Genomic DNA, 922,746 nt, shown 5'->3' with positions numbered 1-922,746 from the left:
TGAAGTCATGTTCTTTGCCGCCTTTTTTGGCGCCTTGTTTTATACCCGCACTATTTCGGTTCCGGAGCTGGGCTTTTTTAGTGAAACGCAACGAATGTTATGGCCAAATTTTCAGGCCGATTGGCCGATGGCGACGGGGCCTAAATCGGCGGCTTACCAAGCTATGCATCCGTTTGGTCTGCCAGCAATCAATACGGCATTATTGTTGACCTCCGGTGTCACCCTAACTTGGGCGCATTGGGGCTTGTTGCAACAGCAACGCCGAGTTTTAAGCCTAGGCTTGGGTCTCACGATCGTGCTTGGAGTGTTATTTCTGTGTTTGCAAGCGTACGAATATCAGCATGCCTGGAGTGAGCTTAAGCTGACCTTGGCATCAGGTGCATACGGCGCGACCTTCTATTTACTGACTGGGTTTCATGGGATGCATGTGCTGGTCGGAACATTGATCTTAACTACCATGTGGTTGCGGGTACAGCGGGGGCACTTTACGCCGTTACAGCACTTTGGTTTTGAAGCCGCCGCGTGGTATTGGCATTTTGTCGATGTGGTGTGGTTAGGGTTATTTGTATTTGTTTATGTGCTCTAGGCGGTGCTGGTCGTGATGTTGCCAGCCAGTTGAGTGCAGTTTGTGTAGGGTTTTTACCTTAGTCTTTAGGTGATCAGCGGCGCGCGCTTGCAGGCTATAAACAGAGCATCTGCGTGCTACAGCCAAGCCTGCCAGTGCGCAAGCAGCAGCAAGAAATATAAGCCCAACGACAGACCGACGCGCCAAGCGAGCATCCGCCACATCGGGCCAGATGCGCCGCGAATCAAACGCAGTAAGGCCTGCCCCAGCGAGAGCAAGATAGCAAGGAGCAGCATGATGGCGACAATTTTCATTCCAAATCCTCCTCAGCTTCAGCCTAGGCAAACCAAGGCTACTTTGCGCGGGAAACAATGGCAGGGTGCGATCATGCTGGTGGCCATGATTATATTGACCAGCCTATTGTGTGTTTGGCAAATATGGCGGGCGCATGAAAAACAGCTGCAACTCGCCGAGATTGCTCGCTTACAAAGTTTGCCGATGATGCATTGGAGCAGGGGGAGCCCGCCCTTATGGCGCCCAGTGCAATTGCAAGGTCAGTGGTTGCCGCAATATGAAATTTGGCTCGATCACCGTGTCCGTGCGGGGAAGGTGGGTTATCACATCATTACGCCATTTCAGTTACAGGATGGGGTCATCGTGATGGTCAATCGTGGCTGGTGGAATGTGCAGGAGCAAGGCATTCCACCCACTCCAAAAGCCGCTCCCAAAGTGGTAGCGCAGGCCTGGCCACGGTATATGGAGCTAGGAGGCAACACAGTTGAAGGCCGGGTTTTTCAAAATCTTGACCCTGGTCGTTTTGCTGCCTGGGCCTATTTGCCGCTGCCAGAGGCCTATGCGCTGGCAGATCAGGCCAGCTCAGGCTTGTTGGCCATTGAGCCTGAGCGGCCTTTTGGGGTTGCTAGGCATTGGGCGTATGCGCTGACTTGGGGGTTGTTGGCGCTGATTGGCACCTATTTGTTCCGTCGCCACTATTTAAGAGGCTAGAGTATGTTGGCTAAAGCTAAATCCAGATTGGTTCTAATGGTGATACTGGGTCTATGTATTGCGCCGCTAGGGCTTGCGCAATGGGCTTGGCACTATGCGCGCCCGCAAGGGGGTGACACCTATGGCCAATTATTAGCGCAGCCAATGGTTGCTCCTAGCGCACAACGTACTTGGCAATTGTTGGCGCATATTGAATCGCAATGCACCTCGGCTGGCGCTGCGAATGCTGATTTGGCCCCGCTGTTGCAGTCGGCGCGGCAATTGCGACTGGCGCAGGGGCGAGATCAGCAACGCCTCGCGGTGACGGCCTGTTTGCCGCCTGATCGAGTGATGCCCAGTGGACTGTATTTGATCGACCCCCATGGTAATGCCGTGCTGCGGTATTTACCGCAGCAACTGCAAGATGCGGCAGGGCGGCAGTCGGTGCTGCGTGAAATTGGCAAAGTGCTGAAAAATAATCAGGGTTTGGGTTAAATGAGTGTGATTAGCCGCCGTTTGTTACTGCTTGCGCTTATTTGGACGTTCTTGTTAATGAGCTTGGGCGCCTATGTGCGTTTGCAAGATGCAGGGCTGGGGTGCCCTGATTGGCCAGGCTGTTATGGGCATTTTAGCGTGCCAGATGAGCCTCATGAAATCAGCCACGCCGAGCGGCATTTTGGTATGTCGGTCGATGTAGGTAAAGGCTGGAAAGAAATGATCCATCGCTATGCAGCCAGTGGGCTGGGAGTATTGATGATTGGGCTAAGCTTTAGTCTGTGGCGCGATCGGCGACATGCGGGGCTAAACCCGTGGCTGGCGCTGCTTCCCCTGCTGGTGATTGTGTTGCAAGGCGCATTTGGGATGTGGACGGTGACGCTGAAATTAATGCCTGCGGTGGTGACAGGGCATTTAGTTGGCGGTATGACCTTGCTGATGACTTTGTTGGTGATATTTGCCCGTAATGCTGAGCGCTGGTACTTGGGACGCGATCTGAACTGGCTATGGCGACTGTCGGTGTTGGCGGTGGCTGGGCAGATAATCTTGGGTGGCTGGGTTTCTAGTAATTACGCAGGGCTCGCCTGCGATGGTTTTCCGCAATGCTTGGATAGCTGGCAGTTACCTGCCGGGCTGGGGGCCGCACTACGGCCTGATCGGGCGTTAGGCTTGGCTGCGGACGGCAGCGCCTTAAACCTGACGCATCTGGCTGCGATTCATTATTTACATCGCTTGGGTGCTTTGCTGGTGCTGGTTTTGGTGCTGAGCTTGGTATGGCAGTTATGGCGTTTGCTGCCGCGCTATGCCGCAGCCCTTGGTTTCCTGCTTCTGCTACAAATTGCTTTGGGCATTGCCAATGTTTGGCTTGGTTTGCCGTTGTTCTTGGCGCTAGCCCATCATAGCGGGGCCGCGGCCTTACTCGGTGTGCTGGTATATGGCTGGGTACGGGCAGCGCCGATTGCAACCGCAGAACTCAATAAACCAGCGGTCAGATCACTGGTTGTGGCTCAGCAAGCCACCGTTTCACTGCTCGACTCTCAACCCTGAGGTGTGTGCCATGATTGCGATAAGCCTGCAAAACCCCCCGCACTGGCGCGAGCTATATCGGCTGGGTAAACCTCGAGTGGTGGCGCTGATTGTATTTTGCGCCTGGATTGGCATGTTGCTGGCTAGCGATGGTGCTCCTGCGTGGGCCACCATGCTGGCGGCACTCGCGGGTATTGGTCTGATAGCAAGTGGGGCGGCGGCGGCCAATTGTCTGTTTGAGGCGAAGCGTGATGCACAAATGCTGCGCACGCATTTGCGCCCGCTCGCACGCGGGGCACTCAGTGCCGAATGGGCTGCTTTGTACGCCATGGTGCTGACCATGGCTGGCACGCTCTGTTTAGCGTTATTTGTTAATACCCTTACGCTGTATTTGACGCTAGCCACCTTTATTGCTTATGCCGTGGTCTATACCCGTTGGCTAAAACCGGCTAGTCCGCAGAATATTGTGATTGGTGGCGCAGCTGGGGCGATGCCGCCGATTTTAGGCTGGGCGGCAATGACCGGCAGTATTTCAGCCGAAGCGGCTGCGCTGTTTCTGATTATTTATGCTTGGACACCACCGCATTTCTGGGCGCTGGCTTTATACCGGATGGAAGAGTACCGCAAGGTCGGGTTGCCAATGCTGCCAGTGACGCATGGTCGAGCATTTACGCGCTTAGCCATTTGGTTGTATAGCTGGATTTTGGTGGCGACAACCCTACTGCCTGTGGCGCTGCAATTTAGTAGTACGCTCTATCTATGCGCTGCTTTGGGGTTAAATCTATGGTTTGTACAGGGGGCATGGCGTGTTTATCGTGCACACAGCGAGGCGCTGGCTGATCTGATGGCGCAGCGCTTATTCCGTATTTCGATAGCTTATCTGGGATATTTGTTTTTGGCCTTGCTGCTGGACCACTACCTGTCACGCATGCTGTTCTAAGTGATGCCTCAGAATAGGCTAATCATTTCCTGGCAGGCTTCTTCCATTTCAGCACTTAAATCGGTGTACTTGGCGTAGCTAAGCTCTTTGGGTTCCTGCAAATTGGGGATATCCAGTTTCCGCATTTCCTCAAAGCCACCCGCAAACAAATTGGCGATATACACCACGTCGCTGAGTGTGCGCGGTGTTTCAATGAAATTGCGTGGTTGGTCAAGTTCATTGACTGCCGCGACGATTTCTTCGGGTAAGCCTAACGAGTCGAGCAGGATATTGCCCACACTTTCATGCCATTGGGCAACCAGATATTCCACCGTTTTGGGGCGTTCGATCAGCTCAGGATAGCGTCCGGCGCGATCGAGCATGAAAAAAGCCCCTAAGTCATGTACCAGCCCCGCGAGCATCGCAACTTCTGGGTTGACGCGCGTCAGGCGCCGGGCAATCACCCGAGCAATCATCGAGGTTTTCAGGCTATGAATCCATAGCCGTGATGAAAGCTCATCAAAAGCGGTGAGGTCACGTGAGCGGATCAATTGCTGCATCGCACAGGCGAGTGCAACTGAGCGTGCGGTTTCCATGCCAACCCGTGTGAGGGCCGAATTGAGCTCCGCGATCATTTTGCCCATTGGGTTATAAACGACCGAATTGCTCAGTTTCAGGATTTTGGCCGTAATCAGCGGGTCTTTCTGAATTTCATGCGCAATGCGTTGAATTGAGGCGGTTTTACTTTTCATAACGGTGCTAATTTGCACCGACGCGTCAAAACAGATGGGGAAAATCACTTCGCCTTCGAGTTCTTTGGCGATGTCGATCAGCATGGCAAGGCGCTCTTCGTTGAGCTGATCTGCGGTTTTGTGGGCAAATTGCAGGATAGACATGATGTTCAAACTAAGGCGGGCGACTTCTTAAGCATAGTCAATTCAGCGTCTGAGTACCAATATGCTTTCGTGACAGTGGCATTGCTGCGGCGCACGGCCGCAGCAAGGATTGCACTTACACAATGGTTTCCACGTGGTGGCAGGCGATCATTCGGTTTGCCAAGGGGCGCAAGACCGGGGTTTCGCTCTGGCAACGCTCATTTGCGTGCGGGCACCGGGTGCTAAAGGCGCAGCCAGTTGGTGGGTTAAGTGGCGACGGCAATTCGCCGGTTAATTTAATTTTGACCCGGCGATCTTCCTGGCGAATAGCCGGCGTAGCGGACATCAGCGCACGGGTATAGGGATGTAGTGGCTGATCAAAAATGGTTTTCTTATCGCCATATTCCACCGTGCTGCCAAAATACATCACCATCACATCATCGGCGATGTGCTCAACCACCGCTAGATTGTGGCTGACAAACACATAGGCAGTGCCTAGCTCGTCTTGCAAATCCATAAACAGATTCAAAATTTGCGCCTGAATTGACACGTCGAGCGCCGAAGTGGGTTCATCCGCAACCAGCACGGCTGGTTTAAGCATCATCGCGCGTGCAATGGCGATCCGCTGGCGTTGCCCGCCGGAGAACATATGCGGGTAGCGGTGATAATGCTCAGGGCGCAAGCCGACGATTTTAAGCATTTCGCGCACGCGCGCTTCGCGTTGCTCTGCATTTAAATCGGTATTCAGTAGCAAGGGCTCGGCCAACATCGTGCCAATTTGTTTGCGTGGGTTGAGGCTGGCAAAAGGGTTCTGAAATACCATCTGCACTTTGGGGCGCAGTGCTTTTAGCGATGTGGTGTTGGCTGTTGCAATATCAACTCCATCAATCACCAAGTGCCCAGAGCTGGGCTCTTCAATCAAGGTAAGCTGACGTGCCAGCGTGGATTTACCACAGCCCGATTCACCAACGACGGCCAGTGTTTTGCCTGCCGCGAGTTTGAATGAGACATCGTTCAAGGCTTTGACTGTGGCATGGCCTTTCAAAAAGCCTTTACTCACCGCATAGTGGCGCGAGAGCGCTTTGGCTTCCAGAATAATATTCTCGGTAGCTAGATTTGGATTATTCATGGGTAGGTATCCCGTTGGCGTCCAATGGGGTAAAGCATCGCACGTTAGTACCTGCTAGGGGTAATAGTGCAGGCTTGCTCGTGTGGCAGCTTTCTTTGGCATAAGGGCAGCGCGGGCTGAGTAAACAGCCTTGCGGGCGGTCGTATTGACCTGGCACCACGCCTGCTAGCGTAGACAGTCGACGCGCACCTTTGCTGTGCTCAGGAATGGATGACAGCAAAGCTTGGGTATACGGATGGCGCGGACAGGCGAACAAGGTTTCCGTTGCGCTGCTTTCAACGACTTCACCTGCGTACATGACCACCATACGCTGCGCGACTTCAGCCACCACGGCCAGATCATGGGTGATTAAAATCAGCGCCATGTCATTTTGTTTTTGCAGATTTACCAGCAATTCCATAATCTGCGCTTGCACCGTGACATCCAGTGCAGTCGTCGGTTCATCGGCGATTAGCAGCTTGGGCTCACAGGCAATGGCCATCGCGATCATCACCCGCTGGCTCATCCCGCCGGATAGTTGATGCGGATAAGCATCGAGCCGCGATTTGGCATCCGGGATTTCTACTTGCTCAAGTAGCTCAAGGGCTCGGCGTTTCAATGCCGCACCACGCAGGGGGGTATGTAGCCGCAGGGTCTCCATCAGCTGGTATCCCACGGTATACGCTGGGTTAAGGCTAGTCAGCGCATCCTGAAAAATCATCGCAATATCTTTACCAATAATCTGGCGTTTTTGCGCAGGCTTCATATTGAGCAGGTCTTGCCCATTAAATTGCAACTGATCGGCGGTGACGCGGCCTGGCGCATCAATCAAGCCCATCATTGCCAGCATCGTGACGGATTTACCCGAACCTGATTCGCCCACAATCCCGACAATTTCACCGCGGTTTACCGTTAAATCTAGCCCTGACACGGCATGGAAGGGGTGGGCGGTACTGCCAAAGCTCACATTCAGGTTGCGGATCTCTAATAAACTCATGCTTGTATCCTCATCCTTAGGCCAGTTTTTTCAGTTTCGGGTCTAGCGCGTCACGTAGGCCATCACCTAATAGATTCAGAGCCACAACGGTCAGTAAAATCGTGACGCCGGGCATGGTGACAACCCACCAGGCACTGTCGATGTAATCACGCGCGGAGGCCAGCATCGTGCCCCATTCAGGTAGTGGCGGTTGAGCGCCCAAGCCCAGAAAGCCCAGCGCTGCCGCATCCAGAATGGCCGAAGAAAAGCCCAGCGTGCCCTGCACAATCAGCGGCGCCATGCAGTTGGGCAGCACGGTATTGAACATCAAGCGCAATTTACCGGCCCCAGCCAGCCTGCTGGCCACAACATAGTCTTTATTCAACTCGGTCATCGCTGAGGCGCGTGCCAAGCGCACATACGAAGGCAGCGACACAATCGCGATGGCCAGCATGGTGTTGATCAGCCCCGGCCCCAGTACGGCTACTACGGCCACCGCCAGCAATAAAGACGGCAGCGCGAGCATGATGTCCATTAAGCGCATAATCCCATTGCCGAGTAGTTTGGGATAAAAGGCCGCGAGTAAGCCCAGCACAATCCCGGGTAGCAGGGACAGCACCACCGATACGACACCAATCATTAAGCTCAGCCGTGCGCCGTGCATCAGGCGCGACAAAATATCGCGGCCCAGTTCATCAGTACCCAAAATATATTGCCATGAGCCACCGTGTACCCACGCTGGTGGGGTGAGCAAGGCATCACGATATTGTTCGATAGGTGAGTGTGGCGCTAACCACGGTGCAAAAAGTGCTGCCAGCACCAAGGCCAGAAAAAATATCAACGCAACGAGCGCACCTCGATTGCTGCTAAAGGATTGCCAAAACTCTTTTAATGGCGACGGATAGCTGAGTGCTCCGCCAGCGTCTTGGTCTAGATTTGGTGTAGATGGAATGCTTGTATTCATACTTACCTCGCGTGGCGGATGCGTGGGTTGATCACTCCGTAGAGGATGTCCACCAGCAAGTTAACGGAAATAACCAAAGTGGCGATCAGCAAAATACCGCCTTGTACGACGGGGTAATCACGGCGCGAGATCGAATCGATCAGCCATTTGCCAATGCCGGGCCATGAGAAAATTGTTTCGGTCAGCACGGCGCCCGCGAGCAGTGTACCAATTTGCAAACCAATGACGGTCACGACTGGCATCAGCGCATTACGTAGTGCATGCACAATGACAATCCGCGTGCGACCTAAGCCTTTGGCGCGCGCAGTCCGGATGTAGTCTTCGCGCAAAACTTCTAGCATTGCGGAGCGCGTCATCCGCGCAATCACGGCCATCGGAATCGTGCCAAGCACAATCGCGGGTAGTACCAAATGATGCAGCGCAGAATTAAATGCGCCTTCCTCGCCCGAAAGCAGCGTGTCGATCAGCATGAAACCGGTGACAGGCGTGATGTCAAATTCCAGCGCGATACGGCCAGATACTGGCGTCCAACCCAAATGCACTGAAAACAGCATGATAAGAATCAAGCCCCACCAGAAAATCGGCATTGAATAGCCGGTGAGGGCGCCACCCATCGTTACGTGGTCGATCACGGTGCCACGACGTGTTGCCGCCAGCATGCCAGCCGGTAGGCCGATCAAACAGGCGAAAATCATGGCGCAAATCGATAATTCGACAGTAGCAGGAAATAATTTGAGAAACTCGCTCAGCACAGGTTCATGGGTAACGATCGATTCCCCAAAATTCCCTTGTAGCAAATTGAGTAAATAATGGCCGTACTGCACATAGAGTGGCTGATCCAAGCCCATGCGTTGCAAAGCGGCTTTGTAAAACTCGGGGTCGATTTGCCGCTCGCCCATCATTACCAACACCGGATCGCCCGGAATCATGTGAATTAGCGCAAACGCCAGTAGTGTCACCCCCAGAAAAGTCGGGATCACGACCGCAATACGGCGCAAAATAAAATTAAACATGGTTTTGCATTTCCTCCATTCCTGAACTTCGCGCCCGCTGCCTGCGATCACACTGATTGCGCAGAAATCATACTAGCGTTCAATTTTGGATGTCGCTCGGGTTTGCCCGAGTAATTTTGAAAAACTGAGGTCAGAACGGGCTTGTCGCCTATGCGTTGGTCGCCCTTGCTTAGTTTTCGGGCTCCGCATTTTTTATTGTTGATTTGAATGAATTAGGGTGGGCTCATTCAATAGCTGGCATCTGAATAGGGCCGGGTAATAACCTAATTCACTGCGCTTAATCTTGAATTATGTCAGACACATGAGCCGTGATAATCCAATCTAAAGTCTTACAATCCTAGGGGCTTGTACCATAACAGTGTTATTCGGATTTTCCCGTATCAGTTTGCAAAAAAATACATTTGATTCGGCGCAATATTTTTCCGGCATAAATTTCTCAAATGAAACAAGGTGTTGCAAATGCGGTACGGTGTGAACCTACCGTTTATCAGTTTTAGCCTACTGGTCATGAAATTGTAAAAGGTCTTGATTGCGCAAAGGTTTTCGCGCATTTTTTGGAGTTTTCTTACAAGGTTTTTGCCCGGCTACTGCCGATTACCCTAATGCCGAAAAAACAGTTTCCAGTGAAAAAATGCATCACAGAAAGCGTGAATATTGCCAACGCAGCATTTTTTAATACTGATAAGAGAGACTTCGGAATGCGTATGAAACCACTAATCGGCTTTTTGGCGACAGCCCTGATCGCTGGCTTTGCACAAGCAGAAGTAAGTGTAAGCGGTACTATCGATTTTGAGCTGGGCTACAACTACAACGGCGATAAAGGCACCATCAACCTGATTGATAATGGCTCTATTATCAACTTCAAAGGTCAAGACAAGCTCGACAATGGCAGTACCTTGGGCTGGGAATTGTCTTCATTCCTCGGTGTGAGCGATAACGGCACTTTCGGTAGCCGCAAAGCCTACATTAGCTACGCAACTGATTTGGGTAAATTCACTTTTGGTCGTGATGACTCGATCATGCGTATGGCTGTAAATAAATACGACATTTTTGAAGGTTACACGTCTCTCGGTAACGTACTAGAGCGTGGCGCAGCTAGCCGCCCAACCAATCAAATAAAATACGTATCACCACGCGTAGCAGGTTTGGTTGCCTCTGCTGGCGTGCTCTTGCACCCATCTAAAGATGGTGAACCTGAAGAAGGTTACGCAGCAGCTCTGGACTACAAATTTAGCGATCTGATTAATCTGGACGTAGCGTTTAGCCATGATTCAGATATTCGCAATGGTGGCGTGTTCAACGGCAAAAAACGTGAAACGATTGCTGCGGGTATCAACGGCGAATTCGCGGATGGTTTTGCCTATGGTCTGCGTTACTCTGATTACATGACCAAAGCATCTGCTGCTGATCCAGAAGTGAAAGCTTGGGCTGCTGGCGGTACATTGTCATACACCGCTGGTAAAAATTCATTCCGCGTTGGTTATGTATACAACTCAGGTGACAAATCTCAAGACGGTATGGAAACACAACTGGCACTCTTGGGTTATACCTACAACCTGTCTAAACAGTCATATATCTATACTGAGCTGACTAGTTTCATCAACGGTGCTAATAAGCAGAATTTTGGTGAAGCCGGCAATAGCCTGCAACCAGCGTTGGGCGATAACTCAACTACATTGGCTGTTGGTCTCGTGACTAACTTCTAATATGCGGCGGATTTATCCGCCTGCTTGGATTGTCTACCCGCTAGTATCAGATGAATGTGGGTTGGCTGCTTAGGGTATTGCTGTTGAGCCATTAATTCGAATGACTTGTATAGCAATACCCTTGCTTAATTAAATTCGCAAAATGAATTGAGAGGCAAAAATGACCTGGACTATGAAATCAATGACGTTCGCCGTAGCGCTTGCGCTCGGTGGTGCTGCATTCGCTGCCAATGTACCTAACGGGGTGCAACTGCACCCAACGCAAGAATTGACTCGCACCAATGGTTCGGAGCCAGAAACGCTCGATCCTGCTAACGTTGAAACCGTACCCGGTGCCAATATTGCCATCGATCTGTTTGAAGGCCTGACCGCCATTAATGCTTCTGGCAAAGTGGTGCCTGGTGTTGCTGAAAGCTGGAAACGTGTCGACGACACGACTTGGACATTCAAGATTCGTAAAGATGCCAAGTTCAGCAATGGCCAAGCGATTACTGCGGATGATTTTGTCTACGCTTTCCGCCGTTTCATCGATCCAAAACAAGCATCAAACTATAGCACTGCATTCGGTGTGTTTTTTGTAAACGGTAAAGAAGCCGCTGAAGGCAAAATGCCAACAGATAAGTTGGGCGTTCGTGCGATTGATAAAAACACCTTTGAAGTGAAAACCAACGGCCCCGTGGCATTCCTGCCGGAATTGCTGGCTAACCCTAACTTTGCGCCAGTACACCGCGCGACAGTTGAGAAGTTTGGTAAAGACTGGGTGAAACCAGGCAATATGGTTGGCAACGGTGCTTACATCCTGAAAGAGTGGAAAGTAAACAGCAAACTGGTAGCGGAAAAGAACCCGAATTACTGGAATGCGAAAAATGTGCAGATCACTAAAGTGAGCTATCTGCCAATCGAATCACAAGATGCGGCACAAAAACTGTATCTCTCTGGTGAAGCGGATTGGACGTTGGAAATCACGCCTAACAGCTTTGCTAAACTCAAAACCGATTTCCCGAAAGAGTTGCGCAATTCATTGGGCTTGGGTTTGCGCTATTACAGCCTGAACAATACTGATCCATTGCTCAAAGACGTGCGCGTGCGTAAAGCTTTGAATCTGGTTCTAGATCGTGACTTGCTGGCCAATAAAGTAACGGCAGATGGTCAACCTGCGGCATACAGCGTGATGGTCAATGGTGTCGCTGGCGCTAAAGCGGTACCGTATGACTGGGTGAAATGGCCAATGGCAAAACGCGTTGAAGAAGCCAAGAAACTAATGGCTGAAGCTGGCGTGAAACCGGGTACCAAATTGAGCTTCGTCTACAACACCAATGAATACCATAAGAAAATGGCGATCTGGGCGGCTTCAGAATGGAAGTCTAAATTGGGTCTGGATACCCAGTTGGAAAACCTGGAGTTCAAAGTACTGGTGAAAAAACGTCACGATGCCGATTATCAAATCGCGCGTAATGGCTGGTCTGCCGATTACAACGATGCGACTTCGTTCACCACGTTGATCGAGTGTGGTTCGGACCAGAACGACAATAAAAACTGCAATCAAAAAGCGCAGGAGTTGTTCAAACAAGCTGCTACGACCACAGATATGGCGAAACGCAGCCAATTGCTGACCGAAGGTACGCGCATGGTGATGGACGATTACCCAATCATCCCATTGCTGCAATACACCTACCCACGCTTGGTGAAAGCCTATGTGGGCGGTTATGACGAGAAGAACGTGACCGAGCGTCGTCGTACGCAAGATCACTACATTATCAAGCACTAAACACTGCCGTTTTAGGTGTAACAAACCCCGGCTGCTAATGCAGTCGGGGTTTGTTTTTGTCCGCGGCGTAAACCGGCTAGAGGTTGGGGATACTACTTAGGAGTATTCCCCAATCGGAAACGTCGCAATTTGCATTGCGGCCTATACCCTGTAGTGTCTTAGGCAAAAGAAGTGCAGAAAAGCCTCTGATTTTGCAAAGACTTTAATCCTGCGCAATATCATTTTTTGCACTAAACAGTACAAAGTTAATTCAGCCTGTGCAGTGGTTTCGCATCAGCGAAGTTGACTCGTGCAGACGTGTTCGGATGGCGTCAGTGCCACTACCGAGCACAATAAGTAAACCGTTTTTTTCGGAGTATCAACATGTGGTCTTATGCGCTACGCCGCCTTTTGGCGACGATTCCGACCATGCTGGCGGTGATTACCGTCTGTTATTTGTTATTGCACGCCACGCCGGGTGGCCCATTTGATACGGAGCGCAAGATTTCCGAAGCGGTATTGGCCAATCTCAACGCCAAATACCATCTGGATTTACCGCTGTGGCAGCAATATCTGTACTACCTCAAGGGCTTGCTGCAGGGTGATCTGGGGGCCTCATTCCGTTACTCCGACTGGTCGGTTAATGACTTGGTCGCAGAGGCATTACCGGTGTCATTAACCATCGGCGGCATCGCCATGGGCTTAGCGCTGTTGGTGGGTACTTTGCTCGGCATCACCGCCGCGCTGCGCCAGAACAGCATCATTGATTACTTTGTAATGTTCCTCGGTAATCTGGGGAGTGCGGTGCCTTCGTTTGTGATTGGCCCGGTGATGGCGCTGATTTTTGGCGTCTGGCTCAAATGGCTACCCGCGGGTGGTTGGCAGCATTTCCAAGTGCAGTACATGATCTTGCCGATTGCGCTGCTGACAGTAATTAATATGGCGACGATTGGTCGGGTGATGCGCGGCAGTTTGATCGAAGTACTCAATAGCAACTTCATCCGTACTGCGCGTGCCAAAGGCTTGCCGCTACGTACTGTGATTATGCGCCATGCATTGAAGCCTGCGATGCTGCCCGTGGTGTCAGTGATGGGCCCATTAACGATTTCGTCCATTGCGTCAGCCGTTGTGACCGAGACCGTGTTCTCGTTACCGGGTTTGGGCAAACTGATTGTGAATGGCGCATCAAACCGTGATTACACCTTGGTGCTGGGTTTGGTGGTGTTGGTCACCGTGTTTGCGGTCTTGCTTAATCTGATTGTCGATCTGATTTACGCAATGCTCGACCCGAAAATTCGCTATTAAGGGCTGGCTTATGTTGATGAATAAAAATAAAGAAATTCTTGAGGCAGCGGCCGAAGTGATGGCAGCACCACAAATCGCCAGCCGTAGTCCGTGGGCGGATGCGCGCCGTCGGTTCTTGCGGAATAAAGCAGCACTGGTTAGCTTGGTATTGCTGGCTATTATTGCCTTGGCCTGTGTGATTGGCCCGATGGTGTTGCCACATGACTATGATGCGACCGATTGGGATGCAATGGGTCTGGGCCCGACATTACAAAACTGGCATTTGTTTGGTACTGACGAGATGGGGCGCGATTTACTCGTGCGTACCTTGATCGGTGGGCGTATCTCTTTGTTTGTTGGCCTGATGGCGACCTTGGCCTCCGTTACGCTGGGTATTTTGTGGGGTGCAACGGCAGGGTTCTTGGGCGGTAAAGTCGATAGCATCATGATGCGGATTGTCGACATGATGTATGCCGTGCCTTATCTGCTGATCGCCATCTTGATGGTGACCTTGCTGGGCCGTGAGTTTTATCTGGTGGTACTGACCATCACGGTATTTAGCTGGATGGACATGGCGCGCGTGGTACGTGGCCAGACGCTGTCGCTCAAATCCAAGGAATTCATTGAAGCAGCCCGCTGTATTGGCGTACCAACCCATAAGCTGATTTTGCGTCATATCGTGCCTAATTTGTTGGGCATTGTGGTGATTTACACGACGATCACGGTGCCGGGCGTGATTTTGACCGAATCGGTGCTGTCTTTCTTGGGCCTTGGCGTGCAAGAGCCAATGACCAGCTGGGGTGTGTTGATTCACGACGGCGCCGCAGTAATGGAAAACACGCCGTGGATGTTGTTGTTTCCCGGTGTCATGCTCAGCCTGACTTTATATTGTGCGAATTATATCGGCGACGGTATGCGCGATGCGCTCGATCCAAAGGATAGATAAGCCATGACTTTATTATCTGTAAATAATCTAGGCGTGGATTTTGCCACGCATGATGGCGTGGTCAGCGCGGTTAACGGTGTCTCGTTTGAGCTTGATCGTGGGCAGACCTTGGGTATTGTAGGCGAATCTGGCTCGGGTAAAAGCCAGACTGTCCTCGCGATGATGGGCTTGCTGGCCAAAAATGGTAAAGCCACTGGCGACGTATCGTTTGAAGGCAAAAACTTGCTCACGATGCCAACGCGCGAGCTGAACCGTATTCGTGGCAACCGCGTCGCAATGATTTTCCAAGACCCGATGACCTCGCTCAACCCGTATCTGACCGTAGAGCGCCAGATGACGGAAGTGTTGGAGTTGCACAAAAATATGACGCGTCGGGCGGCGAAAACCCGCGCGATTGAATTGCTCGAAGCGGTAAAAATCCCCGAGGCGGCACGCCGTGTTGATATGTACCCGCACGAGTTTTCGGGTGGTATGCGCCAGCGGGTGATGATCGCGATGGCGCTATTGTGCGAACCTGAAGTGCTGATCGCCGACGAGCCAACCACGGCGCTTGATGTGACGGTACAAGCACAAATTATTACCCTGATGCGTGATTTACAGCGTGATTTTGGTACCGCAATTGTGATGATTACGCACGATTTGGGTGTGGTGGCCGGTCTGTGTGACCGTGTGATGGTGATGTACGGTGGTCGTGTGATGGAACAGGGCACGGCCGATCAGGTCTTTTACCAGCCTAGTCATCCTTACACCGTTGGCTTGTTGGGCGCCTTGCCGCGTCTTGATCACGACGGCGATACGCTAGTATCGATTCCGGGCAATCCACCCAATATGGCGCACATGCCCAAGGGCTGTGCATTTAGTGAACGCTGTACGCTGGTGAGCGAGCAGTGTCATCAGGAACGCCCAAGTCTGATTCAATTGAATAGCGGCGTGCAGCGCGCCTGCCATAAATCGCTGGATGAAGTGCGCCAGTTGAAGGAGTTAAGCCATGTCCGCTGATAAAACCCCCATCCTGTCGGTGCGCGATTTGAAGGTGCACTTTAAGGTAAAAAGTGACAAAGGTTTTTTTCAGCCGACACGTACGCTGAAAGCTGTTGATGGGATTTCATTTGATTTGCATGCCGGTGAAACGCTCGGCATCGTGGGTGAATCTGGCTGTGGTAAATCTACGCTGTCGCGCGGCATTTTGAATCTGATTCCGGCCACCGGGGGGGAAATCGTCTGGTTAGGCCGCGAGCTACACAAAGCCAGTGCCAAAGAATGGCAAGCGGTGCGCCGCGAAGTCCAGATGATTTTCCAAGACCCGCTGGCCTCACTCGACCCGCGCATGACGGTGGCGCAAATTATCGCCGAGCCATTGCACACGCATTACCCAGAGCTGGGCAAAGAAGAAGTGATGAACCGCGTGCGCGCGATGATGCAGCGCGTCGGCCTGACCGAACAGCAGATTAACCGCTATCCGCACGAATTTTCCGGCGGCCAGTGCCAGCGGATCGGCATTGCGCGTGCGTTGATTTTGCAGCCGAAACTGATTATTTGTGACGAGCCGGTATCGGCGCTCGATGTATCAATTCAGGCGCAGATCATCAATTTGCTGAAAGAGCTGCAGCAAGAGATGGGGCTGGCGCTGATTTTTATCGCGCACGATCTGGCCGTGGTGAAGCATATTTCTGACCGTATTTTGGTGATGTATCTTGGCCGCGAAATGGAGCTGGCGGAAAAGCACGCACTCTACGATCACCCGCGCCATCCATATACCAAAGCCTTGTTGTCGGCGATTCCGATTCCCGATCCAGAATTGGAACGCAATAAAGTAATCCAGATTCTGCATGGTGATTTGCCATCGCCGATCAATCCACCATCGGGTTGCGTGTTCCGCACGCGTTGCCCGAAAGCGCAAACTTTGTGCAGTGAACAAGTGCCACAGTTGCGGGTGGTGGATGCGCGCACGCAAGTGAGCTGCTTGATCGCAGATTAAGCCGGGTTTGCTATGATTTGCCAATTAAAAGCCCGCGTTTATCGCGGGCTTTTAATTGGGTGTTAGAGTATGTTGTTGCAGCCATTATATCAATTGGCCTGTATGACAATACCTGTGTAATTTAGCCAACTTCAACTCGGTTGCGACCGCCCCGTTTAGCTTGATAAAGTGCTTTATCCGCACGCTCAATCAAACCATCAAAGTCCTCACCAGCGACCAGCGAGGCGACACCGCAAGAGCAAGTAACGGCAATTGATTCTGGCCATTGTGCTTCGCAAATACTACTGCGGATTTTCTCTGCTAGCCCGATCGCCAATTCGGCCGGCATATGCGGGCAGGCAATCAGAAACTCTTCGCCGCCCCAGCGCACAAAGCCGTCCGTTTTACGAATTTTGCTTTTAACCAAACTGGCAAACTGTTTGAGCACTTCATCCCCAATTGCATGACCGTAGCGATCGTTGATTTGCTTGAAGTGGTCTAAATCAGCAAACAGAATGCTCAGTTGCGCATCGGCGGGTAAGGTATGCGGCCATTCTTTTTGCAGTAATTCACGGAGCCCATCGCGATTTAATGCGCCGGTTAGTGGATCAAGCTGCGCTTTAGTGCTCAGTACCTCGGCCTGTATTTCTAATACCCGATTGATGGTTTCCAAGTCATCCCGCTGTTTTTTTTCCTGCTGCAACCGTTGGCGATAGGCGAACAATTCAAACCCTAGCCAGCCGCTGCCAAACGCCAACCAACTTGCGACGATGACAAACAATAACCGAGTTTGGCTGATCCATTTACCGTAAAACTCGATCGAGCGAATTGTGATCGAATGTTTACCTTCCGGCGCAAAACCGGGCGTGGAGATTTCAATGACCGGTACATTATTAATCCGCATATCGGTATCAATCAGCGGAATATTTTTATATTCCACCCACCACGAGGCGACACGAAATAGATTAAGCGGGATGGCTGATTGAGTGTTTTTTATATCCAGCAGTAGCTCATTAACTTTCAGCGAGGTGGAATCATTGACGCTCGATTGCGTTTCAAAATTATTCAGATAGACGCGAACCTTTTCTGGCCCCGGGCCTGAACGGCTAAGATCAAAAATGACGTAATCATAGCCCGCTAGGTTTATCCCATTGGGCATCGGGGCAAGTGTGATCCGGATCTGGCAGTAGGGCCACTGATAGGCGCTTTTGCGAATGTCGCATTGCAGCACCATGGCGTTATTTTGACGGCTTACTTCGGCATGGCTAAGCCCGCCTTGGCTGCGATCATCCACTGGCTGATACGCATTCGGCGTGCTGGCATCCAGACGCAGTACCTTGGTCATGCCGTAGTGTTGCCATAGCAAAAGCGATACCGAGAGTACAACTAGTATTGCCATGGCATGCCGCAGAATGTGAATGGACTGCGTTTGCATAATGGATATCCATCGTGGCGGAATAATCCACTATAGACACAAGCTTGTGAGTGTCAGTATTGCCGGCATAAAAAAACCGGCGATTAACGCCGGTTTTTTACAGTGCTGCTGGTTTATTTCAAGCCAACGCCATAGAACGAATTTAAGCCAAATGGGCTGATCTTAAAGCCGGTCACTTCTTTGCGCATTGGTTGGTAAACCGTTGAGTGTGCAATTGTGGTGATTGGTAATTCCGCTTTAATAATCGCCTGCGCTTTTTCGTAGATCTTCACGCGTTCAGCTTGGTTAATGGTATTGCGGCCTTTCAGTACCAAACCATCAAACTCTTTGTGGCACCATTGGGCATAGTTGCTACCACCGATAGCGTCGCAGCTCATATTTGGGCCAACCCAGTTATCAGGATCCCCATTATCACCGGTCCAGCCAATCAACATCGCATCCGCTTCACCTGCTTTCGCACGTTTGATGTATTCACCCCATTCGTAGGTCACGATTTTTGCTTTGATACCGATTTTGGCCCAGTCATTCTGGATCATTTCGGCCATCAATTTAGCGTTCGGATTATACGGACGCTGTACTGGCATCGCCCACAGTGCGATTTCCGTGCCTTCTGCCACGCCAGCCTTTTTCAAGAGCTCTTTGGCCTTGGCAGTGTTGTAGGCAGCGTCTTTCAGGGTTTTATTGTGCGACCACTGAGTTGGCGGGAAAAGGCTGGTCGCAGGCTGACCTGCGCCTTGGAATACGGCATCAATAATCGATTTTTTATTAATCGCCATGTCGAGAGCTTGGCGCACTTCCAGCTTATCAAATGGCTTGTGTTTTACGTTGTAGCTGAGCCAGCCAGTGTTAAAGCCCGCTTGGGTAGGTACCGTGAGCTTAGGATTGGTTTGCATAGCTTTCAAATCAGCTGGTTTTGGATAGGCCATAACATGGCACTCGCCTTTTTGCAGCTTTTGGTAGCGTACTGATGCATCCGTGGTGATCGCAAAAATTAGCTTATCAACTTGGACATCGCCTTTACGCCAGTACTCTTTGTTAGCGTCATAGCGGATATTGGCGTCTTTTTGGTATGACTTAAAGACAAATGGGCCAGTACCGATTGGCTGAGTATTCAATTGTGTTGCTTTACCCGCTTTAAGCAGGCTGTCGGCGTACTCGGCAGACTGGATAGACGCAAATGACATCGCCAAGTTTTGTAGGAACGCAGCATCCACTGATTTGAGTTTCATGCGTACAGTATTGGCATCAACTTTTTCAATGGCAACCAGATTGCTGTCCATGCCCATATCGGAGGCGTATGGGAAATCAGTTGGTGCGGCTTTATTAAACGGGTGATTTTTATCCGTGAAACGGCTGAAAGTGAAAATCACATCATCGGCATTAAAGTCGCGTGTTGGTTTGAAGTATGGTGTGGTGTGGAATTTCACGCCTTTGCGCAGCGTAAAAGTGTAGGTCAGATTATCTGAGCTCACTTCCCATTTTTCGGCCAAACCCGGGCGAATTTGGGTTGAACCCGGAGTGAATTCAACCAGACGATTGAAAATCGTTTCGGCAGAGGCATCGAATGTGGTGCCAGTTACATAACGTGCAGGGTCAAAACCTTCTGGACTACCTTCCGAGCAGTAAATCAAAGTGCCTGCCGCGCTGGCTGTACCAGCGATCAGGGCGATGGTGCTGCCGAGTAATAAATTGCGCATTTTCAACGTCATATTTTTTCTCCACACGAGTGCGACGCACTCTTACATTGAGTTGGACTGGTTAATCGTAGACGGAGCAGCTACGCTCTGACATTCGGGTTATCCCGCACGTATTAGCGCAGAAAAGCTAGGCTGAGCCATTTAGTAGATAGGCGTTTCCAAGCTGACATGCAATGCAAAGCTCAGGTTGGCTGGGATAGGCGGAATTGTGTGACCGGGATTGCGTACTTGGCTAGCTGCGCGCTAAATAGCAAAGGTGAACGGGCGAGGGTGTTGCTGGAGCATTCAGGCATATACATGCCAATGTATATGCCTGAATGTTAATGTAAATCTATCGTTCTGATATATACCTAGTGTTTTTTGCTCATAATGAGCATGGCGTCGCGGCCATGCCCTTTCGTGAGCACCGGCTGTGGTTCACTTTTCAGAAGTACTCGGTTGCCCTGAAGTAGCTTAGCGATGACCACGTAATCCAGTTTGGGGTTGATCGCCGCAGGATCAAAACGCAGAACGGCACCGCGTGGGCTGCCTTTTTCTAAAATCTGACTTTGTTGTGCGACTAACTCGCCTAATTTGTCGTTTTCTTGCACATAGAGCTCGACTACTTGCTCTGTGCCCGGCCTTAAGGCGCGATCGAGCCAACTTACTTTGGCGCTGATAGTTTCTACGGCTTGATGAATTACTACGCCATAGAGTGAGAAGTTTTGTCGCACTTCATCCAAGTTGGTGCGTAGTAATGCAAATTGCTGCGCGGCCTCACTGTTGGCTGCAAACGGGCTTTGGCTAGCAAGCTGGGCGAGATACACTCGCTGACTATCGCGACCTAATTCAACGCTATTGGCTGGCGGTGTCATTTTGGCAAAGTGGGAGCTAGGTACCACCAGCAAGGTGAGCAGGGGCGCTTGTACGCCTTGCGCATCTTGGTACACGTATTCCAGTTGATGCGAGGCGATCTTGCCATATACCGGAATATCAGTCCCTGCTTTGGCCGTTAATTTGACGTCTTTGGCGAGCCAGCGTTCTGGTGGAATAAACACAATCCCGCTGGATGCATCGCGGATTGGGGTGAGGGGCTCGCTATCACGTGAAGCGCTGCAATCCTGCGCCATCGGCTTTTCACCGTGTAATAGCTGTGCATCATCGCCTTTGAGCCAGACGCTGTATTCCCCATTACTATATTTAGCGCCAGAAGCGCTGATCACTTGCGGTAATTTCAGGCGGGTCGGCCCATCGACTGGCTGATATAGGCCACGCTGCAGCAGTACTTGATCTTGCCCCACGCTGCTCACCTGGAAGATCTCGCCACTGGCACAGCGGAAAGTGACATTGAATTGGGCCCAAGCGGCAGAACTAATGAGTAGACAGGAAGTAAGTAACAGTCGTTTCATGCTAAATCCAGGTGGGCGAGGCTAAAATTGCGCTTCGCCGGTAAAGGTGGTCGGTGTTGATGGTGCTTGCAGTAGATCTCGCGGGATAGCCAGAATCAGCAGCAATTTGCGAATGGGGTTTTGATTTTGTAATACCAATTCACTCAGTTCAATGCTTTGTTCATCTCCCAGACCACTGCCAATGACTCCCATGGCGTCAACGATTACAGTTTGTTGCTCCAAGGTGAGGATGTCAGGGGTTGCAGCCAGCTCGGTGATGAATAACTCACATAGCGCATCGGGGCCGCGGGCGATATTACTGCGTTGCAGCTCTTCAGTCAGGGTATTAATGCGGTTTTGTTGATGGGCATATTCTGGGCTATGCGCCTGCGCCATGCGCAACATAGTGCGGGCATTCAGTAGCTCGGCATCGAGTTGTGCTTTTTCGGCTTCTAGAGTTTGGATATGCAGGTTGGTTTGTGCCGCAACTAATTCCAGAATACGTTTGGGGCCAACCTGCAATAGCTCGGCAACACTTTCGGCTGGCGAATGGATACGATAGCCGCTAAATTGCAGCACTTGTTGCGGGACATCCTGCCGGATTTGTCCCCCATCTTCGACCATTCCATAGCGCATTTTTTGGCGTGAATCGGCTGTGAAAGCGACATAGCAAGTGTCTATAAACGGATGATGAGCAAACCAGCTATGCAGCATTGGATGCTGCCCCAATAATTCACCCATCCGCGCTGGCGTTGCAAACAATAATTGCAAAATACGTTGTTGCCGCCATTGCTCCGTGGTCAGCGCAATCGGAGCGGGCCAGCGTGCGGTGAATTGTGCCGCATGGCTTTCTGCCCAATATACATAAGGCGATAGCCGCTCCTGATATTTGCGAGCCAGCTTAATTGTCGGGCTGGCAATTTCGACCAGCATATCAACTAATTCAGGGGCGGCTTTCGGTGTTGCGGGTGTTTTTTGGAACAGATTTTTCAGTGCGGCAAACATGATTTAGGGGTTTTTCGCGTATAGCGTCGATTCATCGGGTGGCGTCAATTGACGAACCACTTGAGCGGGGTTGCCTACTGCCAGTGAGCACGCAGGGATGTCACGGCTAACAACGCTACCAGCGCCAATCACGCTGTGGTCACCAATAGTAACGCCAGGGCAAATAATGGCATTCGCACCAATCCAGACATTGGCTCCAATCGTGATGGGTTTGGCCCAAAATGCCCATTGCTGGCGTTCAGTCGGGTCGACGGGGTGCGTACCGGTTTGAATTTGAACATTGGGGCTAATCAGAGTGTGATGCCCAATGCTGATCGGGGCTGCTGCGGCAATTTCAACATTGACGTTAATAAACACCTTGCGCCCAAGGCTAATTAATTTGCCACCGACAATATTGAGTTTACCGTTAATGATGACTTCATCGGCTTGCGCAAATATTTCTTTGAGTAGCGCTGTACGTTCATCTTTCTGCTCGTTATCTAGCGAGTTGTAGCGATTGATCAGCTCGTGCTCGGTGGACCTATCGTGCTTGCCGATGTCCTCAAATGCAAATTTCCGAATATGGCTTGACATACCTGCTCCGTATAAGCAAATGCTAATTCAGCGTATAATACCCATCCGCACAGTATATGCCAGCTGTGATTGTAAGGATTGGTGTTTTTAACACCGGGGAGCAAATTGCATGATGAAAAATTGGGGCGTGAAGACTCGTTTAATGGCGGGTTTTGGTTTGGTCTTGGTGCTATTGGTAGTGGTAACCCTTGCTGCATTATTGGGCTTGGGAACGATAAATCAGAAAATTGATGAGCTAGTCAGCGAGCGCTATCCAGCCGCAGTTGCCGCCAATGAGTTAATTACCGTGGCCTACGAAACGGACTTGCTATTTCGCAATGCCACTTTGGCAGATGATTACGATGAAATGGATAAAGAGCTGAAAAAGCTCGATACGCTAGATAAAAAAGCCGAAGTACTCATTGGCAAACTTAAATCGATGCGGTTAGATGCGCAATCTACGCAAGATTTACAAGATGTAATGCGGCAGAGTTTGGCCATCAACCAGCAAAAAACTGCACTATTGCGTCAGTTACAACTCGATCGAACAACCGGTGCCGCATTCATCAATAATACCTATGCCCCCGTCAGCAATGCTTATCGGGATGCCGTAGGAAAACTGGTGCAACATCAAGGCACAGTCATGGATACCGGCAAACAAGTGGTTGCCACTAGTGCGACGGCCGCATTTAGCGTGATCTTAATTGTTGCTGCGGTGGCGGTGGTCGTTGGTCTGTTGCTTGCTTGGGTGATTGGCAATCAGGTTATTCGTTCCTTACAGTCAGCCGGTGAGGTCGCAGAAAAAATCGCGGCTGGTGATTTAACGCATGATTGGCGCGGCCAAACTTTGGGGCAGGATGAGCTGGGAATGTTGCTATCCTCGTTAAAGAAAATGCAGGATAACCTAACGCAGATTATTGGGCAGATTCGCGATAATTCGCATGATGTGGCACACGCCGCGCGTACCTTGAGCCAGGCGTCGCAGCAGATCCATGCTGGTACCGATGCGCAATCGGCTTCGGCCAGCAATATGGCGGCTGCAGTGGAAGAAATGAGTGTCAGTATGGATCAGGTGGCCCAAAACTCGGTTGATGCCGAAGAGCTCGCCCGTAATGCGGGGCAGCTAGCCAAAACGGGCAGTGGCGATGTGATTGCTGCCGCGCATGAAATGCAGGCAATTTCGGGTGAGGTTGGTAGTGCAGCGCAACAAATTACCGAGTTAGGGCGCAGTATTGAAGAAATTGGCAGCATTGTTGTGGTGATTAAAGATGTTGCAGATCAGACCAATTTGCTGGCACTTAATGCCGCGATTGAAGCCGCTCGTGCGGGTGATTTGGGGCGCGGCTTTGCCGTGGTGGCTGATGAGGTGCGAAAACTTGCCGAGCGAACAACTCAATCCGCCTCGCAGATCACCGCCATGGTGGCCACGATACAGGGCAGTGCCCAAGATGCGGTTGTTAAAATGAGTAATGGCAGTCGTCGAGTGGGTGAAGGATTAACGCTAGCTAATCAGGCCAGCGACAGTATTGGCCGGATTAATGCTAGCAGCTCTGATGTGATGCAATCGGTGTATGGGATTACCGGTCAGGTGCAAGAGCAACGTATGGCTGCGCGTGATATTGCGGTCAATGTTGAGCAAATTGCGCAAATGGCGGAAGAGAATTCGTTGGCGGTACGTAATATGGTTGATTCAATTTCGCGGCTTGAATCAATGTCTGGCCAGCTCTCACAAACTGTTTTGCGTTTTAAAGTGCGCTGATTTACGTTCGGTAGTTACAAAAAAATGGATCGCGATGCGATCCATTTTTTTGTGGCACGTAGCCTTAACGAAATTGACTAATTGAAGCTGCAATTTGATCCAACGGCAAAATGTCGCGCGTAGCACCATGGCTAATAGCCTCTTTGGGCATACCAAACACCACGCAGCTAGATTCATTTTGGGCAAAGGTTTTTGCACCTACATCGTACATTTCACGTAGCCCGCGGGCCCCATCATCGCCCATGCCGGTCAAAATATAACCCACGGCATTGCGTCCCGCTGCGCAGGCTACGGAGCGAAATAGCATATCTACCGAAGGCCGATGCCGGTTAATCAATGGGCCTTGCAGCACTTCTACGTAATATTGCATGCCATTGCGCCGTAGCAGCATGTGGCGGCCACCTGGGGCTATCAACGCCAACCCTGGCTCAACTCGATCTTGATTACGTGCTTCGCGTACTTCTATCTCGCATAAGCTGTTTAAGCGGCTGGCAAAGCTGCCGGTAAATTTTTCCGGCATGTGCTGTACGATCACCAAACCCGCACAACTTTTTTTCAGCTTAGGCAGGATGACTTCCAGTGCCTGCGTGCCACCAGTTGAGGTGCCGATTGCAATAACTTTGGCAGTAGGTGGAATGCGCTGTAGCGGGTCAGGCGGCGGCATAATGGCATCTGCGTTCAACTTAGGCGCACCCATCCGTTCCTGAATGCTTGAATGAGTTGAGCTGGCACTCGCGGCAGCGCCAGTCGAAGTGCTGCGTGATGTCGATTGGCTTAGCGATGAAAACCCGGAATAGCTCATTACATCCCAATCCTACTGAGGCGTGCGCAGTCAGTGCAGGCAGTATGCAATCGCTGCGGCGCGGTGATTGGAGGCGTCGGCATTGAGGTTATTCCTTGGTGGCTTGTCTCTGTTTAGCGGAATCAATTTGGCAACATGGCTTACTTATCGTGATAGCAGACGCGCACCAGATCTGCCTAGCAAACTCTGGTGCACATTTGATTGCTTATCCTTTTTTACTAACAATCCACACTCCAGTTAGGACGATCCCCGCTCCCAGCCACTGGATAGGCGTCAAGCTTTCGCCCAATAAGCCCAGACTAAACACGATGGTCAGCACGGGGCCAAAACTGCCCACCAATGCAGTTCGGCTGGCACCAATTCTTTGCATTGCGGCGTTGGTCGCATAAATTGGCAAAATAGTCGAAAACACGGCCATAAGTAAGGCGTATAGCCAAACGATGCTGGGTTGTGCAAATAAAACAGCCAAAGGCCGAGTGGCCAGATATTGTAAAAACATGGCTAGGCTAGACACCGTCAGCGCTAACTCCGTAAAGCGCATTGAGCCTACTTGCTGGATCACTTTAGGGCTGAGCGCCATATACAACGCAAAACTCACAGTGCTGGCGGCCACTAACGTCACGCCAAGCCAATCCGCTTTCGCGTTGAGCAAGTCGGGCCACAATACTAGTACCATTCCACAATAACTAATTGGCAGTGCAATTTTGATTCGTGATGAAATTGGGAAGCCAAAAATCAGTGCGCCAAATAGTACGGTAAAGGTTGGATAAAGGCATAAAATCAGCCGCTCCAAGCTAGCGCTCACAGTTTGTAAGCCTAAAAAATCTAATGTGCTTGATAAGTAATATCCAAGCAGGCCCAAGCCCAATAAGGCCCATTTTTGCTGGCGGTTAAGGGGCGCGCTGCGGCGAGGTTGCCAAAATAGGATCAACTGCAGCAAGGCCAAGCTGGCAATCATGCGCATTGTGACCAAGGTGATGGCATCAACGCCATGCCGATAGGCGAGTTTGACGAAAATGGCTTTTGCAGCAAAACCGGTGGCCGCAAATATGGCAAGCGCAACGCCTATTTGGAATGAATTAAAGCGTGCAGAAAGACGTTGTAACATCAGCTTCTCCTTGGTGAACGAATTAGCACCGAGGAGGGATCGCCTGCCGCGGTGAGGAATCCGCGGTAACGATGCCAAAACAGGCAAACGCTAGCGCGCAGGCGCGACTAGCTTCCACGCAGCAGCGTGGGCATGTAGGGCAATCAGGTAATCGGTATGGGCTTTCATGCTTTGATCATGCCTTCCTTCTTTGTAAGCCGTCAACTGGGCTTGCTGTAACCAAATGTTCTCATATCGACTGTGTTTGTCATCGCTCAGTAAAAACGCCAGAATGTCGCCAGCATAGCTAGGAGTACAGATGCGCTTATTCAATGATTTTTCGCTTTCTGCGCTGGTCGCGGGTTTTGTTACGGTCTTGGTGGGCTTTACCAGCTCGGCAGTCATTGTGTTTCAGGCGGCGCAAGCGCTGCATGCCACGCCCACGCAGACTGCGTCTTGGATGTGGGCCTTGGGTTTGGCAATGGGGCTCACGTGTATCGGTCTTTCTCTGCGTTACCGCGTTCCCGTGGTGACAGCATGGTCGACCCCCGGTGCCGCGCTATTGGTGACCAGTGTGGCGGGGGTGAGTATGCCCGAAGCCATCGGCGCATTTATTGTATCGGGTGCACTGATTTTATTGATGGGGTTAACTGGCTGGTTTGAGCGTGCAATGCAGCGGATTCCCATGGGGCTGGCTTCCGCGATGCTGGCGGGGGTGTTACTGCGCTTTGGTTTTGGGGCATTTACGGCCTTGCAAAGCCAATGGCTCTTGGCTTTGAGCATGATCATGGTGTATTTGCTATTAAGGCGTTGGCAGCCACGCTACGCAATAGTTGGGGTATTACTCGTTGGGGTTTTATTGGCCGCTATTCAGGGGCAATTACATCTAGGGGGTATTTCGTTTGCCTTGGCGCAACCGGAGTGGACGAGCCCCGAGTTCAGTTGGCAAAGTCTGGCCAGTGTAGCGCTGCCCTTATTCTTGGTGACGATGGCATCGCAAAATGTGCCTGGGGTGACCGTGCTGCACGCGAATGGCTACAACCCCCCGATATCTCCAATTATTAGCTGGACCGGGCTGACGACCATCGTGCTTGCGCCGTTTGGGGCGTTTGCGATTAATTTAGCCGCAATTACCGCGGCTATCTGCATGGGTAAAGATGCACATGAAGAGGCAAATAAACGTTATGTCGCTTCGGTCTGTGCTGGGTTGATGTATCTATTGGTTGGTATTTTTGGCGCCACGGTGGCCGCACTATTTGCCGCTTTTCCCAAAGAGCTGGTCATGGTGGTGGCGGGTTTGGCTTTACTGAATATTATTGGCAATGGTTTGGCATTAGCGGTGCGAGACGAGCAGCACCGCGAAGCGGCAATCATTACTTTTGTGGTGACTGCGTCTGGTTTGACGCTGTTTGGCATTGGTGCTGCATTTTGGGGTTTGATTGCGGGTGGGATTGCGACGCTGGTGCTGAAAAAATAACAGCCCAGATTACTGGGCTGTGGATACTTTAGTTCTGAATACGACGGCGTCTAGACGCGATTAGGCCTAACAAGCCAAGGCCCATCAGCGCGTAGGTTTCTGGTTCAGGTACGGGCGCTACTTGCACACTCACATTGTCCAATGCCGCACCCCAATAGGTATTGCCATCGTTCGTTGGGCTGACAAATGACAGCGTCGTCTGATTTGCCTGTGCAGTAAAGCTAAAACTTTGTTTGCTCCAACCCATATTGCCAAAAGAGTGGCCTACGCTATTGAACAGGAAGGTCTGACTAAAGTCACCGGCGTTAACGGCAACACTTTTCACAGATTGTCGATCGGGATTTCCCGCCAGATCAAAATTCACTGTGTAACGTTGGCCGGCGATGGTGTCGAATGTTTGTGCTAACCCGCCAAACCCTGCGCCATTCAGATCAATAGACAGTCGACCATTGGAAGATTGCCAGAAAGATTGATTAATCCAGTCGACGCTATGCCCAAGAACTTGCCAGCCAGTAATAGCCGAGCTGCCAGCGCCAATGGTATCGAATGCCGGCGTTCCACTGAATGAGCCTAATTCAAAGCTGCCATTTTGAAATGCGGCGGCGTGACTTTGTCCCGCCAATAAAATCAGCAAAGAGAAAGCAATTCGTTTCATACTTTAAAACCCTGTTAATAAGAATAAGGTTCAAATTTTAGGCAATAAATCGAATATGACAATGGAATGCTTTCTTTTTTGGAAAGGATTGTGGGCTAATTCACATGGAATTTTTGTTGTCAGAGCAAGATACTAGCAATATGCCGAGATCAAGCGGTAGGCTAAGCTGTATTCGCTGGGTAATTCTGGTAAGGCATTGATTGAAAACCACTGTGCATCTTCAATTTCACCAGCCTGGCAGACAATGTCCCCCGCCACATAATCAGCAATAAAAGCCAGCATCAATGAGTGCGGAAAAGCCCAGCTCTGGCTACCAAACCAGCGCAGATTGGTAATCTGCACGCCAACCTCTTCGAGTACTTCGCGATGGGCGCATTGTTCCAGTGATTCACCTGGCTCAACAAAGCCAGCGACTGCGCTATACATGCCGGCACGAAAATGCGGTGAGCGTGCGAGCAGAAATTCTTCACCGGCCGCACCACTGCGCCGGATGAGTACCATAACGGCCGGAGATAGCCGTGGCCAGACGCGATGGCTGCAGGCGGTACATTCGCAAGCGGCTTCGTGCTCCAGCAAGCGGGTAGCCGCGCCGCAAACGCCACAAAAGCGATGGGTCTGATAAAAGCTTGCCAGCTGGCTGGCTCGGCCTGCCAGCAGCCATAGCGTGTCGCCAATGAGGGCATGACTTGCGCGCAGCTCCAGCGCTTGCAAGCTTGCCGGTAGCGTGAGCACGCCAGTGGGCCAATACATTAGCTGCACCGCTTGACCTTGCCAGTAGCCAATAATCAGCATGCGCTCTGCTGGGGGGAGGGTTGCCAATTGCGCCGCATTAGCGAGCCCACTTGAATTGCATATCAGAGTATTACCGTGTAAGGCAATAATGACGGTTTTTGGGTCAATATGCTGGATAGGGGTATAGGCTGGGGTGAAGTCGTTCGGTAGCATTGGCAGCCATCGTGATGGGCTCGGAGCGAGCAGGAGTGGTCTAGTTTACCAAGCCAGACGCTTTGCCGCGAATCTGGCAGCAGAAATGCACTTGTGCAACTGGAATGGTTTTTATGCTTGTCGCGTAAATTAAACAATTCTGTAATGTTAGCCCTTTAGAATCAGTGTCATACCTGCCTAATTGGCTCGATACTAACAAGTGAGACTGAAGATGAAACGTACTGCCCTGATCGCGATTTTGCTCGCGGCTGCCACTTTTAATACTGCTCAAGCGTCTGATGTTGCCTGCGTTTGGGGTTGTTTGGCAATGAAAACAAAAGCTGCGCTGGACGCCGATCCAAGCCTGAAGCCGTTCGATATTCAAGTGAAAGCAGTTGATACCTACGACGTGAAACTGAGTGGTTCAGTGAACGAAGGTGAGCAAATGGCACAGGCTGGTATGATTGCCGAGCAAATCAAAGGCATCAAATTTGTCTTTAATGACATCATGCCAAAAAACTAAGTCTTAGCATGTATGCAAAACAAAACCCCGCACTGCGGGGTTTTGTCATTTTGGGGTATTGTTGCGGCTGGGTGAAATTGGCTTTGGGTTAAGCAGTATGCAGCCGTGGTTCGTTTATATTTTGCAATGCCGTGATGGCAGTCTGTACACCGGCGTGGCCGTTGATGTGGCCAAGCGTTTTGCGGCGCATCAGGCTGGCAAAGGCGCCAAATACACGCGCGCGCATCCCCCTGAGTCTATTGCCCTCACGCTGCCGTGTATTAATCGCAGCGTGGCGCAAAAAATCGAATACGCCATCAAGCAGCTTAGTGTGCAACAAAAGCGCTGCTGGATTGCAGGCGATTTAACGCAGTTGGCTGGGCGGTTTGCACAAAATGAGAAGGGTATTTGGCTAGAGCCTTCTCCTTGTTTGGTTTTTGAAGATATACCTATTGTCGTTGTTTCAGATCAGCTTTAATGCTGGCAATGGCTGCTTTGCCTTGCGGGCTAAGCAGCTTTTCAAGTTTGCTATAAGTGATTTCAACCTGATCGCTGCACACAAACATAGCATGTGACACAAATGGCATAAACATCAGGCCAGTTTTGCTGGGGGATACATTCCATACGTCTTCATCTGTGCCAATGTTTTTGCACTCATCATCGGCGTTTTTTTCCCAAGCCTGCACCAATAACTGCCGCAATGGTTTGTTGGGTTTGGCAAATTGGCCATCGAATGTCACCGCGGTGCTGTTAAACCATTGCCAAACATTGATTTCCTCGGCTTTGCCTCGTTGGAAAGTTTGGTAGTTGGTGCCGTAATTGGGGTGGGCACCACCGCAAAATTCATTGCTATTGGTTTCAATGACATACCAATGTGCGGTGAGCAAGCTCAGCTTGCTCTGTTGGCTCAGATTGCCCGCATAACCGCTATACACCAGTGCGCTACGCAAGCATTCAAATTGTTCTTGCTGATCTGCTTTGAGCGCTCGGACGACTTCAGCGTTCAGTTTGGGCTGCTCTGAGGCGGTGGCAGCCACCACAATTCGGCTGATCCGGTTGTCTTCGTCCGAGGTGTCTAGCCAAGCTTCGAGATAATTTTGCCCATCGAATTGCTCGACTTTACTTTTGATTTTGGCCGGTGTTTCTAGTGCACGATGAAATTCATTACTCAGGCAAGCCTGATCTGCATCGCCTGTGCTTGGAACAGGGTTAAGCTTAATCGACAGGCTTTTACCTTTATCCCGCCAAGTGCCTTGCAGCACACCATCTTTACCCACTGAGACATTTTCCCATTTGGCTGCACTGCCATTTTCTTCCCACTGACTGATGGCTTTGGGGGCTTTATCGCTGAGCGATAGCCCAATTGGAGTGAGATGTTTTTGGTAGTAATACAGGCCGCGCGAATTGTATTCATCGGCCTGAAGGCAGGCGGTGATGGGGTAGCTGCCAATTTGTCCGCGCCAAACGCCTTCCCAAGGCTGTGCTGCTTGAGACAAGCCAGAGACCATTAATAAGGTAAACAGAGCAATAGGGCGCAACATGATGTGATCCAGATAAATTGGGTGGCCACATCATGGCAAATGCTGACAACTTTGTAATCAGCTGCGTGGCTTAGTGTTGCATGGGTGTGGATCAATCAGTCGGAGTCGATTAAGTCACGTGGCGCATCCAGTGCGGTGATGGTTTTGCGTAAATACAGCACCAACAGTAAACCGGGAATGGCGACAATCGCCGAGAAAACAAAAAAATGCGCCCAACCAAGTGCGACGACCAAATAGCCCGAAGCAGGGCCGACATACACACGGCCAAAGGCAGCGAGCGCTGACAGTAGCGCAAATTGCGTGGCGGTAAAGCGCGGATTACACAAGCTCATCAGCAATGCGACCGCTGCCGTTGTGCCCATGCCGCCCGCCAGATTTTCGCCGCCAATTGCAAAATACAGCAGCGGCAAACTCGGCGCGCCGTGCAGCGCAATCAGCCAGTAGCCTAGATTAGTCAGCGCCTGTAGCACGCCAAACACCAGTAAGGAACGATACAGCCCCCAGCGCACCATCAGCACCGCGCCGGCAAAGCCGCCGACGATGGTTGCGATCATGCCAAACACTTTATTGGCCGAGCCAATTTGGGTTTTCACATAGCCCATGTCGAGTAAAAATTTGGTCGACAAGCTACCGGCAAACGCATCGCCCAATTTGTACGCCACGACCAAGACCAACAGTAAAATCGCACCATCGCGGCTGAAAAACTCGTGCAGTGGCTCGATAATCGCTTCACGTAGCGATTTGGGTGCTTGATGCTGAACGTCCGGTTCGGGTGAGAATAACGTGACCAAGGCCATGGCCGCCATAATCGCCGCCATTACCCAATAAGTTTGCTGCCAGCTCAAAATGCCATCGGCCAGAATCAGAGCCAGCGCACCCGAGGTGAGCATCGCCATACGGTAACCAAATACGCCTACCGCAGCACCCGCGCCACGCTCGGTTTGATGCAGTGTTTCGGTACGGTAGGCGTCAATCACCACGTCTTGCGTGGCGGAGAAAAACGCCACCAGTAGCGCCAGTACGGCAAACGTCGCCAGATGCGTTTGCGGATCGAGCCCGCCCATCGCGGCGATTGCGCCCGCCAAAGCCAATTGTGCCAGCAGCATCCAGCCACGGCGACGCCCCAAAAACGGCATCGGGAAACGATCAATCAGCGGCGACCACAAAAACTTCCAAGTATACGGCTGGCCGACCAAGGTAAACCACGCGATGGTTTTAATGTCCAGACCGGCATCTGAAAGCCACGCCTGCAGTGTTGAGCCAGTGAGCGCCAGCGGCAAGCCCGAGGCAAAACCCAAAAACATCGCCGCAGCGATGCGGCGATTATTAAAAACCGCAAGATAGTGATTGATATTCATGGGTATATTGCTCTAGAGCTTTTAATGATTGTTATATGTGGCAATACATGGCTAGTGTATTAGGGCGCGAGCGGATAGTCGTAGTCGACGATTAACGGCGCGTGATCGGAAAACTTTTCGTCTTTATAAATGCTCGCCGCCTTTGCGGTTGCTGCTAGCGCTGGCGTTGCAATTTGGTAATCAATCCGCCAACCGACATCTTTGGCATACGCCTGGCCGCGATTGCTCCACCACGTGTAGCCCGGCACATCTGGATACAGTGTGCGCCACGTATCAACCCACCCACTGCCGAGTAATTGGGTCATCCATGCGCGCTCTTCGGGCAGAAAACCGGAGTTTTTCAGATTGCCTTTCCAGTTTTTTAGGTCAATCTCATGGTGCGCGATATTCCAGTCGCCCATGATAATCACATCACGGCCTGATTCGCGTAGCTCATTGAGGCGCGGCCAGAACCGCTCCAAAAAGCTAAATTTGACGTCTTGCCGCTCTTCCGAAGACGAGCCCGATGGCAAATACAGCGAGACCACGGATAAATTGCCAAAGCGAACTTCGAGGTAACGACCTTCGGCGTCGATGTCTTCAATGCCGAGCCCGGTAATCACTTCGTCTGGTTTGCGGCGGCAATACAGGCCAACGCCGCTATAGCCTTTTTTCTCTGCGTAGTGGAAATAAGCATGAAACTCTGTCGGCGTATGCTCTGGCTTGATATCGGCCGCTTGCGCTTTTAACTCTTGCACCCCGACCACGTCGGCGTTTTGGCTGGCGAGCCAGTTGAAAAAACCTTTGGTGGTGGCGGAACGAATCCCATTCAAATTGGCAGAAATAATGCGCACGCGGCAAATCCTTGTTCAATCAATGCTATGCTTACGGTTATTGTGAAATTCAGCTTTAGGACTATCCCATGACCAACTTCCGTCAAGATTTCATCCGCTTTGCCGTTGAGCAGAAAGTACTCTGTTTTGGCGATTTTATCACCAAAGCTGGCCGTAACTCGCCGTACTTCTTCAACGCAGGTTTGTTTAGCGACGGAACGTCGGTCGGTGAGTTGGCGCGTTTCTATGCGCAAGCGGCACTGGCGTCTAAAGTTGAGTTTGATGTGCTGTTTGGGCCTGCCTATAAAGGCATTGTGTTGGCTTCAGCGACGGCTGTGGCATTAGCCAACGCCGGCCACAACGTACCGTTTGTGTTCAACCGTAAAGAAGCCAAAGATCACGGCGAAGGTGGTGTACTCGTTGGTGCCCCGCTCAAAGGCCGCGTAATGATTATTGATGATGTGATTTCGGCGGGTACTTCGGTACGTGAATCTGTGAATATGATTCGTGCTGCGGGCGCTGAACCGGCTGGTGTGCTGATTGCGCTCGATCGGATGGAGCGTGGTCAAGGCGACTTGTCGGCGGTGCAAGAAGTCGAGCAGCAATTCGGTATTCCGGTGATTCCTATTGCATCTTTGCAAGATTTGTTAGGTTTCCTTGCAGACCAAGAAGGAATGACTGAGAATCTGGCGAAAGTTCAGAATTATCGTGCCCAATACGGCATCCAACAGGGTTAGTGTCTATGCGTGACTGGCTGGTCTTGATTTTATTTGCAGCTTCATTTTCGACCGCACAGGCTGGTTTATACCGCTGGGTGGACGAAACGGGTAAAGTGCAATATAGCGATAAGCCGCCAGCCGGCCAAACCAAAGGTGGTGTGGCCGAGCTAGATAAATCTGGACGTGTACGCAATGCCAGCAGCAGTATGAGCGAAGCCGAGCGTGCTGCGTTACAGGCGCAAAAACAGAAAGAAATTGAGCAACGGCGGAAAGATCGTGCTTTGCTCCAGTCTTTTTCAACGCCTGAAGAAGTGGATATCTTGCGTGATCGGCAGATCGAGGCCTTGGGCGCTGCACAACAAACCAACCGTTTGCGCCTGCAAACCTTGCAGGAACGCCTCAACCGCCTCAATAAGCAAACTGAGCGCTTGGCTAAATCGAAAAAGCCGATTCCAAATGATTTGCAGACAGAAATTGATTTAAATCGAGATGAAATTAATTCAATTAATGAATCATTAGCACGGCAGGATCAGGAACTGATCCGCATTAAAGAAAAAGCCGAAGCCGATAAAGCACGCCTGATTCAATTGCGTCAGGTTAAACCTTAGCCGTTATACGGGTTTTAACTTGTTGGTGTGCCTAGCGCTTAATGGCACACTCCACCCACCCTTTTTTCGACGAATACATCATGACGACTGCAGCCTCTCCACGTATTGTTTTGGGAATTGATATCGGTGGTACAGGGATTAAAGGTGCCCCGGTCAATGTTGATACCGGCGAATTAGTGGCAGAACGCCACCGTATTGAAACCCCACAACCGGCGACACCGGAAGCCGTGGGTAAAGTGGTGAAGCAAATTGTTGAGCATTTTGACTGGAAAGGGCCGATTGGCTGTACCTTTCCGGCGATTGTGCACAATGGCGTGACCTTATCGGCCGCGAATGTCGATCAAAGCTGGATTAATGCTCCGGCGCAGAAAATATTGGGTGATGCCACAGGGTTGCCGCTGATTGTACTCAATGATGCCGATGCCGCAGGCTCTGCCGAGGTGATGTTTGGCGCTGCCAAAGGTCGGGGTGGCAAGATTATTGTGATTACCTTGGGTACTGGGATTGGTAGTGCCTTGATCGTGGATGGCAAGTTGATCACCAATACCGAGTTTGGTCATCTTATTTTCCCGAAAGATATGATTGCCGAAAAATACTGCTCGGCCAAAGTGAAAGAAGATAAAGACTTAAGCTGGAAAGAATATAACCCGCGCCTGAATGCCTATTTGGAGCATCTACAGCTATTGTTCTCGCCTGATTTGGTTATTGTGGGTGGTGGCGTGAGCAAGAAAGCCGAAAAATTCATTCCAGAAATGAAGAATCTACGTTTCGAGTTGGTTGCTGCATCACTCAAAAATGAAGCCGGCATTGTGGGCGCAGCACTGGAAGCAGCCAAACAATTTAATGTTTAAATGACGTATAGCCAGCTAAGTCTTTCTAAGACTGGCTTTTATCAATATACATCTAGCCTCGGCCAAGCCGGGGCTTTTGTTTTTATGTCGGAGCAGGGCCGAATTAAGATATTGAATTGGTGATGATTTTATTGCTAAGCATGGGGGTTATCACGAAGATAATGACCGTGGCATCTCGTCAAGACTGCAGCAAGTATTGGTTTTTGCGGGGCGTGATAGAAAACATTCTTGCTTACCCAAGTGCCTGTTTTGGCGTAGAATATTGCCCCTTTACCGCTGTTTGAGGCCGTGTGCCATGCTTTACCCTACTCGTTATGATGTGATTGTTGTTGGTGGTGGCCATGCTGGCACCGAAGCTGCGCTGGCTAGCGCGCGGATGGGGCGCAAAACTTTGCTGCTCACGCACAATATCGAGACCTTAGGGCAGATGAGCTGTAACCCATCGATTGGTGGTATCGGCAAAGGCCACTTGGTTAAGGAGGTCGACGCGCTAGGTGGCGCGATGGCGCTGGCGACCGATATGTCCGGCATCCAATTTAAAACCCTCAATTCCAGCAAAGGCCCTGCGGTGCGTGCAACTCGGGCGCAGGCTGACCGCGTGCGCTATAAAGCCGCGATTCGCCATATGCTGGAAAACCAAGAAAACCTCGATCTCTTCCAGCAAGCCGTTGACGATTTGATTTTGGATGGCGATAAAGTTGTTGGTGCGGTCACGCAAATCGGTATCGAGTTTCGCGCTAGCGCGGTGGTGCTGACGGCGGGTACTTTCCTTGGCGGCAAAATCCACGTTGGCCTTGAAAACCACGTCGGCGGTCGCGCGGGCGACCCCGCCTCAATCACCTTGTCGCAAAAATTACGCGAATTGCAATTGCCGGTGGGGCGCCTGAAAACCGGTACGCCGCCCCGTATTGATGGCCGCACAATCAATTTTGACGTGCTCGGCATTCAGCCGGGCGACACGCCGGAGCCGGTGTTTTCGCTGCGCGGCACGCGCGAGATGCACCCGAAACAACTGCCATGCTGGATCGCGCATACCAACTTAAAAACGCACGACATTATCCGCAGCGGTTTTGATCGCAGCCCGATGTTTACTGGCAAAATCGAAGGCGTGGGCCCGCGTTATTGCCCGAGTATCGAAGACAAAATCAATCGCTTTGCGGATAAAGAAAGCCATCAAATTTTCCTTGAGCCGGAGGGTTTGGATACCAACGAATTCTATCCAAATGGCATTTCGACCAGCTTGCCGTTTGATATTCAGCTCGCGGCTTTGCAGTCGATTGAAGGCTTGGAAAATGCACGCATTTTGCGTCCGGGCTATGCGATCGAGTACGATTATTTTGACCCGCGTGCGCTGAAAAACAGTTTTGAATCGAAAGCCATCAAAGGCTTATATTTTGCCGGTCAGATTAACGGCACCACCGGCTATGAAGAAGCCGCAGCGCAAGGTCTGTTTGCCGGCTTGAACGCGGCGCTGTACGCACGTGACGAAGTGCCGTGGTGCCCGGGTCGCGATGAGGCGTATCTGGGGGTATTGGTCGACGACCTAATCACCAAGGGCGTTACCGAACCATACCGTATGTTTACCAGCCGTGCCGAGTTCCGTTTGCAGCTGCGCGAAGACAACGCCGATTTGCGTTTGACTGAACACGGTCGCCGTCTTGGTTTGGTAGGCGATGAGCAATGGCAGCTATTTAGCGAAAAACGTGAGTCGATCGCAAAAGAGTTCGAGCGTCTGAAATCAACGTGGGTGAACCCGCGCATCTTGGCGGCCACTGAAGCCGAGCGCGTATTGGGCAAAGCCATTGAGCGTGAATATACGCTGGCCGAGCTGTTACGCCGCCCCGAAGTTAATTACGCCAGCTTAATGACGCTGGAAGTCGCTGGCCCCGGCGTTACCGATGAAAAAGTCGCTGAGCAAATCGAAATTCAAGTGAAATACCAAGGCTATATCGAGCGTCAGCAAGGCGAAGTGGCCAAGCGCGATACGCTGGAAGATGTGGCCCTGCCGGATGATTTTGATTTCACCCAAGTGCCCGGTTTGTCGAAAGAAATTCAACAAAAACTCAGTACACAACGTCCGCAAACGCTCGGTATTGCCTCGCGCATCTCTGGCGTGACGCCAGCGGCGATTGCGTTGTTGGTGGTATACATCAAGAAAAGCCGCATGGCGGCGGCAGCGGATGAATCGGCAGTAAAGGATGTGCAATGAGCGACGCAATGAATGGCTATTTGGGGACCATGCTGGCGCAAGGCTTGGCAGAAATGAATTTGCCGCTCGATGTTGCTCAGCAGAGCAAATTGCTGGCCTACGTGGCGTTGTTGCAAAAATGGAATAAAACCTACAGCCTGACGGCGATTCGTGAGCCTGAGCGCATGGTGACGCATCATCTGCTTGATTCGCTGGCGCCATTGAAATACCTGCCGGAAGGTGCATTACGCATGGTCGATGTGGGCTCGGGCTTTGGTACGCCGGGCATTCCATTTGCAATTGCACGCCCCGATTGGCAACTGACTTTGCTCGATTCCAACCATAAAAAAACGACCTTCTTGCGTCAGGCGATTCTGGAATTGCAATTGCCCAACGTCAGTATTATTACTGGCCGCGTTGAAGCGGTGGAGCCTGAGGCGAAGTTTGATGTGATTACCTCGCGCGCTTTTGCCGATTTGGGCGACTTTATTCGCTGGACGGAGCATCTGTTGGCTGATGGCGGTGAGTGGGCTGCGCTGAAAGGGGTATACCCTCATGAGGAAGTGGCAGGTTTGCCTGCGTCGGTATACGTCGATCATATTGATGCGCTGCAAGTGCCTGGCTTGGACGCTGAGCGGCATTTGGTGCATATCCGCAAGCAGGGCTAAGCAGGGCAAGTTGTTGCAGCGCGTCGATTTGCCATCAAAAAGCCGCGTTGTCCGAGTAAACTAGCAAATCGGTGAAGGCCTGAGCAAATAGAGAGTGGATTGATGAAAATATTGGCGATTGCGAATCAAAAAGGGGGCGTAGGTAAAACCACGACCGCCGTCAATTTGGCCGCGAGCCTTGCGCATTTGGGCAAGCGCGTGTTGCTGGTTGATCTCGATCCGCAGGCCAACGCCACGATGGGCTCGGGTATTGATAAGGCCAAGCTTCGCCACTCGGTGTATTCCTTATTAATCGGTGATTCAGACATTGGCCAAACCATTCAGCCTTCAGAGTCAGGTGGCTATGCCGTGCTGCCAGCTAGTCGAGATTTAGCGGGTGCCGAAGTGGAGTTGGTTGATGCCGAGGCGCGCGAAACCCGCTTGAAGACTGCGTTGCAGCAAGTGGCTGGGCAATATGACTTTATTATTCTTGATTGCCCGCCTGCGCTCAATTTGCTCACGCTCAATGGTTTGGTCGCTGCCGATGCCGTGATGATCCCGATGCAGTGCGAATATTATGCGCTTGAGGGGTTGTCTGATCTGGTCAATACGCTCAAACGCATTAAACAAAACCTCAATCGTAAAATTGAAATCGAAGGCTTATTGCGCACCATGTTTGATCCGCGTTCAACCTTGGCGCAGCAAGTGTCGGATCAACTGGTGAAGCATTTCACCAGCAAGCTGTATCACACTGTGATCCCGCGTAATGTGCGGCTGGCTGAAGCCCCCAGCTACGGGCGGCCGATTTTGGCTTACGATAAGTCATCCAAAGGCGCGCAAGCCTATCTGGCTTTGGCGGAAGAACTGCTGGCACGTCACGGCGCTCAGGAAGCAATGCCTGTGATGTAATTACTGCCAAGCCATGTATAGATTGGCTTAGCGGTAAATACCCTATTAAATCAATCATTGGAATCGCAATGGTCAGTAAAAAATTCAAAGGCTTGGGTCGTGGTCTGGATGCGCTTATGGGCGATCCAGCAGCAAGTGATGCGCTAAAAACGCTGGCAGTGACGGCCTTGCAGCCTGGTAAATATCAGCCGCGAACTTTGATGAATGAAGAAGCGCTGGAAGAGTTGGCTAATTCGATCCGCGCCCAAGGGCTAATGCAGCCGATTCTGGTGCGCGAAGTTGGGCTTGAGCAGTATGAAATTATTGCGGGTGAGCGCCGCTGGCGCGCGGCTCAATTGGCTGGCCTGACTGAAATACCGGCGCTGGTGCGTGAGATTGCTGACGAAGCTGCGTTGGCGATGGCGCTGATCGAAAATATCCAGCGTGAGAACCTCAACCCACTCGAAGAAGCTATTGGCATTCAGCGTTTGGTTGATGAATTTGGCCTCACGCAAGAAGCCGCAGCACATGCATTAGGCAAGTCGCGTTCGGCGGTAGCTAATCTACTGCGGTTGTTGAATCTGGAGCCTGCGGTGCGTGAAATGTTGCTTGCTGGGCAGTTGGATATGGGGCACGCCCGCGCCTTATTGCCACTGAACGCAGATCGCCAACTAGAGGCTGCTAGGCATGTCGTGCTCAAGGGCCTGTCGGTGCGTGAAGTAGAGGCGCTAGTGAAAAAGATGCAAGCAGAACCGCAGCAAAAAAAACCAGTGACGGTAGACCCACAAATAATTGCGCGTCAAGAGAACCTTTCTGCCCGATTGGGGACGAAGGTACAGATTCTGGCCGGAAAGAAAGGGCAGGGCAGAATTACGATTGAGTTTGAAAATGAAGCGCAATTAGACGCCTTGTTGGCGCGTATGTAAGTCTGGTGCGTTCGGCGCACCAAAATGTGGCGCCAATTCTGAATTGATGATTACTTGTTTAAAAAGAAAGGCTTTTCTTTTACCCGGTTAGCATCAAGTTGAAAAATAAATGCCGCTAAGTCAATGTGTAAAATTGACGTAGGGCAAATCTACTCCGTATAATCGCGGGGTTTCACTTACGGTGGAATGATGGTCAGGACAGCACAGATTCGGGGCGTGATTCGCTTGAAGGTGGCGATCACAGTGGTACTCGCTGTTGCGCTCCTACTGATTTTGGGTCAGAAAGCAGCAATTGCAAGTGGTTTAGGTGGATTAATCGCAATTTTGGGTAGTGTGTTGTACGCAACCATCGCCTACAGCGTGAAATTTGCCCCGGCAGCAGAAATTATGCGCCGCCATTTTGCGGCAGAAATGGCCAAGCTTTGTATGACGTTGCTCGCGTTTGCAGCGTTATTTGTTTTATACCGGCAGGCAGATTGGCTTTGGGTGTTTGTTGGATACCTGGCAGCTGCAAGCGCCTACTGGTTTGGGCTTTTAATTCAATTTGACGGTAAAAAGTAGATCATGGCACAAGATGCAACTAGTTATATCCAGCACCATTTGACCTTTGCCAAATCCGCCGGCGGCATCCACTTGGATACCTTCTGGATTGCGCTGATTTTGGGCTTTTTGTTTGTTGGTGTGTTTGCTTATGTGGCAAATAAAGCCACTTCAGGCGTGCCAGGTCGTTTGCAAAACTTCGTTGAATTGATTGTCGAAATGGTCGACACCCAGATCAAAGATGCTTTCCACGCTAAATCTAAAGTTATTGGCCCACTCAGCCTGACAATTTTCTGCTGGGTTTTCCTGATGAACAGCATGGACTTTTTGCCTGTTGATCTATTGCCAACAATTGCTCAATGGATCGGCGCTACATTCTTCGGTGCTGACCCACATCACGTTTACCTGCGTGTGGTGCCAACTGCTGACGTGAACCAAACTTTCGCGATGTCACTGACTGTGATGCTGCTGATTATCGGGTTCTCAATTTCTGCCAAAGGTCTGTTTGGCTGGATCAAAGAGCTATTCACTGCACCATTCCATGCTGAAGGCTTGGTGATGACGATTATCTTGTTGCCAGTGAACTTTGCATTCCAGCTGATCGAATTGGCAGCGAAGCCAATCTCTCTGGCGCTGCGTCTGTTCGGTAACATGTACGCTGGTGAGTTGATCTTCATCTTGATCGCATTGTTGCCATGGTGGATTAACTGGGTGCTGGGTGCGCCATGGGCAATCTTCCACATTCTGGTTGTTACGCTGCAAGCCTTCGTATTTATGATGTTGACCATCGTTTACCTGAGCTTGGCTGTCGAAGACCACTAAGATTTCTGTCCGGTGGCGTGTGTCGGTTGGGTGCACGACGTCGGACAAAGTTTTACCCAACCTAGTAAATTTTGATTTAACCCTTAGGAGTATCAAAAATGGCAACACCTGAAGTAATTGCTTCCGTACAAGGTATGACTGTAATCGCTGCTGCGATCATCATTGGTCTGGCTGCGATCGGTACCGCTCTCGGTTTCGCGATTCTCGGCGGTAAATTCCTCGAGTCTTCTGCTCGTCAACCAGAAATGATCCCAGTTTTGCAAACTAAACTGTTCATTATTGCTGGTCTGTTGGACGCGATCTCTATGATCGGCGTTGGTGTTGCGATGCTTTACACCTTCAACAACCCATTCCTTGCTGCCCTGACTGCTGCTGCTCACTAATCAATTGATCAGCCTTTAAGGAGGACATTCAGCGTGGAATTTAATATGTCTCTTGTAGGTCAGATGATCACATTTGCGATCCTGATCTTATTCACGATGAAGTTTGTTTGGCCTCCGCTGACCAAGATGATGGATGAGCGTGCCAAGCGCATCGCCGATGGCCTTGCCGCCGCTGATCGCGCAAAGCTTGATCTTGAGAATGCTGAGAAAAAATCAGCAGACAAACTGCGTGAAGCTAAGCAACAAGCAGCTGAGATCATTGCACAGGCTGAAAAGCGTGCTGCACAACTCGTCGATGAAGCCAAAGGTAATGCCAAAGTAGAAGGCGAACGCCTGATCGCTGGTGCCCAAGGTGAAATCGAGCAGCAAATTCAACATGCAAAAGAAACACTCCGTCAGCAAGTGGCTACTTTGGCCGTTGCTGGTGCTGAGAAGATTCTGCAGCGCGAAGTAGACGCTGCTAAGCATGCTGATATGCTGTCATCTATCAAAGCGGAATTGTAAGACAGTCATGGCAGAACTTATAACCGTCGCTAGACCCTACGCTGAAGCGGTATTCCGCTTGGCCAAAGAGAGCAATACCTTGTCTCTGTGGTCGGACGTGCTTGCTAACCTTGCGCAAATCGCAGGTGACAAGGATGCCCTTGACGTAGTGGCTAATCCAAAGTGTTCTGCTACTCAGGTTCAGGAGCTGTTGGTCGGGCTCCTGGGCGTTGATGCTAACGCAGAGGTTAAAAACTTCCTGGCAACAGTGATTGAGAATCGTCGCTTTACTACCCTACCGGCAGTGGCGGCGTTATTCGAAGAACTGAAAGCGGCAGACGAAGGTGTAGCGCAAGCGCACATCGAGTCTGCTTTTGCTGTGACTGATGCCCAACTGGCCGAACTGACGGCTACGCTCAATCAGCAACTCAAGCGCAAGATCACTGCCGATGTTAGCGTGAACCCCGATTTGATCGGTGGTATCAAGGTAACAATCGGTGATCTGGTTATTGATGCCTCTGTACGCGGCAAATTAACTGCTCTTGCAACGAGCCTGAAGAGTTAGGAGAAATCATGCAACTTAATCCGTCCGAAATCAGTGAACTGATTAAAGCTCGGATCCAGAATCTGCCGCAAGGCGCACAGTCCAGCACTACTGGTACTGTTGTGTCAGTAACTGACGGTATCGTGCGTGTGCACGGCCTGTCTGAAGTTATGCAAGGCGAGATGCTGGAATTTCCGGGTAATACCTTCGGTTTGGCGCTCAACTTGGAGCGTGATTCCGTAGGTGCCGTAATTTTGGGTGACTACAAACACATCGCCGAAGGCGATGAGGTTAAATGTACTGGCCGCATTCTGGAAGTTCCAGTAGGTCGTGAGTTGGTTGGCCGCGTTGTAAACGCGTTGGGTCAGCCTATCGACGGTAAAGGTCCTTTGGGCACTACCGAATCAGCTCCGATCGAAAAAATTGCGCCAGGCGTAATTGCTCGTCAATCTGTATCGCAACCACTGCAAACCGGTATTAAATCAATCGATACGATGGTTCCAGTAGGTCGTGGTCAGCGTGAGTTGATCATTGGTGACCGTCAAACCGGTAAAACTGCCGTTGCATTGGACGCGATCATCAACCAGAAAGGCACCGGCGTAACGTGTATCTACGTTGCGATCGGCCAGAAAGCTTCTTCGATTGCGAACGTGGTTCGTAAATTGGAAGAGCACGGCGCATTGGCACACACGATCGTGGTTGCTGCTGCCGCTTCTGAATCTGCTGCTCTGCAATACATCGCTGCATACTCTGGTTGCACGATGGGTGAATTCTTCCGCGATCGCGGTGAAGACGCATTGATCGTTTACGATGATTTGTCTAAGCAAGCTGTTGCTTACCGTCAAATTTCATTGTTGCTGCGTCGTCCACCAGGTCGTGAAGCATTCCCTGGCGACGTATTCTATCTCCACTCTCGTCTGCTGGAACGTGCTGCACGTATCAATGAAGTCGAAGTTGAGAAATTGACTAACGGCGCTGTGAAAGGCAAAACTGGTTCTTTGACTGCATTGCCTATCATTGAAACCCAAGCTGGTGACGTTTCTGCATTCGTACCAACCAACGTAATTTCGATTACTGACGGTCAGATCTTCTTGGAAACTGACTTGTTCAACGCGGGTATTCGCCCAGCGATGAACGCGGGTATTTCGGTATCACGTGTAGGTGGCGCGGCGCAAACTAAAGTCATCAAGAAATTGGGTGGCGGTGTACGTCTGGCTCTGGCTCAGTACCGTGAATTGGCAGCATTTGCTCAGTTCGCGTCTGATTTGGACGAAGCGACTCGTAAACAGTTGGAAAACGGTAAGTTGGTGACTGAGTTGATGAAACAAGCTCAGTACAGCCCACTGAAAGTCGGCGAATTGGGCGTGACCCTGTTGCTGATCAACAAAGGCGTATTTGCTGATGTTGCAGTTGACCGTGCTCTGGCATTCGAAGCTGCTTTCCTGAGCCACCTCAAGGCAAACCACGCTGATGTATTGGCGCGCATCGATGAGAAAGGTGAACTTTCTTCTGATGATGAAGCTGCAATCCTGAAAGCTGCGGAATCCTTCAAGGCCGGCGCTGCTTACTGATTTGAGACGTAGATAAAAGGATCAGATCATGGCAGGCGGTAAAGAGATTCGTACCAAGATCAAAAGCGTAAAAAATACGCAGAAGATCACCCGCGCCATGGAAATGGTTGCCACGTCGAAAATGCGCAAGGCTCAGGAACGTATGAAGGCTGCTCGTCCTTACGGTGAAAAAATCCGTAATGTAGCAGCCCACCTGAGCCAAGCTCTTGTCGACTATCAGCACCCATATCTCCAAAAGCGCGACACCGTCAAACGGGTTGGCCTGATTATGGTGACCTCAGACAAAGGCTTGTGTGGTGGTTTGAACACCAACGCGCTGCGTCTGGCTTTCAATAATGTGAAAGAACTGCACCAAAAAGGCGTTGAGACGGTTGTAACTGCAATCGGCAATAAGGGTTATGGGTTTATGAACCGCAATGGCGCGAAGGTAATTTCTTCCGTTGTTGGTCTTGGTGATACCCCACACCTGGAACAGCTGATTGGCCCGATCAAAGTAATGATCGATGCTTATATTGCTGGTGAAGTGGATGAAGTTCATATCGCTTACACACGTTTCGTCAACACGATGAAACAAGAGCCAGTGCTAGAGCAATTGTTGCCACTTGCGAGCGAAGCATTTGAGCCGGCTAAAAAGCCTGCGCGTACTCATAACTGGGAATACCTGTATGAGCCAGATGCAAAAACTGTGATTGATGACTTGATGAACCGCTATATCGAAGCACTGGTTTACCAGTCTGTAGCGGAAAACATGGCATCAGAAAATGCAGCTCGTATGGTCGCAATGAAGGCCGCAACCGATAACGCTGACAAGGTAATCGGCTCCCTGCAACTGCTGTACAACAAAACGCGTCAAGCTGCGATTACGAAAGAGCTTTCGGAAATCGTATCTGGTGCTGCAGCAGTTTAATGGGCCCTGACGGATTAACTGGATTAGGAAAAACGATGAGCCAAGGTAAAATCGTACAAATCATTGGACCAGTTGTTGACGTGCAATTTCCACGCGACAACCTGCCCAAGGTGTATGACGCGCTCAAACTAGTTGGCACAGACCTGACGCTGGAAGTTCAGCAGCAGCTCGGTGACGGCGTAGTGCGCGCCATTGCCATGGGTACTACCGATGGTATTAAACGTGGTACTAGCGTAACAAATACAGGCGCGCCGATTTCGGTTCCTGTAGGTAAAGCAACGCTGGGCCGTATTATGGATGTATTGGGCAACCCAATCGACGAAGCGGGTCCTGTGAACGCCGAGGCAACTCGTGCTATTCACCAAACTGCGCCTAAGTTTGATGAGTTGAACCAAAGCATTGACCTCTTGGAAACTGGTATCAAGGTAATTGACTTGGTATGCCCGTTCGCCAAGGGTGGTAAAGTTGGTCTGTTTGGTGGTGCCGGTGTAGGCAAAACCGTAAACATGATGGAATTGATCAACAACATCGCTAAAGCGCACAGCGGTTTGTCTGTGTTCGCTGGTGTAGGTGAGCGTACTCGTGAGGGTAACGACTTCTACCACGAAATGAAGGACTCTAACGTTCTTGATAAAGTGGCGATGGTTTATGGTCAGATGAATGAGCCTCCTGGCAACCGTTTGCGCGTAGCGTTGACTGGTTTGTCGATCGCGGAACACTTCCGTGATGAAGGCCGTGACATCCTGTTCTTCGTAGACAACATCTACCGTTACACATTGGCCGGTACTGAAGTTTCCGCTCTGTTGGGCCGTATGCCTTCAGCGGTAGGTTACCAGCCAACATTGGCTGAAGAGATGGGTGCTCTGCAAGAGCGTATCACTTCAACCAAAACTGGTTCGATTACATCGATTCAAGCCGTATACGTACCTGCGGATGACTTGACTGACCCGTCTCCAGCTACAACATTCGCTCACTTGGACGCGACTGTCGTATTGAGCCGTGATATTGCGTCTCTGGGTATCTACCCTGCGGTAGATCCACTGGATTCGACTTCACGTCAGCTGGATCCACAAGTGGTTGGTGAAGAGCACTACACCGTTGCACGTGGTGTTCAGTCTACCCTGCAAAAGTACAAAGAATTGCAAGACATTATCGCGATTCTGGGTATGGACGAATTGTCTCCTGAAGACAAACTGGCCGTATCACGTGCTCGTAAGATCCAGCGTTTCTTGTCACAACCGTTCCACGTGGCCGAAGTGTTCACTGGTTCTCCAGGCAAGTACGTTCCGCTCAAAGAAACCCTCAAGGGCTTCAAGGGCATCTTGAATGGCGATTACGATCACCTCCCAGAGCAAGCCTTCTACATGGTTGGCGGCATCGAAGAAGCGATCGAAAAAGCCAAATCAATGCAATAAGGGGTTAAGCTATGGCCATGACCATGCATGTGGACGTAGTTAGCGCTGAAGAGCTGATCTACTCTGGTACCGCTGAGTTCATCTCTGCGCCTGCCGACAAGGGTGAGATCGGTATCTTGCCGCGGCACGCGCCGCTGTTGACCCGCATTCGCCCGGGCGCGATCCGTATCAAGATCGCTAACTCGAACGAAGATGATGTCATTCTGTTTGTTTCAGGTGGCATGCTCGAAGTTCAGCCGGATGTGGTAACGGTATTGGCCGACACTGCGATTCGTGGTGCAGACATCGATGAAGCCAAAGCGCAAGAAGCAAAGCGCAAGGCAGAGGAAGCGTTGCGCAATCACGCTTCTACGATGGACTTTGCCATGGCGCAGGCCGAATTGGTCGAAGCAGTTGCAAAACTTGCTGTCATCGACAAGATCAAACGGCGCGGCCACTAATCATCGCTTTACGATGGTTTTGCACTAAACAAAAAACCAGCCTACGGGCTGGTTTTTTTATTTTGATGGGTATATGCAGCTATACAAGATTTTGATTGATCTTCTTCTGGATACCCTAGAGATGGCTATTGGTTTAATCGACGAACAAAGTGCAGATGCCCCATTTCACGCTGATAGCCCATTTTCTGATACAAACGGTGTGCATTGACGTTTTCTGGTGAGGTTTGCATCGTGAGCATCCCGACCCCAATAGCTTTGGCTTCGCGTTCTACGTGGGCCAGCAGCGCCGCACCAATCTTCTGTCCGCGCAGCTCTGGTAGTACAAACAAATCATTCAATACCCAGCAGCGGCACAGGCTCATTGATGAAAAGCTCTCAAAAACCTGAGTAAAGCCGATGGCTTTCCCTGCCGTGTCACGCACCAAATATAGGCGAGAGTCGCTTTGTACTAAGCGCTGGGATAAAAACGCTCGTGCCTCTTCGGTATCTTGTGAATAGCTGGCGTAGCGCAGCGAGGTATCAATATAAAATTGACGATAGGCGTTAAATAACGGCGCTAGATCATCAAGATCTAGAATTCCGGCATTTGAAATCGCAAAAGTGGCTTCTGGCATGGTCTCGGCTAGCACGGTGGTCTCAATGATTAGGGTTAACGCTTACTTTATGTTACAAAAAAACCGAGCACGTGGCTCGGTTTTAGTTTTGGGTGTTGTAAATCGAAATGTTGTAAGGCTCAAATTCCGTCTTGAGGGTTATTCAATTGAAGGCGAGATTCTAGATCCGCTACGCGTGCTTCAAGCTGGGTAAGTGTTTCGCGAGTGCGTGCGAGCACTTCCTGCTGAATTTCAAATTCTTCGCGTGTCACTAAATCCAATTTGGTGAATGCACTTCCCATCATGGCACGCACATTTTTTTCCATGTCTTTCGCTGGGCTAGAAGCAATCGCATCAGAAATTTTGCCGGCAATTTCATCAAAAAACTTATCTTTCAGCATGACGTACTCCTTACGGTCATTGGTTGATGCTGCTGTATATGAGTTTAGCAGATCGCAGAAAGTTGCATGGTGCGGATTGATGCACCTAAATGGTGCTTGCTTGTTTGCGGCCTTTTGTAGCTTGTATCAATTTAGTGCTTTGTGCCTATGAATTCATCATAAACAGATGAATTTGTGCGATTTTTTCAGTTGGCACGCTTAATGCTAATAACAAAACGTCCAACAATAATTTCCTAATCAAGGAGCAAGCCATGAAATTTGTTACTGCGATTATTAAGCCCTTCAAGCTTGATGAAGTGCGTGAAGCTTTATCCGAAATTGGTGTGCAAGGTTTGACCGTCACCGAAGTAAAAGGTTTTGGTCGGCAAAAAGGCCACACCGAGTTATATCGTGGCGCTGAATACGTCGTTGATTTCTTACCTAAGGTAAAAATCGAAATCGCGATTGCGGACGAGATGCTTGATCAGGCGATCGAAGCCATTGAAAAGGCCGCCCACACTGGCAAGATTGGCGATGGCAAAATTTTTGTCTTCGATCTAGCCCATATTGTGCGCATTCGTACCAGCGAGACTGGCGAAGCTGCGATTTAAGATTCAGCATACTGGAGAGAGCGAAATGAAAAAAATACTAAGTTCACTGGCGCTACTGGGTGCCATGTTATTTGCGGCACCGAGCTTTGCCGAGGAAACTGCCAGTGCAGTAGATGCATCGGCAGCGGCAGTAGTAGCCAGCGAAGTTAAAGCTGAGCTTGCATCTGCGATGGCAAGTGCACCAATTGCATCGACAGTCGAGGCGAGCACAAGCGCGGTTGCGGCACCAGTAATTACGATCAACAAAGGCGATAACACATGGTTATTTGTGGCGACTGCGTTGGTGATTTTGATGTCAATTCCCGGTTTAGCATTGTTCTACGGTGGTCTGGTGCGCAGCAAAAATATGCTGTCGGTACTCATGCAAGTCTTTACGCTGTTTAGCCTGATCTCGATTCTGTGGGTCGTATATGGCTACAGTGTGGCGTTTACCGAAGGCAATGCATTCTTTGGATCGCTGTCCAAAGTAATGCTCAAAGGTGTGACGCCAGACTCAATTGCTGCCACCTTCAATAAAGGCATTGGCATTTCTGAATTGATCTACATCGCCTTCCAGGGCGCCTTTGCAGCCATCACGTGCGGTCTGATCGTGGGCTCGTTTGCAGAGCGCATCAAATTCTCAGCCGTACTGGTGTTCTGCGTGATTTGGTTTACTTTCAGCTACCTGCCAATTGCGCATATGGTTTGGTACTGGGCTGGCCCGGATGCCTACATCAATGCGGCAGCGGCAGAAGCTGCGACTAAAACTGCGGGTTATCTGTTCCAAGACGGTGCGCTGGATTTTGCCGGTGGTACTGTGGTCCATATTAATGCTGCGGTTGCGGGTTTGGTTGGTTCGTACTTTGTGGGTAAACGTATCGGTTACGGTCGCGACCCAATGACACCACATAGCCTGACCATGACGATGATTGGTGCGTCATTGCTTTGGTTTGGCTGGTTTGGTTTCAACGCCGGCTCTGCGCTTGAAGCAAATGGCACTGCGGCACTCGCCTTCGTGAATACTTGGGTCGCTCCGGCAGCGGCAGCAATGAGCTGGTTGATCGCTGAGTGGATCTTAAAAGGTAAGCCATCTCTATTGGGTGCTGCATCTGGCGCGGTAGCAGGCTTGGTGGTGATTACCCCTGCGGCTGGTTTTGTCGGCGTGGGTGGTGGTTTGGTGATGGGCTTGATCGCAGGTGTGGCTGGCTTGTGGGGTGTACATGGCTTGAAACGACTGCTCGGTGCGGATGATTCACTCGATGTGTTTGGTGTGCATGGCGTGTGCGGTATCTTGGGCGCTATTCTAACCGGTGTGTTTGCCAGCCCAGATCTCGGTGGTACTGGCGTGTGGGATTATGTTGCTAATGGCGTTGCTTCGGGTTACAGCATTGCAGCGCAAGTCAAAATCCAAACGATTGGCGTACTAGTTACCATCGCATGGTCAGGTGTGGTTGCCGCAATTGCTTATAAATTGGTTGATCTGACAATCGGTCTGCGTGTGAAAGAAGACGAAGAGCGTGAAGGTTTGGATGTAACTAGCCATGGTGAGAAAGCTTATAACCTGTAATTAATCGTGGTTGTTCCTGTGTACTTGTCACCGAGTACATTTTACAAGCCCACCCATCTCACGATGCGGTGGGCTTTTTTTCAGCAAGCCTGACGTAATTTGCTACATTTAAGTACTATCTCGCACAAATAAGAGTCAGGTATGAAACAGATTCAAATTAAACAGTGGCTGCTGATCCTTGCTGCAACCGTTTTAGCGGGTTTGACTGCGCTGGGCATCAATAGCTGGCTCAGCCAGCAGCAGGTGTCCAGCCAAGTGAATAAGGCCGGACATTTAGCTCATCAAAGTAATGTACTCGGGCAATTGCGGACTAAAGTCGTCGAAGTCACTTTGCTGGCAATGGACAATATTGTGGATAAAGATGAGGGCAAGGTACAGCCGGAGCGCGTGGCAGAAGGGCAGGCCTTAATTACCAGTATTGAGGCTGCGATTGGGCAACTGGATGATCCTGCTAGTCAGGCCCTGATTCGCGAAAAATTTGCCCGCTTAAAAGAGGCTGCGCTGATTGATCTGCCTAAGCTGATTGAAACCAAAGCCGATGAAGCGGCTTTTGCCGCCAGTGATGACAAGATTGATGCTGCGGGTGCCGAGCTTTCCAATCTGATCGGTGAGATGGATAGCAAGATACAGTCGCAATTTAATCAAGCACAAACTGAAGAACGCGGGGCTTTGGATGCGTCCACGCGCAATATGCTGATTTTATTTGTGCTGGTTGGCTTGGCTGTGTGTGCGGCTTTGTGGTGGATCGCACGCAAGATTTATCAACCGCTGGAAATGGAGCCTGCCGATTTAAGTCAGCTGGTCGGGCAGATCGGTGCAGGTGATTTAAGTCAGGCGATTCAGTTTCAAAATTCAGGCTCCTTGCTTGCTGGCGTGAGCCAGATGCAAAGCCAGCTTAAACATGTGGTGCGTGCGATTCGGCAAGTATCCGATCAACTTGGGCAATCCGCCAGCGGCCAGGATGCCCGGGTACAAAACCTGCTAAATCGTGCCGAAACGATGAATCAGGCGGTAGCAGGAATTCAGCACAGTATTGCGCAAACCAATTCCGGTCTGCAGCAGATGGAGCAGGGGACTCAGCAGGCAATTGGCTTGGCGCGTGAAGCGGGTACTCACGCTTCAGATGGGATTACGCGCGTCAAAACCGTAGCAGGTAGCTTGCAAGTGCTAGCTGGCGGGATTAACACTGCCGCATCTGCAGTACAGGAGTTGGGGGATAAAACGGAATCCATCTCCAGTCTGGTGACCAGTATTCGTGAAATTGCGGATCAAACGAATCTGTTAGCCCTCAATGCGGCCATTGAAGCCGCTAGGGCGGGCGAACAGGGGCGTGGCTTTGCGGTTGTCGCCGATGAGGTACGCAAACTGGCCGAGCGCACCACACAAGCCACTCAAGATATCGTGGCGGCCATTAGTACCATTCGCGATCAAACCGCACAGGTGGTGGCGGGTATGAATCAGAACGTGAGTCTGGCGGATCAGGGTTTACATGAAACGCAGGTCGCGGAAGAAACAATGAGCCTTATTGTGAATAGCAGCCAGGATGTCGTACATGCGGTGGATGATTTACTCAGTGTGATGGCAGTGCAGGCCGAACAAACCCACGCTGTGACACGTTATGTGGATGAAATTGATCACAATGCACGGGAAAACCTCAGTACTTTCAGTGGGGCAGCTGAGCAAGCGAAAAAGTTGAGTGGACAAGCTAGAGATTTAGAACAAGCTGTCACTAAGTTTAGGCTTTAAATGGGTATCTCGTTCTAGTCATTGCATTATTTGGGTTTTATTTTGGTACTGTAGTGGGGTATGTAAAAAAGCGCTCAATCAGAGCGCTTTTTTTAGTGCTGATGCTTTTGCAGTACCAATTGATCCAGGGATAAAAATAATTTTTGACTGGCATTTTCAACACTTTGAAACTGCGCCTGAATTTGATGTTGTAACTGTGGATCGTCTGGCCAATTGCTATCGGCCAGCTCAACAACCTGATGCATGGCTTGGTAGAGTAATTGCTGGGGTGCCGCCAATTCACGGAAGGCACTGTACTGGTTGTAATCGCGTAGGCTATTAACACTGGCATACCAGTGGCCAAAAACGCTGTCATTTGCCTGCAATTGCAAGGTTTGCTGAGCTTTGCGAGCCAAGTCCCCGCCCATGATGTTGATATAGCCGTTCTGTTTGAAGTACAAAATTTCCACTTTAGCTTGTGAGGTGTGGCAGACATCTTGTACGTAAGCAATGCGTTGTAAGGCTTGTTTGGCGCGCTGTTCACTGCTTTGGAAGCGCTGCTCAATCCCTGTGACATGCTCGCCAGACTCGTGGGCCATTTGCCGCATAGTGCTGCTCACCTGACTGATGCTGGTGGCTTTTTCCTGTAATTCACCCATTACCGACCCGATCTCACTGGATGCGGTTTTGCTGCGTTCGGCCAATTTGCGTACTTCATCGGCGACCACTGCAAAGCCACGCCCCTGTTCACCCGCCCTCGCCGCCTCAATAGCGGCGTTGAGTGCCAGCAAATTGGTCTGGTCGGACAGATCGGCAATCATATTCACTGACGAGCTCACTTTGGCGGCAAGGTTGCCAAAGCCATCTACCGCGGCGCTGGTTTCATCAATATGCTGAATCATCGCCATTAAGGTATTAATCAGTTGCACAACTTGCTGGCGACTATCTTCGGCATCGGCCACATTTTGACTCGATAAGCCCGCCAGATCATCGGTGGCGCTGGCAATACCGACCATATCGCCTTGGGTCATTTCCAGATTTGCTAATAAATTGCGGGTATTGAGCTCACCGAGTTGCGATAGCAAACCATTACGCCGCTCTTTAAACGCATTTTTTTCCAGCACGAGAAGTGATTGATTGGTGCGATCCAGTGCGGCACGAAACTCGCCGTGTACGCCGACTGGCTGAGCTTTGCGAAAAAATTTACCTTGGCTGGCCATTTGTAACGTGGTTTGCTGCTCACGAAAACAGGCTTCCAGCTGATCGAGCATGTCATTAATGGCCCAGCTGATCCGGCCAAATTCATCGGTGCTGGGGATATGTACAATTCGCTCGGTGACTTTGCCTGCTGCAACATCACCGGCAATCCGCTCGATTTGCTGCAGCAGTGCCATATCGGTGCGCGAGCGTAAAACATACAGATGCCCGGTGACGATGCCGGCCAGCAGCAGTATTAAAGACCAGCTTTGAAAGCCTTGTAGGTACCAAGACACTAAAAAATGAATCCCCAGCAGGCTGCACAAGAAAATAACGACTAGCGTTACCCTAGAGTGAAAGGACAAGCTCTTCATAACTCACTCCATGTTGTTGCAGTACCGAGCCTAGCAACGCAAGCGAAGCAGCACATGCATCGCGTGGGCCGGCTTGCTGCTCTGCTGCGAGCATTTGCTGGTATAAACCCGTACAGGTATCAACTGCTGAACGTTTAGGGCAGCGGCGTACAGAAAGATACCCAATGATGTTGCCGTTGCTATCGTAATCGGGTGTTACATTGGCAAACACCCAGTAATAGCTACCGTCTTTGGCCATATTTTTGACATAGGCAAAGACTTCCTGCCCGCTGGCGATGGTGTCCCATAGGTATTTGAATACCCCGCGTGGCATATCGGGGTGGCGAATAATATTGTGCTGGGCGCCGAGTAACTCATGTTCGGAATAGCCGGAGTATTCAATGAAAATCCGGTTGCCATAGGTGATCCGACCTTTAGTGTCGGTTTTGGAGACGATAAAATCATTTTCGCGCATGATTTTCTCGTGCTGCGTCGGGATGATGCGGCTTTTCATCGTAGATTGCCTTATTGCAGCGACTTGGTGGCAAGCTGCCAAAATTCGATTAAATCCAGTCCTTCCTGACTCTGGGCGCGGATGCGAGCCGCTTCGATCGAGGGAAGATTTTCTTTCAGGGTATTGACCACAATGGGATCTAGTTTTCCCTGATCTTTGAGTTCATCGAGCATGGCGAGTACTTCGGAAGGGCGCATGCCCGAGCGGTAAGGGCGATCTTCGGTTAGGGCGGTATAAACATCGGCTACGGCCATAATGCGCGCGCCCAACGATAATTCAGTGCTAGTACGGTGATAAGGATAGCCACTGCCATCGAGCCGTTCATGATGACATGCGGCCCATTCGGTGACATCTTCCAAGCCTTTGATCATGCTTAGAATGTCCAGCGTCAGGTAGCTGTGTGAGCGCACCCGCGCCATTTCTTTTTCTTCCAAGATGCCTTGTCGTTCGATGTACTCGTTGGGTACTGCGAGTTTACCCAGATCATGTAGATAGCCGGCCATCCGCATTTTGGTGCATTCTTGCGCGCTCATTCCTAAGTTGCGGGCAATGGTTTCGGCGGTAATGGCCACCCCAGCAGAATGGGTAGCGGTGAAATGGCTGCGAGAGTCGATGACGAGGGCGAAAAACTGGGCAAATTGCAGCATTTGCTCCAAGTCCAGATCAATGTTATCGAAAGGTGCCAAATCCATCAGAATCCGGTCTAGATTCTTAGAAAATATGTCGAGCCAGAAGCTTTCCTGTTGTGCTGTTTTGCTAAATGCCTCAACAAACAACGGGTGAAATTTGCGCCCACTTGCATCGCATATTTGTTCGACGATTTCGGGAGCTGCACCAAGGATATTATCTTGGCCTTGTGCCAATACTTCGATGCGATCGGCCAGATAAATTAGATGGCTCATCAGCGGTACGGCTTTGCCTTCATGCTGCGCTCCCTCACCATAATTCCATTGCACATGGTGGCAATGCACGAGCGGTGCGTAGCGGTTAAAGCCGGGAAAGCGTGATAGTAATAAGCCGCCAAGTCGAGCATGTGTATGGGCATCGTGCTCTTCAAAATCCAGCATGGCGAGGCGGTCATGCAGACCAATTGCACCGATGTCGTGAAAAATCGCAGCGCCAAAAACATCTTGGTAATCATTGTCATCCAGCGCCATATTACGGGCAATTTGTGCGGCAATTAGGCAGGTGCGTTTCTGGTGCGATCCCAAGGCGGGGTCTAGCAAGTCCAGCGCCGTAGAAAGCGCGCAGATCATATCGAATAGCCGGATGCGAAAGGTTGAGATGACATCGCTGGTCACTTCATGGTTATACATGGCCAAGCCTGCCAATGATTGAAAGAGGTTATTCGTTTTAGCCTAAAAAATACTTTCTCCCCCAAAAAATGTTGCAGCGCGCAGTAAACTGTAGACCCTAGCAATCGCCGGGCGTGGGAATATTGCCGCACCAGATGTGAGCATCATCATCGGCTGGTGCTGCTATCTGGCCGATACTGAGGCAATACTGTGAATAAGGAAAAACTATGAAATCGTATGTAGCCGGATTTATGGCGCTGGTATGCAGCTCGGCAATTTGGGCAGCGGGTGGCTGGCATGAAGGCGATTATTATCGCCAAGGTGAGCGGGTGCATTATCGCGGGCAAGTGTATGAAGCGCTGCAAGGGCATGAAGCCACCAAAGGCGCGAATTGGAACCCAGAAGCCGCACCATCGCTGTGGCGAAAAATCGACCGCGAGATGGCTCCTGCTGAGCAAGGTAGCTGGCGCGAGGGGCGACAATACTATAAAGGCCAGTTAAGTACTTATCGTGGCCGCACCTATCGCTGCTTGCAAAGTCATAAGGCTGAGAAAGGGGCGGGCTGGAGCCCTGACCGTGCTCCTAGCTTGTGGGAAGATTTAAGAGGGCAGGATTATCCTCAGCCTCGATAATGGGGTATATGTCGGCATCCCTTTAATAACATTGCTTAAAGAAAAATACTCCACAGTTAAATGCTAAGCTGAGGTGTGATGAAAAAAATTGTTATCGCGCCTGATTCGTTTAAAGAATCATTAAGCGCCAAATGGGTGGTGCAGATCATTGCCAACGCGATGGCTGAAATATTGCCTGACGTGCAGTTGATTGGGGTTCCGCTGGCGGATGGGGGCGAGGGCACAGCGGCGACATTAGTGGATGCCACTGCTGGTCAATTGCAGCAGACTATCGTGCGTAACCCGTTGGGGAATTTGATTCATGCCAGCTGGGGCTTATTGGGCGATCGGCAAACTGCGGTCATTGAAATGGCCACGGCCAGTGGTCTGGCACTCATCCCGCCCGCGCAGCGTAACCCTTGTTTGACGAGTTCTGCCGGTACCGGCGATTTGTTGAAAGCTGCTTTGGATGCGGGGGCGCGCCGCTTTATTTTGGCACTGGGCGGTTCCGCGACTAATGACGGTGGCGCCGGGATGTTGCAAGCACTTGGGGTGGGGCTGCTGGATTGTGACGGACAGCCAATCATCCCGGGCGGTGCTGCGCTGGCTCAATTGGCGCGCATTGATCTGACCGATATAGATTCGCGCCTCGCTGACTGCGAATTCGAGATTGCCTGCGATGTGGATAATCCACTGATCGGTCAGCGCGGGGCTGCCGCTGTTTTTGGCCCGCAAAAGGGGGCCACGACTGAAATGGTGGCCATTTTAGATGCGGCATTGGCTCATTATGCGGCGGTGATTCAGGCTCAGTTGGGGAAAGCTGTGTCAGCCCTGCCGGGGGCAGGGGCTGCTGGCGGCATGGGCGCTGCGGCTTTGGCATTTTTGCCCAATGTGTGTATGCGGCGTGGCGTCGATATTGTGTTGCAGGCGACTCAACTCGAGCAGCACTTGGCCGATGCAGATTTGGTGATCACGGGTGAAGGCTGTCTCGATGCCCAAACCATATTGGGTAAAGTGCCAATCGGAGTGGCGCAGTTAGCCAAGCGTTATGCGGTGCCGGTAATTGCCATTGGCGGTTGCGTACGTGCCGATGTAGCGGCCGTGTATGCGCACGGTATTGATGCCGTTTTTTCCTGTGTACCTGCCGCTATGCCACTGGAGAGCGCGCTTGCCAATGCCGAGCAGCACTTGGCGCATACGGCACGTAATGTCGCCGCTGTTATAAGGCTGCTACAAAAATAAATGGGTATATCGGTGTGGGCTTTATTTTATATAGTTTTGGTTGAGATACATTGGGTTGGTATTGTTGGTTGCCTTGACACAGGGCGCTCTTGCCAGAGCTGCATCTAATTTCAGGTACGGAATTTCGATACCAAATCGGCCATGCGTTTGGCTAGGTTTTCCAACTCGGTGACCGAGTGCGCCACTTGCGTGATCGAGTGGTTATTTTCTTGCGCCATATTGCTAATGTGCTCGATGTTTTTGGCAATATCGGTACTGGCGGCAGCTTGTTCACGCGTTGCGTCGGCAATCACAATGACATCCGATACCAGCTCGCGGGTTTCGCCAGAGACAGCGCCAATTGCATCGCTGGCCTGATGTGAAATCGACATACAACTGGTAATCTGGCTGCGCGTGCGCTGCATGTTTTGATCCGAGCTGGCAATTTCGTTCTGAATATCGCTCACAATGTGGCTGATTTCCTGCGTTGCCTCACCAGTACGGGCGGCTAATTTGCGTACTTCATCGGCAACCACGGCAAAACCTCGTCCCTGCTCGCCAGCGCGTGCAGCTTCAATTGCCGCGTTGAGTGCCAGTAGATTGGTCTGATCCGCAATGTCCTTAATCGCACTCAGGATTGCATCCACTTTGGCCGATTGTTGATTGAGTTTGCTCATCGAATCCGATAATGCATCTACCGACTGATTCACTTTATCGATTTCGTAGGCCACATTTTGCACCAACTGTTGGCCTTGCTCGGTTGCTTGTCCGGTACTAGCGGCGCTGGTTTCAAAGTGGTGGGCACTTTCGGCGATATGTTGAATGCTGACGGTGACTTCTTCCACGCTGGCCGCGGTGGCAGTGGATGACTCAGCTTGCTGGTGCGAAGCATCTGCCACTTTATCGGCCACCGTGCTTAATTGTCGGGCTGCCACACCCACGGCTTCGCTTTCTTGGCGCACTTGTACAAACATTGTGCGTAATCGTTCCATAAAGTGATTAAACGCTTCGCTGGTACGACCAATTTCATCATGCGATACAACAGTAAGGCGGCGTGTTAAATCGCCTTCGCCCCCTGCTAGAGTTTCCATCGCCACGGCCAAGCGCGCCAGCGGTGCAGTTAATACCGTCAATATGGCGGCCAATACAGCGAGCAACAGTACGCCAGCGATGACTCCAACAATAATCGCGTGATTGCGCGCTTTCACGGCATCAGCCACGATTACTTCTTTGGGAATTGCGACCCCCAGCCCCCAGTATTGGCCGGTATTCCCGACCTGAATAGCGCGCCAAACGTGGAGCACGCCATCTTTTTCGTAGTCGAGTGTTTTGCCGGCTTGTAGCTGGGTCATTAATTCGGCCGGATACTGCTGGGCATCCATCGCTTTACCCAACAATTGGCTATCTTGATTGACCACGTACAAACCGCCATTGGAAATCAAGGTTAGGTGGCCAACACCAAATGGTTTGTATTGGCTAAAAATGGTTTGCAGCCGATCTAGTGGTAGATCAACAGCGGCAATGCCCAAAAAATCACCCGCCGGATTTTTCATCGCTACGGCCAGCGACGACATTAAAATACTTTTGCCTTGCACATCGTAGGGAAACGGCTCGGTCACAGTATCGCGCTTACGCGATTTAGGTACAAAGTAAAAATCCCCCAGCCACTTTCTTCATAACGTGGTTTATAGCCAGTGGGGTTAGTACGAAATGGTTCTGCCTCGGCTTGTTGTTTGCTGCCTAGCATCACATCTTGTGCCACCTTGTCGCCAGAGCGCGTGATGTAAGGCATGTAGCGGCCGGTGGGGTCGTGACGGGGCCAGTCTTTGGCGTATTCCGCATCTTTGCCATCTAAGGCATTGGCCTCCATCAGCATCCATAAACCAGAGGCATCCGGAAAACCGCCGAGTAATTTCATGATCATTTGATCGAGGGTTTTGCGATCGGGGAAGTTGCCACCCTTGAGTCCCATGACGGCATCGGCCAGATGCTTGGGCAGCATAAAGCCTTGTGCGAAATTGGCCTCGATCTGCTTGGCATAGGATTCCGTTTGTTCATACGCGCGCGCCTTGCCAACACGTTCGGCATCCTGATAAACCTGACTAGCAATCACCCAGATCATCGCCGTGATGCCAACTACAATGGCCAAGGTTGCAGCCAGCAGTACTTTGGCGCGCATTGGTAATGTGGAGAGAAAAGTCTGCATGGTGCTTCCTTCGCCGAACCGCCAGATCGGGTTCTATTCTCTTTTCATAGCAGCTTGTCAGCTACTTAGGTAAGAAAATGACGGAAGGGAGTTATCACAGAGAAGGGGTTGTTTATACCGAAAGGCTAAAGCTGCAGTGTGTGCCATGTCCGCAGAGCAGACATGGCAGGGAAAGGGCTTACTGGATTTTGAGCAATTCAACTTCGAAAATCAGTGTGGCATTGGCAGGAATCACGCCAGGCACACCGCGCTCGCCATAAGCCAGTTTGGGTGGACACACCAGCTTGGCCTTTCCACCCTCTTTGATTTTCTGCACACCTTCAGTCCAGCATGGCACCACGCGTGAGAGCGGGAAGGTCGCAGGCTGGCCGCGTTTATACGAGCTATCAAATTCCTTGCCATCCGGTAAAGTGCCACGGTAATGCACGGTTACTGTATCTAGGGCTTTAGGGTTAGCGCCCTTGCCTTCAACTAAGGTGGTAATTTCAATGCCGGATTCAGTTTTAATTGTCTTGGCAGGATCAGCGGCTTGTGCCGTAGTGGCAAGCCCGGCGATCAGCAGGGTGGCAAACAGAGTTTTCATGCGTTTTCCTATTAGTGGTTAGGGTATTGCTTTGCAGTTATTGTTCAGATTGAGCTACGAGAATATACCTATCAATTGACGACTTGCCCCATGCGCAGCAATGGGCGAGGCTCAACCAGTACATTATGTGTGTTGTCCGACACCCAAGTTTGGCCGTCCTGAATCGTAAATTGCAATTGCATGGTGCGCTCGGTCATTTTCGCGAGTTCCGCCAAGGTATCGGCATCCACGCCGACCACATTTAAATGCTCAAAGCGGGTGAGCTGGCCTTTGATGCCGTCAAACCAAATATCGACCACGCGCGCGCCGTAGGCGTAAATCCACACCTCAGCTGAGCGACCACAGGCCTTCTTGATGCGTTTTTCATCTGGCATGCCCAGATCGATCCACTGCTCGATCGCTCCGGTCAGATCCATTTGCCAGATATCAGGCTCATCATCTGCGCACAGGCCGCGTGTTAGTTCCAAAGATTCGCTGGCATGTTGGGCGAAGGCAACCAGGCGCAGCATCATGCGCTCGTCGGTTTCAGAGGGATGGCGCGCCAGAGTCAGGTGATGCGTCGCATAGTAATTGCGATCCATATCGGTAATGTTTAGCTCGGCTTTAAAGACGGTGGATTTGAGGGCCATGGGTGGAAGATAGCGAATGCAGAAAAGCGTGTAGTTTAACTGCTTACGCACAGGCTGTATTTATGCATTTGCATGGTGGTCATTTTGGAGTTGTGAATCATTAATGTTTATTTAGAATGTGGCAATTAATGCAATTGGGAATTGATCTTGTTATCACTGCGGCGTAAGATTTATTCAAACAAATCAAGCAACAATTTCAAATTGAGAGCGCCCATGCTACGTGCAATTTTACTGACACTCACGACTCTTATTGCCACGACAGTGGTTCATGCGGAAACAACCGCCTTAACGCTCACTGCGCGTGCAAATGGCTTTGAACCCGCAACGTTGAATGCCCCTGCAGGCAAAGCGATCGACTTAACCGTGGTGAATGATAGCAAAGCGGCAGTTGAGTTTGAGAGCAAACCGCTGCGGCAGGAAAAAGTGATTGCACCGAGCAAAAGTATCGTAATTCATCTCAAGCCATTAGCCGCTGGCGAATACAAATTTGTGAATGAATATCTTGAAGACAAAGTGCGTGGTGTGCTGGTCGTGAAGTGATTATTGCCTCGCTTCCCGCATTAGCGTCCGCCATTGAGGCCGTGCGATGCGGTATTGAGATGCGGGCAGAGTCAATCAAAGTTACACAAGGAGTACCTTCATGGGCAATGCGCTGTTTATTGTTTGGCGAGAAAGCGTTGAGGCGATGCTGGTGGTCGGGATTTTGTTCGCCTGGATTCGCTCCAATGATGTCAAGCAAGCGTTGCCGTGGTTGTGGGGGGGCGTAGCCGCGGGGATTGCGTTGGCATTGTCTTTGGCGCTGGTGATGCTGGGAATTGCAGATTCACTCTCGCCTGAGCAAATGGATTATTTCCAACTCGGCATGGTTTTGGTTGCTGCTGTGCTGATTGTGCAGATGGTGCTGTGGATGCGCAAACATGGCTGCACATTGAAAAAAGAGCTGGAAAGTGGCATGGCCAGTAGTGCGAAGCAGGCTAATTGGTGGGGTATGGTGGCGCTGGTGGCGATTGCCGTGGGGCGCGAAAGTGCTGAAACCGTAGTCTTTCTGTATGGTCTTGGCATGAGCGGGAGCAATACTGGCCAATTTGCCTTGGTAATCGTGGCCGGAATAGTTCTGGCAGGCGCGACATTTTGGCTATTACAGCAAGGCTCTAAGTGGCTATCATGGCGTGCTTTTTTTCGCTTTAGCGAAATCATGCTGTTGATGTTGGCCTGCGCCATGTTGATGAATGGGGTCGAGCGGATGATGAATCTAGGATGGTTGCCCACTTTACGCGATCATCTATGGGATAGCAGTGTGTTATTGGATGACTCGACTAAATTGGGTGGAACGATTGCTGCATTGACGGGTTATCGCGCCCAGCCGGCCTTAACGCTGGTGCTGGCATTCTTGGCATATTGGTCAAGTATCACCCTGCTGTTTCGTCGCAAAGGCTAAGCGATTCTGCACCATATGCAAGGGCAAAACCTCGGCTAAGCCTGACCTTTAATCAAATAAACGCCAATTTGCGACATTTTTTGCATACAGCGTTTGTTTTTTCGGCTAAATACTCTGTAGAATCCGAGTTTTAGCGCCCAACCAATCGGCGCGCCGCCGCGCAGTTCTAGCTGGCCGGCCTCTCTCTTCAATTTACCTAAACCTGCCCTGGATTGGTATCGCGCCACGCGATAGGCCGCAGCAGGAATATTCAATGTCTGATCTGACTTTTGCCGATCTAAAATTGGCCGAGCCGCTTTTGCGTGCCGTTGCCGAAACTGGTTACACCACGCCGACGCCGATTCAAGCGCAGGCGATCCCTCAAGTAATTTTAGGTGGCGATTTACTCGCCGCCGCGCAAACCGGTACTGGTAAAACCGCTGGTTTTACGCTGCCGATTTTGCAGCGCCTAATTGAAAAGGGCGCACCAAGTAGTGAAAAAGGCACGCCGCGCGTGCTGATCCTGACCCCAACGCGTGAACTCGCCGCGCAGGTGGAAGAATCAGTCCAAACCTACGGCAAATACCTGCCTTACACCTCGATGGTGATGTTTGGCGGCGTCAATATCAAACCGCAACACCGTCGCCTGCATTCTCCGCTGGATATTCTGGTCGCCACGCCGGGCCGCTTGCTCGATCACGTGGGCCAGCAAACCGTTGATTTGTCGGCAGTCGAAATTCTGGTGCTCGACGAAGCCGATCGTATGCTCGATATGGGTTTTATCCACGATATAAAAAAGATTCTTAAGATCGTGCCGGCCGAGCGGCAGAACTTACTATTCTCAGCGACATTCAGCGATGAAATCAAAGACCTCGCTGACAAGTTGCTCAATAACCCCGCTCTGATCGAAGTCGCGCGCCGCAATACCACCAACGAGCTGGTTAGCCAGCGCGTGCACTTGGTTGATCGCGATAAAAAGCTGCCGCTGCTGACGCATCTGATCAAAGAAGGCGATTGGCACCAAGTATTGGTGTTTATGCGCACCAAACACGCGTGTAACCGTGTGGCTGAAAAGCTGAACAAAGACGGCATTACCGCGATGGCGATTCATGGCAATAAGAGCCAGAACGCCCGCACTGCCGCTTTGGCGCAATTTAAAACAGGCGAGTTGCAAGTATTGGTTGCGACTGATATCGCCGCACGTGGTCTGGATATTGAAGAATTGCCGCACGTGGTCAATTTTGAATTGCCGAATATTTCCGAAGATTACGTTCACCGCATTGGCCGTACTGGCCGTGCTGGCTGCACCGGTGAAGCACTGTCGCTGGTCTGCGTTGATGAGCTTAAATTCTTGGCCGACATCGAAAAGCTAACCAAGCAATCGATTCCACAATTTACCGTGCCCGGCTTTGAAGCCGACTTGAGCGTGAAGCCCGAGCCTATCGTGCGCGGTGGTCTCGGTCGTGATCGCCCGCCACGTACGCCGCGCGCCAACACCAATTCGCGCCCGCCGAAAGGCTGGAACAAAGCCAACGCCGAAGCGCTGCAAGCTGAAAAAGACGCGATGCTCGCCGCGGGTGCCAGCCCTGAAGAAGTTGCCAAAGTGATGGCGGCGAAAAAAGCCGAAGCGGAGAGCAAAGCTCAGCGCAGCCCACGCAGCGGCCAAGGTCGCCGTCGCAACGACGAGCGTGCAGAGGGCAGTGCCGACACGGCAGAAATCGCAGCGCTTAGCGCCGATGGTGAAGCGCCGCAAGCTCGTGCGCCGCGCCAACCGCGCGAAGGGCAGCAGCGTGGTCGCGGTCGTCGCCCTGCCGGTGAAGCGCGCGTCGATAGCGAACAACCAAGCCGTGCACCACGGCAAGAGCGTGCGCCGCGTGATGGCGCACCGCGTCAGGAACGTGGCCCACGCAACGACGAACGTCGCGGCCCACGCGGCTCAGCTGGCGAAGGTCGTGGCAATGAGCAACGCCGTGCACGTCCAGACTCGCGTGATGATGGCCGTGCGCCGCAACGCGCACCCCGTGAACGGATGGATTATGACGAACGCCAGCCGATGTCGAACGCCAATGCGCTGCCTGCCGAGTTGATGCAACGCCCAAATCGTGGCCCACGTTACAACAATGGCAATACCGCGAGCACCCAAGGCGGCTTCCCGCCGATTCCTCGGCAAGGTGGTTATTACGATAAGCCAGAAAATGGCGGTCGTGGCGGCTCACGGAGTGATGGGCGTGGCCCACGACCTGCCGGCCGAGATGGTGGCCGCACCGATAATCGCGGGGCTCGTCCAGCCGCTCGCGACGGTCGATCATTTGCCACTGACGCCAAGCGCAACGATCAGCGTAAACCACAGGTGCACACTTCCCATTCGGAAGGCCACGGTGGTCAGCGCCGCCGCTCAGCACCGACTGCTGCGCTGCTCGGTGGCGGCAAGCCGCGTGACGAAGAGTAAATTGGGTAGGGTGGGTTAGGCGAAGCCGTAACCCACCGATAGGGTATTTTTCCAAAGGCCATATTTAATATGGCCTTTATTCATATACGGAGCCACGTATTGATGTATTCCGCGACTTTCATTTTCACCGCCAAACAATACGACGACGAATTTCACGCACTCGATGCGCTGATTGCCACGGCGGCGAAAGAGAGCGTCGGTTACATCGGTGAAGAAGCATGGGAAGACCCCAAAACCGGCCGTATCGCCAATGTGTATTACTGGGAAACTGAGGCAGGCCTGAAAGCGCTCATCGCGCACCCCAAACACATCGAAGCAAAAAAGCGCTATAGCGAATGGCTAGGCGGCTATCAGGTCATCATCTCGCAAGTGATTAAAACGTATGGTGATGGGCAGCTGGGGCATGTATTGTCTATGCAATGGTGAGTTGTGTAAGTTTTCGAAGTGTTTTTTGACAGTAAATATTTTTGTCTGGTAATATTTTAATCAGAATTGACCTAAGTACCCTCCCTCCATAGATACCAATAATATGCTTTTCACCCTATTGCAACACGGGATGTACGATATTGAGAATTCATCCCGTTTTGAATAACGTAACTGACCCCTTTCTGGCAATAATTCCATGTTGAAAAATATCCGGTTCATTTTTGCATTGCTGTTAACTTTGACGGCGATCTATGCCTATTCTGAAGAGCCTCCATTACGCACTGATTTGAATGAAAGCGTAGAGATGATCAAGGTAGGTACCAATCTTTTTGGTGCAGATGTAAAACTAGAAACTACTATTTTTAAACCGAATGGTGATGGGCCTTTTCCCGTTTTGTTTATTTATCACGGTAAAGATTTGGGCCCTACGGAAAAGCAGCCAAGATCCCGTATGACGCTATTAGCGGCCGAAATGGTTGCTCGTGGCTATGTGGTTGTTTTTCCAAATGCTCGCGGATTTTCGAAATCAAGTGGATACAACAATACTGAACGCTGCAATATTTATAGCGAAGTAATGGATACCGGTAAAGATTTTCGAGCATTGATTGAAGCCATAAAAACCAAAAATTATGTAAATAAAGAACAAGTTGTTTTGATGGGCCAGTCATATGGAGGGCTCAATGTACTTGGCACAATTACTGAACCTATCGCGGGTCTGGTATTGGCTGTGAATTTTTCTGGTGTGCTCAATTATGGTAATGGTTGTAACTGGGAGTCAGCATTGAATTCTAGTTTTGGAAAATTAGGAAAAAATGCTAAGCACGACTCGATTTGGTTTTATGGTAGTAATGATGCTTTAATGTCTGTTGATTTGATTAATAAAAATTATGAGCTTTATAATGCAACTAAACAGCAAGCAAAGTTAATTAATTTTGGCTCGTTCAGGGCTGACGCTCATGGTATGTTTGGCACTTTAGCTGGTTTTAATGAAATTTGGTGGCCAATTATCAAGCCTCAATTGAAAGAAAAAGGCTTGCCGGTTGAAGTTATTTATCCAAATCTGCAGACAGTGAACAAAGTCGTAACCCCATCTGGATTTGCTTTAGCTTCGGACTTGGATAAATTACCAGCTAATTTGAACAAGACCTGCCGCACATTCTATGAGAATGTGGTCAAATATAAAGTCAGCCCTAGTGCGTTTGTTATTTCTGAGGAAGGCAATTGCGGTGGAATGGGGGATTTTGATTTAGACCCCGAATCATGGGCGATGGCATCATGCAAAAGAAAACCGAATAGTAAAAATTGTAAATTGTATCTACTCAATGGGCAGGTCGTTTGGCCAACTAGTTAATATTGTTACTGATAAGGTGGCTTTACGCTGCCTTATCTTCCATGAAGACTAAGGCACAAAGCAGTGTAAAATCCCGCCAAACGATAACGAGTCTGCTCATGCCTACTAATCTGCACACCAAAATCACCCAGCGCCAGCCCGGTATTATTTTGTACGGCATTACGCCGCCCAAGGCGAACAATACGCCAGAGAAGATCGCCGAGATCGCGGCCTTGCAGGTCGAGCGCATTGCGCCGCTGAATGTGGATGGGCTGGTGCTGTATGACATTCAGGATGAAGCAGATCGCACCGACGCGGCGCGCCCGTTCCCGTTTTTGGCGACACTCGATCCGCTGACGTATAGCCGTGATTATCTGGCGGCGCTCGATATCCCGAAAATTAACTACCGCTGCGTCGGGAAATATTCGCCCGAGCAGTTTCGCGCCGATTTAAGCGCGCTGGGTAATGGCGTGTCGGTGTTTGTTGGCGCGGCTTCGCGCGAGCAGCAGGTGTCATTGTCGGTGGCACAAGCCTATGCCTTGCGGCGCGAAACCAACCCCGATCTATTAGTTGGTGGCGTGGCGATTCCCGAGCGGCATTTGGTGAAAAACGACGAGCACATTCGTGTGGCGCACAAGGTGGCGGAAGGATGCTCGTTCTTTGTAACGCAGTGCGTTTACAACGTTGAGGCGGCGAAAAATTTCCTCTCCGATTACTACTACGCTTGCCAAGCGAGCGGTACGGCGATGGTGCCGATTATTTTCACCATTACGCCGTGCGGCTCGGTGAAAACGCTGGAATTTATGAAGTGGCTGGGGATCAGTATTCCGAAATGGCTGGAAAACGATCTGATCCACTCGGGCGATATTCTGGCCAAATCACTCGATGTATGTAAGCGTATCTTCTCCGAGCTATTGCAATACGCTAATGAGAAAGGCATACCTGTAGGGTGTAATGTCGAGAGCGTAGCGATTCGCAAAGACGAAATCGAAGCTTCATTGCAATTAGTGCGCGATGTGCAGGCGATGTTTAGCCGCGTTTAACATGCCGTTTCTGCTCACCTGTCGCTGGGCCACCTTCAGCCCGCAGCAGACTGGGCATTTCAAACTACTTTGTTATTAATCCGAGTCAGTTTTAATGGCCTACCCATTTAGGGTTAGATGGGTAGGTATTGCCATTAGCCCATTGCTGTAATTGCCTTTTCACGCGATGCCCCCTGTGTTGCTGGGCATATTCTCCCTTTGCCTTTCCGGCATTTCAATTCGCTGAACCGATCTGTCCTATAAACAAAGCAGTTTTTCGCGCTGCGACGGAGTCGGCTATGCACTTGAGCCTTAGAGCAAAATTAAGTTTGATGGGTGGAATTCCGGCCTTGGTGCTGGTGTTTTTCTCTTTAACTGCGGTCAAAGAGAAAATGGCGCAAGTCGATGAGCTGCAACGCTTAGAAGGCTTGGTGCAATTGTCGGTGCATATTGGCGATCTTACGCATGAGCTGCAAAAAGAGCGTGGCATGAGCGCCATGTTTATTAGCAGTAAGGGCCAGCTGAACGGCAGCGATTTGCAAGCCCAGCGCAGCGTCAGCGATCAAAAAATCAGCGAATTTAAAACCGCCTTGGCCGCGTTTGATCGGCAACGTTACGCCGCCAGCTTGGACGAAGTGCTCAACAAAGCCAGCGAAGATTTGCAGCAAATCGACGCCAAACGCCAAGGCGTGAGCGCACTCAGCCTCGGCGCGCCCGATTCAGCCAAGTATTACACAGGCCTAATTGGTGATTTGCAGCAAATGCCGGCGCGGGTGTCGCAACTGAGCAGCCAAGGCGAAGTGGCTCGCCTGAGCGCGGCGTATTCGAGCTTTTTACAGGCCAAAGAGCGCGCAGGGCGCGAGCGGGCGATGTTGTCGGCGGTGTTTACGCTGAATCAGTTTAGCGCCGCTACGCTTAATAGTTTTGTGCAAAACTGGTCGGCGCAGCAAGTGTATTTAGATGAGTTTTCGCACTATGCGCTCGATGAGCAAAAAGAATTTCTGGCGCGCACCGTGCAAGGTGAGGCGGTGAATGAAGTGAATCGCTTGCGCCAGTTTGCGCTGGATAACCCGACTTCGGTTGTGCTGGGTGTCGACCCCAAGCACTGGTTCAAAATGTCGACCGGCCGCATCGAATTGATGAAAACCGTTGAAAGCCAGCTTGCGAACGATTTGCTCGCGCGCCAAGCGCAACTCACGGCGCAGGCGCAGCAAAATAAAAACCTGTTCTTGGGCGTGGCGGCTTTGGCCATTGTGCTGACGGCAAGTTTGGTCTTGCTCATTACGCGTAATGTGCTGCGCCAAATGGGGGGCGAGCCCGATTATGCGGCGCGGATTACCCGCCGAATTGCGGCAGGCCATTTGGATAATGAAGTCGTGCTCCGCAAGGGCGATGAGCGTAGTTTGCTGCATTCGATCCAGCAAATGCAGCAGCAGTTACTCGAGCGCATTAATTTTGAGAAGAAAACCGCCGATGAAAATCTGCGTATTCGGATCGCGCTGGATAATGTCAGCACCGGCGTGATGATCGCCGACGATCAACGCACTATTATTTACGCCAATACAGCGGTGCGCACCATGCTCAAAGAGGCTGAAAGCGATTTGCGCCAAGTGCTGCCAACCTTTAATGCCGAGCGGCTGATTGGTGAGTGCATTGATCAATTTCATAAGCAACCTAGCCATCAAGCGAACTTACTTGCCAGTTTGAGCAAGCCATATACCGCGAACCTCAAAGTGGGCGTGCGCCAATTGCAGGTAATTGCCAACCCGGTCATTAATGCCAACGGCGAGCGTTTGGGCTCGGTGGCCGAATGGCGCGATCGCACTGCCGAGCTGGCCGCTGCCGAGCGCGAAGCGGCGTTGGCGGCGGAAAATCTGCGGGTACGGATTGCGCTCGATAATGTCAGCACCGGCGCGATGATTGTCGATACCGAACGGAAAATCGTGTACGCCAATAAGGCGGTGCGCAATATGCTGCAAAGCGCCGAGAGCGCAATTCGCACGCAGATTCCCGGCTTTGATGCTTCGCGGCTGATTGGTACGAATATTGATAGCTTCCATAAAAACCCCGAGCATCAGGCCAAATTGCTCGCCGAGTTTGTGCGACCCTATACGGCTGATTTGGTGATTGGCGGTCGCAATATGACGGTGACAGCCAACCCGGTGATTAACGAGCAGGGCGAGCGCATGGGGGCGGTGGCCGAATGGGTTGATCGCACCTTGGAAGTGAAAATCGAGCAGGAAGTGGAAAACCTCATCCTGGCTGCGAGCGAAGGGCATTTTGACACCCGCTTGGATATTGAAGGTAAAACTGGGTTCTATCGCAAAGTGTCTGAAGGATTAAACCAGTTGTCGTTGACGGTTGAAAGCGGTTTAAAAGATGTAAACCAGTCGCTCAAAGCCGTGACCGATGGCGATTTAACGCGCACGATTAAGGCCGAATACGGTGGGCTATTTGGCGCGCTGAAAGATCACACCAATGCCACGATTACGCATTTGCGCGAGGTGGTTGGCCGCATTCAACACGCTGCAGAACAAATCAACACCGCCGCGCAGGAAATCGCCTCTGGCAATGCCGATTTATCGAGCCGCACTGAAGAGCAGGCCGGTAGCTTGGAAGAAACCGCCAGCACGATGGAAGAGCTCAATGGCACGGTGAAACAAAATGCTGGCCACGCGCATCAGGCCAATATTTTGGCCAAAACCAGCAATGAAACGGCGGCCAGCAGCGGGCGCATTGTGAATGAAATCATCCACACCATGGACGGCATTACGCACAGTAGCCGCAAAATTGCCGACATTATTAGCGTTATTGACGGCATTGCTTTCCAAACCAATATCTTGGCCCTCAATGCCGCGGTCGAGGCCGCGCGCGCTGGCGAGCAAGGGCGGGGTTTTGCGGTGGTGGCCACCGAGGTGCGCAATTTAGCGTTGCGCAGCGCCACGGCGGCCAAAGAAATTAAAGATCTGATTCACGAATCGGGTGAAAAAGTCGATTCGGGTTCGGTATTGGTGCAGCAAGCCGGTCAATCAATGGAAAGCTTGGTTAGCTGCTTTGAAAAAGTCACCCAACTGGTCACCGAGATTGCCGGCGCGAGCCGTGAGCAAAGTAATGGCATCGAGCAAGTCACCGAGGCGGTGAACCAGATCGATGAAATGACGCAACAAAACGCTGCACTGGTCGAGCAAGCGGCCGCGGCAGCAGAAAGTTTGCAAGAGCAGGCGCAAGAGCTCGTCGGCGTCGTTGAGCGTTTCCGCTTAAGCTAGTTTGAGTTGCCCCGTGTTGTATTGCTGGATAAGTCTTGCCATTTGAGGCGAGTCCACGTATACCATGCGGGGTATATCAACCTTGTTTGAGCTTGGCGATGAAACTAGCTGGCCGTTTGAAAATTGCTTGTCTTACTACGCTATTGTTTTGGGCTGGAGCGGTTCGCGCCGAATGTTTGCCCGAACCCCAAGTGCCCACCGCCGAAGAAATCCCCACCTTGATGCAGCAAGCCGTCGATCGCGGCTTCTTGTGGAAAATCAGCAAGGGCGGGCATGCTTCGTGGCTGTACGGAACAATCCACGCCAATCAGCGTGAATATTGGCTGCCGGGGCCAAAAACGCGGCAGGCCATTTTCAGCAGCGATGCCATCGCGGTGGAATTGGATATTACCCAGAGCGAGACGATGAGCGAAGTGCTACGCCTCGCGCAGCGCGGTGCGGGCCAAGTCCCTGCGCAATTTGCTGAGCGCATCAAAGCACAACTGGTCAAAAACTGCCTACCGGTCGAGCTGCTAGATCGAGTTCATCCTTCCTTAGTGCTCAGCCAGATTTCTCTAAGCCAATCGCGCCAAGATGGTGTTGAAGCGGCCTTTGGCACGGAAGTCTTTTTGCTGGGCGCTGCGCAAGGCGCGAAGAAAAAGATCATCGCGCTAGAAACGCCCAAAGAGCAAATGAGTGCGCTGCTTGAAGATGGCAAATTGACGACTGCGCAATATCAGCAAGCGATGACGCTAATGGAATCGGGCCAAGCCCGTGAGCAATTGCGCATGCTGGTCGATACTTGGGCGCGCAGCGATCTGGCGCGGATGGAGCGCTACGAAGAATGGTGCGAATGCATGAAAACCGCCGAAGATCGCAAAGCGATGAAGCGGCTGAATGACGACAGAAACGTCGTGCTGGCCAAACGCATTGCGCAGCAACACGGCCAAAATCAATCCTTATTTATCGCCGTTGGCAGCTTGCACATGGTCGGTAAAAAAGGGCTACCTAAACTTTTGCGCGAGCAGGGTTTTCAGGTTGAGCCGATTTCGTTTCAATAATGACAACGCGATACCCTGCGTGGTATTGCGTTGAATCGCTCTTAAAATATTGCCTTGAAGGCTATACGTGAGCTCGGTGCGCCTGATTGCCGTATTGAGCCGCAGATGCGCTCTGCCGCGCTGGCGATGAATTTATCCACCGCAGCTGCGTGTATTTGTGCACCAAGCCCGCCCTGCCTCATCCAGTAAGCTGCGGTTTATTTGTTGAGGTGACAATGAAAAACACAATCGCAGCGGCGCTGGGCGCCATGATGATTAGTTCGCTGGCGCAGGCGGGCTCTTTATCGACCACCATCGGCAGCGAATACCTTGGGCTGGATTTCACTCAGCAACTTTCGCCGCCACTGAGTCTGAGTGCGCAATTACTCAATAATTTCGACCACGATGACACCTTGGCCAGCGTCGGGCTGGCGTATACCTTGCCGCTAGGCGCGGCCAGTGTCAGCGTGGGTGGTCGAGCCAATTGGTATTCGCTCGACCAGCATGGTGATGAAATGACGCTGGCGATTGGTGGGGATGTGCAAATCCCTATTGCGAAGTCGCTCGCTATTTACGGAAGTGCTTATTGGGGGCCTTTGGCCACCGGCAATCTGGATGCCAGCTTTGATGGGCGCGTCGGCGTGAACTGGCGGGTGATGAATTCCGTCGCGCTCGATGCGGGTTATCGGTATTCCAGCGTGGAATTTGAAAACGGCCATCAGCATGATTTAGCCAATGGCGCGTATGCCGGTGTGCGGGTGATGTTTTAATTACTAGGGTATATGCTTTTAAATATTACAGATATTTATCTTTAGGCATATACCCTGTTAATTATTCAGCCTGAACATTGGTTTTATTTCACCCACGCCCTTGACCGTCGAGCTGATCTGGGGGGCATTGGCAAAGCTCACGTTTCCTACCCCCAAGAGCATAATTTTGGCGGTCTCGGCACGTTGAACCTGGACATTACCCGTTCCCCAGTTGTTGATCTGAATCGCATTGACATCGCGTATTCGCACGTCGCCCACGCCATAATTATCAACGCTGGCCTTGGCGATCTTTGGCGTGGTGATGTCAACCGCGCCGGTGCCACGATTATTCACCGCTAGTTGGGCTGGGTTGGCGCATTGCACTTCGACATTGGCGGTGCCCGAATTATCAACTTGGCCTAATGCTTGGGCAGTGTGAATTACGATGGCAGGCATTTTGCTGCTGAAATTGGCATCATTGGTTTTGATGATGCCACGCTTAAGCAGATCTGGATCGACCTGCGCCAGCAGGGCCGAATCGAGTTCAATGCTGGCTGCTTGTGCGCAAGCTTGCACAACACCGATTGTCCCCATTTGCTGCAGCGTGTTTACATCACCGGCGAGCGCAATCTTCACCGTTTTACCACTCGGCTCGATGTCGGCTTGGCTCTGCATCTGCCAATTGCCTTCGTGTTGATCAATCGTGAAATGTGCATTGGGTTTTGAATACAAGTTGCTCAAGATGCCGAGTACCAATACGGCGCCGACGCAGCTGGGAAAAAGCCATTGCTTATTCATCTCAAATACTCCTTATTAAGCGGTTTGACCGGTTTGACGACGCCAGATCAGCGCGCCAATACACAATGCACTCACGGCCAAATTAATCACAAAGGGCAGGTTCAAGGCAAAAGAGCTAACAAAACTAAACTGCTCGGCCGCTTGGCCTGGGCTGGCCATCAGATTCAGAAAATCGACGTGGCTGATAATCCCGAATAAGCCGGAAAAATACACCTCAACAAAGCGGCTCGCGGCGAGGCTCGGGAGCATTTTGCTCAGGTAAGATTGAGCCACGGCCGCGCCAATAATGACCAAAACCATACCCCAGCGGCGAACGGCGCTATTGCCCAAGGCCAGCAGCAATACCAGTGGCAACAGCCAGATTAGGCTGAGTAAACCCTGCAAAATGGTGCCGAATACGCCGGCCAGCAGCACGCCAAGTTGTCCAGCGGATAGGTGCGTAATCCACATCGGCGCAGAGAGTAAAACATTCAAGCCAATTGCTGCGGTGATTGCCAGCAGTGGTAGGACAATGCCATGCATCAAGATCGGTGCTCCGACCGCCGCGCGCTCATTGATTGGGAGTGAGCGCCAAAAAGCCAGCGATTTGTCGTCTTTATCACGGTAAGGCAGCCCCGGCACGGTAAATAACACGCCAATCAGGCTGAAATAAAGCACAAAGCTGGTTTGGGCCGAGATAACCCAAGCGGCGATTTTGCTGGAATTGGTGGCGATATTGTCGCTGAACTGAGGTGTACCTTGAGTCAGCAAGACAAGGTACACCAAGGCCCAGACAATCACCGGTGACCACAGACCTAAAATTAACCACGAGCGGCGGTGCTGCATCCATTCGCGCAGCATGAGGGTTTTAAACTGTTGCATGGCGCTCTCCTTGGCTCAGGGCAACAAATAAATCGGCGAGTTCAACGCGGAAGGTCTGGCCGAATTGTTCAAGTTCAGGCGGGAAGGGCGCGGCGAAAATTGCGCATTCGCCACCCATTTGCCGGAAGCAATGCAGCTGCGCTGCGGCGGCCACCGCCGCGCTGTGTTCGCTGCTGTAACGCAGGCCGATATAGCGATCTTCGAGTGCGTCGAGTTGATCGTGCAAGACCAGTTCGCCGTCTTTAATCATCATCACATCCGACAGCAGGTTTTCGATTTCATCGATCTGATGCGTTGCGATGAGTACCGTGCGCTCCTCATTGCACCAGTCGCTCACCAGCATGTCGTAGAACGCTTTGCGCGCTGGTATATCGAGCCCCAAAGTCGGTTCGTCCAAAATCATCAATTTGGCGTCGATCGCGCTGATGATGGCCAGATGCAACTGCACAATCATGCCGCGCGAGAGTTGCTTGACCTTGGATTCGAGCTTGATCGTCGTGCGCGCCAGCTTTTGCAGCGCCAATTCGCGATTAAATTTAGGGTGCAAGCCGCACATCAATTGCAGCAACTGCTGCACTTCAATCCACGGTGGCAAAATCGCCACGTCGGGGATGTAGCACACGTGTTCGAGCATCGCTTCGCGCTGCGTGCGCGGATCAAAGCCCAGAATATTGATGGTGCCTTTAAACGGGATGAGCCCCATCATCGCCTGCATCAAGCTGGTTTTACCCGCGCCATTGCTACCCAACAGGCCAATAATACGTCCGCGCTCTAATTGAAACGACATGGGTTTAACGGCCTGTTTCGCGCCGTATGACACCGATAAATCGTGGATGGCCACTAATTCGCTCATTGCCCTTGCTCCTCATAAGACCATTGCAAATCGCTGGGGCTCAGCCCAAGGCGACGTAATTTGGCGGCCAGAATCGGCCATTCGCTATTTAAGAAACGCTCTCGTTCGGCTGCTCGTAAGCGCTCGCTGGCTTGTGGTAGCACAAACATGCCCAGCCCGCGGCGGCTTTCCAGCAGCCCCGCATCGACCATCGCCTGCAGCGCGCGGTTGACCGTTAAAGGGTTGAGGCCATATTCGGCCGCCAGCACCCGAACCGATGGCATGGCTTGGCCTTCGGGCGGCGTGCCATCGAGCAGCGCCTGCCCCAAACGATCAGCCAACTGCAGATAGATCGGCGATTGATTATTCCAGTCCGTCATGTGCTGTATCTGTGTGTTAGTTATGTAGCACACTATATTTGTAGCTGAATTACTTTGCAAGCAAAAAATGCAGCAGCGCTAAATGAATTCTTACCCTTTGGGTATGGCTTTGACCGCTATATTAAACATGGTCTTCGATAGAATACTGGCCTAGGTATAAGAGGACTGACGCCGTTGCCCTGCCGCAAAGTGAACGAAGGGAATAAAAAATATGGACAGCAAACTGCCTGATGACTCAGGCTGGCTTGAGGCTAGGCGAGTAAGGAGTACACCATATCGCTTGGATCTTGCTGCTGAGCACCAAGCCAGCAACTGCCCCCGAGGCTGAGCTGCTGCTGCTGCTGCGGATTCAGTTGGGCGGCTGGCACATCACGCTGATCAAGAATCAGCGTCACATCGCAAGCCAGACCATGGCCAAGGCTGAATTTCAACAGCTCCTTGAGCGATTTGGCGCCATCGCCTTGCGGCAGTAACGCTTGGTATTGCGCCAAGCGCAGCGGCCCAAGGCGCAAATTGAGCTTGGTTTGTCGATCCCACACCCGATCGCCGGCAAAAGCGGACACACCCAGCTCGCAATATTGGCCACCCAATTGGGTTTGCTCCGCTTGCGGCAGATTCATCCATTGGCCAGCAAATTGCTCCAGCTCGGCACGAAAGCCAAAAAAGCCCTCGATCAGCGTCGTGAGCGCTTGGCTCGACATTGGCTTTTGGCTTAACAATCCGGCGTAATAAACAAACAGATTTTCGCTCTGTAGCGCGTCTTTACCGAGCTGCCCACGCAAGGCACCCAAACCCATGCCGCCCAAATCAAGCAAATTGCGCGTAAAGCCGTCTTGCTCGCCATTTTCTACTTGTAGCCAGAAGCGATATTTTTTCCACGCGCTGTAAAACAGTGCAATCGAGCGATGGCTGAAAATATCAAAAAACGCATGCAGCGTTGGGTCGCGAAATTGTTGGCGGCGCTCGATCAAGAGCTCGGTATAGCTAGTCGGCAGCACGCCGCTGGGGCCAGTAAGCCCCATGAACGCGACTTCCATTTCGTGTTGATCATCATCGTGCTTGCTCGGCGCAAAACGCGTGATTTCACTGGCCGGAAAGCTCAGATTAGCCAGCGTACGAAAGCGTAGCTTCTCTGGCAAAACACCACGACGTTCGCCGCGTTTTTTTGCGCTCAGCCCTAAAATGCGTACCGCTTGGAAAAAGCGATACTCGCTCGGGTTGGCGAGCAGCTCCTGCTCTAGATGACGAGGGCTTCGCCGGCTCGTGCTGGCCATGCTGCGACCTCCTGTTGGCGTGTTTTTACGCGCAAGCGAGTAAAACTATTGGGCGCACAATACAGCGCAAAAAAGCGTTCCAACACGCTGGCAAATAAATACACACTGCCGCCGACATAGTTTTCTTCGTCCAGCGTTAATGCTATTTCGGTGCCGCGCACAAAACCGGCAAAATCACGCCCCAGCACGCGGGTGACTGCGGGCGCGCTTTCGATCGCGACGATGCCCTGAATCTGCTTGGCATTGACTGCGGAATCGCTCAGATTGTAGAGCACCAGCATTTCTTGTAGGGCGCTGCGACCGGTTTCGATCAGAGATAGATAGTTAAGCGACAGATGCGATACCAAGCGCCATTGCAGGCCGCGTTTTTGCGGTGGCCGCAAAGTTCCAGTCGGTTTGCGCAAGAGCCGCACCCGTTTGACGACCGAATGGCCGGGCAAGCTAAAGTCGGTGTGTTGCCCCGATTGATTGCCGCCAAATGGAATCATTTCGGGCAGATCACGATTGCTGCAGAGCATTTCGATACTCAGCACTTCTGCGCTCGGGCGAACTGGGTTGAAATCCAGATCGACCAGATGCAGCTCTAGATCAGTGCCCTTATCGTCTTGGCGTGGCGAGGCTTCGCGGCTGGCATGCCAGTAAAATTGCGCGTTATTTTCCTCTGCGCCGTGGCGAATAGCATAAAACGGCAGGACTTCTTCGCTGCTTTCATGGCTACCGGTTTTTTCAACGCGCACCACGCGGCGCAATTGCATTACTTCAAACGCTTGCTGTTTGCGCGCATCGGCAATGACGGGATAACTAGCGCGTTGGTGTGTGACGCGAATCGGCTCGCCTTGATGCACAAATAAATTCACAATCGGCGTGCAGCCGAGTTTGAAATGGCTGGCTTGCAAATGATTGAGCAGGCGCGCGTGGCGCTCGCTATCGGGCCATTGCTTGAAAACGCATTGAATGACTAATTTATTGCCGCGCAGATTACGCACTGCGGAGGCTAACTGTTGCAGCTCGACAAACAGGAATTTATCGGGGAAGCTGAAATACTCGGTGAGCAAGCGGTAGCCCAGAAAAGATCGCTCGTCGTATTCAAGCATGCCTTCGTCGCGGCCAAAGCCCACTGCTTGCAAAGCGCTGGTCGGTAGCGCTCGCGTGAAAGCGGGGTCGTCGCTGCCGTCGCCGACCCGCACTTGCAGTGTGTTCGATAGCAGCAATTCATACAGCAAATGCATCAATGCCGGTTCGCCATCCAAAAAGAAGCGCAGCGATTGCAGATCTAAATCACACAGTGCCAATCCACCATGGGTATTTAGCTCTAGGCTCAATATCGCTGCGGCATCTGGCGCTATACGTCTTAAATAGGGCGAGCTACTGGTGAGCTCGATCTTAGCCTGGGTGAGCGATAGCGGGTACAAATCAACCGAATAACACGAGCGAAATTTGCACGTGACGCCGCCAATCGCGGGCGCATGCACTGCTTGGCCGCGCGCGATGGTATAGCGCTTGGCGATTTCGGGGCGCTCTGGGTCGCACTCGTATTGCACGATGCTCGACGAAGGAATCGGGCGCAAATAGTGTGGGTACAGCACATCGAGAAAACTGGCCGCAATTTCGGGGTATTCGTCATCGAGTTTTTTGTGAATGCGCGACGCCAAAAAAGCAAACGATTCGATCAGCCGTTCGGTATGCGGGTCTTCGCACTGATCGCCTTCGAGCTGTAAACGGCCAGCGATTTTGGGGTATCGACGTGCAAATTCACCAGAAAGTTCGCGCAATAAACTAAGTTCGCGTTCGTAATACGGCAGCAGAGAGTCGAGCATGCGAGCGAGGAGTTCCAGACAAAAAGGAAAACAATCTATCCTGAGCACGGCTCAGTGCAGAAAGCCTGACATTATCGGCTATTTATACGTAATGATGAACCGGTAAATTTCTACTGTGTGATGTAAATTACTGACAAAATTTACCCGTTCAGCGTCAATGCCATTCAATCATCTACCCCATACTGCGCTGTAAATGTCTATGAATATCCCCGAAAAACTCAGTACGCTCCTCGCGCCGATTAGCCCAGATCAACCTGCGGGTGAGGATTTAGGCTACTCCAGCTTGTTTGACCAAATCCGCGAAGCGCGCCGCGCCGATGACCCGACGCTGTCGCAAGGTGAATGGGGGCAGCAGCTCAAAACTGCCGATTGGAACAAAGTGATCAACCTGTGTGAGCAGGGTTTGAGCGCACAAAGTAAAGATCTGCAGCTGGCCGTGTGGTACGGCGAAGCGCTGGTTAAAACGCGTGGCTTTGTCGGTGCACAATTGGCGTTGCAAACGATGGATGGCTTGCTCGAGCAATATTGGGAGTCGGGCTACCCTGAGTACGACCCAGACGATCTGGACGAGCGCGTCGGCAAGCTAGAGTGGTGTAATACCCAGCTGGGTATGGCGTTGCGTGAAGTGCCGCTGACCCATCCGCAGCATGGCGGCTACAACTGGCAGCAGTGGCAAGAATCGCGCGACGTCGAAAACCTCGGGTTGAAAGACTATCAGGCTAAAGAAGCGGCTATCGCCGAAGGCAAACTGGCCGGCGATGTATTTGATAAAAGCGTTAACGCCAGCGGCCCGACGTGGTTTGCGCAATTGCATCAAGAACTTGAAGCCGCGCAAAACGCGTACCAAGCGCTCGATCAGCGCATTGATGAGCGCTTTGGCTACGCCGCACCAAGCTTGGCCGAGTTACGCGGCGCACTGAGCGCCTGCCAAGAAGTGGTCAACCGCCTGCGCCTGCAATGGGGCGAGCCAACCCCCGCCGCCAGCACTGGCAGCTTACTCACCGCCCCCATCGCTTCTAAGGTCGCCGACATGCCGCACTCTGCCGCTTCTGTTATGCCTCAGCCCGTATACGCGCACGCCGCGCCTGCCGCACCCGTGATGCACGGCCCAATCCAAAACCGCGCCGACGCAGTACGCCAACTGCAAGAAGTCGCTCGTTACTTCCGCCAACACGAACCCCACAGCCCCGTCGCGCTGCTAGCTGAACGCGCCGCCAAATGGGCCGAAATGAGCCTAGAAGAATGGCTCAGCTCAGTGATCAAGGATGACTCAACGCTAGGGCAGTTGAATGAATTGCTGGATATCCGGCGGGATTGAGGTTCTTGGCGCTGAATGAGATACGGTGGTGGGTATGTTTCTGTATCCATTGTTTAATGGTTTTTAAGTAAATATACCCACTAAATTTAGGTTAATCCCCAACCTTTATCCCTTGCCAACTTGCGGCATGGTAGAAATCAGCGCAGCACCGCAGGCGGTTTTATGGCCTTCGAGTGCGACGGCTTTGCCATCGACTAGCCAAGTTGGGTCACCTTCAACAATCGGGCAGGTGCCGTGGCCTTTGATGGGGCAGGTGACCTTATCACCCACTCTGGCAACGGGCTTATCAAACAGCACACTTTTAGGTGCGGCACTGATGACTACACCGCCATGGCTAGTTGGATCTCCGAGGCGTATCACACGTTTCATGCGGGGTTTTCCTGTGGTCGCAAAATGCTGATGATCATTGCGGTACTTGGCTCCGCGGCATTCAGATCGGGCGAGTGAAATTCAGCGAGGACGGTTGGTGCCGCGAGGCGTGCGCTATGGGTAATTGCTAACGCGGTTTGCAGGGCTGACCTTGCCGCGCCAACATCGCCCCACTCACGCACGATATTGCTGGCATCATCAATCGGGTTGAGCGGTACTTCGAAGGCATTGAGCGCGCTTGATACTGCCGCCAACCGGTTCGCGCCGACATCCACGTCGCCGCTGTTATGCACCAGCCAGGCAATGCTGTGCGCCTGGTCTTTGGCAGGGTCTTTGTCTGCTTCGCTAAACGGATAATCACGCAGGCCTGCGTTAATGAGGGCATGGTCAAACATCGTGTGTAGCTTGCGCGTCAGCACTTGCAGCTGGGTTGATTCAACTTCTGCGGCTTCGGCCTGATGCAATTGCGCCAGCGTCGGCAGTTCGGCCAGCGATACTTGCCATTGTGGCGGCACACGCCCCCACAGCTCATTACCGTAGCTTTGCTGCTTTTCCCAGTACGGTGTGTAAACATCGTGTTCGTTCTGCTCGGCCAGCTCGGGTTTAAGCACTTCTGGCAGGGTATCCCGTAGAAACACCATAGCTACTGTGGCTTGGCTGGTTATACCTAGCCATGGATTGCGGGAGTTGAGCTCGGGGTCGAGCATGTCCCATTCATCCAGCTCACCTTTGGCCACAATCGGGCTATCGGCCGCCAGAATCACCACGCCGGGGGCGGCCAGATTTTGCTGTAGAAGTTGCTGCACACGCGCCATCAAAGCGCCCGAGCCGGGCAGAAAGCGTACGTCAGCGTGCGCTTCTTCATCAAAGATCTGCGCGGCAATCGCCTTGTTTTGCGCGCCTTGCACCAAGGCCAGTTGCTCGCGTCCTTCAATCTGCGGCAGCGCTTCAAAGTAATGCGGCAGCCACGCCGCCCCGGGTGCACTGGCGTACAGATCAACTAGCACGTGCTCGATATTGCTTGCCAGCGCCTCGGTGAGTTCAATCGACGCATCGATCTCGTCTTCTATTTGCGTTTGCCAGAATACGCCATCAGGCAGTTCGGACAGCCAGTCGGGCTCTTCTGCGCCGATTGTCATGGCCTGAGCCCAAACACCGCGGCAGCTCACGCTGTGCTGGCGCTCGGCCAACTGTTGCGCGTGCTGGTCGCGAGCTGCTTCGCGTTGCGCGACGCGTTCGGCTTCGGCGGTGCTGGTGGCGTCTGCCTCGGCTTGCGCTGCGCGTTTTTCCTGAATCGATTGCCAGACGCGATAACCTATCCCGATGATGATTGGCGGCGCGACGTGCAGCAGCATTAGTGCGGTCGGGCTCATTTTTTGCCAACTGATTGGCAGTGCCCACCACAAAATCATCCACCACGCGCTAAACAGCCCGCTAAACAGCCCTAGTGTTCCCAACATCGCGTTTTTCCTAGCTCAATTTCACTTTGATGTCGTCACCCTTGAGCGACAGCGCGATTTTCTTCACGGGCTTGCCGCTGGCCATACGGGCGAGCAAGTCGGCCGAAATCTTAGCCAGCACGGTGCGTGTTAGGATCGCATCGGCATCGCGTGCGCCGCTATCAACATCCATGCAACGATCGGCAATCGCGTCGATCAACTCGTTTGGATAATCGAGCACCGCGCCGTGGTTTTGCGCGATGCGCTTAGCGATTTTGCTCAATTTTAGTTTTACAATCAGGCGCAAGACTTCATCGCCAATCGGGAAGTAGGGCACGATGGTTAAGCGACCCAAGAACGCGGGTTTAAAGGTTTTTTGTAAAGTAGGGCGCAGGATTTCGATCAAATCTTCCGCCGTCGGGTCGCGCGTTTCTTCACCCACCGTCACGCCACCATCGCAAGCGCGCATCACCAAATCGGTGCCGGTATTGCTGGTCAGTAAAATAATCGTGTTTTTAAAGTCAACTTCGCGGCCTTCGCTGTCTTCTAAAATGCCCTTATCAAACACTTGGAAGAACAGCTCGAGCACGTCCGGGTGCGCTTTTTCGACTTCATCGAGCAGCACTACCGAATACGGCTTACGACGCACCGCCTCGGTCAATACGCCGCCTTCGCCGTAACCCACATAGCCCGGTGGCGAGCCTTTCAAGCCCGACACGCTGTGCGATTCTTGGTATTCGGACATATTAATCGTAATCAGATTGCGCTCGCCGCCGTATAGCGATTCAGCCAGCGCCAACGCCGTTTCGGTTTTGCCGACGCCCGACGGGCCCACCAGCATAAACACGCCTTTAGGCTTGCTCGGGTCATCCAAATTCGCTTTGGCGATTTGCACTCGCTCGGCGATTTGCGCCAAGGCATGGTCTTGCCCGATCACGCGCTCGGCGAGCAGGCTCGCCAGCTTTTGTACTTGTTCCAACTCATTGCTGACCATGCGGCCGAGCGGAATACCAGTCCAGCCAGAAATTACATCGGCGATGACATTTTCATCGACGCACTCGTACGCCAGTGGCAAGGTTTTTTGCAAGGCGCGCAGCTCGGCGCGTTTGGCTTGCAGTGGACTGGTTTTTTTGCCCTTCGTGGGTTTACTCGCAGCATCCGAAGCGGCTTTTAGCGCTTCGATCTCGGCAATCACCGCTTGCTGTGCTTCCCACGCTACGACGAGGTTTTGCAAGTCGCCTTCAAGCGCTTCGCGCTGCGTGGTCAGCTCGGCGATGCGCTCGGCGTGGCCTTCTTCGGATTGCAGTGCTTTCACTTCGCGCTCGATATTCGCGACCAACACTTCAACGTCTTCAATCGGTGCCGGGCGGCCAGCGCGGGATAGCGCCACGCGCGCGCACGCGGTATCGAGCACGCTGATCGCTTTATCGGGCAACTGGCGGCCGATGATGTAGCGGCTGGATAAATTCACCGCCGATACAATCGCCTCGTTCATGATCGCGACATTGTGGTGTTTGGCCATCGCCTCGGTAATCCCGCGCACCATTTGCACCGCGATTTCGGGTGCTGGTTCGTCGATTTTCACCACCTGGAAACGGCGCGCTAGCGCTGCGTCTTTCTCGAAATATTTCTTGTATTCGGCCCATGTTGTCGCCGCAATCGTGCGCAACTCGCCGCGCGCCAAAGCGGGCTTGAGCAAGTTCGCCGCATCGTTCTGCCCTGCAGCTCCACCGGCGCCAATCAGCGTGTGCGCTTCGTCGATAAACAGAATAATCGGCACTGGGCTGGCTTTGACTTCGTCGATCACTTGGCGCAGGCGGTTTTCAAATTCGCCCTTCACACTCGCTCCCGCTTGCAACAAACCCAGATCGAGCGTGCGCAACGTTACGCCAGTTAACACCGGCGGCACTTCGCCGCTAACGATTTTGAGCGCCAAGCCTTCAACGACGGCGGTTTTACCGACGCCCGGCTCGCCAGTCAGGATCGGATTATTCTGGCGGCGGCGCTGCAAGATATCGATCATCTGGCGAATTTCAGCATCGCGCCCCAGCACCATATCAATCTTGCCCGCCTTGGCCTGCGCAGTCAGATCAATCGTATATTTATCCAGCCCCGGGCTGCCTTTACGCGACATAGGCGTCGCTGGCACATTGCCATCGTCTTGCTCTTCGGTAGTGACATTTGAAGTATTGCTCGCTAATTCATTACCATGTTGGCGTAGAGCGATATACCCACCAATTGCACGCTGAGCGTCGATCTTGCTCAAAGCGCTGCTGCTACTTTGAATTGTGGTCTTGAGCGCATCATCACGCACCAGCGCCAGCAGTAAATCCAGCGTCGAAACATCATCCTGCCCAAACTCGGTACTTGCCATCAACCACGCTTTTTCCAGCCACTTGGGTAGCCAGCTCGACAACACCGGATTGCGCGTATTGCCTGTACGAAACTGCTCCAAAGCGCGATCCAGCTCGCGCTCGATCTGCTCGATATTGCTACCCAGCGAGCGCAAAGCCGCCACCCCCGCATTATCGTCGTGCGACAGCAGTGCGAGCACCACGTGCTCGATTTCGATTTCAAAATGGCTACGCGACAAAGCGCGGCTAGCCGCCTCTTCAACCGCACGACGCGCGGTGGGGGTGAGGCGGTTGATCAGGGATTTGAGTGGGGTGGACATAGTAATTAATTTATCCTAGTTAGTTTCCAAAAAAAGGAACTTTATATTTCCCGCGCTTGTTATTGTTAACATAGAAAATATAATAATCACTATCTGGGGAGTTACTTGTTTTTATATTAATAAAGTCGTTGCCAATTTTTAATGGCATCGTCACGATTTTATCGCTAAGGTCTTTGTTTTCGATGGCCGGCAGAGTACTAGTTGGGCCTACGTTTCCTTTTATAAGTTTTTGAATCTTATTTCCTTCTTCTGTGTATTTTGCTGAATATATATAGGAATAGCCTTGGATTTTGTCGAGTGTTTCTTTAAGCTCAGAATCGTATTTGTTTCTTGATAAAATTAAATTCTTCTCAATCAGGTCTATAGTTGTAATCGTTATGCAGCAAATGGGCCGAAAACTAGGACCGGTTAAGTTCTGATAAATAGTCAGTGTCTTAGTTTGATTGATTTTCTCGTTGGTAAGGAATAATAGTTCTTTTCTCTGATTGTATTTTGTGTTTGATGGATTTGATATTGAAATATCTGAAAAGACCCCGGTTGTAACTTCCGTCGCATAGCAAGAACTAGCAAAATAAAGTACAGCAAATAGTGTAATACGCATTATTATCTACCATTAAACGACCAATGAGGTTTGTCTTTGCTTCCGAACCAATAAACTCCGTAGCTGGCGCCAGCTTCTACTAAGTCTTTGAATTCATTTATATCTTTTTCCGTGCCGTCGAATATTTTTATCTTTTTACCTTTGTAGCCAGAAATGGTCATATCGACAGCTCTTCGTAAATTATGATTTGATTTTGCTGGCTTTCCTACTGGATTATTTCCTATGCCATAGGCCGAAACCATCCTCGCCGCGGCTTTTATTGACTCTTCTTCATCTATTGTTCCATCGGCTTTTTTATGACACCAATCAATATTAACGCCATCCCATTTCGGTACTTTTTCGGGCTTAATTTTTTTTCTTGCAATTTCCGCAGCATAGTGCATCAAATAAGATCTTTCGATTGGACGGTAGGTGGTCGATATGCGAACACTAATTCCTGACTTTCTCATTTGCCCAATAAACTCTATTGCACTTGTCTTAAATGGTTCAATCAATTCGGTTAGACTTGTGCTTGTGGGAAACTTCTTCACCCATGAAACTCCACTAACTTCTATTGGGTGTGAGCTAATTAGTACGACTGGATGATTGCTTTCAGTTCTTTGATTTGTTTGTCTTGAACCTTTTAGTTCTGAAATTTTATCATGTGAATTTTTGTCTGATTTTGTGGCCGTATTTTTTGCATGATTATTGGGGATGACGAGGTGTTGTCTTTCGAATATTTTATTTTCGTTTACAATATTGTTTACTTTTTTAAAATCATCGACGGTGAGGTTGTATTTCTGTGCAATGCTAGCTAAAGTTTCCCCCTTTTTTACAATATGAATATTGTTAATCTCGCTCTTCGGCTTGTTATGGATTGCTGGTGTGGCAGTCTGTATCGCAAAGGGAGCAATTATTGTATAAAAATCTAAAAGTTCATTTACTTTTCCGATCAGAATTTTCTCTGTTTTTTGTTCGATCCCTTTGATGTGTATTTCGATTTCTTCTTTAAAGAAGCTAGAAAATATCTCGGGTAGCATCCCTTCTTTATTTGTTTTTAATACGGTTGATCCTTTTTTATCTTTGATTTTGATTTCCGTGTTAATTATTGGGTTTTTTAATGCATCCTCAAATTTTAGGTTAACAGGTTTTCCAAGTGGCACAATTTCGCCGGGGATAAATCCTTCTTTCTTTCCTATTGCGCTTATTAATTTATCAAAGTTTGCTGGTGGTATTTCTTTTATTATGTCACTTGGTTTGATGTCCGCTTCTTTAGAAAGGTATTTAATATATCCTTCTGTGTCATTTGAGTCTTCAGGAGGGGCGTAAGCATACATCATTTGAGATAATGTGCTATCGCCATATACCTCTTTAATTAGCCTTATTTTTTCTTCTTTCCCTTTTTCTGCACTTTCAAATATGCAAAAAAGTCCTGACTTTGATGTTCTTTGCGCATATCCAATAACGCCATTGACTTTGCGCTTCCCCGGTTTTGCCATGTTGCCAGGATTGTTTAATCGCCAAGCGAAAGATCCACCTATATAAAGCGTAATGTTTCCATCTTTATCTGTGTATTTTGCTGTTTTATTCTCTCTATCATAGGTTGCGCTAACAAACATTTATTACTCCCATGACTCATGTTCTAATGCATCAAATGCGTCCAAGTACTTATTTTTCGTAGTCTTAGTTTCTGTTTCTATAAATTTTGGAATTTCCGCTGTGACAGTAAATTTATAAAAATGTATTTTAATGTTTGCCTTTCCAATGCTACAGTCTCGTTCAAGGTCGCTACGCTCTGCTCTTGCAAAGAGTAGTTCATTGTTGCGTTTGAAGAAGGCAATGCTTTGTGTATTACAATCCATGTTGTTTATTTCATTTGAATAATACGAAGCGGGCCCTGTTTTGTTTATGTTTTGAATGATTATCCATTCGCCGGTTTTTCCTGACGGTAAAAAATATCCTGTAAAGAAATCTGATTCACTCCCGGAAACAAATTTCCCTTTAGATTTCGTGATTGCAATTGCAGCTCCTTTCTGCTCTATAAAGTTAATTCCGTTTTTTAAATCGATTTTTTTTATCTCGTTTGCGTATGATGTTTCTGAAATAATAAATACAAAAATAATATAAATTGCGATTCTAATCGTTAGCATTTTGGATCTCTTTTCTGATTTTCTCGTCATTAAAAATTTGCTTGGTAACAAATTCTGAAGAGAAAAAATGGTCGTTACTTAAATTTTGTGGTAATTCTACTTCGGTGTCTGTAGGTGTGTAATCAAGCTCTTCATCATGAATGTGGTCATGGTCTGAACCACATTCACATCCATGTATATCCTCATTTTTTTCAGATAAAACTTGCCACGGGCCATCATTTCCTATAATGAGCTGAAGAGGTTGGGCATGATCCTGATAAATTCGGGATGTTCTCCCGTAATCATCTAAACTACCTTGCCCAACAATCTCCCCATCTTGATTGATATATTTATACTTAATCGACGAAGTTCCATTCAATTTCAAACTGTCTTCAATTTCTTTGTCAATAGTTGTTTTTATGCTAAATGGCTTGGGCTGTGTTGCAATAAACTCAGGATGAGTTTGCTGCATTTGTGTGCCACCACTCAATATGTGATTTTTCCCTTTAACGCTAACTTCACCTGGACAGTGAATTTCGATATTTCCACCTTTCAACCGGATATATCCGCCACCGCATGCAAGCAAAATCTCATCACCGGCAACAATTTCAACTCTCTCTTTACACGCCGTTATTTTGACGTTCTTGTCAGCAGTGATCTCCACGTCATCACTCTGCGCCTGCATCTGCACTTTGCCCTTCGCGGCGACCAGTTTGATCGCAATGCTGTCTTTGATGCCACTCACAAACAGACTGATGTGCTGGCCAACATTATGAATCCAGCGCCGACCCGTGGTTTGGTTGTTGTCCCGCTGCACAACTTGGTCGATATTGCTGCCGGCGCTTTGGGTCAGGCTTTGTGGTGTTGTAAGAGCAAGGCCGTCCTGGCCGTGGATCATCAGCAGCGGTTGCTGGCCAGCTTGGTCTTCTGATTTGGTTTTGCCCTCTGAATCCGTATTCGTGCCTGCTTCCCAGCTTTTCGCGGCGTGAACGTGGTGGTGCAGGTGGCCGGTTTTGTGCTTCTCGCCGTTAGAGTTATCGGGTTTGATCGTTTGCTCGTTCTCACCGGTTTCGATGGTGTCGGCCAGTTGTTTGGTCGCGACTTCGCCGAGGCTTTTCGCGAGTTCGAGCGCGGATTCAAGCTGGCTGCTGGCAGGGTTGCGGTCGAGCTGTTTACCCGCTGCGCCGCCTTTGGCTTCGGTGGTGAGCAGTAGACCATGACCAGCGCGAATCGCGCCGTGGGCGTCGGTTCGGAGTTCAAACCCTTCGCCTCGCGTTTCCCCTTTGCCATTCGTGCGTGGGTGAATCAGGTAGCCGAGGTTCAATTGGGTTTTGGCGTGCTCGCTGCTAAGTTTGGTGCGCACTTGGCCGGTGCTGTCGTCAAAGAGTAATTCGCCGTACTGGCCACCTTTGTATTCTTTACTCTTAATACCCGATAGCGTTTTATTGGCGGGTAGCGCACCTGCACCGCTAAACGTCGGCGTCGGGTGGCTGCCGTTGTAGACAACGCCAGTGATGATTGGTCTATCGATATCGCCTTCGATAAAGTCCACCAGCACTTCTTGCCCGATACGTGGGATGAATTGATGGCCCCAGCTCGCACCAGCACTCGGATAGGCGACGCGGATCCAGCACGATGATTTATCGTCGAGATTGGCACCAAAGTCGGCATGTTCGTTGGGCCGTTGCCAGTGAAACTGAACCTTGATGCGGCCCAGTTCATCGGTGTGGATTTCTTCACCCGCAGGCCCCACCACAGTGGCGGTTTGCACACCACGCGATTTGGGTTTGGCGAGTTGTTCACTACCCGTGCCATTCACATTAAAGGCAGGTGTAATCGGTTGACCACGCCGTTGGGATTTGAATTCAACCCGATACGGTGCCGGTGTATCTGTCGAACCATTAGCGGCGGTATTGCTTGCCAATAGGCTTGGAGCAATCTGGTGCAGTTGCTGCGTTAAATCATGCGGCAGATTGTTGTGAGCAGTGAAGGTGAGTTCGGTAATCGCAAACTCACGTTGCTCAGCGCTATCCCATTCGTGCGCAGGGTGATCTTCCAATCGAAACCATTGGCCTGCTTGCAAACTGCGCAGCGTACCGCTGCCGCTGAATGATTTCTTTTGCCCATCATGCGCTTGCTGGCGCAGTTGCGCGTAATGACTCAGTTGCTCAGAGTCGCTGGCGTAGTACAGGCTTTGCGGGTCGTAGTCTTCGAACGAGGCTTGTAACTGCTGCCCACCGTCGCCTTGATCCACTGCGCTCTCGTCACCGCTGTGGCTGGTGTTGCTGGCTTTGTAATCAAAGGTGGCTAGTGCAACGTTGTTACTGCCGACTTGGCGTTGTGAAGTCCATTCGAGCAGAGCATCAGTTTCTTCAGTCGCATCGGCGCGATGAAAGCGGACTTGTGAATCGCTGGCTTCAGGAAGCGCAAACGCATCGTCAAAGACGACCAACTGCACTTGTGGTGAATCGGCCGGCTGGTGTTCAAAGCGCCACGCCAAGCCTTCCTCGTGCATCAGTCGGAGAAGGAAATCGTAATCGGATTCGCGATACTGTAAACAGTAGGAGCGCTGGGGGTGAGCGCCACTAAGTTTGAAATCCAGCGTCTGGACTGCCGCAAACACTGAGTTCGCCGCCTGATGTTCACCAATCACCTGTTTGATGATGTCGGGAACCGAAATATCCTGAAAAACACGTGAAGTACGGCGATGGCGCAGCAGCGCAAACGGCGGTTCGACCTGCAAACCATACTTGGCAAAACCACCGTCCGAACCGAGCAATTGAGCTTGCGACACCACACCGCAACGCTCAATGACGCCCCCCTCAGAATCCGTAACACCTATCACCACGGGTAAACCGAGCAGCGATTTGAGTTCAATCGCACCATCGGGCGACAGGCATTCCAGCGTGTAGCGATAAGCCTGATTCACCCCCTCGCTACCCGTCACCGACTGCGGCAACAGCTGCTCGCCCCAAGCGCTACCGTCGCCGAGTTGGAGGGTGATCAGGCGTTGGTCTTGGTTGAAAGCAGCGGCAAAGGAAGAAAGCAGGTCAGTGATATTCATAAGGGCTGTTCCGATTAGCGATCGCTTTGGACTCGATAGACGTTGGACGAGAGCTGTAAAGTGGCGTCAAAGCTGACAGGGGGACGATGCGGATGCACTTTGAGCACCGCATCAACGCGAAAACGCAAATGGCGCTCCAACTCCCGTGGCGCGTCCAAGCTAATACGCACGCGTGATAGGCGTGGTTCGTGGCGCTCGATGGCTTTGCGTAGGCGTTCGCGGAGCATTTCTCTATCGTCGGGGTTGAGCAGGCTCACGCCCGATAAATCGGGGATACCAAATTGCAGCATCGAATCGTTCGCAAGCGGATGCGCGTCAAATAGCTCGACCTGATCCATGGTGCGGGTATTCAGAAGTGCTTCCAGATCTCGCGCGAGTGAGCGGCGAAATTGCGGTAATTCAAACAGCAAAGAGCCCGCCGATTGGGTGATATCGGGTTCATCATCTAAGAGCCGATCCAGAATGGATGGCAGCGTGAGTGTTTGACGACGGGCGAGGCTCATTGCGATTTACACTCCCAGCACTTTGCTTAAATCGTGAGCGAGCAAATAGCGATAGGTCAGGAAAATGCCCGCGCCGACCAAGGCCAGCAGCGCGATGTATAGCCATAAGGGCAATTCGTGCCGCACAAAGGCTTGAAAGCGTTGTGGTAGTTTCCAGTTGGGTGAAAAGGCCGCTTTGCCGCCGCGCACTTGGGTGATTTCTTGTCCAACACGTGCGGTTAGGTAGCCTAGTTTTTCTTGCCCTTCGAGCAGGTATTTACCTTGAAAGCCCAGTAATAAGCAGGTGTGGAACACTTCAAGTGCTTCGATATTGGCGTTCGGATCGCGACGTAATACTTCAAGCCGGTCAAAAAAACCTTCACCGGCTAAATGCTCGCCGAAAATACGTAATTGCAGCGGCATGCGTTCCCATTCGTCGCGCAAGCTAAATTCTGACGACAGAATAATTTCGTCCATCAGCGCGCAAAAAGCATATTTGGCTTCGCTAATGCCAAGACCTTCTTTATTGAAATTACGCGCATTTTTTTCAAACTGAGCCAGAAAATGGTCAACGCGGCGATTAAATTCGGGCGCACTACTGGGGGCGTTGCCGTCACGCAATAAAAACAATAGATAGACGCCATCTTCCATTAGTTCGCGCAAGCTCGGCGCGGCGGGTTTGGCAACGGTGAGTGGATGAGCTTCAGCGACAGCTTGATTCATTGTTTAATCTCAGCGAAATACAGCGATTAGTTCGAGTTTTAAATCAGACAGTGATTGCGGCACATAGATGCAGACGCTGTGCGATTGCAGCATGCGCTGGAAAATATCGCCGCGCGGTTCAAGCGCGAAATAGTGATTGCCAACACGCACGGGAATCGCCGACGGTGTTTGCGCGGCGTACGACAGGCTGACGCCCCGCATGGCCGAGTTGAGGATTTTTTCCACATCGTCTGGCGCGCCGATTTTGAATTTCAGCGGCACGGTTTCGATCACAGTGGCTGCCGACTGCTCGCTCTGGATCGACAAGTAGAAGTCGACATTGTCGAGGAAACGATCGCTTTCCAAGTGGCCGATGTAGAACGATGGGCGCGGTGAATTGAGCGGGATTACGGCGTAGCGCGCCGAAATGACGGTATCGAGTAATTCGCGGATTTGCGTATCGAGTACCGGCAGCGTTTCGTGCAAAGCTTCATGGCGATAGGGTGGAATGTCGGCCAGCGTATACACCGATGAAAAGGTTTGTAGCTCACCACAGAATTCAGCCAATGAACGATAGAGTTCTTCGGGGTGGAGCGGCTCGCATTTGACCAAGTGATTTAAACGTGCAAAGTTGCGGTTCACTGTATGCAAGAGCCAGAATGACGCGATATCGGTGGTGCCATACTCCATGACATTTTTAGCCCGCTCGCGATGCGCACCGGCCAATGCTTGGCTTTTAACCAGCAAAATATCGAGCAAGCGACGCAAGCTTTGCTGTAGCTCGCTGATCGCGCTGATCGTTGTTGCGGGTGGATAAAAATCGTTGCTGATCGCCCACTGGCCAGTGGCATCTTTGACGATGCGACCCAGCGGGATCGAATCGTAACCATCCCGATTTTCTTCCTCAACCATTAGGCGAACGTCTAGCTCCAGCGTCGTTAAATCGGCTTCTAACGCTTGAGTGAATAAATCCGCAACGCCAGTATGTGCGTTGCGATAACGGGTGGGTCTGGCCGCAGCTTGTTCCGTTGATTGAGTATTGCCACCATAGGGCTGCAGTTGAGCCAGGCAGGCGTACAGCACAGAGCTCACACCCAGCTGGGGAATTTCATTTAGGTTGCGCGAAAGAGGTAACGGCTCCGCCTGTGGTGCTTGAAATAGCGTGCCATCGCGAAACAGTAGCTCCAGCGTATCAATCCGCACTTGGCCGCCACGCAAAGCGGCTAAATCAATGTCTAATTTTTGCAGCCCCCAAGCGTGACGCGAAAACAATTGGCGAATTTGCGCTTGCTGATTGTCATGAAAAATAGCTTGTTGCTGGAAATGTTGCGGGCGAAGAAACATGCCTTCGCCCCACAAAATCCGTTTGGTTCTCAACATTGAGTATTTGCTCCAATACTGCTTTTTATCTGGCCTAGCTGGCTATACCAGTGTGGGTATATGAGTTATTTGATTTTCTTGGTGCTCTTCGCAGGTGCAATACCGCAATTGGCCTGAAAGTTCATGGGTTGACCAGGGATCAACTGAGCTTTGGGAGAAACTATCTGCAGATAGCAATCTTCCGCTTTGATCGTGAGCTGTTTGCTATCGCGTAAATCCTCGGCCTTGATCAGGGCGCGCCAGAATTGAGGATCGGGCTTACGGAAAAAACCAACAACTGCAATAAATTGCGTCTCAGTTTGCAGGGTGATGGGGAGATTGCCTTGTTGGCCTGGCAGCATCACGAATTCGGATTGTGCAATCAGCGTATTACCGAGCAATTCATTGCTCGGGCGGCCACTAGCAAAAGTATCAAAGGTGAGGCGAGTAAATTCATCTGCCGACTTGAGTTGATACAAATGCAAAACTAAGGACAGTGATTTTCCAGAATTGTCACGGTTGATCACTGCGGCGGCATCGCCTTGGATCTTGAGATCGACCGGTCCTTTGCTGGCGCATCCACTGAAAAATAGGCTTAGCAAAGCAATGCAAATAAGGCGTGAAAAAGGGGTAAAGCTGCGCATGGTACTTTCTTGTAGTTGAATTTAGAACCTGTGTTTGGGTTTTGGTGGGGGAAAACCCAAGCAATGGCAGGCCTTTATATCATGCGTTGCGTCATGTATCTGTGAGGTACATTACGTTGTTGAAAGCTAAAATCAATTAACATCGAGCGAAATATAAGAAAATTATAATTGTTGCGTAAGCATTTTGGTGTTCGATTTTGCTGTATATCTCATTGATTCTAATTGTTTTGTTTGCTTCTTTGCTGTGGCTTGGGTGGCGGTTTTTCTTGCCAGCCCGCGAAATGCTGTCAGTAACAAGTGAAGTTGTGAGCGAAAAAGCGCTACTGAAACCGATCGAGCTAGTAGAGCTTGAGTCTGAATCTGACAATGATGTTGTTATTGTAGATAGGCAAGGAAAGCGAAAATTGGTATTGCCATTTGCAAGCATCGTGTTGGTGATGGCGGTCATTGCGGTGACGTTAAGATTTAATAGCTTGCATGTTTTAAAGCCTGTTATCCCGCAGGAATATGTCCAAGCACTTCACATTCAAACGACTTTTGCTGAAGCGAAGCTTGAACCGCCAGCCCCTTTGCCTCCGGATGTTTTTGTTAATGCAATTGCAGCCCGTCCAGGGCTGGCAACTGCCGATCGTGACTGGAGCAAACTCAATCCACAGTTTGTGCAACAAGTGTTGCTGCTCATGAAAAAAATGCAGGAACGTGGGTATCCGCTTGCTTTGCTTGAGGGATATCGCAGCCCTGAGCGGCAAGATGATTTGGCGCAGCTCGCAAATGTAGTGACTAAAGCCAAGGGTGGCCAAAGCAAGCATCAATATGGCATCGCCGTCGATTTGGCGCCGATGAAGGATGGCAAAGTGGTGATTTCCGAGAAAGACCCTTGGGCTTTTGATGCCTATCAGGCGCTAGGCGAAGAAGCTGTCGCACTGGGGCTGACTTGGGGTGGTAAGTGGTCATTCAAAGATTATGGGCACATCGAGCAAACAGGTTCGCTCGCGGTGCTAGTGAAAAATAAATAACAAGTACTGATTAAGTTTTGGAGAAGTACGTAATGAAACATTGGCTGCGCAATGCCAAAGTCACATCCGCAATTGGTTTTTTGATTCTGATTGCCCTGATTTGGTTTTTAGGTCCATGGATGGGGCTGGAAAGTTTGGAGTCTCGCTTTGGCTGGATATTAGGCGTCATGCTGCTGTGGGTGGTGACCTTGCTCATTGGCAATGTGATCGCTAGCCGTGCTGGTAGCGTGATCGAGAAAATGCTGACCAAACAAGCTGATGACGCGGTGATTGGCGCTAGCGCAGATAAACGAGCTGAAGTGAATTTATTGCGCCAACGGATGCTCGGTGCGATTGATACGCTAAAAACATCGCAATTGGGCAAGGCACGAGGCAATGCTGCCTTGTATGAATTGCCGTGGTACATGATTATTGGCCACCCTGCAGCAGGTAAAAGCTCGGCGATTTTACAATCAGGCCTGACATTCCCATTTAGTGACAAAAGTGGTATTCAGGGGGTGGGCGGTACGCGCAATTGCGACTGGTTCTTCTCCACAGAAGGAGTTTTGCTCGATACCGCCGGCCGCTATGCCACGCAAAGTGAAGACCGTGTTGAATGGCTTGAGTTTCTTAAGCTATTAAAACGCCATCGTTCTAAAGCGCCTGTGAATGGCATTTTGGTCACTATCAGTTTGCCCGAACTCGCTCAACATCAAAGTGAAGGCTTTGCTTTATACGCGCGCCAAATTCGGGAACGCATTCACGAAATTGAAGACGTATTTGGTCTGCAAGTACCGATATATTTGATTTTCACCAAGCTCGATTTACTGGGTGGTTTTGCCCAGTTTTTTGAGAGCATGTCGGATGCCGAGCGCAATGGTGTTTGGGGTAGTACGCTCAGCGCAGAGCAGGGCTCAGGCTTTGATGCTAGCCATGTTGTGGCCATGCAGTTTGATGAAATGTATCGTGGACTGATGCAAATGGGCGAAGAAAAACTCGCCGAGCATCGTGGCAATCAAAACAAGCCCGCCTTCTTTGCGTTCCCGATCGAATTTCACGCGCTTAAAGAAGCCGTGAGCAAATTTGTTAAGTTGCTTCAAGAAGACGATCCATATCACGCTCGTCCATTACTGCGTGGTTTTTATTTTTCCAGTGCATTGCAAGAAGGCACGCCACGAATCGGTGCTGCTGCCCGCGTTTCAAGCCAATTTGATTTAAGCCGTTCAGGCTTTGACGCGCGCCAAGCGCCTGCTTCGTATAGCTATTTCTTGCGTGATCTATTCCGGGACGTCATTTTCCCTGATCAACATCTGGTTTCGCGGCAAACTCGTCCCGCGGGGAGTCGTTGGCGTTTAGCTGGGATGCTGGCTGGCTTATCAGCATTGGCACTGTGTGCCGGATTATGGACTTGGTCATACATTGGCAATCAGAAGTTGATGGCCAGTGTGAGCGCTGATCGTGCTGCTGCGCAAAAATTGGTTGCGACAGGTCAGGTGTACGACAAACTGCAAGCGCTTGGGGTATTGCAAAAGCGTATTGAAGAGCTGCAATCGTATCGGCGCAATGGCCACCCATGGCAAATTGGGATGGGCTTGTACCAAGGCAAGGAAATCGAAGTTGCTTTGCGTAAAGAATACTTTGATGGTTTGCAGCAGGTTATGTTGCAGCCGGTGAAGAAAAACCTCGAAGAATCGTTACTTCAACTGGCCGCAAATAAGCCAGTGGAGGTGATTCAGCCTGCCGCGACACCTGCGCCAACCGCTGCACCTGTTACAACGACAGTGCCAGTGAAACCCGCTCCGAAGAAACATGCACCAAAACCGAAAAGTAATGGTTTGCCGAATGTGGTGATCAGTGCTGCTCAGGTTCCACAGCGTGCTACAGCAGCACAAGCAAATCAGCCAGCTGCAGCAAGTCCAGCCCCGGCAAGATTAGATCAAGGTTATAACGCGCTTAAAACTTATTTGATGCTGAGCGATCGCTCGCGCATGGATGAGGCTCACTTAACCGATCAAATTCCACGCTACTGGCGTGCTTGGTTGGAAGCGAATAAAGGGAATCGTAGCAATGAAGAAATGGCTGCGGCAGCCGAACGCTTAGTTGCGTTTTATGTCAGCCAAATTAAAGAGCCTGATCTGCCCTTGATTCAGAATAATGGCAAAACGGTGAGTGAGGCCCGGGAGGTGTTGCGTGCATCACTCAAGCGCCTGAGTGCGACTGAGCGGGTTTATAACGAAATTAAAGCGCGTGCGAATACACGTTTTGCCCCGCTTACCGTGCCACGCATCCTCGCCAATAAAAACGGCGATGTGATTGCGGGTAGCCAGATGGTTGCTGGTGCATTTACCCGTGAAGCTTGGGATCAATTTGTTCGTGCTTCTATTGAAGAGGCAAGTAAAGGGGAAGTGAAAAGTGATGATTGGGTTTTAGCCTCTTCATCGCACGACAATCTGGGCAAAGACGGTAATTACGAAAAAAACAAAGCTGAGCTCGAGGCGCTGTACCGTCAAGAATACGCTGCCGAATGGAGAAAATTCCTGCAGGGCGTTGTTATTCGCGACTTTAACACTATCCCAACAGCAGGCAATGGCATTGCGCAATTGGCTGATACGCAAAATTCACCAGTAAAACTGATCTTGGCGCGTGCGGCCTTTGAGACCGCGTGGGACAACCCATCTGAACTTTCGCGCAAGATTGAAAATGCCAAGCAATCGATGCTGGAAAAAACCACAGAGTTTATCAAGGGCAATAGCCAACCAAAGACCGCAAATGTCGCTGAATTAGGCGAAGTAGGTAAACAATTTGCTGGTTTAGCGCGCTTGGTACAAGCCGATAGCGTTGGCGTAGCGCCAATCAATGCCTATTTCGAACAATTGGGCAAACTCAAAGGCAAAATGAACCAGATTGCGAGTAGCGATCAACCCGGCGCCCAAGCGCTGCCGCTGGTACAAGCAACGCTCAATGGCAGTGGTTCGGAGTTAGCCGATACGTTGCAAATGGTTGATAACACCTTACTTAGTCAAGTAAGCCCTGAAACCCGCGAAATGGTTCGACCAATGCTGGTGCGGCCATTGATTCAAACCTATGCAACATTACTCAGCCCAGTTGAGCAGGATTTGAATGCCGCTTGGCAGCGTGAAGTGTATGGGCAATGGAAAACGCTGTCGGCTAAGTATCCATTTAGCGATTCGGCTAATGAAGCTCCGATGGCCGATATTGCGAAATTCATTAAGCCTGATGAAGGTACTGTTGATAAATTCACCGACAAATACCTCAATGGTTTAGTGGTGCAGAAGGGCGACACGATGACGCCCCGCACTTGGGCCAATTTAGGTATTCGATTCAACCCAACCTTTCTTGTTGGGGTAGGACGTTTGAATGCATTGGCTTCAAGCCAGATGATGGATTCAGCCAACATAAAATTTGAATTGCAACCGATTCCCACGCCCGGTATTTCAGAAATTCGTTTGGATATTGATGGCCAGGAATTGCGCTATCGCAACGGTCCACAGCCTTGGCAAACATTCAACTGGCCAGGTAACGGCAATACCCAAGGCGCACGCATTCAAGTCGTTGCCTTTAATGGTGCGAGCTCCGTGGTGAGCAGTCAGCAGGGGCGAATGGGGTGGATGCGCTTAATTGCACAGGCTCAAGTCGAGCAGCAGGATGCTGACTCTGCGGTACTCGTTTGGAAAAATAAAAACTCGGCAGATGAAGTCATTCGTTTCAATTTCCGAGTAGTCAGTGGCGTTAATCCGCTGCAGCTTTCTGGTCTTCGTAAACTGTCATTGCCAGACCGCGTGACAATGTAAGGTGTGCAATGCCAATTAATTTTAAACGTACGCAAGATATGCAATTGCAATTCTCAATTTTCGGAAAATTGCCGCGTCGTGCCGACTTTATTCGGATTAATGCAACCCATCCAGCCGCATTGGATGTTGATCAACAATTAGCCGATAGCTTGAAATATATTTCACTTGAAAATGAATGGCAGCATCGTTATTTAGCCATGCCTGCAAGTGAATTTATTTTCTTTAGTCATGATCAGAAATGGGCATTTGTTGGGGTTGCCATGCCAAGCCATGATGAGGCTTCTAGGCATTATCCACTCGTGGCAGGGATGTGCGTACCCAGCGAAGTGATTCAGGGTACAGAAGCTGAGTTTGTTTTAGCCAATGAATTATTTTTTAGCGGCTTAAAAGATCAACTAAAAAGTGCTGCAGATAATTCAGTAGAAATGCTGGCTTGTCGACAGTTTTTAGAAGATCAAATGGCTTTTAGCCAGCGTGCTGGTGCAGATTTAGAATTAGCTGCGCAATTACTTGATCGGCACATGGCTAAAACTGCTGCTTGGGATTTAGATCGGGCTTTACAGGATCAAAATGCTGATCTTGAATCGATGATCTTGGCATTTGCATTTTATTTGCAAATGTCACGTCGCTATGGAAATAGCATGCCGGGGCAATTATTTCTATTACCTTTACCCACTGGTTTGGGTGAAGAAATATTAGGCGCTTCTGTCTGGTTATCTCTGTGTCGTGCAGCAACCCAATCGCAGGGTAGTAATCCAATTTATTTTGCCTTTGTCAGTAAAGAGTCACAGCGTTATCTTGCCCTTTCATTTTCAAAAATAAATGAGCAGCAATTAGCCATGCTGTGGGGTAAAGAGCTCGACTCTCGGCAAATAATTAATGCTGGTGATATGCAATCTCCATGGCGTAGCCATCAGGCTTATGCCGAAGCATCGTATATTTTAGGGCGCCAACTGAGTGATCCGACGCTGTCGTTACTAAAATTGCGCGATATTGTGTTTAAGGTTACAGAAACGATCAATTAAGGTTTGATTTAACTAAAATTTTATTTATTTGGGAATCAAAATGGGTAAAGAAAGTACACAAAAAAAACTATCGCGCGTACGTCCACCTCGTGTGCAGATTACTTACGATGTTGAAATTGGCGATGCGATTGAAAATAAAGAACTGCCCTTTGTTTTGGGTGTTTTAGGCGATTATGCGGGGCACAGTAAAGAGCCACAGAAAAAACTGAAAGAGCGAAAATTCGTTCAAATTGATCGTGATAATTTCGACGATGTCTTAAAAGGTATGGCACCACGCCTGGCGATGAAAGTCGATAACAAATTAAAAGACGATAACAGTCAAATGTCGGTTGAGCTTAATTTTGAATCGCTTGCTGATTTTGAGCCTCAAAATGTCGTCAATCAAATTGAACCATTGAAGCAATTACTCGACGCACGTAAACGTCTAGCTGATTTACGCAATAAAGTGGTCGGCAATGACAAGCTCGAAGAATTGCTCGACGAAGTGCTGCGTGATACCGAAAAACTCAACCAAATTAGCCATGCTCGCCCTGCGGCAGTAAAGGAGTAATCAATGAGCACCGATCAACAAGTTCTTGACGCCCCAGTCGCCGCGCCAGCCCAAACAAGCAGCCTGCTCGATTCAATTATTGAAAACAGCAAAATTGCGACCAATGATTCTGAGAAAAACCATACGCGTGATCTCATCAGCGAATTGGCTGATCAGGTGTTGGCAGGCACTGTCACTGTTTCGCGTGATCTTACCGCCAGTATGGACGCGCGAATTGCAGAAATTGATGCGCTGATTTCAAAGCAATTGAACGAAATCATGCATCACAATGATTTTCAAAAGCTTGAAGCTTCATGGCGTGGTCTGAAATATCTCACCGCCGAATCTGAAACTAGCACGATGTTAAAAATCAAAGTGCTCAACGTTTCGAAAAAAGATTTAGTGAAAGATTTCAAAGCATCGGCTGAATTTGATCAAAGTGCTCTGTTTAAGAAAATCTATGAAGAAGAGTACGGTACCTTCGGTGGCGCACCCTACGCTGGTTTGATCGGCGACTTTGAATTTGGCCGTCATCCAGAAGATTTTTACCTGCTTGAAGAATTATCACACGTAGCTGCGGCTTCGCATGCGCCATTGATTACCTCGGCGGGTGCAGGCTTATTCGGTCTGGAGAGCTTTACCGATATTGGTAAACCACGCGACTTAGCTAAAATCTTCGATACCGTTGAATACGCTAAGTGGAAATCATTCCGTGAGTCTGAAGATTCTCGCTACGTTGGCATGGTGTTGCCGCATGTATTAGGCCGCTTGCCGTATGGTCGTGAGACGAGCCCAGTGGAAGACTTCGACTTTGAAGAAAATGTCGATGGTACCGATCACAGCAAATACCTGTGGACCAATGCTGCCTATGCCTATGGTGCGCGTATGACTGCCGCTTTTGCCGATTTTGGTTGGCTTGCCGCAATTCGCGGTGTTGAAGGTGGTGGTCTGGTTGAAGGCTTGCCTGCCCATACATTTAATACCGACGATGGTGAAGTTGCACTCAAATGCCCAACTGAAGTGGCTATAACGGATCGCACTGAAAAATTGCTATCGGACTTGGGCTTTATTTCACTCGTTCACTGCAAAAATACCGATTACGCCGCGTTCTTTAGTGGCCAATCAACGCAAAAAGCCAAAACTTATAATACCGATGCGGCCAATGCCAATGCGCGTCTTTCAACCCAGCTACCGTATATTTTTTCGGTATCGCGGATTGCGCATTATATGAAATCAATTATGCGCGACAAAATTGGTAGCTTTGCATCACGCCAAAATGTGCAGGATTTTCTCAATACCTGGTTGGCGCAATATGTATTACTCGATGATTCAGCAAGCCAAGAAGCTAAAGCGAAATACCCATTACGCGAAGCACGTGTTGATGTGGTAGAAGTTCCTGGCAAGCCAGGCGTTTATCGCGCAGCGGCATTTTTACGCCCGCATTTCCAGCTCGATGAACTCACCATTTCCTTGCGTCTAGTGGCCGAATTACCTAAACCCACTCGTTGATGCAGCGAAACTAAGAAGTAAATTCTTTAACTTTATTGGAGTTTGGCAATATGGCATTTGATGCTTTTCTGAAGATCGATGGTATTCCAGGTGAATCAACTGATGATAAACATAAAGATTGGATCGAAATTCAATCTTTCGCTCATAAAATCGAGCAACCTGCGCAAGCGACGGCAAGTTCAGCAGGTGGTGCAACTGCTGAGCGTGTAAATCACGGCCAATATGAAATTACCCACTTTTTAGATAAAGCAAGTCCAAAAATCTACGAAGCATGCTGCACGGGTAAGCATATTAAAGAAATTACCATTGAATTGTGCCGTTCAGGTGGCGACAAAGTGAAATATATGGAAATCAAAATGGAACAAGTTTTGGTTTCTAAAGTCGTACCGCATGGCTCAGCCAATGATGAAGGCTTCCCAAGTGAGTTGGTAAGCTTTAGCTACGGTAAAATCAAATGGACTTACACGCAACAAAAACGCAGCGATGGTGCTGGTGGTGGTAATGTGAGTGCAGGCTGGGATTTGACCGCAAATAAAACAATCGCCTAATTCCATTTAGGTTTGATTGTCAAATCGATCTGCCGTAATGGCAGATCGATTATTTTCAAATTGAAGGAAATCAAATATGAATAGCGCAAAAATTCTTCTCGGTAGTAGTGTTCTTGCCTTTGGGCTGGTTTTGAGTGGATGCCAATCAAATCCGTCGGCAGCCCCAAAGCCAACACCAACTCCAAGTAGTTCAGCGGTGAAAGTGGTGCCAACACCGATCGTTGCTCGCGATCCTTATTTCCTCGATTTTGATAAGTTATCCGCTAAATTAACGCCAGAACATGAAGCACAATTGCAAAAACTAATTCCACAGCTAAAAGCAGGAAAAGCATTTGTTGTCCGCGGCTATAGCAATAAGAAAGAAGTGGGCAATGCAAAAGATGGCGCCTTGGCTCGTGCATTAAATGTAGAAAAATACCTAATTGAGCAGGGTGTACCGGATAAAAAAATGAGTGTTCGATATACCACCGAAGATAGTAAGCATGGTGTTGAAATCGATATTAATGGTTAATTCTTAATTTTGTGACTGCAGCAAATCTACTCGGATAATATTTAAAATGACCAGTGTTTCTTCCTTGTCCCAAATCCTGAGTAGTTTTGCTGCTGCGTTTAATCAAGACCAACGCCTGATTACCCTCCAACTCGGCGACGGTAGCGCTTGGGGTGAGCAGCTGTTGCCGCAGTCGGTGACGGGTAGCGAGGGGGTGAATCAGGCTTATCGCTACACGCTGGAATGCCTGTCGCCTGATGGTGCGATTGAACTCAAATCGCTGCTCGGTTTGCCCGTGGTGATAGGTGTTACCGATTCTGAGGGTGGCGTCGTCGAGCGTTGCGGTGTGGTGTCGCAAGCCCAGCTGTTGGGCTCGGACGGTGGTTTTGCCAAGTATGGTTTGCAAGTCGAGCCGCCGTTTGCGCTCTTACGCCATCGCCGCACGTCTCGCGTGTTTCAGGACATCTCCGTTCCCGACATCGTCAAACAGGTGATCGGAGAACATCAGGCGGCGAACTCAGTGTTTGCCGCAGTCCAGACGCTGGATTTCAAACTTAGTGGTGCTCACTCCCAACGCTCCTACTGTTTGCAGTATCGCGAATCCGATTACGATTTCCTTGTCCGACTGATGCACGAGGAAGGCTTGGCGTGGCGCTTTGAACACCAGCCGGCCGATTCGCCGCAAGTGCAGTTGGTGGTGTTTGACGATGCGTTTGCGCTTCCCGAAGCCAGCGATTCACAAGTCCGCTTTCATCGCGCCGATGCGACCGAAGAGAGTGATGCACTGCTCGAATGGACTTCACAACGCCAAGTCGGTAGTAACAACGTTGCACTCGCCACCTTTGATTACAAAGCCAGCAACACCAGCCACAGCGGTGATGAGAGCGCAGTGGATCAAGGCGACGGTGGGCAGCAGTTACAAGCGTCGTTTGAAGATTACGACCCGCAAAGCCTGTATTACGCCAGCGACGCCGAGCAACTGAGTCATTACGCCCAACTGCGCCAGCAAGCGCATGATGGGCAAAAGAAATCATTCAGCGGCAGTGGTACATTGCGCTCATTACAAGCTGGCCAATGGTTTCGCTTGGAAGACCACCCTGCGCACGAGTGGGATAGTGCGGAGCAACGTGAGTTTGCAATTACCGAACTCACCTTCACTGCTCATAACAATCTACCGCATGATTTAACGCAGCAACTGCGCCAGATTGCACCGAGCCTGTTAGCGAGCAATACCGCCACCCACAGTACGACAGATACACCCGCACCGTATCGCGTTGAATTCAAATCCCAACGCCGTGGTCAGCCCATTACCCCTGCTTTTAATTTGGACGGCACCGAGCAACTGGCGAAACCCAAATCGCGTGGAGTACAAACCGCCACTGTGGTGGGGCCTGCAGGTGAAGAAATCCACACCGATGGACTGGGCCGAATCAAGGTTCAGTTTCACTGGCAACGGCCCAACGAACATGCCGACTTCGGTGCCAATCTCGACGATAAATCATCGTGCTGGATTCGAGTCGCCTATCCGAGCGCTGGTGCGAGCTGGGGTCATCAATTCATCCCGCGTATCGGGCAAGAAGTGCTGGTGGACTTCATTGAAGGCGACATCGATAGACCCATCGTCACAGGTGTTGTCTACAACGGCAGTCACCCGACGCCGACGTTTAGCGGCGCAGGCGCACTGCCAGCCAATAAAACGTTATCGGGCATCAAGAGTAAAGAATACAAAGGTGGCCAGTACGGCGAATTATTATTCGACGACAGCACCGGCCAAGTACGCACCAAGCTCAGCAGCGAACACGCTAAAACGCAACTCAACCTCGGCTACCTGATCCACCCACGCACGAATGGCAAAGGGGAAACGCGAGGCGAAGGCTTTGAACTCAGAACCGACGCCCACGGTGCAATTCGTGCTGGGCATGGGCTACTGCTCACCACCGAAGCCAAAGGCGGCGCGGCGGGTAAACAGCTCGACCGCAACCCTGCCAGCAGCCAGCTTGAATCCGCGCTCGAACTCGCGAAAAGCCTCGGCGAAGTCGCGACCAAACAACTGGCCGACACCATCGAAACCGGTGAGAACGAGCAAACGATCAAACCCGATAACTCTAACGGCGAGAAGCACAAAACCGGCCACCTGCACCACCACGTTCACGCCGCGAAAAGCTGGGAAGCAGGCACGAATACGGATTCAGAGGGCAAAACCAAATCAGAAGACCAAGCTGGCCAGCAGCCGCTGTTGATGCTCCACGGCCAAGATGGCCTCGCGCTCACCACGCCGCAAAGCCTGACCCAAACCGCCGGTAGCAATATCGACCAAGTTGCGCAACGAGACAGCAACCAAACCACGGGGCGGCGCTGGATCCACAACGTCGGATCACACATCAGCCTGTTCGTGAGCGGGGTCAAAGACAGCATTGCACTGAAGCTGATTGCTGCGAAGGGCAAAGTGCAGATGCAGGCGCAGAGTGATGATGTGGAGATTACGGCGGATAAAAACGTCAAACTCACCGCAATCAAAGGCCAGAATCTATTCAACGCCAAGCAAGAAATCCTACTCACCGCCGGCGGCGCGTATATCCGCATTAAAGGCGGCAAGATCGAACTACACGCGCCGGGCAAGGTGAGTTTTAAAGGCTCAAGCCATGATTGGAGCGGGCCAGCAAGCCAGACACTTCCTTTTCCGGCCTTTCCTAGGTCGTCTGGCTTGGGGCAAGTTAAATTGCACCATCTATATGCAGGACGAGAGGGCGTCGCCACCGGTCGTTATGTCTTAACCGACCTACTCGGACAACGTCACGAAGGGCTGCTAGATAAAGATGGTAAGGCCCTGGTTGGTGGTTTGCCAATTGGCGCAGTTATGGTGAAATTCACCGAAGATCCGCGCAATCATAAAACTAAATCTGGCCAGTTTGCCCCTATTCACTGGCCTGCTGAGGCAGTGCCGGTTGATCCAACTCTTGTGCAGCAACAAGCTCAGGCGCAACTTTCAAGCCTCTTGCCCGCGATGGCTCAGTCGTTCGTTGAAAGTCCGAATGTACCTAACCCAGCTGAAGTAATCCAGTCGATTCCACAAGGTAATCTTTTAGCTGACGCGGCCAAGTTGGTCGAGAAAGCGAAGCAGGTTCAGACTGCTTTGAATGCTTTCAAGCAGGGTGAGTATGGGGCTGCAATCAACGAAGGCTTGAAAATAGCGGGAGTTAAAGTTAATCAACCCGTAGGCCCAGAGTGCATTCCGGCAGCAAAATCTGCACGGGCAACCCTAGATGCTGCACGTAATCCGATCAAACTTAATCTGAAATAATTTTTACTGGATAACTCATGGGATCAACCTACGGCCCCAATCGCGATACCATGACTTCAGAGTCTAGTGGTGCTGGCTATCTCGCTAATGCGAACGAAACCCAAAAGATCATGCGCGAGTATGCGCTGCTGCCCTTAAAGGGGGCGCAACTTCCAAAAGATGTGCAAGCCAATATTAATGGTTTTGACCAGTGGATAAGGAGTTTAACCGGTGGAAAGCTGACACTGAGTGACCTGGAAATGGTCATGTCGGCGGTTCCGGTGCTCGGTAACCTATTGGCAGCAGCAGATGTACTTACTGGATTATATGAGCTGTCGCAAAAACAAGACGAAGCCAATTTAGTTGAGTGGTTTGGGATAGGGATTGATGCCCTTGGGGTGATTCCAGCCCCAGGCTTAGCTACCACCCGAATTGCCATGCGTCCAGTTCTTGGTTTGGCTCGACAAGCTATTGCTCATCATAAAGGGGATATTGCCGAAGCAGTTTTAACAGTGGTCGTGAACCATTTGCTAACAGATTTAAAGCTGGCCGATAAGGTTGAAAAAGCGGTAGATGATCTCGCTGCCGAGCTCAAGCCTTTATTGCAAGATGTGTGCGGCTTTCTGAATGATCTCTTAGAGCAATTTGCAACCTTTTTGCATCAGATAGCAACAGGTCATCTAGGTATATACCGTCCGGCTGGTCGGGCAAAGTATCAACCTGGGCGGAATTTTCGCTCTCCGGAACAAGAAAAGGGGTTTTTTGCCTCTGTTTTAAGTTTCCATGCTCGCGCACAAATGGCAGTCGTGAATTCAGCATTACAGTTGGCTTTAACGGATGCTATGCAAGCCGAATTGCTGGGGATTGCGCGCTATTTACGCCAAGACATTAAGCCGCAAATTAATCAACGAATAATGGCTTTGGCTGAGGCCGGCACTAAAGGCAGTATTGCTTGGTTACTGAAAACGATCAGTGAACGGTTGCTACATCGCAAAGGTCGGGTCAAAGCCACAGGTGCGGCAAATACAAATGGCCGCAGTGTAGTTGAATACCGTCATGTCGATGCGTCGATTGAAAAACAGCGAAAACTACAACCCGTAAAACGAAATCCGAATGCGTGCAAGGTCTGTCCTACTGGCAAGCCTGGCACTAATGGACAAGTTGGCGGAGCCGTTCAACTCGGCTTGGGTAATGAAACATTTAGCCATACCGATTTTGTATTACCTGGCGTGATGCCGGTGGTTTGGACGCGTAGTTATAACTCGCGTCTCACCCGGTTTGACGACGGCATGCTCGGTGCCCGCTGGCTGACACCTTTTCATACCCGCTTTGAGTTGCAAGATGCCGAGCTGATTCATATCGACGCGCAAGGCCGTGAGCTGGATTATCCTCTGCTTAAAGTCGGCGAGCATCATCAAGATCGTAGCGAAGGGCTGATGCTGAGCCGCTTGGATGAAAAGCTGCTATCAGTAACGCGCGGACATGAATTGCTTGAGTTGTATGAGCTGCGTGGCGAGCGATTCTTACTGTCTTTACTGCGCGATCGTGCAGGTAATCAGATCGTCCTTGATTATGATGCGGCAGGGCGGATGACGCGTTTGCGCAGTGGCGATGGCCCGTGGGTCTTGGTGCAAACCGACGCTGCAGGGCGTATCGAGAAACTAACGCAAACAGCAGTGGGTGATACGCCTGCGCGGGTCTTGGCGCAATATCGCTACGATGATGCTGGCGACCTGATCGCTGCTACAGATGAAAATGGCCATCAGCGCGAATATCGCTATCAAAATCACCTAGTAACGCGCTATACCGACCGCACTGGCCGTGGCATGAATTTGGAGTGGAATGGTCGTGAAGCCACTGCGCGAGTCATTCGCGAATACGCCGATGATGGAAGTAGCGAATTGCTGCTCGAATATGTTGAGCATCTGCGGCTGACGATTGTGACCAACGGGCTTGGTCATCCAACGTATTACTATATGGATGAGTCTGGCTATCCATACCGCACCGTTTATCCTGATGGCGGCGAAGAGTGGCTACTTAGGGACGATCACAAAAATCTATTGCAGCATATTCACTCGGATGGCAGCCAAGAGTCTTTTGTTTATGACGAGCGCGACAATCTCATCGAGCACGTCCGCGCCGATGCCAGCATCGTGCGGATGCAGTATGACGACAAAGATCAACTGATCAAAATCACCGACCCCAACGGCGAGGAGTGGCTGCGCGAATTCGACGCCAAAGGCAATCTGGTTAAAGAAACCGATCCGCTGGGCCATTGCACGCAATACGCCTACAACGCGCAAGGCTTGCCGGTCGAGATTAAAGACGCCAAAGGCGGCAGCAAAAAGCTGGCGTACACCGATACCGGCTTGCTGCTGAGCTATACCGATTGCTCCAGCAAAACCAGCCGCTGGACTTACGACGAGCGCGGTCGCATCAAAGCCGCGCAAGACGCAGCAGGTGGTATTACCCGCTACCAGTATGGACATGCGGGCCAATTAGAAAAAGTCATTCAGCCCGATACCACCGAAATCAAGCTGGAATACGACGCCGAAGGGCGTTTGCTAACGCACATCGATGCGCTCGATCGCACCACGCGCTACGCCTACGACAAAGCGGGCCGCATTAGCGGTCGCACCGATGCCGCTGGCCAGCAGCTCAATTATGCCTACGACAAACTCAATCAGCTCATTACGCTCACCAACGAAAACCGCGAAAGCTATCGTTTTGAATACGACGTGGTTGGCCGCCTGCTGCGCGAGCGCGATTTTGCCCAGCGCGAAACGCAGTACCAATACGATGCCGGCAGCGGCCGCTTGGCGCAAATCAACGAAGCCGGCCAGATCACCACGCTGGCCTACGATAATGCTGGCCGGCTGATTGAGCGCGCCAGCGGCACCAGCCGCGAGCGCTTTAAATACGATGCCTTTGGCCGGATTTACGCTGCCAAAAATCAATTTAGCGAATGCCGCTTCCAATTTGACGCGGTGGGCAATCTGGTCGGGGAAACGCACGATTACCGCCTGTTTGGTCAGCGCCAGCAATACACGTGGGCGCACGAATACGATGCGCTCGGCAATCGCATCGCCAGCATCCGGCCCGACGGCCAGCGCACCGATTGGCTCACCTACGGCAGCGGCCATGTGCATGGCGTGTTGTGGAATGGGCAGGAAATCGCCAGCTTTGAGCGCGATAATCTGCACCGCGAGGTGAGTCGCACGCTCGGCAACCAGCTCGCCGCCACACAGCAATACGACAAAATGGGCCGGCTTACGCAGCAAACGCTGGCGGGCAAAACCAGCCAAACGCGCAGCTATCAGTATGACGCCGTCGGCCAGCTACTCGGCATTAACGACAGCCGCAGCGGCGTGACCAGCTACCGCTATGACCCCGTTGGCCGCCTCATCGCCGCTGCCAGCCCGCATAGCAAAGAGACTTTTGCCTGTGATCCGGCGAGCAATATCGTTAATACCAATGGCAGTATTGCCTCGCAGGTTAATAGTAATAATCTTCCCGGCAATATACCCACCATTGTCGGTAACTTGCTGAAAGAATACGCCGGTACGCATTTCAAGTACGACGCGCGCGGCAATCTGATTGAAAAACAGCAAGGCGCTCAGGTGCAGAAACTGGCGTGGGATGGGTTTAACCGCCTTGCCGCGCTGGAAACGCCGAATGGCAAAACCGAATACGCGTACGACGTCTTCGGCCGCCGTATCGCCAAACGCCACAACGGCCAGACCACGACCTTTGTCTGGGATGGCGATGTCATCGCGCTGGAAAAAACCGCCGATCACACACGCCATTATCTGTTCGAAGCGGGCAGCTTTGTACCGCTGGCTCAGGTGGTGGAAAAAGATGGAGGCAGTAACACCGCCTACTACCACGTCGACCACCTCGGTACGCCGCAACTGCTGACCGACGCCGAGGGCGAAATCGCTTGGCAGGCGGAATACAAAGCATGGGGCGAAGCGAAAGCGGTCATCTCGCAAGCCGCGCAAAGCGTCGGCATCGACAACCCGATCCGCTTCCAAGGCCAATACTTCGACGCCGAATCCGGTTTACACTACAACCGCCACCGCTACTACGACCCAGAAACGGGACGGTTTATTTCGTCTGACCCGATTGGATTGTTGGGTGGATTAAATACCCATGCTTATGCGCCGAATCCGGTGGGTTGGGTTGATCCAATAGGACTAACAAGAACAGCTAATCGTCCAGGTGGATATAAGAAGCACGATGTTGACCCGCATGGGAATTTAAGTCCCGCCTGCAACAGAGCTGCGGGTCATAAAAATACAAGAAGTGACAACTTCATTCAGTCGCATCACCCTGTACAGGATGAATGGGCAAAGCAAAACGTAAATGGATATTCCTCAAAGGATGCACCTGCTGTTTTATTACCTTCGAACAGCGGTGCATCCCATGCAAAAATCTCGGCTGCGCAACGTGCTTATCGGTCTCAGCTCGATGCAAGTCCAGGTGGTCGCTGGGGATCGACTTCAATTCGTGATGAGTTTCAATTTGGATACAAATCAATGATTGATGCTGGCGTTCCTCCTGAGATTGCCAAAAAATCAATCAAAGATAGTTATAAATATTTTGATTGTTTGGGGGCGTTTAAATGAAATATGGCAATTTTTCCTTCTACTCGGAAAGGCGTGATGTAGATTTTGATCTAAATGGGGTGGCTTTGGATTGGGTTGATCTTGCTAAGGTAGATGTACATTATTTAGATTTTCTCAAAAAGTACGGTCAATATTCACGAGATGATGGCCTTGTTTTATACGAGGCAGAAGATCTTTGCGAAAGAAACCTTACTTTTGAAACGAATATTTATGCTCCTGGCTATTTGTTGATTGGTGATGATAGTGGTGGCACTGGTTTTTTATTGCGAGTGAAAGATGGTGGTATATATTCATCTGGGTTGGGTGATATGTCTCCGAATTATTTTAAATTTATAACTACAGGATTCGAAGACTGGGCAAAGAATGATTTTAAGATTGATTGATGCCAATGAGTACGCCTCGTAGCTTCGATAGGCAAAGCGTAATCGGAGTTAAACAGTAAGTAGAGGTTTTGTCATGAGAGAAATTGAGTCTGCGTTTGGAATTCTAAGAGAAAAGGTTGAAAAATATAAGATAAAAAGTGTAAGTGGTAGAAAAGGTGAAAAAGGGGTGGAAGTTAATAAGGACCAAGTAAAAGAATATATTGCTCTCGTCGGAGACCAGTCACTAAAGATCGAGACTGGATTTTTTCCAATAAAGATTGCTGGTTCACTTTATATTGATGCAGCGCAAATAGGGTATCGTTATATTTACTCTAATAATTCTTTAGTTGTAAATGATCGATGGCCTGAAACAGATTTAGTTATTGTTGATGGCGAGGGCGGTGGCAGACCCATTTTTTTCAAAGTAGGAAGTGGAGAAATTTATGCAATGCCAGAGCCAGCACTAGGTTACAAAATGGCTGAGAATTTACCTAAATTTATATTTGCATTGGCTGAGTTGATCGAAATTGTTTATGGCGAGTTTGGAGTTTTTAACGTTAGTAACGAGGATGATGAAATAGATCCTCTATTTATAGCTGCATTACATAAGAAAGTACTCCCGTTGTTAGGGACTGAAAATTTCGAAAACTTTGTGGACTATTTTTATGGATAATGAGCGATATATTCACAATCAATGAGGTCAGACTCGATTGATTTAACCCCGATGGCCAGCGCACCGATTGGCTTACCTACGGCAGCGGCCATGTGCATGGCGTGTTGTGGAATGGGCAGGAAATCGCCAGCTTTGAGCGCGATCATCTGCACCGTGAAGTGCGCCGCACGCTCGGCAATCAGCTCGCCGCAACGCAGCAATACGACAAAATGGGCCGGCTCACGCAGCAAACGCTGGCGGGCAAAACCAGCCAAACACGCAGCTATCAGTACGCCCCGTAGGAAGTCCCCTTGGGGGATGACGCCGTCGGCCAGCTGCTCGGCATTAACGACAGCCGCAGCGGTGCGACCAGCTACCGTTACGACCCAGTTGGCCGCCTGATCGCCGCCGCCAGCCCGCATGCCAAAGAAACTTTTGCCTTCGATCCGGCGAGCAATATCGTTAATACCAATGGCAGTATTGCCTCGCAGGTTAATAGTAATAATCTTCCCGGCAATATACCCACCATTGTCGGCAGTTTGCTCAAAGAATACGCCGGTACGCATTTCAAGTACGACGCGCGCGGCAATCTGATTGAAAAACAGCAAGGCGCGCAGGTGCAGAAACTGGCGTGGGATGGCTTTAACCGCCTTGCCGCGCTGTGGAAACGCCCAATGGCAAAACCGAATACGCGTACGCCCCGTAGGAAGTCCCCTTGGGGGACGACGTCTTCGGCCGCCGCATCGGCAAACGCCACAATGGCCAGACGACGACCTTTGTCTGGGATGGCGACGTCATCGCGCTGGAGCAAACCGCCGAGCAGACGCGGCATTATCTATTTGAAGCGGGCAGCTTTGTGCCGCTGGCGCAGGTGGTGGAAAAAGATGGTGGGAGTAACACCGCTTACTATTACGTCGACCACCTCGGCACGCCGCAACTCTTTACCGGCGCAGACGGCGAAGTGGCGTGGAGCGCCGAGTACAAAGCGTGGGGTGCAGCCAAAGCGGTCAACTCGCAAGCTGCAAACAGCGCCGGCATCGACAACCCGATTCGCTTCCAAGGCCAATACTTCGACGCCGAATCCGGTTTACACTACAACCGCCACCGCTACTACGACCCGGAAATCGGGCGGTTTATTTCGTCGGACCCGATTGGTTTGCTGGGCGGATTAAATACCCATGCCTATGCGCCGAATCCGGTGGAGTGGATTGATCCGCTTGGACTAGTAAAAAAGAAACCTTCGGTTTACGCAAAAAAAGATGGGGAAGGGGCCACTCCTGCTGAAATTCAAGCTAGTAAGCTTGGAGGTGGTAACAGAAAAGGCCAGCAGGATTGTCGAGAAAAATTATTAAACCAGAATACAACGGGAGTATATCGTTGCTGGCGCTGTGGTCATACATCAACTAATCCTGATGATATGCATTTAGGTCATAAAAATGTACCAACAGCAAAAGGTGGGAACTTGGCGGACCTAAATGTGGAACTAGAAGATGCTGCATGTAACTTGAGTGCGGGAAGTAGTGGTTACGTGAAAGAAGGAATATCTTGTGTTGAACGAGGTAGTTGTGGAGCGCCCTATGGTAGATAAAGAATTAGAATGTATAGTATCCGTTTTAGCTGGCCACAACGCGAATGGCCCAGTAAGAGAGGAGTTGCCCGCATTAGATCTTGGAAATGGGAAATTTAAACTTCTAATATCGCCGGGGCTAACCTTAAACTTAGCAAAAAGTGATGTAATTTCCTTGCATGATAGCGATTCCCCTGCTGAGGTTATTAAACGGGGTGGGAACTTTGCAATACAGATCTACACAGATTCTCTTGAGCCTAATGTTTTGGAGAATTTAGTATCCAATGTGGAAGAAAGGCTTGGCGGAACGAAAGACGCATTTGACTGTGGCGTGCTTGTATTTTCTGTACCATTTTCTTCAGGATTGGATAATATCCGTGAAGTATTCGATGAATTTACCGAGGCTTCAGGAGTTGCATGGTATTACGGAAATATCTATAAAAATTTCCAAGATCCAGATGATGAGACATTATTGGATTGGTGGGGGTAGGCTTAAAAAGTTATAAAAATGACGGTATTGTATAATGGAAGTTGTGAAGAAGGTGTTGTCAGTAATATTGAGTCGGTATTGGGAATTGATTTTCCGAGATGCTACTTTGATTTCTTATTGAGGCATAATGGTTTAAAAATAACAAATGGTGATTATGTCGATATTCCGCTGGAAAAAGTGGATAACGGGTTTATCTCTTTCTATTGCTTGTATGGGTGTGCTATGGAAAATGAGAACCTAGACTTGCTTTGCATAAATAATGAAGTATTGGATGATTTGGTTAGTGTTGATAGAAAAATAGTTATTGGCGAAGATGGAGGTGGAAATTTCTATGTGTTAACTGCCGATGAGGGTGGGGATAAAATATACTATTGGGATAGGACTCACTTGCATTCGGGTGTTAACTATAGTGAGGATATTTCTGAGGTTGATGAGTGCGGTGGCTTGTATTTGGTTGCTAAATCATTTGATGATTTTTACTTGTCTATTATTAATAATGTTAAGTCAAATTGAATGTCTAGGGTGCTTGAGTCAATATTTTCTGAATTAAAGGCGGTTGATTTCCTGTCTAGTGTCGGGGTGGGAGAAAACGAACTGCAATTTATCACTGAGAATTTAACGTATCCGCAGTTTGATGAAGCTCTTTTCTCAGATGAATGGGCTGACATACGTTTGGAGGCTCAAGCAGTATTGACTATTTTTCTAAATAGTAAGTTTCAAAATCAATATCAAGAATGGAATAAGGTCGTCGAATCGGCTAGACGATTTTGCGATGAAGAACTCTCGTTAAATGTCGAGTTTGCTCCTGATCTAACAAAACGTGAGGCAATCAAGAGCAAAATTATTGATGATGTTATTTTAATCATTGTTGAAAAATATTTCATAAAGCGAGTTGGCTTAAAACCCATGTTTTTTTCTAAAGTTTGTGAGGTTTATAAAGCTGGTCATGTGCCTTGTGGTTATAAATGTGAAAGCAGTGTCGACTTTAAAAAAATAAATGGAACTTTCTTTATTTTATAAGAAAATTGACGGTTAGAATTAATGAGGCAGACTCGATTAATTTCAATTAAGACCTCGTAATTCCGATTAGAAAGCGTAATCGAAGACTTCGTGTAAGGTGCGTGCTGTGGAATGGGCAGGAAATCGCCAGCTTCGAGCGCGACAATCTGCACCGCGAAGTGAGCCGTACGCTGGGCAATTAGCTCGCCGCCACGCTGCAATACGACAAAATGGGCCGGCTGACGCAGCATGGCGGGCAAAGCCAGCCAAACACGCAGCTATCAATACGCCCCGTAGGAAGTCCCCTTGGGGGACGACGCCGTCGGCCAGCTGCTCGGCATCAACGATAGCCGCAGCGGCGCGACCAGCTACCGTTATGACCCAGTCGTCCGCCTGATCGCTGCAGCCAGCCAGCCCGCTAGCTAAAGAGACTTTTGCCTTCGATCCGGCGAGCAATATCGTTAATACCAATGGTAGTATTGCCTCGCAGGTTAATAGTAATAATCTTCCCGGCAATATACCCGCCATCGTCGGCAATTTGCTCAAAGAATACGCCGGTACGCATTTCAAGTACGCCCCGTAGGAAGTCCCCTTGGGGGACGACGTCTTCGGCCGCCGCATCGGCAAACGCCACAACGGGCAGACCACGACCTTTGTCTGGGATGGCGACGTCATCGCGCTGGAACAAACCGCCGATCAAACACGCCATTATCTGTTTGAAGCGGGCAGCTTTGTACCGCTGGCGCAGGTGGTGGAATAGGGGACGGGGGCGCCAATCACTGTGCTTTGTGGATTTGCGTGAGCGGGATGACAAAACGGCGAGCCTAGGCTCGCCGTTGTCGTGTTAGCGTGCTGCGGTGAGGATTTGGCGGGCGACTTCTGGGGTGAGGTCGCCGTGTTCACCAATGGCGGTCATGCCGTGTTTTTCTAGTTGAGCGACCACGGCATCGACTGCGGATTGGTCGAGTTCGTAATCGGCCAATTTGGTTTTGATGCCCATCGCTTCAAAGAATTCAGCGGTTTTGGCGATCGCTGCGTCGATGCGTTGTTCGTCACTACCATCACGAATGCCCCATACGCGCTCAGCGTATTGCAGCAATTTGGCGTGTTTGCTGGTGCGGCGGACGTGCAAATTGGCGGGCAAGACGATGGCCAAGGTGCGGGCGTGGTCGATGTCGTACAGCGCAGTGAGCTCGTGGCCGATCATGTGCGTAGACCAATCTTGCGGAACACCCGCGCCGATCAGTCCGTTCAGCGCTTGCGTGGCGATCCACATCAGGTTGGCGCGTAAATCGTAATCGTTTGGTGTGGCGAGTACTTTAGGGCCAAGCTCGATTAGGGACAACAATAGGCCTTCGGCAAAACGATCTTGCACCATGCCGTTGGCGGGGTAGGTGAGGTATTGCTCGACGATGTGCACATAGGCATCGACGACGCCGTTGGCGATTTGACGCGTTGGCAAGGTTAGCGTTTTGGTCGGGTCTAGAATTGAAAATTGCGGGAACACGTGCGTGCTCATAAACGCCAATTTGCTGTGGCTGGCTTTGCGGGTAATCACCGAGCCATTATTCATTTCCGAGCCAGTGGCGGGCAAGGTGAGCACCGAACCAAATGGCAATGCTGCCGTTACCACTTGGCCGTGCGTGGTGAGAATATCCCACGGCTCGCCGACAAATGGCACGGCGGCGGCGACAAATTTGGTGCCGTCGATCACCGAGCCGCCACCCACTGCGAGCAGGTAGTCGAGTTTTTCGCGGCGGATTAGCTCAACCGCTTGCATCAAGGTTTCGTAGCTTGGGTTGGGTTCAATACCATTGAATTCCTGCACTTCACGTGCGCCCAGCGCTACGCGCACTTCAGCGAGCGTGCCGTTTTTACGCGCACTTTCGCCGCCGAGCAGTATCAATACGCGGGCATTGGCTGGAACCAGCTGGTCAAGTTTGGCGATGGTGTCGGTACCGAAAACGATTTTGGTGGGGTTATGAAATTCAAAATTAAACATAAGGCATTTCCTTTATTAGACCAGTCGGCTAGTTATTGGATAAAAATAAGATCGCTCTGTGCTGAGCGATCAGTGTTTGCTTACGGAGTAGCTAATTGCAAAATTTTAAGGGTGCTTTGCATGGCACACATCAGCGAGCTATTTTCACGCCGTACTTTGGCGAGCAAGGTGGCACCCAGCCACATTTGATACAAGGTTTCGGCCACTTGGGTGGCATTCAGATCGCGGGCCAATGAGCCATCGGTGATCCCCTCGTTGATGCATTGGGCCAAGCGGGTGATCAGTTGGTCGGTGCCACGGCGCAGGCTGTCGCGCATCGCTTCCGATAAATCTGATACTTCACCAGCCAGCTTGACGGTGAGGCATTTTTCTTCGCAGCAGTCGCCGGCTTGGGTTTCCAGCCAGCGGGTCCAGTAGGCTACCATTCGCTGCGCGGCATTTTCGCTATTGGGTGCCAGCATGACTTCCAATCGGCCAAAATAATCTTCAAAGTATGAGTCAAGTAATGCCGCACCAAAGGCTTCTTTGGATTTGAAGTAATGGTAAAACGAGCCTTTAGGCACGTTGGCGGCAGTCAAAATCTCATTGAGGCCTACAGCAGAAAAGCCTTTGCCAAGGATGATGGGTTTGGCTACATCCAGAATGTGCTGGCGCATTGATTGGTGTTCAGTCGTCATGGGATGCATGATAAAGCTCACTAGACCAGTCGTCTAGTATTTTTTGCTGCAACTAATGCCATCCATCCATTGAGCTAGCCAGTTGCAGATGAGCGGTCTATATCCTGTTGATACAGGAGGTGAAGATGAGCCCAGAACAAGCCCTAAAAACCATGCATGATTTGCTGCGCATGATGATTCAACACAAAGCGTCCGATTTATTTATCTCCGATGATTTTCCACCCGCAATGAAAATCAACGGGAAGATGACGCCGGTGGGGCAGCAAAAACTCAACGCAGCGGCAACTCGCGCCTTGGCTTATGCGCTGATGCGGCCCGATCAGGTGGCTGAGTTTGAGGGCGAATTTGAGTGCAATTTTGCGATTAGCCCCGAAGGCATCGGTCGCTTTCGCGTGAATGTGTTTATGCAGCAGGAAAAAGTGGGCATGGTGTTGCGCACGATTACCAGCAAGATTCCAAACTTCGACGAGATGGGCCTGCCCAAAGTATTAAAAGAAGTGATGATGAGTAAGCGCGGGCTGGTGCTGCTGGTCGGTGGTACCGGCTCGGGTAAATCGACGACGATGGCGGCGATGATTGATTACCGCAACGAGCACAGCCACGGCCACATCATCACAATTGAAGATCCGGTTGAGTATCTGCATAAGAATAAAAATTGTCTGGTGACGCATCGCGAAGTAGGGCGTGACACCAAGGGCTGGTTTAGCGCGCTAAAAAATACGCTGCGCCAAGCGCCCGATGTGATTTTGATTGGTGAGATTCGCGATCGTGAAACGATGGAATACGCGATGAACTTCGCCGAAACCGGCCACCTATGCATGGGCACGCTGCATGCCAATAGCTCTAATCAGGCGCTCGAACGCATCGTTAATTTTTTCCCCGAAGAGCGCCATCCGCAGCTGTATATGGATTTATCGCTCAATATGCGCGGCATCATTTCGCAACGACTGGTGCCAACGCCCGATGGCAAAGGGCGCTGCGCGGCGATCGAGATTTTACTAAATACGCCCCTGGTGGCCGACTTAATTTTCAAAGGCGATGTTGGTGGCGTGAAAACCGCAATGCAAAAATCGCGCGAGCTGGGCATGCAAACCTTTGATATGGCGCTATTTGACTTGTATGAGGCGGGTAAAATCAGCATGGAAGAAGCGCTGAAAAATGCCGATTCACTCAATGAATTGCGGCTCAATATCAAGCTCAATAGCCAGCATCACCGCAAAGAGGAACACAGCAGCGGCTTGGATCATTTGTCACTGGAGGTGCACGAAGAGCCGGAAACGGAGTCGACCGATGTCGAGGGTAACACTGCTGGCTAGTCAGGGTATTTGCCGCTAGGTTTTGCGGATATTGGCGTGCCATGTAATACCCAACAAAAAAGCGACTTCCATGGAAGTCGCTTTTAGGTGTGTAACGATCAACTAGCTCAAGCTAATTGGCCGTGACACTGTTTGTATTTCTTGCCTGAGCCGCATGGGCACGGGTCATTGCGGTTTACGCCACTAAATTGAATTTTCGGCCCACCTTCTTGTTGCATCGCCGCCATCAGCACTTCGCGGATTTTCTCTTCGTCACCGCTCGCTAATACTGCCTCGATGTCTTCGTGTGTAAATTGCATCGCAGAAGCTGGGATTTCATGCTGCTCTACCGCTTGCACATCTTCTGGGCCGCGCACTTGTACAGTCATCACAATTTGCAGCACATTGCGTTTGATTTGCTCCAGCAGTGCCGAGAACAATTCAAATGCTTCGCGTTTGTATTCCTGTTTCGGATTCTTCTGTGCGTAGCCGCGCAGATGGATACCTTGACGCAGATGATCAAGCGCTGACAAATGCTCACGCCAGTATTGGTCAACGTGCTGTAGCAATACTGAACGCTCGAAATTGCGGAAGTTGGTTTCAGAGGCTTGCTCAACTTTGGCATCGTAAGCCGCTTTGGCTGAGGCCACCACGCGCGCTTTCATGTCTTCAATGCCCAACGATTTCTCGTTTTTCACCCACTCGCTGACATTCACTCCAACGTGCAACTCGTTCAGCGCGCGTTCTAGGCCTTCAGCATCCCACTGTTCTTCCATTGAATCGGGTGGAATATATTGATCAAATAGCTCGCCAACATAACTATCACGCATCGCTGCAATGGTGGATGCAACTTCGCTGCTTTCCAGAATTTCATTGCGCTGGCTGTAAATCGCTTTACGCTGCTCGTTCGCAACATCATCGTATTCCAGCAATTGTTTACGCATGTCGAAGTTGCGGCCTTCCACTTTGCGTTGTGCTGATTCGATGGCGCGCGAAACCATACCGGCTTCGATAGGCTCGCCTTCCGGCATTTTCAGCTTGTCCATCACAAATGCCACGCGATCGCCGGCAAAAATGCGCAGCAGGGTGTCTTCGAGTGACAGGTAGAAGCGGCTAGAGCCTGGGTCACCCTGACGGCCTGAACGACCACGCAACTGATTGTCGATACGACGTGAGTCGTGGCGCTCAGTACCGATGATGTGCAAGCCACCTGCGGCCAGGACGGCATCGTGTTTGACTTGCCATTCGGCTTTCAGCGTTGCGATTTGGGCTGCTTTTGCTGCCTCATCGAGTGATTCATCAGATTCAATTTGTTTAATTTGGGCTTCAATACTGCCGCCCAGTACGATATCGGTACCGCGACCAGCCATATTGGTGGCAATCGTTACCTGACCAGAGCTACCCGCTTGTGCCACGATTTGCGCTTCTTTGGCGTGGTGTTTGGCATTCAGTACATTGTGAGCAATGCCTTCCTGCGTCAGGATGCCGGAGAGCAATTCAGATTGTTCAATTGACGTCGTACCGACTAGCGTCGGTTGGCCACGTTCAACGCAGCCTTTAATGTCTTTGATGATGGCTTTGTATTTTTCGTTCGCCGTTTTGAATACTTGATCTTGGCGATCATCGCGAATCATTGGCTTGTTGGTTGGAATAATGACCGTTTCCAAACCATAGATTTGCTGGAATTCGTAGGCTTCGGTATCTGCAGTACCCGTCATACCTGACAGTTTGTTGTACATGCGGAAGTAGTTTTGCAGCGTGATCGTTGCCAGCGTTTGATTTTCTTGCTGGATCTCGACACCTTCTTTGGCCTCTACAGCTTGGTGCAAGCCTTCTGACCAGCGACGACCTGACATCAAACGGCCAGTGTGCTCATCGACGATGATGACTTCACCATCCATCACTACATAGTGCTGGTCTTTAACGAATAGCGAGTGAGCGCGCAACGCAGCATTTAAATGATGGATCAGGCTGATATGTGCTGCGGCGTAGAGGCTGTCGCCTTCGGGCAGTAAACCCATCTGACTGAGAATTTGTTCTACGTGTTCATGACCTGCTTCTGACAGCATGACACTGTGGGCTTTTTCATCTACCCAGTAATCACCTTCACCATCTTCAGTTTCCTGACGCTTTAGCTGGCCAGGAATGCCATTCATCGCACGATAAAGATCAGTATTGTCGTCGGCTGGGCCAGAGATAATCAGTGGGGTACGCGCTTCGTCGATCAGAATCGAATCCACTTCGTCGACGATTGCGAAATTAAGGCCACGCTGTACGCGTTCTTCAGGGCTGAACACCATATTGTCGCGCAGGTAGTCAAAGCCGAATTCGTTGTTGGTACCGTAGGTAATGTCGCAGGCGTAAGCGGCTTTTTTGTCTTCGTGCGCCATTTGGCCCAGATTCACGCCGCAGGTCAGACCGAGGAAGTTAAACAACTTGCTCATCTGGTTGCAGTCACGCTGTGCCAAGTAGTCATTCACCGTAATGACGTGCACGCCGTTACCTGTCAGTGCATTCAGGTAGGCACCCAAGGTGGCAACCAGTGTTTTACCCTCACCGGTACGCATCTCGGAAATCTTGCCTTGGTGATGCACCAGACCACCAATCAGCTGTACGTCAAAGTGACGCATCCCTAAAGCACGCTTACCACCTTCACGGCATACAGCGAATGCTTCAGGAAGAATTTGATCTAGCGTTTCACCTTTAGCAAGGCGGGCTTTGAACTCATCGGTTTTGCCACGTAGGTCGGCATCAGACAAGGCGGAGATTGTTGGCTCTAGGGCATTAATCTGCTTGACGATGGCACCGTATTGTTTCAACAAACGGTCGTTACGGCTTCCAAATACTTTTTTCAGCAGATTCGAGATCATAGTGCTACCACGTGACGGCCTCGATGAGGCTCAGTTTTTATTAATCGACAAAGGCCAACGCCCGTTCTTTGTTTGGGCTGGCTGACCTTAGTTGGCTCCACCCTACCTTTTTTCAAGGCTTACTTAGTGGCTTGAGCATAGTTTGATTGACCACCATCAAGAAAACGCAGCGGATTTTGCGCCACGCCACGATAGCGGATCTCAAAGTGCAGGTGTGGGCCCGTAGAGCGCCCGGTACTGCCGAGCAAGGCGACTTTTTGCCCCACTTGCACTGTGTCGCCTACTTTCACCAGTAATTGACTGGCGTGGGCATAGCGGCTGGTTAAATCTTTACCATGATCAAGCTCGACCATATTACCATATTGAGGATGGTAAGCTGCATACACGACCTTACCTGTGGCGGCGGCTACAATTGGTGTGCCGGTATCGCCTTGGTAATCGATGCCTTCGTGAAAAACTTGTGTGCCGCGAAATGGGTCAACACGCCAGCCAAAGCTTGATGATTGCGGTGCAATCGTCAGTGGCGAGTGGCGGGGGAGATAGCTCGCATCAGGCGTAATCAGAATGGCCTCGGCCAGTGTGAGCTGATCAATCATGGCGGCCATTTTGGCATCTGTGTCTTGCAGCAGTTGGCGTAGGCCGGAAACCGCAAATGGCTGACCATCGTGGGCCAGCCCGCCCTGCGGTGCTGCGTTTTTACTTAAAAACGGTTTAATATCAATCCCCGTTTTGTCGCCAACCCGATTGGCCAGACTATCTAAGCGGGTCAGTTTGGCTTGCAGCTCACCGACCTGTACGGCCAAAGCATCAATTTCATTCTGGCGCGCATGCTGGCCGGGCATTAGACGCAGCAGTGGCTCTACACGATTGGGGGCGAACAACATGCCTAATCCAAATGCGGCAGCACCGATCAATAAGGTCAGCGCCAGTGCCAGCGCGGTGAGCTCGCGCGGGCCTAATGAAATGGCTTTGTCGAGCCGATTTGAGACCACAATGATATTCATTGGAACCCTTGTAAATGATCAAACACGCTAATTTTACGCAACTGGTTGAAGGTGATTACCAGCTAAAACGCTTGGTAAAGCAGCTCGACCAGCTCAATGGGCTGCTAGAGATTGTGCGTTCGGCCGTGGCGCCAGAATTAGCTCGGGTGTGCCAAGGCACAGCTTGGTCGGGCACCACTTTGCTGGTGGCGGTACCTGGCAGCGCCGCGGCAACGCGCTTGCGTCAGGCCGAACCCGCTATTTTGGCCGCATTAGGCCAAGCTGGTGTGCACGCTACCGCAATCCGCGCCAAGGTGCAAGTGGCGCTGCAGCAAGGAAATCCGCTACAAACCAAGACCTTACGAATGACAGAGCCGGCAAAGGCTGCTTTTTCAGAGCTACAGGCTCAGGTTGATGACCCCGCTCTAAAAACCGCATTAAGCAATTTATTGCGACATCATCAGCGTAAACAGGGCTGATTACCCGGCCTGGGCAGCAATAAAAAATAGGTAAAAAAACGGGCGCCGATTTTGCAAAAGGCGCCCGGTCAACAGGGAGGAGATGAGCAAAATGCACACTTGCATTGCACACTTGATGGTAAGAGTGTGGGCGCAGCCTCCGGTTCCCAAGCCCTGGTGTAAATATTCACGTTTTGCCCGTTGGGGCTAATTTCCGTTGTATTTAAATCTGCCGTGGCTTGGGCTCTCCGGGCGCGTGAAGAAAATTTCATCTTTGCCAGCAGTCATTACAGTGTCCTTAAGTCTATAATCGCGCACCGTTTAACCAATTCGCACGAGTGCCACATGGATCCGATTTTGTTGTTTCATTCCCTGATTATGGGTTTGGTCGAAGGGATTACCGAGTTTCTGCCTATTTCTTCGACTGGCCATTTGATCTTAACGGGTGATTTGCTGGGGTTCTTAAGCAAAGAAAAACGTGACGTTTACGAAATCTTTATCCAGTTGGGAGCGATGCTGGCTGTGGTCTGGGAGTATCGGGCCAAGATTGGAAAAACCTTCCAAGGGGTGAGCCGCCCTGGTGGTGAACGTAACTTGCTGCTGGGTATTGTGATTGCCTTTATTCCGGCCGCGATTTTAGGCAAGCTGTTTTCCGAAAGTATCAAAGCGGTGTTGTTTAACCCCGTTGCGGTGTCGGTAGCGTTTATCGTGGGCGGGCTAATTATCTTGTGGGCAGAAAAACGCCAACATACGGTGACTGTGGCCACTGTCGATGATCTAAGCCTGAAAGATGCGTTAAAAGTAGGCTTATGCCAATGTTTGGCGTTGATTCCAGGTACTAGCCGCTCTGGTGCGACGATCATCGGTGGTATGTTTCTTGGGCTGTCGCGTAAAGCCGCGACAGAGTTTTCGTTCTTTCTCGGGATTCCAACCCTAGGCGCGGCGTCGTTGTATAGTTTACTAAAACATCGACACGTTTTAGATAGTGCCGATATTGGCATTTTCGCGGTAGGGTTTATTTCATCATTTATTTTTGCATTTATTGCTATTCGCGCCTTAATTAGATTTATTTCTACACATACTTTTGTCGTGTTTGCCTGGTACCGCATCGCGTTTGGTTTAATTGTGCTGGCCACGTGGCATTTTGGTTGGGTGAATTGGAATGCTGCCTAGCTGGGGTATACATCGTACGCTTAGATAAATAGAGGCTGCTGTGCTTATACCTATGCCGCTCATTGTGAGCGGCATTTTTTATGCCTGTAATTTGTATTTGATCTAAGTCAAATAAAGCATTTTTTAACTCTCTGTATTGATTTTGCAATTGAGGACTAGGTCTTTTATCAAGATTGCAGTGGCTAGGGTAAAATTACCATTCTTTTACAACGGCAGAGAAATGTGATGGGTAAGGTAAGTCGTATAGGGCTGTTTCTAGCTTTAATTATGTTCGGAGCGATTGCGCAGGCTTTTGAATTAAGTCGTACAGATTTGCCTGAGCGAGTGAAGCGTGGGGACTTTACATTACCGATGGTTTTGTTGGGTACCGATGTTGAAGTGTATGAGTTCTCCGCAAGCGGTGCGATTACGATTATGCGCGAAGATACTCAGCAAGCTCAGACCGCAGTAACGCAAGCTGTCGATCAGTATTTTGCTGCTCGCCCCAATAATAAATTGATCAAACTTGATGATTTAAGTGCTGCTGAGAAAAGCGAGATCAAAGAATATTTTGCCCTATTTGACGTGGTAAGCCGCAGCTCACAGCAAGTGTTTGCTGCAGGTTGGGAAGAGCGGCGGCAACATTATGACTACACCTTGGGTAGTGGCTTGCCATGGCTCAAGCAAAAAACGGGTAGTCGGTATGCGTTGGTTGTTAGCGGCTTGGATTTGGTCAGCAGTGGTGGTCGTGTTGCAATGGCGTTTTTGGGGGCTGCCGTAGGGATTGGTATTCCAATGGGGCAATCATATACCAGCCTCGGTATTGCGGATTTGGATAATGGGGATATTGTTTGGCTAAGTCGTGATAACAGTGGTTTCAGCGATTTGAAACATGCGGAAACGACCAAGCAGCGTTACAAACAACAGCTTGACCAAATTTTAGGCAAATAAGTCATGGCTGGCATGAAACCCCAACTTTGCCTCGTGAGTACTTTGCTGGCTTGGGCCTTAAGCTCCCAAGCCCACGCCTATGAGTTACTCACGCCCGAGATGGTAACTAAACTCGTCCCCGCCGAGAGCAATCTGTGGTTTGAAGCAGAACGTGCCGAGAATGTCCTGAAAGAACAAGGTCGAACCATCGAGAACGCGCCATTGCAAGCGTATGTACAGCAAGTGATGGATGGCTTGTATCCAGAATGGAAAGGCATTTTGCGGGTACAGGTGATTGATGACCCCGTCTATAACGCCTTTGCCATGCCAAATGGCGCGGTGTATATCCACTCAGGGTTACTGGCTAGGCTTGAAAATGAGGCTCAACTTGCAACGGTGCTCAGCCATGAGGCGGGGCATGTGATTTATCGTCATGGCTATCGTTTGCGCAACTCGGCAGATGGTTTGGCAGTGGTGACTGGCTTGGTAACGGTAATTAACCCACTGGTTGGGTTGCTTGGCGTTTTCACGCAGACAGCAGGGTTGTATGGGTTCTCACGCGATAATGAACGTGAAGCTGATCGGGTAGCATTTCAGCGCCTTTCTCAGAATGGTTATGATTTGCGCGAAGCGACGCGTACCTTCCAAATGTTGGCCGAAGAAGCGCTGGCAGTGAAAGATACCAATCCACCTCCCTATGTGTTTGCCACGCATCCAAAACTGGAGGAGCGCGAGGATAGCTTCAAGGCGCTACTTGTTGCCAAGAATGCACAAGGTGGTGAGTTAGGTAAGGAGCGCTTCGAACAAGCTACGCGGGTTTTGCGGCAAACCCAACTCAAAAATGACTTTCAGGCGGCTAGGTACACCCAGCTCATTACCGCAATGAGCAAGGTCGAGAATAGAAGCCGCTATGGCATTGAAGCCGATTTTTACTTGGCAGAAGCATATCGTCTGCGCAAGCAAAGCGGAGATTCTGGTTTAGCACGCTCATCCTATTCCGAGGTTTTAAAGCAGCAACCGCAGCACATCGGTGCCATGCGAGGGTTAGCTAATCTTTCCTATCGGGAAGGCAAACTAGATGAAGCCAGCAGCTTGCTGGAGTCGATTTTGCAAACGACGCCATTAAGCGAAGCGGATGCGGGCTTTGCTCGGCAATTACTCAACAAAGTTAACACTAAACGAAATCCTGACGCCGTGGCTACCGTAGCGTCTGCAACACCACAGGAAGAAAAAAAATGAAGAAAATATTTTCACTGATTATCACTTTTGCGCTGTGCTTGGGCTTGGCTGCATGTGCACCTTGGGCAAAAATTCGCGAAAATAAAGTTGAACAAGATGCAAGCAAGTTAGTGTCATTCTCTGCGCCGCTCAATTGGATGCAATTAATGCAGCCACCAGCTAATGCCTCAAATTGGCGTTACACGCGCGACGGGTTTGCCATGCAGGAACTGGTCATCAGTTATGACACCCCTGAAGTAGCAATCCGCTCATTGTCGGGTAAGCACGATTTTCAGGCGCAATTAAAGTTAGAAGAAGATTTTGATTCTTCTGAGTTGGCGGATCAATTCTTAGGTCAGTTACAGAAAGCCTATGCCGCGCTAAATCTGAATATTCAGGTATTGGAGCGAGGCCCTGCGACGATTGCTAATCGTGATGCATACCGGTTGTTGCTGACTTGGAAAAATGCTAAAGGCCTAGACTATCAACAAGAAATCTATGGCACAGTTTATAAAGGCAAGTTGCTAATCATCGCGTATTCGGCAATTCGGAAGAATTTCTGGCAACGTGATTATCCGCAATATCAGCAGTTATTAGCTTCAGTGAAATTGCGCTGATCAAGAGAAAAGGAGTGGTGCTAGACCACTCCTTTTTATGCTGATCTGTTTATCCGGGTGATTTGAATAATGCTGGTCAATCAACTGAAATTGCCTGCAGCAGGTTGGCACAGCGCTGGCTCAGATAGCTTTGCAGCGCTTGCACAATCGGGCTGATCTGGCGGCGGTCGGCGCATAGCAAGTTGAGCGGAGCAGCTTCGCCTTCCAAATCGGGGCAGAGGCGGATCAAGCGACCGGCCTGTAAATCATCCGCAATATCTAATTGTGATTTGTAGGCAATTCCAAAACCCGCTACCGCCCACCGGCGTACAGCATCTCCATCGAGCGCAACCCGATCCCCGCTAACCTGAATTGATATTTCCTGCCCCAGCGCGCGAAAACGCCAACGGTCATACACATAGTCGCCCAGCATAAAGCACAGACAATTGTGCTGCGCCAGATCGCTTAATTGTTTTGGTGTGCCATGCTGCACCAAGTAGGAGGGCGCGGCACACAGCACGCGCCGATTGTCGCTGCAAACGGGTAATGCAATCATCGCCGAATCGGGCAGGCTGCCATAACGCAAAGCCAGATCAACCGACTCACGAAAAATATCCGCTAGCCGATCTGAAATCGCCACGCGTAATTTGATTTGCGGGTATAGGCGTTGAAACTCATCGAGCCATGGCAGGATGACGTTGCGCCCCAGATCGGATGGCAGCGAAATCTGCAATAAACCACTGAGCTGATCACCCGCCTGCACTGCACGGCAGCCATCCTGGAGCAGTTGTACTGCGGGCAGGCAATGTTGCAAAAATACTTCGCCGGCATGGGTGAGTCGCAAACTACGGGTGGAGCGAATAAACAGCGCGGTATTGAGCTGGGCTTCTAGGCGCTTGATGGCAATGCTGGTGGCGGCCGGGCTTAAATCGAGCAAGCGGGCGGCATCGGACAGGCTGCCGGTTTGGGCGGTATGGATAAAAATCTCAAATTCGCGCAGCAATTTCACCGCAGATCCCTCGTTATTTTCAATAAATTGTTGAAGATCTTTATCTGAATAGCAAGTTTATTAAATTTTTATCGACTGTAATAATGACCTCACTGAAAGATTGCTGCGTCTTCGAGGACTTTGACCATGTTTAACCAGTTATTTAGCACGACGGCATTAGCGGACTTGCCACTGACCAACCGGATCGTCATGGCGCCGATGACGCGTTGCCGTACCACCCAGCCGGGCGATGTTCCCAACGCCTTGATGGCCGAGTATTACGCTCAGCGCGCCAGCGCTGGCCTAATCATCAGTGAAGCCACGCAAATTTCTCGTCAAGGGCAGGGCTATAGCTTTACGCCGGGTATTTACACTACAGCGCAAATCAATGGCTGGCGCTTGGTGACCGACGCGGTGCATGCCGCGGGTGGCAAAATCTTTTTGCAGTTGTGGCATGTGGGGCGGATGTCGCATGCGTCATTTCATAACGGAGAAGCGCCAGTCGCACCATCGGCCATTTTGCCGCAGGCACAAGTCTGGGTTGCCGATGAAAGCGGCAAGGGCGCGATGGTCGATTGTCCGCTGCCGCGCGCGCTTGAAACCGCTGAAATTGCCGAGATCGTCGATGATTTTCGCCGTGGCGCAGCCAATGCAATGGCTGCCGGTTTTGACGGGGTGGAGATTCATGGCGCTAATGGTTATTTAATTGATCAATTTTTACGCACCACCTCGAACCTGCGCCAAGATCAATACGGCGGCAGCCGCGAAAACCGCGTGCGCTTTTTGCAGGAAATCACCGCCGCCGTGGTCGATGAGGTTGGTGCCGAGCGTGTTGGCGTGCGTCTTGCTCCGTTTATCACCGCCCGTGGCATGAATTGCCCCGACATTATTCCAACCATATTGCTGGCGGCTGAGCAACTCAATAGCCTAGGGATTGCCTATCTGCATTTATCTGAAGCCGATTGGGATGATGCGCCGGTGGTGCCGCTGTCATTTCGCCAGCAATTGCGCAATACCTTTACTGGCGCATTGATCGTGGCCGGTGGCTACACGCCAGAAAAGGCCGAGTTGATTTTGAGCCAAAGTCTGGCCGATCTGGTGGCGTTTGGCCGACCCTTTATCGCTAATCCCGATTTTCCGCGCCGCATTGCCACTGGGCAGTCGTTGGCGCAACTGGATGGCGCAACGCTATTTGGCGGTAATGCCAAGGGTTACACCGATTATCCCGCAGCGACTTAATTCCCTTTAATCCATCTATCGCAGCTCGCCCACGGCTTTGATGGCCGTGCGGGTGGGCTATTGCCGAAAATTTTAGGAGTTCACCATGAAAGCCATTGCTTACCAAACTGCCCACGCGCTGACTGCCGAGGTGGGTTTGCAAGATATCGATTTACCCGTACCGCGCCCAGAAGGTCGAGAACTATTGATCGAGGTACAAGCCGTATCGGTCAATCCGGTTGATACCAAGATTCGTAATGGGGTCAACGCGCCAGATGGTGCATGGAAAGTGCTGGGGTGGGATGCCACCGGTGTGGTTACTGCAGTGGGGCCACAGGTGAGCTTGTTTAAAGTGGGTGATCGGGTCTGGTACGCCGGTGATATTTCGCGCCAAGGCAGTAATGCGCAATACCAAACGGTGGATGAGCGGATTGTCGGCCGTATGCCGAGCAGCCTAGATTTCGCTGCCGCCGCAGCCTTACCATTGACCGCGATTACCGCGTGGGAAATGTTGTTTGATCGCCTGCAAATTGCCCGTTCGCCAACACCAAGCGGGCAGCAACTGCTGATTATTGGTGCCGCGGGCGGCGTGGGCTCAGTGATGATTCAATTGGCGCGGCAATTAACTGGGCTGACGATTATTGCTACCGCCTCGCGGCCAGAAACGCAGCAATGGGTGCAAGATTTAGGCGCGCATCATGTGATTGATCACCGTTTGCCGCTGAGCGAAGAGCTGCAGCGCATTGGCATCCCGCAGGTCACACACATCGTTAGCCTAAACCAGACTGAACAGCATTTGCCACAAATTCTGGAGAGCATCGCCCCGCAAGGCCATTTTGGTTTGATTGACGATCCACGGGTACTCGATGTGATGCCGTTCAAGCGCAAAAGCGTGGCGATCCATTGGGAACTGATGTTTACCCGCTCGCTGTACCAGACTGCCGATATGATTGAGCAGCATCATTTGCTGAATGCCGTGGCTGATTTAATTGATCAAGGCGTGCTGCGCACCACGGTGAATGAGCAATTTGGCGTGATTAATGCAGAAAATCTTCGCCGCGCCCATGCGCTACTCGAAAGTGGCCGTGCGCAAGGCAAGATTGTTCTGGCAGGGTTCTGATTGTAATTGTGTATGGGTATTGCTCTGTATGTTATTTTTTTGTATGGCTTATAGGGCAATACCCATGGTTAATTGCCGCTGGCGCTGATCATGCGCTAGCAGTATTCCCAATATCATGCCGCGCTGGTCGATGCTATATTCTGCCCATCAATTTCAGCCAGAGTGTATGCCATGAGCGCAAGCCCAATTCATCCTGCCTATCCAATTGGGCAGCCGCTGCAAGCGTGGGGAGTGGTTGAACGCCAGCAATGGCTCAGTCAGCAATGTGTGCAGCGTAGCTATCAGGCAGAGGTCGTGGCGCCACTGCTCGCCAATTTGCCCGCGCAGGCGCAGCTGATTGAATACGGTACGCTGGATTACACCCAGCTCGGTTTATCGAGTTATCCGCTCTATGCCGTAAAAAGCTGCCAGTGGCAGCCTGAACGACCAACTGTATTGGTGACGGGTGGGGTGCATGGTTATGAAACTAGCGGCGTGCATGGCGCCTTGCAGTTTATCGCAGAAGCTTTTGCCGTTTATAGCGAGCAAGTCAATTTGCTGGTGCTGCCATGCATTAGCCCATGGGGCTATGAAACCATCAACCGCTGGAACCCCTTAGCGCTTGATCCCAATCGGCATTTTATTGCCGCTAGCCCAGCTCCAGAGTCCGCTGCGGCCATGGCCTGCGTGGCGCAATATGCGCCTGAGCTGCTATTGCACATTGATCTGCATGAAACCACTGATACCGACAATAGTGAATTTGGCCCCGCCAAGGCGGCCCGCGATGGCGTCGCATTTGATTGGCACGCTATTCCAGACGGCTTTTATCTGGTGGGCGATACCGAGCGCCCGGAGCCAGACTTTCAGCAAGCGCTCATTCAAGCGGTGGCGCAGGTGACGCATATTGCTTTACCCGATGAGCATGGCTGCATTATTGGCGAACCATTACAGCAGCACGGGGTGATCAATTATGCCAAACGGGAATTGGGTTTATGTGCCGGTATGAGCGCTGCCCGCTATGTCAGCACCACCGAAGTGTATCCCGATAGCCCACACGCGAGCCCCGCTCAATGCAATCGCGCCCAGCTCGTTACAATTACGGCAGCGATTGATTATGTCTTACGTCACCCAGCATCTGCCAGTGCCACTTAAAGCTGTGGCACACTGCTAGCTTGAATACGTAAGGATGTGTGATGACCGCTCAGCGTCGTACTGGCCTGTTACTGATTATTGTTTCTGCCATCGCTTTTGGCTGGATGCCGATTTTCGGCGTCTGGGCGTATGACGCACACAGTGCCGGTGGGCTCAATACTCAAGGCTTGCTGCTGATCCGCTTTAGCTTGGCTGCAGTGGTCATGACCGCCGTGATGCTATGGCGGCGGGCACCTTGGCCGCGTGGGCGCACATTACTTGGCCTGATGGCGATGGGGGGCTTGGGCTATGTGGGGCAGGCATTTTGCTATTTTTCGGCCCTGCAATATGGCTCGGCGGCACTGGCGGCCTTATTGCTGTACGTGTATCCGGTCGTGGTGACGCTGGCCTGTGCTTGGTGGTTAAAAGAAAAACTGGCGCGTCGAACCGTGTTTGCCTTGGTGTTGGCGTGTATTAGCTTACTCCTCACTATTGGCCCCGCCGGTGGGCAGTCGTTGGGGGTGATGTTTGGCCTGCTGGCTGCACTGATTTACTCGGGCTACATTCTGGCCGGTAGCCGCTTAACGCCGATTGCGGGGGCGTTGCCCGCCGCTACTGTGGTGATGGTATCAGCCGCGCTAAGCTTATGGTTGAGCACGCTCTGGCATAGCCCCAGCTGGCCTAATTCCACAAGCAGCTGGCTGGCGGTGACGGCGATTGCACTGGTTTCGACGGTGGTGGCAATTTTTGCCTTTTTGGCGGGTCTTGATTATCTGCCTGCCAGTGAGGCTTCTACGCTGTCAACCTTGGAGCCTGTGGTGAGTGTGCTCCTGGCGGCGTTGATTTTGGGTGAACATCTATCGGGTTTGCAATGGATAGGTGGGGTGGGTATCTTGGTGGCAGCCTTGTTGATTGCTACTAACCGAGTGATACCTGATTAAAAGCTATCTGGCTATGCTTATCATGGGTCTTGATGGAAATAGCGCTGCCGCAACTTGTCGAGCTGGCCGCTTTTTTGCAGTGTACTAAAAGCCTGATTCAAGCGGCGGACTAGCTCGGGGTCGGCATTGCGATTGAGCGCAAAGTAGTAATCAAGGCTATTGTCCAAAATCAGCGCTTGGGTAAATTGATTCAGATTCGCGCCGATAGATTTTGCTTGCCAGGCCGCAGCCCAATCAAGGATGGCAATCATGTCGTTGCGGCCAGCCATCAATTTGCGCAGATTGATTTGATCGTTCGGAGCCAAATCTAGTGATTTTTCAATGACAAACCCACTTTGCTGCAATTTTTTTGCACTGGCAGATTCCCGCGTTGCACCAATCACATATTGCCGCGCATCATCCAGATTGCTCAGCTTGATATCGCCTCGGTTAGCTAATCGAAGCAGGATAATTTTACGATCACTAATTGGCCCCAGCCATAAATAGCGGTTTTCGCGTTCTGGGGTGCGGGTGATGGTAAATAAAATTCCATGTGGGTCTTTATCGGCATATTCGACGGCTCTGGCCCAGGGCAAAACTTCAATGCTGATACTAACACCAGCTTGTTTAGCCAGCAGTTGCAGCAGTTCTACGCTAAATCCCTGTGGCTGTTGCTCTGCTAAATAATTTAGCGGTGGTAGCTCTTCGGTGTAGGCGTGAAAATCAGCCGCCAACAGCGGTGAACTCAAGGCTAACAATAGTAGCCAGCGCACAAGCATTCGCAGTCTCCAAAATATCGCTTGGTTTAATGTATCGCTCAGATGTTACGAATTTAAGCATAAACTTTACTCGGGGCATGTAAACCTCGCTGCGTTTCTTCGGCGGTCGATCTGCTGGCGCGGCTCCCCGCTTGGTGATGTATTCCTTGGCTGGCGTGCTTCATTCTAGGTTTAAGGGCTGGGCATGGTCTGCATCGGCAAATCGGCTTCAATACTGGCGACAATCGGGTCGTGGCTGATTTGCTCCAATTTTACTTGCAATGCCACGAGCGCTTGTGGTGGCATTAAGCGCGCAGTGTGAAAGCCACTGCCTAAATCGCGCTCATAGGCCATGCCCAACTGATAGCGCTGCGCTAGCTCGCTGACTGCTTGATCTGCAGGCGTTTGCGCTGTTTTGAAACTGATTACAACTCGCTCAATCAGCGGGGATGAGGGCGCGACTTTGCCACCCGCGGTGGCATTCACACAGGCACTTAAAATGCAGCACCCAAGTAATGCAAACAGCGAAGTGAAACGCAAACTGGATTGACGCATGATTGATTCCCAAAAAAGTTGTCCATAAAAGCCTGAATATCCCTGCCGCAGCAGGGCGGCAGGGGGGATATTACAAAAGCTTATTTGCGTGTGGCAGTCGCTTGACTAGCCCAAGGGCCCCATTGCGCGGCACCAGGTTGTTCACCTTGTGTCCACCATTTAGCCGTATAGGTTTGGCCATTGAAGCTAACACACTTGCCTGCGGTGTAGGTCGTAGTGGCTGACCAAGCAGGGCAGCTTGGGTTCGGCGCCGTCGTTGGTACTTGGGTTGGCACTAATGTTGGCGCTGGACTTGGGCTAATTATTGGCGCTGCGGTTGGCTTGGGCGTTTGAATTGGAGCCGTGGTCGGTGCTGGCGTGCTTGAGCCTCCCGTACACGCTCCAATGTCCTGCCATAAAGTGCCGGTTGATTTAGGGTTCCAATTTGCACCTTTGTATGCGACATGGGTGCTGATCGCCCGGTAATTGCGGCCATCGTAGGTCACCATATCACCTGCGGTATAGGTTTTGCCTTCAGCCCAAGCGCTATAGCAACCTGCCACCGGTGTGGGTGCGGGCGTTACCACTGGTGGTACGGTTGGTTTTGGTGTCACAACAGGCGGTGTGCTTGGTGCTGGTGTCACCACGGGTGGTGTTGTTGGTGCTGGGGTGATGACGGGCTCGGTATTATCTCCCGCCGATTGTTTGGCCAAACGAACTGCGCCTGCCGCATTCAGAATACCTGCACCGCAATTGCTGGTTGTGCAGCCACCGGTGGCTGGGAATGCGGTCGCAGATTGCTTGAGCAGGCTCACCACATCGTTGAATTTGAGTTTCGGGTTTGCGCTGAGCATCAGCGCTACCGCTGCAGAGACATGCGGTGTGGCCATCGATGTGCCGTTCATGCCTTTGTAACCAGCCCCATTGGCGGATAAGTCCACCCGATCAGCACTCAGATTCACGGTTGAGGTAATGCGGATGCTGCCGTTGCCACCTGGTGCCGCCAAAGTGATTTTGCTGCCGTAATTAGAGTAGCTGGCTTTTTCGCCGGCTTTACCTGTTGCAGCTACGGTAATGACGTTTGCGCAGTTGGCTGGCGTAGCTTGTGATGCATCGCGGTTTTCATTACCACCAGCAACCACCACAATTGCGCCTGCGTTGGTCGCATCATTAATGGCAGATTGATAGAAGCTTGGGCAAGTGGCCGAGCTGCCACCCAAACTCATATTGATGACTTTGGCGGGGTTGGGGTTTGGAATCGAAGGATGTACGCCTGCGGCCCAGCGAATGGCATCGGCGATATCAACGGCCGAGCCGCCACCTTTACCCAAAGCGCGTACGGGCAAAATACGCGCATTGTACGCTCCGCCAATCACGCCAACGCCGTTGTAGCCCAATGCGGCAATCGTGCCTGCAACATGTGAGCCGTGGAATGAGCTAGAGCCGGCTTGCTGGCAAATGCCATTAGTCACATCCGCGCTGGTACACCAATCCCCTTGGTCCAGACCGCTGGCAATCGGCTGGATCGTGCGTGAGCCCGTCGTCCAGTCGCACGTCCCTGCGCGATAGCAATCGCTAATAAAAGTGTAGCCAGCGGATACATAATTGCCGCTCAATGGGCTCAATTGTCCCAAATCTGGGTGTGGTACTGCGCCAGTATCGACAATCCCGACCACAACGCCTTGGCCATTAACGTATTCCCATGCACCGATAAAGTCGGCGCCATAGCTGCTGTTCGGGCTAATAGCTTGCAAGCCCCACAGTGAATTCCAGAGGCTATCGGTCGGTTGGGTTACCCCCATCGGCATCATCCAGACATCGGCTTCAACGGCTTCAAACTGGCCGCTGGCTTGTAATTTGGCGATGTAGGCTTTGAGCTCGCTGGCCGATAGGCCTTTGGGTAGTTGCAATACATGCGATTGGCCATCACCCATGGTAAAAGCATGTTTGGCTTTATTGCCTGCGGCGGTTTGCAGGGTTTGGCTAACATCATCGGCACTCATGCTGCGCATCATGGGTGATGCTTTCAGTTTGACGACGATACGATCAACCGTTTCGGCTTGTGCGCTCAGTGACAAAGACGCAAGGGCGCCCGCCACCAGCATTGCGCTGCGTGTGAATTTCATATCAGGATCTCCATCCATTTTGGTGAGTTATGCGCCCAAGACCTACCGTTTGCGCCGGTTTATGTTTTATCGATGACCGAGGGCTAGGGCAGCTTATTGCATTTGTCATATTGCAATACTTGCGGATATCCCTAATTCAGACCAGTCTATTCGCCACTGCTAATAAACCAGTATTTTCAAATGGGTATATGTGCAATAGCTGCGTATTAATTGACTTTTAGGGCAATACATCTGGGGTGTAATTGATGTCATAGCTTGGGCTAATACCACTTTGTCGCAAAAAGTGCTGATGGCTAGCACAATGGCTTATTAATCAGTTGCTTGTAGCGAGTTTGTTAACTTGCGCTCTAGACCACACTTAATAAAAAACCCTGCCGCAATGGGCAGGGTCGGGTGATGCACAGTACTAACTTGGCTCGGTGAGTGCGGCTGACGCTCATAGTGATCTGGCTTACCTAGTTGTGAAGCCCCTCATAATCAAGCGAGTGCGAGTGCAGCTTTTATATCACTAGCGTTATCGGGTTGACTGGCACGGCTGAGTACGGCTTGGACGCTCGTTGGGGCGGCATGACTCAGTTTAAATACGCTCACTGCATCCGAGAGTGAGCGAGCTTGTTCTTGCAACGATTCGGCGGCTGCAGCAGCTTGCTCTACCAGCGCGGCATTTTGCTGGGTCACTTCATCCATTTGAGTCACGGCCTGATTGACCTGAGCAATGCCAGCGCTTTGCTCTACCGATGCATGGGCAATTTCGCTAATTAATATGCGTACCCGTTCAATACTATTTTCAACTTTGCTCATGGTGTCGCCAGCTTGATGTACTTGCTGGCTACCATGCTCCACCTGTGTAACCGAGTCATTAATCAGCACTTTAATTTCCTTGGCGGCGACGGCTGAACGTTGCGCCAGATTGCGTACTTCTGAGGCAACCACGGCAAAGCCACGCCCTTGTTCGCCTGCTCGGGCGGCTTCTACTGCGGCATTAAGTGCCAGAATATTGGTTTGAAACGCAATGCCATCAATGACGCTGATAATGTCGACAATTTTGCGCGAGGCTTCCTGAATCGCGCTCATGGTATCGACCACTTTGCGCACCATAATGCCGCCTTCCTTGGTGATATCGGCGGAGGATTGCGCCAAATCGTTGGCTTCCTTGGCGTTTTCTGCATTTTGGCGCACCGTGCCGGTTAGCTCCTCGGTGCTGGCCGCGGTTTCTTCCAGATTGGCGGCCTGCGCTTCCGTCCGGCGCGACAAGTCGGCGTTTCCTTGCGCAATTTCGCTGGAAGCGTGGGAGATGGTGATGCCCGATTGCTGAATCTCACCCACTAAATGCTGCAGGTTGGCCACCGTGGTATTGACCGCCTGACTGGTTTCGCCAAATAAACCGGGATATTGCTGCGTAATAGTTTGGGTGAGATCGCCATCAGCCAATGCGCTGGACACGCGCATCACATCGCGTAGCCCCGTTTCGGTCACACTGGATAGCTGGTTTAGCTGTTCGGCCAGCTTGCGTGAAAAACCCTGTTTGTCATTGAGCCCTAACCGCACACCCAGATCGCCGTGCAATGCAGCCGCGCTGACCATTTGATCAACTTCGCCGATGATTTTGGTTAAAGCCGCAACGGTTGCATTGACTCCGGTTTTAGTGCGCCCAAACAAACCGGGGTAATCCTTGCTGATGGTTTCGTTAAGATCTCCACGCGCCAAAGCTTCGGATACTCGCAGCACATCATTAAAACCGATATCACAGGTCACAATCAGCTGATTCAAATCTTCCAACATGGCTTTAAACATATAGCGGTACTGGCTGGCATCACAGCGCGGGCTGAAATCACCGTTAGCGCCAGCTTCAGCCAGACGCTGAATATCGCCGCTAATCGCCAATAACGCTCGTTTTACCTCAGCAATAGATTGGGTAATCTGGGCTTTCTCGCCTGGCAGCTCCGGCATGTCCGGGGTGAAATTGCCTTGCGAGTATTGGGCAATAACGTCAATCGTCTGCTCGATGACTTCAATATGACCCGCTACCAATTGATTCACTTGCTCGGCCATGTCACCAAATGTACCGGGGTATTGGCTGGAGTCGAGTCGTGCGCTCATGGTGCCTGCGCTGTGCTGTTGCGCCATCACTTGTTGGGCGGAGACAAAGCTGCAAATCGAGGTTTGCATCTGTTGCATGGCTAACATTAATTGCCCGGTTTCATCTTGGCTGTGAATGGCAATTTGATTATCCAACTGGCCATTAGCGATATTTTTGGCGACGCTAACCGCACGCGATAGCGGTAGCGAAATCGCGCGAATCAATAAATAGCCCGATAGTGCCGCTAGCACGAGCCCAAGCCCTATCAAACCGAATGCTAAATTTCGCACCTGAGTGAAGGTGGCTTGCGAAGCGATAAATTCAGCTTTTGCTACACTCAGTTGCAAATTAATCAACTCGTTGATTTTGTCGCCAATCGGATCAATGCTGGTGTAAAGCGGGCCATCAAACTGACTCAACTGGCCCTTCAGATTGCCATGTTTACCCTCTAGAAAGCGAGTTAAAGCGCGAACATCTTCATTGGCATGGCCAAATAGTAGTTCGGCCTCTTTAGCAAGCTTGGCCTCTTCGGGGGTTAGGGTGGTGCTCATGTATTTTTTCCACTGCGCATCGATTTCCTTGCTGGCGGCATTGACTTTGACCAACGTCGGCTCGGCATCTACTAGCCCGGCGTTGGCTTTGTTGACGGCATCAATCACACTCACCGCGTAATCGTCTGCGATTAATTTAAGCTGCTGCAGTGGGACCACGCGGTCTTCATACACGGTTTTCAGTGATTCATTGCTAGTGCCTAGGCTATGAATACCTAGCCCACCGATTACGATCAGCAGTAAAGCCAGAAATGCGATGGTGTATATCAAACGAGACTTGATTGAAAGCTGCATAGTGGTCACCTTGGTCGTATGTCTTTTAAAGTGCCCCGCTCATTGTGTCTTACTATCGGCGAAGCTATTTGGTAATCTTGGTGATAGCTTATGGCCAATCCAAATGGAACCCATATTTGTTTGGCATACTGGCATTCGGATGAGCGGTGCAACAAAAATTGAATGCTGCGTTGCCACCACCCCTTAAGTTCCGTTGCTCAGTGGATTGCATGCAGTAAACTAGGGTTTTGGCTGGAGGGCTGCAGATGTTACGGGGTTTGCTGTTAGCGCTGGGGTTCAGTGCTGTGGCCCATGCGGGCGAGGTAAAAATAGCGGTAGCGAGTAATTTTGTTGCGCCACTACAGCAATTGGCGAGCGAATTTCAGCAGCAAACCGGTCATCGCTTGCAGATTTCGAGTGGTGCAACGGGCAAACTGTTTGCACAAATCAGTAATGGCGCGCCGTTCGAAGTGTTTCTGTCCGCCGATGATGAGGCGCCAGCAAAATTGGTAGCAGCTGGTCTGGCTCGAAAAGATACCCTGTTTACGTATGCAACCGGACATCTTGTTTTGTGGAGTTCAGTGAGCAATACCCCCGATGAAAATACGTTGAAAACCAATGCTTTTAATAAGCTGGCGCTCGCCAACCCGAGTGTCGCGCCCTATGGCCGCGCGGCGCTGGAATATCTGCAGTCGCAAGGCTTGCACGATCGATTAAAAAACAAGCTGGTGTATGGCGAAAATATCGCGCAGGCGCAGCAGTTTGTTGCCACTGGCAATGCCCAATATGGCCTGATTGCCGCTTCGCTGGTGATGCGTGATGGGCAATTTACGATGGGAAATGGTTGGCTGATTCCGGCTCAATACCATCAGCCGATTCGACAAGATGCGGTGTTGCTCAATGTGGGGCAGGGCAATGCGGCGGCGACGGCCTTTTTGCAATACCTCAAATCCGCGCCGGCCCAGCGCATCATTCGCCGCTACGGCTACCAATAATGCTCAGTGCTGACGATTTCGCTGCGATTCATCTAACCATCAAGCTGGCCGCCACTACCACGGTCATCTTGCTGATGTTCGCCACGCCGTTGGCGTGGTGGCTGGCGCGTAGTCACGGCTGGTGGGCCAAAGTGATTGGTGCGGTGGTCACCTTGCCGCTGGTGCTGCCACCCACGGTGATTGGCTTTTATTTACTGATTACGCTGGGGCCACAGGGTAGTCTGGGGCAGCTTACCCAAGCGTTGGGGCTAGGCTTGCTGCCATTTACCTTCTGGGGGCTGGTGCTGGCCTCGATGATTTATTCATTGCCATTTGCGGTACAGCCCCTGCAGCAGGCCTTTGCCGCCATCGGCGAGCGACCGCTCGAAGTGGCGGCCACCTTGCGCGCCTCGCCGCGCGATACGTTTTTTAGTGTGGTGTTGCCGCTGGCCAGACCCGGTATCATCACCGCCGCCGTGATGAGCTTTGCGCACACCGTCGGCGAATTTGGTGTGGTGTTGATGATCGGTGGGAATATCCCGCACGAAACGCGGGTGGTGTCGGTGCAAATTTATGATCATGTCGAAGCGCTGCAATACACCCAAGCGCATGCCCTGGCGCTGACGATGCTGGTATTTAGTTTTATCGTGTTACTTGCACTGCATATTTTGAATAAGCCAGTGCGAACCATTTAATTCATTTGGAACAAAGCAATGAGTACTGTTGAAATCGAAGTGGCCAATTTTTACCGCGAAGTCGCGCAAACCCAAACCATCTGGAGCATCAAAGACGACGTCGGTTTCCCCGCACCCATCGGCGGCAAAGGCAAACGCGCGATGCCGTTCTGGTCGAGTAAAGCGCGCGCTGCAGAAGAAATCGCCAACGTGCCGTCTTTCAAAGGTTTTGAACCGGTGGCAATTGCGTGGGACGTTTTCACGCAGCAAATGCTGCCCGGTATGGAGCGCGATGGCTTGCTGGCGGGCGTGAACTGGTCGTCGATTACGGCGGTGTCGGTAGATGTGACGCCGAGTGAGCTAAAAGCCAGTGTTGAGCAGGCAGTTCAGCAGTAAACCAATCGGCACGAATGTCACTCCTTGTTAAGTCAGAAGCGATGAAGATAGCGATTTATTTACTACTTATTGTGGTTGTTTTCTTCGCTTCTTCATGGGGGTTGATTGAAGGCTTTCGCAGTCTAAGCGAGATGTTGTTTATACCCTACGAACAAAGCGTTTATCTGCATCTAACGGGAAACGGAGTTATTAATCAATCGCCATTCTTATTGTTTTCTGCATTTCTGCTGAACTTTGTACTGTTATCAGTGCCTTCGAGCTATTGGAGCGAGTGGCAAGCGCTGCCCAAACGTGATTTAGTACTGCGCCAAGCACGCAGGAAAAAGCTCAATGCGAGAATGTTGAATTCTCTGTGGAAATTAATCGTTGTCGCATTGTTGATTGCGGCCCCTGGCTTGCGTCAGTACACCGTTTTAGTGAATGACAAAATTGTTGAGCAATCTTGGTATTCCTTGCGTCCAGAAGTTTATCCACTAAAGCAGGTGCGTTGCATTGAGCGTTCAACCAGTAATCGCGGCGCGGTGTTTCAAACTTTGTATTTTCAGGATGGTCGCCGACTTGTTTTGAGCGGCTTGGACACGAGAGTGAGGCAAATAATCCAGCAGCATCAACGTGAGCCGGTTTCAAACGCATGTCGTGCAATGCAAGCGAATGATTGATCTTGGGGTTAGAGGTTTGAGCGGCGAAAATAAAATCCAATTGGCGGCTAAATTCGATGATTTCACACTGGCAGTGAATCTCGATCTACCTGTTCGCGGCGTGTCGGTACTGTTCGGCCCTTCGGGCTGTGGCAAAACGACGGTGTTGCGCGCGATTGCGGGGCTAGCGCCGCAGGTGCGCGGCGTGGTGAATATCGCGGGTGAGCTGTGGCAGGACGAGGTGACTTTTGTGCCGTCGCATTTGCGCGGCGTTGGCATGGTGTTTCAGCAGCCGAGTTTGTTTGCGCATTTATCGGTTGCACAAAATTTGCAATTTGGGCTTCAACGCACGCCAGAGTCACAGCGGCGCGTGCGTTATGAGCAGGCGCTGGATTTGCTGGGTATTGCGGCGCTGTTGCCGCGTAAACCGGCACAGTTATCGGGTGGTGAGCAGCAAAGGGTGGCGATTGCGCGTGCCTTGCTGGCGTCCCCGACGCTATTGCTGCTTGATGAGCCGCTGGCGGCACTCGATGCGCCGCGCAAGGCCGAGTTGTTGCCGTATCTGGCGCAACTCAATCGTGAGTTAAATATCCCGATGGTGTATGTTACTCACGCCATGGATGAAGTCAGCCAGCTGGCTGACTATCTGGTGCTGATGAGCGCCGGGCGGGTGATTGCGCAGGGCGATCTGGCCAGCACGCTGGCTCGACCGGATTTGCCAGTGCAGTTTGCTGAGGAGCGCTCGACGATTCTGGATACCCGCGTCGTTGAGCTCAATGCCGATTTTCATCTGACCCGCTTGGCCTTTGGGTGTGATGGTAGCGGTGGTGAGCTATGGGTGCCAAACAAACAGCATCAGCTGGGCCAAGCTCAGCGGCTGAGGATTATGGCGCGCGATATCAGCATCGCGACTACGGATGAAGCGCACAGCAGTATTGTGAATCGTCTACCCGCACAGATCACAGCACTATTGCCGACGACGCATCCGGCGCATGTATTGGTGCAAATGTCGGTGCATGGTGTGACGTTGATGGCGCAAATTACCGCTTTGTCGCAAGCGCGGCTGCAATTGGCGGTGGGGCAGACCGTGTGGGCGCAAGTGAAGGCGGTAGCCTTGTTGTAGCTGCAGAGCGTGCAGATACCCGCGTTGGTATTGCGCTATAGGACAATACCAAATTATCCCCAACGCATATACCCTATTGGCGATTCGTATCTGATTGTCTCATTAAGTATTACATTACAGTGACTTAGCTAGGCAAGGCGGCGCGAGCTACGGATAATTCATGTCTGAAGCGAATCTGTCTAAATTTGGGGTGGGTGTGAAAGTATTTTCCGAGCGTTTGCATTTATTGATATTGGTCGCAAGCCTGCTGGTGCTGGGTTTTTTGACCACCAGTTTGGCCAGCTATTGGGTTTCCCGCGATGAAATCCATCATGGCATTGTAAAAAATGCGCTCCCGATGACGGGCGATAATATCTATTCCGAAATTCAGAAAGACATGCTGCGCCCCGTGTTTATTTCATCCCAAATGGCGCACGATACTTTCGTGCGCGATTGGATGCTCAAGGGGGAGCAAGATACCAGCCAGATCGTTCGCTATCTCACTGAGGTGAAAGAAAAGAATGGCACCTTCACTAGTTTTTTGGTGTCCGATAAAACTCACCGCTACTACCATCCCGGCGGAGTTTTGAAAGAAGTGCGTGAAAGCGATGTGCGCGATGCGTGGTTTTTCCGTGTGCGCGCGATGAAAACGCCATTTGAAACCAATGTTGATGCCGATATGGCGCATCGTGACCGGATGACCATTTTTATTAATCATCAGGTGCTCGATTTCCAAGGGCAATTTATTGGTGCGATCGGGGTTGGCGTGACCTTAGACACCATGGCGCAACTACTCAAAAGTTACGAGCAACGCTTTGGGCGCCGAATCTATTTTGTGAACCCGCGGGGCGAGGTGGTGCTCACGGCACAAAAGACACAGTTGCGGGGCTCGATTCGTGACCATTTGGGCTTAAATCAGGTGGCCGCCCAGATTATCAATCAGGATACCAAGCCCACCCAGCTGAGCTATCAGCTCAACGGTCAGGAAATTCAGCTTAACTCACGGTTTATCCCTGAGCTGGGTTGGTATTTGATTGTGGAGCAAAATGAAACCGAGATCCTGCGCCCGGTGCAGCGTATTTTGCTGATCAATCTGGCTATTTCTGCGCTGATCACTTTGCTGGTACTCGCGGTGGCGCTTTACAGTATTAATCGCACTCAGTGCCAATTGGAGCAATTGGCCAGTACAGATGCGCTGACTCAGCTGCCTAACCGCCAAGCTTTTGAGGTGGTATTGCAGCAAAAACTGAATGAATTAGCGCGCCGCCCCAGAGCGATTTCCGGGGTATTTATGGATATCGACTGGTTCAAACAAATCAATGATCAGTTTGGTCACGCGCAAGGGGATGCCGTATTGCAGGAGTTCGCGCAGTTATTGCGACATCAATCGCGCGCCAGTGATGTAGTGGCCCGCTGGGGAGGGGAAGAATTTATCCTGATTCTGGATGATTGTGATCTGGATAATGCAGTCGAATTGGCTGAAAAATTGCGTCAGACGGTAGAGCAACATCCGTTTCAATTGCCGCGCCAGACGGGCATAACCATTAGTGTGGGAGTTACCCAGTGGCAAGAGCAGGAAAGCTCGGCTGATTTTTTCCAGCGTTTGGACGATTTGCTGTATCAGGCCAAAACCACCGGGCGTAATCAAGTCGTGCATCAACGTAAGCCAGAGTAATACTTGGCGTGAAATGGCGTGAATAGTCACTAGGGTAGCAAGACGAAACCGCTTATGCTGTCGACATGACTGGCAAGGAGCATAGTGTATGAAAACAGTACAAAAAATCACCCTTTGCGCAGCAGCCGTTGCTGCTTTGACTTCTGCTGCAGTGATGGCCGAAGCTGATCCGATGAAGGCATTTCCACCTGCTGAAGAGGGTTATCAGCGCGTTGTGATTCAATTGCCAAAAGTGAAAAATCCCGAGCTTTATCGAGTGCAACTCATTCCTGGGCAAGTAATGAATGCCGACTGCAACACCCGCAGCTTGCGCGGCGACATTGAAGAAAAAACGGCAGAAGGTTGGGGTTACAACTACTGGGTGGTTGAAAAGGTTGGCCCAGGCCCTAGCACCATGATGGCCTGCCCTCCGGGCTCCACGCGCAAAAAATTTGTGCCGGTGTACTCCGGTGACGATGATTTGATTCGCTACAACCCGAAATTGCCGCTCGTAGTTTATGTGCCGAATCAGCTAGAGCTTCGCTATAAAATTTGGAGTGCCCCTGAGCAAGCGACGATTGCTAAGCAGCCGTAAGTCTTACGCGAGATGGGTTCAAAAAAACGGGGCATTTGCCCCGTTGTTTATTACGCGCTATCTTGCTAGCCGCCAATCAAGTTATGCCAAGATTTTTTTGCGCACTTCGCCTGCACTGCTGCCGAAATGCGCCCGATAGCGGCGTGAAAAACTGGCGATTTCCTCATAACCTACGGCGGTAGCAACCTCGCTGACTGAATAGCGCCCGCTGGCTAATAATTCGCGCGCACGCAACATGCGTTGTTCGATAATCAACTGTAACGGCGTTGCCCCCAGGTTTTTCAAGCAAAGTCGATGAAAATGCGCGGCGCTAACACCATATTGTGCGGCCAGTTGCTCGACTCGCCATGCCTGTGCTGGTGCAAAGCGAATACCATTAAACAAGGCTCGCAAGCGGGTGGCGAGGTCTTCATTGGTGACTGCGCTGGCTAGCATGCGTTTGAGTAAATCCAGTACCAACACCAACGCTTCGCCGCTAAAACTCTCTGCCTGCAAGCGTGCTTCATGGCATAAGGTGTACATGGCGAAAAACAGGCTGTGCGCATTGGGCACCGAGCGCACACTAACCGCCTGATCGGCCAATGAATTCCAGCAAGGTGCATCATTGAGCAAAAACCACGCGCAACGCCACAGCTCGCTCACCCGCTCAAACCCGCTATGACTGTAAGCAGGCAAAATTGCTAGCTGATTGGGGCCGATGGGCACGCGTTGGTCACCAGCAATAATTTCACCTTGCCCTTCCACTCCGACGATGAGTACATGAAACGGCGCGCCAATCCGCTCGACATGCATCTGGCCGCGTGCTTCTGATAGCCCCATAAACAGAATGTCGTAATCGGCCAAGATCGGGAGCTGTGGGTGGTGATATACCCGCGCACCAACGCTCATTTGCTGAGTTTGTGGCCCAATATCAAACATTTCCTGATAAATCATCGACATGACAGGTGCGATCCAGACAAATGGCGTGGCAGATTCGGACATTCTCAGCAGTAACGATCTCACATAGTCTTACTGCTTCGACGCCTATGACATTGGCGATTAGGCGACGATTTAGACCCAAGAGCAATATAAATTTGTAAGCTTGGTAAAAAAACAAAACAGGATGGAATGAGACATGCAGCAAACTACGAATTTCTTACTGGCCGGCTTGCTGGCCAGCGTCACATTAATTGCCCACGCCGCTGCGCCGGCTTGGCAAGAAGGTGCGACCTATGTCGCCGGTAGCAGCGTATCGTACGCGGGCCATGATTATCAGGCCTTAGTGACGCATACCGCCTTTGTCGGTGCGGGCTGGACGCCGAGCGCATCGCCGACTTTGTGGCGTGATCTGGGGCCAAGCTCTGGGTCGGTGGCAACTCCGGCGCCCAGTGTGGCGCCGACGATCGCTCCCACCACGGTTCCAAGCCCAAAGCCAACGGTTATCCCTAGCGCCGCACCAACTCAAGCGCCAACAGCGACCCCCAGCGCGACTAGCCCGGCGACGGGCAATTGTTTGGCCGCATGGCAGAGTGGTATCGCCTATACCGCAGGCCAGCGCGTGAGCTATCAAGGCGTCAATTACGAAGCCAAATGGTGGAGCAACACCGCACCGACCAATGATCAATGGGGCGCATGGAAAAATCTGGGCCGCTGCGATGGCGCAACCCCAACGCCACTAGCCAGCGCTACGCCGACTGCGATCCCAAGCGCTAGCCCGAGCCCAACGGCCAAGCCTACCGCGACGCCAACGATCACACCAACAGTAAGCCCGAGCCCAGCACCCGTTGTAACACCAACGCCTAGCCCAAGTGCGACACCGGCCATTCCGAGTACGGGCTTGTTGTTTGACGACTTCAGCTACAGCACGATCAGCCAGCTTGGCAATAACGGCTGGTCGTTGCGCAGCTGGAACGGTGGCCCCGGCTTGAGTAATGGGCAATGGAGCCCGAATAACATCAGCTTTGTCGCAGACCCGCAGCAATCTGGTAACACGCTAATGCGTTTAAAAGCCAGCACCGCCATCAGTGGCGATCAGATTGTGGGCAATGCCGCTACGGCAGGCAGCAGTTCGCAAGTTGAATTGATGACTTCTGATTCGATTTACCTCAATGGCACTTGGGCGGCGCGCATGTACTTTAACGATGCGCCACTGCGTGGCCCCGATGGCGATTCGGTGATTCAAACCTTCTTTGGTATTACGCGCTACCTTGAAGGGACTGAACCGTACAGCGAGATTGATTTTGAATACCTGCCTAATGGCGGTTGGGGGATTGATTCGCCAACGATGTGGACGGGTACGTATGAAATCGCCGCGTATGATCCACTCAACCATGTAGCCGCGTCGACAGTGAAAAGTTTTGCCGGTTGGCACACCTTGGTGATGAATGTGGCGGATGGCGATATTCGTTTCTACGTGGATGGCAAACTAGTGCAAAGCTACAGCGGGATTGCCCAGCCGGATAATCCAATGTTTATCGCCTTCCAGCTTTGGTTTAGCAATACCGCCATGCCCGATGGCCGCTCCGGCTTTTTGCGCAGCACCGAGTTGCGTGAATATCAGGAAGACGTCGATTGGGTGCTGCACTTGAAGGATCAGCAACTGAGCTTGGCCGAGGTCGAAGCTCTGGTGGCTAATCTGCGCAGCAAAGGGCTGGGTTTTGTGAAAAACATCAAATAGCGTCGATCAATTATTCTTCCAGAGGCGAGCGTGATAGCTCGCCTTTTTCGCTTTTACTTGGGCGTGTTTCTTGCCGCAGTCAGTGGAGTTGAGGCGCGTTGATTAATAATATTGCCAAGGGTATAGGCCTGTAGCCTGATTTCATCATTGTTTAGCGATGAATACCCCATTAGAAACCCCTCACCTTGCTGCTCGCCCAGATAAAATTTGCTCAATGGTCGCATTGGCAGGCCTTGGGCGATCCCAGCGGTTGCCCATTTCGCTTCGCAGCCCGCCGGGCACCAGACGGCAAATTGCAGTCCGCCACTGGTGTTGATGGGCGTGAGCTGCGGGCAATGTTCGGCCAGCTGCGCCATCAGCAAATCGCGGCGGCTTTTATATAAGGTACGCATCTGGCGCAAATGGCTGGCGAAATGGCCGCCATGAATAAAATCCGCCGTCACCGCCTGCATCAACTGATTGCTATGGCCATCAAACGCAGTGCGCGCCAACGTAAACGGCGCGACCAATTCGGGCGGTAACACCAGATACGCCAGCCGGAGCGAGCCAAACAGCACCTTGCTAAATGTCCCCATGTAAATCACGCGGCCTTGAGTATCGAGCCCTTGCAGCGAGGGGAGTGGGCGCTGCTCGTATTGAAATTCACCATCGTAATCGTCCTCGATAATCCATGCCTTCATCGCCGCAGCCTGCTCCAGTAGCGCCATACGCCGTGTCAGGCTCATGGCGACACCCAGGGGGTATTGGTGTGAAGGCGTTGTGTAGATTAGCTTTGGTTTTGGGTACTTGGTACCAGTATGTTCATTGATCTGCATGCCTTCGGCATCAACCGGAATCGGGCAAATCGCCGCGCCAGCACTTTGCATCGCATTGCGTGCCCCCAAATAGCCGGGGTCTTCTAGCCAAACCGTATCGCCTGTGTCGATCAACAATTGCGCGGTGAGTTGGATCGCCTGCTGTGAGCTGCTCAAAATCACAATCTGGCTGGCATCGCACACCACATTGCGTGATTGCGCCAAGTAGCTGGCAATGGCGGCACGTAGCTCGGGCAGGCCTTGCGGATCACCATAACGCATCAGTTTTTCGCCGTCTTTTTTCCAGCGTTGCTGCATCAGCCTGCCCCACAGTTCGCGCGGGAAAGCGCAGCTATCGGGTTGGCCGGTAAAAAATAGACCATTGCTGACGGCGTTAGCCGAGTCGCGGCACGCGCCCATGTCGGCAATCGCCTGCCCGCGTTGTGATAATCCCGCTGCCGCTTTACGCTGCGCTGCGCTTTGCCGTTGCCCAGCAATTGCAACAAAGCTGCCCGCGCCGACTTTGCGCTGCACATAGCCTTCGGACTCCAGCCGTGCATACGCTAATTCGACCGTACTGCGTGAAAGTTGTAAATCGGCGGCCAGCGTTCGCGTCGCGGGCAAACGGCTGGCCAGCGCTAAATGGCCGTCGACAATCGCATGCCGCAAAGTGCGGACGAGTTGCTCGTGCAAGGGGAGGTTGGCTTGGGCATGACTGGCAAATAGCGTGGGGATAGCGGACATTGGTCTGGCCTACTTGCGTAAATTGGTTTGTAGTTCAAAACCATTATGCGCTTACAGTAGAGACATGACTAGACGCGCTGAGCGGATGTAAATGATGCGGGATTTTTACTTAACGCTGCACTTTTTTGGCTTGCTGATGGGGGCGGGGTCGGGCTTTGCCTTGCTGGTCATGGGTTTTGTCTTGCCGCGGATGGCAGACGCAGCGCGGCGCGAGATGGCGATTGGCTTGTTTACCTTGCGCTATGTTTCGTACGCCGGTTTGTTGCTGTTGATGGCTTCTGGTTTGTGTTTGTTGTATCCATTGTGGCCAGCGGTGCAGGGCTCACCTTGGTTGCACGCCAAGTTGGCTGCGGTTGGGGTGATCGTGCTCTGTGCTGGATGCGGCGTTCACGCCATGCGTCAGCCACAGCCAACTGCGGCCACATTTCGTCGGCTGGGCATGCTGGGGAAAATGAGCGCCGCAGGCAGTTTGCTGGTGGTGATGTGTGCAGTACAAAGTTTTCATTGATCAGGGAATGACCATGCAAATCCGCTTCGCAAGCGCCAACGATGCCGACGCCATTGCCCGCCTGCATGTGCAAAGCTGGCAGCAAACGTATCGCGGTACTTTAAGTGATCATTATCTGGATGAGTTGGCTCTCGCGGAGCGCAGCCTGATTTGGCAACAGCGCTTCAGTGCGCCTGCAATAAATCAGCGGGTGTGGGTGGCGTGTGACGATAAGCAGCTATTAGGGTTTTGCTGCCTGTATTTGGCCAAGGATGCGCAGTGGGGCTCGTATCTCGATAATTTACATGTGGCCGCTGGCGCGCAGGGTTTGGGGCTAGGTCGGCGCTTGATGGCGACGGCAGCTAGTGGTGTGCAGGAAGAGTATGCCAATCAAGGGCTTTATTTGTATTGTAATGAGAGCAATACATCCGGGCAGTATTTTTATCAGCGGCTCGGCGGACAAGTGTGCGGCAGTGAAATCTGGCACGCCCCCGATGGCTCTGCGGTAAAGGCGTTACGCTATGCATGGGCGAGCGCAACTGAATTAATCAAATGATAAGGAGCAAAAAATGAGCGCAGTTTTATCATCCGGTTTGGCTACACCGCAGGCGGCGGAGGCTTTCTTTACTGAGCAATTAAAATATCGTACTGATCCCGCTGATTTGGCTGCTGATTTGGTCGCAGGCGCGTCAGGGATTGTGGTGCTTGATACACGCTCGGTTGCGCACTATCAGGCCGCGCATATTCCGGGGGCGATTTCGTTCCCACATCGCACCATTAATGAAGAAAGCACCCGTGAGCTCGATCGCAGCAAAGTATATATATGCTATTGCGATGGCATTGGTTGCAACGGCTCTACGTGGGGCGCGTATAAAATGGCCAAGCTGGGTTTTCAGGTGAAAGAGCTAATCGGTGGTATTCATTGGTGGCAGCAGGATGGCTTGGCAGTGGCTACAGGGGAGCAACCTGGGGTATTGACTGAAATATCAATCCAGTGCGCGTGTTGATATGTATACCCCAAAACATTTTCAGTCAGTTGATCGCCAGAGCGAGTTGCAACTGATTGCTGACTTCCCGTTGGGCGCTATTACACATATTGGTGCTGCGGGGCTAGAGGCAAATTTGATCCCATTGTATTGGCATGACGATGGTAGTGAGTTAGGTGTATTGCGTGGTCATGTAGCGCGTGCCAATCCGCTGTGGCAACAGGCGGGCGCTGAGGTGCTGGTGCTGTTTCAATCGCCTAGTCAGTATATTTCACCCGGTTTTTACCCTAGTAAGGCGCGTGATCCGCGAGTTGTTCCGACCTGGAATTATTCGGCGGTGCAAATTCACGGCCAGTTAAAGCTGTTCGAATCGGGCGAGGCGCTGTTGCAACTATTGACTGAGGTTACGGCGCTGCATGAGCAGCAGCAAACAATGCCTTGGCAGGTCAGCGATGCGCCTGCGCCTTATCTGGAAAAAATGCTGGCGGCAATTGTCGGGATCGAAATTCAGATCCTGCAGCAATCCGGTAAATTTAAACAAAGCCAAAATCAAAGTGCTGAAAATCAGGCTGGCGTGCGTGCTGCTTTGACTGCCAGCGTTTGATGGTTGGCAGAGAGGGAAATTGCGATATGTATATTAATGAATTCGGTCAGCCGTTGGGCCCCTTAGTCGACAGCTGGAAAGGCGCGCGCTTTCCAATCCCAAAAATGTTGACCGGCTGGGGCTGCCGGCTGGAGCCGTTGGATGCCGCGGCACACGCGACTAGTCTCTGGCAGGCATTCAGTGCCGACAGTGGCGCAATGTGGACATACTTCAGTGCTGGCCCTTATGCGAGCTTGGCCGAATTTGAGGCAGAGCTACGTGAGCGTGCACAGCAAAACGATCCGCAGTATTACACCATCATCGATGCTAGCTCCGGCAGAGCGTTGGGGCTGGCCAGTTATTTGCGGATCATGCCTAGTGGCGGCAGTATCGAAGTGGGCTGGCTGCATTTTTCGCCCGCACTACAGCGTACCCGCTTAGCCACTGCAGCAATGGTGCTGATGATGGAATACGCATTTGAATTAGGTTATCGCCGCTATGAATGGAAATGCAATAATCTAAATGCACCATCCAAACGTGCTGCAGAGCGATTAGGTTTTACCTTCGAAGGTATTTTCCGCAATGCGACGGTCAATAAAGGTCGCAGTCGTGATACGGCATGGTTTTCTATTCTAGATAGTGAATGGCCAGCTTTGCGAATGGCCTACGCAGCGTGGTTGGATGATGCTAATTTCAATAGCGCAGGTCAGCAGAAACGAAAGTTAGCCGAATTTATGCCTCAGCAAGGCTAAAACTCAGCCCGCGCCAGCGGGCTGAGTGCTTTTCGGGGTGGGTTTTGCGCAGTTTGAGCGTTCGATTCAGGTTGTTTCTTCTTATTGCCTGCGGTTTTGGCCGGTTTTTCTGAGTTTTTGCGAGTTTTGTTGGTTGCTACACTGGTGCTGTGCGTTTGCATTTGGCGTTGTTTGCCAAAATACTTCGATTTTCGTTTCCTTTCCGATCAACCACTTAGCGCCTTTGTTCGCTTTTCTTCGTCGATAGGTGTTGACGTGTTTCAGGCTGGTGGGTATAGTTCGGCCTCTCTGCTGATGACGCAACGAAACGAAGCGATGCCAGCAACGATCTTTAACAATATACAGCCGATGAGTGTGAGTGCTTGATTCGTAAGTCGAAACAAGTGCTTGCACTCAGATGATAGGAAATAAACAAGACGAACTTTTTAAGTTTTTCTCGTTTCTTTCTTTGAGTATTGAAGTACAAGCCAAGTAGTAAAAATAGCATAGCGATTAAACGAAAGAGTTTGATCCTGGCTCAGATTGAACGCTGGCGGCATGCTTTACACATGCAAGTCGAACGGCAGCACGGACTTCGGTCTGGTGGCGAGTGGCGAACGGGTGAGTAATACATCGGAACGTACCCAGTAATGGGGGATAACTATCCGAAAGGATAGCTAATACCGCATACGCCCTACGGGGGAAAGAGGGGGATCGCAAGACCTCTTGTTATTGGAGCGGCCGATGGCTGATTAGCTAGTTGGTGAGGTAAAGGCTCACCAAGGCGACGATCAGTAGCGGGTCTTAGAGGACGATCCGCCACACTGGAACTGAGACACGGTCCAGACTCCTACGGGAGGCAGCAGTGGGGAATCTTGGACAATGGGCGCAAGCCTGATCCAGCAATGCCGCGTGCGTGAAGAAGGCCTTCGGGTTGTAAAGCGCTTTTGTCAGGGAGCAAAAGGTGGTGGCTAATATCCATCGCTCTTGAGAGTACCTGAAGAATAAGGACCGGCTAACTACGTGCCAGCAGCCGCGGTAATACGTAGGGTCCAAGCGTTAATCGGAATTACTGGGCGTAAAGCGTGCGCAGGTGGTTTGTTAAGCACGATGTGAAATCCCCGAGCTCAACTTGGGAATTGCATTGTGAACTGGCTAACTAGAGTACGGCAGAGGGGGGTGGAATTCCACGTGTAGCAGTGAAATGCGTAGAGATGTGGAGGAACACCGATGGCGAAGGCAACCCCCTGGGCTGATACTGACACTCATGCACGAAAGCGTGGGGAGCAAACAGGATTAGATACCCTGGTAGTCCACGCCCTAAACGATGTCAACTAGTTGTTGGGCTTTTCGGAGCTTAGTAACGCAGCTAACGCGTGAAGTTGACCGCCTGGGGAGTACGGTCGCAAGACTAAAACTCAAAGGAATTGACGGGGGCCCGCACAAGCGGTGGATGATGTGGATTAATTCGATGCAACGCGAAAAACCTTACCTGGTCTTGACATGTACGGAATCCTTTAGAGATAGAGGAGTGCCTTCGGGAACCGTAACACAGGTGCTGCATGGCTGTCGTCAGCTCGTGTCGTGAGATGTTGGGTTAAGTCCCGCAACGAGCGCAACCCTTGCCACTAGTTGCTACCATTCAGTTGAGCACTTTAGTGGGACTGCCGGTGACAAACCGGAGGAAGGTGGGGATGACGTCAAGTCCTCATGGCCCTTATGACCAGGGCTTCACACGTCATACAATGGTCGGTACAGAGGGTCGCTAACCCGCGAGGGGGTGCCAATCTCACAAAACCGATCGTAGTCCGGATTGCACTCTGCAACTCGAGTGCATGAAGTCGGAATCGCTAGTAATCGCGGATCAGCATGTCGCGGTGAATACGTTCCCGGGCCTTGTACACACCGCCCGTCACACCATGGGAGTGGGTTTCACCAGAAGTAGGTAGGCTAACCGCAAGGAGGCCGCTTACCACGGTGGGATTCATGACTGGGGTGAAGTCGTAACAAGGTAGCCGTAGGGGAACCTGCGGCTGGATCACCTCCTTTCAAGAGAAAGACCTGCGGGTCAAGTACTCACACTCATCGGCTGTAGATTTTGAAGATACAGAGACAGTGCTCAAGGGAACTTGAACACTACTCGGTTGGAAAGCTGGGTCAGTAGCTCAGTCGGTTAGAGCACCGTCTTGATAAGGCGGGGGTCGCTGGTTCGATTCCAGCTTGACCCACCACTTACCTGTAAGTGGAAACAGCTTAGTAATGCCAGATTGGGGGATTAGCTCAGTTGGGAGAGCACCTGCTTTGCAAGCAGGGGGTCGTCGGTTCGATCCCGTCATCCTCCACCAATCACAAGAGTTCAGAATTCAGTCAATTGACGAATCGTTTGATTCGGGTAATTGATTTTGTTCTGGTTTCTTAAATCGGAATGTCGCAAGACATCTGTATCGTTCTTTAACAAAATAGAAGAAGTAATATCTCCTAATTAAACAATGTGAGCATCAGGTAAAACTGATGTGAACAGTAAATAAATTGGGTTGATTGTATCTGCTAGTCGAAAGACTAGCCGTTGAATAGCCTGAGAAACTATTCAACAAGTCGTAAATACCGATACTCTAAACCGAGATCACGGTAAAACGTGTTTGAGGTTATAGGATCAAGCGAATAAGTGCATCTGGTGGATGCCTTGGCGATGATAGGCGACGAAGGACGTGATAGCCTGCGATAAGCGTGGGGGAGCTGGCAAAGTGCTTTGATCCCACGATTTCCGAATGGGGAAACCCGGCCCTTTTGGGTCATCCTTGACTGAATACATAGGTCATGTGAAGCGAACGCGGTGAACTGAAACATCTAAGTAACCGCAGGAAAAGAAATCAACCGAGATTCCCAAAGTAGTGGCGAGCGAAATGGGAAGAGCCTGTACGTGATAGCAGTCGTGTTAATAGAACGGAATGGAAAGTCCGGCCATAGTGGGTGATAGCCCCGTATATGAAAGCACAATTGTGGTACTAAGCGTACGAGAAGTAGGGCGGGACACGAGAAATCCTGTTTGAAGATGGGGGGACCATCCTCCAAGGCTAAATACTCATCATCGACCGATAGTGAACCAGTACCGTGAGGGAAAGGCGAAAAGAACCCCGGGAGGGGAGTGAAATAGAACCTGAAACCGGATGCATACAAACAGTGGGAGCGGACTTGTTCCGTGACTGCGTACCTTTTGTATAATGGGTCAGCGACTTACGTTCAGTAGCAAGCTTAACCAAATAGGGGAGGCGTAGGGAAACCGAGTCCGAATAGGGCGCACAGTTGCTGGGCGTAGACCCGAAACCAAGTGATCTATCCATGGCCAGGATGAAGGTGCGGTAACACGCACTGGAGGTCCGAACCCACTAACGTTGCAAAGTTAGGGGATGAGCTGTGGATAGGGGTGAAAGGCTAAACAAACTTGGAAATAGCTGGTTCTCCTCGAAAACTATTTAGGTAGTGCCTCATGTATCACTGACGGGGGTAAAGCACTGTTATGGCTAGGGGGTCATCGCGACTTACCAAACCATGGCAAACTCTGAATACCGTCAAGTGCGAGCATGGGAGACAGTCCTGGGGTGCTAACGTCCTGGGACAAGAGGGAAACAACCCAGACCGCCGTCTAAGGTCCCAAATGATCAATTAAGTGGAAAACGAGGTGGGAAGGCATAGACAGCCAGGATGTTGGCTTAGAAGCAGCCATCATTTAAAGAAAGCGTAATAGCTCACTGGTCGAGTCGTCCTGCGCGGAAGATGTAACGGGGCTCAAATTGATAACCGAAGACGCGGATATGTACGATGTACATATGGTAGAGGAGCGTTCTGTAAGCCTGTGAAGGTGTCTTGAGAAGGATGCTGGAGGTATCAGAAGTGCGAATGCTGACATGAGTAGCGATAAAGGGGGTGAAAAGCCCCCTCACCGAAAACCCAAGGTTTCCTGCGCAACGTTCATCGGCGCAGGGTGAGTCGGCCCCTAAGGCGAGGCAGAAATGCGTAGTCGATGGGAAACAGGTTAATATTCCTGTACTTGGTATTAGTGCGATGTGGGGACGGAGAAGGTTACCTCAGCCAACGGTTGGAAGAGTTGGTTTAAGTGTGTAGGTGTGTAGCTTAGGCAAATCCGGGCTACTTTAACACTGAGGCATGATGACGAGTCTACTTGTAGACGAAGTGAGCGATACCCTGCTTCCAAGAAAAGCCACTAAGCTTCAGCTAATATCGAACCGTACCGCAAACCGACACAGGTGGGTAGGAAGAGTATTCTAAGGTGCTTGAGAGAACTCGGGAGAAGGAACTCGGCAAATTGACACCGTAACTTCGGGAGAAGGTGTGCCTCTAGTAGGTGAAGGTGTACAACCGGAGCCCAATGAGGCCGCAGAGAAATGAGGGCTGCGACTGTTTATCAAAAACACAGCACTGTGCTAACACGAAAGTGGATGTATACGGTGTGACGCCTGCCCGGTGCTGGAAGATTAAATGATGGGGTGCAAGCTCTTGATTGAAGTCCCAGTAAACGGCGGCCGTAACTATAACGGTCCTAAGGTAGCGAAATTCCTTGTCGGGTAAGTTCCGACCCGCACGAATGGCGTAACGATGGCCCTACTGTCTCCTCCCGAGACTCAGCGAAGTTGAAGTGTTTGTGAAGATGCAATCTCCCCGCTGCTAGACGGAAAGACCCCGTGAACCTTTACTGTAGCTTTGCATTGGACTTTGAAGTGGTTTGTGTAGGATAGGTGGGAGGCTTTGAAGCAGGAACGCCAGTTTCTGTGGAGCCGTCCTTGAAATACCACCCTGACCCCTTTGAGGTTCTAACCTAGGTCCATTATCTGGATCGGGGACCGTGCATGGTAGGCAGTTTGACTGGGGCGGTCTCCTCCCAAATTGTAACGGAGGAGCTCGAAGGTCGCCTAGGTACGGTCGGACATCGTACTGATAGTGTAATGGCAAAAGGCGGCTTAACTGCGAGACCGACAAGTCGAGCAGGTGCGAAAGCAGGACATAGTGATCCGGTGGTTCTGAATGGAAGGGCCATCGCTCAACGGATAAAAGGTACTCCGGGGATAACAGGCTGATTCCGCCCAAGAGTTCACATCGACGGCGGAGTTTGGCACCTCGATGTCGGCTCATCACATCCTGGGGCTGTAGCCGGTCCCAAGGGTATGGCTGTTCGCCATTTAAAGTGGTACGTGAGCTGGGTTCAAAACGTCGTGAGACAGTTTGGTCCCTATCTGCAGTGGGCGTTGGAAGTTTGAGGGGGGCTGCTCCTAGTACGAGAGGACCGGAGTGGACTGACCTCTGGTGTACCGGTTGTCACGCCAGTGGCATTGCCGGGTAGCTAAGTCGGGAATAGATAAGCGCTGAAAGCATCTAAGCGCGAAACTAGCCTCAAGATGAGACTTCCCTAGGTCTATAAGACCTCTAAAGGATCGTTCGAGACCAGGACGTTGATAGGTCGGGTGTGGAAGCGCAGTAATGCGTTAAGCTAACCGATACTAATTGCCCGTGAGGCTTGATCCTATAACCTGAGACGCGTTGATATGACGTGATACAGTTGACCCAAAGAAATTGTTTGGTGAAGAGAAACAAGATTACTTCTTCTATTGATTTCGAGTGGTTGTGCATCAAGTACAGCTAACTCACCCAGTTTTGTCTGGTGACCATAGCGAGGTGGTCCCACTCCTTCCCATCCCGAACAGGACAGTGAAACGCCTCAGCGCCGATGATAGTGCGGATTGCCCGTGTGAAAGTAGGACATTGCCAGACTACCTTATTCAAATACCCAGCTCGGTGAGCTGGGTATTTGTTTATTGCAGTATTAGTAAGAACAAAACCTGATCAGATTTCGTGTTTTGTGAGCCAATAAATCGGACACAAAAGACCTACCAGTTTTGTTTGGTGACCATAGCGAGGTGGTCCCACTCCTTCCCATCCCGAACAGGACAGTGAAACGCCTCAGCGCCGATGATAGTGCGGATTGCCCGTGTGAAAGTAGGACATTGCCAAACTTCCCAATGCAGACCCAGCTCAATGAGCTGGGTCTTTTGCTATCTGTATCTGCGGAATGAAAAAAGCCCAACTCACTGGAGTTGGGCTTTTGTCTGACGAGATATTAATTAAATACCAAATCGCAGTCGTATCGGTTGCGGGATCTTATCAAACAGCGGCGAAAAATCGGTGGCATCCATCAGATTTTTCAGCTGTAAACCCAGCTCAGTATTGCCTGCAATGGTTAAGCGACGCTGGAAAAACAGCGTATCGGGGTCTTCCTGCCGGCGGGCGATAATCCAATAGTCGGCCAAGGTGGCGCCAAACGTCACATCTGGCGTTTGCGTGCTAGTGACAAAGCGGCCATTTTGAAAGCTATATGAGAGGCCACAGCCGATGTCGCTGGCTTGTAGCCGCACCGTGCGACCCTCCAGCCAGCTAAAGTCCTCTTCTGGCCATAATTGATGGCGTACTAAATTGAGCGTCGTGACCACACCAAAGGCTGGCGGCACTTCGGGCAGAAGCTGTAAAACGCGAATCACGGGTTGAGGGATTTTCATCACAATGCCTCCTGCGTGGATTGAATACCTGCTTGGCCATGCCAGTAACCGTTGACCAGACCTTCGGGGTTGAACTGCGCCCAATCTGCGTTTTGTTGCTGGGTATTGATCTGAGTGCTATATGCATCAATGATCTCCGGCGTATACTCGGCTTGTGGGCTAATGCGTAGGTAATCAATATTTTGCATCTTAGCAACATCATTGATCAGTGCATAGCATGCCGCCGATTGAGTTTGAATGCCGTTGATCCGCAAGAATTCCTTCCCTTCGCGGGTTTTGAGCAGCATACCATCGGCGTGCTCAATGCATTTAAATTCGCACGCATCTTTGCTCAGGTCAAAGTGGCGGGCGGTAAAGCAGCGGGCAGAAAAGGCTAGCGGCAGCCGGCCGTGGGCAAAAATCTCAGTTTCAATTTCCGCCGTTTTTTCGCTCAGGATGGCGGCCACGGTGTTCGCGCTGGCTTCCAGTGGGGCAACCCAGCGTGTTGCACCTGCATTGATATGCCAATCGAGCGCGGGGCCGTTGTAAATATTCAAGTGAGGCCCGGCAACGTAGGCGATGCCTGCCTCACGGGCGATGCGGATCGCGCCCAAATCATTGGCTTCCAATACGCCACCTGCTTGGGCTAGTTTGCGCAGGCTGGATAAATCCGAGCCCGACTCCAGCACTGCTTGCGAGCTGTAAATAATCTGCTTACCACTTTGCGCTAGTTCGGAGCCCAGTGCCAGCCAGTCAGCGGTGCGAAGCTCATGACGGCGTGCGCAAACGACTTCACCTAAATAAATGCTGGCCACTGGCCAATCGGCCGCTTGGGCATAAAAATCGAGCACTTGCTGTTTCGGCCAGTAGTACAGCAATGGGCCAAGAGTGAGTTGCATCGTTATCTCCAAGGTCGGCTGTAGGCGCCGAGAGTTTGCTGATGGCCTTCCGATACTTTAGTCAGCGCTTGCTGCCACGCGGGTTTCACCGAATAGCGTGCATCACCAGCGGCATCAATCGCGGCACGCAGTGTTTTGGTGACTTCGGCGGTGTAGGCTGGGCTACGTTGTCGGCCTTCGACTTTGATCGCACGAACACCGATGCGTAATAGCTCAGGTAGCACAGATAAAGCGTTCAGGCTGGTGGGTTCTTCCAGCGCGTAATAGGTGGCATTGTTAACTTCAAACCTCCCTTTGCACAGCGTAGGGTAACCGGCGGGTTCGCCTGCTTCAAAATGGTCGATTAAGATGCCATTGAGGCGTGTATCCATGGTATCGCCTTGTGGGATCCATTGAACATGGCTTGCAGGTGAACACACCCCGTGGGTATTAGGTGATTCACCCGTCGCGTAGCTCGATAAAATGCAACGCCCTTCGGCCATGACGCACAAGCTGCCAAAACCAAAGACCTCGATCTCAACTGAGGTATTTTTGATGACGTATTCAACCTGCGGTAATGTCAGTACGCGCGGCAGGACTGCGCGACGGATGCCGAAATAATCTTGCGCCAGATTCACCGCTTCAAAATTAGTCGCCGAGCCTTGCACCGACAAATGGCGATTGAGCTGCGGATGCACGCGCATTGCATAGTCAAGCAAGCCCAAGTCGGCCAAGATCACGGCATTGGCGCCGGCATCGGCGGCTGCATCAATCGCTGCGTGCCATTCTTTGACACGACCCGCTTGTGCGTAGGTATTGATTGCCACCAGCACTTCGCGGTCGCGTGATTGCGCGTACTCAATGCCAGTGCGGATTTGTGTATCGGTGAAATTAAGCCCAGCAAAGTTGCGGGCATTGGTGGCGTTTTTAAAGCCGAGATAAACAGCGTCAGCGCCATGATCAACCGCGGCTTTAAGCGCGGGCAGGCTACCGGCAGGGCAAATCAGTTCGGGCAAATGCGCAGACATAGCAGCTCCCAGTTTGCAGATAGCGCAGCTTAGGTGGACTGGCTATGCATTGCCTTAATGCAGGTCAAGTTTTGCATGACTCAGTTTGGTGCATTAGAGGTAGGCAAAAAGCAGCAGAATAGGAGTTGAGGCGTAAAAAGACCGTAATTTGCAAAAATTTAGTAAATTAATTAGGCAATTAGTGCAAAAGCGGCTTGGCGTTCGCGCTGTCTTGCTAGAAAATACGGGTACGAATTATTACTAGCTACAGGCACACCACGACTACCCGTCGTCGGTCGGACACCTAGAAGGGACTACACAATGAATATCGCAATGATCGGTTTGGGCAAAATGGGCGGCAATATGGCGCGCCGTCTCGCACGCGGCGGAGCCAATGTGTTTGGCTTTGACGTGAGCGCAGAGACGCGTGAAGGTTTGGCTAAAGAAGAAGCCAACTTCCGTGCGTTTGCGTCTGTGCCTGAGCTGATCGCCGCGCTGCCAACGCCACGCGTGGTATGGCTGATGCTGCCATCGGGTGACATTTCTGAAGCTGCGTTTGCTGAAATGAAAACCCTGCTCGCTCCGGGTGATTTGATTATTGATGGTGCGAACGCGATGTACAAAGACAGCCAGCGCCACGCGGCTGAATTGGCTGAGCTGAACATCAAGTTTGTTGATGCTGGCGTTTCTGGCGGCGTTTGGGGCCTGCAAAACGGCTATTGTTTGATGTTTGGTGGCGATAAAGACGCCGCAGAAATCGCGACGCCATTTATGAAAATTTTGGCACCAGACGCAAGCCGCGGCTGGACACACACCGGCCCTGCGGGCTCTGGTCACTACACCAAAATGCTGCACAACGGTATTGAATACGGCATGATGCAAGCGTTTGCTGAAGGCTTTGCAATGCTGAAAGCGAAGAAAGAATTTGATCTGGACGTGGCTGAAATCGCTGAAACTTGGCGCCATAGCTCGGTCGTGCGCTCATGGTTGCTTGACTTGGTGGCGGAATCATTCTCGCATGACGTTGAGTTGGCCGACTTGAACGCCTACGTGCCTGATTCTGGTGAAGGTCGTTGGTCAGTGCTGGAATCGGTTGAGCTAGGTGTACCTGCGCCAGTGATGGCTACTAGCCTATACGCGCGCTTTGCTTCACGCGGCAACGACGACTACGCAATGAAAATGTTGTCGCTGATGCGCAATGCCTTTGGCGGTCACGCCATGTCTAAAAAGTAAGCGCTGAATAAAAAGTGCTGAAAACCAAAAACGCCATCATTGATGGCGTTTTTTTATGCCCACATTCTCGCCATTTCTTGGTAATACCGCGATAATTGCGACTCTTTGATTTTCTTCTGGAAAACGCGCCATGCATCATCAGCACATGCTCAAATCTTATGTTTATCACGGCCTGACGGCTGGTCCTAAGTTGGTGGTACTTGGCGCGGTGCATGGCAATGAGATTTGTGGCTCGATCGCAATTGAGCGCATCATGCGCGAGCTCGATGCGGGCGAATTAGTGCTGCAACGCGGCCAGATTACTTTTATTCCAGTTACCAACCCGTTGGCGCACGCTAAAAACGAGCGCAATGGCGATCGCAACTTGAATCGCAATCTGCGCCCCAATGCGCTGCCGCACGATTTTGAAGACCGCATTGCCAATATGTTGTGCCCGATTCTGGAGCAGCAAGATGTATTGCTCGATCTGCATTCAACGACCAACCCGCCGGGCGAGCCGTTTATTATGCTTGGGCCAGAAAATAACGACGGTGAATTGTCGCCATTTTCTCGCGCCGCCGAAGAAGAAGCACTCGCCGTGCGCCTTGGGCCTAAACGCATTGTGGAAGGTTGGCTGGAAACCTATGCCGAAGGCGTAAAAAATCGCCTCGCCCATAGCAATGCCAGCGAGCGCGCGCAAATGCTCAGCACCGACCCAAGCTACGGCGTCGGTACCACCGAATACACGCGCGCCCATGGCGGTATTTCGCTGACCTTGGAATGCGGGCAGCATCTGGATGCCGATGCGCCCGAAGTGGCCTACCAAGCCATTCGCAATACCATCGCCCAGCTGCACTTGGCTGATTTGCCTGCGCCTGCCGTGCAAACCGAGTTTGAATTGCTCAAGCTGACACAAGTCATTGATCGTCATGATCAGGGCGATGCCTTTGTGAAAACGTGGGCGAGCTTTGACAAGCTGCATGCTGGTGATCTGATCGGCCACCGCGCCGACGGCAGCGCTGTGACCGCGCCCGCCGATGGCTATATCCTGTTCCCGAACCCCGCCGCTAACCCAGGCAACGAGTGGTTCTACTTTGCGCAGCACAGTGATCGACTGGTCGATGGGATGAAATCTACTCGTTATGCTTAATAGGGTATAACCCGATAACACTAGTATTGATTGACTTGTGGGTACATACGTTAAAGCCGCTGAATTAATTCAGCGGCTTTTTGTTGGAGTCTCAATTGGAAATAATCTAGGGCTGTAACTGACTATATTCGAGGCTCATTGCTCGGGATTAGGATTTTTTCCACCTACAGGCTGATATTGACCGTTTTTATAGCGAAAAACCTGTTTTTGCTTGATCTCATTGAGCGTCGATTGAATCTTGATCAGTGTTGGATCATTTTCAGTTGCACCAACTTCACGGCTTAATTCAATTTGGTGTTCTTGTTTGCCATTAAATTCGACAATCACATCGCCAGGCTGATGGCCTTTGGCATCAATATGCCATTTGCCAGTTATGTCATAACATTCGTGTGCGCTGAAATGATCTTCTTCGAGTTGGCGCTCAATGGCTTTGCCTACTGCTTGACTCATTGTTGCTTCACAATCACGCGATTCTACATTGCTGGAGCTAAGGCTTATCGCTGTATTCAATAATGGCTTAATTTCAGACTGCCCAATCTCAAACAAATTAAGGTTGGTAAAGCATTCGCCTTGAAAACAATCCGAACTTTCAATCGAGATGGCAAACCGAGTTTGATCCAAGCGGATTACTTTAGTCTCGTCAGGCTCGCCATATTTACCTGCAGTAGCGACTTCGTCTTGTTGAGAGACGAATGTCCAAAGGTCTTTATCTTTCTTAAACCAGAATGCGCTGATAATACCCGGTGAAGCATGACCACCCGCAATTTCTCCGGTTTGATCGACGAGTGCCGAGCCGGTGATCATGACGGCATGATCCGCATCGAGCTGTACGACTTGCTGCGGAGTAATTCGGTAGCGTAATTCGTTTTCGGCAGGGGTAGAGCTGGTTTGTACTTGATCGCTGGGCTGGTTAATATCTTGAATCTGATTTTTACCTTTTGGCTCCCAAGTCGGGAATACCAACTTCATTAACTCTTCTCTATTGAGGCTTTTAGCGCCCGGCGTACTGGGTGAGCAAGCACTGAGTATGGCCGCGATGAGCAACGTGCTGATGATGGTGTGAAGTCGAGGCTGTTTTGGACTGTGCGGTGACATAGATACCATAGAGGAATTGATGTTCAACGCCCCTATTGTATCTTTTTCTAAACTTACATTCTGATGATGGCGCTTGTGGGTGTGGCAAAGATCTCAGCTAGCGCTTAATCATTGCTCAACCATACCGCTGTTGCGCCACGACCGCCAAGCCACAACCCACACTGCCAAAATGGTCGCCTTCAACCGCGCGAGCGACGGGGAAGGCCGCGGATAGTGCGCTGCGCAGTGCCGGTACGGCGGATGAGCCACCGGTGAAAAAAAGCGTATCGACCGCATCGGGCGCGACGCCAGCTTGCGCCAGTGTGGCCAAGGCCGACGCGCAGACGCGGCGGGTTTCTTGCGCAATCGCGTTTTCAAACGTATCGCGGCTGATATTGGCCATCAGCCCCTTTTCGGCTTCGACCAGATCGAGTGCGACGCTGAGCTGATTTGATAAGCCGATTTTGGCTTCCTCGACGCGCATGGCCAGATGGTGTCCGGCTTGCTGGCGAATCACGTTCAGCAGCCGCTCAAAGCGCACTTTATCGACCACTTCAGGTGAAATATCTTGGAAAGTGCGCCACATTTTGCGCGTGTAGGCAAAGTTAATCGTGTGCCAGGTGGCAAGCTGGAAAAACACGCTATTGGGAAATTCGGCGTTATTGGTCAGCAAGGTGCCCATGCCCAGCTCGGGCATTACGCCGGAGAGCGACAGGCGTTTGTCGAAATCAGTACCCCCGATATGTACACCGCCGCTGGCCAATAGATCTGCTGATCGGTCGGCCATACCCCTGCGTTCGGGTGACAGGCGGACTAGTGAGAAATCCGATGTACCACCGCCGATGTCGACGATGAGTACCAACTCTTCTTTTTCAATTCGCTGCTCGTAATCGTGCGCAGCAGCAATCGGTTCGAATTGAAAGCTAACTTCTTTAAAACCCAAACCGCGGGCGATCTCGGCCAGCGTAGCTTCCGCTTGATCATCTGCTGCCTTATCATCGTCAACAAAATGCACCGGGCGACCAAGCACGACTGAATCGAAAGAACGACCTGCCGATTGTTCGGCGCGGGTTTTCACTTCACCGATTAAGTGGCCGATCAGGTTTTTAAACGATAAATGTCGCCCGCCGATTTCGGTGCCGGCATCCATCAGGCTGCTGCCAAGCAGGCTTTTCATCGAGCGCATCAGACGGCCTTCATAGCCTTCCAGATATTCGGCCAGCGCGGCACGACCATAGGCCATCGTGTCTTCTTCCAGATTGAAGAACACCGCGGAAGGTAAAGTAAGTTTACCTTCTTCCAATGCCAGCAATTGGGCGCCTTGCGGGGTAACAATACCGGCGGTCGAGTTGGAAGTGCCAAAGTCAATGCCGCAAGCGGACGCGAGGATTTGAGTCATGAAATAAAGCCGAATGCCTGAAATGAGATGCCGCAGCCATTGCATTCGCAATGAAAACAGGCAAGAAGGGCGTGGAAGACTACGCTGCTTGGGCGATCGCGTCAAATCGGCCAGCCTAACGTAGCCAAGGCGAGCTGTGAGCTAGCTCACCGTATGAAAGATGGGTAGGAGGGCAGAGGTGAGCCTTGTACGGATTTAGCGCCGAAATCGCGCTCTGTAAGTCGTCGTTTTGCAATACAATATCATTTAGAAGCGTTTTCGACTTATTTCCCTGGGCAAGCAATGATTTTTTTCTGTGGCGACACGCATGGCCGGTTTGAGCATGTGATCCGCGCGGTGCAGCAGCACCGGCCGGACGCCATCGTTTTGCTCGGCGATATTCAGGCACCCAAGCCGCTGGATGAAGTCTTGGCGGAAATTCTGGATATGACCGAGGTATGGTATATCCATGGAAATCACGATACCGATACCTTCTATGACTATACCCACCTGTTTGAATCAAAATTAGCTGATCGTAACCTGCATGGTCGCGTCGTGGAAATTGCCGGTAAACGCGTTGCTGGGCTAGGTGGGATTTTCCGTGGCCAGATCTGGATGCCACCTGCGCACCCCAATTACCCTAGTCAGGCGCATTATCTGGCACATTGCGGGCAAAGCAATTACTGGCGTGGTGGCTTGCCGCGCAAACATCGTAGTACGATTTTCTACACTGATTACCAAGCATTAGCGCTGGAAAGCGCCGATATTCTGGTGACGCACGAAGCGCCAAGCTGCCATCCGTATGGTTTTCATGCGCTCGATCAATTGGGGCATAAACTCGGCGTACAGCGCGCTTTTCACGGCCATCAGCATGACTGCCTCGATTATCGCCCGCATGATTTGCGGCTGGGCTTTCAGGCCTACGGTGTAACCCTGCGCGGGATCACCGATGAAAATGGCAATATTATTGACGCAGGTATCTTGCCCGAATAAATCCGTGGCTACCCAGCCTTGCTAGGGGTAGCAGATGATTGTTGGTTCATCTGGGATTCAGTTGTATCCATCGATAATGGCGCTATCGTATTTAGGAGTAGCGGCCATGCATCTATTTTTCAGCCGATTATTGTTAGCCTTTGGTGTGTGTATTGTATTGGCAAGCGGAGCACACGCTGCGGATGTCGGAGTTTCACTGCGCGTCGGTGACCCCAATTTCTATGGGCAAATTGAGGTTGGGCAGCGGGTACGTCCCACACTGATTTACGAGCAGCCGCAATTGATTCATCGTTCCCGCTATCAATACGAGCCCATTTATTTGCGCGTTCCGCCGGGGCATGCCCGCCATTGGCAACGGCATTGCAGTGCATATCGCGCCTGCGCGCGCCCCGTTTATTTTGTGCAGGATCGCTGGTATCGCGATGCATATCGCCCGCGAGATCATTGGCGTGGGAATGATTGGCATGGTGGACGTCACCATCATCGTGGGCGCGATGATTAAGCGGCGAGAACTAGGTGATTATCCCATTTACGTTGGGTATAGCCTGCTAGCTCAATTAAATTATGGCTTTGGGTGTTATACCGGTAGATTCCGCCTGTCTCGCTGCTGATCCACGCTTGTTGGCCTTGGCTTGCAATGCCAGCGGGACGCGGGATTGCTAGGGCGGGAAGAGGGCTGCCATCGCTGCTCCAGCGGGCTAATTGATTGCCACGCATGGCGCTGATAAGAAATTCATTGCCCACCGCGGCGATGCTGGCACCATAGCCCATTAAATCGGGTGCTTGTGGTGCCAGCTCCAACTGAGCAGCTTGCGGGCGTAATAAAGCGAGTAAGGGCGCGTTCCGGTGTTGCTGGACTAGAGGGTATTCAGCCTGCAGTGCAATGCCTAGTGTGCCATCGCTGGCCAGCGCCAAATGCCGCAGGCTCAGAGCTTTGTCTGCAATGGTAAATTGGTCAAGTAACTTGCCTGATGGCCATTCGATCAGTGCAATGCTGGGATTCATACTGCCGCGATTCAGTTTGGTACGGCCGGTTTCCGGTAAGGTCAGAATACCGCCATTCGCTACGGCAAGTATCCTGTTAGGCACTAACCACAGCAGCTCATGCGGGCCAATACCCCCAGAGGGGATCTCAGCGAGCCGCTTTAGCGTTGCCGTTTCGTAAACGCCAATCAGCCCTGTGCTATTTTCGTCGTTATTTTCAGTGGTCAATAAGGTTGACCGATCTGTACTGAGCAGACCATGGCCAAAGAAATGCCGATCAAACGCAGCTTGCTGCAATTGAATCAGCTCACCACGCTGCCAATTAATGCGGGCCAGCCATTGGCCTAAGCGCCGACTCAGGACGATAGCCTCCCCAGCAGGGAGCGGCAAAATACCATGCCCACGACTCGGTAAGCCGACGATATTGCTGCCGAGTGCCCCAAAGCTTGATTGCTCGTCATCCCAGCTGGCACTCAATAAGACAGGCGGTTGTTCTCCTGCGCATACGTGGGTGGATGCCAGTGATAATGCGCTGATTTGTAGCGAACTACGCAGAAAGTCACGCCGAGTTAGCATCTTGGCTTAGTCTCCATCACCCTCGGTAAAGCCGAGGCTTAAATCGAGTTTTTCTGCAATTTCATCCTGTAGGCGTTTTTTGAGTTGCAACAGGGCTTTATTGCAGCTGAGGCGAGCTTTCGCTGGGGCTTTTTCGAGGGTATCTGGCAGCTTACTGCATTGCGCTTGCGCCTCACCTAAGTCGGCCTGCATGGCTTGGGCGAGCTTGCTGTGCCCCGATTCAGCTAGCTGCCGATTAACGCCGCGCATAGCTCGCTCAAATCCGCCAAGCTGGGCCAGCAATTGCGCTTTGGCACTATTGCTGCGCCATTCGGCAAATTGTTCGGCGTTTACGGTTTCTGCAGCGGGCATCCGTTTGCTCAGCCCCGTCAGGCTGGCGATCATCAGATTCACGTGCTCGGAAAACATATTTTGCCGAAAGAAGGGGTTGTCTGCGCCAAGTTGTTCGCGATAAATTCGCCAGCCATCATCGAGGGTATGTATCTCAACAGCAATTGATTTGCTGGTTGTTGCTAGATACCCACAGCGGACAGGGTTTTTTAGCTGGTTCAGAATCGGGCTGTTAGGGGCATCGCCCCACAGCAAATATTCCATTGCCGCCAAGCCTTGGGTGGCAACATTGCTTGGACCACCCTGAATGGCGGCTTCCAGCTCCGCGACCCGGACGGGACGAAAATCAATTTTGCGGCCTAAGCGGGCGAGCACCATGGGGCCTGCGGGGGCCCCGTCCAGTGCGCGCCATGCTGTGCTGGTGGCCAGCCATGCCGCACGCACTGCTTTAAGTTTATTGGCATCGGCTTGTTCGCACAGTGCCGCACTGCTGGTGACGAGTTGATCGGCGGCTTGGCCTAGTGCTTGTTGTCGCGGTAAATAGCCTTCATCTAGCCAGGCTTGCGCCCATGCGGGTGTGGGTACAGGGCCATTGCTATCGGGCATCTCTGCAGCGAGGCTGTACGCACTAGCAAGACTAACTAGGGCGCCAATCAGGAAAGTGGCTTGACGTATGAGCGGTGACATAGTTGGCCTTATAAAGAATTGAGGAACGTCAGCAGGTTTTCTCTATCCTGCGCCGTGAGTTTTAGTACATATTGCTTGCTGGCCTCGGCTTCGCCGCCATGCCAGAGTACTGCTTCCATGAGGTTACGCGCGCGGCCATCATGCAAGAAACGTGTGTGACCGTTGACGGTATGCACCAGCCCCAAGCCCCACAGTGGTGGGGTTTTCCATTGGCGACCATTGGCGCGGCCATCGGGTCGACCATCGGCCAAACTCTCTCCCATATCGTGCAGCAGCAAGTCGGTGTACGGATAAATAGTCTGGTTCGCCAGCTGTGGGATGGCTTTGAATTCGCCAGTTTTGTAGCTCGGCGTATGGCAGCTGACGCAATTGGCGTCTTTAAAAATCTGCTTGCCGTGCAGCACGGCGGGGCTGTCGGCGTCGCGGCGCGTCGGGACAGCCAGCGTTTGCGAATACAAAATCACTTGTTTTAGCGTTTTGTCGTCGATCTCCGGCTTACCGCCGCTAGGGGCTTTTTTGCAATCGGTTTGCGCTGGCATGCAGTCTTCGTGCGGATTAATGCTTGAGGTAATGCCGATATCGCCCAAGAACGCACCGGCGCTTTGGTGGCCAATCGAGGCGACATTGGCTTTCCAGCCAAAGCGGCCAATCAGCTCTTTTTTGGCAAAGGCGTCGTACACGTAGTTGGGCTCGCCATTGATGCCTTTATTGTCCGCCTTTTGCTTGGCGGCGTTGGCGAGGATCTTGGCCTCGGGTATGGCCTCTAGCAGCCCAAGCCCAATCATTTGTGGGGCAATACGGGGGGAGAGCATAATGTCTTTATGCATTGGTCCATAAGCCAAATCACTGATACGGTAGTGTGGCTTGAGCAATTCGTACTTGGTGCCATCGGCAAACTGGCTAGTGATCGTTTCGTATTTGATTTGCACTTGGCCTTCGGGTTTGACGTGCGGAATAGCACGGTTATTCAGTTGGCCGCCATACACCGGATCGGGCTTCTGGCCGGGAATCGACAGACGAATCAGCAAGGCCATTGGCTGCTCTTGCTGGATGCCATTGCTAAAGTCGGGCGGTGCGCCGCGACCATCGAGCGTGTGGCAGGCGCCGCAAGATTGCGCTACAAAGTGCGGGCCGAGGCCATCGCGCGCCTTGGTGGACGACGGCGCTTCCACCCAAGCTTTTTTAAAGAAGGAATTACCAACCACAAAATCGGTTTTTTGCTGATCGCTGAGGCCCGGGTAGGGTAGCGAAAAGGCGTTTTTGCCGTGATCGTCGGTGGTGCCGACCTCGCCGCCGGGCAGCTCTTCGCTTGGCGCATACTGCGCCAATAAGGCTTGGCCTTCATAGGCCAAGACTGACCCTGCCAATACGATAGCCGCTAGGGCAAGTTTGCTGTGCATTGCTGATTCCCTGTAATAACAAAACCCCAGCTCGACATCGCTGAGGTTTTAGGTCAAGGTCATTGATCATGACCTTGACGATTATTTGTGCCGCTGGTGTTACACGCCCGTGTTCAAGCGTTTAATGCCCAACTCTTTTGCGGCATTGACTAGCTCTTTCGTTTGATTTTTAAGTGATTCAACTACGGCTTGTACCCGCTTGCGGCCGGCGGCGTCTTTTTTGCCGACGATTTCGCGATCAAATGGTGCTTCAATGGCTTCAGCTGCTTGTACGGTGCTGAGCATATTGGCGCTAACGGCATCTGCGACGCTGGCATTCTTTTGCGCAACCAAGGCTTTTAGGCTCGCCCCTTCAAGCACTTCGCCATTCCGACGCACAAAGCGGCCTTCCCAGACGTTTTGAATGCCTTTGGCGTTCACAACGATGTCGCGGTGGGTGTTATCTGAAAAACACGAATGTTCATCTTCTTGATTTTGGGTATCTAGGGCGACTTCGATACGCTCACCCGCTAGCTCACCGCGGCTGAGGGTGCCCAAGCTAGTGAAAATTTTCTTAATGCTGTCCTGCCCACCTTGCTCAAACTGCGCACGGTAATTGCGTTGACCGGCTTGCCATTCTTTTTCTACGCTGGCGAGGTCATTAATGAGCATTTGGGTTACTAGCTTGAGGTATTCTGCACGGCGCTTGGCATTTGGGGCGCTGCTGTAGTCGCTAAATGGACGCTGACCCGCGCTATCGCGGCTTAAATCTTGGCCCCAGAGCAAAAACTCAATCGCGTGCCAGCCGGTGGCGATGTTTTCCTCGCCGCCGCGCTCGTTCAGGCTACGTAGTTTGGCTTCGGTAATCGGCGTTTTGCTATTGATAATGCCTGCTTTGGGTTTGCCTTTCACATAGTCGATATAGGCTTCGTCGAGTGGCCAGGCGTTCATAAAACCTTCTGGCCCAGTGTCGCTATCAATCGGGCCGCCATAAAAGCGGAAGGCTTCGGTCTGCCCATACCATTCGCGGGCTTCGCGCCAGGCTGCTTGTGCCGCTTGCTGCGTTTCAGGCGACGGGTTGGCCAGGAAAGCGTTGATTTTGCTTTGCATGTCGCGTGCACTGGCTAGGCTATCCTGATATCCCGCCGATACCAGGCTGCCATATTGGCTCAGTACGGTTTGTGGTGTGATGTCTACCGCCTGTACGGCAGATGAGGCAATCAGACCTGCACTAAATAGCGCGAACAGCAGTTTTTTCATGGCAACACTCGGCAAGCAATCAAAAGTGTATGAATGCTAAACCTTTAGAAATGCAAACGCAAACGATTCTCGTTGCTGTATTGAACTAAACCGGAGTTGGCTTGTCGCCAGTGAATGAAATAAACGCATAATGGCCTGTCAATGCTAAGGGGTATAGCTTGGCAGGCCAATTCAGATTTGGATTTCTAGTAGGTACTGCTGAATTAATATACGGAAGCTTCACCTTCCGGCCGAGTTTTAAAGCGGCGGTGTAGCCAGAAATATTGGCTGGGGTGATCAAGTACACGTTGCTCAATAAATTGATTCATTCGCAAGGTATCTGCCGTGACGTCTTCACTTGGGTAGTGCTGCCATGCCGCTTCATAGCGAACCACCAGATGATCGGCATATAGCGTCGTGACCATCGGGATGACCTGTGCATGGCTGATTTTGGCGATGCGGGGCAATGCGGGCGTTGTGGCGGTAGCTACGCCAAAGAAGGGCACAAAAATGGAGTCTTTGGGGCCCAAATCTTGATCGGGCAAATAATAAAACGCCACGCCCTGTTTAAGGGCTTTCACAATCGGGCGAATGCCTTCCGAGCGTTTAACCAGTAAAGGTTGGTGAAAACGGTTGCGCAGGCGGTAGCTAATCTCATTGAAAGCACCCCGTTGTGAGGCCAGATAGGCCGAGCCATGATGCTCCATCGAAAAGCGCACCCCGCCAAAATCCAAGCCTAGAAAATGCGGTGATAGCAAAATGACCGGCTTGCCTGCGGCCTGAGCTAAATGCTCAGCACCTTCAACCCGCACCAATTTTTCCAGACGGCGTGGGCTGCCCCAGTACAATATGCTGTACCCGAGCATCACATGGGCCGACTGGCAAAAATGCTGGCGCAGCAGTCGTGCGCGCTCAGGCTCGCTCAAATGTGGCAGGCAAAGTCGTAAATTGACCGCGCCTATTTTGCGGCGCCGCGACAGTAAGTGATACAGCAATAAGCCAATAGGCTGGGCTATCCAGCCCATCACGCGAAAAGGAATCCAGTGAATAAGCCACAGCAGGGCAGCTAGCAGACGAACGCTCATGGCTGCACCTCAGGTCGTGGCGGGGCACCAGCCGGGCCTTTGTAACGCTTGTAGCTCCAGAAATATTGCGCTGGAATTTGGCGGATTAAGTCTTCAACATTCTGATTGAGTAATGTGGCGTCGTGCTCGGCATCGCCGGTAAATTCACCAACAAAAGGTTGCACATGAAAACGGTAGCCACGGCCGATACCTAGGCGCTCGGTGTAGCAGGGCAGCACAATCGCATTGCTGGCCTTGGCCATTTTGGCCAATAGGCTCATGGTGTACGCGGGCTTTCCAAAGAATGGGGCCCATACCCCCTCGCCACCACCTGGCGCTTGATCGGGTAATAGGTAGGCAACGCCACCTTGTTTTAAGGTTTTGAGCAAAACGCGTACGCCCGAGGCATTGGCTGGTGCTGGCTCGGCACCGCCGCGCGAACGTGAATAAATCATCAGTGGTTCGAGGTAGGCTTGTTTAGGTGGGCGGTATAGTGGTGCAAGCTTTTTCGGGACTAGCCCTGCGACGCATACCCCAGTCATTTCTAGTGCGCCCAAATGTGGGGACATAAAAATAATCGGCCGTCCTGAGGTGATGGCAGCTTCCACATGCTCCCAGCCACGCTTTTCTTTGACCAAGGTCAGCAGCTCATCAATCGGTCTCATCCAGTGTGGTAAAAATTCTAATGCTGCAACACCATGTGCAGGAATACTTGACTTGATTAATCGGTTATAATCAGCGTTGTTTTTTGCGATCGCACTTTGTTTTAGATTGGCTCGCAGGATGCGGCGGTGACGGGCAGAGCCCCACCAGACCAGCCAGCCTACGATCCAGCCTAGCGCTTGCAGCAAGGGCAGTGGCAGTCGGGCAAATAATTTTGAGAGCGTCAGCAGCATGTGAATGTTGTTTGCAATTTTACAAATTCCGATTGTAGCTGCGATTGGCCTATAGAGGTCATGTAACCGAGGGTAATAACAGCAATGAAAGATTTTTTATTTACATCTGAGTCGGTATCCGAAGGCCATCCAGATAAAGTAGCCGACCAAATTTCCGATGCGATTTTGGATGCGATCTTGGCGCAAGACAAAACCGCGCGCGTGGCTGCCGAAACTTTGGTGAATACCGGTTTGGTGGTGTTGGCGGGTGAAATCACCACTAACGCCAATATCGACTACATCCAAATTGCTCGCGATACCATTAAGCGCATTGGCTACGACCATTCTGACATTGGTTTTGATTACAAAACGTGTGCGGTTTTGGTGGCTTATGACAAACAATCCCCAGATATCGCGCAAGGCGTGAACGAAGGCCAAGGCCTGGATCTGGATATGGGCGCGGGCGACCAAGGTTTAATGTTTGGCTATGCGTGCGATGAAACGCCGCAATTGATGCCTGCATCCATTTACTACGCACACCGCTTGGTACAACGCCAAGCTGAATTGCGCAAAGACGGCCGTCTGCCATGGTTGCGCCCGGATGCGAAATCACAAGTAACGCTGCGTTACGATGGTGAAACCGGTAAGGTCAAAGAAGTTGACACGATTGTACTGTCAACTCAACACCACCCAGACGTATCACACGCGCAATTGTCGGAAGCGGTGATCGAGCATGTGATCAAGCCGGTATTGCCTGCGGAATGGGTTACAGAAAACACCAAATTCTTGGTCAACCCAACCGGTCGTTTCGTGATTGGTGGCCCAATGGGCGATTGCGGCCTGACTGGCCGTAAGATTATCGTGGATACCTACGGTGGTGCCGCGCCACATGGCGGCGGCGCATTCTCAGGTAAAGACCCATCGAAAGTGGATCGCTCGGCAGCGTATGCAATGCGTTATGTAGCGAAAAACATCGTCGCTGCGGGTATTGCGAAGCAGTGTCTGGTGCAAGTGTCATACGCCATTGGCGTGGCGCAACCGGTATCGATCATGGTCGATACTTGGGATACTGGCGTGATTTCGAATGACGCGATCGTTGAATTGATCAAAGCGAACTTTGATCTGCGTCCGAAAGGCATTATCCAGATGCTCGATCTGCAGCGTCCGGTGTATAGCCGCACTGCAGCGTACGGCCACTTCGGTCGCGAAGAGCCGGACTTTTCGTGGGAACGTACAGATAAGGTTGAGCAGCTCAAAGCTGCTGCGGGTCTGTAATCTCGCCTTAGCTCCTACAGCCGCCTTCGGGCGGCTGTTTTTATTTCAGCAACGGATTTTGCAAACTCGCTGAAGCGATGCAGATCAAGATTGCATTTGATGAATTGTGCTGTAATCACTAACTAATTGTTGTTTTTGCAGGAGACCCACCATGTCAATTGTTACTCGTTTAGCCTCGCCACCCGAATATCGTAAGCTGGCGCAATGGTTTACCGACGCTGGCCAAGTTGCGCCGACGCTGGCCGATATGGTGCTGCTGGCCGAAGAAAATGGCGAGTTATGCGGTGCGCTACGCGTGGTGATGGCGCGCGGCCTGATTCGGCTCGATAGTGTGATCGCACGCGACGATGTCGTGCTGCAATTGCTGCTGCAGCAATCAGCGCGCTGGGTTGGGCGCGAGGCGTGTTGGTCCTTGGTATCGGAATCAGCTTTGCCGGTGTATCAGTCTGCAGGCTTTATTCAAGATGGCCTAGCGCCTGATACCCTGCAAGCCGAGGCAAGCGAGCGTGGCTTGTTAGTCGTCATGCGTCCTGTGCCGCAAGAGGCAGAGGCCACCGAAGAAATCGCCGTCGCGGCCAGTGGTGGCTCGGCCTTACCGGCGGCTTGATCTGATTTTTCTACCGTCGGTCGGTGTTTGTGTGCGGTGTTCAGCAGCCAAATCATTTTTTTTACGCTAGAATTGGCGCACACCGAGGGGCGCTGCAGCCGCCGACCTTATCCAGGTCGCGTGAGTCAGGCTCGGTGCTTATCCAATCTAACGGCGCTCACCTATCGTTAAACCCTGCCGGGTTCGATGACCGTCGCTGCAGCACAACGTCTGTTGCCGACTTAAGGTGAGCATCGACCCGGCCACATGGAGCATTATCGTGGCCGAATTTAATGACTATCACGTAGCCGATATCACCCTTGCCGCCTGGGGCCGCAAAGAGCTGAGCATTGCCGAAACTGAAATGCCGGGCCTGATGGCCGTGCGCGACCAATTTGGCGCGCAGCAGCCATTGAAAGGCGCGCGCATTGCCGGTTCGCTGCACATGACCATCCAAACGGGCGTATTGATCGAAGCGCTGAAAGCACTGGGCGCTGATGTACGTTGGGTATCGTGCAATATCTTCTCAACGCAAGATCACGCTGCAGCAGCAATCGCTGCGGCTGGCACACCAGTATTCGCTTACAAAGGCGAATCGCTGGAAGAATACTGGGAATTCACGCACCGCATTTTCGACTTTGGTAACGGCGAATACGCCAATATGATTCTGGACGACGGCGGCGATGCCACGCTGTTGCTGCATTTGGGCGCGCGCGCGGAAAGCGATCTGAGCCTGGTGGCCAACCCAACCAACGAAGAAGAAACCGTGCTGTACGCCGCGATCAAAGCGCAAATCGCGAAAGATCCAAAATGGTATTCAACGCGTTTGGCAGCCATCATCGGCGTAACCGAAGAAACCACCACGGGCGTACACCGTCTGTACCAAATGCACGAGCAAGGCAAACTGGCCTTCCCTGCGATCAACGTCAACGACTCGGTGACTAAATCCAAATTCGACAACCTGTACGGCTGCCGCGAATCTTTGGTTGACGGTATCAAGCGCGCGACTGACGTGATGATCGCCGGTAAAGTGGCGGTGGTCTTGGGCTACGGCGACGTGGGTAAAGGTTGCGCGCAATCATTGCGTGGTTTGGGTGCGACCGTTTGGGTCACTGAAATTGACCCAATCTGCGCACTGCAAGCGGCAATGGAAGGCTACCGTGTCGTTCGCATGGACGAAATCGCTGGCGAAGCTGATATTTTCGTCACGACCACTGGTAACGTCGGCGTGATCACGCACGATCACATGAAAGCGATGCGCCACAACGCGATCGTCTGCAATATCGGTCACTTCGACTCTGAAATCGAAGTAGCCAGCCTGCGCCAATACAACTGGGACAACATCAAGCCACAAGTTGACCACATTGAATTCCCAGACGGCAAACGCATCATCTTGCTGGCCGAAGGCCGCTTGGTGAACTTGGGCTGCGCAACCGGCCACCCATCATTCGTGATGTCAAACTCGTTTGCCAACCAAGTTTTGGCGCAAATCGAGTTGTTCACCAAACGTGAGCAATATCCAGTCGGCGTATATGTATTGCCAAAACATCTGGATGAAATGGTGGCCCGTCTGCACTTGCAGAAAATTGGCGCGAAGCTGACCGTACTGAGCCCAGAGCAAGCCGCCTACATCGGTGTGCCAGTCGAAGGCCCTTACAAGCCAGCGCACTACCGCTACTAAGCAACTCGCAAAAACGCCCCTTGTGGGCGTTTTTGTTTTTCAGCGTGCAATAAAGATGCCGAGTCCCTGATGAGTAATCCTACCACTTATACCCCGATTGCCTGCGCCGCCTACGATTATCTGGAAATCGCCGCCATGCACCGCGAACCGGTGCAACTTGTGCTGCACGATGGTACGCGCCTGCAGGCCGTAGCCTGCGATGTGCGGGTGCGTGAACAGATTGAGTATTTTGTCGTCGAATGTGCTGGTGCGGTGCAAGAGATCAGGCTTGATCAGTTGGTGTCGATCGAGTCGCTGGCGCAGCCCCCACGCTTTGCCCTAATTCAAATCAGTTAACGAGGATGACGATGACCACCGAAACTCGCCGTGATTTTCTCAAGGCGTCTCTAGCCAGCGGCTTTGCGCTGGCTGTGCAGCCCGTGGCCGCGACCACGCTGCAAACCGATAGCACAGGGCTAACGGCAGGCATGGTGCAGATTGGCCCGCTGCCCGCGTATCGGGCGATGCCCGCTGCGGCCACTGGCCCCTTGCCGACTGTGATTGTGATTCAGGAAATCTTTGGTGTGCACGAGCATATTCAGGATTTATGCCGCCGGCTGGCCAAGCAGGGCTATCTCGCGATCGCGCCAGAGCTCTTTTACCGTTATGGCGATGCGCGGCAGTATGCCGATGTGGATAGTCTGATTCGCGAGCTGGTGAGCAAAGTGCCTGATGCCGAAGTGCTGGCCGATCTGGATGCCGCCGCCGCTTGGGCCGCCAGCCAAGGTGGTGATCCGCAGCGCTTGGCGGTAACCGGGTATTGCTGGGGAGGCCGCATTACGTGGCTGTATGCAGCACATACCCCCAAGGTAAAAGCCGGCGTGGCTTGGTATGGCCGTTTGGTGGGGCCAACGAATCCGAATACGCCGCGCCAGCCTATTGATGTGGCCAGCCAGCTAAAAGCGCCAGTGTTGGGCCTGTATGCCGGGCAGGATAAAGGTATTTCGCTCGAGAGCGTGGCGCAAATGCAGGCGGCGCTGAAAGCACAAAAGCAATCGTTTGCCTTCCAGATTTACGATACGGCCGCGCATGGTTTTAATGCTGACTATCGGCCAAGCTACAGCCCTGCTGCGGCGCAAGATGCATGGAAAAGCATGTTGGCATGGTTTAAACGTTACGGGGTGTAAATCTTTATGGGTATATTGCGTGAGGTCTATTTAAAAGAGGCTTCTGACAATATACCCTTATGATTTAGTTGTTCTGAGTTTAAGTAGAGGCAATGTTGCTACACGCACGGCAGGCCACCTGCATAGCCAACTCATCCGCCACTTGGCGGCTGAAGTAGAAATTAAAATTGACATAATCGCCTATAGCCTATATAGTTCGCCCCTCTGTCGCGGGATGGAGCAGTTGGCAGCTCGTCGGGCTCATAACCCGAAGGTCACAGGTTCGAGTCCTGTTCCCGCAACCAGACAAATTCCTCAAAAATCGCTTCGATGTGCAACTTAGTCGCTGTGACAATGTGTGACGCAGCAAGCGGTTTTTCTCAGTAGCAATACTGATCGCCAAGTACAGACGCGGGATGGAGCAGTTGGCAGCTCGTCGGGCTCATAACCCGAAGGTCACAGGTTCGAGTCCTGTTCCCGCAACCAAAACCGCCAGTTTCCAATCATTTTCTTGTGACGTTGATGATAGAAATTGGGAATTTATTGGATGCGTCGACCAATAAATAGCAAACAGACGCGGGATGGAGCAGTTGGCAGCTCGTCGGGCTCATAACCCGAAGGTCATAGGTTCGAGTCCTATTCCCGCAACCAAAAATGAAAAAACCTAGGTTTCAAGCCTAGGTTTTTTTTCGTCTAAAATTTGCCAAAAACGTCACAAACTCGATTTGTGACGTTTTCTGTGCCAAATCTGTGACACGCACTGTGACGAAATAGGCCATTTTTGACCTTCGCCCACATGTGCCGTTTTTTATGTCGCACACCACATTTTCGTTGTTTGGACATCACCGGGAAATGCTGCTTTGGGATGTAAAAGTACTTTATTTTTTTCGGTATTTAGCCATGTTGGCTCGGATTACTTTCATTGCAGGGTTACTGTTGCACTTTCAGGGAGCTCATGGGCGCGTCAGGCAGAAGATCCCTCTGCTAGTCTACTCTGGCTAACTTTTGCGGTCTGCTTTTCACCCGCCAGCAGATTTAGAGTTACTTCGCAATTATCGGCCATTATTGAAATTTTAGTGTGAGTCTTGGAATCGCCTAGCCTACCTCGGGCCGACCATCCTGTGTGTCTTGCTTGATGAGTAAGACGCACAGGATTATACTGGGCAATAGCTAGTAAAGTGATCTTGCCTTTTGGGTAGTCGCACCATATTTGGAACAAATAGTGACAATATGGCAGTCCTGAAGAGGGACACATTATTGATTTAAATATCGATGATGCTTGCGCACATATGATTTAAGATCTTGTGCAGCTCTGCTTGGGTTATCGCTCAGCAGTGCCAGCCTGTAAGCAAGGCAATCCGTAGCAAGTACGGATAAAACGCAAATTCGGGAGACCCGATTTGAAGTAGTGCGATGGCACAATGCCAAGACTACCAGTCCCTAAGAAGGACGCCTCGCAGCAACACCGAGGAAACCGAAGTCATTGTTGAACAACCTTACTTCAGCACTTATGATTCGCAACGAACATAGTGACAGTCCCTAAGAAGGACACTCCACAACGCTTGCGTTGCATATTGGTGGAGTAATCGTGCAGTGCAGTTACGGCCTGCGCAGGAAACGACTGGTTTCACAGCGTTTCTTCGCTCTGAAAAGAGCGACTAGCTGCTTTCTAACGATTACTTTACGAGAACGAATATGCACATCTGCTATATCGACGAAGCTGGTTGCCCAGGCTATTTGCCAGCCAACAACACCGAAATTCAACCTGTTCTTATCATTGCTGGGCTTGCTTTACCAAAAGAGGCATTAGATTCGATTGGTCGGCAATTTATTAAAATTAAACAACAGTATTTGTATGGCGAGTCTAGGCCAAATTCACGCCATGAAGATGCACTCAACGAACTCAAAGGTGCAGAACTACGGCGGGCAATTCGCGAAGGGATTAAGGCTGAAGCTGATAAGGCACACAAACTAGCCCATCAACTACTGGAGACCTTGATTGCCCACGGCGCAGAACTGTATGGCCAAGTCATCATCAAAGTGACCGATGATAAGTTTAACGGCACTCGGCTCTACGCAGAGGCGATGATGCGAATCGCCAAGAATTATCACCAACTTCTAGATAAAGAATTAAGCAACGGCCTGATCGTGGCAGACTTTAGGGGATCAGAAATCAATGGCAAAGTGGCGCAGCCAATTTCTTTAGCAATGTGGGAGCAGAAAAATACATTTCCTCGCTTCGAGTTGCCACCCACTTTTGGCAATAGCAACAGCCATGTAGGCCTACAAATAGCAGATATTATTATCTCCACGTTGCTGATGCCTTTAGCCCTAGCCAAATTTTACGAACAAATTCCAGAGAGCAAACACAAGAGAAGTGATGATTTACAGCATTTCAAACGTTACCAGAAAAGACTAAAAGCACTTTGCCGTAATGGCTCGAGCCTTGTCGCAGTTCAAAGCAATTACCCCGACATTGCGATTAAATTTTTGTAAAATAAGGCAGATACTGTGCAAGCACACCTTCGAGGTGTACTAAGAGAAAGTAAATTACAAGAATTTTTGTTGCCACACATGAGTGAAATATTTCGCCGAGTGTGCACAATTGTTATCGCGGTTACAAATAGCCATAATCTGATGATTTGCGGTATTTTGGCCTCCTGGCAGATATCGACCAAACCGGATCGATCTTTTGGATTCACTGCGAGGATGGCATTTAACTCGTTAGTGATGCAGACCATTTTTCCCTGTGCACAGGTGTTACTCAAAATAACTGCTGTTGGCGACTCACTAAATTGTCAAAATTATCCTGAAGCAATGGCAGTATCGCATCGGCAATCGGCTTTAGCTGTGATGCAATATAGTGTTCGTAATCAATTTTCTGGCGGAGAGCTTCGAGTGGCTCAGGGCCTGCGCCCGTCATCACATAGCTGATCCACCCGCCGTTTTGATATTGCTGAGGGCGACCATGCTGCCGGTTGTACTCATCGGCGATTCGCGCCGCACGAACATGGGGCGGTACACTGCGCTGGTAATCGGCTATCGGCCGGCGTAGTCGCTTACGGTAAACCAGCAGGTCATCAAACTCACCCTTCAAGGTGCGCTCAACATATTCCCTGACGAAGTCCTGATAGGCTTGCTTCCTAAAAATACGCCCGTATAGTGCTTGCTGAAACTGCTGGGCTAGTGGTGTCCAATCAGTGCGTACAGTTTCCAGCCCCTTGTAGACTACTTCATCCGTGCCGTCGGGGCGCATCGTGAGACCTGCGTAGCGCTTTTTGCTACCCTCTTCGGTACCACGGATGGTGGGCATAAAGAAACGACAATAATGTTTCTCGAATTGCAGTTCGAGCACGCTTTTTAAGCCATATTGCGAATGCAGATGCTGTTGCCACCATTGGTTGATGTGGTTCGCTAGTTGGTGGCCAATGTCTGCTGCCTGCGCCTCTGAATGGGTATGTTTTAGCCAGACGAAAGTCGAATCGGTGTCGCCGTAAATCACGGTATATCCTTGCTGCTCGATCAACTCACGAGTTTTGTGCATGATTTCATGCCCACGCATCGTAATCGACGAAGCAAGGCGTGGGTCGAAGAAACGACAGCCGCTAGACCCAAGAACGCCATAGAACGAGTTCATGATGATTTTCAGTGCCTGCGACAGCGGCGCATTGGATTCGCGTTTTGCGTCTTCCCGCTCTTGCGATATTTGGCGAACAATCGCAGGCAAACAGTGCTTGGTACGCGAGAATCGGGCTCCCACAAAACCAGGCACCGACAACTCATCTTCAGGGTGCTGCATGCCTTCGATCAGGCCCACAGGGTCAATCAGAAAACTGCGGATAATCGAGGGGTACAGGCTCTTATAGTCGAGCACGAGTACCGAATCATAAAGCCCTGGCTGAGAATTCATCACAAAGCCACCTGGGCTCGGTTCGCCGTGAATATCGCCCAAATTCGGGGCCACATAACCTAAGCGATGCATCAATGGCAGATAGCGATGGGTAAATGCCGCGACTGAACCACCACTGCGATCAATCGGTAAGCCAGTGACTGTCGCGCGTTCAAGCAGAAAGGAGATCAGTTCCGTTTTGGCAAAAATGCGCATAACCAGTTCGCAGTCTTTGAGATTGTATTTGGCAAGCTCGGGTTTATCTTCATCGAAACGGCGTTGGATTTCATCCATCCGCTGATAAGGATTGTCACTGGCCTTGCCTTCACCAAGCAGAGTTTGGGATACGTATTCCAGGCTAAACGATGGAAAACTCCAGGTGGCGGATTTCAGCGCTTCGATGCCATCAATAATCAGTCTGCCTGCCACACTGGCAAAGAAATGGTATTGCTGGGGATGTTTTCTCCACTCCATGACACTGCCATCCCGTCCGAGACTCAGTGGTATGCGGTATTGCTCGGAGTGTTGCTGCAGAATGCGCAGATCAAACTGCACCAGATTCCAGCCGATAATGGCGTCTGGATCATAGGTCGCAATCCAGCGATTTAATTGCTCCAGCAATTTCGGGCGGCTTTCACAGTAGGTGAGCGTGAAATCAAGCGCCTGATCCTTCCCGTTTTGCGGCCCAAGCATATACACCTGCCGTTGACCACAGCCTTCTAGCGCAATTGAATACAACTCGCCTCGCGCACTGGTTTCAATATCAAGGGACACTAAGCGTAGCTGGGGACGATAGCCAGACTCAGGTTTGAGTTCGCTATTGATAACGGCAATTTCACCGTCTGGGTGATCATGAAACCAGACCGGCCCAGTGATAAAACGCTCCATCAAGTAGCGATCAGGCGGAAAAATATCCGCTTCATAGACGTCGATGCCAGCTTGGCGCAATTGCCGCTCGAGCTTGCCCAGATGCTTGTATTGATGGGTATACAGGCCAAGTACAGCTCGATGGTGGAAATCAGATATCGCTAGTGGGCGCAGCTCCGTACGTCTCATTTCACTGTGCTTTTGGCTACTTAAAATGCCTTCTGCCTGCTCGCGTTGGCTGGCAGGAATGAAGGCTGTTGAGCGCTGATGGCTTAAGCGCACATGGCGTGGCCCACGATCGGTTGCTATCCAAAAATCAAGCTCGGTCCCTGTCGCAGTATCGCGCCATTGGCGAGTGAGAAGAAATCCCTTTTGAAGCATGCTCTGGGATGCGGCCTTGTTTCAATTACCGAGATAGTTACTTAGTTCTTGTGATCTTCGTCTGTGGGTACGTAGACAAGCAACTCTCCCACCTCACACCCGAAATATGCGCACAGCTTATCAATATTATCAGTGACCGTGCTGTAGCCTTTTTGTCCCGCAATTTTCGATAAGGTCATCCGGTTTATTCCGCAAGACTCGGCGACTTCTACTAATGTTATGCGGCGATTTTCTTGGAATTCTTTCTCTGCCATGAGCTCTTTAACTCGGAATCTGAGCATATAAATCACCAAATGATCAAAAATATTATCAAAAGATACTTGAATTACTCTTTTTAATGATGTACATTTTGATCGTATGCTAACAATTATTAGCATACGATCAAAATAGAGATCAAAGGAGTATCTCATGTCACATACCTATCTTACTACTGAGCAGCTCGCAGAGCGAATTCAATATAACGCCCGCACAATTCGCAACCAGTTGGTTGATACGTGCTTGATTGAGGGGCGGCATTATGTCCGACCATTTGGCCGGCGAAAAATGTTGTTCATTTGGGAAATGATTGAGCGCGATATGTTGGACGGTGCAACAGATTCCATTGCAATGCCAACAGCTGATGCCCTAGGAGAATAACCATGGGCCAAATTAGGACACGTAAAGAAACGGGTACGCTCTATTTTGATTTTGTTTACAAAGGTACACGTTGCCGTGAACAAACCAATTTGTTGCCGAGCACAAACAACCTCAAGAAGCTGCAAAAAACACTTGAGCGGATTGAGTTAGATATCGCAATGGGGCGCTTTGAATACGATAAGTTCTTCCCCAACAGCAGGCTCGTGGCCAAATTTGCTCCGGAGCGTACGAATACCCCAAAGCAACCCCCAGCTATCGAAGTCAAAGAGTCTGGTGCTGATGGGGTGAAAGGGCCTTTCTTTAATTCATTTATTTTGGAATGGTTGCAGGAAAGCCAAATCAGTTGGCGTCGATCACACTTGCTGAATATCCACGGCATGATTGATAAGTACTACATCCCTGCATTTGGTCATATTCGGGTCGGCGCTATCACTCGCGCTGATTTGCTCAAATTCCGGTCATCACTCGCCAAAGTATCCGGCCGGAATGGGAACGTTACTCTATCTGCTAACCGTATCAACAAGATCATGGATCCGTTGCGTAGGGTGTTTGAGGAAGCCGCCGACCGTTATGACTTTACCACGCCTTTTGTTCGGATCAAACCGCTCAAAGTACCTCGGTCAGATGTACAGCCATTTACCCTCACAGAGGTTCGGCTAATTATTGATTCTGTGCGACCTGACTTTAAGAACTACTACACAGTCCGCTTTTTCAGTGGCATGCGCACGGGTGAGATCGATGGTCTGAAGTGGAAATACGTCGATTTCGAGCGTCGCATGATTATGGTGCGTGAAACGATTGTGGCTGGAGAAGAGGATTACACCAAAACCGATTCGTCCCAACGTGATATCGCAATGTGTGGTCCAGTCTTTGATGCGTTGGAAAATCAATATCGCGCAACAGGGGCAATGTCGGAATACGTGTTCTGCAATTTGCAGGGCTTGCCCGTTGATCACAACAACATCACCAAGCGAGTTTGGTATCCCTTACTTGCCCATCTTGGCCTTGAGAAACGACGCCCCTATCAATCCCGCCATACCGCAGCGACTTTATGGTTGGCTGCGGGTGAAGCGCCGGAATGGATTGCACGCCAGATGGGACATGCCAACACTGAAATGCTGTTCAAGGTGTATTCACGCTATGTCCCCAATCTCACCCGCCGTGATGGCTCTGCATTTGAACGACTGCTCTTAGCTAATTCAAACAGAGATTCTATGGGGGATAGCGTATGAACTCATCACCCTATTTTGTTGTTCAAGGGCATTTGAAAGAAAAGCCTGATTATTGTGCTCGTAGCCAACCGCTAATACTAAATCCGCAGGAGACTGTTGCCATGAATAAGCCAACGAAAGATGTATCACAACGATTATTGGGTCTCCTGAGTATGGATGCCGAACCGCCTGAGATGCTTGATCTTGAGTTTCCACCTGATGACTACCATGACGAAATGGTGGAATTCATGGATGCTTGGTTACCGGATGGCCAGTTCATTCAAACGCCACCTGCATGGTATGCATCCTTGCAAGGATTCTTGTCGCAAAGTAATCCGAATTTACCGATGAAGACGAGGATTTTTCATTTAGCGGCCGAACCTGAATCTGAGCAATTGTGTGCATGCCGATGGTTGTCTTATCAATACTATAAATACTTCATCGTCATTGATTCATTTCTTGATCTACATGAGTGGTCTGATATCGCCCCAGATGATGTTGCTCGGGCTAGAAGAGGGCGAACCTTGGCATTTATTCGCCATCTTGATCTGTCAGAGGTTACTTACCAAGATCTCGTCGCTGATCCCTATATCGATATCATCATTCCACGACCAAAGTTGCCTGCAAATTGGCAAGGCCAAGTACTACAACTTCAGCACTATCCGTTACCGACCAACATTCCCCATTCGGTCCAACTGACCGATGTCACGCAGCTGCAACTACAGATCGCCTCATTAGCCGCACCCCAGCAGGACATGCTTCGACCGTTAATTGAACCCAAGCCCTTAATACCGGCAACCGAAGCGGTCTATCTACGCGTGCAGCAATGGTCGACTCAGTTAGGGGAGGGGAGTCATCTGCGGCATGTCCTCGATACGGTGCAAGAACAAACCAAACTTCGTGCACTGGGTGGTAAAGCACTGGGCTTTCGGCCGTTACTGCTAACCGGAGAGCCTGGTAATGCCAAAAGTTGGCTCGCCAGCCAAATTGCCGCCGTGCTGGGATTACCAAAATACAAGATCGACTTCGCGGGCAACGGTGATCGGATGTTGTTAGTTGGCTCTTCTCGTAATTGGCACAATGCCGCTCCCGGCCGTATCGCCCAATTCTTGGCGGAATCTCCCGTAGCAAACCCGCTGATCGTCATTGAAGAAGTGGATAAAGCCCTCGCAGGACAAGACCATGGTTTGCAAGATTTATTGTTGATGCTGCTTGAACCTGAAAACAGCAAAGAATTCCAAGACAATTTCATCTTGCCCAGTTTGGATCTGTCGCATGCTAGCTTTATTTTGACGGCCAATGATCCGAGTTGTCTGAGCTTGCCGTTACTGAGTCGACTACAGCAAATCGAAATACGACGCCCTAATCAAGCCATGATGCTGCAACTGCTACAGGAAATGTATCAACGGATACTAAAAGAAATGGGAGTCCAAGCTTACTTCACACCAGAGCTCCCTGTAGAGTTGGCGATGCAGCTCGTTAGTCGTTCGACCAGTATCCGTGCTTTGCGCTTTAATGTGCAAACCGCCATTGAAGCAGCAGTGAAGGAGCCAGAGCTGTCGGAGCTATTGGCTCACCAACACTCGTTGATGCCAAAACTGCCACCACTAAAAAACACGCATGGACCAAAACCACCTTTAGGATTTTTGCCTTAAGGTTAGTAGGCAAATCGACAACAAAAGCCCAGCAACATGCTGGGCATTTGCGTAATGGCTAAGAGTAAAAAGATCGCAGAGTATTGGAAACAGCAACGAGGTTGGACTGGTTTTGTTCGCTTTGCGGTCGCCCATAAAAATGGAGAGAACAGCAGCTATTCGGCCTTAGCAGACACCTGGCGACGAAACTAGGGTCGATTCAGTATTCTCTTCGGCTATCGCCCCCGCAATGGCAGCAGCGGAAATGCCGAGGGTGCTGGATACAACGAAAATGTCATTTTTTCGTGCTGTGATATAGCCTAAAGCTGCGTCACTGTAGATTTCATTGCTTGCACTAGTTAGATAGCTTACTGTTGCCATGATGTTTCCTAGTAGGTAAATGATTAATGACCGTTGCACATACGTAAAAACCACTGCTGCTCAATTTGGCGGTAGACGCACTCGAAGTCTTTCCAGTAATCGGGAAAGCGATTGAGTGAAGGGAAAATGCGCTCCCGATAAGAATATTTGCCATTGCTATATATCGGCCCCAACAATTCGCCATCCTCGATGCGCGGCACCTCGGGAATAAAATAGAGGTCTTTCCAAACAGCAACGTAGCGAGAGTTGTACGAGTAATAACGGTGGACTGGTGCAAGTTGAATCTTTAGAGCCCCATACTTATATAAAAGGGAAAAATCCTTAGCTGTAGTCAAAAGCGCATCGATTTTTTTCGCAGTTTCTACAGAGTAGGGATTGGGTAGCCATATTGGTGTTTCGTAGTCAATACTCTCAACCCCTGCCTGCTTATATAAAGCGGGGGTATTTCCTTCCTTGAACCAAAGCGACGTGTCCTTGTTTGCTGAGCGCTCATACGCTCGATAGCGCCGAATCAGTTCTTCAAATTCTGCGCGATGAGCCTGAAAGTGGGCAATAAGTTCTTCGTCTTTAGGTAGCGGATTTCTTTGCCATAAGAAGTAAGTAACCGCAATCAATATCAACATGCACAGCCAAGCATTTTTTTTGCGCAGCGGTCTTATTAACGAGGAAAGATTCATTTTTTTATCCATAAGCATATAAATTCAAGAGACATTAAAAAAATAACTAGCTACATTGGCAGCCTCGGCAAAAAAAACTAATTTGACATGCTGATAATTTTTCTATGGAATTAATAAATGTATCTAACAGTATTAAACTCTCAGGAAGAGAGGGCAACCAAAAATTGGCGCAGCACATCGAACAAAATCCTTAATAATGTCATTAAGTTTTTTACCCTCAACGATCTCGTCAACACCTGTGCTATTAAAAATGGAAGTGTGATCTATTAAATATTCCGTTTGATCTTCTTGACGTAAAATATTTTATGAGCGCCATTAAGTGGATTATCCGTTATGGCTAGAAATAACGTTCATGAAAATCCACTACCCGTGTTTAGTTTTTGATCGACAACCTCCCATTGCTCTGAAAACTCAACCGCAACTATTTGAGAAAACCTACTAGAATGGAGATTGCCATCAATGAGTGCCTCTATAAATTTTTGCCAGACTTGATATCTAAACCATTATTTTCAACAAGAAAGGCTTATGCAGCTATTTGTAGGTTTGCGAATTTCAATAACGTAGCAGGTTCATAAACATAAGTCATTTTCAATTTCTCTCCGTCAATTATTGAGCAGGCTTAAGTACTTTCTCGACAAAATTTCGTGTTTGATAAATATCTGGATATGCTGGGCAAGCATTACGAGTAGCCAGCAGCCAAGGAGACCGACCACCAGAGATATTGCCTTGATCAATATCAATCATGTAGCCGATTCGTTCAGCGACAACTACATTGGTTTGTAAATCAATCACACGCAAAGAACTGCCCGCAATCCATAATTCGCGATCTTCCCGCGTTGAAATGTCGTCATACGTGATGCCATAACGCGGCACAGGCTCATTAGGTGCAATTGTTTTCGTCAAAGTAAATTCGCGTACCCATTCACCATATTTTTTATCTCGCAGCCATGGTTGATCAATATAGCCAGTGTAGCGATAGGTCACGCCGTTCTTAGGATCGACAGTATCAATATAATTGAAACCACCATGTATTGATTTATTATCGATTTGTCCATTATTACTTCGACCATACAAAAACGACTCTAAGTAACCGTCACCACCAAGATCTCTTCCATAAGGGTCGCTGAGCAAAAATTGTTCGCTAAAATTAATTTCATCTGGCCTAACCTTGATCAATAACAAACCGTCCACATTATCAATGGTCTGGTAAATTTTCTCTCCCGAAATCTTGCAGCGCTGTTGATATAAAGCCCATGCTTTCTGCTTTCTCTGTAAATCATGTTTTTTAGATTTATCAGTGCAACTGGTCTGTAAAAGCGAAAAACTAATGCCCAAGAGAAAAAGCAGATTACGCAAGATGATAATATTGGAAAATCTTAAATGCGGATTTAATGGTTCGATCACAATGACCTCGCTTTTTACATTTAAATTAAATTTGATTTTTTTGCAGCACAACATCGATACCAAATAACTAAACATTATAGCGAACAGAAAATTTACTCGCATTAACTTCAAAAATTTCATCGCCCATTAATTGAGACAAATGCTTTGAAACAACATTAGTTGAGCGTACCGCACCTGAAACTAATCCAACACCAAGTTGCAATACCCGTTGTGCCAGCATGTATTGCTCAATAAATTCTGGTGCTAATAGCATGGGTACTCCTGCAGCTAGCGTTTCAGTAACCAAGCCATGGCCGCCCTCATTTACTACTAAATCTGCATTCACCAGCAAGGCTGACAAATCAATCGGACGTGTCTGAATCTGGCAATGGGGTCGAGTCCAAGCTTGAGCATCCTGCGGCGTAAATCCGGGAATAATGCAAATGATCGTGCAATCGTTTCGCTGAATTAAGGCTGCCAAAATGCGGGAAAGTCCGTTTGTTCGCGCCGATTGAAATCTCCCCCAGTTGCCGAGATTTAATTGACCCAAGCACACGTTTTGGAATCCATTAACCTCAGAGCTAAACTAATTGTGACTCCTCTTCATATATTACGTAAAAGTAAGTAGGTAATTTATTCGCGGCTACGCATGAGTGGCCGCTAAGGCCGATCAGCAATTGCATCTGGCAAAAATAATTAAGGCCGCCACCTGATGGTTTTCGGCCTTTCGTATTTCAGCCTTGGACATCGACAGATCGGCCAAAGCGGTCGCCCATGTCATTTTGGGACGACATCTCACAACTTACTTTTGCGTCAGTAACGTAGTGAGCCGACAATGAGCCGTCAGCTGACGGTAGTCGGCCAGAAGCGGTCACTCCTGCATGGTGATTTAGGCTCAATCTTGCGTCAACAAGGCCCACCATTGCAGACCCTCACTACCTCCGCACCTCGGCCTTGGCGGACATATAACGTCTAGTTAACTCAGGGTGATTCAATGCTGCTGGCGTCAGAATTTATTGAGCAATACATGATTGCGTGGCAGGTATTACTGCTAGGTGCAGGGCTGGTTTTAGCTGCTGCGTGACAACTTAGTAAGGACATCAATATGATTGCCTTGCTGTGCCTGATTTTTTTAGTAGGCTATTTCTGGCTCATCTTCAAACTAACGCGGTGGTTTTACCGCTCAGCATGTAATAAAGGAATACCGTCCAGCTTGGCGCGGCTACTTGGCGGGCTCGTTGCTGTTGCTGGTTTAGCGGTGGTGTTTTGGGATGCCATTCCGACTTGGTATACTCATTACCATTTGTGTGAGACCGAAGCTGGGTTGAAGGTATATCAGACACCGGACGAATGGATGAAAGAAAATCCTGAGCAATTTACACAGGTTAGGGCGGCAGCGGGTAGAGAATTTAAAGATGCCATTAGAAGTCGTGACCGCACAGCAACTGAAGAAATTTCTCGGACAGAGTTAACAAAAGATTTCGTTTATGAAGACCGGCGTTATTTGACGTGGAATTACGCCTTTCACACAAGACGCTTCAACGAGCGAATAGTGTACAAGCCAACAGGGAAAATACTATTTGAGAATACTGATTTTTTTAGTGCGTCTGGTTCGGGCTCACTGGCTAATGGTGCTAATAGTTTAGCCGACTATAAATTTTGGAATGTAACGGGTAGTTGTGAGCGAGCCTACACGGGTATGTCAGAAAAATTCAAGTTCCGTGGTTTGACATTTAACGATTTCGATAAAGTTATTGAGGGGTGGAACAAAAAATGACCAATTTGGCATATATGTCGAAAGTTATGATGGCTAATTAAGTTCCCTCTTCAATTCAATCAATTGAAATACGACCTAAGACTTCTCACAACTAACGGGCTCTGTATAAACTCAAGCCCATTTGAATCTCGCATAACCCAGCCAGCAGGAAAATCGTTATTAAGATAATCGCCAGCCAATACGACACCAGAAAAAACATGGGCTCTATCTTTATCTTTTGCCACACGTGACAAAATGAATCCTTGTTTACTACTTCCAACAGCCTTTAAGAAATCACTAAATCTACAGGAATCTCCAAGTCCGACCTTCACCCTTACAAGTTCGAATTGATTTTTAATGTTTTCGTCACTAGAAAAAATTAAATCTACATCGCCTAAATTAAAAACCAATACATCAAATCCTCCTCGGGGCCTCGAATTGCAATACGCATAGTAATCACCAACATAGCGACTGACACCAAACGGCACGGAATCCTTTCTGTAAACATTGATAGATTTTATGCTAGCCACCAGTAGCGTATCTGCTTTTTTTATCTGATCCACAAACTTTCTAGGCGGAACATAATCAGAACGAGCAAAAGAAAAATCATTCAAGAACAACAATAAAGAAAAAACGCTACCAACAACTAAAAATGAAACTGTATTTTTCATATAATCAACGCTCCCGAACACTCTCACTTACATGCGCCATCAATGGCGATAAGAAATATTCAACAATCCGTCTCTGCCCTGTTTTCACTTCCACGCTCACCGCCATGCCCGGTGCAAGTGAGACCCACTTGCCTTCGATATTCATTTTGCTTTGCTTGAGTTTGACTTTGGCCTGATACTGTTGTCGCCGACCGAAAATTGACCCACTTTAGCTAGTTGTGCCGACCCAAACCAGAGTCTAGATGTGTGCTTGTTTCGAAATTTCTTCACCTGACTGCAATTGCTTTCCGCAGAACGGGCAGCAAATTACTACTTGGTCGAACCCGCCTAGACCTTTTCGGCCAAAGCAGCCAGTCATGTGTTCCTGTACCTACAGCATTCAACTTACTTTTGCGTCAGCTTCTAACTAAGCCGACAATTACATGATAGCTGATGGTGGCAGGCCATAAGCCGCGAGTCAGTTGGACGACATATTCTTTCAATTGGAGGTTCCATGAAAATCATTAAGTCAATAGCTCTACTTACAGCCCTTTTTGTTTCGTCGCTTTCGTTTGCAGGAGCGACCATCATTACAACGAAGACAGAAGGGAAAATTGGCTCTGTAATTACATTTCCTTCTGGGTCACCTATAAGCATTACGGCTGATAATATGGTTGTTGATAAAGAGACGCATACGACCCAAGCGACAGGCAGCGTTAAGGCTCAGGTTAAAACCCAAAGTGGCGAGCTGATTTTAATCACAGCGGATGACATTAAAGTAGAAGAACAAAAGTAAGCACTACAGGAAATACTTCCGACCCAAAGCACTTTAGACTGCCTTGGGTCGACCACTGCCTCTCAGCCTGCGGCTGCTCGGGCATACTTTTGCTGAACTTGAGTGGCTCGACCCGACCCAAAGCGGAACTAATTTAGCAGGGACAATTGTTGTTATGGAAAACCAGCCCCAACTCCTCGCATGAGGATTTGAAACTTGCCATTTTCCGGGTATGCAAATGCATTTTTATTGGTAACTTGAGCTTTATACTTCCCTTTCTTTAACTCCAAAACTCCAAAACGTATAACATTTTTTCCTGCTACATTTTGCGAACAATCGGGTGAGAATTTATTTATACTTACTATTTTTCCATGTAAATCTAATATCTTTAGTTCAAAGTCAATTACAGGTTTTGTAGAGCCAATTGCCATTTCATTTGAGCAGATGAATTTATACAATGAGTTAGGCTGCTCTTTATTTTCTGGCTTGAACATGACAAATAAGCTGTATTTCTCATCCATCGGGATATTAATTTCTTCGTGGTACAAATCTCCTTCAATGGAAAAATCAACATATGCATCATGCAAGGCTTGATTTGCAATACACATCGAAGATAGCCACATTGCAACACCAATCACTTGTTTTTTGCAGAGTGCATAAGCAACTTCGTTCATAAATTGCACCAGAAAGATATTAATTGATGTGTCTGCTTCTGGCCGACAACGGCCTGTGAGGCACATCATGCTTGAAACGAGCCAGCAGTTGCAACCACGGGCAGCTTCCGACCCAAAGGAGCCATCCGAATTGCTCGAAAGCGGACACGCCCTCGGTTTCTCGACTAGCCCGCCCATGGTAGTTCTTTGATTAGGCTGTCTATGTAGTGGCACACTGAATTTGGCCACCTGATTAGAGGTGCTATGCTGCACCTCGTAAGCAATTAGGTGACTCAATGAACAACAAAACCAGACCCACATTCACGCCTGAATTTCGCCTCGAATGCGCGCAGCTTGTGCTCGAGAAAGGCTATTCCGTTCGACAAGCCGCTCAGGCAATGAACGTCGGTAAATCGACCATGGATAAATGGGTACGACAATTGCGCGAAGAGCGCGCCGGTGTGATGCCCAAGGCGATGCCAATGACGCCAGACCAACTCAGAATCCGTGAATTAGAAAAGCGCCTCAAGCAGGTCGAGCTTGAGAAAGAAATATTAAAAAAGGCTACCGCTCTCTTGATGTCGGACTCGCTGAACAATTCACGATAATTGCTCAGCTCAAGCAGAGCTACGCTGTGGCACAGTTGTGTCGTACGTTTGAAGTCCATCGCAGCAGCTTTAAAGCCTGGAAGCACACTAAGCCAATTAGGCCAGAGCAGGTACAGCGCTTAAGCAAAGTACGTGAGTTGTTTAACGCCAGCAATGGCTCAGCGGGCTCGCGCAGCATTGCGACTATGGCCAGTGCACAAGGTGTCCAGATGAGTCGTTATCTGGCGGCCAAGTGCATGAAGCAGCTTGGGTTTAGCAGTTGCCAGCAGCCTAGTCATGCGTACAAAAAGACGGGGGGCGAGCACATTGAAGTGCCCAATGTGTTGGCACGACAGTTTGCCGTGGTCGAACCCAACCAAGTGTGGTGCGGCGATGTGACCTATATCTGGCTTGGTAATCGGTGGGCGTATCTGGCGGTGGTGATGGATTTGTTCGCCAGAAAACCCATCGGCTGGGCGATGTCGCTCTCGCCAGATAGCGATTTAACCTGCAAAGCGCTCAGCCATGCGTTTGAATCCCGAGGCCGGCCTAAAGGGCTCATGTTCCATTCTGACCAAGGTAGCCATTACACCAGCATCAAGTTCAGGCAATTATTATGGCGATGCCAGATTCAGCAAAGCATGAGCCGACGCGGCAACTGCTGGGATAACAGCCCAATGGAACGCTTCTTCCGAAGCTTAAAAACGGAATGGGTACCAGAGGTCGGCTACAGCTCATTTGTGCAAGCTGAGCGGGAAATATTGGACTACATGCTGGGCTACTACAGCCAGCTGAGGCCACACCACCATAACGGTGGTTTGCCGCCCAACGAGGCTGAGCGCAGTTATTGGCTTGGCTATAACAATGTGGCCAAAATTAGTTGACCACTACACTGTGACTGATTGAGTAGAGGGTATCCAGGCCATGGATCAGTTGAAAATAGGCTGCCGAGTACTTCTAATACTTCAAGTAGGCCATCAATATCGGATGATAAGCCAAAGATATTTTGTATCATCGTGCAGATTACTTCTGCATTCGATGGGGCAAGTTCATTCAGCTTTGCTTGTAGCCGATGAAATGTAGGAAGTTTTAGTTGATTCAAAAGTCAATTCACCTGGTCTGTGACAAAGTAAATCGGTCCTATGTGCTCGCCAACTCGTGTGGTCGATGGCCGAAATTGCTCAGCTTCGATCTAAATCAAACCAGCGGGGACACCTGACACAATGATGATGTGCTCAGTTTACGCGCTTCGAACAGATTAAAAAGGGGTTAGCTCTGTAATTACGAGATCATGATTTGGCTATCAGAACATGAATGTGAATAGCGACCTCGCCGCGAGGTTTTGTATTTGGTCTGTGGGGAGCGACATACAATGCATGATCATCAACACCTCGGGCGAGATGAGATCAAGGCAGTTTGCAGTATTCATATTTACCACCATGTGACTGAATGCTTCCCTATTCACAAAACCTGGTTCAAGTGCGAGCATCCTTAAATAACTTTTGCACTGTAATTTAGTCAGGCATTAAGCCGCCGCATGAGCGAGGTCTCGCCAATAGTCGCCCCTTGAACTAACCGGCGTAATATACAGAAGATGGCGAGTCAGATTCGATCGCTCGTTCATAACGGTGTGCTTGGCGTAAAAAAATTGCAGCGGGGAAGTGTCGCGGGACGTAGGTACAGGTTGCGGCATACCGGTTCCTAAGATGTTTTAACCATTCTCGCGGTTGGTCATGGAGTGTATGTGCGCGAGCAGCTTGAGAATTATCACTGCAGCTTTCACTTTCGCGAGTTGGGCGTCCCGTCAACTCAGAAGCTATGGTAATCAATAGTGATGAAATTTGTCAGGCTACTCTTTGTTGAGTTTGGGAACGTTTTGATAATACAGCAGGGTTTCAACAAATTTCCGTGTGGGGTATATCTTAAAAGAGGCCTAATGTGCTCTTTTTCTTGATTTAAACTAACGATTTGATCATCGATCATCGAAACTGAACATATACTCTTCAAAAAGAATTATTATTGTCATAATTCTGAATTAAAAGTTCAGATTTTAGTTTTTTCCTATTTCTGCCGATATGCATCCATCCTAAGTCAATGAAAAACAATAAAATAATATTTAGCTTATATAGTTTAGTTTTATCTGCTCTTTCGCTAAGTTCGTTGAGTCATGCGGCTCCGACACCTGTGGAGCAGCCACCCGCACCAGTCGTAGTTGCCGACAGCTATAGTGAGGATGGAGTCAAACAAACTGCACGATCATCAAACGCAGAAATAGATAGTATCGATATCCTGAAAGGTTCGGTTCGTCTATCAATCCCATTGTTCTCCATCCCAGGTGCTGGCGCTAACCTTCAAATTGCTTGGTCGTGGAACTCTGCAATTTCCCAGACAGATACGGTTCATTCAATACGTGTCCGAGCTACAGCAGGGACATCGCCAGTCCATCCAGGCACGTTCGTCCTAGAACTGCCTGATGGACAAAACCTCAATTTTTATGCAGCAAAGGACTCCGCTGGTGGCGGAACTTACCGCACCACCACAAACTGGGTATTAGATGGAGAAAATGGTCTGTATGGCAAACCGATTACGCGTTGGCTGAAATCACCGGATGGTACTGTTTATACCCTCGATAAGCTTGACGAAAATGGCTTTAGTTATCATTTGCCGAGTGTCAGCACGGATGCCAATGGCAATCAAATTACATATACCTATGACAAGCGCTATCTCACAAAGATGGTTGCCTCTGATGGTCGTGAAATCAATATCACGTGGGATAAGGTGCGGGGACGCCCGACGGCTGTGAGTGCAGGTGGGCGCACTTGGAGTTTCAATTACATCAATGAAAAACTCGCAGATTATGACGCCACACTTTTGGCTGGCACTATGCAACTCAACCAACCAAATGGTGACGCATGGTTGCTAGATTGGGTGAGTTATGAAGAGTTCATGCTCAAACAGCCTTGGGATCCTAGAACAGCGCGTAAACCCTCGTCTCCATTATTCACTGCGGTTCAATTTCCTACTGGCGGAAGAATCAATTATCAGTTCAACCAATTCCGGGTCGATCCAGCGGATTGCCCTTATAACTGCGTAGCAGACTATGAGAAATATTATCGAGAACAATCAAGAGCTGTCTTAGCCAGAAAAACAACTTCAGATGGCGGAGTGTGGACCTATAACCATTACTTCGACAATGCGGTGGACAACAAAATTGTTGTTCAAGCGAAATGGAATTTGCCTAAAGATCCTGGTAACGCAGGCGTCTTTTCTGGAGAACGAACCGTTTCTGGCCCAGCAGGGGTACAAAAATACAAATTCTTCTCACCTTATGGCCTCGTAAATTGCCAACAAGACATGTGGCAAGTTGGCCTGATGCTGGAGTCATCGGTAGCAAACTTAGAAACGACCACCTATAGCTGGGCCCCATCCGCAACTGGCCGTAGTTGGGAAAAACTAAACGACACTTGCAACTCAAATAGTGTCCCAATGCCCGTGATGACTGGTAAAGCAGTTGTGCGTGATGGGAAAAGCTTTACGACGAATTACAGTAATTTTGATTCCTATAACCGCGCCGGAACCATCAGTGAAGTTGGAGATTCGGGACACACTAAAGTGACTCAGCAGGCTTATTTGACCGATACCAGTCGCTGGTTGATGGATAAAATAAGCACGCAAACGACACATAGTGTTTTAGGTGGTCCTGCGTTATCCACGTTGTCTCGGGTTTATAACGCGAATGGCAATCTCGTTTCTGAAAACCAAGATGGCATTACTACTTCTTACTCTTATTTCCCGAACGGATATATAGCGTCAACAACGGATGCCCGAGGTTTTACGACCCAGTTTAATGATTATTATCGTGGTAAATCCCGTACTGTGATCAAGCCGGTTGGTACAGGACAAGAGCCAGCTATTTGTCCTGCACAACCAAACATCACGCTATCTAGAGTGATTGATGATTTTGGTAATGTAGTTTCATTTACTGATGGCCGTAGAAATACGACCAGTTACCAGTACGACACTTTGAATCGTTTAACCCAGGTTACGCCACCACGCGGCGATCAAACATTGATATCGTGGAGCAAGAATGGCCGCACGGTTCAGCGAGGGCGCTATACGGATAGCCAAATATGGGATGGATTTGGCCGTACGATTAAATCTACCATCAATACTGTTTACATTAATCGCAACTATGATGCGGCTGGTCGGTTGATTTTTGAGAGTTACCCTAGTCAAGTCGATGGTGATACGAGTACGTATGATGCTTTAAATCGTCTAACTCAAATTAGCCATGGTGATGGTACTAACCGTTCCTTTGGGTATAGCGGTTCTGCTGTTGCAGAAAGAAATGAGCGCGGATTTACCACCTCATATTTTTATCAAACGTTTGGAAATCCGGATCAAAAATCAGTCATTAAGGTAGTTCCACCCGTCGCAGGAACTGGAACAGACATTGTTCGGGATACCTTAGGTAAGGTTCTTTCGGTTACCCAAAATGGTGTAACGCGCAATTGGACTTATGATAGTCGCCACTTCTTAGTTTCACGCACCGATCCTGAGATTGGCACGACAACTTATGCACGCGATAACGCCGGCAATATTACAAGTACAAAAGTAGGAGCCCAAGAGGCAGTTAGCACGAGCTACGATGCTCAGAATCGTGCAACTTACACAAGCTATGCCAATGGCGGTGCTGAAGCGGTATGCCGTGTTTACGATGCCAATGGCAATCTCACTACGCTCAATAACACGGCGATCAAGCGTACACACGATTATGATGCAAACGATAATCTAGTGCGTGAAACTATGGTTGCGAGTGGGAACACCCTCACGCTCAATCGAGAATACAACGGTAATGATGTGCAAAGTGCAATCATTTATCCAAATAACCAGCGTCTCGAATTGGCGCCAGATGAGTTTGGTACACCCACTAAGCTGGGTACCTATGCTCCTAATTTGGTCTTTAATGCGCGTAATCAATTAATGGATTGGCAAGCTGCAAATGGCCGCTGGGATAAAACCGGCTACAACATGCGTGGCTGGCCTGAAACGCACCAAGTTATTTCCAGCAATATTCAGAATCGACCAAAACCACAACCCCCGGCACCCGTTTCACCACCCGGAGCTCAACCTGTGCCACCGGTACAACCTGGCCCTCCAGGTAGTGTTGAGCCAAATGATGTCAGCGCCGACCTGGGTTGTCGGGCCGCATATCCACCTCCGACAGGTACCTCAGCAGGTGCAGATCAGGCTCGAGCGCTGTGGACTGTAAATACATACAATCCATGTGTTGCTAACTGGAATGCTAAAGGCTCTGAATGGAGTAGTGGAAATGGGGCATGCTTATACAAAGTACCTAAACCAACATGCAACCACGGTCACTGCAATGAAGATCGGTACTATCAGAGCTTGCTACAAGCCTGGCCAGCAAAATACTCAGCCTGCGTTTCGGATTGGAACGGTAGAGCAGTAGCTTGGAATAATTACCGCGCAGCATATGCAAACTGGGTAGCCCAGCAGCAAAACTATCAACAGCAGCTTGCTAACTACAATGCCAGTGCACAAGCCTATGCTCAATATCAAACCAATTTAGCCAACTACAATCAAGCCTTGGCTGAATATAATGCGGCTGTCGCCAATGATTTACCTATCCTCAATAGCACCCTGAGCTACGATGGTACTGGCAATTTGCTGAGCATCACAGATACCATTTCAGCAGATTACAACCGTAGTTATGCATATGACGGAATTGATCGTCTGATCACCGCTAATGCTCCCAATCAGTGGGGTACTGGCACTATTGCCTACGATGGAAATAGCAACATTACTCGACAGCAATTTGGCAGCTGGTTTATTGATTACGGATATGCTGCAAATCAGCGATTAGCCAGTGTAACGGGAGGAAAGAACTACAGCCTAAGCTATGACGGTTGGGGCAACCTCACTAGCCGTGGCGATGGGCAGACTTACCAATTCGATGCCGCAGGCAATCTGCGCTGGGCCAATAAAGGCGCTGCAAATCAAATTGCCTATACCTACGATGGTGCTGGCACTCGCGTGCTGAGTATTGGCAATGGGCAAAATAAACTCGAATTTACAGCGCTGGATGGTCTGCTGTATTACGAGAAAGACCTCAATACAGGCGCTAGCGTTAACCATCTGTATTTGGGTCGACAAAAATTAGTTGATGTAGAAAGTAACGGAACTGCCACTTATTTCCATAACGATCCAACCGGTAGCCCACTGGCGGCAACAAACGCTACTGGAGGGGTGATTTGGCGAGCCAACTACAAGCCGTTTGGCGATAAAGCATTTGGGGCTGGTGCGCAAACCCCGATTAAAAATCAACAATGGTTCACCGGCAAACCCCATGAAGAAGCCACTGGACTAAGCTATTTCGGCGCGCGCTGGTATGATCCGGTGCTGGGCCGCTTTACTGCGATTGATCCTGTCGATTGGAACGAGGCTGACCCAACGAATAGTTTTAATCGCTACGCGTATGCGAACAACAATCCGTTCAAATTTACTGATCCAGATGGGAGAAATGCTCAGTTACTTTTAAGAGGTTCTTATGTAGTCGGTTATGAGGTCGCTACTTACTTAGGTGCTGGCGCGTTTGGTGCATGGCTGGGGGGAAAGCTATATGACGCAATACATTCTAACCGCGATCCAGACACAACTACACCTGTAGGAACGAGGGGAAGCCCTATGGATGTAACTGATGGCACAAACTCCCCGACAACAATTGGAGGTCGTGATTATAGTGGGCATTCTCAAGATCGCATGCAAGGTCGTGGCGTACCTCCAAGTGTGGTTGATAATACTATCAAGAATGGTACAGCTCGCCCAAGTAGGGGTGGAACCACTGTTTATACGGATTCGAAGAATGGTGTGGAAGTTGTGGTCAACTCTGATGGTAAAGTTATAACGGTTAAACATGTTGGAAAAAACAAGAAAGAGAACAGCAATAAAAATGATGATAGCGGCGAGAATAAAGAAAGTGGCAATGGCAAAGGAGAAAGCAACAATGCTGAGAAAAAATAATGGATAGTTGTAAATTAATCTTGGCTGAAATATTAAAATCAGTGTCCGCTTATAGAGAGGGGAATCTTTCTTTAATCGGGATTATTAACAGATTAGAGGAGCTAAATAATGCTCTAACTAGCGTTAGTTTTAATTGGGGTTTTGATATTGAAGATTACCTCTTAGAACTCGATATTATTTATGGACTTCTTAGCGTGAGTGAAAAAAAAGAATTATCGAAAGATGACAAATCGGATATAGATAAATATTTAACAGATATTTATACCAGAGCGAGTACTGAATTAGACTTACTAAGTAAATCCCTATAGCGAGTCTAAGTTATAGCTATAATAGAGGCAACCTTACATAGATAAATCAAGTTTCGGTATATAGTTGAGGAAAAAAGTTTGAAGTTATCATTCAAGCCCGCATGAACATACATATGAATATGGCCCAGGTTATGGACCGAATGGAAAAGAAACAAGGATAAATACAAATGAGCAATCCCAATAAAATTTGGGCAAGTTTCACAATCGTTCGCGAACTTAGCCTTGCTTTAAAGGATGGTAAATACAGCTTATTCTTGACTCTATCTGAAGATGTAGATACTTATTCAAAAACAGAAATCTTCCAGTTTGATTATGTAAGTCAACTTAATCTCTCCAATTTTGGGGGCGGAGCATCCCAGTTTTGCTTACTCCAGGTATCCGAGTCTAATAATGGTCTGGATAGAGCAAGATACTATGTTGAAGACGTCGAAAATGAGAATGTGTCATTTTATTGTGAAAGTTTCACCGAAGTGAACCACGGCACTAACTAGGTAAGTTGGGCTAAGCCGTAGGCTGGCGCTGAGCCTGCGAAGCCCAGCACGGTAGGGGCGATTAGCGTTGCGTAATCGCCCGTAGAGTCGAGCCACTATTGGCTGCAATGAAAGCCTTCGCGATTTAAACGCTGTGCTGCATACTCCTCTCTTGGTGTTGGGAGTAGCGTGAAGGGGTTTCAACTTAGCCCTAACGTCTAACTTGGCAAAGTTAATCAGATAAGTAAAAAGGTTACATTTTTCTGATTTTTTGCGATCGGTGGAGATTGATGGCAGATCTTTTGTAACTTTGTTGTTTTGTTAAGATGTTGTTTATTATGGGTTTATGTTGTATTTGGTTTGGTGGTGTGTAGATTTATGTATGTGAATGACATGCAAAAATATCGCCCTCATAACCCGATTCCCGCAACCAAAAATGAAAAAACCTAGGTCTCAAGCCTAGGTTTTTTTTCGTCTCAAGTTTTTGCGATTTGGGCACAGAACCAGTCTGTGCCCATTTTTGTGTCCATTCTGTGCCCAGCTGATTTTTTACTGGCTTTAAAAAACACCCATTTTGACCTTCGCCGATTTTTAAGAAAATGTGCCCAATTTTTATGGTCTTGACCTTCGGACATTGTGCCCAAGTTGCACGACTTTCAAGGTGACCTTCGCTTTTTTTCGGGTGCTTGTGCCCATGGTGAATTTTTTGGGCACAGGATGGGCACAGGAATCTATCTCTTCTTTTGCGCTTAAATGATCCAAAGTGCTCTTATTGCTGATCTCAAAAGTGAAGAAAAACACGGCCTCGTCGTGAATGTCTGATTTATCAGCTGCGAGGCAAGATGGATTGTGCGGTCATTGAAATTTCACAACTGCAATTGCGATTATTCTGCTTTCTCGCTGTTGGGCACGGCTTCGGGAATGTACTCAAAGATGTCTTCAACTCTGCATCCAAAATAGGCGCACAACCTATTCATTGCATCCAGCTCAATTCGTACTGCCGTCTCTTCATACAGCAGAGTAATAGTCCCTCTATGCAGACCCGTTGCACGGGCAACATCAGCTACTCGCACTTTCTTTTCGCCCATTAGCCGGGATAGGTGGCACCGAATCATGTTGCGCTCTCCGAAATAATTTTGCTCAAGACGACATTATTTGCTTGACGACATCTTCCGATGGCGTATTATGTTGTTCAGGACGACATAATTTTCTAGTGATGAACTTTATTTTGTCCTGACCTCGTTATTTGAGTTTATCACGAAGGAGTTTAATCATGAGCACCACTTACCTCACTACTGAAGAACTTGCCGCACGTATTCATTACGATGCGCGCACGATCCGCAATCAATTGGTTGATAACTGCCTTATTGAGGGGCGTCACTACATCAAACCATTCGGTCGTCGCAAATTCCTATTCATTTGGGAGGCGATCGAAAATGACATGCTTACCAAGCAGGAAGACACCATTGCAATGCCACTGGCAAATTAAAGGGGCTAAAAATGGGAGCCATTCGAGCAAGGAAAGAAACAGGGTTGTTATTTATAGATTTTCGCTGGGAAGGGAAGCGCTGTAGGGAGCAAACGAATCTGCGCGACAATGCGACAAATCGCAGAAAACTCGAAAAAATGCTGCAGCAAATCGAGTCGGAAATAAAGTTGGGCCGTTTTGACTATCGCCGGTTTTTTCCAGAGTCTAAAACTGCTGAGAGTTCAGTCTTTAACGCATCACCTATTAAACCGGTTGGCTCTGCGCTTAACACGAACACGGTGGATGGCTCGGGGCAAAAAGGCCCACTCTTTAGCATCTTCATTGAGGAGTGGCTGGTGGAAAGCCAAATAACCTGGCGGCGATCACATCAGGTGAATATTCGCGGCATGATTGATAAATACTACTTGCCCGCATTTGGGGCTTTAGGGGTCGGCGCTATCACTCGCGCTGATTTGCTCAAATTCCGGTCATCACTCGCCAAAGTATCCGGCCGGAATGGGAACGTTACCTTATCTGCTAACCGTATCAACAAGATCATGGATCCGTTGCGTAGGGTGTTTGAGGAAGCCGCCGACCGTTATGACTTTACCACGCCTTTTGTTCGGATCAAACCGCTCAAAGTACCTCGGTCAGATGTACAGCCATTTACCCTCACAGAGGTTCGGCTAATTATTGATTCTGTGCGACCTGACTTTAAGAACTACTACACAGTCCGCTTCTTCAGTGGCATGCGCACGGGTGAGATCGATGGTCTGAAGTGGAAATACGTCGATTTCGAGCGTCGCATGATTATGGTGCGTGAAACGATTGTGGCTGGAGAAGAGGATTACACCAAAACCGATTCGTCCCAACGTGATATCGCAATGTGTGGTCCAGTCTTTGATGCGTTGGAAAATCAATATCGCGCAACAGGGGCAATGTCGGAATACGTGTTCTGCAATTTGCAGGGCTTGCCCATTGATCACAACAATATCACCAAGCGAGTTTGGTATCCCTTACTTGCCCATCTTGGGCTAGAGAAACGACGCCCCTATCAATCCCGCCATACCGCTGCGACTTTATGGCTGGCAGCGGGTGAAGCGCCGGAATGGATTGCACGCCAGATGGGACATGCCAACACTGAAATGCTGTTCAAAGTGTATTCACGCTATGTCCCCAATCTCACCCGCCGTGATGGCTCTGCATTTGAACGACTGCTCTTAGCTAATTCAAACAGAGATTCTATGGGGGATAGCGTATGAACTCATCACCCTATTTTGTTGTTCAAGGGCATTTGAAAGAAAAGCCTGATTATTGTGCTCGTAGCCAATCGCTAAAACTAAATCCGCAGGAGACTGTTGCCATGAATAAGCCAACTAAAGATGTATCACAACGATTATTGGGTCTCCTGAGTATGGATGAACCCGAACCGCCTGAGATGCTTGATCTTGAGTTTCCACCTGATGACTTTCATGACGAAATGGTGGAATTCATGGATGCTTGGTTACCGGATGGCCAGTTCATTCAAACGCCACCTGCATGGTATGCATCCCTGCAAGGACTATTGTCGCAAAGTAATCCGAATTTACCGATGAAGACGAGGATTTTTCATTTAGCGGCAGAACCTGAATCTGAGCAATTGTGTGCATGCCGATGGTTGTCTTATCAATACTATAAATACTTCATCGTCATTGATTCATATCTTGATCTACATGAGTGGTCTGATATCCCCCCAGATGATGTTGCTCGGGCTAGAAGAGGGCGAACCCTGGCATTTATTCGCCATCTTGATCTGTCAGAGGTTACTTACCAAGATCTCGTCGCTGATCCCTATATCGATATCATCATTCCACGACCAAAGTTGCCTGTAAATTGGCAAAGCCAAGTACTGCAACTTCAGCACCATCCGTTACCGAACAACACTCCCCATTCGGTCCAACTGACCGATGTCACTCAGCTGCAATTACAGATCGCCTCATTAGCCGCACCTCAGCAGGACATGCTTCGACCGTTACTTGAACCCAAACCCTTATTACCTGCAACCGAAGCGGTCTATCTACGCGTGCAGCAATGGTCGACTCAGTTAGGGGAGGGGAGTCATCTGCGGCATGTCCTTGATACGGTACAAGAGCAAACCAAACTTCGTGCACTGGGTGGCAAAGCACTGGGCTTTAGGCCGTTACTGCTAACCGGAGAGCCTGGTAATGCAAAAAGTTGGCTCGCCAGCCAAATTGCCGCCGTACTGGGATTACCAAAATACAAGATCGACTTCGCGGGCAACGGTGATCGGATGTTGTTAGTTGGCTCCTCTCGTAATTGGCACAATGCCGCTCCCGGCCGTATCGCCCAATTCTTAGCGGAATCTCCCGTAGCAAACCCGCTGATCGTCATTGAAGAAGTGGATAAAGCCCTCGCAGGACAAGACCATGGTTTGCAAGATTTACTGTTGATGCTGCTTGAACCTGAAAACAGCAAAGAATTCCAAGACAATTTCATCTTGCCCAGTTTGGATCTGTCGCATGCTAGCTTTATTTTGACGGCCAATGATCCGAGTTGTCTGAGCTCGCCGTTGCTGAGTCGACTACAGCAAATCGAACTACGACGCCCTAATCAAGCCATGATGCTGCAACTGCTACAGGAAATGTATCAACGGATACTAAAAGAAATGGGAGTCCAAGCTTACTTCACACCAGAGCTCCCTACGGGGTTGGCAATCCAGCTTGTTAGTCGTTCGATCAGTATCCGTGCTTTGCGCTTTAATGTGCAAACCGCCATTGAAGCCGCGGTGAAGGAGCCAGAGCTCTCGGAACTATTGGCACACCAACACTCGTTGATGCCAAAACTGCCACCACTAAACAACACGCATGTACCAAAGCCACCTTTAGGATTTTTGCCTTAAGGTTAGTAGGTGTTGTCGCCGACCGAAAATTGACCCACTTTAGCTAGTTGTGCCGATCCAAAATTGACCCAGGTGTTCTACTTGTTCTGCTTAATTCTTAGGCAGAGGATAAAAGGTGATCACCATGGAAATGATTGGCAAAATCCGCAGGATGTATTTTCGCGATAAGTTATCGCTGCACGAAATTTCTAAGCGTACCGGTCTGGCGCGCAACACCATCCGAACCTGGGTTCGCAAGCCCGCTTCAAAAGCCGAGCCTCGCTACATCCGGCAACCCAAGCCCGGTAAACTCACTCCGTATTGCGCTACTTTAGAACAAGCCCTTAAAGCTGATTCCTTTCGTGCCAAGCACAATCGTCGGACTGGCAAAGCCTTGTTCGAGCAAATTCAGGCCGAAGGCTATACCGGCAGCTATAGTCGCGTGACGGATTTCATTCGCGAATGGCGAGGTAAAGCCGGTAAAACGCCTCATGGGTTTGTGCCATTGCAATTTGCTTTGGGTGAGGCGTTTCAATTTGATTGGAGCGAGGAGAATCTGGTGATTGGCGGTCTCTATCGCAAGATTCAGGTGGCTCACCTTAAACTCTGCGCTAGTCGTGCCTTCTGGTTGGTGGCCTATCCCAGCCAAGGGCATGAAATGTTGTTCGATGCACATGCCAGATCGTTTGCTGTATTGGGTGGTGTGCCGCGACGCGGCATTTACGACAATATGAAAACCGCCGTTGATAAGGTTTTGAAGGGTAAAGGCCGGATCGTCAATGCGCGCTTTGCGGTGATGTGCGCACATTATCTATTTGATCCCGATTTCTGCAATGTGGCTTCAGGGTGGGAAAAAGGCGTCGTCGAAAAGAATGTTCAGGATAGTCGGCGGCGAATCTGGATTGAAGCCCAAAGCATTAAATTCAGCACCTTCGACGCGTTGAATGCGTGGCTAGGTGAACGTTGCCGAGCTTTGTGGGCGGAACTGCCGCATCCAGAATTCAAAGGGCTCAGCATCGCCGAGATGCTGGAGCAAGAGCGACTGGAAATGATGCCGATGCCAACGCCGTTTGATGGCTACGTAGAACAATTGGCGCGCGTTTCCAGTACTTGCTTAGTGTCGATTGCCCGTAACCGTTACTCGGTGCCCTGCGAATGGGCACGCCATCGCGTTAGTGTACGACTGTATCCGACGCAGGTCGTCATTGTGGCCAATGATGACATCGTTGCCAGTCATGCTCGCCTGACGGGCAAGCAGCAGGTGAGCTTTGATTGGCAACATTACATTCCGTTGATTGGGCGTAAACCGGGCGCATTACGCAATGGAGCGCCCTTTGCCGATATGCCGGAGCCCTTATTGCGCCTCAAGCGAGGCCTGCTCAAACGTGATGGCGGTGACCGAGTGATGGCACAGGTGCTAGCGACAGTCCCCGTTGCGGGGCTAGATGCGGTGCTGGTCGCAGTTGAACTGGTATTGGAATCTGGCGTACTCAGTATTGAACACATTCTGAATATCGTCGCGCGCCTGAATGATCCGCCAACCGCTGAATCGGCGCAAACCCAGCTGCAACTACTCGAAGCACCGCAAGCCAATACCGAGCGTTATGACCAGCTGCGCGATACGGATGAGTCAAACTCAGCAAGCACTGAAGCACCGATACATGAAGGAGCTCATCATGCGTGATATTACCGCAGAGCTCAAAGCCTTGCGTTTGCATGGCATGGCTGGTGCCTGGGTGGATTTGAAAGCCCAAGGTGGCCTAGGTATTGATACCTCCAGTTGGCTGATCGAGCATTTACTTCAAGCTGAAAACACCGACCGAGGTATGCGCTCGATCCAGCATCAGATGAGTGCGGCCAAGTTCCCTGTGCATCGCGATCTGGCTGGATTTGACTTCAGTGCCACCAAATTAGATCAAGCATTAGTTGGCCAGTTAGCCACGCTGGCCTTCACTGAAACAGCACAAAACGCCGTCTTTATTGGTGGGCCAGGTACCGGAAAAACGCATCTGGCGACGGCGATCACGATTGCAGGCATCACGCGCCATGGCAAAAGAGCACGTTTCTACTCGACAGTGGACTTGGTCAATTTGCTTGAAAAGGAAAAGCGGGAAGGCAAAGCAGGACGGATTGCGCTGAGTTTAATGCGGGTTGATGTCGTGATACTGGACGAATTGGGCTACCTACCATTCAGTCAGGCTGGTGGCGCTTTGCTGTTTCATTTGCTCAGCAAGCTATATGAACACACTAGCGTGATCATCACAACCAATCTGAACTTCTCGGAATGGTCGAGTGTATTTGGCGATGCCAAGATGACGACTGCGCTCTTGGATCGACTGACCCACCATTGCCACATTGTAGAAACAGGCAATGAGTCTTACCGCTTCCAGCACAGCAATATGGTAGCGAAAACGAGAATCAAGCAAAGGGAGCAAAGCAGAAAGGACGAACTAACGGCAGAACCTGAGCAGTTCTAAAGCGAAGAAGATGATGATGATGAAAAATAGCGGGCGGGCCGTTCGCTATTTGCTAGACTTATCCACAGTTGCTCGATGAAAAAGCAACGTCCCGGCCTGGGTCAAAATTCGATCGGCAGGGTGGGTCAAATTTCAATCGGCGCGAACACCCCATGGGATCATAATTGGCCCTATGGTCCTCCATCTGATGCAATAGAACCTGATTTTTCATTAATGGCAATTCTGCTTCCGGATGACAATTCAAAAGAAGAATGTGGGTCTATTATTGAATGCGAAAATCAATCATTAGGTGAGTCAATAGCGATTGCAGGAACATCGCTACGTTTGAATTATAAAAGTAGCCGTACACCAGCTGCTCAGACAATGGGTTTTACAATCAATTTGACTGGTGCCGTAGTGCCGAGCAGTTTGCATCATATTGAATTAGAAGTGCGTGTGGCAGGCCGTTATTTCAAACAATCATTTAACCCACAACCAAACGCAAAGTATCGTTTTGATTGGGATGGTTTGGATGCGTATGGACGCCCAGTTCAGGGGGCGCAAAAAGCGCAAATTGGATTGGGGTATGTCTATCAGGCGGAATACAAAACTCCAGCAGAGTTTCCTCAAAGTTTTGGTGCGTTTGGTGGAAGTACACTAACCAAGGATTCTGGACGAAACGAAGTCACTATCTGGAAGAATCAGATAGTTTTATTGGGTGGACTAACGTCTCGCATGCATGGTTTAGGTGATTGGTTTGTGGATGCGGTGAATGCATACGATCCAAGTGCAAACACACTTTATTTTGGTGATGGCAGTAATCAAAGCGGCACTTCAATTAACTCTTGGCAAACAACGGCTATCGCAGATATTGCGAAACCAAGCTATTGGACTGATCGGATTGCAATCAATTCATCAGGTGATGTTCTTTTTGTCGATCAATATTCTAGTCTTTTGAATAAGGTAGATGGGGCTGGAAAAATCACGACAATAGCAGGTACTGGACCGAAAAATATCATTCAGAATGGGGACCGTTTAACTGAGCTTGGTTCTTCAGTCGGTTTCGCTCACATCCATATTGATGGAAAAAACAATTTATATTTTGTTAGTAACAATTCAATTTTCAGGGCCAGCCCTGATGGCATCGTCAACAAGATTGCTGGAAATGGAAGCTACAAAGCACCAATTGATAGTGTTCAGGCATTGGCCTCTAGTATGGAGCCAATGAAGATTCAGACAAATCAAGCTGGAGAGGTTCTATTCTTAGACTCATCTGGTTTGCTTTGCAAAATCAATTCTGATGGTATTTTGAATGTTATTGCAGGTGGGGATCAAAAAGGGTATTCAGGTGATGGTGGAGTATTGAGTAATGCAGGGGTCGGTAATATCCGCTCATTTGCTCTGGATGCAAAAGATAATATCTATATTGCGGACGCTTATCGTCATGTAAGAAAAGTGACGCAAGATGGCGTGATCAAAACGATAGCAGGTAATGGTGGAAAATCTACCCTTCCTAGCGATTGGGGTAAACCGGCTCTTGCAGCTGGATTTTGGGAAATGCAGGATCTTTCTGTAGATTCGTTTGGAAATGTGTTCATTGCTGATGGCTCTGGATATAACGTCATCAAGATCTCTCAAGATGGCTTTCTCACAAAGGTTCCTTTCGGCCAACATGCTCTTTGGCGATTGACATTGGGTCGTAACGGTGAAATTTATGCTGTAGATGCTAATGATAAAAAACTTTACAAAATGGCCTCTATTTATCCAGCATTTGGCGTTGGAGACCTAATCATTCCGTCAAGGAATGGTCAGGAAATTTATCAGTTTGATGGCTCTGGTCGACAAGTTAAATCATTGCGGTCTGATGGAAAAACCGTCCTGTATCAATTTGAATATACAACGAACGGATATATCAGCAAGATTACTGATAACTACCAAAACGTTGTTCAAATTGAACGAGATGCTTCAGAAAAAGCAAGTGCGATTATCGCGCCAAATGGACAACGGACAGCGTTAGTTTTGGATAGTAATGGTCATTTGGCGAGTATCACTAATCCAGCTAGTGATACTCATAGCATGACATATAGCAACGATGGGCTTTTGAAAACGTTCACAAATCCACGCAATAAAACATCAACGATGACGTATCAAGATGGGTTGTTGGTGAAAGATCAAAACGCGATAGGTGGTGGCTGGACTTTGGCGCGTACCCAATTGGGTGAACGTAATTTTGAAGTGAGTATGACTAGCGGGTTAAACCGCAGTACACGCTATCGCACTGAGTACAGTGCGACAGGCGATATGATCAAGTCAACGATTGGCCCTGATGGCACGACTTCGGTTTCAACACAAAAACCGGATGGAACATCACAAGCGACTAACGCCGATGGCACGCTCAGCACAACGGCAACAGGTCCTGATCCACGTTTTGGAATGCAAGCACCGATTCAAACCAATTTGTCGGTGAAGTTGCCAAGTGGGCTGACGATGCAGCAAACGCAAGCGCGTAGTGTAGTTTTGGCAAATAAAGCTGATCCGCTCAGCCTACAAAGCGAAACCAACACCAGCACGATTAATGGTAAGACCTTTACCAGCGTGTTTGATGCCATCCAGAAGCGGGTGTCGATTACCAGCGCGGCGAATCGCATTACGGTTACTCAGCTCGATGCACAAGGTCGTCCATTGTCAGTCCAGCTAGCTGGTATCCTGCCACTGAACTACCAATACGACGCACGTGGCCGTTTGGCGAAAGTCAGCCAAGGTGTGGGTGATGCTGAACGTGGCGTGCGTTATACCTACAACGCGACTGGTGAGGTTGATACCATCACCGACGCCATTGGTCGCATCACTAAATACGGTTACGATCTAGCCGGTCGTGTCAAAAACATCACGCAACCAGATGGCCGTGTCGTCGCCTTCAGCTATGACGCCAATGGCAACGTTACCTCTGTAACTCCGCCAACTCGCCCTGCCCATGGTTTCACCTTTAACGATATTGATTTGGCCTCAACGTATCTGCCACCCGAGCTGCAAGCCGGTCAGGCACTCAATACCCAATATGAGTACAACCTCGATCAGCAACCCACCAAGGTCACTCGACCAGATGGTAAGGTGATTGAATATGGCTACGATGAATTTGGTCGCCTTGGTGCACTGAAATCAGTCGACGGAAATATCAACTACGCCTATCAAGTGGGTACCGGCCAACTGGCCAGCGTGACTGCAGGTGATGTAAGCCATAGTTATACTTATGATGGTGCGTTACCTAAAACAATTACGATTGCAGGTCCAGTGCCTGGTAATGTCGGTATCACGTACGACAACTTCTTCCGTGTGCAGCAGTTGGGCATCAACGGACAAAACACCAGCTACGGTTACGACAATGATGGCTTGCTGACCCAAGCGGGCGCACTCACGCTCAACCGTGACGCTAATAATGGTTTACTCACAGGCACGACACTCGATAACATTAAAACTGAACAAGAGTATGACGAGTTTGGCCTGCTCAAACGCCTGACCGCTAAGCTAGGCAGTACGGTGTTGTTCTCTGAAACCTTCACTCGCGACAAACTCGGTCGTGTGGAAGAGAAAACCACCACAACCGGTGGGCCGCTGTCGACCTACCGCTACGCCTATGACGCATCAGGACGCTTGAGTGATGTATTCAAAAACGGAGCTTTGCAAAACCACTATGAATACGACGCCAACGGCAACCGCACACTCGCCGATGGCATTGCAGCAAGCTACGACGCGCAAGATCGCCTGAAAACCTTCGGTACGGCCAGCTACGGCTTCAGCGCCAACGGCGAACTGCAAAGCGAAAGCACAGTAGCGGGTAATAACACCTTCAGCTACGACGTGTACGGTAACTTGAAACAAGTCACGCTGGCATCGGGTGGCCAGATCGACTACCTCGTTGACGGCCAAAACCGCCGCATCGGCAAAAAGGTTAATGGTGTGCTGACGCAAGGCTGGGTTTACCAAGACCAGCTCAAGCCGATCGCCGAACTGGATGGCAACGGTCATATCGTCAGCCGCTTTATCTACGCCGGTAAAGCCAACGTGCCAGAGTATATGGTCAAAGGCGTCGCTACCTATAGGTTAGTGACAGATACCCTTGGCTCGGTTCGCCAAGTCGTCGATAGCCAAACCGGCCAAGTGATGCAGGAACTGGAATACGATGCTTGGGGTAAAGTCCTCGCCGACAGCAATCCGGGCTTCCAGCCCTTCGGCTATGCCGGTGGCCTGTATGACAACAACACCGGCCTCGTCCGCTTCGGTGCTCGCGATTACGACGCGAAAACCGCACGCTGGACTGCCAAAGACCCAATTCTGTTTAATGGCGGAGATTCCAACATTTATGCCTATGTGGGTGGCAATCCGCTGAGTTACGTTGATCCAGAAGGGTTGGCTGGAGAAAATATGATGATTAGACCACCAGCGCCAGAAAGTCGCCTTCCTCCAAATGTTGTGGAGCATAACAGGCTCAATGATCCAAATGGCAGGCTTAGAAGCGAATGGAATGAAGTTCTGAATTCAGATCCAAGTGGTCCGATTTACGGATTGCCTGATCGCTCAGAAAGTTGTGTTATCTCATGCCGAGATGCAAACTACAGTTGCAATAACGCCCCTCAAGGCCCATTTTCAATGCCGGTAGCTGATGGCGCGTTAGGAAGCCAATGCACTCAGACGTGCCGAGGTGGATCATATATGACGGCAGGGAATGGAAATTTGAATTTGCCAACCTCGAAAGAGCCTGGCCCTGCGAAAGCTTCCCTATCACAATGGCGCACGCTTTTTAAAATGCGATAAAAAATTAGGCTATGTATGCAAAAGATTTTTTCATCGATATATAAAATTTCTGCATTAGGTTTGGCATTTTCTTTGGGGGCGATATTTGTGCTTCCTTGGCTAATAAATAAAGAAATATCACTACTTGTTGCCGCAATTTCTGGGGTGCTTAACATTGTGAGTATGTTAGTTATCAAAAAAATTGCACGTGTTGATGAAATTGCATTTCTGGAAAAAGAGATGAATACCCCATTAGGGCATGAACATTTTGAATCTTCGGATGTGGCAAATCATCATGCAGATGAGCATTAGTTATAAAGCACAATCATCAAGCATGATGTTTTGCTCATAAGCCTAAGCGCAAAAACAAGCTCAACAAAAACGCCCGCGTAAGCGGGCGTTATCACATCCAGAGCTTCATCTTCATAAAAATCACCTCAGCATTCACGATTGCGCCTTCACTACGTGCGCCGTTGCATCGCCTCAATTGCCCCCAAAACAACCAGTAAATCCACCCACCAAAGTATCAACCAAACCATCAACTCAAAATTGGTAAAACGCCCGGACAGGATGCCAGATGTAGCCACAATACAAGTCTTGCCGCTACACCGTGATGGCTGTGCGCGGTGGCTGCCGCTCCCTTTGCACTGCCTCACATTCTGGTTGAACTCAGGGCTACGCCCCGAGACCGGAAGTCAAATTCTGACGCGCTACGCTTGTCGGCCAAGCCAGCGGCAGCACACCAAAATCCGTGCGCAGTCGCTGGCATGGCTTGAATGAACTGCAAACCCCCGCGTTTTAGCGAGCGGTGTTGGTACTGTGGTGACATTCTGTATATACAGTGTTGGTACTGTGTTGATGTTGTGGTGATGTGAGTCCTATTTCGAGCGGCCATCACTAGAGTACCAACACAATATCAACACGCCCGCAAAATCTACCCCGTAAAACCGTCTAATGCAGGATAGGCTTTTGCCGGGTTTCGTATGTACGAATTGGCTTAACAGCCAAGGTTTATTGGGGATGCGCGTGACGCAGGGGGAGGCAATCTCGCGTTAAAAATCAGCGCGTATCTTCTTTATTCAATAAAAAAAACGGCCCCCTGACCCCGGCTGTGCGCGTGGGGTTGAGGGGGCTTCTCTTTAGTTGCTGGGTTTAGCTGCTTAGATTGTTGACCATCTGTTTGGTCTGGTACTTCAGGATCATGCCTTCCAGCAATGCCTTCACAATGTGCCGTTCTTCTTCCGGCATGTGGCTTACCGCTTCAAACTGCAGGCGCAGATCATCGGAGGGGCCACGTTCCCCATCTTCAAAAAGTAACCAGTCTGTTGAAATAGAAAAAGCACGCGCAATCTTGCGCAGCGCTTCAGCGGAAGGCTCTGATGTGCCTGCCTCGTAGCGTTTGATTTGCTGGACGTGAATATGCGTGGCATCGGCCAGTCCCTGCTGGGTTAAACCCTTCTCTTTGCGCAAAGCGATCAAGCGAGCAGAAAAACTCATACAAGCGAACCAGTTGATTGTGTGTTCCATCATGGTAAGCCCTCCCTCTAAAACGTCTTGACAATGGTATCATTATGGGTACTAAAATAATACTCATAAAGTATCTTGACAGGTTTTAGAGGGAAAAAATCACATGGCGCGTATCCCGGAAGCGGAAATCGAGCGGCTAAAGGCCGAAGTGTCTTTGGTTCGGCTGGTGGAAGCGGCAGGGATTGCGCTGAAGAAGCAAGGCAAGGATTACGCCTGCAACTGCCCGTTTCACAAGGAGGCCACCGCCAGCCTGATCATTACGCCGAGCAAAAACCTGTTTCACTGCTTTGGTTGTGGCGCGGCAGGCGGGCCGATCGATTGGGTGATGAAAATGCAGGGCGTGAGTTTCCGGCACGCGACCGAGCTGCTGCGGGAAGGTCTTCCTTTAGTGGCGGGTTTGGCCAGTGAGCCGGTCAAGCAATCGACGGTCAAAAAGCTGGCTGCGCCGGTGGTGGCGGATGCCGACGATCAGGCGGTGCTGGGGCAAGTGGCCGATTACTACCATGCCACCTTGAAGCAAAGCCCGGACGCCTTGGCCTATTTGCAGTCGCGCGGGCTGGATCATCCTGACTTGGTGACGACCTTCAAGCTGGGCTATGCCAATCGCACGCTGGGTCTGCGCCTCCCTGAAAAAAATCGTCAAGCCGGGGCCGAAGTGCGCGGGCGTTTGCAACGGCTGGGGATTTACCGCGAATCCGGGCATGAACACTTTAATGGTTCGTTGATCGTGCCAGTGCTCGATCCGCAGGGTCAGGTGCAGGAAATGTACGGGCGCAAGTTGCTGGACAATTTACGCGCTGGCACGCCCAAGCACCTGTATTTACCGGGGCCGCACGCCGGGGTGTGGAATGAGTCTGCGCTGGCCGCCAGCCGGGAAGTGATTCTGTGCGAAGCGCTGCTGGACGCGCTGACCTTCTGGTGTGCCGGGTATCGCAATGTCACGGCCAGCTATGGCACGCAAGGCTTTACGGACGATCATTTAGCCGCCTTTAAACGGCATGGCATCGAGCGCGTGCTGATTGCGTATGACCGGGATGACGCCGGAGAACGCGCCAGCACCGAGTTGGCCACGCAATTGCAGGCTACCGGGTTTGGCGTGTGGCGGATTCAGTTCCCCAAGGGCATGGATGCCAATGAGTACGCGCTCAAGGTGCAACCAGCCAGCAAATCGCTGGGTCTGCTGATCCGCAAAGCGGTCTGGCTGGGTGATGGGCAAGCGCCGCAACGGGAGATTCACGCCATCCCCGTGACGGTGACAAAAAATCCCCCCTCAGAATTGGCCACCGTGGACAACGAAGCGCCGACGGATGACCCCACCCCCGCTTTAGCCGCCCCGGTGTTACCAGCGGCGGCGGTGGCCCCCACGCCGCAACTGGATTTGCAGGCCGAAGTCAGCGAACACGAAGTGGTGATGCGCTTTGGTGACGGCGAAGGACCGCGCCGCTGGCGCGTGCGCGGTTTGCCCAAGAATCTGGCGGTCGGCGTACTCAAGGTCAATCTGATGGTGGCCAGCGATAGCGCCTTCCATGTGGATACGCTGGACTTGTACGCCGCGCGGGCGCGGGCAGTGTTCATTCAGCAGGCCGCCGGTGAATTACGGCAACCCGAAGCCGCCCTCAAGATGGAGCTGGGTCGGGTGCTGCTGAAACTGGAACAACTGCAAGACGACACCATCCAGCAGGCACTGGCCCCCAAGACCCCAACCTTGCCGGACATGAACGAAGCCGAACGCGATGCGGCACTGGCTTTGCTGCGCAGCCCGCAATTGCTGGCGCGGATTCTGGCCGACTTCGAAGCGTGCGGCATTGTCGGTGAAAGCACCAACAAGCTCACCGCCTATCTGGCTGCCACCAGTCGCAAACTGGAACGCCCGTTGGCGGTGGTGGTGCAATCGTCCAGCGCCGCAGGCAAGTCTTCCTTGATGGATGCGGTACTGGCATTGATGCCGCCGGAAGAAACGGTGCGTTATTCGGCCATGAGTGGGCAATCGCTGTTTTACATGGGCGAAACCAATCTCAAGCACAAGGTGCTGGCGATTGCCGAAGAAGAAGGGGCGAGTCGCGCCAGCTATGCCTTGAAGCTGTTGCAGTCGGAAGGTGAATTGACGATGGCCAGCACCGGTTCCGATGCCAATGGCAATCTGGTCACGCAGGAATACCGGGTCGAAGGCCCGATGTCTTTATTTATGACCACCACCGCCATTGATGTGGACGAAGAACTGCTCAACCGCTGTCTGGTGCTCACGGTCGATGAAGGGCGCGAACAAACGGCCGCGATTCACCGCCGCCAGCGCGAGCGCCGCACCTTGGCCGGATTGCTGGGCAAGGCGCACAAGGATGAAATTCTGGCGCTACATCGCAATGCGCAGCGCTTATTGCGCCCCTTGGTGGTGATCAATCCCTACGCCGACCAATTGACCTTCCTCGATGACCGTACGCGCACCCGCCGCGATCATGAAAAATACCTCTCGCTGATCGACACCATCGCCTTGCTGCATCAATGCCAGCGCCCGATTAAAACCGTACTGCTCAATGGGCAGCACGTCGATTACCTCGAAGTCACGCTGGACGATATTGCGCAGGCCAATGCACTGGCGCATGAAGTGCTGGGGCGCAGTCTGGACGAATTACCGCCGCAGACCCGCAAGCTGCTGGTTCTGGTGTGTGAATGGGTCAGCGGCCAAGCCACGGCACAGGGTTTACCCCGGCGCGAATACCGCTTTAGCCGCAAAGACGTGCGCGACGCCACCGGCTGGGGTGATACCCAGCTCAAAATCCATCTGGCCCGCTTGGCCGAACTGGAATATCTGCTGATCCACCGTGTTCAACAGGGGCAAGGTTATGTGTATGAACTGCTGTATGACGGTAACGGTCGGAATATGGCCCACCTCTCTGGCCTGCTTGATCCCGCCCACTTAGGGTATGACGGCCAGCGGTCGGGGCAAACGGTCACGCAGTCGGAATTCGGTCGGGGTGCAGTCGGTAGCGGGTCGGGCAGTGGTCAGGATGCCATGCGCGCCGCCAAGCCAATGCTGGCGCGGCTTGCCACCGAACAACCGGAAAACACCCCGGAAACGCGCCACCCCCTTAGCCCTGTTCGCGCCCATCCGGCCCACACCATACCCTTAGCCGCCGGGGTTTAAGATGCCACGCACAGGACAACGCCTTAAAAGCCGTAAACCCGCCGCCGTCAAACCGGCAGGGCCGAAACCACGCACGGTTGATCCACTGGCGCACTTGGCGCTGACGGCCTACATGGACGCGCATTTCGAATGGATGCTGGTCACAGGCTATTCCCCCAATACCGTACAAGCTCGCCGCCAATCCTTGCGGCGCTTTATTGCCTGGTGCGACGAGCGCGGCCTGCAACAACCCGCCGATATTACCAAGCAGGTGCTGGATCGTTACCAGCGGCACCTGTTCTACTACCGCAAGCCGGATGGCGCACCGCTGACACTGGGCAGCCAGCACGGCGCACTCGCGCCCCTGAAAACATGGTTCAAATGGCTGGCCCGCGAGAATCACATCCTGTACAACCCGGCCAGCGAGCTGGATCTGCCCAAGCTGCCCAAACACTTGCCCCGCGCTATTCTCAGTGTGCAGGAAGTGGAAGCCATACTGGCCGAAGCCGACCCGGACACCCCGTATGGACTGCGCGACCGGGCCATGCTGGAACTGCTGTACAGCACTGGATTGCGCCGGATGGAAATTGCCAATCTGGCGCTGTATGACGTAGACCCCAACCGGCGCTTGCTGTTCGTGCGGGAAGGCAAAGGGGCCAAAGATCGGGTGGTGCCGATTGGCCAGCGGGCGCTAGCATGGCTGGATCGTTACCTGATTGAAGCCCGCCCGCAGTTGATTGCCGTCGAACGGGAAGCCCTGTTCGTCACCGATTATGGCGAACCGGTCAGCCCGCCGTTTGTGGCCGCACACGTCAAACGCTATATGGACTTCGCCGGGATCAACAAACCCGGCGCGACCCACTTGCTGCGGCATGCGATGGCCACGCACATGCTGGAAGCCGGGGCTGATGTGCGCGTACTGCAAGCCTTGCTGGGTCATGCGCAGCTCAACACCACGGAAATCTATACCCACGTCAGCATTGAGCATTTACGCGCCATACACGACGCCACGCACCCAGCCCGACTACAGCGCCAAGAGGCCGCGACGGCGCAAGCCTTGGCCGAACCCGCACAGCAATGGCTGGACAGCTTGGCCAGCGACGAAGACTAAGCCCAGAAACCCACCAACCCAATCAGGCCGCGCACTGCGCGGCCTTTGCATATTCATTCAGTGCGCTTCGTTACGACAAGCAAGACAAGCGCCTTGCCGGCAGCTTGCGCGTGGCCGAAAATGGCCCCTAGGAAAAAATTTGTTCTTTAACGGGATTGGGCTGGGCTTGGTGGGGCTGAAAGGCGCGTGGCGTCTGGGTTTGCGGGCTATGGGTACGGTGAACTGCGACAGGGCGAACTATCTTTGCCTATGTGGGTGGCAATCCGGTTAATTTTGTTGATTTATCTGGATTGGAAACAACAGTTGTTATTAACAATAACACTCCACTTACAGGAACTCATGCTGGAGCTGTGATTGATGGGAATATTTATGATCCCGGTGGGCATTATTTTCAAGATAGAAGATTGCAGTATGGCGAGGAATTTCAAGGCTCGTTGCAAGATTATCTAAGGTACCAGCGGGAGGATGGCAATGACGTTCAAACATATACTTTCCCAACTTCAAGTGAAGATGAAGCGAAAATTTTGGAAAGAATTGACAATTCTCCAACTGAAAATGGAGGGTTTTGTGCAACTTCAGTTCGTGATACCTTGAGTGGGATTGGACCCTTTAAAAATTTGCCAAAATCAGGCTATTTCCCAAGTACACCAAGAGGGCTGGGAAAAGATTTAGCTAAAATTATGAAGAAGAAAAAATGAATAGAAGAATAAAAATACTATTAATTTTTTTATGTCTTTTATCGGGCGGCTTTTTTGTTGAGTCACTATATTTAAATGGTGTTTTGTTTAAATATCTTCGGTTTAGGTATTTTGTATATAAGCCCATCTATGCCTTAGTAGTTTCTTGTTGGATGTTCCGCACGGATTTGTGGTGGAAATCCATTTGGAAGTTCGTTTTAGGAGGTATTGGTTTAGGTTATATTGCATCATTCCTAGGGTTCATTTTCGGTGTTGTTCTTTATCCGCCAACACTAATACCTTGGATTGCCGAAGATCCCATTCATAGGGTTGTTCAGCTGTTGTTTTGGCCATATTTCATTTTTGGGGTTTTAGAAAGTTTTTTATCTGCTGTATTCTTTGTAATCATTGCAAAAATATTTATACATGGTCGGCAGCATTGATAGGCTTTGTTAATGAAACAAATGCCAGTGATCACTTATGATGGTGCGTTACCTAAAACAATTACAATTGCAGGTCCAGTGCCTGGTAATGTCGGTATCACGTACGACAACTTCTTCCGTGTGCAGCAGTTGGGCATCAACGGACAGAACACCAGCTACGGTTACGACAATGATGGCTTGCTGACCCAAGCGGGCGCACTCACGCTCAACCGTGACGCTAATAATGGTTTACTCACAGGCACGACACTCGATAACATTAAAACTGAACAAGAGTATGACAAGTTTGGCCTGCTCAAACGCCTGACCGCTAAGCTAGGCAGTACGGTGTTGTTCTCTGAAACCTTCACTCGCGACAAACTCGGTCGTGTGGAAGAGAAAACCACCACAACCGGTGGGCCGCTGTCGACCTACCGCTACGCCTATGACGCATCAGGACGCTTGAGTGATGTATTCAAAAACGGAGCTTTGCAAAACCACTATGAATACGACGCCAACGGCAACCGCACACTCGCCGATGGCATTGCAGCAAGCTACGACGCGCAAGATCGCCTGAAAACCTTCGGTACGGCCAGCTACGGCTTCAGCGCCAACGGCGAACTGCAAACCGAAAGCACAGTAGCAGGTAATAACACCTTCAGCTACGACGTGTACGGTAACTTGAAACAAGTCACGCTGGCATCGGGTGGCAAGATCGACTACCTCGTTGACGGCCAAAACCGCCGCATCGGCAAAAAGGTTAATGGTGTGCTGACGCAAGGCTGGGTTTACCAAGACCAGCTCAAGCCGATCGCCGAACTGGATGGCAACGGTCAGATCGTCAGCCGCTTTATCTACGCCGGTAAAGCCAACGTGCCAGAGTATATGGTCAAAGGCGTTGCTACCTATAGGTTAGTGACAGATACCCTTGGCTCGGTTCGCCAAGTCGTCGATAGCCAAACCGGCCAAGTGATGCAGGAACTGGAATACGATGCTTGGGGTAAAGTCCTCGCCGACAGCAATCCGGGCTTCCAGCCCTTCGGCTATGCCGGTGGCCTGTATGACAACAACACCGGCCTCGTCCGCTTCGGTGCTCGCGATTACGACGCGAAAACCGCACGTTGGACTGCCAAAGACCCAATTCGGTTTAATGGCGGAGATTCCAACATTTTTTCCTATGTGGGTGGCAATCCGATCAACTTTATTGATCCTTCTGGATTAGCTGCTTGTGGTGTAAGAACACCAGATTTTATTAATTTCCAAATTGATGCATATATTTTCAGCGTCTGGGGTACGTTTAGCCGCGATGGCAACTCTTTTGTTGGTGGCGGCTTTAATAAAGGTTCTCCAAATCCGGCTTCAGTTCAAGCAAGCGTTACTGCCGGATGGCTAAATAGATTCAAAGTAAATAACGGGGATACTAACGCCTTTCTGTCTGGCTATGCGGGAAGTGGCGCTGCCGCTTTTGCTGCGGTCGGAGGAGGCATCGTTTATTCTCCCGGTAGTGGAACAGCTACAGTTCTGGGTGTTGGTGCAGGCGTCCAGCTTGGAACTAATTTCAAGAGTAGTGGTTCTTTAGGGGGTGGATATTCCAAGAATCAAGGAGACACTGGTATGTCTTGGGGGCAGGGCAAAGATTGTGGCTGCAAATAAATTACAAATGAGATACTAAGATGATTTCTTTCGGTTCAAGCTACACAAAAAATGGGCATAAGCTACCTAAATGGCTTGTTGTCGCGGTAATCTTATTGTTTTTATTAGTCATAATTGTTCTTTTAAATTAGATTTGGGTGGCGCTACTGAGCGCTGATTTGTGCATATATGGACGCCCCCATTTTGCCAAGCATTCATTCATCGATGAGATGCAAAGTCGATTGCAGCCTTACATCCGGACTTTAACGAGGCATGACCTCTGTCCCTGATGGATTTCCGCTTTATCTACGCTGCTAAAGCCAATGTACCAGAGTATATGGTCAAAGGCCGCACAACCTATCGTCTAGTGACCGATACACTTGGATCAGTTCGCCAAGTCGTCGATAGCCAAACCAGTCAAGTGGTACAGGAACTGGAATAATGACGCATGGTGATGGTTTGCGGCCTTTCGTTTCGCAGCCTTTGGCCGAGCAGCACTAGAACTGGTCACAGAGAACTAAGGCAGCAACCAGATGGTGAGCGGCCTTTCGTTTTTGAGGCATCGGCATCGATACATCGGCCATTGCAGACATTGAGATTGGGACACGCGAAGCCTCCTGTCGATGGTCATCAAGGCACTTCAAGCTCTCCCATCCAGGTTATGCTCGTCCGCGTAACAATGGGTGATGCGATGCTCGGAAGCTGCGAAAAGACCTTGTCTACTCCCTCACGGAGACGCTGTAGATAGTTGCGGCAATTGGCTTCGTTTACCGCTGTCGTTGCAGTTGAACTTAGTGTCACAAGATCAAAGTCCGTCTCCAGCTCTTTCGCGTGCATGAATCCGTTGCGTTCCCATCTCACCGCATCTAGGGTGTCGAACACAGGATCCCCGGCGGCCAGTGGCACATAGGGCGTGCCTCCTCTCTGGCAAAGACGCGAAGCCGCCTCGTTGAGCTTGGCAAGTGGTGTGCGTTTGTCCTTGTGAGTTGGATGTGCGCCGCTCTCCAAAAAGACCAGCTTGTTGGCGATCGCCTCGATGCAAGCAGCAACTGCCACAACGCAGTAGACCCCATTACTGAACGCCTCATCAATCTTGCCGCCGCTCTGGCATGCCTTGAGATCATTGAACGAGATGATGGCTCGTTCGTAGTGCAGCAATGCAAACGATACCTCGATTTTTGGCTGTCCCGAAGCATCGTGCGTCGGCCGATCGTATCGAGTCAGTACTGGCGCGTCGTAGTCGACCGAAGTCAGAGCATTTGACAGAGTGTCGTGGTACGCGGTGGCGGCGGACAAACTCGAAACGTTTTGGGTAAAGGTGTCGTCCAGCAACTTCGCCAGCGCAGCTAGGTCGACGCTGCCGTCCCTGTGCTGTAGGTACTCACTCTGGAAGCGATTCCGAAGTGCGATGAGCGCGGCAAAGTCAAAATGTGCCGATCGCGGATGGCTCGGTCCGTTGTCGACAACGAGCTCTGCGAACTTGTGCTGAAACAAGTTTCCGTTGTCGAAGAAGATGAAGTGGGTGCCCTCAGCGCACCACGGAGTTGACCCAACAATGAGTGGCTCATTCCAGTTCATTAATACGTTCGCTTTGGCATTCGCTTTGCCTTCGACGAATGCACGTGATTCAGGTCCGAAACCAGCATTGGTGCCACCGCCAAACAAGCTGCCCAGTAAACGGGCGCCAAGGTCTTGTTTGCGCAAATTTTGCCATAGCTGGCCGCTCGAAAACACTGAAAAGCGGCCCAGAGTGCCAATGTACGCTTCGACTCGGTCACGCTCGATTGCGAGGTAAGGCCACTCTGGAATGACTCGCCACGCAGAGCGTTCTGACTGAAGAACGTGTTCGAATTTCACCTGATCCAGTGAAGAGGCGAACTCAATCTTCTCGCCTGAAGTGGTTAGGAAAGTATGCAAGATGGCTTCTCCATTGTCATACGGGTCGATTGTTGATAATAGCTTGGCGACCATGATCGATCCCTCTGCAGCAATTCTGCCATTCATGGGTGGAATTCCACCGGCTGCTGAGGGGCGTGAATGTAAGTTTGTCTGAATCGCCTCGGGTTTCGTAGAGGCTCCGAGGTTTAAGTACAGGCGTGATCAGCCCGCACGGTGAGTTGCAGATAATACCGGTTCTCAGCCTCAGCGGGTGGGATGTAGTCGATGGGCTCAAGGAGTCGCTGATGGTTGAACTAGGTCACCCATTCGAGGGTGGCGAGCTCTAATGATTCCACCGTTTTCCAGGGCTCCCGGCGATGAATCAGTTCGGCCTTGTACAAACCGTTGATGGTTTCGGCCAGGGCATCGTCGTAGCTGTCGCCCTTGCTGCCGACAGAAGGCTCGATGCCGGCCTCGGCCAGTCGCTCGGTGTAGCGGATGGGAACGTATTGCGAGCCACGATCCGAGTGGTGGATCAAGCTGGCGTCCCGCTCTGGTTGGCGAGCATAGAGCGCTTGTTCCTGGGCATCCAGAACAAAGTCGGTACGCATTGAACGACTGACGCGCCAGCCGACGATGCGGCGGGCAAAAACGTCAATGACGAAGGCGAGATAGACAAACCCCGCCCCAGTGGACACGTAGGTGAAGTCAGAAACCCAGAGCTGATTTGGCCGGTCGGCCTTGAACTGGCGATTTACCCTATCCAGCGGACAGGGTGCCGCCGTGTCAACGAACATGGTTTGCACCACCTTGCCGCCAAACCTTGTCGGCGCCATACACCAGAAAATTCGCCTGCCAGACGTGCTATATATGCGGCATCAGCAATACATCCCAGCGCGCCTAGGCGGCACGTTCAGCCTTTTCGTTAGCGGTCTGCAGCTCATTGGCTAGACGCAATATTTCTGCCTCTTGTTCAACGCTCGCCTTGTCGAATTCGCTGATCGTGAGCAACGTTTTAAGCTCAGACAATAACTGCGTCTCAAGCCCCTCCAGCGAATAGTAGAGAGCATCTGTGCCGTGCTTTTCTAGATAATCCTTGTAGCCTGGAAGTGCTGCCAAGACCAAATTTTTGACAACGTCAGAATCGACAAGATCGGCTTTACCAAGACCACCTTTCAAGATATGCCATTTCACTACGCTATTCATCACGATAGCGCGATAGGCAGCGAATGTCGCCCAAGCCATTGGGCTAATAAACGGGCGCGCCTTGTCAGCGTTGATCCCATCAATCTTTAACGGATCGAACCCCGAGCCCATGATTTCGAAAAGCTGTCTTGCTTTTGGGTTTCGCTCGGTTTCCCTTGCTGCCTCTTCAAACTTAATAATCGCCATCTGCGCAGCAAGTCCGCGGGCATGCGCAAGTGAATTAAATGCAGCCCAGATTTGATCTATTGCCTCCAGCCTGCGTTTCTCAATCGCGGCCTGCCTGCTGGCTATAGCCGACAATGCACCGCTTCGAAGTGCAGCTATTTCCGCTTCTTTTTCCCGAAGCGCAGCCTTAAATTTCTCTTCAGACGCGCGTAGATCGGCTCGAACGATCTCAAGTTTTTGGTCAAACTCATGCTGTACGGAGCGACTGAGTCTCGTAATGATGAGCTTGCGCACCAGCCAGAGTGCTGCGGCAAAAAGAGTGGTCGTAGTTACTGCCGGAATCCAATCCATGGGGCTGCCTAACGTTGGAAGTAACCTGCTGCCGGAGTTGCGCAGCAACGGAGGGAACCCAAAGCGCAGCTTTGAGCAGTCAGGTTGACTGAAAGGTTAGGGCTTTGGTCGCCAAATAACATTTAAGTCCCCATCTACGAAGCCGACAGCGATAGCTTGCGAAGATTTTGGTATGGATACAGCCGACGTATTGGTCATGAGTAGCTGATTAATTGCATTCTCAACCACTGCAAGACAGTGTTCCCAATGCTCTCCAGAGATACTAATTGGAAGAGCAAGACGCCTTGGGCTGGCTGACCAAGTTTCGTCACAAGCCCAATCAGTGTCATCTTGATCAAATCTTGAAGCGCCAATTAACTCAACACCAAACTTTGAATTGGCGTCATTTGCGTTTTCGAAGAGATTGAATGAGTAGCCTGCAATTTCAGTTGGCGAATCGTTCAAGAATGCCTGTGCTAGCCATTGATCTAGTTGGGCGGAGAGATGCAACTTGGAAAGCCCTAACGTGAAATATACACCTGTGCAGGTGTATATTTGGTTTATCTGTGTGTATAACTCAGCATGCTACGCGCTTTTTTCATTGTTTTTCAAGCGTATGGGGTTGCTGATGTCTGAAAATACACAGCAAGATGTGACTGGACTGTCCACGCATTTGCCCTACTGCAGGTGGATAAAATCCAGCCATTGCGGAAACCAATACATCGACCTGAGTATCAAGCAATACCTTTTCCATCACTCGATTTAATCTGCTCTGATTACTAAATTCAGTGTATCACTACAATCACCAATTATTTGCTTATGATGTTGGCGAGTAACCACTTTAGGCCAGCGACTTCGCGTCCCATTAACGTTCGCCCCTGATTTATCAGGGGCGAACAAAGTCAACGTGCAAAGCTAAAGCGACAGAGCCATAAGCTTGTTGCTCAGCGTTTTGTTTTGTTTATGGTCATAAAGAATTAGCCATGAACATATTTTTTTTCAAACGGCGTATTTTTCTGATATTCCTTCTTTCCATGAAGCTTAAGCAGTTTATTATAAGCCTTAAATAAATTTTGCTCGTTAAATGGCGGACGCACTTCACCGGGGCTGGGTAGCATCCAGCCCAAAGGTAGATGATATTTCGTACTATAATTTATATTTCTATCATGCATCGAATGTATAACCGCACCTCTAACAACAGCCCGATCGGCGAAAGAGCCGCAAAAATCATGGAAATTGTGCGCAGTCACCAATCGTCTTTGTGCGTTAGAAATATTTACCGAATAGCAACTTTTTGTCCTGTCATGCTCATCAATGTAGTCAATATTTGGATCAATATAATTAATCCAAAGGTAATTTACATGAGAAGGCGTTATATCATCCAGCGTTTCTAGATATTGCAGATAAGTCACGCACCTTAAAATTTCAAGTGAGTCATTGTCTTTCAAATACTCTGCAAAATGATCAAACTGGGGTGAGCTCCAAACAATTTCAAGTGGAGTGGTTGGCGTATAATTAGATGGCATGATAATTTTCCATGGTTTCAATGATGCTGAATAAAAAGCTTGGTTTTGCTTTACTTTTAATTATCGACTTTATCGATCAGTATGGGTCAAACAACAATCCTTATGGTAACTGGAGTTGAATTAGCGATATTGATCAAGTTGAAAAATAGTCGAATCAATTTGGCTGGCCCTTTTAAAGGCAATCTCGTCCAATTGATCAGCCGCCCCATCTAAATAAGTAATGAGCGCATCACCAGTCAAATACTTCCCATTTAGTTTATTTAGCTTACTCCAACCGGTATTAAATGCATTCTTGAAGATGGACGCTACCATGCTAATAGCCATCCATTCAGCATGCTGCGCAACAAAAAAGTAACTGGTTTTTAAATTGATTTCTAGTAATGAAGCAAGCGATTTAGAGCCATCATTAAATTCACTGATGCTATCAGCCATTCCTGATGCATCTTTTGAAATTTCGCCCATAAAAATGGCAAAGCTTTCAAAAAAATATGCTAATTCGTTAATAATGGATACCATTGCTTTGATTGCATCGGTCGATATGCCAAGTGATCTGATCGATAATTCAATTTCACTTTTATTTGTCTCTTTTGATTTAATCATAGCCCGTACTTTAATTAGCTCGGCATTCTGTTTTCTCTTTTCCTCCTCAAATTTCTGAACTGTATTTAGCATCTTCAATTGCATTTCGCGAAGACTGGCTCCTTGCTGCTCCTGTTTCTCCGATATTTTCTCCATTCCTTTGCTAAGTGCATTGAGTGCCGCTTGAATTCCTTCTAATGCGACCTCGGTGGCCTTAATTTTATCGCTAGTCTTGCCCCTGGATTTACCATTTTCTACAATTTCTTTATCTATATTCTCCTGCTCCACTGTTCTTTTTTCTTCACTCAAATCAGTATTTGATTCTATTTCTTTTTTCTTTTCTTCTAATTCATCCTTTTTGGCCTCTAGCTCGCTCAATTCTTTTTCAGCTAATTTTTTATCTGCGGTTTTAATCGCAAATTCTTTATTAAGTTTTACCAGCTGAGCTGAATCATCTGCACCACCTTCATTCGGAGAGGGCGCCATCATCTTGCGCATTGCAGCAGAAGAGTGGCTGGACATAATTGAGGCCCCCCCAGTCGCTGCGCCTGTCAAAGCAGCGGTAATGGCGGGTGCTGTAGCGGCGACCATTTCTGCGCAAACACTGATGATCGACATAATGAAGGAGCGTTCTTCAGCTGTTTCAGCCTTTTGTTTGTATTCTGCGGCAAGGTTGTCGTATTTACGGATTTGCTCACTTAAATCACTGACAAACCCTTCCATTTTTTCACTATCGCTTTTCATTTCAGCAATCTGATCCAGCAATCGCTGTCGTTCTTTTGTTTCTTTCGCTAGCTCAAGCTGGTTTTTGTAAGAGGCCGCATTAGAGTCTGAGATTATTTTGTTATACGAACCTGAAAGGGTACGCAGTTGCTTTGCAATGTCATTAGAATCGTCCTTAATTTTTTTAACCATTCTTATAAATTGACTATTAAGAAAATCCTTAACCACAACAGGATCATTTAAGTTGAGTTTATTCCTTATCTTTGCATTCAATTCCAGATCATTCTTAATTCTATTGCAGGCAAAACCTACCTTGCCCATGATATTTACGCTTTCCTTTTGTTCTCTAATCAGGTCAGCCATAATTCTATCGATACTCACTCTGACCGAGCCTACAATTTGTGGCGTTGCATTATAGGCAATGTATAGCAATGATACGGCACAATCAGTATCCTGCTTTACCCTGCTTACGTCATATTCATTTTGCAATTGATTAATGTAGAGCTTAATCAGTGCGTTATTGGGCTCGCTGAAGTCCAACATATTTTCATCTGCTTGTTTTTCTATCAATTGTTGAATTTCAGCAAGTTCTTTTTGATTTTTAAGCTCATCATCACGTTGGTCAGTGTCGTCCTCAGACATCTGGTACTTGGTCATTCCAACTTTAAAACTCTCGACTTTTTTGCTCGCTGCAAATGAAAAATCATTTTCCATGATACTCTCCTAGGTCAATTTATATATTTAAATAATTAATTTTTACAATTTGTCACTGATAAAACCAAAGAAATTTCGACCAGGCTCCTTTTTTGTAAGTTACGAATAAACTGAATACCCTTGCATAAACTTTCTTGAAATGCATTTGATTTATTTTTTAGGTCATCAATTAAAATTTCATTTTCTGTCTCAGAGAGCCCTCTTGTTAATTGAGTCGCATATGAATCAATTTGGTTTACATCCTCATTCATATTGTGCTGGATAAAGTTAAGATCGGATGCTGCAGATTTCCGTACATCAATTTCCTTTGCAACCTCATTCGAATTTTGTTTTTTTTCTTCTACTAAGTGGCGTTGCTCCGATAGCTTTTGCGAAACCTCATTAAACTCTTCCATTCTAATTTTGTATTCATTTTCCAATGATTCAATTTCATTCTTCAATTTAATCTGATTTGCAACTAAGCTTTTTACTTCAGGTCGATCAAATGGTGGTATCCCACAAAAAATGTAAAATATCCAAGCGTCTTTTTTGCATTTTTCATATTCATCAATTGTTTTTTTTAGTTCAACCTCATTTTTTTCAAGCAACCCCTTTTTTGTGACTAGATGATTGGCTGACGCGATAAAATTTTGCCAGCCAGAATCATATAAGGCATTCAGTTTTGCTTCCCTTTCCTTTAGTTCAAACAATATTTTTTCATGTTCAGCAATTTCCAATTGAAGGTGTTGGCTTTCTTGTACTAATTTTTCAATTGTATTATTTAGTTTTTCATTTGCCGATTTCATTAACTCTAGTAGCCCCCTTCCGGTGTTTATTTGCTCGGCCACTTTTTGTTTTATTTCAATAGTTTCTTCTTGATTTGCTATTGCTGTTTGTGCGCCAAAAATGGCCAGTACAAAATAAAACCCTATCGCCCTAAGGTGCGAATTTAATCGATTACGCTTCATTGTAATAATCTACCTGTTTAGTTGATAATCATTGCTTAATTCGCAGTTATTCAATTGTGCCTTGCGTTAAGTGCTAAACCAAACTTCACACGCGTCGTTGCCTTGCCTTACTAGGTGTACTTCTCGCAACTTTGCCCCTTGTGTGACTGAGCAGCATTGATCCGAAACTTTTATTGAGTTACTTAAAAAACATACCTTCAAGCCCTGAATCCTTTTTTCCACAGTTACCCCATTCTTAACAAGCATTTCGTGACACTTTGAAAGATTGCTGACGATATTTCTTCTTTTAGCTGAACACCGGACAAATGTTATCCTCGTGCCGTTAGATAATCGTAAGAAGTAAATAGATCGATAAGAAAATCAATTCGTCGAAAAATAGATGCAATTAATCAAAGGGTTAGGTGGTTGGCCTACTTAAAGGCAAAATTTATAGGGGTTGCTTTAATGAAGATGAGGCTGAGTATCAGTGCTTTGAACAATCACAGTCTGCTCTTTAAATTGCTGGAGTCGTTTTAATAGTCCAAATGCGCCCTGCAGACGGGCCAGATTCAGAGCATCGTTGTGTAATTGAGTAATCGCTAGTCGATCATCGGTTAGGTGCGCTTCATACATGAGCACTTCAGATAGGCAGTATTCGTCGCCGTATTTTGCTATCCCAAAGCGCATTTGGGCTAGAAGATGGCTCAGTTCATGCTGGCGATTGAGTTGATATAGAATTGATGCCATAACCCAGCATGCCGTTGTCGACCCCGCGCGATAGGCCTGGCTAAATTGCTCAGCAGCTTGTAATACAGGTGAGAGATCATTGAGTAGGCCTTTGCGGGCTTGACTCCATAAGGAAAACAGTCCGTGTATCCCTTGCCATAGAGGAAACCCATGGTGACGTGCCAGTATTAATCCCTCGTTTGCATGCTGAGCACATCCACTCGCATCATCAGCACACCAGCGCTCGGCGCTGGCAAAGGCAAGCATAAAACATAGCGCATGCGGCTTGCCCCCTGATCTTGCTAGCGCAATACCATCAGCCGCAGTATTAGCAGCCAGTTGCTCATCCCCAACAAACCACGCATTCCAACACAAAAAGGCCCGCAGCAGGATGCCTAAGTCTTCACCCCAGTAGCGGGAGCGCTCCTCAGCTGATAAGGATTCACTTAAGGCGATACCTTTCTCTTGCCAATCTCGTGCTTGATCAAAACAGCCTCGCCAAAATAGAGAGTTCCCCATTGCAAAACAGAGCATCAGTTGTTTGGCCGCTGTATCAGAAAGTGGCCGCATTTTCTCTGCAATGATTAGCCCGTCTGTTTGCCTAAACGAACTCCCCCCCATATAAAGCCCACTCAGAGCTCGAAATAGATTTTCTCTTTCATTTAAATCATTAGCCAGTTCTTCAACGAGAGCTTGGTATTGCAAGTGACCACGCTCTGAACCATACCCTTCGCTTAGCAGTGCAGCCTTAGCTATGGAAAATCCGAGTTGACGTTTTTGCGTCGCTGTCAGCGATGGGTGACACGGTAGCAATTCTTGAGCTCGAAGGTAACAAGCTAGGGCGTCTGCCGCAAACTCACGTGTCAGCGCTAGTTCGCCAGCACGTTGCCACCAGTGTATTGCTTCCGACCAACGACGGGCCTGCTCAAAATGCTCTGCGATATGGGCTGCGGGCTCATTTTGCTGAACAGCTAACCAATCTGCATGCAGTCCATGCATGCGTTGTGCCATCGCAGGCGGTAGTCCTTGGTAAGCAGCATCACGTATTAAAGCGTGCCTAAATTCGTAACAATCTTCTGCAATCACTTCAAGTAGCCGGTAGTGGCAGGCCAATTCCAACACAGGGGTAGGTTCTTCAGGAACTAATCGTGCAAGTTCTACGCCATAAAAGCGTTGTCCAAGTACTGCGGCAGTTTGCAATATGCCTTTGAATGCCCCCAAGCGATCAATTTCTTGAGCAAGTAAACCGTGCATAGGGTGATTCGATGACGTAGAACCATCTAGATAATGCTTTGTGAGGAATTCGACAAATAGTGGAATCCCGCCGCTGTCCTTCGCAATATGCGCGACGATTGTTGAATCAAGCTCCACTGAGGCTGCTTGTAAGCGCACTAAAGCGCTAGTATCGACTTCATCCAATGGCTGGAGTTTGATCAGTTTTGCTGGGGTTGATAGCTGAGTAAGTGGCACATCAGTTCGAGATGTGCTTAGAAGTAATACGGATTGGTTTTCCAGTAAACCAGCATAGTGTGACCACCACTCATGGGTGGCCAAATCGGCCCAATGTAGGTCATCCATCCATAATAGAATCGGTTGATGACTGCTAATTGCATCAATCAACATGTATATAGCCCAAAAAAGATCATTTCGACCATTGATTAGAGCTTGTTGGTCGCCTTCGGCCTGCAAAAAATTGAGCAAAATGGGCCAAGCGGGTATAAACGTTTCGTTTGTGCCTAATGCAGGCCATCGTGTCAACAATTGCGTTTGTAGATCAGTTGCGTTTGATGTAGGAGTAAGGAGTTTGTTCAACAAGGCTTGGCGCAATGGAGCGAGAGGTTGACGTTGTTGATTAGGAGTGCACTGTAAGTGCAGCAATAAGGTGTCCTTGGTATCTAGCGTTTCAATAAGCTCTTGTACCAAGCGCGTTTTTCCAATTCCTCCGTCACCAACTACCGCAAGCCAGGCTGGAATTCCATTTTTTGCTTTTTCCCAAGCTGTGCGTAATTGTCGAAAGTGTTGCTTTCGCGAGACCATTGGCGTCAACTTCTTTGCGCCAGTCATAAATTCAGTTCTTGTTGGTTGCCAGCGGTAAGTGTCCTGTTCAGCCTGCAGCCAGCCAGGGAGACCAGCTACAAGGGAGGCGCTGGCCAATGCTTCCCCTGCTTTGGCTTTATGAGCCAAGTGCCAAGCATGTTCAGGCGCAAGCCCAAACAAGTCGATACCATCGGGGTGGGTGTGACATATCACGGGGCCGCTAGCCAATCCAAGACACAGACGTTCGGGGAACGCTTGCAATAACTGAGCAATAACCTGCAATGCTCGTGTTAATCCCTCCTCGGCACAATATGCTGAACCAAATGTGACCCAAAAACCACGCCCACGGAGCCGCAATGGCTCGGTTCGCAAATCGTTTAATAGCGTGCGTGCAGCGAGTAAAGTTGTTAACCCTGCATCGACACCATCACTAGGCAGCATGGGGGCGAGTGCAACAAATAGTAGAAACAGAGTTCGCTGTTCGATTATTTCTGTTGTTGTTCCCTGTATCGAATAGGGCGTCGAGATTTGAAGTAAATTCAAAAGGTGAGAACTAGGCCGTATGCCTAACTCACTGCGCAAATTTCGGTCGAGTTCTGCTGCTACCTGCTCTGCGCCACGACGATCATCAAGTTTTAACAATTGTCGAATTAGTCCGGCTGCACTTTCTTCTCCTAGCGGGTCGATTTGCCAGCGCCATCTTGCAAGCAGAAGTGCGGTGGCTTCTTGGTCATTACGTGAGTGCTGTGCAATCATGCGCGTTAACGTAGCAACCTTTGCCCGATGTAAGCGTTGACGAGCATTTTGAAGCCACTCGTCGAAAGAACTACCTTCTGTGATTCGATGCCCTTCAAGCATCTCACCCAAACAGAGTGGCAAGACCTGATTTAGCTCAGACCAGGCAGGATCAGTGTCATGTATTTCACCTTCACCCAAGTGCAGAAAGGTCGCTACATCTAGCCAAGACCCTAGAGGGATGCATAATCGTATACGTAACCGATCAATCTCAAGCCATGGAGATTGATCTAGTTTGTTGAACACCTGCGCCAAATTGTTTAAAACTTGTCGTAAATTAGTCAGAGCAGCGGAGTCAGAAAGATCAGGCCAAAGAAGCCGAGCAAGCACACTTCGTGATTGCCAGACTGTTGTTTCGAAGGCAAGAAAAGCTAACAATGCCCAAGCTTTGCGATATCGAACTTGGAAGCTGATATCTTCTTCTGCCAAGTAAAGTCTTGGTGCGCCACATAACCATAAATGCAGCCCATTTTGTGCATTTGGAGGGGCAAATTGTCTGGTCATTTTTCTCAGTAGAGTCTCAAATTGTTGAGTTTGAGACACTACTAATAATAATGAACCTGAGTCTACCTTTGCTGGCCATATCGTAAGGCAATTTTATATGAAGGGGTTGCTGCCTTGAGTAAGGCTGCGGGCTGCTGCATTGATATGTTGAATTAAAATAAAGTAAGGCCGCAAATTGGATTGCGGCCTTACTGATTGCAGATCCTTGGATATCTGTGGAGGCAAATTACTTGTGCGCAGAGTCCTTAAATCGCCAAGCTCTCTAATGTCGCACCTGCGGCTAACGCTTCATGAACCCACAGAGGTTTACGACCACGGCCAGACCAAGTGTCTGATGCGTTTTTGGGGTTAGCAAACTTCGCTTTAACCACGTTTTTTTTACCGGTCTGTTTGCCTGCTTGGCCCAACAACTCAGCAACAGTGAAACCACTTGCTGCGGCAGCAGAATTCAATTGCGCCAAGATGCGCTGTTTTTCTTGCTCTTTACGTACAATCAATTCTTTGTCTAGTTGACCGCGTAAAGCGCTTAATTCTTGATAAGAAAGCGTTGAGATATCCATATATTCCCCTAAATTGTATTTAACCAAATGCAAACGCCAATATATCTGTGCACAGCACACTTGTCGAATTTTATGCGCTTTTGGTTTTAGGGTGTATTTGCTGGATCGAAACGTCTAGAACACCTAAGTAAGGGCTGGATGGTTATGGTCAAATTGCACATGAATTACCCTGTGAAACGGGTCAAAAATGAATCTTGCATCGGTATGGGGGCTATTGTGTCAACCGCGAAATTCAATGGTAGTCACTAGTAAAAATTCAACAATGTAATTTCATGATCTTTGATTGAGCAGGTGAACCAAGCATGGTAAGAGATTTAAAGTAATTCGATAAATATAAACCCACCAGTCGACATTTATATCCTCTGTTGATGTTTTGGATACGGATGTATTCTCAGTACTCACCTGATTGGGGTATGTTAATGAAGATACCTAGGATGAAGCACCGATTGCTTTTCTTGAAAAGAGTCTTTTGGGGGCGATGAAACGAGGTTTCATGAGGGGACTGTTGAAGGTCGTTGTTATCAGTTCTCTGTTTAAGTTCGCAAGCCTAGACCATAGTTCGGCAGAAAAAAGAGCGACCAACCATCCATCTAAATAGGCTCTGCAGAGCGGTTATCTAGGGGGGGCTCGTGAGGGGAGGTACTCAATCACTTTGCTTTGTTCTACGATCTAGATGATTGCGCAATAACGCGACTCAACTATCTTCGTTTATTTATTCAGCCTGACAACACACATCTTACAGTTGCTTTGCTCAAGTTTGTGCAAACTTTATACCTATAAAAGGGGGTGTAAGAAGACAGGTAGGTGAGTGCACATTTGTCCTAAAGGTGTGCTGATGTGCAGGGAGGCCTGTTATTTAGGTGAAAAGCATTTAATTGAACTGACGCGATCTGGCTGTGCGTTTTTCATACTTTGATAAAGATGCTCAATGATCAGTCTTCTCTAATTTCCTACGCAGAATCCTACGCGTGGGAAAGTATCGGCCGCAGGCGACCAAGTTAATTCGCCTGCGTTCTTGCATGTGATTAATTCAGAGCATCTTTGAGCGCTTTGGCCGCAGTAAACTTCGCAACGTTAGAGGCGGCAATCGTCAATGATTCACCCGTTTTGGGGTTTCTACCTTGGCGCTCAGGTTTCGCCTGCGCTGAAAATTTACCTAGGCCAAACAACGTCACATCATCACCTGCCTTGAGTGATTCCGTGATCACTGCGGATAGGCTTTCGAGCACTGCTTCTACTTCTTTTTTGTTGGTTAAACCCGAGTGGGTTTGAACTGCGGTAATTAATTCTGCTTTGTTCATTGTTTGACCCTGATTGTGCGTATGAAAAATGATGAAGTAATCAGATTAGCTGAATGGCGCTTCGACGGCCATTCATGAGTGCATCTTGTATTCGTAGGTTACGTGTCTGCTTTTCAAGAGGTGGTCACGAATCTGAGCAATCAGTAATTGCCGCAGTGACTGTTGATCGATATCGGCTCACTAAAAAGATTCTTTACCAATTTGGGGAGTGCTTGCCGCGTAATACCATGGTTGGGTCATAAATTTGCTGCTAGGTCAGGTCAAATTGGAGAGAACAGGTAGCTGTATGGCCTTATCATATTAGCTTTCTCGAATGCAACACAAAATTTTCATTTCTTACACCATATCTATTGAATGTGTTAAAGATGAGTGGTAATTTTCTTTATTTACAAAATAAAAAACATAGTCTATGCGTTTCATGGTTTGGCGGGGGTTATTCACACAGTACCGCACTGTTTTTAAAGAAGCGTGGCAAAACCGAAAAGCTTTAGATGCTAAGCCAAGACAACCTGCGGAGCTCGCCTTCCTTCCTGCTGCGCTCGAGTTACAGGAAAGCCCACCTCATCCTGCTGCCCGCATTACTCTATACGCATTAATTTCCTTTTTGCTTTTGGCTCTACTTTGGGCTTGCTTCGGAAAGATTGATATTGTCGCCGTGGCACCAGGTAAATTAGTCGTATCCGATCAAAGTAAAACTATTCAGCCTCTTGAGCCAGGGGTAATCAAGTCGATTCTGGTGCAAGATGGCCAAATCGTTAAAGCCGGTGATGTACTGATCGAACTTGACCATACCATTGCTGGTGCTGAATCCTCAAAAAATCAAGGTAGTTGGCTAGAAGCAAAATTCAATCGACTAAAAGCTATGGCGTTACTCGATGCGGTTGCACAAAAGAAAGCCCCAGTACTAGGTACAGACCCTGAGCTAGCGAATCTTCCAAATGTCACGGCGATGCGAGAAAGAAAAGTGGCGCAGATGCAAAGTGGTTGGCAAGAGTTACTCGCAAAACTTGCCACTATCGATGCAGACACCACAAGAAAACAAGCTGAATTGGCAAGTACCCAAGATCAAGTGCAAAAGCTTGAAAAAACACTACCCATTGTTCGCCAACGTGAAGCTGATTTTAATGATTTAGCCAATAAAAACTTCATTTCAAAACATGGTGTCCTTGAGAAGCAGCAAGCTCGTATTGAAATGGAGCAAGACTTAGCTAGCTTACGCAATAAATTGCGTGAATTGGCCGCAGGGGTCAATGCAAATCAGCAGCAACGCGACTCAATTAAAGCCGAGTTTGTACGGGCACAAAATGAATTGTTGGCACAAGCTACCGAACAATCAGATGCGATGAAGCAGGAAGTGATTAAATCGGATCAAGTTGCCAAGTACACCCGACTTGTTGCGCCAGTTGGTGGTGTTGTGCAGCAATTAGCGGTTCATACAATTGGTGGTGTCGTAACCGCGGCTCAACCGCTGCTGGTTATTGTGCCGCAAGGTCAGCAACTAGAAGCACAAGCAGTCTTACCCAACAAAGATATCGGTTTTGTAAATGTAGGCCAACATGCCGCAATTAAAGTTGAAACCTTTAACTACACCAAATATGGCTTACTTGATGGTCGCGTCCAAAATGTGAGCCTCGATGCCATTCCTGATGAAAAATTAGGCTTAGTGTACCAAGCCAAAGTTAAGCTTGAACGCTCGATAATGAATATCGATGGTAAACAAGTCCATCTGGCACCTGGTATGGCCGTGACAGTGGAGATCAAAACAGGTCAGCGCCGTTTAATCGAATACTTCCTCTCCCCACTTATTCAGCACGTAACAGAAAGTGTTCGTGAAAGGTAAGCATGATTCAAATTCGCTTAGCAATTAATGAAGATGTGCCAACGTTAGTCGCAATGGGTCGACAGGCACTGGAAGAGTCTCGTTATCAAACTTTTAATTACGATGATAACAAGGTACGAAAATCGGTAGAGGCCTATCTTGCCGATCAGCGAGGTAAATACGCCATTCTCGTGGCCGTAGATAATGACAAAATTCTAGGCTATTTGTTTGCAATGGCAGAAGCTTACTGGTTTTGCGACAGTGTTGTTGCAACCAATATCTCATGGTTTGTGGTTCCAGAAGCACGCGGGAGCAGTGCAGCGACAAAACTTGTAATGGGTTTTCACCGCTGGGCCAAAAACCGTGGAGCACACGAGATCAAACTCATTGTGTCCAGTGCCTATCACATTGATCGTACCGACAAAATGTTGCGTCGGATGGGATTTACCAATATTGGCGGTAATTACGCCCTAAACCTTCAATCAAATTCGAAATAACATCAAAGGAAGTTACTTATGTCTGAACAAACAGTAGATCTAGTCCAGTTAGTGGAATACGCCCAAGCGGCGTTTGATCGTTTACCGACCTTAGGGCCTGTAGCGTGGCTGTATGGCCGTGACGATGCAAAAAAACACCTAACACTTGCAGATCTAGATTGGGCAGTACAACCGCCACTGATTCTGGATCAGTGCCGATTGTTTATGAAAGACAAAATGCCGCTGGGCTTTATCTCTTGGGCGTATGTGCCAGAAGACGTTCATCAACGCTTACTGCAGGGTAATACTCGCTTAGATCCGCATGAGTGGAAAGGCGGTGAGCATCTGTGGCTGATCGATATTGTGACACCGTTTGGACAAAGGGAGGAAATGCTGGCTGATTTGAATTTGTATCTGACTCAAACATGGCAAATAGTTGGTGAATCGCCCCGAGTTTCCTAGACACCTGAAGAGCCTCAATGGACTGTCCATGGTGTGGAGCCCTGATGAAAATATTATTTATTACGCTGAGTATATTACTTAGTGTCTCAGGCTGTGCAGATGAAAGCCCACACCAATATTATGGCACTCTAGGTATACACAAGATAAAGCTCAACCAAGACATGATCGCGATTGGGCCGGAGTATGACGAACCCAGTGTGGTGGGATCTGCTCCCAACGAATTCCCTATCATGCGTGGCTGGGGGGGGTATGTAAAACTACCTGACTTTACACTCCCCAACGACGCTAATCGAGCTGATATGCGTGCAGCGTGGGCAAATCCAACGTCAGATACTTGGGTTAGATATTTAGTGCGTTCTTCCTCTGCTCTAGGATTGCAAGCAAAAACAAAACCTCCTTACAAGGATTTTCGTCAATTTAATCTTAAATGGTGGACTTCAACTCACTTAGAGAGAAAAAATAATCTATATGGATTGGAGGTGTATGAGCCAGTATGGGAATTCAAAAGCAACGAAGGAATTGAGCATGTAAAGAATTATATATACACACCCATCCTTTATTACAGCAAGGAATCTAACGCCTATATTATTTGCAATAGAACTGCACCATTTAATACTTGCGAGCATCGTTTTTTTGTTGATAAAGAAAATAAAATAGAAGTCGAACTTAACTACGCGTCGCATTTATTAAAAAATTGGGCCGAGTATGAGCAAAGAATGCGCGAAACCATTGAGAAATTCTACATAAGAAAGGAAAATTGAAATGCCATTGGAGAAAATAACCGCCAAAGAAATGGCCAAAAACAAGGCTGCGTGGACAAAATATTATTAACTATTGCTAGATTAAAAATTATAACCTATTGCGTTTTTTGTTAATTTTTCCTATGTTTTTGTGACTAATCTTGTGTTTTGGAGTTGTGTAATGTCAATTAATTTAATTGAATCAGACCTTGATTTTATAAGCGTAGTTGTTAATGATATGGTTGCCTCAGGGTTTAAAAGGGGGGATATAAATAGAGAGGTAGATTATTTGAAAATAAACATAGGGCAGCGCGTAATTATTGACAATTGCATTAATTCGTACTTGATTGGAGCCCCTAAGCAGTTTGGAATAAAACCTGGGGGCGCATTTTTTTATTTTTGCTCAGGAAAAATGTATTATCTGAGTGCAAAGTTTACAGAGAACGAATGGCTTTTGTATGATCTGGCGACCTTTAAGGAAGATGCTCTAGCTCTTACAGAGAGTGAGATTTCTTGTCTAAAGCAAATGCTAGATGTGGAAATAACCCGTTCTAATCCTCCTCGTTTTCAGACACCTAATATTCGTATTGTCAATGGAGAAAAATGATGGGGGATTTGAATAGGCTTGATGCTGATCACTTATTAAGTTCCAAGTTAACGTGGAGCGTGGATGAGCTATTTAATTTAATAGCAGACACAAAAGGAAAAGTACTTAATGCATCATCTTCACCACAATTTATTTTGTTCACTGGTGGAGCATCGGGCAGAGATTTGGCGCACGGAATTAGTGAATATGGATATGAAGCCTATGTTCTTGCCGATAGTGAAGTTGGCAAAGTTATTGGCAGCACTCGGTTTAATGATAGGCTTAGGGATGCTGTAACCCGTGAGCTATTTGGCGATATTGGTAAAGATCTTAGCCCCGCGCAGCTAGATGCGGTCACTACTAAGGTCGAATATTATCTCGATGGCAGGGTACCTGGTCATATTTCACTCTTTGATATTGCATCCCATAATTTTGCTGCTAGTGCTACTGGAGCAGTTCGAATTATTGCACCTAATGGAATTGAACTGAATTCTGTTCTGTTTGAACATGAGTTGACTGCAGTCTTAAACAATCCAAAAGTTACTAGTATAGAAGGCTTTTCACGCTCTGATTTGTTAGAAGTCTATAAGCAATCGCCAGAGCTCGTTAGACAAAGCCTAGTAGATGCTTCTGCACGATCTCTTTATGCCTCCCAACTTACATTGGAGGGGGGGCACGATGTTTGGTTTAAAGGTGAATTTTTAAACATCAATGAAGGGGATCCAAGTAAAGGTACGCCACTGGAGCGTTTACAGAGTGTGAATCAGGCTGCAGATGCCTTTTGGAATGAGCAGCGTACTATTGCAAACGCGTCTGGTAATTTGACTAAGTTGGCTTATGTAGATTCTTATTTGAGGAAGGCTGGAAATATAGGTACCCTTCTATCTCTTGGAATTGTTTTAAACCAAGCAAATGCAGCCCTTGAGCAGGGAAATACAGATGATGCACTAAAAATAACTGCAACCTATATGGCTGGTGCGGGGGGCGGGCTAGCAGGTGCACTCGCAGGTGGACTCGCGGCTGCTACAGTAGCTGCACAGATATCTGGGTGGCTGGGGTTCTCGGGGCCTGCAGGTTTATTTGCGTCAGGTGTTTTCACCCTCGGAGCAGGTCTTGTTGGCGGTGTGGCTGGTGAACATTTTGTTACCGAAGCTATGGAGAAATATTTACATATTGATCCAACTGCTAGCGAAAAGATAGAAGGTAATTTGATATTATCCGATGGATCAAAGCTAAAACTTGAAGGCTTCAAATTTAGTAATGGCATTGAAATTCTTGGTCGTACAACATCTAGAGAGATAGTTCTGCCTGATGGAAGTACAAGTATTATTCAAGAACGAACAGAAATCACGAAAATACCAGTTGCTGGGGGCTTTTTGATAACCCAGAAAGACAAGAATGGAATAAACAAAGAGTTTCTTAGCATTGAGCAGCATGAAAATAATGTGCGGCTTGGCTTGGACGCAAATGAAGGCTCTAAGGATCTGTCATATATAGCTTTTTCTAAAGATGGTGGCTTTACTCAAACTGTTTTTGGGGACGGCAATACTAAATCTGAATATCTTGTAAAATATATCTCTGTAAAAGATTCAGCAAACCCAAATCTATCTTATCAAGTGCCTGTTGCACTGACTAACGTCATTATGAAAAATAATGAAAACGTTGGCGTGCAGATTATGTTGAATGATAAAGGGGAAGCTGTTCAGGCCAGCATAACTAACATTGATGGTAATGAAATTAATGCAACTGCATTTAAACAGGTTTATGGCGATATCTCCCAGCAAGACTTAATAAAAATGGCTACTGGAGATTCAGAAGCCCAGCAGCATTTTTCAGAAAAAATCAAAGAGTACAAAACCACCGCTCAAGTTAGTAATGCGTTAGACCGGACTGCTGAATTTTTAGCGCTTGCTCAAGCAATTCAATCAGGTGAGCCCTTAGCAGTAACACGAGCAACGCTAACGATTGGCAAGACAGTCATTGAAGCCAGTGACTGGGGGAAGTCAGCAGATGCCAGTAAAATTGTCGATGGCATCCAAGGCGTTACTGCGGTCCTTGGTGCAGTTGGAAGTGTACTCAGTCTTAAAAAGGCCATCGACGATAAAAATTACCTCGGGGTTGCCTACTCTGGTGCTTCTCTTGTGGGGTATACCGCTAGCGCATATGCCAACCTTGCCACTGCCGCAGGAGTCGAAACGGGAGTAAAACTGGCTGGTGAGATTGCGGGTGTTACTTTAGGTAAGGTGGTACCTGCGCTGGGTATCGTGATGAGTTTGGTAAATGGCGATGTTAAAGGTGCAGCCGTCAGTGCCATCTCCATGGTAGCAGCGCTTTCGCCTATGCCTGTCATCGGTCAAGTCATTGCAGTAGCCTATATGTTGTACTCCTTGTTTAATGCCTCGAAAGTACCAGACGCATGGGGCGAGGGACACTTCACTTGGGACAATGGCCAAATTGGGATGAATGTCGTCGGTGAAACAGGTGGCGATGCTCGTGTCGGTGGCATGTTGGGAAACCTGAAAGCCACAATGGAGTATCTGGTGCAAAAAGCACGCACCGATAATCCAGAGATGCCAATCGGCGCGATCCCATTGCGATTCGGTTCTTTAACTTATCGCGATGATAAATTCACCTTACATGATCTTGACCCTGTTACTGGGGCAACACGTGATCGTGTTTATGATTTCCAAGGTAAGCGACTAGGGGTGAGCACCAATGACCCTGAGTTCTTTATCGATCTGCAAGAAGCTTTGTTGCGCAATGCAATTGAGCGTCATGGCTTGGCTGCGCAATATGAAGTCGACACGGTATACCTTAAGAATCAGGCCGGTGACCCTAAAGCGGGTCTGACTGAAGAACAAATGGCGGCCTCCGAAGGTAAACTGGCACCGGTAGCGTCCGGAGATACACAACGCTTCCGCCCAATTGCATTGGATATGAATGGTGATGGACAAATTTCAACAATCGCTCGTGAAAATTCAAATGTTCTATTCAATGTTGATGATTCTGGATATTTAAAACATACAGGCTGGGTTGGCTCTAGTGATGCAATGCTGGTCTTAGACCGCAATTTATCAAGCTATCTAGATGCCGGTACTGATTTGTTCTCGAATGCCAAATTGGCCGATGAACTCAAAGGCGTGCCTTCACTTCGATATTGGGATAGCAATTACGATCAGCGACTTACCGCAGCGGATCCTGTCTTTAAATATTTGCAGGTTTGGCAAGATAAAGACAGCGATGGCGTAGTTGATGACGGTGAGTCTAAAAAGCTCAGCGATTTGGGTGTTACTTCGATCAATTTTGCGCGCAATACGTTTGAAATTAATGGTCAGGAACGTTCAATGGTATCGGCCGATTTGACAGCGGATACTAAAGGCTCACGTGCAATTAAGATTCCAGAGGGCATTTTAGTTGAGAGTAGCGATGGTAAAAAATCATTGGTCGTTACCACAACTCAGGATTTGAGCTCATTTGTACCAAATGCGGATGGCTTTACCGTTTTTGAGGATATGGTCGCTTACGTATCATCCGCAACGCTAATGGCGAATGACCGCAAAATTCCGGTAGGTTCAAAAATCGTTGCTGTTGAGGGGGCCAAGAACGGTGCGGCGCGTTTATTGGACTCTGGTGATATCGAATTTATGGCCAGCCCTAACTACTACGGTGACCAAGCTGGGTTCAATTACATTTTGCAGTCTCCAGACGGAACCAAAACTTCAGTACCGGTCTTGGTGACCGTACAGGGGGTAAATGATGCCCCGACATTAACTGTTCAGGATGATCCAGATCGTCCTATCTATGGTTGGGATGTCGTTATTGCAGGGCGTGGCGGTACACAATATCTCAGAACGACATCGATTCCATCGATTAATTCTGCCAATGCATCCGTACAAAGTGTCACTCCAATTTATGCTCCGTGGACTGAAACTACTGTGCAATACCAAGGTTCGCAAGGCGGTAATCCTGTTTATACAGTTACGGAACATAACCAACCTATTAGCTCGGCAGATGCCAATTCTGGCTGGTTGAGTGGCGCGGATATTGATAATTCACCTTCTGAACTACGTTATGAAATCTTAGCTCAGCCTAATTGGGGGGAAGTAGAACTCGATCCTGTTACTGGGCATTATCAGTATTGGGGTCACACAGGGGTTGAAGGATCGACGCATCGTATTACTGAAATGAGTCCTCTGAATCAACAAAACGCAGATGCGTTTAAAGTCAGAGTGATTGATCCATCAGGAGCATGGACTGAAAAAACTATCCAGGTGACGCATTTCGGTCCTCCGCCAACACCTAAAGATGGCGGCGGTAAAAAACCGATTGCACTTGATTTAAACGGTGACGGTTTGAGTTTTACTCATGTTGATGACAGTAACGTGTTTTTCGACATTAATGGTGATGGTTGGCGTGATCGGATTTCATGGCTCAAAGATGGCGATGGTTTCTTGGCGTTTGATGCGGATGGCAACGGTAAAATTGATCGTGCAGACGAGTTGTCATTTGTGGGCTACAAATCTGGCGCTCAAACAGACCTTGAAGGGTTGCAAGGCTTCGATAGTAATGGCGATGGCCTGTTATCTAACTTAGATGAACGTTGGAGTAAGTTGGGCGTTTGGGTCGATGCAAATCAAAACGGGGTTTCAGACGCGGGCGAATTCCGCTCGCTAGACTCGTTTGGTATTACATCAATTGCGCTTAAGAGCGATGGCAAATCGTTTGTAAAAGATGGCAATACGGTTCATGGCCAAATTGATGTGACATTTAGCGATGGTCATGTGATCAAGGCAGGTGACGTGACGCTAGCCACTCGTCCTGAGGTTCAAGTCCCCAATGTGGATGGTTCAACAACAGTTGTACCTACATCACCATTCAGTCCATCTGGCACCGAAACACAGGGTACGAGTGGCGACGACATTCTCCTCGCTAGTAAAGGCAATAGTATTGTCAAAGCAGGGGCTGGTGATGACTTCATCTATGACGATGTGGGCAATGATGCCATCTTGGGTGAGGCTGGCAATGATGTGATCTATAGCGGCGCAGATAACGACTTTGTTGATGGTGGTGAAGGCAACGATGTGATCTACGCTGGCCTTGGTAATGACATGGTCTTCGGTAATACCGGGAATGACCAAATCTACGCTGAAGGTGGAAATGATTTGGTCTTTGCAGGCGAAGGCGATGACTTTGTCTCCGGCGGCTGGGGTAATGATGTGCTGGACGGACGCGAAGGTGACGATATTCTCTTTGGTGAAGCTGGGAATGATGCATTACTTGGAGGCGTTGGTGATGACCAATTAGCTGGTGGTGATGACAAAGACTGGCTATATGGTCAAGACGGTAATGACCAATTAGATGGTGGTGAAGGTGCCGATGAAATGGATGGCGGCTTAGGTAATGACATTTATATCGTTGATAATGTCGGCGATGTCGTTATTGAATCAGCCAATGCAGGGGATGACACTGTTCGCACTAATCTGAGTTATACGCTGGGTGAAAATGTTGAGAACTTAACTCTGTTAGGTAAAGACAATCTGACGGCAACAGGGAATGCGCTGGATAACCGCTTAGTTGGTAATGATGGCGACAACATCTTGAACGGCTTGTTGGGTGCAGATCGTATGTACGGTGGTAAAGGAAATGATCTTTACTATGTCGACAACAGTAATGACACCGTCACCGAATTTACCAACGAAGGGACCGACTCTGTTATCGCTAGTGCAACCTTTACCTTAACCAGCAATATTGAAAACCTCACCTTGGTAGAGGGAGGGAATATTTCTGGGACGGGTAATACTTCAGCAAATCTGCTGGTTGGGAATTCTGGTGCAAATACACTGGATGGCCGTGCTGGTGATGACACATTGCGCGGTGGGGCTGGCAATGATGTCCTCATTGGTGGTCTAGGTAACGATGTATTCCTGTTTGATCAAGGTGATGGTCACGACACGGTGAGCGATACACAAGAGAATGGTTCTGGCGGTATCAATACGCTGCGATTTGGATCGGGCATTACTTTAAGTAGCCTTTCATTTGAATATGCACCAAATAGTTTGCTGATTCATTACGGAGTTGCGGGAGATACAATTCAAATGAATTACGATCCTTACTCCGCTGAGCAGACTCTACCTACTGCCAAAGTGGAATTTGCAGATGGCACAGTCCGCAATCTGGCTGAATTAATTAATCGCCCTCCAAAATTGGTGAATCCATTGGCTGATGTGAGCTTTGTCTCGCCTGGGCCAATCGATGTTAGTGTGCCAAATGGAACCTTCATCGATCCAGATGCCGGCGATGTTCTCACGCTATCAGCAACGTTGGCGGATGGTTCTGCATTGCCAACTTGGCTCAAGTTTGATGCAACAAAAGGCCAATTCCACGCTGATATTGACCCTGAAATTCTGGGTAACTGGGACATTAATGTGCGAGCGACAGATCGTTACGGGCTGCATGCTGATGATGTATTCAAGCTGGTTATGCCATTACATCCAGGAATTACCAAAAACGGTGATTGGCGCGATGAAACGCTCATTGGCACTAATGGCAATGATGTGATTCAAGGCATGGGTGGTAAAGATCGAATTATTGCTGGTGCTGGTAATGACACGTTAACTGGTGATTGGGGCGACGACTTCATCAACGGTGGCACTGGCAATGATTACATCGATGGACGGGGTGGAAATAACACGCTCTTGGGAGGCGCAGGGAACGACATCATCCGGGCGCAATTCGGCGCCGATATCATCGATGGTGGTGATGGTGATGATGACATTTATGCTAGTGGTGGAGGTAATGATATCCGCGGCGGCAAAGGTAATGACATCATCGTGGCCGACTGGGAAGGCGATACTTATCACTATGCTCGTGGTGATGGTCGTGATCAGATCCTTGATTGGGGTGGGAACGATAACTTGAACATGGAAGGTATTAAATCCGATGAGTTGTGGTTCAAACGAACGGGGAACAATCTGGAAATCGACGTCATTGGTGGCGATGGCCAAGTGGTGATCAAGGATTGGTACATTAGCCATCAAATTGAGCAAATTAAAACAGCAGATGGGAAAACGTTGCTCAATACCCAAGTAGACGCCTTGGTGTCTGCAATGGCAGGAATGGCGCCGCCATCCTCTGCAGAAACCGCTCTTCCTGATCAGTATCGTGAGCAGCTACAGCCGGTACTGGCTGCAAACTGGCACTAAGATAGGCGAAGCCACAACTTGTATCCGCCCTCCGAACAGGGGGCGGATATATTTTTTTGAGTTGAATTATGAATGCAAATACCATCCCGCCCGACTTGGGGGGGAATGAACAACCAATTGATTCTGCCTTGGCTTGCTTGGTCATGCTGGCGCGATATCATCAAATTGCAATTGAACCTGAGCAGATAAAGCATGAGTATGCGAGTGATCAGGGTACTCTCACTGAATCCGATGTTCTATTGGCAGCAAAAAAATCCGGACTTAAAGTCAAAGCAGTCGATACCCATTTTGATCGATTAGAACGAACCCCTTTACCCGCAATGGCAAAGACCATCGAAGGAGGATGGGTTATCCTCGCAAAAATCGAAGGGAATGAGATTCTTATCCAGGATCCCTTATTTGGTCGCCCGCAAAAAATCAGCAAAGATGAATGGCTAACCAAATGGTCTGCTCGTCTGATCCTGTTTACGTCACGTGCTAGTTTAGCTGGTGATCTTGCGCGTTTTGACTTCTCTTGGTTTATTCCCGCAATTGTTAAATATCGCAAGCTGCTTGGGGAAGTTTTACTCGTATCGTTTGTCTTGCAACTCATTGGTTTAGCAACGCCACTGTTTTTTCAGGTCATCATGGACAAAGTGCTGGTTCATCGTGGTTTGACCACGCTCGATGTCTTGGCGCTTGGTTTGTTGGTAATTTCAGTCTTTGAAGTTGGGATGACGGCATTACGCACCTATGTGTTCTCCCATACAACAAACCGTATCGATGTGGAGTTGGGCGCAAAATTATTTAGGCATTTACTCGCACTGCCTTTAGCGTATTTTCAAGCTCGACGAGTCGGTGATTCCGTTGCTCGCGTACGTGAATTGGAAAATATTCGCAACTTCCTCACCGGTCAGGCACTTACATCGGTATTAGATCTTGTCTTTTCTGTCGTTTTTTTGGCCGTCATGTTTTACTACAGCGGTTGGTTGACTCTGATTGTTGTGTTGTCTTTGCCTTGTTATGTGTTGCTCTCCGTTCTTATCACACCAATTTTGAAAGTCCGACTAGATGAAAAATTCGCACGCGGCGCAGAAAATCAATCGTTTTTAGTCGAAACGATCAATGGGGTAGAAACCATTAAGTCCATGGCTGTTGAGCCACAGGTAACGCGTCGTTGGGATAATCAATTAGCGGGTTATGTTGCTGCTGGGTTCAAAGTGACACAACTGGCAAATATCGGTAGCCAAGGCGTCAACCTGATTCAAAAAGTCGTTGTGATTGCAACCATGTGGATCGGAGCCAAGTTAGTCATCGAAGGAGATCTGACTGTCGGTCAGTTGATTGCCTTTAATATGCTCGCGGGTCGAGTAGCAAGTCCTGTGATGCGCTTGGCGCAACTGTGGCAAGATTTTCAGCAGGTGGGCATTTCGATGCAGCGTCTCGGCGATATTCTGAATACTCGCACTGAAATCAACCAGAATCGAGCACAACTTCCTCCCATTCAAGGTCATATCGAGTTTGATCAGATTCATTTTCGCTATCGCCCTGATGCGCCAGAAATCTTGCGCGGCATTAATTTGAAGATTAATGCTGGTGAGGTTATTGGAATTGTTGGTCGCTCTGGATCTGGCAAAAGCACACTCACCAAGCTCTTACAGAGGCTGTATGTACCAGAACGTGGTCGAGTATTAATCGATGGTGTTGATTTAAGCCTCGCTGATCCCGCATGGTTACGTCGACAAATTGGCGTGGTCTTGCAAGAGAACTTGTTGTTCAACCGAAGTATTCGCGACAACATCGCATTGGCAGATCCCGGTATGAGCATGGATCGTGTGATTTATGCAGCCAAACTTGCTGGAGCTCATGAGTTTATCGTTGAGTTGCCTGAAGGTTATGACACCCATGTTGGCGAACACGGCACCGGTTTATCTGGCGGGCAGCGTCAACGAGTTGCGATCGCTCGAGCGCTAGTAACAAATCCTCGGATTTTAATTTTTGATGAAGCGACTAGTGCGCTTGATTATGAGTCGGAGCGAATCATTCAAAACAACATGAAAGCAATTTGTTCGGGACGTACTGTACTTATTATTGCGCATAGACTGTCCGCAGTGCGGAATTCAAACCGGATTATTGCTATGGACCGAGGACAAATTGTTGAAGAAGGCCCGCACCAAGAACTTGTTAGCAAACCCGATGGTTACTATGCAAGGCTTCATGCAATGCAGATGGCTTAAGTCTGAATGCTAGTTGTGATCTTTATAAGGGCAGGGCAAAGTTAAGGTCTGGAGGAGCTTAATCGTAAGCGGTCTTTGACTATGGCTTACTGCTCAAAATGGCTTTGTTGTACAAATCAGCTTGAAGACGAATTAACCCAAACTCCAGACGGATTTATTCCGAACACACCGTCGTCGGTGTACCCAGTTACCTGAAGCGATTTAGGATCGCTTCAGGCACTTGCAACTCCGTTACCTGACGATCAAAGTCCCGCGCCATCACTCGTTCACCGAGTAATTTGAAACATCGCATTTTCGTTTCCACCAAGCTGCGCCGATGGTAGCCCGACCACTTTTTCCAGATGGCTATACCCAAGTATTTGGTCGCATGCAAAATCGCATTTCGAGCTTGTGCATCCGCGGTATTTTCTGGCCAAAAAAACTATGCGTTCTCCCGCGTGGGAAAGATTGCAGCCGCTCCGCGAGCTGCAATGGCATTGTTGTTCGCGCCGATTGAAATCTGACCCGTGGGTCAATTTTCGGTCGGCGACAACAGTGTAGGAATTCTAAAAAGAGTCTTTTTAAGTTTATGTGATGATTTGGGCGTTTTATACCAAATTTCTGCTCGTTTCCCCTTCTCCTTTTAAGTAATCCATTTAAAAATAGCTACGTAGACGTATTGTTAGTGATGAGCTGCTGATGCATCTACACATTTTTATTTTCTAACTGAAAGGATTGTCAAAATGACTCAACAATTAATCGAACATACGTTAGAGTTGAATATTGGTAAATCTCCCGATGGTAAGGGGGTTACAGTTGAATGCAAGGAACTGCAGAAGCAACTGAAATTTACTAATGATTTTGTCTCGAGTACGTTCAATGTCATTCACACAGATGTATGTGCAAATGAGAATGAATTCAGGATGGTTTTTGCAGTAGAACCCGTTCTAAAGGGAGGAGGGGTAATTGAAAAGCCTCCAATTCAAATTTTGAACGACGTAAAAGAGCAAAGCATCGCGGTTCATGAGAAGTTGGTTGCCGGTGAGCCCATAGATGATGAAAATATACCAAAGCCAGTCAAGGATATGCTTCTACTCCAAATGAAGAATAAAGAGCCGCGTGACTTCAATGAAATCAAAATAGAAACATTACCAAAAGTAAACTGTGCAGTAGCCGAGGAGCTGGACTTTGTTGAAAAGGTGAGGGTCGTATCTGTTTTCTTTGATAAAAAGAAAATCGAAGTATCAACGATGCATAAAGGCCACCATTTACTCAACATTGCGAGTGATAGTCTTGAAAAGCTTGTGCAAAAGCTTGGCCAAGAGCCTGATTCAGCGATCGAGTTGCATTTTAAAAGTATTGTGAACCTACTAGATCGCTCCAAAAAGACTGGTGTTGTGAGTAAAGTAATTTGCTAGTTTTTGACAGTCCAAATCCCCATTGCTTAAATGTTTTGAGGCAATGGGGAAATTTGATAAAGATGGTTGTGAATAATAGTTAATGCGAGGATATGATGTAACTCTTGTTGGGCTAGAGATCTAGAAGCCGGAATTTTGTCTTGATGAGGATGAAAAATCGCTAGAATGACAGGCGCAAATTTTGTGATACGGCGCTCACGTATCTGACTTGGATATCTTGGGCCTCTGAATAAGGTTTCATGAGGAGTGCAGACATTAATATCTGTTGTTCGGATTGATTGATATGTTCCTTGCGCACCAATTGCGAGTAGAAATTCTTTCCAAACCTCTTGCTCTTGCTGGTCTGCAATAGCTAAACCGGATCTGTTTTTTTCATAATTCCCGCGCCAAGTATTAAGGACCCTCCTGCCTTGCTCAGGATAAGTTTTCAAAAATGCGATAATTTTTCCCTCAAGATCGTTATAAAAATTATTATTGAAATAGCGGCTAGTCGTTTCCTTGTCAAATCCTTGATAACCTGTCTCACTCTTTAGCTTGCTGTAGCTCTTGTGGATTTGTTCAACTTGATTTGCTGAAAACCCAAAATGGGAGGTTACTTCGGCTTGAGTTAATCCTGAATTTAAGCTGATGATTGTCTTGTGAAGTAGACTTAAGTTGCATTGATTGTCGATTGAACGGGTAGGTAGCAGTGATGGTCGATTATGTTCAAATTTAATAATAATTTCTGGCAGGTTATTTTTCTTAATTGTGAATGATATTAGTCCCTCCCAAAATCCCTCATCTGTATCTTCCCTATGGCGGCGGACTTTGATTGCAGATTCGGTAAGTCCCGTCCATCCAGCCAGTTTTCGCATGATTGGTATTGTGATTGGATGTTGCTGCATGAATGAGGCTTGGCATAAGTCAAGTGAATGTGTGTAACTTTCAAATGTTGTTCCTAATTGCGCATGACCTAAATGAACACTTAATGCATACATCAATCTGCGAGTTGGGGTTCTACTCCCAAGCCAAACCTCTTGTGCGCGCTCAATCCCCCCAGGAAACCACTTTTCAAACTCTTCTCTCCAATGAGAGTGGTCTCGATTTGCTAAATAAGTGATGGTACTAGCGAAAGTATGGCGTGCATCATGAATTCTGCAATGATTGTTGCCGGTTGCTAGTTTAAGTGCTAACAGTAGTCGTTGTTTTATGCGAGATTGCTCAATTAATTCATCAGTACGTTCATTACTACAGAAAATTGGTGTTTGACTATTCGCGCCAAATTGAGCTTCAAGTGAAGCCAATCTTCGCATAAGTAACTCATTTTCATCATCTGCTAAGGTCCAGCATGGTACCTGCCGAAACCCTGCCCGGGATTTTGGTGCCCCAAATTTACTCCGCTGCACATATGCTATGACAAGATCATTTTTAAAAACTATGTCACACCGCCTAAGGCGTAGACATTCTGAAATACGTAGGCCGAATCGGAACGTCAATATAATTGCAAGCTCTTGCAGTACTTGCTCTTCAGGTGTGGCAAAAAAATCTTCGCGTAGCAATGATTTTGCATCACTATATTCTTGATATCGAATAATTTGAGCATTCACTAGGCTGGTAATCCCCGAAAATGCAGGGTCAATTTGGGCAAAATTTACGGGTGGAACCTCATAAATCTTGGAAATATATTCATGAAAATACCGAATATATTTACCACGCCATTTCTTGCTAGTTGGCTTCTCATTGTAATTTAACGCCAACCTATAAATTTCTTCGAAATTCTCTGTATCATATTCAAGGATATTGTCAGCCCAGCATGAAGTTAATAGTGGCTCTCCTGCGCCAAAGACATAATTGATAATGGTGCTTTGTTTGTACCTTTTTTTACCATTTTTCTTTCTAGATAGTAGTTCTTTTGCATATTGAGCAAGCAAAAATACAATTTGTCCTACATCTTGATCGTTCCAATTAGATTCCTCGTGCTTGATTTGCTCAATCACTCCTTTCGCAGAGTGAATGCCTGTAGCTGTTCCTTCCTTATATTCAAGAATGCAATTCCTTAGGCTTTTGGCTGCTTGTCGGGTATTTTGATTGTCAGCCTGCTGAGGAGAAAGGAACGGTATTTTAGTTAAATTTTCATCAGACTCGCTTGTCCCAAGATCTATACGTTTTCCCGTCAGAAGACGTAATAAATTATCCTCTGGAATCGCCCATGCTTTAGTTTCTGAGCGCGTATAGCTAGAAACTAATCCGGACCAATTTTGCTGTTGCCACGCTTGCATGACCTTCTTAATATCTGTGGCGGTACGAAGTATGGGGTCAGCTGGCCAAGTTTGAGTCAGCTGAAAATTATTTTTCATGATGTTACTGAGAGCAGAGAAAAAACTGGCTTGAGGCCAAATGATTTCTTGGGCGCTTTGTGCTTTTTCGCCCAATCTATTGGCTGGCCACTCGTGTATGGGGCGGGCGTATATGGCTAATAGCATCAGGGTTGAGAGGGGACCAGGCCAGCATCTAACCAAACGGTGATTGTCATGCCATTGCAACCACACTTTCCCACTAAATTGCCGTAAGCCACCAGATAGAATAGCAAGCAGTGCTGCGCTTGGATCGAGTAGTCCTGACTCAATAATTAAACAGAGATGAGCCCAGGCGAGTAACTCTGGAAGTGACAAATTTGACGGATCGTCTGGCAGGCAGGATGGCAATTTCTGGCGTAACCAGTTCCCACGCTCAACACATAGTAAGTGATCGTAATGGAACGATGCAGCCTCTGCGGGACAATTAAGAACAAATCCACTTGTAGGCATTTTTGTTTTGCGTCGAAGATATCGAGTTAGCGCATTAATTAGATGCTTTTTTTGGCCCTCAGTGACTTCATCAGATCGAGCAATATAGTTGAATACCTGATCTTGTAACTCTTTGGAGTTGGTTAGATCTTCAATTGTGTGTTGGCTGAAGGCTTTTTTGAAGAGGGCTTTGGCTGCGGAAGTGCTTTTTTTATGGGCTTCTTCTGATGCCCTGGTTGGTGGTAATGCAGTTAAATTTGAATGCGTCTTTGAATGTGGGGTGCGTTTTTTGTGGATCACAGGAATTCCTGTGCAGATTTCAAAACCTAATTCCTTAAGCCAGCCATCTACGATCTGATCCCACTGTTTTGATATAGTCACTGGTGAAACTGTATTACTGGATGACCATGGCTGTTGTCCCGTCTGAATATGTCCAGCCGCACCTGATACCCATTCTCCAGCTAACCCTCGCTCCCTCAATGCAGAAATAAACCAATGTCGAGATAGATTGTTCGGTAGCCTCGGTTTTAGTTGAAGAAACGCTTGGACTTCAGCGCTGCCTAGTTTCAGTAATGCTTGCTTTGGAGAGGTTGGTAGTAAAAATAACCAATTACAGCCCCCGATCTGAAGTCCTGGTAAAACGCTCATTCGTCCAATGTGTTCCGCAGACTCCGAGTTAAATTTAGCTAAGCGTTGAGCTAAGCCACGTAGATGCGCGCAATATGCTTCAATTTGTTCTCTGGCGAGCGGCGATAGACGCACTAGTCTCGCTCGGTGAGCTTCATCAACTACTTTGTCCCTAAGGATGGCCCATCCGTCCAGAGCAATCGTAGGCATTCCAAAGCTGAACTGTTCTGCTGCACGATGCCCGGTCGCACATTGTAGAAGCCAAGCGGTATAACAAGCTATTTGGGTATGGAAATGCCTTAATTCATCGTATTCACACCGAAATGCGAGGGAACGCTGGGCAGTAATTTCGTCAATGCGTGATTTCAGTTGGTCTGCATGCCATTGAGCATCACTATAGAGATGACTTCCTATTCGTACGTCAGAGTATTTGCTGCTGTGGGTTGCAGAAAGTCCAATTGAGTCTAGATGTTTGCAGTACAACTTAGTCAGGTTAGATACGGGGGCTGAGTAATAGTAAAAACCAACATTCGGAGCAAATTGAGCGCTATTGATCGTCAGGCTTGCGATGAGTTCATCGCCATGGTCGCGTATACCTTCATCAAAAATAATTCGTCGTAATCGCGCGGGTGTCGCGCGCAAGGAGGGGTGTTGTCTTCTTTGGTCGGTGAGCCATTCCTGCATACAGGATTCAATCGTTTCTGGATTTTGAAAACCAAATCGCTTAGCAACGGTTGTTGCCTGTACAGGCGATGACTCCAGCATTATTGTCAGTGCCTTGGGTAGTGGTAGCGTTAATTCTTCTTGATGAGGGTGGAGGGCTGCTGTTTGTTCAATTGATGGCGTATATCGTCCTGGGAATTGCGGAAATCTGCGTCGCCACTCCTGCGATTTGGTACAAATTTGCAGCTCAGGTAACTCGTCCCACTCATCAACAAAGCGAGCATTTAATAGATCACGAAAATCGACGCCGCATGCGATTGTAATTAAGCATAAAGTGACAGCTGTTTGGAATTGGGGGCGTTGCTCCTGAAGTAAAAGTGGGATAAGTACTTGTAATTCGGCGGGGTTGAGGACATGCCAATCCCATGGTAGGTAATTATTCTCACGCGCTGTGCGATACCGTGCTTCTCGCAGTCGTGCGTATTGGTCAAAGACGCCAAGGCCACCTACGTTCCCATCGTCATCGCGTAACCAAATATCAAGTGATGGTTCACCATCTTCCTCATCAATAGGCGCACGATAAATCGAAAAAGATTGAGGTAATCTCGGGGTTTGATTGTGAGTATTGATGGGCGAGTGCCGCTGGTATGTAGAACCAAAGTTTTGGAAGTAAGATTTCTGCTTAATGTCGTTTTGCTGCGTGTACTGAGGTCTGATATTTTCGGAAGTTAACTTTGGTGGAACACGCTCCAATGCTTGGAGAACGAATCTCATTCCTTTGAGACATCGATGCAGCGGGTGATCCTTATGTTCTGCCGCATACATGAGCTTGGATAACCATAAGTCAGGAGGTCCCGATTCTGGCCAATCCGAAGGGACATCTTTATTGAGTAACCTCCGTACGGCAGCACAAAATTCAATAATCGCACTAGGAATCTCTCCAGGATTCTGGCTCCGCCAAATGAACAACGTGGCTTGCAAAAATTGGCCAATTTGGACTTGGGGTTTGCTGAAGAGTTTATGTTGAGTTTGCCAAGTCGCCATTAATGGGCGATCCGCCACGGTATGTTTAATCTGCGAGCCGGAATACGTTTTAATGATTATGTCTGGAAAACGGGCCTTGAGTTCACAAAGTAACAATAGAGCATCGACGTCTTTCTGTGACTGATTGAGTAGAGGGTATCCAGGCCATGGATCAGTTGAAAATAGGCTGCCGAGAACTTCTAATACTTCAAGTAGGCCATCAATATCGGATGATAAGCCAAAGATATTTTGTATCATCGTGCAGATTACTTCTGCATTCGATGGGGCAAGTTCATTCAGCTTTGCTTGTAGCCGATGAAATGTAGGAAGTTTTAGTTGATTCAAAAGTCAATTCACCTAGTCTGTGACAAAGTAAACCGGTCCTATGTGCTCGCCAACTCGTGTGGTCGATGGCCGAAATCGCTCAGCTTCGATCCCTTTAAATCAAACCAGCGGGTACACCTGACGCAATGATGATGTGCTCAGTTTACGCGCTTCGAACAGATTAAAAAGGGGTTAGCTCTGTAATTACGAGATCATGATTTGGCTATCAGAACATGAATGTGAATAGCGACCTCGCCGCGAGGTTTTGTATTTGGTCTGTGGGGAGCGACATACAATGCATGATCATCAACACCTCGGGCGAGATGAGATCAAGGCAGTTTGCAGTATTCATATTTACCACCATGTGACTGAATGCTTCCCTATTCACAAAACCTGGTTCAAGTGCGAGCATCCTTAAATAACTTTTGCACTGTAATTTAGTCAGGCATTAAGCCGCCGCATGAGCGAGGTCTCGCCAATAGTCGCCCCTTGAACTAACCGGCGTAATATACAGAAGATGGCGAGTCAGATTCGATCGCTCGTTCATAACGGTGTGCTTGGCGTAAAAAAATTGCAGCGGGGAAGTGTCGCGGGACGTAGGTACAGGTTGCGGCATACCGGTTCCTAAGATGTTTTAACCATTCTCGCGGTTGGTCATGGAGTGTATGTGCGCGAGCAGCTTGAGAATTATCACTGCAGCTTTCACTTTCGCGAGTTGGGCGTCCCGTCAACTCAGAAGCTATGGTAATCAATAGTGATGAAATTTGTCAGGCTACTCTTTGTTGAGTTTGGGAACGTTTTGATAATACAGCAGGGTTTCAACAAATTTCCGTGTGGGGTATATCTTAAAAGAGGCCTAATGTGCTCTTTTTCTTGATTTAAACTAACGATTTGATCATCGATCATCGAAACTGAACATATACTCTTCAAAAAGAATTATTATTGTCATAATTCTGAATTAAAAGTTCAGATTTTAGTTTTTTCCTATTTCTGCCGATATGCATCCATCCTAAGTCAATGAAAAACAATAAAATAATATTTAGCTTATATAGTTTAGTTTTATCTGCTCTTTCGCTAAGTTCGTTGAGTCATGCGGCTCCGACACCTGTGGAGCAGCCACCCGCACCAGTCGTAGTTGCCGACAGCTATAGTGAGGATGGAGTCAAACAAACTGCACGATCATCAAACGCAGAAATAGATAGTATCGATATCCTGAAAGGTTCGGTTCGTCTATCAATCCCATTGTTCTCCATCCCAGGTGCTGGCGCTAACCTTCAAATTGCTTGGTCGTGGAACTCTGCAATTTCCCAGACAGATACGGTTCATTCAATACGTGTCCGAGCTACAGCAGGGACATCGCCAGTCCATCCAGGCACGTTCGTCCTAGAACTGCCTGATGGACAAAACCTCAATTTTTATGCAGCAAAGGACTCCGCTGGTGGCGGAACTTACCGCACCACCACAAACTGGGTATTAGATGGAGAAAATGGTCTGTATGGCAAACCGATTACGCGTTGGCTGAAATCACCGGATGGTACTGTTTATACCCTCGATAAGCTTGACGAAAATGGCTTTAGTTATCATTTGCCGAGTGTCAGCACGGATGCCAATGGCAATCAAATTACATATACCTATGACAAGCGCTATCTCACAAAGATGGTTGCCTCTGATGGTCGTGAAATCAATATCACGTGGGATAAGGTGCGGGGACGCCCGACGGCTGTGAGTGCAGGTGGGCGCACTTGGAGTTTCAATTACATCAATGAAAAACTCGCAGATTATGACGCCACACTTTTGGCTGGCACTATGCAACTCAACCAACCAAATGGTGACGCATGGTTGCTAGATTGGGTGAGTTATGAAGAGTTCATGCTCAAACAGCCTTGGGATCCTAGAACAGCGCGTAAACCCTCGTCTCCATTATTCACTGCGGTTCAATTTCCTACTGGCGGAAGAATCAATTATCAGTTCAACCAATTCCGGGTCGATCCAGCGGATTGCCCTTATAACTGCGTAGCAGACTATGAGAAATATTATCGAGAACAATCAAGAGCTGTCTTAGCCAGAAAAACAACTTCAGATGGCGGAGTGTGGACCTATAACCATTACTTCGACAATGCGGTGGACAACAAAATTGTTGTTCAAGCGAAATGGAATTTGCCTAAAGATCCTGGTAACGCAGGCGTCTTTTCTGGAGAACGAACCGTTTCTGGCCCAGCAGGGGTACAAAAATACAAATTCTTCTCACCTTATGGCCTCGTAAATTGCCAACAAGACATGTGGCAAGTTGGCCTGATGCTGGAGTCATCGGTAGCAAACTTAGAAACGACCACCTATAGCTGGGCCCCATCCGCAACTGGCCGTAGTTGGGAAAAACTAAACGACACTTGCAACTCAAATAGTGTCCCAATGCCCGTGATGACTGGTAAAGCAGTTGTGCGTGATGGGAAAAGCTTTACGACGAATTACAGTAATTTTGATTCCTATAACCGCGCCGGAACCATCAGTGAAGTTGGAGATTCGGGACACACTAAAGTGACTCAGCAGGCTTATTTGACCGATACCAGTCGCTGGTTGATGGATAAAATAAGCACGCAAACGACACATAGTGTTTTAGGTGGTCCTGCGTTATCCACGTTGTCTCGGGTTTATAACGCGAATGGCAATCTCGTTTCTGAAAACCAAGATGGCATTACTACTTCTTACTCTTATTTCCCGAACGGATATATAGCGTCAACAACGGATGCCCGAGGTTTTACGACCCAGTTTAATGATTATTATCGTGGTAAATCCCGTACTGTGATCAAGCCGGTTGGTACAGGACAAGAGCCAGCTATTTGTCCTGCACAACCAAACATCACGCTATCTAGAGTGATTGATGATTTTGGTAATGTAGTTTCATTTACTGATGGCCGTAGAAATACGACCAGTTACCAGTACGACACTTTGAATCGTTTAACCCAGGTTACGCCACCACGCGGCGATCAAACATTGATATCGTGGAGCAAGAATGGCCGCACGGTTCAGCGAGGGCGCTATACGGATAGCCAAATATGGGATGGATTTGGCCGTACGATTAAATCTACCATCAATACTGTTTACATTAATCGCAACTATGATGCGGCTGGTCGGTTGATTTTTGAGAGTTACCCTAGTCAAGTCGATGGTGATACGAGTACGTATGATGCTTTAAATCGTCTAACTCAAATTAGCCATGGTGATGGTACTAACCGTTCCTTTGGGTATAGCGGTTCTGCTGTTGCAGAAAGAAATGAGCGCGGATTTACCACCTCATATTTTTATCAAACGTTTGGAAATCCGGATCAAAAATCAGTCATTAAGGTAGTTCCACCCGTCGCAGGAACTGGAACAGACATTGTTCGGGATACCTTAGGTAAGGTTCTTTCGGTTACCCAAAATGGTGTAACGCGCAATTGGACTTATGATAGTCGCCACTTCTTAGTTTCACGCACCGATCCTGAGATTGGCACGACAACTTATGCACGCGATAACGCCGGCAATATTACAAGTACAAAAGTAGGAGCCCAAGAGGCAGTTAGCACGAGCTACGATGCTCAGAATCGTGCAACTTACACAAGCTATGCCAATGGCGGTGCTGAAGCGGTATGCCGTGTTTACGATGCCAATGGCAATCTCACTACGCTCAATAACACGGCGATCAAGCGTACACACGATTATGATGCAAACGATAATCTAGTGCGTGAAACTATGGTTGCGAGTGGGAACACCCTCACGCTCAATCGAGAATACAACGGTAATGATGTGCAAAGTGCAATCATTTATCCAAATAACCAGCGTCTCGAATTGGCGCCAGATGAGTTTGGTACACCCACTAAGCTGGGTACCTATGCTCCTAATTTGGTCTTTAATGCGCGTAATCAATTAATGGATTGGCAAGCTGCAAATGGCCGCTGGGATAAAACCGGCTACAACATGCGTGGCTGGCCTGAAACGCACCAAGTTATTTCCAGCAATATTCAGAATCGACCAAAACCACAACCCCCGGCACCCGTTTCACCACCCGGAGCTCAACCTGTGCCACCGGTACAACCTGGCCCTCCAGGTAGTGTTGAGCCAAATGATGTCAGCGCCGACCTGGGTTGTCGGGCCGCATATCCACCTCCGACAGGTACCTCAGCAGGTGCAGATCAGGCTCGAGCGCTGTGGACTGTAAATACATACAATCCATGTGTTGCTAACTGGAATGCTAAAGGCTCTGAATGGAGTAGTGGAAATGGGGCATGCTTATACAAAGTACCTAAACCAACATGCAACCACGGTCACTGCAATGAAGATCGGTACTATCAGAGCTTGCTACAAGCCTGGCCAGCAAAATACTCAGCCTGCGTTTCGGATTGGAACGGTAGAGCAGTAGCTTGGAATAATTACCGCGCAGCATATGCAAACTGGGTAGCCCAGCAGCAAAACTATCAACAGCAGCTTGCTAACTACAATGCCAGTGCACAAGCCTATGCTCAATATCAAACCAATTTAGCCAACTACAATCAAGCCTTGGCTGAATATAATGCGGCTGTCGCCAATGATTTACCTATCCTCAATAGCACCCTGAGCTACGATGGTACTGGCAATTTGCTGAGCATCACAGATACCATTTCAGCAGATTACAACCGTAGTTATGCATATGACGGAATTGATCGTCTGATCACCGCTAATGCTCCCAATCAGTGGGGTACTGGCACTATTGCCTACGATGGAAATAGCAACATTACTCGACAGCAATTTGGCAACTGGTTTATTGATTACGGATATGCTGCAAATCAGCGATTAGCCAGTGTAACGGGAGGAAAGAACTACAGCCTAAGCTATGACGGTTGGGGTAACCTCACTAGTCGTGGCGATGGGCAGACTTACCAATACGATGCCGCAGGCAACCTGCGCTGGGCAAACAAAGGTGCGGCGAATCAAATTGCCTATACCTACGACGGCGCAGGCACCCGCGTGCTCAGCGTCGGCAATGGGCAAAATAAACTCGAATTTACAGCGTTGGATGGTCTGCTGTATTACGAGAAAGATCTCAATACAGGGGCTAGCGTTAACCATCTGTATTTGGGTCGACAAAAACTAGTCGATGTAGAAAGCAACGGCGTAACGACCTTCTTCCATAACGATCCCACCGGCAGCCCAATTGCCGCGACAGACGCCAACGGCAAGCTGTTGTGGCGCGCCAATTACAAACCGTTCGGGGACAAGACTTTCGGTGCAGGCGCGCAAACACCGATTAAAAACCAGCAATGGTTCACCGGCAAACCACAGGAAGAGGCCACTGGTCTAAGCTACTTCGGCGCGCGCTGGTATGATCCGGTGCTGGGCCGCTTTACCGCGATTGACCCCGTCGATTGGAACGAAGCCAACCCGATTCATAGCTTTAACCGCTACGCGTACGCGAACAACAATCCGTTTAAGTTTGTGGATCCGGATGGGCGGAATGCAGCCACATTGAGCTGTGGTCCGAATGATCATTATGCTGGCTCATTTGCTGAGAGCAATGTTACTTATGGGCAAATCGTTAGTTCACCATCGTCAAAATCTATAGAAGGTTTTGGTGAGATGCGTGCAACACCGGACATAAATGCAAATAGCTTTCAGACACACGCCGCACTAGGTGTATTGGATGGGGTGAAAGAGGGTGTATTGCAAGTCACATTCACCAAATTTGCTAGTGTCCTTTTAGGCATAAAAAATGCGGTACGTGTTGAAGCTGCTGTACTCAGTGAAGGAGCGTTAGTAACTCCAACAATGGATGTTGCACGATTCACGCGATTAAGGGGTGGTGTTTTTGTCGATAAAGAAACTGGAGTCGTCATGAAAGCTAATCCAGCTAATCATGGTGGTGAGAGTTATAACGTTTGGGGTAGCAAAAACGCATTTGATAAAAACCCCCATAAAAGAGACTTTTCTGTTTGGGCCGAATCGGGAATTAATAGAGGAAGATAAAGTGGCAATTGTCTATGAGAGTGAATATAAGGAAATTATTGATAATGGATTTGATGAGGTGCTGGAATTACTTCCTGAGCTTATTGCATTTGATGATGCTGCAGTCTTGATGGTTAATGGGGAAAATCATGGAATAAAATCAAAAAAAATTTCTATCGTGTGGAGTTCAGTTGAACATGAGATAGACAATCGTTACCATGATCGAGGGGAGGATTATGTTGAAATAATGCATCATTGTAACTTCATGATATATGGTGAATTGAGCAAAATGGTTGAAGATTTTTATCAAAGAGGCATTACTGAAGTAGCAAAAAAATCACTTGATGTATCCAATCTTAAATCACGTTTCGAGTTAATGGACTGGAGCGAGTTTTATAGCAAGAATCTCTAACGCGATAAGCCCGCGTTGCTCCGATAGAGCGAAGCAAAATCGGGGATATTGAGAGGTAATTTAACTTCGCGGTACCACCACCTATTATCACAACGACCCGTCCGGTAGCCCGATTGCCGCGACCGATGCGGCAGGTAATCTACTGTGGCGTGCTAACTTCAAACCGTTCGGCGATAAAACCTCAGCCTCCGGTGCGTCAACGCCGATTAAAAACCAGCAATGGTTCACCGGCAAACCGCACGAGGAAGCCACCGGCTTGAGTTATTTCGGCGCACGCTGGTACGATCCGGTGCTGGGCCGCTTTACTGCGATTGACCCAGCATACTGGAACGAGTCCAATCCCATCCACAGCTTTAACCGCTACGCGTACGCGAACAATAATCCGTTTCGGTTTGTTGATCCGGATGGGCGTAATAGCGAAGAGGCAGATTTAGGGCTAGGGAATGAATGCAGTTGCAATTTACTAGCTAAAACATTTAGTGAGTATGTAACTGAGGCTTGGAATGGGCTTGTGCTTGCAGCTCAAAAATCAGCCGAGTTTGGTGCTTTTCTCATTGGCAAAACTAAAATACTAGTGCTTCAGTAGGGATGCCAAACCCAAATGATAAAGAAAAGGGTAATGACAAACAGAAGAAGGGAAAACCAACTCGCAACACCGATTAAAATATGCAAGTGTTCGCGCCGACGTGATTATGCCCCCAGGTGCCGACATTTGATTGACCCATGGCAATACCCTGAAAGGCATTGAAACTTATTGGAAAATACGATGTTGGGGTGGGTCAGTAAAAAATTGGTAGGCGGTTCAATTTATTCATCGGCGATAACAGCATACTCCTCTCATGTTGTTGGGAGTAGGGTAAAGGGGTTCCAACTTAGCCCTAACGTCTAACTTGGCAAAATCAATCAGAAAAATAAAAAGGTTACATTTTTCTGATTTTTTGCGATCGGTGGAGCTTGCTGGCAGATCTTTTGTAACTTTGTTGTTTTGTTAAGGTGTTGTTTATTATGGGTTTGTGTTGTATTTGGTTTGGTGGTGTGTAGATTTATGTATGTGAATGACATGCAAAAATATCGCCCTCATAACCCGATCCCGCAACCAATTAAAAGCCTAGGTCTTTGACCTAGGCTTTTTTTCGTTTTTGTTCTTAAACAAATAATGCCATTTCTATTCGATAATTGATTGCGGTTAAATTGCGCAATATGTAAAAATTCAGTACGAAAAAAATCCATTTATAAAAAATAGTTAATAGTGGGGGTGATGATGTTGAAAAAAATAATAGTATTGATGACGTTAGTTTTGGCTGCATGTGGGGGTGGAGGGGGCTCTGGTGGTGGAAGTGGTTCACAAACGGCAGCAGGTGGTGGTCAATCTTTGCGCTTTGGAGCTGTGTTATCTGGACCAATTAATGCAAAGTTTACCGATGGAAATATAGCTTATACCGCAAGTCCGACGGTTTCCGTTGCTTACTCTGGAACTACTAATCAACCTCTAGTTATTGTTATTGAAGACCCCGATCAAGTGTTCTCTGCGGCGAATGTGCTCAGTGTCGCAAATGGTGTAGGTACTTTAGATTTGAAATACTCTCCATCATTAAAGGCGGGTACTTATACATCAGATCTCAAAATACACGCTTGTGCCAGCGCCCAAATGACGACTAGTAGCCCTCCTGTTGCGACTTGTGTCGGTGAATATGCCGGTTCACCTGTGATCGTTCCGCGCAAGATCGTGGTTGACTCCATCCAGCTTGATAAATACGCGTTAGATTTTGTTGCGAATGGCGCTACGTCAGCTACAGCACAGAATATTATCGTAAGTGGTGGAACGGATCCTAGTTTAATTCTAAGTGGTCTAAATGGTAGCTTGTCTGGGAAAATTGCTTACCATGTAAATGGAAATGAGATAACCATTAGTCCTTTACCTGTATTTACTGCGGGAAACTATACTGATACCTTGTATATCACTGCTCCTGGCTTCAAAGAGCAACAGGTCAAAATCTCATATACAGTGATTTCTCCTGAGCTTGCCCATGGAATTACTGTCGATGAGGCATACGCGACTCAACTAGCGAACGTAAAACTTAAAGCAAGTAGCACTTCTAATAATTTTTACAAGTATTTATTTTGGTATAAAAATAATAGCCAGACTCAAATTCAAAGTGTGACTGTTGATTATCTAGGCGCTAGAGCAATCAACTGGATTAATTTGCTGCCGTATAGCGCAAATTCTAATTATGTGTCGTTATGGCTGACAAATCTGAATGCTGGGTTTTATGATGCAAAGTTAGTGATTACCAGTAATACGAATGGGGTTATAGATGTTTATCGAGTTCCAGTTTCTATGCAAATCGAGTAATTTGGATGAGTGTGGAAAAGCTTAATATGAATTGAACCCACCAGTTGATTCGGCATAAATTAATCAACTTGCTTACCTAGAATTGTCAGTTTGTCGTTGTATTGTTATAGTCCAGGCTGTGTAAAAACGCTTCAACACTCGACCGGTATAATTCTTGGAACTCCCCGCCAAGGATGATTCTATGCCCAGATTCATTGCAGGTGAAAGCAGAACCCAAACATTGCTGTTGCCTGAATGCTTGGAAGATTATGTCAGCGCGGACAACCCCGTCCGAGTTGTTGACCAGTTCGTAGAATACCTAGATTTAAAGGCACTCGGTTTCGATGGGGTAGAGCCAGAAGCCACTGGCCGCCCAGCCTACCATCCCAGCACGATGCTCAAGCTGTATATCTACGGTTACCTCAACCGAATCCAATCCAGCCGTCGCCTGGAACGTGAAGCCCACCGGAATCTGGAGCTGATTTGGCTCACTGCTCGCTTAATGCCTGACTTTAAAACCATCGCCAATTTCCGCAAAGATAATGGGCCTGCGATTTGTAAGGTCTGCGGGCAGTTTGTTCAGCTATGTCGACAACTCAGTTTATTTAGTAACGCCATTGTGGCAATTGATGGCAGCAAGTTCAAAGCCGTTAATCATCGCGACCGCAACTACACCAACAACAAACTCGCTAAGCAACGCGAGCAAATCGAAGCCAATATTGCTAGTTACCTGCGGGAGATGGAAATTGCAGACCGGCAACAGCCCGATATTGCAGAAGCCAAGGTCGCGCGCTTGAAGGACAAGCTGGCACGACTGAAGTCGCAGATGGCCCGCTTGGATGAGGTCGAGGCTCAACTCGCCAAGACGCCAGACAAACAGATTTCACTCACCGACCCAGATGCCCGTTCTATGGCGACCAGCGGCCGTGGCAGTGGTGTTGTGGGTTATAACGTGCAAACCGTTGTCGATGCCAAGCACCATTTAATTATTGCGCATCAGGTCACTAATCAAGGGCATGACCGTACGCAGCTGGCCAATATGGCCCAACAAGCCAAAGCAGTCCTCGCACAAGAAACACTAGAGGTGGTCGCAGACCGAGGTTATTACAACGGTGATGAAATACTGGCGTGCGAACAAGCGGGCATTACGGTGTTGGTGCCGAAGCCGCAAACCTCAGGCGCTAAAGCAGATGGGCGCTTTGGCAAAGATGAATTCCACTATGACCCAGTTCGCGATGAATATGTCTGCCCAGGCAATAGCCGACTCATTCATCGTTTTGTGAGCTTGGAAGCTGGGCGCTATATGAGCCGGTATTGGAGTTCTGACTGCCCACGTTGCCCGCTCAAAACCAAATGTACACCGAGTGATTACCGGCGCGTCAGTCGCTGGGAGCATGAGGCCATACTGGAAAAAGCGCAGCAGCGGCTGGAATTGCAACCAGATGCAATGCGTGTTCGACGGCAGACCGTCGAGCATCCCTTTGGGACGCTAAAAGCCTGGATGGGGGCAACGCATTTCCTAATGAAGACCTTGAAGCACGTCAGTACAGAGATGAGCTTGCACATACTCGCGTATAACATGAAGCGAGTAATGAAAATAATGGGAAATCAAGCAATGTTGGCGGCAATGAAGGGCTAAAAGGCCTATTATTTGCTGTTTTTAGCGGTGTTATTCATGAAGTTTTACGTTTACTTCGAGCAACGCGAGCGTGATTCAAATTGGTTAGGCAAAATAAGCCTCGTCGGAGTTGGCGTTTTTACACAGCCTGAGTCGTAACCTGTCGCCATTAATAAAACCCAGGTGTCACTCCTGGGTTTTATTTTGTCCGCGCATTTGATGCTTGATTTATTGTTTGCTCGCTTTAGAATTAGTTTTATCTCTGTAGTGCTATAAGGGGTGTTCAGAATTCATCAATTCAAATGATCCCCTAGAGGTTCTATTGGATATGGTTTGACCGATTAGATATTTACCAAAAATCTGTTCATTGTATTGATGAATCAGTTGATGAAGTTGCTGCTCAGTCTATATGTGTTCAAGTTTACATATGCGATGCTGCCAAGTGCATGGTTAAATGGTGGGCTAGTGCGAAGGCAGCATGGCTGCTCCTATTGATTGCTCTGGATAAGTCGTATCATGCAACTCAAGTCCATTTCCCGCGACAATGTCATTTTGCTGTTTCGTGTCATGCTGGCCACGGGCTTATCTCTGCTGCTGGTGATGCCGCTGTCGTTCCAGCCGCTGTACTATGCGCCGTTGGGGGCTTTGCTGGTCGCCAATACGGAGTTGGATGCGTCTTTTCGCGTGGGTTTGCACCGTTTGTACGGCACATTGATCGGCGCTTTGCTGGCGCTGATCGTTGTGAATGTCGCGCTGCCTTTACCACTGTCGGTTAGCCTTGGCTTGGGGGTGGGCGCCATCCTCTGCCGTTTGCTGGGCTGGAGTAGTGGCACGGGGGTCATGGGTGCGGTGCTGCTGATTATGGGCACGGAAACCGAACGGCAGGGCTTTGTATACCCAGAAATGCGCTTATTCACCACCCTGATTGGCGTGGCTGTTGGCTTGTTAATCAATGCGCTGTTTAGCTGGCTGTTTGCCCGCCGCCGTTTGTTGCACCAGTATATTTGTAAGGCAGAGGCCTTACTTGAACACCTACAGGCGAGCCAGCAGCAGGTGCAAACGCCGGAGTCGCTGCACAAGCTTTATCAGCAATTGCAGGCTTTTGAGGCCGTTTCACCCTTGCTTCGCCTAGAAAAACATCTAGCACGACTGCCCGCCGACTGGCAGTGTCGAGTCGAGTTGCTGGATTATGTCGCCAAGGAAACGGTGTATGCCTGTGCTGCTAATCTGGATATTGAGCGCAGCTGCCAGGATTTTGGCGCCATTTTGGCTGAGTTGAAGGTACTTAGCAGGCATCGTGTGGAAAGCTAAACTTGGCGAGTTAGGCTGGTTGCCGTTGCTTTGTTCATAGCAGGTGTGCTCGCTCACAAAAACCACTTCGCTGTTCTGATCCGCATACGGCATATGCAAAGCTGTTGGCTTTAGATTTTCCTTTGATACGTGGCAAGACCTATTGGGGTCATTTGCCCTACAATCGAAGCATTTTGGCGCTTTGGATTGTTTGAAATGCAAACCATCACCACCACTCCTGTATTGCCTTTGGATGAAATTCTGGCGCTGGCGCTGGATGCCGGTTTGTTGATGCATCAATCGGGAGCAGGCACACATCGTACTTCGAGTGCGATGCAGCGCATTGCTAAATCGCTCGGTGCTGCGCGCGTTGAAACGATGATTTCATCGACCAATATTGGCGCAACTGTTGAGCGCACTGGCGAGGGTGGCAATGAAACCTTGTCCGCGTTTCGGAAAGCACCCCATATGGGCGCTAACTTTTCTACCTTGTCGTCAGTACGGCGCTGGTTGCATCAGCTTGAGCACGGCGAACTCGATTTGCACTCGGCGCGCACGCAATTGAGCGAAATCGCCAAGCGAGCCATTCACTATCCACGATGGTTTATTACACTCATGGTAGGTATATCGTGCGGCGGCTTTGCTGCTCTATTTGGTGGTGATATACCTGCCATACTCTGTACCACCGTTGGTGCCACCGCGGGCATGGCGGTGCGCTTTTGGCTGGTGCTGCGGCATTTCAAACCGTCGATTTTTGCGACCGTTGCTAGCTTTGTTGCGTTGTTATTGACTGGTTTGATCGCGCCTTGGGTCAGTACCACGCCCGATGCGGCGCTGGCTGCATCGGTATTGTTTCTGATTCCGGGGGTGCCACTGATTAATGGTGCGTCGGACTTACTCAATGGCAATTATCTGAATGGCATGGTGCGCTTTACGATGAGCGCGGTGATTATCTTTGGTATTGCTGTGGGGGTGAGTATTGCCCTGCGGATATTGGGACAAGAGGCTTAGCGATGAATACCTGGCTTCTAGAATTGTGGGCCGCACCTGCTGCACTGGGTTTTGCGCTGCTATTTAATGTTCCGCCACGCACTTTGTGGATGTGCGGTGCTTTGGCGATTGCTGGGCATGCCTGTCGCAAGCTAGTTATGGTTGGCGGTGGCGATATTGTATTGGGCACTTTATGTGCCGGTTTGTTAATTGGCTTGATTGCCGAATGGTGGGGAGCGCACAAGGACGAGCCCGCTGCTATTTTTGCGATCACTGCCGCGATCCCTATGGTGCCAGGTAAATATATGTATAAGGCGGTGCACGGCCTACTTGGGATTGCGACTTTGCCCTATGGTGCTGACGGTTCCGCGCTCTTGGTGAAGGCCGGGGTGAGTGGCATCACGGCGTGTATGATTGTAATTGCTTTGGCTTTTGGCGTGGCCGCACCGATGTTATTGTGGCCGCGCACTCCGCACCATTAACTTGAGTTTACGCGCGCCAATGATTTGGCGTGGCAGTAGTCATCGTGGCGGCTGAATTTCTGGCGTGGAAATTCAGCCGCAAATTTTTTGGGAGTTTTAATGTCTCGTACGATTTATTTATTGCGTCATGGTCAAACCGAGCTCAATGCCGAGCGTCGTATGCAAGGGCATTGCGATTCGCCACTAACCGAGCTGGGGCAGGCGCAAGCGCGGGCGATGGGGGCTGCGCTGCGTCGTCAGCTTGGTGATGCCCGTGATTGGCACATTATTGCCAGCCCATTAGGGCGCGCGATGCAAACCGCACGTTTGGTATGTGAAGAGCTGGCGCTGCCTGCAGAGGTGATTCAGGCCGAGCCGCGATTGATCGAGGTGGCGTTTGGTGATTGGGAAGCTGCTGCAGTTGAACAATTGCACGCTGAAATTCCGGCGCTGGCTACTCAACCTAATTGGCACTTTAATGCGCCTAATTGCGAGCCATATGAAGCTGTGATCGAGCGTATTGAGCATTGGCTAGCCGACCCCCTGTTGCCAAACCAGTTGATTGTGGTAGCGCATGGTTTGCTCGGAAAAATCTTGCGTGGTGTGTATGCGGGCTTGGATTTTGATGCGCTGTGGGCGCAGGATATGCCGCAAGAGGCGTTTTTCAAGCTGAGCGAAGGCCAGTTAGTCCGGATTGAGAGCCTGTAGCGCGGTGTATGCGCCACATGGCTGCTGCCGCCAAAGATGGCGGTGCGCTAATTGGCCAATTTTTTGGAAAATTAATGACTGATTCCTAGCTTTTTTCTTGGGCAAGTAAGATGGCAGCTTCACGTTTGAGATTGTCTTCTTGTTGCTTGATCAGTGCTTTACTTTGATTCAGCAAGGCTTCATTCTCCTCCAGCAGCAGCTTTGATTTCTTCAACTGCTCATTGTATGAATCTTGTTGGTGATTCGTACTCTCCATGGAATGGTTTGAGTTGCTGCTCGGTGCTGGAAAGTATTGAAAGAAGACAATCGTAAATATGCTTGTAAAGACAATACATTTGAGCAAGAAAATTGCAGCTAGTTTTATCATTGTTAAGCCTGATTACCGGTACTGCCGCAAATGCCGCGATACCGCGATCAGCGCCCCGAGTAAGCACAGCGCGGCGATGGTCGCGCAGACGACGGCAATCGTGAGTAGGTCTGGCGTCTGCAGGGCAAACTGCTGACCGTAGGATTTGGCCAGCGCTTCAATCGCCGGGTTGATGTGCGCCACAGCACCCCATACGATGGCAACGGCAAATAAGCCACCCACAATGCCTTGCACAATCGCGCTGTGAATAAACGGGCGGCGAATAAATGCGTCGGTGGCACCGATGAGTTTGGCCACTTCAATTTCATCCTTGCGCGTTAAGATCTGCATACGGATGGCGTTACCGGTGATGAGGACTAATGCTGCGCCCAGCATCATCAGCACCACTTCGAATAGATTTTGCCCTAGCTCGGTAATACGAGCCAAGCGGCGTGCCCACTCCGAATCGAGCTGAACTTCTTCAACCCCGGTTTGCGCTGCCAGCTCTTGTTTCAGCGCCTCAAGCGTTTCTGGCTTAGGATCTTTAGCCTGAAGGATAAAAGCATCGGGTAATGGATTTTCGCCCATGCCTGCCAGCAAATCAGCCGAGCCAAAATTATTTTGTAGTTTTTTCAGTGCTTCGTCTTTGGCAACAAATTGCACCACTTTCAGGCGTTTATCATTTTCAAGCTTTTGTTGCAGGGCGGCGACTTGCCCTTGATCGGCGCTAGGTACCATAAACACGGATAGCTGCGGCTCAACCGAGATATTTTTGCTAATACCCGCCAGGCTGCTGACCAGTAACCATAGCGCGAGCGGAAAAGCCGCCGTAATGCCGATAACCAGTAGATTGAGCAGGCTGCCAATCGGTTGGCGAAATAGGCCTCCCACCGAGCGGGTGAAGGCGAGGGTGTGCGAGCGGAACCAGGCTTTCATGATGTTCCTTTTCTTAGGCGGTAAATTGGCCGTTTTTGAGGCGCAGAATGCGGCGGCCATAATCGGCCATCAACGATTCATCGTGAGCGGAAATCACCAGCGTTACACCAACTTGGTGGAACGATTTGAATAATTCCAGAATGTCGTGCGCATAATCGCGATCCAGATTCGCCGTTGGTTCATCGGCCAGCAAAATCGACGGGCGATGCACCACGGCGCGGGCGATGCACAAGCGCTGCTGCTCGCCACCAGAGAGCGAAATCGGGTTGAGTTTTTCTTTGCCTGCCAAGCCGACTTTATCCAATGCCGCCAATACGCGGCGGCGGCCTTCCTGATGGTCAAAGCCAATGATATCGAGCGGCAGGCGCACATTATCGAACACACTGCGGTCGTACAAAATTTTGTGGTCTTGGAAAATTAGCCCAAGGTGGCGGCGCACAAATGGCAGCGAGCCGCGGCTCATGCGGGCCAGATTTTGACCATTGAGTAGCACCGACCCACTGCTCGGCTTTTCGATGCCCGCGATAAGTTTAAGTAGCGTTGATTTGCCCGCGCCCGAATGACCAGCCAGAAACACCAGCTCACCAGTTGGAATTTCAAAGCTCAGGTTTTTGATGGCATCAAAGCCACCGGGGTAACTTTTACTGACTTGCTGAAATTGGATCATACAAATCCTCTCGATTCATCGGCCGCGCTGGGCGTAGCCAATAAGTGCAATTCATAAGCAACTAGCTCAACGGCTTCGCCATCGCGTCCTGTGCCAAGGTAGCTGCCTTTCGCTTGAAAGCCCAGTTTTTCTAAGACGCGCCCACTTTGCGGGTTATGCCGCAAATGTTCGGCATAAATGCAGGTCTGTGTTTGTGCGCTGTACGCTAGCACTGCTCGCGCTGCTTCTGTTGCGTAGCCGCAGCCCCAAAAGGCTTGGCCAAACCAATAACCCAGCTCGGTTTGTTGGGGGCCATAGACCAAACTCATGCAACCGATTAAATCCTGCTGATCGGCACGACACACGGCAAAAATATCTTCTTGGCGTGCCTGATATGCCTGAGCTTGCCAACGGATAAATTGCTCGGCAAGCTCTAGATTGTATGGGTGTGGAATACGACGGGTATTGCCCGCCACCTCCCATTCCCCTGCGAGTACGGCAACATACCCTGCATCCGTCTCGTGCAGTGGACGCAAAAGTAAGCGCTCGGTGTGGAGGGTCGGTAGCGTCATCGGCGTGGCTTTAGCGCTTATTCAAACAAGGCATCAATGTAATCTTTGGCCACAAATGGGCGCAAATCGTCGATGGTTTCACCCACGCCGATAAAGCGTAATGGCACTGGGCGATTTTTGGCAATGGCAGCAATTACGCCCCCTTTGGCGGTGCCGTCGAGTTTGGTGAGGACTAAGCCGGTTAAACCCAGGGCATCGTCAAATGATTTGGTCTGCGCGAGTGCGTTTTGCCCAGTGTTGGCGTCGAGCACCAGCATGATTTCGTGCGGGCCAGTTGGGTCAGCTTTTTGCACCACGCGTTTTACTTTTTTGATTTCTTCCATCAAATGCAATTGCGTCGGCAGGCGGCCGGCGGTATCAACGATCACCACATCAATGCCGCGTGCTTTGGCTGCATTCACTGCGTCAAACGCTACGGCGGCGGCGTCGCCTGACTCCTGCGCAATCACATGTACGCCATTGCGCTCGCCCCAAACGACGAGCTGCTCGCGCGCTGCGGCACGGAATGTATCGCCTGCCGCCAGCAAGACGCTCTTGCCTTGGCTTTGGAAGTATTTCGCCAATTTGCCGATCGACGTAGTTTTGCCTGCGCCATTGACACCGGCCACCATCAAAATAAACGGCTTGTGGCCATCAATATTGAGTGGGATTTGCAGTGGTTGAATCAGCTCGACCAAGCTGTCTTTCAATGCACCTTTAAGCTCGTTTGGGTCTTTCAGACCTTTGAGCGACACGCGCTCGCGCACGTCTTTGAGCAAATGTTGGGTGGCATCAACGCCCATATCGGCGGTCAGAAGCACCGTTTCGAGCTCATCGTATAAATCGTCGTCGATTTTGCCGCCACCAAATACGCTGGCCAGACTTTTGCCGAGCTTATCGCGTGTTTTGGCTAGGCCCATTTTCAGCCGATCGGCCCATGAGAGCTTGGGGCGCTCTTGCGGTTGATCGGTGTTGCCTAGCTTGGCGGGGTCGGTCTCGGTGTATTGCGCTACAGGCTTTGCGGGCTCTGATTTTGGAGGCAATACCTCTGCGGTGGTTGCGACGACGGCACTTGGTTCGATGGTCGTTGAAGGGGCTGGCGCTGCTGGAGTGCTTGGCGCTGCGGGCGCGGCTTCTGGCTGCGCTGGGGTTAAATCTTGCTCCGCTACGGTGTCAGCGGGCTTCTTTTTTTTGAAAAAACTAAACATGGGTTTGGCGCTCGGGCTACAAATCGCGGAAAATAATCAATTAATCGTGATTTTACCGGAGCAACCGTGTCAGCACAGCATAAAAATCAGGTGCGTATTATTGGTGGTCAATATAAACGTCGACTTTTGAAATTTCCTGATTCGCTTGCACTACGCCCAACGCCTGATCGGGTGCGCGAAACGGTGTTTAACTGGCTGGGGCAAGACCTGACTGGGCAGGTGTGTCTGGATCTATTTGCCGGTAGCGGCGGCTTGGGTTTTGAAGCGGCCAGTCGCAACGCCAAAAAGGTCGTGATGGTTGAAATGGCTAAACCGGTGCACGCGGCACTGAAAGCCAATGCTTCGCTGCTCGGCGCAAGCCATGTTGAGGTGATTTTGAGCGATGCTGAGCGTTTTCTGGCACGCAATGGCCAGCAATTTGACCTAGTTTTGCTCGATCCACCGTTTGCCACGCCGCTGCTCAATCAAGTATTACCGCAAGTGATCCCGTTTCTGGCCGATGATGCACGTGTGTATATCGAGTGTGCCGAGTGGCCTGATCTCGCAGGCTGGGAAGTCTTGCGCGAGGGCAAAGCGGGGACTGTGAAATATGCGGTAATCTGCCGCGCATCGGTCGCTGACCAACAAATAAGCGGCCAGAACGCAGAGTAAGGTTGTCGTTACCGCTCGAAAGTGGGAGAATTCCCCATATCTAGTTACTCGATTGTTTTGTTAAGGATTATCTATCATGGCTCTGATGATTACTGATGAGTGCATCAATTGTGATGTATGCGAACCAGAATGTCCCAATAGCGCGATTTCTCAAGGCGAAGAAATCTATGTGATTGACCCCAACCTGTGTACTGAATGTGTAGGTCACTACGACGAGCCACAGTGCCAGCAAGTTTGTCCTGTGGACTGTATTCCGCTCGATCCAGAGCACAAAGAAAGCAAAGAAGAATTGCAACAGAAATACCTGATTATTTCTGGTCAAGCGTAAGCTACGACCATTCATTTCCTGACAAGCGGGCTTTATGCCCGCTTTTTTATTACCATATAATTAAGGAATAACTAATATAGCACCGTGCGCAACGCCAATATGGCGCCCGCTAAAAGACACTAGCAGGCAGGAGATGATGAATATGGGTCAATTTAATATGCAGGCAGAGGTCAAGCAAACGCTTGATATTGCCAGAGCGCTGGTCCATTCCGATCCCGAAGAATCAATTCGTTTAGCGCTACTGACCGCCGATCGCGCCGATATGCTTGGCCACGGTGATTTAGTCACCGAAGCGTCGCTGATCGAGCTTATGGCATATCGTGCACGCCCCATTACGCCGCCTGAGGTAATTGAGCGTACCGCCCTGCAGACGATCGCCCTTGCGCAGACGCACCAGCAAGATGAAATCTGGATCGAGGCAATGAACACTTATGCCGACATTCTCTATGGCACGAACCAATTTGATGCCGCAATGGATTACTGGCTGCAACTGCTAGAAGCGGGGATTGATCGCAATTGGCCATATGCCAATGCGGTCGCCTACATTGGTATCGGCAAATTATTCTGGACTTTTGAAGACCCGCACGCCTCGCTGGCATATTCAAGTAAAGCCCAAGCTGCTATGGATCAGGTAGAGCGCGTTGAGCCGAAAGTTTGTCTGATGATTAATTTGGCGGCCTATGCGTATCAGCATCGCCAATATACTGACTCGCATCGCTATTTAGATCAGGCTGAAGAGCTGGTGAAAGGGATGGCTTTCTGCGAGTACGAGCCTGAAATTTACTACTATCGTGGTTATGCACTACGCGCCGTAGGGAAACTCGATGAGGCCTGCGAGCAGCTAAAGCGCGCATTAATGCTCAATGCGCATACCTGCAATATTTGGGGTAAATCTGTCACCATGATCGGCTTGGGTGAGTTGTATCTGCAGTTAAACGAGCCACATAAAGCACAGTACTTTATGCAGCAGGCGCTAGAAACAGCGCAAAGCACGCCAAACATTTATCGCTATTTGGTTATGCAGGCCCATGAGGGATTGGCGAAATGTTTTCAGCATACCGGTCAAACTGAAAAAGAATTTTGGCACTGGAGCCAACATTTTGATCTTTCTGACCAGTTGCTCAGTGATGTGATGAATCAACGTCTGGCAACGTTCAAACGCCATTCTTTGCAGTTGCGGGTACATGAACTGGAAGCTTCTGTTTACTAAGCGGCTCCATTATTGGGGTATATCGTTGAAGGCTTCCATTTGGAAGCCTTTCGTCTTTATACGGCACCATGTATATGTTAGGTGAGTACTTGCCAGATGCGTGAGCCATACGTGGGGGCGAGCGGGTGGATCGCAATTTGCCAAGTGACTACACCGCAGGCAAGCATGCTCACGCCCGACCCCCAGCTAAGATGAGCGGGCATGGCCGCGAGGCCGCGTTGCTGTAGGCCGTGACGTATTGCTTGCGTCCCTAACCAGCCAATCAGCGCTAGGCTAATTGCCCCCAGTAGCAGCAAGATTGGAAATGAGAAAACCCCATGGCTGGCTAGACCGATCGCCGCGCCGGCTAAAATACCCGGCATCAAAAAGCACGGCGTCCACAATAAACTGGCCAAGGTACATGCAGGCCAGAAACGGCGGCTGGGCATCGACAACATGCCCGCCACCAAGGGTAAAACTGGTCGAGTTGGGCCGAGAAAACGCCCAGCAAAAATGCCTAAGGGCCCGTGCTGGCGTAGTACGAGTCGGGCTTGCAGCAATAGTCGCTGATGTGGGCGCAAGATCTGCGCCCGCTGTAATTGACGTCGATAACGTCGCCCAAGCGCATACGACAAGCCATCACCTAGCAAGGCGGCGATAAACCCGATCGCACAGGCGGCCCAAAATTCGATCTGACCATTGCCGACTAAAGCGCCCATGCTAAACATCAGTACCGTGCCTGGGATCAATAAACCCAGCAGAGCAATGGATTCAGCCAGTACGATAATAAATAGTATTGCCAGTGCTAACTCACTGGAATGCGTCATGATGGAATTGAGCCACTCGGTCATGTTCTTACTCAAAAAATCGACAGAGCTTTGAGCTGGCACTAATGAGTTGGTTCCCAAATGCGAGAAATGTATTTTTACTACATTTCTTTATAAAAACCTTATTGTTTTTGGGCGTTTTTTTATCATTGCAGATGTAGTAAATTCGCTGTTGTTGCCAATTATTGATGAAAGATTTCTACATGCAAATTGATCCGGTGGTTTTATTCTTTCTGCTTGGCCTGGCCGCAGGTATTGCCAAATCTGATTTGAAGCTACCGAGTGCGCTGTATGAAACGCTCTCGGTGTTTTTGCTCTTAGCAATCGGGATTAAAGGTGGATTGGCGCTGGCCAAGCAGCCCATGATGGAAATCTTGCCGCAGGCCATGCTGGTCTTGCTAATGGGCTGTTTAATTCCGCTGCTGATTTACCCTTTGCTACGGTTAAAACTACCGCAGGCTGATGCTGCGAGTGTAGCCGCACACTATGGTTCTGCTTCGGTGGTGACATTCGCCGTAGGCGTGGCTTTTTTGACGCGCTTAGCGGTGCCATATGAGTCACAGACGACACTCTTTCTGGCTTTACTGGAAATGCCTGCCTTGGTGGTTGGGGTGATCTTGGCGCGCTTGGGGGGAGATGCCAAGCAAGCCACTGGGCATGGTTGGGGCAAGCTGATGCATGAAGTCTTACTAGGTAAAAGTATTGTGTTACTTCTGGGCGGTTTGGCTATTGGCTACATTGCAGGTCCTGAAGGTATTAAGCCGGTCGATAAGCTGTATCTCGATTTGTTCAAGCCAGTATTAACTTTGTTCTTGTTGGAAATGGGTCTGGTGGTGGCTGGTAAGGTGGGGGCACTGCGTCAGCATGGCTTATTTATGTTGATTGTCGGAGTTGGTTTGCCAGTAGCTTTGAGCTGGGTCGGAATTGGTTTTGGAATGCTAATGGGCTTGTCGCTGGGTGGTGTTACTCTATTGGCGACGCTCGCAGCTTCTGCCAGTTATATTGCGGCACCGGCAGCCATGCGGATGGCGGTGCCACAGGCGAACCCTGCTTTGTCGCTGGGCGCCTCACTAGGGGTAACCTTCCCGTTTAATTTATTGGTGGGTATCCCGCTGTATCACCAATTTGCTATCGCTGTGGCTTAAGGATATTTGCTATGACATTTCATACCAAAACCATGTTAACGATCGTGACCGAAGCTGTTCTGGAAAATGATCTGGTAGCCTTGTTTGAAGCACAAAAAGTACGAGGTTGGACAATTGTTGCGGCACGGGGCAAAGGTGCTCATGGTGAGAAGCGCGGTAGCTTTGATGCCAATGAGAATATCCAGATTGAGTTAATTATTGATACTGCCAGCGGCGAAGCGCTGGCCGAAGACATTATGCGGCGTTTTGGCGAGCATTACGCTTTGGTGCAATGGTTGTCCGAGGTTAGAGTATTACGGGGTAATAAATTCTAAAATTCTCCGGGTGTTTGGCTGACTAATTTACGTATAGGTATAGCGTTGGTCACTTCAGTACGAAAAAGCGCTTTTGTCATTACATTTATGTGCTTAAGTGAAAGTGACAAAGGAGCTTGCTATGCCTATCGTTCAGCCTCGTTGTATCTTGCTTGCGGATGACAGTCAAACTCAGCGGCAGTTGATGCGCGCGATGTTACAAGATATTCCCGATGTGAAGCTGTTTGAAGCTACCGATGGTAGCTGGGCTTTGCAGCTGGTGCGGCAATTGGTGAAGGTCGATTTAATTATCACTGATCTAAACATGCCCGGGATGGATGGCATTGAGCTGCTGCGCAATCTAGCTACTCACAGTGATATACCTGCGGTCATTTTAATTAGTGGCTATGCCCCAGAACTACTGGAAAATTGCGCCCGTGCAGCACAAGAGCTAGGTATTTCGCGGATCGCCTATCTTAGTAAGCCTTTTTATGGGCAGACCTTGAAAGAATTGGCGCTTAAATTAATTAATACACCCTTACAACCACCGTTTCACTCCGATGGCGCGCCTGCCCCGATGCCATTGATCGATATCATTACCGGTTTGGCACACAATCAATTTTGCGCTCATTACCAGCCTATTTTTAGTTTGCAGCATGGGCAAATGGAACAAATCGAGGCCCTTGCACGGTGGGAAAACCCGCAGTTTGGTTTGCTCGGGCCAGCCTCATTTATTGAGCGGCTTGATAGCGAAGGGCATCTGACCTTGCTGACCCGTCGAATTGCGCAGACTGGGTTTGATTTATTGCAAACCAAAATGTTGCCCCCCTATGTGCGTCTATCGATTAATTTGTCGCGTAATCAGCTTGACGATACCGAGCTGTTGGAATGGTTGCACCATGAATTGGTGCTGCGTAATTTATCGCCTAACCGGATCGTGCTGGAAATCACCGAAAATTCAGCTTTTAACAATCTAGGGCAAACCATGGCGACTTTGTTGCGTCTGCGCTTGCGAGGGTTTGGGCTAGCTCTGGATGATTTTGGTGTAGGACAAACACCGCTGGAATTACTGCGCGAGTTGGCGATTACCGAGCTGAAATTGGATCAAAGTTTAGTACGCAATATCCATCGTGATGAGCGGGCGCAGAGTATTTTTGCCGGTATCGTGAAAATCGCCAGCGAATTGCAATTGCGGATTATTGCTGAAGGTGTCGAAAACGATGCTGATTTCCACTTTTTGCAACAGCATTACGAAGGTTTCAATTTGCACCTGCAGGGATATTTATTTGCCAAACCGATGTCGGCCTCTGATTTGGTTGCCGGGTATGGGTTGTTGAGAAATCATACTGCATAGGTGTATCTCTAGCTGAGTTTTTATCAATTTAGCCTTTGGTGAGATACCTGCGTTGAATTTTATGGTGTGCTAAGCTGGCCTGCAAATCTAGTGTGCTCTGCTATGCTCAAATTCTACTGTTTTGAGTATGTAGCAATGGACCTTTCTGTCGCCGCCAACCGCAAGTTACTCGCCCTCGCGCCCGATTTAGGGTCGCCGCAACCGATTGCGGTACAGTTTTTCCAGAAGCTTAAAATTGCCATTTGCGCTGGCTATTGGTTACCCGCTGAATATTTGCCCAGCATTGCCCAGTTTGCCAGTTTGTTTCAGATTCCCGCAGAGTCGGTTCAAGCCGCATTTGACCAGTTAATTAAAGAAAGCTGGTTGATGCAGGATGAGCAGCTACGCTATCAGGTCACGCCTAAAATTGATCAGCCTGTGTCACGGCTAAGTAATTTTTCCAGTTTGCTGCATAGCCGAGGTTTCAAAGCGGGGTCGATCTGGCTTAATCGCGAAGTTGTCGAGCCCAATATGGAAGAGCAATGGCGGCTCAAATTACAGACGGGGGCCAAAGTAAGTCGTTTACAGCGTTTACGCACCGCCAATGACCTAGTGATTGGTTATGAATCAACGAGCTTACCCTCGAGTCTGGTGCCAAACCCACATGAAATTGGAGCCTCGCTCTATCAATTTATGCACGAGCACCAATTGGTGATTGCGAAAGCGATTGAGGAAATTGATGCCTTTTCTTGTGATGAACAGATGGCGCAATTGTGTGGGTTTGATGTGGGTAAAGCCTTACTGCGCTTAACTCGAGTGAGTTTTTTACCCAGTGGCCGCGCCTTTGAATTGACCTATTCCTACTTCCGCAGCGACTACTATCGCTATGTGGTTGAGTTTAACGATTGAGGCCGGCTATGCAGACCGACAATCACCCATTGCAAGCGCAAATTCAAAGCCAAGCCTTACTTGAGGCATTGCCAGTTGCCGCATGGCAAAAAGATCTGCAAGCACGCTATGTGTGGGTTAATCCGGTTTATGCGCAGCACTTAGGGCTCACTGTTGCGAGTTTATTGGGGCGCTCGGATGAAGAGGTGTTGCCTGATTGGATGTGTGAGTCGATTCAGTTGGAGGAAATGTCGGTATTTGCTGGGCAGCAAGCTCGTTGGGCCGATTTAACTTTACCTAAAGTTGAGGGCGTCGTTAAAACATTACGTTGCTATCGCGCGGGTGCTTATAACGATGCGGGTGAGCTCAATGGTATTTTGGGGTTTGGTATTGATGTTTCCAATGAAAAACACCTCTATAAAACCTTGCAAACTCAGATTGATAGTCAATCTAGTTGGCTGCGTGCCCTGCAAGATCATGCTCTGATTTCGATGATGGATAGGCAGGGGCGGTTTACTTATGTAAGTGATCAGTTTGGCAGGCTCATAGGGCAGCCGGCTAAAGTGTTGATTGGCCAATCACGGGCGGCATATAAGTTGCAGCCCGAAGGAATGCAAATTGGTTATTACCTAACTCTTGCGGAGCAAGGTACACCGGTGAGTTTGGAATACTCCGGTCTACGTCCCGATGAAAGCCCCTATTGGGGGCGCTCCTTGTTGATAGCCTTGAAGTCGGCGGCTGATACCGAGCAAGTGTTTTTTGAGCTGGCAACGGATTTGACCACAGAAAAAATGACCGCTAATGCGCTCAATTCTGTGAATGACAATTTGATTGAGCTCATTAATAAAAACACTGAGTTGATTGCCCAGCTAGAAGTCGCTGCGCGTACAGACCCCTTGACCGGCCTACTAAACCGTCGTGCCTTGTATGAGCGCGCAAGACAAGAAGGGGATCGTGCGAAGCGCAAAAAATCGCCGCTGTCATTGATTGCGATGGATATCGACCATTTCAAAATGATCAATGATCAATATGGCCATGAAACGGGCGATCAAGCCTTGATAATGCTAGCGCGTTGGTGTGGTGAGGCCTTGCGTTCTACCGATTTGATTGCGCGTACTGGTGGTGAAGAATTTATCTTGTTACTGCCAGATACCGACTTAACCCAAGCCATTGTCATTGCCGAGCGGATTCGGCTAGCTATTCAGAATAACCGGGTCCTCATTGAGTCAAATAATACCCGTTTTGGATATACCGTTAGTCAGGGCGTTGCCATGGTTGGCGAGCAAGAGTCTGTCCAAGACGCGATGATCAGAGCTGATCGCGCTCTGTACCAAGCCAAGGCCGAAGGCCGAAATCGTGTGTGCCAGGCCACAAGCTAGGCTTTTCAGGTAGTCACTCGTCTCCGGGAATATCGCGCCAAGCTCTTTATTGGGGAGGGCTTAGCTTTTTCCTATCAATCAGATAGTAATAATTACAGTGCAGTATGACGGCGTTATGTGATTCAATCATTGAACTCTAAAGAGGCTTAGCACTCTATCAATAAGAGTGCTAATATTTAGCTCGTCACAGAATGTTTGGACAGGAGATCGAATCATGAGTACTGCACTAACGCTGCCAACCTTATCCGTTGGCGACAGCATTGAGCGTTATGTTCAGCGTGTGAACGCGTTTCCGATGCTCTCTCCGGAAGAAGAGCACGATTTAGCTATTCGTCATCAAGAACACAATGATCTGGACGCTGCCCGTCAGCTGGTGCTGTCGCATTTGCGCGTGGTGGTATCGATTGCTCGCGGGTACAGTGGGTATGGACTGCCGCAAGCTGATTTGATTCAGGAAGGCAATATTGGCTTGATGAAGGCGGTAAAACGCTTTGAGGCCAGCCGCGGTGTGCGTTTGTATTCATTTGCGGTGCATTGGATCAAAGCTGAGATTCACGAATACATCTTACGCAACTGGCGCTTGGTACGTATTGCGACCACAAAAGCGCAACGCAAATTGTTTTTTAATCTGCGTTCTATGAAGTCTAGCTTTGCCGCGCTAACCCATGTACAGGCCAAAGAAATTGCCGACGATTTGGGTGTAAAACCCGAAGAAGTGTTGGAAATGGAAACCCGCATGACTGGGCAAGACGTGTCCTTGGTGGCGGATGATGGCGACGATGAAGGTTATGCGCCGATCGACTGGTTGGCAGATAGCCACAGCGAGCCGACTGCGGTTCTGGCGCGCAATCGCCTTGATGAGTTGCAATCGGTCGGTATTGGCGCGGCTTTGGATGCATTGGATGAGCGTAGCCGCCGTATTATCGAAGCCCGTTGGTTAACTGATGATGGTGAATCATCAACGCTGCATGATTTGGCGGCTGAGTTTAACGTGTCTGCGGAACGTATTCGCCAAATTGAAACGAAAGCATTGCAAAAAATGAAGCAGGCGCTGTTGCCCGCCATGGTTTAATTTGCGGCACTCAATCGTATTCGATTGATAAAAGGGAGGCCTTGGCCTCCCTTTGTTTTTGTGTGGGAGTTCACTTCAAGAATTTTGATGATTAGCCGATAATAATCTAAGTGCTTGAATTTTATGAATTATTTACATGAAAATAACTTCGATCCATGCGAGAAACCGTATTTTCTCTGACTATCAGATTCAGAAATATGCTCATCTCGAGGCTGAGCAAGGCGATGCCGGTACCGATCAAGATCAGGCTGGTGCTGAGCATGTATCAGCCTCGTATACGCGAGCCGTTGCGCGCTGGAACGGGGTGGAACGACGTACTAATCCAGATCGGCGCCAGCAAACACGGCGTCAATATCGTGTAGTTTCGATGCTAGATACTCGTACCGAGTCAGATCGCCGACGCCAAGGTCGCCGGCAGAGTGATCGTTTGCTCGGGGCATTTATTGCCTGCAAGGTATAATACTTAACCAGAGTATTGATGCCAAACAATTGCCAGTAGTGCCACCGTGAGCAATACTCCTGCTGCAATATGCACTGTGCGATGAATTTCTTTCCGGCGGTGTGGCCCCAACCACTGCCAAGTTATAACGGCAGCAAGAAGCAACAGAATAAATAGGTTAATTTTGCCGTTCATCAGCTGAGATCTGGTTAAGGTGTAAGAATTTGGCGAAATGCGACGTTTTTTTTGAAGCTTACGTCAGGAAAGGTGTTGAATTTAAAGTAATACTTTAACTTTTAGTGCTTGATGATTGATTTAAAACGGAGTGCTAATTTGTGATTCTGACGTTCTAAATCATTGTATCAAAACAGGAAATTGCCCGACACAACTTGTGTCGGGTTTTTTTTTGCTCTATAGTGGGGCGCAGTGGGAGAAAGTGGGTAAAAGTGCACTTTTCTTCCCGCTGAATGCCGAAGTGGGGCAAAATCCCACGGTTTTACAACTTCGTTCATGTATCGCCTCAAAGGTGGTAATTCGGTCATGTTTAGTGGTGTTTCTTCCTTAAATCTGGACAGCAAAGGGCGATTGGCAATACCTGCCAAGCATCGCGACGCCTTGCTCGCCCAGGCGCAAGGCAAGCTCATCATTACTGCGGACCCAGCCGGGTGCTTGTTGGTGTATCCCGAGCCAGCCTGGTTGCCGATTCGTGACCAGCTCAATCAGTTAACCGGCCCCAAAATGAATATTCGCCGGTTTATTGTGGGTCAGGCCGAAGAGGTCGAAATGGATGCATCAGGGCGGGTGCTAATTCCGCCGCGTCTGCGCCAAGTCGCCAAGTTGGATAAAGAGGTTGCTCTTGTTGGCATGGGAAACAAGTTCGAGCTGTGGGATGACGCGAAATGGAGTGCGACCACTGAGGCCATCATGGCGATGGATCCGCAGGAACTTGAGAATAATATGGAAGGAATTTTGCTGTGAGCGATACGCAAAGCTTCGTGCATCGCACGGTATTGCTCGATGAAGCGGTGGATGCGCTCGCAATCCAGCCTGATGGTGTGTATGTCGATTGTACTTTCGGCCGCGGTGGACACTCGCGCCTGATTCTCTCCAAGCTAGGCCCCAATGGCCGCTTGATCTCATTTGATAAAGACCCGTACGCAATTGCTGAGGCGGCGACGATCGCTGATCCGCGTTTTACGATTGTGCACGAAGGTTTCGTTACGCTGGCCGATTCGCTGGCCAAACTAGGTGTGACCCAAATTGATGGCTTGCTGATGGATTTGGGGGTTTCCTCGCCACAGCTTGATGATGGTTCTCGGGGGTTTAGCTTCCGGTTTGATGCTCCGCTTGATATGCGCATGGATACCACGCGGGGTATTACTGCTGCCGAATGGTTAAATTCGGCTGATGAAAAAGAAATTGCAGAGGTGGTGAAAGATTATGGCGAAGAACGGTTTGCTCGGCAGGTTGCAGCAGCGATTGTTACGCGTAGGGCAGTCGAACCTTTTGCTACAACAGGCGAACTTGCCGCGGTCGTGGCAACGGCAGTCCGCACCCGTGAGCCGGGCCAGGACCCGGCGACGCGTACCTTCCAAGCTGTACGGATTTACGTCAATCGCGAGCTTGAGGAGTTATCGCTAACGCTGCCACAGGCGCTTGCTTTGTTAAAACAAGGTGGACGTTTGTCGGTGATTGCGTTTCATTCGCTAGAAGATCGGATTGTGAAGCGCTTTATGCAAGATAAAGCCACGGGTGATCGTTTGCCTTCGCGTTTGCCGGTGATGGCTAGTGAAATTGCAGCTGCGCCGTTGAAAATCGTCAGCAAGCCAATTCGCGCCAGCGAGGCTGAAGTGAAAGCCAACCCACGTGCTCGCAGCGCGATTTTGCGTGTGGCTGAGCGTACCGAGGGCCCGCTGTGACTCGGTTGAACTTATTTTTACTCTTGATTGTGATTGTGTGTGCCATGGGTGTGGTGACTAGCCAGCATAAGGCGCGCAAATTATTTATCGAGCTGCAAAAACAAGATGCGATTACTCGCAAGCTGAATGTCGAATGGGGGCAATTGCAGCTAGAGCAAAGTACTTGGGCCATGCATTCGCGGATTGAGGCTGAAGCGAGCCAAAAGATGGGAATGCAAGTTGCTCCTTCTAATCGTACTCAAGTCATTCTTGAGCATGGCCAGCAGGTCGTGAAACCCGTAGTGACCGATCTGCCATGATGCGACAAGCGCGTACTGTCGCCACTGGGCGACGTCCAGATAAATATGCCGTGAAACCAAAGCTGGAGCGCTGGCGGGTTTGGTTTGTGCTGACCTGTCTCATGGGGCTGTTTGCTGCGCTGTTGGGGCGTAGTCTGTACCTGCAAGCTTGGAATGAGGGCTTTTTGCAGGATCAAGGTGATGCGCGTTACCGCCGTACTTTAAAGCTGGAACCTAACCGCGGCATGATCACCGATCGCAATGGTGAGCCGCTGGCGATTTCGACGCCAGTACAATCGATCTGGCTGAGTCCGCGCAGTATGCAGGTTTTGCCAGTTGGGCAGAGTCGTCCCAAAGATTGGAAGCAAACTGATGATGATGAGCAGGTGCCAGTCTCGGTCGACGAAATTAAAAAGATTGCCAGTTTATTGGCTATTTCACCCGATGAGCTCCAGGCCAAAATCAACGCCACCAGAAAGAACAAACAAGGCGAAGATGTAAAGTCGGATTTTCTATGGGTTAAGCGCCATATTTCACCCGCTGATGCCAAGCGGGTTTTGGCTTTAAATGTGCCTGGCGTGTATTCGCAAACTGAATATCGCCGCTATTACCCCGCAGGTGAGGTGATGGCGCATGTGGTGGGCTTTACCAATCTGGATGGTAAGGGGCAGGAAGGCTTTGAGCTGACCAAAGATTCGATGCTGGCTGGTAAAGCCGGCTCGCGGACGGTCATTCGTGATCGCCGCGGATATATCGTCGAGGATGTTTCGACCATTGTGCCGCCACAGGAAGGGCAGACTTTGCAGCTGTCGATAGATCGCCGCATACAGTACTTGGCGTATCGCGAGCTGAAAAATGCCGTTGATAACAGCCAAGCCGCAGGTGGTGCGATTGTTGTGCTCGACGCGCGCACAGGTGAGGTACTGGCCATGGCCAATGCGCCATCCTACAACCCCAATAGTCGCGCCAAAATTGATCCAGCGCATAAACGCAATCGTGCGCTGACTGATCTGTATGAGCCCGGTTCAACCATGAAAGCCGTCACTGTGGCGATGGCGCTCAATGCTGGCAAGGTTACCCCTACGACCGTGATTCAAACGGGTGGTGGCACGATGACAATTGGCCCAGCGACGATTCGTGATGACCATGCGGTGGGCGCAGCAACCGTCGAGCACATTATCCAGAAGTCTTCCAACGTCGGTGCGGCCAAGATGGCGCTGATGATGGAGCGTGAGCAAATGTCAGATTTTATGCACGCAGTGGGCTTTGGCGAAAAACTCAATACCGGATTCCCCGGCGAGTCGCCAGGTCGGGTGCGCCCATGGAAAACGTGGCGGCCGATTGAGCAGGCCACGATGGCTTACGGCTACGGGGTATCAGTCAGCGTCATGCAAATGGCACGGGCTTATCAGATGTTTGCTGGTAATGGCGAGGTGCATCCGGTGACCTTTACCAAATTGGTCGCACCTGCGCCCGGTAAGCAGGTGGTTTCTGCTGAAACAGCCGCTCAAGTGCGCAAAATGCTGGAAATGGTGACTTTGCCTGGTGGTACTGCGACACGCGCGCAAGTGGTTGGCTATCGCGTGGGTGGCAAAACCGGTACAGCGAAAAAACTGGTCAATGGCGTGTATTCCGATACCGCTCGGGTGGGCTCATTTGTTGGGTTGGCGCCGATTTCCAATCCACGCCTGATTGTGGCGGTGATGATTGATGAGCCTTCTTTTGCGCTGCGCTACGGTGGTCTAGTCGCCGCACCGGTGTTTAGTAATGTCGTGGCGGGTAGCCTGCGTTTGCTGGGTGTTCCGCCAGATGCTCCAACAACGAATATTTTACTGCCCGGTAATGGGGTGGAAGACGTGAAGGAAGACGCATGAAACCAGTAAGCTGGGCATTACCTGCCATTGATTTTGCTGCAATCGAAGCTTTGTGCGCACAGCGTACCTTGGTGGTCGACAGCCGCAAAGTGTGCGCCGGAGACGTCTTTATTGCCTATCAGGGCGAATATGTCGATGGTCGCCAGTTTATTGCCGATGCGATCGCCAATGGTGCCGCAGCAGTGATCTGGGAGGCGGAAGATTATCGCTGGGACCCTGCGCATCAAGTGACGAATATTGCGGTACCGTCGCTAAGAAACCAAGTGGGTATATTGCTGGCGAAACTGCTGGGTAATGTGGATGAGCCATTACCGGTGGTGGGTATTACTGGAACGAATGGTAAAACTTCCATTGCCAACTGGTTGGCGCAGGCATTTAATGCGCTCGGTGGTAAAGCTGGGGTGTTGGGTACGTTGGGTAATGGTTTTGTCGGCGAGCTAAGCAGTTCTACGCATACTACGCTCGACCCGTTGAGCCTGCAGCAATGGCTGGCCAAATTTCGGCAAGAAGGTGCTACCCAGGTGGCGATGGAAGTTTCGTCACATGGTTTGACGCAAGCACGTGCCCATGGCGTGCCTTTTCATACTGCAGTGTTCACCAACTTAACCCGTGATCACTTGGATTACCACGGCAATATGCAGGCGTATGGTGCCGCGAAAGCCAAGTTGTTCGAGTGGGAGGGGCTCAAAGCTGCGGTGATCAATAGCGATGATCCATTTGGTCGCGAATTGCTAGGCTTTACCACTGCGAAAACCATTTTTTCCTACGGCTTTAACAGTGGTGATTTGCGCTGTACGCAACTGGAATCATCACTCAAAGGTTTGGCGCTGACGGTAGAAACACCATTTGGTGCGACGCGTATCCAATCTAGCCTATTGGGGCGCTTTAATGCCAGCAATTTGCTGGCGTGCTTAGGCGTATTGCTGGCGCAAGGCGTCTCTTTGACTGACGCCACTACTGCGCTGGAGCAAATTCGCCCTGCAGCGGGACGCATGCAATGCCTGGGTGGTGACGATAAGCCTTTGGTGGTGGTCGATTATGCTCATACCCCCGACGCCTTAGAAAAAGTACTTATGACGTTGCGTGAAGCCATGCCGCAAGGTTCGCGCTTGTATTGTGTGTTTGGTTGCGGTGGGGATCGTGATACCGGGAAACGCCCGCTGATGGGCGAGATAGCCTGCCGTCTGGCCGACTCAGTGGTAATTACCAGCGACAATCCTCGCTCCGAAGCGCCCAAAGTCATTATTCAAGACATCGTTGCAGGGGTGTCGGGCGTGCCGGGTACTGGCAATGCGAACTATTCGATCGAGTCGGATCGTGCCGCAGCCATTAGCGATGCCATTGATATGGCACACAGCAGTGACGTGATTCTGATTGCCGGCAAAGGGCACGAAAACTATCAGGAAATTAAGGGTGAGCGCTATCACTTTGATGACGTGGAACACGCCAACAAAGCGCTCGCTAGAAAGTCGAAAGGAAATAAGAATCAATGATGTTGAGTCTGCGGGAAGCCGCGCAAGCGCTCAAGGCCAAATTGGTGGCGAGCGATAGCCAACTAACGTTTAACCGCGTCACCACCGATAGCCGTGATATTCAGGCGGGTGATTTATTTGTCGCCCTGAAGGGCGAGCGTTTTGACGCGCATAATTTTGTGGCAGCTGCTTTAGACCAAGGCGCGGTGGCTGCTTTGGTGCAAGAGTCCGGTGATGGCAACCGAATTATTGTCAAAGATACCTTGGCCGCCTTAGGTGAGTTGGCCAAATTTTGGCGCAGCCAGCATGCACACATCCCATTGATTGGGGTGACCGGCAGTAATGGCAAAACCAGCGTGAAAGAAATGCTGGCCTCAATTTGCGCTGTGGCAGCAGGTGGTGAGCAATATGTGCACGCCACTAAAGGCAATTTGAATAATCACATCGGTCTGCCACTAACCGTTCTGGGTATTCAGGCCGAACATCGTTTCGTGATTGCCGAAATGGGCATGAATCATTTCGGTGAAATCAATTACCTGACGCATATTGCCCAGCCCGATGTTGCGGTGGTGAATAACGCGGGCGCGGCGCACTTGGAAGCCTTGGGCTCGGTAGAAGGCGTGGCGCAGGCTAAGGGTGAGATTTTTGCTGGTTTGGTCGCCAATGGCACCGCCATTATTAATGCCGATGACCAATTCGCTCCGCTCTGGCAGCAACTCGCTGCAGAAAAGCAGATTTCTACATTTGGCTTGCATGGTGAAGTGACGGCAAGCCATATCGAATTACTTGCTACAGGTAGCCAATTTAGCCTGCTCTGCCCAGCGGGCGAGGCACAAGTACTGCTATCAGTACCTGGTGAGCACAATGTGCGAAATGCCTTGGCTGCCGCTGCTGCTGCACTTGCCGCAGGTATTTCCCTCGCGCACGTGCAGCAGGGGTTAAATCAATGGGCCGGTGTTAAAGGACGTTTGCAGGCGAAAACTGCCGCTAATGGCGCAGCGATTTTGGATGACACCTATAACGCGAACCCAGACTCGATGAAAGCCGCGATTGATGTTTTGGCTGCAATTGGGGCTACAGGTGTTCCGACCATTCTAGTACTCGGTGATATGGGTGAGGTCGGCGCTGATGCGGTAGAGCGTCATCGCGAAATTGGCATGTATGCCGCGCAAAGCCAGATTAATCATTTGGTAGCGGTAGGTACTGATATGCAGTATGCCGTTGAGGCATTCAATGCGCTGCGCAGTGGTGCGACGCATTGTGCCGATCACGCTGCTGCAATTGCGGCCGTCGCCGCGGTGCTGACACCAGCCAGTCAGGTATTAGTGAAAGGCTCGCGGTTTATGCGCATGGAAACGGTGGTTGCCGGCTTAGAAAATAAAACTGAACAAGGAGCACAGCCATGTTGCTGATGTTGATGCAATGGTTGGGCGAGTCGGTACGCGCCTTCAACGTGTTTAATTACCTGACTTTGCGCGCCGTGCTGGCAACGATGACTGCGTTGACGATGTCATGGGTGCTTGGCCCGTGGGTGATTCGCAAGCTGACTGAGCTTAAAGTCGGCCAAGCTGTCCGTAATGATGGCCCGCAAACCCATCTGGTTAAAGCCGGTACGCCGACGATGGGTGGCACGATGATTTTGCTGTCGATCGGTTTGACAACCCTGCTGTGGGGCGATTTAGGCAACAAATACGTTTGGCTAGTGTTGATCGTGACGATGGCGACGGGTGTGATCGGTTTTATTGATGACTACAAAAAAGTCGCACTCAAAAACCCGAAGGGCCTCTCGGCCAAGGCCAAAATGATCGGCCAATCGGCGATTGCGATTGGTGCCGGTGTGTTTCTGGTCAATGTTGGCCCCGATGCGGCCAATACCGGTTTCATTATTCCGTTTTACAAAGAAATCCTGTATCCGTTTGGTGCGATTGGCTTTTGCGTGCTGACCTATTTCGTGATTGTCGGCACCAGTAATGCGGTCAATTTGACTGATGGTTTGGATGGCTTGGCGATTATGCCGGTGGTGTTGGTTGCAGGTGCGTTCTGCATTTTTGCCTATGTCGCGGGGAATGCGAAATTCTCGACTTATCTGGGGGTGCCGCATGTTGCGGGCGCAGGTGAGTTGATTGTTTTCTGCGCGGCCATGGTGGGGGCTGGCTTGGGTTTCTTGTGGTTTAACGCTTACCCCGCCGAAGTGTTTATGGGCGACGTAGGCGCGTTGGCACTGGGTGCTGGTCTGGGCGCGGTGGCGGTGATTGTACGTCAGGAAATCGTATTGCTGATTATGGGGGGCGTGTTCGTGGTGGAGGCGCTGTCGGTCATGATTCAGGTGGCCAGCTTCAAGATGACGGGTAAGCGCGTGTTTAGAATGGCGCCGCTACATCATCATTACGAGCTTAAAGGCTGGAAGGAAACGCAAGTCGTGGTGCGGTTCTGGATTATCACCATGCTGCTGGTGTTGGCGGGTTTAGCCACACTGAAATTACGTTGATTCGAGGCTAGATCGTGGAATTAAACGCGAAACATTGCATTGTTGTAGGTTTGGGTGACACCGGTTTGGCCACTGCGCGCTGGTTGGTCGGCAAAGGTGCACGCGTCACAGTGGCCGATAGCCGCCTGACGCCCCCAAATTTGAGCAATCTGCAAGCAGAGTTTCCGCAGGTTCAATTGCGCTTAGGTGCATTTAATGTCGACACATTTGCCGACGCAGATTTACTAGTCACCAGCCCCGGCGTACCGCTGGCTACGCCGGAAATTGCGGCGGCCATTGCGCATGGTATTAGCGTGGTGGGTGATGTTGAACTACTCGCGCAAACCTTGGTAGGCAAACCAGGTAAGGTCATTGCAATTACCGGCTCGAACGGCAAATCAACGGTGACCACGATGGTGGCACAGATGTGTGAGGTGGCAGGGCAAAGTACGGTGATGGCTGGCAATATCGGCGTGCCGGTGTTGGCCGCTTTGGCTGATTGGGAAGCACGCGGCCAGTGGCCCGATGTGTGGGTGTTGGAGCTATCTAGTTTTCAATTGGAAACCACCACTTCACTTACGCCTGCCGCAGCCACCGTACTGAATGTGTCAGAAGACCATCTTGACCGCTACGCCGGTATGAATGAATACGCAGCGACCAAGGCCAGTATTTTTGCGGGCTTAGGCGTGCAAGTGTTAAATCGTGAAGATGGCTATTGCCGGGGTATGGTACGCCCAGGTCGCGATGTAGTTTGGTTTGGTGCCGATACCCCGCGTAATGGTAATGAGTATGGTCTGGTGGAAGTTGAGGGTGACTTCAGCTTGCGCTGTGGTGACTTTGAGTTGATCAAAGCCAGCGAGTTGCCGGTAGCGGGCTTGCACAATGCTGTAAATGCGCTGGCTTCTATTGCTTTGTGCCGAGCAGCAGGTCTGCCGACTGCGCCATTATTGGCGGCACTGCGTAATTTCAAAGGCTTGCCACATCGCGTTGAGTTTGTAGCCGAAGTAAACGGTGTTGCGTATTACGACGACTCGAAAGGCACGAATGTCGGAGCGACCGAGGCTGCGCTTAAAGGGATGACACGTCCAGTAGTATTGATCGCGGGCGGTGACGGTAAGGGACAGGATTTCTCGCCGCTGGTTGAGGCCTGTGAGCGGATTTGTCGCGCGGTCTTGTTGATCGGGCGTGATGGGCCAGCTTTGGCCGATGTGCTGAACGAAGCGCGGTCTAGTTTTCTGCCAGACGACGATGACAATTATTTGCCGGTGATGCAGTTGCCAACGCTAGAGATGGCGGTGTCGGTAGCGAGTAATTTTGCCGAGCCAGGTGATGTGGTGTTGCTGTCGCCTGCATGTGCCAGCTTGGATATGTTCCGCAATTATCATCATCGCGCAGAGGTATTTATTGCTGCGGTGAATCAGTTGGAACAAGGTTTGGAGCAGCACTGATGCGCCAGATTTTTTATCAAGCCATGCGCCGCATGAAGCCCACCATGAGCAGCTACGATCAGGCGCTGTTCTGGTGTGTCACTTTGCTGCTGTCGATTGGCTTGGTTATGGTGTATTCGGCGTCAATTGCCATGGCCGAGGTGGATAAAGACACCGGTTTTCGCTCGCATTATTTCTTGCAGCGCCATGCCATTTTTTTGGTGGTTGGTATTATTGCGGCAATTGGCACCTTTAATATTTCTACTGAAAAATGGCGGCATTGGGCGCCTTCATTATTCATTGCCGGTACGGTGCTGCTGCTCTTGGTGTTGTTACCAGGTATTGGCCGTGAAGTAAACGGTAGTAAGCGTTGGCTGAGTTTATTTGTGATTAATTTGCAGCCCTCTGAGCTAATGAAGTTTTTTGTTGTGTTGTACGCCGCAGATTACACGGTACGTAAAGCCAATAGCATGGGGGCAAAATTAGGCGAAAGTATCAGCAAAGTGCTGTTCCCTATGGCTTTGGTGATGGCCGTGGTGGGGGCTTTACTGCTGTTGGAGCCGGATTTTGGTGCCTTCACTGTGATTACCGCCATTGCGATGGGCGCGCTGTTTTTGGGCGGCTTTAACTGGCGTTTGTTTTTGGGACTGATCGTCTTTCTGGCCGTGGCCTTCGTCGGTTTGATTGCCTCGAGCCCCTATCGCCGCGCACGAGTATTGGGCTTTTTGGACCCATGGCAAGACCCGTACGGTAAGGGTTATCAGCTTAGCCACTCGCTGATCGCTTTTGGTCGTGGTGAATGGCACGGCGTAGGTTTGGGTGGCAGTGTGGAAAAATTGTCCTACCTGCCAGAAGCGCACACCGACTTTTTGATGGCGATTATTGCCGAAGAGTTTGGCTTTGTCGGAATCGCCATTGTGATTAGCCTGTTTATGTTTTTTGTTTTCCGTGCATTTGCGATTGGGGTGCAGGCTACCAAACTGGAACGGCATTGGCATGCCTTGGTCGCGCAGGGAATTGGTATTTGGATTGGCTTTCAATCGTTCATCAATATGGGCGTGAATATGGGCTTGATGCCCACGAAAGGTTTAACTCTGCCGCTCCTTTCATTTGGGGGTTCGGGCATTGTGGCGAATCTAATTGCGATTGGCTTGTTGATGCGAATTGACTACGAAAATCGTCAGTTGATCCGGGGGTATCGCGTATGAGTACCTGGATTTTGGTGGCTGTAATTGCTCTTATCTTTTGGGGTGGCTGGCAAAGTCGTCTCCGTCGCCAATGTGTGGAAACTAGCAATTCGCCGACGACGCAGCGCCCAGTGGCCTCCAGAACTTTGCTGGTGATGGCTGGTGGTACAGGTGGGCATATTTTCCCTGCGCTGGCGGTGGCTAATGCAATGCGTGTCAAAGGTTGGGACGTTGTATGGCTAGGCGCTAAAGGTGCGATGGAAACCCGCGTGGTGCCACAGCATGGCATTGATTTGGTGACATTAGATATTACTGGCGTGCGTGGTAAAGGCTTACTGAAAAAACTATCGCAGCCATGGGTGCAGCTCAAAGCGCTGCTGGCTGCGCTGAATTTGATTTTTCGCCGCCGTCCAGATGTGGCGATTGGCTTTGGTGGTTTTACCGGTTTTCCAGGTGGCTTGGCGATGCGCTTGTGCTGGTTGCCTTTGGTGATTCACGAGCAGAACTCAGTGGCGGGTTTAACCAACAAAGCCTTGTCGAAATTGGCCAATCGGGTGCTATTTGCATTTCCAGCGGCATTTCCGCAGCTTGCGCCCGCCAATTGTGTGGGAAACCCTGTGCGGGATGAATTACGTGCCGTGGCATCACCCGAAGTTCGTTTTGCTGGGCGTGAGGGTGTATTGAAGATTTTAGTCGTGGGTGGCAGCTTGGGGGCGCAGGTTTTTAATGAGCAAGTGCCTAAGGCGTTGGCCTTGATTGCGCCACAGGCTCGTCCACAGGTGGTGCATCAGGCTGGTGAGAAACACATCGAAGCATTGCGTGCCAATTACGCTGCAGCAGGGGTAGAGGCCGAATGCGTTGCCTTTATCAATGATATGGCCCAAGCCTACGCCGATGCGGATGTCGTGCTGTGCCGAGCAGGTGCGCTCACTGTGGCTGAGTTGGCCTGTATCGGTGTGGCGGCGATTTTGGTGCCTTTTCCGCATGCAGTGGATGATCATCAAACTGGTAATGCGCAGTATTTGAGCGAGCAAAATGCAGGCATTTTATTGCCGCAAACACAGATTAGCGCCGAAGCGTTGGCTGATTTGTTGCAGCGTATGAGTCGAGAGCAATGCCTTGAATTAGCAGGCAACGCCAAACGATTGGCCAAACCGGATGCAACAGCGCAAGTTGTTGCTGTAATTGAAGAATTAGCGGGATAGGAGTATAGGGTAATGACTTGTAGAGTATATAATATGTGCTCTCTGGTCTTATACCCTTAGTGGATATGAAGCATAAAGTTAAACGCATTCATTTCGTCGGTATCGGCGGTGTCGGTATGAGTGGCATCGCTGAGGTGCTGCTTAACCTTGGGTTTGAGGTGAGCGGCTCCGATTTGGGTTCTAATGCCACCACCCAGCGGCTGACTGCGGCTGGCGCCGAGGTGCATCAAGGCCATGCCGCAGAATTTGTTGCTAATGCCGACGTGGTGGTGATCTCTAGCGCGGTTAAAGACGATAACCCAGAAGTAGTCGAAGCGCGCGCGCGGCAAATTCCGGTGGTGCCACGGGCAATGATGCTGGCTGAGCTGATGCGTTTAAAGCAAGGGATTGCGATTGCCGGTACCCACGGTAAAACGACGACCACTAGCTTGAGCGCCAGTGTGCTCGAAGCGGCTGGCCTTGACCCAACATTTGTGATCGGTGGCAAGCTACATGCCGCGGGCTCGAATGCCCGCCTAGGGCACGGTGACTTTCTGGTGGCAGAAGCCGATGAAAGCGATGCTTCCTTTTTATTGCTTTCGCCGGTGATTTCGGTGGTCACCAATATCGATGCTGATCATATGGATACTTATGGTCATGATTTCGAGAAGTTGAAGCAGGCGTTTATTGATTTTCTCCATCACTTGCCATTTTATGGTCGCGCGATTTTGTGTATCGATGATCCGCACGTGCGCTCAATTTTGCCCAAGGTAACCAGCCCGATTACCACCTATGGCGTGTCGGAAGATGCCATGTTGCGCGCGGAGAATATCGTGGCCGCTCATGGGCAAATGAAGTTTGATGCAGTTTGGAAAAATGGTGAAACGCGTCGTTTGGCTGTGACGTTAAATATGCCGGGTATGCACAATGTATTGAATGCACTGGCGGCGATTGCGATTGGGATTGAAGTTGGTGCAGATGAAGCTGCAATTGTTGCTGCGCTGGAACAATTTGAAGGTGTAGGCCGACGCTTTCAGCGTTATGGCGAGGTGGCATTACCCGCCGGCGGCTCAATCACCTTGGTTGATGACTATGGTCACCACCCTGTGGAAATGGCTGCGACTTTGGCTGCGGCGCGCGGCGCTTTCCCTGGCCGTCGCTTGATGTTGGCTTTCCAGCCGCATCGCTATACCCGTACGCGGGATTGCTTTGAAGATTTTGTCAAAGTGCTTAGCACTGTGGATGGTCTGTTGCTCGGTGAAGTGTACGCCGCTGGGGAGACTCCGATTGTGGCCGCAGATGGCCGTGCCTTGGTGCGGGCGGTGCGCGTGGCTGGCAAAGTAGAGCCCATCTTTGTGGAAAATATTGCCGATATGTCAACGGCAATTCTTGCCGCAGCGCAGGCAGGTGATGTGATTGTAACGATGGGTGCAGGCTCGATCGGTAATGTGCCAAAACAAATTGCGAGCCTAAAAGTATGAATAAGTTTGGAAAAGTAGCGGTCATCATGGGCGGCTCGTCTGCTGAGCGTGAAGTGTCCTTAATGAGTGGTGCCGGCGTTTTGGCGGCTCTGCAAAGTAAAGGGGTTGATGCGCATGCATTTGATCCGGCAGAAAAACCATTGATTGCGCTAAAAGAAGAAGGCTTTGATCGTGCGTTTTTGATCTTGCACGGCCGTGGCGGTGAAGATGGCACGATTCAGGGGGCGCTGGAGTTTATGGGCTTGCCGTACACCGGCTGCGGCGTAATGGCCTCGGCGATCGCGATGGATAAATGGCGGACCAAATTACTGTGGGAAGCCGCTGGTTTGCCAGTACCTGAGTACCGAATTATTGATAGCGCAGCGGAGTTGACGCTAGCGGCGGAAGAACTTGGTTTGCCATTGTTTGTGAAGCCTGCCAGCGAAGGGTCAAGTGTTGGGGTAGTGAAGTTGAAATCTCTGACTGAGGTTGAGGCCGCTTGGACTGAGGTATCACGCCATGATTCGGTCGTGTTGGCCGAGCGCAATATTGGCGGCGGCGAGTTCACGTGTGCGGTGCTGGATGGCAAAGCATTGCCGAGTGTACGGATTATTCCCCAAACTGAATTTTATGATTACGAAGCGAAATACTTCCGGGATGACACAGAATATCGCTGCCCAGCTGGTTGGAGTGATGCGCATGAAGCGCTGGCTCGGTCGTTGTCGGAAAAAGCCTACCGAGTACTAGGGGCGAGTGGTTGGGCTCGGATTGATTTTTTGACTGATGATGACGGCACGATTTATTTATTGGAAGCCAATACCGCGCCAGGCATGACAAGCCACAGCCTATTTCCAATGGCTGCTCGTGAGTCTGGTTTGTCATATGAAGACTTAGTGGTCAAAATTTTGGCCGCTACGCTCAATAAGGCGCAATAACAGCATGTGGGATAAACCGCAATTATTAATGTGGATAGCCAATCTATTGACTGGCTTAGCCATGCTATTGCTGTTTTATTCCCTTTTGTTTCTGGCGGTACATTCACCATTATTTCCGGTGAAACGTATCAAAGTAGATGGTGAATTAACCCATATCACCCGTGAGCAATTGCAGTATGTGATTAAAAATGAACTGAAAGGTACTTTTTTTACGCTGGATTTGAATAAAGCCCGACAAGATTTTGAAAAATTACCATGGGTGCGCCGCGTAGAAGTTCGTCGTCGGTGGCCAGATCGCCTGGAAGTGAATATTGAAGAACATCGTGCAATTGCCCGCTGGGGCTCAAGCGCTTTATTGAATCAATATGGTGAGCAATTTGATGCTGCCAGCAATGAATCATTGCCCATATTAGAAGGCCCGGAAGGAACTGAGCGGGTCATGGTCGAAGGTTTATTGCGCTTAAAAGAGTTATTGAAGCCATTAGATCGTAAACCAACACAGTTATGGCTATCCGATCGTCGCGCTTGGCGTTTTGAATTGGATAAAAACTTAATTGTTGAAGTGGGACGTGATGAGCCGATCGAACGGGTTGAGCGTTTTGTGAAAGCCTACCCCAATTCACTGGCCTTGTTGCAGCAGCCATTTGAATATATTGATTTGCGCTATCCAAATGGATTTGCGGTGCGCCTGCCGGATTACAAACCAGCCGCGCCACCTAAATTGGATGCGAATGGCAAACCGATTGTCGTAAAACCAAAAGCGGTCAAGGCTTCGGCATGATTTATGCTTTCGGATAAATTAAGCAATATAAAATATTAAGTTGGCGTATTTTTTTAAAGTTAATTCTTAAGATTAGTAAAGAGGCTGTCAGTGACTAGGGACGCAAAAAATCTCATCGTTGGGCTAGATATCGGAACGTCAAAAGTCGTTGCGGTGGTTGCTGACGTGACCGAAGATGGCTCGCTCAATGTCGTCGGCATGGGCTCAGCATCATCGAAAGGCTTAAAGCGCGGTGTCGTCGTTGATATCGAAAAAACTGTGGGTGCAATTCAAGCTGCATTAGGCGAAGCTGAATTAATGGCTGATTGCAAAATTAGCGAGGTTTATACCGGTATTGCCGGCAGCCACATTAAAAGCCTGAATTCACACGGCATGGTCGCAATTAAAGATAAAGAAGTGACTCAAGCTGATATTGATCGCGTTATTGAAACCGCCAGCGCTGTGAACATTCCCGCCGATCATCAGGTTTTGCATATTTTGTCGCAAGAATATGTGATCGATGGTCAGGAAGATGTTAAAGAGCCATTGGGCATGTCAGGCGTGCGTCTTGAGGTGCGAGTGCATATCGTATCTGGTGCTGTTTCTGCGGTGCAGAACATTACGAAATGCGTGCGCCGTTGTGGCTTAGAAATTGCCGAGGTGGTATTGCAGCCATTGGCAAGCGCCCATGCTGTATTGACTGATGACGAACGCGATTTGGGTGTTTGTTTGGTTGATATTGGCGGTGGCACTACTGATATGGCGGTATTTATTAATGGTGCAATTCGCCATACCGCAGTAATTCCAATTGCTGGCGATCAAATTACTAATGATATTGCGATGGCTTTGCGCACGCCAACCGGTGAAGCCGAGAATATTAAAATCCAACACGGTGTGGCTTTACGCCATATGACTGATCCACAAACCATGATTGAAGTGCCCGGGGTTGGGGAACGCGGTGCGCGTCAAATGTCACGCCATACTTTGGCCGAAGTGATTGAGCCACGTGTTGAAGAATTATATAGCTTTGTGCAAGCAGAATTACGCCGCGTTAATTTGGAAGACAGATTATCAAGCGGGATTGTTATTACTGGCGGTGCTTCATTAATGCCGGGAATGACTGAATTGGCTGAGGAAATATTTCATATGCCAGTTCGATTAGGTTTACCACGCTATGTGGGTGGATTAGCAGAGGTAGTTAAAAACCCTCGCTATTCAACTGCAGTGGGTTTGCTGTTGGTCGCGCGACAACAAATGCAAAAAATCCCTGGGCAACGGGGTAAAGATGGCTCAATTGGAGACATTTTTGGGCGAATGAAGTCTTGGTTTCAAAATAACTTTTGAAATTTTCGGGTAAGCGGTAAAATCGGGTAACAGGAGAGAGAACCATGGCATTAACAATTGAAGTTCCAGAAGTATCCCATCACGTAAATATCAAAGTAATTGGCGTGGGGGGGCAGGTTGCAATGCAATTAATAATATGATCGAACACCACATGCAAGGTGTTGATTTTATTTCTTCCAATACTGATGCACAGGTATTGAAATTATCAAAAGCGGATAATGTAGTTCAGTTGGGCGCTGAATTAACTAAAGGCTTTGGTGCGGGTTGTAATCCTGATATTGGCCGCCAAGCAGCAGAAGAAGATCGCGAACATATCGCTGAATTAATTTCAGGTGCAGATTTATTATTTATCACTGCCGGTATGGGCGGTGGTACAGGTACTGGCGCGGCTCCCGTGATTGCGCAAGTTGCCCGAGAAAAAGGCATTTTGACCGTCGGCGTGGTAACCAAACCCGGTCTGGATGAAGGTGGCCGCCAAAAAGTGGCGCAAGCCGGTATTGATGAATTGTCCCGTTATGTTGATTCATTGATCGTGGTTTCAAATCAGAAACTTGAAGAAGTGCTGGGTGACGATGTGACTATCGACGAAGCATTCCGCGCTGCTGATGATGTTCTGCGCAATGCGGTTGGTTCTATCGTTGAAATCATCCACTATCCAGGCTTGATTAACGTTGACTTTGCGGACGTGCGCACTGTAATGCGTGAAATGGGTATGGCCATGATGGGCTCTGCTAATGCGGCTGGTCCAGATCGTGCAATCCGCGCTACTGAAGAAGCAATTCGTTGCCCTCTGCTCGACAATATTAGCTTTAAAGGTGCGCGTGGCGTGCTGGTGAACTTCTCTACTGCCCCCGGCAAACTGAAAAAATCAGAAACCCGCCAAGCCTTGGAAATCATTGAAGCGCACGTAGCTGAAGGCGCTTTGGTTAAACACGGTGTTGTTTACGATCCAGAGTTGGCTGAAGACGAAATCCGCGTTACTTTGGTTGCTACTGGTTTGGGCGGTGGTAAAGACATGAATAAACCACAGCTGTCAGTTGTGAGCAGCCAAACTCTGAAAACGGGTACTGACAACGCTGCTTACGACGATGCCTACGATACCCCAGCAATCTGGCGTAACAACCGTCGTAACCCAGCTCCGGAAGCGACATCGGCTCGTCCAGCGATGTCGAATATTGATATGGATATTCCTGCCTTTTTGCGCCGCCAAGCTGATTAATTTTGCTGCTTGAATAAACGGTGCCTATGGGCTTGATTGTAATGATTCATCCAGCGCAAGACCCGAGGCTGGTAGAATTAGTGCAATTAAAGCTGTGATAAGGCAGAAATGGCCATGTTTTTACAACGTACCTTGAAAAGCACAATCCGTGCGACTGGCGTTGGTTTGCATTCGGGTGAAAAAGTGACTCTCACTTTACGCCCCGCTGCAGCCGACCATGGGATTGTGTTTCAACGCTCTGATTTGCCCGAGTCAAAGCCTTTCAAGGTCGGCCCTGATTTGGTGAACGACACGCGACTCTCCTCGACGCTCGTCCAAGACGGCGTGCGTGTCGGCACCATTGAGCATCTGATGTCGGCCTTTGCGGGGCTCGGTATCGACAATGTAATTGTTGATGTTGATGCGCCCGAAATGCCGATTATGGATGGTTCTGCTGCACCGTTTATCTATTTGCTACAAAGCGCCGGTATCCGCGAGCTTAATAAACCCAAACAATTTGTTCGTGTTCTTAAACCGATTGAAGTTCACGATGGTGATAAGTGGGTGAAGTTCGAGCCACACGATGGCTACAAAGTCGCACTGACGATTGATTTTCAGCACCCTGCCTTTAAAAAATCAGCACAAACCATTGAAATTGATTTTGCCGAAAGCAATTACGTGAGCGAAATTGCCCGTGCGCGCACGTTTGGTTTTATTCATGAAGTTGAATATCTGCGTGCCAATGGCTTAGCCCGTGGCGGAAATATGGATAATGCAGTGGTCATTGATGAGTTTCGCGTACTCAATGATGGTGGTTTGCGTTTTGAAGACGAATTTGTTCGCCACAAAATTCTAGATGCCATTGGTGATCTGTATATTCTGGGATATCCGCTGATTGCTGCGTTTTCAGGCTATAAATCAGGTCATGCGATGAATAATAAATTGCTACGCGCATTGTTAGCTGACCGTGATAGCTACGAATTAGTCACCTTTGATGATGATGCGCATGTGCCATCATCATTTCATGATCTGCCTCCATTGAGCATCTAGTGCCATGTTTGCCTTATTGCGCGGCTTGGCGATTTTGGCACTGCTACTGATTGTATATGCAGGTTTCCGCTACGCCCGTGAACGCGATCCCCGCTGGTTGCGTAATATTCGGGTCGTTCTGTTTTCTTTGCTTGGAATTGGCGTGATGTTTGGCATCGGCCTATTTATCGAGCGACTTACCTTGGGTTAAGAGCATGGCATTGCCTCGTTTTTATGTGGATCAGCCTCTTGTGCTGGGGGCGCAATTTGACTTGCCTGAAGCCGTTGCAAGGCACGTGCAGGTAGTGAGAATGCAGCCTGAGGAGGTCATTACTGTTTTCAACGGGCAGGGCGGCGAATATCAGGCCAGAATTAGCAGTATGGGTAAAAAAACCGTGACTGTTGAGCTGACTGCATTTGCCCGAGTCGATCGTGAGTCCACCTTGCAATTGACCTTAGTTCAAGCGGTTTCGGCGTCGGATCGCATGGATTACACCGTGCAAAAAGCGGCAGAGCTGGGGGTAACGGTGTTTCAGCCAGTGATTTCGCAATACTGTCAGCAGCGTTATAGCGGTGAGCGGGCAGAAAAGCGGCTGGCACATTGGCAAGGTATTGCAGCTAGTGCGGCTGAACAGTGTGGTCGTACGCAGCTAATGCAGATTCGTCCGATTGTGACTTTTGCGCAATTTTTGGCGGCCAGCAACGATAGTGAGCTCAAATTGCTAATGTGCCCAACGGGGGCCGTGCATCATTCGGCTTTACCCGCGCGAGCCCAATCTGTCACGGTATTGGTAGGCCCAGAAGGGGGGTATTCTGCTGAAGAAGACTCACTGGCTATTGCTAGTGGCTATACCTCGCTAATTTTGGGGCCAAGAATTTTCCGCACTGAAACGGTTGCCCCCGTTATCGCTGGATTCCTACAGGCTAAATACGGCGACTTTTAATCGTTGCGCATCAAAGCTGCGCGGCGCAAACGGCGCCGCGGCATTTCCCTTTGTGCCTAACGCCCGTAATTGGGCTTGGGTGCTTTATAATCGCTTTTTACCTCATTTCTGGCCATCCATATGAATAGCCGTCAGCTTTATTTCCGCCTGCTGGCCTACTTTAAGCCGTATCGCACGATTGCGATTGCGGTGCTGATCTCGATGATTATTGCCGGCTCGGTGGATGCATTAATGATGCGCTTGTTAAAAGACATCATCGATGGCTTTCAGAATATTAATGCGGGTGATCAAGCGCCGTGGCATATGCCGCTGATCTTGTTTGGTTTGGGTTTAGTACGCTTGGTCTCGAGCTTTGCCAATGAATATGGTGGTGCCTGGTTGTCGTCGCGGATTATGGAAACCCTCCGGCAGCAGGTATTTGATCGCATGATGGCGATGCCCATTCGCTTTTTTGATCAATCTTCGGTAGGGGTGTTGCTGTCCCGCGTCACGTTTGACATTAACCAGATTATGGATGCGGGCCTTAATGTAATGACGACGATTGTGCGCGATAGCGTACTGGCCATTTCATTGCTGGTGATTATGCTCTGGACCGATTGGCAGTTAACGCTGTTTTGCTTGATTATGTTACCCGGTGCAGCCGTCTCGATTCGGGTAGTGAGTAAGCGCCAGCGGCGTTTATCGCGAGAAACCCAGAATACGATGGGTGAAATGAGCCAGATTCTGGATGAAAGTCTGGGTGGGCAGCGCATCATTAAGATTTTTAATGGTGCGCAGTATGAATCGGCGCGTTTTAGTAAAGCCAATCGCCAAGTACGCAATTTGATGGTGAAACGCGCAGCGACCAGCAGTTTAAACTCAGGATTTACCGTATTTCTGATTGCGGTGGCCATTGCCGCGATTATCTATGTCGCAGGTATTCGCGCCGCTGAAGGTGCGATGACCGCGGGGGCCTTTGTATCGTTTATGGGCTCAATGATGTTGTTGCAACAACCGATTAAGAATCTTTCCAAAATCAATGACCCGCTGCATCGCGGCTTGGCGGCGGCAGAATCAGTATTTGCCTTGATTGATTCAGCCATTGAGCAAGATGAAGGGCGGCATCAAGTCGAGCGAGTTAAAGGCGCGTTATCGATTCGTGAGCTGGAGTTTGCTTATAGCGAAGAAGGCGTAAAAGCCTTGAATCAGATCAATCTTGAGATTGCACCGGGCGAAAGTGTGGCGCTAGTGGGGCAGTCGGGCAGTGGTAAAACAACGCTGGCGAGCTTGTTGCCGCGTTTTTACGATGCTACAGGCGGTGAAATTCGCCTCGATGACGTACCGCTTGCTGAGTACCAGTTAGCCAACTTACGGCAGCAAATTGCCTTGGTGAGCCAAGATATGGTGCTGTTTAACGATACTGTCGCGGCCAATATTGCGTATGGCTCAGGCCAGATAGATATGGAGCGCGTGCGTGCCGCAGCAACAGCGGCGTACGCCACCGAGTTTATTGAGCAAATGCCCAATGGCTTTGACGAAATGCTGGGCGAAAATGGCGTGCGGCTATCGGGCGGCCAGCGCCAGCGCTTGGCGATTGCCCGCGCGATTTACAAAGATGCGCCAGTGCTGATTCTTGATGAGGCGACCAGTGCGCTCGATACCGAGTCAGAGCGCAAAGTGCAAGAAGCATTGGAAAACCTGATGCAAGGTCGTACCACCGTTGTCATTGCCCATCGTTTATCGACGATTGAAAAAGTAGATCGGATTGTGGTGATGAATGCAGGCCGCGTGATTGAAAGCGGCAAACACGCCGATCTCATCGCCAAAAACGGCATGTATGCGCAAATGCATGCGGTGCAATTTGGGCTGGAGTCTAATTCCAGAGTTTAACGCTGCCGATGCTGACGCAGAATGGGCTGATTTTGAATTTGCGCTAGGGTATGTTGTTGTAGGCTTTTATACGTATTGCCTATGTGGTTATGCCCTGGTGATGTATTGATCAACGCCTAGTTGCGCACGAATGTGATTGCCTTGGATTGTTGCTTCTAGCTTGGCCCAGTTTGCGGCCTGTTTTGATCGGTCATTTTCCCGGTGCCACAGGTGTAAAACTGGAATCGCAAAGCGACCATCTTTGAGTTTGAGGCCCGCACGGATGAGGCGCACCGCAAAATCGGAGTCTTCGTGACCCCAGCCTGAGAATGATTCATCAAAGCCATTAATCGCCATAAAGTCGGCCTTCCAAACCCCAATATTGCAGCCTTTTAATACTTGCCATTGGGTTGCACGCTGTTTGCGCATTTCAACTAACTTTAGTCGTAACCAAGGCAGTGCCCGATTTGCTTGCCCGCTAAATTTGGCGATCAACCAGCGAAGTTTGCTCCATGAGGCTGGATTTTGTTGGGTACTCAGCAACGAACGAGTGATCGCTTCATTGAGTAATACCCGGTTGCCTGCCGAAAACCAGCCCGCCTCTGCCAGTCCCAAACTTTGGGTGATGAAATCCGGCATTGGAATGCAGTCGCCATCCAAAAAAACTAAAAACTCGCCTTGGGCGAGTGCCGCACTTCGATTGCGAATCGCCGCAAGTCGGAACCCTGTATCTTCGTGCCAGACATGATGCAGTGGGCAGGGAAAGTGTGCTTGCCACTTGCTAACTAAGGCTTGGGTATCAGCTTGAGAGCCATCATCCGCCACAATCACTTCCCAATCGGCGGCACCTACCTGCAGCGCTAGGCCTTGAAGGACGGCATTGAGCGCGTCGGGGCGGTTATAGGTCGATACGATGATGGATAGTTTCATTGTTCAGCCAAGTACATTAATTTCAAATAGCGGTAGTAAGTGCCTTCGGCGTTGGAGACGGCCAAAATAAAGCCTTCTCGCCCATCCAGAAACCCGCGTTGTAATACATAAGTGCGTAAAAAAGCCCACAGGCCTTTGTATATGGCCTTGAATAAACCTGATTTCTCACCCTTAGCCAAGCGCTGCCGAGCGCCCGCGCTGGAATAGCGATTCACTTTATCCAGTACATCATCCAGATTGTCAAAAGAGTAATGCAATAACTCTCCGGCCAATAGCGGCGCTGCACCTGAATAAAGTAAACGTTCATGGACCAGATCTTCAGAGTATTGTGCACAACCGCGTTTGAATAGGCGCGGTAAATGATCAGGCTGCCAGCCTGAGTGGCGTATCCAGCGCCCACAATAATTGGACAAACGGGCGAGTTGATAAATGTCGGCAGTGGGATTGCTGATTGCAGCCCGAATACTGTCGGTCAATGCCGTGGTGAGGATTTCATCCGCGTCCAAGGCGAGAATCCAGTCGGTATTCAGGTAGGCAAGGGCGCGGTTTTTTTGAATGCCAAAGCCCGGCCAGTCGCTGGTGTGATGCACTGCTACCTGATGCGACTGAGCGATCTCTAGCGTTTGATCCGAGCTGCCAGAGTCTAAGATCACAATTTGATCCGCCCATTTGGCCGCCAGCAAACATTCATTCAGATGCGCGGCTGCGTTCTTTGTAATAATTGCGATACCGAGAGTGGGCATGGGCTTGTACGCCAAAGTGATTTTAATAAATTGCATTACAGCCAACCGCGCATTGTGAACGTGAAGAAAGGTAGGCGTCAATGCGGTGATATAATGTGCCAATTGCCCACGCAAATGGTGCTTGTGGGTGGTGTAGCGGAGGGGGTGAGTGGCTTTGCGTGTATTACATACCGAATGTTCGAGTAGCTGGGGAGGCCAAGAGCTACGAATTATTAGTGAAATGCGCGCAATGCAAAAGATGGGGCATGAGCTAGAACTCATCGCGCTCAGTGGCTCGCGAATGGCGCAAGAGGCCAAAGCTGCAGGCCTGATTGTCTGGGAATTGCCGATTGCTAAAAAGCGGGTGTCGGCCTTATTGGCGATGCGGCGCTGGCTGGTGACGAATCGTCAGCGCTTTGACGTGATTAACACCCATCGCTCGACTGATCACTGGCTAGTTGCTGCCGCAGGTTTGCTGCTGACTGATTTACCCCCGGTAGTTAGAACCCGGCATATGGCAACACCAATTAGTAATCGCCTGACCACCCGTTGGCTGTATCAGCGTGCCACACAAATGATTGTAACCACCGGCTCAATGGTGCGCGAGCAACTGATCCGTGATAACAGGTTTGATGCTGAACGTCTTGTTTCGATACCCACGGGTGTTGATTTACAGCGGTTTTACCCGCAAGATCGCCATCAATTACGTCAACAGTTGGGCTTGCCAGCAAAGAAAACACTGGGTTTTGCCGCTAGTGGTCTGCATGCTGGAAAAGGCTGTGATTTACTGGCGCAAGCTTGGACGGTATTACAAGCCCAGTTTCCCGATTGGCAATTGGTTTTGGTTGGGGATGATGAGCAATATGCTCCGGTATTAGACCTGCAGGCACAATTTCCCGATTCCGTCCGCTTAGTAGGCTATCAGCCCGCACTGGAGCATTGGCTAAATGCATTTGATGTATTTGTTCTTCCTTCCGATTCAGAAGGGGTGCCACAAGTGATTACCCAAGCGATGGCCTGCGCGGTGCCTGTGGTGGCAACCCGCGTGGGGGGGATTCCAGACGCGGTGATCCATCAAGAAACCGGGTTGTTAATTGAAAAACGTGATTTACCCGCATTAGTCAAAGCATTAACGGCGGTGATGGCTGATGATGCTCTGCGTGAGCAATATGGTGCGGCTGGTTTGGCGCGAGCGAAGGCTATCTTTAGTGTTGAGCGTATGGCGGTGGACATGGAGCGGGTTTTCCTTGAAGTCTGCGCTGCCTCACGCTAGGGATTAGTTGCTGCGAAGATCCGCATATTTCATCAAATTCAAAGGTAGAACTTAACTTATGGCGCATCAGCGAAAAATATCCGTGATTGGGCTTGGCTATGTTGGCCTGCCTGTGGCTGTAGCGTTTGGCAAGGTGGCTCCGGCCATCGGTTTTGATATTAATGAAGCCCGCTTGGCTGAGCTGCGTGCTGGGCATGACCGCACCAATGAAGTTGAAGATGGCGACCTTGTTGCCGCACAGATTGTGTACACCAGCAGTACCGAAGAATTGGCTCAAGCAGATTTTCACATCGTGGCGGTGCCTACCCCTGTTGATGATGCGCACCAACCCGATCTGACCCCTGTGGTGAAAGCGTCCGAAACGGTGGGCAAGGCGCTTAAGCGTGGTGATATCGTTGTTTATGAATCGACCGTCTATCCCGGGGTGACCGAAGACATTTGCGTGCCGATTCTGGAGCGTGTTTCCGGGCTTAAATGCGGCGTGGATTTTACTGTTGGTTACAGCCCAGAGCGGATCAATCCAGGTGATAAAGAACATACCTTCACCAAAATTAAAAAAGTGGTCTCAGGACAAGATCAAGTCACGCTCGATATCGTAGCTGACGTGTACGCTTCGGTCGTGACGGCTGGCGTGCATAAAGCCGCTACGATTAAGGTTGCTGAAGCTGCCAAAGTGATCGAAAACACCCAGCGCGATTTGAATATTGCGCTAATGAATGAGTTGGCTCTGATTTTTGACCGCATGGGCATTGATACGCTCGATGTACTGGAAGCTGCGGGTACGAAGTGGAATTTCTTGAAATTCAAGCCCGGTTTGGTGGGAGGGCATTGCATTGGCGTTGATCCATATTACCTAACCCATAAAGCGGAAAAGCTGGGGTATATCCCGCAAGTTATTCTGTCAGGCCGTCGCATCAATGATGGGATGGGGGCGTATATTGCGCAGCAAACCATCAAGCAAATGATTCATGCGGGTCACGCAATTGCTGGCAGTACCGTGACCGTGCTAGGTCTCACATTTAAAGAAAATTGCCCAGATTTGCGTAACTCGCGCGTGATCGACATTATTCGTGAACTGCAGGATTTTGGCGTTAATGTGCAGGTATGTGATCCAGAGGCCGATAGCCAAGAGGCTGTAGAGGAATACGGTGTGCCTTTGACGCCAGTTGCTGAGCTCCAAAAAGCTTCTGCAATCGTTGTTGCCGTAGCGCATCACGAATTTGCCACCTGGCCTGTAGCGCAGTATTTGGCTTTGCTGGAGAGCAATCCAGTCGTGATCGATGTGAAAGGGATTTGTGATCGCCAAGCGATGGCTGATGCCGGTGTGCGTTTCTGGCGTCTGTAACTGTTGTCGTAATCTATCAGGATTCATTGTGTCAAAATTTGTTGAAGTGAAAACGGCGTTGCTTGCGCAACCCAAAGTCTGGCTAGTTACTGGTGTGGCTGGTTTTATTGGCTCGAATTTGTTGGAGCAACTGCTCAAGCTAGGGCAAACCGTAGTGGGCTTGGATAATTTTTCCACCGGGCATCGTCATAATCTAGCGATGGTGCAAGCGAGCGTAGGGGCAGATGCCTGGTCGCGTTTTACCCTGATTGAGGGGGATATCCGCGATTTAGCAACGTGTGAGCAAGCTGTTCATGGTGTGAATTATGTTTTGCATCAGGCCGCCTTGGGCAGTGTGCCGCGCTCACTCGAAAACCCGATTCGCACCCATGAAAGTAATATCAACGGCTTCCTAAATATGTTGGTTGCAGCGCGCGATGCCAACGTAGAGCGCTTTGTTTACGCGGCTTCTAGCTCGACCTATGGTGATCATCCAGGCCTACCCAAGGTGGAAGATCGCATTGGCAAGCCGCTGTCACCTTATGCGGTGACCAAGTACGTTAATGAGCTATATGCCGATGTCTTTGGTCGTTGCTATGGTATGCCGACGATTGGTTTGCGCTATTTCAATGTCTTTGGCCCGCGCCAAGACCCTGATGGCGCTTATGCGGCAGTGATTCCAAAATGGTTTGGTAGTTTGCTACGCAATCAGGATATTTTCATCAACGGTGATGGCGAAACTAGCCGCGACTTTTGCTTTATCGACAATGTAGTGCAAATGAATCTGCTGGCGGCGACAACCGATAACGCGGAAGCGATCAATCAGGTTTATAACGTTGCCGTTGGCGACCGCACAACGTTAAATCAATTGTATGGTTGGATTCGTGAGCAGGTAGCAAATATCCATCCAGAAAAAGCAGGTGTTGAGCCAATTTACCGTGATTTCCGAGCTGGCGATGTACGTCACTCGCAAGCGGATGTGAGTAAAGCTAATTCATTATTAGGTTATGCGCCGACGCATACGATTCGGCAGGGCTTAGCAGTGGCTGCGGCTTATTATTTAGAAAGGATGCATGAGCGATGAGTCAAAATTGGAAGAGTTACATGCAACAATGGCCATTGTTGCTGCCTTTCTTACTTGGTGGGGCCCTGCCGACCAGCACGGCACTGACAAATTTGCTATTGCCACTATGTGCTTTGATCGGTGCTTGGCAAGGACGCGCCCTCGTGGTTCGTATACTCAAGACTCAGCCAATTGTTTGGTTCTCATTGGCTTTGCTGATGGCTTTAGCACTTGGAGCGCTGCGTGCTGATCCGGCTCAAGGCATGGAGTATCTTGGCAAGTACAAGAAATTGTTATTTGTTCCATTCTTGGCCTTGTTTTTTATCCACGATAAAGCGCGTTTACGTGCAGCACTCATAGGTTTTCTTGTAGGTAGTGCTTTGATTCTATTCGCGTCGACATATCTGCGGTTCGTCGGGAGTGTGATTGATCCTACAATCCCGAGTATGCGATTGATGGTGCTTAATGGGCATACATACCTATCGTCTGGCATCACTAAAAACCCGATTGCACAGAGTTTACTAATGGCGATTGCTGCATTTCTTGCTCTGGCTAAAGCGCTACAGTCTTTGCATTATCGGCGTTTAGCTTGGGGGATTTTGTCTCTCTGGATGTTGTTGAATGTCTTTATGATGTCCCCGCAGCGCACAGGCTATCTCGCAGTCTTAATTATGCTGATCTGGGCAGGTTCACTTTGGTTGGGGTGGCGTGCACGGCTGATGGCTATCGGGTTAGGGGTTGCGATCGCAAGCGCTCTTTGGTTCGGTCAAGCCAGCATTGTTAATCGCGTTGCACTTGGTTTTACTGAAGCGAAGACGTGCTGGGGTGCTTTACACACGCCACAACAAGACGCTCTCTGCGCGACATCGCTGGGATTGCGTACGTACTGGTATACGACCGCAATTGAACATATCGCTGAGAAACCATTTTTAGGCTACGGGACGGGGAATTTCTCAATTCCAACGCTTGCTACCAGTCATTTTTCTAATGCGCATAACGAATACTTGATGCAGGGCATGCAGTTAGGTTTGGTGGGGATTATCCTGTATCTTTCACTTCTAATTGCCGGTATTCGAGCCGCTTTGCGACTGGCTGACCCCTGGAGGACGATACTCTCCGGCATTCTTGTTGCCTATGCCGTTTGCAGTCTTTTTAACTCCTTATTACTTGATTTTACCGAGGGATATACCTTGGTCACGGTGTTGGCTGTCGTGTTGGCGCTAGCAATACATACAGCAAATTCTTCTAACTCTTCTGAAAGTAAGGCTTCCCATGTCTGAGTCTGTGGGCATTGTTACGCCAAAAAAATTGGTTTTCGAAGACCCCATTACGCTCTCTTCAGGTGTGGTTATACCGCGCTACGAGCTGATGGTCGAAACCTACGGCAGCTTGAATGCCGATAAGTCCAATGCCATTCTGATTTGCCACGCGCTATCTGGGCATCATCATATTGCAGGTAAACATAAGCCTGAAGATAAAGCTGCGGGTTGGTGGGACAATATGGTTGGTCCCGGCAAACCAATCGATACGAATAAATTCTTCGTCATAGGCCTCAATAACCTCGGTGGTTGCCATGGTTCGACTGGCCCTTCGAGTATTAACCCAGAAACCAATGCGCCGTATGGTTCGAGCTTTCCGGTCGTGTTGGTGCGTGATTGGGTTGAAACACAGGCGCGTTTGGCTGATCGCTTGGGCATTCAGCAGTTCGCCGCGATTATTGGCGGTAGCCTGGGCGGGATGCAGGCGCTGCGTTGGTCGATTACTTATCCAGAGCGCGTGCGCCATGCGCTGGTGATTGCGTCGGCGCCGAAATTGACGGCACAGAATATCGCGTTTAACGATGTGGCGCGGCAGGCCATTATTACCGACCCCGAATTTCATGGCGGCGATTTTTATCAGCACGGCGTCGTGCCACGCCGTGGGCTGCGTTTGGCGCGGATGCTGGGTCATATTACTTATTTGTCCGACGATGGCATGGGCGAGAAATTTGGCCGCATGTTGCGTAGTGGCGAATACAAATACGGTTTCGACGTTGAATTCGAAATCGAATCCTACCTGCGCTATCAGGGCGATAAATTCTCGACGATGTTTGATGCGAACACTTATTTGCTGATGACCAAGGCACTCGATTATTTCGACCCTGCGCGTCATTACGGCGGTAGCTTGGCCGAGGCGATGCGCCAAGCGCAGGCCAAATTCTTGGTCGTGTCGTTCACGTCCGACTGGCGTTTCGCGCCGTCGCGTTCACGCGAAATCGTCAAAGCCTTGCTCGATGCCGATCGCACCGTGTCGTATGCCGAAATTACATCACAACACGGCCACGATGCTTTCCTGATGGAAGACGCGCCGTACATGGCCGTGATGCGGGCCTATTTAAATAATGTGGCGAAGGAGATCGCGTAATGGCTAATCACAACACCCTCCGCCCCGACCTTAAACACATTTCCGACCAGATCAAACCCGGCTCACGCGTGCTCGATTTAGGCTGCGCTGATGGCGAATTGCTCGCTTGGCTGCAAGGCAATAAAGCTGTGCGCGGTATTGGTGTCGATGTCGATGTGATGTCGATTGTGAGCTGCGTTGAAAAAGGCCTGAATGTGATTCAGGCCGATATGGAAAGCGGTTTGCAAAGTTTTGAAGATGGCAGTTTTGATTATGTCGTGCTCTCGCTCACCATTCAGGCCATGCACAATATCGAGCTGATCTTGCAAGAAATGCTGCGCGTCGGCAAAGTCGGTATTGTCACGTTCCCGAACTTCGGCTTCTGGGAAAACCGCTGGCAAATTCTGATCGGCCGTATGCCCGTGTCCGAGACGATTCCGTACGAATGGTATAACACGCCGAATATTCACTTCTGCACGGTGAATGATTTTGACAAATTGCTCGGCAAAATGGGCATGAAAGTCGATAAGCAGGTCGTGCTGCATCAAGGCGAGACGGTTGATTTTCTGCCGAATCTGTTTGGTAGCCTTGCCTTGGTGCAATTTAGTTTGGCAAATCAATAATCGCAATACCTGATTGGTGTATAGCTCTGTAAATCTTAATATTACTGATTTTCAGGGCTATACCCATAGCTAGGAGTCGTGATGAGTAAGGTCCGTTTTGGCATTATCGGTACTGGCAGCATCGCGCAGCGTTTTTTTGCCGGCCTCGCCCACGTTCCCAATGCCACGGTGGCGGCGGTGTATAGTCGTGGCGGCGCTAAAGCGCGGCAGTTTGCTGCGGTTCACCACATTCCCACTGTCTGCGACGAAATCGACGATCTGCTCGCCAGCGACATCGACGCGGTGTATATCGCCACGCCACACCCTAGCCACGCCACATTCAGCATCGCCGCGCTGCAAGCGGGTAAAGCGGTCTTGTGCGAGAAGCCCGCCGCGACTTCATTGGACGAACTCGATGCTGTTATCGCCACCGCGCAGACCACGGGGCGGCTGTATATGGAAGCGATGAAGCCACCGTTTTTCCCGCTATATCGCTTAATTCGCGAGCGCATCGATGCGGGCGCGATTGGCGAAGTGCGCTTTGTGCGCGCTGGCTTCGCTAACCCTAACGTAGCTGAGGGGCACGCCGTGCTCGATCCCGCACAAGCGGGTGGCGGCCTGCTTGATATTGGCATTTACAGCGCGTTTCTGGCTGTCGATTGGCTGGGCGCTGCGGGTGAAATTCAAACACTGGGGCGGATTGGCGCTAGCGGCGTCGATACCTTTGCGAGCTTAAATATTCAACACGAACGCGGCATTAGCCAACTCTACAGTGGCCTCGACATTGCTGGCAGCGGCGAAGCATTGCTTGGTGGTAGCGCGGGCTATATTGTGATTCACGATAAATGGTGGAATCCGGCTAAAGCCACGCTGGTCAACGCGCTGGGTGAGCGCGAAGAACTGATGATGACGCCACAAGGCTCGGGGCTGAATTACGAAACAGCGCATTTCTGCGATTTGCTGCGCCAAGGGCGGCTGGAAAGTCCTATTATGAGCCATGCCAAAACGCGTGCAGCCTTGGCGATGACTTTATCTGCTCGTGATACATTGCTGGGTATTGCCCAGTAAACCAATCTTGATCTAATACGGCGGGATATACCCTATGAAAGACTTTCTGCTCGACGAGCGCATCATCAAAAAAATCGCCACAGGCCACGGTAGCTGCATCGCCAGCGATGAAATCACGATCGAAGGCTATCCGGTCGGGCTGATGTACCGCGAAAAACCGCTTAAAGACGGCGATAGTGGCTGGCGCTTTTTCTCGGGGACTGAAGATCAAAAATATCTGAATAACCCGAAAAATCACAGTGAATTCGATGTGAACGTCATCGCCAATTACGATAGTCACATCATTCCGCTATTGGGCTCGCCCGTTGGCAGCGTGTTCGAGCGCTTTGTGAAAAGCGAAGATGATGATGAGTTTAAGCCGGTAACCGATTGGTCGCCGCTGGATTAAACGCGAATGAAAATTTTGGTGGTGGGCGCTGGGCGAGGTTTGGGTCGTGCTTTTGTTGAAGGGCTAGCACAGGCTGGTGATACGGTTATTGGGGTTTCACGAACTCGGCCAAGTGATTTGGAGCTAGCTGCTGGCGTTGAGTTGCAATGGATTGCTGCCGATCTCAGCGAAACATTGGTCGCATGCAATAAAATCGAGCAGGCCTTGCCCGAGCAGTTGGATGTAGTGATCTGCAATGTTGGTATTTGGGAAGAAAAAGCGTTTAGTCATGAGTATGATTTTCTCGCCGATAGTGACGAGCAAATTATTCAGATGATGAACGTGAATCTGACCTCAACGATTTTGCTGTTAAAACGGCTTATTCCTCGCTTGTTAAAGTCGACTAAACCACAGCTGATTTTGACGGGTTCGACTTCGGCACTGGCGCGCAGTGGCCGACCTGAAGTGGCGTTTGGCGCGTCTAAATTTGGCCTCAATGGCATTGCCGATGCTTTGCGTGAAGGGTTTCGTGATCATGGGTTGGCGGTAACGTGTTTGCAGATCGGCGATTTAAATACCGAAGATGCTTTCAGTGTGCCAGTGGCGCAGGCAAGCCAGCGCGGTCATGGTAAATTGATTCCGGTGCATGATGTCGTCAAACTGGTGCAGGCGCTATTGCAACTATCGCCTTCGTCTTATGTGCGGGAGCTGGTGTTGCCCCCAATCTTGGATCAACATTTTTAATATTGGTTTGTTAAGGAAAGCCCATGCTTCGTATTACGAGTAATTTTGACTCTGGCTCGATTGATGTGGTTGACGCCAGCGACGCTGCCAATATCCGCCTGAAACTGCGCGCTGATAATGCGTCCGACTTTGCGCAGTGGTTTCACTTTCGCTTAAGCGGCGCGCGCGATGTTGATTGCACGCTGAAAATCGAAAACGCGGGGCAGAGCGCTTATCCTGATGGCTGGCCTGATTATCAGGCGGTGGCCTCGTATGACCGCGAGAACTGGTTCCGCGTGGAAACTGAATACGATGGCCAAACGCTGACGATCAAGCACACGCCGCATACCGATGTAATGTGGTTTGCTTATTTCGAGCCGTATAGCTGGGAGCGCCATCAGACGTTGATCGGCAACGCGATCACCGCCGCGCCGTGGGTGAAGCTCGAACAATTGGGCGTGACGCCCGACGGACATGATTTTGACTTGCTGCGCATCGGCGTGCAAAAAGGCTATTACGGCATTAATAAGAAAAAAATCTGGGTGACGGCGCGCCAGCATCCGGGCGAGAGCATGGCCGAGTGGTTTGTTGAAGGCTTGCTCGAAACCTTGCTTGACCCGCAAAACTCAATCGCGCGGGCCTTGCTGGAAAAATGCGTGTTTTACGTCGTGCCGAATATGAACCCCGATGGCAGCGTGCGGGGTAATTTGCGCACCAATGCTAAGGGTGCAAATCTAAATCGAGAATGGCAAACGCCAACTCTGGAGCGCAGTCCGGAAGTGTATTGGGTGCGCGAGAAAATGCAGCAGGTGGGTGTCGATGCCTTCTTTGATATTCACGGCGACGAGAGTATTCCGCATAATTTTGTTGCCGGTTGCGAGAGCAATGAATCGTTCTCGTGCCGCCAGCACGATTTGCAAGAGGCATTCAAGAAAGCTTGGCTGGCCGCCAGCCCCGATTTCCAAGTTGAGCACGGCTATGAAGTGGGTAAGTTCGGCCCAGAAACGCTGACTTTGGGAACGAACTGGGTCGGTAATGAGTTCGATTGCTTGGCCTATACAGTAGAAATGCCATTTAAAGACACCGCCAATCGTCCCTTGCCCGAGGTGGGTTGGAATGGTGAGCGTTCAACGCAGCTAGGCAGCTCACTGCTTAGCGCGCTGTATGCAATCGTTGAGCAGATCTAATCAGCTCACCTGCGAAGCGACATTTGCGCAGCTGTGCGGCCTTTGTGCTGCACAGCTTAACTGTAAACGCGCGTAGATTGGCTGAAATCAAAGCACGTGCCTTTGGTAACACAAAAACGCAGTAATACGCTTGGCAAAGCCAGTTTGAAGGCGTAGTTTGAAATGCCGACTAGCTTTGGAGTGCTGCGATGCTTAACCCTTTTGCTACTGAAACGGTGACGTTTGAAACCCCAGTGGCGATGCTGATCGCCTGTCATGATCGGGTGCGCCAATATGCCGCCTTGACGGAAACGCTGGTGAGCCATGTGGCCCAGCATGGGGCCGATGCGGCGGCAATTGCGGGGGCACAATCGATTTTGCGCTATTTCGATATTGCCGCGCCTTTGCACCATCAAGACGAAGATGAAGACTTATTTCCAGCCTTAATCCCTTTGGCATCCGCCGAGTTAAAGCAGGTGATTGATCAGATCATGGCAGAGCACGATGAGCTAGGTGCCTTATGGCAACAAGTTCGTGCCGCTTTGCTGGCGCTAGTCGCAGGCAATGATAACGAGCTCAGTGCCGAGCTGGCAGCACAATTTGCCAGCCGTTACCCAGCCCATGCCGCACGTGAAGAGGACGAGATTTATCCCTACGCCAAAGTGTTACTCGATGCCAAACAGCTGCAGCAACTCGGGCGCAACATGGCGGCCCGGCGCGGGCAAAAAGTCTAACCTTGCTCGCTCACTACTAAGCGATATTCACGTATGTCCAGCGGCTCAATCTCGGGCCCTTGCCATGGTTTACGATAAATAAAGCGCAAGGTGACTTCGCCTGCTTGCTTCGCGGTAAACCGCCAAGTTGTATCGCCAATCGGCTGGCGTTGATTTTTATCGCGCGGAATAAACTTCCAGTCTTGGGTCAATTGCAGGGTATCCGCCTGCGTGTCAGAGCTTTCCAGAAACCAGAGATAACCAGTACTAGGATTGGTTGGCAACTTGACCGTGAGGCTTTCTTTCGGTTTTAGCACGACGGTCTTTTGGTGCTCTAATTGAGTGAGCACTTTATCCGCCCAGCAATTGGGGCTCAAGCCAAAAGCTGCGATACAGCAACATAAAAAGCGGCGCATATTCATCCCCAATGGTATTCATCACAACTTGAGCTTACGAGCGCAGCCGCTTCGTTTCAGTGATGAACTACCGCAATGTGGATGCAATAATAACTTTGCCGGGGTATTTGTATTTAGGCCTTATATCAATTGATTTGTAGCTATATACATTTGGTTGTTTGGATTGCCAATGGCATTATTTACCCCTTGTTGCAAACTAGTTGGGGCGAGGTTGGCAGAAAAAAAGCCGCACCATTGGCGCGGCTTAGCGGCAACAAATACCAGTAATTTATTTCAAATTACGACGGAATAAATCAAATGCCAATTGGTAACCGAGCAGTGCCAATTGCGGGTCATAGCGATCGCCTTCATCGCGCATAAACGCGTGTGGGCCGTTAAATTCATGCCAAGTGAAGGTTTTGTCGGCGGCGACTAGTGCCTGATATACCTGAGCGCGGCCGGCTGCTGGAATGTGCGGATCTTGCTTGCCGAAAATCATCAGCAATTCGCCGCTAATGTCGGCCAAGCGCTCCATGCTATGTTGGCCGGGCTGATTTGGGATCACATTGGTGTGCAAATCGGTCGCGTAGAAACACGCGGTTGCTTTGATTTCCGGCTGCAGTGCGGCGCGGAAAGCCAAATGGCCGCCAATGCAGAAACCCATCGCGCCGAAGTCGCCTGAGTGCCACGGCTGTTGCTTCACCCACGCGATCATCGCTGCGTTATCAGTGTCGTAGCCTTCGACCGATTTCGCCATTTTGTCGGCATTGCCTTTATCGCGACCGGCGTCGTCATAGGCTAGTACGGTGCCGATTGGGTTTAGCTCATGGAACACTTCGGGCACCAGCACGTTATAGCCATGCCCCGCGATGAGCTTCGCAGCACGTTCGATTGGGCCGGTTTGCTGGAAAATTTCGGAATAAAACAGAATCGTCGGATATTGACCATCCACAGCTGGGCGATGCACATAAGTGCGCATTACGCCGGTGGCGGTGTTCAAGTCGGTGATTTCGCTTTTGATCATCATAGGGATTAGCTCCGGTTGATTATTGGGAATTGGCTTGTGCGCCTAGTCTAATCGAGCTTGCTATAAAGCCATAGCTCTGTTCGGTAGGGAAATGCAATTGCTTCGTGTTGCAGTGCTGGAAATTGCGTGCGAAGTGTTAGTAATTGCTGTTTGAATTGTTGCTGAGCGGCTTCATCGAGTGCAGCGATAAAGCTGACCGACATAAAGCGGTCAATTATCACCTGCTCAATTGCGCCAATATGCGCGTGGGGCAGGGCATGGTAGCTGGCGGGGCCAAACCAGTTTTGCTCATAAAACGGCGCTTTCCATTGCCCGGTGTAATAACGCGGCGCATCGCCCTCGTGCGGATGCATCAATTGCGTAATCGCTGCCACCCAATCAAACGACTCATCACGCGTATTCCAGATCAGGCAGAGCTTACCGTTGGCGCGCAGCACGCGGTGCATTTCCGCTAGCGCTTCGCCATTGGCAAACCAATGAAACGCTTGTGCGCAGCAGATCACATCAACCGACGAATCGGGTAGTGGAATGGCTTCGGCGTGCCCTGCTAATACGGTCACGGCTTGCGTGGTGATTTGTTCGCGCATCGCGGCAATCGGTTCGACCGCGACGACGCTGGCGGCGGTTTGCACGAGCAGCTTGGTGAATTTGCCGGTGCCTGCGCCTAAATCCAGCACAGTTTGACCCGCACCTAGCTTCAACGTTTGCTGCAAGTAGCTCGCGATTGCGCTGGGATATTCGGGCCGACCTTGTTGGTATTGTTGTGCCCGATGGGTGAACCCAATTTCTGCGGCGTGATGCATCACTTCTCCCTCTATTTTGAATTGTTGTGGGCGTAAAAAAAGCCGATCTGGCGATCGGCTTGTTGAGTTATTTCGTTAACTTTTCTAATGCTTCGCGGTATTTCGCCGCGGTTTTTTCAGCCACTTCTGCGGGGAGCGCTGGTGCCGGTGGGGTTTTGTCCCAGCCGGTGGTTTCCAGCCAGTCGCGTACGAATTGTTTGTCGTAGCTCGGTGGGTTGGTACCGGGCTGGTATTGGTCGGCAGGCCAGAAGCGGCTTGAGTCGGGTGTTAGCGCTTCGTCCATCAGGCACAGCACGCCATTTTCATCCAGACCAAATTCAAATTTGGTGTCGCCGATGATAATACCGCGTGTTGCCGCGTATTCGCTGGCGGTTTTGTACAGCAAAATCGCGGTGTCGCGTACTTTGGCGGCTAAATCAGCGCCCAAAATTTCTTCGCACTGCGCGTAGCTGATGTTTTCGTCGTGATCGCCCACGGCCGCTTTGGTCGATGGCGTGAAGATTGGTTCTGGTAGTTTGTCGGCTTCGCGCAATCCGGCAGGCATTTGAATACCGCACACGGTATTGCTCTGCTTGTATTCTTTCCAGCCGCTACCAGCGATATACCCCCGCACAATCGCTTCAACGGGGACTGGTTTCAGGCGTTTGCACACCACGGCGCGGCCTTCAACCTGTGGCAGATCTTCGGCTGATACCACGTCTTCCGGTTGGTCGCCCGTGAAGTGGCTCGGTACGACATCTTTCAATTTCTCAAACCAGAAGTTTGAGATTGCAGTGAGGATTTTGCCTTTTTCTGGAATTGGCTCGGCCAGAATCACGTCAAAGGCTGACAGGCGATCGGTGGCGATCATCAGCATGCGGGTTTCGTCGATCTGGTACAGATCGCGCACTTTGCCCGAGTAGATTTTTTTCAGGCTGGTCAGATTGGTGGTGGTGAGGCCGGTCATAGTTGCTCCAAAAACGTGGGCGCGGCCCACAGCGGACATTTAAGGCGGTATTTTGCCTGAATGTGGCGCGGCCTGCATGTACTTACGTCGGCAAATTGTGCGAGTGGCGCTGCTTTAGATGCTTTTGCTCAGCCGGAATACTTTCAATGGCTCGCCGCGATGGTCGGTGCGGGTTTCCCAGCCTTCGTTGCTAAAGCCCAGTGTGGCGTAGAAATCGTAGGCGCTCTGGTTATTGGCAAAGCAGATCGTGGCCATTTCGGTGGCGCGATAACGCTCTTGAGCAATGGTGGTTAAGGCGCTGACCAGATAGCGGGCCACGCCCATCCGGCGTGCGCGCGGGTTGACGATCAAATGTCCTATCCACGCTGTGCCTTGGTGTTTGGCGTTATATAAGCTGGCGTAGCCCAGCGTGCGATCCTGATCGCAGACGACAAAGCCGTCTTCATGGCTAACCAAATGCTCGAGCAATTTAAGCGGTTCAGCAGGCCATTGCGCATGCGGAAATAAGAAACGCAATTCGGTCGGCGTTTCCGGCCAGCCGACGACCGCGCGCAGGTCATCCAGCGTAGCGCGGCGTAATTGGAAACGGGTGAGAACGGCCATGGTGTCGTTGCTTAAAGTGCTCGGTGAAGGTTTATCTTAACTGAATGTGTTTACACTGCGTGAAATAATCGTGCCGGAATCGTTTGTCGCATAAGCTAAATCGTGGCAGCTTTACGCAGTTGTGTTTGCCGCGTTGCGCAGATGTTTCAATGCTTCGTTCACCGACAAGGGCGCGAGCAGCTGTTGATGCGTCGTGACAAATTCCAACACCGTTTGCGGCGCCACTCGCGCATATTGGCGTAGTGCCCAGCCGATGGCTTTGCGGATAAAGAAATCCGGCTCGGCCGTGTTGAGTAAGCAATACGCAAATAGGCGCTTGGCATCAGTGTCATGCTTCCAGCTGAGCTGAAGCAAAATGGCCGTACGCCGCAGCCACAAGTTCGGGTGCTGCGCCCATGCATCCATCACGGACAGCAGACTGGGTTCGCGTTTGACTAAGGCCCCGACGAGTTTGACGGCCAGCACATCCACGCTATCCCACCAGCTATGCGTTGTGATAAGCATTTCTAGGGAAGCTAAATTTGTAGCTGTGAGTTTGTGCTGGCAACGGACTAGTAAATCCAAGGCGCAATAATGATATTCACGTGCAGCTTGTTGATATAACAGAGCGGCGAGTGCGAGTAGCTGTGCTGCGCTGAGCTCTTGCTTCGCAGTTTGTTCAATGTGGGCTACTAGTTTACGACGCTCTGGGGTGGGTATGCCGAGAAATACGAAGTGATGCTTCATATAGGCAGCCATACTGGCTGCCCGTACCGGATTGCTCGCTGGACTCAGCGCTTGTTGATAGTCGTTGAGCCAGCGAGTGAGCATGATTTACAGCGTTTCTTTGATCGCGTTAGCTTGCTCGAGCGCATCTTGTGCGGTTTCGGCCAGCACATTGTAATGGCCCATCTTCCGCCCTGGGCGAGCCTGTTTTTTGCCGTACAGGTGCAGTTTGGTATTTGGTGCTGTCATCAGTACTTCCCAGCGTGGCTCGCTACCGTCTTCGCCCCACACATCGCCGAGCAAGTTAACCATTACCGTTGGTTTGAGCAGGTCTGGTTTGCCTGGATATAGGCCGCACATCGCACGCACCTGCTGTTCAAACTGGCTGGTGAGTGTGGCATCGAGCGTGTAATGGCCCGAGTTATGTGGGCGCGGAGCCATTTCATTAATGACCAGCTCACCACCATCCAAAACAAAAAATTCCACGGCCATTACGCCGATGTAATCGAGTTTCTCTGCTAATTGCATTGCCATCGCGCGGGCTCGTTCGGCAACGGCGTTATCCACGCGGGCAGGTACGATTGATACGTCCAGAATGCCATTCACGTGCTCGTTTTCGGCCACTGGAAAGCTCGCCACTTCGCCGGCACGGGTGCGTGTCACAATCACCGACACTTCAGCGGCCAGCGGCATCATTTTTTCCAGCACACAGGGCTGGTGCTTCATTTCGGCGTGCGCAAAACGGGCTTCTTCCGCGGTTTTAACGCGCACTTGGCCTTTGCCATCGTAGCCCAAGCGAGCTGTTTTCAAGATGCCCGGTAGATAGGCCGATAAATCACCTTCCAGACTGGCGGCGTTTTTCACCGCGAGGAAAGGCGCTACATCTAAGCCTGCGTCACGGATAAAGGTTTTCTCGGCGATACGATCTTGCGCAATCGCGACACAGTCACCCGATGGAGACACCGGAATGCCTTGTGCTGCCAACCAACGCATTGAATCAGCGTTGACGTTTTCAAATTCGGTGGTAATTGCTGCGCAGTGCTCAGCCATATATTGCAAGGCTGCTGGGTCGGTAAATGATTTGCACAAATGCACATCGGCAAAATCAGCCGCTGGAGCGTGATTGTCCGGGTCGAGCACGGTAACGCCATAGCCCATATTTTTGGCCGCTGCCGCGAACATACGGCCAAGCTGCCCCCCACCTAAAATACCCAGCATTGCGGGTGGCAGGATAGGTTTAGTGTTGCTCATCATTGTCTTCCTCAAATTGCAGTCTTGCTTTAAATGCCTGATGCCGTGTAAAGCCCCATTGCCCAAAGCCGTATATGCCGCCGGCAATCATTGCCATTGGGTTGGCGGCCAATACCCCTTCGATCATGCTATAGGTGCCGCTGTAATGCCACAATGCAGCCAGTAAAATCGAACACGTCATCCCCCAAAATAAACAGCCCTTGACCAGTATGTAATACCAGCAAGGGCGGATCGTTGGGTTGGCGGTGTTCTGCGTCATTCTACTGCAGGTAATTCCATCGCGAGCACGGTTTGCTTTTGTGTTTCGCGGAAATCGTTTAATTGTTGTGCTAGCGCAGGATTGCTGCCGGCCAGCATAGCAACGGCAAACAAACCAGCGTTAGCAGCACCCGCTTCACCAATCGCGAAAGTAGCCACTGGAATGCCTTTAGGCATTTGTACAATCGACAGCAGTGAATCTTCGCCACGCAAGTATTTTGAAGGTACTGGCACGCCCAATACTGGCACGGTGGTTTTGGCCGCCAGCATACCTGGCAAATGCGCTGCACCACCCGCCCCAGCAATAATGCAGGCGAGGCCACGTGCGGCCGCTTCTTCGGCATATTGAAACAGCAAATCGGGGGTGCGATGAGCCGATACGACTTTACATTCAAACTCGACGCCAAAGGCTTTAAGCTGCTTGGCCGCGTGTTGCATCACATCCCAATCGCTGTTGCTACCCATTACTACGCCGACTTGAATCATCGCCGTCAACTCCAAACGCAAAAGCGGTCAATTTTACCGAAAAAACAAGCAACTCCGATAGGCTTTTGGACAAAAGGTTGGCATATTGGCGTAATTACTTATGTATATTAGTATTGACTAATGTTCCGAGGTGGGTCATTATTAGGTCATAGAGTTTGCTGAAATTTGTGTTGCAAGCTTTGCTGTAGTGTTTCATTTCCATCCTATGTCTTTATTGAGCGCCGCAATCGATTGATTGTGGCGTTTTTTTTGCGCGCTAAATCTGCCAGCGCTTGGGTTGTCTGCTTGATTGCTGCTAGATTGAAACTCAAGATTTATCTCGATGATGGCAGTGATGAGTATGAAATGGGCAATTCAGTGCTGTATGTTGTGTGCGCTGACCGCAATGGCAGTGCCGGCGCAAGCCTTTGATTGCGGCAAAAAAGCCATCAAACTGGCTTTTTATGAATTTGGTCTGCTTTATGATCAAGGCTTGGGGATCGATAAAGAAATCGTCGATGAGCTAAAGCGCCGCACCCATTGCCATTTTCATGTGCAGGTTATGCCGCGCGCCAGAATTTGGGCTGATTTGGCCAGTGGCGCTTTAGATATGAGTGTGTCTGGCATCCAAACGCCTGAGCGCGATCAATTTGCCTGGTTTATACCGTATTTATCACTTAAAAATTACACACTGCTCGATGCAACGCTAGCCTCACAAGTCAAAACGGCAGAGGCTTTTTTGCAGAATGATAAGACCCAATTTGGCATTGTGCGTTCGTTCCGGCATGGTAAGCAGCAAGATGCTTTTATCGCTCGTATGCAGGCGCTCAACCGTGTGCAGGAAAGCCCTGATGTCGGTGCATTGTTTGGTAAGCTCAAAGAAGGCCGTGTGCAGGGAGTATTTGCGCCACCCGTTGTATTTCGACATCAGCTACGCAAATTAAATATCGAACCGCAATTGCTTGTGCAAGATTGGTCACCACACGAAAAAGGTATTCCGCACGGACTGATCTTGGCCAAGGCCAGTTTTAGCGAAACCCAAATGCAAGCTTGGCAGGGGGAAATTAGCGCGATGCGCGCTGATGGCACCTTGCGACGCATCTATCGGCAGTTTTTACCTGAGCCAGAAGTGGCTCAATTGCTGGATTTCTAACTACATGCTCAATCTGGGTACGCTTTCAAAATATCTTTTCACCAAAATTCTGCTGTATAGCGTGGTACTGTCATTGCTGACTAGTTTGGTGAACGGCTGGATTAGCTACCAGGATGGTGTGTCGCGGCATAATAGCCAGGTGCAGGCGGTATTGGCAGCTTATCAATCCACGCTGAGTAAGGCCATTTGGGAGGTCGACTACGATGCCGCCAAGGCCCATTTAAGCGGGCTAGAGCGCTTTTCTGCAATTTTATCCGCCAAAATTATCAGCGTGGGGCCCACCCTGAGTTATCAAAAAAAAGGGGCCGATTTACAGCAAGATTCGCCGATCCTCACATATCAGTTGATGGCACAGGATGGCCGTCGTAACTTGGGCCGATGGGAAATTCGCTTAGATAACAAATCTCTGCGTGAAGAGGTATGGCGCGAAGCTTTGCGTTTTGCTTTGATTGTAACGACCGAGCTATTGCTGATTGCGGTGCTGATTTTCTGGCTGTTTCGCCGCAATATTTCAATCCCGATACAAGCTCTGTCATTGCATGTGCAGACCATGAATGAATCGCGCCTTGCGCTGCCAGCTCCTTTGCCCAATGAAAAGCAGCGGCATGAGATTCACCAACTGGCCGAAGGGATTACCCGCCTGCAACATGATTTACTGGCGCAATTTAGTTTGCGGGATGCCAATGCCAAAGAGCTGGCAGAGCATCGGGATCAGCTCAATCAATTGCTGCTACAGCAAGAGCACCAGCTGGATGTAGTACTGCATCAGATGGCTGATGGTGGCGCGGTATTAAGTCGACAAGGGCAAATTTTGTTCGCCAATCCGGCTTGGAGCAATATGCTCAATAGCCCGAGTTCACATATTTTGATTGGCAGTTGGCCGCTGCAATGGCTGTATTCACCCAGTTGGCCTAGTTTGTATGAACGCCTTAATCAAGAAGGCTCTTTTACGGGGGAATCGCTTTTTCTTAACCGTATCGATCTTGATCATTTGCCCGTCGAGGCGAGTTTCTCGGTATTGGAGCGTGATGCGCAAGGGCAGGCCAGCCGGATTCAGATTATGGTCCGTGACTTAACCTCCCGTCTGCAAACCGAGCGCGTTTTGATCGAGGCTAAAGAAGCCGCGCTATTGGCCAGTCAGGCCAAATCAGCATTTCTTGCCAATATGAGTCACGAAATCCGCACACCATTGAATGCGGTCTTGGGCTTTGCCAGCTTGCTGGTCGATACCCAGCTTGACGAGCAGCAACAGCAATATATTCACAATATTCGCGCCTCGGGTACTGCATTGCTCATGTTGCTGAATGATGTATTGGATTTTTCCAAGATCGAAGCGGGACAACTGCAACTGGAGCAAATTGATTACGATTTACGCAGTTTGCTGGAAGATACGCAGGATATTGTGGCGGCTCATGCACAAAATAAAGGTCTGGAACTGGTATGTCTGGTCGATGCCTCGGTGCCGTTGAGCGTGGTCGGTGATCCAAGTCGATTGCGCCAGATTTTGATTAATTTGCTCAATAACGCCCTCAAATTTACTCCAAGTGGTGAAATTATCACCCGAGCGCGGGTGGTCTCGCAGCATGCTGATCGGGTACGAGTCCGCATTGAGGTCAAGGATAACGGGATTGGGATTTCAGCCGAAGCACAAAGTTTATTGTTTCAACCCTTTCATCAGGCGGATGCCTCAACCACACGGCGCTTCGGTGGCACAGGCTTAGGGCTTTCGATATGTCGTCGCTTGGTGCAGGCCATGAATGGCGAGATCGGAGTGGAAAGCCAGTTGGGGGCTGGGGCACTGTTCTGGTTTGAAATCGAGCTGGGTTTAGGGCAGCGTACCGAATATGTGCAGGCATACGCCGAGTTGAACGACAAAGTGGTGTTTGTCTTATCGCCTTCTGTGGGCAATCGGCAGAAGTTACATGATGATTTGGAGTTAATGCACTGCAAAACAATCCTAGTGGATAGTGATGTCGCCTTACTGGCCCTCATGCAATCGCATCAGCCCCCAGCCGATTTGATCATGGTGGATCTACCTATTACGATGGAAATGAATACCGAGCTACCAGGAAAAATTCATGCAGTACCCCTGTATGCACAAATCCCAGTTCTGCTTTCGGTGACGCAAGGCGCGGTGGGGCAAGGTGCTTTGGCCGAAAGGTCAGGGTATACCGCTTACCTGACCAAGCCAATTCATTTTGATGCTTTGCAAAAATGCCTAATTGAGGCGCTCAATCGGGTTGGTCAACCTACATCCGCATCACTCCTCACGGTGCATCGCATTGCAGAGCTCACCGCAAGGCAGCGTAGTAATATTTTGCTGGTGGAAGATAATTTGATGAATCAGAAGGTAGGGGTGTTGTTGCTGGAAAAATTAGGCTGCCGGGTCGATGTGGCCAATAATGGACTCGAAGCCGTCGCTGCCGCCAAAACGCACAACTATGATCTGATTTTGATGGATTGCCAGATGCCCGAGCTTGATGGCTACGATGCTACGCGGCAGATTCGTACCCTTGCTGGAGCGCAAGGGAGTGTGCCGATTGTGGCGCTGACCGCAAATGCCTTTGCCGAAGATCGCAGCCGCTGCCTTGCCGCGGGCATGGATGATTTTATGGCCAAGCCTATTCAGGTTGACTCGCTCAATTCAATGCTCAATAAATGGCTGGCAGAAAAAGCTGCTGATTAGCTCTGCACGAAGGGTATGCTCTGGAGGCTAATGTAAACAATAGTTTTAGAGCAATACCCTAGTGTCGTTTACTTGCCGATGCAGAAGCGGCTGAAAATCACTCCCAGCAAGTCGTCGCTAGTAAATTCACCTGTGATTTCATTCAGGCAGTTCTGCGCTAGGCGCAGCTCTTCGGCCAAAATTTCAATTTGCAGATAGGCTGAGTCGGCGGTGGCCAAATGTTCGCGCGCAGCGCGGATCGCGGTTAGGTGGCGCTCGCGGGCGATAAACACGCCATCATTAATACCCTGCCACCCTATTTGCTTGAGTAGCTTGCTACGCAATTCTTTCAGGCCAATACCCTGCTTGGCAGAAACATGAATCTCGTCATCAGCAACTTCGCCCGGCGTGTCACCCGTCAGATCAATTTTATTAAATACCCGCAGCACCTTTAGTGTGGGCGGTAGCTTATTCAGAATATTTTGATCGTGTTCGGTGACCCCTACGCGGCTATCGAGTAGTAGCAGCGCCAGATCGGCTTTCTCCACAGCTGCCCACGTGCGTTCAATGCCAATTTTCTCGACCGTATCGTCAGTGTCGCGCAGACCGGCGGTATCGATCACGTGCAGTGGCACGCCGTCGAGCTGGATCAGCTCGCGGACCGTGTCGCGCGTGGTGCCGGCGATGTCGGTGACGATGGCTACATCTTCACCAGCTAATGCATTCATCAAGCTCGATTTGCCGACATTGGGCTGACCAATCAGCACCACGTGCATCCCTTCGCGCAGCAATTTGCCTTGCGTGGCGGTGGCGAGCGTGGTTTCCAGTTGTGCCGCAATGCCAGCCAGTTTGCCGCGCGCGTCGGCGGCTTCGAGAAAGTCGATGTCTTCTTCGGGAAAGTCGAGCGTGGCTTCGACCAACATCCGCAGCGTGATGAGTTCATCAACCAGCGTATGCACTTCGCGTGAAAAAGCGCCGTCGAGCGATTTGAGTGCTGATTTAGCGGCGGCTTCGGATTGCGCATCGATAATATCGGCGACGGCTTCGGCCTGCGCCAGATCGAGTTTGCCGTTTAAAAATGCCCGCTTGGTGAATTCGCCCGGTTGTGCGTGGCGTGCACCCAGCTCAATGCAGCGCTTGAGCAGCATATTCATCACCACTGGCCCGCCGTGGCCTTGTAATTCGAGAACGTCTTCGCCAGTGAATGAGGCCGGGTTGGGGAAAAACAGCGCAATCCCTTCGTCGAGCGCCGAGCCATCGGCCGCTTTGAAGTGTGCAAAATGTGCAAAGCGAGGTTTCAGCGCGCTTTGTTCACGACCGAGTAAGCCCGCGATGACGGGGGCGATGTTTTTGCCCGATACGCGGATCACACCGACGCCTCCTCGACCGGGAGCGGTAGCAATGGCGGCAATGGTGTCGGGAACGTAGAGATTCATAATCAGAAGCGCGGTATCAGCAAACCGCCATGATACCGCGTCTGATCGGCTATGGCTCTAGCCCGAGTTTAATGGTGCATGCCTTCCATGCCCGCCATCGGTGCATCGGACATCAGTAGTGTTGGATCGAGCATGCCGAAAATCATTGCGATATGCGCCACGACTAAGAAGATCGCGACAAAGATCGCGTGTAATTTCAGTTTGCGCTCATCATCCCACGCTTTGCAGATTAGCCCTAGATCGAGCAGCGTCATGCCGCCGAGCGGAATAATCCCGCTGAGATAAAAGCCAACGGCAATGACATCGGCTGCGCCGAGCCAGCCGCCAGTAGCGGTTAGTGGAATAACGGCGGTTTTCATTAGGTAGATAAACACGCCGGTGAAATAGATGCCGCCGACGATGCTGGCAAAGCGGTTAATTTGCCGTAGTGTGCCGTTCAGCTTGCGTGAGAACAGGATAAATAATTCGGTAATGGCGACGGTTTCGGCCAGGATCACCGGAATGGCCATAAATAGAATCAGATTCCACGGTTGATTGTCGGCCAATAGGGCCATGTAATGCGTCATATTCATGATTAAACTCCAGCACCGCGCAGAGCCAAAGCCTGTGGCGGCTTCTGCGCTGAAAAATTAGCAAAGGGCAGACCCAAAGGTCGCCAGAAGTAATTTCAAGTCTGGAGGCGGGGTGGGGGTGACGGCGGCGCGTGTTGAATATTGAGCAAAACCGGCTCAACTGCGGCGATACGCACGCTATCGTGCGGCATAATCTGGTAGGGGGCAGTGACTACTGCAGGTAACGCACAGTGTGCCAGACAATCGATGGATTGCGGTGTGGGGGTACTTTTGTGTTCAACGCAATGTGCGCTGGAGCTGTCAGGACGTACGCTCTGCGTGGCTGCCGAAGCTGGAGCGGCGGCAAAGGCGAGCATCAGCGCTAATAGCAGCATGCAAATAGTTCGCAAATTGATTCCGACATCACGCATGGGGTTTATTTCAATTGAGCTTTATTTGATTGTCAGTGGAGTACAGCAACTGGGTGTTGCGCTAGATCATTGAATATGACAATGGGGCTGGTAAAAGTTCCCTGCCTGATGGGTATATTGCGCTATGTTAATCAGAGTCTTGTTTAGGTGGGTATACCTATAAAAAAGGCCACCGATTGGTGGCCTTTCGTGCTTAGCTATTTTTTGCTTGCTGGATTTCTTTCTCTACTTTCTTGGTGATTACGTATTGTTGGGCAATCGACAAGACGTTGTTCACTACCCAGTACAGTACCAAGCCGGCTGGGAAGAAGAAGAAGAATACCGAGAACGCTAATGGCATCCACTTCATCATTTTTGCCTGCATTGGATCTGGTGGCGGTGGTGACAATGTTGATTGAACATACATTGATACCGCCATCAACAATGGCAAGATGTAGAACGGGTCAGGTAACGACAGGTCATGAATCCAGAACTGCCATGGTGCTTGGCGCAATTCAACGGCAGCCAATAGCATCCAGTAGAAGGCAATGAACACTGGAATCTGCACCAGCATCGGCAGGCAACCACCGAGCGGATTAACCTTTTCGGTCTTGTACATTTCCATCACGGCTTGCTGGAATTTCACACGGTCTTCGCCATGACGCTGTTTCAAGGCTTCCATGCGCGGTGCCAACTGGCGCATTTTTGCCATTGAGCGATAGCTTGCGCTGGCCAGTGGGAAGAATGCAGCTTTCAGTAGCAAGGTCACCAGAATGATTGACCAGCCCCAGTTGCCAACGAATGAGTGAATAAATTGCAGTACGGCAAACAGCGGTTGCGAGAAAATCTTGAACATGCCGTAGTCTTTAACCAGGTCAAAGTCTTTGGCAACGGCTTTCAGGCGTTTGGTTTCTTGCGGACCAACGTACAAGCCTACAGATTTCTCTGCTTTTTGACCTGCGGCAATCACTGGCAGATCAATCGTTGCACTTACCGCAAACATATTGTCTGGCAAGGCTTTCATTTCATAGCGACAAGCATTGGGCGTGCAAACGCTGGCGCCTTCGATTGGCGAGAAAATCCAGCCTGAGGCGAAGTAGTGCTGCACCATGGCGATCCAGCCATCTTTGGCGCTTGGTACGTATTTCGCTTCACCTTTGGTGATTTTGGTAAAGTCCACTTTCTGGAACTTGCCTTCATCGGTGTATACCGCTGGGCCAGTGAAAGTGTGGGTGCCAAACATACCAGGGTTTTCTACTTTGCCATCGCGAATCAGGCGGTAGTAGGCGCTGGCGGTCACTGGCGCCGTGCTGCCATTGACGATTTCATATTTGACATCAACAACGTATTGATCACGCTTGAAGGTGTAGATTTTCGCAACTTTCACACCTGCTGTAGTGACAGTCTCTAGGCGAACGGCAAGTTCGTTTTGACCATTGGCCAGCTGATAGCTGGTTTGAGCGCTGGTAAATTGATCTTTGTGTGTAGGCAGGCCATCACCGAGCAAACCAGTTTGCGCCACATAAATGTGTTCGCCTTCATCTTGCAGTAAGGTGAATGGTTTTTTCGGGTCTTTGGTATCACCGTGTTTGAGCAATTTCACTTCACGCAAGTCGGCACCATTGGTGTCGATTACAGCTTGCAGCAAATCGGTGGTGACGCTGATGCGCTGGCCTTTGGCTAGGCGACCTGCTTCCGGTGCGGCAGTAGTATTGGCGACTGCAGAAGCTGCCACGCCTGATGCGCTGGCAACGCTAGAGGCAACCGCAGGCTTTTTAATCTGCGGGTATTGCTTCTCCATATACTGCTGCCAGAAATACAAAATGCCGAACGACAGCGCAATAAATACAATGAGTCTCTTAGTATCCATGTTATACGGACGAGCTCCCAACTCAGATTAAGGTGTTAAGGTACCGGATCGTGCCCACAACCACCCCAAGGGTGGCAGCGACATAAGCGGCGCACAGTTAGATAGCTGCCTTTAGTTGCGCCGTATTTTTGTAACGCTTCAATGCTGTATTGCGAGCAGGTAGGCGTAAAACGGCAGCGCGGCCCTAAAAGCGGGCTGATCATAAGCTGATATAGTTTCACAAATGCGATGATAAGGCGCGACATGAGCGTATTTTCTTGAACAAACTCAATAAAGCTGCTCGCGCAGCTGCACCTTCTTGGCGATTAAACGCCTTGCGCGATCGAACCACGATATCTAAGCCTGCCAATTGAGTGGCGTTGAGGCGGAAAGTTTCGCGAATCGTTCGCTTAATATAATTGCGTCCTACGGCCCGCTTGTCGGTTTTTTTGCCAACTACTAAGCCTAATCGTGCAGCGGCGCTGTGATTGGGCTTACCGAGTAATTGAAAATAATCATTTCCGACTGACGCGCGCAAACTAAAAACGGATGAAAAATCATCCGTTTTTAGTAGACGCGCAGTACGCGTAAAGCGATAGCGATGTACGCTACGCACGCCGTGCTCTGCGTTTGCTTCAGCTAATTGCTTTGGCAAAGCTTAGGCAGACAGACGTTTGCGGCCTTTGGCGCGGCGAGCGTTCAGAACGCGAACACCACCAACAGAGCTCATACGGGCGCGGAAACCGTGAGTACGCTTGCGGCGAATCACAGAAGGCTGGAAAGTACGCTTCATGATAAATCCTAGAGACTAAAGATGCAGTAAACACGCGATTTAATCAGTGAACTAGCCCCTTTGTCAAGCCAAAATGTTTTATGCGTCAGTGGCCTTGCCTGTGGATAAGTTTCGGATAAATCGGTACAATCAGCCGCTTCCCATTACCAACAATTAATCCTTCACCAACCGCGCAAACGGCATGCAATGTATATGGCAGTCGAAATGGCGTGGTGATGGACTGTCCCCAATGCAAATAAACGTCTCAACTGAAGACCTTTGGTCCCATTGTCTCAATGAGCTCCAGCAAAGTCTGGCTGCTAGCCAGTTTAATATCTGGATTAAGCCATTGGCCAATAGTGCGCAAGTGGTGGACGGCAGCTTGGTTATTGCGGTGCCGAATCAGATTTTTTTGCAGTTTATTCGTGATCGCTATTTGGGCATGATCGAGATGGCTGCTGCCAAGGTCTGCAATGGGGTGCCGCCACATATTGAATTAAAAGTAGGTACGCTCGCGCCAGCGGCTCCTGCCGCGCGCGCGGCCAAACCGGCTGCTGCGCCCGAAGTGGTTGAGCAAGAAGCGCCAGCGGCGCCGGCGCAGCCTGCCCCCAAACCTGCCAAGCGTTTTGATGCGGCGGGTTCAAACCATGAATTAATGCGCCTTAATCCCGGTCATACTTTTGATACGTTGGTAACGGGTAAGGCCAATCAGGTTGCGCGTGCGGCGGCGATGCAAGTCGCGGAAAATCCCGGTGTTAGCTACAACCCGCTATTCGTTTATGGTGGCGTTGGCTTGGGTAAAACGCATTTGACCCAAGCGATTGGTAATTTTGTACACCAGCACAACCCACAGGCCAAAATTCGCTATATCCACGCCGAAAAGTACGTACAGGATGTGGTGAAGGCGTATCAGCACAAGTCGTTTGATGACTTTAAAAAATACTATCACTCGCTCGATGTGTTGCTAGTCGATGATATTCAGTTCTTTGTGGGTAAAGATCGTACGCAAGAAGAATTTTTCTATCTATTTAATGCGCTACTTGAAAGCGGTAAGCAGATTATCCTTACTAGCGACAAAATCCCGCGTGAGATCGAAGGTTTGCAAGAACGGTTGACGAGCCGCTTTTCGTGGGGCTTGATTGTGCCGATCGAGCCGCCAGAAACCGAAATGCGCGTGGCAATTTTGATGAAAAAAGCCGAAGCCGAGCACTTTAAGCTCGATGCCGCCGTGGCCTTTTTTATCGCCAAAAATATCCGCTCGAATGTGCGTGAGCTTGAGGGCGCCTTAAAACGTGTAATGGCGTATGCGCGCTTTACCAATCAGTCGATTACGGTGGATTCAGCCAAAGAAGCGTTACGTGATATTTTGGCCTCAGGTAATCGGCAGGTGTCGGTGGAAAACATCCAAAAAACCGTCGCTGATTTTTACAAGATCAAAGTCGCTGATATGCATAGCAAAAAGCGTACGCGCGATATTGCGCGTCCACGCCAATTGGCAATGGCCTTGACCAAAGAGCTGACGCAAATGAGTTTGCCGGCGATAGGTGATGCGTTTGGTGGTCGTGATCACACGACGGTGCTGCATGCCTGCCGGACGATTCAAGATTTTCGCCAGAGCGATCAGGAAATGGCGCATCAATATAGTGTGCTGCTACAGATGTTGCGTTCCTGAATGAATGGCCTATGCGGGCTTGCCCGAATCTGAAGGATTGGGCGATTTCAGGTAGAATTGGGTTACTTTTTTTATTAAACGATTTGGGACTAATAGGTGAGGGAAAATGCAACTGCTGCAAGCTGAACGCGATTCGCTCTTAAAACCGCTGGCTACCGTAACCGGTATCGTTGAGCGCAGACATACTTTGCCGATTCTCTCGAACGTGCTGATCAAAAAGGAAGGCGAGCGCCTCGTTTTTACCGGCACCGACCTCGAAATCCAGATTAGCAGCCAGCAGTTGGAAGGCTTTTCCGGCGGTGATTTTGCGATCACCGTGGCAGCGAAAAAGCTATCCGATATTTTGCGTGCGATTCCCGATAAAACCGTGGTGTCGTTTGAAGAGGCAGAAGGCCGCTTGACGATTAAAGCGGGTAAAAGCCGCTTTGCGCTGCAAACCCTGCCGGCCAATGATTTCCCGCAATTGGCCGTTGATACCAACTTGCGCGCTACCGTGCGCATGCCACAAGGCCAATTGAAAGCGCTGCTCAGCCGCGTGCAATTTGCGATGGCACACCAAGATATTCGCTACTATCTGAACGGTATGTTCATGGTGACTGAGGGCAATTTGCTCAAATTGGTGGCGACTGATGGCCATCGCTTGGGCTTTGCTTCAACCGAGCTAACCAGCTCGTTTGATAAAAACGAAGTGATTTTGCCGCGTAAAACAATTCTGGAATTGTATAAATTGCTGGCCGATGTGGATGATGAAGTTACCATCGACATAGCAACCAACCAAGTCAAATTTAGCTTTGGCAATATTGTGATTCATAGCAAAGTGGTCGATGGTAAATTCCCTGACTATAACCGCGTGATTCCACAAAATAATACCCGTCTGCTTAGCGTAGACCGTCAAGCGTTATTGTCATCAATGCAGCGTGCCGCGATTTTGTCGAACGAAAAATTCCGTGGCGTGCGTCTGGTCTTGACCGACAATATGCTGAAAATCTTGTGCAACAATAATGAGCAAGAAGAAGCGCAAGAAGAATTGGAGGTGGTATATGGTCACGACCCACTGGATGTGGGCTTTAACATCCAATACCTACTGGATGTATTGACCAATCTATCCGTTGAAACACTGCACTGCTATTTTGGCGACGTCAATTCCAGCGTGCTGGTGACGATCCCCGATAATGAGCACTTCAAGTACATCGTAATGCCGATGCGTATTTAGTTGCAGGTGTGACCACAAAAGGGCGGCGACGCCCTTTTGTGTCTTGCAGCCTTTGTCTCTCACACCGAATTTCTGAATGAGTCCTATGAGCGAAAATAATCTCCCCGAAGTTCCGAGCCCAGAATATGGCGCCGACAGTATCCGTATCTTGAAAGGTCTGGAGGCCGTACGTAAACGTCCTGGTATGTATATCGGCGACACGGGTGATGGTACTGGCTTGCACCACATGGTGTTTGAGGTGCTGGATAACGCGATTGACGAGGCGCTGGCCGGTCATTGCGATACGATTAAAGTCATCATTCATGCCGACAATTCGATTTCGGTGGAAGACAATGGCCGCGGTATTCCGACTGCGATCAAAGAAGACGACGAATTCAAACGCTCGGCGGCTGAAATCGTGATGACCGAGCTGCATGCTGGCGGCAAATTTGACCAGAACAGCTACAAAGTCTCGGGCGGTTTGCACGGCGTGGGTGTATCGGTAGTGAATGCGCTATCTGATTGGCTGCGCCTGACGATTCGTCGTGATGGCAAAGTGCATTCGATGGAGTTCCGTCAAGGTGAAGCGGTATCGCCCCTGAAAGTGATCGGTGAAACTGATCGCCGTGGTACTGAGGTGCATTTCTTTGCTTCGGTTGAAACCTTTGGCTTGATCGAATTCCATTTCGAAATTTTGGCCAAGCGCATTCGCGAATTGTCATTCCTGAATAACGGCGTGAACATTCAGCTAATCGACCGCCGTCATGGCAAAGAAGAAAACTTTAACTACACCGGTGGTGTGCGTGGTTTCGTTGAGTACGTGAACCGCAATAAAACCGTCTTGCATCCGCATATTTTCTACGCGATTGGCGAAAAAGACGGCATGACCGTTGAAGTCTCGATGCAGTGGAATGACTCGTACCAAGAATCGGTGCAGTGCTTTACGAATAATATTCCGCAGCGCGATGGCGGCACGCACATGACTGCGCTGCGCCAAGTGATGACGCGTACGCTCAATCAATACATCGACAGCCACGACTTTGCCAAAAAAGCCAAAGTTGAAACCGGTGGCGACGATATGCGCGAAGGTCTGACCTGCGTCTTGAGCGTAAAACTGCCAGATCCAAAATTCAGTAGCCAGACCAAAGACAAACTGGTTTCGGGTGAAATCGCGCCGGTCGTCAACGAAGTGGTTAGCCAAGCCCTGGCCGACTTCCTGCTAGAAAACCCGACCGATGCCAAAATCATTTGCGGCAAGATCGTCGATGCCGCGCGTGCGCGTGAAGCGGCGCGTAAAGCGCGTGAAATCACCCGCCGTAAAGGCGTACTCGATGGGCTTGGTCTGCCGGGTAAACTGGCCGACTGCCAAGAAAAAAATCCGGAATTGTCTGAGCTGTATCTGGTCGAGGGTGACTCCGCCGGTGGCTCTGCCAAGCAAGGTCGTGATCGTAAATTCCAAGCCATCCTGCCGCTGAAAGGTAAAATCTTAAACGTCGAACGTGCGCGTTTTGACCGTATGCTCGCCAGCCAAGAGGTGGGAACGCTGATTACCGCGCTCGGTTGCGGCATTGGTAAAGACGATTTCAATATCGAAAAACTGCGCTACCACCGCATTATTATCATGACTGACGCGGACGTGGACGGCTCGCACATCCGTACGCTGCTGTTGACCTTCTTCTACCGCCAATTGCCTGAGCTGGTTGAGCGCGGCTATATCTATATCGCCCAGCCGCCACTATTTAAAGTGAAACAAGGTAAGCGTGAAACCTATCTGAAAGACGAGCAAGAGTTGAAGCAATACTTGCTACGCGCCGCGATGGATGGCTCTGAATTGCTACCGAATGGTGCAGATCAAGCAGGTATTGCTGGTGATGCGCTGGAAACCTTGGCCAAGCAATATTTCGTGACTGAGGCGGTGATTGAGCGCGAAAGTCGTTTTATCGATCCGATGATCTTGAATTCAATGCTGACCATGCTGCCGCTCAGCCTCGACAGCGAAGCCGCTGCACAAGATTCTGCCGATCGTTTGGCCGCAGCGGTGAAGCACCCCGCATTTACCTTCACCGTTGAGCCGATGGAAGCAGGCTTCCAGATTCGCATCGCTCGCCATTTGCACGGCGTGACCACGATGCAATACATCGACAACGATTTCATCCTGTCAGGCGACTACGCGCAAATCAAAAAGATGGCCGAAATGTTGCTCGGTCTGATCGGTGAAAAAGCGGTTATTCGCCGTGGTGATCATACTCAGCCGGTACGCAACTTCAAAGAAGCGCTCGACTGGCTGCTGGCCGAAGTGCGCCGCAATATGAGCATCCAGCGCTATAAAGGTCTGGGCGAGATGAACCCTGAGCAGCTGTGGGAAACCACGATGGACGTCACCGTACGCCGCCTGCTCAAAGTCAACATCGGCGACGCGATTGCTGCCGACGAAGTGTTTACCACCTTAATGGGTGATCAGGTAGAACCAAGGCGTCATTTCATCGAACAGAATGCTTTGGTTGCTCGTAATCTTGATGTGTGATTGGTGTAATTATAATTTCCTTTAATGTCTAAATATTTCACGCTTTTCTAGATTTATTGGATTTTAATTTGAAGTTAAAAAAGCCCCGGAAGGGGCTTTTTTATTGCGGCTTATTTTTTTAGGGATGGAAAATCATTGCGTGCCAGATCGAAACCGGTACGCTGTGGTTATTTCTTTGCTTTTGGTTAAGTTATTTTGTTGTTTTTGTAAATATTGTTCTTTTTGTTGTAAGATTTTCAGTGCTTTCAATTTTGGGTTTAAACAGATGAAATTGATTTTACTGGCAACTCTTGCATTAACGCTCACCGCCTGTGGCGGCGGTAGCGGTGGTGGGTCAACAAGTAACACTGGAGTTGATTTGAAAAAATCAGCTCAGGCCTTAGCGACAAGCAATATTGATGCTTTAACAGATGCTGATTTGGCTAATTTTGGCAGTGCGGTTGGTGATTCTAGAATCGTAGTGCTCACCGAGCCATCACATTCAGTCGCCCAGGCCATGGATTTAAATGCGCGCCTGATACGTTATCTGCATGAAAACAAAGGCTTTGATGCACTACTGATCGAAAGCGGCATGTTCGATGTTGCGAATATGAATGAGCTCAAGCAGAGCAGAGCGTTGCCATTTACCGTTTCAGCCCCCGGTCGAGCTTTTTATGGGTTTTCGCGTGATGCAAATGGGCAAAAAATATTTACCTATCTCGATCAAACGCAATCGAGCAGTAAACCCATGGAGCTTGCCGGGATTGATGTGATGATGGAAGGCGTGGCGTCAACCGGGCTGTTTGTTTCTCGGTTGGAAGCTAGGTTGCAAGCACGCAACGCCGCCGTGCTACTCGATCCGCAGTGGAGCATCTTCAAAACCATCGCACAACGCGTCACCACCAATCCTGAATATACTGATGCACCCGCTGATCTGGCGGTATTCAAACGAGTTTTGGAGTTGGTTAAAACTGAGTTTTGTACTGCCCCCGCTACAAATCAGTATCGCTTTGATTCGGATGGCTTCTGGTGTCGCGCGGTGAATAGCTTGGGCGGAACAGCGGGTTATGTGTGGAATACGCCAAAAATACTGGACTACAATGCGCGCGACCATGAGGCCGGCAATAATGCAATTTGGCTGCTAGATGGCCCATTTGCAGGTAAAAAAGCCATTGTACTTACGCACGCACTGCATGGGTTTGCGGCAGGATCAAGCTTGCGAGAAAGTACAGGGATCGTGCTAGCGAATCGCTTTGGCTCTCAAATCCACACTACACATATCACTGCAACCAAGGTTAATTCCCCGGAAGAGGTTGTTGCACAAGGTGCGCTGGAATATGAGTTAGATAAAGTCGGCGCGCTCGCATATTTTCCGTATCCCGCCGATGCTGCGGCTCAAGCCGAGCTAAGTAAGCTTAGTATTCGTGAGGTGAACTTTACGCCTGAAAAACCAAACCGTTTTGGTCGTGCATATCAAAGCCTGTTTTATGTGCGGCAGATTAGTTTTGTGAGCCCCGACTGGACAGGGTACCCCACGGTGTATTGATGGCAGTTTGCGCTTTGCAATCAGTGTTGTCGTTGATGGTGGAATGCCATTTAGCACCCAAAGCCCCGCAAGGGGCTTTTTTTCTAGCTGCCGCGCCGCAAAAATACTTGTTCAATTTTCGGTTGCTGTGTCGAGCTTGGCTGGCTTACTGTGGTGGGGGTGGTGTGGGGCTGTATGGGATTGGAATGCCACATCGGCTGGTGGGTTTTTGCTTTGAAGTGACGAGATTTTATTGGGGGAGCGGGCATGCGGATTGAAGATCAGCAGCAAATCGATACTTACTATCAGGCCTTACTCAATCGCTCGCCCGAGTTTGTCGGTAGTTTTTTTGTTGGCGTGAAAACCACCTTGGTGTTTTGTATTGCCACCTGCCGTGCGCGCAAGCCCAAACGCGAGAATGTTGAGTTTTACACCCAATTTAAAGAGGCGTTAGACGCAGGCTATCGGCCGTGCAAGATTTGTCGCCCAACTGAAAACGCGCATTCGGCGCCGCCGCAGGTTGAGCAGGCCTTGCAACTGCTGCGGCAAAATCCAAAAGACAAACTCAGTGACTATCAACTACGCCAAGCGGGGATTAGCCCCGAAATGCTGCGGCGCTGGTTTGGCCAGCATTATGGAATGACCTTTCAGGCTTATCAGCGCATGTTGCGCATTAATACCGCCCTTGAGGAGCTGAAATTGGGTAAACGTGCGACCGATACCGCGTATGACGCGGGCTATGAATCTTTAAGTGGCTTTGGCTACACCTATAAAAAAATGCTCGGGCATAGCCCGGGCCAGACGGGCGAGTTGGCGGTGATTTTGATTCACCGCTTTACTACGCCGCTGGGGCCGATGTTTGTCTGCGCCAGCGAGCAGGGCGTTTGCCTGTTGGAGTTTGTCGATCGCCGCATGTTGGAAACCGAATTCAAAGATCTGCAGCGCTTGCTCAAGGCAAAAATTATTGCCGGCGAGAACGCGCATACGCGGCAGGCCGAGCTGGAAATCGGCGAGTATTTTGCAGGCGAGCGCCAGCGGTTTACGCTGGCGATACATGCTCCGGGTACCGACTTCCAGCGCTCAGTATGGAATGTCTTGCAGACTATACCCTATGGGGAAACTCGCTCGTACCAAGCGCAAGCTGAGGCAATTGGCAACCCGCAGGCCGTGCGTGCCGTGGCCTCGGCCAATGGCTGCAACCGCATTTCGATCGTGATCCCGTGTCACCGAGTAATTGGCAAGGATGGCTCGCTCACTGGTTACGGCGGTGGTTTGGAGCGTAAACGCTGGTTGCTTGAACATGAAAAGCGCTTCGCAACGCAAATAGCTCAGGCCGATTAATTTAATCGGTACAAATCAGATTGCGATTGTAGTGGGGTATCTCTCTGCAATCATTGTTGGTGTTGATTGAGCGATAAATACCCACATTTACTGCTTAATTAAAGAAACGCCGCCATTCGGATGCACCCAATAGCTGTCGACAATGATTGCGATCTAAGCGACGGCCCCAGTAGCGGCCGCGATCGTAGGCAAAGTTGCGGGCCGCAAGTGCATCTAATTTGCGGCGCGATGACATCTCATTGACTTCTTTAAATGCGCGGTAGCGCGCCAGTTTGTAACGACCTTCGCGGCCAGTATCATGTTCGGCACAATATTTCATTGCACCGGCAAAAGCACCGACACGTTGTGCATCTCGGCGGCTGTCGGCCCAAGTGGGGGACGCCATGAGCATCAGCGCGGTCAAGGCGAAGATTAAGTACTGAATCGCTTTCATATTATTCCTTGCAGATATTAGTTCCAGCGGTCTTTACGGACTGCGCGGCGGATTTCACGTCGTGCTTCGCGGCGTTCGCTGCGTACTTCGCGCGCGGCTTTGCGTTTGGCGGCGCGTACTTCGCGTGTGCCTTCCCGGATTGCTTGGCGACGCTCCCAAGCATTGTCAGCTTCGTAATAATCACGGGCAGCTTCGCGACGTTCGGCGGCAATTTCACGGGCACCGTCAATTTTTGCGCGGGTTACTTCACGTACGCCATCACGATAAGCATCGCTAACGCTGGCCTGAGCGGGCAGGGTGTACAGACTTAAAAGAGTGGCGATAAGAAGTAATAGATAGCGTGACATGATGGGCTCCAGAACAATTTAGCCATTCGACGATGGCGCCATCTTAGGGAGCAGCATGTCTGCTGAGAATGGATTGTGCGATTTCGCACAGCGGGGTGATTTTTAAAATTCGCGCGGTAAGGGCTGTAAAATTTGCAAGATGCCGCGCTCGTCTTGTTCGATATAGCCCCCACTGCGCAGTTGGCTGAGCATGCGGTTAACCATTTCACGCGAGAGCCCAATCCGGGCGGCAATTTCTTGTTGATTCAGGATCAGCCCACTGGGCAAATGTTCATTTTTGGCTCGTCGATCCATTTGGATCAGCAGCCGGCGCAGCCGTTGATAGCCATTACTGTGGCCTAATAAATTAATCATATTCATCAGATGAAAAACCCCCTGGGCCAACTCGTGCGCAACGGCTTCCCATGCGGCGGGGTGTGCCGTAAGTGCTGCGCGCACAGCACTCAGTGGTAGCCGCAAATAATGCGCGTCCTGCCGTACGATGAGCTGGACTTGGGCGTGGCTGGGCATCATCAGGGCATGCAATCCGGCCACTGCACCGGCACTCATATGGCCATATAAGAATTCGCGGCTTCCGGCATTTGGGTTGGCGCTGGCAATGATGATGCCTGACGAAAGTAGGATGATATCGGTGATATCTTGCCCTTCCTGCCAGAGTTGAGTGCCAGCCGGCGCATCGATTTCTTCCCCAGCGGCCACAAGAGTGGCACGTAGTGGTGCAGGAAAAGCCTGCAGCAGCGGAAACAACAGCGGCAGCATAGGGTCGGCGCTAGAGGTCATGACTTGGCTGGAATCGCGGAATGAGTTAGTCGGGGCCTGCACTGAGGTGCTGACCTTTAGTTTACTCAGCTTTTGGTTTCTGGCTTGAGTAAACGGTTTGGTGTGCGCTTACTTGCTTTGTTCGTGCTACTACGGCTTAAGCTATGTTATCCCAAACCAATTGGCATATTACTATGGGTATATTTCCATAGTTAAATTGGTTATTGATTTAAATGCATATACCAAGCTGGGTATTTGGTGCATGCCAGCTTTGCTGGATCTAAATGAGCTCTTTGTAATCTGGCGTAGCATTGTTGTGTTGATGCACGATGAGTTGCGCCGCACTTGGCTTATTTTGCCGACCTTACGCCGATTATCTAATAAATTGGTCATCGTTTTGTCATCCGCCCTAGCGGGTGACTAGGCTAGTATTGCTTTAGCTTTTGCATAATTAGCGTAGCGTCTGGTATTGGCCGCCACGGCGGTATTCGATGATTCAGGGGAAATGGAGTGCAACATGGCAATTAAACAGACGGTTTTAGCTGGCCTGACTATCACATGCATGTTGGGTGCTCCTCTGGCTCAGGCATACAGCGAATATGACGCGCGGCGTGATTGTTCACGCAAGGTGGCCGGTTGGAACTCTGATTATCGGGATGCCCGCTTTGAGAATGTCGAGGACACAGGTTGGGATTCTTATAGTTTGGATGGCAAGGTGCGTAGTCGTGATGATGGTAAAGATCACAAATTTACCTGCCGCGTGCAACGGCAAGAATTGGTGAGTTGGAATGTGAATGCTAAATCAGTCGATGAGGAGCACGACCATAAAAGTCGTAACCGTGCCTTGGCGATTGGTGCTGGCGTGGTTGGCTTGGCGGCATTGGCTGCAATCATGAGTAGCAGTAATAAAACAAATGAAGAAAAAGCGCAGGATGATAAGCGTGCCGACTATGCGAGCGGGCGCTCGGACCCCTTTGCAGACGTCGCCTTCTTGAAACAAGAATGCGCTACGGTACTACAGCGGCATCTCAATGATGACCATGGTGAGGTACGTTCGGTATTACTCAATACGGCGCGCTTAACTGGGCGAGTGTTGAAAGGTGATGGCACGGTGACTTTTGAGGAAGGCTCAACCCGGCGCCTAAGCTATACCTGCGATTTTGACCGTACAGGGCGCATTTACGACGGGCGTTATTTGTATCGCTAATTTTCAATGGGTATTGCTCTGTAGCTATTAATATTAAATGATTACGAGCATATACCGTATAAGCGTATGTTGTAATTTACGGCGCATTGTATATGCGCCGTAAATATGTGTAGTTTTACATACAACTTATTACCTAGATTTACTCGCCAGTGCAGCGTAATGTTGCCGTCATAACTTATCTTCCTGCTTTGGAGTTTTACTGCATGTTGTCTGCGATTTACCGTCTATGGTCCCGCCTCGGTCTATGGCGCTGGATTTTGTTAATCGCTCTGGCTGCGGCAGCCTACTCAGGGTTGGGGCGCAAAAAAGTAGACCCTAGCAGCCAGGTCATCAGTAGCGTGGTTAAACGTGCTGATGTAGAAGTCTCGGTACTGGCCACCGGCAAAGTTGAAGCTGCCAAAACGGTCGATGTTGGCGCGCAGGCTTCGGGGCAGATCAAGCGTTTGGCGGTACAACTGGGGGATCGCGTTAAAAAAGGCGATTTGCTCGCCGAGATTGATCCGAGTGTGTCACAAAATGATTTTGACGAAGCCCAGATGTCGATTGAAGGGTTGCAAGCGCAAAAAACTATCAAGCAATTAGCGCTCGATGACGCCGAGCAGGAATTGGCGCGGCAAAAAACCATGATGGCGGGCGACGCTACGCCACGTAAAGAGCTTGAATCGGCGGCCAATGCGGTCAAAATGCGTCAAGCTGAAATACGCCAATTGGCGGCGCAATTGCGGCAAGCCGAAATCAAATTGGCAACCGCCAAAACCAATCTGGGCTTCACGCGGATTGTGGCGCCGATAGATGGCATTGTGGCCTCGATTGCGGTGAAAGAAGGTCAGACGGTCAATGCGATTCAGTCGGCACCAACGATTTTAACGCTGGCTGATATGGATACGATGAAGGTGCAGGCGCAAGTGGCCGAGGCCGATGTGGTGCGCCTTAAAGCCGGTACGCCGTTGTATTTCTCGGTGCTCGGTGCGCCGGAAACCAAGATCAAAGGCCAAGTTGCTGGCGTTGAGCCAACGCCGCAAACGATCAATAACGCGATTTTCTACAATGCGCATTTCTTTGTTCCCAACCCGCAAGGGCTGCTGCGTTTGCAGATGACGGCGCAAGTGACCTTTATCTTGGCTGCGGCGCGCAATGTACTGACGATCCCGGTCGGCGCCATCGGTAAAAAAGGTGCGGCGAGCGATCAATACACCGTCAAAGTGCTCGATGCGCAAGGTCAGATTCAAGACCGTACTGTGACCATCGGCCTGCGCGGCAATATTGTCGCAGAGGTGAAATCGGGCCTTAAAGACGGCGATAAAGTCGTGATCGGTAATGGCAGCGCTGATGATGGTATGCCAGCGAAATCAGGCAAGGTATCGGAGCGCGCATGAGTACGCCAGTGATTGAGCTGACCGGAATCGGGCGGGTTTTTCCGGCAGGCGATCAGCAGATCCGCATTCTGGATGACATCAATATTGTCATTGAAGCCGGAGAAATGGTCGCGATTATCGGGCAATCGGGTTCGGGTAAGTCGACGCTGATGAATATTCTGGGCGGACTCGATAGCCCTTCGGAAGGTTCGTACCGCTTTAATGGCCGTGAGGTCGGCGAGCTCAATGCCGATGAATTAGCGATACTACGGCGCGATCATTTTGGTTTTATTTTTCAACGTTACCATTTGCTCGGCGCGCTAAGCGCGACTGAAAACGTGGCCATGCCGGCGATTTACGCCGGTATGCCCTTGATCGAGCGACAAAAACGCGCCGCGATGTTGCTGGGGCGTTTGGGTTTGGGTGAGCGGCTCAATTATCGCCCACGCCAGCTCTCGGGTGGCCAGCAGCAACGGGTATCGATTGCCCGCGCGTTGATGAATGGCGGTGAAGTCATTCTGGCTGATGAGCCGACCGGCGCGCTCGATTCGCGTAGCGGTGCCGATGTATTGCAGATTTTGAAAGAGCTGCACGAGCAAGGTCATACGGTCATTTTGGTGACGCATGACGCCAAAGTGGCGGCGCAGGCGGATCGGATTATCGAAATTCGTGACGGCAAAATTATCTCGGACGTTTGTAATCTGGCGCGCGATGAAGAAGCTTTGCCCAGTGATCCACCGCCGCCAGCCCCGCATGACGCGTCGCCACAAGCTTTGCTGGGGCGCTGGCGCGAAGCCTTTGCGATGGCATTTCGCGCGCTCCTCGCAAATCGGATGCGTAGCTTGCTGACGATGCTCGGCATCATTATCGGGATTGCCTCGGTGGTGTCGATTGTCGCGCTCGGTGATGGGATGGAAGAATCAGTCCTGAAAAATTTTGCCAGCTTGGGCGTGAATAACCTCGATATTCTGCCGGGCACTGGCATTAGCGATGAAAAAGCGCAAAGCGTGACCTCTTTGCGAGAGAGTGATCTGGCATTGATCGCCACCGAGCCCTATGTGCAATCTGTTACGCCAATTACCGGCATAGGTATGCGCGCGCGATATAAGAATCTCGACGCCTCTACGATGATACAGGGGGTGTCCCCAGCCTATTTCGACCTACGCAATCAGGCGATGCAATTTGGCGTGGCGTTTAGTGATGAAGACGTTCGCCGCCAAGCGCAAGTGGCGGTAATCGGTGAATACACACGTAAAACTTTATTCGGTTCTGAGAGCGGGATTGGCGAAGTGATTTTGCTCGGCACTATGCCAGTGCAAGTGATCGGCGTGGCCGAAAAAAAATCCGGCGGCTTTGGCGGCGGTGAATCACTCGATGTCTGGGTGCCCTATAGCACGGCGGCAAGCCGCATGTTTGGCCAGCAGCATTTCAGCCGCATCACGGTGCAAATCAAGCCAGATGTACCGCTCAAAGCAGCCGAGACGGCTTTGCTGTCGCGTATGGAGCAATGGCACGGCAAAAAGGATATTTACACCCGCAATATGCAAGACATGATGGAATCGTTTCAAAGTACCGCGAACAGCATCAAGATGTTTCTGATGTTGATCGGCGTGATTTCGCTGGTCGTTGGTGGCATTGGCGTGATGAATATCATGCTGGTGTCAGTGACTGAGCGCACGCACGAAATTGGCATCCGGATGGCGGTTGGCGCGCGGCAATCGGATATTCGAATCCAGTTTTTGATCGAGGCGATTGTGGTGTGTTTGCTCGGCGGTGCGATTGGTATTTCACTGTCGGCCTTGCTGGGGGTGGCTATCAATAGCTTTGTAAAAGATTTCCAGATGATTTTCTCTCTCGGTTCAATTACCACCGCGGTGTTGTGTGCCACGGTAGTGGGGGTGGTCTTTGGGTTTTTACCTGCGCGCCGTGCATCGCAGTTGGCGCCAATTGAAGCTTTGGCACGGGAATAATATGCAATCAATTACTATCTCGCGAGCGGTCGGATCATTACTGTTGCTGGGCTTTCTGTCGGCCTGCGCAACGCCTGCTTGGGAAAAGCCTGCCGTGGAGCTGCCTGCGCAATGGCAGGCATCTGCGGTACAAAGCGCGGCTTTGCCAGTATCTGATCAGCAGTTTTGGGACGAATTTGCCGATACGCAATTGAGCGCGTTACAAGCGAGCGCTAAGGTGCGCAATGCCGATCTAGCACTGGCTGCCATTCGTTTACGCAAGGCTGGCTTTGCTGTTGAGAAAAGTGGTTTGGAGCGCTTGCCTGCTGTGTCATTGGGGCTAAATAAAGGTGCTTCTTGGGAGCTCGACCCACGCCGGTATCGCGGCGATTCCAGTAGCACCAACCTTGGCTTATCTTGGGAGGTCGATTTATGGGGCAAATTGGCTGATCAGCAGCAAGCAGCCCGTTGGCGTGAGCAGGCCGGCGCCGCCGAATTGCGTGCACTTCAGCAAACAATCTCGGCCAGCGTCGCAAATGCCTATTGGACTATTGCGCGCGATCAAGACGCCCTGCAGTTAGCCCAAGGTGATTTGCAACGTGCGCGTGAAACCCTTGCGATGGTTGAGCGCCGCTATGCGGCTGGCGTGGTTTCCGGTTTGGATGTTAATCAGGCGCGTAGTAGCGCCTTGCAGCAGGAAAACGCCTTCAATCAAGCCCAGTTAGCCTTGGCAAAAAGCCTGTGGCAGTTAGGTATTTTGCTTGATCAAACACCGGAATCCACTGCTGGTGTCGTGGCGGCCTTACCTGATCGTTGGCCAGCGATCCCCGCTGGCATCCCCGCCGAGGTCTTAGATCGTCGCCCAGACCTAGCTGCTGCAACGGCCAAATTACAAGCTAGTTTTGCCGATCAACAGATCACGCGTAAAAGCTGGTATCCCACTTTATCACTCACGGGGGGCTTGGGAACCAGTAGCCAGGATTTAGTCAATTTTATCGCCAACCCCGTGGCATCACTGGGGGCGGGTTTAGCCTTGCCATTTATTCAATTCAATGAAATGGCCATCGCCAAGAAATCCAGTGCTGCCGATTATGAAATGGCCGTCATCGAGTATCGGCAGAAGCTCTATACCGCGCTGCAAGAAGTTGAAATCGCGCTGGCTACTCAGGCGCAATTGCAAGCGCAATTGCCGCGGATGCAGGCGTTGAGTGCTGAAACACAGCGGGCAGAGCAGCAGACCCAGCTGCGGTACAGCGCAGGGGCATTGGCATTTGACGCCGTACTGAACGCGCAGGCGCGCCGACAAGCTGCAGAGCACGCTTTGTTGCAGCATCGCTATCAGATGGCGCTATCGAGTGTCGAAGTTTATAAAGCGCTCGGTGGTGCGCCGGCACAATAGCGTGCCAGCTCACTTTTTCCGCAGCAAGCCACGCCGTAGCGTGCTAATCCCGTTAAAATCTGCGCATTGATGGAGAGCGCTGATTATGTTTTGGCCTGAGGTAGTGGCATTAATCCGGCGGAGCCGTATGCTCGCGTTGGCGACAAATTCTGTCCAAATGGCGGGTTATCCGCATGTTTCCTGGTTACCCACCGTTGCCGATGAGGCGGGGAGGCCAATGCTGGTGATTAGTCGCTTGGCTGAGCATACGCATAATCTACAGCAAGACCAGCGGGTGAGTGTGCTGCTGCACGACGATGAAATGTCGCTCAACAAAGCACGATTAACGATTTGGGGTGATTTACAGCCTGCCAGCCTCGATGAGCTGCTCGCCGCACGCTGGGCGCGTTACAATCCAGAGTTGGCCAGCTGTTTGCAGATGAGCGATTTCTCGGTGTGGCGCTTGTGGCCGCGGCGGGCACGCTACATCGCCGGTTTTGGTCAGATGGGATGGGTAGAGGGCGACGCGTGGGAGTCCGCGCCAGCCCTGACGCTAGAGCAAGAGGCTCAATTGCTGGCTGAATATACGCCAATGCAGGCGCAGGCTTTGGTGGGCATTGATCTGGGCGGCTGCGATGTGTGGCGCGATGGGCGGGTACAACGCTATGAGTTTGCCGCGCCAGCGAGCGATCTGGTCGAACTTAAATTGGCTTTAGAACAATTATTGCAAGGAATCTAATCGAATGAGCACGCGTGTATTGTTTGTGGAAGATGATGCTGATCTGGCCGAATTGATCGGCGGCTTTTTACGCTCGTTTGAATTTTCGGTCGATGTCTTGGCTGATGGATTGGGGGTTATTGATAGCGTCAAAGCCAACCCACCAGAATTAATTTTGCTCGATATTATGCTGCCCGGCAAAGATGGCCTCACTTTATGCCGTGAGCTGCGCGAGTTTTACACCGGGCCGATTATTTTGCTGACCTCGCTCAATAGCGATATGAATCAGATTTTGGGCTTTGAAATTGGTGCTACCGATTATGTGGTGAAAACCACGCCACCTTCGGTTTTGTTGGCACGGATTCGCGCGCATTTGCGCCATGTAGGGCAAAAAGGTGCCGATTTGCTGGCAGCAGCTCCGGCGAAAGATCAATCGGTGCTCAATTTTGGTAAGTTGCAAATTGATGCGCGTAATCGTAGCTCGAAATATCGTGGACAACCCATGGGCTTGTCGACCAGTGATTTTGATTTGCTGTGGGAACTAGCCAGCCATGCCGGTGAAATCTTGAGCCGTGATCACTTGCTGAAAAAGCTGCGCGGCATTGAATACGATGGGCTCGATCGCAGTATGGATGTTGCCATTTCGCGCCTACGCAAAAAGCTGGACGATGATCCGCTCGACCCGCTAAAAATCAAAACCATCCGCAATAAGGGGTATCTGTTTGCAGCCGATATCTGGTGGCAGGAAGAATAATATACCCCCAGTTGTATTGGGCCGACCCATTAGCGCTGTGCTGATGGGTCTTTTTTTGCGCTACCCCACAACGACGGAATAGTTATGCGTCAGGTTTTTATACGTTTTTATCTCACCGTGGTGCTGTGCTTTCTTGCCTCGTCCTTGTTGATCGGTGGCTTGTATAAACAGATGATCGAGCGCACCAATCAACGCTATTTGAGCGATATGTTTCTCTCAACGGTGTCGCTGATCGAGAAAGAGCTTGGCGATTTGCCGCAGTCAATGTGGCATGACGAGGCCTCGCGCTTGCGGGGTAAATTGCCGGTACCGGTGGATATTGAGGCGCTCGATGCCTATGTGCTATCGGAAGAGAATCAGGCCGCTTTGCAGCGTGGTGACATTATTCTGCTCAAAGATCGTGGGCTGTATTTGCATCGCATCCACCAAACCAAGCAAATGGTCGTGCTGGGGCCGATTCCATTTTTGGAGTCGCTTGATGGTATTTCGTGGCCCGATGTTTTGGCGCTGGTGCTGATGTGCTTGGCTTTGGGTATTCCCACCTGGCTGTGGTTACGGCCATTTTGGCGTGACCTGATTCAAGTGATTCGGCAAAGCCGGCGCTTGGGAGCCGGTGATTTCACCGTACGAGTGAATGTGGACGATAGTTCGCCACTGGCGGCGCTGGGCTCAAACTTTAACCGGATGGCGCACGACGTAGAAGAGCTCACCGCGTCGCGCCGCGCCATGATTGATGCGGTATCGCACGATTTACGTACACCGCTGGCACGTTTGCGTTATCGGCTGGAAGCAATCAAAGCGGGGGCAAATAGCCAATCGCAAGTGGAAGGCATTGAGCGCGATTTGGGGCAAATCGATCAATTAATTGACGAATGGCTCACTATGTCTAGCCTAGATAGCCCGCAACTACGCATGGAAGCGCAACCGCTGGAGATCGTACCGTGGTTGCAGCGCTTATTAAGTGAATACACTTTGGATGGGGCTGAGCCCACATTTGAAAATACGACAGGACAAGTCAGCCCGCTGTTGGACGTAGATAGTTATTATTTTGGTCGTGCAGTGGGCAATTTGCTGTCCAATGCGCGGCGCTATGGCGGCAAACAAATTCACCTCACTCTGCTTTGGCAGGACGGTACGGCCACCTTACATATTGACGACAATGGTGAAGGCATTCCGGTTGAAGATCGGGCGCGGTTGTTACAACCCTTTACCCGTTTGGAGGGTAGCCGCAATAAAGCCACCGGCGGATTCGGCCTCGGGCTGGCGATTGTTGCGATGATTATGCGTGGCCATGGCGGCGCCGTTAGTATTCTCGATGCGCCGAGTGGCGGTGCGCGTTTGAGCCTGACGTGGCCTACGCCAATGCGCTCGGCGGATGTGCTGTAGCTTGTGTAGTAAGGTGTAGAAAAACTACGTACTTTCGGTTACACGTCATCACCAAGGCTGCATCGTGTCAAGCCGCACAAAGTCGCATAATCCGCCTCGTTGAAGTATTCGTGTTGAATACCGTTAAAAGAATTTATATCCGGAGTTTTAAGATGAACAAGGTTGCTGCTGGCGTTATCGCTACTGTATTTGCTGCTGCTTCAGTTTTTGCTGTTGCTGCTCCTGCTAAGAAAGCTTCTGCTGCTTCTGTAGCTTCTGCTGCTCAAAAAGCACAAGCTAAAAAAGCTTCTGCTGCTTCTGTAGCGTCTAAAGCTTCTGCTGCACAAAAAGCTCAAGCTAAAAAAGCTTCTGCTGCTTCTGTAGCGTCTAAAGCTTCTGCTGCTCAAAAAGCACAAGCTAAAAAAGCTTCTGCTGCTTCTGTAGCGTCTAAAGCTTCTGCTGCTCAAAAAGCTCAAGCTAAAAAAGCGTCTGCTGCTTCTGTAGCATCTAAAGCTTCTGCAGCTCAAAAAGCACAAGCTAAAAAAGCGTCTGCTGCTTCTGTAGCGTCTAAAGCTTCAGCTGCGCAAAAAGCACAAGCTAAAAAAGCTTCTGCTGCTTCTGTAGCGTCTAAAGCTTCTGCTGCTCAAAAAGCTCAAGCTAAAAAAGCTTCTGCTGCTTCTGTAGCATCTAAAGCTTCTGCTGCTCAAAAAGCTCAAGCTAAAAAAGCTTCTGCTGCTTCTGTAGCGTCTAAAGCTTCTGCTGCACAAAAAGCTCAAGCTAAAAAAGCTTCTGCTGCTTCTGTAGCATCTAAAGCTTCTGCTGCCGCTGCTAAATAATCTAGAATCTACTTCTAGCTTAGAGAAAAAGGACGGCTTGCCGTCCTTTTTTTATGCCTTATCGAATGGCCCAAGAATCAGGAGTACAGCGCGATGCGTGGCGTGAGTGTGTTGATTGGCTGCTTATTATTAAGCACAAATATTTGGGCGCAGGATGATGCGCAGGTGCAAAAAGAACGGCAGGCGCTATTTTTTGGGCGTGATGATCGAGTTAATATTCCCGCCCCGTATGCGGCACCTTATAACGCGATTGGCCGACTCGAAGTAAAATCAGGCGGTACTTGTACCGCTACATTGATCGCGCCCGATTTGGCGATTACGGCTGCTCATTGTTTTTTGATGTTGCCGCGCAAAATCGATGCTGGGCGCTGGTTTATGGCAGGCTTTCACGATGGAAAATATCAGGCGCGCTATCAGGTGACGGGGCAGGTCTTCCATCCCCGATTTCGCCAAGGGCTAAAGTATAAAGGCGATGATGTATATATCCAGCCTAGTGCCGCACCCTATGATATTGCATTGATCAAATTAAAGTTAAAAGATGGTGTTGCACCAGCGCCGATGGGCTTGTTTAGTGGCAATCGGCAGCAGTTGATGCAAACTATTTTGCGACAGAATCAACAAATCAATCAGGGCGGTTACGCGGAAGATCACGATACGATTTTATCTGCCCATTTGGGGTGTTCGCTGACTCAGTTGCGCAGCAATGGAACGATTTATCATCGCTGCGATACGTTGTCGGGTGATTCAGGATCTCCGATTTGGGTGGATCTGCCGATAGGGCCCACTCTGATCGCAGTGCAAAGCTCAGCGCCTGATTGGTTTAACCGCAAATTGGCTGATAACGTGGGTGTGACGGTTCTGCAATTGCCTACCGAGGCCAGCAAGTTGCTTGCTAGGTAAGAAACTTGCCCAAATCCGTTTCACGCATAGCTTAGTAAGCGATACAATGTGCTGATTCGATTATAAAAACAGCTCCGGAATTGAAAACGATGGATATTCAAGCTTACATGCAAACCGTCGGCCGCCAAGCGCGCGCCGCCAGCCGTGCGATGGCCAAGGCCAGCACCGGCGCAAAAAACGCAGCTTTGAATGCAATTGCCGACGCGATTGTGCGCGATGCGGCCAAATTGCTCGCGGCCAATGCACAAGATATGGCGCAGGCGCGGGCGGATGGTTTGGAGCCGGCATTGCTCGATCGTTTGCAATTCACGGATAAAACCATTGCCACGATGGCGCAAGGTTTGCGCGAAATGGTCGCGCTGCCCGATCCGATCGGCAATATGGGTGATTTCAAATACCGCCCAAGCGGCATTCAGGTCGGCAAAATGCGCGTTCCATTGGGCGTGATCGGCATTATTTATGAAGCACGTCCAAACGTAACGGCCGATGCGGCTGGCCTGTGTATCAAATCGGGCAATGCCACAATTTTGCGTGGCGGTCGCGAGGCGTTTCACTGTAATCAGGCGATTGCGGCCTGTGTGAAAGAAGGCCTCGCTGCGGCGGGTTTGCCAGAAACCGCAGTGCAAATCATCGAAACGCCAGATCGCGCCGCTGTGGGCGAGCTGATTACGATGAGCGAGTTTGTCGATGTCATCGTGCCACGCGGTGGCAAAGGCCTGATCGAGCGCATTTCGCGTGACGCGCGCGTGCCAGTGATCAAGCACTTGGATGGTATTTGCCATGTATATATCGACGACGAAGCCGACCCAGCCAAAGCGATTCGCATTGCGGATAACGCCAAAACGCATCGCTATGCGCCATGCAATACGATGGAGACGTTGTTGGTGAACGAAAACGTGGCTGAAGTGATTTTGCCGGAAATTGCCGCAATCTACCGCGAAAAAGGCGTTGAAATGCGGGGCTGTACAGCCACACAGGCAATTCTGACAGATGCGATTGCCGCGACCGAAGAAGATTGGCGCACCGAATACCTCGCGCCGATTATTTCAATCCGCGTGGTGAGCGACATCGATCAGGCGATGGATCACATCAATACCTACGGTAGCCATCACACCGATGCGATTGTCACCGAAAACTACACCAAGGCACGCCAATTCCTGCGTGAAGTTGATTCCGCTTCGGTGATGGTCAATGCCTCAACGCGTTTTGCCGATGGTTTTGAGTATGGTTTGGGCGCCGAGATTGGCATTTCAACCGATAAAATCCACGCCCGTGGCCCGGTAGGTCTCGAAGGCCTGACCAGCGAGAAATGGATCGTATTGGGTGACGGTGAGGTGCGTGCCTAATGAGTGTCCCCGTAGAACTCCTCGCTTTGCGCGAGCAAATTGACGCGCTCGATCAGCAACTGTTTAGTGTGCTGGCCGAGCGTTTCAAAGTCACCGCGCAAGTGGGGCAATTAAAAAAGCAGCATCAATTGCCAGCGCAAGACGCCACCCGCGAAGCGCAGCAATTGGAAAAAACCGCTGCACTAGCGGCGCAAACTGGGCTCGATCCTGACTTTGCCCAGCGCTTGCAACGCTTAATTCTGGACGAGGTCGTGGCGCAGCATAAATTGTGCTGAGCCTAATTTGATGCAGAAAATCGGCATCTTTGGTGGCACGTTTGACCCGATTCATTACGGGCACCTCGAATTGGCGCGCTGTATGCGTGATCAATTACAGCTGGCTGAAGTGCGTCTGATTCCGACTGGATTGCCGCCGCATCGCGCCATGCCGCCAGTCAGCCCGCAACAGCGTTTTGACTGGGTGAAGGTGGCAATTACTGGCGAAGCGGGCTTGATTGCCGACGATAGGGAAGTATGCCGCAAGGGGTATTGCTATACAGTCGATACACTGACTGAGCTGCAGCAAGATACCCCTAATGCTTTACTGGTGTGGCTGATTGGCGCTGATTCGTGGCTGAATTTAAATCGCTGGCACCGCTGGCGCGAGCTGCTCGACATCGGGCACTTGCTGATTGCGGCGCGGCCAGACTATGCTTTTGAAGGGTTAAGCCCTGATTTATCAGAAGAATTTGCCAATCGGTCTGTAATTGCCAACACCGACACGCTGTCTCGGGGTAAAATCAGCCTATTATCAAGCCCACTTATGCCTGTTTCGTCCACTTTAGTGCGGGAAATGCTCGCACGTGGGGAAGATGTTTCAGCACTCACCCCTGTTTGGCGACAACTAGAAAGCAGTGGGCTTTACCGTTTTTGAAGGAAATACAATGAATGAAACTTTAATCGCGATGCGCGATATTGCTGTTAATGCTCTGGAAGACATCAAAGCCAAAGAAATCCAAGTACTTGATACGTCAAAACTGACGGATCTGTTTGAATGCATGATCGTCGCCACCGGCGACTCAAACCGCCAAGTGCGTGCACTGGCCAATAATGTGGCCGTTGATTTGAAAGCCAAAGGCTATGAAATCATGAGCACCGAAGGTGAAGAGACCGGCGAGTGGGTGCTGGTCGATGCCGGTAGCCTCGTTGTGCACGTGATGTTGCCTGCGGTACGCGATTATTATGATCTGGAACAATTGTGGGGCGGCCAAAAACCAACCTTCAATCCAATGGGCCGCGCATGGTCGGCAGCCAATACGGTTGATGATTAATTGTCAGTGATTTAAGCAATGGCGGCGATGGGTGGAGTAACCCTCAGCCGCCATTGCTATTTCATGGGTCGGATTTTTTCGATCTATGGATATAGCCAGACGTTCTTTTGAATCGCGGAATTTCACCGTAAATTCCGTATCTATTGATTTTATGCACTAAAAGTCCACGCCATGAATACCTTGTCCGAAGCACGGCTGACGCATCTGAAGCAGCTTGAAGCCGAATCCATCCACATCATCCGTGAAGTGGCTGCCGAATTTGAAAACCCCGTCATGTTGTACTCAATTGGTAAAGATTCAGCCGTGATGCTGCATCTGGCCAAAAAAGCCTTTGCACCGGGCAAGCCACCGTTTCCATTGATGCACGTGGATACGACGTGGAAATTCCAAGACATGTACAAGCTGCGCGATAAACAGATCGCCGATGGCTGGAATCTGATCACGCATGTGAATCAGGAAGGCGTTGCCGCCGGTATCAATCCGTTTACTGCCGGTTCGGCCAAGCACACCGACGTAATGAAAACCGAAGGCTTGAAACAAGCTTTGAACAAATACGGTTTTGACGCCGCTTTCGGTGGCGCGCGCCGTGACGAAGAAAAATCTCGCGCCAAAGAGCGCGTGTATTCATTCCGCGATAAAAACCATCGTTGGGACCCAAAAAACCAGCGTCCAGAGCTGTGGAACATTTACAACTCGAAAGTCGATAAAGGCGAATCGATTCGCGTATTCCCGATTTCGAACTGGACTGAGCTCGATATCTGGCAATACATCTATCTCGAAAATATCGAAATCGTACCGCTGTATTTCTCGGCTGAGCGTGAAGTGGTGAATTACAACGGCACGACCGTGATGATCGACGACGATCGCATCTTGCAATACCTAACACCAGAGCAAAAAGCGACCATCGAGAAAAAATGGGTACGCTTCCGTACGCTGGGCTGCTACCCGCTGACGGGCGCGGTGGAATCGAAAGCAACGACGCTGCCAGAAGTGATTCAGGAAATGCTGTTGGCGACCACATCCGAGCGCCAAGGCCGTGCCATTGACCATGATTCAAGTGGCTCGATGGAGAAGAAAAAAATGGAAGGCTACTTCTAAGGTAAGCCTACTGCGCAAGCCCAATACGGCGTCGTGCGCTCCTCGCAATGCTCATGGACTTCATGTCCATTCCGCTTGCTTGCGGTGCTACTCCTTGTCTTTGGCTTGCTCGCTACGGCCTTGAATTGAGTGATTTATTCAAGGTACGCAATAAATAATTGAGATTGGAAGAACACAATGTCAAATCAATCAGAACTCATTGCCAGCGATATTCTGGCGTACCTCAAGCAGCACGAAAACAAAGACATGCTGCGCTTTATTACTTGCGGCAATGTGGATGACGGTAAATCGACCTTGATCGGCCGTTTGCTGCACGACTCAAAACTGATTTTTGATGATCACCTCGCGGCGATTCAGAAAGACAGTAAGAAATTTAACACCACCGACCAAGAAATCGACTTGGCGTTGCTGGTCGATGGTCTGCAAGCCGAGCGCGAGCAGGGCATTACGATCGACGTGGCGTATCGCTACTTCAGCACTGAAAAACGCAAATTCATCATCGCCGACTGCCCGGGCCACGAGCAATACACACGCAATATGGCAACGGGTGCTTCAACGTCGGATTTGGCGATTATCCTGATCGACGCGCGCTACGGCGTGCAGACGCAAACGCGTCGCCACAGCTTTATCGTGTCGCTGCTTGGCATCAAGCACGTGATCGTTGCAGTGAACAAAATGGACTTGGTTGATTTCAGTGAAGCGCGCTACAACGAAATCCGCGCGCAATATCTGGAATTTGCTAAGGATTTGAACATCAGCGATATCCGCTTTGTGCCGCTGTCGGCGCTGCGTGGTGATAACGTGGTGAACGAATCAGACAAAACGCCATGGTACGAAGGCGAAACGCTGATGGGCTTGCTGGAAAGCGTGCAAATCAACAAAGACGCCAAGCTCGATGCATTTCGCCTGCCAGTCCAGTACGTGAATCGCCCCAATCTGGATTTCCGTGGCTTCTGCGGCACGATTGCGGCGGGCCATGTCTTGCCAGGTGATGAGATTGTCGCGCTGCCATCAGGCAAAAAATCGAAAGTCAAAGCGATTGTGACGTATGAAGGCGAGCAAACCGTGGCGTTTTCTGGTCAAGCCATCACGCTGACGCTGGAAGACGAAATTGATATTTCGCGTGGCGATATGATTGTCCGCGCGCAAGACCCGCAACCGCATGTCGGTAGTGCATTTGACGCGCACGTGGTGTGGATGAACGAAGCGCCGTTGGTCGTTGGCAAGGAGTATATTGTCAAACTCGGCGGTAAACAGTGCTTTGGGCGAGTTACCTCCATCCAGTATCGTATCGATGTGAATAGCTTGGAGCAGCTGAGCGTTTCAGAATTGAAACTGAATGAAATCGCTCTGGTGCGTTTCGAGCTGACCGCGCCGATCGCCTACGACAAATACAGCGAATGCCGTGGCACAGGTAATCTGATCGTGATCGACCGCCTGAGTAACGCGACCATCGCTGCGGGTATGATCGTTGCACCCGCCGAGGCGAGTGCAGGCAGCGCTGATTTGGACGAATTAAGCCGCCTGCGCGCATTTGAAGCCGATCTGAATGCGCTGGTGCGCAAGCATTTCCCACACTGGGGCGCAAAAGACATTCGTGATTTATTGAAATAATTTCGCGATCTAATCGTAAAAACGGCAGCCAAGGCTGCCGTTTTTTTATGTGTGCGCGATGAAATTGCGGCAATTGCGCTTATTTTGCCGATTAAGAGTGATTACGGTTTAAATCGTCATCATTTTGACGGCACAATAGCAGGCTAGTGATTTTGATCGCGGTGCTGGGCGCCGCAGCAACAGGAATGACATGGTGCAGAATGTTTCCCGGGTAGTGGTGCGGCTGCAAACAGCCCCACTGGCCGTCTTAGATTGGCTGGCTTTTGACGCCAACGGCGCGCAATGTGCACATGGCGTAGCGAATAGCTTGGCTCAGCCATGGCCAAATACGCCTCAGCTTGAGCTGGCTATCCCCGCAGCATGGTTGACGGCGCATCGTATTGCGCTACCGAAAGTGGGCGAAAAGCAGCGCCAGCAATTGATCGCGCAAGCGCTTGAAGATCGCGTGCTTGGCCCTTTAAGTGACTACCAATGGCTAGCCAGTCCACCACAGCAGGGCATCAGCCAAGTGTGGGTATTGCCATTGGCAAAACTCGCCCAGCTGCAGACTTGGGCAAGCCAGCATCAACTGAGTTTTCAGCGCTGGATTCCCGAGTTCGCCTTATTGCCAGCGGGGGATTGTGTGGCACCCGCCGCGCAGGGATTGATCGCACGTTGTGCTGATGAGTTGATCTGGCTGGCGGATGAAACTGAGCTGCTAGCCTTGCCCGCATTGCAAGGGCTCGGCGTACTCAGCAACACGCAGTTGTTGGCGCCAGACGCGACAACGATGAGTTTTTATCGTGGCAAGAAAGCCGGGGTATCAATCCAGACATTATGGAAAGATTGGCGTTGGTGTGTATATCTGGCAGGGGTATGTATTGCTTTGGCTTTATTGGGCATGGTTCTGCAGTGGCGAACGCTGGCGCAGCGCGAAACCGCTCTACGACAGGAAATTCGCCAAACCTTTGCCAGCTTGTACCCCGGTGTACCCATTGTTGACCCCATATTGCAGTGGCAAAGTCTGCAAAAGCAGGGCGCACAAACTAATAGCGGTGATGCTCTGGAATTGTTATATCGAGCAGCCGGGCAATTGGCTGGTGAACTTAGCGCGGAAAGTATTACCGTTAAAGCCGGTAAAGTCAGCTTGATTTTACCGGCTGCACAAGGCAATAAACTGCTAAGCCAATTGAATGCCCAAGGCGCCAAAGTACAAAGTAATACCTTGCCTGATGGCCGTATGAATCTGGAGTTGCAGCCATGAGCCAAACCCTAATGTCACAAGCCCAAGCCTATTGGCAAGCGCGCAGCCCACGCGAGCGTCGGGTATTACAAATCTGGCTCGTGATTATGAGCTGCGCTGCACTGTATTTTGCCGTGTACGCGCCACTCAGTAAGGAAATAAACCGGCTTAATCGTGCCGTGCCATTGCTAGAAAGCCAATTGATGGCTTTGCGCGGTAGCAAACCGGAAGTCGTGGCAGTAAAGCCTGCGGCGGCCCAGCAGGATTTGCGCTCGGCGGCTTTCGCTTGGCTAAGCGCCAAAAAAATCAGTGCCGACGTTCGCTCGCTAAGTGCAACGCAGCTTGAGCTGCGCGCCACGCTGCCAACGGTGCGCGAAGCAGTTAGCGTGGCGCAAACTTTGCGCAGTGAGCTCGCTGCCAAAGTGAGCACGGTTCAAATCAAATCAGATGCACAAGGCACTTCCTTGCTGCTGGTACTGGAGCGATCATGAGCCGTTTAAATCAATGGATGTTCAGCCTAGCCATCGCAGCCGCTTTGCTGCTGATTTTGCTAGTGCGGATGCCGGTTGCCAGTTTGCAGGCTGTACTGCCCAGTTCGGTGTCGCTGGTGCAAACCAGTGGCACGCTGTGGGATGGCGGGGCCAGTGCGCTAGGCCTGGAAGGTGTGGCGATTCAGCAAAATCTGCGCTGGCAATTTGAGCCCAAAGCCTTGCTGGCTGGCCAGCTAGCCTGGCAACTCAACGGCCAAGCGGCGGGTGGTGATGCTGCTAGCCAAGCGCGTTTGGTGCTAGGGGTACGCGGCGCAGCACTCGAAAACGTCGATGTCACGTTGCCGCTCGAAGGCGTATTGCGCACGATTCCCAAAATCGCCAGCTGGGGCTTGGGTGGCACTGCACAATTGCGCAGCGCGCGCTTGTCTAAGCAGGCTGGCGACAGCGCCGAGCTAACCCTAGATCCGCTGTTTAGTCCGCTGGTCCCATCGCTTAGCCCGCTGACCACACTGCGCGCCAATCTGGTGATGAATGAAGGCGGAGCGAATTGGACCATCAGCCCACTGGGAACTAGCGCCATCGCCGTACAAGGGCAGGGTGCCTTGCAATGGCTAGCTGGCGGGCGTGTCAGTAGCCAAGGCGAAATCACTCTGCAGCCAGATGAAAAAGTAAAACAACAGCTCGCGCCGCTATTGCTGCAAATTCCGGCTACGGCCAATGGGTATCAGATTCGGTTTTGATGGTGTTTAAAGTTAAGTAATCCAAAATCATGCGGGGCAGAAAGCCCCGCATTCCTTGCATGCGGATCTTAAGGCTTGGTGCCTACAAACAGGACGCCATCGGTTCTCGTTGCGTTCGGTGCAACAGCGTACAGGCGTTTTTGGCTGGCATCAAAGTAGCTAATGCCTGTGAGGGTTTGATTTGGGAATAAGCATGGCGATGCGCCAAATTTTAAGCTGACATCGTAGGCATTGCTGTCGGTGCGAGGCGTAATATTGCCTGTTATCGTGCAGCCTGTTGTGGTCCCCGTGCCATTGATCACCCCTGAGTTTGAAATACTAACGTTGGCACCTTCCGTACCTGCTGACGTCGTTACGTCCCCAGCGTAAGTACCCGTGACCGTAGCAAGGCTAGGGCTTACTTCAAAATCAGTACTGTATGAACTGCTATAAGTGCTCGTGGCGTAGCTTGATGTTGGATAGCTCACCGAGCCGTTGAATGAGCCTTTAGTCACAACTGTGCTTGTGATTTTCGCATCAAGTACGCCTGCGCCTTCCAGATTGAAATCCTTGGCGTTGCTCGATGTAAAGGTATTCCCACTGATCGAGCCATTTCCTTGGACAACGCCTGCAATAATATTGGCATTATTTCTGCGCGAATATAAAACGTAAAAACTGCCGTTTGGTAAGATCAAACCGGTTAGGGTTCGATTAACATCGCTTACGCCTTTCCATAGTCCCGCTGCAGAGATATTCGGTGCCGGCGTACTGGTCGGTATCGCTGTAGGAGAGGCTGTCGGCGCTGCTGCGCTCAGCGTTGAAGCAGAATTTCCGCCGCCGCCTCCACCGCAGGCAGCGAGTATTACAGAGAGCGAGATAATTGTTTTTTTCATGGTCATTCCAAGTATTTCAGGTTAATTCTTGGGTTAAATTACCCGATTAGAATTATGCCTGTAATTAATTGGAAGTTATTCATTTGGTCTTTACTTAAATCAACCTCGGTCGATTTAAGTTGCTCGCGTAATTCTAAGCATCTCCTCCACACTCGTTACCCCTTCCAAAACCCGCAGTGCGGCGTCTTGGCGCAGGCTATGCATGCCTAGCGTTTCGGCATGAGCACGAATGTCTTGCTCGTTGGCCGAGTTGTGGATTTGCGTGCGCATGACTTCATCAACGATCAGCAATTCGTGAATGCCGGTGCGGCCACGGTAGCCGGTGTGGGCGCAAGCGGGGCAGCCGACGGGGCGATACAGCGTAATACGTTGGTTAGTATCAGTTCCAAGCTCAATTAATTCATCTTCTGTGGCGCTATACCCCTGCTTGCAGCTTGGGCAGAGTGTGCGCACCAAGCGCTGTGCCAGTACACCGATGGTCGACGAGGCGAGCAGGAATGGCTCGATGCCCATATCCACCAGCCGCGTGATCGCGCTGCTGGCGTCATTGGTGTGGAGTGTGGCGAGCACCAAATGGCCGGTGAGCGAGGCTTGCACCGCGATTTGCGCGGTTTCTAGGTCGCGAATCTCGCCGATCATAATCACATCGGGGTCTTGGCGCAGGATGGCGCGCAGGGCGCGGGCGAAGCTCATCTCGATGCGCGGGTTCACCTGAGTTTGGCCAATGCCGTCCAGATCGTATTCGATCGGGTCTTCCACCGTCATGATATTGCTGTTTTTGGCATCCATGCTGCCCAGCGCCGCGTACAAGGTGGTGGTTTTACCTGAGCCAGTCGGGCCGGTGACCAGCACTATGCCGTGTGGTGCGGCGAGCAGGCGGTTCAATTCATTCAGCGTTTTTTCGCCCATGCCCAGCTTGGCTAGCTCCAAGCGGCCTGCCGATTTATCGAGCAAACGCAGCACGGCGCGCTCACCATGACCCGTTGGTAAAGTCGAAACCCGCACGTCCACTGGGCGGCCGGCGATGCGTAGATTAATACGGCCATCTTGCGGTAGGCGTTTTTCGGCAATGTCGAGACCTGCCATCACTTTAATGCGCGACACCAGCGCGGCGTGCAGCGCGCGATTGGGCTCGATCACATCACGTAGCGCGCCATCGACGCGATAGCGCACCACTGAGCGGGTTTCAAATGGCTCGATATGCACGTCGGACGCGTTTTCGCGCAGTGCCTCGGTGAAGATCGCGTTGATCAGCCGAATTACTGGCGATGATTCTTCGGCCTCCATCAAATCTGATACTTCGGGCATATCCTGAATCAGCCGTGCCAGATCGGCGGATTCCTCAATATCGTCCACCAAATTGGCCGCGCCACCTTGGTTCGCGCCAAAGCGCTGGTTGAGTAGTTCGTCAAATTCGGCTGGGCTGACACTGTGTAATTTGCTATCGGCTAATTGGCGACGCACTTCGCCCACGGCGGCAAAATGCCCTCCAGCTCGCAGGTAAATCGGCGTAACGCCGTGCTGCGGCTCGCCGTCAAGCACGCCAAATTCACGCGCATAGCTATAAGATACGATGCTCTGACTCATGGTTATTTCTGCGCAGCAGGTTGGGTATTGCTCGGTAGACTAGGAACAGCCTTGTTTTCTGGTGAATACACCGATGAGCCAGCTTCTGGCAATTTCGCGGGTAATTGCACTTTGGGCAAATCTTGCAAGAACCAATGCTCGCCCACTTTGTATTCACCTTGCTGATTGCGTAGATACTGGTAGCGATCATTCGATAGGCTAAAGTTCGAGCCTGCATCTTTGATCAGCACCGGGCGCAGGAAGATCATCAGATTCACTTTTTGGTAGCTGCGGTTCTCATATTTAAACAATTCGCCAATCACAGGCAGATCGCCCAAACCTGGCACTTGATTGCCGGTATTAGATAAACGATCTTCGATCAGGCCACCGAGCACCACAATTTGCCCATCATCGACCAACACTTTGGTTTCAATCGTCCGTACCTTGGTGGCCAAGCCTGCGCCATTGGTATTGACGGTGTTATCAATGCCCGACACTTCTTGGAATACATTCAGGGTAATCACGCCGCCTTCCGAGACCTGCGGGCGTACTCGTAGCTTGATACCGATGTCTTTACGCTCAACGGTGACAATCGGGTTGGGGTTGCCGCCAACTGGCGCCTGCGAGCCGGTGATGATTGGAATATTCTGGCCAACGGTGATTTTGGCTTCTTCGTTATCGAGCATCAGCAAATTGGGCGTCGACAAGACATTACCGTTGCCGCTGCTTTGTAATGCTGAGGCAATCAGCCCCAGCGAAGCGGTGCCATCGCGGGGGTCGCCGTTAAAGATGCCCATGGTTAAGCCCATCGGCACCGCTGCAGGCGTTTTATTGATAATGGCGGTGGCGATATTGCCGATGGTATTGCTGCCTGTGGCGATATTGCTAACCCCGCCCGCACCGATCTTGTCGTTGCCACCGGCCACAATCCATTGAAAACCAAACTCGGATAATTTGGATAAATTTACCTCAGCGATCATCGCCTCGACGTAAATCTGGCTGCGACGCACGTCCAGCTTGTCGATGACCGCGCGTAGATTGTTATAGATATTCTGCGGTGCAGTAATAATCAGCGAGTTGGTCACGCTATCGGCTTGCACGCGCACGGTGGCGCCCGCCACTTGTACCGTGGTTGAGCTGCTGGTGGCCGCAGGGGATGAATTATTAAAACCCGATTGCTGTGCGTTGTTGGTGTTGTTATTGGCGGTATTGTTTGTGCTCGGCGTTGGGCTGCTGCTGTCTTCCTGCCCGGTTAGCAAGCCTTTGAGCGTGCTGGCCAGCTTGGCCGCTTCGGCATTGCGCAGGTAAATCACATTGATGCTGCTGTCGTTGGTGGCCGCCTCATCCAGTTGCGCCACCAGTGCGCGCAATTGCGAGGTTTGCGCTGCATTAAGCGCTCGAATCATCAAGCGATTGCCACGCGGGTCGGGCACGACAATCGAGCGACGTACGCCATCGGGCGCGGGAATCGCGCTGGCGCTATTTTGTACGCTGACCTCGGGCATCAAACGAGCGATGTTTTGTGCCACATCCAGTGCCGAGGCGTGTTCGAGTTTTAGCGTGAAAATCTCGCTATTTTTTGGCTGATCGATATTGTCGATAATGCGCGCAAGGCGGCGCACATTGTCGGCGTAGTCGGTAATCACAATGGTATTGCTGGTGCCCGATTGATACGCGCTAATCAGGCTGTTTGGTGTGGCCAGCGGGCGCAGCATGGTGGCCATCTGGTTGGCGCTTTCATTATTTAGATTAAAAATCTGCGTAATGATTTGCTCGCCATTTGCATCTTGCCCGCGTACCAGTGTTTTATTGCTCAGCGATTTGCTATCGGCTTCGGGCTGGATTTTCACCGCGCCATTGCTTTGTACGGTGGAAAAACCCGCTTGGCGCAATGCCGATTGCAAAATCGGATAGACCAGCTCTTTGGATACCGGCTGCGTTGACACAATATTAATTGTGCCTTTAACGCGTGGGTCGAGAATGAAGTTTTTGCCGGTGATCAGGCTAATGGCTTTGACCGTGGTTTCGATGTCGGAATTCACAAAATTGAGCATCACTTTGTCGTCGCCAGCGGCAAACACCGCGCTGCAAAGTAGAGTGCTAAGGAGTGAGCTGATCAGGGCTTGCTTAATGATTTTCATGGATTCACGGTATAGCTAAGAGTTTGCTGTTGATCTTGGCGCGTAATCTGCACCGACAATTGATTTTGCTGGCTAAAGGCGGCGTACAGCAGCGATATGTCATCGAGTTTATTGAGCGTGCGGCCATTGACCGCTTTAATGACATCGCCATCGCGCAGTTGCAGCACTTGCGCCAATTGCTGCTCGCTGGCGCGCTCAACCGCAATCCCGCCAGCCGCACTGGTGCCAAGGCCTTTGCTCCAGTTGGCCAGATTACCACCTTGTAATACACCGGTGAGCTGGCCGCGAGTGAGGGTGATGGCGGCCGGACTATTCACGGAGGCAGCGACATTGCCCTGGGGTATAGCCGCATTAGCAATGGCTGAATTGGCCTGCGCAGTAATACCTGATGCATTGAGGTAAACCTTGCGTTGCTGGCCATTGAGTTCGAGCACAATATGATCAGCGTTGGCCGCAACCAGTTTGCCGTATTGGCCAGCCTCGCCACCGAGCTTGACCGCCACGGCGCTGGCTTCCAGCCCGTCAATAATCGCCACGCCATTGCGGCCAGAAATCAGCGCGCGCAGGCTGAGATTGCTCGCTTCGGCGGCGACGTTGCTGCTGCCGCCTTGATTAAATAAGCGCGCCACGCTATCAGGGTCTAGTTGGTGCTGGCTCGGCGCTGCGTGCGGTAAACGCAGCGCGCGGGCGGGTTGAGTAGGGGCAAGCAATTGCCAGATTAAGCCCGCCAGTAGCCACAATAGCAGCAAGGCCAGCGCAGTTTGGCCAAGGCGCGGTAGCCATTGGCGTTGAAATTTGGGTATGAAAAGCATAATTCTCGATCATCGCCGGGGCGAGGCTGAGCTAGGTTAGCAAGCGAATAAGGGTATGGCTGTCTTTATTTACGGTTTAACGCTGTCACTTCCTGTCATATCAAAATGATTTTGCCATAGAATGTGGGCATTGAAGCACAGTTAGATGACTTCAATATGGCACGCACGACAAATTGAAATTATTTTGACCCCATAATGTCATTTTTCAGCTTTTTACAGCGATCCTAGCTTCTGTGACTGCCTTTCGTTATCAAGCCATCGCCGCTACGGGCGGCAAACCTCAATCTGGTCGGATCGATGCTGAATCGTTGCGACACGCCCGCAGTTTATTGCGCGAGCAAGGTTGGCATGTGCTGCAAATTGCCGTCGCCAGCGGCGAGAGCAATGCTGCGCAGCGGATTCGTTTATCCAGCCAGCAGCTCGCCACGCTGACGCGGCAGTTTTCGGCGCTGCTCGATGCCGGTCTCACCATTGATGAATTGCTGGTGGTGCTGGCCGAGCAAGCCGATCAGCCCAAAGCACAGCAAATTTTGGCCGGGCTACGTCAGGACGTGATGGCGGGTATGCCGCTGTCGCATGCGATGGATCAATTTCCGCGCGTTTTCCCCTTGCTGTATCGCACCTTGGTCAAAGCGGGTGAAGAGTCGGGCAAGCTGGCTGGCGTGATGCAGCGCTTGGCCGATTATCTGGAAGCGCGCGGCGAGCTCAATAGCAAAATAGCACTGGCGTTTATTTACCCAGCGGTGGTGATGCTGGTGTCAGCCTTGGTGATTTTGGGCATGCTGACCTGGGTAGTGCCGCAAATGGTGCAGGTGTTTGAGTCAGCCAAGCAGACGCTGCCATTCTTGACCCGCGCACTGCTGTGGACCAGTGCCGCGATTAGCTCGGCAGGGATCTGGGTGGCGCTGGCCTTGGCTTTAGCCGGGGTGGCCGCGTATTACGCCTTGCAAAAGCCCGAGCTGAAATTTCGCTTTCACACGTGGCGTTTAACATGGCCGGTGCTGGGTTATCTGGATCGCATCGCCAATACGGCACGCTTTGCCAGCACCTTGGCGATTCTGGTTGGTAGCGGCGTGCCGCTACTCAAATCGCTCGACGCCGCCGAAGGCGTGATGAGTAATCTGAAATTACAAGCCGCCGTTGGCGAAGTGGCCGCGCAAGTGCGCGAAGGGGTAAGCCTCGCCCGCGCGATGAAATCAGCCAATGAATTTCCGCCATTATTATTACATCTGGTCGCCAGCGGTGAAGCCACCGGCCGCCTCGCACATATGCTTGATCGTGCGGCGATTGAACAAACCAAAGAACTCGATCGCAAAGTCACCGCCTTTACCAGTCTGCTCGGCCCAGTGATGGTGCTGGTGATGGGCGCGGTGGTGATGATGATTGTGTTGGCGATTCTGTTGCCGGTGTTTGAAATGAACCAGTTGGTGAAGTGATTGGCTGCTGCGCCTGTGCATTTTGCTGCTGGGCGGTGCTCGGCATCCTCATGTACTTGATGTACATTCCGGTGCCTGCGCTCCGGCCATCGGCAAACTGCTTTGGCTCGCTAGCAAATCTAAAGTGTTGCAGTATTTGATTACAGACTAATTATATTGTTGTTTATGGGGCTATACCCCGATGGAGTAATAATGAAGAAAAGCCGTGGTTTTACCTTGATTGAAATTTTGGTGGTCGTGTCGATCTTGGCGATTTTGGGCGCGCTGATCGTGCCTAAAATCATGAATCGCCCCAACGAAGCGCGGATTGTGGCGGCCAAGCAGGATGTGTCGGCGATTATGGCGGCATTGAAACTGTATAAATTGGATAACGGTCGCTATCCGACCACCGAGCAAGGATTGAAAGCACTGGTGGCTAAACCCCAAACCGAACCAGTACCTGCCAATTGGAAAAGCGGCGGCTATCTGGAAAAAGCCCCGAAAGACCCGTGGGGTGCGGATTATGTGTATCTGAACCCGGGTGCGCATGGTGAGATTGATGTGCTCAGCTATGGCCCGGATGGGCAGGCGGGGGCGCCTGAAACGCAAATTGGCTCGTGGCAGCAATAATTTTTGCTACTGCGAAGCGCAAATCCGGCGTTATGCCTGCGGGGAAAAATTCTCATTTACTGGAGTAAATTCCGGTTTTTCTCCTCGGCATGCCTTGGCTTTGCACTTCTCGCTACGCGAAAATGGCCTGCCGTCGCTGTGGTAGCTCAGGCGAGCCGAAGGCCTTAGCCAATTTTTGGTGATGCACAAAGTCGGATAACGCTGCGCTCATCCGACCTACTTTGTTGATTGAGCTCCGCTCGTCGGTCTAGGGCTTTAAATCCCCTGTCGCCCATCGCCGAGGAAGTGGAGCGAGACAAACAGTTTGACCGTTTGGTTCGCGACCAACCGAGGGAAGCCCGGAGGGCCGCAGGCGGGGGGGCGTAGCTCGATGCTTACTTTCTTTGGGGATTGAATATAAAAAATCCCAAAGAAAGGTAGTCCCCGTCGCGGATTGCGACTGTAAAGAGCTGTGCCGAAGGCACTAATTTAAAATGGTTTCATGAGCGTTAATTTGATACACCTTCGCCCACAATCCGGCTTCACCCTGCTCGAAATCCTCGTCGTCACGGCGATTATTTTGATTGCCACTAGCTTTGTGGCGTTCAAATTTAATCGTGGCAGCGGTGTGCCCGAAGCAGCGGAACGGCTGGTGCTGCAGTTTGAAGCCGCGCGGGATGAAGCCGTAGCCAAGGGGCACTTGCTGGCGTGGACTAGCGATGGGGCTGCCTACCAATTCTGGGTGCAAACCGAGCGGCTGGAGTGGGAGCCGATTAGTAATAATGATGCCCTACGCAGCACACGGCTCGCCGACGAGGTGCGCATTAGCGCGCAAAGCGTCAATCAGCAGGCACGACCATTGGGCGAGCGGGTGTTGTTTCCCAGTGATGGGGTGATTGAGCCGTTTGTGATTGAATTGCAGGGCGGCGAGCAAAAGCTGCGCGTGGTGGCTGATGTGATGGGGCGCTTTGCGCTCGATGATGGTCGCAGCCCAGTGCCAGCCTCGGGCGTGCCGCAGGTCGCGCCATGAAAATATCACGCGGCTTTACACTGATTGAGGTCTTGATTGCACTGGCGGTGCTGGGTATTACGCTGGCGGCAGCAGCACGCTTGGTGATTGGCAGTACCGATACACTAATCGATTACCGTACGCGTACCTTGGCAAGCTGGGTGGCGAGTAATCTGGTGAATCAAAATCTGGCGCAGCGCGCCTTTCCGGAGACCGGCTCGACGCAGGGCAATGTCGAGCAAGGTGGCGAGCAGTTTATTTACCGGATGAATGTCAGCCCCACCCCAAATTACAGCTTTCGTCGAATCGAAGTGGCGGTGATGGCCGCTAAACAGCCCGATTATGTGCTCTCGCTACAGGTGTTTTATGCCGCAAAAGCAGAGTAATGCCATGTGGGCTAATTCCAGATTGGCTTTGCAGTCTATACCCCGCATTAAATTTGTATCTGGTTTTACGCTATTGGAAATTTTGGTGGCGCTGACCATCTTTGCGTTGATGAGTTTAATTACCTACCGTGGGGTGAGTATGGTGATTGATACGCGCAGCGCTGTGGTCAGTGAAACTCAATATTGGCGCGAGCTGACGCTGGCATTTGAGCGCATCGAAAACGACCTGAGCCAGCTAGCGCCGCGGCCGTGGCGTGATGCCAACGGCGCGCTGCAAGCCCCGTTGCGCAGCGTGAGTAGTGTGCAAGTGCCGCAAGGGCTGGAATTTATCCGTTTTGACGCCAATCGTGCCCCGTTACACGGCGTGTATGAATGCCGCGCGCAAAGTTTGCAGCTCAAGCTGTATCCCCGCCCTGATCTGGCCGCAGAGGACACGCCGGTTGTGCATGTGCTGCTTAACAATCTAAGCCAATGCGAGCTGGCTTTTCTGGATCAAAATAATCAATGGTTGCCCACTTGGGCTGTTGCTAACATGCGGCCACGGGCGATACGCGTGCGTGTGGCGCAGCGTAGTGGCAGTTACGAACGGGTGTTTCTAATTCCATGATGGCGCATTGCAAATCTCGCCAAGCGGGCGTCGCGATTATTGCCGTACTGATGGTGGCCGCCCTAGTTGCCTCAGTGGGTGGTTTACTCATGCTGCGTCAGCAACGTGCTTTGCAGCAGCTGGAAATTCGTAAAGATACCGCCGAGGCCCGTGCTGCAACATGGTCGGTGCTGCAATTGGTGCGGCTGACCTTGCGTGATGATGCCCGGCAAGGCCTGCCGGATCATTTATTAAAGCCGTGGGCGATTCCGATCCCGGAAATGAAGGTTGAAAATGGCGGGCTTAGCGGTCGGCTAATTGAGCTAAATGGGCGCTTTAATCTGAATAATTTGCTAAGCCCAGATGGCAAAATTGATGAGCTGGGTTTGGCTGCCTACCGGCAGTTGCTGCTTAATCTGGGCTTGCCAGCGCAACTGGCCGATGCACTGGAAGCGCATTGGCGCCAGCAGCAGGGCAAACGTGCGGTGGTACCTCAGCCTTTACTCGAACTTAACGAATTAGCCCAACTGAGCGGGTATAATGCCGCCGTCTTGCAAACGCTGGAGCCCTACGTGGTGGCTTTGCCGGCCCGTTCCAGTATGAATGTCAATTTTGTCTCGGCCGAAGTGTTAGCAGCTTATCTGCCAAAGCTGGGGGTATCGCGCGCTGAGCAAGTGCTGGCAAAGCGTAGGAACAAATACTTTGCAAGTACGGATGAGTTTTTAGAGCAACTGCCCGCTGAGCTGCGCGCGGAAGTACCGCGTGAGCTTTGGGGGGTGAAAAGCAGTTTTTTCTGGGCAGATATGGGCGCGCGCTTTGGCGTTGTGCTATTGCAGCACCGCGCTTTGCTTGACCGTTCCAAATCCGAACTGCCCACCGTGTTGTGGATGCGGCGGGTGTATTAGCCAAGCTGCTGGCCGGCCGAAAACCTTATTTATGCAACGCAATTAAGAGAGTAACCATGTTGAAAACCCTAATCTGCGGCACGCTACTGGCCGCCACTAGCTTGGCTGCACAGGCTGGCGATACGAAAATTAGCTACGCAATTACGCCGGTGATGGTGCCTGAGTTTAATCTGGATTCGGGTGGTAGCGCCGATGCTACTTGGATGATGGCTTCAATTGGCGTCAATCAGCAGCTTGATGCTCAAAGCAGCATTGGGATCGATCTTGCTGCATCACGGCAAGATTGGACATTTCACGATGTCAAAGCCTGGGGCAATGTAGAGCAGCCTTGGGGCGTATTGCACCGCTGGACTGTGGCTGTGCCCTACACATTTGCTAGTAGCTCGGGCTGGTTGTATAGCGTGGCCCCCGGTGTGGAATTGTCTTCTGAAAGCGGAGCCGCAAACCGTGATAGCGTTAGCTATGGCGCTACTGCATTTGCAGCCAAGATGATTTCACCAAGCTTGATGCTGGGTTTGGGGGTGAGCGCTTGGACCGGGTTGGAAGACGCCAGTGTATTTCCATTTTTGGTCGTGAATTGGCAAATTACCGATAGTCTGCGATTGGCCAATCCGTTTAAAGCAGGTCCCGCCGGCCCCGCAGGGCTGGAGCTGAGCTGGAAAGCCACGCCGGCGCTGGAATTGGGCGCTGGTGGTACTTTCCGCAGTTTTACTTCACGTCTGTCTGGGCAGAATCAAGTAGCGGCCAATGGCTTGCTAGAAGATAACTCGATGCCGGTTTTCATGCGTGCCAGCTACAGCATCAGCAAAGAGCTGCGCTTTGATGCCTATGCCGGTGCCGCGATGGGGGGCGAGTTTGAGATTCGCAATGCCCAAAATCAGGTTGTGCGCACTGAAAAACATGATGCCATGCCATTTTTGGCGCTGACGGCCTCTGGCTCGTTTTAAGTCTACAAGCCCGATCTGGGGCTGGTAGAGCTGGTCTATACGCTGCTCTAATGAACAACAAAGCCCTCAGCAATGAGGGCTTTGTTGTTTTTGGTGTCTGATGCTCTCACCAAATCCATACAGCGTTGCCAGAGGCGCAGGCTAATCGCTATGCTCCAGTGCTAAGCCGTCGCGATTTCACCGCATTAGTACGGCAGAATAAGCAAATCAATCATTGGGGAATGGCATGACGAAGAATGTATTGATCGTTTCGGTACTGGGGCAAGATAAGCCGGGCTTGGTTGAGCAGTTAGCTGCGGTGATTTCGGCGCAGGCCGGTAATTGGCTAGAGTCATCGTTCTCGCGCCTCGCCGGGCAATTTGCCGGCATCGTTAAAGTCGCCGTGGAGCAAGATGGCGCGACGCTATTGAATGCTTTGCAGCAATTACCTGACCTAGACGTGCGTGGCGTGCTCGATCAGGAAGATCGCCAGCCCGCCCAGCAACAAGTCACGTTGCGGCTAGTTGGGCATGACCGGATTGGGATTGTTAAAGCCGTGGCGGCGATTTTGGCGCGGCATCAAGTGAATGTTGAAAAGCTGAGTACCTGGCTGGAGAGTGCTCCAATGTCAGGTGATGTGATGTTTCATGCCAGTGCCGAGTTATCTGCGCCAGCTCATCTTGATTTAGCGCTGGTACGGCAGGCATTGGAAGCCATCGCGGATGACCTGATGGTTGAGTGGGTGGCGTGAGTATGCGTCCCAGCTGGATTTTGCTCGCTGGTTTGCTATGGGCTCAGGCTGCGCTTGCCTTGCCTTTGGTGACCGTGATCGAGAGCTATCATCCGGAAAATAGCTGGGATAAAGATTATCTGCAGGGCATCAAGAGCAAGCTCGATGGGGTCGCTGAGCTATCCTTTATATCGCTCGATACCAAGCGACTGCCAACCAGCGAGCATTTACAGCAAGCCAGAATGGCATTGGCCCAGATTCAGCAGCAACCACCTGCGTTGGCGATCCTGGGTGATGACGCTGCGCTGGCTTTGCTGGGGCCAAAACTGGCTCGAATGAATATCCCAACGGTCTTTTTGGGGGTCAATGCCGCTCCAGAGCGCTATTTTGAGGGTGGTAAATTGCCGCCTAAAGTAACCGGGGTGCTAGAGCGCCCGCGCTATAAGCCTAATTTTGCGCTGATTCGTGAGTTGTTGCCGCATACTCGGCGGATTTTGGTGCTCATGGATGAAGAACGCTCGGCACATATTTTGCGCGAAGACATCCTGCAGTTGCACGCTGATGGGGTTGAGGTGCAATTAATCAGTGCGCTCGACGGTTGGAAAAAAGTCATTCTCAGCGCACATGAAAATTATGATGCCGTGGTGATTGGCACTTATCAGGCGCTGGTCGATGAAACCTACCGCAATGTGGATGCCGATGAGGTGATGCGCTGGAGTCAGGCCAATAGCAAAATTCCTTTGTTTGGCTTTTGGGATTTTCAAATTGGCCGCAATGCCGCCGTTGGTGGTGTTGTGCTCACTGGGTTTGAGCAGGGAGCGCAGGCTGGCAGTATGGCCAAACTGCAATTGCAGCATCCTGTACAGACCTTGCCGCTACGCTATGGCGGCAGTGGGCGTGTCATGCTGAGCCGCGCGCAGGTGGAGCGCTGGAAGCTGAGTATTTCCCCCGCTTTGCGCAGCCGCATTAGCTGGCTGCCGTAATGAGTGCTTTACAGCTCGCCTGATCGATCTTGTCCGCGAAAGCCGGGTGCGGTCGCTCCTTCCAGCTCGCGTGAGAACGCAATCACTTTAAATAGCTCACCCATTTCTGCGTGACCAAGCAATTTTTGCAGCGCGGCAGCGGTGCGTAGATATTCGACCGATTTGCTATCGAGCAGTGCCGCACGTTCCAGAATGCCACAATCGAGCAAGTAACTCGCCTGCGATGTATAGCCATCTAGCGCAAGTCCAGATTGCTCTGCGGCGCTATACATCGCCGAAAAGTCGATATGGCAAGTGAGATCAGTCAGCCCCGGATAATGAAATACATCGTGCACGGTGTGATGGCGATAATGACCGATCAGTGTGCCCATGCTGCGCTCCGGGTGGTAAAACTCGCCGGCTGGAAAGCCATAATCGAGCATTAAAATCATGCCGCGTTGCAGGCTATTGGATAGCGCTTTGATAAAGCCTTGCGCTTCGATTTGAATTTCGCTGGTATAGCCCGGAATCTGCGGCCAGCGTGCGCAGGTGGCCAAAATCGCAGCGTCTTTGATTGGATCGAGCGCGCGGTTTTCCCACGCAAAACCCTCGTCATTGACCACAATGCCACGCCGTTGCCATGCGCCATCGTTCAGTTGAATGACTTCACAAGGCATCGCATCGAGCACTTCATTACCGACAATCACGCCGACAAACTCGCTTGGCAAAGTTTCCAGCCACACCGCGCGCTCGGCCAGATGCGGCACCAGCGTTTGCAGTGTTTGTAATTGACGCTCGCGCAGCTCGCCCGATAATTCCAGAATGCCGTATTGCGCTGGCAACTGATCCAGTCGTTCCAGCTCAGCGAGAATTTGCGCTGCCAATTGGCCTGTGCCTGCGCCCACCTCAATTATATTCCCGCCGCTTTCCGCCAAAACATGCGCAATCGTTGCCGCCACACTACCACCAAACAGCGGGGAAAGCCCCGGCGCTGTGATAAAGTCACCGGCGGTGCCAAATTTGGCCGCGCCGCCGCTGTAATAGCCCAAACCCGGCGTGTACAGCGCCAGCCGCATATAATCGACAAATGGCAGCCAGCCGCCCTGTGCCGCAATCTGCTGGCGAATGTGCTGACAAAGTTGTTCGCTGGCAGCGAGCGCGTCGGCGGATGGGGCTGGTAGTTGGGCTTGGGTCATGATGCGGGCGGTTAAATCGAACAAAAACGCTATTGTAATGGGTGGTGTGAGCAAGTGGATAATAAAGTCGTATTGATTACTGGCGGGGCCAAGCGGGTGGGCGCAGGCATTGTGCGCTATTTGCATGCGCGTGGCTGGCGGGTGTTATTGCATTACCGCGCCTCGGCGGAGCAGGCGCAGGCCTTGGCCGATGAACTCAATGCCATCCGCGCCGATTCGGTGGCGCTGTTTCAGCTCGACTTATTGCAAACCGAGCGTTTGCCCGAGCTAGTCAACGCCGCGCTAGCGCAGTTTGGTCGGCTCGATGCGTTGATCAATAATGCCTCATCGTTTTTCCCGACGCCCGTGGGCGAATTTACCGAGGCCGCTTGGCTCGATTTACTCGGCTCGAACTTGAAAGCCCCGCTGTTTTTATCGCAAGCCGCGACCCCGGCGCTGCGCGAAACCGGCGGCGCAATTATTAGCATCGTCGATATTCATGTCGAACGGCCTTTTCCTTTGCATACTTTGTACACCGTTGCTAAAGCCGGCTTGGTGGCGATGAGCAAATCGCTGGCGCGCGAATTAGCGCCCGCTGTGCGCGTCAACGCGGTTGCTCCCGGCGCAAACATCTGGCCCGATGAAGGGGGTATATTCACCCAAGATAAACAAGAAGAGATTTTGGGGTCGATACCAATGGGGCGTATTGGCCAGCCTGATGATTTGGCGCAAGCGATTTATTTTCTGCTCGAAGCGCCGTACCTGACTGGCGTGATTTTGCCGGTGGATGGTGGGCGCAGCATCGTTTTGTAGCACTTCAACCGCGCCGAAAGGCGCGACGTAAGGTCTGATTTGCGGTAAAATCGTCGCCAATTCAATCACCTATCACGGGGCTCTTACCGAGCCCCGTGCGCATTTCATGACCGATACCCTGATTTCTGCCGACGCTGAGCAAGCGCGGCAAACTGAAGCTGACAAAAAGCAGCAATACAATTTCAACAAACTCGCCAAACGCCTGCGCCACAATGTGGGCGATGCGATCAATCATTTCAATATGATCGAAGAGGGCGATCGGGTGATGGTGTGTTTGTCAGGCGGCAAAGACAGCTACACGATGCTCGATATTTTGCTCAGCCTGCAAAAATCAGCACCGATTAATTTTTCGATTGTCGCGGTCAATCTCGACCAGAAGCAGCCGGGTTTTCCTGAGCATGTACTGCCAGAGTATCTGAGCAAAATTGGCGTTGAATACCGCATCGTCGAGGAAGACACCTATTCGATTGTGACTCGCGTGATCGAGCCGGGCAAAACGACGTGCAGCCTGTGTTCACGTTTGCGCCGTGGCATTTTGTACCGCGTAGCCGACGAGCTGGGCGCGACCAAAATTGCCTTAGGCCACCACCGTGACGATATTTTGGCGACGCTGTTTTTGAATATGTTCTACGGCGGAAAGCTCAAAGGCATGCCACCGAAACTGGTGTCGGACGACGGCAAGCACATGGTGATTCGCCCGCTGGCCTATTGCAAAGAAAAAGACATCGAAAAATACGCGATCGCGAAAGAATTCCCGATTATTCCGTGCAATCTGTGTGGCTCGCAGCCGAATTTGCAGCGCCAAGTGGTGGGCGATATGTTGCGCGATTGGGATAAACGTTTCCCGGGTCGTTTGGAAACGATGTTTTCCGCCACCTGTAATGTCGTGCCTTCGCACTTGAACGATCCGAAAATCTATGACTTTGTTGGCGCCAAAGCTGACGGTACGCCACGCGAAGACGGGGATAAGGCGTTCGATAAAGAAGAATTTAAAGACCCTAGCCGCATTTCGATTTTTGCGACTAAACCGCTCGATAGTGGCTGCGGGGGCGACGAATAATGCTGTTTCGCTCTAAACGTTTTTCCAAAGCCAATGACGATGACATCGTGATCGATGTATCGGAAGAAGGCGGCATTCGCAAACTGCATTTCGGGCAAGACGACACCCAAAGCGCCATGAAACTAAATGCGCCAAATGAGTTGCTATTGGCCTATTCACGCTGCGTATTTGGCAGCCTGCTGTTTCTTGATCCACCCAAAGACATGCTGCTAATCGGTTTGGGCGGTGGCTCGATTGCCAAATGGGTGCACGAATACCTGCCCGAAACCAAGCTGACCTGCGTTGAGTTACACCAGCAAGTGGTGAACGTGGCGCGCAGTATGTTCTTCCTGCCGCCTGACGATGAACGCTTATCTGTGTTGACCGCCGACGGCGCGGCGCATGTGTATGGCATGGAAGATGATTCGGTCGATATGATTATGATGGACGCGTATTCGTCGACCGGGATTGCTGCGCCACTAGCGAATGCTGATTTCTTCCAAGCCTGCAAAAACAAGCTCACCGATAACGGCGTGTTGGCAGTGAATTTATGGAGTATTGATCGCAAATTTAGCCAATATTGCGCGCAAATCGCCGAAATTTTTGATGGCCGATTGTTGTGCTTGCCAGCACGGCAGAAAGGCAATGTGATTGCGTTTGCGTTTATGCGCGGTCAGAACAGCCCACAATGGGAACGTTTGGCCGATAAAGCCAAGAAGTTAGAAGAAAAATATGGCTTGGAATTTGGCGAGTTTGTCAGCGATTTGGCGCAAATGAACCCACATAACGACCGACGCTTGTTTATCTAAATGATGATCCCCGCGCAAAGCGATGCTTTTGTGCCAAACAGAGGCGTTAAGTCTTCCTGCAATGCACATAATGGTTTGCAAGAGCGCTGGGATGTGAAAAAATTAAGGTAATCAACGAAATTTAACATAGGTAGTTTTATGCTCGACCGTGACGGCTATCGGCCAAACGTCGGCATCATCATTGTAAACCGCCAAAACCAAGTGTTTTGGGGCAAACGGGTGCGCGAGCACTCATGGCAGTTCCCGCAGGGTGGTATCAAGCAGGGGGAAACCCCTGAGCAAGCCATGTTCCGCGAGTTGGCAGAAGAAGTTGGCCTATTGCCGGAGCATGTTGAAATCGTCGGTCGGACGCGGGATTGGGTAAAATATGATGTGCCGACTAACTGGGTGCGCCGCGAATGGCGCGGTACCTATAAAGGTCAAAAGCAGATCTGGTTCTTGTTGCGGCTGGTCGGACGTGATTCTGACGTGTGCTTGCGCAAGACAACGCATCCTGAATTTGATGCATGGCGCTGGAATGAATATTGGTCGCCACTGGAAGCGGTGATCGAATTTAAACGTGGCGTTTATGAAGCAGCATTGGGTGAGCTGGCGCGCTATATTGGCCAGACTCAAGATCCGCCGCTGTTCGGTGGGAATTGAAATAACGGGTGGCGATTGCTACCCGTTTTTTTATGTGTAAATCGATGACTCAAAATAGTCGCAGTATCAGCGAGGCGCTGTGGCGCTCCTTGGCTTTCTTTAATGTTTTTCGTTTGCTGACCATTATTGGTCTGATGGTGGGGATTTTTACGCTCACCCGCAGCCCCTTGGCTGATTCTAAAGAGTTGGTGGTGGTGGCCGGGATTCTGGGTTCGTACACCCTGTTTGCGTTGCTGTTTACTTGGGGTATCGCTAAACGCTGGCCACGTTTTGACTTGCAGTTATCGCTGCAGGTGATGGTCGATGTGTTAATGATCGTCAGTCTGATGCATTTGGGCGGTGGCATCAAAAGTGGCTTAGGCATTTTACTGTTGCCTTATCTGGCCGCCGCGGGGCTGATTGCTCGCGGGCGAATGAGCTTGTTTCATGCCTCTATGGCCAGTATTGCCCTGCTGCTGCAGCTGAGTTGGTCTTATGTGCAGGGAGATGCAGCTGAAATTAGCCCAATGTCGACCGCTTTGCTGTCGATCGCGAGTTTTGCGGTTGCTTGGTTGGCTTTTCGCCTGTCACGCTACGCGGAAGAAAATCGGGTGCTTGCCGAGCAGCGCAGCATTGATTTAGCTAATTTGGCGCAGGTGAACGAGCGGATTTTGCAAGATGTCTCGGATGGCGTATTTGTTGTCGATGAGCAGGATTTGATTCGTCAATATAATGAGCAGGCGGTGCGGGTAACAGGCTTGCGGCCGGAGATTGGTTCTGCGCTGGCGGCGGATATTCCTGAGTTGGCCGCTCCACTGGCGCGCTGGCGGGCTCAGCATGGCGTTGCCACTGAGCTAGTGCAGACCGCAGATGGGCGCAATACCTTGCGGGCCAGATTTGTACCGCTGAGTACCGAAGGCAATGGTAATGTGTTGATTTATCTGGAGGACATGGCCCGTTTGCGTCGTGAAGCTCAGCAACTGAAATTGGCGGCGTTAGGGCGGCTAACTGCCAATCTGGCGCATGAAATTCGTAATCCTCTGGGGGCGATTAGCCACGCTGCTGAATTACTGCAAGAAGACGCAATTGATAGTCCGTATTTGCAGAAATTAACGCGCATCATTACCGACAATAGTCAGCGCCTGGAGCGCATGGTAAAGGATGTATTGGAGCTGAATCGGCGCGATCGTGTAAAACGGCAGGACATTAAACTCGCCGAATGGTTGGTGACATTTAATGAGCAATTTGTGCTGCAAGAAAAAACCAAAGTGCCCATGAGTATTGAATGTGATCCACAGGTGTTGATTCGCTTTGATTCCGGCCATTTGCAACAGGTGTTGTGGAATTTGGCGCGTAATGGCTGGCGATATTGCAGTCAGCAAGCGGGGAGCTTGCAGTTGCTTGTGACACGACAGCATGATTTCTGGGTGCTGGATGTGTTAAATGATGGCCCGCCAGTACCGGCTGATGCGCAATCACAGCTGTTTGAGCCGTTTTTTACCACCGAAAGTAAAGGAACTGGCCTAGGCTTGTACATCGCACGCGAAATTTGCGCGGCCAATGGCGCTTTACTTGAATATATTTCACCACCGTCTGGCGGTGCTTGCTTCCGTATTGTATTTGGATATACCGATGGCCAAAAAATCTAAAGTATTGCCACGCGTATTGGTGGTCGATGATGAAACTGACTTGGCCGATTTGCTTGAACTTACCCTATTAAAAATGGGGTTGGATGTGGTTAAAGCCAATAGTGTTACCGTCGCCAAGAAGCAACTGGATGCGCAACGTTTTGATCTTTGCCTCTCTGATATGCGCATGACTGATGGCGAAGGTCTGGAACTGGTACAGCATATTCAAACTCATCGACTAGATGTGCCCATTGCGATCTTAACGGCCTATGGCAGTACCAATAATGCGATTGCTGCGCTTAAAGCGGGCGCCTTTGATTATCTGGCCAAGCCCGTTTCATTAGAGCAATTGCGTACTCTGGTGAAATCAGCGCTCAAACTCGAGCAGACCAGTGAGCCGGCTAGTAATTCGGTGGCTGCTGGCAGTCAATTACTGGGCTCATCACCTGCATTGCTGCATGTGCTGGGATTAGTGGATAAATTAGCGCGCAATCTGGCGCCTGTGTATATCACTGGTGAGTCGGGTTCGGGTAAAGAGCGTGCTGCACGGTTGATCCACGCCAAATCTGCACGTGGAGATAAACCATTTATTGCCGTGAACTGCGGTGCGATCCCAGAAAACTTAATGGAAAGCGAGTTCTTTGGCTATCGTAAAGGCGCGTTCACCGGCGCAACTGAAGACCGCGATGGTTTTTTTCAGGCCGCAGATGGTGGCACTTTGTTTTTGGATGAAGTTGCCGATTTACCGTTGCCCATGCAGGTGAAATTGCTGCGCGCCATTCAGGAACGCAAAGTGCGGCAAGTGGGGGGCGTGAGCGAGGTTGATGTGGATGTGCGGATTATCTCGGCCACCCATCAGAGCCTGGCTAAATGCGTTGAAGAAGGGCGTTTCCGGCAGGATTTGTATTACCGCCTCAATGTCATCGAGCTCAAAATGCCACCTCTGCGAGAAATGGGCGAGGATGTTTTGTTGATTGCGCAAGCTGTGCTCAAAAAAATCGCGCAACGGCACAATATGGATGCGCCTGTTTTACAGGCGGACGCTTTGCAAGCCCTGCGGCGCTATGATTTTCCGGGCAATGTCCGTGAATTAGAAAACCTGCTCGAGCGCGCGCTTGCTTTATCTGATGGCCTGCATATTTATGCCGAAGACTTGCATATCCAGCAGTCGACTGCGGACAAGGCCGAGGCGCAAGCCGCCAATCTGGGGGATACTTATCCGCTGCAGGATTATCTGGATCGGGTGGAAAAAGCCGCCATTATGGCCGCGCTGGATAAAACCAACTTCAATCGCACTCAAGCTGCCAAATTATTAGGCATTACATTCCGCAGCATGCGTTATCGTCTAGATCGGCTAGGAATTTGTCAGGATGAGGATTAAATGCGTTAATTTTTGCTGGTTTTCGTAAGCTTGGTTACGCATTAGCACCGGATTTGCCTGTAGTATCCAATTTTTTGTAAGAAACTGGGTTTGTTATATGGGCGCAATTAGTTTTCGTCAGCTAGGGATGTTGGTACTAGCCTTGGTGTGTGTTACATCGGTTCAAGCGCGTGAAACGCTAACGGTGGGGCTGATTGCGCACGGCGAAGAGCAAGAAGCGATTGCGGCATGGCAACCCGTGCTGGATGATCTGGCTAAAGCCACTGGTGCTAATGTCAAAGCTGTTGCCGCAAAAAACTATGCGCAGATTCTGGATGGCTTAAAAAGTGGGCAAATCCAAGTGGCGCGTTTGGGTAATAAAGTGGCGCTAGAGGCAGTAGAAACAGCCAATTGCGATGTGTTTGCCCAGCTGGTCCTCAAAGGCGGCGTGGATAAATATTCATCAGTGCTCATTACCCGCAAAGACAGTGGCATTCAAGATTTCGCTCAGGTGTTAGGCAATAAAGCGCGCTATCGTTATGGCAGCGGGGATAAAAAATCCACCTCGGGTTTCTTGTTGCCCCAATACTACGCATTTTTGAAAAACAATATCGTTGTCGATCAGCATTTCAAAACGGTGCGTTATGGTAACCATCAGGACAATTTCCTGGCAGTGGCAAAAGGTGAAGTAGACGTTGCTGCCAATAACACGGATGACTTGCTCAAATTTAGTAAAAAATTTCCTAAAGAATCGAGCAACATCAAAGTAATTTGGCAATCTGAAGCATTCAATTTCGATCCAATGGTGATGCGACGTAACTTACCGGCTCAGCTCAAACAAGACATTAGTAAGTTTTTTCTCGAATATGGCAAGAGTTCGGTCTATCCCGACGCGGTGGCTAAATTGATTGCTGCGGATGATCTATCTGGCTTTAAAGCACTGGCAAATCGGGATCTAAAGCGTATTGCCGAGGTTGAATTATTTTATGCTCAATTTAGTGCGGCGCTCAATCCGGCATTAAGCCCCGCGCAGCGCCAGCAAATCGACAAGGCCAATTTCCGCCGTCATGAGCAGTTGATTGCCTTGCTGGGTGGCGCACGCTAAAGCTCTGCAGCAGCCGCACGAAAGCGCTAGTATTGCTGCTCATTCTTGTGAGTTGTTGCCATGACTGATTTAGCTGTAAAACAAGATTTCTTAATTGGGGCTGATGGCTGGTGCCGTGCTGCTCGGCAGGTACCCAGCCCTAATTGTGATCATCGCGCCGTAGATATCGCTGTAGATATGGTGGTGCTGCACAATATTCATTTACCGCCTCAGCCTGCTGGCTGCAACCAATTTGGCGGCAACGATATCGAGCGCTTATTTACCAATACTCTCAATGTTGCAGATCATGCATGTTATGAAGAATTATCGGCATTGCGCGTTTCGGCCCATTTTCTGATTCGGCGCGATGGTGAGCTAGTGCAGTTTGTTTCTTGCGGCCAGCGCGCATGGCATGCGGGGCTGTCAAATTGGCAAGGGCGGCAGCGATGTAATGATTTTTCTGTGGGTATTGAGCTGGAAGGCTCTGATTATGTGCCTTTCGAGGCAATACAGTATCAGGTATTGCAGCAGCTACTAGCCGCGTTGGCGCAGCGCTATCCTGTGCAGCATCTAGTGGGGCATTCCGAAATCGCCCCTGAACGTAAAACCGACCCGGGCCCGTTTTTTGACTGGCTGCGTTTACCTGACTACTGGCAAAAATTACGAGAAACTGCCGCGCCGTGACAAAGCGGGTCATTTTGGTGCATTGCCGCAACGTTTGCTTTGAAATCATGCATTTGCGCGGTGGCAAGCATATAATCCGCTTCCCGCTTTGGACGAAAGAAACACCATGTCGACTCCACAAACTCATGACCCAAAAAAACTCGCCGGCTTAGTCGTTGGCGCGATTGGCGTCGTCTATGGCGATATCGGTACTAGCCCACTGTATACATTAAAAGAATGTTTTAACGGCCATGTGCAACTTGATTTGAACCCATTCAATGTGATGGGAATCTTGTCGCTGATTTTCTGGGGCTTGATGCTGGTTGTGTCACTGAAATATGTGGCTGTAATTTTACAAGCCGATAACCGCGGCGAAGGCGGTATTCTGGCCTTAATGGCGCTGGCTTTACGTAGTGCCACCGACAATAAACATAAAGCCTTTAAATTAGCGGTGCTGGGCATTTTTGGTGCTGCACTGTTTTCGGGCGAAAGCATTATCACTCCAGCGATCTCGGTATTGTCGGCCTTGGAAGGGATTAGCTTGGTTTCGCATACGCTAGAGCCCTATATCTTGCCTGTAGCGATCATGATTATGGTTGCTTTATTTGCCATGCAGTCGCGTGGAACTGCCTTGGTGGGGAAGTTGTTTGGCCCGATTATGGTGACTTGGTTTGTGGTGCTGGCCGTGCTTGGGGTGATTAATATTATTAAAGCCCCGCAGGTGCTTGCCTCGATCAACCCGATGTATGCCATTGGCTTTTTCATGGCACACCCCTGGGTGGCATTTGTATTACTCGGCGCGGTAGTGTTGTGTTTAACTGGCGTGGAAGCCTTGTATGCGGATATGGGGCATTTTGGTCGCCCGGCGATTCGTTATGCCTGGTTTGTGCTGGTATTGCCAGCGCTACTGCTCAACTACTACGGACAAGGCGCACTGCTGATCACCACGCCAGAGGCGATCAAAAATCCATTTTACTTTTTAGCGCCTAGTTGGGCCCATTTACCGCTGGTGGTTTTGTCGACGATGGCAACCGTGATCGCCTCGCAAGCGGTGATTTCTGGAGCATTCTCGGTGGCCAATCAGGCCGTTCAGCTCGGGTTTTGCCCTCGGATGGATATTCAGCACACTTCCGAGCGGGAAATGGGGCAAATTTATATCCCCGGGATCAATTGGTTTTTGCTGCTATCAGTCATTATCTTAATTCTGGCGTTTCGTACTTCGAGTAATCTGGCTGCCGCGTATGGTTTTGCTGTGACCTGCACGATGGTAATGACTACCTTGCTGGCATTTGTCGTGGCGGGGCATTATTTCAAAGGCAGCAAGAAATGGGCCTACTGGTGTTTATTGGCATTTTTATTGATTATCGATCTGGCATTCTTCTCGGCTAATATTCTCAAATTACATGAAGGTGGTTGGTTCCCACTGGCTTTGGGTTTGGTGGCCTTTACTTTGATGATGACTTGGAAGCGTGGGCGCGAGTTGTTGGCAACTAAGCTGCGCGAGGGCGAGATGCCATTAGCGGGTTTTGTGGAAAGTCTGGAGTCTAGCCCACCACAACGCGTGGAAGGCCTTTCTATTTTTATGACGGCCAATTCCGATACAGTACCGCATGCCTTATTACATAATCTGAAACACAATAAAGTACTGCATGAGCAGGTCGTTTTTCTAACGATTCGTACCGATGATGTGCCGTTTGTGCCCAGTCGTGAACGAGTTGTTGTACGCAAAATGGGCGAGAGTTTCTATCAGGTGATTGCGACTTTTGGTTTTAAAGAAGAGCCAAGCGTGCCGCAGGTGCTGCAACAGGTCACCCAGTTGCAGCCTGAGCTGGAGTTCGATGAAATGAATAGCTCGTTCTTCTTGTCACGAGAAACGATTGTCGAGGGGAAATACCCATCAATGAGTTGGTGGCGTAGACGCCTGTTCAGCTTAATGAGCCGCAACGCTACACGGGTGACCAATTTCTTCAAGATTCCACCCAATCGGGTGGTTGAAATGGGAATGCAGGTGGAGTTGTAAGATAAAAAAGCAGCCAATTGGCTGCTTTTTTATTGAATTAGCTGATGCAAATGCTGTATCACTCGATCTGCCGCTGGATGGTTGCGGTTGCTTGGCCTTAGCCAAATGGTGCACATGCCAAGACGTTTGGCAGTGATCAAGTTGTCGATACTGTCTTCAACCATAACGGTGTCACGTGCTTGCAATCCAAATTGCTTGAGCATTGCGCGAAATGAGCCGGAGAATGGTTTGGGTTGCAGCTTGACGGTATCAATTGCTGCAATATCGGTAAACAAGTGTGCGATTCCCAGCTCATTGAGCATCATTTCGGCATAGGCCAATGGGCCATTCGTGAACAGATATTTCTGACCCGGCAGTTGAGCCAAGGTGATTTTCAGCCGCGGCATGGGGTGAATTGCGGTGCGCAATTGTGCTAAGGGATGACAAGCCTGCAAAAAGTGATGTGGACTAAGGTGGGGGTGGTGCTTGCGTAGGCCTAGCATGGTTGCGCCATAACGTCGCCAGTACGCCTGACGGATTGCGTTGGCGTCGGTGTGACTAAGCTCCAGATTATTCTGTAGCCAGTTGGTCATCGCAGCATCAATAACAGGAAAGGCGTGTTTGCTAGCATCGTGCAGCGTGTTGTCGAGATCGAAAATCCAGTATTTGGGCTGCATAACAAAATAGCCGACTATTAAAGTCGGCTATTTTACCCGCTATTGTTGCAGGGTGGGCTTAGCCATAAATGTAATGAGCCATTTGACCGATGACGAATTCCTGATCGGCGATTTTTTCCCGCACTAAATCCCCAATCGACAAAATACCTAAGACTTGGTCATTTTCTAAAACGGGGAGGTGCCGGATGCGTTTTTCGGTCATTAGCCCTAAGCAATCATCTACGCTGGCGGTCGGTGGAACGCAGAGCAATTTGTGGGTCATGATTTCCGAAATCGGAGTACCTGCGGAGGTTTTGCCCATTAAAACCACTTTGCGGGCATAATCGCGCTCGGAAAAAATCCCAACTAATTTGTCGCCATCCATCACCAAAATGGCACCAATATTATTGTCTGCCATGATTTGCAAGGCTTGATAGACCGTTGCATTTGGTGAGACTGAGATTGTGCGTTGTTCGGCTTTGTCGCCCAGTAATTGGCGTGCTGTTTTCATGGGTAGACTCCCGTCTCGTGAGGGTACTACCACTGTAGTTGCCTCCATTGAATAGGCAAGAAAAAGGGCTGCAATTGCAGCCCTTTTTTGTTTAGTGCACTGATTTCACATTACTTCGCGCGGATCATGGTGCCAACGCCTTGCTCGGTCAGCACTTCTAGCAATAAAGCATGTTTAACGCGGCCGTCGATGATGTGTACCGAGTTAACGCCGCTCTTAGCCGCATCCAGCGCTGAGCCAATTTTGGGTAGCATACCGCCAGAAATTGTGCCGTCAGCAAATAGTTCATCAATACGTTTTGCGGTTAGCTTGGTTAGCAAGGTGCCTTCTTTATCCAATACGCCTGGTGTGTTGGTCATCAAGATCAGTTTTTCGGCCTTCAGTACTTCGGCCAATTTACCGGCTACTAAATCGGCATTGATATTAAGGCTTTCACCACTGGCATCGACACCAATGGGGGCGATGACCGGGATAAAGTCTGCCGCATCGAGGTGAGTCACAATAGCAGGATCAATTTTATCAATCTCACCCACTTGGCCGATATCGACCGTTTCTTCGCCAGCATCGTCTTTCAGCATCATTTTATGAGCGCGGATGAAGTGGCTATCTTGCCCGGTTAAACCAATCGCTTTCCCACCGTGCTTGTTGATCAGCGACACGATTTCTTTGTTAACGTGACCACCCAATACCATTTCAACCACATCCATGGTTTCGGCATCAGTCACACGCATACCTTGAATAAATTCGCCCTTTTTGCCGATGCGATCCAGCAAATCATTAATTTGTGGGCCACCGCCATGCACTACGACTGGATTCATGCCGACCAATTTAAGCAGTACAACATCGGAAGCAAAACCTTCTTTGAGTTCCTCATCGATCATGGCATTGCCGCCGTACTTGATTACGATGGTTTTATCAAAAAAGCGCTGAATATATGGTAGTGCTTCAGACAGGATCTCAGCTTTGGTTTGGGCGGTAATTTCGCTCATGGCATAGGCTCCGGCAGGCAGATAATGGGTTGCGGCGATTGTACCGCAGAACAAGCGGCAATATGCAGTTGCGCGGTGCCAGATTGCGGGGAAAATCGGTTTTTTTCTGTCTAAATTGGCGCTTTATGCGTTGACCCAGATATCGATTTGGCATGATAATAAATGAACGTTCATTTATTTATTGTGACGAACTGATGAATTGCCCGATCAAGCGCTGGACTCGGCGCAAAGAAGCCCGCCCTGAAGAAATCCTGCTCGCAGCCTTGGCCTTGTTCGTCGAAAAAGGCTATGCCGCTACCAAGATCGAAGATATCGCTCGTGCAGCAGGGGTGACGCGGGGTACGCCATATTTGTACTTTGCCAATAAAGAAGAGATTTTCACGGCCGTGATTCGTCAATTGCTGCTGCCAAAGTTACCGCTGGGCTCAGCCATCGTTGATGAGTGGCAAGGCAGTGCGCGCGATTTACTCAAGCAGCTATTTCATACTTGGTGGAGCGTGATGGGCGAGTCCCAGCTTTCTGCTTTGCCCAAGCTGATGATCGCCGAAGCGGGGAATTTTCCAGATGTCCTCAAACTGTATCACGATGAATTTATCGTGCCGGGTAATGAGTTAATCCGCCGCACCTTAGAGTTGGGTGTGGCTCGCGGTGAATTTGTAGTGAAGGATCTTGATTACGCTTTACATATTTTATCTGCGCCAATTGTGATGGCCATGCTTTGGCAGCATTCGCTCTGTCGTTGCAGCCCCGAACAGATGGAGCCGACGCGGTATCTGGAAGCAACTTTGGATATTTTATTAAACGGACTTTTGCAGCGGAAAGGTTAAGAAATGGCACGAATTCCAACTACCCTGATGTTTAGCACGATTGCCGCGTTAACGCTGCTTGGTTGCCAGAAACCAGCCGAACCGGTGGCCGATATTCGTCCGGTGCGGACGATCACAGTCGGTGCTCTGAATGAAACATCGATTGGCGAGGTATATAGCGGTGAGGTTAGGGCTCGACACACTGTGCCAATGGGGTTTCGGATTGGTGGCAAACTGAATGCTAGGCCCGTGAATGTGGGCGATGTGGTGAGTAAAGGACAAACACTGGCGACATTAGATCCGGGCGATGTGCGCCTTTCAGCCGATGCCGCCCGCGCGCAGTTGGAGTCGAGTAAAGCGCAGTTGGCACAGGCTGAGCTTGACTACCAGCGCGGCAAGGAATTGCTGGCTCAGAAATTTATCAGCCAAGCTGAAGTCGATAAGCGTTTCACCTTGCTGACCGCCGCTAGGCAGCAGCATGAACAGGCCAAATCACAAGCCCAATTAGCGCAAAATCAAAGTAATTACGCAGTGCTGGTCGCCGATGTTTCTGGCGTTGTTACTGCGACTCAAGCTGAACCTGGCTCGGTGGTCGCAGCTGGCCAACCCGTGTTGCAACTGGCTAAAGACGGCGAGCGCGAAGCGGTAATTGATGTACCGGAAAGTAAGGTTAAATCATGGCGCGAAGGGCAGAAAGTCACTGTTTCATTGTGGGCGGGTGAACAGGCAGAATTTGAAGGCACTATTCGTGAAGTCGCCCCAGCCGCTGATGCCTTGACCCGTACCTACCGTGTGAAAGTGACTTTGCCGGCTTCAAATAATATCAAGATGGGTATGACGCTGCAGGTTACGCATCAAAAGGCTGCTAAAGATATACCCAATGGATACTCGTTGCCGTTACCCGCCTTGTTTGGTAAAGATCAGGCGCAGCGAGTTTGGCTGGTTAGCAATATTAAAGCAGGCCAGGGCATTGTAAAAAGTCAGCCGGTGAATGTGATTGGCGTAGCGGGGCATTCCGTGAAAGTGGCTGGCGTGCAGCCAGGTCAGGTGGTAGTTACTGCGGGAGCGAATTTGTTGCGTGAAGGTCAGCCAGTGCGCGTGCTTGAAGGAGCTAGCCATGACTAAGCGCAGCGACGCCTTCAATTTATCTGCCTGGGCGCTACGGCATCAATCATTAGTGCTGTATCTGATGGCTGTCCTGTCACTGGCAGGGATATTGGCCTATACCCAGCTGGGGCAAAAAGAAGACCCTGAGTTCACTTTCAAGGCGATGGTGGTGCGCTCGTTCTGGCCGGGGGCTTCAGCCAGTGAGGTCGAACAGCAGGTTACCGATAAGCTGGAAGAAGCGGTACAAGGGATTGGCTATATCGACTACACCAAGAGCTATTCGCGCGCTGGTGAGTCGCTGATCACCATCATGCTGTACGAGCATGTGCGCGCTAAAGAAGTGAACGACGCATGGTATCAGGTGCGCAAACGGGTGAACGATGCCAAGGGTAAATTGCCGCAAGGGGTATCGGGGCCGTTCTTTAATGATGAATTTGGCGAAACCTACGGCAGTTTGTACGCTTTTACGGGCGATGGTTTTACGGCGGCTGAATTAAAAAAATATGTAGAAACCGTCCGCACCGAATTGCTGCGTATTCCCGATATCAATAAAGCCACCCTGATTGGCACGCAAGATGAAAAAATCTACGTGCAATACAGCAGCACCAAGCTGGCTACCATGGGGGTGACACCTTTCCAAATTAACCAGGTCTTGGCTGCAACCAATACGGTCAGCCCTGCCGGTGTGGTGGAAGGTCAGCAAGAGCGGGTTTTCTTGCGGGTGTCAGGTGGTTTTGACGCAATTGATACCATCAAAAATACCCCAGTTACAATTAATGATCGCACTTTCCGGGTGGGGGATGTGGCACAAGTTTTCCGCGCCACGATTAATCCAGCTACCAACACCATGCGATTCGGTTTGCCTGGGGGGAAAGCAGATGATGCGATTGGCTTGGGCATTTCTATGAAAGCCGGCGGCAATGTGTTGGCGATGGGGCAGCAAATTGATGCAGTCTTAGCCAAAATGAAGCGTGATTTGCCGATAGGTATTGAGGTGCATGCGGTATCGGATCAGCCAGCGGTGGTGAAAAACGCCGTGCACATCTTTATGAAATCGCTGCTCGAGGCGGTAGTGATTGTACTGGCGGTGAGCTTTTTGTCGCTGGGTTGGCGTACCGGTATTGTGGTGGCCTTGTCGATTCCGCTGGTGCTGGCGCTGACTTTCCTGTTTATGAAAGTGTTCAATCTGGAATTGCAGCGCATCTCGCTCGGCGCTTTGGTGATTGCGCTCGGGCTCTTGGTCGATGATGCAATTATTGCCGTCGAAATGATGGCGCTCAAGCTTGAAGAAGGCTGGGATAAATTCCGCGCCGCCACCTTTGCCTATACGTCGACTGCGTTTCCAATGCTAACGGGTACATTGATTACTGCGGCGGGGTTTCTGCCGGTAGGCCTTGCTAAATCTAATGCTGGTGAATATACCTTCTCTATTTTTGCCGTGGTCGGCTTGGCACTGATCTTGTCATGGGTGGTGGCGGTGCTGTTTACGCCGTATATGGGCTACCACTTGCTGCCAGAAAACCTCAAGCCGCATGGCTCGCACGATGCCCACGGAGGGAAGTTCTACCAAGGTTTTCGGCGTGCCGTAACCTGGTGCATTACTTATCGCAAAACAACCATTGCGCTGACTGGCGGTGCTTTTGTGCTATCGGTGGTGTTGTTTGCGCTGGTAGTGCCAAAGCAGTTTTTCCCCGCGTCCAGCCGCCCTGAATTAATGGTGGATTTGTGGCTACCGTACACCGCCTCATTTGATGCGACCGAGCGCGAGGTGAAAAAAATCGAAGCGCTGATGCTCAAAGACCCCGATGTGGTTTCGGTAACCAGTTATGTGGGGGTTGGCTCTCCACGCTATTACATGCCGCTGGATGAGCAAATGCCTAATTTGAACTTTGGTCAGCTCACGGTCATGACCAAGGATGAGCATGTGCGCGAGAATGTACTGAAGCGGATTAAAACCCATTTTCAGAATGATTTTGCCAGTGTACGCGGTCGGGTCACTCGGCTGGAAAATGGCCCACCTGTGGGCTATCCGGTGCAGTTTCGCATTATCGGTGAAGACCAGCAGAAATTGAAAGAGGTTGCCGAGCTGGTAGCCGCAGAAATGCGCGCGCATCCGAATTTGCGTCAAGTGCATACCGATTGGGGCGAAAAGGTCAAAGTGGTGCGCCTCAATATCGATCAGGATAAATTACGCCAATTGGGCTTAACCAGCCAGCAATTATCACAAACCTTGCAAATGGCGGTGTCGGGCGTCACTGCGACGCAATTGCGCGAAGATAATTTGCTGATTGATGTGGTGAGCCGCTTGGAAGACGGCGAGCGCACCCAACTCGATTTTCTGGAAAATCTACCGATTGCACTGCCGAATGGCCGCAGTGTGCCGTTGGCGCAGATCGCCAAGCTGTCGATTGAAAATGAAGAAAGCATTATCTGGCGGCGCAATCGCGTGCCGGCACTCACGGTACGGGCTGATGTAAGTGGTGCACAGGCACCAGATGTTTCGATGGCTTTGCTACCGAAAATGAAAGCCATTGAGGCTAAGCTGCCATTGGGGTATCACATTGAAGCCGGTGGCACGCTCGAAGCATCCAAAATTAGCCAAGATTCGATCGCTGCGGTGATGCCATTAATGCTGATTGTGGTGATGACCTTGCTGATGCTGCAATTGCAAAGTATTCAGCGTATGTTGATGGTCTTGCTCACCGCCCCATTAGGGATGATTGGCGTGACTTTGGCTCTGTTGCTATTTCAAGCGCCGTTTGGTTTTGTCGCAACGCTGGGCGTAATTGCTTTGTCGGGCATGATTATGCGCAACTCAGTGATTTTGATGGATCAGATCGAGCAGGATATTGCCGCTGGCGCAGCACCTTGGAATGCGGTGATTGACTCGGCCGTGCGACGCTTCCGGCCGATTATGCTCACGGCACTGGCGGCAATTTTGGCGATGATTCCGCTCACGCGGGATACATTTTGGGGGCCAATGGCGATCGCCATTATGGGGGGGCTGTTTGTCGCTACGGTATTAACTCTGCTGTTCCTTCCTGCGTTGTACGCAGCATGGTTCCGTTTAAAGCCCGTTAATCCGACGTAAATATGCTGCGCGGTCAACCTAACAGCCTGTGGCCGCGTTTACTGTAGATAGCCGCGATGTTGAAAAGGTAAATAAAGAATGAAATTGAAATCGAGTTTAATTGGCTTGAGCTTACTGAGCCTGAGTAGTGGCGTCTGGGCCACTGATTTATTGCAAGCTTGGCAATCCGCAGCCAAATTTGATGCGCAAATTTCGGCGGCTCGAAATGCCCGCATTGCGGGGCAGGAAAAAGCCGAGCAAGGGCAGGCATTGTTATTGCCTAAAGTGACATTAAATGGCAATGCGGCGTATTCACAAACTGATTACACCCCGGGGCATAGCTCTGCAACCATTAAAGATACTTCGGTTGATGGTAATACCTATGGGTATTCTATTGCTGCAGCTCAACCAATTTATCGGGCTGAAGCATTTGCCGCCGCAGATCAGCTTAAAAAGCAAACTGAATTGGCCAATGTGCAGTATCGGCAAGCTGAGCAAGATCTAATTCTTCGTGTCTCTAAAACGTATTTCGAATTACTGGCGGCACAAGAAAAAGTGCAGTTAGTTCAGGCGCAAAAACAAGCGGTTGCCGAGCAATTGGCCTTTGCGAAAAAGTCATTCGATGTTGGCGTGGCCACCATTACCGATACGGATGAGGCGCAAGCCAGTTATGACAGTATTCTGGCTGCCGAAATTTTGGCCAAGAATGATCTGGAAGTAAAAACCAGTGCTTTTGCATTATTAACTGGCTTAAATGACAGCCAATTGGCCACCATTGGCGATCGTTTGCAGCCGCAAGGCCCTATCCCCAATGATTTGGCAACCTGGCTGCAAAAAGCGCAATCGAGCAGCTTAAGCAATAGCGGGCAGCAATTGGCGCTGGATATTGCCACCCGTGAAATCGATAAATATAAAGCACTTAGCGCGCCGACTTTGGATTTGGTGGCTAGCTATGGCAATGATTGGACCGGTAGTGGTTTATCGCGTTCCGGTGCTACCGATCAAAATGCGACTGGTGCAATTAAATTGCAATTATCGATCCCTATTTATACTGGCGGAGATCGTTCTTCTCGATTGCGTGAAGCTGCAGCTAAAAAAGATCAGCAACGCGATACCGTAGAAGCCACGCGGCGCGATGTAGAGCAAGCCACTAAACAAGCCTTTTTAGGGGTAAATGCGGGAGCTGCGCAAATTAGAGCATTGCAACAGGTGCTCAAATCCAGTGAAAGCTTATTGGCGTCCAGTAAACTTGGCCGTGAAGTGGGGGTACGTACCACTATTGATGTATTGAATGCGGAGCAAAAGTATTATGCGACACGCTACGATCTGATTGTGGCACGTTACACCTATCTTTATGCCCGATTACTATTGGCAGCATCTGCTGGCGAATTAGCTGAAAAAGACTTAATTGCTGTGAATGAATGGTTGGTTAAATAAACGAATTAAATATTTATCCTTGAATTATTTAAAACAGCACCCCATAATCACTGGGTAAAAGTAAAAATCAGCCTTCTAGGAGTTATGTAATGGATTTATCTAACCTCGATTACCAGCAATTGGTTGAACTGCGTGCCCAAGTAGATGTTGAGTTGGTGCGCCGTAAAGAACAAGAGAAAGCCCGCATTTTGAGCCAATTGCAAAGCGCAGCTGCAGCAAGCGGTTTCACTGTAGCTGAATTGCTCGGTGAAGTATCTGGTGGCAAAAAAGGCGCGAAAAAACCTGTTAAAGCACAATATGCAAATCCAGCAGATCCAAGCCAAACCTGGACTGGCCGTGGCCGTAAACCACAGTGGGTTCATGATGTATTGGCCAATGGCGCAACACTGGACAGCATCCGTATCTAAAAGCGGCTGCGAACCTCGATTACAGCGTTAAGAATTACTTCAAAATCCTCATGTACTTTATGTACATTCCGGTTTTTCAGTAATTCTTGCCTTGTCCTCGAACTTCTCGCACGCTTTTCACAGATTGTGATCAAAACAGGGCAGCTTAGGCTGCCCTGTTTTGTTTTAAGCGTTAATATAAGCAACTTAAGCCTTAAACGTAGATATCCCATGTCACATCCATTAACCGAAAAACTCAATCCCGAACAAGCTGCAGCAGTTGAATTACCGGCCGAGCATGCGCTGATTTTAGCGGGCGCGGGCAGTGGAAAGACTCGGGTATTAACCACGCGTATTGCTTGGCTATTATCGACCGGGCAAATTACCCCCTCGGGTTTAATGGCGGTGACATTCACTAACAAATCTGCCAAAGAAATGCTATCCCGTATTACTAGTATGTTGCCATTAAATCCGCGTGGATTATGGGTGGGTACATTCCATGGCTTATGTAATCGTATGTTGCGGTTACATCATCGTGATGCCGGATTACCCGAGGCATTTGCAATTTTAGATACCCAAGAGCAATTGGCGGCAATTAAACGGGTATTAAAACTATTGAGTTTGGATGACGACAAATATCCGCCCCGCACCGTGCAGCAATATATCAATGGCCATAAAGAAAATGGCCGTCGCGCGGGGGATGTGGATGCATGGGATGATTATTCGCGCCATTTGCGTATTGCCTACCAAGAATACGAAAAACAATGTAATCGCGAAGGCGTGGCCGATTTTTCCGAATTACTACTGCGCTGCTATGAATTACTGAGCCATAACGCCGCGATTCGCGCGCATTATCAGCAGCGCTTTGCGCATATCTTGGTTGATGAGTTTCAAGACACCAATCGCTTGCAATATGCGTGGTTACGTCTGCTGGCGGGCGAGCAGGGCGCGATCTTTGCGGTGGGGGACGACGATCAGTCGATCTACGCCTTCCGCGGTGCCAATGTGGGCAATATGCAGGATTTCCAGCGCGACTATGCCGTCAAACACGTGATTCGCTTGGAGCAAAATTACCGCAGCCACGGCAATATTCTCGATGCCGCCAATGCAGTGATTGCCAATAACAAGCAGCGCTTGGGCAAACAACTTTGGACTGACGCCAGCACTGGCGAGCCAATCCGCGTATTTGAAGGCGCATCGGATTTTGAAGAGTCGCAATTTATTGTTGAAGAAGCCCAGACGCTGATTCGCGAAGGTATGCCACCTTCCGATGTGGCGATTTTGTATCGCAGCAATGCGCAATCGCGGATCATCGAGCATGCCTTGTTTAGCGCCGGCGTGCCGTATCGCGTGTACGGTGGTTTACGCTTTTTCGAGCGCCAAGAAATTAAGCACGCGCTGGCGTATTTGCGCTTAATTGCCAACCCGTCGGACGATAACGCCTTGCTGCGGGTGATTAATTTCCCAACGCGTGGCATTGGCGCGCGTTCGGTCGAAGGCGTGCAGGAAAAAGCGCGACTGGAAGGTTCGACGCTGTGGCAGGCGGCGTGCGGTGTGGGCGGGCGTAGCGCCGCGTCGATTGGCAAATTTGTGCATATGATTGAAGCGATGCGCAATCAAGCCGATGGTCTGCCGATGACGGAAATCGTCGATATGATGCTCGATCTGTCCGGCTTGCTAGAACATTATAAAAATGAAAAAGACGGCGAAGAGCGCGTCGCCAACTTGGAAGAGTTGATTAATGCCGCCGCCACTTTCAGTGTAGAAGAAGACCAAAATCCGCTGATTGCTTTCTTGTCGCACGCTAGCCTTGAAGCTGGTGACCATCAAGCGGGTGCACACGAAGAGGCGCTGCAATTAATGACGGTGCACGCGGCCAAAGGTCTGGAATTTAAAGCGGTGTTTTTGTCAGGGCTGGAAGAGGGGCTGTTCCCGCATGACAATAGCGCAAACGATCCGCAAGGCATCGAGGAAGAGCGCCGCCTGATGTATGTGGCGATCACGCGCGCACGCGAGCGCTTGTATCTGACCTTGGCACAAAGCCGCATGTTGCACGGCCAGACACGTTATGGTGTGGCCAGCCGCTTTATGGATGAAATTCCGCAATCCTTGCTCAAATTTCTAAATCGCGGCTACGCACCGAGCAGCTATAGTGCAGGTACGGCTTACAACGCAGCGCCAGCGCCTAAGTTGAATAAATCAACCCCCGAGCATGGTTTGGGCATTGGCACCAAGGTCGAGCATCATAAGTTTGGCCGTGGCATTGTCACCGATCATGAAGGTGGGGCTACGGGCAATGTACAGGTCAATTTTGAACAGCATGGTAGCAAATGGTTGGCGGTGGCCTACGCCAAACTCACAGTTTTGTAGGGGTATTGCTTGCTAGGTCGTATGGATATTGATTTAGCAAGTTTTACACTGGTGGAGTATTAAATGGCATCCAAGGTCAGAGCTTATTCCTTTGTTGATCGTGCCCCGGTTGATTTGTCCGAGCCGACGATCAACGTGAACGATTTATCCCAGTTCAAAATCTTGGTGATCGATCACGTCGCCGAGATGCGCGCAACGATGGGAATGACGCTCAATCAGTTTGGTGCGCAATCGGTCGAGTATGCCAATCGTAGCGCCGAAGCGATTGGTATGTTACGCCGTACGGCTTACGATATTGTGCTGTGTGCTTATGACCTAGGCACTGGCTTTGATGGCTTGTACTTATTCGAAGAAGTGCGCCGCCACGGACTGCTCAAAGCCAGTTGCGTATTCATCATGCTGACTGGCGAGCGCCAATCGAGCAAGGTGATCGGTGCGGCCGAATTGGCGCCGGATGCGATTATTCTGAAACCCTTTAAGGGTGATGTGCTCTACGATCGCATCGTGCGTGCGCTGCGCAAAAAACAGCGCTTTAAACCGATTGATGATGCCATTCTGGCGCATGATTTTTTGCGGGCGATCTCGTTATGCAATTTTGAGGTGGAGCAGGGTGGAGAGGATGCGCTCGATTTTATGCGCATGAAAGTCCACCTGATGCTCAAAATTGCCGATTGGGCCGGAACACGGGATGTGTGTCGCGGCTTGTTGGTGAAAGCTGATCTGGCTTGGGCCAAGATGGCGCTCGGTAAGGCACAGTTTAATCTGCGTGAATACGATGAAGCCCAGCTGATTTTTCAACAAGTAATGGCCGAGCATGAGTTGGTGCTAGAGGCCTATGACTGGCTAGCCCGGACCCAGCAGGCCCAGCATCAGATTGAGGCCGCCAAAAAAACCCTGAGTCGTGCAGTGGAAAAATCGCCTTTTGTGGTCAATCGAATGCGCGAGCTGGGTGAAGTGGCTTTGGTGGCTGGAGATCTGGCATTGGCCGAGCAATCGCTAACAGAAACCGTGCGATTGGCTCGCTTCTCCTTCTGGCCACAGGTCAGTGACTACAGCCAGCTTTCAGAGGTGCAATTAGCTCGTGGGGACGTTGGTGCTGCGCGCAAAACTGCCGCCTATTTGCGCAAGGATTTTCGCGCCAGCAATGACAAAATCATGGCGGATGTGCTCGATATTGAAATTACCTTCAAGCTCGGTGACAAGGCCAAGGCTAGACAACAACTGGATAGTACCCTGAGTGCCGTACAAGGCTTTATCGAGCCACCAGGCCCGGCAATTAGTTTAGCGTTGGCGAAGAATTGTCTGGCACAAAACCGGCATGAAGAAGCGCAGCAATTAACGCGGCAAGTACTGAAAAATCGGCATGATGATCCGCAATTGGCCGCGCGGGTCACCCGGATCTACAAAGAGCAGGGGCGGGAAGAAGAAGCCTTAAAGCTGATCGAAGCCACGGCTGCCGATATTGTTGAAATCAATAATGAGGCGGTTCGATTAGCCAAAAGCGGCGATTTGCAGGCGGCCGCTGAGCGTTTCCTCAAAGCGGTTAAAGACATGCCGTCCAATCTGCAAGTTTTACTCAACACTATTAATGCCTTGCTGGCGTACGTGAACCAAAATGGTTGGCACGCCAGCTATATGCAGCGTGCCCAAGAGTTACTCACGCGGGCGACCGTGATTGATCCCACCAATGGTAAAGCGCTGCAGATGGCTGAAATTTATCGTAAAACTCAGCGCCGCTTTGGGGTGAAAGCCTAAGTTACTTTGTCATCGCTTGTTCAGGAGTCGCCAGCGCGCTATTGATCAGCTCAGCCAGTTGCTGATAGCCAAAGCTTTGCAAGGGCTGGCCATTCACAAAATAGCTTGGGGTTTTGTTCACGCCCAAAGCCTGCGCATCGCTAATATCTTGCTCAATAATGGCCTGCACCGAGCTCGATTGCATGTCGGTTTGTAGCTGAGCCATATCAAGACCTAAGCCCGACAAAATGGGTAAGGCCAGATTCACATCGGCACGATGGTTAATTGCCCATTGTTGTTGAGTGGACAGCAGTGTTTCCAAGGCTTGCCAGTATTTGCCCTGTTTACGTGCGGCTTCTAGCGCGGCCACTACCTGATCTGCACCTTGGTGCAGCGGCGCATAGCGCACGACAAGACGGATTTGCTCGGGGTTTTTGGCCATGATGTCTTTTACAAACGGATAAAACGCTGCGCATGCTTCGCACGCAGGGTCAAGAAACTCGACGATGGTCACCTTGGCATGAGGTGCGCCGATCAGTGGTGAATGCATGCGCATTAGCGCCTGTTGGTTGACCTGTACCTGCTGGGCAACCTCGCTTTGCTGTTGTTGTTTGAACATCAGCGTGCCGCCAATAAACAAGCCGAGTAGGGCGATAGCCGCCGCAATAAAAAGGGTTTTCTGTTTCATTATTTTTCTCGAATCAAAGTTGCGAGCAGCGCGATATTAATCAGTGCAAAGGCAAACACCGACATCAAAGGAATAGTCAAAAAGCCAAACCATTGGGCACTCACTTCCGAGCACGATGATCCCTGGCTGCATGGGCTGGTTGTGGCAGGGATGATGCCGAGTTGTAGTAACCAGTGGTAAATTGCAAAGCCCAGCCCCAACATGGCCAGCGGCAGTGCATAGCGAATCACTTTGGTGTCGAGTGGGAATAGCGCCAGCGGCAAGAAGATGGCGAGCGGAAACATAAAAATGCGCTGATACCAGCACAAGGTACACGGAGCAATCCCCATGACTTCACCAAAGAACAGTGCCCCCAAGGTGCCACAGGCTGCAATAAGCCAAGCGATAAAAATGAGGCACCAATCATGAGTGCATGTTTTGTTGGTGTCGGGATTTGGGGGCTGTGGCAATTGATTTCCTTTACCCAGGTTTGGCGCCAAAAACCAATAGACTCCAAATCGTGGCAAGGGTTCAGGAAAATAAGTGGTAGTTTTTCATGTCAAATAGCAATCATAGACTCGGTTGCCAGAGTCAATGGGCAGGTATTTTGCTAAGGCATTGAGCCACTGTGATCCGCATCCATAAGCACACCGGGCTGCCAATCTGGTCTGCAGTTAAGCCAAATGCAATTGCGGCCATTAGTTTTAGCCTGATACAGCGCCGCATCGGCCAGCTCGAGTAATTGCTGGCCAGTATGTTCTGCCGAGTAGGCCAGACCGATGCTGGCAGTAACCGCTCGATTGGGCAGTATTTCGTGCCAGGTATAGTGTTCAATCGCAGCATGAATACGTTTAACGATTCGCTGAGCAGTGCACAAATCGACCGCGGCGATAATGCCGACAAATTCTTCACCGCCATAGCGGGCAATGAATTCATCGGCTTTACGACAACAGGCAGATAGGATCTTGCCCAGCGTGGCAATCACAGCATCGCCGCTGGGGTGGCCATAGTTGTCATTGATCGATTTGAAATGGTCAATATCGACCATAAATAAGGCCACCGCTTTGCCGGGCGCTAGCTCGGCCAGCTTCAGATCTAGCGCACGGCGGTTTTGCATGCCGCTGAGGGGGTCTTGATACGCAATGCCGCTTAAGCGGCGCATTTCTTCACCTTGTTCATCAATGGTGTTGGCCAGTGCCAGATTCATGGCATTGAGCCAAGCGAGCCCCATTTTTTCATTAATCCGTCGCAATAAGCGTTTAGGGGCATCGAGCTTGAGAATATGCTGGTCAGTCAGGATTTGTTCGGTGAATTCATTTGCGGCCTGTAAGTGCAGATACGCTGCCGTATAGTCCAGTTGGCGCAAGTGAAAGCGATAGGCTAGCAAGTGAATCTGCTCGCATAGCCCCAGATCATGCACAATGCAGCTCGTTTCGAGGGCTTTGTTCACTGCCTGCGTAAAGGCTGCACTGTTGTTCATTTGATCGTGTGCATCGGCAATCGCATGCTGCGTTTGAGCGAGCGCCCAGTGAAAATGGATCTGCTCGGCTAGGCGTTCGGCATCGAGTAACTCATGTAACGCTTCACTCGGTGCCTGGATTTTGAGCAAGCACATGCCGCGATAAAGCAGGGCCTCGGCATGCCACTGTGGATCACCATGCTGCAAAATAGTTCTTTGCCCAGCGCCAAGTACCGCCAATGCTTCATCATATTGCTGCAATGCGATGCAATCTTTGGCCAGGCACAAATAGCTTTGCGCCTTACCACGTCCTTCTTTGACCAATAGCGCTAGCTCAAGTGCTTGCAGATGATATTTTTTTGCTCCCGCGTAATCATCGGTACGCCAAAACGCCTTGCCGATACCATTGAGACCATTTATCGCAAATTCATAATGCTGCAAACTAGTGGCGCGAATAAACAACCGCGACCAGATTTGCAGCAATTCTTGTTGGGGCGCCAACACCAGTGCCACATTGCCATATTCTTCCAGCGTCGCCATTTCCAACTCGGGCTGGTTTTGGATTTGCTGCAGCAAGGCCGCGTAGCGGGGTAAGGTTTGCGCATATTGCCCTTGCCGATCGCGGATTTTGAGCTCCAATAATTGCAGCTCGTTGCGGCGCGCCGGGTCGCGCTCGTGCGCCAACTGCTGCAGCACTTCAGCGAGTGCCGCGTCGGGTTCGGCATTCATGCGTTGGCGAAATTCACTGTGCATATTGCACCTGTGAGAGTTGCTGCCGCAGTAGCAGGTTTTCCAGCGTCAGATCGAGCAAGCGCTGGCGGCTGGGCGTCATCACCGCGGTGCGCTGGTGTAAATGCAGCAGTTCTTCACTGCGCTTACTGCGATATCGTTCGAGCTGGCGCAGCGCCTCTTGGTCGCGATGGCGCTGATGTTCAAATTCGGCATACAGCTGGTACAGCTCGGCCGGGCAGTAAGAGCCTTGTTGTTCGGTGAGCTCAGTGAGTTGCTGCAACAACTGGCAGGCTGCTTCGAGCTGACCAGCGTCCGCCCACAGCCGACTGAGCTGCTTGGCGACCACTGCTGCGCCCCAGTAATAGCCAATTGCATGACATTGTGCGCTTAATTGCTGCAGCGCTTGCATCGCCGCAAGCTGTTGTCCATCGTGCAGTAACAAACGTGCTTCGTTAATCGCCAGATCAATGTGCCACGCTGGATCAATCTGCTCGTCCATCATCGTGTGCACTTGCTGGCAAATACTTTTCGCCTGCTCGTATTGCTGGCAATTCATCAAGAGCGACAACCAATGCAAACCTGCTTTGACTACTTGTGGCGCATCGGCCATCATCAGCGCCCGGCTAAACGCCAGCTGATAAACTTGCCCAGCTTGTTCGTATTGCTGTCCTAGCAGGTAAATCTCTCCCACGCCCAAACAAGCATCGATCAGATGTTGATTCATCGCCTGCTGCATTGCCAGATCGAGTACCTGCATCCAGTGGCTGAGCGCCAAACTAAAATTACCTTTTTCGCGGGCCACCAGTGCGAGCAGCTGGTGATGATGAACTTTCAGCGCGTTACGTGCGCTAGGCGCCAAACTGGGTTCGTCGAGCAAACGGGCCGCCCGACTGGCGCGATTTATGCAGGCAGAAAAATGATGCTCGGCGTAATCGCAGCGTGCCAGATAAAATTCGACCAGTAGTTGGTGGTACAGATCATCAGCGAGTTTGGCTTCTGCGGATGCTTGTCGCAGCAGTGGTAGAGCGGCAGGAATGCGCCAAAGCCGCATATGCTCAAGCGCTTGTTCAATTAGCAGCGGGATAGGCGTATCGACAGGCACAGCAGCAAGCCAATCAGAAAGACATGCTGGTTTATAGCCAAGCTAACTTACAGTCGCCACTGTTTTTCGGGCGAGGGCCTGAGCAGCGGCGCAGGCGAGTAAATTGTCCTAGTCATGGAGCCAATCCGCCGCAAGGTATTGCTGCATTTAGTGAGTGATTGCTGGGGGTATGGCTGGCAAGATTTTAATGAATAAGATCTTTGGGCGGATACATACAGGTGTATCGCTGCAGCGTGCGCAGTCTATGCAAACTGCGCACGCGACTTGCATCATTCTTAATGCGGGCTCAAGCCATCGCTGAGCGACATCCGGTACGCGCGCCAAGCGGGGAGGGCCGCAATTAAGAATCCAGCCAGCAGGGTGATGCCCATGAGTAACCATTCGGTGGTGCTGGGGGCGGCAATTGCGATATTCAAGCTGTATACCTCGCGGAGTATTGGCTTGCAGATCAGTAAGAATGAATATAACAAAGCCATACCCATTACAATGCCAAGGCTGACCAATAATAATGTTTCCCCCATAATCAGGGCGAAAATCTGCCAGGCTCGAGCGCCCACCGAGCGCAAAATCGCCATTTCGCGGCGTCGCTCGTTCAGGCCAGTCAGCAATGCCGTCAACATGCCCATCAAGCCGATTAGCAGCACAAAGCCGGATACTACCGTCAGCGCTTGCTCGGCAATGCGCATTAATTGCCACAGCTCGGATAGCGCCACGCCGGGCATAATAGCCATCAGCGTTTCATCGGGGTATTGATTCACTGCGCGCTGATAGCTAAAGATGGCTGTCCGCGATTTTAGCCCGACATAAAAGGCTGTGATGCTGCTAGGCGGAGGCAAGGCGCGATCTTCCGCAGCCGCTAGTACGCCTGAACTCGATAGCAGTGAGGCACTACCCGATTCCCAACCTTCGTGAATGGCGGTCAGCCCGTCGAGCGAGACATGCACCGTATCATCGACCGGCGTGCCTGTTGGCGCCAAAATACCAACGATGGTAAAGGGCTGATCACTGTGCTCCGACATTGCGCCTTCGCCACTTCCGTGTGTCAGCACAATCTTTTGCCCTAGCCGATAGGCCATTTTGCTGGCGAGATGCGCGCCGATTACGGCATCGTGTGTTTTGCTAAACGCCTGCCCTTGGCTAAATTGCAAAGGCTGATTGTCGCTATAGCGCAGGTATTTGAAATAATCACTTGTGGTGCCTAGCACCGCAAAACCATGATGGCTATCGCCGAGCGACACCGGTATGGTCCAAGCGACGCGGCGATCTTGCGATAATTTTTGGTAGCTATCCCAGCCGATATTATTCGTTGCGTTACCAACGCGAAACACGCTGTAGAGCAATAGCTGTACCGAGCCGGTACGCGCTCCAACAATCAAATCAGTGCCACTTACCGTGTTGGCGAAACTATTGCGCGCTTCGCTGCGCAGGCGTTCTACGCCAACCAGTAATAGCACCGACAGCGCCACGGTGAAGATCGCTAGCGCAACCGTTAGGCGACGATTGAGCAAACTGCGCAGTGCAATTTTAAACATGCTCACTCTCCGTACTATTGCGATTGAGGCTAGCCAAGCTGACGCTACGATCAAAGGCGGCGGCCAGTTGTGGATCATGGCTAACCATCAGCACGGCGGTGTTGTGCTCCGTGGCACACTCAAACAGTAAATCGATAAAGGCCCCGCGGCGTTCGGCATCCAGCGCTGACGTAGGCTCATCAGCAATCAGAATTTCGGGGGCTCCAATTAATGCGCGGGCTAGTGCGACACGCTGTTGCTGGCCGACCGACAGGGCGCTAACCGGGCGATCCAGAAAGGAAGTTAAATCCAGCCGCTCGAGCAAATGCAGCGCCTGTGCTTTGGCGGTACCGGAAAACGCACATGCACGTTGGTGGCGGATCTTTGAAAACTGGCAAGACAGCAGCACGTTATCCAGTACCGACAAGTAGCTGAGTAAGTTGAATTGCTGAAAAACATAGCCTAGATGGTCGGCGCGGAAATGATCGCGTGCTGGGCCCGATAGGGTGGCCAAATTTTGCCCCAGAATGCGGATTTCGCCTTGCTGTGGCAGATGAATTCCGGTGAGTAACGATAGCAAGGTGCTTTTGCCACTGCCGCTGGGGCCGTGCAGAAACAAATGTTCGCCCGCGGCAAGGCTAAATGCAGGGATATCCAATGTTGGGCGGGTCGCACCGCGCCAGCTAAATTGCAGATTTGAAAGCTCGATTAACAACCTAGGTATTCCTTGTAAATGGCGGCCTCATGCGACTTCGCCACGAGCAAAGCCAATTCCAGCAGGCTTTGCTCGTGGCTGGGCGGTTTTATTTCAGGCTTAAATCTTGGCCAGGTTTCAGGCTCAGTTGTTTTTGGCCTTTGGCGGTGGCGAGATTGGCATTGAGCTTTTTAAAATTGGGGAAGTTTTTCCACAAGCTGAGTGCAACGCTGCTCGGTACGCTCTGGCAATCAAAGCTATATTCGGCGTCGATATCGCTATGTTCGCCTTTTTTGAAGCTCGGCATATTCACCACGGGCGTGGCCGCTTTGCACTGTGCAGCTGCATCGGGAACAAAGAGTGTGGCAGCTTGATTGAGTTGCTCGGTTACCGCTTTGAGCTTGGCTTTTTCGGCCTCGGTTTTGGGGGCTCGTTCAAAACCGAGCAAATTGTCGGCCGGGCTCTCCAGCGTGATCAGCAACTTTTTGCCTTCAATTGCCACATCAATTTCTGCTGCGCCGTGGACATGCGCTGCATGTTCATGAGCTTGGCTAACTAGGGGTATAGTGATGCAGACAAGAGCTATCAATTTTTTCATGGTTATACCTGTGTGAGTATGTGTTATTTGGTGGCGGTTTTCTTGTATTCGCGCACTTCCGTGGCCACCATTTGATAGCCTACTGCGACATCACTCGCACCATCAGCGAGCGATAAGTTAGCTTTGCTGGCTTTAATGATGAGTTTGCCTTGCACAGTAATCGGGGCAAACAAATCACCTTGGTCATAGCCTTTAGGATATTGCACTACCACCATCTGATTCGGTGGCGGCGCTGGTACGTGAATACAGGCACCAATGACCGGCACGAGCAAAAATTCGGTTACCTTTTTGCCGTTTTGTTTGAGTGGTAATAAGTAGCCATCAATTTGCACTGTTTCGCCGTTAAGCGCGGCGGTCATTTCACCCGTGCGTTTTTTCTCGAAGGCTTCGATTTCATTGATCAGCGGATTCAAATCTTTGAAATCTTCTTTAAGTAATTTCACATCATTGGCGGTGAGCTCGCTGGCTTTGAGTTTGCCGTTATCGAGCATGGTTTTCAGCTCACGTTGCTGCACAGCCCGCATCAGCCGCGTTTTTTCTTGCTGATTCATTTTGTTGACGGTGGCGCGCAGGGTCGGTGAATCGGGTTGTAAATCCGACCACTTAATGGCTTTGGCATCTGCCGCCCAGAGATTAAAAGCCAGTAGCGCGCTGCTAACGGCAACGATGAGTTTGGCGAACACGGTAGTCATCCTTGTAGAGTGTTCGCTTATTGTAACTAAGTTGCATTTGTTTGTGTGGCTTGTAACAAAAACTTCATTGAATGCCCAAACTTAGTTGGAAGGGGGTTCAAAGCGTCGTTGATAACGCGCGAGTGAGCCGTCTTTTTGCATTTGTCGCAGTACCGTGCTGATTTGTTGAGCAAGGACCTGGTGTTGTGGGGTCAGCCAGAAATAGACTGGGCTATGACCAAACTCCGTGTTACTTAAGGCAGGGGTGGCGTCAGTAAACTCCTGATTGGCTGGAGCCGCTGAATTGAGAATGCAAGCCTCAACGCGATGTGCTTTTACCATGCGAATGCAGGCCGTTACGCTGTCGCTGGGATAGAGTTTGGCGTGGGCTCCCAGCTGAGACTCTACAGCCACAATGCCACGTAAATAGGCAATATTTAAACCATACAAATCGCGCCAAGCTGTCACGCTTCGCGCATATGAAATCGCAAAAAAACGCAGCTCAAAGTAGGAAGGATCAACACGAATCAGCTCAGGGTATTTGCTGCCAAAATCAGCTCCGCGCCCGGCATCGCCGTCAAATTGTCGATTGGCGAGTTCCATTTCAGCGCGGCGAGCCGGGCGATAACTTAGGGTGTAAGCCGCAGGAATTCGGCCAAATAATTCCGCAATAAATTGCCGATAGGCCGAGCTGGCCGACTGGTGTGAATCAACCGCGGTGACCAGCTGCACTGGCTGCTCGCCAGCCAGCCCTGCAAGCGGGTAGAGCAAAGCCAAGATGCTGATCAGTAATTGACGCATTAATATACCCTGCTATCGACTTTTCCTATTGTGCTCATGAGTGATTACCTAAATTGTTTACAACGGCTTGCAGGAGTTTAGCGCCGCTATTCGTTGCGGGGGAATCCGGAGAGTTAATTAACTGCCGGCAGCATCAATACGTCGCCGGAAAACCCAGCGCACAGCATCGCTAACCGTTTCATCCAAACGATAGCCTTCCAGATCAAACGCTTTTAATTGTTCCGCTTGCCTGATGTTGTGTAAAGCCGCGTAGCGCACCATCAAACCACGCGCACGTTTGGCGTAAAAACTGATGATCTTATATTTACCACCTTTAAAATCTTCAAATACCGGCGTGATTAAACGTGCTTGCAGTAATTTGGGTTTAACGGATTTAAAGTACTCGTCACTGGCCAGATTAACGATGGTTTCATCTTCCAACGCATTAATCGCGTCAGTGATCCGTGTGCCCCAGAATTCATAAAGATTGTTGCCGCGTGAATTGGCTAGGCGCGTACCCATTTCGAGGCGGTAGGCTTGCATCAAGTCGAGCGGGCGTAATAGGCCGTACAGGCCCGATAAAATGCGCAAATGCTGGCCAAGGTAATCGAGTTGGGCTTGATCCATACTGTTGGCTGCCAGCCCTTCATATACATCGCCCATAAAGGCCAATACCGCTTGTTTGGCGTTGGCTGGTGTGAAGTTGGGCTGCCAGCTGTGATAGCGGCCGACGTTGAGTACGGCTAGTTCATCCGATATTTTCATCAGCTCGGCGACTTGCGCAGGCGATTGTTGGCGCAGCACTTCGATCAGCAATTGTGATTCCGCTAAAAAATCAGGCTGAGAAAATAGACTCGTCGTTGGCGGAGTGATGTAGTCCAGCGTTTTAGCTGGCGAAATCAGCATTAACATTCAGTACTTGCTCTATGGGGTATATGAATAAAGGCCAATACAAGATTGGCCTTTGTGTTAATACATTGCGACGTATATTAGTTAACGTCAACACCCGCATCGCGCAGGCGAGCGGCGAGTTCCATCGCGGTTTTGACCTGCATTTTTTCTAAAATCCGCGCGCGGTGTACCTCAACGGTTTTCATCGAAATAGACAAATCATCTGCAATTTGCTTATTCAGGCGACCAGTGAGGATCAGCTTCATTACCTCGGTTTCGCGGGGGGTTAAGCAGGCTAGGCGCTCATCGACGGCGGTGCGGTTTTCCCATTCGCTCCGATTCATTTGATCCAGAGATAGGCACCCTTCGACCAAATCGACAATGTCGTTATCAGAGAAGGGCTTCTCGATAAAGTCAGCGGCACCTTGCTTCAGTGCGGCAACAGCCATCGGCACATCGCCGTGGCCAGTCAGAAACACCACGGGTGGGGTATACGCGTGTTCTTGCAGCTTGCTAAATAGCTCCATGCCGCCCATACCGGGCATGCGAACGTCCAAGATCAGGCAGCCAAATTGATCTGGGTTATAGTTTTCCAGTAATTCTTCCGCGCTGGCAAACAATTGAACCGAATGATTGCGGGTCGAAAACAGCCACGACAGGGCGTCGCGGATGGCGTCGTCGTCATCAACAATGGCAATGTGGCGATTAAGGCTCATAAGCTTCGCTCTCTATAGAAAGTGGCAGTGTAAAGTGAAAACAGCTTCCGCCCAAGGGGTTTGCTTCTACCCACAGGCGTCCTTGGTGGTGCTCAATGATCGAGCGGCAAATATTTAGCCCCATCCCCATCCCGCTGCCTTTGGTGGTATAGAACGGTTTGAACAATTGTTCCATCTGCTCGGCATTGATGCCAGGGCCGCGGTCGGTGATGCTAACGGCCAACATCTCTTCATCGCGGCGTACTTTAACATCTAATGTACGTTGTTTGACGGGGGTGTCGGCCATTGCTTCGATGGCGTTCTTCATTAAATTGAAAATCACCTGCTCCAGCATTACGGCATCGGCATAAATCGGCGGTAAAGCTTGGGTGTCGCTGATGGTGAGTTTAACCTGCGCTTTTTTGATTTCGGCGCTGAGTAGCGTTTGCACGGTATCGAGCAAATCGGCAATTTCGCATTGTTTGCGATGCGGTGCGCGACGTTGAACGAATTCACGAATCCCACGAATAATCTGCCCTGCGCGTTTGGCTTGCGCCGCCATTTTCTCAATGGCCTGATCAAGTTGGGCAATATTGGGCTGGGTTTGTGCCAAAACATTGCGACAGCCGGTGGCGTAGCTGGCGATGGCAGCCAAGGGCTGGTTAAGCTCATGCGCTAAGCTAGAGGCCATTTCACCCATGCTGATCAGCCGAGTGGTTTGCTGCAGCTGCTCTTTTTGCTGGCGCTCGTTTTCCTGGGCATTTTTGAGCATCGTAATGTCGGTGGCGATTTCCAGCCAGACTTCCGAGCCATCTACCCAGATACTGCTGCGGCTTTTGACCTGATACCAGTGTTGGTTGTAATCATCAAACCATTCACTATCGACCGGTGCACCTTTGCTGCGACGAACAAAGGGAATATTGCAATAACGGCCATGACGTTCGGGAATATTAAATGCAGCATCAAAATGTCGATTCGACAGCAATAATTCGCCCGAGTTGGCATCGGTCACTGAAACTGCGGCATCCAAGCCATTGAGTACGGCAACAAACCGTTCGTGTGATGCTTGCAGCGCTTCGCGTTCGCGTTGTAATTCCGTGATGTCATAAATAGCGCTAATCCAGCCAGTATGTACACCGTCGCCGTCAATGAGTTTGGCGGCATACAAACGCACATCAAAGCGCTCCCCATTACTGCGCATAAAGCGCATCTGGTAGCCAGTGGTATCGGCGCGCCCGCTGAGGATCGCGCGATAAATGGCCATGCATTGCTCGATGTCTTCGGGCGGCCAGTAGGGCATAGGGTGTGAGGCGCCAATCAGTTTTTCCTGGCTATAGCCAACCATCTCGCAAAAGGCGCGATTCACATAAAACAAGCGGCCTTGTAAATCCATGGCACGAATCCCGGTGACCAGCGAGTTTTCCATGGATTCACGCAAGGCCTGCTCTTGCCTCAGTTGGGCCTCCGTTTTTTGCCGCTCTTTGATATGGCGCCGTAAAGCCCAAGTAGAAGCCAGCATCAAAATCGACAGGGCCGCGACCACAATGGTCAGCGCGGTTTGCCAGTTATTGCGTTTTTGTTCGTAAATGTGTGCGGTTAGCACCAATTTATTGGGGGGCCAGTCTAGATCAATGCTGCTGCTTAGCTGGCTGGCATCGTAGCTGCGGTCAAATTTACCTGCGATAAGCTTTTGTTTATCCCACAGGCTGATTTGATAGCGCTGCGCAATCCACCACGGTACTTGCTGTTGCAGCATGGTGCGCAAATTCAATTGGGCAATTAAGACGTGGCGGCCGTTGTAGTTGAGTTTGATCGGCACCGCAATTGCCAGAATCGGCGTTTCGGGGGATTCAAGAATCAGTTTGCTGTAGCTACTGGTTTCACCTTGCAATACCGCTTCGCGGATGGCCACCAGATTTGGATGGCGAAAATCCGGTACGTTAGCTGGTTTGGTCGCAGGTTCACGCCAGCGCTGTTGCCCCGTTTCGTCAATGTATTCCAGTGAGATAATTTCGGGCGAATCTTCCAGTAGCGATAAGGTGCGGGCAGTAAATTCTGCCGAACCCAAGCCATCGGTGGCCATACTGGCCGCTACGGTACGCAACTGGTGCGTAAAATTATCGACGCGGGTATTGAGTGCTTGTTTTTGCCACAGCAAATCCTGCATCAAGCTATGATTGCGCGCCGATTGCTCGCTGTAGGCCGTAAAAATTAAAAAAACCGCCAACGCTAAACTAAATAGCGCGGCGGCAAATGACGGCAGGGTGAGTAGCCAGCGGGATTCCAGTGGCTTCACCCGTGAGTGAGGCTTAAGCACTCGGTTTTACCTCGTTGCGCAAAGGCAATCCGTTAGCAAAGTCGCTGATGTTTTGTAGTGTGGTAGTGGCAATGTTTTTCAGCGCTTCATCGGTTAAATAGCCCTGGTGTGAGGTAATTAGCACATTGGGGAAAGTGGTTAGTCGCGCCAAAATATCATCTTTGAGTACGCTATCTGACAAGTCTTCAAAAAAGACGCCTTCCTCATGCTCGTACACATCCAAGCCCAGACCGCCAATTTGGCCGCTTTTTAGCGCGCCAAGTGCGGCGCGCGTATCGATTAAGCCGCCGCGGCTGGTGTTCAAAATAATCACACCGGGCTTCATTGTTTCGATTGAGGCTGCATTGAGCATGTGGTGCGTACTTTCAAGCAATGGGGTGTGGAGCGAAATAATATCCGCCTGTGCCATTACTTCTTCCTGCGACATAAATGTGCAATCGACATCACATTGCTCTGGAGGGAACGGATCATACGCCAGGACTTTGCAACCAAAACCACGGGCAATTCGCGCAGTGGCTAGACCAATTTTGCCTGCCCCCAAAATGCCGAAAGTTTTGCCGTTGATATTAAATCCTTCCAAACCTTCGAGCAGGAAATTGCCTTCGCGCACTCGATTGTAGGCCCGATGCGTTTTGCGGCTGAGAGTGAGTAAGAGTGCAAAAACATGTTCGGCCACCGCTTCGGGTGAATACGCTGGCACCCGTGTAACCGGAATCCCAAATTCGGCCGCAGCAGCCAAGTCCACTCCATTGAAGCCCGCGCAGCGCAAAGCAATATGCTTAACCCCTAGCTTAGCGAGTCGGCAAATGGTTTTGTGGTCGAGCTTATCGTTGACAAAAGGGCACACGACATCAAAATCTTCAGCCAATGGGGCAGTGTGTGCCCCAAGGCGTTCTTCGAAGAAAACTAGCTCGTGGCCAAATTGCTGATTAGCCGCTTCAAGCGTAGAACGATCGAATCTTTTGCTATCAAAAACTGCCACGCGCATGATTTTAGTCCTTGAAATTGTGGGTCACAGCAGCGTCCAAATCGTGACCTTTGTAATGTAAGCCGGAAATTTTATCATCCAGCACTTTACCTAAGGTGGCTGGGGTGTCGGCTGGATAGCGGATATAAGCAATTGCATTACGGCCGGCATCGCCGGCTTCCACTTTGACTTCAACTGGAGCTGGTGCACCCAATTGTTCGGTCAAAAGCTGAAGTACATCTTCGTTGCTGGTGTCTACGGGAAGGTTGCTGATGAGTAATTGCATGTACGACTCCTTGGTAAATGGAAACGAACTATCAAACTACTAAAGACTCGGCAACCGGCTTGTTGGCTACCGAGCCGATGGCATACCAGCACCGCACCCTAGTGCTGCTTGTCTTATTCCACGACTTCATTTTGTGTGTTCTTGCCCGGCACTGGGGGTAAACGCTTCATCAACTGAGTAGGGCTATTGTTGAAAAAATGCGCGTAATGCGTTGCATTGGTTAGTACTGCTTTGACGTAATCACGAGTTTCGGTGAAAGGAATGGTTTCAATGTAAATTGCCGCTTCCAGCTCACGTTCACCTCGCCATTTGCCTGCATTGCCCGGTCCGGCGTTATAGCCCGCAGTTGCCAATACTGGATTGCCACCAAAACGATCATACCAATACGCTAGATAATAGCTGCCTAATTGGGGGTTGATTGCTGGATCGCTCATATCGGACATTTTAAAGTCGCTCATGCCCATTTTCTTGGCGACCCAAGTTGCAGTTGCGGGCATCAGTTGCATTAAACCGGTGGCTCCAGCACTAGAGCGAATGTCCGCTATAAACCGACTTTCCTGCCGTATCAAGCCGAACACCCAGGCCGGATCCAGGCCATTGGCCTTGGCTGCTGGCTCAATCGAGTCGCGGTAGGGTTGCGGAAAGCGAAGGGCGAAATCCTGGGTGTTGGTCGGACGCATGGCAGAGTAAATACTGCGGTCATACATGCGATTACGCGCAGCTAATTCAGCCGCGGCCAGCAATTGCTGATCATTTAGCCCTTTCATCGCCCAATTCCATTCCCGATTGGCTTCGCTGCGCCAGCCTTGGGCATTCAGTTCCAGTGCCCGTTGAATGGCGGGTATACCTTGTACCGCTTTCAAGTCATCAATACTGGCTTTATAGGGAGCTTGGGGGGCACTGAGGATCGCCCCAAGTTCTTCTTTAGCCAGTAGACCGTAAAAATCAATTTGTTCCGAGAGTGACAGCCAAATGGCATTGGCCGCAGCGCCGTTATTCTGCGCCAGCAAAGCACGGCCTTTCCAATAACGCCAAGCATTGTCATTTTGTTCATTGGCAGGGAGTGCATTAATCCTTTTTTCTACTGTTTTCCAGTCACCAATTCGCAGCGCCGAGCGAATACCCCACGCCCGATCTTCACCGCTGAGGTCTTCCAAGTGACCTTTTTCGAGCCACGCCGACGCTTCGGGCGCCAAGCGTCTTGCAGCAGTTAGGCCTAGCTGTTGCCATGCAAACTGTAGGTCTTCTTTGCTCAGTTGGCTTTGCTCTGTGATCAAGCGGGCGGCTTGGTTGGGGTTGGTTCGGCCAATTTTCTCTATCGCAAATAGCCACAATTCGCGGCCAGCGCGTGTGCCAAGCTCAATATCATTAACCCAGCGTTCAGGGGCGGTATTGACCGTATTAATATTGGCCGTTTGCACAACAATGTTTTTCTTTTTTTGCTTGATAACGACAGGTGCTTTAGGTACGAGGTACTCGGGACTACCCACGCGCACGGCTAGCTGGCGTGCCAGATCGGGTTGGTTATTGGCTAAGGCCAAGCGAATGCGCATCCAGGCATCATCAGCCGTTAACAGCCCTTGTCGGAACAACGTATCAAAATAACTATTACAGGCTTGTGGTTGTGCTTTTCCGCTAAACCAGAGTTGCTTATGGTTGCCCAACTGGCTGTAGTCGCCACGATTGATCGTGGCCTGTTGTTTATTGCAAATTTGTTCAGTATTGGGGCTGTCCAGCTTGCTGTATAGCGCTTCATATTGCGACCAGTTTTGGCGCCGCGCTAATTCTTTTAGCCAATCCCCCAAAAAGCGCTCTGCCATTGGGCTAGGGCTATACCGCGCCAGAAAAGCATTGGCATCATTTTCGTCGGTTTGATTGATTTGTGTGATGAGATAGTAATAGCGTGGATACATCTCCAGCGGTTCACCAACGCTTTGTTCACTAAGGGTGGCTAGGGTTTGTAAATCTCGTGAGCGGCTGGCTTCGCGGACTGAATCCAGATTGATCCGGGCATGGGCGCTGGCAACCAGCAGTGAGCTTAAAGCGAGGAGGACGGTTTTTTTCAGCATGGATTTAAACAACACGGGCAGAAGGCTTGATTTAGACCCTAAGCATAAACGAGCAGGCCTGTGTTGTCTTGCGCCCAATGCCTGTATTTGTTCAGTTTTGCGTAGGTATTTTGCCGCATTTGCTGCAATGCAGAGCAAATTGCATGTTGCGCAGCGCGACTTGTCATTGCGACACATGGCTTTTAGTCGCTAAAAACAAGTAGAATTGAGACTATTCAGAACGTATATGCGCAATTTGCGCTCCGAGAGCCATGCTGACTTTTCAGGAAATTCTATTAAAACTCCAGAATTACTGGAGCGACCACGGTTGTGCCTTGCTGCAGCCTTATGACATCGAAGTAGGTGCTGGTACATTCCATACGGCTACTTTCTTGCGCTCACTGGGCCCTGAGCCTTGGAATGCCGCCTATGTGCAGCCTTGCCGCCGCCCGAAAGATGGACGTTACGGCGAAAACCCGAATCGCTGCCAGCATTACTACCAGTACCAAGTTGCGCTCAAACCTTCTCCCGATAATATCCAAGAGCTGTATCTGGGCTCGCTCGAATACCTCGGTATCGACACCAAAGTGCACGATGTGCGCTTTGTTGAAGATGACTGGGAAAGCCCGACTTTGGGCGCGTGGGGCTTGGGCTGGGAAGTGTGGCTCAACGGCATGGAAGTAACGCAATTTACCTACTTCCAGCAAGTGGGTGGCCTCGATTGCAAGCCGGTATTGGGCGAGATCACTTATGGCGTGGAGCGTCTGGCGATGTACCTGCAGGGGGTAGATAATATCTACGACATCGTTTGGACCGAATATCCAAATGGCCAAAAAGTGACTTACGGCGATATTTATCACCAAAACGAAGTTGAGCAATCAATCTACAACTTCGAGCAATCGAACGTGCCGTTCTTGTTTGACCAGTTCAATCACTTTGAATCGGAAGCGCGTCGTCTGATCGAAGGTGGCTTGGCGTTACCGGGCTTTGAGATGGTGATGAAATGCTCGCACATGTTCAACTTGCTCGATGCGCGTGGCGCGATTTCGGTGACTGAACGTGCCGCTTATATTGGTCGTGTTCGTACCTTGGCGCGTTTAGTAGCACAAGCCTACTATGATTCACGTGAGGCTTTGGGTTTCCCAATGTGCTCTGCGGCCGAGCTAGCTGCGACCAAGTAAATTCACGCAACGGAGCCTTCCATTATGCGACGTCTTCTCACTGCTTCAATCATTGGCGCTCTTATTTTGCCATTAATCGCTTGCGGTAAATTTGAAGACGGCACGGAAGGCCCCGAGCCGGTGCCGTATAAAAAAACCGATTGGCGTAGTTACGGCAAAATGCCCGAGTTTGAAACCTTGGTGGATGTCAACTCCATCAAGCATGACGAAGGCTACTCGGAGCAAAACTACACCTTTGTTTGGATGGTGCAGCGGTTTAATGAAGATCAGATCGATGGCACCTCCAAAGGCAAGTACCGCAATAAATACACTCGGCAGGTGATCGACTGCCCGTCGGGCAAGATGGCCGGGGTGGCGGTTTCAATGAATGATGCCGATGACGAAGAAGTAGCGCGTTATGATGTACCCGGCTTTCAATGGGAATTTACCAAGCCGCAAGCCGGAACATTTGGCGAAGACTTTGTGAATCAAATTTGTAAAATGATGGCGGCGAAAGATGCCGCAGCACAAGAGTAAAAGCGCAAAGCACCGCGGTGCTTTGTCCAACGATTAAGAGGTGGCTGCAGGGCGGCCAGATATAAATGAATCCAACATTACTGATTGAACTCTTTACCGAAGAATTGCCACCGAAAGCCTTGTCAAAATTAGGCGCGGCGTTTGCCGATGGGATTTTCGCCGAGTTGGTGAAATTGGGCTTTGTCGCAGGAGATGCTGAGGCAGTTACTTTTGCCAGCCCACGCCGTTTGGCCGTCACGATTGCCAATGTGGCTGCGGTGCAGCCAGAGCAAACCATCGAAAAACGCGGCCCTGCCGTGGCTGCGGGCATGAAAGATGGTAAACCATCGCCTGCGCTACTCGGCTTTGCCCGCTCTTGTGGCCTCGCTCCTGAAGCAGTAGAAAGTTTGGAAACCGTTCACGACGGTAAACAAGACGTGTATGTATTCCGTTCGGTCAAAGCTGGTGAAGCACTCGCTGCCGTATTGAGCGATATCGTAGCTGCGACATTGAAAAAACTGCCTGCACCAAAAATGATGCGCTGGGCAGATCGTGAAGGTCAATTTATCCGCCCAGTTCACGGCTTGACCATGCTGCATGGCAGTGATGTGATTGCCGGTAAAGTATTGCACCTTGAATCAGGTCGCGTTACGCGTGGTCACCGCTTCTTGTCGAATGGTGATATCAGCATTAATAGTGCTGAAGGATACGCGCGCCAGATGCACGATGAGGGTAAAGTGATTGCCAGCTTCGCGGCGCGTCGCGCCTTGATCGGCGAAAAGCTCAAAGAAGCTGCCGCCGCGCTCAATGCAACAATTGCCGCAGATGATGCACTGTTTGACGAAGTGACTGCCTTGGTTGAATGGCCGGTGGTTCTCAAAGGTGAATTTGAAGCCGAGTTCCTACAAGTGCCGCAGGAATGCCTGATTTTGACGATGCAGCAAAATCAGAAATACTTCCCGTTGCTCGATGCGAATGGCAAGTTGATGAACCAGTTCCTGCTGGTATCGAATCTGCAAACCGATGATCCAAGCCACATCATCAACGGTAACGAGCGCGTGTTGCGTGCGCGTTTATCGGATGCGAAATTCTTCTTCGAACAAGACAAAAAAGCCAAGCTCGACACGCGCGTTGGCAAATTGGCCAATGTCGTTTACCACAACAAGATCGGCTCGCAGCTTGAGCGCGTGACGCGCTTGGAAACGATCGCAGGCGAAATCGCCAAGCTGCTCGGCGCTGATGTATCGAAAGCGACGCGCGCAGCGTATTTGGCCAAGGCTGACTTGTCGACCGATATGGTCGGCGAATTTCCAGAGCTGCAAGGCATTATGGGTCAGTACTACGCTAAGCATGATGGCGAGGATACTGAGGTGGCGTATGCGGTTGAAGCGCACTACAAACCTAAGTTTGCTGGTGATACCCTACCTGAAGGCGCAATCGCGCAAGCCGTTTCGTTGGCAGATAAGCTCGAAACCTTGGTCGGTATTTACGGGATTGGCTTGATCCCAACTGGTGATAAAGACCCATTCGCGCTGCGTCGCGCTGCCTTGGGTGTATTGCGCATGGCCTTGGTTCAGCCATTGGATTTGAAAGTCTTGCTGTCGACGACTGCGGCCAGCTTCCCAGCGGGCTTGATCAATGAGGGCACGGTGGAGGGCTTATACGGCTTTATGCTCGACCGCCTGAAAAACTTGCTGGTGGCTGAATATCCGGCAGCGGACATTGATGCGGTATTGGCGCTCAAACCAACGCAAATTAACGATGTCACAACGCGTTTGGCGGCGGTGGCTGAATTTAAAGCCTTGCCAGAGTCTGCAGCGTTGGCGGCGGCGAACAAACGGATTCGCAATATCTTGAAAAAAGTCGAAGGCGAAGTGCCGGCGCTGAATGCTGCACTGCTGCAAGAAGCAGCCGAAAAAGACTTGTTTGCGGCTCTTGAAGCGGTTCAAGCACCTGTGACGCAAGCCCTGGCGGCGAATGACTTTACCAATGCGCTGAAGCAATTGGCCGCGTTGAAAGCACCCGTAGATGCGTTCTTCGACGGCGTGATGGTGATGGCCGATGATCTGGCTGTGCGTGGTAATCGTTTGGCCTTGCTCAGTAACTTGGCTGAGTTGATGAACCGAGTTGCAGAGTTGTCATTGCTGGCTGAATAAGCCGGTTTGTTCACTTGCGGAGTGCCTTAACTGCCATGAAAAACGATGCCACCATGAAGCTGTTGATTCTCGATCGGGATGGGGTGATTAACCACGATCGCCCTGACTTTATCAAATCACCGGATGAGTGGATTGCGATTCCTGGCAGTTTGGAAGCCATTGGCGAATTAACCCGCGCTGGCTGGACTATTGTGGTGGCCACCAACCAAAGCTGTATTGGGCGCGGCATTATTAACATTGATATGCTCAACCAGATTCATGCCAAAATGCACCGCGCGGTCGTTAATGCTGGTGGCCATATTGACGCGATTTTCTTTTGCCCACATGCGCCCGATGCTGCTTGTGATTGCCGCAAACCGGCGCCGGGCATGGTGCTGGATATTGCGCGCCGTTTCCGGGTGGATGTGGAAGATTGCCTGATGGTGGGTGATTCATTGCGTGATTTGCAGGCCGTTGCCAGCGCAGGTGGTCAGGCCATTTTGGTTCGCACGGGTAATGGTGCCAAAACCGAAAATGATCCGCAATTGCCGGCCGGAACCCGTATCTTTGATGATCTGGCTGCGGTCTGTGATGCTTTGCTGGCCGATTAATAGCCGACGTTTTAATCCCTTCTGACTTCTAAAAGTAGCTCAATGATCTGGTTTCGTTCCGTTTTATATAGCTTGGGTTTGGTGGTTTTAACGCCGATTTTCGCAGTGATTGCGCTGTTGATTTTTCCGTTATCGGCGGTGAATCGCAATAAAATTATCGCTTGGTGGTCACGGCTGATGTTTGCTTGGCTCAAAATTACGTGCGGTTTGAGCTTTAAAGTGGAAGGTGCTGAGAATATCCCACATGGCCCGGCGATGATTATGTGTAAGCACCAATCTGCTTGGGAAACCATGGCTTTGCAGCTGATCTTCCCACCGCAAGTGTGGGTGCTCAAACGCGAATTGCTCAAAATCCCATTCTTTGGTTGGGGCTTAGCAGCAACTTCACCGATTGCGATCGATCGTGGCCAGCGCGCACAAGCACAGCGCCAATTGATGGAGCAGGGGCGTGATCGGCTCAATAAAGGCTTGTGGATTGTGATTTTCCCTGAGGGTACACGTATCAAACCGGGTGAGCGCGGTCAATACAAGCAGGGTGGTGCGCGTCTGGCGAAAGATCTGGAGGTGCCGATTGTGCCGGTAGCAATGAACTCTGGTGAGTTTTGGCCTAAAAATTCATTCTGCAAATGGCCAGGTGAAGTGACCGTTCGTATTGGTAAGCCAATTTTGCCGGAAGGAAAAAATTCCTTGGCCTTGATTAGTGAAGTGGAAGCATGGATCGAAGGTGAGATGGAACAAATCACCGGACGCGGCCCTTGCTACCAAAAGTCTGAGTAGTATTGCTTTGCAGGCCAGTTTCAAATTGGCTTCTGGCCATATACCCTACACAGTTCAGCGCAGTGCCCGCCGACGCAGCATCGGTTTGAAAATTGATGCGACGGGTCTGACGATTATCCTACCGCAACGCGCACCCTTACAGGAAGCCGAGCGGGTGATTGGCCTGAAACTGAACTGGATTCAGGCCAAACTCGCTGAACGTGCTGCTCGCCCCGCAGCCAGCTTGCCACCGCCACTGCATTGGGGGGGAACAGTATGGTGGATGGGGGAGCCGCGCAGTTTGCAGCCTGCCTTGCGTGGGAAATTGACCCCCGAGACCTTGTACTTGTGTGCCGCCAATGAAGCGCGTATTGCCGAAGCGCTGGCCCGTTTTTATCAACGCAGCGCGAAGTCTTATTTTGCCGAGCGCGTGGCGATCTGGTCTACCCGCATGGACTTGCATCCGAAGCAACTGGCGTTGTCCTCGGCACGTAGTCGCTGGGGCAGTTGCACCAGTGCCGGGGTGGTGCGACTTAATTGGCGACTGATGCAAGCTCCCGCCAGTGTGATTGATTATGTGGTGATTCATGAATTGGCCCATCTGGCCGAAATGAATCACTCGGCGCGCTTTTGGGCTATTGTAGCTGCGGTGTGCCCGCACTGGAAAACCGAACGCCATTGGCTCAAACAACATGGTGCTGCCCTGTTGGGGTGGTAATGATGCTGTTTTCATTTGATACCATTTTTGTGCGCATTCTCCGGCAAGTATTGTAGGGTGTGGCTTTTTGCTACATTTCACTTGTCATACTCAATCTCCCCTGATAAATTCTGCCAGCGGAATGGTTAACGCCATTGTTCGTAAAATAACAGCGCATAATCAGTTGCTTATGTGTTGCTAGATCAGAAAATACTGATCAACGATATGAAGCACACCACAATAAATGGAGAAGACAATGCATGTACCACGCAACGGGTATGCTCTGCCCGTACGTATCGCACTTGGCCTTGGTTTACTAACTGCGGGTCAGTTGGTATTAGCTCATGGCTCGATGGAAGTACCCGTTAGCCGCGTATTAAGCTGCTTTAACGAAGGCCCGGAAAATCCAAAATCAGCAGCTTGCCAAGCGGCAGTTTCTGTTTCTGGCCCGCAGTTTCTGTATGACTGGTCAGGCGTCAATCAGTTGCCTGCCGGTAATCACAAAGGTTTTGTGCCGGATGGTCAGCTCTGTGCAGGTGGTAAAGCCAATTATGCCGGCTTGAATTTGCCACGCACCGACTGGTCTGCGACCAATATCGCTCCCGATGCGAATGGTAAATTTGAATTTACTTTCAATGCCCCTGCGCCACATGCGACTACCGACTGGGTGTTTTATGTGACTAAAGATGGCTGGAATCCTAATCAGGCTCTGTCTTGGAGCGATTTGGAAGGCGTTTACGGCGAAGGCTTTTGCAAATTTAGCGATAAAGCTAAAAACCTTCCAGTGGTGACTGCGGATAAGCGCTACAAAATGTCGTGCACTTTGCCGAAGAAAACCGGCAAGCACATTATTTTTGTAACTTGGCAGCGTAGCGATAGTGCCGAGGCATTCTATTCTTGCTCGGATGTGAACTTCCCGGGCACGATTTCCACTTACAAAGAGCTCGGTCAGATTCGTGCACAAGCCAATTTGGCAGAGAAATCGACCGTGACATTCCGCCTGTTTGATAAAAACGGGGTGGATCTGGAGTCGTCACAAATCGTAGCTGATTTTGATGCACAGACTGGCGCAGATCTGACGCAAATGAATATCTGGCCATATTTCCTGGCGCAGAAAGTGAATGGTTCATCGAAGTTTGTGAGCGTTGGTGTGTTGCAAGCCAATGGTGCCGTTGCGCCAGTGCAAAGCGCGCAAGAAAACCGCGTATATAGCCGCAGTGGTGAAGACTATATTTTCCGTGTGGATATTTCCTCACCGGCTAATGTCACACCAAAACCCGTTGTGACCCCGACACCTGCACCGGTGGTTACGCCAACTCCTGCGCCAGTGGTAACCCCGACCCCAGCTCCAGTTGTGACACCGACTCCAAAGCCAGTGGTTACTCCTACACCAGCCCCAGTGGTAACTGCTACACCAGGTCCTGTTGTTACGCCAACTGCTAAACCAGTGGTAACTCCAACCCCGACACCTGCTCCAGTGGTGACACCGACGGCAAAACCGGTCGTTACGCCAACCGCAGCACCAAGCAATAGCTGCGTGGCGGCATGGGAAGCGGGCAAAGTCTATGCCGCTCCAGGTACAAAAGTGAGCTACGGTGGTCGCAACTTTGAAAATAAATGGTGGACGACCAATGAGAAGCCAGATCTAAACAGCCAATGGGGTGTTTGGAAAGATCTAGGCGTCTGCAAGTAAATTGATTAGCTGTAGTTGAATAAAAAACCCACCGAAAGTCGGTGGGTTTTTTATTGCGCCTGGCCAGCTGTGCAATTGGATTTATTCCACCAATGGCATGCTGATGGCAGACTCCATCGTTGGTGTTGGTGCTGGCGTTCTACTGGCTGGGGAACTGGTTGGCGCATTAGTTTCCGTTGCTGCCTCATAGGCATAAGTCCCTGCGCTGACTGCCCCTTTGGCAACCGCTTTGGTTGCATCGTAGGTAATACCAACGGCTGTGGTTGCCACACCGACCGCCGCCGCACCGACGACTGCAGTGGTAGTGACTACTGCGCATCCGCCCAAACCGAGGCAAAGGGCAATGCTGGCCGCAAAATAAACAGCTTTCATGATAAACCTAGTGAGCTTGCTGCTTGATGTGCCACAGCAAGATTTGAACTAAAGCGGCGCAGTCTCGCAGACTTTCTTTGTTCGCTCAAGCAGAACTTTATGCTTAGCCCAGGGTCTGTGATCTGTCTTTTGAGCGCGGCAAAGGTTGTATGGACAGTGTTTTTTTGCGTGACTTAACGCTGCGTAGCATGGCTTGGAAAGCTCAGTTTGCTGCAGTCTGGCCCTATTGCCTGCTAGTGGCCACCTTGGGTGTAGCGATTACGGTTGGGCATGATGATTGGCGGGTAGGGCAGGTTTTTGTGCTGGCATTGCCAGCGCCGCTGCTACTGCTTTATCAGAGCCGCAGCCAATGGCAAAAAATACTCCAGCTCGTTGCCGCTGCAATCTGGGCGGGCTTATTTATTGTTGATGGCGCTATCCGCGCCTATTTATTAGCGACGTATCAGGCGCTGCCCAATAGTGCTTTGGTGCTGGCCGCACTAGCAAATACCAATCCACGCGAATCAATTGAATACCTGCACATGTACCAGTACCAGATTTACTTTTGGGCTGGTTTTGCACTATTGGCTTTGCTGAGTATGGCGTATTGTCTGCGTAGATGGTGGCGTGGCGAGCGGCCTGCTATCACCTGGGGGCGTGCGAGTTGGACGATTACTCTTTTGCTGTTAGCACTCATTTTTGCTGCTTTGGCGCTTAAACCCTGGCGGCGCTATCACCCAGTGATTTTCTGGCCTATGTGGTGGCAGCAACTCAATCAGCTGGAAGCTGGCTGGGCAGATATGACTGCTCACAGGGCTAAGTTGCTCAGCCATGCCCAGCAAACCAAGTTGCATTTAAATATAGCCACGCCCAATACGCTGGTGGTGGTGATTAGCGATAGTGTTAATCGGCAAAACTTAAGCCTATACGGTTATCCGCGCCTGACCAGCCCGCAGATGCAGCACAAACAAGGAGAGCTGGGTCAAGCTTTGCAGGTGGTGCCATACGCTTGGTCGAGCGCTGCAGCTACCGTTCCGGCCTTGCGCAATTTCTTTTATTTTGGCGAGCCTGAAGCGACGCCTGCGCAGCATCTACTTGCGATCGCACGTGATGCAGGTTACAAAATCTGGTGGATTTCCAACCACGATGATGTTGCGATCGAGCAAGAGCATGCGCGGTTTAGTCATGCAGCCCATTTTATTAATTCCCAGCCTGGGCGCTCGGCCAAAAGTCTGGATCAGCAAGTGAAGCCTTTGCTGCAACAGGCGCTTGCAGATGCTGCTGCACATAAATTGATCATCGTGCACTTATTGGGCGCGCACCCCCACTATCGCTTACGTTATCCGGCGACGACAACAGACTTTGGAGCGGATACTGTCGAGCAGCAATTGCAAGCACAGGGTAGATCGGCGTATTTGCGTACCTTGCGGCGCGAATACGATGCCGCGCTCCGTTATCACGATCAAGTCATGGCTGACTTATTAGCATTAACTCAGACGGCTTCAGGGGAACGGGCATGGCTGTATTTTTCCGATCATGGGCAAGAGGTGGCGCATACGCTCGACCATGCCGGACATAGCCAGCAAAGCGCTGCGGGCTATCGCATCCCCCTGATGATCTGGCAAAGCCAGTGGGCGGCAGATCGTCAATTGCCCGCCCGCGCCCGGTCCGATTGGTTGGCTTGGACTGTGTTACGGTTGTTACATCTCGATTGGCAGCTGTATCGTCCTGAGTGCGATCTGCTACACCCTGACTATCAATGGCAAGCGCCTGCACTGGGTATCCCCATTGATTTTGATACGTAACTGGGTATCGTCTTGGAAGTATTATTTTATATTGGCTGGGTTGATATACCCGGCTTACCTGCCCATGCCGCCAACTTGTTGTGCTAGGTAAGTGGCATAGTTATCGGTCATGCCACCGATAAAATCCAGCACGCGGCGATATGTTTCGTACAGTGGCCAGTCTTTACGCGGCGCGTTGTATTCCATTAGGTCTAGCACCCGTTTCATGCGAAAAGGCATATGGGAGCTGACTTTGAGCTCATACGAAGCTTTGCAGAAGGCATCGAGCAAAATATCAAGGCAGGTAAATGAGCCCACTTCAATTTCAATTTTGCGCCGCTCATTGAAAATACGATCCCGCGCCAGTTGCTTTGCTTCATTAATGCCTTGCCGCATGGTGTAGGGGCAATCATTGAGTAAATCTCCCTGATAGCTGCCCTCCATCAGGCGCTGATAATTTGCCATAAATGTATTGGCTACTTCACGAATACAGCGGTCAATCGCTTTGCCACGCAGTAGCGATATTTTGCGCCGGGTCGATGGCGCTGCTGCTACTTCCAGCTCTAGTAAACTGCGTTCGCCACCACAAATTTTCATTAACAATGGCTCTACCGTTTCATAAGGCAGCATGCCAATTTCAATGCCATCTTCCAAATCCAAAATGGCGTAACAAATATCATCCGCAGCTTCCATCAGGTATGACAATGGGTGGCGCGCCCATTTGCCAGCGCTGATTTCTGGCAGCCCTAAGGTCTGCGCGACGTGCTGCAAAATACTGCGCTCGGATTCGTAGCAACTGAATTTACCCTTGCCACCCGCATGTTCACTGGTCCAAGGGTATTTGAGTGTGGCGCCCAGCGTGGCATAAGTTAAACGCAGCCCGCCTTCAAAACGATGATTTTCCAGCTGTGTAATAATGCGAAACCCCTGCGCATTGCCTTCGTAAGTCATTAGATCGCGCCGCTCTTGTGCGCTGAGGTTTTGCATTAGGTAGGCATGCTCGGGGCGACGGAACCAATCGCGAATAGCATATTCGCCAGCATGGCCGAATGGCGGGTTGCCAATATCGTGAGCGAGGCAAGCCGCCTGCACGATGCCACCCAGATCATAAGGCGTGATATGCGCGGGTAATTCGCCTTGCAAGCGTTCACCAATCAATACCCCCAAGCTGCGGCCTACACAGGCGACTTCAATACTGTGCGTTAGCCGGGTATGAACGTGGTCATTTTCGGTCATTGGGTGAACTTGCGTTTTACGCCCCATGCGACGAAATGGAGAACAGAATACGATCCGGTCGTGGTCTTTATGGTAATTGCTGCGCCCGGCTTCGGTGTCGCTGCTGCCCGTGTCATCTACGCCAAGTCGTTGCGCGCTCAGTAGTTGTTGCCATTGCATGCTCATTGGGGCGCTCGCTGTTGCAGGTAGGATTGAATCTCGCTCAGGATCAGCGGCTTGCTGTAGTAAAAACCTTGGATTGCGTTGCAGCCAAAATGTTGCAGCACTTCTTTTTCCGCGGCGGTTTCTACGCCTTCTGCAACAACATTGAGCTGTAGGCGATGAGCCAATTCGATAATGCTTTGCACAATCGCTCGATCATCGGCATCGGTGGCTAGATTCATAATAAAACTGCGATCGATTTTCAACTCGTCGATGGGGAGGCGTTTTAAATAAGCCAGTGACGAATAGCCGGTACCAAAATCATCCAGTGCCAAGCGCGAGCCCATCTCTTTGATTTGCTGTAGCTGTTTGAGCGCCATTTCAAACTCTTCGATTACCGCCGATTCGGTAATTTCAAAAATAACTTTCTCGGCGGGAATGCTCCAGACCGCCAGCGCGTTAGAAATGAACCCTGCCAAATGTGGGTCGCGCAGATTATTGGGCGCCAAATTAATGCTTAAACTGCCTTGAAAACCAGCCTGCCTAAGTTGAGCAAAATTGCGCAAGGCGGTTTGAATAATCCACTGTGTCAGTCTATCCATCAGCCCTAGATGCTCGGTGACGCTGATGATTTCGTAAGGCGAAATACTGCCCAAGATCGGGTTGTCCCAGCGGAGCAAAACTTCCAGCCCTGTGGTGAGCGTGGTTTGCTGATCTACTTGAGGCTGGAATGCTAAATGAAAGGCATTTTGGTGCAACGCTTCGCGCAAGGGAATTTCCAGCCGCAGCAATTGTTGACCTAGCCAGTCGCGTTCCGGGTCGTAAATTCCAATATGCTCTTGGGCAAACTGATGAGCCGCTAGTTTGGCGGCATCGATCAATGCTTCGCTATCCACGCCATGATCGGGGGCGATTGCAATGCCGATTTGTGGGTAGAGTTTCTGCCCATCTGCACTGGCTTCTTGCAAAACTTGCTGTGCACGATGTGCGGCTAGGGTGGCGTGACTGAGCCCACTGAGCTGATTCAACAGCAGCACGACCGAGTGAGAATCCAATTGAAACAGCAGATCACCATTGCGCAGGACAGTTTTGAGACGGCTAACCATCAGCTCAATCAGCCGGTCGCGATAGTGCCCCGGATGTAAATGCCGTAATTCTAGGTAAATGACGGCACTTTTTCTGTGTGTGCCTGATAGCTCAATGCCCTGAGTGATGGATTCATCCAGTAAATGCCGCGGCGTGATGGCAGATGAAATACTGTCGATAGGGCGCTGCGGCATATCGCTACTCCAGGAAATACTCGCGTGGATCAATATTGTAGGCACCGCGCGATAACTCGCGCCGGAGTGAGATCGGTAGCCCGTTTGGTGCGGTAGGGTTGGTAATCAAATCAAGCGTATGTGGTTTGGCATACGGCTGTTTATCGCTACCCAGAATAATCATCAATTTGGGCTTCAAGCGCCGTACCCGATTTTGACCAATGACAATCCCGACTTCACCGGTGGATAGCTCAACTAAGGTACCGACGTGGAAAATACCAACGCACTGGGCAAATTGCTCAATCAGGGCCGGGTGGAAGTATTTTTCGCTCCATTTGTAGAGCAATTGCAATGCTTCATGGGCGGGCTTGGCGTCGGAATAATTGCGCTCGCTGGTGAGCGCGGTAAAGCAATCGACAATGCCAGCCATGCTAGCAAACATGCCGATTTCTTCGGCTTTTAAGCCGTTAGGGTAGCCGCTGCCATCGTAACGCTCATGATGTCGCGCCACCATATCGACCACATCCAGCGGTACCCCATCCATTTGCCCTAGGATATCCAGACTGTGCGTTACATGCGTTTTCATCAGCATGAATTCTGCTTGGGTATAACGCCCGGTACGGTTGAGTAGTTCGGTTGGCAGCTTGACCTTGCCAATATCGAGCATCAAGCCCGCTAAGCCTAGTTTTTTTAATTCTTCAATCGGATAGCCCAGATGGCGGCCAAATGCGAGCAGGTAAACGGCCGTATCAATTGCATGTGAATAGCTATATTGATCGCGATCTTTTAGTTGGGTGAGCAGCAGTAGGGCGTTGGGATTGCGCACAATCGAATCGACCAAATCATTGACGACCAGATTGGCGTCCTCGATTTTGGGTTGCAGATCGCAGCGTACTGCCTCAAGCAGGCTTTGCATAAATTCCCGCGAGGCACGGTGAACTGCTTGTGCTTTGGGGAGCTCAAGCTCAACTTTCTCTTCCCGGTCATAGAGCACAATTGGCGCTTCGTGGCGCTGGCTGAGGCCTGGAGAAGGATTGCCATCCTGTTCATTACGTTTAAACAAGCCAGAGAAAAGTCGCCGTAGCTCGCGCAGTACGCTGATTCGCTCTTGGCGTTCTTTCTCTTCGACTGGGCTGCGAATGAGTGCGCTGATGTTGGGTGAATTAAATTCGCTATGTATAGGCTTTAAACCAGCAGCGAGATTGGCCCAGCGAACAATACCCCCGGTTGAGCGAGCTAAATCAACGGTTACATATTCACAATGTTCACGCAGTTGTTCTAGTTGCTGTGGGGTCTCCAGCAAAAAGCCTTGCATTAAAAATGGCGTGTCTAGCCAAGGGCGGTCAAGCTCAGCAACAAACAAGCCTTTTTGGAGATCAAGAACGTGGATGCGAGTTTCCAAGGGGAATTCTATCTGCCGTGTTGGTTATGCTGTGATCGAAGCTAACACCAAGGGTGTACGAGCCAATTGTAACTGATTCGCCATTTTAGGCTAGGTTCTGCTGACATCGGCGTGGCGCAAATCAAATTTTTATTTGATTAAATCCTAGGAAACTGACGAATAGCGTGCATTAGCGGCGATTTTTCCCCCCCGTAGCAGATGAGTTTGATAAAATGGCGCGGCTTTTTCGTGAGGATAATCATGGCGCTGCTTGAGATTCGGGATGTTGTAAAACGCTTTGGTGATTTTACAGCGGTTAACCACGTTAGCCTCTCGGTAGAGGCGGGTGAGTTTTTTACGCTATTGGGGCCATCCGGTTGCGGTAAAACCACATTGCTCAGGATGTTGGCGGGGTTTGAACAGCCTGATTCGGGTGAGATTGTGCTCGATGGCGTGAATGTGGCAGGGGTTCCGCCGGAAAAACGTCCAGTGCATACCGTGTTTCAAAATTACGCGCTATTTCCGCATATGACGGTTGCGCAGAATATTGCCTTTCCCTTGAAAATGGCCAATGTAGGCGCCGAGGAAATTAAACAACGCGTCACCGAGGTGTTGGAAGACGTGCGTCTGAGCCAATTTGCGACTCGCTTCCCGAACGAGTTGTCCGGTGGCCAACGTCAGCGGGTAGCGATTGCCCGTGCGCTGGTTAATCGTCCGCGCTTGCTGTTGCTCGACGAGCCGTTGTCGGCGCTGGATGCCAAGTTGCGCGAAGAGATGCAGATCGAGCTGATTAATCTGCAAAAAGAAGTCGGCATTACCTTTGTGTATGTCACGCACGACCAAGGTGAAGCGCTGGCACTCTCGCATCGCATCGCCGTAATGAATAAAGGCGAAGTGGCGCAGCTTGATGCGCCTGAGACGATCTATAGCTACCCGAAAAGCCGCTTTGTTGCTGACTTTATCGGCCAGTGTAATTTGCTCGATGCCACGATTAAATCCATCGGTACTGACCGCATGCAAGTCGAGATTGCCGGCGTTGGTGTCGCGGAAACCTTGCCAGTGGCTGGCGCACAAGTGGGACAATCAGGTTGCCTGACTTTGCGGCCGGAAAAAATCAAACTGGGTGCCACGTTGCCCAGCGGTGATGCAGATGAAGTGCATTTCAAAGGCAAGGTGCACGATTGCCTCTATCTGGGTGATGTGACGATTTATATCGTTGAGCTGGATAACGGGATGCTGGTGGAAACCATGTTGCCAAACTCGGCGCCAGGGCGAGCCAAGTTTTTTGATGATAATGACCTCGTTGAACTGGCATGGCGTTTTGACGCTGGCCATTTCATTTTGGCGTGAGGCGTAGAGCATGGCGAAGTCAAATCGACTCAATAAGTGGCTGATCTCAGGGCCTCCATTATTGTATTTGTTGATCTTTTTTGCGATCCCCTCGCTGATTATGGCCTTTGCTGCCTTCCGTTTTCCTGGGGATTACGGTGGTTTGCTGCCATTGATAGGGCCGAATCCAGAAACGGGCGCGAATGAGATTTTGGTTAATGCCAGTAATTGGCGTGATTACCTGACATTTGAAAACTTTGGCCGGTTTTTTGAAGACTCGATTTATGTTGAGCTCTTTGTTAAATCATTTTGGTATGCCGGTATTACCACTTTAGTGTGTTTACTACTTGCATACCCTTTGGCCTGGCTTATTGCCCGTAGCCCCAAAAAATACCGCGATTTGATGATTTTGCTGGTGATTTTGCCGTTCTGGAGTAATTTTCTGATCCGTGTGTACGCATGGATGATTATTCTGGGGCCCCAAGGCTATTTCACCATGGCAATCAACCAAGTATTGGGGCTGATTGGTATTGGCCCGGTGCAGCTGATGTTTAGTCACTTTGCCGTGATTATCGTGCTGGTGTATGTGCATTTACCATTTATGGTCTTGCCCTTGTATGCCAATTTGGAAAAACACGATCTGGCATTACTCGATGCAGCACAAGATCTAGGGGCATCTGCTTGGCAGCGTTTCTGGAAGGTGACTTGGCCGCTATCCCTCCCGGGGGTATGGGCAGGTGCAGCCTTGGTGTTCATTCCGGCCTTGGGGATGTTTGCAGTGCCAGATCTGATTGGCGGAACTGATGGAATCATGATTGGTAATTTGATTAAGCAGCAATTCTTGGATAGCCGAGATTGGCCATTTGGTTCGGTGCTATCAATTATGCTGACGCTAGCTGTATTGGGTTTGGCGGGGTTGGCTGCTTTGATTGGCCGCGGAGGGAAGCGTAATGCACTCTAAGCAATCGAAATGGCTGTGGGCCGCGGCCCTATTTGCGTACGCATTTTTATATCTGCCGCTGATTATTGTGGTGGTGTATTCATTCAATGATTCAAAATTAAATGCGGAATGGGTGGGGTTTACCTTCAAATGGTATGAAATCCTATTCCATGATGCACAAATGCTCACCGCGGCACGCAATTCTTTGCTGATTGGTCTAATCACCAGCATCTGCGCCACTGTGTTTGGTACCTTAGCAGGTTTGGCTATGTATAAATACAAGCTGCGCTTGTTGCCGCTGCTGGTACTCACACCGATAGCGATCCCGGAAATTTTGATGGGCGTTTCACTATTGATCTTCTTCGTGATGCTCAATATGACCCTCGGCCTGGTTTCCGTCACTTTGGCTCACATTGCGTTTTGTATTGGTTTTGTGGCGATTGTGGTCCGTTCGCGCTTGCAGGGTATGGATGAGTCCTTGGTGGAAGCCGCGCGAGATTTGGGCGCAACACCGGTGCAAGCATTTCGTCTGGTGACGATGCCATTGATCATGCCCGGTATTATTGCGGGCGCTTTAATGGCGTTTACGCTGTCTATTGATGACTTCGTAATTACCTTCTTTACCGCTGGTGCCGGAGCTTCTACCTTACCGCTGCAGATTTACTCGATGATCCGCATTGCCGTAACGCCAGAAGTAAATGCGATTTCTACTCTGTTGATGCTGCTCACCCTGTGTTTAATTCTACTTGCGAGCAAGCTGGCTCCGAGTGCCTTGCGCGCAGAATAAGTGTTAAAGCCCTAGCGTGGCCTCCGTTACGCTTGGCATTTAGCGCGTGTTGAAAAAATGCGCAATCAGGGATGCTGGAAAATGAGTGGCGCGAAATTCGTGGCATAATCAGCGCACTCAGCGTGCCCTTTTTTCCGACTTCATATTTTTGATGGTGACAAAATGAAAAAGATTCTATTGGCCTTAATGTTGGCAACTGGCGCGGTGCAGAGCGCTCAAGCAGAAGATGTGCTGCATTTGTATAACTGGAACAACTACATTACGCCAGAAACCGTTAAAAATTTTGAAGCCAGCTGCAAATGTAAAGTGGTGCAAGATTATTACGGTGCAATGGAAGAAATGCTGGCTAAGTTGTCGGCCGGTGCCAAGGGTTATGATGTGGTAATCCCGACTGGTTTTGCGATTCCACCGCTCGTGAAGCAAAATTTGGTTCAGCCACTGGATAAAAGCAAGCTGCCAAATGCCAAGAATCTGAATCCAGCATTTTTGGATGCCGCGTTTGATAAAGGTAATCAGTATTCTCTGCCGTATGCCTTCACCACCACTTTGGTTGGCTACAATGACAAAAAAATCAAAGAGCTAGGTATTGACCCAGGCTCTTGGTCGATTATTTTCGATCCCGCGGTACTGGCTAAAATCAAAGGTAAAGTAACGGTATTGGACGACAGCCGTGAGGTTTTTGCGGCCGCCTTGATGTATAACGGTTTTTCTGCCAACTCAACCAAGCCCGAAGAGCTGAAAAAAGCGCAAGAAACCATCATTAAAGCGAAACCATTCTGGGCCGCATTCAATGGCCAGAGCTACATCAAAGAGCTGACCCTCGGTAATATCTGGGTGGCACACGGCTATTCGAACGATATGTTCCAAGCCAATACGGATGCTAAAGCCGCAAAACGCCCATTTGGTGTGGCTTACAGTCTGCAAAAAGAAGGCAACACTTTATCGGTGGATAATATGATGGTGCTGAAGTCTGCGCCACGTCCTGATTTGGCAATCAAATTTATCAACTTCATGCTTGATGGTAAGAATTCTGCGCAGCTCACCAATTTGATCGGTTCGGGTAACCCAAATAGTTCGGCAGCACAATTTGTAAAGCCTGAAGTAAAATCGATTAGTGCGGTATTTCCAAGTGCTGACAATATGAAAAAATTGCAGCAGTTGAATGCCTTAGAAGGTAAAGCCTTGCGCGATTTGGGTCGTATGTGGACTCAAGTAAAAACAGCTAAATAATCTGATCGGTAAAGCGGGGGCAGATGCCCCCGTTTTTTTTACTGAGCCTCTATGCCGCGCCTTCCGCCAATTCGCTATTTAGCACGCCAAGCAGAGCCCACCCGGATATCTCCCTTTTTCTTTGCGGTATCCTTGTTGCTGGTGCTGATCGTTAGCCTGTTCCCCTTCTCTAATTGGCGTTTTACTGGCGAGCCGGTCTTTGCTTTCTTTAGCTATCCATTTCCGTATTACATGACGGTGTTTGATAACGCGGTCAATGTACTGGCCTATATTCCACTCGGTCTTGGCTTGGTTTTGATGTTCCGCAATCGCTGGTTGGCAGCAATTTTCGCAGTGATTGGCTGTGCGCTTATCTCTAGCTCGATTGAATTTACCCAGCAATTCTTACCAGGGCGCATCGCATCCAACGTAGATATCTTAAGCAACACCACCGGTGGCGCGATTGGGGTCATGATTGGTTTAGTCTTGCGAAGCCGACGCTGGATGCAGCGCTGGTTTATTTTCCGGCATGAGCTGCTGGCACCGGGCCGCATGATGGAGTGGGGCTTGGTGTGGTTGGTCTTGTGGTTTGTGGCGCAGCTGGACCCCACCCAACCATTTTTAGGGGTGGTGGTTGAGGCACGTGGTCTGCCTCAGCCCTTTGTGACACCGATTGCCGATGCGGGGTTATTTCTACGTGTACTCGAATCGAGTGGGATGATGCTTAATTTGGCTGGGGTGGGTTTGTTTGTATCTGTCTTGCTAGCCTATGGCCGGGACATTCCACGTGCTATTGCTTTGGTTCTGAGTCTTGCGCTGCTACTTAAAATGACCTTTGCGGGGATGTTGCTTAAACCTGAGCAATTCTTTGCCTGGCTAAACCTCAATATAGTACTGGGGGGCTTGTGCGGGGCTCTGCTACTGGCTATTTCATGGAAATTGCAGCGACGCTACCGCGCATTTCTAGGGGTGGTTTGCTTAAGTCTGGCTACGGTCATCAGCCTAGTTTGGCCGCTGAGTCCGCAACTGGTAGCAACTTTACCGCTGTTTAAATGGCAGTATGGCCATTTATTACACTTTAGCGGTTTGGCACAAATTGTCGGTGATATCTGGCCATTTGGCGCGATATTGTTATTGCTGTGGTATCTGCTAGGGCGAGTAACAACTGATTAGTTAGGGTATATGGCTCATGGCCTCTATAGTTATGGTCTAGAGCTATATACCCATTTAATTATGCTTTAACTTGCAATGGGACAGCCGGATTATTAAACGGTGTTTGTTGCAGTAATTTGGTGTACATCTCGGGGTCGTGCCATTCTTGTTGGCATTGGGCCGAGAAAACGATGTCTTCCAGTTTAATGTCGCCCATGCGCGGGTTGTAGGCATCCTCTCGGAAGGCCTGCGCATAGCCCGTGTCGGTTTCGTGGGCAATAATTGAATGCAAGCGCACATCTGCTTCGCCATTGCTCATAATGGTTTGCGCCAGAATCCGGTCGATAATCACGAAAAACAGCCGTGCAAATTGCTCTGCAGAGGGTGACACCGGCATTGAAATCCAGCGTGCTGAGAACTGCTGGCATAGGCGGATGTACTCGGCATCATCCTTATCCCAAAAGCAGACCGCATGATCAAAGGCGTCGATCACATCACGAATCGTGCCTTTCATCAGTCCGAAATCGTAAACCATCTGCCCATGATCCAGTGCATGCGCCTCCAGTAGCACTTCTACTTTATAGCTGTGGCCATGAATGGAAGTCCGGCAGCGCTCTGAAGAACAATTACGCACAATGTGCGCATTTTCAAATTTAAATAGTTTACGAATCAGCATCTTTGTCATTCCAGATTTGAGTCATGGTTTTATCAGATGGTGCTTAATCGGGCAAGTTGAGTTTTCCCTTGTTCAATGCGCAGTTATGGCAATAACCGCAAAAGGAAACAAACCTCGTTGTGTTGACCAGACCAAAACGCGCTATGAATAAATGACTTTATAGGCATTTGCTAATACCACTATCCTGACAGAGCACGAAGATTTTTGCTGAAAACATCGAGAAAGCAAAAGTGAAAGATATTGGAAAGAAATTGTGTTTTCAATCGATCTCAACTGTATGGCCTTGTTTAGCAAGCTGTGTAGTGTCACAAAAAACTTAAAAATAATTTCACTTGAAACTACTCACAAAAAATGCATTTTGCTACATTAGAAATCACTAATGATGTGGTGCGATCAAAAAATGCTGCAAAAAAACATAATATATACATATTGTTAAAACAAAATTGCTGCGACGCAATATTTGGTGTTAGGGATGTTATGTAGTTTTTTGTAGTGAAGAATAAAGTTGGTACGTGTGGCATTTCACAGCTTGATCATAGGGTGTTGACAAGAAAATCGGCTTGGAGGTTAATCGTTTTTACTGGCACTAGTTTGAGTTATTGCAAACAGGTCTAGCGTAAATAATCACCCTAAACTTACAAAAGGGTGACAAGCAGGCGATTAGCAGTCAAGACCACTTTACTACTAACGCCAATGCCATTTATAAAACGGAGGAGACTTCAATGTCCCGTATTAATCGTCTCGCACTTGCAGCTTTGCCTGCAGCAATGTTTGCGGCATACGTATTTGCTGCACCAGCATGGCAAGAAGGCTCAACTTACAGTGCTGGCACTGTTGTTAGTTATAAAGGTAGTGATTATTCTGCTCTGGTTACCCACACCGCTTATGTGGGTGCAGGCTGGACGCCAGATACAACTCCAACATTATGGAAATTGGTAGCTGCTGGCTCTACGCCAACTGCTACACCTGCAGCGACAACTGCTCCAACAGCCACTCCAGTAGCTACCACACCAGTTGTAACTCCAACTGCGGCCCCAACGACTGCTCCAACAGCTACACCTGTAGCCCCAGCCGGCGGCTGTGATAATGTAGCTGCCTGGGATTCGGCAACTGCATATGGCGCAGGTAAAGTTGTTGCTTATAAAGGTCAAAAATTCTCAGCTAAATGGTGGACACAAAACAACGTGCCATCAACTGCTGATCAGTGGGGCCCATGGAAGTATGAAGGCGAGTGCGGTGGTTCAACAGCAACTGCAACCCCAGCTCCTACGGCAACTCCAGTTGTAACGGCTGCGCCGACTGCAACGCCAGTAGTTACCGCAACACCAACAGCTAAACCAACTGCAACTCCAGTTGTAACTGCTACACCAACTGCAACGCCAGTTGGCCCAACAGCTACTCCAACCGCTAAACCGACTGCAACTCCAGTAGTGACACCAACTGCAACGCCAGTTGTGACAGCTACGCCAGTTCCAACCGCAACTCCAGTGGTTACGCCAACTCCAACACCAGTTGTTGGTTCTAATGAAGCATGTCGCCCTGATGGCTTGGTATCTGAAGTTGCAAACGTGCCATATTGCAATGTGTACGACACAACTGGCCGTGAAAAACTCGCTAATGGTTTGAACCGCCGTATCATCGGTTACTTCACCAACTGGCGTACTGGTAAGAACGGCTTGCCTTCTTACCTCGCTAAAGATATCCCGTGGGATAGCCTGACTCACATCAACTATGCATTCGCGCATATTGATAGCAACAACCAGGTTTCAGTAAATGCATCTGCACCAGGCAATGAATCTACTGGCATGGTTTGGGATGGCTCTGATGGCAAACCAGCAATCGCTGGCGCTGAAATGGATCCAACACTGCCATACAAAGGTCATTTCAACCAACTGAACAAATTCAAGAAACAACACCCAGGCGTGAAAACGCTGGTGTCGATTGGTGGTTGGGCTGAAACTGGTGGCTACTTCGCTGCTGATGGTAGCCGCGTAGCTTCTGGTGGCTACTACACCATGACCACGAATGCGGACGGCTCAATCAACACTGCTGGTATCAACGCATTTGCTGATTCGGTTGTGACATTCCTGCGTACATATGGCTTTGACGGCGCGGATTTGGATTACGAATACCCAACTACAATGGATAAAGCTGGTAACCCATTGGATTGGTCTGTATCGTCACCGCGCCTGAAAGGTCTGCAAGCTTCATACCGCGAATTGCTGCGCGTATTGCGTAACAAACTGGATGCAGCAGCAGTACAAGACGGCAAATACTACATGTTGACAATTGCGTCTCCATCTTCCGCTTACCTGTTGCGCGGTATGGAATCGTTCCAAGGTGTTAAATACCTTGATTACGTGAACATGATGACTTACGACTTGCACGGTGCATGGAATGAGTTTGTTGGTCCAAATGCAGCGTTGTTCGATGATGGTAAAGATGCTGAATTGGCTAAATGGTCTGTTTACACCACAGCTCAATACGGCGGCATTGGTTACCTGAATACCGATTGGGCATTCCGCTACTTCCGCGGTGCATTGCCAGCGGGTCGTATCAATGCAGGTGTTCCTTACTATACCCGCGGTCATAAAGATGTGACTGGTGGTAATAATGGTCTATGGGGTACTTCGCCTAAATCAACTAATTGCGGTCCTGGCCTGACAGAGTGTGGTCTGGGTGCGGTTGGTATTGATAATATCTGGCACGATCTGGATCAGAACGGTAAAGAAATGGGCGCCGGCTCTAACCCAATGTGGCACGCTAAAAACTTGGAAAAAGGTATTGCCGGTTCTTACCTAGGCCAGTTTGGTTTGTCTGCTGCAGATTTGGTTGGTACTTACACGCGTAACTACGATGCAACTCTGGTAGCTCCATGGTTGTGGAATGCTCAGAAGAAAGTATTTATCTCGACTGAAGATGAACAATCTATCCAGAAAAAAGCTGAATGGATTATGTCTAATGGTGTAGGTGGTGCAATGTTCTGGGAGTTGGCTGGTGACTACGACTGGAATGCAGCGAAAGGCGAATATGTACCAGGTACAACGCTAACTAAACTGTTTGCATCTAACTTCAAAGCAGCTACCCCAATGGGCAATCTGCGTGCGAAGAAAGCAATGCCAGCTGAGACTGTTGACCTTGTATTTGATATGACGAACTTCAAGCTGGGTGATCAGAACTATCCACTGAACCCAACACTGAAGATTACTAATAAATCATCTTCGACGATTGCTGGTGGTACTAAAGTTCAATTCCAGTACTCTGTAGCTGCACCAGGCACAATGTCTGACCAATCGGGTGCTGGTCTGAAAGTGGTAGCTTCTGAGCACACTGGTAATAACATTGGTGGCTTCAAAGGCGACTTCCACACTGCTGAGTTTAGCTTGCCAACATGGCAATCACTGGCTCCAGGCGCAAGTATGGACATCGTGTTGAACTACTCATTGCCAATCACAACACCAAGCAACTTTGTGATTACGATCGGTGGCAAAAACTACGCGATCAAAGCTGAGTACCCACAATTACCAGCGGCAAAATTGCAGTAATCTGAACTAGCTGTGTAGTTCCACAGGGCGCGTCTTCGGACGCGCCTTTTTTATTTGCTAAGCCATGCTGCAGGCTGTCTACAGATCAGAATCAGCAAAATGGGTTCAGCAGGCTGCCAAGATTGATAGCAATTGACTGTGTGATTGCGTTGAAGGAGTGCTAGTTCTAATCAGACTCATTTCAGTGGTGCGGGGTGGAATCTTTATGTGGCATTGGCTAATACCACTTTCTGACGAATATAATTGATTTCGAATATATGCAGGACTGGAAGGTAAGTTTACCAAGCTGACTTTTTGTGTTTTATTAAGTAATTTTTTTGAAAGCATCTGGCGCGGCGTTTAGTGTGATGTACGCCATAGTGCAGGGCAAAAAAGTAAAAAAAGTATGTAGTTTTAATGGCGTTAACTACATAACTAATTTAAAAAACCTACATGAACATTTTCTAATGTTGCGTTGCAATATTGTTTAATTGAAGCAAAAATGAGGAAATTTTAGTTTTATTCTGTATTTGTTGTGCGATGCAATATTGCAAAAATAATGTAGTTAGTAGTATTTTTACCTTGCTGTATTTCTTTCTGTAGCAAGCTAGTTTTTTTATAAAAAAAGGGTGTTGACAAGGATTTTTCTTTGGAGATAAATAGACACCAACGCAGCTCAGTATGGTTTGAGCGGCGAAGATTGAAGGCTCAAAACAGTTTATTCTTTCATAAAACTGACGAGCTGGATGGTCTGGTTAGTACCAGTTGCATTGCGCGAGTGATGCCAAAATAAATGAGGATGGAGACCCTTATGTCGCACTTTAATCGTTTTGCTGTAGCTGCAATCCCTGCTGCATTGATGGCCGTAGCTAGCTTCTCGTACGCAGCGGATGCGTGGAAAGAAGGTACTACATACAATGCTGGCGCTGTTGTGTCTTACGCTGGTCAAGACTACAAAGCATTGGTAACACACACTGCATATGTAGGCGCTAACTGGAACCCTGCTTCAACGCCAACACTGTGGACTGCAGTTGGTACCGCAACACCAACTACCGCGCCAACAACTGCGCCTGTAGTCACTGCAACACCAAAACCAACGACTGCCCCCGTAGTAACTCCAACTAGCGCTCCAGTAGTGACAGCTACTCCTACCGCTGCTCCTGTAGTGACTAACGCGCCAGCTACTGGTTGCGGCAATGTGGCAGCATGGAACTCAGCAACTGCCTACAATGGCGGCGCTACAGTTGCATACGATGGCAAAAAATATTCAGCTAAATGGTGGACACAAGGTCAAGCACCATCTGCGACAGACCAATGGGGCCCATGGAAACTGGAAGGCGACTGTGGTCCTGTAGTGACTGCGACTCCTGCAGTAACTCCAACAGCTACGCCAGTAGGTATGACTCCTGCGCCAACCGTGGCACCAACTGTTGCACCAACACAAGCTCCAACACCAACACCATTGGCTACTCTAGCTCCAGGCCAAGAAGTACCAGCGCCAACTAAAGCACAAGTGGGTTCTTACTTCACTCAGTGGGGCGTGTATGGTCGCGACTTCCAAGTTGCAGACATTATCACTAATGGTTCTGCTGCCCACCTGACATTCATTAACTACGCGTTTGGTAACATCTACGAGAAAAACGGTGGTTACGAGTGCGGTATCGTTAACAAACTGGAACCAGGTGCAACTGATGCGAACGCAGCCGGCGCGGGAACTGGTGGCGATGCATGGGCTGACTTTGGCTTGACTGCTAAACGTCGCGTTGATCCTTCAGATACCATCAAGTGGGATGACCCATTGGCTGGTAACTTCCGCGAATTGAAAGCGTACAAAGCTAAGTATCCAAATACCAAACTGTTCATCTCTCTGGGTGGCTGGACTTGGTCTAAGTGGTTCTCTAAAGCCGCTGCAACTGATGGTCTGCGCAAACAGCTGGTTAAATCTTGTATCGACATCTACATCAAAGGTAACTTGCCAGTGGTTGATGGCCGTGGTGGCGTAGGTTCTGCTGCTAATATCTTTGACGGTATTGATATCGATTGGGAATTCCCAGGTGTAATCGGCCAGCCATACAACAATGTATCGACTGCCGATAAACAAAACTTCACATTGTTGTTGGCTGAGTTCCGCAAACAATTGGATGAGTTGGCTGCCGCAAATCAGAAGAAATATCTGCTGACTGTTGCGATCGGTGTGGGTAAAGATAAGATCGAACAAACTGAGCCACGTGAATACAGCCGTTACCTCGACTGGATCAACATGATGACTTACGACTTCAACGGCGGTTGGGCTGCACAAGGTCCTACTGACTTCCAGTCGCATCTGTATGCTGACCCAGCCAGCGCCAATTACCTAGATCCAAAAGATCCAAGCAAACGTAGCCTGACTTCTTACTACAACATCGATGATGCAACGACTCTGTTGTTGAACGGTGGTGTGAATCCGAAGAAACTGGTGGTTGGTATTCCGTTCTACGGCCGTGGTTGGACTGGCGTGACTAACGCGAACAACGGTCTGTACCAAAAAGCAACTCAAGCGGCTCGTGGTACTTACGAAGCGGGTATCGAAGACTACAAAGTGCTGAAAAATGCTGCTGGTAACGTGTTTGTTCACCCAGTAACTAAACAGTCTTGGAAATTTGATGGCTCTAATTTCTGGTCTTACGATACACCAGAAGTAATCCAAACTAAGATCGACTACGCTAAAGCGAAAGGCTTGGGCGGTATGTTCAGCTGGTCTCTGGATGGTGATGACAGCCAAGCAACACTGATGAAACAAATGGGCAAAGTTGCTCAGTAATTGTTCCAAATCAAGCCCCTCTTCGGAGGGGCTTTTTTTATACCCGCCCGTTAGAGGCGGGGTAGGGCAAAAGCCCTGATGTGTGCAAAACGGGCCGCAAGGCTAACTGCATAAATCAATAAAATGAATGGAGTAGAGACAAATGAACTCTTGGATGAGTCGAAATGTACCTTTCGGATTGAGTGCACTCAGTGCCTCGCTAATGCTGGCTGCTGGTGTGGCTTCCGCAACCGATGTCGCCCCGTATTATGAGATGTGGTATGCGGGCAATAACCTCTCGCTAACACAAGCCCGTCAACAATTGGGTCTTAATTCAGTGACCTTGGCTTTTACAATTGCCAAGGGTAATAGCTGCGCGATTAGTAATGATGGATCTGGTACGGATATACTTAATGGGGGTATGAAGTCCGACATCGCGACCTTCCGCCAAGCTGGTGGTCGGGTCATCGCATCGTTTGGCGGTGCATCGGGCACCTATCTTGAGTCGGTCTGCTCTGTTGATGCGATGGTCAACCTCATTGACGGCATGATTCAGACGCATGGGATTAAGGCGCTGGATTTTGACGTTGAAGGCGGCTCGCTCAGCAATGCGGCGTACAACAGCACGCGCTCGGCAGCGATCAAGCAACTGCAAGCCAAATACCCTGATTTGTATGTGTCATTCACCTTGCCAGTGATGCCAACAGGCTTGACTACTGAAGGCGTAAACGCAGTGAAATCGGCAATTAACGCCGGCGTGCGGGTGGATATGGTCAATGTGATGGCGATGGACTACGGTGCGTCGGCGTCATCAGGCAAGAAAATGGGCGATTTGGCCGTGCAAGCCGCACAAAGCACCTTTGCTCAGATCAAGCCTTTATTCCCCGGCTTGAGCGATGCGCAAATTTGGGCCAAAGTCGGCGTAACCCCAATGTTGGGCGTGAACGATGTGCAGTCTGAAGTGTTTGGCTTGGCTGATGCGCAAATTTTGACCAATTTCGCCAAAACCCAAGGTCTGGGCCTGATCGCATGGTGGTCGTTCCATCGTGATAACACCAGCAATGGCGCCAGCAAAGCGAATTTTGATTTCTGGAATATCTTTAAAGCAGCACAGAGTGGAGCCGTAACGCCGACGACTTCTCCGGCGCCTACCCCAAAACCCACGACAACGCCTATTGTTGATCCAACGGCTCCGCCACTGGTGACGCCACAACCGACAGCAACACCAGTTACTGGTGGCGCAGGCGCGTGGAATTCGTCGATAGCTTATACCGGCGGCCAGCGCGTGGTTTACAACGGCGTCACTTATGAAGCCAAATGGTGGACTCAGGGCGATATCCCAGGGGCCGCAGAATGGGGGCCATGGAAAGTAGTGAGTGCTGCAGCAACAGCAACGCCAGTAGTGACTAGTGCTCCGACAGCTACACCAAAACCAACGAGCACTCCGGTGGTGACAGCTGCGCCGACTGCGACACCAACAGCGACTCCTGTTGTGACTGCCGTGCCAACAACTGCACCGACCACTAAGCCTACGGCCACACCGACTGCCACGCCAGTTGTCACCGTTGCGCCTACGACGGCCCCCAATAGCTGTGGCATGTGGGCTGAGGGTACTAACTATAAAGCGGGCGATGTGGTTAGCTACGCAGGGAATAGCTACACCGCGCTGGTTGCCCACACTGCATATGTTGGTGCGAACTGGAATCCAGCTTCAACACCCACGCTGTGGAAAGCTGGCGGCAGCTGCGGCGTGAATGTAACGCCAACTCCAGCGCCAGTAGTGACCCCGACACCAAGCACCGGTCCAGTGGTTACGCCTACGCCAAGCACGGGCCCAGTAGTGACACCAACTCCTGCGCCAACAATTCCAGGTGGTCCAGTGCCAGCCCCGACTGCGAAACAAGTCGGATCATACTTCGCACAATGGGGCGTGTACGGTCGTGCGTTTGAAGTGGTTGACTTTGTAAATAATGGCTCAGCCGCCAAAATGACTTTCCTGAACTATGCGTTTGGCAATATTTATCAGAAAAATGGTGGATATGAATGTGGCGCAGGGATCGACAAGCTAGAGCAGGGCGCGACTAATCCGAACGCACCGGATGCAGGTACTGGTGGTGATGCTTGGGCAGACTATGGTCGTCCACCTAGCCGTCAAGTTAATCCAAGTAATGTGATTACTTGGGAAACTCCGTTGGCGGGTAACTTCCATGAGCTCAAAGATCTAAAAGCGAAATTCCCTAACATCAAAGTGTTCATCTCTTTGGGCGGTTGGACTTGGTCGAAGTGGTTCTCTAAAGCGGCAGCCACCGATGCCTTGCGTAAACAGCTGGTATCTTCGTGTTTGGACATCTACATCAAAGGCAATCTGCCTTCATACAGCGGACGTGGTGGCCCAGGCTCGCTGGCGGGCGTATTTGATGGCGTGGATATCGACTGGGAATTCCCGGGCGTAGTCGGTCAGCCGTACAACACCGTATCGCCAGACGATAAACAGAACTTCACTTTGCTGATGGCAGAATTCCGCAATCAATTGAATGCACTGAGCGCGGCCAATGGCAATAAGAAGTACTACCTGACTGCAGCAATGTCAGCGGGTAAAGACAAGATCGAAATGACCGAGCCTGGTAATTACAGCCAGTACCTCGACTGGATCAACCTGATGACGTATGACTTCCATGGCGGCTGGGAATATACCAGCACGACGTATATGGATGCCGCGTACGAAAATCACGCCAATCCAGCCGCAGTAACAGATTTCCACTCTAATCTCTATGTTGATCCGAAGAGCCCGAATTACCTTGATCCAAAAACAGGTCAGCGTGGTGTCGCTTCGTACTACAACATTGACGATGCGGTGAATAATCTGCAGCTCGGTGGCTTCCCCGCCAATAAGATCGTTGTTGGCGTACCATTCTATGGGCGCGGTTGGAGCTCAGTTGCCCCGGGTGCTAATAACGGCTTGTATTCTGGCGCAACCACGCCGGCGCATGGCACTTACGAAAATGGTATTGAAGACTTTAAAGTCATCAAAAACGCAGCTGGCACGATCTACACTCATCCAGTCACCAAACAATCTTGGAAGTTTGATGGTTCTACCTTCTGGTCATATGACACACCAGAAGTGATCCAGACTAAGATTGATTACGTGAAAACCAAAGGGCTGGCAGGGATGTTTAGTTGGTCGCTCGATGGTGATGATAGCAATGCTACTTTAATGAAGGCGATGGCGAATGTAGCTAAATAATTTTAGCTAGCTAAAACCAAATCAAACTCGCTCCAAGGGGCGAGTTTTTTATTGCTGCCGTGCAGATAAATGGCAGCGCTGCACCAAGATTCGCTGACTATACTTTAAGCCTCCTTCTGATCGAGGCAGGGTATGAGTCATTTGATTCAGCGTTTATTTGCCGAGAAAAGCGTCAATACCGAGTTGGACGATTTTGCCCAGCTCAACGCCTTATCGCCGCGGCGTGATGATCAGGGTTTTGAGCCATTTGATCTGGTCGCGCATGATGCAAAAAGTATTTTGTGCCGCGAAACGATTGTTAATCGCGAGGAAAAAGTGGTCGGCCACGAGTTTATGCTCAAAAAGAGTATTACCCGGCGTATTTTCTTAGGGCACGCAATGCGGCGTTTGTACGATCAGGCTCTGGTTAGCCAATTGGTGGGCATGCCGCTGGCGCGCCTACTGGGGCACCGCTTCGCCTTGGTTAATTTTGAGGCCGCCCATATTTTTGATCCCAATTTACAATTTCTGCCCGCCGCTCAGTGTGTACTGGTGTTGCGCTTTGGTGAAGAAGATGTTGCGGCCGAGATTATCGAACAAGTGCGGCGTTTGCAGCATGCAGGGTTGCGCTTTGGCATATTGGCGCATGAGTGTATTAACACCGGCATGAGTCAATTGGCAGAAGCGCTCGACTTTGTGGTGCTGGATTTACAGGAGGAATGGACATTCTCTGCTGATGTGGTGCAATGGGTGACAGAGCGCTGGCAATTGCAATTGATTGCCTGCCAAATCGATTCGCGCGAGGCGTTTGAATCTGTTTGGCACTCAGCCCTGTACGGTGACCGAATCGCATATTTTCAGGGGACATTCATCAGTTCGCGGGGAGAATGGAATCAGCCTTCGGCGCAGGTAATACGTTCACAGGTTTTATTATTACTCGATTGCATTCAGCGCGAAGTCGGCACGCATGCATTGGCCGAAGCTTTAAAGTCCGACCCGGTGATTTTTTATAAATTATTACGCATGGTCAATTCACCGGCTTTGGGTTTATCCCAGCCGGTGAGTAGTGCGGAGCAAATTATTAATGTACTGGGGCGCGATAGCCTTTATCGCTGGTTAAGTTTGCTCCTGTTTAGTGCAGAAACCCATACTGTGAATGATCTGCACTTTATGGATGCCGCTTTATTGCGCGCCCGCTTGATGGAAAATCTGGCTCAAGAGAAGTTGGGCCCAGAGCAGGCTTCTCAATTATTCCTAACCGGCGCTTTATCATTAATGGATGCTCTGCTACAGCAGCCTTTGCCGCAAGCATTGCAACCATTATCCTTGCCAGATCCTGTGCGTTTAGCATTGCTAGAACGTACGGGCCCGTACTTTGCATACTTGCAGTTAGCTCTGGCGGTGGAGCGACAAGACCGCACGCTAATTCAAGCTTTGGGCGATTCAATGGGGATGAGCACTGCGCAAATTTTACGCTGCCGCAGTGAGGCTCTATTGTGGGCAGAGAAAGTACATCACTAGTGGGTATATTCCTAAAGGTATTTATTTTAAATGGCTGTGGCTATATGCCCGTTGGGGTATTTCGTTGTGGCCGAAATCATTTAAACTGCTCCAAACGATGGAGCCACCATGAGTGCCAGAATCCTGATCATTGAAGATGACCCCCAGATCAGCGCCAATATTTACGATTACCTCACAGCCAAAGGCTTTACACCCGATGCGGCACCCAACCCCGCGGTAGCCTTACATTTATTAAGTCACAGCAAGTTTGATCTCATTGTGCTCGATTTGGGTTTACCCGGCATGGGTGGATTGAACCTGGCACAACAGATTCGGCAGGTGCTGGGTTTGACCTTGCCGATGATTATTCTAACTGCACGCGATACTCTGGACGATAAACAGGCAGGGTTTGACGCCGGTGCCGATGATTACATGCTCAAACCGTTTTCATTGAAAGAGCTGGAGATGCGGATTAATGCCCAGCTACGACGTGCCAAAGGTTTTGCCGCCGTAGCGCGTTTACGTTTTGGGCTTATCGAGTTTGAAAGTCGAACCGGTGAAGTGTTTTGGCAAGGCAAACCGCTGAAATTGGCGCCGAAAACCGTGCTGTTGCTACAAACTTTACTAGCCCAGCCGCAAACCTTGTTTAGCCGGGAGCAATTAGAGCGGGCGGTATGGGGGAGTGAGCAAGATAGCAGTGATGCGTTGCGCTATCACTTATCGCAGCTACGTAAAGCGCTTACGCTGCCCGATGGCTCTAGCCCGATTCAAACTATCCACGGTCGTGGATATATGCTGATTAGTCATGGTGAGTAATAAATGCCCCGTATGAGTTTGCGTCGGCGTATTTCACTGGCTTTTGCCATCTTGATTTTTGGCTCGCTGTTAGCCATGGCGGTGTCATTACTGCTGTCGGCTGAAGAGCGGCAAGAAGAGTTAATCGACGAAGTGGTTAATAGCACGCTCAATCAAATTGAGGCGCGCTGGCCGATTACTGGCCAATTAGTTTTGCCGAAAAATTTATATTTCTATCATGCGCCAATCGGGCAAACGCCCAAGGCTTTGCCGTTTGAAATCGCCCGTTTCGCGGTAGGCAATGCGGAGTTTTACGAGCGTGGACACGAGTACCACGTAGGCGTGCGTGAACATGCTGGTATGCGTTTATATCTGCTTTACGATACGCATGACCATCAGGAGCGTCTGCAGGATATTTACCTTGGCGTTATGGTGGCCGTGCTGGTGCTGACGGCCTTGGGTTTGGTGATGGGGGTGTTTTTCTCGGGTAGTATCTTGCGCCAGCTTTCCGCATTAACGCATGCGGTGCAGCATAATTTACCCCTTGATCTGGCGGTGTTGCGCGATCAGGAAGTTGCGATTTTGGCGACTGCCGTTAGTGATTCACGCGCCCAAATGGCGGCTGTTTTGCAGCGCGAACGTGATTTTACCGCTCATGCTGGACATGAGTTACGCACCCCGCTCACCACTATCCGCACAAGTGCCGAGCTACTGCGTGAACTGGCCGATTTATCTGAGGCCAATTTGGCGCGCGTGGCCAATATTGAAGCTGCGGCCGACGAAATGCAGGCCCGACTGACTGCGCTGCTTTTTTTAGCTCGTGATTTGCGCGCGATGCAAATTGGCCCAGTTAATTTGGCGCGAGCGATCAACGATGTTTTGGCACACTTTGCTGCGGAAAAACCGCACATTCAGCGTCGTAATTCTGTGCCGCCACAAGTACAAATTGCGGCCGACCCACAGTTGTTATCGATGTTGCTCGATAATGTACTGGGCAATGCTCTGCGCTACACTCAGACGGGCGAGATTGTAATTTGCTGGCAAAATGGGGTTTTGCGCATCAGCGATACAGGCTTAGGGTTTGAAGATGTTGAATCTGCCCGCTTGTTTGAGCCTTTTGAGCGCGCTAGTACGATGCCTGACGGGTTTGGCTTGGGCTTGGCGATTGTGCAGCGGATTTGTGATGCAATGGCTTGGCAATGTGCCTTGCAAAGTCGTCCAGGTGTCGGTACAGAAATGCGAATTCAAATCCCGATTCATGATTGGCCGCTCACAAAAAACTCACAATAAACTTCACGAATACTCACAACGCGACTTGTAGACTAACAGCCCATTGAAATAGATTGGCATGTTTATGCGCGCGCACTCTCGTCGTTTTTATCTATCGCATTTCGGTTTAACGCTGTTATTTGCTGCAATCTTGCTGGGCTGGTACCCCCAAACACAGTGGGATGTGGCGATTGCGTCGTTTTACTACGATCCCGCTTTGCATGCTTTTCCGCTGAAAAATAATTTCTTTCTCTCCGGGGTGATGCACAGCGGCTTGCGGAGCGCTCTGTGGTTTATTCCACTGGCATTAATTGGCGTCTTGCTTTGGTCGCGCGTCACTCCAGAATTGCAAATACATCGTCGCCGAATCAGCTGGCTATTGCTGGGCATGGCTTGTGCCACGCTAGTTGTTTCTGTGCTGAAAAAAATGAGTATTCACGCGTGCCCATGGGATTTGCAAATGTTTGGTGGGTATGCCCCTTTATTGCCACTATTTGCGGATTTGCCAGCTGGCATTAGCCCGGGACGTTGTTTTCCCGGCGGCCATGCCTCGGGTGGATTTGCTTTATTTGCGTTTTATTTTGCACTGCGTGATGACGCCCCTAAGCTGGCATACCTGAGTTTAGTGATTGCTGTGCTGCTGGGTATGGCAATGGGATGGACGCAAATGATGCGTGGGGCACATTTCTTATCACACAATCTATGGACAATGTGGTGGACTTGGATGGTACTGCTCGTGCTGTACATCGTATTCCCACCGCTGGCTGCGAAGAAAGAGAATCTGGAGGTGCCCGCATGAGTTGGCAATTGCGTAGTGAACGACTGACCGCGCTGGTCGTGCTGTTTTTATTATCGGCGTGCAATTGGGTTTTTTGGCAAAAATTTATTGCTCTGCAGCAGCCAGATTCGTTGGCTGCGTGGCTGTTTATTGGCGTTGGTTTTGTATTTTTATTCTTGGTTTTTAATGCCATTCTGACATTGTTGGCCTTGCCCTATGTATTTAAGCCACTGATCAGTTTGCTACTGCTCATTACGCCGTTCGTGGTTTATTTTATGAGCCAGTACGGCGTGATGATTAACGCCGAAATGATTCAAAATGCTGCGGAAACCAATCATGCAGAAACCCGTGATTTGTTGACGCTGAAAATGCTCAGCTATGTCGTTTTGCTAGGGGTGTTGCCGCTGATTGCTTTATGGCGCACTAAGATTGAATTTCGACCATTTAAGCAAGAGCTGAAAGTTAAATCGTTGATTTTGACGGGCTCCCTGCTATTACTTGGGGTGATTGCGGCGGGTTTTTATAAGGATTTTGCTTCGGTTTTTCGTAATCATCGCGAGTTAAAGTATTTATTAACCCCAAGTAATTACATCCAAGCGTCCAGCACGTATCTGCGTAAAAGCGCGGCATTACGTCCAGTCGAGGTTAAGCCGATTGGTGAAGATGCTAAACAAGGTGCGCGTTGGGGTAAGGTCACTCGTCCATCACTGACCGTGATCGTGGTGGGGGAGACTGCACGAGCTGCTAATTTTTCACTCAATGACTATGAGCGCGAAACTAATCCGCAGTTAAAGAAAATTCCGGAGCTGATTAATTTTAGCGATTTCCGTTCCTGCGGTACCGATACGGCTGTGTCTGTGCCGTGCATGTTCTCGATGTTCGAGCGCAACGATTACAGCGATAAACTAGCTAAAAGCCATCAGGGCTTGTTGGATATCTTGCAGCGTGCAGGTTTGGCGGTGAACTGGCGTGACAACCAGTCCGGTTGTAAAGGAACGTGTGATCGCGTGCCCAATGAGCAAACCTCGGCGCAGCCCGACCCCGCACTATGTCGTGACGGTGAGTGCTGGGATGAAATTCTGCTGAAAAAAATACCGCAGCAACTGGCTCAGTTGGCGGAAGGCAAGCAATCTGCTGTGCTGGTTCTGCATATGATGGGCAGTCATGGCCCCGCGTATTTCAAACGCTATCCAGACCAATTTGAACGCTTTAAGCCTGCCTGCAAAACCAATCAACTAGATAAATGCAGTCAGGGCGAAATTATGAATAGCTATGACAATACCTTGGTCTACACCGACCATGTGCTGGCTAGTTTGATACAGTTACTGCAAGGTCAACAGGATAAAGTTGATACCGCTATGGTGTATGTCTCTGATCATGGCGAATCTATTGGTGAGCGTGGGCTATACCTGCATGGCTCACCCTATGTGATTGCGCCAGATTACCAAACCCATATTCCGGCGCTGATGTGGTTTTCGCCGCAGTATCAGCAAAGCCGGGGGATTAGTGCTAGTTGTTTAAAACAAAAAGCTGCGCAGCCATATTCGCATGACAATTTGTTTCATTCAATGCTGGGGCTCTTGGACGTATCGACCAAAGAATATCAAAGTAAGCTCGATCTATTTGCCAGCTGCCGCCAGCCTTAAGGCGTGGTGCAGGGGGATTTACACCGCAGCGCGAAACGCCTGCGGTGTGCGCCGCATCACCCAATCAAACAACGGCTGCCATTCGGCCTGATCGCGCATGATTTTGCTGGCTGGTAAATCAAATAAAGTCATACCGCGTTGAATAGTCTGGTTGTAAAGCTGGGTATCGCGGATGCAGGTGATGAGTGGAATATCAAATTTCTGCAAAAAGGCTGGCAATTGCGTCGCGGCTTGCGTGCGCGAGTTGACCCGCATTCCCACTGCGCCGACCTGAACTTCCTCTCTGCGCACTGCCTTCATCTCGGCTAGCTCTTCAAAAAAATCAGCACTGGCCCATAGATCAAATGCCGATGGCAAAATCGGCACAATCACATGATCTACAATCTTCAGAACTTTCTTTAATTTGCCATTCGCAAAACACGCGGGAGTATCGAGTACCGCGACTTGACTACCTTTTGGCGGGCGCGCTATCTGATCATCACCGATTTCCCAGCGGGCAATTTGCGGCAATTGGGCTGAGCGTAAATTGAGCCAGTGATGGCTGGAGTGTTGTTTATCCAGATCGCCAAGCATCACTTTGGCTTCCTGCCAGGCAAACCAGCTGGCGAGATGGGTGGCTAAGGTGGATTTACCGCTGCCGCCTTTGGGGTTCACGATCAGAATCTTGCGCATAGCTACAAACCAAAACAAAAAGCGAGATTGATTATGGCAGAGATCGTCAGTTTTAATGTGACAATTTTGTTAAATTATTACCGTTGAGTGAAAGAATTATGAAGGGCTGGGCTGTTGTTGTTTTTGTGGCGCAATTCTTTTGTAGATGTATGCTTCCCTGATTATTATTTTTGCTTGCTTTTGAGCATATACCTGGATAGGTATAAAAAAGCCCCGCACGTTGGCGGGGCTCGGAGCTACTGAACTGAAAATTACTTAGTCAGTTCCAGCAATTTAGCGAAGGCTTCATCAAACTGTTTCAGACCATCTACTTGCAACTGTTCACCAGCCAAGTTGTAGTTGATACCCAAGTTGCGCACTGCAACCAGTGTTGCAACCGCAGCGTCGATATTGGTGTCGAGCGTGTTAGCTGCGTTACCGTGGTCGCGGAACAGCGCCAAAGTAGCATCTGGTACGGTGTTAACAGTTTCTGGCCCGATCAGATCTTCAACGTACATCACATCGTTGTAGGCTTTGTTTTTGGTACCAGTAGAAGCCCACAGCAGACGTTGTGGATTCGCGCCTTTGGCTTTCAATGCCGCAAAACGGCTGCCTTGGAACAGGCCTTTGTAGTGTTGGTAAGCCACTTTAACGAATGATTTCGCTACCGTGCCACGCAATGCCAGCGCTTCTGGTGTGCCGATGGCTTCGAGTTGTGGGTCGATCAGGCTATCTACGCGCGACAAGAATACTGAAGCAACCGCTTGTACTTTATCCACTGGCAGGCCAGCAGCAGCGCGTGCTTCCAGACCGCGGATGTAGGCAGTCAATACGTTGTCAACGTGTTTCAGGTTGAACATCAAAGTAATGTTTACATTGATACCTGAAGTGATCAATTCTTCAAAGGCCACCACACCTGCGTCAGTCGCAGGTACTTTGATCATCGCGTTCGGGCGATCAATCGCAGCCCACAGACGTTTAGCATTGTCGATGGTGCCTTGCGCGTCGTTTGCCAGTGTTGGCGATACTTCCAAGCTCACATAGCCATCCAAACCATTGGTTGCGTCGTACATCGCACGGGTCAAATCGCAAGTGGCTTGAATATCAGGAACAACCAGCGCTTCGTAGCGTTGCTCTGCAGTCAGATCTTGTTTTTTCAATTCAGCCAAATCGCCAGTGTAGAGCGGGTCAGACGAAATTGATTTGTAGAAAATCGCAGGGTTAGAGGTAACGCCAGCGATGTCGTCTTCAGAGATCAGGCGAGCCAATTCGCCAGACTCCAACAGACCACGGGAAAGATTGTCCAACCAAATACGTTGACCGAAAGGTTTGATTGCTGCGATTCTGCTCATAGTAGTGACCTCATGATTGAAGTAAGCGATTCATTTCTGCGTGGGCTTTGAATTTGAACTTGGTTCTGGACAAAGCATCTCAATGACATGGGGCATTATCAACGAAAGCCAAGTCTTTTGCCTTTGCGCAGACGCAAAAAACATGCGATTGCTGCAATTTACGGTCACTTGACCTTGCAAGCAAGTGTCAAATCATAGCAGCACCGATTTATTCAATCACACGGGCTTGTGGAAACTTCACGGCAAATTCACTGCCTTTGCCTAGATCAGAGGTAATGATCATCTGTGCTTGATGGCGATGCAGAATGTGTTTCACAATCGCTAGCCCTAGGCCAGTGCCACCGGTATTGCGCGAACGGCCACGATCTACGCGATAAAAGCGCTCGGTTAGCCGCGGGATATGCTCGGGCGCAATGCCGATGCCGGTATCGCGGCAGGTAAAGCAGGCCGTATCGTCGCGTTTTTCCCAGCCGATGGTAATGGTGCCGCCCGGTGGCGTGTAACGGATGGCATTCGACACCAGATTGCCCAGCGCGGAGTGCAGTTCGTCGTGATTACCAATCAGCCGTGGGCGATCAAGGCGGCCAATTTCTACCGTATGGCGGCCTTGCGACAACCCGTTGGCCTCTGTGCGCAGCAATTGCATCAATTGCGGAATGTCGACTTCTTCTTCGCGCACTTGCGCGCCGCTTTCGAGCTTGGAGAGCGTTAGCAGGTCTTCCACCAAACGTTGCATACGCTGCGTTTGTTCATACATCAGTTGCAAATGGGTTTCCCGCGTCGCGGCATCGGATGACGGCATATCGATCATAGTTTCGATAAAGCCGCCGACCACCGTAAGCGGTGTGCGTAGTTCGTGCGAGACATTCGCGACAAAATCACGATGTACCGTTTGTACCCGTTCCAATTGAGTAATATCGCGGCTCAGTAGCAACTTGCGAGTCGAGTCGAACGGCACAATCTGGGCCGACAGCGTTTGTTCGGCTGGACGAGTGATGCGGATAATCACTGGATGACTAAAATCTTGCTGCTTGAGGTAATCACGCAAACTGGGGTAGCGCAATAAATGCGTGATTGGCTGGCCCATGTCGAGTTTGCGATTCAGGCTTAAGTGCTCGCATGAGGCGGGGTTGCACCATTCGATGCGATCATTGTCATCCAAAATTACCACGCCATCAGGCAGTGCCTCGGCGGCTGATAAAAAGCGATCTAAGGTGCCAGCAAGGCGCTCTTTGGCTTTTTTCTGCTTGCGCACTTCGGCGTAGATCTGATCAAAGACTTCCTGCCACAGCATAAAACTGCCGGGTACATTATCGACTTGCGGGTTTTCCAGCCAGCGATGCAGGCGGTGCAAATTAAAAATATGAAACAGGCAGGCAATCGAGACTACGCACAAAGCAAAGGCTACGCCCCACACCGTACCAGCAATGGCGCTAATCGCCAGCGCAATTAAGGCGGTGAGAAAGTAGTAAATTATCGATCGAAGCCAAAGCATGAGCGGCCTTTAAACTAATACATATTCGAAAAAACAAAGGGTAATGCACTCGCATTACCCTTGTGGCGTGCGAGCTTGGCAGCTTAGTTGACTGATAGTCGATAGCCCGAGCCACGCACGGTTTGAATCAGATTATCGTGCCCTGTTCCCTCAAGTGATGAACGTAGGCGACGTATATGCACATCCACAGTGCGTTCTTCAACAAATACATGATCACCCCACACTTGGTCGAGCAAGTGTGCACGAGTGTGAACTCGTTCAGTATGCGTCATAAAGAAATGCAATAAACGGAATTCAGTAGGGCCCAGTTCCAGCGGTTTGCCATTGCCTGACACGCGATGGGTTACAGGATCAAGGCGTAGACCATGAATTTCAACCGGATCATCCGTCGCTTGCGGTGCACGGCGGCGCAATACCGCTTTAATGCGCGCCTGTAATTCACGTGGGCTAAATGGCTTGGTAATGTAATCGTCAGCGCCTGTTTCCAGCCCCGCAATTTTATCCTGTTCGTCCGAACGAGCAGTGAGCATGATCAAGGGAATCGAGCGGGTACGCTCGTCGCCGCGCAGCTTACGTGCGAAATCAATGCCGGACATGCCTGGCAGCATCCAGTCGAGCAAAATTAAATCAGGTAAAGCATTGCGCACAATGCCTTGAGCGCTCTCGACAGAATCGGCGCGCATCACATGATGACCCGCTTGTGACAGGTTAAAAGCAATCAGTTCTTGGATTGCTGGTTCATCTTCAACCAACAGGATATTGGCGGCCATTGAGTGCTCCCCGCGGAAAAAGTTCAATAATTTGTTTGCGAGAATAAGGCTTAAGTGTGAACTTAATATTACAAGTCTGCAAATTGCCAACATTATTTTTCAAAAAATGAAAGCTTTGGCGATGTTTTATGATTTTGGGGTGAGGTAAATTACAGCGCCAGCGGGCGGAAATCGGCGCAACCAGATAGCGGTCTACTCGGCTTGGGTGGTGGCTGCGCCTTAAGCGCGGTATGATTACGGCAATTCTTTTTTAGGCAAATGACGCGCATGGCCGGCCTTACTACAGATACTCCTCACCCTACCGAATTGACTTTGCACCAAGCTTCGCGCGTGCTGGAAATTGCCTTCGCCGATGGCGCGCGTTTTTCTTTACCCTGCGAATATCTGCGCGTACTTAGCCCGTCGGCCGAAGTACGTGGTCATGGGGTGGGTAATGAAGTGCTGCAGGTGGGCAAAATCAACGTCAATATCCGTGCCATTGAGCCAGTTGGTCATTATGCAGTTAAGCTGGTATTTGATGATGGCCATGATTCTGGCTTGTTTTCATGGCAATACCTCTATGAATTGGGTGCCAATTATGACGCTTATTGGCAGAAATATCTGAATGAACTCGCTGCGGCCGGCGCGTCGCGTGAACCGTTGTAAGAAGTGCTGCGCCATCCTGTTTTGGAGGGCGGTTCGCTACTTTTAAGTGATTGATAAAAAGGCAAAACAAATGAGCGATTCAAAAACCCATTTTGGTTTCAGCACGGTCAACGAATCTGAAAAAGCGCAAAAAGTCGCCGAAGTGTTTCACTCGGTCGCGCAAAAATACGATGTGATGAATGACCTGATGTCGGCAGGCCTGCACCGCGCGTGGAAATTTTTCACGATTGAGACCAGCGGAGCGAAAACCGGTGACAAAATTCTCGATATTGCGGGCGGTACCGGCGATCTTTCTAAAGCCTTTGCCAAAAAGGTCGGCAAAACCGGCCAAGTGTGGCTGACCGATATTAATAGCTCGATGCTCGGTGTGGGTCGTGATCGCTTGCTCGACGCTGGATACCCCCTGCCAGTAGCGCAGTGCGATGCAGAAAAGCTGCCGTTTCCAGACGGATACTTCGATATTGTTTCGGTCGCCTTTGGTCTGCGTAATATGACGCACAAAGACGCGGCGTTAAAAGAAATGCATCGCGTGCTCAAACCCGGTGGTCGTTTGCTGGTGCTGGAGTTTTCTAAAGTTTGGGCGCCGCTCAAACCGGCTTATGATTTGTATTCATTCAAATTGCTACCGTTTATGGGCAAGCTGGTGGCCAATGATGCCGATTCTTATCAGTATTTAGCCGAATCAATCCGCATGCATCCGGATCAGGAAACGCTGAAACAAATGATGCTCGATGCTGGATTTGGCCGCGCTGATTTTCACAATATGACTGGCGGCGTTGTGGCGCTGCATAAAGGGACAAAATTCTAATGTTGCTAGCCGGAGTGCTGAATCATTTACTGGGGCAGGCTCCTGCGGCGCAGGCGGAATTGACTCGCTTAGCGGGACGTACTTTTGCGGTGAAGTTGCCGCTGTTCGCCGCCAATGTCGTCGTGATGCCCGACGGTTTGTTGGCGCATTCGGAAGCAGAACCCGAAGCCACACTGACTTTGCCGCTGCAATTTTTTACCCTGCGCCTGACCGATCCGCAGGCAGCTTCGCGCCAAGTCGTCTTGGCGGGGGACCCTGAGCTAGCGAGCAAAGCCGGTGCAGCGCTGGGCGCATTATCTTGGGATGCCGCCGAAGATTTGTCGCGTTTGGTCGGCGATATTGCCGCACATCGGATTGTGAGCAGCAGCCAAAGTCTGGCCAAAGTACCGCTCGCAATGGGGCAGCGTTTGACTGAAACCATGGTTGAATACTTGCGCGACGAAGATCGGCTGTTGCCGCGTAAAGAAGCCGTAGCTGCGTTTTGCGATGATGTGGATACGCTGCGGAATGATTTAGCGCGGCTGGAAAAGCGTTTGGCGCGGCTGGAGGCCGACTTTGGCCGCATTGAAGGCAATGAGCAATAAAGGCGAACATGTTCCGTTTTTTTAAAATCGCCTATGTGGTGGTGCATTTTGGCTTAGACGAATTCCTGCTCGGCCACGAGCGCGTACATGGCTTGCGTAAACTGATTGGCGCGCTGTTTTTCTGGCGCAAACTTGATCAGCCGCGAGCGGTGCGTTTGCGTTTGGCGCTTGAATCCTTAGGCCCAGTGTTTGTGAAATTCGGTCAGGTGCTGTCAACGCGGCGCGATTTGATGCCACCGGACATCGCCAATGAGCTGGCGCAGTTGCAAGACAATGTGCCGCCATTTGATTCGCAAACGGCCATCAACCAAATCGAAAAAAGCCTGGGCAAATCCATCGTCGAGCTGTTTGCCGAGTTTGACCCGCAGCCCGTGGCGTCGGCCTCGGTGGCGCAAGTGCATCGGGCCAAGCTGCACGATGGCAAAGTGGTTGCGGTCAAAGTTCTGCGACCCGGTATTTTGCCAGTGATCGAGAGCGATCTGGCGCTGATGCGGGTATTGGCAGTTTGCGTTGAAAAGCTGTTTGCCGATGGCCCGCGCCTTAAGCCGCGTGAAGTGGTGGCCGAGTTTGATCGCCATTTGCACGACGAGCTTGATCTGATGCATGAAGCCGCGAATGCCAGCCAGCTGCGCCGCAATTTTAAAGATTCCGACCAGCTGATTGTGCCAGAGGTGTACTACGACTTTTGCGCGCGCGAAGTGCTGGTGCTCGAATGGATGGACGGTATTCCGATCGGCAAAATCGAAGAGCTCAAAGCCGCCGGTATGGATCTGAAAAAACTCAGCCGCTTTGGCGTTGAGATTTTCTTTAGCCAGGTATTCCGGCATGGTTTTTTCCACGCTGATATGCATCCGGGCAATATTTTTGTTGCCGCGGATAACAGGTATATTGCGCTAGACTTTGGTATTGTTGGCTCGCTGAGTGATACCGATAAGCAGTATCTAGCGATTAACTTTCTTGCGTTCTTTAATCGCGACTATCACCGCGTCGCAACAGCGCACATCGAATGTGGCTGGGTGCCGAAAGATACGCGCGTTGAAGAGCTTGAAGCGGCGGTACGCACCGTGTGCGAGCCATTCTTTAATAAGCCGCTGAGCCAGATTTCCTTTGGTTTTGTGTTGCTGCGCCTGTTTGAAACCTCGCGCCGCTTTAATGTAGAAATCCAGCCGCAACTGGTGCTACTGCAGAAAACATTGCTCAATATTGAAGGCTTAGGCCGCCAACTCGATCCTGACCTCGATCTGTGGCAAACCGCTAAGCCATTTTTAGAGCGCTGGATGAATGAGCAAATCGGCTGGCGTGGGCTGATTGCCACGCTGAAACATGAAGCGCCGCAATGGGCGACGCTGTTGCCGACGTTGCCACGCAAGCTCAATGAAGTACTCAATCAAAACCACACCGAGCTTTTGCTCGCCGGCTACAAAGGCCTGATGTGGGAGCAGAAAAAACGCAATTATTTGTTGGGAGTGATTGCCTGTTTGCTGGCCGCTCTGCTGTTGAGTTGGTGGGTTAGATAAGCCTGTTTTGCTCTAGTTTTAAAAGCCATCGCTTGCGATGGCTTTTTTTTCGTCCCGAAGATAGATATCCGTTGAGCATTTTACTGCTTGCTATTGAAGAAAGACTGAGCTGTATTACTAGATAGCTATGCCCCATTAAAGACGCTAAAAAAGCGCAAGCAGGATGAGGACGATACACTCAAAAAGGAGTCTGAATGATGAGCAAATCACTATGTACGATTGCTGTTTTTGCCGCATTAGCCCACAGCGCAGCCGCAGCACCTTTACCGCAAGTAGTCGAAAAACTATTACAAACCAGCCCGGATATTCTGAGTGATGTCGGGCAGCGCCGTGCCAGCGATGCCGCGGTGGATAAGGCCAAATCGGGGTATTACCCACGCATCGATTTGTCGGTGGGGGCAGGGCGTGAATACACCAACGATCTTTCGACCCGCACCAATTTTGGTGGTGGCACTGATTATAACCGTCAAGAAGCACAGGCCATTTTGACCCAAATGCTATTTGATGGGATGGCCACCAAGAATGAAGTCGCTCGCCAGCGCGCGCGGCAACTGGGCGCAGCTCATCGTTTGGCAAATACGTCGGAAGATATTGCACTTAAAACTGCCGAGGCTTATCTCGATGTGTTGCGCCAGCAGGAGTTAGTCGCGCTGACGCAAGCTAACCTTGATGCACATTTGAGTACCGCTGAGCAGGTGAAGCTACGTACTTCGGGTGGCTTTGGTCGTAAATCGGATGACGAGCAAATTGATGCGCGGGTTTCACTGGCCAAAGCTAATTTATCGGCTGCCCAGTCTAGCTTGAATGAGGCCAAAATTGCCTATATGCGCTTGGTGGGCGAGGTGCCTGAAGATCTAGCCAAGCCCGATACACCTGCTAATTTGCCTGCAAGCATGGAAGAGGCGGCCAATTGGGCGGTTGCCAATAATCGTTTACTGCTGGCCGCTAAGGCCGATGTGGATGGTGCAAATGCTCAGCATGGTTTGGCTGAGTCACAAATGTATCCTAGGGTCGATCTGGAGGCGGGGGCCGTATATACCAATTCGCTAGATGGTGTCGCTGTGGAAGACTCTACGCGCTACTACGGAATGGTGCGGATGCGTTACACCTTTAAAAGTGGCGGTGATCGGGCTTATGTAGCAGAAACCAAGCAATTGGCTTATTCCGCACAGGAAGTGGCACGTCGGGTAGAGCGGCAAGTGCGGCAAAATGCGGCGCTGTCGTGGAATGCCATGAGTATTGCAGCAGAACGTGTTCCCGTGCTCACGCAATATGCTAACTCCAGCAAATCTGCCCGTGATGAATACAGCAAGCAATTTTCTTTGGGGCAGCGTTCATTGCTTGATTTGCTCGACAGCGAAAACGAGTATTTCACGGCTCGCCGTGATTTGGTCGCCGGACAATACGATGAGCTACGCGCAAAATTCAGACTACTCGCTGATGGTAACCAGTTGCTCAGTACTTTGAATGTGAAACCATTGGCAGAAACCGAGCTGGCGCAACAATAGCAAGCTTGCACGTAAAGAGGCGGCGTTGACCGCCTCTTTTTTTGTCTGTCATTGGGCCATAACTCTGGCCACGCTCGACTAGAATCAAATCAGTCAGTTTGATTGAGGGCATCAATTGTGAGTTCTGCTTCCACGTATCCCCCCCATGAATCTGCAATGCCGCATGCGGCTTTTGTGCCTAGCGATCCTCTCACTACTTGCTTGGTGCAATTAACCCGTTTTTTTCAGCGCCCCTGTTCGGTGCAAACACTAACCAGCGGCTTACCACTGAATGGCAACCGCTTGGATGCCATGCTGTTTCCCCGCGCTGCTGCACGGGCTGGCTTGACTGCCAAGCTGCAGCGACGCTCATTGGATGATATTCCCGATCTTTCGCTGCCGGTGGTGCTGTTGCTCAAGGATGGTGAAGCCTGCGTTGCCGTTAAGCGGCAGGGTAATCAATGGGAGATTCTGGAGGCGAATTCTGCAGGCGGTGTGCAGCATATTACTCAGGCTGATTTAGCCGCTTTGTTTTGCGGCTTTGTGATTTTTGTAAAACCTAGTTTTCAGTTTGATGCTCGCACCCAGGCTGATCATATTCCAAGGGCTGAACATTGGTTTTGGAGCAGTGTGCAGCTTTGTTATCCCATGTATGGACATGTGTTGCTGGCGGCCTGTCTGATCAATATTTTTGCCTTGGCGCTACCGTTGTTCACCATGAATGTGTACGACCGAGTGGTGCCCAATCAAATTTATGACACCCTGTGGGTGCTCTCGATTGGTGTTGTGTTGCTCTTGCTATTTGATGTTTTGATCAAAGCTTTACGTGCCTATTACATTGATTTAGCAGGGAAACGGATTGATGTGATGCTTTCTGCCCAGATTTTTGAGCGAGTGCTAGGGCTCAAAGTCGCATCCCGGCCTCAATCAGTCGGCGCGATGGTGAGCCATTTTCAGGAGTTTGAAGGTTTTCGCGAATTCATTACTTCGGCCACGGTGACCGTGATTGTTGATATCCCGTTTGTCGTGCTGTTTTTGCTGGTAATTTTCTGGCTAGGTGGCTGGCTGGTGTTGGTGCCGATGATTTGTATTCCAGTGATTGTCATATTGAGCCTGCTATTACAGCGCCCCTTGGGTGAGTTGATTCAGCAAAGTTTTAGGGTTGCTTCACAAAAGCAGGCAGGGTTGATCGAGACTTTATCGGGGATTGATACGCTCAAAGCCTCAACTGCGGAAAGCTATGCCCAGCGCCGCTGGGAAAAAATCATTGGCGAATTTGGCAAATTGGCGGTCAAAACGCGCGGTTTGTCATCAATGATTGTGATTCAGGCCGGGTTTATTCAGCAATTGGCAACGGTGGTAATGGTCATTGGCGGTGTGTATCTGATTGGTTTGCGCGAGTTGACCGTCGGTGGTTTGATTGCCTGTAATTTACTGCTTGGCCGTACTTTGGGGCCATTTGCCCAAGTGGCAAGTTTGATCAGCCGTTATCACCAGGCTAGAGCCGGGCTTAAAGGGATGGAGCAGGTCATGGCGCTGCCTGTTGAGCGCGAAAAAGGGCAGGATTTTGTACAGCGGCCCGATTTCAAGGGCGAAATCGAGTTTCGGAACGTGAGTTTTAGCTATCCTGGGCAAGATACGCTGGCACTGGATGATGTGTCATTCCATATTTCCCCCGGGGAGCGAGTCGGCATTATCGGGCGCATCGGTTCCGGTAAAAGTACGCTGGAAAAATTGATTCTGGGGTTTCAGGAGCCCAGTGCGGGTGCGGTATGGATTGATGGTGTGGATGTGCGACAGATCGACCCGGCCCAGTTGCGCCACAATATTGGCTATGTGCCGGAAGACGTATTTTTATTTTATGGCTCCGTGCGCGATAACATCGTGCTGTCTGCGCCGTATATTGATGACGCTGCCATGCTGGATGCTGCAGAAATTGCGGGGGTGAGCGAATTTGTTAATCGCCATCCCAAGGGCTTTGATATGTTGGTGGGTGAGCGCGGGGTTGGATTGTCTGGGGGGCAAAAACAAACACTGGGTATTGCCCGGGCTTTGCTGCTTAACCCCGCGATTTATGTCTTTGACGAAGTGACCAGTGCACTGGATAACCGGAGTGAAGAGCAATTTAAACAGCGCTTTATGCGGCGATTGAACACGCAGCATACTTTATTGCTAATTACCCACCGGATGTCGATGCTCACACTGGTTGATCGCTTATTGGTACTAGATAACGGGCGTTTGATTGCCGACGGTCCTAAAGCAGAAGTAATGAATATGCTCGCGGGAGGGAAGCTCCATGCCGCAAAATAACTCCAAATCGATCAAGCAAGAAGACCTGAATTTTCTCGGCGATGGTGCTGCGGCAATTTATGGTGGGTCAACCTGGTGGGCCAATAGCATTCTATATGCCTGTGGCGCCTTAATTTTGGTGGGTTTGTTGTGGGCTTGCTTTGCTGAGATCGATGAAGTCACAGTAGCAGAAGGGAAGGTGATTCCTTCTAGTCAGGTACAGGTGATTCAAAATCTGGAAGGCGGTATTGTGGCCAGCATCCCGGTCAAAGTGGGCGAAGTCGTCCAAAAGGGCCAGGTGTTGATGAAGCTGGATGAAAAACGGTTTTCCTCTTCCCTCGGCGAAAGCACCGTTAAGCATGATGCTCTCACCGCTAAAATGGCGCGCTTAACAGCGGAGGCCAATGGCAGTGCTTTTGTGCCACCAGAAAAATTACTTAAATCTAACCCGGCGGTGATCGAGGCCGAGCAGCAACTATTTAATTCCCGCAAACGTGAAATTGAATCGTCTGTTTCGGTTTTGCAAAGTGAAGCTGCACAGCGCAATCACGAAATTGCCGGCATGCGCGCCAAGCTGGCGAAATTGGAGTCAGGCTTAAAATTGGCGCAGGAAGAATATGCGATGAGTAAGCCGCTGGCGGAAAAGAATGTGATCTCGCAAATTGATTTTATGCATTTGCAGCGCCAAATTAGCGATCTAAATGGCGAAATTAACGAAACACGTTCGGCTATTCCCGGCTTGCAAAGTAGCTTAGCGGAGACCAATGGCAAGATTGCGGGGGTGTATGCCAAAGCCAAAGCCGATGCTGCCAATGAGCTTGCGGGGGTAAAAGCAGAGTTAGATGCCACATCGGCCACCACGGTTGCTTTGAGTGACCGCTTTGAACGGACCACGATTCGAGCGCCATTGGCCGGGGTGGTGAAGCTGATTAAGGTCAATACTGTGGGCGGCGTGCTGCAGCCGGGAATGGATGTGATGGAGATTGTGCCGTTAGAAGATAATTTGCTGGTTGAAGCCAAGATTCGCCCATCCGATATTGGGTTTTTGCGCCCGAAACAAGAAGCGATGGTGAAACTAACTGCCTATGATTTCTCGATTTATGGCGGTTTGCTGGCCGATGTAGAAACCATTACCGCAGATTCAATTGTGGACGAGGCTAAAAAAGAAAGTTATTACCTGGTACGGGTACGTACCCGCTCAAACCATTTAGGCGATGCCAAACACAATTTGCCGATTATTCCCGGCATGCTGTCGACTGTTCACATTAAAACGGGCAAAAAAACCGTGATGCAATATTTAATGAAGCCGATTGTTAAGGCCAAGAATGAGGCCATGCGAGAGCGATAATTTTTAGGGTATATCTTTGTGGGTGATTAATTGATTGATCCCCAATAAAATACCCAGCATAAAGCTGGGTATTTTATTGGGTGGGTACGCATTAATGGCTGGTTTTGATTTCGCCATTATCCAGCAAGGTGTTGAGCAGAGTTGTTGGATCTGTGCCTGTCATGCCAGTTAGGGTGGCTACCTGAACTGGAGCTCCAGCACCCGTGCCGTCTGCGTCGAACATAACCTTGATTTCCCCGCTGTTGCTTCCTGCGGAGAATTGCAGGAACGCGCCTTCATTGGCATCAAAGGTACTGGCACTGATACCAGCGCCACTGAGCAGATCGGTAATATCAAGCACATCGCCACCGCTGGATTTGGCTGCGACACTGAAGTTGTTAATGGTGTCGAGCCCATTGGTGCTGACATTGGAGAACACAAAAGTATCTGAACCTGTGCCACCATTCAAAATGTCATTGCCTCCACCGCCGGTGAGAATGTCATTCCCATCATTGCCATACAAGGTATCGCTACCAGTCCCTCCTCCCAGCGCGTCATGACCCGTGGTGCCGTTGATCGGGTCGCTGGTATCGAGGGTGATTTTTACTGAGCCGTTAACGGTGTCGCCATCGCCATCTTGAGCTGTAAAGCCAAGCTCAAGGGTCGGAACCCGATTGATGTCTTGGGTAAAGAAATTCAGGCCATCAATTTTGAATTGGTTACCCGAGCCGGTGTGGCTGATGTCTAAGTAATCGATATATTTACCCAAAGGGCTTTGGATCAATAAATCGCCATTTGCGCCGACCACAATCGGTGTGAGGGTACTGGCAGTACCATCGGTATAGTGCACAGTATAAGCACCTTCGCCGCTGCTATAGTTTGCCACGCTCAGCAGTACTGCGGCGAACCGGGCAGAGTTTGACAGGTCAATGTGCAAATTATCGCCCGCACTCATGGTGTTGCCACCAATACCTATCCCTGCTGAGCTCATATTAATTAGACTGCTCGCTCCATTATGGGTACCACTGAAGTTGGCAAGGACAGTACTGCTACTGTCAGGATCAGTGCCAGTTCCTGATGTATAGGCGACAAGCCTATCACCTGAGCCAGCTGAGAGCGTATACCCTAGGTTTGGACCATCGCCATAACTTAAAATACGTTCTGCGGTGTCAAACAGTTTGCTGGTATCAATCTGCCGTAGCAAATTCATGGTGTAAGTACCATCCGAATTTGCGGTAACAGTAAAGATCGTATCGTTATCAGCGGTTTTGCCAGTGATCACATTGCCGTTTTGGGTGATGCTGATACTTTCTCCCAATGAGGTTAGGGTTTCGCTAACACCATTAATTTTAGCGGCCACACTAGTCCAGCTAACTGGGTTGTTTGCCGCAGGGCCATCGGCACCGAAATTGACTAACGTGCCTTGCAAATAAGCGCTTGGTTGGTCGGCAATAAAGCCATTGGTAATAGCCAGTACCGGCGCATCATCGATGATCTCAATGCTGATGGTGGCGCTGGTGCTGTGCAGACCACTCTGATCAGTGGCCTGGATGACAAAGCTATTGGTTTCACTGCCAGCAACATCTTTCGTTGGTGTGCGTAGGGTGTATTCGTAGGAAACCTTGCCAGTGTTGCTATCAAAACCAGTGATCAGCATGGTGCCATTGGCGCTGTCAAAGCTTGCGCCCAGCAATGCCGTAATGCTAACCGTTTGCCCATTGATTGTGACACTGCTGATGTCGTGATTGCCATCAATCAAATTGAAGCTGCCGCTGACTTTTTCGGTGTTGGCACTGGCATTCGTGCCATTTGCCAGCCCAGATTCATAGACTTTGTCTCCGATTGCATCGACGTTAATGGTGACAGATGGGGCCAGATTAAGAGTGAAACTTACGCTGCCGCTGGCCATGTCACCGTCGTTATCCACCAAGGTGAATTGCACCGTTTCGCTTAATGAGCTGGTTGAGGTGATATTGTACGTTCCCACACCGGTATCCATATTCAGCACGATCGTGCCACCGACGCTGGACGGCCCATTACTATTGATCGTCCAAGTGTGAGTGCTGCTGTTAAAGCTACCCAGTGTGCTACTGAAGCTGGCTAAACCATCCACTTTGCCGTCATAAGCAAAGGTATGCCCATCAACGGTCACACTCTGTACATGCCCACCATCGGCACCAAAGCCGCCCGTGCCAAGCAAATTAATCGCTTGGCTGGTGGCTACTGTACCCAATAACACCCCAGGTAGTGATGCCATATCTGGAACCGCCACCCCGTTGGTATCAGTGCCGCTGCCGTTACCATCGTAAGCGACTGGGTTGAGTGAAGCCGGTACGGTATTCATGGCCATTGCAAAGGCTTGTGAGTTGATATCGTTATCGCGCAGGAAGGCTTCCCAGTCGCTAATATCATCGCCTGTAATCCCAACGGTTGCGGTATTACCAGTTTCATTACTTGGGTAAGTCAGATAGCCGGAAACATTGGGTTCGCCATCGGATAGGAAGTAGCTTACATTTTGTACATTGCTACCACTGAGCTTACCGCTATCGCCAAAGTGGTTAATGATCTGCTGCAACGGTGCATCGTAATTGGTGGTCCAAGGAGTAGACAGATCTCCATTCAAAATGGCTTTCGCTGCATTCACATCCAGCCAAGTGGTGCTGCCTTGCAGGCCCGCATCGCTGCTAAATGTAACCAGCATGACTTTGACATCACCGCGGATATCGTATTCATCGATCAATTGGATCAACGCTTTTTGCGCCAAATCTAGCCGGCTGCCCGTGCCACTACCCATGCTGCCGGACACATCCAGCGACAGGATCAGATTGGTATTCATGCTAGGCACATCAATGCTCACCGTTTGATTTTGTGCAACCGGCATATCATCTTCAATATTGATGGTGAGCTGTGCGGTGCCGCTGCTAGTGCCATCGCTGACATTGAGGCCGACATTCAGCGATTTCACATCTTCATAGCTATTGAGTGCATGGTTGATTGGCTTGAGCAACTCAACTTCATAGTTCCAAGTATTGCCGCTACCAGCACTCAGCGTGACCGTGAGTACAGTATTGCTAGGCGTATTGCTGCCTACATAACCAGTTAATGTGTGGCCATCAACGCTCAGAGCCCAATTTACGGTTTGGTTACCAGACATCCAATCGCTCGGCAAGCCGGTTGTTGACAAGGCGACCGACAGACTGTCGCCTTGATCCACATCGCTAATGGTGAAGCTACCCGTTGCAGTGTTTGAATTGGTAGTGTCTTGTGGGTCAGGGGCCACCTGATTAAACGGATCGGAGCTTGTATCAGCCAAGGCATTACTCAGCCCTTCTTCAGATACATTGGCTGTGCCACTATTTACGCCAAAATGTATTTCTGGCGCATCGTTACTACCGTTGACGGTAATGGTGATGGTGGTGGTACTCCAATCGCCATCGGCATCCTGCACGGTATAACTGAATACTTCAGGGATGGCATCTCGCGCACTCAAGGCTTGAGTTTGTGGGTCATCATTCAGGGTATAAGTATACGAGCCATCTGCTGCAAGGCTTAGCACCCCATACGTGCCAGCAATATTGGTCGTGGTGGTGCCACTAACATTGTTGGCCAGTGGTGTGCTGTCGCTGCTGTGATCGCCGAATGCTACGCCAGTCACATACCGGCCGTTGCTGAGGCGATCAGCTCCAACTGTGTCAGCGCCCACAGTATCACCACTGGAGTTGGCACTTAAAACATTGCCGCTGGCACTCATAGCGCTATCTTCCGTGACGCTATCGGTATCGGGCATAGCCTGTGGTGCATCGTCGATAATTTCAATGCTGATGGTCGCTGGTGCGGAATATACGACGCCATTATCGGTTACAGCCACTGTGAAGCTATTGGTTTCGGCTTGGGTATCAACATCGGTGCTAGGGCTAGTGAGTTCAAATTGATAGCTAACGACTCCTGTGCCTTGATTGTAGCTAGTCAGGGTAACCACACCGTTGGCGGTGTTAAAGCTCAGGTAGGTGCTGTTATCACCTGCCACAATGTTTTCCAATTCCGTATCGCTGAAGGTAATTGTGTTGCCATTACTCACAATTTTGATGCCTTGGATATCATCCAGGCCGTCAACATCAGCCAAAGTGAAAGACCCCGCTGCCCATTCTGCATCGCTAAGTGGTGTTGAACCCAAGGCCAATGCAGCCTCATCGACTTGATCACCAACTGCATCAGTGTTGACGTTCACGCTTGGGCCATCGTTGGTACCAAAGACGGTGATGACGAGATTTGCGCTATCGCTCAGATCACCATCACTCACGGTGTAGTTGAAGGTGTCTTTCAGTGTTTCACCATCATCGAGCGCATTCACAGCAGCATTGGTGTGATCGAGGGTATAGGTGTAGGAGCCATCGCTGTTGAGTACTAGCGTGCCATACGTCCCAACAAAAGTACCAACGGTGGTGACAGTGAGCGTATCACCATCGAGATCAGTGTCGGCTTTATCGCTGAATTCACCGCTCGGTGCGCCGCTGTGAGTAAGATTTTGCAGCACATTCCCGCTTGCACTTGGTTCATCTGCGCCTTCGCCCACAGACACTACATCTTTAACCCAGTTGGTGTCGTCCGCACCATCGGTGCCGTCATTAGCCACTGGGCCGTCATTGGTACCAAAGACGGTGATGACGAGATTTGCGCTATCGCTCAGATCACCATCACTCACGGTGTAGTTGAAGGTGTCTTTCAGTGTTTCACCATCATCGAGCGCATTCACAGCAGCATTGGTGTGATCGAGGGTATAGGTGTAGGAGCCATCGCTGTTGAGTACTAGCGTGCCATACGTCCCAACAAAAGTGCCAACAGTGGTGACTGTGAGCGTGTCGCCATCGAGATCAGTGTCGGCTTTATCGCTGAATTCACCGCTCGGTGCGCCGCTGTGAGTTAGATTTTGCAGTACATTCCCACTGGCGCTTGGTTCATCTGCACCTTCGCCCACAGAGACCACATCTTTAACCCAGTTGGTGTCAGGAATGCCATCGGTGCCGTCATTAGCCACTGGGCCATCGTTGGTACCAAAGACGGTGATGACCAGATTTGCGCTATCGCTCAGGTCACCATCGCTCACGGTGTAGCTGAAGGTGTCTTTTAGTGTTTCACCATCATCGAGCGCATTCACCGCGGCATTGGTGTGATCGAGGGTATAGGTGTAGGAGCCATCGCTGTTGAGCACTAGCGTGCCATACGTCCCAACAAAAGTGCCAACGGTGGTGACAGTGAGGGTGTCGCCATCGAGATCAGTGTCGGCTTTATCGCTGAATTCACCGCTCGGTGCGCCGCTGTGAGTTAGATTTTGCAGTACATTCCCACTGGCGCTTGGTTCATCTGCACCTTCGCCCACAGACACTACATCTTTAACCCAGTTGGTGTCGTCCGCACCATCGGTGCCGTCATTAGCCACTGGGCCGTCATTGGTACCAAAGACGGTGATGACGAGATTTGCGCTATCGCTCAGATCACCATCACTCACGGTGTAGTTGAAGGTGTCTTTCAGTGTTTCACCATCATCGAGCGCATTCACAGCAGCATTGGTGTGATCGAGGGTATAGGTGTAGGAGCCATCGCTGTTGAGTACTAGCGTGCCATACGTCCCAACAAAAGTGCCAACAGTGGTGACTGTGAGCGTGTCGCCATCGAGATCAGTGTCGGCTTTATCGCTGAATTCACCGCTCGGTGCGCCGCTGTGAGTTAGATTTTGCAGTACATTCCCACTGGCGCTTGGTTCATCTGCACCTTCGCCCACAGAGACCACATCTTTAACCCAGTTGGTGTCAGGAATGCCATCGGTGCCGTCATTAGCCACTGGGCCATCGTTGGTACCAAAGACGGTGATGACCAGATTTGCGCTATCGCTCAGGTCACCATCGCTCACGGTGTAGCTGAAGGTGTCTTTTAGTGTTTCACCATCATCGAGCGCATTCACCGCGGCATTGGTGTGATCGAGGGTATAGGTGTAGGAGCCATCGCTGTTGAGCACTAGCGTGCCATACGTCCCAACAAAAGTGCCAACGGTGGTGACAGTGAGGGTGTCGCCATCGAGATCAGTGTCGGCTTTATCGCTGAATTCACCGCTCGGTGCGCCGCTGTGAGTTAGATTTTGCAGTACATTCCCACTGGCGCTTGGTTCATCTGCACCTTCGCCCACAGAGACCACATCTTGAACCCAGTTGGTGTCAGGAATGCCATCGGTTTGGTCGTTGGCAATTGGGCGATCATTGCTGCCATTAATATTAATGGTGAGCGTGGTGGTTGAGGTGTCGCCGTCTGCATCAGTGATGGTGTAGGTGAATACATCGGCTACTTGATCATTGCGACCCAGTGCTTGAACATCTGGATTGTTGTTGTATAGGGTATAGGTGTAAGAGCCATCTGCATTAAGAGTTAGCGAGCCATACGCCCCGTCAAATGCCTGACCTACATTCCCGCTGACTACCCCACTGGTGCTGCTGCCTGCAACGACTCCAGTCACTAGTGTTTGATCTGCCCCAAGCGTATCGGCGCCAGCAGGGCTGCCGGTGATGACATTGCCTGTGGCTTGGATTACATCCTGCCCTTCGGGTGGTAAATCTTCACCGAAGAATTGCAGTTGGACTTTATCAAAGCCAAAATCATCTTCGGTGACTGAGTTGGTATCCGGGTTGGCCAGTGGGGCGGTGTCAGTGATCAATACTTCCAAGCTAGCAGTGCTGGTTTGCCCTAGTGTATCGCTCACGGTAATCACAAACTGATCAAGGATACTGTTATCACCCGCAGTATGATCCTGTGCGCCTGCTTCAACTTGATAGCTGTAGCTGATATTCCCACTGATAGCGTCATAGGCTGTAAGCGTTAAAGTACCGAGGTCGGTGCTGATTACTACGGGGGTAGTCCCCAGTGCCAATAACTGCGCGATAGAAATATCTTGCCCATCAATTGTTATTTTGCTGATGCCTTCTTCCGCCTCAATGCGGAAAGTGCCATTACTTGGCGTGGCGCTATTTTCCACCACGGTTAGATTGCCGGGATTGGCACCATTCAGGTCAGGCACGTCGATGGAGGGCTCGCCAACGGGAATCACACCAATGGTGACTGTGGCAGTGGAAAAGCCACCTTTGCCATCGGTTACGGTGTAGGTAAAGCTATCAGTGCCGTTGAAGTTGGCGTTGGGCGTATAAGTGAGCGAGCCATCGGCGTTGAGCACGATCGTGCCATTCGCCGCTGGGCCTACCCCAGTGATTGTTAGCGGATCCCCATCTGGGTCGACATCATTGCCGAGCAAGCGTGCGGCGGGGATTTCCAGAGTATTGTCTTCTTTTACTGTTAAGCCGTCATCTGTCGAACCAATATCATTCAACGTCGTTCTGTCATCCACTGCGGTTGGCGGTGTATTTATGACAGGGGCAGGGGCTTCGGCAGGCAACACACTTTGTGGTGGCTCGGCCAATGTAGTCAGTGGGTCGACAGTAATCCCCGTCGTGGAAACCCCTGAATCGATGCCTACTCGGCTTTGTGGGGTATCCAGTACCACAAAGCTGTGGCCACCATCTTCGCCACCACCGGCCCCCGCTGCTGTGGCTGCTGCGATTTGGGTTGGGTCGGCGCCTTGGGCAATCAATTCTTGAATACGTGCCGCATCATCGGCTGCATTTGCGGCGGGTTTGAGTAAATCGGCCAGCATTTGATCGGTGAGGCTGAGTGAGTCTGAGCGGCCTAAGCTGATTTGGGCGCCATTGTCAAAGCTGATTGATACCGCACCATCCGCCCCCGTTTGAATCGTATCCCCGGGGTTAATTTTGTCGCCAGCGTGTAAAACGCGTTCCTCTCCATTGGCGGCGACGACTTTCACTTCACCCAGTACTTGCGTGGCAACGCCTTTCTGGTTGATGGCTTTGCTTGTATCGCCAACTGCTTTGCTGGTAACAGTATTGCTTGTGGCCATGATCTTTACTCCTAGTCTGTTGCTTGTTGCAGCACAGGTGGTTTTTATCCACTTGAGCGCCTAAGCTTGATTGCACAGCGGAAATAAGCAGCCGCCACGCACGAATTTGCTGGATGGTTCATTGTATGAATTGGTCATAAAATAAAAATCAGCCTGATGGACTACAGGAAAACCCTAGTCTGCTTTCTGTTACGAAAGGTTGGGTACGATGCTTACCAATTTTGTGATTGCATCTCGTAATGCGCCGCTAATTGAGCGTTGGCGGGGCTTAAACTTGCCGAGTGCACAGCAAACGATTTGCTCGCGCTGGAGTGAGTTAAGCCAGCGGGAATGGCCAAGTGCCAGCTTGTGCGTGCTGGATTTGGCATTGTGCGAGGCCGAACCGAGTTTTCCTGATTTGCATCCACTGAGTGCGCGTGTTTGCCTGTGTTTATTTGCCGCAGAGTTTCAAATTCAGGATGAATTGCGCTGGCTGGCCAGTGGTGTGCGCGCGTGTTGTACTCCCGAGCTGGAAGATGAACGGCTGAAAGTGATTGTCGATGTCACTGTTAAAGGGGGGATTTGGGTTTCCAACCAATCGCTGCCTATGCTGTTACAAGGTTTGCAGCGCTTTGCCGTGCCAAGTTCGACCAGTGCGTCAAAGGTGGCAGAATCCTGCTTAAATGTGCTGACCCCACAAGAGCGCAAAATCGCACAACTGGTTGGGCAGGGGGAAAGTAACAAACTGATTGCCCGTGCGCTCAATATTTCCGACCACACCGTAAAAACCCATCTCAGTGCCATTTTTAGCAAACTGCATCTCAATGATAGGGTGCACTTAGCGTTGCTAGTGAATCAAGATGTTTCCTCTTCTGCATCATGAATTTCCCCTTGAGCTTTTGGGGCATCCAGCATATACCGGGATTTACCCCTTTTTGTTCGTAGACTTCCATGCTGGGATTTGACCTCACTCGCCCTTGGTGTCGCTGTGCATTTGTCATGGCTTTGGGTTTGGTCGCCTGTTCATCTACGCCCACCGTCGGTGACAACCCATATAAGCTCAATTCAAGCACGTTGGATAAAGCAGAAGTCAAATACGGGCCCGAGGCCAAAAAGCGGCTTTCCAGCTGGCAGGAGCTGCTTAGCACTGGAGCCAAAGGCGATGAATTGGCGCGACTGAATGCAGTGAATAATTTTTTCAACGAACGCATTATTTTTGCACCGGATCGTCAGGTTTGGGGTGTTGAGGATTACTGGGCAACCCCGGTGGAATTTTTAGGGCGGGGTGCTGGCGATTGCGAGGATTTTGCCATTGCCAAGTATTTCTCTTTGTTGGCTCTTGGTGTATCAGAAAGCAAATTGCGCATCACATATGTGCAGGCCTCTGGCCATGGCCCCGCCAATTTAGCACACATGGTTTTAACTTATTACCCAAGCCCATCAGCCGTGCCTTTGGTGCTCGACAATTTGATTCCGGAAATCAAGCCAGCCTCGCAGCGGCCTGATTTAACGCCTGTATATGGTTTTAATGGGCAGGGTTTGTGGCTAGCTAAAGATCGTAGTAGCGGTAATGCCGCGCCAAGGCAAACCAAAATCAGCTTATGGGATCAATTAAAAGCCCGGCAAGGGCGGGAATTTGATTAGCTGCTAGCCGTGTGGATTTGTCCGCAAGGAGGACAAAATGACTTTACTAAAACAGCTGGTAATTTTGATTGTGGCGCTGTTTATATTCCTGTTTTGTGGAACGGTGTATTTAAACGCAGAAAACTCGCGCGCCTTCCTCACCGAGCAGCTCACTACCATTGCTCAGGACTCTGCTACCTCACTGGGTATGCAGTTATCCCCGCTGATTTTGGATAAAAACAATCAAGTCGTCGTTGAGCGCATGGTTGATGCAGTATTTGATAGTGGCTATTACCGTGAAATCCATATTGCCAACATGGAAGGTCAGACGCTGATTCTGAAAAAAGCCGGCACCCGCGTCAATAATGTTCCGGATTGGTTTATTCAGCTATTTCCGATTGAAACTCCGGTGGGGGAGTCGCTAATGACCAGCGGCTGGCAGCAAGCGGGTACAGTCAAGATTGCCGCCAACCCCGGGATTGCCTATGCCTCATTGTGGGCCAGTAGTTTGCACGCACTGTATTGGTTTTTGGGGGCTTCGGTATTTACTTTGCTGGTTGGTTTGGTGATTCTGCACTTTGTATTGCGGCCACTGCGTGATGTGGAAATGCAGGCGCTAGCCATCTGCAATCGTGAATATCCTGAACAGGCTAAATTGCCGTGGACTCTGGATTTGCGCAGTGTCGTGCAGGCAATGAACCGTATGACGCAAAAAGTAAAAGAAATGTTTGCTGAGCAAGCGGCCAGTATCGAGCGCATGCGAGCTGAGGCGTATCTGGATACGCTGACCGGTTTGGCAAATCGACGTTATTTTGATATGCACGTGAAGCAATTAATGACCGCAGATGAGCCATTGAGCCATGGTGCGCTCATGTTTTTAGAAATCAGCCATTTGAAAGAAATCAACGATCAAAAAGGTTTCCGGGTGGTCGATCAATTACTAGTCGAAACCGGTGCCTTGCTTAAAACTTTGCTTGATGAATGTGATTGCCACGAAGCGTTTGCGGCCCGGATGAGTGGCAATACGTTCGCCGCCTTTTTCGCCGATCTAGATCAAGATCAAGCCAAGCAGTTAGGCACACTGCTGGCACAGCGTTTAAGTACGCTGCACGAGCGTGGTATGACCCCTTACAGCGATGTTGGGCATATCGGGGTGGCGATGTATCACGGGCAGAAACTAAATAATTGGCTGTCTGAAGTGGATATGGCCCTGCGGGCGGCGCAAAGTAACGGGCCGAATTGCATGCATTTTTATGCACCGCAAGCGCTCGATGGTCACGGCTCATTAACTGCGTCCCAATGGAAAGAAGTGCTGTTGGAAGCACTTAACTCGCAGCGCATCGAGCTGTATACCCAAGTGGTGAATACGGTTGATCAGCAGTTAATTCATCAGGAAGTCTTCATCCGCTTGCGGGATGAGTTAGGAGAGCAAATCCCTGCGGGTCTCTTTGTGCCCATGGCCAAACGGCATGGCCTGATTCAAGAGTTTGATCGAGTGGTGATCAATTTATGCTTGCAAGAGTTGCATAAAAACCCAAGTTTGAAATTGGCAATCAATTTATTCCCAGCCTCGATTTCGCACCCTGAGTTTGTAACGTGGCTGGTGAAAAAACTCAGTGCTACCCCCGAGTTAGCTGCACAAATTTGCTTTGAATTACCAGAGCAAGAGGCGGTAACGCAGCTTGATGATTTGCGCCGCTTTATCGAGCAGGTTGCAGAGTTGGGGGTGGTAGTGGGGCTGGATAATTTTGGCCGGGGCTTTAGTTCATTCACGTATTTGAGTAGCTTGAAAGTGCATTACTTAAAAGTGGATGGATCATTTACTAAAGAAATTGATCAAAACCGAGAAAATCAATTCTTTATGGATGCCATTGTGAAAATCGCACACGGATTGGATTTGACCGTAATTGCTAAATCAGTCGAAACAGCGGCCGAGCAGACCATGCTGGAAAGCCTGCGGGTTGATGGCGAGCAGGGCTTTGGTGTTGGTGGTACCGAACTGTGGAAAAAAGCACCAAGCTTATAATTTTAAGGGTATCTTGCGGTGGGCTTTATTTTAAATGGGCTGCAGCCAGATACCTTTGGTTAAGGAACGATCACCGGGGTGTTGTCCAATTCATTCGGGTTAATTTGTGCTGTCTCTAGTGGGAAATGTTGTTGCAATAATTGCCCTAAGGTAGTGATCGCAGTGGCAAGCCCTACTTCGATTTGAGTTAGCGCTAGATCGGACTGTAACCTTTGGCAGATTTCATCCCATTGAGTTTGTGGTACGCGGGCCGCAATGCCGCGATCAGCCACTAATTCTATTTTTCGTTCAGCCAGTAATAAATACAACACCATCCCGGTATTGCACTCAGTATCCCAAACGTGCAAATCGGTAAACCATTGCACTGCACGCTGGCGCGCAGTTTGGCCCTGCCAAGCTTGTTTTAATGGTAAGCGGGCTTCGATTACTAAGCGAATTTCACCGCGATGACCGGCTTCTGCCTGGGCAATTGTTTGGCTTAAACGTCTGATCAGCGCTGGATCGCGTAAGCTGGAGCGAAATGGGTTTAATTGTAGTTGCTGCCAGCAGCGTGCAAAATTCGTGTGCATTACCATCTTCCCGATGCGCCCCCGCCGCCAAATCCACCACCGCCGCCGCTAAACCCGCCGCCAGAGCTACCTCCACCCCAGTGCCCTTGCCCCGATGAAATAACGCCACCACTTTTACTACTTACGATCAGGCCGAGGACTGCGCCAATACCCAGTGCGATAGGAATACTGAGGCCGAAGTAGATCAAGCCAAGGCTAGCGATCAGGCTAGTAAGGATGAAGCTGGCCAAGAAGCCAAGGACGTGGCGCAAGAAGCCGCCGAAGATCAGCAGGGGTACCAATAAAATAAAGGGTAATTCGTTATCGCTAGACTGCTGAGCCATGCGTTGATCTGTTGGTGCTGGTAGCGCCTCGCCTTGAATGAGCGCACTCATTTTGGCCACCCCGGCTTGAATGCCGCCAGCCCAGTCGCCCGTTTTAAATGCCGGCACCATGATCTCGCGAATAATTCGGCTTGCTACCACATCGGGGAGTACACCTTCCAAGCCGCGGCCAACCTCTATGCGAACCGTGCGGTCGTTTTTGGCAATTAACAGTAGCACTCCATCATCGACACCTTTACGGCCCAATTGCCATTTTTCCACCACCCGAATCCCGTATTGCTCAATCGTTTCCTCGCCCGTGGTGGGCACAATCAATACCGCCAGTTGACTGCCTTTGGCTTGCTCTAGGGCGTGCAGTTTCTCTTCCAATTGCTGTTGCTCGGATTGCGACAGAGTATTGCTTAGATCGGTTACTTGCGTGCGTAATTCAGGAATCGCCACTGGTGCTGCTAGCGTGATACTAGCGAGTATCAGCCCGCAACTCAGCAGCAATAAGCGTAGCCAGAGCATACGCAGTGGGGGCATTTACTTCTTCTCACTATTGAAATCAACTTGAGGAGCGCTTGAGAGCGCTTTTTCATTTTCTACCGCAAAGTTGGGTTTAGGGTTCAGGTCGAATAACTTGGCGGTGAGATTGGTCGGGAACGAGCGCGCAGTGGTATTAAATGCTTTGACGCTCTCGATATAACGGTTACGCGCAACAGTAATGCGGTTTTCGGTGCCTTCCAGTTGGGCCGATAGGTCACGGAAACTTTCATTGGCTTTGAGATCGGGATATTTTTCTGCAACCACCATCAAGCGGGATAATGCTGAACTCATCCCCGCCTGCGCGGCTTGAAATTGAGCCAAGGCGGCAGGGTTATTGGCTAGCTCAGGGGTGGCCTGCACGCTGCCCACTTTGGCACGCGCTTGCGTCACTTCAATGAGCACTTTTTCTTCATGCGCGGCATAGCCTTTGACGACATTCACCAAATTAGGCACTAAATCGGCACGACGCTGATATTGATTCAAAACCTCTGACCAAGCTGCATTAACGTTTTCATCCTGTGCCTGCAAGGCGTTATAACCACAGCCGCTCAAGCTGCTGAGCATAACTAACATCATGATTAAGCGGGTCATTGTCATCGAGCCTCATTACTGTGCGATAGTAACTCGCATCATGCAGCAGCGCGGCTCTGGTGACAATAGGCTGACTCACTCTTTCTTGTGGCTTGGTTTTTTTATTGGAGTTTAAAAGTTGGCCAGCAGGGTGTGATCAATTTTAATCACGATTTTCTTGATTTGTTGGCTCGCAGTTAGGCTGCGGCAGGGTTTATGCAGTTCGCCGGGGTAGAAAATTGCAAACATGCCGGGGCTTAAAATAAGTTTGGATTCCATGGCCACCGGGTGCACAAACGCAATGTCGCGTTCGAGCAATTGATCAGTAACCAGCGCTAAATCAGGCTGAGCGATATGGTAGCCAATCACTTCTTCGCCTTCGAGCAGATATTGAATATCGATATAGCGTTGATGAAATTCGGGCATTCCGGTTTCCCACGGCTGGGTTTGCGGCGTTTGCACTATGGCAATCATTTGATCGCCGCGAATAGAGTGCCGACCTGGGGCTAGCGCGCTGAAATCAGTTTCACGCAGATACTGCAAAGCGGCTTCGATTGCTGCTGGTAACGGAGGTTGCGAATGCTGAATGTGGCTGAGGTACATGTATCTTTCTCAAAACAGAAGGTAATCAAGTGCTAAGCTGGGCGCGGTGGCGAAGCACAAATTGTTTGAATTCATCTGCGGGCAGGGCGGGCGACCAATAGTAACCTTGGCCTTGAGCGCAGCCGAGCTCAATTAAACGATTTAAGGTGTTTTGATCTTCAATCCCTTCGGCAATCAGCTGTAATTGCAGGCTGTTGGCCACTTGAATAATCGCACTGACAATCGCTTCATCATGAGCGTCTTCAGTGAGCCGACGGATAAATGATTGGTCGATCTTAAGGCGTTCCACTTCAAAATGTTTTAGATAGCTGAGATTGGAATAGCCCGTGCCAAAGTCGTCAATTGAGAAACTCAAGCCGAGGCTACGCAGATTTTGCAGAATAATTTTCAGATGCTCAGAGTCTTCCAATAGCAAAGACTCGGTCAACTCTAGCTCAACTAATTCAGGGGGCAGTTCTGTGAGCTTGAGCGCGGTCGACACCAGTTTTTCAACATCGCCACGGCGAAATTGAATTGGGGAAATATTGATACCCACTACGATGGGCCCCAAGCCTTCATTTTGCCAAATCTTGGCCTGACGACAGGCCTCCAAGACAATCCATTCACCCATTTCAACGATTAAGCCTGAGTTCTCTGCAACCGGAATAAATTTGCCGGGCGGCACTAATCCCAGCTCAGGATGCCGCCAGCGAACCAGTGCCTCGGCACCAATGATTTGACCCGTTTTTAAATCAAATTGCGGTTGGTAGTGCAAGGTAAATTCAGACTTACCCAAAGCCGCACGCATTTTCGATGCTAGGTGCAATTGCTCTGCCGCTTTGGTGTTCATGCTTTCATCATAAACTCGGACCGTGTTACGTCCGGCTGCTTTGGCGCGATACATTGCCATATCGGCACGTTGTAATAGCCCATCAAAGTCATCGCTATCATTACTTGAAACGGCTACTCCGATCGAGCAAGTGGCGGTGATGCTTAAATGATGGAGCGTCAAGGGTTCAGAGAAAACCCGAATTACTTTCTGAGCCACCTCGGCAGCGGCATCGCTGTGAGCGATTTGATCCAAAATAATCAAAAACTCATCGCCCCCTTGTCGGGCCACGGTATCTGATTGGCGCACGCAACTGCGTAAACGCCTTGCCATCTCGACTAGCAGCATATCGCCAGCAGCATGACCCAATGAGTCGTTGATGGTTTTGAAATTATCCAAATCAATAAATAACACTGCGGTTTTTTGCTGGTTGCGACGCGCCAATTCCAGTGCGTGTCCACAGCGATCACGCGCTAGAACGCGATTAGGCAAGTGGGTGAGCGCGTCATGGGTGGCCAGAAACTCCACTTCTTTTTGTGATTTGGACACGCGTAAATTCTCTGCCTGCAGCGAGCGTAATGCCTGACGAAAGTCCTTCATAATCAGGCCAACGCTAATCGAAATAATCGTCATGATTAGCGTAGTATCCAGCCAAAATCCAATACCCGCTGGGGTAATGCGTGAAACCCGCCAGCCTTGTGCTTCAGCCAAAATCAGCAAGCTTAAATTACTGAGGATGAGGATAAATTGCAGGACAAACAGCCAGGGGGCGCACAGCAGGCCAGTAAATACAATCAAGGCCGGATAGACCAGCATGCCGGGGTCGTAAATGCCGGAGTTGGTCCAATGTATGGTGGCGATCATGCCGGTGAGGCTTAAGGTAAAAACTGTGGCTGCGTATTCATAGTGGCGCCTGCGCGCCAAAAATAAGGCAAACCCAACTAGCACCAAGGTCGCGGCAAAAATGGTCGCGTCGTGCAGATTGTCGAAATAAATATTCTGTACGGTACTAAACATCAGCCCGCAAAGGGTGATAGCAATAAAGTTACCGAGGCGATGCTGGCGTATGTCGCTGGAGCTGCTTGCTTTGCTGATCAGGGACGAAAATTTCATTGCGCGATGCGAATCCGGCTCAGGGTTAAAGGCAGGTGCTGAAGTGAGCAATCAAGCTGACAGTGTAGCTGTTTTTCCGCGGAACGGCTGCGCCAGTGGTGACTGGCCGATGTTGCTACGACAGTGATAAAAAAAGCGGCCCGAAGGCCGCTTGATCTGCTGCATGAGCTTACTTCAATTTATCGAGCTGTGCATGCAATTTAGCCAGCTTATCGTCCAACTCGGCCAGTTGCGCGCGATCTTTCTCAACCAGATGCGCTGGTGCTTTGTCGGTGTAACCTGGTTTTTCCAGCTTGGCGACGAGTTTTTCGCGTGCATCGGTGGTTTTTCCGATTTCCTTGGTAACGCGCGCAGTTTCCGCCGCTTTATCCACTTCTACCACCAACATCATGCGCGTCGTGCCCAGTGCTGATGCAGCCACGGCCACAGGCGCATCACCTGCTGGCAATGTGGCCGTGATATTCACTTCCGACAATTTCGCCAATGGCTTCAGATACGGCGCGAACTCGGCCATTTCTGGTGTACCTTCGAGGAACATTGGTACTTTCACCGCAGGTGACAGGCCCATTTCGCCGCGCAAATTACGTGCTGCAAACGCCAAGGCTTTCAGGGTTTCAACCTTGGTATTCGCCTCGGCGTTCACTTTGCTCAAATCAGCCACTGGCCATTTCGCGGTCATCAGTGAATCACTGTCTTTCTTGCCTGCGAGTGGGGCAACGGTTTGCCACAGCTCTTCGGTAATGAAAGGCATGATCGGATGCGCAAGGCGTAGAATGGTTTCGAGCACGCGAATCAGCGTACGACGTGCTGCGCGTTGCTGGGTATCTGTGCCAAATTGAGTAGATACCTTGGCTAGCTCGATATACCAGTCGCAGTATTCATTCCAAACAAACTCGTAAATCGCTTGCGCGGCCAAGTCGAAACGGAAGGTATCGAGTGCGTGCGTGATCGCGGCTTCCGCTTCTTGCAGGCGACCAATGATCCACAAATCAGGGAAGCTGTATTCCAGTTCCGCACCGTCTTCCAGACCGCAATCTTTGCCTTCGACATTCATCATCACAAAACGCGTTGCGTTCCAGATTTTGTTGCAGAAGTTGCGATAGCCATCGCAACGTTTCTGGTCGAAGTTGATCGAGCGGCCGAGTGAGGCGAGCGACGCAAAGGTGAAGCGCAGCGCATCAACGCCATAGGCTGGAATGCCGTCTGGGAATTCTTTCGCCGTTTTCGCCGCGACTTTTGGCGCGTTTTCTGGGCGACGTAGACCGGTGGTTCGTTTTTCCAGCAAAGGCTCGAGCGCGATACCGTCGATCAAATCGACTGGATCAAGCACGTTACCTTCGGATTTCGACATCTTATTGCCTTCGGCATCGCGCACCAAACCGTGGATGTACACGTGTTTGAACGGCACTTTGCCGGTGAAGTGCTTGGTCATCATGATCATCCGGGCTACCCAGAAGAAAATAATGTCGTAGCCAGTCACGAGTACCGATGAAGGCAAGAAGGCTTGCAGATCTGGCGTCTCGTTCGGCCAGCCGTGGCTAGAGAAAGGCACCAGCGCCGAGCTAAACCACGTGTCGAGCACGTCGTTATCGCGCGTTACTGACTTGCCGCCTGCTTTGGCAACGGCTTCCGCTTCGGTACGCGCCACATACACTTGGCCGTCTTCGTCGTACCAAGCTGGGATTTGATGGCCCCACCACAATTGGCGAGAAATACACCAGTCTTGGATATTATTCAGCCACGCGTTGTAGGTGTTCACCCAGTCGCCCGGGACAAATTGCACTTCGCCGCTGTGGACGGCTTCGAGCGCTTTATCGGTAATACTTTGGCCATTTTCATCGGCCTTGCTCATTGCCATAAACCACTGGTCGGTCAGCAATGGCTCGATCACGGTGCCGGTACGATCGCCGCGCGGTACCATCAGTTTGTGCGGTTTGGTGTCGAGCAAGAGACCTTGCGCTTCCAAGTCCGCCAACATCGCTTTACGCGCTTGTGCGGTTGTCAAACCGGCGTAGGCGGCTGGCAATTCAACGCTGCCAAGACTCGCGCCGTCAAAGCTGAATACTTGCGCTTTGGCGAGGATGGTCGCTTGCAAGCTCATCACATTGATCAGCTGCGTGTTGTGACGTTTACCAACTTGGTAGTCGTTAAAGTCGTGCGCAGGGGTGATTTTGACAAAACCAGTACCGAATTCTTTGTCGACGTATTCGTCGGCAATCACGGGGATTTGGCGGCCAGTCAGTGGCAGCTCAACCATTTTGCCGAGCAAATGCGTAAAGCGCTCGTCGTCCGGGGCAATTGCTACTGCAACGTCGCCGAGCATAGTTTCAGGACGGGTCGTCGCCACGGTGATGAATTCATCCGAGCCAACAACTGGATATTTGATATGCCACATATGGCCGTTTTCTTCTTCGGAAATCACTTCCAAATCAGAAATCGCAGTGCCTAGTTTGGCATCCCAGTTCGATAGGCGTTTGCCACGGTAAATCAGGCCTTCTTCGTACAGACGCACAAAGGCTTCGATCACGGCGGTCGACATTTTGTCGTCCATCGTGAAGTATTCACGGCTCCAATCCACCGACGAGCCCATGCGGCGCATCTGGCTAGTAATCGTGTCGCCCGATTCTTTTTTCCATTCCCACACTTTTTCGAGGAAGGCGCTGCGACCCAAGTCGTGGCGGCTCACGCCTTGCGCGTCGAGCTTGCGCTCAACGACGATTTGCGTCGCGATACCGGCGTGGTCAGTACCTGGCAACCACAGCGTATTATCGCCGCGCATGCGGTGATAACGCGTCAGACCATCCATGATGGTTTGGTTGAACGCGTGGCCCATGTGCAAGGTACCGGTAACGTTCGGTGGTGGCAGTTGGATACAAAAGGCCTCGCGCGCGAGGTCCATACTAGGCTGGAAGTAACCTTGGCTTTCCCAGAACGGGTACCAGCGGGATTCAATATTCTGTGGCTCGAAGCTCTTAGCGAGTTCCATGGCGGCGTGCTCGAATTAAACGCGAAACCGCAGATTATAAACGAGAAAAGGGGGGGCTGTGCGGATCGCCGCGGCGAACGTGGCACCCCGGCTGGCCGGGGTGAGTACGCTTTAGTCGATTAACTGCTTGCTGCGTAATTCGGCTTCAACTAGCTCGACAATTCGAGGTGCTAGATGCGCTTCCAAATCACGGCTAATTTCTTCGGTGAGTTTGCGCAAGGTTTCGCCATAAAACTGATTCATTAGCGCGCTAAAATGCTGTTTGGTCAGTTGCTCAATCTCGCTGGCCATGTCGATCGCCAATTGTGCGCCAACTGTCGCGGTGATTTCGGCGACAGTATCGCTGCTAATCTGCGTGGCTTTCTGCGGATCCGGTGCAGCAGGTAAGGCCGTTGCTACGCTGAAGGTGTTGAGTGGGAATTCGATGATTTCAGCACTTGGCTTGATTGGTGCTGGCTCATTGATGTTATGTATATCTCCCGGCGTCTCATCAGTATTGATTGCTGTGAGTATACTTGCCGGGGTATGGCTTGCTGTGTCATTTGGCTGTTCAGGCTCGGCAACAGCTATAGCTGCCTCTTCATTTTCCAGTGCATCCAGATTGATAGCAGTGGCTTCAATCTCATTGCCGCTATAAATGATCAGCTCCGGTTCATCATCCCAGACTAGAGTTGCGGGGCTATTGCTGATCGTTGTGCTCGCGTGTGATGGGGGCGCGAAATCAGTTTGCTCAATAGCAGCTACTACTGGTGTAGTCTCGGTTTCAAAGTCATCGTCCAGATTAATTTCATAAATTATTTCTTCGGTTTCGTCGCTGCTCGCTCTACTTTGCTGCCAGTGATGGCTCGTGCCGTTAGTACTGTCTTGCGTGATCTCTGCCGCGGTATCTGGCTCGTCATCGAGTTCAAGACTGATCTCCAGCTCCTCGTCAGCTAACATGCTTGGTGGGGAAGAAGTTAGTATTGCGTCTACTGGCTCGTGGTTTGCATGATCCAGATGGCTGGCATTTGTAGCTTGGATTGCTACATCCTCGGTTTCAGCTTGAGGCGCTATGGCCTCTTCAAGGCATTCTTCCTCGGTGCTGGTCGTTGCTACTGGCTCGCTGCCGCTCAGTTCAGTGGCCAAAATCGCATCCAGATCCAGATGTGGCACTTCTGCGGCCGCAAGGCTGGTTTCTGCCAGAATATGGGCAAAGTCAGCAATGGCTGCTGCGGGTTCAGCAGGGAGTTCATCCAGCGGTAAAATCAAATCGGTGGCGATAAAATGCTCACTGGGGCTGCTGCTGACTAGATCACGCTTGCTGCGAGTGTCTAGTACCGGTAGATCTAAATAATCAGGGGTGGGAGCGCGGGTCAGCTCGTCCAAATCCAGCATGGGCAAATCTAAAAAGGCCGGCTCAACAACTGGGGCGGCAATGTGGCGCGGTGCTTCCGGTAGGCGTGGAATGCTTAGATATTCGTCAGGCTCCGCAGGGGCTGCCACTGGCGCGGGCGCTGGATGGGCCTGGATTGAGCTGGCCGCCAGTAAGGGCTCAGTGGCCGCACTTAAGACTTCAACCGTCTTTTGGAACGGCAGTGGGTCGATGGTGAGCGAGCTTGGCTTGGCCTTGGGAGGTGGCGCAATGATCTCATCGTCCAGATGGCTAATATCAGGTTCATGATGATCAATGGCCCATTCGAGCTCTAAGCTGGCAATTTTAGCCGCCAAATTGGGCTCAACCACATCAGTGAGCGACGGAATATCATCAACCACATCAAACAGGCTGGGAATCGTTTTGGGCGCTTCCTCGGTGAGTACCGGAATGTCATCCAAACTGGCGGCTGGGCCATTGCGATGACGCGCCATCAGCGCATCCATTTTATTGAATAGTGGGTTTACCGAATCATTATTCGGTGTTTGATTCTGATCGGCCACGACTCAGTCGCTCCTGCAAGGTTTGAGTGACATATCAAGTTAATGCTGACATATCCGTTGCATTTGGGCTAAAGCCCAATTGTTTGTAAGCGGCCCAGCGTTGGCGTGCGGCTAGCCGTAATTCTTCGTCGCTATCGACAATTTCAATCAAGCGACCGAACTCACTAAAGCGGGGTGCAACGTGAGCGGTCCAGTTAAATAGCACATCGCGTGGGCTCATCAATTCAACGCGATGATCAAGAATAATTGGGGTTTGTGACGCAATCGGTGCGTCAAAGCTGCAGTGCGGCAAAAAGCCGGTAGCTGGGATTTCCCACAATAGGCGATCCAGCGCCTGTGAGGCGGCGGGTGAGCCGGTCAAAATGCAAATGCTTTTGCCGGCAGCCAGTGCCTTCCCCGCGAGCTGGCATAGCGCCGTTTCGCGGGAACGCACATTAAAATAAAACGAAATTTCAGTCATTTTTTATGGGTATATGGTTGTGAATCTTTTTGGTGTTGATCTACAGACATATACCCTTATCTTTATAGCTTAGAGAGATATTGCAGCAATAATGGCACAGGGCGGCCGGTAGCGCCTTTGGCTGCTCCCGATTTCCACGCGGTACCGGCGATATCCAAGTGCGCCCATTTCTGCTCTTTCACAAAGCGCGACAAGAATGCCGCCGCAGTGATCGAGCCCGCTGGACGACCGCCAATATTGGCCATATCGGCAAAATTGGATTTAAGCTGCTCTTGGTATTCGTCAAACAGCGGCATGCGCCATGCTTTGTCGTCGCTGTCTTTCGATGCTGCGAGCAAAGCATCAGCCAGTTCATCATCATTGGCAAACAAACCAGTCGTCGTGTGGCCGAGCGCAATGATACACGCGCCGGTCAGCGTTGCGATGTCAATCACGGCGGCAGGCTCAAAACGCTGCACATACGTCAGCGCGTCGCACAAAATCAAACGGCCTTCGGCATCGGTATTCAAAATTTCAATCGTTTGACCGCTCATACTGGTGACGATATCGCCTGGTTTAACGGCATTACCCGCTGGCATGTTTTCGCACGCAGGAATGATGCCAACCAGATTGATTTTCAAATCCAACTCTGCCACCGCTCGGAAGACGCCCAGTACGGTTGCCGCGCCGCACATATCGTATTTCATCTCGTCCATACCTTCGCCGGGCTTGAGAGAAATACCGCCCGAGTCAAAGGTAATGCCTTTGCCTACCAGCGCGACTGGCTTTTGTTTTTTATCTGCGTTGTGATATTCCATCACGATGAATTTTGGCGGTACGATCGAGCCTTTGGCTACCGAAAGGAAAGAGCCCATTTTCAGGGTTTCAAGCTCTTCCTGCTCCAGTACATGGCATGAAAAATCGTATGTATGTGCCAAGTGCTGCGCGGTTGCGGCCAGATAGTCTGGTGTGCAAACGTTCGGTGGTAAATTGCCCAAATCGCGGGTCAAATTCATGCCGTGGCCGAGTGCCAAACCGTATACCAAACCCGCTTCGATGTCGTCCAGATCACCTTTTTTCGGCGCCAACAGGCTAACGAGTTCGAGTTTAGGGGCCGGCGCGGCATCCGATTTGAATTGATCAAAGCGGTACACTTCGAGCATCAGCGCATTCACAATTTCTTGCGCCGTGGCTTTCTGATCCTGTTTTTTGTAACCCGCTGCCGATAGTGCAACGCAGGCGGTCTGGTTTTGACTTGCCACCAGGGCTTTAGCGAGCGAGCGCGCGCTATCACGAACTACTTTATCGTTTGGCTCTTTGCTCAGCTGCACCAATACTACGCGTTTGAACCCTAAGCCAGCAGGTAAACCCAACGTCAGTACGGATGCTGCTTTTGCAGCTAATTCGCCATCTTTGATCGCCTGGCTTAAAATACCGCCGGAGGTGGTATCAAGCTCTTTACCCAGTGTTGGCAGTTTTTCACCTAAAACTGGTAAAACTAGGCAGTCGGCAGACTCGGGCGTTGGCGAAACTATGGTAAATTCCATCTGAAGCTCCAATTAGATATTCTAAAATTTAAAGCGATTATTCTCTTACCCTAGCCCCAAGTCAAAAGACAAATCTTTGGTAGTCAGGCAAAACTATTTACGTGGCGCCGCATCGCCTTGCCGTCTTTACTCATGCTGTCTGTGGCTGTGCGCCTTGCGTGCAAACTTTTGGATTTTTTTGGCAATGCTATTTCGTAAAACCCTAATCCATGAAATGACTTGGATGGCTTTCGCCCTCTTTATCGTTTTAATGCTGATTGTAATGACCTCGCAGATTGTCCGCCTGCTGGGTGAAGCCGCGCTGGGAGCGCTTGCTTCCTCGGCCGTGTGGGCCGTGATGGGCTTTACTGCCGTGCGCTATTTGCCGACCTTATTTTCGCTGATGTTATTTATTACGATTTTGTCGGTGATTACCCGGCTATGGAAAGACCATGAGATGTTTGTTTGGTTTTCTGCCGGACGTTCAATCTACAGCTTTATTCCGCCCGTGTTGCTAATGGGTTTGCCGGTGGTGGTGTTAATTGGCGCACTGTCACTGGGTGTTTCGCCGTGGGCACAACTCAAAGGGAAAGAATATCGCGAAGCGAGCTTAAAAAATCAGGAAGTCACCCAGGTTGCGCCTGGAGTTTTTCGTGAGTCTAAAGGGGCTGATCGGGTGTACTTCATCGAAAACTTCTCGCCGGAACGTGGTTTTGGCGAGAATGTGTTTTTGCAAATTCGTCGCGATGGCAAAGTGAGCACCGTGCTGGCTGATCGAGGCGGGGTGGAAATTGATGAGCATGGTGACCGCTGGATGTGGCTTAAGCAGGCCAAGGCCTATCAAGGGATTCCCGGGCAGGCGCAATACGATATTTTGCGTTTTGAAGAAGGCAAAATTCGGATTGATGATCCATCTACCCCGGTGATTAGCCCCGCAACCGAGGCGACTAAAACCGTAGAGTTAATCAAAGAGCTTAACCCGCAGCGCTGGGCCGAGTTGCATTGGCGCTTGGCCTTACCGATTCAGGCCTTGATTTTAATGTTGGCCGCGATCCCGCTGGCGTTTGCGAACCCGCGTGGTGGGCGCTCTTTTCATATCTTGTTTGCGGCCATTTTGGCATTTTCTTACTACAACGCGATCAATGTGCTGCAGGCCTGGATTGCCGCAGGAAAAATACCGGGGGTGGTTGGGATGTGGCCGTTGCATGGTTTGATGGCGGCCCTCACTGCCGGTTTATATATCTGGCGTAGCAAGGTGAGGGGTTAATGATGAATCGCCTTGGTCGTTATGTTCTGCGCTCGATTATTTGGCATGTACTGCTCACTTTGCTGGTGCTGCTGGGCTTGTTTGTCTTTTTTGATTTGATTGCCGAATTAAAAGATGTCGGACGAGATGGTTATCGCCTGCATCATGCCTTTGTGTATGTGCTGCTGGAGTCGCCATCGCGGATTTATGATTTGCTGCCCGTATCCTTGCTGATTGGCAGTATTTTTGCGTTGTCTGGGCTGGCGGACAGCTCGCAAATTACGGTGATGCGGGCTGCTGGCGTATCGATCTTACGTTTCTGTGGCTGGCTCACGGTGGGGGGCATCTTTTTTGGCGCGTTGACCTTTGCTGTCGGGGAATATTTGGCACCACAAACCAATGATGCGGCCACGCGTTATCAAGTCGCAGCTAAGCAAGCGGTTATGTTTGGTCGTTTTCGTTCTGGGGTATGGGTAAAAAATGGCGACCAAATTATTAATGTGGCTGCCATGCAGCCCGATTATAGTTTGCAAGGTTTGCGGGTCTATGTGCACGATAACGGGCACCAATTACTGAAAATTATCGATGCCGCTCGTGCCCGTTATCAAGGCAACGGTAACTGGCAACTAGAGGAAGTCACGCAAACTCGGTTTTTTGTCGATACCGTGCAGGTGACACAGCAAGCCAAACTACCCTGGGCGGCGCAAATCGAGCCGAAAATGTTGGCGGTGTTAATGATCAAACCGCGTGATATGTCGGTGAGTGCGCTCATCCAATACATTGGGCATTTGCAAGAAAACAAGCAAAGTACTATCCGCTACGAGTTAGCAATGTGGGGGAAAATATTTTATCCACTAGCCTGTTTAGCCATGATGTTGATTGCGCTGCCTTTTGCACTAGGCCAGCGCCGCAGTGGTAATGTGGGTGTGAAAATCTTCCTAGGGATTTTGCTGGGCGTGTCATTTAATTTCATCAATCAGATGATGGCGTATGTCGGTGAGCTGTATCGCTTGCCGCCGCTGCTGGCGGCAGCCTTGCCAACGATGGCACTCTCGGCGCTGGCAGGCTATTTCCTGTGGCGACAAGAAAAGAGTTAAGTGCGATCGATGGCTGATTTAGCAAAGCTAAGTTGGTTATTGCCGCAACCAAGTTGAATTTCCCACTTACCACGCTCCGATTGAGTAGCTTGAGTGTTGGTAAAAATCGATTTTTGATTGTTTATTGGATACCTACTGTATGTATGTCTTACTAACTGGCGGTGCAGGTTATATTGGTTCACATACCTATATAGAATTATTGAATTCAGGTTTTGTGCCTGTCATCTTTGATAATTTTTACAATTCCAACCCCGAAGTCTTAAACCGGATCAAAACTATTACCGGCCAAGACGTGCTGTGCATTGAAGGTGATATTCGTGATTCAGCAGCGATGGATGCCGCGCTGGCGCAATACCCTTTTAGTGCGGTAGTACATTTTGCCGGTTGGAAAGCCGTTGGCGAATCGGTGGCCAAACCACTGGAATATTACGACAACAACGTCGTGGGTACGCTGCGCTTGCTTGATGCGATGAAAAAAGCGGGCGTTAAAAATCTGGTGTTTTCATCGAGCGCCACCGTCTATGGCGATCCGCATGCCGTGCCGATTTTGGAGCATTTCCCACTGTCAGCGACCAACCCATACGGGCGCAGCAAATTGATGATCGAAGATATGCTGCGCGATTTGCGTGTGGCGGATCCGAGCTGGAATATCGCGCTATTGCGCTACTTCAACCCCGTTGGCGCGCATGAAAGCGGTTTGATTGGTGAAGATCCACAAGGGATTCCAAATAATCTGATGCCATTTGTGACGCAGGTCGCGGTGGGCAAGCGTGAACAACTGTCGGTATTCGGCGGCGATTATGCTACGCCGGATGGTACCGGTGTGCGCGATTATATTCACGTGGTTGATCTGGCCAAAGGCCACGTAAAAGCTTTGCAAAAACTCGCCACCAACCCGGGTAATGTTACGGTGAATCTGGGGACCGGTATCGGTTATTCGGTGCTGGATATGGTGAAAGCCTTTGAAACTGCGTCGGGCCGCCCGGTGCCCTATCAAATCGTCGCGCGTCGCCCCGGCGATATTGCTGCCTGCTATGCTGATCCCAAAGCCGCTTTCGAGCAGCTAGGCTGGCGCGCTGAGAAAAATCTGCAAGATATGTGCAACGATAGCTGGCGCTGGCAAAGCGGCAATCCGAATGGCTACGCAGCTTAAGCCGCACTAAACTTGAGTCGGCGGGCTTTGCCAACTATACCTTCAAGATAAATGAAGAGTTTGGTTTGCAAGGCTATGCCGGGTATTGCCTTGTAGGTCAATCTAGTATTGATTGAGGGGTATATACCGGATGCAGTATCCAGGAGCTGGCGCAAAGTGCCGACAAAATGGTGCGGTATTGTTGGTGTTAATGCTCATTTTGACGGTGGGCATTGCTAGCTTGCTGTTGGCTAGCCGTAATCCCCGTGACCCCGAAGCCGTGCGGCGCGAGCAAAATGCAATTATTCTGGCGCAGGCGCGCGAAGCATTACTGGCTTGGTCGCTGACGCGGGATGGCACCGTGGGTACGGGTAACTGCTCGCCTAGTTCGAGCGCTAATGGGCGAGCCTGCGCCCCCCTTGAATTACCTTGCCCCGCTAATCCCAACGAAACCGCTATTAATAGCATCGGTACTTCAATCACCAGTTGTAATAGCGCCGCGAGCCCAGCTGCGCGCATTGGTTGGCTACCTTGGAAAACCCTTGGTATCCCCAAGTTGGTGGATGCCTATGGTGAGCCGCTTTGGTATTCAGTCGATTATGGGTTTGTTGTGCGCACGCAAGATACTGAGGCGCGCAAAATCAATAGCGATAGCTTGAGTGTTTTGCAGTTATTTCAGCAGGGGCAGGAAATTTCAGCGCAGGGTGAAAACCCTGCCGCCCTGATCTTTAGCGCTGGGCCACCCATCGGTAATCAGCTTCGAAACTCACCGTACGCTGTTGCGCAATATCTTGAGGGGGCTGGCGCTTATAGCAATGCAACCATTGGCGGCCCATATGTCAGCGCATCACTTGCTGATGATTTCAATGATCAGATTGTGGTGATTACTGGGCGAGAGTTAATTGATTTGGCGGCTGCTAGGGTTGGGGTGGCAATTGCTACCCAATTGCAACTGTATTATCAGGCGTTTGATGCTAGTTATCCCGGGGTGTTAAGCGCTGCTATGGTGGCTGGCAAAGCTGGAATGACAGGGGCGAACTCAGCGGCAGTAGCCGCAGCTGCGGTGGTGGATTATGCCGATGCAAGTATCTGCCGCCAGCTATGGTTGGCTGCAGAGCAATACAGCACCGGAATGATGGTAAGCACTTCGCCTGGCAATAGTGGTAATTTTTATAATTACACCGCAGCAACCTGGTCACAGGGTATCGACCCAGCACAAGGTAACCCATCGCAGTGGAATAAAGGCGCGTCATGCGCAATGAGTTGTGCTGCCGCGTGGACTGCGAATGGTAGGAACAGTGGCGGGACGGCCTACCTGCAAAATGATGTGGCCAGTTATGGTGGTCAAAACTGGCAGGCAATTTATCAAATTGGCATTGGTGGTGGAGCCCCGTCGGCAAGCAATAGCGAGTGGGAGTCCGCAGGTGCTTGTTCTGGCTCGCCTGCGGCAACCGCTAGCCCAACACCTGCTCCCACAGCTACGCCATCACCGCTCCCAGTCATTACGCCTACCCCAACACCCTTAATGACCAGCACACCTTCCCCTAGCGCATCACCCTCGTCGATTCCGGCGCCTTACCCCTATCCGGCAGATATTTTGGGTGATAGTAGCTGTAGAGATAACAACCTTTACACTAGCAGCACAGGTTGTCGCAGTAAGGTTGATTTATGCACTGGCGTGTTGCCACGCGCGCAATATGACTGGACTGGGCAGGGTAGGTTGCCGGTGGTGGCCAGTGATCAATTACCGACTTGGTTTAAGCAGAATATCTGGCATCGGGCAATTTTATATTCGGTTAAACAGGGGAATACCTGCACCAGTAGTTTTGTCATTGATGGCGTGACGGATAACAGCATAGATGCACTCTTTATTCTGCCTGGCGCGGCACGGGTGACACGGGCGAATAATCTAGTGCTGGCAGCCAATGCGAGCACCGATCTAAGTCTGTATCTTGAGGATGTTAGTAATCAAAATAAATGGCTGTCGCCCACTGATCGCCAGTATGTGACCCCCAGCTGCACCAGTAATGACGTGTTATACACCTGCAGGCAAGGCGTTTGTAGTGAAAGGAAGCGACAATGTTAAATGGCATTCGAAAGCAGCAAGGGTTTTCCCTCGCCGAAATGGCGATTGTACTGGTGATCATCGGCATCTTATTAGCATCAGGGCTGGGCGCCTTAAGTGGCCAGCTTGCCACGCAGCGTAGTGTAGAAACCAAGCAAATGCTTGAACGAGCCAATGAGGCGCTGTTGGGGTTTGCGCTAGCCAATAATCATCTACCTTGCCCAGCTGACCCAGCTCTGGCCAATACAGATGCAACTGCCGGGCAAGAAGAACGTCAGCCCGCTGGCGATGCCAATGCATATCGATGCGTACGCAGCTATGGTGATTTGCCATGGCGGGATTTGGGTTTGCCAGAGTTGGATGCGTGGGGACGACGCCTTAAGTATGCGGTGGCAACCAACCCAACTGGCGGCACCGCAAGCTATACCGGTGATTTTGCGGGCTCGAACCCGACTCCAGGCACAACATGCGGCCTAGCAAGTAATAAACCCTGCTTCACATTACAAAGTGGCAGCAATTTGCTCACCTTAAGATCGGCAACACGTCGCGATGGCGTTGCGGTGACGTCCCGGGTGCTAGTCAATAATGCGGTGGTTGTTATTTTCTCCGAAGGAGAAAAAGGGAATCTATCCACTACTGATGAAAATGAAAATCGGAATGGGGATACAAGCTATCGGTGTGACACCCCTGATCTATCTTTTGATGATTTAATGACCTGGCTGCCCAATAGCCAACTATTATATCTAGCAATTCTTGCGAGAAAACTACCTTGACGTTGTTTCGCAGATAAATGATTGGGAATAGTCAGATTTTTAGCAGAATAAACGTTGTTTGTGATTGCAATACAGATCTTTGCAAGTATGATTCCTACGATTATATCTAAAGAGTAATGCCACTTCGAAGTTATCGCTTCCGTCAAAATAAAGATGACAACTGGAATATACAGGTAGCTCAAAATTCGTGAGTCCCTTCGTGCATAATGGTAGAGCGTTAATGTATGTGCTGTGTGTAAAGATGGCATAGCAGCAAGAGGCATAATAAAATTATTATTTATATAGTGTTGACCATTAGAAGCTAGAAAATCTAAAGAAAAAGTTAGCATCGAGATTTGAGCTAAGTTTGCATTCTGTACATCAAATACAAATGGGCCGAAGGCTGGAGTTAAAGAGTAGGAGAGCCCTCCAAGTACTAAAACTAAAGAGAAGCTCAGTAATAATTCATCGATCCCTTTTTGATGATTTTTAATGCTTTGTACAATAAAAGAGATAAAGAATAATGATACAAATAGATGGTGATATGGATTTTCTATGGCGGATTTGATTGGTGAGAACCCAAGATTGATAAAGCTAATAATGGTTAATAGTGGTGTGATTGAATTGTCAAGTGATTGGTAAAATTGATCGAAGTTGTTCTTGTTGATTATTGATGACCAAAGTTTGAATTGGAAATGTAAGTAGATTATCAATGTCAGTGAGAGAATGTTTCTGAGTGCGTTGGTTTTTCCTTTTTCATTAGTTGTTCTGGTAATTAATATTGTATATGAAATAGCCACCCCAATTAAGTAGTGTTTTATGGAAAAAATTGTCGGCTGGAACCCCGGGGAGTAAAATTTTAACTTTAGTAAGAAGTGGAGGGTTAGTGCAATCGTTGTCGCAGATAAAGACAATATTTCTAATGGAAGCAGCTTGATTCTAAAATAACACGAAAGAATGTTTTTTGTTTTCATCTTCGAAATACAGTCCTCTTGGTGTTTGTGACTGGTAACAATAGATGTGTTGCTGGGTTATGAATGGAGAGCTTATTGGCAAGTGGTGGAGCTTGCTGCTTATGTTTATTGGTGAGGCCTTGGTGCATATTAATCCTATGCAGCCCCACCAGTACGCTTTTATTACCTTTTCCGAAATAAATTGTTACTGTTGATTTTTATAAGGCTGCTTAATAATTATTTAGTTTGGATTGTATCTTGAGAGTTATTATTTTTCTTCATGATATTCGTCATCTAGGTTTACTTTCCAAATTTCCTCGCGAAGATCGATGCCATTTGCTATAGATTCGGCCGCAAGTTTGGCTGTAAGCATCGAATGATCTTGATTGTTGTAGCGATGCATGCCATTGCGACCAATTAAGTATAAGTTGTTGAAGGTGAGTGTCCATTTTTTTATTGTATCAAACTGAATATATGTGCCGAAATACGCCGGATATGCTTTAGGTACATGAACAACGGTGCCATCAATCACGTCGCTCTGATTAATTAGACCAATTTTCTCTAGCTCAGCGCTTGCAAAGCTAATCATATCAGCATTATTTTTGCTCCAAATTTCATCTCCTTCTTGGCAGAAATACTCCAAGCCCAGCCAATAATTTGTTTTGTTCTTAACGAGATCGGGGCTCCAGTTATTGAAAATCTGCAAGCGACCAATTTTGACATCGGGTTCTTGAATGTAAATCCAATTGTCGTTTAATTTTTGCTGTTCACCGTTAATTTTTTGGGGTGAATTGAGTGTTTTTACTTCTAAACCTACCGTTAAAAAATCTCTGTACATCAAGCCTTGGGCAATATTTAGTACATTGTCGGGTGCAGTAGGAAGGGTGCAATTAACTAGCTCTCGAACGGGCATGGTTGAAATAAATTCATCGGCAGCAATTATTTCAGTTGAACCATCAGTTTTTAGTATTTCAACAGAGGTAATTTTTTGATTGTCCCTATAAACTCTAGTTACCTTCGTGTTTAAATAAATTGAACCGCCATTTTTTGTGATTTTATCGGCTACTTTTTCCCACATTTGCCCTGGGCCAAGGTTGGGATATAGAAATTGTTCAATGAGGCTTGTGTTCTTTGCTGTATGTTTTTGGTTAAACAATTTATTAATGGCATGTTTGAGTGTGGCGGTTATTGATAGCCCTTTAATGCGTTGCGCGCCCCAGTCTGCGCTAATTTTATTGCAAGGTACTCCCCATACTTTTTCTGTGTAATTTTTAAAAAAAGTTAGGTAAAGTTCTTGGCCGAACCTATTGATGATGAAGTCTTCTAGACTTGATTCATTTTTGATTGGGTTTGTTTTTACTTTTAAATAACTTATGCCGATTTTGAGTATTCTTTTGATGCCTAGGTTTTTTATTGTGTTTGAATTTAATTTAATTGGATAGTCAAATAGCTTTCTGAGAAAGTAGATTCTAGAAAGGCGGGGTCTTAATAAGAATTTATCTGAGCTATCAATTTGTGTATTGTTTGCTGTGAATGGTGAAATTTCTAGTGTTTGGTTTTGATATTTAATATGATTGTTCTTGGTGGATCCTTCCATTGGTAGAATAGAGGCCCACCACTGCATTACCCAAGCAGATTTCGAAAAAAAACGATGACCACCGAGATCCATCCGATTTCCATTGTATTGAACCGTTTTAGATATCCCGCCTACTTGGGTATCGGCTTCAATTATGGTTAACTTACAATTGGGGCAAAGTTTTTGAAGTTCGTAAGCCGCAGTTAATCCAGCTGGGCCAGCTCCGATGATTATAATATGTTTATTCATTATTTTTGGTATTTATTAAGCATTTTAGATAATGGGGTGTGTGAGAAAATTATTACTCTTCTTGATAAGAAGTTGAACACAAAAACTACAGCTGTGGCAACTAACTTGGCATCCTTGTAGTTTATATGGTAAACGCTTACTAGTAGGTGTAGAATGCTAAGGCATAGAATTACGCCTGTGATTCCTGTTATAAAAAAAAGCATAAACTCCATTTGCAACGAGTTTATGATGCTGCTGAAAATGTATTTTCTGCAAAGAAAAAAATTAACTAGCAGTCCAATCATGAAACTGCTTATTGCTGCAGCAATATAATTAAAACTTAAACGTTCAACTAGAAAGATCATGCTTGAATAATCAACGACAAAGGCTGCCCCACCTACAAATAGGTAGGAGAGGAATTGGCGTGATAGGTGGCGTGATAGGCTCATTTTAGGAATAGCCGTAGTGTTAAATCGACAGAAGAATTTAAGCAAAAGTTATGCCTCTTTGGCTTCGGGTGTTGGGAATCTGGGTTCTGTGATTGTGTTGTTTGCTTGCTGGGTACTTGCGCACCCTTATCGAGGAATTTGGCATGATGCTCGAGTTTATCTGATACAGGCCTATCATTTGGCTAATCCACAGTGGTTTGTAGGGGAGCTTTGGTTTGCTTATGGATCGCAAGGGAATTTTACTATTTTTCCTTACTTGTATCTAAAAGTACTTAAGTTATTTTCCGTCATGCATGGCGCATTTATTGTTTCTATGTTTGGAGGATTGTTTTGGATATTGGCGTTGTACGCCTTGATTGGATTTTTTGTGCAGGGATGTTATCGCTTCATTCTTGTGCTGATGCTCGTTTGTCTCCCTCTGTCTTATTCTATCTTTCCTTCTTTAGACTTGTATTTAAATGAAAATTTTGCAACGGCTAGACCCTTTAGTTTAGGTCTGGCATGCATTGCTCTTTATTTGTACTTGAGAAGAAAGAGTGTCATGGTCGGGATATGCTCTCTTATGGCGCTCATCCTTCATCCTTTGATGGGGGCGGGTGCAGTGACAATCATTATTTTTACGGAGTTATTAAAGCTAAATAGCAAATGGATTTGGGTTGCTGTAATAGGCGTGATTCTTTTCCTCCTCATGCTGTCTTTGCCGAACATGAGTGGAGTTTGGTTTGAGTTGGTGCGGTCTACATCAAGAATTGTTGTTGTTAAGTCCATGCACAGTATTCAATGGTTTCCCATCGTGTTGGTGATGTCATCTTTAATTTTGGGTTGGAGATTGGCTTCTTATCGAGAGATTTACTTTTCTGCGTTAGTTGTTGTTGCTCTGTGCATATTGCTTTCACTGGTTTGCAGCTTGATTTTGCCTGTGGCTTTGATTTTGCAACTGCAACCTTGGCGTATATTGTCCGTTGGTTTAGTGTTAGTGTTTGTGGTTATCGCGGATATTTTGCGGCAGGTTGCACCCTCGAAGCAGCGATTTTTCGTTATATGGTTTGGGGGGGTGTGGATAGTAGCTTGCGCGCAGCAGCAATATGTCTTATTGATTCTGGGCTTGTGTCTTGCATTTCGACCCAGATACTTGAAACCGATGTTTGAGAGTGCTGATGTCCAATTAAGTACTTTAATCATACTGACACTTTGGTTGGTTTGTTGTGGCTGGTTGCGGGGTGGGGGGATATCCGAGCAATTACTAATGCTACGTTTCATGGGGCAAGCCTTTTATCTATGGTTACCAATCTTTTTTTTGCCGCTTGCCTGCGGAGTGACTTATTCGTTGGTCACTCATTGGATCGCTAAGGTTGCAGTGCTGTGTTTGACTGTTATTTTTGCTTTGGTCTCTCATGATCAGAGAGGAGTAAGGCAAATTCAAACGGAATTAAGTTACTCGCTTGATCAAAGTCTGGGTCAAAATGAATTTGAAGGCAAAGTTGTTTTCTGGCCCGATCATGCAGAGTGGGTGTGGTTCGGATTGAGGGCTGCAAATTATGTCGGTAGCATTCAGGCAATTGGCATTGCATTTTATCAAGAGCATGCTTTAAATTTGTGGAGAAGGATGGCTTGGGTCGAATCTATTGCGCCTAGGGTGCCTAAAAACGTACTGTTCGATAAGGAAGAAGGATGGGATCTACATTCGGCTAAATGGCTTTCTGGTGCAGCCTGGTTGTCAGGTTTAGACTTGATCCATTTATGCAAGAAGTCAAATGTAGATGTCGTTTTTTTGCGGAAAAATTATCCTAGTTTAGGGGCTAAGAAAATCACATCTTTGTTGGTGGATGATGGATTGTGGTTTTCGTATGGGTGTGCAGTTGTTCGAGAGGGTGCTGATACTTATGATCGACCTTATCGCGTTAATTAAAACAAGCTTGAAAGTCGGTTCTCTGGCGTGATTTCTATTAGTGTGTGGTGCAGCGTTGTCGCATGGGCGACATATGTACTCAAACCTTGCTGGTCAATTGTGCGTTCCCAAATGTTGTGAGATGTCTGCTGTGCGCCACTTAGTGCTTGAATGCCACGCGTTTTAACTCGAAGTGTTTGCTGATTGTTGGCAAGAGGGTTAATTGTGAGTTGCCCATCTTTTATAAATCCAACATTATCCGCCAGCTGTTCAATATCATAGAGCACATGTGAGGTCATAAAAATTGAGCCTCCTTGTTCTTTATATTTGTTGAGTAATTGAATCACGTCGCGGCGTCCAATGGGATCTAGTCCTGATAAGGGTTCGTCTAAAATCAGTAGCTTAGGATTGATGCATAGGGCTTGAGCTATCGCAGTGCGCTGAGTCATACCCTTAGAAAAACTCCGGATTTTCTTTTTTGATACCTGAGCAATGTCGAGCTCCTCAAGCCAGTGCATAATGTGCTTGGCGGGCTGTTCTGGTTTGCTGCCATGTATTTGTAAAGTGCAGGAGAGGATGTCAAAAGGGGTTAAGCTGTCATTCAAATATGGATTTTCAGGTACATAACCGACACCTTGGCGAGATTGAGGATTTCTGATGTCTTTGCCGAAGATATATGCATGGCCGCTATCGGGCTGGATCACACCGGTTAATATTTTGATAGTGGTGCTTTTCCCCGCACCATTAGGGCCAATAAAGCCGAAGGTTTCACCGGGGGCACATTCAAGACTGATTTGGTTGACGGCTAATTTAACCCCATTTGTCTTTGTTTTATAGCTCTTTGAAAGTTCAAGGATTGATAGGGCTGTAGTCATTTTATTGAGGTGTGTTTCGAAGTTGGGGTTTGCCTTCTCGGTCAAAGTAGTAGCCAAAACCGAATGGATCAGTTGGTAGCTGAGAAATTAGCCGAGCCTCAAGGAGTTCTTCAAAGTTAATTGCCTGTTTCCCGTTGGATTTTTGGTACTGATTTGCTGCCATTTGTAGTTGCTCTAATATTTCGAGACGTTTTGAGCGTGTTTCGAGGTAGGCACGAAACTCGGGGTGGTTACTTTGCTTTGCCATTCCCTCGACGACATTTTTGGCTAATGCTGGTTCGTAGCCTTTCTCATACCAGCGTGCCGCGATATTCAACAAGGTTAGTTTATCATTTTCGCTTAAAGCATTTTGTGCGGCCTTGATTAAAGTATCAGCAGCTTTGACAGGGGCTTTATCAAAATGATAAATATTAAAGCCCTCGTAAAATCCTGGTTGCCAATCAAATGTGCGACTGAGACGGGCCCGTTCAAGAATAAATTGTGTGGGGGCGAGCTGGCCTTCCCAAGGTAGGATGGCTGCTGCAATATAATAGTTGTCCTCATGCATGGGGTTTAGCCAAGCGGTATCGGCTTGTACACGGGCAAGCACGGTGTATTGCGATGATTGCATATTACTGGTGCTTACAACTAAACTGCGTAGTCCACTTACATTGGCTGCTAGATTGCGATCACCAAGTGCGAATGCAATTTGTACTAAAGGTGGTAGCGCGGTATTGATTTCATCGGCTAATTTGGCGCGCGTTAATTCTTTTACTGCTAAATGGGTCGGGATAAATGCGGCAATTGCAAGTATTAATGCGCTGCAGATTTTCAGTTCTTGGCGCATCAAAAACTCTCACGGCGTTGGAAAATTAGTGCCGCTAGACTTAACAAAATACAGATGTAGCTAATAGCCATCAAACAACTCAAAGCCATGGCAGAGTAATTAATCGGCAAGTTGTAGAGTGCACTTATGCGCCAATCAAGTCGGGATAGGTCTGGGATTAGCCAGTTGATGACATCTAGTAATTGCTTGAAATTGGAAACCATTTTTGCATTACCATCCGCGCCAGCGTGAATGTATTCTAGCGCAGCACCTAGCCCTTTGCCTGCAATGGCGTAAATTAGTCCAAGTGCCAAGGGGAGTAGCGGGGTGGTGGCAAATGTGGCTACCAACAAGGCAAATGAGGTAACGACCGCAACATCTAGATAGAGCCCAAGTAGTGTGAACCAAAACGGCGCACCCAAATTGACTATAAATTGCTGTTGATATTCCGTATTGGCATAGGTGGCAGCCATAAGCAGCATCAGCGCGTATATGAGGGTGAAAACTGCGCTCAAGGCTAAAACAGCAATGTAGCGGCTGATCAAATATTGCCAGCGTGGTATTGGGTAGGCAAGAGTGAAATAGATGGTCTTTTTGTCGATTTCTTTGCTAATCAGTTCCTGAATCCAAAAAATAGCTAGAAAAACGAGTGTGATGCGTAAAAATGAAAAACCAACATCTAGGGCAACCGTTTGCGGCTGTCGTGGAGAAAAGCTGCCAGTTAAATAGGCGAGAAAAATTAAAAAGGCTCCAAATAAAGCGATGCCACGAATTGTGTTGCCGCGTAAGCCGATTTGTAACGAGCTTTTTATAAGAGCGAACATAGTGAGCCAAGAAATAAAAACGCGCCCCATTAGTAGCAGGGGCGCGCAACTTAGTCAAGATGCAACTATTATGAACCCAAGTTTGCAGCGTTAGTTAGTGACCCTGTTACGTTTGCTGCGGTGCAGCCTGTGGCATCGCACGCTGTGCTGCTTGTTACTGCACCACCAGCTGTATTGCCAATGAATGTGGTTTTACCTTTTGCAGAGCCTGATGAACCCCAAAATCTAGTAGTGTCTTCCGCGCCTTCAACAAAAACACTTGCAGAACATTTTGGGGTAAATGTGGTTACAACGAATTTAGCTGGGGTTGGTACAGTCCAAGCACTACCGGAACCAGCTGAGGTTGAGCCTGTGCAGAGATTTGGTGCCGCAAAAGCTACAGATGCAATCAATGAGAGGCTTGCTGCAGTAATAATATGTTTGATCATGTTGAATTCTCCAAATTTTAAGGGCATCAGCTTAATTATTGGGCTGAGTTAGCCACAGATTGTGTAATCACATTTTTCAGGTCTGACTGAGCTGCTTTGTCATGACCTTTTTTGGTGTATTCAGAGAATTGTGGAATTGCAATCGCTGCTAGAATGCCAATAATTGCAACAACGATCATCAATTCAATCAGTGTAAAACCTTTTTGCAGGTGTTTCATGTGAGGCTCCTTATTAAGGGTGTGGGTTGTGTTTCCACTTCATGTCTTATCAAGCAATTAGCATGCCAATTTATTCTTCGCTCCCAGCTTGAGCTTGGGTAAGAATATTTTTGAGATCGGATTGCGCAGTTTTATCCCAGGCTGAACGTTGATAACTCGTGAATTGAGGAATGGCAATGCCAGCGAGGATGCTGATGATGGCAAGTACAATCATCAGTTCAATGAGGGTAAAACCTTTCATTCTTGCCTCCCTGAATTTGTTAAACAATCGTGGCCATTTAACTTTGGGTCGAAGCAGTTTGTATGCCATTTCGATGGCTAGTTGCTTATTTTGGAAGAATCACGAGGTTTTGATTTCTAGATCCTCTCCAGGGGGCTTTTGCAGGATTATCTTGTTCATATTTGCCATCGATCACGACATCAACAAAGTCAAATACTTCCAGTTTCTCTACTTCTTTATATAAATACCCTGTCCACAGCCAAATATTCTTCTCGGGATACCTAACTTTGAATGCTTTGCAGAGCTCTAGAACCGCTTCGCGGTTGGCGGGGTGAAGTGGATCACCTCCGGATAGGCTTAGCCCGTCATGCCCCTCGCAGGCGTCGAGTAGTTCTTGTTGCATTTGTGACGTAAAAGGTAAGCCCGATTTTCTATCCCACGTCGATTGGTTGTAGCAGCCGGGGCAGGCGTGGGTGCATCCGGTGACAAACAGCGTCACGCGGATGCCGGGTCCGTTGACTAGATCGTGGGTGTAGTAGCGGTCGTAGTTCATAATACGGGTGATAATTCTTGGGTATTGCTCTGTGGGCCTATTCTGGTGTCGTCTTTGTCCGTATACCCATGGCTGTATTTTGCTTGGCCAAAATGTTTTACGCGGCGCATCACTTCTTTTTGCTTGCCGGCATTAAATGGCCGAGCGTTAGGGCTGCCGAGGTAGCCACAAACGCGACGGGTGACGGAAAGTGTCGCACTGTCGTGATTGCCGCATTCTGGGCAGGTAAATCCATTAGCCGTTGCTAATGTTTCGCCCATAAAGCCGCATTTTCCGCACGCGTCAACGGGAGTATTACTGCCAAAATACGGCACTTTGGTGATGGCGTAGTCCCAGATGCGTTCCAGTGCCAGCAGATTGTGCTTCATATTGGGTAATTCGACGTAGGTAATATGCCCGCCGCTGGCGAGCTCAGCGTAGCCCGCTTCAAAATCGATTTTTTCAAATGGATTAACTTTGTGCAGTACATCTAAGTGGAATGAGTTGGTGTAATAGCCTTTATCGGTGACTTCGGCAATCTCGCCAAAGCGCTCATAGTCGAGTTTGCAAAAGCGATGGCATAGTGATTCGCTCGGCGTTGAATACAGCGAATAGCCAAAACCGGTCTCGGCTTTCCAGCGTTTGGCTGTTTCACTCATGGTTTGCACAATTTGATGCAAGAAGGCTTGTGCCGTTGGGTTATGAGCAGGGTGGTTGCCAAACAGTAATACGCCAACTTCATGCAGACCAATATAACCCAATGAAATTGAGGCGCGCCCATCTTTGAAAATATCAATGATGTCGTCGTTAGGTTGCAGGCGAATGCCGAAGGCGCCTTCGGTATATAAGATTGGCGCTACATTGGCTTTCACACCTGTGAGACGTTCAATGCGCAAATGCAGCGCGCGAAAGCACACTTCAAGGCGCTCGTTCAGTAATTGCTCAAAGCGTGCTAGATCCCCTTTGGTTTCAATCGCGATACGCGGCAGGTTTAGGCTGACCACGCCCAGATTGTTGCGACCGTCGAGTTCTTCTTCACCCGCTGCGTTGCGCCAAGCAGGTAAAAAGCTGCGGCAGCCCATGGGTGATACCGGAACGCTAGAACCAGTGATCTGGCGATTGAGCTTAGCCGAAATAATATCGGGGTACATCCGTTTGGATGTGCATTCCAGTGCGAGCTGTTTAATGTCGTAATTAGGGTCGGTTGGCTTGAGGTTGATCCCTTCGTCGATGAAGAACACCAATTTGGGGAAGACAGGGGTGGTGCCTTCTTTGCCTAGACCTTTAATGCGTACTCGTAAAATGGATTGCTGAATAATCCGTTCTGCCCAGCTGGTGCCCATGCCGAATGAGAATGTCACGAATGGTTGTTGCCCATTTGAGCTAAACAGCGTGTTGATTTCGTACTCGCAGGCCTGAATGCCATCGTAGGCTTCTTTTTCGGTGCGCTCTTTGGCGTAGCGTTCAGCATCGGGGATCTGGTATTCGGCGGCAATCGCTAAATTTTTCTCATAGGTTTTTAATACATACGGTGCAAGGGTTTGGTCGATATTGGGAATCGTTGTGCCGCCATATTGATGGCTGGCTACTTGCGCGATAATTTGCGCGGTAACGGCGCAGGCCACGCCCACTGATTTAGGGCTTTCGATCTTGGCGTTGCCCAGCCGGAAACCGTTTTGTAGCATGCCTTTCAAATCGACCAAGCAGCAGTTGGTAAATGGCAGAAACGGTGAGTAATCTAGGTCGTGAAAATGGATATCACCGCTGTTGTGCGCTTCCAAAATATCTTTGGGCAAAAAGGTGCTGGCAAATTGCTTGGAAACGATGCCAGCCATTAAGTCGCGCATCACCGGGAAAACATTGGCGTCTTTGTTTGCATTTTCAGTGGTGGCTTCCTTGTCAGTTTTATTCACTAGCCCCATCAGTTTGGCATGCAGCTCCGAGCCCTGTGCCCGAATACGATCGCGATCTGATCGGTACTGTATATATATACGTGCAACTTCCGGGTATTGCTCCATCAGCGCATCTTCAACGAGCTGCTGAATGGTAGGGATATCGAGTTGAGAGGGGGTTTTACTAAATAAATCAGCTTCAGTTAGCTTGCGGCATTCATCTTCCACGTAGGCGGTAATCTCTTCGGCCAACAGCTCCGGCTCTGGGTAGCGTGCTGCAGTTGCTGCACGGCGGCAGGCTTCAAAGATTTTGGCGCCGTCGTAAGCGGCTTTGGCACCATCGCGTTTGATGACTTTCAGCATGAGCTTGGCTTCCCCTGTAAACGGTGTGTATCGGCGCTAAATCGATGGCCGAACATTGATGCAAACATGCATGAATAAGCTGTCGCGCAGTTGAGTTGCGCGAAAAAGCGGGCGAGCCCATTCGCTCGCCCCAAGTGGCTCATTCAGCGGTATAACGCCCAAAATCGAGACAAACTCGGTTCTGCGCCGTAGTGGCTAAGTGCTGTTGCTGCAAGATTGGGGCGCTATTTCAAGCATGCAGTACGCAGCACTGGCGTTAATGCGTAAACACAATATATGGTGTTTTATATGCTTGGTGTGCGCTAAATATGTGGTTTTTGACCAGAATCAAATTCTGACTGACCGTTCCGAAAGCTGACATGATGTCGGCATTGATTCGTGTGTGAAGGGTCAAGTGTTTGGCCCTTTGTGCGGGTGACAAATGCAATGCTGAGTTTTGCGACTACTGGCGACAATGATATTCTTCGGCCTGTCTCGGGCAATCGTGGAATACGCTATGTTGCGGATTTGGAGTGTTTTTTTCGCTGTATTTGTCCTCATGGTCTGGCATTCTGTATGGGCGAGTGACAGTACTAACCGCGAGATCAACGGTGGTTTTACGCTGGAGCCCAATTCGGTACGTAAAAAAGCGGATGCGGTGTTGGCCTTAATGTCCTATTCCGTGATTCTGGATTTGGCCAGCAGCAGCCTCAATATGCAGAGTTCGAAAAGCGATGGTGAAAAATTGGTGATGAGCCAGTTGGGCGGCGGTGCAACGCTGAGCGATTCAGTTCCGCTTTATCTGGAGGGGGCGATTGCCTATAGCCGTTATGACCCGATGTTTGTGGCAAGCAATGGCGAACAATCGCGCTCCATTCCGATGAAATGGACAACGCTGTCGGCGATGGGCGGAGTGGGTTGGGATTTTCCATTGCGCGAAAATTTGGTTTTACGGCCGATTGTGAATTTCTCGCTCGGTACGGTGCAAAGCGATTTAAAAATTGCCAATTGGTTTTTAAATCAAAAATTTGATACGGAGTTCAATTTTTCCAATGGCGGCAGCATGAACGCCTTGGGTTATGGTGGGGCATTCATGCTGGATTACGAATTAGTGCAGCCCGAACATGAAATTGATATTGAGCTTCGTTATTCCGCCATGCATTTGGAAGGTTTTGCCAATGGCGGCAGTATAGATAGTCATGCCAATTCACAGACGGCCAATCTCTATACGCGCTACCGCGCTCCAACTGGTATTAATCTGTTTGCGCGACCTTTACGTTATGTGCTTGAGGCATCCCATTCTCGCTATTACGGCGATCAAGCTGGGCAGTTGGGTTTTGATTATTTATCAACCATCGGGACGGGCTTGGAAGTGGATTCCAGTGATTTGATTCCGCTGGTGACTCGGACGCGGTTTGTTGTACGGTATATGTTTGGGCCGGGGGTGGAAGGCGCCGGTCTGAGTATTGCTTGTAGTTTCTAGCGGGTATTGCCCTGTAGGGATCACGGGGCGATCCATTCAAGGCAATACCTTGCCGAGTATTACAGCATGTAGCGGGCCAGATCTTCATTGGCGGCAAGTCCGCCTAGTTTTTCCCGTACAAAGCTGGCATCGATATCAACGGTGCCACGTTTGGCTTCAAAAGACACATCTTCCAGCAGACGCTCCATGATGGTGTAGAGGCGGCGCGCGCCGATGTTTTCGGTGCTTTCATTCACCGACCAAGCCATTTGCGCCATCGCTTCAATGCCGTCATGAGTGAAGTTGACGGTAATCTCTTCGGTTGCCAATAGTGCCTGATACTGCTTTGCCAAGCAGGCATCGGTGCCGGTGAGAATAGTGGCGAAATCTTCCACGGTTAACGAGTTGAGCTCCACGCGAATTGGAAAGCGGCCTTGTAGCTCGGGGATCAAATCTGATGGTTTGGCCAGATGGAAGGCGCCGCTGGCAATAAATAGAATATGGTCGGTTTTGACCATGCCGTACTTAGTCGTTACCGTCGTGCCTTCGACTAATGGCAACAAATCGCGCTGCACGCCTTGGCGTGATACCTCACCACCACTGCCTTCCGAGCGTGTCGTCACTTTGTCGATTTCATCGATAAACACAATCCCGTTCTGCTCCACCGCTTTGAGCGCTTCAGCTTTAGCATCATCTTCGTTAACGAGTTTGGCGGCTTCTTCCTCGATTAAATGTTTCAGCGCATCGGTAACCTTCATTTTCTGGGTTTTGGTTTTTCCACCCATGGCGCCTTTAAACATTTGTTGCAATTGATTGGAAAAATCTTCCATTCCCGGTGGGCTGAATACTTCCATCGTCGGGGTGGCTGCAGCGACTTCGATATCGATTTCCTTGTCGTCAAATTTACCTTCGCGCAACATTTTGCGGAATTTTTGGCGGGTATCAGACATTGGGTCTTCACCATTGACGCTGCCATAGTTATTGTTGGTTGCAGGGGGGGGAGCAACACATCCAGAATACGGTTTTCGGCAGCGTCTTCGGCGCGTACACGATTGCGACTGATGGCCAGATCACGTACTTGCTTGATGGCGATTTCCATTAAATCGCGGATGATGCTGTCAACGTCTTTGCCGACATAACCGACTTCGGTAAATTTGGTGGCTTCCACTTTGATAAATGGCGCATCCGCTAGTTTGGCCAATCGGCGGGCAATTTCGGTTTTGCCGACCCCGGTTGGGCCGATCATCAGAATATTTTTGGGGGTGATTTCATGACGCAAGGGCTCGGCCACTTGCTGGCGGCGCCAGCGGTTACGCAGTGCAATCGCGACGGCTTTTTTGGCCGCGGCTTGTCCGACAATATGTTTGTCGAGTTCGTGAACAATTTCCTGTGGGGTCATTTGCGTCATGATTCATTCCTTTGATGCGGATAAGGGCTTACATCGGGGCGCTAGTGACGCATTTAAAGGTGCAAGAATGACATTTCCTTTGGGGCGCTCACTGTGCCAATTGTCTATAGTGGATTGCTAACCTTTAGATCAGGCTTGCTGTGAACGTAGATCGCTCCCCTTATCGACTTATTGCGTGGTTGCTGATACCCGGCGCGGGTTTACTTGGATTTGCGCTGTGGTTTTACTTTGCCGCCAGCAATGTGCTCATCGATGGGCGTTTAAGTGGTCAAGATCAGTTGGCGACGCTGCATATCGAGTTAGATGTATTGGGTATTTTGCTGGCGGGCTTGATCGTTATTGCTGTGGTCGCCATACCCCTGCTTATATTCTTTGTTTTGCAGAAAATGCAGCAACAGCAAGCCATTGCAATTCTGCCGGTATTGGGCCAAATGCCTGCCGATCAGGTGCGGCAACTGGATGGCCATTATGCATCCTTGCTGCTCGCCATTCAGCCGATTTTGCAGCGGCAGGTGCAAACGATTGCCGAGCTGAACAATAAAAATGAGCTCTTTGCCGATGCTTTAGATGAGATTAACGATATTGGTTTGCAGTTACGCCGTTCAGAACGGCGTTGGGGGCTTGCACTGAATGCAACTGGCGATGGTATTTGGGAGTGGGGCGCAGAGAAAAACGTCTGGTATTTCTCCCCACGCTGGAAGCAGATGCTGGGCTATCAGGAGGATGAGTTACCCAATCTGGGGCAGACCTTTTATCAGCTGATGCATCCTGATGATGTGGAAGTTGTGCACCAACAATTTACGCAATTTATCCAAATCCGCGATTCAGCCGCCGATATGCTGTTTGAGGCAGAATTTCGAATGCAGCATAAGCAAGGGCAATGGCTCACCATGTTATCGCGTGCGGTAGCCGATCGTGATCAGGAAGGCCGAATTCTGAGTGTGGTTGGGGCGCAAACCGATGTGACCGAGCAACGAAGGGCGACCGCAGAATTATCCTGTGCGAAAGAAGCGGCTGAAGAGGCGGTCAATCAATTGCGAGGCGCACAGCTGCAAATCATTGAATCCGAAAAACTGGCCGCACTGGGGGCCTTGGTGGCCGGGGTGGCGCACGAGGTTAATACGCCCTTGGGGATCGCGCTAACTGCAGCATCGACACTGAATAGTGAATCGCAACAAGTGTTGAGCCTAGTAGAAGCTGGGCATTTAAAGAAGAATGATTTGCAACAATATCTAGCCATTGCCCAAGAGGCTTCGCAGTTGATTTTGCGGCATTGTGACAATGCGGCAGCGCTGATTCGTAGTTTTAAAAATATCTCGGTGGATCAAACCTCGGAGGTGATTCGTGAGTTTGATTTGGGTCTGTATCTGGATGAAATCTTACAATCGCTGAAGCCTAGCTTGAAACATACCCCCCATCAAATCGAATTGGCTTGCCCGGCCGGTTTGTTTGTCCACACCTATCCGAGTGCATTTACGCAGATTATTAATAATCTGGTTCAAAACGCGATGTTGCATGCTTTTATGCCGGATCAGCGGGGCTTGATAGTGATTCAGGTAACCCAGCAGGGCACTGATAGGGTGGAAGTTCGTTTTATGGATAACGGCGTGGGAATTGCGCCAAGTGTACGAGCAAAAGTATTTGAGCCGTTCTACACTACAAAGCGGGGGCAGGGCGGTAGCGGTCTAGGAATGAGTATTGTGCATAATCTGGTCGTTGCCCAACTCAAAGGCATGATAAGCATTGAAGAAACGCCCGGCGGCGGTGCAAGTTTTGTGATTGTTTTTCCCCGTGTCTTATAGGGAGACGTAATAAAAATGAATATGCTCGACGATGACAACTGGCTTGAAGACGATACGCAAGACGATGCGGTCAGCAAGATCGAGCCGTGGAATGTCCTGGTAGTTGATGATGAGCCCGATATTCATCATGTTACCAAGCTAGCCTTATCCAATATTGATTTTTTGAAGCGCCCGCTCAATATCTTGTCGTGCTATTCAGGGCGAGAGGCGCTCGATTTGCTGGCCGCGCGGGATGATATTGCGCTGGTCTTGCTCGATGTGGTCATGGAAACCGAAGATGCAGGTCTGATCGTCGCTCGTGAAATTCGGGAAACCTTAAATAATCACCATATTCGTATTATTTTGCGTACCGGCCAGCCCGGTGTGGCACCCGAACGGCATGTAATTGAAAACTACGATATCAACGATTACAAAGCCAAAACTGAACTGACGCGCGATAAATTGTACACATCAGTGCTGGGTACTTTGCGCTCTTACAACGACATTATGCTGATTGAGCATCAACGCCGTCAGTTGGATGCCAACCGACGCGGTTTGATGAAAGTGGTTGATGCCACTACCAGTATTTTTCGGCAGCAATCAATTCAGCAGTTTGCTCAGGGCGTGCTTGAGCAACTGCAGTCATTGCTGTTCTTTGAGCAAGACGCTTTGTATTTGGTGGTTAATGGGGGTATGGCGGCATTAACCCATGATAATGATCTTATGGTGATGTATGCCACAGGGGGGTATCAGAAGTATTGTGGCCGCCCACTTGGGCAAACCGAGCTAAGCCGTCTGCAGCCTTCGATTGATTTGGCCATTTCCCAGCAGCACAGCGTTTTTGCTAGCGATCACTTTGTTGGGTTTTTCTTATCGCCGCATGGCCCGATCAATTTATTGATTATTGATGGGCCAGTGGAGCTGTCGCATCCAGATGCCAACCTGATCGATTTATTCTGCAAAAATGTCTCGATTGCCTATGAAAACCTGATGCTGAACAAGGAAATTGAGGATACGCAACGCAGTATCATTTATCAGCTGTCGGAGGTGATCGAAAATCGCTCCAAGGATACCGGCAAGCACATTCATCGGATGGCCGAGTTTTCCTATGTGATGGCGCTTGAATTGGGCTTGAGTGAGGAAGAGGCGCAAATTATTCGCGCTGCGAGCCCTTTGCACGATATTGGTAAAGTGGGGATTCCCGATAAAGTGCTCAATAAACCCGGCCCTCTCGATAGTGCAGAGCGTGCCGTGATGGATACTCATGCGCAGCTTGGGTATGACATGTTGCGTGAGTCCAAGCCCCGTATTTTGAAAATGGCATCAATTATTGCTTACCAGCATCACGAAAAATGGGATGGCAGTGGTTACCCACGCCAGCTCAAAGGCGATGAAATTCATATTTCTGGGCGAATTATTGCGTTGGCGGATGTATACGATGCACTTACGCACGCGCGCTGTTACAAAGACCCGTGGCCACGCGATCAAGTTTTGGAGACCATTCGTGCGGGCTCCGGTCAGCATTTTGACCCTACTGTTGTTGAGGCATTTTTCCGCTGCTTGCCAAGAATTGAGGAAATTCGGCAGACATTAACTGATCATTAAGCCGTTTCGTCTGCTGTTTAGGGGTAAAATGGGTGAATTACTGCCGTAATTCGCCCATTTTCTATTTGGCTAAACGATATGACTAAAGACTACCTTGAACGTACGCTTTCTGCCCGTGTGTATGACGTGGCGATTGAATCTCCGCTGGAGTTCGCGCCGAATTTATCACGCCGAATTGGTAATCATGTTTACTTCAAGCGTGAAGACATGCAGCCGGTGTTTTCGTTCAAGATTCGTGGCGCTTATAACAAAATGGTGCAATTGAGCCGAGCTACGCTGGATCGTGGAGTGGTGGCCGCTTCGGCTGGTAATCATGCGCAAGGCGTGGCCTTGGCCGCACAACACTTGCAATGCCGTGCCACCATCGTGATGCCAGCAACAGCTCCGCGCATCAAAGTAGATGCAGTATCTCGTCGCGGCGCAGAAGTGGTGCTGGTTGGCGAGTCATACTCCGACTGCTATGAGCATGCTACTAAGCTAGCGGCAGAAACCGGTGCAACCTTTGTGCATCCCTATGACGACCCCGATGTGATTGCTGGGCAAGGTACGGTGGCGATGGAAATTTTACGTCAACACCCCGATCCATTACACGCGGTATTTATTCCCGTCGGCGGCGGTGGTTTGCTGGCAGGGATGGCTGCGTATATCAAGCGCCTGCGCCCCGATGTCAAAGTAATTGGCGTTGAGCCGACCGATGCCAATGCGATGTATTTGTCTCTGAAATTAGGTGAGCGTATTACGCTGCCTCAGGTGGGTATTTTTGCCGATGGCGTGGCGGTTAAGCAGGTGGGCGAAGAGACTTTCCGCTTGTCACAAGAGTTTGTCGACGATGTGATCTTGGTCGATACCGATGCCATGTGCGCGGCAATTAAAGATGTGTTTGAAGATAATCGCTCAATTTTGGAGCCGGCTGGAGCCTTGGCGATTGCTGGCATGAAAGCATGGGCTGCCCGCGAGGGAGTGCAGGGACAAACACTGATCGCGATTGCCTCGGGTGCCAATATGAATTTTGACCGCTTGCGCTATGTGGCCGAGCAGGCCGAAATGGGTGAGCAGCGCGAAGCGATTATGGCCGTGACCGTGCCAGAGCAGCCGGGTAGTTTCCGCAAGTTTTGTAGTTTGATCGGCGCGCGCAATGTTACCGAATTTAACTATCGCTATGGCTCAGATACTCAAGCGCACGTGTTTGTGGGGCTTTCGATTCAGCAGCGTAGTGAAGTGGTGGAATTAATCGAAAAACTCGCCGCTGAAGGCTTGCCTGCGCTCGACTTAACCGATAACGAAATGGCTAAGTTGCATATTCGTCATTTGGTGGGTGGCCAAGCGCCACAGGCCTTGCACGAACGAGTGATCCGCTTTGAGTTTCCAGAGCGACCAGGTGCATTGCTCAATTTCCTTGATGGCATGAGTGACAACTGGAATATTTCCTTATTTCATTACCGTAATCACGGTGCTGATTACGGACGGGTGCTCGTGGGTATTCAGGTGCCACCGGCAGATGATACACAATTTCAGGATTTTCTATCCCGACTGGGTTATCCATACTGGATTGAAACTGAAAATCAGGCTTATCAGCTCTTTTTGGGATCAAATTGAGACACTCTGGGCGAGCAGGCTGACCTTAGGCTGAATTGAGCGCTAAAGTATGACGCTAACATCGTGCGGCAGCCTCTTTCTGACTAGGAGTGAACATTGCATTTGATTTTGGCTTTTCTGCGGCGCTATTTTGTATTTTTTGGCGTCATGCTGGTCGGCGCTATTGTGATCGCTGCATGTGCACTATTGGTCCAGAAGCAGATGCGCAGCGCATCACTCGAGCGTCTGAAAGTGATTGCAACTGGCCAGGCCGGTCAGTTGGAAGATCGGCTGGTTCAGCAACAGGAAGTATTACTGGGCTTACAAGCAGCGCTCACCCTCAACCCCAATCTGGATCGCCTGCAGTTTTATAATCTGTTGCTACAAAGCAATGTCATGTACCGCCAGCCCAGTTTGCTGGCGGTTGGCTTAGCCAGACCGGTCGCATTGCAGGATATTCCCGACCATATTGCCAGAGTTCGTGCCGATCGGCGTGTGGCACCTTTGGCCTATCAAAAATACCAGCCAGCGCCATTGACCGAGCGTAAGCCGCTGCTGCTGGAGCATTTATATCCAATTAATCGCCTGACCGAACAATTAATCGGCAGCAATCTTGCCGAAGCTGCATCGCTCAAAGAAGGCTTGGAAATCGCTCGTGATAGTGGGCGTATGCTGGCCAGCCCAGCGTTTCATCTTAATGGGCATGATGAAAGTATATTCTGCCTTTATGCACCGATTTATGACGCCAATTTACCGATCGAGCCCACTGTAGCTGAGCGCCGCGCCCATCATGCGGGCACCGTATTGGCCTATATTCGGCTGGATGAATTTGTACGCCCGATGAGCAAAATGACCGCGGGCTATAGTGTGAGCTGGCGCTTATTTGATCAGGGTTATGCGCTGCAAACCTGGCGCCAAGAACACCGTGCTAGCGAGGTCATGGAAAGTGATCTGGATGAGTTAACCCCAATCAAGCAGACCATTGCTGCTTTAGTGCATTTACCTGGTCGGCAGTGGCGGATTGAGTTTCACGCGCACGAGGAGATTATTTCCGAGCATGATGATGAATGGATCATGCTGGCCATGGGTTTTGCTATGCTGTGCGTCTTGTTGGTTGCCGCCATGATGCAGTTTTTGTATCTGTCACGGCAGTGGTCATTGCAAATGCTGCTTAAAGCGCGTGGCGATGAAAGCAATCGTCATCAACAAGCACAATTGCTGGCTCAAGTGGTACAGGAGAGTCACGATGGGCTGGTGCTGCGCCAGCCGGATGGCAAAATTATCTACGCCAATGACACTGCTCACGAGCTATTTTCTGCCTCCAGCAATAATTTACTGGGGCGCTATGATGTGTTGCTAAGCCAATCCGAGCTGGGTGATCTGGCGCACCCCTTGAGTTTTAGTACCACCTTCCCGCGTCATTCCCCGCACGCCAAACATTTGGACGTGATGCTGCAACCGCTGCGGAATGAATTACTACAGCCCATTGCGATGGCCATGATCGTGCGCGATGTGTCGCTGAACTACGCGGAAACTCAGGAGCTGAAGGACTCGCATCATCGTTTACAGGAAATGGTTGATTTATCCAGTGATTGGTTCTGGGAGCAGGATGCCGATTCCCGCTTTACCATGGTAACTGGCGGCTTCTTCTCGCGTTTTGATGTGACCCCTGCTTATTTCTTGGGTAAACATCGCTGGGATTTAGGCTCTGGCGGCTTAAGCCAAGAGCAATGGGATGAGCATCGTGCTATTTTGGCCGCTCGGCAGGCCTATCGCGATTTTGAATACACCTCGGTATTGGGGCGCGACACCATTATTGTTAGTGTTTCAGGCTTTCCGTTCTACGATGATGACGACAATTTCCTCGGTTATCGTGGCACGGGTCGTGACGTAACCGGTATCCGTATGGCACAGAAAGCGCTAATTTCTGAGCAGCAACGTGCTCAAGCAACGCTGGAATCGATTGCAGATGGGGTCATTACCACTGATATTTTTGGCCGGGTTGATTACCTCAACCCAGTGGCGTCTTCGCTGGTGGGCTGGGAGTTAAGCTCTGCTCGCGGCCAGATGCTGTCGGCGATTTATCAGTCAGTTGATCGACAAACCCGTTTGCCATTGCCGGATTTGGTGGCCGAGGTATTGAGTGATGGCGGCGAATATCACGGCGCCCGGCGCAGTGTGTTGCTGAATAAATTTGGTTTGAATTTCCAAGTGGAAGAATGCGCTGCGCGTATTCGGGATGAGCACTCACGTACCATCGGGGCGGTACTGGTATTCCGTGATATTAGCAACTGGCGGGAAATTGAAGATAGAGCTGAGTTGGATGTTTGATAGGGTATATTCAGAAAAATCTCTATTATTAAGAGCTTGCAGAATATACCCTAGTTATTTGGGCTTAGTCGGCTAGGCCTTCAAACAATTTAGTTGATAAGTAGCGCTCACCAAATGATGGAATGATCACCGCAATCAATTTGCCGGCATTTTCAGGGCGTTTGGCGACTTCAATCGCGGCCCATGTGGCGGCACCAGCAGAAATTCCTGACAAAATCCCTTCTTGGGTTGCCAATGCACGGGCGGTGCTGAATGCATCGTCATTGCTGACCCGAATTACTTCATCGTAAATACTGGTATTGAGCACGCCCGGTACAAAGCCTGCGCCAATTCCTTGAATCGGGTGCGGGCCTTTGGGGCCGCCGCTTAATACGGGGCTGGCATCCGGCTCAACTGCGATTGCTTGGAAGGATGGTTTTTTCGCTTTGATCACTTCGGCAATGCCGGTAATCGTGCCGCCGGTGCCGACACCTGCGACCAAAATATCGATCTGGCCATCGGTGTCTTCCCACAATTCAACCGCGGTGGTGTTGCGGTGAATTTCCGGATTGGCTGGATTTTCGAATTGTTGCGGCAGGAAATAATTAGCATTTTCTTCGACTAGCGCTTTGGCTTTGGCAATTGCGCCGCCCATGCCATCTGGGCCGGGAGTCAAGATTAGCTCGGCGCCGTAGCCACGCAATAAGGCGCGACGCTCTTTTGACATGGTTTCTGGCATCGTCAATACCAGCTTGTAGCCGCGCGCCGCGCAAACCATCGCCAAACCAATGCCAGTATTACCCGAGGTTGGCTCAACGATCACCGTGTCTGGGCCGATTTTACCGGCCGCTTCAGCGGCATCAATCATGCTCACCGCGATGCGGTCTTTCACCGAATGCGATGGATTCATGTATTCCAGTTTGGCCACAATCGTTGCGCCACCATCATTGATACGGTTTAAACGCACGAGCGGGGTGTGGCCGATCAGTTCGGTGACATTATTTGCGATTTTCATACGTCCATCCTTAGCTTGAATTGAGGGATAATCAGGGAATTGTAGTCTTACTTGCCGCACCGATAGAAGTAACTCTTGCTTTTAAGGAAAGAAGAGACAGCTCTATGGCGCGGGCCTGCTTCGATCTAAGTGGAAGTCAGGTTGGTCAATCATTGCGCTGGGGTTATGCAGCGCCTATCGCTTTGCGGATGGCGGCTAGATTAAGGAAGAAGTATGCAAATTTATCGCGTGGGTGGCGCAGTGCGCGACCGTTTGCTGGGCTTGCCGGTCAAAGATATCGATTGGGTCGTGGTCGGCGCTACGCCGGAGCAAATGCTCTCGCTCGGCTATCAGCCGGTGGGCAAAGATTTTCCGGTCTTTTTGCATCCAGATACTCATCAGGAGTATGCGCTGGCGCGTACCGAGCGTAAAAGCGGTCATGGCTATACTGGCTTTGTGGTGCACGCTAGCCCTGAAGTGACGCTGGAGGAAGACCTGCTACGCCGCGATTTAACCATCAATGCGATGGCTCAGGGCGACGATGGTGCGATTATTGACCCCTACCATGGCCAAGCCGACTTAGCGGCTAAAGTACTGCGCCATGTCTCACCTGCATTTGCCGAAGACCCGGTACGGATTTTGCGCCTCGCTCGGTTTGCCGCCCGCTTTGGCTTTAGCACTGCGCCCGAGACAATGGCTTTGATGCAGCAAATGGTCGCCGATGGCGAAGTCGATCATCTGGTACCCGAGCGGGTCTGGCAAGAATTGGCCAAAGGTCTGATGGAAGACAAGCCCAGCTTGATGTTTGCCGCACTGCGCGAATCTGGCGCGCTATCGCGCATCGCACCGGAAATCGATGCTCTGTGGGGCGTGCCGCAACGCGCCGATTATCACCCTGAAGTCGATACTGGCCTGCATACGATGCTGGTGCTGGATTATGCTGCGGCGCAAGGCTGGCCGCTGGCGACGCGTTTTGCTGCGTTATGCCATGACTTGGGTAAGGCCAAAACCCCCGCCGATATATTGCCGCGCCACATTATGCATGAAGAGCGTGGAGTGCCTCTGGTTGAGGCTTTATGCCAGCGGCTTCGTGTGCCCGCCGAGTGTCGCGATCTGGCGCTGATGACCTGTCGAGATCACACATTGGTGCATACCGCTGAGCAATTGCGTGCCGAAACAGTACTCAAGCTATTTTTGCGCTGCGATGCCTTTCGCCGGCCGGAGCGATTTGGCCAAATGCTAGATGCGTGCGTCGCTGATGCGCGTGGCCGTTATCAGTTTGAAACCGTCGCTTACCCGCAAGCGGATTATTTGTTGCGCTTATTAGCGGTGGCCAATGCTGTCAATGCGGGGCAGATTGCGCAGCAATGCGAAAATAAGACCCAAATACCGCAAGCAGTAGAACAGGCGCGTATTACGGCAATCAGTATGGCGATTAAAGTAGGTGGTTGATTTTTGGTTATAGATTGATACCACTTTGCTTTGATTGTTTAAGTTGAGATGCCTTGTTGAGTGTTGATCTAACTGGCTTTGTGGCGCATCTCACTTTTTGCCGTGGGGCGGCTACCTAGATTTATGCGTGTTCTGGTATTATCTGCTCCAGATTTTGAACCTGTGTTTGACGCTTAAACATCATACGCAGTGAGGTTCTAAACCACCGAAGTAAAGTCAGCCTAAGGCTGGCTCAATGTTGCGCACATCGAGGGCTTCGGCTCTTGATTTTATGAACCGGCCTTTGGGTCGGTTTTTTTTTGCCAATGATTCAGAATATGGCTGTTTCGAAGTTGTACTTTTACACAGACTTGCTGCTAACCCGTATCCCATGGCACTAGCGGATTTGTATTTGCGCTGGCTCGCCTGTTTAGTTGATTTTTCCTGCCGTTTTCTTTTAATGCATTGAAATAATTAGGAAATTTGTTTTATTTGCGTGAAGATTACCGTGCGTTAGCTCGAAATTTAAGTCGTAAAAAGCATTCTTAGTCGCTTGGTTGTGTCTGTGTGATGTCGCTCACATAGGCGATGCTTACATTTGTTTGATGTTCCAATTACGTTAAAACGATGTTAAAAATGGCGACATCATGTTTCGAGGGTCGCTCATTTGTCGATCTATCAGCTTAAATCTGCATTCCAATCTCTGTTGCGCCCAACCGTGGTGCAATTAGCCAAACTGGGCGTCACTGCCAATAGCGTGACGCTGACCGCGATGCTGTTGTCGATTGCGCTAGGCGTGTTGTTGGTCTGTACGACCGTCGCGATGTTTAATCTGCATAACCTGCAACTGGTTTGGCTGCTTCTCCCTGTATGGCTATTTTTACGCATGGCGCTCAATGCCATTGATGGCATGTTGGCGCGCGAGCATCAGCAAAAATCGCATCTAGGTGCAATTTTGAATGAAGTAGGTGATGTTGTTTCCGATTTAGCGCTGAGCATTCCATTTGTAGTATTGGCTTGGCGTTTCGATGACTTAGTGGCCACCCTGCTGATGTGTTCCGTCTTACTGGTCGCATTATTAACTGAGTTTATTGGGGTGCTCGGCCCGATGTTAGGTGCATCCCGTCGCTATGATGGGCCGTTGGGCAAAAGCGATCGTGCATTTATGTTTGGTGCTGTGGCGCTAGCCTATGGTTTGGGCTGGATTTCCGCTGGCGTGACGGTGCTAAGCTGGGTGTTTGGCGTGGCCTTATTGCTGTCGTTGCTAACCTGCTGGAATCGGATTCGCGCGATGTTGGCCGAGGTGAACCATGCCTGATTTGATAGCACAAATGGCGCCGCAATTGCGCTGGGCGCTGATTGCCGTGTTCGCGCTACTAGTCATTGCAAGCACTACGATTGCGATTCTCGGTATGCGTTATCCCGCTAAAGATTGGCGTGAACTCAAAGCGCGGATTAACACCTGGTGGTGGATTGTGCTGGTATTTTCGCTCACCTTGCTGGGCCAGCTGCAACTGGCGCTGGCGGTGTTTGGCTTCATCAGCTTTCTGGCGTTTAAAGAATATCTAACATTATCAAATACTCGACAGGCCGATCATGTCGTGCTGTTCTGGGCGTATCTGGCGATTCCGCTGCAATACTTTTGGATCGGGATTTCGTGGTACGGCATGTTTGTGTTGTTTATTCCGGTGTATATGTTGCTGCTGTTGCCGATGCGCATGGTGCTTATTGGCGAAACCAAAGGCTTTCTCAAATCCGCTTCGTCTTTGCATTGGGGCTTGATGATTTGCGTGTTTAGCCTCTCGCATCTGGCTGCCTTGCTGACCTTGCCCGGTTCGCCTGCAGAAGGCGCGAAACTGGTGTTTTTCTTGGTCGCTTTAACGCAAGCCAACGATGTGGCGCAGTATTTATGGGGCAAATCGATTGGTCGGCGCAAAGCCAGCCCAACGGTCAGCCCGAATAAAACCTTGGGTGGCTTACTCGGCGGCATTTTCACGACTACCCTGCTCGCTTGGCTTATTGCGCCGTATTTGACGCCACTGTCACCGCTGTATGCGGCGTGTGCTGGCTTGCTGATCGGAACGATGGGCTTTATTGGCGATATCGTGATTTCGGCTGTGAAGCGCGATTTGGGTGTCAAGGATTCGGGTACGCTGCTGCCGGGGCATGGCGGGATTTTAGATCGCCTCGATTCGCTAACCTACACCGCGCCGCTGTTTTACCACTTTATCCGCTACCTCTATTTCTAATAGTTAAGGCAAAAGCATGCATGCTGCGTTGTCACGACCTTGCCGTACTCGATGTACTGTCTACGGCCGCACGCCTTGACTGTATGCCTTTGGATTTCGCAACATTTTGAACGTTGCATTGCTCGGCAACTAGGAGGGGCATGCTAAACCTCAGAACCTTATTTGTCCTGCTGGTCGCGCGCCCAGTGGTCAAGCTGTGGCTCGGGCTCACCGTGCGCAATCCCGACCGCTTGCCCCACCAAGGGCCAGCGATTGTGATCGCCAATCACAATAGTCACCTCGATATTCTGACGCTGTATTCACTATTTGATTTAAAAGACATTCCTAACGTGCGCCCCGCTGCCGCAGCCGATTATTTCCTGCGCAACCGAGCGATGGCGTGGTTTGCGACCAAAGTGGTGGGGATTATTCCAGTGCAGCGCGGTGGCGCAAAAAAAGGCAGCGATCCGCTGGCAGGGTGCCGCGAAGCTTTGCAGCAAGGCAAGGTGTTGATTCTATTTCCAGAAGGCACGCGCGGCGAGCCTGAGCAATTGTCTGAAATTAAATCGGGCCTGTGGTATTTGGCGCAGGAGTTTCCAGAGGCTCCGATTGTGCCGGTGTATATGCATGGCCTTGGCCGCGCGATGGGGCGTGGGCAGTGGCTGCCAATACCGTTTTTTGTTGATGTTGCGATTGGCCGCGTATTGCCGTGGCGGCCTGAGCGCCCTTTATTTAAAACCGAAATTACCGAGCAGTTTCAATATTTACGCAAGAAAGTCGTTCCCACACAGGAGTAATGTTTGATGCGTCAAATCCGTGAATGCCAGGAAAGTCAGTTTTCATCGTTTGATCAACACGGGATTTTCTACCGCCACTGGCCTGCTGCGGGCGAGGGTGGAGCACGGCGGGCGGTGGTGCTGCTGCATCGCGGGCACGAGCACTCCGGCCGTGTGCAGCATATCGTCGATGAGTTGGGTTTGGACGACGCCGCTTTCTTTGCATGGGATGCGCGCGGACACGGTCGCAATGAAGGGCAACGCGGCTATTCGCCGAGTTTAGCCAGCACGGTGCGCGATCTGGATTGCTTTATTAAACACATCAGCAACACGCATGGTTACGCGATCAACGACATGATCGTCATCGCGCAGAGTGTCGGTGCGGTGCTAGCCAGTACATGGGTGCACGACTACGCGCCCAATATCCGCGCGCTGGTGCTGGCTGCGCCAGCATTTAAAGTGAAGCTGTACGTGCCCGCTGCGCGTACCGGTATCGCGCTAATGCAAAAACTGCGCGGGCAGTTTTTTGTTAATTCCTATGTGAAAGCCAAGTTTCTCAGCCACGACCCTGAGCGCATCGCTAGTTATGACAATGATCCGCTGATCACGCGCCCGATTGCATCGCATATTTTGCTGTCTTTGTACGAAACCGCCGAGCGCATTATTGACGACGCGGGCGCGATTACTGTGCCGACGCAAGTATTGATTTCGGGCGCGGATTTTGTCGTGCATCACGCCCCTCAGCACGCGTTTTATGATCGACTGGGTTCGAGTGTGAAAGAAAAACACGTCCTTGATGGTTTTTATCACGATACGCTGGGTGAGCTGGAGCGCGAAAAAGCATTTGCGCTGATTCGTAGTTTTATCGCTAAGGTCGATGCAGGGGTATTGCCTGTAGATCTAATCAGCGCTGACCAGCAGGGCTATACCTATAATGAGTATCGTGCCCTGCAGCAGCCTTTGAGTCTGCTCAGCCCCAAACGCTGGGAGTTTGGCATCACCCGCCGCACTTTGGGTAGCATCGGCAAATTGTCGGGCGGCATTCAATTGGGCTGGCAAACTGGTTTTGATTCGGGCTCGACGCTCGATTATGTGTACCGCAATCAGGCGCAGGGCATCACGCCGCTGGGCAAACTGGGCGATAGAGCGTATCTGGATTCGGTCGGCTGGCGCGGAATTCGCCAGCGCAAAATCCATTTGCAGGAATTGATCGGCGACGCGGTGCGCAGTTTGTATCTGGCGGACAAACCGGTGCGGATTGTCGATATTGCCGCTGGGCATGGGCGCTATATTCTCGACGCACTGGAGGGTTTGCCATTTGATAGCGTGTTGCTGCGCGATTACAGCGATATCAACGTCAAAGCTGGGCAAGCCATGATTACGCAGCGCGGCTTGAGCGATAAGGCGCGTTTTGCGCAAGGCAACGCGTTTGATCGCGATAGTTTGGCGAATTTAGATCCCAAGCCGACGCTCGCCGTGGTGTCGGGTTTGTACGAATTATTCCCAGAAAACCAAGGCATTCGTGATTCGCTCGCGGGTTTGGCGGCCGCATTGCCCGAAGGCGGTTATTTGGTTTATACCAATCAGCCGTGGCACCCGCAGCTCGAAATGATTGCCCGCACGCTCACTAGCCATAAAGACGGCAAAGCGTGGGTAATGCGCCGTCGCACGCAGGCCGAAATGGATCAATTGGTCGCGCAAGCGGGGTTTGAGAAAATCGAGCAGCGGATTGATGAGTGGGGAATTTTTACCGTTTCGATTGCACAGCGTAAAATCGCGGCAACGGTCGCCAGTTCAAGCACTCGCGACGCTCTGGGCGAAGTGACGCCCTAAATTTGAAGCCCGCCCAAAGCGGGCTTTGCAAAGGATTTTTATGAATCAAAAACACATCAACGAGCTATTTGAAATCATCGCCGACGGCAGTCTGGATGCCGAGGATATTGCGGCGATGGCGGCTGAAGTCGTTAAGGCGCAAGCCGATGCGGCGGCGTATTTGCTCGAAGACGCTGAGTCGCAATATCAGGAGTCGTATCCACTGCCATTGTGGGAATGGGTGCTGCTGGAGCAGCTTGAAGGCGGGCTGATTTTCCATGCGCCGACCATCGACACGCTGTACGCGCAAATTGTGGATGCTTTTGGCGACGATGAACTTGATCTGACGGTGGCCGATTTGGCTGGGCTTGATGCTGCTGCTGCGCTGACCAAGATTCAGGATGAGCTTGCGCCAACGTATAGCCTGGTGAATTTCAGCGTGTCGGTGGCGGGCGAGCAGCAGTTGGTGCTAGTGCGGACTGCGAAGCTGGAGCGTTTCTTTGAGCTGGCTTCTGCTTTGGGCCTCTCGGCTGCGGCGAGCGTCTAGTCGCGCTATGCCCAGCAATACATGCCGATGTATTGCTGGGTAATTTATATTAGTTCTAGTTGCTGTTGATATACCCCCTTCATTTTCTTGGGCTGGTTTCGTATCCATGCAAAATTCTTCCTCGTCTCGCGTACTACCTTGGCGCTCCGCCATCTTCTGGCTCCTCTTCGCCGGCCCCGCTTTTTTTCTGTTTTATGGCAATGCCAATCAATACGCCGCCAGTTTGCCGTCCGATCAGGTCGGCAATATTGTGTTTGCGTGGGAGCGTGACGCAATTCCATTTTGGCCGTGGAGTATCGTGCCGTACTGGTCGATTGATCTGATGTTCGGGTTTTCGCTGCTGCTGTGCGCCAATAAAGATGAAGTACGCACGCAAGCGCTGCGCTTAATGCTGGCGACGCTGTTATCGTCGATCTGCTTTGTGTTGTGGCCGCTGCGCTTTGGTTGGGATAGGCCAGCGGTCGACGGTTTGTTTGGCGCGATGTTTGCGGCGCTCGGGCAAATTGATCAGCCCTTTAATCAGGCTCCATCGTTGCATATCAGTTTGTTGCTGATTATCTGGCTGCGGTTTGCTGCCTTTTTGCGCCATCCGCTGGCGCGAGCCATCTTGCATCTCTGGTGCTTCCTAATAGGTATCTCCGTTTTAACCACATGGCAGCATCATTTCATTGATATACCCACTGGTTTTGCGTTGGGGTTGCTGGTTTGCTACCTCTTGCCGATGCCGCCGTTAAGCTGGCAACTCAGCGCGCAATGGCGTGCTCAATTAAGTGCCATGCAGCAAGTGCGGGCGCGGCAATTGGCGCTTCGTTATGCTTTGGCTGGGGTGAGCATGGCTGCGTTTGCCCTGCTGCTGCAAGGTTGGGCTTGGCTGCTGGCGTGGCCTGCAGTGGCGATGCTGATTGTGGCGGCTGCATATGGTGGCTTGGGACCGGTGGCGTTGCAAAAATACGCTGGCGTCAGTAGTTTGGCGGTGCGCTGGCTGACCGCGCCATACCAGCTTGGTGCTGCGCTTAGTCGGATGTATTTCTTGCGGCAAGTGCCGCCAGCGGTCGAGGTGGCGGAGGGGGTTTGGTTGGGCTCGATGAGCGCTGCACGCGATCCCCAGTTTGTTGCGGTGCTGGATTTATGCGCCGAAATTCCGCGTCAGGCGCACCCTACTGCGGTGTACCACAATTTACCATTACTTGATTTATTGCCGCCTAATGCTGAGGAGATTGCCCAAGGTGTGGCGGCGATTGAGTCATTGCGGGCTCAAACTGCGGGGCCGCTGCTGGTGCATTGCGCGCTGGGTTTTTCACGTAGCGCGACCATCATCGCTGCTTGGCTGGTTCAGACTGGCCGCGCCAGCGATATTGCCGCCGCAATTGCACAGATTAGCCAGCTTCGCGCCGTTCGGTTACGGGCGGGGGAGATTCACTGGGCGGTAGAAGGAGTAGGGCGATGAGCCCGCTGACGCAGGCTGATCAGCGCCATGCCGCGGTGATGGCCGCATTGCTAAAAAGCAGTGCATGGCTGATGCTGCCCACATTGTTACATCAACTATTTGGCCGTCAGCAGTCCGTGCCAGACTATCTGGGTTTGTCGGTGGCGGTGCTGCAATTTTTCTGGGGCTGGCGCTGCCTGTTTGATGGCTATTTATTCGCCGCTGTAGCGCAGCAAAGCCTTGATGAAACCGCATTAGATCAAATGTTATGGCTGATTTTTGGTCGTGCAAAGCATCCACCCTTGAGTATGCTGCAGCGTTTACAAGGAGCGCGTCGGGTATGGTGCTGGTTTTTGGGGTTTACGCTGGCTTATTGGCTCACGCAGGCATTTGGATAAGCAACTAGCAGGCTATCGACGTGCTGAGGCAGTGCAGGCGCCGAAGCAAGGCGATTTCTGCCGGACTGTTTGGCTTGATACAGCAGCATATCGGCTTGTTGTAGCGTATGTTCCAGCGGGGTGTTGAGTTGGCGCTCTACCAAGCCACCGCTGATGGTGATTTGAATTTGAGTATTAAACAGCTGCAGAGAGCGAATTGCATCGAGGATTTTTTCACCGACCACCAGCGCTTGCTCAAGTGGCGTATCGGGTAATAACAAAACAAACTCTTCACCGCCCCAGCGCGCGACTAGATCGCTGCAGCGGAGTAGTGTGATAATTTTCTCGGCTGTTTTTTGTAAGACCTCGTCGCCGATGGCGTGCCCAAACTGGTCATTGATTGATTTGAAGTGGTCAATATCTAAAAATAAAACCGAGCACGGACGTTGGTGTCGATCCGCTGTGTAAATAGCCTTGGCGGCTTCGGTTTCAAAGGCTCGGCGATTATAGAGGCCTGTCAGCGGGTCTTGTGTGGCTAGCCGTGCCAATTCCTTGTTTGCATGCTCAAGCATCATGGTGCGATTGCTCACAATTTCTTCCAGATTCTCATTCGCTTTGCGTAGCAACAGCTCGTGATCCTGCATATTACGCAGGGTGGCGACCAGCGTTGTTACGTCGCTAAGTATGGTTAGAATGCGGGCGCTACCATCTGGGGCATGAAAAGTTTTAAACGCTGAATGAACGAATAACACACGGCCATCACGGTGTTTGACCTGCCATTCGCTCGGAGCCGATTGGTCCTGATTGAGCGCGAGTGCAAGGATTTCTGGCTCTAATTCTTTATCGCTATCGAGCAAAATCAAGCCAAAAGTTTGCCCGATCAACTCGTTTTGGCTATAGCCAAATAAGCGGCAGTAGGCTTCGTTAACCTGCAGGTAGCGGCCTTGTTCATCAGCAATAGCAATGCCCGACGGTGAAATGTCGAATAATGCACTGAGAATTTCAGGAGCAACCTGCATGGATTACTGTGCCTTGTTGGCCATGATAATGTTAGGGTTTTTTATGATTGTCGCATTATTTTTGCGCAATGACAGCGGTTTTTGTATTAATCAACTTACCCAGCTCAGCCCGTAGATCACGTTTGACCAAACTGCCATCCCGATAAATCAGTACCGGATCGAGCAAGGGTTTGTCCTGTACGGCCAATTGTGCGACATTATCTGGGCTAATGGTGTAGCGCCCCAGTGTTTTGGCCAGTGGCCATGGCAAATCGGGGAACACCACATAGGCTAATTCAGAGCAAACAATTCGTTCATGAGTGAGTACATCAAAGTTGAAATCGTACTCTTTGCCGACCTGTTCAATGGCTGTGAGTGCGGCAGCTTTCTTGTACGGATTGCCGACATCTTGGTTTTGCCGCAACACCAATAAATCATCAATATCTAGAAAATGATTCAGTGTGCTAATCGTTACACCGCTGCGTAGCGCTTCAACAATCCGCCCACCTTCGCGGATTTTTTGCTGGTAGAGGCCGGGAATTTGATCCCAAGCGCCTATTGCTTTTAGCTCCTGCTCGCTACCAAGCCAGATCGCAACATGGCCATAATGGCCGGGGATCATTTTGTCACTGAGCCGGAACGGGGTTTTTTCCAGCAAAATATCCAATGGCTTTAACTGTTTTTCCAGCGCCTGAATTTCACTCGATTTTAGGTCGTATAGTTTGCCATTGCGGGTTTTAACTAAGCCAATCATATTACCAAAACCCATACTGACCCCATAACTAAGGGTGTTTTGCAGGCTTTGTTCTTGTTGCCCAATACTACCAAACAGGTGGCGCAACGATCCGCTAATGGTGTTGGGGTTGGCCTGATGCAGACTGACGTACCACACCGTACTTTGACTGAGCGCGTACAAGTCGTTTTCGATAGGGCTGGTTTCGCGGCCGTTTTGTCGTCGCCAAGCCATTAATTTGTCCACAAACTGGGTTGCCTTAGCCAGTTGGGTACGATATTCAGGTGAGTAATAGTTATCCGATAGCTGACGCAGGGTGGTTTTGCTCTGCACATCGTAGGTAAGCAGGTAGCCTATGGTCGGATTATCATCATAGGGCTCGATCGCAATCTGAAAGCTATCCATTAATACTAGGGCTGCCGCTAAACCGCGCTGAATATCCGTTAGTAGTTGGGTGCCTTTGCTATCGCTAGGGTTGATATAAGTAGTAAATTGCCCTTTGTTGAGTTTAGGGGGCGGGTCGAGTACGATTTGATCCGCTGTAGTGGCTTTTTCGGTGCTTAGTACCAGTTTGACATTGGTCTGAAACAGCGGTGCCATTTTGGTAGCGTAAGGCAAAATCTGGCTGCGCAACTGTATATAACGTAATGCCATTGCGCGCATTTCATTGCTTTGGGCGCGTGTTAATTTTGGGGTCTTTTGCTCGGTAAATTTATTGGCTACTGCAAATTGATAGGCTTGCTGACGCAGGGAAACTAATTCTGCAACATTGCGATGAAAGTCATTCGTGGGCTCTTCGGCCCGAACCCACCGCGGAAAAAGCAAAATAAAACAAACTAGTACGCGCAGCATGTTGCCTCCTTATTGTTAGCATAATGCGAGGAATGACAGCTTCTGTAAAGTTTACTACGCCTCAGTGCGTCGTGTTTGCCGCTTTGTGAGGTAGCCGATAGCGAGTTTGGGTGGTATCTGCTGCAAATAGACGTCAGCGAACGCTATTGTGGCAATACCTGACTAATTTATGGCTTGCTTGATGGAATGGAAAAGCCCCGCAGGGTAGGCGGGGCTTTAGTTTTGCGTTGGGCAGCTTAGGCGGCTATTTTCGGTAAAAACAGCATTAAGTTTGAAGCTGCAGGCTTGTGGCCCTGTCCTCGCGGCGAGTCGGGATAAAACCCGCCGTTCCCGATGATGCAAAAAAGTAGGCATTACACGGGCTGAGGGTGAACTCGTTCCGCGTTGCTGTGAATCTTATTGAGCGCCGAAATATAGGCTTTGGCACTTGCCACGATAATGTCAGTATCCGCGCCTTGGCCATTAACGATGCGGCCATCTTTGGATAAACGCACCGTCACTTCGCCCTGGCTGTCGGTGCCGGCAGTGATTGCATTTACCGAATATAGCTGCAGCTCAGCGCCACTATTAAATAGTGACTCAATCGCTTTGAAGGTTGCATCGACTGTGCCATCACCTTGTGCTGTCGCGCGACGCTCGTTGCCCGCTTCAGTAATTACCAGATCGGCTTGCGGTGTTTCACCTGTTTCAGAGACAACTTTCAATGACACTAGTTTGTAGTGTTCCTGCTCGATCGAAATCAGTTCATCCGACACCAGTGCGTGCAAATCTTCGTCAAAAATCTCGCGTTTTTTATCTGCAAGGGCCTTAAAGCGCGCAAAAGCAGCGTTAAGGGCTTCTTCCGATTCAATCTGGATCCCCAGCTCGGCCAGTTTGGTTTTGAAGGCATTACGGCCTGACAATTTGCCCAAACTGAGGCGATTGGTGCTCCAGCCGACCGATTCAGCGCTCATAATTTCATAGGTTTCACGGTGTTTCAGTACACCGTCTTGGTGAATACCTGATTCGTGCGCAAAGGCATTCGCGCCGACGATGGCTTTGTTTGGTTGCACTGGATAGCCAGTAATCGTTGAAACCAGCTTGCTGGTCGGTACGATTTGCGTCGCGTCGACATTGCATTCCACGCCGAAAATATCGCGGCGGGTACGCGTGGCCATCACGATTTCTTCCATCGCGGCATTGCCGGCTCGCTCGCCCAAACCATTAATCGTACATTCCACTTGGCGCGCGCCACCTAATACGGCGGCGAGCGAGTTCGCTACCGCCATGCCCAAGTCGTTATGACAGTGCGCGGACCAGATCACTTTATCGCCACCCGGCGTTTTGGCGATCAGCTCGCGGAAAAATGCTTCGGTGCGTTGCGGTACGGCGTAGCCAACGGTGTCGGGTACGTTCAAAGTCGTTGCACCCGCTTCAATTACCGCGCCAAAAATGCGGGCAAGGAAATCGATATCCGAGCGCAACGCGTCTTCAGCCGAAAATTCAACATCATCGGTGTATTCGCGCGCCATTTTGACGGCTTTAACTGCCGCTTCGACGACCTGATCCGGCGTCATGCGCAGCTTGTGTTCCATGTGGATCGGGCTGGTCGCGATGAACGTGTGGATACGGCCGCGTTTGGCGTCTTTAATCGCTTCACCGGCGGCGCGCACATCCCGCTCGTTGGCGCGCGCCAGTGAACACACGGTGCTGTTTTCGATGATCCCAGCAATGGTTTTAATTGCATCCGCATCACCTGGGCTGGCTGCAGCAAAACCCGCTTCGATCACGTCAACGCCGAGTTTTTCAAGCTGGCGTGCGATGCGGATTTTTTCTTCTTTGGTCATCGACGCGCCGGGCGATTGCTCACCATCGCGCAAGGTGGTGTCAAAAATGACCAAACGGTTGTTATTGCGATCGCTCATGGTGTTCTCCTGTTGCTGAGTCAGGGCGGTTGACGCGCCTGTCATATAGTTCTGGATGTTGAAACTACGGCCTTGGCTTGTGGCCAATTTGGCCAGCTTGTCCACTTGGGTGAGTGGCAAACTGCCGCGTTCACGCCATTTGTAAATCGCTGCGCGGGACACCGGATCATCTGGAAACAGACTATTGAGTTGTTCGGCCAGATTACTTGGTCCACCAAAATCAGCAATTAGACGATCAATGTCTAATGACACAGTGTGCTCCTTCGCGTTGATGAGGTTAGATTAGATATTTTTAGACTTAGTGTCAAATTATTTGGGCGAAAAAATAGCGACCTTGTGCGAAAGTCGCTATTTTTGACGTCCGATACTTTATTTTTAGACTATTTGTCTAATTTGGCGGTTGCTTAGGTTGTTTTTTAATCAGTCGCCACAGCCAGTACAAATAGCCAGATGCCGCGTAGCAGATAAAAAAGCTAAATAGCACCAGTGCCGGCCGTGATGCCCCAATGACTAAAACTAGCGTGGCAATCAGCAATGAGACAAATGGCACCGTTTTGCGCATATGCAGCTCTTTAAAGCTCCAATATGGCACATTGGAGACCATCGTTAGGCCTGCAAATAGGGTAAAGAACAGCGCGGTATAGGGGAGTAACTCAGCAAGTGGGGAAAGATCATCGTGATATTCGATATTGATCCACACCAGTCCCGCCACTAAAGCCGCCGCAGCTGGGCTAGGCAAACCTTGAAAGAAACGCTTATCAACGACAGCAATATTGGTGTTAAACCGCGCCAAACGCAGTGCCGCACCGGCGCAATAGATAAAGGCTACAGCCCAGCCTAGCTTGCCAAAGTTAGATAATCCCCACGAATACATCACCAGCGCAGGCGCAACGCCAAATGACACCATATCGGATAAGCTATCAAATTGGGCACCAAACTCGGATTGGGTGTGCGTCATGCGAGCAACACGCCCATCGAGGCCATCTAAAATCATGGCGGCAAAAATGGCTAAAGCGGCCTGTTCAAAGTGCCCGTTCATCGCTTGCACAATGGCGTAAAACCCGCCAAATAGTGCTGCTAGGGTAAATAGATTGGGAAGTAGATAAATGCCTTGGCGGCGCAGATTGATCGACGGCTTAGTATGGAGCGGCATGATCTCGACAAAGGCTGGATAGATAGAGTCACCGATTGTAACCGAGCGGCGGCTGGCTCAACAGTGTTGCGAACAACTTCCAGACGACTTATGCATTATAAATGCAGGGCCGCATAGGCTATAATCGGCGGTTTGATCGATTTTGGGGTGGGCTGTGTCTGATCGACTTTTTGTGATGTTGCAACACATTTTGCCCAAGCAGGCGTTAACGCAGCTTTTTGGCTATTTTGCCGGTTTATCTGCCGGCGCACAGACCACCGCGGTCATTCGCTGGTTTATTAAAAAATACCAAGTCAATATGGCCGAGGCAGCCAATCCCGATCCCGCTGCATATTCTACGTTCAATGAATTCTTCACACGTGAGCTCAAAGCGGGTGCGCGCCCACTGGCCGATGCTCAGCTAGTTTGTCCAGTGGACGGCGCCATTAGTCAATTTGGTGCGATTGAAAAAGACCAGATTTTCCAAGCCAAAGGCAAGCATTTCACGACTACGGCCTTGCTCGGTGGTGATGCTGCGCTGGCACAGCAGTTTGAAAATGGCCAGTTTGCTACGATTTATCTCAGCCCCAAAGACTATCACCGCATTCACATGCCATGCGATGGTCGTTTGACTGAAATGATTTATGTGCCGGGCGAATTGTTTTCGGTAAACCCCGCTACCGCTCGGGGCGTTGATGCGTTGTTTGCACGTAACGAGCGTGTGGTGTGCATGTTTGAATCTGAATTTGGTCAGTTTGCCTTGGTTTTAGTCGGCGCGACCATCGTTGGCAGTATGGCAACGGTGTGGCATGGCGTGGTGAACCCGCCGCGCAGCCAATCGGTATGGCGTAAAGATTATCGTGATCAGGATATTCGCCTGAGTAAAGGCGCGGAAATGGGGCGCTTTTTGTTGGGCTCAACGGTGGTGCTGCTTTATCCACAAGGCACGCCGGCTTTTAATCCAATATGGGCGCCAGCCAAAGCAGTGCGTTTGGGCGAGCTGATGGCAGGGTAATGTATGGTATTTCTTCCTAGCCATCTATTAGTATTGATCTACTGTATATACCCCTAATTTTTCTGCCGCCGCGGCTGCTTGTATTGTTTGCTTGAGTGTTGTGTTGCCGTGGTTGATGGTTAATTTTCTTGCTGCGTTTTGATTCCTCGCTACGATAAGAAGTGACTCGCCCTCGACTTGAGGGTGGTGGGGAGTATATGGACGCAATCGCAATTATTTCGGCTTTATCGATCAGCCTAACCGGGCTAAGTAGTTGGCAATTTGCTGCCGATCGCAGCCAATTGAGTACTCAGCGCGCGGCTTGGCTATTGTCTTGTCTGTGCGTTGCGCTGGGTTTACTGCTCGAAGGTGTGCTGGTTCCTGATGCTGATTGGCCTAATTGGTTGGGTACGCATCTGATCTTCTGGGGGTTGGTGCTGCAAATTTGGGCCTTAACGGCGTTTTCATCGCGCGCCGTGCCGCGATATTTCTGGCCCTTGATCCTTGCCGCCTTGGCGCTGCATTTCATTCTACTGTTGGGCATTTCCGAGTTTGAACCAAATAGCCTGCTATTTGGCATAGTCACCGCGGTTTATTTTTGCGCGCTATTTTCATTGATTGCAGTATGGTATTGGTGGGTAGAGGCCGAGCTAGGTAGTCGCTGGCCTACATTGTTTTCAATACTGTACGCCTGTGCGGCGCTGATGTTTCTGGCGCGTATTGTGTTGCAGGCACTGCACTTGCCAGCCGATTCGGTGTGGGTTGATGCAGTGGAAATGGGCTTATACATTTTGGCCTCAACTGCCAATATCTACGGTGGTTTTGGTTTTCTGTTGATTGTGTTGCGCTTGAAAAATCGGCAATTGGCAAGACAAGCCCAGTTGGATGGTTTAACCGGAGCACTTAATCGGCGAGGCTTGGAGTTGCTGCTGCAACGTTTGAGTAGTCCGTCGCTAGCTAATGCCAGCCTATCTGTGGTGATGCTGGATCTTGATTATTTCAAGCAGGTCAATGACCGTATGGGGCATGCTGCGGGCGATGAAATCCTGATCAAACTGGTGGCCTTTTTGCAGCAGCATTTACGTGAGGCCGATGTGGTGGCCCGGTATGGCGGTGAAGAGTTTTGCCTTATCTTGCCACAGACCACATTGGCTGATGCTGCCGCTCGTGTTGAGCAAATTCGTGCCGGCTTTGCTCAATTGGCGTGCCTTGATGAGGCTCCTGTGTATCGTTGCACTTTTTCTGCAGGGGTGGCGTGCAGGGCTCAGCTCAATCAGGAGATTACCGAGGTGCTTGAGCTAGCCGATCAGTTGTTATATCAAGCCAAGCAGGCCGGACGTAATTGCGTGTTTACTGAGCAGGGGCGCTGGCAAACTTAGCAAGTGGCGCAATTTCAAATTGAGAAGGCTGTGGCAATAGCTGTGCAAGAGTGCGGCCAACCGCTGATAGTCGCGGGTCGTCATTGGCGCAATCATCGCAAGTATCGTTAATGCAAAAATACGGTAATTGACCAAAGCGTTGGCTTAGCGACGCTAACTGTGCGGCAGCATGCGTGTCGCAGCTACTAATATATAGCGCTTCGCCATGGCATGGGCTGGCTTGCTGTTGATGAATCATCCAGCGTAAGGCCAGATCCGACATGATGGGCGGTACGTGCCAAACCCGGAAAGTCGTGCTTCGAACCGCCTTAAATAAATCAGCCGCCTGATGTTCTAATTCCCATAAAGCACTTTTTAGCATGGGTCGTGGGGCGTGAGCGCACAACCACGGTATGTGATGGTAATTGGGGCGCAGCATAAGCCAGCGGCGAGACAAAATGGCTGCATTGACAAGGGCGGTCTCATGTTGCTCGATGGCCTCGCCAGTCGGAGCTGCGTTGGGCTCGAAATGTACGGCAACGCCAGTTGGCCCAAACCAATCGTCGAGTTTGACCGGTGCGCCAAAGAAAATATCGTCGTTCAGATAAATAAAACGCTCGGATAAGTTTGGGATGTGGTGCAAATAGGATTCGATGTGGCCCGCGTCAAATACCGGGCGCGCTATAGCCGGAATCAGCTCGGCGTGATCAATAAGGGTCACTTTTTCATGCTCGGCCAGCCAATCAGGGCGTTGTGCGTCGGTCACGATAAAAATCTGTCCGTGATCGGGGAAGAAACGCTCCAGCGCGCGCAGGTTGTAGCGCAATTCACCATTATCGCGGTAGCGCCCGGCCACATTGCCGTATTGGGCTAACTGGTTTGGATTGAGTTTTTGCTGCTGTGCTTTTTGGCGCTTGGCTTGCCAAACTGGGTCGTTACCGTTGACCCATAAATACACAATATCGATTCTATCCACGCCACTTACCTTAAGCTTTTTGCTGTAAAAAAACCGGCGCGAAGCCGGTTTCTTATTAACGTGCATTTCGTCTGCGAAATGCAGTAGGGCGAGAAGCTAGGCTCGACGTGTACGAGTAGTACACGAGAGCCGCAGCGACAAAGCTCTACTGCATTGCAGCGACGAAATTAGTTTTTAGTTTGGTCAACGATTTTATTCGCTTGAATCCAAGGCATCATCGCACGCAATTTCGCGCCTACTACTTCAATGCCGTGCGCTGCGTTGTTGCGACGCGCTGCAGTCATTGAAGCGTAGTTAGTTTGGCCTTCCAAGATGAATTGCTTAGCGTATTCGCCAGTCTGAATGTTTTTCAGTGCTTGGCGCATTGCTTTGCGAGATTCTTCATTGATCACTTGTGGGCCAGTTACGTATTCACCGTACTCAGCGTTGTTAGAGATCGAGTAGTTCATGTTCGCGATACCGCCTTCGAACATCAAGTCAACGATCAGTTTCAATTCGTGCAAGCACTCGAAGTAAGCCATTTCTGGCTCGTAACCGGCTTCAACCAAAGTCTCGAAGCCCATTTTAACCAATTCAACCGCGCCACCGCACAATACTGCTTGTTCGCCGAACAAGTCAGTTTCAGTTTCGTCTTTGAACGTGGTTTCGATGATACCAGTGCGGCCGCCGCCCACGCCCCAAGCGTAAGACAAAGCAACGTCTTTCGCGTTGCCAGTTGCATTTTGGTAGATCGCTACCAAGTCAGGAACGCCGCCGCCGCGTACGAATTCTGAACGTACAGTGTGGCCTGGGGCTTTAGGTGCAACCATGATTACGTCGAGGTCTTTGCGTGGCACGACTTGGTTGTAGTGAATCGCGAAGCCGTGAGCAAAGGCCAGAGTAGCGCCTTGTTTGATGTTTGGCTCGATTTCTTCTTTGTACAATTTTGATTGGAACTCGTCCGGAGTCAAAATCATTACTACGTCAGCAGCAGCAACTGCAGTCGCAACGTCAGTCACTTTCAGGCCGTGAGCTTCAGCTTTTTTTACAGTCGCAGAGCCAGTACGCAGACCAACAGTCACATCAACGCCAGAGTCTTTCAAGTTACAAGCGTGGGCGTGGCCTTGTGAGCCGTAACCGATGATGGCTACTTTTTTGCCTTTGATGATTGCTGGGTTGGTGTCTTTATCGTAGTAAACGTTCAATGCCATGGTGATTCTTCCTTTGAATAATTTAGTAGTACGTATATGGGTATTGCTTTGCAGGATTTGCCTGCTGTGCTCCGCGGGCAAATACTCCGCTTATAGTTTCAAGATTCGCTCGCCACGGCCGATGCCAGAGGCGCCGGTGCGAACCGTTTCCAGAATGACGGCTTGATCCAGCGCTTTGATAAAGGCGTCGAGTTTTTCACCCGGGCCGGTCAATTCGATGGTGTAGCTTTTCTCGGTAACATCAATGATGCGGCCACGGAAAATATCCGCCATCCGTTTCATTTCATCGCGATCTTTGCCAGTGGCGCGCACTTTGATCAGCATCAGTTCGCGCTCGATGTGATCGGCCTCGTTCAGGTCGATCACTTTCACCACTTCAATCAGCTTGTTGAGCTGCTTGGTGATTTGTTCGATCACATCTTCCGAGCCGTGAGTAACGATCGTCATCCGGCTCATCGTTGGATCTTCGGTGGTTTGCACCGTCAAAGAATCAATATTGTAACCACGTGCTGAAAACAGGCCGGTTACACGCGATAGCGCACCAGCTTCATTTTCAATCAGGACAGACAAAATATGACGCATGATTCATCTCTCCTTAGCAAAGATTGCCGTAGTCACGGTTGTTTTCGAATGGGATCAATTGCATATCGCGCATGTGCGGTGGCAAGTCCATCTGATTGAGGCCTTTGCCGTTTTGAATCATCGGGAACACATTGGCTTTTGGATTGGTGAGGAAATCCATAAATACCAAGCGCTCTTTCAGTGCAAATGCTTCGCGTAGTGCGGGCTCAACGTCAGCAGGTTTGCTGATTTGCATCCCCACGTGGCCATAGGCTTCGGCGAGTTTCACAAAGTCGGGCAGCGCATCGACATACGACTCGGAATAACGCGTGCCGTAGAAGAACTCTTGCCACTGACGCACCATGCCCAAGTAGCCATTATTCAGGTTAATAATCTTGACTGGGGTGTGGTACTGCTTGCACGTCGACAATTCTTGGATATTCATCTGAATTGAGCCATCGCCGGTAATACAAGCGACATCGGCGTACGGATTAGCCAGCTGCGCGCCCATTGCGGCTGGCAAGCCAAAGCCCATCGTGCCAAGGCCGCCAGAGTTGATCCATTGGCGTGGGCGATTGAAGGCGTAGTACTGCGCCGTAAACATCTGATGCTGGCCAACATCCGAAGTAATAATGGCATTGCCACCTGTTACTTCAAACAGCTTTTGCATCACAAATTGTGGCTGAATGATTTCGTCGTCTTGTGGGTACCACAGACTATTGGGTTTACGCCAATCGTTAATCTGATCCCACCAAGCCGCCAAGGCTTTTTCATTAGGGCGGGTGTTGCTGTCTTTCAGAATCGCGATCAGATCTTTCAGTACATCTTTCACGTCGCCAACGATAGGTACATCGACTTTCACGCGTTTCGCGATGGATGATGGATCGATATCGATCTGCACAATTTTCTTGGCTTGTGACAAGAATTGCGTTGGATTAGAAATTACCCGGTCGTCAAAGCGTGCGCCGATCGCAATGATCGTATCGGCGTATTGCATCGCCATATTGGCTTCGTAGGTGCCGTGCATGCCCAACATACCCACAAATTGTGGGTCTGAACCAGGGAACGCGCCCAAGCCCATCAGCGTGTTGGTGCAAGGGACATTTAGCAGGCGCACCAGTTCGGTGACCTCTGCTGCTGCATTGCCTAATACCGCGCCGCCGCCCACATAAATAAAGGGACGTTTGGCTTCGCTCAACAACTGCGCCGCTTTTTTAATTTGACCTGGGTGGCCTTTCACTGGTGGGTTGTAGCTGCGAATTGATACCGATTTTGGATACTCAAATACCGCTTTGGCTTGAGTGACATCTTTCGGGATGTCGATCACAACAGGGCCAGGGCGACCAGTGGTGGCGATGTAAAACGCCTTTTTCACTGTCGCGGCTAGATCTTTAACGTCTTTCACCAAGAAGTTGTGTTTTACCACGGGGCGAGAACAGCCGACCATGTCCACTTCTTGGAATGCGTCCGAGCCAATCATCGGCGTGCCGACTTGACCTGAGATCACCACCATTGGAATTGAATCCATGAACGCCGTCGCAATACCGGTAATGGCATTGGTCGCGCCCGGGCCTGAAGTCACCAGCGCAACGCCGATTTTTTCAGATGAGCGTGAGTAAGCATCGGCAGCGTGAACTGCGGCTTGCTCATGGCGAACTAGAACGTGTTTGAATTTGTTTTGTTTGAAAATCGCATCATAGATTTCCAAAACAGCGCCGCCCGGGTAGCCGAAAACGAATTCTACGTTTTCTTCGGCAAGGCATCGCGCCAGAATTTCTGCGCCCGAAATTTCCATCGGTTAGAGTCCTGAAGTCTGTTGATCGGTTAACCATACTTCACACGAAGTATGGAATCCCCGCGCACGGCAATGCGAGGGTGGGTTTGTATCAACCCAATTTTCTACCGAGCTTGGTCGCCATCTACCAACTTTTGGTCGGTATTGATACGAGAGGTGATGCATTGGCGCAAGCGATCCGGTGCTGGGCGCGACGCTTAACGTCATCGCACAGCGAGGTGTGACTTGGTGTAGGGCTGTAAAGTTACCCGAAGGCGGCAAAGTTGGCAAGTTTTTCTGGCTGTTTATCAGTGCGTTTGCTAGTATCAATGCCCTGTTTTTGCAGTGATATTTCAAGTCATTTACCGCGGTTTTTTCAGCAAAGGTTGAGGTTTTGGAAGCACAGAGCGATTTAGCGCAATTTTTGGCGCAAGTCGAGCAGCGCGCTTGGCGCCAAGCCTGGATTGCCTTGCGTGATCGGGAGGCCGCGCTGGATGTCGTGCAAGATGCAATGCTTAAACTCACGACGCATTATGCTGGCAACAGCGTGCAAGAGTGGCCATTGCTGTTTCAGCGCATTCTGCAAAACACAATTCGTGATTACCAGCGTCGCAGCAAAGTTCGCAATTTTTGGGTGAGCCTTTTTTCGTCGTTTCAAAGCGATGAAGACGGTGTCAGTGATGACCCGCTAGAATACCTGCCCACTGCCAGTTTGGCAGGAGAGGATGTCGAACGCATTGTTAGTAGTCAGCAGCATATTCAGTGGATTGAACGTGGCTTGGCTCAGTTGCCGGCGCGTCAACGCGAAGCCTTCCTGCTGCGTTATTGGGAAGAGTTGGATGTGGCTGAAACCGCGCAAGTCATGGGTTGTTCGGAAGGGTCGGTGAAAACCCACTGTTCACGAGCGTGCCATAGTTTGGCGAAATGGCTCAATGAGCAAGGAATTAGTTTATGAAAACTCCAGATTCGCATACTGAGGATTTCGCTACTCGCGTAGGGGCTGTGCTCAATCAGGCGCAAGCTAATAGCCAAATTCGTCAGCAATTAGCGCGCGCACGCCAGCACGCCTTGCAAGCGCCAGCCACGCGCAGCCATGTTTTGACATGGGTGCACGACCATCGCCCCCAAGCCGGTTTGCTATCAGTGGCGGTTTTGTTGGCGCTGCTATTGTTTTGGCAAGCAGGCCCAGCCCGAGCTCCGTTGAGCAGCAACCCCGATATTACGGCGCAGGTAGTCGACGAGGTTTTATACGATAGCCTGGAAGGTTATTAGGCCGCTCAAAACATGCGGCGGGTATGGCGCGCCGTTGTTGGCGGGTTTGGATATTAGTTTGGAGTAGGGTTTGGGACACAATTTGGAATTACAGACAAAGCACACGCCGTCGGAAATTGAAGTGCATCTGGGAAACGCTGCATGGGGCCGTCGCCTGATTGCGTTTATGTATGAATTTTTATTGCTCGTGGCCGTGCTGTTAATTGCCGTTGGCGTATTTCAAGGTGTAATGCAACTGGCTACGGGTATAGCGCCAGAGCAACTGTCGAAACTGATGTGGGCACGAATACTGAATGGGGTATGGGTGTTGCTCGTGTGTTTTGCCTATTTTGGCTGGTGTTGGACTCGTGGTCAGACCTTGGCAATGATGACTTGGCGTATGCGCATTGCGCCGCTGGCGGGGCAGTTAACTTGGAAAATGGCGGCAATCCGGTTCGCCATTGCTGGGGTATTTTATGCACCGCTATTGCCGCTCTGGGTTTTAGCGATATACCACCCTAATTTAGAACCGTTTGCCTGGTGTGGTACTGCGTGGTTTTTAGCCCCGTGGATTTACGCGCGTTTCGATCAAGATCAGCAACTATTGCACGATCGCATTGCAAAGACGCGGATTGTGAATAGCAAGCCGAAAAAATAATTTTTATGTCAACACCAAGTAAAGCCGCGTTAATATAGCGCGGCTTTTTTGTGGGTATGCAAATGAAAAGAATCGCGGTTGTGCTCGGTGTCATACTGGCGCTGGTCTTGGCCTGCTCGGCTTTCTTTTACAAAGAGCTGGTTTTCTACTTCACGCCGATCAAGCCCGTGGCCGAGGTGGCAACGCCCATTTTATGGAAGGTAAGTAAAGCTGGCGTTCCCGATTCCTGGCTTTTGGGAACGATGCACGCGGCAGATCGGCGCTCTGCGCTATTGCTGCCCCGTTTTGAGCCATATTTGCAGCAAGCACGAATCGTGTTTACCGAGCACAAGCTCTTTAGTGCAGAAGATCAGGTATTTCGAGATTTTTTATTCAGCGGGAAAGGCGGTGTGCGTCCAGCCTTGGGCGATTTATACCCGCAACTGCTTAGCAAAATAAACAAGGCTTATCTGCCGGCCAATGTTATTGAAAGCATGGATGTGCCGCAGGCACTGATGGCGCTGGAGATGCGACAGCCTGCGGCTGATGTGGGTGCGACTTCACTTGATGAGCAAATCGCGAGTTTTGCTTTGCTACATAACAAGGCCTACGCTGGGTTGGAGCGCATGCAAGACAAAATCACGCCATTGACCGAGATCCCGCCAGCGCAGCAGTTAGAAGCATTAAAGTTGATGATTACGCATAGTGAGCAATTCGATCAAAGCTATCGTGAGATAGTGGAGGGCTACTATGCGCGCAGTATTCCCGCAAAGGCTATCGACCATTCTTATCCCGCTACCATCACCCCTGAGCTAAAAATTGCTTTGCAGAAATGGGATACAGCTATGTTGGATAAGCGCAATCAAATCTACCTCAATAGCCTTGCCGCGCATCTGTCACAAGGTGCTTGCTTTATTGCCGTTGGTTTTAAGCATTTGTCGGGGCCGCAAGGGCTGGTGAATTTATTGCGTGCGCAAGGTTATTCCCTGACGCCACTGTATTAAATTCGATCTAACGATGGATGTCACGGTGCCATTTCCTAAGAGAGCCGGTTGCCGTCGAGCCTGTTTACTTTGATCTTTGTTAAAGATTTCTTAAAAATTACAAAACATTACCATTAAAGACACTTTGCAATAGGTTTTGAGTCTAACTTCGTGCAGGCATAAATAGATTAATTTCAATGCTTTGCGATGGCTTCGCCGCCAATGGAGGAGGATTCAAAATGAGTAAAACCTTGCCCCTGCTGACCGCATTACGGGGGTTTGCTGCTTTGATGGTGTTTTTCTTTCACGCCCGATTGCTGGTCTTTCCGCAATGGAAAGCGCCTTTAGCTGAATATACGCAGTTTTTCGAAAACGGCTATTTATGGGTGGATCTGTTTTTTATCTTAAGTGGCTTGGTGTTGGCGCATGTCTATGCGCACTCATTTGCGGCATCCACTATTTCATTTCGGCGCTTCATTTGGCTGCGCTTAACGCGGATCTATCCCTTGTTTTTACTAACGATGGCCGTGCTAGTTGCGTGGGAGGGCTATAAATGGGCGCATCAAATCGGCTACTTTGGTGGCCCATTATTTAATGCGTGGGGGATGGCGGGTATTCCTGCCTTTGCGGGGCCGTTTAACCAAGCTGAGGCGTTGTGGCAAAACCTACTGTTAGTGCAGGTACTGGCAGGAAAAGGGCTGACATGGAATGTGGCGGCATGGTCACTTTCGGTTGAGTGGTTTAGCTATCTGGCGTTTCCATTGCTGTTACTGCTGGTGAGTGGTCGCTATCGTGCCGAGTTATTGGTTGTTTTTGCGTTGGCCGCTTTGTATGCCATTTGCCGTATCAAGGGTAATTTGGATGTCACAGAAGGATGGTTGTCTATTTTGCGCGGGATGGCGAGCTTTACATTGGGCTTGGCGTTGCAGCGTTTGCTGCAAAACCCACGCTGGGCACCATGGCTGAATAACGATCTTGCACTTGCTGTGGCTTTTGTTGTGCCCTTGGTGTTGATTAGTTTTCCGCAAACCGCCGAGCTGACTTTGGCGCTGATTGTGTCATTTGTCGTGTTGATTGCCGTCGCTGCCATTCAGGTGCCACGTAACAGTTGGGTATTTCGCAGCCTAGAAAATCGCTGGAGCCAGTTAATTGGGGACTTGTCGTTTTCGATTTATCTTTGGCATGCGGTGGTGTTGCTAGTCGGCGTCGAAGTGGCGCATTTATTGGCGCCTGTCGGCTTAGAGCAATGGTATGCACAGCAAAATGTGGTGCTTAGTTTACTGGGTGTGTTTGGCGTATTGCTGCTGATATTGCTGATATCGGCCGCGAGTTATTACGCATTTGAGCGTCCGGTGCAAGCGCGATTGCGGCAGTATTTTTTCCGTCCCGCGCTGAAATTGGCGCTGGCAAAATAAAACTAGCTTGGTACGGCGCTACTTCGGATTTTGCAAGCTCTGAAGTCGGCGCCTAAACACGAATAGTCCTAATAACACCGAAAACCAGATCACGACGATCAGTAGATCGCCCCAGATTTGGTACGGTGTTATGCCGGTGCGGTGGGTGATCTGGCCTTCCAGTACGCCGCGCTGCTGCGGGGGTAGCGCGGCGATGAGTTGGCCTTTGTGATTGATGATCGCCGTTTTGCCGGTATTGGTGGCGCGGATCAGGTAACGGCCATTTTCCAGTGCGCGGGCACGGGCCATTTCTGCGTGTTGTTCGGCCGCCCACGAGCCATCAAACCAGGCCATATTGGTTAGATTCACCAGCAATGTGGCATTGACGGCATTTTGGCGGATTTCATTGCCGAACGCGTCTTCATAGCAAATATTGGCGGCGATCTTGCCGCCAGCCATATTAAATGGCGCTTGCACTGCGGCGCCACGCGCTAGCCCAATCAGGGGCATATTCAGAAATTCATAGATTGGGCCAAACACTTGTGGCAGCGGAATATATTCGCCAAACGGAACCAGGTGTTGTTTGGCATATGGGGTGCGACTAGGGTTGGCCAGATCGACCGCTGCATTAAAGTGCTGGCGCCCATCGGCACTGCTGGTTGCCACGCCTAAAATAACGTTTGCCGCCTTATCCTGCATTACTTGCCGTAAATCGGCCAAATACCAATCGGGAATAGCATCTAAAAAAGACGGAATTGCAGTTTCAGGAAAAACGATTAATTGACCACGGGCCTGCTGAGCTAGCGTCATATAGCTACTCAGGCTTTCGATGTAGGTGGCCTCATTCCATTTGATGGATTGCGCAATATTGCCTTGCAGCAGGCTCACCGTGGTCGGCGCACCTTGCGGTGTAGTCCAGTTGATTTGATTTAATAGCGCGCTGCTACTGATCAGCGCAAATGCCAGCCCCAAACCTAAACGCCGTTGATAACTAAATGCACCAATGGCCAAGAACATGGCATAGCCAGCACCATAGCTACCAATAATAGGGTATAAGCCGCTGAGCGTTTCAAGCTGTGATCCACCGATCGATACCCACGGAAAGCCGGTAAATATCCAGCCACGTACCCATTCCAGTACCACAAACAAAGTGGGAGCTAGGATGCTATAGCGCAGATTGCTGTGGCACGGTAATTGACGGCTGAGTAGGGCGGCCAGCATTGGGAAGCAGGCCAGAAATAGTGCAAAGGCAAATGTACTGGCTGCCGCCATCCAGATTGGCATACCCCCGTGGGTATGTAGGCTAATATAAACCCAGCTAACATTTGCGCAGAAATACCCAATACCCCAAGCTAAGCCATTCAGTGCGGCCCAGCGACGACTGCTCGCTTGCTGGACACCCCACAGCCATACCCACAGACAAATAGGCATCAGCCAGAATTGCGACGCAGGCGCAAAGGCGAGGACGCTGAGCGCGCCAGCGCTTGCTTGCAGGATTAGTTGCTGGGGGCGATTCAAATTCATATTTCAATTGCGCTTTGCCAGTTTGCAACCAGCGTGAAAATAAAACAGGCTGTTTTGGTGTGGCGCTGCAGGTTATGTAATTTGCAGCTCCTCAAGCCAAATCCAGCCTGTTAGTTTAGCGGGTTCAGATGACTATTCGATCTCGTGTCGTTCCAGATGTTCGTCAATTTGCACTGAATGCACGCGGCGGCTATCGGCGCGCAGCACCAGGAAATGATAGCCGTCGATAATCGTTTCTTCGCCGCGCTTGGGTACACAACCAAAGGCCAAGGTGACTAAACCTGCTACGGTATCGACTTCCTTATCGCTGAAATGGCTACCGATGGTTTCGTTCAGATCGGAGATTTCAGTTTCGCCTTTGACGCGCCAATTGCCACGGCGATCGGGGATGATCTGGTCTTCATCGTCGTCCTCATCGAATTCGTCTTCGATATCGCCAACGATTTGCTCCATCACATCCTCAATGGTGACAAGGCCAGCCACGCCGCCGTATTCGTCGACCACAATCGCCATATGGTTGCGATTATTGCGAAAGTCTTTCAGTAAGACATTCAGGCGTTTGGCTTCGGGGATATACACCACGGGGCGGAGCATGTCGCGCACATTAAATTCAACATCTTCGGCGTAGTAGCGCAAGAGGTCTTTGGCGAGCAAAATGCCAACAACGTTATCTTTGCTGCCATCAATGACTGGAAAGCGCGAGTGTGCGGTTTCAATGACGCGGGGGATAAATTCGGCGGGGGTGTCGTTGATGTCGATCACATCCATCTGCGAGCGCGGCACCATCACATCGCGCACTTGCATATCGCCCACATTGAGCACGCCTTCGATCATGCCGAGCGCATCGGCGTCGAGCAGGTGGCGTTCAAACGCCGAGTGCATAATTTCAACCAGTTCGCCGCGGTTTTCCGGCTCCCGTAACAGGAAATGGGTGAGTCGCTCAAGCCAGCTTGGCTTGAGGCTCGGGGACGGTACGTCGTCCATGTTGGCAAAATTCCTTCTGTGTAACCATCGTGTCTGCGTTGGCGAGTCGCGTCGCTTGGGCGTAAATAGCGATGGTTGAGTGGTTAAATATCAGCGGTTTTTTCGCTGAGATAAGGGTCATCATAACCCAAGCCCATGACAATTTGCGTTTCTAAGCTTTCCATTGTCTCGGCTTCGTCGTCTTCAATATGATCGAAACCCTGCAAATGCAAGGCGCCATGCACGACCATATGGCAATAATGCGCCAGCAGCGGTTTGTTTTGCTCAATGGCTTCGCGCTCGATGACCGAACCGCAAAAAACCAGATCGCCCAGCAGCGGCATGCCATCAATTTGCGGCATATCGTCGTTAAAAGTAAACGTCAGCACATTGGTGGCGTAATCTTTCTGGCGATATTCGCGGTTCAGGGTTTGGCCTTCAATGGCATCGACAAAGCGCAGCGTGATTTGCGCCATTTCTACTTGTGCCCCCAGCGCTGCACGCACCCACTCTTTGAGTAGTTTTTTGCGCGGAATTGGGCTGAATGTACTTTCGTTTTGAATGCTGATTTCGATGTTTTTCGACATAGGTATTGCTTTATGATTTCTGTGCGCCACGTAGGCGTTTTAATTCGGTGTTCAGCCAGTTTTTGGCGGGCTGCTCAGATGTTTTTGGGCACTGCACGCTGTACGGCTTACCGGTCAGATAGCTTTTGCTGGCTACTTCATTAATAAAATCTTCGCTGCTGCTGATTTTATCTTTGGCTTTGCCGTACTTCATGCTCAGATGATCTTGCGCTTCTTTCGCGCTATAGCTGCTGCCGCTGCGGATGAAAGTGCATTGCGATTTACCGACAAAGCTTAGCAATTGCTGCACTTCACCATCGGCTTGCGGTGTGATCGCTTGTGCGCTGGTAAATACGCTGAGTAGCAATGCAGGCAAGATCATTTTTTGCATGTTCATTCCTTCTTCAGTGCCATTTCACGCTCGGCTTCTTGGCGGGCCTTGCGCGCAGCGGCTTCTTCGTCGCGTTTTTTAGTCGCTTTCTCGTAGGCATTTACAATCTTTTGCACCAGTGGGTGACGCACCACGTCTTCGCTGGTGAAATGATGAATGCCAATCCCGCGCACGCCTTGTAGCACTTCTTGCGCGTCGACCAAGCCAGATTTCATGTGCTTGGGCAAATCAACCTGCGTTGGGTCGCCGGTGATCACCGCTTTGCTGCCAAAGCCGATTCGCGTCAGAAACATTTTCATTTGCTCGGGCGTGCTGTTTTGCGCCTCGTCCAAGATGATAAAGCTGTGGTTCAGCGTACGGCCGCGCATAAAGGCCAGCGGGGCGATTTCAATAATGCCTTTTTCAAATAGGCGTGTGACGTGATCAAAGCCGAGCAAATCGTATAGCGCGTCGTACAGTGGACGCAGATAGGGGTCGACCTTTTGTGTTAAATCACCGGGCAGGAAGCCGAGCTTCTCACCCGCTTCCACCGCTGGGCGCACCAAGATCAAACGCTTGACGGTATCTCGCTCTAGCGCATCCACGGCGCTGGCTACCGCCAGATACGTCTTACCCGTACCCGCTGGGCCGATACCAAAAGTGATGTCGTTGTCCTGAATTTGCTTCAGATAAACATTCTGCCCCGGCGTGCGGCCGCGCAGATCGGCGCGGCGTGTGCGCAGTACGGGCGTATCAATATCCGATTGCGCTTCTTCTGGGCCGCGAATAATTTCAATTAGGCCGAGCTGAATATCGTCGACTTCAAGCTCTTTGCGCACCGCTTCGTTGTAAAAGTATTCCAGCGCATCGAGCGCCTGATTAACGACCTTGGTACGGCCAGCGACTTTGAAATGCTCATTGCGGCGCGAAATCGTTACATCAAGTGCGTTTTCGATTTGCTTGAGGTTTTCGTCGAGCGGCCCGCACAAATTGGCCAAACGAGCGTTATCAATTGGAGTGAAGGATAGGGTATCTGTATGCAAGGCTTATTCCATAAATTATGGCGGGGTATACCCGCCATTTAAACTTAGTCTTCCAGAATCACCAGCTCACCACCGAGTGTATGCGGGAACACTTTGGTGATCCGCACATTGACCATTTGATTGATCAAGCGCGGGTTGCCGGGGAAGTTGACGATGCGGTTGTTGTCGGTGCGGCCAGCCAGCTCGTTGCTGTCTTTTTTCGAGATTTTCTCGACGATCACACGCTGCACGGTGCCGAGCATTTCCTGATTGATTTCGCTGGCGAATTCTTCAATCCGCGCTTGCAGGCGTTTCAGACGTGCCAATTTCACTTCCTCTGGCACGTCGTCGCCCAAATCGGCGGCCGGCGTACCTGGGCGGCGGCTGTAAACAAAGCTAAAGCTCGCGTCAAAGCGGACGTCTTCGATCAGCTTCATCGTGCGCTCGAAGTCGTCTTCGGTTTCGCCGGGGAAGCCGACGATAAAGTCGCTCGACATGCAAATGTCTGGGCGCGCTTCGCGCAATTTGCGGATTAACGATTTGTATTCCAGCGTCGTGTAGCCACGCTTCATATTCACCAAAACGCGGTCTGAACCGGCTTGTACTGGTAAGTGCAAATGCGAGACCAATTTTGGCAAGTTTTTGTAGCAATCGATAATGCGTTGTGTCATCTCTTTCGGATGGCTGGTGGTGAAGCGCATGCGCTCGATGCCCGGGATTTCGTGCACGTATTCGAGCAGCGTTGCGAAGTCGGCGATTTCGCCATCTTCCATCTTACCGCGGTAGGCGTTGACGTTCTGACCGAGCAAGTGGATTTCCTTGATGCCTTGCTGCGCCAAGTTGGCCACTTCAACCAACACGTCGTCAAATGGGCGCGATACTTCTTCACCGCGCGTGTACGGTACGACGCAGAATGAACAATATTTCGAGCAGCCTTCCATAATCGACACAAAAGCCGAGCCGCCTTCGACGCGCGCCGGCGGCATGTGATCGAATTTTTCGATTTCCGGGAAAGAAATATCCACTTGCGATACGCCCGTTTTGCGTTTTTCAGCGATCAATTCAGGCAAGCGGTGCAAGGTTTGTGGGCCGAATACGATATCAACGTACGGCGCGCGTTTGACGATGGTTTCGCCTTCTTGTGATGCCACGCAGCCACCCACGCCGATCACGATATTTGGGTTGGCGTTTTTGAGTTCTTTGATGCGGCCCAGATCCGAGAACACTTTTTCCTGCGCTTTTTCGCGCACGCTACAGGTGTTAAACAGAATAACGTCGGCTTCTTCGACGTTGTCGGTGCGGCTCAAGCCTTCGGACGCGTGCAATACATCGACCATTTTGTCCGAGTCATACTCGTTCATCTGGCAGCCAAAGGTCTTGATAAATACTTTCTTGCTCATTAGGTGTGCTTCTTTTAAATGCAAATAGGGGTAATTGCTAATTCTTTGGGTATATGGGTAAGGCCATTTAAAATAGCTGCGCCTAAGTCTATACCCCTGGTATGTTTGTGCTTATTGTGACGATCTCAGCATGGCTGCTTCGTCTTTCTCACGTTGCGCCAACTCCTTGGCTTCGGCTGCACTCACAACCCAAATACGCCAGACAAACCCTGTATTTGGCTCAACTTGAAACCATACTGCGGAATCCCGAGGTAGCTGTGCAATCTGTCCGGGCATTAATAGCGTATTGTTGAGTCCACGGATTTGGATCGCAGGGGCCGTATAGTAAACTTTTCCACTCAGTTTAATTTGCGGTGGCTGATAGGCTTCCAGCTCTGCTAATTTGCCACTGGGCAAAATACGTGCAGCAAAACTCAGGCTTGAAACAGTAACCAGCAACAAAAACAGCAACTTGCGCATACCTAAGGCTCCTGTGAGAAGGGCTAATGGTAACAAGCCCCGCACATAATTGAAAGAAAAAATACAAAAGGGGTTGACAGTGATTAATCCCGCTACTATCATGCTGCTTCTCTTGGCTATGTAGCTCAGTTGGTTAGAGCACAGCACTCATAATGCTGGGGTCACAGGTTCGAGTCCCGTCATAGCCACCAGTTAAGTAAAACCCCGCTAATGCAAATTAGCGGGGTTTTTGCGTTTCTGCACCAGATCTTACTGTATTGGATCGAGTTGGTGTGCCAAGGTCGCAGTCTGCGGCTTGCTCAACCTCTTGTCAGCTTTGAACGCATAAAGCGAACAAATGGGCTAGAAATGACTTATTCGGAGCTGGATGTAAGGAAATAAGGGGCGCAATCATGTACAGACAATGGCGTGTATGGTTTGTAGCGCTGGGAATGATGCTGGCCATGTCGTGGAGCAGGGCTGCGGATGTAACGTCCAAAAACGATGTGTCTGGTTCATCTTGGCCGCAACATGTTGGTGTGAGTGTTTCCAGCTTGGGTAATCCCTTTTTCGTTGCGTTGACCCGTGGCGCTCAAGAGCGCGCAAGGCAAACGAACCCCACGCTGAAGTTTACGGTACGGGCTGCGGAATACAGTGTTGCACGGCAAATTGAACAGATTAATGAATTGATCAATTTGCATGTAGATGTCTTGCTGGTATCGGCTTCGGCAGAGTTTGGCATGGAAAAAGTACTAGAGCGGGCCCGAAAGCAAGGCATTATTGTGATTGGCATGGATGTGCGAGCACAAGGTACTAGCCAGACCGTACTCTCCAATAATATTCAGGCCGGGTTTAGCGTGTGTGATTACCTTGCCCGAAGTTTGGGCGGGAAGGGGCGCGTGATGGTGCAAAGTGGCCCGCAGGTTTCATCGGTGCTAGATCGAGTCGATGGCTGTAAACAGGCCTGGTCGCATTATTCTAATCTGCAGGTGGTCGCAGATCATGAAAATGGCGACGGCTCAGTATGGGGAGGCCATGCCGCCATGCGTAAATCAATTAATTCACACGGTGAGCTAGATGCTGTGTTTGCAATTAATGATCGACAAGCGCTTGGTGTATTACAGGCGGTGCAAAAAGCTAAATTTAAAACGTTGATTGGTGCGGTTGATGGTTCACAAGCGGTGGTCAAACTGATAGCTACGGGGTCTCAGCTGCAGGTCAGTGCTGCGCAGTCTCCTGAAACCATGGGGCGCAAGGCCGTCGAATTGGCTTTGGAGCAGCACCAAGGAGCCGCTCCCAGCCCAGAATTGGTGCTGCTAAGTACTACCTTGGTTACCAAAGATAATGCCAGCGGCTTTCAGGCTTGGGATGCTGCCCGACCATAGCTTGCGATTGGATTAGCGTGCGTATAGTGTATTTACCGCATGCAATGTAGGTGGGGTTGCTCCTGCGTGTAAGCAGGCCGCAGCGCCACTGGCAATCGCAAAATGCAGATGCTGCTGACTGGTGCGCTCAGGGTGATTTAGCAGGCTGAAAATCAATCCGCCCATAGAGGCGTCACCGGCACCTACCGTATCAGCTACGTTAATGCGTAGTGCTGGCTCGCTGACTAGTTCTTGATTGCGGTATAAGCTGGCACCCTGCGCACCACGGGTGTATAAAATCATCGCCGCTGGGTTCCAATTACGCAGTGTGCTGATTGATCGCTCTAGATCATCATGGCGGAATAAGCCCACTAAATCTTCATCCGATACTTTGATCACGTCGGCTAGCTTTGTCATTTCGAGCAACATTGCATCATATTGCTCTGTCATTAAAATTCGGAAATTCGGGTCGTAGCTGATTTTTACGCCCAACGATTTTAATTCACGCGCTAGTGTCAACAGATTTGCCGCCAAGGGCTCTCTGGCGAGGCTAATGCCGCCAAAATGTACCCACTGTACGGCATTCTTCCAGCCCTCTGGTAGCTTCGCGGCTGCGAAATGGAGGTCGGCCGCATTTTCGCCGACAAAGAAATACCGGGGTGGGTTGGTCGAGTGCACCATAGCAAGCAAGGGCGCGAAATTGAGTTGCTGCAAAAAACGTAAATCCAAGCCGGCCGCTTCACTGGCGGCATACAAATCGTGGCCGAAACAATCTTGACTAATTGCGCCAGCAAAGGCGCTTGATTGCCCCAGCTTGGCCATCACTCGTGCCACATTCCAAGTTGACCCCCCAACTTTGCTAACCCATTGATCTCCTTGGAGGCGAATCATATCGGTGAGCGCTTCACCGGCGGCGACAAAACTTGGGAATGAGGCTGGCTGATGGGATGTCATGATGTATGCCTTACAAATTTAAATTACAGATTTTAAAAATAAATCACGCTCAGGGGCGTAGTTGGCGTACAAGGGCAACAGAGCACTACCCAGTGCGCAGGCGTCTTCTCCGATAGAGCCAAGCATTAGACGCGGTGGCATGATGCCTTCCCAGTTTGATTGCTGTAAATGTTGATTAATTACGTCGATTACCGCGCCTTGCAGAGTACGCGCACAACAGCCATCAATAATTCCAATGCCTAAATCAAGTAGCCAAGTTGCGTGAAGTAATGCTTGCGCAATGGCAGGTGCGGCCTCGTTAATCCATGCTTGAGTGTGCGATAAAAAGGGCATTTGCATGCTGCGTTGATCATGTGCGGCTTGTGGATCTAGCTGTGCATCGATATAGCGTTGTTCTAGTTGGTGGAGTGACGCAATATCCAATAATTGTATGGGCTTTTCTGCATTACTCATTTTGACGGGAAACGAGCCAAACGCACCGGCATTTCCGTGCAAGCCCAAATGTAAGTGCTGGTTGATTACCAGTCCGCCACCGATAAATGTGTCAAAAAAAAGGTAAAAGAAGTCGCCGTGCTCTTGTCCATGTCCAAGAACGAGCTCAGCAATACATGCGGCTGAGGTATCTTTGATTACCTGTACCGGCAAGCCGGTTTGCTGTTGAATTTCATCGGCTAAATTAATATCAACCCAGTATTGATGTGCATCGCTGTTGTGGCGCCCCAATAACTGTTGCCAGCCATCCATATTGAGTGGCATGGCGATGCCTATTCCTTGCAGTCCATTCGAGTGTTTTTCAGGTAAATGCGTGGCTATAAGTTTGAGCGTCGTTGCAATGTGCTCAAGCACAATATGAGGTTGGGCAAACTCATAAGTATAGTGCCAGCGACCACAAATGAAGCCAGTGAAATCGATCAGTAGCACCAGCATGCTGTGCCGCCCAATTTCGATGCCAATTGCATGCGAGTCAGATGGATTCAAACTCAGTCGACCTAGTTTTGCCATGCCACGAGCCAGTTTCCAGCTTGGTGTTCCGACTTTATTGGCCCAAGATATATCACGGGTTCGGAGAAGCTCGGCTTCTTGATCAGTGCTGAGCTGGCTAGGTTGAAGGGATGACTGCTTAGGTGGTGTCATGAGTATTTCCCGTGCTTAATAATCGAGCTTGAGAAACAAATCCCGATCGGGTGCAAAATTGGCATAGAGCGGCAAAAGCCCACCGCCTAAGGCTCGCGCATCGGAGCCAATTGCGCCGGGTAAAATCTGCGGTGGAGTAACCCCCTCCCAGTTGAGCTCATCCATGGCATTGCGTACGCTCAGAATCAAGTGTTGCTGCAGTTGGCGTGAAAAACAACCATCTAAAATCACGCCTTCTAGGTCCAATAAGCATGCTGTATTGAGCAAGGCCAGCGCAATCGCAGGCGCTGCTTCATCCAGCCAGGCCTGAGTATGGAGCCAGTATGCATCGCTGGTGCTGCGCTCATCGCTGGTAGCTTTGCCATCCAAACCCGCAGCAATATAGCGATTTTCGAGTTGATACATCGAGGCAATATTGAGCAATTGTGCGCCGTTGCTACCTTGCTTTGACATCCCCATTGGCAAAGATCCCACGGCGCCGGCATTACCATGCTGACCTAAATGCAGGTGGCTATCGAGTACCAGGCCACCACCAATAAAGGTATCAACAAAGATATACACAAAGTTGCGAATATCTCGCCCGCGACCAGCGACTAGCTCAGCGACGCAGGCCGCAGAGGTGTCTTTGATGGATTGGACGGGCAAGCCCGATAAGTTCGCTAATTCGTCTTCCAATTGAAAGCTAGCCCACTGCGCTACGATATCGCTATCTAAGCCTAGTAATTGCTGCCAGCCCCCATATTCAGTGGTGCGGCAATCCCGATACCCTGAATACGTGCCCAGTGTGTAGCCCCAAGCAGTTGTTTGATCTTGCCAAGGCACTCCGCAATATGGGCAAGGACGCGATCTGGCGCAGCAAAATCGTAATGCAGATCCCAGCGTTGCCGTACCGCGCCCGTGAAATCAACTAGCAGCACATCAAGGCTGCGACGGCCAATTTTGACCCCAATGGCATACGCGCCATCTGGATTGAGCGCTAGTGGCACAGAAGGCTGGCCAACTTTACCGCGCTGCGGGGTTTCTTTGATCAATAATTCATCTTCGAGCAGACGCTTCGTGATCATAGAAATCGATTGCGCGGTGAGTTTGGTTAGCCGTGCGATTTCCGCTCCCGGTAAGCGCCCATTGAGGCGGATCGCTTGCAACACCACGCGTTCGTTGTATTGCCGTAACCCGTCTTGTGAAGAGCCCCTTGGCTTGAGCTTAGGAGCCTTGGACGCAGAATCGGTAAGGTGTTTATCCGGCGAGCGGTTCACAGATAACCCCTTTTTTGAGGATGAAGTTGCCATACGGCTGTAATTCGCTGGTTAAAACAATCGCGTAAGCTTGCTTGACGCGATCATAGAAAGCAAATCGTTCCACCGCTGCGACTTGGTTTTCTTGAGCGTGCCCTTGTTCCGCCATTGATTGAATGACATGGCGCTGCAAGGCACTGCGCCAACCTTCGGGTTGATGACTTACCTGCATATAAGCAATGGGCTGAGCCACATCCTGATCAATTGGCAATAAGCTCAATACCGCCTCGACAGCACGGGCGACACCTGCGCCGGCCAAGTGGAGTAGTGGTTTATCTGCGGCCAGTGAGGCGGCGGTGAAGTTGGCGTCGGCGATGACTATTTCATCGCCATGCCCCATTTCGGCCAGCACCTTGAGTAAATCAGGGGTGAGAAGAGGGTCAATCCCTTTTAGCATGGCGATATCCTTTGCAAATTGCGGTAAGTGGTTTAATTGGCAAGCCAGTGAGCTGGGATGTCTTCAGGTTTCATCGCGCCGGTCATGACTGCTACAGCATCACTCATCGTGATGGCTTTGGGGTTGAGGATTGCGGCGCGACGCCCTAGACGGGCAACGTGAATACGGTCTGCGATCTCGAAAACGTGCGGCATATTGTGGCTAATCAGCACGACCGGTAAGCCGCGATCACGGACGTTGCGGATGAGCTCTAGCACCATATTGCCTTCCTTGACACCCAGTGCTGCAGTTGGCTCGTCCATGATCACCACATGACGGGCAAATGCCGCCGCACGGGCAACTGCCACGCCTTGGCGCTGGCCACCTGATAAGGTTTCAACAGCTTGCCCCATTGAGCGAATGCCAATTTTTAGCTCTTGCATGTACGCGATGCTGTCTTTGAGCATGCGTTTTTTATCCAGCGCACCAAACCATTGACCCAGCAAATTATCCCGGCGAATCTCACGCCCCAGAAACAGGTTTTCGGCAATGGTCATTGCAGGTGCGACGGCTAAATCCTGATACACCGTTTCAATACCTGCGCGACGTGCGTCGATTGGGCTTTTGAAGTGAACTGCTTGCCCATCAAGTAAAATCTCGCCGCTATCGGGCTCGATTGCCCCTGATAGGGCTTTAATCAGTGATGATTTGCCCGCGCCATTATCACCAATCACCGCCATGATTTCTCCGGCGCGCAATTCAAAATCAGCGCCATCCAGTGCGGTCACTTGACCGTAGCGTTTTACCAGCCCTTTGGCCTGTAATACTAAAGGGCGAGTGTCTTGTGTTAGTGCCCGAGCGTTGATTTCAAGTTCAGTTGCTTGGCTCATGTTAGCGGCCTCCTTTACGGGAAAGTTGGTCGGTAGCAACAGCAAGAATGACCAAAATACCGGTGATTAAGATCTGGTATACCGATGAAACCCCCATCAGTGTTAGCCCGTTGCGAAATACCCCCACAATCATGGCACCAATGAGTGAGCCAAGCACAATGCCGCGCCCACCAAATAAGCTGGTGCCACCTAGTACGACTGCGGTAATGGCATCTAGGTTTTCGGTTTGACCCGCATTAGGGTCACCCACGCCAGTGCGAGCTACCGACAAAAGGGACGCTACCCCGTAGCACAAACCGGCCAGCACATACACCATCAGCAATACCTTGTGGGTTGCGATCCCGGTCAAGCGTGTGGCTTCAGGGTTATTGCCGACCGCATAAATATGGCGGCCTGAGGCGGTTTCACGCAGCCACAGCCACGAGGCGCCATACATGGCCAGCATCAGTACCGTGCCATAGGCGACCTCGGTTTGGCCGATGCTAAAGGTCGTACCTAGGAAGGTCATGCCAGCGGGTAAATCGGTAATGGTTTGCGATTGCGAATAGAGCTGGGTGATCGCAAACGCAATATTCATCGTGCCCAAGGTGACGATAAATGAAGGCAATTTAATCCGGGTGACTAAGAGGCCATTAATAAGCCCGAAGCCTGCGGTAACGGCAAAGCCGGCAGCAATGGCCAATACGGGGTGAACGCCGTAATCATGGGCCACTTTGGTCATCACGACCCCGCCCAGTGCCATCACCATCCCGCAGGATAAGTCGATGCCTGCGGTCAGAATAATCAATGTTTGGCCGATCGCAATCAGGCCCACTACCATGACTTGTTGCAAAATCAGCGAGAAATTCGCTCCAGTGAGAAACTGCTCACTTTGCAGCGAAAAGAAGCCGCAAGCGATCAGCAGGGCAATAAACGGCCCCAGAGTGCCAATCGACGGTAATTGTTCTTTCCAGCTCGGCATAACACCGCTCCTTACTACGCATTAGTTCTAGCCAATGAATGGCATTGACTCATTCGGGAAATGGGCTCGTCGTTGCGGACGAGCCCGACAGCTCTGGTGTTATTTATTGCCCCAGCACAAATCCATACCGGTTTTGGTGTCTTTGCTATCCACGCCAGCTACGGCTTTGGCCGCAATCAGCGTTACGCCAGTGTCGGTGTAGCCCGAAGGTTTTTTGCCGGTTTTGGCATATTCAACGCCAGCAGCAACGCCCATCGCCGCCATTTTTAGTGGGTATTGCTGTGAGGTCGCGGCGATTTTGCCTGCACCAACATCTTTAATGCCTTGGCAGCCGCCATCCACCGATACCACCAGCACACCTTTTTCTTTGCCGGCTTTTTTCAGCGCGTTAAACGCACCAGCAGCTGCTGGTTCGTTGATGGTGTACACCACGTTGATATCTGGATTCTTCTGCAAACAGTTTTCCATCGCGGTTTGGCCTTTGGCTTGGTCGCCAAAGCTATCGGCCATGCAGACTACTTCGGCCGGCTTGGCTAACTCATTGCTTTTAGCATCGAGCGATTTGAGGCCAAAACCTTCCAAAAAGCCGTTGTGACGTTGTGCGCCAACTGGGTGTCCTGGAAATAGGTCTAAGGTGGCGATTTTTGCGGGTTTGCCCGCCATCGTGGCTTTGGCGTAGTTGCCAATTAAAACGCCAGCTTTGAAGTTGTCAGTGGCAAACAGTGCATCAGTTGCATTGGCTGGCTCAGTGGGGCTATCCAGTGCAATCACCAGTACGCCTTTTTCGCGTGCTTTTTTAATGCTGGGGACAATGGCCTTTGAGTCGCTTGGAGTAATCAGAATGGTTTTAGCGCCAGCGGCAATCATGTTTTCGATTGCAGTAACTTGCCCTGCATTATCACCATCCGTTTTACCTGCGGCAGATAGCAGCTTGGCGCCTTTGGCTTTGGCTTCAGCGCTGGCACCTTCTTTCATTTTGACAAAGAAAGGGTTGGTTTCTGTCTTGGTAATCAGGCCGATAATCGGTTCAGCCGCGAAGGTGGGAAGAGCAATCGCAGTTGCGACAGCGGCAATGGCAAGATGGATGCGGCTCTGTTGCATGATACTTCTCCTAATGTGTGTTCCTGTGTAGGTAGTGGGTACTGCAATCAAATTGCGTATGCTTTTATTAATAAATCAATTTGATTTATGAAAAGATTATGCCTGTCGGATTAATAAATCAAGTCAATTGATCTATATAAAAACCCTTAGTAAATAGCTGATTAACTTACGATTTGGCTCTGTTCGGGTACAGTAAACGGTGGCACAACCTTGATCGGGGTGGGGTTACTGCTTCGTGCTGCTGGGAGGCTCTGGGGATTGGTTTGGGTAGGTATAGGCTGGAATGCCTTTTTCTCAAAGATGCAGAGAGCAATACTTGACCCTGTGGATCGCCGATTGGCGACTTTTAATAAAAAATTAACCGTATAAATACTTTATTCTTTGGATTCTTAATCTAAGCTTACTTCGAAATGGGGAGGGTATGCGATGGATTGGGTAGGATTGGGTTTGCTAGTGGTGTTTGTGGTATTGGTGCTCAAGTCATGGTGGCAGGAGCGGCGCAGCGATTTGCCGCAAGATGCGCGCTTTGATCGCAGCGGTGTGGATTTCAGTATTTATTTGTATTCATCCAAGCGTGGCCAGTTGCCACGCCTGGATCGTTAAGTGTTGGATTGCTGAGTATTGCTTAGAGTTCAAAATTCTGGCGCTATTTGCTCGGCATAATCGTAGAGCGCCGCTAAAATTTCCTCGCCGCGCGCATCCCCATCGGCAAGCGTTTCGGCTAAACGATCAATTTCCTCGCTATAACTTTCTAAAGTGAGTGCGTTGGCTGCGCCTTCAAATAGTCGTGCATTCCGCCACTGCTCCCAGCGAGTATCTTCCTCGGCTGTGAGTGTTTCTGGGAAGTTGCGGGCTCGGTAGCGGAAAAATAATTCTTCCAGCTGGCGGTCTTCAAAGTGCACTATTTCGGTAGCCAGCTGCGCGCCATTCAGGCTGCGCAGGCGGGTGAGGGTGCGTCGATCAGTGTTGGAGACAAAGCCGCCATATAGGTTGCCATCGACATCAGGTTTCTCGTCGTTGTGGTCACGTTCACGAGCAAACACTTCATGCCACGCAATACTGGGGGCTTGGGTAAGTAGGGCTGCATGCTGCTGGATCTGGTTCATATCAATGTGCCAGCGTGCGATGTCTTCACTGCGCAGCACTTTTAAGTTGCCCACCACGATCGGGGATTTGTTCGCGTGTATGGTTTTGATTGGTAGCCGCGGCGTATCACCCAATTCGCTTTGTTTGCTAAACATCCGGTGGCGAATTTCGGCGGGAGTCAGGCCAAACAGCTCCTGCGGATCGTAGGCCAAATCCCAGACAATAATTTCATTTTTATTGGTGGGGTGCATACCCAGTGGCCAAACCAGCGCTAGGTTTCCGCGCTCTACGCCATACATGCCGGAAATATGCACCAAGGGGCGGGGTTGCGCGATGTTCATTTCGTCAAAGACCCGGTCTTTTTTACGCAAGGCCAAGCAAAAGTCGAATAATTTTGGTTGTTTGGCGCGAATTAATCGCGCCAGCGCAACGGTTGCTCTGACATCCGATAATGCGTCGTGGGCGGCCTCATGCGCCAAGCCATTGGCTGCGGTCAGGTGCTCCAATTTAAAGCTGATACGCCCATCGTCATGTTTGGGCCATTCAATCCCTTCCGGTCTGAGTGCATACAGGGTGCGTACAACATCGAGCAAATCCCAGCGGCCGCAGCCGTTTTGCCATTCGCGTGCATAAGGATCGATCAGATTGCGCCAAAACATAAAGCGAGTCACTTCATCGTCAAAACGGATGGTGTTGTAACCCACGCCTATTGTTTCGGGTGTGGCTAGTTCGCGTTCGATGGCGGCGGCAAATTGATATTCTGGAATCCCGTTGGCCAAACAAAATTGCGGAGTAATTCCAGTGAGTAGGCATGCCTCGGGCGCTGGCAGATAATCATTGGCAGGTTGGCAGTGTAAATTAATTGGCTGCCCGATTTCATTGAGATCGGCATCGGTGCGAATCCCGGCAAATTGCGCCGGGCGATCTAGCTTGGGGTTTACGCCAAAAGTTTCGTAGTCGTGCCAGAGAAAAGTTATGCTCATTGCCGGTTCGATCTTTGTAAAGGTGCGTTTTTATACTGTGCTGAGCGGCAACGGGCAAGTAAAAATGCGTTGTGCGCCAGTTTGTGATGGGTGAGCCAATGGCCTTGGAGGGTATGGCTCTGTTAGCCTCATTTGATGTTGCTTATGAGCATATACCTACTTGGTTTTGAACGGGCTTAGGTTGCGATAAGGTGCCGCGAGCGGGTCGCCAATAAAAACCCCTTGCGCGGGCCATGCCACACTTTTCCAGTAGGCCTCAACTGCACTAGCGCCGTTGATGTAGTGAAACAGCAGCACTTGCGGGTGCGGAAATTTCTGCGGGTAGCTGTAGGGCTCGCTAACCGTGCCATAGCTCGCGCTGGCGCCAGCCTCCAGCCAGCGTAGGCTACTCATCTGGCTGCTATCGGTAAGCTGGCCACCAAATGAGGTGAGGTGATCGGCCAAGGCGCCGGGTAAAAATTTTAACGTTTCCAAACCATCCACGCGTGCCAATCCGGTCTGGTAAAAAATGACATCTTTGCGGTCACGTAGGGTTTCGGCGTTGAGGTTCTCAATTTTAAGTGCCGGTTTGCTTAAGGTCTGGCTGGGCGGAAACAAGGGCGCGCGTGAGCTACGGGCTTGATCTTTGGTGGTGAGGTAGTAAGCGGTGCCTTTGGGTTGGTTGCCCCATGCTTGCAGGCCTGTATCAATGAGCTTTTTGGCACTGCTGAAGTCTTTGGCCGCCAGCAGCATGCTCGGGCGAATTTTCAAATCGGTGTAGGGCTGGGTGCTGGGGTGGTTAAAGTAGGCCGATTCCGGCGTAGGCTTGCCCAGATTGGCGCAGACGCCCTCAACATAACCCATCGTGACGCCGTAAGTGATGCCAAGACAATTGACCCGATATGGTTTGGCCCATGCAAGCGCTAGTGCTTGGGTGTTATCGCCGAAATAGGCGTTAATCTGAGCATTGAGCTGTTCCAGCTCGCCTTCGGTAATCCAAACGCGATCCGTCGGTAATGTGACGCTAAGAATTTGCTCGGGTTTGAGCTGGTGCTGTTTGGCGTAATACTCGCCAATTTCCAGCGAAAGAGGGTCATTTTTATTGATAACCAAACCCAATTGTTCGGCATTCAGTTGGTAAGGACTGTTCAGGTTGCCAGGTGCTGCCTGAGCCCAGTTGAATCCGCACAATAAGATTGAAAGCAGGAAATAGCGCATAAGCCAGATTAAAAGCAATAAACACCGATAATAGCTGCAAAAACGGCAATGCTCTATGGTTTGCTGAGGTGTGACTGATTTTTTTGGGGGGGGTGTTACGAGAGATGGTACAGAAGTGATGCAAGAAGATTCTGGTCGGGGCGGTGGGATTCGAACTCACGACCACCTGGTCCCAAACCAGGTGCGCTACCGGGCTGCGCTACGCCCCGACTAGAGGTTGCGAACTATACCGATCAGGTCTAATTACGTCAACACTTGTCGGTCAAAAAAACAGGTTTTTTGGCTAAATATTTGATTGTTATTGAATTTAAATTTGGCGCTTCTAAGCTGGCGCGGCTGTTGTTTGCTTCATTGTGAATGCCACTAATGTGCGTAGAATCGCTGTCATACTGACCTTCGTGGATGAAAAATGTTTTTCTCTATGCCCATTCGCGGGATCGCCCGCTTGCTGATGAGTGCCGTGCTGACTTTTTGCCTAGTTGCCTGTAGCAAAGTAACGGCAGAAAACTATCAAAAAATCAGCACTGGGATGTCACGCGCAGAGGTGGTGGCGCTACTGGGGGAGCCGAGCACGAGCCATTCCTCCAGTTTGCTTGGTGTGAGCGGCGAGTCGGCAGTGTGGGAGTCGGGCAAGGTGAAGATTGAGGCCACCTTTGTGAATGATGCCTTGCTAACGCGTCAATTGGTGCAGCAGTAAGCCGATTCTTATTGGGTATAGTTATCTAGGTTTATGTCCAGCTATCTTTTAGGGCTATACCCCTCATTCTTAGGTTCGATAGCCCCGTAAAAATAGCTGCACTGCATGTTGAGTGTGACGGGTAATGGCTTCGGCAGTGGGCTCTGCAACTGAAAGCTGCATTTTGCGCACAATGCCTGCATCGCACAGCGCAAAAAATTGCTCTGCTGCCAGCGTGCTATCTGCAATATCTAAGATGCCACGCTGCTTCAGGTGCTCCAGATAGCGCCCCAAGTGCTGCATTGCTTGGGCGGGGCCGCTGGCTTCGACGGCTTGGCCTAGCTCGGGGAACTGCAGGGCTTCAGCCAACACCACGCGAAAAAAAGCCTGTTGGGCAGGATCGATAAGCCCCATCAGCCATTGTTGTCCAATCATGGTTAAGATTGGCTCGGGCGGGGCGTCACTAAATTCGGTCGGTGGCGCAGAGTGAGCTTCCGCTTTGCAGCACTCGCCTTGAATCAGGGCGATAAACAGCGTTTCTTTGTTTTCAAAATAATTGTACAGCGTGCCTTTGGAAACCCCCGCCGTTTTGGCGATTTTTTCCATGCTGGCAGCGGCATAGCCGTGCTCCATAAAGATGGCGCGAGCTCCCGCTAAGATTTGTTCGCGTTTGGTTTCGCTGTGCTTGTTATTGAGCTTGGCAATTGTCATCGCGCGTTCCAAAAAATGATTTAATTTGCATATTGACCGAACCGTTCAGTCAGTTTAGCATGTTTGTTAGCAAATCCAAATTCAGTGCCGCTGCGCATCTTATTTGCTGTGGTGGCTTTATATCGTGTGTTATCCCGATAGGAACGCAGTTCCATGCAACTTCGTTTAATGCTTTCTGTGAGTATTTTGGCGGGCCTGCTTAGCGCTTGTGCCGTCAATTTACCGGCCCCAACTTCAGCACAACTCGACCCAAAAGCACTGGAATGGCAAGCCAGCCCTCCATTGGCTGAGCGGCTGGCTGAGCAAACTCAATGGTGGCAGGCTTGGAATGACCCCGTGTTAAGCCAGCTGCAAGCAGCCGCGCAGCAAGATAATCCCACTTTGCAACTGGCCACGGCACGTATCAGTGAGGCGCGTGCCAAAGCTTATTCTGCCAAAGCATATTTATGGCCGACCCTGACGGGAACTGCTGCAGGCACTCGTAGTAAAAATGAATTAATGCAGCCGGGGGCCATCACCAACGCCGGCTCGGTTGGACTCGACGCCAGTTGGGAAATTGATTTATGGGGCGGGGTGCGCGCTGCCGAGCAAGGATTGCTCGCCAATCTGGCCGCACGCGAAAGCGAGTGGCATGATGCGCGCACCAGCATGGCCGCCGAAGTGGCCAATGCCTATGTGACCTACCGTGCTTATCAAACCATGGGCGCAATCGTGGAGCAGGATTTGGCTTCACGTGATCGTAGCTTGGCACTCACGCAGGACAAGCAGCGCGTCGGGCTGGCCAGTCCCGTTGATGTAGCTTTACTTGATGCCAGTAGTGCCGATGCACAGGCACAGTTGGTGGAAATGCAGGAAGGGCAGGCCGTAGCGATTAAAGCGCTGGTGGCCCTGACTGGCTTGGATGAAAACGAAGTACGTTTGCAGCTTGAGGCCGTCGAGCCGGCCGCGCGTCGTATGCCGCAGCCGGTTGGTTTTACTGTGGCCAGTTTGCCTGCCGAAGTCATCACGCAGCGACCTGATGTGCGCAGTGCTGCCGAGCTAGTCAAAATGGCGGCTGCCGATGTTGGCGTGGCAGAAGTGGCGCGGCTACCTTCGGTAAGCCTGTTTGGCGCGATTAACATCGGTGAGCAGCGCAGCAATGGCCTAACCCTGAATGGGCAGAGCTGGTCGTTTGGCCCCACCATCAAGCTCCCTATCTTTAATGCTGGTCGATTGAAGGCCGATCAAGAGGCGGCACACGCCCGTTACGATCAGGCATTGGCGGCCTATCAGCAGCGCGTGCGCATGGCCGTGCGCGAAGTGGAAGAAAACATGGTGCGGCTAAATGGCTCCGCTCAACGTGTTGCCGCGACGCAGCGTGCGGTGGCTGGCTATCAAAAGCAACTCGATTCGGGCGAAGCCATGTGGAAGGCCGGTGCCGCCAGTTTGCTGGATTTAGAAGTCTCACGCCGTTTTTTACTCACCGCCCAAACCCGCCTGATCAGTTTGCAGCGCGAGCAGTTGGCGAACTGGATTGCACTGTATAAAGCCGTCGGCGGCGAGTGGGGCTTGGATGAGCCCGCGAAGATATCGGTGCCGTGATGGCAAATACCGCCGGATCGGCGCAAGGTGGAGTGCGGCTGATTTTACGCTTGGAAGGTTTGTGCATTTTACTTGCGGCGCTAGCGCTGTATAGCGCTATGCGGGGTGACTGGTGGCAATTTGCAGGCTGGTTTTTTGTTCCTGATTTGGCTTTGCTGGGCTATTGGCTTAATCGCCAGTGCGGGGCGGTTTGCTACAACCTGAGCCACTCGTATGTAGGCGCTTTGTTGGTGTGTGCCTATGGGCATTTTGTGGTGCAACCGTATTGGCTGAGTTTGGGGCTGATTTGGTGCGCACATTTGGGTTTTGATCGCGCGCTTGGCTATGGCCTGAAATACGCGGCGGGCTTTCACTTTACTCACCTAGGGCACATTGGGCGCCGTAAAGCGCAGTTAGATTAAATGGGTATTGCCATGAATGGCAATGCTAATAATTGGTTGGTAAAGATACTGGAGTAGGGTAATGAATCGTTTGTTAGAACGTCTTCCTGCGCAACGTCGGATGGTCATTAGTGTGCTGGCTGCTGTGGCTGTGATCGGTATTGGTGGCTATGCCCTTGCCAATGCGGATAAGAAAACGGCCGCCGCCAGCCCGGCCAAAGCGGTACTGAGCGTGAAGCTGATTACGCCCAAGGTGATGGAATGGGCGCAAAACGTATCTGCCAATGGCAATGTGGTGGCGTGGCAGGAATCGCAAATTGGCACCGAAATTGGCGGTTTGCGCTTGGTGGAAGTTAATGCGCAAATTGGCGATGTAGTAAAAAAAGGCCAAGTGCTAGCGCGTTATAACGATGAAACGATTCAGGCTGAACTTGCGCAGGTAAAAGCTGCGGTCGCTGAGGCGGAAGCCGCCCTGAACGAAGCGCAAGAAAATGCCAATCGCGTGCGGCAATTGGGAACCAGTGGCTCGTTGAGCGCACAGCAAATTACGCAGGCGATGACGCAAGAGCGCACCGCTCAAGCGCGGGTAGCCTCAGCCAAAGCCCAATTGGTTAGCGCACAGGCAAGGCTCAATCAAACTCGGATAGCTGCCCCTGACGATGGGGTGATTTCCGGTCGCAGTGCAACGCTGGGCTCGGTTAGTCAGCCGGGGCAAGAGTTATTCAAACTGGTACGCAAGGGGCGGTTGGAATGGCAAGCCGAAGTGACTGCCAGTGAAAGTGCGCACATCAAGGTCGGGCAGGATGCGACGTTAACGGTGGCCAGTGGCAAGGTGCTCAGCGGTAAAGTTCGCCAGATTGCCCCGACGATTGATACCAAAACGCGCAATCTAATCGTATATGTCGACGTCAAAAATGAAGATACCGCGCTGGGCGCGGCCAAACCGGGGATGTTTGCCAAAGGGCAGATCGCCGTTGGGCAAGCCAAAGCGCTTACCTTGCCGGGTAGCGCGATTTTGCTGCGCGATGGTTTTGCCAATGTGTTCGTGATTGATGCTGCGACGCCACAAGGGAACAGCAAAGTTAAACAGGTACGGGTGCAATTGGGGCGGCAGGCGCAGGGCTTGATGGAAGTGAGCGGTATCGCGGCAACAGCCCAAGTGGTGGCATCCGGCGCAGGTTTTCTGGCCGATGGCGATACTGTTCGGGTCGTTAAATAAGGGTATTGCCCTGTAATTATTGTTAATCAATAGCGTTGTCGATATACCCGTGAAGGTATGTTTGCCAAGGATGCATGATGAATTTTTCTGCGTGGTCGATTAAAAACCCGATACCGGCAATTATGTTGTTTGTGTTGCTGTCTATTGCCGGACTGTGGTCGTTCAAAGCGATGAAGGTGCAGGACTTTCCGGATATTGAATTACCAATGGTGACGGTGACGGCGGTGCTCGATGGTGCCGCGCCCGCCCAATTAGAAACCGAAGTCGTCCGCAAAATTGAAAACTCGGTGTCGGCGCTACAAGGTGTGAAGCACGTTTACAGCAATATCACCGATGGCGTGGTCAGCATGACCGTTGAGTTTGAGCTGGAAAAACCCATCAATGACGCGGTTGATAGCGTGCGTGATGCCGTATCCAATGTGCGCGGTGATCTGCCCGCCGATTTGAAAGACCCAATTATTGGTAAAGTCGAATTCTCTGGCGTGCCGTTTTTGGTGTTTACCGTCGCCGACTCGCAGCTCGATGAGGAACAGCTCTCGTGGTTTGTGGATAACAAAATCACGCGCTTGGTGCGCGCGGTGTCTGGTGTTGGGCAAGTATCGCGTGTTGGTGGGGTAACGCGTGAGGTGCGCATTGAGCTCGATCCTGAGCGCATGAGTGCATTGGGTGTCACTAGCAGCGATATTTCGCGCCAATTGGCGATCACACAAAAAGACTCTTCTGGTGGCCGTGCTGATTTGGCGGGGGCGGAGCAAGCCTTGCGTACTATTGCCACCGTGCAAACGGCCGCTGAATTAGCCAAAACCGAATTGGCATTGGGTGATGGGCGTCGCATCCGCTTGGAGCAGATTGCCACCATTGCCGACACCACTGCAGAGCGCCGGACGATTGCCCAACTCGATGGTAAACCGGTGGTTGGGTTTGAGATTACCCGCTCGCGTGGCGCCAGCGAGACTGAAGTCGCGGCACAAATTCAAAAAGTACTCGCACAACTCAAAGCCGAGTATCCAACGCTGCAAATTACTCAAGCCTATGACATGGCTAAGCCGGTGCAGGATGAGTTCGATGGCTCGATGATGCTGCTTTACGAAGGCGCTTTGCTGGCCATCGTCGTGGTGTGGTTCTTTCTGCGGGATTGGCGAGCGACGCTGGTGTCGGCGGCAGCTTTGCCCTTATCGATTTTGCCGACTTTCATCGGCATGCACTATATGGGCTTTTCGCTCAATACCGTCACCTTATTATCGATGGCCTTGGTGGTGGGGATTTTGGTCGACGACGCGATTGTCGAGATCGAAAACATCGTTCGCCATTTACGCATGGGCAAAACCCCGTATCAAGCTGCAATGGAAGCGGCGGATGAAATTGGCTTGGCGGTCATTGCCACTACTTTTGCGCTGGTCGCGGTGTTCTTGCCGACGGCATTTATGGGCGGCATTCCAGGGAAATTTTTTATCTCCTTTGGCTGGACCGCGGCTTTGGCTGTATTGGCCTCTTTGGTGGTTGCACGCTTGCTTACGCCAATGATGGCGGCCTATTTGCTCAAACCAATTGTCCATGCTGAGCAAGAAGGCCGGATGATGAAAACCTATTTGCGCTGGGCAGAATGGTGCCTGCGCAATCGTAAAAAAACTGCCGCCTTATCGATTGCGTTTTTTGTCGGCTCGCTGGCTTTGGTGCCGCTGCTGCCGACGGGCTTTGTGCCTGCTGATGATCGGTCGCAAACCTTGGTGAGTATTGAATTGCCACCGGGCTCAACGCTGCAAGATACTTATGCAGTGACCGAGCAGGCCCGCAAAATCATCGAAAAGCAGCCTTATATCACGCGGATTTACACTGCAATCGGCGGCGGTAAAGCAGGTGGGGATCCGTTTGCTGGTGGCTCAAGTAGCGTGAATAAAGCCAGCATTACGCTCACGCTGGTCGATCGCAAGCAACGCCCAGTGAAGAAAACCCAGATCGAGAAAAACTTGCGCGAAGCACTGGCGGTATTGCCCGGTGCACGCGTTAAGATTGGTTTGGGGCAGTCGGGTGAAAAGCTACAGATGATTATTAAATCGGACGACCCGGAAGCCTTAGCACTCGCCGCAAAAAACATCGAGCAAGATTTACGCACGCTGGCTGGCGTAGGTGCGATTACTTCAAGTGCGAGTTTGGTACGGCCGGAAGTGATTATTCGGCCTGACATGGCCAAAGCCGCCGACATGGGGGTCACAGGGCTGGCGATTGCCAACACGATCCGTGTGGCGACGGTGGGCGACTTTGATACCGCATTGGCCAAGCTCAATTTGCCTGAGCGCCAAGTACCGGTGGTAGTACGTTTGCCTGATTCTTTCCGTACCGATTTGGAGGCTCTCAAGCGCTTACGCGTACCATCGGCCCAGGGCGATGTGATGCTAGGGCAAGTGGCGGAGGTTGAAATTGGCAGCGGCCCCAGCTTGATTAGTCGCTATGACAGAGCGCGCAATGTGATTTTCGATGTGGAGCTCAATGGTCTCACCCTCGGTGAGGTTAGCGCCAAGCTAGATGAATTGCCGGCACTCAAAAATTTGCCTGCCGGTGTGACGCGTGCTGAGTTTGGCGACGCTGAAGAGATGAAAAAACTATTTGCCAGCTTTGGTTTGGCGATGCTCACCGGTGTGCTGTGCATTTATATGGTGCTGGTGCTGCTGTTCCGCGACTTTATGCAGCCGGTGACGATTCTGGCCGCTTTGCCGCTGTCGATTGGCGGGGCTTTTGTCGCGCTGTTGGTGGCCAATAGTGCGTTTGCCATGCCGTCACTAATTGGTTTGATCATGTTGATGGGGATTGCCACCAAAAACTCGATTTTGCTGGTGGAGTATGCAATTGTCGCGCGGCGCTCTGGCAAGAGTCGATTCGATGCCTTGATGGATGCGTGTCATAAACGCGCACGACCAATTGTGATGACGACGATTGCGATGGGGGCGGGGATGTTACCGATTGCGATTGGCTGGGGCGCGGATTCAAGTTTCCGCTCACCTATGGCAATTGCGGTGATCGGCGGCTTGATTACCTCGACATTCCTCAGTTTGTTGGTGATTCCGGTGGTGTTTACTTTTGTGGACGATTTCGTGCAGTGGTGGGCTCGCAAACGCGGCAAAACTCAGACTGCATAAGTGTTCAAATAAATATACATGCATTGGTATCTAGTTGAAAGCCAGTGCATGTATGTTTTTGATTGATATACCCCTAGCTAATCTTATGCTTTGATGTAGCGCTCAAACACAAAGCCAAAATCTTTAACTAGATATTTTTGCTGAGCGGCAGAAAGCCAGCTAAAGGCAGTTTGATTGAGTTCTTTAAACGCTTCCACCACCGGCGTGCCGCCAACCTGACCACGCCCCAGTGTGGTGGCGGCAAGCTCCAAGCTGGCCTTGGCGTTGTCATGCATGAGCTCGTTCTCGTGCATGATCTCAGCGATGCGTAGCAGCGATTTGTAGAGGTCTTTTAATTCTTCCAGATGTTTTTTATGCACATCGATTGAGAATTCTTTGTGGCCAAAGGTGAATTTGATCTCGACATCCATATCTACGGTGCCGGCGGTTTCCAGATGGACATTGGTGATCGGGTTGGAGTGATAGCTATAGCGATACAGCATGCGTTTTTTGCTCATCGCACTGGTGCCATCCAGATGGATCAAGGCTTTGTTGGTAAAGCAGTATTCATCGGTTTTGGATTTGATCAGGAAAAAAATTTTTTCATTATCTTCGTGAAATACATAATCATCCGCATCGACTTTGTCATAGTCTTCGACGCGCACTACCGACCCAATATCACTTAGCCCGAGCGCATCTGCTGCAAGTTTGCCAAACATGGTGATCCTTTTGCTGGAATTGAAGAGGATTAAGTTGCTTTCTGACTTTATTCGTCAAATAAAGTTCAACTATGGTTTGGTAATTAGCGACGAGCTAGCGCTAATAGGCCGCCGACGGTGAAAAATGCGGCGCCGCAGGCGCGGTTAAAGAGCCGTATTCGTTTGGGTTCTTGTAGCCAACTGGCCAAGCGATTGCCGCCCCAAGCGTAAGCAATTTGCCAACTGATTTCGATGATAAAAAATGAGCTGAGCAAAATCGCCCATTGCTGCCCCTGTGGCAAGCTGGTGTCGATAAATTGCGGTAAGAATGCACCGGCAAATAAAATGGCTTTGGGGTTTGAGAGGGCAACGGCAAGCCCTGTTTTAAAGCGGGCTTGCGCATCGCTCGCATCTGCATTGGGTAAACGTAGATTTTCACCCGCGCGCCAGCTCTGAATACCTAAGTAAATCAGATACAATGCGCCGGCAATTTTGAGAGCGGTAAACAAGGTGACCGAGGCCGCCAAAATGGCGCCCACGCCCAGTGCTGATAGGCCGATCAAGATACTCAACCCTGTAATTGCCCCAGCCATTGTCACTAAAGTCGCTTGCAAGCCATAACGGGCGCCATGACTGAGCATTAGCAGCATATTCGGTCCAGGGGTGGCGGAAATAAAAATGGTGGTGCCCAAAAAGAGCAGCCATAGCTGAAAATTCATGGTTTGACTGGTATGGCAGGATTAGTTAGCTGCCAGCATAAGTCAAAGCTGGGGCAAATTAAATAAATAACGCCTTGTTTTGCGACGTTTTACTATCAATGCTTGCAATCACAAGGCTTTGTCATAAAAATGGGAATACCTTCGCTTATTGCGTGCGCTGTAATTCCAACAAGAGAAAATACCCTGTGTCTCGTTCCCGACTAAACCAGCAAGCTGATGATTCTGGATATTCATTTGGCAGAATCCGCAAAGTGCTGGTCGTTTTGTCGCTCTGTGTATGTGCGGCCGCATTGGCCATTCTAGGGCAGTCAATCTGGCGTAGTCACCAGGACACCTTGGCCAAGGCAGAACAGGAAATGCTGTTGTTGGCGCGTACGATGGAAGAGCACGTTGGCCGCACCATGGAAGGCACTTTGTCCGCGATGAATGGGGTCGAGCACGATGAGGTGTTTTCATCCTGTCTATCCGTGCGTGATGCCGGCTGTTTGCATGCCTATATGCAGCGTACCGTCGGTCGCTACCCACAACTGAATGCCATGGCATTAGCTTATCCGGATGGTGAGTTGGCGGCGTCAAGCCAAATGCATCCTGTTAGCGGGCGCAATCTATCCAGTGTTCCGTATTTTCGAGCCATTCGTAGTCGCCCGCAGTCACCTTATTATATTGGTGACCAGCAAACAGACCCCAGTGGCAAAGTTGATACCATTCCGTTTGTGACCAGTATTTTAGATAAACAAACGCATTCCATGGCGGTATTGATCGCTGGGCTAGACCCGAATTTCTATCAGCAATTTTATGATTCCATTAATTTGAATCGGGCTTTGGTTATTCGCTTATTTAGGGATGATGGTATTACCCTGGTCCGCTTTCCGAACCCGGCTCAAGAAATTGGCCGCGATATTTCACAGCGCAGCTTTTTCGATAAAGTTTTCCGTGACTCACCAAGCGGGGTGTTTTATGAAACCAGCAAAAGTGATGGTATTACGCGGATTTACGGCTGGCGGCGTGTGCAGGGGTGGCCACTTGGGGTATCGGTTGGTATTGACCGCGAGTTAGTCTTGGCTCAGTGGCGGCAAGATACGCTAGTGAATGTGGCGATTGCCTTGCTGTTGTTAATCTCGGGTGCAGGTTTGCTGCTGTATGTCTTGCGGCAGTTACGTCGTCTGGAGCGCACGGAAGACACCTTATTTTTAACCAAGGTGGCCGTCGAAAATGGGGCAGATATGGCCATCTGGCTGGATCCGCAAGGGCATATCCGTTACGTCAATACCACGAGTTGCAAGCGCTTGGGGTATAACGAAACCGAATTAATGGGCATGCGCTTTCGGGATATCCACCCTAATTTCAAAGCTGAGGGCTGGCCTAAGTTTTGGCAAAAATTGCGGCATCATCGCCATTTGTTCGACGAAATTACTTTGCGTACCCGTACGGGTGAAGAATTCCCCAGCGAGATGCATTCAAATTATATTTTGTTTCAAGGGCAAGAATATAACTGTGCAGTGGTACGCGATATTTCTGAGCGGAGAATGGCTGAAGAGGCAATTGGTAAATCAGAACAACAATTGCGTTTGGCTTTAGAGGCCTCTAGCACGGGCTTGTTTGACATGCCGCTTGATGGTCGCCGCACGGCAGTGACCAGCCCCGAGTATGACAAGCTGCTGGGTTATCAACCTGGCGAGCTGATTGAAACTTTTGAAAAGTGGAAAGAGCAATTACACCCCACCGATCGAGAGCAAGCGGTATCGGCTTACCGTGATTATTACGTAGGCAATTCGGCGCAATTTGCGGTGGATTTCCGGCGCCGCACGAAAGCCGGCGAGTATCGCTGGTTCCAAAGTCAGGGCAAATTTGTTGACTTTGATTCACGCGGCAAGCCTAGTCGCTTGATCGGCACCATGACCGATATTACCGAGCGCAAAGAGGCGCAGGATCGGATTACCGAGCTAGCCAATTTTGATACGGTTACTGGCCTGGCGAACCGAAACCTATTACGCGATGAGTTGCGCTTAGCATTGGCTTCCGCCGAGCGCTATAAGCGCAAATTGGCGCTATTGTTTTTGGATTTAGACCGTTTCAAGACTATTAATGATTCGCTCGGCCATGCCGCAGGCGATATGGTATTGGCGCAAGTCGCGTTGCGCTTACGCAATATCGTCGGTAAGCAAGATATTTTGTCGCGCTTAGGTGGCGATGAGTTTGTGCTGGTGTTGGCCGATTTGCCTAATGCTTTGGTGGCAGGTGATGTGGCGGAGCAAATTCTGGCTTCATTTGCTGAATCATTTGTCCTAGAAGCGGGTAATTTTGCGACCTCAACCTCGATTGGGATTAGTGTCTATCCAGATGATGGCCACGATGCAGATGAATTGATTAAAAATGCCGATGTCGCGATGTATCAGGCGAAAAGCAATGGCCGCAACAATTATCAGTTTTTCACCGCCGATATGAACGCAAGAGCCTCTGAGCGCCTCAGCTTGGAAACCAGCATGCGCGATGCTTTAAGTCGTGGTGAGTTTGAAGTGTTTTTCCAGCCACAAGTTGGTTTGGAGCATGGACAGATTATTGGCGCAGAAGCCCTCGTGCGCTGGAATCATCCGACCCAAGGTTTAGTTGCGCCATCCAAATTTATCCCGATTGCTGAAGAGTCGCGCATGATTGTGCCGCTGGGCAACTGGGTATTGCGGCGCAGTTGTGAGCTGGCAGCCCAGTGGCAACGTGAAGGGTTGCCGCCGATTACCATTGCGGTCAATTTATCCCCGCTGCAACTGCACCAGTCTAATTTGCTGGATTTGATTCAGGATGCACTCGATACGGCTGGTTTGGATGCTAAATATCTAGAGCTGGAAGTGACTGAGTCAGTTGTGATGCAGGAAGTTGAGCATGTGATGGCGATGTTGCATGGTATTAAGCAACTTGGGGTGAAGCTTTCGCTAGATGATTTTGGTACCGGCTATTCCAGCCTGTCTTATCTGAAACGCTTTGCCTTTAACAAGCTAAAGGTAGACCAAAGCTTTGTGCGGGATATTAGCTCGGATGCCAATGATGCCGCGATTGTGTTGGCGATTATCGGGTTGGGCAAAACTCTGGGTATGTCCGTGTTGGCCGAAGGGGTGGAAACCGATTTGCAACTCGAATTCCTGCGCCGGGCACAGACTGATTCGATCCAGGGCTATTTGTATAGCAAACCGTTGCCAAGCGACGCATTTCGCTTGTTAATGCTGGAAAACCGACCATTAAAAATGCCAGAAATTGAATTATTTCACTAATTAAAAAGCCTCGCATTGCGAGGCTTTTTAATTAGAACAATCAGCATCAGATTGCGCTGCTTAGGCGTCGTTGGCTTTTAGCTGTTCCACCAGATCAACATAGTCTTGCATCGCTTGTTCACGCGCCACGCCTGCCAGTTTGCTCCAGGCGTCAAACTTGGCCTGGGCTACAAACTGAATTGCGGAAGGTCGCTCGCCGCTAACATCACCTTCGCTGGCTTGTTTGTACAAGGCATATAGCTTGAGCTTAGTTTGTACATCGGGAGCTTCATTGAGCTCGACAACTTCGTTTTGTGCAACTTGAAAGCGATTGGCTAGATCCGACATTCCATTCTCCAGTTAAACGATCGTTTTAATGTGGATGTAGTATAGGGGTTCAGTGCCGGGTTTGCTAGAGGCGCGCAGCACTGACCGATAGGCGTTGAGTTCATTGCATTTTGCTGCCGTCATGGCGCATTCAGCGTAAAATATAGGCAGGAGAATCCAATGCCAATACCCAATCTGATTGCATATCTGAATGGTCAATTTGCACCACTTGATGAGCTGAGCGTGCCGGTACTTGATCGCGGCTTTTTGTTTGGCGACGGGGTGTATGAAATGATCCCTGTCTATTCACGCTGTGTTTTTCGATTGGACGAGCATTTGCAGCGCTTAGCACGCAGTTTAGCGCAAGTGGAAATTACAAATCCGTATACGTTGGCACAATGGCGAGCCTTGGTGCACGATTTAGTGGCTCGGCAGCCATTTGAAGATCAGTCGGTGTATTTGCAAGTCACGCGGGGTGTAGCTTATCCGCGTAATCACGCTTTTCCTAAACCCATAGTGCTCCCCACTGTATTTGCGTTCTGTGATCCGCTGGAAATGCCGCCACCGCAGCATTACACCCAAGGGGTCGCAGCGGTGACGACGCGCGATTTGCGCTGGCAACGCTGCGATATTAAAGCAATCTCTTTACTGGCCAATGTGTTGGCCAAGCAAGAGGCGGTGAACGCGCAAGCGGCAGAAACGATTCTTCTGCGCGACGGAAAAATGATCGAAGGCGCTGCAAGTAATATCTTTATCGTGCAAAATGGCGTCCTTTACGCGCCGCAGACCAGCGAATTGATGTTGGCTGGGATTACTTATGATCTAGTGATCGAATTGGCGCAGTTGCATGAGATGCCGCTGGTGCTGGGCGATGTGTCTGAGGCGATGTTGCGCGAGGCCGACGAAGTTTGGCTGACGTCATCGTCGAAAGAGATTTTGCCTATCGTCACATTGGACGGCCGGTCAGTAGGAAATGGCCAAGTTGGCCCCATCTATCAGCAGATGCTGCAGATTTACCAAACATACAAAGCCACGGTGATGCGCCGGGCTCAGTAAAGTACAAAAGTTGGCCTGCAAGGCGCAAAGTCGAAGACAGTGCACATAGTACGACGAGACGCTGCAACGCAGCAGGCGAGTTTTTGTTTTGATTTGAAGGATTAATAATGGCTTTGATTGATATCCCTAACCAAAAATTGGAAGACTTAGTAACTTTCCCTGCGCTGATTCCGGTCAAAGCGGTCAGCCAAAAAAATATTGCTGAGCATGAATTTCGTGCTGCAGTGTTCGCGGTGACGCGCGAGTTGGTGCCGGTGTTTTTGGAAGAGCACATCACAATTCGTGCCTCGAGTGCGGGGAGCTACTTTTCTGCCACGCTGATGGTGACGTTCGAGCACGTCGATCAAGTGTACGCGCTCGATTCTGCGTTGCGCGCTCATCCGCTGGTTTTGCGTGTGCTGTAATGCAAAGAGCTGAAGATACTGCGCTAAGTATTGATTTGCAGCGCATTGCTGATGTTTGCTTTGTCGATATACCCCTCGATCCATTTGAACATGTCTTGCGTGTTCGACAGCTAGGGCAGGTCGATTACGAGCCCACTTGGCAAGCGATGCAAAAATTCACTGCCGAGCGCAATGCGGAAACGATCGACGAGCTGTGGATCTTGGAGCACCCGCCGGTGTTCACCCAAGGCCAAGCGGGCAAAGCCGAGCATATTCTGGCGAGTAGCGATATTCCCGTGGTGCAAATCGATCGCGGCGGCCAAGTGACTTACCATGGCCCCGGCCAACTGGTGGCGTATCTGTTGCTGGATTTACGTCGCTATAAAATGGGCGTGCGTGATTTGGTGCGCAAGCTGGAAAATAGCGTGATTGGCATCTTGGCCGATTACGGCATTAGTGCCTATGGCAAAGTCGATGCGCCGGGCGTGTATGTGAAAGATGAATACTGCGAATCGAAAATCGCCAGCCTTGGCTTGCGCATCCGCAATGGCTGCTGCTACCACGGCCTCGCACTCAATGTATCGATGGATTTAGCGCCATTTAACCTAATCAATCCATGTGGTTATCAAGGGCTGCAAGTGACGCGCATGGCTGATTTTGGAATCAGCGAGACACCCGCGACTTTAGCCGCTAAAATGGCGGACAAAATTGCCCACCAAATCAAATCTTTAACCGTATAAAAGCTACGGTTATTGGGAAGAAAATGACTGAAGAAATCAAAACTGCGGCCAAGCCAAGCAAAGAAGTCGGCGTTAAGCTCAAAGGCGAAGCCAAAACTGCGCGTATTCCAATCAAAATCGTTCAGCTCGAAACCAAGCTGAAAAAGCCAGAATGGATTCGCGTACAAGCAGCCAGCCACAATAGCCGCTTCTACGAAATCAAAGAAATTTTGCGTGAGCAAAAGTTGCACACTGTTTGTGAAGAAGCTTCGTGCCCAAATATTGGCGAGTGCTTCGGTAAGGGTACAGCCACTTTCATGATTATGGGCGACATCTGTACCCGCCGTTGCCCGTTCTGTGACGTCGGCCATGGCCGCCCCAATCCGCTGGATGAAAACGAGCCGCGTCATTTGGGTGAAACCATCGCGGCATTGAAATTGAAATACGTGGTGATCACCTCGGTTGACCGTGATGATTTGCGTGACGGCGGTGCGGCACACTTTGTTGAATGTATTCAAAAAACGCGTGAGCTTAGCCCGAATACGCAAATCGAAGTGCTGGTGCCTGATTTCCGTGGCCGCATGGACATCGCGTTGGATATCTTCAAGCAAGCGCTGCCCGACGTAATGAATCACAATCTGGAAACTGCGCCACGCTTGTACAAGCAAGCACGCCCCGGCTCAGATTACCAGCACTCGCTCGATTTACTGAAAGAGTTCAAACGTCTGTATCCGCATGTGAATACCAAATCCGGCATTATGGTGGGCTTAGGTGAAACGGACGAAGAAGTCTACCAAGTGATGGAAGACATGCGTGCGCATGATATCGATATGATCACGATTGGTCAGTATCTGCAGCCATCAAACGGCCACCTGCCAGTATTGCGCTATGTGCATCCAGATCAATTTAAAGCGTTTGAAACTCGTGCTTATGAGCTGGGCTTTAAACACGCAGCGGTAGGGGCGATGGTTCGTAGCTCGTACCATGCAGATCAACAGGCGCATAACGCAGGTGTTTGATGAGTTTGCTTGTTGCTAGAAAGTAAAAAACGGGGCTATGCCCCGTTTTTTTATTGGTATTGCTCGCCAAGCATTGAATAATGATCTGTATCGGGCAATACATTTGGAGGGTATATGAGCGATTTACCTCGGCACGAATTGGCCATGACGGTGTTGATGACGCCAGATATGGCTAATTTTTCTGGCAAAGTCCATGGTGGCGCTTTGCTCAAGCAATTAGACCAAGTGGCGTATGCTTGCGCTTGCCGTTACGCGGGTGCCTATGCGGTAACGCTATCGGTTGATCAGGTCACGTTCAAGCAACCCATTCATGTTGGCGAATTAGTGCATTTTTTGGCGAGTGTCAATTACACCGGTCGTACATCAATGGAGATTGGGATACGCGTGGTGGCGGAAGATATTCGCCTGCAAACTAAACGCCACACCAATAGCTGCTATTTCACGATGGTGGCGATGAGCGAGCAGGGCACGCCATTAGAAATTGAGCCATTAATCGCCAAGGATGAAACTCAAGTGAAACGCTGGATTGAAGCTGAGGCAAGGCGCAATATTAGGTTGAGCCAGACTTGAAGCTGGGCCTAGATATCGAAGCGATGCTTGGCAAATAGCTGGCGAATTTGTGGGTTGGTGTGTGACAGGCCGAGTGCCAGAGCTGTTTTTTGATCACTACCAATTACATCCACTTTCGCATGTTGCAGTAGTAATGTTTCGCTGCTGCGGTAGTGATTGGTTTGTAGCGCGTGCAGTAGCGCTGTTTGCCCGTTATGGTCCGTTTGGTTGATATCTGCGCCAGCTTCGAGCAATAAGCGGATTGCCGCGTGCTGACCCCGTGATGCTGCCTGCATCAGGGGGGTAATGCCGGCATTACTCTGAGCATCAACTTGTGCACCGTGTTCCAGTAATAAGCTAAGCGCTTGTAAATTACCATCTGCTGCAGCCCAGTGCAGGGCGGTAAAGCCACCGAGGTCGCGGGTTTCCGTGTTAGCGTTCCGCGATAGCAATAAACCCACTAATGGCAAATGCGAAAAGGTAGCAGCCCAGATTAATGCGGTTTTGCCGTATTCATCCGCAGTTTCAATATTGATGCCTGATTTCAGGTACATCAGTACTCTAAGCGTATTGCCTGACGCCGCCGAGGAGAAATAATCCTCTTTGCTGACCGTGATATCGCCATAACTCAAGCCAGCGTTCAGCTCTTTTACGTGGTCCCAAGCTTGTTCTTCGGGCTCTGGCTTGCCAAATTTGCTGACATGCAGTCGGTACAGACTAAATAATTCGGATGCCACACTCGGTGGAAAGCCTTGGCGATCACCGCGTTCATCCACGGCAAGGCTGGAAATAAAGCGCTCCAGATGTTCTGTGCCCCAGGCGGCAATAATTTGCTCCAAGATGCGGGGATAGGACTCTTCCAGATGATGTGGGTAGAAGTCTGCATCTGAGCCAATTAGTTCGAGCACCGCAGGATTCAAAACAACCTCAAGCCAAATAACTGATAAGGAGCTTAACTCTACCGACTGAGTCCATGGAGTTCAAGCGAAAAAAAACGCCACCAGCATCGCTAGTGGCGTTTTGTTGCGTTGCGACAAATTACATCATGCCGCCCATGCCACCCATGCCGCCCATATCTGGCATTGCAGGTGCATCTTCTTTTGGCAATTCAGCAATCATGCAGTCGGTCGTCAACAGTAGACCAGCTACCGAAGCTGCGTGTTGCAGTGCTGAGCGAGTTACTTTGGCTGGATCGAGTACACCCATCTCAACCATATCGCCGTATTCGCCAGTTGCCGCGTTGTAGCCGAAGTTGCCTTTGCCTTCCAATACTTTAGCAACCACTACGCTTGGCTCGTCGCCCGCGTTTTGTACGATTTGACGCAATGGTGCTTCGATTGCGCGCAATACAATCTTGATACCTGCATCTTGATCCGCATTTGAGCCTTTCAATTCAGTGATCGTTGAGCGAGCGCGGAGCAATGCAACACCACCACCTGCCACGATACCTTCTTCAACCGCTGCGCGAGTCGCGTGCAACGCGTCTTCAACGCGTGCTTTTTTCTCTTTCATTTCAACTTCTGTTGCCGCGCCAACCTTGATCACTGCCACGCCACCAGCCAATTTAGCCACGCGCTCTTGCAGTTTTTCACGATCGTAATCGCTGGTTGATTCTTCAACTTGTTTGCGGATCATGGCAACGCGAGTTTTGATCGCTTCTTCTTGGCCAGCGCCGTCGATGATTGTGGTGTTTTCTTTTGCCACTTCGATGCGTTTCGCTTGACCGAGCAATGACAAGTCCGCTTTTTCCAGTGACAAGCCAACTTCTTCAGCAATCACAGTACCGCCAGTCAGAATCGCGATGTCTTCCAGCATTGCTTTGCGACGATCGCCAAACCCTGGAGCCTTAACAGCTACAGTTTTCAGGATGCCGCGGATGTTGTTCACCACCAAAGTAGCCAGCGCTTCGCCATCAACGTCTTCAGCGATGATCAGCAATGGGCGACCCGCTTTAGCGACTTGTTCCAGTACTGGCAGCAAGTCACGGATATTGCTGATTTTTTTGTCGAACAACAACACGAATGGGTTGTCCAGCGCCGCGATTTGCTTGTCTGGGTTGTTGATGAAGTACGGGCTCAGGTAGCCGCGGTCAAACTGCATACCTTCAACTACGTCCAGTTCATCTTCCAGACCTGAGCCGTCTTCAACGGTGATCACGCCTTCTTTACCTACCTTGTCCATTGCAGCAGCGATTTTTTCTCCGATGATTTCATCGCTATTTGCAGAGATCGAGCCAACTTGCGCGATTTCTTTGCTGGTAGTACAAGGCTTAGCGATGTTTTTCAATTCGCCAACCAAAGTCACTACAGCTTTGTCGATGCCGCGTTTCAGATCCATTGGGTTCATGCCCGCAGCAACGTATTTCATGCCTTCTTGCACGATGGCTTGTGCCAATACGGTTGCAGTTGTTGTACCGTCACCCGCGATATCAGAAGTTTTAGACGCCACTTCTTTTACCATCTGTGCGCCCATGTTTTCGAACTTGTCTTTCAATTCGACTTCTTTGGCAACCGATACGCCGTCTTTAGTGATCGTTGGTGCGCCGAAAGAGCGCTCCAGTACCACGTTACGACCTTTAGGGCCCAAGGTCACTTTCACCGCGTTGGCCAATACGTTTACACCGTTGACCATTTTTGCGCGTGCGCTATCACCAAACAGAACTTCTTTAGCAGCCATTTTCAATTCTCCAAATTCATAATCAACCGGCATTGGGCCGGGAAACAATTTTTAATGTGGATTACTCAACGATCGCGAAGATTTCTTCTTCACGTACAACGACTAATTCTTCGCCGTCGATCTTCACGCTTTGAGCGTATTTACCGAGCAGTACTTTATCGCCAACTTTAACGGTCAGTGCTTGAACTGAGCCGTTTTCCAATACTTTGCCTGCGCCGACTGCAATCACTTCACCCATGTCTGGTTTTTCTGCCGCGCTGCCTGCCAGCAAAATGCCAGATGCAGTTTTCTCTTCAGCCTCAACGCGCTTGATCACAACACGGTCATGCAATGGACGGATTTTCATGGTGTTAAAACTCCTGAGTACAAGTTCGTTAATACAGAATTTGATATGGCACAGCGGGCTTTTAGCACTCGCTGTGCTTGAGTGCTAAATAGTATGGCTGAGCTTGGGCTTTTTCAAGAGGGAAAAAGCAAAAACTTTGGGTTGGGCAGCAGAATATGGAGTGATCGACTAAGGGGTTGGTGCTAATTAAGTCGCTCGGGGGTATGGCTTGCTAGCCTTTGTATTATTTGCTGTTTGAGTAAATACGCATGTAGGTATTTGCTGAGGATGAAGCAAGAAGCCTCAAATGCAAAAAAGCGCTAAGTTGCCTTAGCGCTTTTTTTGAAATTTTGGCGGAAGCGCAGAGATTCGAACTCTGGGGGGACTCACATCCCCGACGGTTTTCAAGACCGCTGCCTTAAACCACTCAGCCACGCTTCCGTACTTTGATTGTTGAATAAAAAAGCCCCGACTTGGTCAGAGCTAATTTATTTGATGTTCTTGGCGGAAGCGCAGAGATTCGAACTCTGGGGGGACTCACATCCCCGACGGTTTTCAAGACCGCTGCCTTAAACCACTCAGCCACGCTTCCGTTCTTGAACAGGTGCGCATAATATCAAGCTTTTTTAGCCTTGTCTCGCTTTTTTGCAAAAATTTTTAAAGTTTTTCCAAAACTGCGAAATTGGCTAACGAAGCGTTGGCAGTATGCTCGATCGCTGGCGAAAGCCGGATGCGATAAGTTTTGCCCTGTGCAGCAAGGCGAAACTCGCGGTTATCCGCAAAAAAGGCCTGCGGCAGTACCAAGAAACGATTTTGGTTGATCGTATTATTTTCGGGGGAGTAAATCCCAAAAAAACTGCGATTGCCTAGTAGCGGGGTGAGCTCAACTACAATGGGAGTCTGCGAAACGGTCTCTATCCCCACATTGACTTGGCCTTCACGAGTTTTGGTGATGCGGCGCACGATGCCGACCGAAACAGGGCTCATGCCGACGCCATCCATGCCGACAATTTCCCCAACCTGCAGTGCGTCTTCCCGATCTGAGTGGAAGTTGACGCCGATACCCGTTGCGCTTTCGTTATCAATAGTCCAACGATCACGTGAGTTTGCATCGGGTGGCGTGCCGCGCAAATGACTGATTACATCATCAAGCCCGCGCGTGACATTGATCGACTTTTGGGTCGCTCGGCGTTCCGATTTTCGTACTGGAGCAGGGGTGTCACGTGACCAGAGGTTGATCAGATGCTGCATCAGGTCGATATTGGCTGGTTGCCCCGAATCGACAGGTAGCCCCAATTGGGCCGCATCTTCACCTTGATTGAGTTTTTCAATGGTTTCTTTGATGTGCAGCACCAAGGTTTCGGTAAACCAGTAACGCCAGTTTTCGCCCACCATATCGCGGCGCAGTCGTTTTGGCGGGGTTGAACCAGCCACATTGATCGCAAACAGCTGGCGGTTGGGTTTGATCTGGGTTTCAAGATCCAGTCGGCTAACCCAGCGCTTGAGCCATTGCGTGACCAGTTCGATCTGTGCTGGCTGCATTTTCTCGGGGTGCGCCAGTGAGAGCATCATCAATAACATGTATTCACGGCGAACATCGGTGATTTCTGCTTCCGGGTAAGGTTGCAGCGGAGTCGCAGCAAAGCCTTCCTGTTCGGCGTACAAATACAAGCGATTGAGGTTGCGCCAGGTACGGCTATCTACTTCCATATAGCGCAGGTACGACCAGCGCGCTTGTTCGACAAAATACATCAGGCCGCGCAAGGTAAATACTTGTAAGTCTTTTTCAAGGCCGCGTGGCAGGCTTTGGCTGGCTTGTTTTACACAGAAACGGTAGGCATCGCCCATATCGTTCCAAAATGCCAGCAACGTAGGTAATACTTGTTTCGGGCTGGCGCCATCGTCCAGCGTTTTGCCTTGGTAGATATCTACCAAGTGGGTTTGCAGCGAGCGGGCTTTTTCGTCCAGATAGGGGACAGTTTTAAAGCGTTCTTTGGCGCTGGTTTTGGGGTTGGCGTTGAGTTGTTTGAGTGCTTTAACGATTTCTTGCTGGGCTTGCAGGATGTCGCTCTCTGGGAGCTCCTGCATCATAATCGTGGCCGACTTGTAGTTGTGGACGCCTTCTTGTTCACGTTTTCCGAGCAGCGCCCCGATCAGACTTTTAAAGTCAAACATAGGGTTAATTCCTAGCTATGCCGTAATTATTGATTGAATATTGCGTTGATCTGCAACGATAAACGTATTCTTACCTTGGCGGCAAGCGCCGACTCTGTTTTATCGCAATAAGCCTGAGTCGATGTTGCAGTTCTGTGATGTTGTGCACATTTTGCCCGAATCATTACGTTTTGTAATTACAAAACCATGGGCGTGCGCTGTGATAAAATACTGCGTTTTCAGCTGCTTGGTGCGCTTGTTTAGGCCGCCAGCTTGAGCTGTTCCTCACTGATAGTGATAGGGCACACGAATAATGATCAGTTCTAATGGCATTACGATGCAGTTTGGCGCCAAGCCACTGTTCGAAAAAGTCTCGGTAAAATTTGGCGATGGTAATCGCTATGGTTTGATTGGCGCCAATGGTTGCGGTAAATCGACCTTTATGAAAATCCTCGGTGGTGATTTGGAGCCGAGTGCAGGTAATGTTTCGCTCGAACCCGGCGTGCGGCTGGGTAAATTAAAGCAGGATCAGTTTGCCTACGAAGATCAGCGTGTGCTGGATGTCGTAATGCAAGGTCACGTTGAATTGTGGGCTGCGATCCACGAGCGTGATGCGATTTACGCTAATCTGGAAGCGACTGAAGACGACTACATGCGAGCAGCCGAGCTGGAAGGCTTGGTAGCAGAGTACGATGGTTATACCGCCGAAGCACGTGCTGGTGCTCTGCTGCTGGGGGTAGGTGTGCCGATTGAGCAGCACAATGGCCCAATGTCGGATGTAGCGCCGGGTTGGAAATTGCGTGTTTTGCTGGCGCAAGCACTGTTTTCTAATCCAGACGTTTTGCTGCTGGATGAGCCAACCAATAACTTGGATATCAACACGATTCGCTGGTTGGAGCACACGCTGAACGAGCGTAATTCTACGATGATTATCATTTCCCATGATCGTCACTTCTTGAATCAGGTGTGTACGCACATCGCCGACGTGGATTACGGCAATATCCAGATTTATCCGGGCAATTACGACGACTACATGCTGGCTTCAACGCAAGCCCGTGAGCGTGCACTGACCGATAACAGCAAAGCGAAAGAGCGCGTGGCTGAGTTGCAAGCCTTTGCGCAGCGTTTTGCCGCGAATAAATCGAAAAGCCGTCAAGCGACTAGTCGTTTGAAGCTGGCTGACAAGATCAAAGAAGGTATGGTTGAAGTGAAGCCGTCTTCACGTCAAAACCCATACATCCGCTTTGAAATGGACGATAAGCAAAAGCTGCACCGCCAAGCTTTTGAAATTACCAATGTTTCTAAAGCTTTCGATAAAACGCTATTTTCGAAGCTGAACTTCATTTTTGAAGCCGGTCAGAAAATGGCGGTCATCGGTGGTAACGGCGTGGGTAAATCCACTCTGATGAAAATGCTGGTTGGTGTATTGCCACCGGATGCCGGTACGATTAAATGGGCTGAAAAAGCGGATCCAGGCTATTTTGCGCAGGATCACGAAGAAGACTTCGCAGAGGACATCACGCTGTTTGACTGGATGAAGCAATGGGGCCAGCCGGGTGATGATGACCAGGTGATTCGCGGTATCTTGGGTCGCTTGCTGTTTGGTGGCGACGATGTGAAAAAATCGGTGAAAGTGCTGTCCGGTGGTGAAAAAGGCCGCATGTTGTACGGCAAGCTGATTTTGCAAAAGCCAAACGTCTTGGTAATGGACGAGCCAACCAACCACATGGATATGGAATCGATCGAGTCGTTGAATATGGCTTTGGAGCTGTATAAAGGTACGCTGATTTTTGTTTCGCACGACCGGCAATTTGTCTCGTCGCTGGCGACCCAGATTTTGGAGTTAAATGGTGATGGTACGTATACGCACTTCTTGGGCGGCTACGAAGAATACTTGGAAAGCCGTGGTCTAGAGTAAGATTGGCCTGAGTTCATTTGCTGTGCCCAATGCGATTGGCATTGGTGCAGCAAATGCCAAGCAATAAAAAACCGAGCTTTAGCTCGGTTTTTTATTGGGTATAGGCCTCAATGCCTTTTTGCGTCTAGGCTATGGCCATATACCTGTATTAGCGACGGCGGAAGTTGCCACCTGTTGGTGCGCCGCCGCGTTCGTCTTTGTGACGGAAAGTGACGCGACCTTTGGTCAAGTCATACGGTGACATTTCAACAGTAACACGGTCGCCCGCGATAATACGGATATGGTTTTGACGAATCTTACCTGAAGCGTAGGCCGTGATTTCTATACCATTAGTCAGAGTTACACGAAAGCGAGTGTCCGGGAATACCTCGGCCACAACACCTTCCATTTCAACAACGTCTTCTTTTGACATGCTTTATTCCAGTAAGGCTGACGCCGATCTGTTTGAGCGTCATTTTTTTAAATAAGGGCGAACTATACAGGTTTTAGCCAAAAATTGCGCCACTTTTTGTGCATTTTTGAGCGTAACCATTTGTATTTATGCTTGATTCAGTGTAGCAGCAACTTTAAGCTTGCCACCTTATTGAAGTGGAATGTCTACTATGCGTCGGATTTTTCTGTTTATTGCCGTTTCATTGCTCAGTGCGTGCGCTACACAAGCGCCCTTGGCGCCTAGTCCGCTGCCAAGCGCAACGCCTGTCGCAGCTTTGCCGACGCCCAGCGTTGCACCGCACAGCCCTAGCCCTGCACCATTGCTCAGCCCTACGCCTAGCCCTGTCGCTACGCCAAAGGCTAGCCCCAAGCCTCAGCTTTCTGACGCGCAGGGACGCGTGCTGATCGCACAACTATTACCGCCCAAGATCGGAGATCGTGAAGGCTGGATAGATGATATTCACAGTGCATTTAGCGCACTCAAGCTTGCCTACACGCCAGAATATGTGTGCGCATTGGCGGCTACGATTGAGCAAGAGTCGAGCTGGCAAGGTGATCCAGTCGTTCCTGGTTTGCCAAAAATTGTTTGGGGCGCCATCGAAGAGCGCGCAGGTAAATATCATATTCCACTGATTGCGGTGCAAACGGCACTGCTGAAGCCATCACCTACGGGGAAAAGCTACAAGGCGCGGATCGACAGCTTGCGTACCGAGCGGGAAATGAATGATTTATTCGAGGATTTGGCGGCCGAAGCCAAAAACCTGAATTTGCCACTGAATATGAAAAACCCGATTCGTACTGGTGGGCCAATGCAGGTGAGTGTTGAGTTTGCCCAGCAGCACACACAGGTGTGGCCGTATCCTTATCCGCGTAAAGGGAGCATCCGTAGCGAAGTATTTACCCGCCGTGGTGGGGTGTATTTTGGTGCAGCCATTCTGTTGCAATATCCCGCGCCCTATACTGATATGGTGTATCGCTTTGCTGATTTTAATGCTGGTCGTTACGCGAGCCGTAATGCTGCATTTCAGCAGGTAGTTTCACAGCTTAGCGGTAAAGAGTTGGTCGAGGACGGTGATTTACTTAGCTACAGTAATGGGGTGCCAACAGGCACCAGCAGCGTGCAGTCGGCTTTGTATGCCGTGGCGGCTAGTTTGGGAATGAGTCGTGATGAAATCTTGCGTGATCTGAAGCAAGAAAAACTAGTTGGCTTTGCGCAAACCGAGCTTTACCAAAAAGTATATGCCTTGGCCGAAAAAGGCGGTAAACGCTGGCCGCGTGCCAGCATGCCGCAAATTGATCTAAAAAGCCCCAAAATCACGCGCAAGCTAACCACCGAATGGTTTGCTAATCGAGTGAAAGGCCGCTACGAAACCTGCATGAAACGCCTATGAGCCATTTTGGCGAGTCGGCGTTGGCTAAGATTGCTTCGCTGTCTTCCTATATTTATAATTTGGATTAATTAATTCGATTTTATTGAAGGCGCAGAATGAAGTTCACCCTTAGGCAGTTGGAAGTGTTTGTCGCCGTTGGGCAAGGGGAGAGTGTGTCGCGTGCGGCTGAGCAATTGAAAATGTCGCAATCGGCGACCAGTACTGCACTTGCTGAGTTAGAGCGTCAATATGAAATGCGCTTGTTTGATCGGGTTGGTAAACGCCTGCAACTGAATGAGCTGGGGGCTTTATTGTTACCGCGCGCCATTGAGCTGCTCGATCGAGCGCAAAGCATGGATGCCATGCTCAGTGGTCAACATGGGTTTGGCCCGCTTCGCGTCGGGGCCACGCTGACCATTGGTAATTATTTAGCTACGTTATTGATCGGTGATTTTATGCGCCAGCATCCTGGTTGTCGCGTGAGCCTGGCTGTGCACAATACGTCGATGATTGTGAATCAGGTAGTGCACTTTGAGCTGGATCTAGGCTTGATCGAGGGTGATTGCCAGCATCCTGATTTGATAGTCTTGCCTTGGGTGGCCGATGAATTGGTCGTGTTTGCCGCCCCACAACATCCCTTGGCGCAGCAGGCCAAAGTGACATTTGATGATCTGGTCAAAGCTTCTTGGATTGTGCGTGAGCAAGGTTCGGGAACACGTCAGACGTTTGAATTTGCCATGCGTCATGCTCTGTCTCAGCTCGATATTCGGCTTGAGCTTGAGCATACCGAGGCCATTAAACGTGCCGTGGAATCTGGCTTAGGAATCGGCTGCATTTCGCGCTTAGCGCTGAAAGACGCGTTTCGTCGTGGCAGCTTAGTACCACTGGAGGTTGCTGGCTTGGATTTGGGCCGACAGTTTCACTTTGTGGTGCATAAGCAAAAATATCAAACTCCGAGCATGGGCGCATTTCTGGAATTATGCAAAAAAGCCACGGCAGGTATTGCACGAAGTGACGAAATTGCAATGCCCTACATACCTTAATGGGGTATGCCTTTAAAGGTGATATTTAAATTGTGGTTTGGTCATATACCCAATAAAAAAGCCCGCAAACGCGGGCTTTTTTATTGAAGCTGGCGGCAAGCTTAGTGAATGCCACCGCTTTGCTGGTAACGCTTTTCTAGGTGGTTCACGCCCGCTGCGAGCACCAAAGTCATGATCAGGTAAATAAATGAGATCGTGAGATAGGGCTCCCAATAACGTGAATATGCACCAGCCACAGTCCTTGCTGCGTAGGCGAGTTCACCCAAACCAATTGCAGAAACCAATGAGCTATCTTTCAGCAGCATAATGGCTTCATTACCGAGTGGCGGTAGCATTCGGCGGAAAGCTTGCGGTACGATAATAAAGCGCATGGTTTGGCCATAGGTCATGCCGAGCGAACGTGCCGCCTCAAATTGCCCTTTGGCGATCGATTGAATCCCTGCGCGAAAAATCTCAGTGATGTACGCGCCTGCATTTAATGTGAGTGCCACTAGACCAGAAAGAAAGGCACCATAGTCTTGTCGCAAGGTGGATGCTAGCTCACCACTCAGAATCAAACCGTGGTCTGGATGCACCAGCAGCGGCATTACCGCAAAGTGGGTTAGTAGAATCTGTACAAACAGCGGTGTGCCGCGGAAAAACGTTACATAAGCTGTTGCTGGCCAGCGCAGTAGAAAGCGTACAGGGTACTTCCACGGGCCATGTTTTACGTCGGCTAAGCGTGCCATACCCGCAAATAGGCCAATTAACGTGCCAAGCACCACTGCAATCAAGGTGATGCCCAGTGTCATCTGGATACCGTCGATAAATAGCTCGCGGTATTCCCACACCATCTGCAGTTGGAAATTATCTAGCAGCGGGACAGCCTGCTGTACGTGTTGCCAAAATTGATTGAAATCCATTGTCTTACCATGTGTTTGCTTAAGACAATAAAGCACAACTCAAGGTTGCGCTTTATTGTCTGAGCAGAGCGAGTGAGGCGGAAAAAGCCGCGCCTTATTTGCCGAAGTACTGCTTGTAGATTTTGTCGTAAGTGCCATCAGCCTTGATTGCAGCTAGGCCTTTGTTGATTTGCTCAAGCAAAGCTTTATTGCCTTTTTTCACCACGATGCCGTAGTACTCTTTGGCAAAAGTAGCATCATCGATGGTTTTCAATTTGGCTTTGGCATTGTTGGATACGTAATTAACAACAACACCATTATCGGCAATCACGGCATCAACACCACCGCTTTGCAATTCTTGAATAGCTAGTGGGGTAGATTCAAAGCGTTTAATGTTCGGGCTGGTTTTGCCGAGTAGTTTTTGCGCCACTTCGTCGCCAGTAGTACCAGTTTGTACACCGATTTTTTTGCCTTTTAGATCGGCCAGTTTAGTGGCTTTGCTACTTTGGCCAACGGCAATCAGTTGTTTGGCTTCGAAATAAGGCTCAGAGAAGTCCATCGATTGTTTACGTTCAGGGGTGATAGTTACTGCAGAAATTACAATGTCACGGTCGCCATTATTGAGCGAAGCAAAAATACCTTCCCATGGCGTGTTCACAAATTTGATTTGTAGGCCTGCTTTGGCCGCAACCGCTTTCATGATGTCCATGTCAAAGCCGACGGCTTCTTTTTTCTCATTCAATGATTCAAAAGGCGCATAAGCGGCATCGGTGGCCACTTGGTAGGTTTTTGCTGCATGCGCTGGAGCATTGAGCATCATACCGGCCAACAGTGCAGTAGTTAAAAAGCGGAATGGGGTGCGAAGCATGGGGCAGTTCTCCAGCGGGATAAACAAAAGGCAGAGATGATAAACCATCTTACGGTTTTCATGCTCTGCCTTGATGCTAGTAAGCTTTAAGTGTTCAGATAATCAGGTGTTTCCCTATTTTTGCGGGAAAAACCACAGAAATATTAACGATTTATGGCGTTGTTACGCAATTAACTCGTCTAATCCACTAGATAGATCGGCAAGTTCATCTAATTTCTCAGCTAAGCCAGCCTGAGTGAGGCCTGCTAATTGTGCAACACTTTCTGGGATAGCCGCCGCAATGGCATCATTGGCCGCTGACTCATGTTGCTGGTGGGTGATTACTTTGGCTAAGTTTAGAATCGCGCTTAATTTATCGCTTGGCTCTTGGTTTTCCGGTTGATTTTGATATTTTATGGCTTGTTGAATCGCTACGGGGAAATTCCAGCGACGTGCGAGCTCTTCACCCACCATGACGTAGTCAAAGCCAATATTATTGTCTTCCAGCGCTACGCGATCTGCGGCTCCATTTTCGACGAATTGGTCAATTTTAGCTGCGACTTCTGGTGCAACAATGTGAATAAGCATTTCACCGATGTTGTGAATCATCCCCGCGGTAAATGCTACTTCGCCATTCATTTTGGCAGGTTTAGCCAGCCATTTGGCGACCGTGGCAACTTGCAGGCTGTTTTTCCAGAATTTCTTGCGATCAAAACCTGGGGTGGCTACAAATGCGCCAGTAATACCTGATGCCACGACGAGGGTGCGTACCGTATTAAAACCTAATACAACCACCGCTTCCTGAACCGAACCAATCTGGCGACTAGCACCAAAATGAGCTGAGTTAGCTAGGCGTAGAACTTTGGCGGTAATGACTTGGTCAAGTGCAATTTTCTTGGCGATGGTATCAATATCGATGTCTTCATTGCTGAAGCTGTCGATTAACTCTTGGACGACCTTTGGAATGGTGGGTAACTTATGGGTCTGTTCGAATACTTCTTCCAATTTCATGGCAACACTCCCGTGGGCATTTTTCTTATCGGTTGAAACCAATTCCATACTAGAACAGACCTTCAAGCTCTGCTAGAGAGAAAATAAAAAAACCACACCTTTTGGGTGTGGTTTTTTTAGGGATGACGTAAGTTTACTGTTTGGTTTCAACTTGCGCGAGTGGGCTTGCTGCATTTTGCTCGCCAGTGCTATTTGCCAGTACATCTTTACGGCGACGGCGGGTCGTGCTTGGTGCAACGACGATAGGCTCGCTTGCTGCAATGCTGTTACGAGTTTCAACCAATTGCAGTGGCTCGTCTGCTACAGGAGTATCCGCAGCATTGGTTTGCACATCTTTGCGGCGACGACGTTGAGGCAGTACCGGCTCAATCACTGGGGTAGCTGCCGCAGGTGTATCGCCGCGGGTGGCCACTTGGGTTAAGCCAACTTCAGCTGGGCTAGCCACGACAAACTCCGCTTTTACGGTGTCTACAACCACAGCCTGCACCGCAATTTGCACTTCTTCGCTAATGGCGGCTACTACTGGCGTAGCTTCAGCAATTACGGCTTGGGTTGGAGTCGCAGCCTCGACCGCAGTAATGTTCTCTGCAGTCGGAGCTACTTCAACACTGTCTGCTTGTGTGGCTTCTGCCGAGCCGTTTTCTGCTGCTACTTCAGCTTGCACGCTTGCTGCGTCGGCTAGAGTTGCGTGCGCTGTCGTGTTGTTGCTGTTCGTCGTTGCAATTTCTGGAGCCACTGCAGTGGTCGCCGGAGTTGGGATGGCAGCTTCAGTGACTTCAGCGATCGCAGCCGTTTCAGCTATGGCATCTGCTGAAGTTGTCACCGCCGACTCGATTGTGGCAGCCGCAGCTTGTTGAGCCTGTTGCTCTAGAATCACCTCATTAGGCACAAATGCTGGGGTGCTTACTTCATCTGCGCTCGCTGTGATTTCTGCAACCGCAGGGTTGCGATCATTGCGGTCACGACGATCACGACGGCTACGACGGCGGCGATTGCGTGTCTCGCCATTGCTCTCTGCTGCATTGTTTGCTTCAACCGTCACAGCAGCTTCGCTTGCCGTTGCTACCAGCAACTCTTGCGCTTGTTCTGCACGTACTTCTTGGCGTTGGCGCTCTTCACGTGGTTGACGTTCGCCACGGCTTGGGCGCTGCTGACGTTCTTCGCGTTTCTGGATGTCTTCCTCGATGCGCGGTTTGCTAGAACGGTTGTTGCGCTCCGGGCGCTCAGCTTTTTCACCGCGTTCGCTGCGTTCTGCACGCTCGCGTGGAGCTTGACCTTCCCGTCCCTCGCGATTCTCGTTGCGATCAAAACGGCCATTGCGGCGCTCGTTGCGACCACGTGGCTGACGCGGTGCAGGCTTGACTTCTTCGACCGGTTTTTTCTCTTCCGGCTCGCTGCTAAACCAAGCAACAATTTTCTTCCACAGCGAAGGCTGTGCTGCTTTAAGCTCGGGTTTGGCGACGCGTTCAGTGCTGGCCGGCGCTGGTTGAGCTGGCGTAATGCCTTTCACGGCAGCTTCCTGGCGTTTGGCTTGTTCTTCTTTGCCTTTGCCTGGTTTGTAACCTTCCTCGGCAGGCTGCTCGACCATGCGGTAAGACGGTAGTGCATCTTCAAATGGCAGTACGTCTTCCGAACGAACACGAGTAATACTGTAGTTTGGTGTTTCCAAATGCATATTTGGAATCAACATCACGCCCACTTTCAGGCGCGCTTCAACAGCGAACAACTCAGCGCGTTTTTCGTTGAGCAAGAAGGTCGCCACATCCACTGGTACTTGCGCGTGCAATGCGCCAGTGTTTTCTTTCATTGCTTCTTCCTGAATGATGCGCAGGATATGCAATGCTGATGATTCGATGCCGCGGATAAAGCCGGTGCCATGACAGCGTGGGCAGGCAATATGGCTGGTTTCTTCGAGCGACGGTTGCAGGCGCTGGCGAGACAACTCCATCAAACCAAAGCGGCTGATTTTGCCGGTTTGCACGCGAGCGCGGTCGTGATGCAAGGCTTCGCGAACGCGGTTTTCAACATCGCGTTGGTTTTTCGGGTTTTCCATGTCGATAAAATCGATCACGATCAAACCACCCACGTCGCGTAAACGCATCTGGCGCGCGATTTCGTCCGCAGCTTCCAGATTGGTACGCAATGCGGTTTCTTCGATATCGCCGCCGCGCGTGGCTTTGGCCGAGTTTACGTCGATTGACCATAGCGCTTCGGTACGATCGAGAACAATTGCGCCGCCCGATGGTAAGCTCACTTCACGTGAGTAGGCGGTTTCGATTTGGTGTTCAATCTGGAAACGTGAGAACAGCGGCACGTCGTCTTGGTAGAACTTCACTTTATGCACATTGTTAGGCATAACGTGGCTCATAAACTGCTGTGCTTGCTCGTAGATATCGCGTTTGTCGATCAGCAACTCGCCGATATCCGGCTGGAAGTAATCGCGAATCGCACGGATAACGAGGCTAGATTCTTGGTAAATCAGGAAGGCGCCGGTCTGGGTATTGGCTGCACCTTCAATTGCGCGCCAGAGTTGCAGCAGATACCCCAGGTCCCACTGCAATTCTTCGGCGTTGCGGCCAATCGCTGCGGTACGCGCGATCAGGCTCATGCCGTTAGGCGTTTCCAGTTGGTCCATCGCGGCGCGCAATTCATTGCGCTCTTCGCCTTCGATGCGACGCGAAACACCGCCGCCACGTGGGTTGTTGGGCATCAAGACCAAATAACGACCAGCTAGGCTGATGTAAGTGGTGAGGGCCGCGCCTTTATTGCCGCGTTCGTCTTTTTCCACTTGAACGATCAGCTGCTGGCCTTCTTTCAGGCTATCCGCGATGCGGCCACGGCCGCCGTCGCCTTCGGCGAGGTAGGAGCGGGCGATTTCTTTGAATGGCAAGAAGCCATGGCGGTCACAGCCATAGTCAACAAAACACGCTTCAAGGCTAGGCTCAATGCGGGTAATGATGCCCTTGTAGATGTTGGATTTGCGCTGTTCTTTGCCGACGGTTTCGATATCGAGGTCGATGAGTTTTTGGCCATCAACGATCGCAACGCGCAACTCTTCGGCTTGAGTTGCATTAAAAAGCATACGCTTCATGAGTGTAGGGCTCCTGCGCGCACCCCACGGTAGAGCTTGGATTCTGACAGGCAGATCGATTGTGACGGCAGTTCGGCAATATAAATTCGCGACCTTTGTCGGCGGCTGATGGGATATTTAATATGTTGGGCGATGAAAAACTTCGCACTATTTTGTGTGGCCGCAGCAATGTACAACCCATATTAAATTCCAACTACTCCAACCTCTTTGGATAAAAGAGGGCTCGTATCGTGAGCAGGAGTTCAGCTGAACGCGTGGTTCAGAGCTAAAGGCATAGCACGGAGGCTATTTTTGCGTGCATTTTTATTGACTTAGGAACTGGGTATCGTAACTCCGATGATCTGTATGCTCTGTCGGGCGAACTTCCCGCCGTGTCTTTGGTTGACGGCCAGAAGTGAAAAATCCGGTGAGTGCGCTAATGTAATAAATCAATTACCATCGCTACTTCTTATTGAGCGGTGAGCGTCATAACCGCTAATCAGCTATTGCACCGCGACTACGCCAAACACTCTCGTTTTGTGAGCCCCGCGCTACTTGCTCTCATCGAGTAGGCAACGATAACCGCTACGGCGGGAAAGAAATCACAATCCAGAAAGCTGGGTATTAGCGGTAAAATACCGATTACAAATTTCCAATTGAGTGAGTTAGGGGGCGAGGTTTGCCGCGATATATCTTGCGGGAACGCATTCGCTAAGCCCTTTCCTCATCCTGATCAGGTACAACCTAATCGGGATAACCAGCTGCATACACTGCAGCATGCCATAGAGTATATGCCAATATGTCCGAGACAAGCAAAGCGTCTGTGAGCTTCGTGACGGTTGATGAAGAAGAGGCCGGTCAACGGTTAGATAATTTTCTACTCAAACGTCTCAAAGGCGTGCCCAAAAGCCATGTTTATCGCATCGTTCGTTCGGGTGAAGTGCGCGTCAACAAAGGCCGTGCCGATGTAACCACGCGTGTTGCCGCTGGCGATGTGATTCGCCTGCCGCCTGTGCGCGTCGCTGAGCAGCCCAAGGCGCCCAATAATGCGTCGGCCGCCGCCGATAGCATGCAATTGCCGATTGTGTATGAAGACGATGCGCTGTTGGTGATTGATAAGCCAGCCGGGATTGCCGTGCATGGCGGTTCGGGCATTAGTTTTGGCGTGATCGAATTGCTGCGCGCGCAACGACCGCAAGCCAAATTTATGGAATTGGTTCACCGGCTTGATCGTGAAACCTCGGGTTTGCTGCTGGTCGCCAAGAAACGCAGCGCACTGGTGAAAATGCACGAAGTGCTGCGCGAAAGCCATGGTATTGATAAACGTTATCTAGCCTTAGTCGAAGGTGTGTGGCCGCATACACGCTGCCACGTCAAAATGAAACTATTGAAATACGAAACGCCCGATGGCGAGCGCCGCGTCAAAGTGCACGCCGATGGCTTAAGCTCGCACACAATTGTGAATCGACAACAAGCTTGGTCTAGTGCTTCTTTGCTGGAGTGTGAGCTGAAAACCGGTCGCACTCATCAGATTCGCGTGCATTTATCGGCCAGCGGTCATGCGATTTTGGGTGATGATAAATATGGTGATTCGGCCGTAAACCGCGCATTACCAAAAAAAGGGTTACGCCGGATGTTTCTGCATGCGTGGCGTTTAACGCTAAATCATCCGCTCACGGGCGAGCGCATGACGCTGGAGGCGCCATTACCCACTGAGTTGCAAGCGTATATTGACCAGCTGAATCAGCAAGAAGGGGCATAGCTCTAATGGCACGAAATTTGGACTTAATCGTTTTTGATTGGGACGGCACCTTAATGGATAGCACGGGGATGATCGCCCGTTCGATTCAGCGTGCTTTTGCCGATGTGGGCCTGACTGTGCCGAGTGAGCAAGAGGCGCGTTATGTGATCGGCTACGGTTTAACGGAGGCCATGGCGCATTTAGCCCCTGAAGCGACCGAACTGCAAATTCGCCAAGTGATTGAAGCATATCGAGCTCATTTTTTGCCCAATGATCAAGAGCTCAAATTGTACGATGGAGTAGAGGCCGGTTTAGCGCGCTTGCGTGATGCTGATTTCCGCATGGCCGTGGCTACAGGCAAATCGCGGGCGGGCTTAGATCGGGTCCTGAAAGCCACTCGCTTGGGGCATTACTTTGAGGTGACGCGAACTGCTGATGAGGCTTTTTCCAAGCCTCACCCTGCTATGCTGGAATACATCCTAGAGTATACGGCGGTAAGCCCTGAGCGTACTGTGATGGTGGGCGATACCACCCATGATTTACAAATGGCGGTTAATGCGGGTACGGCCAGCCTTGGTTTGACTTATGGGGCACATCACGCGGATGAGTTGCAAACCCTGCCGGCCTTGGCATTTTTTGATCAATTTGACGCCTTGGTTGAGTGGGTTTTGGCGCATGGTTAAGATTTGTTCGTCAGAGCAACTGCTAGATCGGGGCTTGGCTTACCGCTTTATGCTGGGAGAGCGCGCCGCGATTGCTTTGCGTTACGATGGGGTAGTGTACGGCTATCTCAATCAGTGCGCGCATATTCCGATTGAGCTCGATTTTAATCCCGGTGATGTATTTGATCTGAGCCGACAATATTTGATTTGTTCTACGCACGGCGCATATTATGATCCCACCAATGGTTTGTGTTTGGGCGGCCCCTGTGTTGGGCGCCGCTTAACTTCGTTACCCGTGAAAGAAGAGAACGGCGCAGTCTGGCTGATTGAGGAAAACATTGCATGAGTGATTCATTTGAGCGCGATGCGCTAAAAGAAATCTTAACCGCTTCGGTAAAAGAGCAGCGCAGCGCCCGCCGCTGGGGGATTTTTTTCAAGCTGCTAACTTTCAGTTATTTATTTCTGATCTTAGCGCTGATCATGGGCTGGATTGGTGCTAAAGAGAGCGAAAGCGCTTCCAAAGGCCCACACACAGCGGTGGTTGATTTGAAGGGTGAAATTTCTGCGGGCGGTGATGCCAGTAGTGAAATGGTGTTGTCTGGATTAAAAGCAGCTTTTGAAGATAGCAATACCAAAGCGGTTATTTTGCGTGCCAATAGTCCCGGTGGTAGCCCTGTTCAATCGGGGATGATGTATGACGAAATTCAGCGTCTCAAGAAAAAACACCCGCAAACGCCATTTTATGTGGTGGTAGAAGATGTATGCGCGTCGGGTTGTTATTACGCGGCAGTCTCTGCAGATAAGATTTACGCTGATAAAGCGTCGATCGTGGGGTCTATCGGCGTGCTGATGGATGGCTTTGGCTTTACCGGTGCGATGGATAAGCTGGGCGTTGAGCGTCGCTTGATTACTGCCGGTGCCAATAAAGGCTTCCTTGATCCATTCTCACCGCAAAGTGAAGAGCAAAAGCAAAAAGCGGTTGCCATGCTGGCCGAGGTGCATCAACAGTTTATCAATGTGGTGAAACAAGGTCGTGGCAAGCGCCTTGCAACCAATAACCCAGATCTGTTTTCTGGTTTGGTCTGGTCGGGCGAAAGTGGGCTAAAACTAGGTTTGGTTGATGCCTTGGGCTCGGTCGATAGCGTGGCGCGTGATGTGGTGAAAGTAGAAAATATCGTGGATTTCACCCCGCAGCCTTCGTATGCTGATCGCTTAGCGCGGCAGCTTGGTGTGGCCGCAGCGACCACGTTAGGTGCCAAAATGAATTGGCAACTTAAATAATTGATGCAGGGTATTTGTTCCTAGCTCAATCCGAATATGGGCTTTGTGCAGATACCTGGTGGGGGTGATTGTGGCGCGCAGAAAACGGCCTGAAGAGCACGAAAATCACGAGCGTTGGCTGGTGTCATATGCTGACTTCATCACCCTGCTATTTGCGTTTTTTGTGGTGATGTATGCCATTTCATCAGTGAATGAAGGAAAGTACAAAGTCCTTTCTAGTGCGCTGGTCGATGCCTTTAAGCAGCCCAAGCAATCGGCGGAGTTACTGCGTCCCGATAATCAGACTCTGCCAGGAGCCCCTCCCAAGCTAATTGTGATCCCCGCTCCGACCATGATGCCCAATGCTGGCCGATTTGAGGAGCAAACCAAAAAGATGCAAGGCATGGCCACTGATTTGCGTTCATCTCTTGGCGAGCTGATCGATCAGGGGAAGGTGAAAGTCACACAATCGAAGCGCGGGATTGCGGTGGAAATTAGCGATTCAATTTTGTTTGATACTGGTCGCGCTGATTTGCAGCCCGATTCAATCGATGCACTGGCCGCCATTGCTGAGCGGGTTAAAGACTCGGACAATTTAATCCAAATTGAGGGGCATACCGATAATCAACCTATTCGCGCTGGCTTATTTCCAAGTAATTGGGAGTTATCTGCCGCGCGTGCGGCGAGTGTGGTGAGGCTATTTCAGGGTGTTGGGGTGGCTCCGCAGCGAATGGTGGCAATTGGCTATGCGGAATTCCGCCCGGTGGAGTCGAACGATACGCAAGATAGCCGAGCGCGAAATCGGCGAGTCACTCTTAATATTCTGGCGGACAATCGCGATGAAGTTGCCGTGATTCCTGTGCAGTAAATACCAGCCCGTACTTAAACATGACCGCCGCCAATTCCTTTATCCAGCAGTTAAGCGCTTCACCGATGGATAATGTGCGGAATGCAGCAGTATTGGAGCGCATTACCAAACTGGTGTATCGCAGTGCAGTGCCAGGGCAAGTGATCTGCTTGCTAACTGCTCTGGTATTGGCGGCCGCCCACTATAACCATATCGACTCCCGCCTGTTATTGCTTTGGATTGCTCTCACCTGGGGCGTTGCATTTTGGCGTTTGCGCTGTGCGCAACAATATGCCAGCCAGAAACTGCCGGCGGATATTGATTTTGCCTATTGGAATCGGCGGTTTTGTACCGGGGTCAATGTGACTGCCGCAGTCTGGGGCTGTGGTGGTTTTTTGCTGATGCAGGGCGCGCCGGATTCGACTCGATTATTCACGGCTTTTGTATTATCGGGTTTGGTGTCGGGGGCGGTGCCGATTTTGGGTGCTCAATACTCAGCCTTACGTAACTTTGCCATACTGATTCTGACCCCGGTGTTTCTTGCTGCTTTGCTAGGCTCTGGTGAGCTAGATAATGTACTGGCTGCGATGTGCTTTATGTATATGGTGGTGGTGATCAAAGGTGTTCGTCATTACAACGAGGCCATTGTTGAAGGCATTTTGCTCGAATTAGAACAAAAACAACTCGTGGCTGAGTTGGAGCAGGCACGCAATACGGCCGAGGCGGCCAGTCTGGCAAAAACCCACTTTATTGCCAATGTTAGTCATGAAATTCGTACGCCGATGAATGGTATCGTGGGTATGGCTCATGTTTTAGCACAATCCGAGCTCAGCCCAGCTCAGCGCCGAGACTTGGCGGTGATTCAATCATCGTCGGATTTGTTGCTGGCTTTGGTTAATGATGTGCTGGATATTTCAAAAATTGAATCCGATCAGTTTGAGCTTAAAAAGCAGAATTTCAATTTAATCGAATTGCTACAAGATACCCGCGCCATGTTTGCGCTGGCAGCGAAAGAAAAAGGCATCGACCTTGTGCTTTCGCTGCCGGATAACGCGGCGCCTCTCCGGTATGGGGATGTCACACGCTTGCAGCAAGTGTTGGTCAATCTAGTCGGCAATGCCGTCAAATTTACTGCGGCTGGGCAGGTCAGGCTTGATTGTGTCGTGCAGGCGGATGAAGTATCCGTCTGTGTGAGTGATACTGGCATCGGTATTGCTCAAGAGCGATTGCCACATATTTTCGATGCATTTGTGCAAGCCGATGGTTCACTTTCCCGCCAATATGGTGGAACAGGGCTTGGACTAACGATCGCAAGAAAACTGGTGAATTTTCTAGGCGGCCAATTGGCGGTCGCCTCAGAGCTTGGGAAAGGAACTCAGTTCTTCTTCAAGGTTAATTTGCCTGTTGTTAACGAGCCTGCCTCAGCGGTGGTGACTGCTGCCATACCTAGCGTGTCTCGGCTCACTATTTTGCTGGCGGAAGATAATCCCACCAACCGCCTTGTCGCTACCAAAATACTTGAGGCAGCGGGGCATACTGTTCTAAGTGCGGAAAATGGTGAGCAAGCAGTTCAAATGCAGTTACAGCATGAGTTCGACCTGATTCTGATGGATATGCAAATGCCGATTATGGATGGGCTAGAGGCTACGCGTTTAATCCGACAGCAAGGTAGCAAAATTCCAATTATTGCTTTAACGGCTAATGCGCTTGAAGCCGATCGCAAAGCATGTTTTCAGGTTGGTATGAATGGTTTTATGACCAAACCTATCCGACCCGAGCAATTGCATGCGGTAATCGCTAGTAGCCTTATCTAGGGTGATTCCTGTAATTGGCGTTTTGAATTTGTGATCGATACGCCGGCACTCTATAAAGAAATATTGCGTGATAGGGTGCTAGAGAGTGAATAAATTGCTGGATCTGGATGCCACTGCTGTGGCCGACTTGTTAACGCAGGTTGAATCCATGTTTTTGCATGATATTGATCGAGCTTATCAAACCAGCTCGGCACTCTTTGAACGCTGCAATCGTCTCGATTTAGAGCCAGAATTAGTGGTGCGCTTGTATATAACTCAGGCCAAAATGGCTTGGGGCGTTGGTCGGTTCAAATCCTCTCTCCGCCTGCTAAATCAGGCGCTCAAAAAAACCAATACATTTGCAATTAGTCACAATCGCGCCGAAATTTATTTACGGCGCGGTGTTTCTCATTTCAGTCTCAAGCATTATCTGCGCGCTACGGAAGATTTAGCACAAGCCACCGAACTTGCAATTGATGCGCTTAATGTTGAAGTGGCCATTGAGGCTTACTTATATATCGGCGTGCTGTATGTGATTTTTGGTCGGCATGCAGATGCCGATGAGCTATTGCGTCTGGGCTTCCAGTTGGCTCATGCTATTGATAATTCGAGATTAATTTCGAAAAGTGCCATCTTTCTTTCTGGGAGGCTAGTGGAGCAGGTGCAATATCAGGCCGCCCTCGACATACTGTACCAAAGTGAAGCTTACTTGCTGGAGCATGGTGATATGACATGGGTGGTGGAGGCAGGGAAAACCGCTGCTGTCTGTTACCAGCATCTGGGGCGAATTGCCGAGGCTGAATTGTATTTTGAGGCAATGCTGGCAATCTCACGTCAGCAAAATATCCGTTGGGCAACCTCAGTACTTGCTGTGCATTACGCCGAATATTTGCTCAACCAAGGTCAGTTATCGCAAGTATTACAAATGTTGAGCCTTGCTGAGCCAGGTTTGCAAACATTTGATGATGTTGCTTTGCAGCAAAAAAGCCAATTTCTGCGTGTCGAGGCATTTAAGCAAATGCATGATTTCAAGCTGGCTTTGGCTCATTTTAAACAATATGAAGCGCTCAAAATTCGATGGATCGCTGGCGAAATCTCAGAGCAAGAAATTAAAAAAATAGCCAGATTTAATCGCTTGAATCTGCTAGCGAAAAATATAAAAAGAACGCAAAAAGATTTTGAAAGCTTACTGGGTTTGGTGGTGTTTCGTAGTTCTGTTAGCCGTGGGCGCTTACTCAAAGAGCGCTGTGAAAAATTATCATCTCAGCATCAGCTCGTATTTGTCGAGATAGACACTAAGTTAATTTTTCGCCGCATTATTGAGAAAAAAGTATCTGGCATACTCCGCGAATTTTGTCTTTCTGGTGACTTGTGGGTAAGAGTGAATGTTGGAAAATATCTTATTTTTTTTAATGATGGGTTAACCCAAAATGAGTTACTTATTTCTGAACTCTTAAATCAGTTCAATAACTTTCCGTGGGCATGGCATGATTGTGAGCCACCGAGAATCAATTTTACTTATCTGAGCCCACAAGCTGCGATCGAGAAAATCCCAATGAGGGTGGAGTAATGCATTTGCCAACCGATGTCGATAACCAAATCGCTGAGTTGGTGAGTGCGGTCGAGCTAGGCTACTGGCAGTCTGATGCTTCTCAGCATATAGCAAGTAAGAAGTTATTAGATTTATGCCTAGCTCATCAGCACACAGCACTCGGCTACGCCTATTTACTTTATGGCCGTACGTTTTTAATGGTTGGAAAGTTGGAGCAAGCCAAGATACTAATTGAGAAAGGCACTCGGTTTTGTAAAAAGAAAAAAGACAATAAACACTTGGTGCTTGGTTTGTTGTGGCTCGGCTTAGTTTTTAATAAACAGCATCGATATGTTCAGGCGTTTAACTGCTGGTGTGGTTGCTTGGCAATTGCCTTAGAAATATCAAGCCTAGAGGTTGCTGTTGAGGCCTATCTGAATTTAGGGATACTCTATCAAGAGGCCGGGTTTTGCGAGGAGGCGCAGGCAATTTTGATGTCTTGCTTCTCAATGTCTGAGTTAATCGCTAATAAGAAGTTACTAGCAAAAAGCGGTATTTTCTTGTCGGACTTATTTGTTGAGTCTAAAGATTATGATTCAGCGTTAGCCATTATATCGCGTGCTGAGCTAGATATTATTTTGTACTCTGATGTGACCTGGATTGTGCAGCTATGTAGAAACAAAGCCATTTGCTATTGGAGGAGCGGTAACTGTGAGGCTGCAATCGAAAATTACGAATCTGGGTTGGTAATTGCTAGGAAATTTGAGATGGCCTGGGCCTATATTTTGGTTGCGCTGGCATATGCTGATTTTTTACTAGAGAATAATGAGGATTTAAAGGCTCATGAAGTGTTAAATGGTGCTGTTAGCTATTTTGCACTTTTTAGTGACGATGAGTTGCGACGAGAATGGCTATGGATGCGATATGTGTGTAGCAAAAAATTAGCTTGCGCGCGTGATGCATTGCAGTATTTAAAGCAGTACTTGCAATTAACTCGAAGTCTGGATGCGATAAGGAAGTTGGATGGGTTTTCAATTTCTTTAAGGCGTAAAATTAGTGGTCGCTATTTAATGCTTCGTCGTGAATTTAGAAAATTCGAGAGAATTATTGATGTTCCTAACGTTAGAATGACAATTAGGCAGATTGTCGATTTCAAGGAGCGTTGCGAGCGTATGCTCGATGTTGGAAGATTAATCGAGATAATTGTTAGTCCAGAAAGTAGGAAGATCATCGAGCAGCGTGCCCTAATGGTAATTAGTGATTACTGTTCTAGTAAAGACGTTTGGTTGGATTTGGGTAATGCTCATTATTATATTATCCCAGAAGATAACGGAAAAAGTTTATATGATTTCTCTGAGAGATTGTGTAAGGCAATCGAGTCGCAACCATGGTCAAGATTAAATATCAAACACGTATCTGTTCGCCGACGCCTTTTGCTGATTAATCAGGAGATTTTGGGGCAAGTAAATCAGATTCACCAGCGAGGATGGCATGATGCTCGATAAATATGCTCAGATAAAAGATAAGCAGGCACAGTATCGTTTACGGAATTATGACCTGGCTTTGGAACTCGCAAATGAATTGGAGCAATTAGCTAGCCAAGAAAATATGCCTGCCGAACTTGAATATGCACTCTATCTGAAAGGTGAAGCATTAGAGAAGTTAGGTCGATTTTTTGATGCGAAGACTGTATTGCTAGCGGTCTTGAAAAAAGTAGTGGTAAAGAATAGGAACGATCAGCTATTACTAGATATTTATGAGTGTCTAGGAAAGACATGCTATGCAGTTGGTGAATTAGAATTGGCACTAGAGTATTGGAGCGAATGTCTGGAGTTGGCTTTGGAGCATCAATCCATTGAGCACTATATCAAGGCCTATATTGGTGTTGGTGGAGTTTATCTTTATTTTGATCTATTTGAGGATTCATTGCATCATCATTTGTTAGCCCTAGAGTTTGCCCAAGATTTAGATGATGCAACTTTATTGATGATGCTGAATTTATGGCTGGGCAGTGATTACAATGAATTACAGCAGTATACAAAAGCGATTGAGCATTTAGAGCAAGCACGTGGGTTTTACCGGCGACGTGCTGATGCCGGGCAAGTTTCTGAAGTGCTAATGCATATGGGCTTTTCTTATTTAGGTTTGGGTGAGCTAAACAAGGCACTAAAACTATTTAATGAAAGTATAGAAATAGCCGAAAGTAATCATCATGCATGGCCTTTAGCTATGGCGAACCTTGGTATTGCTAAAGTGCTAAAAGAAAGTCATCGCTATTTTGATGCATTACGGTATGTGGAAATCGCTAATCAGTATTCACTAAAAAATAATTCCATGCATCATGAGATGAAAATCTGTGAGTTAAAGTCAGAAATTCTCGAACTGATGGAACGCTATGAAGAGGCTTTGATTAGCTACGAGCGCCATTGTGAAATAAAAACCAAGCAGGTTGCGGATCGAACCAAGATCCAATTGCAAAGTGCCGCATTGCGGAAAATCAGTAAATCGGAAATTCGCTTGAAACTACTGAAAACAGAGCAACAGCGAAAAATTTTAGAGAATGAGAGCCTAGTTCAAAAAGCCAAGTTTGATGCAGAGAAAAATGCTTTATTAGCGGTTAATGAGGCAAAAAATGAGTTTTTGGCGTTGGTTAGCCATGAAATTCGAACCCCGCTATCCGGCGTAATCGGTATGCTGCGCTTGGCGCAATTGCAAAAAGAATTACGCCCCAATACGCGAGAGCAAATCACAATAGGGCTTGAGAATGCCGAAATGCTGCTCGAGATTATTAATGATTTGCTTGATGCATCAAAGATTGAGGCTGGGAAAATCACGCTCGAATGTATCCCGTTTGATCTGCACAAAATTATTGGGCAGGTCGCTGCGCTGTTTGGCCCGCGCGCAGAGGAGAAGGGCTTGAGTTTTGTGGTCGATATTGCGCATTTGCCCACGGCTGGCTGCTTGGGTGACCCAACGCGTATTCGTCAGATTCTGTTTAACTTAGTTGGCAATGCGATCAAATTTACAGAACAGGGCTCAATACGTTTAAGTGCGTATCGAGATGGCGAACAGATCAAATTCTCTATCGCCGATACCGGAATCGGTTTGGATGAGCAAAGTTTAGGGCGATTATTTACCAAGTTCGAACAGGCGGATAAGTCAACGACCCGTAAATATGGCGGCACTGGTTTGGGTTTGTCGATATGCCGTGCTTTGATTGATTTAATGCAAGGCTCAATCGCTGTCACTAGTCAGCTTGGAGAGGGCACCTGCTTTCGGGTTGATTTACCTCTGGAGCCGGTAGAGCTAGCTGAGCCAATGGCCGAGGAGCCGATCAAGCAAGAACGAATCCCGTATCAAATCAAAGTACTTTACGCTGAAGACATTATTACCAACCAATTAATTGTGAGCGCACAACTGGAAGAGCTAGGTTTGGGTTTGCAGGTGGTCGATACTGGTCTTGCTGCAATTGAGGCGTTGGCCAAGGAGCGTTATGACTTAGTGTTGATGGATGGCCGTATGCCTGTGATGGATGGTTTAAGTGCCACGCGCTGGATTCGCGAAGGGGGGTATCAGCAGTTTAAAGTGCTTGATCCACAAGTTTATATTGTGGCGCTAACGGCCAATGCTAGTTCTGAAGAACGTGCTGCGGGTGCTGAAGTTGGGATGAATGAATATTTGCTGAAACCGATTGATGCGCAGAAATTGCGCGAAGTGATTTTGCAAGCCTGCCACTATCAGATAGAGCGAGGTTATGCGCTGGCTCCTTTGCAATCGCCTACGAGCTTGGGTAAGACCGCGTTTACCGAGCAAGAAAAATGTTTGCTGGAGCAGTTAGAGCAAGCAGGCTTGTCGGTGAAAGAAGCGCTGCAGCGGCTCAATGGTAATGTGGGCCGCTATCGCCGCTGGTTGCAGCAGTTTTTTATCGAGCAGCAGCCGTTTTTTGCCGATATGGAGCCTTTGGTGTTGCAGCGAGACGTGCCGACATTGACGGCGAAAGTGCATGCGCTGCGCGGGGTGGCTGGTACGCTGGGTTTGACCGCACTGTATGAAGCGGCCAGTCAATTAGAGCAAAATTTAAACCAGTTTGCGAAAACGGGGGGTATCTATCCAGATGCCACGCGCCTAGTGCAGAGCTGGAATAAAGCACTTAAATCAATTTATCCACTGATTCAGGAGCAGGCGACCGAGTTGCCTGCATCAATAGGGTCTAATTTGCCAATTCCTGCACAATTTCTGCCTCAAGCGCAGGCTTTGCGTGCGGCCTTGGAAGCGAATAGCTTGCGAGCCCGCCATAAATTGCAAGCGTTGCAAGAGGCAATGCAAGGTGCTCCTGAGCTGCAATCTTTAGCGAGTATCACTGCCGCATTGGATCGATTGGATTATCCTGCGGCACTGACGAATTTGCTTCCTCTAATGACGGAGGGGCAGCATGAGGCATGATCCGTATATTCTGGTGGTTGATGACCAGATGGCCAATATTGAGGCATTGGGTGAGCTACTCGCGGAGCATTACGATGTTCGTTTTGCTATGAGTGGTGAGCAGGCCCTCGCTCAGTTGAATAAACAAGCACCCGATTTAATTTTGCTCGATATCATGATGCCGGATATGGATGGATATGAGTTATGTCGTATCTTGCAAAGTAAAGTTGATACCGCAGAAATTCCGGTTATTTTTATCACTGCATTGGCGACGCCGGATGAAGAAACCCGAGGGCTTGATGCCGGAGCTGTCGACTACATCGTCAAACCGTTTAATCCGTCGATTGTTCGGGCACGGGTACGTAATCATTTAGCCTTCAAGCATGCCAAAGATCAATTGCGTATTCTGGCGCAAACCGATAGCTTAACTGGCTTGGCGAATCGGCGATTTTTATTCGAGCGCTTGTTACTTGAGTTTGAACGCGCGCGTGATTTGCCCGAAACCAGCATGTTTTCACTGGTACTCATTGATGTGGATTACTTTAAGCGTTACAACGACAGCCAAGGGCATGTGGCGGGCGATTTTTGTTTGCAACGGGTGGCAGGGGTGATTAAATCTGCTTTGCGCAATCCAAATGATTTAATGGCTCGCTATGGCGGTGAAGAGTTTTGCTGCCTATTAGCAGCTACGCAGATGCACGAGGCGAAGCTGATTGCCGAGCGAATTTGCCAAAGTGTTTCCGAGTTAGCGATTCCAAATCCCAAAGCGCCTGGCCAGCACATTGTGACCATCAGTGCGGGCGTGGCCCAATGGCGAAGTGATATTCCCACCGTAGAAGGCTTGCTGCAAATTGCAGACCAAGCGCTTTACAACGCCAAGGCTGCCGGTAGAAACCGTGTTTTCTTGGGGGTATAAGGCCTGATGTCAATTTTTAAAAAGCCTTCAGCCTTATACCTTGTGATTATTTCAGCTTTTTCTCTAGTTTAGCCAAGCTGATGTAGAGCACTGGCGTGATGTACAGTGTGATCAGCTGTGAAAAAATCAAGCCACCCACAATGGCGACCCCGAGCGGCTGACGCAATTCGGCGCCAGCCCCTAAGCCCAAGGCCAATGGCATCGCGCCCATCATGGCTGCCAGCGTGGTCATCATAATAGGTCTAAAACGTTTGGCGCTGGCTTCGCGAATGGCATCAATTGAACTCAGCGCCGAGCCACGCTCGGCTTCAAGTGCAAAGTCGATCATCATGATGGCATTTTTCTTCACAATGCCGACCAGCAACAAAATCCCAATCATGGCAATGAAGGTTAATTCTAAACCGACCAAATTAAGTGCTAGCAAGGCACCAATGGCCGCAGAGGGAATACCGGCCAGAATGGTAATGGGGTGAATCCAGCTTTCGTACAAGACCCCCAGCACAACATAGATCACCGCCACCGCCGCTAAAATCAGCCATAACTGACTGGTTTGCGTTTGGTTATATAGCGCGGCATCGCCTGCAAAACCACCGAAGATATAGCTAGGCAGTGCTATGGACGTTTCTGCCGCTTTAATTTCGCGCGCAGCATCCGATAGCGAGCTGCCTTCTGCCAAATTGAAGGAAAGCGTAATGGCAGGTAGTTGCCCCTGATGGTTAATGGTGGTGGTGACGGCGGTGCGCGCAACGGTCGCAAAACTGCTGAGTGGAATTAGCCCACCGTTCTTGCTGCGTACATACAGCTTGGCGAGTTTGCTTTCATCGGCGCGGTCTGCTTCGTTCAATTGCAGCAATACCGAGTAGCTATCCTGTGGTGCATAAATACTGGCAACCTCGCGTTCACCATAGGCGGCGTACAAGGTGTCGCGCAGTGATTGCATGTCTACCCCTAGCTCGGCTGCGCGATCTCGATTGATATTTAGCTTGGCCTGCAGCGTTTTTTGCTCAGCATCGGAGGTGACGTCACGGAAGATGGCTTTGCTGGCTAATTCCGCCTGCAGCTTATTACTCCAGCTTTCCAAATCATTGGCATTGACCGCCTGCAAAGTATATTGGTAGCTGCTTTTCCCACTTCGGCCGCCGATATTCAGATTTTGGGTTGGGCGGTAGAACACATTTACTCCGGCGATTTTACCGGTGTCTTTGCGCAGACTTTCAAGCGTCTTTTGCATGTTCTGCCGTTCTTTGCGTGGTTTGAGCGTGATAAATAAGCGTCCGCCACTCCCATTACCCAAGCTAGAAGCCACGCTGGATACGTTGGGATTTTTAGCGACCGCGGATGCGACACGTTGCTGCAATTTGAGTAGGGCAGGGTAGCTAATATCCGCGGACATATCGACACTGGCTTGCACTTGGCCGATATCTTCTTGCGGGAAGAATCCTTTTGGTATGGCCGTGTATAGCCAAACCGTGATACCAAAGGTCGCCAAGGTAGCTAGTAGCATCCAAATTTTATGTTGTAGCACCCAGCCCAAGCTGCGCTGATACGCTGCGAGTAGGCGGTTAAAACCGGCTTCGAAATAACGACTCCAGGCCGGGTCGGTATGCGTATGCTCGGCTGGTTCAGGCTTGAGAAACCGTGCGGCAAATAGTGGAATCAAGGTGAGTGACACCAGCATCGAGACTAAAATCGACAGTGCAACCACCACGGCAAACTCATGAAACAGCAGCCCCATGGTGCCCGGCATAAAGAAAATCGGGATAAATACAGCGACCAATGAAATCGAAATCGAAACCACGGTAAAGCCCACTTCGCCAGCGCCTTTAATGGCGGCATCCCACGGGCTCATCCCCTCTTCGATGTGGCGCACAATGTTTTCCAGCACCACAATCGCATCATCGACCACCAGCCCCAGTGCCACAGTAAGCCCCATCAGTGAGATGTTATCTAGGCTATACCCCAGCCAGTACATCAATGCAAACGTTGCCAATAAAGAGATTGGGAGTGATACCGATGGAATAAGTGTGGCAGCAGCTCGGCGCAGAAATAGCAAAACCGACATAACGACCAAGCCCAGTGTGAGCAATAGCGTCAGGTTCACATCATGAATCGATTCACGAATTGAGGTCGAGCGATCGTTGATTTCGTGCATCTCAACCGAATCGGGCATTTGTGCTTTTAGCTTGGGTAGCATCGCTTTGATTGCATCGACCGTAGCTACCGTGTTGGCACCAGGTTGGCGTTGTACCGCCAGAATAATCGAGCGCTCGCCGTTGACCCAGCTACCCGATTTAATGTTTTCCACGCTGTCTTCTACGCGAGCCACATCTTTCAAGCGCACAAGGCCTCCACTATCTGCGCTACGGTTGGCAACAACTACCTCGGCAAATTCGGCCGCATTTTTAAGCTGCTCATTGGCTTGTAGCATCAAGGTTTGACGCTCGCCTTCAAGCTGACCCACTGGCGAATTGGCGTTGGCGGTTTTCAGGGCGCTGGACAACTCGGGCAAAGAAATATTCCGTGCTGCGAGTTTTTCTGGATCAACCGCAATGCGCACTGCGTATTTTTTTTGCCCATAAATCTGCACCTGTGCCACCCCATCGATGGTCGAAAGAGCAGGGGCAATCAGATTGTCCGAATAATCATTCAGTTGTGAAAGCGACATTGATGGCGAATTGATCGACAGCATCAAAATCGGCGCATCGGATGGATTTACTTTGCGATAGCTCGGTGGACTTTTCATATCGCTAGGTAGGCTACGATTTGCGCGATATAAAGCGGCCTGTACGTCTACCGCGGCGGATTCAATGTCGCGATTGGGTGCGAATTCAAGCGTGATTGAGGTGCTGCCCAAACGGCTGCTCGAACTCATCATGGCCAGCCCAGGAATCGTCGAGAATTGCTTTTCCAGTGGGGTTGCCACTGAATTGGCCATGGTTTCCGGTGAAGCGCCGCTTAGTGATGCCGAAACATTAATTGTTGGGGTGTCATAGCTGGGTAGCGCCGAGATTGGTAAATGAAACCAGGCAATGACACCGGCCACCATGACCGCGAGCCACAGCAATAGCGTGGCGACTGGACGATGAATCGCCCACCAAGAAATTCCGTGATTCTGGCTCATGATTACTGTGCCTCACCGCTGTGGCTGGCCTGGCTGGCGGATTTTTTGGCGGGCTTGCTTGCTTCAATAACCATGCCGCCAGGGCGTACATTTTGCCCGCCTTCACGAATTACTTTACTGCCGGGTTTTAAGCCCTCAACTAAGGCCTGTCCATCATGGCTGCGTAGCACAGTAATATTTTGTGCTTGCGCTTTTTTGTCTTCGCCAATCACATACACAAAGCGCTGTTCTGGGCCAGTTTGAATAGCTTGCAGCGGGACGATGAGCCCTTTTTCTGCACCCAGTTGGACTTCGATGCCCACGCTCAAACCTGGCCATAGCTGGCGATCTGCATTGGCAAACTCAGCTTTGGCGAGCAAGGTGCCGGTATTTTTATCTACGGCGCTATCCAAAAATACCAATTTACCCTCGCGTGTGCTGCCATCGGGTAGCGTGGCTTGTACGGCCAATGAGGTATTGTGTTGCGCGGCAATCAAGGCCGATAAGTCGCGCTCTGGCACATTAAAGCTAATGCGCACGGGGTCTAGCTGGGTAAGGGTTACCAGCGGCTCGGTGCTATTGGTTTGCGCTAACGCGCCAGTGCGAATGTTAATTTTGCCGGTGCGACCTGCGAATGGTGCAACGATGCGGGTGTAGGATAATTTGACCGCAGCAGCGGTTTGATCGGCTTTGGCCGCCACCAGTTGGGCACGCAAACTTTCAGCTTTGGCGCGTGCAGTATCGACAGCGGAAGGGGAAATAAATTTGGCTTGGGCTAATTCGATCGTGCGAGCCAAATTGCGATCCGCTTCGGCCAACTGCGCTTCCATTTGGGCGGCAACGGCTTTGCTGCGATTGGCTTGCGCTTCATCATTGCGGGCATCAAGAGTAAATAATAATTGCCCAGCTTTGACTTCATCGCCTTCTTTGAAGTGAATGGCGGCAATCTGCGCACTGACTTGTGGACGAATTTCAATCATTTGTACGGCTTCAACATGCCCATTGGTGCTAATTTGCTGGGGCAGCTCGCCTATTTTTACCACGCTGCTTTGTACCACTGTGGGGCGCTCGCTTTTGCCTTGCTTAGGCTTATCAGCTGATGGCCCACATCCGCTAAGTAGTGCGCCAAACGTGAATACTAGAACTGGGGCATAACGAGTTACATTCATTGATTTCAATCTCATTGCTATTTAATCGTGCAGCAGGCCCGCTTTTAAATTGCGTTGATAACGCAGCAGAATCCAGCTCATCACCATAATTACGAAACCACCAAAACCGATAATAATCAGCCACATGGGAGGCAAACCATTGTGCGCAAACTGTTGTTGCAGTAAGGCGCTGCTATCAGCGGGTAGTGGAGTGCTCCAATTTTTAACCAGCCAGGCGTGAAAGCCCACCATCAGCAAAATACCGAGGTTTTCATTGAAATTTTGTACGGCAATTGAGTGCCCTGCGCCCATCAATAAATGCCCGCGGTGTTGCAGCATGGCATTGAGTGGCACAACAAAAAACCCTGATAAAGCGCCAATAATCAGCATTAATAACGCAGCAATGGCAATCTGGTTGACCCACAGCATCAAAATGACCAGCGCGCCCATCGCAATGCCAGCCCAGAGTACGCTAAAGGCTTTGTGCAGTGGTACCCAGCGCCCGGCCGCAACTGCCCCGATTGCAATGCCGACCGCCACCAGCGCGATCAGTTGGCTGGCTTGTTCTAGCTTGAGCGATAACCAGATCACGGCCCAATTAAGCACGACCAAACGCATCGTGGCGCCCGCGCCCCAAAACAGAGTAGTGACCCCTAGTGATAGTTGCCCTTGTGGGTCGCGCCACAGCCGTTGTACACACCAAGCGAATTCCTTCGCTTGATGAATCGGGTCTAGGTGGAGTGGCTTGAGGCGTACCTGCAGTTTGGGAATAAATAGATTGATGTAGGCGGCCAGTAGGTAAATCGCGATAGTGGCCAAAATGGCAAATTGCGCCGGACTGAAGATGTGCCCGAGAGTATTGCCTGCTAGCCATTGCTGAATGTGGCTTCCAGATAAATACCCACCAATGACTGTGCCTAAAATAATTGCGCCTACCGTAGCGCCTTCTAGCCAACCATTGGCGGCGACTAATTGTTCATGGGGTAAATATTCGGTGATGATGCCGTATTTGGCGGGTGAATAGGCTGCCGCACCGAAGCCAACTATTGCATAGGCAAAAATCGGCGGCATGCCCGCGATCATGCTGGCGCAGCCTAATAACTTAATGCCATTGCAAATAAGCATGGCGCGCCCTTTGTGCATGGAGTCAGCAAATGCGCCGGCGTAAGGGGCGATGAGCACATAGGACACGGTAAATGCCCAGAGTAGCATCGATAAATGCCATTCTGGCGCTTGCTGCTCCTTGAGTAGTGCTAGCGCCGCAAAAAACAGTGCATTATCAGCGAGGGCAGAGAAAAATTGCGCCCCCAAAATGGTAAAGAAACCACGATTCATAGCGATCGCCTTCGGCGTATTGTGTCATTGTGCGATCAGTTGTTTTGACCCACGGATGTCTTATATCACGGATTGATGACAATCAAACTGCGCGTTGTCATGCTGTTGCAGCAAATGAAAACTGCCGCGCTCGTGCTATTATCCTCGCCATTGGCCTTTCAATTGACGGTTGTGTATGGATATTCTCCAGTCGCTGATCGGGATTTTTACCGATTATGGCTACCTGGCTGTGTTCACGGTGTTACTCGTTTGTGGTTTCGGCGTGCCGATTCCAGAGGATGTTTCACTGGTGGCGGGTGGCGTGATTTCTGGCCTAGGCTATGCGCATGTTCACACAATGTTTGCCGTTGGAATGGCTGGCGTATTACTAGGGGATAGTTGTATGTTCCTGCTGGGGCGTTATTTTGGCACCACGCTACTTGAACATCGCTATTTCAAACGGATGATGACCCCCGAGCGCTATGAGGCCGTGCAGGATAAATTTGAGCGCTATGGTAATCGAGTCCTCTTTGTGGCTCGTTTTCTGCCCGGCTTGCGTGCCCCCATCTATCTGACGGCTGGTATGTCCTGCCGAATCTCCTACTTACGATTTTTATTACTCGACGGCTTAGCGGCACTTATTAGCGTGCCGATCTGGGTATATCTGGGTTATTACGGCGCTTCAAATCACCAGTGGCTGATGACTTGGCTGGGTCGTGGTCAAACGGCAATATTAGTGCTGCTGGTGGTGGTGCTTGCGATTGTCGCGATTTGGTATATTCGTAATAAACGCGAACGAAGTTAACTTGCTCGCGAAAGTAGATTCAATTTCATCTTTGAGATAAACCGATGTCTCGTCCTATTGAGGCTGTGATCCACAGCGCAGCGCTGAAACATAATTATCAATTAATTAAACAGCGTGCGCCGCAGGCACGCGCTTTTGCGGTGATCAAGGCCAATGCCTATGGGCACGGTGTAGAGCGAGTGGTGAATACACTCAACGACGCTGATGGTTTTGCAATTTTGGAATTTGCCACTGCCATTGCCATGCGACAGGCTGGGGTGACGCAGCCGATTCTGTTACTTGAGGGCGTATTCAGTGTGGATGAGTTGCAGCAATGTGCGCAGCACAACATCATGCTGGCGATTCATGAGCCCCGTCATCTAGATTGGCTGCGCACGACTGTGCTGCAGGCACCTGTGCAGATTTTCCTTAAACTCAATACCGGTATGAATCGCCTCGGTTTTGTGGCAGAAAATGCGCCTGAATTAGTGGCGCAATTGCGCGCTATGCCGAATGTTGCCAGTGTGACACTGATGACCCATTTTGCCACTGCAGATGAGCCTGCGAAAGGAATTACTCAGCAATGGGCGCGCTTTCGCGCGCAGAGCGAGCTGCTTGATTGCCCGTGCTCCTTGGCCAATTCGGCCGCTATTTTTGCCTATCCAGAAGTACATGGCGATTGGGTTCGGCCAGGAATTGCGCTATATGGTTCATCACCGTTTGCGCATCAATCTGCTGAGCAATTAGGGTTGCTCCCCGCAATGAGCTTACGCTCACGCATTATTGCTGTGCAAAACTTAGAAGCTGGCGACACGGTGGGGTACGGGGCCACGTTTATTGCTGATCGACCAATGCGGATTGGTGTAGTGGCATGTGGGTATGCGGATGGTTATCCTCGTCATGCTCCGACGGGGACGCCGATTGTGGTCGATGGGCAAGTAACCCGTCTCCTGGGGCGTGTATCGATGGATATGCTGTGTGTAGATTTGACCGAATTACCCAATGCGCAAATTGATAGCGTGGTGGAACTTTGGGGGCAAAGTTTGTCTATTGATGCGGTTGCGCAAAAGGCCGGCACCATTGCTTATGAGTTGATGTGTGCGATTGCGAATCGAGTGAGTGTTCAGCTGGATTAATTCTGTACCGCAGGTGGGGTCTTTTCTTGTCTTAATCCCCCATGAAGCGCAGATTCAATTACAATAATCCGGTTTTTATTAATTTTTCCAGCCTGCAGGTTAATCATGGCATTGATCGTCCAAAAATATGGCGGCACATCGGTTGGGTCACCTGATCGAATCAAAAATGTAGCGCGCCGCGTCGCCAAGTTTAAAGCCCAAGGGCATGACTTGGTGGTGGTTCTGTCTGCGATGTCTGGCGAAACCAATCGCCTGATCGCTCTGGCTAAAGAAATGCAAGCCAATCCAGATCCACGTGAGCTTGATGTAATTGTTTCTACTGGTGAGCAGGTAACAATTGGCCTGCTGGTAATGGCGCTTAAAGAAATGGGCTTGGACGCGGTGTCATATACCGGTGGCCAAGTTAAAATTCTGACCGATAGTTCACACACCAAAGCACGCATTCAGCACATCGATGACGCGAATATGCGCGCCGATCTGAGCGCGGGACGCATTGTGGTCGTGGCTGGCTTCCAGGGTGTAGATCCGAACGGCAATATTACAACACTGGGTCGTGGTGGCTCTGATACTTCTGGCGTGGCTTTGGCTGCAGCTTTGAAGGCGGATGAGTGCCAGATTTATACCGACGTTGATGGCGTGTACACCACCGATCCGCGTGTAGTGCCTGAAGCGAAAAAGCTCAAAACGATTACGTTTGAAGAAATGCTGGAAATGGCCAGCTTGGGCTCGAAAATTTTGCAAATTCGCTCGGTTGAGTTTGCTGGTAAATACAATGTGAAATTGCGCGTACTGTCCTCGTTCCAAGAAGAAGGCGAGGGTACGTTGATTACTTTTGAGGAAGACTCTACCGTGGAAAAACCAGTCATCTCTGGCATCGCCTTTAATCGCGACGAAGCCCGCATCAATGTGATCGGTGTTCCTGATAAACCAGGCATTGCTTATCAAATCTTGGGCCCAGTAGCCGATGCCAACATCGACGTGGATATGATTATCCAAAACGTTGGTCAAGACGGTACAACAGACTTCTCATTCACGGTGCCAAAAGGTGAAATGGCGCGTGCGGTGAAAGTACTTGAAGGCGTGCAAAGCCAGATCGGCGGCAAATCAGTGTCGGGCGACGACAAGATTTGTAAAGTATCGATCGTTGGCGTGGGAATGCGCTCGCACGTAGGTGTGGCCTCAACGATGTTCCGTACGCTGGCAGAAGAAGGGATCAATATCCAAATGATCTCTACGTCTGAAATTAAGATTTCAGTTGTAGTGGACGAAAAGTACTTGGAATTGGCTGTGCGCGTATTGCACAAGGCTTTTGGTTTGGATCAGCAAGGCTAATCGCTGCTTTCATTGCCAGAATTACGGCCGCCGCTACTGCATTGCTTTGCAGTCGGCGGCTTTTTTGTTGGCTAGCGTGTTCAAGCAGCCGCTGTGCTGATGTTACGGTTTGAAAAATAGGGGTGGTTTTTTGTCTTATCTGTGAGGCACTTATGCAACCAGTCAGAAAAATTAGTCGATAAGTGTTGACGAGGTTCAGGGGTGTAGGTATTATCTCGCTTCTCTGAACGGAGACGTGGATGAGTGGCTGAAATCACCTCCCTGCTAAGGAGACATACGGGCTTAAACCTGTATCGAGGGTTCGAATCCCTCCGTCTCCGCCAGAGGCTGTAAATTGTTGTGTATAGTGCGCCCGTAGCTCAGTTGGATAGAGTATTTGGCTACGAACCAAAGGGTCGGGCGTTCGAATCGCTCCGGGCGCACCAACACCACAATGTAGTAACAATGTTTGAGATGTCCCTATAGTTTAGCGGTTAGAACACTGCCCTTTCACGGCGGCGGCCGGGGTTCGATTCCCCGTGGGGACGCCAAAAACATTGAGTAATACAGTATAAAGTTTTAAATCAGTGCGCCCGTAGCTCAGTTGGATAGAGTATTTGGCTACGAACCAAAGGGTCGGGCGTTCGAATCGCTCCGGGCGCACCAATTTAAATCGATATACAAAGTTGTTTTAAGTATGTCCCTATAGTTTAGCGGTTAGAACACTGCCCTTTCACGGCGGCGGCCGGGGTTCGATTCCCCGTGGGGACGCCAACTTAGCTCTAAGTTGGTGTCAGTAGTAAATCTCAGCAGTGCGTCTCTATTTTCTCTTGCTTCAAATCACCAAAAATCACAACTGATACACCCGTCTAGGGTATTGCCTTCAATGGATTAATTTTCTTTGATTCTAGGCTTATACACCTCAATGTATCTGCATGACTTCTGCGATTAATAATTCCCAACTTCAGTCGGTGTTGCGTTGGTTTAGACGATGTTAAACTAGCACCATGAAAACCTATGACGCAGATTTAATTATTGTCGGTGGTGGCTTGGTTGGTGCCGCTTTGGCGCTCGCGCTGAAAAACACTACTTTAGATGTGATTTTGCTGGAAGGCCGTGCACCGCAGCTTGATTGGCCGCTCGATACGTGGGATCAGCGTGTCTACGCAATCAGCCGCGCTAGTCGTCGTTTACTGAACGAGATTGGTGCTTGGCCTCGGATGCGTGTTGAGCGCCTGACGCCGATTTCTGCAATGAAAATTGCAGGCGATGCACCGCATAGTCGATTGGAGTTTGCCGCACTTGAGTCGGGTGTGGATGAGTTGGCATTTATTATTGAAAATCGTGAACTGCAACGTGCTCTGTGGTTGGCCTTGGATGACTGCAGCAATGTGCGGGTGATGACTTCAGTTACAGCCAGTGCCTTACAGATTGATTATGATGCTGCCACGCTCACGCTAGCAGATGGTCATCAATTGAGCGCCAAGCTGATTATTGGTGCCGATGGCGCAAACTCCTGGGTGCGTCAGCAGCTGGCTATCCCTTCAAGTGCTAAATCCTACGAGCAATATGGCGTGGTTGCCAATTTCGCCTGTGAGAAGCCGCATTACGGTGTGGCCCAGCAATGGTTTATGCCGGATGGTATTTTAGCTTGGTTGCCGCTGCCCAATCAGCAAATGTCGATGGTTTGGTCGTGCAGTGAAGACCGCCGGAATGAACTTTTAACCCTTTCGGCAGACGAACTGGCTAAACAAGTCGCACAAGCAGGACAATCGCGTTTAGGCCAACTTTCAGTGGTTACGCCTGCCGCTGCTTTTCCGCTGAAATTAACGCAGGTGGCCGACATTGCCCGATCGCGTGTGGCTTTGGTCGGCGATGCGGCGCATACCGTGCATCCTTTGGCGGGGCAGGGCGTGAATCTGGGCTTTGGTGATGTAGCTGAGTTGGCCAAGGTGCTGGCTAGTGTTCATCCGGATCGGATTGGTGATGCGCTGGTGCTGCGCCGCTATGAGCTGGCCCGTCGCGAGTCGGTGCTGCTGATGCAGACGGTGTGCGATGGATTACAGGTTTTATTTAATAATCACAACCCAATACTCAAATCATTGCGTAATATCGGTCTGACTATGACCGACTCATTGCCGTGGATTAAGCGCCAGCTAATTCGCCACGCGATGGACTCTTAAGGAAAGCTATGAAACACCTTGTTCGTATCATGATGGCCGCAGGTTTACTGGCTGTTGCTGCTTGCTCAGCTCAAGCTGATACTCCGCCGAAAGATTTGAAAGCCACCTTGACGAAAAAACTGGGCCGCCCAGTGGATGCGGTTAATTCAACGCCTGTGAAAGGTATTTACGAAGTGGTGATGGGCAAACGCCAAATTATCTATACCGATGCCAAAGGCGACTATGCATTTGTCGGTGAGATGATTGATGTTGCTAAAAAAGAAAGCATCACTGAAAAGCGCATTGCGGCCTTGATGACCACAGATTTTGCCAAATTACCGCTGGCTGATGCCGTCAAAATCGTGCGTGGTGATGGTAGCCGTAAATTGGCGGTATTTACTGATCCCGATTGCCCCTTCTGCAAACGCCTAGAGCAGCAAAGTTTGGTTGGCATTGATAATGTCACCATTTACAACTTTTTGATGCCACTGCCTGGCTTGCACCCAGATGCTGTGCGTAAATCAGCCATGATCTGGTGTAGCAAAGACCAGTCTGCATCTTGGCGCAATTGGTTCTTTGAAGGCAAGCTACCTGATAATAGCCCCGAGTGTGATAACCCGGTGCAGCGCAATATGACTCTGGGTGAATCCTTGGGTATTAGCGGCACCCCGGCGTTAATTTTTGCCAATGGGCAAATTGTGTCGGGAGCTATTCCGCGTGAGCAGATTGAAACATTGCTCGGCGCGAAATAATTAGCCTGCATGCGAAAAAGCCACCCATCTGCGGGTGGCTTTTTTGTGGGTATTGCCTTAAAGGCATCTTTCTTATTGGTTTGCAGGTTTATACCCTCTATTCCTCGACCTGAAGATTGATGGGGGCGATCAGAGGCAATTTCAGGGTAAAGCGGGTAAATTGTCCGGGTTCACTTTCCAGTTGCAACTCGCCGCCCAAAATACCAGTGACTAGGTTGTAGGCAATATAGAGCCCCAAGCCACTGCCACCTTTGCCAAGTTTGGTGGTGAAGAAGGGGTCAAAAACTCGCTTCTGAATCTCGGTATTCATGCCAATACCATTGTCTTCATAGATGATTTTGACATGCTGAGCATCGCAAGGCTCAGCGTGCAGTGTCATTAGCCCCGCCGGTTTGTCCTCAAAACCATGCAGCACGCTATTAAGAATAAAGTTGCTAAATACTTGTTCAAGTGGGCCTGGATAGCTGTCAAACAGCCAGCCGGCAGCGATTTGGTTATCAACACGATGCTGCGTCATTTTGAGTTGGGGGTGTAGCATCGCGAGCACCTCATTCACAATTTCTGCCAAATCAAATGCTCGGCGCCGTGTGCTATCGGTATCAACCGCCACTTGTTTGAAGTGAGAAACCAGATCGCTGGCGCGGCGAATATTGCGTTCAATTAATTGATTGGCCACGAGGTTATTGGCGATAAATTCCTCTAGTGCCGATTTCTTCAATGCATTGTTCTGAAGCTGACGATTGATCTCCTGGCTGCTGGCGCTTAGCGTGGTGCTACAGGTGAGTGCTGCCCCAAGCGGGGTATTGAGCTCATGCGCAATACCGGCCACCAAGCTACCTAAAGCGGCTAGTTTTTCTGACTGAACCAGTTTATCCATCGCCAGGCGCAACTCTTGATTACTTTGTGCCAAGGCTTGGGTGCGCTCTTTCACACGGGTTTCTAGTGCTTCATTCGATTCAATCAAGCGGACGTTCAATTCATGAATTTCAGTTTGAAAGAGTCGTCGTTCCTGATTGCTCATTGCCCGCACGGCTATATCAGCGATCTGGCTGGCATGCTGAATATCATCGGGCACCCAGTTACGTTGTTCGCCCACATGCTCGAAAATCAGCCAGCAGTATTGATTGGTGCTAATAACAGGAAATACCAGAATGGACGGGATGCCACGGCTTTGTAAGTATTGTTCAGAGAAATCCCAAGCATCGGGGTGGTGTTGTGCATCATGGGCAATCAGCGATTTATGCATGCCAATTGACTTCATAAAAACAGGTGCGCGGGCGTATTCGATTGGTTCTTCACTAATAAATTGCCGTAATTTCTGATCGTACAAGCTCAGGCAACTTAGACGATCTTGCTGCGCCGTGGAGACCCATAGCCCTACGCGCTGTACATCCAGAATCTGCGTAGCCGCCTCGGTGATGACCGGACCAAATTCGGTCAATTTGCCGTGCTCAATGGCCTGATGATTGGCCAGATTAATTAGCATGGTGCCCACGCTCAGGCGCAGGCCGGTTTTTTGTTCCAGCTCCGCGCGCTGTTCTGGTTGCGTGCTGTTATTGATCTGCTGCTGGAACTCAAAGCCCGCTTTTAGCTCGGCCAGCGCCTGCGGCATATCAAAAAGGGCTTCGGCGTATTGGGCTGCAGCTAAATGCTGGCGCATTAAAATATGCGAGAAATTATTTTCTGCCGAAATTTTCTGGCCTTGATGGATAAAATCGAGTGCTGTTTGCCAGTGTTCTTGCTGGGCTTCGATTTCGGCCATCGCGCTGTAAATATTGGCTTCTCCCCACTGATAGCCCACTTGGCGGGCCAGTGCGAGGCCATTTTGTAGTAGGGTCTGGGCGCTTTCCAGTGCAGCTTCATCAATCGCAATCTCACCCAGACGGAAATAAGATTCAGCGGCATAGTCAGGATAATGACGCGCTAAGCAAATGGCCAGAGCACGCTCGAGGGCGACTTTTGCTTCCTGATTGCGATGGCATTTAAGCAGATTGACCCCCAGATTAATCTGGATTTTGGCATCCAGATAAGGGTCATCAATTTCATTAATGCGTGCGGCGGCGGCTTGATGAAAAACGATGGCCGATGCCGAATCATTAAGCGCATCATAAATTTGTCCTACGCCCACTTTGGCCAGCATCCAGGTTTTGGGGTCGGATTCAGCCAGCTCAATACAGGTTAGCCAGTTTTGTAATGCAGTGCGGTAATCGCCTTTGGTGTAGTGCAGGCGCGCAATTTGCTCGTAAATGCGTGCCTCGAGTATGAAGTTATGCAAAGCCTGTGCTTGTTGTACTGCTTCATACAGCACATTGCGCGCTTCGAATGCCTTCCCTTCATGATCCATGATTTTGCCGTACAACTCGGCGGCACAAATCTGGTAATACGGCAGCCGTGCTTCACGGGCTTGGTCGATTAGCTCAACGCATAGCTGGCGGGATTTTTCCGGCTTAAGGTGCCAATCTTGCTCGATTTGAGCAATTTGAGCTGCGAATTGGGCTTCAGTAGGCATGGGGTTGCGCTCAGTCCTGCGGGCGACGGGTTAAAATCAGTTTGGCATAGATTGACGCATTTTGCGGCAAATTTCAGGGTTGCTGCACGGGTATTACGCTTGAACTTCAGCGGCTTGCGACTCAGGGGCAATACGTGGAATTCTTAGTTTAACCTTGGTGTATTGCCCTAGAGCGCTTTCTATTTCTAGCTTGCCAGCTAATACCTCACTCAGTAGGTTGTTCGCAATATACAAACCAAGGCCGCTATGTTCATTATGCAATGCGCGGGTATAAAACGGCTCCAGCACGCGCTGCAATTGCTCAGGGGCTATGCCGATTCCGTTGTCATGGCATTCGACGATAATTTCGTCCCCTTGGGCGTAGGCGCTAATTTCAATTACGCCTGCACGACGCTGGGCAAAACCATGAAACACGGCATTTTGAATCAAATGGGTGAGGATTTGTTCCAATGGGCCAGGGAAACTATCGAGTTCCAGTTGTCTGGGGATATTCAATAAGATCCGGTGCCCTTGGTGGCGCAGCTGACGCGATAGCATCTTGGCCAAATCGCTCACCGTTTCATATAGATTAAAGTGGCGGCGACGCTCGCTGCTGGTATCGACGGCAATCAGCTTAAATTGACCAACCAGCTCGCTGGCCAGTGCAATTTTATCCTCAATGATTTTGCCTTGCGCCTCGGTGGTGGCAATGTATTGCTCCAGGCTCGAGCGCTTAAGTTGGCCTGAGCTTAATTGTTGTGCAATCTGCTTGCTGTGCTGGTTGAGTACATTGCTGTGTTCCAGCGCATCGATCAGCGGCGGTATTAGCTCGTTGGAAATACCGGTGACTAGGCGTCCTAAGGCGGCCATTTTTTCGGTTTGCACCAGCTGGCTCATGGTTTGCTCTAGCTCTGCATTGCTTTGTAGCAAGCCTTGCGTTCGCTCCTGCACTCGGTTTTCCAGCTCGGTATGTGCTTCGCTAAGCCGTGCATTCAGGATATGAATTTCATCTTGAAACTCTCGTCGATCCTGATTACCTAAGGCCCGTGCGGCAATATTAGCCAGTTGATTGCCCACCTTGATTTCGTCGGGTAGCCAGTTACGTTGCTGGCCCGTTTGCTCGAATAACAAGATATAAATCCGATCATTATGATGAATCGGAAAGGCCATGATTGAATAAATATGCCGCTCTGCCAAATACGCTTTGGCGATGTCCCAAACAAAATGATGGTGGGCGGCATCATGCGCGATGATGGGTTGATTGTGCTCCAAGCTGGAGAAAAAAACCGGCATCATTCGCCGTTCTAGCACCGGCATCTGGGCGGTTTCCTGCCGTGCATATTGGCACTCTAGCCGTTGCTTATCTTCGCTAAGTAACCAGATGCTGACGCGCTCTAGCTGTAATAAGCTGGCACTTTCTTGCGCCAGTAAAGGCCAGTAATCCGCCTGATCACCATGTTCGATTAGCCGGTGGTTGGCTAGATTGACCAGTTTGCTACTGGCGCTGGCGCGTAGATTAGTTTTTTGCACCAGAATATTGTTCTGTTCGCTTTGCTGCGCCTGCTGTAGCGCCGTTTGCAAAGCCACCCCGGCTTTGAGCTCTTGTATCGCCAAAGCGATTTGCCCCGCTTGTTCAGCATTGTGGGCGGCGGCCTGATGTAACCGCATCAGTACTGGGGTGAAGTGGTGATTTTTGGCGATGACCTGTGCGGTAAAAATGCATTCCAGTGCGGCATCGTAGCGCTGATGGCGCGAATGTATTTGCGCCATATTGCTTAAAATTGTCGCTTCGCCCCAGCGGTAATTTACTTTGCGGGCAAAGCTCAGCGCCTCAGTCAGCAAGCTCATCGCATCATCAAGCTGATTTTCTTTGAGCGCTATTTCGGCCAAACGCGAATACGATGTAGCCGCGTAATCGGCATAATCATTGGCCAGACAAATTTGGCGCGATGTTTCTAGTGCTATTTTGGCCTGCGATAGCTGATCGAGTTTGAGCTGTACCACGCCGATATTGATTAGAATTTTGGCATGCAGGTACGGATCATTCACTTCATGAATGCGGTTGAGTGCTTTTTGGTGAAATAGCAGTGCTGTTTGGCATTCGCCCAATGCATCGTAAACCTGTCCAACGCCGACTTTAGCCATCATCCAGATGGCGGCTTCGCCCTGCTTGAATTCCGATAATTCAATACAGCGCAGCCAGTTTTGTAGGGCTGTAGGGTATTCGCCTGCCGTGTAGTGAGAGCGCGCTATCTGCTCGCATACCCTCGCTTCAAGTCGGAAATTGTGAATGGCTTGTGCCTGTTGAGCCGCTTCATATAATAGATTGCGTGCCGTGATGGCTTCACCGGCATGATCCATGATTTTGCCGTAAAGCTCAGCGGCATAGATTTGTAGTAAGGTGGCGTGTTGTTGACGCGCATGACCAATCAAGGCTTCGCATGCTTGGCGTGCCTGCAGCGGTTGCTGATGATAAATGCTTTCAATATGCGCCAGTTGGGCGGCAAGCTCATCCGCGATGACAGTAGCGTTAGGCATTGGTGAGGCGTGGGTTGGTCCAAAAAGCCGTCGCAGAAAATAGCGACCGCTGTGGCAGCATAGCGCAGTTGCCCATCTGATGCTATGCCGCCACGCAAGCGCTGATCTAGCCGTGGCGTGAAGAGCGCATATTGCCTGGTTTTAGGCGGCGCAATGCTTGGCCATCGGCATCAAACACGTGAAATGAGCTGCTGGCCGTGCTAATTGTAATTGCGCTGCCAATCGCCACTTCACGCTCGCCATCGCCACGCACCACAATGTCATCGCCGTTGGCCAATGTTAAATACAGGTAATTGGCTTCGCCCAAATGTTCAACCAAATTGACGGTGCCAGTGAAGGACTCATCACCCACATTGCCTTCCAGAATGTGTTCCGCACGGATGCCAACGGTCACCTCGTCATTGGCTTTGAGGCGGCTGGCATCAACGGTGGCGTGAATTTCCTGCCCACCTTTGAGTGCAATGTGCGCGCCATGCTCGTTGACCGCAATCACTCGACCTTTGAGTAAATTCATCTTCGGCGAGCCGATAAAGGTGGCGACAAATAGATTGGCCGGCTGTTGATACAGCTCCAGCGGCGTACCGGCTTGCTGGATATGCCCATCGTGCATCACCACGATTTTGTCGCCCAGTGTCATCGCTTCGACCTGATCATGCGTCACATACACCATGGTGGCGTTCAGCTCGCGGTGCAGTTTGGCGATTTCTAGCCGGGTTTGTACGCGCAGTGCGGCGTCCAGATTGGAGAGTGGCTCGTCAAACAGAAATAGCTTTGGCTCGCGCACAATCGCACGGCCAATCGCCACGCGCTGGCGCTGACCGCCCGATAGTTCGCGCGGCAGACGTTCGAGCAGGTGATCGATTTTCAGAATCTTGGCGGCATTTTTAATGCGCGCATCGATCTGGCTTTTGCTCTCGCCAGCGATTTTCAGGCCGAAAGCCATATTTTTGTACACGCTCATGTGCGGGTACAGCGCATAGCTTTGAAACACCATGGCGATGCCGCGCTCGGCCGGAGGCAGATCGTTTACCACCGTGTCGCCAATCGATAATTCGCCACCGGTAATCGATTCCAGCCCACACAGCATGCGCAGCAGCGTGGATTTGCCGCAGCCCGATGGGCCAACCAGCACCACAAATTCGCCGTGTTTGATGTCGAGGTTAATGCCATCCAAGACCTTGGCTTTGCCATCGTAGGATTTGGATAGATTATTCAGTTTTACTGTTGCCATGATGTATTCCTTTGCTGGGGTATGTTCACCCAGATCAATATTCATTTAGCTCAGAGAGCAATACCTTTATTTCACCGCGCCCGAGGTCAAGCCACGGATCAGTTGGCGCGAGAAGATCATGTACATAATCAGCACCGGAATCACCGCCAGGCTCAGGCTGGCCAGCACCGAATTCCAGTCAGTAACGTACTGCCCGATAAACTGCTGCACGCCCAGCGTGACGGTTTGGGTTTCTTCACCCGGCGCCAGAATCAGCGGGAACCACAGATCATTCCAGACCGGAATCATGGTAAACACCGCCACCGTCGCAACGGCAGGGCGAATCAGCGGCAAGATGATCTGGAAGAAAATCTTGAATTCACCGACGCCATCGCAGCGCGCCGCTTCTTTCAGCTCTTTCGGAATCTGGGCGATAAATTCGCTCAAAATCATGATCGCCAGCGGCAAGCCCTGCGCGGTGTAGACCAAGATCAGCGCGGTGAGGGTGTTGATCAGATCAAACTTCACAATCAGCTCGAGGATCGACACGGTGCCCAAGCGAATCGGCACCATAATGCCGATGGCCAGATACAGCGCCAGCAGGCGATTGCCACGGAATTTATATTCCGCCAGCGCCCAGGCGGCCATGGCGCCAAACAGCAAAATCAGCGCCAGCGATACCAGTGTGACCGTCAGGCTGTTGCCGAAATACAGCATGAAATGCGATTTGGCGATGACCTTTTCAAAGCCACCGAGGAAAAACGTTTCAGCCGTCGGCAGCGCCAGCGGGTCGTCAAAAATGCCGGCGCGGCTTTTAAAGGCATTAATCAGAATCAGGAGGATCGGAAACAGCGCCAACAGCGTGTAGCCGCCCAGCACCAGATGCACGCCGGCACTGGAGAGCGGTCGGGTGATTTTATGAGTTTTCATCGCACAGCCTCACAGCTCGTAACGTGTCAGCTTGCGCTGCACGAAATAGAAATACGTTCCCACCCCGGCGAGGATGACCAAGAACATTAGCGTGGCCACGGCCGCGCCCATGGTTGGGCTGCCGACCTGGCTTTGGTAGCCAAAGAAGGTGCGGTAAAACAGCGTGCCGAGAATGTCGGTGCTGTAGTTCGGGCCGGCGATGGCGCCTTTGACTGAGTAAATCAGATCAAAGGCATTGAAGTTACCAACAAAGGTCAGGATGGTGACGAGGCCCAGCGTCGGTAAAATCAGCGGCAGTTTGATTTCCCAGAAAATGCGCCACGCCGAAGCGCCTTCGACGTGTGCGGCCTCGACGATGTCTTCTGGCACAGCCAGCAGCGCGGCGTAAATCAGCATCATCGGAATCCCGACAAACTGCCACACCGAAATCAGCGCCAGCGTAATCAGCGCGCTGCTTTCCTGCCCGAGCCACGGCGCGAAATAATCCCCGAGGCCCACCTTGGCCATCAAGCCTTCCGACACGCCCCACAGTGGCGACAGAATCAGCTGCCAGATAAAGCCAATAATCACCACCGATAAGAGTGTCGGCAGGAAAATCAACGTGCGATAGTGGCGCGCGCCTTTCAGGCCCTTGAGCGAGAGCAGCGTGGCGAGCACGAGGCCAATTGGGTTTTGGATCAGCAAATGGATGAAGAAAAACTTGCAGTTATTCCACATCGCATTCCAGAACGCGGCCGACCAGGCCGGATCGGTGAGGATGGTCAGGTAATTACTGAGCCCGGCAAAATGGGTGCTGCCGGTATCGGTGGTGGCGTAAAAGCCCAGCCGCAGGGTATCGAGCAGCGGCAAAGCGCTGAACACCGAATACACCAACACGGCTGGGGCGAGAAAGACGGCAATATGCCATGGCATGCGTTTCATCGCAGGCTCCCAAACAAAAAACAAAACCAGCCCATTCCACGCGTAGCAGCAATGGTCGGAGCAGATTTTCAGGCATAAAAAGGGCCGACGATGGTGGATGAAACCACCGCCGGCCAACACTCACTTGAAGAGTGAGAGGAGGAGATCAAAGAGGCTGCGCTATCCTTGCTTACTTGGGCGATCCACAGTGCGATGAGCAATGCACTGTAGCTAGCCAATCCGCAATTTTCGCGGCAGCGCGACGGTGGTTTTACCGTCGATAAACCGGGGGTATTGTGCAATGAACCAATCCAGAGTTAGGACTGATAGCAATACCCCTTGAGTTTATTTTTGTTGTGGCTTATACCATTTGGCAAAGCCAGTCTGGATTTTGGCTGCGGCATCTTTTGGCGCCATTTTGCCGTTCAAGACTTGCGAGCTCACATTCCACAACTCGTTTTCCATCGCTGGCTCGCCGCGATTCATGATCTGCGCGTTCAGGCGAATGGTTGAGCTGCAGGTTTTACGCCAGTCGATCATTTGTTTGGCCACAGGGTCTTTCACGCTAATTAGGTGATTCGACAATGAGAAGAAGCCGGTGACTTTGTTGGTATACAGATCGGCAAACTCTTGTGAGCCGAGCCACGCGAGGAATTTATACGCGTCGGCTTTGTTTTTGCCTTTCGGATTTACGCCCATGCCGATGTCGGTGTGATCCGAAATCTGGCATTTGTCGCCGGCTTTGGCCACTGGGGGTGGGAAGGCGCCGAAATCCAGGCCTTGCTGGTTGAAATAAGCAATATCCCATGAGCCGGCTGGGTAGATGCCGGCTTTGCCCATCGCGAACAAGTTTTGGCTATCGGCATAAGTTTGGGCTGATGCGCCTTTACTCAGATACGGGCCCCACTTGGCCATCTGGTCCCACGCGGCCACAAATTGCGGGTCGGTAAATTTGGCTTTACCGGCGATCAGCGCTTTACGGCCTTCTTCGCCTTTCCAGTAGTTAGCACCAATGCTAGTGAATACGATCTGATTTGATTCCCACTGATCAGCTGTGCCCAGCGCGATTGGCGTTTTACCCGCTTTTTTCAAGCCTTCCAGTACGGTAAAGAATTCAGCTTGGGTTTTTGGTACGGCCAGATTCAATTCTTTAAACATTTTCTTGTTATAAAAGAAACCATGAATCACCGAAGCCATCGGCATACAGTAGGTGTCTTTACCGTCATCCGTTTGCCAAGCCACTTTGGCTGAGGCTGGGAAGTTTTCCATGCCGGCTTTGCCATCGAGTTTTTCCAGCTGACCTTGTTTAAACAGCGTCAGCGATTTATCAAATGGGCGGCAGGTGATCAGATCGCCAGCGGTGCCACCCGTGAGGCGTGCCGTGAGCGATGAATCGTATTCGGTCGGTGCGGTCGGAGCGAATTTGACCTGAATGCCAGGGTTTTTCTTTTGGAACGCGGGAATCAAGACATCTTCCCAGAGCGTTTTGTCATCAACGCGCCAAGATTCAATGGTGACGGTGCCCGCTTGTGCCGCGCTGGCGGCCAAGAGTGCTGCAACGAGTGTGGTGCGTACTGATGCTTGGTAAAGCGTGTTATGCATGATCGAATATCCTTGAGTTAGCCGTGATCTTTTGCCACGGTGCAAGGAAATTATCACGTGCTTGGATGTGACACTATTTCAGGGGTTTTACAGCGATAAAAAAATATAAACTATTGATTTTTAATGATTAATGTCGATTTTTGTTTTGTGTAGTGCAATTTATTCAATTACAAATGTTAACGAAAGCCCGCATCGCCAACTAGGGACAACTGAGTGAAAATAAGGGTTCAATGAGATTATTGCGCCTTGAGCTGTGTTAGGGTTCGGTAAGAGAATGAGATGTTTTTTTACAATTTTCTTCCCTTGCTTACGTTATAGTCATGCCATCTTGGTGGAGTAAACAACAGGTGTTTGAATACAAAGCAAAAATCACTGCCCTAGGCTTACTGTTGTGTACGCAGGCCTACGGTGCCGAATCGGTAGATGTCTTGCATTGGTGGACTTCCGCCAGTGAGCGCGGCGCGGCGCGTTTTTTGCAAAACAAACTGTTGGAAGACAAAATTGAATGGCATGACGCTGCAATCCCCGGTGGTGGTGGCATCGGCGCAATGCGAGTACTAAAAAGTCGCGTACTGGCAGGCAAGCAGCCGTCTGTGGCGCAGCTAATTGGCCCGGCCATTGCCGAATGGGCCGATTTAGGGCTGATCCTTGAGCTGGATAATGTGGCTAAAGCGAATGCCTGGAACAAAACGCTGTCACCTACGGTGCAGCAATTATTGCAGCATCGTGAGCATACCGTTGCGGCCCCTTTGGGGGTGCACCGGATTAATAATCTGTATTACAACGTCAAATTGTTTCGCCAGCTTGGTTTGGCTGAGCCGCGCACGATGGATGATTTCAAGCGCGCTGCACTGCGTTTAGCGGCCGCCAATATTACGCCATTAGGGCAGAGTACCGAAGCGTGGCAAGTGGCCACTTTGTTTGAAACGCTGGTGCTGGCCGAAGGTGGGCCCAGTTTTTATCGCGATTTATTTGTGAATCGTTCCGCCACTGCATATCTAGATCCACGTTTTGCCCGTGCGCTAAATCGGCTGCGCCAGATGCGTGCCTATACCACTTTTGGTAATAACAAAGCGGTGCGCGAGCAAACTTGGACCGAAATCGCCCAGCAATTGGCCAATGGTCAGGTTGGGATGGTGATTATGGGGGATTGGTTTAAAGGTGAATTGCTCACGATGGGGCAAAAACTTGATAGCGATTTTGCGTGTACTACCGTGCCCAATACGCAAAATTATCACCTCTATAGCATTGATACCTTTGTGATGTTTACTGGTGATTACACCCAGCAGGGCGTACAGGAGAAAATGGCGCAAATGATGCTGTCACCAGCGGTCCAACAAGGCTATAACCGCATCAAGGGTTCGGTGCCGGTGTTGCGTGATTTGGATCGTAAAGCAGTGGCGGCGCTCGATCGCTGTGCCGCTAGCTCATGGCAAACGTTTAACCGTGGTAAGCAGGTGCAAGCGCCTAGCCTGGTGCATCGCATGGCTACTGATGAAAAATTTAAAGACGCCATCGTGGCGCAAATCCAGAAGTTCTATCTCGATGACAGTATTAGCGTGTCTGACAATCAGCAGCGCATGTCGGCGATGGTTAGGGCGCTCAATATTCAAGAAGGAAATAATGAATGACGCGGAAAATTCTGATCGTCGATGATGACCAAAAAACGCGCATGCTGCTCAAGGCCTACCTTGAGCGCAATCAGTATGATGTTCGGCTGGCGCATGATGGCGAGAGCTTTCATCAGGAGTTCGAGCGTTTTCGCGATGAGTTGAGCTTGGTGATTCTGGATGTCATGCTGCCCGATACTGATGGCTTTGTGCTCTGTCAGGCGGTACGCAAGCAATGCAATGTGCCTATCATTATGCTCACCGCCAGCTCGGATGATACCGATCGGATTGTGGGGCTGGAATTGGGCGCGGATGATTACATTGCCAAACCGTACAACCCACGCGAGCTGTTGGCGCGCATTAAAGCGATTCATCGGCGTGCTGGTTTGGATAACACCAATACCGGCGGGCGCTATTACCGCTTTGTGGGCTTTACGCTTGATACAGTTGAGCGCACCTTGCAGTCTCCGAGTGGCGACTCGGTCAAACTCACCGGGCTGGATTTCCAGCTGTTGAAGTTTTTCCTTGAGCATCCAGGGCAAATTCTCGATCGCAGCCAATTGGCCGAAGAAACCCGCGGCCGCGATATTGGCCCGCTGGACCGCTCGCTCGATGTGCAGGTGAGCCGTCTGCGCCAGCGCCTATCCGATAATGGCAAGCAGCCGAGTCTGATTAAAACCGTGCGCGGTGCGGGCTATGTGCTATCGGCTGAGGTGAGCCTGAGTAATGTCTGAGCCCCGTGTAACGGCGGCCATGTTTGAGGCCGGGCAGGAGCTAGCTAGCCCTAAAACCAAACCGTCAGCTTGGCGCAATTGGATGGGGCGGCAAGCTGATCGCTGGTTGTGGCGCTGGATTGGGCGCCGAGCGCCACGCTGGTTTGAGCGTTTACTTCCCGCCAGCTTGCTAGCACGTTTTCTGTTGGTGATGACACTGGGGGTATTAGCCTCTCAGCTACTAGGCAACTTGATTTGGGCGACATACCTCAAGGGAAAATCCGAGCAGGAAGTGCGGCAGGCATCATTGCATGTCGCTGCTGGCGCAATTAGCGCGATTCAGTACTTTCATAGCTTGCCGCTCAATTATCGCCAACTGGTGATCGAGCAAATGCGGGAAATGGGCGGGACGCGTTTTTTTATCAGCGCCAATAATGCCGAAGTAAAACTCCAGAGTATTGATCGCAATCCATTGGCAGATGTGGTCTTGCAGGCAATACATCATGATGTAATTGGGCGTTTGCCGCAGTTGTATGCCTTAAAAGTCAGTTTTGCCTGGCCGGATCAATTGGCAGTAAATAACGCCGGCACGTTCATTAGTGAGCTGCCCGATCATTGGATCAAAAACACCTTACTGATCCAGCCACGACCCGCGCCGATTCTAGTGATTCAGGCGCAAATTGAACCCGGGCAATGGCTGTATCTGGCGACGTTGATGCCAGACCCCTTCTTTCTGGAAAATAGCGATCCACTTCCGCCGGAGCGCTGGCTACTACAATTTGTGACCTTGCTAACCGTCTTACTGCTGAGCTGGGTGGTTGCTCGGTGGATTACGGGGCCGCTGGCTGCGCTATCGAATGCTGCCGAGGCGTTTGGTAAAGGCGAGTCGCCGATTCTGCCCGAAACCGGCAGCGTAGAATTTGTTCGCACCGCGCAGGCGTTTGCCGCGATGCGCGAGCGTATTGTGCGCTATCTGGAAGATCGCGAAAAACTCTTCACTGCGATCAGCCACGATTTGCGCACGCCGATTACGCGGCTGAAACTACGCACCGAAATGCTGGATGATGACGCGACGCGCGCCGAGTTTCACGAAGACCTCGACGAGCTCGATATGATGGTCAAAGGCGCGCTGCAAAGCGTGCGCGATAGCGATATTCACGAAAATCACACCTCGATTAGTCTGGATGCGATGCTCGGGCGGATGGTACGCGATGCGCGTTTAGCCGGGCATGAAGTGGCCTTTACCCGTTGTGGCTTGCGGGTGCAGGGCAAGCCGCTGGCGCTTAAACGTGCAATCGGCAATTTGCTGGATAATGCGCTGTATTATGGCCGCAGTGCGGAAATCAGTGTCTTTGAGGGGGTCGGCAAGCGTGTCATTGTGATACGTGACCACGGCCCGGGTGTACCGGAAGAAGCGCTGGAAACCTTGTTTGATCCTTATGTGCGATTGGAGCACGGCCGCCACAGTAATAGTCATGGTCACGGGCTGGGTCTTGGCATTGCTCGCAATATTATCCAGGCCCACGGTGGTGAGTTGTTGCTAAGTAACCACCCGGAAGGGGGTTTGCAAGCGATGATTACTTTGCCAGGTGTTTAAGGAATAATCGGGCAAATGTTGTGGCTGCATGTCTATGGCAACGGGATGTTTGAGTGTGCTTAGTAACTTGCTTATGGTCTGTTTTTACTTGAAACTGGCGTGATGTATTGGTTGGTATTTACTCCTCAATCTCAAATCAATATTTCTAATGTGGAGTTATCATGAAGAAATCTCTCTTAGCAATTTGCATGGTCACCGCCTTGCTTGCGGCGACTGTTCATGCGGACCCTCGGGTGCCCGATGACATGATGCGTGGGCGAAGCTCTCAGTATCAAGAGGGGTTTCGCGATGGTTTTCGCGAAGCGGTACGGATGATGGGCGGCGGCAATAATAATGATTCAGGTGGCGGCTGGTCGTCTTCTGGACGTGGCCTCAGAATAAATTCGGCTACTTATGGTAATTACAACCGAACCTGTGATTTTACCGAAGCGTTAGCGCGCGAAGCAGAAGGGCGTTCAAGTTATACCTTTACTGCCCACGATGATTGGTGCGGTAATCCTGCGCCTGGTAAACCAAAAAATGCGCGGATTGATTACAGTTGCAGAGGCCGTGATTACAGTGAATCAGTAAACTCGGGTTCGAGTAAGACCTTACGTTGCAATTAAGTACGGCGCCATTGATTCGCTAAAGCAACCGTAAAACCCAAATCAATAAAAAAGCCGCATAGTTTTACTGCGGCTTTTTTATTGGGGGTAAGCCGCGCTTTGCTACACCCAAGCCAAACTGGCGCTTTCCCTAGATACACTTTTCATTGCGCAATACAGTACAATCATCTTCCAATATTTGGATTGATGCTTGTGTCGATTACTTCTTTTGCCGATTTTAGCGATTTGAATGCAATTGCGACCGCGTTTGGCCGTGATGGTGTTGTGGTCTTGCGTGGGTTTGCACCAGCAGAACAAGTTGCGGCGATACGCGCCGAAGCGATGCGCCAGCTCGAATTGCGCTTGCCCCCCTTAGAGTTGGAGGCTGAATTGGGTTATCCCGGCGCCCCCAAATCAAGTGATGAGCAAGGCGGCGCCACAATTCGGCGTTTGCGTGGCATGGCCGCTCGCGATGCGGTGTTCCTGAATTGGGCAGGGCAGCATAATTTATTGCAATTGATAGCTCGATTGATCAGCAGTGCTGACATCACATTGACGCAGGCGCATCACAATAGTCTGATGACCAAACAGCCCAGTTTCAGTAGTGATACCTTGTGGCACCGAGATGTACGCTATTGGCGTTTTGCGCGGCCAGAGTTGGTTTCAAGCTGGTTGGCGCTGGGTGACGAATCGCCTGCCAATGGTGGATTGGGATTTATTGCAGGCTCGCACCTAGCGAGCTTTCCGGATACTGCGTTTGATGAGCGCGAGTTTTTGCTACCTGAGCATCCGGCAGCAGCACCGTGGGTGAGTCAAGCCGAGTTTCCTACCCTAGTAGCGGGTGATGTGGTGCTGTTTGATGCACGTACTTTTCATGCGGCTAGCCGAAATAGTACGGCCAACACCAAATACTCATTGGTCTTTAGTTATCATGCCCGTGACAATTTGCCACAGTTGGGCAGCCGTTCTGCCAGTCTGTCGGGCATTTCATGGTCAATCGAGCGATAAACTTGTAAGCTACCCCTCAAATCACGGCACACCGATAAAAAAGATCGTGATTAGGAGGAGTGATGCGCAAGGTACTCATTTTATGCGCGTTTTTTAGCCTGCTGGCGCTGCCCGTGCAGGCTGCTAAACGCGTGTTTGCTTATTATCCGTTTTGGGTTAGCTATAGCCAGACCAAGGCGATGGCTGATTTGCCGCTGTCTCGGCTCGATCAGCTAACCTATTCATTTGCAGTGTTTGACGCACAAGGCCAGCTACAGGCTGGTGATGCGTTTGCCGATCTTAATAAACCCTACACACAAGCCGATGGCACTTTGTTGCGAGGCAATTATGCCTTGCTTAAATCACTGAAGCCGCACTATCCACAGCTAAAAACCGTGTTGGCGGTGGGCGGCTGGAATTATTCCACCCATTTTTCGAGCGTATTGGCTGATCCGGTTTTACGGCGTACGGCGGTGCAATCGACGCTACAATTTTTACAACGGCATGGCTTCGATGGCATTGAGGTGGATTGGCGCTATCCGGGCGGCGGTGGCCGCGATGGCAATTCCGCGGGCCCGCAAGATGGCGAAAATCTATTGCGGTTTGTTGCCGAGCTACGTGCCGCGCAGCCCAAATTGATTATTGGCGTTAGCGCGGGGATGCAGCCTGCGCAACTCGAACAAGTTCCCTGGCAAAAACTGGCTGCGCAGTGTGATTATGTGATGCTGTTAGCTACTGATCTGGTCGGAGCTTGGAGCCCAAAAACTTCGCATAAATCCCCGTTGTATATGCCTGAAGGCAAATTAAGTATTGATCTAGCAGTGGATACCCTGCTGGGTATGGGGTTGCCTGCCAAACAATTGGCGGTGATGATTCCTAGTCAGGGGGTGAGTTTCAATGGCGTAAAAGCGCAGAATAATGGCTTTGGCCAGCCGCATGGCGGTGTGAGTATGGGCTCGTGGGATAACGCGCAAACCGGCCCAACCGGGGTGTTTGGGCAAGATGAAATAGCGGCGCTCAAGCAAGGCCAAGGTTTTGTGGAATATTGGGATGAGGTAGCGCAGGCCAACTATTTTTATAGCCCAACCCGGCAGCAATTTATCAGCATTGAAACCCCACGGGCCTTGGCTGCCAAATTGGCCTACGTCAACCAGCGCGATTTATTGGGGCTGGGTTTGTGGGAGATTACCAGTGATGCCAGTGCCAATAGTTTATTACGGCAAATTGAACGCGAAATCCATCCGATTCGCGCGTTGCAACATGACGTAGATTTATGGTGGCAACATCACCCCGCGTGGGTGGAGCTGGCTCTAGGCGCATTGCTGGCTTTGCTGCTACTGCTGGGGGTTGGCTCTGTCGTTGTGGCGCACCGCCGACGTCAACAAGAGCAATTGCAATGGCTCAATGTTCGGCAGGTGAAAGATCTCGTCGAAGATTTGCCGGTGCAATTAGCTCAGTTAATGCATCTTAAGCAAGCGGCCCCGGCGGTGTTTGATACTCGCTGGCATGATTTACACGAGGCCAGTGACCGGATCGCTTGGCAGTTCAATGTGCTACAACCCCGGGCGGTTGAACTGCGGGTTGTTGAGCCGCCAGCTTCCTTCTCGGCACCAGCCGATCCGCAGCTTGCCGCGCCACGTGTTTCTCCTGCGCCCGATATTAGTCGGGTCGTGGCATTTAGCCAGTTCAGTCAGCGCCTGGCCGAGCAGCGCAGCTTGGAAAAAATGCTGGAAGTGACCATGCAATTTTTAGCAAATGATCCGCTAGTGCATGCGACCGAGTTACTTCAGCTGGATGAGCAATTATCTGCATCTGAGTCACATTCAGCGCCACCGGATTATCCCGCGCAGCAGCTCAATACGGAGCTGGATGATTATCAGCTCAAAATCCAATTTCACTCGCAGCTCACCGAGGCTGATCGTAGTTATTTTCAGAGTGTGCTGGATCAGTTGCATCGAGTTAGGCATTCCTTGTATGAGCTAGGGCGCCAGCCACAATTGCTGTCCGAATTATATGAAATCGCCTCGCGGCGCGATAAATTGCAATTTATCCGCGCAGAAAAAGGTTATAGCGCCATTGTGGCGCAAGACCTCCGAGCGCCAAGCTATATCACTTTGCGCTTGCGGGCGATTCGTTTGTACTTTGATGACAGCTTATTAATTCAGGTACATCGCTCGTATTTGATCAACCCGAAAAAAGTTCGCGCGGCACAAAAACGCGGGCGCGAAGGCTGGTGCGTGTTGATTGCAGATGAAGTGATACCAATTGCCCGCCAGTATTTACCACGGATTCGGCAGGATTTTCCGCATTGGTTTGTGCAATACGATTCCGTTGAGCTGGCCCGCAGTTAATCAAAGTTTGCTGCTAAGCTTTGCGGTGACTATGGTGAGAGTCGGTATCTCTATCGAAACGCTCTGCATATGTCGCTTACCTCTAAATCACCGCAGGATCTAGTGCAATCTTTGGCCGAGTTTACCGGGCTGATTGATCGTGACGATCTGGCTGTCAGTATGTGCCTCACCTTATTTGAGATGCTGCCTTGCGTTTCATTGCGGTTTTATCGCACTTTAAGCGGGCCCAAGCAGCGCCGTTTAGGATTATTGGTTGAGTTTGATGAAAACGGGATCCGGCAACATTCGGCCGAAAGTTTGAATAACCCAGATTCAGTTCAGGAGCATGAGGTTGATCCGCTACTGCACGGAGCCTTGGTTTCTGAAAGCGCCTTACAAATGGATGCCAATGGCAGCCGAGTTATTTTAGGGTTGCATCGACAAACTGAGGTGTATGCCTTGTTGGATTTACGCCTGAGTAAAGGGCTGGTGCCATCGGATTTCCGAATGTTGCAAGGCATGGCGCGTATTTATGAAAACCACATCGCCCTGCTCGATTATGGTGAAACCGATACTTTAACGGGGTTACTTAATCGTAAAACCTTGGAGCGGCAGTTTTTCAAGATTGTCACCGCCTTGCAAAACCTTCCCGGTGTGCAGCCACTCAAGGCAGGGCGACGGCAAGAAAATGGGATGGCGTACTATTTTTTGGTGGTGCTGGATATCGACCATTTCAAGCGCATCAATGACCGCTTAGGCCATTTATATGGCGATGAAGTATTGCTGATTATGGCGCAATTGATGCGCGGTTGCTTTCGAGCCAATGATCGTTTGTTTCGCTTCGGTGGTGAGGAGTTTGTGATTATCTTGGGCCCACAAACTCGGGATGGCGCACTGCTGGCACTGGAGCGCTTTCGCAAAAAAGTTGAACGCCATCATTTCCCTCAAATCGGCCAAGTGACCATTAGTGGTGGAATTACCGATATTCGGCCTTATGAAGTGTTGAGTATTACGCTTGGGCGTGCGGATTTGGCGCTCTATGCCGCCAAAGAGGGTGGGCGTAACCAGATGGTGTTTTACGATACCTTGCCGCAAAGCGATATTGAGAGTGGTGGGGAAGAATTATTCTAATAATTTGTGATATTTGAATTGCTCATCAATCGCAAACTCGGCCGCCATATGGCGGCCGCATTATTTGAAGAAGCCATGTCAGTCAACCCCAAGTGCTAGCCAAGCGCCCAATTTTTAGACGACAGGGGTAAGAAAACCTCAATAAAGAACTGGGTATATTGCTAGGGGTAAATATAGTATTGGCTTTGCAGGCAATACTGGCTAGCGTTTTTGGTTGTAGGCACAGTAGCCTGGTCGTGGCCCCACTTGTGGATGTTTGCGGCAGGTATTAGGGCGGTTTTCGTAAATTGTACAAAGGCGCGTGTTGGCATCGAGATAGATGCAGTCATTATTGCTGCGGCGCGCCAGCGTGTAGATTTCGTTTTTGAAATTGAAATGCTCAATAATGCGGGCTTTCATCAGGCGTTTCGCGATGTTTTTGGCCGGCTCAACGGCGTCAAATTCATCGACCACGCCCATGCGGATTAAATCGACGATTTTGACTTCTACGGGCATCGTACAGCAGCTGCCGACACAATCGGAGCACAGCCCGTTGTAATATTTAACCCAAGTTTCCGTGCGACCTAAATCAGTGACGGTAATGACGTTGCGTTTCTTGATGGTAACCACAGCAATTTGGCCAAGCGGCGTATTTCAATCAGAGGCGCAGGTTAGCACAGTGTCGGAAATGAAAAAATCCCCTCACGCTCAATGGCATATTAAGCGTGAGGGGCAATGCTCAAGCGTGTGCTTGTACAGCCCTGTTACTGGCGCAGTAGCAGGGCGGGGAAAGTTTACGGCATAAAGTAGGCAAAACTCACTGCGCCAGCAAGTGGATCGGCGGTCACAAAGTAAGTCTCGTTGGCACCTTTTTTCACAACTAACGCTTTGCCATTTTGTTGCGCGCTCAAACCACCACCTTGGTAGATGGCTTTCACTTGCAGCGTGATTGGTGTCGCGTATTTTTTACATTCCGCCGCGCTGGTGTCAAAACTCACTGAAGACAGTGGCGTTACGCTCGGCACGATCAATTTGCAGAAGTCACGTGCATAGCGATACTTGATCACATTCGATGGGGTATCCATCCACAGCTCACCGGCATCGACTTTGGCTTTGGCGTAGTCGAGGTGTTTGGTGTAGCGATCAAGCGGAATTGTTTCGTAATAGCCAGTATCCACGCTGTGCGAAGTACGCGTTGCCCAGCCGCCTTGGTTGATGGCCGCATCAATGTGCAGATTCAAGATCTCGCTACCCATTGGATACAGCGACCATTTGCCATCGGCGGTGAACAAGTCCCACTTGATGCGATACGGATTATCAAAGTTGGCTGGGTTCACGCCGGCTGGCATCGTCGTGTAATCAACGGCATTGTTTGGGCCAGAGCCATCGACCAAGTGTGTTGCACGCCCGCCAATGAAGTTAGGCTGCGCTTTCAGGAACTCGATCGCTTTTGTCGATGCCACATCACCCGGCCAGATAAAGTAGCTCGGCTTGTAACCATCAAGTTTGGCGGCCATATCCGCTGTTGCGCCGTTCATTTCCGTTTCTAGGCTGGCATCTGGAATATACGGATTCGGGTGGCTACGGCTGTGGCTAACGATTTCATGGCCATGCGCCATAAACTCTTTCGCTGCCGCCCAGTGTTGATCCGAGCAATTGCTGGTGATCATGCCAAAGCTGGCGACGAGGCCGCGCTTGGTCAACTCCGGATCAATAATCTTGATATACGGATCGTTGGCGTAATACATCGAGCAGTAATCGTCGTGCACCAAGGAATACGCGCCTTTCGCGCCATTTTTCCATGTGCTCACTTGAACCGAACTCACCGCACCTGAGCCGTTAGGGGTGGCGCTTGGGGTTGGGCTTGGTGAAGCTGTGATCACTGGCGTGGCAGTTGGACTTGGGCTTGGCGTTGCTGACGGTGTTGGGCTCGGAGTCGTATTGCAGAGAGGGACGCACGGCGTCGGCAAAGGCGTGGCGGTCGGGCTGGCCGTTGGCGTTGGGGTTACAAGCAGACCCAGATCTTTCCATGGCCCCCACTGATCGGCCGCATTCGGCGTTTGGCCTTGCGTCCACCATTTGGCTTCGAAAGCACGGCCGTTGTACGCGACACGCTGACCCGTGGTGTACGCGACCTTGCTATCCCAGCTCGGGTAGCTTGAAATCGGTGTTGGATTAGGCGTTGGCGGCACATCGCTAATGATATTCACGGTGATGCTGGCTGAGCGTGTTTGCAAGCCTTGATTATCTGTTGCGATCGCGTACATCACCTTTTGGCTACCCGCCTGACACGTTGGGCTATTGGCCACGGTTAGCTCATACGGTGCGCTCGTTTTGCTGCCGACGAGGGCGTTGTCGACAAAGAATTCAACCTTGCTCACGCTGCCATCACTATCACTGGCCGTGGCATTGAGAACGAATGGAGTCAGGCAGCTAACGCTGGTATTGGTGCTAAAACTAATACTTGGGGCTTGATTGCCCATTGGCGTGGCAGATGGGGTTGGCGTTGGCTGTGAGCCAGAGATCAGTTTCCACGGCCCCCATTCACCCGATTCGGCCGGGTTATTGCCTTGCGTCCACCAGCGTGCTTCATAGATTGCACCGTTGTAGCTAACCCGCTGTGCGGTGTTGTAGACCGTGCTGCTATTCCAGCTGGCATAGCTCGGGGTGCTGCTTGGCGTTGGGGGCAGGGTTAAAGCGTGAGCAGTGTTGGCCATAAACCCAGCACTGGTGATCAGCGCGATCACCAGTGCTTGGTTCAGTTGCTTGGATTGCATATTCTCCATCCTTTTATTTGATTTGAGTGTTCCGCTACCGGCATCAGAGTCACTCATCATTGGGTATTGCCCGGTAAGTTATTTGGGTTATGCTCTAGCGGCATATACCCTTATTTTATTTTCACCTCGCCAAGCAGTGGGTTGACGCTCAAGCGGGCAGTTTTTTTATCTAAGAGCTGGCTGGTGAGGGTTTTACCTTGTTGGGTAAAAATGCCTTGCTGTTGTTCGTCGAGCTTGATGTCAACGGTAATGGGGCTGGCGTAGCGTTTGCAGCGCGCATCACTGGTATCGGCTTTGATGGTGTCGCCGCTTAATTGCAAAGGGCAGTATTGGCGCGTCATCTGGTAGCGCAAAATATCACTGGGGCCCGCTACCCACAGCTCTCCCGATTTGACCTTAGCGGCGAGAAAGTCGGCATAGGCGGTGTACTGATCGACTGGTACCGATTCCCAAGACGCATCGGCGACGCCGTGCATCGTTGCGTATGTCCACACGCCATCATCAATCGCCGCTTGCGCATGCTGAATCAAAATGTTGCCGCGCGCAGGCTTATACAGTGACCATTTGCCATCGCGCCAGTAGCTATCCCATTTAACAAACATCGCTTGTAGATCGTCGGCTTCGTTCACCCCGGCAGCTTTACCATCATAAAGATGCTTGGCCGCACGTACGCCCAGCGTCTCAGGCATTGCTTCCACAAAGGCCTTGGCCTCAGGCGTCGCTAAATCGCTAGGGAAGGCGACAAAATGCATTGTGTAGCCGAGCTTGCTTAGGACTAATTGCTGGGCGCTGACGATTTCTTTGACATTATCCCAGTCACTAATGGGCGCGAGCGAGCCGGGTTCGAGCATGCCGCGATGGGTGAGCGTATGGTTAAACAGCTCATGGCCTTGGCTGATCCGGGTTTTCAGCGTTTGCCACTGTGCATCCGAGCATGAGCCTGCAATCAAGCCAAGGCTGGCTTTGAGGCCACGTTGGTTCAGGATTGGAATGGCGTTTTGCTCGATGCCAGACGTAACAGGGCTGCAATAATCATCGTGCGCAATCGTATGCGCACCCTTGGCGCCACCTTGCCAGGTTTGCACCTGCAAAGTCGCAGCGTGGGCGAAGAGTGGTAGAAACAGCGCGGCAAGCAGATTAAGACGTTTGAACATAACTGGCTCCGAAAAGGAAATGCCACTATGCCGCTAGTCATGACAATTGGGAATTAGCTTGCTTGCTTAATTCATGAATGACGATGAGGTTAAATAATTGTTTTTATAAACAATTGGATAGAGTGGTGTTGTGTGTATCCAGTTTTCACCAATGACGCATTAATCGAGGCCCAGATCATCGATAAAGCGTGCTGAACGATTGATCTTTTTGGCTGGAATTCCAAATTCACCGACCAGAATTTGAACGACGCGCCGATAAATACTGTCTTGACTTGCCACCGCAAAACCATGCGCGGTGAATTGGCATAACTCGATGTACGCACACAGTTGGCCAACGGTAAAAATCTGCGCAGCATCCTGATCCGCGATGTGGATAGCAAATTCTTTTTCAATGCAAATGACTAACTCAACAGTATCTAATCCCATCCTTAGTTGGCTTCACGAATAACCGGCATTTGCAGTGTGAGTATCGCCATCAGCGCAGCCATGATTAAGCCGAAGATTGGCATAATCCAGCCCATTGAAATATGAAATGAAAGCAAGCCCGTTACCATGGCGTATGACAGCGGGGTTAGCCCCATTGAGGCCATGCTGTTTAGGCTCATTACTCGACCAATTTTGTCCTTATCCGAATATTGCTGGATTAGCGACATCATGGGGACATTATTACCTGCTACGCCAAGTCCGATGAGGGCTTGAATTCCAACCGCAACCCACATCCAGTGGGTATGCGCTAGTAAGGCTAATAAGATACCTTCCAGTGCGATGATCACCGTGATCATCAGCAAGCGTTTTTTGCTAGGCGGATACATGGTCAGTAACACCCCGCCGACGACCATGCCTGCAGCAAAAGCACTTTGCAGAAACGATAAGGTTGCCGGTTGTCCATTCAGATTGTCGGTCACAATGATGGGGATGCCCAAAGCCAATGGCCCCATAAAGAGCAAATTTGCCGCCGCATAAATGAGCATTAAGGCCCGTAAAACTGGGGTTTGAATGGCGTATTGCACTCCTTCTTTCAGCTCGGTCAGCATGGTGCTACCCGCGTGCCGTATTTTGGCTGTAAAAGGCTCGTTAATTAGACCGATGCAACCTGTAGCCAGTGCCAGCATGATGCCGGTCAGGCTGAAAATCATTTCGTAGCTCAGCGTGGCGAGTAGTACACCGCCAAGCACAGGGCCAAATACCAAGCCGACTTGGTTGGTGGTGAGCATAATCGAGTTGGCGCGTGTCAGGTCTTGTTCGGGCACGATGGCGGGAATTAAAGCGTCGCGTGCTGGCCAGAAAAAGGCATCAAGTGCGCCATACAGAAAGGCAAACGCGGTCAGTGCCCAAATATCTAGCCGACCAAGCGCCAGCAGGCCAACCAAGCCAAATAGCATTAATACACGGGTGCCCAGCGAAACTAAAATGATACGACTACGCCGCATCCGATCTGCCAGTACGCCTCCCACCGCCATTAAAGCAATGCGCGGTACTGAGCCCGCAATCATCACCAAGCCCAGTTGCTCTTTGGCCCCCAAGGTTTTGACCACAAACCAAGTTTCGGCCAGCATGGCAACGGCCAAGGCAAAATTGCCCACCACGGAGGCGAGCCAAAGCAAGATGAAATTGCGGTTTTTAAATAAGGCGGGTGTGGCGCTCATGGGGCGGTCTCGTACAGCAATGACGCTATGATAGGCACTCTAAATCACGCTGAATAGCATTGCTGACAAATTACCAAATCACTGCACAATTTTGCTGTGGGCTAGTTTGTAGGCGAATGGCGCGGACTACAGTAAGATAGCCTGATAACTAAAGCCCATTGAATGGACGGAGACGGAAGTGAATACAAAATTAATCTCAATGATGCTGGCTGCGTGTCTAGCCGGCAGTGCCTGGGCAGGGGAAGCCTTGGTGCAAAATGCTATCGAAAAAAATGATTACACGCTGGCCTTTGCCGTTGCCAAAGCGGATGTCACCGACGGTAGTGCCACCGATATCACCCGTATGTTGCTGGCCCAAATGTATATGCAGGGTAAAGGTACTGCGGTTGATGCTGCGGCAGCGAAAGAGTTACTCAACCCATTAGTGGCAAAAAAAATTCCTGAAGCACAATTTATGCTGGCTGGTTTATTGCAAACCGAGGCTTTGGCAGGTATGAAAACAGCGGATGGACAATTGGATTTACCACGTTACAGCCAACTAGCCAAACGTAGTTTGGCTGAACGCGAAAACGAGCGCTATGCTGCCGAGTTGGTTTATCAGGCGGCACAACAGGGTTTCAAGATGGCGATCGACGCAGTTTGTGCTGATTTGGATAATAGCGTGGTGGGGCTCAGCACCAGTGAGCGTGCCAAGTGGTATCGTCAATGCGATAAAGAAAGCTGGGCTAAGGCGGTTGAAATGGGGCAAAGTTTGGTGCCACTGAATATGCGCCGTGAAGTATTGCGCGACCCTGTGGTGGGGGAAGCTTACAATCGTGCCGCAATCAAAGCCCAGTGTCTGGATGAAAATATCAAGCCGGTTGATTTTAAAGTGAGCAAGCCCGTTAGCGGTGGGCAATATCTGACTTTGAAGCTGGATAAGCCTTTGCCGTACAAAATGGTCAGTGGCCAATGGCAGGAAATCTGGATCGGGCAGGCCTGTGGGCAGAAATTTGGCCTGCCGCTGCTGTTTAAAGCTGACGGAATGGGGCGTGCAACATTCGCACCCGATGTACCGCCTGAAGAGTTGGAATCTCTGATTAAAGCGGCATTGCCAAAGTAAGCTTACTCCCGCAATGGTCGTATTGAGCTGTCAAATTGGTTTCAGGTCTTTTACTGATGGGGCAATTGCTTATTTGAGGATGGATCTAGTCTGGGTACAGTGACGCATCGAATCGCGCTGCAGCTATATCGCTGTTGTGTGATGGTTGAGCCTTGATTTAACCCAGTCTTTAACGGTGCGGCCTTAGCCGCACTGTATGCAGACTCCATCCTCTGCCGCACTTGGCGCAAGCCAGTGCGGATTTTTTTATGCTGCGCCGACGCATAAATATTTAAGCTCAAGATACTCGTCAATGCCGTATTTTGACCCTTCACGCCCCAATCCCGATTGCTTGATGCCGCCAAACGGCGCAACTTCATTACTAATCAAGCCCGTGTTAATGCCGACCATACCAGCCTCAATGGCTTCCGCCACCCGGAAGGTGCGGTTTAAATCGCGGGTGTAAATATAGGCCGCTAGGCCGTATTCGGTTTGATTCGCCAGCCGGATAGCCTCGTCCTCGTCGTGAAAACGGACCAGAGCAGCTACGGGGCCGAAGGTTTCTTCACAGTTGATCAAGGCGTCGCGGGGTACTTCTGTGAGTAGTGTTGGGGTAAAAAACGTGCCACCCAAAGCGTGTCTTTGCCCGCCGCAGACAAGTTTAGCTCCCCGCGCCACGGCATCGGCAATATGTGCTTCGACTTTATGGATGGCTTGGGTATCAATCAATGGGCCAATCTGTGTATGGTCTTCATGACCATACCCCACTTTTAGTGCACTGATTGCTGCGGCAAATTGTTGAGCAAATTCATCGTAGATTTCATCAGCAATCAGGAAACGGTTTGCACAGACGCAGGTTTGCCCGGCATTGCGAAATTTGCTGGCCAGCGCGCCATCTACTGCAGCCGACAGATCGGCATCAGCAAATACAATAAATGGCGCATTGCCACCCAATTCCAGCGAGAGCTTTTTGATACTGGGTGCGGATCCAGCCATTAATTCGCGGCCCGTTTCAGTTGAGCCGGTAAATGAAATTTTACGGATGGTCTCATTGGCGGCCAGCAGTGCCCCCATTTCCCGCCCAGAGCCTGTAATGATATTGAGTACCCCCGCGGGGATGCCGGCTTGCTGTGCTAATTCGCCCAGCGCAAGGGCTGTGAGTGGCGTTTGCGATGCCGGTTTGACCAGCATCGTGCAGCCCGCAGCCAAGGCAGGGGCCACTTTGCGGGTGATCATGGCGGCCGGGAAATTCCACGGCGTGATGGCGGCGCAGACACCAATGGGCTGTTTAAGAGTCAAAATCCGCTGCCCTGCTTGCGGATGCGGCATGATATCGCCATAAACGCGCTTTGCTTCTTCAGCAAACCACTCGATAAAGCTGGCCGCATAAGCAATCTCACCGCGCGCTTCGGTTAAGGGTTTTCCTTGCTCGGCGGTCATAATATGGGCCAGATCTTCTTGATTAAGCATAATCAGCTCGTACCAGCGTCGTAAAAGCTGGCTGCGCGTTTTTGCGCTGAGTGCGCGCCATGATGGCTGTACCGAATGGGCGGCAGCAATGGCAGCTTCGAGCTCCATTGCACCCATTTTTGGAACTTGCGCAATCATTTGCCCAGTCGCTGGGTTATGGACGGCAATGGTCTGGGCGCTGCTTAGCCACTGACCATTGATTAAGCAGCTTTGGCGCAATAAAAGCGGGTTATTTAATTGCATACGGGGCAGCCAGCAAGACAAAGAAATTGATTTTAGCGTATTTGATCGCACGGCTTATGGCTTGAATATTCACATTTAGCCGGGCAAATTGTGTGGCTGACTATACAAGCCACTAGTTTTACGCCTAAGCTGATAGCGTCGCACTGGACAATACAAGAACAACAAGGGGCTATCATGATTAACGCTTATAACAAACCAATCGGTGTCATTGACGACGAAGAAGCATTAGATATTGTAGGTGAAGCCGTCCTCAAGCTATGGGACGCAGTGGATGATTTATCCCGTTTGCGCCCGGCGCATACGCCTGATTATCACGTTACTATTTTTGGTTCCGCGCGGATTGAAGAAAATACACCGCGCTATGAAGCGGTAAAGCAATTGGCGGCACAGCTGGCGGCGATGGGTTGCCATATTGTGACTGGTGGTGGCCCTGGCTTGATGCAGGCCGCCAATGAAGGGGCAAGCCAAGGCGCGCCGAATAAGCCAGAGGCTTCAGTAGGGATCCGGATCGATCTCGACTTTGAGCAAAATGTGAATGATTTTGTGGGGCGCGTGTTCGAACACAAAACCTTCTTCTCCCGCTTGCATCATTTTATTTTGCGCTCCAATGCGTTTATTGTGACTTCAGGCGGAATTGGGACTTTGCTTGAGTTGTCGATGGTGTGGCAGCTCTTGCAAGTGCGTAAACTCTACGATACGCCGCTGATCTTGGTCGGTGAAATGTGGCATGAGCTGGTTGATTGGGCGCAGCATTATATGGTCAATAATGAGGCGGGTCTGGCTAGCCCAGTGGATATGCAAATTCCAATTGTGGTGGATACCATCGAAGATGCAATTCATCTGATTCGCGAGCACCATGCGCGCTGGAAAGAAGTCGATCGGCAATTAAAACCCACCCGAACTTCCCCCCCCGTTAAGCCAATTGGCCGCACAATATAAAAGCCACCGCAAGGTGGCTTTTATATTGAACATAGAATTGCACTTAGGCCTCTTCGCTAGCCGAATCGTCGGGCGGGATTGGGGCAAAATAGCCAATCAGCAGCAGCAAAATACCGACCCCCATAAACGAGCCGATCCGCTCAATGCCGCTGATGTGCGACAGATCCAGCATAAATAGTTTGATGACGACCACCCCGAGCAATGTGGCGCCAAGTAACCACACGCTGCGGATTACTTGGCGAGTGGCTAGCAGCATGAGCGCCAAAGCGATGATAGTCCAAAAGATCGACAAGCTCATTTGTACTAACGTTGATTGCCTTAATGCATCAAAGGTGTACAGCACCCCGTATTGATGATGAATACTGCGCAATAACATGGCATTGAGCCAAACAAAAATAGCGCAGCCCGCGATAGCCCATAACCAACGGGGTGGTGATGCAAGGTTTAGCTCTGCAAGTGTGTGTTTTAGCCAGAAGCCCAAGGCAACTAAGGTAACGAGTTGGGCTAGATCCAGTGCGTTTAACACCGGCAAAGCCGATTCGCCGCCCGAGAGCGCTGAGTAAAAGCCCCATACCAATAATAAAAGCGCCATCGGAGCTGTGCCGTACACCCAATATGCCCGCCAGTGTGCTTTGATTGGCCAGGGTAGATATTTCACCGCCGCGACTGCGGCGCTGCCGAGCGCAGCAAAGGCCGCCAATCTAGATACTGGACTATGTATATGCTGGCTTGCTAGGTAGCTTAATTCATTGATGAATATACCCCAGCTTAGCCAGCTGGCGATGACATGTTGCCAAGTCTCGCAGGCAGATTCGGATTGATCTTGCTGGAATAACAAGGCAAATAGGCTTACCCAAGCCACAGGCCAAGCCCATAAGCTAAATAAATGTGTAAATTGCGTATATTGAGCCGCGACCAGCAGCAGTAATACCGGGCCCAAAGCCATGGCCACCACTTGGGCATTGCGCCAGAGTCGATGCACCGCTAACTGCTGGAAAATACCTGCGGTGAGCGCAATCAGCAGAAGTTCGGCATTGGGCTTGGCATCGCCGGCGAGAAACAGGTCGATTTCATCCCAGTGGGCTTTTGCCCACCAGAGTAAACCCCAAGCCCCTAACAACCAGCCAAACTGGCTGAGCAGTGGTTTAAGCGGCCAATCGCTTTGCTTTTCATGTAATTGCCAAGCGCAAAATAAACCGCTGAGCGCCAGCAATAAGCTGGCAAGATAAACGCCATTAAGTAATGGCAGCTCGGTGTAATACGGGCTGGCCATACTCACCGCCAAACCGGCGGCAAATTGCAGTAACAGGCCAAAACTCAAGGCAAGTCGGCGTTGTTGTCGCACGCTAACCCAGAGCACCCCAGCGCCTTCCACCGCCCACATTGCGGCAGTAACATTACCATCAAAAGCCAAGGGAATCGCCAAGGTAGCCAGCAAAATACCCATTGCTAGCTGTGCTTCGGTAAACAATTTCAGCTTATCGTTGCGACGTGCATACAAGCAAGCAGCCAGCCCCAGATAGAAAGCGGCACCGATTAGTGCGCTGTAGCACATACCATATTCGAAGCCTTTCATGAGTTGCGATTGCAGGGCCAAGGTTACCATCGGGGTGCCAAATACTAGGGTGCCATCGACAATGGAGCGGAATGAATGGCTACGCTTGATGGCATACAAGGTACTGATCCCGGCAAAGAACAACCAGAACAGCACTACAAATGGTTGTGTGCTACCCCTGAGTTCGCTGCGGTAATCAAATACCCCCCAGAGCGTTGCGATCAGATAGGTAAAGATGAAACCCAGTAGATTGAGCGAGCGCCAAGCCTTGAACCAAGCAATGCCAAAAATCCCCGCATTGAGCACCGCGAAATAACTGAATAGCATGACATGGCTGCCGCTGCCATCACTGGTGAGTATGGGGGCGAGAAAACCGCCAAAAATCCCGGTAACGGCCAAGGCGCTGGCATCTTGGCGGATCGACAACACCGCCGCCGCAACGCCGAGCAGGGCAAGTAAGATAAAGGCCCAGCTAGTCGGAAGCAGATGATAGATCTTCATGGCGCCGTAGATGGTGAAATACAGCAGGCCCAAAGCGCCACCTTGCATGATTAAGGCGTAGCTACGCCGAGTTTCGCGCAGACGCCAGCCCACGCTGAAAATCACCACGGCGCCAAGGCACAAACCAGCCAGTCGCAGTTCGATAGGTAGTAGCTGATTATCGGCGGCGAATTTCAGCAAAAAGCTCACACCAAAAAATAGAATCAGCATCCCGAGGCGCACGACGGTATTGCCGCCAAACAACCAGCTTTGTGCCGCACTAAATGCTTGCTCAATCAGATTGGGCTCTGGTGCTGGGCGAGTAGGGCGCCGGACAGCAGGTTTAGGTGTGACAAATTCGGGTGTTGTCGTCGCTTGGTTGTGTGCCGCCGGCGTGAGCACCGCTTCGGTTTGCTCTGCAGTCGGTGCTGGGTTTGTTGGTACCGGGCTAGTTTCAAGCCCGCCCGCCACGCTGTTCGCATGTTTAACATTGCCGGTTTTGAGTTGTGCAACCTCATTTTCCAGTTGCGTCACTCGTTGTTTTAAGAGTTGTAATTCTTGCGCCACGCTGTTGACTGGGCGGCGTACCGGGGGGGGACTTTCGCTGCTGCGCTGATCCAGCCAGCGGCCGAGCAAAAAACCGGCAACCGCGCATAAAACCCCAAATTTTAGTTCAAAGACTTCCCAGCCATAACCTAAGCCGATGATTGCCAAGATCCATCGTATCATTGCAACTCCTTCCGAGAATTCGGCTGGGTATTGGTCCAGATCTAATGATTGGTAAGCTCTGGTGGGTAATACCCTTAATAAAAACGCCGCTCACTGTGGCAGTGGAGCGGCGTTTTTGGGTTTTGGGGCGATTAATTCATCACAAGCGTCATGCCCGGTGTAATGGGCTTGCGATTCATTTTTTTCAAATCGATCAGATCAATATTGAGCTTTTTGGCAATTGAAGCCAGTGTATCGCCGCGCTTAACAATATAGGATTTGGGTTGGGCGCTGGCATTGCCGACACGTAGGGTGTCGCCGAGCGCTACTTGCGTGCCTTTCAGCTCATTCATGGCTTTAAGCTCGGCTACCGTTAGGTAGTAGCGTTTGGCGATATTAAACAATGTGTCGCCTTTGGCCACTTTATGCTCACGGCCAGCTTTGGCGCCATTATTTTTCGCAGAGGCCAGTACCGGTTTGGGCTGATCTTTTTCACCAGTATCAATTGCTTCGGCCTCGCGGTTTTTATGCAGGGCGGCCAGTGTTTGGCGCTCAGACACGTCGAGTCCAGCAACCTTGGGGACCAAAATAGTTTGCCCGCGCGCGACGCGATCATTGGCGGCAATATCGTTGATATCACGTAATTCGGCCGCATCAATGCCAAAAGTGGTGGCTAAAGCATCAAAGTTTTCGCCCGATTTGGTGACATAAGGCTGCCAATTGAGCAGCGGTTGTTCATAGTTGGCCAGATTGCGTTCAAAGATGTCTTTCTTGTCGATAGGCAAGACCAGCTTGCGCTCGTCTTTGTGGGCAATAACAGGGCGGATAAAGCCCGGATTCAGGCGCAATAATTCTTCCACGCTAATTCCTGCCAATTTGGCAGCCACCGATACATCCATGTGTTTACCGGGCTGTAGCGTGGTGAAATAAGGTTGGTTCGGAATGTCGCGTAATTTCACGCCATAGGCGGCCGGGTCAGCAATAATATTGCGAATGGCCAGTAATTTGGGAACGTAGTTGCGGGTTTCATCCGGCATTTTTAGATCAACATAAGCAGTGGGCAGGCCCGCTGCCGTATTTTTGTCGATGGCACGTTTTACCGCATTTTCGCCCCAATTGTACGATGCCAACGCTAGCTGCCAGTCATCAAACATGCCATGAATATCTTGTAGGTAAGACAAGGCTGCATCGGTGGCGGCAACGACATCACGGCGGCCGTCATACCACCAGGTGCGCTCTAGGCCATAACGCTTGCCGGTAGCGGGGATAAATTGCCACATGCCGGCCGCTTTGGCTGGGGATTCGGCTTTGGGGTTGTAGGCCGATTCAATCATCGGCAGCAATGCGAATTCCATCGGCATGCCGCGTTTTTCAACTTCACCAACCACGTGATACAGGTAGCGATTGCTGCGCTCGATAATCCGGTTTAAGTAATCAGGGCGGCTGGCGTAGTAGTTTTCCCATTTAGTGACCAATGGGCTGTCAATATCAGGAATCGCAAAGCCATTGCGCACGCGTACCCATAAGTCGCGTTCTACCAGTGGATCCACATCGTTAAAGAGCTGATTAATGGTAATTTGCGTATTGGCTGGTAGATTAGGGCTCAGACTGTGTAGCTGGTAATCAAGTTTACCGGCTTCTAAAGCGAAAGCGGGCAGAGCTAAAACGGCGGGGACTAAGATGGCGCACAGGCGATGTTTCATTGGCCCGTTTCCTGATTGATTGCATGAATTGCACGATAGTAAAGGCCGCTTTCCAAGCCTGTCAATCAAGCTGCGCTGATTAATGTCATTCAGGGTCGAAAACGCGGTGTTTTGGTGACAGATTTTGCAAAAATCGTGCTTTAGATCAGATGTTTACCGCTACTTAGCGAAAATTATTCTTCCATTCTCGTAAGCTGGCAAACACCTGCGCTGGGCTATTGGCATTAGGGTTATGTTGTTGCGCCATTTTTATCACTGCGGGCTCGTTGCAACGTAAAAAAGGATTGCTTGCCAATTCGATGGACAAGGTTGAAGGTAAGCTAAATTGCTCGGCGGCTCTTAGCTGGGCAACTTCAGCGGCGCGTGATTGTAATGCGGTGTTTTCTGGTTCAATCGTCAAAGCAAATTGCAAATTACTCATGGTGTATTCGTGCGTGCAGCACACTAAAGTCTGGCTGGGTAACTGGCTGAGCGTTTGCAAGCTTTGATACATTTGCGCCATGCTGCCTTCAAATACTCGACCGCAGCCACCAGAAAATAGCGTGTCACCAGAAAATAAAGCGCCAGCTCCGTAATAACACAGATGATCAAGGGTATGCCCTGGGGTGGCCAGTACCCTGAAATTTTCACCGAGCAGCGTTAAACTTTCACCGCCCAGCAAAGGTCTATTAATGTATCGAATAGCGGCTGGTCCATAAATCGGCAGACCATCCTGCGCCAAATCGGCTAATCCAGCGGTATGATCAGCATGATGGTGGGTAATTAAAATCCCCGCCAGCGTGCAGTGTTGTGCGCTGAGCCAAGCCTGTAATGGTGCAGCATCACCGGGATCAACGGCGATCACCTTGTGGTTTTGCTCTAGTACCCAAATATAATTATCGGTAAAGATCGGTATGGCGCTGATTTTGAGCATGGCTTTACTATCCTTGGATGGCTTATGACTGCAGCTGTTGAACATTTTGCCGCGTGGTTGGCGACTCCGCTAGGTCAATATTTGCGCGATAGCGAAGCGGCGTGGTTTGATCGCACAACGGTAGATATTTTTGGCTACAAAGCCATGCAGCTGGAGCTGCCGCAACTCGATTGTTTGCGCGCCAACCGGATGCCCTGGCGCTGTATCGCCGGGCGAGCTGCTGGTACGCAGCTCAAATGTGTCGCAGAAGCTTTACCATTCGCTGAGCAAAGTCTTGATTTGCTGGTGCTGCCGCATACGCTCGATTTTGCCAGCGATCCACACGCGGTATTGCGTGAAGCTGAACGGGTCATGATGCCGGAAGGGCGAGTGTTGATCACCGGCTTTAATCCATGGAGTTTGTGGGGGCTACGGCGGCTCAAAGCCAATGATGTGCCATGGCAAGGGCATTTTCTGGCGCTGCATCGGCTTAAAGATTGGCTAGCATTGCTCGATTTGCAATTGGTACGCGGGGAGTTTCTCTGCTACCGGCCTCCCATGCAGCGTAAAGGTTGGCTCGATAAAAGCCGTTTTCTGGAGCAAGCAGGCGATAAGTTATGGCCGGGCGGTGGCGGGGTGTATTGCCTTGATGTTGTGAAGCGTGTGCGTGGTATGAATGTGATCGAGCCTGACTGGAGCCAGGTTGTCGTGCCTAAACGTAGCGCCGCAGCAGTGGTAGAAAAAATGCGGCTGCAGTCCGAAAAAGATCGTTGCAAGTAAATTTATAGAGTATTGCTCGGTAAGCCTTGATAGGTAAGATTCTTGGCTATATACCATTGCGCTTATTTGTCGCATTGCTTGGCCGTATCGAGCATGCTTTTCAGTAGTTTGCTACCTTCGTCGCGATTTTTGGTAGGAATCCGCAGATCGTGCCCGCTACCCAAATTGCCTCCCCCATAACTAATTTGCAGTTCTTCATCGTTCTGCACAATAAACTGTACGACGGTCAGATTAATAAATCGCTCTGATTTTGCTTCTGTGCTGGGTATTTTCCACGGGCAAAAAGGACTGGCGAGGCTGTGGGTGGCCGCGCTTGCGAGTAAAATAGCCAAAATAGTCTTGCGCATTGCCGTGCCCCAATTGAATAGAGAGTTTGTTGATGGTTGAAATTTATACTGATGGTGCCTGCAAAGGCAATCCTGGCCCTGGTGGCTGGGGGGCTTTTTTGCGCTATGGGGCACATGAAAAAGACCTATTTGGCGGCGAGGCACATACCACCAACAATCGAATGGAGTTGCTTGCCGTCATCTCGGCGTTGAAAGCGCTCACTCGGAGTTGTGAAGTTACGATTCATACTGATTCACAATACGTCAAAAATGGCATTGAAACGTGGATTCACGGTTGGAAGAAAAACGGCTGGAAAACTGCCGCGAAGCAGCCCGTAAAAAATGAGGATCTATGGCGTGCGCTGGATGAGCAAGTGGCGCGGCATACCGTCCAGTGGCGTTGGGTCAAGGGCCATGCCGGTAATCCGGGCAATGAGCGCGCGGACCAGTTGGCTAATCAAGGCGTTGAATCGGTGCTCTAATGCCCCGCTAGTTTAATCTATTCTTCATTTTCAGCTGACACTGGCTCGATATACTCAATTTGAACGCTTCGGCATGGCAGGGCGTTCAGTCTTATCCATAAGCATCCGATATCTATATTTAAGTAGCTGCAATCTGCTCAATGTCGTCGTGAGTTAGAAATACTCAAGGGGAGGGCTGAACATGATTACTTATACCAATTCACTCGAAGACTGGCTAGAGCTCACATTGCTGGTGGCCCAAATGCCCGAAGGGGCTGATTGGGTGTTGGCAATTGGTGAACAAGATCGACAATCGGGTTTGGCGCTAGGCTATGGCCGACGTTTGTTAGAAGCTACCATCCGTAATGGGCAGTTTTATTTCGCGGATCTAGAAACGCCAGAGTCATGATCGGATACGCTGAAATGAAAAAGGCCTCAGCGTTTGCTGAGGCCTTTACTTTTGTGGGGTGGCTGATGGGGCTCGAACCCACGACAACAGGAATCACAATCCGGTAAATTCGGTGTTTATTAGTGTTGATTGAGGTTGAAATTATTTGGATTAAGTCTATATAAATCAACGATTGCAACTGATTTTGGTTACAAGTATCCTATGATTGTTGTTGATCTATTTTGATCAAATCGGGTTACAAATGGGTTACACGGCGAGCCGTGTAACTGCCATAGGTGTTGCTATGACCAAAAAGAATTTAACTGCACCCCGAGTTCATGCCTTTGAATGTGAGGAAGGTAAGCATCAGTCTTTTCTTTGGGATGCTGATACGAATGGACTTGGCGTTCGTGCCAGTCGCGGAGGTGGTAAGGCGTATGTTCATCAAGCTAAGCTTGATGGCAAAGCTATACGCTCTACGATTGGTGATGTGCGCACGTGGACCTTAGAGGATGCTCGCAAAGAGGCCCGACGCTTGCAAACACTTATTGATTCCGGTGGTGATCCTCGGCAAGCTAAAGCTGACCGGATTGAGGCTGCCGAAGTTAAGAAGGCCGAAATCGAACGCAGTAAGCTGGTGCTGGCTGACGTTTGGCCGATCTACGTTGAAGCTCGTCGACCCCGTTGGTCTGAGTTACATATTCGCGACCATTTGCGCGCAGTGCATCTTGGTGGTGAAGTCAAAGTCAGAGGAAAGGGTTTAACCGAACCGGGGGCGCTGGCTTCATTGTTGCCGGTAAAACTGTCCGACTTAAGTGGGAAACGAATTGGCTCATGGTTGGCTATTGAAGCAGCCAAACGCCCTGCACAAGCCGCGCTGGCTTTTCGTTTGCTGTCGGTTTTTGTGAACTGGTGCGACTCTCAAGATGAATATGCTGGGCTGATTCCTGCCGGGGCATGTAAAGCTAAACAAGTTAAAGATGAATTACCAAAAGGTAGTACCAAAGAGGGCGATTGTTTGCAGCGTGAGCAGTTACCAAGATGGTTTGCTGCTGTGCGTGGGCTAAATAACCCTTGTGCATCGGCCTATCTGCAAAGCCTATTGCTTACTGGTGCGCGCCGTCGCGAATTGGCGGGGTTGCAGTGGGCTGATGTCGATTTTGAATGGAATAGCATCACTATTCGCGATAAAGTCGAAGGTGAACGCACGATACCTTTAACGCCTTATGTTAAGCATTTGCTGCAAAATCTACCACGCCGTAATGAATGGGTTTTTTCTAGCCCATCATCTGAAAATGGGCAGTTAGTAGAGCCAACAGCACCTCATCGCCGCGCACTACTCGCTGCTGATTTACCGCACGTTACGCTGCATGGCTTGCGCCGGTCGTTTAATACTCTGTCGGAATGGACAGAAGCCCCTACAGGCGTTGTTGCGCAAATTATGGGCCACAAACCTAGCGCTATATCTGAGCGCCATTACAAGCGACGTCCTCTTGATTTGTTGCGGATGTGGCATGTGAAGATCGAGGTGTGGTTTTTGGAACAGGCCAAAATTGATTTTTAGTAGCAGATTGGGATGACAAAGTTACCGCTCACTTATGAAGTCACAGAGCGGTAACTCCGATCCAACCCTTTTTCAAAGTTGTAGTTCTTTTTTCCTAAAATCTGAGAGTACAACGTCTCGATTGCCGTGTACTGGTATTTACTTCGTTTGTAAAGTACGTGTATTGTACTAAGGCATCGGCGTCGGACTCCAACCCACCATGCTTGGGACAGAACCTGTAAGTTGACTCTGTATGTGGGGATTGACTCGGTGTCGATGGGATTAGTACTAGTAGCCCACCGTGGTGGATGTTTGTTGTTTATTCGATTTCGCGTAAGATTTGCGCATCAAGAACCTCCTCGGGGGAAGCTGGCCATGATACGGCCTTTGCGGAAAAAAACAGTGGGGGGCGCCCCGTATGTGCGACGCCAGGCGGTGGAGCTAGAAATTTCGGAACTTGAACGGCTCGAACCCTCTAAGCTTGTTGAACGTTGTGAGATATGGTCCAAGTCAGCCAATGGCTTTGTAAGCCCAGAGGCACTCTTATATTTCGTCCGAACGACCAGCGCTAACGCAGTTCATCATGACCTGCTGCTCAGGATTTTAATGAGCCGTTTGCTACGCCTCTTACCGAGAGCCGACAGTTCGGATGGAATGAGCACAGATTCCGGACTCCTAGCTATTCGTGACCGCGTAATGGACGCGTTTGTGGATCGACTCCTTGCTGACCAAGCTGAGTACGAAGATAAGCTCGATTACTTCGAGATTAATTTTAACCAAGCACTCGCAAAAGATCGCATGGATGCTAGTTCTCAAGTGTGGATTGAGCAAAATCGCTCAACTCCACTGGAGAACGAGGATGAAGATATCTCCGAGGAAGTGGAGCGTGCGATCGAGCACTATGATCCATATGATCCAGAAGAACTTGATAAAAAAGATTACCGGCTTTTGCTAGATGAAGCGATTGATGCGCTACCACCTTTGCAGAAACAAATTATTGAAATGTTGCGCTTAGAAACTCCAATCGTATCGAGCGACCCAAGTATCCTTACGATCAGCAAAGCCTTGGGCAAGGTGGACAAAACCATTCGTAACCAGCGCGATCGAGCCTTCGCGACGTTACGGCGACGCCTTGAGCGGAAGGAAGGCTTGTAATGAATCAAATGACCAAGGACGAAGTTCTCTATGCCTTTGCCGTGGAAGATGAGACGGGGCGCGACACACTACTACGCTATCTCGCCGCATATCCCCAATTTGCTCATGACCTTGTAGATATCTCACGAGAGCTGCATCGCTCCTTCTCAGATGAGCCCTTGTCAGCTGCAGAGATGCAGCGCGTGGATGTTGCCATCGCACGTTATCAAGGTGTGATGGTAAAGCAGACGTCCGAGAGCTTGGCTCCACAAGCCTTCAATGGGGCTGCAGAACTTATGCAACTTCCCCTGTCTGTCATGGTGGCATTTAGGGAACGTCGAGTCGATCTTGCTTCGGTGCCAACGCGTTTTCTTGAACGTTTAGCTGGGGCGCTCTCGACGTCGATGGAGCAGCTAAGCGCCTTCTTGCTGCAACCGGCAATGGTGTCTGCCGCACGGCAAAGCAAATCTCGTGTAAAACCAACCACTGCGGTCAAGGTGTCGCTCGAGAAGGTTTTGAGTGACGCTGGTGTCCAGGCGGATCGCATTCAATCGTTGATTGAACGGGGCGAATAAATGGATGCGCTCGAGCTTGCTCGGCAGCGTGCAGCGGAGCTGCATAGGGAAGTTGTCCGCCTAGGACATGATCCTTGGGCACCGTACGACTTCACCGTCGCAGAAGCAAAACATCGAGGCCTTACAGTCGAGAAGTGCGTACCGGGTGCCGATATATTGGATGGTGGGCGAGCGTTCTTTGATCGTGATGCTCGGCTTATCATTCACGAAGACGCTGGATCGTCCTTTGAGCAGGCCTTTCTAGTCGCACATGAAATTGGCCACGTCGAACTAGGCGATAATGAAGACGACGAAGGGCCGTATGCGATTGATATGGATCGTACGGGCGAAACAACTCCACAAGGGGTGGATCGCGTCGTCGACTACAGCCATCGACAGCGTCGTGAGGTGCAAATGGACCTCTTTGCTCGCGAATTCTTGCTGCCGCGTCCAGTTATACGAGAGTTGCATCTATCGCAGGCGATGACGTGTAGCGATATTGCGGCCCGGATCGGTGCGCCATTTGCGGTGGTTGCACAGCAAATGCTTGATGCTTTGCTTTTGCCAAATGTGGTATCCGAAGCCCCGTCGCAGACGGTAGATATTCCCTTGAACGAGATGCAACGCCAAGCAGCTGAGCATCGTGGGTCTGCCTACTTACTTCAGGCAGGGCCTGGAACTGGAAAGACACGTACACTAATCGCACGTGTGGAGAGCTTGCTGGACGAGGGAGTTGATCCTCGTCGCATTCTCCTGCTAACGTTTTCTAATCGAGCTGCCGCTGAGATGGCCGAGAGGCTCGCAAGAACACGCCCCGCTGCCGCTGCCGCGCTTTGGGTCGGCACCTTTCACCGGTTCGGTCTGGATATCCTCCGTCGATTTTTTGACCAGACCGACCTGCCGGAGGATCCACGCCTTATGGATCGAACCGAAGCTGTTGAACTGCTCGAGCAGGAGTTCTCACGGTTAGGCTTGGTCCACTATCGCGATGTGTACGACCCCTCGCAGCTGATAGCCGATCTCCTAAATGCCATATCGCGTGCGAAGGATGAGGTATACGATGCCACCCTGTACCGAGCTCTTGCCCAGCAAATGGCTGATTCAGCTAGGAGCCCGGCGGAAGTCGAAAATGCTGAGCGCGTATTAGAGGTAGCAACGGTATACGACGCTTATGAATCGTTGAAAAAGCAAGCCGGTTGCGTTGATTTTGGGGATCTGGTCCTGCGGCCAGTCCAGTTACTGGAATCGAATGATTCGGTCCGTTTGCAGTTACAGCAGACCTACGATCATGTACTTGTGGACGAGTACCAGGACGTTAATCGTTCCAGTGTTCGATTGCTGACTGCACTGAGGCCAGATGGTCACAACTTGTGGGTTGTTGGTGACGGCAAGCAGTCGATTTATCGTTTCCGAGGTGCGTCATCGTTCAATATTTCGCGTTTCGGACGCGAGGACTTTTCCGGTGGGCAGACAGCTTTTTTGGAACAGAACTATCGGTCTGTTCCAGAAGTTGTGAAGGCTTTCTCTGCCTTTGCGGCCGATATGCATGCTGGAGGTGAACATAGCCGGCTGGAGGCTGAACGTGCATCTCAAGGTTTGCCCCCTGAATTGTGTTTGGTTGCTACGGGGGATCTTACCAGCGCCGCGCTAGCTGAGAACATTGAGCTGATGCGACGAGAGGGCTACTCTTACCGTGATCAAGCAGTACTTTGTCGGGGCAATGACAAACTGGCGGAGTTGGGGCAGGATCTCGAACGACTAGGGATACCCGTGTTGTTTCTTGGAAGCCTCTTCGAGCGTCAGGAAATCAAAGATTTGATGTCCTTCTTGTCGCTACTCACCGACAGGCGTGCAATGGGCATGGTGCGCATCGCTTGCTGGCCTGAGTTTGCTATGTGTCTTGAGGATGTGGTGCATTTGTTCGAGCATCTCCGAACGACGAATGCGACACCAGGCGATTGGACTTCGGCCGCAGCTCATCTCTCACCCTCGGGACAAACCGCTCTAGTTACGCTTTCCTCAGCTTTGACAGGGTTTGATGCCGCCTCACCGCCCTGGATGGTTCTGGCCACGATCCTTCTCGATCGTACCCGAATGGCTGCACGCATAGCGGCATCAGACCGAATTGCTGATCAAGCGCAAGGCATTGCAACGTGGCAATTCCTGAATTTCGTGAGGGGACAACCACCTGGGCAGGGTTTGCCTATCGTGCGCCTTATGGATCGTATCCGCCGGTTACTCAAGTTGCGCGATGATCGTGATCTGCGGCAACTCCCGGCTGCGGCACAAGGTATCGATGCCGTTCGGTTAATGACCATTCACGGTGCGAAGGGCTTAGAATTCCCCATCGTCCATCTAACCGGTATGAATAAGGATGGTATGCCAGGTGCGTATAAACCCCCCAAGTGTCCCATACCTGAGGGGATGATCGCAGGGACAGCTGCCTCATCGGAGGAGACCGAGCGTGATGCTCAGGCACAGGAAAAGGAATGTCTTTTCTATGTGGCAATGTCACGTGCACGCGATCGGCTGCTTATGTATGCTGCACAAGCCAAAGCAAACGGATCCCAGCGCCCCCTCTCAGAGTTTCTGGCTCGGCTCGGCCCGATACAGCCGACATTAGTTGCTCCCAAACTTCGTTTGCCGCCTGCCCTCGATACAATTCCTGTGCCCGTAGAGTTTTCTGGACTGGTCAGCTTTAGCGCACAAGCTGCCGCGCTCTATGAAAAATGCCCGCGACGTTTTCTCTACACCCACTTGCTACAGGTGGGGGGGCGGCGTCAGGCAAGCGCCTTTATGAAGATGCATGAGGTAGTACGTTCAGTATGCCAGTCTGTAATCGAAAAGAACCAATCGTTGGGGTGGGAAGATGAGCTGGATACCGTGCTTGCGGCACATGACTTGAACTCACATGGCTATGGTGCCGAGTATCACTCTATAGCCACAGACATGATCCAGTTTTTTTTGGCGTCCCGATACGGTGCTACTGCAGAGGCTACGCAAACACTAAGTCTAGCCTTCGGTAATCAGCAAATTACCGTCCGACCAGATGAAGTCTTGATCAAGGATGGAGTTCAGACTTTACGAAATATACGAACGGGACACTCTCCGCGTAAAGACCCTACAGATCTCGCCACGGCAGCTACTCTGTTAGCCACCCAACATGTATTTCCAAGCGCCGCTGTAGAGGTGGTTTATCTCGCAGATCAGCAAATCAAGCCGTTGAGCCTCACACCGAGGCAGCTGACCAATAGCCTTGGCAAGCTGGAGGACATGTTGAGGGATATCCAAGCCGGTCACTTCGGGGCTGAGCGCTCTGAATACAACTGCCCTGGGTGCCCGGCATTCTTCGTTTGTGGAGCGATGCCATCCGGCACGCTGTGTAAGTCGTTCTAAAAAATTTTTTACCGGCGTCCTTCGATCAGTTCGATTAAGCCTATGTAGTCAGAAATCACTGGCTCATAACTTAAAAGGATCTGATATGAACACCAACGACGATATTGATGATGTGGGCCAGGCAGTGCGGGAAAACCGACCACTGAAGTCGGCTCAAGCCTACCGCATTTACCTCGCCCGCGATGGCGTAGAGTTTCAGCCAATCGCAGTGACCGACCCCATTCCGACAGGGCGGCAAATTCTGTCTGCTGCGGGTCTGGATGATCGTGCTGACTTTACGTTGTGCGCCATCCGGGTATCCGGGGACTTTGAAGAAGTGTCCCTCAATGAGACCTTCGACCTGCGTGGGAAAGGGGCAGAACGCTTCATTGCCTTTCGTACCGACAGGAATTTCAAACTCACGCTCAATGATCGTCAGCTGATCTGGGGGCAACCCACCATTCCTGGGGCTGTTCTTTACGCCCTTTCCGGTATTGGCGAGGATCAGGCTGTATTTCTTGATGTCCGAGGTGGCTCGGATCGACTGATTGAACCGAACGACCTCGTTGCTCTCGACGGATCTGGCGTGGAGCGTTTCATCACTGCACCGAACCCGGTTCAGGGCTACACAATCGTTGTGAATGCGCGTGAAGAGTCGGTGTCAGATAAGCGTGTCACCTTCGAGCAGGTGGTGCAACTGGCTTTTCCTGGTGCCCCCATCGAACCCAATGTTCGTTACTCCATGACCTATCGCCATGCTGCATCAAAGCCTCATGCAGGGGAGCTTGCCGAAGGCGGTTCGGTTGAAGTCAATTATAAAGGGACAATCTTCAATGTCACAAAAACTGTTCAGTCTTAATTCTGACCTTCGTCAGCTCCGTGAAGACGGTTACTTCATGCAAATCCTAGGCGGTTTACTGGTTATGCGCGAAGTACCTTACGTCGACTCCCAGAAGCAGATCCGGACGGGAACGTTAGTGTGTCCTTTGGACTTGGCAGGGGACGTGACCAGCAAACCCTCGACCCACGTTATGTATTGGGACGGTGACTTTCCGTGCCGAGCCGATGGCACCCTGCTTCAGGAAATTGCGCATCAATCCCAACCAACCAATCTGGGTCATGGCGTCAGCGCACGGCACTCTTTCTCGAGCAAGCCTCGATCAGATGGCTACGCAAACTTCCACGAGAAAATGTCTACCTACGCTTCTATCCTTGCGGGCCCGGCTGCAGTACTGCAGCCTGGGCGCAGCCCACGTATTTTCCGAGCATCCGATGATTCGGAGACCGATACCGTATTCAATTACATTGATACTGCAACTGATCGGGCGGGAATCGGTGAGCTGTCCGCCAAGCTCGAGGGTGAAGTCGTTGCGGTTATCGGTACTGGTGGTACGGGTAGTTATATCGTGGATCTGGTAACTAAAACACCGGTGCGTGAGATTCGCCTATTCGACGCCGATGAGTTCTTGCAGCACAACGCCTTCCGCGCTCCTGGAGCGCCATCGTTGGAAGAACTGCGGGATGCACCGAAAAAGGTCAATTATCTCAAAGGCATCTACGAGAAGATGCACCGCGGGCTTGTCGCCCATTCAGTCAAGCTCGATAACTCCAATCTTGCACTGCTTGACGGCACTACTTTTGCGTTCCTTTGTATGGATGCAGGTGAAGAAAAGCGGAGCGTGGTGCAGAAACTTGAGGCGTTGGGTGTGGGATTTATCGACGTCGGGATGGGGCTTGAATTGGTCGACGGTAGTCTGGGTGGCATTCTGCGGGTAACAACTAGCACACCGGAAAAGCGCGATCATGTCCATGGAGGGCGCATTTCGTTTGCTGGCGGGGGTGAGCGTGACATCTATTCCTCAAACATCCAAGTCGCCGATCTTAACGCACTCAATGCTGTTTTGGCGGTCATCAAATGGAAAAAGTTAAAGGGCTTCTACCGAGATTTAGAACGCGAGCATCACAGCACATATACGACGGACGGAAGCTTACTGCTCAATGGTGACCAACTATGATGCGCATCCACGTTCTTAAACCCCTGTTTGTACGTAGCATCCCGCGAGAACTTGAGACTGGCGTACTCTACGTGTCGTTGGACTACGGCACCGCAGTTCATTGTTGCTGCTGTGGTTGCGGGGAGCAAGTCGTAACGCCTCTGTCCCCAACCGACTGGAAAATAAGTTACGACGGGGATTCGGTCTCAATGACGCCTTCTATTGGCAACTGGCAGCTGCCGTGTCGTTCACACTACATCATCCGGCGAGGGCGAGTGATTGAGGCCGAGCCTTGGAGTACCGCGCGGGTAAATGCTGCGCACCTACGGGACAAAGTGGCCAAAGTTAGCTTCTATAGTCAGGAGAACACTTTGGACCAAGTACAGAAAGCTCAACTTTCTGATCACATGAAGTCAAGCACTCGCGCTCCACAACCTACTGATCGTCCAACGGGGTTCTGGTCTTCCATCGCAACTTGGATTCTGGGCGATAGGCCGAAAAAATAGCAAGTAGCAAAAAGTCGATTGATATTAGCGATGGATAGCATTACTTAACGGTGAAGCCTTAGAAGGAGGCCAACTTTGGAAATTCTTGAAGCTTATTGCGAAGAACTTGGGGGCGTAGTTGAAATCTACGAAGCGCAGGAAGAATACTTCGCACAACCAGCAGGCAATCGGCATCGCTTTGAATTCCGTTGCTCAGACGCCATGTGCCGTGCTACGAAAAAACCACTCGTGGTGGGAGTGAATTATGACAAGGACGCGGAAGAGTCTGACAAGTACCAGCAACCACACTTCAAATCCCACGCTAAACATCCTCACATCGATACATGTGTGTGGGTTATGAGCGACGTGGGCAGGCGGCAAGAGAGTCCAAGTGGATATGAGAGCGATTATGTTCGTCATTCACGCCCAAAGGCGACTAACGTTGTCGATGTCTTCGAACCGCGCCACTGTGACTCCATATTGGGAGCAGCTTCCGGAGATGCGTGTCCGCCAGCGATTGTTTTTAAAGAAACTGATCAGGGGAGTGCTGATCAAGTCAGTATTCGTGCAGGAATCTCGACCACATCTCGCTTGGAGAAACTGATCGATTGTTGGTCGAATATGGATCGAGAAACGCGCCGCTCCCATCAAGTTACTGTCAATGGTCGAACACTCACATACCATCAACTATGCCTTCGCATCATTACCATAACCGAAGAAGAAAACGGTACGCGAGTGGTGTACGGTGGTGCTTGTGTGAAGGCTTGGCCTGAGAAAGAACCGACTCACTATTTCATAAACTTCATGGATGAATGTGATCATTTTCCCGAAGTGGCAGAGAATAAGTCGCTAACAATCACCTTGCCCGTCAAACGTCTTAAGCAAGCGCGGCGCGGAGCCTTGCTAATGGATCGTATTGAGCAAGCATCGAAGTCGGGTCACTACCTGAAGGTTTATGCCTGGGGAGAAATCATCGCCCGAACCGGAAACAAAAAAGGCTACGAATTGAAAGTGGTTGCTTTGGACAATATCGTGCTCAAAGTTGTCAAGAAAAATCCAGCAGGACGAAAGTAATCGCCCATAAGCGACATGCCAGACTAGGTGCTTGCCTTCAGGTATCAATAGGTGCCTATTCACACCATGGCCTTTGTACCGGCCACAACCAAGTCATCCATTATTCCGGCTCATAGCTGTGTCAAGGTCAATCTGGTTTGATTGAAATTGTTAGTCTGGATGAGTTTTGCCAAGGCAATGGCTACACCAAGCAAAACTATGCAATCCGCAAGTACAGCCGTGAGGAAAGCGTAGAGCGTGCCAGATCAAGGCTTGGTGAGGATTGGTACGATGTACTGCTCAATATCTTCGAGCACTTTGTAACGTGGTGCATCATGGGTATTCACCACAGCCAACAAGTCAGCAAACTGATTGCTGCAACAGCATTAACCAAAGCCACGTTAGCCATTCCAGCCGTAGTAGGTCGCATGATGGCAGATCGAGTCATCATGCCCAGCGTGCGGACCTCTTCGGTTGCGACATCAACTGCAAGTGCAGGCATGACTTCTGTTGGGCTTGTATCCACTTGGGGGGGCGCTCCCACTGTCGCGCCGTTGTTAGTCACTCTAGAAGCTGGAGCTGTGCTCGGTTACGGCGTACAAAAAAACACAGATTGACTGTTTGAATAATCCCGAGCAGGAGCAAGGAGCACCTTGCTTCCCGTTGGGTAATTTTTTGAGCTGTTAGTTTGTGTATCACGTACAGCGCTCTTCGTCATATCGTATTCGGTCATGAAACTATGCAATTGGCTTGGCAGCTGTTCAGTAGGTAATCCACCGAGAAATTGATCGCTACTCAGTAGGTAGAAGGCCAATTTCTTCTTCTTTTTTCTTCAAGCGCGTCTGAAGCTGCTTATTCCACTCAATACCGTCCTGACCAGAGTGAATACGCCGATGGCATGTAGGACAGATCGCACCGACCCAGATAGGGTGATCTAGTCCGTTATCTGCTAGACGACGTGTATGATGTGGCTCTAAATATGGAGTGCCATTTTTCTTCATAAATGGTGCAGGCTGGTCGCAAGCTTCGCAGATACCCTTGGATCTTTTCAGAACATAATTGCTAACTTTAGCGCTCCGCTCATACCATGAGCGTTTAGTTTCACTTGCTTTCGAACCCGCTTTGTTTGTTTTTGAAGCTGCATATGCTGCTGCTCTTAAATCTTCAAACGATTGGCTAGTATTTACAGCTTCCAGTTGAGTTTCAATATCGGTTGCTGCAGTTTCTACCGGTATTAAATTGAAAATTATAAGCTTCCTTTTTTGATTTTTTTTATCATAGCCATTCTTTTCATGCCACGAGCCGCACTCAAACAAACCTATGTAGCGAACCCCCTTGCCTTTTCCCAAATCTTCAAATAAAAGAAGGTCTTTTCCATTATTTCTATGTTCACGAATTGCTAAATTTCCATTCGTAAATGTCATATCACCAGTCTGGCCTTCCCCTGTGTACAGAAAAACACCATCTTCAGTCCAGCCGTCTCTATATCCATAGTTTTTTCCATTATCACCTGTGAATAACAAAACAACCGGAAATTCTTTTGGTGTCCAAATCCCGCACTGAAGCTGGCCTCCATATTTCGCCAATAGATCTTTTCGGAAATATGTGGTTCCTTTTACAAGGGCTATGCTTGGATTATTTGCTTCCATTACATTAAAGCCCAAACGTGCCAAGGCAGGAATAACCGTAGCAACACCACCGTTGAATTCACTAGCTTTTAGAGGAGTGCCATGCTCGTAGCCATATGCCACACCGGCAATAGCCTTGGAGTCATAGATGTTTCCTTGGTATTCAAGTGGATATAAGCGAGAATTCTTGTACCCATATTTCTTTAAAAATTCATCACGACCAAGTTGATCACATTCCGCAATTGCTGCCCTTACAGCATCAGCGCTAGTAAGCAATGAAAGAGGGCTTGCCATTTAAATCTCCAGTTACAAACGATAATTTGTTCAACTACAAAGTTTCTCGCACGGAACTCCGTCGCCATCACCATCGATCTTTGTGGCACCGCATTGCTGTAAATAGAACTTAGCTTCTTCGCACGATGACATTTCTTTGCAGTAGCGTTTTGAGCCACAGGTAAAGCTTGAAGCATTAGTTGTATTGCTTTGCTGCTTATGAACAGGTGTAGACGGTGAAGTGTTACTTGTTGTTGTCGTTTTGCCGCTGTGACGCCATTCCCAAGGGGCCGTTGGATTGGCCTCAGACCAAAGACCTAACTTTGCCAATTTTGCTTTGGTTTCTGCATCACGGTATTTCGCATCTTTTCCATACTGAACGTAAAACCACGCCATGCCGCGTTTGATTTGTTCCAAATTGGCATCTACACCGCCAACCATGATTTTCCCGACAGTCCGTCCGTATTTGTCTGTGGTTTCAACCTCAACGGTTACGTTCTTTCCGTAAATCAATTCCGACAGCGATTGTTTCGAGCGTTCGCCAAAGGCTTGTGCTTTTTCTGGTGCATCAATTTGAGCTAATCGGATTTTGACTGGTTTACGATCCCCAGTAAGGACGGTAGCCGTATCACCATCACTGACGCCAATGACTTGACCAGAAATTTGTTGCGCAAAAATAGGGGCACAACAGAAACAGAGAATCAGAGTGAGTAAACGCATGGTTGTTCTTTCTTGTTGGTTTTCGAAGGTTAATTATATTTGAGTGTCAATCTGAAGGCTCGTTAAGGACGAAGTAAGCAATTACTTAACCACAGGTAAATCACTCCATCGCGTGGTCCAAAACGGCGACAGACTGTTTTGCTTCATTTTCCAGGCGTGATGTGCTCCTGCGCTGGCGAGGTGAATACTGCCTCGACCCCAGCGGCGATTAATTTCATCCATCGTGGCATTGAGTTCAGCTCGTTTCATCGGGTCTGCCGTTTGCAGGAATAGATGGCCTTGAATCGCGGTATTGGGCTGAAGGTCGCTGAGCATCACGCCCGCTTTGGCATAGCTAAACCCCGGCTGGTAAATGCGTGCCAACATCCATAACGCGACTTGGGTGAGTTTTAAGGTGTCGTCAGTGGCTTGGGACAAGGGCAGCATCACATGCCGACTGTATTGCGGGTCTTTCGGTCGAAATGGATTTGTGCGAATAAAGATACTGAGGCTGGCTGCTACAGATTTTTGCATTCTTAGCTTTTCAGCGGCTCGCGCGATATAGGTACTAATCGCTTCGGCCAATTGTTGCTCGGTATAGATCGGCTGGCCAAAAGAGCGCGAGCATAAGATCTGCTGCTTATCCGGCTGCATTTCTTCGATCTGAATGCAGGGATGGCCATTCAGTTCTTCTACGGTACGTTGTAGTACCACGCTATAGCGTGCCCGAATTTGCTCCGAATTTGCTTGGGCTAAATCAGCTGCACTGTAGATCCCTTGCTGATTTAAGCGTTGCGAGATTTTACGCCCCACACCCCAAACTTCACCGACTTCAATCTCGCGCATAATTTGTAACTGTTGATCAGGGCTGAACTTGGCCCATTCGCATACACCAGCAAACCCAGTACGTTTTTTTGCGATGTGGTTGGCCAGTTTGGCGAGCGTCTTTGTTGGCGCAATCCCGACGCACACGGGTAAACCAGTCCACTGCATCACTGTTTGTTTGAGGGTTTGACCGAGTTCAGTGTAATCACCGCCGATACCATTTAAACCCAAGAAACACTCGTCAATTGAATAGATTTCCTGATGCGGGCTAAACATCCCAAGCACCCGCATTACCCGATTACTCATATCGGCATACAGGGCATAGTTGCTGCTGTAGGCAATCAGGCCGGTTTCTTTGGCAAACTCGCGTAATTGATGCCAAGGCGCACCCATCTTCACGCCCAGCGCTTTGGCTTCTGCCGAGCGTGAAATGACACAGCCATCGTTATTTGATAACACGACCATGGGTTTGCCTTCTAGCTTGGGCTCGAACACCCGCTGGCAGCTGACATAAAAGTTGTTTACGTCGATCAGCGCAATCATTTCGGGCGCACAATCCAGGCAATGACCACGCCCCAGACCGATAATTCTTGCTCATCACCGAGCACAATGGGTGGGTAGTCGGGATTCTCGGCCACCAAAGCTAAGTGCTTGCCGCGTTGGAACAGCCGCTTCACGGTAAAGTCGCCATCAATCGCCGCCACCACAATGTCATTGTGTTTGGCTTGAATTGCACGATCGACAACCAGCGTCGCTCCATTGGGAATGGTACGCTCGGATAAATGACTGACCATGCTATCGCCCGATACCGTAAAGTAAAACGTTGCCTCTGGATGGCTAATTAAGTGCTGGTTGAGATCGACCCGATCTTCAACCCAATCGGCAGCAGGTGAGGGAAACCCTGCGGGGACTGATTCACCAATCCAAGGCAGGTAGTGCACTGCTGGATTGGGATCAACTGGAAATGGCCCCTGCAAAAAACTCGTCATCGCAGTATCCTTATCTGAACTGGAATCAGACTATTATAGAACGAACGTTCTCTTTTTGCGATGTGCGTTAATTATTTAACTATCCCGAAGCAAACCTTGTTGAGCCATTTTGAGGCTGCGCCGCCCGATGAAGATTGGCCTGCTGAAGTGTGGCAAGACTATCAAGCCCCAATCTTGGTTGCGGGTGATATGGCACGCCAAGCCATCATCGCCAACTATGGCTTCTTACCGCAGCGCAAGCTCCCGCAAGGTACGCGCTACAGCACAATGAATGCACGGGCTGAAACGATTTGGGAATTGAAAAGCTATCGCGGAGCATGGCGCAACAGCCAATTTTGCTTAGTGCCGATGCTTGGATTTTTCGAGCCATGCTACGAATCAGGTAAAGCGGTACGCCATCAAATTAGCCTCGCCAGCAATGAACCCTTTGCTGTGGCCGGCATTTGGCGCACGTGGGAAGAAGAAAACGGCCAACTAAGCTATTCATTCACCCAAATCACCATCAATGCCGACGATCACCCACTGATGAAGCGAATGCACAAACCCAACGATGAAAAACGGGGCTTGGTCATCATCCCTGAACATGACTACGATGCTTGGTTAGACTGCAACAACGCCGAAGTGGCTCGAACTTTCCTCAGGCACCTACCTGCGGATGACTTGCGAACAATTGCGGCGCCAAAGTTGAAAGTGAACTCCCCAATGGGGTTTCTATTTGAATAGAACTTTTGCTTGATGCCTAGTCATCTTGCGTGGCATGAATTGCGCAGTGCGGTAGAAGAGTGAGTATTTTGGATTTACTGTAATGATTAAGGTTAGAATTTTGCTTAAATTCAATCGCAAGGCGTAAGAATAATGATTGTGAAGGCCCCTGACTCAAAGCAAGCCCAGTTAAACGAACTTAATCTCCTGCTGGAGAGAGGTGATTTATCCACCCAGCAGCGAGAGAATATTTCGAGTGAAATATATCGAGTTAAACAAGGCGAAGTCGGTGAGCAGAACAGTGCCTATGAAGTCGACTTCTATTTGAAGGACTCAAAAAACTGGATGGTTATTCATGATCTACGCATTGAGCATAACGGCCGTGTTGCTCAGATTGATCACCTTCTAATTAATCGAATGCTTGAGGTCTACGTGATTGAAACCAAGAATTTCAACGCAGATCTTGAAATCAATGACTCCGGTGAATTTACTGCGATATACCCTAAGAAAAAGTTCGGTATACCGAGTCCATTGGCGCAGAATGAAAAGCACATTGTGGTACTTAAAGACTTGAGTAAGACTTTACCGCTTCCAACTCGACTTGGCGTAACACTGCATCCCGACTTTATAAGCGTCGTCATGGTCAGCAAAAATCAACGAATTTCGCGTCCACAGAAATACGACACCAAGAACGTGATCAAAGCGGACGGTATTTTGGAGTGGATCACCAAGACCAATGCCGAAGATGTTAGCTTTGGACGAGTATTTGGTGGGTTAGCAAAGTTCGTTTCGAGCGATACGCTTCAAGATGTCGCCGAGGTTTTTACTAGGCACCATCGGCCCCATAAAACCGATTACATTGCCAAATTTGGCCTTGCCCGAAAGGCGAGTGCGTCCGGGGAAAAGCCTGATGTAGATATTGAAGAGCCAAAATCTGGCATGGTTAATCAGGCTGACTCTTCAGAAAGCAGCAAACTCACAAGCTCAAAATTAGCAAGTAAACTTGGTTTTAAAAACACCCAAGAACTGATTAATCAGCTAGTAACACAGGGTTTGGTTGAGTTCTCAGAGGGGAAACCCAAATTAACTGCATCTGGTAAAGCCGCTGGTGGAGAAGCTAAATTTAGTCCGAAGTTTGGTCCGTATTTTATCTGGCCTGAAAATTTGTTAGTGCCTAAAACCCCAGAGAAAGTGTAATGCCGTGTCCTTTTTGCGCGATGCCTGTTGAACGTGTAATTGCAGAAAATGAATCAGGGTTTGTTATCCGTGATGGTTTTCCGGTCTCTCCCGGCCATACATTGATCATTCCGCACCGACACATTGGTTCGTTTTTCGAACTAAATCAACAAGAGCGTGATGATTTATTTGAACTGCTGGATCAGGCCAAATTAGTGCTGGATCAAGAGTTCAAACCAAACGCCTACAACATCGGTATCAACGATGGTCCTGCTGCGGGACAAACAGTGCCGCATTTGCACATTCACCTGATCCCCCGTTTTGACGGTGATATGGCAGACCCACGCGGCGGGGTGCGGTATGTGATTCCTGAAAAAGCTGACTACTGGACAGCCCGATGACCTCCATTCCAACGGCGCAGCAGCAACTGGACTTTATTGCAAAAATCCAGCGCTTGTTTGCTGAGGGTGATTTCTCCGCCACTTACAAATATGCGCTACTGATCGCTCTGACTGAAATTGCCGTTGAAAGTGACGTCCAAGATGGGCGAGAACTTGTCGTTTCAAACCGGCTAATTGCGGATAAATTTATTGAACTGTACTGGAAGCAAACAACACCTTACACCTCAGGATTACCGGAAACAATTCCTGGAGTACTGGCGCAAAATCATGGCGTGCAAGCTGCTATTGTGAATGCCATTTCAGAGTTTAGAAGCACGTACTCGATGGGGATTAATACGCTGAATGCTGCCAAAGCGCATGAGGCGTATCGTTCTTTGCAAGGGAAGGTAGCCACAGTTGTATCAGCCCAGCCGCTTAATTATTTACAAAACTACGGCGGAGCAACCCACGCGTTTATTTATGCGCGTGATAAAGGACAAATCCTGCTGCTACCCGGCGTTGTCTATTGCCTACGGGCCTTTCAAGGATTAATCCAACAACTCGCACGTGCGCGCTGGGTTGAATATGTCAAAAGTCATAAAGATAACCGCTCAATAGTGGGGCAGGCTGGTGATCTTGAATCTTTCATGTTCGAGACCTCTCGAGCGAACTTAATGATTCTGGGTAAATTGTTAAGAAAACTCGATGGGCACCATTGCTTCTATTGCGGCGTTGTCATGCAATCTACCGATGTCGATCATTTCATTCCATTTTCAGCATACCCACGCGATCTCGGTGACAACTTTGTCTTGGCCCATGCAAGTTGCAATCGTAGCAAGTCAGACAATTTGGCATCACTGACTCACCTAGAAAATTGGCTTGAGCGCAAACAGCAGAAACAAGATGATTTACAGAGCATTGCCAGCGAAGCGGGGTTTATATTTGATAGCCAAGCCAGTAAGTCAGTAGCACATTGGGCCTATTCCTCCGCGCTAAATGCGCAAGGTTCTGCCTGGGTCAGAAGCCAAAGCTATGATTTGATTTCCCCGCGTTATCTCACTGCCATTGAACGTTAAAGCAAAGCACTAGTGCTGATAATTCCGCTCAGTGTTCGATCTTTCTATTTTTGATTTATGTTTGCACTTCGGAAAACGGCTACACGCTAAGAAAGGGCCATATCGACCGTTCTTTTGAATAATTGTCCCTTCATTGCAGGCTGGACATACCGTAACCTGACTAGCTTTGCCCTCGATATCAGTCACCTTGATTTGATGGTCTTTGACTAGCTCAGTCACAAATTTGGATTCTTTCCCTTCGATGGTCAGGATGGATACGCCGAGCTTTGCGCGTGTTAGTGCCACATAGAAAAGCCGACGCTCTTCGGCATTTTCGTAGTTGTCGCCATGGGGCATTGCCAATTGCAGCACTGGATCATCTTCAATTCTGCTTGGAAAACCCAATGTTTCTGAGGTCACGCGGGGAATGATGATGTGATCCGCTTCTAAGCCTTTGGATGAGTGCGCAGTAATAAATGCGACCTCTAGTTTCGATGTGTCAAAGTAACGCGGAAGATAAGCACGATCGCGGTTATATCGCCCTAAGACATAGACCTTGAGTTTTTTACTTGGATCTTGGTGGGAGCTGGCGATGGTTTCGAGTATTTTTTCGATTGCACTGCCCATCCGAGACTCATCACGCACACGAATGATTCTTACTGGATCGGCGATATTGGGTTTAGCCGACCGAACCTTCTTTTTGAGTTGCTTGGGATTTTTGGCAATGAATGCACTACTGATATCACACAATGCCTGAGGGCAACGGAAGGTGGTTTCTAATTTCAGCGTGACAGACTTCCCAAATAGCGCTTCAAAATCGGTCATGACCGATAAATCTGCGCCCGCAAATCGATTAATACTTTGCCAGTCATCACCCACGGCAAAAAGGCATGTATTGGGTGTCTTTGCCAAATTGGCGACTAGGCGTGCACGCGCCTGACTCGCATCTTGAAACTCATCCACCATCACCAATTCATAGGTGCTTTGCCATTTACCCTGTTCGATACAGTCGCTGGCGAGATTGAGCATATCATCAAAGTCAATGCAATCTTCTCGTCTTAAGCGATCAGCCCATGCTTGCCAAATCTGTTCAAAAAGCTGAATAAATACCAGGCTACGAAATTGAAAATGTCCGCCATGACCTGATTGAAGTTTTTGGCGAAGCGCAGCAATGTCGATTCGATTGCTTTTAGCATGTGTGAGAAACGAGCGGAACGTATTAGCGAGCCTTGGGTTCTCAATCGGCTTTCTACCAGGTACGGGTCGGTCTGGATTCGGATCCAGCTGAATCCCTCGTTCACTGAGTTCATTTGCAAGGTGTTGAAATGCCTGTCCCGACCAGAGTTGTGCCATGGTGGTTTCAATCAGCTTGGTGCCAAATTGAGCATGCACCTTGCGTTTCCAGAGCAAGCTGTCCTTGTATCCCTTGAATTCTGCAGGGGGCTCACCCTTTTCATCGAGCGCCCAATGTTCAAGATAGGCATCGATATCAGGTAAATAGAAGTCAGGGGTATATTGCCGATGCTGGGCATCTGCAGTGGAATGAGCATATGAAGGTTCATATACGTATTTCACGCCGTTATAAAAAAACCAGTTCGCGATTAATAGTTCACCTCGACTTTTGACCACTTCATTGTTCAGCGTCCAAAATCCATCGGTTTTCGTTGTCGGGTTCCACGAATCAGGATTGCTGGCTTCTTTGCCAAACTCTGGCAAATCCTCACCCAGGACGAGCCTAAATAAGTCCCAGTTGGTTCGAAATTGCAGGTCTCTGTCTTTCAGGTCATCTACCATCTGAAGCAGCGCTTCAATATCTTGGCCGTTATCGAGCCACTTGGCCAATGATGGTTTTTTCCCAGTCGCTTGGCCGATGACACTCAAACCAAAAGCATGAAATGTGCTTGCTGTGACTTGCTCTGCCGAAAGGCCCAGTGGTGTTAGGCGTGCTTGAATCCGTTCTCTTAGCTCCTTGGCAGCTTCATTGTTAAACGCCAGCAGAAGTATCTTGTCCGCCGCAAAATAACCTTTTCGTAATGCATAGCCGGCTTTGGCAACCATGGTTGACGTTTTGCCCGAGCCTGCAGCAGCGACGAGCAGCACACGATCATCAAAGCACACGACGGCTTTGGCTTGTTCCTCTGTGAGCGGGGATTTTTCGACGCTATCAAAAAAGGCTTTATTGATGCTCAATTCATTGGCTAATTGGCGCTCATTGATGCCTGAAGCCACCTCATCGAATGACCGTTGCCAGACCTTGATGGCGGATTGAATATGCGCAGGCTGTGTTTTGATGTGCTCAACAATTTCTGGTTCAGTGAAAATTTCTGTTGGAATGTCGGTGGGTTTGTTTCTACTGTGAAGCGAAACGAAATCCTTGGATAGCCAACCGCGTTTGGCCATTTGTGATGTACTCGCCTGGCTCACTCGATTGACCCATTGCACAATCTTGCTTATCTGGCTGCTAAAGTCCCTGATCTGCGCGTCAATATACCTTTTGCGCTTTTCAATATTTACTGCCGCTCGTATGTGTTGAACTAGAGCGCGCGCATTCTCGTTAGGAATGCCATCAACCTTGTATTCTTTGCCCTTGGTGGTTGGAAAGGTGGCTGCTGCCCAGAAAATACCTGGGGTGATGCGCAACTTTTCCAATTCAAGGATATCGCCTTGTTCAATCTGTCCGGCAACCTTTAGTTCGAACTGGTTTTGCATTATCCTCAATTGCCAATCAGGCGCAGAGGTGAATGCTTTTCCAGCTGAAGTGGGGCGCCAAATATTTTCTGTTTTGCCACTTAAGCATTGATCGGCTGAGTATGTAGGCAAGGTCTGTACTCTGAAATAAAGGTATGTGTAAGCGCTGTTTGCTGATCACTAGCACTGTTCCTGCGAAGTCTTATTTAATTTATCCACCCAAACGTGGATTACTGCTCACTTTGATAGTCGAGTTTAAATTATGCAACAGGCGATTGTTGGCCAAAAGCGGTCACTTATATTTATCAATATCCACCTAAATTGGCACCTGAAATCATTGAGTTACATTAGTTCTAGAAGCCGCGACTAATGATAAGGACGCTCATATAGATTCATCAGTATTACTTCATTTGCTTGCAATTTCATTTTATATTCTTCAATGTGCCGTGCGTTGCGATTGACACGCAACGCCCATAGGCGACAAGCTGCTACGATAACATCGTATACGAAGCCAAAGTCCTTGTGGTATGGCTGTAACCCTCGAAGAAATCATCTACGTGCCAAATGCTCAAGTTAGGATTATTTTGATCATTTTTTCAGGGCGCTAGCGATAAAAATACTGGTTGTTCGCCAGTTGCCGCAGTATTTCATGCAAGTACCAGACTGAGTAATTATCAGTAATAATCTTGCTTTGTTTGAACACCGACTACGAGTGTAAATTGTATGTACCTGAGACAACTGAGTCTTAGAAATTTTCGATGCTTTGAATCACTAGAAATCGACTTTCACCCCAATGTGACAGTGCTAATTGCATCAAATGGTAGCGGTAAGACTACCGTACTTGATGCGGCAAGAGTTGCGCTTTGGCCGTTCGTCAAAGGCTTCGATCTTGGCAGTCAAACAGGAAAAGGCGCGACGATTCAAATCTCAGATGTTCGCCTTGCATTACAGGTAAATGGCAATATGGAGCCTCAGTTACCTAGTAAGATCGAAGGAAATGGCAAGTGGAATGAAACTGAACAGCCTTGGTTGCAAACTCGTGAGCGGATCAAATCAGGGACAAATACGCTAGGGGATGCGAATACAAAAAAACTTACGAAGTTTGCTAATTACCTAGAAAAGCGTAGCCGCGATGATCAAGACCCCGTGATATTGCCACTCGTGAGTTACCTTGGCACATCTCGTCTATGGTTTGAAGGGAGATTCACTTCGACAGCAGAAGATGTGGCACTCAATACAAGCGACTATTCCCGTACGTCTGGATACCTCAACTGCCTATCGTATTCTTCAAGTTTCAAAACATTTACTGCATGGTATGGCTGGATGTTTAGGAGCTACCGAGAAGAGCAGATTCTTGCAATTGAAAATAAAGAGTCACTCAGTGACACGGGTAAGCGTTTTGCAATTGTGATTGAGGTCATCAAGAACGCAGTCGACGCATTGGTCAAGGAGGCGACGGGCTGGCACGGGCTGGAATACAAGGCAAGCCAAAATCAGCAACTAGTTATGACCCACGAGCGTTTCGGCAGTATGCCTGTTGAGATGCTGAGCGATGGCATTCGCAATGCTATTGCCATGGTGGCAGATCTTGCATTCCGCGCGTATAAATTAAACCCGCATCTGGGCGTAAATGCCGCGCTGTTAACGCCTGGTATTGCCATGATTGATGAGGTTGATATGTTCCTGCATCCAGCATGGCAGCAGACCATTATTGCCTCACTACTGAGCGCCTTCCCCAAAATTCAATTTATCGTAAGTACTCATAGTCCGCAAGTACTGAGCACTGTTCCATCTGAATGCATTCGAATTTTAAAAGATGGCAAAGTTTATTCTGCGCCGCCAGGCTCAGAGGGAGCGGAGCCGGGCAGACTACTTAAGCAAGTATTGGGCCTTGAAGATGCACGCCCATTTGGTAATGAAGCAACAAAAGAACTGAGAGAGTATTTGTCATTGGTTGACAAAGACCAATGGGATAGCCCGCGAGCCAAAGAGCTCCGACAGAAACTCGACGCACGCTATCAAGGCAACGAACCAGAATTACAGGAAGCTGATCTGCGCATCGAAAACCGAAAGTGGGAGTTAGGTGAATGAAGCGTGTGCTTAAGCAAGAAGAACCTATCTTACTTACAAACTTTCGAAGAGCAGTTCCTCAAAGCACGTGGAATAATATGAAAGATGATGCACATTTTGGAGGGCCTGCAGCTTATAAAGAGTGCCGTAAACAGGTTCTGGCTGCTCAAGGTGGAATATGTGCCTTCTGTGAAATTGACATTAGTGACAATGATTCACTCAAGTGCAGAGTAGAGCATTTTCATCCTAAATCGGATATTTCGCCTGCGCATAACTGGGCTCTGGACTGGAGCAATCTGCTTGGGGTGTGTGCTGGTGGGTCATACAAGTCTGGCTCCGCTCCTTACACACTGGAACCGCTGGCCCAAAATCTAAGTTGCGATGCCTATAAAGATCAGATGATTCAGTCTAGGAAGTTATCTGAGCAATGTGAAGGTTGGATTCTCAATCCCATTCAACTCGCTGCCAGCCCCAGCCTCTTTCAGATCGATAAGAGCACTGGCAAATTACTTCCAAATAGCCTCCACTGCGCTGCGATACCGGCGTGGATTGGTAATAAACATGCAGATATTGAAGCGTTAGTGCAGCACAGTATCATCATGCTAAACCTCAACTGCGATCGTCTGTGCCAAGCTAGACTCGTACTTATTCGAGACATTGAGCGCAACAAGAAGAAACAACGCGATCAAGGATTTTCTGCCGCAGAAGGTCTAAATAATCTGGCGACTCATTATCTTAAGCGACGCTGGCCAGGATTTTTCACAACGATTCGGATTTGTCTTGGCGCAGCGGCGGAGAATCATCTTGCGATGATGGAATACCAGGGGTGAGATATGACAGCACAGATGTAGGGGGACGACCTGCCTTCTGTAGTTTAATGCAAAGCCACAATTCAGGTTACTGAAGCAGATAAGTAGCTGCTTTGTCCGAGCTGCTGGCGCTTGCGAGACAATGATGATCGTCTGCACACGATAACAAAAAAACTAGCATGGCTACTCCATAATGGAGTCGCCATGCTTGCATTTATGCCTTCAAAAAGAATTCGGATCCCGACCTAATAATAATTTTGCTGCAATCACACACACTGGCACGACATCCAGTGCCGCCGCATCAATTAATCGGCTTACTTGATGGCTGCGGTGAAACCCTTGAATGCACCAAGTTACAAAGTGCTCGCAGTTATTCAGTAGCACGTTGTACCAATCTTCACCGAGTCTGGACTTAGCTCGTTCAATGCTGGTTGCACGGCTAAAGGTGCGAAATGGGTAAGTTTGAATGGTGTAGCCGTTGCCTTGGCAGAATGTTTCAAGATCGACGATTTCAATCACGCCTTTTTCACTTTTGCCAAACGATGATCCCGAGTAATGAATGACTTTATTGCAGCCAATATAAATGCCATGGTGCGAGTAGCCGATACGGACTGAAATCAGGTGATCGCCTTTTTCCATGATGTAGCTCCAAATAAAAATGGCAATAAAAAAGCCCCAGATCACTCTGGGGCTTGGTTAGCAGTGGCAGCCTGTGGGGCATTGCTTGATTTGATGTCTCTTAGGTGTTTTGGTAAGACCGTCGTTTTGCGCGGCAATACGTTTTAGCGACGGTTTTGCAGAGCAATCCCGCAACAAAGACGATGGCAAATGCGAACAGCGTGTCAGTGGTTGAGTTTTGATTCATGATTGCTTTCTCCTGTTGTGGATGAGCCGAGGCGTGGGGTTAAAGTGGTGGTACGAATGGTAGGACTGGCTTTGCTGGTGCTGCTTTTGGTGCTTTGGTTCGGCTTATTGCTCGTGCTGGTGCTGGGGTTTTGAGCAGGTGATGCTTCATTGCCAACTTCAGCCTCGGGATAGAACTCTTCCAATACCAGCGGCATGTCATCGGCACTTTCTTCAAACTGGCCGTTGCCGAGTAGCGCCTTTGCTGCCTGTTCCAGTTGCGCGATATTGATACCGGCTTCGGCATATTGCTGTGCCGCTTGGTGTGCAGCAGTCACCGCACTGATCAAGGTGTCATCATCGCGCAAAGTCAGATCGACATAAAACACCGGTGCTCGATAAGATTGCGTGGTGCTTTTGGCGCGTAGCTTCAGTTGCAAAGGCAAGAAACGCGCAAGACCATTCGATACTGCAGCAAAGTATTCCAAGCGCGCCGCTAGCGTTCGCACCGAGTTATAACCGGTGGTGCGAAACATGAACGAACCCAGCTCATCGTTCTGGCCTTCCACTTGCACATTCAATCGACCATATAATTTGCAGTCTTTTTCCTGCGCATACTGGCAACGCTCGGGCGTCGGGCAAGCGACCTCTTCAATACCTTCCCCCGAAACCCGCTTGGCACATTCACCATTGCCCACACACAAAGGCCGTCCAGTTTGCCGATCAAACGCACTGAATTCCGCTCGCAGATTCAGATCGCTGTCGTTAAACAGCAATTTGACTGGGATTGAACGTATCTTGTTGTTCAGGCTGGTTTCAGACAGCTGGGCATGCAGTGGGTGCAATAGCCAACCGTCTTTACCTTGCACCTGTGTGGTCAACGTAAACGCGTCGTCTTTTTCTGGCACCCACTTGTCTTTCTTCTGCACCAAGTGACCAATGCTGATCCGCCCAATCACCGGCGGGGTAATCGCTAAACCTTTAATCATGATTCGGACCTCCAGAAGGGATCAGCTTTTTAGGCTGAATTAAGAAACGCCGAGAACCTTCTACCGATTTGATGTACTGCTGAATAATCTCGGGGTGTTCGGCGCTGAGTTTATCCAGATCGGGTGTGAGCCGGTCTTTGGCTTTTTTCCAGGTAATGCGACCGGCTGCGAAGATGGCAGCAGTTGCGCTACCCAGCGCGTTTTGTAGCCGTTGGCGGATGAGTGCTTCTTTGGCTTCGACTTCTTCTTTACGCTCACGTAACTCAATCAAGTTACTAAACAGCGCATTGAACTCCGCCGATTCAGACAGATCGATGGTTTGCCCATCATCACGAGGAAATAGCCATTGCAAAGCAGCGCTGGCATCATCACTACCATCGGGATCAGGTTGAATATCGGCAGTGACGTGTTTCCAGAATTGCGTTTCGAGTTGAATCAAATCGGCAATCTTGGCGTCATCGCGCTCAACGCGATAAATTCGAAAGTCCTGTCCACCGATCAAGACAGCGACATCAGCCCAAGCAAAACCGGTGACCGCCAGTTGGTGCAAGACCTGGCATTGGTACGCCAGTGGTATACCGTCTTCCCATTGCGGTGCCATGTGATAACTGGCGGTTTTGATTTCGAGTACACCAGTGCCTTCAGGCTGACCAATCACTTCCCGATCCAGATTGGCCAACATAAAGCGATGCTCGGGGTGCTGCAAAATCGCATTCACTTTGCGCACCTTGTAACCAGTGCGCTCTGCGTAAACAGAAGCAAGTACCGGTTCTAGCACCGTACCCCACAACACGGCTGGTTTGTCGGCGATATCGTCGGTTTGTTTACGGTGCGTTTTCTCGAGCCACAGCGTGAGTGGGCTTTTGTATTGTGAGAAACCAATTGCACTGGCTGCATCTGAAGAACCAATGCCTAGTTCACGATACTGCAGCCATTGTTCACGACTGAGATTGACGGTGGATGCCAAGCGTATGGCTTGTCCATAACGTTCACGCATGATGAAACCTCCAAAAGCAAAAAGCCCCGCAGGCGAACCAGTCGGGGCTTTGAATGAAATACGAAATGAAAGAAACCAATGAAACCAAAGATGAGATTGAACTACTGCAGCAAGGTCATCGCATGATTGAGTGCTTTGCCTTTCAATTGTGCACCTTGGCCAAACCAAGCTGAATCAAGGCGGTAATCCTGACTTCGCGCGCGGCGTTGGTGATCGACAAACTCCGTAACGGCATTGAGTAAACCCCAAGCCGTACCGCGACTTCCGGCCAACAACGAGCCCATGCCAGCACCACTGTATAAAGCGGTGACTTGCTGCATTGCACGTGAGACAGCAGGGTTATCCATATCCAATACCTGCTCCCCCAGCACATCACCAAAATACTGCGCCGCTTCGGTGGCGGATATTGGCCGTTGTGACAGTTGCTTGATATTGGCCATGAACTGATCCCAGCCTGATAGGCCTAGACCCAATGCTTCTTTAACCGCTTGCGGATCGAACTTGGTCGAGTGCGGTACTTTGACTGCGCCAGTGGAATCACCGACGGCCATCTGTAGCGTGTTATTGCAGACCACCCGAACTGAAGTGAATTGCGCCGTAGTACACATCGAGCCATCACAACTGGTCGCCAGTAATAGATACGCCTTCACCCGATCATTGCCGCGCACCAGCGCTTCTTGCCCAGTACGTGCCAGCGCCCACAATTTTTTACCACCTTTAAGCACCCCAGCTGTTTCCAGCTCAAAGCCACCGGCCTCAACCAAATCTTTATAAAAGTGCAGCACCTCAGTCGGCTGTACCACCTGATACCGATTTGAAACGACTGATAACGGTGCCAGCGTATCAGAGCGATACAGCACCTTTGCATCGCTATGCGAGCGAATGTGCATACCGGTGTTCGAGACATTGAACAGTACATCGCTCTGATCAATCGACCATTCCATCCCAGCCTCACGCAGCCACACCTCCAGCGGTTGCTGCTCAGTTAAACGATTACCCAAACCGTGCCACGGGGTGTCACGAACAAAAGCCATAGATTCGACAAGATGAGCCATTTGAATTCTCCAGACGTAAAAAAGCCCTGGCGTGTCGCTCAGGGCTTGGTATATGCGTTCCGATTATCGGTATAAAAATATTTGCTTCCCTGATGATCTGAAGAACAAGGGAAAGCTGCAAATAGGATTTACGTGCTACTTGCACATGGCAGTGATATAGGTCTGAAAATATCTACTTCAAAAAAAGAAAAATAACTTGTACATAGTATGAGGAGTAAATTTCTTTGCAAATAAACGAATAAAAATAAATAGAGCCCTTGCAATATAAGGCTCTAGTAACTTGGGTTTATTTGGTATTTTATTATTCTATTTATTTTATTTTATTTGTTTTTAATAATTATCTAATCATTCCAATCTTCAATTGACACAAAGAGATTAATCATGAGCCACTTCCTGCCGCAATACAGTCAACAACAGCCTATCCCTCAGATAGGCATGTATATTCCTTGCCTATGGTGCGATGAAAGCAATTATATCTACCAGAGCATAAAAGAATACATTGATTACAAGTTCAATCTGCATTCCAGACTTCTTATAATTCGCTTAGATTTAGGATTTAAAGATAATACAACGGGTCAATATAATGCAGAATACGCGAGGGCTTGTCTACAAAAGTTGATGAACAACAAACGTAAACTCAAACTCTTTAGCAATGAGCGTGGTTACGTATGGTCATTGGAGTACGGCCAAGATAAAGGCTTTCATTTCCACTGCTTCTTTATCTTTGATGGCTCAAGTTCCCAGCAAGATCAAACAATAGGTCATGCTATTGGCCAGTATTGGGTGAATATCATCACCCAAGGCACAGGCAGTTATTACTGCAGCAATGATGATAAAGCAAAATTTGAAGCTGAGGGCACATTAGGCATAGGCATGATCCACCGCTACGAACATCATAAGCGTGCCAACCTAATGAGTATCGCAAGTTACCTCGCCAAAGACGATGCGCTGATCAAGCCAATGCTGCCTGAGAGTACGAAAGGATTTCGCACTTTTGGTCGTGGTGAGATGGTGAATAGTTAGGCGTACTTGAGAGGGGTGGGGGGGTTGAAATTTACGTGCAATGTAAAATTTAAGAAAAAATTGCAAGTCTATTTGGTCTGGCTTTGGTCGTAAGTTGCTATTCCTGCTACGAATAGCAGGAATAGCAAAATTGTAAACCACGGTTTTTGGATTTTTCGCTAAATGGCTTACGGAAGTATTTTACCTAAAAAATGCCATTGTGCGGCCTGGAAATGATTTATGTCTGGCTGTTGGTTAGGAAGCAAATCTACAAATGTGGTCTTGCCCTTCGAAAATAGATTTATAGCACGCAATTTGATTAACGAGTCTAATGCAAGGTTCAAGCGATTTTTCTCGCGCAATTGATTCGGGCCGTGCTGGCGAATAAAGTTTTTATGTACATAGCGCCAGCCATTCATAGTCCCGTTTTGGCTACCACAGCGAAGCCATGCAAGAAGTACGTTGGCATCACTAACTTCTTGCGGTAGTTGCGGTGGAGGTACAAAAATACGGATATATTCATTTTCATACCAGCGAATAACAGCACTCGCTGCTCGAATTGAGGCTAAATCAATATCGCCTTCTTTGCCCTCAAAATAGTGAAAAACAGCGGCAAAGCGCGCTATTTTATCTGCAGCCTTGGCTGCGTGCTCCTTGCATTGCGCTAGTGGCGCACCGATATTTACAGCGTTTTCAAATGCATTGTATTCGTTAATCCAAAACTGCTCAGCTTCAGGCGAAAAACGTAATGTAATGCGGTTGGCTGAGTTGGGACCTGCAGACTCGCTTAACTTAAGTAATTCTTTAACACGCTCATGAAATTTGGGCATGTGCTCCCAAGATTGGTTTGGGTTTTCAATGAGGCGTGTACCTTGTGTGCTCGTCGGGTGACAAATATTGAAGCGAGCAAGAAGCCCCGAGCCTTTTGCTTCTTCACCACGCTTGGCGATAAATTTATGCAGTATGGTTGGCTGTAGTAATAGTGACAAGCTGAGTCGTGCGCCGCGTAATTGCGTACTTGGCTCACCTTTACGATCAACCGTAATATCACCACCATCCCAGAGGGTGTTTATTTTTGAAAAACTGCGCATCGCGCTACCATTTAGAATGTCATCTGCTTCGTTGGACATAAGAGCCGCAGATGCCCAATTCTCTTGCATTAAAGGAATGAGTGCTGCATTTGTTACGTCTGAATACAATATGCGAAACAAAGCGGGCTTCTTAGGTTCCAATGCGACATGATCATTTAAAGATTTTTTTACTTGTAATTTTTCTTCATCACTTAATGAATTTTTGTTAAGTTGTTTTTTTATATATTTGTAATCAGATTGCCAAAGATCCAATTCATGTTTGTAATTTTTCCATTGATTTTGATAAGTGGTGTCTGCCTCTGCTTCAAGGGTTTTAATTGGTTTCATGAATGCATCATCAGTTGCCGTTTTGCGTTCGCCAGACTCGCCAATGGTGATGTTGTATTGTGTAACGGGACCAACTAGGCCATTGAGACGTTGCACATTAATTAAGTGCTGGCAACTAAGTGTCATGGTTGATAGTGCTGATGCAAAGGGTAGGGCGGCGGGTACTTTTAAATTTTTCTCGGCTTCCCATATGGCGTGCTGTGCCAATGATGGCAAAAAATGAATTGGAGGTATTGATTGTATGGGGGACGGTATTACGGGCATGCCACCTTGGTTGTGATCGGTGCCGAATGGTTGTGTTGTCACCTGGAAATCGGAGGCTACAACATTGATTGTATCCATAGGGTGAAGGCCGTTGGGTGTCGGAAATTGAAACATATTACAGCCCCTCTAAAATATTAAGGATTGCTTTAGTTGGCCAGCGAAGTAAGCCGTTAGATAATTTGATTGGGCGACAACCTAGGAAACTGCCCTTAAGGCAGTAGTTTTTACGAATGGTCTGTGCTTTTACTTTTAGTAGAAGCGCAACTTCGTTCGTAGTGAGTGTTGCGTTGTTTTTGTCTGTGTAATCGACGGGCATAAGTGCGTCTCCAAGTTTCATGAACATATATAGCCGTGCAAGTACGCGAAGTTATGTGAATCATTTCGCGTCAATGCAGAGCTCTTGGAGTGAACTGTATTTCAATTGGAGTCAGAGAATTAGGAGCACGACCTGGCACGACTTAGCGCGACTTAGCGCGACTAGGCTGCACTTGATGCAGTAAACACAGCTGGCATATGCCAGCTGTGTTTACTGCTTGCGTCGTGTCTTAGGTGTCCTGAATGAAATTGGAGGGGGCTACGGCAAGCATCGTGTGGCTCGCTTGATCCGAATGAATAAGATCAAGTCGAGGCGGTTATAAAGCGGCTCTTTTGATTGCTGTTTAGCCTTTACTGATCGCACCAAACTTACTAAATAGAGAATATACGGTTTATTGGCCCGACCAAGCATAGGTAACAGATATTACCCGCATGCACACTTGGTAAGGCTGGCTGTATCTTTCGGTGGTGATTGACCTGTTTCAAGCTTGGCGGGGAGGGTATGACACAAGGACTGCCAGTTAACTAGTACTTGATTATTGCCATGGTCGTTTGGAGATATAAACCCAAAAACCGTGATTGCGCATTCAGATTGGGGGTCGCAGTGCGGCTATGATGATTGGCGGCGCTTTTGATAAGTTTTTTATAGGCGTCATCGACGACTTAGTTATATAAATGATGTCAACTCTGAGTCCATTTGAAATGATCGTTGCAAGATGTTTCAAAGTGTCCATTTGATTTGGAGTGGTTCGTTCTGCAAATTCACCTGCTATAGGAAACGCAGTAACAACTCGTTATCCTGCTGTTGGATTCTGGCTGTTAATCTAGTCAATCTTTCCCCAACGTTTTTCTCGCTAAGGCTTTTCTTTGTTCCTGGACTGTCGATGAAGCGCAAAAGCGCCATTGTTGAGTCTTCGGTAAATGGTGGATGAGCGCTAGGCGCAGCATTTATTTTTTTTTGGAGGTGTATCCATACCTTTTTCTTGTTTATGCTATCAGCCTCAACTATGGCATCTAATAAATACTCAGTTATGCAGTCTGATTTTTTCATTAATTTACCTAGTGCATCACGAATTGCTTTTTTATCTTGATCAGTTAGTTCGCTAAAAGTTTTAAGGGATGCCAATGTGGTATTGGCATTTGTAGTGAAAGGCGTATTTGGTGAGGTGTGTACTGTTGAGGTGTTTTCAGTTTGTTCTTGTTTGTCGGTTACGGACTTCATGCTAGTTTGTTGAAGTTCAATACACCAATCTGGCAATGGATTACGTAGAAAATCTACTCGAGGTTCTGCGTATCTTTTATCTATGTCTGAAAGCCAGTCTTTGTCTATTTTTTGGCTCATAAGCCATGATAAAAATTCAGTTGGCTTTGGGTTCGTTGGCTTGTTTTGCTGCTGCCACAATGACGCAATATATTCAGCCTCACGTAATCGTTCATTGGATAGTGCGCCATATGCAAATCTAACCATTTCTATGTCGTTGGTATCCATTGGCGGGGGCGGGGGTTTTAAACCACAAGCGAGGAGGGCTCCAAAAAAGGGGGGCCATGATTCTAGTTCTTGGTATTCAGCTGGAATTTTATCAATAAACTCTGCGGTGAAGAATTTAGGCATGATTTCTTTTGCCGAGTAACAATAGTGGGTGGTTAAGAGATCTATTGCTTAAGTGTATAAAGTTGCACTGGGAACCTCAATCTTTGATTGAGTGGGGTTACAAATGGGTTACACGGAGGCTGGAAAAGCAAAAGCCCAGTCCGAAGACTGGGCTAAGTGCTTGATTTTGTGGGGTGGCTGATGGGGCTCGAACCCACGACAACAGGAATCACAATCCTGGACTCTACCAACTGAGCTACAGCCACCACAAAAACGGATGTTCTTTGATTTTTACGAGTTGCTTGGCGCACCCGACAGGAATCGAACCTGTAACCTACGACTTAGAAGGTCGTTGCTCTATCCGGTTGAGCTACGGGAGCTCTACAAACGTTGCTAAGTTTCTGGTCGGGGCGGTGGGATTCGAACTCACGACCACCTGGTCCCAAACCAGGTGCGCTACCGGGCTGCGCTACGCCCCGACTAGAGAGGCCGAACTATACGGATGCTCGGCTTGTCCGTCAAGCCCCTTTTGAAAAAATAACGGTAAAAAGTGCAAAAAATGTCGATCAATGCGAAAATCACGTTTTTGCCACTATTGCCGGAGTTTTCCCGATGACAGCCCAGATCCTTGATGGTAAAGCCATTTCCCAAGAAATTGTGCGTGAGGTGCGTGCCAAAGTTGATGCGCGGGTTGCTTCCGGCAAGCGTGCGCCAGCTCTGGCGGTGATTCTGGTCGGTAGCGATCCGGCCTCGCAGGTGTATGTGGGTAATAAAAAACGCCAGTGCGAAAACGCTGGTATCACTTCGTTGGCCTACGATTTGCCAGCAGAAACCAGCGAAGAAGAAGTACTGAAGCTGGTCGCTGAACTGAACCAGAACGACGATGTTGATGGCATCTTGGTGCAGCTGCCATTGCCTAAGCATATCGACGCCGACAAGGTGATCGAGCTGATCGACCCGATCAAAGATGTGGATGGTTTTCACCCATACAACATTGGCCGTCTGACCTTGAAAATGCCTTTGCTGCGTCCATGCACGCCGCGGGGTGTAATGACTTTGCTGGAAAAAACCGGCATTGATTTGGTCGGTAAAGACGCCGTTGTGATCGGCGCATCCAATATCGTGGGTCGCCCGCAAGCACTTGAATTATTGCTCGCGCGTGCAACGGTCACTGTTTGCCACAGTAAAACCAAAGATCTGGCCGCGAAAGTAGCTGGCGCAGATGTGGTGGTGGCTGGCGTGGGTATCCCTAATTTTGTCAAAGGCGAATGGATCAAGCCGGGCGCTGTGGTGATCGACGTGGGTATCAATCGCTTGGAAAGTGGCAAGCTGTGCGGCGACGTGGAGTTTGATGCCGCCAAAGAGCGCGCAAGCTGGATTACGCCAGTGCCGGGCGGCGTGGGTCTGATGACTGTCGCGACATTGATGCAGAACACTTACGACGCCTGCGTGAACCGCAAAGGCTAATTCATTGCGGGCGTGCTCAAGTCGACATGCCCAACAAATTGATCTTTGAGCTAGGCTCAACGCAATACTGAAGGCATAAAAATGGCATATCAACTCGCAAAACCCCTGTTATTCATGATGGAAGCCGAGCGCGCGCATCATGCCGCGTTTAAAGGTTTGGGCTTACTCAATAGCATGGGCTTTTTGCGCTCACTGACGCCAACGGTTCCCAATAACCCGGTGACGGTGATGGGTATCGAATTTGCTAATCCGGTGGGTCTAGCGGCGGGGTTAGATAAAAACGGCGATTACATTGATGTGCTGGCCGAGCTAGGGTTTGGTTTTCTGGAAATAGGTACGGTGACACCACGCCCACAGCCGGGTAATCCAAAACCGCGTCTTTTCCGTTTGCCAGAAGCGCGCGGCATTATTAACCGCATGGGCTTCAATAATGGCGGCGTTGATAATCTGCTAGAAAATGTAGCTAATGCCCAGTATCGCGGTGTACTCGGCATTAATATTGGCAAGAACGCCGATACCCCCATTGAAAAGGCTGCAGAGGATTATCTGATCGGCCTGCGTAAAGTGTATGCGGCGGCCAGTTATGTCACGGTGAATATCTCTAGCCCAAATACCAAAAACCTGCGCCAATTGCAGCAGGGCGATGAATTGGGCGATTTGCTCAAGCAGCTAAAATCCGAGCAAGAAAAGCTGGCTGAGCAGCATGGTCGCTATGTCCCGGTCGCGGTCAAAATCGCTCCTGATCTCGACAGCAACCAGATTCAGGAGATTGGTCGTCTGCTAATTGAAAACCGCATTGACGGCGTGATTGCTACTAACACCACCTTGTCGCGTACTGGCGTTGAAAACCTGCATCATGGTCAAGAAACCGGCGGTTTGTCGGGTGAACCTGTGCGCGCTAAATCGACGTCGGTGATACGCGAATTGGCGCAAGTGCTCGATGGCGCACTGCCGATTATTGGCGTGGGCGGCATTATGAGTGGCGAGGATGCGGTAGAAAAAATCCGCGCCGGTGCTGCTTTGGTGCAGGTTTACAGCGGCTTGATTTACGAAGGCCCGCATCTGGTGAGTGATTGCGCCGATGCGATTGCAGCACTGCATGCGAACCGCTAAGCCTTTTTGCAGGAGCAGTGGCGCTTCGGCGCACAAGATGACAGGTTTATATCTTTTGCGCCTTTTTAAATAAGCTTTATTCATTTATTGGATAGATGCTTGAATGTTATATTGTTTTTTTGATGAAGCTCGGGTTGCAATGTCATTTGCCTTGGTACAATGCCGAGCCACTGGCGTGTGGCATGCGCATGCTGTGGTCGCTACGCAATCAACTTCAATCTCCTTGGTGAGTTAAGACGTATGGATTTTAGTCATTACCTACTGCTGCTAGTCGGGGCGGTATTGGTCAATAACGTAGTGCTGGTGCGGATTCTGGGCCTATGCCCCTTTATGGGCGTCTCCAAAAAACTGGAAGCCTCTATCGGGATGGGCTTGGCAACAGCATTTGTGCTGACACTGGCATCTGGCACCTCATGGATGATTGATCAGCTATTGATTGTCTGGCATCTGGAATATCTACGTACGTTAGCGTTTATTGTGGTGATTGCTGCGATTGTGCAATTTACCGAGATGTTTATTCATAAATCCAGCCCGGTGCTGTATCAGGCGCTGGGGATTTATTTGCCGCTGATTACCACCAATTGCGCCGTGCTCGGTGTACCACTGATTAATTCAACGACGCGGCATAATTTGCTGGAATCTTTGGTATTTGGTTTTGGCTCGGCGATTGGTTTTTCGCTGATTCTGATTTTATTTGCCGCGATGCGTGAACGGATGGAAGGCGCCGATATTCCACAGGCGTTTAAAGGCACGCCTGCGGCCTTTATCACCGCCGGCCTAATGAGTCTGGCGTTTATGGGTTTTGCAGGGTTGGTGAAATGAGTTTCTTGCTTGCACTGGCCGTGATGGCTGGTTTAGCGCTGTTATTGGGCGCAATTCTGGGTTTTGCCGCGATCAAATACAAGGTTGATGAAGACCCCCTAGTGGATAAAATCGATGCCATCCTGCCGCAGACTCAATGCGGTCAATGTGGTTTTCCGGGCTGTAAACCCTACGCCACCGCCATTGCCAACGAAGAAGCCGAAATCAATAAATGCCCGCCTGGCGGCGAGGATGGCATCCGCAAGTTAGCCGATTTGCTGGGTAAAGATTTCGTTCCGTTTGATGACGGCGGCGGCGCGGCTGAAAAACCGCGCTCAGTGGCGATTATTCGTGAAGATACCTGCATCGGCTGTACTTTATGCATTCAAGCCTGCCCGGTGGATGCGATTGTTGGTGCGGCTAAGCATCTGCATACGGTCATTGAGTCAGAGTGTACGGGCTGTGAATTATGCTTGGCGCCTTGTCCGGTGGATTGCATCGACATGGTGGCGGTGGGTGAGAATGTGAACAACTGGAAATGGCGTTACCCCGTAATCCAGCTCAAACAAGTGAAGGCGGGGGCATAAGCGATGGAAAGTATCCGCGAAATTTTCCCATTCCACGGTGGCGTGCATCCGCCGGAAATGAAAGAGCTGTCCAACCGCACGCCGATTGTGAATGGCCCATTGCCAAAGCGCTTGGTGATTCCATTGCAGCAAAGTATTGGGAACCCAGCAAAAGCGGTCGTAGCGGTTGGCGATCTGGTGCTCAAAGGCCAGACGATTGCAGTCGATGATGGCAATTTATCAGTGGCCGTGCATGCGCCTACGTCAGGTAAAGTTGTCGCGATTGATGCGCAGCAAGTGGCGCACCCATCTGGTTTGGCCGAATGGTGTATCACCATCGAAACCGATGGCCGCGATGAGTGGATTGCCCGCGACAAATTCGATTGGCAAGGCGCGCTGGCGCGGGGTGATGGCAAAGCCATTCGCGATTATCTGCAAGATATGGGCGTGGTCGGTTTGGGCGGTGCGGTGTTCCCGTCGCATTTAAAGCTGGCAGGCCGTGAAGCGCTTGAAACGCTGATTATCAATGGCGCCGAGTGCGAGCCGTATATCACCTGTGACGATCGATTAATGCGTGAACGCGCGATTGAGATCGTGGCTGGCATTTCGATTGTCCGCAAATTGCTCAATGCCAAAGAAGTCTTAATCGGTATTGAAGACAATAAAATGGAAGCCGTCGCCGCGCTGCGCGAGGCGCTTAGTAACTGCGGCTTTGCCGCCGAAGTGGTGGTAGTGCCAACGCTATACCCGTCGGGTGGCGCCAAGCAATTGATTAAATTGCTAACCAATAAAGAAGTGCCGAGCGGCGTGCGCTCCACCGATATGGGCGTGCAGTGCTTTAACGTGGCGACCATCTACACCATTTATGCCGCGCTAGAACTCGCCGAGCCAGTGATTTCCCGCGTCGTGACTTTGACGGGGGCAGTGAGCAAGGCCGGTAATGTCGATGCGCTGATTGGTACGCCCATCGACGATTTGCTCGTCTTCGCTGGAGTGCAGACCTCGCCAAATTGCATTTATGGCGGCCCGATGATGGGCTTTACCTTGCCGTCCACTAAGGTGGGCCTCACCAAGGCGGGTAACTGCATCATTGCGATGGACGAGCAGCATTTCCCAGAAAAAGCGCGCGAAATGCCATGTATCCGTTGTGGCGAATGTGCGGTGGCCTGCCCGCAAGAATTGCAACCGATGGATTTGTATTGGTTCTCGCGCTCTAAAAACTTTGGCAAGGCGCAAGAGTGGAATCTGTTTGACTGCATCGAATGTGGCGCGTGTGCTTATGTTTGCCCATCGAGCATTCAATTGGTCGATTATTATCGTTTCGCCAAATCCGAAATCTGGGATGCCGAGCGTGCCAAAAAATCAGCCGATCTAGCGCGTGAACGCCACGAATTTAAGCAATTCCGTGAAGAGCGCGAAAAAGAAGAAAAAGCAGCTCGACTAGCTGCAAAAGCCGCACCAAAACCGGCCGCTGCAGCAACGGCTGCTAGCTCGTCAGATGAGGCGAGCGCAGACGACAAAGCGGCCAAGATCAAAGCGGCAATGGAACGCGCGGCTGCCAAAAAAGCCGCAGAGGGCGCGGCGGCGGCACCTCCGGCATCACCAAATTCAGAAGCAAAAATCCCGAATTTTGTCAGCCCAGAAAAGGCCGCCAAAATCAAAGAAAGTATGGAAAAACGCGCCGCTGAAAAAGCCGCACTGGAAGCGCTAACGCCAGAAGAGCGCGCCGCGCGCGACGCAGAGCGAGCCGCCAAAATCGAAGCAGCCAAAGCGGCGGCGGCTGCCAAAAAAGCAGCGGCTGAGCATACTGGGGTAGAAAATGCGGCTGAAGCTCAGGCTCTACCTGAGTTGGCGGGTGATACCCCAGTAGCTGAAAAGCCAGCAATTGATCCAGACAAAGCAGCCAAGATTCGCGCAGCGATGGCTGCGGCGGCAGCCAAAAAGGCGGCCAAAGAAGGCGGGGCACCAGCTGCGACAGCAGAAGAGCCTGTCGAGCCAGCGCTTGTAGAAGCCGCTACCGAGGCTGAAAAACCAGCCATTGATCCGGAAAAAGCGGCGAAAATTCGCGCTGCAATGGCGGCTGCGGCGGCTAAAAAGGCAGCTAAAGAAGGTGGCGTGTCCACTGTGGTCGGCGAAGTGCTAGTCGAGCCAGCAGTTTCAGAGCTAGCTGCTGAGGTAGCAAAACCAGCAATTGATCCAGAAAAAGCTGCCAAAATCCGCGAAGCAATGGCGGCGGCTGCAGCGAAAAAGGCCGCGAAACAAGCGGCGCAAGATGAGGATAAGGCATGATTCGTACATCGCCGCATTTTGTAAAACCAACGCCACTGCAAGTGGTGATGTTGAAAGTGGCCGGCGCGCTGTTGCCCGGCATTGCTGTGTATTGTTATGTATTTGGCGCGGGCATTTTGCTGCAATTGCTATTGGCGACGATCACTGCGCTGGCTACCGAAGCGGCCTGCCTGAAATTGCGCAATTATCCGATTAAGCCATTTATCACCGATGGTTCGGCGATTGTGACCGCCTGGTTGCTGGCCTTGTCATTACCGCCATTATCGGCCTGGTGGATGATTGTACTGGCCACGGTAATTGCGATTGGTTTGGCGAAACATTTATATGGTGGGCTAGGGCAAAATCCATTCAACCCAGCGATGATTGGCTTTGCCGTGATGATTGTTTCGTTCCCGGCGCAGATGGGACGCTGGAATGCCCCATTGGCATTGCCCAATGCTGATCTAACTACCTGGCAGCAGTTTGGGTATATCTTTACGGGCCAGTTACCACCTGGCTTAACGTTCGATACCCTGGCATCTGCTACGCCGCTCGATGCAGTAAAAACCGCACTGATGCAATCGCACGCAATGAGCGATATTTTTGGCGGTGCAATTTTTCAGGCCGGATTTTTGCCCAGTGAAATGGGCTGGATTGCGGCGGCGTATTTAGTGGGTGGCTTGTTTTTGCTTCAGCAACGCGTGATTCAATGGCAGCTACCGGTGGCGTTTCTGGCTGCGCTCGCTGCGTTCTCAAGTGTTTTTTATCTGCTTGATCCGGCGCATTACACCAGCCCCGTATTCCATCTGTTTAGCGGCGCAGCGATGCTGGGTGCGTTTTTTATTGCGACAGACCCTGTGACTGCACCGACGACTCCGCGTGGGCGCTTGATCTATGCTGGCTTGATCGGCTTACTCACTTGGTTGATTCGCACTTATGGCGGCTATCCGGATGGGGTGGCGTTTGCTGTGATTATTATGAATATCGCCTCGCCATTTATCGATCAATACACGCAGCCTGCCGTTTTTGGTCGCAAGGCCAATAACAATGGCAGCAGTAAAGGGGCTACGGCGGCACAGGGGAAAAAAGCATGAAAACCATGATGCAAAATGGTGTGCGTGGTGCCGTAACATTATTTGTGTTTGCGATTGTGTTTACTGCCTTGATGGCTGGAACCTATGCGTTAACCAAGGACATTGTGCTGGGGAATGAGAAAGCGGCCAAAGTGGCGCTGATTGCTCAGGTATTGCCCGCTGGCAGTTTTGATAATGATATTTTGCAAGACGCTGTTCCGCAGGATGCTGCGGCACAAAAACAGCTGAATTCAGACGCTGATGCGCAAATTTATCGTGCTAAAAAGGGTGCAGATACCATCGCGGTGGTGGTTGAAACGATTGCACCGGATGGTTATTCGGGCAAGATTAAATTGCTGGTCGGCGTGGCCAAAGATGGTCAGGTATTGGGTGTTCGGGTTGTGGCACACAAAGAAACACCCGGCTTGGGCGATTATATTGATGTTGCAAAATCTGACTGGATCAAGAAGTTTGATGGTAAATCACTTACCGCCCCCCAAGCAGAACAATGGAAAGTCAAAAAAGACGGCGGCGAGTTTGATTACACCGCTGGTGCGACGATTAGCCCGCGCGCAGTGGTGAAAGCGGTTAAAAATACGCTGGATTTTGTCGTAGCGCAGCAGATGTCGCTGTTTGGAGCAAACTAAGATGATGACTTGGACGCAAGCCAAAGAAATTATTTACAACAGTATCTGGAAGCAGAACCAAGGTGTTGTTGCTATCCTCGGGATGTGCCCGGTGCTCGTGATGTCGAGCAATATTATTAATGGTGTTTCGCTAGGTTTGGCGACCAGTGTGGTGATGCTTATTTCGGGGGCGGCGATTGCAGCGATTCGTGAGTTTGTGCCCAATGAGCTGCGCGCGCCGATTTTTATTCTGATCATTGCCGCCTTGGTGACGATGGTAGATCTATTGATGAATTCCTACGTCCACGATTTATATCTGGTGCTGGGGATTTTTATCCCCCTGATTACCACCAACTGTATTGTACTGGCCCGCGCAGAGGCATTTGCCTCCAAAAATACGGTGAGCCATTCAGCCTTAGATGGTTTCTTTATGGGGCTGGGTTTGACCTTGGTTTTGGCCATCTTAGGCGCTATTCGTGAGTTGATTGGTAAGGGCACTTTGCTCTCTGGTATTGATCTGGTGTTTGGCCCAGGGGCTAAAGCGTGGGTTATTCATGTCATTCCCGCCGAGTACAATTACCAATTCTTGCTGGCGATTTTGCCGCCTGGCGCGTTCATCGGCTTGGGCTTCCTGATTGCGGGCAAAATGGCGCTGGATCGTCGTGCAGAAGCGAAAGCGAAGGCCGCCGCCAAGCAAATCAGCGCGCAGCAGCAGCCAGCCTAATTGCGCTGAGCCGTTCAACCATTACTCTGATTTAAACGCAACTTACTGCTTTTAAAAGTAAATTGCTGTGCCTATAGTTGGGAAATGCGCCATAACATTTCCCGCTTGCGGCATTTTTATTTACTGTTTGTGCTGGTGTTCAGCTATGTCTGTGCACAAGCACAAGAGCTGCTGCACGTTCGTTTTGCGCCCGAAAAGGATTATGGCCCTTTCATTTATCAGGATGAGTCTGGGCAAATTAAAGGCTTGTCGTGGGATATTTTGCAGGAGATTGCGCCTGCTGCAAGGCTGCAAATAGAGACGCAAGCTCCAGCTTCCTTGGCCTATATTCTTGAGCAAGCGAAGCTAGGCAAGGTCGAGCTGATTTCCTCCTTGCGTCCAACCCCTGAGCGTGCGCTCTACCTTGGCTTTACCCAGCCATATGTCGCAATTCCTGCAGTATTAATCCGTCGCCTTGACTCACCAACCGCCACATTGCAAACACTGACTGGGGCGCGAGTCGCTGTGGGTAAGGGCTATGCCGTCGAGCATTTTGTGCGCGAAAAATACCCCGGAATTAATTGGGTTTTGGTCGCAGATGATCGAGAAGCTTTGCTCCTCATGGCTCAGAACAAAGTTGCTGCGATGGTGGCTGATATTGCCAGTACCATTTTTATCGCCCGCCGCGAGCAATATCAGAACTGGCGGGTAGAGCAAAATATTGGTTTTGAATACCAGCTCAGTTTTGCCTATCCCAAAACGCAAACTGAGTTGGGGCGTCGGCTAGAGCTGGCTTTATCACGCTTGCCGGTTCAGCGCCGTGAGGCGATTTTGGCGCGCTGGTTAGATACGAAAAGTATCGAGAATGCTGCGCCAGCCAGAACCTGGCTACAGTGGGGGGCATTGCTTGCTTTATTGATTGCGGCCCTTATCGGTGGCTGGGAGTGGCAACGTCAGCGAGGTCGCCATGGCTAAAAGCTGGCTTGCACGCGTCGGCCCTGATCTGAGCTTGGCGATCCGTATTGCCACGGTGTATTTCTTTTTTGCCATTATTTCCATTGAATTATTCCGCCTCGGTAATGGCATTGCAGTGATATGGTTTGCGAATGCGATTGGGGTGGCCGCTCTGAGCCGCTTGCCATTTCAACGCTGGGCTTGCCCATTGGTGATGCTGGCGCTCAGTATTATTCTTGCAAACTGGCTTATGGGTAGCTCGGTGGCCAGCGCCCTGTTTTTCCTGCCCGGTAATTTGGTTGAAGTGACTCTGGGGGCCTATCTGGTTAGGCAGCAGCGTCGAGATGCAGGTTATTTTTATAATCAGTTCAGTATGCTCAAGCTGATTTGGTTAGGGGTCTTGCTGCCGGTAATGGCCGGAGCCTTTGTTTCGGCTATGCTATCGTCACTGGACGGCCGCATGCCTGTGCTTAATGTAGTCATGCATTGGCTGGAGGGGAGTGCCATTGGCGGGGTCAGCGTGTTGCCCGCTGCTTACTGGGTAAGTGTGCATGGCTTGGCCGGCTTAAAGCGACAGCTCACGCAGGCATATTTACCAGCTCTATTGATTGTGGCATTGGCAGTGGCAACCCTGGTGCCATTATTACTGCCATTTCCATTTATCTACATGAGTATTCCACTGTTTTATATCGCATATCACAGTGGTGTTGCTGGCACAGTACTGGCCAATTTACTGGTGGCCGTGAATATTTGTATATTGATCAGTTTGGGCTATTTGCTACCACCCCCAACTATTTATAGCTGGGGTTACACATTGTTCTATTTACCCATCATGGCGACGTTGATCCCACCCTTAATGCTCGCGATTGCCATGGACATGGGGCGTTCTGCTGCACAGGCTTTGCATCAAAGTGAGCGCAGATATCGATCGCTTTATCAGCACACTCCAGCCATGTTGTATTCGTGCGACCTGGAGGGGCGGATACTAACGGTGAACGAGGTCTGGCTTAAGGCGATGGGTTTTTCCCAAAATGAGGTGCTAGGCGAGATGGCGGATAAATTTATGAGCCACGAATCAGCCCAGCAATTTGTTAATCAAATTATTCCGCAGCTGCTGCAGTATGGTGCGTGTCAAAACATTCGCCAGCAACTCATTAATAAACAAGGTTCTGCCGTGGATGTGCTGATGACCGCGGCACAGGAAATGGACGAAGCTGGGCGCACCGGGCGTTTATTGATGGTTTTACTCGATATTAGTGATAAGGTTCGGGCCCAGCATCTGGCGTATCATGATGCCCTCACACAGCTACCTAATCGTTTGCTTTTTACCGATCGACTTGAACAGGCGTGCCAGAATAATAGCCGCACCGAAGGCAAATTTGCTGTGGTCTTTCTCGATTTAGACCATTTCAAAGAAATCAACGATAGTTTGGGGCATGAAATAGGTGATTTATTGCTGATTGAAGTCGCACAAAGATTAGAAGGGGCGGTACGCAGTAGCGATACCATCAGCCGGCTGGGGGGCGATGAGTTTGTCATGTTGCTAGGGGGCTTATGCCCGGGCGAAGAAGCTGATCAAATGGCTGAAAAAATACGCTCGGTCATTGCTAGCCCCTACCTGCTTAATGGATATCCTGTGCATATTTCTGCCAGTATTGGGTTAGCGTACTTTCCGCGCGACGGATTGGACGGGCACGCTCTGATGCGTGCTGCTGATGAAGCCATGTATTGCTCAAAGCGGGCAGGGCGAAATTGTTTTATGAACAGTCATTGCTAAAGCAAGCAAATACACGAAGTTTGGCTTAATGCACTGTGAGGCTTTTGAGCCATGGCACGCTAGACTGTTAAGCACTGGTGCATTCTGCCAAGCTTATAGGATTCAAGATGGTATGGTTGCCCACCGATGCTCTAGTTCGAGTCTCGTGTTGGCACTAGCTTATATGAGATATGGTCAGGCTTGCTGGACAGAATCGGATGTTCTGGATACAAAAAACCCCGCAAACCTAGGTTTTACGGGGCTTATCGGACTTCTTTGGATCCCCTTGAAAAGGGGTGGTGCGCAACACGTGCAACGAGGATCGGCTTAGATAAAGGCTTTGCTCGTTTTTCGGGACTCTGTAGGGACGCGGCAAAACAAAAACGGGACAGTGCTTATTTTGTCCTTAATTCGAGTCTCTGTTCGAGACCGTTTTTTATCCCATGTTGGCAAAGACCTTGATAACGTCTTGCGGTGCTCTGCCAGTCATCACTAGAAATTTCCTCCAGATCCCATAGGGGATTGTTCTGTCTCCATTCTTAAACTCGCGCACTCGCCGATCGCTGCTTAGGCCTAGCAGGGCGGCTAATCTGCCGTCTGTGCCATATTCAGGAAAGTGCCGCTGAAAATGCCTGAAATATGCGCCAATAACATCGGGGTGCGGGGCTTTATAGCCTTCGTTTTCGCGTAGCAGGTGCTCGCGGCCATATAGGGTTTCGTCTATTTCAGTCTGAGGTGCAATGCTTGGAGCAGTTAAATTCTGCTGTAGGGTCTCGATTGCTTCCTGGGTGGCCAGCTCAAAGATTGTTTTTTGTTGGGCGCTGATGCTGGGTAGTTCTATTTTCATGTTTCGCTCCGTGAGTATGCCCCAGCCTTTCGGCTGGGGCTTTTGCTACGTTGGCGACAGTTCGATGCGTTGAACGTCTGAAACCCTGATATTCACCAGGCTGAGGGTTCCGGTTGCTATCTGCTGCCAGTGTCCAGTGCTGTGTATATGCTTGAACACGTAGTAGAGATAGTCCGGTAATAGCAGGTCAATTCGTTCTACCTTAATTCCGATGTGTTCTTGGTTGAACTCTCGGGTAGGTTCGCCGCATCGGCCTGCTGTCCCTCTGCGAATCAGCCAGAAGTGAGCCTCTGGAAAATTCGTCTTGATGGTTGCTAAATCTGAAAGTTTCATCTCGTTCCTCGGTGGCAACGACTAGCCCCTCAGGTCGAGTGGCTTTCTGCGTGCCACCAACAAAACGAATACTAGGCGCATTGCGCCTAGTTGTAAAGGTTTTAGTTGGGGTGAGTGAAACAGGTCACTGGTTTATTTTCGAGTACAATTAATGTCTGACTGTTTTTTTCGATGGGGCTGATATGTCTGGTGGTGTCGATTTGGAGCCGTTGCAAACTTGGAATGAGCTTAATCGTAAAAATACAGAGGATGATGTAATTAAATCCATGTATGAGGCCTGCGCTAAATCGAGTGAGCCTGTGGATTTATTTGTTACATGGTTATTGGTAGGGTCTGCTGCTGTTGGGTCTTTTTGGGTGGTTAATTCCGATAAGCTGGTTCCATATATTGGGAAAACCGGCTTTATGTGGTGCGGATTGTTTTTGTGTGTTTCATGTTTCTTTGGTCTTTTGTCGAAAATGTATGCTTTGCAAATAAAGGTTAGGACAGAAATAATCTCAGCATTAAATGCTGTAATGCAGGGGCGATTGGATTTGCATGATCAGCAAGAGCAAAAGATATTAGAGGCTGCTCGGCTTCATGGTGTAGAGCTGGAAACAGAAATTCGAGTTGAAAGAATTTTTTCTGTTTTTTTGAGTCCTCTTCCTGCATGGTTGCGAAACAGGGAGATACGGAAAGCTGCAAAAAATGGATTGGAGCCGCATGCGGGGCATCGGCCTTTATTGCGTTTTCTGGCATTTCAAAGTTTCTATTTGTCTTTGCAGTCGCTTGGGTTTTTTGGTTTTCTTTGTGCTGGATTTATTTTCGTTGTCGCCCATTAATTAGGTGCGATATTTGGGTTTGTATTGGGTTGTGCAATTAAAACTGCGCCTGCGCCCCGATCACTTTGAGGGTTGGCGGCAGGAAAAACCCGTCTTTGGTTATCTCGGCGGGTTTGTCTTTGACGATCTGCCATGCGGATCCGCAAGCGGGGCATTGGTAATGCCGGGGCGGTAAGTCGCCCATCATGGTTTGGGTGAAGCTATCGTGCGGGCCTGTGTGGCCGCATTTGCAAGTGATGCCAAACATGATTCCCCTCGATCTTTAGTTGGCTAGGCTGACTGACTCTAAAAGCTTTTCGATCTTAAAAAACGCAAGTCTGCTCAAGTGCTGCTGGAATGGGTTGCCCTGCCGCCAGTATTGATATTGTTTGATTTCGCTCTTGAGTGTTTCCCAGGTGGTCGCGTGTTTGGCGGCGATTTGGGCTTGGCTTATCTCTTCCTCAAATAAGTCGCGCATAGATCCTCTGCTTGTTAAAAGTCTAATGTGAGCTGCCCTTTGGCGGGGGTGGTATTGAGTGAGGTGGCGTAGGTTTTTCGCCTTGCTGCAGCCCAGCTCATTAGCGTCCAATACCATTTTGCGTGCTGTGGTTGTTTGATGCGGATGTGTCTGGCTTGTGCGAGATACACCCGTGCCATGTGTGCGTGGTCATTCATTCGGCTTGGCCAGCGGCGTGTTTCACTGTCGCATCGGTTTTTGTCCAGGCGCGCCAAGCGCCGATTGAGCAGCTGTTTCCGTCATAGAACACGCGGGTGGTGGTGCCGTTGCTGTTTTTCTCGATGGCGGTCACGGTGCGAGTGCTGCCCCAGCGCAAGACAATATCGCCTGGTATAGGGTTTCGTTTTGGGTCGCGCATTATGGTGTTACTCGCTTGAATTCAATCACCCAAACCCAGGGGTCTGAGTCCCAGTTATCCTGGCTGTATGTTGATTTCCATAGATCGGCAAACCATTGCCTAGGGTCTGTTTCGTTGGCGATGTTTGGGAATGGGCAGCCTTCTTGCATGCAGTCGCCGCGTGAAATTGCGTGCAGGCGCTCGACACGCACATTGGTGATTTCTAGAGTGATGCGGCTGGCTTCGCGTGGCATGTGAATGGATGGCTTCCAAGCTGATCGTGGCTCGCCGTCGCCATCGTCATCGCCAGCCCATTCCATGCCGCCATCTGCTGCATAAATAACGTGGCCGGTGTAATAGCCTCGGCCAAATTTGAGCTGGTTGATTTTTAGGGCTGGGCGGTCTGGAGTCCAGTCAATCATTTCGCCATCGTCGCCAAATGCATGGCTGATAACTCCCCATGTTTCGCGTACCCAAAGGCGATCGCCTGTATCACCCAAAGGGCAAGCGTCACCTGCTAATCCATTCCAGCCGCCAGCCTTGTTTTGCAATTCATCTTCGACATGAAGCATGGTCTGAAATTTATTGCTCGGCCACCAATGGCCGGGTCGTGGGTAGTCGGGAGGGCATTCGGTCGGCTGTGGTTTCATCGCCCGCCGCGTCTGCGTCTTGCTGCCATTAAGCACGGCGCGGACCATTTCGGCGTTCATTAGAATTTGGTGTTCTTTCATTGTGCGGCCTGATTGATTTGGGTTGATGGGAAAGTCTGCTAATGTATTGCGGTCTGATCGCCGTACAGAGATAGGCTGTATGGGGTGTCGCTTGCTGCGACCGGCTTGCCCTTCACGAATAAGACGTGGACTGGTGCTTGGTTGGTGGCCTCTTGGCTTTCTTTGATAGCTTCGTCGCTTAGCTCGGTAACATGGTCGTCAATCAGTGAGATTGCGACGCTTGGGTAAGTGAGCGGCTTGGTGCATTTGCCACCCGTAGCGTGGTCGTAAACGATAGCCGCATAGTTCAAAACATTGCCGTAGTCGCACAGCTCGCGCTTGATCTGCTCGATGTTGAGTGATCCGTCTGGATTGCTCACGATGTCGCGCCAGAATTCCCAAGACTCTTCAATGGTTAAAACGTCGTCCCGATGTGGGAGTGGTGAGCACTTGCGGGGTTTTAATGCCAGGCATTCGGCAGCGAGTTCGCGGATGATCCGTGCGGCCTGGATGTCGCCTTCTTTCTCAAGACGATCAGCGCATAGTGCTGGGTCTAATTGCGTGGTGTTTGGCATTATTTTTCTTCTTCCTTGTAGTAGGTCGGCACTCTGAGTGTTGGTGTAGTGTTGAGCTTGGTTAGTGGGTGGGTTTTGCTTTTTTCGGCGATGCCCTTTTCGATTGCGACGCGGGTGCCTTCATTCCAGATGATGGCTAGCGTCCAGCCGATGGCGGTGATCCACCAGCCGAAATACACTAGCGGCGCGAGGATGATGGCGTTGATTGTGAGTGCAGCTATTGGTGGTATTGGTGACTGGTCGTTGGCGTCAATCGCTTGCTGGCGCACGTCGTCACGGATGCTAAGTAGGCTGATGATGATGCTTAGCCAGAGCAGAAATAGGGCTGTGTTCTCGCAGCCTTGCTGGCCTTTGAATGTGGCCAATAGGATTAGGGTGAATAAGAGTATTTTGTAGAAAACGTGCTTGATGATTTTCATGGTGCTAGCCTTGGGTGATGGTGTATTGCTTGGCGAGTTCGATAGATGCGTCAATTTGGTCTGCTGCCGCGCGAAGTGCATAAGCTTTCTTGTTCTCGTTAGCTTCAATTGAGTCCTGCGGTCTGTTTTGCATGCGAGTCCAAAAAGTGATGCTCTCGGTTGTTCTGCGCAGATGGTTTGCGTAAGAGTCTTTGCCGCTTTGGATGTGGCTTGGGCGCTGGCTGGTGCCAAAAATGGCCTGTGCTGGCCGGATGATTTCGCTGCGGTTGGTATGCATGGTTTTCCCCTTATTTTGTGCGCGGCATGAGTAGGCCTTCGCCGCCATCAAAGGTGAATTTGGCGGCGGGTAGGTCGTAACTGGGTTTGTCTGATAGTTGTGTTATTCCAGTGGCAAATAGGACGTTCGGCAGCGCTTGTATCAGCTCGATATAGTCGGCTGAAAAGCATTGGCCTTCGATGTATACAGGGTCGCGCTCTTCAGTTTCGATGCCATCGTTGCAGCAGTAGCATGGCGCTGTGTCATCGGTTTCTGGTTCATCTTTGGGGTGGGGAACTCGCCCAGTTCGGTTGCATACGGTGCATTCTCGAACGTGGCCGTGTGAGGTATAGAGATCGCCTTCGCCTTCGCAGTGCTGGCATTCTTTGGTTTTGAGTTCGCCTTTGCAGCAAGTGCAGGTGTGGGTTACTTTGGGCGGTAAATTGAACTCAGGTAGTGGGTTAGCTGGGTTAAATTGATTTTCTTTGAGCCATTTGCTGAGTCGAGCAGCTGCGGTTTTTTCGTTTTTGCCTTCCCCGATGCGGGGTTGGCCGTCAAATTTGTGGACCACAATTGCGATATGGCCATTGGTTGCAAATACATGGCCGTTGACTTGAAACGGCGTGCGGAAATAGGTGCGTATATCGTTTTTTGAGGCGGTGAATTGTTCGAGCTGGGCTTGGGTGATCATGGTTGATTTCCTTATTTTTTCAATGTTTTCTGACGGTGCTTGATAAATTCATCGGCTGCGCGGTAGCTGTTTCTTGCCATTGCCTCGCCGAGCGTTTCGTTTTCATTGGGCTTGATTGCGCTGCGTGGTAAGAGTTGGGTTGTGGCCATGAAATTGGCTGCAACCAAGTCGCGCAGCAAAATGAGGTAAATGCGTTTGATCCAGTTCACGATCGCTCCTTAATTCAAAGTCTTTTTGGTTTCCTGGCGGCGTTCGGCCCAGCGGCGGATGTCGGCAGGCTTCCAGCGGCGTTGGGCTTTGCTGTCGCCGCTGGTGGGGAGCAATACGGCGGCGGGGAAGTCGGGCATGCAGGCAAGGCGCTCGATGACGTGGCGGCGGCTGACGCAGAGGTAATCGGCCACGGTTTCGGCGTCCCAAAGGCGATCGTCGGGGCGCAGTGTGCGTGGCGGATTTCTCAGGGCTTCGACCATGCTTTGTAGGGTGAGCAGCATGGCATGGGCGTCGATTGGGTTTGCGTTGGTTTCTTGTTTCATGCTGCCTCCGGTGTTGCTGATTTGTTTGCGCTGGCCAGCTGCGTGCTGGCGTGTTGTTTGGCTTTTTTCTGGTCCTGATACCAGCTGGCGCGGCTTTGTTGTTGGCGGCGGGCTTGGGTCAGGGTCTTGCATAATTTGTGGTGCATTAATCGGTACGGCCAATGATGTTGGTTGATTGGCATCGGTTGCAGCGCTGTGGCATCACGGCGCCGCGCCCGATGAGTTGTTGGCAATTACGGCAATAAAATTTCAGCTCGCGCATCGGATGCCTTGCTTCTGTTTTTTCTCGATCGCGGTCTGGCAGTGGATGCAGCTACCGTACACCTGGCGGTGTGCTTCCAGATCTTCGCCGCAGTGGCGGCATTCAGTGGCAAAGCGCATGCGAGCTGCGGCGCGGGTGCGTTCGATACCTGCTTCGCGGTTGGCGTGCTCGATGTCGCTGGCGATGTCGCTGGCGAGGTCGTTTGGATCTGACATGGTGTTTCCTGTGAAAAAAAGGTTAGAGTTTTGGTTGCTGAGCTGCGCGCCAGACTTCAAGCATGTGTGCCATCCATTCAGGGCCGATGCGATCAACTGCATAAGCAATCGAGTCGTTAGGGCAGATCTCGCGCATGCGGCCTGATGCGACTGCTACATAGAGGCGTTCGCCGGTGGATAGCGTGTCTACGCGGTCGTATTCGCCGTTCCATGCTTCTTGGGCGATTTCGTCTAGGTGTTCGAGTTGTTGGCTCATGGTGTTTGTCCTTTGTTGCGGTTTACGCTGCCAGTCGCGCTTGGCTGAGGGCAGAAAAGCCTTCGATTGGCGCGGTGTTGTCGCCTTGCTTGGGGTCGCTGGCGTAGTTCAGCTGCAGCGCTACCAGAAATAGCCAGCCTTCTTTCTCGCTCAGGTTGCGATCGCAAACGGTGTTGAACAGGCGAATGGCTTTGCCCATGTTTTGCGGTGGCAAGATCGGCGCTGGCGTGGTTTGTGTATTTGGTACTGGCGCAAGGCTGGTGCCGGTGCGGCAATCTTCGAGTTCTTCTGCGAGCAGTTCGTTTTGCTCGGTTAGATCGAAAATCCGGTTGTTGGCCGCTTGTAGTTCAGCGGTCAGGCGCGTGATTTCGGTTTGCTGCTCGGTGCTCGATGGCACAACTGCGGGCGGTTGATTCGGGCTGATGGCCTTGGCCACGCAGCCAATGATCTGAAAGCGATTGCTCGCGCCTGGGCGAGTGGGGGCGAGTTGTTCGATCTCGGCGGCATTCAGTAGGGCATGCAACGCGCTGCCGACTTCCTTTTCATTGGCTGCTAGATCTGCTTTTTTGTAGATCTCGCTGCGGGTGAGCGGGCTGGTGGCGGTGGTGAGAATCTGCCGTATTTGCTCGGTGAGTGTCATATTCGTTACCTCAGTGCTTGATTAATAACCAGCCGATTCCGGCTGCAGTCCAAAGTACGGCGATCGCCGTGGCCACAATTAATTCTTTAAGCGTTTGCATGTGCGGGTTGCCCAATACCAGCCGGCGCGATCGTCTGATGCAGTGATGCGCCAGCCGTGGCGGGTTAAAAAGCTCAACATCGTGTAGTCGTCGCTCACATCGCGGACCAGTTGGCCGCCAGCTGGGCGGTGGTTGATGTTGGGGATTGTCGGTGTGAGTGCTTGGGCGATCATTGCAAAGCCTCGGTGCCGGTAGTGGTCAGGATGTAATCAATTGAGAAGGCGGCACGGCTCGCGACGCGGCGGGTAACTGAATCTTCTTCGAGAATGCAGATCTTGTTGGCGTGGGCAATCCATGTTTGCTTTGGGTCTGTCGGGCTGCATTGGGCGTAAAGGATTGGCGTTTCCCAGCCGTGGGATTGGATCAGCTGATTGATCTCGGTGATTTGTGCCAGGTGGCTGATTTCTGCCTTGATGGCGGGGGTGCCGGATTGGTAGCCATCGAACGAAGGCTCGGCATAAACGCCAGCGAGGCGGTTGATGTGCTCGATCAGTTGCTCTTGGGCTTCGATGGAGTCGTGGATGCTTTCCAGCTCATGCAGGGCGCGTAAATAGGCCTGCTGGGTGGCGAGTTGGGTCTGTTGGAAAAGCTGCATGATGTTCACCTCGTTTGTGTTTATGAGGCAAATATCACATATGAGTTTTTATCTGTCAAACACAAATGAGTTTATTTGTGCGGTGAGTGTGTTTTTTTGTGGTTTTTTGTGTTTAAAAAATCACGATAAGCGGTATTTTGTGGCTTTGGTGTGGCTTATTCTTGGATGTTGAGGGTGTCGCCTTCAAAGAAAAATTTGTTGTCGGCTTTGTTGAGCCAGTATTTTCGCCCGAGTTCGTCTTTGCGTGAGCTGCCGAATAGTTTGGTTAGTTTTGATTCGGCTGCGGCTGTGGCTTGGGCGATTTTGGCTTGGTTTGCCTGGTATTCCTTGCTGGCCGAGCAGTCTTGCTCGATAAATCCTTCGGGGGATTTTTTATCTATGCAGCCCTTAGTGCTTTCGTAGGGTTTGGTTAGGGTGATTTGTGTGAGGTGGCTGGTATTGCTACGTTTTTTATCGATAAAGGTTTCGATGCTGTAGGGGGTGGCTTCTAGCTGTTCAACTTGGGTGGGTTTGGATGTTGTGCAGGTGGTGTATTTTGACTTGCCAGTTTTGCAGGTGAGTGCTGCTTTTTTTAGGTCTGCTTCGGTTTTGCCTGGGAGTATGTCGTTGAGCTGAATGGCGACGGCGTTGGCGCTGAGCGCGGCGGCGATTAAGAATATGATTTTTTTCATGATTATTCAGTTGAGTTAAGGGCTTTAGAAATTTATCAGGGCGATAGGCAAAAGAAAACCCGCCGAGGCGGGTTGTTGTTTGTGTGGTGCTTAGAACTTGTTGGGTGGGGTGTGGGCTTGGCGCACGCGGCCAATTAGCTTCATTTGTCCGGCCTGCTCGCTGGTAATCAGGATGTCGCGGTGATATTCGCTATTGTCGCTCTTTACCAGTAGTGAGCCATCCATCTGGCGGATCAGGCGTTTGCAAAATAACTCGCCATTCCAGCTGAATAGATAGATTTTGTTGTTCAGGATGTCGGTGAGGCTGTGGCCATCCAGCTGCTCGACTAGTAGTCGATCGCCGTCTTTAATGGCAGGCTCCATGCTGTCGCCAGCTGCTTTGCACCAGAAAGTGCGGTCAGGTTTGAGTCCCAGTCTGATTAGCTCGTTTTTGTCGGTAAAGTATTTGTGGGAAATCACTTCAAAGGTCGGCTCGCCAGTGCCGCAGCTGGCCTTGATGTCGTAAAACGGCAGCGCTGCTGAGTTGGTGAGGTCGGCATATTCCTCAAAAGAAATTTCGCCTGCTTTGAGTGCTTCATTGGCCGCCAAGATTTTTTTTGCTTCTTCATCTTGGGGCATGAGTGCTGCGTTGCTTTGTAGGCCGGTGCCGTTGTTAAGCATTGCGCCTTTACCTTCAGCCAGCCAAAGGGCATTAACGCCAAGGGCGTCGGCTAGTTGAGGTAGGAAGGTCGCGCTTCTGTTGCGGCCAGATTCGATGTTGCCAATCGATGATTGGCTGACGCCAATACGCTTGCCCAAGTCCTCTTGGGAGAGCTTGAGTTCTTTGCGGCGTAGGCGAAGGCGGTCGGCAAGTGTGTTCATAATCTCAATTGTATTAGAAGTCACTGCCACATTGGAGTTTACAAAATAAACACAAATGAGTTATAAACGTGTCAGTTAATTCATTGGTGTTAGTTTCATGAGTCCAAATTGGCAGGGAATCGTGGCCGATTTGCTGAGTTCAGGTCTTGGTCGGTCCGAGTTGGCCGCCGCGCTTGAGTGCTCCAAGTCGATGGTCGATCAGCTCGCTCGCGGTGAACGTGGCGAGCGTTTGAGCTATGCCATCGGCTCAAAGTTGGTTTCTCTGCATTCGGTACGTTGTTCCGTTTCCTCGTCAGCCCATTCTGCATAGGGCTGGCTTTGCCCAGCTTTATTGCTGGGTTTTTTTATTCGTGGTCGATGCCACAACGGCATCTTAGTGCTGATCGCTGATTTTGTAAGCGCACAGCTGACAAGTGGGGGTGGGTGATATGTATCACATTGATCGGACAGTGAGTTTGGAAGAGGCGGCGCGGGCGGATTGCGCTTTGTGGCGTGGGGGTCAGGAATCGCTGAGTTTGTCGGTGACGGGCTCGCCGCAGACTTTGCGGCATAAGTTGACTGGCCACAATCGGGCGATTTTGGGTGTGCAGGATGCCGTGTCGCTGATGGAGCTGACGGGTGGTCGCAATTTGATTGCGGCGATGGCCAGCCAGTTGGGTGGGCTGTATGTGCCGATGCCTGCGTTTGATGCGGTGCAGGATAACGAGGATTTGATGCTGGCGTTTATGTCTACCAGCACGCAGCTGGGCGAGTTGGCGCGTAAAGCGCAGGCCGCGGTGAGTAATGATGGCGTGGTGGATATGCAGGAACGTGCGGCCTTGATTAAGTCGGCGCATGAGCTCAATGCCAAGGTAATGCATTACCTGGCGCTGCTCGATCGCGTGTATGGCGATGCCGAGGTACAGGCCGAGCTGCGGGCCGAGGCGCTGGCGGGTGAGGGTAAGCGTTAATGTCGGCGGCGAGTCTTTGGCGTGAGCGTGCGCCTGGTGTGTTTATTCATCCCAAGGGCTATCGCGTGCAGTCGTATATGGATGGGATTGTGCCGCGTTGGTCGGCGTTTCATCCGTCGCATGGTTGGATTGCTGAGGCGTTATTGAGTGCCCGCGAGGCGAAAGAGCGTTGCCGCCAGCATGCTTTGGAGGTGGGTTATGCGCGTCAAGGTTGAATCGTATGCGTGTGGTGGGCGTGAGCTGTGGGCTTATGCCTTGGTCGCTGGCCGTAAAGATTATGTGATCAGCTCGGCCAATGGTTATGCGTCGGCAGCTGCTGCGCGATCGGCGGGTGATGCGTTGCTGACTTCGCTGGCGCGTCGGGCAGCGGCGAAACAAGTTACAGGGAGGCCGGTATGAAGGTTGTAGAGGTTAATGATTGCGATTGGTATGTGGGCGAGTCGGTTGCGGCTTGCGTTGCTCAATACATAAAAGAAGTGGGCGAGGAATACGCTGATCATTGCGAGGATGCACGTGCATTGTCGGATGATGAGCTGGATGCTCTGACGTTTACGGTGGTAGATGAGAACGAAGTACCTGACGGCTCTAAGCGCACGTTCCGAGAGCAGTTGGCAATTGAGATTGCGGCTGGCGGCGATTTTCCGCGTTTGTTTGCGACGACTGAGAATTAATTTATCAGGTGGGCGTGGCTATGAAAGCATGGTTTTTGCGTTGGTGGGGTGGTGGTCCTTGGTTGCCGCCAGTGGTGCCGCCTAAGCCCTTGGGTGGTGTGGATTTGCGAGTGATGCCGGTGCTGCGTGCGTGGGTGATTCATCAGTCCGATGTGGATTGGGTGACGCTTGATCGTGGGACTGGTGAGGCGTTTATGCGGCTAGGCCGCGCTACGCCGTTGTTTGAGCCGGTGGATGGGGAGTGTGGGCGATGAGTCGTTACATGATTAATGACGCAGAGTCGGATGCGCTGGCGGGTTTGGCGCATATCCCTTTTCGCTTGTATCACGCTTTGCGCAAGCGCATGGATTTTAAGACTGGGCGCGTGGGTGAGCGGCCCAAGGTGAGCTATCAGGCCTTGCGCGAGGATTTGTATGTCGAGCCTGGGCAAGGTAAGGCGATGGCTGATTGTGGGTCGCCTTCGGTGGATGCTTTACGGCATGCGCTGAAAATGTTGGAGCGTGTGGGCTTGGTGAAGGTGATCCCTGCTGATCGCCAGTTGATTTTTTCGTTGATTTTGGCGGATGCAGAATTGGTGCGTCCGGCAGAAGTGCCCCAGATTTGCACCAGAGCTACACCAGACCAAGTACACCAGAGCGAAACCCAAGCAAATCAAGGCTTGGTGGGTAATGAGCGCCAGAGCTACACCAGAGGCGAAGCGGCAGAAGTGCCCCATACATCGGAGTACGGTGATCGGTGGATAAAACCTATTTCCATAGAATCATCATCTCTAAATGGTGACAGTAATGGCGCTGTGGATAAGTCGGGGATGATGACGACGAAGGTGTTGAAAATTACAAAAGCAGGCGATTGGGTGCCGATCATGCTTGAGCTGGGATTTGACGAAAAAACAGTCTGCAGTGATGAAGCGGCTCAGGTTTTCTATCGCTGGTTTGCTGACGGTGTGTTGCCTGACGAAGTGCGCGAGGCTCGCCGTGGTGCCGGTGCAGTGGCTAAAACGCCGATGTATTTGGCCAAGGTGGTTGAGACGCGACGGGCTGCAAATGGTGTGCGTGCTGCAGATGGCCAGCTGACGCCAGCGTTGCATTGGACGGGTTCTTGGTCGGGGATTGTGGCTCGGGGTGCTGAGCTGGGTGTGGTGCAGGCTGAGGCTGAGGAGCCTTGGGTTTTCAAAATGCGGGTTTTCGCAAAGGCAGGTGTGCCAATGCCTGCAGTTCATTGAGGGAGGTGAGGTATGGCTGTGAAAAATGCTTGGACGCGGCCTGCAGGGACTGATGGGTATATCCCTGTAAACGTGTTGTGGCAGCGGATGGCGGCACTATACGGTGCCGAGTGGCGGGCAATGTTTGCTGATGAGGCGGCAAAGCTGGCTTGGCAGGAAGAGGCTGCGGCGATGCTGTATGGTCGCGGGGTGTCGTTCAATATGATCAAGCAGGCCTTGGAGGTGTTGCGCAATCGGGTGAAGTCGGGCGATAAGCCGCCCAGTGTGACTGAGTTGGTTGAGCTGGCCATGCCGTCGATCGATGCTGAGTCGTCGTTTGCTGAGGCTAAAAAGCAAAGCGCTTTGGTGCAGCATGGGCGGGCTGAGTGGTCGGATCCGGCGGTGTATTGGGCTGCGGTGGATTTTGGTTTTTCGCGGCTGACTACGGCGCAATTTCGCGGGCGGGATAAGGCAGATTGGGTGCGGGCTTTAGCGCGTCGCTTGTCTGGCCAGTGCCCTGGTATTCCTGTGGCTGAGCCGGTGCCGGAATATCAGCGCGGTGATGTGGCGGTGGCGCGTGCGTCACTGGCGAATCTGGCAGAAATGCTGGGTAAGAAGGTCGGTAGTAAGGCGGTAATGCGGTAAAATGTAGGGCATAAAACAAAGCTTTGCGGCGCTACGGCGGATGATGAAGCTAGAGGCCTCCATGCAGAAACTTGATCAACAAGCGGGGGCAAAATGATCGATTTTATTAATGAGCGTTTGATGGACTGGGCTGATTGGGTTGGTCGTCGTGATGATTGTGGTTTGGGTTATGTGCAAAGCCAGTTGGCTCGCTTGGGCGAGGCTTCGGGTGGTGCGAAGTATGGTGGTCTGCCTGCTGGTGTGAGTGAGGCGGATTTGTTTGAGTTGCATAAGATTGTGACGTATTTGCCGTTTGAGTTACGTCAGGCGGTTTGGCAGTGCTACATGGTGCCAGGGACTGCGGCGCAACATGCGCGGTCGTGTGGTTGTCATCGGGATACGTACTATGAGCGGCTGCATAAGGCGCATGTGTTGGTGATGGAGGCGCTGCAGCTGGGCGTGGATGAGGTGCCGTTGTTGGTGATTGGCCGTGCTGCTTTGTCGGCTGATTTACGTGCTGGAAACGATGCGGCAAGAAAAAATGAAAAAAAAGTGTTGACGGCTTAGCTCCGACACTTTAGAGTGCAAACCGCTATGACTTGATAACTGCGTCTAGCGAAACAAAACCCGTCCGAGTGGCGGGTTTTTCTATTTCTAAGCCCGCCATTGTGCGGGCTTTTTTATTGGGGTTTTTATGGTTCGCGCTAAATTTTCTTGCCATAGCAAGGTGCCGAGTGGTGATGGTTTCCAAATTACGTTGGGTGCGGTGATTAACGGCAGCCCAGAAAACGAAGAGTTTTATCGCTATACGCCTGCAGGGCAAATTAGCCTTGGCTTGGTGAGTGAGGCTGCAGCGGCTCAATTTGAAGTCGGCGCTGAGTATTTTGTCGATTTCACTCCGGCACATTAATTTGTGTGGCTCGCACTAGATGGCGCGGGCCTGCGAGTGCAGTGGACAGCCATAGCATCGATCAACAATCTCTAGCCCCCGCTTGGATCGTGTTGCTGTTGGCTGTCCAGTGCGCTTGCACTGCTTGAGTTGGTCGCTTGGCCAGTCCTTCGGGGCTGGCTTTTTTTATGAATTCGATTTGAGGTGTGTATGCCGCGTGCGCCATTAAAGCCGTGTGGTCAGCCTGGCTGTGGTCGGCTGGTGACTTCGGGCAAGTGTGATGTGCATCGGCGGGAGTCGGTTCGGCAGTATGAGGCCCAGCCTGAGCGGCGTGCGGTGAAGAGTCTTTATGCGACGAAGCGCTGGCAGGATCTGCGAGTGCTTGTGCTGCGAACTAATCCGCTGTGTGTTGAGTGCCGCAAGGTTGATCGCCTAACAGCGGCTGAGCATGTGGATCACATCAAGCCTCACTGTGGTGATGAGTCGTTGTTCTTTGATTTCGACAATCTGCAGGGCTTATGCAAGCCGTGTCACTCAAGGAAAACGGCCAAAGAGGATGGCGGCTTCGGCAATCGTCGAAAGGTCGGGGTGTAAGGTTTGGTCGGTGCTGCGGGGTGGGGGGGGTAAAAAGTCTGGGTCGGACGGCTCCGTGAACGCGCTCCAGCCAAGAAAAAACTATTCCTGAAAAATCATAGGGGGGGGTCTAAATCCTCGCCATTTGCGCTGATAGCGCCTTTTTTGTTGTTTTTGCTGAATTTACGCTTTGGAGGTCGCCATGGGGCAGGAAACCCAGAAAGCGGGCGGCTCCAAGGTTGAGGTGCGCCCGCCCAAGTTTTTAGAATCTCGCAGATCTCGCACGATTTGGAAATATCTGATCGATGCGCTTGACCAGGCGAAGATGGATTACCAGTCGGCGCTGATGTCGCTGGCCTTGCTAGCCGACAAGATCGACAGCTGGCGCGATCACGCTGATGCGGTCCACGTTGCTGGCTTTCGGTATGACGAAGATGCCAACGGCGGCTCGCTGGAATCCGACGAATCGCGGGCCGAGCGCCGGGCGCGGGTCGAAGTCCTACGGGATCTGGATCAAACCGGCTTAACGGTTTTGTCGGTTGCGCAGATCCGCGTGATCGATCGCCTGTCTCGGCAGGATGATCTGTTTAGCCCGTTCGAGCTGATTGGCCAGCTGGATCAATCCAGTGCCAACTTAATGCCATTGCCCCCACCGTGGACGATGCGCCCGAAAGAAAAAAAGATATGGAAGGAATTGCTGCCGCTGCTTGAACCCAGCGGCTTTGATTTTTCTACGGCGGGTATTTCGCTAGGCCTGCTGTGTGCAGCGATCGCGGATTGGCAGGACTGCAAGGATTGGATTAGCGAAAACAAAGGCAAGGTGTTTGCCGAGGCCAAAGAATCGGGGCGCACCTACGAGGTCAGCGCCAGTTATAACCGCGCCAAGATTGCCAAACAAATACGGGACTTACTCAAGAAAAACGGGATGACGGTTTACTCATGCGCCAAGAACAAAGCAATCAGCAAGGGCAAGATCGTCAGCCCCGAGCTGGCCGAGATTCTGGGCTTCATCGGGGATCGGCCGGATTAATTCCCACGGCCTACCAGCTGCAAGGCTGGGATCAGTACGGGCTGGATGTGCTCGCGGGCACGATCAATGCCTGCCGCTATACCCGTTTGGCCGTCGAGCGGCACTTTCGTGATCTGCGCGAGGCGGGTGAGCGTGGCTTGGTGTTTAACATTGCCCACGCCCAGCATGTAATCGACTTTATCCAGAAACACTGCCGCCAGAGTAAAGGCCAGTGGGCTGGCCAGACGATCGCATTGCAGCCGTGGCAGCAATTCTGGATTGCGGTCACGTTTGGCTGGCGGCGTGTCGATGGCACGCGGCGCTTTCGTACCTGGTATGAGGAGGTCGCCCGTAAAAACGGCAAGTCCACCAAGTTATCAGGCATCGGCTTGTATCTGTTTGCGGCTGACAAAGAGCCTGGTGCCGAGGTTTATACGGCAGCGACGAAGTTAGAGCAGGCCAAGATTACCCACGCCGAGTCAGAAATGATGGTGCGGCAATCGCCAGGCCTGCGCCAGCTGATCACCAGTCATAACAACAAGCTGTTTATTGCGGGCACGTCGAATAAATACGTGCCGCTGGGGGCTGATGCCAAAACGGCGGACGGTTTGAATGTGCATGGCGCGATCGTCGATGAGCTGCACGCCCACCCGAGTCGGGAGTTATGGGATGTGCTCGATACGGCGCGGGGTGCGCGGCGCAATAGTTTGATGTGCGCGATCACTACGGCAGGGTTTAACCAGGAAGGCTCGATCTGCTTAGAGCAGCGCAAATACCTGATCGATATTTTGGAGGGTACGACGGATGACGATTCTTTTGGTGGTGTTATCTACACACTTGATGCCGAAGATGATTGGCGCGATGAACAGCATTGGGGAAAAGCTAATCCTAATCTCGGAGTTTCCGTGTTCATCGAGGAGCTGCGAGACGCTGCACGTAAGGCTGCCCAAGTTCCCGCTGCCTTGTTTAACTTTCTTACCAAGCGCCTCAACGTTTGGACGCAGCAAGTCGAAGCCTGGCTCAATCTGGATGATTGGGACAAAGGCTCGGCAGTATTTGATGAAACAACACTGCACGGGCGTGCGTGTTTTGGGGCCTTGGATCTGGCCAGCACTACGGACTTAACGGCTTGGGTACTGGTGTTTCCGCCGGTGGGTAATGATCCGAATTGGTATGTGTTGCCACGCTTCTTTGTGCCTGAGGAAAACATGCAACGGCGCGAGATTAAAGATCGGGTGCCGTATGCCGCATGGCATCGGCAGGGCTACATCATCGCCACGCCTGGCAATGTGGTCGATCAAGAGCTGATTCGGCAACAAGTGCTGCAGGATGCGCGTGATTTTGATCTGCAGGAAGTCGCCTACGACGAATGGAATGCCGCCAAGCTGGCTACTGAGCTGGCGGCGGATGATGTGGTGATGGTCAAAATCCCGCAAAACTTTCAGATGCTCACTGCGCCCACCAAGCATTTGGAGGGCTTGGTTCTGTCAGGCCGGATCCGTCACGGCGGCCATCCGGTCCTACGCTGGAATGCGGGCAATGTGGTGCTCTTAACGGATACCAATGACAACTATCGGCCTAACAAAAAGAAATCGCGGGATCGTATTGACGGCATCGTGGCAACGGTGATGGCGCTCAATCGCGCCTTGTTTGGCGAGGATGACAGCAGTGTGTATGAGCAAAGAGGGATACGCGTGATATGAGATTGTTCAATTGGTTTACGCGGGGGAGTAGTTCCCCGCCTGGCAAGCTCAAGTATGGGGGCGTCGGAGCAAATCCACTGTCGATCGCGTTTGGCGGATCGCTGGCTACGGCAAGTGGCCAAATGGTAACGGCTGATACGGCTTTGCGTGTTGCTGCGGTGTATGCATGCGTGCGGGTGCTGGCTGAGTCGGTGGCAAGTCTGCCGCTGTTTTTGTACCAGCGTACCGAGAATGGCAAGCGGCGAGCGACAGAGCATCCTTTGTACTCGGTGCTACATGATCGGCCTAATCGCTGGCAAACCAGCTTTGAATGGCGCGAGATGATGATGGCCCATGTGCTGCTGCGGGGTAATGCATACAGCCGGATCATTAGCACTGGTGGGCGTGGTGTGGCCGAGTTGGTGCCGTTGCATCCCGATCGCGTGCGGCCATTTTTGTATGAGGGTAGCGATGGTCGTGAGCATATTTGCTATCTCTATACCAAGCCATCGGGTGAGCGCGAGTATTTGCTGGCGGATGAGGTGCATCACTGGCGCGGGCTGAGTAGTGATGGATTGGTGGGTATGTCGCCTGTGGCGCTGCATTGTGAGGCGATTGGCTTAGCGATGGCGACGCAAGAGCACGGTGCGCGGTTGTTTAGCAATGGTGCTCAAGTGGGGGGGTTTGTTCGCCATCCAAAGCAGTTATCTGATGCGGCGTTTGAGCGCTTGCAAAAGTCATTGCAAGACAAGTATGCCGGTACAGAAAACGCCCACAAAACCATGATTCTCGAAGAGGGCATGGAATATACGCGCATCGGCATGACGGCGGATGAGGCGCAGTTCTTGGAGACTCGCCAATTTCAGGTCGCCGAGATCGCCCGTATTTTTCGGGTGCCTCCCCATATGATCGGGGATTTGGCCAAAGCGACTTTTAGCAATATTGAGCAGCAAAGCATTGATTTTGTCGTTCATTCGCTGCGGCCTTGGCTGGTGCGCATCGAGCAGGCGGCTAGTCGTGATCTGCTGGGTGAGTCGGAGTCGAAAAAATACTACTTCGAGTTTTTGGTAGATGGCTTGCTGCGAGGTGACTTCAAAAGCCGTGTGGAAGGCTATCGCACTGCGATCGCCTCTACCTGGATGACGCCGAATGAGGCGCGAGAGCGTGAAAACATGGACCGGATCGAAGGGTTGGATAGCCATATGATCCCGTTGAATACGATTCCGTTGGATAAATTGGATGCCTATTTGGCCAGTAAAGGCCAGATGATCGTCAATACAGATAAGGAAAAAGGTGATGCCCAGTCCTAATCAGGCGCTTTCGCAGCGTGAATGCCGTGGCTTTACGGTGGATAGCATCAAGGTTGAGCAGCGTAGCGAGGGTGTCGCGGCGCTAATTCAGGGTCATGCGGCGGTTTTTGATCAGCTCAGTGAAGATCTAGGTGGTTTTCGTGAGCGGATCGCGCCAGGTGCATTCGCCAAGACGATTCAAAAACTTGATCAGCGTGCCTTGTGGAATCACAACACTGATTATGTGTTGGGGCGACGTGGCGCGGGTACTTTGCGCTTGCGTGAAGATTCTAAGGGCTTGGCAATTGAGATTGATCCGCCAGATACGCAGTATGCCCGCGATCTCATGGTGAGCATGCAGCGGGGTGATGTCGATCAGATGTCTTTTGCGTTTGCCACGATCTCTGATCGCTGGGACAAGGTGGATGGCGAGTGGATCCGCACGTTGCTTGAGGTGGATTTGTTTGAGGTGAGTCCGGTGACGTTTCCGGCGTATTCACAAACGGATGTTTCGGCGCGGGCCTTGGATGGTTTTGCGGCAGCGCGGGCAAGTGAGCAGCCGCCCGCTGATCATGATCTGGCATTGCGCCGGATGCGGCTCGATTTGGTTGAGGCCGAGCTTTAATTTTTGGGTATCCGTATTCCGTGGTTGATAAATTTGAAGTGGTATTAAAATCTATTAATTATCAGCATAATCAATTCTGACTGCGTAACCCTGTTTTTCTAGCAATTTTCTTGACCGATTTAACAGTACAGCGTGAGCGGTTACAGGCAAACCCTGCATGTCTTGCCGAGCCTGCCACAACGCTGCATCGGTGCGATAGCGGCGCAGTTCAACAGCTTGAGGCTGGCCGTATTGCGAAGTTTTTTCTTGAGCGACTTGAAAGGCTTGCTCGGCGGCGCGGTCAAATTGTTGATCCAGTTTAATCAGCAATTCAGCTACATCAGCGGGAACGATTGAGCGACCAGCTTCCCAATATTCAACAGTGCGACGCTGTACGTTGGCTTGCTCTGCCAGCCAAGCAACGGGAATCCCAAGAGATTCCCGCAGGGTTTTGAGTTCTGCGGGGGTCATTGTTAAGCTCTTTTTTGATTGAAAAACGTAACCGCGCCTTGCCAAGAGAACACACGGCGTTCTTCACCGTAGTAACCACAATTCACAAAAACAGTGTAATCAGGATTTTGCAGCAGGAATTCAGCGTCGGCAGGAATGCGTAAAGTTTGACCTTCACGACCTTTTTTAGTCAGCGGGGAAAATTGAACTGTTTTCATGGTATTTGCTCCTTAAGCTGGCTCGCGCCAATCGCGAATCCATGTAGTAATTATATGTTCGCGATTGCGAACATGCAAGCTATTTAATCACCGTCTGTCGGTTAATGGTATTGAAAATTTTAAGCTTAACAACCACGAAATACGAATACCCTAATTTTTTAACCAGTAGTACCTTAACGAACCCCGCTTTCACAGCGGGGTTTTTCATTTGTAGCGGAGAACCCCGATGTCTAAGAAATTGAAAGAATTGCGCACCCAGCGTGGTGCGTTGGTAGCTCAGTCTCGTGGCCTGTTGGATAAGGCTGAGTCTGAAAAGCGCTCGCTTAATGCTGATGAGCAAGCCGAGTACGACAAACTGTGGGCGGCGCAGGAAGATTTGGGTCGTCAAATTAAAACCGAAGAGCGTCAGGCTGATTTAGAGCGTGAGTTGGCGTCAGGCGGCGGCTTTGATCCTGAGCAGCGTGGTGGCCGTCAGGGTAGTGATCCTGCGCCCACTTCGGTGCGTGGCACTGGTGAGTATCGCTCGGCATTTCAGACGTATCTGGCGGGCGGTTTGCGTGGTTTGGGTGAGGCGCAGTTGCGTGCCTTGAATGCCGATTCGTCGCCTAATGGTGGCTTCTTGGTGGCATCTGAGCAGTTTGCAGATATTTTGCTCAAGGGTGTGGATGACGAAGTATTTATTCGTCAGTACGCCACCAAGTTCAAGATCAATAAAGCGGCTAGCCTGGGTGTGCCGACCTTGGAAAATGATCCGGCAGATGCAGATTGGACTAGTGAAATTCAGACGGGCAACGAAGATGGTTTGATGTCGTTTGGTAAGCGTGAGCTGATGGCTAGTGCGCTGGCCAAGCGTTTGAAAGTCAGCAACAAGCTGCTCAATAACGCTGCAATGAACATCGATCAGTTGGTGGCGATGCGTCTGGCGTATAAGTTCGGCATTACGCAGGAAAAAGCATTCTTGTTGGGCTCGGGTGCAAGCCAGCCGCTGGGGGTGTTCACGCCGCACAATGCCGGTATTCCAACTTCACGCGATATTAGCAATGGTAATACCGCGACTTCGATTGGCTTTGATGGCCTGATCCGTGCTAAGTACGCCTTGAAATCGCAGCATCAGAAAAAGGCGCGTTGGTTGTTCAGTCGTGATGCGATTGGTCAGATCGCCACCTTGAAAGATACCACTGGGCAATACCTGTGGAATCCAAGCCGTAAAGAAGGTGAGCCAGATATGGTGCTCGGCCTGCCGGTGGATATGTCCGAATACGTGCCGAATACCTTTACTACGGGCAAGTACGTCGGCGTGCTGGCCAATTGGGAGCACTACTGGATCGTTGATGCGCTGGATATGCAAATTCAGGTGCTCAAAGAGCTGTATGCGGAAACAAATCAGACGGGTTATATCGGTCGCTTGGAGTGTGATGGTGCTCCAGTGCTGCCAGAAGCGTTTGCCCGTGTGAAATTGGCGTAATTTTTTGGCGCAATGGTCGCCCCTTTGGGGTGGCCTTTTTTTTGGGAAAAATCATGCAAGATATTCGCAATATTCTGGATTTTCAGCAGTCTTTGCCGCCTGCTGCACGTATCGCAACCGCGACTGGCACTGGGATTGATACCGTCAATTACAACAGCATTGCTGCTGTGTTTGAGATGGGGGCGATCACTGATGGTACGCACACGCCAGTGCTGCAAGAGTCGGACGATAACTCAACATTTACGCCCGTTGCTGCGGCGAATATGACGGGTACTTTGTCCAATATGGTGGCAAATAGTGTGCAAAAGGTAGGCTATTTGGGTGTGAAGCGTTATTTGCGTGCTTCATTCACGATTGCCGGTGCAACGACTGGCGCGGTGTCTAGCGCGGTCATCATTGGTGGTGATTGCCGCCGTCAACCAGTTTGATTGGGTGATTTATGAAAAAGGTAAAAATGTTGACAACCTTGGCCGATGCCAAGCGCGTTGCCTTTCCTGGCAGCGTGATCGAGGTTGATGAGCAGGAAGCGACTGATCTGGTCGATGGTGGCTTTGCCGAGTTGGTTGAGTCTGAGCCCGAGGTTGTCGAGGGTGATGGTGAGAAAGCGGCTGCCAAAAAAGCAGGATCTAAGTCGGCGTAAGTTGACTAATGCCGATCATGAGGTCGGCATGTGTGAGCTTATGTTTATCTGTGTGTGATGCCCGCCTAGCGCGGGCTTTTTTATGGGTAACGGTCATGATTACCGAATTATCTTCGCCAGCTGTTGAGCCGGTATCGCTGGCCAGCATGAAGCAGTATTTGCGCATCGATTACAGCGATGAGGATGTGTTTATCGGCATGCTGATCCGCGCTGCGCGGCGCACTGCTGAGCACATTACGGGGCGCGTGATTGCTGAGCGCACGTTTCGGGTGGATGAGTCGAGCTTCTTTGGTGGTGTGCTGCCAATGAGTCCGGTGTCGGCCATTGCCAGTGTGAAATATCTTGATCCAAACAAGGTGCTGCAAACCTTGTCCGGTATCGATTTTTGCCCGCATCCGGTGTCGCCGCAGTTTTTTCCGCCTGCGTCGGGTTGGCCAAGTCTGGCCACGGCATGGAATGCGGTGCAGGTGACGTGTACTGCGGGGATGAATCCGGTGCCGGAGGATATTCAAAACTGGATCATGCTGCGCGTATCGATGGCGTATGAAAACCGCGAGCCGATCAGGGATGTGCCGGTGGAAGAATTGCCGCGCACTTATGTCGATGCGCTGTTGGATCCTTATGTTGTGGTGCGGGTGTAGCTATGGGCTTAAAGCGTGGGCAGATTGGTGAGCTAAATCGCCGTATCACATTGCGTAAGCGGCAGGATGTGCCTGTCGGCGCGTTTGGCATGTCGGCTAGTTACTCGGGCGAAGTGCCGTTGTGGGCCAAGGTTGAAATCATGGCCAGCGGTAAGCCACAAGATGGCCAGCAATTGGATGATGTGGCAACGCATCGCTTTTGGGTGCGGTATCGCACGGATGTGACGGTGGATCACGAAATTGTGTACCAGGGCAAAACGCATCGCGTGATGCGGGTGACGGACTGGGAGGATCGCCGTCGCTTTACGATCGTCGAGGCGAAAGAATTGCATGGCTGATTTCAAAGTAAGCGGCTCGTTGCAGGGCTTTCGCGGCATTGATTTTGATAAGAAAGAGATCCGCAAAGGCATGCGCCATGCGGGTCAGGATGTGCGCAAGGCGGCGCGGGCGCTGATCGCCAGCAAAGTGCGCTCCAGTGCCGGTGAAAATCCTGGCAAGCAAACGGGCAAGCTGTATCGCTCGCTGGGTTACAAGGTGTCTCGATCCGGCTTTATGGCGGTGATCGAGCACAAAAAAATCGCTGGCATGAAGGATTTTTACTGGGCGTATCTGTATTACGGGGTGCGTCGCGGTGCCAAGCGCCGCAAGGATCATAAAAAACAGCAAGCCAATGGCAGCGGCTGGCGTATCGCCCCGCGCAATAACTATATCGTCGATGCGCTCGATGCGCGGCGAACTACTGTGCAGCGCACGATCGCAGATTCGGTCAAGCGGGCGCTCAAACCCAAACTCAGGTAATCCCCATGCTTTTGCTCGATGTGATCGCGGCTCTGCGAGGCCGTGTGCCGCTGTTCGCCCAGCGTGTGGGCGGTACGGCATCGATTGAGGATTTGCGCGAGTACAGTCATTTGCCTGTGCCTGCCGCGTATGTAATCCCAATGGATGAAAAGCCCGATGATAACCGCGACGCAAACGGTTATGCGCAGTCGGTCGATGTCAGCTTTGCGGTGGTGGTGTTTCTGGATAACACCAGCGATGAGGCTGGCCAGAGTGCGCTGGCCCAGCTCGATGTGATCAGGGGGCAGATTTTTAAGGCCTTGCTGGGTTGGGATCCGCCCAATCACGACGCCATTGTTTACACGGGCGGCAGTCTGGTCGATCTGGATCGCGCCCGTCTGGTGTATCAGTACGAATTTTCGTGTCCGTATGTGCTCGATCACGATGATACCTGGCTCAAGGATCGTGATGATGCGCTGCCGGTGCTCACTTCAATTCATATCAAGGTCGATTGTATCGATCCAGTTGATAAAAACCGTGCCCCAATCGGTCCTGACGGAAAGATTGAGGCGCAGCTTCGTGTGACTCTTCCTCAAACGTAGGAGCATTAAATGAAAGTAAAACCAAGTGCCGGTCTGCATGTGCCAGATCCGGAGCGGGGCGGCTTTTTGCCTCCAGAGGGTGCCGAGGTGCCTGATAACCAGTATTGGCAGCGCCGTTTGAATGATGGCGATGTGCAATTGCAAACCACTAAGGAGCCTAAGCAATGACGGTGCCTTTTAATCAAATCGCGGCGGCCTTAGTGCCGCTTTTTTATGCCGAAATGGATAACAGCGCGGCCAATGCGTTTGTGAATAATCAGCGTGCTTTGCTGATTGGCCAAAAGCTCGCTGCGGGTAGTGCTGCAGCGGGTGTGCCCATTTTGGTGGGCAACTTGGCGCAGGCCAAGGCGCTGTTTGGTGTTGGCTCAATGCTGGCGCGGATGTATGAAACCTGGCGCAAAAATGATCTGTACGGTGAGGTGTGGTGCTTGCCGATTGCCGATAACGCGGCGGGTGTGCAGCAAACCGGCACGATCACGTTCACGGGCAATGCCACGGCGGCGGGTACGCACAATATCTATATTGCTGGCCAGCGCGTGCAGGCAGCGGTAGCGGTGGGTGATACGCCAACGATTCAAGCCACTGCGTTTGCCAATGCAATCACTGCGGCGGTTGATCTGCCAGTGACCGCGACGCCTGCAGCTGGGGTGGTGACGTGGACTTGCAAGTGGAAAGGTGCAACGGGTGCCGATATTCAGGTTGGCGCCAACTATCGTGGTCAGGCTGGTGGCGAAACTACGCCTGGCGGTGTGACGGTCGCGTTTGCTGCGGGTACGGCAGGGGCGACGGATCCGTTGTTGTCCACGGTGATTTCTGCCCTGGGTGATGATGAATTCGATTGGATCGTGCATCCCTATACCGATAGCGCCAATCTGGATGCGATCGGTGCCGAGCTCAATGATGTGGCTGGCCGTTGGTCGTGGACGCGCCAAGTGTATGGCCATGTGTATAGCGCCAAGCGCGGCTCACTGGCCACGCTTGTGACGTTTGGCCAAGCGCGGAACGATCCGCACCATACGATTGCGCCGATCGAGCCAACGGTGCCGACGCCGTGCTGGGAGTTTGCATCTGCGTTTACGGCACAAAATGCGTCGAGTTTGCGCATTGACCCAGCGCGGCCTACGCAAACATTGGTGCTGCAGGGGGTATTGCCTGCGCCGGTGGGTGGTCGCTGGTTGTTCAGTGAGCGTCAATCTTTACTGACTTATGGTCTGGCGTGCTGCGTAACTCGTAACGGTGCGGTGGCGATTGATCGTGCAGTCACGACTTACCAGAAAAACAGCTTTGGCCAAGCCGATGGCAGCTATCGCGATTCTGAAACGCTGTTCACGTCGGCCTATGTGCTGCGCCGGCTTCGTTATCGCATTACGCAAAAATTCCCGCGTCACAAGCTGGCCGATGATGGCACGCGCTTTAGCGCAGGGGCGGCGATTGTGACGCCAGGCATGGTGCGTGGTGAGCTGATCGACGAATACGACGCGCTCGAATACGAGGGCATTGTCGAAAACAGCAAGCTGTTTGCCAAAAACCTGATCGTCGAGCGCAATGCGACTGATCCAAACCGCTTGGATGTGCTGTTCCCGCCTGATTACATCAATCAGCTGCGCGTGTTCGCTGTTCTCAATCAATTCCGCCTGCAGTACGCAGGCAATGCATAAGGGGTAATGGGGCATGGCCAGTAAACGACTGGCTGGCACCTGCTTTGTCAAAGTAGGTGGCCAGCAAATCCGAATCAAGGGCGGCTTGGAAGCGCCTTTGAACGATAAAAAACGCGAGCCGGTGATGGATAGTGCGGGGGTGGCAGGTTACAAGGAAAGCCCGATCGCGCCAGTGGTGAAAGTCACTGCATTGGTGACTCAGCTGGACAAGGACAAGTTGGCAAACGATGACGACTTGTCGATTCAGGCTGAATTTGCCGATGGCACGATCTATACGCTCGGTGGTGCTTGGTTGAGTAACGAGGCCAGTGTTAAAGGTGATGAAGGCGAGGTTGAGCTGGAATTCACGGGCATGCGGGGTAATTGGCAATGAGTCAAAAAGTGGTGTGGCAAAGTTTTCCGCTTCGTAAGTCGGTGCAGGCGTTTGAGAGCTTGGTTAGCAAGCTCGAACTGGCTGAGCCGACGGGTGAGTTGGTGGAAGAGATTGGCGATTATCCTTTTTATCCAGCTCAAGGGCCGAGTGGTGATCCTGTCATGAAACTCAGCCCAAAAGTGTTGCATCAGTGGATTGTCCGTCTGGGTGATGTGCCTGAGTCGGCGGTTCGCGCAATGCATCCTTCTGATGTGTGGCAGATCGGGATGGCGCTAGCGGGTTTTTTCGCCGCTGGGTCGGGGAGCGAACTGCAGGCCAGCTAATCGACGATATGTATGAGGTCGCGTATTTCTGGCGTAAAGATCCGGACGCAGTGCTGGCCAAGCCCATTGGCCAGTATTTGCGACTGGAATTTCAGGCTTGCCGACTGGCTGAAAAACAAAGGGGTGGCGAGTAATGGCGCAGTTTGAGTTAAAGGCCGTCTTGATGGCGGTTAATCACATTAGCCCTGAGCTGAAAAAGGTCATGGCTGATGTGGCCAAGGTGTCGCAGAAATTTGCGGGCATTGGCAAGGGCTTGGGCAATATGGCCAAAGCGGCGCTGCCCTTTGCTGCGGTAGGGGGTATGGCTGCTTTTGCGGGTAAGTCCATGCTCGATACTACGGCTGAGTTTGAAAAGTTTAGCCTGGTGTTAGAAACCATTGAGGGTAGTGCTGCGAAGGCTAAAAGCTCGATGGATTGGATTAGCACTTTTGCGGCCAAAACGCCGTATGAGCTGGCGGGGGTGACGGATGCCTTTGTGAAGCTCAAATCATATGGTGTCGATCCCATTAAGGGGCAAACCCTGCGCGTGCTCGGTGATACCGCTGCCGCAATGGGTAAGGACTTGAATCAGGCTGTCGAGGCCTTGGCTGATGCGGTCACAGGTGAAAATGAACGGCTGAAAGAATTTGGTATTACCGCAAGTAAAAGCGGCAGCACGATTCTGTATTCGTATGTCGATAAGGCGGGCAAGCAGCGGGTGGCCAAGGCCAAAGCCACTGATCGACAAATGATCCAGTCCACCTTGATGGCGATCTGGAATGATCGCTATGCGGGGGCGATGGATAAGCTGTCGGGGTCGTGGTCAGGCTTGATGTCCAATCTGCAGGATCAGTTGTCACGCTTTAGTCTGATGGTGATGCAGTCAGGAGCGTTTGATTGGCTGAAAAATAAGCTATCAGCGGCGCTAGATCGGCTCAATCAAATGGCGGCGTCGGGTGAGCTGCAGAAAATGGCGCAAACCATTGGTGGCCAGTTGGTCGATGGTTTGAAAGAAGCCTGGAAGGCTGCTCAATCCTTTGCCGGTATGGTGGTTGAGGTGCGTGATGCGGTCGGCGGTTGGGGGAATTTATTTAAGCTGACGGCGGCCATTATGGCAGGGCCGTTGGTGCTGGCCACGGTGCAAACCGTAGGCGCGGTGTTGTCGCTGGGCGGTGCTCTGTTTAAGTTGGTGCGAATCGGGGTGATGTTGTCGCGCACGTTGGCTGCACTACGAGTGGCGGCGCTAGCCTTTACGATCTTTACTGCAGCCAATCCGATTGTGTTGGCGGTGGTGGCGGCGGTTGGGTTGCTGGCTGGCGCGGCCTATCTGGTTTACAAAAACTGGGAGCCAATCAAGGCGTGGTTTGTTGGGGTTTGGCAGTCGATTCAGGCTAATGCGGGCACTTTGTTTGAGTGGTTTAAGTTGGCGTTTAGTTGGACGCCGCTTGGGTTGATCATGAAAAACTGGGAGCCGTTAGTGGCTTACTTTAAGGGCTTGTGGGATCGGGTCAAAACCATGATTGAGCCAATCATGAAGGCCTTTGACTGGAAAAATGGCCCCGTGATGGGTGATGTGCAAATTAATGGTGGCACTGCTCAGTACGGTGCGTCGCGGCCTGATGTGCTTGCAGCGCCGCAAACGCAGTACGGTGCAGCTCGACCTGATTTGCTTGGCTCGCCAGCGCGTCGGCCTAATCTAGTCGGCGCTGGCCAGTCTCGCGTCAATGGTGAAATTAATGTGCGCTTTGATAATGCGCCGCCTGGTATGCGGGTCGATGCGCCTGCAGCTAAACAAGGTGGGGTGGCGATTAATCCGGATGTGGGGTATCGCTCGGCGTATTTAGGCGGTTAAAAGGAAAGAGCATGTCCAGCTGGCGCGACAATCTACGCCCGGCCTCGTTTCGCGGGGTCGGGTTTTTATTTGATGACGGTGATATGTCGGGTGGTCGTCGCCTGCAGGTGAATGAATACCCGCAGCGCGACAAGCCCTTTGTCGAGGATCTGGGGCGTAAGGCTCGCTCGATCACGATCAATGGCTATGTGCTGGGTGATGACTATGCACAAAAGCGCGATCAGCTGCTGGCAGCATTAGAGCAGTCTGGCGAGGGTGAGCTGATCCATCCGCGCTTAGGTTCGCTCAAGGTGTTTGCTGGTGAGTTTCGCTACTCGGAAACCAAGGAAGAGGGGCGCATGGCGCGTTTCTCTTTGTCGTTTACCGAGGCCGGTGAGCTGGCTTTTCCGACTAGCCAGGCGAATTTTGGGGCGGCGGGTGCGGGATTGGCGGCGGATCTGCAGGCGGGTGAAGCGCTGGATTTTGCCAGTGACATCGATGTTGGCACGCCAGATTTAGAAAAAGCAGCGATGGATCGCTTGAATGAAAATATCCATCTTGGCGTTGGGTTGATCAAGGCGGGTGTCGATATCGTGCATGACTGGCCAGCCTTGCTTAAAAATCCGTTGGTGTTGGTCGATCGCTATTTTGCAATGTTTGAGCCTGATTCTTTGGGGTTGTGGGGGGCGGGTAAAGATGTGTATGGCCAGTTAGGTGGACTATTGCGCCAGTCAGAAAAGACGCGCTCGCCGGTGGCTAAATTACCGCCTGCTGCGCCGCCCAATCTGGTGGCCTTGGAGCGAAATAATCAGGCCATTGATCGCTTGCATCGCTCGGCGGTGCTGGCGTCCGTTTCGCGGGTGGCTTCGGATTTACCGCGAGTGCAAGCGCCTGTCATTGCAGTGAGTGTGGCGGCGGGGTCGGTGGGTGCAAGTGTGGCGGCCAAGCCGGTTGTGGTGGTGCATCAGGACGCAGAGCAATTGCGTAAGGATGTGATTGCCCAGCTCGATGCAGAGGAGTCGCACGGTGCGACGTATGAGGCTAGACGCTTGGTTTTATCGAGTGTTCGAGCCAATACGGTGCAGGGTATCAAGGCTGCGCAGCGTGATGCCGTGCGCTTGGTTGAGGTGCTGCCGCCCGAGGTTGAGCCTGCGGTGCTTACTGCGTATCGCTTGTATGGGAATGCGCTCCGCGGTGATGAGATCGTGCAGCGTAATGGCTTGGTGCATCCTGGCTTTGTGCCAGTTGAGCCATTAAAGGTGCTGGAAAAATGACAGATCAAAACACGGTACGGCTGACGGTCGATGGTCGTGATTTTGTCGGCTGGAAGTCGGTCAGCATAACCGCTGGTATCGAGCGGGTAGCGCGTGATTTTACGCTGGAAGTCACTGATCGCTGGCCAGCGGCTGGCGGTGCTGCCGTGCGGCAAATTGCTGCCGGTGCCAAGTGTGAGTTGTATATCGGCAGCGATAAGGTGTTGACGGGGTTTGTGGATGCCACGCCGGTGCGTTATGACGCCAGCTCGGTGTCGGTAGGGGTGTCGGGGCGTAGCAAAACGGCGGATCTGGTTGATTGTGCCTGCCTTGGGGCGCGGCAGTATCGGGGGCAAAAGTTAGAGGCGATCGCCAAGGCCTTGGCGGCTGAATACGGCGTGAGTGTGCTGGCCAGTGTTGATACGGGTGCCGCGATTGCCGATTGGCAGCTGGATCCGACTGAAACGGTATTCGAGGCGATCGACAAATTGCTCAAGCCTAAGCAGATCTGGGCGACGGACAGCCCAGCGGGTGAGTTGGTATTGATTCGTGTACCTGGTGAGAAAGTGGCCACGCGTATCGAGCTGGGTAAAAACATCCTTGAGTGTGATGCGGGGCTGGATTTTAAGGATCGCTTTTCTGAATACATTGCCCGTGGCCAAGCTGCGGGTGATGACGATCAGTCTGGTGCCGCTAAAACCCAGATCAGTGCTACCAGTAAGGATGGCACGATTAAGCGCAAGCGGGTGTTGGCGATATCGATGCAAGGGCAGGCGACAAACGCGGATTGCAAAACGCGGGTGGAGTTCGAGCAGGCCTATCGCTTTGCGCAGTCGCTGAAATCTACATACACGGTGCAAGGTTGGCGCGATGAGGCTGGCCAGCTATGGCGGCCAAATACGCGGGTCTGGGTGCTCGATGAGGTGGTTGGCTTTGATGATGAGCTGCTGATCACTGAGGTGACATACAGCTTGAGCAATGAGGGGATGCGCTCAGTGCTGACGCTGGCCCCAGCGTCGGGCTATGCCAAGCGCGATGATGATGGTTCGGCAGATGATAAAAAGTCGCGCAAGGGTAAAGATAGTAAGTTGCCGACCAATGCCGAATTCGTTTGGATGAATGCACCAAAGTGAGGGTTTATGCAGCGGATGGTTTCAAAAATGCTCGCCCCATTGTCACGGCAGATCAGTGGCATGGTGACGCGAGGCGTGGTGGCGCTGGCCAATTCGGCGCTCAAGATGCAGTCGCTGCAGCTTGAATTGTTGGCGGATGAGCCAAAAGACAATATCGAGCATTTTGAGTCGTATGGTTTGACGGCAAACCCTTTGGCTGGCGCTGAATCGCTGGCCATTTTTTTGGGTGGTGATCGGCGGCATGGGGTCGTGATTGCTTGTGCTGATCGCCGCTATCGGCTCAAAGGGTTAGCGCCTGGCGAGGTCGCCATTTATGACGATCAGGGGCAGAGCATTGTGCTCAAGCGCGGCAAGATCATGGAGATCAATACCGATCAGCTGGTGATTAACGCCGCCACCAAAGTGCAGATCAATAGCCCAAAAGTGCAAACCACGGGTGATGTGGTGGCGGGTGGCGATGTGGCTGATCAAGGTGGCGCAAAAACCATGAAGGGTATGCGAACTACGTACAACGGCCACAATCACGGCGGATCTGGGCCAAGTCAGGGGATGTGATGGAGCTAATTTTATCGGTCAATGGTGAGGCAGCTGCGCCAGATGATCCCGAGCTGGCGCGGCTCAATCGGGCGGTGCTGATCTCGCTGTTTAGTTGGCGGCGCGCTGAGCCTGGCGATGTGCCAAAAGATCAGCCCTTGCAAGGATTTTGGGGCGATGCGCTAGCAGCTGGTGGCGATAAGCTCGGCAGTCGCTTGTGGTTACTGGCCCGCGCCAAGATCACGACAGAAACGCTCAATCAGGCCAAGGATTATTGCCGCGAGGCATTGCAGTGGCTGATTGATGATGGCGTGGCAGTCTCGATTGATGTGCGTGTCGAGCGCATGGGGCTGGATGGCGTGGCGGCAGCGATTGTGATCAATCGCATTAATGGCGATCAGTTGAGCTGGTCGATCGATCAATTCTGGCAGGAATTACAGCATGTTTAGTCGCGCAACATTGGAGCAAATTAACCAGCGGATTGCGAACGATATTCTGGCGCGGTTGGATCTGGATGAGATTCGCCGCTCGGATATTGCGGTGATCGGCAAGGTGCAGGCGGCAGTCGAGCACGGCTTAAATGGCTATCTGGAATGGATTGCCCGTCAGCTGCTGCCAGATACTTGCGATGAGGATCGTTTGGTATCGAGCAGCTGGCTCAATCGTGGCTTGGTGCCAACGGCGGCCAGTTTTGCGGTGGGTTCGCTCACGGTAACAGGCCAGCTCGGGGTGGTGATTCCGGCTGGCACGGTATGGCAACGGGTTGATGGTCAGCAATATGCCAGCAATGCCGAGGTCGCCATCACCAGTGTGCCGCAAGCGGTAGCGGTGACGGCCAAGGTGGCAGGGTTGGCGGCCAATGCAACGGCGGGCACTGGGGTGGTGTTGGTGTCGCCGGTGATTGGTGTGCAGTCAGCTGCGCTGGTGGCGGCGGGTGGTTTGGCCAATGGCAGCGATGCCGAAAAAATCGACAGTTTCCGTGCGCGGGTGGTGAGCGCATGGGGGCAAACCGCGCATGGCGGGGCAGATTTTGATTATGTGGCGTGGGCCAAGGCGGTGCCAGGTGTGACGCGGGTATGGGTTAAGCCGAACTGGTCGGGCTTGGGTACGGTGGGTGTGTTTTTTGTGCGCGATGGTGATGCGCCCATTTTCCCCGATCCGGCTGAGATCGCGGCGGTGCAGTCGGCGATTGATCTGGTGCGGCCTGTCACAGCGGCGGTGTCGGTGCTGTCGCCGGTGGCGAAGGCGGTGAATTTTAATATTCAGCTCACGCCAGCTACTGCAGAGGTCAAGGCGGCAGTGCAGGCCAGTTTAGCTGCATTGTTTTTGCGCGATGCCGCGCCTGGTGCAACGGTGTTGATCAGCCGGATCCGCGAGGCGATCAGTCAGGCCACGGGTGAGTCTGATCATGTGCTGAATGCGCCAACGGCAAATATCACGACGCAGCCTGGCGAGATGGCTACGCTGGGTAGCTTTACATGGAGTTGATGATGCGGCTGACACAAGATGATTATTTTGCGCAGCTGCGCCAGCTATTGCCGCCTGGGCCTGCGTGGGGTGCGGATGATGGCGCGCTGCTGGCGCGAGAGTTGGCGGTGCTGGCTGGCTCGTTTGCGACGGTGCATGCCCGTGCTGAGGATCTGTTGCGCGAGGCCTCGCCCAATGAAACGACGGAAATGCTGCCAGATTGGGAGCGGGTTTGCGCCTTGCCTGATAGTTGCAGTGTGCAGTCATCGATGACGCTGGCCGATCGCCGTGCCGCGGTGGCGGGTAAGTTGGCTTCGGTGGGGGGGCAAAGTAGGGCGTATTACATCGGGGTGGCGCGGGCTTTGGGGTATCCGAATGCCACGATTACCGAGTTTCGGGCGCGGCGCTTTGGGCGGCGTATGGGTGAGCCTTACGGTGGTACGGATTGGCAGTTTCTGTGGCAGATGAATTTGCCTGCAGCGCAAGTGAAGGTGCGCCGGTCGGGTGCGCCGATCGGTGAGCGCTACCGAGTCTGGGGTGATGCCCAGCTTGAGTGTGTGATCAACAAGCTCAAGCCTGCGGATACGTTGGTGCGTTTTAAATACGGTTAATCAATCACCCGCTTCGGCGGGTTTTTTAATGGGTGGATTATGGATTATCCAAAAACAGTGCCAGGGGTCGGGCTGGTGGCGGGCAAGTTTAGTGATGGCGATGTGGCGCAGGGCGTTCCTGCATCGCTGGATCCAGCGGCGTGGGCCAATGCGGTGACGGATGAGTTGCTGGCTGTGATTGTGGCGGGTGGCTTGGTGCCGACAGAGGGGGTGAATAACCAGCTCTTGCAAGCAATCCAAGCCATTGCTCCTTCGTTTTCTGATCAGACTGGGGTTTTGTCGGCAAATGGCTGGTTCCAGATCCCAATCAAGGTGTCTGGTGTTAAGCGGAATTTGATCGTCAATTTTGTCCAAGGGAAAAGCTTTGCTTCTAGTGGGGCAGTTACGGATGTGACCACATTGCCGATTACGTTCCCGAATGTGCGTTTGGCGACCGTTATTGGGCATTGCAACAATGGGGCAGCGACTGAGGCGCCAGTGGTGATGCGTAGTGCTGGCACTACTTTGTCGCAGACAACGGTGTATTGCGCCAATGCGGTAGCGACCGCAACCGGTTATTCATACATTGCGATTGGTTATTGAGGGGGGGGGTATGGAGATTAAGTATTCAGCAAAAACGGGTGGCTTTTATTATGTCGGAGTGAATTTGGATATTCCCGATGATGCGGTTGATGTTACCCCCGCCGAGAAAGAGCGCCTTCTGCAGCTTGAGTTGTCAGGAAAGATCATTCGGCCAAATAAAGATGGTTATCCCGAGGCGGTAGACCCGCCACCGATGACAATTGAGCAGGAAAAGCTGGTTTACTCCCGTGCGGTGCAGGAACGCTTAGATTCGGTTGCTGTCGAGCATGGATATGACGACATTAAGACGGCGGTGTCTTATGCAGATGAGCCTGCCGTGCCGAAGTTTCAGCGGGATGGCAAGGCGTTCCGTGCTTGGCGCTCGTTGGTGTGGGCGTATGTATATGAGCAGCTCGATTTGGTTTTGTCCGGCAAGCGACAGAAGCCAGGTGTTGATCAATTGCTGGCCGAATTGCCATTGTTAAGCGGGGTTTGATATGTGGTTGGTGGTGCTTTGGCCGTTGCTGGCTTTGCTAGATCTCGGGTTTACGGTGCTGGCCATGCTGCTGGCCCCGCTGATTGCGCTATTTGTGCGTTCTGATGGCTATCTGCCGCGCTGGCTGTGGTGGTTTCAAACGCCGGATTCGCGCATGGATGGCTGCAATGGTGATGCTAATTTTTGCGCGACGCATCGGCCATGCTGGTGGACGTATGTGCTATGGCAGTGGCGCAATCCTTGTGCTGGGTTTTCGCACTGGTTGGGTTTGGTGTTTGATCGCCCAATGATTCGCCAGTGGGGCACCGCTGGCGAGATTGGTCGCTTGCCGGTGTTTCGCCCTGGCTGGCATTTTCGCTGGGTGGTTGATGTGCGAGGGCGGCGAGCCTTCGAGTTTGCCGCGACTTGGCCGTCGCTGTTTGGTCGGTGCTGGAATATCCGCATCGGCTACAAGCTGGGCAATCTGTATCGGGATCCGACTGAGCGCATACCGATCGTGCATCGATGTAATCCATTATCAAAACGAGGGCCGTTGCCTGATTCACCCGCGAAAGCGGGTTTTTTTACGCCCTGGGGAGGGTAGCAATGCAAGAAAACGATAAATATTTTGTCTGGTTGCTGTTGTTGGGGGCGTGTATTGGCTTGGGCAAATTGCTCGTTTCCAGTGAGGCGCTGACGGTGCGGCTGTGTTTTGGTCGCGCCATCTTGGGGAGTGCCACGACTGCGATCGCAGGGGCGGCGCTGATCCAGATCCCGCATATCGATCCTTTGGCTTTGATGGCGATCGGCTCGGCGCTGGGGATTGTGGGGGCGCAGTTTGTCGAGCTGTGGCTGAAAAAGCAGGTCAATAAAATCAATGGGGGTTGATATGCAGTTGAGTGAAATTCAATTGCGCCAGATTTGGCCAAATGCTGGCAAGCGTGCGGCGGTGTTTCTGCCGTATATCAATGCCACCTTGGCTGAGTTTGCGATTGATACGCCGGTGCGGGTGGCTGCATTTCTGGCGCAGGTTGGGCATGAGTCTGGCCAGCTTACCTGGCTGGAAGAGATCGCCAGTGGTCAAGCCTATGACACTGGGTCGCTGGCCAAGCGTCTGGGCAATACGCCAGCCGCCGATGGCGATGGCCAGCGCTACAAGGGGCGCGGCCTAATCCAGATTACCGGCACCGATAATTATCGGGCGTGTGGTCAGGCTTTGGGCGTGGATCTGCTGGCCGATCCCGAGCAGCTGGAAACGCCGCGCCTGGCGTGTCGTTCGGCAGGCTGGTTTTGGCGTAGCAAGGGGTTAAATCAGTTTGCGGATGCGGCTGATTTTGTTGGGCTGACGCGGCGGATTAATGGCGGCACCAATGGCCTGACTGATCGCATGGCGATCTGGGATCGTGCAAAGCAAGTGCTCGGGGTGAAATGACGCACAGATTGTGTGGATAACTTTGCGTTTCAAACTGATTGCACGTTGATAAACAAGGCGGCCACTGTGCCGCCTATTTTTGTGGCGAACGTATGTTCAATTTAATTCCTGAAAAGTATCGTTTGGCGGCTGGTGTGTTGGTGCTGCTTGCTGTGTTTTCGCTCGGTCTATGGGTTGGTTGGGTCGGTGCCAGTAATAGCAAGGATGCCGCAATGCTTAAAGTCGAGCATAAAACGGCGGCTAAGGTCGAAAAAAAGCAGGCGTCGGCAGCGGTGGCTGCGGTGGCCAATGCCAGTGCGATCGAGCGCACGCGGGTGATTTACAAAACAGTGACCAAAGAGGTGGTGAGGTATGCGCAATCTGAAAATGCGGCTGAATCTAAGGCTAGTGGTGTTTGTGATCAGCGGCTGGATGCTGAGTGGGTGCGGATCCACGACTTTGCCGCCGTCCCTGACGATGCCGCCAGCACACCTGATGAATCCGCCCAGCCAGTTGGAAAAGCTGACGCCCTCGGCGTCATCGCCCGAAACTACGAAACCTGCCAGCAATGGCGAAATGAGCTGATTGGCTGGCAAAGCTGGTGGCGATCGCAGGCGGATTAGTGCGGGGAGTGCGCGGGCGGAAAGCGCTTTTATATTTCTCAAATATTACAAGTGCTTATCAGCTTCGTCGTGTTTTCTTTCGGGTAAGGGATTGATCCGCCATATTTGCCGTTATACGCTTTGCTTGCGTTTCGATTGCACCCTCTTATTGCTTGCTTAGGCTTTCAATAAGGTGGGTTAGGTGGGCGATTTGCTCGGATTGTTTTCTGAGTTCGGCGGCAATGTCGCTGTTGCTGGTTTGGCCGGATAGGCTGTCTTGCAGTCGCTGCACAAGTTCAGCGTTAAGGCTGCGCTCGTTGGCGGTGGCTTGTTCTTGTAGAGCCTCGTAGAGGTCCCAAGGTAGTCGAAACTGGGAGCGGTATAGATCGTTCATCTTGCCGATTTTGGCGCGGATGAACATTCAAGTATAGTGACAAAGTGCGACTGCGCAAGGAATTGTTGGCTGCGCGTAGGCTGTTAGAAATGAGGGAATGCGGCTGCCGCCGCATCCCCTCTGTGTCACTCGTAAGATAGGGAAAGAGTCACATCATGGATGTTGCCAGTACGGACAGTGAATCACAAGTAATCAATAACACATATAGCCATGATTTAGAGGGGGTTTTATTAGGTGCAGAGCTAGTGTTTTTGCGGGTTCCAGCGGGGGTGTCCTGTTCTGGAGGTGATCTGTAAAAAAGAGTAAGCCCGCGATTGCGGGCTTGTTTTTTAGTCTAGCTTGTCGGCGAGTGAGGCGGGATCCTCTCGGTAATAGGTGTTGAGTAGAATGCGCAGGTCACGGTGGCCGCTTACTTTTGCCAGCTCCATCGGTGATAGTTTTTTTGCTAGGCGAGTTAAACCTTCCGCACGACTGTCGTGAAAACGCACGCCTTCGATCATTGCACGCTCGCGGGCTTTGCGAAAAAGCGCATCGAGTGATCCGGATGATATGGCGAATACGGGCTTGCCTGGGGCTGCGATACCATCCAGTTGCTCAAGTAGGCGGATGGCTTCGCGGCTAAGTGGTACATCGCGCGGGTGGCCGTTTTTTGTTTTGGGTAGGTGAACAATGCGGCGCTCGATGTCGATGTGCTCGGGTTTGATGCCGACGATCTCGCCGGCTCGCATGCCGGTTTCAAATGCAAATAGCAGTGCGGATCCGACGCGAGATTGTATTGTGAGTGGTTTTTCGTTGTGATCATAGCCGCAGGCCAGTAGTAGTCGATCGATTTCGTCTTGGGTGTAGCGGCGGGTTCGGGGTGGTGCAGTATCTGGTTTGTTGATGGCGTGGCATGGGTTGAGCCGGATCCAGCCCCATTCTTTCATTGCGACGGTGAATGAGTGAGATAGGGTTGAGAGTTCACGCAAAACGCTGGCCGATGAGACTTTATCCAGGCGACGGTCACGCCATTCTGCGATGTCGGATGGTTGGATGTCGCGTAAAGATATGTCAGCTAATAAATGGTCGCGCTGAATGCGGCGCATGCGTAGCGTGTCCTGGCGTTCGCCGCGTTTCTTCGGTAGTTCTTCTATAATGTATTTTTCGAGCATTTCCCCGACTGTGCGGTTCGGCGTATTGCCAGCTCGTACTGCGGAGATTTCGTTTTCGAGAGAGTTGGCCCAGCTGGTGGCTTCGCCTTTGGTTCTGAATGTTGCAGATCGGATGTTTCCGCCGATGCGGATTTTGGCTTGCCACTTGCCTGATTCACGTTTTGTAATTGTCGCCATGCTTTGCTCCATTTGGGGTGGATTTTTGCAAAGTATAGCAAATGCAGTGACAAAGTAGTGACATTGTTCGGGACAAAACGGGGACACTTGGCTGTGGTTTTTGTGCGTTTTCTGTGGTTTTTTGCGGGAATGGCAGAATGAAAAAAGCCCCTAAAACCTAGTAAATACGTGGCTTTAGGGGCTTTTTTACTTGTCCTGCAAAATACTTGTGGTGCGCAACACGAGACTCGAACTCGCACGCCTTGCGGCACAGCGACCTCAACGCTGCGTGTCTACCAATTCCACCAATCGCGCACATCAAAATGAATTGCTAGATGAGGTTTGCAATTCATGAGGTGGCGAATATTAACGAATTTCAAAACACTTGTCTACTACTGTTTGAAAAATAGCGCTTTGCCAAGATCGGACTTGATGCACATTAAAAGCAGCGTCACACTCTCGCTATAGACTGTAGAACACTTTCTTTGGAGAATGGAATGAGCACAAAAACCCGTTATGTGGTGAAAGCCCGCGCAAGCAGTAAATTGCCAGAGGCGTTACGTAGTAACGATGGCATCCGTCAAGCTTTAAAGGCTTCGGAAGAGTATTTTCCTTTGCAGCTGGTTTTTGATGATCAGCAGTTTGAATTGCTAAAAAATAGCTCGAAAACTTTGGCGAGCTATCTAGTGCCCGGTAGCGTGGTGGATGTGTCTTTGCAATTTGCCGATTTGTGCGAAGTATCGAGCGAGCTGTTTAAAGAGCTTAAAGAGATTCGCAAAAAAATTAAAACCATTGTTAGCGATCACGAAGATGAGCTGGAAAGCGATCACGTTGGCGCACTGCAGTATGTGAAAGAATTCCGCTCGGAAATGGGCCCGGCGCTAGAGCGCTCTATCCCGCTACGCCGTTTTGCCAACCGTGTTGATGCGGTATTGCTGGCGCAGATTCAATACTCGGCTGAAAACGTCGAGATCGAGCTGCACATCACCGAAGAGCAAGTCTAAATTTTGCGCTCACCTGCTGCCTGCTGCAGGTGAGATTGAAGCTACTACTGATTAATCGGACCTTAATCGATTTTTCAGTCGCCAGAAAAAAGCCCCATCGTTTGATGGGGCTTTTTGTTGGGTATTGCTTCTTAGCCTAGGAAGGCTCTAGCGTTGCGGAACATACGCATCCATGCGCCGTCTTCTTCCCACTCGCTTGGGTGCCAGCTGTTTTGCACAGTGCGGAATACACGCTCTGGGTGCGGCATCATGATGCTAAAGCGACCGTCAGGCGTCGTAACACCGGCAATCGCCTGTGGGCTGCCGTTCGGATTCAGTGGGTATTGCTGCGTTGGCTTGCCGTGGCTATCGACGTAGCGCATTGCAACCAGTGCCTTGCTGATGTCACCTTGCTGGCTGAAGTTGGCAAAACCTTCACCGTGGCTCACCACCACTGGCATTTGGCTGCCCGCCATGCCGTTAAAGAACAGCGATGGCGATTGCGGTACTTCAACGGTGACAAAGCGCGCTTCAAATTGCTCGCTCTGATTGCGGGTGAATTTTGGCCAGTGCTCTGCACCAGGGATGATGCCTGACAAGTTCGCCATCATCTGGCAACCATTACACACGCCCAAGCCGAAGGTGTCGGCGCGGTTGAAGAACGCTTCAAACTGCGCACGCGCAGCGGCATTAAACAGAATCGATTTTGCCCAACCTTCACCTGCGCCCAATACGTCACCGTACGAGAAGCCACCGCACGCTGCCAAGCCCATAAAGTCAGCCAACTGTACACGGCCAGCAATCACGTCGCTCATATGGACGTCAACGGCGGCAAAGCCCGCGCGGTTGAATGCCGCGCCCATCTCGATGTGACCGTTTACGCCTTGCTCGCGCAATACAGCAACGCGAGGCTTCACACCTTTCGCAATATACGGCGCAGCGATGTCGTCCGATGAATTGAATGTCAATTTAGCAAACAAGCCTTTGTCATTCTTGTCGGCAATGCGTGCGTATTCAGCATCGGCGCATGCTGGATTGTCGCGCAGGCGTTGGATTTGCCAGCTGGTTTTGCTCCACGCCTGTTGCAGGCTCACGCGCGGTTCATCCAACAACATGCGGTTGCGTTTTTTGATTTTCAGTTTGTCGTCATGATTGGTGGTACCGATCACATGCAATTCACCGGCCAGTTGCGCGTGCATAAATGCAGCGATGACGGCAGCAGTGTCGCTGCGACGTACTTGCAAGACAGCGCCCAACTCTTCGTTAAATAACACGCCCATTACACGGCCGTTTTCAGCGCGTGCGACATCTTCTGGCGTGATTTCATGTTGTTGGCGCTGGCGAACGCGACGGTCAATACACAGCTCGTCGATTTCCAACGTCACGCCGCAATGGCTGGCGAACATCATCTCGGTCACTGTGGCGATCAGGCCGCCGTCCGAGCGGTCATGATAAGCCAGCAATTTGCCTTCAAGATTCAGCTTTTGTACTGTTGCGAAGAAGGCTTTCAGGTGATCCACGCTGACCACATCCGGCGCCCAATTGCCGATTTCAGCATTAACTTGCGCCAAGGCAGAACCGCCCAAGCGGCATTTGCCAGTGCCCAAATCGATCAATAGCAAGTCGGTGTCTTCGCCGGTTACCAATTGTGGCGTTAGCGTTTTGCGAACATCGCTAACAGGTGCAAAGCCAGAAATAATCAGTGACAGTGGTGCCACCACGGCTTTTTTCTCGCCAGCGTCGTCCCATACGGTTTTCATCGACAGTGAATCTTTACCGACAGGAATCGAAACGCCCAGTTCACGGCACAGCTCAAGACCTACGGCTTTGACGGTGTCGTACAGGTTCGCATCTTCGCCTGGGTGGCCAGCTGGCGCCATCCAGTTGGCTGACAATTTCACGTCGCCCAATTTGGCAATTGGTGCGGCTGCCAAGTTGGTCAGTGCTTCACCGACGGCCATGCGACCCGATGCTGCGGCATTGATCAAAGCGAGAGGGGTACGTTCACCCATCGCCATTGCTTCGCCGCATACAGTGTTATACCCCATGGTAGTAACAGCAACGTCAGCCACGGGAATCTGCCACGGGCCAACCATCTGGTCGCGTGCGGTGTAGCCGCCAACGGTACGGTCGCCGATATTAATCAGGAACGACTTGTCCGCTACCGATGGCAGTTGCAGTACTTTGTACAGTGATTCTTTCAAATCGAGCGCTGAAGAATCGAATACTTTGAGTTCAGGTTTGATGCGTGTTACATCGCGCGTCATTTTTGGTGGCTTGCCGAGCAATACGTCCATCGGCATATCGACAGGCTTGTTACCGAAGTGTGGATCTTCCACCGTCAAGTGGCGCTCGTCAGTGGTGTGGCCGATCACCGCAAACGGGCAACGCTCGCGCTCGCAAATGGCTTCGAAGGTCAGCAAATCGTTCGGGTGAATGCCGAGCACGTAGCGCTCTTGCGATTCATTTGACCAGATTTCTTTCGGTGCCATGCCGCGCTCTTCGATGTTCACTTTACGCAAGTTAAACACCGCACCCATACCGGCGTCGTTGACTAATTCTGGGAAAGCATTCGAAATGCCGCCAGCGCCGACGTCGTGAATCGACTGGATTGGGTTTTTGTCGCCAAGCTGCCAGCAGCGGTCGATCACTTCCTGACAACGGCGTTCCATTTCTGGGTTACCGCGCTGTACCGAATCAAAATCGAGGTCCGCTGCATTTGAGCCGGTATCCATTGACGATGCTGCGCCACCGCCCATCCCGATCAACATGCCCGGGCCGCCCAGTTGAATCAGCAATGAGCCATCCGGCAGGCCGTTTTTGGTCACATGCGCGTCGTTGATATTGCCCAAACCACCAGCGATCATGATCGGCTTGTGGTAGCCACGGCGCTCGCCATTCACATCCAGCTCGAACGTACGGAAGTAACCGGCCAAGTTCGGACGGCCAAATTCATTATTAAATGCTGCCGCGCCAATCGGCCCTTCGATCATAATATCGAGCGCCGAAGCGATGCGATCTGGTTTGCCATAGGCTGGGCTTTCCCAGTCTTGTACGTAGCCGGGGAGATTCAAGTTTGAAACGGTGAAACCACACAAACCCGCTTTCGGTTTTGAGCCACGGCCGGTTGCGCCTTCGTCACGAATCTCGCCACCCGAGCCCGTCGCTGCGCCGGGGAATGGTGAAATGGCGGTTGGGTGATTGTGTGTTTCCACTTTCATCAGAATGTGGGTTTTTTGCTTTTCAAAGCCGTATTCTGCGCCGTTGCTGGCTGGGAAGAAGCGCTCGATCTCCGCGCCTTCGATCACTGATGAATTATCCGAGTACGCAACAACTGTCCCTTCCGGTGCGGCTTTGTGCGTTTCGCGAATCATGCCAAACAAGCTGTAGTCTTGCGCTTGGCCGTCGATGATGAAGTTGGCGTTAAAGATTTTGTGACGGCAATGCTCAGAGTTGGCCTGAGCGAACATCGTCAATTCAACGTCGCTTGGGTTGCGGCCGAGTTTGTTGAAGTTTTCTACCAAGTATTCAATTTCATCACTCGACAAGGCCAAACCGTATTCGATATTGGCTTGCTCGAGTGCCGTTTGACCGCCGCCCAATATATCAACCGTTTTCAATTCGGTCGGTTCGAAATGACGGAATAGCTCATTGCCTGCGGCCAAGCCTTCAAACACTTGCTCGGTCATCCGATCGTGAATCAGTGGCAACAGCGTATTTTTTTCTGCGGTGGATAGCGCTGAGCCGTCGGCTTTGCTGGCGTAAATGGCCATGCCGCGCTCAATGCGTGCGACTTTGCCGTCCAGACCACAGTGCAGGGCGATATCGGTTGCTTTGGAAGACCACGGTGAAATCGTGCCTAGACGTGGCAAGACCAGAATCGGCGTGCCGGTGGCTTGTGCCGGATTGGCTGGCTCGCCATAGCTCAAAATGCGCTCAAGAACGGCCTGATCATCGGCCGATAAAGCGGCCAGTTCGGCGTTCAATTCAACGAAGTGCCAGTACTCTGCATAGAGGTTGACAGTCAGACCTTGCGCGGCGAGCGCAGTTGCTAATTTTTCAATCCGGAACGGTGAAAGCGCGGTACCGCCGCGTAGTTGGAGCACATTGGCCATGTCTATAGAACCCAGAAATGTGGCAAAAAGTACGTAATGATACCGAAAAATAGCCACTTCTAGGAGAAAGAACGTGCGTTTTTCGCTGCAAAATCACTCTCTTGCAGCCCTTGTCATCGAGCTGTGGGGCGGGTGCTATCTGTGCTGCAGGCTAATTAGCCGTCAGGATGTAACAAAAGTGTAAATACCTACTGGGTGTATGGGTTTATGCATTAGGTAATTTATATACTGCATAAATATACCCTTCAGTTTGATTTGGCGACTTGCTGAGTACGGCTCTGGCGACGAAATGCGCTGGGGGTTTGCCCCTGTCGTTCGCTAAATTGTTGATAAAAATGGCTTAAGCAGGCGTAGCCACTTTGGCTGGCGACCCAATCGATGCCACGATCAGTACTCAGCAGCAGATTGCTGGCGTGCGCAATGCGCAGCCGCGCTAATTCTTGGCTAAAGCTCGATTTCATTTGCTGCGCAAACAAGCGTTTGAGCGTCGTCACGCTGCAGGCGGCCACTTGGGCTAGCTCGTCGAGCGTGACGCTATGCAGATAGTGCTCTTGTAAATAGCTCATCGCGCGGATGAGTCGGCGATCTGGCTCAAGCTGAGTCAGCTCGCCATTGATAAAGCGCGCGGCGGGGTCTTTTTCCAACTCGGATAAAATATCCAGCAGTGCGGTCAAACGTTTCAGCCCAGTGAGTTCATGCAATTGTGCCAGTCGTGGCGCCAGCATCTGTGTGCAGGCAGAGCTAAACACCACGCCTTGCCGGATTTGCGCTAGCCACTGACACAGATGTCGCAGTTCAGGCATGCCGTTTTCAGCTAGGGCTACTAGCCAGTCGAGCCGAAATAACACCACCTGCAGTTTGATCGCCGCGCCATCGACGCGCGCCGGTGCTTGCCAGCTATGTGGCTGATTGGGCGCGACCAAGGCCAGATCACATTCGCCAAAACTTTCCAGATCACTGCCGATATGCCGCTGGCCCTGCGCGCCCAGCGTGAGGGTCAGCTCGTATTCGGGGTGAAAATGCAAATTAAACGGGATTAGGTCGGCAATATGATGATTTAAGCGCCACGCGTGGCCCTGCGAATTACCAATCCATTCCCTAATCAGCATAGCGTTTCTCCGTTTGAGCTGATTCTATGCTTTTTTGGGCTAATAGTGGATTTTTGCTTGGGCGCTAGCTGTATAAATGTGCCATGCAGGCATGGACGTCGTTGCGCTCGCTACAGCAAGTAAGCAGAGCTTGGCTTCCACGCGTGGCACTTCTACACTGTCTTGGATGGGGGCTAGCCCCAACCGACCAACCGAAGGGAGAGCAAGAATGAATAAGCCAGCGGGTGCGCATTTAAAATTAACTTGGGCGAATAAAACCAACGCCCACAATGGCGACAACTTTCTCGCCACACTAACGCTGACCAATTTGTCAGAGCACGCGCTACCAGCGACTGGCTGGGCGATTTACTTCAATACTTGCCGCAAGATCAAACCTGAAACGGTGAGCGGTGATGTATTGGTGACTCACGTGAATGGCGACTTCTGGAGCTTAGAGCCTAAGCCTGAGTTTGGCGTGGTGCAGTCTGGTGAAACACGCACTTTCGACTATGAAGGCCTATTCTGGGTGATTAGCGAAACCGACGCGCCATTGGGCTTTTACATTGTTTACGACGTTGGTACGCCGAATGCCCATATGGAAGTGATTGGTGATCCGGAAATTGCCGAATTTGCTACGCTTGAGCAGCGTCATCGCAATGCCAATGATAAAGTTGCACCAAGTAATGCCGCGCTGACCTACGAGCAAAATGCAGGTCTGAGCCTACTGCCTGCGGATGCCATCAGCAAAATCACGCCAACACCACTGAGCTACACCGCCGCAGCGGGCGAATTTCTGATTACTAAAAACACCTATATTGTTCACTCAGCCGATTTGGCCAATGAAGCGGCTTTGTTGCAAGCCAGCTTGCACGACGTGAGTGGCAAAACACTGCAACGCGCGGCGATTACCCCAGCGGGCGCTGCGACGATCAAATTGCAAATTGGCGCGGTGAATGTTAGCGAAACGCTGGCACCAAATGAAGCGTATCAACTGGATGTGAGCCCAAGCGGCATCGTGATCACTGGCGCAAGCGCCGCAGGTGTGTGCAACGGTATTCAAAGTTTGCGCCAATTGTTGCCTGTGGCGGCTTACCTGAACCCGCAAGCTGAACTCGCCGTTGGCGCGTGCAAAGTCGTTGACGCGCCACGCTTTGCTTACCGCGGTATGCATCTAGACGTGGGTCGTAACTTCACTAGCAAAGAAACGATTCTGCGCTTGCTTGAATGCATGTCGCTGTACAAGCTGAACCAATTCCACTTCCACCTCACCGATGATGAAGGCTGGCGCTTGGAAATTCCAAGCCTGCCAGAGCTGACCGAAATCGGTAGCCAGCGCGGTTATACCGCTGATGAAACCGACAATCTGGTGCCATGCTTTGGCTCGGGCGGCGATGTAGCGGGTAAGGCAGGTAGTGGTTTCTACAGCAAAGCTGATTTCATCGAAATCCTGAAATACGCCACCGCACGCCACATTGAAGTCGTGCCAGAAATCGACGTGCCAGGCCACGCACGCGCAGCGATCAAAGCGATGAATGTGCGCTACACACGCCTGATGGCCGAAGGCCGCGAAGCTGAAGCTAAACAGTACCTGTTGTGCGACTTTAACGACGCATCGGTGTATGAATCAGTGCAATTGTGGCACGACAATGTGATCTGCATTGCGCAAGAATCTTGCTACAACTTCATCGAGACCGTATTGCACGATGTGAAGGCGATGTTTGTTGAGGCGGGTGCGCCGTTCACCACCATGCACACCGGTGGCGACGAAGTGCCGCACGGTGCTTGGGAGCAATCGCCAATTTGCCAAGCCTTTATGAAAGAGCAGGGCATGACGCAAATCGTTGAGCTGCAAAACTACTTCCTCGCACGCTACCGCGACCTGCTGAAAAAATACGGCCTAGTGTTTGGTGGCTGGGAAGAAATTGCGCTGGTGAAAAAAGAAGTCAACGGCACGCATACGCATGGCCCAAATCCAGAATTCGTCAACGCCAACTTCCGCCCGTACGTATGGAATAACGTGTGGGGCTGGGGTCAGGAAGACTTCGCTTATCAATTGGCCAACGCGGGCTACAAAACGGTATTGTCGAACGTGACGAACCTGTATTTTGACTTGGCCTACGCGAAAGATCCGCTCGAGCCGGGCTACTACTGGGGCGGCTTTATCGAAACGCGCGGCGCATTTGAATTCGTTCCGCTCGATATCTTTACCACTGCCACGGTTAATCTATTTGGCCATGAGCTTGATAAAGACAATATCGCCAGCAAAGTACGCCTGACACCAGAAGGCACTAAAAACATCATCGGGATTCAAGGCCAATTGTGGGCGGAAAATATCCGTGATCGTTCACGCCTCGAATATTTGGCGATGCCACGTACGATTGCACTGGCCGAACGCGCATGGGCGAAAGATCCAGCTTGGACTTCTATCGCCGATGCCGCAGCGCGCCAAGCGAAAATTGACGCGGATTGGAACGAATTTGCCAACCGCTTGGGCCAACGCGAATTGCCACGCCTCGATGGCTTCCCACGTGCAGAAGGCTTTGGTGGCTACGGCTACCGTATCCCATTGCCGGGCGTGAAAGTGGAAGCGGGCAAGCTGTACGCCAATATTTCGGCGCCCGGCTTGGCGATTCGCTACACCACTGACGGCTCAGACCCAACCCCAGCCTCGGCGCTGTACACCGGCCCAGTGGCTGCGACTGCGACAATGAAAGTCGCCGCGTTTAGCAGCAGCAACCGCCGCAGCCGCGTTGTAGCTGTATAAGCTTTAGCAGTGATGTAAAAAGGCCTTGGTTTCTCCAAGGCCTTTTTTTTGATTTTTGAATCACTAATGCAGAGTGCCTGTATGCCTTTTGATCTAAGTGAACGATTTGTTGATGAGGCAGAGCAGCTGTTGGGAGCTGCGCTGCCAGAGTCTTATCGCACAGCCATGAAATCTGAAAATGGTGGTGTGGTTGAATTCAATGACGATAATTGGGAGCTGTACCCGATTGCAGACTCCTCAGATCGCAAGCGCCTTGTGCGCAGCTGTAATCACATCATCAAAGAAACAGAGTTTTATAAAGATTGTGAAGGTTTTCCAGAAAATGCACTTGCAATCGCTGCGAATGGCTGCGGTGATCAGTTGATTTTTCTTCGCGAAGGCAATTCGTATTCGCCAATTGTATTTTGCTGGTCACATGAAACTGGCGAGCTGGAGAAGGCTGCTAATGATTTTGCCGAACTCAAAAATCCTAGCCCGTAGAGCCGATCTGCGGACAGTGGCTTTTCCATCGCTGCCCATGCCAGCTTTTTCGCTGCTCCAGCTTCGCCGTTAGCATCGGCGCGAGTTCCGATAGCCGCAGCGACCAATCCGGCGCAAGGCGCATTGACGGTGGCACTTCGCTGCCGACGCGCTGGATGGCGATATTCGGGTTGAGGCGCTCGACAAAATCGGCGAGTAATTCAAGATAATCATCAAGCGGCATCATCGGAATGCTGGCCGGATCTTGCCGCCATTGGTTAGCCATTTGCGTGCCTTTCACAATTTGCAGTTGATGAAATTTCAGCGACGCCAGCGGCAGCTTCGATAGCAGCTCGGCGGCGGCCACCATGCTGTCGCGGCTCTCGCCCGGCAGGCCAAACAGCAAATGCGCGCCAACGCTCAGATTACGCGCCGCAGCGCGCTCAATCGCATCGACGCTGCAAGCAAAATCATGGCCACGGTTCACCGCGATGAGCGCCTGATCGCACGTTGATTCAATCCCCAATTCCAGCTCGATCAAATAGCGCTCGGACAGCTCGGCCAGATAATCGAGCAACTCATCCGACACACAATCAGGCCGCGTGCCGATCACCAAACCGCTGATATCACGGTGGCGCAGCGCGGTTTGATAGGTGTCGATCAGACGGTCAAGCTCGCCATAGGTATTGCTATAGGCCTGAAAGTAGGCGACCCAAAGCTTGGTGCGTGGATAGCGGCGGCGTAGAAACTCCAGCCCGGTATCGAGCTGTAGGCCAATATTATTGGGATTCTCACGCGCATACTGTGGGGTAAAGCCTGCGTTATTGCAAAAAGTGCAGCCCAATTGGCCTTTCGTACCATCGCGATTCGGGCAAGTAAAATCCGCCGCCACCGACACCTTCTGCACCCGCCCGCCGTATTTGGCGTGGCTAATATCAATCCACGACGAAAAACGGCGTGGGTGCAGGCGGAAGGAATTGGCGTTGAACATCGTCGGCAGCTAAGTAATTGAAGTCGTGGTGCTTTTATATCGCAGCGGTGGATTTGGCGTATTGATGTGGCGCAGCTGTGATTGTTTTGCGATGCCTCGAACTTTGGCACTTGTGCCATGGTCGGCGAATCCGCTGTTTTTAGCGGCTGCGCCGCGATGTTTGAATGCGCGTTCCGCCGCGCAGGCAGGTAGGGGGCTTTGCTTCTCCAAAGCCCCCTACACCCCAAAAGAGCCCCGATCGCCGCGAAACCCCGTCCGTCCGGCAATTGGCAAGGCGCCGCAAAACTCGCTGCGCGCTACCGTCGCGCCGCTCAAACAGGTTGCGGCTTAAAACCTTGCCAATCGCCTCCCGAACGGCGCGGCTCCACGGGCAAGCCGTGCTAAACACCATTGCTGTGTTTTCGCCAAAGTAAAAATCAGAATAACGCGAATAACTCGGCAGATTCATCGGTGAAATTCGCTACGCTCTGTTTACCCTATGGGTATATCAATGAAGGGCAATTCAATATTGACCTGTGGAGCAACACCATGGCATGTATATGTCGCAATCGTTGGTCTGCGCCAATTCCCCTACAGCTGCGCCGAGCGAGGAACAAGCGGCAGGGGAATTCGGCGGGCTCTGTTTTGTTAAAGCTCGCCGCCCTGCCGATTGTCCGCAGCGAGGGCATCGGCGTAGCCGACGCAGATGTGGGGTCGCCTTTCTTTGCTTACTTTCTTTAGGCGAAGCAAAGAAAGTAAGTGCCGCGGCGCATGGCCGCCAATCCGTGGTGGATAACAAATTGCAGCCAAATAAAAAACCGCCTCGGATGGAGGTTTCTCAATAAACGTTGCGCAGCACAAGCTTAGTCTAACCTACGGCGCTAGGGCGATTCTGTGTGGTAAGCTACTCGACATTAAAGCAGCAATTTGTTAATTCGATCTCAGCGTAGGGAAGGGTTTTGTGATGAGAAAACAGGAATATTTTTATGCAATATAAAACAATCGTTCTCGTTGATGGAGAGAACTTAGTGCAAAGATATCAAAGCTTGGTTCAAGCGGGGAGAGTACCAATTAAAACAGTAGATCACGAAAGAGATTGTTTTGTTTGGCAGAAGGATATATTGAATGAACACGGGAATAATGATGTTGTTCGGGTGTCTTATTACACAACAGTGGTTGGTGATGATAATAAAATTTATGAAATAAAAAGAAAAATATCCGAATCGATTTTTGAATTCACTACAATATCAAGTCAGGAATGGTCAGGCACCTTAGTTCCATATGTATTTAAGAAGGAGAAACAAAATTCAAAAAGCAAGAGTGTAGATATTAATCTTACCATAGATGCTTTAAAGTACGCTTATGGGACATCAATTGATAAAGTCGTAATCATGTCAGGAGATGGTGATTATATTCCCCTTCTTCGAGAGGTAATGTCACGAGGAAAGATGGTGCAGGTTTATGCCTTTTCTGATGGTTTAAATAAAGAAATTTTTTGTAATGTTGATGACCTATTTCTTCTTGATGATTTATTCTTTGAACCGAATGATTAAGTAAAGTAGCGAGGGTTAATCTTTTTTGCGCGCCTTCGTTGCGATTTGCTAGCTCGGTATCTGATTGGCGGGTTACGCCTTCGGCTAACCCGCCCTACGCTGGTGCTGATGGGTATGTTTCTATAGGCCAATCTAATCATTGGCTACAGCGATATACCCATAATCCCAATTATTCCCTCGCTATCCCCAACGCCCGCGCCAAATACAGCCCCGTATGACTCGCCATATTTCGCGCCACATCTTCCGGTGTGCCGGTGGCGATGATTTGGCCGCCGCCTGCGCCGCCTTCTGGCCCCAGATCAATCACCCAATCCGCCGTTTTAATCACATCCAGATTGTGCTCGATCACCACCACGGTATTGCCGTGGCTCGATAGGCGCTGAACAACTTTCAGCAGCAGGTCGATATCGTGGAAATGCAGGCCGGTGGTGGGTTCGTCCAAGATATACAGCGTGCGACCGGTGTCGCGTTTGGAGAGTTCTAGCGCGAGTTTCACGCGTTGCGCTTCACCGCCCGATAGCGTGGTGGCGCTTTGGCCGAGGCGGATGTAGCCGAGGCCCACGTCGAGCAGCGTTTGCAGTTTGCGCGCGACGGTGGGGACGGCGTTGAAGAATTCCAGCGCGTCTTCAACCGTCATATTTAGCACTTCAGTGATGCTCTTGCCTTTGTATTGCACTTCCAGCGTTTCGCGGTTGTAGCGCAGGCCGTGGCAGACGTCGCACGGTACGTACACGTCGGGCAGGAAGTGCATTTCAACCTTAATCACGCCATCGCCCTGACACGCTTCGCAGCGCCCGCCTTTGACGTTGAACGAGAACCGCCCCGGTCCGTAGCCGCGCTCGCGTGCGACCGGAACGCCAGCAAATAGCTCGCGGATCGGCGTAAACAGGCCGGTGTAGGTGGCGGGGTTGGAGCGCGGCGTGCGGCCGATCGGTGATTGATCGACGTTGATGACTTTGTCGAAATGCTCCAAGCCAGTGACTTCGCGGTAGGGCGCTGGCTCGCATCCGGCACCATTCAGATCGCGCGCGGCAATGCTGTACAGCGTGTCGTTGATCAGCGTGGATTTGCCTGAGCCCGATACACCAGTGATGCAGACCATCAGGCCAACGGGCAATTCGAGCGTCACGTCTTTCAGATTATTGCCGCTGGCACCAACCAAGCGCAGCCATTTTTCGGCATCGGGCACGCGGCGTTTTTCGGGTTGGGTGATTTTGCGCTTGCCGGTCATAAACTGGCCGGTGATCGAATCGGGATTGTTGAACACTTCTTCCGGTGTGCCGACGGCGATGACCTGCCCACCGTGCACGCCCGCGCCGGGGCCCATGTCGACCAGATAATCGGCGGCGCGCATTGCATCTTCGTCGTGCTCGACGACGATCACGGTGTTATCCAGATCGCGCAGGTGCATTAGCGTACCGATCAGGCGGTCGTTATCGCGCTGGTGCAGGCCGATGGATGGCTCATCGAGCACATACATTACGCCAGTCAGACCCGAGCCAATCTGGCTGGCGAGGCGAATCCGCTGCGCTTCGCCGCCCGACAGCGTATCGGCGCTGCGCTCCAGGCATAGATAATCCAGACCCACATTCACCAAGAAGCCCAAACGCTCGCTGATTTCCTTAACGATTTTCTCGGCAATCTGCGCCTTGCTGCCTTCCAGTTCTAGACTTTGGAAAAAGTGGAGTGTATCTCGCAAAGCCAATCTAGATAGGGCGTGCAGGTTATTCCCCCCCACTCGTACATGGCGGGCTTCTTTGCGCAGGCGTGCGCCGTCGCAAACGGGGCAGACTTGATTGTTTTGGTATTTCGATAATTCCTCGCGCACCGACATCGAGTCGGTTTCACGGTAGCGGCGTTCCAGATTGGGGATGATGCCTTCAAAACTGTGTACGCGCTCGAACTTGCTGCCGCGCTCGTTCATATAAATAAACGCAATTTCCTCGCGGCCTGAGCCGTGCAGGATGATGTTTTGTAGTTTAGCGTCCAGCTCTTCCCATGGCGTCGCGGTGTCAAAACCATAATGTGCCGCTAGGCTGGTGAGCATCTGGAAGTAAAACTGATTGCGCTTATCCCAGCCCTTGATCGCGCCAGCGGCGAGGCTGATTTCGGGGTGAGCGACGACGCGTTTCGGATCGAAAAAGGTTTTTTGCCCAAGGCCATCGCAACTTGGGCACGCGCCCATTGGGTTGTTAAACGAAAACAGACGCGGTTCGAGTTCGGGTAGGCTGTAGCTACACACCGGACAGGCAAATTTGGCCGAGAACCAATGCTCGTTGCCAGAGTCCATTTCGACCGCAATTGCGCGGCCATCAGCGTGGCGCAGTGCGGTCTCGAACGATTCGGCCAAGCGCTGTTGCAAATCAGCGCGCACTTTCAGCCGGTCGATCACCACTTCAATCGTGTGTTTTTTGTTTTTATCGAGTTTGGGCGTTTCATCGAGCTCGAACACTTCGCCATCGACGCGCACGCGCACAAAGCCTTGCGCGCGCAGCTCTTCAAATAGATCGACGTTTTCGCCTTTTTTACCAATGACCACCGGCGCGAGCACCATTAGTTTGGTGTCTTCGGGCAGTGCTAAAACATGATCGACCATCTGGCTGACGGTTTGACTTTGCAATGGCTGATCGTGGTCGGGGCAGTAGGGTGTGCCGACGCGGGCGAATAGCAAACGTAGATAGTCGTGAATCTCGGTGACGGTGCCTACTGTCGAGCGCGGATTGTGGCTGGTGGCTTTTTGCTCGATCGAAATCGCCGGGCTCAGGCCTTCGATCAGATCAACGTCGGGCTTTTCCATCAGCTGCAAAAATTGCCGCGCGTAGGCCGACAGCGATTCCACATAGCGGCGCTGCCCTTCGGCGTACAAGGTATCAAAGGCGAGCGATGATTTGCCCGAGCCGGACAGACCGGTAATCACGACTAACTTGCCACGAGGGAGGTCGAGGCTGACGTTTTTTAGATTGTGCGTCCGCGCGCCGCGAATGCGGATCATCGGCTGGTCTGGCTCTAATGCAGCAGGGCGATACATGGCGTTGTCCGGCGATTAAAAACAATCAAAGATTGTAGCGCTTTATGACCGGCCTAGATAGTACATAGTACGATTGTTCTGTTTAAGCGTTGAGAGGGGGCATGTATTGCGATTCTCAGCAATTTGCTTGGTCAGCCATTTATAATAAATGGCTAATATGGATTGATTTACACATGTTGATTTTCGGTCAATTACTTACCGCAGGCTCGCTGGTGCAACTGCTGTGCAAAGAGATTCGGCACAGAGTGCTGCTGTGGTCGTTATTGGCATCACTATTGCTGCATTTTGCACTATTACTGATTGCATTTGGTGCGCCCTCCAATCAGAGGCAAGCGGCACCGCATGTTGCTGTGCCGAGCCTGCAAATACGCTTGATGGCCGCTAATCCACTGCTTGTGAAAGAGAGCGCTATCTGGAGTATGCCTAGTGCGCCAGAAGCATTACCGCCCGATTATGGGCAAGCCTTAAGCCTGTTGGCCGCTAGCCAACTCAACTTGCCCGCATCGGCCGTGGCAGTCGCAGACACCGAAGCTGAGTTACTGAATGAGCCGAGCTTTGTACCGAGTGATTTTTCCCGCGCATCGGTGAATTTGCAACTGGCGATTGAGATTGACGAAACGGGGCTGGTGCGACAAATACATGTGCTATCCGGGCACCTGAGTGACGAAGAATACCCACCGATTTTTGCCAAAATTGCTCAGCTGCAATTTCGCCCCGCGATCCGGCAAGGGCGAGGTGTCGCCAGCAGCAAAATTTACAATGTGGCTTTTAGTGCGCCTGCTGGGGATTAATTACCAGTTGTCTTCACCAGCATCGCTGTTGTCTCCGTCATTGTTTTTATCCCACGCCTTGCGGCCAGTGTGTCGCAGTTCTAAAGCTCCATCTCCACTTTGTGGGCCTTTGGGAGTGGCCGTTAGAGTGTAAGTCGAGCCATCGGCGCTGCAATTACTCATGATGATGTCATAGTATTTGGTTGTGCCATCAATTGGGGACTCCAAGATCGGGGCGTCAGGGCAAGTTGCGGAGTCGCTGTACCGGCTGTTTTCGGTGTAACGTCGTTCGAGCAGCTGTGCGCTTTGCATCAGTACGCCCTGAGCATCGGTTCGACGGGTTTTTTTGATGTAGCTTTGATAGTTTGGGATTGCAATGGCTGCCAAAATGCCGATTAGCGCAACCACAATCATCATCTCAATCAGGGTAAAGCCTTTATCACGTAGCGGCGATTGGCGATAGTGAGTCATTATTTAATTACCTCGGTCCAGTTTACTGGTACGACTATGCGTGAGTCGCATACATTGATTTGCGTTGCCTTGCCCAAAGGATCAACGTCGATGGCTTTTTCGCAAGGGGAATTGCTTTTCTTGCCGTTGTAATTGCGGCCAAACCCACGTTCATCATTCAAACCCGACGGTGTACTTCCCTTGATGGTAGTTGTTCCATTTGGGGTGGAAGTCGTGGTCACAAAGCCTACATTTGGGATGCTCACTTTGCTGCTGGTGCCGCTATTGTTCATGGTAAACCGTGGTCGAGATTGTCCACCGTCATCGAGATTGAGTGCCATTAAGCCCGATTGTGAGGTGAAGGCGCAGCTGTTGGCGCTATCCTCGGCTGGGATAATTGAGTTAAATAGAATCGTGCCACCCGCAATTCTAGGCATGCCGACGTGACGCTCTTCACCCCGTGGAAAATCTAAATACCAGCCGTATTGAATCGATGGCGTGTATTTATTGTCATCCGAGCAATTAGTCTGGAAGCTGCCATCTTCTTTTTTCGGCAAGATGCAGCGATAGTTTTCTATATCGCTTAGCGTCAGACCCGAAATATTAAATTTGGCCAAATCGGTGCTATTAAATTGCGCCATTTTTTGCTGCAGCAAATCAGTGAGACTTGGCGGGGTATAGTTCGTAACTGCGGTACTTGTGATATTGCCATTACTGCCCATTGATATCTCTGGGTCGACAATACCGTAGAAGCCATTGGTATCCGATTGCCCTGTACAGCTGGCATTGTAGCGGTCGCAATCTTCATAGAATTTACCGGTACCAAAGTAAACCATCAGTCGCTTATTGGTGATATTGAGTGCAGACTCAGCGTTCTTTTCCAGAGCAATCGCCGGTGGGCTTACGATCGATTGTGCTTTGTTGCTGCGGGTGGCGCGAAACATGGGTTTGCCACCCAGCGCAACTCGCCACTGGCTTGGATCGTTGCTGCTGACATCAAATTTCCACAAATTGCCAAACATATCGCCGGCGTACACGTAATCAGCGGTGCCATCGCTATTGAGATCAGCGGCAGTGGGGGCCGATAAACCATTGGCGCCGCTAAATAGGCCACCATTGCTGGCAACGGATGCATCAACGGTGATTTTGACCACTTTGTTAGCCCAGCCACTGACGCTCGGGCCAGAAACATCCAGTAAAAATAAAGTCGCGCTGCCAGTTGTGCTATTTAGGCCATTGCCGGTAATGGCATACCATTTGCCATTATTCATTTTGGTAATTAATGGGCTGTAGGGTTGATAGCCCATGTCTGGGCTGCCTTTGCTGGTGTCATTGGTGTTAAAAAACTCCCAGCGCGTTACGCCTGAAATAACGGAAGAACCCACGCTCAGTGGATTACTGATGTCGAGGGCAAAAATCCCTTTGCCACCAAAACCTGCAGTAGCAGCCAGTAGCGTGCGCCAGCTACCATCATCCGTTTTCACATCCTGCACGGCAGGTTGGCCGTTGAGATAGTACTCATGGCTATAAGTTAGCTCTTCCAATTTGCGTAACTTATCAAACATGAATGAAGGAATATAACCAAAACGCTCTCTGCCATTGTCAACCTGATTGGTTACCACGTCGTCCATAAAGGCATGAAAGACGCCGCCATTGGCTCCGGCGTAAACAAAATTGGTTCGGGCCGATTGTTGGTTAGCAAAGGCTGCGTAGCCGTTATCGACGTAGTAATCGGCACGTGGCACAGGGCCTACGGCGTAGGGCTGCGCATCCAGTATGTCTGCCAGATAATTGGTTTCACCATTAAATTGCTCACGCACGCGATATTTACCCGCTGTGGTGCCCTCGTTGCTATTGTCACCGCGAATATATTTGGCGCGAGCCTCCATTAGTGGGGTAACCACAAAGCCACCAGGGTCGCCATTTGGATAGTTTAGGGCGGCTTTTTGCGCCGACGATAATTGCGCCATTTCGGCGGCGGCATCAAAGGCGCGACCAGTACGGGTGTCTGGATTCCAAGACATTAAAACCCGCTGGATCGGCGGAATCAGTTTGCCTGGGTCATTGGCGTCCCAGTAAACCGTGCCGAGTTGCAAGCTATCGGTATTAAGGGCAATCGCAGAAAGATTGCCACTCCATTGATTGGCTTTATAGGCTGTGCGGTAAATGCGGTATTCGGTGGATAGCGCGTTACTGCCTGCGGTACTGCCCACGGGGGCGCTAGAGCGACTGGTACTGTCAATGCGCGAGAAGGCGCGATCCAGTTGCTCTTTGAGCTTGAGCGGGTTGGTCACAAGGAAATAGTTGTCAGGTATCCCGTCACCGTCACCATCCCATTCGGCGGTGTTGTCCAGCACATCTTTATTGGCAGAGCCTTCCGATTCATCATCGATAAACCCACCGTATTTTGCAGCATACCAAAGTGGCGATTTCAATTCGGTGATGGTGGTTGCGGCACTATTCGGTGTGAAGGTTCGCGTATCAGTCAATGCGCTCATTGCATTGCTTGGTGCCATCGGCGTGCCAGATGGATTCCCTGTTCCTGCTGGCAGCGCATCCATCCAGTATTTGACGTTGCCGCCACCGATGTCTTTTACCACCAGATAAACACCATCCTTGGTGGTGCCAGAAACAACGTAGCCCATGTGCTGATCGATCCCGCCGGCAGCATAAGTCGAGTTTACTTTCACCTCGATGGTGTTATTGGCGAGCAGACGAATTTCGTATTCGGCAATCGCATCCATATCGTGGTCGCCACCGTATTCCACGTCTTCAAAGTTGATGCGGAATTTGTAATAGGGCCGCCCAGCGTTGACCGAGGTGTCGGTTGTAAAGCCCGGTACATTGCGAATGGTGTCGATGTAGAAATCAACAATCTGGTTAGTAGGGCGATAATCGCCTTGGCTGCCCGCGCCACCGCCGTTGGATGGAGATTTGGCGAACGGGGTAAAGGTCACTTTTTGCCCAGCAACCGGAATCTCAATTTTCGGCAGCGCCGAAGCCAACGCAATCGAAAATGTACTAACGACTTGTTTAGACGGAGCAGCATTGATGTCATTTTTACGGGCAAATTCGGCCACTGCAGCACTAAAGAAGGTTCCTGCTTTACCAGGTTCTTCTGGCAGCCCTTTCAGGTTAAAGAAGCTGCTGGCTGTTTTGGTGGTTGGCGCCTGATCATTCGTGGTGCCATTTTCGCCGATGATGACATTTTTACTGCCCGAGCCAAATTCAGCCGCCCACATATTGTTCAGAATGGTTTGAATGTTAAAGCTGGTGCTGTTGATGGTGGCATCACTTAAATTGCCATCAAAGTTTGGGTTGATGTCGGACATCAAGGTAATAACGGGCTTGGCGCACACGCTATTGCGGCGAACATTGTTGTTTAAACCGTATGGATCTTGCCAACTGGCTACGGGTAGATTTAGTGCGCTGCCTTTAGCATCGCTGGTGTTGCCTGCGCTGCCACCGGCGTAATACTTAACGGTTTCCCATAGCATTTCGGCCACTGGATTGCCCCAGCTACTACAACGGCCATTGACCAATTGTTTCGAGAAAGCATTGCCGTAGCTGCAGTCATTGTCATTCGTGCTGACGCCGTAATATTCCCGGCTATTAGAGAAGCCTTCAATGCGCAGATTATCAATGGTGCGAATAATGCCCACGGTGTTTGTGAAGGTGCCATCGGCTGAGTTGATTTCGTCACTGATGGTGCCAATGTTTTTGCGTAGAACACCGCCTTGCGTATTGTCCGAGTAGCTCCCGGTCAATAAACCAAAGCGCATACTGTCGGCATCGCCATATTGTTGGATGAGGCCAAATGGCTTGTAGCTGGAACCATATTTTTTACACTCGTCTTCCAATAGCCCCGTTTTGCAAACCTGTACGCGCACGACGTAGTTATTCATATCCGCAGTCGGGATATTTACCCGGTTGTTTGAGCCATCCGCGTATTGCGCATCGGTAACCGGGCGCTCAATACTCACCCACTCCCAAATACGGCGTGGGCTGTTTTTAATCGTGCGTAACATCGGTGGATTGAGATAACTGGTTTGGCAGTTATTCGGGGTACATAAGGTGGTGTTCCCAAAAAGATGTCGATTACCTGTGGTTGGTAAATCCATTGGGGTATAGTCTCGAATGTCATAGCCATCATTGGCTATGCTCATATACTCCTTGCCCCAGGTGTGTGCATCCTGCGGAATGAACGCGCGTTCGATCACTGTTTCGCTGGCCGTGTCGGTGCTGCGTTTGCCGCCGTACAATACGCGACGGATTGCGTCGATCCGCGAGGTGGTCAGGTAATTAAGGAAGTCACCGCTCCAGCGGGCACCACTATAGCTACGACACTTTTTATTTGTCGTGGTATTGATTGGCTCAAACCGAGTGCTGCTGCTGTTGTAGCTGTAGCATTTATAACTATCGAAGTAGCCATAGTAGTCAATTTTGAAATTGCCTTTGCCCTCGCTATAGCCAGCTTTAACCCGCCAGCCTTGGTAGCCAATATCATAATTGCCGTCACCGTCTAGGTCAGACGCATCGTTGTACGCTTCGTAATACAAACGATGATCTTTGCCCAACACCAGCATATTGAGTGGTGGCTCATTAGAGGATTGATAAAGTGGCGTGAATGGATCACGGCCACCTTGGGTTAAATTATTGAGCGCTACCGCTTGCGCGAGGTGAGGCATAAACAGCAGGCTAAGGATGATAGATAAAGTGGTACGTTGCATGATCAAGCTCCTTAGCTCTCGCAAGCTTTGACGATCGATTTGAGTAAAACTGAGCTGCTGGGGTCGGCACCTGTGCCTTGCGCCCATACTTCATAAAAAGTGCAGTCACCGTCGGTGTTATTGGCCAGGTCGCGAATCGCCCAGCGGGGCTGAGCGGCTACGCCAGCTACGGTTTGGGTAATTGCAGTATTGCCACCTTTGACTTTGTTGCAGCTTGTGCTGTCGATGGCGCAGGTGCCAGTGCCGCTCGACCAGTTGGTACTGTTCAATAGATAGGTTTTGCTAGCGTCTTCCTTATTGCATAAGCCATTAGCGCAACCCGAAGCAGGGAAAATCACTTCTTCGGTAAGTTGGGCTTGGGCGCGACGCATAGCCAGTTGAGCCATTTCAAAGGCTTGAGAGCGAGCACGATTGTTACCTGCGGAATGCTCACGCAATGTTGCGCTGCGTACCGCATAGACCACGGCGATCGTGATGGCGATCAAAAACACAATACTAGTGATCAGAACGAAGCCGCGCTGAATTTTGGGCGTGTACATGATGACGGTCCTAGTTGGGCTTGTTACGCAGATAGAGCGTTGTTGAGAACGTACGGTAGAGATGCCCGTCGCTATTGCTTACCGATTGCTGTGCGTGATCGGGAAAACTGCAATTCAGATAGCTTTTTCCGGTGCTGCTGACCGAGATCTTGTCATCGCGACTGCGAACAACCATGCAGGCGCGCACCGAGTAGACATTGGCCCAATTGGTGGGTGCGTCGGTATAGGTGTCTGTCAGACGATCATTGTCGCTATCGACGCCATACACGAGATTAAAATCGACAATATTGTCTGCAAGCACCTGCTGATTGCTGACTGTACTGCCAGTATTGTCGAGGCGACCGCATTTTAGCTGGCTATTTTCCACCGATAGCCGATAGGCATATTGCTGGTTGGTGGTCAGTAGTGGGTAATCAGAGTTGCCGGTTGAATCTTGCGCACAGGTAATGATATTGCCATCAGGGTCGCCCAAAAACCGGATATCTACACTTGTATCATTACCTTTAATCACAGTGCCGGCTGCCATACCATAACCAGCAGGAAAGGCTGTGCTCATGTTCGACTTCATACTGGACGTATTTTGAAAGCCCGCTTGAAACATCATCCGCTGCAAAGAGGCCATGGCGTATTTGCCATCTTCAGTCATGCGGCTTAATGCAGTTTGGCTGCGGAAGGTTTGCCGAGTCTGCACATAGATATTGGCAATCCCTAGTGTTAGAAGCAGGGCTAAGGTCAGGCCAACCATAAGCTCGACCAGAGTAAACCCAGTTTGGCGGCTAAAAGTATCCATTTTGTGTCTCTTAGGAAATAGTCAGCGCAAAACGCATCAGATCGGGGGTTGGATTGGCTTTAGTTGGTTTTTCGTCCTGCCACCAGATCTTGATTACATAGGGTGCGCTGGCATAACTGCCATTATTGCTAGCAAGGCAACCCGTTTTAGCTGCAAAATCAGCCGCGGTGCTATCGAGTACGGGTTCTGAGCCATCGTCTGGGCTTGTGTCACGGCAAATCACCGCTCCCCCGCTTGTCCCCAGAGGTAATGAGGCTGCGACCAGATCTAGCCAGTAGCCAAGTTCGGTGCGTGCGAGTGCCGTGCTGTTGGCGCTGCTTTCGGGCGTATAGCCTGTGGCGTTCTCACATTCAAAATGATGGGTCGAAGCGTTTACGCTACAAGTAAATCGTGCGTAGTCCGGCGCTTTGGGTAGGGTAGGGGCGCCTGTGCCGTAGTATTTGGCATCGCCGCCCGCATCTTGCGAGGCGATTGTTTTGGCGCGATTGGCCTGAACTTGTTCGCTTAAACTGCTTGCCAGATCCGTGGCTACCGAGCGCAAATATGAACTTTGCGTCGCACGTAATGAGTAGGCTTGCAATGAAGCTAGGCCCAAGATACCAATCGCCAGCACCACGAGGGAGACCAGCACCTCGATCATAATCATTCCGGTTTGTTTCATGGCATGCTCCTAACTACAAGTGGTGCCAAGCTCGCGGGTGATCCGGCCAACTTTATCGATGGTGACTATTCGTGCGGTAGCGCCGCTATTGCAAAGCGTGAATGTTGTGTCGCTGCTGCCCGCGAGAACTACTGACCGAAAGCGCACAAATTTAGCGTTATTAGTCACGTTGATGCTGCTAACATTTTTCACCGCATGACCAATCTGTAGCAGGGTTTCACCAGAGTCGTACACTCCGTCGCCATCTGCGTCTAAAAATAGCAGCCAGCCGGTAGCCCAATTGGGCGTGCCGGTTACACAGCTAGGGCTTGCGGCAGTAGGGGCTGCTGAATTACAGATGGAGATGCTGCTGCCACGCTTTATCGCCTCGGTTTTGGCGTAGCTAAACACATTCAGGAGTTCTTCCGATGAGCCGCTGAGTGCGCTGTTTTTAGCAAACATGGTGAGGCTAGGGGCCGCAATGCCAGCAATGATGCCGAGTAGGGCGACGACAACCATCATTTCAATGAGGGTGAAGCCTGAGGATCTGTTTTTCATATTAATCTATAAGAATATTAACGAATTCTGATGTTTGTGGTTAAGTTCGTTGATTTAATTGCTCTTTTTCAGTTTGCGGTTAATCAGCGCAAACAGCTCAGTTATTGAGTCCGAAGGCCTGAAGTAATCCCAAAACTCTTCAAGAGCTTGCCTAATCTTTCGGACTTATTTGGGCTAAATTATTGATTATTTTATGTAATTAGACGTTAGAAGGCGGATGGCTGACAAGTTAGGGTTTATGCTTAATAGATAATAACTGTGAGCAACTTCGCTTTTTTAATGGCTGACTAAAACGTAATTTGTTGGTTCTAGATTTGCATAAATTGCAATCGAGCTCAGGGTATCTGCGCACATCCTATTAAAAAACTGATCCACACAGATATACCCTACTGCTGCATTCGGTATGGTTCTTTTTGTCTAGATTGGCCTTGCCTCGGTACCCGATTGCACGTTTGTTATCCTGATGATCAACGGTGGTGATTACAGAAGCCATTGTATCCACCGATTGGTCTGAGATGGGGCATTTAAAGTCTGCTAAATAGATCGAAAATTCAGTGACACAATCAGGTAAAATGCACGCCGCTAGGTAAATGTGTGGGTAGTTCTCGTGCCCATCATAAAGGGAAATAGAGGCGTAATTATGATGAGTCGCTTGGAATTACGCGCCGCCAGTGGTTTGGCGGGTTTGTATGCCTTGCGTATGTTGGGCATGTTTTTGATTTTGCCGGTGTTTGCCGTGTACGCGGGCCATATGCCCGGCGGTGAAAACCATGCTTTGGTCGGGCTGGCGTTTGGGGCGTATGGCTTGACGCAAGCTTTGTTGCAATTGCCCTTTGGCATGTGGTCGGATCATGTTGGCCGCAAAAAAGTCATCTATATCGGCTTGGCGCTGTTTGCGCTGGGCTCGATCATGTGCGCGATGGCCGATCATATCGTTTGGCTGATTATTGGTCGTGCCGTGCAGGGTGCGGGGGCGATTTCGGCGGCGATTACCGCCTTGCTGGCTGATTTGACGCGCGAAGAAAATCGCACCAAGGCGATGGCGATGATCGGCGGTAGTATCGCAACGACCTTTGCCGTCTCGCTGGTTGCCGCGCCCAAGTTAGCCGAGTGGATCGGCCTGCCGGGGATCTTTCTGATGACGGCAGTGCTGGCGGTGTCGGCGCTCATTGGTGTGTGGAAAGTGATTCCGAACCCGACCATTAGTCGTTTTCACTCCGATGCCGAAGCCAATACCCGTCGCCTGCCGCAAGTGCTGAAACACCCGCAATTGCTGCGCCTCAATTACGGCGTTTTTGCGCTACACGCCGCGCAAATGGCGATGTTTACCGTGATGCCGCTCTTGCTGAAATCCATTGGTGGCATTGACGTGGCGCATCACTGGTATGTGTATTTGCCGGTGGTGCTGGTCGGCTTTGTGCTGATGGTGCCGGCGATTATATATGGCGAGAAAAAACGCCATCTGAAAGAAGTATTCGTGTTTGCGATTGCGCTGATGTTTTTGGCGCAATTGGGCATGACGCTGTGGCTGCCTAGCCTGACCGCCATTGTGATCTGGCTGGGGATTTATTTCATTGCCTTCAATATTTTGGAAGCGACACAGCCGAGCCTGATTTCCAAAATTGCCCCCACCGAGGCCAAAGGCACTGCGATGGGCGTGTATAACACCTGCCAGTCGCTCAGTATGTTTTTAGGCTCGGCGCTGGCGGGCTGGCTATATCAGCATTACAACAGCGCCACGCCGGTGTTTGCGCTGTGTGCGAGCTTGATGGCGATTTGGTTGATCGTGTCATGGGGCATGCAGCCACCGTTGCCGGTTAAAACGCAAATGTTCCACATTGGTGAAGATTGGACGGGGAGTGCGAGCGAACTCTCTGCTAAACTAGGCGCTATTCGCGGCGTAAAAGAAGCCGTTGTACTGATTGAAGAACGTGTCGCTTTGCTCAAAGTCCTGCAGGAAGGCTGGGATGAAGCGGCGGCACAACAACTGATTGCGGAGACCAACTAAATGGCATCGTTAAACAAAGTGTTGCTGATCGGCAATTTGGGCAAAGACCCTGAATCTCGTTTCTTACCGAGCGGTGGCGCGGTGTGCAATTTTTCAATTGCCACCACCGAGAGCTGGAAAGACAAAAACACGGGCTCCAAACAAGAAAAAACCGAATGGCACAACATCACGATGTACGGCCGTTTGGCTGAAATCGCCGGTGAATACCTGAAAAAAGGCAGCCAAGTGTATATCGAAGGCCGTCTGCAAACGCGCAAATGGCAAGATAAACAAACCGGCGCAGATCGCTATACGACCGAAATTATCGCCGATGAAATGAAAATGCTCGGCGGTCGTGGTGGTATGGGGGGCGGCATGGGCGGCGGTTCACAAGGCGGCCAAGGCGGCTACGGCGGTGATGATTTCAATCAAGAATACAGCGCGCCACAAGCCCCACGCCAAGCGCCACAAGCAGCACCACAGCCTGCTGCGCGCCCAGCGAAGAGCTTTGATGATTTTGAGGACGATATTCCGTTTTAATGCTTAGTGCCTGTGATGCACAGAGCATCCATGTGATTAGGAGTAAAAAAACCCACCTTGGTGGGTTTTTTATTGGCTTTTCGCGATTCGATAGGCAGCAAAAAACCCGCAAAGCATTGGCTTAATGCGGGTTGCTTGGTGAAGCTTGAAACTAAGTAATGGTGCTCGGGACCGGAATCGAACCGGTACACCTTTCGGCGAGAGATTTTAAGTCTCTTGTGTCTACCTATTTCACCACCCGAGCACGGGCTGCAAATATTAACAGCGTTTGCCTTCGCTTGCTAGTATTGCTCTGTAAAAAAGCCCAGCTCTGCTGGGCTTTTCAACTGGAGGCGGAGGCCGGAATCGAACCGGCGTAAACGGATTTGCAATCCGCGGCATAACCATTTTGCTACCCCGCCTTAAGGGGTAAAGAAAGTACTAAAACTACTTTCTTTGAAAATTTGGAGCGGGATAAGAGGCTCGAACTCTCGACCTATACCTTGGCAAGGTATCGCTCTACCAACTGAGCTAATCCCGCAGTGTATTGCTAGCATTTTAATGGAGCGGGATAAGAGGCTCGAACTCTCGACCTATACCTTGGCAAGGTATCGCTCTACCAACTGAGCTAATCCCGCATCGCAATGCTATTTTTGGAGCGGGATAAGAGGCTCGAACTCTCGACCTATACCTTGGCAAGGTATCGCTCTACCAACTGAGCTAATCCCGCATCGCAAATTGCTGTGATGCTATGTACTGCGCCAATGTGTGATGGAGCGGGATAAGAGGCTCGAACTCTCGACCTATACCTTGGCAAGGTATCGCTCTACCAACTGAGCTAATCCCGCATCACGTTTCTGCATTTCTATGTGATTTGCAGAGGAGCGCAATTATGGCTAAGGTAATGGGAGCTGTCAAGCGACTTGAACTGACTTTTTTCCTAAATGTCGATTTTTTAATCAAAAATGCCGCTTTAGTGGCTAAGCATTGCCGCGCGAGCGTGTTAAGATTCGGCTCTATGCGTTTCGATGCACTTGCGGCAGGGCAAGATTATGCTTTGCGGCTTGTTTTATGCTGTGTGCGTCGCCTTTACTAAGTCTGATCAAGGATAGCCTTATGCCACGCGTTGTGACACTTGCCCATTACTATACTGCCCCTGAAATCCAGCAAATGGCGGATAAAGTGGGTGATAGTCTGGAGCTTTCTTTGTTTGCGCGCGATGCCGATGCTGACATTATTGTGTTTGCTGGCGTGCGCTTTATGGCTGAAACAGCCAAGATTTTGAATCCGAATGCCACGGTGATTTTGCCCGATGCAGGCTCAACCTGTTCGCTGGTCACGCAAACCGACGTGACTACACTGAAAGCGTGGCGCGAGTCGTACCCAGATCACGTGCATGTGTCGTACATCAATAGCTCGGCCGAGCACAAAGCATTGAGCGATTGGATCGTGACCAGCCGCAATGTGGACGACATCATTGCCCATTTGTACGCCGAAGGTAAAAAAGTCATTTTCTCGCCTGATCGCAATATGGGCGCGTATTTGAACTTCCAGCACGGCTACGATATGCCGCTGTGGTCCGCCGTTTGCGAAGTGCACGATAAATTCAATCAAACCGCGTTGGATGAGGCGTTTGCAGCTGTGAAAACAGCTAAATATCTGATTGCTCACCCTGAAAGCCCATTGCCTGTGTTGCAACAAGCCGATTATGTGGGCTCAACGTCGGGCATGCTCAACTGGATCAAAACGTTTGATAAAGAGCCTGATGCGGCGATCTTTGTCGCGACCGAAGATGGCATTTTGTACAATATGCGCCTCGCTCGTCCTGATCTGAATATTGAGCAAGCGCCGATTTATGCCGGTTGCCAGTGTAACTCTTGCCCATACATGAAAATGAACACCATCGAAGCCGTAAAACGCGCGCAAGCGGGTCAAGGTACCGTCATTGATTACCTGACTCCGGCCGATATGGACGCCGCCCGTGCCCCAATCGAGCGGATGCTGGAATTTTCTAAGCGCTACTACGCGTAAGGCGTAATTCATCCAAAACGCCCCAATCGGGGCGTTTTTCTTTGGGCGCGAAAAATGAGTTGTGCGTCGCTACAGAGTTGGCGAGCTTGGGTTTTTACCACTTGGCAAGCCGCAGCCCTTGGCCGACACTCTGCCGTTTTTTGGCCGTACTCGGCCGCAAGGGAGTGACAGATGCCGCTACGCATCCTACTGGCCGTGGCCGGTTTGCTCTTGGTGTTGCTGGCTAACGCCGCCAGCGCCGCCGCCCCGCAACACTGGCTGTATTTCCCATCGCGAGGTGGCGAAGGCGAAACCCTGCGCGCCATCAAGGCGCTGAGCGATCCGCGCTTTGTCGGGGCGCAAATTGCCTATCCGTGGCGCCTGCTGGAGCCGAAAGCCGGCGAATATGATTTCAGCGCCATCCGCGCCGATCTGGCGTATTTGCGTAGCCAGCACAAACAGCTGTGGGTGCAGCTGCAGGATAAATCGTTCACGCCCCAACCCAATGTGCCGGCGTATTTATTGAGCCCGGCCTATCAGGGCGGGGCGCTCAAGCAAAGCATGGCCAGCGCGCCCGAGCGCGACCCAACCCAGCCCTTAGGCAGCGATGAATATGGCTGGGTGCCCAAAATGTGGGAGCCGAGCGTGCGCAGCCGCTATCAGGCGCTGATTCAGGCGCTGGGGCAGGAATTCGATGGCCAGATTGCCGGGATCAACTTGAGCGAAAGTGCCATCGACATTGGCACCGAGCATCGTGATGGCACCACCACGTGGCCGGCGGGGTTTGCCCCGGCGCAGTATGTGGCGGCCATCGAGGAGAATATGGGCGCACTGGCGGCGGCTTTCCCGCACAGCACCGCGATGGTTTATCTGAATTTTCTACCGGGCGAATGGCTGCCGTGGGACGATCATGGCTATATGCGCCGGCTGTTTCAGCGCGCGGCCGAGCTGAAAATGGGCGTGGGTGGCCCTGATCTGATGCCGTACCGCAAAGCGCATATGCAGCAAAGCTATGCATTCTTGCGCGCCTATCCGGCCGAGCTGATCAAAGCGCTGGCGGTGCAGGATGGCAATTTGCGCCAGAAAAACCCGAAAACCGGCAAGCGCAATACCGTGGCCGATAATTTGCAATTTGCCGAGCAGTATCTGGGGCTGGATTATATTTTCTGGGGCTTGGAAGAGCCGTATTTCAGCCGCGAAGTGCTGCCGAAATTGCCGGTAGCCAAATAGTGGGGCAGGGTATATGTTGGTAGGCATTATTTAATAATGTCTATCAAGCAATACCCCTGCTTGAGTGAGGGCGCGGGTATCCCGCTTGCCGTGCCCTACCTAACTGCTACCGTGTGCCCCGCGTGTTGCAGCTGCTCGATCAGCCAGCACGCGGCCGGCCCCAATTGTGCGGTGCGTAGCCACACCAGATCGAGCGTAGTGGCTTGTGGCCAATTGGCGGTCTTGAGCTGCACCAGTTGCCCGTGGCCAAACTGCGCCGCCAGCCAAGTGGGCAGGGCGGCCCAGCCAAAATTGCGTGCGGTGAGTTCCAGTAGCAGCAGATAGCTGGGCGCCAGCCAGCAACGCGGGCTGTGTGGGCCAGCTTGGCTGCTGGTGTAGGTGCTAAGCCGCAGCTCGCGGTGTTGCAATAATTGCGCTTCATCCACCTGCGCCACCTGTGCGAGCGGGTGCTCTGCACCCACATACAGCGCCATGGCCGTTTGGCCGGGCATGGCTTGGGCGGAGACATCGGCCTGATAGCGCCCCTGCGCGCGCATCACTCCCAGCTGCGCCCGCCCGCTACGCAATAGCGCCAGCACATCATCGTCTTCGCCCACGAGGCACTCCAGACTCAGTAGCGGAAATCGTTCGGCAAAAGCGGTTAATAGCGTTTCAAAGGCTTGTGATTGAAACGTGTCGGACAGCACGATGCCCAATTGCGCTTCTTCGCCACCTTGCAAAGCCAGCGCTTGCTGGCGCAGCGCGGCATGGCTGTGCAGCACATGCTGGGCATGGCTCAGTAGGCGCGCGCCCGCCGCCGTGAGGGTGGGCTGGCGGGTGCGGCGATCAAATAAGGCAACCCCAGCGTCGATTTCCAGCTGGCTGATGGCCTCGGACACCGTGGACTGGCTCTTGCCCATATGCCGCGCGGCGGCGGAAAAAGAGCCCAGCTGGGCCGCATGCACAAAGGCAGTCAGGCTATCGATGGAGTTAAACATAAACACACCCTATCTATCGGTAAAGCCGATGGTAACTGATTTTATTCTATCGGTTTTTCTGCGGATAATCTGGGCGAATCACCTTACTACAGAGGATGTGCCATGCCTGACTTAGCCCAATTACCCGCCAAAACCTGGGCCGAGCGGGTGCTGCATGCGGTGCTGTTTGAAGTGGGCGGTGTGCTGCTGGTGACGCCGATTGCCGCTTGGTTGCTGGGGGCCAGTGTGGCGCATGTGGGGGTGCTGGCGGTGATTTTGGCCAGCTGCGCCATGCTGTGGAATGCTATTTTTAATTACGGTTTTGAAAAACTGGAGCGCCGGCAGGGTTGGCAGCGCACGGCCAAAATTCGCACGCTACATGCGCTACTGTTCGAAGGCGGCTTTATCATGCTGGCCGTGCCGCTGACGATGTGGTGGCTACAGCTCAGCCTGTGGCAGGCGCTGGCTTTGGATATTGGCTTTTTCCTGTTTTTTCTGCCCTACACCTATTTGTATAACTGGGCTTACGATGTGCTACGCCTGCAGTATTTTCGCCGCCAGCGGCCCGCCTGAAAATAAAAAACGCCCCGAGGTCGGGGCGTTGGTAGGGGCTTAATACGGCTTATTTAGGCAGTTTGTCGAAATAAGCGCGGTGCTGGGTGCTGAATTCAAAATTATTGAATTTGTCCCAGTTGACCGACCAAGTCATCAAACCACGCAGGCCAGGGTAAGTGGCGCCCGGTTTGTAGCTGCCGCAGTTCGTGCCCTTCATCAGGCAATCGAGTGCAGTTTGCACATCGCCCACGGTGGTAAAGCCGCCGCCGGCATTGGCGTTGGCCGGCAGGCCGATGGCGATTTGATCAGGGCGCAGCGCGGGGAACATAAAGTTGGTGCCCGCAACTTTAAAGCCTTTCAGCAGCATATCGGTCATCGCCACGTGGAAATCGGCATTGCCCATGGTGTGGTACACGCCATCCAGACCGGTGATCGGGCCGGAGTTGTAATCCTGCACGTGTAACAGTGTCAGATCATTGCGCAGCGCATAGATCACTGGCAGGTAAGCCCCGGCGCGGGTATCGCAACCCGAGCAAGTGCCACCGTAGAAGCTATAACCCAACTGCACAAAGAACGTCTCTGGCGCCATGGTCAGCGTGAATTTGCTGCCGTATTTGGCTTTCAGCTCTTTCAGCGCGGCAATCAGATTCACAATCACCGGTGCTTTCGGGTTAGCCACGTCGTTGTCGCCGGCATTGAGCTGCAGTGAATGCCCTTCAAAATCGACATCCAAGCCATCAAGGCCATATTTGTCGATGATGGTTGCTACTGAGCGTACAAAGGCGTCTTTCGCGGCGGTGGTTTCGAGGCGAACCTGACCGTTGGCGCCGCCAATCGAGATTTGCACCTTTTTGCCTTTAGCCTGTTTGGCTTTAATCGCGGCAATAAAGTCGGCTTCCGATTCGACATTCGGGCATTCGGTCGAAGGGCAGAGCTTGAACGCGACTTCACCACTGGTGGATGAGGTCGGCTCGGCAAACGACAGATTGATAAAGTCCCATTTATCCGACACATCATTCATGCGGATATAGCCCGAGCCATTGGCAAAGCTAGCGTGCAGATAGCCGACCAGCAGTTTGTCGTTGACTGGCGCTGGTGTGACGCTTGGGGTTGTGCTTGGGCTCGGTGAGCTGGTGACATTCGGCGTTGCACTTGGCGTTGGATAAGGCGTAGGTAAGGTCGAAACTATATTCCAGCCAATCACGCAGCCTGCCGCATCATAGATCGGCACATATTTTGCGTCGTAGATCGGCGGTGGTGGCGTCAGCGCAGGGCATGTCATCGGAGTTGGTGATGGACTTGCAGTGATTACCGGCGTGGCCGTTGGTTTTGGTGTCGCCGTTGTGCTGCTGACTAGTTTCCACGGGCCCCATTCGGCTGCGCCAGGTACATCGCCTTGCGTCCACCATTTGGCCTCATACACTTGGCCGTTGTAGCTCACACGCTGGCCACCAACATATGCGGCACTTTTATCCCAATTTGCGATGCCTGGATTTGCCGTTACAACTGGGGATGCGGTTGGGGTGACTGCAGGGCTAACTTGTGGTGTGCTCGTGATTGCTGGTGTTGCACTAGGCACCGCACTGGCTGAAGGAGCCGGAGTCGTATTGGATGATCCGACTTCTTTCCATAGTGTTGGCGTACTGGCTGGGTTCCAGCCTGCGCCAACGTAAGCGGTGTGGCTTACTAGGGCGGTGTAGGTTTTTCCGTTGTAGTCAACCGTGGTGCCCGCTGTGTAGCTGCTGCCTTCCTGCCAGCTGGCTGCATGAACGCTGGCCGCGAGCAATAGCCCGGCGAGCAGCGCAATGATGCGTTGTTGCATAGTTCTTCTCCATCCAAAGTAGATATGGCACCCCCCACAAAGAGGTGGCGATTTCCGCCCGCATTTTTTGCATTGCGGGTCAGAAACTGGATGATTGTAGGCCGAACAGTCTTTTTGATTAAGTAATCTAAGTTACTGTTGTAAATAAGGAATTACTGTTCTTGGTATGGGGTGATGAAATCTTAGGGCTTGCGCTTGAACGTGAGGGCTAACGTTGGCGGCGCTCAACACCATTCCATTCACCTACAGGCTCGGGAACAACATCGGGATAGCGTTGTTTGTATTGCGCGAGTGCATCATGCACGTGGCTGTAAAAACTGTCGGCGCCAATTGCTTGCGTGACACCATAGCGATCAAGTGCCTCGCGTAGGGGGCGATTGCAGCGGGCAAATTTCAAATCGATGTCGGCTTCTTCCAACATGCGATTAAGGGTTAGCAGTTGCTCGGCCGCGGTTACATCCAGAAAAGTGATGGCCTGGGCGTCGATTAAGACCCAGCGGGTATCGCCATCTTCGGCGACAAGCTGGCTGATGCGATCGAAAAAATAGCTGCTATTGGCAAACAGCAGTGGAGCATAAAAGCGATAGACCAGTAGCCCTTGCAGATAGCGTGATTCCCCGCTCAAATGCGCTTCGGCCACGTCATGAAACCCTTTGCGTCCCTCGGCCGAACACAGCACTGCATCAAAAGGTCTGGCCATAAAACGTATTAGGTATGCCAATGAAAGCAATATACCAACTATGATACCAGGCAATACCCCTACAATAAGAACCCCGGCAGTGGTGATTAATGAGAAAATTGCCGCGGTGCGATCCAGTCGATACATTTCTAGCAAGCTACGCAAATCAATCAGATTAATCCCGGCAAAAATCAGCAATGCGGATAAGGTGCTCACAGGTAAATAGCGAAGTGAGCCCGATAAAAACAGCAAAAATAGCCCCAATAATAAGGCCGCAATCAGCCCGGATAAGACCGATTTACCCCCTGCTGCATCATTAATTGCGGTGCGCGATTGGCTGGCGCCCAGCGCAAAGCCTTGCCATAAACTGGCAGCAATATTGGCCAAGCCCAAGGCCATTAGCTCGCGATTGGGGGCAATCTCATAATGGTTTTTTTGAGCAAAAGCGCGAGAGAGCAAAATGCCCTCTGGCATGGCCAGCAAGGCAATCCCTGCGGCGGCAGGTAGTAAGGTGGTGAAATGATCGAAGCTCAGCAGCGGCCAGCTCAATTGGGGTAAACCTTGTGGCAGATTACCCAGTAGATGCACGCCATGCCGCTCAAGTTGCAAAAAATACGCGCAAGCAATCGCGCCCATAAACAACAGCACGGCAGCGGGGAGCTGCGGCTGCAGTTGGCGCAGCAACATTAAAAAGCCCATTGAAAGCGCACCAATGATCAGAGTGGTGCTGTGCATTGCTTCATGCCGCGTTAAAAATTCGAATACGCGGGGGAAAAAAGCAGCTTCATGTAAATCTAGCCCTGACCATTTTCCCAGCTGGCTGGCGATCAAAATTAACGCAGCGCCGTTCATAAATCCCAATAACACCGGCTTGGAAAGTAGATCGGCAATCGCACCCAGCCGTGCTTGAGCCGCGATCAGCATCAAAATGCCCACCAGCAAAGTCAGCATGCCCGATAGCAGCGCATATTGCAGCATATTGCCATGCGCCAGCGGGGTAATGGCCGCCGCAACGAGCAGGGCCAAGGCGGCATCGGGCCCGACGATCAGTTGTCGTGAGCTTCCGACCAGCGCATACACCAGCATGCCAGCCAGTGCGGTGTAGAGGCCATTCTGGGCGGGCATGCCCGCCAAGTCAGCATAGGCGACACAGGCAGGGATCAGGACCACGCAGACACTGATGCCGGCGGTAATGTCTGCCGCTAAATGAGCGCGACGAATTTGTGACAAGCCCGAAAGTTGCCAGATCTGACGCCAGCGGGATGCGGTAGGGGCGGAGTGAGGCATTGCACCTCCAAATCAGTTTATTTCAGTTTAGCGAAGCAAATTGGGGCCGGTGAAAAAACTCGCTATTTTTATTTTGTCAGTTTAAAGTAAGGTATGGCGTGAATATTTACGTTATGATCGCCGCCAATTTCAATTGTGATCGATTGGCCGTGCCACCGTTTATTCACTCCTCCAAACTTGGGCGTACCGCCGCGACTTGGCTAGCTTTGCTGGCCATTGTGGCACAACTGCTGCTGCCATTTGCGCATGCGGCCGCCATGGATGCGGGCGTGAAACTAGCTTGGTGTGGTACGGGTAAAGCCCCTATGTTGGGCGCAGATCTGGCTGGCTCGCAAGATAATGGCAATGCCAAAATTATTGTGAAGTGTGCCATCTGCTCGGTGGCTAGCCTGCATGCGATTGCACCACCTCCCGCGCCATTTAGCCTACCGGTATTCAAACCGGCACAATATGCGCCCTGGGTTGCGGCGCAAGACGTTATTTCCCCCGTTTCCTACGCGATTCCCCCGCCACCCCGTGGCCCACCGCTGATTTCCTGATGGTCTGTTTGCGCATCGCGTCTTGGCGCGATGCTGTGCTGCATGTAATTGGCTGGGTATTAGTTGCGCAGTGTCCGCCTTAAGGCGCTCCACGCTCATACCCCCCGATTGCCTGCTGGCGATTCATTCAATCTGCCTTGCTGCCATTGATGCAGCAGGGATGCTGAATCTGGCCGCCCGTGGTGCGCCAGATTGTTAGGAAATACCATGTCGAATCTCCCTACTTGGGCGTTACGTACCAGTGTGTGTGCGGTATTGGCGACGCTTGGCCCGCAGCCAGCTTTTGCGAACGAAGTAACTCAACTCGATGAAATTGTGGTCACCGCCACCCGTGAGGCCACGCCATTAGCCAAAGCGCCAATTTCGATTGGCAAAGTGAACGAAAAAACCATCGCCGAGACCAAGCCAACTTTCATTGGCCAAGTGCTCGATAAAATCCCCGGCGTGCATATGACCGATCTGGGTAATGAGCAGCACAATCTGTCGATTCGCCAGCCGATGACTTATTCGGCGGTGTATCAATATCTGGAAGACGGTGTGCCAATCCGTCCGGTGGGTATTTTCAACCACAATGCGCTGTATGAAATTAACCTGCCGGGGAGCGACGGCATCGAGGTGGTCAAAGGCCCGGCATCGAGTCTGTATGGCAGCAATGCAGTTGGGGGAGCGGTCAATTTCACCACCGCAGCACCAAGTGCTGAATTAACGTGGAATGTAGCCGGGCAACTCAGCTCCGAGGGGTATCGCCGTGTAGATGCTGGTTTATCTAATTCATGGGGTGATACTGGCTTACGTATCGCTGGCTATAGCGCCACGCGCGGTGAGAGCTGGCAAGACTATAACGCCATGGATAAAACCGGCGTCACCGCTCGCCTTGATCATTGGCTTAGCGATGCGCTGCTGTGGAAATCAGTGCTGACTTATTCCAAGCTCGATACCGATATGCCGGGCAGCTTGAACGAAAGCGATTACAACGCCCGCCCCGGCTATTCGTATCAAACCTTTACTACCCGCCAAGTTGAAGCGCTGCGCGCCAGTACCAGCTTGGCCGGTGAGTTGAATGCTGGTGGCTTTAGCAGTGCCACGCTGTATTACCGTGACAACAGCACTTACCAGTTGCCGAGCTATCTGATTTTCAACACCGGGCCAAATTCAGCCAGCGGGCGCACCACCGATAACACGTTCACCTCTTTGGGTTTGAGCGCATTTCATCGCCAGCAGTGGGGCGATTTGAAGCTGACTGTCGGTGGTTTGATCGAGGCAAGCCCGAACGATCAGCGAGAAACCAATTTATCTATCGTGCGCGATCCGAAAACCGGCAAATACCTCAGCTACAAAACCGGCAGCGTACGCCGTGATTATCGTGTTGATCTGGGTAATCAGGCAGTGTTTGCTGATGCTAACTATCAAATCACCCGTGGGCTGGGGGTGAATGGCGCATTGCGTTATGACCGCGTTAGTTATGATTTCACGAATCACCTGACGCCATCGGCCACCACCGGCGCAGCATCACAAAAGCAATCGTTTGCCGATGTGTCGCCCAAAATTGGCTTCACTTGGGATGCCGCCAAAAACGTGTTTGTGTACGGTGGCTATAGCCAAGGTTTTACCCCGCCCGAAGTTGGAGCGTTATTTAGCAGCGCTAGCGTACCCAATTTGCAATCAGCCAGCTTTGATCAGTTTGAGCTGGGGGCGCGCTTTTCGCCGCTGGCTGGCGTGAAGATTGATGCGGCAATTTACCGCCTCGATGGCGAGGATGAGCTGGTGAATTACAGCATCGTACCGGGCAAATCCGAGCCGCGTAATGCCGGTAAAACCCGTCATGAAGGCATTGAGCTAGGGCTCGATTGGGCGCTCTCCAATCAGTGGAGCACCAAGTTGGCCGGCCAATACGCGCGGCATGTTTATCGCGAATATCGCCCGTCGCCAGTCGAAAACTACGCTGGCAAAGACATTCCCGCGGCGCCGCAATGGCAAGGCACATTGGAAATTGCCTACAAGCCGCTGACCAACATCAGAATTGCACTGGAAACCACATACCTAGGCCAGTATTGGATGGATAACAGCAATACGGTTGAGTACAAAGGACATACCCTATTTAACCTACGTGGTGAATATCAGCAGCACGGTTGGACTGTGTGGGCGCAAGCCTTGAATTTGAGCAATGCGCATTACGCTGACATCGCCGCATCGAGCTACAAGGGCGTGGGCGCGCATAACGGTGACACGCAAGATACTTACAGCCCGGGAGCGCCACGCAGCTTTTTTGTCGGAATTGCTTACGCTTTTGACGGTAAAGGGGCGGGGCGATGAAACGGGATGAACTTGATGTGCTTACCACGCAGACTGGCCAGCGTAAAACTTCAGTATTGGGCTGGTTAAACCGTTGGCATAAAAAGCTGGCGTGGATTGCTGGCATAGCGGTGATTTTTTGGGGCCTAACCGGTGTCTTGCATCCAATTATGTCGGCATTGACACCCAATGTGCATCCTTTGCCAGTGGCGCTGAGCCTGCCAGCCGATCTACAAGTCGTACCACCGGCAAGCTTGAGGCTGCCTGCTGGTGCCGTGCAATCGCTGCGCTTACGCATGTGGGGTGACGACACGCCAGCTTGGCGGATAGGAATGCAGGCGCAGCCAGTGGGTATCTGGTTTGATGCCAGAAACGGGCAGGTACTGGCCAACGCCGATGCGCAAGAGGCAGAGCGCTTGGCGCGGGCTTTGGTGGGTGATCCGCAATCAGCGATCCGCAGCCTGACGCCGATCACCGAGTTTAGCCGCAGCTATCCAAGTATCAATAAAATCCTGCCTGTGTGGCGCGTGGAATTTGTGCGCGACGACGGCATGGTGGCGTTTGTGGATACCGAAGGGCGGCGACTGGCGAGCTTGTCCGACAACACCAAACGCAGCCTGATGCCGATTTTTTCGTTACTGCATACCTGGAGCTGGGCGAGCGAGCCAGTCAAAAAACTCGGCATGACGCTGGTGCTGCTGGTCGCGCTACTCAGCATGATCGGTGGCTTGGCGATGTACTGGTTGCGCTACCGTCGCCAGACTTTGAAAGCGACTCAGCCAGCGCTGCGCCGCTTTCATCGTGGCCTCGGCGTTGCAGCAGGGCTGGCGGGTTTGGTGATTACTTTTTCCGGCTTGACGCATTTATGGCTACAGCGCGCGCCGTTTCAAGCCGCAGCGCCGCAGCCATTGACGGTGTTGCCCGAGTTGCATCATATGCCCGTCGGAGTGAGTTCACTGATCGCTGTGAATGTCGGTGCCAAGGGGTATTGGCTTGTAGAGCAATCCGATAAAAACGCAGCTGTTAATACAGGGGGTGGGCATCAGCATGGTGCACATCACGCCGCCAGTGCGCTGCCAACGTATTTAAATGAGCACGGCGCGGTAGAGGAGGGCATCGCCGCGCGGCATGCAATGCAGATGTTGCGTCAACTCGCGCCCAAGGAGGCGCAGGTCCACAGTGCGAACCTGCAGTCGTTGACCCTGATAACCCAATTTGGCGGCGAGTATGGTTTTTTCCAGAAACGACTGCCGGTGTATCGCGTTGACTTGGCGACCCCAAGCGCGGCGAGCTGGTATTTGGAGCCCGCCACTGGCACGTTTTCAACTCGGGTAGAAAATAGTGATCGGTTTGAAGGCTATTTATTTGCCAATTTGCACAAATGGCACTGGCTGGATGGGCTGGGCAAAACCAGTCGTGATGTGATCTTGGCCAGTTTTGCTGCATTAAATGTGGTGCTGGCCGTGTGTGGCTTGTGGCTACTACGGCGCAGGAAAGTCGGCAAAAACTAATGCTGTAGCGCTGGCGCGCTCAATTGCAATAACTGGCGAATGGCCGCCTCATCGATTGGGGTGGCCAGATAATGTAGCTGCGGTAAGCTGCTTGGCGTGTCGGCGCCCTGATCGAACCACTGAATCAGCGTACTATGTGGCAGCAGGGCGTGCAGTTTACGCGCCAGATCGTTGCCGGTCGCGCAATGGATGCTAACCAGCTGGATCGGCTCGCGAATGCTGTGGTCGATGGCCTCATCATCCGAGCCAGCCTCTAAAAAATGCCAGCCGGGGCGCTGCTGCGCCAATTGCGAACGCAGTTGTAGCCGTGAGTTGCGCTCAGCATCAACAAGCAAGACGGTGTAGTTCATAATATTCACCTCGGGGATGTCCACTTCACTGTAGCAGTTGAAGACAAAAAAATAGGGATGACCGACGAGTGTGCGTTGCAACAAAAGAGATGAAGCATGATTAATTTATTCACGCGTAGTGAGCGCACTTGATGTCAGCGCGTTTAGCGCGCTTTGCGCTAATTTCACTGCTGGCGCACGCCTTGCTGATCTGGCTGCTGCCGTCTGCGCAATTAGCGCCGCCTGCTCAGACCCTTGTCGCTTCGGAGATGATGAAGGTAGCCTTACTGCCTGCTGCGCCCAAACCGCTCGCTGCGGCACCGCGTAGCGCGCCGCGCGCTGATCAGCCCGTTGCGCAAAAGGCCCCACCGCATTTGCCGCGCCATCCGGCAGCAGCCGAACCGCCGCCTGCGCCGCCGCCGGTTGCTGCGCCCTTAGCGCCCAAAGTCTTGGCTATCGCCGACACGACCAATTCACATGCCACTGTGCCGGGCGAGCCGAGCCAGCCCAAACTGCCAGCTGGCGCGGCGGACAAAGCCAAGTCGAGTGAGGGCGAAAGTAGTGGGGCGATTACGCAAGTGGCGCAATTTAGTGCTGCCTACTTAAATAACCCGACGCCAGAAATTCCGTTTTTGGCGCGAGAGCGCTGTCAATCAGGTCGCGTGGTGCTGCGCGTGCTGGTTAGCGCCAGCGGCAAACCTTTGCAAGTGACGGTGGCCAAAGAGAGCGGTTGCGCCATTTATGATCGGGTGGCGCAAAAAACGGTCAAAAACCAATGGCGTTTTGAGCCCGCGCGCAGCGGCTCGGTGGCGGTTGAATCAGAGGTGGAAGTGCCGATTCGGCTGAATCTAGTCGACTGAGTGTGCTCAGATAAATGTTGCGATGGCGCTGCTGCTGATGCAGAGCGCCATCGCTATTTAGTGCAGGCTGGGCGAATGGCTAGCCCACAGATCGCTCAGTTAGCGACCGAAGTATTGCTGGTAGATTTTCTGATAGGTGCCGTCGGCTTTGGTGGCAGCTAGACCTTTATTAAGCTGATCAAGTACCGCTTTATTGCCTTTTTTCACAGCAATGCCGTAATACTCTTTGGCAAAGCTGGTGTCGTCGATGGTTTTAAGTTGGGTGTTTTTATTATTGGTCAGGTAATTATTGACCACACCATTATCGGCCACTACGGCTTCGATACCACCCGCGCGCAACTCGGTCAGCGCCAATACGATATTTTCATAGCGGCGAATATCGGGGCTGGTTTTACCAAAGGCTTTTTGTGCCACGGTGTCGCCGGTAGTGCCGGTTTGTACGCCGACTTTTTTGCCTTTCAGGTCAGCTAGTTTGGCCACTTTGCTGCCATCGCGTACGATAATCAGTTGCTTGGCTTCAAAGTAAGGCTCAGAAAAATCCATGCTGGCTTTACGCTCTGGCGTGATGGTGACTGCGGCAATCACAATATCGCGATCGCCCGTGTTGAGCCCCGCAAACAGGCCTTCCCATGGGGTGTTAACCAGCTTGATTTTCAAACCCGACTTCTGCGCAATCGCTTTGATTAAGTCGGCGTCAAAACCCACGACTTCTTTGTTGTTATTCAGTGATTCAAACGGCGCAAAAGTTGCGTCGGTGCCTACGCTGTAAACTCGCTCAGCGTGTGCTGGCGCCACAGACAAGCCCAAAGCCAAAGCCAGGGTCGAAAATAGAGTGCGGTAATGCATCTTTCACCTTCTGCCATGCGTAAAAACAGTCATTCTCTTTGCTTTATTTGTAAGCAGCAATGCGAGAAAGTCCTACCATGCCGAGAATTAGTTGCGCGCAGCACAGGGTATTTATTGCGCTGGTGCTGCTGTAGCGTATCGTGGGTGTTGGCCGAGGGGAGCAGGGGTGGCTAATTTTATTGGTGGGTATATCCTTGTAAGCAATTATTAGATTGGCTTTTGTTGATATACCCATCATAATATCGGTTTAGGTTTTAAATCGATTCAGCTGCTGCGTTAAGCCGCGCGCAATATGATCCACTTGTGCCGCATTTTCGGCACTATGCCCAATCGAGGTGCTGGTTTCCTCGACCATTTGAGAAATATCCTCCACGCGCGAGGCAATATTATTGCTGGCCATTCCTTGCTCCCGGGTGGCATCAGCCACTTCGTTCAGGTGGCTTAAGGTGCTTTGCGCCCCGGCACAAATGCGCTCCAACGATTGAGTCACATGCTGGCTGAGTAGTACGCCTTGTTCTACCTGTGGCAGCGCACCTTCCATCACATTGACGATACTGAGTGTGTCATTTTGCACTGCGGCCAGCATTTGCTCGATATCGACGGTGGCGTGCGAAGTGCGCTCAGCCAGCTTGCGCACTTCATCGGCCACCACTGCAAAGCCGCGGCCTTGCTCGCCCGCGCGGGCCGCTTCAATCGCCGCGTTGAGCGCCAATAGATTGGTTTGTCCGGCAATATCTTTAATTACCGCGGCAATGCCCGAAATCTCGCGTGCTTTGCTATCGAGTTGGCGAATTTGCACCGTGGCATCCGATACGGTGCTGGCAATTTGCTGCATGGTGGTGCTGGCATCAGTAACTTGTACGACACCGGCGCTAGCCAGCTCGCTGGCCTGCTGCGAGGTTTGCCGTGTAATCTGCGAGCTATCCGAAATATGGTTGATGCTCACTGTTAGCTCTTCCATTGCCGCCGCCATCGAGGTGGTGGCATCGGCTTGGCGCTGGGCGGCTTGTGAGATTTCTTTGCTGGAGCCGGCAATCTGGCTGGCTTGAGTTCCCAAATTTTCAGCGTCGGTGCGAATCTGGCGAATGATTTGGCGCAGTCCTTGCGTCATTTCTCCTAGGTTGGCCAGCATGCTGCCGGGGGCTGCCTGCCCCACATCGGCTTGCAGGTCGCCATCGGCGATGCGGCGCATAATACAGATGGCATCCTGTGGCTCACCACCGAGCTGGCGCAGAATGCTGAGCGTAATCTGCCAAGCCAGCAAGCTCAGTAATAGCGCCATTACCCCCAGTTGCAGCAGCCCCAGCCATAAATTGCGTTCAAATTCATGGTCGATATCATCGATATAAACTCCGGTGCCTAAAATCCAGTCCCAGCCTTCGATCAAAACGGCGTACGAGAGCTTGGGTTCCGGCGTGCTAGAGCCAGCTTTGGGGAAGTAATAATCGACAAATCCGCCGCCAGCGAGGGCGACCTTGCTCATTTCCCGAATAATATATTTGCCCTGAGTATCTTGCAGATCGCCTTTATATTGGCCTTCTACCTCAGGTTTGGTCGGTTGCAGTACGTAAACCTGCTTGGTGTTGAAGATGAAAAAATAGTCGCTTTTGTTGTAGCGGACATTGCGCAGCGCAGCCACGGCGGCTTGCTGGGCAGCGCTATCTGACATTTTGCCTTGCACACTTTGCGCGCGAAAATGCTGCACAATGGCTGCCGCGGTTTCGACCTGATTGCGAACTTGGTCTTTACGGCTGTCGAGCAAATTTTGGTGTTGGGTACTTAATTGCAGCCCACACAGGATTGCCATCCCGCCAAGGGCTAGAAAGCTCAAAATCAGTAGGCGGATTTTGATCTTTAAACTCATCAACCACTGCATGGTAAATCTCCCTGTACTTTGGCCTTTGCGGCGCATTTTTGGAATCGAGCAGGGAAATACTATGCAATATCAGGCAATGCTGATATGACCTTGGCGCTACAAACTATGACATTAGGGTTTTCTCTTAGAAAGTAAACTTTAATTGTGCCGCCACAAAACCCTCAACATCTACTGCCTGAATAGTCGGCACGATAAACAGGTTTAAGCCAACGTAGTAATCCGTTTCCAGCGACACCAAAAAGCCGCCAGCCGGCACGATTGGATAGCCTTTATCGGTGTTTTGATAGCCGCTGACTAAGCCCGCCGCAGCGCCGAGCGAGATGCTGGCTTTTTCGCTGAACTGCCATTGCAGTGGCGTCCAGCCAAGCTGCGCGTAGACTGAGGTGTCGCGTAGTGAGTTCCGGTACGCGCCCAGCATCCAGTGCCAGCGGCCATTGCTGCGCTCAATCCCAAGGCCGTAGTTGTTTTCGTTTAAGTCGTCATCAATAACGGCTTGGCGATCAAAGTGGCGGGTATACACCGGCAATACCCCCCAAGTTTTCCATTCTTGCTCGCCATTCATGCCTTGCAACCAAGCGGGCGTTGCCTCGCCAAAAGCCTGATTATCGGCAGCCAGTGCGCTAGTGCTGCTAATACCTAGAGCTAGTATTACTTTGCAGGCCAGATTAATAATATTCTTCATGCGTATACCCTATAATTTTTCTCGGTAGCTGCTCAGTCGTTCCGCCAGTGTGCCGGTGTGCAATTCAAATAAATGATTGTCGAAATCATAAAAATACAGCGATTGGGCTTCACCTGCGATGCGCGGACGTGGCGGTTTGATTTCGATGCCCAGCGTAATTAATCTCGCGGTGATCGCCGCTAAATCGTCCTCATTCACCGCAAAAGCCACATGCTGATAGCTGCGCTCGGCCGGTGGCTCACCTTGCATCGCAGCGATCCAAATCTCGCCGAGCAGAAAGAATTTTTCCGGCGCTACAGAAAACGTTTGCGCACCGCTGTCATAAACCTCGGTCGCGCCTAGTCCTTCACACAGAAAGCGCGCCATCCGTTCCAGATCTTTTACAATAAAAGTTAAATGGCTGATGCTCTGAATTTGCACCGATATACTCCGTTGGGTATTTTGCTAAGGCGCTGTGCTAACAATAACTACAAAGATATACCTTATTCATGCCCAAATGCTCGGTCGCGTAATTGTTTCAGCTCATCACGCAATTGCGCCGCTTTTTCAAACTCCAGATTTTGCGCCGCGTTCATCATTTCTTTTTCGATGCGCTTGAGCTCTTTGGCCAATTGTTTCTGATCCATCTCGGCCACAATGCGCTGCTTTTTCTCTTCCAAGCGCGCCGCGGTGGCTTCTTCAGCGTTATACACTCCGTCGATGATATCTTTAATACGTTTCACTACGCCGCGTGGCGTGATGTTGTTGGCGACATTAAACGCAATTTGTTTTTCGCGGCGACGTTGCGTTTCGCCGATGGCTTTTTCCATCGAATTGGTAATGCGGTCGGCGTACAAAATCGCCTTACCGTTCAGGTTACGCGCTGCGCGACCGATGGTTTGGATCAGGCTGCGCTCGCTGCGAAGGAAGCCTTCCTTGTCGGCGTCCAGAATCGCCACCAGCGATACCTCGGGAATATCCAAGCCTTCGCGCAATAAGTTAATCCCGATCAGCACGTCAAACACGCCCAAACGCAAATCGCGCAGGATTTCAACGCGCTCGACCGTATCAATATCCGAGTGCAAATAGCGCACTTTCACACCGTGCTCGGCCAGATAATCGGTGAGCTGCTCGGACATTTTTTTGGTCAGCGTCGTTACCAGTACGCGCTCGCCAATCTCGGTGCGCTTTTTAATTTCGGACAGCAAATCATCGACCTGCGTACCCACGGGGCGCACTTCGATAATCGGATCGACCAGACCGGTCGGGCGCACGACTTGCTCGACGACTTGGCCCTGGTGCTGCGCTTCGTAATCGGCAGGCGTGGCCGAGACGAAAATCGTTTGCGGCATCAGCCGCTCGAATTCTTCGAATTTGAGCGGGCGGTTGTCCATTGCCGAAGGCAGGCGGAAACCGTAATCGACGAGGTTTTCCTTGCGCGAACGGTCGCCCTTATACATCGCGCCGACTTGGCCGATCATGACATGGCTTTCGTCCAGAATCATCAAGCCGTCTTTGGGCAGATAGTCGAGTAACGTCGGCGGTGGCGAACCGGCTGGTTTGCCGGAGAAATGCCGCGAGTAGTTCTCGATGCCTTTGCAAAAGCCCATTTCAGTGAGCATTTCCAGATCGAACCGTGTGCGCTGCTCCAGCCTTTGCGCCTCGACCAGTTTTTGCTCTTTGTAATAAAACGCCAGTCGGTCACGTAACTCGTCTTTGATCGTTTCAATTGCGCGCATGACGGTATCGCGCGGCGTGACATAGTGGCTGCTGGGGAAAATCGTATACCTACCCACGCGCTGCTTCACATGGCCGGTGAGCGGGTCAAATAAACTAATGCGCTCGATTTCGTCATCGAACATCGACACGCGCACCGCCAGCTCGGCTGATTCGGCGGGGAAAATATCAATTACATCGCCACGCACCCGAAAATGCCCGCGCGAGAAATCAAGCTCATTACGATCGTACTGCATCGTCGTCAGACGTTTGATGATATCGCGCTGGCCGATCTGCTCTCCCTCGACTAGATGCAAAATCATTGCGTGGTACGAGCTTGGGTCGCCAATCCCGTAAATCGCCGAAACGGTGGCAACAATAATGCAGTCTTTGCGCTCCAGCATCGCCTTGGTCGCGGAGAGACGCATCTGCTCGATATGCTCGTTAATCGCCGAATCTTTTTCGATAAACAGATCGCGGCTCGGCACATAGGCTTCGGGTTGGTAGTAATCGTAATAGCTGACGAAATACTCGACCGCGTTTTTCGGGAAAAACTCGCGCATCTCGGCATACAGCTGCGCCGCCAGCGTTTTATTCGGCGCCAGAATAATCGCCGGCCGCCCCGTGCGCGCAATCACGTTCGCCATCGTAAACGTCTTGCCCGAGCCGGTGACGCCGAGCAAAGTCTGAAAGCGCAAGCCATCATCCAGCCCCTCGATCAACTGATTGATCGCCGTCGGCTGATCACCTGCAGGCGGGAAGGGCTGAAATAGTTGATACGGCGAGTCGGGATATTCAACAAACATGGGCGGCTGCACGGCGAAAAGGCAATCGCTTATTGTCGGCGCAACTGGGTTTGCATTCAAGTATGTTGAACGTTTGTACTATAAACGCTGCAGAGAGCACGCGACTTGCCGCGTTGAATTGCGGGGAGCCAGTGCTTCGCCATTTAGCTACCCCTTTTATCGGGGGTAGCCGCTTGTGATATTTAATTTATCCTGTGGTTTGAGCTGCTGCTCCAGACCCACTGTGGAAACCTAGTATTCGGTACGATGAGTCGTTGGTAGTGGATGTGAAGCTGCCGCGTCCCGGCCAGTCTGGTTGAATGACTTGCTAGGGTTTGGTGGCAAGAACGCGCATTGCGACTGCTGCCAACTTGCAGACGCCCACGAAGCACGCCGCTGGTCAAACTGCGTGGCTTTATCGCGCAACGCTCTGTGAAATGATGGGCTGGGTGTCTTACTCATCACCTAAAACCGATGGGGTTCTTGGAAGGAACGAAATTACTCTTGAAACAGCAAATACCCCAAGCAAGAAGCCACAAGCTCCCTGAACTACCGCGACCCCACGCAACCAAGACATAGGCATTACGTCGCCATAGCCGATAGTCAACTGCGTAATGGTACTGAAATAGATAGGATCGAAGGCATCAATCTTGCCGTAGCCATGCTTTAGAAGTTGCTGGTTTACCGAGTAGACAATCGCGAAACAGAAAATTGATTCAAAGAAATTCCATACACTCAATATCGCGGTGCGAGCAAGGCTCGCCACGAAAACATGTTTCGACGAAGTTCGCAAGCGGTCGAACACGTTGAGATTTAGCGTTGCCTGCAGAATGTCCAGAACGCGATAGGCTGCGACGAATGTTGCGAAGCATTGAAGAGGTTTTTGAAGAGTGTTGGCAAACGTAACCAGCAGTATTTCCAGCACGAACCATACAACGACATAGGCTTCAATTTGTCTTCCTCGCCGCTTTGTAATTGCGACGGGATCCTGCACTTGAGCGAATTGGGTTTGCGCACCAATTCGTGTTCCCATCAACCAAGTCGCAACGGATAACAACTGCAGAAATCGAAACAAACGTTCAAGCAACCAAGTCAGGAAGCTGTACTCGCGAAGTTCACTCGGCTTCATGTCGTTTCCTCTTCATAATGATGCCCAATTATTAAGTAGGCCTAACTCATTGGTGCCTAATCTTAATCAGGTGAGGCTTAACGCAATAAGTGATTCCATACTATGTTATTTTTTAATGTGTTTTTATTAAACGACTTCAACCTCTACAATCAAAAGCATTAAGCGTTACTAACGCGTCAACCATGTTTGTGGTGTCAGCTATCAGAAGGGCGCATCGAAGCTCATTCGAGTATGAGCAAGCGCAGTTTTACTTCCCTTTTTGGCCGAGTATGGCCTCTCGGATAGTTTAATCCATTGCCTATTTCCAAGCTGCTTCTTCAGTTGGGGAGTGGCTAAATTGCTCAGAATGGTGGCTATTCCCTATAAAATGGTGGCTGTTTAATTGACTGAAACTGGCTATAGGCCTACTCGTCTTTTGCCATTAAATTACGCTCAAAATTCACCAAATCCGCCCCCGCTTTAATCGAATACAGTTGCGCTAAGCGCCCGCCCGAGCTTGTTTTTTCGTCTAAGGCTGCAAACATGTCGCTCGCTTCAAGGCGCCGCATCAGGCTTTTGCGCTGGATGGGTTTTTCGATGATGGTTTCAATCACTTGCTGCAACTGTGCAATCGTAAAACGCTCGGGCAGGCAGAAGGCGGGGATCATTGAGTACAGCGTTTTTTGCTGTAGCCGCGCTTGCGCCAGCGCGATGATATGGGCGTGATCGAAGGCGAGGGTGTATTGCGGCAAATCCTGCACTGCAATCCATTGCGCCAGCGCCACACTGGCGATCTTGGGGCTGACATTCTGGTGGGCGACTAGCGCGTAGTAGGCCAGTGTGACGCTATAGCCGCGCGGATCGCGCTGTGCGCCTGAAATCACCTGTAGCTGCTCCAGATATTGCGGCGTAAAGCCGGTTTTATCGCGCAATTTGCGGTGGGCGGTGGCGTCGGTGTTGGCATCCTGATCGACATCGACAAACCCGCCGGGTAGCGCCCACTGGCCAAGAAAAGGCGCTTCGGCGCGCTGCACCAGCAGCACTTTGAGTGTGTTGTTGTGCACGGTAAAAAGCACGCTATCGACGGTGAATAGTGGGTTTTTAAACGCCATGGCAGAAGATCGCTTAATTAGTGTCTAAGGGACATTTTAGCGAACAAAGTCATAAAGACCAATGCAGATGCACTCGGGCGCGGCTCAATCCTAAGCAGTGATTTTCAACACAATGAAAAAGATGATCTGAAAAAATGTTTGATATAGTGTCTCTGTGACACTAATATCAACTCATCGCAAGCAAGTATGTAATTTGCAAGGATTTGTCAGATTTAAAAGTGAATGCTGGCGTTTGCTTGTGAATATGCTTACGATCTGCGGTGGATAAGGAGACGGTGATGAGCTGCAATAATGTGCGATCTAGCTATGATTTACCCGCGCAAGGCGCGGCGTCTGATGCCTTAAAGTTGTTTCAATTCGGCAGCGGCGAGCAACATGTGCAGGTGTTACAGCAGAGTGCAGCGCGCGTGCAAATTCGCTACCGCTACACCGGCGATGCGTCGATCATGCAGCTGCTTTTGCTAACCGATGCACTCAAACGCCAAGGTGCGAGCGAGATTGATTTGCTGATTCCGTACTTTCCCGGTGCGCGGCAAGATCGAGTGTGTAATGACGGCGAGGCTTTGTCGGTGAAAGTGTATGCCGATTTGATTAACCAGCAGCGCTATCGCCAAGTCACTTTGTTCGACCCGCACAGCGATGTGGTCGTCGCCTTGCTTGATCGGGCGCAAGTGGTGAAAAACTACGCACTGATTGAACGAGTACTTAGCCAGTTGGGTAACGATGTAGTGCTGGTGTCTCCCGACGCGGGTGCGAATAAAAAGGTGTTTGCGCTGGCGACGCACTTGGGCGGTTTACCGGTGATTCGGGCCGACAAAATTCGCGATGTGCGTAACGGCGCGATTGTCGATACCGAGGTGTTTTGTGGTGATTTATCCGGCAAAACCGCGCTGATCGTTGACGATATTTGCGCCGGTGGCCGCACCTTTATCGAGCTGGCGAAAAAGCTGAAGCAGAAAAATTGCGCGCGCATCGTGCTGGCGGTGTCGCACTTTGAAGGAACGGCCAATCTGCAGCTATTAGCAAACAGCGGCATCGACGCGGTTTACACCACCAACAGCATTAATGATTTAAGCAGTGATGACTTTTTAACCATTCAGGATATTTGGTCGCTAATGCCAACTAATCCATGCGAAGGAGAGCAAAAATGAGACTCAACCCAGTTACCGCGATTGATGGCTATAAAGTCGATCACCGCCGTCAGTATCCGGACAATACCGAAATCATTTTTAGTAATCTCACCGCGCGCACCACGCGCCGCGATTACACCGATGAAATGGTGTTTTTCGGCCTGCAGCACTTTGTAAAAGATTTTCTGATCGAGAGCTGGTATAAAGATTTCTTCCAGCAACCTAAAGACGAAGTGATTCGCCGCTTTGCGCGCCGGATTAATAATTATCTGGGCCCGAATAATGTCGGCACGCAGCACATTGCCGATCTGCACGACTTGGGCTACTTGCCGATCAAAATTATGGCGCTGCCAGAAGGTACGGTTTACCCAGTGCGCGTGCCGTGCTTGGTGATTTACAACACCGACGAGCGTTTCTTCTGGCTGACCAATTATCTGGAAACAATTTTATCGACCAACATCTGGGGTATGTGCACCAGTGCCACTACAGCACACGAGTACAAGAAGATACTCACCCAGTATGCTTTGGAAACCGACGGCGGCACCGAGTTTGTGAATTGGCAAGGCCACGATTTTAGCTTCCGCGGCATGTTTGGCGCGGAAGCGGCGATGATGAGTGGCGCAGCGCACTTGCTCAGTTTTACCGGTACCGACACGATTCCGGCGATTGATTTTCTGGAAGACTACTACGGTGCAAATAGCGATCTGGAGCTGGTCGGTGGCAGCGTGGCGGCGACCGAGCACTCGGTGATGTGTGCGGGCGGCATGGATAACGAGCTGGAAACTTTCCGCCGCCTGATCGAAGACATTTACCCGGAAGGGATTGTCAGTATCGTGTCCGATTCATGGGATTTCTGGCTGGTGATGACCGACTTCACTGTACGCCTGAAAGACAAAATCTTGGCGCGCAACGGCAAAGTGGTGTTCCGTCCTGATTCGGGTGATCCGGTGAATGTGATTTGCGGCGATGCCAATGCGCCCGTTGGCAGCCCCGAACACAAAGGCGCGGTGGAATGCTTATGGGATGTGTTTGGCGGCACGACCACCAGCAAGGGTTACAAATTGCTTGATGCACACGTGGGCGTGATTTATGGCGATTCGATCACGTTTGAGCGGGCACGCGCGATTTGTGCGGGCTTAAAAGCCAAAGGCTTTGCGTCGACCAATATCGTGTTTGGCATCGGCAGCTACACCTATCAGTATGTAACGCGTGACACCGACGGTTTTGCTGTGAAAGCCACCTTTGCCAAAGTAGCGGGGCAAGATCGCGAGATTTTCAAAGCACCGAAAACCGGCGACGGTACTAAAAACTCGGCCAAAGGCTTGGTGGCGGTGTACAAAAATGCTGAAGGCAAGCTGTATCTGAAAGATCAGGCGACTTGGGATGAAGTGAATCAGTGCGAATTTATCCCCGTATTTGAAAATGGCCGCTTGCTCAATGAAACCACGCTGGCGCAAGTACGCGCTAGATTGGCGGCGACGCTGTAATCTGATTACTACTGGATTGTGATAAAAGCCCTGCAATTGCAGGGCTTTTTGTTGGGTATTGCCTTGTGATTATTATATTAATTAGTCTGTGCCGATATACATGCCGCAGTGTTTCTGCAGGGCAAAAAAATACCCGCCATCCTGAGGATGGCGGGTTGAACTACTGTGGTTTAACAGTACAAGCGTAATTGTTGTGCGGCTTTGATCGCGAACCGATTAGATTGCGGATTGACGCAATTGCTCCAGAATCGCTGGGTTTTCCAAAGTAGAAGTGTCCGCAGTGATTTCTAGGCCCTTCGCGATATCACGCAACAGGCGGCGCATGATCTTACCTGAGCGAGTTTTTGGCAGATTGTCACCAAAACGGATCTCGTCTGGCTGAGCGATCTTACCGATTTCGTGAGCTACCCATTCACGCAGCTCTTTCGCAATACGTTTGGCTTCTTCGCCTTCTGGGCGAGCGCCTTTCAGTACCACGTAGGCAACGACTGATTCGCCTTTGATATCGTGCGGTTTACCGACCACGGCTGCTTCGGCAACCAGTGGGTTAGCTACCAGCGCAGACTCGATTTCCATCGTGCCGAGGCGGTGGCCTGATACGTTCAATACGTCATCGATACGACCCATGATCCAGATGTAGCCATTTTCATCGCGGTGCGCTGAATCGCCAGCCAGATACAATTTGCCGTTGTAGTCTTCTGGGAAGTAGGTTTTCTTAAAGCGATCAGAGTCGCCCCAGATGTTACGTACCATTGATGGCCAAGGTTTGCTCACCACGAGGAAACCACCTTTGCCCAGATCTACTTGTGCGCCTGATTCATCAACGATGTCGGCCATAATGCCTGGAATCGGCAAAGTGCAAGAACCTGGTTTTGTCGCAACAGCACCTGGCAGTGGGGCGATCATATTGCAGCCAGTTTCTGTCTGCCACCAAGTATCCACGATTGGGCAACGGCTGCCACCGACTACTTCGTAATACCACATCCAAGCTTCCGGATTGATCGGCTCACCCACCGTGCCCAACAGGCGCAATGATGATAGATCATATTTCTTCGGCAAATCACCGCCGAGTTTGATCAATGAACGAATCGCAGTTGGCGCGGTGTAGAACGTAGTTACTTCGTGTTTTTCAATCATTTGCCAGAAGCGGGATGCATCTGGGTAGGTTGGCACGCCTTCGAACACGACTTGTGTTGCGCCGATGCCCAGCGGGCCGTAGGCGATGTAAGAGTGGCCAGTAATCCAACCCACGTCGGCCGTGCACCAGTAAACGTCTGATTCTTTGTAGTCGAACACCCATTTCATCGTCACTTGCGTGCCGAGCAGGTAGCCTGCTGATGAATGCTGGATGCCTTTAGGTTTACCGGTTGAGCCTGAAGTGTACAAAATGAACAGTGGGTGTTCTGCTTCAACCCATTCTGGCTCGCAGGTGTCGGCTTGGTCTTTCACCAGTTTGTGCCACCAGATATTGCGCTCTTCGTTCCAGTGTTCTGGTTTGGTGCTAGTGCGTTGGAACACCACTACTTTGGATACTGACTCGCAACCACCCAAGCCCAAGGCTTCGTCGGTGATGGATTTCAGTGGCGTTGCTTTACCGCCGCGCACGGTTTCGTTGGCCGTGATCACGACTTTCGCTTGCGCATCTTGAATGCGGTCGCGCAATGCGCCAGCCGAGAAACCGCCAAATACCACTGAGTGAATCGCACCGATACGCGCACACGCTTGCATCGCAACGACGGCTTCGATGGTGTGTGGCATGTAGATCACAACGCGGTCGCCTTTAGCAACGCCCAATGATTTCAGACCATTAGCAAACTGGCAAACGCGGTGATACAGCTCGCGGTAGGTTACGCGGGTTACAGAGCCATCGTCGGCTTCAAAAATGATTGCTACTTTGTTGGCTTTGGTTTCGAGGTGACGGTCGATACAGTTGTATGACACGTTCATCACGCCATCTTCAAACCATTTGTAGAACGGCGCGTTGTCGCTGTTCAATACTTTGGTAAAAGGTTTTTTCCAGTCGAGCAGGGATTTGCCCAAGTCGCCCCAGAAACCTTCGTAATCGTTGTTCGCTTTCTCGCACAAGGCGTTGTAGCCTTCAATGCCAGAAACGTTCGCATTAACGCGGAAATCATCCGATGGCGGGAACAGACGGGTTTCTTTCAAAACAGAATCGATACCACTCATGCTAAATACTCCTGCAAGCCAAAACGGGTTGTGAAAAGTAGAGCTGGTTAGATGATTTGCCGAATGCTGCTTCGATCCGCGAAATGGGATGTTTTGCTCGAACAATTCAACACCAGTTGTTAGCGTGAACTGTAAAGCCGAGCCGGGAGCAAAGCTAATTGTCTTTTCTGATGTGGCAAATCAATCTGGCTGATGTGCCTTGTAAGTGACTGTAAATTAAGGCTTGCTAGGGTTTTTACTTAGTTTTTGGAAGATCATTGCGGCCATTAAGGCATCGTTCAATGGGTCGTGCCGAGCCAATTTAGGGATTTCCAAGGTGCGCAGAATCGTCTCCAAGCGCAGATCAACTTGTGGGTTGTAGGCGCTTACCATCCGGTCGTAATACAGCCCCGATACATCAATCGCCTGATTGGGGAGCCCAATCCCCAGCCAGGGCTTGAGTTGGCGATTAATGACCGCCAGATCAAATTCGAGGTAATAGCCCACAATTGGGCGGGCGCCAATGAACTGCAGCAATTGGCTCAGTGCCGCTTCAATGCTTAAGCCTTGCGCGACATCCTGCGCGCGCAGGCCATGAATCGGGATGCTTTTCGGGTCGAGCTGGCCGCTGGGCTTGATCAGTAACGATAAATGTTCGGATAACGCAATCCGAGGCCCCGCAATACGCACGGCGGCAATGCTGATGATTTCGGCCTGTTTGGGGTCGAGGCAGGTGGTTTCGCAATCGAGGCTGATCCATTCCTGTGCTGGTGGTGTTTCCAGTAAAAAAGCAAATTCAGCGCGTTTGAGCTGTGCGCGTAGCCTGCGCTGGCGCCAGTAGTGTGGGGTGAGATACTGGGGCAACAGGGCGCTCATAGCCGATCCAGTTTGAAATGATGCCGCAGCAAGCTGCGAAATTGTTTCACCACACTTAGGGCATCTTTTAATAAATCGCGCTCCAGTGCCGACAGCTGGCTGGGGTCAACCAGATTGAGGGTGGTTTTGCCGCCAAAATGTGCGAGCAAGCCGTATTTCAATTGCAGGGTTTGCAAGAAGCTTAGGGTTTCCGCAATGTCTTGTGCCAGTGTGCTGCTAATTACGGCACTGCCACTGAGCGCTGCCAGTCGCTCGTAGCTGTTTTTGGCCTCGACACGAGATTCCAGCGCCAAGCTGCGCAGACCATGAGTGATTGGAAATATCCCACCTTTTTTTAGATCGAGTTGGTTTTTCTCCCCCGTGGTGACCAAACGGGAGAATAGCCCGAGCGGCGTCGGGAAGTGCTCCACCGGCAAGGCAAAATGGGCCATGAAAGATGTATTGCTATCTAGCCAGCGTTTTAAATGCTCTTGCAGCTCATACAGGAGGGATGTATTGCCAGTCACTGCGCTACCATCAACCCAAATTGCCATTTTCATGACATTTTCCCCGCTGGGTGTGTAGGTCCATTGATTGATTTGTTGTTTAAATCCGCCAACGCTTTGGCGCCACTCGGGATTACTGGCCATAATGCCGCCGGGGCAGGGTGGGTAGCCCAGTTCCGTTAGCGCCGAGTTAAATTGAAGGCAGACCGTTTCAAGCTCAGGGTGCTGGTAGCCATCGGCAATGATTAAGGCGTTGTCTTGATCGGTGCGCAAGATTTGTTCGGCTCGCCCCTCTGAGCCCAATACCAATAAGCAGACATGCGGCAGCATTTCAGCGGGGGCTAGTAGTGTAAACAACTTGGCCAGTAGTTTTTGTCGCAATTCGCTGACTAATTCGGCGATCAGCGTGACCTTCATTCCGCTGTGTTGCAGTAGCTGAATCAGCGGTAAAAACCGTGCAGAGGCAGTTTTGAGTTCGTCCAGCCCAGTGGCGCGATCAATCTGCACCCCGATGCTGTGTGGGTTATTGGCCAGGCTAGAGAGTAAATCCAGTTGCTCCAGTACTCCGATGATTTCCCCTTGGCGGGCAATTAGCACCCGATGGATGCCATGACGAATCATTAAAATCATGGCTTGATGCAGCGTGGTATCTGGGTCAACACTGTGCAGCTCAAAGCTGGCATGGTCGGCAACGCGAGTTTGGGCAGGAATCAGCCCGTTGCAAACGACCTGACGTAAATCACTTTGCGTAAAGATTCCGCAGCCATGCTCGGTTTTGATGAGGACAGAGCTCACATTATGCTGTTGCAGGCATTGCGCCGCTTCTAAAACATTCGCGTCTGCCGCTACATAATATACTGGGCTGCTGCTGGCATCACGTACTCGGCTAAGCATCAGCGTGGCTTGGCTAAGTTGATGCGGGCTAGGTGATAGCTCGGCCATCCGGCGTGCCACATCCTGATAGAAATAGGCGGCAAAGGTGGTGTTGCGTTGGCTCAGTTGCAAAACCGCTTCCCGTGGAATGCGCCACAGTAGCGTATCTTCTTGTGCTGTAAACGCGTAGCTACAGTGGCCTTCTAGTAATGCTTTACCATCAAAAAGCTCTTGCTCAGCGATGTAAACATCCTGATCTGCCCCCCCTACGACCAGACCTTTCATTACCACATACAGCGCCGCCATCGGGCTATTTGCCTGAATGATCGTGCTGCCCGCAGCATAATATTCGATATCAATTTGCAGGGCGATTTCACTGCGCTCAACCGGATTGAGCGCATCAAATGGGGGAAAGGAAAAATCAAACGGGCTGGACATGAATCATTCCTACTCAATGTCGTGCAACATAGCAAATGCGCCCCAGCGTGAAGCACGCATGGGGCGCATTGATTACCCCCTAGTGGGGTATAAAGCTAGATCAATGTTCTGATGCGCCTTCTGCGCCAATACCTGTCATAGAGCGAACAAACTGAGCATCAAATTTGCTACGCTCTTTCTGCGCTTGCTCGCTGTTGTCTGTAATTGAGAACAGCCAGGTAAAGAAGAACGCGGCAGTCATTGAGAACAGTGCAGGGTTTTTGTACGCGAATAGCTCAGAGCCTTTAGCGTGACCTAATACATCTACCCACACGGTTGGTCCCAAGATAATCAGTACTACCGCCGAGATCAGACCAATCGCACCGCCCCACACTGCGCCGCGGGTGGTTAGATTTTTCCAGAACATCGACAAAATCAGTACCGGGAAGTTAGCCGAGGCTGCAATCGAGAAGGCCAAACCCACCATGAAGGCGATGTTTTGTTTCTCGAAGATAATGCCCAGTAGCATCGCCACGATACCCAGTGCCACAGTGGTCATTTTGGATACGCGAATCTCATCGGCTTCATTGGCTTTGCCTTTCTTGATCACTGAGGCATACAGATCATGCGACACCGCTGAAGCACCCGATAAGGTCAAGCCAGCAACCACCGCCAGAATAGTCGCGAAAGCCACCGCAGAGATAAAGCCGAGGAACAAATCGCCCCCCACTGCATCTGCTAAGTGAATTGCCGCCATATTCGAGCCACCAATCAAGGCACCGGCGGCATCTTTAAAGGTCGGGTTGGTGGAAACCAAGACGATTGCACCAAAGCCGATAATGAAGGTCAGAATATAGAAGTAGCCGATAAAACCCGTAGCAAAAAATACGGATTTGCGGGCTTCTTTGGCATCCGATACCGTAAAGAAACGCATCAAAATGTGCGGCAGGCCTGCCGTACCAAACATCAGAGCTAAGCCCAAAGAGATTGCATCAATTGGATTAGAAACCAAGCCACCAGGTGCCATGATATTGGCCTTCGCTGCTTTGGCTGCCTTTTCTGCCGCTTCAGTTGCGGAAGCTACGGCTGCCGAGGCATCAGGGGCATTGGCAGCAACCGCTTGCGCTGCAGCTTCAGATGCAACGGTGGCTTTGTGTGCCAGTGCTTCTGCACCTGCGTGCTTAATATTAACGGCTTCTTGGAATAGCGTCTCAAAGCTGAAGTTGGCGTGCTTCATTACCATAAATGCCATGAATGACGCGCCGGACAGCAGCAAGATGGCTTTAATGATCTGCACCCAAGTGGTGGCCAACATTCCACCAAAAGTGACATACAGGATCATCAAAATACCCACCAAGATAATCGCGTAGTTGTATTCCAGACCAAACAACAACTGAATCAACTTACCTGCACCCACCATTTGTGCGATCAAGTACAGGGCTACTACAACCAAAGTACCGGTCGCTGCAAATACGCGTACTGGCGTTTGGGCTAAGCGGTACGATGCCACATCGGCAAAAGTATATTTACCCAAGTTACGCAGGCGCTCTGCCACCATGAACGTAATGACTGGCCAGCCGACCAGAAAGCCGATTGAGTAGATCAAACCATCGTAGCCAGTGGTAAACACCATGGCCGAAATACCCAAGAAAGATGCGGCGGACATATAGTCACCGGCAATCGCCAAGCCATTTTGAAAACCGGTAATACCGCCGCCTGCGGCATAAAAATCTTTTGCCGAACGGGTGCGACGAGCCGCCCAGTAGGTAATGCCGAGCGTGAAGGCGACGAATGCCAAGAACATTACAATGGCGTGTACATTGAGGCTGCGTTTTTCGACCGCACCTTCAATGGCCCCTGAGGCCCAGCTGGGCATGCTAGCTAGCGCAAACACACCCGCAAAACCTAGTTTTTGGAGGAATGATTTCATTTTTTAGCGTCCTCAACCACTTCACGAGTCAATTGATCAAATTCAGTGTTGGCACGACGTACATAAATGCCGGTCAGAATAAAGGCCGAGACAATTACAAAAATGCCGACCGGAATGCCTAAGGTGGTCACGCCATTGCCGATGGGGGTGCCTAGTGTTGCAGGTGAAAAAGCGATGAGCAGAATAAAGCCGTAGTAAATTACCAACATAGCAATGGTCAAAATCCAAGAAAATTTGGAACGTGTGGCCACTAGCGCGTGAAATTTCGGATTATTCTGGACGCGTTCAATCATTGAATCATGCATACGCTGCCTCCTGTGAAGTGTAAAAAGCTAAACGATTAGCTATTCCCACAATTAATGTAAGTCTCATTGCATACTAGAAGCTAATTGCTTTTTTTGATGCTCAGAATCACTGAAAGTTATGTTGTGTTGCATGAAGCTTACTTTTTTGTTTGTAATCAAGGATTTTTAACTACATTTCGGGGCAAGCTTTATGCCACGAGCAATGTGGTTTGGGTGATAATCAGGGCTATGGAACTCTATCAACTACGTACTTTTGTGACGGTGGCGCAACAAGGGCACTTAACGCAAGCTGCTGAATTGTTGCATTTATCCCAGCCCGCGGTGACGGCGCAGATTAAAGCGCTGGAAGAGCAATTTGGCCTAGCGCTGTTCGAGCGCTATCCGGGCGGAGTGCAATTGACCGAGGCCGGTAAATTGTTGATGCCCGATGCGGAACAAATTTTGGCGCAGGCGCGCGATCTGCTACATAAAGGCAAAGCCTTGCAAGGCGAGCCTAAAGGTAAGGTCAAGATCGGTACCATTGGTGTTCCTGCGCGACTTAGACTTGGGGCATGGTTGTCACTATTACGTGACACTTTTCCGCTCATCACCGTCCAAACGACCCACGGTATTTCAGTGAGTATTTTGAATGAAGTCCGTAAAAAATCGCTCGATGGTGGTTTTTATTTGGGGCGCAATCCATATCAGAATGTGATGACACTGCCGCTTGATGAAATTGGCTTTTGCATTGCCTTGCCGGTATCGATGGCGGCGGAATATCAAAATGCCGATTGGCCAAAATTAGGTGAAGCGCCGTGGCTAGGCTTGTCGCAATACACCAGCTTGGCGGATATTTCACAAGAATTATGGCGCAGCCATAATTTGGCACCGAAAGTGGTTGGTGAGTTTGATGAAGAAGCGACGCTATTGGAGCTGATCAAATCCGGCGTCGGGATTGGTATTTTGGCCGAGCGGACCGCGCAGCGTTTTGCCTCGGATGGCTCGATTGTGTTGTGGCGCGGCGGTGAGGTCGTGACGCGAGCGCCCTTGCAATTTATCTACTCGGGTGACCGCGTCTCCGATCCGATGATGCACAAGCTGTGTGCAACGCTGAAGACGATCTGGAATCTAGGGTAGGGGTATCTATCCCTGACTAAGATGGGGTATTGCTTGTAGAGCAATACCTCTTTTTTTGTGCAAACAAAAACCCCGCCGAGGCGGGGTTTCGAGTATGGTCACCAGCACTGAATTACTTCAGTTTGGTTTCCTTGTAGATCACGTGCTTACGAGCAACGGGATCGAACTTCTTGATTTCCATCTTTTCTGGCATGGTACGTTTGTTCTTGGTCGTAGTGTAGAAGTGACCAGTACCAGCAGAAGATTCGAGCTTGATCTTATCGCGCATCTTAAATTACCTCGGAATTATAGTTCGCCGCGGGCGCGCAAGTCAGCCAATACTACGTCGATGCCTTTCTTGTCGATCAGGCGCAACGCAGCGTTAGAAACACGCAAACGGATGAAGCGGTTTTCGCTCTCAACCCAGAAACGGCGTGATTGCAGATTCGGGAGGAAGCGGCGTTTTGTTTTGTTATTGGCGTGGGAAACGTTATTCCCGGTCATCGGGCCTTTGCCGGTGACTTTGCATACTCGTGCCATGATTCTTGTCCTAACGTCGGAACTGGAAAAGTCCACGTTTATATCACAGATCGCCCTTCGAGTTCAAGTCAAAGGTGCAAAATGCAGGGTTAATCGGAATAAGTGGTGCCAACTCTGTTGTTCAACGGCATTAATCTCACGCGACAACAGTGTTTAGCTAAGTCGCCCATCCCGAAAGGTGTAGCCGCCTGTCTTTGGAGGGCGTGGCAGATAAATACCATCTGCCGTGTTATTCACTGGCTGGCGCCAGTACAGTCCGGTTGCCGTTACTTTCCATCGAGCTCACCAAACCTGCGCTTTCCATTTGTTCAATCAGACGCGCGGCACGATTATACCCGATCCGCAATTGTCTTTGCACGGAAGAAATAGATGCGCGGCGACTTTTCATGACGAACGCTACGGCTTCATCGTACAGTGGATCTGTCTCTTCGGTGCTGCCGCCACTGCTCAGGCCGCTATTGGCTGCCCCCTCGGCTTCAAAACCACCATTGAGAATGCCATCGATGTAATTAGGCTCGCCCATGGCTTTGAGCGAATCGACCACGCGATGCACTTCATCATCGGCCACAAAAGCGCCATGCACGCGCAGCGGGTAACCGCTGCCCGGTGGTAAAAATAACATATCACCTTGGCCTAGCAGGGCTTCTGCGCCCATCTGATCGAGGATGGTCCGGCTATCAATCTTGCTCGATACCTGAAACGCGAGGCGCGTCGGGATATTGGCTTTAATCAGGCCGGTAATTACGTCGACCGATGGGCGTTGGGTGGCCAAAATCAGGTGAATACCTGCCGCGCGGGCTTTTTGTGCCAGTCGCGCGATCAGTTCTTCAATTTTTTTACCTGCCACCATCATTAGGTCGGCAAATTCATCGACCACTACGACAATAAACGGCAAATGCTCCAGTGGCTCAGGATCGTCAGGCGTTAATGTGAATGGATTGGTGAGCTTTTTACCAGCCTTTTCTGCTTCTTTGATCTTTTGGTTGTAGCCCGCCAGATTACGTACGCCCAAGGCACTAAGTAGTCGGTAGCGTTTTTCCATTTCGGCTACGCACCAGTTCAGCGCATTGGCCGCGAGCTTCATGTCAGTCACGACAGGGGCGAGCAAGTGCGGGATTTCGTCATAAATCGACAGCTCTAGCATTTTTGGGTCGATCATGATGAAGCGCACTTCGTCAGGAGTAGCTTTGTAGACCAACGATAAAATCATCGCATTCACACCCACTGACTTACCCGAGCCGGTCGTGCCTGCTACCAGCATATGCGGCGCTTTGGCTAGATCAGTTACGATCGGTTTGCCGGTGATGTCTTTGCCCAGCACCAAAGTCAGCTTGCTGGCCATCGCGTGATAGGGCTCGCTCGACATGATTTCGGAGAGACGAATCATTTGGCGGGTTGGGTTAGGCAGCTCCAAGCCCATATAAGTTTTGCCCGGAATTGTCTCAACCACGCGGATCGACACCAAGCCCAGCGCACGGGCTAGGTCTTTCATTAGGTTCACAATCTGCGAGCCTTTCACCCCCACTGCCGGCTCGATTTCGTAGCGGGTAATCACGGGGCCAGGGTAGGCTGCGACGACTTTGACTTCAACGTTGAAATCAGCGAGCTTGCGCTCGATGAGTTGCGAGGTAAATTCCAGCGTTTCTTTGCTGATGGTTTCCTGCGCCACCGGCGCGGGGGCGAGCAGGGCTAGCGATGGTAGTGAGCTGTCGCCAAAGTTGAGTGTTGGCGCTGCTGCTTTTTTATTGGGCGCAGGTGGCGCAGGAGGCAGATCATCCTCAGCAAACAGCATTGGTTGTGCGGCTTGTTTGGCTTGTTGTTCCTGCTGTTTTTCCAGCTCTTTTTTCTCGCGCTCGAGTTTTTTGGCTACTGGTACTTCGGTTTGTAGTGGGGCAATGATGAGTGGGGCTTTATCGTCTTGTTTCTTTTTGGCCTCCATGACTTTTTGTTCGCGTTCTTTTTTTATTTCGCGACCAATGCGCCGATCTTGCGCCGCTTGAATGCCATCGACTATTTTGAAGTACAGCCATTCGCAGGCAGTTCCAATGTTTTCCATCACGTTAAGCCATGATAAACCGGTTAAGAGTGATACCCCCAATCCCATGGTGGTAAATAGCAGCAAAGTTGCGCCGCTAAAACCAAAGCTTTTCATCAGCCAGCCGCCAAGCGATAGCCCCAAAATACCACCGGGTTTATGCGGTAATGCAACATTTAAACTGTGTAGGCGAAGTGCCTCAAGGCTGGAGCTGGACAAAATAATCAGTGTAAAGCCCAGGCAGGCTAGTAATACCAAGGGCTTGGACGATTCGGTGACGCGATCTATGCGGCGATAGCCCCACAAAATGGCGGCCAGACAAAACACTGTCCACCACCAAGCAGATAGACCAAAGGTATATAACAAAACATCGGCCAACCAAGCACCAAAGCTGCCGCCTCGATTGTGAACGACTAGCTCTGTGGCGCTGTGCGACCAGCCTGGGTCACCACGGTGATAGCTAGTGAGCACCAGCAGCAAATAGCCCAGTAATACCACCAACAATAACCACCACGATTCGCGTAATAAATTTGCGACAGGTGCAGGTAATGCGGCACGGGTCGAAATATTTGGGACGTTTTTCTTGCGAAACAGAGGCATGGTGAAGGTGTCATCTACGATAGCTTTCGCGATTATAACGGCAAGCCCGAGTCATGCAGGAGAAAAGCGACGAAAGCTGCACAATTAGTCTAAAAAGCGTTGCTGCCATTGCAGATAAAGCGCGTAAACCGCTGCAGTATAGGTCTCTTTGTCTGGATAATCAGCTGGGGAAATAGGGTTAAAAATGTGGTAGTGCACGACTCGATTGGGGCTGCTCGCGATGCGCCAAATTTTGTGAAGTAAATGCTCGCCTGCTTGCCACTCAAATTCAGCTTGTGCCTCATGATGTAAAAACACCGGCAGAATCGGCACCCCTGTGGCTAGCGATGTCGCAAAAGCACCAAATAGAAACCGGGGCGCTATCCGTCGCCCCTTGCAGCCCCCTTCCGGGTAGAGCGCGATATTGTGCCCGGCATTGACCGCATCGATCAGTGCCTGTTGTGCGGCTTGTCGTGAGGCTTTACTTTCTCGCTCGACAAATAAAGTGCCAGCCGCTTTTGCGATTTTTCCAACTAAAAACCAATTTGCCACTTCGTGTTTGGCTAAGCTGCGCACAGCAAAAAACGCAGGAATCCCCACGTCTTCGAGCGCCGAGGGGTGATTGGCTATCAAAATGTAATGTGCAGGCAGCTCACCCTGATAGTGCTGGTGCAGACGTAACTGAACCCCTAATGCACGGACAAAAGTACGGCACCAGCTATGAAATAGGGGGGGTATATCTTTTTAAGCCAGAACTGCGGTAGGCTAGCAAGCAATACCATTGCGGCTGTAAAAATAGCCAAGTCAAGCCAAGCAATTAGCCTAACTAAAATTTGTGCCAAATAAAGCATATGCAATCTTCTCGCAACCACTTAGTTTGACTATAGCGAGTGACTGACAAGCGTGCGCAATAAATGCTGGTGATGAATATTGTTTTATCGGGTATTGCTATCAATCTGCTGTTTGAATTGATGTGTATGGCAATACCCCTGTGGGGTTAGTGGTGTAGAAAACCGGCTAATTTGTTTTCGAGTAGGCGTGGGTTTTCACCATTTGCAATAGTGACTAGTCCCTCTGCCACCATTTCCCGACGGCGGACTTCGAGCATGATGTAATGCTTCAGTTTGTTGGCAACGGGAAGTAGAAATAAGTTGGCCGCACCCACACCGTAAATGGTCGCAACAAACGCAACGGCAATCCCTGCGCCCAATTTTGAAGGGTCGGTCAGATTTTCCATTACATGAATCAAACCTAACACCGCACCTAGAATCCCGAACGTGGGCGAATATCCACCCGCCGACTCCCAGATTTTTGCCGCCGCCCGCGCTTGATCCTCGTAAGCATCGATGTCGAGCTCAAGTGCGCGGCGCACCGTTTCAGGCTCGGCACCATCAACCACCATGGTTAGACCGCGCTTTACGAAGGGGTCTTTTTCGCTATTAAGGTAGGCTTCTAACGCCAGCAAACCGCCACGGCGTGCCTGATTGCCCCAATTCATTAGTGTCGAGAGTACTTTGCGAAAATCCATCGATGGCGGGAAAAAAATCCAGCGCAGCATTTTGATGCCGGCAAAAAAATGGCGCATTTCGGTTTGAATCATTACCGCGCCCATGGTGCCGCCGATTACGATCAAAAAAGCGGTAAATTGCACCAGCGAGCCAATATGGCCACCTTCCAGCCAATGCCCAAGAATGATCGCTGTTAGACCCAGTAAAACGCCGAATACGCTGATTTTATCCATTTACACAAGCCAGTCTTTAAGTTTGCCGCGCAGGCGTGCAACGGCTTGAGTGTGAAGCTGACAAACGCGCGACTCCGAAACGCCCAATACCGCGCCAATTTCTTTCAAATTGAGTTCTTCATCATAATACAGAGCCATCAGCAACTGCTCGCGTTCCGGCAATAGCTTAATGGCCTCGATTAAATGGCCGCGAAATGCATCATCGCTCAGAATATCAATTGGGTTGGCATTATGATCGGCTGCGTACTGATCCAGTTGATCATTTTCGCCATCGACTTCAAAGTCTTCATAATGCAGTAGCTGATGCCCACGAGCTTCGCCGAGCATAGATTGATATTCATCGAGTGGAATTTGCAAGGCTTGTGCGACTTCGCCTTCGCTGGGGTGACGACTCAATTGCTGTTCAAGTTGCACAATGGCTTTTTCGATTTCACGCATATTTTTGCGTGCTTGCCGTGGCAGCCAATCGGCGTTGCGCAGCTCGTCGAGCATGGCGCCTCGAATGCGCTGGCTGGCAAAAGTTTCAAACTGTACGCCTGCATCAACATCAAAATTACGCGCCGCTTCCATCAAGCCCATTAAGCCGACTTGAATCAGATCATCCACCTCCACACTGGCAGGCAGTTTGCTCATCATGTGATACGCAATTTTCCGCACAAGTGGCGCGTGCTGTTTCACACGGTCTTCCTCACAAGTGCTTTGCGTACTGCGGTATAGAGATAGGGCGCGATTGGCTGACATGATATAAGCGGTGACTAATTGTCCCTAAGTGTAGCTGACTAATCGAAGTTTGACGAAGTCAGATGTTGTTCTAATTGCTTTAATAGGCTTTCCAGCGCCACACTCAGGCCTTGCGCCGCGGTTTCGGGGGTTGCATCCGGCAGTGCTTGTGCCGCGCTAAGTTCAAAACTGCGGGACTGCTGTTGATGGCTGAGTAAAAACTGAGCTTGAATTACTGCCTTAGGTGAATTTGGCTCGCTCACATCAATATAGACGGCAAGCAATTCTCCTTCGAGCTGCCAAGGGGCAATCAGGCTACTGCCGGAAGGATAGACTTGGCTAAACAGCCCGCTTTGGCTTAACCAGCGACGTGTGTTTTGGGTGATCTGACTGCTGGGAGTTGCCAAAAAACCGTGGTACGGGTCGGCAATATAGCGCTGAGGGCTTTCGCGATAAATCAGTGCCAAATCGCGAAATGGTGCACTGCTGCGTAATTCATTGACTTGCAAAGCGCCGAAGCGCACTGACTGATTTGTACCTGCACGCTGCGCGGTAAGTAGGAAATCCTGTCGATCTGGCGGTGTTGTGCTGCAGGCCGAACAAACAAGTACGCATAGTAATAACAGCAGTTTTTTCATGGTTTGGGCGGGCTATAAGGTTTGGGGTGATCGGAGAACAGCAAGCTACTTGGACGCTGATTGGCTTTTTCGCTCAGGGCTTTAAGATTGCTGCTGGTGCTCGATAAATTATCAATAATTTGTTGTACATCGCCTTCACGCTGCGCGCTTAAATGGTCCAGACGCAATGTAATTTGATCCAATCTTTGCACCGCGCTAGCTAAGGCTGGGTTGGCGAGGAGCACTTTGGCAGAGTTGGCCGCACTTGCCAGATCATGGGTGGCGCTGTGGAGTGCGGGTTGCTCAAGCAGTGCTTTGAGCGCTTGATTGCTTTCTCGTACTTCACTCAGAAGCTGGCTGCTTTCGCTGGCAATTTGAACTAAGGGCAGCTGGTTAGCCGTATGTAGCAGCCGATTTGTTTCACTCGCTATGCTTTTCACGGGCAGCTCATCGAGCTTGGTATTGAGTGTGTTTAAGGTTTGATTGAGTAGATTGATGGTTTTATCCACATCAACTCGCTGCAATTTGGCCATTAAATCCTGAGCACTGCCTAGGAGTTGATTGACGGTACTGTTGGTTGAGGGAATATATAAATGCTCGGGCTTCCAGCTGAAAGGCAGCGGTTGGCCTTGGCCTGCTTCATAATCAATTTCGAGATAGCTAGTTCCTGTTAGCCCTTGCGGCGATAATTTTACGCGCAAACCCTTGGCAATTTCGCGATCCAGTTCGGCTTGTGCACTGCTATTTCCGCTCGATTGCCCCAAGATATTGTTATCCAGCTGAGCCTCAACCAAAACGTATTGTTGGCGCTGGGAATTGGGTATATCGCTCTCGTAGCGCGTGTAGGTAAATGTAATCGCGCTCACCTCGCCAATCGCGACCCCGCGATAGCGTACTTTGGAGCCAATATCGAGCCCGCGTACCGACTCATTAAAATAGGTTTCGAGCGTCACCTTTTTGTGCAACCAGCGTCCGCTACCGATGCCAATTAATATGGCGGCACCCAATAGCAGCGCAAGCAGAATAAACACGCCCAGTCGAAAATTCGATTGTTGTTCCATGTGGCTTCTTAAACTGCGGCGTGCGATGGCCGCTGTGCATTAAAAAAGCCCGCAACCCGCCTATCTGTTGATTGGGCGAGTGCTGCGGGAGTGTCGATGGCTAAAATCCCTTTGATACTTTTATCGAGCATAATTGCGCGATCTGCAATGGCAGCAATACTGGCTAATTCATGTGTCACCACCATGATGGTGACCCCTTGGGTTTCTGCCAGACGGCGAATCAGGCGATCGAGCTCGGCTGAGGTAATGGGGTCTAGGCCTGCGGATGGCTCATCCAAAAATAAAATTTGTGGATCAAGTGCCATGGCACGGGCAATTGCCGCACGCTTTTGCATGCCGCCAGATAGTTCGTTGGGGTAAAAATCGGCAAACTCTTCCAGCCCAACAAGCCGTAATTTAAGTCTGGCCAGCGTATCAATTGCTGCGCTGTCTAAATGGCTAAAACTACTCAAGGGCAATGTGATGTTATTTAGAATACTCATCGAGCCAAATAGCGCGCCTGATTGGTACATCACGCCAATTTTGCGCAGTATTGCTTCGCGATCCTTGCTGGATGCTTGTACTAGCTCATTACCCACTATCCGTATAGATCCTGCTTGTGGTGGATAAAGGCCGATCAAATGCTTAAGCAGCGTGGACTTACCACAGCCTGAGCCGCCTAGAATGGTAATCACTTCGCCCCGATTCACGCTAAAGCTCACGTCTTCTAGAATTGAGCGCTGCCCCCAACCGCAATATAGATGTTGTACCTCGATCACCGTCTGCATGTTTACCACCCCAGATGGTAGTAAACGACAGCAAAAATACCGTCGGTGATCACTAATAACACCAAAATATTGACTACTGCGCGGGTGGTCGAAGCACCTACTGCGCTGGCGCCGGTACCGGTGCCTAGCCCGCGGAAGCAGCCCACCGATGCCACAACCAAGCCAAATGCCGCCGCTTTGAGTAGGCCACTGAAAAAATCAATCGCATCCACTTGGGTATCAACTTGCGTCCAGAATGTGGCCAGCGGAATGCCAAAGCCCTGCATAACCAGTGCGCCGCCCAACATGCCAATCACTTCGGACCAGATCGCCAGCAATGGCAACATTAACAAGCCCGCCATCAATCGTGGCAGCACTAGAAAATGCATAGGTTTATAGCCGAATGTGACGAGGGCGTTGATTTCTTCATTGACTTTCATTGTGCCAATCTCCGCGGCAAATGCTGCGCCAGAGCGGCCAGCAAGTACAATGGCGGTAATCAGAGGGCCAAGCTCACGGATCAGTGATAAACCCAGTAAATTGGCCACAAACATTTCCGCACCAAATTGCCGCATTGGAATTGCCGATTGAAATGCCAAAATAATGCCCAGCAAAAATGAAATCAGGCTAATAATCGGTAGGGCGTTGGCACCGGTTAATTCGCACTGGCGCAAAAACTCGCGCCAGCGGACCTGATGCGGTTTAGCGATTGCATCAACGATGGTACTGGCCGCTTCACCGATAAAAGCAATCTGGGCCACAAAATCATCAAGCATGCTGCGGGTTAATTGCCCCAGCTGACTGATTGGACGCATGCTCGGCGCGCGCGGGGCCACAATTAGTGCTTGTTCTGGCTCTAGCGCGGTGAGTAAGCGTTGGGTTTCGGCGTTGAGGTTCAGCAACTGAGCCCCGGCCTGACTTAATTCGAATAACAATGCCGCCCCAGCACCGTCGCAATGCGTAATTTGGCGCAAGTCGACCGTTTGTTGCTGCCAATTTATTTGGCGGCTCTGTTGCCAGATGGGCGCAATTGCGCTCAGCGTTAAATCGCCAATGAGTTGGTAGCCACCGTCTACGGGCTCAAGGCGCAACGCTGCTTCAGCCATGGTGCAACCTTTCGTGTAATAAACGGGATGATTCAACCAAGCGATGCACAAAGTGCCCAGCAGAATCGTGGGCCACTTTAGGGGGTATCCACCGCAAGATCACATCTGCTAATTGACGTAGCGCCATACTGGCCTCAGTATCGGGGAAAGCTTCTAGTACCGTTTTGCCTAAGCGTGTCGCACGATTTAGTTTGGTGTCTTCGGGGACATAGCCCACTAGCTTTAATCCCAGGCTTGCCCCCAGAAACTGCTGACATACGCTGCGCAGGCGATCAAATAGTGCCATTGCCTCGCCCAGACTTTCGACGCGATTGACCAGTACGCGAAAATCGCGCCGTGCGTATTCTTGCGCCAGCTGCTTGATCGTGGCGTAGGCATCGGTGAGCGATTCGGCGCGGTTGGATAACACGACGAGCACGTCATCGGCGGCCAGACTTAAGCTCGGAATCCCATTGCTGCCCATCGGGCGAGTGTCGAGTAATAAATAATCAACGTATTCGGTGATGGCTTCAAATTCGGCGGCCAGCCAGTGCTGTTCGGCGTCGTTCAGGTGGGCAATGATTTGCGGTTTGCCAGCAATCGAGAGCAGCTGAAAGCCCTGCGGGGTTTCAATCAGGCTATCGGCCAGCGTCGCTTCGTGGCGCAGTACGTGTTCCAATGTGAAGCCGTGGCTTAGATGCAGCCGGGAGCTGACATTTTGGCTACCGGTGAACTCATCCACAATCATCACTTCCCGCTGGCGCTCACTGAGCGCGGCAGCCAGATTAATCACCAGCGTGGTCGTACCCGAGTCGCCGCGGCCACCGCACAGGCTAATGCTGCGGCAATGCGTCGGGCTGACCATTTGACGCAAGCCAGCGGCTTGGTCTTGCCAGCGTTTAGGCACGCGCACCACCTAGGCTAAGGGTGAAGTCGGTTGGGGTGTCTTGGGTACTCATATACAGCGGATATTCGTCGCGTTGGAGCTGGAAAACGCTATGATCTTGCTGAGTTTTAAACGCGCGATCCAGTAAATAAGCCAAATTGGCGCGATGCAAATCTTCTGGTACACGCTGGCCATTGGTGACAAATTGCAGCGGCAGTTTATGTCGGATCGCCACATCAAGGCAGCCGCCGAGTGCCACAGTTTCGTCGAGCTTGGTCAGAATGCAGCCGAGTAAATGATGGTTGCGATAACGGCGCGCCACATCGTCAAGCGTGCCCGCTTGCGCGTTGGCCGCCAGCAGCAAAATGGTGCCGACGTTATCGTGGCCGAGCATCGCGAGCTGCTCACCAATACGCTGATCGCGCTGGCCCATGCCGACGGTGTCGATCAGCACCAGATGGCGATCGCTCAGCTCACCCAAGGTCAGCTGCAAATCGGTTTCGTCTTTCACATCGTGGACGGGTACACCCAGAATGCGGCCATAAATACGCAACTGATCATGCGCGCCAATCCGATAGCTGTCGGTGGTCAGCAGCGCGACCGATTGCGGGCCATAGGCCAGCGCCGCGCGCGCGGCAAGTTTGGCCACCGTCGTGGTTTTACCAACGCCGGTTGGGCCAATCAGCGCATACACGCCACCGCGTGCGACCAGATCATCGCTGGCGCCGGTGGCGGGCAGATTGTGCGCCAATGCGGCTTTTACCCATTTCACTCCTGTATCTAGGCTCATCCCGCCGGGCATTTTGTCGATCAGTTGACGTGACAGTGCGGCGCAAAAACCTGCGCCCAGTAATTGACGCAAAATTTCGAGTTTCTCGGGCGCATGTTTCGATAGTTCGCCCCACGCCATACCCGCCATTTGGCTTTCCAATAGACCGCGCAGCATGCGGATTTCGCGCGCAATATCCTGCATTGCTTCGTGATCGACCGCTGGCTGGGCTGGCTTGGCTGCTGGCTCGTCTTCAAAGCTGAAGGTCGGCAAAGCTTTATGTTGCGGCTCGACTACGGGCGGCGCGCGACGTGGTGGTGGCGTGCGGCTGGGCTCTGTAGTACGTGCTTCAGGGCGTTCAGTTAAATAATCTGGCGTTCTCTGGCTGGCAAATTGCGTGAGAGAAATTTCATCACGTTGCCCCTCAAAACGCGTTTCGGCTGGCCGCGATTGGCGATTGCTACGCAGAACGGATGGCGCCTCTACGCCAATATCAGCGGTAGTTGGCTCTTGTTCATCATCAGGAATAGCGTAGGAGCGCGCCAAGGCTTTGGCAATATTGGGGCTTGGTGCTTCGCTTTGGGCTGAGTTAATCAGCCGTGCGCCATTTTGTGCCGCACGTGGCGATGGCTTGGGCGGGGTGGCTACCGTTTGTACATTGGTGAGTGCGGCCACATCGGCATCGGCCACAGCCATAATTTCAATGCCTCCGCCCGCCACTTGGCGGTTGGAAAGGATGAGCGCGTCCGGGCCGAGTTCATCACGAACTTGCCTGAGGGCTTCACGAGTGGTGGCACCGAAGAATTTTTTGACGACCATAGGGATGGATTATCGCTGCTCGCGGCCATCTGCACAATTGATCTGCACACTGAAAGTCAGAATAGTGGCCGTTTGTTGCAAGAAATTAGCGTTGGCTGGGGGCATAGCCTGCTCTTAGTTGTTGGCACCCAGTACACCAATGATGCGCAGGGTTTTGGCTTCCGGAATTTCGGTATGGGCTATAACCCGTAAATTCGGGATAGAGCGCTTTAAAAAGCGCGACAGCATAGGCCGTAATTGCGAGGGCGTGATAATTACCGGATTAATGCCCTGCATCTCAAGTTGTTCCGATAATTGTGCAGCCTGCTGTAGCAAGCGCTCGGCCAGCCCTGGCTCTAAACCGCCTTGAGATTTGCCGCTGGCTGCCGACATCAGGATGTTTTCCAGCTGTGGCTCTAATGCAACGACTTGTAGCTCATTCTCGCCTGGGAATAGTTGATGCACAATGGCACGGCCCAAGGCAACGCGCACTATCGAGGTTAAGTCATCAATATCTTGAGTTCTCGTGACATTGTCACCCAGCGTTTCCAGAATGGTGCGCAAATCGCGAATATGCAGGCCATCGTCGAGAAGGTTTTGCAGCACTTTTTGCAAGGTGCCGATAGCAATGACTTTGGGTACCAGATCTTCCACCAGTTTTGGTGATTCTTTGGCAAAGTGATCGAGCAGGGATTGAACTTCCTCGCGGCCAAGTAACTCTGCCGCGTGGGATTGCAAAATATTGGAGATATGTGTGCCAACTACCGTTGAAGCATCAACGACGGTATAACCCATAGCTTGGGCTTGATCACGTAGGCTGCTGTCGACCCAGGTCGCGGGCAGGCCAAAGGTCGGGTCGGTGGTGGCTGTTCCCGGTAAATTACCCGCCGCATTGCCCGGGTTGATTGCCAGCCATTGGCCGACAAAAGCTTCGCCCATGCCGACATCAACGCCTTTAAGCTGGATGCGATATTGGTTGGGGCGCAATTCCAGATTGTCGCGAATATGAACTGCGGGAACGAGAAAACCCAATTCTTGGGCAATTTTTTTGCGAATGCCACGAATACGCCGCAGCAATTCACCATCCTGGTTACGGTCGACGAGCGGAATTAGCCGATAGCCCACCTCTAGCCCTACTGGATCGACTGGCTGTACGTCAGCCCAACTAACTTCCTGCAAGGGGGCTTCAGCGGGGGCGGCTGGTGCTGAGCCGGGTGTGGCACCCGGTGCGCTGCCTGGTTTGATTGTGGCGCCACCTGTGGCCGCTTGCAACTGGTTTTGTTCGGAATACCATGCCAAGCCACCGGCAATCAGTGCCATTAATAAGAAGGCAAAATGGGGCATGCCAGGAATAATACCCAGTACGGCCAGTACACCGGCGGTTACATACATTACCTGTGGGCGTGAAAACAGTTGCCCCAGAATTTGCTCGGATAAATCTTGGTTGGTGCCTACACGAGAAACCACAATACCGGCGGCAACTGAAATAATTAGTGCCGGAACTTGGGCCACTAGGCCATCACCGATGGTAAGTAGAGTGTAGGTTTTGGCTGCGTCAGCGAAGGCTAGGTCGTGTTGCAACATCCCGACCAACAAACCGCCGATCAGATTGATGACCATGACCAAAATGCCCGCTACAGCGTCACCACGGACGAATTTACTCGCACCGTCCATAGAGCCAAAGAAATTGGCCTCTTCAGAAATTTGCGCGCGCCGGGTGCGAGCCTCTTCCTCACCAATTAATCCGGCATTTAAATCGGCGTCAATTGCCATCTGTTTGCCGGGCATCGCGTCCAAAGTAAAGCGGGCAGAGACCTCGGCAATCCGGCCGGCACCTTTGGTGATTACGACAAAGTTAATAATGGTCAGAATAATAAACGCCACGATACCGACGGCAATATTGTCGCCAATTAGTACGTGGCCAAATGATTCGATTACCTTGCCCGCAGCGTCGCCCCCAGCATGACCCTCGGTTAGCACCAATTTTGTTGAAGCTACGTTTAATGACAGGCGCAAAAGCGTCGTCATCAGTAGTACCGTCGGAAAGCTGGAAAACTCAAGTGGTTTATGAGTATACAAACTCACCATCAATACAATGACTGACAGCGCAATATTGAATGTGAAAAAGAAGTCGAGTACGAGCGGGGGTAAGGGCAGAATCATCATGCCCAACACCATCAGCACCAAGGCTGGCATTGCAAGTACGGTGAGTTTATTACGCCACATTCAAATACCTGGTTGGAGTATCTTTCGCTAGTTTATTTTGCATGAGCTGTTGCGGGCTATACATCGGATATGCCTGATTCTGGATCAAGCTCCGGTGGAACGGGTAAATCAGTGTTAAGTACAGGCTCGAAGCCACCTTCTTTACGATACAGTTCTAGCTGATAGATGTAGGCCAAAACTTCCGCTGTCGCAGTATACAGTGCTGTCGGAATTTCTTCGCCTAGGTCAGCGTGATGGTACAGCGCTCGCGCAAATGGTGGAGTACGAATCACGACCACTTTATGGTCTTTGGCGACCTCAATAATGCGCTCCGCGAGTAAGAATGAACCTTTGGCAACCACGGTTGGTGCACGCATTTGCTGGTCATAACGAATTGCTACCGCATAGTGAGTCGGATTGGTGACAACAACATTGGCTTTCGGAATCTCAGACATCATCCGTTTACGAGCAGCTTCACGTTGCAATTGTCGAATCCGTCCTTTGACATGTGGATCCCCTTCGGCTTCCTTGCCCTCCTGTTTGACCTCTTCTTTGGTCATTCGTAAGCCTTTGTAGTAATCCCATAGCTGATATGGCACATCAATTAACGCGATGACGGCCATGGTACTGACGACGAGCAACAGGGTGTGGCGGGTCATTTGCCATGCCATTGCAAAGCCTGACTCAGGTGCCATTGCCAGCAGCGAGATAAATTGCTCTTTTTCGTTCCACATAAGCCACGCTGCAATACCGCCAATCAAGCCGGATTTCAGGACGGTTTTGATGGTTTCAATTACCGTACGCGGGGAGAACATGCGACCAATGCCGCTCAATGGATTCATGCGCCCAAAGTTGGGCCCTAAGGCCTCCATGCTAAAAAGCCAGCCACCGATCATGATGGGGGTAATAATTGATATGAGTGCGCAGGCAGCAAAGATCGGCAAGATGGCAATCAAGGCAATGCGCGACAATTCGTACAATTGCTCGCTCATTAATTGGCTTTGCCAGATTTGTGTTCGATTAAAACTCAGCGCGCTGACCATGACTTGCTTCATGGCTGCATAAATATCTGGTCCGGTTGTGATCACCGCGACCAAGCCCACCATCAAGGTGGAAAATGAAGTGAGTTCGTGCGAACGCGGTACTTGCCCTTTCTTGCGCGCTTCGTCTAAGCGCTTGGGCGAGGCCGGTTCGGTGCGTTCGAGGTCTGAATCTTCTGCCATGTGCAAAGTGTAGCATGGGACTCTTTGCGTAGAATTGGCATCAAGTTTGCTTTAAAGCGAGTGACTCATTTTTGTGGTGTATCGATCATGGCAAGCGGTTCTAGTAATAGCGTTAATTTATTAAACGTGACTTCACTCCCAAGTAATGCCAAAACTTCGCGTGAGGCACAGTCTAGCAACGCGATGGAGTTCGGTAGCCAATTTAAAAATGAACTTGGCAAAGTACAAACCAAGCCGGCGGATAAGGGGGCACAAAGCAAAGCGCCTGAAGCAAAAAATAACACTGAAACCGGCAATAAAAATATCAACGAAGCTGCCTATAATCAGCAAACGCAGGCTGCAGCGGCGGACACGCAACAAACTAAGCTGTCAAATGCTGAAGCCAGTCCACCAGCTGAGCAAGATGAGCAAACCGCTAAGGCTACTGATCAGAACGCGTTGGCCGCTTTGCTTGGCATGATGCAATTAGCCCAAAACACAACACCAGCCCTAAAGCCCGAAGCGCTGAATCCACAAACCAGTGGTGATAGTACAGATGGTAAGGCGCTTATCGCTGCTATCGGCGACCCTAATCAGCTTGGGAGGGGGGGCAAAACTGAAACTGGCGTCGATGAGGATTTGCTCGCGCAAGACCAAGGTCAAGGGCGCCAAAAACCAACACTTACTGGTTTGGAGTTGGCAGGGCAAAAATCATCGGCGGCAGATGTTGCCGTTGATGACATGAATTTACTTGCCGCTTTGCCGCCGGATACAGCAAAAACAACCAGCAAGTCGGAGCCTAATTTTGCTGATACTTTGGCCAATAAGCTCGGCTCAGGTATGAATGCTCCGGCCATGGGCGTTAATTCAAATGCGGCGCTAGCAAGTGCAAATGCGACACGAGTCATGCTGCCAACTCACTATATCGAAACCCCGGTGCAAGATGCTCGTTGGGGGGAAGCAGTAGCGCAGCGTGTGAGCATGATGTTGGGTAAGCAAGAACAGCAAATCGAGATGCAGCTCAATCCGCCAAATTTGGGGCCAATGGAAGTGCGGTTGAATATTGGTAGCGAACAAGCCAGCGTTGTATTCACCTCACAGCATGCAGCTGTGCGGGAGGCGTTGGCTGCTGCAACGCCAAAATTAACCGCACTATTGGCTGATCAAGGGATTGTTTTGCACAATGTGCAAGTGGCGTCAGATTCTTTGCAGCAACAGCAGCAAAGTGCCTTTCAGCAACAACAGCAAGGGGGACGCTTTAATTCTCAGCAAAGCGCAAGTCCAACCGGTGGCGAGCGCTTAGTTGCAAATTTGCCTGGTATTGAGCGAACTATTCAGCTTAATGAACTCAGAGTACCAGTTGGTGCGACTCGAGTGAGTTTGTTTGTCTGATTTTCAATGTGTTACCTCAAAAACGCTTGCTTAGCGCTTGTTTTATAGTATCTTTCGCAATAGAAGCCGAAAATGCCTCAGCTTTGCTGGGGTATTTTGCATCAGTATTCGGTTAGAATTCCCCCAAATTGATAGAGGCAGTACAAATGTCCGACGCTAAAGCCGCTCCAAGTGCTGACGCAGCAGCTCCAAAATCCAAAAAAAATATCTTGCTGTTTGCCATTATTGGCTTGATCGTGGTGGTCTTGTTGGTTGGCGGCGCTCTTGCGTTCTTTCTACTGAAAACTCCGGCTGAAGGTAGCGCGGATGAGGCTGTTGCAGAAGCTAATGCGCACGCTGAGGACGCCAAGAAAGAAAAAGAGAAGAAGAAAAAAGAGAAAGAGAAAAAAGAAGGCCACACCGCGCCAGTTTTTGACAAGCTGCAAGATCAGGCTTTTACCGTTAATTTGGCTGGCGATACCGAATCGGTTTTACAAGTTGAGATTATGGTTGAGTTAGCTGAAGAGCACGATAAAGAGCGCTTGAAGGGAATTCAGCCTAAGGCTTTGGATGCTGTGAATCGCTTATTGCGTTCTAAAACACTTGAACAAGTTAAGACCACCGAAGGTCAGGAAACCCTGGCACGTGAAATTCGTGAAGCCTTAAACCACTTGCTTGAAGCCGAGGCCAAGGATGAAGGTGTTTTAAGTGTTAACTTCACCAAATATTTTTATCAGGTTCAGTAATTATCAAAACAACCGATTATTTAGAGCAGTTCAGTTGGAATTAAAGCGGCGATATGGCTGACGATATCCTTTCTCAAGAAGAGGTCGATGCGCTACTGCGTGGCGTAACGGGCGAGCAAGACGAGGTCGAAGAGGACGTCGACCCTCATGCTGTCCGCGATTATGATATCGGTCGTCAAGAAAGGATCGTCCGTGGCCGGATGCCTACGCTCGAGATTATTAACGAGCGTTTTGCCCGTAATCTGCGCATTGCCTTGTTTAACTTCATGCGCCGCAATGCTGAGATCAGCGTGGGCCCGGTGCGGGTGCAAAAGTACAGCGAGTTTATTCGTAATCTGGTAGTGCCTACCAATCTGAACATGATCCACATGAAGCCGCTGCGCGGTACCGGCTTGTTCATTTTTGATCCTGATTTTGTGTTTCTAGTGGTTGATAATCTGTTTGGCTCGGATGGTCGCTACCACGTCCGCGTGGAAGGGCGAGATTTTACGCCGACCGAGCAGCGCATTATCCAGCGTTTGCTCGAAGTGGTGTTTGAAGAATTCCAGAAGGCTTGGCAGCCGGTATTCGAGTGCGAATTTGCGTATGTGCGCTCGGAAATGAATACCCAGTTTGCTAATATCGCCACGCCAACCGAAGTGGTGGTGGCATATACCTTCAAAATTGAGCTGGGTGCTGGCGGTGGCGATTTCCACGTTTGCTTCCCATATTCGATGATCGAGCCGATTCGTGATTTGCTCTATAGCAGTATGCAGGCTGACCGGATCGAGGCAGATAACCGCTGGACTAATTTGATGCGCAAGCAAGTGCAGCACGCAGAAGTTGATCTGGTGGCTACTTTGGGTAATTCACAAATTACGCTGGGAGAAATTCTGGGTTTGAAAGTCGGCGATGTGATTCCGCTGGAAATTCCTGAGTTGATCACAGCTACGGTCGATAGTGTGCCTGTGCTTGAATGTAAGTATGGTATTCTTCACAAGCAATATGCCTTGAAAGTCGACAAAGTGTTGACGACAGCTGAATCGCTCAGCGGGCAGGAAGAGGACCACGAAGAGGAAGACCATGGCTGAAGAAAATAATCCAGCAGAAGAAAACCCAGATGACATTATGGATGACTGGGCTGCTGCTTTAGCGGAACAAGAAACTGTTGCGCCAACGCCCGAGGCTGAAGCCCAACCCGCGAATATTTTCCAAAGTTTTGATACCAATGCAACGCCTGCAGGGGCGCCAAATAATATCGATATGATTCTCGATATTCCGGTGGCACTGACGGTTGAATTGGGGCGTACCAAAATTGCCATCCGCAATCTGCTGCAATTGGCGCAAGGTTCGGTCGTTGAACTCGATGGTTTGGCCGGTGAACCGATGGATGTTCTAGTGAACGGCTGCTTGATTGCTCAAGGTGAAGTGGTGGTAGTAAATGAAAAATTCGGCATCCGGCTGACCGATATTATTACCCCCGCAGAACGGATTCGTCGTTTGCACAAATAGCGCGCTGGCGTGCTCAATCAATTAATGGGAGTAGGGTGTGGTTAGTGTTGCAAGCATACACGCTACCGTACCCTGTCTAATCAAATGACACATAGTCGTTTCCTTTGCGGCAGCCTAATCGGGCTGCCGTTGTCGGTTTGGGCTGGCGCAAATCCAGCGCTGGCGACGCCAGCATCTGGCGCAGGGTCCTTGCTGCAGGTATTACTGGCATTGGCATTGGTACTGGGCTTAATTGTTGGCGCCGCTTGGGTTATGCGACGTTTCTCACTGGTGCCGGGGGCTGGAGCTGGGCATTTACGTGTCGTTTCCGGTGTGATGGTTGGCCAGCGTGAACGCGTGGTAATTGTTGAGATCGAGCAGCAGTGGCTGGTATTGGGTGTGACAAGTGAGCAAGTGAATCTGTTGCACACATTGTCTAAACCAGAAGGGGCAGTGACACCAACTCCAGTGACACCAGCCTTTGCTCAGTGGCTGCAAGCTGCGATAGAAAAACGCAAAGAGAGCAAAGATGCGAAATAAATTCCCCATTCTGGCTTTCTTATTGGGTATGTTGCCGCAACTATTGTTGGCGGCTGATCCTGCGGGCATACCCTTTATGTCATCGACGCAAACAGCGGGTGGCACTGCGTATTCTTTGCCGATTCAAACCCTGCTATTTATGACTGCGCTCGGGTTTATCCCCGCACTGTTGCTTATGATGACGGCATTTACCCGGATTGTGATTGTGTTATCACTACTGCGGCAGGCGCTAGGCACAATGCAAAGCCCGCCTAATCAGGTGATTGTTGGCTTATCACTGTTTCTGACGATGTTTGTGATGTCGCCAGTGCTCGATAAAATCTACACCACGGCATACCAGCCCTATTCGGAAAATAAGCTCAGCTTTAATGAAGCTTTAGATAAAGGGGCTTTGCCACTTAAAGACTTCATGCTCAAGCAAACCCGGCAAAAAGACTTAGCCTTTTTTATCGAGGTTTCAGGAGCGCAGGCGCCGCAAGGACCGGAAGAGGTTAGTTTGCGAGTATTGGTGCCTGCCTTTGTAACCAGCGAGCTGAAAACTGCATTTCAGATCGGGTTTATGGTCATTATTCCATTCCTGATTATTGACTTGGTGGTGGCCAGTATTTTGATGGGGATGGGGATGATGATGGTTTCTCCTGTCATGATTTCGCTGCCGTTTAAACTAATGCTCTTTGTACTGGTCGATGGCTGGACGCTATTGATGGGGTCTTTAGTACAAAGCTTTTATGTCGGAGGCTAGATGACGCCAGAGGTGGTGGTATCAATCCTGCAGCGTGCAATGGAAGTGATGGTATTGCTGTGTGGCCCTGTCTTGGTTGCTACGCTGGTTTCGGGGCTGATAATCAGTATTTTTCAAGCTGCGACGCAGATTAATGAGGCAACGCTGTCGTTTATTCCCAAGCTATTGATCGCTTTTTTAGTGCTGGTGCTGGCTGGGCCGTGGATGATTGAAATCATGACCGATTACATGACCCGGCTGTATCAAAGTATTCCACAAGTGATTGGCTAAATGTGGGTTGTTACGCAGGCGCAGATTGAGGTTTGGCTCGCCCTGTTTTGGTGGCCATTCTTGCGCATTATGGGCATGTTATTGGTTGACCCTTTCTTTTCCAGCCGCCGTATTCCGGTGCGGGTTCGTGTGGGGCTCGCCATCTTTCTCACACTAGTTGTCGTACCTGCCTTGCCGCCGATGCCGAGCGTACCGGTGGTATCCCCAGATGGCATGCTGATTGCTGTTCGTGAGTTGCTGGTTGGGATTTCGATTGGTTTTGTAATGCGCCTTGTATTCACTGCCGTCGAAATGGCGGGGCATCTGGCGGGTTTGCAGATGGGCTTGGGTTTTGCTTCCTTTTATGACCCGCAAAATGCCAGTAATACCTTGGCGGTCGCGCAGTTGATGAGCTTGCTGATGATTTTGCTGTTTCTGGCCTTGAACGGGCATTTAATGATGTTGCGTATTTTATTGGAAAGCATGCTGCAGCTTCCCGTTGGTCAGGTTCACCTTAATGGCAAAGGCTTTGAGTTGGTCGCTTTGTATGGTGGGGTTATTTTTCGCTCTGCAGTGCTGTTGTCGCTGCCAGTGCTGGCTGCGTTATTAATCACTAACTTGTCGATTGGGGTGATGACCCGCGCAGCCCCGCAGTTGAACGTGTTTGCGATTGGTTTTCCACTGACGCTAGGGATTGGTTTTGCTGCGTTGTATTACTCACTACCGTTTATGGTGCCGCAAATCGACCAATTGATTGGTGGCACCACAAGGGTGGTGGGAGAAATCATCAAGGCATTTGCTAGCCCGTAAGCTGTTGGGATTAACTCGGTTTTTTTGCGTGTGAACTGAGTAAATGCCCCATGCGTTCTTTTTTGGTTAACAAATATTTGCTGTTTTCCGGATTGGCGACAATTTCATGCGATAAGCGCTCAGTCACCGGAATACCAAGTGCATTGAGTGCTTCGATTTTCAGTGGGTTATTGCTCATCAATCGCACTGATTTAACCCCCAAATCTTTTAGCATCCACGCCGCATCAGTATAGCTACGGCCATCACTAGGTAGACCTTGCGCCAGATTTGCTTCTACGGTATCCATGCCTTGATCTTGCAGCTGGTAGGCGAAGATCTTATTGCACAGCCCAATACCGCGACCTTCGTGCCCGCGTAAATAGAGCAAAGCGCCGCGACCTTCGGTTTGAATCCGCTGCAAGGCATTTTTGAGCTGATCACCACAATCGCAGCGCAAAGACCCAAGAGCATCGCCGGTCAGGCATTCCGAATGCAGGCGAATCAATACGTCATCACCAGCAATATCACCCAGCGTGAGCACTAGGTGTTCAACGCCAGTTTGCGGGTTGAGAAACGCATGACTGGTAAAAGTGCCCTGATTGGTGGGGAGACGCGCACTGGCGATTTTTTGCAATTCTGTCGTGGAGTTAGGCATTGCTAGGGCAAATCCTGCTTGGCATGAAATAGTCATATGGGGCTAAAGGGTGCAGATTTCAAATCCATCTGAAGAATTTTCTCATTTGTGATCATGATGATCGCAAATGCCTGCAAATGCAACACTGTATCATTAGTGGGGGCGAAAAGCGTGTTGTGACTAAAACTGGGTTGGCTGGGCTGGTGTACACTGGGCGCGGCAGGATTATGGTTATCCGTTTTTATGAGATGAAGTATGTATATTATTTTGATCGGCTATTTGTTCGTCGTCGTGATGATGTCGTTGGGGGCGGGGAGTATTACCGTTGGGGTCTTTTATTTCCTGTTTTTGGCGGTCTTACCCACCTGGGGTTTGTTGGCGCTCAAGCGTAGCATTCAGCGCAGCAAGGCAGCTAAAGCGGCAGAGTTAGCCGAGCGAGAGGCAGCGTTAGCGGATGCAAAAACTGGTTCTGACGCAGTAAATGAGCAAAATTAATACGTTTTCAGCGGTGCAAATTTTGCAAACACCGCGCCTGATCCTGCGTGATTGGCGTGATAGCGATTTGCCTGCTTTTGCAGCGCTGGGCGCTGACCCAGAAGTGATGCGCTATTTCCCTGCGCCACTGAGTGCAGCCGAAAGTAGTGATTTTGTCGCGCAAATTCGTGCCCGTTTGCACCAGCATGGCTGGGGTTTTTGGGCGCTAGAGTTGCGTGAAACGGGCGAATTTATCGGTATGGCAGGGCTGAATATTCCGCGCGTGGCGCTGCCGTTTATGCCGTGCGTCGAAATCGGCTGGCGGTTGGCGCGACCATTTTGGCGGCAAGGCTTAGCGTTTGAGGCGGCGAGTGCCGCGCTTGAGTTTGGATTTTCGACCTTGCAGTTGGCTGAGATTGTCGCGTTCACCACCTTGAGTAATCTGCGCTCGCAAGTGCTGATGCAACGTCTTGGAATGCAACTTGATGCGGTGAGTGAGTTTGATCACCCCGCATTATCAGCTGGGCATCCACTGCTTCGGCATTGCTTGTATCGACTAAGCAAAGAGCAATTTACTAAGGGTATATAAATAAAGGCCAATCTAAGATTGGCCTTTGTCGTGATACATGCCCGTGTATGTCTCAGTGCGGCATAAAGTGATGCACAATCGCAATCGGCATTGCACCGGCCACCATCAGCAACACTTGATAAATGGTGTCTTTAATATGCGGGCGTTTATGCAAGGTCGGGATCAAATCAGCAATGGCCACATAAATTAGGCTGGCCGCGCCGAGCGCTAATAAATAGGGCTGGGCCGCTTCGACGATGCTGAGCGAAAAGTAAGCCAGCAAACCACCCGCTAAAGCGGCGAGTGAAGACAATAAATTAAATAACAGCGCCTTAGCTTTGCTGTAGCCTGAGTGCAGCAGCACGATAAAATCGCCGACTTCCTGCGGAATTTCATGCGCAATAATTGCCACCGCAGTGGCAATCCCGACTGAAGTATCGGCCATAAACGCCGCTGCAATCACTGCGCCATCCAGAAAATTATGGAAAGTATCGCCCACCATAATCATCATGCCCGCGCGGCCATGATCGTGCCCGTGGGAATGTCCATGTGAATGGCCGTGGCCATGATGATCATGTGTGTGGCCTTCCAGCTCTTCACATGATTCGTGGTGACAATGCCGCCAGATCACCAGTTTTTCCATAATAAAAAAGATGAAAATACCGAGCAAAATCGTCAGCGAAATAGCTTCAGGGCTGGCGTGTGGTGCGTGCTCAGCGACGGCGGTAACGGCACTTGAAGCGGCATGATGGGCATCTTGCAAGAATGAAAGTTCAGTCGCGCCATGTGCATGGCCTTCATGGCCACCGAAGGCATGCGGCAAAATTTCGAGAAACACCGCCGCCAGCAGAGAGCCCACGGCAAATGATACGAGTTTGGGAATCCAGTTCGGCTTGGCAAAGTACGCCATCGCCGCCGCGGCCAATACACTGAGCAAACTGCCCAGCAGGCTCATGGTGATGATCCAGCTTAGTGTCGACATAAAGAGAAAATCCTGCAGATGCAACACTGTAACATAAACAGTGTACTACGTCTGCTTGCAAACGGTTCTCAGCTGGATACTCGGTAATTACTCAAGCCAAATCAAACTCGCCAACCGACCCGTTTGCCCATCACGGCGGTAGCTGAAATAGGTCTCGGCTTGCGTTACCGTACATTGATCGCCACCATAAATCGCCGTAATACCCAGGGTATGTAATCGCTGGCGAGCCAATAAGTAGATATCTGCCAGCCATTTACCCTCTGCTTTCGCTTTGAATGCCAAACTCGCAGCAGCATCATGCGCGTTAAATGCTGCGCGAACTTCATCGCCCACTTCAAACTCATTCGGGCCGATGGCGGGGCCGAGCCAGACTAGAATCTCGTCAGCTGGGCAGGTCATTTTGCTGATTGTTGCTTCAATCACACCATTGCACAAGCCACGCCAACCAGCGTGAGCGCTGGCGACGACCGTGCCTGCGCGATCGCAAAACAGCAATGGCAAGCAATCGGCTGTCATCACGACACTGACCACACCACGTGAACGCGTGTAACTGGCGTCGGCATCGACGGGGCTTGTAACGTTGGCCGCGTCAACGACGGCGATACCGTGTACCTGATTGAGCCAAGCTGGCGCTTGTGGCAGCGCTTGCGCAAGTAGGGCGCGATTGGCCGCGACATGCTCAGGCAGATCGCTGACGTGACTGCCAAGATTAAAGCGGCTAAATGGCGGCAGGCTAAAGCCATGGTTTGCTGCAAACCCATTGCGGGTAGTTTGCAGTGCTTTCACTTTGGCTGGCGCAGGCCAGTCGGGTGTAAAAACGCCCAGCGCGCTGGCGGTGGGCGTGTATGTAGGTGTGGCGTTATTCACGGACATAGATTAATTCGCAATCGTGATCGTCGTCTTCATCGTCGTCTTCGTCATAATTGTCTTTGGCGAGTTCGAGATCGGCGCGCAGCGTGAAAATGAGTTGTTCCAGATCGTGCGGAATCGGCGCTTTCCATTCCATGGTTTTACCCGTAGTTGGGTGAACCAGAGATAGCTTACGCGCGTGCAGCGCTTGGCGATTCAGTTCTTCAAGCGCCATGCGCACTTCAGGTGAAATATCGAGCTTCGGCGCTGCGCCATAAACCTGATCGGCTGCCAGCGAATGCTTGATGTGCGCCATGTGCACCCGAATCTGGTGCGTACGGCCAGTTTCAAGGCGACATTCGATCAGGGTGTAGTCGGCAAATTTTTCCAGTACGAGGTAATGCGTGATGGATTCTTTGCCGGTGTGAACGACAGCCATCTTGGTGCGCTCGCGCGGATGGCGGCCAATGGGCTCGTCCACAGTGCCGTCGCGTTTAATATTGCCGCGTGCCACAGCCAGATAGTGGCGTTTTACGGTGCGGGCTTGAAGTTGTTGAACCAGATTGTTTTGTGCGGGTAAGGTGCGTGCGACGACCATCAGGCCGCTCGTGTCTTTATCAAGGCGGTGAACAATCCCCGCGCGCGGGATTTGCCGCACTTCAGGGTAATGAAACAGCAGGGCGTTAAGCAGCGTGCCTTCCCAATTGCCGCTGCCTGGGTGGACTACCAAGCCAGCAGGCTTGTTAATCACAATCAGTGCGTCGTCCTCATAAATGACGTCCAGCGGAATGTCTTCCGCGGCGAAGGCCACTTCGTTGGGGTCAGCTTGTACGTTAACCGTCAGTGTTTCACCACCCCAGAGCTTGGTTTTCGTCGTGGCAGGGGCACCATCAACTGTAACTTGTTGGTCTTTTATCCAAGTAGCCAAGCGTGAGCGTGAAAAATCAGGCAAAATCTTCGCCAGTGCCGCGTCCAGTCGCATGCCTGCCAAATCAGCGGGCACAGTCAAGACACGGGTGTCTGAGAAGTCGTTATAATCGTCGAGTTCAATATCGGATTGCATCATGTACAAGATTCTACCTCGAATCCTCGTTTCTGCCTTGCTGTTTAGCTTAATGGTCGGTTGTGCTAGCACCGGCACCAGTAATGATGAAACGAAAGATTGGTCTGCAGATAAGCTATTTTCTGAAGCTAAAGCACGACAAGCCAGTAAAGATTACAAGAAGTCAGTCGAATATTTTGAGCGCCTTGAGGCCCGTTACCCTTACGGTAAATACGCCCAACAGGCTCAGTTGGAAATTGCCTACAACAATTATAAGTATGAAGAGCCTGCGTTGGCCTTGGCATCGCTTGATCGTTTTATGAAGCAAAATCCAACGCATCCAAGTTTGGATTATGCGATGTATTTGAAAGGCTTAGTGACCTTTAATGAGTCGCAAGGCTTCTTGTCTGCGTTAGCAAAACAAGATATGTCCGAACGAGATCCTAAAGCGGCCAAAGAATCATTTAATTCATTTCGTGAACTGGTGACCCGTTTTCCAGATAGCAAATACAGTAAAGATGCACAGTTGCGCATGGGCTATCTAATTGGGGCTTTAGCCAATTATGAATTGCATGTCGGCCGTTACTACTACAAGCGTGGTGCTTATTTGGCGGCCGCAAATCGTGGTAAGGCGCTGATTGATAATTACAGCAATACCAAGCAGGTTGAGGGCGCTTTGGCTTTGATGTACCAAGCGTACGACAAACTGGGTATGACCGATTTGCGTGATGATGCCAAGCGTGTGTTGCTGAAAAACTATCCCGACTCAAACGCATTAGAAAAGCAAATTTCGGACGATGCTTATTGGTGGGCACCGATTTAATTATTTTCGACAATAGGCTTGACGAGACGCCGTAAGGTCATTATTATTCGCGTCTCTTTTGGGGGTATAGCTCAGTTGGGAGAGCGCTTGCATGGCATGCAAGAGGTCAGCGGTTCGATCCCGCTTACCTCCACCAAAAAATCGAGTTGTATGTTTGCCTTTAGACATGTAATTCAGTAGTACGTAGTCCCCATCGTCTAGAGGCCTAGGACATCGCCCTTTCACGGCGGTAACCGGGGTTCGAATCCCCGTGGGGACGCCAAAGTGTATTAAAGTAGTACTCGCAGTAATGCGACAATTTAAGTCCCTATAGTTTAGCGGTTAGAACACTGCCCTTTCACGGCGGCGGCCGGGGTTCGATTCCCCGTGGGGACGCCAGAATAAATAAAAAGCCACCTTCGGGTGGCTTTTTTATTTGCAGCTGAAATTTAATTAGTGCTGCGCATCGCGTAAATGTTTTTCGTAGTCGATCCGCGCATGCGCCAGACAGTCGTAAAAATCAATTTTGAGCTTGGCACAGAGCGCGATGCATTGTTCGAGCTCGGTGGTGATTTCGTTGCTGAGTAGCGCTTTTGATTGCTGTTTGCTCAGAGCATCGTTGATTAAGTCGAATTGAACCATGATTCCAACTCCATTCCGTGTCAGCACGCATCAGCAATGCAAAAACTATGCCGATTAAATTAATTATCGGCCGCGTGTCTCTGTAATTTATTGCAGTGCCGCATAAAAAGCACGATTTGCTGCAGGTAAATAGCTAGTATATTTTATACAGGGTATGGGTATAGTGTTTAACCCATTTCTAATCAAAGGCTTTGGTAATATACGGCCATTATTTGAATTTGAATTCCGGTGTTAACTGTCGTTTTTTTGCGGGTGATATGTGCCGATCTTTCGTGCCACGTCGCCGGAAAAGATTGTTTATGGCAAAAATAGCTGTTGGGGCGGCAATTATTGCAAATAAAAAGCCACGGCATGCCGTGGCTTTTGTGTGTGTTATTCCAGAGAATAACAGAGATTATTTCTTGCGCTGTGGCGGCAGGTCAGTACATACGCCTTTGGCCACTTCGGCGGCCATACCAATTGATTCGCCCATGGTTGGGTGAGGGTGAATAGTTTTACCGATATCCACTGCATCTGCGCCCATTTCGATGCCCAAACAAATCTCGCCAATCATATCGCCGGCATGTGGGCCAACAATTGCACCGCCAAGGATTTGGCCGTTTTCTGCGTCGAAAATCAGCTTGGTGAAGCCCTCATCACGACCATTGGCAATCGCACGGCCCGAAGCGGCCCATGGGAACACGCCTTTAGTGATCTTGATGCCTTCTTTCTTGGCTTGATCTTCAGTCAAACCAACCCAAGCCACTTCTGGGTCGGTGTAGGCCACGCCTGGGATCACACGCGCGTCGAAGTAGGCTTTGTGATCTGCGGCATTTTCAGCGGCAACGTGTGCTTCGTGTACGGCTTTGTGAGCCAACATCGGTTGACCCACCAAGTCGCCAATCGCGAAGATATGCGGCACGTTGGTGCGCATTTGTTTGTCTACGGCGATAAAACCACGTTCATCAACGATCACGCCAGCATTTTCAGCGCCGATTTTCTTGCCATTTGGCGAGCGACCGGTTGAATACAATACCAAGTCGTAGCATTGTGGCTCGCTCGGTACTTTCGGGCCTTCAAACGTCACCCAGATGCCGTCTTCTTTTGGCTCAATGCTGGTGGTTTTCGATTGCAGCATGATGTTGTCAAAACGGTGTTTATTCCAGTCTTGCCATACTTTCACCAAGTCGCGATCCGCGCCTTGCATCAGGCCATCCGATAGCTCAACCACGTCCAAGCGTGCGCCCAGCGTGGAGTACACAGTACCCATTTCCAGACCGATAATGCCGCCGCCGATAATCAGCATGCGTTTTGGTACTGATTTCAGCTCCAACGCGCCGGTTGAATCAACGATACGTGGATCGTTCGGAATGAAAGGCAATTTCACAGCTTGCGAACCCGCAGCGATAATTGCTTTGGCAAACTTGATGACTTTTTTCTCGCCAGTCAAATCTTTGCCGGTACCCGAAGTCAGTTGCACTTCGATGTGGTTTGCGTCGAGGAAAGTACCGATACCGCGTACGTGTTCAACCTTGCGCATTTTGGCCATGCCAGCCAAACCGCCAGTGAGCTTGTTGATCACTTTTTCTTTGTAGCCACGCAGACCGTCGATATCGACTTCTGGTTTGCCAAATTTAATCCCGTTGGAAGCCAAGTGCGCCACTTCGTCGATCACCGCAGCGTTGTGCAGTAGGGCTTTCGATGGGATACAACCGACGTTCAAACATACGCCACCCAGGGTGCCGTAACGCTCAACCAAGACCGTTTTCAAGCCAAGGTCCGCAGAGCGGAACGCTGCTGAATAACCGCCAGGGCCAGCGCCGAGAACCATCATGTCGACTTCCATGTCGACTGCGCCAGCGTATTGGCCAGCGACTGGTGCAATTGCTGGGGCCGCGGCAGGTGCTGCCGCCGGAGTTGCTGCAGGCGCTGGTGCCGCGGCAGCAGGTGCTGGCGCAGCGGCGCTAGTAGCTACTTCCACGATGGCAATGACGCTGCCTTCAGACACTTTGTCGCCGACGCCTACTTTCAGCTCTTTGATGACGCCTGCGTGCGTCGCTGGTACTTCCATCGTCGCTTTGTCGGTTTCCAGCGTAATCAGGCTTTCTTCGACCGCAACGGTGTCACCAACTTTAACAAACAACTCGATAATCGCCACATCGCTATGACCGCCGATATCGGGTACTTTTAATTCAATCGTATTACTCATCATTTATTCCTGTGAGGTCTTGGGTATGAGGTGGGGGCTAGGTCTGTATTAAGCTACAGAGCAATACCTAGCCCATCACGCCTCGCAGAATTAGAGAATCAAGCGGCGAACGTCGCTAAGCAATTTGCCCAGATGCACTGTGAAGCGACCCGCTTGCGCGCCATCGATCACGCGGTGATCGAATGACAGCGACAATGGGCACATCAGACGTGGCGCAAATTCTTTGCCGTTCCAAACTGGTTTGATTTGCGATTTGCATACGCCCAGGATTGCCACTTCAGGTGCATTCACGATCGGTGTAAAGCCCGTGCCGCCGATGCCGCCCAAGCTAGAAATCGTGAAGGTTGCGCCTTGCATATCGGTTGGCTTCAGTTTGCCTTCGCGGGCCGCTAACGACAATTCGGTCAGCTCTTTGCAGATTTCTTTCAGGCCTTTTTTGTCGGCGTCTTTGATCACTGGTACTACCAAGCCGTTTGGCGTGTCAGCGGCGAAGCCGATGTGGTAGTACTGTTTCAGAACCAGATTGTCGCCGTCGAGTGATGAATTCATTTCCGGGAAGGCTTTGAGCGCTTCAGCGGCGGCCTTGATGATGAACGCCAATGGGCTGATCTTCAGGCCTGATTTTTCCCACTCTTTGCCGACTTGCTTGCGGAATTCTTCCAGCTCGGTGATATCGCACTCGTCGTTGAACGTCACGTGCGGGATCACGACCCAGTTACGGTGCAGATTGGCGCCAGAGATTTTCTTGATGCGGCTCAGTGGCTTGGTTTCGATTGGGCCGAATTTGGCGAAATCGACTTTTGGCCATGGCAACAAATCAATGCCGCCACCCAGAGATGCGCCGCTGGCTGCTGGAGCAGCCAATGAAGATGCAACGGCGCTGGTCATCACTGATTTAACAAATGACTGAACGTCTTCGTGCAAGATACGGCCTTTCGGGCCTTTACCTGCCACTTTGCTCAAATCCACGCCCAATTCACGCGCAAATTTGCGTACTGATGGCGAAGCGTGCGCTTTGTTGAAGTTCGCTTCGTCAAATTTAGCCGGTGCAGAAGCAACTGCTGCCGGTGCGGCAACGGGAGCTGCTACAGCGGCTGGAGCAGCAACTGGAGCAGGAGCCGCAGCAACTGGTGCTGATGCCGCTGCGACTGGCGCTGCGGCAGCTGCGCTAGAGCGTACAGTCAATACCAGTGCGCCTTGTGCTACTTTGTCGCCGAGTTTAACTGCGATGCTTTCTACTACACCAGCGGCAGTTGATGGTACTTCCATGCTGGCTTTGTCAGATTCCAACGTAATTAGGCCATCATCAATCGCGATGGTGTCGCCAACTTTGACGTTGACCTCGATTACTTCAACCGCGTCGAAGTTACCGATATCGGGTACATGCACTTCAACGATCGCGGCCGCAGCAGGTGCTGCGACTGGTGCGGCAGCTGGAGCAGGTGCCGCAGTAGCTGCAGGTGCAGGAGCCGCAGCGGCTGCGCCGACTTCCAGCATCAAGACTACATCGCCTTCGGAGGCTTTATCGCCGACTTTGATTTTAACTTCTTTAACGACACCGCCTTCAGTGGCTGGCACTTCCATAGTGGCTTTGTCGGTTTCCAAAGTGATCAAAGATTGCTCTTTCTCGATCACGTCACCAACTTTGACAAATACTTCAATGACTTCAACGCCTGCGTGGCCGCCGATGTCCGGGATCTTCAATTCAATAATGTTGCTCATGGTCAAATCCTGTGAGGGTGGGGTATATCCCGCCGTTAATTGTTCAGCTTGACTTGGGTGGCTATACCCAAACCAAGCTGTTTCTCACTTATTAGTTACACAGTCCAAGGCGCTGGGCGCTCGGTGCGGATGCCGTATTTCGCAATCGCTTCAGCGACTTTAGCCACTGGTAGCAAGCCTTCGTCGGCCAAGGCTTTTAGTGCAGCCACGGCAACGTGGTAGCGATCAACTTCGAAGAAGCTGCGCAACTCTTGGCGGCTAGCTGAACGACCGAAGCCGTCGCAACCGAGTACCACATAGCGACCTGGTACGTATTCGCGGATTTGATCGGCGTAAGTGCGTTTATAGTCAGTCGCACAAATCACTGGACCTTGGGCATCTTTCAGGCATTCCGTAACGTATGGAACGCGCTGTTCAGCGGTTGGGTTCAGGTAGTTGTGGCGAGTTGCGGCCATACCGTCACGACGCAGTTCGTTAAAGCTTGGCGCTGACCAGATGTCGGCATCAACACCGAAGTCCGCTTTCAGCAAATCAGCCGCCGCGATCACTTCACGGAAGATCGTGCCTGAGCCCATCAATTGAACTTTGAGCTTACCAGCGTCGCCTTGTTTGAATTGGTACAGACCGCGCAGGATGCCCGCTTCCGCACCCGCTGGCATCGCTGGGTGAGCGTAGTTCTCGTTCATCACCGACAGGTAGTAGTAGATGTTCTCTTGGTCTTGATACATACGACGCATACCGTCTTGCACGATCACGGCCAATTCATACGCAAACGTCGGATCGTAAGACACGCAGTTTGGTACGAATTCAGCAAACAGATGACCGTGACCATCTTGGTGCTGCAAGCCTTCGCCGTTCAGTGTCGTGCGACCAGCCGTTCCGCCGATCAAGAAGCCGCGTGCGCGCAAGTCGCCTGCTGCCCAAGCCAAGTCACCGATACGTTGGAAACCGAACATCGAGTAGTAGATGTAGAACGGAATCATCGTGTGGCCGTGGTTGGCATACGATGTTGCTGCGGCGATCCAGTCTGACATCGCGCCCGCTTCATTGATACCTTCTTGCAAGATCTGACCGGTTTGCGATTCTTTGTAGAACATCAGTTGGTCAGCATCTTGTGGCTCGTACAATTGACCCACGTGTGACCAGATGCCCAATTGACGGAACATACCTTCCATACCGAAAGTACGGCTCTCATCGGGAACGATAGGCACCACGCGTTTGCCGATTTGTTTGTCTTTCACCAAGGTGTTCAAGATACGCACAAAGGCCATGGTCGTTGACATTTCGCGCTCGCCCGAAGATTCGAGCAAGGCTTTGAATGCGTCCAGCGCTGGCACTTCCAGTGGTTCGTTGACTGGTTTACGTGATGGGATAAAGCCGCCCAATGCTGCGCGACGCTCCATCATGTATTTGTACTCTGGGCTGTCTGCTGGTGGACGATAGAAAGTGCACGCTTTGGCTTCTTCATCAGACAATGGCACGTGGAAACGATCGCGCAGATGCAACAAGTCATCGTCACCCAATTTCTTGGTGTTGTGCGCGGTGTTTTGTGATTCACCGGCAGCGCCAACGCCGAAACCTTTAACGGTTTTAACGAGCAAGAGCGTTGGTTGGCCTTTGTGCTCAACGGCCGCTTTGTACGCAGCGTAAACTTTAAACAGATCGTTACCGCCGCGCGTCAGTTTCCAGATGTCGTCGTCGGTCATGTTCGCAACGAGGTCGAGCAATTCTGGGTATTTACCGAAGAAGTGTTCGCGCACGTAAGCGCCATTTTTCGATTTGTAAGTCTGGTATTCGCCGTCAACCACTTCCATCATACGTTTTTGCAGCAAGCCTTTCTTGTCTTGCGCCAGCAAGGCATCCCAGCCTGAGCCCCAAACCACTTTGATTACGTTCCAGCCCGAACCACGGAAGTCGCCTTCGAGTTCTTGGATGATTTTGCCGTTACCGCGTACTGGGCCATCCAGACGTTGCAAGTTGCAGTTGATAACGAAAATCAAGTTGTCGAGTTTTTCACGGCCAGCCAATGAAATCGCGCCCAGAGATTCTGGCTCGTCCATTTCACCGTCACCGCAGAAACACCAAACGTGACGATCGCCTTTTTGTTTAAAGCCGCGATCATCCAGATATTTCATAAAGCGAGCTTGGTAGATCGCCATCAGTGGGCCCAGACCCATCGATACAGTTGGGAATTGCCAGAAATCTGGCATCAACCATGGGTGCGGGTACGAAGACAGACCGTCACCGTCCACTTCGCGACGGAATTTGTTCAGTTGGTCTTCAGAAATGCGACCTTCGAGGAAGGCGCGTGAGTACATACCTGGCGCAGAGTGACCTTGGAAATAAACCAAGTCACCGCCGTGGTTTTCATTGGCGGCGTGCCAGAAATGATTCCAACCCACATCGTACAACGTGGCGGCTGAAGCAAATGAAGAAATGTGACCACCAGGCTCGGCCGCATCGCGGTTGGCCTTAGCCACCATCGCCGCTGCATTCCAGCGGGTGTACGACAAAATGCGTTCTTCAAGGTGTGCATTGCCTGGGTGCTTGGCTTGCAAGTGCGCAGGAATGGTGTTGATGTAAGCCGTAGTGGCAGTGTAAGGGATGTTCACACCGTCTTGACGGGCTTGATCTACCAGTTTTTCCACGAGGAAATGGGCGCGTTCAGCGCCTTCAGCTGCGATAACGCCTTGTAGCGCTTCGAGCCATTCTTTGGTTTCTTGTGGATCATGGTCGTTAATCTGATCTGCCATCGTGTATCTACCTTGTGAGTGGGTTATTTTAAAATCACACTTCTTCAGGCCCGGTTCATGTGGTCGGGCCTTGAGCACGCAGGGTTTGCCTGCGTGTCTGTTTAGCGCGGTGTATTGCGTTTGAAATAGTTAATCAAGCCATTGGTTGATGCGTCATGGCTAGTCGTTAAGCCTGGTGTAGTCAAATCGGATTCGATCAGCTTAGCCAATTGTTTGCCTAATTCAACACCCCACTGATCGTAGGAGTTAATGTTCCACACGGTGCCTTGTACAAAAATTTTGTGTTCGTACAGGGCGATCAATGCACCCAGACGACGTGGTGTCAGGCGCTGCATGATGATGGTATTAGTTGGACGGTTGCCTTTGAAAATCTTGTGTGGCATTAGCTCGTCTTGCGCTTGGCCGGTAATACCAGATTTTTCGAGCTCCGCACGTACTTCAGCTTCGTTTTTACCGCGCATAAATGCTTCGGTTTGGGCGAAGAAATTGGCCATCAAGATGGTGCTGTGTGGCTCTGGAATATCGGGGTGCTCAATCGTTGCGATAAAGTCGATCGGTACGATTTGCGTGCCTTGGTGCAACATCTGGTAATAAGCGTGCTGACCGTTGATCCCCGCATCACCCCACACCACCGGGCCTGTGGCGTAATCAACCTGATTGCCATCAAGATCAACGGTTTTACCGTTCGATTCCATATCCAGCTGTTGCAAATAGGCTGGGAAGCGTGACATACATTGGTTATACGGTGAAACCAGATGGGTGTTGGCACCAAAAAAGTTGCCGTACCAAATGCCAAGCATCGCCATAATCACCGGCAGATTTTGCTCAAATGGTTTGCCACGGAAATGCTGGTCCATGGTGTAAGCACCGTGCAGCAAATCTTGGTAATTGTGTTTGCCCAAGTAGATTGCAATCGGCAAACCAATCGCTGACCATAGCGAGTAGCGACCACCTACCCAATCCCAAAACTCGAACATATTATTGGTGTCGATACCAAACTCAGCGACGGCTTTGCTATTGGTCGATACGGCAACAAAGTGCTTGGCGATGTGTTTTTCATCGCCCGCTGCTTTGACGAACCAAGCGCGCGCGGTGCGGGCATTGGTAATGGTTTCTTGGGTGGTAAAGGTTTTTGACGCAATAATAAATAGCGTGGTTTCTGGGTTGAGTAATTTCAACGTTGAAACAATCTGATCACCATCAACCGTCGAAACAAAATGCATCGACAGGCGGGCATGGCCGTATTCTTTGAGCGACTGACAGACCATTAATGGCCCCAAATCCGAGCCGCCGATCCCAATGTTCACGATGTCGGTAATCGGTTTGCCGGTATAGCCTTGCCACTCCCCTGAGCGAACTTTATCCGAGAAGTGGCCGATTTGCTCTTTGACCGCGTTCACTTTCGGCATCACATCTTCGCCATCCACCACAATCGGATTGTGATCCAGATTGCGCAAGGCGGTATGCAATACGGCGCGGTTTTCGGTGATATTGATTTTTTCACCCGAGAACATTTTCTCGATCCGCTCTTTGACACCAGATTGGCGAGCCAGGTCGAACAACAACGCCATGGTTTGCTCGGTGATGCGGTTTTTTGAGTAATCAAAAAATAGACCACCGGTTTCAAGGGAGAATTTCTCAAAGCGATGTGGATCGTTCAGAAACAAATCACGCATGTGCAGTGGTTTGATTTCTTTGTAATGCTCGATGAGCGCTTGCCAAGCCGGCGACGAAGTTAAATTGGACATCGACACAGTTCCTCGTGAATCACTATTTTTATTAGCTTTGGTATTGGTTCGCTTACTCATGGCCGCGAACTCGTTTTTCTTTCATATTGCGTTTCATTTTTTCAAGCTGATCAATCAGCTCTGGGCCGCGTTTGAGTGCGACGCCCACGGCGAGTACGTCAATAATCACCAAATGCACAATGCGGGTGATCATTGGGGTGTACAAATCCGGGTCTTCCATCGTGTCGGCATAAAGGCAAATATTGCAGCGCTTCGCGAGTGGGGATTTGCTGTGGGTAATACCAATGACGTCAGCGCCGGCATCGCGGGCGATTTCAACTGAGCGCAGCATATCGAGCGTACGGCCAGAGTTAGAGACCGCAATCACGGCATCACCCGGCTTGAGCATCGACGCGCTCATGCCGTGCATATGCGGGTCGGTGTAGGCGACCGTGGGTACACCAAGACGGAAAAATTTATTTTGCGCGTCAATCGCCACCGCACCCGATTGGCCTTGGCCCCAAACCTCGATTTTATGTGTGTTCGATAGCACTTTAATTGCGCGTTCAAGTACATCAGTATCGAGCTCGTTGCGACAACGGAGCAGGTGCGAAATATTGTTATCAAATAGTTTACGCGCTAGATCATGGGCAGAATCATCTGCCGAGACCATCGAGTGCACATAGGGCACACCAGATACCAAACTGCGGGTAAGGCGCAGTTTAAAGTCCTGTAGGCCTGAACAGTTGAGCGAGCGACAGAAGCGAATCACCGTCGGTTGTGAAACATCGGCCAACTCAGCAATTTGTGCAATCGGGGCATTGGCCACCAGATTTGGCTGCGCAATGACCAACTCGGCAACTTTACGCTCTGATTTCGATAATGAATCGAGTACGGTTTTGATGCGTTCGAGCATATCGTTAGTCCTCACTCAAACGTGCACAACCACTCGCCGGCTGGCGAGTGGTTTGAAGGTTAATACAAAAATAAAGCGTCATTGCGCTAGCACTCAGGCAGCCCAGAAAACGTCAGCTTGGGGAACTTGGTCAAGAACACGGCGAATAGGATATTGCTCAGAGATAGCGACATCCGTCGCCATGGCATCCAATAGCAGTGCTTTTTTGCTATCGCTAGTAATGTGTACGATTACTTTGCGGCTGCAAACAATGCTCGGTAGCGTGAGTGTAATGCGCTGATGTGGAGCCACTGGTGGGGTTACTGCGGCCAATAGTTGGGTTGAAGCACATGCCGCTTCCAGCTCAGGTGCATTTGGAAATAGCGATGCAGTATGACCATCATCACCCATGCCGAGTACGACCACATCAATTGGCTTAGGTAGCGATGCTAAGCGTGCTTCGATTTCTGCCAATGCTTCATGCGGAGTTGCCGCTTGATTGACTAAAGAAACAAAAGTTGCAGCAGCAGCAGCGTCTTGCAATAAATTTTCACGCGTCAAACGTTCATTGCTGTCGGCGTGATCAGCTTGCACCCAGCGCTCGTCAACGAGGGTAATGATCACTCGTGACCAGTCGAGATTGATATTACGCAAGGCTTTGAACATGCCGGCTGGCGTGCGACCACCTGAAACCGCTAAACCCGCTTGGCCACGCTGCGCGATTGCTTGTTTGAGCTCGTCTGCGATAGTGAGCGCCAATTGCTGATCAAGTGCTTCTTTGTTGCTAAATTCATGCCATTGCAAAGACATCAAAATCTCCAAACTCTCAAAATGCTGCGGGGTATTGCAATCAAGACCATGCTAAGCATGGTCTTGATGTGGTTACTGCTGGTGGGTATTTATGCTTCTTCGTGCCAGCATAGGCCGTCACGTGAAAGCAGCGCCGAAGAAGCGGCAGGGCCCCAAGTACCAGCGGTGTAGGTTTTAGGGCCTTCGCTGCTGTTTTCCCAAGATTCGATAATTGGCTCAACCCAACGCCAAGCGGCACGTTGTTCGTCACGACGCACGAACAATGACAGATCGCCTTTGATCACATCCATCAGCAAACGCTCGTAAGCTTCTGGGCTGCGAGTGCTAAAGGCTTCTTTGAAATCCAGATCCAAATACACTTCGCGCAAACGGTCTTTGCCCGGTTCTTTGGCCATCATGTACAGACGGACTGACTCATCGGGTTGCAACTCGATCACCAAGCGATTTGGGCGCGTGTTTTTGCCAAAGGTCGACGTTGGTACTTCGCGGAAATTGATCACGATCTGCGCCAGACGATCTCCTAGGCGTTTGCCGGTACGCAGGAAGAAAGGTACACCTGCCCAACGCCAGGTTTCGATTTCGGCCTTTAACGCAACGAAGGTTTCTGCTTTAGAGCCAGCAGGCACGCCTGGTTCATCCTGATAACCAACAACAGGCTTGCCACCAACCGCACCAGCACGGTACTGGCCACGAACCACTTTAGTTTTTACATCATCAACGCTCAGTGGTTTGAGCGCGCGCAGCACTTTCAGTTTCTCGTCACGAACTGCATCGGCATCAATCGATGCTGGTGGCTCCATCGCCACGATGGTTAGCAATTGCAGCAAGTGGTTTTGTACCATATCGCGCAGCGCACCGGTCTTGTCGTAGAAGTCGGCACGGGTTTCCACGCCCACTTGTTCGGTTACGGTGATTTGCACATCGCGAATCCATTCGCGGCGCCACAGCGGCTCAAGTAGCGTGTTGGCAAAGCGCAGTGCGATCAAATTCAGTACTGGCTCTTTACCCAAGTAGTGGTCGATCCGGTAGATCTGTTTCTCGGTGAAGTATTCGCCCACCTCGTCATTAATCTTGTTGGATGATTCCAGATCATGACCCAGTGGTTTTTCCAACACAACGCGGGAATTGCCTTGGTTCAAGCCTTGTGCTGCCAGGTTTTTGGCAATCGGGGCAAAAAAGTCAGGCGCTGTTGAGAGGTAGAAAACGCGTTCGCGTGCCGGAAATTTGTTGAGTGTTTCAGCTAGAGCGACGAAGTCAGCTTCAGTATTTGCATCGACTTTTAGGTATTCAATGCGCGCAGCGAATTTCTTCCAGTCACTTTCGTTATAATGGCTGCCAAGGTATTCTTTCGCCTTCACATGGGCTTTGTCGACATAAGCTGCGGTGTCAGAAGGGCTACGGCCCAAACAGATAACTCGACCTTCGCTTGGCAAATTGCCGTCTTGGTCTTGGTGGTAAAGTGCAGGAAGTAACTTGCGTAAAGCGAGGTCACCTGTGCCGCCAAAAAATACGATATCGAAAGCGTCGATCGCAGTCATGAGCCAAAAATCCTCGTCTGGAATTGGAGCTTGACGAAGGGTCAAGCATAGTAAGCTTTGTAATCTTACTACAGGCTCAAAGTCCCTAGCAAACGAATTTATTACCTAATGGTTTGCACTAATATGGCGCAAGCGTTTTTCGCGGAAACCCTTTGTGGTGCAAGGCCTTGTTGCACTGCAGCGAATTGGCTTTGTGCATAGTTTTGCTTGTCGAAACGCCTTTGTTGTAGTAAAACTACGCTTAAATTCTAAGTCCGCTGTTTGGGCGGTTTAGTCCTGAAAATTTGGAGTTCTTTCATGTCCCTGCATCCTGGTTTGGTCGAAGTTACTCAGCGCGTTATTGAACGCAGTAAAGAATCACGTTCTCGCTATTTGGCGCGTGTGGAGCAGGCGGCAAGTAAAGAGCCAGTGCGTAAAGGTCTGGCCTGTACCAATCAGGCGCACGCTTGGGCTGCAATGCCAGAGACAGATAAAATCATGATGCGTGAAATGCGTCAGCCAAATTTGGCGATCGTTTCTGCATATAACGAAATGCTCTCAGCGCATCAGCCATTTGAAACTTTCCCTGCAATTATTAAAAAAGCGGCCAATGAGGCTGGCGCGACTGCGCAGTTTGCTGGTGGTGTTCCTGCTATGTGTGATGGCGTGACCCAAGGCCAGCCAGGTATGGAGTTGTCGCTGTTCAGTCGTGACGTGATCGCGATGTCTACTGCTGTGGCGCTCTCGCACAATATGTTTGATGCCACGCTCTGTTTGGGCGTGTGCGACAAAATTGTTCCCGGCTTGTTGATTGGCGCACTGCAATTTGGCCATTTGCCAACGATTTTCGTTCCCGCTGGCCCAATGACGACCGGTATTGCCAATAAAGAAAAAAACATCACCCGCCAATTGTTTGCTGAAGGCAAGGTAGGGCGTGATGCGTTGTTGGCTTCCGAAGAAGGTTCATACCATGGCCCAGGTACCTGTACCTTCTTTGGTACGGCCAACTCAAATCAAATGCTAATGGAAATTATGGGTTTGCATATGCCAGGTGCGGCATTTACCAATCCAGGTACACCATTGCGTGACGCATTGACAGTCGCAGCAACTAAACGTGCTGCACAGATTACCGCTTTGGGTAACGAATTTATTCCTGTCGGCAAAGTGATTGATGAAAAGGCCATCATTAACGGCATTATTGGCTTGCTGGCAACCGGTGGTTCAACTAACCACACTATTCACTTGATCGCGATCGCGCGCGCAGCTGGTGTGATTATTAATTGGTCCGACTTTAATGATTTGTCGGCGATTATTCCTCTGTTGGCTAAGGTGTACCCAAATGGTGCAGCCGATGTGAATCACTTCCATGCTGCGGGCGGCATGGGTTATCTGATTCGTGAGTTGCTCGATGCAGGGCTGTTGCACGAAGACGTATGGACTGCAGCTGGTTTCGGTTTGCGTCATTATGCACAAGAACCTTTCCTTGATAATGGCGTTGCTGTTTGGCGCGATGCTCCAGTGCAGAGCGGTGATGATTCGGTACTTCGCACTGCTGCTAATCCATTCCAAGCCGATGGCGGTACGAAGTTACTGCAGGGTAATTTGGGTCGCGCAGTTATTAAAACTTCTGCGGTTGCGGTAGAGCACCGTATTGTAAATGCGCCAGCTATCGTTTTTGATGACCAAGAAGATGTTATTGCTGCATTTAAGCGCGGTGAATTGGAGCGTGACTTTGTTGCGGTAGTTCGCTTCCAAGGGCCGCGTGCGAATGGTATGCCTGAGCTGCATAAGCTCACGCCACCGTTGGGTGTTTTACAGGACCGTGGTTTTAAAGTGGCGCTGGTGACCGATGGTCGCATGTCTGGTGCATCGGGCAAGGTTCCTGCTGCGATCCATATTACGCCTGAGGTGGTTTCAGGTGGTGCATTAGGCAAGGTTCGCACGGGTGATATGATTTTACTGAACGCTGAAACAGGTGAGCTAGTAGCGCAAGTGGATGCTGCAGAGTGGAATACTCGTGAAGTTGCTACTGCCGATTTGAGTGCGAATGGCTTTGGCATGGGGCGTGAATTGTTCACGACCTTCCGTGCTGCCGCGACTGGTGCAGAAGAAGGTGCTATTAGCCTCGGTTTGGCGCATTAAGCGTAAATTTGATTTTGTAGTGAGCGGCTAGTGTCAGAGGAGATGTGCTAGCCGGTTTGAAACCTTTGCTGACCTTGATTATGAATATAAGGCCGCAATTCAATAAGACGGAAAATTCTCATGCAGATTCGTGACATCATGCGCTCTTGCACTGTTATGCCAGTGCTAGTGATTGAAAATGTGGAACACGCAGTGCCCTTGGCAAAAGCTTTAGTTGAAGGTGGCATTCGTGTTCTGGAAGTAACATTGCGCACTGATGCTGCGCTTGCGGCGGTGAAAGCGATTGCGGAAAATGTGCCTGGCGCCATCGTTGGCGTGGGTACAGTTGTTCGTCCTGAGCAGTTTGTACAAGCGAAAGAAGCGGGCGCTGTGTTTGCAGTGACTCCAGGTCTGACACCAAAATTGGCGGCCGCTGCACGTGAGTGTGGTATTGAATTGCTGCCAGGTGTGATGACGCCATCTGAAGCAATTGCCGCTTTGGAAGAAGGGTTTGATGCAATGAAGCTGTTCCCTGCAGAGCAGGCGGGCAGCTTGGCTATGCTTAAAGCCTTGGGTGGTCCTTTGCCACAAATCTTATTCTGTCCAACGGGTGGGGTGAGTGTTGAGTCAGCACCAAAATTGCTGGCGTTGCCAAATGTTGGCTGTGTTGGCGGCTCTTGGTTGGCGCCAAAAGATATGGTGGCTAAAGGTGATTGGGCTGGTATTACGGCCTTGGCGCGTGAAGCAGCAGGTCTGCGTGGTTGATTTGGATTAAGTAAAATCGGGCGGTTTGCCCGATTTGTTTTTGGGGTAACAACTAGGTTGTCTGCCCCAATTTTATTTACGGTGTTTTTGTCATGGCGCAAAGGCAAATATGCATCTATTAGTGCATGCTTAGGCGTCCCGATTTATTCGATCCTTTTGGAGATGATTCATGGCTATCAAAGTAGGTATTAACGGTTTTGGTCGTATCGGTCGTATGGTGTTCCGTGCTGCGGTATACAATTTTGCAGATGATATCGAAATTGTAGGTATCAATGATTTGTTAGAGCCAGATTATCTTGCTTACATGCTCAAGCATGATTCGGTGCATGGCAAATTCAAAGGTGAGGTTGCTGTAGTTGATGGCAATCTAGTTGTTAATGGCAAAACAATCCGTCTGACAGCAGTTAAAGATCCAGCTGAATTGAAGTGGGGTGAGATCGGTGCTGATGTGGTTGTTGAGTCGACTGGTCTGTTCTTGACGAAAGAGACTTGCGAGAAGCACATTGCCGCAGGCGCTAAGAAAGTCATTATGTCTGCCCCATCGAAAGATGACACTCCGATGTTTGTGTATGGCGTGAATAACGATACTTATGCAGGCCAAACGATTATTTCTAATGCGTCTTGTACTACCAACTGCTTGGCACCAATCGCTAAAGTTATTAACGATAATTTCGGTATCAAGCGCGGCTTGATGACTACCGTACATGCTGCGACAGCAACTCAAAAAACAGTGGATGGCCCATCGAACAAAGATTGGCGCGGTGGCCGCGGCATTTTGGAAAACATCATCCCATCATCGACTGGTGCAGCTAAAGCGGTGGGTGTGGTGATTCCAGAAGTGAAAGGTAAACTGACCGGTATGGCATTCCGCGTACCTACTTCTGATGTTTCTGTAGTTGATTTGACTGTTGAATTGAACAAAGAAGCTTCGTACGAAGAAATCTGCGCGGCGATGAAAGCCGCTTCTGAAGGCTCAATGAAGGGCGTATTGGGTTATACCACCGAGAAAGTTGTTTCTACTGACTTCCGTGGTGAAGCTTGCACTTCAACATTTGATGCTGATGCCGGTATTGCGTTGGATAAAACCTTTGTGAAATTGGTTGCTTGGTACGACAACGAGTGGGGTTATTCAAGCAAAGTACTAGAAATGGTACGAGTGATGGCCTCAAAATAAGCTTAATTTTGTCTAAGTTAAAAAAGCCAGTTAGCAATGCTAGCTGGTTTTTTTTTGGACAAAATAGCATTGAACGCCCGAAAAATGCAAAATGAATGTGGTTCTGAATTTTGGGTTGTCTTGTATGTAGTTTTACCCTTTAGATAAGGAAGTTTTGCACAGAATTGCCTCCAGTGTGATAGCACAATGAGCGCATCCCGAATAAATATTGGATGCGGGTTACTTGGAGACGATTATGTTTAAACGAGTTTTGATTACGACTGCTGTAGCTACAGCATTTTCTGCACCTGCAATGGCTGATGTGTCGATCAGTGGTTCGGCAGAGATGGATTTCTTCTATCGCACTAATCAAGTTGCAGCTGATGGCGACAATACTTTTGGGCAAGAAATCGCGATTGTCGTAAATATCGACGGTAAAGATAAGCTCGATAGTGGCGATACATTGAAATGGCGCTTGGCACAAAAAGTAGCTACAGATTATCGATTTGATTCATTTGGTCAGCGTGAGGCGTGGATTGGTTATCAAGGTGGCTGGGGTGAGTTGCGTTTCGGTAATCAGTTTTCAAATCAGTATCTGACACTGGATTGGCCATATGGCGCTCAAGGTCAGGGTAATTTGTGGGCAGATTTTGGTGCGCACTCAGTAAACTATGCTCGAGCAGTCAGCTACTTCTCTCCAAACTTTGGGGGCTTTGCAATGCAAGCCCAGGTTGATATGGGAGAGGGCTCCGGCGATGCATATGCCTATGAAGTAACTGCTGGTTATGATGCGGATTTGGGCTCTTCGGGAAAACTCCGTCTGGATGCTGGCTATTCTGAGGCCCGCAATAATAAATACGCATCATCTGAGGCATTTACCTTCGGTGGTAATGCTTGGGGTAAGTCAGGCGGCTATTCAAATGATGGTAGTGCGGATGCTGTAGGTGATAATAAATCTAGCGTTATTAATGCAGGTGTTCGCTATTTTAACGGCGGCTTTGATTTGGCCGCTGCCTACAAGCGAAACGAATGGACTGGCGATGTGAATAATGCCATTCATGTTGGTACAGGCAAAACTACTGTTGATCAGTACTTGGTCCGTGCTGGTTATACGGCAGGTAAACACAATGTGAATTTGGGCTATCAGCGTGTTGCAGATAGTAAAACTGATGGTGTGACGGCTAATGATGGCATTGATGTTATCAATGCACAGTACAATTATGCGCTGTCGAAAAACACGACCGGTTTTGTGCAGGTTCGTCACCATATGTTTGATAATGCTAATAAAACTAGCGTAATGCATGGCGCATGGCAGCTTGATGGCGCAGCCAATGGCGGCAAGGATACTGCAACAAGAATCTTGGTTGGGACTTGGACTGGCTTCTGATAAATTGACTTAATTGCTTTATTTGCAGTGATAAAAAAACGGCGCCTAGCGCCGTTTTTTTATGGGAAATTGAATGTTGTATCAATGTGACACAAGAGCCGAGAACGTGGGCTAGGGTTTGCCATGCTGGATGAGTTTGCGTATTCTCAGGGCTGTAAATCAGCGGCAATAAAAACCAAAGTCGCTGTTACGGTGGTTTTAACTAACTCTCGTCTCTTGGAGAAATTAATAATGTTCAAGCGTGTTCTGATGGCAGCTGCAGTAGCAGCCGCAGTTTCTGCTCCAGCTTTTGCTGATGTTTCTATTTCTGGTTCAGCAGAAATGGACTTCTTCTACCGCACTAACAACACCGCTGATGGCGATGGCAAATTCTTGCAAGAGATCGCTATCGTATTGAACTTCGACGGTAAAGATAAACTGGACAACGGTTCTAGCGTTATCTGGCGTCTGGCTTCTAAAGTAGCTACTCCAGACCGTTTCGACAGCTTCGGTACTCGTGAAGCGTGGATCGGTTACACTGGTGACTGGGGTACTTTGAAGTTTGGTAACCAATGGTCTGACGTTTACTTGACTCAAGACTGGCCATACGGTTCTAAAGGCTTCTCAGGTACTGTAGGTGAGTTGCCATTCACTGGCTTCGGCTCAGGTATCACTTACGCTTCACCATCTTTCGGTGGCTTCAACTTCAACTTGGGTTACGACTTTGTTGACGGTTTGTCTGGCGACGCAGCTGCTTACGAAGTAAGCGCACACGGTGCTTTCGGCCCGATCAATGTTGACGCAGGTTACGCTGCTACTAAAGATGCAACTCCAGTTCCTGCTGGTGTTGCTGACTGGGGTACTTTGACCACTAAAGCTAACCGTTACGCAGTTAAAGCTGGCGACGAATACGCTAACTGGATCTTGGGTGCTCGCGGTAACTTCGGTGACTTCGCAGTTCGCGCATTGGTTCGTAACTTCGAAACTAAAACTTCAGGTACTAAGAAAGAGCAAATCGGTTACCTGTTGAGCGGCACTTACAACCTGGGTAAAGGTGCTGTGAGCTTGGGTTACTACCTCGGTGACGACGCTAAAGTTAACGGCAACACAGTTGATGACTCTAGCTTCCAAACTATCGGTTTCCAATACGATTACGGTTTGTCTAAAAACACTGGCGCATTCTTGCAAATCCGTCACAACATCGTTGGTAAAAACAACGGTTCAGCTGCCCCAATCTGGCAAAATGCTGACGGCTTAGCTAAAGGCGACAATGCTACTCGTATCTTGGTTGGTACTTGGACTGGTTTCTAATCTGACTTGTTCAGTTTAGATCGTCTATTCAAAAAAGCGGCTTCGGCCGCTTTTTTGTTTGGGTAAAAAATATTTGCAATCAAATAGTTGCTTGTGTTGTGTAATATAAATGTCATCAATATGACATTGGATATTAACAATGGGTTTATACAATCGCGTTGTTGTGAAAAATCACAGAAACAAAGATTCTTATAAACTCGGAGTTAACTAGAAATGAACAAGTTTGTTGCTGCTGCAGTTGCTGCTGCCTTTGTTGCCCCTGCTGTAATGGCTGATGTTGATCTGGGCCCAGTTAAAATTTACGGCAGCTTGCGTTCTGCGGTAGAGGTTGTGAGTGTTGATGCATTCCCAGGCACTACATTGCAAGATGGCCAAGACAGCCAAACTCGCGTTGCAGACCAAAGCTCGCGCATTGGTGTGAAAGGCGATTGGAAAATTAGCGATGATTTGAAAGCTATTGGCCAAGTAGAGTCACGTTTTTACTTGGGCAATAACGGCGATCCACTCGACGGCAGCAAAATTGGTTTTGGTACTCGCAATACGTTCATCGGTTTGGATAGCGCAAAAGCCGGTAAATTCCTGATTGGTCGCTACGACAATGCCTACAAAAACCTGAAAAAATCAGCATACGGCGTGTTTGATGGCACCTTGAATGATGCTTCTGAGTTTGTTGGCGATAAATCAGTGCTGGCGCGTCTAGGTGGCCGTCAAGGTGACATGGTTCACTACGAGACACCAAACTGGGCAGGTTTCAACGGTCAGTTAAGCTACAACTTCGGTAAAGTGGCGACAACTGCGACAACGACTTACACAACTAAATGTGCAACTGTTAGCAACTGCACGACTACTGCCGCAACAACTGGCGGTGAGAAAATCAACGCTCCACAATTCTCAGCTGCGCTTGCATACAACCACGAATATTTTGATATCGGCGTTGGCTACAGCAAAGTGGAAGATGCAGCTTCTGATTTGAAAGGTGGCAAGTTGAGCATCAAATCAGATGCGACTGGCAAACAAGGTGATGAGTCAATGGACGCTTTCACCGTTGGTGCTACTGCTAAATTCGCTGGCGCAAAATTGAGCGCAGTATGGGAAAAAACCAATGCTAAAGCGAATAACACTGTAGAAAAGAAAGTCTTCGATCAAGAGCAAGTTAGCTACGGTATCGGCGCTTCTTATGCCTTCGGTGATTGGGACTTCCAAACTTCATACGCGGTAGCTAAAAACGTTGAAGAGGCAGGTAAAGAGCAGGCAGATACCGGTGGTAAAGAATTCGGCATTGCTGCATCTTACAAATTGCACAAACAGGTACGTGTGATTGCGTCTTACACTAAAATTGACAACGACAAAAACACTGCCTTCACTTCAAGCTCAGGTTTTGACCTCGCTAAAGGTTCAGACGCTAGCATCATCGCGATCGGACTGCGTGGTGACTTCTAAGCTGTAAATTAGCAACGCTTGAAACCACCATTTTGAACCGCCAGTCTCTACTGAGATTGGCGGTTTTTTTATTCTTGCTCAGATAAATCAATCTTGCTGATGCCCGCGCACGAACGCGTGGCATGCTAAAATTGCGCACATTCAGAATTAAAACAGACTCTTGGAGTGCACCATGTCGGGCAATAGTTTGGGCTTGTTGTTTACTGTAACTTCATTTGGCGAAAGCCATGGTGCAGGGATTGGCTGCATCGTTGATGGCTGCCCTCCAGGAATGGATTTATCGCTGGAAGATATTCAGTTTGAACTTGATCGCCGCAAGCCCGGCACTAGCCGCCATGTTACGCAACGCAAAGAGCCTGATACGGTTGAGATTTTGTCGGGTATTTATGAAGGCAAAACCACCGGTACACCGATTGCGCTACTGATTCGCAACCAAGATCAGCGCAGCCAAGATTACGGCAAAATCGTCGAAACCTTCCGCCCTGGCCACGCCGATTACACCTATTGGCACAAATATGGCATTCGCGATCCGCGTGGCGGTGGTCGTAGCTCTGCGCGTGAAACTGCCGTTCGTGTGGCTGCTGGTGCGATTGCCAAAAAATGGCTGCGTGAAAAATTCGGCATCGTCATTCGCGGCTATATGAGCAAATTGGGTGAAATTGATATTCCGTTCCAAAGCTGGGATCACGTGAGCGAGAACGCCTTTTTCGCACCGAATGCCGAGATCGTGCCGCAGCTTGAAGACTATATGGACGCGATTCGTAAAGAGCGCGATTCTGTCGGCGCACAAATCTCGGTTGTCGCGGAGAATGTGCCAGTGGGTTGGGGCGAGCCAGTTTACGATCGTCTTGACGCCGAAATCGCCTACGCGATGATGAATATCAACGCGGTGAAAGGCGTAGAAATTGGCGCTGGCTTTGATAGCATTGCGCAACGCGGCTCAGTGCATTGTGATGAGCTAACGCCAAATGGCTTTGCGACCAACCACGCTGGCGGCATATTGGGGGGTATATCAACAGGGCAAGCCATCACTGTGAATCTGGCAGTTAAACCCACCTCTAGTATCGCGCAAGAGCGTCAATCGATCGACAAAATGGGCAGCCCAGTGATGATGGCCACCACAGGCCGTCATGACCCGTGCGTTGGTATTCGTGCAACGCCAATTGCTGAGGCAATGTTGGCCTTGGTCTTGATTGATCACGCCCTGCGTCACCGTGCGCAATGCGGTGATGTCGTGGTCAACACGCCTAAAATTCCCGGGAAAATCGCCTAATGTCGCCGCGCGCGCTGTTTGGCGTCTTCGTGCTGGCCATCCTGGCTGGCTGCGCTAGCCCATCGTTTGTGGCTACCGTGTCGGTACGTCATCAGCTGCCTGCTGGCGTGTTGAAAGCCTCTGCGCCCGTTGCATCTGGCGCAGCAGCCGTGGCTGCGGCGATGGCCAAACCTAAAGCGTTTGCGTTTGAGCGCAGCGCTTCGCAAGCGCAAAGTCTGGCCTATCAGCAATATGAAACCGAGTTGGCACAACATCTGGTGGAGCAAGGGCTGATCTGGCAACGTGATCCGAAAGCGGCCGATTGGCTGGTGCGGTTTGATTATCAGATCGACGATGGTAAGAACAAGTCCTATCAGCAACCGATTTGGGGCACGATTGGTTATTCGGTCAGCTACCAACGCGTGATTAGTGGCGGTAGCGTGGTGTTTATCCCGCGTTATTACCCCGAAACTGGTATCGTCGGCTCGCAAACGGTAAATGAAACCATTTATACCCGCGAAGTGTTTGTCGATATTTTGGATCGCAAAACGCTGGATAAAGGTGAATTTGCCAAGCTGTACGAAGGCCGCGCGCGCAATCGCAGTGAAAATGACGAGCTCGATACCGCCGTGCCATGGCTGATTCGCAGCCTGTTTAAACCCTTTCCAGGCCCTTCGGGCGTGAGCCGTGAAGTGCGCATGCCAATGACGACGCCAACTCCTTAATTCATTTCGACCCGAGACGTCCTGTGACTCCAGATCAATATTGCGAAGACAAAGCGGCCAAAAGTGGCTCGAGTTTTTATTACAGCTTTCGCTTTCTAAGCCCAGAAAAACGCATTGCGATTACCGCCTTGTACGCCTTCTGTCGTGAGGTCGACGATGTGGTCGACGAATGCACCGACGAAGGCGTGGCGCGCACCACATTGGCGTGGTGGCGCAATGAAGTCGACCAGATGTACGCTGGCGCGCCACAGCATCCGGTAACGCAATCGCTGTTGCCTGCAGTCAAAGCCTACGATTTACCGCGCGAATTGTTTTTGGAAATCATCGATGGCATGGAGATGGATCTAAATCAGGCGCGCTACAACAGCTTCAAAGATCTGCACTTATATTGCTACCGCGTTGCCAGCGTGGTTGGTCAATTGGCTGCCAGCATTTTTGGCTACACCGATCGCAAAACGCTCAAATACGCGCATGATTTGGGCATTGCATTTCAGCTGACCAATATCATTCGAGATGTCGGTGAAGACGCGCGCCGTGGTCGCATTTATCTGCCAGTGGACGAGTTGCAACGCTTTAATGTGCCTGCCGCTGACATTCTGAATTACCGCGAAACCGCCGAATTTAAAGCGCTGATGAATTTCCAGATCGACCGTGCCGAGCAATACTACGAGCAGGCGATGAAACTGTTGCCCGAAGTCGATAAGAAAAACCAACGCACGGGTCTGGTGATGGCTGCGATCTACCGCGCGACTTTGGCTGAAATTCGTCTCGACGGCGCACAGAAAGTCTTAAACCAGCGCACCTCACTCACTCCAATCCGCAAGCTTTGGTTAGCTTGGAAAACGTGGTGGTTTGCCTAAGCCGATGACTGCTTTAAATCCAAGCAGTAAACGCGTCGCGATCATCGGCGGCGGCTACGCGGGGATGGCGGCGGCGGTTGAGCTGGCTGCGGCTGGCGTAGCAGTTACCGTGTTCGAAGCGGGCAAAGTGCTCGGTGGTCGCGCACGGCGGGTTGAGCGCGCTTCACTCTCATCCCACAACACCGCCAATAAACCTGCGCCGCTCGATAATGGTCAGCATCTGGTCATCGGCGCGTACAGCGAATTGCTGCGCTTGATGCGCGAGTGTGGCGTGGATTTGGACGCAGCATTTTTGCGTCAGCCGATGCGTTTGCAGACGGTTGGACAAAACGGTGAGCCTGATTTTTTGCTCGAATGCCCACGCTTACCCGCGCCGCTGCATTTGGCGCTCGGTTTATTTCGTGCCAAAGGACTCAATTGGAGTGAGCGCTGGGCGTTGATTCGCACGATTCAAGTGGCGAAATGGCGGGGTTGGCGGCTCAAACAAAATGTGACCGTCGCGGAGTGGCTGCGATTTCAGCGCCAGCCGGAAAGCTTGATTAGCCGCTTTTGGGCACCGCTGACCTTGGCTGCTCTGAATACCCCGCTGGAATTAGCGAGCGCGCAAGTGCTGCTGAATGTGCTGCGTGACAGCTTAGGCGGTCGCCGCGCGGCATCCGATTTAATGTTACCCAAAGTTGACTTTACTGAATTATTTCCCGCGCCTGCAGCGAGCTATGTACAGAAAAAAGGTGGGTATTTGCAGTTAGGTCAACGTATTAAAGGTTTGGTGGGCAATACTGGTGCTTGGTATGTTGATGGTGTAGACGCAGCATTTGATGCTGTGGTGATCGCCACCGCGCCGCATCAGGCTGCGAAATTGCTGAGCGACTCCAAGCAAGCAACCGCCCTGGCGCAGCAACTTGCGGCATGGCCGTACCAACCGATTGTGACCGTGTATTTGCAATACGAAGCCGAGGTGAAACTCAGCCAGCCGATGCTGGGGCTGTCGGATGCGTATTCCCAATGGATCTTTGATCGGGGTGTAACGCATGGCTGCGCGGGGCTGATTGCAGTCGTGATTTCAGCGCAAGGCTTGCACAGTGGCTTGAGCCACGATGACCTGGCCTTGGCGGTGCAGGCCGAATTGTATCAGCGCTTGGGTTTGCCCGATCTGGTGTTGCAGCAGCAGGTGATTACCGAAAAACGTGCGACGTTTGCGTGTACGCCTGATTTAGTTCGCCCTACCAATCGTACTGGCGTAGCGGGTTTGTATTTAGCGGGCGACTACACCGCGGGTTTAGCTGCCATCAGTGGAAAATCACGCGGCGAATATCCTGCGACACTCGAAGGCGCAGTGCGCAGCGGCATTAAAGCGGCACGGTCGGTATTACAAGATTTTCAATAAGGGGTATGTCGCTATAGGTTAGATATTTACTGACCTACATGGCAATACCAAGTACTGTATAGAGGTGGTTTATGGAAAGCTGGAAAAACTATCAGGCACAGGCCAAATCAATGCAGGATCGAGTGATTTTGGTGACCGGCGCTGGGCAGGGCATCGGCGCGATGGCGGCGGTGGAGTTGGCCAAACTCGGCGCAACGGTGATTTTGGTCGGCCGCAATGAAAAGAAACTGAGCCGCACTTACGACGCAATCGAGTCGATTGGCGGCCCGCAACCCGCTGCTATTCCAATGGATTTGGCTAAAGTGGGCGAGGCTGAACTTACGCAAATGGGGGTGCTGATCCAAAAAGAGTTTGGCCGCCTGGATGGTATTTTGCACTGTGCTAATGGCTTTAATCATTTGTCGCCTTTGACGAATCAAAAGCTCGATGAATGGGTAGATATGTTCCGCGTGAACGTCGCTGCGCCTTTTGCGATGACGCGCGCGCTGCTGCCGCTATTGCAAACTGCGCCGGATGCGGCGGTGTTGGTGATAGGGGAAAGCCACGGCTTTGAACCCCGCGCATATTGGGGTGGCTTTAGCGTGAGCAAGTCAGCACAACAAAACTGGGTGCAAATTGCCGCTTCCGAGTGGGACAAATTTAGCAACTTGCGCATTAATTTGTTGGTGCCTGGCCCGATCCAATCGCCATTCCGTCTGGCGACGCACCCAGCAGAATCCAAAGATACTTTGCCCGAAACTAGCGCAATTATGCCTGCCATTCTGTATTGGCTGGGTCAGGCTAGCCAAGGGCAGAGTGGTCAGACCTTATTTTTCAATAAAAAGTAAAAAATACCGCTTTTTTTCTTATTGAGCGCTGAACTTTCTGCCTGCGAGCCCCTCAAAGCTAGGGTAAGTTTGTGATTGATCTCCAAACTGAACGTACTCCGCCGCAAGGCTGTGGTGCAATGCAAGTGTGTAGTTTGTTTCATCTCTCCCTGTAGTTACTAGCCCCGCCTTGAGCGGGGCGTTTTTTTATCTCTACCTGTCTTTGTGCGCGGTATATTCAAATTCACCGGCTAGCGCCCGAAGAAAGTGGCCGCTTCAGTAATTTGCACTTGCGTATCATCGCTAGCGCGAAGATGAAATTGAATTGGATGCGCGCCCGCTTTGGCATTCGTTGCTGCCGTTTTAACGCGCACGATAAACTCCCGACTTTCGGTGCCGCTCAGTGCGAGTTGGCTATTTTGATCAATTTCAGAGCTCAACCCGGGAAGGCCACTGACCTGCAAGTTAAAGCTACGGCTTTGCTCGGCGGTATTTTGCAATTGCACGCGGTAAACATTTTCCAGCTCGCCATTTGCTAATTCGCGCACCAAGGTATTACGCTCGCGGATGATATTGGCTTTGATTGGCTGGTGCGTATGCAGCGAATAAGCGCTCGCGGCAATGACCGCCAGCAGCATGCTGCCAAACAGCAATACTTGGGGGCGACGCAAACGCGTGGCGAGCGTCGTTTTCTTGCCTGGGTTTTCCAGCTCATTCGCCGTGGTATAGCGAATCAAACCGCGCGGATAGCCTACTTTATCCATTACTTGATCGCAGGCGTCGATACACGCGGTACAGCCTATACACTCATATTGCAGGCCATCGCGAATATCGATGCCAACGGGGCAGACTTGCACGCACAGCGTGCACGACACGCATTCGCCTAGCCCTTGCAATTGGTAATCGCTGCCCATCGAGCGCGCGCCACGTGGCTCGCCGCGACGAGTGTCGTAGCTGATGATCAGCGTGTCTTTATCAAACATCGTGCTTTGAAAGCGCGAGTACGGGCACATATGCTGGCACACTTGCTCGCGCAGCCAACCGGCGTTGCCGTAGGTAGCTAGGCCGTAAAACAAAATCCAGAACGTATCCCACGGCCCCATGCTCAATGTCGCAAAACTGCTTTGTAGCTCGCTCATCGGCGTGAAGTAGGCGACAAAGGTCAGCCCCGTCCACAGCGACAAGGCAATCCAGATGCTGTGTTTCAGCGTTTTAATGCCGATTTTACGGGCAGAGAGTGGCGCTTGATCGAGTTTAATCCGCGCCGATCGATCGCCCTCGGTCCATTTCTCTATCCACAAAAAAATCTCGGTATACACCGTTTGCGGACAGGCGTACCCGCACCACAGCCGCCCGCCAATTGCAGTCCACACAAACAGCCCGAATGCCGACACCAGCAGCAAGGCCATCAGATAAATAAAATCTTGCGGCAGAAATACGAGGCCAAAAATATAAAATTTGCTGTTAGCGATATCGAATAACAGTGCTTGGCGGCCATTGATTTCAAGCCACGGCACGCCATAAAAAAACAATTGCGTCGCAACGACAAAGAAAATCCGCCAATTATTAAAGTAGCCCGTCACCCAGCGCGGGTAGATTTTTTTCTGCGAATGAAAATGGATGGTTTGTACATCGCTGCTTTGCGCTGCGGACTGAGATGCTGAGTTGTTCATGGCGCTGACCTAGCCGAAGATGGACTGAAATGCAGCTGAGTATGCGATACTGCCCAAAAGCAGAACAGAATCAGAAAACGAATCAAATACCGGATCAGATTGATCAATTGATCAGGTTTGCTGCGAAGCACTACGAAGGACTGTTATGAAACGCTATGAAGGACTGATATGAAGCGCTACGAAGCGCTGGCCGAACTCATTGCCGCCGATATTCGCACTGGCACGATCCCTGCGGGCAGCAAATTGCCATCGGTGCGCAAATTGCGCGCGCAACATCAGGTCAGCGCATCCACCGTGTTTGAGGCCTATCATCGGCTAGAAGACCGTGGCCTCGTGCGTGCGCGTGAGCGTTCGGGCTATTTTGTGCTCGGGATAAATCAGCACGCGATGCCGCAAGCCAGCAGCGCTGCGCCGCAACCGGCGCAAGTCGATATTAGCCAATTGGTGTTTGCCATCTTGGGAGCTGTGCAAGATCGCAATATTCTGCCGCTGGGCTCGGCTTTTCCGTCGCCCAAACATTTCCCGCTACCGCGCTTGGCCAAATCGCTGGCGAGCAGTGCGCGCTTTATCGATCCGTGGGAAACTGTCGCCAGCTTGCCGCCCGGCCACTTGGCTTTGCGCCAGCAAATTGCGCTGCGCTATCTCGGCCTCGGCATGCCGCAAGCGCCGGAAAACATCATCATCACCAATGGTGCGCTCGAAGCGCTGAACCTGTGCCTTGCCGCCGTCGCGCAGCCGGGTGATTTGATCACGATTGAATCTCCGGGCTTTTACGCGCCGCTGCAAGCGATCGAGCGGCTGAAAATGCGCGCGCTCGAAATCCCCGTTAGCGCGCAAGACGGATTGGATCTGGACGCGTTTGAAAGCCTGCTTGATCAGCATCCGGTCAAAGCCTGCTGGTTGATGACCTCATTCCAAAACCCGATGGGCGTCAGCATGAGCGAGCAAAAAAAGCAGCGGCTGGTGCAAATGCTCAGCGCGCGGCAGATTCCGCTGATTGAAGACGATGTATATGGCGAGCTGTACTTTGGCGCGCGCCAGCCGCTGCCCGCCAAAGCGTTTGATACAGACGGCTGGGTGATGCATTGCAGCTCGTTTTCCAAATGCCTCGCGCCCGGTTATCGCATCGGCTGGGTGTCGCCCGGGCGTTTTGCGCGGCAAGTCGAGCAACTCAAACTGATGACGACGCTATCGGCCAGCGTACCGGCGCAAGTGGCGATTGCCGACTACCTGCAAACCGGCGCATTTGATAAACATCTGCGCAAACTGCGCCACACGCTCGAATCGCAACTGACGCTGATGCTCGATGCGATCCGCCGCCACTTCCCGCCCGACGTACGCGTCTCGCGCCCGCAAGGCGGCTATTTTGTCTGGCTGGAATTTGCCGCCGGTTTTGACACGCTACGCCTCCACCGCCAAGCCGCCGAACAAGGCATCAGCATCGCCCCCGGCCCGATCTTCTCCGCCTGCCGCCAGTTTCAAAACTGTATGCGGCTTAATTTTGGCGGACAGTGGAATGATGATTTTGAAGTGGCGATGAAGCGTTTGGGGCGCTTGATTGCGGAGCAGTAGGCTGCTTGCGACCCAAAGCGGAAACTGAATTTATAGGTTGGTGCAGAGCTGGCGAAGCCCAACAATCGCGGTAAACGTTTGCTGAGTTTCATTTAGTTCAACCTACCGAGCTGAGAGTCAATTAACAGTTCTCTTTCAAATAGACGTGAAGCCTCGAACAGTAGAACCCCTAAAATTGCACCTCCACCTGTATTACCTAGAAGAAATACAAAACCTACACCATCAGCGCCATGAACAGCTAGAGCACCAATTAAAGAAATTAGCCAAGGCAGCACACTTAAGGCCATAAGAATAATGGCAATAATTCGAAGAATATTAAGACTACGAGAAGTTGAAATAACATTAAGTTTGAACTTGCCAATTAGCACCCCAAAAAATCTAAACGCCACTAAGAAAAACATTATTGCTGTAGTTAAGTTTGGTACTAATCCAACAATGATATTCATTAGGCCTAGCTGAGCTGGTTTTGCTAACATTGAAATTAAGTTAGTAAGGCCACTTAAAAGAGCAAGGCAAATAAATAATAAACATAAGCAATAAATCGCTCTTACAAAGATATTTGATTCATAAAGAGTATGTTGCATGTTTTCTCCAAATCCCTAACTTGACTATTAAGACCTGACTCATCGAGGCCTAATCCTAATCGACTGAGGCTTATTACAACAAGTTAAGCCTGCCATGTTGTACTTCCAAATGGCTGCCGACACTTTTTTCGACATAAATAAGCGCAACATTCTTCCGCTATTGGCCCAGGCTGTGTAAAAACGCCAACTCCGACGAGGCTTATTTTGCCTAACCAATTTGAATCACGCTCGCGTTGCTCGAAGTAAACGTAAAACTTCATGAATAACACCGCTAAAAACAGCAAATAATAGGCCTTTTAGCCCTTCATTGCCGCCAACATTGCTTGATTTCCCATTATTTTCATTACTCGCTTCATGTTATACGCGAGTATGTGCAAGCTCATCTCTGTACTGACGTGCTTCAAGGTCTTCATTAGGAAATGCGTTGCCCCCATCCAGGCTTTTAGCGTCCCAAAGGGATGCTCGACGGTCTGCCGTCGAACACGCATTGCATCTGGTTGCAATTCCAGCCGCTGCTGCGCTTTTTCCAGTATGGCCTCATGCTCCCAGCGACTGACGCGCCGGTAATCACTCGGTGTACATTTGGTTTTGAGCGGGCAACGTGGGCAGTCAGAACTCCAATACCGGCTCATATAGCGCCCAGCTTCCAAGCTCACAAAACGATGAATGAGTCGGCTATTGCCTGGGCAGACATATTCATCGCGAACTGGGTCATAGTGGAATTCATCTTTGCCAAAGCGCCCATCTGCTTTAGCGCCTGAGGTTTGCGGCTTCGGCACCAACACCGTAATGCCCGCTTGTTCGCACGCCAGTATTTCATCACCGTTGTAATAACCTCGGTCTGCGACCACCTCTAGTGTTTCTTGTGCGAGGACTGCTTTGGCTTGTTGGGCCATATTGGCCAGCTGCGTACGGTCATGCCCTTGATTAGTGACCTGATGCGCAATAATTAAATGGTGCTTGGCATCGACAACGGTTTGCACGTTATAACCCACAACACCACTGCCACGGCCGCTGGTCGCCATAGAACGGGCATCTGGGTCGGTGAGTGAAATCTGTTTGTCTGGCGTCTTGGCGAGTTGAGCCTCGACCTCATCCAAGCGGGCCATCTGCGACTTCAGTCGTGCCAGCTTGTCCTTCAAGCGCGCGACCTTGGCTTCTGCAATATCGGGCTGTTGCCGGTCTGCAATTTCCATCTCCCGCAGGTAACTAGCAATATTGGCTTCGATTTGCTCGCGTTGCTTAGCGAGTTTGTTGTTGGTGTAGTTGCGGTCGCGATGATTAACGGCTTTGAACTTGCTGCCATCAATTGCCACAATGGCGTTACTAAATAAACTGAGTTGTCGACATAGCTGAACAAACTGCCCGCAGACCTTACAAATCGCAGGCCCATTATCTTTGCGGAAATTGGCGATGGTTTTAAAGTCAGGCATTAAGCGAGCAGTGAGCCAAATCAGCTCCAGATTCCGGTGGGCTTCACGTTCCAGGCGACGGCTGGATTGGATTCGGTTGAGGTAACCGTAGATATACAGCTTGAGCATCGTGCTGGGATGGTAGGCTGGGCGGCCAGTGGCTTCTGGCTCTACCCCATCGAAACCGAGTGCCTTTAAATCTAGGTATTCTACGAACTGGTCAACAACTCGGACGGGGTTGTCCGCGCTGACATAATCTTCCAAGCATTCAGGCAACAGCAATGTTTGGGTTCTGCTTTCACCTGCAATGAATCTGGGCATAGAATCATCCTTGGCGGGGAGTTCCAAGAATTATACCGGTCGAGTGTTGAAGCGTTTTTACACAGCCTGGGTCGAAAGCTGGCTGTTATTGCGTTTATGGGCTTGTTTCAAACATGATGTGGTTCACAGGCCGCATTCGGCCCAGGCTGTGTAAAAACGCCAACTCCGACGAGGCTTATTTTGCCTAACCAATTTGAATCACGCTCGCGTTGCTCGAAGTAAACGTAAAACTTCATGAATAACACCGCTAAAAACAGCAAATAATAGGCCTTTTAGCCCTTCATTGCCGCCAACATTGCTTGATTTCCCATTATTTTCATTACTCGCTTCATGTTATACGCGAGTATGTGCAAGCTCATCTCTGTACTGACGTGCTTCAAGGTCTTCATTAGGAAATGCGTTGCCCCCATCCAGGCTTTTAGCGTCCCAAAGGGATGCTCGACGGTCTGCCGTCGAACACGCATTGCATCTGGTTGCAATTCCAGCCGCTGCTGCGCTTTTTCCAGTATGGCCTCATGCTCCCAGCGACTGACGCGCCGGTAATCACTCGGTGTACATTTGGTTTTGAGCGGGCAACGTGGGCAGTCAGAACTCCAATACCGGCTCATATAGCGCCCAGCTTCCAAGCTCACAAAACGATGAATGAGTCGGCTATTGCCTGGGCAGACATATTCATCGCGAACTGGGTCATAGTGGAATTCATCTTTGCCAAAGCGCCCATCTGCTTTAGCGCCTGAGGTTTGCGGCTTCGGCACCAACACCGTAATGCCCGCTTGTTCGCACGCCAGTATTTCATCACCGTTGTAATAACCTCGGTCTGCGACCACCTCTAGTGTTTCTTGTGCGAGGACTGCTTTGGCTTGTTGGGCCATATTGGCCAGCTGCGTACGGTCATGCCCTTGATTAGTGACCTGATGCGCAATAATTAAATGGTGCTTGGCATCGACAACGGTTTGCACGTTATAACCCACAACACCACTGCCACGGCCGCTGGTCGCCATAGAACGGGCATCTGGGTCGGTGAGTGAAATCTGTTTGTCTGGCGTCTTGGCGAGTTGAGCCTCGACCTCATCCAAGCGGGCCATCTGCGACTTCAGTCGTGCCAGCTTGTCCTTCAAGCGCGCGACCTTGGCTTCTGCAATATCGGGCTGTTGCCGGTCTGCAATTTCCATCTCCCGCAGGTAACTAGCAATATTGGCTTCGATTTGCTCGCGTTGCTTAGCGAGTTTGTTGTTGGTGTAGTTGCGGTCGCGATGATTAACGGCTTTGAACTTGCTGCCATCAATTGCCACAATGGCGTTACTAAATAAACTGAGTTGTCGACATAGCTGAACAAACTGCCCGCAGACCTTACAAATCGCAGGCCCATTATCTTTGCGGAAATTGGCGATGGTTTTAAAGTCAGGCATTAAGCGAGCAGTGAGCCAAATCAGCTCCAGATTCCGGTGGGCTTCACGTTCCAGGCGACGGCTGGATTGGATTCGGTTGAGGTAACCGTAGATATACAGCTTGAGCATCGTGCTGGGATGGTAGGCTGGGCGGCCAGTGGCTTCTGGCTCTACCCCATCGAAACCGAGTGCCTTTAAATCTAGGTATTCTACGAACTGGTCAACAACTCGGACGGGGTTGTCCGCGCTGACATAATCTTCCAAGCATTCAGGCAACAGCAATGTTTGGGTTCTGCTTTCACCTGCAATGAATCTGGGCATAGAATCATCCTTGGCGGGGAGTTCCAAGAATTATACCGGTCGAGTGTTGAAGCGTTTTTACACAGCCTGGGGCGATTCCAGCCTCTGACATAGTTTAACGGAATCCATCGCTAGGAGCGCTTGTTGCATACCCGTAGCGTTGTAGCAGCGCCCAAAGCATTCAGCCATTTTGCACAACTGCTTCAAATCTCTTCGCCGCACAGCTTTGGCCTTGCCCGTATCATTGAATAAAACGAAACGGAGCAAATGATGCGCAAACTACGCAGTCTTTTTATTAGCCACGGCGCGCCGACTTTGGTGATTGATGATATTCCGGCGCGGCACTTTTTTGCGCAATTGGGCCAAACCATGCCACGGCCGCGCGCGATTGTGTTGATCTCGGCGCACAATATCGCGCGCCAAACGGTGGTCGGTACGGCGGCTAACTGGCAGGAGTGGCATGATTTTGGCGGTTTTCCTGCCGAGCTGTACCAGATGCAATATCGCCCCAACGGTGATCCGGCCTTGGCGATGATGATTGCGCAGGGTTTGGCAGATTTAGGGGAACAGGTTGCTGTGAGCGACGATCCAGCAATCGATCATGGCGCATGGGTGCCGCTCAAACTCATTTACCCCAACGCCGATGTGCCGCTGATTACGATTTCGCTGTCGCACACGATGGACAATGCGGCGCATTGGGCTTTAGGTGAAAAGCTGAATAAATTGCTACCCGATGATGTGCTGCTGATTACCTCCGGTAGCATTACGCACAATTTGCGCGATGCGTTCAGTAGGATGCAGTCAGCGGTGGGAGAATATACGGTAGAGCAGTATGCGTCTGAGTTCATTGCCGATAGCTATCTAGCGCTTAATACCCAAGGTAAAGAATTTTGGGCTGATTGGCAAAACCAGCTACGCCACGCCCGTCGTGCGCATCCAACGCCCGAGCATTTCCTACCGCTACTCATCGCGCGCGCGGCGGCGGGGGATGCGCCTACCGTGACACCGCTGCACCAGAGTATTGAACTCGGTGTGCTCGGGATGGATGTGATTGGGTTTAATTGGGCGGTGTAAAAAGGCATGCGATCGTCATTGATCGCATGCTGTGGCCAGCGTTAAATCTGCGCTTGTGTTTGCGGGCTGGCTGGATTGAGGCTGCGCCATTGCTGCTGAAAAGCGATTGGATTAAGCGGTTTGCTATAAAAATAGCCCTGTATCGTTTGGCAGCCCTCAGCGTATAGGAAGTCAATTTGCTCTTGTAGCTCAACGCCTTCGGCGACGGTACTTAGCCCCAGACTAGTAGCCAAACCGATGATGGTGCGGATAATGGCTTCATTATCTTGCCCATTGCCTATCCCCAACACAAAGGCCCGATCGATCTTCAAAACCTGCACTGGCAATTGTTTGAGGTAGGCGAGGGAAGAATAGCCTGTGCCAAAATCGTCGATCGATAATTTGACGCCCAGTGCACGTATGGCATTCAGGGTGTCGATGGCGTTATCAACGGCCATAATGACACTTTCAGTGATTTCCAGCTCGAGTGCGCTGGCTGGTAATTGATAGCGGTGTAACAGTGCTGCCAAATGGTGTGGGAAGTCTGCCAGCTCTAATTGCTTGACCGATACATTGACCGACACGCAAGGCACGTCGAATCCTGTCGTACGCCATTGCTGCAATTGTTGGCAGGTTTGCTCCAGAATTAATTCGCCCAGCGCAACGATCAAGCCTGACTCTTCGGCGATAGGAATAAAACGAATCGGTGCGACCATACCCAACGCGGGGCTATGCCAGCGTGCGAGCGCTTCGGCTCCTACCAGTTGCCCGCTGCCTGAATCCACCTTGGCTTGAAAATGTACTTCCAGCTCTTTGAATTCGATGGCATGGCGTAGATAGCGCTCTAACAATACCCGCTCTTCTGCCGCGGCTGACATTTGACGGGTATAGCGCTGAAAGCGATTTCTACCTGCGGCTTTAGCTTGATACATCGCAATATCAGCATTGCGAACCAGCGTATCAACATCATGCCCGTCCTCAGGGGCGTAGCTAATGCCGATGCTGGCTGATAAATAAATGATATTGCCCTGCAGCTCAAATGGCTGCACAAACAAACTTAATAACTCGGTGGCGCGTTGGTTGACATGCTCCTGATCGGAAAGCGCAGACACAATATAAACAAACTCGTCGCCGCCAAGCCTAGCTAGCGTATCGTTTGGTCCTACATGGCGGATGAGCCGTTCGGTGACGGCCACTAGCAGTTGATCTCCGACAAAATGGCCAAGGGTATCGTTCACATCTTTAAAGCGATCCAGATCAATAAACAACAGCGCGATCTTGTGCGACATTGAATCCATCCCCGCCAGCAATCTGGCCAGGCGCTCGGTAAATAGCAAGCGATTAGCTAGTTGCGTGAGGGGGTCGTGGTGTGCCAAATCATCCAATCGTTGCTCGGCATTGCGTCGCTCGATGATTTCGGCCTCGAGCTGTTGATTGGCTTGTTCTAGCTCTGACGTGCGTGCGGCCACGCGTTGATCTAATTCTTGATTGGCTTGTGCCAGCGCATTCGCTTGTTTCCGAATGATTTTTCCCGCGTGGCGAACGACTAATAATTGAGCCGCAAATAAGGTGAGCATGGCCAAGCAGACCGTGAGCGCAATCCATGCGAGTTGTGCGGCAGACTCGCTAACGAAAGGCGTGGCATCTAAATAAATTTCCAGTACGCCTTCCACGGTTTCGTTCGCGCCATGAACTGGCACATAAGTCGAAATGACATCGCGATCCACCAAGACGCGCTCGAAAGAATCAAAACTGTGTTTGTGCGCTAATTCGCTCACCGCCAAATTGGCGAGCGCAGATTTAAAACCATCATTATCGTCTTCCTTTTCGCCAATTTGCTTGGCATCGGTAGAGAACACGGTGATGCCTTGCAAGTTGTAAACCTTAAGCTTGATCACGTCGGTGCCGCGCATTAATTTCACCACGGCATCATGCAGGTGCTCGGCCTGAACGCGCGCTCGTAATTGCTCGCCAGTGGGCTGAAGCTCAGTTAAAGGTTTAAAGCGAGCCCATAATGAGTTTTCAAAAACCTGTACCAGTGACGAGGCGCGGGCTTTTTCCAGCCGCAATAGTTGTGAGCTGGTGTTTTCTCGCAAATAAAAAGCCATGCCCAAGGTTGCCGTGAGCATCATCAGTAATGAAAGAATGAAGAAAAAACGCACCAGATTGAATGGTTTATTGCTTTCGATCACTGGGCACCCCTTCGCATCGCCGTTTTGATCACTATAGGTATTGGGCATTTAATCGCAAATAAGCGCAATTGCGTGCCAAGATGCGCAGCGATGAAAGGGCGCTGTTACAATGGCGAATCTAGAACGAGTGTACGTCATGACTCTTGAAGAAGCTTTTGCCAACGATGGCCCGTTTTCTGTGGCTTTCCCCGGCTATAAATTGCGCCAGCCGCAGCTGGAAATGGCGCAGGCGGTGGCCAAGGCCATTGATGAGCACGGCCAGCTGATTGCCGAGGCGGGCACGGGCACAGGTAAAACTTTTGCCTATTTAGTGCCTGCGTTGCTGTCGGGCGGTAAAACGATCGTGTCGACCGGCACCAAAACGCTGCAAGATCAGCTGTTTAACCGCGATATTCCGAGCGTGCGCGATGTCTTAAAAGTGCCGGTAACGGTGGCGCTGCTGAAAGGTCGCTCCAACTACGTTTGCCACTATCATCTGGAGCGTGCCGAGCATGAAGGGCGCTTTATGCGCCGCGAAGACGTGGTTGATTTGCAAAAGGTCAAACGCTACGCGGCCAGCACGCAATCGGGCGATAAAGCGTCTTGCCAAGGCGTGCCCGAAGATGCGCCGATCTGGTCGCACGTGACCAGCACGCGCGATAATTGCCTCGGCCAAGATTGCCCGAGCCACAAAGAATGTTTCGTCCTCAAAGCGCGGCGCGAGGCGCAGGAAGCCGACGTGGTGGTGGTCAATCACCATCTGTTTTTTGCCGATGTTTGGCTGCGTGACGAGGGGGCGGGCGAATTGCTACCGGCGTGCAATACGGTGATTTTCGACGAGGCGCACCAATTGCCGGAAGTTGCGAGCCTGTTTTTTGGCGATACGCTGACCAGCGGCCAAGTGGTTGAATTAGCGCGCGACGCGCGCGCCGAAGCTTTGGTCGTCGCCAAAGATTTTATCGAATTACCCAACGCCGCCGAGGCGTTGGAAAAAGCTGCTAAAGACGTGCGACTGGTGTTTAAAGAGCCGCTGCGCTTGCCGCAACATGAACTCAAAGAGCGCTTTGGGGGATTTTTCACTCAATTGAGCGTGATGCAGGACAAGCTCAAAACCGTGGCGCAATTGCTCGCCAAACAGGCCGAGCGCGCCGAAGGGCTGGAAAAGTGCCAGCAACGCGCGTCCGAAATGCTCACGCTGCTCGATCATTGGCTCGAAGAAGACAGCAAGGATACGGTGCACTGGATCGACGTGACGCAGCACAGCTTTCTACTGCACGTCACGCCGCTCAATATCGCCGATTTATTCCAGAAACAAATCAATATGAATCCACGGGCGTGGATTTTTGCCTCGGCCACGCTGGCGGTGAATAATCAATTTACCCATTTTCAGCACGAATTAGGACTGTGGAAAGCCGAAACGGCCACGTGGGATAGCCCCTTCGATTACAAGCAACAAGCGGTACTGTATGTGCCGCAAGACATGCCCAGCCCTAATACACCAGGCTATACCCAGGCTGTGGTCGAAAAAGCCTGGCCGTTGTTGCAGTCCACCCAAGGCCATGCTTTCTTGCTGTTTACCAGCCTAAAAGCCATGTGCGAAGCGCACGAGCTGGTGCTGGAGAAATTGAAAGACGCCAATCTTGATTGGCCGGTGTTTTTGCAAGGCACGACATCGCGCACTGAATTACTTGATCAATTTCGCCGCGCACCGAACGCGATTTTGGTCGCTAGCCAGACGTTTTGGGAAGGCATCGACGTACGCGGGGAACAATTATCCTTGGTCGTGATCGATAAGTTGCCGTTCTCGCCACCGGATGATCCGGTGTTGTCGGCGCGGATGGAGCAAATCACCAAAGCTGGGCGTAGCCCGTTTATGGATTATCAACTGCCGAACGCGACGATCACGCTCAAGCAGGGCGCGGGGCGGTTGATTCGTGATGAAACCGATATTGGGATCTTGATGATTGCGGATACCCGGCTGGTTGAGAAACAATACGGCAAAATGATCTGGCGTAGCCTGCCGCCGATGTTTCGATCACGCGAGCTGGCGAATGTGCAAAAATTTTATGCAGTGAAACAAGCTGAAAAAATGCAGCAAGGTATAGAACATAGTGGCGACGAAGCGTAATACAAAAACAACGAAAACTAGTAAAGCCGCCCCATCGGTCTGGGGCCGTATGCTTGGTTTTGCAGTTTTGATTTTGGCTATGGGGATTGGGCTTGGGGCGGCTTGGTTTTATAGCTGGTCCACCGAACCTCAACCCAAACCCGCCGCGGGAGCTGTCGTGCTACAGCCCGGCTCGGTGCAGAGTTTGGCCAATCAATTGAAAGAGCAGGGCGCGATCGATTCGGCACCGTTGTTTACTTGGTTGGCACGCGTCAGCGGTAAAGACACTCAATTGAAAGCTGGGCGTTATCGTATTACTGCCGATATTTCTCCGTGGCTGTTATTGCGCAAACTGGCCAAAGGCGATACGGACGAGCTGATGGTGACGATTGTCGAGGGCTGGAACTGGCGCGATGTGCGTAAGGCTTTGAATGCCCATCCGCAACTCAAGCACGATAGCGCCAAGCTTAGCGATGCCGAAATTTTGGCGCAGTTGGGTATCACGGCCAGCTCGCCTGAGGGGCTGTTTTTCCCTGAAACCTATCAGATCGAGGCGGGTAGCTCGGATCTGAAACTTTTGGCGCGCGCCAATCGATTGTTGCAAAAAAAGCTGGATGAAACGTGGGCACAGCGCAAAGAAGGCTTACCGCTGAAAGACCCGTATGAAGTATTAATTTTGGCTTCGCTGGTCGAAAAAGAAACAGGGCGTGCCAGTGATCGCCCAATGGTTGCTGGGGTATTTATTAATCGGCTCAAGCTTGGGATGCGCTTGCAAACAGATCCTGCGGTGATTTATGGTGTGGGTGAGGCGTTTACCGGCGACATTACCAAAGCGCATCTAAAAACCGACACCCCGTATAACACCTATACTCGCAATGGCCTGACGCCAACGCCAATTGCCATGGTGGGGGAGGCCGCGCTGCGCGCAGCGGTGCAACCTGCAGATACCTCCGCCCTGTATTTTGTCGCAAGAGGTGATGGGTCTAGCCAATTTTCTAATACCCTAGATGAGCATAATGCGGCGGTGCGGAAATACCTATCAAAATGAATATCATGCGATCACAGATCGCGTTCATTTGCAGGTGCGGACTGTGGTTGGTTAGGTGTTTTCCCTAGCATCTCTTAAGTGCTTGTTTTTCTGGTTGAATTAAAAGTTTCCTCATAATGTAATTGGCATGACTTCGTTTTGTCATGTTGCCTCCCTATGCTGCGCTCACCTTTAGGGAGGTTCCAATGAAAAAACTACTTTTATGTTCAGCTGTCTCTTTAGCTCTGACCGCATGTGGCGGTGGTGGCTCTGGGGCGACACAAACTTCGACTTCAACATCGACGTCTACCAATACCACAACTTCAACGGCTGCTGCACCGAAGAATATTCTGTTCTTCTTGGGTGACGGTATGGGCCTGACCACCATGACGGCGGCGCGGATTTACTCGGTCGGTGAAGACGGCGAATTGACGATGGATCAATTGCCAGAAACCGCATTCGTTAAAACCTATTCTAACGATGCTCAAGTTACTGATTCAGCGCCATCCATGGCGGCGTACATGACTGGCGTGAAGATGAATAATGAAGTCATCTCAATGACGCCAGAAACGGTAGCGAAAGATCCAACCAAAGACTTAACTAGCAACTGTGGCAGCAATAATGGCAAGCCTGTAACAACCATGTTGGAGCTGGCCAAAGCTGCTGGTCTGGCGACAGGTGTGGTGACCACGACGCGCGTAACGCATGCAACCCCAGCAGCGACCTATGCTCACGTATGTCACCGTGATGCAGAAAATACCATTGCTGCGCAATTGGTACCTGCTGGTGACGGCATGGGTTACAACGACAAGCTGATTGATGGTGTCGATGTGGTCTTCGGCGGTGGTAGCCAATTCTTCAAACCGACTAGCGCGGGTGGTAAACGCACAGACGGCCGTGATCTGATTGCAGAAATGAAGGGCAATGATTACAGCTTCGCGAGTAATAAAGCTGAATTCGATAAGCTAGACCCAAAAACAGCTAAGAAAATGTTTGGTTTATTTAGCTCTAGCCACATGAGCTATGACTTGGATCGTGATCCAAGCAAAGAGCCAAGCTTGGCTGAAATGGCGGTAAAAGCGATTCAAGGCCTGCAAAAAAATAGTAAAGGGATGTTCTTGATGGTAGAAGGCGGGCGTATCGATCACGCCTTGCATGAAACCACCGCGAAGAAAGCCCTGCAGGACGCTGTAGCCTTCGATAATGCGATCAAAGCTGCAATTGCAGAAGTGAAGAAAACCGATCCTGAGCTGAAAAATACTCTGATCGTAGTGACTGCTGACCATGATCACACCTTGGTGCTGAACGGCTACGCGGCTCGTACAGGCAAATCATCCAGCGCAAACCCTGGCGTATTGGGCCTGCTACGTAACTACACCGATGGCTCAATCGCTAAAGATAGCGATGGCATGCCGTATACGATTATCGGATTCGGTAATGGTGAAAATCGCGCCAATGGTGATCGTAAATCCTTCGCGGCACTGACTGATGCAGCTGTATTTGCTAATACCTACCACCAAGAAGCGGTGATTCAAGTGGGCGCCGGTAGTGAAACGCACGGTGGTACCAACGTGTTCTTGGGTGCCATGGGCAAAAATGCAGACTCGTTTGCTGGTGTAATCGACAACACCAAAGTCTTTTCGCTGATTCGCGCTGCGGTTGGCCTGTAAGCGCTGCGATTAATTGGAATTTTGGGAAAAATCATGAAAAAAACTTTAATTGCTGCCGTTATGGTGTCTGCCTTTGCGTCAGTTGCGACTCCTGCGCTTGCCGCTGGTGAAGCGAAAAATGTTATCTTCTTCCTCGGTGATGGTATGGGCCCGACCACTGTTACCGCTGCACGTATCTACAAATACAAGGAAGAAGGCGAGTTGAATATGGAAAAGCTGGACGGTAAAACCCGTACAGCTCGCGTAAAAACCTATTCAAACGATGCACAAACGACCGACTCAGCGCCTTCAATGGCGGCCTACATGACCGGCGTGAAAATGAATAACGAAGTGTTGTCGATGTCATCGGATACCAAGGCGATCAAGCCTACTGGCGCGGATAGCAATTGCCCAGCTACGGGTAATGGTCAGCCGGTTGATACCATTCTTGAATTGGCCAAAGCAAAAGGTAAAGCGGTTGGTTCTATTACCACCACGAGCGTAACTCACGCTACACCAGCCGCAACTTATGCGCATATTTGCCATCGTGATGCAGAGAACACGATTGCAGCGCAAGCGGCTGTTGGCGGTGTTGGTTATAACACCAAGCTCGGTGATGGTCTGGATGTATTGATGGGTGGTGGTTTGAATTTCTTCAAGCCAACTGCGGCTGGCGGCAAACGGACAGATGGCCGTGATTTGGTCGCAGAAATGAAGGCCAAGGGTTACACCTTTGCTGCAACTGGCACTGAGCTGGCGGCGATTGATGGCAAAAACACCAACAAATTGTTGGGGCTCTTCAATAAAAGCCATCTGGAATATGAGCTAGATCGCACAAAGAAAAACATCAACGAGCCAAGTTTGTCAGCGATGACGCTCAAAGCGATTGATGTATTGGGCAAAAAACCGGAAGGTTTCTTCCTGATGGTGGAAGGTGGCCGTATTGACCATGCTTTGCACGGCACCAATGCTAAACGCGTGCTGGAAGACGCGATTGCGTTTGATAACGCAATCAAAGCTGCTTTGGATGAAATGCAAAAACGCGATCCAGGCCTGAAAAATACCTTGATCGTTGTGACTGCTGACCATGATCACACCATGACTTTCAATGGTTACGGTAAGCGTGGCAGCAACATCCTCGGTACCGTGAAGGACTACAAAACTGGCGCTGAGTTAAAAGACGTGTATGGCAACAATTACACCACGCTGGTGTTTGGTAATGGCCCGAACCGTAAACCGGTACGTACCAACCTGATCGAGGGTAGCGCAGACGCAACGCAGGTCTTGCATGATGATTATCTACAAGAAACCGGTGTTAAGTTATCCAGCGAGACGCATGGTGGCGGTGACGTGATGTTGTTTGCTACCGGCGCTGGTGCTGCGTCGAAAACCTTCAAAGGTACGATCGACAATACCAAAGTATTTACCTTAATGAAGAGTGCATTTGGCTTCTAATTTTGGTGAATTAGTTAGATCAACCCTACCTGCGTAAGCGGGTAGGGTTTTGTTATAAAGCGAATGATATGAAACGATGTATGCAATGGCTTGCTCCGCTACTGTTTTCCGTGGCGAGCGTAAATGCCTTAGCCGCTGTGCAGTCTGCAGTAATGACCTTTGAAAGCAAGGTTTTGACTTCTGAAGGGGTAGAAAAGCAAACCAAATTTCAAGAGCGTTTTATTCGGGATGATAAAACGGTCTGGACGGTGCGTATGTTGCCGGTCGGTACACCCGCGCATACACACCAGCCTGGCGATCACCAACATAAGCACGACACCAATTTTGTGCTGGCCGCCAAGTGGATTAGTTTGAATGCCAAAGGGCAGCCTAGTCTGCGTTTTGTCCGGGCGGAAAATAAAACCATTATTTCTCCGCGCGATAGTGAATATGGCTCATTGGGCTTTGATGGCTCATGGGAGCACGCCGCGTATTTGCTAGACCGTAGTGCGCTGAAAAAAATGAATGTACTCAATAAGCCCGCACCCACTGGGAGCAAATGGTACGAGCGCACGAATGCTACCCAATACACTCGCGTATTGTGGGATGAAAAATTGCAATTACCGCGCCTGATTGAAACGGGCTCTCTAGATGGCTTAGCCTGGAATAAAATTAGTATCGAGCCACGCCCCGCGCCAAGTACCTTGCCGTGGAATGAATTGAAGGGGTATACCAATAAAGCCTATGAGGATCTTCTTGACTAGGTCTATACCCCATGTGAAAAATAAAAAACCAGCGCTAGGCTGGTTTTTTATTGCCCGATAAAACGGGGTTATTTAGAGTATTTATTGATTGCTGCTTGAATTTCAGCAATGGCTTTTTCGATATCTTCATCACTGATATTGGGGGTTGAATTAGCCCCAAGCGGGTCGATGTGGGTGCTGATGGTATTTTGGTCTAACTTCACTGTTGAGACAAAGCTCGGGTCTTCACTGAGATCACCATCGTGCCAATTGATGGCCAGCGCCGTTAGATTGTCACCAAATTTACCGCCCCGTAGCTCGGCTTTGTCCAGTAATTGCGGTACGGCAAACATCACAGGGAAGGAGCTCAGGAAATGAGTGATTTCATCATCGGCCAAAGAGCCCCATAAACCATCGGTGCACAGCATAATACAATCGCCATCATGCAAAGCAACTCTGCCACCAATATCAATATCGGGCATCAGCGTGCCGCCCAAGCAATTGTAGATCTTGTTTTTTTCCGCGTGATTCAGGGCTTGATCAGCGGTAATGACACCCGATTCAACCAGTTTTTGGACTTTTGAGTGATCACGTGTTTGGGCGATAGTATAGCCATCGCGGATTAGATAAAGCCGCGAATCGCCAACGTGTGCCCAATAAGCCATATCGTCCTGAATAATGCAGGCCACGACCGTGGTGCGGGGGATTTCTAGCAAATGCTGGGCGATGGCGTAGTTATAAATGGCTTCATGGCAATTGAGCAGTGCATCGGCCAGAAATTGCGCTGGGCTAGCAATAATTGGCGCGGCTTTTTTTTGGAACTGGTCACTCAGTAGTTCGACGGTGATTTGTGCTGCTACCTCGCCATGCAAGTGCCCCCCCATCCCATCAGCGATCACCAGCAATAAAGCATCTCTGCTGTACGAATATCCTACGCGATCTTGATTGTATTCGCGGCCACCCTTGCGACTATCTTGAAAAACGGTAAATTTCATTCTTCACCTTTGCGTTTCGGGCGAGTGATATCTTGCCATTTGCGTTTAATCGAGTTGAGCAAATTGGATTTCTTATTCGGTGGCGAGCCGGTTTCGAGCAGCGCTTTTTGAATTTGCAACACGCTTTGCGGGCGTTGGGTGGGGTCGACCGAAATGCATTGATGAATCAGATTAAGTAACTCTGGCGAGTAGCGATCGCCGTACAGTAGCTCAAGGCGCTGTACTTTATCTTCTTTTTCCCGTGCATCTGACGCCTGTGGTGCCGTGCCAGCAATACAAGCAAACATCGAAGCGCCCACGCCATAAATATCGGTCCAAGGGCCTAGCTGATCTTTGCGGCGATATTGCTCTGGCGCGGCAAAGCCGGGGGTGTACATCGGCGTTAGACGGGAATGCTCGGTAGTCAGGGTTTGGCGTGCTGAGCCAAAATCCAGCAATACCGGAGAGCCATCCTTGCGGATATAAATATTGGCAGGCTTAATGTCTAAGTGCAGCAGCTTATTCAGATGCACCTCACGCAAGCCATTGAGCAGGTTGTAAAACACGCTGCGGATCAGCTTTTCATCGACACCTTCGCGCTCATGATTGAGCTGAATTTCTTTTTGCAAGGTGCGGCCACGCTCATATTCCATCACCATGTAAACGGTTTCATTGGCGCGAAAAAAATTGAGTACGCGGACAATATTCGGGTGCTGGATGCGCGCTAGCGTTTTGCCTTCTTCAAAAAAGCACTTCAAGCCGTGACGGAAAAGGGCGATGTTTTCGTCGCTTGTCGCTTGTACCGCGACACCTTCTTTGCGCAAAGCCAGAGAATTGGGGAGATATTCCTTGATGGCGACCGGATAGTCGTTTTCATCATGCGCCAAATAGACAATACTGAACCCGCCGGCTGAGAGTAGCTTGGCAATCGTATAGTTTTGTAATTGAAAACCGCGTGAAAGCGGTTGATTGCTAGGGGTGGCCATGCGTGGCTTTCGTTATAATCAGGTTATCAGTGAATTGTGTGTCGCGACTTGCCAATTGTAAAGCGGCTTCTTACAAAGGATTTTTATGATTTATAGCATGACCGGCTACGCTAGTAGTCAACGCGAATTATCCCATGGTGTTTTGGCGGTGGAGTTGCGTGCCGTCAATCATCGGTTTTTAGATCTAAGTCTGCGTTTACCAGAGGAATTTCGTGCGCTTGAAGGGGCTATTCGTGAAAAGCTTACCGGTTGCCTTAATCGTGGCAAATTAGAGTGCCGTGTTAATTTCAACGCAAAAGAAGGTTCCGCGAGCCAGTTGCGCCTAAACAACGCTTTGGTGGCTGAATTGCTGCGCCTTGCAGACCAAGTCAAGGAGCATCAAGCTACCGCAGGGGATTTGCGGATGGGTGAGTTGTTACGCTGGCCCGGAGTGATTGAGTCGGATGCGTTGCCGAGTGAAGTATTGCAAAGTACCGCTCTGGAAATTCTGGATTTGGCACTAGATGACTTTTTAGCTTCCCGAGCTCGCGAAGGTGAAAAGCTGGCAGTGATTCTGCTCGCTCGTGCTGATGAAATGGAACAGGTGCTAGCCGAAATTAAGCCACGCCTGCCGCAAATTATTGAAGAATACGAAAGCAAACTTAAGCAGCGTTTTATTGATGCAATCGGCACAGCGGATGATGATCGCATCCGTCAAGAATTGGTGCTGTTTGCCCAGAAAGTCGATGTGCAAGAAGAAGTTGATCGTCTGCACACACATATTGCCGAATTGCGTCGCATCGTAAAAACGGGTGGCAATGCGGGTAAACGTCTTGATTTTCTAATGCAGGAACTTAATCGAGAAGCCAATACGTTTGGCTCAAAATCGGTTTCTGTCGATACCACTAAAGTGGCCATGGCGCTGAAAGTACTCATCGAGCAAATGCGTGAGCAAATTCAGAACATCGAGTAAATACCAAATCGAGTGGCATGGTTAAAATGGAACTGGTTTTCTGTTCTGGCTGTGTTCACTTATACTGAAGCCAATTTTTGAATATGGGAGCCAAGAGCATGGCCAAGGGTAATTTATTTGTCGTGACGGCCCCTTCGGGCGCTGGCAAAACCACGTTGGTGGCGGCCTTGTTGGCTGCGGATGCCAATGTACAGCTATCGATTTCCTACACTACCCGCCAACCACGTGCGGGTGAGGTGAACGGCAAGGATTATCACTTTGTTGAGCGTGCCGAATTTGAGCGCATGATCAATGCGGGTGAATTGCTGGAACACGCTGAAGTCTATGGCAACTATTACGGGACTTCACAAGTTTGGATCAATGAAGTGATTCAGAATGGCCGTGATATTTTGCTGGAAATCGATTGGCAAGGTGCACAGCAGGTACGTCGCCTCTTTCCTGAAGCGATTGGCTTGTTTGTATTGCCGCCCTCGCTGGAAACGCTGGAAAGCCGTTTGCGCAATCGCGGTAAAGATAGCGAAGAAGTCATTGCCAAGCGCATGGCTGTGGCGCGTGAGGAATGCAGTCATGTTGATGAGTTTGACTACGTGATTGTGAATGAGCATATCGATGATGCGGTACGCGATATTGTGGCCGTGGTTCGTGCTCAGCGCTTGACGCTGGCGGGCCAATCACTGCGCCATACGGCATTGATTTCAAGCCTGAAAGGCTAAAATCATCGACATGATGTTATAATCTGCGGTTTGGTCGGCTGGTCGTACCCGCTGGCGCGCCTGCATTGAGTATTTCGGAGAATAAATTATGGCCCGTATCACGGTTGAAGATTGTCTGGATCGTATTCCAAACCGTTTCGATTTGACTTTGGCTGCGGCCTACCGCGCTCGCCAGCTCGAAAATGGCTCATCACCACAAGTAGATAATAATGGTCGTGACAAACCTACCGTATTGGCGTTGCGTGAAATGGCTGCGGGTTTAGTTGGTGTTGAAATTCTGACTCGTAATCGTGGCTAATGATGACAGTAGACTCGGTACTCACCGTCGAGGACGTGCCTGCCTTGCAGGCTGCGCCTGAAGTGATTGAGGAAGCCAACCGTTTCCTTACCGAGCACACTGCCTATCTAAAAACAGAAGACCGCCAGATGTTACGGGCGGCTTTTTTGTTTGCAGAAAACGCGCATCGTGGCCAGATGCGTCGTTCGGGTGAGCCATACATTTCTCATCCACTCGCCGTGGCGACGATTCTGACGCAGTGGAAACTCGATGCGCAGGCCTTAGCCGGTGCTTTGCTGCACGATGTGATGGAAGACAGCGGTGTTACCAAGCTGGAGCTGACCGAGAAATACGGCAAAGCCGTGGCCGAGCTGGTCGATGGCATGAGCAAGATCGACAAGCTCGAGTTTCAAAGCAAAGAAGAAGCGCAGGCAGAAAACTTTCGCAAAATGCTACTGGCAATGGCGCGTGATTTGCGCGTGATGCTGATTAAGCTGGCCGATCGGCTGCACAATATGCGCACCATGGACGCAATGCGCGCCGATAAGCAAAAACGCATCGCCCGTGAAACCATGGAAATCTACGCGCCGATTGCCAATCGTATCGGCCTAAATGCGGTCTACCAAGAGCTCGATGATTTAGCGTTTAAATACCTGCACCCACGTCGCCACCATGTTTTATCCAAAGCGCTGAAAGCCGCGCGCGGTAATCGCCGTGAAGTGGTGCAAAAAATCCTCGACTCGATCAATGCTAAGCTCGCCGCACATCAGATTGAGGCGCAAGTATCGGGGCGTGAGAAAAATCTATTTTCGATTTATCGCAAAATGGTCGAAAAGCACCTGAGCTTTTCGGAAGTGCTCGATATTTATGCGTTTCGCGTGATTGTGAAAGACAACCCGCATTGCTATTTAACGCTGGGCGCATTGCACGCGCTGTTTAAGCCGATACCGGGCAAATTTAAAGATTACATTGCCATTGCGAAAAGCAATGGCTACCAAAGCCTGCACACCACTTTGTTTGGCCCCTACGGCACGCCGATCGAGGTGCAAATTCGCACGCCCGAAATGCATCGCATTGCCGATGCGGGCGTGGCGAGCCACTGGATGTATAAAAGTGGTGACGAAGGCTATTCGGATGTGCAGCAAAAAACCCATCAATGGCTGCAATCGCTGCTCGAATTACAGGTTGAATCGGGCGATGCGGTTGAGTTTCTTGAGCACCTGAAAGTCGATTTATTCCCCGATCAGGTCTATGTATTTACGCCTAAGGGCAAGATTCTCAGTCTGCCCAATGGCGCGACTTGCGTCGATTTTGCTTACGCGGTGCACACCGATGTTGGCCATGGCTGTATTGCGGCGAAGGTTAATCACGAGTTGGTACCGCTGCGCACCAAGCTCAAAAATGGTGACCACATCGAAGTCGTGATGGCGGCGCATGCGCGGCCTAATCCGAGTTGGCTGGCCTTTGTGACTACCGGCAAGGCGCGCTCACAAATTCGCCATTTCTTAAAAACCATGCGTTTTGATGAGTCGGTGCATTTGGGCGAGCGCTTGCTCAATCAAGCCTTCTCAGCGCTGCACCAGCCACTGCATGTGAATGACGAGATCTGGGAAAAATACCTGCGCGAAAGCGGTGAAAAATCACGCGAAGCGGTACTGGCCGATGTTGGTTTAGGGCAAAAATTAGGCGTGGTCGTGGCCAAGCGCCTGTTGCAATTGGCCGGTACTTGGTCGGAAGAAGGGCGGCAAGGCAAAAAACCGATGTCGGTGTCGATTCGTGGCACTGAAGGCATGGCAATCCAGTTTGCCCGTTGCTGTAACCCAATACCCGGGGACCCTATCCTTGGCTTTGTAAAGAAAGATCAAGGCTTGGTGGTGCATACCCATGATTGCCCACAAGTATCCAAAGGCCGCATTGATGCCGAGAAGCTGATCGATGTGGATTGGGACCCGGAAGTTGCACGGTTGTTTGATGTGCCAATCAAAATCCTGGCCGAGAACGAGCGTGGCACGCTGGCTGCACTGGCGGCAGCGGTGGCTGATGCCGATGCCAATATTGCAGCCGTTTCGATGGGGGATGCCGTTGAGTCGCATGAGCGCTATCTCAGCGTGCAATTTACCTTGCAAGTTCACAATCGGATTCATCTGGCTAAAGTTCTGAAACGACTGCGCGCATTGCCAACGGTGTATCGTTTACAACGCGTTCGCGCCTAGTATTGCTCGCTAGGCTTTGATCTATCAGCCCCAGCAGGTAATACCTGCTGGGGTTTTATTTTTGCAAATTGGTGGAACGCTGAATCTGTAATTGCAGCGGTTGTGCAAGATCGACATGTACATCCCGCTGTGGAAAGGCGATCACAATCTCGTGCTTGCGCAGCGTCGCTTCAATCATAAAACGTAAATCGCTGGCCACCTGCCTGCCAATCGTGCCTGTCGCCACATCAATCCAGTAATACACCCCAAACATCAGTGCATCGGCACCAAAATCCTCTAGCAGTATTTCACATTGTGGTTCAGGACAAATCTGCCCGTGGCGCCCAACTTCCTCGGCTAGAAGTTTGGCTACGGTACGCACATCGCTGCCGTAGGCAACGCCCACTTTCACGTTTTGCCGGATCAAGCTACTGCTGTAAGTCCAATTGGTGACGTTTTGCTCCAGAAAAGTGCTGTTTGGCACCAAGGTTTCAATGCCATTTACATCCCGAATCACTGCGGCGCGTACGCTCATATCCACCACGGTGCCGCGCAGATTGCCTACTTCAACGGTATCGCCGGGTTTGAACGGGCGCTCCAGAATCATCATCAGTCCGCTGATCAAGTTTTTGAGCAGGGTTTGCATACCAAAGCCCAAGCCAATGGCGATGGCGCCACCTAAAAAGGCAAAGACAGTGAGCGGAATGCGCACCAGCATTAGTGAATTAATCAGCAAAATAATAAACGCAACGGCCAATAGCCAGCGCTTGCCGATGCGCACACTAATTTCAGGCTGTTTGAAGCGGTTAATTAAGCTTCGTTCCAGCCAATTGGCCATTTTGACGGTAATAAAAAATCCGATGGTAATCAGTAAAATGGCATACACCACTTTGCTAATGGTAACGCCACGGGCAATCTGAATGGTTTGGCCATCCACCTGCAGGCTATCGGCTACGCTAAATAGCTCATATTGCCAAACGGACACAATGGTATTTTGCAGGCGCTCTTTCCATAATTCGGCGCGCATTTGTACCGTTTTATCCGCAGTCTGGGTATTAAACTGTTCGCTCCAGCGGTTAATGAGTAGCCGCAGTCGGGATAATTCGGCCGCTGCATTGCTAAATGCCTCGGCGCGGTCCAGCCACAATTGACGTTCTACTTGCGTATATTCATCTTTACCTTCCAGCAGGGATGCTTCCATTTGGGCCACAACTATGGCCTGCGCAATTTCGTCCTCAATGCTGTTTAAGTGTGCGTCCCATTTAACCGTGCTGCGATGGAATTCAGTTAAATCAACATTCTCTTTTTTCTGGCTCAGGCTGTAGTGCATTTGCCAAAAGGCACTTTCCAAGGTGTAGCTATTCATTAAATCGAGCAGCACCCCAATCCGCAGTGAGTTGTTGTCCAGTCGCAGCAAGGCGATCCGTTCTTGTTTGCTAATTTGCGCTAGTTTTTGCTCGACGAGCTCATCAGGATGGCTGGTAGTGGTTTTCTTCGTGTTGTGTTCTTTATCGTCGACTAATGCGCTACGCTGTTTGGCTAGCTCATCAAGTTGATTGAGCCATTGATGTTTGGCTTCGCTTAAATTACTAATTTGCTGGCTAATCGCGCGCCGTTGCCCGTCGATTCGCGCTTGTACCTGTTGCAGCTCTTCGCTGCTAAAGCTGGGCTGCTTGGGAATATCTTTCATGGCCACCGTCAGCGATTCCTGTCGCTCACGGCTATTTTGCAACTGCGCACGCGTATAGTTTTGTCGCTCCTCCATGGCTTGCAGCATCGAAGTGCGTACATCCAGTTGCAGTTGCGCCAGCTTCACTTCTTCTAGCGCCGCGGCCCGTTTTTCCGGTTTGCTTTTTTCTAAGGCTTCGCTTTTGCGGCGCAAATCAACTTGGCTAGCCTCAAAGTTTTCGCGTAACTCGGTTAGTTGTTCTTCCTGAGTTTTCAAAATGGCGCTTAGATTATTCACTTCCAATCGATTGGCTTGCAGTAATTTGCGCTGGTTGTTAATCGAGAGCACGCTGCTGGCGATGACTTCCACTGGTGGTAGATGCTTCGCCAAGCCTTCTTGCGATTGTTGTCCGGTGAGCGCGGCCAGATGCTGGCGCAGTGCCGTTACCTGTATTTCAAGTAATAATTTGCGGGTAAAGTCGGTTTTGCTGGCATTGCTGTTGGCGGTATTGAGCTGTTCGAGCTGGGTTTGTGCTTGCGCTAATTTTTGTTGTACGCGCTCGCTTTTTTCTTCCAGGGAGTTGGCTGCAGTGCTGCTAACGGTGGCTGGCGCACTATCGGCTGGAAGGCCGGGAATTGAAATCGCCAAACTACTACGGCAGAGCAAGACCAAAAACAGCGCAAGCAAGCGATGTGGCATAGACAGTTCCTAGTGCTGCCTGGTCGGCAGATCAATATGCAAATGGATTACGATTTTACTGTGTCTAATCAAGGTGACGATTGCGTCGCATGATACACTGCAAGCCTTGCGATTGAGTCAGTTTTGCGAGTCAGTATCTTAATTAAAATAGGTTAAAAACCATGATCCAGATTTCTATTAATGGCGCGGCGCGTGAGTTTGCCGAGCCACTGAGCGTGGCGCAGTTAATTGTCGAGCTAGAGCTTACAGGTAAGCGAATTGCGATTGAACGCAATGGCGAGATTGTGCCGAAAAGTGAACACGCCAGCACCCAGTTAGTCGATGGCGATGTGCTGGAAATGGTCGTGGCAGTCGGCGGTGGTTAATGGGTATGTCCTGTAAGGCTATATTTGATAAGCTTTGCAATAAAATACCTAGCTAATTGATTCCAACAGGGGCAACAATAATGAATGATACTTTTCAAATTGCAGGCAAAACTTATCAATCACGGCTGATTGTTGGGACGGGTAAATACAAAGATTTCGCCCAAACTCGCGCAGCGGTGGATGAATCGGGCGCGGAGATTGTCACCGTGGCGATTCGCCGCGTTAATATTGGGCAAGATGCCTCGCAACCCTCGTTGCTGGATGCGTTGCCGCCGTCGCAATACACCTATCTGCCAAACACCGCCGGCTGCTACAACGCCGAAGATGCGGTGCGCACTTTGCGCCTCGCCCGCGAATTACTCGACGGTCATAAATTGGTGAAACTCGAAGTGCTCGGCGACCCGAATACGCTGTACCCGAATGTACGAGAAACACTGAAAGCCGCTGAAACGCTGGTTAAAGACGGCTTTGATGTGATGGTGTATACCTCGGATGACCCGATTATTGCTAAAGAATTGGAGCAAATCGGCTGCTGCGCAATTATGCCATTGGCCTCGCTGATTGGTTCGGGCATGGGGATTTTGAACCCATGGAATCTGCGCCTGATTATTGATTCGGCCAATGTGCCGGTGCTGATCGATGCGGGAGTAGGTACGGCATCGGATGCAGCGGTGGCGATGGAATTGGGTTGCGATGGCATCTTGATGAACACCGCAATTGCTGGTGCGCAAGATCCAATCCGCATGGCGCGCGCGATGAAATTGGCGGTGCAAGCCGGTCGCGACGCTTTCCTTGCCGGTCGTGTACCACGCAAACTGTACAGCGCTGATCCATCAAGCCCAACGTCGGGTCTGATTGCTGCCAAATAGGATCATTTAAAAACACAGTGTTTTTAAATGGCGCTAAATAGGGTATTGCTCCGCAGAATAGATTCAAATTATTCTGCAGGCCAATACCCTTTTATTTGGATGTCATTCAATGAACATTTTTCGCTACGCCACACTCGATGATCTGGATTTAATCGCACCGCTATTTGCGGCGTATCGCGTGTTTTATGAGCAGGCGCATGATTTGCCTGCGGCACGACGTTTTATTGGTGAGCGACTCAGTTTGCGTGAATCGGTGATTTTGCTGGCGCAAAGCGAATCGGGTGAGGCCTTGGGCTTTATCCAGCTGTATCCGATTTTTAGCTCGATTGCCGCCGAGCGCATTTGGCTGTTGTCGGATTTATATGTGAGTGATGTCGTACGCGGGCAGGGCATTGCGCGTGAGTTAATGCAAAAAGCCACCCAACATGCGCGCGATAGCGGCGCAGCGTGGCTGGAACTGTCGACCGCGCATACCAATACCAAAGCGCAAGCCTTGTATGAATCGCTTGGCTATCAACTCGATACCGTATATCGCTATTATTCCTTAGCTGTTTAGTGCTATCTAGACTGGGGTATCTTTTACCTTCCCAAGTTTGATATGGCTTTTGTCGATATACCCGGAGTTACTATGGTTCACGTTCGCTATGCCACGCTCGATGATTTGGCCACGGTGGTGCCTTTGTTTCAGGCCTATCGTGCCCACTTTGGTAAACCCAGCGATCCTGCGGCCGAGTATCAGTTTGTCCGCGAGCGCATGCTGTTACGCCAATCGGTGATTCTATTGGCTGAAACCGAGACGGGCCACGCGTTGGGGTTTAGCCAACTTTACCCAATGTTCGGATCACTCAACATGGTCAATTCGCTCTTGCTCAACGATCTATTTGTTGCTGAAACTGCACGTGGCATGGGCGTTGGGCGCGCTTTGTTGTGCAAGGCGCAACAACATGCCAAAGCCGTCGGGGCAGTACGCTTGAATTTGTTTACCGGCGTAGATAACCAACAGGCGCAAACTTTGTATGAAGCGTGTGGATTTCAGCGCGATACCGCGCATTATGGGTATTACCTGCCTTTAAGCTAGGCGATTATCACTTTGCGCCAAGATCTGCTTGGGCAATTGCACCGAATGTTTTACCATAGCGCCATTGTAATTGACGCCGCCTGAAGGTAATAGCAAGCCGTAATCGCTTTGCTAAGTCTTTGGCGGCGTTGCTGTTTTAGGAAAGAAGATGGAAAACGAAAACATTGCGTCTGCTGAGCCCGTGGCTGAAGATTCCACCGCAGAAAACCCGCATCGCCGCTCGATTCGCAGCTTCGTGTTGCGGCAGGGGCATTTATCCACTGGTCAAGCTCGCGCTTTGGAAGAATTCGGCCCGAAGTTTTGTATCGATTACACGCCCGCCGCACTAGATTTGGATGCCGCCTTCGGCCGTCAAGCGCCGCGCGTATTGGAAATCGGTTTTGGTATGGGCCAAGCCACAGCGCAAATCGCCGCTGCTCGCCCTGAAACGGACTTTTTGGGCGTTGAAGTGCACACGCCGGGCGTGGGTAGTTTGCTCAAATTGATCGGCGAGCAATCGCTGACCAATCTTCGTATCGTGCAACACGATGCGGTCGAAGTGCTGGAGCACATGCTAACGCCCGATTCACTCGACGGCGCGCATATTTTCTTTCCTGATCCATGGCACAAAAAGCGTCACAACAAGCGTCGTTTGATTAAACCGGAGTTCGTCAAACAACTGGTTTCGCGTATTAAAACTGGCGGCTATTTGCATTTAGCGACTGATTGGGAAGACTACGCGATCCAGATGCTTGAAGTGCTGAGCGCCGAGCCGACACTGCAAAATACGGCAAGCAGCGATACTGGCTACGCTGAACGCCCAGATTATCGTCCACTGACCAAGTTTGAAAACCGCGGCATCAAGCTAGGCCACGGGGTATGGGATCTGGTGTTTAAAAAGATTTAAGCTTTCGCGTCTTGCAGGCAAAAATAAGCTGCAGAAAAGCGCAGTGCTGCCGATATAAGTAAACCGAGCCATCTCCAAAGTTTGCCATTAAGAATGGAATGCGGCGGAATGGCTGGCTTTTTGTCTAGCGCTGGCTAGAGTAGAAAAAAGCATAATTTATATCGTTAGGAGAGCATCATGCCTCATACGTTGACGCTGCATTCACTAGTTAAATTCACACTGGCAAGCGCCATTATTTTGAGCTTGGGCGCTTGTGCTAGCTCAAGCCATACTCCTACCGTCAGTCAGAATGACGGCTACAACACTCCTCCCGTGGTGTTACCGAGCAAAATTAGTGCCGTAGGTTATGGCGCGATGCCAACGATGGATGGCCTGTCGCCATCTCAGCGTCGCTTATTGGCCATGCGCGCGGCGAAGCTCGATGCCTATCGCTCGTTGGCCGAAACGGTAGCGGGTGTCAAAATTACTGGTAATAGTACCGTGTCGGCGATGGCACTCAATAATGACGGTTTCCGTGCTTATGTTGAGGCCTATTTGCGTGGAGCCCGCGTGGTGACGGTCACCCCATTGCCCGATGGCGCATTTGAGACCACACTAGAGCTAACTTTGGGCGGTGAGTTTTATCGTGCGGCCCAGATGTCTAGCTCAAATGGTGTTAGTGAAGCGGCCCCCGCTGCTCCTGCACCAATGAAAGCTGTTCCTCAACCGGTCTCGATGCAAGTCGAGCCTAGCCAGAACTTTTATCTCGCACTGTGATATTACGCCGCCTAATGTTGCTTGCATTTGGTTTGATGGGCTGCGCCGCCGCACTGGCGGTACAGCATGAAGGAATTGCGCCGCTTGGCTCGGAGGGCATTGAAGTTGCTCGTCGAGCAGCTGTAGCCGATGCGCTGGAAAACGCCGCTCTGTTTAATGGTGCGAGCGTCAAAACCAGCACACAGACCAGTGGACAAAAATGGGGTGAATCCAGTCAAATTCGTGGCACCCCCGCTGGCGAATACCGCATTGTGCGCGAGTGGCAGAGCAATGGTTTTTTGCATGTAGTGGTGGATGTTGAGCCTGTGCCAGCGGTGGCGCAAAGCGGAGCAGGGCCTGCCAGCCTGACAGGGGCAAATTCGCGTCCGGCCACGCGTTGTGCTGGTGCTGACTATAAGCGCAAAGTGTTGGTATCGCATTTTTGGATACAGCGCCCGGCACAAATGGCCGATCTGGATCGTTTTCCGGAAGGGCTGCAGCTAGAGATGGTGCGCAAGTTTTATGATAGCGGGGCGTTTATTGCGCAGCGCGCGCCTTCGGAAGCCGTATTTGATTTGCAACCGCAATATATCGATCCAATTTTGCAACCGGAGCGCGTGCGCGAAATGGCGCGGCGGTATGCGGTGCAGTTTGTGGTTGGGGCGATTGTGCGTGATTTATCCACCAGTGGTGAACGCTATGCAACTACACACGGCAATGATATTCGCGCAGGGGAACGCAAGCTGGAGTTGAATGTGCCCCTAGTCAATTTCACCCAGTATGGCGTGAAAGCCACGCCGTCTGCTCGGCGCTTTGAGTATGAGTTATTTGTATTTGATGGGGTATCGGGGGCGCTGATTAATCGCCATCGTTTAGCGGGCAAAGCCGATGGCGTGGTGCTGCAAGATTCCGCCGCCAGTATGGGTACTGAAGGGTTTAAAGAAACAGATTTTGGTCGTTTGGTCGAAGCCAAGTTGCAAGAAGGGGCTGGCTTGGTGCAACAAGATATTGCGTGTATTCCTTTTTCTGCGCGGATTACCCGGGTGGAAAAAAATCGGGTGTATTTTGATGCGGGCGGCACATCACGTATTGGTGTGGGCGATACCCTGCAGGTGTATCGAATTACCCCGAATGCTTTGCCGGTGGCGGCTGCTAGTTTTGATTCCACAATGAGCTTGGGTCTGCCCGAAGAAATTGTGGGTAGTTTAAATGTCACGCAGGTGCAGCCATTGTTTGCCGTGGGCTTAATCTCGGGCGCTAATGTTCAGGCTGGCGATTATGTGCGATTTGTCGGTCAGGAGGGAAAAAAATGAAATCTTGGACTGCTATGTTGTTAATGTTGCCAGCCGCAATTTCGTTTGCCAACGAGCCGGCGCACTCCACCGAGGCTAAGCCAGCCGAAAAACCAGCAGGCAACTCGACGGCTCATACCCCCATTAAAAATGCTCCGCCCACTCAGGTGGATAATCTAAAACCGGCCAAAGAAGGTAAAGCTAAAGCCGAAAGCGCTGGTGGGCATGAGGCGGCCGCTGCACCTGCCGCGCCAACTGAGCCTCCCGTGGTACGTTATGTGCCGCCTAAATACTCTTCATCTTCAGTCCCGGTGGTGCGCACCGTAGTACCTTCGAAAGCCCCGCGCGCCGCAAATAGTGCGCATGGCAGTCGCAGTGCTTCGCATACCAAAAAATCACACAGTAGTAGTGAGAAAGTGGCCGATATGTCAGTCACCCCCGGGATAGTTCGTGTAATGCCAAGCACGAGTTTGCCGGCTGGCAAAGTGCTGCCGCAGGGCAAAATGAATGCTGATTCTGGCACTGCAGCCGGTATGGCAAGTAATAAGCCACGTTTAACCTGGGGGGAAACGACGATTGTGAAGCCGGTTGCAGCGCCAGCGCCCGAGATTTACATTGTGCGAGATCCCGAACTGCGTTGGCAGCAATACAGTTATCCATAACCCCTGCGTGGTGTTGCTCAAAAATAAAGCCCGCTTCAATTGCGGGCTTTATTTTTGCACTACAGCTTGGCAAACCATTTAACGAGCGCAGGCTAGATCGCGTAACACCGAGCCTTTAAATTGCAAGCTTAGTTTATTAAGTTTTTCCAGTTGTTGATCGCTAACATTTTTGGCATTAAAGCTGGCTTGTTTGAGCGTGTCGTCACGATCGCGCACCACCGCCGAGCGAACCCCTTTGGCTTGCAGCTCAGCCAGATGGCGCTCGCCTGCTTCACGGGTACTAAAGATGCCTAATGAGATTGCATTTTGCCAACGGCCGCCATTGTTTACGACGAAATAGTCGGTCACGCCCATCTCCGCCAGTTGAGCGGCCTTGGCTTTGGCCGCTTCCAAACTGTCGAGCGGTGGCATGTAGACCCACACTTTGCTCGATTCGCCACTACTGGTTTCAGTCGCACTGATACCCAGCGTGCGCAGTTTTTCCCGTGCGGCATCAATTTGCTCCCCAGTGATCCCCGTCCAGCGCACGCAATGACCTGCAACTTTGACCGTTGCGCTTGGCGTTGGGCTGGCTTTCGGTGCTGAGGTCATGGCTGGCGAGCTGCTGGGAGGCGCACTGCTAGCTACTGGCTCAGGGCTTGCCTCTGCAGCTGTGGTGGGTTCAGGGCTGGCTCCTAATTTACCAGTGACTACTTTGACTGCAGATGCATTTTTTTCTCGGCTCTGAAGCTCGACTTTCATTGGCGCGGCATCCAGTTTAAACCAGCCAAACACCAGTAAATTGGCGATCAGCAGTAAAGCAAAAATCAGTTTCATTGCGTAAAGGCTCCCTCTGCAGCGCAATGCAAAGCGTACAATCCATCAAGCACCAGATTATCTACTGTCTGCGCCGGCACGTTAAGTTGTGCTTGAATCTGGGCGGCATCACCACCAAATAAAATAATACGCTCTATAGGTATACCTTCAAATGCAGCTATTTGATTGGCTTGTGAAATGATACCTGTTATAGCCCTGAGGCAGCCTGTCTCTATTGCATCGTGCGTATTGCTGGGGAAGGCTTGGTATTGACCTTGGGCTAGTGGTAGTTTGGCAGTTGCCTGCTGTAACGAGGCTTTCATTAGCCCCAGCCCAGGGCTAATGGTGCCACCCAAAAAATGGCCATCACGGCTTAGGGTATCAACTACTAAGGCCGTGCCCGCGGAGACAATCAATAGGTTTTGCGTCGGAAAATGATGCTTCGCGCCCAAGACGGCAGCCCAACGATCGCAACCTTGTTGGCTTAATGGCCAATAGTGGTTGGTCACTCCTAAGGCATGGTGACTGACTTGTAATCGCTGTATCGGCATTTGCCAATGTGCTTGGCATAGGGCACAAATGGCGGCAAAGCGATCTTCGTCGCCAACGACGCAAGCTAGAATCGCCGCTGGCTTCGCGATTGCAGCGCAGGCTTGGTCAAAGCTGGCCAGATCGGCGGCGCTGTGAACCGCACCCATACCCAATCGCCATTTCAAGCGGGTGTTACCCAGATCGAGTAGTAAGGCTTGCTGCATCATGCGCGCCTTAAGCTAACATCGCCAGTGTGAATAAGAATTTCCCCGGAAGGGGTATTAAGCCGCAGCGCCCCATCTGCCGCGAGCCCTAGCAATACCCCATTTTGTGTACTGCCATCGGGTGAAATGACACTCACCGACTGCTGCTGCCATACATTCAAAGCTTCCCATTGCGGAAGTAGGGGGGCAAAACCGGATTGTGCAAATTGCATCAGCCCTGCTTCTAGATTGCTTAGTAATCGGCCTAGTAATTCATTGCGTTGGTAGCGCAAGCCAGCAGCTTGCAAACTAGCAGCACTTTGGTCTAATTCACTCTGCCAATGGCTGGGAAATGCAATATTGAGCCCGATCCCGATCACGACTTGTGCGGGGCCGAGTGCATCGCCTTGCATTTCGATCAGGATGCCGCCGACTTTAGCAAAGTCAGTGCCTTGCTGTATCAGCAGATCATTAGGCCATTTCAAGCCGATTGTGCTAACGCCAGCCGCTTGTAAAGTTTGTGCGACTAAGGTGCCCACGGCCAGCGATAAGCCTGCCAGTTGGGCTGGGCCACCATTAAATTGCCAAGCGACCGAGAACATTAGGCCGCCACCTAGTGCAGCAAGCCAGCGCCGACCTAGGCGGCCACGGCCTCCGGTTTGCCATTCGCTGGCCAGCACCTGCCCATGGTGTGGGGTTTTGAGTAATTGTCGGTTAGTTGATTCAAGGGTATCGACTATAGAGATAGACAACACGCTGTCGCTAGGTAAATACTGGGTAATAGTATGTGCATCTAGCCAGTCGATTGGTTCACTCAGTCGGTAGCCAACACCACTGCGACGCTCAAGCAGCAAGCCAAATTGCTCTGCTTGCGCCAGTGCATTGGAAACGCTGGCGCGCGAAATCCCCAAACGTTCGGCAATCGCGGTACCCGAGGTGAAGTGTTGCGCATCAAGTTCGCGCAAAAGGCGGATTGGATCAGTCATGCCGACATTTTACGAGAAATGTCGCAGCAACGGGGAAGTGGCCGCGCCAATCGGCGCGCGCCGTCACTTTTTATACCGCTTCGCTTTGATCCGTGAGCTGCGCTGGTGCCGCCCCCATGCTTTCTACAATGTGATTTTGATTGGTGTAAATGCATAGATCACCCGCGATTTCGAGGGCTTTTTTCACGCAGACTTCGGGGGGAAGGTCGGTGTTTTCCAGTAAAGCGCGGGCAGCCGCTTGCGCGTAGGCGCCACCAGATCCTATCGCAGCAATCCCACCTTCCGGCTCTAGTACATCGCCATTGCCCGTAATGACGAGCGTGGCAGTGGGGTCGGCGACAATCAGCATGGCTTCCAGTTTGCGTAGCATGCGATCAGTGCGCCAATCTTTCGCCATTTCTACCGCCGCGCGGGTCAGGTGGCCCTGATGCTTTTCTAGCTTAGCCTCAAAGCGTTCGAATAGCGTAAAAGCATCCGCTGTCCCGCCTGCAAAACCGACGATCACCTGATCGCGATACAATTTGCGCACTTTGCGGGCGGTGCCTTTGATTACAATATTGCCTAGCGTCACTTGGCCATCGCCGCCGACGGCAACATGATTGCCGCGCCGAACTGAGACGATGGTGGTGCCATCAAATTGCTGCATAGATATTCCCCGCTCGTAAAAATAATCAGTGATGTCCTATAAGTGGCGACACTGGTGCGGAAATACAAGTTCAGATTGTGCGGAGAGGATGGCTTGAAGGGGCAAAAGGGCGTTAAGTAGATTATTTACGCAATTCAACACTGATCATTTCGCTGATGCTCATAACCCGTAGCAAGGTGCTGACCAATGGATTGACATTGATAAAGCGTACTTGGCGACCCTCTTGTAACCACTGCATCGCCAGATTGAGCATTTGGCCTGCAGAATCAAAGTCGATACGTTGAATGTGGCGTAAGTCGATCACTGGCGCCAAGCTTTTCTCGACCAATTTAGCGAGCTGCGCCAATTGCTCAGGATGCGCGGTTGTGATTGCACCACTGAGGGTGTTTTTATCCTGCTCGGCCGCTTTGAGCTCGGCTTGTGCCTGCGCTTCTGCGCGAGCAATTTGCTCGACCGATTTTGGCGCTTGACGCGCATCCCACGATGGTGGAGATACTTCAAACGTAATTGCGTAATCAACCGCTAGGTTTTCAAACTCGTCTTGCAGGCCGAGTACCTGATGCAATTCAATCAATAGCAACCAGAACGGTGCTTCAGCTGGGTGGCGGCGACCCACTTCGATATGGCGCCGCAAAATTTCTAGCACAATATGGCTGCCGATCAATTGAATACTATTGGGCTTTTTATGACTTTGCTGTAGCGCGGCCAAGAGTTCTGCTGCCGAGATGGTATCAATCTCGGTGACTTTGCTCAGATCCATGCGCAGCTGGTCGTTGTTTTGGTGTAATTGATAAAAAGCCTGGATTTGCTTATCGATGCTATCGTGGCTAAGCTTGCCGCTTAAGGCAAAGTAAGCACTAGCCGCTGGTTTGTGTTTTTCTACTGCTTGTTGTGCTTGCCAGGTCGGTGGGGTTTTTTCAAATTCAACCACATATTCTAGGCCGAGAGCTTCAAATGCTTCGCGCTGATTGTATTGCTGCAAAAGCTCAAACAACATCAACCACGACTCTTGCCGACGCTTGCCCGCAAAATTGGGTTTGTCTTGTTGCAAGACTTTCACCGCAGCAGCCAGCTGACCATTGGCGTGCAGCATGGCAGCCTGCTCTTCGGCGGCACTGAGTGAGTCACTGCTGCTCGATACTTCAATCGAAAGCTGCGATAAATCGTAATGGCCTTCCGTTGCGGCAGGCTTGGGGGCTTCTGGTGGCGCTACAGGAGGACTAATGGTTTCTGGATTGCGGGGGCGTGTGTTTACGCCGACGCCAGTTTGAGTCATCGGCGCGGTTTGAGTTAAAACCTCTTGTCCGTCGGGACCTTTTTTGCGGAAAAACGAGAACACTACGGCAATCCTAGGTCGTGATTGAAGCAAACACGCGTTCATATATAAGTATACGATTATTTTACTGTGTTCAGTGCCCCAAGTCCTGTTAGTTTTTCCCCTTATGTTCTTCGGGGCTGAGATATATGTCTTATAGTGAATTCAATTACAATAGCAGCTCCGCTTGAACTTAAAAGCTCCTTTCGTGTAGCTTTTTGATTAATTGGCATTGAATATGAAAAAGTACCTCTCGAGCATTGTTGCTACGCTGGGCGTGGTTCTCGGCTTAGGTTTAATTGCCATGCTGGCTTTGCCACCGTTGCTCCGCCCCATCATTGAGCGCAAAGCTAGTGCCGCACTCAAGCGGGAGGTGCACTTGGCGGGGGTCTCGATTAACCCGTTTTTGTTCAAAGTCAGTTTGGATCAGCTGCAGATAAAAGACCGTTATGGAGAATTCTTTTCGGTAAAAACTGTGGTCGTCGATGCGGAATTAGTGTCGATTTTTCGCGGTGGTCCTGTGCTGCGTGAGCTGACTTTAACCGAACCCAAATTGAAGATTGTTCGTCTAGGCGAAGCGCAGTTCAATTTTTCCGATCTGTTGCAGCAAGAGCATCCTAGCGAACCGGCGGCTGAGCCGCTGCGCTTTGCCTTGAATAATATCCGGATTGTGCAAGGTAATTTTCAGCTTGATGATCGGTTTAAGGGCTCGCAACAGCAAATCGATCAGTTGGATTTAGCGCTGCCATTTGTATCAAATATGCCGCAGCGAATTGATGAATACATTGCGCCCGCGTTAGCAGGGCGACTCAATGGCAGGCCGTTTGCAATTAAAGGGCAAACCAAACCATTTAAAGATTCGCTCGATACCTCCCTATCGTTTAATGCCCAAAACATTGATATTACTGATTATCTAAGCTATACCCCCTTGCCTGCAGGGTTGCGAATCGCCAAAGGTCAGCTCAATACCCAGTTGGATATCGTGTTTCGTGAAGAAAAAAATCGGGCTACGGTGCTGCTCAATGGCAAGGCACAAATTCAAAATCTACAACTACAGATCCATCAGCAAGATGCACTGCAACTGGGTAAGCTTGATATTGAGTTGAGTGATTTCAAGCCTTTACTCGGCGAGTTGCATTTTAAAAAAGTCGGCATTGATGGCATGAATTTGATTGCCAGCCGTGATGAGCAGGGGCAGATCAATTGGCTCACCATGCAAGCCCCTACGATTAGTAAAACTCAGCGCCAAATTGCCAGTGTCGTGAGCCGCGAGCGTGCAAAATCAGACCGCGCCACTACTTTTCAGCTTGATCAGATTGCAATTAAGAACAGTCAAATTGTTTGGCGTGATCAACTGGTCAAGCCTGTCTTTGAGCAAACGCTGACGGATTTAGCGATTACCGGCCAAAATTGGTCTACCGTCAGTGCTAAACCATTTCCGGTGCAATTTAAGGCTAAAACAAGTCAAGGTGCCCAGCTGGAATTAGATGTAAAGGCGACCACGCTACCTGTAAAACTGATCGGATCGACGGCACTGAGCGCTTTGCAGTTGCAAGATTTTGCCAGCTATTATCGTGCATTTTTACAGGCCGATTTGCGAGGGAAGTTGGGGGCTAAAGTTGACTTTGAGTTTCAGGCCGAGCCTTTGCAATATCAACTCAAGGCTGGAGAAGTCCAACTGGAGCAATTAGCGCTGAAACTGCCAAAGCAAGCCAAGCCAGCCATAGAAATTAACCAGTTTGCGTTGCAGGGGCTCGCACTCGATAGCCAAAGCCAAGTGATTGATATTGCTCGCTTGGGTAGTAACAAAGCTCATGTTGATTTGGCATTGCTGCCCGGTCAGCAACTTGATCTGTTAACTATTTTCCCCGCGAGTAAAAACAATCAAGCAGCCACGGGCGCGTCGGTCCAGAACAAACCGTGGCGGGTAAAACTGGCTGAGTTACAGTTGGATGATTACGCACTGAGGGTTGAAGACCGCAATTTAACCAAGCCGGCACCAGTGCAGTTAAAACAGATCGGATTGAATGTCAAAAATCTCGACACCCAGCCGGGCACATCTGCGCAATTGAAATTAACTGCCAAAGCAGGTCGAGCAACCTCGATTGAGGTGCTAGGGCCATTTGTTCCACAGCCTTTTTCTGCGCAGCTACAGCTAGATGCACGCAGCCTAGATGCCGCATATATGCAGCCGTATTTTAGTCGCTATATCAATGTGTCACTGGCGAGTGGTTATGTCGATGCCAAGGGAAAGTTACGTTTAAATACAGCCCCTCAATTTTCTGGGTCCTACGAAGGTAACTTAGCGGTACGCCAGTTGTATGCCTTGGATAAAACCAGTGGTGATGATTTTTTGAAATGGAAATCGTTGGCGATTAATGGCATCAAAGCCGACTTTTCGCCCGTCAAGGTGGACGTTGCCGAGATCAAACTGGATGATTTCTTTTCGCGGCTGATTTTGTCACCCAATGGGCGGATGAACCTGCAGGATATTATGGTGGCTGATGCTGGCGAGGCTTCGGTGACACGAGAATCTACAGTGCCCAGCAAAGTTGATAAGGCTGCGCAGGCATCGGTGGCCATTAATACAGCAAGTGCCCCTGTTCCAATTCGGGTTGGCAAGATCCAGCTTAGCAAAGGCAATATTCGCTATAGTGATTTGCTGATTAAGCCCAACTACACGGCAAATTTAACTGAAATGGGCGGCTTGATTAGTGGTATTTCGAGCCAGAATGACACCCGAGCGAAGTTAGATTTAAAAGGGAGTGTCGATAAAATTGCACCGGTTCAGATACAAGGCTCCTTAAATCCGCTCGCTAAAAATATTTTTATTGATTTGAAGGGCGGTGTGAAGGGGTATGAGCTCACGGCCGCCTCAACTTACGCTGCCAAATATGCGGGCTACGGGATCAGTAAAGGTAAGTTGTCGATGGACGTGGCGTACTTCATTGAAAACGGCAAACTCAAGGCTAGTAATAAGCTGTTTTTGGACCAGCTCACTTTGGCTGATGAGCCAAGCAACAGTCCCGATGCAACCAAATTACCGGTCAAGTTTGCTTTATCTTTGCTAACCGATCGGCATGGGCAAATTAAGTTAAGTTTGCCGATTGAAGGCTCCTTAAATGATCCGCAATTCAAAATTGGTGCAGTTATTTGGCAAGTGATCGGTAATGTCATGGAGAAAGTAGTAACAGCGCCGTTTGATGTCCTAGCAAATGCCCTTTCCGATGGGCCTAGCTTGTCATATGTAACGTTTGAACCAGGGTCGGTGCGTCTGAATGAGGCTGCTAACACAGCTCTGCAGCGACTCACTGAAGTGCTCAATGATCGTCCGACGCTGCAATTGGAAATTGCGGGCTGGGCTGATGCAGAGGTGGATGGTGATGGAATTCGGGAGCGCGTACTTCGGCAAAAAATGCGCGCAATTAAAGCGGCGCAATTCGGTTCGGCGACCGAATCTATTGAATCGGAAAGTGAGGTGGCCATCAGCGACGCGGAAACGCCTGCTCTGATTGCGGCGGTATATGCGCAAAGCAAATTTGAAAAGCCAAGCAATATGCTGGGTTTGAATAAAAAATTGCCGACTGATGAAATGAGGGCGCTGATCTTGAAAAATATTGTGGTCGGCGAGCAAGAGCTACTGGCCTTGGCGACCCAACGAGCTAAACGCGTCGAAAATGCATTGAAAGAAGCTGGTTTACCAGCGGAGCGCATTTTTACCACTAAACCACTGCTTAACCCAGGCAAGGCTTTGACCGACAAGGATCATGGGCCAGAGTCTCGGGTGCAGTTTAAATTGCAGTGATTTCGGGGTATTGGCTTGCAGGCATTATGTGAATTGTCATGCAGGTGGATACATCAGGTACTGGCTGCTTTTCTCTTGGGTCGGAAGTAGCTTTCGTTGGCATAAAAAGCATGGTCTTGTTGCGTGTACCAGCCCGGTACACCGAGGTAGGGTAGGGCTGGTAGCTGTTTAGGCTTTTGCAGGTGATCGGCATCGATTAGGGCGCTCAGTTGCGCATCAAGATGTTGGCATTGTGCGGCAATATCAAGCACAAAAAAATCAGCGGGTACAGCAATTGGCCAGCATTTGCCGGTTAAGCCAATAAATGGCGTCAGTAGGTTCTCAAAATTGGCGTGTCCAAATGTGATGGCGCTAATTTGTGCTCCCCATGCAGCGCGTTGATCCATAAATAGCGCCGTCCATTCATGTTGTTCCAGCAGCTCGATGAGCGCCGGGTTGCTATATGGCACGATCAAACCGCATTCATCAAACAGAGTTGCCGCATCCCGTGCTGCACCGCGGACTTTATCTTCAGGGTTGGCATCAATAATGCGCTGATGCATTGCGTTGAGTGCCGACTTACTGCGTGGAAATGCGTGCCAGATCATGGCATTAAAGGTGTCATGCCAATTTAGCCGGGTCGCTACATGCCCGTGCCGATACACTGCTAGCTCGTAATATTCGGTAATTTGTTCGCTGGGGACAAAGCGAATTGGAGCCCCGCTGGCGCTGTGGGCAATCACTGGTGTTTGCGCCCAATCCGCATAAGTGGGGGGAGCCGAAAACATTGCCAAATGGGCTTTGATGGGGGTGAATGCAGGATGCTGATTAAAGAGTTCGCTGGGCCAGTGGGTCATCAAATGGATCGCAATACAGGGGTGAAATAGCTGGGTGTTAAAAAGGGCAAATAGCGCACAGATATTGTACGGTATTTGCCCCGCTTTGCTGTAACGACCCAGCCAGGTTTGGCTGGATCATTAATGCTCGCTAGCGATTAGGCCAATGCAGCCAGTGCATCGGCATAGTTTGGTTCATCTTTGATTTCGGCAACCAGTTCGCTATGGATGACTTGATCGTTGGCATCCAGCACAACCACTGCGCGAGCAGCTACACCTGCCAATGGACCATTGGCGATTTCCACACCGTAGGCTGCCAAGAACTCACGGCCGCGCATAGTCGACAGATTGATCACATTTTCTAAACCTTCCGCGCCACAAAAACGGCTTTGAGCAAACGGTAGGTCAGCAGAAATACACAATACCACGGTGTTTTCCAGCTTAGATGCCGCTTCATTGAAGCGGCGTACAGATGCTGCGCACGTTGGTGTATCTACACTTGGGAAAATGTTCAAAATTTTGCGTTTGCCGGCCAGGCTGGCCAAGCTAAGGTCTGATAAATCTTTTGCAACTAGACTAAAGGCCGGTGCTGCACTTCCTTTGCTTGGGAAGTTGCCATTTACATTGATTGGGTTGCCACCAAGAGTAACTGTAGCCATTCGAAATTCTCCAGAATATTAAGATCAGTGGTGTTAGAAAAATTGCATGTTGTTGATTTATTGTTGCACTCATTACATTGGGGCTACCCAGATAAAAAAAAGCCGACGGATCGGCTTTTTTTATCACACAACAGCTTAGCTAATTTGCATCGGCTTGGGCTTCTGCGGGGGGAGGGTTCAGAATTTCCATGGCTGCATCATAATTGGGTTCATTCATCAATTCAGGCACTAATTCCGCATACAACACCGTATCGTTAGTATCGAGTACAAATAGTGCGGTGGTCATCAGGCCTGATAACGGCACATCAGTGATCATCACGCCGTAGTCTTTATGAAAATCGCGCCCGCGTAATGTGGACATGAGTTGAATTTTGCGAAAGCCCTCGGCTTCATTAATTCGAGAAAGCGCATAGGGGGTATCTACTGACACGGTCATAATTGCGGTATTGGTCAGCTCATACCCCAGTTTTTCTAGTTGCCGAGCAATCGTTAGGCCGATGGCCGCATCTAAGCTTGGAACAACCGCAATCAATTTGCGCTGACCCCAAAACTTTGAAAGCGCCACGTCTTGTAGTCCAAGATCGACGAGCATAAAGCTGTGCGCGGTATCACCAACGTGTGGAAAGCGGCCACCAATACTGATCGGTGTGCCATTGAGCATGACTGTAGACATGGTTTTTCCCCTGAAAATATTCTTTCAGTATGGTCTTTCGCTGGGGAAATACAAGGACGTGCTTACTTTGAAATTGCAGGGGTGAAAATCGAGGTCGTGCTTAATCGTAGAACCAATACAAGGAATAACCGGTTGAGTTGAGAGTCCCCAGATCCAGCTGTAAAAAAGCATGCAGCTCATCATTTGCGATTAAAGAGTTTTGCACCGTATCACTTTGCGCCAAGTATTCTGCAGGACGGAATATTTTTTTCGCAACAACCCGTTCGCTTTCATCGGTTAGCGTTAGTTCTAGCTTTGGCAATGCTTGTTCGAACGGAGCGAGGTTGCGCAGCGTTGCTTTTACCTGAATCAAGGTCGGGTGATCTGGAATGTACGTAAGTTCAGACCACTCTGAGCGCAATAAATCTGCCTGGCGTGGTAAAGGCATTTCACAGGCCAAATGACTGCATAAGACCAGCCATTTTGGTCGCAAGGCAGGAAATTCCTGACTTAACTCTAAGCGGTAGTTGTAGGCCAACTGGGCTAATAAGCTCATGGTCAGCAGTAGGCTGCCTAATGACCAGAGCCACGACCATCGACTGCGTTTGGGTGGGAGGAACAAGTCATCGGTATCATCGAGGATGGGGCGATACTCTGCTTCGGAGTCAATCGCCGCTGAGTTTGCATTTTGGGCCGCAGTATTGTCTGTGATACTGAGTGCTGCATTGCTTGCATCAATGGTGTGGCGGTTGGGTTTACGGCTTTTGCGGGTTTTCTGGCGTCGCGTTTGTTTAATTAAACGTGCCAAAGCTCGCTGTAAATCACGCTCATCTTTGGCGGGCGCGGGCGACTGGTCGGGTTTATCTGCCGGTTCATTGACCGGGAACGCAGGCTCGATTGCAATACTTGTGACTGCTTCTTTGCTGATGTGAGTTTCGGTGCGAGTGCTAGTGTCCAGCACTCGTGCGGTAGAGTTTTCCGCAGTTCGTGGAGTCTTATCCGAGGGTATTGCCTTGATAGCCTTTTCAGTAGCTTCTGCTGGATTGATACCCCCTGTGTTGCTTGGGGCAGTTGCTGCTGGTTCGAGCCGTTGCAAGAAATCACGCGCATTAAAAATAAACGAGCACCGCCCACAGCGTACCTTACCTTGGTGTGCTGCGAGCTGTTCATCCGTAACGCGAAATGAGGTGCTGCAATTTGGGCAGCGCGTGATTTGATTCATGGCGGCGATTTTAACCGATATTCACAGATTATTTGCGAACGCCGGCTAAACACACCCAGCCTTCGTGTTCTTTTGGTGCAACAAAATCAAACCATTCTCCGTAAATGGTAATAATTTCATGTGCTTGCTCAGACAAAATGCCCGATAACACAATTTGCCCACCAGCGCGGCAGCGGCCAGCCAGTAGTGGTGCAAGTGCTTTGAGCGGGTTGGTCAGAATATTGGCCACAACCACATCATAAGTTTGTGCAGGTGCCGCGTCAGGCAAGAAGAATCGGCCGCTTACACCGTTCTGTTCGGCATTTTGTTCCGAAGCGATCATCGCTTGCGCATCAATATCAATGCCGTCGGTTGGACCTGCACCGAGTTTCATCGCTGCGATCGCCAAGATACCGCTGCCGCAGCCATAATCTAATACGGTTTCACCGCCTTTGATATTGGCATCTAGCCATTGCAAACACAGGCGCGTCGTAGGGTGGCTGCCGGTGCCAAACGCCAAGCCCGGGTCGAGCTGAATGTTCACGGCGGCTGGATCTGGGCATTCGTGCCAAGTTGGCGTAATCCACAGGCGTGGGGAGATTGGGATCGGGTCGAACTGCGATTGGGTTAAACGCACCCAGTCTTGTTCTTCAACAATCACAATTTCAAATTTAGGTTCAGCTTGTTCTAACTGATTGGCCGCGGCAGCGACAATTAGCGCAACTTCTGCGTCGGCTTCGAAGAGCGCCAAAACAATACTAGTATCCCACAGTTGATCGACTGGTTCGCCTGGTTCGCCAAAAATGGGCTTTTCATGACTAGTGCCTGCGGCAGCATCTTCGATTGAAACCGATAAAGCGCCTAAATCAAACAGGGCATCTGAATAAGCTTCGGCATGGGCCGAGTCAGTGGTAAGGCGGAGTTCTTGCCAAGGCATGCTGCTTCCTACATATAAGCAATTGAATGGGGCGAATTGTCGCACCTAATATTACTGCTGAATAGTTAATCAGTGATTTTGCCGCGATTATCTCAGCCCACTCCAGTGGGCTGAGTGCTTTTCGAGGTGTGTTTTGCGCAGTTTGAGCGTTCGATTCAGGTTGTTTCTTCTTATTGCCTGCGGTTTTGGCCGGTTTTTCTGAGTTTTTGCGAGTTTTGTTGGTGGCTACGCTGGTGCTGTCGGTTTGAGTTTGGCGTTCTTTGCCAAAATATTTCGATTTTCGTTTCCTTTCCGATCAACCACTTAGCGCCTTTGTTCGCTTTTCTTCGTCGATAGGTGTTGACGTGTTTCAGGCTGGTGGGTATAGTTCGGCCTCTCTGCTGATGACGCAACGAAACGAAGCGATGCCAGCAACGATCTTTAACAATATACAGCCGATGAGTGTGAGTGCTTGATTCGTAAGTCGAAACAAGTGCTTGCACTCAGATGATAGGAAATAAACAAGACGAACTTTTTAAGTTTTTCTCGTTTCTTTCTTTGAGTATTGAAGTACAAGCCAAGTAGTAAAAATAGCATAGCGATTAAACGAAAGAGTTTGATCCTGGCTCAGATTGAACGCTGGCGGCATGCTTTACACATGCAAGTCGAACGGCAGCACGGACTTCGGTCTGGTGGCGAGTGGCGAACGGGTGAGTAATACATCGGAACGTACCCAGTAATGGGGGATAACTATCCGAAAGGATAGCTAATACCGCATACGCCCTACGGGGGAAAGAGGGGGATCGCAAGACCTCTTGTTATTGGAGCGGCCGATGGCTGATTAGCTAGTTGGTGAGGTAAAGGCTCACCAAGGCGACGATCAGTAGCGGGTCTTAGAGGACGATCCGCCACACTGGAACTGAGACACGGTCCAGACTCCTACGGGAGGCAGCAGTGGGGAATCTTGGACAATGGGCGCAAGCCTGATCCAGCAATGCCGCGTGCGTGAAGAAGGCCTTCGGGTTGTAAAGCGCTTTTGTCAGGGAGCAAAAGGTGGTGGCTAATATCCATCGCTCTTGAGAGTACCTGAAGAATAAGGACCGGCTAACTACGTGCCAGCAGCCGCGGTAATACGTAGGGTCCAAGCGTTAATCGGAATTACTGGGCGTAAAGCGTGCGCAGGTGGTTTGTTAAGCACGATGTGAAATCCCCGAGCTCAACTTGGGAATTGCATTGTGAACTGGCTAACTAGAGTACGGCAGAGGGGGTGGAATTCCACGTGTAGCAGTGAAATGCGTAGAGATGTGGAGGAACACCGATGGCGAAGGCAACCCCCTGGGCTGATACTGACACTCATGCACGAAAGCGTGGGGAGCAAACAGGATTAGATACCCTGGTAGTCCACGCCCTAAACGATGTCAACTAGTTGTTGGGCTTTTCGGAGCTTAGTAACGCAGCTAACGCGTGAAGTTGACCGCCTGGGGAGTACGGTCGCAAGACTAAAACTCAAAGGAATTGACGGGGGCCCGCACAAGCGGTGGATGATGTGGATTAATTCGATGCAACGCGAAAAACCTTACCTGGTCTTGACATGTACGGAATCCTTTAGAGATAGAGGAGTGCCTTCGGGAACCGTAACACAGGTGCTGCATGGCTGTCGTCAGCTCGTGTCGTGAGATGTTGGGTTAAGTCCCGCAACGAGCGCAACCCTTGCCACTAGTTGCTACCATTCAGTTGAGCACTTTAGTGGGACTGCCGGTGACAAACCGGAGGAAGGTGGGGATGACGTCAAGTCCTCATGGCCCTTATGACCAGGGCTTCACACGTCATACAATGGTCGGTACAGAGGGTCGCTAACCCGCGAGGGGGTGCCAATCTCACAAAACCGATCGTAGTCCGGATTGCACTCTGCAACTCGAGTGCATGAAGTCGGAATCGCTAGTAATCGCGGATCAGCATGTCGCGGTGAATACGTTCCCGGGCCTTGTACACACCGCCCGTCACACCATGGGAGTGGGTTTCACCAGAAGTAGGTAGGCTAACCGCAAGGAGGCCGCTTACCACGGTGGGATTCATGACTGGGGTGAAGTCGTAACAAGGTAGCCGTAGGGGAACCTGCGGCTGGATCACCTCCTTTCAAGAGAAAGACCTGCGGGTCAAGTACTCACACTCATCGGCTGTAGATTTTGAAGATACAGAGACAGTGCTCAAGGGAACTTGAACACTACTCGGTTGGAAAGCTGGGTCAGTAGCTCAGTCGGTTAGAGCACCGTCTTGATAAGGCGGGGGTCGCTGGTTCGATTCCAGCTTGACCCACCACTTACCTGTAAGTGGAAACAGCTTAGTAATGCCAGATTGGGGGATTAGCTCAGTTGGGAGAGCACCTGCTTTGCAAGCAGGGGGTCGTCGGTTCGATCCCGTCATCCTCCACCAATCACAAGAGTTCAGAATTCAGTCAATTGACGAATCGTTTGATTCGGGTAATTGATTTTGTTCTGGTTTCTTAAATCGGAATGTCGCAAGACATCTGTATCGTTCTTTAACAAAATAGAAGAAGTAATATCTCCTAATTAAACAATGTGAGCATCAGGTAAAACTGATGTGAACAGTAAAAAAATTGGGTTGATTGTATCTGCTAGTCGAAAGACTAGCCGTTGAATAGCCTGAGAAACTATTCAACAAGTCGTAAATACCGATACTCTAAACCGAGATCACGGTAAAACGTGTTTGAGGTTATAGGATCAAGCGAATAAGTGCATCTGGTGGATGCCTTGGCGATGATAGGCGACGAAGGACGTGATAGCCTGCGATAAGCGTGGGGGAGCTGGCAAAGTGCTTTGATCCCACGATTTCCGAATGGGGAAACCCGGCCCTTTTGGGTCATCCTTGACTGAATACATAGGTCATGTGAAGCGAACGCGGTGAACTGAAACATCTAAGTAACCGCAGGAAAAGAAATCAACCGAGATTCCCAAAGTAGTGGCGAGCGAAATGGGAAGAGCCTGTACGTGATAGCAGTCGTGTTAATAGAACGGAATGGAAAGTCCGGCCATAGTGGGTGATAGCCCCGTATATGAAAGCACAATTGTGGTACTAAGCGTACGAGAAGTAGGGCGGGACACGAGAAATCCTGTTTGAAGATGGGGGGACCATCCTCCAAGGCTAAATACTCATCATCGACCGATAGTGAACCAGTACCGTGAGGGAAAGGCGAAAAGAACCCCGGGAGGGGAGTGAAATAGAACCTGAAACCGGATGCATACAAACAGTGGGAGCGGACTTGTTCCGTGACTGCGTACCTTTTGTATAATGGGTCAGCGACTTACGTTCAGTAGCAAGCTTAACCAAATAGGGGAGGCGTAGGGAAACCGAGTCCGAATAGGGCGCACAGTTGCTGGGCGTAGACCCGAAACCAAGTGATCTATCCATGGCCAGGATGAAGGTGCGGTAACACGCACTGGAGGTCCGAACCCACTAACGTTGCAAAGTTAGGGGATGAGCTGTGGATAGGGGTGAAAGGCTAAACAAACTTGGAAATAGCTGGTTCTCCTCGAAAACTATTTAGGTAGTGCCTCATGTATCACTGACGGGGGTAAAGCACTGTTATGGCTAGGGGGTCATCGCGACTTACCAAACCATGGCAAACTCTGAATACCGTCAAGTGCGAGCATGGGAGACAGTCCTGGGGTGCTAACGTCCTGGGACAAGAGGGAAACAACCCAGACCGCCGTCTAAGGTCCCAAATGATCAATTAAGTGGAAAACGAGGTGGGAAGGCATAGACAGCCAGGATGTTGGCTTAGAAGCAGCCATCATTTAAAGAAAGCGTAATAGCTCACTGGTCGAGTCGTCCTGCGCGGAAGATGTAACGGGGCTCAAATTGATAACCGAAGACGCGGATATGTACGATGTACATATGGTAGAGGAGCGTTCTGTAAGCCTGTGAAGGTGTCTTGAGAAGGATGCTGGAGGTATCAGAAGTGCGAATGCTGACATGAGTAGCGATAAAGGGGGTGAAAAGCCCCCTCACCGAAAACCCAAGGTTTCCTGCGCAACGTTCATCGGCGCAGGGTGAGTCGGCCCCTAAGGCGAGGCAGAAATGCGTAGTCGATGGGAAACAGGTTAATATTCCTGTACTTGGTATTAGTGCGATGTGGGGACGGAGAAGGTTACCTCAGCCAACGGTTGGAAGAGTTGGTTTAAGTGTGTAGGTGTGTAGCTTAGGCAAATCCGGGCTACTTTAACACTGAGGCATGATGACGAGTCTACTTGTAGACGAAGTGAGCGATACCCTGCTTCCAAGAAAAGCCACTAAGCTTCAGCTAATATCGAACCGTACCGCAAACCGACACAGGTGGGTAGGAAGAGTATTCTAAGGTGCTTGAGAGAACTCGGGAGAAGGAACTCGGCAAATTGACACCGTAACTTCGGGAGAAGGTGTGCCTCTAGTAGGTGAAGGTGTACAACCGGAGCCCAATGAGGCCGCAGAGAAATGAGGGCTGCGACTGTTTATCAAAAACACAGCACTGTGCTAACACGAAAGTGGATGTATACGGTGTGACGCCTGCCCGGTGCTGGAAGATTAAATGATGGGGTGCAAGCTCTTGATTGAAGTCCCAGTAAACGGCGGCCGTAACTATAACGGTCCTAAGGTAGCGAAATTCCTTGTCGGGTAAGTTCCGACCCGCACGAATGGCGTAACGATGGCCCTACTGTCTCCTCCCGAGACTCAGCGAAGTTGAAGTGTTTGTGAAGATGCAATCTCCCCGCTGCTAGACGGAAAGACCCCGTGAACCTTTACTGTAGCTTTGCATTGGACTTTGAAGTGGTTTGTGTAGGATAGGTGGGAGGCTTTGAAGCAGGAACGCCAGTTTCTGTGGAGCCGTCCTTGAAATACCACCCTGACCCCTTTGAGGTTCTAACCTAGGTCCATTATCTGGATCGGGGACCGTGCATGGTAGGCAGTTTGACTGGGGCGGTCTCCTCCCAAATTGTAACGGAGGAGCTCGAAGGTCGCCTAGGTACGGTCGGACATCGTACTGATAGTGTAATGGCAAAAGGCGGCTTAACTGCGAGACCGACAAGTCGAGCAGGTGCGAAAGCAGGACATAGTGATCCGGTGGTTCTGAATGGAAGGGCCATCGCTCAACGGATAAAAGGTACTCCGGGGATAACAGGCTGATTCCGCCCAAGAGTTCACATCGACGGCGGAGTTTGGCACCTCGATGTCGGCTCATCACATCCTGGGGCTGTAGCCGGTCCCAAGGGTATGGCTGTTCGCCATTTAAAGTGGTACGTGAGCTGGGTTCAAAACGTCGTGAGACAGTTTGGTCCCTATCTGCAGTGGGCGTTGGAAGTTTGAGGGGGGCTGCTCCTAGTACGAGAGGACCGGAGTGGACTGACCTCTGGTGTACCGGTTGTCACGCCAGTGGCATTGCCGGGTAGCTAAGTCGGGAATAGATAAGCGCTGAAAGCATCTAAGCGCGAAACTAGCCTCAAGATGAGACTTCCCTAGGTCTATAAGACCTCTAAAGGATCGTTCGAGACCAGGACGTTGATAGGTCGGGTGTGGAAGCGCAGTAATGCGTTAAGCTAACCGATACTAATTGCCCGTGAGGCTTGATCCTATAACCTGAGACGCGTTGATATGACGTGATACAGTTGACCCAAAGAAATTGTTTGGTGAAGAGAAACAAGATTACTTCTTCTATTGATTTCGAGTGGTTGTGCATCAAGTACAGCTAACTCACCCAGTTTTGTCTGGTGACCATAGCGAGGTGGTCCCACTCCTTCCCATCCCGAACAGGACAGTGAAACGCCTCAGCGCCGATGATAGTGCGGATTGCCCGTGTGAAAGTAGGACATTGCCAGACTACCCTAAGTAAGTAGAAAGCCCAGCTAGAAATAGCTGGGCTTTTTGCTGTGCGCGAGAAATGAGGAAAGGGATTCAGAATGAAGGTGGGGTGGGTATTGCCGTCTAGGTTATGTCCTGATTGTTATGCGACGATATACCTATTAAAACCCTTTAAATCCTAATCAAACTAGGCAAGCCCTATTTGCTACCCTCATCACAAAACTATCTTGCTTGAATATTGCCAAAATAGGCATTACAAGTACTATCTTTTTGGTTTTGTTTGGTATCCTATGCCTAGTAAAAACCACTAAGGAAGTACTCAATGGCCGAATATGCTACGCCAATTTTTGAGAAAAAAATCTGCCCTCCTGAGCAATTAATCCAGCAGTTGGCATCACTTGCACGCCCATTGGTTTTTACGAATGGCTGTTTCGATATTTTGCATCGCGGGCATGTGACCTATTTGGCGCAAGCGCGTGCTTTAGGCGCTGCAATGGTGGTGGCGCTAAATACTGATGAATCGGTCAAGCGGCTGGGCAAAGGAGATGATCGCCCAATTAACCCGTTGGCTAATCGGGCTGCGGTGATGGCGAGCTTGGAGTCAGTTGATTTGGTGACCTGGTTTGATGCGGATACACCGTTTGAATTAATTGAATTGATTCAACCCGAGATTTTGGTCAAAGGTGGCGATTGGAAACCTGAGCATATTGTGGGGAGCCGCGAAGTGCTGGCCCGGGGTGGGGCTGTGCATTCGATACCATTCCTGTTTGATACGTCGACGACGAAAACCCTGCAGTTAATTCGAGGTGAATGATTTAATGGCTTTAGAACGTCACAACTTGTTGGCGAAATTGGTCGCTGATGTGAGTCAGATGGGGATTATGCATCCACAGATGATTTTGCAGTCTGTATTGCTATTGTTGTGCTGGGGCGGAGCCTATTGGTTTTCGCGTCGCATCTTACGTCATCAATCCGTGCAAGACATGCGTTGGAAAACTGGTGGCGATGGTTTGAAACGGGTTTTATTTCCGCTCTTAGCTTTAGCATTGGTTAGCGCTGCTAATCTATCGCTGCATTTTATCGATGGACAAACCAACTCCTTGCTGCGAGTGGCTAATTTGCTCATGTTGGCAATGGTTAATATTCGCATATTGGTTTATATCATCCGGCGAGTATTTGAAGGAGCGCAGTGGGTTCAGCAATGGGAAAAGTATATTTCCCTGATGATTTGGGTGCTGTATGTGCTGCATGTGGTAGGCATTTTGCCGGAAGTATTGCAAACCTTGGATACGATCAGTTTTGATGCTGGAAAGGTGCATATTTCGGTACTAACGGTGCTGCAAGGCATTATTTCTGTTGGTGCCACCTTGCTTCTTGCTATGTGGTTGGGGCGCACGATAGAACATCGCTTAATGCTGGCTGATGTCATGGAAATGAATGTCCGTGTGGTACTAGTGAAAATTATGCGTTCAGCGCTCGTTGTGATTGCTGTGCTGTTGTCCTTGTCACTAGTGGGTATTGATCTAACCGTATTGTCGGTTTTTGGTGGTGCCTTAGGTGTCGGCTTAGGTTTTGGCCTGCAAAAAATTGCTTCCAATTACGTTTCTGGCTTCATCATCTTGCTTGATCGTTCGATAAAAATGGGCGATTTAATTTCTGTGGATAATCGTCAAGGTGTGATTAGTGGCCTGACCTCGCGTTATATCGTGCTCAAGGCGGCGGATGGTACCGAGTCACTGGTGCCAAATGACACCTTGATCACGCAGACCGTCGTTAACCAGTCGTACAATGATCGTTCGGTCTGGGTTGGTTTGCCTGTGTCGGTGGCCTACGATTCAGATTTGGAGCAAGTCATGCAGCTGATGATCTCGGTTACGAAAAATAACCCCCGTATTTTAGCTGAACCAGCGCCGGGGGCCTTTGTGACCGCCTTCGCAGATAGTGGCATTAACCTGACCTTGGGTTTTTGGTTGGCCGACCCTGAAAATGGTCAGATGGGATTAAAATCAGAATTGAATTTAAAAATTTGGCGGGCATTTAAAGAGTATGGCATTGAAATACCTTACCCTCGTCGTGATGTGATGCTGTTATCGCCAGCGCAAGATACTGGTACTCAAAAGTCTTAAAATGTATATGACAAGTGGGCATGTTCTAACCAGCGTTTCATGTCCACATTTGGAGAGTTCGTAATGGAATGGCTCAATGGCCTTATGGGGCTACCTTGGTGGGCAAATCTGCTGATTACCTTAGTGCTAACGCACATCACGATCGCATCGGTTACCATTTATTTGCACCGTCATCAAGCACACCGAGCATTAGATTTGCATCCGATTGCTAGTCATTTCTTCCGTTTCTGGTTGTGGCTAACTACCGCGCAAGTGACGAAAGAATGGGCCGCAATTCATCGCAAGCATCATGCTAAATGCGAGACAGTGGAAGATCCGCATAGCCCGCAGATCCTGGGGATTAAAAAAGTGTTCTTTGAAGGTTGGGAGCTTTATCGCGCAGAAGCTGCCAATGCTGAAACTTTGCAAAAATACGGTCATGGCACTCCTGATGATTGGCTTGAGCGTCATGTTTATAGTAAATATGCCAGCCTTGGTCCTACAATAATGGCATTCATTGATTTAGCGCTGTTTGGTGTCGATGGCATTTGGATGTGGGCGATACAAATGCTGTGGATTCCGGTTACTGCTGCTGGGGTAATTAATGGCATCGGCCATTACTGGGGTTATCGCAACTTCGAATGTGAAGACGCGTCGACCAATATTTTTCCTTGGGGGATCTTGATTGGAGGTGAGGAGTTGCACAATAACCATCACACATTCGGTACGTCTGCCAAGTTGTCTTATAAATGGTTTGAGTTTGATATTGGCTGGTTTTATATTCGCACTTTGGCCGTATTTAAATTGGCCACAGTGCGTAAAGTAGCACCTAAATTAAAACTAGCTGCGGCCCGCCCAGTGCTCGATGAAGCTGCTTTGCAGGCGGTGATCGCCAATCGCTATGCGATTGCAGCCAGCTATGCGCGCACATTGATGGATACTGTTGTTGCAGAATTGGATGCCTTAAAAGCATCCGCTAATTTGCCGACATTGAATGTTAATTTGTCCAAACAAATGAAAATCTGGCTCAAACAAGACGAAAAAGATACGCCAGTTACCGAGAAGCTGCATCTGCAAGCTTTGTTGGCGCAAAGCGCTGTTCTGGCGCAGGTTTATCAGATGCGACAAGAGCTAACTCGAATTTGGGAGCGCTCAACCTTAACTCGTGATGAGCTGCTTGTGCAGTTACAGGATTGGTGTCAACGCGCTGAAACTAGTGGCATCAAAGCGCTAGAAGATTTCTCGCTACGCCTACGCGCAGTAGCCTAAGTCACTCATCAGATAAGGCGAGCGTGAGCTCGCCTTTTTTACTTAAAAGGAAAACCGAAATGTCATCCATTCAACGCTATCATGTTGGCCCACGCTTATGCGAAACGGTGGTGCACAATAATACCGTGTATTTGGCTGGGCAAATTGCCGAAACCTTAAGCAAAGATGCACTCGGGCAAACTGAAGAAGTGCTTGCGTGTATTGATCGACTGTTGGCTGAGGTTGGCTCAGATAAATCGAAGATCTTGCAGGTTACTATTTTTCTAAGTGATATGAATGATTATGATGCGATGAATCGTGCCTGGTCTGAATGGGTTCCACAGGGACATACGCCCGCACGTGCTACAGTGCAGGCAAAGCTGGCAGATCCGAACTATTTAGTTGAAATGACGGTGATTGCTGCACTCTAAACCACAAAACCGCCTATTGCATCGGCCGTAGTCGGCCCCTAGAGGATGTATGCCTCGTATCTTCCTAGCGTATTTGGCCTCTTGGCCTAGTTTTGATATTTCAACGATCCCGGCCGAAAAGCTTACTCATATTTGCTATGCCTTTGCCAATATTGACGATGGCCGCGTGGTTTTGCCCCAGAGTATTGGGCAGGAGGCTGACGCCGCTGCGCTAGAACGAGCCGAGCAACAGTTCATCCAATTGCAGGCTCTAAAGCAGAAAAACCCCAAACTCAAATTGATGATTTCAATTGGGGGCTGGGGAGCGGATGGTTTTTCGGATGCGGCTCTGACTGAGCAGTCCCGTGCTGAGTTTGCCGAGTCGGCGGTGCAATTTATGCTGATGCGGCAACTAGATGGCATCGATCTGGATTGGGAATATCCAAGCAATGCAATGGCAGGGATTACAGCGCGTGAGCAAGATCGTCACAATTTTTCTTTATTGCTGCAGGCGGTACGTCAGCGCTTAGATTTGCAATCGGAGCTTGAGCCGCGAACTGTTGATGCGCGTTACCAGCTGAGTATTGCGGCAGGTGCTGGCCAATATTATCTCGATGGCATCGAGGTCAATCAGGTGGCCCAAGCTTGTGATTTTATTAATTTAATGACTTACGATTTTTATAATGGCTGGGCTAAGCAGGCTGGCCACCATGCCAATTTATATCGCTCTGCCAGTGATCCACTGGGCGATAGCGCTGACGATGGGGTGGCATTATTTCGATCACATGGGGTACCCGCCGAAAAACTAGTATTGGGGTGTCCAATGTATGGTCGTGCTCTAGCTGGGGTGGGGGCTCCAGGCTTGGGGGCGCTTGGATGTGCTGGTTCCAATACCGCGCCTAGTTTTCGCCAGATTGAAACTGAACTTCTGCCAAGCGGACGTTTTCAGAGGTATTGGGATGCTACAGCACAAGCTCCATGGCTTTTTGATGGCGATCGGTTTATTAGCTATGAAGATCAAGAATCTATTGCGCTCAAAGGACGCTATGTTCGCCAGCAGCAACTCGCTGGAGCAATGTTTTGGGAGCTAACCGAAGATCATCAGTTCAGCTTACTCTCTGCGCTGCATGAAGCCATTTACTCCTAGGGTATATCTCCCTAATTATTTAAAATTAAGATCTAGAACGGTATACGCCACGGGGTATTTGAATGGCCGATTTATTCTCATTTAGTATGGCTTTGCCATTTGGAGCCGTAGAGATTACCGCCAATGAGCATGAATTGCTGCGCCTTGATTTTCTGAGTCAACCACTTGCACAGCAAAAGCCAGCTCATCCACTATTGCGAGAGGCCGAGCAACAGCTCCTAGCTTACTGTAGCAATCCTAAGTTTGAGTTTACCCTGCCCTGGCGCTTAGAGGGGACTGTGCATCAGCAAAAAGTCTGGCAACAAATTGCCACGATACGCTCCGGCCACACCTTACGTTATTTGGATATTGCCCAGCAAATTCAATCTAGCCCACGTGCAGTAGGTGGCGCTTGTGGTCGCAATCCATTACCGATTATTGTGCCCTGCCATCGCGTGGTGGCGGCGCAAGGTTTGGGGGGATTCAATGCCAACCGCAACGGTTTGGATTGGATGCCAATTAAACGCTGGTTACTGCGCCATGAAGGAATAATTGCGGTGGCTGACTACTGATGAATCAAATTGCAAATGTGCCTTTAGCCGCAGCTGAAATTGCATTGATCGATCGTTTTCTGGATGGTATTTGGCTCGGCGAAGGTTTATCGCAAAATACGGTAGAAAGCTATCGTCGGGATTTATTAATTTGGGCGAACTGGCTACAACAGGAGCGAAAAATCAGCCTCTGGCAGGCCGATCGCGATGCAGTTCAGGCATTTTTGGCGCGTCAGGCGCGTGATTTGAAAGCCGCCAGCCTTGCTCGGCGCATGGCTAGTTTGCGCAAATTTTATCGTTACTGGATTTTACAAGACCAGCTGCAGCTTGATCCATGCGCGCAATTGAGCTCGCCAAAGCGTGTCCGGCCATTACCTAAAGCGTTATCCGAAGCGGCAATTGAAGCTTTGCTCGATGCCCCTGATCTGACTAATGCAGCGGGTCTGCGTGATCGGGCCATGCTGGAGCTCATGTATGCCACCGGCTTACGGGTTACTGAGCTGGTTACATTGCCTGTTGAGCATGTGCATTTGCGCGAACGCTATTTGCTCGTGAGTAATGGTAAAGGGGGTAAACAGCGTTTAGTCCCGATGGGGGAGGTGGCTGCCGACTGGATTGCCCGATATTTGCAGGAGGCGCGTTTGCAGCTAGTTAAACACCCAGCTGAACCCTGTTTGTTCGTAAATCAGCGCGGTGAGGCAATGACGCGGCAGGGATGTTGGTTCATTATCAAGCAGTATGCCGCGCAAGCTGATATCGCTGCTGAATTACTCAGTCCGCACGTCTTGCGGCATGCCTTTGCGACCCACTTGCTTAATCACGGTGCTGATTTGCGGGTGGTGCAAACTTTGTTGGGGCACGCAGATATTACTACCACGCAAATCTACACTCAAGTTGCCGCACAGCGTTTGAAATTACTGCATCAAACACACCACCCGCGTGGTTAATGATTTGGTGTTGTAGCAGAATGCGGTAAGATTCTTGTATGCAATTGCAATGGTTATTACAAGGAGATGGGAAATGGATGCAGCTCTGCTGACTAAGTATCAAGATATAGTGCTGGGATATGTAACCGAATTTGGCGTGAAAATTCTAGCAGCCATTGTGTTTTGGGTGGTTGGTCGTTGGTTGATCGGTGTTGTAGTTCGTTTTGTGCAAAGTGGTTTACATCGGCAGAATGTTGATCCAACAGTATTGCGGTATGTCGGTTCGGCGGTGACGGTGGTCTTGAATGTACTGCTGGTTGTCGGAATTTTGGGCTACTTCGGTATCCAGACAACCACTTTTGCCGCATTGCTGGCAGCAGCCGGTGTGGCAATTGGTATGGCTTGGTCGGGTTTGTTAGCCAATTTTGCCGGCGGTGCGTTCTTGATTGTGCTGCGACCCTTCAAAGTGGGCGATATGATTACTGCAGGTGGCGTCACCGGCGTGGTACATGAAGTAGGGTTATTCTCGACCACAATTTTAACCCCCGACAATATCATTACCTTTGTGGGTAATAACAAAATCTTTAGCGACAATATTCAAAACTACACTTCAACGCCATTTCGTCGGGTGGATTTGAAAGCTCAATTATCGGGTGCTGCCAATGTGCCAGAAGCGATTGCGCAGTTGAAAGCGAATATTGCCAAGATTCCAAATGTGGTGAGCGAGCCAGCGGTGGATGTTGAGATATTAGACTTCCAGTTAGTTGGTCCCGTATTGGCAGTGCGCCCGTATTGCCACAATGATAATTACTGGCAAGTGTATTTTGATACCAACCGGGTGATTATGGAAACACTGGCGGCATTCCCTGCGCCAACCCCTGCGCAATATGTAACGGTGTTGCAAAAATAAGTTTTCGAAATGAAAAAAGCCCACCAAATTGGTGGGCTTTTGTTTTCAGGTGGGGGTATTAAGCCGGAACTGTTTCCTTCTCAGGGATTTCAAGCAATACCTTGCCGTTATCATCAATGCCAATGATAACTTCACCACCACTCACTAGGCGACCAAACAGCAATTCATCTGCAAGTGCTTTGCGAATAGTGTCTTGAATCAAACGAGCCATCGGGCGCGCGCCCATTTGCGGGTCGAAACCATGTTTTGCCAGATAGTCTTTGAGCTCATCTGTGAAATGCGCTTCGACTTTTTTCTCATGTAGCTGCGCTTCTAGCTGCATCAAGAATTTCTCGACCACTTGCAAGATGATTTCATGCGTTAATGGGGCGAACGGAATAATCGCATCAATCCGGTTGCGGAACTCTGGCGTGAACAGGCGTTTGATTTCTTGCATTTCATCGCCCGTTTCTTTTTTCGCTGTAAAGCCAATTACCGATTTATTGAGCATTTCCGCGCCAGCATTGGTGGTCATGATAATCACCACGTTGCGGAAATCGGCTTTGCGCCCATTGTTGTCGGTAAGCGTGCCGTGATCCATTACCTGCAACAGTACGTTGTAGATATCAGGATGTGCTTTCTCGATTTCGTCGAGTAACACCACAGCATACGGATGTTTATTGATTGCTTCGGTCAGCAAACCGCCTTGCTCGAAACCGACATATCCCGGAGGCGCACCAATCAGGCGGCTCACTGCATGCCGCTCCATATACTCGGACATATCAAAGCGGATCAGCTCAATCCCCATCGTATAAGCCAGTTGGCGCGCCACTTCGGTTTTACCTACACCCGTTGGGCCACTAAACAGGAAAGAGCCAATCGGTTTTTGCGGGTTGCCCAAGCCTGCACGCGCCATTTTGATTGATGTGGCCAAAACTTCAATGGCTTTTTCCTGCCCAAACACGACGTTTTTCAGATCACGCTCCAATGTTCTGAGCGTGTTCTTATCATCGGTCGACACCGATTTGGGCGGAATGCGGGCGATTTTGGCGATAATGTCTTCAATCTCGCCTTTGCCGATGGTTTTTTTCTGTTTCGAGCGCGGCAAGATTTTTTGCGCCGCACCGGCTTCGTCGATCACATCAATGGCTTTGTCAGGCAAGTGGCGGTCATTGATAAATTTGGCCGACAGTTCCACTGCAGTCGTCAACGCTGCTTGCGTGTATTTAACGCCATGATGCGCTTCAAACTTATCTTTCAAACCTTTCAAAATCTCAACGGTTTGCTCGATGGTTGGCTCAACCACGTCGATTTTCTGAAAACGGCGGGACAGCGCGTTATCTTTCTCAAAAATACCGCGATATTCGGTATAGGTCGTTGCGCCAATGCATTTGAGCGTGCCGTTTGACAGAGCGGGTTTGAGTAGGTTGGATGCATCCAAGGTGCCACCCGAAGCCGCTCCCGCACCCACGAGGGTATGAATTTCGTCGATGAACAAGATCGCATTGCGCTCTTCGCCAAGCTGCTTGATCACCGCTTTAAGACGTTGTTCAAAATCACCACGGTATTTAGTGCCAGCCAGTAGCGCACCCATATCGAGCGTGTAAACGGTGGCATCGGCCAGCACGTCAGGCACATCGCCTTCAACGATTTTGCGTGCCAAGCCATCGGCAATCGCTGTTTTGCCCACGCCCGCTTCGCCAACCAGTAGTGGGTTGTTTTTGCGGCGACGGCATAGCGTTTGAATTACGCGCTCCAGCTCATGATCGCGGCCAATCAGCGGATCGATTTTGCCCGCCAAAGCCTGCTGATTCATATTCTGGGTGTAATTCTCCAGTGCGCCACCCGCGCTGCTTTCGCTGTCGCTTTCTTCTGATTGTTCGTTTTTAGGCGCCGATTGTGAGGAGTTGCTGGCGCTTTTGCTAATACCGTGCGCTATAAAATTAACGACATCTAGGCGGGTAATGCCTTGCTGGTGCAGGAAATACACCGCATGGCTGTCTTTTTCGCCAAAAATTGCCACCAGCACATTGGCGCCAGTGACTTCTTTTTTGCCTGATGATTGCACATGCAAAATGGCACGTTGGATCACGCGTTGAAAGCCAATCGTGGGTTGAGTTTCAACTTCACTGGTCCCAGAAACAACAGGCGTATGTTCGGTAACAAAGTCACCCAACTGACGACGTAGCTCATCCAGATTGGCGCCACATGCTTTCATCACCTCAATGGCTGAGGGGTTGTCGAGCAGGGCGAGCAATAAATGTTCGACCGTAATATATTCATGGCGCTTTTGCCGCGCATCCATGAACGCCATATGCAAGCTAACTTCGAGTTCTTGGGCGATCATTTTATTTCACCTCCATGATGCATTGCAGCGGGTGTTGATGCGCCCGCGCGTGCTGCGTTACGTCGGCCACTTTGGTGGCGGCGATGTCTTTGGGGTAAGTTCCGCAGATGCCGCGACCTTCATGGTGCACTTTAAGCATAATTTGTGTGGCCTGATCCGATCCTAGTCCGAAAAACTGCTGCAACACGTCGATGACGAAGTCCATCGGGGTGAAATCATCATTGAGTAACACGACCTGCCACATGGGCGGGGGGGCGGTACGAACGTCTGCTTTTTTTAGTTCGGTGTCAAACTGATGCGAAATTGCCATTGTGTTCCACTGCCTAGGGTGTCTCTTCTATTTTGGCTCTAAGTCGACTTTTTTCAAGCGTGATAGAGATGACACACTGTTAATTAGTAAAGATTGTTCCGCTTGACCGACGCGGTTATTCTCGCGTAAAAAGTAATGCAAGTTTGATGGAAGTATTTCTGTCTAACTAAACATCGGTTTCTGCATAAATATGTTGGCCGATATTTCATGATTATTTATCTTAGTTTGCAGGATTATTTCGATATGGCATTAGGTACTGTTAAGTGGTTCAATGATTCTAAAGGTTTTGGCTTTATCACTCCAGATGATGGTGGCGATGATTTGTTCGCGCACTTCTCTGCAATCAATATGCCTGGCTTCAAAACTTTGAAAGAAGGTCAACGCGTTTCTTTCGAATTGACACAAGGCCAAAAAGGCATGCAAGCGGGTAATATTCAAACTGCTTAATTACTTAAGCGAGTAACTGCCCTAAGCCCGCTGTTTAACCTGCGGGTTTTTTATTGCCTGTTGAATCAGTATATCGACATGGCCCAGCGCTACTTCAGATGAACCGCCGGGCGTGAGCTTTTGAGTGATGATTGAACTTAAATATCTGCCGCAGTGCCAGCCCGACTGAAAGCCGGGCATATAAAAAAACCCCGCTCAGCGGGGTTTTTTGTCGATCATCAACGCATAAAATTACATGCGTTCGATCATCGCTTTACCGAAGGCCGAGCAAGACACTTCTTGCGCGTCGTCCATCAGGCGGGCGAAGTCGTAAGTCACGATCTTGTCTTGGATCGCTTTGCCCATTGATTCGATGATCTTGTCCGCCGCTTCAGTCCAGCCCATGTGACGCAACATCATTTCAGCCGACAGAATCAGTGAACCTGGGTTCACTTTGTCTTGGCCAGCGTATTTCGGTGCAGTACCGTGCGTTGCTTCGAAGCACGCTACGTTGTCAGACAAGTTCGCGCCTGGAGCGATACCGATACCGCCCACTTCTGCTGCCAAAGCGTCAGAAATGTAGTCGCCGTTCAGGTTCAAAGTAGCGATCACGTCGTAATCAGCTGGACGCAACAGGATCTGTTGCAGGAAGGCATCAGCGATCACGTCTTTGATCACGATGCCGTTCGGCAGTTGCAACCATGGGCCGCCGTCGATCTCAACGCCACCGAATTCGTTTTTAGCCAACTCGTAGCCCCAAGTGCGGAACATGCCTTCGGTGAACTTCATGATGTTACCTTTGTGAACCAAGGTAACGCTCTTACGGTTGTTGTCGATCGCGTATTGAATTGCTTTACGAACCAGACGCTCAGTACCTTCTTTCGATACTGGCTTGATACCGATAGAAGAAGATTCTGGGAAGCGAATCTTGTTCACGCCCATTTCTTTTTGCAGGAATTCGATAACTTTTTTCGCGCCTTCAGAAGTCGCGTCCCACTCGATACCGGCGTAGATGTCTTCAGTGTTTTCACGGAAAATCACCATGTCTACGAGGTCTGGGCGTTTAACTGGCGAAGGAACGCCTTCGAAATAACGTACTGGACGCAAGCAAACGTACAGATCTAGATTTTGACGCAGAGCTACGTTCAATGAACGGATACCGCCGCCAACTGGCGTAGCCAATGGGCCTTTGATCGATACAACGTACTCTTTCAGTGCGTCGAGGGTTTCTTGTGGCAGGTATGAGCCGTCTGCGTACAATTTAGACGCTTTCTCGCCGCAGTAGATTTCCATCCAGTGGATTTTACGTGCGTCGCCGTAGCATTTTTTCACAGCCGCATCGACTACATCGATCATAACTGGAGTGATATCCACACCAATGCCATCGCCTTCGATGAATGGGATAATTGGATTATCAGGAGTGGCGAGGTTAGGAACGATTTTCGCGCCGCCTTGAGGTACTTTGATCAGACTCATCGTGCTATTTCCTGTGAAATACAGTCATTGAAAACAATCTATTCAGCTATTTATTGTATTTTTCCAAGCCAAACAGAAAAAACGCACTATTATCACAGGTTTGACGCTTTCCTGCCAAGTCCGTTCGCCATGCCACAGCTTATCCTGTTGAATAAACCCTACGGTGTGATTTGCCAATTTACCCCCAGCCCGCCTCATCAATGCCTTGCCGATTATGTGCCGATCAAGGATGTGTACGCAGCCGGGCGGCTCGATACTGATTCGGAAGGCTTGCTATTGCTCACTGGCAATGGCGCGCTGATTCACCGCATTACCGACCCGAAACACAAATTGCCCAAAATCTATTGGGTGCAAGTCGAAGGTATTCCCGACGAGGCTGCGCTCAATGCCTTGCGCGCGGGCGGCCTCGATTTGGGTGATTTCAAAACCCAGGCTGCTGGTGCGCGGATTATTGAGCAGCCCGCGATCGTCTGGCCGCGTAATCCGCCAATCCGCGAGCGTGCCAATATCCCGACTACTTGGCTGGAGATCACGATTAGCGAAGGCAAAAATCGCCAAGTGCGCCGCATGACCGCCAAGGTGGGGTATCCAACGCTACGCCTTATTCGCTATGCTGTTGGTGGCTATACACTCGATGATATTCCTTTGGGGCAATTCAAAAAACTCAATGTTGCCGCACCGGGCGTGGCTAAACCCGAGCCAATCCAGCCTGCTCGACCCAAGCAACGCGGTCGCCGCGGGCCAAATAAAGTGCGGTGAACTTTACCGACTGGCGCAGGCGATTCGGGCGGAAAATTGCGGTAAAATCCTGTTTTGCCTGACGAATTCAAATCCGATGTGGAAACCCAATACCACCGTTGCGGCGGTGATCGAACGTGATGGCCGCTTTTTGATTGTTGAAGAGCGCATTCAGGGCGAACTTAAGCTCAATCAGCCCGCTGGCCACGTCGATGCAAACGAATCAATTATTGCCGCTTGCCGCCGCGAAACGCTGGAAGAAACCGCGTATCAATTTGAGCCCACGGCACTAGTCGGCATTTATCAATGGACAGTACCGGGTACGGATCTGACTTATCTGCGCTATGCATTTACCGGCGAGCTGGGTGAGCACGATGCGGCACGTCAGCTTGGGATTGCCGATGAAGGCATCGAAGCTGCGGTGTGGTTGAGCCGCGATGAACTCATCGCGCGCGCGGCGCAGCATCGCAGTCCGCTGGTGTTGGCGTGTATTGATGATTATTTAGCGGGTCGACGCTTTCCGATTGATCTGATCCGTGACTTTGATGGTAATAGTTTATGAGCAAAATCGTAGTAGGCCTCTCTGGCGGAGTTGATTCTTCGGTCACTGCACATCTTTTAAAAGAGCAGGGCTATGAAGTGCACGGCGTGTTCATGCAAAACTGGGAAGACGACAATAACGATGAATATTGCTCGATCAAAGAAGACTCGATGGACGCGATTGCGGTCGCGGATTTGCTCGGCATCGACATCGAGCTGGTGAACTTTGCCGCCGAGTACAAAGACCGTGTGTTTAGTCATTTCCTGACCGAATACTCGGCTGGCCGCACTCCAAACCCCGATATTTTGTGTAATAGCGAAATTAAATTTAAATCGTTTTTGGAATATGCGATCAAGCTAGGTGGCGTAAAACTCGCGACCGGCCATTACGCGAAAACCAGATTAAGAGAAGACGGCCGTACCGAAATGCTGCGCGCTGCCGATCAAAGCAAAGACCAGACTTATTTCCTCTATCGCTTAAGCCAAGAGCAAATCTCGCATGCGGTGTTTCCGCTGGGTGATTTGCTTAAATCCGAAGTGCGCGTTATTGCCGAACAGATTGATTTGCCAAATGCGAAGAAAAAAGACTCGACCGGTATCTGCTTTATCGGCGAGCGGCCATTCCGCGAGTTTCTGAATCGCTACCTGCCGAAAAAACCGGGGGCGATGGTGACGCCCGAAGGCAAAGTAATGGGTGAACATCAAGGTCTGATGTATTACACGCTCGGCCAACGCCAAGGTCTCGGTATCGGTGGCACCAAAGGCAGTGTCGAGCCGTGGTTTGTGGCGGGCAAAAATATGGAAAAGAACGAGCTGATCGTTGTGCAAGGGCATGATCATCCACTGCTGCTTAATCCAATTCTGATTGCCAAAGACTGCTCATGGATTTTGGGCGAAGCACCACAGGAAGGGCGTTATACCGCCAAAACCCGCTATCGCCAGCAAGACAGCGCTTGTTCCCTGAGCTATATAAACGGGAAGAATGCAACAGATGGTGTCCAACTGATATTTGATGAGCCACAGTGGGCTGTCACACCGGGGCAATCAATGGTGCTGTATAAAGATGAGGTATGCTTGGGCGGCGGTATTATTCAGTAATTCTTAAGCGCCATTATCTGCCTAGTTTGATTGGTCTTGGGCACACCTTCTGTAGTGGTAGATGTGCCATTAGTCGGTTAAATAGCTGTGCCCGTCGCATCGTCGACGACAAATCCTTACAATCGGCTCTACAAAAAGCATGCCAGTAAATGGCAGCAAATAATAAAGCCGTTTTGCGCAAACTTTGGATGGATATGGATCGAAATGACTTACTCACCGCAACTCGCGGTGTCTTTTTGCGCACCTTCAATCAGGTGCTGCCGACACTCCTGTCGGACGGCGCTGATGCGCTATTTCTGAAAGCTGACCGTGCCAGCAGCTTGATTGAGCAACGCGCCATGCTCGATGCTCGTGCAGTGTTAATGTCGCAAGAGCAGGCCTTGTTGAATGGGCTCATCGACAATATGGAAAAGCTGCTCACCCGCAGCTATCAAACCGCCTACAGTACTTTCCGCCCTTCATTCAGTGATTCAGCCGCTAACAATCGCCTTTCTCTGATCGATGTGGGTGATTTTGACGGTGAGCTTAAAATTGATGAGCTCACTACGCGTTTGCGTAATGCAGCTGAAGAAGAGCTGCGAGATTTAAATATCCGCATGGCTATCTTGTTTGATCAAGATGACATTAATGAGCGTGAGAACCCGTTTCGTCCGTATCTGATGACCCGTTGCTTGAGCATGACCGCCGAGCAATTACACATCGAGCCTCAGTTGCATGAAGTGGTGTGCGAAGCCTTGGCCGAGCAATTGCAAAAACGGGTGGTTGCAATTTATCAAGCCTTGAACCAGCTCTTGGCCCAGCATGGTATTGCTGCGCAATTGCAATTGCGCATCCGTCAGCTGCCTGATGCTGCCACGTTGCGGCAAATGGCGGCGGAGCCGCTAGTAGAAAACGATAGCGCACAGTTTGCGCATGGTGATTATGTCGATACGGCAGCCGCGGTCACCGTTGGGGCAGGGCCGCAACCCTATATGGAAGGTGGTTATTCCAGCCCGATGCAAAACGGGGTGCCCATTGATCCGGTAATGAATGCACAAAACCGCTTAGGACAATGGACTTCCATGCTGCGCCAGCAGGCAGAAAACACGCAGGCTGCAGCGGCTGAGTTGCCGCTAGGTGCTGCAGTAGCAGGTTGGTTGGGAACCGTAAAGCAGGTTGGCGCAGCGATCCGCCAGTTGTGGCGCGGGCAGGCCGATATTCAATTAGCTCCGCAAGTATTGAGTGTCGGTTTGGCGCAATCCATTGATCAGCTACGACAGCCGCATTTACAAGGCGTGCAGCTTGATGCACAGGGGCAAGTACGCAATGTGATTCTCGAGCAACGCGCAGAGTTAAGCGCGGCAACCAGTGATATCAATGAACAAATGATCGTTGATATTGTGGGAATGTTGTTTGAATTTATCTTACGCGATGTGCAGGTGCCGGCTGAAATTCGTGCTCAGCTTGGACGTTTGCAATGGCTGGTGCTTAAAACCGCGCTGCAAGACCCCGCGCTTTTTTCACAAAAACATCATCCAGCCCGTTTATTGGTCAATCGAATTGGCTCGATTGCACAAGGTTTGCAGCAACTCGATCCTAAAGCTGAGCGTGTCACCGCCGAGATTCGCCGCATTATTGAAACCCTGCTGCGCGATGAGGAAGAGAGTACGGCTTTATTTAGTCAAATGCTCGATGAGCTAGATCGATTTATCGCGCGTGAGCTGCGCGCCGCCGACGAGCAATCTGCGCTGGCTTCGCAAGCGCTGGAAAATGCGGAAAGCCGTACTTTACGTTTTGCTCGGATTACTGCGCAGGTCTCTCAAGCGTTGCAAAGCTTCACGCTTGACGCACAGTTAGAGTCGTTTTTGACCCACACCTGGCCTTACGCCATTGAATATGCTGAGCGCAATGATCCGGTGCAAGCTTTACGCTTCAGGATTTTTGTTCCGGAGTTGATCTGGAGTATTGCCCCCAAAAATGCCAAAGAAGACCGCCAGCAATTACTCGGGATGATACCCCGTTTGATCGGCGTGTTAAGCGAAGGTTTGAAATATACGCCTTGGAGCAATGCCGAACAGCAAACATTTAAGCTGTATATGATGGATGCGCATCGTAGTGCTATTGCTATGGCGGGAAATGAAACGCTGGAAGTGCCTTCAATGGCGCTGCTGCGGGCGCAGATGGCTAATTTCATTAGCGAAATTGCAGCCGATAGTGAGGTGGCGCAGGTGGAGGCATCGGCCGAGATCAACCCTGTCTTGCTTGATCAGGCAATTAGCGAATTAAAAGTGGAAATCGGCTTTATCGACCGACAGGTTGAGGCTGATCTTGCCCATTTGGGTGTTGAAGCAGCCAATGATGCGGAGGGCTTAAGCAATGAAGCCTTGTTTGAATTCTTGCGCAGTGGTGTACCGGTTGAGCTTAATTTGACGGGTGAATTGCGGCAGGCGCGGTTGTGCTGGATGAACCCAAATGAAACACGGCTGGTGTTAAATATGGATGCCGATTCGCCACCATCGGTGATTAGTATTTCAGTCTTTAAGCGTTTGCTGGCCTGCGGCCGTGCGCGCTGGCTGGAGCAAGCGCCATTGTTTGAGCGAGCGATGGAATCCTTGCTCAATTCGGCTGATCAGCTCGATTTACAAGCTGCGTAGGCTATCAGGCGTATTGCCCGGTAGCCCTTATTTATAAAGAGCTACCGATTGATACTACTATGCAGTGTATGTGAGGCTACTTTTGCTGCTGAGTGTAATCGAGCTGGCGTAAATCATAGCCTTGCTCTGTGGCCGCTTTCTGGGCTGCTTGTAGGGCAGGCTCGGGCAGACTCGGGGTGCGCGACAAAATCCAGAGATATTTGCGATTCGGGTTGCCGACTACAGCCCATTGGTAATCAGTATCAAGCCCAATAATCCAATAGTCCGATTTAAACGGCCAGAAAAAGCTTACTTTCAATTGCGAGTTTTGCGTGTTGTCCACGACGGTCGCTTTGCCTTCGGCCTGATCAAATTCACCTGATTCCTTGCGACAACGATTGATCACTTTAACGCTGCCATCCGGGTTTTTGCTGTAATTGGCCGTGGTGTCGGCCACGCAATTGCGCTGGAAATACATTGGAAATTTCGCGATTTCGTACCATAGACCCAGATAGCGGTTGAGGTCGACATTCGCCACGCTGCGTACCGGTGCTGTTGGCTCCGTTGGTGTCGTGTCGGCTGCCCAGCTGGCGCTGCTGATCAGCAGCGCGCTGCATAAAGTGATTGTTTTGAGCATCAATTTGAGCGTCCTTTTCGTTCTCTAGCGTGAAGTGAAGCCAAGCTGCAAGCTGCGGGATTTAGCCATATCGTGTTTGCACCCGAATGCCATTACAATGCGCAAATGCCTAAGTATCTTACCTCGACTCTCGATTTTGTTCCCGACTTGATTGCGCTGGCTGCGACGCAGCCGCAGGCTTTTCCTAGCTTGCTGCAATCTGCACGCACGCAAGGCTGGGATATTTTATTTGCACTGCCGCAAACTCAGCGCACCTATCGTGCTGATGAAGGCGCAGTGTTTGTTGCTGACTTGGCGGCCTTACCAATTGATTCGGTTTCGCATCGATCAGTTCCCTGCGATGCGCCGAGTGCGAGCGAATATCCCTTTCATGGCGGCTGGTTGCTGTACGCCGGTTATGAGCTTTTGGAAACTTTCGAGCCCACAGTGCCGCAACGCTTTGATCACACTGCTGCGACGCAAGTCACTGGCGCAATCCGTGATTTTCCGCTGGCCGCTTTAATTCGTTGCCCGGCGGCGGTGTTATTGCAACGCGAAACGCAGCAAGCCACGCTGATTGCCGAAACCGCCGAGCAATTGGTGCAGTTGCAAGCTTTGGTCACCCCCAATGTGGCTTGGTCGCAAGCTGCGCTGAGCATTGCCGCGATTTCCGAAGATGAGCCGCAGGCTTTTCTCGTGGGCGCTGAGCGCGCGAAACAGTATATTTATGACGGCGATGTGTTTCAGGTGAATTTGTCGCGCGGCTGGGATGTGACGCTCTCACAGGGGGCGCCGCTCGATGTGTTTGCACATCTGCGTGCCGCCAATCCCGCACCGTTTTCGGCGTATCTTAATTTAGGCGATGACGTTGGCCAGATTGTGAGCAGCTCGCCCGAGCGCTTGGTCAGCCTGCGCGATGGCGTGGTGCAAACCCGCCCGATTGCCGGGACGTTTGCGCGCTCGCTCGATCCGGTCGAAGACGCGGCGCTCGAAGAGCGCCTGCTCAATACGCCCAAAGAGCGAGCCGAGCACATTATGCTGGTCGATCTGGAGCGCAATGATCTGGGTCGCATTGCCGTGCCTGGTACGGTGAAAGTAGACGAGTTGATGGCCGTTGAGACGTATGCCTTTGTACATCACATTGAATCTAATATTCGGGCGTATACCCGCGAGGGTATTAATGCGGCCGATGTGCTCCGGGCATTATTCCCCGGTGGCACGATTACCGGCTGCCCGAAAGTGCGCTGCATGCAGATTATTCGCGAGCTGGAAGATCGAGCGCGGCTGGCCTACACCGGCTCGTTAGGTTACATCAACCGCGATGGCAGCATGGACACCAATATCTTGATTCGCACTTTTGTGCAGCAAGGATCGCAGCTGTATTTCCGTGCTGGCGCGGGGATTGTGGCTGACTCTGATCCAGCGCGCGAATTACAAGAAACGCGGCATAAAGCGCGCGGCCTGCTGCGTGCATTGGGAGATCATCAGGCATGAGTCTGCGCAAGCTCGTCAATGGTCAGCCCGCCGAGAGTATTAATCTGGCCGATCGTGGCCTGCAATTTGGCGACGGCGTGTTTCGCACGATTAAAGTGCTCAATGGCGAGCCAATCTGGTGGGCGCGGCATTACGCCAAGCTGGTACACGATTGCGCACAAATCGGCATCGTCGTGCCGAGCGAGGCAACTTTACTCGCCGATATTGCGCAATTAGCGCCAGATAATCACACGCTGAAAATCATTGTGACGCGCGGTGAAACGGCGCGCGGCTATATCGCCCCGGTCGATTTACTACCCAATCGTATCGTGCAAATTGCGCCATTGCCAGCGTATTCGCTCGACTTGGCCACGCAGGGCGTTAAGCTAAGAACTTGTATAACGCGCGCCAGTTGGCAACCCGCGCTGGCAGGCATCAAACATCTGAATCGGCTAGAAAATATCCTCGCGCGGCGCGAGTGGTCTGACCCCAGTATTTTTGATGGCTTGATGTTTGACCGTGACGATCATTTGATCGAGGGCGTGATGAGCAATGTGCTGGTGCTGCTCGATGGCGTGCTGTGCACGCCCGATTTATCTGAATCGGGCGTCTCAGGGGTATGTCGCGAAATGACTATGCTGGCTGCGCAGCACTTAGGTGTACCAACGGCAGTATGTAAAATTAAACGTGAACAATTACCTACTGCACAGGCGCTGTGGGTATGTAATAGCCTCGCCGGGTTGCTGCCCGTCGTTGCGCTCGATGACTGGCGCTGGCCGGTGTCGGCGCTGCAGTGCGATTTACGCGAGACCTTATTGGCAATGAAGGATTAACAGATGAAAATCGCTCTTGGAATGGCCATCCTCCTACTGGCTGCAACGGCGAGTGCCGAGCAATATTATCAACCGGACCCGGCCAAACTCGCCAAGCTGGAAGCTGAGCGCTGCGCCAAACTGCAGAAAGAAGATAGTTTGATTTCACGCCGCCTCAGTGGTGGCAATAATAAATCCTACGATATCGAGAAAATGAAAGCACGGCAGCAAGTGGTGCAAGCCGACTTTAATAAATACTGCACGAAAAAATAGCGATCTACACTGGCAAGCACACCCGTCACTCGGGGCTTGCAGCTCCTCTTGGCTGATCTAGACTGAAACCTTATTGGAGGGGACAGTATGGATACCACACAGCGTCTGCAGAGTTTATTGAAACCTGAAGAAGTTCCTCACCATATTCTGGCCCAGTATCCCCATTTGGCTGAACGTGTCGCTCAGCTATGGGGAACGCAAGCCATGGATATTTTCCTGAACGATTTGTTTTTTGACCGACGTGGATCACGCCAAGGCTTTAGCCCTGAGGTAATGCATGAGTTGTTCATGATACAAAGTCGGCACAATCAGTTATTTCCGCCCAAGGAAGTGAGTGGCATCTGGAGCGAAAATGAGCTGGCCACGGATGAGTTGCGTGCTGAGCTGGCAACCTATGAAATTCCCCGATTAATCGAAGCGGCAAAAGCTGGTGAGCTGGATCTGATTCTTCAAGCGCTTAGTCATGGCGTGTATATCGAGTCCGCCGATCAGCAGGGCTTGACCATGTTATGGTGGGCCGCTCGCTATGGGCATCGTGAATTGATCATGACATTACTTAAAGCACGGGCAGCAGTGGCTGTGGTCGATGAATATGGCTGTCAGGCCATTCATTGGCTTGCTGCTCACGATCTGGTGAGCGTGCTCGAAGAGATCATTCAGCATGGTGCAGATCTGAATGCGCTTGATTTTGCTGGGATGACACCGTTAATGCACGCAGTGCGTCGTGGACGAGTATCCGCTGCGGGTGCTTTATTACGATTAGGGGCCGCCGTTAATGCGCAAGATCAGCAAGGAATGAGCGCGCTGCACTTTGCCGCCGAGGCGGGGACGGGGCGTTTGCTTGAATTGCTGATGGCTTACCACGCGGATCCAGAATTACAGAATTGTCAGCAAAAAACGGCGCTCGATCTGATTGAGCAAAAATCAGATAGTGTGCGCTTAAAAATGTACCTGCTTTGCTGAAATCACTAGATTCTCCTCAGGTATTCTTGCCGGTTGTCGTTGAGATTTTTTGCGATTTAACCCAAAAATCCTTTATGCCTTTTTCGATTTTTTTCTAACAAATTAAGTTTTTTTTGTGAAAGAAATTGAGGGGGAATGCTGTTTTTATGTGCTGAGTTTGCTTAAATATTAGCTGTTTCTAATTGGCTAATTTTATTTTTTGTTTGTCGTTTCAATGAGATGCAGGCACAATGCGCACATTCTTACAGTTATTGGATCGGCATGAAGAGATTTTTGGTCGCGCTATCTACGTTCTTATTATTTGGTTGTGGCGAGTCGGATCAGACCCGTGCGCAACAGGTATTGCCGTGGGCAGAAACCAAAGAACTCGTGGTGTTGGTGCAAAATGGCCCGACTGCTTTGTATGTAAATGCGGCGGGTGATTACGCAGGACTTGAGTACGATTTGGTGACTCAATTTGCGCAAAAAAATAATCTGAAAGTACGGTTTTTGGTGAGCAGTAACTACACCGAAATGCTTGAACGCCTCAAACGGCGCGAGGCGCATTTGGCCGTTGGTGGCCCACGCGATGAAAACGCTGGGCTGATTTACGGCGCTAGTTATCAAAACGTCAATGCAACCTTGGTCTTTAGCTCAAAAACCAGTGAAAGCACTGCATTGAAAGCACTCACCGAAGGGTTATCTACGCTGAGCACTTTGCCGCAGTACGTTGGCGCGCTCAACAAGATGAAACTCAAATCCCCCGGCTTGACTTGGCAAGTGGCCGATAATGGTGATAGCGAATCGCTGATCGAGCAAGTCTCACAAGGCAAACTTGATTTTGCACTGGTTGACTCGCACGCGGCCGAAGTGGCGCAAAATTATTATCCAAATATTGCCACTTCCAGCCAAATCGACAGCGCCCAGCAGCTGGCTTGGGCCATGCCAGATAACGATGTGCAGCTGCAAATTCTGATTGGCGGTTTTTTCCAGCAGCAAATGGCCGATGGCAGCATGCGCCGCTTGCTCGATCGCTACTACGGGCATGTGAATCGGGTAGATCAACTCGATGCGCTGGCCTATTTGGGGCGTATCCAGTCGACTTTGCCGCGCTTTAAAAACTGGTTTCAGGAAGCAGAAAACCGCACCGGCCTAGATTGGCGCTTGCTGGCGGCACTCTCTTATCAAGAATCACACTGGAATCCGGAAGCAGTATCACCCACCGGTGTGCGCGGCATTATGATGCTGACCAATGAAACTGCCGAGCGCATGAATGTTGACCGCACTAACCCGTATGAAAGCATCATCGGTGGCGCCAAATACATTCAATTGCTCAAAGAAACGTTGGCTGATCGTGCGCCTGAGCCTGATCGTACCTGGCTGGCACTGGCTGCGTACAATGTCGGCATGGGCCATTTGATCGACGCGCGTACCCTCGCGGTGCGAATGAAGAAAGACCCCAATAGCTGGGCCGATGTGAAATCGGTATTGCCTTTGCTGCGCAAGCCCGAATACTTCAGCACGCTGAAATATGGCTATGCCCGTGGTGGCGAGCCGGTGATTTTTGTCGAAAGCCTGCAATCGTATTACGACATCTTGGCGCGTTTTCAACCTCCGAGCAAAACTGTGCTGCCGATGCCATCTGACTCGGTGGTGGTGCATAACCCAGAAAACCTGCAATTGGAAATCAATAGCGTACTGAACCCGATGGCGGTAGAGAAGCTAGCCGCAGCTTGGTAGGGTATTGCTTACTAACCTAATTGTGGTCTGATCGAAAGGCCAATACATCTAGGGTGTATTGGCCTTTGTCGTTGATGAGTCTGAGTTTTTGGGCATTTACGGTACAATAGCGCTTTCGCATTTGCCGGACTTAACATCCATGACCGTACGTACCCGTTTTGCTCCTTCCCCAACTGGTTTGCTGCACATTGGCGGCGTTCGCACTGCGCTGTTTTCTTGGGCTTATGCCAAGAAACATGGCGGCCAGTTTATTCTGCGGATTGAAGACACCGACTTGGAGCGCTCAACGCCTGAATCGGTCGCGGCCATTTTGGATGGTATGCACTGGGTGAATATGGGCTACGACGAAGGCCCGTTCTACCAAATGCAACGGATGGATCGCTACAAAGAAGTTATTGCTCAATTGCTGGCTAATGGCACTGCTTATTACTGCTATTGCAGCAAGGAAGAGCTCGAAGCGCAACGCGCGGCGGCTGAGGCCAAAGGCGAAAAACCGCGTTACGATCGCACTTGGCGCCCAGAAGAAGGCAAAACTTTGCCAGCCATTCCGGCCGATATCAAACCCGTCGTGCGTTTCAAAACGCCAATCGGTGGCTCGGTGGTGTGGGAAGACCAAGTGAAAGGTCGCATCGAAATTGGCCATGCTGAATTGGACGATTTGATCATCGCTCGTCCAGACGGCACCCCAACATATAATTTCTGTGTGGTGGTGGACGACGCCGACATGCGCATCAGCCATGTGATTCGTGGCGACGACCATGTGAATAACACGCCACGCCAGATAGTGATCTACGAAGCGATGGGCGTGCCGGTGCCGGTGTTTGCGCACCTGCCAATGATCAACAACGATCAAGGCGTGAAACTCTCCAAACGCCGCGATGCGGTGTCGGTGGTCGATTACGATACGCAAGGTTTCCTGCCTGAAGCGCTGCTCAATTATCTGGCACGTTTGGGTTGGGGTCATGGCGACGACGAGATTTTCTCGCTGGAACAATTTGTAGAATGGTTCGATCTGAAAGACGTTAGCGGCAGCCCAAGCCGGATGGATCGCGACAAATTGCTGTGGACCAATGCGCAATACATCAAGGCTGCTGATCCAGCACGACTTGCGGCTCGTGTGGCGGGCTTCTTGGCTGATAAAGGCATTCACACCGAGGGTGGCCCCGCACTCGCTGATGTATGCACTTTGTTGAAAGATCGTTGCCAGACCTTGGTGGAAATGGCCGATCAGGCTGAGTATTTCTACCAGCCACTCACGCCAACGGCTGAAATCGTCGAAAAACACCTCGACCCTGAGTCGGAAGAGCGCCTGAAAGTATTTGCCGCAGAAGCAGCCAAACTGGAAAACTGGGATGCCGCGACGATTGGTGCTTTCATCAAAGAGTTTGTGAAAGAGCAAGGTGTGAAAATGCCGCAAGTGGGTATGCCATTGCGCGCTAAAGTCTGCGGCATCACCAACACGCCATCGGTGGATGCGGTGCTGGCGCTGATCGGCCGTGAAGAAGTATTGCGTCGTTTGACGGCTTAAACGTTGCAATACTTAATTGTTCCAAATGGTAATCAGAAATTAATCGAGTCCCTTGTTGGTTTTGGGGCTCGATTTCTGGTTATTGGCGGCGTAGCTGTTAATTTCTACATCCCATCGCGCGTATTTAACGATCTGGATATTTTATTGGAGCCAACGATTGAAACGGCTAAAGCTGTTTTAAAAGTGTTGCAACTTCATGGGATCCCCCCGAACTTTGACGCCCACCGCTTAACATTTCCAAATGTCCAACTCCCAATCAAGACCAACGAGTTTTGTGCTGATTTTTTGACTCCAAAAAATGGTTTTTACTTTGAGCAAAACTGGGTAGATGCTCATGTTGTCCGTGTAGGGAAAACAGCAGTTAAGCTTGCATCGACAAATACTCTGCTCGAGTTATTAGCTGACTCACCCGAAGAAAAGCATGTAGTAGATCGAAAACTACTTGAACGATTTTTAAACAAATCGTTGGAATAATTTCATATGGCAACTGCTTTGCTGGTCATTGATTTTCAATATGGTTTAATCGAATCGACGCCACCCGCAACGCGTGGCGCGCAAACCTTGGCGCAGATTAATGCCATGATTGCGTTGGCGCGGCAGCGGCAGATGCCGGTGATTTTTATCCAGCACCATGAAGCCGATTTGCCGCAGGGCTCGCCCGCGTGGGAATTGCACCCGGGTTTGGCGCGTTTAGCTGACGATCACGTAATTGCCAAAGAATCCGCCGATAGTTTTCTCGCGACCCAATTGCAATCCACGCTCAATGCGTTGAATATCGACGCGCTGTGGATCACGGGGTATGCGTCTGACTTCTGCGTCGATACAACGCTACGACGTGCTGCCTCCCTAGGGTATATGGTGACGGTCGTGAGCGATGCGCACACCAGCAAAGATCGCCCGCACGCCAATGGGGAGCAATTGGTCGCGCATCTCAATTGGCTGTGGGCCAATCTGGCGGTTAAAGATAATCCGATCCGCGTGTTGCCCTTGGCCGAATTGGCCACGGTTTAAATCGAATCTTCATCCCTATCGCCTGCGCGATACTCGCTAGGAATCCATGATGTCGCTATCCCTTACCCCTGAACTTCGTGCGCAGCTCGGCCAGCTTGTGATGGTTGGTTTTGATGGCTTTATGCCCAATGCCCAAATTGAGCAGTTGATCCGCGAGCAGCGCATTGGTGGCGTGATTTTGTTTCGCCGCAATATCGAATCGCCCATGCAGGTCGCCGCGCTGTGTCGCCGCTTGCAGGAAATTAACGCCGAAGTCACTGATGTGCCGCTGTTGATCGGCATTGATCAGGAGGGTGGTATGGTGATGCGGATCGAGGAGGGCGTCACGCCGATGCCATCGGCGATGGCCTACGCCTCAGGCTATGCCTCGCACGCCGTGGCCGGTTGCAGCCCCGCTGATTGTGAAGCATTGCATCGCATCGGCGCGGATGAATTGCGGCAGATGGGGATCAATATCAATTTTGCGCCTAGTCTGGATATCAACAATAACCGCGCCAACCCGGTGATCGGCGTGCGCTCGTTTGGCGAGAATTCCCCGACCGTAACGGTGTATGGTTTGGCGGCGATGCGCGGCATTCAGGCGGCTGGTTTGGCTGCGACGGCCAAGCATTTTCCGGGGCATGGCGATACCGCGACCGATTCACACTACGCCTTACCACTGGTGCCACATGATAAAGCGCGCCTTGATGCGGTAGAGCTGGTACCGTTCAAAGCCGCGATCGCAGCGGGCATCGATGCGATTATGACTGCGCACGTGGTGTTTCCAGCGATTGAGCCTGACACATCAACCCCTGCCACGCTATCGCGTAAAGTGCTGACGGGTTTGCTGCGCGAAGAAATGGGCTTCGACGGCGTGATTGTCACCGATTGTCTGGAAATGGATGCGATTGCGAATGTCGATAACGGTGGAGTTGGTGTGGTGCAGGGCGCGGTGAAAGCGATTACGGCGGGCGCGGATATCGCGCTGATTTCGCATACTTACCAACACCAGCGCGAGGCCGTTGCCGCATTGGCGATGGCCGTTGAGCAAGGGTATATCTCGCTAGATCAGATCCAGCAATCCTTAGCGCGCATTACTGCCCTAAAGTCCAAACCTGCCACCCAATATTGGCGCGATTTGCCGGTGGTACCGCAAAACTTGCAGACGCCAGCGAGCTTGGCTTTGGCGCAAAAAATCCAAAACCTCGGTATTTTCTTTGCTGGCAAAAAGCTCGAGACAAACCAGCCGGTGTTGTTGGTGACCATCGAGCTATTAGTACGCACTGAAATCGACGAAGTCGCACTAGGAGCGTCAAAAAGTGCGCGCGGTACTTTGTTGCCCTTGCTAACGCAGGCTGGCCTGCAAGTGGAAGAAATCGTGTTGCCGCCGAATATGTCAGCCGAGCAAGCGCAGCAAGTCTTGATGGCTGCGCAGGTGGCACCACAAGTGATTTTCCAAAGTTATAACGCTACCCGCTTCGCTAGTCAGCGCGAGTTAATTGCCGCGATTGCACCTGACAAACTGGTGCTGATTGCTGGGCGTAACCCGTATGATCTAGATATTGCCCCACAAGCGCACACTCGAATTGCGGCTTGCAGCAATCGTCCTCCTGTGTTGCAGCTTATTTGTAATCGTTTGATGGGTATTTAATTATAATCCCTTCATTGATTGGCTTAGGGTTAAATACCTAATTGGGTATGTGCGCTTTGCTGTCGGTAGCGCTCGGGTGAAATGCCTGCTTGCTGGCGAAACATCGCGATAAATGCCGAGGTGTTGCTATAGCCTAGTTGCCAAGCGATGTCTTGAATTTGGATGCCTTGTTTAAGTAGTGCTTGCGCGCTAAGCAGGCGTAAACGGTTACGCCACTGTAAAAAACTCAGGCCCAGTTCGCGTTGAAAATGCCGCGCCAAGGTGCGCTCGGTGGTGTGAACTTGCTTTGCCCACTGCGCCAACGTGGTCGTGTCGCCCGGTTGTTTACGCAGAGCCGCGAGTATCGGTGCGAGATAACGATGCTCAGTTTCGGGCAGGTAATGTAGGCTTTGATCGGCTTGTAATAGGCGTTGCAGTAAGAGCTCCGCTTGCAGTTGCTCATGTTCCGCAGCGGTTGAACTGACTTTACGGGTATAAAAGTCATCAAACAGGGCGCGAATTAACGGGGTTTGGCTAATCAGGCACATATGCTGCGGCAGTCGCGCAGCCCAATCTGGGCTGACGTAGGCCGAAGTATAAGCCAGTGCCTGTCGAATATAGGCCGCATGCGCTTGCTCTGCGGGTACCCATACAATGTAGTCAGCTGGCGCAACCAAAACTTGTCCTGGGCTAGTGATTTCGATTAAGCCCAAATTAATCCGATTTAACTGCCCCCATGGGTGTCTGTGCTCGGCATAGCCTGTCTGCGCTTCGATCTGTTCATGGCGAAACAGTAGTGGCGCAGGGGGCGGTAGGTTTAAGTCATTCGGGCTATATGGGGCGGGCATATTGTCGGGTTTGCAGGATGTTTTTGTCTGATTTTCATTATAAGTGACAAATCAGACAGCTTTATACTAAAGGCCTCTTTTCTTAGTGAGCACACAAATGGCTTATTGGTATCCACTCATGGCAGTCTTGATCTGGGCGGCGAATACGGTAGTTTCCAAAGCTGCTGCGGCAGTGATTGATCCGGCGGCCATTTCTTTGTATCGCTGGCTGATTGCCGCATTGGTGCTGACACCATTGTTATTGCCGCAATTACTGCGTCATTGGGCGCAGATACGGCAAGATTGGGCAAAATTCAGCGTATTAGCTTTGCTGGGGATGGTGCTTTACCAAAGCTTGGCGTACTTTGCTGCGCATTCGACTAGCGCCACCAATATGGGGGTCATCTGCGCCTTAATCCCATTATTGGGTTTGCTGCTCAATACGATTTTGTTTCGCTTTAGACCGACTTTGGCGGCGATTATAGGTGCGTTGCTGTCATTTAGTGGTGTGGTGTATTTGCTGGGGCAGGGTAATCCATTGGCCGTCTTGGCTGCTGGAATTAATCTGGGTGATGGTCTAATGCTGCTCGGGGCAAGTGCATACGCCTTGTATGGCATTTTATTGCGTCGTTGGGCTTTGCCGTACGGGCACTGGCTGAATTTATATGTGCAGATTTTACTTGGTGTTGTGCTGCTACTACCTGTGGCCGCTACAGCCAAAACCCTGGTCGTTGTGCCACAAGCCTGGGTTTTGCTACTGTTTGCCGGTATTGCCTCATCGATTCTGGCGTCATTTTGCTGGATGCAAGGCGTGCAGCGCTTGGGCAGTGAGCGTGCCGCTATTTTTATGAATCTATTGCCGCTATTTACCGCACTGATTGCGGTGCTGGTACTTAATGAACAATTACAGCATTTTCATTATCTGGGAGGCGGAGCTATTTTGGCCGGGGTTCTGTTAGTGCAGCTTGCACAATGGCGGCCAGCCTCCCGCCCAGGCTGATGTTGTAATCAGAACCCGTTGCTTGCGGTTGCACTTAGAGCTTAAAGCTTAAAGCGGGCAATCATCTGCCGCAGTTGCTCGGCCATGGCGTTGAGGTTACTAATGACGCCACGTGCAGTTTGTAGCGATTGATTGCCATCCTGCGCCATATTGCTGATGCGTTCGGCCGATTGCGCCATTTCAGTGGTGGCAATGGATTGCTCATTGGTCGCCTCCGAGATATCCCGAATTCGCTGTACAACTTCTTGCATTTGCCCCTGAATCTGACGGATTTGCGCGGCTGCGGATTGTGATTGCTGTACGCTGCTGCTCACCGCGTCATGGGTACTGCTCATATTCTGACAAGCTAATTGTGATTGGGTGCGCATCGCATCAATCTTGCCGGTGATTTCTACCGTGGCTTGGCCTGAGCGCTCTGCCAGTTTGCGAACCTCATCGGCTACAATTGCAAAGCCGCGGCCTTGCTCACCAGCACGAGCAGCCTCAATGGCTGCGTTGAGTGCTAATAAATTGGTCTGATCGGCAATTTCCTTAATGACAGTCACAATGCCACTGATCTCGACGGAATGCTGTTCTAGTTCGTTCATTGCTCCGGCCAGATCTGCAATTTGTTCAGCGATTTGGTTAACCTCATTGGCTGCAGTAATGACTGTTTGCGCCGCTTGCTGGGACATATTGCCAGTATGGCTTACGACAGACTCGGCATCTTGGGTATTTTGGGCGATGTGACTGATGCTGACGGTGATTTGTTCAATGGTTGCCGCTGTGGCAGTGGCCATTTCGCTTTGCGAGTGAGCATCTTGACTGAGCTTGTGCGTCATTTGATCAATGCTTTGTACGCCATTGGTGAGCCTGACTGTATCGTCGCGCACAGTAATAAACATCTGACGAAGTTGCGCCATAAACGTATTTACATGGGTGGCAATTTGACCAATTTCATCTTGCGATGTCACGGGTAATTGAATAGTCAGATCGCCATTGCCAGTCGTTAATGACTCCATCATGTCGCGTAAACGGCGCAAGGGTTGTGCGATCGCATTACCTAAAATTAAGGAAACCAGTGCCGCAATAATGAGCATGATTAGGCCAATCAGCCCCGCGCTGAGCATCGCCTGATTGACTGCATGATTGACTTTGTTGGCATCCACATCGACTCCGACGACGTAGGTGTCGCCAGTGGCTGTTTTTACTGGCATTAAAATGCTGCGTAAAAAGCCATATTCGGGGCTGACATTTTCACTGAATTGCGCCTGACCAGTTTGCTGCGCCAGTAGTGTAGCGCCATCAGTTTCAGGCACATCGCTGGGCTTGAGATAAAAATCGATCTTTGGGTCTTTCAATTGCTCGGCCGAAAGCGAGGCTGTGGTGTAAAACACTTTGCCATCGCGCACGATAAAGCTGTAAACATATTCAACCCCGAGTGTTTTCACAATTCCAGTGAGGTATTCCGCCTCTTTGCGCTTGGCCGCCAGATTGACTTGCTCGCGCGGCGGAAGTTGATTGTGATAATTGGGGCCAATGAAATAGGGGTAACTGAGTGCCACGCTATTGAGTTTGGCATCGACTTCGGCGAGCGCATTTTTCTTCGCGGCAATAATGGCCTGTGTAGTAAAGACGCCAACCGTGAGTAGGGAAACCAGCAAAAAAGCCACTTGCAGCTTTAAACGTAGATTAAGTTTGCTAAGTAATAACATGGCTTTTCCATCTGAGGCGATCCGCTAAAGTATAGGAAAAATGCCATGCCTTACAAGATGAATCTGCTGCAGTTGGTATCTAGCGTGTGATTGGTTTTTGTATGGTTTAAGCGGTGGCAGTAGGGAGTAATAATTGCTTGTGATGATTGATGCAGTGAGTTTGCACCTAAAATGACAACGCCACCTAGATACCTAGGTGGCGTATGTGTTTATAGACTAGCTAATTCAATTACTTCAGAGTAACACCCCAGTTGGCTTCAACACACTTAGTGTATTGGCTGTCGATCAGGGCATTGTATGGAGTCTGGTAGCTCACGAGCTGACATTTGTTGTCGCCGCCCACTTTCCAGTCTTTTTCCCAGTAGATGTTAAATGCGGCAGATGATGCGCCATCAAAGCGACCCATGCCTGAACATTTCATCGACTCTTTGCTGATATCCCAGCCCAGATCACGAGCAAACTCGGTGTAGTAGTTCAGACGATTTTGCGCCGCAGCTTTGGTTGGTGAGTCTTGGCATTCGGCATTGATAATCTGGATCGTGGTTGGGAAGTCGTTACCCAATTGACGTGATTTATCAAAGTCGTTCGGTACCCAAGTGCCATCAATCACGTGCAGCATTGATGGTTTTGGTGGCTGTGGATACACGAAGAAGAACACCGCTGAAGCCAAGTTCAACCAGCTTTCTGCCACGCGATCCGGATCTTTCAACAGTACCGATTGGTCGCCATCAAACATCGCTTGGCTAAATGGACCGTAGTTGTAGTTGTAAGACAACTGTTTCGCGCCACGGCCGTAGTATTTCTTGAAGCCGCCTTTGGCATCGGTGCCGCAAGTCCAAACTTTGTTGAATACTGGGTCAGTACACTCGGTGTTGTAACCACAACCAGTGCCATCTTCAGTACAACCCATTTCACGCACGTGCACCAGTGCTTGCAGCCATTCTGGATTGCCATATTGCGTTACGCTGTGGCCACCGGTTTCTTGCGCAAAGTGCGCAAACGATGCTGCCAATGAGCGACGGCAGATTTCATCGGCATTGCGGCCATCAGTGTAGTCGCCGCAGAAGGCTGGGAATTTAGCTGCAGCTTGCAAGAAGCGGGTGTAAGTGTAGCTTGGGTGCGCTTTCGAGAAGTAGTAATCCCACTTCGCTTTCGGCAGGATGGCTTCCACACGTTTTACGTTGCTTGGGTTGCTCATCAAACCTGGTGCTACGGCTTCAACCACCGCGTTAGGGAGTGTGCGTACTGAAGCTTTTACTTTGCTGAAAATATCGCTGTTAGTGAGTGTAGCAGCATAAGCTTCCGCTTCGGCTTTACTAGGTACACCACCGGTTGAGCCGCCACCACCTGGTACAGGTGTTGCCATGCCCGCTGCGTCACAGGCGCCAACAGTACCCCAAGCACCATCTTTGCCGGGCTCGGCGCCTGCATTGGCCCACCATTTCGCGGTGTAGTTCACTGCGTTGTAGCTGACTTTTGCGCCACCAGCGTACGAGCTGCCAGCGTTCCAAGCAGCTTCACATTTTGGCAACCCTGAGCCACCACCCGGTGTTGGTGTCACAACGGGAGCTGGTGTGGCTGTTGGTGTGCTAGTCGGAGCAGTTGTAGGAGCAGTAGTTGGTTTTACTGTTGGTGCAGCAGTCACTACTGGCGTTGCAGTTGGTTTTGCTGTTGGAGCCGCAGTGACCACCGGAGTAGCAGTTGGTTTTGCAGTTGGAGTTGCCGTTACCACGGGAGCACTCGTTGGCGCAGCTGTTGGTGCTACAGTAGGAGCAGCAGTTGGCTTGGTCGTTGGTGCTGGTGTAACGCCACCTGCGCTCACCAGTTGCCATGGGCCCCATTGATTGCTGCCTGGCGCTTCGCCAGTGGTCCACCATTTGGCCTTGTAGTCTTGGCCTTGATAGGTCACCACATCATTGGCTAAGTAAACAGCTTTTGCATCCCATGCACTTGCTGCCCATACGCCGGCGCTCAAACACATTGCTGCGAGCAGTGTTGAGATCTGGAATTTTTTATTCATAGTCCCACTCCATTGAGGATTTGTGGCCTTACCCTGAGGGAGTGCAGCAAATTCCTCTAGCTCGCTGCAGGCACTTTATATTGACCGCCGCCAAATACATCCTGCGAGTGGTCATGCTGTTATCCTAAAATTGGTATTTAAGGATTTTCGTAATCCTACCACTTGTAGTTCCCTCGTCAATGACTACAAGCTAGGGAAAACACTTATTTGTGTGAAATAAATTACTCAGTAAATCAAAGCTTTATAAATAATTTATGTTGCTGACATGAGGCTTTTTTGGGGCTTTTTATATTGCTGATTGTTAATAATTTCTAATGTGCTAAATCAGCTAGAAAAGGCAGAAGCTAGGTATAATCGGCGGCACAGTTTTTCTGAAGATAAAGGCAGGAATTGAATGCAGCGATTTTTAAAACCACTGATTGTTTTTACCAGCACACTGGTATTGGCTGTCAGTTCTGTGTGGGCTGAAGATGCACCGCTGCCTTTTGATAGCCCAGATGCGGCCCCGCCGGTTGCTAAGCGGGCACCAGTAGCAGCCCCCGCTGCTGTGGCGAACACCAAAACGGCACAAAAGCCAAAGTCGGCCCAGTCAGGCAGTAAGAAAGCTCAAGCCAAGGGTAAAAAAACTAAGGCTGGCCAACAAGCTAAGGCATCGAAAGGCAAAACAAAATCAAATACGCGTGCGGTGGCCAAATCAGGGCGCTCTGGTAAAGGCAAGACTAATACCACTAACAGGGTAAAGAGTAGTAAACCGAAGCCAAGCACAAAAGCCGTGGCTAAGCCTCGTGGCAAGCAACGCCACTAGGCAATGTAGAAAATAAAAAGCCCTCGAATCGAGGGCTTTTTAATGGGTATTGAGCGCTGTGCTTGCGTGGAAAAGCGCTATGGCGATATACCCTTATTTTGTAATGCGTGCCAACTCTTCAAAATAAGTCGGGAAGGTTTTGGCTGTACATTTCGGATCATTAATCCGTACCGGTACACCACCCAAGGCCACTAGTGAGAAGCACATCGCCATGCGGTGGTCATCATAAGTGTCGATTTCCGCGTTCGGGGCTAGTTGTTCGGGCGGAATCACTGAAATCCAATCCTGACCTTCTTCAACAATCGCACCGACTTTACGCAACTCGGTCGCCATTGCAGAGAGGCGGTCGGTTTCTTTCACGCGCCAGCTTTCGATATTGCGAATTGTGGTTTTGCCCTTGGTGTACAGCGCCGCCACCGCAATCGTCATCGCCGCATCGGGGATGTGGTTCAGGTCAACATCAATCGCTTTGAGCTGGCCGTCGCTCGGCGGCGCTGCTTCGATCCAGTTTGGACCCCAAGTGATTTGTGCGCCCATTTGTGCCAGCGTTTCGGCAAAGCGTTTATCGCCTTGAATCGACTCGCTGCCTACGCCTGTAACGCGTACTGCGCCGCCATCAAGTGCGCCGATTGCACCAGCCGCCAAGAAATACGACGCGCTTGATGCATCGCCTTCAACAAAAATCTCGCCCGGCGATTGATACACTTGCCCAGCAGGGATAAAGAACTCGTTCCAGCTCTTTTTCTCGACTCTCAGGCCAAATTTGGCCATCAGGTTCAGCGTGATTTCGATGTAGGGCTTGGAGATCAGCTCGCCAACGACTTCAATCGTCATATTGCGGTTGGAGAGTGGCAAGGCCATCAACAGGCCGGTCAGGAACTGGCTGGATACATTGCCTTTGACTTGAACACGATCAGCAGCGACCACGCCCGGTTTGATTTGGTCTGGTTTGATTTGAAGGGGCGGGAAGCCTTCATTGCCCAAATAATCAATCTGGCAACCCGCTTGGCGCAGCGCATCAACCAAGTCTCCAATTGGGCGCTCGTGCATGCGTGCCACGCCGTGCAGATGATAATTACCGTTCGACAGCGCCAGCGCGGCGGTCAAAGGGCGAAACGCGGTGCCAGCATTGCCGAGGAACAAGTCGGCATCTTTATTCGGGAAGTTACCTGCGCAACCGTGAACGATAAAGTCACGCGACTCACCAATTTGATCAACTTTCACGCCCAATGTGGCCAAGGCCTCGAGCATGCGTTGCGTGTCGTCCGACGCGAGTAGACCGCGCACGGTAGTTTGGCCAGCACACAAGGCAGCGAGCAGCAAGGTGCGGTTAGAAATACTTTTTGAGCCTGGCAGCGCAACCGTTCCGGCTACTTTGGCGATCGGGGCGAGGTCGAGA

The 922,746-nt window shown here is 50.6% G+C and carries 814 protein-coding genes, 29 tRNA genes, 7 rRNA genes, 6 pseudogenes and 1 riboswitch (2 of these 857 only partly in view); of the genes and pseudogenes, 496 read left to right on the top strand and 360 right to left on the bottom strand.

All coding sequences use genetic code 11. The features are described from left to right. Window positions 1-586 carry the 3' portion of a cytochrome c oxidase subunit 3 gene (locus HZU75_RS07470; RefSeq protein WP_180308505.1) on the top strand. 281 nt of this gene lie to the left of the window's left edge, so 586 of the gene's 867 nt are visible here — the last part of the coding sequence; the start codon falls outside the window, past its left edge; the stop codon is at window positions 584-586. 116 nt (window positions 587-702) lie between these two features. On the opposite strand, the gene HZU75_RS07465 is transcribed toward HZU75_RS07470, so the two are convergent. Continuing rightward, window positions 703-879 (bottom strand): DUF2909 family protein, encoded by a 177-nt coding sequence (locus HZU75_RS07465; protein ID WP_180308504.1) that lies wholly within the window; start codon window positions 877-879, stop codon window positions 703-705. Here HZU75_RS07465 and HZU75_RS07460 point away from each other — a divergent pair. The 4 genes from HZU75_RS07460 to HZU75_RS07445 are packed head-to-tail and all read left to right on the top strand — an operon-like array spanning window position 860 to window position 4,010. Beyond that, window positions 860-1,570, top strand: a complete 711-nt coding sequence (locus HZU75_RS07460; protein WP_180308503.1) for an SURF1 family protein — start codon at window positions 860-862, stop codon at window positions 1,568-1,570. The two genes, HZU75_RS07465 and HZU75_RS07460, sit on opposite strands and share 20 nt — an antisense overlap. Before the next feature lie 3 nt (window positions 1,571-1,573). After that, window positions 1,574-2,044, top strand: coding sequence for a hypothetical protein (locus HZU75_RS07455; protein ID WP_180308502.1), 471 nt, complete (start codon window positions 1,574-1,576; stop codon window positions 2,042-2,044). Further along, complete coding sequence (locus HZU75_RS07450) at window positions 2,045-3,091, top strand: COX15/CtaA family protein (RefSeq protein WP_180308501.1); 1,047 nt, start codon at window positions 2,045-2,047, stop codon at window positions 3,089-3,091. A 10-nt stretch (window positions 3,092-3,101) separates the two neighbouring features. Further along, complete coding sequence (locus HZU75_RS07445; protein ID WP_180308500.1) at window positions 3,102-4,010, top strand: heme o synthase; 909 nt, start codon at window positions 3,102-3,104, stop codon at window positions 4,008-4,010. Window positions 4,011-4,018: 8 nt separating this feature from the next. Here the strand turns inward: HZU75_RS07445 and HZU75_RS07440 are convergent, their stop codons facing one another. The 5 genes from HZU75_RS07440 to HZU75_RS07420 form a co-directional block, all read right to left on the bottom strand. Beyond that, on the bottom strand, window positions 4,019-4,885 hold the full coding sequence (locus HZU75_RS07440; RefSeq protein ID WP_180308499.1) for an HDOD domain-containing protein: 867 nt from the start codon (window positions 4,883-4,885) through the stop codon (window positions 4,019-4,021). Between the two features lie 115 nt (window positions 4,886-5,000). Further along, complete coding sequence (locus tag HZU75_RS07435) at window positions 5,001-5,993, bottom strand: peptide ABC transporter ATP-binding protein (protein WP_180308498.1); 993 nt, start codon at window positions 5,991-5,993, stop codon at window positions 5,001-5,003. Next, complete coding sequence (locus HZU75_RS07430; RefSeq protein ID WP_180308497.1) at window positions 5,986-6,969, bottom strand: ABC transporter ATP-binding protein; 984 nt, start codon at window positions 6,967-6,969, stop codon at window positions 5,986-5,988. Before HZU75_RS07430 ends, HZU75_RS07435 begins: the two co-directional genes overlap by 8 nt. Before the next feature lie 16 nt (window positions 6,970-6,985). After that, on the bottom strand, window positions 6,986-7,912 hold the full coding sequence (locus HZU75_RS07425; protein WP_180308496.1) for an ABC transporter permease subunit: 927 nt from the start codon (window positions 7,910-7,912) through the stop codon (window positions 6,986-6,988). Between the two features lie 2 nt (window positions 7,913-7,914). Continuing rightward, window positions 7,915-8,925 carry an ABC transporter permease subunit gene (locus tag HZU75_RS07420; protein ID WP_180308495.1) on the bottom strand — a complete coding sequence of 337 codons (1,011 nt, stop codon included), beginning with the start codon at window positions 8,923-8,925 and terminating at the stop codon, window positions 7,915-7,917. Window positions 8,926-9,629: 704 nt separating this feature from the next. On the opposite strand from HZU75_RS07420, the gene HZU75_RS07415 reads away from it, so the two are divergent. The 6 genes from HZU75_RS07415 to oppF all read left to right on the top strand — a co-directional run bounded on the left by HZU75_RS07415 (window position 9,630) and on the right by oppF (window position 16,586). Further along, on the top strand, window positions 9,630-10,631 hold the full coding sequence (locus HZU75_RS07415; RefSeq protein WP_180308494.1) for a porin: 1,002 nt from the start codon (window positions 9,630-9,632) through the stop codon (window positions 10,629-10,631). A 160-nt stretch (window positions 10,632-10,791) separates the two neighbouring features. Further along, window positions 10,792-12,399: a peptide ABC transporter substrate-binding protein gene (locus HZU75_RS07410; protein WP_180308493.1), complete on the top strand. Its 1,608-nt coding sequence runs from the start codon at window positions 10,792-10,794 to the stop codon at window positions 12,397-12,399. Between the two features lie 363 nt (window positions 12,400-12,762). Beyond that, window positions 12,763-13,683, top strand: a complete 921-nt coding sequence (gene oppB / locus HZU75_RS07405; RefSeq protein ID WP_180308492.1) for an oligopeptide ABC transporter permease OppB — start codon at window positions 12,763-12,765, stop codon at window positions 13,681-13,683. A 16-nt stretch (window positions 13,684-13,699) separates the two neighbouring features. Next, window positions 13,700-14,608 (top strand): ABC transporter permease, encoded by a 909-nt coding sequence (locus tag HZU75_RS07400; protein ID WP_228028230.1) that lies wholly within the window; start codon window positions 13,700-13,702, stop codon window positions 14,606-14,608. Window positions 14,609-14,611: 3 nt separating this feature from the next. Continuing rightward, window positions 14,612-15,607 (top strand): ABC transporter ATP-binding protein, encoded by a 996-nt coding sequence (locus HZU75_RS07395; RefSeq protein WP_180308490.1) that lies wholly within the window; start codon window positions 14,612-14,614, stop codon window positions 15,605-15,607. Beyond that, window positions 15,597-16,586 (top strand): murein tripeptide/oligopeptide ABC transporter ATP binding protein OppF, encoded by a 990-nt coding sequence (oppF, locus tag HZU75_RS07390; RefSeq protein WP_180308489.1) that lies wholly within the window; start codon window positions 15,597-15,599, stop codon window positions 16,584-16,586. The genes HZU75_RS07395 and oppF overlap by 11 nt, the downstream gene beginning before the upstream one ends. Before the next feature lie 121 nt (window positions 16,587-16,707). Here oppF and HZU75_RS07385 read toward each other — a convergent pair whose 3' ends face one another. The 5 genes from HZU75_RS07385 to HZU75_RS07365 form a co-directional block, all read right to left on the bottom strand. Next, the gene (locus tag HZU75_RS07385; protein WP_180308488.1) at window positions 16,708-18,000 is read right to left on the bottom strand and encodes a GGDEF domain-containing protein; all 1,293 of its coding nucleotides are present in this window, start codon (window positions 17,998-18,000) and stop codon (window positions 16,708-16,710) included. A gap of 113 nt (window positions 18,001-18,113) precedes the next feature. Next, a complete protein-coding gene (locus HZU75_RS07380) occupies window positions 18,114-19,709 on the bottom strand; it encodes an ABC transporter substrate-binding protein (protein WP_180308487.1) in 1,596 nt (531 codons plus the stop codon). Between the two features lie 338 nt (window positions 19,710-20,047). Continuing rightward, entirely contained in the window at window positions 20,048-21,085 is a 1,038-nt protein-coding gene (locus HZU75_RS07375) for an MliC family protein (protein WP_180308486.1), read from the bottom strand. Window positions 21,086-21,106: 21 nt separating this feature from the next. Next, window positions 21,107-22,069 (bottom strand): hypothetical protein, encoded by a 963-nt coding sequence (locus tag HZU75_RS07370; RefSeq protein WP_180308485.1) that lies wholly within the window; start codon window positions 22,067-22,069, stop codon window positions 21,107-21,109. A gap of 3 nt (window positions 22,070-22,072) precedes the next feature. Continuing rightward, window positions 22,073-22,642, bottom strand: a complete 570-nt coding sequence (locus HZU75_RS07365; RefSeq protein ID WP_180308484.1) for a sugar O-acetyltransferase — start codon at window positions 22,640-22,642, stop codon at window positions 22,073-22,075. A gap of 109 nt (window positions 22,643-22,751) precedes the next feature. Here HZU75_RS07365 and HZU75_RS07360 point away from each other — a divergent pair, with 109 nt between their 5' ends. Beyond that, window positions 22,752-24,380, top strand: coding sequence for a methyl-accepting chemotaxis protein (locus HZU75_RS07360; RefSeq protein WP_180308483.1), 1,629 nt, complete (start codon window positions 22,752-22,754; stop codon window positions 24,378-24,380). 64 nt (window positions 24,381-24,444) lie between these two features. Here the strand turns inward: HZU75_RS07360 and HZU75_RS07355 are convergent, their stop codons facing one another. The 3 genes from HZU75_RS07355 to HZU75_RS07345 form a co-directional block, all read right to left on the bottom strand. After that, on the bottom strand, window positions 24,445-25,182 hold the full coding sequence (locus tag HZU75_RS07355) for a chemotaxis protein CheB (protein WP_180308482.1): 738 nt from the start codon (window positions 25,180-25,182) through the stop codon (window positions 24,445-24,447). A 205-nt stretch (window positions 25,183-25,387) separates the two neighbouring features. Further along, window positions 25,388-26,290, bottom strand: coding sequence for a DMT family transporter (locus HZU75_RS07350; RefSeq protein WP_180308481.1), 903 nt, complete (start codon window positions 26,288-26,290; stop codon window positions 25,388-25,390). A 90-nt stretch (window positions 26,291-26,380) separates the two neighbouring features. Then, window positions 26,381-26,602: a hypothetical protein gene (locus HZU75_RS07345; RefSeq protein ID WP_180308480.1), complete on the bottom strand. Its 222-nt coding sequence runs from the start codon at window positions 26,600-26,602 to the stop codon at window positions 26,381-26,383. Here HZU75_RS07345 and HZU75_RS07340 point away from each other — a divergent pair. Beyond that, on the top strand, window positions 26,589-27,746 hold the full coding sequence (locus tag HZU75_RS07340) for a benzoate/H(+) symporter BenE family transporter (RefSeq protein WP_180308479.1): 1,158 nt from the start codon (window positions 26,589-26,591) through the stop codon (window positions 27,744-27,746). The two genes, HZU75_RS07345 and HZU75_RS07340, sit on opposite strands and share 14 nt — an antisense overlap. A gap of 28 nt (window positions 27,747-27,774) precedes the next feature. Here the strand turns inward: HZU75_RS07340 and HZU75_RS07335 are convergent, their stop codons facing one another. Both HZU75_RS07335 and nudC read right to left on the bottom strand, forming a co-directional pair. Continuing rightward, complete coding sequence (locus HZU75_RS07335) at window positions 27,775-28,401, bottom strand: choice-of-anchor C family PEP-CTERM protein (RefSeq protein WP_180308762.1); 627 nt, start codon at window positions 28,399-28,401, stop codon at window positions 27,775-27,777. Between the two features lie 132 nt (window positions 28,402-28,533). Next, window positions 28,534-29,346, bottom strand: coding sequence for an NAD(+) diphosphatase (gene nudC / locus HZU75_RS07330; RefSeq protein WP_180308478.1), 813 nt, complete (start codon window positions 29,344-29,346; stop codon window positions 28,534-28,536). A gap of 211 nt (window positions 29,347-29,557) precedes the next feature. On the opposite strand from nudC, the gene HZU75_RS07325 reads away from it, so the two are divergent. Both HZU75_RS07325 and HZU75_RS07320 read left to right on the top strand, forming a co-directional pair. Further along, a complete protein-coding gene (locus HZU75_RS07325) occupies window positions 29,558-29,848 on the top strand; it encodes a BON domain-containing protein (RefSeq protein WP_180308477.1) in 291 nt (96 codons plus the stop codon). Between the two features lie 97 nt (window positions 29,849-29,945). Beyond that, on the top strand, window positions 29,946-30,305 hold the full coding sequence (locus HZU75_RS07320) for a GIY-YIG nuclease family protein (protein WP_180308476.1): 360 nt from the start codon (window positions 29,946-29,948) through the stop codon (window positions 30,303-30,305). Here the strand turns inward: HZU75_RS07320 and HZU75_RS07315 are convergent. The 3 genes from HZU75_RS07315 to HZU75_RS07305 form a co-directional block, all read right to left on the bottom strand. Next, on the bottom strand, window positions 30,277-31,368 hold the full coding sequence (locus HZU75_RS07315; RefSeq protein WP_180308475.1) for a hypothetical protein: 1,092 nt from the start codon (window positions 31,366-31,368) through the stop codon (window positions 30,277-30,279). The genes HZU75_RS07320 and HZU75_RS07315 overlap by 29 nt on opposite strands. A 95-nt stretch (window positions 31,369-31,463) precedes the next feature. Beyond that, window positions 31,464-32,726: an AmpG family muropeptide MFS transporter gene (locus HZU75_RS07310; protein ID WP_180308474.1), complete on the bottom strand. Its 1,263-nt coding sequence runs from the start codon at window positions 32,724-32,726 to the stop codon at window positions 31,464-31,466. Between the two features lie 59 nt (window positions 32,727-32,785). Continuing rightward, on the bottom strand, window positions 32,786-33,559 hold the full coding sequence (locus HZU75_RS07305; protein WP_180308473.1) for an exodeoxyribonuclease III: 774 nt from the start codon (window positions 33,557-33,559) through the stop codon (window positions 32,786-32,788). 68 nt (window positions 33,560-33,627) lie between these two features. Between HZU75_RS07305 and pyrE the strand changes: the two genes are divergently transcribed. From pyrE to HZU75_RS07225, 16 genes are all read left to right on the top strand, one after another. Next, window positions 33,628-34,275, top strand: coding sequence for an orotate phosphoribosyltransferase (gene pyrE, locus HZU75_RS07300; protein WP_180308472.1), 648 nt, complete (start codon window positions 33,628-33,630; stop codon window positions 34,273-34,275). Window positions 34,276-34,280: 5 nt separating this feature from the next. Then, window positions 34,281-34,865 carry a DUF4124 domain-containing protein gene (locus HZU75_RS07295; protein WP_180308471.1) on the top strand — a complete coding sequence of 195 codons (585 nt, stop codon included), beginning with the start codon at window positions 34,281-34,283 and terminating at the stop codon, window positions 34,863-34,865. An 80-nt stretch (window positions 34,866-34,945) separates the two neighbouring features. Continuing rightward, complete coding sequence (gene ppgK / locus HZU75_RS07290) at window positions 34,946-35,716, top strand: polyphosphate--glucose phosphotransferase (RefSeq protein ID WP_180308470.1); 771 nt, start codon at window positions 34,946-34,948, stop codon at window positions 35,714-35,716. Window positions 35,717-36,011: 295 nt separating this feature from the next. Further along, the gene (gene mnmG / locus HZU75_RS07285; protein ID WP_180308469.1) at window positions 36,012-37,925 is read left to right on the top strand and encodes a tRNA uridine-5-carboxymethylaminomethyl(34) synthesis enzyme MnmG; all 1,914 of its coding nucleotides are present in this window, start codon (window positions 36,012-36,014) and stop codon (window positions 37,923-37,925) included. Next, the gene (gene rsmG, locus HZU75_RS07280) at window positions 37,922-38,572 is read left to right on the top strand and encodes a 16S rRNA (guanine(527)-N(7))-methyltransferase RsmG (RefSeq protein ID WP_373279641.1); all 651 of its coding nucleotides are present in this window, start codon (window positions 37,922-37,924) and stop codon (window positions 38,570-38,572) included. Before mnmG ends, rsmG begins: the two co-directional genes overlap by 4 nt. Window positions 38,573-38,674: 102 nt before the next feature. Further along, window positions 38,675-39,460 (top strand): ParA family protein, encoded by a 786-nt coding sequence (locus HZU75_RS07275; protein WP_308419456.1) that lies wholly within the window; start codon window positions 38,675-38,677, stop codon window positions 39,458-39,460. A 68-nt stretch (window positions 39,461-39,528) separates the two neighbouring features. Further along, window positions 39,529-40,365, top strand: a complete 837-nt coding sequence (locus HZU75_RS07270) for a ParB/RepB/Spo0J family partition protein (protein WP_180308467.1) — start codon at window positions 39,529-39,531, stop codon at window positions 40,363-40,365. Between the two features lie 186 nt (window positions 40,366-40,551). Further along, window positions 40,552-40,926, top strand: a complete 375-nt coding sequence (locus HZU75_RS07265; RefSeq protein WP_308419455.1) for an ATP synthase subunit I — start codon at window positions 40,552-40,554, stop codon at window positions 40,924-40,926. Between the two features lie 3 nt (window positions 40,927-40,929). Next, a complete protein-coding gene (atpB, locus tag HZU75_RS07260; protein WP_180308465.1) occupies window positions 40,930-41,727 on the top strand; it encodes a F0F1 ATP synthase subunit A in 798 nt (265 codons plus the stop codon). Window positions 41,728-41,825: 98 nt separating this feature from the next. Then, window positions 41,826-42,110, top strand: a complete 285-nt coding sequence (gene atpE / locus HZU75_RS07255; RefSeq protein ID WP_179355872.1) for a F0F1 ATP synthase subunit C — start codon at window positions 41,826-41,828, stop codon at window positions 42,108-42,110. Between the two features lie 33 nt (window positions 42,111-42,143). Beyond that, on the top strand, window positions 42,144-42,614 hold the full coding sequence (locus tag HZU75_RS07250) for a F0F1 ATP synthase subunit B (protein WP_180308464.1): 471 nt from the start codon (window positions 42,144-42,146) through the stop codon (window positions 42,612-42,614). Window positions 42,615-42,621: 7 nt separating this feature from the next. Next, window positions 42,622-43,158: a F0F1 ATP synthase subunit delta gene (locus HZU75_RS07245; RefSeq protein ID WP_180308463.1), complete on the top strand. Its 537-nt coding sequence runs from the start codon at window positions 42,622-42,624 to the stop codon at window positions 43,156-43,158. Between the two features lie 8 nt (window positions 43,159-43,166). Beyond that, entirely contained in the window at window positions 43,167-44,708 is a 1,542-nt protein-coding gene (atpA, locus tag HZU75_RS07240; RefSeq protein WP_180308462.1) for a F0F1 ATP synthase subunit alpha, read from the top strand. A 28-nt stretch (window positions 44,709-44,736) separates the two neighbouring features. Then, the gene (atpG, locus tag HZU75_RS07235; protein WP_180308461.1) at window positions 44,737-45,615 is read left to right on the top strand and encodes a F0F1 ATP synthase subunit gamma; all 879 of its coding nucleotides are present in this window, start codon (window positions 44,737-44,739) and stop codon (window positions 45,613-45,615) included. Between the two features lie 35 nt (window positions 45,616-45,650). Next, window positions 45,651-47,030: a F0F1 ATP synthase subunit beta gene (gene atpD, locus HZU75_RS07230; protein ID WP_180308460.1), complete on the top strand. Its 1,380-nt coding sequence runs from the start codon at window positions 45,651-45,653 to the stop codon at window positions 47,028-47,030. An 11-nt stretch (window positions 47,031-47,041) separates the two neighbouring features. After that, window positions 47,042-47,470 carry a F0F1 ATP synthase subunit epsilon gene (locus HZU75_RS07225; protein ID WP_180308459.1) on the top strand — a complete coding sequence of 143 codons (429 nt, stop codon included), beginning with the start codon at window positions 47,042-47,044 and terminating at the stop codon, window positions 47,468-47,470. A gap of 125 nt (window positions 47,471-47,595) precedes the next feature. Here HZU75_RS07225 and HZU75_RS07220 read toward each other — a convergent pair whose 3' ends face one another. Then, window positions 47,596-48,084, bottom strand: coding sequence for a GNAT family N-acetyltransferase (locus tag HZU75_RS07220; RefSeq protein WP_180308458.1), 489 nt, complete (start codon window positions 48,082-48,084; stop codon window positions 47,596-47,598). A 119-nt stretch (window positions 48,085-48,203) separates the two neighbouring features. After that, window positions 48,204-48,464, bottom strand: coding sequence for an accessory factor UbiK family protein (locus tag HZU75_RS07215; RefSeq protein WP_180308457.1), 261 nt, complete (start codon window positions 48,462-48,464; stop codon window positions 48,204-48,206). 251 nt (window positions 48,465-48,715) lie between these two features. Here HZU75_RS07215 and glnK point away from each other — a divergent pair, with 251 nt between their 5' ends. From glnK to HZU75_RS07200, 3 genes are all read left to right on the top strand, one after another. Next, the gene (glnK, locus tag HZU75_RS07210; RefSeq protein ID WP_180308456.1) at window positions 48,716-49,054 is read left to right on the top strand and encodes a P-II family nitrogen regulator; all 339 of its coding nucleotides are present in this window, start codon (window positions 48,716-48,718) and stop codon (window positions 49,052-49,054) included. Window positions 49,055-49,079: 25 nt separating this feature from the next. Then, window positions 49,080-50,600, top strand: a complete 1,521-nt coding sequence (amt, locus tag HZU75_RS07205; RefSeq protein ID WP_228028229.1) for an ammonium transporter — start codon at window positions 49,080-49,082, stop codon at window positions 50,598-50,600. A gap of 141 nt (window positions 50,601-50,741) precedes the next feature. After that, window positions 50,742-52,346 (top strand): methyl-accepting chemotaxis protein, encoded by a 1,605-nt coding sequence (locus HZU75_RS07200; RefSeq protein WP_180308455.1) that lies wholly within the window; start codon window positions 50,742-50,744, stop codon window positions 52,344-52,346. 92 nt (window positions 52,347-52,438) lie between these two features. Here the strand turns inward: HZU75_RS07200 and HZU75_RS17645 are convergent, their stop codons facing one another. The 3 genes from HZU75_RS17645 to HZU75_RS07185 are packed head-to-tail and all read right to left on the bottom strand — an operon-like array spanning window position 52,439 to window position 55,705. Then, on the bottom strand, window positions 52,439-53,896 hold the full coding sequence (locus HZU75_RS17645; RefSeq protein WP_180308454.1) for a methyl-accepting chemotaxis protein: 1,458 nt from the start codon (window positions 53,894-53,896) through the stop codon (window positions 52,439-52,441). After that, complete coding sequence (locus HZU75_RS07190) at window positions 53,871-54,389, bottom strand: PAS domain-containing protein (RefSeq protein ID WP_180308453.1); 519 nt, start codon at window positions 54,387-54,389, stop codon at window positions 53,871-53,873. Before HZU75_RS07190 ends, HZU75_RS17645 begins: the two co-directional genes overlap by 26 nt. A gap of 11 nt (window positions 54,390-54,400) precedes the next feature. Next, complete coding sequence (locus HZU75_RS07185) at window positions 54,401-55,705, bottom strand: HD-GYP domain-containing protein (protein ID WP_180308452.1); 1,305 nt, start codon at window positions 55,703-55,705, stop codon at window positions 54,401-54,403. 206 nt (window positions 55,706-55,911) lie between these two features. Here HZU75_RS07185 and HZU75_RS07180 point away from each other — a divergent pair, with 206 nt between their 5' ends. Beyond that, window positions 55,912-56,316 (top strand): carbohydrate-binding protein, encoded by a 405-nt coding sequence (locus HZU75_RS07180; protein ID WP_180308451.1) that lies wholly within the window; start codon window positions 55,912-55,914, stop codon window positions 56,314-56,316. A 78-nt stretch (window positions 56,317-56,394) separates the two neighbouring features. Next, entirely contained in the window at window positions 56,395-57,537 is a 1,143-nt protein-coding gene (locus HZU75_RS07175) for a glycerate kinase family protein (protein WP_180308450.1), read from the top strand. 110 nt (window positions 57,538-57,647) lie between these two features. On the opposite strand, the gene HZU75_RS07170 is transcribed toward HZU75_RS07175, so the two are convergent. From HZU75_RS07170 to HZU75_RS07155, 4 genes are all read right to left on the bottom strand, one after another. Beyond that, a complete protein-coding gene (locus HZU75_RS07170) occupies window positions 57,648-59,135 on the bottom strand; it encodes a methyl-accepting chemotaxis protein (protein ID WP_180308449.1) in 1,488 nt (495 codons plus the stop codon). Then, the gene (locus HZU75_RS07165; protein WP_180308448.1) at window positions 59,132-59,722 is read right to left on the bottom strand and encodes a PDC sensor domain-containing protein; all 591 of its coding nucleotides are present in this window, start codon (window positions 59,720-59,722) and stop codon (window positions 59,132-59,134) included. Before HZU75_RS07165 ends, HZU75_RS07170 begins: the two co-directional genes overlap by 4 nt. Before the next feature lie 178 nt (window positions 59,723-59,900). Further along, complete coding sequence (locus HZU75_RS07160) at window positions 59,901-60,305, bottom strand: FKBP-type peptidyl-prolyl cis-trans isomerase (protein WP_180308447.1); 405 nt, start codon at window positions 60,303-60,305, stop codon at window positions 59,901-59,903. A gap of 71 nt (window positions 60,306-60,376) precedes the next feature. Further along, complete coding sequence (locus tag HZU75_RS07155) at window positions 60,377-60,934, bottom strand: YaeQ family protein (protein WP_180308446.1); 558 nt, start codon at window positions 60,932-60,934, stop codon at window positions 60,377-60,379. A 213-nt stretch (window positions 60,935-61,147) separates the two neighbouring features. On the opposite strand from HZU75_RS07155, the gene HZU75_RS07150 reads away from it, so the two are divergent. Next, window positions 61,148-61,474 carry a cupredoxin domain-containing protein gene (locus tag HZU75_RS07150; RefSeq protein ID WP_180308445.1) on the top strand — a complete coding sequence of 109 codons (327 nt, stop codon included), beginning with the start codon at window positions 61,148-61,150 and terminating at the stop codon, window positions 61,472-61,474. A gap of 100 nt (window positions 61,475-61,574) precedes the next feature. After that, window positions 61,575-62,372 carry an FTR1 family iron permease gene (locus HZU75_RS07145; protein WP_180308444.1) on the top strand — a complete coding sequence of 266 codons (798 nt, stop codon included), beginning with the start codon at window positions 61,575-61,577 and terminating at the stop codon, window positions 62,370-62,372. 35 nt (window positions 62,373-62,407) lie between these two features. On the opposite strand, the gene HZU75_RS07140 is transcribed toward HZU75_RS07145, so the two are convergent. Then, entirely contained in the window at window positions 62,408-62,626 is a 219-nt protein-coding gene (locus HZU75_RS07140) for a hypothetical protein (protein ID WP_180308443.1), read from the bottom strand. Here HZU75_RS07140 and HZU75_RS17380 point away from each other — a divergent pair. The 7 genes from HZU75_RS17380 to HZU75_RS07105 all read left to right on the top strand — a co-directional run bounded on the left by HZU75_RS17380 (window position 62,626) and on the right by HZU75_RS07105 (window position 72,633). Then, window positions 62,626-64,800 (top strand): DEAD/DEAH box helicase, encoded by a 2,175-nt coding sequence (locus HZU75_RS17380; RefSeq protein WP_228028228.1) that lies wholly within the window; start codon window positions 62,626-62,628, stop codon window positions 64,798-64,800. The genes HZU75_RS07140 and HZU75_RS17380 overlap by 1 nt on opposite strands. 102 nt (window positions 64,801-64,902) lie before the next feature. Continuing rightward, a complete protein-coding gene (locus tag HZU75_RS07130) occupies window positions 64,903-65,226 on the top strand; it encodes an antibiotic biosynthesis monooxygenase family protein (protein ID WP_180308442.1) in 324 nt (107 codons plus the stop codon). 196 nt (window positions 65,227-65,422) lie between these two features. Further along, window positions 65,423-66,577 (top strand): alpha/beta hydrolase family protein, encoded by a 1,155-nt coding sequence (locus HZU75_RS07125; protein WP_180308441.1) that lies wholly within the window; start codon window positions 65,423-65,425, stop codon window positions 66,575-66,577. Between the two features lie 98 nt (window positions 66,578-66,675). Further along, window positions 66,676-67,599, top strand: coding sequence for a methylenetetrahydrofolate reductase (locus HZU75_RS07120; protein ID WP_180308440.1), 924 nt, complete (start codon window positions 66,676-66,678; stop codon window positions 67,597-67,599). Window positions 67,600-67,877: 278 nt separating this feature from the next. Further along, a complete protein-coding gene (locus HZU75_RS17640) occupies window positions 67,878-70,844 on the top strand; it encodes a nitrate- and nitrite sensing domain-containing protein (protein WP_180308439.1) in 2,967 nt (988 codons plus the stop codon). 98 nt (window positions 70,845-70,942) lie between these two features. Then, window positions 70,943-71,884, top strand: coding sequence for a TraB/GumN family protein (locus HZU75_RS07110; protein ID WP_180308438.1), 942 nt, complete (start codon window positions 70,943-70,945; stop codon window positions 71,882-71,884). Between the two features lie 215 nt (window positions 71,885-72,099). Beyond that, window positions 72,100-72,633: a YfaZ family outer membrane protein gene (locus HZU75_RS07105; protein WP_180308437.1), complete on the top strand. Its 534-nt coding sequence runs from the start codon at window positions 72,100-72,102 to the stop codon at window positions 72,631-72,633. 57 nt (window positions 72,634-72,690) lie between these two features. Here the strand turns inward: HZU75_RS07105 and HZU75_RS07100 are convergent, their stop codons facing one another. From HZU75_RS07100 to tssF, 6 genes are all read right to left on the bottom strand, one after another. Continuing rightward, window positions 72,691-73,410, bottom strand: coding sequence for a GIN domain-containing protein (locus tag HZU75_RS07100; RefSeq protein ID WP_180308436.1), 720 nt, complete (start codon window positions 73,408-73,410; stop codon window positions 72,691-72,693). Between the two features lie 15 nt (window positions 73,411-73,425). Continuing rightward, window positions 73,426-74,271, bottom strand: coding sequence for a hypothetical protein (locus HZU75_RS07095; protein ID WP_180308435.1), 846 nt, complete (start codon window positions 74,269-74,271; stop codon window positions 73,426-73,428). Further along, entirely contained in the window at window positions 74,258-75,124 is an 867-nt protein-coding gene (locus HZU75_RS07090) for an ABC transporter ATP-binding protein (RefSeq protein ID WP_180308434.1), read from the bottom strand. Before HZU75_RS07090 ends, HZU75_RS07095 begins: the two co-directional genes overlap by 14 nt. Then, window positions 75,121-75,483 (bottom strand): GntR family transcriptional regulator, encoded by a 363-nt coding sequence (locus tag HZU75_RS07085; RefSeq protein ID WP_180308433.1) that lies wholly within the window; start codon window positions 75,481-75,483, stop codon window positions 75,121-75,123. The genes HZU75_RS07090 and HZU75_RS07085 overlap by 4 nt, the downstream gene beginning before the upstream one ends. Window positions 75,484-75,734: 251 nt before the next feature. Next, window positions 75,735-76,757: a type VI secretion system baseplate subunit TssG gene (tssG, locus tag HZU75_RS07080; RefSeq protein ID WP_180308432.1), complete on the bottom strand. Its 1,023-nt coding sequence runs from the start codon at window positions 76,755-76,757 to the stop codon at window positions 75,735-75,737. After that, complete coding sequence (gene tssF / locus HZU75_RS07075) at window positions 76,721-78,574, bottom strand: type VI secretion system baseplate subunit TssF (RefSeq protein ID WP_180308431.1); 1,854 nt, start codon at window positions 78,572-78,574, stop codon at window positions 76,721-76,723. Before tssF ends, tssG begins: the two co-directional genes overlap by 37 nt. Window positions 78,575-78,767: 193 nt before the next feature. Here tssF and tssA point away from each other — a divergent pair, with 193 nt between their 5' ends. Next, window positions 78,768-79,892, top strand: a complete 1,125-nt coding sequence (gene tssA / locus HZU75_RS07070) for a type VI secretion system protein TssA (protein ID WP_228028227.1) — start codon at window positions 78,768-78,770, stop codon at window positions 79,890-79,892. 105 nt (window positions 79,893-79,997) lie between these two features. Here tssA and HZU75_RS07065 read toward each other — a convergent pair whose 3' ends face one another. The 11 genes from HZU75_RS07065 to tssJ all read right to left on the bottom strand — a co-directional run bounded on the left by HZU75_RS07065 (window position 79,998) and on the right by tssJ (window position 93,334). Further along, entirely contained in the window at window positions 79,998-80,261 is a 264-nt protein-coding gene (locus HZU75_RS07065) for a PAAR domain-containing protein (protein ID WP_180308430.1), read from the bottom strand. Next, window positions 80,258-81,721: a hypothetical protein gene (locus tag HZU75_RS07060; RefSeq protein WP_180308429.1), complete on the bottom strand. Its 1,464-nt coding sequence runs from the start codon at window positions 81,719-81,721 to the stop codon at window positions 80,258-80,260. The genes HZU75_RS07065 and HZU75_RS07060 overlap by 4 nt, the downstream gene beginning before the upstream one ends. 10 nt (window positions 81,722-81,731) lie before the next feature. Beyond that, window positions 81,732-84,374 (bottom strand): type VI secretion system ATPase TssH, encoded by a 2,643-nt coding sequence (tssH, locus tag HZU75_RS07055; RefSeq protein WP_180308428.1) that lies wholly within the window; start codon window positions 84,372-84,374, stop codon window positions 81,732-81,734. A 19-nt stretch (window positions 84,375-84,393) separates the two neighbouring features. Continuing rightward, complete coding sequence (locus HZU75_RS07050) at window positions 84,394-84,975, bottom strand: hypothetical protein (protein WP_180308427.1); 582 nt, start codon at window positions 84,973-84,975, stop codon at window positions 84,394-84,396. A gap of 2 nt (window positions 84,976-84,977) precedes the next feature. Continuing rightward, window positions 84,978-86,573 (bottom strand): LysM peptidoglycan-binding domain-containing protein, encoded by a 1,596-nt coding sequence (locus HZU75_RS07045; RefSeq protein WP_180308426.1) that lies wholly within the window; start codon window positions 86,571-86,573, stop codon window positions 84,978-84,980. Between the two features lie 3 nt (window positions 86,574-86,576). Beyond that, a complete protein-coding gene (locus HZU75_RS07040; RefSeq protein ID WP_180308425.1) occupies window positions 86,577-87,104 on the bottom strand; it encodes a hypothetical protein in 528 nt (175 codons plus the stop codon). After that, on the bottom strand, window positions 87,091-90,147 hold the full coding sequence (locus HZU75_RS07035) for a type VI secretion system Vgr family protein (protein WP_180308424.1): 3,057 nt from the start codon (window positions 90,145-90,147) through the stop codon (window positions 87,091-87,093). Before HZU75_RS07035 ends, HZU75_RS07040 begins: the two co-directional genes overlap by 14 nt. A gap of 14 nt (window positions 90,148-90,161) precedes the next feature. Further along, window positions 90,162-90,650 (bottom strand): type VI secretion system baseplate subunit TssE, encoded by a 489-nt coding sequence (gene tssE / locus HZU75_RS07030; protein WP_180308423.1) that lies wholly within the window; start codon window positions 90,648-90,650, stop codon window positions 90,162-90,164. A gap of 6 nt (window positions 90,651-90,656) precedes the next feature. Beyond that, complete coding sequence (icmH, locus tag HZU75_RS07025) at window positions 90,657-91,352, bottom strand: type IVB secretion system protein IcmH/DotU (RefSeq protein WP_180308422.1); 696 nt, start codon at window positions 91,350-91,352, stop codon at window positions 90,657-90,659. Window positions 91,353-91,361: 9 nt separating this feature from the next. After that, on the bottom strand, window positions 91,362-92,711 hold the full coding sequence (gene tssK, locus HZU75_RS07020) for a type VI secretion system baseplate subunit TssK (protein ID WP_180308421.1): 1,350 nt from the start codon (window positions 92,709-92,711) through the stop codon (window positions 91,362-91,364). A gap of 65 nt (window positions 92,712-92,776) precedes the next feature. Next, window positions 92,777-93,334 (bottom strand): type VI secretion system lipoprotein TssJ, encoded by a 558-nt coding sequence (tssJ, locus tag HZU75_RS07015; RefSeq protein ID WP_180308420.1) that lies wholly within the window; start codon window positions 93,332-93,334, stop codon window positions 92,777-92,779. Between the two features lie 266 nt (window positions 93,335-93,600). On the opposite strand from tssJ, the gene HZU75_RS07010 reads away from it, so the two are divergent. The 11 genes from HZU75_RS07010 to HZU75_RS06960 all read left to right on the top strand — a co-directional run bounded on the left by HZU75_RS07010 (window position 93,601) and on the right by HZU75_RS06960 (window position 111,185). Continuing rightward, entirely contained in the window at window positions 93,601-94,350 is a 750-nt protein-coding gene (locus HZU75_RS07010) for a M15 family metallopeptidase (RefSeq protein WP_228028226.1), read from the top strand. A gap of 32 nt (window positions 94,351-94,382) precedes the next feature. Further along, entirely contained in the window at window positions 94,383-98,141 is a 3,759-nt protein-coding gene (gene tssM, locus HZU75_RS07005; protein WP_180308419.1) for a type VI secretion system membrane subunit TssM, read from the top strand. 8 nt (window positions 98,142-98,149) lie between these two features. Next, window positions 98,150-99,166 (top strand): type VI secretion system-associated protein TagF, encoded by a 1,017-nt coding sequence (gene tagF, locus HZU75_RS07000; protein WP_180308418.1) that lies wholly within the window; start codon window positions 98,150-98,152, stop codon window positions 99,164-99,166. A 40-nt stretch (window positions 99,167-99,206) separates the two neighbouring features. Beyond that, complete coding sequence (gene tssB / locus HZU75_RS06995) at window positions 99,207-99,716, top strand: type VI secretion system contractile sheath small subunit (protein WP_180308417.1); 510 nt, start codon at window positions 99,207-99,209, stop codon at window positions 99,714-99,716. Between the two features lie 3 nt (window positions 99,717-99,719). Next, complete coding sequence (gene tssC / locus HZU75_RS06990) at window positions 99,720-101,204, top strand: type VI secretion system contractile sheath large subunit (RefSeq protein ID WP_180308416.1); 1,485 nt, start codon at window positions 99,720-99,722, stop codon at window positions 101,202-101,204. A gap of 50 nt (window positions 101,205-101,254) precedes the next feature. After that, window positions 101,255-101,752: an Hcp family type VI secretion system effector gene (locus HZU75_RS06985; protein WP_180308415.1), complete on the top strand. Its 498-nt coding sequence runs from the start codon at window positions 101,255-101,257 to the stop codon at window positions 101,750-101,752. 76 nt (window positions 101,753-101,828) lie between these two features. Further along, window positions 101,829-102,263 carry an OmpA family protein gene (locus HZU75_RS06980; protein ID WP_180308414.1) on the top strand — a complete coding sequence of 145 codons (435 nt, stop codon included), beginning with the start codon at window positions 101,829-101,831 and terminating at the stop codon, window positions 102,261-102,263. Window positions 102,264-102,309: 46 nt separating this feature from the next. Then, entirely contained in the window at window positions 102,310-105,543 is a 3,234-nt protein-coding gene (locus HZU75_RS06975) for a type VI secretion system Vgr family protein (RefSeq protein WP_180308413.1), read from the top strand. 17 nt (window positions 105,544-105,560) lie between these two features. Further along, window positions 105,561-110,150, top strand: coding sequence for an RHS repeat-associated core domain-containing protein (locus HZU75_RS06970; protein ID WP_180308412.1), 4,590 nt, complete (start codon window positions 105,561-105,563; stop codon window positions 110,148-110,150). Beyond that, window positions 110,147-110,533: a hypothetical protein gene (locus HZU75_RS06965; RefSeq protein WP_180308411.1), complete on the top strand. Its 387-nt coding sequence runs from the start codon at window positions 110,147-110,149 to the stop codon at window positions 110,531-110,533. Before HZU75_RS06970 ends, HZU75_RS06965 begins: the two co-directional genes overlap by 4 nt. A gap of 73 nt (window positions 110,534-110,606) precedes the next feature. Then, window positions 110,607-111,185 (top strand): hypothetical protein, encoded by a 579-nt coding sequence (locus tag HZU75_RS06960; RefSeq protein ID WP_180308410.1) that lies wholly within the window; start codon window positions 110,607-110,609, stop codon window positions 111,183-111,185. Here the strand turns inward: HZU75_RS06960 and HZU75_RS17840 are convergent. Further along, window positions 111,176-111,772 (bottom strand): hypothetical protein, encoded by a 597-nt coding sequence (locus tag HZU75_RS17840; RefSeq protein WP_180305657.1) that lies wholly within the window; start codon window positions 111,770-111,772, stop codon window positions 111,176-111,178. The two genes, HZU75_RS06960 and HZU75_RS17840, sit on opposite strands and share 10 nt — an antisense overlap. Window positions 111,773-111,879: 107 nt before the next feature. Here HZU75_RS17840 and HZU75_RS06950 point away from each other — a divergent pair, with 107 nt between their 5' ends. From HZU75_RS06950 to HZU75_RS06935, 4 genes are read left to right on the top strand one after another with little or no spacing between them, the layout of a single operon-like run. Next, window positions 111,880-112,752 (top strand): RHS repeat domain-containing protein, encoded by an 873-nt coding sequence (locus HZU75_RS06950; protein WP_228028224.1) that lies wholly within the window; start codon window positions 111,880-111,882, stop codon window positions 112,750-112,752. Next, on the top strand, window positions 112,742-113,221 hold the full coding sequence (locus HZU75_RS06945; protein ID WP_180308409.1) for a DUF4265 domain-containing protein: 480 nt from the start codon (window positions 112,742-112,744) through the stop codon (window positions 113,219-113,221). Before HZU75_RS06950 ends, HZU75_RS06945 begins: the two co-directional genes overlap by 11 nt. Before the next feature lie 18 nt (window positions 113,222-113,239). Further along, window positions 113,240-113,734 carry an SMI1/KNR4 family protein gene (locus HZU75_RS06940; protein ID WP_180308408.1) on the top strand — a complete coding sequence of 165 codons (495 nt, stop codon included), beginning with the start codon at window positions 113,240-113,242 and terminating at the stop codon, window positions 113,732-113,734. Further along, a complete protein-coding gene (locus HZU75_RS06935) occupies window positions 113,735-114,241 on the top strand; it encodes a hypothetical protein (RefSeq protein WP_180308407.1) in 507 nt (168 codons plus the stop codon). A 397-nt stretch (window positions 114,242-114,638) separates the two neighbouring features. On the opposite strand, the gene HZU75_RS06930 is transcribed toward HZU75_RS06935, so the two are convergent. The 3 genes from HZU75_RS06930 to HZU75_RS06920 form a co-directional block, all read right to left on the bottom strand. Continuing rightward, a complete protein-coding gene (locus HZU75_RS06930) occupies window positions 114,639-114,929 on the bottom strand; it encodes a hypothetical protein (RefSeq protein WP_180308406.1) in 291 nt (96 codons plus the stop codon). Window positions 114,930-115,064: 135 nt separating this feature from the next. Then, window positions 115,065-116,222, bottom strand: coding sequence for an iron-containing alcohol dehydrogenase (locus tag HZU75_RS06925; RefSeq protein ID WP_180308405.1), 1,158 nt, complete (start codon window positions 116,220-116,222; stop codon window positions 115,065-115,067). Window positions 116,223-116,302: 80 nt separating this feature from the next. Beyond that, complete coding sequence (locus HZU75_RS06920; protein ID WP_180308404.1) at window positions 116,303-116,899, bottom strand: TetR/AcrR family transcriptional regulator; 597 nt, start codon at window positions 116,897-116,899, stop codon at window positions 116,303-116,305. Window positions 116,900-117,024: 125 nt separating this feature from the next. Between HZU75_RS06920 and HZU75_RS06915 the strand changes: the two genes are divergently transcribed. Continuing rightward, window positions 117,025-118,215: a PilT/PilU family type 4a pilus ATPase gene (locus HZU75_RS06915; RefSeq protein ID WP_180308403.1), complete on the top strand. Its 1,191-nt coding sequence runs from the start codon at window positions 117,025-117,027 to the stop codon at window positions 118,213-118,215. Window positions 118,216-118,322: 107 nt separating this feature from the next. Here the strand turns inward: HZU75_RS06915 and secA are convergent, their stop codons facing one another. Both secA and HZU75_RS06905 read right to left on the bottom strand, forming a co-directional pair. Then, complete coding sequence (gene secA, locus HZU75_RS06910; protein ID WP_228028223.1) at window positions 118,323-121,064, bottom strand: preprotein translocase subunit SecA; 2,742 nt, start codon at window positions 121,062-121,064, stop codon at window positions 118,323-118,325. Window positions 121,065-121,183: 119 nt separating this feature from the next. Next, on the bottom strand, window positions 121,184-122,068 hold the full coding sequence (locus tag HZU75_RS06905; RefSeq protein ID WP_180308402.1) for a M23 family metallopeptidase: 885 nt from the start codon (window positions 122,066-122,068) through the stop codon (window positions 121,184-121,186). A 14-nt stretch (window positions 122,069-122,082) separates the two neighbouring features. Here HZU75_RS06905 and HZU75_RS06900 point away from each other — a divergent pair, with 14 nt between their 5' ends. The 5 genes from HZU75_RS06900 (at window position 122,083) to HZU75_RS06880 (ending at window position 126,422) form a co-directional block, all read left to right on the top strand. Next, window positions 122,083-122,526 carry a DciA family protein gene (locus HZU75_RS06900; protein ID WP_180308401.1) on the top strand — a complete coding sequence of 148 codons (444 nt, stop codon included), beginning with the start codon at window positions 122,083-122,085 and terminating at the stop codon, window positions 122,524-122,526. A 324-nt stretch (window positions 122,527-122,850) separates the two neighbouring features. Further along, window positions 122,851-123,678 (top strand): undecaprenyl-diphosphate phosphatase, encoded by an 828-nt coding sequence (locus tag HZU75_RS06895; RefSeq protein WP_180308400.1) that lies wholly within the window; start codon window positions 122,851-122,853, stop codon window positions 123,676-123,678. A gap of 225 nt (window positions 123,679-123,903) precedes the next feature. Beyond that, a complete protein-coding gene (locus tag HZU75_RS06890; protein ID WP_180308399.1) occupies window positions 123,904-124,608 on the top strand; it encodes a hypothetical protein in 705 nt (234 codons plus the stop codon). 12 nt (window positions 124,609-124,620) lie between these two features. After that, window positions 124,621-125,826 carry a M48 family metallopeptidase gene (locus HZU75_RS06885; RefSeq protein ID WP_180308398.1) on the top strand — a complete coding sequence of 402 codons (1,206 nt, stop codon included), beginning with the start codon at window positions 124,621-124,623 and terminating at the stop codon, window positions 125,824-125,826. Then, window positions 125,823-126,422 (top strand): DcrB/PsbP domain-containing protein, encoded by a 600-nt coding sequence (locus tag HZU75_RS06880; protein ID WP_180308397.1) that lies wholly within the window; start codon window positions 125,823-125,825, stop codon window positions 126,420-126,422. Before HZU75_RS06885 ends, HZU75_RS06880 begins: the two co-directional genes overlap by 4 nt. A gap of 76 nt (window positions 126,423-126,498) precedes the next feature. Here the strand turns inward: HZU75_RS06880 and HZU75_RS06875 are convergent, their stop codons facing one another. Further along, the gene (locus HZU75_RS06875) at window positions 126,499-127,410 is read right to left on the bottom strand and encodes a LysR family transcriptional regulator (RefSeq protein ID WP_180308396.1); all 912 of its coding nucleotides are present in this window, start codon (window positions 127,408-127,410) and stop codon (window positions 126,499-126,501) included. Between the two features lie 126 nt (window positions 127,411-127,536). On the opposite strand from HZU75_RS06875, the gene HZU75_RS06870 reads away from it, so the two are divergent. From HZU75_RS06870 to HZU75_RS06855, 4 genes are all read left to right on the top strand, one after another. Then, entirely contained in the window at window positions 127,537-128,628 is a 1,092-nt protein-coding gene (locus HZU75_RS06870) for an alkene reductase (protein ID WP_180308395.1), read from the top strand. An 85-nt stretch (window positions 128,629-128,713) separates the two neighbouring features. Continuing rightward, entirely contained in the window at window positions 128,714-129,727 is a 1,014-nt protein-coding gene (locus tag HZU75_RS06865; RefSeq protein ID WP_180308394.1) for a zinc-binding alcohol dehydrogenase family protein, read from the top strand. A gap of 171 nt (window positions 129,728-129,898) precedes the next feature. Continuing rightward, on the top strand, window positions 129,899-130,858 hold the full coding sequence (locus HZU75_RS06860; RefSeq protein ID WP_180308393.1) for a M14 family metallopeptidase: 960 nt from the start codon (window positions 129,899-129,901) through the stop codon (window positions 130,856-130,858). 41 nt (window positions 130,859-130,899) lie between these two features. Then, window positions 130,900-131,778 carry a DMT family transporter gene (locus HZU75_RS06855; RefSeq protein ID WP_180308392.1) on the top strand — a complete coding sequence of 293 codons (879 nt, stop codon included), beginning with the start codon at window positions 130,900-130,902 and terminating at the stop codon, window positions 131,776-131,778. 20 nt (window positions 131,779-131,798) lie between these two features. Here HZU75_RS06855 and HZU75_RS06850 read toward each other — a convergent pair whose 3' ends face one another. The 4 genes from HZU75_RS06850 to HZU75_RS17740 all read right to left on the bottom strand — a co-directional run bounded on the left by HZU75_RS06850 (window position 131,799) and on the right by HZU75_RS17740 (window position 138,100). Then, window positions 131,799-132,536 carry a substrate-binding periplasmic protein gene (locus tag HZU75_RS06850; RefSeq protein WP_180308391.1) on the bottom strand — a complete coding sequence of 246 codons (738 nt, stop codon included), beginning with the start codon at window positions 132,534-132,536 and terminating at the stop codon, window positions 131,799-131,801. 171 nt (window positions 132,537-132,707) lie between these two features. Next, entirely contained in the window at window positions 132,708-133,070 is a 363-nt protein-coding gene (locus HZU75_RS06845; protein ID WP_180308390.1) for a hypothetical protein, read from the bottom strand. 80 nt (window positions 133,071-133,150) lie between these two features. After that, the gene (locus HZU75_RS06840; protein WP_180308389.1) at window positions 133,151-135,175 is read right to left on the bottom strand and encodes a S8 family serine peptidase; all 2,025 of its coding nucleotides are present in this window, start codon (window positions 135,173-135,175) and stop codon (window positions 133,151-133,153) included. A gap of 477 nt (window positions 135,176-135,652) precedes the next feature. Continuing rightward, window positions 135,653-138,100 carry a methyl-accepting chemotaxis protein gene (locus HZU75_RS17740; RefSeq protein ID WP_180308388.1) on the bottom strand — a complete coding sequence of 816 codons (2,448 nt, stop codon included), beginning with the start codon at window positions 138,098-138,100 and terminating at the stop codon, window positions 135,653-135,655. 245 nt (window positions 138,101-138,345) lie between these two features. Between HZU75_RS17740 and modA the strand changes: the two genes are divergently transcribed. The 7 genes from modA (at window position 138,346) to eco (ending at window position 144,112) form a co-directional block, all read left to right on the top strand. After that, entirely contained in the window at window positions 138,346-139,074 is a 729-nt protein-coding gene (gene modA / locus HZU75_RS06830; protein ID WP_180308387.1) for a molybdate ABC transporter substrate-binding protein, read from the top strand. Further along, window positions 139,074-139,748, top strand: a complete 675-nt coding sequence (modB, locus tag HZU75_RS06825; protein WP_180308386.1) for a molybdate ABC transporter permease subunit — start codon at window positions 139,074-139,076, stop codon at window positions 139,746-139,748. The genes modA and modB overlap by 1 nt, the downstream gene beginning before the upstream one ends. An 18-nt stretch (window positions 139,749-139,766) precedes the next feature. Further along, window positions 139,767-140,123, top strand: a complete 357-nt coding sequence (locus HZU75_RS06820) for a DUF2750 domain-containing protein (RefSeq protein ID WP_180308385.1) — start codon at window positions 139,767-139,769, stop codon at window positions 140,121-140,123. 14 nt (window positions 140,124-140,137) lie between these two features. Next, complete coding sequence (locus HZU75_RS06815; RefSeq protein WP_180308384.1) at window positions 140,138-140,782, top strand: hypothetical protein; 645 nt, start codon at window positions 140,138-140,140, stop codon at window positions 140,780-140,782. A 16-nt stretch (window positions 140,783-140,798) separates the two neighbouring features. Beyond that, a complete protein-coding gene (gene modC / locus HZU75_RS06810; protein WP_228028222.1) occupies window positions 140,799-141,884 on the top strand; it encodes a molybdenum ABC transporter ATP-binding protein in 1,086 nt (361 codons plus the stop codon). A gap of 160 nt (window positions 141,885-142,044) precedes the next feature. After that, window positions 142,045-143,538: a sensor domain-containing diguanylate cyclase gene (locus HZU75_RS06805; RefSeq protein ID WP_228028221.1), complete on the top strand. Its 1,494-nt coding sequence runs from the start codon at window positions 142,045-142,047 to the stop codon at window positions 143,536-143,538. Window positions 143,539-143,626: 88 nt separating this feature from the next. After that, window positions 143,627-144,112 (top strand): serine protease inhibitor ecotin, encoded by a 486-nt coding sequence (gene eco, locus HZU75_RS06800; protein WP_180308383.1) that lies wholly within the window; start codon window positions 143,627-143,629, stop codon window positions 144,110-144,112. Window positions 144,113-144,193: 81 nt separating this feature from the next. Here eco and HZU75_RS06795 read toward each other — a convergent pair whose 3' ends face one another. Next, complete coding sequence (locus tag HZU75_RS06795; RefSeq protein WP_180308382.1) at window positions 144,194-145,093, bottom strand: helix-turn-helix transcriptional regulator; 900 nt, start codon at window positions 145,091-145,093, stop codon at window positions 144,194-144,196. Between the two features lie 133 nt (window positions 145,094-145,226). On the opposite strand from HZU75_RS06795, the gene HZU75_RS06790 reads away from it, so the two are divergent. Continuing rightward, window positions 145,227-146,768 (top strand): carbohydrate-binding protein, encoded by a 1,542-nt coding sequence (locus HZU75_RS06790; protein WP_180308381.1) that lies wholly within the window; start codon window positions 145,227-145,229, stop codon window positions 146,766-146,768. 53 nt (window positions 146,769-146,821) lie between these two features. Here the strand turns inward: HZU75_RS06790 and pdxR are convergent, their stop codons facing one another. Then, complete coding sequence (gene pdxR / locus HZU75_RS06785; protein ID WP_180308380.1) at window positions 146,822-148,306, bottom strand: MocR-like pyridoxine biosynthesis transcription factor PdxR; 1,485 nt, start codon at window positions 148,304-148,306, stop codon at window positions 146,822-146,824. Window positions 148,307-148,397: 91 nt separating this feature from the next. On the opposite strand from pdxR, the gene HZU75_RS06780 reads away from it, so the two are divergent. The 11 genes from HZU75_RS06780 (at window position 148,398) to rrf (HZU75_RS06730) (ending at window position 157,119) form a co-directional block, all read left to right on the top strand. Further along, window positions 148,398-148,814 (top strand): hypothetical protein, encoded by a 417-nt coding sequence (locus tag HZU75_RS06780; protein WP_180308379.1) that lies wholly within the window; start codon window positions 148,398-148,400, stop codon window positions 148,812-148,814. Window positions 148,815-148,827: 13 nt separating this feature from the next. Beyond that, window positions 148,828-149,349, top strand: coding sequence for a GNAT family N-acetyltransferase (locus HZU75_RS06775; protein ID WP_180308378.1), 522 nt, complete (start codon window positions 148,828-148,830; stop codon window positions 149,347-149,349). Between the two features lie 13 nt (window positions 149,350-149,362). Continuing rightward, window positions 149,363-149,800, top strand: a complete 438-nt coding sequence (locus tag HZU75_RS06770; protein ID WP_180308377.1) for a rhodanese-like domain-containing protein — start codon at window positions 149,363-149,365, stop codon at window positions 149,798-149,800. Window position 149,801: 1 nt separating this feature from the next. Continuing rightward, a complete protein-coding gene (locus HZU75_RS06765; RefSeq protein WP_180308376.1) occupies window positions 149,802-150,383 on the top strand; it encodes an FMN-binding negative transcriptional regulator in 582 nt (193 codons plus the stop codon). A 26-nt stretch (window positions 150,384-150,409) separates the two neighbouring features. Next, on the top strand, window positions 150,410-151,114 hold the full coding sequence (locus HZU75_RS06760; protein WP_228028220.1) for a GNAT family N-acetyltransferase: 705 nt from the start codon (window positions 150,410-150,412) through the stop codon (window positions 151,112-151,114). 494 nt (window positions 151,115-151,608) lie between these two features. Then, window positions 151,609-153,142: ribosomal RNA gene (locus tag HZU75_RS06755) — 16S ribosomal RNA — on the top strand. Window positions 153,143-153,247: 105 nt separating this feature from the next. Further along, window positions 153,248-153,324 (top strand) — tRNA-Ile (locus HZU75_RS06750). A gap of 38 nt (window positions 153,325-153,362) precedes the next feature. After that, window positions 153,363-153,438, top strand: a tRNA-Ala gene (locus HZU75_RS06745). Between the two features lie 306 nt (window positions 153,439-153,744). After that, window positions 153,745-156,631, top strand: a 23S ribosomal RNA gene (locus HZU75_RS06740). Between the two features lie 132 nt (window positions 156,632-156,763). Next, window positions 156,764-156,877 (top strand): 5S ribosomal RNA (gene rrf, locus HZU75_RS06735). Window positions 156,878-157,005: 128 nt separating this feature from the next. Next, window positions 157,006-157,119: ribosomal RNA gene (gene rrf, locus HZU75_RS06730) — 5S ribosomal RNA — on the top strand. The 16S, 23S and 5S rRNA genes sit together here with 2 tRNA genes alongside, the layout of an rRNA operon. 108 nt (window positions 157,120-157,227) lie before the next feature. Here rrf (HZU75_RS06730) and ubiT read toward each other — a convergent pair. From ubiT to ubiU, 3 genes are read right to left on the bottom strand one after another with little or no spacing between them, the layout of a single operon-like run. Then, window positions 157,228-157,659, bottom strand: coding sequence for a ubiquinone anaerobic biosynthesis accessory factor UbiT (gene ubiT / locus HZU75_RS06725; protein WP_180308374.1), 432 nt, complete (start codon window positions 157,657-157,659; stop codon window positions 157,228-157,230). After that, the gene (locus tag HZU75_RS06720; protein ID WP_180308373.1) at window positions 157,659-158,537 is read right to left on the bottom strand and encodes a U32 family peptidase; all 879 of its coding nucleotides are present in this window, start codon (window positions 158,535-158,537) and stop codon (window positions 157,659-157,661) included. The genes ubiT and HZU75_RS06720 overlap by 1 nt, the downstream gene beginning before the upstream one ends. Window positions 158,538-158,539: 2 nt before the next feature. After that, complete coding sequence (gene ubiU / locus HZU75_RS06715) at window positions 158,540-159,544, bottom strand: ubiquinone anaerobic biosynthesis protein UbiU (protein WP_180308372.1); 1,005 nt, start codon at window positions 159,542-159,544, stop codon at window positions 158,540-158,542. Between the two features lie 300 nt (window positions 159,545-159,844). Here ubiU and gnd point away from each other — a divergent pair, with 300 nt between their 5' ends. After that, window positions 159,845-160,756: a phosphogluconate dehydrogenase (NAD(+)-dependent, decarboxylating) gene (gnd, locus tag HZU75_RS06710; RefSeq protein WP_180308371.1), complete on the top strand. Its 912-nt coding sequence runs from the start codon at window positions 159,845-159,847 to the stop codon at window positions 160,754-160,756. A 130-nt stretch (window positions 160,757-160,886) separates the two neighbouring features. After that, a complete protein-coding gene (locus HZU75_RS06705) occupies window positions 160,887-161,885 on the top strand; it encodes a succinylglutamate desuccinylase/aspartoacylase family protein (protein ID WP_180308370.1) in 999 nt (332 codons plus the stop codon). Between the two features lie 135 nt (window positions 161,886-162,020). Here the strand turns inward: HZU75_RS06705 and HZU75_RS06700 are convergent, their stop codons facing one another. Next, window positions 162,021-162,854 carry a hypothetical protein gene (locus HZU75_RS06700; RefSeq protein WP_180308369.1) on the bottom strand — a complete coding sequence of 278 codons (834 nt, stop codon included), beginning with the start codon at window positions 162,852-162,854 and terminating at the stop codon, window positions 162,021-162,023. A gap of 241 nt (window positions 162,855-163,095) precedes the next feature. After that, window positions 163,096-164,358, bottom strand: coding sequence for an Hsp70 family protein (locus HZU75_RS06695; protein WP_228028219.1), 1,263 nt, complete (start codon window positions 164,356-164,358; stop codon window positions 163,096-163,098). 282 nt (window positions 164,359-164,640) lie between these two features. On the opposite strand from HZU75_RS06695, the gene HZU75_RS06690 reads away from it, so the two are divergent. Beyond that, entirely contained in the window at window positions 164,641-165,330 is a 690-nt protein-coding gene (locus HZU75_RS06690) for a metallophosphoesterase family protein (protein ID WP_180308368.1), read from the top strand. A 106-nt stretch (window positions 165,331-165,436) separates the two neighbouring features. Beyond that, the gene (locus HZU75_RS06685) at window positions 165,437-165,832 is read left to right on the top strand and encodes a hypothetical protein (protein WP_180308367.1); all 396 of its coding nucleotides are present in this window, start codon (window positions 165,437-165,439) and stop codon (window positions 165,830-165,832) included. Here the strand turns inward: HZU75_RS06685 and HZU75_RS06680 are convergent. From HZU75_RS06680 to HZU75_RS06655, 6 genes are all read right to left on the bottom strand, one after another. Then, on the bottom strand, window positions 165,829-166,890 hold the full coding sequence (locus tag HZU75_RS06680) for a DUF1513 domain-containing protein (protein ID WP_180308366.1): 1,062 nt from the start codon (window positions 166,888-166,890) through the stop codon (window positions 165,829-165,831). The genes HZU75_RS06685 and HZU75_RS06680 overlap by 4 nt on opposite strands. 6 nt (window positions 166,891-166,896) lie before the next feature. Next, window positions 166,897-167,907 (bottom strand): imelysin family protein, encoded by a 1,011-nt coding sequence (locus tag HZU75_RS06675; RefSeq protein WP_180308365.1) that lies wholly within the window; start codon window positions 167,905-167,907, stop codon window positions 166,897-166,899. Between the two features lie 8 nt (window positions 167,908-167,915). Further along, window positions 167,916-169,307 (bottom strand): di-heme oxidoreductase family protein, encoded by a 1,392-nt coding sequence (locus HZU75_RS06670; RefSeq protein ID WP_180308364.1) that lies wholly within the window; start codon window positions 169,305-169,307, stop codon window positions 167,916-167,918. A gap of 99 nt (window positions 169,308-169,406) precedes the next feature. Continuing rightward, window positions 169,407-170,546: an imelysin family protein gene (locus HZU75_RS06665; RefSeq protein ID WP_180308363.1), complete on the bottom strand. Its 1,140-nt coding sequence runs from the start codon at window positions 170,544-170,546 to the stop codon at window positions 169,407-169,409. A gap of 203 nt (window positions 170,547-170,749) precedes the next feature. Further along, window positions 170,750-171,610, bottom strand: coding sequence for an LpxL/LpxP family acyltransferase (locus HZU75_RS06660; RefSeq protein ID WP_180308362.1), 861 nt, complete (start codon window positions 171,608-171,610; stop codon window positions 170,750-170,752). Further along, the gene (locus tag HZU75_RS06655) at window positions 171,607-172,485 is read right to left on the bottom strand and encodes a lysophospholipid acyltransferase family protein (protein ID WP_180308361.1); all 879 of its coding nucleotides are present in this window, start codon (window positions 172,483-172,485) and stop codon (window positions 171,607-171,609) included. The genes HZU75_RS06660 and HZU75_RS06655 overlap by 4 nt, the downstream gene beginning before the upstream one ends. Window positions 172,486-172,569: 84 nt before the next feature. On the opposite strand from HZU75_RS06655, the gene metK reads away from it, so the two are divergent. From metK to HZU75_RS06610, 9 genes are all read left to right on the top strand, one after another. Continuing rightward, on the top strand, window positions 172,570-173,739 hold the full coding sequence (metK, locus tag HZU75_RS06650) for a methionine adenosyltransferase (RefSeq protein ID WP_180308360.1): 1,170 nt from the start codon (window positions 172,570-172,572) through the stop codon (window positions 173,737-173,739). Window positions 173,740-173,890: 151 nt separating this feature from the next. Beyond that, window positions 173,891-174,346: a hypothetical protein gene (locus HZU75_RS06645; protein WP_180308359.1), complete on the top strand. Its 456-nt coding sequence runs from the start codon at window positions 173,891-173,893 to the stop codon at window positions 174,344-174,346. Window positions 174,347-174,424: 78 nt separating this feature from the next. Continuing rightward, window positions 174,425-174,512, top strand: a riboswitch (S-adenosyl-L-homocysteine riboswitch). Window positions 174,513-174,605: 93 nt separating this feature from the next. Continuing rightward, on the top strand, window positions 174,606-176,006 hold the full coding sequence (gene ahcY, locus HZU75_RS06640) for an adenosylhomocysteinase (RefSeq protein WP_265575740.1): 1,401 nt from the start codon (window positions 174,606-174,608) through the stop codon (window positions 176,004-176,006). Between the two features lie 69 nt (window positions 176,007-176,075). Beyond that, complete coding sequence (locus HZU75_RS06635; protein ID WP_180308358.1) at window positions 176,076-176,342, top strand: Rho-binding antiterminator; 267 nt, start codon at window positions 176,076-176,078, stop codon at window positions 176,340-176,342. An 11-nt stretch (window positions 176,343-176,353) separates the two neighbouring features. Continuing rightward, window positions 176,354-177,172 (top strand): dienelactone hydrolase family protein, encoded by an 819-nt coding sequence (locus HZU75_RS06630; protein WP_228028218.1) that lies wholly within the window; start codon window positions 176,354-176,356, stop codon window positions 177,170-177,172. A 208-nt stretch (window positions 177,173-177,380) separates the two neighbouring features. Continuing rightward, window positions 177,381-177,456, top strand: a tRNA-Met gene (locus HZU75_RS06625). Between the two features lie 105 nt (window positions 177,457-177,561). After that, window positions 177,562-177,637: transfer RNA gene (locus HZU75_RS06620), tRNA-Met, on the top strand. A gap of 89 nt (window positions 177,638-177,726) precedes the next feature. After that, window positions 177,727-177,802, top strand: a tRNA-Met gene (locus tag HZU75_RS06615). A gap of 1,044 nt (window positions 177,803-178,846) precedes the next feature. Beyond that, window positions 178,847-179,647: a DUF3800 domain-containing protein gene (locus HZU75_RS06610; RefSeq protein ID WP_228028217.1), complete on the top strand. Its 801-nt coding sequence runs from the start codon at window positions 178,847-178,849 to the stop codon at window positions 179,645-179,647. Window positions 179,648-179,915: 268 nt separating this feature from the next. Here the strand turns inward: HZU75_RS06610 and HZU75_RS06605 are convergent, their stop codons facing one another. Together HZU75_RS06605 and HZU75_RS17735 are read right to left on the bottom strand one after the other, a co-directional pair. Then, window positions 179,916-182,288 (bottom strand): DNA polymerase II, encoded by a 2,373-nt coding sequence (locus HZU75_RS06605; protein WP_180308355.1) that lies wholly within the window; start codon window positions 182,286-182,288, stop codon window positions 179,916-179,918. Between the two features lie 41 nt (window positions 182,289-182,329). Further along, the gene (locus HZU75_RS17735; RefSeq protein WP_228028216.1) at window positions 182,330-182,542 is read right to left on the bottom strand and encodes a helix-turn-helix domain-containing protein; all 213 of its coding nucleotides are present in this window, start codon (window positions 182,540-182,542) and stop codon (window positions 182,330-182,332) included. A gap of 154 nt (window positions 182,543-182,696) precedes the next feature. Between HZU75_RS17735 and HZU75_RS06595 the strand changes: the two genes are divergently transcribed. The 3 genes from HZU75_RS06595 to HZU75_RS06585 all read left to right on the top strand — a co-directional run bounded on the left by HZU75_RS06595 (window position 182,697) and on the right by HZU75_RS06585 (window position 185,790). Next, the gene (locus HZU75_RS06595; protein ID WP_180308354.1) at window positions 182,697-182,924 is read left to right on the top strand and encodes a hypothetical protein; all 228 of its coding nucleotides are present in this window, start codon (window positions 182,697-182,699) and stop codon (window positions 182,922-182,924) included. A 2-nt stretch (window positions 182,925-182,926) separates the two neighbouring features. After that, a complete protein-coding gene (locus tag HZU75_RS06590) occupies window positions 182,927-184,156 on the top strand; it encodes an Arm DNA-binding domain-containing protein (protein ID WP_180308353.1) in 1,230 nt (409 codons plus the stop codon). Between the two features lie 101 nt (window positions 184,157-184,257). Beyond that, window positions 184,258-185,790, top strand: coding sequence for an AAA family ATPase (locus tag HZU75_RS06585; protein WP_180308352.1), 1,533 nt, complete (start codon window positions 184,258-184,260; stop codon window positions 185,788-185,790). Window positions 185,791-185,955: 165 nt separating this feature from the next. Here HZU75_RS06585 and HZU75_RS06580 read toward each other — a convergent pair whose 3' ends face one another. The 4 genes from HZU75_RS06580 to HZU75_RS06565 all read right to left on the bottom strand — a co-directional run bounded on the left by HZU75_RS06580 (window position 185,956) and on the right by HZU75_RS06565 (window position 188,760). After that, the gene (locus HZU75_RS06580; RefSeq protein ID WP_180308351.1) at window positions 185,956-186,150 is read right to left on the bottom strand and encodes a hypothetical protein; all 195 of its coding nucleotides are present in this window, start codon (window positions 186,148-186,150) and stop codon (window positions 185,956-185,958) included. 23 nt (window positions 186,151-186,173) lie between these two features. Beyond that, window positions 186,174-186,827, bottom strand: coding sequence for a hypothetical protein (locus tag HZU75_RS06575; protein WP_180308350.1), 654 nt, complete (start codon window positions 186,825-186,827; stop codon window positions 186,174-186,176). A gap of 606 nt (window positions 186,828-187,433) precedes the next feature. After that, window positions 187,434-188,231 carry a hypothetical protein gene (locus HZU75_RS06570; RefSeq protein WP_180308349.1) on the bottom strand — a complete coding sequence of 266 codons (798 nt, stop codon included), beginning with the start codon at window positions 188,229-188,231 and terminating at the stop codon, window positions 187,434-187,436. A 67-nt stretch (window positions 188,232-188,298) separates the two neighbouring features. Beyond that, on the bottom strand, window positions 188,299-188,760 hold the full coding sequence (locus HZU75_RS06565; RefSeq protein WP_180308348.1) for a glycosyltransferase: 462 nt from the start codon (window positions 188,758-188,760) through the stop codon (window positions 188,299-188,301). A gap of 555 nt (window positions 188,761-189,315) precedes the next feature. Here HZU75_RS06565 and HZU75_RS06560 point away from each other — a divergent pair. After that, complete coding sequence (locus HZU75_RS06560; RefSeq protein ID WP_180308347.1) at window positions 189,316-189,987, top strand: hypothetical protein; 672 nt, start codon at window positions 189,316-189,318, stop codon at window positions 189,985-189,987. Window positions 189,988-190,046: 59 nt separating this feature from the next. Here HZU75_RS06560 and HZU75_RS06555 read toward each other — a convergent pair whose 3' ends face one another. Further along, window positions 190,047-190,637: a hypothetical protein gene (locus HZU75_RS06555; RefSeq protein WP_180308346.1), complete on the bottom strand. Its 591-nt coding sequence runs from the start codon at window positions 190,635-190,637 to the stop codon at window positions 190,047-190,049. A 4-nt stretch (window positions 190,638-190,641) separates the two neighbouring features. Next, entirely contained in the window at window positions 190,642-190,782 is a 141-nt protein-coding gene (locus tag HZU75_RS06550) for a hypothetical protein (RefSeq protein ID WP_180308345.1), read from the bottom strand. A gap of 348 nt (window positions 190,783-191,130) precedes the next feature. Here HZU75_RS06550 and HZU75_RS06545 point away from each other — a divergent pair, with 348 nt between their 5' ends. Further along, entirely contained in the window at window positions 191,131-191,412 is a 282-nt protein-coding gene (locus HZU75_RS06545) for a hypothetical protein (protein ID WP_180308344.1), read from the top strand. 152 nt (window positions 191,413-191,564) lie between these two features. On the opposite strand, the gene HZU75_RS06540 is transcribed toward HZU75_RS06545, so the two are convergent. Further along, a complete protein-coding gene (locus tag HZU75_RS06540) occupies window positions 191,565-192,065 on the bottom strand; it encodes a hypothetical protein (protein ID WP_180308343.1) in 501 nt (166 codons plus the stop codon). Between the two features lie 275 nt (window positions 192,066-192,340). On the opposite strand from HZU75_RS06540, the gene HZU75_RS06535 reads away from it, so the two are divergent. The 4 genes from HZU75_RS06535 to HZU75_RS06520 all read left to right on the top strand — a co-directional run bounded on the left by HZU75_RS06535 (window position 192,341) and on the right by HZU75_RS06520 (window position 200,474). Beyond that, window positions 192,341-193,515 (top strand): IS3 family transposase gene (locus HZU75_RS06535; RefSeq protein WP_373279616.1). Its coding sequence is split into 2 segments (ribosomal slippage): window positions 192,341-192,608 and window positions 192,608-193,515, totalling 1,176 coding nucleotides; the frame shifts between segments, so codons are not numbered across the junction. Between the two features lie 1,210 nt (window positions 193,516-194,725). Further along, window positions 194,726-199,675: an RHS repeat domain-containing protein gene (locus HZU75_RS06530; RefSeq protein WP_180308342.1), complete on the top strand. Its 4,950-nt coding sequence runs from the start codon at window positions 194,726-194,728 to the stop codon at window positions 199,673-199,675. Then, the gene (locus tag HZU75_RS06525; RefSeq protein ID WP_180308341.1) at window positions 199,675-199,983 is read left to right on the top strand and encodes a hypothetical protein; all 309 of its coding nucleotides are present in this window, start codon (window positions 199,675-199,677) and stop codon (window positions 199,981-199,983) included. The genes HZU75_RS06530 and HZU75_RS06525 overlap by 1 nt, the downstream gene beginning before the upstream one ends. Window positions 199,984-200,150: 167 nt before the next feature. Then, entirely contained in the window at window positions 200,151-200,474 is a 324-nt protein-coding gene (locus HZU75_RS06520) for a PIM8 family immunity protein (protein ID WP_180308340.1), read from the top strand. 863 nt (window positions 200,475-201,337) lie between these two features. On the opposite strand, the gene HZU75_RS17730 is transcribed toward HZU75_RS06520, so the two are convergent. Next, window positions 201,338-201,568 (bottom strand): helix-turn-helix domain-containing protein, encoded by a 231-nt coding sequence (locus HZU75_RS17730; protein WP_180308339.1) that lies wholly within the window; start codon window positions 201,566-201,568, stop codon window positions 201,338-201,340. Between the two features lie 158 nt (window positions 201,569-201,726). On the opposite strand from HZU75_RS17730, the gene HZU75_RS06510 reads away from it, so the two are divergent. From HZU75_RS06510 to HZU75_RS06480, 7 genes are all read left to right on the top strand, one after another. Next, window positions 201,727-201,942 (top strand): hypothetical protein, encoded by a 216-nt coding sequence (locus HZU75_RS06510; protein WP_179356389.1) that lies wholly within the window; start codon window positions 201,727-201,729, stop codon window positions 201,940-201,942. Between the two features lie 11 nt (window positions 201,943-201,953). Next, on the top strand, window positions 201,954-203,183 hold the full coding sequence (locus HZU75_RS06505) for an Arm DNA-binding domain-containing protein (RefSeq protein WP_180308338.1): 1,230 nt from the start codon (window positions 201,954-201,956) through the stop codon (window positions 203,181-203,183). A 101-nt stretch (window positions 203,184-203,284) separates the two neighbouring features. Beyond that, window positions 203,285-204,820, top strand: a complete 1,536-nt coding sequence (locus HZU75_RS06500) for an AAA family ATPase (RefSeq protein WP_180308337.1) — start codon at window positions 203,285-203,287, stop codon at window positions 204,818-204,820. 124 nt (window positions 204,821-204,944) lie between these two features. Beyond that, window positions 204,945-206,483: an IS21 family transposase gene (gene istA, locus HZU75_RS06495; protein ID WP_180308336.1), complete on the top strand. Its 1,539-nt coding sequence runs from the start codon at window positions 204,945-204,947 to the stop codon at window positions 206,481-206,483. Then, window positions 206,446-207,276 carry an IS21-like element helper ATPase IstB gene (gene istB / locus HZU75_RS06490; RefSeq protein ID WP_444542040.1) on the top strand — a complete coding sequence of 277 codons (831 nt, stop codon included), beginning with the start codon at window positions 206,446-206,448 and terminating at the stop codon, window positions 207,274-207,276. Before istA ends, istB begins: the two co-directional genes overlap by 38 nt. 75 nt (window positions 207,277-207,351) lie before the next feature. Continuing rightward, window positions 207,352-212,067 carry an RHS repeat-associated core domain-containing protein gene (locus tag HZU75_RS06485; RefSeq protein WP_180308334.1) on the top strand — a complete coding sequence of 1,572 codons (4,716 nt, stop codon included), beginning with the start codon at window positions 207,352-207,354 and terminating at the stop codon, window positions 212,065-212,067. Window positions 212,068-212,082: 15 nt separating this feature from the next. Beyond that, window positions 212,083-212,358 carry a hypothetical protein gene (locus HZU75_RS06480; protein WP_180308333.1) on the top strand — a complete coding sequence of 92 codons (276 nt, stop codon included), beginning with the start codon at window positions 212,083-212,085 and terminating at the stop codon, window positions 212,356-212,358. 840 nt (window positions 212,359-213,198) lie between these two features. Here HZU75_RS06480 and HZU75_RS06475 read toward each other — a convergent pair. After that, on the bottom strand, window positions 213,199-213,576 hold the full coding sequence (locus tag HZU75_RS06475; RefSeq protein ID WP_228028214.1) for a helix-turn-helix domain-containing protein: 378 nt from the start codon (window positions 213,574-213,576) through the stop codon (window positions 213,199-213,201). Between the two features lie 100 nt (window positions 213,577-213,676). Between HZU75_RS06475 and HZU75_RS06470 the strand changes: the two genes are divergently transcribed. From HZU75_RS06470 to HZU75_RS06445, 6 genes are all read left to right on the top strand, one after another. Next, window positions 213,677-216,715: a CHC2 zinc finger domain-containing protein gene (locus tag HZU75_RS06470; protein WP_180308332.1), complete on the top strand. Its 3,039-nt coding sequence runs from the start codon at window positions 213,677-213,679 to the stop codon at window positions 216,713-216,715. Between the two features lies 1 nt (window position 216,716). Further along, on the top strand, window positions 216,717-217,805 hold the full coding sequence (gene xerC / locus HZU75_RS06465; protein WP_180308331.1) for a site-specific tyrosine recombinase XerC: 1,089 nt from the start codon (window positions 216,717-216,719) through the stop codon (window positions 217,803-217,805). A 251-nt stretch (window positions 217,806-218,056) separates the two neighbouring features. Continuing rightward, complete coding sequence (locus HZU75_RS06460; protein WP_180308330.1) at window positions 218,057-218,503, top strand: hypothetical protein; 447 nt, start codon at window positions 218,057-218,059, stop codon at window positions 218,501-218,503. Beyond that, a complete protein-coding gene (locus HZU75_RS06455) occupies window positions 218,500-218,925 on the top strand; it encodes a hypothetical protein (RefSeq protein ID WP_180308329.1) in 426 nt (141 codons plus the stop codon). Before HZU75_RS06460 ends, HZU75_RS06455 begins: the two co-directional genes overlap by 4 nt. Window positions 218,926-218,937: 12 nt before the next feature. Next, window positions 218,938-220,554: an RHS repeat domain-containing protein gene (locus tag HZU75_RS06450; protein ID WP_180308328.1), complete on the top strand. Its 1,617-nt coding sequence runs from the start codon at window positions 218,938-218,940 to the stop codon at window positions 220,552-220,554. Between the two features lie 268 nt (window positions 220,555-220,822). Then, entirely contained in the window at window positions 220,823-220,975 is a 153-nt protein-coding gene (locus HZU75_RS06445) for a hypothetical protein (RefSeq protein ID WP_180308327.1), read from the top strand. Window positions 220,976-221,163: 188 nt separating this feature from the next. Here HZU75_RS06445 and HZU75_RS06440 read toward each other — a convergent pair whose 3' ends face one another. The 10 genes and pseudogenes from HZU75_RS06440 to HZU75_RS06400 all read right to left on the bottom strand — a co-directional run bounded on the left by HZU75_RS06440 (window position 221,164) and on the right by HZU75_RS06400 (window position 234,503). Continuing rightward, a complete protein-coding gene (locus tag HZU75_RS06440) occupies window positions 221,164-222,537 on the bottom strand; it encodes a hypothetical protein (RefSeq protein WP_180308326.1) in 1,374 nt (457 codons plus the stop codon). Between the two features lie 80 nt (window positions 222,538-222,617). Next, window positions 222,618-223,272, bottom strand: a pseudogene (locus tag HZU75_RS06435) (IS3 family transposase); the annotation flags it as partial. A gap of 39 nt (window positions 223,273-223,311) precedes the next feature. Continuing rightward, the gene (locus HZU75_RS17240; protein WP_194249543.1) at window positions 223,312-224,133 is read right to left on the bottom strand and encodes a hypothetical protein; all 822 of its coding nucleotides are present in this window, start codon (window positions 224,131-224,133) and stop codon (window positions 223,312-223,314) included. Between the two features lie 96 nt (window positions 224,134-224,229). Next, window positions 224,230-224,622 carry a hypothetical protein gene (locus tag HZU75_RS06430; RefSeq protein WP_180308325.1) on the bottom strand — a complete coding sequence of 131 codons (393 nt, stop codon included), beginning with the start codon at window positions 224,620-224,622 and terminating at the stop codon, window positions 224,230-224,232. 467 nt (window positions 224,623-225,089) lie between these two features. Continuing rightward, window positions 225,090-225,638, bottom strand: a complete 549-nt coding sequence (locus HZU75_RS06425; protein WP_180308324.1) for a hypothetical protein — start codon at window positions 225,636-225,638, stop codon at window positions 225,090-225,092. A 120-nt stretch (window positions 225,639-225,758) separates the two neighbouring features. Beyond that, window positions 225,759-227,654 carry a hypothetical protein gene (locus HZU75_RS06420; RefSeq protein WP_180308323.1) on the bottom strand — a complete coding sequence of 632 codons (1,896 nt, stop codon included), beginning with the start codon at window positions 227,652-227,654 and terminating at the stop codon, window positions 225,759-225,761. Between the two features lie 35 nt (window positions 227,655-227,689). Next, complete coding sequence (locus tag HZU75_RS06415) at window positions 227,690-228,601, bottom strand: hypothetical protein (RefSeq protein WP_180308322.1); 912 nt, start codon at window positions 228,599-228,601, stop codon at window positions 227,690-227,692. A gap of 441 nt (window positions 228,602-229,042) precedes the next feature. Beyond that, window positions 229,043-232,642, bottom strand: coding sequence for an ATP-binding protein (locus tag HZU75_RS06410; protein WP_180308321.1), 3,600 nt, complete (start codon window positions 232,640-232,642; stop codon window positions 229,043-229,045). A gap of 245 nt (window positions 232,643-232,887) precedes the next feature. Then, window positions 232,888-233,202: an H-NS histone family protein gene (locus HZU75_RS06405; RefSeq protein ID WP_180308320.1), complete on the bottom strand. Its 315-nt coding sequence runs from the start codon at window positions 233,200-233,202 to the stop codon at window positions 232,888-232,890. Window positions 233,203-234,227: 1,025 nt separating this feature from the next. Further along, on the bottom strand, window positions 234,228-234,503 hold the full coding sequence (locus tag HZU75_RS06400) for an HU family DNA-binding protein (protein ID WP_180308319.1): 276 nt from the start codon (window positions 234,501-234,503) through the stop codon (window positions 234,228-234,230). A gap of 409 nt (window positions 234,504-234,912) precedes the next feature. On the opposite strand from HZU75_RS06400, the gene HZU75_RS06395 reads away from it, so the two are divergent. The 7 genes from HZU75_RS06395 (at window position 234,913) to HZU75_RS06365 (ending at window position 248,004) form a co-directional block, all read left to right on the top strand. Then, window positions 234,913-236,343 carry an HlyD family type I secretion periplasmic adaptor subunit gene (locus HZU75_RS06395; protein ID WP_180308318.1) on the top strand — a complete coding sequence of 477 codons (1,431 nt, stop codon included), beginning with the start codon at window positions 234,913-234,915 and terminating at the stop codon, window positions 236,341-236,343. 2 nt (window positions 236,344-236,345) lie between these two features. Continuing rightward, window positions 236,346-236,819: a GNAT family N-acetyltransferase gene (locus HZU75_RS06390; protein ID WP_180308317.1), complete on the top strand. Its 474-nt coding sequence runs from the start codon at window positions 236,346-236,348 to the stop codon at window positions 236,817-236,819. 18 nt (window positions 236,820-236,837) lie between these two features. Next, on the top strand, window positions 236,838-237,260 hold the full coding sequence (locus HZU75_RS06385) for a toxin-activating lysine-acyltransferase (RefSeq protein WP_180308316.1): 423 nt from the start codon (window positions 236,838-236,840) through the stop codon (window positions 237,258-237,260). Between the two features lie 44 nt (window positions 237,261-237,304). Further along, entirely contained in the window at window positions 237,305-238,021 is a 717-nt protein-coding gene (locus HZU75_RS06380) for a hypothetical protein (protein ID WP_180308315.1), read from the top strand. A gap of 160 nt (window positions 238,022-238,181) precedes the next feature. Next, window positions 238,182-238,607: a hypothetical protein gene (locus HZU75_RS06375; RefSeq protein WP_180308314.1), complete on the top strand. Its 426-nt coding sequence runs from the start codon at window positions 238,182-238,184 to the stop codon at window positions 238,605-238,607. After that, window positions 238,604-245,788 carry a calcium-binding protein gene (locus HZU75_RS06370; protein ID WP_180308313.1) on the top strand — a complete coding sequence of 2,395 codons (7,185 nt, stop codon included), beginning with the start codon at window positions 238,604-238,606 and terminating at the stop codon, window positions 245,786-245,788. The genes HZU75_RS06375 and HZU75_RS06370 overlap by 4 nt, the downstream gene beginning before the upstream one ends. A gap of 68 nt (window positions 245,789-245,856) precedes the next feature. Further along, window positions 245,857-248,004, top strand: coding sequence for a type I secretion system permease/ATPase (locus tag HZU75_RS06365; protein WP_180308312.1), 2,148 nt, complete (start codon window positions 245,857-245,859; stop codon window positions 248,002-248,004). Between the two features lie 187 nt (window positions 248,005-248,191). Here HZU75_RS06365 and HZU75_RS06360 read toward each other — a convergent pair. After that, window positions 248,192-248,485: pseudogene (locus HZU75_RS06360) on the bottom strand (IS5/IS1182 family transposase); the annotation flags it as partial. 241 nt (window positions 248,486-248,726) lie between these two features. On the opposite strand from HZU75_RS06360, the gene HZU75_RS06355 reads away from it, so the two are divergent. Further along, the gene (locus HZU75_RS06355; protein WP_180308311.1) at window positions 248,727-249,401 is read left to right on the top strand and encodes a hypothetical protein; all 675 of its coding nucleotides are present in this window, start codon (window positions 248,727-248,729) and stop codon (window positions 249,399-249,401) included. 26 nt (window positions 249,402-249,427) lie between these two features. Here HZU75_RS06355 and HZU75_RS06350 read toward each other — a convergent pair whose 3' ends face one another. Further along, window positions 249,428-254,824: a tyrosine-type recombinase/integrase gene (locus tag HZU75_RS06350; protein WP_180308310.1), complete on the bottom strand. Its 5,397-nt coding sequence runs from the start codon at window positions 254,822-254,824 to the stop codon at window positions 249,428-249,430. A gap of 996 nt (window positions 254,825-255,820) precedes the next feature. Here HZU75_RS06350 and HZU75_RS06345 point away from each other — a divergent pair. From HZU75_RS06345 to HZU75_RS06305, 9 genes and pseudogenes are all read left to right on the top strand, one after another. Next, window positions 255,821-260,779 (top strand): RHS repeat domain-containing protein, encoded by a 4,959-nt coding sequence (locus tag HZU75_RS06345; protein WP_180308309.1) that lies wholly within the window; start codon window positions 255,821-255,823, stop codon window positions 260,777-260,779. Window position 260,780: 1 nt separating this feature from the next. Then, complete coding sequence (locus HZU75_RS06340) at window positions 260,781-261,170, top strand: hypothetical protein (protein ID WP_180308308.1); 390 nt, start codon at window positions 260,781-260,783, stop codon at window positions 261,168-261,170. A gap of 94 nt (window positions 261,171-261,264) precedes the next feature. Next, window positions 261,265-261,756, top strand: a pseudogene (locus tag HZU75_RS06335) (RHS repeat domain-containing protein); the annotation flags it as partial. A gap of 672 nt (window positions 261,757-262,428) precedes the next feature. Then, the gene (locus tag HZU75_RS06330; RefSeq protein ID WP_180308307.1) at window positions 262,429-263,523 is read left to right on the top strand and encodes a hypothetical protein; all 1,095 of its coding nucleotides are present in this window, start codon (window positions 262,429-262,431) and stop codon (window positions 263,521-263,523) included. 181 nt (window positions 263,524-263,704) lie between these two features. Continuing rightward, window positions 263,705-265,141 (top strand): IS1182 family transposase, encoded by a 1,437-nt coding sequence (locus HZU75_RS06325; protein ID WP_180306236.1) that lies wholly within the window; start codon window positions 263,705-263,707, stop codon window positions 265,139-265,141. A 495-nt stretch (window positions 265,142-265,636) separates the two neighbouring features. Continuing rightward, window positions 265,637-266,431 (top strand): FUSC family protein, encoded by a 795-nt coding sequence (locus HZU75_RS06320; RefSeq protein ID WP_180308306.1) that lies wholly within the window; start codon window positions 265,637-265,639, stop codon window positions 266,429-266,431. A 195-nt stretch (window positions 266,432-266,626) separates the two neighbouring features. Next, window positions 266,627-267,421 (top strand): threonine/serine exporter family protein, encoded by a 795-nt coding sequence (locus HZU75_RS06315; protein ID WP_180308305.1) that lies wholly within the window; start codon window positions 266,627-266,629, stop codon window positions 267,419-267,421. Between the two features lie 2 nt (window positions 267,422-267,423). Then, complete coding sequence (locus HZU75_RS06310; protein ID WP_180308304.1) at window positions 267,424-267,882, top strand: threonine/serine exporter family protein; 459 nt, start codon at window positions 267,424-267,426, stop codon at window positions 267,880-267,882. 99 nt (window positions 267,883-267,981) lie between these two features. Next, on the top strand, window positions 267,982-268,569 hold the full coding sequence (locus tag HZU75_RS06305; RefSeq protein WP_180308303.1) for a histidine phosphatase family protein: 588 nt from the start codon (window positions 267,982-267,984) through the stop codon (window positions 268,567-268,569). 85 nt (window positions 268,570-268,654) lie between these two features. Here HZU75_RS06305 and HZU75_RS06300 read toward each other — a convergent pair whose 3' ends face one another. From HZU75_RS06300 to ftsY, 5 genes are read right to left on the bottom strand one after another with little or no spacing between them, the layout of a single operon-like run. Beyond that, a complete protein-coding gene (locus HZU75_RS06300; protein ID WP_180308302.1) occupies window positions 268,655-268,936 on the bottom strand; it encodes a hypothetical protein in 282 nt (93 codons plus the stop codon). 12 nt (window positions 268,937-268,948) lie between these two features. Beyond that, window positions 268,949-269,851 carry a permease-like cell division protein FtsX gene (gene ftsX, locus HZU75_RS06295; protein ID WP_180308301.1) on the bottom strand — a complete coding sequence of 301 codons (903 nt, stop codon included), beginning with the start codon at window positions 269,849-269,851 and terminating at the stop codon, window positions 268,949-268,951. A 13-nt stretch (window positions 269,852-269,864) separates the two neighbouring features. Further along, window positions 269,865-270,518, bottom strand: coding sequence for a cell division ATP-binding protein FtsE (gene ftsE / locus HZU75_RS06290; protein ID WP_180308300.1), 654 nt, complete (start codon window positions 270,516-270,518; stop codon window positions 269,865-269,867). After that, a complete protein-coding gene (locus HZU75_RS06285) occupies window positions 270,515-271,069 on the bottom strand; it encodes a GNAT family N-acetyltransferase (RefSeq protein ID WP_180308299.1) in 555 nt (184 codons plus the stop codon). Before HZU75_RS06285 ends, ftsE begins: the two co-directional genes overlap by 4 nt. Window positions 271,070-271,086: 17 nt before the next feature. After that, window positions 271,087-272,256: a signal recognition particle-docking protein FtsY gene (ftsY, locus tag HZU75_RS06280; RefSeq protein ID WP_180308298.1), complete on the bottom strand. Its 1,170-nt coding sequence runs from the start codon at window positions 272,254-272,256 to the stop codon at window positions 271,087-271,089. Window positions 272,257-272,322: 66 nt separating this feature from the next. Between ftsY and rsmD the strand changes: the two genes are divergently transcribed. The 3 genes from rsmD (at window position 272,323) to HZU75_RS06265 (ending at window position 274,445) form a co-directional block, all read left to right on the top strand. Next, entirely contained in the window at window positions 272,323-272,907 is a 585-nt protein-coding gene (gene rsmD, locus HZU75_RS06275; protein WP_180308297.1) for a 16S rRNA (guanine(966)-N(2))-methyltransferase RsmD, read from the top strand. A 76-nt stretch (window positions 272,908-272,983) separates the two neighbouring features. Further along, window positions 272,984-273,235: a YfhL family 4Fe-4S dicluster ferredoxin gene (locus HZU75_RS06270; protein ID WP_180308296.1), complete on the top strand. Its 252-nt coding sequence runs from the start codon at window positions 272,984-272,986 to the stop codon at window positions 273,233-273,235. Between the two features lie 142 nt (window positions 273,236-273,377). Next, window positions 273,378-274,445 carry a tetratricopeptide repeat protein gene (locus HZU75_RS06265; RefSeq protein WP_180308295.1) on the top strand — a complete coding sequence of 356 codons (1,068 nt, stop codon included), beginning with the start codon at window positions 273,378-273,380 and terminating at the stop codon, window positions 274,443-274,445. A gap of 77 nt (window positions 274,446-274,522) precedes the next feature. On the opposite strand, the gene HZU75_RS06260 is transcribed toward HZU75_RS06265, so the two are convergent. Beyond that, window positions 274,523-275,275 (bottom strand): DedA family protein, encoded by a 753-nt coding sequence (locus HZU75_RS06260; protein ID WP_180308294.1) that lies wholly within the window; start codon window positions 275,273-275,275, stop codon window positions 274,523-274,525. A gap of 164 nt (window positions 275,276-275,439) precedes the next feature. Here HZU75_RS06260 and HZU75_RS06255 point away from each other — a divergent pair, with 164 nt between their 5' ends. The 7 genes from HZU75_RS06255 to HZU75_RS06225 all read left to right on the top strand — a co-directional run bounded on the left by HZU75_RS06255 (window position 275,440) and on the right by HZU75_RS06225 (window position 281,821). Further along, window positions 275,440-276,396, top strand: a complete 957-nt coding sequence (locus HZU75_RS06255; RefSeq protein ID WP_228028213.1) for a sodium-dependent bicarbonate transport family permease — start codon at window positions 275,440-275,442, stop codon at window positions 276,394-276,396. An 11-nt stretch (window positions 276,397-276,407) separates the two neighbouring features. Continuing rightward, window positions 276,408-276,710: a P-II family nitrogen regulator gene (locus HZU75_RS06250; protein ID WP_180308293.1), complete on the top strand. Its 303-nt coding sequence runs from the start codon at window positions 276,408-276,410 to the stop codon at window positions 276,708-276,710. A 121-nt stretch (window positions 276,711-276,831) separates the two neighbouring features. Then, window positions 276,832-278,043 carry an EAL domain-containing response regulator gene (locus HZU75_RS06245; RefSeq protein WP_180308292.1) on the top strand — a complete coding sequence of 404 codons (1,212 nt, stop codon included), beginning with the start codon at window positions 276,832-276,834 and terminating at the stop codon, window positions 278,041-278,043. Between the two features lie 135 nt (window positions 278,044-278,178). Next, complete coding sequence (locus tag HZU75_RS06240) at window positions 278,179-278,931, top strand: GntR family transcriptional regulator (RefSeq protein WP_180308291.1); 753 nt, start codon at window positions 278,179-278,181, stop codon at window positions 278,929-278,931. Between the two features lie 8 nt (window positions 278,932-278,939). Further along, window positions 278,940-280,289, top strand: coding sequence for a sensor domain-containing diguanylate cyclase (locus HZU75_RS17635; protein WP_180308290.1), 1,350 nt, complete (start codon window positions 278,940-278,942; stop codon window positions 280,287-280,289). Between the two features lie 214 nt (window positions 280,290-280,503). Next, window positions 280,504-281,361, top strand: a complete 858-nt coding sequence (rpoH, locus tag HZU75_RS06230) for an RNA polymerase sigma factor RpoH (RefSeq protein ID WP_180308289.1) — start codon at window positions 280,504-280,506, stop codon at window positions 281,359-281,361. Between the two features lie 136 nt (window positions 281,362-281,497). After that, the gene (locus HZU75_RS06225; protein ID WP_180308288.1) at window positions 281,498-281,821 is read left to right on the top strand and encodes a hypothetical protein; all 324 of its coding nucleotides are present in this window, start codon (window positions 281,498-281,500) and stop codon (window positions 281,819-281,821) included. A gap of 3 nt (window positions 281,822-281,824) precedes the next feature. Here the strand turns inward: HZU75_RS06225 and HZU75_RS17835 are convergent, their stop codons facing one another. After that, the gene (locus HZU75_RS17835; RefSeq protein ID WP_444542037.1) at window positions 281,825-281,995 is read right to left on the bottom strand and encodes a protein MIGRI; all 171 of its coding nucleotides are present in this window, start codon (window positions 281,993-281,995) and stop codon (window positions 281,825-281,827) included. A gap of 315 nt (window positions 281,996-282,310) precedes the next feature. Between HZU75_RS17835 and mraZ the strand changes: the two genes are divergently transcribed. From mraZ to msbA, 19 genes and pseudogenes are all read left to right on the top strand, one after another. Further along, the gene (gene mraZ / locus HZU75_RS06220; RefSeq protein WP_228028212.1) at window positions 282,311-282,778 is read left to right on the top strand and encodes a division/cell wall cluster transcriptional repressor MraZ; all 468 of its coding nucleotides are present in this window, start codon (window positions 282,311-282,313) and stop codon (window positions 282,776-282,778) included. Next, window positions 282,775-283,719, top strand: coding sequence for a 16S rRNA (cytosine(1402)-N(4))-methyltransferase RsmH (gene rsmH / locus HZU75_RS06215; RefSeq protein WP_180308287.1), 945 nt, complete (start codon window positions 282,775-282,777; stop codon window positions 283,717-283,719). The genes mraZ and rsmH overlap by 4 nt, the downstream gene beginning before the upstream one ends. After that, window positions 283,716-284,018 (top strand): cell division protein FtsL, encoded by a 303-nt coding sequence (gene ftsL / locus HZU75_RS06210; RefSeq protein WP_180308286.1) that lies wholly within the window; start codon window positions 283,716-283,718, stop codon window positions 284,016-284,018. The genes rsmH and ftsL overlap by 4 nt, the downstream gene beginning before the upstream one ends. Further along, on the top strand, window positions 284,015-285,871 hold the full coding sequence (locus HZU75_RS06205; protein ID WP_228028211.1) for a peptidoglycan D,D-transpeptidase FtsI family protein: 1,857 nt from the start codon (window positions 284,015-284,017) through the stop codon (window positions 285,869-285,871). The genes ftsL and HZU75_RS06205 overlap by 4 nt, the downstream gene beginning before the upstream one ends. Continuing rightward, complete coding sequence (locus tag HZU75_RS06200; RefSeq protein ID WP_180308285.1) at window positions 285,868-287,364, top strand: UDP-N-acetylmuramoyl-L-alanyl-D-glutamate--2,6-diaminopimelate ligase; 1,497 nt, start codon at window positions 285,868-285,870, stop codon at window positions 287,362-287,364. The genes HZU75_RS06205 and HZU75_RS06200 overlap by 4 nt, the downstream gene beginning before the upstream one ends. Next, window positions 287,361-288,755, top strand: coding sequence for a UDP-N-acetylmuramoyl-tripeptide--D-alanyl-D-alanine ligase (locus tag HZU75_RS06195; protein WP_228028210.1), 1,395 nt, complete (start codon window positions 287,361-287,363; stop codon window positions 288,753-288,755). Before HZU75_RS06200 ends, HZU75_RS06195 begins: the two co-directional genes overlap by 4 nt. Window positions 288,756-288,757: 2 nt before the next feature. After that, on the top strand, window positions 288,758-289,831 hold the full coding sequence (gene mraY / locus HZU75_RS06190) for a phospho-N-acetylmuramoyl-pentapeptide-transferase (RefSeq protein ID WP_444542039.1): 1,074 nt from the start codon (window positions 288,758-288,760) through the stop codon (window positions 289,829-289,831). 14 nt (window positions 289,832-289,845) lie between these two features. Beyond that, complete coding sequence (murD, locus tag HZU75_RS06185; RefSeq protein ID WP_180308283.1) at window positions 289,846-291,258, top strand: UDP-N-acetylmuramoyl-L-alanine--D-glutamate ligase; 1,413 nt, start codon at window positions 289,846-289,848, stop codon at window positions 291,256-291,258. Continuing rightward, a complete protein-coding gene (ftsW, locus tag HZU75_RS06180; RefSeq protein WP_180308282.1) occupies window positions 291,258-292,445 on the top strand; it encodes a putative lipid II flippase FtsW in 1,188 nt (395 codons plus the stop codon). Before murD ends, ftsW begins: the two co-directional genes overlap by 1 nt. Window positions 292,446-292,555: 110 nt before the next feature. Continuing rightward, complete coding sequence (gene murG / locus HZU75_RS06175; RefSeq protein WP_228028259.1) at window positions 292,556-293,629, top strand: undecaprenyldiphospho-muramoylpentapeptide beta-N-acetylglucosaminyltransferase; 1,074 nt, start codon at window positions 292,556-292,558, stop codon at window positions 293,627-293,629. Window positions 293,630-293,694: 65 nt separating this feature from the next. Further along, a complete protein-coding gene (gene murC / locus HZU75_RS06170; RefSeq protein ID WP_180308281.1) occupies window positions 293,695-295,089 on the top strand; it encodes a UDP-N-acetylmuramate--L-alanine ligase in 1,395 nt (464 codons plus the stop codon). Then, the gene (locus HZU75_RS06165) at window positions 295,086-296,003 is read left to right on the top strand and encodes a D-alanine--D-alanine ligase (protein ID WP_180308280.1); all 918 of its coding nucleotides are present in this window, start codon (window positions 295,086-295,088) and stop codon (window positions 296,001-296,003) included. Before murC ends, HZU75_RS06165 begins: the two co-directional genes overlap by 4 nt. A 4-nt stretch (window positions 296,004-296,007) precedes the next feature. Continuing rightward, a complete protein-coding gene (locus HZU75_RS06160; protein WP_180308279.1) occupies window positions 296,008-296,784 on the top strand; it encodes a cell division protein FtsQ/DivIB in 777 nt (258 codons plus the stop codon). Between the two features lie 90 nt (window positions 296,785-296,874). Continuing rightward, window positions 296,875-298,107 (top strand): cell division protein FtsA, encoded by a 1,233-nt coding sequence (ftsA, locus tag HZU75_RS06155; protein ID WP_228028209.1) that lies wholly within the window; start codon window positions 296,875-296,877, stop codon window positions 298,105-298,107. Between the two features lie 44 nt (window positions 298,108-298,151). Beyond that, window positions 298,152-299,326 (top strand): annotated as a pseudogene (gene ftsZ / locus HZU75_RS06150) (cell division protein FtsZ). Between the two features lie 114 nt (window positions 299,327-299,440). Then, window positions 299,441-300,355 carry a UDP-3-O-acyl-N-acetylglucosamine deacetylase gene (lpxC, locus tag HZU75_RS06145; protein WP_180308278.1) on the top strand — a complete coding sequence of 305 codons (915 nt, stop codon included), beginning with the start codon at window positions 299,441-299,443 and terminating at the stop codon, window positions 300,353-300,355. A 4-nt stretch (window positions 300,356-300,359) separates the two neighbouring features. Beyond that, a complete protein-coding gene (locus HZU75_RS06140; protein ID WP_180308277.1) occupies window positions 300,360-300,545 on the top strand; it encodes a hypothetical protein in 186 nt (61 codons plus the stop codon). Window positions 300,546-300,549: 4 nt separating this feature from the next. Then, the gene (locus HZU75_RS06135) at window positions 300,550-301,278 is read left to right on the top strand and encodes a 16S rRNA (uracil(1498)-N(3))-methyltransferase (protein WP_228028208.1); all 729 of its coding nucleotides are present in this window, start codon (window positions 300,550-300,552) and stop codon (window positions 301,276-301,278) included. A 120-nt stretch (window positions 301,279-301,398) separates the two neighbouring features. After that, window positions 301,399-303,147 (top strand): lipid A export permease/ATP-binding protein MsbA, encoded by a 1,749-nt coding sequence (gene msbA, locus HZU75_RS06130; protein ID WP_180308276.1) that lies wholly within the window; start codon window positions 301,399-301,401, stop codon window positions 303,145-303,147. Window positions 303,148-303,234: 87 nt separating this feature from the next. Here msbA and HZU75_RS06125 read toward each other — a convergent pair whose 3' ends face one another. Beyond that, window positions 303,235-304,056 carry a glycosyltransferase family 2 protein gene (locus HZU75_RS06125; RefSeq protein ID WP_180308275.1) on the bottom strand — a complete coding sequence of 274 codons (822 nt, stop codon included), beginning with the start codon at window positions 304,054-304,056 and terminating at the stop codon, window positions 303,235-303,237. Further along, a complete protein-coding gene (locus HZU75_RS06120) occupies window positions 304,053-304,799 on the bottom strand; it encodes a glycosyltransferase family 2 protein (protein ID WP_180308274.1) in 747 nt (248 codons plus the stop codon). The genes HZU75_RS06125 and HZU75_RS06120 overlap by 4 nt, the downstream gene beginning before the upstream one ends. A 148-nt stretch (window positions 304,800-304,947) precedes the next feature. On the opposite strand from HZU75_RS06120, the gene HZU75_RS06115 reads away from it, so the two are divergent. The 11 genes from HZU75_RS06115 (at window position 304,948) to HZU75_RS06065 (ending at window position 315,480) form a co-directional block, all read left to right on the top strand. Further along, window positions 304,948-306,051 (top strand): glycosyltransferase family 4 protein, encoded by a 1,104-nt coding sequence (locus HZU75_RS06115; protein WP_180308273.1) that lies wholly within the window; start codon window positions 304,948-304,950, stop codon window positions 306,049-306,051. 58 nt (window positions 306,052-306,109) lie between these two features. Beyond that, entirely contained in the window at window positions 306,110-307,396 is a 1,287-nt protein-coding gene (locus HZU75_RS06110) for a nucleotide sugar dehydrogenase (protein ID WP_180308272.1), read from the top strand. 28 nt (window positions 307,397-307,424) lie between these two features. Beyond that, the gene (locus HZU75_RS06105; RefSeq protein ID WP_180308271.1) at window positions 307,425-308,459 is read left to right on the top strand and encodes an NAD-dependent epimerase/dehydratase family protein; all 1,035 of its coding nucleotides are present in this window, start codon (window positions 307,425-307,427) and stop codon (window positions 308,457-308,459) included. Further along, complete coding sequence (locus tag HZU75_RS06100; protein ID WP_180308270.1) at window positions 308,456-309,718, top strand: O-antigen ligase family protein; 1,263 nt, start codon at window positions 308,456-308,458, stop codon at window positions 309,716-309,718. The genes HZU75_RS06105 and HZU75_RS06100 overlap by 4 nt, the downstream gene beginning before the upstream one ends. After that, a complete protein-coding gene (gene metX / locus HZU75_RS06095) occupies window positions 309,711-310,841 on the top strand; it encodes a homoserine O-succinyltransferase MetX (protein ID WP_180308269.1) in 1,131 nt (376 codons plus the stop codon). Before HZU75_RS06100 ends, metX begins: the two co-directional genes overlap by 8 nt. Beyond that, window positions 310,841-311,443 carry a methionine biosynthesis protein MetW gene (gene metW, locus HZU75_RS06090; RefSeq protein ID WP_180308268.1) on the top strand — a complete coding sequence of 201 codons (603 nt, stop codon included), beginning with the start codon at window positions 310,841-310,843 and terminating at the stop codon, window positions 311,441-311,443. The genes metX and metW overlap by 1 nt, the downstream gene beginning before the upstream one ends. Window positions 311,444-311,524: 81 nt before the next feature. Continuing rightward, window positions 311,525-312,490, top strand: a complete 966-nt coding sequence (locus HZU75_RS06085) for a Gfo/Idh/MocA family protein (protein WP_180308267.1) — start codon at window positions 311,525-311,527, stop codon at window positions 312,488-312,490. Between the two features lie 34 nt (window positions 312,491-312,524). Then, entirely contained in the window at window positions 312,525-312,878 is a 354-nt protein-coding gene (locus HZU75_RS06080; RefSeq protein ID WP_180308266.1) for a DUF2185 domain-containing protein, read from the top strand. Between the two features lie 6 nt (window positions 312,879-312,884). Further along, window positions 312,885-313,601, top strand: coding sequence for an SDR family NAD(P)-dependent oxidoreductase (locus HZU75_RS06075; RefSeq protein ID WP_180308265.1), 717 nt, complete (start codon window positions 312,885-312,887; stop codon window positions 313,599-313,601). A gap of 23 nt (window positions 313,602-313,624) precedes the next feature. Beyond that, window positions 313,625-314,767 carry a M14 family metallopeptidase gene (locus tag HZU75_RS06070; RefSeq protein ID WP_180308264.1) on the top strand — a complete coding sequence of 381 codons (1,143 nt, stop codon included), beginning with the start codon at window positions 313,625-313,627 and terminating at the stop codon, window positions 314,765-314,767. Between the two features lie 188 nt (window positions 314,768-314,955). Next, on the top strand, window positions 314,956-315,480 hold the full coding sequence (locus HZU75_RS06065) for a hemerythrin domain-containing protein (RefSeq protein WP_180308263.1): 525 nt from the start codon (window positions 314,956-314,958) through the stop codon (window positions 315,478-315,480). On the opposite strand, the gene HZU75_RS06060 is transcribed toward HZU75_RS06065, so the two are convergent. From HZU75_RS06060 to purE, 9 genes are all read right to left on the bottom strand, one after another. Beyond that, window positions 315,477-315,875 carry a protease inhibitor I42 family protein gene (locus HZU75_RS06060; RefSeq protein WP_180308262.1) on the bottom strand — a complete coding sequence of 133 codons (399 nt, stop codon included), beginning with the start codon at window positions 315,873-315,875 and terminating at the stop codon, window positions 315,477-315,479. The two genes, HZU75_RS06065 and HZU75_RS06060, sit on opposite strands and share 4 nt — an antisense overlap. A 268-nt stretch (window positions 315,876-316,143) precedes the next feature. Further along, entirely contained in the window at window positions 316,144-316,881 is a 738-nt protein-coding gene (locus HZU75_RS06055; protein ID WP_180308261.1) for a dienelactone hydrolase family protein, read from the bottom strand. 47 nt (window positions 316,882-316,928) lie between these two features. After that, window positions 316,929-317,684 (bottom strand): class I SAM-dependent methyltransferase, encoded by a 756-nt coding sequence (locus HZU75_RS06050; RefSeq protein WP_180308260.1) that lies wholly within the window; start codon window positions 317,682-317,684, stop codon window positions 316,929-316,931. A 67-nt stretch (window positions 317,685-317,751) separates the two neighbouring features. Continuing rightward, window positions 317,752-318,630 (bottom strand): phosphoribosylaminoimidazolesuccinocarboxamide synthase, encoded by an 879-nt coding sequence (locus tag HZU75_RS06045; RefSeq protein WP_180308259.1) that lies wholly within the window; start codon window positions 318,628-318,630, stop codon window positions 317,752-317,754. A gap of 114 nt (window positions 318,631-318,744) precedes the next feature. Continuing rightward, window positions 318,745-319,233 carry a GNAT family N-acetyltransferase gene (locus HZU75_RS06040; protein ID WP_180308258.1) on the bottom strand — a complete coding sequence of 163 codons (489 nt, stop codon included), beginning with the start codon at window positions 319,231-319,233 and terminating at the stop codon, window positions 318,745-318,747. 111 nt (window positions 319,234-319,344) lie between these two features. Beyond that, window positions 319,345-320,043 (bottom strand): DNA alkylation repair protein, encoded by a 699-nt coding sequence (locus HZU75_RS06035; protein ID WP_180308257.1) that lies wholly within the window; start codon window positions 320,041-320,043, stop codon window positions 319,345-319,347. 3 nt (window positions 320,044-320,046) lie between these two features. After that, window positions 320,047-321,192 (bottom strand): 5-(carboxyamino)imidazole ribonucleotide synthase, encoded by a 1,146-nt coding sequence (locus tag HZU75_RS06030; RefSeq protein WP_180308256.1) that lies wholly within the window; start codon window positions 321,190-321,192, stop codon window positions 320,047-320,049. Further along, entirely contained in the window at window positions 321,176-321,448 is a 273-nt protein-coding gene (locus tag HZU75_RS06025; protein WP_180308255.1) for a hypothetical protein, read from the bottom strand. Before HZU75_RS06025 ends, HZU75_RS06030 begins: the two co-directional genes overlap by 17 nt. Beyond that, on the bottom strand, window positions 321,445-321,933 hold the full coding sequence (gene purE, locus HZU75_RS06020) for a 5-(carboxyamino)imidazole ribonucleotide mutase (RefSeq protein ID WP_180308254.1): 489 nt from the start codon (window positions 321,931-321,933) through the stop codon (window positions 321,445-321,447). The genes HZU75_RS06025 and purE overlap by 4 nt, the downstream gene beginning before the upstream one ends. 340 nt (window positions 321,934-322,273) lie before the next feature. Between purE and HZU75_RS06015 the strand changes: the two genes are divergently transcribed. Next, window positions 322,274-323,065, top strand: a complete 792-nt coding sequence (locus HZU75_RS06015) for a substrate-binding periplasmic protein (RefSeq protein WP_180308253.1) — start codon at window positions 322,274-322,276, stop codon at window positions 323,063-323,065. Further along, the gene (locus tag HZU75_RS06010; protein ID WP_180308252.1) at window positions 322,995-325,751 is read left to right on the top strand and encodes a hybrid sensor histidine kinase/response regulator; all 2,757 of its coding nucleotides are present in this window, start codon (window positions 322,995-322,997) and stop codon (window positions 325,749-325,751) included. Before HZU75_RS06015 ends, HZU75_RS06010 begins: the two co-directional genes overlap by 71 nt. Before the next feature lie 68 nt (window positions 325,752-325,819). On the opposite strand, the gene mnmE is transcribed toward HZU75_RS06010, so the two are convergent. The 7 genes from mnmE to rpmH all read right to left on the bottom strand — a co-directional run bounded on the left by mnmE (window position 325,820) and on the right by rpmH (window position 330,769). After that, window positions 325,820-327,166 carry a tRNA uridine-5-carboxymethylaminomethyl(34) synthesis GTPase MnmE gene (gene mnmE, locus HZU75_RS06005; RefSeq protein ID WP_180308251.1) on the bottom strand — a complete coding sequence of 449 codons (1,347 nt, stop codon included), beginning with the start codon at window positions 327,164-327,166 and terminating at the stop codon, window positions 325,820-325,822. A gap of 68 nt (window positions 327,167-327,234) precedes the next feature. After that, window positions 327,235-327,738: a DUF6803 family protein gene (locus HZU75_RS06000; RefSeq protein ID WP_180308250.1), complete on the bottom strand. Its 504-nt coding sequence runs from the start codon at window positions 327,736-327,738 to the stop codon at window positions 327,235-327,237. A 95-nt stretch (window positions 327,739-327,833) separates the two neighbouring features. Continuing rightward, entirely contained in the window at window positions 327,834-328,148 is a 315-nt protein-coding gene (locus HZU75_RS05995) for a hypothetical protein (protein ID WP_180308249.1), read from the bottom strand. A 193-nt stretch (window positions 328,149-328,341) separates the two neighbouring features. Then, a complete protein-coding gene (gene yidC, locus HZU75_RS05990; protein WP_180308248.1) occupies window positions 328,342-329,997 on the bottom strand; it encodes a membrane protein insertase YidC in 1,656 nt (551 codons plus the stop codon). A gap of 35 nt (window positions 329,998-330,032) precedes the next feature. Then, window positions 330,033-330,242 (bottom strand): membrane protein insertion efficiency factor YidD, encoded by a 210-nt coding sequence (gene yidD / locus HZU75_RS05985; protein ID WP_180308247.1) that lies wholly within the window; start codon window positions 330,240-330,242, stop codon window positions 330,033-330,035. Then, window positions 330,215-330,631 (bottom strand): ribonuclease P protein component, encoded by a 417-nt coding sequence (gene rnpA / locus HZU75_RS05980; protein WP_228028207.1) that lies wholly within the window; start codon window positions 330,629-330,631, stop codon window positions 330,215-330,217. The genes yidD and rnpA overlap by 28 nt, the downstream gene beginning before the upstream one ends. Window positions 330,632-330,634: 3 nt before the next feature. Further along, window positions 330,635-330,769: a 50S ribosomal protein L34 gene (gene rpmH / locus HZU75_RS05975; protein WP_179356153.1), complete on the bottom strand. Its 135-nt coding sequence runs from the start codon at window positions 330,767-330,769 to the stop codon at window positions 330,635-330,637. A 229-nt stretch (window positions 330,770-330,998) separates the two neighbouring features. On the opposite strand from rpmH, the gene dnaA reads away from it, so the two are divergent. From dnaA to HZU75_RS05950, 5 genes are all read left to right on the top strand, one after another. Beyond that, the gene (gene dnaA, locus HZU75_RS05970; protein WP_180308246.1) at window positions 330,999-332,420 is read left to right on the top strand and encodes a chromosomal replication initiator protein DnaA; all 1,422 of its coding nucleotides are present in this window, start codon (window positions 330,999-331,001) and stop codon (window positions 332,418-332,420) included. A 106-nt stretch (window positions 332,421-332,526) separates the two neighbouring features. Next, a complete protein-coding gene (gene dnaN / locus HZU75_RS05965; protein ID WP_180308245.1) occupies window positions 332,527-333,633 on the top strand; it encodes a DNA polymerase III subunit beta in 1,107 nt (368 codons plus the stop codon). Between the two features lie 85 nt (window positions 333,634-333,718). Further along, entirely contained in the window at window positions 333,719-336,136 is a 2,418-nt protein-coding gene (gene gyrB, locus HZU75_RS05960; RefSeq protein WP_180308244.1) for a DNA topoisomerase (ATP-hydrolyzing) subunit B, read from the top strand. A gap of 265 nt (window positions 336,137-336,401) precedes the next feature. Next, the gene (locus tag HZU75_RS05955) at window positions 336,402-337,661 is read left to right on the top strand and encodes a TraB/GumN family protein (RefSeq protein WP_180308243.1); all 1,260 of its coding nucleotides are present in this window, start codon (window positions 336,402-336,404) and stop codon (window positions 337,659-337,661) included. A gap of 246 nt (window positions 337,662-337,907) precedes the next feature. Beyond that, window positions 337,908-338,981 (top strand): bifunctional transcriptional activator/DNA repair enzyme AdaA, encoded by a 1,074-nt coding sequence (locus HZU75_RS05950; protein WP_180308242.1) that lies wholly within the window; start codon window positions 337,908-337,910, stop codon window positions 338,979-338,981. A gap of 94 nt (window positions 338,982-339,075) precedes the next feature. On the opposite strand, the gene HZU75_RS05945 is transcribed toward HZU75_RS05950, so the two are convergent. The 3 genes from HZU75_RS05945 to HZU75_RS05935 all read right to left on the bottom strand — a co-directional run bounded on the left by HZU75_RS05945 (window position 339,076) and on the right by HZU75_RS05935 (window position 340,583). After that, the gene (locus tag HZU75_RS05945; protein WP_180308241.1) at window positions 339,076-339,414 is read right to left on the bottom strand and encodes a hypothetical protein; all 339 of its coding nucleotides are present in this window, start codon (window positions 339,412-339,414) and stop codon (window positions 339,076-339,078) included. A gap of 17 nt (window positions 339,415-339,431) precedes the next feature. Next, window positions 339,432-339,761: a hypothetical protein gene (locus tag HZU75_RS05940; protein ID WP_180308240.1), complete on the bottom strand. Its 330-nt coding sequence runs from the start codon at window positions 339,759-339,761 to the stop codon at window positions 339,432-339,434. A gap of 102 nt (window positions 339,762-339,863) precedes the next feature. After that, complete coding sequence (locus HZU75_RS05935; protein ID WP_180308239.1) at window positions 339,864-340,583, bottom strand: Crp/Fnr family transcriptional regulator; 720 nt, start codon at window positions 340,581-340,583, stop codon at window positions 339,864-339,866. Between the two features lie 454 nt (window positions 340,584-341,037). On the opposite strand from HZU75_RS05935, the gene HZU75_RS05930 reads away from it, so the two are divergent. The 18 genes from HZU75_RS05930 (at window position 341,038) to gspN (ending at window position 358,802) form a co-directional block, all read left to right on the top strand. Then, complete coding sequence (locus HZU75_RS05930; protein ID WP_180308238.1) at window positions 341,038-341,727, top strand: hypothetical protein; 690 nt, start codon at window positions 341,038-341,040, stop codon at window positions 341,725-341,727. Window positions 341,728-341,930: 203 nt separating this feature from the next. Continuing rightward, window positions 341,931-343,103 (top strand): macrolide transporter subunit MacA, encoded by a 1,173-nt coding sequence (gene macA, locus HZU75_RS05925; RefSeq protein WP_180308237.1) that lies wholly within the window; start codon window positions 341,931-341,933, stop codon window positions 343,101-343,103. Next, window positions 343,100-345,052, top strand: a complete 1,953-nt coding sequence (locus tag HZU75_RS05920) for a MacB family efflux pump subunit (RefSeq protein WP_180308236.1) — start codon at window positions 343,100-343,102, stop codon at window positions 345,050-345,052. Before macA ends, HZU75_RS05920 begins: the two co-directional genes overlap by 4 nt. A gap of 1 nt (window position 345,053) precedes the next feature. Beyond that, a complete protein-coding gene (locus HZU75_RS05915; RefSeq protein WP_180308235.1) occupies window positions 345,054-346,430 on the top strand; it encodes an efflux transporter outer membrane subunit in 1,377 nt (458 codons plus the stop codon). An 85-nt stretch (window positions 346,431-346,515) separates the two neighbouring features. After that, window positions 346,516-347,148, top strand: coding sequence for a HugZ family pyridoxamine 5'-phosphate oxidase (locus HZU75_RS05910; RefSeq protein WP_180308234.1), 633 nt, complete (start codon window positions 346,516-346,518; stop codon window positions 347,146-347,148). A 4-nt stretch (window positions 347,149-347,152) separates the two neighbouring features. Then, window positions 347,153-347,881 (top strand): two-component system response regulator RstA, encoded by a 729-nt coding sequence (rstA, locus tag HZU75_RS05905; protein ID WP_180308233.1) that lies wholly within the window; start codon window positions 347,153-347,155, stop codon window positions 347,879-347,881. A gap of 84 nt (window positions 347,882-347,965) precedes the next feature. Further along, window positions 347,966-349,267, top strand: a complete 1,302-nt coding sequence (locus HZU75_RS05900) for an ATP-binding protein (RefSeq protein WP_180308232.1) — start codon at window positions 347,966-347,968, stop codon at window positions 349,265-349,267. Between the two features lie 152 nt (window positions 349,268-349,419). Continuing rightward, window positions 349,420-350,082, top strand: a complete 663-nt coding sequence (locus HZU75_RS05895) for a hypothetical protein (RefSeq protein ID WP_180308231.1) — start codon at window positions 349,420-349,422, stop codon at window positions 350,080-350,082. Window positions 350,083-350,175: 93 nt separating this feature from the next. Further along, window positions 350,176-350,982: a trypsin-like serine peptidase gene (locus HZU75_RS05890; RefSeq protein ID WP_180308230.1), complete on the top strand. Its 807-nt coding sequence runs from the start codon at window positions 350,176-350,178 to the stop codon at window positions 350,980-350,982. Between the two features lie 62 nt (window positions 350,983-351,044). After that, window positions 351,045-352,328, top strand: a complete 1,284-nt coding sequence (locus tag HZU75_RS05885; protein ID WP_228028258.1) for a glutamate-5-semialdehyde dehydrogenase — start codon at window positions 351,045-351,047, stop codon at window positions 352,326-352,328. Next, on the top strand, window positions 352,328-352,603 hold the full coding sequence (locus tag HZU75_RS05880; RefSeq protein ID WP_180308228.1) for a chorismate mutase: 276 nt from the start codon (window positions 352,328-352,330) through the stop codon (window positions 352,601-352,603). The genes HZU75_RS05885 and HZU75_RS05880 overlap by 1 nt, the downstream gene beginning before the upstream one ends. A 10-nt stretch (window positions 352,604-352,613) precedes the next feature. Continuing rightward, window positions 352,614-353,240, top strand: a complete 627-nt coding sequence (gene nadD / locus HZU75_RS05875; protein WP_180308227.1) for a nicotinate-nucleotide adenylyltransferase — start codon at window positions 352,614-352,616, stop codon at window positions 353,238-353,240. 10 nt (window positions 353,241-353,250) lie between these two features. Then, on the top strand, window positions 353,251-353,637 hold the full coding sequence (gene rsfS / locus HZU75_RS05870) for a ribosome silencing factor (protein ID WP_180308226.1): 387 nt from the start codon (window positions 353,251-353,253) through the stop codon (window positions 353,635-353,637). A gap of 171 nt (window positions 353,638-353,808) precedes the next feature. Beyond that, window positions 353,809-354,735 carry a sulfate adenylyltransferase subunit CysD gene (gene cysD, locus HZU75_RS05865; RefSeq protein ID WP_180308225.1) on the top strand — a complete coding sequence of 309 codons (927 nt, stop codon included), beginning with the start codon at window positions 353,809-353,811 and terminating at the stop codon, window positions 354,733-354,735. 177 nt (window positions 354,736-354,912) lie between these two features. After that, complete coding sequence (gene cysN / locus HZU75_RS05860; protein ID WP_180308224.1) at window positions 354,913-356,349, top strand: sulfate adenylyltransferase subunit CysN; 1,437 nt, start codon at window positions 354,913-354,915, stop codon at window positions 356,347-356,349. A 190-nt stretch (window positions 356,350-356,539) separates the two neighbouring features. Next, a complete protein-coding gene (gene gspL, locus HZU75_RS05855) occupies window positions 356,540-357,592 on the top strand; it encodes a type II secretion system protein GspL (protein ID WP_180308223.1) in 1,053 nt (350 codons plus the stop codon). Further along, window positions 357,589-358,062, top strand: a complete 474-nt coding sequence (locus HZU75_RS05850; RefSeq protein ID WP_180308222.1) for a type II secretion system protein M — start codon at window positions 357,589-357,591, stop codon at window positions 358,060-358,062. The genes gspL and HZU75_RS05850 overlap by 4 nt, the downstream gene beginning before the upstream one ends. Then, window positions 358,059-358,802: a type II secretion system protein N gene (gene gspN / locus HZU75_RS05845; protein ID WP_180308221.1), complete on the top strand. Its 744-nt coding sequence runs from the start codon at window positions 358,059-358,061 to the stop codon at window positions 358,800-358,802. The genes HZU75_RS05850 and gspN overlap by 4 nt, the downstream gene beginning before the upstream one ends. Before the next feature lie 68 nt (window positions 358,803-358,870). Here the strand turns inward: gspN and HZU75_RS05840 are convergent, their stop codons facing one another. The 4 genes from HZU75_RS05840 to HZU75_RS05825 form a co-directional block, all read right to left on the bottom strand. Then, window positions 358,871-359,674 carry a hypothetical protein gene (locus tag HZU75_RS05840; protein WP_180308220.1) on the bottom strand — a complete coding sequence of 268 codons (804 nt, stop codon included), beginning with the start codon at window positions 359,672-359,674 and terminating at the stop codon, window positions 358,871-358,873. Window positions 359,675-359,788: 114 nt separating this feature from the next. Then, the gene (gene gspE / locus HZU75_RS05835; RefSeq protein WP_180308219.1) at window positions 359,789-361,261 is read right to left on the bottom strand and encodes a type II secretion system ATPase GspE; all 1,473 of its coding nucleotides are present in this window, start codon (window positions 361,259-361,261) and stop codon (window positions 359,789-359,791) included. A 2-nt stretch (window positions 361,262-361,263) separates the two neighbouring features. Beyond that, entirely contained in the window at window positions 361,264-363,381 is a 2,118-nt protein-coding gene (gene gspD, locus HZU75_RS05830) for a type II secretion system secretin GspD (protein ID WP_180308218.1), read from the bottom strand. Beyond that, the gene (locus HZU75_RS05825; protein WP_180308217.1) at window positions 363,378-364,193 is read right to left on the bottom strand and encodes a type II secretion system protein N; all 816 of its coding nucleotides are present in this window, start codon (window positions 364,191-364,193) and stop codon (window positions 363,378-363,380) included. Before HZU75_RS05825 ends, gspD begins: the two co-directional genes overlap by 4 nt. Window positions 364,194-364,426: 233 nt before the next feature. Here HZU75_RS05825 and gspF point away from each other — a divergent pair, with 233 nt between their 5' ends. From gspF to HZU75_RS05780, 9 genes are all read left to right on the top strand, one after another. After that, on the top strand, window positions 364,427-365,629 hold the full coding sequence (gspF, locus tag HZU75_RS05820) for a type II secretion system inner membrane protein GspF (protein WP_180308216.1): 1,203 nt from the start codon (window positions 364,427-364,429) through the stop codon (window positions 365,627-365,629). 192 nt (window positions 365,630-365,821) lie between these two features. Next, window positions 365,822-366,238, top strand: coding sequence for a type II secretion system major pseudopilin GspG (gene gspG, locus HZU75_RS05815; protein WP_180308215.1), 417 nt, complete (start codon window positions 365,822-365,824; stop codon window positions 366,236-366,238). Window positions 366,239-366,719: 481 nt separating this feature from the next. Further along, on the top strand, window positions 366,720-367,247 hold the full coding sequence (gspH, locus tag HZU75_RS05810; RefSeq protein ID WP_180308214.1) for a type II secretion system minor pseudopilin GspH: 528 nt from the start codon (window positions 366,720-366,722) through the stop codon (window positions 367,245-367,247). After that, window positions 367,244-367,612 (top strand): type II secretion system minor pseudopilin GspI, encoded by a 369-nt coding sequence (gene gspI, locus HZU75_RS05805; RefSeq protein ID WP_180308213.1) that lies wholly within the window; start codon window positions 367,244-367,246, stop codon window positions 367,610-367,612. The genes gspH and gspI overlap by 4 nt, the downstream gene beginning before the upstream one ends. Beyond that, entirely contained in the window at window positions 367,593-368,219 is a 627-nt protein-coding gene (gene gspJ, locus HZU75_RS05800) for a type II secretion system minor pseudopilin GspJ (protein ID WP_180308212.1), read from the top strand. Before gspI ends, gspJ begins: the two co-directional genes overlap by 20 nt. Further along, window positions 368,216-369,103 carry a type II secretion system minor pseudopilin GspK gene (gene gspK / locus HZU75_RS05795; protein WP_180308211.1) on the top strand — a complete coding sequence of 296 codons (888 nt, stop codon included), beginning with the start codon at window positions 368,216-368,218 and terminating at the stop codon, window positions 369,101-369,103. The genes gspJ and gspK overlap by 4 nt, the downstream gene beginning before the upstream one ends. A 56-nt stretch (window positions 369,104-369,159) precedes the next feature. Next, complete coding sequence (locus HZU75_RS05790) at window positions 369,160-370,050, top strand: DUF6268 family outer membrane beta-barrel protein (RefSeq protein ID WP_180308210.1); 891 nt, start codon at window positions 369,160-369,162, stop codon at window positions 370,048-370,050. 226 nt (window positions 370,051-370,276) lie between these two features. Further along, window positions 370,277-370,780 (top strand): glycine cleavage system transcriptional repressor, encoded by a 504-nt coding sequence (locus HZU75_RS05785; protein WP_180308209.1) that lies wholly within the window; start codon window positions 370,277-370,279, stop codon window positions 370,778-370,780. Window positions 370,781-370,782: 2 nt separating this feature from the next. Next, window positions 370,783-371,742, top strand: a complete 960-nt coding sequence (locus tag HZU75_RS05780) for an ABC transporter substrate-binding protein (RefSeq protein WP_228028256.1) — start codon at window positions 370,783-370,785, stop codon at window positions 371,740-371,742. Between the two features lie 8 nt (window positions 371,743-371,750). Here the strand turns inward: HZU75_RS05780 and HZU75_RS05775 are convergent, their stop codons facing one another. Further along, window positions 371,751-372,917 carry a class I SAM-dependent methyltransferase gene (locus HZU75_RS05775; RefSeq protein WP_180308207.1) on the bottom strand — a complete coding sequence of 389 codons (1,167 nt, stop codon included), beginning with the start codon at window positions 372,915-372,917 and terminating at the stop codon, window positions 371,751-371,753. 54 nt (window positions 372,918-372,971) lie between these two features. On the opposite strand from HZU75_RS05775, the gene HZU75_RS05770 reads away from it, so the two are divergent. The 9 genes from HZU75_RS05770 (at window position 372,972) to HZU75_RS05730 (ending at window position 382,933) form a co-directional block, all read left to right on the top strand. Next, window positions 372,972-373,709 (top strand): pteridine reductase, encoded by a 738-nt coding sequence (locus HZU75_RS05770; RefSeq protein ID WP_180308206.1) that lies wholly within the window; start codon window positions 372,972-372,974, stop codon window positions 373,707-373,709. Window positions 373,710-373,815: 106 nt separating this feature from the next. Then, the gene (gene ttcA / locus HZU75_RS05765; protein ID WP_180308205.1) at window positions 373,816-374,769 is read left to right on the top strand and encodes a tRNA 2-thiocytidine(32) synthetase TtcA; all 954 of its coding nucleotides are present in this window, start codon (window positions 373,816-373,818) and stop codon (window positions 374,767-374,769) included. Continuing rightward, the gene (locus tag HZU75_RS05760; protein WP_180308204.1) at window positions 374,769-375,557 is read left to right on the top strand and encodes a fused MFS/spermidine synthase; all 789 of its coding nucleotides are present in this window, start codon (window positions 374,769-374,771) and stop codon (window positions 375,555-375,557) included. The genes ttcA and HZU75_RS05760 overlap by 1 nt, the downstream gene beginning before the upstream one ends. A gap of 138 nt (window positions 375,558-375,695) precedes the next feature. Next, window positions 375,696-376,199: an RNA pyrophosphohydrolase gene (locus HZU75_RS05755; protein WP_180308203.1), complete on the top strand. Its 504-nt coding sequence runs from the start codon at window positions 375,696-375,698 to the stop codon at window positions 376,197-376,199. Window positions 376,200-376,243: 44 nt separating this feature from the next. After that, entirely contained in the window at window positions 376,244-377,827 is a 1,584-nt protein-coding gene (locus HZU75_RS05750) for a sensor histidine kinase (RefSeq protein WP_180308202.1), read from the top strand. After that, window positions 377,811-379,187, top strand: a complete 1,377-nt coding sequence (locus tag HZU75_RS05745; RefSeq protein ID WP_180308201.1) for a sigma-54-dependent transcriptional regulator — start codon at window positions 377,811-377,813, stop codon at window positions 379,185-379,187. The genes HZU75_RS05750 and HZU75_RS05745 overlap by 17 nt, the downstream gene beginning before the upstream one ends. A 97-nt stretch (window positions 379,188-379,284) precedes the next feature. Further along, on the top strand, window positions 379,285-380,271 hold the full coding sequence (gene phnD, locus HZU75_RS05740; protein WP_180308200.1) for a phosphate/phosphite/phosphonate ABC transporter substrate-binding protein: 987 nt from the start codon (window positions 379,285-379,287) through the stop codon (window positions 380,269-380,271). A gap of 60 nt (window positions 380,272-380,331) precedes the next feature. Then, a complete protein-coding gene (ampD, locus tag HZU75_RS05735) occupies window positions 380,332-380,934 on the top strand; it encodes a 1,6-anhydro-N-acetylmuramyl-L-alanine amidase AmpD (RefSeq protein WP_180308199.1) in 603 nt (200 codons plus the stop codon). A gap of 106 nt (window positions 380,935-381,040) precedes the next feature. Next, the gene (locus tag HZU75_RS05730) at window positions 381,041-382,933 is read left to right on the top strand and encodes a potassium transporter Kup (protein WP_180308198.1); all 1,893 of its coding nucleotides are present in this window, start codon (window positions 381,041-381,043) and stop codon (window positions 382,931-382,933) included. A 29-nt stretch (window positions 382,934-382,962) separates the two neighbouring features. Here the strand turns inward: HZU75_RS05730 and HZU75_RS05725 are convergent, their stop codons facing one another. The 3 genes from HZU75_RS05725 to argB all read right to left on the bottom strand — a co-directional run bounded on the left by HZU75_RS05725 (window position 382,963) and on the right by argB (window position 385,068). Next, window positions 382,963-383,589, bottom strand: a complete 627-nt coding sequence (locus tag HZU75_RS05725; protein ID WP_180308197.1) for a pyrimidine 5'-nucleotidase — start codon at window positions 383,587-383,589, stop codon at window positions 382,963-382,965. Window positions 383,590-383,647: 58 nt separating this feature from the next. Then, complete coding sequence (locus tag HZU75_RS05720) at window positions 383,648-384,079, bottom strand: CBS domain-containing protein (protein ID WP_180308196.1); 432 nt, start codon at window positions 384,077-384,079, stop codon at window positions 383,648-383,650. A gap of 110 nt (window positions 384,080-384,189) precedes the next feature. Next, entirely contained in the window at window positions 384,190-385,068 is an 879-nt protein-coding gene (gene argB / locus HZU75_RS05715; RefSeq protein WP_180308195.1) for an acetylglutamate kinase, read from the bottom strand. 152 nt (window positions 385,069-385,220) lie between these two features. On the opposite strand from argB, the gene HZU75_RS05710 reads away from it, so the two are divergent. From HZU75_RS05710 to HZU75_RS05680, 7 genes are all read left to right on the top strand, one after another. Further along, on the top strand, window positions 385,221-385,895 hold the full coding sequence (locus HZU75_RS05710) for a TetR/AcrR family transcriptional regulator (protein WP_180308194.1): 675 nt from the start codon (window positions 385,221-385,223) through the stop codon (window positions 385,893-385,895). 3 nt (window positions 385,896-385,898) lie between these two features. Beyond that, the gene (locus HZU75_RS05705; protein ID WP_180308193.1) at window positions 385,899-386,999 is read left to right on the top strand and encodes an efflux RND transporter periplasmic adaptor subunit; all 1,101 of its coding nucleotides are present in this window, start codon (window positions 385,899-385,901) and stop codon (window positions 386,997-386,999) included. Next, on the top strand, window positions 386,992-390,072 hold the full coding sequence (locus HZU75_RS05700) for an efflux RND transporter permease subunit (protein ID WP_180308192.1): 3,081 nt from the start codon (window positions 386,992-386,994) through the stop codon (window positions 390,070-390,072). The genes HZU75_RS05705 and HZU75_RS05700 overlap by 8 nt, the downstream gene beginning before the upstream one ends. A 78-nt stretch (window positions 390,073-390,150) precedes the next feature. Continuing rightward, window positions 390,151-391,488: a TolC family outer membrane protein gene (locus HZU75_RS05695; RefSeq protein WP_180308191.1), complete on the top strand. Its 1,338-nt coding sequence runs from the start codon at window positions 390,151-390,153 to the stop codon at window positions 391,486-391,488. An 89-nt stretch (window positions 391,489-391,577) separates the two neighbouring features. Continuing rightward, the gene (locus HZU75_RS05690; protein ID WP_180308190.1) at window positions 391,578-391,895 is read left to right on the top strand and encodes an H-NS histone family protein; all 318 of its coding nucleotides are present in this window, start codon (window positions 391,578-391,580) and stop codon (window positions 391,893-391,895) included. Window positions 391,896-392,105: 210 nt separating this feature from the next. After that, a complete protein-coding gene (locus HZU75_RS05685; RefSeq protein WP_180308189.1) occupies window positions 392,106-394,244 on the top strand; it encodes a UvrD-helicase domain-containing protein in 2,139 nt (712 codons plus the stop codon). Between the two features lie 63 nt (window positions 394,245-394,307). Beyond that, window positions 394,308-395,999, top strand: a complete 1,692-nt coding sequence (locus HZU75_RS05680) for a response regulator (RefSeq protein WP_180308188.1) — start codon at window positions 394,308-394,310, stop codon at window positions 395,997-395,999. Window position 396,000: 1 nt separating this feature from the next. Here HZU75_RS05680 and HZU75_RS05675 read toward each other — a convergent pair whose 3' ends face one another. The 15 genes from HZU75_RS05675 to HZU75_RS05605 form a co-directional block, all read right to left on the bottom strand. Next, window positions 396,001-396,666 carry a DsbA family protein gene (locus HZU75_RS05675; RefSeq protein ID WP_180308187.1) on the bottom strand — a complete coding sequence of 222 codons (666 nt, stop codon included), beginning with the start codon at window positions 396,664-396,666 and terminating at the stop codon, window positions 396,001-396,003. Further along, window positions 396,666-397,115 (bottom strand): disulfide bond formation protein B, encoded by a 450-nt coding sequence (locus tag HZU75_RS05670; protein WP_180308186.1) that lies wholly within the window; start codon window positions 397,113-397,115, stop codon window positions 396,666-396,668. Before HZU75_RS05670 ends, HZU75_RS05675 begins: the two co-directional genes overlap by 1 nt. Before the next feature lie 140 nt (window positions 397,116-397,255). Then, the gene (locus tag HZU75_RS05665; RefSeq protein ID WP_180308185.1) at window positions 397,256-398,857 is read right to left on the bottom strand and encodes a GGDEF domain-containing protein; all 1,602 of its coding nucleotides are present in this window, start codon (window positions 398,855-398,857) and stop codon (window positions 397,256-397,258) included. Continuing rightward, complete coding sequence (locus tag HZU75_RS05660) at window positions 398,847-399,938, bottom strand: tetratricopeptide repeat protein (RefSeq protein ID WP_180308184.1); 1,092 nt, start codon at window positions 399,936-399,938, stop codon at window positions 398,847-398,849. The genes HZU75_RS05665 and HZU75_RS05660 overlap by 11 nt, the downstream gene beginning before the upstream one ends. 275 nt (window positions 399,939-400,213) lie before the next feature. Next, window positions 400,214-401,470 (bottom strand): ABC transporter permease, encoded by a 1,257-nt coding sequence (locus HZU75_RS05655; protein WP_228028206.1) that lies wholly within the window; start codon window positions 401,468-401,470, stop codon window positions 400,214-400,216. Further along, entirely contained in the window at window positions 401,463-402,164 is a 702-nt protein-coding gene (locus HZU75_RS05650) for an ABC transporter ATP-binding protein (protein WP_228028205.1), read from the bottom strand. The genes HZU75_RS05655 and HZU75_RS05650 overlap by 8 nt, the downstream gene beginning before the upstream one ends. 88 nt (window positions 402,165-402,252) lie before the next feature. Continuing rightward, window positions 402,253-402,741 carry a DUF2796 domain-containing protein gene (locus HZU75_RS05645; protein WP_180308182.1) on the bottom strand — a complete coding sequence of 163 codons (489 nt, stop codon included), beginning with the start codon at window positions 402,739-402,741 and terminating at the stop codon, window positions 402,253-402,255. A gap of 23 nt (window positions 402,742-402,764) precedes the next feature. Next, complete coding sequence (locus HZU75_RS05640; RefSeq protein ID WP_180308181.1) at window positions 402,765-403,424, bottom strand: DUF3299 domain-containing protein; 660 nt, start codon at window positions 403,422-403,424, stop codon at window positions 402,765-402,767. Between the two features lie 90 nt (window positions 403,425-403,514). Continuing rightward, window positions 403,515-404,213, bottom strand: a complete 699-nt coding sequence (locus HZU75_RS05635) for a transporter substrate-binding domain-containing protein (protein ID WP_180308180.1) — start codon at window positions 404,211-404,213, stop codon at window positions 403,515-403,517. 117 nt (window positions 404,214-404,330) lie between these two features. Continuing rightward, entirely contained in the window at window positions 404,331-405,104 is a 774-nt protein-coding gene (gene yaaA / locus HZU75_RS05630) for a peroxide stress protein YaaA (protein WP_180308179.1), read from the bottom strand. 77 nt (window positions 405,105-405,181) lie between these two features. Next, entirely contained in the window at window positions 405,182-405,799 is a 618-nt protein-coding gene (locus HZU75_RS05625; RefSeq protein ID WP_180308178.1) for a response regulator transcription factor, read from the bottom strand. After that, window positions 405,789-408,095, bottom strand: coding sequence for a PAS domain-containing sensor histidine kinase (locus HZU75_RS05620; RefSeq protein WP_180308177.1), 2,307 nt, complete (start codon window positions 408,093-408,095; stop codon window positions 405,789-405,791). The genes HZU75_RS05625 and HZU75_RS05620 overlap by 11 nt, the downstream gene beginning before the upstream one ends. Further along, window positions 408,088-409,083, bottom strand: a complete 996-nt coding sequence (locus HZU75_RS05615; protein ID WP_180308176.1) for a 2-hydroxyacid dehydrogenase — start codon at window positions 409,081-409,083, stop codon at window positions 408,088-408,090. The genes HZU75_RS05620 and HZU75_RS05615 overlap by 8 nt, the downstream gene beginning before the upstream one ends. A gap of 4 nt (window positions 409,084-409,087) precedes the next feature. Next, the gene (locus HZU75_RS05610; RefSeq protein WP_180308175.1) at window positions 409,088-409,348 is read right to left on the bottom strand and encodes a hypothetical protein; all 261 of its coding nucleotides are present in this window, start codon (window positions 409,346-409,348) and stop codon (window positions 409,088-409,090) included. Window positions 409,349-409,461: 113 nt separating this feature from the next. Continuing rightward, a complete protein-coding gene (locus tag HZU75_RS05605) occupies window positions 409,462-411,417 on the bottom strand; it encodes a lytic transglycosylase domain-containing protein (RefSeq protein ID WP_180308174.1) in 1,956 nt (651 codons plus the stop codon). Window positions 411,418-411,668: 251 nt separating this feature from the next. Here HZU75_RS05605 and glyQ point away from each other — a divergent pair, with 251 nt between their 5' ends. From glyQ to HZU75_RS05570, 7 genes are all read left to right on the top strand, one after another. Then, a complete protein-coding gene (gene glyQ / locus HZU75_RS05600) occupies window positions 411,669-412,577 on the top strand; it encodes a glycine--tRNA ligase subunit alpha (RefSeq protein WP_180308173.1) in 909 nt (302 codons plus the stop codon). A 24-nt stretch (window positions 412,578-412,601) separates the two neighbouring features. Further along, window positions 412,602-413,093 (top strand): surface-adhesin E family protein, encoded by a 492-nt coding sequence (locus tag HZU75_RS05595; protein WP_180308172.1) that lies wholly within the window; start codon window positions 412,602-412,604, stop codon window positions 413,091-413,093. Window positions 413,094-413,158: 65 nt separating this feature from the next. Next, window positions 413,159-415,228, top strand: a complete 2,070-nt coding sequence (gene glyS / locus HZU75_RS05590) for a glycine--tRNA ligase subunit beta (protein ID WP_180308171.1) — start codon at window positions 413,159-413,161, stop codon at window positions 415,226-415,228. A 53-nt stretch (window positions 415,229-415,281) separates the two neighbouring features. Next, complete coding sequence (gmhB, locus tag HZU75_RS05585; protein ID WP_180308170.1) at window positions 415,282-415,818, top strand: D-glycero-beta-D-manno-heptose 1,7-bisphosphate 7-phosphatase; 537 nt, start codon at window positions 415,282-415,284, stop codon at window positions 415,816-415,818. A gap of 42 nt (window positions 415,819-415,860) precedes the next feature. Then, entirely contained in the window at window positions 415,861-416,595 is a 735-nt protein-coding gene (locus HZU75_RS05580) for a lysophospholipid acyltransferase family protein (protein WP_180308169.1), read from the top strand. Next, window positions 416,543-417,292: a M48 family metallopeptidase gene (locus tag HZU75_RS05575; protein ID WP_180308168.1), complete on the top strand. Its 750-nt coding sequence runs from the start codon at window positions 416,543-416,545 to the stop codon at window positions 417,290-417,292. Before HZU75_RS05580 ends, HZU75_RS05575 begins: the two co-directional genes overlap by 53 nt. A 235-nt stretch (window positions 417,293-417,527) precedes the next feature. After that, window positions 417,528-418,964, top strand: coding sequence for a lytic polysaccharide monooxygenase (locus HZU75_RS05570; RefSeq protein ID WP_180308167.1), 1,437 nt, complete (start codon window positions 417,528-417,530; stop codon window positions 418,962-418,964). An 81-nt stretch (window positions 418,965-419,045) separates the two neighbouring features. On the opposite strand, the gene HZU75_RS05565 is transcribed toward HZU75_RS05570, so the two are convergent. Next, complete coding sequence (locus tag HZU75_RS05565; RefSeq protein WP_180308166.1) at window positions 419,046-419,336, bottom strand: hypothetical protein; 291 nt, start codon at window positions 419,334-419,336, stop codon at window positions 419,046-419,048. A 149-nt stretch (window positions 419,337-419,485) separates the two neighbouring features. On the opposite strand from HZU75_RS05565, the gene HZU75_RS05560 reads away from it, so the two are divergent. Then, window positions 419,486-421,120: a phosphoethanolamine transferase gene (locus HZU75_RS05560; protein WP_180308165.1), complete on the top strand. Its 1,635-nt coding sequence runs from the start codon at window positions 419,486-419,488 to the stop codon at window positions 421,118-421,120. Between the two features lie 54 nt (window positions 421,121-421,174). Here HZU75_RS05560 and HZU75_RS05555 read toward each other — a convergent pair whose 3' ends face one another. Genes HZU75_RS05555 through HZU75_RS05545 form a run of 3 tightly spaced genes read right to left on the bottom strand, consistent with a single transcriptional unit; the run spans window position 421,175 to window position 425,137 of the window. Then, complete coding sequence (locus HZU75_RS05555; RefSeq protein ID WP_180308164.1) at window positions 421,175-422,500, bottom strand: deoxyguanosinetriphosphate triphosphohydrolase; 1,326 nt, start codon at window positions 422,498-422,500, stop codon at window positions 421,175-421,177. Beyond that, on the bottom strand, window positions 422,497-423,756 hold the full coding sequence (locus tag HZU75_RS05550; RefSeq protein WP_180308163.1) for a putative bifunctional diguanylate cyclase/phosphodiesterase: 1,260 nt from the start codon (window positions 423,754-423,756) through the stop codon (window positions 422,497-422,499). Before HZU75_RS05550 ends, HZU75_RS05555 begins: the two co-directional genes overlap by 4 nt. Window positions 423,757-423,760: 4 nt before the next feature. Continuing rightward, window positions 423,761-425,137, bottom strand: coding sequence for a cyclic di-GMP phosphodiesterase (locus HZU75_RS05545; RefSeq protein ID WP_180308162.1), 1,377 nt, complete (start codon window positions 425,135-425,137; stop codon window positions 423,761-423,763). A 240-nt stretch (window positions 425,138-425,377) separates the two neighbouring features. On the opposite strand from HZU75_RS05545, the gene HZU75_RS05540 reads away from it, so the two are divergent. The 5 genes from HZU75_RS05540 (at window position 425,378) to HZU75_RS05520 (ending at window position 430,554) form a co-directional block, all read left to right on the top strand. Further along, the gene (locus tag HZU75_RS05540; protein WP_180308161.1) at window positions 425,378-426,466 is read left to right on the top strand and encodes an ABC transporter ATP-binding protein; all 1,089 of its coding nucleotides are present in this window, start codon (window positions 425,378-425,380) and stop codon (window positions 426,464-426,466) included. 10 nt (window positions 426,467-426,476) lie between these two features. Continuing rightward, a complete protein-coding gene (locus HZU75_RS05535) occupies window positions 426,477-427,406 on the top strand; it encodes an ABC transporter permease (protein ID WP_180308160.1) in 930 nt (309 codons plus the stop codon). Further along, complete coding sequence (locus HZU75_RS05530) at window positions 427,396-428,172, top strand: ABC transporter permease (RefSeq protein ID WP_180308159.1); 777 nt, start codon at window positions 427,396-427,398, stop codon at window positions 428,170-428,172. Before HZU75_RS05535 ends, HZU75_RS05530 begins: the two co-directional genes overlap by 11 nt. Before the next feature lie 162 nt (window positions 428,173-428,334). Continuing rightward, the gene (locus HZU75_RS05525; protein ID WP_180308158.1) at window positions 428,335-429,402 is read left to right on the top strand and encodes a polyamine ABC transporter substrate-binding protein; all 1,068 of its coding nucleotides are present in this window, start codon (window positions 428,335-428,337) and stop codon (window positions 429,400-429,402) included. A gap of 51 nt (window positions 429,403-429,453) precedes the next feature. Further along, window positions 429,454-430,554, top strand: coding sequence for a VanZ family protein (locus tag HZU75_RS05520; protein WP_180308157.1), 1,101 nt, complete (start codon window positions 429,454-429,456; stop codon window positions 430,552-430,554). Between the two features lie 58 nt (window positions 430,555-430,612). Here HZU75_RS05520 and HZU75_RS05515 read toward each other — a convergent pair whose 3' ends face one another. Continuing rightward, window positions 430,613-431,209 (bottom strand): 6-pyruvoyl trahydropterin synthase family protein, encoded by a 597-nt coding sequence (locus HZU75_RS05515; RefSeq protein WP_180308156.1) that lies wholly within the window; start codon window positions 431,207-431,209, stop codon window positions 430,613-430,615. A 722-nt stretch (window positions 431,210-431,931) separates the two neighbouring features. Between HZU75_RS05515 and HZU75_RS05510 the strand changes: the two genes are divergently transcribed. The 8 genes from HZU75_RS05510 (at window position 431,932) to HZU75_RS05475 (ending at window position 446,723) form a co-directional block, all read left to right on the top strand. Further along, a complete protein-coding gene (locus tag HZU75_RS05510; RefSeq protein WP_308419452.1) occupies window positions 431,932-434,754 on the top strand; it encodes a chitinase C-terminal domain-containing protein in 2,823 nt (940 codons plus the stop codon). A 790-nt stretch (window positions 434,755-435,544) separates the two neighbouring features. Beyond that, on the top strand, window positions 435,545-437,533 hold the full coding sequence (locus HZU75_RS05505; protein ID WP_180308155.1) for a glycosyl hydrolase family 18 protein: 1,989 nt from the start codon (window positions 435,545-435,547) through the stop codon (window positions 437,531-437,533). Between the two features lie 142 nt (window positions 437,534-437,675). Continuing rightward, on the top strand, window positions 437,676-440,756 hold the full coding sequence (locus HZU75_RS05500) for a glycosyl hydrolase family 18 protein (protein ID WP_180308154.1): 3,081 nt from the start codon (window positions 437,676-437,678) through the stop codon (window positions 440,754-440,756). A 132-nt stretch (window positions 440,757-440,888) separates the two neighbouring features. Then, window positions 440,889-442,256 (top strand): EAL and HDOD domain-containing protein, encoded by a 1,368-nt coding sequence (locus tag HZU75_RS05495; RefSeq protein ID WP_180308153.1) that lies wholly within the window; start codon window positions 440,889-440,891, stop codon window positions 442,254-442,256. A 108-nt stretch (window positions 442,257-442,364) separates the two neighbouring features. Then, window positions 442,365-443,051: a response regulator transcription factor gene (locus HZU75_RS05490; protein ID WP_180308152.1), complete on the top strand. Its 687-nt coding sequence runs from the start codon at window positions 442,365-442,367 to the stop codon at window positions 443,049-443,051. A 3-nt stretch (window positions 443,052-443,054) separates the two neighbouring features. Beyond that, the gene (locus HZU75_RS05485; protein ID WP_180308151.1) at window positions 443,055-444,320 is read left to right on the top strand and encodes a sensor histidine kinase; all 1,266 of its coding nucleotides are present in this window, start codon (window positions 443,055-443,057) and stop codon (window positions 444,318-444,320) included. Between the two features lie 64 nt (window positions 444,321-444,384). After that, window positions 444,385-445,098 carry a phosphatase PAP2 family protein gene (locus HZU75_RS05480; RefSeq protein ID WP_180308150.1) on the top strand — a complete coding sequence of 238 codons (714 nt, stop codon included), beginning with the start codon at window positions 444,385-444,387 and terminating at the stop codon, window positions 445,096-445,098. Then, window positions 445,095-446,723 (top strand): phosphoethanolamine transferase, encoded by a 1,629-nt coding sequence (locus HZU75_RS05475; protein WP_180308149.1) that lies wholly within the window; start codon window positions 445,095-445,097, stop codon window positions 446,721-446,723. The genes HZU75_RS05480 and HZU75_RS05475 overlap by 4 nt, the downstream gene beginning before the upstream one ends. Window positions 446,724-446,741: 18 nt before the next feature. Here HZU75_RS05475 and HZU75_RS05470 read toward each other — a convergent pair whose 3' ends face one another. The 4 genes from HZU75_RS05470 to phoB all read right to left on the bottom strand — a co-directional run bounded on the left by HZU75_RS05470 (window position 446,742) and on the right by phoB (window position 450,991). Continuing rightward, on the bottom strand, window positions 446,742-447,395 hold the full coding sequence (locus HZU75_RS05470) for a nucleotide-binding protein (protein WP_180308148.1): 654 nt from the start codon (window positions 447,393-447,395) through the stop codon (window positions 446,742-446,744). A gap of 251 nt (window positions 447,396-447,646) precedes the next feature. Next, window positions 447,647-448,726 carry a transaldolase gene (gene tal / locus HZU75_RS05465; RefSeq protein ID WP_180308147.1) on the bottom strand — a complete coding sequence of 360 codons (1,080 nt, stop codon included), beginning with the start codon at window positions 448,724-448,726 and terminating at the stop codon, window positions 447,647-447,649. Window positions 448,727-448,934: 208 nt separating this feature from the next. Further along, window positions 448,935-450,221 (bottom strand): phosphate regulon sensor histidine kinase PhoR, encoded by a 1,287-nt coding sequence (gene phoR, locus HZU75_RS05460; RefSeq protein ID WP_180308146.1) that lies wholly within the window; start codon window positions 450,219-450,221, stop codon window positions 448,935-448,937. A gap of 83 nt (window positions 450,222-450,304) precedes the next feature. Beyond that, window positions 450,305-450,991, bottom strand: coding sequence for a phosphate regulon transcriptional regulator PhoB (gene phoB, locus HZU75_RS05455; RefSeq protein WP_180308145.1), 687 nt, complete (start codon window positions 450,989-450,991; stop codon window positions 450,305-450,307). Between the two features lie 267 nt (window positions 450,992-451,258). Here phoB and HZU75_RS05450 point away from each other — a divergent pair, with 267 nt between their 5' ends. The 7 genes from HZU75_RS05450 (at window position 451,259) to HZU75_RS05420 (ending at window position 459,669) form a co-directional block, all read left to right on the top strand. Continuing rightward, window positions 451,259-451,636 (top strand): gamma-butyrobetaine hydroxylase family protein, encoded by a 378-nt coding sequence (locus HZU75_RS05450; protein WP_180308144.1) that lies wholly within the window; start codon window positions 451,259-451,261, stop codon window positions 451,634-451,636. Between the two features lie 70 nt (window positions 451,637-451,706). Further along, on the top strand, window positions 451,707-452,444 hold the full coding sequence (ubiE, locus tag HZU75_RS05445) for a bifunctional demethylmenaquinone methyltransferase/2-methoxy-6-polyprenyl-1,4-benzoquinol methylase UbiE (RefSeq protein WP_180308143.1): 738 nt from the start codon (window positions 451,707-451,709) through the stop codon (window positions 452,442-452,444). Continuing rightward, on the top strand, window positions 452,444-453,028 hold the full coding sequence (locus HZU75_RS05440; protein ID WP_180308142.1) for a ubiquinone biosynthesis accessory factor UbiJ: 585 nt from the start codon (window positions 452,444-452,446) through the stop codon (window positions 453,026-453,028). The genes ubiE and HZU75_RS05440 overlap by 1 nt, the downstream gene beginning before the upstream one ends. Window positions 453,029-453,036: 8 nt before the next feature. Beyond that, the gene (gene ubiB / locus HZU75_RS05435; protein WP_180308141.1) at window positions 453,037-454,545 is read left to right on the top strand and encodes a ubiquinone biosynthesis regulatory protein kinase UbiB; all 1,509 of its coding nucleotides are present in this window, start codon (window positions 453,037-453,039) and stop codon (window positions 454,543-454,545) included. Window positions 454,546-454,739: 194 nt separating this feature from the next. Then, window positions 454,740-456,053, top strand: a complete 1,314-nt coding sequence (locus HZU75_RS05430; RefSeq protein WP_180308140.1) for a TolC family outer membrane protein — start codon at window positions 454,740-454,742, stop codon at window positions 456,051-456,053. 156 nt (window positions 456,054-456,209) lie between these two features. Next, window positions 456,210-458,342 carry a type I secretion system permease/ATPase gene (locus HZU75_RS05425; RefSeq protein ID WP_180308139.1) on the top strand — a complete coding sequence of 711 codons (2,133 nt, stop codon included), beginning with the start codon at window positions 456,210-456,212 and terminating at the stop codon, window positions 458,340-458,342. Beyond that, entirely contained in the window at window positions 458,329-459,669 is a 1,341-nt protein-coding gene (locus HZU75_RS05420; RefSeq protein WP_180308138.1) for an HlyD family type I secretion periplasmic adaptor subunit, read from the top strand. Before HZU75_RS05425 ends, HZU75_RS05420 begins: the two co-directional genes overlap by 14 nt. Before the next feature lie 91 nt (window positions 459,670-459,760). Here the strand turns inward: HZU75_RS05420 and HZU75_RS05415 are convergent, their stop codons facing one another. Beyond that, window positions 459,761-467,602 carry a retention module-containing protein gene (locus tag HZU75_RS05415; protein WP_180308137.1) on the bottom strand — a complete coding sequence of 2,614 codons (7,842 nt, stop codon included), beginning with the start codon at window positions 467,600-467,602 and terminating at the stop codon, window positions 459,761-459,763. 208 nt (window positions 467,603-467,810) lie between these two features. On the opposite strand from HZU75_RS05415, the gene HZU75_RS05410 reads away from it, so the two are divergent. The 3 genes from HZU75_RS05410 (at window position 467,811) to HZU75_RS05400 (ending at window position 471,230) form a co-directional block, all read left to right on the top strand. Next, window positions 467,811-468,464, top strand: coding sequence for a helix-turn-helix transcriptional regulator (locus tag HZU75_RS05410; protein ID WP_180308136.1), 654 nt, complete (start codon window positions 467,811-467,813; stop codon window positions 468,462-468,464). 68 nt (window positions 468,465-468,532) lie between these two features. Continuing rightward, window positions 468,533-469,225 (top strand): transglutaminase-like cysteine peptidase, encoded by a 693-nt coding sequence (locus HZU75_RS05405; RefSeq protein ID WP_228028204.1) that lies wholly within the window; start codon window positions 468,533-468,535, stop codon window positions 469,223-469,225. Window positions 469,226-469,262: 37 nt separating this feature from the next. Further along, complete coding sequence (locus HZU75_RS05400) at window positions 469,263-471,230, top strand: EAL domain-containing protein (RefSeq protein WP_180308135.1); 1,968 nt, start codon at window positions 469,263-469,265, stop codon at window positions 471,228-471,230. Between the two features lie 59 nt (window positions 471,231-471,289). Here the strand turns inward: HZU75_RS05400 and HZU75_RS05395 are convergent, their stop codons facing one another. From HZU75_RS05395 to HZU75_RS05355, 9 genes are all read right to left on the bottom strand, one after another. Beyond that, window positions 471,290-471,799, bottom strand: coding sequence for a TPM domain-containing protein (locus HZU75_RS05395; protein ID WP_180308134.1), 510 nt, complete (start codon window positions 471,797-471,799; stop codon window positions 471,290-471,292). Next, window positions 471,799-472,647 carry a TPM domain-containing protein gene (locus HZU75_RS05390; protein ID WP_180308133.1) on the bottom strand — a complete coding sequence of 283 codons (849 nt, stop codon included), beginning with the start codon at window positions 472,645-472,647 and terminating at the stop codon, window positions 471,799-471,801. Before HZU75_RS05390 ends, HZU75_RS05395 begins: the two co-directional genes overlap by 1 nt. Beyond that, window positions 472,648-473,247: a LemA family protein gene (locus HZU75_RS05385; RefSeq protein WP_373279635.1), complete on the bottom strand. Its 600-nt coding sequence runs from the start codon at window positions 473,245-473,247 to the stop codon at window positions 472,648-472,650. Window positions 473,248-473,352: 105 nt separating this feature from the next. Beyond that, window positions 473,353-473,823: a NanQ anomerase/TabA/YiaL family protein gene (locus tag HZU75_RS05380; protein WP_180308132.1), complete on the bottom strand. Its 471-nt coding sequence runs from the start codon at window positions 473,821-473,823 to the stop codon at window positions 473,353-473,355. A 25-nt stretch (window positions 473,824-473,848) separates the two neighbouring features. After that, window positions 473,849-475,744 (bottom strand): putative bifunctional diguanylate cyclase/phosphodiesterase, encoded by a 1,896-nt coding sequence (locus HZU75_RS05375; RefSeq protein ID WP_180308131.1) that lies wholly within the window; start codon window positions 475,742-475,744, stop codon window positions 473,849-473,851. Window positions 475,745-475,913: 169 nt separating this feature from the next. Continuing rightward, on the bottom strand, window positions 475,914-478,730 hold the full coding sequence (locus HZU75_RS05370; RefSeq protein WP_180308130.1) for a valine--tRNA ligase: 2,817 nt from the start codon (window positions 478,728-478,730) through the stop codon (window positions 475,914-475,916). Between the two features lie 111 nt (window positions 478,731-478,841). After that, window positions 478,842-480,644: a hypothetical protein gene (locus HZU75_RS05365; protein WP_180308129.1), complete on the bottom strand. Its 1,803-nt coding sequence runs from the start codon at window positions 480,642-480,644 to the stop codon at window positions 478,842-478,844. 34 nt (window positions 480,645-480,678) lie between these two features. Further along, window positions 480,679-481,104 (bottom strand): DNA polymerase III subunit chi, encoded by a 426-nt coding sequence (locus HZU75_RS05360; RefSeq protein WP_180308128.1) that lies wholly within the window; start codon window positions 481,102-481,104, stop codon window positions 480,679-480,681. 62 nt (window positions 481,105-481,166) lie between these two features. Further along, the gene (locus tag HZU75_RS05355) at window positions 481,167-482,630 is read right to left on the bottom strand and encodes a leucyl aminopeptidase (protein ID WP_180308127.1); all 1,464 of its coding nucleotides are present in this window, start codon (window positions 482,628-482,630) and stop codon (window positions 481,167-481,169) included. Window positions 482,631-482,814: 184 nt separating this feature from the next. On the opposite strand from HZU75_RS05355, the gene lptF reads away from it, so the two are divergent. From lptF to HZU75_RS05330, 5 genes are all read left to right on the top strand, one after another. After that, complete coding sequence (gene lptF / locus HZU75_RS05350) at window positions 482,815-483,876, top strand: LPS export ABC transporter permease LptF (RefSeq protein ID WP_180308126.1); 1,062 nt, start codon at window positions 482,815-482,817, stop codon at window positions 483,874-483,876. After that, window positions 483,876-484,952, top strand: a complete 1,077-nt coding sequence (gene lptG / locus HZU75_RS05345; protein WP_180308125.1) for an LPS export ABC transporter permease LptG — start codon at window positions 483,876-483,878, stop codon at window positions 484,950-484,952. Before lptF ends, lptG begins: the two co-directional genes overlap by 1 nt. Window positions 484,953-485,091: 139 nt before the next feature. Then, the gene (gene galE, locus HZU75_RS05340) at window positions 485,092-486,105 is read left to right on the top strand and encodes a UDP-glucose 4-epimerase GalE (RefSeq protein WP_180308124.1); all 1,014 of its coding nucleotides are present in this window, start codon (window positions 485,092-485,094) and stop codon (window positions 486,103-486,105) included. A gap of 130 nt (window positions 486,106-486,235) precedes the next feature. Then, window positions 486,236-488,170: a hypothetical protein gene (locus tag HZU75_RS05335; RefSeq protein WP_180308123.1), complete on the top strand. Its 1,935-nt coding sequence runs from the start codon at window positions 486,236-486,238 to the stop codon at window positions 488,168-488,170. Next, the gene (locus tag HZU75_RS05330; protein ID WP_180308122.1) at window positions 488,164-488,922 is read left to right on the top strand and encodes a type II secretion system protein; all 759 of its coding nucleotides are present in this window, start codon (window positions 488,164-488,166) and stop codon (window positions 488,920-488,922) included. Before HZU75_RS05335 ends, HZU75_RS05330 begins: the two co-directional genes overlap by 7 nt. On the opposite strand, the gene HZU75_RS17720 is transcribed toward HZU75_RS05330, so the two are convergent. From HZU75_RS17720 to HZU75_RS17715, 3 genes are all read right to left on the bottom strand, one after another. After that, a complete protein-coding gene (locus HZU75_RS17720) occupies window positions 488,820-489,875 on the bottom strand; it encodes a phosphatase PAP2 family protein (protein WP_180308121.1) in 1,056 nt (351 codons plus the stop codon). The two genes, HZU75_RS05330 and HZU75_RS17720, sit on opposite strands and share 103 nt — an antisense overlap. A gap of 247 nt (window positions 489,876-490,122) precedes the next feature. After that, a complete protein-coding gene (locus HZU75_RS05320) occupies window positions 490,123-491,679 on the bottom strand; it encodes an NAD(P)/FAD-dependent oxidoreductase (protein WP_180308120.1) in 1,557 nt (518 codons plus the stop codon). Further along, window positions 491,679-492,107: a GtrA family protein gene (locus HZU75_RS17715; protein WP_180308119.1), complete on the bottom strand. Its 429-nt coding sequence runs from the start codon at window positions 492,105-492,107 to the stop codon at window positions 491,679-491,681. The genes HZU75_RS05320 and HZU75_RS17715 overlap by 1 nt, the downstream gene beginning before the upstream one ends. Window positions 492,108-492,123: 16 nt before the next feature. Here HZU75_RS17715 and HZU75_RS05310 point away from each other — a divergent pair, with 16 nt between their 5' ends. Then, window positions 492,124-494,016, top strand: coding sequence for a hypothetical protein (locus tag HZU75_RS05310; protein WP_180308118.1), 1,893 nt, complete (start codon window positions 492,124-492,126; stop codon window positions 494,014-494,016). Here HZU75_RS05310 and HZU75_RS05305 read toward each other — a convergent pair. The 3 genes from HZU75_RS05305 to HZU75_RS05295 are packed head-to-tail and all read right to left on the bottom strand — an operon-like array spanning window position 494,013 to window position 496,499. Further along, a complete protein-coding gene (locus HZU75_RS05305) occupies window positions 494,013-494,915 on the bottom strand; it encodes an ABC transporter ATP-binding protein (protein ID WP_180308117.1) in 903 nt (300 codons plus the stop codon). The two genes, HZU75_RS05310 and HZU75_RS05305, sit on opposite strands and share 4 nt — an antisense overlap. Then, a complete protein-coding gene (locus HZU75_RS05300; RefSeq protein WP_180308116.1) occupies window positions 494,872-495,696 on the bottom strand; it encodes a hypothetical protein in 825 nt (274 codons plus the stop codon). The genes HZU75_RS05305 and HZU75_RS05300 overlap by 44 nt, the downstream gene beginning before the upstream one ends. Beyond that, window positions 495,696-496,499 (bottom strand): ABC transporter permease, encoded by an 804-nt coding sequence (locus HZU75_RS05295; RefSeq protein ID WP_180308115.1) that lies wholly within the window; start codon window positions 496,497-496,499, stop codon window positions 495,696-495,698. Before HZU75_RS05295 ends, HZU75_RS05300 begins: the two co-directional genes overlap by 1 nt. A gap of 180 nt (window positions 496,500-496,679) precedes the next feature. Between HZU75_RS05295 and HZU75_RS05290 the strand changes: the two genes are divergently transcribed. Next, the gene (locus tag HZU75_RS05290; RefSeq protein WP_180308114.1) at window positions 496,680-496,979 is read left to right on the top strand and encodes a hypothetical protein; all 300 of its coding nucleotides are present in this window, start codon (window positions 496,680-496,682) and stop codon (window positions 496,977-496,979) included. A gap of 69 nt (window positions 496,980-497,048) precedes the next feature. Here HZU75_RS05290 and HZU75_RS17325 read toward each other — a convergent pair. The 4 genes and pseudogenes from HZU75_RS17325 to nrdD form a co-directional block, all read right to left on the bottom strand. Further along, window positions 497,049-497,145 (bottom strand): annotated as a pseudogene (locus HZU75_RS17325) (prepilin-type N-terminal cleavage/methylation domain-containing protein); the annotation flags it as partial. A gap of 70 nt (window positions 497,146-497,215) precedes the next feature. Next, window positions 497,216-497,386, bottom strand: a complete 171-nt coding sequence (locus HZU75_RS17630; RefSeq protein WP_180308112.1) for a type IV pilin protein — start codon at window positions 497,384-497,386, stop codon at window positions 497,216-497,218. Window positions 497,387-497,471: 85 nt separating this feature from the next. Beyond that, window positions 497,472-497,918, bottom strand: coding sequence for an anaerobic ribonucleoside-triphosphate reductase activating protein (gene nrdG / locus HZU75_RS05275; RefSeq protein ID WP_180308111.1), 447 nt, complete (start codon window positions 497,916-497,918; stop codon window positions 497,472-497,474). Further along, window positions 497,915-500,152, bottom strand: a complete 2,238-nt coding sequence (gene nrdD / locus HZU75_RS05270) for an anaerobic ribonucleoside-triphosphate reductase (protein ID WP_180308110.1) — start codon at window positions 500,150-500,152, stop codon at window positions 497,915-497,917. The genes nrdG and nrdD overlap by 4 nt, the downstream gene beginning before the upstream one ends. A gap of 538 nt (window positions 500,153-500,690) precedes the next feature. Here nrdD and HZU75_RS05265 point away from each other — a divergent pair. Beyond that, entirely contained in the window at window positions 500,691-501,614 is a 924-nt protein-coding gene (locus HZU75_RS05265; protein ID WP_228028203.1) for a hypothetical protein, read from the top strand. Between the two features lie 59 nt (window positions 501,615-501,673). Here the strand turns inward: HZU75_RS05265 and hslU are convergent, their stop codons facing one another. Both hslU and HZU75_RS17710 read right to left on the bottom strand, forming a co-directional pair. Continuing rightward, a complete protein-coding gene (gene hslU, locus HZU75_RS05260; protein ID WP_308419451.1) occupies window positions 501,674-502,543 on the bottom strand; it encodes an ATP-dependent protease ATPase subunit HslU in 870 nt (289 codons plus the stop codon). 185 nt (window positions 502,544-502,728) lie between these two features. After that, window positions 502,729-502,839 (bottom strand): annotated as a pseudogene (locus tag HZU75_RS17710) (AAA family ATPase); the annotation flags it as partial. 302 nt (window positions 502,840-503,141) lie between these two features. On the opposite strand from HZU75_RS17710, the gene HZU75_RS05255 reads away from it, so the two are divergent. The 4 genes from HZU75_RS05255 (at window position 503,142) to HZU75_RS05240 (ending at window position 510,293) form a co-directional block, all read left to right on the top strand. Next, on the top strand, window positions 503,142-504,803 hold the full coding sequence (locus HZU75_RS05255) for a sensor histidine kinase (protein ID WP_180308109.1): 1,662 nt from the start codon (window positions 503,142-503,144) through the stop codon (window positions 504,801-504,803). Window positions 504,804-504,818: 15 nt separating this feature from the next. Next, entirely contained in the window at window positions 504,819-506,387 is a 1,569-nt protein-coding gene (locus HZU75_RS05250) for a response regulator (RefSeq protein ID WP_180308108.1), read from the top strand. Window positions 506,388-506,465: 78 nt separating this feature from the next. Beyond that, window positions 506,466-507,983 (top strand): threonine ammonia-lyase, biosynthetic, encoded by a 1,518-nt coding sequence (ilvA, locus tag HZU75_RS05245; RefSeq protein ID WP_180308107.1) that lies wholly within the window; start codon window positions 506,466-506,468, stop codon window positions 507,981-507,983. A gap of 96 nt (window positions 507,984-508,079) precedes the next feature. Beyond that, the gene (locus HZU75_RS05240; protein ID WP_180308106.1) at window positions 508,080-510,293 is read left to right on the top strand and encodes a PAS domain-containing protein; all 2,214 of its coding nucleotides are present in this window, start codon (window positions 508,080-508,082) and stop codon (window positions 510,291-510,293) included. A gap of 64 nt (window positions 510,294-510,357) precedes the next feature. Here the strand turns inward: HZU75_RS05240 and cysK are convergent, their stop codons facing one another. Continuing rightward, entirely contained in the window at window positions 510,358-511,287 is a 930-nt protein-coding gene (gene cysK / locus HZU75_RS05235) for a cysteine synthase A (protein WP_180308105.1), read from the bottom strand. A 213-nt stretch (window positions 511,288-511,500) separates the two neighbouring features. Between cysK and HZU75_RS05230 the strand changes: the two genes are divergently transcribed. From HZU75_RS05230 to HZU75_RS05195, 8 genes are all read left to right on the top strand, one after another. Beyond that, window positions 511,501-512,718 (top strand): multifunctional CCA addition/repair protein, encoded by a 1,218-nt coding sequence (locus tag HZU75_RS05230; protein WP_180308104.1) that lies wholly within the window; start codon window positions 511,501-511,503, stop codon window positions 512,716-512,718. 646 nt (window positions 512,719-513,364) lie between these two features. Beyond that, window positions 513,365-514,015, top strand: coding sequence for a CDP-alcohol phosphatidyltransferase family protein (locus HZU75_RS05225; RefSeq protein WP_180308103.1), 651 nt, complete (start codon window positions 513,365-513,367; stop codon window positions 514,013-514,015). After that, the gene (locus tag HZU75_RS05220) at window positions 514,008-514,946 is read left to right on the top strand and encodes a phosphatidate cytidylyltransferase (protein ID WP_228028202.1); all 939 of its coding nucleotides are present in this window, start codon (window positions 514,008-514,010) and stop codon (window positions 514,944-514,946) included. The genes HZU75_RS05225 and HZU75_RS05220 overlap by 8 nt, the downstream gene beginning before the upstream one ends. A gap of 140 nt (window positions 514,947-515,086) precedes the next feature. Then, entirely contained in the window at window positions 515,087-515,722 is a 636-nt protein-coding gene (locus tag HZU75_RS05215) for a lysophospholipid acyltransferase family protein (RefSeq protein WP_180308102.1), read from the top strand. Between the two features lie 6 nt (window positions 515,723-515,728). After that, window positions 515,729-517,534, top strand: coding sequence for a bifunctional alpha/beta hydrolase/class I SAM-dependent methyltransferase (locus HZU75_RS05210; RefSeq protein ID WP_180308101.1), 1,806 nt, complete (start codon window positions 515,729-515,731; stop codon window positions 517,532-517,534). A gap of 40 nt (window positions 517,535-517,574) precedes the next feature. Then, a complete protein-coding gene (locus HZU75_RS05205) occupies window positions 517,575-518,060 on the top strand; it encodes a hypothetical protein (protein WP_180308100.1) in 486 nt (161 codons plus the stop codon). Between the two features lie 106 nt (window positions 518,061-518,166). After that, complete coding sequence (locus HZU75_RS05200; protein ID WP_180308099.1) at window positions 518,167-519,507, top strand: phosphatase PAP2/dual specificity phosphatase family protein; 1,341 nt, start codon at window positions 518,167-518,169, stop codon at window positions 519,505-519,507. Then, window positions 519,504-519,884, top strand: a complete 381-nt coding sequence (locus HZU75_RS05195; RefSeq protein WP_180308098.1) for a hypothetical protein — start codon at window positions 519,504-519,506, stop codon at window positions 519,882-519,884. The genes HZU75_RS05200 and HZU75_RS05195 overlap by 4 nt, the downstream gene beginning before the upstream one ends. Here HZU75_RS05195 and HZU75_RS05190 read toward each other — a convergent pair. From HZU75_RS05190 to pssA, 4 genes are all read right to left on the bottom strand, one after another. After that, window positions 519,857-520,882, bottom strand: coding sequence for a sensor domain-containing diguanylate cyclase (locus tag HZU75_RS05190; protein WP_180308097.1), 1,026 nt, complete (start codon window positions 520,880-520,882; stop codon window positions 519,857-519,859). The two genes, HZU75_RS05195 and HZU75_RS05190, sit on opposite strands and share 28 nt — an antisense overlap. Before the next feature lie 55 nt (window positions 520,883-520,937). Further along, entirely contained in the window at window positions 520,938-522,446 is a 1,509-nt protein-coding gene (locus HZU75_RS05185) for a YiiX/YebB-like N1pC/P60 family cysteine hydrolase (protein WP_180308096.1), read from the bottom strand. Window positions 522,447-522,799: 353 nt separating this feature from the next. Then, a complete protein-coding gene (locus HZU75_RS05180) occupies window positions 522,800-524,602 on the bottom strand; it encodes a 2-isopropylmalate synthase (RefSeq protein WP_180308095.1) in 1,803 nt (600 codons plus the stop codon). Window positions 524,603-524,738: 136 nt separating this feature from the next. Further along, entirely contained in the window at window positions 524,739-525,503 is a 765-nt protein-coding gene (pssA, locus tag HZU75_RS05175) for a CDP-diacylglycerol--serine O-phosphatidyltransferase (protein WP_180308094.1), read from the bottom strand. A gap of 154 nt (window positions 525,504-525,657) precedes the next feature. On the opposite strand from pssA, the gene asd reads away from it, so the two are divergent. Together asd and HZU75_RS05165 are read left to right on the top strand one after the other, a co-directional pair. Beyond that, window positions 525,658-526,497, top strand: coding sequence for an archaetidylserine decarboxylase (gene asd / locus HZU75_RS05170; protein ID WP_180308093.1), 840 nt, complete (start codon window positions 525,658-525,660; stop codon window positions 526,495-526,497). Window positions 526,498-526,694: 197 nt separating this feature from the next. Continuing rightward, entirely contained in the window at window positions 526,695-527,855 is a 1,161-nt protein-coding gene (locus tag HZU75_RS05165) for a GGDEF domain-containing protein (RefSeq protein ID WP_180308092.1), read from the top strand. On the opposite strand, the gene HZU75_RS05160 is transcribed toward HZU75_RS05165, so the two are convergent. The 4 genes from HZU75_RS05160 to ilvB all read right to left on the bottom strand — a co-directional run bounded on the left by HZU75_RS05160 (window position 527,827) and on the right by ilvB (window position 532,356). Then, window positions 527,827-528,810, bottom strand: coding sequence for a stealth family protein (locus HZU75_RS05160; RefSeq protein ID WP_228028201.1), 984 nt, complete (start codon window positions 528,808-528,810; stop codon window positions 527,827-527,829). The two genes, HZU75_RS05165 and HZU75_RS05160, sit on opposite strands and share 29 nt — an antisense overlap. A 167-nt stretch (window positions 528,811-528,977) precedes the next feature. Beyond that, window positions 528,978-529,994 (bottom strand): ketol-acid reductoisomerase, encoded by a 1,017-nt coding sequence (gene ilvC, locus HZU75_RS05155; protein WP_180308734.1) that lies wholly within the window; start codon window positions 529,992-529,994, stop codon window positions 528,978-528,980. A 96-nt stretch (window positions 529,995-530,090) separates the two neighbouring features. Beyond that, window positions 530,091-530,582, bottom strand: coding sequence for an acetolactate synthase small subunit (ilvN, locus tag HZU75_RS05150; protein ID WP_157314253.1), 492 nt, complete (start codon window positions 530,580-530,582; stop codon window positions 530,091-530,093). 13 nt (window positions 530,583-530,595) lie between these two features. Continuing rightward, window positions 530,596-532,356, bottom strand: coding sequence for a biosynthetic-type acetolactate synthase large subunit (gene ilvB, locus HZU75_RS05145; RefSeq protein WP_180308090.1), 1,761 nt, complete (start codon window positions 532,354-532,356; stop codon window positions 530,596-530,598). Between the two features lie 373 nt (window positions 532,357-532,729). Here ilvB and HZU75_RS05140 point away from each other — a divergent pair, with 373 nt between their 5' ends. The 5 genes from HZU75_RS05140 (at window position 532,730) to HZU75_RS05120 (ending at window position 536,621) form a co-directional block, all read left to right on the top strand. Next, entirely contained in the window at window positions 532,730-533,290 is a 561-nt protein-coding gene (locus HZU75_RS05140) for an RNA polymerase sigma factor (protein WP_180308089.1), read from the top strand. Then, the gene (locus HZU75_RS05135; RefSeq protein WP_180308088.1) at window positions 533,287-533,607 is read left to right on the top strand and encodes a hypothetical protein; all 321 of its coding nucleotides are present in this window, start codon (window positions 533,287-533,289) and stop codon (window positions 533,605-533,607) included. The genes HZU75_RS05140 and HZU75_RS05135 overlap by 4 nt, the downstream gene beginning before the upstream one ends. 82 nt (window positions 533,608-533,689) lie before the next feature. Continuing rightward, window positions 533,690-534,244: an RDD family protein gene (locus tag HZU75_RS05130; RefSeq protein ID WP_180308087.1), complete on the top strand. Its 555-nt coding sequence runs from the start codon at window positions 533,690-533,692 to the stop codon at window positions 534,242-534,244. A 62-nt stretch (window positions 534,245-534,306) separates the two neighbouring features. Then, the gene (locus HZU75_RS05125; protein WP_180308086.1) at window positions 534,307-535,227 is read left to right on the top strand and encodes a TraB/GumN family protein; all 921 of its coding nucleotides are present in this window, start codon (window positions 534,307-534,309) and stop codon (window positions 535,225-535,227) included. Between the two features lie 218 nt (window positions 535,228-535,445). Beyond that, window positions 535,446-536,621 carry an acyltransferase family protein gene (locus HZU75_RS05120; protein WP_180308085.1) on the top strand — a complete coding sequence of 392 codons (1,176 nt, stop codon included), beginning with the start codon at window positions 535,446-535,448 and terminating at the stop codon, window positions 536,619-536,621. A gap of 18 nt (window positions 536,622-536,639) precedes the next feature. Here the strand turns inward: HZU75_RS05120 and lnt are convergent, their stop codons facing one another. The 7 genes from lnt to HZU75_RS05085 form a co-directional block, all read right to left on the bottom strand. Further along, on the bottom strand, window positions 536,640-538,124 hold the full coding sequence (gene lnt / locus HZU75_RS05115) for an apolipoprotein N-acyltransferase (RefSeq protein WP_180308084.1): 1,485 nt from the start codon (window positions 538,122-538,124) through the stop codon (window positions 536,640-536,642). Between the two features lie 132 nt (window positions 538,125-538,256). Next, window positions 538,257-539,108: a CorC family transporter gene (locus HZU75_RS05110; RefSeq protein ID WP_180308083.1), complete on the bottom strand. Its 852-nt coding sequence runs from the start codon at window positions 539,106-539,108 to the stop codon at window positions 538,257-538,259. Between the two features lie 83 nt (window positions 539,109-539,191). Continuing rightward, the gene (gene ybeY, locus HZU75_RS05105; protein WP_180308082.1) at window positions 539,192-539,674 is read right to left on the bottom strand and encodes an rRNA maturation RNase YbeY; all 483 of its coding nucleotides are present in this window, start codon (window positions 539,672-539,674) and stop codon (window positions 539,192-539,194) included. Window positions 539,675-539,684: 10 nt separating this feature from the next. Continuing rightward, window positions 539,685-540,044, bottom strand: a complete 360-nt coding sequence (locus HZU75_RS05100) for a DUF5329 family protein (protein WP_180308081.1) — start codon at window positions 540,042-540,044, stop codon at window positions 539,685-539,687. Window positions 540,045-540,046: 2 nt separating this feature from the next. Further along, window positions 540,047-541,066 carry a PhoH family protein gene (locus tag HZU75_RS05095; protein ID WP_180308080.1) on the bottom strand — a complete coding sequence of 340 codons (1,020 nt, stop codon included), beginning with the start codon at window positions 541,064-541,066 and terminating at the stop codon, window positions 540,047-540,049. Window positions 541,067-541,110: 44 nt separating this feature from the next. Further along, complete coding sequence (gene miaB, locus HZU75_RS05090) at window positions 541,111-542,445, bottom strand: tRNA (N6-isopentenyl adenosine(37)-C2)-methylthiotransferase MiaB (protein ID WP_180308079.1); 1,335 nt, start codon at window positions 542,443-542,445, stop codon at window positions 541,111-541,113. A gap of 111 nt (window positions 542,446-542,556) precedes the next feature. Next, a complete protein-coding gene (locus HZU75_RS05085) occupies window positions 542,557-542,904 on the bottom strand; it encodes a hypothetical protein (RefSeq protein ID WP_180308078.1) in 348 nt (115 codons plus the stop codon). Window positions 542,905-543,018: 114 nt separating this feature from the next. On the opposite strand from HZU75_RS05085, the gene HZU75_RS05080 reads away from it, so the two are divergent. After that, window positions 543,019-543,095: transfer RNA gene (locus tag HZU75_RS05080), tRNA-Met, on the top strand. Window positions 543,096-543,296: 201 nt separating this feature from the next. Next, window positions 543,297-544,268, top strand: a complete 972-nt coding sequence (locus HZU75_RS05075; protein ID WP_180308077.1) for a substrate-binding domain-containing protein — start codon at window positions 543,297-543,299, stop codon at window positions 544,266-544,268. A 12-nt stretch (window positions 544,269-544,280) separates the two neighbouring features. Here the strand turns inward: HZU75_RS05075 and HZU75_RS05070 are convergent, their stop codons facing one another. The 8 genes from HZU75_RS05070 to HZU75_RS05040 all read right to left on the bottom strand — a co-directional run bounded on the left by HZU75_RS05070 (window position 544,281) and on the right by HZU75_RS05040 (window position 550,958). Further along, the gene (locus HZU75_RS05070) at window positions 544,281-545,201 is read right to left on the bottom strand and encodes a carbohydrate kinase family protein (protein ID WP_180308076.1); all 921 of its coding nucleotides are present in this window, start codon (window positions 545,199-545,201) and stop codon (window positions 544,281-544,283) included. A gap of 18 nt (window positions 545,202-545,219) precedes the next feature. Next, window positions 545,220-546,335, bottom strand: a complete 1,116-nt coding sequence (locus HZU75_RS05065; RefSeq protein ID WP_180308075.1) for an ROK family protein — start codon at window positions 546,333-546,335, stop codon at window positions 545,220-545,222. Between the two features lie 15 nt (window positions 546,336-546,350). Then, window positions 546,351-547,157 carry an ROK family protein gene (locus HZU75_RS17315; RefSeq protein WP_228028200.1) on the bottom strand — a complete coding sequence of 269 codons (807 nt, stop codon included), beginning with the start codon at window positions 547,155-547,157 and terminating at the stop codon, window positions 546,351-546,353. Continuing rightward, window positions 547,052-547,591 (bottom strand): MarR family transcriptional regulator, encoded by a 540-nt coding sequence (locus HZU75_RS17310; protein WP_228028199.1) that lies wholly within the window; start codon window positions 547,589-547,591, stop codon window positions 547,052-547,054. Before HZU75_RS17310 ends, HZU75_RS17315 begins: the two co-directional genes overlap by 106 nt. Continuing rightward, complete coding sequence (locus tag HZU75_RS05055) at window positions 547,572-548,027, bottom strand: RbsD/FucU family protein (protein WP_180308074.1); 456 nt, start codon at window positions 548,025-548,027, stop codon at window positions 547,572-547,574. The genes HZU75_RS17310 and HZU75_RS05055 overlap by 20 nt, the downstream gene beginning before the upstream one ends. A 32-nt stretch (window positions 548,028-548,059) precedes the next feature. Next, window positions 548,060-548,896, bottom strand: a complete 837-nt coding sequence (locus HZU75_RS05050) for an ATP-binding cassette domain-containing protein (RefSeq protein WP_180308073.1) — start codon at window positions 548,894-548,896, stop codon at window positions 548,060-548,062. A gap of 1 nt (window position 548,897) precedes the next feature. After that, on the bottom strand, window positions 548,898-549,857 hold the full coding sequence (locus tag HZU75_RS05045; RefSeq protein ID WP_180308072.1) for an ABC transporter permease: 960 nt from the start codon (window positions 549,855-549,857) through the stop codon (window positions 548,898-548,900). 99 nt (window positions 549,858-549,956) lie between these two features. After that, complete coding sequence (locus HZU75_RS05040) at window positions 549,957-550,958, bottom strand: sugar ABC transporter substrate-binding protein (protein WP_180308071.1); 1,002 nt, start codon at window positions 550,956-550,958, stop codon at window positions 549,957-549,959. A 426-nt stretch (window positions 550,959-551,384) separates the two neighbouring features. On the opposite strand from HZU75_RS05040, the gene HZU75_RS05035 reads away from it, so the two are divergent. After that, window positions 551,385-551,561: a hypothetical protein gene (locus HZU75_RS05035; RefSeq protein ID WP_180308070.1), complete on the top strand. Its 177-nt coding sequence runs from the start codon at window positions 551,385-551,387 to the stop codon at window positions 551,559-551,561. A gap of 29 nt (window positions 551,562-551,590) precedes the next feature. Here HZU75_RS05035 and sbcB read toward each other — a convergent pair whose 3' ends face one another. From sbcB to HZU75_RS05020, 3 genes are all read right to left on the bottom strand, one after another. Then, window positions 551,591-553,027: an exodeoxyribonuclease I gene (gene sbcB, locus HZU75_RS05030; protein ID WP_180308069.1), complete on the bottom strand. Its 1,437-nt coding sequence runs from the start codon at window positions 553,025-553,027 to the stop codon at window positions 551,591-551,593. A gap of 156 nt (window positions 553,028-553,183) precedes the next feature. Next, window positions 553,184-554,224 (bottom strand): TIGR03790 family protein, encoded by a 1,041-nt coding sequence (locus tag HZU75_RS05025; protein WP_180308068.1) that lies wholly within the window; start codon window positions 554,222-554,224, stop codon window positions 553,184-553,186. Window positions 554,225-554,356: 132 nt separating this feature from the next. Continuing rightward, window positions 554,357-554,433 (bottom strand) — tRNA-Pro (locus HZU75_RS05020). Window positions 554,434-554,633: 200 nt separating this feature from the next. On the opposite strand from HZU75_RS05020, the gene HZU75_RS05015 reads away from it, so the two are divergent. Then, on the top strand, window positions 554,634-554,921 hold the full coding sequence (locus HZU75_RS05015; protein WP_228028198.1) for a DUF3862 domain-containing protein: 288 nt from the start codon (window positions 554,634-554,636) through the stop codon (window positions 554,919-554,921). Window positions 554,922-554,990: 69 nt separating this feature from the next. Here the strand turns inward: HZU75_RS05015 and HZU75_RS05010 are convergent, their stop codons facing one another. Continuing rightward, complete coding sequence (locus HZU75_RS05010; RefSeq protein WP_180308067.1) at window positions 554,991-555,611, bottom strand: TetR/AcrR family transcriptional regulator; 621 nt, start codon at window positions 555,609-555,611, stop codon at window positions 554,991-554,993. Window positions 555,612-555,764: 153 nt separating this feature from the next. On the opposite strand from HZU75_RS05010, the gene HZU75_RS05005 reads away from it, so the two are divergent. From HZU75_RS05005 to HZU75_RS04990, 4 genes are all read left to right on the top strand, one after another. After that, entirely contained in the window at window positions 555,765-557,192 is a 1,428-nt protein-coding gene (locus HZU75_RS05005; RefSeq protein ID WP_180308066.1) for an efflux transporter outer membrane subunit, read from the top strand. Beyond that, the gene (locus HZU75_RS05000; RefSeq protein ID WP_180308065.1) at window positions 557,192-557,593 is read left to right on the top strand and encodes a DUF4260 domain-containing protein; all 402 of its coding nucleotides are present in this window, start codon (window positions 557,192-557,194) and stop codon (window positions 557,591-557,593) included. The genes HZU75_RS05005 and HZU75_RS05000 overlap by 1 nt, the downstream gene beginning before the upstream one ends. 61 nt (window positions 557,594-557,654) lie before the next feature. Then, entirely contained in the window at window positions 557,655-558,791 is a 1,137-nt protein-coding gene (locus HZU75_RS04995) for an efflux RND transporter periplasmic adaptor subunit (RefSeq protein ID WP_228028197.1), read from the top strand. Window positions 558,792-558,865: 74 nt separating this feature from the next. After that, entirely contained in the window at window positions 558,866-561,925 is a 3,060-nt protein-coding gene (locus tag HZU75_RS04990) for an efflux RND transporter permease subunit (protein WP_228028196.1), read from the top strand. Window positions 561,926-562,008: 83 nt separating this feature from the next. Here the strand turns inward: HZU75_RS04990 and HZU75_RS04985 are convergent, their stop codons facing one another. Together HZU75_RS04985 and HZU75_RS04980 are read right to left on the bottom strand one after the other, a co-directional pair. Then, window positions 562,009-562,623: a PH domain-containing protein gene (locus HZU75_RS04985; protein ID WP_180308064.1), complete on the bottom strand. Its 615-nt coding sequence runs from the start codon at window positions 562,621-562,623 to the stop codon at window positions 562,009-562,011. 83 nt (window positions 562,624-562,706) lie between these two features. Further along, complete coding sequence (locus tag HZU75_RS04980) at window positions 562,707-563,321, bottom strand: LysE family translocator (RefSeq protein ID WP_180308063.1); 615 nt, start codon at window positions 563,319-563,321, stop codon at window positions 562,707-562,709. A gap of 185 nt (window positions 563,322-563,506) precedes the next feature. Between HZU75_RS04980 and HZU75_RS04975 the strand changes: the two genes are divergently transcribed. Further along, window positions 563,507-566,584: a bifunctional diguanylate cyclase/phosphodiesterase gene (locus tag HZU75_RS04975; protein ID WP_180308062.1), complete on the top strand. Its 3,078-nt coding sequence runs from the start codon at window positions 563,507-563,509 to the stop codon at window positions 566,582-566,584. A gap of 60 nt (window positions 566,585-566,644) precedes the next feature. Here the strand turns inward: HZU75_RS04975 and HZU75_RS04970 are convergent, their stop codons facing one another. Then, window positions 566,645-566,911: an acyl-CoA-binding protein gene (locus tag HZU75_RS04970; RefSeq protein WP_180308061.1), complete on the bottom strand. Its 267-nt coding sequence runs from the start codon at window positions 566,909-566,911 to the stop codon at window positions 566,645-566,647. A gap of 159 nt (window positions 566,912-567,070) precedes the next feature. Here HZU75_RS04970 and HZU75_RS04965 point away from each other — a divergent pair, with 159 nt between their 5' ends. The 5 genes from HZU75_RS04965 (at window position 567,071) to HZU75_RS04945 (ending at window position 570,637) form a co-directional block, all read left to right on the top strand. Continuing rightward, a complete protein-coding gene (locus HZU75_RS04965; RefSeq protein ID WP_180308060.1) occupies window positions 567,071-567,946 on the top strand; it encodes a D-amino acid aminotransferase in 876 nt (291 codons plus the stop codon). A gap of 107 nt (window positions 567,947-568,053) precedes the next feature. Then, window positions 568,054-568,350 (top strand): YbeD family protein, encoded by a 297-nt coding sequence (locus HZU75_RS04960; protein WP_180308059.1) that lies wholly within the window; start codon window positions 568,054-568,056, stop codon window positions 568,348-568,350. 95 nt (window positions 568,351-568,445) lie between these two features. Next, complete coding sequence (gene lipB / locus HZU75_RS04955) at window positions 568,446-569,069, top strand: lipoyl(octanoyl) transferase LipB (protein ID WP_228028253.1); 624 nt, start codon at window positions 568,446-568,448, stop codon at window positions 569,067-569,069. Window positions 569,070-569,092: 23 nt separating this feature from the next. Then, window positions 569,093-570,067, top strand: a complete 975-nt coding sequence (lipA, locus tag HZU75_RS04950; RefSeq protein WP_180308057.1) for a lipoyl synthase — start codon at window positions 569,093-569,095, stop codon at window positions 570,065-570,067. A 114-nt stretch (window positions 570,068-570,181) separates the two neighbouring features. Next, window positions 570,182-570,637: an acyl-CoA thioesterase gene (locus tag HZU75_RS04945; RefSeq protein ID WP_180308056.1), complete on the top strand. Its 456-nt coding sequence runs from the start codon at window positions 570,182-570,184 to the stop codon at window positions 570,635-570,637. 8 nt (window positions 570,638-570,645) lie between these two features. Here the strand turns inward: HZU75_RS04945 and HZU75_RS04940 are convergent, their stop codons facing one another. The 6 genes from HZU75_RS04940 to HZU75_RS04915 form a co-directional block, all read right to left on the bottom strand. Next, the gene (locus tag HZU75_RS04940; RefSeq protein ID WP_180308055.1) at window positions 570,646-571,524 is read right to left on the bottom strand and encodes an ankyrin repeat domain-containing protein; all 879 of its coding nucleotides are present in this window, start codon (window positions 571,522-571,524) and stop codon (window positions 570,646-570,648) included. Window positions 571,525-571,654: 130 nt separating this feature from the next. Continuing rightward, window positions 571,655-573,292 (bottom strand): chaperonin GroEL, encoded by a 1,638-nt coding sequence (gene groL, locus HZU75_RS04935; RefSeq protein WP_180308054.1) that lies wholly within the window; start codon window positions 573,290-573,292, stop codon window positions 571,655-571,657. Window positions 573,293-573,353: 61 nt separating this feature from the next. After that, entirely contained in the window at window positions 573,354-573,638 is a 285-nt protein-coding gene (locus HZU75_RS04930) for a co-chaperone GroES (protein ID WP_157314216.1), read from the bottom strand. Window positions 573,639-573,968: 330 nt separating this feature from the next. Continuing rightward, window positions 573,969-574,058: transfer RNA gene (locus tag HZU75_RS04925), tRNA-Ser, on the bottom strand. Between the two features lie 61 nt (window positions 574,059-574,119). Next, window positions 574,120-574,209: transfer RNA gene (locus tag HZU75_RS04920), tRNA-Ser, on the bottom strand. 65 nt (window positions 574,210-574,274) lie between these two features. Beyond that, the gene (locus tag HZU75_RS04915; protein WP_180308053.1) at window positions 574,275-575,792 is read right to left on the bottom strand and encodes a cyclic-di-GMP receptor FimW-related protein; all 1,518 of its coding nucleotides are present in this window, start codon (window positions 575,790-575,792) and stop codon (window positions 574,275-574,277) included. Window positions 575,793-576,084: 292 nt separating this feature from the next. On the opposite strand from HZU75_RS04915, the gene HZU75_RS04910 reads away from it, so the two are divergent. Next, entirely contained in the window at window positions 576,085-577,689 is a 1,605-nt protein-coding gene (locus HZU75_RS04910; protein WP_180308052.1) for an ABC-F family ATPase, read from the top strand. A gap of 148 nt (window positions 577,690-577,837) precedes the next feature. On the opposite strand, the gene infA is transcribed toward HZU75_RS04910, so the two are convergent. Continuing rightward, window positions 577,838-578,101: a translation initiation factor IF-1 gene (gene infA, locus HZU75_RS04905; RefSeq protein WP_179356799.1), complete on the bottom strand. Its 264-nt coding sequence runs from the start codon at window positions 578,099-578,101 to the stop codon at window positions 577,838-577,840. Window positions 578,102-578,291: 190 nt separating this feature from the next. On the opposite strand from infA, the gene HZU75_RS04900 reads away from it, so the two are divergent. Both HZU75_RS04900 and HZU75_RS04895 read left to right on the top strand, forming a co-directional pair. Next, window positions 578,292-579,512, top strand: coding sequence for a DUF1615 domain-containing protein (locus HZU75_RS04900; protein ID WP_180308051.1), 1,221 nt, complete (start codon window positions 578,292-578,294; stop codon window positions 579,510-579,512). Window positions 579,513-579,607: 95 nt separating this feature from the next. Continuing rightward, a complete protein-coding gene (locus tag HZU75_RS04895) occupies window positions 579,608-580,534 on the top strand; it encodes a LysR family transcriptional regulator (protein ID WP_180308050.1) in 927 nt (308 codons plus the stop codon). Between the two features lie 101 nt (window positions 580,535-580,635). Here HZU75_RS04895 and HZU75_RS04890 read toward each other — a convergent pair whose 3' ends face one another. The 4 genes from HZU75_RS04890 to HZU75_RS04875 all read right to left on the bottom strand — a co-directional run bounded on the left by HZU75_RS04890 (window position 580,636) and on the right by HZU75_RS04875 (window position 586,364). Further along, a complete protein-coding gene (locus HZU75_RS04890; RefSeq protein WP_180308049.1) occupies window positions 580,636-581,436 on the bottom strand; it encodes an amino acid ABC transporter permease in 801 nt (266 codons plus the stop codon). A gap of 94 nt (window positions 581,437-581,530) precedes the next feature. After that, a complete protein-coding gene (locus HZU75_RS04885; protein WP_180308048.1) occupies window positions 581,531-582,283 on the bottom strand; it encodes a basic amino acid ABC transporter substrate-binding protein in 753 nt (250 codons plus the stop codon). Between the two features lie 162 nt (window positions 582,284-582,445). After that, window positions 582,446-583,273, bottom strand: a complete 828-nt coding sequence (locus HZU75_RS04880; protein WP_180308047.1) for an HDOD domain-containing protein — start codon at window positions 583,271-583,273, stop codon at window positions 582,446-582,448. Between the two features lie 133 nt (window positions 583,274-583,406). Next, on the bottom strand, window positions 583,407-586,364 hold the full coding sequence (locus tag HZU75_RS04875) for an Rne/Rng family ribonuclease (protein ID WP_180308046.1): 2,958 nt from the start codon (window positions 586,362-586,364) through the stop codon (window positions 583,407-583,409). 778 nt (window positions 586,365-587,142) lie between these two features. Between HZU75_RS04875 and HZU75_RS04870 the strand changes: the two genes are divergently transcribed. From HZU75_RS04870 to HZU75_RS04825, 10 genes are all read left to right on the top strand, one after another. Next, window positions 587,143-588,105, top strand: coding sequence for an RluA family pseudouridine synthase (locus HZU75_RS04870; protein WP_180308045.1), 963 nt, complete (start codon window positions 587,143-587,145; stop codon window positions 588,103-588,105). A gap of 5 nt (window positions 588,106-588,110) precedes the next feature. Continuing rightward, the gene (locus tag HZU75_RS04865; protein ID WP_180308044.1) at window positions 588,111-588,767 is read left to right on the top strand and encodes an HAD-IA family hydrolase; all 657 of its coding nucleotides are present in this window, start codon (window positions 588,111-588,113) and stop codon (window positions 588,765-588,767) included. Then, complete coding sequence (locus tag HZU75_RS04860; RefSeq protein ID WP_180308043.1) at window positions 588,760-589,092, top strand: Rieske (2Fe-2S) protein; 333 nt, start codon at window positions 588,760-588,762, stop codon at window positions 589,090-589,092. Before HZU75_RS04865 ends, HZU75_RS04860 begins: the two co-directional genes overlap by 8 nt. Continuing rightward, on the top strand, window positions 589,089-590,027 hold the full coding sequence (locus tag HZU75_RS04855; protein WP_180308042.1) for a S49 family peptidase: 939 nt from the start codon (window positions 589,089-589,091) through the stop codon (window positions 590,025-590,027). Before HZU75_RS04860 ends, HZU75_RS04855 begins: the two co-directional genes overlap by 4 nt. A gap of 70 nt (window positions 590,028-590,097) precedes the next feature. Beyond that, on the top strand, window positions 590,098-590,874 hold the full coding sequence (motD, locus tag HZU75_RS04850) for a flagellar motor protein MotD (RefSeq protein ID WP_180308041.1): 777 nt from the start codon (window positions 590,098-590,100) through the stop codon (window positions 590,872-590,874). Between the two features lie 20 nt (window positions 590,875-590,894). Then, window positions 590,895-592,667 carry a response regulator gene (locus tag HZU75_RS04845; protein WP_180308040.1) on the top strand — a complete coding sequence of 591 codons (1,773 nt, stop codon included), beginning with the start codon at window positions 590,895-590,897 and terminating at the stop codon, window positions 592,665-592,667. 154 nt (window positions 592,668-592,821) lie between these two features. Next, window positions 592,822-594,216 (top strand): ATP-binding protein, encoded by a 1,395-nt coding sequence (locus HZU75_RS04840; protein ID WP_180308039.1) that lies wholly within the window; start codon window positions 592,822-592,824, stop codon window positions 594,214-594,216. After that, window positions 594,216-595,682, top strand: a complete 1,467-nt coding sequence (locus HZU75_RS04835; protein ID WP_180308038.1) for a tetratricopeptide repeat protein — start codon at window positions 594,216-594,218, stop codon at window positions 595,680-595,682. Before HZU75_RS04840 ends, HZU75_RS04835 begins: the two co-directional genes overlap by 1 nt. Beyond that, the gene (locus HZU75_RS04830; RefSeq protein WP_180308037.1) at window positions 595,669-598,620 is read left to right on the top strand and encodes an ATP-binding protein; all 2,952 of its coding nucleotides are present in this window, start codon (window positions 595,669-595,671) and stop codon (window positions 598,618-598,620) included. The genes HZU75_RS04835 and HZU75_RS04830 overlap by 14 nt, the downstream gene beginning before the upstream one ends. Continuing rightward, complete coding sequence (locus HZU75_RS04825) at window positions 598,610-599,515, top strand: diguanylate cyclase domain-containing protein (RefSeq protein WP_180308036.1); 906 nt, start codon at window positions 598,610-598,612, stop codon at window positions 599,513-599,515. The genes HZU75_RS04830 and HZU75_RS04825 overlap by 11 nt, the downstream gene beginning before the upstream one ends. Before the next feature lie 46 nt (window positions 599,516-599,561). On the opposite strand, the gene HZU75_RS04820 is transcribed toward HZU75_RS04825, so the two are convergent. Genes HZU75_RS04820 through lplT form a run of 3 tightly spaced genes read right to left on the bottom strand, consistent with a single transcriptional unit; the run spans window position 599,562 to window position 605,098 of the window. Next, complete coding sequence (locus tag HZU75_RS04820; protein ID WP_180308035.1) at window positions 599,562-602,636, bottom strand: efflux RND transporter permease subunit; 3,075 nt, start codon at window positions 602,634-602,636, stop codon at window positions 599,562-599,564. A 2-nt stretch (window positions 602,637-602,638) separates the two neighbouring features. Then, window positions 602,639-603,784: an efflux RND transporter periplasmic adaptor subunit gene (locus HZU75_RS04815; RefSeq protein ID WP_180308034.1), complete on the bottom strand. Its 1,146-nt coding sequence runs from the start codon at window positions 603,782-603,784 to the stop codon at window positions 602,639-602,641. 21 nt (window positions 603,785-603,805) lie between these two features. Beyond that, window positions 603,806-605,098, bottom strand: a complete 1,293-nt coding sequence (gene lplT / locus HZU75_RS04810; RefSeq protein WP_180308033.1) for a lysophospholipid transporter LplT — start codon at window positions 605,096-605,098, stop codon at window positions 603,806-603,808. Between the two features lie 175 nt (window positions 605,099-605,273). Here lplT and HZU75_RS04805 point away from each other — a divergent pair, with 175 nt between their 5' ends. The 10 genes from HZU75_RS04805 to HZU75_RS04760 all read left to right on the top strand — a co-directional run bounded on the left by HZU75_RS04805 (window position 605,274) and on the right by HZU75_RS04760 (window position 611,222). Then, the gene (locus tag HZU75_RS04805) at window positions 605,274-605,882 is read left to right on the top strand and encodes a DedA family protein (RefSeq protein ID WP_180308032.1); all 609 of its coding nucleotides are present in this window, start codon (window positions 605,274-605,276) and stop codon (window positions 605,880-605,882) included. Between the two features lie 44 nt (window positions 605,883-605,926). Continuing rightward, complete coding sequence (gene alr / locus HZU75_RS04800) at window positions 605,927-606,997, top strand: alanine racemase (RefSeq protein ID WP_180308031.1); 1,071 nt, start codon at window positions 605,927-605,929, stop codon at window positions 606,995-606,997. Window positions 606,998-607,102: 105 nt separating this feature from the next. After that, on the top strand, window positions 607,103-608,329 hold the full coding sequence (locus HZU75_RS04795) for an aspartate kinase (protein ID WP_180308030.1): 1,227 nt from the start codon (window positions 607,103-607,105) through the stop codon (window positions 608,327-608,329). A gap of 229 nt (window positions 608,330-608,558) precedes the next feature. Then, window positions 608,559-608,652, top strand: a tRNA-Ser gene (locus HZU75_RS04790). A gap of 25 nt (window positions 608,653-608,677) precedes the next feature. Next, window positions 608,678-608,754, top strand: a tRNA-Arg gene (locus HZU75_RS04785). A gap of 30 nt (window positions 608,755-608,784) precedes the next feature. Then, window positions 608,785-608,859 (top strand) — tRNA-Glu (locus tag HZU75_RS04780). Window positions 608,860-608,897: 38 nt separating this feature from the next. Next, window positions 608,898-608,974: transfer RNA gene (locus HZU75_RS04775), tRNA-Arg, on the top strand. 33 nt (window positions 608,975-609,007) lie between these two features. After that, window positions 609,008-609,082: transfer RNA gene (locus tag HZU75_RS04770), tRNA-Glu, on the top strand. Window positions 609,083-609,315: 233 nt separating this feature from the next. After that, window positions 609,316-610,491, top strand: a complete 1,176-nt coding sequence (locus HZU75_RS04765; protein ID WP_180308029.1) for a UbiH/UbiF family hydroxylase — start codon at window positions 609,316-609,318, stop codon at window positions 610,489-610,491. An 8-nt stretch (window positions 610,492-610,499) separates the two neighbouring features. Then, window positions 610,500-611,222, top strand: coding sequence for a DsbC family protein (locus HZU75_RS04760; RefSeq protein WP_180308028.1), 723 nt, complete (start codon window positions 610,500-610,502; stop codon window positions 611,220-611,222). A 97-nt stretch (window positions 611,223-611,319) separates the two neighbouring features. Here the strand turns inward: HZU75_RS04760 and HZU75_RS04755 are convergent, their stop codons facing one another. The 6 genes from HZU75_RS04755 to HZU75_RS04730 form a co-directional block, all read right to left on the bottom strand. Next, complete coding sequence (locus tag HZU75_RS04755; protein ID WP_180308027.1) at window positions 611,320-613,731, bottom strand: ATP-binding protein; 2,412 nt, start codon at window positions 613,729-613,731, stop codon at window positions 611,320-611,322. A gap of 93 nt (window positions 613,732-613,824) precedes the next feature. Continuing rightward, window positions 613,825-616,248 (bottom strand): ATP-binding protein, encoded by a 2,424-nt coding sequence (locus HZU75_RS04750; RefSeq protein WP_180308026.1) that lies wholly within the window; start codon window positions 616,246-616,248, stop codon window positions 613,825-613,827. A gap of 106 nt (window positions 616,249-616,354) precedes the next feature. Next, window positions 616,355-617,524: an ABC transporter ATP-binding protein gene (locus tag HZU75_RS04745; RefSeq protein WP_308419449.1), complete on the bottom strand. Its 1,170-nt coding sequence runs from the start codon at window positions 617,522-617,524 to the stop codon at window positions 616,355-616,357. 21 nt (window positions 617,525-617,545) lie between these two features. Then, window positions 617,546-618,388, bottom strand: coding sequence for a carbohydrate ABC transporter permease (locus HZU75_RS04740; RefSeq protein ID WP_180308025.1), 843 nt, complete (start codon window positions 618,386-618,388; stop codon window positions 617,546-617,548). Between the two features lie 9 nt (window positions 618,389-618,397). Then, entirely contained in the window at window positions 618,398-619,309 is a 912-nt protein-coding gene (locus HZU75_RS04735) for a carbohydrate ABC transporter permease (RefSeq protein WP_180308024.1), read from the bottom strand. 324 nt (window positions 619,310-619,633) lie between these two features. Beyond that, window positions 619,634-620,890, bottom strand: coding sequence for an ABC transporter substrate-binding protein (locus tag HZU75_RS04730; protein ID WP_180308023.1), 1,257 nt, complete (start codon window positions 620,888-620,890; stop codon window positions 619,634-619,636). Window positions 620,891-621,210: 320 nt separating this feature from the next. On the opposite strand from HZU75_RS04730, the gene HZU75_RS04725 reads away from it, so the two are divergent. The 7 genes from HZU75_RS04725 (at window position 621,211) to HZU75_RS04695 (ending at window position 629,842) form a co-directional block, all read left to right on the top strand. Beyond that, window positions 621,211-622,521 carry an ABC transporter substrate-binding protein gene (locus tag HZU75_RS04725; RefSeq protein ID WP_180308022.1) on the top strand — a complete coding sequence of 437 codons (1,311 nt, stop codon included), beginning with the start codon at window positions 621,211-621,213 and terminating at the stop codon, window positions 622,519-622,521. After that, window positions 622,518-623,234: a response regulator gene (locus HZU75_RS04720; protein ID WP_180308021.1), complete on the top strand. Its 717-nt coding sequence runs from the start codon at window positions 622,518-622,520 to the stop codon at window positions 623,232-623,234. The genes HZU75_RS04725 and HZU75_RS04720 overlap by 4 nt, the downstream gene beginning before the upstream one ends. After that, the gene (locus tag HZU75_RS04715; RefSeq protein WP_228028195.1) at window positions 623,227-624,810 is read left to right on the top strand and encodes an ATP-binding protein; all 1,584 of its coding nucleotides are present in this window, start codon (window positions 623,227-623,229) and stop codon (window positions 624,808-624,810) included. The genes HZU75_RS04720 and HZU75_RS04715 overlap by 8 nt, the downstream gene beginning before the upstream one ends. A 161-nt stretch (window positions 624,811-624,971) precedes the next feature. Continuing rightward, a complete protein-coding gene (locus tag HZU75_RS04710) occupies window positions 624,972-625,415 on the top strand; it encodes a hypothetical protein (RefSeq protein ID WP_180308020.1) in 444 nt (147 codons plus the stop codon). 192 nt (window positions 625,416-625,607) lie between these two features. Further along, window positions 625,608-626,402, top strand: coding sequence for a phytanoyl-CoA dioxygenase family protein (locus HZU75_RS04705; protein ID WP_180308019.1), 795 nt, complete (start codon window positions 625,608-625,610; stop codon window positions 626,400-626,402). A gap of 62 nt (window positions 626,403-626,464) precedes the next feature. Further along, window positions 626,465-628,732 (top strand): glycosyl hydrolase family 18 protein, encoded by a 2,268-nt coding sequence (locus HZU75_RS04700; protein ID WP_180308018.1) that lies wholly within the window; start codon window positions 626,465-626,467, stop codon window positions 628,730-628,732. Window positions 628,733-628,801: 69 nt separating this feature from the next. Continuing rightward, the gene (locus HZU75_RS04695) at window positions 628,802-629,842 is read left to right on the top strand and encodes a GGDEF domain-containing protein (RefSeq protein ID WP_180308017.1); all 1,041 of its coding nucleotides are present in this window, start codon (window positions 628,802-628,804) and stop codon (window positions 629,840-629,842) included. Window positions 629,843-630,043: 201 nt separating this feature from the next. Here the strand turns inward: HZU75_RS04695 and HZU75_RS04690 are convergent, their stop codons facing one another. From HZU75_RS04690 to HZU75_RS04670, 5 genes are all read right to left on the bottom strand, one after another. Next, window positions 630,044-630,370, bottom strand: coding sequence for a YkgJ family cysteine cluster protein (locus HZU75_RS04690; protein WP_265575744.1), 327 nt, complete (start codon window positions 630,368-630,370; stop codon window positions 630,044-630,046). 245 nt (window positions 630,371-630,615) lie between these two features. Continuing rightward, window positions 630,616-632,598: a carbohydrate-binding protein gene (locus HZU75_RS04685; RefSeq protein WP_228028193.1), complete on the bottom strand. Its 1,983-nt coding sequence runs from the start codon at window positions 632,596-632,598 to the stop codon at window positions 630,616-630,618. A 110-nt stretch (window positions 632,599-632,708) separates the two neighbouring features. Then, window positions 632,709-633,752, bottom strand: a complete 1,044-nt coding sequence (locus tag HZU75_RS04680) for a polysaccharide deacetylase family protein (protein ID WP_180308015.1) — start codon at window positions 633,750-633,752, stop codon at window positions 632,709-632,711. Between the two features lie 159 nt (window positions 633,753-633,911). Beyond that, complete coding sequence (locus HZU75_RS04675) at window positions 633,912-634,178, bottom strand: acyl carrier protein (protein WP_180308014.1); 267 nt, start codon at window positions 634,176-634,178, stop codon at window positions 633,912-633,914. Window positions 634,179-634,180: 2 nt separating this feature from the next. Beyond that, window positions 634,181-635,398 carry an MFS transporter gene (locus HZU75_RS04670; protein ID WP_180308013.1) on the bottom strand — a complete coding sequence of 406 codons (1,218 nt, stop codon included), beginning with the start codon at window positions 635,396-635,398 and terminating at the stop codon, window positions 634,181-634,183. Between the two features lie 178 nt (window positions 635,399-635,576). Between HZU75_RS04670 and HZU75_RS04665 the strand changes: the two genes are divergently transcribed. Beyond that, complete coding sequence (locus HZU75_RS04665; RefSeq protein ID WP_180308012.1) at window positions 635,577-636,500, top strand: hypothetical protein; 924 nt, start codon at window positions 635,577-635,579, stop codon at window positions 636,498-636,500. A gap of 246 nt (window positions 636,501-636,746) precedes the next feature. Here HZU75_RS04665 and HZU75_RS04660 read toward each other — a convergent pair whose 3' ends face one another. Next, on the bottom strand, window positions 636,747-638,192 hold the full coding sequence (locus HZU75_RS04660) for an NAD-dependent succinate-semialdehyde dehydrogenase (protein ID WP_180308011.1): 1,446 nt from the start codon (window positions 638,190-638,192) through the stop codon (window positions 636,747-636,749). A 174-nt stretch (window positions 638,193-638,366) separates the two neighbouring features. Between HZU75_RS04660 and HZU75_RS04655 the strand changes: the two genes are divergently transcribed. After that, entirely contained in the window at window positions 638,367-639,131 is a 765-nt protein-coding gene (locus tag HZU75_RS04655; protein ID WP_180308010.1) for an LOG family protein, read from the top strand. A 43-nt stretch (window positions 639,132-639,174) separates the two neighbouring features. On the opposite strand, the gene HZU75_RS04650 is transcribed toward HZU75_RS04655, so the two are convergent. The 3 genes from HZU75_RS04650 to gloB form a co-directional block, all read right to left on the bottom strand. Then, complete coding sequence (locus HZU75_RS04650; protein WP_180308009.1) at window positions 639,175-641,895, bottom strand: DUF2339 domain-containing protein; 2,721 nt, start codon at window positions 641,893-641,895, stop codon at window positions 639,175-639,177. 131 nt (window positions 641,896-642,026) lie between these two features. Continuing rightward, the gene (locus tag HZU75_RS04645; protein WP_180308008.1) at window positions 642,027-643,577 is read right to left on the bottom strand and encodes a lytic transglycosylase; all 1,551 of its coding nucleotides are present in this window, start codon (window positions 643,575-643,577) and stop codon (window positions 642,027-642,029) included. 163 nt (window positions 643,578-643,740) lie between these two features. Next, entirely contained in the window at window positions 643,741-644,490 is a 750-nt protein-coding gene (gene gloB, locus HZU75_RS04640; RefSeq protein ID WP_180308007.1) for a hydroxyacylglutathione hydrolase, read from the bottom strand. Between the two features lie 24 nt (window positions 644,491-644,514). On the opposite strand from gloB, the gene HZU75_RS04635 reads away from it, so the two are divergent. Further along, window positions 644,515-645,249: a class I SAM-dependent methyltransferase gene (locus tag HZU75_RS04635; RefSeq protein WP_180308006.1), complete on the top strand. Its 735-nt coding sequence runs from the start codon at window positions 644,515-644,517 to the stop codon at window positions 645,247-645,249. A gap of 62 nt (window positions 645,250-645,311) precedes the next feature. On the opposite strand, the gene HZU75_RS04630 is transcribed toward HZU75_RS04635, so the two are convergent. Beyond that, window positions 645,312-645,596, bottom strand: a complete 285-nt coding sequence (locus tag HZU75_RS04630) for a hypothetical protein (RefSeq protein ID WP_180308005.1) — start codon at window positions 645,594-645,596, stop codon at window positions 645,312-645,314. A 32-nt stretch (window positions 645,597-645,628) separates the two neighbouring features. On the opposite strand from HZU75_RS04630, the gene rnhA reads away from it, so the two are divergent. From rnhA to HZU75_RS04580, 11 genes are all read left to right on the top strand, one after another. Beyond that, window positions 645,629-646,057 (top strand): ribonuclease HI, encoded by a 429-nt coding sequence (gene rnhA / locus HZU75_RS04625; RefSeq protein WP_180308004.1) that lies wholly within the window; start codon window positions 645,629-645,631, stop codon window positions 646,055-646,057. Window positions 646,058-646,238: 181 nt separating this feature from the next. Beyond that, complete coding sequence (locus tag HZU75_RS04620; protein WP_180308003.1) at window positions 646,239-646,445, top strand: hypothetical protein; 207 nt, start codon at window positions 646,239-646,241, stop codon at window positions 646,443-646,445. Window positions 646,446-646,728: 283 nt separating this feature from the next. After that, window positions 646,729-647,988 (top strand): tyrosine-type recombinase/integrase, encoded by a 1,260-nt coding sequence (locus HZU75_RS04615; RefSeq protein ID WP_180308002.1) that lies wholly within the window; start codon window positions 646,729-646,731, stop codon window positions 647,986-647,988. Between the two features lie 585 nt (window positions 647,989-648,573). Further along, window positions 648,574-649,122, top strand: coding sequence for an RNA polymerase sigma factor (locus tag HZU75_RS04610; RefSeq protein WP_228028192.1), 549 nt, complete (start codon window positions 648,574-648,576; stop codon window positions 649,120-649,122). Continuing rightward, window positions 649,122-649,676, top strand: coding sequence for a hypothetical protein (locus HZU75_RS04605; RefSeq protein WP_180308000.1), 555 nt, complete (start codon window positions 649,122-649,124; stop codon window positions 649,674-649,676). Before HZU75_RS04610 ends, HZU75_RS04605 begins: the two co-directional genes overlap by 1 nt. After that, window positions 649,677-653,051 carry a UvrD-helicase domain-containing protein gene (locus tag HZU75_RS04600; protein ID WP_180307999.1) on the top strand — a complete coding sequence of 1,125 codons (3,375 nt, stop codon included), beginning with the start codon at window positions 649,677-649,679 and terminating at the stop codon, window positions 653,049-653,051. It abuts the gene before it with no gap. An 85-nt stretch (window positions 653,052-653,136) separates the two neighbouring features. Next, window positions 653,137-653,889, top strand: a complete 753-nt coding sequence (locus HZU75_RS04595) for a multiubiquitin domain-containing protein (protein ID WP_180307998.1) — start codon at window positions 653,137-653,139, stop codon at window positions 653,887-653,889. Beyond that, on the top strand, window positions 653,864-655,045 hold the full coding sequence (locus HZU75_RS04590) for a ThiF family adenylyltransferase (RefSeq protein ID WP_180307997.1): 1,182 nt from the start codon (window positions 653,864-653,866) through the stop codon (window positions 655,043-655,045). The genes HZU75_RS04595 and HZU75_RS04590 overlap by 26 nt, the downstream gene beginning before the upstream one ends. Further along, the gene (locus HZU75_RS17705; protein ID WP_373279633.1) at window positions 655,042-655,530 is read left to right on the top strand and encodes a ubiquitination-like system serine protease family protein; all 489 of its coding nucleotides are present in this window, start codon (window positions 655,042-655,044) and stop codon (window positions 655,528-655,530) included. The genes HZU75_RS04590 and HZU75_RS17705 overlap by 4 nt, the downstream gene beginning before the upstream one ends. Window positions 655,531-655,605: 75 nt before the next feature. Next, window positions 655,606-656,583 carry a hypothetical protein gene (locus tag HZU75_RS17300; RefSeq protein ID WP_228028191.1) on the top strand — a complete coding sequence of 326 codons (978 nt, stop codon included), beginning with the start codon at window positions 655,606-655,608 and terminating at the stop codon, window positions 656,581-656,583. Between the two features lie 137 nt (window positions 656,584-656,720). Then, entirely contained in the window at window positions 656,721-657,179 is a 459-nt protein-coding gene (locus tag HZU75_RS04580) for a lecithin retinol acyltransferase family protein (protein WP_180307996.1), read from the top strand. Window positions 657,180-657,353: 174 nt separating this feature from the next. Here HZU75_RS04580 and HZU75_RS04575 read toward each other — a convergent pair whose 3' ends face one another. The 4 genes from HZU75_RS04575 to HZU75_RS04560 all read right to left on the bottom strand — a co-directional run bounded on the left by HZU75_RS04575 (window position 657,354) and on the right by HZU75_RS04560 (window position 660,976). Then, the gene (locus tag HZU75_RS04575; protein WP_180307995.1) at window positions 657,354-658,484 is read right to left on the bottom strand and encodes an HNH endonuclease; all 1,131 of its coding nucleotides are present in this window, start codon (window positions 658,482-658,484) and stop codon (window positions 657,354-657,356) included. Window positions 658,485-658,514: 30 nt separating this feature from the next. After that, window positions 658,515-659,183 (bottom strand): thermonuclease family protein, encoded by a 669-nt coding sequence (locus HZU75_RS04570; protein WP_180307994.1) that lies wholly within the window; start codon window positions 659,181-659,183, stop codon window positions 658,515-658,517. 81 nt (window positions 659,184-659,264) lie between these two features. Beyond that, complete coding sequence (locus HZU75_RS04565) at window positions 659,265-660,530, bottom strand: Y-family DNA polymerase (protein WP_180307993.1); 1,266 nt, start codon at window positions 660,528-660,530, stop codon at window positions 659,265-659,267. After that, window positions 660,527-660,976 (bottom strand): LexA family protein, encoded by a 450-nt coding sequence (locus HZU75_RS04560; protein ID WP_180307992.1) that lies wholly within the window; start codon window positions 660,974-660,976, stop codon window positions 660,527-660,529. Before HZU75_RS04560 ends, HZU75_RS04565 begins: the two co-directional genes overlap by 4 nt. 60 nt (window positions 660,977-661,036) lie before the next feature. Here HZU75_RS04560 and HZU75_RS04555 point away from each other — a divergent pair, with 60 nt between their 5' ends. The 4 genes from HZU75_RS04555 to HZU75_RS04540 all read left to right on the top strand — a co-directional run bounded on the left by HZU75_RS04555 (window position 661,037) and on the right by HZU75_RS04540 (window position 664,310). Next, window positions 661,037-661,699, top strand: coding sequence for an SOS response-associated peptidase (locus tag HZU75_RS04555; RefSeq protein ID WP_180307991.1), 663 nt, complete (start codon window positions 661,037-661,039; stop codon window positions 661,697-661,699). A gap of 132 nt (window positions 661,700-661,831) precedes the next feature. Next, window positions 661,832-662,875: a nuclease-related domain-containing protein gene (locus HZU75_RS17295; RefSeq protein WP_228028189.1), complete on the top strand. Its 1,044-nt coding sequence runs from the start codon at window positions 661,832-661,834 to the stop codon at window positions 662,873-662,875. Continuing rightward, window positions 662,875-663,255: an HIT family protein gene (locus tag HZU75_RS04545; protein WP_180307990.1), complete on the top strand. Its 381-nt coding sequence runs from the start codon at window positions 662,875-662,877 to the stop codon at window positions 663,253-663,255. Before HZU75_RS17295 ends, HZU75_RS04545 begins: the two co-directional genes overlap by 1 nt. Further along, window positions 663,252-664,310, top strand: coding sequence for an HNH endonuclease (locus tag HZU75_RS04540; protein ID WP_180307989.1), 1,059 nt, complete (start codon window positions 663,252-663,254; stop codon window positions 664,308-664,310). The genes HZU75_RS04545 and HZU75_RS04540 overlap by 4 nt, the downstream gene beginning before the upstream one ends. Before the next feature lie 9 nt (window positions 664,311-664,319). Here HZU75_RS04540 and HZU75_RS04535 read toward each other — a convergent pair whose 3' ends face one another. After that, on the bottom strand, window positions 664,320-667,109 hold the full coding sequence (locus HZU75_RS04535) for a UvrD-helicase domain-containing protein (protein WP_228028188.1): 2,790 nt from the start codon (window positions 667,107-667,109) through the stop codon (window positions 664,320-664,322). A gap of 591 nt (window positions 667,110-667,700) precedes the next feature. On the opposite strand from HZU75_RS04535, the gene HZU75_RS04530 reads away from it, so the two are divergent. Beyond that, entirely contained in the window at window positions 667,701-669,068 is a 1,368-nt protein-coding gene (locus tag HZU75_RS04530) for an AAA family ATPase (protein WP_180307988.1), read from the top strand. Beyond that, the gene (locus HZU75_RS04525) at window positions 669,065-669,877 is read left to right on the top strand and encodes a retron system putative HNH endonuclease (RefSeq protein ID WP_180307987.1); all 813 of its coding nucleotides are present in this window, start codon (window positions 669,065-669,067) and stop codon (window positions 669,875-669,877) included. Before HZU75_RS04530 ends, HZU75_RS04525 begins: the two co-directional genes overlap by 4 nt. A 201-nt stretch (window positions 669,878-670,078) precedes the next feature. Here HZU75_RS04525 and HZU75_RS04520 read toward each other — a convergent pair whose 3' ends face one another. From HZU75_RS04520 to HZU75_RS04505, 4 genes are all read right to left on the bottom strand, one after another. Then, the gene (locus HZU75_RS04520) at window positions 670,079-670,495 is read right to left on the bottom strand and encodes a lecithin retinol acyltransferase family protein (RefSeq protein WP_180307986.1); all 417 of its coding nucleotides are present in this window, start codon (window positions 670,493-670,495) and stop codon (window positions 670,079-670,081) included. Window positions 670,496-670,698: 203 nt separating this feature from the next. After that, the gene (locus HZU75_RS04515) at window positions 670,699-671,688 is read right to left on the bottom strand and encodes a recombination directionality factor (protein WP_180307985.1); all 990 of its coding nucleotides are present in this window, start codon (window positions 671,686-671,688) and stop codon (window positions 670,699-670,701) included. Further along, on the bottom strand, window positions 671,681-672,685 hold the full coding sequence (locus HZU75_RS04510; protein WP_180307984.1) for a YqaJ viral recombinase family nuclease: 1,005 nt from the start codon (window positions 672,683-672,685) through the stop codon (window positions 671,681-671,683). Before HZU75_RS04510 ends, HZU75_RS04515 begins: the two co-directional genes overlap by 8 nt. 101 nt (window positions 672,686-672,786) lie before the next feature. Then, a complete protein-coding gene (locus HZU75_RS04505) occupies window positions 672,787-673,740 on the bottom strand; it encodes a DUF932 domain-containing protein (RefSeq protein ID WP_180307983.1) in 954 nt (317 codons plus the stop codon). A gap of 381 nt (window positions 673,741-674,121) precedes the next feature. Between HZU75_RS04505 and HZU75_RS04500 the strand changes: the two genes are divergently transcribed. Beyond that, window positions 674,122-674,763, top strand: a complete 642-nt coding sequence (locus tag HZU75_RS04500) for a YagK/YfjJ domain-containing protein (protein WP_180307982.1) — start codon at window positions 674,122-674,124, stop codon at window positions 674,761-674,763. 167 nt (window positions 674,764-674,930) lie between these two features. Here the strand turns inward: HZU75_RS04500 and HZU75_RS04495 are convergent, their stop codons facing one another. The 6 genes from HZU75_RS04495 to HZU75_RS04470 form a co-directional block, all read right to left on the bottom strand. Beyond that, a complete protein-coding gene (locus HZU75_RS04495) occupies window positions 674,931-676,538 on the bottom strand; it encodes a YfjI family protein (protein ID WP_180307981.1) in 1,608 nt (535 codons plus the stop codon). Between the two features lies 1 nt (window position 676,539). Further along, a complete protein-coding gene (locus HZU75_RS04490; protein ID WP_180307980.1) occupies window positions 676,540-676,740 on the bottom strand; it encodes a helix-turn-helix transcriptional regulator in 201 nt (66 codons plus the stop codon). Window positions 676,741-677,508: 768 nt separating this feature from the next. Next, window positions 677,509-678,351: a hypothetical protein gene (locus tag HZU75_RS04485; RefSeq protein ID WP_180307979.1), complete on the bottom strand. Its 843-nt coding sequence runs from the start codon at window positions 678,349-678,351 to the stop codon at window positions 677,509-677,511. A 169-nt stretch (window positions 678,352-678,520) separates the two neighbouring features. Beyond that, window positions 678,521-678,596, bottom strand: a tRNA-His gene (locus tag HZU75_RS04480). Window positions 678,597-678,633: 37 nt separating this feature from the next. Next, a tRNA-Arg gene (locus HZU75_RS04475) sits at window positions 678,634-678,710 on the bottom strand. A 22-nt stretch (window positions 678,711-678,732) separates the two neighbouring features. Then, a tRNA-Pro gene (locus HZU75_RS04470) sits at window positions 678,733-678,809 on the bottom strand. Window positions 678,810-678,942: 133 nt separating this feature from the next. On the opposite strand from HZU75_RS04470, the gene folD reads away from it, so the two are divergent. The 10 genes from folD (at window position 678,943) to HZU75_RS04420 (ending at window position 689,678) form a co-directional block, all read left to right on the top strand. Beyond that, a complete protein-coding gene (folD, locus tag HZU75_RS04465; protein WP_180307978.1) occupies window positions 678,943-679,797 on the top strand; it encodes a bifunctional methylenetetrahydrofolate dehydrogenase/methenyltetrahydrofolate cyclohydrolase FolD in 855 nt (284 codons plus the stop codon). An 81-nt stretch (window positions 679,798-679,878) separates the two neighbouring features. Then, window positions 679,879-680,910, top strand: a complete 1,032-nt coding sequence (locus tag HZU75_RS04460) for a quinone-dependent dihydroorotate dehydrogenase (protein WP_180307977.1) — start codon at window positions 679,879-679,881, stop codon at window positions 680,908-680,910. Window positions 680,911-681,150: 240 nt separating this feature from the next. Continuing rightward, complete coding sequence (gene rsxA, locus HZU75_RS04455) at window positions 681,151-681,732, top strand: electron transport complex subunit RsxA (RefSeq protein ID WP_180307976.1); 582 nt, start codon at window positions 681,151-681,153, stop codon at window positions 681,730-681,732. Beyond that, complete coding sequence (gene rsxB, locus HZU75_RS04450; protein WP_180307975.1) at window positions 681,729-682,298, top strand: electron transport complex subunit RsxB; 570 nt, start codon at window positions 681,729-681,731, stop codon at window positions 682,296-682,298. The genes rsxA and rsxB overlap by 4 nt, the downstream gene beginning before the upstream one ends. Before the next feature lie 3 nt (window positions 682,299-682,301). After that, window positions 682,302-684,566, top strand: coding sequence for an electron transport complex subunit RsxC (rsxC, locus tag HZU75_RS04445; protein ID WP_228028187.1), 2,265 nt, complete (start codon window positions 682,302-682,304; stop codon window positions 684,564-684,566). Next, window positions 684,563-685,639 carry an RnfABCDGE type electron transport complex subunit D gene (locus HZU75_RS04440; RefSeq protein ID WP_180307974.1) on the top strand — a complete coding sequence of 359 codons (1,077 nt, stop codon included), beginning with the start codon at window positions 684,563-684,565 and terminating at the stop codon, window positions 685,637-685,639. The genes rsxC and HZU75_RS04440 overlap by 4 nt, the downstream gene beginning before the upstream one ends. Next, entirely contained in the window at window positions 685,636-686,265 is a 630-nt protein-coding gene (gene rsxG / locus HZU75_RS04435; RefSeq protein WP_180307973.1) for an electron transport complex subunit RsxG, read from the top strand. The genes HZU75_RS04440 and rsxG overlap by 4 nt, the downstream gene beginning before the upstream one ends. Before the next feature lies 1 nt (window position 686,266). Further along, entirely contained in the window at window positions 686,267-686,968 is a 702-nt protein-coding gene (locus tag HZU75_RS04430) for an electron transport complex subunit E (protein WP_180307972.1), read from the top strand. 84 nt (window positions 686,969-687,052) lie between these two features. Next, window positions 687,053-687,922, top strand: coding sequence for a transporter substrate-binding domain-containing protein (locus HZU75_RS04425; protein WP_180307971.1), 870 nt, complete (start codon window positions 687,053-687,055; stop codon window positions 687,920-687,922). Beyond that, the gene (locus HZU75_RS04420) at window positions 687,915-689,678 is read left to right on the top strand and encodes a sensor domain-containing diguanylate cyclase (protein WP_180307970.1); all 1,764 of its coding nucleotides are present in this window, start codon (window positions 687,915-687,917) and stop codon (window positions 689,676-689,678) included. Before HZU75_RS04425 ends, HZU75_RS04420 begins: the two co-directional genes overlap by 8 nt. Before the next feature lie 415 nt (window positions 689,679-690,093). Here the strand turns inward: HZU75_RS04420 and HZU75_RS04415 are convergent, their stop codons facing one another. Both HZU75_RS04415 and HZU75_RS04410 read right to left on the bottom strand, forming a co-directional pair. Continuing rightward, window positions 690,094-690,504, bottom strand: a complete 411-nt coding sequence (locus HZU75_RS04415) for a hypothetical protein (protein WP_180307969.1) — start codon at window positions 690,502-690,504, stop codon at window positions 690,094-690,096. 45 nt (window positions 690,505-690,549) lie between these two features. Beyond that, entirely contained in the window at window positions 690,550-690,837 is a 288-nt protein-coding gene (locus HZU75_RS04410; RefSeq protein ID WP_180307968.1) for a restriction endonuclease subunit S domain-containing protein, read from the bottom strand. 182 nt (window positions 690,838-691,019) lie between these two features. On the opposite strand from HZU75_RS04410, the gene HZU75_RS04405 reads away from it, so the two are divergent. Beyond that, window positions 691,020-691,658 (top strand): hypothetical protein, encoded by a 639-nt coding sequence (locus HZU75_RS04405; RefSeq protein WP_180307967.1) that lies wholly within the window; start codon window positions 691,020-691,022, stop codon window positions 691,656-691,658. Between the two features lie 37 nt (window positions 691,659-691,695). Here the strand turns inward: HZU75_RS04405 and HZU75_RS04400 are convergent, their stop codons facing one another. The 18 genes from HZU75_RS04400 to HZU75_RS04315 all read right to left on the bottom strand — a co-directional run bounded on the left by HZU75_RS04400 (window position 691,696) and on the right by HZU75_RS04315 (window position 699,275). Then, entirely contained in the window at window positions 691,696-691,905 is a 210-nt protein-coding gene (locus HZU75_RS04400; protein WP_180307966.1) for a hypothetical protein, read from the bottom strand. A 15-nt stretch (window positions 691,906-691,920) separates the two neighbouring features. Beyond that, window positions 691,921-692,115 carry a hypothetical protein gene (locus tag HZU75_RS04395; protein ID WP_180307965.1) on the bottom strand — a complete coding sequence of 65 codons (195 nt, stop codon included), beginning with the start codon at window positions 692,113-692,115 and terminating at the stop codon, window positions 691,921-691,923. A gap of 14 nt (window positions 692,116-692,129) precedes the next feature. Continuing rightward, window positions 692,130-692,312: a hypothetical protein gene (locus HZU75_RS04390; RefSeq protein ID WP_180307964.1), complete on the bottom strand. Its 183-nt coding sequence runs from the start codon at window positions 692,310-692,312 to the stop codon at window positions 692,130-692,132. Further along, entirely contained in the window at window positions 692,309-692,512 is a 204-nt protein-coding gene (locus HZU75_RS04385; RefSeq protein WP_180307963.1) for a hypothetical protein, read from the bottom strand. The genes HZU75_RS04390 and HZU75_RS04385 overlap by 4 nt, the downstream gene beginning before the upstream one ends. Then, entirely contained in the window at window positions 692,512-693,222 is a 711-nt protein-coding gene (locus HZU75_RS04380) for an ASCH domain-containing protein (protein ID WP_180307962.1), read from the bottom strand. Before HZU75_RS04380 ends, HZU75_RS04385 begins: the two co-directional genes overlap by 1 nt. Window positions 693,223-693,260: 38 nt before the next feature. Beyond that, window positions 693,261-693,776 (bottom strand): hypothetical protein, encoded by a 516-nt coding sequence (locus tag HZU75_RS04375; RefSeq protein WP_180307961.1) that lies wholly within the window; start codon window positions 693,774-693,776, stop codon window positions 693,261-693,263. Beyond that, window positions 693,776-694,195 carry a hypothetical protein gene (locus HZU75_RS04370; RefSeq protein ID WP_180307960.1) on the bottom strand — a complete coding sequence of 140 codons (420 nt, stop codon included), beginning with the start codon at window positions 694,193-694,195 and terminating at the stop codon, window positions 693,776-693,778. The genes HZU75_RS04375 and HZU75_RS04370 overlap by 1 nt, the downstream gene beginning before the upstream one ends. A 4-nt stretch (window positions 694,196-694,199) precedes the next feature. Beyond that, the gene (locus HZU75_RS04365; protein WP_180307959.1) at window positions 694,200-694,472 is read right to left on the bottom strand and encodes a hypothetical protein; all 273 of its coding nucleotides are present in this window, start codon (window positions 694,470-694,472) and stop codon (window positions 694,200-694,202) included. Between the two features lie 10 nt (window positions 694,473-694,482). After that, entirely contained in the window at window positions 694,483-695,142 is a 660-nt protein-coding gene (locus tag HZU75_RS04360) for a hypothetical protein (RefSeq protein ID WP_180307958.1), read from the bottom strand. A gap of 11 nt (window positions 695,143-695,153) precedes the next feature. Continuing rightward, the gene (locus HZU75_RS04355; protein ID WP_180307957.1) at window positions 695,154-695,351 is read right to left on the bottom strand and encodes a hypothetical protein; all 198 of its coding nucleotides are present in this window, start codon (window positions 695,349-695,351) and stop codon (window positions 695,154-695,156) included. Window positions 695,352-695,360: 9 nt separating this feature from the next. Then, window positions 695,361-695,675, bottom strand: a complete 315-nt coding sequence (locus tag HZU75_RS04350) for a helix-turn-helix transcriptional regulator (RefSeq protein WP_180307956.1) — start codon at window positions 695,673-695,675, stop codon at window positions 695,361-695,363. Between the two features lie 249 nt (window positions 695,676-695,924). Then, entirely contained in the window at window positions 695,925-696,152 is a 228-nt protein-coding gene (locus HZU75_RS04345) for a hypothetical protein (RefSeq protein WP_180307955.1), read from the bottom strand. Between the two features lie 22 nt (window positions 696,153-696,174). After that, window positions 696,175-696,408: a hypothetical protein gene (locus HZU75_RS04340; RefSeq protein ID WP_180307954.1), complete on the bottom strand. Its 234-nt coding sequence runs from the start codon at window positions 696,406-696,408 to the stop codon at window positions 696,175-696,177. Between the two features lie 22 nt (window positions 696,409-696,430). Further along, the gene (locus tag HZU75_RS04335; protein WP_180307953.1) at window positions 696,431-697,048 is read right to left on the bottom strand and encodes a hypothetical protein; all 618 of its coding nucleotides are present in this window, start codon (window positions 697,046-697,048) and stop codon (window positions 696,431-696,433) included. Window positions 697,049-697,126: 78 nt separating this feature from the next. Continuing rightward, the gene (locus HZU75_RS04330; RefSeq protein WP_180307952.1) at window positions 697,127-697,321 is read right to left on the bottom strand and encodes a hypothetical protein; all 195 of its coding nucleotides are present in this window, start codon (window positions 697,319-697,321) and stop codon (window positions 697,127-697,129) included. After that, a complete protein-coding gene (locus tag HZU75_RS04325; protein WP_180307951.1) occupies window positions 697,318-697,743 on the bottom strand; it encodes a hypothetical protein in 426 nt (141 codons plus the stop codon). Before HZU75_RS04325 ends, HZU75_RS04330 begins: the two co-directional genes overlap by 4 nt. 155 nt (window positions 697,744-697,898) lie before the next feature. Beyond that, entirely contained in the window at window positions 697,899-698,414 is a 516-nt protein-coding gene (locus HZU75_RS04320; RefSeq protein ID WP_180307950.1) for a hypothetical protein, read from the bottom strand. 90 nt (window positions 698,415-698,504) lie between these two features. Continuing rightward, complete coding sequence (locus HZU75_RS04315) at window positions 698,505-699,275, bottom strand: XRE family transcriptional regulator (protein ID WP_180307949.1); 771 nt, start codon at window positions 699,273-699,275, stop codon at window positions 698,505-698,507. A gap of 428 nt (window positions 699,276-699,703) precedes the next feature. Between HZU75_RS04315 and HZU75_RS04310 the strand changes: the two genes are divergently transcribed. From HZU75_RS04310 to HZU75_RS04245, 14 genes are all read left to right on the top strand, one after another. Next, window positions 699,704-700,225, top strand: coding sequence for a phage regulatory CII family protein (locus tag HZU75_RS04310; RefSeq protein WP_180307948.1), 522 nt, complete (start codon window positions 699,704-699,706; stop codon window positions 700,223-700,225). Next, window positions 700,225-700,440 (top strand): hypothetical protein, encoded by a 216-nt coding sequence (locus HZU75_RS04305; RefSeq protein ID WP_180307947.1) that lies wholly within the window; start codon window positions 700,225-700,227, stop codon window positions 700,438-700,440. The genes HZU75_RS04310 and HZU75_RS04305 overlap by 1 nt, the downstream gene beginning before the upstream one ends. Beyond that, a complete protein-coding gene (locus HZU75_RS04300; protein ID WP_180307946.1) occupies window positions 700,424-700,624 on the top strand; it encodes a hypothetical protein in 201 nt (66 codons plus the stop codon). The genes HZU75_RS04305 and HZU75_RS04300 overlap by 17 nt, the downstream gene beginning before the upstream one ends. Continuing rightward, window positions 700,621-700,896: a hypothetical protein gene (locus HZU75_RS04295; protein ID WP_180307945.1), complete on the top strand. Its 276-nt coding sequence runs from the start codon at window positions 700,621-700,623 to the stop codon at window positions 700,894-700,896. The genes HZU75_RS04300 and HZU75_RS04295 overlap by 4 nt, the downstream gene beginning before the upstream one ends. Before the next feature lie 20 nt (window positions 700,897-700,916). After that, the gene (locus HZU75_RS04290) at window positions 700,917-701,150 is read left to right on the top strand and encodes a hypothetical protein (protein ID WP_180307944.1); all 234 of its coding nucleotides are present in this window, start codon (window positions 700,917-700,919) and stop codon (window positions 701,148-701,150) included. Beyond that, on the top strand, window positions 701,147-702,118 hold the full coding sequence (locus HZU75_RS04285; RefSeq protein WP_180307943.1) for a hypothetical protein: 972 nt from the start codon (window positions 701,147-701,149) through the stop codon (window positions 702,116-702,118). Before HZU75_RS04290 ends, HZU75_RS04285 begins: the two co-directional genes overlap by 4 nt. Window positions 702,119-702,130: 12 nt before the next feature. Further along, the gene (locus tag HZU75_RS04280; protein ID WP_180307942.1) at window positions 702,131-702,742 is read left to right on the top strand and encodes a hypothetical protein; all 612 of its coding nucleotides are present in this window, start codon (window positions 702,131-702,133) and stop codon (window positions 702,740-702,742) included. A 93-nt stretch (window positions 702,743-702,835) separates the two neighbouring features. After that, window positions 702,836-703,288 carry a hypothetical protein gene (locus tag HZU75_RS04275; RefSeq protein WP_180307941.1) on the top strand — a complete coding sequence of 151 codons (453 nt, stop codon included), beginning with the start codon at window positions 702,836-702,838 and terminating at the stop codon, window positions 703,286-703,288. Window positions 703,289-703,415: 127 nt separating this feature from the next. Further along, window positions 703,416-703,631, top strand: a complete 216-nt coding sequence (locus HZU75_RS04270; RefSeq protein ID WP_180307940.1) for a hypothetical protein — start codon at window positions 703,416-703,418, stop codon at window positions 703,629-703,631. Window positions 703,632-703,820: 189 nt separating this feature from the next. Continuing rightward, complete coding sequence (locus tag HZU75_RS04265) at window positions 703,821-704,204, top strand: HNH endonuclease (RefSeq protein WP_180307939.1); 384 nt, start codon at window positions 703,821-703,823, stop codon at window positions 704,202-704,204. A gap of 181 nt (window positions 704,205-704,385) precedes the next feature. Further along, the gene (locus tag HZU75_RS04260) at window positions 704,386-705,213 is read left to right on the top strand and encodes a P27 family phage terminase small subunit (RefSeq protein WP_180307938.1); all 828 of its coding nucleotides are present in this window, start codon (window positions 704,386-704,388) and stop codon (window positions 705,211-705,213) included. Next, entirely contained in the window at window positions 705,123-706,895 is a 1,773-nt protein-coding gene (locus HZU75_RS04255) for a terminase large subunit (protein ID WP_180307937.1), read from the top strand. The genes HZU75_RS04260 and HZU75_RS04255 overlap by 91 nt, the downstream gene beginning before the upstream one ends. Then, on the top strand, window positions 706,892-708,184 hold the full coding sequence (locus HZU75_RS04250) for a phage portal protein (protein ID WP_180307936.1): 1,293 nt from the start codon (window positions 706,892-706,894) through the stop codon (window positions 708,182-708,184). Before HZU75_RS04255 ends, HZU75_RS04250 begins: the two co-directional genes overlap by 4 nt. Then, complete coding sequence (locus tag HZU75_RS04245) at window positions 708,171-708,788, top strand: HK97 family phage prohead protease (protein ID WP_180307935.1); 618 nt, start codon at window positions 708,171-708,173, stop codon at window positions 708,786-708,788. Before HZU75_RS04250 ends, HZU75_RS04245 begins: the two co-directional genes overlap by 14 nt. 54 nt (window positions 708,789-708,842) lie before the next feature. Here the strand turns inward: HZU75_RS04245 and HZU75_RS04240 are convergent, their stop codons facing one another. Next, the gene (locus tag HZU75_RS04240) at window positions 708,843-709,238 is read right to left on the bottom strand and encodes a helix-turn-helix domain-containing protein (RefSeq protein WP_180307934.1); all 396 of its coding nucleotides are present in this window, start codon (window positions 709,236-709,238) and stop codon (window positions 708,843-708,845) included. Between the two features lie 2 nt (window positions 709,239-709,240). After that, window positions 709,241-709,435, bottom strand: a complete 195-nt coding sequence (locus tag HZU75_RS04235; protein WP_180307933.1) for a hypothetical protein — start codon at window positions 709,433-709,435, stop codon at window positions 709,241-709,243. 226 nt (window positions 709,436-709,661) lie between these two features. Between HZU75_RS04235 and HZU75_RS04230 the strand changes: the two genes are divergently transcribed. The 24 genes from HZU75_RS04230 (at window position 709,662) to HZU75_RS04115 (ending at window position 725,792) form a co-directional block, all read left to right on the top strand. Continuing rightward, the gene (locus HZU75_RS04230; RefSeq protein ID WP_180307932.1) at window positions 709,662-710,900 is read left to right on the top strand and encodes a phage major capsid protein; all 1,239 of its coding nucleotides are present in this window, start codon (window positions 709,662-709,664) and stop codon (window positions 710,898-710,900) included. A 53-nt stretch (window positions 710,901-710,953) separates the two neighbouring features. Further along, on the top strand, window positions 710,954-711,328 hold the full coding sequence (locus HZU75_RS04225) for a hypothetical protein (protein ID WP_180307931.1): 375 nt from the start codon (window positions 710,954-710,956) through the stop codon (window positions 711,326-711,328). Between the two features lie 11 nt (window positions 711,329-711,339). Beyond that, entirely contained in the window at window positions 711,340-711,540 is a 201-nt protein-coding gene (locus HZU75_RS04220) for a hypothetical protein (protein WP_180307930.1), read from the top strand. 95 nt (window positions 711,541-711,635) lie between these two features. Continuing rightward, on the top strand, window positions 711,636-712,181 hold the full coding sequence (locus HZU75_RS04215) for a head-tail connector protein (protein ID WP_180307929.1): 546 nt from the start codon (window positions 711,636-711,638) through the stop codon (window positions 712,179-712,181). Window positions 712,182-712,183: 2 nt separating this feature from the next. Further along, window positions 712,184-712,519 (top strand): phage head closure protein, encoded by a 336-nt coding sequence (locus HZU75_RS04210; RefSeq protein ID WP_180307928.1) that lies wholly within the window; start codon window positions 712,184-712,186, stop codon window positions 712,517-712,519. After that, window positions 712,512-712,979 carry a hypothetical protein gene (locus tag HZU75_RS04205; protein WP_228028186.1) on the top strand — a complete coding sequence of 156 codons (468 nt, stop codon included), beginning with the start codon at window positions 712,512-712,514 and terminating at the stop codon, window positions 712,977-712,979. The genes HZU75_RS04210 and HZU75_RS04205 overlap by 8 nt, the downstream gene beginning before the upstream one ends. A 5-nt stretch (window positions 712,980-712,984) precedes the next feature. Beyond that, on the top strand, window positions 712,985-713,560 hold the full coding sequence (locus HZU75_RS04200) for a phage tail terminator protein (RefSeq protein WP_180307927.1): 576 nt from the start codon (window positions 712,985-712,987) through the stop codon (window positions 713,558-713,560). A 9-nt stretch (window positions 713,561-713,569) separates the two neighbouring features. Next, window positions 713,570-713,728, top strand: coding sequence for a DUF2635 domain-containing protein (locus HZU75_RS04195; RefSeq protein ID WP_180307926.1), 159 nt, complete (start codon window positions 713,570-713,572; stop codon window positions 713,726-713,728). Then, complete coding sequence (locus HZU75_RS04190) at window positions 713,725-715,218, top strand: phage tail sheath subtilisin-like domain-containing protein (protein ID WP_180307925.1); 1,494 nt, start codon at window positions 713,725-713,727, stop codon at window positions 715,216-715,218. Before HZU75_RS04195 ends, HZU75_RS04190 begins: the two co-directional genes overlap by 4 nt. Window positions 715,219-715,231: 13 nt before the next feature. Further along, complete coding sequence (locus tag HZU75_RS04185) at window positions 715,232-715,591, top strand: phage tail tube protein (RefSeq protein WP_180307924.1); 360 nt, start codon at window positions 715,232-715,234, stop codon at window positions 715,589-715,591. After that, window positions 715,588-715,914 carry a phage tail assembly protein gene (locus HZU75_RS04180; RefSeq protein ID WP_180307923.1) on the top strand — a complete coding sequence of 109 codons (327 nt, stop codon included), beginning with the start codon at window positions 715,588-715,590 and terminating at the stop codon, window positions 715,912-715,914. The genes HZU75_RS04185 and HZU75_RS04180 overlap by 4 nt, the downstream gene beginning before the upstream one ends. 133 nt (window positions 715,915-716,047) lie before the next feature. After that, a complete protein-coding gene (locus HZU75_RS04175) occupies window positions 716,048-717,745 on the top strand; it encodes a tape measure protein (protein WP_180307922.1) in 1,698 nt (565 codons plus the stop codon). An 11-nt stretch (window positions 717,746-717,756) separates the two neighbouring features. Next, complete coding sequence (locus HZU75_RS04170) at window positions 717,757-718,998, top strand: DNA circularization protein (RefSeq protein ID WP_180307921.1); 1,242 nt, start codon at window positions 717,757-717,759, stop codon at window positions 718,996-718,998. Further along, window positions 718,995-720,110 (top strand): phage baseplate assembly protein, encoded by a 1,116-nt coding sequence (locus HZU75_RS04165; protein WP_180307920.1) that lies wholly within the window; start codon window positions 718,995-718,997, stop codon window positions 720,108-720,110. Before HZU75_RS04170 ends, HZU75_RS04165 begins: the two co-directional genes overlap by 4 nt. A 27-nt stretch (window positions 720,111-720,137) precedes the next feature. Continuing rightward, window positions 720,138-720,665 (top strand): phage baseplate assembly protein V, encoded by a 528-nt coding sequence (locus HZU75_RS04160; protein ID WP_180307919.1) that lies wholly within the window; start codon window positions 720,138-720,140, stop codon window positions 720,663-720,665. Further along, window positions 720,665-721,093, top strand: coding sequence for a phage GP46 family protein (locus HZU75_RS04155; RefSeq protein WP_180307918.1), 429 nt, complete (start codon window positions 720,665-720,667; stop codon window positions 721,091-721,093). The genes HZU75_RS04160 and HZU75_RS04155 overlap by 1 nt, the downstream gene beginning before the upstream one ends. Further along, the gene (locus tag HZU75_RS04150) at window positions 721,086-722,132 is read left to right on the top strand and encodes a baseplate J/gp47 family protein (protein WP_180307917.1); all 1,047 of its coding nucleotides are present in this window, start codon (window positions 721,086-721,088) and stop codon (window positions 722,130-722,132) included. Before HZU75_RS04155 ends, HZU75_RS04150 begins: the two co-directional genes overlap by 8 nt. Next, window positions 722,132-722,722 (top strand): YmfQ family protein, encoded by a 591-nt coding sequence (locus HZU75_RS04145; protein WP_180307916.1) that lies wholly within the window; start codon window positions 722,132-722,134, stop codon window positions 722,720-722,722. Before HZU75_RS04150 ends, HZU75_RS04145 begins: the two co-directional genes overlap by 1 nt. Before the next feature lie 39 nt (window positions 722,723-722,761). After that, entirely contained in the window at window positions 722,762-723,304 is a 543-nt protein-coding gene (locus tag HZU75_RS04140) for a gp53-like domain-containing protein (protein ID WP_180307915.1), read from the top strand. A 10-nt stretch (window positions 723,305-723,314) separates the two neighbouring features. After that, window positions 723,315-723,779: a hypothetical protein gene (locus HZU75_RS04135; protein ID WP_180307914.1), complete on the top strand. Its 465-nt coding sequence runs from the start codon at window positions 723,315-723,317 to the stop codon at window positions 723,777-723,779. 1 nt (window position 723,780) lies between these two features. Beyond that, window positions 723,781-724,362: a DUF7338 family protein gene (locus tag HZU75_RS04130; RefSeq protein WP_180307913.1), complete on the top strand. Its 582-nt coding sequence runs from the start codon at window positions 723,781-723,783 to the stop codon at window positions 724,360-724,362. A 2-nt stretch (window positions 724,363-724,364) separates the two neighbouring features. Continuing rightward, window positions 724,365-724,646, top strand: a complete 282-nt coding sequence (locus HZU75_RS04125) for a phage holin family protein (RefSeq protein ID WP_180307912.1) — start codon at window positions 724,365-724,367, stop codon at window positions 724,644-724,646. Window position 724,647: 1 nt separating this feature from the next. Continuing rightward, the gene (locus tag HZU75_RS04120; protein ID WP_180307911.1) at window positions 724,648-725,190 is read left to right on the top strand and encodes a glycoside hydrolase family 19 protein; all 543 of its coding nucleotides are present in this window, start codon (window positions 724,648-724,650) and stop codon (window positions 725,188-725,190) included. Window positions 725,191-725,282: 92 nt separating this feature from the next. Beyond that, complete coding sequence (locus tag HZU75_RS04115) at window positions 725,283-725,792, top strand: hypothetical protein (protein WP_180307910.1); 510 nt, start codon at window positions 725,283-725,285, stop codon at window positions 725,790-725,792. A 145-nt stretch (window positions 725,793-725,937) separates the two neighbouring features. On the opposite strand, the gene HZU75_RS04110 is transcribed toward HZU75_RS04115, so the two are convergent. From HZU75_RS04110 to HZU75_RS04100, 3 genes are all read right to left on the bottom strand, one after another. Then, window positions 725,938-726,165 carry an Arc family DNA-binding protein gene (locus tag HZU75_RS04110; protein ID WP_180307909.1) on the bottom strand — a complete coding sequence of 76 codons (228 nt, stop codon included), beginning with the start codon at window positions 726,163-726,165 and terminating at the stop codon, window positions 725,938-725,940. 329 nt (window positions 726,166-726,494) lie between these two features. Beyond that, complete coding sequence (locus tag HZU75_RS04105) at window positions 726,495-727,493, bottom strand: tyrosine-type recombinase/integrase (protein ID WP_180307908.1); 999 nt, start codon at window positions 727,491-727,493, stop codon at window positions 726,495-726,497. 209 nt (window positions 727,494-727,702) lie between these two features. Next, window positions 727,703-727,787: transfer RNA gene (locus HZU75_RS04100), tRNA-Leu, on the bottom strand. 182 nt (window positions 727,788-727,969) lie between these two features. Between HZU75_RS04100 and HZU75_RS04095 the strand changes: the two genes are divergently transcribed. After that, window positions 727,970-728,476, top strand: a complete 507-nt coding sequence (locus HZU75_RS04095) for a hypothetical protein (protein ID WP_180307907.1) — start codon at window positions 727,970-727,972, stop codon at window positions 728,474-728,476. A gap of 131 nt (window positions 728,477-728,607) precedes the next feature. On the opposite strand, the gene purL is transcribed toward HZU75_RS04095, so the two are convergent. Together purL and HZU75_RS04085 are read right to left on the bottom strand one after the other, a co-directional pair. After that, window positions 728,608-732,570, bottom strand: coding sequence for a phosphoribosylformylglycinamidine synthase (purL, locus tag HZU75_RS04090; RefSeq protein WP_180307906.1), 3,963 nt, complete (start codon window positions 732,568-732,570; stop codon window positions 728,608-728,610). A gap of 245 nt (window positions 732,571-732,815) precedes the next feature. Next, complete coding sequence (locus HZU75_RS04085) at window positions 732,816-733,679, bottom strand: helix-turn-helix domain-containing protein (RefSeq protein ID WP_180307905.1); 864 nt, start codon at window positions 733,677-733,679, stop codon at window positions 732,816-732,818. Window positions 733,680-733,887: 208 nt separating this feature from the next. On the opposite strand from HZU75_RS04085, the gene HZU75_RS04080 reads away from it, so the two are divergent. Then, entirely contained in the window at window positions 733,888-736,422 is a 2,535-nt protein-coding gene (locus tag HZU75_RS04080) for a family 20 glycosylhydrolase (protein WP_180307904.1), read from the top strand. Between the two features lie 81 nt (window positions 736,423-736,503). Then, window positions 736,504-736,902: an SMI1/KNR4 family protein gene (locus tag HZU75_RS04075; protein WP_180307903.1), complete on the top strand. Its 399-nt coding sequence runs from the start codon at window positions 736,504-736,506 to the stop codon at window positions 736,900-736,902. On the opposite strand, the gene mnmL is transcribed toward HZU75_RS04075, so the two are convergent. Continuing rightward, window positions 736,892-737,872 (bottom strand): tRNA modification radical SAM protein MnmL/YtqA, encoded by a 981-nt coding sequence (gene mnmL, locus HZU75_RS04070; protein ID WP_180307902.1) that lies wholly within the window; start codon window positions 737,870-737,872, stop codon window positions 736,892-736,894. The two genes, HZU75_RS04075 and mnmL, sit on opposite strands and share 11 nt — an antisense overlap. Before the next feature lie 965 nt (window positions 737,873-738,837). Between mnmL and HZU75_RS04065 the strand changes: the two genes are divergently transcribed. Then, entirely contained in the window at window positions 738,838-739,404 is a 567-nt protein-coding gene (locus HZU75_RS04065; protein ID WP_180307901.1) for an NYN domain-containing protein, read from the top strand. Window positions 739,405-739,573: 169 nt separating this feature from the next. Here HZU75_RS04065 and uvrA read toward each other — a convergent pair whose 3' ends face one another. Beyond that, window positions 739,574-742,432, bottom strand: a complete 2,859-nt coding sequence (uvrA, locus tag HZU75_RS04060) for an excinuclease ABC subunit UvrA (protein ID WP_228028185.1) — start codon at window positions 742,430-742,432, stop codon at window positions 739,574-739,576. A gap of 173 nt (window positions 742,433-742,605) precedes the next feature. Between uvrA and HZU75_RS04055 the strand changes: the two genes are divergently transcribed. Further along, window positions 742,606-743,223, top strand: a complete 618-nt coding sequence (locus tag HZU75_RS04055; protein WP_180307900.1) for a hypothetical protein — start codon at window positions 742,606-742,608, stop codon at window positions 743,221-743,223. Here the strand turns inward: HZU75_RS04055 and HZU75_RS04050 are convergent, their stop codons facing one another. From HZU75_RS04050 to HZU75_RS04025, 6 genes are read right to left on the bottom strand one after another with little or no spacing between them, the layout of a single operon-like run. Further along, window positions 743,224-743,673, bottom strand: a complete 450-nt coding sequence (locus HZU75_RS04050) for a type IV pilin protein (RefSeq protein ID WP_180307899.1) — start codon at window positions 743,671-743,673, stop codon at window positions 743,224-743,226. Further along, window positions 743,673-748,382 (bottom strand): pilus assembly protein, encoded by a 4,710-nt coding sequence (locus HZU75_RS04045; protein ID WP_180307898.1) that lies wholly within the window; start codon window positions 748,380-748,382, stop codon window positions 743,673-743,675. Before HZU75_RS04045 ends, HZU75_RS04050 begins: the two co-directional genes overlap by 1 nt. A gap of 11 nt (window positions 748,383-748,393) precedes the next feature. Then, complete coding sequence (locus HZU75_RS04040) at window positions 748,394-748,921, bottom strand: pilus assembly PilX family protein (protein WP_180307897.1); 528 nt, start codon at window positions 748,919-748,921, stop codon at window positions 748,394-748,396. A gap of 10 nt (window positions 748,922-748,931) precedes the next feature. Beyond that, the gene (locus HZU75_RS04035) at window positions 748,932-749,711 is read right to left on the bottom strand and encodes a PilW family protein (RefSeq protein WP_180307896.1); all 780 of its coding nucleotides are present in this window, start codon (window positions 749,709-749,711) and stop codon (window positions 748,932-748,934) included. Window positions 749,712-749,721: 10 nt separating this feature from the next. After that, complete coding sequence (gene pilV, locus HZU75_RS04030) at window positions 749,722-750,372, bottom strand: type IV pilus modification protein PilV (protein ID WP_180307895.1); 651 nt, start codon at window positions 750,370-750,372, stop codon at window positions 749,722-749,724. A gap of 9 nt (window positions 750,373-750,381) precedes the next feature. Then, window positions 750,382-750,909 (bottom strand): GspH/FimT family pseudopilin, encoded by a 528-nt coding sequence (locus tag HZU75_RS04025; RefSeq protein WP_180307894.1) that lies wholly within the window; start codon window positions 750,907-750,909, stop codon window positions 750,382-750,384. A gap of 643 nt (window positions 750,910-751,552) precedes the next feature. On the opposite strand from HZU75_RS04025, the gene HZU75_RS04020 reads away from it, so the two are divergent. Together HZU75_RS04020 and ssb are read left to right on the top strand one after the other, a co-directional pair. Continuing rightward, window positions 751,553-752,917, top strand: a complete 1,365-nt coding sequence (locus HZU75_RS04020; protein WP_180308723.1) for an MFS transporter — start codon at window positions 751,553-751,555, stop codon at window positions 752,915-752,917. Beyond that, a complete protein-coding gene (gene ssb / locus HZU75_RS04015; protein WP_180307893.1) occupies window positions 752,918-753,436 on the top strand; it encodes a single-stranded DNA-binding protein in 519 nt (172 codons plus the stop codon). It begins immediately after the preceding gene. 159 nt (window positions 753,437-753,595) lie between these two features. On the opposite strand, the gene HZU75_RS04010 is transcribed toward ssb, so the two are convergent. The 6 genes from HZU75_RS04010 to HZU75_RS03985 all read right to left on the bottom strand — a co-directional run bounded on the left by HZU75_RS04010 (window position 753,596) and on the right by HZU75_RS03985 (window position 754,263). Further along, window positions 753,596-753,680 (bottom strand) — tRNA-Leu (locus tag HZU75_RS04010). Between the two features lie 83 nt (window positions 753,681-753,763). After that, a tRNA-Cys gene (locus HZU75_RS04005) sits at window positions 753,764-753,837 on the bottom strand. Between the two features lie 43 nt (window positions 753,838-753,880). Continuing rightward, window positions 753,881-753,956, bottom strand: a tRNA-Gly gene (locus HZU75_RS04000). A 21-nt stretch (window positions 753,957-753,977) separates the two neighbouring features. After that, a tRNA-Gly gene (locus HZU75_RS03995) sits at window positions 753,978-754,053 on the bottom strand. Between the two features lie 16 nt (window positions 754,054-754,069). Next, window positions 754,070-754,145 (bottom strand) — tRNA-Gly (locus HZU75_RS03990). A 42-nt stretch (window positions 754,146-754,187) separates the two neighbouring features. Beyond that, window positions 754,188-754,263 (bottom strand) — tRNA-Gly (locus HZU75_RS03985). 44 nt (window positions 754,264-754,307) lie between these two features. Here HZU75_RS03985 and HZU75_RS03980 point away from each other — a divergent pair. From HZU75_RS03980 to HZU75_RS03970, 3 genes are all read left to right on the top strand, one after another. After that, complete coding sequence (locus tag HZU75_RS03980) at window positions 754,308-754,511, top strand: hypothetical protein (protein ID WP_180307892.1); 204 nt, start codon at window positions 754,308-754,310, stop codon at window positions 754,509-754,511. 20 nt (window positions 754,512-754,531) lie between these two features. After that, window positions 754,532-755,446: a quinolinate synthase NadA gene (gene nadA / locus HZU75_RS03975; protein WP_180307891.1), complete on the top strand. Its 915-nt coding sequence runs from the start codon at window positions 754,532-754,534 to the stop codon at window positions 755,444-755,446. A 171-nt stretch (window positions 755,447-755,617) separates the two neighbouring features. Continuing rightward, a complete protein-coding gene (locus HZU75_RS03970; protein WP_180307890.1) occupies window positions 755,618-756,655 on the top strand; it encodes a hypothetical protein in 1,038 nt (345 codons plus the stop codon). A gap of 95 nt (window positions 756,656-756,750) precedes the next feature. Here the strand turns inward: HZU75_RS03970 and HZU75_RS03965 are convergent, their stop codons facing one another. Further along, window positions 756,751-757,632, bottom strand: a complete 882-nt coding sequence (locus tag HZU75_RS03965; RefSeq protein WP_180307889.1) for a LysR family transcriptional regulator — start codon at window positions 757,630-757,632, stop codon at window positions 756,751-756,753. 102 nt (window positions 757,633-757,734) lie between these two features. On the opposite strand from HZU75_RS03965, the gene HZU75_RS03960 reads away from it, so the two are divergent. Further along, window positions 757,735-758,184, top strand: coding sequence for a multidrug/biocide efflux PACE transporter (locus HZU75_RS03960; RefSeq protein WP_180307888.1), 450 nt, complete (start codon window positions 757,735-757,737; stop codon window positions 758,182-758,184). 49 nt (window positions 758,185-758,233) lie between these two features. On the opposite strand, the gene HZU75_RS03955 is transcribed toward HZU75_RS03960, so the two are convergent. Both HZU75_RS03955 and HZU75_RS03950 read right to left on the bottom strand, forming a co-directional pair. Continuing rightward, window positions 758,234-759,988 carry a chitinase gene (locus HZU75_RS03955; protein ID WP_180307887.1) on the bottom strand — a complete coding sequence of 585 codons (1,755 nt, stop codon included), beginning with the start codon at window positions 759,986-759,988 and terminating at the stop codon, window positions 758,234-758,236. Between the two features lie 208 nt (window positions 759,989-760,196). Beyond that, the gene (locus tag HZU75_RS03950) at window positions 760,197-761,954 is read right to left on the bottom strand and encodes a SulP family inorganic anion transporter (protein ID WP_180307886.1); all 1,758 of its coding nucleotides are present in this window, start codon (window positions 761,952-761,954) and stop codon (window positions 760,197-760,199) included. Window positions 761,955-762,052: 98 nt separating this feature from the next. Here HZU75_RS03950 and HZU75_RS03945 point away from each other — a divergent pair, with 98 nt between their 5' ends. From HZU75_RS03945 to HZU75_RS03935, 3 genes are all read left to right on the top strand, one after another. Continuing rightward, window positions 762,053-762,493, top strand: a complete 441-nt coding sequence (locus tag HZU75_RS03945) for a DUF2946 family protein (RefSeq protein WP_180307885.1) — start codon at window positions 762,053-762,055, stop codon at window positions 762,491-762,493. Between the two features lie 207 nt (window positions 762,494-762,700). Continuing rightward, window positions 762,701-764,806, top strand: coding sequence for a TonB-dependent receptor family protein (locus HZU75_RS03940; protein ID WP_180307884.1), 2,106 nt, complete (start codon window positions 762,701-762,703; stop codon window positions 764,804-764,806). After that, window positions 764,803-766,296 (top strand): PepSY domain-containing protein, encoded by a 1,494-nt coding sequence (locus tag HZU75_RS03935; protein WP_180307883.1) that lies wholly within the window; start codon window positions 764,803-764,805, stop codon window positions 766,294-766,296. Before HZU75_RS03940 ends, HZU75_RS03935 begins: the two co-directional genes overlap by 4 nt. On the opposite strand, the gene HZU75_RS03930 is transcribed toward HZU75_RS03935, so the two are convergent. Then, window positions 766,293-766,646, bottom strand: a complete 354-nt coding sequence (locus HZU75_RS03930; protein WP_180307882.1) for a DNA-binding transcriptional response regulator — start codon at window positions 766,644-766,646, stop codon at window positions 766,293-766,295. The genes HZU75_RS03935 and HZU75_RS03930 overlap by 4 nt on opposite strands. Before the next feature lie 131 nt (window positions 766,647-766,777). On the opposite strand from HZU75_RS03930, the gene HZU75_RS03925 reads away from it, so the two are divergent. Then, the gene (locus tag HZU75_RS03925; RefSeq protein ID WP_180307881.1) at window positions 766,778-767,485 is read left to right on the top strand and encodes an energy transducer TonB; all 708 of its coding nucleotides are present in this window, start codon (window positions 766,778-766,780) and stop codon (window positions 767,483-767,485) included. Window positions 767,486-767,584: 99 nt separating this feature from the next. Here the strand turns inward: HZU75_RS03925 and HZU75_RS03920 are convergent, their stop codons facing one another. The 7 genes from HZU75_RS03920 to HZU75_RS03890 all read right to left on the bottom strand — a co-directional run bounded on the left by HZU75_RS03920 (window position 767,585) and on the right by HZU75_RS03890 (window position 775,589). Beyond that, the gene (locus tag HZU75_RS03920; RefSeq protein ID WP_180307880.1) at window positions 767,585-768,331 is read right to left on the bottom strand and encodes a basic amino acid ABC transporter substrate-binding protein; all 747 of its coding nucleotides are present in this window, start codon (window positions 768,329-768,331) and stop codon (window positions 767,585-767,587) included. Window positions 768,332-768,578: 247 nt separating this feature from the next. Beyond that, complete coding sequence (locus HZU75_RS03915; protein ID WP_180307879.1) at window positions 768,579-770,207, bottom strand: methyl-accepting chemotaxis protein; 1,629 nt, start codon at window positions 770,205-770,207, stop codon at window positions 768,579-768,581. A 124-nt stretch (window positions 770,208-770,331) separates the two neighbouring features. Beyond that, window positions 770,332-770,889 (bottom strand): hypothetical protein, encoded by a 558-nt coding sequence (locus HZU75_RS03910; protein WP_180307878.1) that lies wholly within the window; start codon window positions 770,887-770,889, stop codon window positions 770,332-770,334. Between the two features lie 9 nt (window positions 770,890-770,898). Then, the gene (gene fosX / locus HZU75_RS03905; protein ID WP_180308722.1) at window positions 770,899-771,303 is read right to left on the bottom strand and encodes a FosX/FosE/FosI family fosfomycin resistance hydrolase; all 405 of its coding nucleotides are present in this window, start codon (window positions 771,301-771,303) and stop codon (window positions 770,899-770,901) included. 68 nt (window positions 771,304-771,371) lie between these two features. Next, on the bottom strand, window positions 771,372-773,390 hold the full coding sequence (uvrB, locus tag HZU75_RS03900; RefSeq protein WP_180307877.1) for an excinuclease ABC subunit UvrB: 2,019 nt from the start codon (window positions 773,388-773,390) through the stop codon (window positions 771,372-771,374). A gap of 433 nt (window positions 773,391-773,823) precedes the next feature. Further along, window positions 773,824-774,498: a potassium channel family protein gene (locus tag HZU75_RS03895; RefSeq protein ID WP_180307876.1), complete on the bottom strand. Its 675-nt coding sequence runs from the start codon at window positions 774,496-774,498 to the stop codon at window positions 773,824-773,826. Window positions 774,499-774,902: 404 nt separating this feature from the next. Further along, window positions 774,903-775,589 (bottom strand): NrtR DNA-binding winged helix domain-containing protein, encoded by a 687-nt coding sequence (locus HZU75_RS03890; RefSeq protein WP_180307875.1) that lies wholly within the window; start codon window positions 775,587-775,589, stop codon window positions 774,903-774,905. Between the two features lie 278 nt (window positions 775,590-775,867). On the opposite strand from HZU75_RS03890, the gene prs reads away from it, so the two are divergent. Both prs and HZU75_RS03880 read left to right on the top strand, forming a co-directional pair. Further along, window positions 775,868-776,740 carry a ribose-phosphate diphosphokinase gene (prs, locus tag HZU75_RS03885; protein ID WP_180307874.1) on the top strand — a complete coding sequence of 291 codons (873 nt, stop codon included), beginning with the start codon at window positions 775,868-775,870 and terminating at the stop codon, window positions 776,738-776,740. Continuing rightward, window positions 776,737-778,206 (top strand): nicotinate phosphoribosyltransferase, encoded by a 1,470-nt coding sequence (locus tag HZU75_RS03880; RefSeq protein WP_180307873.1) that lies wholly within the window; start codon window positions 776,737-776,739, stop codon window positions 778,204-778,206. Before prs ends, HZU75_RS03880 begins: the two co-directional genes overlap by 4 nt. A gap of 216 nt (window positions 778,207-778,422) precedes the next feature. On the opposite strand, the gene acs is transcribed toward HZU75_RS03880, so the two are convergent. The 5 genes from acs to HZU75_RS03855 form a co-directional block, all read right to left on the bottom strand. Beyond that, window positions 778,423-780,393: an acetate--CoA ligase gene (acs, locus tag HZU75_RS03875; RefSeq protein WP_180307872.1), complete on the bottom strand. Its 1,971-nt coding sequence runs from the start codon at window positions 780,391-780,393 to the stop codon at window positions 778,423-778,425. Window positions 780,394-780,609: 216 nt separating this feature from the next. Beyond that, window positions 780,610-781,248: a 3'-5' exonuclease gene (locus HZU75_RS03870; protein WP_180307871.1), complete on the bottom strand. Its 639-nt coding sequence runs from the start codon at window positions 781,246-781,248 to the stop codon at window positions 780,610-780,612. Then, window positions 781,245-783,044 carry a putative nucleotidyltransferase substrate binding domain-containing protein gene (locus HZU75_RS03865; protein ID WP_180307870.1) on the bottom strand — a complete coding sequence of 600 codons (1,800 nt, stop codon included), beginning with the start codon at window positions 783,042-783,044 and terminating at the stop codon, window positions 781,245-781,247. Before HZU75_RS03865 ends, HZU75_RS03870 begins: the two co-directional genes overlap by 4 nt. A 100-nt stretch (window positions 783,045-783,144) precedes the next feature. Beyond that, complete coding sequence (locus HZU75_RS03860) at window positions 783,145-784,953, bottom strand: cation acetate symporter (protein ID WP_180307869.1); 1,809 nt, start codon at window positions 784,951-784,953, stop codon at window positions 783,145-783,147. Then, on the bottom strand, window positions 784,950-785,258 hold the full coding sequence (locus HZU75_RS03855) for a DUF485 domain-containing protein (RefSeq protein WP_180307868.1): 309 nt from the start codon (window positions 785,256-785,258) through the stop codon (window positions 784,950-784,952). The genes HZU75_RS03860 and HZU75_RS03855 overlap by 4 nt, the downstream gene beginning before the upstream one ends. Before the next feature lie 228 nt (window positions 785,259-785,486). Here HZU75_RS03855 and HZU75_RS03850 point away from each other — a divergent pair, with 228 nt between their 5' ends. Continuing rightward, complete coding sequence (locus HZU75_RS03850) at window positions 785,487-786,374, top strand: LysR family transcriptional regulator (RefSeq protein ID WP_180307867.1); 888 nt, start codon at window positions 785,487-785,489, stop codon at window positions 786,372-786,374. Window positions 786,375-786,486: 112 nt separating this feature from the next. Here the strand turns inward: HZU75_RS03850 and rpmG are convergent, their stop codons facing one another. The 14 genes from rpmG to flhB all read right to left on the bottom strand — a co-directional run bounded on the left by rpmG (window position 786,487) and on the right by flhB (window position 801,358). Further along, on the bottom strand, window positions 786,487-786,642 hold the full coding sequence (rpmG, locus tag HZU75_RS03845; RefSeq protein WP_028449594.1) for a 50S ribosomal protein L33: 156 nt from the start codon (window positions 786,640-786,642) through the stop codon (window positions 786,487-786,489). Between the two features lie 17 nt (window positions 786,643-786,659). Beyond that, the gene (gene rpmB / locus HZU75_RS03840) at window positions 786,660-786,893 is read right to left on the bottom strand and encodes a 50S ribosomal protein L28 (protein WP_157315212.1); all 234 of its coding nucleotides are present in this window, start codon (window positions 786,891-786,893) and stop codon (window positions 786,660-786,662) included. Window positions 786,894-787,122: 229 nt separating this feature from the next. Next, window positions 787,123-789,528, bottom strand: a complete 2,406-nt coding sequence (locus HZU75_RS03835) for a DNA translocase FtsK (protein ID WP_180307866.1) — start codon at window positions 789,526-789,528, stop codon at window positions 787,123-787,125. Between the two features lie 84 nt (window positions 789,529-789,612). After that, window positions 789,613-790,140, bottom strand: coding sequence for a lysophospholipid acyltransferase family protein (locus HZU75_RS03830; RefSeq protein WP_180307865.1), 528 nt, complete (start codon window positions 790,138-790,140; stop codon window positions 789,613-789,615). Window positions 790,141-790,504: 364 nt separating this feature from the next. Next, window positions 790,505-791,248, bottom strand: coding sequence for a flagellar motor protein (locus HZU75_RS03825; protein ID WP_180307864.1), 744 nt, complete (start codon window positions 791,246-791,248; stop codon window positions 790,505-790,507). After that, complete coding sequence (locus HZU75_RS03820) at window positions 791,249-791,989, bottom strand: RNA polymerase sigma factor FliA (protein WP_180307863.1); 741 nt, start codon at window positions 791,987-791,989, stop codon at window positions 791,249-791,251. 38 nt (window positions 791,990-792,027) lie between these two features. Continuing rightward, the gene (locus HZU75_RS03815; protein ID WP_180307862.1) at window positions 792,028-792,606 is read right to left on the bottom strand and encodes an ABC-type transport auxiliary lipoprotein family protein; all 579 of its coding nucleotides are present in this window, start codon (window positions 792,604-792,606) and stop codon (window positions 792,028-792,030) included. Continuing rightward, a complete protein-coding gene (locus HZU75_RS03810) occupies window positions 792,603-793,646 on the bottom strand; it encodes an MlaD family protein (protein WP_180307861.1) in 1,044 nt (347 codons plus the stop codon). The genes HZU75_RS03815 and HZU75_RS03810 overlap by 4 nt, the downstream gene beginning before the upstream one ends. 8 nt (window positions 793,647-793,654) lie before the next feature. Continuing rightward, a complete protein-coding gene (locus HZU75_RS03805) occupies window positions 793,655-794,413 on the bottom strand; it encodes an ABC transporter ATP-binding protein (RefSeq protein WP_228028183.1) in 759 nt (252 codons plus the stop codon). Between the two features lie 2 nt (window positions 794,414-794,415). Then, window positions 794,416-795,498 carry an ABC transporter permease gene (locus HZU75_RS03800; RefSeq protein ID WP_180307859.1) on the bottom strand — a complete coding sequence of 361 codons (1,083 nt, stop codon included), beginning with the start codon at window positions 795,496-795,498 and terminating at the stop codon, window positions 794,416-794,418. After that, complete coding sequence (locus HZU75_RS03795; RefSeq protein ID WP_180307858.1) at window positions 795,491-796,384, bottom strand: MinD/ParA family ATP-binding protein; 894 nt, start codon at window positions 796,382-796,384, stop codon at window positions 795,491-795,493. The genes HZU75_RS03800 and HZU75_RS03795 overlap by 8 nt, the downstream gene beginning before the upstream one ends. Beyond that, window positions 796,377-797,951: a flagellar biosynthesis GTPase FlhF gene (gene flhF, locus HZU75_RS03790; protein ID WP_180307857.1), complete on the bottom strand. Its 1,575-nt coding sequence runs from the start codon at window positions 797,949-797,951 to the stop codon at window positions 796,377-796,379. Before flhF ends, HZU75_RS03795 begins: the two co-directional genes overlap by 8 nt. Before the next feature lie 114 nt (window positions 797,952-798,065). Beyond that, window positions 798,066-800,156 carry a flagellar biosynthesis protein FlhA gene (gene flhA / locus HZU75_RS03785; RefSeq protein WP_180307856.1) on the bottom strand — a complete coding sequence of 697 codons (2,091 nt, stop codon included), beginning with the start codon at window positions 800,154-800,156 and terminating at the stop codon, window positions 798,066-798,068. A gap of 56 nt (window positions 800,157-800,212) precedes the next feature. Then, a complete protein-coding gene (gene flhB / locus HZU75_RS03780) occupies window positions 800,213-801,358 on the bottom strand; it encodes a flagellar biosynthesis protein FlhB (protein WP_180307855.1) in 1,146 nt (381 codons plus the stop codon). Window positions 801,359-801,445: 87 nt separating this feature from the next. On the opposite strand from flhB, the gene HZU75_RS03775 reads away from it, so the two are divergent. From HZU75_RS03775 to fliR, 8 genes are all read left to right on the top strand, one after another. Beyond that, window positions 801,446-802,729 (top strand): flagellar hook-length control protein FliK, encoded by a 1,284-nt coding sequence (locus HZU75_RS03775; protein WP_180307854.1) that lies wholly within the window; start codon window positions 801,446-801,448, stop codon window positions 802,727-802,729. A 146-nt stretch (window positions 802,730-802,875) separates the two neighbouring features. Continuing rightward, window positions 802,876-803,454 (top strand): flagellar basal body-associated FliL family protein, encoded by a 579-nt coding sequence (locus tag HZU75_RS03770; protein ID WP_180307853.1) that lies wholly within the window; start codon window positions 802,876-802,878, stop codon window positions 803,452-803,454. A gap of 53 nt (window positions 803,455-803,507) precedes the next feature. Further along, window positions 803,508-804,524, top strand: coding sequence for a flagellar motor switch protein FliM (gene fliM, locus HZU75_RS03765; RefSeq protein ID WP_180307852.1), 1,017 nt, complete (start codon window positions 803,508-803,510; stop codon window positions 804,522-804,524). Then, window positions 804,517-804,945 (top strand): flagellar motor switch protein FliN, encoded by a 429-nt coding sequence (fliN, locus tag HZU75_RS03760; protein WP_180307851.1) that lies wholly within the window; start codon window positions 804,517-804,519, stop codon window positions 804,943-804,945. Before fliM ends, fliN begins: the two co-directional genes overlap by 8 nt. Before the next feature lie 84 nt (window positions 804,946-805,029). Continuing rightward, the gene (gene fliO / locus HZU75_RS03755) at window positions 805,030-805,464 is read left to right on the top strand and encodes a flagellar biosynthetic protein FliO (RefSeq protein WP_180307850.1); all 435 of its coding nucleotides are present in this window, start codon (window positions 805,030-805,032) and stop codon (window positions 805,462-805,464) included. Then, window positions 805,454-806,206: a flagellar type III secretion system pore protein FliP gene (fliP, locus tag HZU75_RS03750; RefSeq protein WP_180307849.1), complete on the top strand. Its 753-nt coding sequence runs from the start codon at window positions 805,454-805,456 to the stop codon at window positions 806,204-806,206. The genes fliO and fliP overlap by 11 nt, the downstream gene beginning before the upstream one ends. Continuing rightward, on the top strand, window positions 806,207-806,476 hold the full coding sequence (gene fliQ, locus HZU75_RS03745; protein WP_180307848.1) for a flagellar biosynthesis protein FliQ: 270 nt from the start codon (window positions 806,207-806,209) through the stop codon (window positions 806,474-806,476). It abuts the gene before it with no gap. Next, entirely contained in the window at window positions 806,477-807,265 is a 789-nt protein-coding gene (fliR, locus tag HZU75_RS03740) for a flagellar biosynthetic protein FliR (protein WP_180307847.1), read from the top strand. It abuts the gene before it with no gap. 10 nt (window positions 807,266-807,275) lie between these two features. Here fliR and ribA read toward each other — a convergent pair whose 3' ends face one another. Beyond that, a complete protein-coding gene (ribA, locus tag HZU75_RS03735; RefSeq protein WP_180307846.1) occupies window positions 807,276-807,899 on the bottom strand; it encodes a GTP cyclohydrolase II in 624 nt (207 codons plus the stop codon). Between the two features lie 234 nt (window positions 807,900-808,133). Here ribA and HZU75_RS03730 point away from each other — a divergent pair, with 234 nt between their 5' ends. Continuing rightward, window positions 808,134-808,373: a hypothetical protein gene (locus HZU75_RS03730; protein ID WP_180307845.1), complete on the top strand. Its 240-nt coding sequence runs from the start codon at window positions 808,134-808,136 to the stop codon at window positions 808,371-808,373. Then, window positions 808,360-808,941, top strand: a complete 582-nt coding sequence (locus HZU75_RS03725; protein ID WP_180307844.1) for a GNAT family N-acetyltransferase — start codon at window positions 808,360-808,362, stop codon at window positions 808,939-808,941. The genes HZU75_RS03730 and HZU75_RS03725 overlap by 14 nt, the downstream gene beginning before the upstream one ends. Before the next feature lie 52 nt (window positions 808,942-808,993). Here HZU75_RS03725 and HZU75_RS03720 read toward each other — a convergent pair whose 3' ends face one another. The 3 genes from HZU75_RS03720 to rluD form a co-directional block, all read right to left on the bottom strand. Next, entirely contained in the window at window positions 808,994-809,902 is a 909-nt protein-coding gene (locus tag HZU75_RS03720; RefSeq protein WP_180307843.1) for a ZIP family metal transporter, read from the bottom strand. 87 nt (window positions 809,903-809,989) lie between these two features. Continuing rightward, the gene (gene pgeF, locus HZU75_RS03715; RefSeq protein WP_180307842.1) at window positions 809,990-810,775 is read right to left on the bottom strand and encodes a peptidoglycan editing factor PgeF; all 786 of its coding nucleotides are present in this window, start codon (window positions 810,773-810,775) and stop codon (window positions 809,990-809,992) included. After that, window positions 810,762-811,817: a 23S rRNA pseudouridine(1911/1915/1917) synthase RluD gene (rluD, locus tag HZU75_RS03710; protein WP_180307841.1), complete on the bottom strand. Its 1,056-nt coding sequence runs from the start codon at window positions 811,815-811,817 to the stop codon at window positions 810,762-810,764. The genes pgeF and rluD overlap by 14 nt, the downstream gene beginning before the upstream one ends. On the opposite strand from rluD, the gene HZU75_RS03705 reads away from it, so the two are divergent. From HZU75_RS03705 to HZU75_RS03690, 4 genes are all read left to right on the top strand, one after another. Next, a complete protein-coding gene (locus HZU75_RS03705) occupies window positions 811,816-812,616 on the top strand; it encodes an outer membrane protein assembly factor BamD (RefSeq protein ID WP_180307840.1) in 801 nt (266 codons plus the stop codon). The genes rluD and HZU75_RS03705 overlap by 2 nt on opposite strands. A gap of 60 nt (window positions 812,617-812,676) precedes the next feature. Then, window positions 812,677-812,752: transfer RNA gene (locus HZU75_RS03700), tRNA-Ala, on the top strand. 50 nt (window positions 812,753-812,802) lie between these two features. Next, window positions 812,803-812,878: transfer RNA gene (locus HZU75_RS03695), tRNA-Glu, on the top strand. Between the two features lie 41 nt (window positions 812,879-812,919). Then, window positions 812,920-812,994, top strand: a tRNA-Glu gene (locus tag HZU75_RS03690). 54 nt (window positions 812,995-813,048) lie between these two features. On the opposite strand, the gene HZU75_RS03685 is transcribed toward HZU75_RS03690, so the two are convergent. The 8 genes from HZU75_RS03685 to zwf all read right to left on the bottom strand — a co-directional run bounded on the left by HZU75_RS03685 (window position 813,049) and on the right by zwf (window position 824,870). Next, a complete protein-coding gene (locus HZU75_RS03685; RefSeq protein ID WP_180307839.1) occupies window positions 813,049-813,237 on the bottom strand; it encodes a hypothetical protein in 189 nt (62 codons plus the stop codon). Window positions 813,238-813,631: 394 nt separating this feature from the next. Then, on the bottom strand, window positions 813,632-815,425 hold the full coding sequence (lpdA, locus tag HZU75_RS03680) for a dihydrolipoyl dehydrogenase (protein WP_180308721.1): 1,794 nt from the start codon (window positions 815,423-815,425) through the stop codon (window positions 813,632-813,634). A gap of 90 nt (window positions 815,426-815,515) precedes the next feature. Further along, entirely contained in the window at window positions 815,516-817,147 is a 1,632-nt protein-coding gene (gene aceF / locus HZU75_RS03675) for a dihydrolipoyllysine-residue acetyltransferase (RefSeq protein ID WP_180307838.1), read from the bottom strand. Between the two features lie 95 nt (window positions 817,148-817,242). Continuing rightward, window positions 817,243-819,900, bottom strand: a complete 2,658-nt coding sequence (aceE, locus tag HZU75_RS03670; RefSeq protein WP_180307837.1) for a pyruvate dehydrogenase (acetyl-transferring), homodimeric type — start codon at window positions 819,898-819,900, stop codon at window positions 817,243-817,245. Window positions 819,901-820,001: 101 nt separating this feature from the next. Continuing rightward, window positions 820,002-821,648: a glucose-6-phosphate isomerase gene (pgi, locus tag HZU75_RS03665; RefSeq protein ID WP_180307836.1), complete on the bottom strand. Its 1,647-nt coding sequence runs from the start codon at window positions 821,646-821,648 to the stop codon at window positions 820,002-820,004. Window positions 821,649-821,700: 52 nt separating this feature from the next. Beyond that, window positions 821,701-822,543 carry a transcriptional regulator HexR gene (hexR, locus tag HZU75_RS03660; RefSeq protein WP_157315259.1) on the bottom strand — a complete coding sequence of 281 codons (843 nt, stop codon included), beginning with the start codon at window positions 822,541-822,543 and terminating at the stop codon, window positions 821,701-821,703. 93 nt (window positions 822,544-822,636) lie between these two features. Continuing rightward, window positions 822,637-823,332: a 6-phosphogluconolactonase gene (pgl, locus tag HZU75_RS03655; protein ID WP_180307835.1), complete on the bottom strand. Its 696-nt coding sequence runs from the start codon at window positions 823,330-823,332 to the stop codon at window positions 822,637-822,639. A gap of 89 nt (window positions 823,333-823,421) precedes the next feature. Continuing rightward, window positions 823,422-824,870, bottom strand: coding sequence for a glucose-6-phosphate dehydrogenase (gene zwf / locus HZU75_RS03650; RefSeq protein ID WP_180307834.1), 1,449 nt, complete (start codon window positions 824,868-824,870; stop codon window positions 823,422-823,424). 297 nt (window positions 824,871-825,167) lie between these two features. Here zwf and edd point away from each other — a divergent pair, with 297 nt between their 5' ends. The 11 genes from edd (at window position 825,168) to HZU75_RS03595 (ending at window position 838,056) form a co-directional block, all read left to right on the top strand. Beyond that, window positions 825,168-826,991: a phosphogluconate dehydratase gene (edd, locus tag HZU75_RS03645; protein ID WP_180307833.1), complete on the top strand. Its 1,824-nt coding sequence runs from the start codon at window positions 825,168-825,170 to the stop codon at window positions 826,989-826,991. A gap of 120 nt (window positions 826,992-827,111) precedes the next feature. Then, the gene (eda, locus tag HZU75_RS03640; protein ID WP_180307832.1) at window positions 827,112-827,735 is read left to right on the top strand and encodes a bifunctional 4-hydroxy-2-oxoglutarate aldolase/2-dehydro-3-deoxy-phosphogluconate aldolase; all 624 of its coding nucleotides are present in this window, start codon (window positions 827,112-827,114) and stop codon (window positions 827,733-827,735) included. A gap of 169 nt (window positions 827,736-827,904) precedes the next feature. Then, window positions 827,905-828,909, top strand: a complete 1,005-nt coding sequence (gap, locus tag HZU75_RS03635) for a type I glyceraldehyde-3-phosphate dehydrogenase (RefSeq protein ID WP_180307831.1) — start codon at window positions 827,905-827,907, stop codon at window positions 828,907-828,909. Between the two features lie 235 nt (window positions 828,910-829,144). Next, the gene (locus HZU75_RS03630) at window positions 829,145-830,275 is read left to right on the top strand and encodes a porin (RefSeq protein WP_180307830.1); all 1,131 of its coding nucleotides are present in this window, start codon (window positions 829,145-829,147) and stop codon (window positions 830,273-830,275) included. A 123-nt stretch (window positions 830,276-830,398) separates the two neighbouring features. Next, on the top strand, window positions 830,399-831,565 hold the full coding sequence (locus tag HZU75_RS03625) for a porin (RefSeq protein WP_180307829.1): 1,167 nt from the start codon (window positions 830,399-830,401) through the stop codon (window positions 831,563-831,565). 213 nt (window positions 831,566-831,778) lie between these two features. Next, window positions 831,779-833,005 (top strand): porin, encoded by a 1,227-nt coding sequence (locus tag HZU75_RS03620; protein ID WP_180307828.1) that lies wholly within the window; start codon window positions 831,779-831,781, stop codon window positions 833,003-833,005. A 172-nt stretch (window positions 833,006-833,177) separates the two neighbouring features. After that, window positions 833,178-834,278, top strand: a complete 1,101-nt coding sequence (aroC, locus tag HZU75_RS03615; protein ID WP_180307827.1) for a chorismate synthase — start codon at window positions 833,178-833,180, stop codon at window positions 834,276-834,278. Next, window positions 834,278-834,982, top strand: a complete 705-nt coding sequence (locus HZU75_RS03610; protein ID WP_180307826.1) for a DUF4136 domain-containing protein — start codon at window positions 834,278-834,280, stop codon at window positions 834,980-834,982. Before aroC ends, HZU75_RS03610 begins: the two co-directional genes overlap by 1 nt. A gap of 23 nt (window positions 834,983-835,005) precedes the next feature. Beyond that, window positions 835,006-835,842 (top strand): presqualene diphosphate synthase HpnD, encoded by an 837-nt coding sequence (gene hpnD, locus HZU75_RS03605; protein ID WP_180307825.1) that lies wholly within the window; start codon window positions 835,006-835,008, stop codon window positions 835,840-835,842. A gap of 4 nt (window positions 835,843-835,846) precedes the next feature. After that, complete coding sequence (hpnE, locus tag HZU75_RS03600) at window positions 835,847-837,229, top strand: hydroxysqualene dehydroxylase HpnE (protein ID WP_180307824.1); 1,383 nt, start codon at window positions 835,847-835,849, stop codon at window positions 837,227-837,229. Between the two features lie 71 nt (window positions 837,230-837,300). Beyond that, the gene (locus HZU75_RS03595; protein WP_180307823.1) at window positions 837,301-838,056 is read left to right on the top strand and encodes an SDR family NAD(P)-dependent oxidoreductase; all 756 of its coding nucleotides are present in this window, start codon (window positions 837,301-837,303) and stop codon (window positions 838,054-838,056) included. A 230-nt stretch (window positions 838,057-838,286) separates the two neighbouring features. On the opposite strand, the gene ccoG is transcribed toward HZU75_RS03595, so the two are convergent. Continuing rightward, a complete protein-coding gene (ccoG, locus tag HZU75_RS03590; RefSeq protein WP_180307822.1) occupies window positions 838,287-839,708 on the bottom strand; it encodes a cytochrome c oxidase accessory protein CcoG in 1,422 nt (473 codons plus the stop codon). A gap of 168 nt (window positions 839,709-839,876) precedes the next feature. On the opposite strand from ccoG, the gene HZU75_RS03585 reads away from it, so the two are divergent. Beyond that, window positions 839,877-841,280 (top strand): aminotransferase-like domain-containing protein, encoded by a 1,404-nt coding sequence (locus tag HZU75_RS03585; protein WP_180307821.1) that lies wholly within the window; start codon window positions 839,877-839,879, stop codon window positions 841,278-841,280. Window positions 841,281-841,372: 92 nt separating this feature from the next. Here HZU75_RS03585 and HZU75_RS03580 read toward each other — a convergent pair whose 3' ends face one another. The 3 genes from HZU75_RS03580 to HZU75_RS03570 all read right to left on the bottom strand — a co-directional run bounded on the left by HZU75_RS03580 (window position 841,373) and on the right by HZU75_RS03570 (window position 845,306). After that, on the bottom strand, window positions 841,373-841,864 hold the full coding sequence (locus tag HZU75_RS03580; protein ID WP_180307820.1) for a hypothetical protein: 492 nt from the start codon (window positions 841,862-841,864) through the stop codon (window positions 841,373-841,375). Window positions 841,865-842,160: 296 nt separating this feature from the next. After that, a complete protein-coding gene (locus HZU75_RS03575; protein WP_180306236.1) occupies window positions 842,161-843,597 on the bottom strand; it encodes an IS1182 family transposase in 1,437 nt (478 codons plus the stop codon). A gap of 272 nt (window positions 843,598-843,869) precedes the next feature. Continuing rightward, entirely contained in the window at window positions 843,870-845,306 is a 1,437-nt protein-coding gene (locus tag HZU75_RS03570) for an IS1182 family transposase (protein ID WP_180306236.1), read from the bottom strand. Window positions 845,307-845,552: 246 nt separating this feature from the next. Here HZU75_RS03570 and HZU75_RS03565 point away from each other — a divergent pair, with 246 nt between their 5' ends. Beyond that, on the top strand, window positions 845,553-846,359 hold the full coding sequence (locus tag HZU75_RS03565; protein WP_180307819.1) for a DODA-type extradiol aromatic ring-opening family dioxygenase: 807 nt from the start codon (window positions 845,553-845,555) through the stop codon (window positions 846,357-846,359). A gap of 41 nt (window positions 846,360-846,400) precedes the next feature. Here the strand turns inward: HZU75_RS03565 and HZU75_RS03560 are convergent, their stop codons facing one another. Continuing rightward, the gene (locus HZU75_RS03560) at window positions 846,401-848,578 is read right to left on the bottom strand and encodes a putative bifunctional diguanylate cyclase/phosphodiesterase (protein WP_180307818.1); all 2,178 of its coding nucleotides are present in this window, start codon (window positions 848,576-848,578) and stop codon (window positions 846,401-846,403) included. Window positions 848,579-848,666: 88 nt separating this feature from the next. On the opposite strand from HZU75_RS03560, the gene yoaA reads away from it, so the two are divergent. The 5 genes from yoaA (at window position 848,667) to HZU75_RS03535 (ending at window position 855,490) form a co-directional block, all read left to right on the top strand. After that, window positions 848,667-850,637 (top strand): DNA repair helicase YoaA, encoded by a 1,971-nt coding sequence (gene yoaA / locus HZU75_RS03555; protein ID WP_180307817.1) that lies wholly within the window; start codon window positions 848,667-848,669, stop codon window positions 850,635-850,637. A 49-nt stretch (window positions 850,638-850,686) separates the two neighbouring features. Continuing rightward, entirely contained in the window at window positions 850,687-851,664 is a 978-nt protein-coding gene (gene mltG / locus HZU75_RS03550) for an endolytic transglycosylase MltG (RefSeq protein WP_180307816.1), read from the top strand. A gap of 185 nt (window positions 851,665-851,849) precedes the next feature. After that, complete coding sequence (locus HZU75_RS03545; protein ID WP_180307815.1) at window positions 851,850-853,313, top strand: alkaline phosphatase; 1,464 nt, start codon at window positions 851,850-851,852, stop codon at window positions 853,311-853,313. A 33-nt stretch (window positions 853,314-853,346) separates the two neighbouring features. Next, complete coding sequence (locus HZU75_RS03540; RefSeq protein ID WP_180307814.1) at window positions 853,347-854,747, top strand: alkaline phosphatase; 1,401 nt, start codon at window positions 853,347-853,349, stop codon at window positions 854,745-854,747. A gap of 80 nt (window positions 854,748-854,827) precedes the next feature. After that, window positions 854,828-855,490 carry a hypothetical protein gene (locus HZU75_RS03535; protein WP_180307813.1) on the top strand — a complete coding sequence of 221 codons (663 nt, stop codon included), beginning with the start codon at window positions 854,828-854,830 and terminating at the stop codon, window positions 855,488-855,490. A 68-nt stretch (window positions 855,491-855,558) separates the two neighbouring features. On the opposite strand, the gene HZU75_RS03530 is transcribed toward HZU75_RS03535, so the two are convergent. Both HZU75_RS03530 and HZU75_RS03525 read right to left on the bottom strand, forming a co-directional pair. Then, window positions 855,559-856,464: a PP2C family protein-serine/threonine phosphatase gene (locus HZU75_RS03530; RefSeq protein ID WP_180307812.1), complete on the bottom strand. Its 906-nt coding sequence runs from the start codon at window positions 856,462-856,464 to the stop codon at window positions 855,559-855,561. Next, window positions 856,461-857,429, bottom strand: coding sequence for a serine/threonine protein kinase (locus tag HZU75_RS03525; RefSeq protein WP_180307811.1), 969 nt, complete (start codon window positions 857,427-857,429; stop codon window positions 856,461-856,463). The genes HZU75_RS03530 and HZU75_RS03525 overlap by 4 nt, the downstream gene beginning before the upstream one ends. Before the next feature lie 97 nt (window positions 857,430-857,526). Here HZU75_RS03525 and HZU75_RS03520 point away from each other — a divergent pair, with 97 nt between their 5' ends. From HZU75_RS03520 to HZU75_RS03505, 4 genes are all read left to right on the top strand, one after another. Beyond that, on the top strand, window positions 857,527-858,381 hold the full coding sequence (locus tag HZU75_RS03520) for a YicC/YloC family endoribonuclease (RefSeq protein WP_265575738.1): 855 nt from the start codon (window positions 857,527-857,529) through the stop codon (window positions 858,379-858,381). Between the two features lie 98 nt (window positions 858,382-858,479). Continuing rightward, window positions 858,480-859,094 (top strand): guanylate kinase, encoded by a 615-nt coding sequence (gene gmk, locus HZU75_RS03515; RefSeq protein WP_180307809.1) that lies wholly within the window; start codon window positions 858,480-858,482, stop codon window positions 859,092-859,094. 88 nt (window positions 859,095-859,182) lie between these two features. After that, a complete protein-coding gene (rpoZ, locus tag HZU75_RS03510) occupies window positions 859,183-859,392 on the top strand; it encodes a DNA-directed RNA polymerase subunit omega (protein WP_157670290.1) in 210 nt (69 codons plus the stop codon). After that, complete coding sequence (locus tag HZU75_RS03505; protein WP_228028182.1) at window positions 859,392-861,584, top strand: RelA/SpoT family protein; 2,193 nt, start codon at window positions 859,392-859,394, stop codon at window positions 861,582-861,584. The genes rpoZ and HZU75_RS03505 overlap by 1 nt, the downstream gene beginning before the upstream one ends. A 55-nt stretch (window positions 861,585-861,639) precedes the next feature. Here HZU75_RS03505 and HZU75_RS03500 read toward each other — a convergent pair whose 3' ends face one another. Next, the gene (locus tag HZU75_RS03500; RefSeq protein WP_180307808.1) at window positions 861,640-863,931 is read right to left on the bottom strand and encodes a mechanosensitive ion channel domain-containing protein; all 2,292 of its coding nucleotides are present in this window, start codon (window positions 863,929-863,931) and stop codon (window positions 861,640-861,642) included. Window positions 863,932-864,092: 161 nt separating this feature from the next. On the opposite strand from HZU75_RS03500, the gene thiS reads away from it, so the two are divergent. From thiS to HZU75_RS03460, 8 genes are all read left to right on the top strand, one after another. Further along, window positions 864,093-864,296 carry a sulfur carrier protein ThiS gene (thiS, locus tag HZU75_RS03495; RefSeq protein WP_180307807.1) on the top strand — a complete coding sequence of 68 codons (204 nt, stop codon included), beginning with the start codon at window positions 864,093-864,095 and terminating at the stop codon, window positions 864,294-864,296. 80 nt (window positions 864,297-864,376) lie between these two features. Next, window positions 864,377-865,165 carry a thiazole synthase gene (locus HZU75_RS03490; RefSeq protein ID WP_180307806.1) on the top strand — a complete coding sequence of 263 codons (789 nt, stop codon included), beginning with the start codon at window positions 864,377-864,379 and terminating at the stop codon, window positions 865,163-865,165. 109 nt (window positions 865,166-865,274) lie between these two features. Beyond that, window positions 865,275-865,721, top strand: coding sequence for a GNAT family N-acetyltransferase (locus HZU75_RS03485; RefSeq protein WP_180307805.1), 447 nt, complete (start codon window positions 865,275-865,277; stop codon window positions 865,719-865,721). Between the two features lie 72 nt (window positions 865,722-865,793). Next, window positions 865,794-866,243, top strand: a complete 450-nt coding sequence (locus HZU75_RS03480) for a GNAT family N-acetyltransferase (protein ID WP_180307804.1) — start codon at window positions 865,794-865,796, stop codon at window positions 866,241-866,243. 148 nt (window positions 866,244-866,391) lie between these two features. Continuing rightward, window positions 866,392-867,129: a tRNA (guanosine(46)-N7)-methyltransferase TrmB gene (trmB, locus tag HZU75_RS03475; RefSeq protein WP_180307803.1), complete on the top strand. Its 738-nt coding sequence runs from the start codon at window positions 866,392-866,394 to the stop codon at window positions 867,127-867,129. Between the two features lie 177 nt (window positions 867,130-867,306). Further along, complete coding sequence (locus HZU75_RS03470; RefSeq protein WP_180307802.1) at window positions 867,307-867,885, top strand: LPP20 family lipoprotein; 579 nt, start codon at window positions 867,307-867,309, stop codon at window positions 867,883-867,885. Window positions 867,886-867,899: 14 nt separating this feature from the next. Further along, the gene (locus tag HZU75_RS03465; protein ID WP_180307801.1) at window positions 867,900-869,177 is read left to right on the top strand and encodes a flagellar assembly protein T N-terminal domain-containing protein; all 1,278 of its coding nucleotides are present in this window, start codon (window positions 867,900-867,902) and stop codon (window positions 869,175-869,177) included. Further along, complete coding sequence (locus tag HZU75_RS03460; RefSeq protein WP_180307800.1) at window positions 869,174-869,818, top strand: hypothetical protein; 645 nt, start codon at window positions 869,174-869,176, stop codon at window positions 869,816-869,818. The genes HZU75_RS03465 and HZU75_RS03460 overlap by 4 nt, the downstream gene beginning before the upstream one ends. A 78-nt stretch (window positions 869,819-869,896) precedes the next feature. On the opposite strand, the gene HZU75_RS03455 is transcribed toward HZU75_RS03460, so the two are convergent. The 5 genes from HZU75_RS03455 to HZU75_RS03435 form a co-directional block, all read right to left on the bottom strand. Beyond that, entirely contained in the window at window positions 869,897-870,634 is a 738-nt protein-coding gene (locus HZU75_RS03455; RefSeq protein ID WP_180307799.1) for an SPOR domain-containing protein, read from the bottom strand. Beyond that, window positions 870,631-871,371: a type III pantothenate kinase gene (locus tag HZU75_RS03450; protein ID WP_180307798.1), complete on the bottom strand. Its 741-nt coding sequence runs from the start codon at window positions 871,369-871,371 to the stop codon at window positions 870,631-870,633. Before HZU75_RS03450 ends, HZU75_RS03455 begins: the two co-directional genes overlap by 4 nt. Next, window positions 871,368-872,333 (bottom strand): biotin--[acetyl-CoA-carboxylase] ligase, encoded by a 966-nt coding sequence (locus HZU75_RS03445; RefSeq protein WP_180307797.1) that lies wholly within the window; start codon window positions 872,331-872,333, stop codon window positions 871,368-871,370. Before HZU75_RS03445 ends, HZU75_RS03450 begins: the two co-directional genes overlap by 4 nt. A gap of 70 nt (window positions 872,334-872,403) precedes the next feature. Beyond that, window positions 872,404-872,979: an ATP-dependent protease subunit HslV gene (hslV, locus tag HZU75_RS03440; protein ID WP_180307796.1), complete on the bottom strand. Its 576-nt coding sequence runs from the start codon at window positions 872,977-872,979 to the stop codon at window positions 872,404-872,406. A gap of 121 nt (window positions 872,980-873,100) precedes the next feature. Continuing rightward, a complete protein-coding gene (locus tag HZU75_RS03435) occupies window positions 873,101-874,318 on the bottom strand; it encodes an STAS domain-containing protein (protein ID WP_180307795.1) in 1,218 nt (405 codons plus the stop codon). Window positions 874,319-874,532: 214 nt separating this feature from the next. Between HZU75_RS03435 and HZU75_RS03430 the strand changes: the two genes are divergently transcribed. Next, window positions 874,533-878,099, top strand: a complete 3,567-nt coding sequence (locus HZU75_RS03430; RefSeq protein WP_180307794.1) for a DUF748 domain-containing protein — start codon at window positions 874,533-874,535, stop codon at window positions 878,097-878,099. A 53-nt stretch (window positions 878,100-878,152) separates the two neighbouring features. Here the strand turns inward: HZU75_RS03430 and HZU75_RS03425 are convergent, their stop codons facing one another. From HZU75_RS03425 to prmA, 5 genes are all read right to left on the bottom strand, one after another. Continuing rightward, complete coding sequence (locus HZU75_RS03425) at window positions 878,153-878,935, bottom strand: DUF3025 domain-containing protein (RefSeq protein WP_180307793.1); 783 nt, start codon at window positions 878,933-878,935, stop codon at window positions 878,153-878,155. A 137-nt stretch (window positions 878,936-879,072) separates the two neighbouring features. Then, the gene (tpx, locus tag HZU75_RS03420; RefSeq protein ID WP_180307792.1) at window positions 879,073-879,573 is read right to left on the bottom strand and encodes a thiol peroxidase; all 501 of its coding nucleotides are present in this window, start codon (window positions 879,571-879,573) and stop codon (window positions 879,073-879,075) included. A gap of 139 nt (window positions 879,574-879,712) precedes the next feature. Continuing rightward, window positions 879,713-880,246: a thiol peroxidase gene (tpx, locus tag HZU75_RS03415; protein ID WP_180307791.1), complete on the bottom strand. Its 534-nt coding sequence runs from the start codon at window positions 880,244-880,246 to the stop codon at window positions 879,713-879,715. Window positions 880,247-880,346: 100 nt separating this feature from the next. Beyond that, window positions 880,347-881,447 (bottom strand): DUF3426 domain-containing protein, encoded by a 1,101-nt coding sequence (locus tag HZU75_RS03410; protein ID WP_180307790.1) that lies wholly within the window; start codon window positions 881,445-881,447, stop codon window positions 880,347-880,349. A gap of 28 nt (window positions 881,448-881,475) precedes the next feature. Next, window positions 881,476-882,363, bottom strand: a complete 888-nt coding sequence (gene prmA, locus HZU75_RS03405) for a 50S ribosomal protein L11 methyltransferase (protein WP_180307789.1) — start codon at window positions 882,361-882,363, stop codon at window positions 881,476-881,478. A 583-nt stretch (window positions 882,364-882,946) separates the two neighbouring features. Between prmA and HZU75_RS03400 the strand changes: the two genes are divergently transcribed. From HZU75_RS03400 to HZU75_RS03340, 13 genes are all read left to right on the top strand, one after another. After that, window positions 882,947-884,479, top strand: a 16S ribosomal RNA gene (locus HZU75_RS03400). 105 nt (window positions 884,480-884,584) lie between these two features. Continuing rightward, a tRNA-Ile gene (locus HZU75_RS03395) sits at window positions 884,585-884,661 on the top strand. Window positions 884,662-884,699: 38 nt separating this feature from the next. Continuing rightward, a tRNA-Ala gene (locus HZU75_RS03390) sits at window positions 884,700-884,775 on the top strand. Window positions 884,776-885,081: 306 nt separating this feature from the next. Beyond that, window positions 885,082-887,968, top strand: a 23S ribosomal RNA gene (locus HZU75_RS03385). Between the two features lie 132 nt (window positions 887,969-888,100). Then, a 5S ribosomal RNA gene (rrf, locus tag HZU75_RS03380) occupies window positions 888,101-888,214 on the top strand. A gap of 303 nt (window positions 888,215-888,517) precedes the next feature. Beyond that, a complete protein-coding gene (gene rfaE2 / locus HZU75_RS03375) occupies window positions 888,518-889,009 on the top strand; it encodes a D-glycero-beta-D-manno-heptose 1-phosphate adenylyltransferase (protein ID WP_180307788.1) in 492 nt (163 codons plus the stop codon). A gap of 4 nt (window positions 889,010-889,013) precedes the next feature. Next, a complete protein-coding gene (locus tag HZU75_RS03370; RefSeq protein ID WP_180307787.1) occupies window positions 889,014-890,321 on the top strand; it encodes a mechanosensitive ion channel family protein in 1,308 nt (435 codons plus the stop codon). A 63-nt stretch (window positions 890,322-890,384) separates the two neighbouring features. After that, window positions 890,385-891,569 (top strand): DesA family fatty acid desaturase, encoded by a 1,185-nt coding sequence (locus tag HZU75_RS03365; RefSeq protein ID WP_180307786.1) that lies wholly within the window; start codon window positions 890,385-890,387, stop codon window positions 891,567-891,569. Window positions 891,570-891,628: 59 nt separating this feature from the next. Continuing rightward, window positions 891,629-891,979 (top strand): RidA family protein, encoded by a 351-nt coding sequence (locus HZU75_RS03360; protein WP_180307785.1) that lies wholly within the window; start codon window positions 891,629-891,631, stop codon window positions 891,977-891,979. Window positions 891,980-892,028: 49 nt separating this feature from the next. Next, window positions 892,029-893,105, top strand: coding sequence for a glycoside hydrolase family 18 protein (locus tag HZU75_RS03355; RefSeq protein ID WP_180307784.1), 1,077 nt, complete (start codon window positions 892,029-892,031; stop codon window positions 893,103-893,105). Between the two features lie 62 nt (window positions 893,106-893,167). Then, a complete protein-coding gene (locus HZU75_RS03350) occupies window positions 893,168-893,656 on the top strand; it encodes a methylated-DNA--[protein]-cysteine S-methyltransferase (protein WP_180307783.1) in 489 nt (162 codons plus the stop codon). Next, window positions 893,656-894,582, top strand: a complete 927-nt coding sequence (xerD, locus tag HZU75_RS03345) for a site-specific tyrosine recombinase XerD (RefSeq protein WP_180307782.1) — start codon at window positions 893,656-893,658, stop codon at window positions 894,580-894,582. Before HZU75_RS03350 ends, xerD begins: the two co-directional genes overlap by 1 nt. A 73-nt stretch (window positions 894,583-894,655) precedes the next feature. Further along, window positions 894,656-895,471, top strand: coding sequence for a mechanosensitive ion channel family protein (locus HZU75_RS03340; RefSeq protein WP_180307781.1), 816 nt, complete (start codon window positions 894,656-894,658; stop codon window positions 895,469-895,471). 58 nt (window positions 895,472-895,529) lie between these two features. Here HZU75_RS03340 and clpA read toward each other — a convergent pair whose 3' ends face one another. Both clpA and clpS read right to left on the bottom strand, forming a co-directional pair. Further along, entirely contained in the window at window positions 895,530-897,797 is a 2,268-nt protein-coding gene (clpA, locus tag HZU75_RS03335) for an ATP-dependent Clp protease ATP-binding subunit ClpA (RefSeq protein WP_180307780.1), read from the bottom strand. A gap of 1 nt (window position 897,798) precedes the next feature. After that, complete coding sequence (gene clpS, locus HZU75_RS03330; protein ID WP_180307779.1) at window positions 897,799-898,107, bottom strand: ATP-dependent Clp protease adapter ClpS; 309 nt, start codon at window positions 898,105-898,107, stop codon at window positions 897,799-897,801. 243 nt (window positions 898,108-898,350) lie between these two features. Between clpS and HZU75_RS03325 the strand changes: the two genes are divergently transcribed. Continuing rightward, entirely contained in the window at window positions 898,351-898,554 is a 204-nt protein-coding gene (locus HZU75_RS03325) for a cold-shock protein (protein WP_180308719.1), read from the top strand. A 231-nt stretch (window positions 898,555-898,785) separates the two neighbouring features. On the opposite strand, the gene icd is transcribed toward HZU75_RS03325, so the two are convergent. Further along, on the bottom strand, window positions 898,786-900,009 hold the full coding sequence (icd, locus tag HZU75_RS03320; RefSeq protein WP_180307778.1) for an NADP-dependent isocitrate dehydrogenase: 1,224 nt from the start codon (window positions 900,007-900,009) through the stop codon (window positions 898,786-898,788). Between the two features lie 129 nt (window positions 900,010-900,138). Between icd and HZU75_RS03315 the strand changes: the two genes are divergently transcribed. From HZU75_RS03315 to HZU75_RS03300, 4 genes are all read left to right on the top strand, one after another. Next, a complete protein-coding gene (locus HZU75_RS03315; protein ID WP_180307777.1) occupies window positions 900,139-900,768 on the top strand; it encodes a pseudouridine synthase in 630 nt (209 codons plus the stop codon). A 76-nt stretch (window positions 900,769-900,844) separates the two neighbouring features. Continuing rightward, window positions 900,845-901,309: an NUDIX hydrolase gene (locus tag HZU75_RS03310; RefSeq protein ID WP_180307776.1), complete on the top strand. Its 465-nt coding sequence runs from the start codon at window positions 900,845-900,847 to the stop codon at window positions 901,307-901,309. After that, complete coding sequence (gene mnmA, locus HZU75_RS03305) at window positions 901,306-902,385, top strand: tRNA 2-thiouridine(34) synthase MnmA (protein WP_180307775.1); 1,080 nt, start codon at window positions 901,306-901,308, stop codon at window positions 902,383-902,385. The genes HZU75_RS03310 and mnmA overlap by 4 nt, the downstream gene beginning before the upstream one ends. A 149-nt stretch (window positions 902,386-902,534) precedes the next feature. After that, window positions 902,535-905,018, top strand: coding sequence for a DUF1631 family protein (locus HZU75_RS03300; protein ID WP_180307774.1), 2,484 nt, complete (start codon window positions 902,535-902,537; stop codon window positions 905,016-905,018). A gap of 76 nt (window positions 905,019-905,094) precedes the next feature. On the opposite strand, the gene HZU75_RS03295 is transcribed toward HZU75_RS03300, so the two are convergent. Then, complete coding sequence (locus HZU75_RS03295; protein ID WP_180307773.1) at window positions 905,095-905,634, bottom strand: lipocalin family protein; 540 nt, start codon at window positions 905,632-905,634, stop codon at window positions 905,095-905,097. A 105-nt stretch (window positions 905,635-905,739) separates the two neighbouring features. On the opposite strand from HZU75_RS03295, the gene HZU75_RS03290 reads away from it, so the two are divergent. The 9 genes from HZU75_RS03290 (at window position 905,740) to nagZ (ending at window position 915,022) form a co-directional block, all read left to right on the top strand. After that, window positions 905,740-907,107: an aminodeoxychorismate synthase component I gene (locus HZU75_RS03290; RefSeq protein WP_180307772.1), complete on the top strand. Its 1,368-nt coding sequence runs from the start codon at window positions 905,740-905,742 to the stop codon at window positions 907,105-907,107. Then, complete coding sequence (gene pabC, locus HZU75_RS03285; RefSeq protein WP_180307771.1) at window positions 907,104-907,919, top strand: aminodeoxychorismate lyase; 816 nt, start codon at window positions 907,104-907,106, stop codon at window positions 907,917-907,919. The genes HZU75_RS03290 and pabC overlap by 4 nt, the downstream gene beginning before the upstream one ends. A 3-nt stretch (window positions 907,920-907,922) precedes the next feature. Continuing rightward, window positions 907,923-908,171, top strand: a complete 249-nt coding sequence (locus HZU75_RS03280; protein WP_180307770.1) for a hypothetical protein — start codon at window positions 907,923-907,925, stop codon at window positions 908,169-908,171. Window positions 908,172-908,258: 87 nt separating this feature from the next. Next, entirely contained in the window at window positions 908,259-909,134 is an 876-nt protein-coding gene (locus HZU75_RS03275; RefSeq protein WP_180307769.1) for an ankyrin repeat domain-containing protein, read from the top strand. Between the two features lie 261 nt (window positions 909,135-909,395). Then, a complete protein-coding gene (gene mltF, locus HZU75_RS03270; RefSeq protein WP_180307768.1) occupies window positions 909,396-910,853 on the top strand; it encodes a membrane-bound lytic murein transglycosylase MltF in 1,458 nt (485 codons plus the stop codon). Between the two features lie 139 nt (window positions 910,854-910,992). Continuing rightward, window positions 910,993-912,381, top strand: coding sequence for a glutamate--tRNA ligase (gene gltX, locus HZU75_RS03265; RefSeq protein ID WP_180307767.1), 1,389 nt, complete (start codon window positions 910,993-910,995; stop codon window positions 912,379-912,381). A gap of 3 nt (window positions 912,382-912,384) precedes the next feature. Next, window positions 912,385-912,855, top strand: coding sequence for a hypothetical protein (locus tag HZU75_RS03260; protein ID WP_180307766.1), 471 nt, complete (start codon window positions 912,385-912,387; stop codon window positions 912,853-912,855). 6 nt (window positions 912,856-912,861) lie between these two features. Then, entirely contained in the window at window positions 912,862-913,392 is a 531-nt protein-coding gene (locus tag HZU75_RS03255; RefSeq protein WP_180307765.1) for an isochorismatase family protein, read from the top strand. Between the two features lie 46 nt (window positions 913,393-913,438). Further along, the gene (nagZ, locus tag HZU75_RS03250; RefSeq protein ID WP_228028181.1) at window positions 913,439-915,022 is read left to right on the top strand and encodes a beta-N-acetylhexosaminidase; all 1,584 of its coding nucleotides are present in this window, start codon (window positions 913,439-913,441) and stop codon (window positions 915,020-915,022) included. A 29-nt stretch (window positions 915,023-915,051) separates the two neighbouring features. On the opposite strand, the gene HZU75_RS03245 is transcribed toward nagZ, so the two are convergent. After that, complete coding sequence (locus HZU75_RS03245; protein ID WP_180307764.1) at window positions 915,052-915,849, bottom strand: AraC family transcriptional regulator; 798 nt, start codon at window positions 915,847-915,849, stop codon at window positions 915,052-915,054. Window positions 915,850-915,946: 97 nt separating this feature from the next. Here HZU75_RS03245 and HZU75_RS03240 point away from each other — a divergent pair, with 97 nt between their 5' ends. Continuing rightward, window positions 915,947-916,828, top strand: a complete 882-nt coding sequence (locus HZU75_RS03240; RefSeq protein ID WP_180307763.1) for a DMT family transporter — start codon at window positions 915,947-915,949, stop codon at window positions 916,826-916,828. A 41-nt stretch (window positions 916,829-916,869) separates the two neighbouring features. On the opposite strand, the gene HZU75_RS03235 is transcribed toward HZU75_RS03240, so the two are convergent. Continuing rightward, on the bottom strand, window positions 916,870-918,522 hold the full coding sequence (locus tag HZU75_RS03235) for a methyl-accepting chemotaxis protein (protein ID WP_180307762.1): 1,653 nt from the start codon (window positions 918,520-918,522) through the stop codon (window positions 916,870-916,872). A 229-nt stretch (window positions 918,523-918,751) separates the two neighbouring features. Then, the gene (locus HZU75_RS17280) at window positions 918,752-920,542 is read right to left on the bottom strand and encodes a glycoside hydrolase family 19 protein (protein ID WP_228028180.1); all 1,791 of its coding nucleotides are present in this window, start codon (window positions 920,540-920,542) and stop codon (window positions 918,752-918,754) included. A gap of 394 nt (window positions 920,543-920,936) precedes the next feature. Here HZU75_RS17280 and HZU75_RS03225 point away from each other — a divergent pair, with 394 nt between their 5' ends. Continuing rightward, on the top strand, window positions 920,937-921,347 hold the full coding sequence (locus tag HZU75_RS03225; protein ID WP_180307761.1) for a hypothetical protein: 411 nt from the start codon (window positions 920,937-920,939) through the stop codon (window positions 921,345-921,347). Window positions 921,348-921,440: 93 nt separating this feature from the next. Here HZU75_RS03225 and aroA read toward each other — a convergent pair whose 3' ends face one another. Beyond that, window positions 921,441-922,746, bottom strand: the 3' portion of a protein-coding gene (aroA, locus tag HZU75_RS03220) for a 3-phosphoshikimate 1-carboxyvinyltransferase (protein ID WP_180307760.1). Its footprint extends 8 nt past the window's final position; 1,306 of the gene's 1,314 nt are visible here — the last part of the coding sequence; its start codon lies off the right edge, out of view; its stop codon occupies window positions 921,441-921,443.

The sequence above is a fragment of the Chitinibacter fontanus genome (assembly GCF_013423785.1).
GTDB classification, from domain to species: domain Bacteria; phylum Pseudomonadota; class Gammaproteobacteria; order Burkholderiales; family Chitinibacteraceae; genus Chitinibacter; species Chitinibacter fontanus.
Note: the sequence above shows the minus strand (reverse complement) of the source record. Positions and strands in the feature narration are given on the sequence as shown.

Excerpts from the sequence above, each read along its gene's own strand:
- HZU75_RS06065 (WP_180308263.1), top strand. The coding sequence starts at position 314,956 with ATGCTTAACCCTTTTGCTACTGAAACGGTGACGTTTGAAACCCCAGTG.
- HZU75_RS03895 (WP_180307876.1), bottom strand. The coding sequence starts at position 774,498 with ATGAAGCCGAGTGAACTTCGCGAGTACAGCTTCCTGACTTGGTTGCTT.
- HZU75_RS04440 (WP_180307974.1), top strand. The coding sequence starts at position 684,563 with ATGATTCGTACATCGCCGCATTTTGTAAAACCAACGCCACTGCAAGTG.
- HZU75_RS06195 (WP_228028210.1), top strand. The coding sequence starts at position 287,361 with ATGATGTTGAGTCTGCGGGAAGCCGCGCAAGCGCTCAAGGCCAAATTG.
- HZU75_RS07275 (WP_308419456.1), top strand. The coding sequence starts at position 38,675 with ATGAAAATATTGGCGATTGCGAATCAAAAAGGGGGCGTAGGTAAAACC.
- HZU75_RS17240 (WP_194249543.1), bottom strand. The coding sequence starts at position 224,133 with ATGGATTGGATTCCGGCAGTAACTACGACCACTCTTTTTGCCGCAGCA.
- HZU75_RS17380 (WP_228028228.1), top strand. The coding sequence starts at position 62,626 with ATGTCTGATCTGACTTTTGCCGATCTAAAATTGGCCGAGCCGCTTTTG.
- HZU75_RS05400 (WP_180308135.1), top strand. The coding sequence starts at position 469,263 with ATGACTTTACTAAAACAGCTGGTAATTTTGATTGTGGCGCTGTTTATA.
- HZU75_RS03410 (WP_180307790.1), bottom strand. The coding sequence starts at position 881,447 with ATGAATCAAATCACGCGCTGCCCAAATTGCAGCACCTCATTTCGCGTT.
- HZU75_RS04275 (WP_180307941.1), top strand. The coding sequence starts at position 702,836 with ATGATCGATTTTATTAATGAGCGTTTGATGGACTGGGCTGATTGGGTT.
- HZU75_RS03705 (WP_180307840.1), top strand. The coding sequence starts at position 811,816 with ATGTACAAGATTCTACCTCGAATCCTCGTTTCTGCCTTGCTGTTTAGC.
- HZU75_RS03565 (WP_180307819.1), top strand. The coding sequence starts at position 845,553 with ATGATGCGCAAACTACGCAGTCTTTTTATTAGCCACGGCGCGCCGACT.
- HZU75_RS03720 (WP_180307843.1), bottom strand. The coding sequence starts at position 809,902 with ATGTCGACACTAAGCTGGATCATCACCATGAGCCTGCTGGGCAGTTTG.
- mnmG (WP_180308469.1), top strand. The coding sequence starts at position 36,012 with ATGCTTTACCCTACTCGTTATGATGTGATTGTTGTTGGTGGTGGCCAT.
- HZU75_RS07270 (WP_180308467.1), top strand. The coding sequence starts at position 39,529 with ATGGTCAGTAAAAAATTCAAAGGCTTGGGTCGTGGTCTGGATGCGCTT.
- HZU75_RS05430 (WP_180308140.1), top strand. The coding sequence starts at position 454,740 with ATGATGAGCAAATCACTATGTACGATTGCTGTTTTTGCCGCATTAGCC.
- HZU75_RS05440 (WP_180308142.1), top strand. The coding sequence starts at position 452,444 with ATGTTGCTAGCCGGAGTGCTGAATCATTTACTGGGGCAGGCTCCTGCG.
- HZU75_RS07310 (WP_180308474.1), bottom strand. The coding sequence starts at position 32,726 with ATGAATATCAATCACTATCTTGCGGTTTTTAATAATCGCCGCATCGCT.
- HZU75_RS17280 (WP_228028180.1), bottom strand. The coding sequence starts at position 920,542 with ATGAATAAAAAATTCCAGATCTCAACACTGCTCGCAGCAATGTGTTTG.
- HZU75_RS03940 (WP_180307884.1), top strand. The coding sequence starts at position 762,701 with ATGTCGAATCTCCCTACTTGGGCGTTACGTACCAGTGTGTGTGCGGTA.
- HZU75_RS04180 (WP_180307923.1), top strand. The coding sequence starts at position 715,588 with ATGAGTCAAAAAGTGGTGTGGCAAAGTTTTCCGCTTCGTAAGTCGGTG.
- HZU75_RS04945 (WP_180308056.1), top strand. The coding sequence starts at position 570,182 with ATGAGCGATTTACCTCGGCACGAATTGGCCATGACGGTGTTGATGACG.
- HZU75_RS06885 (WP_180308398.1), top strand. The coding sequence starts at position 124,621 with ATGAAACCCCAACTTTGCCTCGTGAGTACTTTGCTGGCTTGGGCCTTA.
- HZU75_RS06055 (WP_180308261.1), bottom strand. The coding sequence starts at position 316,881 with ATGATGATCAAAAGCGAAATCACCGACTTGAACACCGCCACCGGCGTA.
- ssb (WP_180307893.1), top strand. The coding sequence starts at position 752,918 with ATGGCATCGTTAAACAAAGTGTTGCTGATCGGCAATTTGGGCAAAGAC.
- mraZ (WP_228028212.1), top strand. The coding sequence starts at position 282,311 with ATGTATCGCCTCAAAGGTGGTAATTCGGTCATGTTTAGTGGTGTTTCT.
- HZU75_RS07380 (WP_180308487.1), bottom strand. The coding sequence starts at position 19,709 with ATGACGTTGAAAATGCGCAATTTATTACTCGGCAGCACCATCGCCCTG.
- HZU75_RS04525 (WP_180307987.1), top strand. The coding sequence starts at position 669,065 with ATGAAGCGTGTGCTTAAGCAAGAAGAACCTATCTTACTTACAAACTTT.
- HZU75_RS07225 (WP_180308459.1), top strand. The coding sequence starts at position 47,042 with ATGGCCATGACCATGCATGTGGACGTAGTTAGCGCTGAAGAGCTGATC.
- msbA (WP_180308276.1), top strand. The coding sequence starts at position 301,399 with ATGAATAGCCGTCAGCTTTATTTCCGCCTGCTGGCCTACTTTAAGCCG.
- HZU75_RS04245 (WP_180307935.1), top strand. The coding sequence starts at position 708,171 with ATGCCCAGTCCTAATCAGGCGCTTTCGCAGCGTGAATGCCGTGGCTTT.
- HZU75_RS04745 (WP_308419449.1), bottom strand. The coding sequence starts at position 617,524 with ATGAATATTGATCTGGGTGAACATACCCCAGCAAAGGAATACATCATG.
- HZU75_RS05530 (WP_180308159.1), top strand. The coding sequence starts at position 427,396 with ATGCACTCTAAGCAATCGAAATGGCTGTGGGCCGCGGCCCTATTTGCG.
- HZU75_RS04415 (WP_180307969.1), bottom strand. The coding sequence starts at position 690,504 with ATGAAAATAGAACTACCCAGCATCAGCGCCCAACAAAAAACAATCTTT.
- HZU75_RS04265 (WP_180307939.1), top strand. The coding sequence starts at position 703,821 with ATGCCGCGTGCGCCATTAAAGCCGTGTGGTCAGCCTGGCTGTGGTCGG.
- HZU75_RS04710 (WP_180308020.1), top strand. The coding sequence starts at position 624,972 with ATGAAGAAATCTCTCTTAGCAATTTGCATGGTCACCGCCTTGCTTGCG.
- rsxG (WP_180307973.1), top strand. The coding sequence starts at position 685,636 with ATGAAAACCATGATGCAAAATGGTGTGCGTGGTGCCGTAACATTATTT.
- HZU75_RS06820 (WP_180308385.1), top strand. The coding sequence starts at position 139,767 with ATGAGTACTGTTGAAATCGAAGTGGCCAATTTTTACCGCGAAGTCGCG.
- gspK (WP_180308211.1), top strand. The coding sequence starts at position 368,216 with ATGATGGCGCATTGCAAATCTCGCCAAGCGGGCGTCGCGATTATTGCC.
- HZU75_RS06255 (WP_228028213.1), top strand. The coding sequence starts at position 275,440 with ATGAAAGATTTCTACATGCAAATTGATCCGGTGGTTTTATTCTTTCTG.
- HZU75_RS06285 (WP_180308299.1), bottom strand. The coding sequence starts at position 271,069 with ATGACGCTACCGACCCTCCACACCGAGCGCTTACTTTTGCGTCCACTG.
- HZU75_RS04915 (WP_180308053.1), bottom strand. The coding sequence starts at position 575,792 with ATGTTTGACTTTAAAAGTCTGATCGGGGCGCTGCTCGGAAAACGTGAA.
- HZU75_RS07365 (WP_180308484.1), bottom strand. The coding sequence starts at position 22,642 with ATGTCAAGCCATATTCGGAAATTTGCATTTGAGGACATCGGCAAGCAC.
- HZU75_RS03855 (WP_180307868.1), bottom strand. The coding sequence starts at position 785,258 with ATGCATGATTCAATGATTGAACGCGTCCAGAATAATCCGAAATTTCAC.
- HZU75_RS05675 (WP_180308187.1), bottom strand. The coding sequence starts at position 396,666 with ATGAAACAGAAAACCCTTTTTATTGCGGCGGCTATCGCCCTACTCGGC.
- HZU75_RS04330 (WP_180307952.1), bottom strand. The coding sequence starts at position 697,321 with ATGATCGCCCAAGCACTCACACCGACAATCCCCAACATCAACCACCGC.
- rsxA (WP_180307976.1), top strand. The coding sequence starts at position 681,151 with ATGGATTTTAGTCATTACCTACTGCTGCTAGTCGGGGCGGTATTGGTC.
- yaaA (WP_180308179.1), bottom strand. The coding sequence starts at position 405,104 with ATGTTAATGCTGATTTCGCCAGCTAAAACGCTGGACTACATCACTCCG.
- miaB (WP_180308079.1), bottom strand. The coding sequence starts at position 542,445 with ATGAGCAAGAAAGTATTTATCAAGACCTTTGGCTGCCAGATGAACGAG.
- HZU75_RS04540 (WP_180307989.1), top strand. The coding sequence starts at position 663,252 with ATGACCTCCATTCCAACGGCGCAGCAGCAACTGGACTTTATTGCAAAA.
- HZU75_RS05120 (WP_180308085.1), top strand. The coding sequence starts at position 535,446 with ATGAGTAAAACCTTGCCCCTGCTGACCGCATTACGGGGGTTTGCTGCT.
- HZU75_RS03960 (WP_180307888.1), top strand. The coding sequence starts at position 757,735 with ATGCCTGACTTAGCCCAATTACCCGCCAAAACCTGGGCCGAGCGGGTG.
- HZU75_RS05510 (WP_308419452.1), top strand. The coding sequence starts at position 431,932 with ATGTCCCGTATTAATCGTCTCGCACTTGCAGCTTTGCCTGCAGCAATG.
- HZU75_RS03915 (WP_180307879.1), bottom strand. The coding sequence starts at position 770,207 with ATGCAGTGGTTGATGAGTTTAAAGATCAAAATCCGCCTACTGATTTTG.
- HZU75_RS04230 (WP_180307932.1), top strand. The coding sequence starts at position 709,662 with ATGTCTAAGAAATTGAAAGAATTGCGCACCCAGCGTGGTGCGTTGGTA.
- HZU75_RS03490 (WP_180307806.1), top strand. The coding sequence starts at position 864,377 with ATGAATGATACTTTTCAAATTGCAGGCAAAACTTATCAATCACGGCTG.
- nrdD (WP_180308110.1), bottom strand. The coding sequence starts at position 500,152 with ATGCTGAAAGTCATCAAACGCGATGGTGCCAAAGCCGCTTACGACGGC.
- glnK (WP_180308456.1), top strand. The coding sequence starts at position 48,716 with ATGAAATTTGTTACTGCGATTATTAAGCCCTTCAAGCTTGATGAAGTG.
- HZU75_RS04715 (WP_228028195.1), top strand. The coding sequence starts at position 623,227 with ATGTCTGAGCCCCGTGTAACGGCGGCCATGTTTGAGGCCGGGCAGGAG.
- HZU75_RS05550 (WP_180308163.1), bottom strand. The coding sequence starts at position 423,756 with ATGCCGCAGCGCCCTATCGACAGTATTTCATCTGCCATCACGCCGCGG.
- HZU75_RS05190 (WP_180308097.1), bottom strand. The coding sequence starts at position 520,882 with ATGCAGGTTGCTCCTGAAATTCTCAGTGCATTATTCGACATTTCACCG.
- HZU75_RS06585 (WP_180308352.1), top strand. The coding sequence starts at position 184,258 with ATGAATAAGCCAACGAAAGATGTATCACAACGATTATTGGGTCTCCTG.
- HZU75_RS03340 (WP_180307781.1), top strand. The coding sequence starts at position 894,656 with ATGGATGCAGCTCTGCTGACTAAGTATCAAGATATAGTGCTGGGATAT.
- HZU75_RS05470 (WP_180308148.1), bottom strand. The coding sequence starts at position 447,395 with ATGCGCAAGATTCTGATCGTGAACCCCAAAGGCGGCAGCGGTAAATCC.
- HZU75_RS04720 (WP_180308021.1), top strand. The coding sequence starts at position 622,518 with ATGACGCGGAAAATTCTGATCGTCGATGATGACCAAAAAACGCGCATG.
- edd (WP_180307833.1), top strand. The coding sequence starts at position 825,168 with ATGTCCCTGCATCCTGGTTTGGTCGAAGTTACTCAGCGCGTTATTGAA.
- HZU75_RS04880 (WP_180308047.1), bottom strand. The coding sequence starts at position 583,273 with ATGAAATTGGAAGAAGTATTCGAACAGACCCATAAGTTACCCACCATT.
- ppgK (WP_180308470.1), top strand. The coding sequence starts at position 34,946 with ATGACGACTGCAGCCTCTCCACGTATTGTTTTGGGAATTGATATCGGT.
- HZU75_RS04600 (WP_180307999.1), top strand. The coding sequence starts at position 649,677 with ATGGATGCGCTCGAGCTTGCTCGGCAGCGTGCAGCGGAGCTGCATAGG.
- HZU75_RS05945 (WP_180308241.1), bottom strand. The coding sequence starts at position 339,414 with ATGAAAGCGATTCAGTACTTAATCTTCGCCTTGACCGCGCTGATGCTC.
- HZU75_RS05100 (WP_180308081.1), bottom strand. The coding sequence starts at position 540,044 with ATGCAAAAAATGATCTTGCCTGCATTGCTACTCAGCGTATTTACCAGC.
- HZU75_RS06805 (WP_228028221.1), top strand. The coding sequence starts at position 142,045 with ATGTCTGAAGCGAATCTGTCTAAATTTGGGGTGGGTGTGAAAGTATTT.
- metW (WP_180308268.1), top strand. The coding sequence starts at position 310,841 with ATGGCTAATCACAACACCCTCCGCCCCGACCTTAAACACATTTCCGAC.
- HZU75_RS03870 (WP_180307871.1), bottom strand. The coding sequence starts at position 781,248 with ATGAGCGCCCTGTTGCCCCAGTATCTCACCCCACACTACTGGCGCCAG.
- HZU75_RS06390 (WP_180308317.1), top strand. The coding sequence starts at position 236,346 with ATGATTCAAATTCGCTTAGCAATTAATGAAGATGTGCCAACGTTAGTC.
- HZU75_RS03485 (WP_180307805.1), top strand. The coding sequence starts at position 865,275 with ATGAACATTTTTCGCTACGCCACACTCGATGATCTGGATTTAATCGCA.
- ftsE (WP_180308300.1), bottom strand. The coding sequence starts at position 270,518 with ATGATCCAATTTCAGCAAGTCAGTAAAAGTTACCCCGGTGGCTTTGAT.
- HZU75_RS05710 (WP_180308194.1), top strand. The coding sequence starts at position 385,221 with ATGATAATAAATGAACGTTCATTTATTTATTGTGACGAACTGATGAAT.
- HZU75_RS06165 (WP_180308280.1), top strand. The coding sequence starts at position 295,086 with ATGAATAAGTTTGGAAAAGTAGCGGTCATCATGGGCGGCTCGTCTGCT.
- HZU75_RS06670 (WP_180308364.1), bottom strand. The coding sequence starts at position 169,307 with ATGCACAGCAAACTTGCCCTAGCGGCTATCGTATTGGCAGGGTCAGTC.
- HZU75_RS04400 (WP_180307966.1), bottom strand. The coding sequence starts at position 691,905 with ATGTTTGGCATCACTTGCAAATGCGGCCACACAGGCCCGCACGATAGC.
- HZU75_RS05295 (WP_180308115.1), bottom strand. The coding sequence starts at position 496,499 with ATGTTCGCTCTTATAAAAAGCTCGTTACAAATCGGCTTACGCGGCAAC.
- HZU75_RS07420 (WP_180308495.1), bottom strand. The coding sequence starts at position 8,925 with ATGTTTAATTTTATTTTGCGCCGTATTGCGGTCGTGATCCCGACTTTT.
- modB (WP_180308386.1), top strand. The coding sequence starts at position 139,074 with ATGCTCAGTGCTGACGATTTCGCTGCGATTCATCTAACCATCAAGCTG.
- HZU75_RS05745 (WP_180308201.1), top strand. The coding sequence starts at position 377,811 with ATGGCCAAAAAATCTAAAGTATTGCCACGCGTATTGGTGGTCGATGAT.
- HZU75_RS03585 (WP_180307821.1), top strand. The coding sequence starts at position 839,877 with ATGAAGCGCTACGAAGCGCTGGCCGAACTCATTGCCGCCGATATTCGC.
- HZU75_RS03530 (WP_180307812.1), bottom strand. The coding sequence starts at position 856,464 with ATGAAATTTACCGTTTTTCAAGATAGTCGCAAGGGTGGCCGCGAATAC.
- HZU75_RS06075 (WP_180308265.1), top strand. The coding sequence starts at position 312,885 with ATGAAAATTTTGGTGGTGGGCGCTGGGCGAGGTTTGGGTCGTGCTTTT.
- HZU75_RS03570 (WP_180306236.1), bottom strand. The coding sequence starts at position 845,306 with ATGCCCAGATTCATTGCAGGTGAAAGCAGAACCCAAACATTGCTGTTG.
- tagF (WP_180308418.1), top strand. The coding sequence starts at position 98,150 with ATGCCAATTAATTTTAAACGTACGCAAGATATGCAATTGCAATTCTCA.
- HZU75_RS05370 (WP_180308130.1), bottom strand. The coding sequence starts at position 478,730 with ATGGAACTCGCTAAGAGCTTCGAGCCACAGAATATTGAATCCCGCTGG.
- HZU75_RS04130 (WP_180307913.1), top strand. The coding sequence starts at position 723,781 with ATGTGGTTGGTGGTGCTTTGGCCGTTGCTGGCTTTGCTAGATCTCGGG.
- HZU75_RS04270 (WP_180307940.1), top strand. The coding sequence starts at position 703,416 with ATGGTTCGCGCTAAATTTTCTTGCCATAGCAAGGTGCCGAGTGGTGAT.
- HZU75_RS07340 (WP_180308479.1), top strand. The coding sequence starts at position 26,589 with ATGCGCTTATTCAATGATTTTTCGCTTTCTGCGCTGGTCGCGGGTTTT.
- HZU75_RS03835 (WP_180307866.1), bottom strand. The coding sequence starts at position 789,528 with ATGCCTCTGTTTCGCAAGAAAAACGTCCCAAATATTTCGACCCGTGCC.
- HZU75_RS17640 (WP_180308439.1), top strand. The coding sequence starts at position 67,878 with ATGCACTTGAGCCTTAGAGCAAAATTAAGTTTGATGGGTGGAATTCCG.
- HZU75_RS07130 (WP_180308442.1), top strand. The coding sequence starts at position 64,903 with ATGTATTCCGCGACTTTCATTTTCACCGCCAAACAATACGACGACGAA.
- HZU75_RS07385 (WP_180308488.1), bottom strand. The coding sequence starts at position 18,000 with ATGCAAACGCAGTCCATTCACATTCTGCGGCATGCCATGGCAATACTA.
- HZU75_RS04430 (WP_180307972.1), top strand. The coding sequence starts at position 686,267 with ATGATGACTTGGACGCAAGCCAAAGAAATTATTTACAACAGTATCTGG.
- ubiE (WP_180308143.1), top strand. The coding sequence starts at position 451,707 with ATGAGCGATTCAAAAACCCATTTTGGTTTCAGCACGGTCAACGAATCT.
- HZU75_RS07200 (WP_180308455.1), top strand. The coding sequence starts at position 50,742 with ATGAAACAGATTCAAATTAAACAGTGGCTGCTGATCCTTGCTGCAACC.
- HZU75_RS05045 (WP_180308072.1), bottom strand. The coding sequence starts at position 549,857 with ATGCCGAGCTGGAAAGAACAATTACCGTCGATTGGCACTCTGGGGCCG.
- HZU75_RS05750 (WP_180308202.1), top strand. The coding sequence starts at position 376,244 with ATGACTCAAAATAGTCGCAGTATCAGCGAGGCGCTGTGGCGCTCCTTG.
- HZU75_RS03480 (WP_180307804.1), top strand. The coding sequence starts at position 865,794 with ATGGTTCACGTTCGCTATGCCACGCTCGATGATTTGGCCACGGTGGTG.
- tssH (WP_180308428.1), bottom strand. The coding sequence starts at position 84,374 with ATGTCCACCCCACTCAAATCCCTGATCAACCGCCTCACCCCCACCGCG.
- HZU75_RS06415 (WP_180308322.1), bottom strand. The coding sequence starts at position 228,601 with ATGAAGCGTAATCGATTAAATTCGCACCTTAGGGCGATAGGGTTTTAT.
- HZU75_RS05010 (WP_180308067.1), bottom strand. The coding sequence starts at position 555,611 with ATGACAATTGCCAAGCTCAATAACAAGCACAGCGAAACCAAACGCGAA.
- HZU75_RS05205 (WP_180308100.1), top strand. The coding sequence starts at position 517,575 with ATGAATCAAAAACACATCAACGAGCTATTTGAAATCATCGCCGACGGC.
- HZU75_RS06160 (WP_180308279.1), top strand. The coding sequence starts at position 296,008 with ATGTGGGATAAACCGCAATTATTAATGTGGATAGCCAATCTATTGACT.
- HZU75_RS06305 (WP_180308303.1), top strand. The coding sequence starts at position 267,982 with ATGTCTCGTACGATTTATTTATTGCGTCATGGTCAAACCGAGCTCAAT.
- mltF (WP_180307768.1), top strand. The coding sequence starts at position 909,396 with ATGAAGAGATTTTTGGTCGCGCTATCTACGTTCTTATTATTTGGTTGT.
- HZU75_RS05950 (WP_180308242.1), top strand. The coding sequence starts at position 337,908 with ATGCGGATTGAAGATCAGCAGCAAATCGATACTTACTATCAGGCCTTA.
- HZU75_RS04165 (WP_180307920.1), top strand. The coding sequence starts at position 718,995 with ATGACAGATCAAAACACGGTACGGCTGACGGTCGATGGTCGTGATTTT.
- HZU75_RS03255 (WP_180307765.1), top strand. The coding sequence starts at position 912,862 with ATGGCAACTGCTTTGCTGGTCATTGATTTTCAATATGGTTTAATCGAA.
- phoR (WP_180308146.1), bottom strand. The coding sequence starts at position 450,221 with ATGCTTTGGCTTCGATCGATAATTTACTACTTTCTCACCGCCTTAATT.
- HZU75_RS05525 (WP_180308158.1), top strand. The coding sequence starts at position 428,335 with ATGAAAAAGATTCTATTGGCCTTAATGTTGGCAACTGGCGCGGTGCAG.
- HZU75_RS03890 (WP_180307875.1), bottom strand. The coding sequence starts at position 775,589 with ATGGCGTTTAAAAACCCACTATTCACCGTCGATAGCGTGCTTTTTACC.
- HZU75_RS04335 (WP_180307953.1), bottom strand. The coding sequence starts at position 697,048 with ATGACACTCACCGAGCAAATACGGCAGATTCTCACCACCGCCACCAGC.
- HZU75_RS04590 (WP_180307997.1), top strand. The coding sequence starts at position 653,864 with ATGTCACAAAAACTGTTCAGTCTTAATTCTGACCTTCGTCAGCTCCGT.
- HZU75_RS05405 (WP_228028204.1), top strand. The coding sequence starts at position 468,533 with ATGCTGGGATTTGACCTCACTCGCCCTTGGTGTCGCTGTGCATTTGTC.
- HZU75_RS06520 (WP_180308340.1), top strand. The coding sequence starts at position 200,151 with ATGAGCAATCCCAATAAAATTTGGGCAAGTTTCACAATCGTTCGCGAA.
- HZU75_RS05915 (WP_180308235.1), top strand. The coding sequence starts at position 345,054 with ATGCAATCAATTACTATCTCGCGAGCGGTCGGATCATTACTGTTGCTG.
- HZU75_RS04235 (WP_180307933.1), bottom strand. The coding sequence starts at position 709,435 with ATGAAAACAGTTCAATTTTCCCCGCTGACTAAAAAAGGTCGTGAAGGT.
- groL (WP_180308054.1), bottom strand. The coding sequence starts at position 573,292 with ATGGCTGCTAAAGAAGTTCTGTTTGGTGATAGCGCACGCGCAAAAATG.
- HZU75_RS05135 (WP_180308088.1), top strand. The coding sequence starts at position 533,287 with ATGAAAACTCCAGATTCGCATACTGAGGATTTCGCTACTCGCGTAGGG.
- HZU75_RS04985 (WP_180308064.1), bottom strand. The coding sequence starts at position 562,623 with ATGTTTGGCAAACTTGCAGCAGATGCGCTCGGGCTAAGTGATATTGGG.
- HZU75_RS04205 (WP_228028186.1), top strand. The coding sequence starts at position 712,512 with ATGGCTGATTTCAAAGTAAGCGGCTCGTTGCAGGGCTTTCGCGGCATT.
- HZU75_RS05055 (WP_180308074.1), bottom strand. The coding sequence starts at position 548,027 with ATGCTAAAAGGGATTGACCCTCTTCTCACCCCTGATTTACTCAAGGTG.
- HZU75_RS07100 (WP_180308436.1), bottom strand. The coding sequence starts at position 73,410 with ATGAATAAGCAATGGCTTTTTCCCAGCTGCGTCGGCGCCGTATTGGTA.
- trmB (WP_180307803.1), top strand. The coding sequence starts at position 866,392 with ATGGAAAACGAAAACATTGCGTCTGCTGAGCCCGTGGCTGAAGATTCC.
- HZU75_RS03500 (WP_180307808.1), bottom strand. The coding sequence starts at position 863,931 with ATGCCACATCGCTTGCTTGCGCTGTTTTTGGTCTTGCTCTGCCGTAGT.
- HZU75_RS05490 (WP_180308152.1), top strand. The coding sequence starts at position 442,365 with ATGAGTGCCAGAATCCTGATCATTGAAGATGACCCCCAGATCAGCGCC.
- HZU75_RS07045 (WP_180308426.1), bottom strand. The coding sequence starts at position 86,573 with ATGTTTGTTAGCGCAACCTATGATAGAGAGAATAAAACAGCAAAATAC.
- HZU75_RS04570 (WP_180307994.1), bottom strand. The coding sequence starts at position 659,183 with ATGCGTTTACTCACTCTGATTCTCTGTTTCTGTTGTGCCCCTATTTTT.
- HZU75_RS04085 (WP_180307905.1), bottom strand. The coding sequence starts at position 733,679 with ATGCTGATTAGGGAATGGATTGGTAATTCGCAGGGCCACGCGTGGCGC.
- HZU75_RS17630 (WP_180308112.1), bottom strand. The coding sequence starts at position 497,386 with ATGAAAGGTTTTACCCTCATTGAACTGATGATTGTACTTGCCATCATC.
- HZU75_RS07120 (WP_180308440.1), top strand. The coding sequence starts at position 66,676 with ATGCCTACTAATCTGCACACCAAAATCACCCAGCGCCAGCCCGGTATT.
- HZU75_RS06525 (WP_180308341.1), top strand. The coding sequence starts at position 199,675 with ATGGATAGTTGTAAATTAATCTTGGCTGAAATATTAAAATCAGTGTCC.
- HZU75_RS04020 (WP_180308723.1), top strand. The coding sequence starts at position 751,553 with ATGAGTCGCTTGGAATTACGCGCCGCCAGTGGTTTGGCGGGTTTGTAT.
- HZU75_RS03880 (WP_180307873.1), top strand. The coding sequence starts at position 776,737 with ATGAGACTCAACCCAGTTACCGCGATTGATGGCTATAAAGTCGATCAC.
- HZU75_RS04365 (WP_180307959.1), bottom strand. The coding sequence starts at position 694,472 with ATGCATACCAACCGCAGCGAAATCATCCGGCCAGCACAGGCCATTTTT.
- HZU75_RS03860 (WP_180307869.1), bottom strand. The coding sequence starts at position 784,953 with ATGAAATCATTCCTCCAAAAACTAGGTTTTGCGGGTGTGTTTGCGCTA.
- HZU75_RS06760 (WP_228028220.1), top strand. The coding sequence starts at position 150,410 with ATGTATATTAATGAATTCGGTCAGCCGTTGGGCCCCTTAGTCGACAGC.
- HZU75_RS03310 (WP_180307776.1), top strand. The coding sequence starts at position 900,845 with ATGTGGAAACCCAATACCACCGTTGCGGCGGTGATCGAACGTGATGGC.
- HZU75_RS06475 (WP_228028214.1), bottom strand. The coding sequence starts at position 213,576 with ATGATGGAACACACAATCAACTGGTTCGCTTGTATGAGTTTTTCTGCT.
- HZU75_RS06370 (WP_180308313.1), top strand. The coding sequence starts at position 238,604 with ATGATGGGGGATTTGAATAGGCTTGATGCTGATCACTTATTAAGTTCC.
- ftsX (WP_180308301.1), bottom strand. The coding sequence starts at position 269,851 with ATGAAAGCCTGGTTCCGCTCGCACACCCTCGCCTTCACCCGCTCGGTG.
- HZU75_RS06455 (WP_180308329.1), top strand. The coding sequence starts at position 218,500 with ATGAATAGAAGAATAAAAATACTATTAATTTTTTTATGTCTTTTATCG.
- HZU75_RS03450 (WP_180307798.1), bottom strand. The coding sequence starts at position 871,371 with ATGATGCAGCAAGCCTTACTACTCGATCTGGGTAACACCCGCTTGAAA.
- HZU75_RS04175 (WP_180307922.1), top strand. The coding sequence starts at position 716,048 with ATGGCGCAGTTTGAGTTAAAGGCCGTCTTGATGGCGGTTAATCACATT.
- ubiT (WP_180308374.1), bottom strand. The coding sequence starts at position 157,659 with ATGAAAATCCCTCAACCCGTGATTCGCGTTTTACAGCTTCTGCCCGAA.
- HZU75_RS04730 (WP_180308023.1), bottom strand. The coding sequence starts at position 620,890 with ATGCATAACACGCTTTACCAAGCATCAGTACGCACCACACTCGTTGCA.
- HZU75_RS03290 (WP_180307772.1), top strand. The coding sequence starts at position 905,740 with ATGCCTAAGTATCTTACCTCGACTCTCGATTTTGTTCCCGACTTGATT.
- rsxB (WP_180307975.1), top strand. The coding sequence starts at position 681,729 with ATGAGTTTCTTGCTTGCACTGGCCGTGATGGCTGGTTTAGCGCTGTTA.
- pabC (WP_180307771.1), top strand. The coding sequence starts at position 907,104 with ATGAGTCTGCGCAAGCTCGTCAATGGTCAGCCCGCCGAGAGTATTAAT.
- HZU75_RS03560 (WP_180307818.1), bottom strand. The coding sequence starts at position 848,578 with ATGCCCAATACCTATAGTGATCAAAACGGCGATGCGAAGGGGTGCCCA.
- HZU75_RS03425 (WP_180307793.1), bottom strand. The coding sequence starts at position 878,935 with ATGACCCACTGGCCCAGCGAACTCTTTAATCAGCATCCTGCATTCACC.
- HZU75_RS05515 (WP_180308156.1), bottom strand. The coding sequence starts at position 431,209 with ATGCTGATTCGTAAACTATTTAAATTTGAAAATGCGCACATTGTGCGT.
- HZU75_RS06205 (WP_228028211.1), top strand. The coding sequence starts at position 284,015 with ATGATGCGACAAGCGCGTACTGTCGCCACTGGGCGACGTCCAGATAAA.
- HZU75_RS04170 (WP_180307921.1), top strand. The coding sequence starts at position 717,757 with ATGTCCAGCTGGCGCGACAATCTACGCCCGGCCTCGTTTCGCGGGGTC.
- HZU75_RS03535 (WP_180307813.1), top strand. The coding sequence starts at position 854,828 with ATGCAATGGCTTGCTCCGCTACTGTTTTCCGTGGCGAGCGTAAATGCC.
- HZU75_RS05645 (WP_180308182.1), bottom strand. The coding sequence starts at position 402,741 with ATGAAAAAATTGATAGCTCTTGTCTGCATCACTATACCCCTAGTTAGC.
- HZU75_RS06795 (WP_180308382.1), bottom strand. The coding sequence starts at position 145,093 with ATGTCCGAATCTGCCACGCCATTTGTCTGGATCGCACCTGTCATGTCG.
- HZU75_RS06420 (WP_180308323.1), bottom strand. The coding sequence starts at position 227,654 with ATGGAAAATGATTTTTCATTTGCAGCGAGCAAAAAAGTCGAGAGTTTT.
- HZU75_RS03280 (WP_180307770.1), top strand. The coding sequence starts at position 907,923 with ATGAAAATCGCTCTTGGAATGGCCATCCTCCTACTGGCTGCAACGGCG.
- HZU75_RS04900 (WP_180308051.1), top strand. The coding sequence starts at position 578,292 with ATGCGTCGGATTTTTCTGTTTATTGCCGTTTCATTGCTCAGTGCGTGC.
- HZU75_RS04390 (WP_180307964.1), bottom strand. The coding sequence starts at position 692,312 with ATGAATGACCACGCACACATGGCACGGGTGTATCTCGCACAAGCCAGA.
- rsfS (WP_180308226.1), top strand. The coding sequence starts at position 353,251 with ATGAATGAAACTTTAATCGCGATGCGCGATATTGCTGTTAATGCTCTG.
- HZU75_RS06675 (WP_180308365.1), bottom strand. The coding sequence starts at position 167,907 with ATGTCACCGCTCATACGTCAAGCCACTTTCCTGATTGGCGCCCTAGTT.
- ampD (WP_180308199.1), top strand. The coding sequence starts at position 380,332 with ATGACTGATTTAGCTGTAAAACAAGATTTCTTAATTGGGGCTGATGGC.
- HZU75_RS04820 (WP_180308035.1), bottom strand. The coding sequence starts at position 602,636 with ATGAGCCAGAATCACGGAATTTCTTGGTGGGCGATTCATCGTCCAGTC.
- HZU75_RS04220 (WP_180307930.1), top strand. The coding sequence starts at position 711,340 with ATGAAAAAGGTAAAAATGTTGACAACCTTGGCCGATGCCAAGCGCGTT.
- hpnE (WP_180307824.1), top strand. The coding sequence starts at position 835,847 with ATGACTGCTTTAAATCCAAGCAGTAAACGCGTCGCGATCATCGGCGGC.
- nadA (WP_180307891.1), top strand. The coding sequence starts at position 754,532 with ATGCCACGCGTTGTGACACTTGCCCATTACTATACTGCCCCTGAAATC.
- HZU75_RS05290 (WP_180308114.1), top strand. The coding sequence starts at position 496,680 with ATGAATGTGGTTTTACCTTTTGCAGAGCCTGATGAACCCCAAAATCTA.
- HZU75_RS04970 (WP_180308061.1), bottom strand. The coding sequence starts at position 566,911 with ATGTCGGATCTAGCCAATCGCTTTCAAGTTGCACAAAACGAAGTTGTC.
- HZU75_RS04460 (WP_180307977.1), top strand. The coding sequence starts at position 679,879 with ATGGCATATCAACTCGCAAAACCCCTGTTATTCATGATGGAAGCCGAG.
- HZU75_RS06940 (WP_180308408.1), top strand. The coding sequence starts at position 113,240 with ATGACGGTATTGTATAATGGAAGTTGTGAAGAAGGTGTTGTCAGTAAT.
- HZU75_RS03970 (WP_180307890.1), top strand. The coding sequence starts at position 755,618 with ATGCCGCTACGCATCCTACTGGCCGTGGCCGGTTTGCTCTTGGTGTTG.
- nagZ (WP_228028181.1), top strand. The coding sequence starts at position 913,439 with ATGATGTCGCTATCCCTTACCCCTGAACTTCGTGCGCAGCTCGGCCAG.
- istA (WP_180308336.1), top strand. The coding sequence starts at position 204,945 with ATGGAAATGATTGGCAAAATCCGCAGGATGTATTTTCGCGATAAGTTA.
- HZU75_RS04350 (WP_180307956.1), bottom strand. The coding sequence starts at position 695,675 with ATGAAACAAGAAACCAACGCAAACCCAATCGACGCCCATGCCATGCTG.
- HZU75_RS03630 (WP_180307830.1), top strand. The coding sequence starts at position 829,145 with ATGTTTAAACGAGTTTTGATTACGACTGCTGTAGCTACAGCATTTTCT.
- HZU75_RS05050 (WP_180308073.1), bottom strand. The coding sequence starts at position 548,896 with ATGAGCCAAGCAACTGAACTTGAAATCAACGCTCGGGCACTAACACAA.
- HZU75_RS04795 (WP_180308030.1), top strand. The coding sequence starts at position 607,103 with ATGGCATTGATCGTCCAAAAATATGGCGGCACATCGGTTGGGTCACCT.
- HZU75_RS03355 (WP_180307784.1), top strand. The coding sequence starts at position 892,029 with ATGCCTCGTATCTTCCTAGCGTATTTGGCCTCTTGGCCTAGTTTTGAT.
- glyQ (WP_180308173.1), top strand. The coding sequence starts at position 411,669 with ATGCTGACTTTTCAGGAAATTCTATTAAAACTCCAGAATTACTGGAGC.
- HZU75_RS04645 (WP_180308008.1), bottom strand. The coding sequence starts at position 643,577 with ATGAAACATCGCCTGTGCGCCATCTTAGTCCCCGCCGTTTTAGCTCTG.
- HZU75_RS04185 (WP_180307924.1), top strand. The coding sequence starts at position 715,232 with ATGGCCAGTAAACGACTGGCTGGCACCTGCTTTGTCAAAGTAGGTGGC.
- HZU75_RS06840 (WP_180308389.1), bottom strand. The coding sequence starts at position 135,175 with ATGAAATTCACACGCAGCGCAATGCTGGTGGCGGGCGCCCTTGCGTCT.
- HZU75_RS06575 (WP_180308350.1), bottom strand. The coding sequence starts at position 186,827 with ATGAATCTTTCCTCGTTAATAAGACCGCTGCGCAAAAAAAATGCTTGG.
- zwf (WP_180307834.1), bottom strand. The coding sequence starts at position 824,870 with ATGACTGCGATCGACGCTTTCGATATCGTATTTTTTGGCGGCACAGGT.
- mnmE (WP_180308251.1), bottom strand. The coding sequence starts at position 327,166 with ATGAATCTCTACGTTCCCGACACCATTGCCGCCATTGCTACCGCTCCC.
- HZU75_RS04395 (WP_180307965.1), bottom strand. The coding sequence starts at position 692,115 with ATGCGCGACTTATTTGAGGAAGAGATAAGCCAAGCCCAAATCGCCGCC.
- HZU75_RS06135 (WP_228028208.1), top strand. The coding sequence starts at position 300,550 with ATGGCATTGCCTCGTTTTTATGTGGATCAGCCTCTTGTGCTGGGGGCG.
- HZU75_RS05380 (WP_180308132.1), bottom strand. The coding sequence starts at position 473,823 with ATGTACCTCAGCCACATTCAGCATTCGCAACCTCCGTTACCAGCAGCA.
- HZU75_RS04215 (WP_180307929.1), top strand. The coding sequence starts at position 711,636 with ATGATTACCGAATTATCTTCGCCAGCTGTTGAGCCGGTATCGCTGGCC.
- lptF (WP_180308126.1), top strand. The coding sequence starts at position 482,815 with ATGCTATTTCGTAAAACCCTAATCCATGAAATGACTTGGATGGCTTTC.
- HZU75_RS07050 (WP_180308427.1), bottom strand. The coding sequence starts at position 84,975 with ATGCGTATTACACTATTTGCTGTACTTTATTTTGCTAGTTCTTGCTAT.
- gmhB (WP_180308170.1), top strand. The coding sequence starts at position 415,282 with ATGAAGCTGTTGATTCTCGATCGGGATGGGGTGATTAACCACGATCGC.
- HZU75_RS05215 (WP_180308102.1), top strand. The coding sequence starts at position 515,087 with ATGCTAAACCTCAGAACCTTATTTGTCCTGCTGGTCGCGCGCCCAGTG.
- HZU75_RS04860 (WP_180308043.1), top strand. The coding sequence starts at position 588,760 with ATGGTTAAGATTTGTTCGTCAGAGCAACTGCTAGATCGGGGCTTGGCT.
- HZU75_RS05760 (WP_180308204.1), top strand. The coding sequence starts at position 374,769 with ATGCTGTTTCGCTCTAAACGTTTTTCCAAAGCCAATGACGATGACATC.
- HZU75_RS07175 (WP_180308450.1), top strand. The coding sequence starts at position 56,395 with ATGAAAAAAATTGTTATCGCGCCTGATTCGTTTAAAGAATCATTAAGC.
- HZU75_RS05555 (WP_180308164.1), bottom strand. The coding sequence starts at position 422,500 with ATGAGCATGCAATGGCAACAACTACTGAGCGCGCAACGACTTGGCGTA.
- tssK (WP_180308421.1), bottom strand. The coding sequence starts at position 92,711 with ATGTTGAGAACCAAACGGATTTTGTGGGGCGAAGGCATGTTTCTTCGC.
- HZU75_RS05085 (WP_180308078.1), bottom strand. The coding sequence starts at position 542,904 with ATGCGCAAGTTGCTGTTTTTGTTGCTGGTTACTGTTTCAAGCCTGAGT.
- HZU75_RS06845 (WP_180308390.1), bottom strand. The coding sequence starts at position 133,070 with ATGCGTCAATCCAGTTTGCGTTTCACTTCGCTGTTTGCATTACTTGGG.
- amt (WP_228028229.1), top strand. The coding sequence starts at position 49,080 with ATGAAAAAAATACTAAGTTCACTGGCGCTACTGGGTGCCATGTTATTT.
- HZU75_RS06060 (WP_180308262.1), bottom strand. The coding sequence starts at position 315,875 with ATGCGCCGCTTTTTATGTTGCTGTATCGCAGCTTTTGGCTTGAGCCCC.
- atpA (WP_180308462.1), top strand. The coding sequence starts at position 43,167 with ATGCAACTTAATCCGTCCGAAATCAGTGAACTGATTAAAGCTCGGATC.
- HZU75_RS06375 (WP_180308314.1), top strand. The coding sequence starts at position 238,182 with ATGTCAATTAATTTAATTGAATCAGACCTTGATTTTATAAGCGTAGTT.
- HZU75_RS06250 (WP_180308293.1), top strand. The coding sequence starts at position 276,408 with ATGACATTTCATACCAAAACCATGTTAACGATCGTGACCGAAGCTGTT.
- HZU75_RS04300 (WP_180307946.1), top strand. The coding sequence starts at position 700,424 with ATGCGCGTCAAGGTTGAATCGTATGCGTGTGGTGGGCGTGAGCTGTGG.
- HZU75_RS05635 (WP_180308180.1), bottom strand. The coding sequence starts at position 404,213 with ATGCGTCAATTACTGATCAGCATCTTGGCTTTGCTCTACCCGCTTGCA.
- alr (WP_180308031.1), top strand. The coding sequence starts at position 605,927 with ATGTCTCGTCCTATTGAGGCTGTGATCCACAGCGCAGCGCTGAAACAT.
- HZU75_RS04285 (WP_180307943.1), top strand. The coding sequence starts at position 701,147 with ATGAGTCGTTACATGATTAATGACGCAGAGTCGGATGCGCTGGCGGGT.
- glyS (WP_180308171.1), top strand. The coding sequence starts at position 413,159 with ATGAATCCAACATTACTGATTGAACTCTTTACCGAAGAATTGCCACCG.
- HZU75_RS06080 (WP_180308266.1), top strand. The coding sequence starts at position 312,525 with ATGAAAGACTTTCTGCTCGACGAGCGCATCATCAAAAAAATCGCCACA.
- HZU75_RS07320 (WP_180308476.1), top strand. The coding sequence starts at position 29,946 with ATGCAGCCGTGGTTCGTTTATATTTTGCAATGCCGTGATGGCAGTCTG.
- HZU75_RS04110 (WP_180307909.1), bottom strand. The coding sequence starts at position 726,165 with ATGAACGATCTATACCGCTCCCAGTTTCGACTACCTTGGGACCTCTAC.
- HZU75_RS06975 (WP_180308413.1), top strand. The coding sequence starts at position 102,310 with ATGACCAGTGTTTCTTCCTTGTCCCAAATCCTGAGTAGTTTTGCTGCT.
- HZU75_RS06380 (WP_180308315.1), top strand. The coding sequence starts at position 237,305 with ATGAAAATATTATTTATTACGCTGAGTATATTACTTAGTGTCTCAGGC.
- HZU75_RS07430 (WP_180308497.1), bottom strand. The coding sequence starts at position 6,969 with ATGAGTTTATTAGAGATCCGCAACCTGAATGTGAGCTTTGGCAGTACC.
- HZU75_RS05265 (WP_228028203.1), top strand. The coding sequence starts at position 500,691 with ATGGTCTGGCATTCTGTATGGGCGAGTGACAGTACTAACCGCGAGATC.
- HZU75_RS04105 (WP_180307908.1), bottom strand. The coding sequence starts at position 727,493 with ATGGCGACAATTACAAAACGTGAATCAGGCAAGTGGCAAGCCAAAATC.
- aroC (WP_180307827.1), top strand. The coding sequence starts at position 833,178 with ATGTCGGGCAATAGTTTGGGCTTGTTGTTTACTGTAACTTCATTTGGC.
- HZU75_RS05720 (WP_180308196.1), bottom strand. The coding sequence starts at position 384,079 with ATGAAAACAGCACGCCAATTACTGGGCGACAAAGCCGAACAACGCACA.
- HZU75_RS06900 (WP_180308401.1), top strand. The coding sequence starts at position 122,083 with ATGATCAAACACGCTAATTTTACGCAACTGGTTGAAGGTGATTACCAG.
- HZU75_RS06850 (WP_180308391.1), bottom strand. The coding sequence starts at position 132,536 with ATGCTTGTGCGCTGGCTACTATTGTTAGCCTTGAGTTCACCGCTGTTG.
- HZU75_RS06050 (WP_180308260.1), bottom strand. The coding sequence starts at position 317,684 with ATGCATCACGCCGCAGAAATTGGGTTCACCCATCGGGCACAACAATAC.
- HZU75_RS03540 (WP_180307814.1), top strand. The coding sequence starts at position 853,347 with ATGAAAAAAACTTTAATTGCTGCCGTTATGGTGTCTGCCTTTGCGTCA.
- gspH (WP_180308214.1), top strand. The coding sequence starts at position 366,720 with ATGAGCGTTAATTTGATACACCTTCGCCCACAATCCGGCTTCACCCTG.
- HZU75_RS04825 (WP_180308036.1), top strand. The coding sequence starts at position 598,610 with ATGAGGCATGATCCGTATATTCTGGTGGTTGATGACCAGATGGCCAAT.
- HZU75_RS05420 (WP_180308138.1), top strand. The coding sequence starts at position 458,329 with ATGCCGCAAAATAACTCCAAATCGATCAAGCAAGAAGACCTGAATTTT.
- HZU75_RS04500 (WP_180307982.1), top strand. The coding sequence starts at position 674,122 with ATGAGCCACTTCCTGCCGCAATACAGTCAACAACAGCCTATCCCTCAG.
- HZU75_RS05665 (WP_180308185.1), bottom strand. The coding sequence starts at position 398,857 with ATGCACAGTGAATTTCGCCAACGCATGAATGCCGAACCCGACGCGGCA.
- thiS (WP_180307807.1), top strand. The coding sequence starts at position 864,093 with ATGATCCAGATTTCTATTAATGGCGCGGCGCGTGAGTTTGCCGAGCCA.
- HZU75_RS06505 (WP_180308338.1), top strand. The coding sequence starts at position 201,954 with ATGGGAGCCATTCGAGCAAGGAAAGAAACAGGGTTGTTATTTATAGAT.
- HZU75_RS03820 (WP_180307863.1), bottom strand. The coding sequence starts at position 791,989 with ATGTCAGCCAATCGCGCCCTATCTCTATACCGCAGTACGCAAAGCACT.
- HZU75_RS17720 (WP_180308121.1), bottom strand. The coding sequence starts at position 489,875 with ATGAAAACAAAAAACATTCTTTCGTGTTATTTTAGAATCAAGCTGCTT.
- HZU75_RS04155 (WP_180307918.1), top strand. The coding sequence starts at position 720,665 with ATGGAGCTAATTTTATCGGTCAATGGTGAGGCAGCTGCGCCAGATGAT.
- HZU75_RS06310 (WP_180308304.1), top strand. The coding sequence starts at position 267,424 with ATGAATACCTGGCTTCTAGAATTGTGGGCCGCACCTGCTGCACTGGGT.
- HZU75_RS07265 (WP_308419455.1), top strand. The coding sequence starts at position 40,552 with ATGATGGTCAGGACAGCACAGATTCGGGGCGTGATTCGCTTGAAGGTG.
- yoaA (WP_180307817.1), top strand. The coding sequence starts at position 848,667 with ATGACTCTTGAAGAAGCTTTTGCCAACGATGGCCCGTTTTCTGTGGCT.
- HZU75_RS04295 (WP_180307945.1), top strand. The coding sequence starts at position 700,621 with ATGAAGGTTGTAGAGGTTAATGATTGCGATTGGTATGTGGGCGAGTCG.
- HZU75_RS07150 (WP_180308445.1), top strand. The coding sequence starts at position 61,148 with ATGCTACGTGCAATTTTACTGACACTCACGACTCTTATTGCCACGACA.
- lplT (WP_180308033.1), bottom strand. The coding sequence starts at position 605,098 with ATGAATCGTGGTTTCTTTACCATTTTGGGGGCGCAATTTTTCTCTGCC.
- atpB (WP_180308465.1), top strand. The coding sequence starts at position 40,930 with ATGGCACAAGATGCAACTAGTTATATCCAGCACCATTTGACCTTTGCC.
- HZU75_RS04885 (WP_180308048.1), bottom strand. The coding sequence starts at position 582,283 with ATGCTTCGCACCCCATTCCGCTTTTTAACTACTGCACTGTTGGCCGGT.
- HZU75_RS06645 (WP_180308359.1), top strand. The coding sequence starts at position 173,891 with ATGTCAATTGTTACTCGTTTAGCCTCGCCACCCGAATATCGTAAGCTG.
- yidD (WP_180308247.1), bottom strand. The coding sequence starts at position 330,242 with ATGTCGCGCCTTATCATCGCATTTGTGAAACTATATCAGCTTATGATC.
- HZU75_RS05410 (WP_180308136.1), top strand. The coding sequence starts at position 467,811 with ATGCTTACCAATTTTGTGATTGCATCTCGTAATGCGCCGCTAATTGAG.
- HZU75_RS03685 (WP_180307839.1), bottom strand. The coding sequence starts at position 813,237 with ATGGTTCAATTCGACTTAATCAACGATGCTCTGAGCAAACAGCAATCA.
- HZU75_RS04930 (WP_157314216.1), bottom strand. The coding sequence starts at position 573,638 with ATGAAAATCCGTCCATTGCATGACCGTGTTGTGATCAAGCGCGTTGAG.
- xerD (WP_180307782.1), top strand. The coding sequence starts at position 893,656 with ATGAATCAAATTGCAAATGTGCCTTTAGCCGCAGCTGAAATTGCATTG.
- rluD (WP_180307841.1), bottom strand. The coding sequence starts at position 811,817 with ATGATGCAATCCGATATTGAACTCGACGATTATAACGACTTCTCAGAC.
- HZU75_RS07220 (WP_180308458.1), bottom strand. The coding sequence starts at position 48,084 with ATGCCAGAAGCCACTTTTGCGATTTCAAATGCCGGAATTCTAGATCTT.
- HZU75_RS05755 (WP_180308203.1), top strand. The coding sequence starts at position 375,696 with ATGCTCGACCGTGACGGCTATCGGCCAAACGTCGGCATCATCATTGTA.
- phnD (WP_180308200.1), top strand. The coding sequence starts at position 379,285 with ATGGGCGCAATTAGTTTTCGTCAGCTAGGGATGTTGGTACTAGCCTTG.
- galE (WP_180308124.1), top strand. The coding sequence starts at position 485,092 with ATGTATGTCTTACTAACTGGCGGTGCAGGTTATATTGGTTCACATACC.
- HZU75_RS05615 (WP_180308176.1), bottom strand. The coding sequence starts at position 409,083 with ATGCGCGTGGCAGTTTTTGATAGCAAAAGATTCGATCGTTCTACGCTT.
- HZU75_RS07400 (WP_228028230.1), top strand. The coding sequence starts at position 13,700 with ATGAATAAAAATAAAGAAATTCTTGAGGCAGCGGCCGAAGTGATGGCA.
- HZU75_RS04210 (WP_180307928.1), top strand. The coding sequence starts at position 712,184 with ATGGGCTTAAAGCGTGGGCAGATTGGTGAGCTAAATCGCCGTATCACA.
- HZU75_RS07465 (WP_180308504.1), bottom strand. The coding sequence starts at position 879 with ATGAAAATTGTCGCCATCATGCTGCTCCTTGCTATCTTGCTCTCGCTG.
- HZU75_RS04725 (WP_180308022.1), top strand. The coding sequence starts at position 621,211 with ATGCCATCTTGGTGGAGTAAACAACAGGTGTTTGAATACAAAGCAAAA.
- HZU75_RS05395 (WP_180308134.1), bottom strand. The coding sequence starts at position 471,799 with ATGCACACGAATTTTGCACGCTGCTGGCAGCAACTACAATTAAACCCA.
- HZU75_RS07360 (WP_180308483.1), top strand. The coding sequence starts at position 22,752 with ATGATGAAAAATTGGGGCGTGAAGACTCGTTTAATGGCGGGTTTTGGT.
- HZU75_RS07105 (WP_180308437.1), top strand. The coding sequence starts at position 72,100 with ATGAAAAACACAATCGCAGCGGCGCTGGGCGCCATGATGATTAGTTCG.
- HZU75_RS04260 (WP_180307938.1), top strand. The coding sequence starts at position 704,386 with ATGGGGCAGGAAACCCAGAAAGCGGGCGGCTCCAAGGTTGAGGTGCGC.
- HZU75_RS06120 (WP_180308274.1), bottom strand. The coding sequence starts at position 304,799 with ATGCCCACTCTCGGTATCGCAATTATTACAAAGAACGCAGCCGCGCAT.
- HZU75_RS03350 (WP_180307783.1), top strand. The coding sequence starts at position 893,168 with ATGGCCGATTTATTCTCATTTAGTATGGCTTTGCCATTTGGAGCCGTA.
- HZU75_RS03465 (WP_180307801.1), top strand. The coding sequence starts at position 867,900 with ATGTTGCTTGCATTTGGTTTGATGGGCTGCGCCGCCGCACTGGCGGTA.
- HZU75_RS05775 (WP_180308207.1), bottom strand. The coding sequence starts at position 372,917 with ATGACCCAAGCCCAACTACCAGCCCCATCCGCCGACGCGCTCGCTGCC.
- HZU75_RS04865 (WP_180308044.1), top strand. The coding sequence starts at position 588,111 with ATGGCACGAAATTTGGACTTAATCGTTTTTGATTGGGACGGCACCTTA.
- HZU75_RS06015 (WP_180308253.1), top strand. The coding sequence starts at position 322,274 with ATGAAATGGGCAATTCAGTGCTGTATGTTGTGTGCGCTGACCGCAATG.
- HZU75_RS05110 (WP_180308083.1), bottom strand. The coding sequence starts at position 539,108 with ATGGACGACGTACCGTCCCCGAGCCTCAAGCCAAGCTGGCTTGAGCGA.
- HZU75_RS04095 (WP_180307907.1), top strand. The coding sequence starts at position 727,970 with ATGAGCACAAAAACCCGTTATGTGGTGAAAGCCCGCGCAAGCAGTAAA.
- HZU75_RS04425 (WP_180307971.1), top strand. The coding sequence starts at position 687,053 with ATGCGCCATAACATTTCCCGCTTGCGGCATTTTTATTTACTGTTTGTG.
- HZU75_RS07190 (WP_180308453.1), bottom strand. The coding sequence starts at position 54,389 with ATGAAAAGCCGCATCATCCCGACGCAGCACGAGAAAATCATGCGCGAA.
- ttcA (WP_180308205.1), top strand. The coding sequence starts at position 373,816 with ATGACCGATACCCTGATTTCTGCCGACGCTGAGCAAGCGCGGCAAACT.
- HZU75_RS06705 (WP_180308370.1), top strand. The coding sequence starts at position 160,887 with ATGCATCATCAGCACATGCTCAAATCTTATGTTTATCACGGCCTGACG.
- HZU75_RS04515 (WP_180307985.1), bottom strand. The coding sequence starts at position 671,688 with ATGATTAAAGGTTTAGCGATTACCCCGCCGGTGATTGGGCGGATCAGC.
- HZU75_RS05035 (WP_180308070.1), top strand. The coding sequence starts at position 551,385 with ATGGATTGGGTAGGATTGGGTTTGCTAGTGGTGTTTGTGGTATTGGTG.
- HZU75_RS06410 (WP_180308321.1), bottom strand. The coding sequence starts at position 232,642 with ATGACCAGACAATTTGCCCCTCCAAATGCACAAAATGGGCTGCATTTA.
- gspL (WP_180308223.1), top strand. The coding sequence starts at position 356,540 with ATGGTGCAGAATGTTTCCCGGGTAGTGGTGCGGCTGCAAACAGCCCCA.
- HZU75_RS03520 (WP_265575738.1), top strand. The coding sequence starts at position 857,527 with ATGACCGGCTACGCTAGTAGTCAACGCGAATTATCCCATGGTGTTTTG.
- HZU75_RS06580 (WP_180308351.1), bottom strand. The coding sequence starts at position 186,150 with ATGGCAACAGTAAGCTATCTAACTAGTGCAAGCAATGAAATCTACAGT.
- lnt (WP_180308084.1), bottom strand. The coding sequence starts at position 538,124 with ATGAATTTGAATCGCCCCCAGCAACTAATCCTGCAAGCAAGCGCTGGC.
- HZU75_RS05390 (WP_180308133.1), bottom strand. The coding sequence starts at position 472,647 with ATGCCCCCACTGCGTATGCTCTGGCTACGCTTATTGCTGCTGAGTTGC.
- HZU75_RS06790 (WP_180308381.1), top strand. The coding sequence starts at position 145,227 with ATGCAGCAAACTACGAATTTCTTACTGGCCGGCTTGCTGGCCAGCGTC.
- tpx (WP_180307791.1), bottom strand. The coding sequence starts at position 880,246 with ATGTCTACAGTCATGCTCAATGGCACACCGATCAGTATTGGTGGCCGC.
- HZU75_RS04615 (WP_180308002.1), top strand. The coding sequence starts at position 646,729 with ATGACCAAAAAGAATTTAACTGCACCCCGAGTTCATGCCTTTGAATGT.
- clpA (WP_180307780.1), bottom strand. The coding sequence starts at position 897,797 with ATGATCGCCCAAGAACTCGAAGTTAGCTTGCATATGGCGTTCATGGAT.
- HZU75_RS05685 (WP_180308189.1), top strand. The coding sequence starts at position 392,106 with ATGTCACATCCATTAACCGAAAAACTCAATCCCGAACAAGCTGCAGCA.
- HZU75_RS04960 (WP_180308059.1), top strand. The coding sequence starts at position 568,054 with ATGGCTTTGATTGATATCCCTAACCAAAAATTGGAAGACTTAGTAACT.
- HZU75_RS07035 (WP_180308424.1), bottom strand. The coding sequence starts at position 90,147 with ATGAATATCACTGACCTGCTTTCTTCCTTTGCCGCTGCTTTCAACCAA.
- HZU75_RS05540 (WP_180308161.1), top strand. The coding sequence starts at position 425,378 with ATGGCGCTGCTTGAGATTCGGGATGTTGTAAAACGCTTTGGTGATTTT.
- HZU75_RS06690 (WP_180308368.1), top strand. The coding sequence starts at position 164,641 with ATGATTTTTTTCTGTGGCGACACGCATGGCCGGTTTGAGCATGTGATC.
- HZU75_RS05910 (WP_180308234.1), top strand. The coding sequence starts at position 346,516 with ATGTTTTGGCCTGAGGTAGTGGCATTAATCCGGCGGAGCCGTATGCTC.
- gspD (WP_180308218.1), bottom strand. The coding sequence starts at position 363,381 with ATGAAAATCATTAAGCAAGCCCTGATCAGCTCACTCCTTAGCACTCTA.
- HZU75_RS04845 (WP_180308040.1), top strand. The coding sequence starts at position 590,895 with ATGACCGCCGCCAATTCCTTTATCCAGCAGTTAAGCGCTTCACCGATG.
- HZU75_RS07145 (WP_180308444.1), top strand. The coding sequence starts at position 61,575 with ATGGGCAATGCGCTGTTTATTGTTTGGCGAGAAAGCGTTGAGGCGATG.
- fliR (WP_180307847.1), top strand. The coding sequence starts at position 806,477 with ATGTGGGTTGTTACGCAGGCGCAGATTGAGGTTTGGCTCGCCCTGTTT.
- HZU75_RS06400 (WP_180308319.1), bottom strand. The coding sequence starts at position 234,503 with ATGAACAAAGCAGAATTAATTACCGCAGTTCAAACCCACTCGGGTTTA.
- HZU75_RS05125 (WP_180308086.1), top strand. The coding sequence starts at position 534,307 with ATGAAAAGAATCGCGGTTGTGCTCGGTGTCATACTGGCGCTGGTCTTG.
- HZU75_RS07155 (WP_180308446.1), bottom strand. The coding sequence starts at position 60,934 with ATGGCCCTCAAATCCACCGTCTTTAAAGCCGAGCTAAACATTACCGAT.
- HZU75_RS06855 (WP_180308392.1), top strand. The coding sequence starts at position 130,900 with ATGACCGCTCAGCGTCGTACTGGCCTGTTACTGATTATTGTTTCTGCC.
- HZU75_RS04080 (WP_180307904.1), top strand. The coding sequence starts at position 733,888 with ATGAATAAGCCAGCGGGTGCGCATTTAAAATTAACTTGGGCGAATAAA.
- HZU75_RS04520 (WP_180307986.1), bottom strand. The coding sequence starts at position 670,495 with ATGGAAAAAGGCGATCACCTGATTTCAGTCCGTATCGGCTACTCGCAC.
- rpmH (WP_179356153.1), bottom strand. The coding sequence starts at position 330,769 with ATGAAGCGTACTTTCCAGCCTTCTGTGATTCGCCGCAAGCGTACTCAC.
- pdxR (WP_180308380.1), bottom strand. The coding sequence starts at position 148,306 with ATGTCCGCTATCCCCACGCTATTTGCCAGTCATGCCCAAGCCAACCTC.
- HZU75_RS04620 (WP_180308003.1), top strand. The coding sequence starts at position 646,239 with ATGATTACTTATACCAATTCACTCGAAGACTGGCTAGAGCTCACATTG.
- HZU75_RS04805 (WP_180308032.1), top strand. The coding sequence starts at position 605,274 with ATGGATATTCTCCAGTCGCTGATCGGGATTTTTACCGATTATGGCTAC.
- HZU75_RS03620 (WP_180307828.1), top strand. The coding sequence starts at position 831,779 with ATGAACAAGTTTGTTGCTGCTGCAGTTGCTGCTGCCTTTGTTGCCCCT.
- HZU75_RS05680 (WP_180308188.1), top strand. The coding sequence starts at position 394,308 with ATGGCATCCAAGGTCAGAGCTTATTCCTTTGTTGATCGTGCCCCGGTT.
- HZU75_RS04195 (WP_180307926.1), top strand. The coding sequence starts at position 713,570 with ATGAAAGTAAAACCAAGTGCCGGTCTGCATGTGCCAGATCCGGAGCGG.
- HZU75_RS05025 (WP_180308068.1), bottom strand. The coding sequence starts at position 554,224 with ATGCGCTATTTCCTGCTTTCAATCTTATTGTGCGGATTCAACTGGGCT.
- sbcB (WP_180308069.1), bottom strand. The coding sequence starts at position 553,027 with ATGAGCATAACTTTTCTCTGGCACGACTACGAAACTTTTGGCGTAAAC.
- HZU75_RS04750 (WP_180308026.1), bottom strand. The coding sequence starts at position 616,248 with ATGCCTAACGCTACTGTCATCGCGGATGAGCTTGCCGCCCAACTGGCG.
- HZU75_RS04135 (WP_180307914.1), top strand. The coding sequence starts at position 723,315 with ATGGAGATTAAGTATTCAGCAAAAACGGGTGGCTTTTATTATGTCGGA.
- HZU75_RS06680 (WP_180308366.1), bottom strand. The coding sequence starts at position 166,890 with ATGCTAACTCGGCGTGACTTTCTGCGTAGTTCGCTACAAATCAGCGCA.
- HZU75_RS04685 (WP_228028193.1), bottom strand. The coding sequence starts at position 632,598 with ATGCAATCCAAGCAACTGAACCAAGCACTGGTGATCGCGCTGATCACC.
- lipA (WP_180308057.1), top strand. The coding sequence starts at position 569,093 with ATGACTGAAGAAATCAAAACTGCGGCCAAGCCAAGCAAAGAAGTCGGC.
- ribA (WP_180307846.1), bottom strand. The coding sequence starts at position 807,899 with ATGCCTAACTCCACGACAGAATTGCAAAAAATCGCCAGTGCGCGTCTC.
- HZU75_RS03625 (WP_180307829.1), top strand. The coding sequence starts at position 830,399 with ATGCTGGATGAGTTTGCGTATTCTCAGGGCTGTAAATCAGCGGCAATA.
- HZU75_RS06660 (WP_180308362.1), bottom strand. The coding sequence starts at position 171,610 with ATGAGCGTTCGTCTGCTAGCTGCCCTGCTGTGGCTTATTCACTGGATT.
- HZU75_RS06985 (WP_180308415.1), top strand. The coding sequence starts at position 101,255 with ATGGCATTTGATGCTTTTCTGAAGATCGATGGTATTCCAGGTGAATCA.
- HZU75_RS04595 (WP_180307998.1), top strand. The coding sequence starts at position 653,137 with ATGAACACCAACGACGATATTGATGATGTGGGCCAGGCAGTGCGGGAA.
- HZU75_RS05075 (WP_180308077.1), top strand. The coding sequence starts at position 543,297 with ATGTACAGACAATGGCGTGTATGGTTTGTAGCGCTGGGAATGATGCTG.
- HZU75_RS06025 (WP_180308255.1), bottom strand. The coding sequence starts at position 321,448 with ATGACGCAGAACACCGCCAACCCAACGATCCGCCCTTGCTGGTATTAC.
- HZU75_RS03360 (WP_180307785.1), top strand. The coding sequence starts at position 891,629 with ATGTCATCCATTCAACGCTATCATGTTGGCCCACGCTTATGCGAAACG.
- HZU75_RS04025 (WP_180307894.1), bottom strand. The coding sequence starts at position 750,909 with ATGAAAAACAGATCCTCAGGCTTCACCCTCATTGAAATGATGGTTGTC.
- HZU75_RS06470 (WP_180308332.1), top strand. The coding sequence starts at position 213,677 with ATGGCGCGTATCCCGGAAGCGGAAATCGAGCGGCTAAAGGCCGAAGTG.
- HZU75_RS04835 (WP_180308038.1), top strand. The coding sequence starts at position 594,216 with ATGCATTTGCCAACCGATGTCGATAACCAAATCGCTGAGTTGGTGAGT.
- fliN (WP_180307851.1), top strand. The coding sequence starts at position 804,517 with ATGGCTGAAGAAAATAATCCAGCAGAAGAAAACCCAGATGACATTATG.
- HZU75_RS07160 (WP_180308447.1), bottom strand. The coding sequence starts at position 60,305 with ATGAAAACTCTGTTTGCCACCCTGCTGATCGCCGGGCTTGCCACTACG.
- HZU75_RS05505 (WP_180308155.1), top strand. The coding sequence starts at position 435,545 with ATGTCGCACTTTAATCGTTTTGCTGTAGCTGCAATCCCTGCTGCATTG.
- HZU75_RS04735 (WP_180308024.1), bottom strand. The coding sequence starts at position 619,309 with ATGAAACGCATGCCATGGCATATTGCCGTCTTTCTCGCCCCAGCCGTG.
- HZU75_RS04315 (WP_180307949.1), bottom strand. The coding sequence starts at position 699,275 with ATGAACACACTTGCCGACCGCCTTCGCCTACGCCGCAAAGAACTCAAG.
- HZU75_RS05450 (WP_180308144.1), top strand. The coding sequence starts at position 451,259 with ATGGCCGGCCTTACTACAGATACTCCTCACCCTACCGAATTGACTTTG.
- HZU75_RS03955 (WP_180307887.1), bottom strand. The coding sequence starts at position 759,988 with ATGCAACAACGCATCATTGCGCTGCTCGCCGGGCTATTGCTCGCGGCC.
- HZU75_RS07445 (WP_180308500.1), top strand. The coding sequence starts at position 3,102 with ATGATTGCGATAAGCCTGCAAAACCCCCCGCACTGGCGCGAGCTATAT.
- HZU75_RS06270 (WP_180308296.1), top strand. The coding sequence starts at position 272,984 with ATGGCTCTGATGATTACTGATGAGTGCATCAATTGTGATGTATGCGAA.
- HZU75_RS06325 (WP_180306236.1), top strand. The coding sequence starts at position 263,705 with ATGCCCAGATTCATTGCAGGTGAAAGCAGAACCCAAACATTGCTGTTG.
- HZU75_RS04910 (WP_180308052.1), top strand. The coding sequence starts at position 576,085 with ATGATCAGTTCTAATGGCATTACGATGCAGTTTGGCGCCAAGCCACTG.
- HZU75_RS03325 (WP_180308719.1), top strand. The coding sequence starts at position 898,351 with ATGGCATTAGGTACTGTTAAGTGGTTCAATGATTCTAAAGGTTTTGGC.
- HZU75_RS03315 (WP_180307777.1), top strand. The coding sequence starts at position 900,139 with ATGCCACAGCTTATCCTGTTGAATAAACCCTACGGTGTGATTTGCCAA.
- phoB (WP_180308145.1), bottom strand. The coding sequence starts at position 450,991 with ATGGCCGCCAATATCCTGTTGGTTGAAGATGAACCAGCAATCCAAGAA.
- HZU75_RS07040 (WP_180308425.1), bottom strand. The coding sequence starts at position 87,104 with ATGCTAACGATTAGAATCGCAATTTATATTATTTTTGTATTTATTATT.
- HZU75_RS04700 (WP_180308018.1), top strand. The coding sequence starts at position 626,465 with ATGCGCAAGGTACTCATTTTATGCGCGTTTTTTAGCCTGCTGGCGCTG.
- HZU75_RS04125 (WP_180307912.1), top strand. The coding sequence starts at position 724,365 with ATGCAAGAAAACGATAAATATTTTGTCTGGTTGCTGTTGTTGGGGGCG.
- HZU75_RS03300 (WP_180307774.1), top strand. The coding sequence starts at position 902,535 with ATGGCAGCAAATAATAAAGCCGTTTTGCGCAAACTTTGGATGGATATG.
- HZU75_RS05900 (WP_180308232.1), top strand. The coding sequence starts at position 347,966 with ATGCGTCAGGTTTTTATACGTTTTTATCTCACCGTGGTGCTGTGCTTT.
- lpdA (WP_180308721.1), bottom strand. The coding sequence starts at position 815,425 with ATGAGTAATACGATTGAATTAAAAGTACCCGATATCGGCGGTCATAGC.
- HZU75_RS06000 (WP_180308250.1), bottom strand. The coding sequence starts at position 327,738 with ATGAATATGACGCATTACATGGCCCTATTGGCCGACAATCAACCGTGG.
- rpoH (WP_180308289.1), top strand. The coding sequence starts at position 280,504 with ATGAGTACTGCACTAACGCTGCCAACCTTATCCGTTGGCGACAGCATT.
- gspN (WP_180308221.1), top strand. The coding sequence starts at position 358,059 with ATGAGCCGTTTAAATCAATGGATGTTCAGCCTAGCCATCGCAGCCGCT.
- oppF (WP_180308489.1), top strand. The coding sequence starts at position 15,597 with ATGTCCGCTGATAAAACCCCCATCCTGTCGGTGCGCGATTTGAAGGTG.
- HZU75_RS04995 (WP_228028197.1), top strand. The coding sequence starts at position 557,655 with ATGAATCGTTTGTTAGAACGTCTTCCTGCGCAACGTCGGATGGTCATT.
- xerC (WP_180308331.1), top strand. The coding sequence starts at position 216,717 with ATGCCACGCACAGGACAACGCCTTAAAAGCCGTAAACCCGCCGCCGTC.
- HZU75_RS17635 (WP_180308290.1), top strand. The coding sequence starts at position 278,940 with ATGCAGACCGACAATCACCCATTGCAAGCGCAAATTCAAAGCCAAGCC.
- HZU75_RS06355 (WP_180308311.1), top strand. The coding sequence starts at position 248,727 with ATGACTCAACAATTAATCGAACATACGTTAGAGTTGAATATTGGTAAA.
- HZU75_RS07125 (WP_180308441.1), top strand. The coding sequence starts at position 65,423 with ATGTTGAAAAATATCCGGTTCATTTTTGCATTGCTGTTAACTTTGACG.
- HZU75_RS04145 (WP_180307916.1), top strand. The coding sequence starts at position 722,132 with ATGATGCGGCTGACACAAGATGATTATTTTGCGCAGCTGCGCCAGCTA.
- yidC (WP_180308248.1), bottom strand. The coding sequence starts at position 329,997 with ATGGATACTAAGAGACTCATTGTATTTATTGCGCTGTCGTTCGGCATT.
- flhB (WP_180307855.1), bottom strand. The coding sequence starts at position 801,358 with ATGGCAGAAGATTCAGACCTCGAACGCACCGAACCGGCCTCGCCCAAG.
- pilV (WP_180307895.1), bottom strand. The coding sequence starts at position 750,372 with ATGAAACAAACCGGAATGATTATGATCGAGGTGCTGGTCTCCCTCGTG.
- infA (WP_179356799.1), bottom strand. The coding sequence starts at position 578,101 with ATGTCAAAAGAAGACGTTGTTGAAATGGAAGGTGTTGTGGCCGAGGTA.
- rsmG (WP_373279641.1), top strand. The coding sequence starts at position 37,922 with ATGAGCGACGCAATGAATGGCTATTTGGGGACCATGCTGGCGCAAGGC.
- HZU75_RS04870 (WP_180308045.1), top strand. The coding sequence starts at position 587,143 with ATGTCCGAGACAAGCAAAGCGTCTGTGAGCTTCGTGACGGTTGATGAA.
- HZU75_RS03865 (WP_180307870.1), bottom strand. The coding sequence starts at position 783,044 with ATGTCCAGCCCGTTTGATTTTTCCTTTCCCCCATTTGATGCGCTCAAT.
- HZU75_RS06480 (WP_180308333.1), top strand. The coding sequence starts at position 212,083 with ATGCAAAAGATTTTTTCATCGATATATAAAATTTCTGCATTAGGTTTG.
- flhF (WP_180307857.1), bottom strand. The coding sequence starts at position 797,951 with ATGGTCGTCAAAAAATTCTTCGGTGCCACCACTCGTGAAGCCCTCAGG.
- ybeY (WP_180308082.1), bottom strand. The coding sequence starts at position 539,674 with ATGTCGAAAAACATCGAAATCAGCATTCAAAACGAAAGTACATTCAGC.
- HZU75_RS03295 (WP_180307773.1), bottom strand. The coding sequence starts at position 905,634 with ATGCTCAAAACAATCACTTTATGCAGCGCGCTGCTGATCAGCAGCGCC.
- rstA (WP_180308233.1), top strand. The coding sequence starts at position 347,153 with ATGAGCACGCGTGTATTGTTTGTGGAAGATGATGCTGATCTGGCCGAA.
- HZU75_RS04065 (WP_180307901.1), top strand. The coding sequence starts at position 738,838 with ATGCAATATAAAACAATCGTTCTCGTTGATGGAGAGAACTTAGTGCAA.
- HZU75_RS05565 (WP_180308166.1), bottom strand. The coding sequence starts at position 419,336 with ATGAAAGCTGTTTATTTTGCGGCCAGCATTGCCCTTTGCCTCGGTTTG.
- HZU75_RS05705 (WP_180308193.1), top strand. The coding sequence starts at position 385,899 with ATGGCACGAATTCCAACTACCCTGATGTTTAGCACGATTGCCGCGTTA.
- HZU75_RS04200 (WP_180307927.1), top strand. The coding sequence starts at position 712,985 with ATGCTTTTGCTCGATGTGATCGCGGCTCTGCGAGGCCGTGTGCCGCTG.
- HZU75_RS04190 (WP_180307925.1), top strand. The coding sequence starts at position 713,725 with ATGACGGTGCCTTTTAATCAAATCGCGGCGGCCTTAGTGCCGCTTTTT.
- ilvB (WP_180308090.1), bottom strand. The coding sequence starts at position 532,356 with ATGGAAATTTCGGGCGCAGAAATTCTGGCGCGATGCCTTGCCGAAGAA.
- HZU75_RS06265 (WP_180308295.1), top strand. The coding sequence starts at position 273,378 with ATGGGTCAATTTAATATGCAGGCAGAGGTCAAGCAAACGCTTGATATT.
- HZU75_RS06550 (WP_180308345.1), bottom strand. The coding sequence starts at position 190,782 with ATGAATATCGAAGGCAAGTGGGTCTCACTTGCACCGGGCATGGCGGTG.
- HZU75_RS06100 (WP_180308270.1), top strand. The coding sequence starts at position 308,456 with ATGAGTCAAAATTGGAAGAGTTACATGCAACAATGGCCATTGTTGCTG.
- HZU75_RS07435 (WP_180308498.1), bottom strand. The coding sequence starts at position 5,993 with ATGAATAATCCAAATCTAGCTACCGAGAATATTATTCTGGAAGCCAAA.
- HZU75_RS07215 (WP_180308457.1), bottom strand. The coding sequence starts at position 48,464 with ATGCTGAAAGATAAGTTTTTTGATGAAATTGCCGGCAAAATTTCTGAT.
- HZU75_RS04565 (WP_180307993.1), bottom strand. The coding sequence starts at position 660,530 with ATGATTGCGCTGATCGACGTAAACAACTTTTATGTCAGCTGCCAGCGG.
- hexR (WP_157315259.1), bottom strand. The coding sequence starts at position 822,543 with ATGCTCGAACGCATCAAAACCGTACTCGATTCATTATCGAAATCAGAG.
- HZU75_RS05425 (WP_180308139.1), top strand. The coding sequence starts at position 456,210 with ATGCCGCATGCGGCTTTTGTGCCTAGCGATCCTCTCACTACTTGCTTG.
- HZU75_RS05930 (WP_180308238.1), top strand. The coding sequence starts at position 341,038 with ATGGCAATTAAACAGACGGTTTTAGCTGGCCTGACTATCACATGCATG.
- HZU75_RS06870 (WP_180308395.1), top strand. The coding sequence starts at position 127,537 with ATGTTTAACCAGTTATTTAGCACGACGGCATTAGCGGACTTGCCACTG.
- HZU75_RS05185 (WP_180308096.1), bottom strand. The coding sequence starts at position 522,446 with ATGCTGCGCGTACTAGTTTGTTTTATTTTGCTTTTTCCGCGGTGGGTT.
- ubiU (WP_180308372.1), bottom strand. The coding sequence starts at position 159,544 with ATGTCTGCGCATTTGCCCGAACTGATTTGCCCTGCCGGTAGCCTGCCC.
- HZU75_RS05195 (WP_180308098.1), top strand. The coding sequence starts at position 519,504 with ATGAGCCCGCTGACGCAGGCTGATCAGCGCCATGCCGCGGTGATGGCC.
- HZU75_RS07110 (WP_180308438.1), top strand. The coding sequence starts at position 70,943 with ATGAAACTAGCTGGCCGTTTGAAAATTGCTTGTCTTACTACGCTATTG.
- HZU75_RS03810 (WP_180307861.1), bottom strand. The coding sequence starts at position 793,646 with ATGGAACAACAATCGAATTTTCGACTGGGCGTGTTTATTCTGCTTGCG.
- HZU75_RS07425 (WP_180308496.1), bottom strand. The coding sequence starts at position 7,912 with ATGAATACAAGCATTCCATCTACACCAAATCTAGACCAAGACGCTGGC.
- uvrB (WP_180307877.1), bottom strand. The coding sequence starts at position 773,390 with ATGTTTGTTGAATATCCCGACTCGCCGTATCAACTATTTCAGCCCTTC.
- HZU75_RS04765 (WP_180308029.1), top strand. The coding sequence starts at position 609,316 with ATGAAAACCTATGACGCAGATTTAATTATTGTCGGTGGTGGCTTGGTT.
- HZU75_RS05825 (WP_180308217.1), bottom strand. The coding sequence starts at position 364,193 with ATGCTTTTCATACCCAAATTTCAACGCCAATGGCTACCGCGCCTTGGC.
- HZU75_RS05785 (WP_180308209.1), top strand. The coding sequence starts at position 370,277 with ATGACGAAGAATGTATTGATCGTTTCGGTACTGGGGCAAGATAAGCCG.
- gspJ (WP_180308212.1), top strand. The coding sequence starts at position 367,593 with ATGCCGCAAAAGCAGAGTAATGCCATGTGGGCTAATTCCAGATTGGCT.
- clpS (WP_180307779.1), bottom strand. The coding sequence starts at position 898,107 with ATGGCAATTTCGCATCAGTTTGACACCGAACTAAAAAAAGCAGACGTT.
- HZU75_RS06930 (WP_180308406.1), bottom strand. The coding sequence starts at position 114,929 with ATGGCGTGTTTGATCGGCGGTTTGTTCCAGCGCGATGACGTCGCCATC.
- HZU75_RS03275 (WP_180307769.1), top strand. The coding sequence starts at position 908,259 with ATGGATACCACACAGCGTCTGCAGAGTTTATTGAAACCTGAAGAAGTT.
- HZU75_RS04360 (WP_180307958.1), bottom strand. The coding sequence starts at position 695,142 with ATGATCACCCAAGCCCAGCTCGAACAATTCACCGCCTCAAAAAACGAT.
- HZU75_RS03455 (WP_180307799.1), bottom strand. The coding sequence starts at position 870,634 with ATGAAACTGATTTTTGCTTTACTGCTGATCGCCAATTTACTGGTGTTT.
- HZU75_RS05480 (WP_180308150.1), top strand. The coding sequence starts at position 444,385 with ATGCGCGCGCACTCTCGTCGTTTTTATCTATCGCATTTCGGTTTAACG.
- HZU75_RS06225 (WP_180308288.1), top strand. The coding sequence starts at position 281,498 with ATGAAAATAACTTCGATCCATGCGAGAAACCGTATTTTCTCTGACTAT.
- HZU75_RS07335 (WP_180308762.1), bottom strand. The coding sequence starts at position 28,401 with ATGAAACGAATTGCTTTCTCTTTGCTGATTTTATTGGCGGGACAAAGT.
- HZU75_RS05995 (WP_180308249.1), bottom strand. The coding sequence starts at position 328,148 with ATGCGTGATGTCGGAATCAATTTGCGAACTATTTGCATGCTGCTATTA.
- fliO (WP_180307850.1), top strand. The coding sequence starts at position 805,030 with ATGACACATAGTCGTTTCCTTTGCGGCAGCCTAATCGGGCTGCCGTTG.
- fliQ (WP_180307848.1), top strand. The coding sequence starts at position 806,207 with ATGACGCCAGAGGTGGTGGTATCAATCCTGCAGCGTGCAATGGAAGTG.
- HZU75_RS06610 (WP_228028217.1), top strand. The coding sequence starts at position 178,847 with ATGCACATCTGCTATATCGACGAAGCTGGTTGCCCAGGCTATTTGCCA.
- HZU75_RS04530 (WP_180307988.1), top strand. The coding sequence starts at position 667,701 with ATGTACCTGAGACAACTGAGTCTTAGAAATTTTCGATGCTTTGAATCA.
- HZU75_RS05840 (WP_180308220.1), bottom strand. The coding sequence starts at position 359,674 with ATGAAAAAAACAATTATCTCGCTCTCTGTAATACTCGCTGCCTGCGGT.
- HZU75_RS06040 (WP_180308258.1), bottom strand. The coding sequence starts at position 319,233 with ATGGCCGTTCTCACCCGTTTCCAATTACGCCGCGCTACGCTGGATGAC.
- HZU75_RS04650 (WP_180308009.1), bottom strand. The coding sequence starts at position 641,895 with ATGATACGATGGATCTTGGCAATCATCGGCTTAGGTTATGGCTGGGAA.
- HZU75_RS04420 (WP_180307970.1), top strand. The coding sequence starts at position 687,915 with ATGGCTAAAAGCTGGCTTGCACGCGTCGGCCCTGATCTGAGCTTGGCG.
- HZU75_RS06665 (WP_180308363.1), bottom strand. The coding sequence starts at position 170,546 with ATGAAAAAACTGCTGTTCGCGCTATTTAGTGCAGGTCTGATTGCCTCA.
- cysD (WP_180308225.1), top strand. The coding sequence starts at position 353,809 with ATGAATACCTTGTCCGAAGCACGGCTGACGCATCTGAAGCAGCTTGAA.
- HZU75_RS05475 (WP_180308149.1), top strand. The coding sequence starts at position 445,095 with ATGAGTTGGCAATTGCGTAGTGAACGACTGACCGCGCTGGTCGTGCTG.
- HZU75_RS06500 (WP_180308337.1), top strand. The coding sequence starts at position 203,285 with ATGAATAAGCCAACTAAAGATGTATCACAACGATTATTGGGTCTCCTG.
- HZU75_RS06655 (WP_180308361.1), bottom strand. The coding sequence starts at position 172,485 with ATGCTGCTGACGCTCTCAAAATTATTTGCCCGACTGCCACTGCCCTTG.
- HZU75_RS05165 (WP_180308092.1), top strand. The coding sequence starts at position 526,695 with ATGGACGCAATCGCAATTATTTCGGCTTTATCGATCAGCCTAACCGGG.
- pgl (WP_180307835.1), bottom strand. The coding sequence starts at position 823,332 with ATGTCTTTGCAATGGCATGAATTTAGCAACAAAGAAGCACTTGATCAG.
- HZU75_RS06595 (WP_180308354.1), top strand. The coding sequence starts at position 182,697 with ATGTCACATACCTATCTTACTACTGAGCAGCTCGCAGAGCGAATTCAA.
- HZU75_RS07395 (WP_180308490.1), top strand. The coding sequence starts at position 14,612 with ATGACTTTATTATCTGTAAATAATCTAGGCGTGGATTTTGCCACGCAT.
- HZU75_RS07355 (WP_180308482.1), bottom strand. The coding sequence starts at position 25,182 with ATGAGCTATTCCGGGTTTTCATCGCTAAGCCAATCGACATCACGCAGC.
- HZU75_RS05605 (WP_180308174.1), bottom strand. The coding sequence starts at position 411,417 with ATGCTGAAAAAAACCGTCCTCCTCGCTTTAAGCTCACTGCTGGTTGCC.
- HZU75_RS06260 (WP_180308294.1), bottom strand. The coding sequence starts at position 275,275 with ATGACCGAGTGGCTCAATTCCATCATGACGCATTCCAGTGAGTTAGCA.
- HZU75_RS06865 (WP_180308394.1), top strand. The coding sequence starts at position 128,714 with ATGAAAGCCATTGCTTACCAAACTGCCCACGCGCTGACTGCCGAGGTG.
- gspI (WP_180308213.1), top strand. The coding sequence starts at position 367,244 with ATGAAAATATCACGCGGCTTTACACTGATTGAGGTCTTGATTGCACTG.
- acs (WP_180307872.1), bottom strand. The coding sequence starts at position 780,393 with ATGAGTGGTATCGATTCTGTTTTGAAAGAAACCCGTCTGTTCCCGCCA.
- prs (WP_180307874.1), top strand. The coding sequence starts at position 775,868 with ATGAGCTGCAATAATGTGCGATCTAGCTATGATTTACCCGCGCAAGGC.
- HZU75_RS06895 (WP_180308400.1), top strand. The coding sequence starts at position 122,851 with ATGGATCCGATTTTGTTGTTTCATTCCCTGATTATGGGTTTGGTCGAA.
- HZU75_RS06425 (WP_180308324.1), bottom strand. The coding sequence starts at position 225,638 with ATGCCATCTAATTATACGCCAACCACTCCACTTGAAATTGTTTGGAGC.
- gap (WP_180307831.1), top strand. The coding sequence starts at position 827,905 with ATGGCTATCAAAGTAGGTATTAACGGTTTTGGTCGTATCGGTCGTATG.
- HZU75_RS04495 (WP_180307981.1), bottom strand. The coding sequence starts at position 676,538 with ATGTTTCAATTTCCGACACCCAACGGCCTTCACCCTATGGATACAATC.
- HZU75_RS06860 (WP_180308393.1), top strand. The coding sequence starts at position 129,899 with ATGAGCGCAAGCCCAATTCATCCTGCCTATCCAATTGGGCAGCCGCTG.
- HZU75_RS07180 (WP_180308451.1), top strand. The coding sequence starts at position 55,912 with ATGAAATCGTATGTAGCCGGATTTATGGCGCTGGTATGCAGCTCGGCA.
- HZU75_RS06970 (WP_180308412.1), top strand. The coding sequence starts at position 105,561 with ATGGGATCAACCTACGGCCCCAATCGCGATACCATGACTTCAGAGTCT.
- ccoG (WP_180307822.1), bottom strand. The coding sequence starts at position 839,708 with ATGAACAACTCAGCATCTCAGTCCGCAGCGCAAAGCAGCGATGTACAA.
- oppB (WP_180308492.1), top strand. The coding sequence starts at position 12,763 with ATGTGGTCTTATGCGCTACGCCGCCTTTTGGCGACGATTCCGACCATG.
- HZU75_RS04605 (WP_180308000.1), top strand. The coding sequence starts at position 649,122 with ATGAATCAAATGACCAAGGACGAAGTTCTCTATGCCTTTGCCGTGGAA.
- HZU75_RS03225 (WP_180307761.1), top strand. The coding sequence starts at position 920,937 with ATGCAGCGATTTTTAAAACCACTGATTGTTTTTACCAGCACACTGGTA.
- HZU75_RS06960 (WP_180308410.1), top strand. The coding sequence starts at position 110,607 with ATGAGAGAAATTGAGTCTGCGTTTGGAATTCTAAGAGAAAAGGTTGAA.
- HZU75_RS04305 (WP_180307947.1), top strand. The coding sequence starts at position 700,225 with ATGTCGGCGGCGAGTCTTTGGCGTGAGCGTGCGCCTGGTGTGTTTATT.
- HZU75_RS05655 (WP_228028206.1), bottom strand. The coding sequence starts at position 401,470 with ATGTTTAAAATTGCACTGCGCAGTTTGCTCAATCGTCGCCTAACGGTT.
- HZU75_RS05690 (WP_180308190.1), top strand. The coding sequence starts at position 391,578 with ATGGATTTATCTAACCTCGATTACCAGCAATTGGTTGAACTGCGTGCC.
- pgeF (WP_180307842.1), bottom strand. The coding sequence starts at position 810,775 with ATGTCCGTGAATAACGCCACACCTACATACACGCCCACCGCCAGCGCG.
- HZU75_RS07065 (WP_180308430.1), bottom strand. The coding sequence starts at position 80,261 with ATGAAACGTGTGATACGCCTCGGAGATCCAACTAGCCATGGCGGTGTA.
- HZU75_RS03950 (WP_180307886.1), bottom strand. The coding sequence starts at position 761,954 with ATGCCTCACTCCGCCCCTACCGCATCCCGCTGGCGTCAGATCTGGCAA.
- hslU (WP_308419451.1), bottom strand. The coding sequence starts at position 502,543 with ATGTCTGATACCCGCCAAAAATTCCGCAAAATGTTGCGCGAAGGTAAA.
- HZU75_RS06545 (WP_180308344.1), top strand. The coding sequence starts at position 191,131 with ATGAAAATCATTAAGTCAATAGCTCTACTTACAGCCCTTTTTGTTTCG.
- HZU75_RS04120 (WP_180307911.1), top strand. The coding sequence starts at position 724,648 with ATGCAGTTGAGTGAAATTCAATTGCGCCAGATTTGGCCAAATGCTGGC.
- HZU75_RS05610 (WP_180308175.1), bottom strand. The coding sequence starts at position 409,348 with ATGCAATTACTCATCAGCAACCTTCCCGTAGACACCAGCAACGAAGAT.
- HZU75_RS06330 (WP_180308307.1), top strand. The coding sequence starts at position 262,429 with ATGATGTTGAAAAAAATAATAGTATTGATGACGTTAGTTTTGGCTGCA.
- HZU75_RS06365 (WP_180308312.1), top strand. The coding sequence starts at position 245,857 with ATGAATGCAAATACCATCCCGCCCGACTTGGGGGGGAATGAACAACCA.
- HZU75_RS04320 (WP_180307950.1), bottom strand. The coding sequence starts at position 698,414 with ATGAAAAAAATCATATTCTTAATCGCCGCCGCGCTCAGCGCCAACGCC.
- tssC (WP_180308416.1), top strand. The coding sequence starts at position 99,720 with ATGAGCACCGATCAACAAGTTCTTGACGCCCCAGTCGCCGCGCCAGCC.
- HZU75_RS04490 (WP_180307980.1), bottom strand. The coding sequence starts at position 676,740 with ATGCCCGTCGATTACACAGACAAAAACAACGCAACACTCACTACGAAC.
- HZU75_RS06450 (WP_180308328.1), top strand. The coding sequence starts at position 218,938 with ATGAAACAAATGCCAGTGATCACTTATGATGGTGCGTTACCTAAAACA.
- HZU75_RS05355 (WP_180308127.1), bottom strand. The coding sequence starts at position 482,630 with ATGGAATTTACCATAGTTTCGCCAACGCCCGAGTCTGCCGACTGCCTA.
- HZU75_RS05200 (WP_180308099.1), top strand. The coding sequence starts at position 518,167 with ATGCAAAATTCTTCCTCGTCTCGCGTACTACCTTGGCGCTCCGCCATC.
- HZU75_RS04875 (WP_180308046.1), bottom strand. The coding sequence starts at position 586,364 with ATGAAGCGTATGCTTTTTAATGCAACTCAAGCCGAAGAGTTGCGCGTT.
- lpxC (WP_180308278.1), top strand. The coding sequence starts at position 299,441 with ATGTTTTTACAACGTACCTTGAAAAGCACAATCCGTGCGACTGGCGTT.
- HZU75_RS06945 (WP_180308409.1), top strand. The coding sequence starts at position 112,742 with ATGGTAGATAAAGAATTAGAATGTATAGTATCCGTTTTAGCTGGCCAC.
- HZU75_RS06775 (WP_180308378.1), top strand. The coding sequence starts at position 148,828 with ATGCAAATCCGCTTCGCAAGCGCCAACGATGCCGACGCCATTGCCCGC.
- HZU75_RS04510 (WP_180307984.1), bottom strand. The coding sequence starts at position 672,685 with ATGCGTGAACGTTATGGACAAGCCATACGCTTGGCATCCACCGTCAAT.
- HZU75_RS03445 (WP_180307797.1), bottom strand. The coding sequence starts at position 872,333 with ATGACTGATCCAATCCGCCTTTTGCGCGAACTTGATGCGCAACACTTC.
- HZU75_RS05040 (WP_180308071.1), bottom strand. The coding sequence starts at position 550,958 with ATGCAACAGAGCCGCATCCATCTTGCCATTGCCGCTGTCGCAACTGCG.
- HZU75_RS04760 (WP_180308028.1), top strand. The coding sequence starts at position 610,500 with ATGAAACACCTTGTTCGTATCATGATGGCCGCAGGTTTACTGGCTGTT.
- rnhA (WP_180308004.1), top strand. The coding sequence starts at position 645,629 with ATGGTTGAAATTTATACTGATGGTGCCTGCAAAGGCAATCCTGGCCCT.
- HZU75_RS03370 (WP_180307787.1), top strand. The coding sequence starts at position 889,014 with ATGGCTTTAGAACGTCACAACTTGTTGGCGAAATTGGTCGCTGATGTG.
- HZU75_RS06485 (WP_180308334.1), top strand. The coding sequence starts at position 207,352 with ATGAAAAAGCAACGTCCCGGCCTGGGTCAAAATTCGATCGGCAGGGTG.
- HZU75_RS03775 (WP_180307854.1), top strand. The coding sequence starts at position 801,446 with ATGGCAAGCGGTTCTAGTAATAGCGTTAATTTATTAAACGTGACTTCA.
- HZU75_RS06010 (WP_180308252.1), top strand. The coding sequence starts at position 322,995 with ATGGCACCTTGCGACGCATCTATCGGCAGTTTTTACCTGAGCCAGAAG.
- pyrE (WP_180308472.1), top strand. The coding sequence starts at position 33,628 with ATGACCAACTTCCGTCAAGATTTCATCCGCTTTGCCGTTGAGCAGAAA.
- HZU75_RS05220 (WP_228028202.1), top strand. The coding sequence starts at position 514,008 with ATGCCTGATTTGATAGCACAAATGGCGCCGCAATTGCGCTGGGCGCTG.
- HZU75_RS04610 (WP_228028192.1), top strand. The coding sequence starts at position 648,574 with ATGAGCCGTTTGCTACGCCTCTTACCGAGAGCCGACAGTTCGGATGGA.
- HZU75_RS03825 (WP_180307864.1), bottom strand. The coding sequence starts at position 791,248 with ATGGATAAAATCAGCGTATTCGGCGTTTTACTGGGTCTAACAGCGATC.
- HZU75_RS07450 (WP_180308501.1), top strand. The coding sequence starts at position 2,045 with ATGAGTGTGATTAGCCGCCGTTTGTTACTGCTTGCGCTTATTTGGACG.
- tpx (WP_180307792.1), bottom strand. The coding sequence starts at position 879,573 with ATGGCTACAGTTACTCTTGGTGGCAACCCAATCAATGTAAATGGCAAC.
- HZU75_RS06345 (WP_180308309.1), top strand. The coding sequence starts at position 255,821 with ATGAAAAACAATAAAATAATATTTAGCTTATATAGTTTAGTTTTATCT.
- HZU75_RS04325 (WP_180307951.1), bottom strand. The coding sequence starts at position 697,743 with ATGCAGCTTTTCCAACAGACCCAACTCGCCACCCAGCAGGCCTATTTA.
- HZU75_RS05625 (WP_180308178.1), bottom strand. The coding sequence starts at position 405,799 with ATGAGCCTTAATCGCCACATTGCCATTGTTGATGACGACGACGCCATC.
- HZU75_RS03575 (WP_180306236.1), bottom strand. The coding sequence starts at position 843,597 with ATGCCCAGATTCATTGCAGGTGAAAGCAGAACCCAAACATTGCTGTTG.
- HZU75_RS05300 (WP_180308116.1), bottom strand. The coding sequence starts at position 495,696 with ATGCGCCAAGAACTGAAAATCTGCAGCGCATTAATACTTGCAATTGCC.
- HZU75_RS04740 (WP_180308025.1), bottom strand. The coding sequence starts at position 618,388 with ATGAAAACTCATAAAATCACCCGACCGCTCTCCAGTGCCGGCGTGCAT.
- HZU75_RS06245 (WP_180308292.1), top strand. The coding sequence starts at position 276,832 with ATGCCTATCGTTCAGCCTCGTTGTATCTTGCTTGCGGATGACAGTCAA.
- HZU75_RS06125 (WP_180308275.1), bottom strand. The coding sequence starts at position 304,056 with ATGAAACTATCCATCATCGTATCGACCTATAACCGCCCCGACGCGCTC.
- HZU75_RS06445 (WP_180308327.1), top strand. The coding sequence starts at position 220,823 with ATGGATTTCCGCTTTATCTACGCTGCTAAAGCCAATGTACCAGAGTAT.
- HZU75_RS05330 (WP_180308122.1), top strand. The coding sequence starts at position 488,164 with ATGTTAAATGGCATTCGAAAGCAGCAAGGGTTTTCCCTCGCCGAAATG.
- HZU75_RS03365 (WP_180307786.1), top strand. The coding sequence starts at position 890,385 with ATGGAATGGCTCAATGGCCTTATGGGGCTACCTTGGTGGGCAAATCTG.
- HZU75_RS05500 (WP_180308154.1), top strand. The coding sequence starts at position 437,676 with ATGAACTCTTGGATGAGTCGAAATGTACCTTTCGGATTGAGTGCACTC.
- HZU75_RS05595 (WP_180308172.1), top strand. The coding sequence starts at position 412,602 with ATGCGACGTCTTCTCACTGCTTCAATCATTGGCGCTCTTATTTTGCCA.
- HZU75_RS03505 (WP_228028182.1), top strand. The coding sequence starts at position 859,392 with ATGATGACAGTAGACTCGGTACTCACCGTCGAGGACGTGCCTGCCTTG.
- HZU75_RS04075 (WP_180307903.1), top strand. The coding sequence starts at position 736,504 with ATGCCTTTTGATCTAAGTGAACGATTTGTTGATGAGGCAGAGCAGCTG.
- HZU75_RS06695 (WP_228028219.1), bottom strand. The coding sequence starts at position 164,358 with ATGACTCAAATCCTCGCGTCCGCTTGCGGCATTGACTTTGGCACTTCC.
- HZU75_RS06925 (WP_180308405.1), bottom strand. The coding sequence starts at position 116,222 with ATGTTTAATTTTGAATTTCATAACCCCACCAAAATCGTTTTCGGTACC.
- HZU75_RS04310 (WP_180307948.1), top strand. The coding sequence starts at position 699,704 with ATGTATCACATTGATCGGACAGTGAGTTTGGAAGAGGCGGCGCGGGCG.
- dnaA (WP_180308246.1), top strand. The coding sequence starts at position 330,999 with ATGCAAATAAACGTCTCAACTGAAGACCTTTGGTCCCATTGTCTCAAT.
- HZU75_RS04055 (WP_180307900.1), top strand. The coding sequence starts at position 742,606 with ATGTTGATTTTCGGTCAATTACTTACCGCAGGCTCGCTGGTGCAACTG.
- folD (WP_180307978.1), top strand. The coding sequence starts at position 678,943 with ATGACAGCCCAGATCCTTGATGGTAAAGCCATTTCCCAAGAAATTGTG.
- HZU75_RS03770 (WP_180307853.1), top strand. The coding sequence starts at position 802,876 with ATGTCCGACGCTAAAGCCGCTCCAAGTGCTGACGCAGCAGCTCCAAAA.
- HZU75_RS07095 (WP_180308435.1), bottom strand. The coding sequence starts at position 74,271 with ATGCAACAGTTTAAAACCCTCATGCTGCGCGAATGGATGCAGCACCGC.
- HZU75_RS04890 (WP_180308049.1), bottom strand. The coding sequence starts at position 581,436 with ATGGATTTCAATCAATTTTGGCAACACGTACAGCAGGCTGTCCCGCTG.
- macA (WP_180308237.1), top strand. The coding sequence starts at position 341,931 with ATGTTGTCTGCGATTTACCGTCTATGGTCCCGCCTCGGTCTATGGCGC.
- HZU75_RS04635 (WP_180308006.1), top strand. The coding sequence starts at position 644,515 with ATGACTGCAGCTGTTGAACATTTTGCCGCGTGGTTGGCGACTCCGCTA.
- atpE (WP_179355872.1), top strand. The coding sequence starts at position 41,826 with ATGGCAACACCTGAAGTAATTGCTTCCGTACAAGGTATGACTGTAATC.
- HZU75_RS04035 (WP_180307896.1), bottom strand. The coding sequence starts at position 749,711 with ATGGATACTTTTAGCCGCCAAACTGGGTTTACTCTGGTCGAGCTTATG.
- HZU75_RS05070 (WP_180308076.1), bottom strand. The coding sequence starts at position 545,201 with ATGACATCCCATCAGCCAGCCTCATTCCCAAGTTTTGTCGCCGCCGGT.
- gmk (WP_180307809.1), top strand. The coding sequence starts at position 858,480 with ATGGCCAAGGGTAATTTATTTGTCGTGACGGCCCCTTCGGGCGCTGGC.
- HZU75_RS07460 (WP_180308503.1), top strand. The coding sequence starts at position 860 with ATGATGGCGACAATTTTCATTCCAAATCCTCCTCAGCTTCAGCCTAGG.
- atpG (WP_180308461.1), top strand. The coding sequence starts at position 44,737 with ATGGCAGGCGGTAAAGAGATTCGTACCAAGATCAAAAGCGTAAAAAAT.
- ilvA (WP_180308107.1), top strand. The coding sequence starts at position 506,466 with ATGACTAAAGACTACCTTGAACGTACGCTTTCTGCCCGTGTGTATGAC.
- HZU75_RS17735 (WP_228028216.1), bottom strand. The coding sequence starts at position 182,542 with ATGGCAGAGAAAGAATTCCAAGAAAATCGCCGCATAACATTAGTAGAA.
- HZU75_RS04855 (WP_180308042.1), top strand. The coding sequence starts at position 589,089 with ATGAGTGATTCATTTGAGCGCGATGCGCTAAAAGAAATCTTAACCGCT.
- metK (WP_180308360.1), top strand. The coding sequence starts at position 172,570 with ATGAAAGATTTTTTATTTACATCTGAGTCGGTATCCGAAGGCCATCCA.
- HZU75_RS06635 (WP_180308358.1), top strand. The coding sequence starts at position 176,076 with ATGAGTAATCCTACCACTTATACCCCGATTGCCTGCGCCGCCTACGAT.
- HZU75_RS07325 (WP_180308477.1), top strand. The coding sequence starts at position 29,558 with ATGAAACGTACTGCCCTGATCGCGATTTTGCTCGCGGCTGCCACTTTT.
- purL (WP_180307906.1), bottom strand. The coding sequence starts at position 732,570 with ATGGCCAATGTGCTCCAACTACGCGGCGGTACCGCGCTTTCACCGTTC.
- HZU75_RS03910 (WP_180307878.1), bottom strand. The coding sequence starts at position 770,889 with ATGAAGAATATTATTAATCTGGCCTGCAAAGTAATACTAGCTCTAGGT.
- HZU75_RS06915 (WP_180308403.1), top strand. The coding sequence starts at position 117,025 with ATGAGCCCAGAACAAGCCCTAAAAACCATGCATGATTTGCTGCGCATG.
- HZU75_RS05955 (WP_180308243.1), top strand. The coding sequence starts at position 336,402 with ATGAAATTGATTTTACTGGCAACTCTTGCATTAACGCTCACCGCCTGT.
- HZU75_RS04410 (WP_180307968.1), bottom strand. The coding sequence starts at position 690,837 with ATGAAACTTTCAGATTTAGCAACCATCAAGACGAATTTTCCAGAGGCT.
- HZU75_RS05005 (WP_180308066.1), top strand. The coding sequence starts at position 555,765 with ATGCAACTTCGTTTAATGCTTTCTGTGAGTATTTTGGCGGGCCTGCTT.
- rpoZ (WP_157670290.1), top strand. The coding sequence starts at position 859,183 with ATGGCCCGTATCACGGTTGAAGATTGTCTGGATCGTATTCCAAACCGT.
- HZU75_RS06110 (WP_180308272.1), top strand. The coding sequence starts at position 306,110 with ATGGCGCATCAGCGAAAAATATCCGTGATTGGGCTTGGCTATGTTGGC.
- tal (WP_180308147.1), bottom strand. The coding sequence starts at position 448,726 with ATGAGCAGAATCGCAGCAATCAAACCTTTCGGTCAACGTATTTGGTTG.
- HZU75_RS05210 (WP_180308101.1), top strand. The coding sequence starts at position 515,729 with ATGCGTCAAATCCGTGAATGCCAGGAAAGTCAGTTTTCATCGTTTGAT.
- HZU75_RS03965 (WP_180307889.1), bottom strand. The coding sequence starts at position 757,632 with ATGTTTAACTCCATCGATAGCCTGACTGCCTTTGTGCATGCGGCCCAG.
- tssE (WP_180308423.1), bottom strand. The coding sequence starts at position 90,650 with ATGAGCCTCGCCCGTCGTCAAACACTCACGCTGCCATCCATTCTGGAT.
- nrdG (WP_180308111.1), bottom strand. The coding sequence starts at position 497,918 with ATGAACTACGACCGCTACTACACCCACGATCTAGTCAACGGACCCGGC.
- ubiB (WP_180308141.1), top strand. The coding sequence starts at position 453,037 with ATGTTCCGTTTTTTTAAAATCGCCTATGTGGTGGTGCATTTTGGCTTA.
- HZU75_RS04575 (WP_180307995.1), bottom strand. The coding sequence starts at position 658,484 with ATGGCAAGCCCTCTTTCATTGCTTACTAGCGCTGATGCTGTAAGGGCA.
- gyrB (WP_180308244.1), top strand. The coding sequence starts at position 333,719 with ATGAGCGAAAATAATCTCCCCGAAGTTCCGAGCCCAGAATATGGCGCC.
- tssJ (WP_180308420.1), bottom strand. The coding sequence starts at position 93,334 with ATGCGCAGCTTTACCCCTTTTTCACGCCTTATTTGCATTGCTTTGCTA.
- mltG (WP_180307816.1), top strand. The coding sequence starts at position 850,687 with ATGCTTGGTTTTGCAGTTTTGATTTTGGCTATGGGGATTGGGCTTGGG.
- uvrA (WP_228028185.1), bottom strand. The coding sequence starts at position 742,432 with ATGTATCGCCCTGCTGCATTAGAGCCAGACCAGCCGATGATCCGCATT.
- HZU75_RS06540 (WP_180308343.1), bottom strand. The coding sequence starts at position 192,065 with ATGAACGAAGTTGCTTATGCACTCTGCAAAAAACAAGTGATTGGTGTT.
- HZU75_RS06780 (WP_180308379.1), top strand. The coding sequence starts at position 148,398 with ATGATGCGGGATTTTTACTTAACGCTGCACTTTTTTGGCTTGCTGATG.
- rfaE2 (WP_180307788.1), top strand. The coding sequence starts at position 888,518 with ATGGCCGAATATGCTACGCCAATTTTTGAGAAAAAAATCTGCCCTCCT.
- tssG (WP_180308432.1), bottom strand. The coding sequence starts at position 76,757 with ATGGCCAGCACGAGCCGGCGAAGCCCTCGTCATCTAGAGCAGGAGCTG.
- HZU75_RS05570 (WP_180308167.1), top strand. The coding sequence starts at position 417,528 with ATGCATGTACCACGCAACGGGTATGCTCTGCCCGTACGTATCGCACTT.
- HZU75_RS04290 (WP_180307944.1), top strand. The coding sequence starts at position 700,917 with ATGAAAGCATGGTTTTTGCGTTGGTGGGGTGGTGGTCCTTGGTTGCCG.
- HZU75_RS06890 (WP_180308399.1), top strand. The coding sequence starts at position 123,904 with ATGGGTAAGGTAAGTCGTATAGGGCTGTTTCTAGCTTTAATTATGTTC.
- HZU75_RS05730 (WP_180308198.1), top strand. The coding sequence starts at position 381,041 with ATGTCGACTCCACAAACTCATGACCCAAAAAAACTCGCCGGCTTAGTC.
- HZU75_RS04160 (WP_180307919.1), top strand. The coding sequence starts at position 720,138 with ATGCTCGCCCCATTGTCACGGCAGATCAGTGGCATGGTGACGCGAGGC.
- HZU75_RS06590 (WP_180308353.1), top strand. The coding sequence starts at position 182,927 with ATGGGCCAAATTAGGACACGTAAAGAAACGGGTACGCTCTATTTTGAT.
- HZU75_RS04815 (WP_180308034.1), bottom strand. The coding sequence starts at position 603,784 with ATGAATGTAACTCGTTATGCCCCAGTTCTAGTATTCACGTTTGGCGCA.
- HZU75_RS05415 (WP_180308137.1), bottom strand. The coding sequence starts at position 467,602 with ATGGCCACAAGCAATACTGTTACCAGCAAAGCAGTTGGCGATACAAGC.
- HZU75_RS17645 (WP_180308454.1), bottom strand. The coding sequence starts at position 53,896 with ATGAAGAGCTTGTCCTTTCACTCTAGGGTAACGCTAGTCGTTATTTTC.
- argB (WP_180308195.1), bottom strand. The coding sequence starts at position 385,068 with ATGAGCGAAATTACCGCCCAAACCAAAGCTGAGATCCTGTCTGAAGCA.
- gltX (WP_180307767.1), top strand. The coding sequence starts at position 910,993 with ATGACCGTACGTACCCGTTTTGCTCCTTCCCCAACTGGTTTGCTGCAC.
- dnaN (WP_180308245.1), top strand. The coding sequence starts at position 332,527 with ATGCAACTGCTGCAAGCTGAACGCGATTCGCTCTTAAAACCGCTGGCT.
- gnd (WP_180308371.1), top strand. The coding sequence starts at position 159,845 with ATGAATATCGCAATGATCGGTTTGGGCAAAATGGGCGGCAATATGGCG.
- HZU75_RS03935 (WP_180307883.1), top strand. The coding sequence starts at position 764,803 with ATGAAACGGGATGAACTTGATGTGCTTACCACGCAGACTGGCCAGCGT.
- HZU75_RS03850 (WP_180307867.1), top strand. The coding sequence starts at position 785,487 with ATGGAACTCTATCAACTACGTACTTTTGTGACGGTGGCGCAACAAGGG.
- HZU75_RS06935 (WP_180308407.1), top strand. The coding sequence starts at position 113,735 with ATGTCTAGGGTGCTTGAGTCAATATTTTCTGAATTAAAGGCGGTTGAT.
- nudC (WP_180308478.1), bottom strand. The coding sequence starts at position 29,346 with ATGCTACCGAACGACTTCACCCCAGCCTATACCCCTATCCAGCATATT.
- HZU75_RS04255 (WP_180307937.1), top strand. The coding sequence starts at position 705,123 with ATGCGCCAAGAACAAAGCAATCAGCAAGGGCAAGATCGTCAGCCCCGA.
- gloB (WP_180308007.1), bottom strand. The coding sequence starts at position 644,490 with ATGCTCAAAATCAGCGCCATACCGATCTTTACCGATAATTATATTTGG.
- eda (WP_180307832.1), top strand. The coding sequence starts at position 827,112 with ATGCAGATTCGTGACATCATGCGCTCTTGCACTGTTATGCCAGTGCTA.
- HZU75_RS04695 (WP_180308017.1), top strand. The coding sequence starts at position 628,802 with ATGTCGCTTACCTCTAAATCACCGCAGGATCTAGTGCAATCTTTGGCC.
- HZU75_RS04675 (WP_180308014.1), bottom strand. The coding sequence starts at position 634,178 with ATGGGATTAGATACTGTTGAGTTAGTCATTTGCATTGAAAAAGAATTT.
- nadD (WP_180308227.1), top strand. The coding sequence starts at position 352,614 with ATGCAGAAAATCGGCATCTTTGGTGGCACGTTTGACCCGATTCATTAC.
- HZU75_RS06035 (WP_180308257.1), bottom strand. The coding sequence starts at position 320,043 with ATGCTCACTCGCTGGCTCAACGACTATCAACAAGCGCTGAGTCCAGCG.
- HZU75_RS04895 (WP_180308050.1), top strand. The coding sequence starts at position 579,608 with ATGAAGTTCACCCTTAGGCAGTTGGAAGTGTTTGTCGCCGTTGGGCAA.
- HZU75_RS04370 (WP_180307960.1), bottom strand. The coding sequence starts at position 694,195 with ATGAAAATCATCAAGCACGTTTTCTACAAAATACTCTTATTCACCCTA.
- HZU75_RS06765 (WP_180308376.1), top strand. The coding sequence starts at position 149,802 with ATGTATACCCCAAAACATTTTCAGTCAGTTGATCGCCAGAGCGAGTTG.
- HZU75_RS05000 (WP_180308065.1), top strand. The coding sequence starts at position 557,192 with ATGGCAAATACCGCCGGATCGGCGCAAGGTGGAGTGCGGCTGATTTTA.
- HZU75_RS07375 (WP_180308486.1), bottom strand. The coding sequence starts at position 21,085 with ATGAAACGACTGTTACTTACTTCCTGTCTACTCATTAGTTCTGCCGCT.
- HZU75_RS07165 (WP_180308448.1), bottom strand. The coding sequence starts at position 59,722 with ATGCAGACTTTTCTCTCCACATTACCAATGCGCGCCAAAGTACTGCTG.
- HZU75_RS04545 (WP_180307990.1), top strand. The coding sequence starts at position 662,875 with ATGCCGTGTCCTTTTTGCGCGATGCCTGTTGAACGTGTAATTGCAGAA.
- secA (WP_228028223.1), bottom strand. The coding sequence starts at position 121,064 with ATGATCTCGAATCTGCTGAAAAAAGTATTTGGAAGCCGTAACGACCGT.
- HZU75_RS03245 (WP_180307764.1), bottom strand. The coding sequence starts at position 915,849 with ATGCCCGCCCCATATAGCCCGAATGACTTAAACCTACCGCCCCCTGCG.
- HZU75_RS05250 (WP_180308108.1), top strand. The coding sequence starts at position 504,819 with ATGAATATGCTCGACGATGACAACTGGCTTGAAGACGATACGCAAGAC.
- HZU75_RS04830 (WP_180308037.1), top strand. The coding sequence starts at position 595,669 with ATGATGCTCGATAAATATGCTCAGATAAAAGATAAGCAGGCACAGTAT.
- HZU75_RS04660 (WP_180308011.1), bottom strand. The coding sequence starts at position 638,192 with ATGCAATTAAATAACCCGCTTTTATTGCGCCAAAGCTGCTTAATCAAT.
- HZU75_RS03545 (WP_180307815.1), top strand. The coding sequence starts at position 851,850 with ATGAAAAAACTACTTTTATGTTCAGCTGTCTCTTTAGCTCTGACCGCA.
- HZU75_RS04670 (WP_180308013.1), bottom strand. The coding sequence starts at position 635,398 with ATGAGCGCCACACCCGCCTTATTTAAAAACCGCAATTTCATCTTGCTT.
- HZU75_RS05375 (WP_180308131.1), bottom strand. The coding sequence starts at position 475,744 with ATGAAATTTTCGTCCCTGATCAGCAAAGCAAGCAGCTCCAGCGACATA.
- HZU75_RS05580 (WP_180308169.1), top strand. The coding sequence starts at position 415,861 with ATGATCTGGTTTCGTTCCGTTTTATATAGCTTGGGTTTGGTGGTTTTA.
- HZU75_RS04680 (WP_180308015.1), bottom strand. The coding sequence starts at position 633,752 with ATGTTCAAACGTCTTAATCTGCTTGCCGCGCTGTTTCTACCACTCTTC.
- HZU75_RS07090 (WP_180308434.1), bottom strand. The coding sequence starts at position 75,124 with ATGAGCGAATTAGTGGCCATCCACGATTTATCGGTGTCATACGGCGCG.
- HZU75_RS07455 (WP_180308502.1), top strand. The coding sequence starts at position 1,574 with ATGTTGGCTAAAGCTAAATCCAGATTGGTTCTAATGGTGATACTGGGT.
- HZU75_RS05695 (WP_180308191.1), top strand. The coding sequence starts at position 390,151 with ATGAAATTGAAATCGAGTTTAATTGGCTTGAGCTTACTGAGCCTGAGT.
- rsxC (WP_228028187.1), top strand. The coding sequence starts at position 682,302 with ATGGAAAGTATCCGCGAAATTTTCCCATTCCACGGTGGCGTGCATCCG.
- HZU75_RS04140 (WP_180307915.1), top strand. The coding sequence starts at position 722,762 with ATGGATTATCCAAAAACAGTGCCAGGGGTCGGGCTGGTGGCGGGCAAG.
- HZU75_RS04405 (WP_180307967.1), top strand. The coding sequence starts at position 691,020 with ATGTCTGGTGGTGTCGATTTGGAGCCGTTGCAAACTTGGAATGAGCTT.
- HZU75_RS07245 (WP_180308463.1), top strand. The coding sequence starts at position 42,622 with ATGGCAGAACTTATAACCGTCGCTAGACCCTACGCTGAAGCGGTATTC.
- eco (WP_180308383.1), top strand. The coding sequence starts at position 143,627 with ATGAAAACAGTACAAAAAATCACCCTTTGCGCAGCAGCCGTTGCTGCT.
- modA (WP_180308387.1), top strand. The coding sequence starts at position 138,346 with ATGTTACGGGGTTTGCTGTTAGCGCTGGGGTTCAGTGCTGTGGCCCAT.
- HZU75_RS17295 (WP_228028189.1), top strand. The coding sequence starts at position 661,832 with ATGATTGTGAAGGCCCCTGACTCAAAGCAAGCCCAGTTAAACGAACTT.
- HZU75_RS06085 (WP_180308267.1), top strand. The coding sequence starts at position 311,525 with ATGAGTAAGGTCCGTTTTGGCATTATCGGTACTGGCAGCATCGCGCAG.
- HZU75_RS05065 (WP_180308075.1), bottom strand. The coding sequence starts at position 546,335 with ATGACACCACCTAAGCAGTCATCCCTTCAACCTAGCCAGCTCAGCACT.
- HZU75_RS06770 (WP_180308377.1), top strand. The coding sequence starts at position 149,363 with ATGAGCGCAGTTTTATCATCCGGTTTGGCTACACCGCAGGCGGCGGAG.
- HZU75_RS06405 (WP_180308320.1), bottom strand. The coding sequence starts at position 233,202 with ATGGATATCTCAACGCTTTCTTATCAAGAATTAAGCGCTTTACGCGGT.
- murC (WP_180308281.1), top strand. The coding sequence starts at position 293,695 with ATGAAGCATAAAGTTAAACGCATTCATTTCGTCGGTATCGGCGGTGTC.
- HZU75_RS04965 (WP_180308060.1), top strand. The coding sequence starts at position 567,071 with ATGCCAATACCCAATCTGATTGCATATCTGAATGGTCAATTTGCACCA.
- HZU75_RS05780 (WP_228028256.1), top strand. The coding sequence starts at position 370,783 with ATGCGTCCCAGCTGGATTTTGCTCGCTGGTTTGCTATGGGCTCAGGCT.
- HZU75_RS06555 (WP_180308346.1), bottom strand. The coding sequence starts at position 190,637 with ATGAAAAATACAGTTTCATTTTTAGTTGTTGGTAGCGTTTTTTCTTTA.
- HZU75_RS06030 (WP_180308256.1), bottom strand. The coding sequence starts at position 321,192 with ATGATGAGCAACACTAAACCTATCCTGCCACCCGCAATGCTGGGTATT.
- mnmL (WP_180307902.1), bottom strand. The coding sequence starts at position 737,872 with ATGTTCAACGCCAATTCCTTCCGCCTGCACCCACGCCGTTTTTCGTCG.
- tssB (WP_180308417.1), top strand. The coding sequence starts at position 99,207 with ATGGGTAAAGAAAGTACACAAAAAAAACTATCGCGCGTACGTCCACCT.
- HZU75_RS07315 (WP_180308475.1), bottom strand. The coding sequence starts at position 31,368 with ATGTTGCGCCCTATTGCTCTGTTTACCTTATTAATGGTCTCTGGCTTG.
- HZU75_RS03240 (WP_180307763.1), top strand. The coding sequence starts at position 915,947 with ATGGCTTATTGGTATCCACTCATGGCAGTCTTGATCTGGGCGGCGAAT.
- ilvN (WP_157314253.1), bottom strand. The coding sequence starts at position 530,582 with ATGCGTCATATTTTGTCTGTCCTGATTGAAAATGAAGCTGGTGCGCTA.
- HZU75_RS17730 (WP_180308339.1), bottom strand. The coding sequence starts at position 201,568 with ATGATTCGGTGCCACCTATCCCGGCTAATGGGCGAAAAGAAAGTGCGA.
- HZU75_RS07295 (WP_180308471.1), top strand. The coding sequence starts at position 34,281 with ATGCGTGACTGGCTGGTCTTGATTTTATTTGCAGCTTCATTTTCGACC.
- mnmA (WP_180307775.1), top strand. The coding sequence starts at position 901,306 with ATGAGCAAAATCGTAGTAGGCCTCTCTGGCGGAGTTGATTCTTCGGTC.
- HZU75_RS04385 (WP_180307963.1), bottom strand. The coding sequence starts at position 692,512 with ATGCGCGACCCAAAACGAAACCCTATACCAGGCGATATTGTCTTGCGC.
- HZU75_RS05230 (WP_180308104.1), top strand. The coding sequence starts at position 511,501 with ATGCAAATTTATCGCGTGGGTGGCGCAGTGCGCGACCGTTTGCTGGGC.
- HZU75_RS05880 (WP_180308228.1), top strand. The coding sequence starts at position 352,328 with ATGAGTGTCCCCGTAGAACTCCTCGCTTTGCGCGAGCAAATTGACGCG.
- HZU75_RS07185 (WP_180308452.1), bottom strand. The coding sequence starts at position 55,705 with ATGTATAACCATGAAGTGACCAGCGATGTCATCTCAACCTTTCGCATC.
- HZU75_RS04240 (WP_180307934.1), bottom strand. The coding sequence starts at position 709,238 with ATGACCCCCGCAGAACTCAAAACCCTGCGGGAATCTCTTGGGATTCCC.
- fliP (WP_180307849.1), top strand. The coding sequence starts at position 805,454 with ATGCGAAATAAATTCCCCATTCTGGCTTTCTTATTGGGTATGTTGCCG.
- HZU75_RS05385 (WP_373279635.1), bottom strand. The coding sequence starts at position 473,247 with ATGACAATGACCCGCTTAATCATGATGTTAGTTATGCTCAGCAGCTTG.
- HZU75_RS05890 (WP_180308230.1), top strand. The coding sequence starts at position 350,176 with ATGCGTGGCGTGAGTGTGTTGATTGGCTGCTTATTATTAAGCACAAAT.
- HZU75_RS04980 (WP_180308063.1), bottom strand. The coding sequence starts at position 563,321 with ATGAATTTTCAGCTATGGCTGCTCTTTTTGGGCACCACCATTTTTATT.
- HZU75_RS03925 (WP_180307881.1), top strand. The coding sequence starts at position 766,778 with ATGTCAGCGCGTTTAGCGCGCTTTGCGCTAATTTCACTGCTGGCGCAC.
- HZU75_RS06700 (WP_180308369.1), bottom strand. The coding sequence starts at position 162,854 with ATGAAGTTGGTATTCCCGACTTGGGAGCCAAAAGGTAAAAATCAGATT.
- HZU75_RS04115 (WP_180307910.1), top strand. The coding sequence starts at position 725,283 with ATGTTCAATTTAATTCCTGAAAAGTATCGTTTGGCGGCTGGTGTGTTG.
- HZU75_RS04375 (WP_180307961.1), bottom strand. The coding sequence starts at position 693,776 with ATGCCAAACACCACGCAATTAGACCCAGCACTATGCGCTGATCGTCTT.
- HZU75_RS03805 (WP_228028183.1), bottom strand. The coding sequence starts at position 794,413 with ATGCAGACGGTGATCGAGGTACAACATCTATATTGCGGTTGGGGGCAG.
- HZU75_RS04345 (WP_180307955.1), bottom strand. The coding sequence starts at position 696,152 with ATGTCAGATCCAAACGACCTCGCCAGCGACATCGCCAGCGACATCGAG.
- HZU75_RS05015 (WP_228028198.1), top strand. The coding sequence starts at position 554,634 with ATGTTTTTCTCTATGCCCATTCGCGGGATCGCCCGCTTGCTGATGAGT.
- HZU75_RS04485 (WP_180307979.1), bottom strand. The coding sequence starts at position 678,351 with ATGCCTAAATTCTTCACCGCAGAGTTTATTGATAAAATTCCAGCTGAA.
- HZU75_RS06905 (WP_180308402.1), bottom strand. The coding sequence starts at position 122,068 with ATGAATATCATTGTGGTCTCAAATCGGCTCGACAAAGCCATTTCATTA.
- HZU75_RS06965 (WP_180308411.1), top strand. The coding sequence starts at position 110,147 with ATGAAATATGGCAATTTTTCCTTCTACTCGGAAAGGCGTGATGTAGAT.
- HZU75_RS06815 (WP_180308384.1), top strand. The coding sequence starts at position 140,138 with ATGTCACTCCTTGTTAAGTCAGAAGCGATGAAGATAGCGATTTATTTA.
- HZU75_RS03930 (WP_180307882.1), bottom strand. The coding sequence starts at position 766,646 with ATGAACTACACCGTCTTGCTTGTTGATGCTGAGCGCAACTCACGGCTA.
- hslV (WP_180307796.1), bottom strand. The coding sequence starts at position 872,979 with ATGCAGCAATTTGATGGCACCACCATCGTCTCAGTTCGGCGCGGCAAT.
- HZU75_RS04380 (WP_180307962.1), bottom strand. The coding sequence starts at position 693,222 with ATGAAAGAACACCAAATTCTAATGAACGCCGAAATGGTCCGCGCCGTG.
- HZU75_RS17715 (WP_180308119.1), bottom strand. The coding sequence starts at position 492,107 with ATGAGCCTATCACGCCACCTATCACGCCAATTCCTCTCCTACCTATTT.
- HZU75_RS05895 (WP_180308231.1), top strand. The coding sequence starts at position 349,420 with ATGAACAAGGTTGCTGCTGGCGTTATCGCTACTGTATTTGCTGCTGCT.
- HZU75_RS04280 (WP_180307942.1), top strand. The coding sequence starts at position 702,131 with ATGGCTGTGAAAAATGCTTGGACGCGGCCTGCAGGGACTGATGGGTAT.
- prmA (WP_180307789.1), bottom strand. The coding sequence starts at position 882,363 with ATGCCTTGGCAAGAACTCCGCCTTACCACTGACTCGGCCCATGCCGAA.
- fliM (WP_180307852.1), top strand. The coding sequence starts at position 803,508 with ATGGCTGACGATATCCTTTCTCAAGAAGAGGTCGATGCGCTACTGCGT.
- tssM (WP_180308419.1), top strand. The coding sequence starts at position 94,383 with ATGAAACATTGGCTGCGCAATGCCAAAGTCACATCCGCAATTGGTTTT.
- HZU75_RS06140 (WP_180308277.1), top strand. The coding sequence starts at position 300,360 with ATGTTTGCCTTATTGCGCGGCTTGGCGATTTTGGCACTGCTACTGATT.
- HZU75_RS04040 (WP_180307897.1), bottom strand. The coding sequence starts at position 748,921 with ATGTACACGCCCAAAATTCAGCGCGGCTTCGTTCTGATCACTAGTATT.
- tssF (WP_180308431.1), bottom strand. The coding sequence starts at position 78,574 with ATGCTCGACTCTCTGCTGCCGTATTACGAACGCGAACTTAGTTTATTG.
- HZU75_RS05485 (WP_180308151.1), top strand. The coding sequence starts at position 443,055 with ATGCCCCGTATGAGTTTGCGTCGGCGTATTTCACTGGCTTTTGCCATC.
- tssA (WP_228028227.1), top strand. The coding sequence starts at position 78,768 with ATGTCTATGAATATCCCCGAAAAACTCAGTACGCTCCTCGCGCCGATT.
- HZU75_RS05700 (WP_180308192.1), top strand. The coding sequence starts at position 386,992 with ATGACTAAGCGCAGCGACGCCTTCAATTTATCTGCCTGGGCGCTACGG.
- aceF (WP_180307838.1), bottom strand. The coding sequence starts at position 817,147 with ATGAGCAACATTATTGAATTGAAGATCCCGGACATCGGCGGCCACGCA.
- rpmB (WP_157315212.1), bottom strand. The coding sequence starts at position 786,893 with ATGGCACGAGTATGCAAAGTCACCGGCAAAGGCCCGATGACCGGGAAT.
- HZU75_RS04655 (WP_180308010.1), top strand. The coding sequence starts at position 638,367 with ATGATTAACGCTTATAACAAACCAATCGGTGTCATTGACGACGAAGAA.
- HZU75_RS03920 (WP_180307880.1), bottom strand. The coding sequence starts at position 768,331 with ATGCATTACCGCACTCTATTTTCGACCCTGGCTTTGGCTTTGGGCTTG.
- HZU75_RS06880 (WP_180308397.1), top strand. The coding sequence starts at position 125,823 with ATGAAGAAAATATTTTCACTGATTATCACTTTTGCGCTGTGCTTGGGC.
- HZU75_RS06630 (WP_228028218.1), top strand. The coding sequence starts at position 176,354 with ATGACCACCGAAACTCGCCGTGATTTTCTCAAGGCGTCTCTAGCCAGC.
- HZU75_RS03580 (WP_180307820.1), bottom strand. The coding sequence starts at position 841,864 with ATGCAACATACTCTTTATGAATCAAATATCTTTGTAAGAGCGATTTAT.
- HZU75_RS05520 (WP_180308157.1), top strand. The coding sequence starts at position 429,454 with ATGCCGCGCCTTCCGCCAATTCGCTATTTAGCACGCCAAGCAGAGCCC.
- HZU75_RS06920 (WP_180308404.1), bottom strand. The coding sequence starts at position 116,899 with ATGACGACTGAACACCAATCAATGCGCCAGCACATTCTGGATGTAGCC.
- HZU75_RS05360 (WP_180308128.1), bottom strand. The coding sequence starts at position 481,104 with ATGACTGAAATTTCGTTTTATTTTAATGTGCGTTCCCGCGAAACGGCG.
- HZU75_RS05320 (WP_180308120.1), bottom strand. The coding sequence starts at position 491,679 with ATGAATAAACATATTATAATCATCGGAGCTGGCCCAGCTGGATTAACT.
- HZU75_RS04555 (WP_180307991.1), top strand. The coding sequence starts at position 661,037 with ATGTGCGTTAATTATTTAACTATCCCGAAGCAAACCTTGTTGAGCCAT.
- HZU75_RS07060 (WP_180308429.1), bottom strand. The coding sequence starts at position 81,721 with ATGTTGGGAACACTAGGGCTGTTTAGCGGGCTGTTTAGCGCGTGGTGG.
- HZU75_RS05535 (WP_180308160.1), top strand. The coding sequence starts at position 426,477 with ATGGCGAAGTCAAATCGACTCAATAAGTGGCTGATCTCAGGGCCTCCA.
- HZU75_RS17740 (WP_180308388.1), bottom strand. The coding sequence starts at position 138,100 with ATGCAGCTTTCAATCAAGTCTCGTTTGATATACACCATCGCATTTCTG.
- HZU75_RS05940 (WP_180308240.1), bottom strand. The coding sequence starts at position 339,761 with ATGTCACGCTATCTATTACTTCTTATCGCCACTCTTTTAAGTCTGTAC.
- HZU75_RS04505 (WP_180307983.1), bottom strand. The coding sequence starts at position 673,740 with ATGGCTCATCTTGTCGAATCTATGGCTTTTGTTCGTGACACCCCGTGG.
- HZU75_RS06200 (WP_180308285.1), top strand. The coding sequence starts at position 285,868 with ATGAAACCAGTAAGCTGGGCATTACCTGCCATTGATTTTGCTGCAATC.
- HZU75_RS04225 (WP_180307931.1), top strand. The coding sequence starts at position 710,954 with ATGCAAGATATTCGCAATATTCTGGATTTTCAGCAGTCTTTGCCGCCT.
- icd (WP_180307778.1), bottom strand. The coding sequence starts at position 900,009 with ATGAGTCTGATCAAAGTACCTCAAGGCGGCGCGAAAATCGTTCCTAAC.
- HZU75_RS05495 (WP_180308153.1), top strand. The coding sequence starts at position 440,889 with ATGAGTCATTTGATTCAGCGTTTATTTGCCGAGAAAAGCGTCAATACC.
- rpmG (WP_028449594.1), bottom strand. The coding sequence starts at position 786,642 with ATGCGCGATAAGATCAAGCTCGAATCTTCTGCTGGTACTGGTCACTTC.
- HZU75_RS07085 (WP_180308433.1), bottom strand. The coding sequence starts at position 75,483 with ATGACGGACTGGAATAATCAATCGCCGATCTATCTGCAGTTGGCTGAT.
- cysN (WP_180308224.1), top strand. The coding sequence starts at position 354,913 with ATGTCAAATCAATCAGAACTCATTGCCAGCGATATTCTGGCGTACCTC.
- HZU75_RS05725 (WP_180308197.1), bottom strand. The coding sequence starts at position 383,589 with ATGCAGCCCAAATACTGGATTTTCGATCTCGACAACACGCTGCACGAT.
- lptG (WP_180308125.1), top strand. The coding sequence starts at position 483,876 with ATGATGAATCGCCTTGGTCGTTATGTTCTGCGCTCGATTATTTGGCAT.
- HZU75_RS04250 (WP_180307936.1), top strand. The coding sequence starts at position 706,892 with ATGAGATTGTTCAATTGGTTTACGCGGGGGAGTAGTTCCCCGCCTGGC.
- HZU75_RS04045 (WP_180307898.1), bottom strand. The coding sequence starts at position 748,382 with ATGCAACGTACCACTTTATCTATCATCCTTAGCCTGCTGTTTATGCCT.
- HZU75_RS03235 (WP_180307762.1), bottom strand. The coding sequence starts at position 918,522 with ATGTTATTACTTAGCAAACTTAATCTACGTTTAAAGCTGCAAGTGGCT.
- HZU75_RS04150 (WP_180307917.1), top strand. The coding sequence starts at position 721,086 with ATGTTTAGTCGCGCAACATTGGAGCAAATTAACCAGCGGATTGCGAAC.
- ftsY (WP_180308298.1), bottom strand. The coding sequence starts at position 272,256 with ATGTTTAGTTTTTTCAAAAAAAAGAAGCCCGCTGACACCGTAGCGGAG.
- HZU75_RS06720 (WP_180308373.1), bottom strand. The coding sequence starts at position 158,537 with ATGCAACTCACTCTTGGCCCATTGCTGTACTACTGGCCGAAACAGCAA.
- HZU75_RS03800 (WP_180307859.1), bottom strand. The coding sequence starts at position 795,498 with ATGGCTGAAGCAGCGTTGCGCCTTGAGCCCGTAGACGGTGGCTACCAA.
- pssA (WP_180308094.1), bottom strand. The coding sequence starts at position 525,503 with ATGCCGCTCCATACTAAGCCGTCGATCAATCTGCGCCGCCAAGGCATT.
- HZU75_RS06440 (WP_180308326.1), bottom strand. The coding sequence starts at position 222,537 with ATGAATGGCAGAATTGCTGCAGAGGGATCGATCATGGTCGCCAAGCTA.
- HZU75_RS06530 (WP_180308342.1), top strand. The coding sequence starts at position 194,726 with ATGAAAAACAATAAAATAATATTTAGCTTATATAGTTTAGTTTTATCT.
- HZU75_RS06385 (WP_180308316.1), top strand. The coding sequence starts at position 236,838 with ATGTCTGAACAAACAGTAGATCTAGTCCAGTTAGTGGAATACGCCCAA.
- HZU75_RS04050 (WP_180307899.1), bottom strand. The coding sequence starts at position 743,673 with ATGACTCACTATCGCCAATCGCCGCTACGTGATAAAGGCTTTACCCTG.
- HZU75_RS06395 (WP_180308318.1), top strand. The coding sequence starts at position 234,913 with ATGCGTTTCATGGTTTGGCGGGGGTTATTCACACAGTACCGCACTGTT.
- HZU75_RS03595 (WP_180307823.1), top strand. The coding sequence starts at position 837,301 with ATGGAAAGCTGGAAAAACTATCAGGCACAGGCCAAATCAATGCAGGAT.
- pgi (WP_180307836.1), bottom strand. The coding sequence starts at position 821,648 with ATGTCCAATTTAACTTCGTCGCCGGCTTGGCAAGCGCTCATCGAGCAT.
- icmH (WP_180308422.1), bottom strand. The coding sequence starts at position 91,352 with ATGAATCAAGCTGTCGCTGAAGCTCATCCACTCACCGTTGCCAAACCC.
- HZU75_RS03470 (WP_180307802.1), top strand. The coding sequence starts at position 867,307 with ATGCCTCATACGTTGACGCTGCATTCACTAGTTAAATTCACACTGGCA.
- HZU75_RS07370 (WP_180308485.1), bottom strand. The coding sequence starts at position 22,069 with ATGTTTGCCGCACTGAAAAATCTGTTCCAAAAAACACCCGCAACACCG.
- HZU75_RS06320 (WP_180308306.1), top strand. The coding sequence starts at position 265,637 with ATGCAACTCAAGTCCATTTCCCGCGACAATGTCATTTTGCTGTTTCGT.
- HZU75_RS07440 (WP_180308499.1), bottom strand. The coding sequence starts at position 4,885 with ATGTCTATCCTGCAATTTGCCCACAAAACCGCAGATCAGCTCAACGAA.
- HZU75_RS17835 (WP_444542037.1), bottom strand. The coding sequence starts at position 281,995 with ATGAACGGCAAAATTAACCTATTTATTCTGTTGCTTCTTGCTGCCGTT.
- HZU75_RS07415 (WP_180308494.1), top strand. The coding sequence starts at position 9,630 with ATGAAACCACTAATCGGCTTTTTGGCGACAGCCCTGATCGCTGGCTTT.
- HZU75_RS04340 (WP_180307954.1), bottom strand. The coding sequence starts at position 696,408 with ATGAGCCAACAACTCGAACACCTAGACGAAATCGCCCAAGAAGCATGG.
- HZU75_RS03430 (WP_180307794.1), top strand. The coding sequence starts at position 874,533 with ATGAAAAAGTACCTCTCGAGCATTGTTGCTACGCTGGGCGTGGTTCTC.
- HZU75_RS04990 (WP_228028196.1), top strand. The coding sequence starts at position 558,866 with ATGATGAATTTTTCTGCGTGGTCGATTAAAAACCCGATACCGGCAATT.
- HZU75_RS03980 (WP_180307892.1), top strand. The coding sequence starts at position 754,308 with ATGGCTAAGGTAATGGGAGCTGTCAAGCGACTTGAACTGACTTTTTTC.
- HZU75_RS05335 (WP_180308123.1), top strand. The coding sequence starts at position 486,236 with ATGCAGTATCCAGGAGCTGGCGCAAAGTGCCGACAAAATGGTGCGGTA.
- HZU75_RS06070 (WP_180308264.1), top strand. The coding sequence starts at position 313,625 with ATGCTTCGTATTACGAGTAATTTTGACTCTGGCTCGATTGATGTGGTT.
- atpD (WP_180308460.1), top strand. The coding sequence starts at position 45,651 with ATGAGCCAAGGTAAAATCGTACAAATCATTGGACCAGTTGTTGACGTG.
- HZU75_RS05790 (WP_180308210.1), top strand. The coding sequence starts at position 369,160 with ATGTTGAAAACCCTAATCTGCGGCACGCTACTGGCCGCCACTAGCTTG.
- HZU75_RS06980 (WP_180308414.1), top strand. The coding sequence starts at position 101,829 with ATGAATAGCGCAAAAATTCTTCTCGGTAGTAGTGTTCTTGCCTTTGGG.
- HZU75_RS06510 (WP_179356389.1), top strand. The coding sequence starts at position 201,727 with ATGAGCACCACTTACCTCACTACTGAAGAACTTGCCGCACGTATTCAT.
- cysK (WP_180308105.1), bottom strand. The coding sequence starts at position 511,287 with ATGAAAATCGCAAATAATGTCACCGAACTGATCGGCCACACCCCGCTC.
- HZU75_RS03460 (WP_180307800.1), top strand. The coding sequence starts at position 869,174 with ATGAAATCTTGGACTGCTATGTTGTTAATGTTGCCAGCCGCAATTTCG.
- HZU75_RS17705 (WP_373279633.1), top strand. The coding sequence starts at position 655,042 with ATGATGCGCATCCACGTTCTTAAACCCCTGTTTGTACGTAGCATCCCG.
- flhA (WP_180307856.1), bottom strand. The coding sequence starts at position 800,156 with ATGTGGCGTAATAAACTCACCGTACTTGCAATGCCAGCCTTGGTGCTG.
- purE (WP_180308254.1), bottom strand. The coding sequence starts at position 321,933 with ATGATTCAAGTCGGCGTAGTAATGGGTAGCAACAGCGATTGGGATGTG.
- HZU75_RS06685 (WP_180308367.1), top strand. The coding sequence starts at position 165,437 with ATGCATCTATTTTTCAGCCGATTATTGTTAGCCTTTGGTGTGTGTATT.
- HZU75_RS03725 (WP_180307844.1), top strand. The coding sequence starts at position 808,360 with ATGAGCAAAATTAATACGTTTTCAGCGGTGCAAATTTTGCAAACACCG.
- HZU75_RS06045 (WP_180308259.1), bottom strand. The coding sequence starts at position 318,630 with ATGACCGGCCTCACCACCACCAATCTGACCAGCCTGAAAAAAATCTAC.
- HZU75_RS06560 (WP_180308347.1), top strand. The coding sequence starts at position 189,316 with ATGATTGCCTTGCTGTGCCTGATTTTTTTAGTAGGCTATTTCTGGCTC.
- HZU75_RS07350 (WP_180308481.1), bottom strand. The coding sequence starts at position 26,290 with ATGTTACAACGTCTTTCTGCACGCTTTAATTCATTCCAAATAGGCGTT.
- HZU75_RS03815 (WP_180307862.1), bottom strand. The coding sequence starts at position 792,606 with ATGAAAAAACTGCTGTTATTACTATGCGTACTTGTTTGTTCGGCCTGC.
- HZU75_RS03525 (WP_180307811.1), bottom strand. The coding sequence starts at position 857,429 with ATGGCCACCCCTAGCAATCAACCGCTTTCACGCGGTTTTCAATTACAA.
- ftsW (WP_180308282.1), top strand. The coding sequence starts at position 291,258 with ATGCGCCAGATTTTTTATCAAGCCATGCGCCGCATGAAGCCCACCATG.
- HZU75_RS06315 (WP_180308305.1), top strand. The coding sequence starts at position 266,627 with ATGCAAACCATCACCACCACTCCTGTATTGCCTTTGGATGAAATTCTG.
- HZU75_RS04630 (WP_180308005.1), bottom strand. The coding sequence starts at position 645,596 with ATGCGCAAGACTATTTTGGCTATTTTACTCGCAAGCGCGGCCACCCAC.
- HZU75_RS03610 (WP_180307826.1), top strand. The coding sequence starts at position 834,278 with ATGTCGCCGCGCGCGCTGTTTGGCGTCTTCGTGCTGGCCATCCTGGCT.
- HZU75_RS06240 (WP_180308291.1), top strand. The coding sequence starts at position 278,179 with ATGGACCTTTCTGTCGCCGCCAACCGCAAGTTACTCGCCCTCGCGCCC.
- gspG (WP_180308215.1), top strand. The coding sequence starts at position 365,822 with ATGAAGAAAAGCCGTGGTTTTACCTTGATTGAAATTTTGGTGGTCGTG.
- aceE (WP_180307837.1), bottom strand. The coding sequence starts at position 819,900 with ATGGCAGATCAGATTAACGACCATGATCCACAAGAAACCAAAGAATGG.
- HZU75_RS04755 (WP_180308027.1), bottom strand. The coding sequence starts at position 613,731 with ATGCCTACTGAAGCCCAATTCGCAGCTCAAATTGCTCAAATCGAGCAA.
- HZU75_RS03730 (WP_180307845.1), top strand. The coding sequence starts at position 808,134 with ATGTATATTATTTTGATCGGCTATTTGTTCGTCGTCGTGATGATGTCG.
- HZU75_RS05850 (WP_180308222.1), top strand. The coding sequence starts at position 357,589 with ATGAGCCAAACCCTAATGTCACAAGCCCAAGCCTATTGGCAAGCGCGC.
- HZU75_RS06300 (WP_180308302.1), bottom strand. The coding sequence starts at position 268,936 with ATGATAAAACTAGCTGCAATTTTCTTGCTCAAATGTATTGTCTTTACA.
- HZU75_RS07410 (WP_180308493.1), top strand. The coding sequence starts at position 10,792 with ATGACCTGGACTATGAAATCAATGACGTTCGCCGTAGCGCTTGCGCTC.
- HZU75_RS05920 (WP_180308236.1), top strand. The coding sequence starts at position 343,100 with ATGAGTACGCCAGTGATTGAGCTGACCGGAATCGGGCGGGTTTTTCCG.
- HZU75_RS05560 (WP_180308165.1), top strand. The coding sequence starts at position 419,486 with ATGGACAGTGTTTTTTTGCGTGACTTAACGCTGCGTAGCATGGCTTGG.
- HZU75_RS04560 (WP_180307992.1), bottom strand. The coding sequence starts at position 660,976 with ATGACGAGTTTTTTGCAGGGGCCATTTCCAGTTGATCCCAATCCAGCA.
- HZU75_RS06605 (WP_180308355.1), bottom strand. The coding sequence starts at position 182,288 with ATGCTTCAAAAGGGATTTCTTCTCACTCGCCAATGGCGCGATACTGCG.
- metX (WP_180308269.1), top strand. The coding sequence starts at position 309,711 with ATGTCTGAGTCTGTGGGCATTGTTACGCCAAAAAAATTGGTTTTCGAA.
- gspE (WP_180308219.1), bottom strand. The coding sequence starts at position 361,261 with ATGAGTCAGAGCATCGTATCTTATAGCTATGCGCGTGAATTTGGCGTG.